Raw genomic sequence first — 922,746 nt, 5'->3', positions numbered from 1 at the left:
ATGCGCTTGAATTGAATTTTTAACTTGTGTTCTAAAATCATCATTAGAGAGTTCGCGTCGACCTATACCAATAATCGCAATTCTTTCGTCCAAATGGTTTTGTTGAAATAGATGGAATAATGAAGGAAATAATTTGCGGTGACTTAAATCTCCTGTTGCTCCAAATATTGTTATTAGCGCAGGAATCTGATTGTGTGTCTTATTCAAGATTCAAAACCTCAATTCTTAATTTAGTATGATATATTTTATTATAAAACATTCCCTTATTTTGGGTCATACAATTTGCTTTTAAATTAATCACATTTTTGATTTCTTTTTTGAATGCATAAGGTGACAATACCCTTATATATATTTTTTATGATACTATAATTGAGTGGAGGTGTATATATGGAGGTTACATTTTTCGGGACGAGCGCCGGTCTACCAACAAAAGAGAGACACACACAGTCTGTTGCTTTAAAACTTGAACCGTATTCCAAAGATTTTTGGCTGTTCGATGTAGGTGAGGGGACACAACATCAAATTTTGCATCATTCCATTAAATTAGGAAAGGTAAGTCATATTTTTATTACACATATGCACGGCGATCATTTGTATGGGCTACCTGGTGTACTCACGAGCCGTTCATTTCAAGGTGGGGCTGATAAACCTTTAACAATTATAGGTCCAAAAGGTATCAAGGCGTTTATCGAACACACAATGAGCTTATCTTATGCCCATCTGTCATATCCTATCAAAATTATTGAAATTGAAGATGAAGTACAATTTTCTATTGATGAATTTAAAGTAAAGGTTTTACCGCTCAATCACGGCGTACCAAGTTATGGATTCCGCATTGAGGCACCTTATACACCTGGAAAATTGGATGTTAATAAATTGAAAGAAATTGGAATTCCTCCAGGCCCAAAATACCAAGAGATTAAAGTAAATGACACATTCGAATATAATGGAAAAGTTTATGATGCTAATGCCTTTAAAGGACCTGAGCAAAAGGGACCAGTTGTAACAGTATTTGGTGATACAAAACCGTGCGATAATGAATTGATACTTGCACAAGCAGCAGATGTCATCATACATGAAGCTACATTTTTAGAAGGCGATCATACATTAGCAAATGAATATTTTCATAGCCATATCAATGATGTTTTACAATTAATTGAAAGCGCCCAAGTTAAACACGCTTTACTAACACATATCAGCAATCGTTATACTAAAGAAGAAGTAGAGGCAATTTCAACTCAACTTCGACAACACCACGACATTTCCTTTGAGTTAGTTAATGATTTTGACAGCTATCAATTTTAATATCATTAAAATATGCTTCATGTATCAAATAACCTGATAGATTATTCTACATGAAGCATATCTTTATCAATGATTTAATTATGAATCGTCGTCTTGATTAGCTAATTCCACACTTCGGTTGACAGCTGCATTTAAGCAATCTTCAAAAATACCTTCAATATCATATTCTGATAATGCATTAAGGCCTGCTTGAGTCGTACCGCCTTTAGACGTAATATTTTTTCGAAGTTGTTCCATACTTAAGTCTGAACGCTCAATCATTTTACTTGTTCCGATAATCAGTTCCTGGATAGATTCTTCAACTTGAGATTTCTCAAGTCCTAGCTTAGTACCAGCAATGACATATTTTTCAAACACATGATATAAAAAGGCTGGACCGCTTCCTGTAATAGCAGTCACTTGGTGTAAATGATCTTCTTGAACTTCTATCGCTGAACCAAATGCATTAATTAATGATAAAACTTCATCTTTCGACTTTGGTCCGAAATTTTTAGAAAAACTTACACCTGTTACCGAATGACCCACATGTGCATTCGTATTTGGCATAATACGTGCAATTGGATTATCCACTTCGAGTTGTTCTCTAATATAAGAAATCGGTAAGCCTGCCATAATAGAGATAAATTTATTATTAGGATTAGCATTATTTTTAATGCGTTCTGCAAGTTGTTCAAAATTATGAGGTTTCGAACCTAAAAATACGTAATCAGCATCTTTTAACAACGCAGCATCATCGTAACTATATTGAATGCCTAGTGTATCTCTATATTCTATCAACGCTTCTTCATTCGAACGGTTAGTTAAGTGAATTTGATCAGCAGGTAAAATTTCAGAGTTAATAATACCTGTAAATATCGCATGGGCCATATTACCAGCACCATAAAATACGATTTTCATTATTATGTCACTTCCTCATTAGTGTATTGGGTTATATAGATAAAATGATAAAAAATCTTCTTCAATCATTATTACCCTATTTTCAGAAAGTTATTACAAATATTTGCTGATAGAATACATTAATCTAAATGATTGGTATATTGTAGTGATTTTACAATCTCTCTAGCTTTAGCTACTTTATCATGATCAATATCTTTTTGATAATTTGAGACATTTTCTAAAAGTTGATCAGGAGAACTTGCTCCTACGATGATAGATCCTAAACTATTAAATGATTTTAAGTAATTCATTGTTAATGTTGCTAAGTTAGGTTCTAATTCATGTAATTGATCAACAGTGTCTTTAATTTCATCAGGTTGATAAGATAGAATACCATCTTGGAATTTTTCTTCTAAAGCTTTGTTATAATTATTTGTTAACATCCCTTTGAATAGGGGACCTCTCGCAAGCAATTTAACATCATGTTGCTCAATTTCATCCAATAACATTTCCGGTCTATTATCAATTAAGTTAAATTGAGACATTAATGTTTCAATCTGACTATGTTCTAAATAATAACGAATAACATTAGGGCGAATAGAAGATAAACCATATGCTCTAATTAAACCTTCTTGTTTTAATTCATCAAACGCGCTAATTGTTTCATCTAACGGATCTTCAATTGTTCCTCCATGTAACATATATAAATCTAAATGCTCTAAACCTAATTTGCGTAATGATGTTTTGACACTTTCTTTAATATGTTTTTTTGAAGGATCCCAGAACATTTCACCATTGTCTTTCAAACGGTTACCAACTTTAGTACCAATAACAATATCGTCTCTTTGTTGAAATTGTTTCAACGCTTTACCAACAATCGGTTCATTTTCACCTTTATCATAGACATCAGCGGTATCAAAGTAAGTAATACCTTGATCAACAGCTGTATGAATAATGCGTTCTGCCTTTTGATAATCTGTGCCAAGACTCATGCATCCAAGACCTAGTTCTGAGATAGAAATGCCACTTTTTAATGTATTTTTTTGCATGATATAACCCCTTCCGATAAAATTTAACTATAATCCCATAGTAGCAAAGTCATACTATAAATGAAAAGGAGTAAATAAGAATGACATTTGAAGAGAAAACATTATCAAAAGAAGCCATTTATGAAGGAAAAATCATTAATGTTGAAAAACATAAAGTGTTATTACCAAATAATGAAACATCTTATAGAGAAGTTGTTAAACATAATGGGGCTGTCGCAGTATGTGCATTAACCCCAGACAACGAGGTTATTTTGGTGAGACAATACCGCAAACCAATGGATGAAGTATTATTAGAGATACCTGCAGGCAAGTTAGAACCAGGTGAAGATCGAATGAGTGCGGCTAAACGTGAATTAGAGGAAGAAACAGGATATAAAACAGAATCACTGACACTTATTGGAGAAGTCTACGGGTCACCAGGGTTCGCAGATGAAAAAATATCAATTTACTTTACAGATCAATTATCAGAAGGAAAAGTTCAATTGGATGATGATGAATTTGTTGAAAAAACGCTTTACAGTCTTTCTGATGTTGAACAGGCAATGGCTAATCAAGAAATCAATGATGCCAAAACATTTATTGCCCTACAGTATCTATTATTAAATTATAATCATTCTAAATAAAAAAGAGGCGGATATTTGCTTTTTTTCTCAATTACTGATAATTTATTAGCAAAGAAGTAATTTAGATTATAATCATTTCAAATTTAAAGTAGGGAGTGACGCTTCCGTGGAAGAACGTTTAAATCGCGTGAAGCAACAACTACAACAATCATCTTACAAACTTACACCACAACGTGAAGCAACAGTACGTGTACTGATTGAAAATGAGGCCGATCATTTAAGTGCTGAGGATGTTTACTTGAAAGTAAAAGAAAAAGCACCTGAAATTGGCCTAGCGACCGTTTATAGAACGTTAGAATTGCTAGCCGAACTAAAAGTGGTTGATAAAGTAAGTTTTGGAGATGGTGTTGCACGTTTTGATTTGCGAAAAGAAGGCTCAGAACATTTTCATCACCACCTTGTTTGTATGGAGTGTGGTCGGGTTGATGAAATTGAAGAAGATTTATTACCTCAAGTGGAAGAACGGGTTGAAAATGAGTTTCAATTTAAAATACTAGATCACCGTTTAACATTTCATGGTATTTGTAAAGCGTGTCAAGATAAAAAGAACCGTTAACACTGCCAATAGCTTGATAGAATTGGGGTTATTTTCATGAACGAAGTAATAGAGGAATACTTAAAATTTATCCAAATCGAAAAAGGTTTATCAAAGAACACAATTGCCGCTTATCGTCGTGATTTAAACCATTACGCTGAATTTTTAGAACGACAAAAAATACAGCATTTAGATTTCGTGACGCGCGAGTTAATACAGTTATGGTTTGGACAATTACACGATGAAGGACGCTCATCTAAATCTATTGCTAGATTTACATCGACTGTTAGAAGTTTTCATCAGTTTGCATTAAGGGAGAATTATTCAAAACAAGACCCTACAGTGCTTATCGAAACACCTAAATACGAGCGTAAATTACCTGATGTATTATCAGTAGACGATATTGATCTTCTATTAAGTGCCCCTAGATTGGATAAAGTAAATGGGTACCGTGATCGTACGATGCTTGAATTATTATATGCCACAGGAATGCGTGTTAGTGAATTAATTAATATTGAAGTTGAAGATGTTAACTTAATGATGGGATTTGTAAAGGTTTTTGGAAAGGGGAACAAAGAACGTATTGTCCCTTTAGGTGAAACAGTCATTGACTACTTAACATATTATATCCAAAACATCCGACCTCAACTATTAAAGAAAACGGTGACACATACATTATTCTTAAATATGCATGGCAAAGCACTCACAAGACAAGGTGTTTGGAAAATTTTAAAACAAACGGGTGTAAAAGCAGGAATCACAAAACGATTAACACCACATACGCTGCGCCATTCATTTGCTACCCATTTATTAGAGAATGGTGCTGATTTACGTGCTGTACAAGAAATGTTAGGACACTCAGATATCTCTACTACACAACTTTACACACACGTATCAAGTGCGCAAATACGACAAATATATCATCAATATCATCCACGTGCCTAAGTTAAGGCTGTATTATAACAAGTGTGAAAGGTTTAGTTAGCGAAACCTTTCACGCTTATTTTGTCTATCATATAATGCTTGTATTCTCGCATCAATTACTGAACTACGATCGCGATATTTATGGTGATCCTTAATAGATGGGTGATGAACAATATTTAAGTTCAATTGATAATTTGGATGTTGTTGTATAATAAGATGATACATTTCAGAAGTGATTGGAATTTCTATAGGCGCAAAAGGAGTTTGTTTGGACGTAGCTTCAATTAATTGCTCTAACATATTGACATACTGATCAAAATTCACGCCTAGCTGCATTACTTGTTGAAAAGGCGCTTCTTTAATAATTTTTTGAGCTTTCATAAACGTTCGATGCGCCCCTACATAATTCTGGCGTCTATAATGATAAGCGCCAGTAGCAAGTAAGATCAGACTGACAATTGCATCTTTTTTTGAATGGATGAGTTGTGCTTTCCAGCATTCTTCTAAAATGTCATGACATAAAAAATAATGCTGTTCTACATGAAATTGATAAAAATAGTCAATTAATGCTTGTTCCAAATGTACATACCTCCAACACGTTTTTAAAACATGCTATAATAAATTTTGATATATTGCATTAAATGCAAACAGAAATGAGGAAATTTTATGTATGAAGTTAAACTAGATGCGTTTAACGGACCATTAGATTTATTATTACATCTTATACATGAATTTGAAATCGATATTTATGATATTCCAATGAGAGAACTTACGCAACAATATCTACAATACATACATGCAATGAAGCAATTAGAAATCAATGTTGCAAGCGAATATTTATTAACCGCTTCAGAGTTATTAATGATTAAAAGTAAAATGTTACTACCTCATACGACACAAGATGATTTAGTAGAAGAAGATCCTCGTGAAGAACTCGTCGAAAAGTTAATTGAATATCAAAATTATAAAGCGTACTCTCAAATGTTAGAAGAAAAGCAATTAGATCGTCATGCCTTATATACTAAAGTACCCAGTGACTTATCAAAATATGAAACCAACGATCAATTAGATTCAAACACTACACTAGATATAACCGATCTTATGATTGCGTATCAAAAATTAAAAACGCGAGCTACATTTAAAAAGCCAACAACTGTTAATATTAAAAAAGAAAATGTAACTGTTCAACAATCGACTGAACATATCTTTCAGCAGTTAGCATCTCATCAACAATTAACATTTTTTGATTTGTTTCAATTCGATGAACCCCTTGAATATGTGGTCACACATTTCATTGCGCTTTTAGATATGGCGAAAAACGGCTTAATTCAAATTACGCAAAATAAAGCATTTCATAATATCACAATTAATAAAGGAGTTAACTATGGCAGTTATTACGACTGAAGCACTGATCGCCTTGTTATATACCACAGGCGAAAATGGTATAGATGAACAACAATTGCTTCAAATACTTGAAATTGATCAAAATACTTTAGAAGAAACGATTCAATCGGTTCAATTACCTGGTTTAGAAATTCATAAATTTGGACAAGTTTACATATTAACAACAGAGCGTAAAATGGAACCATATATTGAGTCACTTATCGAAAACAAAGACAACTCAAAATTATCACAGGCTGCAATGGAAACACTTGCAATTATTGCTTATAATCAACCTATAACACGTAATGATATTGAGATGATTCGAGGAATTAATTCAGATGGACCTGTCAAAACTTTAATCGCTAAAGGACTTATCCAATCGATTGCTACAAAGGAATCCCGAGCACAACAACTGTATACGACAGATTTATTTTTAAATGTATTTGGATTATCTAGTTTAGAAGCATTACCTACCACTGATGAAGATGAAGAAGAGATTGAATCATTTTTTAATGAATTGATAGAAAAGGAGTAATATCATGACAAATGAACTTGAAAGACTGCAAAAAAGAATTGCAAAAAGTGGTTATACATCTAGACGAAAGGCTGAAACATTAATACAAGATGGCCGAGTTAAAGTAAATCATAAAACTGTCACTGAACTTGGGACAAAAGTCGCACCATCTGACCAAGTGAGCATTGACGATGTGCCAATTGAACTTGAAGATAAACTTTACATTCTTTTTTATAAACCAACTCAAGTTATTACAAGTGTTTCTGATGATCGTGGTCGACGTGTGGTATTAGACTACTTTGATGATTTAGAAACGCGTATTTTCCCTGTAGGTCGTTTAGATTATGATACTTCCGGTTTGTTGCTATTAACGAATGATGGGGAATTTACGAATTTAATGACGCATCCTAAATATAAAATTCCTAAAACATATGTAGTTAAAATAGAAGGGTACATCATGCGTGATCAGCTAAAAGAACTTGAAAAAGGGATTCAATTAGAAGATGGGGCGACACAACCTGCTAAAGTTAAATTAAAGAAGCAGAATAAAGAAAAAAATACGTCGTTAATTGAAATTACGATTACTGAAGGACGAAATAGACAAGTTCGTCGTATGTTTGAATACTTTGGCTTTAAAGTTGAAAAGTTAACACGTATTTCATTTGGACCATTAACATTAAAAGGTTTAGGTGCAGGAGAAGGTCGTGTTTTATCACCTCACGAAGTTAAAACACTTAGACAACTGGCCGAAAAAGGTCATCAGTAATTATGATCAGTAAATCACAAAATTAATTGTTTTATTATCTAGTAGAATCCGCTATATGTTATAATAAAAATTAATTATGGATATGACACCAGGTGTAGGAGGGATGTCATGATGGCTAATAAAATTTTAGTCGTAGATGATGAACAACGAATTAGGAAATTATTAAAATTATATTTAGAAAGAGAAGGTTTTGAAATCATCGAAGCAAGTGATGGTAAAGAAGCATTAGACTATTCTCTTAAGCATGATTTTTCATGCATACTATTAGATTTAATGTTACCTGAAATTGATGGCATTGACGTCGCAATACGCATTCGCGCTACTAAAGAAACACCGATTATCATGCTTACAGCAAAAGGTGAAGAAAATAATCGTGTAGAAGGATTTGAATCTGGCGCAGATGATTATATTGTCAAACCTTTTTCTCCTAGGGAAGTCGTTTTAAGAGTTAAAGCTTTATTGAGACGAACTCAAACTACAACCTCAGAGCAAAATGAACCTCATACACGTGATATGTTAGAGTTTCCTCATTTAACAATTGATAATGATGCACATAAAGTTTTAGCTGATCAACAAGTTGTTAATTTAACACCAAAAGAATATGAGTTATTAATCTTTTTAGCCAAAACGCCAAATAAGGTATTTGATAGAGAGCAATTACTCAAAGAAGTTTGGCATTATGAATTTTATGGAGATTTAAGAACCGTGGATACACATGTTAAACGTTTACGCGAGAAACTGAATCGTGTATCAGGTGAAGCAGCAAAAATGATTCAAACTGTATGGGGTGTAGGATATAAATTTGAAGTTTTAACTGAAAATGAAGCGACTGAATAGCGTTGTTATAAAACTGTGGTTAACTATTATCTTAATAGTAACGACAGTTTTAATTTTATTAAGTGCTGCGCTTATCACCTTTATTCAACAGTACTATACCCATTTTGCTGAACAATCTCTCTACGAAAATGCTGAAAACATAACTGAAGTTATAGAACAAAGTGATGATCGTAAAACGGCTATTGAAAATAGTGAAATACTAATGGAAAGTAATATTAATTTTATTATTTTACCTGACAACGAAAGTAATACCAATCAATCACCTTTAAAACAAAAAATGCTTCAACAAATTGAAAACAACAAAGATTTTGAACGTGTGTTTAATAATAAACAACCTAAACTAGAACATGTTTCAATTAAATTAAACAATAAACAATATAAATATGTATTGTTAGGTTATCCAGCAAAAGATTATAACGGACAACCTTCAGCTGTCTTTATTTATCAGGATTTAAAAAGTATTGATGAAACAAATAATATTATTACTATTATTATTTTAATTACAGCTGTCGTAGCTTTAGCAGTCACAACAGTTTTCGCTTTTTTCTTATCAACTCGAATTACGAAACCACTTCGAGAGTTAAAAAGTCAAGCTCGCGAAGTAGCACGTGGTAATCAAGTTGAGCGTTTGCCTATTCATACTAAAGATGAAATTGGCGAATTAGCAATGACATTTAATAAAATGAGTTGGAGTATACAAAATCATATTAATGAGATTACAACATCTAAGAATATTCGTGATACGTTAATCAACTCAATGGTAGAAGGTGTCCTTGGTATTAATCATCGTCGAGAAATCATATTATCCAACAAACTTGCGCATAAAATGATTACTCAGATGTCCGAAGAGGATAAACAAAACTTTGAAAAACAAGTGACGCGTACGTTTGCTGATCAAAGCACAGAATATCAAGAATATGAAGTGAATAAACGCTATTTAGTCGTGATTACCACATATATCGATAAAATTGAATTGAATGGTAATAGTGGATTAGTTGTTGTAATTAGAGATATGACAAATGAACATCAAATGGACCAAATTAAAAAAGACTTTATCGCTAATGTATCTCATGAACTACGCACACCAATTGCATTATTACAAGGATATACCGAATCAATTGTAGACGGTATTGTAACTGAACCTAAAGAAATCAACGAATCATTAATGATTGTGCTCGATGAATCAAAACGTTTAAATCGTTTAGTCAATGAATTGCTTAATGTTGCTAAAATGGACGCTGAAGGTATTAATGTTTCTCAACAACTTCAACCGATGCGTTACTTAGTTGAAAAAATGGCAATAAAATATCGACAACAAGCTCAAGAATATCAACTTCATCTCAATTTCCAACTTGATGGGGTAATGGAAGATGATTGGTATTATGATTTCGATAGAATAGAACAAGTTTTAACTAATCTTGTGGATAATGCGACAAGATATACGCAACATGGGGATGAAATTTCAATTACAGCAACTGAAGATGAAAACTATCACATACTCAACATTTCAGACACTGGTGTTGGTATCGCTGAGGAACATTTACCATCTGTTTTTGAACGCTTTTACAAAGTGGATGCAGCCCGTAAAAGAGGTAAACAAGGCACAGGATTAGGTTTATTTATTTCTCGAATGATCGTTGAAGCACACTGTGGTACTATTCATGTGGAAAGCCAACTTGGTGTTGGCACAACGTTCATTATTAAATTACCTAAAAAAGACTATCTATTAACACGTTAATTCAAACGATATCATGTCGAAAATGATTTAGATTTGTAAGTAAGTCTTGCAAAATGATTGTTTAAATAGGCATTGTCTTGTATGATATAGCTACAAATTTGAAATAAAATTCATCTTCGGGGTCGGGTGTAAATCCCAACCGGCAGTGAAAGCCTGCGAGCCATGTATGGTTGATCTAGTGAAATTCTAGAGCCGACAGTATAGTCTGGAAGGGAGAAGATGGAGGTTTATTTGTGTTGTTTTAATCATCATCACGCCTCCTATTCGAATAAGATGAATTAAAGGAGGTTGCATATGAAAAAACAAAATAAACGACTTATCATCGTAGGAATGTTAAGTGCCATCGCTTTTATTTTAATGTTTATTAAATTTCCATTGCCATTTCTACCACCATATTTGACAGTGGATTTTAGTGATGTACCTGCATTACTTGCGACTTTTACATTTGGACCATTAGCTGGCATATTAGTAGAGCTAATCAAAAATATTTTAAACTTTTTATTTAATATTAGTGATCCAATAGGACCCATCGCCAATTTCTTAGCAGGTATTAGTTTATTACTCACTAGTTATTGGATTTACTATAAAAGACAAACAACACGCTCTCTTATAGTCGGGTTAGTATTAGGTGTTATTATGATGACGATCGTATTAAGTATCCTAAACTACTTTGTGCTATTACCACTTTACGGTATTATCATGAACCTTAGTGATATTAAAAATAACTTAAAAATCATCATTACAGCTGGTATTATTCCATTTAATATTATTAAAGGCGTTATTGTTTCTATCATATTTATACTTTTATATGGTCGATTAGGTCATATTTTGCGTAGATAGTGCTTTTATTAGTATAAAGATAAACAGCGCTGAAGTAATCATGAATTACTTCAGCGCTGTTTATATAACATCTAATACAATGTTTATTCGAATTTTAATGCGTCACCATCAAATGATTCTTCTTCTACTTTAATAGAATCTGTTGGACAACCTTCAAATGCATCTTCCAAGTCTTCATATAATTCTTCTGGAACTGGTGTTGTACCTTGGTTGTCATCAAGGATTACATACGCAATCCCTTCATCATCGTAGTCATATATATCAGGTGCAGCGGCGCCACATGCACCACATGCAATACAAGTATCCATATCTACAATTGTATATTTAGCCATTTTTTCGCCTCCCTTTTCAAAGCAACTCAATCACATTATAATTTCATTGTAGTGAGATATACTTTATTTTTCAATATTTTAGTCCATAGAACGGAGATTAACTATGAATGATTTAATCCAATATGCTTATCATAAAGCACATCCATACAAAACTGTAAAAAGCATATATAATATTATCATAGGTAAAAAAAGTCATCAAACTTTTTTCGATGCCACAACACTCAATTTACTGACTTTATTTGGATATATGCCAAGTTTGTCATACGCTCAATTTCAAAGCCTAGCATCTAACGAGACACAATTGACTTCAATTAATACGACGACTCATGTGACGTTTTATGAACTATCAGATACATTTACTACATTGCAATTACTCATCCAAACACTATCGCACCGTAAGCATCATCAGTTAAAGTTTTTACCCATCACTTCTAATATTCAAATTCATACAAAAGTCAAACAAATCTATCACGATATCCAGTACCATGATGATTTTGCAGTCGTTGAACAAGAAGTCTTTCAATTATTTGAAAGCTTGAATAAGCGTAATCCTAATAGCATCTTACATTACTATTTATGTGGTTATCAGGAAGCTATGTATACAGATAAACAAATATGTAGCCTTAATAGATGGGATGAAAATCAAGTAGCCGTACAATTCTATAATGATTTAGTGGAACTTTATAAACTATTAAAACAAACTAGTTCCTTTTCATATCTCACTAAATGTAAAGCGTTGCCGCACATTTCTATTAAGGTTGCTAATACGCTTAAATGGTATCAACAAGGTTGGTCTTTACAAAACATTGCACATCATTCACATGTCACTTTCAATACTATTGAAGATCATGTATTAGATTTATTTATAAAAGGGTATATAAACGATTATCATGCTTTTGTCACTCAAATTAATCAACGTTTTATTCAATATTACGATAGTCACCCTTATTTAAAACTTAAACATTATAAATCAATCTTTGAAGATATGAGCTATTTTGAATTAAAATTACATATCATTGGCATTGCAAAGGGGGACTTAAAATGTTGAATGAAGCACTTCAACACTTTTTCGGCTTTGATCATTTTAAGCCTGGACAAGAAGCTGTGATACAATCTGTACTCAACGGGAAGAATACATTAGGCGTATTGCCGACAGGTAGCGGTAAAAGTTTATGTTATCAACTACCCACTTATATCAATCAACAGCCAACGCTTGTGATCTCACCACTTATTTCTTTAATGGATGATCAAGTGATGCAAATGAAAATGAATGGAGAACCTCGTGTTGTTGCTATACATTCAGGTATGACTGAAGAAGAGCGACATACCGCATATACACAACTTAAGTCAGCACGTTTTATATTTGTTAGTCCAGAGTTTATCTTACAACCTAGACATTTCAAAAAAATTGCACATATTCCATTTGGTTTAATTGTATTAGATGAGGCACATTGTTTATCTGAATGGGGCTTTGATTTTAGACCACACTATATTCAAATCGGAGCTTTAACAAAACACTTTAAAGACGTTCCATTGTTAGCACTAACTGCTACTGCTGTATCACATTTACAAAATGATATTGAAATGGTCGTTAAGCGTAATTTTACAACGATCACTTTACCTATGGATCGGCCGAATATTTCTTTATCAGTTAAACACTGTCTTGATTTTGATGAAAAAATCGCACAATTATTAAGTATTATCCCAAATTCAGGACCAACCATTATTTACGTTTCTTCCAAAAAGATTTGTTACGATTTAGCAGAAACCATTTATCATAGTGGATTTTTAACTGGTATTTATCACGCTGATTTAACTTACCAAGAACGCCACACAGTTCAACAACAATTTTTAAACAATGATATTCCTATTATTGTGGCCACAAGTGCATTCGGCATGGGTGTTAACAAACCAGATATACGTACAGTTATCCATTTTCATTTACCGCCAAGTCCTTCTAATTTTATCCAAGAAATTGGAAGAGCAGGGCGTGACGGGTTACCAAGTCAATCTATTGCTTTATACCAAAATGAAGATTTGCATCTTATGGAAACGTTAGCGATTGAAAATTTAATTGATACGCGTGATATCGATGCTTACTTTCAAAACCAATTATTGAATGAAGAAAAAACAAAAATATTAGATCAACTCTCACAAGTCTTTAACGAGCCAACATTAAAACGAATTTTTGATGAACAATACACATTAAAACAAAACGCATTTGAACAAATGGTGTTATATGCGAATGCTTCTTCATGTAGACGTACGACGTTATTACGTTATTTTCATATGTCTAACACAACAGAAACCCAATGTTGTGATGTTTGTGAAACAATAAGGTTTATTAAGCAAAAAAATGAAAAGAAAGTACGTCGTCAAATGAATTATCATGAAAAGTTAGATAGTTTATTCGGATAGTTTCACAGTTTGCTTTACACTCCTATTTTAAACAAGCTATAATAACAATATAATTATTCGTCTACAATGTTTTTATTCAACTTAGCGTTTATTTATTCAAAAGAAAACAAATAACTATATAGAAAGGGGATTAAACTTTGTCCAACGATAATTTTAAAGATGAATTTGAGAAAAGTAGACAGGAAATCAAACCTAAAAATGAAAAACAACCAGATATAGAAGATAACGACAACGCATCGTTTGATAAGAATCAGGAACAGTTTCCACCACGTAATGCTTCTCGTAGACATCGTAAAAGAGATCACCTTCAAAAATCTAAAGATCCTAAATTAGCATCTGATGAGACAAGTGAAGTGGAAGAAAAGAAAGCGAAAGAGGTCACGTCAGATCAACCTAAACACAAAGACTTACAACAATCTGAAACAAAAGAAACATCAAAATCTTCCTCAAAACAAAAAGGCGGGGCATTAGCTGGAGCGTCTGCACTTGCCGGTAAAGATAAGCATGAAAAGCAAAATTCAACTGATGATTCAGAGAAAGAAAAGAATGAACATCATAAAGGAAAAGCTGCAGCTGCAGCAGGTGCTGCTGGGGCTGCCGGTGCTGTTGGCGCAAAATCAGCTTCTAACAAAGCCAAAGCTTCGGAAAAGGATACTGAGCAAGATACCACTCAAAACGATCATAAAAAAGACGCTACTAAAGCTGGAGCGGCTAGTGCTGCTGGAGCTACTGGTGCAAGCGCAGCCCATACTTCAGATAAAGAAAATCCTAAATCAGAAGTATCAAATGGTGGTAACGGTGGATTTTTCTCACGCTTATTACCAATATTATTAGCTGTTATCATTTTAGGCGCAATTGCGATATTTGGTGGTGTCTATTTATTCAATCAAAACAACCCTGGTAGTAATGATCAAGAAGTCGCTCAAACGAATACAAACGAGTCCAAAGAGAATAGTAAAGATACAAATGATCAAAACACATCTGATGATAACAAAGCAGCTGACAAAGATAAAAAAGACAACGACCAAAGTGATAAAAATGATAGCGACTCAAAAAACAAAAGTGATGATAATAGCAATGATGATTCAGATAACGACAACGCAGTAGCTACTAACGATACTCAATCAAATGGTAACACTAGTTCAAATGCTGATGGCACAAACAATGCACAAAATGCAGCTGATACGAACCAAAATGGTTATGGCGTTGATAACAATCAAAATTACTACACAAATTCACAACAAAATGACAACAATGGTTATCAACAAAGTGATCAAACACAAAGTCAAAACCAATATCAACAACAACAATCATCAAATAATCAACAGAACCAAAATGCAGGCACTCAAACACATACTGTAAATGGTCAAGAAAACTTATATCGTATTGCAATTCAATACTATGGTGATGGCTCACCTGAAAATGTAGAAAAAATTAGAAAAGCTAATGGTATAAGCGGTAATAACATTAACAACGGTCAACAACTCGTTATTCCATAGCTATTAATTCATTAGAGATTGAGACACAATGATGTGCTCAATCTCTTTTTTTGGGATTAAAATTTTAAGGGGCGTCTAAACCTTTTTACGATTACTTCGAAAGGTATAGTTGAGTCCAATTGTTGATTGATTTACATCATTCTTACACATGTAGTATGATGAAATAGTACGTAATAGACTAACCTAGATAGTAAACCATTTTATTCACACGCTTTAATGAGTCGTTTTATAATGTTTTGAGTAATTTATGATAATTATTATGCAGAGAAAGCAGTTAATTGATTTAAATTGGTGTTTTTTAAACCATATTCAAATAAACGACATATCAACAATTCTATTCGTGTGTTATAAAACTATTGTAATACAGTGCTAGTATATGAAAATTAAGGAGGAAAAACTGATTACTAAGTTAGCACAAAATTGAGGTGGATTGAATGATGGAAACTTACAAGCCTTTCATCTCTTTTATTCTTAGTAACAGTAGCATAATGAAACAAATTGAAAGTATTATTATCGGTGCTGGTCCTTGTGGATTAAGTGCTGCTATTGAGCAACAAAAAAAGGGCATTGAAACATTAATTATTGAAAAAGGAAATGTCGTCAATGCAATTTATCATTATCCTACTCACCAAACCTTTTTCTCATCAAGTGATAAATTGGGAATCGGGGATGTACCATTTATTGTTGAAGAATTAAAACCACGTCGTAATCAAGCATTAGTATATTATCGAGAAGTCGTGAAACACCATCAACTTAATATTAATACATTTGAAGAAGTACTGACTGTTCGCAAAATGGATGATCATTTTACGATTACAACGACAAAAGATGTCTATAAATGTCGATTTTTAACGGTAGCAACAGGCTATTATGGACAACATAATTCATTAGAAGTTGAAGGGGCAGATCGCGATAAAGTTATGCATTACTTTAAAGAAGCACACCCATATTTCAACCAAGATGTAGTTATTATAGGTGGTAAAAACTCTGCCGTCGATGCAGCTATTGAACTTGAAAAAGCAGGGGCTAACGTGACTGTTATCTATAGAGGATCAACTTATTCTTCTGCAATCAAACCATGGATTTTACCTAATTTTGACTCTTTAGTAAGAAGAGGAAATGTAGATATGCATTTTAATAGTCATGTCACTCAAATTACTGAAGATAGTGTCACATTTGAAACAGAAGGTAAAGAAACAACAATTCATAATGATTATGTTTTTGCGATGATTGGTTATCACCCTGATTATGAATTTCTACAATCTCTTGGTATTGATATTAATACGAATGAATATGGTACAGCGCCAGTCTATAATCGTGATACCTATGAAACAAATATAGAAAATTGTTATATTGCTGGGGTTATTGCAGCAGGAAATGATGCAAATACGATCTTTATTGAAAATGGCAAATTCCATGGTATCCACATCGCCCAAGATATTTTATCTAAAAAGCAAGGTCCTTTAGAATCTTAAAATACAAAAACAAATAAAACAGCGTTCAAGCTTCGTGATCATTCGAAATTTGAACGCTGTTTTTTATAGTGCGCCCGGCATGGGTAACATCTTGACGGTGAAAGTCCGTTACAGGCTTGGTAGTAGGAACTGTTAGCGAAGGACAAGGGTGTCCACTGCGAAGTGGAATCTGAAGGAAGTCGGACGCAAACACTCGCACTGACGAACAGAAACATCATACTAAGGCTATGTAGAATGGATGAATCTGCTATACAAGATAAAGTCCTATACTACCCGAGTTCTATATAGTAAATGATGTGGTGACATGAGTGGAAAGAGGTTACACCTTACCCGGGGAGGTCTCATAAGCGATTCGTAGAATCGTAGTAACAACGAATTATGAGAAATCAGCAGAAGTCATAGTAGGTATAAACATATCGAAGGACTGAACAATATTAAATACAAAGTAAAGAATGGAGGTTATAGATTTACGGTGTGCAGAAAACGGTTTATACCGGCAACTTATAGAAAGATAAGTAGTGGAACGAAAAAAGGATATATAAGTGTGTACAGTAAATCTTAGGTGAAATGAAAGAAATGTATCGTGAGTCTCCATCTTTGATGGAACTTGTTGTAAGACCAAACAACATTGAAAAAGCAATTAAGAAAGTGAGAAAGAACAAAGGTGCACCTGGAATTGATGGTATGAGTGTTAGTGACTTGAATAGGCACTTCTCGCAGTACTTTCCTCAAATTCGAAAGAAACTGCTTGATGGTACATACAAACCACAAGCAGTAAGGAAAGTTGAAATCCCAAAATCAAATGGGAAAAAACGAGTGTTGGGTATTCCTGTCGCAAGAGATAGAGTTATCCAACAAGCCATTAAACAAGTCATTGAACCTAAAATTGACCGTACATTTTCAAATCACAGTCATGGTTTCAGACCAAATCGTAGTACAGGTACTGCATTGAAGCAATGTGCATTATACTATGAAGAAGGTTATTCAGTCGCAGTCGACTGCGACTTAAAACAATGTTTTGATATGTTAAATCATGACAAGTTAATGTATCTATTTGAGCGTCATATCCAGGATAAAACTATTTCTAAGTTCATTCGTAGAAGTCTACAAGTTGGTGCCATTGACCTCAATGGTAACTACAAGAATAAAGAAATCGGTGCACCGCAAGGTGGCGTTATATCGCCGCTATTATGTAACATCTATCTGCATGAATTAGATAAAGAACTGGAAAAACGTGGACATCGTTTTATTCGCTACGCTGATGACTTCGTCATCTTTGTGCGTTCAAAACGAGCAGGCCAACGTGTTATGGAGAGTGTGACAAAATTCATCGAAAAGGATCTTAAACTTATTGTAAATAAGGAAAAGAGCAAGGTAGGTGCAGTCACACGTTTAAAGTTCTTGAGTTGTCTAATGACCAAAGTAAATGGCATTTATCGTTTCAGACCGACTATGGAAGCAAAAAGAAGTTTAAAACGCTCCTTAAGACGCCTAACGAAACGAAATAGATCAGGTACCTTCAGACAGATTATAACAGAAATCAATCAAGTGACTCGAGGGTGGATAAATTATTTTGGTAGAGGGTTTATTAAAGGCTTTTTAACAAAAGTACAATCATGGCTAAACCGTCGTATTAGACAACTGATTCTTAAAAGATGGAAGAAAACGAAAACAAAATACAAAATGTTACGTAAATATGGACTTGACCATGATAGCGCAATGAGAGTTTCACAATCACGTAAGAAGTATTGGCGACTCTCAAGTGTAAAAGAAGTCCATCGTGCGCTTACAACAAAACAACTCTACGAGTGGGGACTAATACCTTTAGTCCACCTCGCAGAGCTGGCTTACGCAAGATATTGAACCGCCGTGTACGGAACCGTACGCACGGTGGTGTGAGAGGACGAATAACCAAATAATGGTTATTCTCCTACTCGATTTAAATAAGAGTATGCTCAGTCTCTAAATAAACCTATTCGTAAAAATATTGCTCAATATCTTGATTACTGAATGCATTACTTAATGCCACAAGTAATTTTAAGCGTGCTTTAGGTCCATTTAAACCATTAGAAAAAGTAACACCTTTTTGATATAAATCATATCCTCCACCTTCGTAAGCATATACTGGACTTACAATGCCATTGAAGGAACGAGAAACAACCACTATGGGAATATCTAATTTTAAACACGCGTCTAACCCTTTTAAAGCAGTTTGAGGCAAGTTCCCTTGACCAAGTGCTTCAATCACAATTCCATCTACATGTTGCTCTGCGTAAAATGACAGCATTTCACTACCCATACCCATATGTGATTTAACAAGAGGTACAGCTAACTCAGAATCAATTTTCGACAAAGTACGTTGTGTGATAGGTTGATGGTGAAACTGCACACCAAATTTTGTGATAACACCTAAAGGTCCGTGATTAGGACTTTGGAAGGTGTTGGTATTTGAAGTATGTGTTTTGGTTACGTTTCTAGCTGTATGTATCTCATCGTTAAATACTACCATGACTCCTTTATCACAAGCATGATCATCTATAGCTACTCTAATAGCCGAAATAAAATTATATAGCCCGTCTGAACCGATTTCATTTGAAGAACGCATCGCTCCTGTAAGGATAACTGGTTTTGTAATTTTTACAGTTAAATCTAATAAAAAAGCAGTTTCTTCCAATGTATCTGTTCCATGTGTTATTACAAATCCATCATATTTTTGCTTATTTGTCTCATCTTCAATGATTGATTTTAACGCTTTAACATGATCGATTGTGATATGTGGAGAGGGGACATTAAAAGGCATCATTTCATCGATTTTTGCATATTTTAAAATAATGTCTTGATGATTAGCAATTGGATTATTATCATTCGTACTGACTTTATTGGCCTCATCTTCAGACATACTTATTGTTCCACCTGTATGTATCACAAGTAAACGCTTCATCACTTCTCCTCCTCGATATTTATTCCTCTATTATGATAAAATATTAGTAAATAAACAACAATAAGGAAGGTATCTAATGAGTAAAATTAATATTGCGATTGACGGTCCAGCAGCTGCTGGAAAAAGTACGATAGCTAAAATAGTAGCATCAAAATTAGGCATGATTTATGTCGACACAGGTGCAATGTATCGTGCCATCACTTATTACTATTTAAAACACCAAGACACATTTACCAATTTTAAAGATTTAATGAATCAACTAGACATTAAACTAAAATATGATCAAAACAAAGGACAACGCGTCCTTTTAAATGATGAAGATGTTACTGACTTTTTAAGAGAGAACGATGTAACGAATAACGTTTCTTATGTAGCCTCAATTGAGGAAGTGCGTAAATTTTTAGTTGAAACCCAAAAGCAATTAGCTTCTGAAAAAGGGATTGTGATGGATGGTCGCGATATTGGTACCACTGTTTTACCGGAAGCTGAAGTTAAAATATATATGATTGCATCAGTAGAAGAACGCGCATTGAGACGCTTACACGATAATGAAGAACGAGGTATCGACTCTACACTTGAACAATTAAAAGAAGATATCGCAAAACGAGATCAATATGACATGAATCGCTCGATTTCTCCTTTAAAAAAAGCTGAAGATGCTACTGAGATTGATACCACGGGGCTTTCAATCGATGAAGTGACAGAAAAAATATTAAATATCGCACAATCATATAGCTAAATCAATTCGAACTAATCTAAATTTCTTGACAATTAGCCCAGTTTATAAGATGTTATTATTATGTAGTAGTATAAGGAGGCATTCATGATGACTGAAGAATTTAACGAATCAATGATTAATGACATTAAAGAAGGCGACAAAATTACTGGAGAGGTACAACAAATTGAAGACAAACATGTTGTTGTACATGTAAATGGTGGAAAATTTAATGGTATTATTCCAATAAGCCAATTATCAACACATCACATTGACAATGCAAATGAAGTTGTCAAAGTAGGTGACGAAATTGGCGCTTATGTTACAAAAATCGAAGTTGACGAAGAAAATGAAACAGGTAGTTACATTTTATCTAAACGTCAACTTGAAGAAGAAAAATCATACGAGTACTTACAAGAAAAACTAGATAATGACGAAACAATTGAAGCCAAAGTAACTGAAGTGGTTAAAGGTGGACTTGTTGTCGATGTTGGCCAAAGAGGGTTCATTCCTGCATCACTCATTTCAGTAAATTATGTTGAAGATTTTTCTGATTATGAAGGCAAAACGTTAGAACTTAAAGTTGAAGAATTAGATCCTGAAAATAATCGAGTGATTTTAAGTCATAAAGCTGTAGAAGCAATGGAAAATGAAAAGAAAAAAGCTTCATTATTGCAATCTCTACAAGCTGGTGACATCGTTGAAGGGACTGTAGCACGCCTTACAAACTTCGGTGCGTTCATCGATTTAGGCGGTGTTGATGGTTTAGCTCACGTTTCAGAATTATCTCATGAACATGTTAAATCACCAGAAGAAGTGGTAAGCATTGGAGATAAAGTAAATGTTAAAGTACGTTCAGTAGAACAAGATTCAGAACGTGTTTCTTTATCTATTAAAGATGCTTTACCAAGTCCATTTGAAAATATTAATGATCAATTTAATGAAGGCGACATCGTTGAAGGTAAAGTCATGCGCTTAGCTAGCTTTGGTGCTTTCGTTGAAATCGGTCCAGGTTTACAAGGATTAGTGCACATTTCAGAAATTAGCCATAAACATATTGGCACACCTAGCGAAGCGCTAGAACCAGGTGACACTGTCCAAGTGAAAATTTTATCTATCAATCCAGAAGAAGAACGCATTTCATTATCAATTAAACAAGCATTACCAAAAGAAGAAACAAATGAAGCGAGCCAAGAAACTACTGAAGAATATACAACGTCTACAAATGAAGATGAAAACAATCCAACATTAGGCGATGTATTTGGTGATAAACTTAAAGATTTAAATCTATAAGTTAAAAATTTAAATTATACAATTGTTATTCAAAGACAAAGCTCAAACGTTACAAAGTTGTAGCGTTGGGTTTTGTCTTTTTTATTTACTGATTAATTTTTTTTATAACTTGGTAAAGATCACTTTTATTTGAATGTTTATTCCTTAACTTAACATTCTTTTTATAATTGTTGTTTATCATGCTATAATGACATTAATCATTAGAATTAGCATAACGAACGTATTTTTAAAATACTCAATAAATCATGCTATATCAATTAGAGAGGAAGTAACAAATATGACGAAACCAGTAGTAGCCATTGTAGGTCGACCGAATGTCGGTAAATCTACAATTTTTAATCGTATCGTCGGTGAACGTGTCTCTATTGTTGAAGATACACCAGGTGTCACACGCGATAGAATTTATTCAAGTGGCGAATGGCTTACACATGACTTTAATATTATCGATACTGGAGGCATTGAAATTGGCGATGCACCATTCCAAACGCAAATACGTGCTCAAGCAGAGCTAGCCATTGCAGAAGCCGACGTGATTATCTTTATGGTAAACGTACGTGAAGGCGTCACTCAAAACGACGAATTAGTGGCTCAATTATTATATAAATCAAAAAAACCTGTAGTGTTAGCTGTTAATAAGGTAGATAACCCTGAAATGCGAAATGATATTTATGATTTTTATGCTTTAGGCTTTGGCGATCCATTTCCTTTATCAGGTTCACACGGACTTGGCCTAGGTGACTTATTAGAGGAAGTAGCTAAACACTTTAAGAAAGAGGAAGAAGACCCATATGATGAAGATACGATTCGTCTCTCACTTATTGGTCGTCCGAATGTTGGTAAATCAAGTTTAGTTAACGCTATCCTTGGAGAAGAACGTGTTATCGTGTCTAATGTGGCTGGGACAACGAGAGATGCCATTGACACTGAATATTCCTATGAAGGCCAAGACTACGTACTCATCGATACAGCAGGAATGCGTAAAAAAGGGAAAGTCTATGAATCTACCGAAAAATATTCTGTGTTACGTGCATTAAAGGCTATTGAACGTTCAAATGTCGTTTTAATTGTACTAGATGCTGAAGAAGGCATTATTGAACAGGATAAACGTGTAGCAGGCTATGCTCATGAAGAAGGTAAAGCTATTGTAATTGTGGTCAATAAATGGGATACAGTCGAAAAAGATAGCAAAACAATGAAGAAATTTACAGAAGAAGTACGCCAAAACTTCCAATTTCTAGATTATGCTCAAATTGCTTTTGTATCTGCTAAAGAAAGTACACGTTTACGTACATTGTTCCCTTATATTAACGAAGCTAGCGAAAATCATAAAAAAAGAGTGCAAAGTTCAACATTAAATGAAGTGATTACAGACGCTATCTCTATGAACCCAACACCAACAGATAAAGGCCGTCGACTTAAGGTATTCTATGCTACTCAAGTCGCTATCGAACCACCAACTTTTGTGGTCTTCGTAAATGATGTCGAATTATTGCATTTTTCATATAAACGTTATATTGAAAATCAAATTCGTAATGCATTTGGTTTTGAAGGTACACCTATTCATATTATTGCTCGTAAAAGAAATTAAAAAATGGGGGAGTTAACATGAATATTACAGTATTTGGTACAGGAAGCTTTGGTACATCTTTGGCTAATGTTTTAGCAGACAACGGTCATTCTGTACTAATGTGGGGGAAAACTGAACGCACCATCAACGAAATTAATGAGAATCATACAAATAACGCTTATATCCCTGAAGCGACACTAAATTCAACTATTACCGCTACACTCGACCTCGAAAAAGCAGTGAATTTTGCTGATACTTATTTAGTGGCTTTACCAACAAAAGCGATTCGAGATGTAATTGGACGAGTAAATGATTTATTAACAACGCCAAAATATTTTATACATGTAGCAAAAGGTATTGAAAACGAAACATTTAAACGCGTTTCGGAAATGTTAGAAGATTGTATTTCTCAAGATGTTAATGGTGGCATCGGGGTATTATCCGGGCCTAGTCATGCTGAAGAAGTAATTTTAAAACAACCAACGACGGTTGCTGCAGCTTCTCAAAACAAAGCATTACGTCAGCTGATACAAGATTTATTTATGACAGATTATTTAAGAGTTTATACAAATGATGATTTAGTAGGTGTTGAATTAGGCGGCGCATTGAAAAATATTATTGCCATTGCGAGTGGTGTACTCGCAGGACTAGGCTATGGTGACAATGCAAAAGCGGCTTTAATCACGAGAGGTTTAGCTGAAATTACTCGATTAGGTGTTAAGTTAGGTGCTGATCCTTTAACTTTTCAAGGTTTAGGAGGAATTGGCGATCTAATTGTGACATGTACGTCAACACATTCTCGTAACTTTTCTTTAGGTTATCAACTAGGTCAAGGCAAAACATTAAAAGAAATTCTAGACGAAATGAATATGGTTGCTGAAGGGGTGAACACTACACAATCGGTTTACCACCTTTCGCAAAAGCTTGACGTCGAAATGCCTATTACTGCTTCACTTTACCGTGTATTATTTGAAGAAAAACCTGTCCTTGAAGAAGTAAAAAATCTAATGGGAAGAACTAAAAAAGCTGAATAATACGATTTAAATCATTATATTTACTAAAATCTGTCAAAAAAGAGAAAAAATCCCAATAAATCAACGTTTTTAGAATATAAATCGTTGCAGTATATGTTAACCATGTGTTAAAGTCATACCATAATGATATATGGTTATCATTATACATAACCTTTGAGGAGGTGAATTGACATGAATAAAACAGATTTAATCAACGCTGTAGCAGAACAAGCTGAATTAACTAAAAAAGAAGCTGGTCAAGCAGTTGATGCCGTTTTTGAATCAATTCAAAAATCACTTGCAAAAGGTGAAAAAGTACAATTAATCGGCTTCGGTAACTTTGAGGTACGCGAACGTGCTGCACGTAAAGGACGTAACCCTCAAACAGGAAAAGAAATCGATATCCCTGCAAGCAAAGTACCAGCATTTAAAGCAGGTAAAGCATTAAAAGACGCTGTAAAATAATCGATTTAAAAAGCCCTTTTAAAGGGCTTTTTTTATTTATTCTTGAATTGCCTATACATATCTTTTCCTACAAAAAATCAAAACTTTACATAATAGAAAAGTAAATCAGATTTCAATTTCACCGCTATAATGTTAATATAGAGAGTGATTAAAATTTGAGGTGTCGCAAATGGAAGGTTCTTATAAGACTTTAAGTGCTCATATAGACAAATTATTAACACATATCAATAAACCCAGTAATCTTCATGTTAATTATGAATTAAGTCAGATTCTAGATGACTTAACTATTCCAGAAAATGCTAAATTAGCAATCTTATCAATTGATACAGCAATGAGACATTTAGATCGTATCAATTTTTATAATTATGAACGTGATGCGATTCTAATAGGGGATTTATTAAGTGCATATTTTTATCAAGTAGTCGCTAAACTTGAAAATAAAGATTTTCAACAACAGATGAGTGAGTGTATTATTCAAATTAATGAATTAAAATCCTATTTACAACATACTGATTTACAACACTCGCCACAAACACGAAATCAAACCATTTATAAAGTTGAAACCCTTCTTTTTACAACATTGAATAATATATACACATTAAACAAAGACATATCCGTCATTGAGAATCAAATTATAAATCAGTTAAAAGTAGATCAACTTACATATTTAGTACATTATACCGAAGATGACATTAACAATATCATTCATGAATTGCAAAATAAATATACGATAAATGGAGTTAATAAAGATGGCAAATAAAGCAAATAAAGAACAGGTTTACAATGTTTTTCAAAATATATCAAATAAATATGACAGTCTAAATAATATCATCAGCTTTGAACAACATAAAATATGGAGAAAAAAAGTCATGAAATCGATGAATGTCTCTCCAGGTTCTGTGGCTCTAGATATTTGTTGTGGTACAGGAGATTGGACCATTGCATTAAGTAAAGCAGTAGGTCATTCAGGGGAAGTTACAGGATTAGATTTTAGTGAAAATATGTTAAAAGTTGCTGAAGAAAAAACAGAAGACATGTCCAATATACGCCTTGTTCAAGGTGATGCGATGGCGTTACCTTTTGATGATAACGCATTTGACTATGTAACAATTGGGTTTGGATTACGTAATATTCCTGATTATTCCAAAGCGCTATCTGAAATGTACCGCGTCTTAAAACCCGGAGGCATGGTCGTATGTTTAGAAACGAGTCAACCGACGATGCCCGTATTCAAACAATTATATAAATTATATTTTAAATTTGTAATGCCTCTATTCGGTAAAATATTTGCTAAATCGAAAGAAGAATATGAGTGGCTACAACAATCCGCATTTGATTTTCCTGATCGAAAATCATTGAAAAAAATGTTTGAATCAGAACATTTCGAGCGTGTTAAAGTTCGTAGTTTTACAGGTGGCGTTGCAGCAATGCACCTAGCTTATAAGCCGAAATCGATTAAATAAAGGTGAGAGTAGCATGTCGAAATTAAATGTGAATCAAGAAATTAAAAAAATTGAAAAAATGCTTAAGGAATTGATCCAAAGTAATGATCCCACATTGCAACAAGCAGCTAACCATTTGTTAACATCTGGTGGCAAACGCGTTCGCCCTCTGTTTGTTATTTTAAGTAGCTATGTTGGTGAAAATAAATCTAATGCATCTACATATCAAGTGGCAGTCGCTTTAGAGTTGATTCATATGGCTACACTCGTACATGATGATGTCATTGATTATAGTAATAAGCGTCGTGGCACACTGACCATTGAAAAGAAATGGGATAAACCAACGGCAATATTGACAGGTAATTTTTTATTAGCTAAAGCAGTGGCACATTTAACCAACGTAGATGACTATGAAATTCATCGTGTCTTATCTGATGCTATATTAGAAGTATGTAGAGGGGAACTATTTCAATTTCAAGATCAATTTAGAACGCCACAATCTATCACGAATTATTTAAGACGCATTAATCGTAAAACAGCGTTACTTATGCAACTGTCTACTCAAGTAGGGGCAATGACTGCTGGAGCTGACCCCCAAACGGTTAGAACTATGAAAAAAATAGGTCATAACATTGGGATGAGCTTCCAAATTATAGATGATGTACTTGATTTTACAAGTTCAGAGAAAAAATTAGGTAAACCTGTTGGAAGTGACCTTAGAAATGGTCACCTCACTCTACCAGTGCTATTAGAAATCAAAAATGACGATCACTTTAAACGAAAAATTTCTGAATTACATGCTGGTGCTCCAGAAGAAAAGTTCGATGAATGTATAGCGCAAATCCAACAATCACATGTTATTCAAGACACACTAGCTGTGAGTGAACGTTATCTTAATAAAGCGAAATCATTATTAGAAACAATCGATAACGAAGAAATTAAACCACTTTTTAATAAGATTATTAAAAAATTACAAACACGAATGAAATAATGATTGAAAGCGTTTTTACTTAGTGATAGGATATGTATGAATTACATAAAAAATAGGGGGATTTAATAATGGAACAAACATTCATTATGATTAAGCCAGATGCTGTACAACGTAAGTTGATTGGTAATATTGTTCAACGTATTGAACAAAAGGGGTTAAAGTTAGTAGGTGCTAAGTTAATGTCAGTACCACAATCACTTGCTGAAACACATTATGCTGAACATAAAGATAAACCATTTTATCATTCATTAATTTCATTTATCACATCTGCACCTGTTTTTGCTATGGTTGTCGAAGGTGAAGATGCAGTAGCAGTATCACGTCATATCATTGGCGCAACAAATCCATCTGAAGCGACACCGGGTTCAATTAGAGGTGATCTAGGCTTAACTGTAGGAAGAAATGTGGTTCACGGTTCTGACTCAGTTGAATCAGCTCAAAGAGAAATTGAACTTTGGTTCGATCGTGGTGAAATCAGTTCATATCAATCACCAGATGAAAATTGGTTATATGAATAATTAAATAAACACATTGGGAACGGTTATTGAACTAACCGTTCTTTTTTATTTTTCCTATTTTTTTCTTATATAATTTCGTTTATGCTAACATAGATAACACACTGAATAAGTGAACGATCTTAATAAATATGTTATGCTAAATATTATTTATGTTACAGGGGAGTGTATAGACTTATGAGATTTTTAACTTCAGGTGAATCACACGGACCGCAACTAACTGTCATTTTAGAAGGCTTACCTGCAAATATGAAAATTGATCACGAACGTTTAAATCTAGAATTATTTAAACGACAAGGTGGATATGGCAGAGGACGACGTATGCAAATTGAAAAAGATGCAGTTGAAATTGTATCTGGTGTACGTCATGGATATACATTAGGTAGTCCAATAACGTTGGTTATTCATAATGATGATTTTACACATTGGCGTAATATTATGGGAGCAGCACCAATTAGTGAAGAAGCACAAACGAACATGAAACGTGTTATTACAAAACCAAGACCAGGGCATGCAGATTTAGTTGGAGGTATGAAATACAATCACAGAGACTTAAGAAATGTCCTTGAACGTTCTTCAGCACGTGAAACTGCTGCGAGAGTGGCAGTGGGAGCAGTATGTAAACAATTATTAGAACAATTAGATATTGAATTATTAAGTCGTGTTGTTTCAATAGGCGGCATCCATGATCAGATTGCTTATGACCCCGAAACAATTCGCAAAACAGTAGATCAAAATGATGTGCGTATGGTTGACCAAAGTCTTGTCCAATCAATACATGATAAAATTGACCAAACTAAAAAAGACGGTGATTCAATCGGAGGTACAGTTCAAGTTATTGTGAATCATATGCCTGTTGGAATTGGGAGCTATGTGCATTATGATCGTAAATTAGATGGCAGAATCGCACAAAGCGTCGCTAGTATTAATGCCTTTAAAGGTGTGAGTTTTGGCGATGGGTTTAATGTTGCTGATCAACCAGGCAGTCAAGTTCAAGATCCGATTGTCTATTCCGAAGCGAGTGGTTATACAAGAACAAGTAATCATCTCGGGGGCCTAGAAGGTGGTATGAGTAACGGTATGCCAATCATCGTTAACGGTGTAATGAAGCCAATTCCGACACTATACAAACCTTTAGCTTCTGTAGACATTCAATCGAAAGAACCTTTTAAAGCTTCAATTGAACGTTCTGATAGTTGTGCTGTACCGGCAGCAAGTATCGTCTGTGAACATGCAGTATCATTTGAAATTGCGCGTGCATTATTAGAAGAATTTGAGTCGAATGATTTTTCTAAATTACAAGCACAAGTCAATCAACGTCGCGAACTTAATCAAAACTTTTAATCGAGGGTGATACTATGAAGTTTTTCACGACCTACAACGATCACAATTATCCAGTGATTATTGAACATGGCGCTATTAAGCATCTGTCTGATCTGATTGAAAGCTATGATCAAACCTTTCTTTTAGTTGATGAAGCAGTATACCAATTATGGCCCAATAAAATAGATGAGATAACCCACTCATCACACACTTATCTCATTACACTAACATCCGGTGAAGCATTAAAAACGATAACGCATTATCAAATAACAATGGAACACATACTGAGTTATCAACCAACTAGAAATACTTGTTTAGTCTCAATTGGAGGCGGCGCTACAGGTGATTTTGTAGGGTTCTTAGCATCTACTTTGTTGCGTGGTGTCGATTTTTTACAGATACCTACGACGCTTTTAGCACATGATTCTAGTATTGGGGGAAAAGTTGGTATTAATGCTTCAAAAGGTAAAAATTTAATTGGTGCGTTTCATAGACCTATAGCGGTACTTTATGATTTAGAATTCTTGACTACACTTCCGGAAACCGAAATTCAAAGTGGTTACGCAGAAATTTATAAACACGCATTGCTCAGTGGGCATAAAGAAACAAATACAATCGAGCGTGTCTATCCATCTATCAATGATTTAGTAACCTTACAAAACATTGATACTTTTATACAACATGGCATTCAAACAAAGTTAAATATTGTCGTTCAAGACGAATTAGAAAAAGGCATGAGACAATATCTTAATTTAGGACATACATTTGGTCATGCGGTAGAATATCATCTTAAAATGCCTCATGGTCATGCGGTAATGATCGGTATTTTGTATCAATTTATTGTGACAGAGCTCGTATATTCTGTGGATGTTAATGTACAACATTATTATCACTATTTCACTCAATTGGGTTATCCATTAGACAGTGTCCGTGATATTCCTTTTGAGACCTTATTGTCATTAATGAAACAAGATAAAAAAAATCACCAAAATGAAATTCATATGGTCTTACTTAAAGAACTTGGAAAACCAATTGTCCAACAAGTTGATATCACTACTTTAAGACAAGCATTTACAATACTACAACAATTAATTAAAAAAGGGGGGGGCATCCACATGAAGATTGATATTAAAGGAACGTTAAATGGGAATGTCACTGTTCCTGGCGATAAATCCATGACACACCGTGCCATTATGCTCGCATCTTTAGCTAAAGGAAAAACAACTATTTATCAACCACTACTTGGAGAAGACTGTTTAAGAACAGCTCAAATTTTTAAACAATTAGGCGTCGAGATTGATATTCAAGAACAAAATATGACCATCGATTCTCCAGGATACCATCAATTTAATATGCCGCATCAAACGCTATACACTGGAAATTCTGGGACAACGACTCGTTTAATGGCAGGGTTGTTAGGTGGACTAGGGATACATAGTGTACTTTCAGGCGATGCCTCTATTGGTAAACGACCTATGGATCGAATTTTGAAACCATTACAAGCTATGAACATTCGCATAACTGGTATCGATCAAAACTATACCCCTCTTATCATTGAACCAAGCACTGTTACAGGTATTGAATATGTTATGCCTGTCGCAAGTGCTCAAGTCAAAAGTGCTATTTTATTTGCAGGCTTATTCTCAAAAGACAAAGAGACAATAATCAAAGAAAAAGACCTTTCAAGAAATCATACAGAAACGATGTTCGAACATTTTAATATCCCAATCGAAACAGGACCTTTATATGTGAAATTACCTCACAATGCAGTGGATCATATTGAGCCTCAAGATTTTTATGTTCCTGGCGATATTTCGTCAGCTGCTTTTTTCATTGTTGCAGCTCTAATAACACCACACAGTGATATTACGCTACATAACGTAGGAATCAATTCAACACGTGATGGCATTTTAGATATCGTCGAATCAATGGGTGGAAATATTTCAATTTTTAACAAATCAGAAGGTAGTGAACCGACCGCTTCAATTCGTATCAAATATACACCACATTTAAAACCAATCGAAATCAGTGGGGGATTAATTCCAAGATGTATTGATGAATTACCAGTCATTGCTTTACTCTGTACACAAGCCAATGGTTCAAGTATCATAAAGGATGCTGAAGAATTAAAAGTTAAAGAAACCAACCGCATAGATACAACGGCTAATGAACTGGGAAAACTTGGATTTTCACTTGAGGCAACAAATGATGGGCTCATTATTCATCCGTCAACATTAACTCAAAATCATCGGGTCGATAGTCATACCGATCACAGAATTGGTATGACACTTGCTATCGCATCTCTACTGACTGACGAGCCTATAGAAATTGAACGTTTTGAAAGTGTTAATGTATCATTCCCAGGATTCTTACCTATGCTAAAACAATTAGAAAAAGAGGGATAAATAATGCAAGAGATCTATAAACTGATTGATGACATTAATCTACAAAAGTTAGATCAATTAGATACCCGTGTTCAAGAAGCACTTCATTCTAATGATGATGAAGCGCTTTTTGTACTAGGTGAAACACTCTATCAATATGGTTTAATACCTCAGGGTTTGGAAGTTTTCCGTACTTTATATACAAAATATCCTAGCGAAAGTGAAATTTTAATCTATTTTATTGATGGGCTTATTTCGGAAAACCAAATCGATGAAGCACTTGAATATTTAAATGATGTTGAACTGTCAACTGAACGATTACTGTTAGAAGCTGACCTTTATCAACAAATCAATATGATTGATGTAGCTATTGATAAAATTGAACAAGCGCTTGATTTAGAGCCATCAGACCCAATTATCCATTTCGCACTTGCAGAACTGCTATATTATGATGGTCAGTATATCAGAGCTTCTCGTGAATACGACACTGTGTTAGAAACTGGAGAACATGAAATTAATGGCGTTAATCTATTTTCAAGATTAGCAGATAGTAGCTTGCAAAGTGGTAATTACTCAGATGCGCTTTCATGGTTTGATGAATTAAGTGAAGAAGAAATGACATCCGAAGATTATTTAAAACGTGCCATTGCCTATGAAAAGAATGATTTTACGCAAGAAGCCATCAAGTCGGTTAAAACGTTACTTCATAAAGATCCAGACTTTATGCAAGGCTATTATTTCTTACAACAACTTTACGAAAATGAAAAAGATTTTCCAAATGCAATAGACATTGGTTTAGAAGGGTTAAAGCTTAACCAATTTTATAAAGAACTAATGTATAGCACGGGGGCTTTACTCATCGAATATGGTGATCAAAATGAAGGGGTACGCTTATTAAAACAAGCGCTCGAAGTTGATCCCGCTTATCAAGAACCACTAATCATGCTTGCTGATTTCTTTAGAAATGAAGAAGATTATGAAGCATTAATTGAACTAATCCAATATGTCGATGAAGAAGATATGGATCCTAAATTGATGTGGCAATTCGCTTATGCATACGGAGAAGAAGAAAGAGATAAAGAAGCTAGTCATTTTTATGAGTTAGCGTTTAATGATTTAAATGAGGATATCGATTTCCTTAAAGATTATTACTACTATTTAATTGAAACTGGACAAGTTGCACAAGCTAAATCTGTATTAGAATCATTATTATCACTTGATCCTAATAACCCAGAGTGGCAAGAAGAACAATTAAGATTATTTTAGGTGATTCAATGTTTACCAAATCGTTAAACGATGAAAAGAAAGACTTTATTGAATATATCTTATTTAACTATCATTTTAAATCTCGAATTAGTGTATGGATTTTAAATTATTTAAAAAGTGAACCACAATTGTTAGAACGAATTACGTTTGTAGATCATGAGATTGCTAACCATCCGACAATAGAAATCGCACTTTCCGCATCAGATCATATTGCGATTCAATATCAAGATGGCCATACACTATTAAAAGATTCTAATGCGATATTTCAAGTTGTCGTACAAAATAACAATCCAATCGATATTCAGCTTCACTTTTCAAATGATCACAAAAGAGACTTACGGTATGATTACTTATTGTTGCATCAATTACTTGCTGGTCATCAAAGTGATTATTTTAAAGATATATATACCATTAATTGGTCAACATTCAATCTACCTTCTATTGTCTCTATTTTAAAAGCTGAGATCGATATGACTTTAATGTTAAACGATAAAGACCGTTTTCATTATTTTTCGCGAATGCTTAATACCATACTCATACATTCTTTATAGTCTTTGATTTATCGTAACGTGAGGTAATTACATCTTTAACCCATTTAAATAAATATGAGGTGTCATCAATGTCATTATCACAGATTTGGTCATTCATTATTCATCAAAAAGCAATATTAATTTTTTTATTAATATGTAACTTTTTAGGAACTATATATGGTTATGTCTGGTATTTACCGCAATTATTTCAATCAAAATGGTACTTTATGCCATTTATACCAGATAGTCCAACAGCTACATTATTTTTATGTATTTCGCTCATTTTATTGTTAGTAGGGACTCAAAGCCCATTATTAGATACATTGGCATTTATCACATTAATAAAATATGGTGTTTGGGCAGTAATTATGAATATTATGATGTTCATAGTAGATGGAGAAGTAACGATAACAGGGCTCATGTTAATATGCTCACACGGCATTATGGCGCTTCAAGCATTCATTTTTCTTCCTAGGTTTAAATTCACATTATTTAGCATTGCACTGACCATGGTTTGGGTCGTTCATAATGATGTGATTGACTATGTTTTCCATCAATATCCGGTGTATGGTTCTTTAGTGCAATATGAATCGATCGTTGGCTATATTGCATTTTGGTTAACCGTTATACCGCTTCTTATAAGCATATGGATTTATTACAAAAGAAGCGCTAAAACATTTGACCACACTTAACCCTACACGTAAAATGTAGATTAAAGGAGTGAACTTTATGTCTTTTATGTCGTTTATAATTTATGTCGTTATTCTGATGATTTTACCGATGTATGCACAATATAAAGTAAAATCGAATTACGAAAAGTACTCCCAAGTTAGATCGACTAGTGGTAAAACAGGTCGCGACGTCGCATTAGAAATTTTACATGCCAATGGTATTAACGATGTAGACGTTAGAGAAGGACAAGGCTTTTTAACAGATCATTACGATCCTCAAAAAAAGGTCGTTGTACTTTCACCGGCCAACTATAACCGTCCTAGTGTCGCAGGTACAGCCATTGCAGCCCATGAAGTAGGGCATGCGATCCAACACTATGAGGGATACTTCTTTTTACGTTTTCGAACTGCACTCGTACCCGTTGCTAATTTAGGTAGTTCGTTATCCTACTTATTTATATTAGCTGGTTTTATTTTAACAGCGATGCAATCAGCATTAGGATCTACTGCATTATGGATTGGTATTTTCTTAATGGCATTTGCAGTACTCTTTTCAATCGTCACACTCCCAGTAGAGTTTGATGCAAGTAAACGAGCGATGAACCAAATACAACGGTTAGATATAGTCAATCAAAACGAATATAAACATGCAGGACGTGTTTTAAGAGCAGCAGCGATGACTTATGTTGCTTCAACAGCTGTTGCAGTTGCCGAATTGTTACGTTTTATATTAATTGCAAGAAACTCAGAATAACGTAATCGGTGTTATAAAATAATAAAGCAATGAAAGCAGAAGGTTGAATTCAATCTTCTGCTTCTTTTTGTTGTCATCGATGATAAAATCACTCTAAATATCTTACTGAGATTTATTTTTAATGTAGTATTTCATCATCATAAATGCGATGAGCCGTGGATATTGCTCACATATGGCTAAATCATGTAAGATAAAAGAGACTATATATTGAAAGGACAAATAGGATTATGAAAACGATGGACGACATGCAAAAAGAAGTAGATGACTATATTTCTCAATTTAAAGCAGGCTATTTTTCACCACTTGCTAATTTAGCGCGATTAACTGAGGAAGTTGGCGAACTGGCTAGAGAAATTAATCATGTGTATGGTGAAAAAAAGAAAAAAGCGACAGAGGAAGAAAATACTATTTCTAATGAATTAGGTGATAACCTATTTGTATTGTTGTGTATTGCTAACTCGATGGATATTGATTTAACAGAAAGTTTTAATCAAACAATGGAGAAATTTAATACACGAGATAAAGATCGATTTGAAAGAAAATAACGAAAGGTGGCTTTCTTATGAAAATAGGAATAACTTGTTATCCTTCAATAGGTGGCTCAGGAATTATAGCTACTGAGTTGGGTATATTAATGGCAGAACGTGGTCATGAGGTGCATTTTATTACATCGAATATGCCATTTCGTTTAAATAGACCATTGCCTAACATCACATTTCATCAAGTTGATGTGAATCAATATGCCGTTTTTCAATATCCACCATATGATATCTCATTAAGTACGAAAATCGCGAATGTCATCAATGAATACGATCTAGATATTCTACATATGCATTATGCTATTCCTCATGCTATTTGTGGTATATTAGCCAAACAGATGTCTGGAAAAGATATCAAAATCATGACGACTTTACATGGTACAGATATTACTGTATTAGGGTATGACCATTCACTGAGAAATGCAATTAAGTTTGGTATAGAACACAGTGATGTCGTCACAAGTGTTAGCGAAGCATTAAAACAACAAACGAATGAAATTATAAAAGCAGATAAAGACATTGTACCTATATATAACTTTGTACGAGAATCAGAATTCCCTTATGGGTATAATCCTGAATACAAAAGTAGCTATGGTATCAAACCACATGAAAAGGTGTTAGTCCATGTTTCTAACTTTCGAAAAGTAAAACGAATCGATACGATTATCGACGCTTTTTATTATATCCATCAAGAAATTCCATCAAAATTACTATTAATCGGTGATGGACCTGAACTTCAAGATATGAGACAAAAGGTAAAAGCATTAAACTTAACAGATCACGTGTTATTTTTAGGTAAACAGGATTGTATGAGTCATTTTTATCAATTTTCAGACCTTGTTTTACTTCTAAGCGAAAAAGAAAGTTTTGGCCTGACATTATTAGAGGCGATGAATACGGGTGTCCTTCCAATCGGTACAAGAGCAGGTGGCATTCAAGAGGTAATTGACCACGGTAAAACGGGCTTTCTCGTGGATGTTGGAGATAGTTATAGTGCAGCAAAATATGCTATCAAATTGTTGAGTGACGATGCACTGTATGCATCTATGCAACAACAAATGTTAGAAGATATTCATTCACGTTTTCATTCTAATATTATCGCTGATCAATATGAATATTATTATAAAAAAATGATAGGGGATCTCTAAAGTGGATAACGTTCAACCATTCAAAATTGCTCAACCCATCTTAGAACATATTCAACAAAATGGTTTTCAAGCTTATTTTGTTGGAGGCTCTGTTCGAGATTTTTTAATGAATAGAGCGATTAATGATGTAGATATCACAACGAGCGCGACACCAGATGAAATAGAAACACTTTTCACACATACCATACCAGTGGGTAAAGAACACGGTACCATTAACGTCGTGTGGGAAGGCGATAATTATGAAATTACTACCTTTCGGACAGAAGCTGAATATATTAACCACCGTAAACCAAGTGACGTTACGTTCGTTAGAAGTTTGTATGAAGATGTAAAAAGACGTGATTTTACCATTAATGCGATTGCGATGGATGCACACTTTAATCTATACGATTATTTTAATGGTAAGGAAGACATTCTTCTAAAAAAAATACGTACAGTTGGTCAGCCTGATGAGCGATTTTCTGAAGATGCACTTCGAATACTAAGAGGCTTGCGCTTTAAATCTCAGTTAAGTTTTTCTATCGAAACCGCTACATTTGAAGCAATGCAAAAACAAATTCATGATCTTCAATATCTATCGATTGAACGTATCATTGTTGAACTTAAAAAATTGTTGCACGGCGCTAATGTGAAAGCCACAATGGACGATTTAAATGACTTACAATTTTGGAAACAGATTCCTTTCTTTCAACAATTTAACTTAAGTCAACTTCATATTACACAACCTATCAGTTTAGAATTTTTTATAGCGCTGATTCTATTGAAGTTTTCTTCAGAACAATCATTTAAAAATTTAAAATTAAGTAATCAAAGTAAACGTCAAATTACACAAATAAAAAGCGCTTTAACAGACGTACAAACATTAACGAATGAACATGCGTTACGTCAATTTGTTTACGATTATAGCTATGATTTAACATTAACGATTGTACAATTAAGCAAGTTGCTTAAGGATAATCATATTCAGTTGCCTAATGAGAACTTATTTAATACAACATCGATCAAACATGCATTTAACACCTTGCCTATTCAACAACGAAAAGATATCGATATTGATGGCCAAGTACTGATGAAGGCGCTTGATCGTAAAGGCGGACCGTGGTTAAAAACGGCGTTACGTGATATTGAATGTGCGATAGTTCAATTGCAAATCAACAATAATCAAAATGATATTTTAAAATGGGTGAAAACAAATGTCTAAATACCGTGATTTAATTTTAAAATCAATTACAGATGCTACACCAGAATATATTTCAGGTGAGGGAATCGCGAAACATTTAAATGTTTCAAGAATGACTGTTAAAAAAGTAATAGATCAATTGAAAGAAGATGGTATCTCCATTGATTCAGTTCAATATAATGGGCATAGACTCAATCAATATCCTGATCAATGGTACAACGGTATATTACAATCTATTTTAGAAGATATACCATTTATAGAAAAAAGTTACACATATGATGCTTTAAAATCGACTCAAATTACAGCTAAATCATTATTAATAGAAGAAGAAAAACCTTTCATTGTGATTAGTGATGAACAAACAGCGGGGACAGGTAGATTTAAACGCGCATGGAATTCTTCTAAAGGGAAAGGCGTTTGGATGTCATTCGTTGTCCGTCCGAATGTCCCGTTTTCTATGTTAACCACATTTAATTTATTTATATCATTAGCGATTTGTGAAACAATACAAACGTATGTGAATGAGCCTGTTAAAATAAAATGGCCCAACGACATATATATCGGAACTCGTAAAGTTTGCGGCTTTTTAACTGAAATGGTCGCGAATGCTGATCGTGTAGATGCAGTAATATGTGGAATTGGTATTAACCTTAATCATAATGCTGAAGATTTTAGTGGGGAACTTGCTGAAAAAGCAACGAGCGTTCGACTTCACTCTCATCAGGACACGATTGAACGCTATCAATTTTTAAAACAATTATTGAAAAACATAGAAAATCGCTATCACCAATTTTTAAACGAACCTTTTACGTCAATTAAAGACGATTATATCGCTGCTTCAAATATTTGGAACAGACGACTACGTTTTACAGAAGCTGGCAATCAATTTTATGGACAGGTTATAGAAATCGACGACCAAGGGTTCTTGCATGTGGAAGACGATCATCAAAAGGTCCATCGTTTAATGAGTGCTGATATCGATTTTTAGCCTTAAACATATATAGAAAGGAGGCTTATCGTGTATCCTAATTTAAAACTAGCTGTTGTCGATCTTGAAACAACTGGTAACCAAATAAAACAGGATGACATCATCCAAATTGGTATTACATTTATTCGAAATAATGCCATTGAAGATACGTATCATTCAATGATTAAAACTGATCTTGAAATACCAACATTTATTCAGGCCTTAACATCTATTGAAACATCTATGTTAACAGAAGCACCTTATTTTAAAGATATTGCTCAATCTCTGTACCAAAAACTAAAAGACTGCGTTTTTGTGGCACATAATGTTAATTTCGACCTTTCATTTTTACAACAAGCATTCAAACAATGTGGCATTGAGTTTAAGCCAAAACGAATTTTAGATACTCTAGAAATATTTAAAATTGCGTTTCCAACCGAAAAAAGTTACCAGTTAAGTGAAATCGCTACATCTTTAAGTATTCCTTTAGCTCAGGCCCATCGTGCTGATGAAGATGCTTATACGACTGCATTAATTTTAATTAAAGCCTTTGAAACGTTACAACAATTACCATATGAAACTAAAAAACAATTGTATTACTTAAGTAAAACTTTAAAATATCAACTGGATGATTATTTTTTTGAACTCGTACGCAATCATGAACCAAATGACAATCATCAATACCTTAAACATTCAAATCAAATTTATTATAAGGCTCAAAATGACTTACCGAATGAGACGATTCAATTTGAAGGAAGTATCAAAGATCTGTATTCAACCATAATTGAGCACATTCAATATCAACATAGAGACACACAACTTTATCTTGCAGAAACCATTTTTTCACAGTTAATGAATAATCAAAAATCACTGATTGAAGCAGAAACAGGGAGTGGCAAATCGTTAGCTTATATCGTTGCTGCATTAATGTACCATATTGAAACTGGGGAACATGTAATGATTTCAACAAATACAAAAATACTCCAGTATCAATTATTAAATCATGATATCCCATTAATCAATAAAGCAATGGACTTTAGTATTAATTCTGCATTAATCAAAAGTAAACGTGATTATATTTCTCTTGGTTTAGTCAGTGATATTTTACAAGATGAGATTCAAAATTATGATGTCAATATTCTTAAGATGCAATTATTGGTTTGGTTGCTTCAAACAAATACAGGCGATATTCAAGAGCTTAATTTACGCGGAGCTCAACAAATATATCTTGATCAAAAGCGTCAAACGTATGTCCCATCACGCCATGATAAACATTATTATGATTATATTAAGTCGAATGCTAGTAAGATTCAAATAGGGGTAACGAATCATGCGCATTTATTATATGCGTCGTCGGACAACTCTATTTATCAATTATTCAATCACTGTATTATTGACGAGGCTCATCGCTTACCTGATTATGCACTTGATTGTTCTGTGTCTGAATTAAGTTACGACGATGTAAAATATCATCTTGGTTTAATTGGTAAAACAGAAGAAGAAAAGTTGTTAAAGCAATTGGATCAATTAGAACAACAACGTATTTTGCATAATTTAGATATACCACCTATTGATATTTTTACAATAAAGCAAGATATTTTAGATATTCATCAATATACTAAAGATTTCTTTGATTTACTTTATGATTTGATAGAGGCGGGGGATGTTTATGATGATGAAACGTCCAAAAATTATTATGTATATCACATCGATGAAAATATGATTTTACCATCGTTACATCGCTATATACATCAACTGAATCAAATGATTAGTCACTTTCAAAATATGCAACATAAAGTTGTCAAGACAGTTAGAAAACATTTACTGCATATCCTTCATCAATTACAGCGAGTGGAGACCGCACTAAAACATCATCAAATATTTTATCTTGTCTTGAAAAATCTCGAACATAAGTCAACACTTAAATTGCATATTAAAGAAACGACCGTAAAATCAATTTTAACAGAACAATTATTAAATCAATTCGAATCAATGACCATGATTTCTGGAACTTTAACATTTAATCAAAAGTTCTCAACCTTTTTAAATTGGTTTGAAAATAAACATGAACTGAATACTTATCAAGTCAATTCACCAACAACAGATTCAAATCAAGGACATTTATTTATTCCTGAAGATATTGAAAAATATAATCATCAAAATTATGATCAATATGTTGAAAAAATAGTGGAATATATCGGTCGTTATGTGAGTACAGTAGAAGGTAAATGCTTAGTATTATTTACCAGTTATACTATGCTTTATACAGTGCTAGAATATTTAAATCAGATGGTAGAATTAGAAGATTATGTCATTCTATCGCAACAACCTAACCAAAATTATAAAATCATCCAACAATTTAACCATTTTGATAAAGCTATTTTATTAGGCACGATTTCCTTTTTTGAAGGATTCGATTATCAATCTCATGGCATCAAATGTGTGATGATTACAAAATTGCCTTTTATGAGTCAGCATGCCAATAAAGTAATGTTACTGAAGGATGAGTTTGATAACATATTTAAAGATTATGTATTACCTGATGCGGTGACACGTTTTAGACAAGGTTTAGGGCGACTTATTAGAAATGAAGATGATAAAGGGGTTGTCGTATCTTTTGATAATCGACTCATTCATAGTCATTATAAACGTGCTTTTTTAGATACGCTAAATCATTTTGACATGACTCAAGGTAATATTGATCATTTTGAAAAATTATTAAATCAACTTAATGATAGCGATTAAATATAATAAGTATTAAGCGCTAGATGTCAATTAAGAGTTTTGTTAAAATAACATATGTATTAATTGAATAGGAGATTTGTTATGAAAACTACAATTAAAAATGCAAAAGATTATATCGGCCAAGAGGTGACAATCGGCGCTTGGCTTGCGAATAAACGTTCAAGTGGTAAGATTGCCTTTTTACAACTAAGAGATGGTACAGGTTTCATGCAAGGGGTAGTGGTTAAATCAGAAGTTGACGAAGAAACATTTGATTTAGCTAAATCCATTACACAAGAGTCTTCATTATATGTAACAGGTGAAATTACTGAAGACCAACGTTCAGATTTAGGTTACGAAATGCAAATCAAATCTATCGAAGTCATTCATGAGTCTCATGATTATCCAATCACACCTAAAAATCATGGTACCGAATTCTTAATGGACCACAGACATTTATGGTTACGTTCTAGAAAACAACATGCTGTTATGAAAATTCGAAATGAAATTATTCGTGCAACATACGAATTTTTTAATGAACATGGTTTCACAAAGATTGATCCACCTATTTTAACAGCTAGTGCACCAGAAGGTACAAGTGAATTATTCCATACTCAATATTTTGATCAAGATGCCTTCTTATCACAAAGTGGTCAATTATATATGGAAGCTGCTGCAATGGCATATGGTAAAGTATTCTCATTTGGTCCAACGTTCAGAGCTGAAAAATCAAAAACACGTCGTCATTTAATTGAGTTCTGGATGATCGAACCTGAAATGGCATTTACAACACATGAGGAAAGTTTACAAATTCAAGAATCTTTTGTCACATATATCGTTCAAGAAGTACTCAAAAATTGTAAGCTTGAACTTAAACGTCTTGAGCGTGACACTTCAAAACTTGAAAAATTACAAACACCATTCCCTCGTATTACGTATGATGATGCGATTGAATTTTTACACAAAGAAGGTTTTGATGATATTGAATGGGGCGATGATTTTGGTGCACCACATGAAACGGCTATCGCTAATCATTATGACTTACCAGTATTCATTGTGAATTACCCAACTAACATTAAACCATTCTATATGCAACCTAACCCTGATAATAATGATACAGTATTATGTGCAGACCTTATTGCGCCTGAAGGTTATGGGGAAATTATTGGTGGTTCAGAACGTATTAACGACTTAGAACTATTAGAACAACGTATTGATGAACATCACTTAGACCCAGAAAGTTATCAATACTATTTAGATTTACGTAAATACGGTAGTGTACCTCATAGTGGTTTTGGATTAGGCTTAGAAAGAACAGTTGCATGGATTGCTGGAGTAGAACATGTGCGTGAAACATCACCATTCCCTCGTTTACTTAACCGTTTATATCCATAAACCAAACTTGATTTAATGTTAAATACAATTAAATCTGTAGAAGAGACCAAGTCAGTGTGTTTTACAACAACTTGGTCTTTTTTTATAGAGTATATATTTTCTATCATTCCAGAAAGGGAGTGAATGTCGTTGAACATACGAGAACTTAAGCAACGTCCTGTAGTATTACAATATGATTTGTTCGAACACTATGATCAACTTGGTTTAAATGAAGCTGATTTAATTATAATGATTAAGCTAATCTACTGTTATGAAACGACGAGCGAACAACCCTCTATACCAACACTTCAGAAAGGGACATCATTAAGTGAAGCTGAAATTACACAAATGATCCAAAAGTTTATTCAATTAGGTTTACTCTCAATGAAAGTAAATAAAAACGAATCCGGAAAATTTACAGAGTATATTAATTTAGATGGATTTTATGAACAACTCGTTAGCGTTTTAAACAATATTGATCAACAAAATCAAAAATTAGACGAAAAAGAACATTTTAAACAAATATTTAGTAAGATCGAGCAAACATTTGGAAGAGCTTTATCTCCTTTAGAAATCGAACATTTAAATCAGTGGATTGATGTCGATGGGTATTCTCTCGATATCATAGAAGCTGCGATTGATGAAGCTTTAGCACATGAAAAATACTCTTTAAAATATATCGACCGTATTTTATTAAATTGGAAGAAAAACAATGTGACCGAAGTGGAAGATACAAAACCTATTCGCGCGCAATTTAAAAAATCATCACCACAAGAGACGCAATCAATTGATCATTTTCCAAAATTTAATTGGTTGAAAGGAGAGGATCCTTTTGATAAGTAAACGTAAAGCATTAGAAATGATTGACGTCATCGACTCAATGTTTCCTGATGCAGAATGTGAATTAAAACATGATAATCCATTTGAATTAACGATAGCTGTACTACTATCTGCTCAATGTACTGATAATACGGTCAATAAAGTAACGAAAGACTTATTTCAAAAGTATAAAACACCTGAGGATTACTTAGCTGTCGATATCACTGAATTAGAAAACGATATTCGCTCAATTGGTTTATATCGAAATAAAGCTAAAAATATAAAAAAATTATGCCGTTCCTTATTAGAAAAATCCGATGGAACTGTCCCTCAAACGCATAAAGCATTAGAAAGTTTAGCAGGCGTAGGGCGAAAAACGGCAAATGTCGTCATGAGTGTCGCATTTGGTGAACCGTCACTAGCTGTGGATACACATGTTGAACGAGTTTCGAAACGACTGGGTATTTGCAGATGGAAAGATAGCGTCATTGAAGTAGAAAATCGTTTAACGTCAATTATTCCTAAAGAAAGATGGACAAAAAGTCATCATCAACTTATTTTCTTTGGTCGCTATCATTGTACTGCACGTAAACCAAAATGTGATGTTTGTCCTTTATTTCAAGATTGTAGAGAGGGTCAAAAAAGATATCGTCAGTCTTTACGTGTTACGGAGGAAAAAGCAAATGGAAAATAACATAGAGCGATTTAAAGAACTTGAAGAGATTTTAGATGTGTTTGCTAATCAACGTAAAATAGGGCAAGACGTATCATTTGAATACCTTGATCAGTATTATGATCAATTGCTAACCTATTTAAAAAATGTAAACAATTTAACATCGGAAGACACATTAGACATTAATGACCTTAAATTAAAGCCATTTAATTTAGAAGAACGCCTACAATATATAAAAGACAAAAAACACCATTATATGGGTTATCAACAAATGAAAACATTAAAAGCTGAACTTATTAAAATGAATGCAGCTTATCAAGCACGTTATAAGTCATAAATAAAGAACCTCGATGCTCTTATAGCATCGAGGTTCTTTTTGGTACTAACGATTGAATAAGTTACTAAAGAATCCATTACTTTGTTGATTATTATCGGATTGATTATTATTAGAACCGTTAGCATTATTGTCATTTGAGTTATTACCGTTTGAATCATCATCGTTGTTGCTACCTGAATTACTACCGTTGCTAGATTCAGTAAAGTTGCTTGTTGTATTATTATCAGGTGCTTGTGAAACATAAAGACTCTTATCACTACCGCCAACTGAATCAGGGCGTGTAAAGTCAGAACCATCACCAGCGTTGATATCAGTCATTACATCTTTAAATAAGTACTGTGGTAATTTTTGTTCTGAGCTTCCAACGAATGAGTTTTCACCGTATTCTTTAACTTGGCTAAAGCCCATCCATACTGACATTGTGTATTTAGGGGAGTAACCAGCAATCCATACGTCTTTCGCTGCAGAGTCAGGTAAACTATATTGTTGATATGTTTCAGCACCATACGTACCTGTACCTGTTTTGGCTGCTACGTTTGCACCTGAGACATCATTACCATACGCAGAACCATAGGCATCAAATGTACCTTCTAAAATCTTCGTAATCATGTATGCAGTATAATCATTCATCGCTTTACGACTAGTGTGTTCAAATTCCACTGTATTGCCATTTTGCTCAACAACTTTTCTAATAGAGTGAGCATTGTTGTAAGTTCCTCCATTAGCAAATGATGCATAGGCTGATGCTAATTGTGTAGGTGAGAATTCAGATGATGAACCACCTAATACTTCTGAAGGACCAATATCAGTGTTTTCGTAATCTAGACCAACTTTTGCTGCAAAATCTGTTGGTGCATTATTGCCTGCTTGTTCTTTAACTTGTTGCCAAGTTTTTAAAGCTGGAATGTTAAAACTTTGTCGTAAGGCATCATAAATTGTTACTGTACCATGACTTTCTTGGTCATAGTTTCGGAAAACTGCGCCATCAATTGAATATGATTCTTCGTCTTGAATAGAATGGTTAGTTGCCCATTGTAAATTATCAATAGCTGGACCATAAGCTAAGAATGGTTTTAAAGTTGATCCGGTAGGGTGGGCATCTGTAGCCTGGTTACGTTCAACGACGTCTTTATAATTACGGCCACCTGAAATCGCTGCTAAGCCACCAGATTCACTATCAACAATTGTTGAACCAACAAGTTGATCATCATTCTTATAATAGCTACCATTGTCTATTCTATTTTGAAGTGTATCTTGAGCATCTTTATCCATGTTTGTATAGATTTTGATACCACTATTTAATACGTCAGCTAAGTTTTTGTTTTCAAATTCTGGGTTGTTCATTAATTCTTGTTTAACAAAGTTGACATATGAATCATATTGCGCTGTGCTGTCATCAGGTTTTACTTCTCGTTCGTCAGCAGTACGATCTACTAAGTTTGTCGTAATCGGCGTATCTTGTGCTTCTTTCATTTCAGCATCTGTAATCCGATTATGATAATTCATTAAGTAAAGCACTGTATCTTTACGTTTTTCAGCTTCTTCAGGATGATCATACACATTATAAGTATTCGGTACTTGAGGTAATCCGGCTAAATAGGCTGATTCAGCTAAATTTAAATCTTTAAGATCTTTATCGAAGTAGTATTTAGCAGCTGCCTTAACACCATAAACACCATCTGAGTAGTAGATTTTGTTTAAATACATCTCAAATATTTCATCTTTAGAATACTCTTGTTCTAATCGATATGATAAATAAGCTTCTTGCGCTTTACGTTCAATTGATTTTTGGTCAGTTAAGAACGTACGCTTAACAACTTGTTGTGTTAACGTAGAGGCACCTTGAGAGCCAAAGCCACCTGTTACGTTTTTCAGTACAGCTCCGAATAAACGTTTATAGTCTAAAGCACCATGGTCGTAAAAGCGATTATCTTCTGTAGCTAATACGGCATCTTTCATTGTATCAGGTACTTCATCTAAGTTAACGTGTTCTCGTCTGGCACCATTATCTAGCATCTTCACGAGCTGATCATCTTTGTCATAAATTTTGGCTGGACTTGGATCTTGTAATTTAGACTCATTAAATGCTGGCGCTTTCCATGCGTAATAAGCAAATAACAAAATACCGAGTAGGGCCAAAATAACAAAAGCTAAAACAATAAAACTTATGACTTTAATGATCGTGCGCTTTATGTTGCGTTTTTTCTTTTGTTTAGGCTTCTTCTTTGCAGAATTCGAAGTCCCTTTCTTTTCCGTCATACGCGGTCCTCACTTTCATCTAATATCAACTTATCAACTGCCTTTAGATAGTCTAATCTTGGTTGATACTGATAAGGAATATAGTAACTATTTTCTCGAATTTCTTCAACTGATATCGATTTTTTTTGGTCGTCATTATACCGTTTCCAAAATTTTGTGAAGTGTTTAAAAGGTAATAAATAGACTTCATCAAGCGAAACAAAACGTAACATCAAAAAAACACAACCACCTTGTTGCGCAACTTGTTCCATGTGTTCCACTTGATGTTCATGTATGTTTTGAAGAGGAAAAGACGTTTTATTCTTAGTTTCTTTCGCTTCAAAATCAACATAAACTCCTTTATAAACACCGTTATAATCAGTTGTAGAAGGCGTTCTAAAATAGGCTTCCTTTATCACAGCTTTACTACGTTTAGGATAATCGACCTGTACAATTTGAACAGGCGTAGGTTTTTTGTGTATGACTGCACGCGCATTTCGTCTATAAAAACGATTAGCATGCTCAATATCTTTTTCTAAAGACATACCACGGCCACCGTATTTTATTTTAGACGAAAAAGGGGAGTTTCTCCTTCCGCCTTGAGTCTGATTCGTCTGATTCATTTTATAAGGTTTGCCATTTGGATAGTTCATATTTACACCTACGTTTTGATTTAATCCTTTAGCATTTGGCAGTCGGGCATCACCATGTTATGGATAAAGTTAAAACACCATTAGTCCATTTCCCAAAACAATAGTGGTTTAACCTTCTACCAAATTAGCACATTTATGAATGGTATTGTTTAAAATCTTCCATAAACTGCTATAATTGTAACATACATACAACTTAACTGTTACCCTAAATCGTAAAGGTTAACATTGACTAAAATCTAAAAAAATTTGAATAACGATATTTATATTAGAAATAGAAACAGGGATACATTATGGACAAAATGATTCATTTATTATTAGAAGATTTAACAAAGATAAAACATCGCTACCAACAAGCGAGGGAAGGCAAAGTTTTTAATTTTGAAGAGGATATACAACCATTTATTGACACGATTGATAAACATCTAGACCTTTTAAAACAACATCGAACATCAATCTTGAAGCAACCCTACGAAACAGCTACTAAATTCTCACAACTTATTTCACTTATAGAAGAAATTTCAGTGTCGTGCCACTATGCTAAAACAAGTAAAAAGATCTTTGTTGAGCAGTCAAAAACAGTATACAATCATCTCAATGATTTACTTTAGGAAGGATTTAAAATGATTCATTCACTTTATATTACAGGGTACAAATCATACGAACTCAACATTTTTAACGAAAATATACCAGAAGTAGACTATTTAAAACGGTTTATCACTCAAAAAATAGAAAGTTACATCGATGAAGGTTTAGAATGGGTGATTATACAAGGACAGCTAGGCATTGAACTGTGGGCTGCCGAGTGTGTGATTGAATTAAAATCAACTTATCCAGACTTAAAATTAGCAATTATTTCTCCATTTTTAAATCATACTTCAAAATGGAATGAACAAAATCAACTAAAATATCAACAAATCACTCAACAAGCTGATTACTGTAATAGTGTTTTTCAAACGTCCTATGAAGGGCCATTTCAATTCAAAGAAACAGATCGTTTTATATTAAATAATACGGATATGACGGTTTTAATTTATGATGAGGAACAACCAGCAAGTCCGAAATTCTTCAAACAGCTGTTAGTTGATTTTGTCGAAAAAACAAATTATACTTGTGATATTGTGACGTTTGACGAAATTACAAGCTTTATCAATGATTTACAGTGGTCAGAAGAAATCTAAATCAAATGAGGTGGAACACATGTCAGATGTTTCTTTAAAGTTATCAGCAAAAGATATTTATGAAAAAGATTTTGAAAAAACAATGTTTAGAGGTTTCCGTCCTGAAGAAGTTGATGCTTTTTTAGACGATATTATTGCCGATTACCAAAAAATGGCTGATTTAAATAATGAAGTAGTCAAATTATCAGAAGAAAACAACAAACTTAGAAAAGAAATTGAAGATTTGAGAATTAGAGTTGCTGCAGGTAGACCACAAGATTCTAAGTCTTTCTCTAATCAAAATTCAAATCAATCCAATAACAACGTGGATATTTTAAAACGTATTTCTAATTTAGAAAAAGCTGTATTTGGCAAATAAACATTGCTTTTATAATGTAAAATGATATAATTTTTTAGGTGATATTTTGGGTAATCGCTATAGATAATATAGAGGAAAGTCCATGCTCACACAATCTGAGATGATTGTAGTGATCGTGCTTGATGAAACCATAAGTCAAGGCAATATTGATATATTGACGGCAATGAATATACCTAAGTCTTTTGATAGGGTATTAGTAATTATAAAGTGCCACAGTGACGTAGCTTTATTAGAAATAATAAAGGTGGAACGCGGTAAACCCCTCGAGTGAGCAATCCAAATGAGGTAGGAGCACTTGTCTGGTGGAATTCAACATACAGACGAGGAAAAGTATCATAATACTTTTTAGACAGATGATTACCACCGGAGTACCAGTGTAACTAGTGCACATTAAGAGTACAATGGAACAGAACATGGCTTATAGAAATATCACCACTAGTTAAGGCTGAGACACTTCGTCTCAGCCTTTCATATTAGGTAAATCACTTTTATTGAATAAATGATACATTAAATTTCAACGATGGAGGCTAAAAATGTACCAATTATTAGCAGTTTGTCCTATGGGAATCGAATCAATTGTTGCAAAAGAAATACAAGATTTAGGATATGAGACAAAAGTAGAAAATGGCAGAATTTATTTTGAAGGCGATGAAAAAGCGATTGCTTTAGCCAATTTGTGGTTAAGAACAGCTGATCGTGTCAAATTAGTTGTCGGTGAATTTAAAGCATTTAGTTTTGATGAGTTATTTGAAAAAGTGAAAGCTTTACCTTGGGAGTTATTTATACCTGCTAACGGCGCTTTTCCAGTTCAAGGACGTAGCTTAAAATCTAAATTACATAGCGTTCCCGATGTGCAATCTATTACTAAAAAAGCAATAGTAGAAAAGTTAAAGCAGGCACATCAAGTGAAAGGTTGGCTTGATGAAAGTGGTGAAACATATCCTATAGAAGTTAATATCCTCAAAGATAAGGCGCTTCTTACAATTGACACTTCTGGTTCAGGATTAAACAAAAGAGGCTATCGTCTTGCACAAGGGGAAGCACCTATTAAAGAAACACTCGCAGCAAGCCTTGTAAAATTAGCAAATTGGAAAGGTGATTCACCACTCATTGATCCATTTTGTGGTTCTGGTACGATCGCAATTGAAGCTTGTCTTATCGCTCAAAATATCGCACCAGGGTTTAATCGTTCTTTCGTATCAGAGAAATGGGAGTTTATGCCTGAAGGTTTATACGATCAATTGCGTGCAGAAGCAGATATGCAAGCTGATTATGATAAAGAGATTGAAATTTACGCATCAGACATTGATGCTGATATGGTTGAGATCGCTCAAAGAAATGCTGACGAAGTTGGCGTAGGCGATATCATTCAGTTTAGTGTTAAAGATGTAAACACATTAAGTATCGATACAGATTCGACAATCGGTTTAATCGGTAATCCTCCATATGGGGAACGTATAGGTCAGCGTGAAGAAGTTGAAGAAATGTATCGTTATTTAGGCACTCTACTAAAACAGAATCCAAATCTATCTATGTATATTATGACTAGTTATCCAGGCTTTGAACATCTCATTAATCGTCAAGCTACGAAACGTCGTAAATTATTTAATGGCTTTATTGAAACGACGTATTATCAATATTGGGCTAAACACTAAACCCATCATTATAAATAATTGCAAGGGGGAGATGAGGTGCAACAACATTCATTTAAAAAGGGGATTTTATATGCATTTATTGCATATATATTATGGGGAATTCTACCTATATACTGGGCACTTATTGAAGATATTGATGCCTTTGAAACGCTGATGTTTCGCATAATTTTATCTTTAGTGTTTATGGTCATCATTGTACCAGCATTAAATCAAACTCAAAATGTCATTAATGATATCAACGGCTTAATCCAAGAACCCATTAAACTACTTATTATTATAGCGGCCGGCTACATTATTACCATTAATTGGGGAACATTTATCTATGCGATCGAATCCGGTTACGTGCTTCAAACAAGTTTAGGATATTACATTAACCCACTTGTTAGTATATTACTTTCAATGATTTTCTTTAAAGAACGATTTAGCAAATTAGAATGGTTTGCGATTTTATGTGCTTTAATCGGCGTGCTTTACATGACTATTACAATTGGCGAATTTCCATTTATCGCCTTATTATTAGCTTTTTCTTTTGGGTTTTATGGATTATTAAAAAAATTAGTCCCATTAAATGCGATTAGTAGTATTACTATCGAAACAATTGTCACAGCACCGATCGCACTTATCTATTTGGTCTATGTTTATTTTAACCACGGACTGAGCATAGGATGGAACCTCTCGTCATTTTGGTTACTATTTTCTGGTGCTGTAACTGTCTTACCGCTTCTTGCATTTTCAGCGGGAGCTATTCGTATCCCATTATCGCTTATGGGCTTTATTCAATATGTAGGACCAACGTTAATCTTTATTTTAGGCATTCTAGTTTTCAAGGAGCCATTTAATTTAAATCAATTTATTACGTTTTGTTTTATTTGGTTTGGTATTTTGATGTATATTATCTCACAAATAATTAAAATCAAACGCCAGCCTAAGATGTTATAATTTAACTTTATTTAATTGTAGAAAGGAAATGGAGACTTTATTCAATATGTCAGTCTACGTTTCTTTCTGCTTTTAAATAAGGTTTTTTATTTATGCCTCACTTTATAGCCTTTTACGTTCTCTTTAAATATTATACAATGAAGAAATACAATACATATGAGGGGATATAATTATGCAAAATCATCAGGAGTTAGATTATTTATATAAATTAAAGAAAGAAGTAGAAAAGTCTCATCATTATTCGCTAGTTAATATGATCAATGAAATGATTAAAAAAGTATATCTTAACCAATTTACTTTAACGTTTATTGGGCATTTTTCTGCTGGTAAGTCTACAGTCATCAATCGTCTACTCGGAGAAGATATTTTACCAAGTTCGCCTGTACCAACAACAAGTAATACCGTACAAATTACTGTTGCTGAAGATGATCATATTACAGCAAATTTAGAAAACCAACAATACGCAATCTTATCAAATTATGACGATGTAAAACAAATGAATAAAGAAAATTATAATGTTGAATCCATTGATATTCATTTTAAAGCTGATCATTACAACCATGGTCTTACTTTTCAAGATACTCCAGGTGTAGACTCTAATGTTAAAAATCATAGTTTAAGTACTGAAATGTTTTTATATACGAGTAATTTTGTATTTTATACTGTTGACTACAATCACGTTCAATCATCACTCAACTTTAAATTTATGAGACGTCTGAATCAAGCTAATGTTCCTGTTGTGTTTATTATCAATCAAATCGATAAGCATAATGATGATGAAATCTCATTCGAGACTTTTCAAAATAGAGTTCAACAGTCTTTGAAAGAGTGGGACATTGAGGTAGAAGATATCTTTTATATCACTAAATATGATCATCCACATAACCAATATAACGCACTTCAAACTTTTATACATGATCAAGATCAACATCGTGAAACCGTTAGCGATTATGTATCACGCGTGTCTCAACTCATTAAAAATGAACAATCCAATTACTTAGAGAACGAGATGGACAGTATTTTAGAAACGTTAAATATTCAGGCTGACGAATTTGACGAGTCATATCAACGTCATCAACATAACCAAGAAGTCAATCAAGAATCTGAACTCATCAATGATCCAAACGCACTCAGCCAGTTTTTAAATCAAAAACGTAAAAAAATAATCAATAACGCTTATATTATGACGCACTCTATGCGCGAACATATTCGATATTATTTAGAAAGTATGACTAAAGATTTTAAAGTAGGCGGATTGTTCAACAAGAAAAAGAAAACAGAGTTAGAGCGCGACGAAAGACTCGCATCGCTCATGTCAGAGCTTCAAAATAGTGTCAATCAAGAAATCATTAACCCAATGCAAAATGATCTATCTTTTCTTACACGCTATATTAACGACGAAGAAACGAACCAACGTATCTTAAATCAACAGATGTCATTGCCATCTTCGCTTGTAACAGAGTTATATCAAACTCAAGTCAGTATTAGTAATCAATATGTGCTTACATTTTCAGAAGATTTAATGAAAAATATACGTCAATTTATTCTCAATGAATCTGAGCCGTTAGATCAAACAATAGTAGATAATGTGCATGCCGATTCAGAAAGTGGGGCATCAGACCAAGACACAACATTATATCAACGTTTTGAAATGCTTCAATCATTAAAAACATCTTTAGAGACTGAAAACTATCAACATTATTATATTCATATGGATGACTCACTGGATCGTTTAATCGATCGTCAGCAAATTGATTACCATCCGACAACACAAGGGGAAGCGCATGAAGTTGAACAACAACCAACTCAAACTAAGCAGCACTCAACAGCTATTACATCAACAGCTGAGATTGAAGCAGTATTAACAGCTCTGAAAAACATTCCATTGTTTCAAAACACCATTGATAACATTCATAATATGATGCAACGAATGCACCATCAAACCATTAAAATAGGTGTATTTGGTACCTTTAGTGCTGGTAAAAGTAGCTTGATAAATGCGTTATTAGGTGATCGTTATCTAACGAGCTCGCCTAATCCAACCACAGCAGCAACAACAGAATTGACATATGGTGATCAATCAAGTATCACATTTAAATCACCTGAGCAATTATTACAAGAAATCAATCATGTCACGCAAGTAGCGCAACAACAGTTCGATTCCATCGATGCTTTTTTAAATTTTGATACAGCGAAAATTAAAGAAAAAGTAGATAAAGATAAAATTGCATTTCTTGAAGCTGTAGAAAAGAATTATCAACTATATGCTGACTATATACAAAATGGCGTTCACCACACTATACCTGAGGAAGAGGTTCAAAAATGGAGCGCAGAAGATCAGTTTGCTACTTTTGTAAATACAGTACACCTTGAATTACCAATACCGTTTTTGAAAAATATTATACTAATTGATTCTTTAGGCTTACATTCAAATAACCAACGTCACACAAATGAGACCGAAAAAATACTCACAACATCCGATTTAATTATATACGTGAGTTATTTTAACCATGCATTTACCGATAACGATAAATTATTCATCGAACATATGAAAGATTTAAATCAACTTAAAGAAGCACAAACATTTAAAATGGTCGTAAATGCTATTGATTTAGCCGAGACAGCGGAAGATAAAGAGGCTGTCATGAATTATGTAAAAAATGAATTAGCAAATGTTCAATTAACACCTGAGATATATGGTGTTTCAAGTCGTAACGCACTACAAAGTAAAGACGAGGGTATCGACTCCTTAAAACAAAGTATTCAACATTTTAAAGATATTGAATCTAAAGAAGTCATCCAAAACAACATTAATCATCAACTTAACTATATTAAAGTATCGTATGAAACTATGATTAATGACTATAAACAAAATGCAGAAGCTTTAGCACAAAATAAACAGGCTTTAGAACGTTTTTCTGAAAAAGGGATATTAAATATACGCCAAATCATTCAATCGATATCACAAAAAGTCACTAATGAAATTGATGAACAAATACATTACTTTAATGAAAGATTAAATATACAGTTATTAGACGACATAAAATCTTATTTTAATAGTCAAATGACCCAAACTAAAGATTTTCAAAGTGAAAAACGGCACACATCACAACACTATTTAAATCAAATTCAACAAAAGTTATATCTTGAACAATCTCTTATTGTTGAACGCATCAAACATTTTTACCACAAACAAATAGAGTTTGAATTAATACCTGTTGTAAAACAGTTACAAGAACATCATATTATTGCACAATCTCAATTGAATTTACCTGTTAAAATGAATAACATTGATAATGATGCTTTCGATATTGAGGCTTTTATGAAGCGTCTTCCTAAGACCTTAACACAAAAACATATCATTCAACCTAAACATCAAAAAGTAATACATGAATCGATTAAAGAAACAACAATTGAACTGATTCAACCGCTTCTAGATAAATTCCAACAACAGTTGATGCAATTACGTGATAATCTCAATACGTCAGCAGAGGAACAACTTAATGCATTAGAAACAAATGTACAAAAAGAGATTTCTAACCATTTAGATTTTACATTAGATGATCAATTAATCGTACAATTAGAAGATGTATTACCTCAACTTCATCAAATTACCGAAGAGGAGATCCATAATGAATAATAAAATATTACTTGTTGATGGCATGGCTTTATTGTTTCGTCACTTTTATGCAACAAGTGTGAGTAAACAATTTATGAGAAATACAAATGGGACGCCTACCAATGGCACTCAAGGATTTCTGCGCCATATTATGAGTGCCATCGATCTCATTCAACCGAGTCATATTGCTGTGTGTTGGGACATGGGGGCAACCACTTTTAGAAATGAAATTGATACCAATTACAAGCAAAATCGAACTGCACCACCCGAAGAATTAATACCTCAATTTGATCAAGTTAAAAATGTATCAGAAGCACTTCATTTATTTAATATTGGTGTTCAAAATTATGAAGCTGATGATGTCATAGGGTCATTAGCAAAACATTTTGCTAAAGATTCAAATAATATGATTTACGTAATGACTGGAGATCGAGACTTACTCCAATGTGCAAGTCATAACGTAACGATCTATTTAATCAAAAAAGGATTTTCAGAGTATAACATTTATAATGAACAACGCTTTATTGAGGAATATGGCTTAGAACCTAGACAACTTGTAGATGTAAAGGCATTTATGGGCGATACGTCGGATGGCTATTATGGCGTAAAAGGAATAGGGGAACGAACAGCTATAAAATTATTGCAACAGTATGAAACAGTTGATGGCGTACTCCAACATTTAAATGAGCTCACGCCAAGCCAACAACGAAAAATTGATAATGACCTAGAATCATTAAAGCGATCACACCAACTTGCTATGATTGATTGTGATATTCCTTTAAACTATACAGACGTTCAATCAAATATGAGTTACACACATGATTTAAATCATGTCTTTAATGTTTGCGACGAATATGAATTAGGTGTTTCTAAACGATTCATTCAAAAACTTTATACTCAATTTTAAATACAATTAATAGCACAAAAAAGCAGAAGGGACTGACCGTACATCAGTCATCCCTTCTGCTTTTTCATTATCTTTATATCATTGAATACCACATTACTTTTCATTGGTTGCTTTATATAGAGTACTTTGTGCAAGATGATTAGCTTCTTTATTTTGCTTTCTAGGAACCCATTTTATAAAACATAAAGCAAATGTATCAGCTAATGCAAAATACTGCGATAAATAATGTTTAAACTTAGGATTTTTAACATATTCATTATTCACCGATGTTTCTATTAATTTTGAGTCTGTATGAATTAATGCGTTGTCGACATTTAATGTTTGCGCTTCTTTTAATGCTAGGATTAAAGCTTCCCATTCTGCACTATGGTTGTCCATTTCACCTAAAACACCCGTAAATGTAGCACGCTCATTTCCTTCAACAATAGCAATACCATACGTACTTACACCAGGATTGCCCTTTGAAGCTGCATCAAAAAATATTTTCGCCACACTATTCATTCCTTTCATTAAACTTCATTTATCCCATTATTCATGATCCTCTGTATGATTCAACTGATGTTTTCGATAGATCGACTTTGCCCAGTATCCAAAAGGTACATTTAATAATGTAGAAAGTAGTTTTAATAGGTAAGTCGTAATGAATATTTCTAAAATAACACTATTTGGTAACGGTCCGCCATAAAAAGCAATCAATACAAATAAAGCTGTATCGATAATTGAGCTTAGTGTAGTACTTCCATAGGCTCTTAAATAGAAAGTACGATCTGAACTAAACATTTTTCGAATCATGTTAAAAATAAAAACATCTACATGTTGACCGATAATGTACGCAATGATAGACGCTAATGCGATTCTAGGTACTAAGCCAAAAATAGACTGTAATGATTGCTGTGCTACGTCCGCTTCACTTGGTTCAAACATTAACGAAACTTGCATCACGATAATCATGACTATCGTTGAAAAGAAACCAATCCAAACAGCTTTCTTAGCTGTTTTTCGACCGTAAATATCGTTAAGTATATCAGTTGCTAAATAAATAGAAGCAAACATGACATTCCCTAATGTTGCTGAAATCATAAAAATATCAACTGTTTTAAGTACTTGAATATTTGCAATGATTGTACCTATTGCAACCCATGCAAATAGTCCTTCCTTACCAAAAAATCGAAACATCATTACCATTAGTACAAATGTAATGATAAAGGCAACGAGTCCTAATAGTTCATTATACATTTAAATTCCTCCTAAATTTTGATGACGCGGGTGTTTAGAAACCGCTTTGATAAAGAACTCAATTATCATAAAGCATAATGTTAAAATTTTCAATACCGTTATCACATTTCATCTTATAATACGATTCAACATCATTACTTTGAATTGCCGAATGCTAGTTCTAACCGATTGGCTCCTTAAAATGGTAATGAACCTATTGAGTTAAACACTTCATCGAAAATATAAATCATGTTAAGATGAATTATATTTGTATTGCGAAATAAACAATGGAAGGGTGAGGGCGTGTTAACAGACTCAAAAAAAGAGGCCATTGCTACAATCGATCAACTGATGAATCAATACTGTAAGCAATGTCTTATAAAAAATCATTTACGTAAAACTAAAAGTAAAACACAAGCTCATCATTTTTGTATTAGTGAATGCTCAATAGGCAAACAAATTCAACAAATAGGTAATGAATTACAATAATCAATACAACATTAAAAGGGGGATATTATATGGAGATTGTGAAAATAGAACCTACACCTAGTCCCAATACAATGAAAGTTGTATTATCAACAAAACGAGAAGGAACTTCATCTCAAACGTACACAGAGGTTTCAGATAATAATCCATCTTTTATCAACCAAATTTTAAATATTGAAGGTATCCAATCTATATTTCACGTCATGGATTTTATTTCAATAGATAAAAAATCAAAAGCCGATTGGGAAGAACTACTACCACAAATCAATCGTATTTTTGATCATGATACAGAAACTGAAACAACAGCGACTCAAGATAATCATTTTGGTGAAGTACATGTTGAAGTACTTGAATTCAAACATATCCCTTATCAAGTAAAATTAACAACACCTAATGAAGAATCACGTGAACAATTAGAGGATCGCTTTGTTGAAGCAATTACAAAAGCACAAAAACCAGAAGATAATATTATCTTCTTAAGAAAATGGGAAGATCTAGGTATTAGATATGGTGAATTAGAAGAGATTTTTGAAAACGTACGCGATGAAATTAATGCCCTATATCCAGACGAACGACTAGAAGCATTGATTCAACAAGCACAAGAAACACATGTCGAAGTACCACAAAAATCTTACCAACATGTTACGTTAGCGACTTATAAGGACACTGACAATTGGAAAGAACGATTAAGTATGTTAAAGCAATTTCCAACACCGACTGAAGAAGACTATCCATTGTTAGAATATGCTTTAAATGAAGAAAAAGTTCCAATTCGTCGTGAAGCCGTTGTGCTATTAGGTATGATTGAAAATAAAGAAACATTACCTTATCTTTATAAAGGGTTACATGATAAAAGTCCAGGTGTCAGACGAACTGCTGGAGACTGCTTAAGTGATTTAGGTTACAAAGAAGCGTTGCCAGAAATGGCAAAAGCCTTAGATGATCCACAAAAAATTGTTCGTTGGCGCGCTGCTATGTTTATCTTTGATGAAGGTGGACCAGAAGAACTTGAGGCACTTAAACAACATCAGAACGATAGTGCTTATGAAGTAAAATTACAAATTCAAATGGCAATTGAACGAATTGAAAACGGAGAAGAAGCGCTTGGTTCCGTATGGAAACAAATTGCTAATCGAAATCAATCATAAAGGAGACATTTTACAATGAATGCATATGACGCTTATATGAAAGAAATCGCATCACAAATGCGTAGTGAATTAACTAATAATGGTTTTGAAAGTTTAGAAACTGAAGAAGCTGTTACAAATTATATGGATCAAGTCAGTGATGAAGAGACAACTTTTGTTGTGATTAATTCTACTTGTGGTTGTGCTGCAGGATTAGCACGCCCAGCTGCTGTTGCTGTTGCAGAACAAAATGAAAAAAGACCTTCAAATAAAGTGACAGTGTTTGCTGGACAAGATAAACCTGCTACAGAAAAAATGCGTGAATTTATTCAACAAGTACCATCAAGTCCATCATTTGCTCTATTTAAAGGTAAGGATTTAGTTCATTTTATGCCTCGTGAACATATTGAAGGTCGCGATATTAACGATATTGCTATGGATTTAAAAGATGCTTTTGATACGCACTGTTAATGGTTAAAGGAAAACCATACATGACTTATGCGAGAAAACGAGATTTAGGAATTACCATCCCGTTTTCTCGCTTTTTGTTTTTGTTTTAAATTTTATGATAAATCAACTATGATATATACTAAGAGAAAGAGGTGATTGTCATGAACGTTTTCGACTCAACATATCATGACTTATGTGAAGATATTCTAAAAGTAGGTCATCAAAGAAATGATCGAACGAATACAGGAACGATATCAAAATTTGGACATCAAATGCGTTTCGATTTATCAAAAGGGTTTCCTTTACTTACTACCAAAAAGGTCTCCTTTAAACTGATTGCAACAGAATTAATTTGGTTTATCCGTGGCGATACAAATATTAAATACTTACTTGAATATAACAACAATATATGGAATGAATGGGCATTTGAACATTATATAAATAGCCCGGATTACAATGGCCCGGATATGACCGATTTTGGCCATCGAGCTCAGCAAGACCCAGAATTTAAAAAAATATATCAACAAGAAATGGATACTTTCAAATCTAAAATCTTAACTGATGAATCGTTTATGAAAAAATATGGCGACCTAGGTAATGTGTACGGCAAACAATGGCGAGATTGGATTGGTGCCAATGGAGAACATATTGATCAACTTAAAAATGTCATTGAGCAACTCAAGATTAATCCAAATTCAAGACGACATATCGTAAGTGCTTGGAACCCAGCTGAAATTGATTCGATGGCTTTACCACCTTGCCATACACTATTTCAATTTTATGTTGCAGATGGAAAATTAAGCTGTCAACTTTATCAACGCAGTGCTGATATCTTTTTAGGTGTCCCTTTTAATATTGCGAGTTACAGCTTATTAACGCATCTTGTTGCTAGGGAATGTGGTTATGAAGTTGGGGAATTCGTTCATACAATTGGCGACGCTCATATTTATAGTAATCATTTAAATGCGATAGAAACACAATTGAAACGTTCAAGTTTTAACCCACCAAATTTAATCATTCATTCAGATCGCTCAATTTTTGATATAGAATATGAAGATTTGGAAATTGTTAACTACCAATCCCATCCACCGATTAAAGCACCTATAGCAGTATAAATAAGGAGGATTTTATATTATGACATTATCTATTTTAGTAGCTCATGATCAAAATAGAGGCATTGGTTTTGAAAATCAATTACCTTGGTATTTACCAAATGATTTAAAACATGTTAAGCAATTATCTACGGGTAATACACTTGTTATGGGACGTAATACATTTGAATCGATTGGTAAAGCACTACCTAACCGGAGAAATGTCGTACTTACACGCGATCAAAATTTTAAAGCAGACGGCGTAGATGTTATTCATAATGTTGAGGATATTAATCAACTCGAAGGCCATGTCTTTATTTTTGGTGGTCAATCACTGTTTGAAATGTTTATTGATAAAGTAGATGACATGTATATCACGGTTATAGAAGACAAGTTTCAAGCAGACACTTTCTTCCCTCCATATGATTTCGAAGATTGGGAAGTAGAGTCGGCTGTTGAAGGTACTGTCGATGAAAAAAATAAATATCCGCATACATTTTTACATTTAGTACGTAAATAACAATCGAAGGAGCAACTTAGATGCAAAAAATTATAGTGACGGATTCCACTTCAGATTTAGATAGCACATTTATCAAAGAACATAACATTCAAGTTATTCCACTAAGTGTGACTATCGATGGCAAAAGCTATCAAGATCAAATTGATATTTCGTCAGAAACATTTATACAATATCTAGAAAAAGAAGATAAAAACTTAAAAACAAGTCAACCACCTATTGGACAATTTATCGATACTTATCAGGCATTAACAGATCAAGGCTATGAAATTATAAGCATTCATTTATCATCTGGTCTGAGTGGTACTTATCAAACAGCTGTCCAAGCAAGTCATATGATTAATAATGGTAAAATCACTGTGATTGATTCTAAATCAATCTCTCATGGCTTAGGTTACCAATTAAAATACCTAGTAGATTGGATAGAGGCAGGCTTAACAACTGAAGAGATTGTAAGTAAAATTCAAAAATTACAAAAAAACATTAAATTGTTTGTAGTGATCGGCCAACTTGATCAACTTGTTAAAGGTGGTAGAATTAGTAAAACAAAAGGAATTATAGGTAATTTAATTAAAATCAAGCCTATAGGTGAATTAGTTGACGGTCATTTAGAAATGCAACACAATGCCAGAACACAAGGGGCTTGTATTAAATATATGGTCAACGAACTTAAATCTTTTGTGCCAGATGGACAAATTGAATCAGTAGGTATTTCGCATGCGCATGCATTAAACTTTCTCGAGAAAATTAAAGACAAGTTAGACGAAACATTTAACATTTTGCATTTTGATAAGAGTCATACTACGCCAATCATCTCATCACATACGGGTGTTGGTGCGATCGGTTTAGTAGTCCTTAAAAATAGCGCACATATTTAAAATGGAGGCGATATTATGGCATACGCAACTTTAGCAGGTGGTTGTTTTTGGTGTATGGTTAAACCTTTTGATCAATTCGAAGGTATTAACTCGGTTACTTCCGGATATAGTGGAGGTCATGTCGAAAATCCAACTTATGAAGAAGTTTGTACGAATACAACAGGCCATGTTGAAGCTGTACAAATCGATTTTGATCCATCACTCATTTCCTATGAAGATATATTAGATATTTATTTCAAAACATTTGATCCAACTGATAAAGAAGGACAATTTTTCGATCGAGGCGAAAGCTATCGTCCAGTCATTTTTTATCATAATGACGCTCAAAAAGAAATCGCGGAACAAAAGATTACGGATTTAAACAATCAACATATTTTTGATAAACCGATTGTGACACCTATAGAACCTTACAAAAATTTCTATCTGGCTGAATCCTATCATCAAGATTATTACAAAAAACATCCAATGCATTATGCCCAATATCAAAAAGGGTCAGGCCGAAAAGACTTTATCGACAAACATTGGGGGACGAATTAATGTATCGAAAAAATAAAGAAGATTTAACAGATTTAGAATATCTTGTGACACAACAAGATGGTACCGAACCACCATTTAATAACGAGTATTGGAACCACTTTGAAAAAGGCATTTATGTAGATAAGCTTTCTGGTAAACCTTTATTTACATCAGAAGACAAGTTTGAATCTGATTGTGGTTGGCCAAGTTTTTCAAAAGCAATCGATGATAAAGAGATTATAGAATTAGCTGATAAATCATTAGGTATGCTTCGTACAGAAGTGCGCTCAGAAGATAGCAATAGTCATTTAGGACATGTTTTTGATGATGGCCCAAAAGAACGTGGAGGCTTACGTTATTGTATTAATTCTGCCGCCGTCCAATTCATACCTTATGAAAAATTAGAAGCGCTCGGTTACGGCGATGTCATCAAGTATTTTAATCAAAAATAGGGAGAGATTATTATGTTTAAAAAATTATTTGGAAAAGATAAACAAGTTAGCAAGGATATTGAAGTTTTCGCACCAATGTCAGGCGAATTTGTAAAAATTGAAGATATTCCTGATCCAGTATTTGCTCAAAAAATGATGGGTGATGGCTTTGGTATAGAACCTTCTGAAGGTATGGTCGTTTCGCCAATCGAAGGCGTAGTTGATAACGTTTTTCCAACTAAACACGCGATTGGTTTAAAAGCAGATAACGGATTAGAAGTACTAGTGCATATTGGTATCGACACAGTCCAATTAAATGGAGAAGGGTTTGACATTCTTGTAAATAGTGGCGATAGAGTCAGTGTCGGTGATGAACTAGTTCAATTTGATGTGGACTATGTTACTGACAATGCGAAATCTATTGTTTCTCCTGTGATCTTAACAAATAGTGACCAAACATCATCTATTGATTTCAATGAACAGACTTCACTGACAAAAGGTGAAACAAAAGTAATTGATGTGACTGTCTCATAATGAAAGATGCTTCTTTTTATCAGTATGCTCTAACAGTTCGTGGTTCAAATGATGAGAAAGGTCAATTGGCAGAGCTTATTTACGAAGACCTCTCATTTCCAAAATATACACAAGATTTTAATGAATTATCCGAACATATTGAGACACATGGTCAATATACTATACCTATGTCTTATTTTGATGATCTTTACGAGGATTATCAAAATTGGCTTGAATTTTAATATTTTGTATCATTGAACTTTTATATGATTATATTTAAATCATTTGAAGAAGTGGGGCTAAGTTTAAACGAGATGTGACTTGTTTAATCAATGTTGACACAACGCGTTCGCATGTTGTTTATTCGCCCCCGTCTTCCTCTACATAATATATCATCTACTGTACAAGCCAATATATAACATTATATAATCTTGCTTAGCCACCTTAGTCTTGGATTTCAAAATTTATTTAGAAAGGTGGTGGCTCAATGAAAGAACGTCGTACTTCTAAAACGAAACACACCCAATATGTTAAATTAAACCATCTTGTGATTAGCATACTTATTACATTCATACTTACTGCACTCGTCACGAGTAGTATATTCTTTTTATATACCTCTAATCATAAAAAAGATGAAGTTGATAATAACGCAGATAAATTAAGTAATATCTATCAACTCATAGCCAATGATTATTATCAAAATCAAGATAAAGATGACCTTATGGAAAAAGCTGTCAAAGGAATGACAGATAGTTTAAACGATCCATACACAGAATATTTAAGTAAAGATGAAACTGAGGCATTTAACGAAGATATGTCTGGGGATTTTGTAGGTATTGGTGCTGAAATGGAACAAAAAGATGAAGGCATTTTTATTTCAACCCCATTAAAGGATTCTCCCGCTGAAAAAGTAGGGTTAAAATCTAATGATCAGGTCCTTAAAATAGATAATCAATCGATTAAAGATAAAAAACTCAGTGATATTATTCCAAAAATAAGAGGTAAAAAAGGGACAACTGTTTCTTTAACCATTAAACGTAACGATGCAGTCCAAACGTATGATATTAAAAGAGATACTATACATGTGGAAAGTGTTGAGCATCAAAAAGTTGATGACATTGATGTATTTAAAATCAATAAATTTCAAGAAGGTACAGCTGGAGAATTAAAAATGGGTATTCAAAAAGCTCAGAAACAAGGCGCTAATCAAATACTTCTTGATTTAAGAAATAACCCTGGCGGCCTGCTTGATGAAGCAGTAAAAATGGCAAATATTTTTATGGAAAAAGATGAAGTTGTTGTACAATTAGAAAAAGGTGACAAAACTGAAAAAGTGCGTACTTCTAATGAACCACTAAAAAATATTGATCAACTAGATGTATCTATATTAATCAATGATGGCTCTGCAAGTGCTTCAGAGGTCTTTACAGGTGCTTTAAAAGACAGTGGCATTGCAAAAGTATACGGTGAAACTTCTTTTGGTAAAGGAATCGTTCAAACCACACATTCGTTTAGTGACGGTTCTTTACTCAAATTCACAGAAATGAAATGGCTCACACCTAAACATCAGGATATCCATAAAAAAGGCATAAAACCTGACGTCAAAACTGAAGGTGCGAGTTATGAAAACATCAAACCGATTCCTCAAGATAAGACTTTACAAGAGGGAGATAAGAATAAAAGCGTTCAATCAATTAAAATAGGCTTACGCGCACTGGGTTATGATATTTCAACAACTAATACAAGCTATGATCAAAATCTAGCTAATGCCGTCTCTGAGTTTCAAAAAGACCACAAATTAACTTCAAATGGCCAATTTGATGCTAAAACAAATCAAACATTTACAGAACAATTGATCAAAAAATCATCAAAAGAAGACCCTATGTTACGACAAACCATTCAAAAAATTAACGACGCATCATAGTCTTTTTTGATAAACTGTAAATGATTAAATAGACTTTATATTAAGAAGCGAGAGGATTACTATGGTTAAAATTGCATTTACTGGAGGAGGCACTGTAGGTCATGTTTCAGTCAACCTCAGTCTCATTCCAGAAGCTCAAAATAAAGGTCATCAAACCTTTTATATTGGCTCCAAGAATGGCATCGAACGCGAAATGATTACTTCACAATTGCCAAATACACCTTATCATACGATTTCAAGTGGTAAATTACGCCGCTACATTTCATTTGATAACATTAAGGACATTTTTAAAGTAATGAAGGGTGTATTGGATGCACGTAAAATCTTAAAAAAAGAAAAACCGGATTTACTCTTTTCAAAAGGTGGGTTTGTATCAGTACCAGTTGTACTTGCAGCTAAATCTTTAAACATTCCGATCATTATTCATGAATCTGACTTAACACCTGGTTTAGCAAACAAAATTGCTTTAAAATTTGCTAAAAAACTTTATACTACCTTTGAAGATACATTGAAATATGTCCCTCAATCAAAAGCTGATTTTATCGGGCCAATTGTTCGAGAAAATCTTAAACATGGCCAACCAGAAAAAGGCTATGCTCATACTGGCTTTACTTCCGACCGCAAAGTGCTAATGATAATGGGTGGTAGTATGGGAAGTGCCAAGATTAATGATGCCATACGTAAAAATTTAAATGTACTACTAAAAGATTATCAAATCATTCATTTAACTGGTAAAGGCTTAAAAAATGAGGATATTGATCAACCAGGTTATGTACAGTATGAATTTGTCACGGATGAACTTACAGATTTATTATCCATTACAGACACCGTAGTTTCTCGTTCAGGATCAAATGCCATCTATGAATTTTTAGCATTACGTATACCTATGTTACTGATTCCTCTAGGGTTAGACCAATCAAGAGGAGACCAAATTGACAATGCGAAATTTTTCGAAAGTCAAGGTTTTGCTATTATGTTAGATGAATCAGAACTAAATGCTGATACATTGAAGAATTCATTAGATGCATTAGATCACAATCGAGAGCAGTATTTAAAAAATATGTCATCATTTACAGAAAGCTATACAAATGTGACATTGCTGAACAAGATTTTAAGTGATGCATTGAACTAGGGAGGATGTCATTTTGAGTCATTGGAAAAGAATTTCTTTATTAGTTGTATTCACATTAATCTTCTCTATTATTGCGTTTTTTCACGAATCACGCTTAGGAAAATGGATAGACAAAGAAGTGTATGAGTTCATCTATTCCTCAGAAAGTTTTATTACTACATCTATTTTCTTTGGTGCTACACAAATCGGTGAAGTATGGATGATGATCACTTTATCATTAATTGTGGCAGTGTTACTTTTACTATACCGATATAAGGTTGAAGCATTATTTTTCGCCTTAACAATGATTTTGTCTGGAATCTCAAATCCAATTTTAAAAAATATATTCGATAGAGAGCGTCCTACAATATTAAGACTAATTGATATTAGTGGTTTTAGTTTTCCTAGCGGTCATGCAATGGGATCAACTGCTTTTTTCGGTAGTCTCATCTACATTAGTCATCGCATTTTAAAAGGGAAATCTAAATCCTTTGTTATAGCATTAAGTGTCCTCTTTATAATACTAATTTCATCATCTCGTGTTTATTTAGGGGTACACTATCCAACTGATATATTAGCAGGTATTATTGGTGGCGCATTTTGTATCGTCTTTACACAATTAATACTTAGAAAACCACTTAAATTGTAAAATATTGAGCACAAAGTCATGACAGTAAATCCCTTCTCATTGAGTAGTCAACAAATAGTTATTACTTAAATGAGAAGGGATTCTTTAGAATATAATGGTATGATTAAGTTTGAATGAACCAAAAAAAGTTGAGACATTAATACGAATGTCTCAACTATAATTTAGTTTCTTTACGGGCATATAAAGGGGATAATTGAAAATGATTATAATTGATAATTCTGTAGTATAGGGGGGATTGATAATCATTTTCAATTACATTATACCTTATTGAGAATGATTGTCAATTAAAAATCTAATAAAAATAACAAAAATTAAATATTCGTCAAATGGAGGTCACAAAATGGTGAAAGTACTCGTTGTGGAAGACGAACAAAATTTAGCACGTTTCATCGAATTAGAACTAAAACACGAAAATTATGAAGTTGATATTCAATATGATGGTCGAGCTGGATTAAACAAGGCATTGCAACAAGATTACGATATTATTTTGTTGGATTTAATGCTTCCTGAAATGGATGGGTTAGAAGTTTGCCAGAGGATTCGAAAACAAAAAGAAACACCAATTATTATCATCACTGCAAAAGGTGAAATATACGATAAAGTCACAGGACTCGATTACGGTGCAGATGATTATATTGTTAAACCGTTTGAAATAGAAGAATTACTTGCGAGAATGCGTGCTAGAATTCGTCGTTCAACTGAAAGAAATTCATCACATGATATGATTAACATTAACGGACTTGTAATAGATAAAAGTGGCTTTAATGTAACTTGTGATAATGAAAAATTAGAACTAACCAAAACAGAATTCGATTTATTGCTCCTGTTAGCTGAAAATAAAAATCATGTACTACAAAGAGAGCAAATATTAGATCATGTTTGGGGTTATGAATCAGAAGTAGAAACAAATGTTGTGGATGTATATATACGCTATATTCGAAATAAATTAAAACCATATAATAAACATACGCTCATTGAAACAGTTCGTGGGGTAGGTTACGTGATTAGACAATGAAGCAATCTACTTTAAAAACAAAATGGACATTAGTTACTACTACAATTACATTTTTAATTATCTTTGTGTTTTGCTTGCTCATTATTTACGCCATCAGTAGCTTACTTAAACAAAACGAATTAACGAAAGCTGAAAATAGTGTAGATGATGTCATTAACTTACTCGATACTAAACCTTTAAAAAACATTAATGCAGTGGAATATAGCTCTGTAACAGACAGTTACCAAAAAGTGGTAATATATGATAAAAGTGGACAACAACGCGTTGAAAATTCTAATACATCAGATATTGAATATACTCCGCCGTTTAAAAAATATCATTCTCGAAATATCAAAATTGTTAGAGAGAACACAAATTCTTATGTGGTGGTCTACAGCCCAGTCGAAACTGATTACTTTAATGGTTATGCCATCATCGTCCATTCCTTAGATGTATATGAGGATCTTTTAAACTTTATCACATATCTCGCATTAATTTTTGGATTAATTGCATTATTTGTTACAGGTATTATCAGTTACATCTTTTCATCCCAAGTGACGCGCCCTTTAAGTATCATTACAGAAAAAATGACTCAAATTCGTCGAGACGGCTTCCAAGAAAAATTACATGTGCAGACAAATTATGAAGAAACAGATGCTTTGATTGATACTTTCAACAGTATGATGCTTAAATTGGAAGACTCTTTTAACCAACAAAAACAATTTGTTGAAGATGCGTCTCACGAATTAAGAACACCGCTTCAAATCATTAGAGGGCACTTAAATTTAATTCAAAGATGGGGTAAAAAAGATCCTGAAGTGTTAGAGGAATCTTTAACGATATCTATCGAAGAAATGAATAGAATTATTAAACTGATTGAAGAACTTCTATTATTAACAAAAAATGATAACCAGGCATTGGAAAATCAGGTTGAAAAAGTAGATGTAAATGAAGAAATTAAAAATAGAATTCATTCATTTCAAAAGATCCATAAAGACTATCACTTTTCTTTTAATACCAATCAAGATTTTATATATATTAATATTAATGCGTTTCACCTAGAACAAATTTTATTAATTTTCATAGATAACGCTATTAAATACGATCAAGTTAATAAAACAATAGATGTTCAAACGCAACTGATTAATAATCGTTTAATGATTACAATAACTGATTATGGTACTGGGATTCCTTTAGAAGATCAAGAACATATATTCAACCGTTTTTATCGCGTTGATAAATCAAGATCTCGTCAACAAGGTGGTAACGGGTTAGGACTTTCGATCGCAAAAAAACTTGTCAACCACTATGATGGACATATTTCGGTAAAAAGTGAAATAGGTAAATATACTTCTTTCACAATTACCTTTAATGAGCCTTTGTTAAGTGAGTAAGTACGGATTTATGTCTTTAAATGTTCACATTTTAATGCTATTATTGAACTGTAAGCGTTTTAACTTTTTTCTGTGGAGGGTGGATTATGAAGAACGATAAACAGGTGACAGAGGCACCTGTAAACTTCGGAGCAAATTTAGGATTAATGCTAGAATTGTATGACCAATTTCTAGAAGATCCGAGTTCAGTGACTGAAGATTTACAAGTACTCTTTAGTACTATTAAAGATGGTGAACCAAATGTCACAACACAATCAAATCAAACTAGTGCAGGGGACAGCACAATTAAACGTGTGATGAGACTAGTTGATAATATTAGACAATATGGACATTTACAAGCTGATATATATCCTGTAAATAAACCGGAAAGAAAGCATTTACCTAAATTAGAAATTGATGATTTCAATTTAGATCAACAAACGCTCGAAGGTATATCTGCAGAAATTGTGTCTGATCATTTTAAAGACATTTACGATAACGCGTATGAAGCAATATTAAGAATGGAAAAACGATATAAAGGGCCAATTGCTTTTGAATATACGCATATCAATAATAGTAAAGAGCGTGTATGGTTAAAAAGACGTATCGAAACACCATACAAAGCTAATTTAAACAAAGAAGAAAAAGTTAACTTATTTAAATTACTAGCAAACGTTGAAGGCTTTGAAAAATACCTTCAGAAAAACTTTGTAGGGGCTAAACGTTTCTCTATTGAAGGTGTAGATGCCTTAGTACCAATGATTTCACGTACTATTAAACGTGCCGCTGAATCTGAAATTTCTCATATTCAAATTGGTATGGCTCACCGCGGACGCCTAAATGTGTTAACACATATTTTAAAGAAACCATACGAAATGATGCTATCTGAATTCATGCATACTGATCCTATGAAGTTTTTACCTGAAGATGGTAGTTTATCACTTACGTCTGGTTGGACAAATGACGTTAAATATCATTTGGGTGGTACGAAGAAAACAGATGAATTTGGATTAGAGCAAACAATCAATTTATCAAACAACCCAAGTCACCTTGAAATTGTGGCACCTGTAGTAACTGGACGTACACGCGCTGTACAAGATATAACTGACCAACCTGGAAAAGTAACATCAGATCAATCTATTGCAATGCCAATTATTGTACATGGTGATGCTGCATATCCTGGACAAGGTGTAAACTTTGAAACAATGAACTTAGGTAATTTAGAAGGTTTCAATACTGGCGGTACAATGCATATCATCACAAACAATAGAATTGGATTCACTACTGATCCAATCGATGGTCGTTCTACTACATATGCAACAGACGTGGCTAAAGGTTACGATGTACCAATTATGCACGTTAATGCAGACGATGTAGAAGCAACAATGGAAGCCATCGATATTGCAATGGAATTTAGAGAAACTTTCCATAAAGATGTGGTTATTGATTTAGTCGGTTATCGTCGTTATGGTCATAACGAAATGGATGAGCCAACTTTAACAAATCCATTACCATATAAAAATATTAAAAAACACCCAACTGTCGAACATATTTATGGGGATAAATTAGTAGACGAAGGCATTATCGATAAAGAAGAAAAAGACCGTGTTATCGATGAAGCTCAAAAAACTATGCGACAAGCGCATGATCGCATTGATAAAGATGATAAAAATACTAACACTAATATGGAAAGACCAGAATCACTTGCTGAGCCTTTAGCAGATAATAGTTCGGAATTATCATTTGATCGTCTTAAAGAAATCAATGATGCCATGTTAACTTATCCAGAAGACTTTAAGATTCTGAAAAAGTTAAATCGTATTTTAGAACAAAGAAAAGAACCATTTGAAAAAGAAGATGGCTTGGTTGACTGGGCTCATGCAGAACAACTGGCATTTGCAACAGTAATGCAAGAAGGAACGCCTATTCGAATGACTGGTCAAGACTCAGAGAGAGGTACTTTCAGTCAACGTCATGCTGTATTACATGATCAAGATAATGGCGAAACATATATTCCTTTACGAAATGTACCAGACCAAAAAGCAACTTTTGATATTTATAATTCACCACTTTCAGAAGCTGCTGTGGTTGGTTTTGAATATGGTTATAATGTCCAAAAACCAGAGTCATTTAATTTATGGGAAGCACAATTTGGTGACTTTTCAAATATGGCGCAAATGTATTTTGATAACTTTATTTTTGCAAGTAATGCAAAATGGGGAGAACGTTCAGGATTAACTTTCTTATTACCACATGCTTATGAGGGACAAGGTCCAGAACATTCATCTGCCCGTTTAGAACGTTTCTTACAATTAGCAGCCGAAAATAATATGACTGTATGTAACTTATCTAGCGCTAGTAACTATTTCCATTTATTACGTGCTCAAGCAGCAAGTTTAGGGACAGATGCGATGAGACCTTTAGTATTAATGACACCAAAAGGATTATTACGTAATAAAACAGTTGCTAAACCAATTAATGAATTTACATCAGGTCAATTCAAACCAGTAATTGTAGAAGAACATGAAGCTTCAAAAGTTAAAAAAGTGATTCTCGCTTCAGGAAAAGTCTTAATTGACTTGAAAGAAAAGTTACAAGAATCACCTCAACCTGAAATCTTACTCGTTGCGGTTGAACGATTATACCCATTCCCAGAAGACGAGATTGAAGAAGTGCTTAACTCACTTCCAAACTTAGAAACGATTGAATGGGTACAAGAAGAACCTGAAAATCAAGGTGCTTGGAACTTTGTATATCCAATGTTAAATCGACTTTCAGGTGATCAATATACATTGAGTTATGAAGGTAGACCAAGACGTGCCGCACCTTCAGAAGGTGACGCAGAAATTCACAAGCTTGTTCAAAATAAAATTATTGAAAATAGCTTAAATTTATAGGGGGCAAATAAAATGGCAGAGGTAAAAGTACCAGAATTAGCAGAATCTATTACAGAAGGTACCGTTGCAGAATGGTTAAAACAAGTTGGAGATTCTGTTGATAAAGGGGACGCAATTTTAGAATTAGAAACAGATAAAGTTAATGTTGAAGTTGTAACTGAAGAAGCAGGTACAATTCAAGAATTGTTAGCAGAAGAAGGAGACACAGTTGAAGTAGGCCAAGCAGTTGCTGTCGTTGGAGAAGGAGACGCTAAACCTTCAAATGATCAATCAGATAAAGGCGATACTCAATCTTCAGATAACAGTTCAGACAATAATAAAGACGAACAATCTTCTAATAACAAAGAAAATGATGACAAAAAGAATACAGAGGAAGAAACTAAGTCTTCAAATGAACGCGTTAATGCAACACCATCAGCTAGACGTGCTGCTCGCGAAAAAGGTATTGATTTAAATCAAGTTAGTGGTAAAGCAAATGATGTCATTCGAAAAGAAGATGTAACGAATGAATCACAAAACAATAAAGCTTCAGAATCTAAAAAATCTGAAGACAAAAATGAATCAAAAGCGCCATCTAAACCAAGCAAACCTGTTATTCGTGAAAAAATGAATCGCAGAAAGAAAACAGCAGCGAAAAAATTACTTGAAGTAAGTAATAATACTGCAATGCTTACAACATTTAATGAAGTAGATATGACTAATGTTATGAATTTACGTAAACGTAAAAAAGAACAGTTTATGGAAAATCATAATGGTACTAAATTAGGATTTATGTCATTCTTTACTAAAGCAGCAGTAGCAGCACTTAAGAAATATCCAGAAGTCAATGCTGAAATTGATGGAGAAGATATGGTTACTAAACAATATTACGATATTGGCGTGGCTGTATCGACACCAGGAGGCTTATTAGTTCCTAATGTTCGTGATTGCGATAAGAAAAACTTCGCTGAAATTGAAGAAGAAATTGCGAACCTAGCCGTTAAAGCACGTGATAACAAATTATCACTTGACGATATGATGAACGGTTCATTTACCATTACAAATGGTGGTGTCTTTGGCTCAATGATGTCAACACCTATTATTAACGGTAATCAAGCTGCCATTTTAGGTATGCACTCTATCATTACTCGTCCAATTGCTATCGATAAAGATACTATTGAAAACAGACCAATGATGTATATCGCATTAAGTTATGACCACCGTATTATTGACGGTAAAGAAGCTGTTGGTTTCTTAAAAACAATTAAAGAACTTATCGAAAATCCTGAAGATTTATTATTAGAATCTTAATTTGAATAATTACAATATATCAGTGATTTAAAAAAGAACAGTTGATTAAGAGGTTGGGACAAAGATATTTTATGTTCCAACCTTTTACTTATATTATTTCTTACTATCATGTGAAGATGTAAACTATACATATTTAATTATATATTTTATACTAAAGAGGCATACCATTATGTCTAAATTCATGATGGTTGATGAACATTACAAGGTTTCAACTTAGTTTAAAGTGTCATCGATAGTTAAAGAGGTGTCTTATGGATCGAAAGCTATTAATCCCACTTGTAACAATAGGTATTTTTATTGTAATCATCAATATGATACTTGTCGTTTTAGCCTTTATGGGGAAGGTAGAGCATAATCCTATATTAGAAACAATAGGTTTGTTACTTCTTATATTATATAGTATTGATAAACTTAAAAATTATTCGAGTAAGCAATTATATTTATTTGCAGGACTTGTTTTTATATTTTTGGGTATTTTCATATAGCATGATTACGCCATTTCATCATTATCAGGAGGGGTATCAATGTCAGGTATTCGCAGTATTACTTTAGGAACTGAAAATATAGACAAAACATATGATTTATTTCATAATATTATAGGTATGCCTTGTAAAAAACAGAAAAATGCGATTCAATTTGGCGATGCCTTTTTAAGTCCAGGAACGCGTTTACAATTTGTGGAAATACCTGAGTCTATCGCTAACGATTCATCCCATTTCAAAACAGTAGGCTTACGAACACCATCTCATCTAGGTGTTGATGAATACAAAGCTATTTTAGATACGCATGATATTCAGCATTCCGACACAACGTCATTAAATCAAAACCTTCATTTTCATTTTTGGGATGACAATGAACAACAATTTGATATTTTTTCAAATGAACTCAATGCGGGTATCCCTTTAGGTACACCTTCTGAAAATAGTAGTGTTAATCCAATTCATCAAGTACAAGGTGTTGGGCCTATCATACTACATACGATTAAAAAACCAGTATTAATGACGCTATTGTCTAAAATATTCAACTTCGAACCATATGCAAAATATCAACAAAACGGTCAAGATATTTTTGTTTTACAGAGAAGTGGAGGTGGATTGGGCGCAGAAATTCATGTATTAGCAGACAAAGATGAATTTCCCCAACATGACTATGGTGTTTTAGAACAGGTTGAATTTACCGCAGAAAATGCAGCAGAATTTCAAAATACTATCAAAACACTTAAAGAAAATGATATTCCTTATGAACATCTTAGAAATAGTGAAGCTCAAACGGAATCCATTCGTGTAATTGATATCACAGGGTTAGGTTTATTATTAACGTTAGACAAATGAAAGGAATGATTAAATGTTACATGAAACTTGGAAAGATAAAGCACCGATTAAGAAAGTAAAAGTGATTCATACTAATGCTCAGAAATTTACGGTCAGTGATATGTTAACTGTAGGTGAAATTTACCCAGTTGTTAATGAAACGGAAGAATATTACCAGATCATTGATAATTCTGGACATGTCGGTGGTTTTTACAAAGAATATTTTGAAGAAGTTTAATTAATTAAATTTAAATATTAAACTAAAACAAAGTGGTTGGGGAAGTACTTATTAGAAGGTAGATGATTGATCATCTCCTTCAAGTTTTATTGTATATGAAAATCAAATCAAACCAGCGTGGTTAAGCTAAATGTAGGATGTTATAGCAAATTAATAGTGGGTTAATAAATGCTATTTTACACTGCTATAAACCGGTATAGTCATTTATTCATATTAACCACGCTTTAGTATGATTTTCCACAATACAATAATACAGAATTTAAAGAAATAAGTACTTAGTCCCAGTCTTTTTTATTTTTAAACAGGAAAGGTGAAAGAATGATGGTTAAAAATACAGGTTATATTAATTCAGACCAAACAGTATATGAAGATGCTAAAAAATTATTTGATTTAAATAAAAATATCCTTTTAAAAGGTCCAACTGGCTCAGGTAAAACAAAATTAGCTGAGACATTGAGTAACGATGTGGCTTTACCAATGCATCAAGTCAATTGTTCTGTTGATTTAGATGCTGAAAGTTTATTAGGATTCAAAACGATTAAAACATCTGATAGTGGGCAACAAGAAATTGTATTTATTGATGGCCCAGTGATTCAAGCAATGAAAAAAGGTCATATTCTGTATATCGATGAAATCAATATGGCTAAACCAGAAACATTACCTATTTTAAACGGTGTACTTGATTATCGTCGTCAGTTAACGAATCCATTTACAGGGGAAGTCATTCAAGCTGCACCTGGCTTTAAAGTCATTGCAGCTATTAACGAAGGTTATGTCGGTACATTACCTATGAATGAAGCGCTCAAAAACCGTTTCGTTGTTATCAATGTTGAATATATCGATGGTGACACGTTACATGAAGTAATCAAAACTCAAAGTTTATTAAAGGATGATCAACTTATTTCTCAAATCATTAAATTTAATGAAGATTTACGTACAATGACGCAACAAGGACAGTTATCTGAAGAAGCAGCCAGCATTCGTGCACTCATCGATATGAGTGATTTAGCTACTGTTATGCCAATTGAACGCGCGATTAAACGTGCCATTATCGATAAATTAGAAGATGAACGTGAACAACAAGCTATTCAAAATGCTATAGAACTTAATTTTTAAAGGGTGATAACAGATGAGTGATCGCTTTATTATGTTTAACGACGAACAATTAGATGCGATGAAGGTAATGATGTTACAAGATTTAGCTCGTCTATTATTAAAAGATAAAGATGTAACTGTAAAAATTCATAAATTTCCTTATTATGATGCTTTAAATAAAGAAATGATATGCAGTTCTTTTTGGGCACATCGTTCTGAAAAAGTCGAACATATAGGATTAAAAACCGATATTTTACTTGCAACCTATAGTTATTTCAATATGGAACCTCAAATTGTCAATGAAGTGCTTTCTAATGAAGAGTCGTTTGAGCATCCTAAATTATATCGACAACTGTTTAAAATGATTGAAGAAATGCGCATTTTAAATTTAATTACAACTGAACGACCTAAAACAAAACCTATGATTGATTTAAGAAAACAAACACGTCTCCAATATTGTCAAACACAAATTAAAGTTTATCAGACTAAAACATTATGGACGGAACTATTTTTCTTAAATCTTGAGCATTCATTTTTAACAGAAAACTTTTTCGATGTACCATCCATTGATTCTGAAATAGATGATTTACTTCATATTATTTATGCTTATCTACCTGATGCATTTCAATTAACTTCAAGTGAAGATACGATGTATTTAGTCCAAAGAATCATGTTTCAAGTAGATGATTTATTAAATGACGACATGTTAAATGAATATTATCATATTCCACGTCGTGTTTATGAATCATTATCTGATATGACTCTTAATGATATTAAACGTATGGATGCTGCAAATGTAGATGGTCAAACAGATGAAAAAGAAGAAGACGTCGAAACGGAAAATATTGATTCTAAATCAGCGGATAGTGAAACTGCAGGTGGATCATATTTAGAAACAGAACTTCACGAAGGGGAAAATAGTGAAGTACTATCTGATAATGATACAGCTCGTGAAGGCGATGCATCAGATGATATTACAGATATGCAAACTAAAAAAGGGAAAGGTTCTACAAATAATACCCAAGATAATGAAGAAGGGGAAAACCTAGGTATTACAACACCTCAATTAAAATTAGCAGGTATTAATCAATTTGTAGATATACAATGGCATAAACCAACGATTCAAAATGATTATAATGCATTATATCAAGATGTAAAAACAGATATTCAATTTGAAACAAAAGACTTAATTCAAATTATAAAGAAAACTGTTGACCGAGAATATCAAGATATGCGTACAAATTTAACTAAAGGTAGATTACAAAAAAATCTAATCAATTGGTTTATTGATGATCAATATAAGATGTTTTACAAAAAAGCGGATCAAAGTCAAAGCTTTGACGCTACTTTTACACTTTTAATAGACGTTTCTGCTAGTATGCACGACAAAATGGACGAAACCATAAAAGGGGGCGTACTATTCCATGAAACATTAAAAGCGTTAAACGTTAAACATGAAATTTTAACATTTAGTGAGGATGCCTTTGAGACAGATGAATCATATCAACCAAATATTATAGAAGAAATTATCTCTTATCATCGTTCTACTTTTAATACTGATTCACCACGTATTATGGCGTTGACGCCTCAAGATGATAATCGTGATGGTGTCGCTATACGTGTCGCAAGTGATCGTCTGTTAAAACGTTCTGAGAAACAAAAGTTCCTTATTGTGTTCTCTGACGGGGAACCTTCTGCATTTAATTACAGTCAAGATGGTATTTTAGATACGTATGAAGCTGTCGAAATGTCTCGCAACTTAGGCATAGAAATATTCAACGTCTTTTTAAGTCAAGATCCTATTACTGAGGCAGTAGAGCAAACCATTCATAATATTTATGGTCAATATGCGATTTTTGTAGAAGGGGTTCATCACTTACCAAGTTTACTTTCTCCTTTACTCAAAAAATTATTGCTGAAGTCATTTTAATCAGTTAACGCACAAAATGAATATACAATTTTCAAATTTTCAGAAATCTTATAGACTTATTTTTTGAGATGTGTTAGAATAAATCATGTTTAAAAGCAAGGAGTTAAGGAGAATACTTATGAATAAGAATACGATTTTTATTGGATTTATGTTATTTGCTATCTTTTTTGGAGCAGGTAACCTGATATTTCCACCTAATTTAGGGCTATCGAGTGGAGAATTCTTTTGGCCTGCTATTGTCGCATTTGTAATAACAGGTATTGGTTTACCACTCTTAGCCGTTGTAGTGGGGGCATTGGATAAACAAGGTTACATAGGTGCGATTAATAAAATCCACCCAGCTTTTTCAATTATCTTTTTAGTTGTCATTTATTTAACAATTGGACCTTTGTTTGCGATACCAAGAACCGCATCAACATCATTCGAAATGACAATTACACCAATTATTCAATCTAGTAATCCACTTTGGTTATTTATTTTTTCAGTGATTTATTTCATCATTGTATTATATTTATGTTTAAATCCAGGAAAAATTGTAGATCGTATTGGTGCCATTTTAACACCACTATTATTAGTTACGATTTTAGCCATGATTATAAAAGGGTTTGTAGATTTCGGCGGTCAAGCACAAACAACAGCTGACCCTACAGCATACTCAAGTGGCATTAGTAGTTTTTCAAAAGGTTTCACTGAAGGTTACTTAACAATGGATGCTATCGCTGCAATTGCTTTTTCAATGATTGTAGTGAATGCAGTTAAAGCAACTGGCATTAAGCATGCAAATGATATATTTAAACAAACTGCGTTAGCTGGTATTATTGCAGCTGTTGCACTAGCATTTATTTATATTTCATTAGGCTTTATCGGAAACCATATGATCATTCCAACTGACACAATGAATAATTTAGTAGAGCAAGATCAAAATATTGGTACTTATTTATTAATTTCAATGGCAAACACTGGGTTTGGTTCACTAGGTAAATACCTACTAGGTATCGTAGTTGCATTGGCATGCCTCACAACAGCATGTGGATTAATTGTGTCTGTCAGTGAATACTTTAATAGTATTTTACCGAAAATACCTTATAAAGCTTACGTTATCTTTTTTACAGTGATTAGTTTAATCTTATCTAACTTTGGCTTAAATGCTGTTATTCAATTATCAGTACCAGTTTTATCCATTATTTATCCAGTGGCGATTACTTCTGTATTAATGATTTTAGTGACTCGTTTCTTCCCAACAAGACGCATAGTACAACAAGTTACAGTCGTCGTAATTACAATTGAATCAATACTCAGTGTGTTGAATAGTAATGGCTGGTTACAACTAAATTGGCTTAGTAAGCTACCACTACATGGTTATTCTTTAGAATGGTTCCCGGTTGCAATTATTGTATTCCTTGTAGCCTTTATCATTAGTCATATTACAAAATTTTCGAACGTTATCGTATATGAAAAAGAATAATAGTAACAAAAAAACCGACATAACTGTCGGTTTTTTTATTTGAAAGTATCTTTTTGATTTTTAGAAATGACCAATCGTTCTTTTAAATCCTTTTCTAAACCTTGTAATGTTTGTTCCGCTTCTTTTCGTTTTTGACGACCATCAGCTTGAATTTGAAGCGTTTCTTCAATTGTATTGATAATATTCTCTTGAGTAGTCTTTAATGTTTCAATATCTACAATACCGCGCTCATTTTCTTCGGCAGTAATTCTTGCATTTTGTTGTAACATCTCAGAGTTCTTTAATAACATTTCATTGGTCGTATCGGTCACTTGTTTCTGTGCTGTTGCCACTTTATTTTGACGTTGAAGGGTTAAAGCAATAGCCATTTGATTTTTCCATAATGGAATACTCGTCAAAATTGAACTTTGAATTTTTTCGATAAGTGCTTGATTAATATTTTGTATCATGCGAATTTGAGGTGCCGTTTGTAAAGTGATTTGTCGAGATAACTTCAGATCATATATACGTTTATCTAAACGATCTATAAATTGTTCCATATCTGCAATTTCTTGGATAATCATTTGATTTTGTTGACCTTCTGCATCTCTTTTCATTTTAGGTAACACAGATTGTTCAAGCTCTTCTTTTTTCCGTTCTGCGGCTGCAATATAAATATTGATGACATCATAATAATCTTTATTTTTAGTATACAAATCATCTAATAAGTGCACATCTTTTGATAATAAATCTTTATTTTTGTCCAATGTCACAGAAATGCGATCCACTTGAGCACTTACAGATTGCATACGAGAAAAGGTTTGTTGAAGTGATTGTTTTGTGTTCTTAAATAAACGTTTAATGAAATTATCATTCTTAGGTGATAAGTCATCTGGATTAACTTCTTTTAGCTTACTCATAAGTGACTCTAAAGTATCACCAACAGGGCCCACATCTTTAGATTGTATATTATCTAGCATTTTATGAGAAAACTGAGATAAGTGGCTTTGTGCATTAGCTCCAAATTGTAATAAACTATCATGATTTAAAGGTTCAATCTGATTAGATAGTTCTTTAATTTTTTGATGGTCTTGTTCTGAAAATGGATCGTCTTGTGGTGTTGTTTCATTAGGATTTTGAGATTGATTTACTTGTAACGCTTCATTTTCAAACGTATTAAAATAATTATCTAATGGGTGAGAGGACTGTTCCTTTGAACTTTGATTCATTTTTCATTCTCCTTTTCACTCATAGTTCTTTGTTGATACATATGATTTAATTTAATTTCTGTATCTAGCTGATCATAATCTTCTGCATTAAGTCGTTTTAAATCAGCAATTAATGTTCTTCTAACTTCTTCAAGTGTAATACGTGTTTGTTGTAACGTTTTTTTCTCATCTTTTGATTTCATAGGCATTTTAGCCAATCTTGTGTAACTATCAATTAAATTTAAGGCATGATCAATATGTGAGTAATAAAAGCTTTCAATATTGAAAAACTGATTCGGTCTTTGTTTAACTGTGTTATTGATTGTACGCGCAAGGCGATAAATATCATTGACTAATCTAAAGTCCTGGATAGACCGTATATTAATATATGATTTGAGTATTTTCTTGATTTTAGAACTCGCTGTATAAATTTGATTGTGAATATATCTATAATCCTTACGCGATAAATGCATTTCTTTTAAATAAGATTGCGATGTAAGTCTTTGTGTTGGAATATAACCTATAAAGAAACTTACAAAGCCAATCAATGCATCAAATACAAACATGATATCTAATGAGAATATGCTAATAAAAAAACCAATGATAGCTACTGGAATACCGACTAAAAAGCCAAATACACGCGAAATATTATACCTCATAACACTCTTCCTTTAAGATATTACTTTAAATTGGTCTAATTTTGAATCTACAGGTTCATGATATAGTTTATAATGGGTTACAGAAGAAGCAGGGGAGGCACCATTAGTCACCGCTTTTGTGAATTGCTCTAAGTTATCTTCTGACCCTTGAGCGAATATTTCTACATAATCATCAACATTTGCTACTGTACCTACTATGTGATGATCTCTTGCTAAACGTTCTGTATAATAACGGAACCCAACACCTTGGACCGTTCCGTAAACTTTAATATGATATTGTTTCAAATAAATCACCCCTTCATTTAATTATACTGTCTTTAACGCTAAAACTCTAATAATTAAGTGAACATATGTCCTTATAACTTGCAATTTTTTACTAAAAGTATTACGTTTTAGGATATGATTAACGTTCTTGGAGGTATTTTAATGTGGAAGCTAATTCAGATAAGAGCGGATTATGAAGGTTGGTGGTTGTTTGAAGATTGGCCAGAACATATTATAACGAGTCAACAATTTGATACTTATGAGGAATTGATGAATGCCTACACACAAGTCATCGAACAATCCAAATATAAATACGATAACTATATACTAGGGAAATATAATATGTACGCCTTTTATAATAATTGTGATTTAAACTTTTGTGAGCACTGTGATGAGGATTTACAAATTTTTGATAGTTACATTGTATTGGAAAATGAACAAATTTTTTATAAGCTGCCAGTCATTGACTAAATGAAAATTTTAATTTGTGTATTGCAAATAGAAAGTAGTTATCTTATAATAAGGTATAGCCAATAGTTTTTATTCCATATTGCAAAGAATATTTATCTTTAGCAGAGGACTTAGTATTTTTTGTAATATGCGAATAATTGCATATTGAATTTTAGTCTTGGAGGTTTCACATATTATGAAACAAGGTACAGTTAAATGGTTTAACGCTGAAAAAGGTTTTGGTTTTATCGAAGTTGAAGGTGAAAACGATGTATTCGTACACTTCTCAGCGATTAACCAAGAAGGATACAAATCATTAGAAGAAGGTCAATCAGTTGAATTTGAAGTAGTTGAAGGCGACCGCGGTCCACAAGCTGCGAACGTTGTTAAACTATAATAAATAGATGCAATGTTGACTCAAAAACAGTGAATACGCTTCACTGTTTTTTAATTTATAGAGATAAAACAAATGGAGTGGGGATGTACTATCCTCACTCCATTTATATTTATATAACGAATGATTTATTTAACATCATTGATAATGACTTGACGTAAGCTTTGGCGTTTAATGACTTCTCTCGCTTTACCATCTGCTACAAAAAAGACGGCAGGTTTTTGCATTTGATTATAATTGGAAGCCATACTGTAATGATAAGCACCTGTTGTTAATACTGCTATATAATCGCCACGTTTGATAGATGACGGTAATTGAGCTTGATGAATAATGATATCGCCTGATTCACATAATTTTCCAGCTACAGTAACTGTCTCATCCGCTTCCTCATTTCGATTTACAAGTAAAGCTTGATACTTTGCGTCATATAGTGCTGTACGGATATGATCACTCATACCTCCATCTACAGAGACGTATTTATTTACATTTGGAATATCTTTAATAGTACCGACTTCATATAAAGTTACGCCCGCTTCTGCAACAATAGAACGTCCTGGTTCAATACTTAACTTAGGTAGAGGGTAGTTCAGTGTTGTACACGTCTCTTTAATATGTTGAACAATTTTCGGGATACCTTCTTCAATATTGAATGCATGGTCTTCTTCCGTATAAGCTACACTAAAACCACCACCAAGATTTAATAATGGTACTTCTATATCGTGATCCTTTAACCACTGTAATACAATAGAAGCCGTTTCCATTAAACCAGTTGTATCTTCAATCTGAGAACCAATATGAAAGTGGATACCTTGTAAGTTTAAGTGATTCGATTCATTTACTTTCGTAACAGCTTGTTCAGCTAAACCATGTTTAAGAGAAAGACCAAATTTACTCTTTTCTTGTCCTGTTTTTATAAATTCATGAGTATGTGCTTCTACACCTGGATTAACTCTCAATAGCACATCAACTGATTTTGAAGCATATTTATCAATCATATCAATTTCATCTAATGCATCTACGACAAAATAACCAATATCATTTTCTAATGCATATTGAATTTCTTCTTTTGTTTTATTATTACCGTGAAAGTGAATATGTTTAGGATCAAAACCAGCTTCAAGGGCTGTATATAGCTCACCTAAAGATACAACATCTAAACCAAAATGTTCTTCCTCAGCTAGTTTAACCATTTGAATGCATGTAAAAGCTTTAGAAGCATAAGACAATTCATACGCAACATCGCTTTGTTGAAAAGCTTTGTGATAGCGTCTCATTTGATTTCTCATTTGAGTTTCATCATAAACAATAGTAGGGGTACCAAAGCTTTGAGCTAACATTTTTAAACTTGTCCCATGCATTGTTAGTTCTCCATATTGATTATATTCTACAGTCATGTTAAATATACTCCTTTTGTAAAGAATTTAAATTGAGTGCACTCAGTTGTTCTGAATTTGCACCAACGCCTTTAAATGTAAAATCATCAATCCTCAAATCATTATTGTAGATGATTACTTCGTCTTCAGGTTTAACATTTTCATCAACCTCAACGAACATATGACTCATCATTAAGGCCCGAATAGGGTAGGATTGACCATTAATAATAACTTCATATTTAGAGCGCGTTCTTAAAATACCATCTCCATATCCAATATCAACGACAGCTAATTGAGTAGCGTCCTTTGTCGCGGTATACGCAAAACTATAACCACAATGTTCACCTTCATTAATTGTTCTTACTTGTATCACATTGGCCTTTACTGTAAGAGATTGCTGAAGTTGATGTCTAGGAATTTGAGCATATGGCCTAGAACCATATAATGCAATACCTAGACGAGCATGCGTATGAAATGGTAATAGCGTATCTTCTCTTAAGTAGCTCGCACTATTTTGAGCATGTATCATATCAAACTCATACCCCTCGTGAATGAGGGATTCAACAATAGTCATCCAATTATCACGTTCAGTTTCATACTCATTCCCATCAAATTTATCAGCATATCCAAAATGTGTCCACAAACCTCGTATGTTCATTTTTGGTTCAGTATTGTTTAAATGATCTTTAAGCACCGTATGAATTTCCTTTAAATCCTTCATCCCAGAACGATGTAATAAATTTTCATACTCGATATGAACATTCACATCGTAGAGTTCTTTTTTAAATGACTCATAAAAAGCTAAAGAGGGCAGCGTCACATGGATATTAAACGCCCGCAACGTATCAAATGCTGTTGTAGGATTCATTAGAAATACGGTAGCATGTGGTACTAATTGTTTAACTTTTACCGCATCATTTAAAGATGTCGTACTAAAAGTATCTATACCCGCTTTTACAAATTGATCAACAACGAACTGAAGACCATAATTATAAGCATTATTTTTCACAACTGCCATCACTTTTTGCTGTCCAATTACTTGTTGAACATTATGTTGAAAGATTGAGGCATCTACTTGCCAAGTCGCTACCATCATACCACCTCTTCAAAGTTAAATAATAAACGTTCATAGTAATTTACGACATCTATTAAATTTTTTTCATCAAAGTTAAGTGTAGGCGTGTGAAGACCAGAAACAAATGACTTTTCTTCATTTTTCACACCGACAAAGACAAAATATGAAGGGGCTACTTGCTGATAAAAGCTAAAATCTTCTCCAAATAGATAAGGTTCTTCTTGTTCTACTAGATGTTGTTGATTAAATTTAATACTATCAATCACATACTTTTTTAAAGACGGGGCATTCACGGTTGGTGGATACCCTTCAGCAAATTTAACTTCACATTGTATATCGAATAATTGTTGAACACTTAATGCAATGGTTTCCATTTTATTTTTTATCGTTTTTAAATCATTTAAATCATATGTACGGATTGTACCTTCTAAATAGCCTGATTGAGGTACAGTGTTAATGGCTTCACCTACACGGAATTGACCAATATGAACAATATTATGTTTCAAACCGCTTAAATGATAATGTTGTAATTGAGATAATTGGTTAAGGATATGTTGCATACCTTGGCCAGCAGAACGACCTTGTTCCTTATGCGCTACATGACTTGATGTACCATTTAAAAAGAAACGATACTCAGTAGCACTTGCTGTAATTTCATTATCTTTAACGATATAACTTCCTTCAGGTTCAAACGGCATAATATGTATACCGTATATTGCTTGGATATTATATTTATTTAATGCGCCAGTTTGTATGAGTAAATTTGCGCCACCCCCAGATTCTTCAGCAGGTTGAAAAATCAAAACAACATTGTGGGGAAGTTGACCTTGCTCTTGTAATGCTTTACATCTTTTACTAAATAGCATTAATGCCGTCGTATGTCCATCATGGCCACAAGCATGCATTTTGTGATCGATTTGACTTTTATAAGGGATATCATTTTCTTCATGAATAGGAAGGGCATCTATATCTGCTCTAAACGCTAATGTTTGATTCGATTGGCCTTCTAAGTAGGCAACTACACCTGTTTCAAGTGGACACTCATACAGTATATTTAATTCATCTAAAAATTGTTGAATATAACGAGTTGTTTCGAATTCTTCTAAACTTAATTCAGGGTGTTGATGTAAATGACGTCTGTGTGTTTGGACAAAATCTAATTCATTCATATTTGTCACCTCTACTAATATAAACTTTTATTACTATCATCGAATGCTATAGAAAGGGCTGGGACACAAGGGATGCATCATCTAACCATCCGCTTCATATTGTCCCAACCATTTTGCAGCATTATTTATTCAGTTTCATCTAACTTTCTTAATGCAGAAACGATTTCTCGTTTAGAATCGTCCACTTCATTAGATTGTTTAATCACTTTAGCCGGCGTACCTGCAACAACAGCACCTGCTGGTACATCTTGTGTAACAATAGCACCTGCTGCCACAATAGCACCTTCACCAACACGGACGCCTTCTAAAATAACTGCGTTTGCGCCAATTAATACATTATCTTCAATAACAACTGGATCGGCACTAGGGGGTTCAATCACACCAGCAAGTACAGCACCTGCACCCACATGAACGTTCTTACCAGTTGTCGCTCTTCCACCAAGTGTCGCATTCATATCTATCATCGTACCTTCACCAACAACAGCACCGATATTAATCGTTGCACCCATCATTACTACGGCACCATCGCCAATAGTAGCATGTTCGCGTATAAATGCGCCTGGTTCGATACGCGCATTGGTATTTAATAAATCAATTAACGGAATTGCTGAATTACGGCGATCCATTTCGATTTCTAAATCCTCAATTAACATTGCGTTTTCATCATAGAACGCTTTCCAATCTTTTGCTTCACAAAATATAACTTTAGAATGATCTGAGCCAAAAACAGTAAATGAATCAGGGAAGGTAATCTCACTAAATTCACCGTTAATATAGACCTTTAAAGGTGTTGATTTTTTTGCATCACTAATATATTGAATGATTTCTTCTGCAGAGAATTGTTGAACCATAATGATAAACTCCTTTTCTAAATAGTATCAAAAGTATAATAACCTGAATCGTATTGAATTAATCGTTGTGCAGCATTTAATGCACCATTCGCAAAGATATCTTTAGATTGCGCTTTATGTGATAAAGTAATTGTTTCATCTTTACCTGCAAAAAGGATATCGTGTTCGCCAACGATTGTACCGCCTCTTAACGTATGAACGCCAATTTCATTTTTTTCACGCTTAGCGTCCTGTTGGTCTCGATGATAGGTAGGATAAACATCCTTTCTCAATGATTCAATAATGTCATATAGTTTAACAAGCGTACCACTAGGTGCATCTACTTTTTGATTATGGTGCGCCTCAGTTAACTCAATATCGAAATCCTTTAATAATGGGACGGCAAGCTCAAGCAATTTTGATAGTACATGAACACCATAACTCATATTCGCACTAAAGAATACAGGCATTTCTGAACTTAATGACTCTAATCGTGAGGTAATCTTATCTTTTTGACCTGTTGTCGCTACCACAAGTGGTAATTTGAAGGAATCCTCTAGTAATGGTAATAATAGGTCTGGATGTGAAAAATCGATAGCTACCTCTGCATTAGGCACTTCACTAATACGATTAAAAATAGGGTAGGGAAGTGATTTATTTTGATTTTTTACAATAACACCTACAATCGTATGTCCATCTGCTTCAGCTAATCTTGCTACTCGTTGATTCATAGCCCCATATCCAATTAAAAGTATGTTCATTGCGTTTCACCTGCTTTAAATGTGTCATATGCATTTTTTAATGCTTGTTGTTCTTGTTCATTTAGTGTAACAAGAGGAAGGCGAACCTCATATTTTCCAAAACCTTCTAATGACGCAAGGTATTTAATTGGAATAGGATTAATATCCACACTCAAAGCCTCTAATAAATTAGAGATAGGTTTAAATAAGGATTTACGCGCGTTAGCATGCTCATACACATCTTGCATCGCTTGTGGAATGACATTAGCTACTACAGAAATAACACCATGTCCGCCTTTTTGATAAAATTCAACAATATTATCATCATTACCGCTATATATAGCAAACGTGTTTTCATCAACACGTGATTGTACTTCGCTTAAATAATTTAAATCATTGGTCGCATCTTTTAAGCCAACAATATATGGATTTTGACTAAGACGTTCAACTGTTTTAGGTTCAATTGTTGAATTTGTCCGAGAAGGGACATTATATAAAATAACAGGTAATTGTACTTTATTAGCTATCGTTTCAAAATGTTTAATTAACCCACGCTGACTCGTTTTTAAATAATAGGGGGTAATTAACATAATCGCATCTGCTCCTAAAGATTTAGCTCTGAGTGATGCTTCGATAGATTTTTGTGTATTATTTGTTCCTGTACCTACAATAACCGGTACGCGTGAATCATTTTCTTCAATAACCGTTTTAAGTATTTGGGTTTGTTCTTCTTCAGTTAATGTTGGATTTTCTGCTGTTGTACCATTTACTACTAAAGATTGAATATGTTGGTCAATTAGAAAATTGACTTGTTTCCGTATAGAAGGATAATCTACTTCATCATTTACAAATGGGGTAATCAAAGCAACGCCAGTTCCCTCAAACAAATGTGACATTATTTATTCTCCTTTCAAATTTAAGACTTGTTCTAGAATTTGAACAGTGTTCAGTGCAGCTCCTTTAAGTAAGTTATCAGATGTAACCCATACGTGGAATGTATTATCTAGCGACTCATCTTTTCGTATACGACCTACAAATATATCGTCTTTTCCAGTAGAATAAACGGCGAGTGGATATTTATTTTCTTCAGGTTGGTCAATTAATACGACACGATTATCCTCGTCAAATACCTTTTGAATGTCTTCAACCGTCGTCTGTTTGTCGAGCGTTACGTTAATATGCACGCTGTGACTATCTTGAACAGGTACTCTTACACAAGTAGCTGTAACATTTAAATGTGGTAAATTTAAAATCTTTCTTGTTTCATCAATCATTTTATGTTCTTCTTTTGTATAACCGTCACTTTGAAAAACATCGATATGTGGTAAAACATTATTATAAATAGGGTGCGGATAAGCTTTTGGTTCTGCGCCATTAGCACCTTCACTTAAATCTTTTTTACCTTGCACACCTGAGCCTGATACAGCTTGATAAGTTGTATAGGCAACACGTTGTAAACCAAAAGCATCTTGTAACACCTTTAATGGCACTACAGATTGAATCGTTGAACAATTAGGATTTGCGATAATACCTCGGTTAAAAGTAGGGGTATTGACTTCAGGTACAATCAAATCAATATCTTCAGCCATACGCCATTGACTCGAATTATCTACCACAATTGCACCATGTGCTTCAAAAATAGGCGCATATTGTTTGCTCGTACTTCCTCCTGCACTCATGAGCACATAATCAAACGGTTGTGCAGCACTTGATTCAGTTAACTCTTGAACAGTATAAGTATGATTTTGAAACGCTACTTCTTGACCGGCAGAACGTGCAGATGAAAAAAGTGTCAATTCATCAAACTTAATACCTTTTCGATCTAATGTTTCTAATATTTTTGTACCAACTAAACCTGTTGCTCCTACAACTGCTAATCTCGCCATAAATTCTCACTCCATATTCTTTTGTTAAACTAATACCAATTTCATATAATTCTGAAAATAACTAATACAGTCTCTATACTTCAACTTCAAAATAGGGAAGTAACTTGGTTTATTGAAAATTCCATATCTTTTTGAAGTATAAAAAAACAAGCTCGGCGTGCGAACTTGTGCGGTTGATTACAAGTGATGCACTCCATTATTAATCATAATGACAGACCCTTAGCTCTTAACCGTAGCGTCCAATAAACAAACGCTGCAACGTTTATTTATTTCGGCATCTCACCCTTTCAGTAAATAGTGCTTGCAGACATAAGACATTTACTTAATCATGATCGATGCGCCTCATCAACAATATTTAATTGTTTATGAATAGTATTATACATAGCTTGGTATATATTGTAAACACAAAAATCCTAAATTTTAAAATTTACTGACAATTAATGAGGTAAAATAATCTTTAATAGGGCATAAAACGAGGCTGAGACATAAACTATTTAAGTGCTAAGAAACCAATTAATGGTATCTTAAAGCAAGAACGTGTCTCAACCTCGTTACAATACAGACTAATAGATGATTAATGTACTATGATTTCGCCTTAACCAGTACACCTTTTTCTTCTAAATAAGATTCATACGAAATTTCTTTAGATAATCCGCCTTCAACATCTAAATCAATGACGCGATTAGCGATTGTATTTATAAATTCAAAGTCATGTGATGTGAAAATAATAGACCCTTTAAACGATTTTAATCCTTCATTCACTGATGTGATACTTTCTAAGTCCAAGTGGTTCGTAGGTTCATCAAGTAATAATACGTTCGCATTAGAAAGCATCATTTTACTTAACATACAACGAACCTTTTCACCACCTGATAAAACGTCGGCTTTTTTCTTAACTTCTTCGCCGCTAAATAACATACGTCCTAAAAAGCCACGTAAAAATGTTTCAGTTTGCTCATCTTCTGGTGCATATTGACGTAACCAGTCAACTAAGTTCATATCTACACCGTCAAAGTAATCTGAGTTATCTTTAGGGAAGTAGGCTTGTGATGTCGTCACACCCCATTTAACCGAACCTTCATCTGGCTCCATTTCACCAGCTAATATTTTTAATAAAGTCGTTTTAGCAATTTCACTTTGACCGATTAAAACGGCTTTATCATTTGGATTCATAGTAAATGAAATATTATCTAATACTTTTTCACCATCAACCGTTTTCGATACATTATTAACGAAAAGTAAATCATTACCGATTTCACGTTCAGGTGTGAATTTAACGTAAGGATAACGGCGTGATGAAGGTTGAATATCATCAAGTTCAATTTTTTCAAGTTGTTTTTTACGACTTGTTGCCTGTTTAGATTTTGAAGCATTAGCAGAAAATCGTGCAATGAAGTCTTGAAGCTCTTTAATTTTTTCTTCTTTCTTTTTATTTTGTTCTTGCGCCATTTTTTGAGCAAGTTGACTTGATTGATACCAAAAATCATAGTTACCAACATAAACTTTAATTTTACCATAGTCTAAGTCAGCGATATGTGTACATACATTATTTAAAAAGTGGCGGTCATGTGAAACAACGATTACCGTATTTTCAAAGTTAATTAAAAAGTCTTCTAACCAGCTGATGGCTTGAATATCTAATCCGTTGGTAGGCTCGTCTAGTAATAAAACATCTGGATCACCAAAAAGACTTTGAGCAAGTAATACTTTAACTTTTTGGTTATTTTCAAGTTCTGACATGTTTTTATCATGAAGTTCTGCAGGAATACCTAAACCTGAAAGTAATGTAGCAGCGTCTGCCTCTGCATTCCAACCGTTCATCTCTGCAAATTCACCTTCAAGTTCAGCAGCTCGAATACCATCTTCATCACTAAAGTCTGGTTTCATATAAATCTCATCTTTTTCTTTCATCACTTCAAAAAGACGTTCATGTCCTTTGATTACCACATCTAAAACACGCTCGTCTTCATATGCGAAGTGATCTTGTTTTAATACAGCTAAACGTTCATCTTTACCTAATGAAACGTGTCCTGTTTGGGAATCGATTTCCCCAGATAATATTTTTAAAAATGTTGATTTACCAGCACCATTAGCGCCAATCAAACCATAACAATTGCCAGGTGTAAATTTAATATTGACGTCTTCAAACAATTTACGATCTCCAAAACGTAAACTGACATCTGTAACTTGTAACATGTATTTGCTCCTTTAATTATGATATAGTAATGGATGCATTATATCATATTCATTAATGACTTTCGATAGGTTGATAAATAAGCATTTTAAATAGCAAATATTAACTTTGGATATCTATAAATCTTTTACCATGTTATAATAGCGATATTATAAGGAAAGAGGAGTACATTATGTCTTTTAAAGAACAAGAAATCGCAGGGACAATCACATTTTTAGAGGTTAAATCAATAGAAGGGTCAACGTATATTTTAGAAGGCCCGAATAAAGAAACTGTTAAATTAAATCAATCTGAAATTGAAGAAGATGATGTGCTAGAAATAGGGGAGTCATATAGCTTCTTCATTTATCCTAACCGTTCAGGAGATTTATTTGCGACACAAAACATGCCTGATATTGTTGTAGGACGCTATGACTTTGTCCGCGTGTTAAGTACTGATCGCGAAGGGGCAAGGCTAGATATCGGTTTACCAAGAGAAGTACTCATACCTTGGGAAGATTTACCAAAAATTAAGTCTTTATGGCCTCAAAAAGGCGATTATGTATTATGTACTCTACGTATTGATCGCGAACGACAAATGTTTGCTAGATTAGCTTCTGAAACGACCGTCCAACAAATGTATACCCCTATCAAAGATGACAGTTTTCATAATCAAGTCCTTAATGCACGACCATATCGCTTACTTAAAGTAGGAACATTTTTACTCTCTGAAGATGGCTACAAAATCTTTGTGCATGAGTCAGAAAGAAAAGAAGAACCAAGATTGGGTGAGCGTCTCGAAGTACGTATCATAGGGCACAATGATAAGGGAGAACTAAATGGATCATTCTTACCTTTAGCACACGAACGATTAGACGATGATGGGGAAGTAATATTTAATTTACTTGTAGAATACGACGGGGAATTGCCATTTTGGGATAAATCTAGTCCAGAAGCCATTAAAGAAGTATTTAATATGAGTAAAGGGGCATTTAAACGTGCCATCGGTCATTTATATAAAAAACGTTTAATTAATATTGAGACTGGTAAAATTTCATTAACTAAAAAAGGTTGGTCTCGTGTTGAGTAATCAATTTAAAAGAAGTTAGGGGAAAAATCCTCTAACTTCTTTTTTTATCATTTATGATTTTGCTTCGATTTCGTCTGTTAATGATTCTAATTCAGTTACAAGTTGATCTATGAATTGAATAGTTTCTTTTAACGGTTTATCACTTGTTAAATCTATATTAACCATTTGAGCTAGTTCAAGTGGGGACTTACTGCCTCCAGCTTTTAATACTTCAATCCATTCCTCAACAGCACTTTGTCCTTCATCTTTAATACGTTGGGCCATAATTGTACCTATTGTTAATCCTGCAGAATAAGTATAAGAATATAATCCCATATAATAGTGAGGTTGTCTCATCCAAGTTAACTCAGCACCAGATGTTATGTTTACATCCTCTCCCCAAAATGATTCAATGACATTTCTTTTAATCTCATTTAAAATAGGAGCATTGAGTGATTCACCATTATCGACGCGACGATAAACTTCTCGTTGATAGGTTGCTTCTAAAAGGTGAGTAACCATATTGTGATAATATGTGCGCGCCAAAATAGAACCGATTGCCCAACGTTTAAATTTCAAATCGTCACTTTGTTTTAATAAATAATCTAACATTAACATTTCATTCATAGTCGAAGGGGCCTCAACGAAGTACATAGAAGCTTCGGATTGTAAAAAGTTTTGATGGTTCTGCGCGAACATAAAATGACCAGCATGTCCTAATTCATGTACCAACACAAATGCTTCCGTCATTTTTCCAGTCCAAGAAATAAACACATAACTGTGAGATGCATAAGGACTTGCACAATACGCGCCCGTTTCTTTTCCTTTATTCTGTGGAAAGTCTATCCATCTTTCTGCATATGCATCGTCTAACATTTTAGTATACTCTTGACCAAGGATACTTAGTGCACCGTAGATATAATCTTTAGAAGCGTCAATGGTAATAGTTGGTTCGAAGGTAGGGTCTACCGAAATTTTTAAATCCTCAAATCTCATGTCTTCTAACTGATTTGTACGTTTTATAATTTTTGCGTAACGACGCATGACCGGCGCTAAGTCAGACATAATGACATCAATTTGGCGATGATACATCTCAGGTGTTACATCTTGTTCTTCTAATAAAAAGTCAATAACTGAATCATAACCGCGCAATGTCGCAATACGCTTTTCATTTTGAACATGATTATTGTATACAGCAGCAGTGGTATGCTGATATTGACGGATACGTTTGCTAAAATGTTTAAAACTCTCACGACGAATAGCGGTATCTTCGTGATCTTCGTATATACCTTCAAACGTTGTATAATCCATATCAAAGTGTTGGCCATCTACTTCAAATTGACCAAAATCAATATCCAACATTTTTGTAATGCCATAAATATGACTTGGTGCTTCTAATGCTTGAGATAAATTAGCTATTGTTTCTTCAGCTTTTGGATGTAAGCGATACGGTTGACGTTTCTTTAACGATTTTAAATAAGCTGAATAATCTAATGTATTAATAGCTTCTTGAAGTAAATCTTCGTCGAGTTCGAGTAGCTCAGCTTCAACAAATGTTAACTGACTCATTATCGTGCCATAGTTAGACGTAAATAGGGCTTCTAAGCGTTGGCGTTCTGCATTGGTAGTTTCCACTGAACATTGTAAAGTAGCATAATTAGCTGCACGATCAATTTCAATTAAAAGATCATTATAATCATCTAATGCATTTTTAATCGTTTCTATATCATTTAGCTTATGTTCATATGCTTCCTTAAACTGTTGTGCTTTAGTCACAAGTTCATTAATAGCAACTTCATAATCTCTTGGTGTACGAATCGAGTAGGAGAATAACCATTATTTGGTTATTCGTCCTCTCACACCACCGTGCGTACGGTTCCGTACACGGCGGTTCAATATCTTGCGTAAGCCAGCTCTGCGAGGTGGACTAAAGGTATTAGTCCCCACTCGTAGAGTTGTTTTGTTGTAAGCGCACGATGGACTTCTTTTACACTTGAGAGTCGCCAATACTTCTTACGTGATTGTGAAACTCTCATTGCGCTATCATGGTCAAGTCCATATTTACGTAACATTTTGTATTTTGTTTTCGTTTTCTTCCATCTTTTAAGAATCAGTTGTCTAATACGACGGTTTAGCCATGATTGTACTTTTGTTAAAAAGCCTTTAATAAACCCTCTACCAAAATAATTTATCCACCCTCGAGTCACTTGATTGATTTCTGTTATAATCTGTCTGAAGGTACCTGGTCTATTTCGTTTCGTTAGGCGTCTTAAGGAGCGTTTTAAACTTCTTTTTGCTTCCATAGTCGGTCTGAAACGATAAATGCCATTTACTTTGGTCATTAGACAACTCAAGAACTTTAAACGTGTGACTGCACCTACCTTGCTCTTTTCCTTATTTACAATAAGTTTAAGATCCTTTTCGATGAATTTTGTCACACTCTCCATAACACGTTGGCCTGCTCGTTTTGAACGCACAAAGATGACGAAGTCATCAGCGTAGCGAATAAAACGATGTCCACGTTTTTCCAGTTCTTTATCTAATTCATGCAGATAGATGTTACATAATAGCGGCGATATAACGCCACCTTACGGTGCACCGATTTCTTTATTCTTGTAGTTACCATTGAGGTCAATGGCACCAACTTGTAGACTTCTACGAATGAACTTAGAAATAGTTTTATCCTGGATATGACGCTCAAATAGATACATTAACTTGTCATGATTTAACATATCAAAACATTGTTTTAAGTCGCAGTCGACTGCGACTGAATAACCTTCTTCATAGTATAATGCACATTGCTTCAATGCAGTACCTGTACTACGATTTGGTCTGAAACCATGACTGTGATTTGAAAATGTACGGTCAATTTTAGGTTCAATGACTTGTTTAATGGCTTGTTGGATAACTCTATCTCTTGCGACAGGAATACCCAACACTCATTTTTTCCCATTTGATTTTGGGATTTCAACTTTCCTTACTGCTTGTGGTTTGTATGTACCATCAAGCAGTTTCTTTCGAATTTGAGGAAAGTACTGCGAGAAGTGCCTATTCAAGTCACTAACACTCATACCATCAATTCCAGGTGCACCTTTGTTCTTTCTCACTTTCTTAATTGCTTTTTCAATGTTGTTTGGTCTTACAACAAGTTCCATCAAAGATGGAGACTCACGATACATTTCTTTCATTTCACCTAAGATTTACTGTACACACTTATATATCCTTTTTTCGTTCCACTACTTATCTTTCTATAAGTTGCCGGTATAAACCGTTTTCTGCACACCGTAAATCTATAACCTCCATTCTTTACTTTGTATTTAATATTGTTCAGTCCTTCGATATGTTTATACCTACTATGACTTCTGCTGATTTCTCATAATTCGTTGTTACTACGATTCTACGAATCGCTTATGAGACCTCCCCGGGTAAGGTGTAACCTCTTTCCACTCATGTCACCACATCATTTACTATATAGAACTCGGGTAGTATAGGACTTTATCTTGTATAGCAGATTCATCCATTCTACATAGCCTTAGTATGATGTTTCTGTTCGTCAGTGCGAGTGTTTGCGTCCGACTTCCTTCAGATTCCACTTCGCAGTGGACACCCTTGTCCTTCGCTAACAGTTCCTACTACCAAGCCTGTAACGGACTTTCACCGTCAAGATGTTACCCATGCCGGGCGCACTATAAATCAGTGAGATCCCATTGTTCATGCTGAGGAACCTCAGATCTTAATGGTAATTTTTGTGACATTATAATTCCTCCTTTAATATCGTTAGTCATTTAACTTTATTATACACTATTGACACATTTCACTAAAAAAGTCTTTAAAACGCTATAATTTTGTCGTTACAATCAGTATAATACTAGTCAAGATATCCAATCTATAAGGGAGGCTTACAATGTCGATATTTGATTTTCCAAACTTTTTATGGATTTCATTGCTTGCAATGCTAATATTAACTTTATTTTGTACATTAGTACTAAATCGATGGTTTATAGCAGCTGTAATTAGTTTTATTGTACTAGGCATTTTAGCTTTTTTAATGCCAAATTTTTACGATATTACATATAAACCATTATTAGGATATGCTGCATTTGTAGCTGTTATAAGTTTAATCATAAGTGTTTTATTATGGTACTTTACACGTGATTGGCGTAAAAAGCGTCAAATGAAAAAATATGAAAAAGAACGTGCAGCTTTTGAAAAAAGACATCATCCTTAATCTCGGTAAAAGTCAGTTAATTTAAAACTGGCTTTTATTTATATCTGAAATTGATGTAGTAGAGCAATGATAAGCAAAATACCTAGAATTATCTTAGTATATATAACTTCCTATAATATATATTATGTAAACTAATATTCGAATTTAAAATTTCAGTTTCTATTATCAAATTGTTTCGTTTAAATTATAGCTTTCTTATAACACGTTAACAATGTGCGCAATTCACCATATTACATAACGTATTGTATTACCATTACGGTTATGTATTAACTCCTGTCTACGATTCTTCATATAAGTACATTCATTATATTACATCACTTTATCTTTTAGTTTGTGATCAACGTTTTATTTTAGAACTTCCTTAATATGAGGGTATTTACCCTTTGAGTTTACATAATATATTTACAATCTACTTTTAAAATAAAACAAAAACAACAATCAAATGTTGATTGTTGTTTGATTTGCTTACTTTTTAATTTGTCTAAGTTTATTCGCTGCTTTAAATAAGAAGAATTTAAACTTATTAATTGGTTTGTAAAAATCGCCAATTAACTCTTCAATTGTCACATTGAAGCCTCTTTTAAAGCGATATACGCCATAATCCTCACTGTTTTCAGTAAAATCACCTGATAAACCGTAAAAATTATAACGTTCATAACCATGTTCAAAACAATAGTTAATCATAAACCAATGAAGTCCATATGGCCCCATAAAGTGATTATATTTCTTACTTGAACCACCTGCGAAATAATTAATTTCGTAAGCATTTGCAAAGAATATACCAGAAGCTAGATTTAAAATATTACCATCTGTTTTTTGTAGTTCGCTTGCTTTGAGTAATTCTTTTTGATCATGATCAATTTCTTTATCTAATTCCGCAATTTTATTTAATTGCTTATCTGACTTATTTTCTTTAGCCATCATTTGATCTCGGCGTTGCTCTTTATCATTAATATTGTGTTGTAATGTCGTGATATATTCTTCTAAATCAATATAAGCCATTGGTATAAGTATTTTTGAACCATAATGATCCACGAAATTTTTGAAATAGTCATCATCTTTTGCAATAAACTCGTGACGTTCTTGAGTTTCATGATATAAATCAAGAAATTCATCTAATTCATCATGTTTTAAAAATCTCACTTTGATGCCAAAATTTTTCGCCTTATTCACATTACGCTTACGTTGACTATCAAACTTTTTCTTAATTGAAGCCGGTGTTTGATTTTTTAAATTTAACACACCCATCCAACGTGCCTGACTAGAACTGTCATATTGCGTCGTAAAGCCATGGTGTTCATATCCGTGTGATTTAAACAATTGCACGATTTTGTCATTGGCTTCATTTTTCAACGGATGGATATCTTTATTATATATTTGATATATCCAATAAGGGTCCATTTTTACATATAAACATTTATTTTTATGTAAATAAATATCCAATTCTTTTAAATAAAAATCAACTAACCCTAAATCACTATAATCCATTACTGGACCACGGTTTGAATAATAAACGTAACTTCCCATTGTAGGGATTTTGGAAAATAAACTTGCCGCTAAGACTTGATTGTTATCATCTTTAACACCCAATATGACTACTTTAAAGCCGTCCGCCTCACGCGTTGCTATATTTTCCTTAACCTGAAAATAATGACTTTCAAGTGTTGGTTTTTGAACAAATTGGTCGTATTCCTCTACTGTCAGTTCTGTAAATTTCATACCAATCAAATCCCTTTCTTCATTTACTCATGATTTCTTTAATTGTTTTAATTTAGAATAAATTGCATATAATGGCTTATTAATTGGCTTAATAAAATCACCTACATATTCAATTACATCTGCATTATACCCTTTCTTAAATTTAATCACGCCAGCATCTTCTGCATCTTCAGAAAAGTCACCACTAACGCCATAAAAGTTATATCTTGGTATATTATGGTTGATCGCATATTGAATCATTTCCCATTGAATCGCATAACTACCCGCAAAATGACGGAATTCGTTGGCAGTTCCACCTGCATAGTATACGACTTCAAAAGGATTAATGATAAAGAAACCAGCAGAAATTGGTAACTCATCCCCGTGTTCTTCTTGTAGATTTTTTGCTTCTGCTACTTTATCTTGATTTGCTTCAAGTTGTTGCGTTAAGTTTTTCTTTTTATTATGTGCTTTTTTATTATCTGGACGCTTCTCAATGTCTTTATCGGCTTTATCAATTTCCTTTTGTAATCCAGCTGCTTCAGTTTGTAATTCCTCAATGTAATCAGGAAAATTAATATAAGCTAATGGCACTAAGACACGATCTTTATAATGTTTAAGGCGATGATAATAGAAATCATCTTCTCGGTCGACAAAATCTTTTGTTTCTGTAGTATCTTTCATGAAGTTTCTAAATATATAAAGTTCATCTTCATCTAAAAAGCGAACTTTCACACCATTTTTTTGAACTTTTTTTGTATTTCTTTTTCTTAAGCTATCCATTTGGTTTAATACGTCTTTAGATGTTTTTCCTCGTAAGTCTAATACGGAATGGAAACGGATTTGTCTGACTGTATCAAAGCCAGTAATAAATCCTTCGTGCTCATAGCCTAATTCATCTAATTTATCGAAAATCCATTCGTTATTATAACGTTCAATGACTTCCCCATCATGATTTCTTTTTAATAAAGGTAAATATGGATCGACTCTTAAAAATAAACCTTTATATTTTTTGATATACTTTTCCAATTCATGGAAAAAGAAATGGACTAATTCCTTATTTTCAAAGTCGATTACCGGACCTCTATTTGAATAAAAATATTTAAAATATTTCATCACTGGCACTGCAGTCAATAAACAAGCTGCAAGTACTCTGTTTTGATTATCTTTAATACCAACTAAATGTGTTTCTACACCTTCAGCGACTTTTAATTCATAATTTCCAATCATTTGAGTGAAATGGCTGTATGGCATATTATCAACAAACTCACCAAATTCAGCCGTCGTTAAATTTGTAAACTTCATTCTTTTTCTCCTACTTTATCATTTCTCTATTCTTATACTCTCGTAGTATTTTTCTATGGTTTTCATATATATATTAACTTATTCAATTCGATTAAGCCAATGTGACGATAGTCGATTATAACATATTTACAGTATGAATGTTATTTTTTTCACTTTAGATTTCCCCTTAATTGTTTCGATTATTTATTGAGTTACTTTATCTCTTTACATTATTTAAGTTCATTTCCTTGCCTCAATATCTATTACAATGTTAAAATGTCAGAAATTTTAAAATAAGGGTGATGCTATGAAAAATATTTTCATTGTAGGTCTTGGATTAATTGGTGGTAGCTTAGCGAGCAACTTAAAATACTATTATCAGCACTTTAACATTACTGCTTATGACGCCAATCCTATACAAACCGAACGTGCAGCTTCTATAGGCATAATAGACGAAGCCATTCATCATTATGAGCAAGGAGTTAATGAAGCGGATATTATTATTTATGCAACCCCTGTTCAAACGACTACCCAATATTTAAATGAATTACACACACTAAACACAAAATCTGGATTAATTGTTACCGATACTGGTAGCACTAAGATGTCTATAGCGTCTTTTGAAGAACATTTACTTCAATATGATATTCATTTAATTGGTGGTCATCCCATGGCCGGGAGTCATAAGAGTGGCGTGCTTAATTCTAAAAAACATCTTTTTGAAAATGCATTTTATATATTAACTTATCACCTATCCCAGAACGAGTTCGCCTATCATATTATTGTTGATTTATTAAAATATACGAAAGCTAAAATGATTAGATTGGATGCAGATGAGCATGATTTTATGACCGGCGTTGTAAGTCATGTACCACATATTATGGCTTCATCATTAGTACATATTAATATTCAAAATCATTCAGAACACACACTGATTAAAGAGTTAGCTGCAGGTGGATTTCGTGATATTACTCGTATTGCTAGTAGTCACCCTCAAATGTGGAAAGACATTATAATCGAAAACAAATCTCATATTTTAACGATTCTAAATCAACTACAAACGCAAGTTTCTAATGTCATTGATGCCATTTCATCAAACAACCAAGACGATTTACTTCAATTTTTTCAAGAAGCAAAATCATATCGTGATACGTTACCGGTTAAAAAGCAAGGTGCCATGTTAAGTTCATTTGACTTATATATCGACATCCCCGATAAAGCAGGTATGATTTCAAAAATTACTTCTATCCTAAGTTTACATAATATTTCTATTAGTAACTTAAAAATTTTAGAAGTTCGGGAAGATATCTATGGCGCTTTACGTATTAGCTTTAAAAATGCAACTGATAGAGACAAAGCAATCAATGCTTTATCAGACTATCATACCTATATCGCATAATAATTATGTGCAATCATTTCAATCCTATTTGAGATGATTGCTTTTTAATAGTATGGACCTCCTAGAGTTAACTTTGTTACATTTTATGTCCGGCCATTAATCCTAATCTTCCATGTTTAGTTCCTGCTTCAGTATACGAAACTGCTTTAGATACAATCCCTTTTCCATATTTTTGTTGTAATTCATCGATGGTTTTGGCTAATTTTTCTTCTCTTTCTCGTTGGAATTCATCAACGAATAAATTTAATTGGCGTTGATTTTCAGACGTGAATTGTGTCAATGAAATACTTAGAGTACGATATAAAGCTTGGTGATCACACAACTTATCAGCCATTTTTTCTACTATTTGATAAATCTCCTGATTTAAATTAGTACCTGTGCTTAAAGTATATTGCTTTCCTACGTGCCCCCCTTCTTTATAACCAAAAGAAAATGCGATGGTTTTGGCCAATTGCTTTCGTGCTCTTAAACGACTTGTAACGTCTTCTATCAACTCTTGCATTACGACCTTACAATCGTCGTATGTATAGTCACGCATCAATATTTGACTCTTACATAATGATGGTGTCATAGTATGGTAAGTTTCGTTTAATCTACTACGGTCAACCCCATTTGCATGTAAATGTAAATCTGTACCAATCACACCTAAATCTCTTTTTAAAAAACGATATGGATAATGTGCTAACTGGCCGATATTAAAAATACCTTTTTTATTTAACCGTCGTTCTGTGCGATGACTTATGCCCCAAAATTGGTTTAATGGTGTAATGGACCATACTTTATTAGGCACATCTTTATATCGCCACTCTGCAATTAAATCCTTATTATGTTTAGCCTCATTATCTAAAGCAATTTTACTTAATAAAATATTGGACCCAATACCAATGGCACATTGAATCCCTGTTTCTTCTAAAATTTCTTTCGTTAAACGTTGGCAAAAAGCATACAAAGTTGTACTAAACAAATGGAAACTATCTGTTACATCCATAAAAAATTCGTCAATACTATATTGATGTAAGTCTTCTGCTGGAATATATCTTAAAGCAATGCGAGATATTTGAAGCGATACTTCCAAATATTTACGCATACTCGGATTGATAATGTATATATCATTACGATGAGGCATTTCAAATAAACGAGACCCTGTTTTAATACCTAACTTTTTTAATGCTGGTGTTGCAGCTAATACTACTGATCCTTGTCTTTTAGTATCTGCAACGACTGCCAATTTCGTTGTTAATGGATCTAAACCTTTTTCTATACAAGAAACGCTTGCAAAGAAACTTTTCTGGTCAACGCATAAAATATCTCTATCTTCTAATAAATGATAATCATACATTGTAACTCACCTCTACTGTATTCCTCTTAATACCATTATATACGAACAAGTGTTCTTATTTCAATATAAAAGAGAATAAATGTTCTTGTTAGATGTAAAAAAAAGAGTTGAGATATCTTGTATCTCAACTCTTATCTATGATTCATAGTATTAATCGTTTCTCACATACGGAATAACCGCTTCGACTTCTTCATCTAGTCCTAAACCTATATATACATGTGTCTTCAAATAAACATGGCTTTTTTTAGATTTAAACTTTAAATTTTCTGGTTTAAAGCGAAAGTCGATCGTCTTATTTTCTTCAACTTCTAATGTAAACGTATCGTCAATGATGAACTGGTCTAATTCGTTTTCCAAATGCGTAAATTCGCTTGTCTCATCATCATTCTTATACTTTTCAATAATTGAAAGTGCAATGTGCGTGACTTTCTGACTACTTTGTCCTGCTTTTAAAATAAGACTACCACTTATCTCATCCGTAACTTGATATTGCTGTTGATTAAGATGAATAAATACTTTCATGCCATTAATACCTAAAGATGTAATAATATTGTCAAAGCCCATAATTCTCCACCTTTGTTTGTTATATTTACTCTTATCTTATCTATTTTTAATGTTGTAATGCAATACCTTTTTTTAAATTACTTTTTAGATTTATGATTATCCTCGTTGAAAAACTTTTGTATCTCTTTTTTATTCATTTCTTTATCAATACCTAAAGCTGAACCACCATCGTTAGTCGTCACGTTTTCATAACTATTCTTAACAGGCACACTTAAAGTTTGAATATCTTTATCGCCGCGTAAAGCAAAATTAATACCCGTTTGATAAATTGTAACATCTGGCATATTGGTACTAACGTAGCCGCGCATAATCCCTGCTAATTTAGGTGCTTTAAATATAGAATCTACACTTAGTAACTCCTGTTTTAAAGCAGAAATCACTTGTTGTTGACGACGTACGCGACCAAAGTCACCCTCTTCATCATTACGAAAGCGTGCATAACCAAGTAATTCTTTACCATTTAGGCGATGTTGTCCTTTTTTCAAAGAAACACCAATTTTTTCAGACATATCTTTTTCAACATTAATAGGTACCCCATTAGGCGCAAGCTCATCAATCATTGCTTCAAACCCTTTAAAATCTAAAATTGCATAATACTCTGGAGAAATACCTAAGTTTTCTTTCAATGTTTTTCTTAAAAGTTCAGGACCCCCTAAAGAAAAGGCAGTATTGATTTTATAACTATTGTAGCCCGGAATATCCGCATAAATATCACGCATCACAGAAACGATTTTCATATCTTTATGAATATAGTCATATTGCGCAACCATGATAGAATCGGTACGGGATATACCTCCATCTTCTCGATCGGCTCCTAATATTAACACAGTTGCTTTACCATCATTCCTAGATTCACCATTAAATTTATATAACTTTGGTGCTTGACCTTTATCTTTAGCAACCTCAAATCCGGATTTATAACTTGAAATACTATATGTAATCATAATAACTATAATGAGGATCAACGCTAAAATAATAAAAGGTAACTTTCTTAATCTCCGCTTCTTTTTTCGTTTTCTATAGTGAGGTGCTGTCGTTTTACTTCTTGTTTTATAATTATTTTCTGCCATCGTACCAACCTTATATCTTCAAAATTGAGTATCTATGTAATATAATAAATACACATTAACGTTATATAAATATTTTTTAAAAATCAAGTGATAACTGTAATAATTAGACTAAAGCCTTAGTAGAAAGGGTGTTATGATGAATATTAATACCGCATATTTTGCAGGTGGTTGTTTTTGGTGTATGACCAAACCATTTGATGAACAAGACGGCATTGAAAAAGTGGTTTCTGGTTATATGGGTGGACATATTGATCAGCCTACATATGAGGACGTAAAATCAGGAAAAAGTGGCCATTATGAAACAGTCAAAGTTGAATACGACGTGGCATTATTCTCGTATCATAAATTACTGGAAATCTTTTTTTCTGTTATTGACCCTACCGACGATGAGGGACAATTTCAAGATCGAGGCAGTCAATATCGCACTGCTATCTTCTATACAAATGAAGATCAAAAAGAAATGGCCGAAAAGTATATTCAATCACTTCAAAATACAATCGATCATGATAAAGCAATTGCTACTAAAGTCCTTCCTGCTTCAACATTTTATGAAGCAGAAGCGCATCATCAAGACTTTTATAAAAAACAGCCTGAACGTTTTCAACAACAAGAAGAAGAACGTCAACAATATGCTCAAAATCATTTAAACTAAAATAAAAGGTTTCTTACACTATCCATTCATTGTGTAAGAAACCTTTTTGATTACTTATAATTAATTTCTCGATAATCCTCATCTTCTTCAGCAATCTCATATTCTCCTGATTCATCAGCATAATATCGGTTATACCGACGTTTAAATAACATAAACAGGTGAGATACGAGTACTTTTAAAATCGCATATGCTGGAATACCTAAGATAACACCTACAACACCTAATAAATTACCTGCACATAATAATACAAAAATAATTGTTAGAGGATGTATTTGTAACGTTTTTCCCATCACATTTGGCGAGATAAAATGACCTTCTATAAACTGCACAAGCGTCCATACAATGATCAATTTAACCAACATGAACGGTGATGACATTAATGCGATAATAATGGCTGGCGAGATAGCGATGGTTGGCCCTAAGTATGGCACCACACTTGTCACAGCAGCGACACTCGCTAAAATCAGCGCATAATCTAGACCGATAATTGAATAACCAATTAATAATAAAATACCGATACAAAATGAGACGATAATTTGGCCTTGAATATAAGAACCGACACGCTCACTCATTTTATCTAATAAATCATGAACATCCTTACGAAATTTAGGCGGTACTGCTTTAATTGTAGCTTGTTTAAAACGAAAACCATCTTTTAACATGAAAAAGAGTACAAATGGTACCGTTACAATCGCTACAGTGATATTGACTAACACTTCCGCAAAAGTACGTATTTTAGACCCAAATGTATTAGTAAGCGATGGTAATTTATCTTGTAAACTTTGAAATGCTTTTTCAATTTGTTGAGAGTAATCCGATAGAAGCGGAATGTGCATCATATCATTAATAAAGCTTGTTACGCGATTTAAGTATATTGGAAAGTCATGAACAAGGCGTTGAAATTGAGCACTGACTACTGGAATCAGTAAATTAACAACTAAAGTAAACAAACCAATAATCGCTAAAAACAGAATCACAATGCCCCAAACTCTCTTAATATTATAACGTTCCATGAAGTTAATCACTGGATTAAAGAGATAATATAAAATCAGAGCAATAATAATCGGTGCGGCGATGGTATTAAAAATAATGATAAAGGGCTGAAAAACATAAGAAACCCGATCAAATATAAAAATAACCACACCAATTAAAATGAAAACGAGTAAAGCAAATACTAAATCCTTTCCGCCGAAAAATTTCATAAATCGACTTTCTCGAATATCGAAATTTTTCACCTTACTTTTCTTTTTTTTTTCTTCCATGCTATTCACCATTCTTTCATTGAAACACTTATAAAAAGCACATTACATGCGTAATAACGTAAGTGTATCACGTTAATTTTTGTGATACTAATACAAGATGATAAATATGTAATGTCAAATATGCAACTTCTGCATTTGTTAACGCAATATTAAATAACGACTGAATTACTTTACTTCCCTTTACAGCCACATTATAACAAATAGGATATTGCGCTTTTAACAATGTTTCAAAATTCACATCCATCGTTGTATGCTCGTCCTTTTTTAAACGTTCTAGCAAGAAATGAATATGTCTAATAAAACGTTGATACTGTATCGATTCTGTAGAAACATGTATATTAAAATCATGTTCGATTAACTGGATTAACTTTTGAATTAATTCAGGTACTTTTTGTGTATCTTTTATCGTGTGATTGTTAAGAAATGAAGAGATATGCAACGTAATAAACCCAACTTCATCCTCTGGAAATGAAATATTTAATACATTGTTAATACGATTCACTACCCTTTTAGCAATTTTGTATGCGTCTGGATAACTAAATTGTGTTTCACTTAAAAAAGGATTCGGAATAAATTGATTATTTTTTAAACGCTTAATTGCAAAGATTAAATGGTCTGTTAATGCCACAATGAATGATTCGTTTCCGTTTAAACCAACATGCGTTAATATCATTTGTACTGAATCAATGACAGCACGTAAAACATGCTCATCTGTTTGAGCGACAAGCTGTTTATAATGATCTTGTTCTACTTTATTTTCTAACGTGAACACTTTTTCAATCATTTCTGGGTTATGAAGTGTCATGCCTGCTTTTTTATTAAAACCTAAACCCTTACCAATCACGACGACTTCTGCGTGATGAGGTTCACATATAATGACATTGTTGTTGAGAATTTTTGTTATTTTATATTCTTTCATTGTTTATCGACTCCACTAACTTTCATGTTCATAGTATATACGGCATCACATCATAAGAAAAGCCAAAAAAGAAGTATTCTTTGACAATACGATAATATAGATAAAAATAAGGCTAAGACACCTTAAAATGTCTTAGCCTTAAAAGTATAATGCTTAAAATTTATCATAATTCTTTAATTGTTTTGAGGGATTACCCCAACATTCGATGCCAAATAAATTAATTTCGAGATCTTCCGGACGAAAGACCGGGCGTTTTCCTTCTTTACGTTGACGTTGATAATCTTTCATCACTGCAAACGCAATATTTGATAGGCCGATAATAGCGACAATATTAACAATAGCCATTAATCCCATGAATACGTCTGCTGTACTCCAAACCGTTTCTGTTTTAATCACTGCACCCACAAAGACAAGTACAACCACTAAACAACGGAAGATAAATAATACCACTTTATTTTTTGATAAAAATTCGATATTTGCTTGTCCATAATAATAGTTACCAATGACTGATGAAAAAGCAAATAAGGCGATAGCGACTGTTAAGAAAATGCCGCCAACACTACCAATGTGTTCATTTAATGCTGATTGCGTAACCGCTACACCTTGTGTCGCATTTTCACCAAATTCTAATCCTGAATATAATAAGATCATAATAGCCGTTGCAGTACATACTAAGATGGTATCAAAAAATACACCTAAAGATTGAATTAATCCTTGTTTAACAGGGTGCGATACTGCAGCAGTAGCGGCTGCGTTTGGTGCAGAACCCATTCCTGCTTCATTTGAAAATAGACCACGTTTAATACCTTGTAACACTGCGAAACCTACTGCACCACTTGTAGCTTGTTCAAATCCAAATGCACTCTTAATAATTGTTGAAATCATTGGTATAATTTGATCGAAGTGGAATAAAAGTATTCCTAAAATCATTAAAATATAAATGATTGCCATAACTGGCACAATCGTAGACGATAATTTTGCAATACTACGAACGCCGCCGAAAATCACAATACCTGTAATGACTGCAAGCACAATACCCGTAACGATAGGATCAATACTATATTGAGTATTTAAAGACTCTGCTATCGTATTGGATTGAACTGTGTTAAAGACGAATGCAAACGTAATAGTAATAAGAATCGCAAATAACGTACCTAACCAACGCTGATTTAATCCTTTTAAAATGTAGTAGGCAGGACCTCCGCGGAAGCCACCTTCTTTATCAGGTACCTTATATACTTGTGCTAATGTTGCTTCAATAAAGGCACTTGCTGCACCAATAATAGCAATGATCCACATCCAAAATACAGCCCCAGGTCCACCTAATACAATGGCTGTAGCCACACCAGCAATATTACCAGTACCTACACGTGAACCTGCACTAATTGCGAATGCTTGAAATGGAGATATCCCCTTTTCTCCTGAATCTAACGTTTCCGGTTTTTCTGTAAGGGCTTTAAACATTTCAGGTAACCATCGGATTTGTACGAATTTCGAACTAATCGTAAAGAAAAAACCCGCTGTCAGCAGTAAACCAATTAAATACTGCGACCAAATCAAATCATTACCTACTTGGATAAATGATTTAAACCATTCCGGAATTAAATTATCAAAATCTCTCACATTAATCCCTCTTTACTATTAAATTAATTTCCTTATGTCTCTATGTAAAAACAACTAGTCTTATTTTATCATTGTTAAACTATCCTGACTATTTATTTTTAAATCTTTATGTTTTTAAAGTAAAAAAGACATGATAACAACTTACTTTAACGCAAGCTGATATCACATCTTTTTGTAATTAATGACTTATTTGATCAATGAATAAATCTTGTATTTTTCCAAATTCATTAATATCTACTACAAAACTGCCGTTTGTATACTGTTCAGATAGATGAATATCACTTACTAAACCTTCATGTTGGTGTGCATCAGAGATGATAATATAACGTAATGATGTTTCATCACCACGACAAACTTTAGCTGTCACCACACGATGAGGTTGTTTTTTTAGCTCTTTCAATAAAGTAATCCCTCTTTGTGCACGTTTAGCAATTTGTAACACATCATAACCAATACGTTTTAAAGCACCTCTTTGTGTCACAATTAACAGTGAATCCTCAGGTTGAATCAAATTAACCATAGCGACTCCATCATCTTCTTTAAGGTTGATTGCTTTAACACCCATCGCGCGTAAACCAGTATCAGGTAGCTCAGTTGGTGGATAAGTTAAAGACATCCCTTTGTGCGTTAATAATGTAATCATAGATGTTGTATCTTCTTTGTGTAACATCATCACTGAGACAAGCTCATCTTCCGGCTTAACCTTCATAGCCACTAAAGGTTTATTGATACGAGTCGATTTGAACGTAGAGAGTAAACTTTTCTTAATCATACCTTGACGGGTTGCTGTAATAATCGCATCTTCTTCTGTAAAGCGATTAACCACGATACATTCAATCACATGTTCGTTTTCTTCGATAGGTACAAGTTGTGAAATATGTTGACCTAAATCTTTCCACTTGATATCCGCTAATTTATGGACCGGAATATAAAGATAACGTCCTTTATTTGTAAATACTAAAGCGGTATCTTGAGTATTTACTTCCGAAATTGTTAATACGTGGTCATTTTCTTTAAGGCCAAGCTCTTCTTTACCACTAGCATTAAAACTTCGTAAAGATGTACGTTTAATATAACCTTCACGTGTTAGACTAAGTACCACTGTTTCGCTTGGTACAATCACATCTTTATCAATTTTAATTTCTTGAATTTCCGCTTCAATTGTTGATAAACGCGGTGATTTAAATTGTTTTTTAATCTCTTTTAATTCCTCTTTGATCACTTCTAATAAAGCTGGATGATGATCTAAAATGTGTCGATAGTGTTCAATTTGATTTTTCAACGCTTCATGTTCTTCTTGAAGTGCCACAATGTCCGTATTGGTTAATCGATACAGTTGTAACATCACGATAGCTTCTGCTTGTTTTTCAGTAAAATCAAATTGTTCAACTAAATTATCTTTAGCATCACGTTTGTTTTTGGATTGGCGAATAGTCGCGATGACTTCGTCTAAAACAGACAGTGCTTTCATCAGACCTTCGACGATATGCATGCGCTCTTCAGCATTGTTTAAATCGTATTTTGTACGACGTGTCACTACTTCTATTTGGTGATCAATATAATTATCAATAATCGTTTGGATCCCCATAAGTTTTGGGCGACCCTCACTAATAGCTACCATATTAAAATTATACGTCACTTGAAGATCTGTATTTTTAAATAGGTAGTTTAAAATAGATTCCGTATTAACATCTTTTTTAACTTCAATCGCAATACGTAAGCCGCTTCGATCTGTTTCATCTCGTACTTCAACAATACCATCTACTTTTTTATCAGCTCTAAGTTCATCTATTTTTTTAACAAGCGCACTCTTGTTCACTTCATAAGGAACCTCTGTAATGATGATTTGACTGCGTCCATTTCTTAATGATTCCTCTTCTGTTTTAGCACGAATCACAACTTTACCTTTACCAGTTTCATATGCTTTTTGAATACCATCAATACCCTGTACGATACCGCCAGTAGGAAAATCTGGCCCTTTGATATATTTCATCAACTGTTTCACTGAAAGATTAGGATTATCGATATATTTCAATGTCGCTGTAATAACTTCTGATAAATTGTGGGGTGGAATATCTGTCGCATAACCTGCTGATATACCAGTAGAACCATTCACTAATAAATTAGGAAAGCGAGCAGGTAATACCATCGGCTCCATTTCAGTATCGTCATAATTAGGCACATAGTCCACTGTATCTTTATTTAAATCACGTAATAACTGTTCCGATAACAAGCTTAACTTAGCTTCTGTATAACGCATTGCAGCAGGTGGATCGTTATCGATACTTCCGTTATTCCCATGCATTTCGACAAGAACATGGCGCAATTTCCATTCTTGACTCAATCTTACCATTGCATCATAGACTGAAGAATCACCATGAGGATGTAACTGTCCAATCACATCCCCAACTGTTTTAGCACTCTTACGAAAGTTTTTATCATACGTATTTCCATTAGAGTACATCGAAAACAGAATACGACGTTGAACAGGCTTTAACCCATCTCTTACGTCAGGTAGTGCACGTTCTTGAATAATGTATTTACTATATCGACCAAATCGATCGCCTATCACATCTTCTAATGGTAAATTTTGGATGATTTCACTCATTATACATCCTCCTCTTCCATTACATCATCATCTAATATCTGAATCTCTTCATTTTCTAAAATACTTTGATCTTCTTGCATACCAAATTGTACGTGACGTTCAATCCACTCACGACGCGGCGCAACCTTATCGCCCATAAGTGTAGACACACGTTTAGAAGAACGAACTTCATCTTCTATTTGAACACGTATTAATGTACGTGTCTCTGGATTCATCGTTGTCTCCCATAACTGATCCGGGTTCATCTCACCTAAACCTTTATAACGTTGTAAAGTAAACCCTTTTCCAAATTGTTTTTGTAATTTTTCAAGCTCTTCATCCGTCCACGCGTATTCTACTTTCTTTTGCTTACCTTTACCTTTTTCTAACTTATAAAGTGGTGGCAATGCTATAAATACTCTGCCTTCAGCCACAAGTGGACGCATATATTTAAAGAAGAATGTTAACAGTAACACTTGAATGTGTGCACCATCGGTATCTGCGTCAGTCATGATAATAATACGGTTATAATTACTATCTTCTATCTTAAAGTCATTACCAACGCCAGCACCAATAGTATGAATAATCGTATTAATTTCCTCGTTTTTAAAGATATCCTCTAACTTAGCTTTTTCTGTATTAATAACCTTACCTCTCAATGGTAAAATGGCTTGAAACTTTCGGTCACGTCCTAACTTAGCTGAACCTCCTGCTGAATCACCTTCGACTAAGTAAAGCTCATTTTTTTCAGTGTTTTTACTTTGAGCAGGTGTGAGTTTTCCAGAAAGCAACGTGTCCTTACGTTTATTTTTCTTACCTGAACGCGCATCTTCTCTAGCTTTTCGTGCTGCTTCACGAGCTTGTTGCGCTTTGACCGCTTTTTTCACTAATGTTTTAGATAACTGGCCTTTTTCTTCTAAATAGTAAGGTAACTTATCAGAAACGACTGATTCCACAGCGCTTCTCGCCTCTGGTGTCCCTAATTTGGATTTCGTTTGTCCTTCAAATTGTAATAATTCTTCAGGAATTCGCACCGAAATAATGGCTGTCAAACCTTCTCTTATATCGTTACCTTCAAGATTTTTATCCTTAGCTTTTAAATCACCAATACGTCGTGCGTAATCGTTAAAGACACGTGTCATTGCCGTTTTAAAACCTACTTCATGTGTGCCGCCATCTTTTGTACGAACATTATTAACGAAACTCATAATACTCTCAGAATATTGATCGTTATATTGGAATGAGACATCAACTTCAATATCATTTGACTCACCTTGAAAAAGGGCCACATCATGTAATACTTCTTTACCTTCATTAACATAGCTAACAAAAGCCTTAATGCCTTCTTCATAATGATACGTTTCAGTACGTTCTTTTCCAGCACGTTTGTCTTCTAAAATAATTTTTAAGTTTTGTAATAAAAAGGCAGATTCTTGTAGTCGTTCACTAAGTGTATCAAATTGAAAAGAAGTTGTACTTTTAAAAATGTCAGGGTCTGGTTTGAATGTCACTCGTGTCCCTCGTTTTGATGTTTTGCCTTTTTGAACGAGTTTCGTTTGAGGTACCCCACCATGGGCGAATTGTTGTTCATATTTGTAACCATCTCTATGAATTTCAACTACTAACCATTCACTTAATGCGTTCACTACAGAGGCACCTACACCATGTAAACCACCTGATGTTTTATAGCCACCTTGACCAAACTTACCACCTGCGTGTAAAACAGTGAAGATGACTTCTACCGTGGGTTTACCAGACTGGTGTGTTCCTGTTGGCATACCACGTCCATTATCGGCAATAGTAATGCTCTCATCTTTATTGATTGTAACCTTTATCTCATTACCGTAACCATTTAATATTTCATCCACAGAATTATCAACGATCTCATAAACTAAATGGTGTAATCCACGTTTATCTGTAGAACCTATGTACATACCCGGACGTTTTCTAACCGCTTCAAGCCCTTCTAATACCTGAATAGAATCATCCGAGTAGTTATAACTATTTGATGTTGACACTTCTTTCCCCTCCTACAAACATACGTTCGTTCTTAAAACTATACAATAGATATTCTTATATAAAATACACAAAAATGCAAGCACTAATACTAAATCGCTAGTATTTAAATATCCTTTAACCATTATCATTTGACAATTTAATGAACAAGAATATGTATCTCTCGTGTTTATAATCTACAACAACACATTGCACTTTAACTTCATATATCAATACCTCCAATAAAAAAATTATGATAAAATAGTAGCAGGTTCTAAAAGGGATGTGAGTGAAGATGATGATTGCAATACTCATCGTTATAAGTTACTTGATTGGATCCATACCCAGTGGTGTCCTAATCGGAAAATTGTTTTATAAAATTGATATTAGAGAGCATGGAAGCGGAAATACGGGAGCGACAAATAGTTTTCGAGTTTTAGGTAAACCAGCAGGCTTTGTCGTTACTTTTTTAGATATTTTTAAAGGATTCATCGTTGTATTCTTACCAATGTTATTTGATGTTAATGTCCCAGGATTATTAATTGGGATTTTTGCTATTATTGGTCATGTCTATCCAATATACCTTAAATTTAAAGGTGGTAAAGCTGTCGCAACGAGTGCTGGCGTATTATTAGGTGTCAATCCTCTTTTATTTGTTATTCTGATAGGTGTATTTTTTGTCATTTTATATTTAACAAAATACGTATCATTATCTAGTATTATCGCTGCCATCAGTTGTTGCGTTGGTTCATTATTTGTACACGATTATATCTTATTAATTGTAAGTGTGATCGTTACGATACTTTTAATATATCGCCACTCTAGTAATATTAAGCGTATTGTTAAAGGCACTGAACCTAAAATAAAGTGGATGTGATCATAACGGTTTCAAATATTGTTTTTACCTATTACAATAGAACACACACTTGTTACGAGAGGAGCTAAAATAATGCAAATCAAATTTACAGATAACGCGATACAATGGTTTAAAGAGGAATTGGATTTACCAGAAGATGGCAAGGTTTTACAATTTTATGTACGCTATGGCGGTGAATTCGAACTCAAACAAGGATTTAGCCCAGCTTTTAATGTAGAATTCGTAAGTGATATAGATGAAATTGGATATGAAACAAAATTTGATGGTTTAACAGTAGTCGTAGCAGAAAAAGATATGTGGTATTATGAAGATCACGTCCTTGAAGTTGACGTAAATGACGATGAAATTATCTATCAAGCTGAAGAAAAATAAAGACTTTACACATCCTGATGGAATTGGAAACATTCATGTCGTTGCCAATCGCCATCAGGATTTTTTGTGTGTTAATTGATAATTATTTTCCTACTTCTAACGTTTCACCATTTTGATTACGTTCATATACATCTTGATAGATATCATACCAATTTGGAAAGGCTTTATCTAAACGAACCGGTTTTTGAGTTGTTTGATCAACGAGTACATTATCCGTATATCCTACAGTCGCTAACTCTCCTGCCTCGTTATACACCTCATATTGATAACGTGTACGTATCTTTGAAAATTTAGAAACCCAAGTTTTTACAGTTACTTTTTCAGGATATTTAATGCTTTTTTTATAATCAATTTGAAGAGAGACCACTGGAGAAACGATGCCTGCTTTTTCCATTTCAGCATAATCTAAGCCGAGTTTGCGTATATAATCTGTTCTAGCTACTTCAAACCATGTCGCATAGTTCCCATGATAAATCACAGCCATTTGGTCTGTTTCTTGGTATCTACTCTCAATTTCTGTTAATGCATAAATCATTTTTTACCTTCTTTCCTAAAACGTTAATGACAGTATTATTGTAACAAAAAAGAAGAGTAAGATAGAATCAAATCACTTCTGCTTTGATTCATACCTTACTCTTATAATTAATCTTCTATTTCATATCTTTCAATAATATTAAGCAAGTTTTTTACGTAATACTAATTGTAAAATACCGCCATGACGATAATAGTCAATTTCTACATTTGAGTCGAAACGTGCTTTCGCTTCAAATGACACAGTAGAGCCATCTTCTTTAGTTGCTGTCACATTGACCGTATCACCAGGTTGAACTGATTCATCAATGTCTACTGCGAAATGTTCTTTACCATCTAATCCTAGTGAATCTGCTGAATCACCTTCTAGGAATTGTAATGGTAATACACCCATCATCACAAGGTTTGAACGGTGAATACGTTCATAACTTTGAGCAATAACTGTTTTGACACCTAATAAGTTAGTACCTTTAGCAGCCCAGTCACGAGAAGATCCCATACCATAGTCATGACCTGCTAATACAACTAATCCTGTACCATCTTCTTTATATTTCATTGCAGCATCAAAAATTGGCATTACTTCTCCTGTAGGCCAGTAAGTTGTAAACCCGCCTTCAGTGCCTGGTGCTAATTGATTTTTAATACGGATATTTGCGAATGTACCACGTACCATTACTTCATGGTTACCACGTCTAGAACCATAAGAGTTAAAGTCACGAGGAGACACACCGTTATCTAGTAGATACTTACCTGCTGGTGTATCTTTACCAATTGCGCCTGCTGGTGAAATATGGTCAGTTGTAACTGAGTCACCGAATTTACCCATGACACGTAAGTCAGTTAATGGTTGAATTGTGCCTGGCTCTTTAGATAAACCTTGGAAGAATGTAGGATTTTGAATATATGTTGAATTATCATCGAAATTGTATAATGGTTGATCTGTCGTATCAATTTCATTCCATAATTCATTATTATCATAAACACTCTTATACTCTTCTTTAAATAGTTCAGGTGTTACTGTATTTTCTACTGTATCAGCCACTTCTTTGATTGTTGGCCAAATATCTTTTAAGTATACATCTTCACCGTCTTTACCTTTACCTAATGATTCATTTTGAAGATCAATATCTACCGTACCAGCTAAAGCGTATGCTACAACAAGTTGTGGAGAAGCAAGGTAATTTGCTTTAACTAGTGGATGGATACGTCCTTCAAAGTTACGGTTACCTGATAAGACAGATGTAACAAGTAAATCTTCATTAGCGATAGCTGTTTCAATTTCTTCTAATAATGGACCTGAGTTACCAATACATGTTGTACAACCATAACCAACAAGGTTGAATCCTAATTGATCTAAGTAAGGTTGTAAACCTGCATCACGTAAATATCCAGTTACAACTTTTGAACCTGGTGCAAGTGATGTTTTTACATATTCAGGTACTTCTAATCCTTTTTCTACTGCGTTTTTAGCTAATAATCCTGCACCTAACATAACGTATGGGTTAGAAGTATTTGTACAAGATGTGATGGCTGCAATCGCAATATCACCTGTTTTCATTTCAGTTGTTGAACCATCTTTAAATGTTACTGTTGCTTTTTTATCAAATTCACTTTCGTCTAAACCGTGACCTTGGTTACCAGCTGGTGCAGTCACTGATTTTTCAAATTCTTCTTTCATGTCACTTAAGAAAATTAAATCTTGTGGACGTTTAGGACCTGATAAAGAAGCTTCAACTGTTGATAAATCTAAATCAACGACATCTGTGTAGTTTGGTTCTTCAGAAACATCAAAGAATAAATGGTTCGCTTTTAAGTATTGTTCAACTGTTTCAATATGTTCTTCTGTACGTCCTGTTAAACGTAAATATTTTAGTGTTTCATCGTCTACTGGGAAGAAACCACATGTTGCACCATATTCAGGTGCCATATTTGCAATTGTAGCTCGGTCAGCTAGTGGTAAACTATCAACACCTGGGCCAAAGAATTCCACGAACTTACCAACTACGCCTTTTTTACGTAACAATTCTGTCACACGTAAAGCTAAATCAGTGGCAGTTGCCCCTTGTGGTAATTCATTAGTTAAACGTACGCCAATTACCTCTGGGATTGGGAAATAAGATGGTTGACCTAACATACCAGCTTCGGCTTCAATACCACCAACACCCCAGCCTAATACGCCAAGGCCATTAATCATTGTAGTATGAGAGTCAGTACCTACTAATGTATCTGGGAACGCAACGTTTTCCCCATCTTCTTCACGTACATGCACTACATTAGCAAGATATTCTAAGTTAACTTGGTGCACGATACCCGTTGCAGGTGGTACAGCATTGTAGTTATCAAATGCTTTTGTTGCCCAATTTAAGAATTGGTAACGTTCATAGTTACGTTCGAATTCTAATTTCATGTTACGTTCTAACGCTTCAGGATTCGCATAACTATCTACTTGTACTGAGTGGTCAATGACTAAGTCCACTGGTACTTCTGGGTTGATTTTTGATAAATCGCCACCCACATCATCCATAGCTTTACGTAATGAAGCCAAATCTACAACAGCTGGCACACCTGTAAAGTCTTGTAAGATAACACGTGATGGTTTGAATGGTACTTCACCTTTTTCATTTTCTTTACCAAACGTAGATAATGCTTTAATGTGATCATCTGTAATCACGTGACCGTCTTCTTGACGTAAAACAGATTCTAATAACACACGAATTGAATAAGGTAAACGACTTACTTTAGTTAAGCCTTGTTCTTCTAATGTATTCAAATCATAATATGTTAATTCTTTACCATTAACTTGAAGTGACTTTTTCGTTTGTTCTTTTAAATTCGAAGTCATTCAATATCCCCCCTGATATAATTCTATGCCTTTATATTAATTGTATTATTAACATGTGATTAATACAACTGAATAGAAGAGAAAATAGGCACTTTACAGTTTCAAGTTTATAATTAGTAACTATAAGTAAAAGTAATCACTAACTTGAAGTGTAATAAGTATATTTTATTAATTGAGAATGATTTTCAGTCAGTCATTTACGCTCTTAAGTTAAACATAAAAAAACCTAGGACATGATTGCCCTAGGTTAAAAAACTTTATTTTTCTTCATCTCTTAAAGGTTTACGTTTTGAAATTAATTCATCTTCGTAATCCCCTTGAGAATTTGCGATATATTCTTTTAATCGATGTTTATTTGGCGTTAAAGTAAGTCCTAAGAATTTCCGTTCTTTATTCGCATCTTTATAGAAACTAATCATCATCATTATGACGACAATAGAGAACGGTAACGCACTAATAATGGCCGCACTTTGAAGTGCATTTAAACCTTCTGCACTATCTCCGCCACCTGATAATAATAATACGAATGCGATAAGAGATTGTGCAATACCCCAAGTTACTTTAATAAATGAGCTTGGGTAAAGTGATCCTCTAGTTGTTTGCATACCTAATACGAATGTTGCTGAGTCGGCTGATGTAATAAAGAATGATGCAATCAGTAATAATGCAACAAGAGATAATACCATACCCATTGGCATTTCATTAAATACACCAAAGAGTTGTGTTTCAGCAGTCATATCGAAAATTTGTTCATGTTTTTTAGCTGTTTCGATACCAAGTACACCGAACACACTAAACCATAAGAAACTTACAATAACAGGTACTAATAATACGCCAGAAATAAACTCTCGAATTGATCTACCTTTAGAAACGCGGGCGATAAATACACCTACGAATGGACTCCAGCTCATCCACCAGCCCCAATAATAAAGGGTCCAATCTGTCATCCATTCACGTTTACTTGGATTAGTAGCGGCAGCATCAAAACTGTTAAATAAGAACGTATTTAATAAGCTACCTGTAGAGCTTGTAAACATATCTAAAATTAATACAGTCGGTCCAACAATAAGAGCAGCAATTAATAAAATGGTACCTAAACCAATATTTGTATTACTTAAATATTGAATACCCTTACTTAGACCTGACCAAGCACTAAGAATAAATAGTATTGTTACAACAACAATAATTGTAGCTTGTGTCACGATTGTATTTGGAATACCGAATAAGTATTCTAAACCACCAGCAATTTGTAACGCTCCCATTCCTAGTGAAACCGCAACACCAATAACAGTAGCGAACACGGCTAAAACATCAATGATTGTTCCTACTACACCATCAACATGGTCTCCAAGGATAGGTCTTAATGTTTTAGAAATTAAACCAGGTTCGCCTTTTCTAAATTGAGAATAAGCTAATGCTAATGCAACGACACCATAAACTGCCCATGCATGGAAGCCCCAATGGAAAAATGTAGAACGTAATGATTCAGTAAAGGCCTCCGTTGTTTGAGGTTCAGCATTTGGTGGTGCTGCAAAGTGTGAAATTGGTTCAGCAGCGCCATAGAAAACTAAACCAATACCCATACCAGCACTAAATAACATAGCAAACCATGAAATAGTGTTGAATTCGGGTTTATCATTTGGTCTTCCTAATTTTAACTTACCGATTGGACTGAAAATTAGAAAAACACAGAAGAACACAATGATTGTGGTCAAGATAAGATAGTACCAACCTAATTTATCCGTTATCCACAATTTGATAATGTTCGTGAATTCTCCAAATTGAGACGGGAAAAACACACCAATAGCAACAATTATAGCTACGATAATTGCGCTAATCACAAACACCGGTGAAAACTTCTTACCATTTGGCTCTGGGGTCGAAGTATTCGTACTCATAACATACTCCCTTTCTTCTATTAAATTTTCAAATTCCATACTTTTAATTTCTAAATGAAAATAACTTCAATCACCAATTAAAAGTACAATCGTCATTTATACGATAACAAAATATTATAAGTTAATCAACGACCTAATTTTAGCGCCACCTTAAAACACAAAAAACAGAACAGTAAAATATATACTTTGAAAAAACTCGATTTCACTATATATTTAAAAAGGAATTTAAATTTTAAAATTCTGTTTGTCCTCTATCGATTTTGTTATATAATAAGTATACTTCAATGAAAATAAACTAGAGGAGCGTTTCAATGTTACAAGAATTTAAAGATTTTGCACTAAGAGGAAATGTATTAGAATTAGCTATAGCTGTAGTAATGGGGGCGGCTTTCAATAAGATCGTAACATCTTTAGTTGAAAACATAATTATGCCGCTGATTGGACTATTATTTGGAGAAGTTGATTTTGCAGAAAATTGGTCTATGTTTGGTATTAAATATGGTCTTTTTATTCAATCAATTATCGACTTTATCATTATAGCGTTCGCACTCTTTATTTTTGTCAAAATTGCTAATACAGTGATTAAACCAACAGAACCTGAAGAAGAAATTGATGAACAAACCGAATTATTAACTGAAATTCGAGATATACTTCGTGAAAAACAATAATCATATATTAGAACTTCCCGCTGTATCATTATTTTTTAATGATGCAGCGGGAAGTTCTTTTATACATTTAAATGATTTCACCATCATTATTTAATCTCGTATAACTTTGATAATTTGTTGAATGCACTTCTAAAACAACCGGGATACGTTCTTTTAACTCTGAGACATGTGAAATAATACCGACAAGTCTACCACTGGATTGTAATTGAATTAGTGTTTCTATAGCTGTTTCTAATGTTTCCTGATCAAGTGTACCAAAGCCTTCATCTATGAACATCGCATCTAGCGAAATACCTCCTTGTTCTCTTTGAACAATTTCACACAATCCTAAGGCTAATGCTAAAGACGCTTGAAACGTTTCCCCACCAGATAAAGAAGCAATATGACGGGATTGATTGGAGTAATAATCAAATACTTCAATCTCTAATCCACTGAAACCTCTTCCTTTTGACACTTTACGATGTAATTCGTAACGCTGACCAGTCATCATCAATAAATGTTTATTAGCTTCAATCAAAATACGTTCTAGATAATAAATTAATACATAGTTTTCCAACGTTAAATTTTGACTATTTTTGCCGGATAATACATTTGCTAAATTGACCATTTCCAAGTGATTATTTATCGTGTTTTCAAGATGATTAATTAAGTCTTCAATCTTTTTAAGCGTTATTTTATTTTCATTAACTTGAAAATCCACTTGATTAAATTGTTTAACCGCTTCATCATATGTCGTTTTATACTTATTTTTTTCGTTTATCAAAGCTTCTAAATCTTGAGCTTCAATACTATTTAAAACAGCTTCTTCATTTTTTAGACTTGCTTTAGTCATTTGTAATTTTTGATAATAATCTTCTATTGTATTTTTAAATTTTTCTTCTTGATCTACATTTTTATTGATCTCTAAAAGTGCTTCAACATTATTGATATCTAATTTAGCAAGCTCTGACTCTAATTCTTTTTCTAACGAAGTTATTTTTTGTTGTAGTGCTTGAGACTGCTCTTTATTATGCTGTAATTGCATTTCATGTTTGGTCATTGCTTCTTGGTGTTTTTGGTGTTCTTGCTTCAAGTTTTGTACTTTCTTTTCAAAATTTTCAATTTGATGTTCATTAGATTCAAATTGATTTTTAAATTCCTTAATTGTTTCAAAACCTGTAGATTCATTAAAAGCAGTAATTAATTCCTTATGGTGATTTAATTTTTCTTCTTTAATTGTTTTTGTTTGCTTGGCCTCACTGATTTCTTTTTCTAATGTTGATATTTTTTCGTTTAAAGCCTCTATTTGTGTTAATGATGCTTGTATTGTTTTTATTTTATCTTTTTTATGCTTAATCGCTTGTTCTAATGATTCAATGCGGTCATTTTGATTCACATAATTTTTTACTTCTTCAATTTGTTTTGTGAGGAGTTGGATTTGAGAACGTTTTTCTACTAAACGTTCTTTTAAATCAGTCTTTTGGGTTAATAAGCGTTCATTTTCGTCGTTTAATGCTTTTAATTCTTCAAAATGTTGATCTTTCGGTAAATGTGTAACCACTTCCCCACATACAGGACATGATTCGTTTTCCTTTAAATGCTGTCGTAATTGAACAATAGCTTCTTCATTAGAAATCATAACTGTCTCATTATGACTAAATTGATGAAATGCTTCTTCTACTTCTTTGAGTTGTTCACTTATGTCGTTATACTCGTTATTAAGCGCCTCTAGACGTGCTTCATTTTCACACCGTTGCTCATAATATTTTTGATGATCTTTAGCTTCGTTTAAAGAAGACTGCATTTCGAATAAATCTTGTTGTAAAACATTCACAGTTTGATAATCTGGTTCATCCTGCCCTTTTTCTTCCTTTAGTTCCTTCAATTTACTTTTATTTTCATTAATGTCTTGCGTTAAATTTTCAAGTGCCTCAGACAAATCTTTAATAGAGGTATACTTTTCCTTTAACATCGATATATTTTGATAGTAATAGAGTGTTTGTTGATTATATGATTGAAGCTGTTGAACCTCTTCTTGTTGTGTCATTAGTGAGTCATATTGTTGTTGTGTTTCGTGTAGATTTTGTTTATCAACCTTTAATTTTTCTTCTATAGCATCAATCATTTCTTCCTGTTCTTTTTGATTTGCATATTCCTTTCGAACATCCGCATGCAATCGTAACGCGAGTTTACTTTTATTAAAAAGATGCAGTTGTTTTTCATAAAAATCAATATCTTCTTTCTGGGATTCTAATTCAGTTAAAGAATCCTTTAATTGATTATATTTTTGTGCGCTTGTTTCACGTTTTTCTTGCATTAATATCTCGTTTTGTAAATGATCTACAGTCTTTTCTAGATCAATTTTACGTTGATTTAAAAGTGAGACTTGTTCATTTCCGATTTCCTCAAATTTTGGCAAATGCGCTAACACATTTTTATATTGAATAGCAGGAAGTTGTTTAGCGTCATTTAATAGTTCATTGTCAAATGTATATAATTCTTGCCATAAACTATCTACCTTAGTATTTTGAATATCAATTTCTTTTTTGACGGATTCTGTTTGAGCCACTAACTTATTTTTTAATGTATCGTAAAGTTGGGTGTTAAATAATGTGCGTAAAATAGTTTGTTTTTCAGTACTATTTGAAAATAGAAATGTTTTAAATTCTCCTTGAGGCAAAATAAATAATTGTCTAAACTGATGTTGTTTTAACCCTAATAACTCTAATAAGTATTTTTCTCCTGCATTAATTTTGCTTTCCTCTAATACAAATTGTTCGCCATCAAATTGATAAATTTCTAATTCTGGTTTGGTTTCATTTTTATTACCGGGTTTTAAATAAGACGCTTTTCTAATGACTTTATATCGATGGTTTTTTATTTCAAATTCAAATTCAACAGTAAGTGGTTCACTTGCCTCAGCAAAATGGCTTCTTAATTGCTTTACTTCTCTTTTTTCAGTTGAAGCTCTACCATATAAAGCATAGACAATACTATCAAAAATCATCGTTTTTCCGGAACCCGTCTTACCACTAATTAAAAAAAGTTGGTTCGCTTGAATAGCTGTAAAATCAATCTTTTCATTTAAAAATGGTCCAAAATTTTGTAAATGTAAAGAGATTGGTCTCATTTAAAATTCCTCCATCTCATTCATAATTGTATGGATTTGTTTTCTTTGATTTTCAGTTAAATCCGTCATTTGTATCTCGTTATAAAATCGTTCAACAATATCAATGGGTTCCATTTTTTTTACATTAATACCTTTATTTATACTTTCGCTTCTTTGAATATTTACTGGGGTTAATGACAACGTATTAGGATACAACTGTTTAATTTTTGTCATTGGATCGACAACATGTTCCATGTCTTTTAATTTGAAATAGAAGTATTGATCGTCGCTCGTTCTATCAAAATCTCCATTCATAATATCAGTAAAACGACCTTCAACTTCTTGAAGTTTTCGCTTTGGCGTTAAGGTTTTAAAATATTGTCTAATCGTGCCTTTATCAATTTCAAATATTCTATACCCTTTTGCTTGATTAGCCTCTGAAAAGGAATATTGTAATAACGATCCACTATAAAAAATATGATTTGAGGTAAATGCAAAAGGATGATGAATATGTCCTAATAGACAAGCATGAAAGATATCCAATTCTAATGGTGAGACAGCCTCTATTGTACCTATCGTAATGTCCCGTTCCGAATCACTCTTAGGTGCTCCATTTATTGTAAAATGGGCAATTAAAAGATTTATTTTTTGAGTATCAATTTGTGGTTTAATACGGTCCATAAGCATTGAAATTGCTTGTTCATAAGTTTTTATAGGTTGATCCAAAAAGGCTCGCGCTTCCGCTAAAGTAAAAAATGGCAGAGTATAAATATCAACTTCTCCAAAAGATAAAGGATTAAAAAATTCATTTAACTCTGTATGTATATGGAGATTATTTTGAGTAAACCATGAAGAACCATAACTTAATCGACGTTTACCATCATGATTTCCACTAATCATTACCACAGGAAGGTTTAATTCTAAATTTAGTGTCGCTATGGTATCTTCCATTAAATGTACTGTTTCTTTATTTGGATAAGAAGTATCATAGATATCTCCTGCAACCACCACTAGGTCTGGTTTCTCACACTTAATGTCATTAACAAATTGCTCCAATATGTATTTTTGATCTTCTAAAAATGAATGACCATTTAATATTTTTCCTAAATGCCAATCGGCTGTATGAATAATCTTCATTATGTCCCCTCCTAAACAGAACATACGTTCTCTTATAGTGTAAGATATTTTTGTAAGAACCTCAAGTTATTTTAATAGATAAAAAGATTGGTACCTAAGTTTTAAAAATACGTTCAAACTTAGAATACCAACCTCTTCTAATATACCTATATTAATTGTTTCTTTAATTTTTTATATCTTAATAACATAGCAATTCTCCATGGTACAAGCATACTGAATGCTAATAAGAAAAACATTCCTGCAAGTTGACCAGGATCTATCGAGTTACTAATAAACACTTTTAAAACTGTTCGAATAACTAATAAACTAATCAGTACAATTGGAAATGCTTTAGATTTTTTTAAATAAATTTGATTTCCATGTATTTCGAAGTGTGATGTAACAATAAGCACACTTGAAAATAGAACACCGACCACGACTGATTCTAATATTTCAGACCCCGTTAACCTAAAATAAGGCACAACATACATCAATGCTCCAGTTGCCATAAAAAATGGAGGTAAGATGATTTTCTTCTCGTTGACAGGGTATTTCTGAGCTTTCATCCTTACGACAATGACGCCAGCTCCCATTACAAATGCAATCAGAATTGATAATACTAAATACGTCAATTTAAACCTCCTACTATAACCGATAAAGAACACCATCTAGTATATCATATTCTTAAAGAATACATCATAAATTGGAATAACAATTTATAAAAGAATTGAGTGTTATCAGTAAAAATAAAAGCAAGGGTTTGTGAAACTTAACGTTCGTTAAACCCTTGCTTTCAATAACGATAAGAATATTACATTTTTTTATCCATGTTTTTATTCATCATCGTCATCATTTGATTAATTTTCTTTTGTGATGGTTTTTGTCCCATTTGCATCATCATCATTCTAAGCATCTCTTCATTAATTGGTGGGTTCTTTTTTAAATAATCCATCATATATTTACGGGCTAAGAAGAATCCACCAACTAACCCAATGATTAGTGCAATCACAATTAATAATATTGCCAACCATGTAGCCATAGTTTCACCCACTTTCTATGTCCTTTTGCATTTTACTAAAATTATTTCACTATTTCAAGGTAATCTAATAGTAAATATGCTTTTAAATAGAACAGAGGTTAAGATATAAAGTGTGTATACTCTAGAAAACCGATTCACGGTCTCTCAAAAGTCATTATAGTTCTGCAATTTGTTTGAGTATATCTTCTTTAGTGAAACCATATTTTTCAACTACTAAATCACCAGGCGCACTTGCACCATAACGGTCGATACCGATAACCAGACCGTTCATTCCTACATATTTATGCCATCCTAATGAAGCACCCATTTCGATAGCAACACGTTTTTCAACATTTGGTAATAGAATAGCGTCTTTGTACTCTTTTGATTGTGCTTCAAATGCGTTCCAGTTTGGCATAGATACAACACGTACGCCTTTACCTTCTGATTCTAATGATTTAGCAACTTCCACAGATAAACTTACTTCTGAACCTGTTGCAAATAGAATATAGTCTATATCACTATTTGATTCGTAAACAACATAAGCTCCTTTACGAACCCCTTCTTCAACTTTTGACTCCTCAACATCAAGAACTGGAAGACCTTGGCGTGTTAATACGAGTGCTGTTGGTGTACCATTTGATTCTAATGCGATCTTCCAAGCTACACGTGTTTCATTACCATCTGCTGGTCGAATGACATTTAAGTTTGGAATTGCTCTTAGTCCTGCAAGTTGTTCAATTGGTTCATGTGTTGGACCATCTTCACCAACTGCAATAGAATCATGTGTAAACACAAATGAAGAACGTAATCCCATAATAGCTGCTAAGCGTAATGCAGGTTTTAAATAGTCACTGAACACAAAGAACGTAGCAGCATATGGGTGTAATCCACCATGCGCAGCCATACCATTCACAGCAGCAGCCATAGCAAATTCTCTTACACCAAACCAAATGTTTTTACCACTGCCCTCTTCAGCAGAAAAGTCAAGTGCCTCTTTAACATTTGATTTGTTAGATGATGCTAAATCAGCTGATCCACCAAAGAATGAAGGAACTGATTGATTAATTGATTGAATAATCTCACCTGAATCAGCTCTTGTTGCTGCTTTATGATCTTTATCAAATAATGGTAATTGTTTTTCATATCCTTCAGGCAATTCGCCAGCTAATGCTAATTTAAATTCTTTCGCAAGCTCTGGATATTGCTGAGTATACTTTTCAAGATCAGCTTTCCATTGTGCTTCGTGTTCATCTGCACGTTTAATCATCGTTTCTTTAAAAATATCGTATACTTCACTATCAACGTGGAAATGTTTTGAATCATCCAGTTCATAGTTTGCGAATGTTAATTTTCTTTCATCTTCTCCTAATGGTGCACCGTGAGAGCTATTACTATTTGATTTATTAGGTGAACCATAACCTATAATTGTTTTAACTTCTATAATTGTTGGCCCATTTTGTGATTTCGCTTCTGTGATAGCTTGATCAATCGCTTCAATATCATTTCCATCTTTAACTAAGATATGATTCCAACCATATGCTTCAAAGCGTTGTTGAATATTCTCAGAGAAAGACTTGCTTGTTTCACCATCTAATGAAATGTCGTTTGAATCGTATAATGCAATTAATTTATCTAGTTTTAGATGACCTGCTAATGAAGCCGCTTCATGAGAAATACCTTCCATTAAGTCTCCATCTGACGCCAATACATACGTATAATGGTCAACCACTGAAATATCATCTTTATTAAATTTCGCAGCAAGATGTTTTTCAGCCATTGCCATACCTACAGACATAGCAAACCCTTGCCCTAGTGGACCAGTTGTGATTTCAACACCTTGCGTATGTTTATACTCTGGGTGTCCTGGTGTCTTAGAGTCCCATTGTCTAAATTGTTTTAACTCTTCCATATCTAAACTACCAGATACATGGAGTAAACTATATAAAAGCGCTGAACCATGACCAGCAGATAATACAAATCGATCTCTATTGAAATAATCATCTGATTTTGGATTGAAATTTAAATGGCGTGTCCATAATGTATATGCCATTGGAGCTGCACCCATCGGTAAACCAGGGTGTCCTGAATTCGCTTTTTCGATTGCATCAATACTTAATCCTCGAATTGTATTGATTGCTTTCATATCTTTATTAACTGTCATTTTAAAGACTTCCTTTCCTTGGAACTTTACATACCTCTATTATAACTGATAACTCAATGTAAAGCTTAATAGAATACTATTATATTAAAGATTTTTATTTATATTAGCTACGTTTATTATTTAAACGTTGTATTTCTTTAACTTTTTCCGGTGTAACATCATTACCCTCCGGATCAATTACTTTAGTATTTTCTATTTGGTCTTTAAAACTTTTTCTAAATGTTTCTAAATATTCGCTTCTTAATTTTGATTGTTCTTTTGCCTCTTCTTCAGTTAACCCTTGAGTTTTCTTTTTATTCGCCAATTCATTGATACGTGATAATTTTTCTTGACTCAACATAATTGGTTACCTCCATCAAATTTTCTTCTCAAAATATAACAGAAAAAATTGATAAAACCAAACGCTTAAACTCAATGGCTTATTATGGTTGAACTGAAACCGCCTTACTTGACTGATTATCTAACTCACTATGTTCGTATGTGGTATGTTGCAATATATACTTTTGATTTAATTGATGGTCTGTCATTTCGTACGTTTGTTCGTAATTTTGGTTATAGTTTGTTATTGTGATAAACGTTAAAAACAAGATAATAGAACACAAAAAGACTATTGTATATAAATAAACTTCTAATGATATTGATTTAATATAACTCATTTCTAAACCTCCGGAACATTTGTTTGTATAGATAATTTATCAGAACAGATGTTCTATGTCAATACCGAACGAACAAACGTTTGTTAGCGTTCGTATAATATGATATAATTGTGTTAAATTCACAGAAGGAGTGCAAAAAATGAAAGAACTTACAAAAAGACAAGAAGAAATTTTTAATTTTATTAAGCAGATTGTGCAAGCTAAAGGCTATCCACCAAGTGTTCGTGAAATTGGTGAAGCGGTCGGTTTAGCATCAAGCTCTACAGTCCATGGTCATTTATCTCGTTTAGAAGAAAAAGGGTACATCAAACGTGACCCAACTAAACCGCGTGCTATTGAGATCGTAAGTGACCTTATGGAGGAACCTATTAACATGGAAGAAACGGTTTATGTTCCCGTAATTGGTAAGGTTACAGCTGGTGCACCGATTACTGCAGTTGAAAATGTTGAAGAATATTATCCATTACCTGAGCATTTCACTTCTACTCATAATGGCCAAATTTTCATTCTCAATGTTGTTGGGGATAGTATGATTGAAGCAGGTATTTTAGATGGGGATAGAGTGATTGTACGTAGTCAGGCTTTTGCCGAAAATGGTGATATTATCGTTGCAATGACAGAGGAAGAAGAAGCCACAGTAAAACGCTTTTATAAAGAAAAAAATCGTTATAGATTACAACCTGAAAATAGCACACTTTCACCTATTTACCTAAATCAAGTTACAGTTTTAGGTAAGGTTATTGGTTTATTTAGAGAATTTTAATCGTTTTAACGCACTCCTTAAAAAAAGAGGCACAGAGCTCAATTGCTCTGTGCCTTTTTCAATTAATTCATAGTGTTAATTTGTATATAATTCTGTCCAATATGGTTGGTTTCTAGAATTAAAATCTACACCCACACCTAATGTATGAACATCTTTATTTAAAATATTCTTTCTGTGTCCTAATGAATTCATCAAACCGTGATGCGCATAAATACCACTGACTTGACCATAAGCTAAATTTTCTGCAGCTACTCGGTAACTGATTCCATCATCTTTAAGACGGTCAAAAGGAGATTTACCCTCTAAATTAGTATGATCAAAATAATGATTTTCTGCCATATCCTTACTATGTTTTCTAGCAGTTGTTGTTGTCTGATCATTATATTCTAATGGAGTTAATCCTTTTTGCACACGTGTCGCATTAATAAGATAAAAATCTTCAAGTTCAAAACTTTGCGCAAGACTTTTTGAAGGTGATGCATATTGTTGTTTCAATCGATTTTCTAACGTTTCACTAATTAACATCATACCTGTTACTTGATTATTTTCATGTTGATCATAAAAAACTGTAGTGTAGATATTATCATTGTTAAACACATCATATTCATTGTTGTTTTGTTGAAACACAATATTTCCTTTTTTAATTTCAGTTAACGGCTCTCCTAATTGATCACGAACTGATGCTTTAGGTGAATTATACTTTAATCCATTTTTTGATGTTATAATATTTTGATTGGTATAAAGTCCATTAACTTTATCATTAATATAACTTACCATCACAAAATTACGATAACGATCATGATACACATACCACTTAGTGCCATATTCATTATCTATACTATCTTTTGGCTTGCCAAGTATCTCTTCAGCCTCTTTTTTATCCATATTCATCTGCACATTACCAAATGCAAATGATTGTTCTTCAGGTGTTTTCAATTCTTGCCCTTGTGCTTTACCATCGATAAGTTGGTCAATTTTTTCATTGATCGGCTGTGTTAGTTCACTTAGCGTTGAAGACGGACGTATCGGCATAACAAGCATCAAAACAATTCCAATGATAACAAAAATGAAAAACTTTTTAATTGTCTTCACCCTACTTTTACAATGCTACCATTATAAAATAAAAATAACGTAAGCATGTTAGATTAATATTTCACATTAAATAATCGTTGTTTAAGGTTCTCACGATTTACGCTTATGAAATACTTAAAATACATGTTACAGCTTTTTAGAATATTAATAAAGAAAGATACTGCTTACCAGCTAGATTTTTTGACACCAGGTATTTGTCCTTTATGTGCATGTTCTCTAAAAGCGATACGTGACATTTCAAATTTTCTCATGACACCACGTGGACGTCCTGTTACTTTGCATCTACGTGTTAATCGTGTAGGCGAAGCATCTCTTGGTAATTTTTTTAACGCTTCATAGTCACCTTTTTCTTTTAATTCACGTCGCAATGCTGCATATTTTTTTACCATTTCTTCACGTTTTTGTTCTTTGACAACTTTAGATTTTTTTGCCATTTATTCCACTCCTAAATCGTAATTATTACGCTTTGAATCATAACACATCTACTCGCTGTGTATCAAGAATTACTTTTTCCCTTACGAAAAGATTGGCAAATAAACAAAGTCGTGGTAAAATATTAAAACGTAATTATTCTAATTTAACATAAAGGAGGGATTGTCATGCGCGTTAATATTACTTTAGCATGCACAGAATGTGGCGATCGTAACTACATTACTACTAAAAATAAACGTACAAATCCAGAACGTATTGAAATGATGAAGTATTGTCCAAGATTAAATAAACACACACTTCATAGAGAAACAAAATAATAAGTATCCTATTATTTTAAAAGCCTCAAAAATACGACAAAAAGCAATGTTTCTATCTAGATGTAGAAACATTGCTTTTATTTTATTAATCCTCTTTTTTATTTTGATTTGCTTCTAAGGTATAACCTAAAAATTTCCGCTCTGCATTGGCATCTTTATAAAAGGCTATCACCATAAAAATGACCACAATACTAAACGGCAAAGCTGAAATAATGGCGGCGGACTGTAAAGCATCTAATCCTGTTTCGCCACCAGCTAATAATAATATATATGCGATGGCTGACAATGCAATCCCCCAAATAATCTTCACAAATCCACTTGGTGTTAAACGACCGAACGATGTTTGCATACCAATTACAAATGTTGCCGAATCTGCTGAAGTGATAAAAAACGATATAATTAATAATAACGCTATAAGTGAAAGTATACTTCCCATCGGTAAAGTACTAAATATGCCAAACAATTGCGTTTCAGGCGGCATTTCCATTATATGTCGATATTGTTCCCCAACTGAAATACCTGTTATACCAAAAGTTGCAAACCATAGCATACTCAGCAAAGTAGGGACTAAAATAACAGCGCTTATGAATTCACGAATTGTTCTCCCTTTTGAAATTCTAGCTATAAATATACCTACAAATGGACTCCAGCTCATCCACCAGCCCCAATAATAAATCGTCCAACTTTCCATCCAATCTCGTTTTTGTGGATTTAAAGGAGCAACATCAAGACTATTAAAAATGAGTGTATTTAAATATTCTCCAAAAGATGTAGACAAAGTGTTCATTATTAATAACGTTGGTCCTATTATTAATAAAGCAATCAACAATACCGCAGCAAGACCGATATTTAAATTACTTAAATATTGAATGCCTTTACTTAAACCTGACCATGCACTCAGTAAAAATAACACCGTTATAATTAATATGATGATTCCTTGAGTAAATTGGTTATTCGGGATATTAAATAAGTAATTTAATCCGCCATTTATTTGCATTGCACCGACGCCAAGAGACACCGCAACACCAATAACTGTTGCAAACACAGCTAGCACGTCAACAATAGTACCTAAAGGCCCCTCTACATGATGACCAAAAATCGGTCTTAATGTACGAGAAATTAACCCTAATTCATTTTTACGAAATTGAGAGTAAGCTAATGCTAGTGCCACCATGCCATACACTGCCCAAGGGTGGAAACCATAATGTAAAAAGGTTGCACGCATAGATTCTGCCAAAGCTTCTTTCGTTTCGCCATCTGCAGTGGGTGGCGCAAGAAAATGTGAAACTGGTTCAGAAGACCCATAAAAAACGAGTCCAATCCCCATACCTGCACTAAATAGCATAGTTAACCATGATATTGTTTTAAATTCAGGTTTATCATTCGGCTTACCAAGTGTTAACTTGCCAATTGGACTAAAAATTAAAAAAATAGAAAATAATAATATCAAACTAAATAACAACATATAATACCAGCCGAATGTATCCATAATCCAACTACCAATTATATTTGATATTTCACCAAATTGGTCTGGAAATATGGCGCCAATCAATACCAATATCCCTATAATAATAGAACCATATAAAAACACATTCGAAAATTGTTTAGTTGTATTTTCTTTCATAATGTCCCCCTGTTGTTCAATTTAATAGTCAAAAATAAAAGGTTGATACATGAAATATTTGTTTATCTGAAAAAGTTTAAAACATTTTCAAATGCAACATATTTCTGTATCAACCTTAAAAATTAAAGATTATACAGTTTAATTAATGTGGTCGTTTGCAATAATTGATTAGATACTTGCAATAATATCGTCTAAACGATCTTCCATACCTAACGCTTTTGCAACACCTTTACCATAATCTGGGTCAGCTTGGTAACAATGACGAATGTGTCTTTCTTTCACATCATCAGTTGTACCATCCATTTCATCTGCTGTATTTTTAAAGATACGCTCTTGTTCTTCTGGTGATTGTAATCTGAATAACTTACCTGGTTGTTCGAAGTAGTTATCATCATCTTCTCTAAAGTTGTGTTCATAAGCAGTACCTTCTACTTCCATAGGAGGTCGTTTATATTCAGGTTGGTCTTGGTGAGCACCTGTACTGTTAGGATAATAATGAGTTTGAGCACCTTGGTTATTATCTAGGAATCTCATTTGACCATCACGACTGAATGGGCAAATATTTTCAACACCTACACCTTTAGGTTGGTTTACAGGAATTTGCCAATGGTTTACACCTAAACGATAACGTTGCGCGTCACCGTATGAGAAAATACGACCTTGTAAGACTTTGTCAGGTGAGAAGTCAATACCAGGAATAATATTTGTAGGTGCAAATGCCGCTTGTTCTACATCCATAAAGTAGTTGTCAGGATTGCGATTAAGTTCGAATTCCCCTACTTCAATTAATGGGTATTCATCATGGAACCAAACTTTAGTTAAATCGAATGGGTTATCCTTGTGATTTTTAGCTTGTTCTTCAGTCATCACTTGAATATACATTTTCCATTTAGGGAAGTCGCCTTCTTCAATGGCATTAAACAAGTCTCTTTGAGAAGAATCTCTATCTTTACCGATGATTTCTTGAGCTTCTTCTGTTGTTAAATTTTCGATACCTTGTTGTGTTTTAAAGTGGAATTTAACCCAAACACGTTCATTTTTATCATTAATCATTGCATAAGTGTGTGAGCCGAAACCATGCATATTTCTAAATCCTTTTGGAATACCTCTATCAGACATTAAGATTGTCACTTGATGAAGTGCTTCAGGTAATTGTGTCCAGTAATCCCAATTGTTTTGTGGACTACGCATATTCGTACGTGGGTCTCTCTTAACAGCATGGTTTAAACTTGCGAATAATTTAGGATCTCTGAAGAAAAAGACAGGTGTGTTATTTCCGACTAAATCCCAGTTACCTTCTTCAGTATAGAATTTTAATGCGAATCCGCGAATATCACGTTCTGCATCTGCCGCACCTCTTTCACCTGAAACAGTTGAAAAACGTGCAAACATTTCAGTTTGTTTACCTACTTCAGAGAAGATTTTAGCTGACGTATATTGCGTAATATCGTTCGTTACAGTGAATGTACCAAATGCACCAGAACCTTTTGCGTGCATTCTTCTTTCAGGAATAACTTCACGATCAAAGTGTGCGATTTGCTCGATATAGTACCAATCTTGCATTAACATTGGCCCTCGTGGACCTACAGTCATAGAGTTTTCGCGATCTCCAACTGGATGACCAAAAAGACCAGTTAGTTTAGATGCATCTTTACGTTCCATCTATATACCTTCTTTCTACATTAAAATTATTACAAATAAATTGTCTCATTATTAGTATAACCCATTCAACCCAAGTTTAAGCAAATTATCCCCCTTTTTTTGTTTTATACTAAATTATCAGAAAAATTCGTTTTTGTTCTTGCAATCTTTAAAGGAACAAAGTAAAATAGATAATTATCTCATTTTAAAAGGAGGATGGCCCATGGAAGAAAAAAAGTTAAACCGCGGACTTGAGTCTCGCCATATTACAATGATAGCTATTGGAGGCGCAATTGGCACAGGTTTATTTATAGCTACGGGCGGTGTTATCGCACAAGCTGGACCTGGTGGCGCTATACTAGCGTATGCATTGATTGGCATCATGTTATATTTCTTAATGAGTTCAATTGGAGAAATGGCTACATTCTATCCAGTCTCAGGTTCATTTAGTAGTTATGCAACACGATTTGTCGATTCATCATTAGGTTTTACAATGGGCTGGTTATACTGGACAATATGGTCTCTAGTAACAAGCGTGGACGTCATTGTGGCTTCAAATGTCATTACATATTGGGATTTCTTTTCATTTTTCTCTCCATTAACTTGGAGTATTATATTTCTCGTTATCATATTTTTACTCAATGTGTTTACCGTTAAAGTATTTGGAGAAGCGGAATTTTGGTTATCATTAATTAAAGTAGCTACAATTATCATTTTTATTATTTTAACGTTTCTAATGATCTTTGGCATTTTAGGCGGAGAATATTACGGTTTTAAAAATTATACAATTGGTGACGCACCATTTGTAGGTGGTATATCTGGTTTCTTAAGTGTCTTACTCATCGCAGGATTTTCTGTAGGTGGTACAGAAGTAGTTGCTGTAGCTGCTGGTGAATCAGATAATCCAAGTCGTTCTATGCCTAAAGCTATTAAACAAGTTTTTTGGAGAATTTTAATTTTCTATATCTGTTCAATTATCGTAATTTCAGGTATTTTAGCATATAATGATCCTACTTTATTAAATGAATCTGGTTCAATTACCCAGAGCCCATTTACAATCGTATTTGATAAAGTGGGTATCGCATTCGCTGCATCGGTTATAAACGCAGTCATTCTTACGTCATTATTATCTGCAGCAAATTCTGGAATTTTTACAACAAGTCGAATGCTGTTTTCTTTAAGCCAACAACATCAAGCACCGAAATTTTTAGGTAAAATCAATCGCGTTACGAAGTTACCTTTAAATGCTTTATTAACAACTTTCATATTAATTGCTGCAGTCACTTTATATGCAAATTTTAATCCAGATAGTGTGATGGGATTACTTAACATTATTGGAGCACTCATTACATTTATTTGGGGATCAAGTATCATTGCTCAATTTCGTATGCGACGCGCAATTAAAGCACAACATAAAGATGCAGATCAATTATTACCTTATAAATCACCATTATTCCCATTTGGTCCTATCTTGGTAATGATTATGATCCTATTTTTAATATTTGGTAGCTCTGCTGAAGCTTTAATACACTTAGATATTCCAAAACTATTACAAAATGTAGTGCCTATTCTTATTTTGATTGCCGTATATTTCATTCATAAGGTTATTAAGCGCACACGCATCATACCTTTAAAAGATATTGACTTATCTGAGCATGATGTTTATAAATCTCAACAAAATCAATAAAATCAACACTGAGGTTGGGACAAAAGCATTCAGGATTTGAGCAGAAGTAAACGAAAAGCTAAAATTGTTTTTCAAATTTTGGTGAAGCGTGAACTTTCTGCTGAAAATCCTGCTTTTGGGGACCGTTAACCGGTTCTCAGGGTATTAATGCTTTATGGCTCAACCCTTTTTTTAAATGACTTTTCTCATTTTAACCCCATATCATTTTAAGGTATAATGATTGTAAGTTATGTTAAAGGTGTGATGATATATGATTGGACAAAGAAACCTTTTTGATGATGTATTAAAACAAGAAGAACGTTTTGTCATTGTAGTTCAGGCAATTGAAAATCATTCTAATCAACTTATTAAGCGTACATTGAGGGAATATAATAGTCTCACAAATGAACAAATGCATAATTTGTACGAACATCTTAAAGATTTATATTTAGAGCAAACGTTTGAGCCTCATCAATCGGCGTTTTCTATTACGGTATATACTAATTTGGATTATGCAGGTGATCAAATCTATGCTCATGTCAAACGTCATCGTGGTAAAAAGGAATGGACACAGACCGCTAAATAATAAGTAAGTACTGTAAATCTTAATGATTTAACCGCTTCAACACTATGTTTTCTATAAGGAAAAGAGGCTGAAACATAAAGCGTTTGTTACTCTGGGAAATAGTGAATGGTCCCAGAATTATGAACGCCTTTGCCTCAACCTCTTATTAACAATTACACGTCAAGTAAGGATTTAAGTTGATATGGAATCCCATCTTCATCATTACTTTTCGTGACATATGTGGCATATTCTTTTAATGTATCAACCGCATTATCCATTGCGACTGCCGTACCCACTGCTTTAAACATTTCAACATCATTCTGGCTATCACCAAATGCGATCATATTTTGTGTATCTAAGTCGAGTTTATCAGCTAAATATTGAATAGCTGCTCCTTTTGACACTTCTTTAGACATAAACTCCAAGAAGAATGGTTTGCTCATCGTCACATCGATGTCCTCATCGAATCCATTTTCCATCTTTTGAAATAGTTCATTAATGTGATCTTCATAATCTACACCAATGACTTTTGGTACAGCATCATTAATAAATGACTTCAAATCTTCAACACGCTTCATTGGTAATCCTGTAATTTCAGATTCTAAGTTCATATATTCATGTTCATCATCGTATATAATTTCTCCGTCAACATATGTTAAAACAAATAACCCCTTGTCTCTACAAAAATCAACAATATTATCAAACGAAGATTTATCAATTAAGTTTTCACTAACTACTTCATTATGAGCAAGATCAATCGTTTTAGCACCGTTGTAACTGATAATATAACTGTGATAATCATCCATTTTTAATGCTTTAGCAGTTGGCGTCATCGCTTCTGTAGGACGTCCAGAAGCTAGTGCAATCTGTAGCCCTTCTTTTTGAATGTCGATTAAATATTCCTTGGTATTTTGAGATAATGTATTATCGGATGTCATTAAAGTATCATCCATATCCATTACGATTAAATCTGGATTCATTTATGTAACACTCCTTCAGTTTTAGTAGTACAAAAACTTCTACTGATATGATATTGTTTAACCTTTTCCATTCATTTAGTCTAAAGTGAAAACGTAATAATATCAAATTCATACTAAAAAGATCACTATCTTGAAGTTAGAACATCTATATTTAGCTTTAACACCTAATATAGTCTCCTAACCTCAATCGTGATCTTTAATAACTAAAATAATTTTCGTACTTGTTGTTGTACACCTTGTGTATTGACCGTTACTAATTCTGATTCACATTGTGGTATTTCTTTGCGTAATGCTCTTACTAATGCACCGCTTGTCTCTTTTTTAACCATAGTCATCATCGTTGAGCCTGCTCCAGATAGTACTGTAGCGTATGCTTGATATTTGTGAGCAATGGATTTTATTTCTTCAAATTCAGGAATTAAATGCTGGCGATAAGGTTCATGTAAGCCATCTTTTTCCATCATTCTTCCTGCTAATTCATAATTATGTTGTATCAATGCACTAATCATTGTATTACTAATCGCACTATATTTAACAGCATCTTTGTGATTTACCTCTTGTGGTAACACACTTCTTGATTTTTCTGTTGATAATTCATATTTTGGAACGGTAATAATAAAATCTGTATCCGGGATATCAATGTGCGCAATATCGGTTTGATTATCTTGATCATCATAATAGCCTACCACTAAGCCTCCATATATAGTAGGCGCTACATTATCAGGATGCCCTTCTATTTCAGTAGCTAATTGCAATAATTCATACTTTGATAACTCTATATCTCCAAAATAATTGGCAATATATAATGCTGCAACAAGCGCTGAAGCAGAGGACCCTAATCCTCTAGCCATTGGAATATCACTATCCATTTTGATAATTAATCCAGGTAATTGAACATTAAACTTTTGAGCGACTTGATTCGCAATTTGATAAATATAGTGTGATTCGTCTGTTGGTAATCCCTCTAAATTCGGTCCTTCATGTACAAATGACCATTCATTCGTATCAGAAAGCTGTATCGTTAAATATAAAAACTTATTAAATGCCATACCAACTGAATCAAAACCACATCCTAAATTAGCAGTAGAAGCGGGTACTTTGAGTTCTAAAGTTGCTTTTTTCATTTCAACGCATCCTTAATATATTGAATAATACTATCTTTATCATTAGGTAAAGGTTGGATTGGATTTTTCAAAAGACTAATTGCAGTATCAGGATCTTTTAATCCATTTCCTGTTAAAACAGCTACAACTTTTTGACCTTTTTCTAATTTACCCATTTTAGACATTTTGATAAGTCCAGCAATAGAGGCATTACTTGCAGGTTCACTGAAAATACCTTCTTTAGAAGTCATTAATTGATATGCTTCCAGAATCTCTTCGTCTGTTACAGAATCAATATGACCTTTAGATTCATCAATAGCTTGAACTGCCTTTTTCCAACTTGCAGGATTACCTATGCGAATTGCAGTTGCCACTGTCTCAGGATTTTTAACAACCTTATTTTGTACGATGGGTGAAGCACCTTCTGCTTGAAAGCCAAACATTTGAGGTAAACCACTTTGTTGATTATCATGATATTCTTTAAATCCTTTCCAGTATGCTGTAATATTTCCAGCATTACCAACAGGAATAGCAAGAATATCTGGTGCTTGACCTCCTAGTTGTTCAACAATTTCAAAAGCACCTGTTTTTTGTCCTTCAATTCTGTATGGGTTAACTGAATTAACAAGTTCAATTTCACCTTCCTCAGCCACTTCTTTCACGATTTCTAAAGCTTCATCGAAATTTCCTTCAATCGACACAATTTCCGCACCATACATGACCGCTTGAGATAATTTTCCGAGTGCAATTTTGCCTTCTGGTATAACAACAATTGCTTTCATACCTGCTCTAGCTGCATATGCTGCAGCTGATGCTGATGTATTACCTGTAGAAGCACAGATCACTATTTTTTTACCTTGTTCTTTCGCTTTTGTAACAGCCATGACCATGCCTCTATCTTTAAAAGAACCGGTTGGATTAGCCCCTTCATATTTAACATACAATTCAATATCAAGCATATCTGAAATAGTAGGACAATAAATTAAAGGGGTATGCCCTTCATTTAAAGTAACTTTTGGTGTATTTTCATCTACCGGTAAATATGATTTAAATTCTTCAACTAGACCTTTCCAATACTTCATATTAGTTAACCCCTTCAACTGGATAAATTTTTTCAACATTAATATATGCTAGTGACTTTAAATGTGCTTCTAATGATTGTTCAGTTTCAATACCTTCAACAATAAAAGCCACTTTAGTATCATCTAATTCAATTGCCTGAAGCGACTTATGAAATGGTAACGATTTTTTAATATCACTTTCTGTTTCTTTGAATGACTTTTCTGTAGAAACTACGAAATAAAAATGCGCTTTTTCTTTAATGGATATAGGTTCCTCTCCATCAATTAATGCTTTTGTAGCATCTGTTTTTAATTCAAAATGTGGTGGTAATGTATGGAGGTTCGATTCAAATTGTAAAGATACGTTTAATAAATCACTCACAACTGCCGAACCTGTTGCTAAACTGCCTGCACCTTTACCATAAAACATTGTTTCTCCAACTGAATCGCCGACAACGTAAATGGCATTATATTCATTCTCAACCGAAGCTAATTGATGTGATTTAGCAATTAATGTTGGTTGTACTGACGCATCTACTTTCCCGTTATTATAAGCCCCTTTACCGATTAATTTAATTTTATATCCCAATTCATTTGCGGCATTAATATCACTTGGTTGTACATTGCTGATACCTTGTGTCTTAACATCTTTTAAATTAATCACTTGGTTAAAAGATAAGTATGACGTAATAACGACTTTTCTCGCTGCATCAATTCCTTCAACATCATCAGTAGTATCAGCTTCTGCAAAGCCTAAATCTTGCGCCTCCTGCAAAGCCGCTTCATATGTAGATCCCTCTGCGCTCATCTTTGTAAGAATAAAATTAGATGTACCATTAAAAATGCCCATAAATTCACTGATATTATTCGCATTTAACCCGTTATTTATTGCATTGACAATTGGAATACCTCCAGCCACACTCGCTTCATATTTTAGTGCAACTTCATTTTCTTGCGCTAAATTCTCAAGGTCTCTCAAATGAACTGCTAATAAGTCTTTATTCGCTGTGATAACATGTTTCTTTTGAGATAACGCTGCCTTTAACCAATCTACTGTAGGCTCTACGCCACCCATTACTTCGATGACAATATCTACTTCATCATCATCTAATATATCTTGAATATCTTCTGTAAGATGATATTTCGAAATATTTAAAGGTCTTTTTTTATTTTTATCTCTAACTAAAATATGATTAATTTGGATATCTTTTTGTATTGTATCTTTGATTTGTTGATGATTCTCTTCAATAATTTTTACAACTCCTGAACCAACCGTTCCTAGTCCAAGTAATGCAATATTGAGTGATTTCATAAATGTTTCCCCTCCGTTAACAATTTAGAAAAAATTTAAACCGATATTGAATTCTTGTAAATTTTGGTTTAGTATAAATTCATTCACAAAGTTTCTAAAGTTCTAAAAATTTAGAATAGATGTCTATATCTTACCATTTTCTTACACAAAACTGAATAGTAAAATTTTCCCTAAAGAAAGGTTGTCATAGATATGAAAGTTTCAAAATTTGGTGGTAGTTCTGTAGCTACAGCCGCACAAATCAAAAAAGTATTAAATATTGTCAATAGCGATGAGGATAGAGCGATAGTCATCGTCTCTGCTCCAGGAAAAAGGTACGATAATGATGTAAAGACAACCGATTTACTCATTAGACTTTATGAAAAAGTAATTGCTCAATTAGATTATACTCAAAAAAAATTAGAAATTCTGGCTCGATTTGAAGAAATTGTGTACGACTTAGACATCGACGCTCAAATTTTAAAAGAAATTGACAGAACATTAGAACATCTTATTGTAACGTTGAAAGATCAACCTGCACGCTTACTTGATGCATTAAAGTCATCTGGTGAAAACTTCAATGCGCAAATTATTGCCGCTTATAACAATGCTCAAGGTATACCGACCGTCTATTTATCACCTAAAGAGGCTGGCGTGATTGTGACGAATGAACCTGGAAATGCTCAAATTATTGAAGATAGTTATCAAAAAATATATAAATTAAGAAACTTTACTAAAAAAATTATTATTCCTGGATTCTTTGGTTATTCTGAAGATAATGATATTGTCACTTTCCCAAGAGGAGGCTCAGATATTACTGGAGCTATTATTGCAAGAGGTGTACATGCTGAGTTATATGAAAACTTCACTGACGTTTCTGGTATTTTTCGTGCCAACCCAACACTCATTCAAGCACCTGAAATGGTAAGTGAAATTACTTACCGCGAAATGCGTGAATTGTCTTACGCAGGTTTTGGTGTATTTCACGATGAAGCACTTCAGCCGCTTTATCATCATCGTATTCCAGTGGTCATAAAAAATACAAATCGCCCATCTGATCCAGGGACTTTTATCGTACATGACCGCCCTATTGACACTCAAAATGTGATTACTGGGATCAGTTGTGATGAAGGCTTTTTAAGTATAAATATAAAGAAATATTTAATGAATAGACAAGTTGGTTTTACATATAAAGTTCTTAAAATTCTTAATGATTATAATATTTCTTTCGATCATATGCCATCAGGTATTGATAATATCAGTATTATCATGAGAAGTGATCAATTAAAAGGGAAAGAAAAAGATGTGTTACAAGCTATACAGCGTGAATGTCAGGTTGATGAGCTCAGTATTGAACATGATTTAGCCATTTTGATGATTGTTGGAGAAGGTATGAGTGCGGTTGTCGGAACGGCAAACAAAATTACAGATGCTTTAGCACAAGCAAACATCAATTTAAAAATGATCAACCAAGGTTCTTCAGAAATATCAATGATGTTCGGTCTCTCATCCAAAGATGCAAATAAAGCCGTTAAAGTATGCTACAACCATTGTTTTACATCACACTAATTTAAATTTGAATATATGGAGGTTGAAATAAAAGCTAACGAGAAACCTATTTTTCTCATACTAACTGCTTTTCGTTTCAACCTCCTTAGTAATTTGATTTAGGCTTTCTTCTCCAATCACAGTTTTTAAAATAACGTATTGGAAATAACTCATCTGATTTAATAATTTTCTATAAAAGGTTACATTTTGAGGTTTAACCGGTTCGTTTAAACGATACATCAAAATAATTTCCGGTTTGATATAATCGACACCCCACTTTAAAGAATGGTAAAAAATATGCTTTTCAGGGATACGAATATCGTGATTTAAACCGAACAACCAGTGCTCATGTTCTACATCATATACGATAATATTTAGAACCATCATATCATTGTGCTTAATAAATATGGATTTCATTTGATCAATCTTATGACGGTCAAATGGTTGTACTTTCCTCTCATAATCTCTGAAAAATATAGAATATCCCTCAGGAATAACATCGATAATTTTTGGAATATGACTTCTCTTTACACAAATATCTAAAGTATCATCTACGTTTAGTTGATCATTTAAAAATAAATCTGTTGCTACTTTTCCATGAAATTTAAAATATTTTGGTACACTTTTCATTAAAATACTTAAAACCTCTTGTATATAACTATTACTCTCTTTTTGACACATAAGTTCACCTCCTCGATTTAGAAAACGCTTTCATTCATACAGTCATTATACGGAAGTTTATGTCTTTTATCAAACTTTCTAATCATATTACAAATTAAATGACTATTGTTAATTCATAATAAAAATATAACATTAATATTATTAGTAATGATATTCTAAACAATTGCATCAAGCTAATATATTGGACCTTATTATCAAAATTACGCTACCCACCTTCTCGAAATTTTATAATCTACTTGTAAGCTATTCATCTATAGGCTATTATTTTAAGTTAAAACTATCTATTTGTTGAATATTTTTTAAAAATTAATTACTGTTTTTGAGATATTTTTAGACTTTCACTTTCAAAAGTATAAAAAATTTAATATAATAAACTGTGAGGGTAAAAATAAATAATAAGGAGTGAGATTATGAACCAAAACCAACCATTAAGTAGCAGTGCGATTTTCTATTACGAATCTAATAGGAAAAAGATAATTAGCGAATTAAAGAAACAACATGGTCTTAAACTTAATGATATTTTGTTTCTTTATCATCTCAAAAACACCAATCGTCGTCGTATTTCATTACATAAAATGAAACAGTCGATTGATTTCAGCCTTATGGAAATACATAAATCCTTAACTGCGCTAACTGAAAAAAACATTATTGGAAAAGAGCGTTCTACGGAAGACGAACGAAAAGTGTTTATTACGATTAGCGACGAGCAAGAAGAAGAAGTTGAAAGACTATTACAAAGCTTCGAAAACATCCAACATAGTATTTTGGACTAAATTAACCAAGAAGAGGCACGGTAGTAATACCGTAGCCTCTTTTTATATTAACGTTCCCAGATATTAAGTTGCTGTTTTTGAGCTTCTTTTTGTGCTTGGTTGATGCGAATACGGTATTTATCACTTGGTGGATAGAACTTTGCTTTTGCCAATCCTTCTTTTGCTAGTGTGACATTAAACATTTCATCACCTAACCAAACATAAGCTAACGTACGACCATAACGGTCTTCTTTTTCACGGTCATATTCTAATCTTACATACTGATTCGTCAAATGCTTTTTAGTAAAATCGGATGCCTCTTTTCCATATGGTTGAACGGGTGTATTCGGTTTAACTGTTTCTGGAGTATCTACACCTATTAAACGTACCTTTTCATCTTTTCCATTATGATCGATAACAATCGTATCTCCATCAACCACACGAGTCACTAAAAACTCATTCTCATCATTGGACCCATTCTTTTTAAACGGTCCATCACCATTAATAAATTGAAACACTAAAACGATGATAGCAATACAAATAATAATTAAAACACTACTAAGCTTTTTCATATGGTCCCCTCTTCATTTTACTTCTGACTTATCATAATCAATTATCGCTCTATGGTCAAGGGCACAAAAATTCAGTTATTTACAAGAATTTACTGTAAAAACTTCGATATATGATGATACAATGAAAAAGTTAGGAGGCTCGTGAACATGAAGAAACTAAAAGAAAACAAAATAACGATTATAACCGTTATTATTGCAATTATAATCGGATTTTTTATACAAACTTATTTTAATTTACCTGCGCTTGCTGGGGCCTTTATTGGCGTTATATTAGGTTTATTAGTAGGCTTTATATTACAAGTATTTATCAATCGTGACGATAGTGATTAACTAGCTAGCATCTAAACATATCCCATAACATTCTTAACCCCTAATTTTAAAAAAGATGATAGGAGTTTACTTACTATGAGTTCAAACACAAGATTAAGTTGGTTAGATATTGCAAAAGGTATTTGTATTTTATTAGTTGTACTAGGTCATTCCGGTGTACATTGGTATGATAATGTGATGAGTTGGTTTAGAATGCCGCTTTTCTTCTTTTTAAGTGGCATTTTATTCCGTCCAATTCCCTCATCATCTTTCCCAAATTTTATGTCCTATAAACTTATCAAAATGCTAGTCCCTTATTTTGCATATGGAATTGCGATTACTTTAATATTTTACATAAACTCACCTACACAAATGTATATCAATTTCCAAAGACTCCTAGTAGGTGGCGACCAATTAAAAGGTCCTTTTGGTGTCTTTTGGTTTATTACAGTGTTATTAATGACCCAATTAACAATGGGCTTTATTAGCCGATATTCCAAAATAACTCAGATAAGTATTATAATTTTATTATTCATTTTAACACATATCATCGCTTTAACGCACTTAAGTAATATTTCTATGCCTTGGAAAATTAATGCAGTTGGTGGTTCATTATTTTATTACGCCATGGGTTATTATTTAAAAGATTTTCTAAAACATAATGTTGCCAATCTTAAAGTCATTGGTTCATCATTATTCTTTTTAGCCATGTTTTTACTTATTTACGTTATATTTGATATTAATTTTGCAATAAATCTTAAAACTGATAATTTTAGTTATATTATCCTTGATGCTATTATCCCTATCGTGTGTTGTTATTTAATTTGTTGTTTGGCTTATTATTTAAGCTACTTTAGAGTATTTGATGTATTGAAATGGTTAGGAAAAAATAGCATCACCATCATGTATTTACATCTACCATTAAATATTTTATTGATGAAGTTATGGAAACCTGAGTACAGTGATTTTATCTTTTTAATGAATGGCGTCGTTATTTCTCTAATTATTGGTATCTTACTAAAACAGTCTAAAATCGTTCGTAATATGTTTATATCGCCTCATATTACAAAGCAACATTAAATATACATTTATAAACTTTAAAAGCGACCATTTTATTGGTCGCTTTCTATTTTTAATAGTCTTTTTATTAAAAAAATTGTAGTAATAAGTTAATGATCGATAACACAAGTACAGCTATCATTAAATAAAATGTTACATTGTTTTTAGTTTCTCTTTTCATTTTAGCTACCTCCATATATAATGATAAATTAGGGTTTATCCCCCTTAACCTAAGAACGCTTAGTTGAACATCAATATTTGGATTATTAAGCTGATCATAGTTCTCCAAAAGATGTCTCATCTTTTTTAAGTCTATTTTTATTTTTAATGTATAGGTCTATCAAAACTATTAAATTTCAACTTTCTATTAATTATATACAAAGTGGTGAAAAATTCAAATTCGATAGTACATTTTATGAATGGATGATAATCAGTTTTAAATACTATACTTCCATAATGCTCCCACTTTTTAGATAATGATGTAATTCTTATAGATAAAAATTTAAGTTTTTCAAAAGCATGTAGAGTGACTTATAAGTTCGTTTTGATATTACAAGGTATCACAGATGCTTCTGATTACGACGTACAGAATTTACATAAAATGGCACTTTTTCGAAGTTTCAAAGAGTTTTATACAAAACTGTCAAATAATATGAAAATAAATATGGTTTATCAGTAATTCACGGGGATTAACTTATACAGTTTGACCCGTTAGTTATATATAAATATGTAGAGGAGAAAAGTATATGAAAAAATTTTTATGGGTTTTAATAGCGAGCGCTATTGTTTTAGCAGCATGTGGAAACGGAGAGGATACAGAAAGAGAAAACAAAAATAATAAAACTGAACAAAAAAATAAAAATAAAGAAACCGCTCACGAAAAGAGTACCGAAGAACAAGCAACAGAAGAAACTGAACAAGAACAACAAGTTAATTTAGAAAAACACACTCAAATTGATTTGTCTAATATAACAGACACAGCAACTCTAGAAAGTGTATTATATGGAAATTATACTGAGGAACAAAAAATACAAGCCTATAACAGTGCAGTAGCTAATGGAATTATACCACAAGGTAACGTAATGGAAGGCTCCGCGCTATCAGCGTATAAAAGCTCATTGCGTATAGCTAGTGGACAAGAGGAATCGGTATATAACAATAAAGGAACTGACGCAGGTATGATTGATTATGAAGAATATAACAGAATCGTTGAAGAAGAACAGAAAGCAAAAGGAAGCAGAACTAGAAAGAGAATATTTCGAACTGTCAGATAAAATGTACGAAGATGACGTCACTGATGAAGAGTACGAAGCAATGCAAAGACGTCAAGATGAGATACTGGATGAAGTTGAACCTATAAATTAATCGAGAACGTACATGTACTTTTTTATCAAGTTGGAGTTTGAAAATAAAGTCTCAAAATATAATTTTAATTAAAGAGTTCATAATTTAAAACTTCGGCAATTTTAAATTTAAGGATGTTTATTATTGATAATACTATTTATTACATAAATTTTAAATCAAAAAACATAATATCTATTTTTCTAAGTTTCAACAAAATGACTTTATTTTTGACTATTTAGGATTAAATATAAATCATGAATTTTCAAATTTTCACTTTTTTGTCATAAATTATAATTATAACAACAAAGAAGATATAATAATTGCCTTTCCACTAAACTTATAATTATAAGTGGCACCTAATTTATATAGGTGTCTTTTTTATACAATAATCGGGTACACCACCGTATCCCTTATAATTTTATTATAAATAAAGGGAGTGATTTTTATGACGTCTTTTGAAAAAAGAGGTTAAATATGGCGTTTTAAAGTTTATAATGTTGATGAAATGAAAAGAAAAAATATTTCACTAAAAGTGGTTTTAAGACAAAAGCAGAAGCTAAATGTGTGGCCGTTGAAGTTGAGAACTCAATGAACAAAGATATGAAGAAAATAAAAATTATAAGCTTGAATATTGGTTAGATTATTATTTAAAAACTAGGTGATTTAATCAAGAAAATTATAGCAAATTAACTATCAAAAAATCACATTCATTTTTAAAACGAACGTTACAAGGAGCTGTATACGATCGCTTAATTCACTTTAATCCATGTGACAACAAGATTTGAGTATTCGCAAGTTATGACATACTCATGCAACACTACAAGTTTATAGTCATATAACTAAAAAAATGAATCATAAAGCAAAAGAAAACTTTGAAAAAATTCATTAAGGATAATAACCTTTTCGGACAAGTCTACACCCATTTTGCACCCAACTCACATATAAAAGCAAAAATTGGGTGTAAAAAACCCTCAAAGCCAACAGCTTCAAGGGTTTCATTTATTAATATTGTTTCATATATTGATCAATTTCCCATTCAGACACTTGCGTTCTATAGTAATCCCATTCAATTGATTTTGAATTTAAGAATTGGTTATAGATATGATCACCTAAAGCAGATTTTACGACTTTATTTTCACGCATTGCTTTTAATGCAGTATATAACGTTGATGGTAAGTCTTCAATACCCACTGCTTCACGTTCTTCACGGTTCATTTCATAAATATTTTGGTTAACTGGTTCTGGTACTTCTAATTTATTTTCAATACCATCAAGACCCGCTTCTAAAATTGTTGCTAATGCCATGTAAGGGTTTGCCGCAGGGTCTACTGAACGAATTTCAACACGTGTTGATAATCCGCGTGAAGTTGGTACACGTAATAATGGAGAACGGTTTTTACCACTCCAAGCGATGTAGCTTGGCGCTTCATATCCTGGTACTAAGCGTTTATATGAGTTAACAAGTGGGTTACATACAGCCGTATAACCACGTGCGTTTTTCATACAACCAGCGATAAAGTGATAAGCATCTTTTGTTAATTGCATTTCGCCGTTTTCATCATAGAATGCATTTTCTTTACCTTTAAATAATGACACGTTAAAGTGCATACCGCTTCCGTTTACACCAAATAATGGTTTTGGCATAAATGTTGCATGAAGATTATGTTTACGTGCAATTGTTTTAACAACTAATTTAAACGTTTGAATATTATCACATGCTGTTACTGCATCAGCATATTTAAAGTCGATTTCATGCTGACCAGGTGCAACTTCGTGGTGTGAAGCCTCGATATCAAAGCCCATGTCCTCTAATTCAAGTACGATATCACGACGGCAATTTTCACCTAAGTCTGTTGGTGCTAAATCAAAGTAACCACCGTGGTCGTTTAATTCCATCGTTGGTTCACCTTTTTCATCCAACTTAAATAAGAAGAATTCTGGTTCAGGTCCAAGATTGAAATTAGTATAACCCATATCTTCCATCTTCTTAAGTACACGTTTTAAATTACTACGTGGATCTCCAGCAAATGGTTCGTGATCTGTAGTATAAACATCACAAATTAAACGTGCTACTTTTCCTTGACCAGCTGTCCATGGGAAAATAACCCATGTATCTAAGTCAGGATATAAGTACATATCTGATTCTTCAATTCGTACGAAACCTTCAATTGATGATCCATCAAACATCATTTCGTTATTTAATACTTTTTCTAATTGACTTACAGGTACTTCAACATTTTTGATTGTACCTAAAATATCAGAAAATTGTAAACGTAAATAGCGTACGTTTTCTTCTTTAGCAAAGCGTCTAATATCATCTTTAGTGAAATTTTGTTTCGGCATTTTTAAATGTCCTCCAGTAATTTTTATTTAAAGAAACGAGATAAGTCACCACGATTAAGTGGTATAGATTCGTGTTGAGGTTTTTGTGTGGTATCCACTATCATTTGTTTCCTTAATTGTTCAGCCTCATCGTTTGCTTCATTCGTTTGACTCTCTAACATCATTTGTTTAATGACTTTCATATTAAATCCCTTTTCGATGAGATGCTTAATAGAGAGCAATGTTTCTAAGTCATTGAGTGAAAACAAACGTTTATTGCCTTCAGTTCTCTCTGGTAAAACAAGTTCATGTGTTTCGTAATAGCGAATTTGTCGTGGTGTGAGTTCTGTTAATTTGCTAACAACACTCATCGGAAATACGGGCATATTTCGGCGTATCTTGTCGTTGTCCATCCCCTACATCTCCTTGAATTTTGAACTTATCTATAAGATAGCATAACTATTTTTACATTTCAAAAATATGTAAGGAAACCTGACATAGCATTCTCAAGCCCCGAAATTAAAGGACTTAACCATATCAAATAATAAAAGATACCCTTATTGCTTTACCCTACATTTACATTTTTAAAGATGAATTAGTCCATTTTGAATTAATTTGTCGACAGCACGTGTGATGGCAAGTTTAACATGTTCATACGTCAAACCGCCTTGAATATAGGCTTCATAAGGAGGACGAATCGGTCCATCTGCTGATAACTCTATTGATGACCCTTGGATGAATGTACCTGCCGCCATAATAACGTCATCCTCATAACCAGGCATATAACTTGGCTCTGGATTAAAATGTGCATTTATGGGTGATGCCTGTTGAATACTTTGACAAAAATCAATCATTTGTTCTTTTGTCTCAAAAGAAACGGTTTGTATTAAATCTGTTCTTTGTGCATCATATCGTGGACTTGGCGTCATGTTTAAACGTTCCAATAATAAACTTGTAAATAGTGCGCCTTTTAAACTTTGACTTACAACGTGAGGACTTAAAAAGAAACCTTGGTACATTTCGTGTAACGCATTTAACGAAGCACCCGCCTCTTTTCCTATACCTGGAGCAGTCAGTCTGTAACCGCAACGTTCAACTAAATCATGACGTCCAACAATATAACCACCAATTTTAGCTAAACCACCGCCAGGATTTTTAATAAGCGATCCAGCCATGATATCTGCCCCAATTTCTATCGGTTCTTTCGTTTCTACAAATTCTCCATAGCAGTTATCCACAAAAATGATTATTTCTGGATATTTTGCTTTAATCGTCTGAATCGCTGCTTCCATTTCATCAATTGTAATAGAGGGACGTTGATCATAACCTTTCGAACGTTGAATCGCAATTACCTTTGTACTTTCATCAATTGAATTCATCACACGATCAACATCGATACGGTCGTTACTTAATGGAATGTCTTTATAATGAATACCATATTCTTGCAAACTTTCAATTCCATTTCCATTAACACCAATCACTTCCAATAATGTATCGTATGGACTTCCGGTGATGTATAATAATGTATCATCTGGTTTTAACAAACTTTGCAGTGCAATTGTAATCGCATGAGTACCTGAAATAATTTGAGGTCTCACTAATGCATTTTCAGCTTTAAAAGTATGGGCATAAATGTCCTCTAAATGATCTCGACCAAAGTCATCATAACCGTAACCTGTTGACCCCATTAGATCTGTTTCAGTTACTTTAACCTCATGAAAAGCATCTAACACTTTTGATTGATTGAAATATGCTCTTTCTTCAATCTCTTTAAAATACGGAAATAACGTTTCCTCTACTTCTTTGACCAGTTCGTTTAATTGTTTCATCATTCATACTTCTTTCTTATTTATTTTGATAACCCTTTATAATATAAACTTCTTCATTTTCATCAAATTCCAACGAGGTTACGAGCGTTTGTTGTTTTAATGCATAAAGCAGATCCGCTTCATCACTTTGTAATTTCCTTTCATAATAGTCAAATTGACTCTTTATTTGGGAAATGATTAATGCTTTAACACGCTCTGTATCCTCTTGTATTTGAGTCGAAACAAATAAAGATGGATTGACTTCAATCGGCGCTTCATCACTTGCTAAATCTCTTTTATTAAGTAAAATCACTTGAGGAATATGATCGCTATCAAGCTCTTTAATGATTTGATTGACTGTATCAATGTGCGTTTTATAATCTGGATGACTCACATCCACTACATGTATTAACAAATCTGCTTGCATGACTTCTTCAAGTGTCGATTTGAAGGCATCAATTAAAGTCGTTGGTAGCTTTTGGATAAACCCTACTGTGTCTGATAAAATGACTTCAAATCCTTCGTTAAGTGTCAATTTACGTGTTTTTGAATCTAACGTTGCAAATAACTTATTTTTTTCATATGTTTCTGCTGAAGTTAACTGATTGAACCATGATGATTTACCCGCATTGGTATAACCTACTAATGCAATTTGAAACACATCATTCTGTTTTCTTTGATGATGATACCGTTCACGGTGAGAGATGACTTCATTAAGTTTTTGTTTAATTTCATTCATTCGTGTACGAATATGACGACGGTCGGTTTCAAGTTTAGTTTCACCGGGACCTCTTGTACCAATACCGCCCCCTAGACGTGACAGACTCTTACCGTGTCCCATTAAACGAGGGAGTAAATAATTCAGTTGTGCATACTCTACTTGCAATTTACCCGCTTTACTTTGAGCACGCATCGCAAATATTTCTAATATTAATTGAGTTCTATCAATAACCTTTATACCTAATGTATCATTTAAATTATTTGATTGTGCCGTTGATAATTCATCATTAGCGATAATAACATCTATATCATACATATTAATGAAATCTTTTATGTCTTGTAACTTACCTTTTCCTACATAATACTTATAATTCACTTGTGTTCTATTTTGTTGAAATGTATGTTTAACATCGATTTGACAAGTTTCTGCTAGTGATGCCAATTCTTTCATTGTACTATCAAAATTATAGTCAGATTGATAAGTGTCAACACCAATTAAAATACCTGTCTCACGTTTCTTTTCTGTCGAATGTAAATTATTTTTCATCGTTTTCACCACACTTTATAAATATATCTTGTCGTATTTTATCACATATTATCATAATTAATGAAATTTCCATCATAACATAATGATTGGGAAACTTTAATGTAATTTTGTTTAGCTTTATAATAGATATATACTCAAACAGTTGTAAACAATTAGTTGGATTTTGAACATTTATTACGTTTTTCTGATAAACTTAAAGAGAGACGAAAGGAGAAATCAAACATGCATTTATATGATATAGAGGTTACTAAAACAGATGGCACAACATATCCTTTATCAGAGTATAAAGGAGACGTATTACTTATCGTTAACACAGCAAGTGAATGTGGTTTCACACCACAATTTGAAGGCTTGCAAAAACTTTACGATCTTTATCAAAATAAAGGTTTTTCAGTATTAGGATTTCCATGTAATCAATTTGGTAAGCAAGAGCCAGGGTCTGGTCAAGAAGCTGAGACGAATTGTAAATTAAATTATGGTGTCACTTTTCCTATGCATCAAAAAATCGATGTTAATGGTGAAAATGCCCACCCACTTTTTGAATATTTAACATCACAACAATCCGGTCTCTTTGGAAAACAAATTAAATGGAACTTCACAAAGTTTTTAATCAATCGCGAAGGAGACATTATTAAACGCTTTGCACCTCAAACAACGCCTGAAAATATTAAAGACTATATAGAAGACATTTTATAAATGTATGAGAAGCAAAAAGGTTGGGACAACTACGATGATCACTTCCATAGCACATTCATCAATTTATGTCCCACCTTTTTTATGCAAATAAAAAAGGTGACATAAAGTCACCCAAACAAGAATATTAAAGGCCAAATCAGTAATGTCATTATGACATGAATGACACCTTAAATCAATTACTATTTGAAATTTTCTTAAAAATTTAATGTATCTTCTGAAAAAGTACTGATGGCATGTTTATGCAAATAAAAAAAGGTGACATAAAGTCACCCAAATAAGAATATTAAAAGCCAAATCAGTAATATCATTATGCCACGGATAACACCATAAGTCAATGACTTTTTGAAATTTTTTTAAGAATTTGATGTACCTTCTAAGAAAGTACTGATGGCATGTTTATAAATAATATGATGTTTTCCTTGAGAGAAAAAATCTACAACATCTGCATCATAATCTTCAATCTTACCACGTAATTGAAAGCCATTAGTTAAAAATACTGTGATTTCTTTCTCCTCTTTTTTGTAGTTTTCTAAGTATTTGTTTTGAATGTCATGATTATCAAACATTTTCATTGCTCCTTTGTTTTATTTGGGTTTTGAGCTCAGATAACATTGAAGTAAGTGACATTTTTTCTCTATCTAACCAATGAACATTAAGTTGATTTTTAAACCAAGTCATCTGACGTTTAGCATAACGCCGTGAATTTTGCTTGAGTTTCTGTGTTGCAAGTTCAAGCTCCATTTCACCCTTGATAACAGGAACGAGTTCTTTATAGCCAATAGCTTGCATACTTTGACACATTTCATAACCTAATTCAACAAGGTGTTGCACTTCTTTCAATAATCCTTGAGACAACATAATGTCTACGCGTTTATTTATTCTATTATACAATGTATCGCGCGACATTTCTATCCCTACTAATAATGTATCATAATTTTCAGTCAATTGGGTACTTTTCTTGCGATTACTTAAAACTTTTTTCGTTTTATAATAATATTCAATGGCTCTTAAAACGCGTTTTCGATTATTAGGATGTATCGCTTTTTGAGAAGCTGGGTCAAATGTTCCCAAATATTGATGTAATGCTTCGTTTGAATACGAATTAAGTTGATCCATTTGTTGTGCAACCTTTTGGGCATGTGCTTCTGAAATCGTTTCTTTTTCAAAAGCGTAATTGTAAATGACAGATTGAATGTATAAACCTGTTCCACCAACAATGATTGGTATTTTACCTCTTGATGTAATATCTTTGATAAGAGGCTGCGCTTGTTGCTGAAAATCATAAGCGGAATAGGTTGTATCAGGTTCTAATATATCAATAAGGTAATGTGGGATACCTTGCTTTTCTTCTTCCTTAACTTTAGCAGTACCGATATCCATATGTTTATAGACTTGCATAGAATCCCCACTAATAATTTCACCATTAATTTGTTTAGCTAATTCCACACTAAGTTCAGTTTTTCCACTAGCTGTCGGTCCTACAATCACAACTAGCAATGGTTTTTGTTTATCCACAAGATCACTCGCTTTTAATTTTTTTTATTATTTGACGACCTATCCAGTCTAACATATGTTTCCAAACAATTTCATAGTCCTTTTCGAATAATACTTCGTGCCTTTTATTAGCGTATAATTGAACAGTCACATGGTCCATGCCACCTTTTTTGAGTTGGCGACCTAATCGTCTAACACCCTTACTATATTCACCAAAGGCGTCGTCTTTTCCTGAAATTAATAAAATCGGAATTGTACTATCTGTTTTTCTAATATTTTTTTGACGACCTGTTTGCATCATCGCTTTAACAACACTGTATATCAATTGATTTGATACAAGGAATCCAGAATAAGGATCATCAACGTACGTATTTACTTGTTTTTCATCTGAACTTAGCCAATCATTCGGTGTACGAAGCGGTTTAAATTTCTTATTAAACTTACCATGCATTAATCGATTTAAACCTTTACTTTTACGTTTTTTTCCTGTAAATAACGTAATTAACTTTAAAATAGGTAAAATGGCATAACCTTGCCAAAATGGGAATAAACCTGTACCACTTAAGATTAATCCGTTTACGGCACTAGAATAAACTTGAACATATTGTCTTGCGATAATTGACCCCATAGAATGTCCTAAAATAATATAAGGTAATTCCTTACCTAATTGAGATTGATAGGTTGTTTGAATTTCGTGAGCATCATTAACCACTTGTGATACTGAATCAAAATGTCCTCTCACTGTATCAATTTCTTTACCATGTCCTCTATGATTGTGACGTATAACGTGATAGCCTTGTTGATTTAATGATTGAGCTAGCGTATCATATCGATCCATATGTTCAGACATACCGTGAAATATATGAACAATACCGATTGGATCATCAACCACTTGGTCTATTTTAGTTTCTAATATTGTGCCATCAGATACTGCTAACTTCACAATTTCTCTTTTCAACATAGCGACGATCCACCTTTCGCATTTCTTTCTATTATAACTCTATCATAAAGCGTATGTATACTCACTAAATTTTACACTTAGGCACTTTATCCCAACACTTAGGCAAAATAGATGATGCAACTTACATATTTATCATAGCGTTTTACAGTTAGGCATGATTTTTGAACAGATAGGCACTGAACTTTAAGGTTAATATTTAAGTTTTCACTACACTTTTAACGAAAAAAAAAGCAATTCTAACGAAATCGCTAGAATTGCTTATCAATAGATAGCCTAATTATTTTAATTCAGCAGGTTGGTGTTGACCGTGTGTCGCTTCATAAATCGCTTTATCAAGTTCTTTTTTATAAGCTTCTTTTGTCGCTTCGTCGTAACCTACTAAGTCTGCTAATACATCAGCTACGATATCTTTATATTTTTTCACTTCGTTAATATTGAAATATAATGCGCCTGTACGACGAATTAAGAAGTCTGTTGGTTTAATAACTAACTCGTTTTGAACGCCATAAATTAATTCTACATATAATTCCATTGGTAAACCTGTATTTTGATGTTTAGCAGCTTGAACAATTTCAAATAATTGGTCTACGTTTGAACCATATTTAGTTGCAAGACGACGCGCTAATGTTTCATCAATGTTAAAGGCTTTTGCTTCATTTATTTTTTGATCAACGAAATGTTCAAAGTTAGCACTACCGCCTACATCCCCGCCTGAAATAGGAATGTGTTTAGTGTCTACTTCTTTGAATTTCAATTTATATTCTTGTTTTAAACGTTTTTCAACTAAGTCAACAATTTCTAAAGCCATATGGCGATAACCTGTTAATTTACCACCAGCAATAGTTAATAATCCAGATTGACCTTCCCATACTTCATCTTTTCTTGAAATTTCTGATGGATCTTTACCTTCTTCAAGAATAAGCGGACGTACACCAGCCCATGTTGATTCGATGTCTTTATCAGTAACATTTACATCTGGGAACATATAGTTGATAGCATCGATTAAATAATCACGGTCTTCTTGATTTACTAATGGATTTGATTTTTTATTATCATAGAATGTGTCAGTAGTACCAACATATGCTTTGCCATCTCTTGGAATAGCGAAAATCATACGACCGTCTTCTTTCGTGTCGAAATAAACAGCTTGTTGTAATGGGAATTTAGATTGATCGATTACAACATGCACACCTTTTGTTAAGCGTAACTGTTTATTATTTGTAGAATAATCCGCACTACGAACTTCATCTACCCAAGGACCTGTCGCATTGATTACTTTTTTACCACGAATTTCAAATTGATCATCGTTTAATAGATCTTCTACTGTTACACCATTAACTTTTGATTGATCATCATAAACAAAGCTTCTTACTTTGGCATAGTTGATAATATCTGCACCTAGTTCAGCCGCTTTTTTCATAACTTCAATAGTTAAACGTGCATCATCAGTACGGTATTCAACATAGTAGCCGCCACCTTTTAATCCTTTACGTTTCACTAAAGGTTCTTTTTGAGAAGCTTCTTTTTTACTTAACATTTTTTTACGTTCAGATTTTTTTACACCTGCTAAACGGTCATACATTGCTAAACCGATTGATGTTGTAAATTTACCGAATGTACCACCTCTATGCATTGGTAATAACATCCATTCTGGTGTTGTTACGTGTGGACCATTTTCATACACAATCGCACGCTCTTTACCTGTTTCCGCAACGACACCTACTTGTAATTGTTTTAAGTAACGTAGACCACCGTGTACTAATTTAGTAGAACGTGAACTTGTTCCTTCAGCAAAGTCTTGCATTTCTACTAAAGCCACTTTCATTCCACGTGCAGAAGCATCAAGCGCAATACCAGCACCAGTGATACCTCCACCTACAATTACAACATCATATTCGCCTTGTTTCATATTTTCTTTAACTGAATTTCGCTTTAAAGTCGATAAACTCATTCCATCATCAGCCTCCTAAAATTAAAAAATGAGAGACTTCACCTACATACTATTAAAGTTTGTACGAACAAGTCTCCCATAATCTCGAGTGGTTGTATTAACTTGACTTCAGTATATCACACCACTTATGCTTCGTCTAATTTGAAAACTTGTGTTGCTTCTACTGCTTTTTTCCAGCCGTTATAATATTTAGTTCTAACTTCTTCAGGCATTTCTGGTTCAAATGATTTTTCTAATTTCCAGTTATTTTTAATGTCTGATTTATCTTTCCAGAAACCAGTCGCAATACCTGCTAAGTAAGCAGCACCTAGTGCCGTCGTTTCATTAATTTCTGGACGATCTACACTAATATTTACAAGATCAGCTTGGAATTGCATGATAAAGTTATTTTTTACTGCGCCACCATCAACGCGAAGATTGTTAACTTCAATGCCTGAATCTTGCTCCATAGCTTCTAACACATCACGTGTTTGATAGCATAAAGATTCTAATGTCGCACGAATGAAATGCTCTTTTTCTGTACCACGTGTGATACCGAAAATCGCACCACGTGCATCAGAATCCCAATAAGGTGTACCAAGACCAACAAATGCTGGCACAACGTACACACCTTCAGTTGACTCAACACGTTTAGCATAATCCTCAGATTGAGGTGCGGAATTAATCATTCGTAAACCATCACGCAACCATTGAATGGCTGAGCCTGATACGAAAATAGATCCTTCTAATGCGTAATACACTTTACCATCAATACCATACGCAATCGTTGTTAATAATCCATTTTCAGATGTAACGGCTTCTTCACCAGTGTTCATTAACATGAAGCCACCCGTACCGTATGTGTTTTTCACGTCACCACGCTCAAAACATGCTTGACCAAATAACGCAGCTTGTTGGTCACCAGCAATACCAGCAATTGGCACCTCTTGACCGAAGAAGTGATAATCTACTGTATTACAGTACTTTTCACTAGATGGTCGTACTTCCGGTAACATTTTTTCAGGTACATCTAATATCTCTAGTAATTCTTTATCCCATTCTAAATCATGAATGTTATACATTAATGTACGGCTTGCATTACTATAATCTGTAACGTGCGCTTTTCCACCTGATAATTTCCAGACTAACCATGAATCAATCGTACCGAATAAAATATCGCCGTTTTCAGCTTTCTCACGTGCACCCTCAACTTCATCTAATATCCATTTCACTTTTGTTCCTGCAAAGTAAGGGTCTAATAATAAACCTGTCTTTTTACGAAATGTTTCTTCATAGCCTTCAGATTTTAATTGTTCACAAATCGGTTGTGTTTGGCGAGATTGCCAAACAATCGCGTGATAAATTGGGCGTCCCGTATTTTTGTCCCATAATACCGTTGTTTCGCGTTGATTAGTAATGCCAATACCTGCTATTTGAGAAGCAGACACATTATTTTCATTCAGTACTGAAGCGATAACAGATAAAACAGATGACCAAATTTCATTTGCATCATGCTCTACCCATCCTGCTTTAGGAAAGTATTGTTGAAACTCCCTTTGTGCTACACCTTCAATAGAACCATTTTCGTTAAATAAAATCGCTCTAGAGCTAGTTGTACCTTGATCAATAGATAAAATATATTTTCCCATAATAGAACTTCTCCTCTCATGCTCTTGGTGTATTATTTCTTTTTAGGTATTCCTTAGTTTTAGCCAAAAGTTAAACGCATTAAACTTTTAACTTTTTTATCACTATATTTTAGCAATTTCTCCGTGTTTTGAATTTTTGTTCATAATTAAACCGAGAATTAAGGTTAATATCACTACAATAATAGTAGCTATTGTCCAACCGTCAAAAATTGCACTAAATACTAAACGATAAATGACAGCACCAACCATACCGCCAACTAGCGGTCCTAATACAGGTACAATGGCATAGCTCCAGCCACTGCCACCTTTACCATGAATTGGTAAAATAGCATGCGCAATACGTGGGCCTAAATCTCGAGCTGGGTTAATAGCATAACCTGTCGTACCACCTAAACTTACACCAATTGCGACAATGAGTGCACCAACAATAAGCGGATTAAGACCATCTGTAAATTTGTTGGCACCAATAAATAATAATCCAGCTGTTAAGACAGCAGTACCAATAATCTCAGAAATAAAATTAGCTACATAATTTTTTAACGCTGGTGCAGTTGAAAAGACAGCTAATTTAGTGGCTTTATCTTCTGTAGCTCGCCAATGTGGTAAATACATTAACCATGTCAGAATACCACCGACAATACCACCTAAAATTTGAACAACCATAAAGCCTGGTACTTGAGCCCATGGAAAATCACCATTAATGGCAAGTGATAATGTTACAGCCGGGTTAAGATGCGCACCGGAAAATTGACCTACTGCATAAACACCTAATGTTACGGCTAGCCCCCAACCGATTGCAATGACAATCCAATCAGCACCTTCACCATTAGATTTTTTCAAGTTGACATTTGCTACAACGCCGCCACCCATTAAGAGTAACAATGCTGTACCAAAAAACTCAGCTAAATACACATTCATTGAATTTCCTCCCTTTTCGTCAAAAAAGAGATCTCTGCGCATTAACACGATTATAATACGTACAGAAATCTCTCAGTCTCTAGTCAAATATTAACTTGTTTTTCATATTACACGCCGATGAAAACGTTGTCAATTAATTTAATTATCTATTAAAGCCTTTTATAATAATTAAACATTTATCTTACCGCCGCTTCATCAATAGATATCGTAAGTGTTTTCATGGATACAGTCATTTTTACGCCATAAGGTAGTGTACATTTAGGTTCGTTATGTCCGAAACTTACATTACCTATAACAGGCAATGAGGAGGCGTTAAACTCTTTTAAAATCTTTTGAATAATTGAATGATATGCTTCTTGATAGATGCCATTTTGTGGACGGCCAATAATCATTCCCTGAATACGGTGAAATATCCCCATATGGCCAAATGCTCTAAATACTGTTTCAAAGACATTTGGCGGAGTAAGTACTTCTGAAGTTTCAATAAATAAAATCTTATCATTAAATAGTGTAATATCTGGAAAATACGGTGTCCCCCTTAATTTGTCCAATGTTTCAAAACATCCACCAATCAACCTTCCAGAAATAGTTTCATCTCCCTGAATATGCATATACCCAGGTATTTTAAGAATGGTTCTTTCTAGATCTTTATTCTTCTTCTCCCACTTTAACCCATGCTTTCGAGTATAAAACGAGGGTTTTATGAAACCTAATGGGTAAGGGTAATTAATCAATTGAAATAAGGAATCTAGTGTATATTGATCTAAATTCACATTTTCTGCAAAGTCCGTTAACAACGCCGGACCATAAAAAGTAGTTAGTCCTAGCTGATTTAAGTGTAGATGTAAAGCAGTGATATCTGAGTACCCGATAAATATTTTAGGATTTTTTATGATTATACTATCATCTAAATAAGGAATAATTTTTTCAGAGTCATTGCCACCAATGGTACACAAAATCGCTTTAATTTCCGGGTTATTAAAAGCTGCCATAAGTGATTTGGCACGCATTTCAGGATTATAATAATTCCATTTTATATCTCTTAACGCATTTGGCATCACTTGGACACGATATCCTAACTTTTTAATGTTCGAAATCGCAACTTTTGTTCGCCATATGATTTCTTCTTCTCCAGCAAGCCCTGATGACGGCGCAACAATTGCTATAGTATCCCCTTTTTCTAACCGTTTCGCTAACACATTCCATCCCCTCCAATATCTATTACCAAAGTGCCCTTACACTAGTTGTGACATAGGTTGCTCCATTTTCAATGGCTTGATCAATTTCTTCTTGCGTTTCAATTAATCCACCCGCTATGACCGAAGCTCCTGTTTTTTCATATATTTGATGAATCACTTTATTGGCGATACCAGGTAAAACTTCAACAAAATCGGGTTGTAAGCGTTCGATTAACTCAATACTTCTCGTTAAAGCGTGACTATCTATAATGAACACTCTAAAAATAGTAACCACACCCAGAGATTTCGCTTTTTTAATCACTTTAGCTTTCGTTGAGACAATGCCTTTTGGTCGATAAGTCTGAATGAGATACTCAGTGGCATATTCATCATGACTCATTCCTTTAATTAAATCGATATGGACAAATGGTTGTAATTGATGGCGTTTAATTAAATCCATCGTTGCCTTTAAATGACCAATATGTGTATCTAACAGCACGCACGTATCATAATCTGTTTCTATTAATTTCTCTAAGTCTTTCATGGAACGTATCGCAGGTAATATGTGTTTGTTCATGTATCACTTCTTCCCTCACATTTCAATTTATTGCACTCTTTTGAATAAGCGTTCTAATTCATAATTTGTAAAGTTAATAATAATCGGACGACCATGTGGACAGGTAAATGGGTCTTGCATTTGACTAAGTTGATTGATTAAGTCAGCCATTTCTTCATTTTTTAGATAGTGATTTGCCTTAATAGACTTTTTACAACTCATCATAATGGCCGCTTCTTCTCTAAATTTAGCTATATTTACTTTTTTATGTTCTAAAACATACTCAATGAGATCCTTAATAATATCCTCAACCTCTTCTTTTGGAAACCATACTGGATAACTACTCACAATATAGTCATGTCCTCCAAACGGTTCTAAGAAAATGCCCGCTTTTGAAAGTTCATCCATGTATTGTTCTATCGTATATTGTTCATCTTTTGAAAAATTAAAGGTTAACGGAATTAACAAGTTTTGGTTTTCATTTTCAGTTTCGCCTATTTTTTCTCTAAAGTATTCATATTTTATTCTTTCTTGCGCAGCGTGTTGGTCAATTAAAAACATCCCTTCATCGTTTTGAGCAATGATATAAGTGCCATGTACTTGACCCACCACTTCCATGTAAGGTACACGTCTTCGAGGTTCTTCTTGATGACTATTGGACACTGCACTACTCGATGAATCGAATACCTCGTTCTCAGCTGTTGGATTAGTTGCAGAATCCTCATTTAACATTTCATTTAATACATCATGTTGTGCAGTTTGAAATGATGTTTGATCGTCTGATTGAGATGGTCTCGTTTCTGTTTTGTTATATTCTGCTTGGTCTTCTGCCACTTCTGAATCATGCTGGTTGTCTCGTTCATCTTGCTCTGATGATTGTTGTTTTTGTTCAGCATCAAATTGAATTTTCTGTTGCTCAAATTGATGCAATACTTTCTTCGGTTGATGCTTATCTTTAAGGTCATTGTTTGGAATTAATATTTTGTCTTTGAAAGCTTCTTGAATCTTTTGCACAATAAGTTGATATAATTGCTCTTCTTTCGACAGTCTCACTTCTAATTTTGTAGGATGTACGTTTACATCGACTAATATTGGGTCCATTTTAATGTTTAGATAAACGATTGGAAAACGCCCAATCATCAATAACGTATGGTAACCTTCGACAACTGCTTTGTTTAACACAAAATTTTTGATGTAACGGCCGTTGATAAATAGTGAGATATAGTGCCGATTACTTCGAGAATGCTCAGGTTTCGCAACAAATCCTTCAATTTGATAATCGCTCGTTTCACCTTCAATGTGCACTAAATCTTTAGCTACCTTCATACCATAAATTTCTGCCATCACTTCATTTGTTCGACCAGAGCCATTTGTTCTTAATATCACTTTGTCGTCATTTGTTAATGACATCCGAATGTGAGGGTGACTCATTGCCATACGATTGACAATATCGGTAATTTTACCTAATTCCGTATATAAACTTTTAATATATTTTAAACGCGCGGGCGTATTGTAAAATAATGAATCAACGCGTATATCTGTACCTTGTCGTGCTTTTGCAGGTTTATGTTCTAAAATTTTACCATTTTCAGCATACACCTCGTAGCCATTGATGCCATCAGGCGATGTTTGAAGTGTCACTTTTGCGACAGAAGCAATACTTGCTAATGCTTCTCCGCGAAAACCTAACGTGCGCACGTGAAATAAGTCTTCATCTTCCTTTAATTTACTTGTCGCATGACGATGAAATACAAGATTTAAGTCATCTTCTAATATTCCTGACCCATTATCTACAATACGAATGGATTGAATACCTGATTCTTTAACTTCTATATTAATTTCGCTTGCGCCTGCATCTATACTATTTTCAAGTAATTCTTTGACCACAGAACTTGGACGTTCTACGACTTCGCCTGCCGCAATTTTATTAGCTAATGATGTTTGGAGTTCTTTAATTTTCCCCATGCTAATCACCTTCTAATTTAATTGATTTTGTAATTCACTCAATTTCACTAACGCCTCAATTGGAGTCATTTGAGATAAGTTTAAGGCTTTAATTTCTTGTTCAATCTTACTATCTTTTTCGTCCTCATCAAATAAATCAAATGTAGGTTGATCATATTGTGTTTCAGACGCTTCTGAGATATGGTTTACTGAACTGTCCTCTGTTTCATTTTGAGATGTTGAAGCTTCATTTGATGCCATTACATGGTGCTCTGATTGTTCAAACGTATCCAAAATGACTTGCGCTCGATCAATAACTGGTTGTGGTAAATTGGCTAACTTTGCAACTTGAATACCATAACTATGTTCAACTGCCCCATCCTTTACTTTATGCAAAAAGATCAGTTCACCTTTATGCTCATTCGCAGCTACATGTACGTTTTTTAACGTATTCAATGTCTCTTCCAAAGCGGTTAACTCATGGTAATGTGTCGAAAAGAGCGTTTTAGCTTGAGATGTATGCGCTACATATTCAATCATCGCTTGCGCAAGTGCTAGACCATCATACGTTGATGTACCTCTACCAATTTCATCAAAAATAATTAAACTGTCAGCAGTCGCATATTGAAGTGCTTTTTGCGCTTCAAGCATTTCTACCATAAAGGTACTTTGACCAGAAACCAAATCATCCGCTGCACCAATGCGCGTAAAAATTTGATCAAATACAGGTAACACTGCTGACTGACAAGGGACGAAAGCGCCCATTTGAGCCATAATACTAATAATCGCAACTTGTCTCATATAAGTTGACTTTCCTGACATATTAGGACCTGTAATTAAGTATATTGCCGTATTTTGATCCAAACGACAATCATTCGGTACATAATCATTATAGTCCATAACGCGTTCTACAACTGGATGACGAGAATCGACCAATTCTAATGTTTTATCATCACTGAAGGTTGGGCGCACGTAATTATAGCGCTGTGCAATTTCTGAAAAACTTTGTAAACAGTCTAGTTCAGATATAATTTTAGCTTGTTGTTGTAATTTTGATGTAAATGTTTTAACGTACTCTCTTAATTCTGTAAATAATTGGTATTCTAATTCTACAGCTTTATCTTCTGCACCTAGTATGATTGCTTCTTTTTCTTTAAGTTCATCTGTAATGAAACGTTCAGAGTTAGAAAGTGTTTGTTTTCGTTCGTAACCAAATGCTTCTGGATCAAATTGAGAAAGGTGCGTTCTTGTGATTTCAATATAGTAACCAAATACTTTGTTAAAACTAATTTTTAGTGATTTGATGCCCGTCCGTTCTCTTTCTTTTGCTTGTAAAGACGCTAACCATTTTTTACCATTTTTTGAGGCATCTATATATTCATCTAATTGATCATTGTAACCTGTTTTAAATAATCCACCCTCTTTAACGGACAACGGCGGTTCATTAACGAGACTTGACTCGAGCGTTTGCAATAAATCATCTAATGGTTCTAAAGCGTTAAAATGTGCGATGGATTCGTGCTCAATCGATTGTAATAACGCTTTAATTGAAGGTATGTGCGCAATCGAATGTTTTAATTGGACCAAATCTTTAGCGTTAACATTGCCATAGCTAACACGCCCTACCAAACGTTCAATATCATATACTTCTGTTAGGTAATCACGTAACGTATCTCTTTCAATAAATGCATTTAAAAATTGTTCCACAGCATCGTGTCGTTTGATAATCTCTTTCGGTTGAATTAATGGGCGATCAATCCATTGTTTTAATCGTCTTGCCCCCATTGGAGTTTTCGTCTGATCCATTAACCATAGCAAAGTTCCCTTTTTAGACTTGAGACGAATACTTTCGGTCAGCTCTAAGTTTCGTTTCGCATAAAAATCCATCTTCATGTAATTTAAAGATTCATAGACTTTTACTTGTTCAATATGAGATAAATCTCTTTTTTGGGTATCATAAATATAATCTAATACCATTTGAACAGCATTATACATCATCGTATCATCGACTATGTCATTCACACTGTAGGTTTCATCAGAAATGGATTTTTGTAATGTAATCGTTTCAGTCACTGTATTGAGTTGACGTTGTAAAGACTCGCTTAGTGACTCGTTTATCACAATTTCATTTGGTTTAATCGTCGTTATTTCATTGATGAGTACGCTCTCATCTGGACATTTCGTTACTTTAAGTTCACCTGTTGAAACATCACAGTAGCTGATCGCATAGGCATCACCTTGAATTAAACTTAAAATATAATTGTTTTGCGTATCATCCACGCCACCTTTTTCCATGACCGTACCCGGTGTAACAATACGTACAACTTCACGTTTCACCATTCCTTTAACTTGACGCGGATCTTCCATTTGTTCACATATTGCGACTTTAAAACCATTTTGAATGAGCGTATCTATGTATCGATCAGCTGAATGAAATGGCACACCAGCCATAGGGATAGGATTTTCTTTTTTAGCATCTCTTTTGGTTAATGTAATTTCTAAAATGCGAGAAGCGGTAATCGCATCATCAAAAAAGAGTTCATAAAAATCCCCTAATCTAAAAAACAATAAGGCATCTTCATGCTCTGCTTTAATATCAAGGTATTGTCTCATCATTGGCGTTACATTTGACATTTTCTCACAATCCTTTTTACTTACTTATATTGAATGAGTCTATTTTACCAAAATTTCAATGAATCAACGACTCTTTGTATAAATTATATCTTTTTTATATACATCTTTTAAACTAGAATGACAACTCAAAAAAACTCCCGTATGACTTGTCTCTTCTTCGTTTATATTCACAAACGAAATAAAGACCGAAAGTATATATTGTACCTTCAGTCTTTACTCGTAAACTTTATGTTTTAGTGTTAAACCAGTTTAATAAATTTCGTTTTTTTAATATCAATAGTAAAACATAACTAATTACCGCACCAATTAAACTTGATACGATAAATACAGCCATTAATGGCTTAATTAAAAAGTTGTCAAAATTCAATAACCAAGCAATAGGCATACAAACCAAACTACCTATAATGCCTGTACCGATGACTTCTCCTAGCGCTGCTACAAAAAGATGTCTATTGACATAATAGAACAAACTAGCGAGTAGCACACCAATCATACTGCCAGGAAAAGCAAACACTGAGCCAGTTCCAAAAATGATACGAATCAATGAAGATAAGAAGGCTTGTGCAAGCCCATACCAAGGTCCCAATAACACAGCACTGAGTACATTCACAAAGTGTTGAACAGGTGCTGCTTTAATGGGTCCAATTGGAATGACAATTATTGAACTTAATATAACGTTTGCTGCTATAAAAAGCGCAGTAAGTGTTAACTTTTTTGTTTTCATCGTTATGACTCCTTATCTTCAAATAGTGTCGTATCACTATTTTCTTGAAGTCGCTGATACAATGTTTTTGTAATGAGTTGCAACAATTCATTTGTTTCATTTTGAGCTTCACGAAATTGGTTAACAATCGGAATCTCATCTATATCTGATTTAATAGCATTAATACTATCTTCAGACTGTTGATAAGCTACAGGTTTATTGTAGTTTTGAAAATTAACAGATTGTTTTTGCGAGCGTTTTAAATGATTCATATAATGCTTTAAACGCTCATTCTCATGAACACGTTTCTCAATTAATTGGTAATTTTGAACCATTTCTAATTGATGTATATGCTCTGATAACTGCTTTGTTGCACTGATAACATCATCACGACTATACAATTTATCCATCTATGGTGTCACCATAGCTGCTTCACTTACACCGACAAACTCGCCATTTAATGAATATTGTTTTGCTTCTGTAATTTTAACATCTACTATTTTTCCAATAACTGAGCGTGGTGCACGGAAGTTTACTAATTTATTTTTCTCAGTATATCCTGCTAAAACTTCTTCATCTTTTTTACTTGAACCTTCACAAAGTACACGTACCGTTTCGCCTTCGTATTGACTTAATGCATTAGCAGAGTACTCTCCAACAAGTTTGTTAAGACGTTGTAAGCGATCTTTTTTCACTTCAGTTGGAACATTATCTTTCATTTTAGCAGCCGGTGTACCATCACGTTGAGAGTATAAGTAAGTGTAAGCATGTTCGAATCCAACTTCTTCATATAAAGTCATTGTTTCTTGGAACTGTTCTTCTGTTTCATTTGGATAACCTACAATAATATCTGTTGTTAATGCCACATCAGGGATGGCTTCTTTAATTCTTGATACTAAATCAAGATAACTTTCTCTTGTATATTTACGTCCCATAATCTTAAGTACTTGATTATTTCCTGACTGAACTGGTAAATGGATATGTGGCACAATATTACCACCATTTGCTATAACTTCAATCATGCGATCAGTGAAGTCCCATGGATGACTTGTTGTAAAACGTACGCGAGGAATATCAATTTTAGAAATATCCTCTAATAAATCACCTAAGCCATATTCCATATCTTCTAAGTCTTTACCATATGAGTTAACGTTTTGCCCTAATAATGTAATTTCTTGGTAACCTTGTCTTGCTAAATCTCGTACTTCATCGATAATATCTTGTGGACGACGGCTTCTTTCTTTACCACGCGTAAATGGAACAATGCAATACGTACAGAATTTATCGCAACCATACATAATATTAACCCATGCTTTAATTTGGCCATCTCGTACTTTAGGTAAGTTTTCAATCACGTCGCCTTCTTTTGACCAAACTTCAACAACCATGGCTTTAGATAAATAGGCTTCTTCTAATATTTCTGGTAAACGATGAATGTTATGTGTTCCAAAAATCATATCCACATTTTGATAAGATTTTAAAATTTTATTGACAACAGACTCTTCTTGAGACATACATCCGCATACACCTATTAAACAATCTGGGCGTTCTTGTTTAATATGTTTTAAGTTGCCAATTTCACCAAATACTTTATTTTCTGCATTTTCACGAATGGCACATGTATTCAGTAAAATAACATCCGCTTCATTGATATCGTCTGTTGCTGTATATCCTAATGCTGTAAAAATACCAGCCATTACTTCTGTATCATGCGCATTCATCTGACAACCATATGTTTTAATTAAAAAGGTACGACCTTTACCCATACCGCGGTATTTTTCATCAATTTGGAAATCTCTATTGTATTGTACTTCTTCCTTACCACGTTTTTTGGCTTCTTTAAGACTTGGGGGTTGATAAACGTGTTCAAACTCGAAGTACTGACTATAATCTTTTTCTTCTTTTTTATTGCGATTGGCTAAAACGTCTATCGTTCCAGCTTTTCTTTGTTCCTCATTCACATGCAAAACCCTTTCTGCCCATATATCATTAGTACATTATATTAAAAAACAGTAAAAAGTGCAAAGTGGGATGATAGATTTTCATAAATTAGTAAAATATCTTTAGTGAAGGTCCTCGTCGTACTTACCTGTTAACGTTTCAATCGAAATCCCTTCAGGTACATGATAGAATTTCACTTGACTAATAATGCTAGGCACCTCTAATTCCACCATGCGTTCATTTATTTTCTGAATAAGTATTAAAAGCTCACTCATCTCACCTTCAATTGTCGTTTCTAGAGCACCTACTCTATGTTTTAACCCTGACGCATCAATGATTTGAATCGCTTCATCAACATATGGAATGACATCTTTTCCATTAGGTGTTTGCGGAATGACTTGAATACTCATTAACGTATTATTCATTTTATATCCTCCTTATTTTACGAGATAAGTTATTTTTAATTTTAAATAAAAAAGGCTAATAGTGAACACATTAGTCAACTATTCAACATCGTGTGTTCACCACTAACCTTAAATCATTATTTATACAAATTGTTGTGTTAGTTCATTAAATTGTGATTCATCAATATTTAAATCTTGATGTGCAAGTGGTGTTTCTCCAAGTTCTTCAATTTGAGATTCATAAGATGGTGTTGTGGTATCTTGATAAATAATCCCTTTTAACAATGATTCATGTTCTAATACGGTATGAATCGCTTTTTGTTTATCAGTTACATCGTAGTCTTCAATATCATCTACTGATGTTAGGTTTTCTTTAAACCAATCGTAAGTGTTCACTTTATTGTAAGTTACACATGGTGAAAAGACATTTACGAATGAAAAACCGTCGTGATTGATTGCATCTTCAATCATTTTAGTCAGCGCTTTAATATCACTTGAAAATCCTTGCGCTACGAATGTTGCTCCAGATGATAAGGCTAACTCTAAAGGCGCAACATTTTGTTCGATACTGCCCTTAGGTGTTGTTTTTGTAATAAAACCTGGTGCTGATGACGGTGATGTTTGACCTTTTGTTAATCCATAAATTTGGTTATCCATGACGATATAAGTGATGTTCATATTTCGACGAAGCGCATGAATTGTATGTCCCATTCCGATCGCATATCCGTCACCGTCACCGCCTGAAGCAATAACAGTTAAATCGCGGTTAGCCATTTTAACACCTTGCGCTAAAGGTAATGCACGGCCATGAATTGCATGGACACCGTATGAATTTACGTAACCAGATAAACGACCAGAACAACCAATTCCTGTAATCAATGCAACTTCTTCTGGTTCAAGTCCCACATTTGCTGCAGCTTTTTGAATAGCAGCTTGAACTGAGAAATCACCACAACCAGGACACCAGTTAGGTTTAACGTTATTTCTAAAGTCTTTAAATGTAGCCAATTACATTCTCTCCTTTAACGAATTTAAGATTTCTTGACCTTTCGTTTCAATTTCTTTTGGTAAAAATGGTGTGCCATCGTATTTCGTTTGATTTACAAGTTTGTCACCTAATACCACATTCATTTTGATAATATTGGCAAGTTGTCCTTGATAGTTATGTTCCACTACAACTACTTTTTCAGCTCTATCTACAGCATCTTGAATTGTTTGGCTTGGGAACGGGTGAAGTTGACGAATTTGAAGATGTTCGATTTGATGACCTTCTTCTTCTAATCGAGCCGTACCTTCTTGAATAGCGCCTTTTGTGGAAACAAAACCTAAATAAAGAATATCTGCATTATCGTATTTTAGTTCACCTTCAACCGGTTTATCTATCAATAAGTGTTCTGTTTTACGCATACGTTTTTCCATTTGATTTTGACGATTATCAGCCGCTTCACTAGGTTTTCCTTCTTCATTGTGTTCTACACCAGTTACATGGTGAATACCACCTTTAACGCCAGGGATTGGTCGCGGTGAAACGCCTGATTCTGTTAAAGCGTAGCGTTTAAAGTATCCTTTATCATCTTCTTCACGATCGATTGTTTCTGTGATTGTTGAACCGCGTTTAATATCAATTTTATTGTAATCTAAGTTTTTAACAGTTTGTTTACCTAATGAAAGTTGTAAATCACTTAGAATAATAACTGGACATTGATATTGCTCCGCTAAATTAAATGCTTTAATAGTTAAATAGAATGCATCTTCAGCATCAGTTGGTGCAACAACAATTTTTGGAATATCACCATGCGTACCGTAAATCATTTGCATTAAATCAGATTGCTCTTGTTTTGTTGGTAATCCTGTAGAAGGACCGCCTCGTTGTGTATTGACAATCACTAATGGCGTTTCAGTCATACCTGATAAACCAATAGATTCCATCATTAATGATAAACCAGGACCCGCCGATGCTGTAAATGCGCGAACACCTGCATAGTTTGTACCAATTGCCATTGTAGCAGCTGCAATTTCATCTTCCGTTTGAATAACAGTACCGCCAACTTTTGGTAAATTATCAATCATGTATTCCATAATTTCAGAAGCTGGTGTAATTGGATAAGCAGACATAAAACGTGCGCCACCTGAAATGGCACCTAATCCAATCGCATCATTACCAATCATATAAAGGTGAGGTACGCCTTCACTTTGTTCAAGTTCAAAATCACCAGTTGTTGTTGACAATTCATCTTGCATCATTTGATAGCCTTCATTCATCGCTTGAATATTTAATTCAACAACCTTTTCGCCTTTTTTCATAAACATATTTGATACTAAATCTTTAAAAGTATCAGTGTCTAAGTGCATTAATGCCGCCGTCGCACCAATGGCTACCATGTTTTTCATTAAAGTAGTACCTAATTCTTTAGCTTTTTCTGTAAATGGTAAGCTAATTAATTGTGCTTTACATGTATCAGGTTTTTCAGGTTTTGCTTTACTATCAGCTAAAATGACACTATCTTCCCGCATTTCGTAGTGATTTAATTCGATGGTTTCTTGGTCAAACGCGACAAGTATATCTAAATCATCACTAATGGCATGTACAGGAGTAGTTGATACACGAATTTTATTATTAGTATGGCCGCCTTTAATTCGGCTAGAAAAGTGACGGTATCCATATAAATAGTATCCTTTTCGGTTCATAGCAGTTGCGAAGATTTCACCTGTAGATTCAATCCCCTCACCTTGTTGTCCACCGACTTTCCATGATACTTGAGATTTCATAGATTTAGCCTCCTACACGTTGAATTCACTCAATATCATAACAAAATAATCCATTATTTTCCTTAAAAACAATGGATTATAGCAATTTTCATACTAATGGACGATAATTAAGACCATTCAGTATTACGTTATTATTCAAATGGGTGATCATCATTAATTAAAATACGTTCGATATGTTTAGCTGTGCCATCTTCATTAATATCTACAATGACACCCGACAATACACCACGCCCTTCATCCGGGATAACATGTCGTTGGGGCAAACTTGTAATAAAACGCGTAATGACTTCCTCACGATTGATCCCTAAAATACCATCGTAGTATCCTGTCATTCCTACATCAGTAATATACGCTGTACCTTGATTAAGAATGCGTTCATCTGACGTTTGAATGTGTGTATGGGTACCTACTACAGCACTAGCTCTTCCATCAAGATACCAACCCATCGCATTTTTTTCAGAAGTCGTTTCGGCATGAAAATCTACAAATATATAGTCTGTTTCTTTTTGAGCTTCTTTGATGAGTCGGTCCGCTGTTTTAAACGGATCATCAATATCCGCCATAAAGCTGCGACCTTGTAAATTAATTACAGCAAGTTGTTTATCATTGATTTTAATAATTCTCATACCTACTCCAGGTGCTTCGTCTGGAAAGTTAGCAGGTCGAACCATACGCGTCGCATCACCAATGAATTCATAGATTTGTCTTTGACCGTACGTATGATTTCCCATTGTGATAAAATCAACGCCTTCACGTAACAATTGTTTATATATTTTTTCGGTTAATCCTTTACCGTGGGCTGCATTTTCAGCATTCACAATGGTTACTGTTGGGCGGTAGCGTTGCTTTAATTTTGATAAGTAATCTGATAAAGTTTCGCGTCCTACCTTTCCTACAATATCTCCAATAAATAAGATTCTCATTTTAGTTACGTCCTCTCTAATGAAAGTCTCTTCATCAATTCCTTAATCATTATATCATGTGAACTGATGTCACAATACTTTCGTTTACATTTATCTATTTTATCTTTTTGAAATAGGTTGTCAATTGTTGAAAAGCAATAATATATTTATTAGAATCGCCCTTTTATATCTCTTAAGATTATACTCATACACATTTAAAAGTTTTAAAATAAACACATTCAATGATTAATCAAAGCTTAACTAGGGTATTGCCATTAATAAAGAGATTGAGATTTTGATACAAAGATGCGGAATTCATCAATTATGTCTCAAGCTCAATTACTATAATCTAGGAGATGTTTTTTACTTTATGTCTATTAATATTGATCCAGAAAAATTCGCTGAACTCGTAGTCAGTGCAAATCCTTCAAAAGAAAAGGAACCTGAAGATATTGCTAAAGAAAGTATTGAATTATATATTCATGCGTATCATATCGCTGAACGTTATACTAGCATTTCTTCTAATAACATGGATACTTCAGGTACTTTAAAAGAGTTACGTGAAACAGATTTAGGACTTTGTAATGAACAACATCAATAACATACACTATAAATAAACATATTTAACACTAAAACAAGGTGGCACATCAACATTTGTTTGATGTGCCACCTTGTTTTACTTTTTAATTACCATATGCTTATTTAGCATATTCAATTGCTCTTGTCTCACGAACAACTGTCACTTTAATATGTCCTGGATATTGAAGTTCACTTTCAATTTGCTTTTTAATATCATGTGCTAAACGATGTGATTTTAAATCATCTATTACATCAGGGGTTACAATAACGCGAATTTCACGTCCAGCTTGAATAGCAAATGCCTTTTCAACCCCATCATGATTTTCAGAAATTTCTTCAAGTCGCTCTAAACGTTTAATATAATTTTCTAAAGTTTCTTTACGTGCACCTGGACGTGCAGCTGATAAAGCATCTGCTGCAGCAACTAAAATGGAAATGATATTATTTGGCTCAACATCTCCATGATGAGAATGAATAGCATTAATCACTGTTTCAGATTCGTTATATTTTTTAGCTAATTCCACACCAATTTCGACATGGCTACCTTCTACTTCGTGATCAATGGCTTTACCAATATCATGTAGTAAACCAGCACGTTTAGCCAATGTCACATCTTCGTTGAGTTCAGCTGCTAACATGCCTGTTAAATGTGCAACTTCTATAGAGTGTTTTAAAACGTTTTGACCATAACTTGTTCGATAATGCATTCTACCTAAAATTTTAATTAAGTCTGGATGCATATTGTGCACATTGAGTTCAAACGTAGCATGTTCTCCCGCTTCTCGGATAATTTCATCCACATCTTTTCTAGCTTTTTCAACCATATCTTCAATTCGACCAGGATGAATTCGACCATCAGAAACTAAATTAATTAAAGCAGTTTTTGCAATTTCACGACGAATTGGATCAAAACCTGATAAGATAACTGCTTCAGGTGTATCATCAATGATTAAATCAATACCTGTTAAAGTTTCTAATGTACGGATGTTTCGACCTTCACGCCCTATAATGCGACCTTTCATTTCATCGTTAGGTAAATTAACCACTGAAACGGTAGATTCTGATGTATGGTCAGCAGCGAATCGTTGAACAACCGTCGCTAATAGTTCTTTTGCATTTTGATTTACTTTTTCTTTAGCTTCACGTTCTTTTTCTTTTACCAATGCAGCAATATCATGTGACAATTCTTCTTCAACACGTGATAACTGTTCTTCACGTGCTTCTTCTTGCGTGAGACCGGAGATGCGTTCTAATTCTTGTTCGTGTTTCATTATTAATGATTGCACACTTGTCTCTTTTACATCTACTTGTTGTTGTCTCTCTTCAAGTTTGGATTCCTTGTCTTCCAAAATCTCATCTTTTTTATCAAGTAAATCAGATTTTCGGTCTAAGTTCTCCTCCTTTTGAAGCAGTCGGGACTCTTGTTTTTGAAGTTCACCACGTCGTTCGCGCAGTTCTCCTTCTGTCCGTTCTCGAAGTGCTTGATTTTCTTCTTTTGCTTCGATTAACTTTTCTTTTTTCAGATTTTCTGCTTCTTTATTCGCTTGTTCAATAATGTCCTCAGCTGTACTTTTAGTTTGTACTAGCTTTTGATGGATCATATTTTGAGCAATCAAATATCCTACAACAACGCCTAGAATAATCCCCAATAAAATGAGTAAGAGGCTTAATAAATTCACACAAACACCTCCTTTTTCTAGGGTTTCTTCTGTATGTCAAACATGTATATGATTATATGAATTAAATAAGAATCATACAATTTTAATTGTACGTTTTGAAACACTAAAAATCAAGGTTTGTGACATTGTCGCTCTAAAAATATCAAAAATCAATTAAATTCACTTCTACCTCATCTGTCATCCTCCAAATAACCAATCATAGAGACTGGCTTCGTATAAGTGCTTTAAAAAACGGTTAGTGAGTCACTCACCAACCGTTCAAAACTGATAATCTATCACTTATCGCACTTACTCATCAAATAAAGTTTGATTATCTTCTTCTTGTTTTGTTTCCTCTACATCGCCGTCGAATATACCTAATTTTTCACGTATTTGACGGTCAATATCATCTTCAATTTGAGGATTTTCTCGTAAGAATTGCTTAACATTCTCTTTACCTTGACCCATACGTTCTCCATTGTAAGAGTACCAAGCACCAGACTTATCAACGATATCATGTTGAACACCTAAATCAATAAGCTCTCCTTCTCTTGAAATACCTTTACCGTACATAATATCAACTTCTGCCACTTTAAATGGTGGTGCTACTTTGTTTTTAACAATTTTAATTTTTGTACGGTTACCTACAATATCTTGTCCTTGTTTTAATTGCTCAGCACGTCGTACTTCTAGGCGCACTGAACTATAGAATTTCAATGCACGACCACCAGGTGTTGTTTCAGGGTTACCGAACATTACGCCAACTTTTTCACGAATTTGGTTAATGAAGATAGCCGTTGTTTTAGATTTAGATATCGCAGCCGACAATTTACGTAATGCTTGAGACATTAAACGAGCTTGTAAGCCGACATGCGCATCTCCCATTTCACCTTCAATTTCAGCTTTAGGTGTCAATGCTGCTACAGAGTCGACAATTACAATATCAACTGCGCCACTTCTAACGAAAGCCTCTGCAATTTCAAGACCTTGTTCACCATGGTCAGGTTGCGATAAATATAAGTTATCGATATCTACTCCTAGTGCTTCAGCATATACAGGGTCCAATGCGTGCTCGGCATCGATAAATGCAGCGACACCGCCATTTTTTTGAACTTCGGCAATAGCGTGTAACGCAACCGTCGTCTTACCAGAACTTTCTGGACCATATACTTCTATGATACGACCTTTAGGGTAACCACCTACACCTAGAGCGTGGTCTAATGTAACTGAACCACTTGATACACTAGAAACACGGCGATCTTTATTGTCACCTAGTTTCATAACTGCACCTTTACCAAATGATTTTTCCATATTTTTTATGACAGTATCTAATGCTTTTTGACGTTCATTATCCAATTGCGAACCTCCTAAATATCATAATTACGTATTAACTTATATATTACTATACAGGGTATGAAATAAAAATACAACTCATAAACGAATATTTGTTCGTATTTTTATGGTGTATTTTTCTCATTTTTCGAACACACGTACTCTCTAAAACCATCATTTTACATGTTAATTCAATCTTTTAACCAATTTAACCAACGTATCATAACATAATTTTGACTTCTATCACGTTTAATATGTCGTTCATTAGATAACTTAAATGTTTCTATTGTTAAGCAATCATCTTTTGATAAAAAGCCTACAAATACTGTATTTTCTTTTGTTAAAATACTGATGGCTTGATCGGAATGGAATAATTGTTTGACCAATTGACAACTCATTTCCAGTTGCGCTTCCATTTCAAATTGTTGATTGATAAATGTTGGGTGATGTAGTAAATAGCCTTTAATTAATTGATGATCTTTTACGGCTTTTAATCTAGCGTTTAATAATCCTTCTGTTACACCATCATAAATTGCGACCGTTTGGGATTGGTATTGTAAAACAGCCGCTTCTGGTGTGATATTGTCAGAACCATAATAATACTGGCCTACACGCTCTAAAATAGTTTGTTTGACAGGCTTTATTAAGGCCTTACACGCTTCTATGGAGGAACCATTAGCCGTCAAACGAATCGTGACTTCGTGTGAACCAGCGAGTGGCGCAATGGTAGGATTACTTTGTGTGTCAATTAAATCCATTAATTCTGTTTCAATTTGGGACTCACCGATACCACAAAAACGCAATACTTCAGAGTGAATAGTTTGAGTATCTTTTTTTAAATATGGCATCAAATGATTAGTAACCATTGGCTTCATTTCTCTTGGTGGCCCAGGCAACATTACAACATGATTTGCGTCAGTTTCAATATACATACCAGGTGCCATACCTACTTCATTTGGTAACACCTTAGAACCTTCTATAACAAGCGCTTGCTGTTTATTATTCGGTGTCATTGTTTTATCCTGATCTCTAAAATATTTTTCAATATACTTTAAAGCTTCTTGATCAGTGACTAATGATTTATTAAGCACTTGAGCAATGGTTTGTTTGGTTAAATCGTCCTTAGTCGGGCCTAATCCACCAGAAAATACGACTAAATCAAATTGTGCTAACGCTTTTTGTGTGACTTGATATAACCGTTCAGGATTATCACCAACTACAATGTGTTCTTTAACGTGGTACCCCACTTCATTAAATTGCTTTGATAGAAACTGCGCATTCGTGTTAGTAATTTGACCTAACAGCAGTTCTGAACCTACTGCAATAATACATACATCCATATCTCATCACCCTTAATCCTAATTTTAAGCGAAAAAAGAGCCTTAAAACAAAATATTACTGTTTGATTCATAGGTGCTACACCATTTCGAGGTTGCAGTATCATACATATCTCAACCTCGAAACGCTTTAGAGTAGCTCATAACCTGTCACAATACTACTTTGTTTAAGCCTCTTTTAAATTATTGTTTACGATCTTGTAAAAACACATCTTTACCTTTGTAGAAGTATTCAATGCCAGATAATACAGTGAAAAATACACCGACATATAATAGAATTTGACCAATTGAAAAGCCTAACCATTGACTAAATGGATCTCCTACTAAGATAAAAATTAAAGCGATCATAGTGACGGCTGTTTTTATTTTACCCAATTGTCCTGCCGCACTAACAAAACCTTGTTCTATTTGTAATAAACGCAGTCCGGTCACTGCAAATTCTCTCGCGATAATAATAATCGCGACTACTGAGCTTGTTAATTGTAGTTCCACTAAAACAATAAGCGCTGCAGATACTAATAATTTATCAGCTAATGGGTCTAAAAATTTCCCCATATTTGTTACTAATTGCCATTTACGAGCAAGGTAACCATCCACAAAGTCACTTAAGGAAGCTACAATAAAAATAATGCCACTTATTAAAAATTCAATTCGCACTGATTGACCACCTAAAAATTCAACTTGGCCAAATCCAAAATCAACCAATGCAAATACCATAAATACCGGAATTAAAATGACACGAAATACTGTAATTTGATTAGGTATATTCATCTTTCTTCCTCTTTTCATCTCTTTAACCTATTACATTATTATACCATAATTGTTAATATGGCCCAAAGCACTATCGTCACAATAACAAAAGCACCAATAATTAAAGAGAGTTGCTTTATATCATTATCTTCATTTCGATAAGCTACCATTTTATCATCATTCAATTGCACTAGTGCTTGTTGAACATCTTTTTGCGTATCTGGAAGCTCTTCTTCATGAGATTTTAATAACTGTTTTCCATCTGTATTGACAGCATGGGCATATTTCATAATTAATCCTGGCACGTAATTTGCGTTGTTTAACGAAGTGAAATCATTTTTCTCTATATGTACGAGCGTCTCTCGTTGAATATGAGTTCGTTTTTCTAACTCGTTTAAGGTCATACCTAAACGCTCTCTTTTAGTTTTTAAGACCTCACCTATTTGTTTCAAAGCCATTTCACTCCTTCATTAAAATCCAAAATCATTGCCAAAACCATCGCCAAAGCCACCAAATGGATCTCCAAAATCTAAATTATTTTTACTTTTCACTGTTTTTTGTTTCATATCCTCATACTCTATCTTTTGATCTTCATCTGCTCTCAATTCAATAATGTAATCAAAATCATCTAATATATAATCACTTGTTTCTACAAACAGATCTGGGTGCTCAACTACTTTGACTGAAGGTAAAGTCATCACTTCGTTAACCAATTCTTGATGTTTAGGATTACGTTCTCTCGCAGTTACTGCACCATCTATAATATAAACGTGATTTTTATCATATTCTCCTTTAATTAAAGAACTACGTACAGTTTGTTTAATCAATGTAGAACTGATAAACAGCCACTTTTTATGCGCAGATACACTACCAGCGACTATGGATTCTGTTTTACCAACACGAGGCATACCACGTATACCAATTAATTTATGTCCTTCTTCTTTAAAAATCTCTGCCATAAAGTCGACTAATAACCCTAAGTCATCACGTTCAAAACGAAAGATTTTTTTATCTTCTTTATCTTGTTTAACAAAACGACCATGACGTACAGCTAATCGATCTTTTAATTGTGGTTCACGCAATACGCGTAACGTGATATCGTCTATTTCATTTAATATAGCCTCAAATCGTTTTACCTTTTCAGGGTTATCCGACTTAATAATAAAAGCTCTGATTGATTTATCGATACCATTAATCGTACCGATATTAATCCCCATCATACCTAATAAACTAGAGACATCTCCTAGTAATCCTTCACGGTTAACATTTATTGTATATTCTAAATACCATTCTTTCTTTTCTCTTTGAATCACTACCCATCACCCCTTTGAAAGTTCACGTTAATGATTTGTAATTTAATTATATCAGATTATAAATACCATCCACCATTAATTCTTTGAACTGTTCCAGTAATACTTTTAGATGCTGGTGCAAGCAGATAATTCACTGTATGTGCAATTTCCTGCGGTGTAATTAAGCGATTTTGCGGTAATTCTTCCAATAATAATTGGTAATCTTCCTGACTCAATTGATTTGTCATCTTTCCCTCAACAGCTCCTGGTGCAATCGCATTGACAGTCACATTGGTTTTCGCCAACTCTTGACTTAAAGCTTTCACAAAACCTATCTGTGCGGCTTTCATAGTAGAATAGATCGTTTCAAAACTTGCACCCATTTCTCCCCAAATAGAAGAAATCACGATAACTCTCCCTTTTTCACTTTGTAATAACTGAGGTAAAAAATATTGAGTGACTTTGATAAATTGAAAGACATTTATCATATAATGTTCGTGAATTTCACTATTTGAAATATCTTGAAGTAATCCAAATTGACTCTTTCCACTGACATAAATGATCGTATCTAAATTATGTATAAACCCTAATGTGTCAGCAATATCAATTTCCTTTGATAAGTCTAACTGAACAAATTGGATGGGTTGGTTTGGAAATGCTTCTTCAAGGGATGAAAGGGGCGTTTGAAAATACGTAACAATCACTTCATAACCATTTGAAAGAAGGTCCTGCGTAATCGCACGACCTATCGTTCCCGAACCTCCAACAACTAATGCCTTCATGAGGTTTCTTTCTCCAACCGACTATCTACCATTTGAGTTAAATCAATTCGTTTTGTTACAGTATCATTAATAGATTTTAAAGTGATTTGATCGACTATATTTAATAAATCGAATAAACTCACGCCATCAAAATAAAATTTCGTATATTGATTCGCAATATATTCAGGCGCATTTAAACTCGAAATATATTCACCAATAAATTGACGTTTTAACAAATCAAATGCAGTTTGATCTTCTAAAGCACCCATATTTGATTCAATTTGCGTTAATAATCGTTGTTTTAACTCATCCATATTTGTTGTTGAGGAAGTGATTAATGAAAAGCTATAGGTTGGTTCAATCACTGTTTGATAACTAAACGTTTCATCAATTAACGATTCATCTAACAATTGTTGAAAGAATTCCGTTTCTTCTCCAAAAATCATTTCGAAAAATAACGATATCTCTATATCCTCTTTAACACGTTGTTGATGCGAAGTATTTATCAATTTATTTTTAAAGCCAAGCATAATACGAGATGATTGTAATGGCATCGTTTCAACAAATTGAGATTTGACAATATCTTCTGGTTCATTAAAATCATCTCTTTCAATTGTAGGTTGCGCATTAAGATGACGTGTTTCTTCATGCTCGTTAACCAAATTATAAATATGTTCCGGATCAACATCGCCTACCACAAATAGCACCATATTTGATGGGTGATAAAATGTGTCGTAGCATACGTAAAGATCCTCTTTTGTGATTTGATAAATACTATCCACACTACCCGCAATATCTACTTTAACAGGATGATGATGATATAACCCTTTTAAGGTATTGTACATTAAACGGTAACCTGGTTGTTCTTGATACATTTTAATTTCTTCTGCGATAATACCTTTTTCCTTTTCGACAGATTCATCAGTAAAGTAAGGACTTTCTACCATTTTTAATAATCGAATAATATTATCTTCCACATAGTTGGTGGCACTAAATAAATAGCTAGTGCGATCAAATGTTGTAAATGCATTCACTTGTGCATCGTGTTCAGCAAAGTCTGTAAATAAGTCGCCCGCTTCTTTTTCAAATAACTTATGTTCAAGAAAATGGGCCACCCCATCTGGCACTGTAATAAATTCATCAGAATCTTGTGGTTTAAAACGATGATCTAATGAGCCAAATTGAGTGGTGTATGTCACAAATGTCTTTTGAAAATCTTTTTTAGGAATAATAAATAAATTTAATCCATTATTTAAAGTGCTTTGATAGACTGTCTCATCGATTTGTTCGTAATATGTTTTACGCATCGTCTTCACCACCTTTTGTTAGGATATACACTGTATCAAGACTAGCTTGTTTACAAATCTTTTGAATATCTTCCTTAGAAACTTCTAAAATTCGTTTTTCAAATATATCGTAAGAATCATTTGTTTCTTCTTCCGGAAGTAAAAGTTGATTATGCATTATTTCAATGATACTTTTCGCACGGTCTTTACTTTCCTTACGATGGGACAAAATGATTTTTTGAGCTAATTTTAACTTTTCTTCTGTAAAGTCGCCCGCTTCAAAACGATTAAATGCTTCTAAAATAGTATCTTTTGCTAGTTCGTAATCTTTAGTTGAAACACCACTAATGACAAATAAAAATCCGTTTTTACCATCAATTTGAGAATGAATAGAATAAGCTAAACTCTTTTGTTCGCGTACTTCATTAAATAATACGGATGAAGGGTCAGCACCAAACATCATATTAAATACGACAAGTGCATAATAATCAGGATGACCCATGTATGTTGGAAAACGAAAGCCCATATTTAATTTTGCTTGGTCAACGTCATCCGTTTCAATGATTTCATTAGGATTCGTATGCCCATTATCGTCTAAATTAAGTTGCGTTGTATTATATGTAAAAGGTTTTGTTTTAAATGTTGATTGAATTTGTTTAATTGTTGAGGCTTCATCAACATTTCCTACAATATAGATGGCACATTCATCATTTTGAAGCATACTCTCATATGTGTCATAAATATCCTTTGGCGTAATTTGATCAATAAATTCAAGTTCGCCCGCTGCCATGTAACGATATGGGTGATCACCAAACATATGTTTAAGTAAACGGATAAACGCAATTTGTGATTTATTGTCTTCTATCGCTGCTAATTTTTTCTTTAATAATTCTTTTTCTTGTCTCACAAACACACTGTTAAATTCATGTTTTTCGACTAATGGATGGAAAAGAATCTCTTTAAGTAGATCTAATGCTTCATCAAATAATTGTTCATTATTTAGAAGATAACGTTCATTTACAATTTCTAAAGTTAATGTAATCACATGTCTATCTTTAAATTTCGATACAGAACTATTTAAATAGGCACCATACAATTTTGATAGATATTGATTAAATTGCTTGTCTGTCGGATAATGTTGTGTTGCTCTCACTAACAACTTACTCAATAATGAACGTTTCGTCATTGTCTCAATCTCTAAAGGGGCCATAAATTTAAAAGTAATGGTGGTTGTTTTAAATTTATCTGTTTGATGTACATAAATTGGTCCGGTATCATTCGTATTATGATTTAACAAATAATCTCCTCCTTCTTGTTGTTATTTATACTTTATAGACGTTTTCTTATTGTGCGAAACTTCACAAGGCTACTTTTGAAATAATTTAACGAATAAAGCACGGGCGTTCCTTCTTTTGTATAATGCATTTGTTTAAGTAACATCAGTCCATCTTTTGGTTCAGCTTCTAATAATTCAGAAATGTAAGGTTCATAACTAATTGCTTCAATTTCTGTCTCAGCATATGCAATTTCCTTCTGAGTGACAGACTCAATGACCTTTAATATAGAAGTTTGTTGGTCATGTCGACCAAAATGCTCTAATATATTTTCAGCTACTTTATCCAAACAATACACGACTGGATGATTGTTTGCAGTTCGAATCCGTTCAATGACCGTGATATTTGTGTCATCTTCTAAATTCATCACTTGTGCATCTTCATAAGAAGCTATTTCTTCATTTAAGCTTAGAAAAATCGTGCCATGTTCATAACCTTTTTCTGAAATCATACGTCCGATACTCATTAGTGCATCCAGTGGATAAAAGAAAGGTTGCGGGACTTTAACCCGCGCACCTTCTTCAAAATTTTCCGTGATAATTTGTTCAGTAACTAACTCTTGTATCGCAACTTGCACGTCACTGACTTCGACCTCACAATCTTTAGCCATAGTCAATTCATTAGGTAGTGATTCCCCTGGTTTAATAGTTTGAGCATCAATATTTTTAAGTATCCAATCTTTTACTTTATTGACATTCGGATTAACAGACATGAATTAAACCTCTCCTTCATTAAAATCAACTAATACTTGTCTTGGTTTACTTCCTTTTTGAGGACCAATAATTTGGTTAGCTTCTAAATCATCCATAATACGAGAAGCGCGATTATAACCAATTCTAAATTGTCTTTGTAGTAAAGATGTGCTTGCTTTTTGTTTTTCAACAACAAATAAATAGGCTTCATGATATAGCGGATCATCACTTTCTGATTGAGATTGATCAGCTGTATCATCCGGTGTCATTTCTTTAACGTAGTTCGCTTTTTGTTGTTTTACAACATAATCCACGATTTTCTGTACTTCTTGATCACTTAAGAAGGCACCTTGTACACGCGTTCGTGAAGAACCACCATTTTTTATAAATAGCATATCCCCTTTACCTAGTAACTTCTCTGCGCCACCACTATCAATAATTGTTCTTGAATCTGTTTGCGAACTTACCGCAAAAGCAATACGGGAAGGGATATTGTTTTTAATGAGTCCTGTAATGACATCTACAGAAGGACGTTGAGTAGCAATGATGAGGTGAATCCCTGCTGCACGCGCCATTTGTGTAATTCGAGTGATAGCTGCTTCAACATCTTTACCTGCTACCATCATTAAGTCAGCTAATTCATCGACGATTACGACAATATAAGGTAAATAAGCCTCATTTTCGTCTAATTCTTCATTTTTCTGTTTCACAAATTCATTGTAACCTTCAATGTTTCGCGTACCAGAATGTTGAAATAAATCATAACGTCTTTCCATTTCACTAACCACTTTTTCAAGCGCTTGTGAGGCTTTATGTGGGTTCGTTACTACAGGCGTCAGTAGATGTGGTATCCCATTATAAACATTGAGTTCTACCATCTTAGGGTCGATCATCATCAATTTGACTTCATGAGGTTTGGCATTTAATAAAATACTCGTAATAATGCCGTTAATACATACAGATTTACCACTACCTGTTGAACCTGCGACAAGTAAGTGAGGCATTTTATTTAATTCTGCTGTCATAGGTTCACCAGAAATATCTCTACCTAAAGCGACCTCTAATTTATTTTGAGTTGGAAACTTTTCTTGAAGTACTTCTTTTAACGTCACTAACGCAATTTTTTCATTTGGCACTTCTATACCAACGGCAGATTTTCCAGGAATTGGTGCTTCAATACGAATATCTTTAGCCGCTAAAGCTAAGGCTAAGTCACTATGTAAATTGACTATTCGACTGACTTTAACACCTTGAGCAGGTTGTACTTCATATTGCGTCACAGCTGGGCCTATTTGTATTTGTGTAACCTTTGCTTTAACACCAAACTGATTCAATGTATTTTCTAATAATTTACCTTTTCGTTGCACTTCTGTTTTAGATGTTGTTTGTTGTTGTTTAGGTTCATCAAGTAACGTTAACGGTGGAATTTCATAAGTTGAATTTTCCACTTCTCCCGCTTCAGATATAGAACTTTCATTAGATGTCTCATCCTCTTTTGGTTCATTGTTCTGAGTTGGCGTTTGCGCTGTTGTATGCAAAGCGTCCACTCTTTTTTGACTAGGTTCTTGCGTGGCAACTTGCTTAGTATTGTGGACATTGTCTTCTTCAGAGCCAAAAATTGGAATACTAGACATATCATTATCAGCAGCTGTGTCATCTTCCGTTGGTACTTCTGTGAAATCAGAAACATCTTTAAGTTGTTCTTGTTTTTGAGATGTTTTTTGTCTACGCTTATGTTCTTTTTGTTCTTTACTTTTTAGTCTACGTCGTTCACGATTTTGCTGATATGATTCAGACATAGAAGTATATTGTTTCTTAGTGTTTTCAAATAATAATTTGGACACATCTCTATGACGTTTTTTTCGTAATAAAATAATACTTGAAATCAGCATTAATATAGTTAGCAGTACCACACCAACGATTGAGAATAATGGCGCTAATAACTCCACTAAATAATATCCTACAAGTCCTCCACCAAAATTAGGAAAGAACGTTTGATCGTATTGATGAAATACATAAGAAAGAACAGGTTCTCTTTGGGCCTTTGCACCGCCTGTCATTCTATAAAAAAGTTGAGAGACAAGAATCAATGCAATCGCTAAGAAAATTGAACCCGTTAACCGTCTAGATTTCGGTAATTTACCATTATATGCAAGAAAACCACTCGCTAACATTAAAAGTATGTATACTAAATATCGCGCGTAACCTACTAAATAATTAAAAAAGCTATCGATTGCTACGCCGATGATACCTAATTGAAATATACCTAAAACCAAAAATATTACAAAAACGATTGCCAATCCAAAACGTAACGGTGTATCATTATTTTTCTTTTTTGAGGGCCGCTTTTTTGTCGTTGTTCGTTTCGTTTTGCGTTTTTTAGATTGGGCCATTCATTGTCACCTGCTTCTTTCATCATTTAATATTTAAAAAAGCGAATCTATACACGGGTTCATTGACTTGAAACACAAATCACTGTTATCAAATCAATCACCCGCTCTTCAGATTCGTCTTAAAATATAATTATAATAAGCTTTGATTATAATGTTTGAGTGTTATGATATTTTAAATTAAATTTCAGATATGACAGGAATAATCATTGGACGACGCTTTGTACTTTCAAATAATAATTTACTTATTTGATCACGCATGTTTTGTTTTATTTCGGACCATTCAATACGTTTTTCTTGTAGACCTTGTTCAACAATCTCACGTACTTTTTCTTCCGCTTCTTTAAGTAAAGCTTCACTTTCTCGAACATATACAAAACCGCGTGATTGTATCTCTGGTCCAGCAGCAATACGTCTATTTTTAGGATCCAGTGTCACTACAGCAATAAAGATACCATCCTCTGCTAATAAATGACGATCTCGTAAGACGATGTTACCTACATCACCCACTCCGATACCATCAATTAATACATTACCAGCCGGCACTTTTTCATTTAATGACATGTCTTTACCATCGAAATTAATGACATCGCCACTTTCCGCTAAGAAAATCTTTTCAGGTTTAACGCCACTTTCGCTAGCTAATTTAGCATGTGCGATTTGCATTTTAAATTCCCCTTGGATAGGGATAAAATACTCGGGTTTCATAATATTGAGCATCATTTTAAGTTCTTCCATGCATCCATGACTAGAAGCATGTACTTTTTTGTCATTTGGTAAAATATGCGCACCTGCACGCACTAATTCATTCAAAGTATTACCAACAATGACTTCCATATTTGCAGAAGCGGTAATCGCTAAAAATACAGAATCTCCTTTTTGGATATTCATGATTTTATGCTTTTGACGAGCCATTTGACTTAATGCTTCAACGGGTTCTCCTTGCATACCTGTCGCGATAATAATGACTTCATTCTTTGGATAATTATCCACTTCATTGATAGGAATTAATAAATCTTTTGGAATATTGAAATAGCCCATCTTACGCGCAATATTAAAAGAGCTTTCTAATGAACGGCCTAAAAATGAAACTTTTCGATTTAATTTACTAGCTATATTTAAGACTTGTTGGATACGGATAAAGTTTGAAGCATAACAAGAAACGATTAAACGGCCTCTTACTTTACTAAACGCTTCAGACATATGATGCTCGATTACATTTTCTGGTGTATTGTATCCTGGTTTTTCTGCTTCTGTTGAGTCACTTAATAATGCAAATACACCTGCATCTCCAATTTCTGTCATTTTCTTTAAGTCTGGCTCATAGTGACCGTGTAAACTTTGATCGAACTTAAATTCACCAGTGTACACGATTGCACCATATGAAGTGTGAATACATACACCAAGACTATCAGGAATACTATGCGTCGTATTAAAGAACGTCACGTTAACACCTTTAAATCGCATTACAGACTCATCATTGACCACATAATATCTAATTTTTTTATCGACTTGACGCGCTTTTAAGCTTTCTTTGACTAACCCGATAGTTAATTTTGAACCATAAACAGGTGCATTAACACGCTCTAAAACATAGGATACTGCACCAATAGCATGTTCATGACCATGTGTTAAAAAGATCCCTTTTAACTTTTCTCTATTATCAATCACATATTGAATGTCAGGAATTACAATGTCTACACCTAACATTTCATCTTCAGGAAACATCAAGCCAGCATCAAGCATAAACATTTCGTCGTCAACTTCTACAATATACATGTTTTTCGCAATTTCACCCACTCCACCAAGAGGGATGATGCGAATACTTTTATTTTTCTTTTTTACTAAATTCAAAACTGTACCTCCTAAATTCATATAGCCCGTCCAATTATATTCATATTTCATTATAGTTGATAACGAACGCTCTGTACACTATTAAAATGCTTGCAAAGAAGGTAAGGTGATTATTTTGAATAAACAAAAACGGCTAGCGATGACAACTCACTAACCGTTGACTTTAACATTAAATAAGCACTTTATGAGATGCATTGACACGACCTTGTTTGTCTATTTCTGTAACTTTAACTTTAAGTGTGTCTCCAACTTTTAATACATCTTCTACTTTATTGATACGTTCATTGGCAATTTGAGAAATATGCACAAGCGCATCTTTACCTGGGAATAACTCTACAAATGCCCCAAATTTTTCAATACGCTTAACTTTAGCATCATAAACTTGACCTACTTCTGCTTCACGTACGATATTTTCAATCCATTGACGCGCTTCGTCAATCATATCTTGTTCTGTTGAACCGATATAGACTGTACCATCTTGTTCAATGTCTAATTTAACGCCTGTTGCGTCAATAATTTCATTGATTTGTTTACCACCTGGTCCAATGACATCGCGGATTTTTTCTGGTTTGATTGTAATCGTTTCTACTTTTGGTGCATATGCACTAAGTTCTTTACGTGGTTGATCAATAGTATCTAACATATGATCTAAAATTGCTAAACGACCAACACGTGCTTGTTCTAACGCTTCTTCAATAACCTCTCTTGTTAAACCGTCAATTTTAATATCCATTTGAATCGCTGTGATACCATCTTTAGTACCTGCTACTTTAAAGTCCATATCACCTAAGGCATCTTCCATACCTTGAATATCAGTTAAAATCGTATAACTTTCATCACGTGTCACTAATCCCATCGCAATACCTGCTACTGGTGCTTTGATTGGTACACCTGCATCCATAAGCGCTAATGTAGAACCACAGATTGAAGCTTGTGATGATGAACCATTTGATTCAAGTACTTCGCTGACAATTCTAACCGTATAAGGAAAATCTTTTTCATCTGGAATGATATAGCGTAATGCACGTTCACCTAATGCGCCATGACCAATTTCACGACGACCTGGCGCACGTACTGGACCAGTCTCTCCTACTGAGAAGTTAGGGAAGTTATAATGATGCATAAAACGTTTATGTTCTTCTTCACCTAATCCATCAATGATTTGATATTCTGAAATTGAGCCTAATGTAAGGACAGATAACGCTTGTGTTTGACCACGCGTAAATAAACCTGATCCGTGTGCTCGAGGCAATAAACCAACTTCTGATGATAACGGGCGAATTTCATTAGGTTTACGACCATCCGGACGCACTTTTTCGTCTGCGATTAAACGACGCACTTCTTCTTTAACTGCTGTATCTATAATACTGCTTACTTCAGCTAATAGTGCTTCGTTTTCATCGTCTTCTTCATCTTCATACATGGCTAAAATCTCTGCTTTAATAGCCTCAATATTGTCCTCACGTTCTTTTTTATCAAATGTTTGGATTGCATCTTTTAATTGTTTTTCTTCAGTATGCGCAATCACTTCATCTATAAATGATTGATCTTTTTCTTCTGGAATAAATTCTTGTTTTTCTGGTTGAATATGATTAATAATCTCTTCTTGAAATGCGCATAAGCGTTTAATTTCTTCATGTCCAAATAAAATAGCTTCTAACATTTCTTGTTCAGTGATTTCGCTTGCACCAGCTTCAACCATATTAACAGCATCTTTATGCCCAGCTACTTCTAAGTCTAATCTTGAATTTTCTTTTTGTTCTAAGTCAAGATTGATGACATACTCTCCATCTACATAGCCTACATTTACACCTGCTATTGGCCCTTGGAAAGGTATATCTGACACACTTAGTGCAACGGATGAGCCAATCATCGCTGCCATTTCTGGCGAACAATTCGGGTCAGCACTTAATACCATATTAATAATTTGAACGTCATGACGATAGCCGTCCGGGAATAATGGACGAATTGGACGGTCAATGAGACGTGCTGTCAATGTAGCCTCATCACCTGGTCGACCTTCACGTTTTTTAAAACCACCTGGAATCTTTCCAGCTGCATACATTTTTTCTTCATAGTTTACGGTAAGCGGGAAAAAATCACCGTCTCTTGGTTCTTTTGATGCTGTTGCTGTAGAAAGTACGACTGTATCACCGTATCTCACTAAAGCGGCACCATTAGCTTGTTTAGCAAGCTGTCCCGTTTCTATTGTTAACGGTTGGTTAGCCCATTCCGTTTTAAACACCTTTTTCTCCTGAGACATGTTATATCTCCTCTCCTACTGTTTCATCAATTCGTAGTTTGTCCACTTTTCATTATATCTTACATTTAACATCTTTAATAGTAAAAAAAGAAAGAAACCAACGCTTGGTCTCTTTCTTTCATATTCATTACGTGCGCTATATTAACGACGGATACCTAATGATTTAATTAATTCACGGTAACGTTGAATATCTTTGTCACGTAAATAATTTAATAAATGACGACGACGACCTACCATTTTTAATAAACCACGACGTGAATGGTGGTCTTTTTTATGAATACGTAAGTGATCATTTAATGCTGAAATTTCAGCAGTTAACACAGCGATTTGAACTTCTGGAGAACCAGTGTCCGTTTCGTGTGTACGATATTCTTTAATTAGTTCATTTTTACGTTCTTGTGAAATTGCCATTATCAATTTCCTCCTCTAAATTATGAATTGCCTTAATCTGAGCGAGGCGTCGGAGTTTCAACCTCCCAAGACTAAGGTTAGCTGTCCAAATTTCTTAGACTTTAAATATTATAATTGATATCATCACCAAAATCAACCGATAGTAAATATTTAGCGCGTTCTTTATCTTGATTCATTTGTGCAACTAAAGGATCAATGCCATCAAATTTAAGTTCAGGACGTAAATAATGATGCCAATCTATAATGACACGTTCTCCGTATATATTTTCTTCAAAATCAAATAGATTAACTTCAATCACTACCTGTGGCAATGAATCGTGAAATGTAGGTTTTACCCCTACGTTACATACGCCTCGGTAGACTTTATCGCTCGTTCCTATTTTCATGCTTACCGCATATACACCTTTAGCAGGTAAAACATAATCATCAGAAGGTTCTACATTTGCTGTTGGAAAACCAATCGTACGCCCTCGTTTTTCACCCTGTACGACAGTACCTTTAATTTGATAGCGATAACCTAACGATTCATTTGCTTTATCTAATTGTCCAGTAAGTAAAGCCTCTCGAATCGCAGTGGTTGAAATTTTTTCGTCATTAATATCTTGTTTTCCTACTGTAATACACTCTACATCACTTAAGTATTCTTGTATCATTGACATATTCCCTTTGCCATACTTACCAAATGTAAAGTCAAACCCAGCAATAATCACCTTTGCATGGTTATTAATCAGATATTCTCGCATAAACTCTTCTGGGGACACATCCGCAAATTTAGATGAAAAATTAACAACGATACAGTAATCAATATCTTTTTCTTTTAATTTTTCAATTTTATCTTCAAGCGGTGTTAAATACGTGGTGCGTTTTTGTTTTGGATTTAAGACCACTGAAGGGTGCGGATCAAATGTCATAATCGCTTTTTTAAGCCCCTTTTCTTCTGCAACACGATCTAATTCATCAAAAAGTGCTTGATGCCCACGATGTAAGCCATCAAAAAATCCTAAAACAATCGCAATCTCTTCTTTTATATGTTGTTCTTGACGTATCGGGTGAGTGACTTCAATAACTTCCATTTCGTAAAACTCCTTTAATGAAATACCTTTTTAGGTTTAATTTCTGTTTCATTGACCGGATGTACTTCATAAATTGCAAGTACACATTTATGTTCACTATCCCACATTACAATTTCCTGTTCAAATGTAATTGGAATCTTATTTTTATTTAACTTTTGCCCATTTAAAATGCGTTTTTTTAATGTGTCATTTTGAATGTCGAACCTAGGTAACGCTTGAAGTCCATAATGCATAGGGTATAAATCATCATTCAAAGTGCCCATGTCATGGTGATTTTTGATTTCATTTAAAGAAATCGATTGATCCAGTTTGAATCCTCCACTCATTGTACGCGTCAACCGAGACATATGCGCAGGATACCCTAGCATCTTTCCAATGTCGGTCGCTAATGTTCTGATATATGTTCCTTTACCACATGACACTTCAATGTTAAAACGCAAGACATCCTCATTAAATTGTAACTCAGAAATACGTTTTATGTGTGAAATATGCACTTGTCTTTTAGGTCGTTCAACTTCTTCACCATTTCTCGCATACTCATATAATTTTTTTCCGTTTACTTTGACCGAAGAATACATCGGCGGTACTTGGGTGATATTTCCTTCAAAGTGACGTAATGCTTCATCCACCTCTTCTTCTTTCATACTTTGAGGTGTTACTTTTTTTGTGGTTAATATGTCTCCGGTTTGATCTTCAGTTGTTGTCGAATAACCTATTGTCACTTCAGCTTGATACGTTTTACCCATTTCCATGACATAATCGCTGACTTTAGTGGCTTTACCTAAACAAATAGGTAGCACACCATCAACTTCAGGGTCTAACGTCCCAGTATGGCCAACCTTTTTCGTTTTTAACATTTTTCTTACTTTAAAAACGACGTCATGACTAGTTAAACCTCTCTCTTTATACACCGGTAAAATGCCATCGTACATCTTGTCACTCCCTTTCTTTTAAATACTATACAAACCTATTTAATTGTACCATTATATGATTATAGATATAAACAATGTTTAAGTAAGCATGCCACCACTTAGATGAATTAAAATACCGATATATGACTATAATAAAAGGATACGTTAACGTGACATCCCAATCGTCAATTAACGTATCCCAATCATAAACATATTATTCGTCTTTTTTATGAAGTCCTTGAATTAACTGTTCTATGCGATTGCCGTATTCAATAGATTCATCATACTCAAATTCTAAATCAGGGACAGTTCTCAATCTCATACGATGTGCAATTTCAGTTTTTAAAAATCCTTTAGCTTTTTCAAGGCCTTTAAGCGAATCTTCACGTTCTTGCTCATCGCCTAATACGGTGAAATAAACTTTAGCAAGTGATAAATCGTTAGTTGGTCGAACGTCGGTAATCGTTAAAAATCCCACTCTTGGATCTTTAAGCTTATTATTAATGACATCCATTAATTCTTGTTTCATTTGTTCTCCAACACGTTCAGCTCTCATATTATTCATGTTATACCTCCTTTGCATTTAGAATAATTTTATAGGTTAAAAGGGCTGAGACATATCGTATTCCTACTTAGAAAACGATTAAAAATGTCTCAACCTCAAAACATTTTAACTTTTAGTTTATCTTTCAACTTCTACCATAACATATGCTTCGATGATGTCGCCTTCTTTGATGTCATTATATTTTTCAACTGTGATACCACATTCATAACCTTGTTTTACTTCTTTAGCATCATCTTTGAAACGTTTAAGTGTATCTAATTGACCATCAAATTGAACAATACCATCTCGAATAACGCGTACGCCAGAATCACGAGTGATTTTACCTTCAGTAACATAGCTACCTGCAATCGTACCTACTTTTGATACTTTAAATGTTTGACGTACTTCTGCTTGACCAATCACTTGTTCTTCAAATTCAGGATCAAGCATACCTTTCATAGCTGATTCGATCTCTTCAATAACGTTATAGATAACACGATGTAAACGCATATCTACATTTTCAGCTTCAGCAGCACGTTTTGCACCAGCATCTGGACGTACGTTGAAACCAATAATAATACCATTAGATGCATTCGCTAATGTTACGTCTGATTCGTTAATTGCACCAGTAGCTGTATGAATAATACGCACATTTACGCCTTCAACATCAATTTTCATTAATGATGCAGATAAAGCTTCAACTGATCCTTGAACGTCCCCTTTGATGATGACATTTAGGTCTTTCATTTCACCTTGTTTCATTTGTTCAAATAAGTTATCAAGAGATACATTTTTACTTTCTTGACGTTGTTGTAAAATGTTTGCTTCTTCACGTGCTTCACCGATACGTTTTGCTTTCTTTTCATCTTTGAATACGACAAAACGATCCCCAGCTTGTGGTACATCTTGTAAACCTGTAATTTCTACTGGCGTTGATGGACCAGCTGTTTTAATACGTTTACCTAAGTCATTTACCATTGCACGAACTTTACCGTGTGTATTACCAACAACTAAAGCATCACCTACATGAAGTGTACCGTTTTGAACAAGTAATGAGGCAGCAGGTCCACGTGATTTATCAAGTTCTGCTTCAATAACTGTACCAATCGCAGCTTTATCAGCATTTGCTTTTAACTCTTGTACTTCAGAAACTAATACAAGCATCTCAAGTAAATCGTCAATACCGTCACCGCTTAATGCTGAAAGTGGCACGAAAATGGTATCGCCACCCCAATCTTCTGGGATTAGATTATACTCTGTTAATTCTTGCATTACACGGTCAGGGTTAGCAGTTGGCTTATCTACCTTGTTCACTGCCACAATAATTGGAACTTCAGCAGCTTTTGCGTGGTTAATTGCTTCAATTGTTTGAGGCATCACGCCATCATCTGCTGCTACTACAAGAATCGTAATATCTGTTACTTGTGCGCCTCTTGCACGCATTGTTGTAAATGCAGCGTGACCAGGTGTATCTAAGAATGTAATTTTTTTACCTTTATTTTCAATTTGGTAAGCACCAATGTGTTGTGTAATACCTCCAGCTTCGCCATCAGTAACACGTGTATTACGGATAGAGTCTAAAAGCGTTGTTTTACCATGGTCAACGTGGCCCATGATTGTTACAACAGCTGGACGCTCTTCTGCATCTTCATCTTCTTCAATACCATCAAAATAAACTTCTAAATCATTATCATCGACAACGACTTCTTCTTCTAATTCAACACCATAGTCTGAAGCAATTAATTCTAAAGCTTCGATATCAAGTGATTGGTTAATATTAGCCATGATACCAAGCATGAATAATTTTTTAATGATTTCAGAAGAATCTACATTTAATTTTTCAGCAACTTCGCCTACTGTAATGCCTTCTGTATACATAATTTTCGATGGCATTTCCTTAGGCGCTTGTGATGCTTTTTTATCGTTTTTCTTGTGATCTTTTTTCTTATTCTTGTTATTGTTTTTATTTTGCTTTTTATTGTTTTGTTTTTTCTTGTGATTTGATTGAGTAGTTTGCTTTGAAGCATTTGATTTATCATTTTGTTTTTTAAATTTTTGATCTAATAGTTTAACTTGATCATCCTCTAACGTTTGCATATGGTTAGACACTTCAACACCATTTTCCTTTAATGCTTCAATAACGTCTTTACTTTTAATATTTTGAGATTTGGCATATTCATATATTCTTTGTTTACTCATTAAACCACTCCTAACTTTATTCATCAATCAAAGCCATCATCTTTTTGGCAAAGCCTTGCTCTGTTATACCAATATTTACGCGTGCACTTTTTCCTAATGCACCACCAAGTGCCTCACGACTACTTACAATTCGACAAGGTGTATGATAGGTTTGGCATTTATTAATCCATTGTTGTTTAGTATTATCAGAGGCATCTTCGGCAATTAAAACCAATTTCAAACGACTTTTCTTTAATTCACTCATTACAACAGCTTCACCTGTTTTTACTTTACCCGCACGCATTGCTAAACCTAAAAAATTTAAAAATTGTTCATTACTCATTTAGTAGGTATCTCTTCTCTATAAATAAGTCGAATAATTTCTTTATATACAGGGGCAAGTGTGTCTGGTGATACTTTAAAAAATTGTTCTAACTTTTGTTCTTTTTGTGCATTTTCGATAAGGCTAATATCTTTAGACACATATGCGCCACGACCTTGTTTTTTACCTGTCGCATCTGCAGAAATCTCGCCTTCTTTATTTTGAACGACACGAATCATGTCTTGTTTAGGTTTCATTTCATTTGAGAGGATACATTTTCTCATAGGAATTTTTCGCTTTTTCATGAAATCCCTCCTACTTGTCCTCGTTTTGTTCAGTTAACGCTTCATTATCTAAATCATCAAGTACGTCTTCTGTTTCCTCTTCTTCTGATTCCACTAATACTGTTTCCTCAGGTTCTTCATCTTCTAGGAAAGTTGTTTCAGTCAATACTTCGTCATTTGATACCGGTTCATCTGATATTAAATTTAATGCTTCTGCATCACTTTCAGATTTAATATCAATTTTCCAACCTGTTAACTTCGCAGCTAAACGCGCATTTTGACCACGTTTACCAATAGCCAATGATAGTTGATAATCTGGTACGATAACAGTTGTTGATTGATTTTCTTCATCCACTAATACATCAATGACTTGTGAAGGACTCAATGCATTACTTACAAATGTTTTTGGATCTTCACTCCATTGTACGATGTCAATTTTTTCACCGCCAAGTTCTTCTACAACTGCTTCAACGCGCGCACCTTTAGCACCTACGCATGAACCTACTGCATCAATATCTGAGTTTTCAGCATGTACACTGATTTTAGAACGATCTCCCGCTTCACGCGCTACTGACTTAACTTCTACAATACCATCAAAAATTTCAGGCACTTCTTGTTCAAATAAACGTTTTAAAAGACCTGGGTGACTGCGAGAAACGAAAATTTGAGGTCCTTTTGTAGTTTGTTCTACCTTATTTACATAAACTTTAATACGCTCATTTGGCACATAAGTTTCGTTTGGACTACGTTCTGCTTCAGATAATACCGCTTCAGTTCGTCCAAGGTTCACATATACATATCTGTGATCGACACGATCAATAACCCCTGTAACAATATCTTCCTCTTTATCAATGAATTCATCATATAAAATTTCGCGTTCAGCATCTCTTAAACGTTGAAGTACTGCTTGTTTTGCTGCTTGTGCACCCACACGACCAAAGTCATTAGGTGTCACGTCTTCTTCATAAATATCTCCTACCTCATAAGCAGGATTTTTAACAAGTGCTGTAGAAAGATCGACTTCATCACGATCATCAAATACTTCTTCAACAACTTCTTTACGTGAAATTACTCTAAATGAACCACTGTCTAGGTTCAATTCTACTCGAACATTTCTCGCACTATCATAATTCTTTTTATAAGCGGTAATTAGTGCTGCTTCAATGGCATCAACTAGCACTTCTCTCGGTATTTTCTTTTCTTTTTCAAGGTATTCTGTAGCTAATAATAATTCATTGCTCTCCACTGCTTATTCCTCCTCACATAGCTTAAAGCATTACAGCATGTCTTGCTTTCGCAATTTTATTACGTGGAATTGTAATTGATTTAACTTTTTCTTTAACTTGGACCTCTAATGAAATAAATTCATCGTCTACATCAATTAAACGACCGAGCCATTCTTTCTCACCTTCAATCGGCGCATAAAGTGAGACAAAAATAGGTTGTCCTACTGCATTCTGATAGTCTTTTTCTTTTTTGATTGGTCGTTCAGCACCAGGTGATGAGACATCAAGATAATATGCTTCAGAAATCGGATCATGTTCGTCCATTATTTCACTAATGCGTTCAGAAGCGATTGTACAATCATTTAGGTCCACGCCACCTTCTTTATCAATAGAAATTCTTAAATAGTGGTCTTTACCTTCTTTTACAAATTCAATATCCACGAGTTCGTAATTCAATTCGTCTAATACGGGTTGGATTAATGGTTCAACTTGCTCTGTAACTTTACTCATACGAGCCCCCTTATCTTTAATAACAAAGAGAAAAGAGCGGGTCATACCCACTCTTCCTCCTCGTGTCTATTTAATACGCACCATTATTATACCACAAGCACTATGAATGAACAACTTTTCGCCTTGGACGGCATAGTATACATTGTGGCATTAACAAAGCTCAGCTTACACCGTTTTATCTCATCATACTGTTTAGGTTCAACGCTCGATTTTGCTCTTAAATAAAGGTTCGCCTGCTCGCTTTCACTCGCATGCATAACGTACACTAACTCACTTTGTTCGAAGTGTACGTAATCACTTCGAACCCTGAACGCAATTGTCCGCACTTTGTTTTACATGTCAAATATGGATAGTTGTGCTTTGTCAGGCATGTTTGGGAGTGAGCCTAGTTCGTCAAGATAGTCAATGACTTTTTGTGAGACGCCGGCTTTTTTGTTTAAGTCTTCTTTTGATAAGAAAGGTCCTTCTTCTCTTGCTTCCACGATTCTTTTGGCTACGTTTTCACCTAATCCTGGTACAGCAATAAATGGCGGGATTAATGTATCGCCTTCAATAATAAAATCAAATGCTTCACTTTTTTCTAAGTGAACGGGTTGCATTCGAAATCCACGATGTGCCATTTCATTCATAATTTCTAATACAGTCAATACATCCTTTTCTTTTTTACCTAAATCCATGTAGCGTTCATACATATCTTTAATCGTTGCGCGTATACTATCTTTATCTTTAATCATAGTCAATAAATCAAAGTCTGATGCACGGACGCTAAAGTAACTTGCGTAATAATATAAAGGATAATGAACTTTAAAATAAGCAATACGTACTGCCATTAGAACATAGGCCGCAGCGTGTGCTTTCGGGAACATGTATTTAATCTTTTTACAAGAGTCTAAATACCAATCTGGCACATCATTTTCTTTCATTGCTTGTTCCCATTCTTCCGTTAACCCTTTACCTTTACGGACTGCTTCCATAATTTTAAATGCTAGTGAAGGTTCTAAACCAGCATACATTAAATACACCATAATATCGTCACGACAGCCGATACAACTTGATAGCGTACATGTCCCACTTCTTACAAGTTCTTGTGCGTTACCTAACCACACGTCTGTGCCATGGGATAAACCTGAGATTTGCACAAGTTCTGAGAATGTCGTCGGTTTAGTATCCTCTAACATTTGACGCACAAACCCTGTACCAAATTCAGGTACACCAAATGTTCCAGTTTTGGCTAGAATTTCTTCTTCAGTAACACCCAATGTTTCTGGCGAACTGAAAATACCCATTGTTTCCTTATCATCTACTGGAATGGTTGTAGGATCAATCCCAGATAAATCTTGTAGCATACGAATCATAGTTGGGTCATCGTGTCCGAGTATATCTAGTTTTAAAACGTTATCATGAATCGAATGGAAATCAAAATGCGTTGTCATCCATGGTGAATTTTGGTCATCTGCTGGATATTGAATCGGTGTAAAATCATAAATATCCATATAATCAGGTACAACGATAATCCCACCTGGGTGCTGACCAGTCGTTCTTTTCACACCTGTACAGCCTTTTACTAACCGATCTACTTCAGCGCCTCGCTTATGAATACCTTGGTCGTTTAAATATCCTTTTACAAAACCAAACGCTGTTTTTTCAGCAACTGTACCAATTGTACCTGCACGATATACATATTCGTCACCAAAAAGTACTTTTGTATAGTTGTGGGCCTCAGGTTGATATTCCCCACTAAAGTTCAAGTCGATATCGGGTACTTTGTCACCTTTAAACCCTAAGAATGTTTCGAATGGGATATCTTGGCCTTCTTTAATTAACGTAGCACCACATTCGCAAGTTTTATCTGGTAAGTCAAAGCCAGAACCCACTGACCCATCATCGAAAAACTCACTTTTTTTACAATTAGGGCAAATGTAATGTGGTGGCAATGGATTGACTTCAGTAATTTCAATCATTGTGGCAACAAAACTTGAACCAACCGAACCACGAGAACCTACCAAGTATCCATCCTCTAAAGATTTTTTAACAAGGCGTTGTGAAATTAAATAGATAACTGAAAATCCATTACCTATGATACTTTTTAATTCTTTTTCAAGACGATCAATGACGATTTGAGGTAAATCTTCACCATAGAGTTTTTTAGCGTTTTGATAACTCGTTTCTCGTATTTCGTCATTAGCCCCTTCCATATTAGGCGTGTACAATTTATCTTTGATTGGGACCACTTTCTCAACACGTTCAGCAAGTGCTTGGGTATTTTCAACAACAATTTGATGTGCACGTTCTTCACCTAAAAAGTGAAATTCATCGAGCATTTCATCTGTTGTGCGGAAATGCGCTTCTGGTAATGTTGAACGGTTTAATGGATTACCAGGTTGCGATGCTATGAGAATACGTCTCGCAATGCCATCGTGTTCATGTAAATAATGCACATTTCCTGTCGCAATCACAGGAATTTGATTCGTTTCGCCAACTTTTAAAATACGTTCATAAATTTCTACTAATGTTTCGTTATCACGAATAAGTTCTCGATCTAATAAATCTTGATACAATGCTGGTGGTTGCACTTCGATGTAGTCATAATATTTTGCGATACGTTCTACTTCAGATTGATCTCTTTGCATCACAGCAGTAAATACTTCACCTTCGTCACACGCTGTGCCCACTAATATCCCTTCTCGATACTCATCCAATAATGAACGTGGGATTCGTGGTGTTCTATAATAATATGTGACTAAAGATTCACTAACAATTTTAAATAAATTCTTTAGTCCTTTCTGATTTTGAACGATTAAGGTAATATGTTGAGGTCTTGCTCTTTTATATGCATCCTCATTTGACAGTTTAGTATTAATATCTTGATGATTCTCAATACCTAACTCTTTTAATTGAGCCAACATCTTAATAAAAATATAAGCGGTTGCTTCAGTATCATAGATCGCACGGTGGTGTTGTGTCAGTTCTACACCATATTTTTTCGCTAAAAAGTTCAAACCATGTTTACCATAACTTGTATTAATCGTACGTGATAATTCTAAAGTATCTATAACGCCATTAGTAGATGGGCCAAAACCTAAGCGTTCATATCCTGTATCAATGAACCCCATATCGAAGGACGCATTATGTGCGACAAATATCGCATCGCCAACCCATTCTTTAAACTCTGTTAATACTTCTTCAATTTCCGGGGCATCTTTTAACATGTCATCATTGATATGCGTTAAGTTTTTAATGGTTTCTGTTAACTTTTCATGAGGATTGCTAAAACGTTCAAACTTATCAATGATTTCTCCATTTTTCACTTTGACTGCTGCAAGTTCGATAATTTTATCGTATTGATTTGATAAACCTGTTGTCTCGACGTCAAAAACGACATAAGTTGCATCTTTTAAAATGCGATCTGTCGGTTTATAGGCAATGGGCACGCCATCATCTACAAGCAAGCCTTCCATACCATAAATCATTTTAATGTCATGTTTTTCCGCTGCTGCATGAGCATCTGGAAAGGCTTGAACAACATTATGATCTGTTACAGCAATCGCTTCATGTCCCCACTTTTTAGCTTGGGCTACATAGTCACTAATATGAGAAACACCATCCATTTGGCTCATTGAAGTATGCAAATGGAATTCTACACGTTTATCCTCAGCTTTGTCTTGTTTAGGTACGCGCTTTATCTCTTCTATGTCTGACATCATCATGACTAAATCTCTGATAAACATATCTTCTTCAATGCGTCCTTGTGCACGTATCCATTTCCCTTCAGATAGTGCTTTAAAATGATCTAAATCATCTTTATTTTTACGCGTAAACATCTTTAACACTAAGGAATCTGTATAGTCCGTTACTTTTAGCTCTACAATATGACGCCCACTTTTTAATTCCTTCAAATTAATATCAAAAATAACCCCTTCGACAGCCGCTTTAAATTCTTCTTCCACAATAGACTCTATTGGTCTGACTTGTTCTGCATGGATTGGTTTACCAATTTGACATTTCTCTACTGTAGATTCTTGATTTTCTTCTTGAGCACGTTGAGCTTTCATTTTTTCAATTTTTTCAGTCGCTTCTTTTGCGCTTTGTTGGTCCTCTTGTTGAATGTGGGCTTCTAGGGAGGCTAAATCATCATCTTGACTCGAATCATCTGTCTCAAATACAACTTGTTTTATATCAAAACCGCATCGTTGCAATGCTTTAATTAAACTACCGTTACAAGTTTTATCAAAATGATTACGTTCAATATCATTTTGAACTAAAACTTTTACTACATCACCAGACATGATGATTTTCTTTTGTTTTAATTGACCTTTAACTTTAGGGGATAAAGCAGTTTGTTCGATGCAATCACCAAAATATTTTAATAAATGTTCATCTTGAGAGGAGGTGTTTTTAACCTTAAAATACCAATCAACTTGGGCGATATGTTGAAATGTATCTTGAAGCGCATGAGTGAAAACAGCGTAATCTTCATAACTTATAAAATATGGTAAGGTAATGTGAAATGTCCATGCGCGAGATTTTTCGGAAACATCAACTCTGGTTAATTCGCCTTCTTCAACAAACGCTTCATCGAAATGATCTAGCATATTCAATTGTTTAAGTAATATCTTAAACTTGTCTTGTTTGTGTAGTGTCATTTTATAACCACCTTAAATTATTGCAACTTACCTTTTAAAAAAACTGACATTTTAAACATCATTTTCAAGGGCGCCTTATATATTCAATCATCCATGGAATAATAATATAACGTATTGTTCTATCCACTATAAACGAAAAGCACTTTAAATACACGTAAAAATGACTGATTTAATCAATTTCTAAATCAGTCATTTTATCTTCTAGGTCGCACCTATTGCATTGACACTCATTACTAGTGTAATGCGTTATATAATTGATTAATGCGATCAAATAATTGATCGATATGGACGTCTTCACTTTCTCCATTATCACGACGTTTCACTTCGACGATACCATCAGCTGCATTTTTTCCTACAACGACTCTCAATGGCAGACCAATTAAATCCGCATCATTAAATTTTACGCCTGCACGTTCCTTACGATCATCATATAACACATCATATTGCGCTTTTAACTCATTATAAAGTTGATCACCGAGTTGTTGTTGCTCTTCTTTTTTAGGATTGATCGTAATAATGTGGAGATCATACGGAGCTACAGCTTTTGGCCACATGATACCATTGTCGTCATGATGTTGTTCAATAATGGCACTTAATGTTCTAGAAACACCGATACCATAACAACCCATTGTGACATTTTGTTCTCGCCCTTGATCATTTAAAATCGTTGCTTTCATTGCTTCAGTATATTTTTCTCCTAGAACAAACACTTGTCCTACTTCAATACCTTCAGCAAATTTTGCTTCACCAGAACCATCAGCTAGTGGTTCACCTTCTAAAATAAATCTAAAGTCAGCATAGGCTTCCACGTTGAAATCACGTTCAACATTAGCATTGTAATAATGATAGTCGTCTATGTTAGCACCTACTACATAATTATTGCTATTTTGAAGATCATTATCTGCGTATACTTTAATATCTTTATCAGTAATAGGACCTAATGAACCTGGTTTAGCCCCTAATAAGTTAATGATTTCTTCATCATCGGCAAAGGCAACGTCTTCTGTTTCAAAGAATGTTTTCACTTTAACTTCATTAACCTCATGATTGCCTCTTACAAGTAAAATGACATATTCACCTTGTACTTTCATTACCATTGTTTTGACAATTTGATTTAGAGGTACATTAAGAAATTCAGCTAAAGCTTCAACCGTTTTTACATTAGGTGTGTGTACTTTTTCTAATGGTTTAGCCTCTTCTAATGCTTGCGTTGTTGGTTGATATACAACTTCTGCTTTTTCAATGTTAGCCGCATAATCACTATTATCACTATATACAATAGTGTCTTCACCAATTTCACTTAAAGCATGAAATTCATGTGTATGATTACCACCAATAGCACCTGAATCCGCCATTACTGCGCGTACATTTAAACCTACTCTATTAAAGATAGTATAATACGCATTGTACATATCATTATATGTTTGCATTAAAGACGCCTCATCAGCATGGAAAGAATAGGCATCTTTCATAATAAATTCTCTGCCACGTAATAATCCGAATCGTGGTCGTTTTTCATCACGAAACTTAGTTTGAATTTGGAATAATGTAAGTGGTAATTGTTTATATGAACGCAATTCATCACGAATTAAAGCTGTTACAACCTCTTCATGTGTAGGCCCAAGTGCAAATTCTCTTTGATGACGATCATTTAAACGCATGAGCTCTGGTCCATAGGCATCCCAACGTCCGGATTCTTTCCATAACTCAGCATGTTGTAACACAGGCATAACAACCTCTACCGCTTCAATGCGTTCCATTTCTTCACGAATGATATCTGATATTTTTTGAATCACGCGAGTAGCGATTGGTAAATAACTGTAAACCCCAGCTGCGTTTTGTTTAATAAGACCCGCTTTTAACAAAAACTGATGACTGATTGCTTCTGCTTCAGCTGGCACTTCTCTTAATGTAGGTATAAACACCTTAGATTGTCTCATTGTTTTATTCCTCCTTTACTTATTACAAGAAATAACGTTGAATATCGTTCCAAGTAACAAGTACCATAATGATTAATACAAAAATCGCACCAGCTGCGATAATCGCTGTTTCTGCTTTTTTATTAGCTGGTTTTCTAAAGATTGCTTCGTAAATAACAAATAAAATACGTCCACCGTCTAACGCTGGAATAGGTAATAAGTTCATAATACCTAAGTTAACGCTTAGCATTGCTGTCCATCTAATAAGGTTGATAATTCCCGTTTTCACCACGGTATCTACATTTTTATATATTCCAACAGGGCCATTTAACATATCAAAACTAAATGCACCTGTAAAAATGCTTGCTATCATCGTACCAACGGCTGAAAAGATGACTTTACCAAAACGTAACGTCTCTTCTATACCGTACGTAATCGGTTCAATTAAAGAATGCTCTTTTGTTGGTACGACGCCAAGTTGATATTGCACTTGTTTTTTATCTTTTGTTTGTTGATATTCAATTTTTTTAGGTGAAAATTCAGCTGTTTGAACTTTGCCATCTCTTTCATATTTTATTGTTGTTTCTTCACCATTAGTAGAATTGAGCGCCCCTTCTATATTTCTGAAACGCTTAATTTCAGTATCATTAATTTCAAGGATAGTGTCACCCTTTTGTAATCCAACTTGTTCAGCTGGAGACTTTGATGCTACTTGATCAATGGTCGTTGTTGGCGCACCTTCATAATAAGCTAATCCCACTAATAGCACTAATGCTAATATAAAGTTAAATAACGGTCCTGCAAAGAGCGTTAAAAACTTCTGATAAGGTTTTTTATGTACAAATTGGCGATCTTTAGGTGCAATTTGAATTAAACTCCCATTTTGTACGAAATACGCTTTTCTGGCTATATTGAAATGATGACGCATGTCATCATATGCAGTGACCCCTTCCATATACAATCCATCTTTTAAATTGATTTGTTTAACTTCAATTGCTTCAATTTGTTGGAATTTATGTTGATCATCTAAAATAATATGCGTAATTTCATCATTATCATTTAATTTGATTTTAACATGCATTCCCGGTTGCACTGGGGGCTCTTCTAAACCATCACCAGCCATGCGCACATAACCACCAATGGGTAATAAACGAATTGTATATAAGGTTTCGTTTTTACGAAAGCTAAAAATTTTCGGCCCCATACCTATTGCAAATTCTGGACACATAATTCCCGCACGTTTCGCAAAAAACATATGACCATATTCGTGAACAGAAACAAGGAGACCAAAAACAATAATAAAAGCAATGATCGTCACAAACATTTATGTGTTCACCTCATAATTTTTAGTTTTATAATAGTCATCTATTTCTAAAATTTGTTCTAGAGTTGGGTGCGGAATAACGTCATGTGCATCCATTTCTTGTTCAATCAAACGTTCAATATCTAAAAAGCCAATTTCTTTATTTAAAAATTTAGCGACAGCTACTTCATTTACTGCATTTAATACAACTGGCATAGTGCCGCCTATTTTAATCGCATCGTATGCATATTTAAGACACTTGTAACGATTAAAATCCATTGCTTTAAAGTTCAATTGTGCGATCTCAGCTAGATTGAGAGATGGTGCATTATGTTCAATGCGTTCTGGATAGGTAAAAGCATATTGTATAGGCATGCGCATATCTGGCGTACCTAATTGCGCCATTACACTTGTATCTACAAATTCCACCATTGAGTGAATAATACTTTCTTTATGAAGAATGGTTTCGATTTGATCAATATCAAGGTCAAATAACCATTTCGCTTCAATGACTTCAAATCCTTTATTCATCATTGTAGCCGAATCAATCGTAATTTTATGTCCCATAGACCAATTCGGGTGATTTAAGGCATCTTCAACCGTTACATTTTTCAGTTCTTCTCTTGATAAATCTCTGAAAGATCCCCCACTGGCTGTGATAATAACCTTTTGAATTAAATCCTTACGTTCTCCATTAAGACATTGAAAAATAGCGGCATGTTCTGAATCCACTGGTAAAATATCAACGTTGTATTTTTTTGCGTATTGCATCACAAGTTCACCGGCAACGACTAATGTTTCTTTATTCGCTAAAGCAATATTTTTACCACTTTCTATCGCTCTAATAGTTGGCTCTAAACCAACACTGCCTAATAATGAATTAAGTACAATATCAGCTTTTTCATAAGTGGCCACTTGAACTAAACCTTCTCGTCCGTGCACAACTTTAACATCATAGCCTTCTAGTCGTGCAACATCCTTTTCATTTTGAACAGAAACAATCTCAGGGTGAAGTGTTTCGATGACCTTGATCGCATAATCAATATTTTGGCCTACCGTCAATCCCACCAAATTAAATGCCTCACTATGATTTTCAATGACATCAATGGCTTGGGTTCCGATAGAACCAGATGCTCCTAAAATAACGATATTTTTTTTCAAAATACTTCACCTCTCTTACATTTGAATCAAAAAGATATTCATTAAAGGTAATACAAACATAAAACTGTCAAATCTATCTAGAATACCACCATGTCCAGGTAACAATCTTCCAGAATCTTTCACACCAAAATGACGTTTGAAACCTGATTCGACTAGGTCACCCAATTGACCAAATGCACTTAAAATAACTGTAATCACTAATAGCCATACCGTGCCAATTTCGAATGGTACAAAAAATACAAACGTAATCGGTACAATTAAACTACATAATAAGCCGCCTATGAATCCCTCTACCGTTTTATTAGGGCTAATCACAGGCCACAACTTATGTTTACCTAATAATCTACCAAATATGTAAGCGCCAGTATCTGTTAACCAAACGATCAGTAATCCAAATAAAATGTAATGTAATCCTGCTGCTCTTGTTTCATAAAAGTACATAAAACCAATCCCTACATAAGCAACAGACATTAAACAGAATGCCGAATCCATAAAACTAAAACGGTTTTTCGACATGACAGTATAACTCAAAATAACAAAACTCATAGCAATTAAAAACTTTTGTTGCAACAATTGTACCCAAAAACCTAAATCTTGAGGCAACATCACGATAATTAATGCACATGCACTAATTAAACCAGGTATAGATAGAAATTGTATTCTATTCATATTTAATAGTTCCTTTAAAGCGATTAACGCTAAAATAAAGGTAAAATACATCCAAACTGATCCGCCAATAAGTAATATGGGTAAAAATATAATTAAAGCTACAATTGTAGTAATTGTTCTTACCTTCATAATTCTCTCCTATCTACAATCCTCCAAATCTTCTTTGGCGTGATTGATACGTATTAATACATTCTATTAAATCATTCTCTCCAAAATCTGGCCATAACTTTTGATGAAAAATAAATTCACTATAAGATAGTTGCCAAATTAGAAAATTACTTAATCGTTGTTCACCAGACGTTCTGATTAATAACTCTGGATCTGGATACTCACTAGTCATTAAATAGTTTTCGAATAAGGTTTCATTAATATCTGAAGGTTGAAGATCATCACGATCACGTATATCCTCAATCAATGCTTTCATTCCATTAATAATCTCAGCACGTCCACCATAATTGATTGCAAAAATTAAAGTTAATCCATCATTTTGTTGTGTTTTTAACTTAGCTTCATTAATTGCTTCAATCGTTTGTTTTGGCAATTGATCAGGAAAACCAATTGTCTCGACGCGAACATTTTTTTCAATAAGTTCAGGTAAAAATGAATTTAGAAAATTAACAGGTAATCCCATAATGTAATTCACTTCTTCATTTGGACGAGACCAATTCTCAGTAGAAAACGCATAAAGCGTTAAATATTTTACATTTAACTCGCTTGCCACTCTAGTAATTTTTTTAATGGTCTGCATGCCTTGATAATGACCTTTGATTCGGGGCATTTTACGTTGTTTTGCCCACCGTCCATTACCGTCCATTATAATGGCTATGTGTTGTGGAATGTTATGTAAATTTATAGTATCAACACTTGTGTGTGTGGTTTGTTTTTTCTTAAAAATATTAAACATACGTGTTCCTCCGAACTATTTGTCCCCAGTTATTATAATCTTATATGCATACAATTATCTATCATTTTATCACAACCCAATGCGTCATTTGAACTAACAAATAAAAAAACTGTACCAAAGTTGTATTCGGTACAGTTCACTTTCTAAAATTAAACTGACATAACGTCTTCTTCTTTGTCAGAAACTAACTGGTCAATATCTTTAATAGATTGATCAGTTACTTTTTGAACATCGTCTGAAGCTGAACGTAATTCATCTTCAGAAATATCGCCATTCTTTTCTTGTTTTTTAAGCGTGTCGTTTGCATCACGGCGAATATTGCGGACAGAAACTTTAGCAGCTTCTCCTTCTTTTTTAACTTGTTTAACGATCTCTTTACGACGTTCTTCTGTAAGTGCTGGTACGTTAATGCGAACCACTTCACCATCACTATTTGGTGTAACACCAAGATTAGCAGCTAAGATGGCTTTTTCAATATCACCTAAAACTGATTTGTCATATGGTGAAATGACTAATAATCGTGCTTCAGGCACACTAATACTTGCTAATTGTTGAACAGGTGTTGGTGCACCATAGTAATCTACTTCTACACCTGAAAGTAAATTTGAGTTTGCACGGCCTGCGTTAATTTGAGCTAATTCTCTTGATAAGCTTTCAGTTGATTTTTTCATTCTTGATTTAGCGTCTTTAATGACATCATTCATCGTTCATTCACCTCTATATTATTTTGTAATAATTGTACCGATGTCTTCACCTTGTACAGCACGTTTAATATTACCTTCTTCTAAAATCGAGAAAACTTTAAGTGGAATATTATTATCCATACAGAATGAAGAGGCTGTAGAATCCATTACTTGAAGGCCCTCTTGTAATAAATCGATATACGTTAAACGTTCGTATTTTTTCGCATTTGGGTCCACTTTTGGATCAGCAGAATAAACACCATCTACGTTATTTTTACCCATTAGAATAACGTCTGCTTCTACTTCTGCAGCACGTAAGGCAGCTGTTGTGTCAGTAGAGAAGTAAGGGTTACCGATGCCAGCTGCAAAGATAACAACTCGTTTTTTCTCTAAATGACGAATTGCACGACGACGAATATACGGTTCAGCAACTTGTTTCATTTCGATTGAAGTCAGCACACGTGTATCACAATCTAATTGTTCTAAACTGTCTTGTAACGCAAGCGCGTTCATGACAGTCGCTAACATACCCATGTAGTCAGCTGTGCCACGGTCCATACCTAAGTCACTACCCGTTTTACCACGCCAAATGTTTCCGCCACCTACAATGACTGCAATTTCTGTATCCATTTTTGCAACTTCAGCTACTTGTTCTGCAATGCTTTTGATAATCATTGGGTTAATACCAAAGCCTTTATCTCCTGCTAATGCTTCACCGCTTAATTTTAAAACAACTCGCTTATAATTTGAAGTTTCAGTCATAATATTAACCTCTCTATTCATAATATGTAACGCAATGCATTGATGTTACTAAAGATTAAAATGCGATGATGGTCATGTGATAAAACAATGATTCATACATACTTTAATCTTTTTCACCTTCAATCAAACATCATACCTATAATTAAAGAAGACACAATAAGCACCTTCCTATAGATGCCATCGATTAAGATGACATCTATAAGGAGGACACGAAAGGTGTCTTCTTTGTTAAATTAAAATGGGTTATTTATTTCATTTGTCCTTTAACTTCATCAGCAAAGTTTTCTTCGCGTTTTTCCATACCTTCGCCAACTTCATAGCGTACGAAGTCAACTAATTTTCCACCTTTAGATTTAAGGAATGATTCAACAGTTTGGTCTGGATCTTTAACAAAGTTTTGATCAACTGCACAAATTTCTTGTAAATATTTACGTAAACGACCTTCAACCATTTTTTCAACGATTTTTTCTGGTTTACCTTCGTTAAGTGCTTGTTGTTTTAAAACTTCTTTTTCGTGGTTGATTTCATCTTCACTAACTTGATCAGATGATACATATTTAGGGTTGATTGCTGCAATATGCATAGCTACATCTTTAGCAGCTTCTTCATCAGTTGTACCTTCTACTACTGAAAGTACACCAATGCGGCCACCCATGTGTAAATAAGCACCAAATGCATCGTTATCAGTTTTAGTACGAACTGCGAAACGACGTAAGCTTAATTTTTCTCCGATAGTTGAGATTGCTTCAGTCATATGTTCTGAAACTGTTTTGCCATTTGGTAAAGTTGTTTCATTTAAAGCTTCAACTGATTCAGGTTTAGTTTCAAGGATTTGATTAGCAATTTCTTTAACAAGCTCTTGGAAGCCTTCATTTCTAGCAACGAAATCTGTTTCAGAGTTGATTTCAACGATTACTGCATCGTTACCTTTAACTTCTACGTGTGTAATACCTTCAGCTGCGATACGGTCTGCTTTTTTAGCTGCTTTAGCAATACCTTTTTCACGTAAGTAGTCAACTGCTTTATCGATATCACCATCAGTTGCCTCTAATGCTTTTTTACAATCCATCATACCAGCGCCAGTTTTTTCGCGTAATTCTTTAACAAGTTTAGCTGAAATTGCCATTCACTATTCCTCCAATATCATTTCATTAATTTATTTTAAAAAAAGGGGGTGGGACATCTGATGTTGTCCTATCCCCTAACCACGCGTGTATCATAATTCAGTGTGAATTCGGAGTTAGGATGACATCAATCATCAATGAACTTAATTTTTGATATCCCAACCTCATTAACACAATTTTTCAATAAGATTTGAGCTACAATTAGTAGTTTTCTAAAAGCAGGATTTTTAAACATATTGGTTAAATCCTGCTTTTAGCTCAAACACTTCAGTCTAACATTACATATCAATTAGTTAGATTCAGTTGTTTCTTCTGTTTCTTCAGAAGTTGCTTCTTCTGATTTTTCTTCGTTTAAGTCGATGTTTTGTTCTGCAGCGACTTCATCGTTAGATACACCTTGTTGACCTTCTAAAATCGCATCTGCCATTTTACCTGTTAAAAGTTTTACCGCACGAATTGCATCGTCGTTTGCAGGAATAACATAGTCGATTTCGTCTGGGTCACAGTTTGTATCAACAATACCTACGATTGGAATGTTTAATTTGTGTGCTTCTGCAATCGCATTACGCTCTTTTCGAGGGTCTACAACGAATAAAGCGTCTGGCATTGATTTCATATCACGAATACCGCCTAAGAATTTGATTAAGCGATCATATTCTTTTTTAAGTTCAACAACTTCTTTTTTAGGTAACACATCGAATGTGCCATCTTCTTCCATTTTTTCAATTTCAGAGATACGTTTGATACGTTTAGAAATTGTTTTATAGTTTGTTAAGATACCGCCAAGCCATCTTTGGTTAACGTAGAAGTGGCCAGCACGTTCAGCTTCAGCTTTAACTGATTCTTGTGCTTGTTTTTTAGTACCAACAAATAAAACTTTTCCGCCTTCTTCTGAAATTTGTTTAATAAAGTTATAAGCTTCTTCAACTTTTTTCACTGTTTTTTGTAAGTCAATGATATAGATACCATTTCTTTCAGTGAAGATATATTTTTTCATTTTTGGGTTCCAACGGCGAGTTTGGTGACCGAAGTGAACACCTGCTTCTAGTAATTGTTTCATTGAAATTACTGCCATAATTAAATTCCTCCTAGTGGTTTTATTTCCTCCACACTCACTCATATAAAAACGATTTAAAATCGCACCCTTTTATACTTTCGTGAAATGTGTGTGTTTTGGTTAACATAACCGCATATGAATATATCATAGTCAACCTTCAAATGCAATAACTAAAAATTATACATTTGATTTTTTCAATGCGTCTAAAAAGGCTTCTTTTTTAACTTTAATGAATGTACCTTTCATACCTAATGATCGTGATTCAATAACGCCCGCACTTTCAAGTTTACGTAACGCATTGACAATAACAGAACGCGTGATACCTACACGGTCTGCTACTTTAGAAGCGATTAATAAACCTTCTGCTCCGCCTAATTCATCAAAGATATGATCAATGGCTTCTTTTTCAGAATAAGATAAAGAGTTAATAGCCATTGAGATCGCTGCTCTATCTCTTGCTTCAGATTCAACTTCAGAATGTTTTTCACGAAGAATTTCCATACCAATTACTGTAGCAGCATATTCACCTAAAACTAAATCATTTTCACTAAACTCATCAGATACACGACCTAAAACGAGTGTACCAAGGCGTTCTCCACCACCAATAATTGGGAAGATTGTTGTTTTTGAATCTCTAAATAAATCAACGTTTTCGTAAGGGAATACTGATAAATCATCTTCAATTGTAATATTAGACGTTGTCTCATAAACGTGCATTAATTTTTCAGTATAAGCTTCAGGAATATGACTGTCTTCTAACATTTGAATGATACGTTCATTTTTTAATAATTCGTTCAAGCATGAACCTAAAATTTTTCCTCGTCTTGAAACAATGAAAGCATTTGTAATTGTTACTTTACTAATTGTTTGTGCAACATCTTTAAAGTCAACGGAAATCCCTTTATGTTTTTGTAATAAACTACTTAGTTCTCTCGTTTTCGATAATAAGCTCATGTCACTTCTCCTTTTTTTCTTATAAGATAAATTCGCTTAAATCTTTATTAATTGAAATAGATTTTAATTTGTCGTCTACATATTGAGGGGTAATATCTACTTTTGCATTTGGCATATTCGATGCTTCAAAAGATAGATCCTCTAACATTTTTTCAAGAATTGTGTGTAATCGTCTGGCACCGATATTATCAGTTTCTTGATTCACATGATGTGCCATCTCAGCTAACCGATGTATTGCTTCATCGGTAAAATTAACAGTAACTTCTTCAGTTTGTAATAACATTTCGTATTGTTTGATAAGTGAAAGTTTTGGCTCTTTTAAAATTCGCACAAAATCGTCGACAGTTAAACTTTCTAACTCGACGCGAATTGGAAAGCGTCCTTGAAGTTCAGGAATTAAATCGCTTGGTTTTGAAACATGGAAAGCACCAGCTCCAATAAAGAGCATATGTTCCGTATTCACACTACCATATTTCGTTCTGATTACGCTACCTTCAAGGATAGGAAGTATATCACGTTGCACACCTTGTCTTGAAACATCTTGCCCTCCACTATTTTGACTTGATACGGCAACCTTATCTATTTCATCAATAAAAATAATTCCCATTTGTTCGGCTAATTCAAGGGCTTCTTGATTCGCTGTTTCATGATCAATCATTTCGTCCGCAAAGTCATCTGTTAAAATCTTGCGTGCCGTTTTAACAGGGACTTCTTTTTCTACCTTTTTCTTCGGCATTAATTGATTCATCATTTCTTGCATTTGTTCGTTTTGTTGTGTTCCTAACATACCCATTGCACCAGGATCTTGTTGTACTTTAACTCGCACTTTTTCTTCTTCTAATTGTCCATTAAGTAGTTGTTGTTTAATTTCTGAACGTTTTGTTTTTATTTCGTCTGTTGGTGGCTCCTCTTCTTCTTCCTCTTGATGGCCAAAATTAGGCATGACACCTCCAAACAATGATTCTAATGGGTTGTTTGATGATTGGCTAGCTTTTTTCTTCAAACTTGGAACGAGTAATTTCACTAATTTTTCATTCGCTTTTTGAAGCGCTGCCGATTTCACTTCTTCTTTCTTTTGGTCTTTTACCAAACGTACGGCCACATCAACTAAGTCACGAACCATGCTTTCTACATCACGTCCCACGTAGCCAACTTCTGTAAATTTCGTTGCTTCTACCTTAATAAATGGCGCTCCAACTAACTTTGCCATACGTCTAGCAATTTCTGTTTTACCAACACCAGTCGGCCCCATCATTAAGATATTTTTCGGCGCAATTTCTTGTTTTGTCTCATCATCAAGTAAACTACGACGATATCTATTTCTTAATGCAATCGCAACTTTCTTTTTAGCTTCTTGTTGACCAACAATGTATTCATCTAACTTTGATACAATTGTTTTTGGTGTATATTGAATGGCACTATTATCCATTAATTGACCCTCCGTTATAGTTTTTCCACTGTAATTTGATCATTTGTGAAAACGCAAATATCTGAAGCCACTTTTAAACTTTCATATGCCATTTCACTTGCAGATAAATGCTGAGCATGTCGTTTTAATGCGCGTCCAGCACTTAAGGCATAATTCCCACCAGAACCTATTGCAATTAAATCATCATCCGGTGCAATGACTTCTCCAGTACCGCTAACAACAAGGATATGTGATTCATCCATCACAATTAACATTGCTTCTAATTGACGAAGTTGTTTATCTCCTCGCCATTCTTTAGCTAACTCTACTGAAGCTCTCTCTAAATTCCCGCTATATTGTTGTAACTTTGCCTCAAACTTTTCAAATAAAGTAAACGCATCGGCTACACTTCCAGCAAAGCCAGCAATTACGCGTCCATTATATAATTTTCGCACTTTTTTAGCTGTCTGTTTCATAATGACTTGTTCACCTAACGTTACCTGACCATCACCGGCCATAGCAGCTTCACCATTATGTTGAACAGCATAAATTGTTGTCGCATGTATTGATGAACTCATAAAATTACTCTCCTTTTCTAGCACGTGGATGTGCATTTAAATAGACTTGGCGTAGTTGTTGATTAGTCACATGAGTGTATCGACTCGTTGTTGATAAATTCACATGGCCTAACAAACTTTGTACCGTTCTTAAATCTGCACCCTCATTTAACATATGTGTCGCAAATGTATGTCGTAGTTTATGAGGATGAATAGCAGATACATTTGCTGTGCGCTTGACAATATCGTTTAAAACATATCGTACGCCTCGCTCAGTTAAGGGGTCCCCTTTTAAATTAACAATTAAAAAATCATGATGTGTATTTTGGATGGGAGCAAACGATTCTAGATACGTTTCAAGACTTTGGCGACAAAATTCACCAAAAGGAATGATCCGTTCTTTACTCCCTTTCCCCATTACTTTAAGAAAACACATTTCCAAATCGACGTCTTGTCTTTTTAATGCGACTAATTCTGAAACGCGCATGCCAGTTGCATATAACAACTCTAAAATAACGCGATCTCTTAACCCTTTTTTAGCATCCTTTTCAACTGTTTCAAACATCGCTTCCATCTCTTCAGTATAGAAAAATGATGGTAAATAACTTTCTTTTTTAGGATGAACAAGTTGAACAAAAGGATTCACAACAGACTGATCTTGCGTCATCCAATAGTTATAAAAACTTCGCAATGTTGAAATTTTTCTAGAAACTGTTGTACGTTGCAGCCCCATTTCGTACAACATATTCAGATAATTTCGTGCATCTTTGTAGCGAAACGTATTCAAAGTCAATTGTTCTTGTGCCAAAAATCGATTAAATTGTTTCATATCATCATAATATGCCTTTAATGTGTGATCAGAGAAAAAACGTTCTCTTTTCAGCATATTAAGAAATTTTAACTGGATTTGTTCCAATGTAAAAACCCTCCATCATAAGTATTGTAGCATAATGATGGAAGGTACTGCATGAATTTTACATAGAATTTTCTCAGAAATCTAAATTTTACTTATTTTGCCAATAAATTATTAATTTTAAAGTGATTGTTTGAAATGATTTAAATAGTCGAGCGCTCTGTTAGCTAACGTTTCATAACGTTCTTTTTTATCTTTAATACGTTTATCCAATGATGGGACCAATCCAAAGTTGGCATTCATCGGTTGGAAATTTTTATTATTTGTAGCATGTGAAATATAGTACGCTAAACTACCAATCATTGTCTCGCGTGGGAAGATGACATCTGCTTTATCAAGCATTTGATGTGCTAAATTGATACCAGCTACCATGCCACTTGCTGCACTTTCGACATATCCTTCTACCCCAGTCATTTGACCTGCAAAATATAAGTCTTTTCGGTTTTTAAACGCATAAGTCTCATCTAATACATCTGGTGAATTAATGAAAGTATTGCGGTGCATGACACCATAACGTACGATTTCTACGTTTTCGAGACCTGGAATGAGGCGAATGACTTCTTTTTGGTCACCCCATTTTAAACGCGTTTGAAAACCTACAATATTGTATAGGGTACCTGCCGCATCATCTTGTCTTAACTGAACCACTGCATAGGGTCTTTTATCAGTTTTCGGATCTTCTAATCCCACTGGTTTCATTGGACCAAATAACAATGTTTTAGGGCCTCTTTTAGCCATGACTTCAAACGGCATACAGCCTTCAAAATATTTCTCTTTTTCAAAGTCTTTCATAGGTGCCGCTTCTGCACTAATAGCTGCTTCATAAAAGCGCTCAAATTCTTCTTTGTTCATTGGACAATTAAGATAAGCTGCTTCACCTTTATCATAACGAGATTTTAAATAGACTTTGTCCATATCAATTGAGTCTTTTTCGATAATAGGCGCTGCTGCATCATAAAAGTATAATTGATTTTCTCCAGTTAAAGCGACCACTTCTTCTGTTAAGGATTCAGATGTTAAAGGACCAGTTGCTATAATGGTAGGCCCCTCTGGAATGGACGTAATCTCTTCATTTAATACGGTTATATTAGGGTGATTTTTTAAAGTATCTGTAATATACCCTGAAAAATCATGTCTATCTACTGCTAGAGCGCCTCCTGCAGGTACTCTAGCTTTATCTGCTGCAGCAATCACTACAGAATTAAGACGTCTCATTTCTTCTTTTAATACACCGACAGCATTTGTTAAGGAATTGCCACGTAAGGAATTCGAACATACTAACTCTGCAAATTTGTCTGTATGATGTGCTGGTGTCTGTTTAACCGGCCTCATCTCGTATAGGTTTACTTTAATACCACGTTCTGCTAATTGATAAGCAGCTTCTGAACCAGCTAAACCTGCACCAACCACATTAACTTGTGTCATATCTATCAAACTCCCTTCGTTAAATATTATTTTTGTACTTCTTCTTTATAATCACAATTAGAACAGATGACTTGTGAAGAACGTCCTTTTTTATGTTCTGCGAGATAATGATTACATTTTGGACAATCTCTGCCTACAGGTTTATCCCATGTAACAAAATCACATTCTGGATAATTAGAACAACCGTAGAAAATTCTATTTTTCTTAGATTTACGTTCTACAACATCACCATCATTACATTTTGGACACTTCACACCAATTGGTTTTGTAATTGCTTTTGTATTACGACAATCTGGAAAATTTGAACACGCCATAAACTTACCATAACGTCCCATTTTTATAACCATAGGGTTGCCGCATTTTTCACAATCCTCACCCGCAGGTTCATCCTTAATTTCAACCTTTTCCATTTCCTCTTCGGCACGTTCCACGTTTTGTTTGAAACTACTATAAAAGTTGTCGATAACTTTTTTCCATCCCATATCGCCATCCGCAATTTTATCAAGTAATGTTTCCATATTTACTGTAAAATCAACATCTATAATTTCTGGGAAGTAATCTTTAACTTGCGCATGGACAATTTCACCTAATTCAGTCGGTACAAATCTTTTATTTTCAACTTTAACGTAATTTCGCTTCTGAATTGTATCAATCGTTGGTGCATACGTAGATGGTCGTCCTATTTTCAATTCTTCTAATGTTTTGACGAGTCGAGCTTCAGTATATCTTGGAGGCGGTTGAGTAAAGTGTTGCGCTGGTTCAATTTGAGTAGCAGTCACTTCATTACCTTCTTCAAGTTTTGGTAAACGATTTTCTTTTTCTTTTGTCTTATCGTCATTCGCTTCGACATATAACGTCATAAACCCTTTAAATTTAATGGTTTGACCATTTGCTCTAAATTTAATGTCGTTTTGTGTTAAATCCACTGAAACAGTATCTAAAATAGCCGGTGCCATTTGACTTGCAACAAAACGTTCCCAAATCAATTTATACAATTTATATTGATCTTTAGATAAAAAGTCTTTCATTTCTGAAGGCGTCCGCATTGTGCTAGTTGGTCTAATCGCTTCGTGCGCATCTTGGTCACCTTGTTTACCTTTACTTCCACCTTTAGATACATATGATGCACCGTATTCTCCTTTAATATACTCTTGTGCTTCGTTTTGTGCATCTTTTGAAATACGTGTTGAGTCTGTTCTCATATATGTGACCAAACCAACCGTACCCTTTCGCTTCAAATCAATACCTTCATATAATTGTTGCGCAATCATCATTGTTTTTCGCGCTTTAAAGTTTAACTTGCGCGCTGCTTCTTGTTGCAGTGTTGAAGTTGTAAAAGGTTTCGCAGGGCGACGTGTTTTTTCCTTTTTATTAACACTTGTTACTTCAAAGGTATCACCATCAAGTGCATTCGTAATCACTTCAACATCTTTCTTATTTTTTAGTTTAAATGGTTTACCTTTATAATGAAGAAATTTGGCATTGAATTTCGATTTACCATATCTAAATTCTCCATCAATTGACCAATATTCTTCCGGTTTGAAATTGCGAATTTCATTTTCTCGATCAATCACTAATCTCAACGCTACAGATTGTACACGACCTGCAGATAGACCCTTCTTAACTTTTTTCCATAAAACTGGCGAAATATTATAACCTACTAAACGGTCTAAAATCCGGCGTGCTTGTTGCGCATCGACTAAATTCATTTCAATACCACGAGGTGTTTTAAAACTATCTTTTACTGCATCTTTAGTAATTTCATTAAATACGACTCTATTATTTTGATTTTCATCTAATTCTAAAATGTTTGATAAATGCCATGCAATCGCTTCACCTTCACGGTCAGGGTCACTAGCTAGAAATACTTTTTTTGCCTTTTTAGCATGACGCTTAAGATCTTTCACTACTGGCCCTTTACCACGTATCGTAATATATTTAGGTTCATAATCATTGTCTACATCTACACCCATTTGACTACGTGGTAAATCTCTAACGTGTCCCATTGATGCGATTACTTTATATTTTTTACCTAAATATTTTTCTATTGTTTTAGCTTTTGCAGGCGATTCAACTATGACAAGATTGTCTGCCAATGGAAGTACCCCCTTGCTTTTTCTGTTTACAAAGATAAATGATAAACGGTTAATTTTAACTTTGTCAATCTTTTCCATTTATTTAACAAAGAAATAAGCCTATTCTAGATATAATCTTTTAAAATATCTTTTTCTGATAAGACGATTTCAGCACCTTCTTTGACACGTAATAAATTACCCCTTGTATGCTTGTCAAACATCGTCCCTGGTAAGACATACACATTACGATTTTGATCTAATGCTTGATCTATCGTAATTAAGGCTCCACTTCTTTCTTTTGCTTCGGTGACAAGTACCCCTTTAGATAAACCGCTTATGATTCTATTTCTTTCTGGAAAACGAAACCGTGCTGGTGGGGTGTGCGGAGGATATTCACTGATCGTGAGCCCCACGTTTTCAATTTGATTCCTAAGAGATTGAGTTTGGGTTGGATAATGAACTTGATGACCAAATCCTAAAACAGCAATAGTAGATAAATGGTAGTTTAAGGCACATTGATGTGCGATGGCATCGGTACCAAAAGCAAGTCCTGAAACGATGGTCAATTGCGCCTTTTTAAAGTGTGGAAATAAATAGTCTAATGCTTGAGGAGTGTAGTGTGTATATTGGCGTGCACCTACGATACTTAGAGAGCGTAATGCGTCAGCAAATAATGTGGTATCACCTTTACAAAAGAGAATAAAAGGAGGGTCGTAAATTTCTTTTAACAAAGGAGGATAAGCGGAGTCGTTAATACTGATGATGTTGATATGTTGTTCGGCTAACTGCTGTTGTATCAAGTCTTCGTTTAGTGTCAAAAACGTTTGGAATTTCTTTTTTAATGCAGGAGTGGTCATACATGTTTCCAAACGATGTTTAAAATGGGTGGAATCGACTGTTTCATCGAATAATGAAGGATATTGTAGATAAATCTTGTGAATTTGTCGAGTCGTAAAACCAGCATACACTAACTTTAAAAAATGTTGTTTTATCATGGCGTTCACCTCTATGAATGAATATATAATGAAGCGTTATATGTCAGTTAAAAATAAAAGCACTTATATTCACTACTGTATCGCTTAAACGTTCATATAACATGAACTTAACGACAATACAGCATGAACATAAGTGCAGAAAAATCACCTTTAGCAAAGAGTTCTATTTTTTAATTGTTAATAAAGACTCATAAATGCCTGCTTCTTTTGCAGCATCAATTAAAGTACTACCAATTTCAGATGGTGTATCTGCTGTTTTAACACCGCAGTCATTTAATGTTTTGATTTTTTCTTCAGCAGTACCTTTACCGCCTGAAATGATGGCACCAGCGTGACCCATACGTTTTCCAGGAGGTGCAGTTTGACCACCGATAAAGCCAACTACAGGTTTTGTCATGTTTTCTTTAATCCATTCTGCAGCTTCTTCTTCTGCTGTACCGCCGATTTCACCAATCATTACAACGGCTTTTGTTTCATCGTCTTCATTGAATGCTTTAAGCACATCGATGAAGTTTGTACCATTAACAGGGTCGCCACCGATACCTACAGCAGTTGATTGACCGATACCTTCCTCAGTTAATTGGTGTACTGCTTCATATGTTAATGTACCAGAACGTGATACAACGCCTACATGACCTTTTTTGTGGATGTATCCTGGCATGATACCAATTTTAGTTTCGTCTGAAGTAATCACACCTGGACAGTTTGGTCCTACTAAACGTGTTTTCTTACCTTCTAAATAACGTTTAACTTTAATCATATCCACCACAGGAATATGTTCTGTAATACAGATTGCTAAATCTAATTCAGCATCTGCACTTTCTATAATTGAATCTGCAGCAAATGGCGCAGGTACATAGATAACTGAAACGTTACCACCTGTTTCCTCTTTTGCTTCTTGTACTGTATTAAAAACGGGTACACCTTCAACAACTTGGCCACCTTTACCTGGTGTAACACCTGCTACGATTTGTGTACCATAATCTAACATTTGCTTAGTATGGAAAAGGGCAGTTGATCCCGTAATCCCTTGTACGATAACTTTTGTATTTTTATCTACAAAAACACTCATTTTAGTTGTCCCATCCTTTCCTTACGCTTCATTTACAAGTTTAACAATTTTTTGAGCACCTTCAGCCATTGTACGCGCTGGTTCAATTGCTAAACCTGACTCTTCTAAGATTTGTTTACCTTGGTCTACATTTGTACCTTCTAAACGTACGACTAATGGTAATTTCAGCTCTACTTCTTTAACTGCCTCTACAATACCTTCAGCAATAACGTCACAACGCATAATACCACCAAAGATGTTAACAAAAATACCTTTTACATTGTCATCACCTAAGATGATTTTAAATGCTTCAGTTACTTTTTCTTTTGTAGCGCCGCCCCCTACATCAAGGAAGTTAGCTGGATTACCTTCGAAGTGATTGATTGTATCCATAGTAGCCATCGCTAAACCTGCACCATTAACCATACAACCAATGTTACCATCTAAAGCAATGTATGAAAGTTCATATTTAGATGCTTCGATTTCTTTTGGATCTTCTTCGTCTAAATCACGTAATTCAAGAATGTCTTTATGTCTAAATAATGAATTATCATCAAAATTGATTTTTGAGTCTAAAGCTAAGACATCACCATCACCAGTTAATACAAGTGGGTTAATCTCAACAATTGAACAATCTTTTTCGATAAATACGTTATATAATGCTGTTAAAAACTTAACGGCTTTATTGATTGATTCTTTAGGAATATTGATATTAAATGCAACACGGCGTGCTTGATAAGGTGCTAAACCAACAACTGGATCAATTGTTTCTTTGAAGATTTTTTCCGGTGTTTCTGCAGCAACCTCTTCAATTTCAGTACCGCCTTCTTCAGACGCCATTAAAGTCACGCGATCAGTTGCGCGATCAATTACAAATCCAACGTAATATTCTTTTTGAATATCTGCCCCTTCTTCAATGTAAAGACGTTTTACCTCTTTACCTTCTGGACCTGTTTGATGCGTAACTAATACTTTACCTAGTAATTCATTAGCGTATGTTTCTACTTCTGATAGTGATTTTGCAATTTTAACACCACCAGCTTTACCTCTTCCGCCTGCATGAATTTGCGCTTTAACAACGTAAACATCTGTATCTAATTCTTTTGCTTTTTCCACAGCTTCTTCAGCTGAGAAAGCCACACGCCCTTCTGGAACTGCTACGTCCATTGAGCGAAAAATTTCTTTTCCTTGATACTCATGGATATTCATACTCCATCCTCCTGTTTCTTAAGGTTAAGTTCAACTTTAATTATAGAAAATGTAAGCGCTATTGTAAACAGTTAGCCCTCGTGTTTTCATTCGAATTGCGAAAAGTAACTTCAAATTAGAATGCCATATAGAACACGATTACACCTATTATTGGTAGTCATCTAAATAAAAAACACTCTAAAAATAGAATAACTATTGCGCAAAACGATTATCGTTTGTACGTTTAATACTTTAAATTCTATCTTTAGAGTGTTTACCTGTTATGTTTTATTTGTCTGCTTGGAATTTAATTTGAGTGTCATCATCCATTGGGACACTGATTGTTTTTTGTTGTTCTTCAGTAGATTCCACTTCAAAATTATGATCTTTTAACAAATGAATTAAGTCCATTTGTGAAACGTCTTCGATTGAGACATTTAAGTTATCTTCAATTTTCTTTTTAATCTCATTTAAACGATTTTCATCTTCAGTGATTTCTACTTCTTTCTCTTCAAAGTGTACTAGTACTTTATAAAGTTTCTGTAGTGTTTCATCCATACGATTTTAAATTCCTTTCTTTTTGGACATTTATATATAGTTAAACATAAATGAAATGAAATGCAAGTGTTAAATGTTATTTACACATTACACACTTGAAAATCATTTGGTTATATTTTAACATTTTTTCACCTTTACGAAATCAAAACGACATTGTTTGTTATATAACTTATCATGAATACTTAACTGTATTGTGATTTGATGGGCTCAAAGCTCTGACGATGTATCGGTGTAATGCCCAATTGTTTTAATCCTTCTAGATGATTTTTCGTACCGTAACCTGCATTGTTTGCAAAATCATAGCCAGGATACATTTTCTCGTAATCTTTCATGAGTTGATCTCGATATACCTTTGCAATGATGCTCGCTGCAGCAATGGAAACACTACGCGCATCTCCTTTAATAATCGAATGTTGTTCTTCTTCAATGCGTTCTAATGTCATTGCATCAATTAAATAATGTGTAGGAGAGACATTTAATCCTTCAATTGCGCGATACATGGCCAATTTCGTTGCTTCGTAAATATTATATTGATCGATTTCTTGCGCTGATGCTATCCCAACATTCCAGGCTTTAACTTGATTTTGTAGTTGATCTGATAAATGTTCTCTTTTTTGCACCGATAATTGTTTAGAATCATTAATCCCAATATAATGATGTTGTGCATTTAAAACGACTGCACTCGCGACAACTGGTCCTGCTAAAGGGCCTCGCCCCACTTCATCAATACCACAAATTATCGCATTTGGCGTCTCGTTAAGAATCGTCTCCTCAAATTGACACATTTCTTCATACTGGCGTTCTAATTGTTCGACTTTTTCAATGTGTTTATATCTCGCTTGAAAGGCTTGCTGCACGCCCTTTCTTGAATCTTGATAATCAGGATGGGATTGAAGTGCTTCTTTAGAGTCAATATTGTCTAATTCTGCTTTGATTGTTTTAATCGTTTTCTTGGCCATTTTCTGCGGCCTCATTTTGATCTACAATATCAAAACAGTACGTTCCGATTTTGGCATTACGAATGTCATGAATGATCAATTCAATCACCGCTTCATAGTCGACTTCATTTCCCTTTTGAAGTAATCCACGTTTTCGACCAATCGCATCAAACCATTCTAGTGTCTCTGCTTCTTTAGATACGTCAATTTTATAATGTTGCTTCAATCCTTCAAAATCATGCTCAATTAAAAAGTTTAAGCCAAAAATAGCCACTTCATCTAAATGTACAATACTATCTTTAATCGCACCTGTTAGACTTAACTTTTTACCAATTAATGGATCCTCGAATTTCGGCCATAAAATACCAGGTGTGTCCAATAATTGTAACGATTTGCCGACTTTGATCCATTGTTGTTGTTTAGTGACACCAGGTTTGTTACCTGTTTGAGCAATTGCACGTTTAGCAAGTTGATTAATTAATGTCGATTTTCCTACATTAGGTACACCAACAATCATTGTACGAATTGCTCTAGGCTTTAGTCCTTTTGCTTTTTCACGTTCAAACTTCTCTTTAGTCACTTCAATCGCTGCTTTTTCGACTTGTTTTAAACTTTTCCCGTGTTTAGCATCTACTGCCACAGGAATGGCTCCTTTTTCTTCAAAAAAGGCATACCACTTTTGCATTTCATTTAAATTAGTCATATCCTTTTTGTTCAAAATAACAACTCGCGGTTTGTGTTGCACAACATCATCAATCATAGGATTTCTCGAACTATATGGCAGACGTGCATCTACAAGCTCGAATACAACGTCTACTTTTTTTAATTGTTCTGTCACTTCTCTTTTGGCTTTAGCCATATGTCCCGGATACCATTGTATAGTCATAATACGTCACCTTTCTTTCCTTCTAATTACATAAATATTTATGTTAAAACGATACGATATGATATATTGTATTTGGACTTTAGTTCAATTGTATTAGTTGTATATATTTTATACAAAGACCCTAAAGATTCACTCTTTGAATAAAATAAATGAAAGTAGGTCACCTTTTTGTTTACATCAAAACATATTTTTGAAATCATCCGCTTCATCATTGTGGGCGGAATTAATACAATCAACTATTATATCGTTTATTTACTATTTTTAAAACTATTTCATGTACATTATCTTATCAGTCACATCATAGGATTTATTGTTGCATTGATTATTTCCTACTATTTATCTTGTTACTTTGTCTATAAGGTAAAACCTACATTGAAAAAGTTCTTAGCCTTTCCATTAACACAAGTGGTTAATATGGGCACGCAATTCATATTACTCATCATTTTTGTCGAATTTCTACACATTAATGATGTTTATGCGCCATTTATAGGGCTTATTTTCACAATTCCAATCACTTATTTATTATCAAAATACATTTTGAAAGATCGTTAAATATTTTGGTTTGTATAATGAGGTGATCTTCAATGAAACGTTATCAATCATTATGGATTATTATGACAACTATTGTGTTAGCTGTTGTAAGTCATGCTTATATTCTATTTCGCTTTTTTAAAGATGGCTTATTATTTACAGGTCCTAATGATGGTATGGAGCAAATGGTACCCATTCAGATGTTTTTATATCGAAAATGGTCTGAAGGTACCTTTTTCTATTCTACCGATTTTGGATTAGGTGGCGACTTTTTTACAGATCTATCCTATTATTTTAGTACTAATATACTTTTCATTATCAATGCCTTACTCATTTGGGTGATTGCTCAATGGCATTGGATAGATACAGAATCACTGATGTTCTGGTTTAGTAATGCGCTCGTCGTTTCAATCATTAAATCCGTATTGATTATGTTAGCTACATATTGCTATGGACGCTACCTAAAAATGAATACATATGTATCGATGTTATTTGCTTTTTTATTTGCAGCATCACCACTCTATTTTCGCTTCACTGTCTATTGGCCATTTTTCAGTGATGTTTTTATATTATTGCCCCTGCTTCTATTGAGTATAGAGCGATATTTAAAATCTGGAAAAATAGGGCTATTTATAGTTGTGACTGCATTATCATTTATCAACAACTTTTATTTTGCGTATTATCAGGTGCTAGCTGGACTTGTTTATTTTGTATTAAGACTTATTTTTCGTCATCGACAAGATATTTATCACCACTTTTATACAACATGGACTATGGTCATCGCGAGTGTGCTAGGTGTAGGGATTAGTTTATTTGCCTTCTTTCATGGTGCAAGAAGTTTTATCAATAACGAACGTATTCCTTACGAAACGCATATCCCGCTTCTAGAACCATTAAATGAAAATAATAATATTTTTATAGACAATTATTTAATCGTTATACTCTACATCGTTATTCAAGCATTACTAACGTTTAAATTGTATCGTCATTTTTACTTTAGACTTTTTGCTATTTTAAGTTTAATTGCAATTATTGCGTCGTTTTCACCATATGTAGATCATATTTTTAATGGCTTTTCGGCACCACAAAAGAGATGGCATTACCTTATCGCATTTGTAACAAGTGGCTTAGTAGCAAGTTATGTTCAGTATTTTAAAAGTATTTCAGTGAAAACATATCTCCTTACTTCAATACCAGGCTTACTAACGATAATAATCAGTGCGATTTTTTATCAACAATTTGTAGCTTGGTTCATTATCATTCCTTTTGTCTTTTTAATAGGATGGTTCGTGTTGTTGCAACAAAACACATCTCGTAAATGGCTAGGCACCCACGCATTGACTTGTTATCTAGTGAGTATCGGCGTATTAATGTTAGGTATTTCATACGTCTTCATACATCGTCAAATTTTTCACGAGGACCATGAAGCGCGTGCGAACACCCAATATATCAATCAAAGTTTGTATAATACACCACTTCAAAATGCGTTGGTTGATGACATGAAATCAGCTATTGATACAGATGAACGTATCGATTGGCGCGTCAATGAACAAGATAATACACCGATGTACCAAAATTTTAAAGGTTTAAGTTTGTACTCAAGTATTTTCGATCGGTCTCTTATTGACCTTTATTATAATCAACTTATGATTAATCTGAAACAAGAATCCGTCAGTCGTTATCAATCTACTGGTGGTCGTGCCAATATTGCGAGTTTATTATCAGTACGTTACCAAATGCTAAAAGAATATCAGGATAATCTTCCAAATTTCTTTAAACACGTGCAATCCTCTGGTCAATATCATATATATGAAAATACAATGTCATTACCTGCTGTCCGCATAACAGATCAATACTATAACGCCGATTCATTAACAACCCCAATCGACCGAGAACATGCTATGATTCAAGGCGTTGTCCTCTCTAATAAGGGAGAAAACAAAAAGGATACTGCTCCGAATTTATTAAAAGAGACATCGATGACGACACCGCAGGCTAAATGGGCTAACGGCCAACTTGATGTAAAGGAAGCTAATGGAGGCGTGACGATACAACTCCCTCAATCTGTGGCAGAACGGTATGATGATTTTTATATTACATTATATGCAAAAAGAGGTTTGCCAGATAGTAATTCTACCATTACTGTTAATGGTTATAACAATCAACGTTTATTTAATGACTCAACTTATAAAACTGGACAGAATCATTTACTATACAGAACTAAACCTGACAAAAACAATCAAATCCATATTCAAATTTCTCCAAAAGGCCCCTATACTTTTAAATTAAATGGGATTTATGGAGAAGATTACAGTACTTTAAAAAAGGCTAATAAAGAAAAACAATATACCTATCAAGAAAAGAACGACAGTATCAATATAAATCTTAAGAAACATCAAAATGGTATGGCTGTCATTAATATTCCATATCGCCAAGGCATGCAAGCAACTGTCGATGGTGAAAAAGCTCCGGTTCAAAAAGTAAATTATTTTATGACAGGCATTCCGGTGGATCAAGCAGCACAACATATCCAAATTACTTATCGTCCACCCTATTTTATATGGATGATCGGTATATCGGTTGTTAGTTTAATATTAAGTGTATTATATTGTCGTATAATCAATAAAAAAATAAAAAGGAAATGAGTGACGTTGCGTGAAATATAGGTTTAATAAACAAAATATATGGAGATGGCTCCTCCTACTTGCGATTGCTTTAGGTGTAGGCGTCATTGTATATGCGCCTACTTGGTTCAGGTTCATTCAAGATGGCATCATATATAGCGGTAACGGAGATGGTTTTAAACAAATGATGCCCTTCCAAATGTTTTTATATGAGCACTTCTCCCAATTTCCCGCTTTATATGATTTAGGGTTCGGCTTAGGCGGAGATTTCTTTACCGATTTAGCCTATTATTATTCTACTTCTCCATTAATGTACCTTAATTTTGGCATTATTGGTTTAACAGAATGGCTTACTAATATCCAGCCAGAGCACATTGAATTTTGGCCTGGAAATCAAATTTTCTTAGCATTTATTAAATGTGTCATTACATTTTTAGTTGCTTACGGGACGATGCGTGAATTTAAACTCTTCGGCAAATATCGTTTTTTAGGCGCATTTTTATATAGTGCTTCATCAGTTTTATATTATTTTAATTTCACTTGGTCATTTTTTGGTGATATTTTAATTTATCTCCCATTATCAATCTGGGGAATGGAGCGCTTTTTCAAACAACGCAAAATTGGGCTATTTATAATAGCAATTGCGTTAACTCTATTTTCAAATTTTTATTTTAGTTATTATGAAATGATTGTACTTTCATTTTATTTAGTTTATAGAATGATTTCACCACATCGAGACGATATTGTACGTCGTTGGCAAAAATTGATTCTACTTATACCAACGACTTTAATAAGTTTAATGATCGGCTCTATAGGCTTTTTTACAGGTGTCAAATCATTTTTAAATAATGATAGACAGTCCAATGAAGTCTTCTTTTCTCCAATCATTGACTTCTCTCAGAAATATCATATTTTTACAAACGGCTTTTATATTACACTAAGTTTTATTGTATTAGTCGCATTATTTTCATTTAAATTATATCGCCATTACTACTTTAAATTATTCGCGATTGCGACGTGGGTTTTATTAATCGGCTCATTTTCATTGTATTTCGATAGTTTTTTTAATGGCTTTTCCTTCCCTCAAAGACGTTGGGTTTATATTTTAGCCTTTTCTTCTAGTGTGCTCGTTGCACTTTGGCTTAAACATATAACCGCTTTGACTTGGAAAGATTACCGGATATCTATCTATCCTATCGTCATTTTGTTAGTCGCCACATTATTCACTTCTCGAGGTGAGATGTGGTGGATGATTTGTGCAGCATTCATTTTAATGATACTTGGTTATTATGTATATCAGCAAAAGCATATTCCAAAAGTCGCATTAAATAGCATTATTGGTTTATTTATCGTGCAACAATTCGTTCTATTAATAAACTATCACGATAATAATATTGCGCCGTATCAGTCTACCATAAAAGATATACAAGCACCTGATTATCACAGCAAGATTTTACAAAGAAATATTGATCAAATTACACAAAATCAGTCACCATTTGAACGCATTGACTATATGAGCACTTATTCAGTCAATTCAAGTATGATTTATGGCTTTAATGGCGTGAGTTTATATTCTAGTATTTTTGACGGTCATATTATGGATTATTACGATAAACTACTACAAATCAACATGGAGTATGATAGTAATAGTACCTATCGTTTATTAGGTGATCGTGCCAATCTCTATGCGTTATGGAATGTGAGTGATCGTATAAAGGAAGCCCCTGATTCTTCTCAACCATATGGAATGGAAAAGCAAAAACAAATTAAGGATGGAGATACTCTTTGGGATCATTCTACAAACCAAATTCAATATCCAAGTGCGCACTTAACTTCAAAAGTGTATGATCCAGATCAATTGAAGACGCCAATAGACCGTGAACACGCTATGCTTAACGGGATTATCAGCGATGATATTCCAGCCAACTCATCCATACAACAGAACGAAAATTTACTGTCTCAAGCTTCAATAACTCCACGTAATGCAAAACGTGTCGGTAATATATTAAATGTTCAACAAGATGACGGTGGCTTAGATATTACATTACCAGAACAGACTCAATCTGCTTATAAAGATTATTATATCGAAATGGATGTCGAATTAAATGCACCAAATAAGCAGCATTATTTAGAAGTGAATGACTTTCATCAAAAACGTTCTAAACTAGACTATGCATATCGCCGATTTGTAACACCTATCACAGTACGTGTACCGGTTGATGATCAGCTTCAACTTAAATTAGCCAAAGGATTATATCGTGTGAATATTAAAGGGATTTATGGTGAAGACTATAAAACACTTAATAACGCTAAAGAAAATGTGCAACCAGTTAAAGTTAAGGAACATGCACGTTACTTTGATGTTAAAATGGCACCTACCAAAGATAGCTATTTAGTGCTACCAATGCCTTATAGAGAAGGATTAACTGCAGAAGTAGATGGTCAATCTCGAAATGTTGAAAAAACAAATGGTTTAATGACCATGATTCCTGTGCATAAAGGTGAATCAAATGTAAAAGTAAGTTATCAATTGCCTTATATTAAATGGCTAGCAATCATTACCGTTGTTGGTATTTTAGCTGCTTTCGTATATCGTTGGTGGTTACGTCGAAACAATCATTAAATTGCATAACAAAAAAGAAACGTCAATGGATATACCATTGACGTTTCTTTTATTTAAAAATACTGCTTTATCATTAGCGAATCTCTTGGATACGAGCAGCTTTACCACGTAAACTACGTAAGTAATAAAGTTTAGCCCGACGTACTTTACCACGACGTTTAACTTCGATTTTTTCGATTTTAGGTGTGTGTAATGGGAATGTACGTTCAACACCTACACCTGAAGAAATCTTACGTACTGTGAATGTTTCAGAAATTCCGCCACCACGACGTTTAATAACAACGCCTTCGAATACTTGGATACGTTCGCGTGATCCTTCAATGATACGAACGTGAACACGTAAAGTGTCACCAGCGCGGAATGTTGGAATATCATCACGTAATTGTGATTTTGTAACTGCTTCGATTAATTTGTGATTACTCATTGTTTATTCTCTCCTTCAGCCTATGTTCATGCTTCGACACATCTTTGAGCAGCGGACCATAGTGATTTTTGTGCTTTCACACTCAAATTATATTAGCATAGTGTTTCAGTCTTTTCAACAGTCTTTGTGTAATTTTATATATATTTCGTCTTCAGCCGTTAATGGATATTGGGATAGTAAATCTGGACGCTTATTTAAGGTACGTAATAAGGATTGTTCATGACGCCATTGTTCAATATTACGATGATCGCCTGATAATAATACATCAGGAACACGCATTCCATTGAAATCACGAGGTCGTGTATATTGAGGATATTCTAATAATCCACTTGAAAATGAATCATCCTCATGCGAGGTTTGGTTACCTAACACTTCTGGTAACAATCTTACAATGGCATCAGTCATCACCATTGCTGGTAATTCTCCCCCGGTTAATACATAATCACCCACAGAAATTTCATCAGTTACTAAATGTTCACGAATTCTTTCGTCATACCCTTCATAATGACCACAAATAAACACAAGATGTTCTGAGGTTGATAACGATTCTGCCACCTTTTGGTTAAAGGGTTGTCCTTGTGGTGTCATTAAAATTACACGTGTTTGTTCTGTCGTATCAATAGATGATATCGCATTGAATATCGGTTCAGGCTTTAAAACCATTCCTTGACCGCCACCATAAGGATAATCATCTACTTGTTGATGTTTGTTCATCGCATAGTCTCGAAAGTTCACAGTATTAGTGGATAATATACCTTTATCACGTGCACGTTTTAAAATAGATTGATTAAGTACGCCTTCAAACATTTCTGGAAATAGTGTTAAATAATCAATTCTCATTCGGTTAACAATCCTTCCATAGGTGTAATATCAATTTGTCGTTTTTCAATATCAATATGTTGTACGACGTCTGCTATGTAAGGAATCAGATGCTCTTTTTCACCTTTTACAACCCATACATCATTAGCACCTGTTTCAAAAATTTCTATCACACGTCCAATAGGTGTCCCCTCTGCAAAAACGGTACAACCTATAATATCTGAATAGTAAAATTCATGCTCATCCAATTCGATATCTTGATGATCTCTTTCTTGATATAATTTACAGTTTTTCAAATGCTCGATATCGTTGATATTTTGATATCCTTCAAACTTCAACATATGTAGACCTTTGTGCATACGGTGTGACACAATCGTTAATTCAATTGTTTGTCCACGATATTCAGTGTGAAGCTGTTCGCCAGGTTGAAAACGTATGTCAGTAAAATCTGAATGTGATTGAACTTTGACTTCCCCTTTGATGCCATGCGTATTCACGATTTTACCTACTTCTACAATCATCAGTAACGTGTCCTCCTTTAATTTAACACATTTATATTTGAGAAAAGGGGCTGAGTCACAATCAAACGATGAATTGGCTCAGCCCCTAATTGCATAGATAAAGATAATGATTAGTCATTTATCTTTATGTTACACAGGTTATTATTTAGCTCTCTTTTGCTCGTCGAATGTTTTTAAGATACCTTGACGAGATAAGATATTGTGTACAGTATCAGTTGGTTTCGCACCGTCTTTTAACCATTTTAATGCTAATTCTTCATCAATTTTAACTTCCGGTGCATTTACTGCTGCTGGATTGTAAGTACCGATTTGCTCGATGATACGACCATCACGTGGTGCGCGTGCATCTGCAACTACGATACGATAGAATGGATTTCTTTTTGAACCTAAACGTGTTAAACGAATTTTAACTGCCATTTATAACTCTCCTTTAATTTCAATAATTTTATCATTTACAAGAAATTATGATAACAGGAATTACAAGTGTTGTAAAGACAATTTTCTTTACCATTTTAAATTTCTTATTTCACACTCATTAAAATGGTAAATTCATTCCTTTTAGCATATTTTGAAGTTGTTTTTGTTTACCTTTTTTACCTTTGCCGCCACCCGTAAATTGTTTCATCATTTTCTTCATATCATTAAATTGTTTTAATAAGCGATTGACCTCTTGTAAAGAACGTCCAGAACCAGACGCGATACGACGCTTTCTAGACATATTCAGGACTGCTGGATCTTCTCTTTCCATTGGTGTCATAGATTGAATAATGGCTTTAATATGATCGATTTGTTTTTCGCTCATATTTAATTTATCCAATCCTTTCATCTTATTCATACCAGGAATCATTTTCATGATGTCATCTAGTGGCCCTAAATTTTTCACTTGATCCAATTGTTCTAAGAAATCTTCTAAAGTAAAAGATGACGTACGCATTTTTTGTTCAAGATCTTTGGCCTTTTCTTCGTCAACATCTTGTTGCGCCTTTTCGATAAGACTTAAAACGTCACCCATACCTAAGATTCGTGAAGCCATACGTTCAGGATGGAATAACTCTAATCCATCGAGTTTTTCGCTCATACCAATGAATTTAATTGGTTTTTCAGTAACAGCTCTAATAGATAATGCTGCACCACCGCGAGTATCCCCATCAAGTTTAGTTAATGTAACGCCTGTAATATCCAATTGTTCATCGAATGATTCAGCTACATTGACTGCATCTTGACCTGTCATCGCATCGACAACTAACATAATTTCGTTAGGTTTAGTGATTGATTTAACATCTTGTAACTCATTCATTAATGTTTCATCAATGTGTAAACGACCTGCCGTATCAATAATGACAAAATCTAAATGCTCGTCTTTGGCATGTTGAATTGCGTTTTCCACAATTTGTTGTGGTTTCACTTGATCGCCTTCTGTATAGACGGGAATATCTATTTGTTTTCCAACTGTTTGAAGTTGATTGATTGCAGCTGGACGATATATATCAGCCGCTACTAATAATGGCTTTTTGTTATATTTTTTACGCATTAATAATGCAAGTTTCCCAGCAGTTGTTGTTTTACCTGCACCTTGTAAACCAACCATCATCACAACAGTAGGTGGTTTTTTAGCCATAGTAATGGATGTATTATCGCCACCCATTAATTCAGTTAATTCTTCTTGGACAATCTTTATCACTTGTTGTCCAGGTGTTAAAGATTTCATTACATCAGAACCTAATGCACGTTCCGAAACTGTTTTAATGAAGTTTTTTACAACTTTGAAGTTAACGTCCGCTTCTAACAATGCCAAGCGTACTTCACGCATCATTGCTTTGATATCCGCTTCAGTTACTTTACCTTTACCCTTGATTTTTTGCATTGTTTGTTGCAAACGATCGGATAAGCCTTCAAATGCCATAAAGTCCCCCTCCTTATTCTAATTCTTCTAGTTCATTTATATATGCTATTAATTGATCAGGGTCATTAATATGTTTTTTCATTTCATTATATATTTCTTGTCGTCTAGAAAAACGATGATATAATCCTAATTTTTGTTCATAATCTTCAACTAAATCACCAGTTCTTCTAATATTATCATATACAGCTTGTCTACTCACATCAAATGTCTCTGCAATTTCACTTAACGCATAATCTTCCAAATAAAATAACTGTAGATAATTACGTTGTTTTTCAGTTAAAAGTGACTGGTAAAAATCGAACAAATAATTCATTCGTACCGTTTTAATTAAATCATTCTCGCTCATCTTCATTTACCTCTGATTGTGATTCCTCTTCTGATACATTTTGTTCAATCATATCAGCAAATAAGCCATATACGTAACTTTCAGCATCAAATGGTTGTAGATCATCTAATTTTTCGCCTAAACCAACATATTTAACCGGAATGTGTAATTCATTTCTGATAGCTAAAACAATACCACCTTTTGCGGTACCATCTAATTTTGTCAGCACAATACCTGTTACATCTGTAACTTCTTTAAACGATTTAGCTTGAGATAATGCATTTTGACCTGTTGTGGCATCAAGACATAATAACACTTCATGAGGCGCTTCTGGAATAGAACGAGAAATGACGCGCTTCACTTTTTCTAATTCATTCATTAAGTTTTGTTTATTTTGTAAGCGACCTGCTGTATCGCAAATTAAAATGTCAGCCCCTTTATTTTTAGCAGCATTAATCGCATCATACATTACAGCAGCAGGGTCTGATCCTTCATTTTGGCGTACGACTTCAATGCCAACGCGTTCTCCCCAAACTTCTAATTGTTCAATTGCACCGGCACGGAACGTATCACCAGCGGCTAACATTACTTTTTTACCTTGTGCTTTATAACGATGCGCAAGTTTACCAATTGTTGTTGTTTTACCAACGCCATTCACACCCACCATTAAAATGACATTAAGACGATCGTCTTCAAGGTTCATTTCTTCTGAATGTTCATCTTCTTGATGATAGATTTCAACAATTTTTTCAACAATCACTTCTCTTAAATCTTCAGTTTCTGTAATGTTTTGACGTTTCGCTTCCATTCGTAGTTCATCGACAAGTTCCATCACTGTGTTAAAACCAACATCTGCTTGAATTAACATTTCTTCTAAAGCTTCAAAAAAGTCTTCGTCCACTTTTCGATAATGCGCTAATAGATTATTAAGCTGTGCTTGGAAGTTGGCACGTGATTTTTCCAAACCTTCTCTAAATTTGGCACCTAATTTTTGAGATTCAATTTCTTCAAATTCTTCGATAGAGATTAATCCATCATCCATCTCATCCACACTTTGATCGGTCCAATCAATCTCTTTTGAAGGTTTATCAACATCTTCTTGTTGCGTTTGATCTTCTTCAAGATTTTCTAACGGCTCTACTTCTTCATTTTGTTGATTTTCTTTTTTTGAAAACTTATCTTTTAAACGTTTAAAGAAACTCATTATTTATTCCTCCTCCAACATGTCATCAATAGTATTTAAATTCACACTTACAAGTTTAGAAACACCTAATTCTTGCATTGTCACTCCATATAAACGGTCGCAATACTCCATTGTGCCTTTACGATGCGTGATGACAATAAATTGTGTTATTTTTGAAAGTTCTTTTAAATATGACGCATAACGTAAAACATTCGCTTCATCGAGTGCCGCTTCAACTTCATCTAAAATAACAAAAGGTGCTGACCGCACTTTTAGAATAGCAAATAATAAAGCGATAGCGCTCAATGCTCTTTCTCCACCACTGAGTAAAGAAAGATGCTGTAATTTTTTACCAGGAGGTTGGACTTGGATATCAATGCCTGCAGTTAAATAATCATCTTCTGTTAGGGTGAGCTCAGCTTGACCACCATCAAAAAGTGTTTGAAATACCACTTCAAATTGTTCTTGAATTGCATGAAATGTGGTTTTAAATCTTTCTGTCACTTCTTGGTCCATTTCTTTAATAATTTGCTCTAATGTCTCTTTCGCTTCACGTAAGTCTTTTTGTTGAGACGTTAAAAACGTATAACGTTCATTTACTTCTTCAAATTGTTCAATCGCTTTAATATTAACTGGACCAAGTTCCTCAATAGACATTTGAGTTAACTTCACTTTTTGACGTAACGCATCAATGTTTTCCTCATTAATCGTATAATTTTGAGCTGCATATTCAAAAGTCATATGATATCGTTCATCTAAATGTTCGAAAGCATGATCAATCAATACGTCTAATTTTGATTGTGCTGTTTTAATATCTTGATATTGATTTTCGATAGATAACACTGTTTGATGCGTATTTTCTAGTGCATGTTCATTAGATTCAATTAAATCTTCAAGTTGTTGACGTTTATGACGCCATTCCTCTTGTTTAGTAGTCAAGTCTTCTTTTTGTGTTTTTAAAGCTTGAATACGTTCCTCTATCTTTTCTAAAGTTGTTGCATCATTAACATCATCAGAATTCACAATCTGTAATTGATCTTCTAACTTTTGATTTTGAGATTGAATACGGTCAAGGCTTTGTTGAAGTCGTTTTAATTGATTGTTCTGAGTGGTGATTTTTTCTTTAACCACAGCTAAATCTGACTGTTGCTGATGGCACTCAGCTTGCTTTTGATTGCGTTCTTGCTGTTGCAGTTTAGTCGTTTTTGTAAGCTGATTAATTTCTTTTTCTAATGTTTCAAGTTGTTGCGCAATCGTATCTTTTCTGTCTTTTTTAGCCTCTAGCGTTTCGATACTTTGACTACGCTCATAACCATCATTTTTTTCAAATTCAAATTCTTCATGTTCATTCTTTAAGCGTTGCTCAATATCATGATAACGATCATATTTTAAACTTAATTCATGTTGCTGCTGTTTTAATTCGTTATATTCTTGTTGGTATGCGACATAACTTTGGCTTAGTTGATCTTGTTCTTGTTTTTGTGCTTTGCAACTTTTTTCTAATTGCTTTGTTTGTTGAATATAAGTGTCATATTGGTCTTTTAAACGTTTTAATTCCTCTTTTTGACTCAAGACAGATTGTCTTTTTTGTTGATTGCCCCCAGTCATTGCACCACCTGGATTCACCACGTCACCTTCTAACGTCACAATACGCGTTTGATATTGAATACGTTTAGCAATATGATTAGCATGTTCAAGGGTGTCAACGACGAGTGTACGACCTAACAATTTTTCAACAATTGCACGATATCTATCATCAAAATGTACTAACTCACTTGCAACCGCGATAAACCCTTCTTGATCAGACACTTTTTCAATGATATGTCTATCTAAAAAGTTACCTTTAATTACTGACAACGGTAAAAATGTCGCGCGTCCAAGCTTTTTAGTTTTTAAAAATTGAATGGCTTGTCGTGCACTTTTTTCATCATCCACAATAACATGTTGCAAACTAGCACCTAATGCAATTTCAATCGCAGTAGTATAATTAGTAGGAACATCAATTTTTTGAGCAACAGCACCATGTATGCCTTTTAATGGTTGATTTGATTTTAACACCGCTTTGACGCCTTGATAGTATGCGCCCATGTCATCTTCTCGAGCATCCATTGCATCAATACGTGATTTAATTTTATCCGTGTAACGATAAGCTTGATGAAGTTTTTCTTCATTTTCTGCATAGTTTTGTTTAACAGAGGTTAATTGCTCCTCTATCTGCTTAATTTTATCATTGATATCATCTATTTGTCTTTGCTTATCCTTTTTATCTTTGTCAATTTGACGCATATTTTCGGTTGCTTCTTGAAGTTGATGATATGCTTCTTGTAACTTTGAATCTAAACGTGATTGTTTTTTATCATGCTCTTCTAAAGTACGTGATAAAAATCGAATATCATTATTTATCTCTGACTGTTCTGTAATCAGTTGATAATATTTATCTTTTAAAGATTCTATTTTTCCTTCTGCATCTTCATCTGCTTCATACAATAGTGCTTCTAATGCTTCTATAGATTCAATTAATGTTGTTCTTTGTGATTTGAGTTGGGATAACGTCGCTTTAGTCGCTTCAATTTCACTTTCGACCGATGTTCTTTCTATTTTTAAACTTTCTTGTTCTTCTTCAATTCGCGCATTCGTTTGAGATTGATTTTTTTGACGTTCTTCTATTAAATGATACTGACCTGTCAGTTTCTCAATTTCTCCCGTTATTTCCACAAGATCATGATTTAATGTTTCTAACTGCTGATCAATATCAAACCGTTCACCCTTATATTTTTGAATGGTGTGGTTAATATTTTGTTTTTTACTTTTAGCTATTTCTTGCTCACTTTTTAAATCATTTAATGAATGATCATATTGTGCAATTTGATCTTTATACGATTGAATATCATGAACTGTAACTTGAATATCACTTTCTTTTAACGTTTCTGATAGTTTTAAATATTCACGTGCAATCGCCGCTTCTTCTTTTAAAGGTTCCACTCGTCCTTCCAAATCATATAAAATATCTTCAACACGGACTAAATTATCTTCAGTTTGTGATAATTTTTCGAGTGAGGCTTCTTTTCTTTTTTTATATTTTAAAACACCTGCTGTTTCTTCGATAATTTGACGACGGTTTGTAGGCTTTGCATTTAAAACTTCATCTACGCGTCCTTGTGAAATAATACTAAACGCCTCTTTACCTAAGCCTGAATCTAAAAACAATTCAGTAATGTCCTTTAAGCGACGACGTTCATTGTTAATAAAAAAGGCACTGTCTCCATTTCGATATAAACGTCTTGTTATTGTGACATCTTCTTCATCAATGTTCAATAAACCTTGACGGTTGTCAAGACATAATTGTACTTCAGCACTATTTTGCGCATTACGATGTTTAGCACCAGAGAAAATAATGTCTTCCATTTTACTGCCTCTTAATATCCGAGCAGATTGTTCTCCTAACACCCATTTAATAGCGTCAGTAATATTACTTTTACCACTACCATTTGGACCTACAATCGCGGTAACGCCTTTATCAAATTCGATATGTGTTGGTTCAGCAAATGATTTAAACCCATATGCATTGATTGACTTTAAATTAACCATTACCTGACTCCTTTTGTGTCAATGCAAAAAATGCTTGTTCTGCAGCTTTTTGTTCCGATTCTTTCTTAGTACGTCCCACACCAGTTGCAATAGCTTTTTTATTTAAAATGACCTCTGATGTAAAACGTTTATTATGTGCTGGGCCTTCTTCTTTAATAATCTGATATCTTAGCTGCCCTAAATATTGTTGATGCACATACTCTTGGAATTTTGTTTTAAAGTCTACTGCGCCCATTAATTGTTCATCTTCTACATAAGGAAAAATGACTGATTTCGCAAACGTTTTAACGACCTCTAAACCTTGATCTAAGTAGAGTGCACCGACAAATGCTTCAAAAACGTCAGCCACAAGCGAAGGTCTTGTACGCCCTCCTGTTTTTTCTTCACCTTTTCCTAATAAAATGAGTTCATTTAAATTAATTTTATTTGCAAATATTACAAGTGATGGCTCACACACAATATTGGCACGCATTTTCGTTAAATCTCCCTCTGGAAGTTGCGGATATTGATCAAATAAAAAACGTGAAACCGTCAATTCTAATACTGCATCTCCTAAGAACTCAAGACGTTCATTATGTTCTATACGCTTCATATTAAAATCGTTAATAAAGCTAGAATGCAAAAACGCTTGTTGGTATAAAGCAATATGATTATAAGGTAAGTTTAAATCTTTCATTTTTTGTTTAAAATCTGTCTGAAATTTTTCAATTAGTTGTTGTTTTCGTTTATTGGGCATTCAGAATCCTCCTTCAAATAAACGTAGTCACCTTTAAAATTAACTCTCTGTAATAGCAACTACATTAACTTAACATTTATCATAATATATCATTTTTATTTATCCACACACCACTAAAAGCCGATGCGTTAGATATCCGCTATGTATCAATCACTTTGGTTGTTTCATTCATATTAATCCTATGACATTCTTTCTGATAAATTACCTTAAATATCAAAAACGCTTATATATATCATACCATTAGTAAAAAATCTGAGTCGAAAAAACATCGACTCAGATGAAAACAATTATTTTTCAAGTGTATTAATGTAGTTAACAGCGTCTCCCACTGTATTGATTTTTTCAGCTTCTTCGTCTGGGATTTCTGTACCAAATTCATCTTCAAGTTCCATTACTAATTCAGCAATATCTAATGAATCTGCACCTAAATCATCTTTAAATGAAGCGTCTTCAGTAACTTTGTCAGCATCAACACCAAGACGATCAACAATGATATCTTTTACTTTATCGAAGTTTTCCACAGTCTTTCACCTCCTTTAAAGGTTTAAGTAGAAATGATTTAGTCGACTGTTTTATTTTGCCATTTTCTTTTAATAAATACAAGAGGGAACAATACCCTTTCATTTAAAGAATGTGCGCGCATGGTTATCATCCGGTGTGAGTTCAGCGCTCGATTTTGCTCATAAGGAAAGGTTCGCCTGCTCACCTTCGTTCGCATGCATAACGTGCACTAATCTCACTATGTTCGAAGTGCACGTAACTTTTTTAATCCGGCTGCAGAAAGCTGTCCCCTCAACAAAAAGCCCAGGGCGCATCAATTTGGAAAGCAATTTCTGCTTCCTGGGCGATTTTGCTCGGGGCCAAAACGCTTTCTTCCGCACTTTGTTTTAACCCTAACCGCAATTGTCCGCACTTTTTTATTCCATGTGCATGCCGCCGTTGACATGGATTGTTTGTCCTGTGATGTATGCGGCTTTGTCTGAAGCTAAGAAGCTAACTGCATTGGCAATGTCTTCTGCTTCTCCAAAACGACCTAAAGGGATTTGTTCTTTCATTGATTCTTTTAATTCATCACTTAATGCATCTGTCATGTCAGATACGATGAATCCTGGTGCAACTGCATTGACTGTCACGTTACGTGAAGCAAGTTCTCTTGCTGCTGTTTTTGTAATGCCAAGGACACCTGCTTTTGTTGCAACGTAATTGATTTGACCAGGATTACCTACTGCACCAACGATACTTGATAAGTTGATGATACGACCTGAACGTTGTTTTAACATTTGTGGTGTTACTTTTTGAATACAGTTAAATACACCTTTTAAGTTCGTATCTACTACTTCATCCCATTCGTGTTCTTTCATACGCATTAATAAATTATCACGTGTTACACCTGCATTATTTACTAATACATCGATAGAACCAAATGTTTTAACGACCTCTTTAATCATGGCTTTCACTTCATCACCATTTGCTACATTGGCTTGAATGACGAATCCATCTACACCTTTTTGTTTGATTTCTTCTAAAACCGCTTCTGCTTTTTCTTTATTACCAGCGTAGTTAACCACTACATTATAACCTTCATCTGCTAATTGTAACGCAATACTACGACCGATACCGCGAGAAGCGCCTGTAACTAATGCAACTTTACTCATTTTCTAACCATTCCTTTACATCCTCGATTGTTTGAATCGAAGTTATTTTAACATCTCTATTAATTTTTTTAACTAAACCAGATAATACCTTATTAGGTCCAATTTCAATGAAATGATCAACACCTTGATCAATTAACCATTCAACTGAATCAATAAATTGCACAGATGCATATAACTGTTTAATCATATGCTGTTTAATCGTTTCTGCATCAGTTTCACCTTGTGCATGCACATTTTGAACGACAGGTATTTGTGCATCATGCCATTCAAATTGATCAATATATGCTGCAAAATCTTTTTCGATGACTTGCATCATTGATGAATGAAATGGTCCTGATACTTGTAAAGGTAACACACGTTTTGCACCGAGTGATTTTCCTTCTGAGACAAGCTTATCAATCAGTGCTTGATCGCCTGATACTACAATTTGACCAGGAGAATTGATATTAGCGGGCTCAACTTTTTCCTCATCTGATGATAACTGATCACAAATCTTTTGAACATCCTCTAAATCCAAGCCTAAAACTGCTGCCATTCCACCAGTACCTTGTGGAAAAGCTTTTGCCATTAATTCTCCTCTACGGCGCACAATTTTAACAGCATCTTCAAATCTTAAAACGCCACTCATTACTAAACTAGCGTATTCACCTAAGCTGTGCCCAAGTGTGAAGTCAGCTGATGGATGTCCCATTGCTTCATATAGCGCAATACTATGAGTTAATAAAGCAGGTTGAGTATGTTCTGTTTGACCTAATTTTTGGTCTTGGTCTTTAAACATTGTTTCTAACAGATCGAAATCCATCTCCGCTTGCGCTTGATCAAAGATATGAGTTGCTGCTTCATTAGATTGATATAAATCTTCACCCATACCTACTTTTTGAGCGCCTTGCCCTGGAAACATAAATACTTTTTTACTCATTTAATTTCCCACCTTTTCACGCATATTTTCCACAATAGATGTTTCTACTGCGATTTTGGCTTGTCTAATCGCTGAATAATAGGCTTTCGCATTTGAACTACCATGAGCTTTGACGACAATACCGCTAAGCCCTAGTAAAACGGAACCACCATACTCAGAATAATCGAGTTGTTTAGCTAATGCTTTAATATCCTTTTTCATAATTAAGGCAGCTATTTTATTTTTAAAGCTTGCTAATAAACTATGTTTTGCAATTTTACCAACTGATTTTGCGATACCTTCTAAGTTTTTCAAAATCATATTCCCTGTATAACCATCTGTCACAATGACATCAGCTGTGTCATCCATAATGGATTTTGCCTCAATGTTCCCCACGAAATCAAACACTTCTGTTTGAGACATTAAATCATACGCTTTCTTTGTTAAACTATTTCCTTTTTGGGCTTCAGTACCAATATTAAGCAGCGCTACTTTAGGTTGTTCAATACCACGTAAATTGGCAGCATAAATATGGCCTAATACTGCATTTTGGTATAAATGCTCAGCTTTTGCATCCGCATTGGCCCCAACATCTAAAAAGACCACGCCTTTTCCACTTACTGTTGGCAATGTTACCACAAGTGCAGGTCTCGAAACGCCTGGCAAACGACCTACGATGAATAAACCTGCTGACATTAATGCACCAGTATTCCCCGCAGAAACGCACCCTCCAGTTTCTCCGTTCTTAACTGCTTCTGCCATTCGAACCATAGAGCTATCTTTTTTACGTTTAATCGCACGTACAGGCTCATCTTCCATTGTGATTTTTTCTGTCGTATTGTGTACAGTCACACGTGGATGATCGATATGGCATTGAGAGGCATCTCCATATAACAGAATTTCAAGATCTTCAAAATCTTTTACTGCACGTTCTACGGCTTCTAAAACAATATGAGGTGCATTGTCGCCACCCATCATATCGACTGCAATTTTTACCATCTTACTCATCCTCACTTATGTAATACATTTTAAATTGTCCTTGAAACACTTTTGTATCTCCTACATAGGAAACCACAGATATATCAAAGTATTTATCTGTTTGTTGCTCCACATTAGCATGTGCAGAAATGACTTCTCCTAGTGCGACTGGTTTCATAAAGTGAATGTGACTTTCCTTTGTTAACACTTCAGAATGGTTAATGACAGCTACACAAAGAGAGTTTGCCTGTGCAAAAATAACATGACCTCTTGCTATATGTTTACGCTTAAATACTTCTTTTTGAGAAATTGATAATAAGGACTGACCTGATTGATTTGGAGTCAGTGCAATAATATCTCCTATAATATCTTGATTTGCTAGTGCACTAATATGCTTATGTTGTTCTTGCGCCACATTTTTAATACGTGTGCGCACTTCTGGAATATTCATTTGATTTCTATCCAAGCGAATTGTTTGGATACTCACATCAAACATCTCACTTAGTGCTTGATCTGTCACAAATGGGTTTTGATGAATGGTTTGTTGAATCAAATCTCTTCTTTCATTTTTACGTTTTTTCACTTAATCGCCACCCAAATTTAGTACCAAGTCTTAAATGACTCTTTGTTATTCTAACATGTTCTACTTTATCTTCAAAATGATTTAACACCCTTCATTTTACGTGAGTCTTCACCTTTTTTCTCTATTTTAATCAAAGTTTTGATGCAACATATGCGCTTCAATAAATGCCCGCAATCTTTGATAACGTTCAGTAAAAAATACGCCTGATTGAATCATTTCTCCGGCTTCATCTCTAGCGACTTCTAACATACGGTAATCCTCTACTAAATTCGCCACCAGAAAGTCAGGTAGACCGCTCTGCTTAACACCAAAAAAGTCACCCGGTCCTCTCATTTCTAAATCTCGCTCACTTAATTCGAAACCATCATTTGTTTGTGTCATAATCGTCATTCGTTCAATTCCTGTTTCAGATTTAGGTGATGCAATTAATACACAATAGCTTTGATGATCACTACGTCCCACGCGGCCTCGTAGTTGATGTAATGTCGATAAACCGAAACGATCTGCATCATAGATCATCATAAACGTCGCATTAGGCACATTTACACCCACTTCCACAACAGTTGTCGAAACGAGTACATCAATGCTATGTTCACTAAATTGATGCATAACCTCATCTTTTTCTTCAGAAGTCATTTTCCCATGTAAAATTCCAATTCGTCTGTGTGATAATTGTGTTTTTAAGTGTTCATATAAAGCTAAAACGTTTTGAACATCCTCTAAATGCTCTGAACTTTCGATTAATGGTGAAATCACATAAGCTTGTCGCCCTTTTTGTAATTCTCTATCCATTTGTTGAAGTACATTTTGATATCCTTCATGTTTCACCCAATATGTCTCTATGGGTTTACGTCCTTTTGGCATACTTTTGATAGAGGAAACATCCATTTCGCCAAATACAGATATCGCTAATGTTCTAGGAATTGGCGTTGCTGTCATAAACAACACATTAGATAACGCACCTTTTTCTCTCAACTTTTGTCGTTGAGCGACGCCAAAACGATGCTGCTCATCTGTAATGACTAATCCGACATTATGAAACATCACATCATCTTGGATAAGGGCATGTGTGCCGATGAGGCAATCAATTTCTCCAGCTGCTAACTGCTCTAATAATAACTGTCTTTTCTTACCTTTAACGGAACCGGTTAACAATGCCACATTCATTTTGTCGCCAAATAAATCAACCAAACTATCAGCATGTTGTTCAGCGAGTATTTCTGTTGGAACCATCAAAGCAGATTGAAACCCAGCTGTTTTTAAAGCATACATACAAATGGCCGCCACCACTGTCTTACCAGAGCCCACATCACCTTGTAATAAACGATGCATACGAATGGGCGCTTTTAAATCTCTAAATATTTCATTAACACTTTGCTTTTGTCCTTCCGTTAATTCAAATGGAAGTGCTTCTATAAATGCTTTTACTCGCTCAAGATCATAATCAATCTCTATTGCTTCATCACTCGTTTTTTCTAAACGATTCAACCATTGCATGCGCAGTTCAAACATAAAAAATTCTGTAAATGCAAACGTCCGTCTTGCTCTGATTAGCGATTCTCGATCAGGCGCTTCATGTAGTGTATGTAACGTATCGTGTAAGGTTTCTAACTTGTATTTTTCTCGTAAATCATCCGGCAACCATTCATGAATAACCACATCATTTAGTACACGTCGGATTAAATCCCTTAACGTTTTTTGTTTAATACCTTCTTTAACACGATAAATCGGAAGAAATTGTGCATCATCTTGTTCTTTTAGATTAAATACCATTTTCTGGCCATTAATTTCTTGTTTTCGTCGTGACCACTTTCCTTTGATAATCACTTCTTGATGCAATTCTATTTTATTTTTTAAATAAGGTTGATTAAAAAATACCGCTTTTACTGCAATTTGATCAACCATAAGATGCACTGTTAATTTCGAACGATTTCGCCCAAAAAAAGCGACAGTTGGCGTCGTATACACTTCGCCTTGAACTGTCACATTTGTATCGTCTTCTGCTTGAGACAAATCCACTAAAGTATTATCTTCATAACGAGTAGGTAAATATAATATTAAATCTTGAATGGTAAAAATATTCATTTCATTTAATACTGCTAATCGCTTAGGACCTAAACCTTTTAGATCTTTTAAATCATATGGATTTTCTATTAAACTGATTTTTGTCATTTTAATCACCAAAAATTTGTTGTTTTAAACGTTGTCCTGTAGGTGTACCTGCTAATCCACCTCGTCCTGTTTCTCTTAAAGCAGATGGCATTGTTTCTCCAATACGATACATCGCTAAAATGACTTCATCAGTAGGAATACGAGATTGAACACCTGCTAAAGCCATATCAGCTGAGACAATAGCGTTGGAAGCTCCTGCTGCATTTCGTTTAACGCAAGGTACTTCAACTAAACCTGCTACAGGATCACATACAAGCCCTAACATATTTTTAAACAAATCGCAAATGCCTCTGCCGATTGTTGAGGTGATCCGTTTGATGCTTCTACAATGGCCGCTGCAGCCATCGCACTTGCCGACCCCACTTCTGCTTGGCATCCGCCTGCAGCACCTGAAATTGACGCATTATTCGCTACGACAAAACCAAATGCACCAGCTGTTAATAAAAAGTTAAGCATGTCTTTTCGACTTAATTGTAGTCTATTTTTAAGAGAAAATAAAACACCAGGAACTACACCTGCTGATCCTGCAGTGGGTGTTGCGCATATTTTCCCCATCGCTGCATTAACTTCATTAGTGGCAACCGCCTTACTTACAGCATCTAATAGAAGCGGACCTGACAGAGATTGGCCAGAAGCTAAATAGTTTTGCAATAAGACAGCATCTCCTCCTGTTAATCCTGTTTTAGAAGTAACTCCTTCCACACCTTCTTCAATGGCATTTTCCATAGTTTGAAGATGATGATCCATATGTTCATACACTTCTTCAGCAGTTACGCCAGAAACAAGCATTTCCTGTTCAAGCATAACTTCATGAATCGCTTTATTTTCGTCTCGACACAATGTTAAAAGGTCTTCTACACTTTTAAATATTTTATTATTCTCCATTACGCATCCCCCATTAACGAAACTGTAACTACACCAGGTACTTCTCTGATTTGTTCAAGCACTGAATTTGAAATCTCATCATCAAGTTCACAAGTCATTAAAGCTTGATCGCCTTTCTCTTTTCGTGCGACTTGCATACTGCCAACATTAATCCCATTTTCACCAATAATGTTTGCCACTTTACCGATTGTGCCAAATGTATCCTGATGAAAGACAAGTAATGTTGTGTAATTGCCACTGATTGCTAAAGTAAATCCATTAATGGCAATGATTTCAATTTTACCGCCTCCTATCGAAATGCCTTCTACAGAAATCGTATGATCTCCTTTTGTCATTTCGATAATGGCAGTATTAGGATTCGAACGTTCCTCTGACATCTCTATAAAATTAACATTGATATTTAATGATTGTGCCGTTTCCAAACTGTGTTCAATACGACTGTCGTCTGTATCGTACCCTAGTAAACCACCAACTAAGGCAACATCCGTACCATGTCCTCTATAGGTTTCCATAAATGAACCATATAAATAAATATTGACATTTTGAGGCTGCTCACCAAATAATTCTCTTGCGACACGACCGATTCGTACTGCGCCTGCCGTATGCGAAGAAGACGGACCTACCATCGTTGGCCCAATAATATCGAATACACTTTTAAACTTCACAATAATCCCCCCTGTTATAGAACTGTTTATGACTAACAGTATAACAAGGAGTTGTCATTTATTAAATATTGCGAAAAATTTTCACAAATAATTTGCTATCTTTTTATTATTACTAAAATAAAATAACTCTAAAGCATTAAGAAAACGATACAACGTTCTCTCATACTTTAGAGTTATGCCTTACTTTTTATTCGACAGCAAATAAAAATGGATAGATAGGTTGTAAGCCTTCTTGGACTTCAATTTCCACATCTTCATAATGTTCCTCAATATAAGCTTCTATCCACTCAACTTGATCTCTGTTACCTTCTTCACCCACAATGATCGTTAGAATTTCACTATCATCATCTAACATGGTATCAAGAGTTTTTTGCAATACTTTCTTTTCATCACGATCACTAACGACAATTTTGTCTTCAACTAGACCCATAAAAGCATCTTTTTCAATTGCAATACCATCGATTTTAGTGTCGCGTACCGCATAAGTAATCGAACCTGATTGTACATCGTCTAATGCAGCAGTCATTGTTTGATAGTTAGATTCTAAATCTGCTTGTTCATCATAATTAAACATAGCAGTAATACCTTGAGGGACCGTTCTAGTAGGTACAACGACAACATCTGCTTCAACAATTTCTGCAGCTTGTTGACTCGCCATTTGAATGTTTTTGTTATTTGGTAACACGATGGCACGTTTACATCCACTGTTGTTAATCACCTTAACAATATCTTCTGTAGATGGATTCATCGTTTGACCACCGTTTATAACATGTGTCACACCCATGGATTGGAATAATTTTGAAATACCTTCACCCATTGAAATGGTTACAATCGCAGTCTCTACTTGATGCTCATTCGTAGTTGATGCAGCCGCCGCATTGTCACGTTCTTTACGTAGTACCTCACGGTGTTGTTCTCTCATATTTTCGGCTTTCACTTTGATTAATTCACCAAAACGCTGACCGAAAGTGAAAACTTCTCCAGGTGTTTCAGTGTGTACATGAACTTTAACAATTTCATCGTCGCTAATAACTAATAAGGAATCACCAAACTGACTCATTGCTTCACGGAAGTCTGATTCATTAAATGGTTCTTTATCTTTTTGAAAGCGTACCATCATTTCCGTGCAATAACCATAAACGATATCTTCTGTATTGATCACACCATGAAAGTCATGTTCATCATTAAAGAGTTCATCCGTATTCACTTTAGACGGTGCTTCACTAATGGTTTCACCTTTCAGCGCTTTTAAAAACCCTTCATATACGAGTGTTAATCCTTTACCACCGCTATCAACCACACCGACTTCTTTCAGTACAGGTAATAACTCTGGCGTATGTTCTAATGATTGTTGAGCGCGCTCATATACAGCTTCCATCACTTCGATACAATCTTCAGTTTCTTTTGCTTTTTGCGTCGCCGCTTCACTTGCATCTTTAACAACCGTTAAAATGGTTCCTTCTACAGGCTTCATAACTGCTTTATATGCTGTTTGAACCCCTGCATCAAAACTTTCAGCAAATTGTTGTGCGTCAATTTCAGGGTATTCCTCTAACGCTTTGGAAAACCCTCTGAAAATTTGAGATAAAATAACCCCTGAATTACCACGGGCTCCCATTAACAATCCTTTTGAGAAAGATTTCCCTAATTGTCCTATATGATTAGAAGGATTATTCTCAACTTCTTCTCTTCCTGAAGTCATTGAAAGGTTCATATTTGTTCCTGTATCGCCATCTGGGACAGGATAAACATTCAATGCATCAACCATATCTGCATTATTCGATAAATTTTGAGCTCCTTGTATAATCATTTCGGCAAAAAGACTACCGTTGATTTTCGTAATCATCCAACTTGTCCTCCTATTTGTGCTTCAAATCCTGATCAAAACGTACACCTTGCACAAAGATGTTTACAGAATTTACAGTTAGTTTCAATGTGTTTTCTAACGTATATTTCACTGTAGATTGCACATTTTGCGCTACTTCAGAGATTTTTATACCATAACTCACAATAATATGCATGTCCACATCTAATATTCCATCATTTTCACGTATTACAATCCCTTTAGCATAATTATCATGCCCTAAAATTTCTGCAATACCATCTCTAACTTGTTGACGAGATGCCATACCTACAATACCATAGCATTCGACAGCTTTCCCTCCAACTACTGAAGCAATAACTTCATTTGAAATATCTATGCTACCGTAATCATTTGTAATTTCTAGTGTCATACTAAATGCCTCCTCACTCTGAAAAGCGATGTGCTTTATCTAAACTATTCATTATCTTCATATTCTATTACGCTATACTTAATTGTAGTGCATTCCAACATTTTATAATAATAAGTACTAAAATGAAACAATTTTTGCAAAAGTTCTTATGAAATTCGACTCATAATACTAAATTGTGAATAGTTTGAAAATCTAATCACAATTAATGGCCACTATCTCTCAATTAGTGGAACGCTTAAATGAGCAGTAATTTACTTTTTGCAGTCAATCATGGCAGTTGTCGATAACTTACTATAATAAATGTTATAACGTTATTAAAATAGGTAACAACAACTATAAATTATAACAGAAATGATACGTATCACAAAGCTATTTATAAATCTTCAGTAAATAATATTGCACAGGCCTATGGTTTATGATATATTATTTAAGTATGTAGTAGAAAAGTGTATTTGTATTTCTTAAAGGAGGTACGATGATGGGTAAAGAATGTTTCGTAACAGGACGTAAAGCATCAACTGGTAACAGACGTTCACACGCATTAAACTCAAGCAAACGTCGTTGGAATGCTAATTTACAAAAAGTTAGAATTCTTGTTGATGGAAAACCTAAAAAAGTTTGGGTTTCAGCTCGTGCTTTAAAATCAGGTAAAGTTACTCGCGTATAATTGATAATAAATATAAACCGAATCTTTATGTGGAAGATTCGGTTTTTATTTTCGTTTAAATCTACTAACTTAATCACGACTTCTCATTTGATAAACTAATCCTTGGTGTACTTTAACACGACCACAGTCTTCTTCAAATTCATTAGAAATCGTTAATGTTGACCCCATTTTTAATACTTCATGTGTTAAATTATATTTAAACCCTTCTAAAGATAACTCCACAGAGTCAGTTGCTGGAATAAACGAGATATATTGATATCGTTTTTTATTACGTCTATCATAACTACCAGGTGTTAACAATTCTATGACATTACGATCATCAATAATTTGTATTTTCAATTGTTTAAAATCTGGATGCTTTAACAATTGCATAACACCCATAAAATGATCTAAGCGTGCGCCTGTAGCACCGTAAATTTTAATTTTCTTATATCCCATATTGACTGCTTTCTCAACGGCTAATGCAAGATCAGTATCTGCTTTTTCGGCAGGTTCAGGATTGATATCAATTTGAGCACTCATCCAACGTCGCTCTTGTGCAGAAATAGAATCAAAGTCTCCCTCGGCAAATACAGGTGTTATGTCATGTTTTAATAATGTAACAGTGCCACTATCAACGCCAGCCCAATCTTTATGCGCTTTTTTAGATAATAGTTTTTTTGGTAAGTTTCTTTGACTACATAACAAACAAATTGTTTTTTTCATCATTAAACCTCACTTTTTAATGTATTCACTGCTTCTTGATAATCTTGCTGTTGAAAGAAATAAGATCCAGCTACTAACCAATCCGCACCGCTTTGTATTACTTTAGGTGCGGTAATGGCATTAATGCCTCCATCCACTTCAATTTTATATTTATAGTTATGATCACGTCGCAATTGGTCTAAATATTTAATTTTATCCAACGTACTGTCGATAAAACTTTGGCCACCAAACCCTGGATTAACTGACATAACTAAAACGTAATCCACCTCGTTTAAAATCGCTTCAATCGCATGCACAGAAGTGCCTGGGTTAATTACGACGCCTGCTTGGACCTGATGTGCTTTAATCTTTTGAATCGCACGATGAATATGAGGCGTTGACTCTATATGAACTGAAATTTTATCTGCACCCTTATTACAAAATAATTCAATATAATCCTCAGGCGACTCAATCATCAAATGAACATCGATTGGTAACGTTGTAATGGGTCTAATTGATTCAAGAATTGGAAAACCTATCGAAATATTAGGTACAAATTGACCATCCATCACATCAAAATGTAATCCATCTATTTTAGCTGCCTCTAACTGTTGTAATTCTTGCTTTAGATTTAAAAAGTCTACTGATAACAAGGAAGGAAATACTTTCGTCATTTAATATCTTACCTTTCGATTGGAAATTTCTTCTAATAATTGAACATAGTGGGCATAACGAAAATCTGCAATTTCCCCTTGATCAACGTATTGCTTTACCGCACATTTAGGTTCATTAAGGTGATAACAATCTCTAAATTTGCACTCTTGGCCAAGGTCTGCAATTTCAACAAAATAATCTCTTAACATTGAAGCGTCAATATGGTTAAAATCTAGCGCGCTAAAACCTGGTGTATCCGCAATATAACCATGATGACGTTGATATAATTCAACATGTCTCGTTGTATGACGACCTCTATTTAGCGCTTGAGAAATATCATTAGTTTCTAAGTTCAACTCTGGACGATAATGATTAATTAAAGTGGATTTCCCGACACCTGATTGTCCACTTAATACCGCAAGCCCAGGTTCCCACTCATCAAACACTTCGTCTATATTATCATTTTTACCAATAAATTGAGTGGCATATCCTAATCCTTGATAAACTGATAATACATTTTGTATTGATTGAAACGCTTCATCTGTCGTTAAATCTTTTTTTGTAATGACGATGCGTGGCGTGAGTCCATATGAATGCGCAATGACTAAAAAGCGATCAAGTAATTGGGTTGAAAATTCTGGTTGCACCGCACTCATTACAATCACTAATAAATCTATGTTACTGACAGGAGGGCGCTTTAACATATTGTGACGTTCATGAATATGTTGTATGTACCCTGAGGTATGAGTGTCTACATCAATGTCTACCATATCGCCCACTACTGGCGAAATTTGTTTTTTTCTAAATAGACCACGTGGTTGAGCATCGTATAATTCCCCATCGCTATCGACACGATACACACCACTTAATGATCTAATAATGCGTCCTGTGATCAATATTACACCTCTTTCAAATGTTTTGTTATCTTTATTATAGCAAATTCAACTTCATAAGCCTTTATTAAAGAATACGACTTTGTCTCCGTTATCTCAGATACGTTTTAAGGGTTGAGACACTAACTGCCTCAACCCTTATGCTAAGCTACCTCATCGTATTGAAATGAATCTTGCGCTACTGTTTGACCATCTACTTTAATAATATATGAAGCGGACGCATCTTCTGCAACAGTTAAATTAATGCTCCGATTCGTATCTTTCGTTATCGTAAATGATTCAAGTAAGCTTGAACTTTTATGTGCTTTATCTGTAACATAAATATCAACTTTTTGTGGTTTATCCTCTTTACCAGAATATGGGATTGATACATTTTGTGTTATGTGTTTATCTTCCTTCATATTGTCGTCTTCTGTCTCTTTATCCTCATTTGAGGCGTCTTCTTTATCTTGAGTGGAAGTATCATTATTTGTCTCTTTATCTTCTTTGGATGTCGCCTTACCTGACGACACAATAAAATGCACGTCAGCGCCTTCATCTACTTCTTCATTTTTAGGTGAGTGATTGATTATATATCCACTTTCAACATCGTCATCCTCTCTCACCTTATCTACAACGACACTGATTCCTTCGTTTTCAAGAGAAGATTTGACCGCTTCAAAATTCTCATTAGTATAGTCACCGATTTGAACCTGTCGTACGCCTAAAGATTCTGTTAAAGTGACAGGAGTACTAGAGACATTCACTGATTCACCTGGTGAAATATTTTGGGATTCAATATTACCTTTCGCAATATTATTTTGAGTATAAGCTGTTTGGTAGTGAATTTGATTAAAGCCTAATGATTTTAACTTTTTCTCTGCCTCTGATTTAGGTAATCCTCGAACATCTGGCATATCTTCAATATGCGGTCCTCTCGAAATGACGAGGTCTACTTCTGATTTTTGTTTTACTTTCGTTTCAGTTTTAGGATTAACTTGTATGATTCTACCTTTATCAAATTGATCATTATAGCGTTGGGTCGTATGTCCCACTTTAAGATTTTGATCTTTCAACAATTTTTGGGCATTTTCTTCTGTTTGACCCACGACGTTTGGCACTTGACTGTATTTATTTTTAGTCATTGCAGCTGTCATAAAGAAAAATAATCCTACAAATAACACAAGAAAAATGACTGCAAACCAAATCTTCTTACCTAGAGATCGTTTTTGTTTAGGTTGATACATTGTTTGATTTTTGTTGTTCCCTTCTGTTGTAGGGACAATCGGAATTTTAGCTGTGCCTTTTGATTGATCTTGTGTTGTCTTTTGTTGAGTAGCCAATGCAGATTTATCGATTTCTACAGTTTTTGTAGCATTTTCATCGGTTTGATAAGGTTTTTCACCACGTCTATCTGGATTTAACGTTGTCTCCACATCATGTGCCATTTCACTCACAGAGCAATATCGATTTGAAGGGTCTTTCTCTGTCGCTTTTAAAATGACATTACTCAACGCTTGAGGTACATCTTTTCGTGTATCCGTTACATTGGGAATAGCATCCTGAATGTGTTTAATCGCAATACTTACAGGTGTTTCGCCGTTAAAGGGTGGTTTCCCCATTAACATTTCATATAAGACCACACCGGCAGAATAAATATCCGACCGTTCACCAGTTGCTTCCCCCTTAGCTTGTTCAGGCGATAAGTACTGAACTGTACCTACTACATGATTTGTTTCAGTCATAGCTGTTTCGCTAATTGCTTTCGCGATACCAAAATCTACAATCTTTAATGTTTGATTACGGTTAATCATCATATTTTGCGGTTTGATGTCTCGATGAACAATGCCATGTTCATGAGCATGTTGAATACCACTCAATATTTGTTGGAAAAATTGGACCGCCTTATCCGGCATGAGCGAACCATTCGATTGAATATAATCATATAATGTTGGACCTTCGATATATTCCATAACGAGGAAGAAACAATCTTCTTCCTCTCCGACATCTAATACACTTACCACATTTTCATGCGATAATTTAGTTGTATTTTGAACTTCTCTTTCAAAACGTTTTACTGTTTCATGTTTTTCATTCGGTGGAATGTGGATGATTTTTAATGCGACTTTACGCTGAAGTATCTCGTCCCATGCCACGTAGACATTGGACATACCACCGCCACCTAGTAAATGCTGTAGCTCATATCGTTCATCAATTTTTCTGCCAATCATGAGAGACCACCTGCGATATCAGCTAAGATAAATGAAATATTATCTTGAGCTCCTTCCACTTGCGCAGTTTTTAATAATTCTTCTCCTGCTTCTTCTACAGATGAAGCATTGGTTAAAATAGTATGCAATTGCTCACTTCTCACATAATCTGTTAACCCATCTGTATTTAATAATAAATAATCATAAAAATGCGTACGTTTTATGAAAATATCGGGTGTCACTCGTTTATCTGTTCCCATTACTTTAGTGATAATATGTCTTCTCGGGTGATGATATGCTTCTTCTTCCGTAATTTCACCTAACATCACTAATTGATTAACAAATGTGTGGTCGATAGTGAGTTGTTCAAAACGACGTTCATTGATGAGATACGCTCTGGAATCCCCAATATTCGCAATCACGATATGGTGATCCAAAATCAATACACAGACACACGTTGTTCCCATGCCAAAATAGGCATCATTCGTCTGAGCCAATTGATAAAGTTCGTGATTAATGGACTGTAAATTTTGTTTTAACCATTCTTCAGCTTGATGATCTTCTATAAAATTTTCAACTTCAAATCTTTCTTTAAGTGCTTCTACAACAAATTGTGAAGCTACTTCACCTGCTTGATGGCCACCCATTCCATCACAAATGACAAGTAATGTTTGATCTGTTTGATTATAAAAAATGCCACCTGAATCTTCATTTTTTTCACGATACTGGCCAATATCTGTGTAGAATTTTGCGTTTAACATCGTGATCTACCTCGTTTCTGATTCTCGTTCCTTAGCTCTTAATTGTCCGCATGCTGCATCAATATCAGAACCTTGTTCTCTTCTGATTGTTGCATTAATACCTAATCGTTTTAATTCTTTTTCAAATTTAAAAATATCATCTTTTGGCGTTTTAACATAATTACGTTCTGGGACATGGTTAACCGGTATTAAATTCACATGACAATTTAAATGTTTAATTAAATGTGCTAACTCTCTAGCATGTTCTAACTGATCATTAACGCCACCAAATAAACCATATTCAAACGTGATACGGCGATTAGTTTGTTTTTGATAATAATCAATAGCTTCCATAAGTTTATGCACATCATACGCTCTATTAATCGGCATTAACTTAGAACGAATTTCATTATTTGCTGCGTGTAAACTCACAGCAAAATTGATTTGTAACGATTCATCTGCAAAATCATAAATACGTGGAATAATACCAGATGTGGATACCGTAATATGACGAGCACCGATATTTAAACCATTGTCATGATTTACAATTTTGAGAAAGTCCATCATTTCATCATAGTTTTCAAATGGTTCACCAATTCCCATAATTACAATAGAAGAAACACGTTCATCCGTTTCATCTAATGCTTTTTGAACAGTTAATACTTGAGATACAATTTCACCTGCTTCAAGATTACGCTTTAAACCACCTAAAGTTGAAGCGCAAAACGTACAACCAATACGACAACCAACCTGCGTAGTCACACATACCGAATTACCATAATCGTGTCTCATCAGTACAGTTTCAATGGTATAACCATCTTGCAATTCAAATAAAAACTTAATTGTCCCATCGCGACTTTCTTGGCGAACGACGGTTTTTAAAGTTGTAATTGTAAAATTATCTTCCAATAACTGACGTAAATCCTTTGATATGTTTGACATTTCGTCAAAAGAATCTACGCGTTTCTCATAAAGCCATTCAAAAATTTGTTTAGCACGGAAGCTTTGCTGACCATGTGACTTCAGCCATTCTTTCATTTCATCAAAACGAAGTGAATAAATTGACTGTTTTTCAAAATCCGGTAAAAATTTATTCTTCTTTTTCTTTTCAGCCGTAATCATATTATTGTTCCTTTCTTCGTATTTTAGTTATGAAAAATCCATCAGAATTAAAATCTTGAGGTAAGATTTGTAACGTTTTGACATATTCTTTCGTTTTAGGATCTAATATAGGTGCAAATTCAAATTCTGGATGTTGTTTTAAAAATGTATAAATCACATTCTCATTTTCCATTTGTTCAATCGTACATGTGGAGTATACCAATGTTCCCCCATTTGCTACATTTTGGGATACATTTTCTAAAATGGCAAGTTGTTGTTGTACTAATTGATTTACTTTTTGAGCGGTCATCGTATATTTAATCTCTGGTTTATGTCTTAATACACCTAGACCACTACATGGTGCATCAACCAAGACTGTATCAAACTTACCCTTAATGGGTGTGGTAGCGTCGTGTTGGGCAGCTTGGATACCATGTAATTGCAATTTATCAATATTTTGTTGAATGAGTTGAATTTTGTGTTCATGAATATCATACGCTTGCACAGAACCTTGACTATTTAAAATTTCAGCGATATGACAAGCCTTACCTCCTGGTGCACTACAACAATCTAACACCTTATCGTTTGCATTTAACGTCATAAGCTCTGCTACAAACATGGAACTTTTATCTTGGATACTAATGAGTCCCTTTTTAAATAATGTTGATTGAATGATCGGTTTACCTGAAACATGTAAACATACGGCGATATGACGATCCTGTGCTACAGAAAATTGTTCCGCTTCAAGTTGCGTTATGGCAGCTTCTACCGAAATGCGTGTCCGATTTACACGTACAGTTTGAGTGGTTGGCTCTAACATATACTGAGCAATTTGCTTTGTCTTGTCATAACCGTAATGCGTTAACCAATGTTCAATAATCCAAACTGGAATACTATAGCGGACGGAAAGTTGTTGTGTTGAATTCGATATGTCATCAATATTTGGTAAGTCATGCGCGGTAACTTGTCTTAAAATGGCATTGACTGTATGCCCTGCTTTTGGGCCACCTCTTTTTTTAGCGATATTAACAGCTTCGTTGATAATCGCGTGTGTTGGAATCTTATCAAGATAGACATACTGATAAATACTCATCCATAATAGTCGTTTTGTCCATCCTTTAAGCTTTGTACGTACAAATGGCTTTAAATAAAAATCTAGCGTGAGTTTGCGTTGTACCGTACCATACACCAATTCTGTAAATAATCCCTGATCTAATGCAGAAATATCATTTTTTGATAGAACTTCATTAATTTTTAAGTTACTGTATGCCTCATCTTTAAAAATTGCTTCTATCGTATTGAAGCTTAATTCACGTACATTGACCATTTATTGTAATTCCTTTCCAATCAATGGTTCTTGAACACCACTTAAAAAGTTAGCGACTGGCATGCGTTTTTTACCAGATAGTTGAATTTCTTTTAATCCTATTGCTTCATCTGAACCTGTGCCTACAATAATTTGTTTTTTCGTCGTATCAAGAATTTGTCCTGCTTTACCTTTATAATTTGAGACGATGTCAGCAGCAAACAGTTTCATGGTTTTACTCTCTAATGTTGTATAAGCGACTGGCCAAGGAGATAAACCTCTAATATGGTTGAAAATTGTTCGTGCGTCTTGTGACCAATCGATACGTTCGTCTTCTCGTTGAATATTTGACGCAAATGTGGCTTGAGCATCATCTTGAGGTGTACGTGCATTAGTGCCGTTTAATATAGAAGGTAACGTATCTTTTAATAGTTGTGTGCCTAAATCACTCAACTTATCATGTAATGTACCAACATTATCCGCCTCTTCAATTGGAATAGCACGTTGAGCAATCATATCACCCGCATCTAGCTTTTTAACCATATACATAATTGTTACGCCAGTTTCTTTTTCTCCATCGATGATTGCTTGGTGAATTGGTGCACCACCTCTATATTTAGGTAATAAGGAAGCATGCACATTCACCGCTCCATATTTAGGCATATTTAGTAATGATTCTGGTAGTAATTGACCAAATGCAGCAGTGACAATTAGATCACATTCAATCTCTAATAATGTATTTAACGTCTCTGAACCTACTAATTTTTCAGGTTGATATACTGGAATGTCATACGACTCAGCGACACGTTTAACAGGTGGCGGTGTCATTTTACGTTTGCGTCCTACTGGTCGATCTGGTTGTGTCACTACCGCAACGACTTCTTCAGTTTCAATTAACATTTCTAAAATAGAAGTTGAAAAATCAGGTGTTCCCATAAATATTATTTTACTCATCTTCTAAATACGCCTCCAATTCTGCTTCTGAAACTTCTTGATCCATAATGTCTGTAAATAAAATACCATTCAAATTATCTATCACATGTAATATCATTCGCGCAATATCATCATACGCTGTTAATTCAACTTCATTACCTTTTAAATCCATACTTTGCACTTTAATCATTTGGCTTCTTGTCACTTCACCAAAACGTCCTGGCACGCTTAAACATCCTTCTAATTCAGTCACTTTTGCATCAGATTGACTTACAATCGTTGGGTTAATTAACTGAAGGAGACCATCTTGCGCCATATCCACAATGGCAATTTGTTCAAAATAACCAATTTGAGGGGCAGCTAAAGCTTGGCCTTCAGTACTATATAATGTATCTTCCAAATCTTGAATGATATGCTCAATATGCGCATCAAATTGTTCAACCTTAGCAGCTTGCTGTCTTAAATTGGAATTGTTATCTGTTAGTATTTTTCGAACTGCCATGTCGATACACTCCTCATTAAAATTCATCGTTATATTATAACTTAAATTCATATAAAATGCGACGTGCTTTCTATAATCATAACAAATATTGGCTATTATTTTCTTTTTTAAGATGATCTTCTATTAATAACCTAACGTAATCTCTTTTTTAATTAATAATCACATCATCATGTAAGGGTTGATGTCGATTTTTAACGTCAACTTTTTTTGAATAAATAATTCATGATAATAATCATCTAAATATTGTAATACTTGAACAAGATGTGGCTCGCTTTTAAATTTGACCAACACTTGAAATCGATATTCATTGTTAATGCGCGATAAAGGGGCGGGTGATGGCCCTAAAATAAGTGCTTGTTCACTTAATTGTTGGATGAGAAGTTGATGAATATGCGTTGATGCCTGTAATACTTCCTTCATTTGTTCATGAGCTACCGTAAAATTGATTAAATAATAGTATGGTGGATAGTGTGCAAGTTGACGATAGGTCATTTCTTTACGATAAAACTCTAGGTAATTAGCTTGCTTTACATATTCTATTGCGTAATGATCAGGGTTATACGTTTGAATAATCACTTCCCCAGTTTTATCATGGCGTCCAGCTCGTCCGGCAACTTGCGTTAAAATTTGGAACGTTCTTTCACTTGAACGAAAGTCAGGAAGATTAAGCATTGTATCTGCGTTAAGAACCCCAACAAGCGTAATGTTAGGAAAATCAAGCCCCTTCGCAATCATTTGTGTCCCTAATAAAATATCGCCTTGACCACTTCCAAATTGATTTAGTAATTTTTCATGACTGCCTTTTTTACTTGTCGTATCTACATCCATACGAATAATGCGCGCCTCTGGAAAACGTTGTTGTAGTAATTCTTCTACGCGTTGTGTCCCTGTTCCCATTTGACGGATATGTTCACTTTCACAATTCGGGCAACGCATCGGTGCTTGCTCTTGATACCCGCAATAATGACATTTCAACTGATCATTCGTTTTATGGTATGTTAACGAAATATCACAATGTGGACATTGCGGCACATGACCACAATCGCGACACAACATAAATGATGCATAACCACGGCGATTCAAAAATAAAACCACTTGTTCTTTTCTTTCTAAACGTGCCTCAATGCCTTCTGCTAGCGTTTCGGAAAACATTGAGCGATTGCCATTGGCTAACTCTTCTCTCATATCAAGTACTTCAATATTTGGTAACGGCCGTTGATTAACACGGTTAGGCATTGATAATAAAGTGTACACACCCTTCTCTGCTCGGGCATAACTTTCTAAACTTGGCGTAGCACTTCCTAACACTAGTGGACAATGGTGGTAACGACTCCGCCATTCTGCAATATCTTTTGCATGATATCTCGGATAATCTTCTTGTTTATAGGTTGCTTCATGCTCCTCATCAATAATAATAATACCTAGATGTTTAAACGGTGCAAAAATACTAGAACGCGCTCCTACACTGACTCGTGCTCGCCCATCTCGAATCTTTTGCCATTCATCATAACGTTCACCAGCCGATAACGCAGAATGTAAAACAGCAACTTCATCTCCAAATCGTGCTTTAAAACGCAATACCATTTGTGGTGTGAGCGCAATTTCAGGAACGAGCATCATCGCATTCTGGCCTTGATTCAACACATCTTCAATAATATGAAGGTAGACTTCTGTCTTACCTGAACCCGTGACACCATGTAATAAAAATGTTTCACTACGTCTTTCTTGTACAGCTTCAGATAAAGACTGGTACGCTTGCATTTGTTCAGAAGTAAGCGATTGTTTTTCATCTGCTTCAAATACTCGACCTTCATATGGGTCACGTTCAACAACAGCATCATACTTTTCAATCAACTGATATTTTTCAAGCGTTTTAATTGATGAAGGCGAAAATGACATGTCATGGAGCTCTTTTAAAAAGACGTCACGATGTTGTTCATCTAATAAAAAACAAATGAGTTCATACTGCTTGGGCTTATTCTCTAATCGACCAAGTAATTCATCCGGATTCACATCCGAACAAATTCTTACTGCTTTCTGAGTGCGTTTTTTAGTTCGCTGTTGTAAGCGTGTCACTTCTTTAATTGCACCAGTACTTAAATAAAACGACATCGCTTCAACATTATTCTCTTTTTGCGCTTTTTGATAATCGTAATATCCTTCTTGATTAAATAACGATAATATCTCTTCTGGTAATTGTGATGCGTCCACAATTTGAAACGCTTTTTGATATTTTGCTTTAATCGCGCTAGGTAACATCGCTTCTAAAATAGAAATACGCTTAGAAATGAAATTACGGTGGTACCATTCACTAAGTTGAACCAACTCTTCAGTTAACTCAGGTGTAATATCCTTGACCTCGATAATCGGCTTCAAGCGCGATAGGTCCATTTCACTTTGGGCATCATCTATGCAATTCATGACATAGCCTTGTATTTTGCGCGGACCAAATGGCACGACAACACGGATGCCCGGTTTAATAATATCTTTAAATTGTTGAGGGATAATATAGTCAAATGTTTTATCAACTCTTTTAGAATCGACATCTACAATCACTTGAGCTATCATACTTGCCAACTTCCTTCTAACGCTAACAAAATTTTAAAAGCTAATTGTTTTTTACTCGTTTTATCAATTGTTTTCACAGTGCCATCTTTGAAATAAAGTGACACTTCATTTTCGTCTGATTGAAAACCAATCGACGCATCTCCTACATTATTAGCAATAACGACATCCGCATTTTTACGTACTAGTTTTTCGCGCGCATATGTCTCCACGTTTTGTGTTTCAGCCGCAAACCCTACTAATTTTTGAGTCGTTTTGTGTTCTCCAAGATATTTTAAAATATCCACTGTACGTTTAAATTCCACAACTAAATTGCCATCTTGTTTTTTCATCTTATGCTCTAATTGTTCAACAGGAGTGTAGTCCGATACTGCTGCAGTTTTAAAAATAACGTCTTGAGTTTCAAAGTGTTCGATCACCGCTTCAAACATTTCTTGTGCACTGCGCACAGCAATGACATTGACATTATTTGGCGGATCTAAATGTGTTGGCCCAGTTACAAGCGTGACTTGAGCGCCACTATTTTGCAAAGCCTCAGCTAAAGCATAGCCCATTTTTCCTGAGGCACGATTAGAAACATAACGGACAGGGTCAATTTCTTCTACCGTAGGACCAGCTGTAATTAACACATGCTTATCTTTAAAATAAGTGGCCGTTTGAGCTTGATGAGATGTGTGAGCTTCACGTTCTAATACCGTTTGGATGTCAATCGGTTCTGCCATACGACCTTTCGCAACATAGCCACATGCTAAAAATCCTTCTCCTGGTTCGATAAATTGATAGCCATCTTCAACTAACGTTGCCATATTTTGTTGAATACGCGGATTTTCATACATATGTACATTCATAGCTGGCGCAATAAATTTCTTAGTTTCTGTCGCTAATAAGGTCGTTGTGACCATATCATCTGCAATCCCATGACTTAATTTAGAAATGATATTCGCAGTAGCTGGGGCCACGACGATGGCATCCGCCCAATCTCCTAAGGCAACATGCTGAATTTCTGCCGGATGCTCTTCATGAAATGTATTAGTATATACAGCATTTCGACTTATGGCTTGAAAAGCTAGAGGTGTCACAAACTCTTGTGCATGTTCTGTTAACATCACACGCACATCATAACCCGCTTGCGTTAATTTACTTGTTAAATCTATAGCTTTATACGCGGCAATGCCACCTGTAACAGCGACTAAAATATTTTTCATGATTTCACTCCTGATCATTTACATTTCTACATTTTTATTTTTTATAAATATCTATTAATTTAAAAAAGTAGGATGACGCCCTTGTCATCCCACTATCTTACAATGTTTCATTCATGAATTAATGAATTTGATTATACTTTTTTTCATCTACTTGAGGTGTTACTTTTTGTGCTGCGATTTCTTCTAATGCACGACCAACTGTTTTTTTACTTGAATATTGATCTAATAATAACGCCTCAGGATCTGCTTGAATTTCACGTGCACGTTTAGCTGCTGTCGTTGCGATTAAATATTTAGAGTTAATTTTATCTTGTAATTCATGTAATGGTGGATGTAACATTATTTTTTAGCCTCCAATAACATCTTTCTATATTTTGCTTCAATACGTTCTCTTTTTAAATGTTCCGCTGCAACAATGCATTGAATGCGTTGTTTCGCAAGTTCTACTTCATCATTTACAACAACATAGTCGTATAAATTCATCATTTCAACTTCTTTACGTGCTTCGGTCACACGACTTTGAATTTTTTCTGTTGATTCTGTGCCACGACCAATTAAACGTTCTTCTAAATGATCTAAACTTGGTGGCGCTAAAAAGATAAATAACGCATCAGGGAATTTTTTACGTACTTGTTTAGCACCTTCTACTTCGATTTCTAAAAACACATCGTAGCCTGCATTCATTGTATCCTTCACATATTGGATGGGTGTCCCATAATAATTACCAACATATTCAGCATATTCTATAAATGCATCTTGTTCAATGAGTTGCTCAAATGCTTCTTTCGTTTTGAAAAAATAATCCACACCGTCTTCTTCCCCTTCGCGCATTGAACGGGTTGTCATGGAAATTGAATATTTGTATGACGTCGTGGGATCGTCAAAAATACGTTTTCTAACCGTTCCCTTACCTACACCAGAGGGACCCGACAAGACAATTAATAAGCCCTTTTCAGTATCCATTCCTTACGACCTTTCTGCTATTCTTCTATTTATTTATATATCTTACCACAATTTTATGTTTATTGTATAGAGTTCAAGTGGATAAACTTACGCTCTGACGATTGTCTAAACACATGTTATAATAAGGCAATGAAATTTTTTAAAGGTGGCAGATAACATGGCATTTGATGGGGTTTTCACGAAAAAAATGGTGGAAGATTTACAAACACTTGTTAAAGGACGCATTCATAAAATAAATCAACCAGAAAATGATACGATTATCATGGTTGTGCGTCAAAATCGTAAAAATCATCAACTTTTATTATCTATTCATCCTAATTTTGCGCGTATTCATATTACAGAAAAGAAATATGATAATCCATTTGAACCACCTATGTTTGCACGTGTCTTTCGTAAACACTTAGAAGGTGGCATTATTCAAGCTATACGCCAAATTGGTAATGACCGTCGTATTGAAATAGATGTAGAAAGTAAAGATGAACTTGGTGACACCATTCATCGAACAGTTATTTTAGAAATTATGGGGAAACATAGTAATCTCATTTTAGTCGATAATGATTATAAAATTATTGAAGGGTTTAAACATTTAACGCCTAACACAAATCAATTTCGTACGGTGATGCCAGGTTTTCAATATGAAACGCCACCGTCTCAAAATAAAATGAATCCATTTAATGTAACTGGTAATGACGTAGTGCAATACATCGATTTTAATAGTGGTAAAATCGACCGACAATTACTTAACACTTTTGAAGGATTTTCTCCTCTAATTACAAAAGAAATTACTACTCGAAGACAATTTATGACCACTCAAACGTTACCGGAAGCATTTAATGAAGTCATGGCTGATATTCAACAGCCTGTTTCTCCTGTGTTTCATAAAAATCATGAAACCGGAAAAGAAGATTTTTATTTTATGAAATTACAGCAGTTTAACGATGACATGATTGAATATGACTCATTACATCACTTATTAGACCGCTTTTATGAAGCGCGCGGAGAAAGAGAACGTGTTAAGCAACGTGCAAATGATTTATTAAAACTTGTTCACCAACATTTACAAAAATATCAGAATAAACTCAGTAAATTAATTACAGAGTTAGAGGGTACTCAAAATAAAGAACAACAACAATTATATGGTGAATTAATTACAGCTAACATCTACCAACTCAAAATGGGAGACGATCAATTAACCACAACGAATTATTATAATGGCGAAACCATTACTATTCCTTTAGACCCTACACGTTCACCTTCTGACAATGCGCAGTATTATTTTAAGCAATACAATCGTATGAAAACACGTGAACGTGAGCTCGAACATCAAATTCAATTAACTAAAGAAAATATCCGTTATTTTGAAAGTATTGATCAACAACTTTCACATATAACTGTCGATGAAATTGATGAAATACGCGAAGAATTAGCGGAACAAGGATTTATCAAACAACGTAAACGCTCAAATAAAAAGAAAAAACAAAAAATACAACTTCAACAATATCAGTCCACAGATGGTGATACGATACTCGTTGGAAAGAATAATAAACAAAATGATTATCTAACCCATAAACGTGCTCAAAAACATCATATTTGGTTGCATACTAAAGATATTCCAGGCAGCCACGTGGTTATCCTAAATGATGATCCAGCACAATCAACATTAGACGAAGCAGCATTGATTGCCGCTTACTTTTCAAAAGCAGGTCAATCCAGCCAAATACCAGTAGACTATACGTCAATCAAACACGTACACAAACCAAACGGTGCTAAACCCGGCTTCGTCACATACGATCATCAAAAAACACTTTATGCCACACCAAACTATGACGAAATACAAAAATTAAAATAAAGTGTGGAAGAAAGCGCTTTGACCCCGAGCAAAATCGCCCAGGAAGCAGCAATTGGTTCTCAAATTGCTGCGCCCTGGGCTTTTTGTTGAGGGGGTCAGCTTTCTGGAACCGGATTATAAAAGTGCGGACAATTACGTGCACTTCGAACATAGTGAGATTAGTGCACGTTATGCATGCGAGTGATAGCGAACAGGCGAACCTTTCCTTAGGAGCAAAATCGAGCGCTAAACTCAAACCGGTTTTTGGTTTTTATAGCAATGCTTATGGATTAGGACATAATATATGTATGATTCGAGAAAACAATTAACAAAATCCTAACCCTTTCAAAAAGAGCGATGAAGCTTACTTTAATAGAATGCTTCATCGCTCTTATAGTATATTAGTCAACTTTATCTTTTAGTTTCTGGGAATGCTAATTGAAAGTTCACACCAAATTTGTCTTGAACCCATGCAAATTCACGATATTGCGGAGGCATTTCAGTTTTCGGCATCAAAATCGCTCCACCATCTTTTAAGCCATTATATAACGTATCCATTTCAAATTGGTCTTTTACGGTAACAAATAATGACATCGCAGGATTCATTTCAATATCAGTGCCATTGATATTGTCAATCGCCATAAATACTTGACCATTTAATGTAAATATAGAATGTTGTACTTTACCTTCTTGGTCTGGCACAGTATCGTCATATTTAACCATCGTGATGATTTCACTGTCTTCAAATAATTGCGTATAGTATTGGATTGCTTCTTCAGCATTACCATTAAACATTAAAAAAGTAGTTATTTTAGGGATTTTCATATTTTATCCTCCTCTATTAAACATCAAAACTCATTCATTAATCCATCTCTTTTTTACTTTCACTACCTATTATAACCGGTTACAATAGAAACAAATCATTTTTAGGGGGATTTTTATGTTAAGTATAAACTTATTACTACCACTACTCGTCTTCGTACTCATCTTCGTCGGCGGTTGGCTCTTCTTAAAATGGTACTTACGATAAACAAAGTGCGGAAGAAAGCGTTTTGGCCCCGAACAAAATCGTCCAGGAAGCAGAAATTGGTTTTCAAATTTATGCGCCCTGGGCTTTTTGTTGAGGGGACAGCTTTCTGGAGCTGGATTATAAAATAGCTGACAATTGCGGTCAGGGTTCGAAGTAATACCTAGGGACAAGCGAAAATCGCTCTTTGATTTTTGCGCGTCACGTAGTATTATCGAGAACCCTGCAATTGGAAGCCGGATTATAAACAAAGTTACGTACACTACGAACAAAGTGAGATTAGTGTACGTTATGCATGCGAACGAAAGTGAGCAGGCGAACCTTTCTATTAATAGCAAAATCGAGCGCTGAACTCAAACCGCTCTTTGGTTTTAGTGAAGCGGCTCATTTTGTTGAGAGTTTTGCAGTGCGTAACCTGATTAAACAAAGTGCGGAAGAAAGCGTTTAGAAATTGAGCAGAATCAAGCAAGAAGCGAAGATTGTTCTTTAATCTTTGCGCCTTGCGTAGTTCTGTTGAAATTTCTGCTTTCTGCAGCCGGATTATAAACAAAGTTACGTGCACTACGAACATAGTGAGTTAGTGCACGTTATGCATGCGAACGAAAGTGAGCAAGCGAACCTTTCTTTCAGTACAAAAATAAGCAAGTCATTCTTTAAACGCGATGTATGTTCACTGCTTCAAAATATTAATTAAATTTTCCAATGCATTATGCTATTAAATATTCAAAGCCTTCAAAATTCACACCAATGAATTTTGAAGGCTTTTTAGAAAAAGAGCTACTCTACTTTTATGTGATTTTATAATTGATTACGCCAGTTCACTAGAGTATCAATGTCTTCTTTAGTCACTTTTCCTTCTTGTTCAGCAACTTCAATTAATTCTTCATAATTACTTAATGTCACAAATTTAGCATCAGCGTCTTTAAACGCCGCTTCTGCTTTATTTAAACCATAAGTAAAGATGGCAACGACACCTAATACGTCTGCCCCTGCTTCACGTAAAGCGTCAATTGCTGTAATTGAAGAACCACCAGTGGAAATAAGATCTTCTACAACTACTACTTTTTTACCCTTACTGTTAGCGCCTTCGATTTGATTTTGTTTACCATGACTTTTACTTTTTGAACGAACGTAATTCATTGGTAAATTCATTTTTTCAGAAATATAAGCCGCATGTGGAATACCTGCCGTAGCTGTTCCAGATACAATTTCTACATCTGAAAAATGAGTTTGAATTAAATCAACTAACCCATCACGAATGGCTTCGCGAACTTTTGGATAACCAAGTGTGACACGATTATCGCAATAAATTGGTGATTTAATTCCAGAACTCCATGTATACATATCATTAGGTGAGAGTGAAACTGCTTCGATATCTAATAATGACTTTGCAATTGATTTGACCATTAACTTAACCAACTTTCTTTGATTTGATGATAACTATCGACTGGATTGTCACTTTGTGTAATCGGGCGTCCCACAACGATATGTGTTGACCCCAATTGTTTAGCATCTTCAGGTGTAGTGATACGTTTTTGATCATTAGCATCACTATGAGCTGGACGAATACCCGGTGTTACTTTTAAGAATGTTTCCCCACATCTTTCCTTTATGCTTGATGCTTCAAGGGGTGAACATACCACACCATCTAGACCAGCTTGTTGTGCTAATTCAGCATAATTTAAGACCGCTTCTTCCATTGACGTTTGAATGTTTTGTTCTTGATGTAACTGTGCTTCTGTCGTTGACGTTAACTGGGTTACAGCAATAATTTTAATATTTGGATTGTGTTTACGTAAACCTTCCATTGCACGTTGCATCATCAACTTGCCGCCTGCAGCATGAACATTGACTAGGTCTACATCAAGTTTTGCTAAGCCTTCCATTGCTTTGCCAACAGTGTTCGGAATGTCATGTAGTTTTAAATCCAAAAAGATATCATGACCAAGCGCTTTGATCTCTTTAATCAATGCTGGCCCTGTTTGGTAAAACAATTCCATCCCGACTTTAACAAATAAAGGTTCATCAAATTGATTTAGGAACGTCATGACTTCTTGTTTCGTAGCAAAATCGAGTGCAATAATTGGTTCTCTTTTCATAAGTTACATTCCTTTCTGAGTACGACCTTTAAGTTCATTAATATGATTAACGCCTAGCGCATCTAAATGTGTTGGTAAGTCATCAATAATTTCCTTACATACTAAAGGATTTTGGAAATTTGCTGTACCAACTGCTACCGCATCAGCACCTACAGAGATATAATCAATGACATCTTGTGCATTTTGAATACCTCCCATTGCAATAATTGGGATATTTGGTAATGCTTTACGCACTTCATATACCATTCTTAATGCAACCGGTTTGATGGCAGGACCACTTAATCCGCCTATTACATTGCTAATAATTGGTTGACCTGTACGACTATCAATGCGTAAACCTACAAGTGTATTAATCATTGTTAAACCATCTGCATATGCGCCAATTGCTTTTGCCATGTCTACAATATTCGTTACATTTGGAGAAAGTTTCACATATACAGGGACACTTGATACGGCTTTAACTTGTCGTGTTAATTCCGCTGCCACTTCAGGGTCCACGCCAAATTGCATTCCGCCTTCTTTAACGTTTGGACAAGAGATATTCAGTTCTAGCGCTTTAACATTTGGCGCTTTCGAAATATGTTCTGCCACATAAACATAATCTTCTTCTTTTGAACCAGCAACATTCGCAATAATTGGTACATCATAATCTTCTAATGCTTTTAATTCATGGTCTAATATATGATGTACGCCAGGATTTTGTAATCCAATCGCATTAATCATGCCACTATCTGTTTCAGCTACTCGAGGCGTTTCATTACCAAAACGTGCTTCTTTTGTTGCCGCTTTGACCATTATCGCGCCAAGCTCTGATAAATCATAAAACTGGCCATATTCCGCCCCAAATGCAAAACAACCACTTGCTGGCATGACCGGATTTTTTAAAGACAAACCGGGTAACTCTGTATTTAATCGGCTCATAACACAACTGCTCCCTTCTCAAAAACTGGTCCATCAGTACATACTTTAACATAATCTGTTTCACTGTCTGGCACATGACAAACGCATGCATAACAAGCACCTACGCCACATCCCATACGCTCCTCTAAAGAAATGTAGCCTGGTACATCTTTTAAAGCTTCAGCTTGTGTTAAAGCTTTAAGCATTGGTTTTGGACCACATGTATAGAAAATATCATAATCAACTGGCAACTGATCGATCACGTTTGTGACAAAGCCTTTCTCACCAGTACTACCATCTTCTGTAACAATATAGGTATCACCTAAAGCTTCAAATTGTTGTTGATAAAATACATCTTTTTGAGAACGAAATCCTAAAACATGAACCACTTCAATACCACGTTTTGTCAGTTGTTTAGATAACTCATAAAGCGGTGGTACACCTATACCGCCTCCTACAAGTAAAGCTTTCTTTTTAGCACGTTCAACTGGAAAACCATTTCCAAGAGGTGCAATCACATCAACCTCATCACCTTGTTGTAATTGTGCAAGTTTTTGTGTGCCTGCTCCTTCAGCACGAAAAAGCATTGTAAAGCTATTTTCGGATGCGTTCATTTCACATATTGAAATAGGACGTCGTAACATATGCAATGAGCCTTCGCCCACTTTGATATGTACGAACTGACCCGGTTGTTGCAATGTTTCAACAACCGGTCCAGTCACTTTCAATTCATAAATACGGTCTGCAATATTTTCATTTGAAATGACTGTTACTTTTTCCACCGCTTTTCCCTCCTACATATTTCGCATTGAGAATGTCATACTTTCAATAACATTCGTTAAAGCATTCGCTGTATCAAGTGAAGTAAGACAAGGTACACCATTTTCTACTGAAGCTCGACGAATTTGGAAACCATCGCGTTCAATCATTTTACCTTTTGTCATTGTATTAATTACGATTTGAACGTCGCCATTTTGAATTTTTGTAATTAAATCGTCATGGCCACCAATTTTATCAACCGTGTCGACTTTAATATTATGGTCTGCAAGTTTTTGAGCTGTACCTGCTGTAGCAATAATTTTATAACCTACTTGATTTAAACGTGTTGCAATTTTAACCATTTCTTCTTTGTCTTTATCGCTAACTGTAATGAGGACAGTACCATAGTCTTTTACAGTGAAACCTGAAGCTGTAAGTCCTTTATATAACGCTTTTTCTAAAGTAAGGTCTCGTCCCATTACCTCACCAGTTGATTTCATTTCAGGTCCAAGCGTAATATCAACATTTTTTAATTTATTAAAGCTAAAGACAGGTGCTTTCACAAAAACGCCTTCTTTATATGGTTGAATACCTTCTTTGAATCCTAATTCTGCTAACTGTTCACCCATAATTGCACGCATTGCTAATTGTGCCATTTGAATTTCAGTAATCTTACTTAAGAACGGCACGGTACGACTTGCACGTGGGTTGACTTCTAATACGTAAACACCATCATGCGCAATTACAAATTGGATGTTAATAAGGCCGACAATGTTTAATCCTTTTGCTAGCTTAATTGTAAAGGATTCTAATGTGTCGATTTCTTCTTGTGTTAATGTTTGTGGTGGATATACTGCAATAGAGTCTCCTGAATGCACACCCGCGCGTTCAATGTGTTCCATAATACCAGGGATAATGACTGTTTCTCCGTCACTAATAGCATCCACTTCGATCTCTTTACCTGTTAAATAACGGTCGACTAATACTGGATGTTCAGGGCTTGCTTTAACGGCTTGATTCATATAATTTTCAAGTTCAGCATCATTATAAACGATTTCCATCGCACGGCCACCTAATACATAAGATGGTCTAACTACAACCGGATAACCGATGTCTCTTGCATTTTCTAACGCTTCTTTTGCTGACGTTGCAGTTCTACCTTTTGGTTGTGGGACGTCAATATCATTTAAAAGTGCTTCGAATTCTTTACGGTCTTCCGCACGATTTAAATCTTCTAATGATGTACCTAAAATACGCACGCCGTATTTTGCTAATTTATCTGCTAAGTTAATCGCTGTTTGACCACCAAATTGTACAACAACACCTTTAGGTTGCTCTAAATTAATGATGTTCATCACATCTTCTTCTGTAAGTGGATCAAAATAAAGCTTATCAGAAATTGAGAAGTCAGTTGATACTGTTTCTGGGTTGTTATTGACGATAATCGCTTCATAACCGGCATTTTGAATAGCCCACACAGCATGAACTGTCGCATAGTCGAATTCGACACCTTGACCAATTCGAATTGGACCTGAACCTAGTACGATAATCTTCTCTTTATCTGTCACAACAGATTCATTTTCTTCTTCATAAGTACCATAATAATATGGTGTTGCAGATTCAAATTCTGCTGCACATGTATCTACCATTTTATATACTGGGTGAATATCATGTTTTTGACGTAAATCATATACTTCTTCTTCTGTCATTTCAAAACGATGTGCGATGACACGATCACTAAAGCCAAAACGTTTCGCAAATTTTAAGTAGTCAATATCACCTTGGTGCGCTTTAAGTGTGTGTTCCATATCGATAATATTTTTAAATTTGTTTAAGAAGAAATAGTCAATTTTCGTCATTTCATGAATTTCTTCTAATGACACACCGCGTCGAATTGCTTCACCAATAAAGAATAATCGCTCATCATCTTGCGCATTGATACGCTCTTTAATATAGGATAGATCGAATGATTCACCGTTTGGTAAACCTAGATGATGTACGCCGTATTCAAGTGAACGAATCGCTTTTAGTAATGATTCTTCATAAGTACGGCCAATCGACATGACTTCTCCTGTTGCTTTCATTTGCGTACCAAGTTCACGTTCACCTTTTTCAAATTTATCAAATGGGAAACGTGGAATTTTAGAAACGATATAATCTAAACTTGGTTCAAATGCCGCATAAGATGTGCCTGTTACTGGGTTTTTCATTTCATCCAATGTTAAACCAACTGCAATTTTAGCTGCTAATTTGGCAATAGGATACCCTGTTGCTTTTGAAGCAAGTGCAGATGAACGAGACACACGTGGATTAACCTCGATAATATAATATTGCATTGAGTGAGGATCGAGAGCAAGTTGAACGTTACATCCTCCTTCAATTTTCAATGCACGGATAACTTTTAAGGAAACGTCACGTAACATTTGATATTCCACATCTGACAATGTTTGACTTGGTGCTACTACCACTGAGTCACCTGTATGAATACCAACAGGGTCTATATTTTCCATGTTACATACGACAATCGCGTTATCGTTTTTATCACGCATTACTTCATATTCTATTTCTTTATAACCAGCAATGGACTTTTCAATAAGACATTGTGTAGCTGGACTATATTTCAATCCGTTTGACACAACTTCTTTTAATTCTTCATCATTATGGCAAATACCGCCACCAGTACCACCCATTGTAAAGGCTGGACGGACAATTAATGGATAACCTACTTGATCTTTAAATTCAAACGCTTGTTCTAACGTATTGACGATGTCACTTTCAGGAACTGGTACATTTAAGTCATTCATTAATGAACGGAATAACTCTCTATCTTCTGCTTGGTTAATAGATGATAGTTCAGTACCTAATAAAGTGACGTTATTTGACTCCAGCACACCGCTATCATGTAGTTCAATCGCCATGTTCAAGCCAGTTTGACCACCTAATGTTGGTAATAGTGCATCAGGTTGTTCTTTACGTATAATACGTGCTATAAAATCATGTGTTAAAGGTTCGATATATACTTTATCGGCAATCTCTTTGTCTGTCATAATTGTAGCTGGGTTCGAATTGACTAATATCACACGATACCCTTCTTCTTTTAATGCAAGACAAGCTTGTGTTCCTGCATAGTCAAATTCTGCTGCTTGTCCAATGATAATTGGACCAGATCCGATAACAAGAATGGTTTGTATATCTTTTCTTTTAGGCATGAGTAACGCGCTCCTTTTGTTTATTTTCATTCATCATTTCAATAAATTGATCAAATAAATAATTCGAATCAGTTGGGCCAGGACATGCTTCTGGGTGATATTGAACTGAAAAGGCCGGTAAATGTTTATGTCTTAAGCCTTCAACCGTTCCATCATTTAATGCGATATGTGTAATTTCTAAGTCCGTTTTTTCAATAGAGTCTGCATCGATAGAATAACCATGGTTTTGACTTGTTAGTGCGATTTTTCCTGTTGCTAAGTCTTTAACTGGATGGTTAGCACCACGATGGCCGAACTTCATCTTAAAGGAAGTTGCACTTTGTGATAAGGCAAATAATTGGTGTCCTAAACAAATACCAAAGAATGGAACTTTTCCTAAGATACCTTTAATCATTTCCACAGCCACTTGGACGTCATCCGGATCACCAGGGCCATTTGATAACATAACGCCATCTGGATTACGTTTTAAAATATCTTCAGCAGAGGTATCATATGGCACTACAGTGACTTCACATCCTCTTGCGTTTAATTCACGTACAATGTTTTGTTTTTTACCAAAGTCAACTAATACTACTTTTAAATCAAATCCTGTTGAAACATATGGTGATTTTGTAGAAACAGTAGGGACTTCTGTTGTAGGGAACGTTGTATTTTTTAAATGCTCTACTGTTTTGTCAATTTCAGATGAGTCATCAACGAAAGCTGCTTTAAGTACACCATGTTCACGGATTTTCTTCGTAATACTACGTGTATCTACACCGCTAATACCAGGAATGTTATATTCTTTTAACACATCGTCAAATGACATTTCTGCTCTAAAATTACTTGGATGTTGACATGCTTCTTTAACCACTACACCATTTAATGTCGGGACAAGTGATTCAAAATCATCGCGGTTAATACCATAGTTACCAATTAATGGATACGTAAACGTAATGATTTGTCCGGTAAATGAAGGGTCAGATAATGTTTCTTGATACCCTGTCATGCCAGTTGTAAATACAATTTCACCTTCTGTTAATTCGTCTGAACCTAATTTGAACCCTGTATAGTAACTTCCATCTTCAAGTACAAGATAACGTTTCTCAAACATTATTTTTCCTCCTCATAACGAATATCGCCTTCAACCATTGTTAATACTGGATTACCAAATACTTTTTCACCAATAAATGGCGTGTTTGTACCTTTTGAATAGAAATCTTCTCCTTTAATTTCATATTCTTCATCTAAGTTGATTAATGTTAAATCGGCTAATTCACCTTCAGCTAATTGACCATATGGTAAATCAAATGTTTTAGCTGGTTTTGTTGTTAAATAATCCACTAATTGTTGTAAACTCCAATCGCCATTTTTAACAAAGTGTGTATAAAGAAGCGGGAATGCTGTTTCACTACCCACAATACCAAATGGTGCTTTAGTCATTGGTTGATCTTTTTCATCCGCTGCATGAGGTGCATGGTCCGTTGCGATACAATCGATCGTACCATCTAATAAACCATCAATGAGCGCTTGTTGATCTTCTTTACTTCTTAATGGTGGATTCATTTTATAGATACCGTGATCTTCAGGAACATCGTTTTCATTCAATAGTAAATGGTGTGGTGTGACTTCAGCTGTAACCGGAATACCTGCTTTTTTCGCATCACGAATGACACGCACACTTTCTTTAGTTGAAACGTGACACACATGATAGTGACAACCTGTTGCTTCACTTAATAAGACATCTCTAGCAATTTGCACCGCTTCACATATATTTGGGATACCCGGAACACCTAGTTCTTTACTGCGTTGGCCTTCATGCATAGCACCACCATAAATCAAGCTATTTTCTTCACAGTGTGCAACAATTGCTTTATTCACTGATTTCGCTTGTTGCATCGCTTCATACATCATAGAAGCTTGTTGTACACCTACGCCATCATCTGTAAATGCAAAAGCGCCCTCTTTTGCTAGTGTTTCAAAATCAACATGTTCTTTACCTGCTTGTCTAATTGTGATTGAAGCGTATGGTAGTACACGAACTTGTGCATTATCAGCAATTAATTGGTTTAAATGGTCCATGTTTTCTTTAGTATCTGGCACTGGTTTTGTGTTCGGCATTGGACATACTGTTGTAAATCCACCTCTTGCAGCTGCTTTTGTACCTGTTTCAATTGTTTCTTTGTATTCGCCACCTGGTTCTCTTAAATGAACATGAACATCGATAAAGCCGGGTGCTAAAAATTGACCTTTAGCATCAATGACTGTCATATCTTCAGTAGGTTCAATAGTTTCTGCAATTTGTTTAACGTGTTTTCCTTCTATTAAAATATCGACCTTTTTAAATTGATTAGCTTCTAACATTTGTGCATTTTGAATTAATTTCATAAGCGCATCTCCTTTATTTTAAAATTGTTTTCGTCAGTACTGCCATTCTTAAAAACACACCATTTTCCATCTGCTTAAAAATGCGAGATTTTGGCGCTTCGACTAAATGATCAGCAATTTCAACGCCTCTGTTGACTGGTGCAGGGTGCATAATAATCGCTTCATCTTTTAAACGTTGATATCTTGCATCTGTCAAACCAAATTGTTGGTGATACGTTTCTTTTTGAAAACTTTGGTTACCGGATGTATGACGTTCATGTTGTACTCTTAGTAACATAACAATATCCACTTTATCTATAACCTCATCCAATTCAACGTAATCACCAGCCATTGTTTGATCTTGCCATTGAGAAGGTGCTACAAATGATACATTCGCGCCTAGTGCAGTTAAACTATGATAGTTACTACGTGCGACGCGTGAGTTTTTAATATCACCGCAAATCACGATGTTTAAGCCTTCAAAATAGCCAAATTCCTCATAAATAGTCATTAAATCAAGCAAACTTTGTGTTGGATGTTGGCCACTCCCATCTCCTGCATTAATAATTGGGATAGAGAGTTGCTCAAGTTGTTGATAGTAATTGTTCTCTTCATGACGTATAACTAGTGCATCACAACCAATACTTTCGAGTGTTCGACAGGTATCATACAACGATTCCCCTTTTTGTACGGAAGATGTTGCTGTATCGAAATGGATCACTTTCATATCTAAACGTTGCTCTGCCATTTCAAAACTACATTTTGTTCGAGTTGAATTTTCGAAAAAGAGGTTTGCGACGTACTTTCCTTTCAAACTAGGTATTTCTACATTATTTTTATAATTCGATGCTCTTTTAATTAAGCTTTGAATATCTTCTACAGATAAATCTTCCATGGAAACAAGATTTCTCATCTTAATAGTCCTCCTATGATTTCTGTTTTGGTAAGATTAGATTCAATAAAATGCCTGCTGTTGCTGATAACGCCATGCCTTCAATTGTTAAATTTAAACCAATGTCACTAAAGTTAATCATCATATTGCCAATACCTACAACTAAGATGACAGATGCAATGACAAGATTACGGTTATTGGCAAAATCGATATGGCTTTCTACAATCATACGTAATCCACTTGCTGCGATTGTTCCAAATAATAAGATGGATACACCACCCATTACTGGTGTTGGAATAGAGGCAACCAGTGCTGTGAATTTACCAACAAATCCTAATACAATCGCAATAGTAGCAGCACCACCAATAACATAAATACTGTATATACGTGTAATCGCAAGCACACCAATGTTTTCGCCATATGTTGTACTTGGTGGTCCACCGATTAAACTTGCAAACATGGTGGATACACCATCACCAATGATAGAGCGATGTAAGCCTGGATTTTCAAAGAAGTTTCGACCTACAATTTTATTGATTACCATTTGATGGCCAATATGTTCACTGACCGTTACAAATACAATCGGTAACATTACTGCGACTAGTCCCACATGAAATGAAGGTTGATAATCAACAAATGGAATGTAAATATCTGGAAATTGCAGCCATTTTGCTGATGCTACTGCTTTAAAATCAACAATTCCAAATATAATTGAAACAATGTAGCCTACGACAATACCGATCAGTACCGGGATGAGCGAGAAAAATCCCTTTCCAAATCCTTGAACCAGTAAGGTCACTAATAACGTGATTAAGGCAATGGCTAGATATGTTAAGTTATAACCTTCCATTGCATTAGAATCTTCAAACATAGCCATATTGACAGCAGTCGGTGCTAAACTTAACCCGATAACCATAATGACTGGTCCTACAACGACAGGTGGCAATAATTTCATTAACCAGTTCGTACCACTTAATTTAATAGCAACACCTATAATCACGTACATGAGGCCACTCATAAATAGCGCAATGAGCATATCCCCTAAACTGTTTGTACTTAATCCTGTAATAATAGGCGTGATAAATGCAAAACTTGAACCAAGATAGGCTGGTATTTTACCTTTCGTAATTAAAATATAAAGTAACGTCCCCACACCTGAAGCTAATAGTGCTGAAGACACTGGCAACCCAGTTAAAAACGGCACTAATACAGTCGCACCAAACATTGCAAATAAATGCTGAATACTTAGAAATGCCCACTGAGAGGGTTTTGGTTTTTCATTAACATCAAGCGCGGGTTGCACCGTTCGCTCAAACATTGTTTCATTTTCCATATTCTTCGTCCTTTCTATAAAAAAAGTCTCCTAACTAGTACTAGTTAAGAGACTTTGTCGACATCCATTTTGACTGTGTTCATGATAACCTTATCACAATGTTTCCTGACCTATCGAAATTACAACATGTAGAATGTGTAATGTTACACCAAATAATAGTTTAGGACTTATTGTATTGCTACCACTTTACACTTCAATTGTGGGTGTCACCTTTGTCAGTCTCTCGTACTGAATTAAAAGGTATTATTTTATGATTACTGCATTTTGAGCGTCAATTTCTTCTAAGAAAACCTCTACAGATTCTTCATGAGAAGTCGGGATATTTTTACCAACGAAATCGGCACGAATTGGTAATTCCCTGTGACCTCTGTCAACCAATGTAGCTAATCCAATTTTCTTAGGACGACTATGCTTTAGTATCGCATCGAGTGAAGCACGAACTGTTCGGCCAGTATATAATACATCATCCACTAAAATGACAATACGATTGTTAATATCTGCATCAATTTCAAATGTTTTATGTTGAGGTTGATTACGCGCTTCAATATCATCTCTAAAGTTTGTAATATCCACAGTACCAGTTGGAATTGATACATTTTCAATCGTTTGGATTTTTTGTTGAATACGCTTTGCTAAAAACTCACCACGTGTTTTAATGCCAAGCAATGCTAAATTTTCAGAGCCTTTATTGTACTCTAAAATTTCATGCGCAATACGTGTTAGTGTGCGGTTAATCGCTGATTCATCTATAATCACTCTTTCGCTCACAAGGTTCACCCTCTCATAAAAAAACTCATGTCTTTAAAAGACATGAGTCGATATATCAACAGAAGTTAGTCTACACCTATACCGATAGTCGACTAACCACACCATATATGTAAGTCATGTCTTTTAAGCCTCTCTGGACTTATATTTAAAGACTCGCTTATTGTTTAGTTTATTTGTCATCTATGATAGCTCTTTTTCTACTAAATGTCAAAGTGTAATAGCTATCATTTATTTCAAAGTTACTTTAGGAATGGTTATTTATATTTTTTCTTGTTGAATTTGAGTAATCATTTGTTGAAATTCCTCTGGTAATGGCGCTATTCTTTCAATATATTCGCCAGTTGTTGGGTGTTCAAAACCAATCACTCCAGCATGAAGTGCTTGTCCGTCCATATTTAATGTTTTCTTAGGGCCGTATTTAGGGTCCCCAACAAGAGGATAACCGATATATTTCATATGCACACGAATTTGGTGTGTTCGACCTGTTTCGAGCTGACACTCAACTAACGTATACTGTTTAAAACTTTCAAGGACATTAAAATGTGTCACCGCTTCTTTACCATCGTCTACAACAGCCATAGATTGGCGATCATTTTTATGACGTCCAATCGGTGCATCAATTGTGCCAAATTCATGCGGAATATGACCATGAACTAAAGCGGTATATTTACGTGTGACTGTTTTAGCCATTAGTTGCTCAACGAGATGACGATGCGCAATATCATTTTTGGCAATCATTAATAGCCCAGATGTATCTTTATCGATACGATGCACAATGCCTGGTCTAATTTCACCATTAATGCCTGATAAATTTTTCATCTGATACATTAATCCGTTCACTAAAGTACCTGTATAATGACCTGGCGAAGGATGAACGACCATCCCTTTAGGTTTATAAACAATCGCTACATCATCATCCTCATAATAAATATCCAAATTTAAATTTTCCGGTTTAATATCGGCTTTCACAGCTTCCTTTTCTGTCACGACAATGTGGTCATTTATTTTCACCTTATAATTTGCTTTGACCTGCTTGCCATTGACTTCAACTTGACCTTCTTTAATCCAATCTTGAATTTGACTACGAGACCAATCGCTATTTAACTCCGGTAAAACCTTATCAATTCGTTGCAATTCGAATTGCGAATCACTCATTTCATATTGATGTACTGTCATTATTTCACCTCATTTTCTTTTTTAATATCTTTAAGTAATACAAATAATAATAAAATAACACCAATCGTTAAACTACTATCTGCTAAATTAAAAATTGGAAAATCATATCCAAAAATCACAGTATCTATAAAATCGACAACTTCCCCATTAATAATACGGTCAATGAAATTACCGATGGCACCTGCAAATAATAAAGATATTGCAATCTGCATGAATAAATGATTTTTAGCTTCCTTAATATAAAAATAAATCAATGCAATAATAATGATTACTGTTACGATATAAAAGAAACTCATTCGTCCGCTTAAAATGCCCCATGCAGCCCCATTATTACGATGGGACGTAAAATATAAAAAGTTTGGAATCACTAAAAAGGAGTCTCCTATTTTCATTTGAGTGGCAACAATCCATTTTGTAACCTGATCTCCAATTAGTATTATAAGTACAATAAAAATAGACAATCCCACATGATATTGACGTTTCATATATGTTGATCCTTTCACATTAATCTTTTCAACACAATATATTATAGCTTAACCTAATCGATAACTAAAATAAAGTGCGAATACCATCACAACTTCAATTGAATCATTGAGCTATCAAAAAACGACTATCCATTAGTGTTTAAAAATCTACTAATGAATAGTCGTGCTTAAATCAGTTAAACAATGAATAATAAGTGTGTCTTATTAAAATATCTTTATACAAAACTACACAAGTGTTTTGACTACTTCTTGACAACGTGGACATAAATCCGTCATTTCACCGACAGAACCAAGTGATTCACTATAATTCCAGCAACGTGCACATTTTTCTCCATCTGCTTTTGAAATACTTACATTTGCATGATCGTATTCAGCACCATCATGGTCATTGGTAACTTCTACTTGTGACACGATAAATAATTGATGTAAATCATCAAATGATTCTAGGAAATCAACTGTATCAAATGAATTACTGTTACCAATTTTAACTTTAGCTTCTAAAGATTTACCAATAATTTTTTCGTTACGTGCCACTTCTAATGCACGATTGACGTCATCTCTTAATGCCATAAATTGTGACCATTTTTCAATCAATGCTGTATCCACTGATTCTTTTTCAGGCATATCTGCTAAATGAACGCTTTCTTCTTCTGCATGTTCAATATAAGACCATACTTCATCAGCTGTATGTGGAATGATTGGTGCCAATAATTTAGTCATGTTAACTAAGATTTCATAAAGCACTGTTTGCATACTGCGACGTTTATGCGCATTTTGTTCTTCAATGTATAAAATATCTTTACCATAGTCTAAGTAGAAATTACTTAATTCAACATTGATAAAGTTTTGAACTTCTTGGTAAATATCAAGATAATCAAAGTTTTCATAGTGGTCTAAAGTGCTTGCTGTAAATTCACGTAAACGATGAAGAATGTAACGGTCAACTTCTAACAAGTCATTTTCTGCCACACGGTTTTCGTTAGGATTATAATCGCTCACATTACCTAATAAGAAACGTAACGTATTACGGATTTTACGGTATACATCAGCTACTTGTTTTAAAATATCGTCAGAAATACGAACGTCTGCTAAGTAATCTACCGAACTTACCCATAGACGCGCAATGTCTGCACCTTTTTGTTTAACAATACTATCCGGTACAATCACGTTACCTAATGATTTACTCATTTTTTTACCTTCGCCATCCATTACAAAGCCATGTGATAATAACATTTTGTAAGGTGACACACCACGTGTTGCCACTGCGGTCGTAATTGATGAGTTGAACCAACCACGATATTGATCACTACCTTCAAGATATAAATCAGCTGGGAATCGTAATTCTGGTCTTGTTTCTAATACACCACGGTGAGATGAACCAGAATCAAACCAAACGTCCATAATGTCTTCTTCTTTTGTAAATTCACCATTTGGACTGCTAGGATGCGTGAATCCTTCTGGTAATAAATTTTTGGCTTCACGTTCAAACCATACGTTTGAACCGTATTTTTCAAATAAGTCTGCCACGTGCATTACTGTTTCTTTTGTCATGATAATGTCGCCATTTTCAGCATAAAATACAGGTAAAGGAACGCCCCATACACGTTGACGAGAGATAACCCATTCGCCTCGGTCACGAATCATATTGTAAATACGTGTTTTACCCCATTCTACCTTGAAGTGTGTTTTAGTAATAGCATCTAAAACATCTTCTCTAACTTTTGAAATAGAGGCAAACCATTGTGGCGTTGCTCTAAAAATAACAGGTTTTTTCGTACGCCAGTCATGTGGGTAACTGTGTGTGATAAATTGTAATTTTAATAAAGCACCCTTTTCATCAAGTAGCTCTGTAATTGGTTTATTTGCTTTGTCATAGAACATACCAGCAAATTGACCCGCTTCTTCAGTAAAGACACCTTTAGCGTTAACCGGGCTAATGACTTCTAAATCATAATTTTGACAAACAACATAGTCATCTTCCCCGTGACCTGGCGCTGTATGCACACAACCTGTACCAGCATCTGTCGTAACATGTGTACCATTAATCACAAGAGAAATACGATCAATGAATGGATGTTGTGCTTCAATATACTCTAATTCACTACCTTTAAAATCTTTCTCTCTTACGACACTGTCCTTGTCCCATCCTAATTCTTCAGCGACCTCATCAACGAGTGCTTCAGCAACAATATATTTTTGTCCTTCTACATTCATTTGGACATAAGTTAAATCAGGATGTACTGTAATTGCAACGTTAGATGGAATTGTCCAAGGTGTTGTTGTCCAGATAATAAATTTCGCATCTTCATCTACGACACCTTTGCTATCTTTAACATCAAATGCCACATAAATAGATGCAGATTTTTTATCGTGATATTCAATTTCTGCTTCTGCTAACGAAGACTCACTTGAAGGAGACCAATAAACTGGTTTTTTCCCTTTATAAATTAAGCCTTTTTCTGCCATTTCTCCAAAGACACGAATTTGTGCCGCTTCATATTCTGGTTTAAGCGTAATATATGGATTTTCAAAATCTCCAGTTACCCCTAAACGTTGGAAATCACTTTTTTGATTTTCGATTTGTTGCATTGCAAAAGCTTCACATTTATCACGAAATTCAGCAGTTGACATTTCTTTACGTTTTACACCTTTTTTGGTTAACGCTTGTTCAATAGGTAAACCATGCGTATCCCAACCAGGTACGTAAGGTGTGTAATAACCTGTCATTGTTTTATGACGGACAATAATATCTTTTAAAATTTTATTAAGTGCATGCCCCATATGTAAGCTACCATTTGCATATGGTGGACCATCATGCAAAATAAATGAAGTATTACCTTCATTTTTCTTTAACATTTTTTGATATAAATCACGCTCACGCCATTCTTGTTGAATTTTTGGTTCTTTGTTTGGTAATCCACCACGCATTGGGAATTTTGTTTTTGGCATGAGTAAAGTATCTTTATAATCCATTTTATACACTCCTTTAACTCAAAAGAACTCTAAGCTCAATTAAATAGGGACGGTCAAATACCGCGGTACCACCCTAGTTAACTCAGCTTAGAGTTCTCTCGTTAAGTATTTTATTAAATAAGACAGTGATACAAAATCAAGATTGAAAATTAGGCTCTCACCTTCCCTAAATCGCTGTATATCAATTTTACTTGTCTTGCTTGTCTGTCTCTTGATTATTATTTTCAGTTGATTGCTGTGCTTGAGCTTTTTCTGAGTCAGTGATGTCTTTGTCATTTAAATGTTGAAAGTTTTCTTCTGTGACTTGTTGTGCATCTAAATCATAGTTTAGTAAATAATCCCAATCATCATTTTTAAGTAAATCAAGTTGTGCTTCTACTAACATTCTAAAACGTGAACGAAAGATTTTTGATTGGCGTTTCATGTCTTCTGTTTGGAATGATAAACGACGTGCTTTTTCAATACCGTCATTAACGATTTTATCTGCTTCTGCTTGCGCTTTAGCAATAATGGCATCGTGTTCTTTTTGAGCACTTGCTTTTGTCTCATCAGCAACACGTTGTGAATTCACAATAGCTTCGCCTACAGATTTTTCAACATCTTTAAATGATTGAATATGTGCATCTCGTTCTTCTAGTACTGTTTTAAGTTGATTCTTGTCTTCTCTTAGACGTTGTACTTCTTGACTCAATTGTTCTAAATATTGTTTGACTTCTTTTGAATCATATCCATTTTTAGCTTGTGTAAATGATTTATTTTTTATTTCGCTTGGTGTAAAAGCCATAAACGCTCTCCTCCATCATACACTATTTAAATAAAGTTTGATAGGTTATTCTTATTTTATCTTTCTTTGTACGTGAACCAATAGTGACTACTTTGGCTCTACCAAAACCTTGAATTGATAATAAATCTCCTTCTGAAAGCTGAAAATCCACGCTTTCAACAATGGCATGATTAACTTTAACACGCTTTTTGGTAATATATGTTTTGGCAATTTCTCTAGACTTTCGTATAACTTCTTTTAAAATAATATCTAATCTTAAGGCACTGACTGTCACATCAAAAGTTTGCCATTTCTCTTCTGATTGTATCATATCTTCTAATGGTAAGACATTAAGTTTTACTGTCGCGCCTTTAATTTTTATTAATTCCATCATAATATACGATTCTAATTGCTTTGTCAAAACAAATTGCACACGTTCCCCTCCTAAAATATCTCCAACTTGTTCTCTTTGAATCCCTAAAGACATTAATGTACCTAAAACATGTTGATGTTGAATCGTGACAAATTTTTCTGGATAATCAATCTCTATTAAACTTAATTCAAAATCTTCAGTGTCCGGTTGAAAATAATCAGGTGCTATAATCGCGCGACATCTTTCCGCGTGATGCCCTCCATTAAAATGAACTTGTAAATCAGGAAAACTGCCCACGAGTGTTTTAAGTATAAACTGACCTCTAGGATCCAAAAAGGTGGTAAGCACAGGCGCATATTGTTGTTCAGCCATTTGCACTTTATTCAGCAATTGATCAATCTGTTCGTGTTCTTCTTTACGAAAATGTTGATAGATATCTATTGTTCTCACCTCACCATACCACTAAAAATAAGAGTGTGATTGAATGGAATATATCAAAACCTTCATAACACACTCTTATTTAACTCAATATTTAGCTTTGATTAAACAATATATGAAATAATCATATTAAATATAGCTCCTAAGCCACTTTGAAATAAATTCAGCACAATAAAAGCTACGATTGGTGATAAATCAATCATACCTAATGGCGGAATAATTTTGCGAAATGGCTCTAAAAATGGCTCATAAATTTTGGCCATAAATAAGCCTACTGAACTCTCTCTGGCTCCAGGAATCCATGACATAAAAATATATATAATCATTCCAAATGAATAGATTTGTACTAAAAACAATAAAAATTTAAAAATAGTTGTGATGATTTCAACATTCATAGATGTCACCTTTATTCATATTGATTTTCCATTGATTCGATATGATCTGTGATTGTACCTGCTACTTCAACATTATCAGGTGTACATAAGAAAATATCTGCGCCGACACGTTGAATGTCGCCACCAATGGCATAAACTGTACCACTTAGAAAATCAATAATACGTTTTGCTGACACAGAATCAATACGTTGTAAATTAACGAGTGTCGCACGTCGATTTTTTAATTCATCAGCTATATCTTGTGTGTCTGAAAATACACGTGGTTCAAATAAACACATTTTAGAACTGCCATTTTGATAAATACCTTGTTCTTGTGTCATGCTAATCACGTTCCCTTGATCTTGTTCATTGTGTTGTGAAGCCACTTGATATCGACGTTCATTTTGTGTCGACTTCGTACGTGATGATTGTTTTTTCGGTACAGAATGTAGTGCACGCGGTTGTGCATTGGATTGATCGGCTAACTTTGTTTTTTGTTGCGCTTTTTGTTTGGATTCTTCTTGCTTTTCGCGTTCGCGTTCTATTTCTTCTTGGTCGATGAACTCTTCCTCTTCATCTTCAATTGTAAAAAATCCGTTAAACAGATCTTTAATAGCCATTGACTCACTCCTCTTTTCCTACTAGGCGCGTTCCTATTCTAACAAATGTTGCACCTTCTTCAACTGCTATCATGTAATCATTACTCATTCCCATAGACAGCTCTTCACATGGTGCATATGGTAAATCTAAAGCTTGCACCTCTTCACGCTTATGTTTAAGTTCTTTAAAAATTGATTTAAGTTGTTCTTCATCATCTGTATATGGGGCCATCGTCATTAAACCAACGACTTCAATATGTTGATATTGATCAAGTTGTTTAATAAATGGGATGACATCTTCAATAGCTAAGCCATGTTTTGATGTTTCGCCAGAGACATTAACCTGAACAAAACACTTTATAGTATGAGATGCACGTTTACTGATTTCTTTTGCTAAACTATGGCGATCCAAAGCATGCAAATAGTCAACTTCATCGATGACATCTTTTACTTTTCGTGATTGTAATGAACCAATAAAATGCATTGTCACATCATCTGGCAGTGCTGATTTTTTCTCTAGAAAGCCATCAACTCTGTTTTCTCCAAAATGACGTAATCCTACCTCATAGGCTTCTTTAGCTCGTTCTATTGTAACATATTTTGTAACGGCAATCACGTTTGGTAATGTATCGATATTCTGTTTTGAAGCATGTGCTTGAATAGTTTGGTTAATTTGTTCCAAGTTTTCTTTAACAGACATGTTAAGCCTCTCCCTTCTAAATTATTTTTGTCCTATAAAGGCGAGCATACGTCCTGTTTGCCCTTTTTCAACACGATAAGAGAAAAATAAATCCGTATTTTCGTTTGTACTGTATTGCGTTATCGTAATATTTTCTGAAGGCACTCCATAAGCTTCACATAACAATTGATTTGCGATTTTCAAATCAATACCATAGCGATCTGTACCACGAGGCTCTATGTACTGATGAAAATCGATTGGTAATTGTTTAAATTGCTTAAAAATGTCCTCATTAATCTCATAAGCATTTGAAGTAGCCGGCCCAATTACCACTTGTAAATCGTCATAATCATATGGAAAGGCATCTAAAATACGTTGTACGACCTTCTTAACAGTCCCTCTCCAACCAGCGTGTGCTAAAGCTATAAATTGATGTTTAGTACTGTAAAAATAAATAGGGACACAATCCGCATAACACATCGTAAGCAGTGTATTATTATCAAAGCTATATAATCCATCTATACCATATAATTGCTCGTGAGATAAACTCAAAATGTTAGTGCCTTGATCATGACTTGTCACTTTAGCAATGTGATTTTCGTGTGTTTGTATAGGAAAAACCCATTGGGACGGCGCAAAGCCAATTTCTTCGGCTAATATATTTTGGTGAGCTGTAATATTATCTGGGTCATCTTCAACATAACGTGCCATATTAAATGCTTCTTGAGGAAAAGCACTGTAGCCACCTTGTCTTGTCGTCATTCCTATCGTAATGCCATGTTCGTTACTTGGTTGATATTGTAAATGATGTGCTTTTTTAATGAATGAATCCATAGCATTGATTCTCCTTACTTCTAAATAAATCTACATTTTGTATCAATATATGCATTATGCCATACGGCCATATGATTTAAAAATAATAATACCTCTGTTTTAGATTCAACATACATTAAGTTGATCGTCAAAAATTTAAAAATGCTAGGACATAGCGTTAAAACCTTTGTCCTAGCATTTTGCATGTACGTCTCTTCAACATACATCAGTTACGCTTATATTCACTATTAACGACGTGTTCTTCTTGAACGTCTTTCTTCACGATTACGAATAAAGCTTGGAATATCATCATCAGCAGTTGTATGTGATCTACCACTATCTGCTTCTTTATCGTGAGTTGGGAAAGATGAAGCGCCTGATCCAATGTTTGATTCATTTGTAGAAGTTTGTGTTGTATTTGAACCAAAGCTTGATGGGCTTTGTTTACGTGCTTGCGATGATGGTTTATCTTCAAAACCTGTTGCAATTACTGTTACAACAATCTCATCTTGTAATTCAGGATTAATCACTGTACCGAAAATCATATTAACATCTTCATCTGCAGCATCTTGAACAATATCAGCAGCTTCTTGTGCTTCGAATAATGATAGCGACTCTCCGCCAGTAATATTCATTAAAACACCTTGAGCACCAACGATAGATGTTTCTAATAATGGAGAAGAAATCGCTTTTTTAGCAGCTTCAACAGCTCTATTTTCTCCAGAAGAAACACCGATACCCATTAACGCTGAACCTTGGTTAGACATAATTGTTTTAACGTCTGCAAAGTCAAGGTTTACTTCACCTGACACAGCGATTAAATCTGAAATACCTTGAACACCTTGACGTAATACGTTATCCGCTTCTTTAAACGCCTCCATCATAGGTGTTGATTTATCAACAATGTCTAATAAACGATCGTTAGGAATCACGATTAAAGTATCGACTGCAGCTTTCATTGATTCAACGCCTGCAGCAGCTTGTGTTTGACGTTTACGACCTTCGAAACCGAACGGACGCGTTACAACACCAACAGTAAGCGCACCCATTTCTTTAGCAATTTTGGCTACAACTGGTGCGGCACCTGTACCAGTACCACCACCCATACCGGCAGTTACGAATACCATGTCTGCACCTTGGATGGCATCTTCAATTTGTTCACGAGATTCTTCAGCTGCTTTTTTACCGATTTCAGGGTTAGCACCTGCTCCCAAACCTCTCGTTAATTTTTCTCCAATTTGAATTTTAGACTCTGCTTTTGATAAATTTAAAGCTTGTCCATCTGTATTAATAGCAATAAACTCAACATTATTCATGCCGTGGTCAATCATGCGGTTAACAGCGTTATTACCGCCACCACCGACACCAATTACTTTTAGAGTTGCTAAATGATTAAATCCTTGTTCAAATTCTAACATTTAATTTTCCTCCTAATCTTTGTAGCCAATCAATCAAACAGAGATTTCATAATCTTTTTAAATTTACTTTCTTCTTGTTTAGGTTCTGTCTTTTCAATATCATCGTTGTCAAATTCCTTCTCAGAAACATGTGTTTCTTCCGGATCTTCAGGATGTTCAATTGGTTCTTGTTTTTTAGGTTTTTTCTTAAAGAATGATTCAAAACCGCCTACTTTTTGTTCATGGCGTTTATCATCATCTTCAATAACTTCTTCCTCTACATCCTCGTAGTCATGATTACTTATTGTAACATAATCTAATAGTTCATCAAAAGCAATACTACTAGAAATTGTGGAAATCGCAGAAGAATATTCCGGTTTACGAACTCCCATTTGTGAAGGTGTATGAATTCTTACTTTTTCATTCACTAAATCTTGTAGTAATTCTTTAACGCCAAGTAAATTAGCTGATCCACCAGTAACGATAAAGCCACCATTCACTTTTGTTAAATCGAGTTCTTGTAAAACATCGAATACTTCAAAGAAAATATCTTCTACTCTTGCTTCAATCGCATCACTTAGCTCTTTTTGTGTAAATTGAGCTGGTGAATCCTGATCAAATTGATCTACGGTAAACACATCTTGGTCAGAAGCAGAGTCATAAAAAGCATGACCATATTGTTGTTTAATTCTTTCTGCTGTTTCATAAGAAGTGTTTAAGAATTGTGAAATGTCATCTGTAATATGATGACCTGCCATTAAAATGACATCCGCATCTACAAGCTCTCCACGTTCATAGAAAGCAATTTGTGTAAGATCTTCACCAATGTCAATGACACATGCGCCAAGCTCTCTCTCAGTAGGTGTTAAAATTGAACGATAATTATAAGAATCAGAGTACACATCTAATACATCGACACCACAAGATTCTACACATTTAATCATATTTACTAAAATTGATTTATGTATAGCAATCACACCTGCATCGACGTGTAAAGAATGACGTGCAACTAACTCTTTAGGGTCTGTTACTTCATTATCACCATCGACAACAAAGCGAATTGGAAACGTATTAATAACTTCAGTATCTGTTACTGTATTTTTGTCCCGAATTCCCTCTAAAACTTCTTCAATATGTGCTCCATTTATTTCTGTATCTTCATGAAACTCTATAGTGTTTGATTCGTCAAAAACTTCAGTTCCCACGATTGGGAGTTTCAAGAAAACTTCTTTAATATCAACGCCCGAAGCAATAGACGCTTTTTTAATTGTATCCTTAATTGCTTGTTTAGCGACATCGAAATCATCAATTAAGCCATTCTTAATACCTGTTGTATAGGTTTGTCCTGTACCTATCACATTAATACCATTATGAAATTTTTCACCAACGATAGCTTTTACGCTTGATGAGCCGATATCTACACTAACATAATAATGCTCTTCCATAGATAGGCACCTCCGACATTTCTTTACATATCTACACTATTATAAGTGTACAATAACACACATTCAATGTGAACTATAAAACGGTTCATATCGAAAGTTTTTTCACTTTTTTAACATAAACCATTTGTTATTTTAATTTTATGGGGAAGATTGCGTGTGACATACCAAAAACGTTTACATATTTACTTAGCCTCTTCCCCATTTTAGACATTATTGATCTTTATCTTCTTCCTCTTTAATTTGATTTAAAGAGTCTTTCAATGCTTCTTTAGCATCATCTGTAGATTGAGAACTTTTGCGTACATTTTGCGAACTTGCGGAATTTGAAGATGACTCATTCACATTATTGTAAGGAATAAATGTCGCACCTACAGATAAATCGATAAATCCTTGCTCTTTCAATTGACCAGACTCATCTTTTTCTAACGCTTGAGACATGCTTGGATAGTATTGAAGTTTATCGTTAATTGTTTTCATATCACCTAATACTTCCACGCCATCTCTCATGTATAGATGAATTAAACGATTTTGGTCTTTCTCAGGAGCATAAACAATTTCTGAAATTTGTGTACGAATGGATGGGTCCATGTCACTTAACGTTTCAACCATTTCTTTTCTCTCAGAAGCTTTAAACCCATCTAAATAAGGCGCTTCACTAGGTAAGTTTCCTTTAAAGTCAGATACCACTTCCCCAGAGTCAAGTATTGGCACAATTTTATTTTTTTCAGAAATAACGCCCACAATATCATGTTCATCAATCGTCACAGTGATGCCATTAAATAAATGCTTATTAATGTCAGCAGATTTAATTAATTTATTTTTTTCGAGTTTTTGCTCAATCTTACCTTTGTTGTAAGTATAGTTTCGAGGTTTATCATCAATTTCTAATGCTTTCTCAATCGACTGTGTCGAAACATTTCGATTCCCTTTAATATCAGCAGAAGTAATTTGACTTAACGGGGAAAACATATACCCAACAATCAATAAAACAATCACTAGAAGTGCAATGACGCCGTAGCGTTGCATACGCCTTCTTTTCAACAATTGTGCTTTTCGTTTTTCTTTGAGATACTCATTATCAATTTTCGGAATATGTTCTTTCATAAGGTACACATCCTTTAATGTGAAGGTAAATGTTGACGGAAAGCGTTAATAAACATTTCGCCACGATGTTCAAATGTATCGTACTGATCCCAGCTTGCACATGCTGGAGATAATAATACAACATCATTAGGTTCGATGATGGTTTGCACTTTATCAACAGCATCCACCACATCATTGGCACGGATCACATATTTACCTTGGCTTTCACCTAATTTAACAAATTTCTCTTGTGTTTCTCCAAACGTAATCATTATTCTTACGTGATCCATATATGGTATCAGCTCATCAAATCCATTACCTCTATCTAACCCACCACATAACCAAATAATCGGTTGTTGGAATGCATTAAGCGCAAATTGCGTTGCCAATGTGTTGGTTGCTTTTGAATCATTGTAATATTTATTGGTTTTATTGTTACCAATATATTGTAAACGATGCTCAATTCCTGAAAATGTAGTTAATGACTGATTTATCGCACTAATTGAGACGCCAGCTAAAATAGCAGCTAACACACTTGCTAGAATATTTTCTAAATTATGTTCACCAGGAAGTACAATATCTTCTAAATGGATAATGCGTACACCATCATAAACAATATAATTATCTTTAACATAAATACCATTCACAGGTTGCTGCGTTGAAAAATATAAGATTTTGGATTTAATTTGATCTGTATCTATTAAATGACGTTGTTGATAATTAAAAATTAAATAATCATTTTCTGTTTGATTTTCATAGATGCGTTTCTTAGCATTTTGATAATTCTCTAACGTTTCATGATAGTCTAAATGCGCAGAATAGATATTTGTAATAATGGCAATATGAGGTCTGTATTGTTTAATACCTAATAACTGAAAAGAAGATAACTCTGTGATTAAATACTCATCCGCTTTTACTTCCTGGGCTACTTTTGATGCAACATAACCAATGTTTCCAGAAAGACGGCCTGTTTCGCGACTATTATCAAACATATCACCAATTAAAGATGTGACTGTCGTTTTACCATTTGTTCCTGTAATCCCTATAATAGGCGCTTCTGAAACTAAATAACTTAACTCCACTTCTGTTAAGATATCTAATCCTCTGTTCTCAGCTTCTTGAAGTATTGGTAGCGTATATGGAATACCAGGATTTTTAAAAATAATGGGGTTTTCATCGAGTAGTGCTAAAGGATGCGCACCACCCACTACCGAAATACCCATAGTTTCTAAGTCATTTGCATGAGGATCTTGAGACAGATCTTTACCATCATTGACTGTCACTTCCGCCCCTAATTGATGCAATAATTTAGCCGCTTCATAACCACTTCTAGCTAAACCTAATACTAGAACTTTTTGATTTTTCAACCCGGTATAATTAATCATCTAACTCACTCCTATCCATAATCCAATTAAACCAGTGATTAATCCAGTTACCCAGAATACTGTTACGACTTTCCATTCGCTCCATCCGACTAATTCAAAATGGTGATGGAGTGGACTCATTTTGAAGATACGTTTTCCTGTCAGTTTATAAGACGTCACTTGGATCATCACTGATAATGTTTCAAGTACAAAGACGAGACCTATAAGTAATAATGATAATTCTTGGTTTAGCATGATAGAAATTGTCGCAAAAATACCACCCAATGCTAAGCTTCCTGTGTCTCCCATAAAGACTTTTGCTGGGTTAATATTATAAGGTAAGAAACCAAGAAGTGCTGCAATCATAATAATACAGAAAATACCGATTGCTGGTTCACCTAATACAAAGCTCATAATCGCATACATTACGAATCCGATGATTGATAAACCTGTTGCAAGTCCGTCTAGTCCGTCTGTTAAGTTAACCGCATTAGAAAAACCAACTTGCCAAAAAACAATAAAAATAACATATGCAAAAGATAAAGGAATGCTTACATCAGTAAATGGAATACTAATACTTGTTGAAAAGTCAAAAGCATTAAATCCTTTTGCAACAATAAAAAATATAACTGCTATTAAAATTTGCGCTAAAAATTTCTGTTTACTTGTTAAACCTTGATTGTTTTTCTTAACAACTATTATGTAATCATCGATAAAACCTATTAAACCAAAGCCAATTGTTACGAAAAGCAATAACAATAAAGGACTCGCTGGTTCGACAAATATACTTGCAACGATCGTCGTTACAATAATACTAATTAGGAACGTTAATCCTCCCATAGTAGGTGTTCCTGTTTTTTTCATATGACTTTGTGGTCCTTCTTCTCTAATACTTTGCCCAAATTTCATTCGTTTTAATGTAGGTATGAGAATTGGGACTAATACAACTGTAATAATAAACGCGATAATAGCACTTAATATACCCATAATTTACTCCTTTTAACTAAATTTAATATCCAAAGCGGTATGGAGGACTGAGGTTGGGAGAAAAGCATTCATGCTTTATGTCTCAGCCTCAGCCTACTATTTTCATATTCCTTTTGTAATACCACTTTTATGAATTATCTTTATTATTTTTATTATCTTTACTGTCTTTATTATCTTTGTTGCTACTTTCATTGTTGCTGCTTTCATCGTCGCTACTTGTCTCTTCAGATGATAATTGAACTTGCACTTTCGTATCACTATCTATCGCAGTATTGGCTGACACACTTTGAGATGACACAAATCCGTTTCCTTCAAAGTCAACTGAAATATTTGTCAGTGATTCAAATGCAAGTACGTCTTCTCTTGTCCAACCTGTCATATCAGGCATTGTTAAATCACCATCAGTTACAAGTAACACGCGACCATTTGGCAATAATTGATTAGATGCAGTCGGTGATTGTTTAACAACTTTATCGCCGTCACCGATCACGACTGGATTGAATTTTTTACCTTTTAAGGTATCCTCTGCACTTTCAACACTTTTATTTGTGACATTCGGCACTTTACTTACAGTAGATTGCGTATCAATTTCATCACTGCCGACATTTAAGTATTGTAAAGTGTTTTTCATGACATCATTAAATCCTTTACTTGGTCCTAATTCATAAGCTTCCTCATCATTTTTTTGAGCTAAACTCATGCCAGAGTAGACCACTACTTTAGGGTCTTTACTTGGTGCATGACCGATGAAACTTACAAAATATGGATTAGCACCTTCTACATAACCGCCGTTATCAGGGTCTGCCACTTGCGCTGTACCCGTTTTACCACCGATACGATAACCATCGATTTGATAGTTAGGCGCATGACTTTTTTTGCTGTTAACCACTTTATCTAACTGATCGACAACTTGATCTGCCGTATCTTTTGTTATAGGTTTTCCAACTTCTTCTCTTTCACCCTTATAAAATGTTTTCTTTGTAATAGAGTTGTCTATCGACTGAACAAAATAAGGTTTTAACATTGAACCATTATTAAAAAAGGCTGATTGTGCTTGTAACATTTGTGCTGGTGTCACAGTGGTTGATTGACCGAATGCTGACGTTTTTTGCATTAATTCGTTATCCCAAGCTATATTACCTGGCTGCTCACCATCAAATAAACTGTCAGTTGTTTTACCAAAGCCAAATTTTTCATACCACGATTGCATTTTATCAGGTCCAACTAAATCTTGTAAGTGCATCATTAAAGTATTTGAGGAATAAACAAAACCTAATTCCATGTTAATTTTTCCCCAACCTTTTTTGTTCCAGTCATAAATACGGGACCCTTGAATATCACGATAACCTGATTCATATTTTTTATCTGGTTTGAATTTACCTTCTTGAATAGCTGCTGCTAGCCCATAACTTTTAAAAGTAGAGCCGGGTTCATAAGTATTTTGATATAAATCATTGGCCCATTTTTCACCAAAGTTTTCACCAGTATCTGGATTAAATGTTGGACGTTGGCTATAAGCTAAAATTTCGCCTGTTTTAGCATCCATCACAACAGTAAATAAATCTTTTGGATCATATCGTTCGACCATTTTATTTAAAGCTTCTTCAACAAATACTTGGATATTTGAATCAATGGTTAAATGAACATCATCACCCTGCTCAGGCGCTTGATCATTTTGAGAGTTAGGCACAATGTATCCCCAAATATCTTGGACAAAAGAAGATTTCCCATTTTTACCAGATAAATAACTATCAAAAATCTTCTCAACACCTAAAGCGCCTTTAAGTTCTCCTGAATCTGGATCTTTTTGTGCCATACCAATTAAGTGTGACGCAAAATTACCATTTGGATAGAATCGTTGTACTTCAGGGTACATCGTAATACCTGGTAAATTCATATCTTCTATTTTTTCTTTATCTTGATACGTTAAATCTTGACCAGCTTTTCCAAATTCAACTTGGAACGCTTTTTTATTATCTAAACGCTCTTTAATGTCTTTTTCCGACATATCAATTACTTTAGCTAATTGTTTTGCTGTTTTATCTTTATCCACCACATGCCTAGGTTTATCCGAATCTTCACTCGCTCGTTTGTCTACTACAGCAGCAAGACGAAAACGGTCTACATCTTCGGCTAATACTTTACCATTCCGGTCGTATATCGTCCCTCGTTTGGCTTGTTCTTCTAAATTTGCTAAATATTTTTCATTTGCTTTAGCAATTAAATTTTCTCCTGATGAATGACCTGTAATCATCACCAAGCTATATCGTAAAACCAATAGAAAAAAGAGCAGTCCAAAAAAGCTAATAAGGAGGACTGCCCCTAGTTTATTTTTTTTAATTTTAATTTTGCGTTTCGCCATTTTTACGCACTACCTTTACATTGTCGTTCTGTAGACTCATGCCTTGGTCTTCAGCTTTTTTATAGATGCGTTCGTAAGAAGAATTTTCCATTGTTTCAGATTTTAAGGCGCTATTCTGACTTGATTGTTGTTCAATTTTTGTATTAAGGTCTGCAATTTTTCCTCTTGTATCGTAAGCATCCATTTTTAAAGATAGCATATAGATACTGATAGCGGCAATAATTGTAACCAGTGTTATGTATAAAACTTTTTCAAACTTTGTTAACTTTACCACAAGCTGTTTTTTGACAGTTTTTGTGGTATCTTGTTTCGGTTGTTTCTGTGGTGTGACCTGTGGTTGCGGCATTTCTTCGTGGTGTGGTTCATATATTTTTTCAACAGCCATAAATAACGTTCTCCCCTTTACTTCAATATTTCAGCTACTCGTAATTTGGCACTTCTTGCTCGATTGTTTTCTTCTAAATCTTCATCACTTGCGACAATGGGTTTGCGATTCACACGTTTAAGTTTTGGTGTGTATTCTTCAGGTATAATTGGTAATCCTCTAGGGACTTCAGGTCCTTTTTCATATTCTTGAAACATCTGTTTGCACAAACGATCTTCTAAAGAATGGAATGTAATCACAGAAATACGTCCATCTTTTGCTACGCGGTCAATCGCTTGTTCTAAAGAGGTTTCAAATGCACTCAATTCATCATTTACGGCAATACGAATGGCCTGAAAAACACGTTTAGCTGGGTGTCCACCTTTACGTCTCGCTTTTGCTGGTATACCTTCTTTAATACACTCAACTAGTTCAAACGTAGTGGCAATAGGTTGATCTGCTCTTTTCGCTTCAATACGTCTAGCAATTTGTTTTGAAAACTTTTCTTCTCCATATCTGAAGAAAATCTTAACAAGTGACTCATACGACCACTCATTAACAACCTCATATGCTGTTAATTGTTGTGTTTGATCCATTCTCATATCTAACTTGGCATCATAATGATAACTAAATCCTCTTTCAGGTGTATCAAGTTGAGGACTAGATACACCTAAGTCATATAAAATGCCATCGACTTTATCGATATGCAGCTCATCTAAGATTTCATTCAAATTTCTGAAATTATTATGAACAAAAATAACTTTGTGAAGATGATCGCTTAACTTCTCTTTCGCATGATTAATTGCCGTAGTATCTTGATCAATCGCAATTAACCTTCCATTATCAGACAATTGTTGTAATAGGTATAACGAATGTCCAGCACCACCCAACGTGCAATCTACATAAACGCCATCTGGTTGAATATTCAGTTGATCGACGGTTTCTTTAAGTAACACGCTAATATGATGAAACACCGTTAACCCTCCACTTTAAAAATCAAAATCAATTAAATCTTCGGCAATCTCCTCGAAATTGTCTTCAGATTCATCATAAAAATCATTCCAAGTTGCACGATCCCAAATTTCAATTCTATTTGAAACGCCGATTACCGTGCATTCTTTTTCTAAATTAGCATAATCCCTTAACTTGCTCGGGATATTAATTCGACCTTGCTTATCTACTTCCACTTCAACAGCACCAGAAAAGAACATACGCATAAATTTACGTGCGTCACGTTTAGTCATCGGTAAGGTTTTCATTTTCTCTTCTATCGTTTGCCATTCTTCAAGTGTGTAGCCAAATAAGCATTTGTCTAGGCCTCGCGTGATAATAAAACGTTCATCAAGCTCTTGACGAAATTTTGAGGGCACAATCATACGCCCTTTCACATCGAGCTTATTTTCATACTCACCCATGAACATTTTATATCACCTCACCTTATGTATAATTTACCACATCTCCCCACTATCCTCCACTAATTATATAAAATTCATCCAAAATAATTCATATTCGCATTAAAAAAAGCTATCCGGAATCTTCCAGATAGCTTTTTATACGTTGATATAACTATAATCCTATAACAATTTGATCGAAAGTGTAAGAAAGTGGAGGGAATTTAGCGGAATCAAACATATCTATACCATACTCATTTAAAAGTTGGACAGGATTCCATATACGCTCTTGCAATCCACCCATTGGATGTAATGTTTGACTCAATTGATTGAAGTGACGCATACTAATCTCGTTTTCGCGTTCAATATTTGTGAGATAACGCTGTTTCAAATATCGATATTGATGCAACTGTATGTCATGATTCTTTTTAAGTAAACGTCGATTATCTTCAGTTTGTGACATATCTGCTTCAAGCTGCTCATAAAACGCTTGTTGTTTGCCAATCATCGTGTCTATATCTTCTAAAACCTTATCTGATGCTTTCGCTCGAATAAATGTATCCTTCACTTGCTCAATGCCCTCTAATATAATCTCATTCGCACTAAGATCATATTGATGTATTAATTTTTGAGATTTAGGGGTTAAGTATGTGATGCGCATACGTGGTAAGACAATCGGCATTTCAATATCAAACAAATGAAAAACAGCTTTCAATTCTCCCCAATATCTTATTTCACTTGGTCCGCCTACAAAAGCCACAGTATTGAATAACCATTCTTCTGTGAGTGGTCTTGTGACGACATTATTTGAAAATAGATGAGGTTCCTTGTCTACCTTCTCCAATAATTCAGCTTCAGTAAAAGCCTCTTCAGTCTTACTTGTATAATAGTAACCTTCATTGTATTTAAGTAATTGACGTTGTTGATCAATATCTATAAACAAATGAACGTTTGTATCCGTTTCAATCATACAAGGCAATCCTTCTTTTTGAAGTTGTTGTTGCGTTTGACGAAACGCTTGGTCAACTTGTTGATGATTTTTGATTAAATCACGTAGTAACGGTTTTTCAAGTTGTCTAAGATGTGGATGATGTGCATCAATTAGCAACAACCCTTGAGATTTAAAACAATGATGAACCATCATTTGAAATAAGTCTGTCCATTTTGTCGATGCTTCTATCATATCTTGAAGTTGGCGATATAATGCATTGGAGTGCGGTGTTTCTGGAATCCATTTGAAATAGTCATCTAAAGCCGTGTATAATGCTTCTTTATCAACCTCGTAATTAGAAACCGACGTTTCGGGTGGCATTAATGTATGATATTTTACTTTTTGTAATTTACCTTCCCGTTCAGCCATGACATACGTATGATTCACTTCTTCAAAATCGTGATCTTCCCCTGCAATCCAAAAAACAGGTACAACAGTTTCACCATATGAAGCGCTAAGTTCCTTCGCTTTAACAATAATAGATACAATTTTATGAAAAGTGTACAACGGTCCTGTTAATAATCCAGCTTGTTGTCCCCCAATAACCACTTTTGAGCCTTGTTCAAGTGCTTTTAATGAAGCTTCTTGTTGATCCGTTAATGTTAAATTAGACATATATTGGCGAATGACTTGCGCAACTTCTTTTTCTCTCCCATTATTTTGACGTTGCATTCGTCTCTTTTCGCTGTCGCTATGATTAGGATCATAATCATAAAACTTTAAAATAGATTGATCATGGTTTACAAATCGTTTAATAAATTCGTTTCTTTCATCTATTTTGACATTAAGACACTCCATGTTCATTTCTCCTTAATCCGTATTCTTAACTAGTATAATTGTTCAGCGTACATCTGACAATTTAACGGCTTACTTCATTAAATTAATCATTTAAGTTATAATTAAACTAATAAACAAATAGGGAGGGATTTTGATGACTCAAGTCAAACACCTTGATATTAACTTTAAAACTGAAGAACTATTTGAAGATTTCCGAAAGAATTTTGGCAACAAAGATTTATACATGGTAGATGAACTTCATGGTGAAATGATTGATGCAAGTTCTGAATCTCCTTTTTATGGTATTTACGTTGGAGAAACTATTGGCGCACGTATGGCGTTATATCGTAAAGGAGAAGTCGAAGAAACCTATTTTCCTTCTTACAATGACTATCTCGTTGTATGGAAATTAGAAGTGCTAAAAAAATATCAAGATAGAGGATTTGGCTCGCAATTATTAGATTATGCTAAATCTTTCAATTTACCTATTAAAGCAATTGCACGTTTTGAATCTAAAGGGTTCTTTATTAAAAATGGCTTCAAAGATTTAGAAGTTCAAAATGATGACGGACATGACATCCTTGTTTGGGAACCTGAACAGTCATAAAACACTATAAAAATAACTAGCGTATTGTGACATAAAGTAATCCTTTCCATGTAATTATTGATAAATCTCACTAAAGGTATACTTTATGTCCAATCCTAGACGACGCTTTGTCGCCTTTTTCATTCCTTATTTAATATAGAATGTAATGCATTCATATTTTGAATGGTATACGTCGGTTCAATTGTCGTTTGGTTTTGTTGTTGACGGTGATTAAACCAACATGTATCTACTCCTGCGTTTTGACCACCTAATATATCAGATGTTAACGAATCACCGATGATTAGAAAATCTTCTTTCTTATATGCCGGCAATGCTTCAAACACTTTTGTAAAAAATGCTTCTTTCGGTTTTTGAACACCTAATTCATCAGAGATAAAAATATGTTTAAATAAGGCATTAAAACTTACTTTTTGTAATCGTCTTTTTTGAGTATTTTCAACACCATTGGTCACTATCGCTAATAACCGTTCGTCTCCTAATTGGTAAACTACTTCTTCGACCCCTGGTAAATATTTAATAGGCGCTTGCACAAGCCCTTCTCTAAATGTAATATCCGCTTCTACACCATCTACATCTAAATTATGTGCTTTAAATGTAGCTACAAAACGATGACTTAAAACCTCTTGACGTGTTAATTCACCACGCTGAAATGCTTCCCAATGCACTTGATTGATGGCTTTAAATTGGTCATATTGACGCGATTTAAGAGGGATATCATATTGATCCATTAAATAGTGATATGCATGTACTTCTGCATCATGAAAATCGACAATCGTATCATCAAAATCAAATAATATCACTTTATATGTCATATTATCATCTCCTTTCATTTCAACTAGTCATTTTAACAAACTATATCGCCTCCCTCTACATAAATATAAAAACTTAACAAATAACATAGGTGATTAATTGAACGACAAAAAGGCCACAGCGCTTGCCGTGGCCCTATCAATGTATTAAAATATTTATTATCCGAAGAATCCTGCGATTGCGTCTACGCCTTTAGCTACGATATCCGCAATACCGAATCCCATGTCTGCCCATTCACCGTTAAGTCCTGCTTCTACTGTACCTTTGATTGCATTAATTAAATCTGCCATTGATATACACCTCTACTTTTTATTTTTATGATTGATTTATTGATATTATCCGAAGAATCCTGCGATTGCGTCTACGCCTTTAGCTACGATATCCGCAATACCGAATCCCATGTCTGCCCATTCACCGTTAAGTCCTGCTTCTACTGTACCTTTGATTGCATTAATTAAATCTGCCATTGATATACACCTCTACTTTTTATTTTTATGATTAGTTTATTTTTATTATCCGAAGAATCCTGAAATTGCGTCTACACCTTTAGCTACGATGTCTGCAATACCGAATCCCATGTCTGTCCACTCACCGTTAAGTCCTGCTTCTACTGTACCTTTAATTGCATTGATTAAATCTGACATTTAAATACACTCCTTAACTTTACTTTGTTTTTAACAAAACCTTTGCAATGTGTGTTGCGTTGTTTTGTTATATACAATATAACGAATTCCATGTATTTTTTGTTATTTAGTTCTAAACTCGATAATATTTATACGTATCTGTAAAAATATTTACATTTGAATACATTTAAGATGCCTAAGTGTGTCTAAAATTTGTCTTTTTTTATTTTAAACTGAGAGAAAATACTAAATTTTCCCGTCACGCCGGCTTTTAACAAAGAACGCCATTATCTCTATGACGACTTCCTACATATATTAGGAACACATATAAACAATCTAATTTCCTTTTTTAATGCTTAACTGTCAAAATATATTATTATCCAAACAGTTAAGCACTCATTTTAGCTTTTTAGGAACTGATTCCCCTTTTTATAATTTTGAGCGCTATACTATTCTTACACACAATAAAAGGAGGGATTCATCATGTTTTGGGCAGATTTAGTTTTAGGTGTTGTTAAGTTAATCAAAGGTCTTGTTGATACATTCGCAAAATAATTCAAAATTGATTCAAATAGAAAGACGAGATGCGTTACGCTGATACATACAGATAACCATCTCGTCTTTTTTTATATTAAATAATGTTAAACCCCTCATGATTCACTGCTATAGAGATACTTGTTTTTTTAACAAATCGTGGTATGATACTATCAAAAAAACAGAACCGAGGCTTCCACAATGTACAGTAAAAAACAACCTATTCTTTTTTATATTGTGCTTTTCCTATCTACTACTATTATCGGTAGCTTACTTTTATATTTACCTTGGACTGGTAAAGAACCCACTTCTTTAATTGATGCCGCATTTGTGGCAACCAGTGCTTTTACAGTAACCGGCCTCTCTACCGTAGACATCTCAAATCATTTCAATATTTATGGTCAAATCGTGATTATGCTATTAATACAAATTGGCGGCATTGGCATCGTAGTTGTGTCGATGTTGGCTTTAAAAATATCGCAAAAGCGTATTTCTATTCACGGACAACAATTACTTCAACTTGAGTTAAATACGGACGACATTTATAGTGTGTCAGATTTTGCTAAATTGATTTTAATCTTTAATATTATTTTTGAAACAATAGGCACTGTTATTTTAGCGTTAGTTTTCGTTCCACAATTAGGATGGTCAAAGGGCTTATTTACAAGTCTTTTTACGGCCATCTCAGCCCTGAATAACGCGGGGTTTTCTTTGTTTTCGGATAATTTAGTGCAGTATGCCCATGATCCTGTGGTTAATTTAATGATTGCTTTCTTAATTATTGTAGGAGGTATTGGATATGTCGTATTAATTGATCTTGTGACTACCACTAAAGTTAAACGACTCCAACTCCATACGAAAGTGACACTAACAGTCACTTTTTTACTTATTTTAGCTGGCTTCTTAGTGTATTTTATTCTTGAACATCAACATACTTTAAAAGGCATGACTTTATCTGATCAATTATTAGCTTCATTTTTTCAGTCTGTTACAACGCGTACGGCAGGTTTTAACACTATCGATATCACTCATCTAGCCCCAGGTACCTTATTATTTACTATGATGTTAATGTTCATTGGTGCAGGACCGATTAGTGCTGCAGGTGGCATTAAGGTAACTACATTTGCACTCGTCGTACTTTTCATGATGACATCACTTAATGGCCACGAACATACACATATATTTAAACGTTCCATTCCTCAAAAACAAATGCAAAAAGCCATTGCTATTACTTTATCAGCTTTATTCTTTGTCCTTTTAATTATCTTAGGAATGGCGATTTTACAACCTGATATGCACTTAATATCCCTTGCTTTTGAAGTTGTTTCAGCCTTTGGTACAGTTGGTTTGTCCACGGGGATTACTGATGATTATGGGGTATTATCGAAATGTTTAATAATCGTCACAATGATTACCGGAAAAATAGGTATATTAACAATATTAGGTTTATTGCAAAGAAAAACACGTGAAACTTACCATTATGCTAAAGGCTATTTTTATAGCTTTGTATATATTAAAAAGACTACCTCGTTATTTCACAAGGTAGTCTTGCTATTTAATCATTATTTTTAGGATATGATATAAAATGAAAATGTATTAAGCTTATGAAAACTAAGCTTGGCCATGAAGCATCCAACGAATACCATAACGGTCTGTTACTACGCCCATTTTACCGCCCCAAAATTGCGTTTTAAAAGGCATCTCAATTTTGACAGAATCCTCATTTTCTAACTTTTGATATAAACTTTCGACCATTGAAGCATCTTCTTCATTATCTAAGGAAAAAGCGATCATTAAAGAGATAGCACCATTAATCTCAACGTTTTTACCGAAGCCATCTGACGCATGAATGGTTGTATTAGCAATTGAAAATTCAGCATGCATTGTCGCATTTTCAGCTTCTTCTTTTGTTAAATTAAATTGACTTGCTTGTTCCGGACTCACAGCTAAACGGTGAATATTAGTCGCACCGAACACGTCCTGGTAATATTCAAGTGCTTCTTTTGTATTTTGAAATGTAATGTAAGGTAATAAAGATGTCATATTTTCAACTCCTCATTTAGTCAATGATACCTTTTAACTATACATTGATATGAAGACAATATAAAGTGGTATCCCTACATAAATAATATTTTACTTCATGTAGACATACCACTTTCATCAATGTCACTAGGTCGTTTAATTAGTTTTTGTGGTTAAACGTATCGTTAAAAAATTCAACAGCTTTTTTTAGAAGTTCAAAAATAAACATACTTTTTACCTCCTTTGATGATGATAAGCTTATTTTAACGCTAAAGCTATTTTTAATGATACATTTTGCGAAATATGTTGTTTTTATTGCTTAACTGCATTACTTTACTTATGTCACTGACATTAAGGCGCCTTATTCGTTACTTTTAATGATAGGAAAGCTTACTCAATGCTATCTCTTTAATTATTTTATGTAAAATTGTGCAGATAGTGTTAAATGTATACAAAAAGTTTTAAACCAATATTGATTTATCACTCGCGATTCGCTATAATAATATTTGTGTTGAAAATATGTCCTGGTAGCTCAGCTGGATAGAGCAATGGCCTTCTAAGCCATCGGTCGGGGGTTCGAATCCCTCCCAGGACGTTAATAATTTATTACAAAAAAGCTGAAATCCCCATTAATAAAGGGTTTCAGCTTTTTATTTTCTAACAAAATATCATTAACTTGACACGTATATAGAAAGAGATTGGGACAAAAGCGTTCAGGAATTGATTAATGTATCTTTTCTAAATATTTGAACGCACAAAGTCATAAAGTTCTTCTCTAAACATTAATCCATTAACTCCTGCGCCAGCTTGCCATCCACTATAAACAATACCAACAACTTCATTATTTTCATCAAATACTGGTGATCCTGAACTTCCAGGTGCTCCTGGCATATTTCCGTAAAATTTCAAAGGATCCTCTCTTCCAATGAAAAAGAGTAATGAACCTTCACCAATCCACATTGTATTTAAATCTTTATCACCTGGATAACCTACTACTGAAAATCGATTATTCGGATTATTTTCAATCCAACTTTGATGAATCCCGTTCGCATTTTTAATTCTAGCCGGTTGAACGACTTCGCCAATATTTTGACCATTTTCATTTGGTTCAATTTCCAATATCGCAAGGTCAATGTTATTCGGCGCAAGTTTATAACCTCTTACTCTAAATGTTCCTAAATCTTTTTGAGTACCAGGATTGGCATTATTTTTAGCTAATATAATTTTCGTATTCCCCATGCCTTCACGTACGATAGAATTTAACACATGCCTATTCGTAATGACAGTACTTCTTCCCGAAACAAATCCCGATGCTGAAAAGTCTGGCCCTTTTACTTTAACTACGGTATTATATGGTGCTTCAAATGAGTTTGTGACTTGAGTTCTTTTTTGAATTGATTCTGCTTTAGCTTCAAGCTGGTCCCCATTTAAGTTTAAAGATGAAACAGTTAACGCACTTACAGATGTCATCATTGTAATCGATGCAAAGATTTTTAAAAATTGAGATTTTTTCATAGAGTTTCCTCCCATTCATTTGTTATTTGTACTACACCTGTGCATATAAAACGAGAGTATAATAATCATGAGTTTTATTGATTACTATACTCTCGTATCACTAAAAGGATTGATTATCATCATTCAGATTATAATCCAAATAATCCTGCAATTAAACTTACACCTTTTTCTACGATTTCAACGATGCTTGTTCCCATTGCAGCCCAATCATGACCGATCGCATTAGTTACAGTGTCTTTAATAGCTTGGAATAATTCTTCCATGTTCTTCACCTCATTTAAGTTTTCCACGTCTAGTGGTTAACTTAAATATATCATTTACTTAAATAATTTATATCATCATTTCGTAACTTAATGTTTTTTAGTCATAATCGTTAATTTTTCTTTTAAAATTACAATTAGGACTTCCTAAATGTAATTATTATTTATTTAATTGTATTTGAATGGTTTTAATAATTTCATGATTGCGTTTTCTAAAGTTAATATAACCTGTCTCGTCCTCTATTTTAAGTTCACAATATGTTTCCTCTATATTACTTCTTGATTCTGAAATACTGCCCGGATTAATGACGTGAACACCATTGATATGTTCATATCTTGCCACATGTGTATGGCCATAGAAAGCAAATTGTGCGTTATTCTGAAGTGCTTGATAAGCAAGTTGCTCTCTAGACTGATTCACACCAAATAAATGACCATGCGTCGCAAAAATACGTATATTATCAAATGATTTAATACTTGTATCAGGAAATTCTGGGTAAAAATCCATATTCCCTTTAACGCGCGTAAAAAGACTTAATTCTGTATCGTTATATTCAAATTCAGAATCCCCTAAATGAAAAAAGGCATCCGAGTCATCATGTTTATCATAAATCTCATATAAAATTCCAGCTTCTGAATGATTATCACTTACAATTATGAATTTAAGCATGGTTTTCTCCTTCAATAAAAGATTGTAATTGATCAATTGCTTTTCGTCGGTGGCTGATTTCAGCCTTTTCGGTAGTGGTTAATTCTGCCATTGTTTTATTTAAGTGTGGTACAAAGAAAATTGGGTCATAGCCAAATCCATGTTCACCTTGACGTTCATGTGTAATCTCTCCTTGCACAGTCCCTTTAAAGGTGTGCGTTTGGCCATCTGCTGTCGTCATACTAATAACACATACAAACTGTGCACTTCGATCATCACTTTCACTTTCATCTAACGCCGCTAATGCTTTATCAATATTTGCCTCGTCATCTTTTTGTGGCCCTGCATAACGTGCAGAATAAATTCCAGGTTCCCCATTTAGTGCTGTGATTTCTAAACCACTATCATCCGCAATGACGGTCTTATTCAAACGTTTTGCAGCAGCTTCAGATTTCAGTGCCGCATTTTCTTCAAACGTTTGTCCTGTCTCTTCTACATCGAAATTAGGAATCAATTCATTAATACCAATTACGTTATAATTTGAAAATATAGATTTAAAGTCATTAATTTTACCTTTATTGGATGATGCAATTACAATATCATTCATTGATCAATCTCTCCTTATCTAGATAGATACGTTCAATATCTGGATTTAATTTTAACCATTCTTTTATAATAAATGTCATATGGTGTACATCACCATTCGCAAAAAATCGATGTTTTGGATTGGGGGTATAACTTGCATGTTCGTGACTGAATGTTAATAATGCACTTACTTCACGAGCTGTTTCAAGTCCTGAAGAAATAACCGTCTTCGTTTGATTAAAATATTCATAAATAGGTTGATATAACAAGGGATAATGCGTGCATCCTAAAATAACAGTGTCTGAATCAGTATGTCTCCAATTTTTTAAAGTTTGATGAATCACAATATTCGTCACTGTTGGATCTTTATATTTCATTTCTTCTACAAGTGGTACGAAACCCGGACAGGCAATGCCTTTCACTTCCACATTTGGATTAATTTTTTGAATATGTTCTCGATACGCTTCAGATTTAATAGTCCCTTCAGTCCCTAAGACAAGCACACTTTTATTTTTGGTAGTCATAATCGCTGTGCGTGCTCCAGGTTCAATCACACCAATAACAGGTATTTTAAGCATAGATTGTAATGCATCTAAAGCCACAGCAGTCGCAGTATTACAAGCAATGACTAACATTTTTATATCAAATTGTACAAGAAACTGGGCCATCTCAATTGTAAATTGTTTAACCTCTTCTTTTGGTCGGGAGCCATAAGGACAACGCCCCACATCTCCTAAATAATAAATGGTCTCATTAGGTAATTGTCGCATGATTTCCTTAGCAACGGTGAGACCACCGACCCCAGAATCCATAACTCCAATAGGTTTATCCATAAGTATTCATCCCAATCTAAACATTCTTGTTTCATATTCTACCACACTTTAACTTAATTCAAAAAATAGCTTATCTTATCATTACGTTTATAATCATTTTATTAAGCCTCTTATTTAAATGTCATCTCTAAACTAACGGAGTAAATATGGATTATAAAAAAACGCCACAAAATTCTATCATAAGAATTTTGTGACGTGATAGTGCTAGTGAAAGCTGAGACATAAAGTACTTATACTCTTGAAAACCGATTAACGGTGTCTCAAAAGCAAGATTTTGCCTCAACCTCTAGCCATCTTAGTTTACTTTATGGTCTGAACCAAAGAATGATTTGAACATGTGGAATGATGTTTCTCTGTTTAGTGCAGCAATAGATGTTGTTAATGGAATACCTTTTGGACATGCTTGTACACAGTTTTGTGAGTTACCGCATGCTTGTAATCCACCTTGAGACATTAATGCATCTAAACGTTCGTCTTTACTCATTGAACCTGTTGGGTGTAAGTTAAATAAACGAACTTGAGAAATAGCTTGCGCTCCTACGAAATCATTTTTAGCTGTCACGTTAGGACACACTTCTAAACAAACCCCACAAGTCATACATTTTGATAACTCGTATGCTGTTTGACGTTTTTTCTCTGGCATACGTGGTCCTGGTCCTAAATCATATGTTCCGTCAATTGGTACCCATGCTTTCATACGTTTTAAGTTATCAAACATACGTGTACGATCAACTTGTAAATCTCTTACTACAGGGAATGTACGCATCGGTTGTAAGCGGATAGGTTGTTCTAATTGGTCGATAATCGCTGAACAAGATTGACGTGCGCGACCGTTAATAACCATAGAACATGCACCACATACTTCTTCTAAACAGTTCATATCCCATGTGACTGGTGTCGTCTTTTCACCGCTCGCAGTAATTGGGTTACGACGAATTTCCATAAGTGCTGCAATCACATTCATGTTTTCACGATATGGTACTTCGAATGTTTCTTCGTAAGGTGCTGAATCCGGATCTTTTTGACGTTGAATAATGAGTTTAACTGTTTTAGTTTTATCATCTTTTACTTGTTCTTGTTGACCTTGTTGTGCTTCAACTTCTTGATTTTCTTTTGTTTCAACCATTATTTGTTACCCCCTTTTGACTTACTAGTATAGTCACGTTTACGAGGTTCGATTAAACTTACATCTACAGGTTTGTAGCTGAATGAAGGTTTTTCATGTGGTCCATTATACTCAGCTAATGTATGTTTAAGCCATTCATCATCGTTACGATCAGGGAATTCTGGTTTGTAGTGCGCTCCTCGTGATTCGTTACGATTGTATGCTCCAAGTGTAATCACACGTGCTAAGACAAGCATATTCCATAATTGACGTGTAAAGAATACCGCTTGGTTACTCCATTGTGATGTGTCTTCCATGTCGATATCTTCATAACGTTTCATCAATTCTACAATTTTCTTATCTGTTTCTAACAATTTATCATTATGACGTACTACTGTTACATTAGCTGTCATAATTTCACCAAGTTCACGGTGTAATTTATATGCATTTTCGCTACCTTTCATGTTAAGTAGCTTATCAAAACGTTCTTGTTCTTCATCTTCACGACGACGATAGATGTCTTCATCTAAATCAACATATGACTTTTCAATGTCTTCAACATATTTCACAGCGTTTGGTCCTGCCACTGTACCACCATAAATTGCTGATAATAATGAGTTCGCACCTAAACGGTTACCACCGTGTTGTGAGAAATCACATTCGCCTGCTGCAAATAAACCATCAATGTTAGTCATTTGATCATAATCAACATATAAACCACCCATTGAATAGTGTACAGCTGGGAAGATTTTCATTGGTACTTTACGTGGGTCATCGCCTGTGAATTTTTCATAAATTTCAATGATACCACCTAATTTAACATCTAGCTCATGTGGATCTTTATGAGATAGATCAAGGTAAACCATGTTTTCCCCATTAATACCTAATTTTTGGTTCACACAAACATCGAAAATTTCACGTGTAGCGATGTCACGAGGTACAAGGTTACCATAGTCAGGATATTTTTCTTCTAAGAAATACCAAGGTTTACCGTCTTTGTATGTCCAAATACGTCCACCTTCACCACGTGCTGACTCACTCATTAAACGTAATTTATCGTCACCAGGGATTGCAGTTGGGTGAATTTGGATGAACTCACCATTTGCATAATTAACACCTTGTTGATAAACGATTGAGGCAGCTGAACCTGTATTGATCATAGAGTTTGTTGTTTTACCAAATATGATACCAGGTCCACCTGTTGCCATAATGACAGCATCTGAACCGAATGAGCGAATTTCTGATGTTGTAATGTTTTGAGCTACAATACCACGTGCTGCATTGTCATCATCTTTAACAACACCTAAAAATTCCCATCCTTCATATTTTGTTACAAGACCGTCAACTTCATAGCTACGTACTTGTTCATCTAATGCGTATAATAATTGTTGACCTGTTGTTGCACCAGCAAACGCAGTACGGTGATGTAATGTACCACCAAAACGACGGAAATCTAATAATCCTTCGTTAGTTCTGTTGAACATTACACCCATACGGTCTAATAAGTGAATAATTTTTGGTGCTTCTTCTGTCATTTTTTGTACTGGTGGTTGGTCAGCTAAGAAATCCCCACCATAAACTGTATCATCAAAATGAATCCATGGGGAATCGCCTTCACCTTTAGTATTTACCGCCCCATTAATACCGCCCTGTGCACAAACTGAATGAGAGCGTTTAACGGGTACAATGGAGAACAAGTCAACATGTGCGCCTTGTTCTGCTGCTTTAATTGTTGACATCAGACCGGCAAGTCCTCCACCGACAACAATAATCTTCTTCTCTGCCATAGAAAATTCACTCCCCTAAAATGTTAAACTCTTATACGAATGCTAAAATTGCTCTTACACCGATGAAAGAAACCACAAGGAAAATCACTAATGATACCCAAGTAAATACTCTTTGTGATTTTGGAGATTGTAAAATACCCCAAGTCACTAAGAATGACCATAAACCATTAGCAAAGTGGAATACAACAGCAATAATACAAACAATATAGAATATAAGCCAAGCTGGATTGCTTACAATGTCATGTACCATATCAAAGTTAACTTCTTCACCAAGTAACTTTTGAAGACGCGTTTGCCATAAGTGAACCATTATAAAGATGAATGTAATGATTCCTGAAATACGTTGGAATAAAAACAACCAGTTACGCGTATACGAATAATGACCTATATTATGCTTTGCTGTAAACGCAATATGAATACCGTAAAGTGCGTGGTATAAAATCGGTATATAGATCAAGATAATTTCTAGTGCATATAAAAATGGTAATGAATCCATAAAACCAGCTGCTTTGTTATATGCCTCTACCCCTTGTGTTGCTTGATGATTGACCGTTAAGTGAACAAGTAAAAATGCACCTAATGGAATTACACCTAGCAATGAATGTAAACGTCTAAGGTAGAATTGATTCTGAGTTTGTGCCAAAAGGAAGTCCCCCCTGTAATACTAAATATTTTTGATTTCTTTATATTGCTAGTCTATGTAGAAAACGTTTGCATATCTTGATAAAAAAGAAATCAACTCATAGCTATTGTAACACTAAATGTGACAAATTTGGGTATGAGAATGATTCTCATACAAAATTTGTTCACTTTTTTGTGTCATTTAGGGCTTCTGCTAAGTTTTGAGCTGTTTTTTCTGGTAGCCCAATCGCCGTAAAGTCTTTAATTTCAGCTTCTTTCATTTTTTTAATAGACCCAAATGTCCGTAACAGTTTCGTTTTACGTTTTGGACCAATGCCTTCTACTTGATCAAGTACAGATCGCATACCAGATTTAGCACGTGTTTGACGATGGAACGTGATCGCAAATCGATGGACTTCATCTTGAATTCTTTGAAGTAGGTAAAAAGCTTGGCTATTTTTCTTCAACGGAATAATTTGTGCATCTTTTCCATATAATAATTCCGAAGTTTGGTGTTTGTCATTTTTAGCAAGCCCTGCTACTGGAATATCTAAGCCTAATTCATTTTCTAGTACATCAAAGACACTCGACATATGTCCTTTGCCACCATCAACAATAATTAAATCTGGTAATGGCAGACCTTCATTTAATACACGTGTATAACGACGTCTTACAGCTTCTTGCATTGATTTATAATCATCAGGACCTTCTACGGTTTTAATTTTATATTTTCTGTAATTTTTTTTATCAGGTTTGCCATCTACAAACGAAACCATTGCTGAGACCGGGTCTACCCCTTGAATATTAGAGTTATCAAAGGCTTCAATACGAATTGGTGTTTGAATGCCCATCGCATCGCCCAATTGTTCAATTGCTTTAATTGTTCGAGATTCATCTCGCGCAATCATTTCAAATTTATTTTCTAATGCGATTCTTGCATTCTTGATAGCCATATCAATTAATTGCTTTTTTTGGCCTCGTTGGGGTGTCACAATTGTGGTATCCACAACTGAAGCAACAATATCTTTATCTAAATTCTTCGGAACATGCACCTCTTTAGGTAGAAAATGTTGATTGAGTTGGTAAAATTGACCAATAAAAGTATAAAACTCTTCCTCTGGCGTTTGTTGTAAAGGAAACATTGTTGCTTCTCTTTCTATTAAATTACCTTGGCGCACAAAAAAGACTTGGATACACATCCATCCTTTATGAACACTGTAACCAAAGACATCTCGTACAGTTTGATCTGCTGACATAATCTTTTGCTTCTTCGTTAAATTATGAATGTGATCAATTAAATCTCTATATTCTTTTGCTTGTTCAAATTCTAAATTTTCACTGGCATTTTGCATACGTGTTTCTAATTGATGCAAAATGGTTTTGTCCTCTCCATTTAGAAAGTTTGAAATTTCTCTAGTCATTCTGTCATATTCCGACTTATCGACATGATAAACACATGGTCCTAAGCACTGACCAATATGATAATATAAACATAATCGATCTGGCATGTTATCGCATTTTCGAAATGGATAAATGCGATCTAACAATTTCTTTGTTTCATGTGCAGAATACGCATTTGGATAAGGCCCAAAATACTTTCCGCTTCCCTTTTTCACCGTTCTTGTGACCACTAGTTTAGGGTGACGCTCATTCGTGATTTTGATAAAGGGATAACTTTTGTCATCTTTTAATAAAATATTGTATCTCGGTTGATATTTTTTAATCAGGTTTAATTCCAACAAGAGCGACTCTGTTTCATCCGTTGTGACAATATATTCAAAATCCACTATTTCTCGCACTAATCGTGTCGTTTTTGTATCATGGGCACCTGTGAAATAAGAACGTACACGATTTCTTAATTTTTTCGCCTTTCCTACATAAATAACTTGATCCTGCCTATCTTTCATCAAATAACATCCTGGCTCCATAGGCAATACTGCGAGCTTTTGTCGTATATTTGCCTTCACATCTTCCACTGTTTCACCTACTTTGATACAAATTTAATGGCAACTTTTGACTTACATCCATTATCCTTCAACATCAATAGGGCCGAGACATGTTGATGTCCCAGCCCTATCGATCATTTAATGATATTCAGTCGTAAATTATAATTGTTTGTCTAAAACTTGTGCTAAGTTTTCTTTTGGTTGGAATCCAACAACTTTATCGACAGGTTCACCATCTTTAAATACGATTAATGTTGGAATACTCATCACTTCATATTTTGCAGCAGTAGCTTGGTTTTGGTCAACATCTAATTTTAAAATATCTGCTTTACCATCATATTCTTCTGCTAAATCTTCAAGTACTGGTGCAATCATTTTACAAGGGCCACACCAAGTTGCCCAAAAGTCTACTAATTTTACGCCTTCTTTTACTTGTTCATCAAAATTTGAATCTGTTACTTCTATTAAAGCCATAGGAAGTTGCCTCCTTAATATTAATAATTCAATTTGGTAGTATTATAACAGAACCCGAACATGATTTCATTGTTATTGCTTACTATTTAATTTTAGCTACAGTAACACCAAAACCACCTTCTCCAGGTGTACCCATTCTAAATTCAGCAATATTTTTATGACGTTTTAAGTGTTGTTGTACTCCTTTTTGTAAGGCACCCGTTCCTTTACCATGAATAATATACACTTCTTCGTAATTGCTAAGCACAGCTTGATCTAAATACTGATCAAGTTCCACCATTGCTTCATCATAACGATAACCTCTTAAGTCCAATTCCATTTTAATTGGAGAACGGTTTGAACGCGTTACCATTTTACTAGGTTTTGTTTTCGTTTTTTCTTTTTTCTCTAAGTCTTTTAAAGGTAACTTCATCTTAATAATACCCATTTGAACAACCGCTTCATCATCATCTAGCAGTTCTAATACTTCACCTTTTTGACCATATGACAAGACTTTAACTTCATCGCCAGCTTTGATTTCATCCCATTTTTGCTTTTTAACGGATTGTTTAATCGATTTAGCTTCGTATTGATCTTCGAGTTGTTTTTTCTTATCAATTAACTCATGTTCCTTCACTTCTGCACCTTTTTGGTCGCGCATTTGACGTAATTCTTTAACGATATCGTTCGCTTCATCGGTTGCTGCTTTAACTTTTTGATTCGCCTTTTCTTTCGCTTCATCCATTAGACGTTGTTCATAGTTTTGATAAGCTTCGTAATTATGTGTCAGTGTATCATGTAAATCTTGCGCTTCTCTTACTAACCGGTCGAGTTCAATCCGTTGTTCATCTACTCGTTGCGCATTACGTTCTAACGAAGCAATCATCTCATTAATTTCTTGTTCGTCTTGACCGATCATTGATTTAGCATGATTAATAATTTTCAATTGAAGTCCTAAGCGTTTAGAAATTTCGAATGCATTGGAACGCCCTGGCACGCCCATCAGTAATTTATACGTTGGGCTTAAAGTATCTACATCAAATTCCACACTGGCATTCATCACACCTTGACGATTATAGCTATACGCTTTCAATTCTGGGTAGTGCGTAGTAGCCATAACTAAGGAACCAATATCTTGAACATAATCCAAAATACTCATAGCTAAGGCCGCCCCTTCGCTTGGGTCCGTACCTGCACCTAACTCATCAAATAAAATAAGACTATTCGCATTGGCTTCTTGTAGTATAGAAACAATTGTTTTCATATGTGATGAAAACGTAGATAATGATTGTTCAATAGATTGTTCATCACCTATATCACAAAAAACATTTTCAAATACACTCAACTGACTGCCATCTAAAGCGGGGATAAATAGTCCGGATTGTGCCATTAAGACAATCAATCCTAATGTTTTTAATGTGACTGTTTTACCACCTGTATTTGGACCAGTAATAATTACCGTTTGAATATCTTCATCAAACTCAATTGTATTAGCGACTACAGTCTCAGGATCTAATAAAGGATGAAAGGCCTTTGGTAAGTAAAGGGATTGTTCTTCTACAAAGCTTGGTTTTGTCGCTTTAATTTTTGCGCTATAGCGCGCTTTAGCAATTAAAAAGTCAAGATGCCCCATAATTTCTTCTGAAACAAGACATGCATCCGCTTCTGCCGCTACTTCTGCGGTTAACGCTGCAAGAATACGATTGCGTTCTGTTTGTTCTTCACTACGATAGCGACTAATTTGGTTGTTTAATTCTACTACTGACGAAGGTTCAATATATAACGTTTGGCCTGAAGCAGACTGATCATGCACGATACCATTAAAATCTTGGCGATATTCTGCCTTTACGGGTATAACGTTTCGTTCATTTCTTACGGTAACAATAGAATCAGACAATTTTTTCTGATTGCTCGTTGATTTAACAATACGGTCTAACTGGGTTTTAACTTTTTGATTGGTTTTTGATATACGACTACGAATAGCTTGTAATTCTTGACTTGCATGGTCATATAAATCAAACTGATCACATTTTTGATGAATAGATTGATATAAATGCGTTAAAACAGGAAGCGAGTGCATACGTTCATCTAAAATTGGAAAACGCACCTCATCCTCTTCTTCCACTAATTGCGCATAAAATGTTTTAAACTGATTCTGAATTTGAATTAACTGTTTAATCGCATTAAGCTCAACAACATTCAGCGTACCCCCTATTTGCGCACGTTTAATATATGTCTGAATGGCAGTTAATCCGCTTAAACTTGGTAATCGATATTGATTATAAATTTGATAAAGTTCATCTAATTCATCAATCTGATGAACCACTGTATCAAAATCAACGACTGGTGTAAGATCGTTTACTTTTTGTTCTGCTAAATCACTGATGACTTCTTTTTTTAAAAGTGCTTTAATTTTATTAAATTCTAATACATCTAACGTTTTCTGTTTCATCCAATCCCTCATTTTCTAATTGGGTTGTTTTTCGCTATTTATAAATTGTTGAAACGCCTTGCGCGTCATTGTGTTAATCACTTGAGATTTACGCACAAATCCCTTTTGTGCTGTCGCAACACCGTATTTCATAAAATCAAGGTGTGTATCGTGGTGTGCATCGGTATTAATGGTTAATTTTAAGTTTGGATGTGCACGTAAAACAGAAGCATTTAAATCTAGTCGTTTTGGATTTGCGTTAATCTCTAATACAGTACCTGTGTTTTGACACATTTCAATTAAACGGTCGACATTGACACGGTATCCTTCTCTTCTTCCAATAATGCGCCCAGTAGGATGTGCGATATGACGAACGTATGGATTGTGACATGCGCTTTCAAGTCTATGCATAATTTCGTCTTCTGTTTGGCCAAAGTTTTGGTGAATGGCTGCTATAACATAATCCAATTGAGCTAAAACATCATCCTCATAATCTAGGCTACCATCAGATAAAATATCCATTTCTGTGCCTGAATAGATATCAATTTCTTTATATTCTTTGTTTAAAGCTTTAATATCTTCATTTTGCTTCAACAAACGATCCACGGATAAACCATTTGCCACACGCAAACTTTTTGAGTGATCTGTGATGCACATGAATTCATAACCTTTTTGAATATTAGCTTCTACCATTTGGCGTAAGTTTAAAGCACCGTCACTCGCCGTCGTATGCATATGAATATCTCCACGGATATCATCTAACGTGATAATATCAGATAATGATTTATCAAACTCTGAACCATCTTCACGCATGCTTGGTTCAATCCATGACACATTAAAATGTTCATAAATTGCTTTTTCACTATCCAATTGTAATACTGTACCATCCGGTTGTTCAATCCCGTATTCACTTACTTTTTCATCGGTCTCTTTAGCAATTTGACGAATGCGTACGTTGTGTTCTTTGGAACCTGTAAAATGTTGAAGTGTATGATAAAAAGCTTCAGGTTCTACAATTCTAAAATCAACGCCAATAGTTTCATCATCATAAGCCACTTCTAATGAAACTTTGGTGTCACCCACAGCTACTTCTTTTTCTTTAATTGGTAAATCAAGTAATTGTTTTTGTACCTTTGAAGGTTGTGTCGTACTCATAATAAAATCTAAGTCTTTACTCATCTCTTTCATTCGACGAAAACTGCCTGCCACTTCAAAACGTTCAATCTCAGAAATCTCTTTTAAATAGTTCTCGATTTCCTGATTTAGTCCAATCATTGTATCAATAGGATAGCGCTCTTTTTTCGCACCAAGTGCTTTCACCGCTTCTAAATAGTTTTGCTCCGTCTTTTTTCCAAAACCATCTAATTGACTAATTTTCCCTTGCTCACAGGCTTTTTGAAACGAATCCTTATCTTTAATATTTAATGTTTTGTATAATTTTGCGATACGTTTACTACCAAGCCCTTTTATTTTAAGTAGAGGTATTAACCCACTTGGCACTTCTTCTTTTAATGCATCTAATGTAGGTGAGTCTCCCGTTTCAAGATACGTGTTGATAACCTCTCCTACACCTTTTCCAATATTTTTTAATTGCGTTACGTCATCAATCTCTTCCATTGTACGCTCATCAGTTTCTAAACTTTGTGCAGCTTTTCGATAAGCAGAAACTTTAAAGGCATTTTCGCTTTTTAATTCCATATACGTTGCAATATCTTCTAATAATCGAATCACATCTTTTTTACTCATATTGGTCACCTCAATAAAAAAGAAGGTGAAACGTACGTCTCACACTTACGTTTCAACTTCCATACATTTTATATTTATAAATTCAAAGTTAAATCAGATAGTACGGGAACATGAAGGATAAACCATTGTCCAAACGAACTCGCCTTTAGTCCAGATTGTAGCAAGGTATTTGGATACAATGCAAATGTATGAAATAAGAAATGCAATACTATGACGCCCATCACGCCACTACATACGACGCCTAACCATCGAGACACAATAGAGTGATTTGAGTCTTTCAATAAGGGAGATACACTACGCCAAACTAAAGACACACATAAATGAGTCATAAGTAACACGATTATAAAACTCACTAAACGTATGAATGCTTGCTCTGGGTCTTCAAAGGCTATCGCATAATCTGTTTCAAAAGCAACTGTTTTTGGAAAAGGTATAAATAAACTGAGATATTGACTAAGCGGTAGATAGAGTTGATGTGCTATAATGATAGAAAACAATGTACCTATCAAGTGCAATAAAGACAACCAAATCCCCTTATGAAAGCCTAAAATCAACCAAATGACAATAACGACAATGCCGATTAAAACATACACATTATTCTCCCTTATATTTCAGTCGCTGAATTTCTTCTCTTAAACGTGCATTCTCTTCTTCAAGAAGTACAAGTTCATGCATCACGTTCACTGCTGTTAACACAGATTTACGTACTGAATCTAATCCCGCATTACGCCGACCTAAATCGGTAATTTTACGATCGACTAAGTCAGCAACATAACGGATATGCTCTGGGTCATCTTCCCCAACGATCGTATAATTTTGATCATTAATCGTCACATTAATTCGATTTTTAAACTCACCCATTTGACTCACCTAGCCTTTATTTATAATTTTTATCATGACTTATTATACACGAGTTAGATAATTTTGTGTATCATTCATTTCAACTTCTAAAAGACCTTATAAGTATGTTAATCTTTATAAGAAAAATATTGAAAGAGGTTTTATGATGACCAACGTCGTTAAACAATTAAGTGAAAATGAAATTCAACATTTAGAAGCAAAACTTCCAATAGAAACCACTCGATTAGGTCCTGGTATGCGTTCTAAAGCTAAATACCAACAAACTACCATTACAATTTATAATTCTCGTAAAGTAATGTTTCAAGGTAATAATGCAGAAACTGTAGCCGCTCAGTTATTAGGGACAACCGTCACTTCGAACGCCTCTCAACCTTCCACGAAAAGTACAGCGCCATCTTATAACCAATATCACTGTATCGGAAGTGATGAAGCGGGTAGTGGTGACTACTTTGGGCCACTAACAGTGTGTGCCTGTTATGTATCCCAACCACATGTCGAAATTTTAAAAACGCTTGGTGTAGATGACTCCAAACGTTTGACTGACGAAAAGATTGTGACATTGGCTGAACAACTTGTCACTTTTCTTCCGCATTCATTACTTGTGTTGAATAATCCTAAGTATAATGATCGACACGAAGCCGGATGGTCACAAGTCAAAATGAAAGCCGTGTTGCATAACGAATGCATTAAAAATGTTTTACAAAAAATAGATACATCAGAATTAGATTATATTGTGATTGACCAATTTGCCGAACCAAAAGTATATCAACGTTATGCATTAGGTGAAATTCCACTTTCTAAACAAACACGTTATGAAACTAAAGGAGAATCCAAATCTTTAGCCATAGCAGCTGCAAGTATCATTTCAAGATATGCCTTCGTTAAACATATGGAGCAATTATCTCACCGCTTTCACCTTACTATTCCAAAGGGTGCAAGTCATAAGGTTGATTTAGCTGCAGCAAAATTGATTGAACAATATGATATTCAAACATTAGATGAAGTCACAAAAAAACATTTCGGTAATAGAAACAAAGCATTAAATCTTATCAACCAAAAACGAAAACACTAATAACAATTTAAAGGCTGAGACAAATAGCGCGATGTTCGGTATATGTTCCGAACCGCCAGTGTCTCAGCCTTTTAATACTATTTTAACCTCTTAATGACGCGCCTTCTTTTTCAAGTGCTTCAAGAATTTGTTCATGTACATTGGCTACTTTATCTTCAGTCAATGTGTTTTCTGTATCTAAATACTCTAAATGAATCGCAACTGATTTTTTGCCGCTTTCCATATGAGCCCCTTCATAGACATCAAATACTGTCGCATCTTTTAATAACACGCCACCATGATCTTTTATAATTTGAATTAAATGACGCGCACTGATATCTGTATCAACGACAAGTGCAATATCACGTGCTACACCTGGGAATTTTGGAATTGGTGTATAGTTAATATAAACTACTTGTTCATCCATTAATTTTTCGTAGTTCAATTCAAAAACATACGTACGCGCTAAATCATATTGTTTAGCGACTGTAGGATGTAATTCTCCAATGAAACCAATACGTTCTCCATTTAGTAGTACATGTGCTGTACGACCAGGATGTAAACCGTCGACTTCACCTGCTTCATATTCCAATTCAAGTGCCAATTTATCAGCGATACGTTCTACAATACCTTTGACTAAATAAAAGTCGACTGTTTCTTTTTTACCTTGCCATGCATTAGCAGTATATTCTCCAGTCATAATACCACTTAAATACTCGACTTGTTCTGGTACTTCTGTCTGTCCTTTGCCAAAAAAGACATTTCCGATCTCATATAAAGCAATATTTTGATTTTTACGCGCTACATTATACTGTGTCGCATCAATTAAATGTGGTAATAAACTTTGACGTAAGACCGCATAAGACTCACTCATCGGCATTAAAATACTTACCGTTTCTTGATTTGATGTAGTAAATGCTGTTGCGCGTTCTTTATCGACTAATGAGTACGTAATCGCTTGAGATAATCCAGCACCTTCTAAAGCAGCTTTAACAGTACGTGTTTTATGTTGACGATCTGTTAAACGACCTGGTGTTACTTCTTCAAAAACTGGTAAAGAAGATGGAATATTATCATAACCATAAATTCTCGCCACTTCTTCAATTAAATCAGCTTGAATTGAAATATCGCGTCGTCTTGACGGTACTTTAACATGAATTGTATTATCCTCTAACGTTGTTTCAAACCCTAGCTGATCAAATACATCACGAATTTCATTTTCACTCAAGTTAAATCCAACCGTTTTATTCACTTTATCTGCAGTGATATCGATGGTTGTTTCTAATGCACCAAGATCGCCTTGTGCAACACGATCCGCTAAAACATCACCATTTGCAAGCGTTTCTAATAAATGACAAGCACGATCGACGGCTTCATTTAAAAATTCTGTAGCAATGCCTTTTTCAAAACGACTAGACGATTCACTTCTTAAATTGTGACGACGAGAAGTATGACGAATTGACACAGGGTCAAATATAGCACCTTCTACAACAACATTTTGTGTTCCTTCTTTTACTTCTGAAAAATCGCCACCCATAATGCCAGCAAGCGCAATAGGACTTTCTCCATTTGTAATGACAATATCAGATGTAGATAATTCATGTTGTTGTGTATCCAGCGTCGTGATGTTTTCGTTGTCTTTAGCTTGACGAACCACAATTTGATCTGAACCGATTTGATCTTGATCAAATATATGAAGCGGTTGACCATATTCTAATAAGACATAATTAGAAATATCGACCACGTTATTAATTGGACGAATGCCCGCTTTCATTAATCTTGCTTGCATCCACTCAGGTGATGGCGCAATTTGGACATTTTTTACTACACGTGCACTGTAATAAGGCACTTTATCTTCATTTTCAACTGTCACAGATAGTTCATCTTTAGATGCTTTAGATTGTTCATTTAATGTAACATCCGGTTTTTTAACCTCTTTTTGGTATAAAGTAGCGACCTCATACGCTGTTCCTAACATACTCAAAGCATCCGCACGATTTGGTGTTAAATCAAATTCCATTAACTGATCATCGAAATAAAGTGCTTTTAACGCATCCGTGCCTGGTTCAATCGCATGTGTAAAGTGATAAATACCTGATTCAACTGCTTTTGGTACAACATTTGCAGCAACACCGATTTCTGGAAGCGAACAAATCATACCTTCTGACGTTTCACCACGTAATTTAGCGCGTTTAATTTTTACACCACCTGGTAATCGCCCTCCTACTTTAGCAACAATGACTGTTTGGCCTTGATCAATATTAGGGGCACCACAAACAATTTGTACAGGTTGGTCTTCACCAATTTGTACTTGGCATATATTTAATTTATCAGCATCTGGATGTGCTTGAATGCTTTCTACATAACCAACTACTAAATGACTGATATTTTGAGTTAAATCTTTAATATCATCTACTTCAATACCTGTGCGTGTAATACGTTCAGCTAACGTTTCAATCGATAAATCATTGATGTCTACGTAATCTTCTAACCATTCTTTAGATATTAGCATGATCTTCACCTCTGTCTTCCACTGCTTTAAATTGATCTAAAAATCGAACATCATTTGTATAGAAATGACGAATATCTTCAATTCCATACTTTAACATCGCGATACGATCTGGTCCCATTCCAAATGCAAAGCCCGAATATTGATTAGAATCAAAACCAGCCATTTCCAATACATTTGGATGTACCATACCAGCACCTAGAATTTCAATCCACCCTGATTGTTTACATACATTACAACCTTCACCTTTACACTTAAAGCATGAAACGTCTACTTCGACAGATGGTTCAGTAAATGGGAAGTAGCTTGGACGTAAACGAATTTCACGATCCTCACCAAATAAAGACTTCGCTAGTAACTCTAGTGTCCCTTTTAAATCGCTCATTTTGATATTTTCATCAACAACTAAACCTTCAATTTGTGTAAACTGATGACTATGTGTGGCGTCATCTGAATCACGTCTATACACTTTACCAGGACAAATGATTTTAACAGGTCCTTGACCATTTCTTTTTTCTAAAGTACGTGCTTGAACTGGAGATGTGTGCGTACGTAATAATGTTTCTTCAGAAATATAAAAACTGTCTTGCATATCACGTGCTGGGTGAGATTTAGGTAGGTTAAGGGCTTCAAAGTTATAATAATCTTTTTCAACTTCATAACCTGTCACGATTTCATAACCTAATCCTAAGAATAAATCTTCAATTTCTTCTATTGTTCGTGTTAACGGATGTTTGGCACCATTTTTAATTTGACGCGCTGGTAATGTGACGTCAATAGATTCTTCTGCTAATTGTCGATTTAAGCTTTCTTCTGCTAAAATGGCTTGTCTTTCATTGATTTCTTTTTCAATGGCTTGTCTGACCTCGTTAACTTGTTGACCATATGCAGGCTTTTCTTCTTTTGGCAGGTCTTTCATATGTTTCATCAAGCCTGTCACTTGGCCTTTTTTTCCTAAATATTTTACTTTCACATCTTGTAATGCTTTTTCAGTATCGGCTTCATTAATATCAATTAAAGCTTGTTGCTTAATTGTCGACATTTCTTCATTTTGAGCCATCTCAATTCCTCCTCTTAAAAGGTAATAATAAAAGTAATCGTCATTCAAAATCGTTATCATAAAAAAAGACTTCATCCCCTAATTGAACATGGGACGAAGTCTTTTTCCGTGGTACCACCCAGTTTTACGTATCATACGTACACTCTGAATCTATATTGATAACGGTTATAAATCCGACTTAAATCTCTTTAAGTAGCAATAAAAGTGAAAAAAACTATGTAAGTTGAGTTTTGTTTTCAGTTAATACAAAACTTCCCTAATACAACTCCAATAATAGTTTACGTCTTTTTGTATGCTTATATGAAACTGTTAATACTGCTATTATATACGGCTTACCTTAAACAATCAACCTCTAAGATGAAACATTAAAATACCCGCAGCAATCGCTACATTTAAACTCTCTGCTTGACCATAAATTGGAATGGTTAAATTTTGTGTCGTGCTTTCAAGTATGTTTGGGTCAATGCCCTCACCTTCGTTACCTAAAATCAACGCAAAACGGTCTTGTCCTGCTTGAACTTGATGATAAGGTATAGCATCGGTTAAGGCTGAGCCATAGATTGGCGCGTCAAATTGTTCAAGATAATCTGACAGTGTATCAACTTGAATGGTTGGTACATGGAAAACACTGCCTTGACTTGCGCGCATCACTTTATCTTGATAAATATCAGCGGTCCCTTTAGCTAGGACAACTAAATCCATGCCTGCAGCATCAGCCGTCCGAATTAATGTTCCTAAATTCCCCGGATCTTGTACACGATCTAGAATTAGGACGCGATTATCAACAACTTGATTGACTTCAGGCTTTTGGATAATAGCAAAAATACCTTGAGGTGTAACTGTTCCTGATAAAACTTCCGCTACTTTTTGATTTATGTGATAACATGTATTAGCCGCTTCTTGAAGATTCGGACTCACACGGTCTGGTTCCACCATAAATAATTGGTCAATGACGATGTGACTAGCGACCGCTTCTTCAATTAAATGAAACCCTTCAATTATCGCTTGTTGAAACTGATCTCTTACACGTTTTTTCTTTAACTTTTGATAATGTTTAATTTTAGGATTTTGAACTGATGTAATGTGTTCCATAGACGCCCCCATTTTTAACCATCTCAAGATTTTTGACTCATTGTTAAAGGAAATAGCTATAAAAAAATCGTTTTAACTTCACAAGATGAGAGGTCAAAACGATTTTGAATCATTATGCTATTATGCTAACTTATTTAGAAACGACTTCTTCACCTTTGTATGAACCACAGCTTGGGCATACACGGTGTGCTAATTTGTACTCACCACAGTTTGGGCATTCTTGCATGCCTGGTACTGCTAATTTGAAGTGTGTACGGCGTTTGTTTTTTCTAGTTTTAGAAGTTCTTCTTTTTGGTACTGCCATGATATATCCTCCCTTTTATTCGATTCCACCGCTATGTGCGTGTGTTATCATTATCATCGTATAATTGTTGTAATTTTTGAAGCCTTGGATCGACTTTCTTTTCTGATTTATCTTGAGATGAGTCATTATCCAAATCCTCTTCGTCAATAACTTGCCAACCTCGACCGCCAGTTAACATATCATCACTATCATCTGCAACTACGCGCATCGGTTTTTCAAGCATGACTACCTCTTCAGCAATATCACGAAGATTAATCACACCATCTGTTGCAAGGTGATAATGTTCATCTTCCTCATCTTCGTATAAACCATCTAAATCAAACACTTCTGTTGTTGTAGTATCAAATGGCACTTCGACTGGAACAAGTGTACGTGCACAAGGCATAGTAAATGTTCCTTTCAAGTGTAAATGAGCTACAACCTCACTTGCTTTAACATTTAATTCACCTTCCGCTATCACTGGTGATATATCGATAAGATCAAGCGTTTGAACGAGTGAACTAAAATCAAGTGTTTGATTAAATTTAAAAGGTTGTCCTTGATATTTTCTTAATTGTGTTATTGACCATTTCATATGGCTTCACCTCTAACAAGCACAAAATTTATTTTAACTTTTGATGTGAAAGTTGTCAAGATTTTTTCTTAACATCTTATCTTCTGTTACAATACTCATAATGAATTACGAAAGGACAGATTGCAAATGAAAAGTGTTGCATTAATCACGGAGTATAATCCTTTCCATAATGGTCACTTGTACCATGCACGCCAATCTAAAATTGAAACCCAATCAGATATCGTCATTGCTATAATGAGCGGTCAATTTATGATGCGTGGCGAATTAGCAATGTTTAATAAATTTCAGCGAGCTCAAATGGCGTTAGCTGGTGTTGATTTGGTTGTTGAGTTACCCCTAGTTGGTTCATTATCTTCAAGTGATATCTTTGCTGAAATGGGCATTAAAGTTGCAGATTACATGGATGCCGATAGCTTATGTTTCGGTAGCGAATCCGGCGACATTGAAGCACTACAACGTGTAGCACAACAGTTGTTAGACATTGAACAAAGCCCTACTTTCAAACAGTATCTTAAAGAAGGTAAAAGTTATGCCCGAATCGTGTATGAACAGACGAACGAACCACTTTTAAAAGAACCAAATAATACACTTGGTATTAGTTACTTAAAACAGCTCATTCAGTTACAATCACCTATTCAACCCTATACGATTTCACGTTTACATACAAGGCATCATCAAGATGAATTGACACATCAAAGGTACGCAAGTGGGTCTGCGATTCGAAATAGTATTTTTAACCATCAACAAGATTGGCAGTACTACGTGCCGAGCGACCAATTAGAATTGTATCGTCAGCCCTTTACCGATGTTGAACGTGTATTTGATTTTTTACGATTCACCATTCATCAAAATTCGACAGAATCACTTAAATCCATTTATACCATACAAGAAGGCTTAGAACACCGAATTAAAAAAATATTACCATCTGTTCATAATTATGATACATTCATGCAAGCTCTTAAAACAAAGCGGTACACCTATACACATATTCAACGTGTACTCATGAATATTTTGTTAAATATGCATAAAGAAGATGTGCATAAAACGATTAATGGCGTGCGCATTCTTGCTATGACATCTACGGGGCAACACTATCTGAAACAGTTAAAACAAAACCATCCTGACCGTCAATATATCACTAATGTGAATCAAAAAAATGCACACTTATTTAAAAACGAGATTAAAGCCACACATCTTTATAATTGTATTACACATACAACTCAAAATGACTTTAATACACCAGTGTACATTCAAAAATAATATGCTGTTTTACTCTTTAATGTGTTTAAATTTTTTAAGCAACGCTTGTTCTACATGAGGTGGGACAAATTCTTTTATATCAGCATCGTATTGTGCCACCTCTTTAACCACACTAGAACTTATAAACGAATAATCTGTTGACGTCATCATATACAATGTTTCAACTTTTTCATTCAACTTTTTATTCATGGATGTTAGGCGTAATTCATATTCAAAATCACTTACTGCTCTTAACCCACGAATAATAGTTGTAGCGCCCACCTTATCGCAAAAATCGACAAGTAAACCACCATAAGCATGGACTGATACGTTATCTAAATGTGCGACTGATTGTTCAATTAATGAGATACGTTCTTCTGTCGTAAATGTGCCTTTTTTATTGCTATTTTTTAACACACAAACAAGTAGCTCATCAAATCGATCAGCACTTCTTTCAATGATATCAATGTGACCATTTGTAATAGGATCAAAACTACCTGGAATCACTGCTTTTGTATTAACCATGTTGTTCTCCTTTTTTTTAATATCGCTGTATCGGTTAAACCGTAATGATAAGTTTTGATGACTTCAAACGATGCGAAATCTATTTGTTCTTGATGACTAAACTCGCACACAATCGTACCATTTTCTTTTAATAAGTCAAACTCAGCAATTCGTTTTAAAACATTGTCAATGATCCCTTTATCATAAGGTGGATCTAGAAAAATAATATCAAATTGAATCTCACGTTTGTTCAATGCTTTTAATGCGCGATCGGCATTATTTTTATAAACTTCCGCTTGAGAAGATAAATCAAGTCTTTTTAAGTTTCTGTGTATAATTTTGATAGCATGACTATTTTGGTCAACAAATATAGCCGATGAGGCACCTCTTGATAAAGCTTCTATCCCTAAACTTCCGCTTCCAGCAAATAAATCTAATATTTCGCCTTCTATTTCCCCTTCAAAATTGTATAAACTATTAAATATACCTTCTTTCACTTTATCCATAGTAGGTCTCGTATTCTGACCTGCTAGTGTCTCGATAGGTTTACTTTTATGTTTTCCTGAGATTACACGCATTGAATGACACTTCCATTCTTAAATCATTTTTAATATACTTTGAGGTAAAGGAGGCATACCCATGCAACAATCATTTATCGTATTAGGTCATGGACTTACGGACTTGTTCGAATTTAAAACATTAATTCAATACAATCATGAGCGTATTTCACGCATTGTCTTTTTTCACACACCAGAATCGAAAGCTCAACAGTCATCAGTCGCGATAATTATGAAACCGACACCTGGCCGTGAATTTCAAGCCATGTATATGATGATTAATGCTCTAAATTATCCATATCCTCAAACCAATCGAAAATATGAGTTAATTCAATCATTTATCCAACCTTACGATATTGAAACGTTAGAAATAGATGTGCATGCTCCAGAAGTTTTTCCAGAATTAGAATTATACTTCAATTATTTAAAGAGTGTGTTACGTCTTCAAAATTGGATACCTGACTTAGAATAATCAATGAATCCAATCATTTTGTTCCTTTTCATATACTTTTTTTAAATTTTTATATGGGGAACCTTCAATGTCTATTACGTATTTGAGTTTCATTAATTTTTGAATTGTTTCATCTAGCTTATCTTTAGTAATGTACATTGTAACATATTTGTCTTTACTGTTTGAATACGTGATGTGACCGTATTTTCGTATATGGCGTTCGTGTTTCATGCTTTTTAAATAGATGATAATTTTTTCTCGTTGAATAATATTCATAGACTCACCTCACTCGTATCACATACTCGGTCTAATAATCATCGTTTCATTTTTTTAATTATAGTATAGTAATCATAACACCTCAATATAAAGGAGCAAAAACTATGACTAAAACAACAAAACGCATTACTCAGTCAATTATAGGTCTATCAAGCGTTGTTGGTGGAATATTATTATATCAGTCGTTCAAAAAACCATCTCAACAGAAAACAACTAAACCATTTTTCCAACATGAATCCCCTTACATTTTCAGTCATCGCGGTGGTATGCTCGAACGCCCAGAATGTACGACTTTAGCGTTTGATCATTCTGTAGCAATGGGATTAACTGGTTTTGAAACAGATATTCGTTTAACAAAAGATGAACAAGTTGTTATTTTTCATGATGCAGATGTTGATCGCACAACAAATGGTTCCGGACTTGTGTCAGATTACACACTTGAAGAACTTAAAGCACTGGATGCAGGCTATCACTTTAAAGACATCAATGGCAATTATCCTTATCGCAATCATCCAGAAGCCAAAATCTTAACACTTTCTGAGTTATTGGACCGCTATCCTACTCAGTTAATTAATATTGATATCAAAGACCATCCAGATAGTTATGAAGGCAGTATTGTCCCACAGCGTTTATTTGACATCATTCAGCAAAAACAAGCGGAACATCGTGTGTTAGTAACAAGTTTTCATCATACACAAATAGAACGCTTTAACTTATACAATGATGGTTCAATCGCAATAGGTGCTAGTCAAAAAGAAGTAACCGAAGCGATTGTTAAACGTTATAGTGGACTTGGTAGTTTCTACGAAGGATACGCCGATACCTTACAAATGCCAACTCAGTTTAAAAACATTCCACTTGTCCATAAGTCACTGATTCGTTGGTTAAAATCTCGTAATATCGTGCCTGGTTATTATGGTATTAATAGTGTCGATAAAATGCACGACCTTGTCGAGATGGGTGTCCATACTATTGTGACAGATCGTCCAACTCTAGGTCGTCAATATTTAACGCTTGCACAACATCACACCCATGTATAACGTGATATAAGCAAGTCCATATTGTATTATTTACATTAAAAAGGTTGGGACCTCACGTATTGACGCTCTGAGACTCCATTAACGGAGTCCCAGTGGTAATACTTTGTCCCAACCTTTGTTTAGATTTATATCGAACACCCACAACTAGCGCCTTCTCCACAGCCACATCCATGTTGTTTATGAATAAATGGCACGCCCGCATCAACTTTAGCATGTGCTGAAACTTGAGCGGTAATAATAGAAAGTACTTCATCTAGTAAAGATTGTAATTCTGTTTCTGCTACTTTAAGTTGACTGACAGATTCATGCATTTCATAGGCGCGTTTTTTTCGTCGTGTGGCCATCATAATTTGTTGATAATCTGGATGATAACGCCCAAATCTTTGAATGGCATCATATTGTTGTTTACTGTCCAAAAACGCTTGATATAACTGTGTAGCTTGCGCATCATTATCAACCGTATTTTTCGCAAGTAAATAGTGTTGAAAAGCTTGAGACTGATAAATCATATCTGCAAGTCCATCGACTTCATCAAGTATATCCATAACTTTTTCATCAAACATATTATGATTCACCTTCCTCTAAAAAGATCAGTGTATAATAACCTCTATCTACTTCTCCACCCATTTGATTATATAGCGAATTCAACATTCTAGTACGGTGACTATCAGAGTTTAACCAACTATGAACTACGGTAGGAACATCATTAAAATCATACCCTACATTTTGAGAAACTGACTGATATGTTAGTTGGGTTTGACTCATCAAATCTGTTAAATCATTTTCGCTAAAAGCTTGATTTTTACCCTCTATGACATCAAATAAATCCATTGTCGCTACATTTTCAAGTGTTGGATTCACTTCTAGAGGATCCATTTGATACAATTTTCTCATTTCATTGGTTAATTCATATAAAGTAAGTAATTGATTTTGAGTTTGTTCTGAAGATGGCGTTGCTTCTGATTCATCCTCTTTAGATTCATTAAGTGTGTCATCATTTTGTTCAGAATAAGGATTGACATCAACTAAGGTTTCTTTATCTAAATAACGTACACCTACAATTCGATTTGTATGTTGATCTATGAATACTTGAGCATAAATATCACCAAATTGAATTAATGCTTGGGTTTTAACATCCACATCTGAAAGTTCAAAATGATAAGTTTGATGATTCAATGTAAATTGTGGCTCTGTATTAATCGAAAACGCATTATAGAGTTTGGAAGCATCGTCATCAATTTTGATTGGACCCGTTGTATTTTTTGAATCTTTACCTGTAACATAAGCTGATTTGACAGTTTTACCTTTTGTTAAGATAATAAGATATTTATTTTTTTGATGATAAATATAGGTCTGATACTTGTCTAAATAAGTATAGGTACGATCGGGTTGTCCATACTTTTCAATAATACTTTCTATCGGTTGTCCAATAAAAGTACCAATACCCGATTTTAAAGTTGGATTACTACTCGTTTTACTAGTTTTGTCTGATGCTGTGCGATTTGAATCAGTAGAAGATTTATTGGGGTTTTCTAATACGTCAAATTCTAACTTAGGGGAATAAAACAAATAAACTAAAAAAATGACTAGTAATATCACACCAAACACTTTAATGATAATACCTTTCATTTCAATCCCCCCTTTAACATTACTTTATTCCATTATTGTCGCATTTTTATCATTAAAATGAAATCCTAAAATAAAAAGTGATTTAAAACCGGGATGAATACATCCGATTTCAAATCACCTTTTAATTATATCACTAGATGCGTTATTAACTTATTCTGATAACTTCTATCTTAGTAACCGAAAGTGGCACGTAATAAAGAAGTTGTTTCGCCACCAGGATAAAGTACATAAAGTAAAATGTTAGTCACTAAGCCTGTAATAGCTGTAGCAAACCACACGACTGAAGCTGTTGGACCGACTTTTCGGTGGATGTGATATTTTTCTTTTAAACCTGTTGTAACTTGGATGATACCAAGTACTGCACCCACTGTAGCAAGGACAATGTGGAAAAATAAAAATACTGTATAGTATGGTTTAACTGAATCAGGTCCACCAAAAGCTGTATTACCTAGGAAAATAGTACGACTTGCATAGATTACAAAAAATATAACAGCTAATACAGCAGCAGTTAACATATTCTTTTTATGTTTTTCGATACGCCCCATATAAATGTGACGCCAACCTATTGCTACAAAAATAGCACTAATTGAGATACAAGCAGTACTAATCATAGGTAAAATTCTCATTAAATCCATGATATCAATCCCTTATTTTTCATTTTGTTAGATTAATTTAATTAAAGAAACAACCACAACAAGTGCGAAAAATACAACGAGATAATTTAAAGAATATACAAACATCGTCGTTGCCCATTTAACTTCTTTAGTTGAGGATTTAAAGCTTGTTAATCCTAGAGCAATCCATCCTAGGTTAAGCAATGTAGCTAGTACCATAAATGTAATACCTAACTCTGGCATTAAAAATGGTAAAGGTAACAGTAAAATAAGCCAGATAAACATACTAACGCGAGTACGATTAAAGCCTTTTACTGATGGTAACATCGGAATATTTGCCATTGAATATTCGTCTTTACGTTTAATAGCAAGCGCATAAAAGTGTACAGGTTGCCAACAAAAGACAACAAAGAATAATGCCCATGCCATCATTGATAATTGACCGTCAATCGCTACCCAACCAATTAATGGTGGAACAGCTCCTGGAAAACTTCCGACAACTGTATTCCATGTTGTATGACGTTTTGACCAAATTGAATAAAACGAAACATATCCTATCACGCCAGCTAATCCGATAACGCCAGCTGGTATATTTATTAAAAATAGTAGAATTTCACCAATTATAATCATGCCTAAACTTAATAAAACAAGTTGACGTCCTGAAATACGATCATTCACGGTCGGACGATTTTGTTTACTTGGCATTAGTTGATCAATGTCTTGATCATAATAATTATTAACCGCACAAGCGCCTCCCATAATCAACGCAGAACCTATTAGGGTTATAATGATTTCTGGTATTGAAGCAAGGAAGGATTGTTGCGTCATTACTACAGCTAACCAGGCACCGGCAAATGCTGGGATCAAGTTGCCTTGAACAAGGCCTAACTTAATAATTTGTGTAAACTCTTTATAAGTTACACGACCTGTAGTATGAGAAGCTACATTTGATTTTGCCATTCACTTACCCCCTTAAGAATGTCATATACTATATATGATAGCTTAAAGTACTGCTATTGACTAGATTTAAATTCATTAAATTTGTGACACTTTAGCGACATTCAATGTTCATGTTGATTTAGATATATAAATATAGATATTTTCTGTTATAATAAGCCTAAATATAATATTTTGATTTATATCATTTTATAATAACGAGGTGTTGATCATTGTTTAGTAAGCGCAACCTGAAATGGCTATCTATCGTTTCGACAATCATTATGACTTGGGTACAATTAGGTGGTGCGTTAGTTACAAAAACGGGCTCTGAAGATGGTTGTGGTACTGACTGGCCGTTATGTCATGGTGCCCTTCTACCTAAAAACTTACCTTTAGAGACTATCATCGAATTAAGTCATAGAGCAGTTTCAGGATTATCTTTATTCTTTGTGCTATGGCTCGCTATTACTGCTTGGAAAAATCTTGGCCATATTAAAGAAGTAAAACCACTAAGTATCATTAGTATTGGTTTCTTATTAATTCAAGCATTGGTCGGTGCCGCTGCAGTAGTTTGGCAACAAAATGATTATGTGCTGGCACTCCATTTCGGTATATCTCTGATAAGTTTCTCATCAGTCTTTTTATTAACACTCATCATTTTTAGAATGGACAAAAAATATGAAGCAAATGTGGTACATATTGAGAAACCACTTCAAATTTATACATTCTTAATGGCGATCATTACTTATGTAGGTATTTATACAGGGGCATTAGTAAGACATGCGGAAGCTAGCTTAGCTTATGGTACATGGCCTTTACCTTTTGGCGACTTGCTCCCTCATACGACAGAAGATTGGGTTCAGCTCGCACATCGCTTTTTAGCACTTTGTGTATTTGTTATTGTTTTACTTGCTTATATTCACGCAGTACGTCACTATTCTAATATTAGAATCGTACACTATGGATACACAGTGGCTTTAATTTTAGTTATACTTCAAGCAATTACGGGCGCATTATCCGTTTTCACAGGTGTTAATATCATTATCGCCTTATTACACGCGCTCTTTATTACTTACCTATTCGGTATGATTGCTTACTTCATTATGTTAATTCTAAGATCTAATCGTGGAGAACAATAACAACTTAATCATAAATTCATTAAAAAGAGCAGTGAAGTAAACGTTAGATCACTTCACTGCTCTTTTTATATTTTAATCCAAAACTAATCAGATTCATAAGTTTACATAATATATTTTCAGTTATACTATCTGTATAAATGATGCATTACCAAAATGACACTAATCTTATTTTGTTCGAAGTGGTCGTAAGCGCCCAAACTTGGTATAATCCGGCTCAGAAAGCAGAAATTTCAACAGAACTACGCAAGGCGCATAGATTAAAAATCAATCTTCGCTTCTTGCTTGATTCTGCTCAATTTCTGAACGCTTTCTTTCGCACTTTGTTTAATCCGGTTCGATTTCGATTAATAGGTCGTTTGTTTCGATGGTGTCGTTTTGGGAGGTGTGTATTTTCTGGATGGTACCTTTGAATGGTGCTTGGATGGTTGTTTCCATTTTCATTGCTTCTGTAATCATTAGCGCTTGGCCTGATTCGACTGTTTCACCTTCTTGAACTTTTACGTCAATAACAGTTCCTGGCATTTGCGCACCGATATGATTCGGTTGATTTCGATCGACTTTTGGTTTTGAAAGTTGTTCGGTTTTAACATGTTCATCTTTAACTTGGATACGTCTAGCTTGACCATTCATATCAAAGAATACTGTTCGATACCCCTGTTCATCAGGTTTGGTAATGGTTTTAAGCGTGACAATTAAAATTTTGCCTTTATCAATCTCTATTTCTATTGTTTCATTTTCTTTCATACCGAAAAAGCATGTTGGTGTATCTAAAGTTGAAATATCACCAAACTCTTTAACCGTTTGAATATACTGTTCATACACTTTAGGATAAAGCGCATAACTAATAACATCTTGTTCTGAGACTGGTGCTTCTTGAATGTTTTCTAAGTGAGCCTTTAATTGTTCAAAGTCAACTGGCTCTAGATATTCGCCTGGTCGTGCCGTCAAAGGTTGTTGATTTTTCAAAATGATCTTTTGTAACTTTTTATTAAATCCATTAACGGGTTGACCAATTTCCCCTTTAAAAAATGACACGACTGATTCAGGGAAGTCTAATTTATGTCCTTCTTGAAATACACGTTCTTCATCTAAGTCATTTTGTACCATATAAAGCGCCATATCGCCTACCACTTTTGATGAAGGTGTTACTTTAACGATATCCCCAAATAATAAGTTCACACGTCGGTACATATCCTTTACTTCATTAAAACGTTCTCCTAACCCTAAACTCTTAGCTTGTTGACGAAGGTTAGAATATTGACCACCTGGCATTTCATGTTGGTAAATTTCTGTATGTGGTGATTTCATATCACTTTCAAAATCACTATAATAAGGTCTTACCGTATCCCAATAATGAGAAAGCGCTTCGTGACCTTCAATATCCATACGTACATTGCGATCAAATCCACTCATCGCATAATATAAGGAGTTACTACTAGGTTGGCTTGTTAAACCTGACATCGCTGCTACCGCCGTGTCAATAATGTCTACTCCAGCTTTAATCGCTTGTTGGTATATCAATATGCCATTACCACTCGTATCATGCGTGTGTAAATGAATTGGTATATCGACTGCTGACTTTAATTCTCCAATTAACTCATAAGCGGCCTTTGGTTTTAATAATCCGGCCATATCTTTAATCGCTAAAATATGAAAACCTTCTTTTTGCAATGTTTTAGCTAAGTTAACGTAATAATCAAGCGTATAAATATTTGAACGTTCCGTATTTAAAATATCTCCAGTATAACAAATGGCACCTTCTGATATTTTTCCTTCTTTTTGTACCGCTTCATTAGCGACTTTCATTTGTTCAACCCAGTTTAAAGCATCAAAAATTCTAAATACATCGACCCCTGCTTGTGCACTTTCATGAACAAACTTTTGAATGACATTATCTGGATAGTTTTTATAGCCTACTGCATTAGAGGCACGTAATAACATTTGAAATAAAACATTTGGAATGGCTTTTCTCAATTGTGTAAGGCGTTGCCATGGATCTTCTTTTAAGAAGTTATATGCTACATCAAAGGTCGCACCGCCCCAGAGTTCCAAAGAAAAGTTATCATTCATCGTTTGTGCAGTTTGAGGCGCAATTTTCAATAAATCATGTGTACGGACACGTGTAGCTAATAATGATTGATGCGCATCTCTAAATGTAGTATCTGTAAGTAATACATCATCTTGCGTTTTAACCCAATCTGCCACCGCTTTTGCCCCTTGTTGCTCAAGGATTTGTTTTGTCCCTGATAAAGTTGAGACCTCTTTATGCTGTTGCTTTGGCATATACGATGTCTCAAATTGCGGCTTCGGTCGTTGATTGATATTTGGAAAACCGTTAATCGTAACATTACCAATGTAAGCTAATGTCTTCGTTCCTCTATCACGGGAAGGTTCCACAATAAATAATTCTGGGGTTTGATCTAAAAATTGCGTTGAATAATCCCCTGAAATAAACTGATGATGTTTAATGACATTTTGTAAGAAACGAATATTTGTTTTAACCCCACGAATACGCATTTCTTTTAAAGAACGTTCCATCTTTTCGCATGCATCTTTATAAGAAAGTGCATGTGTCGATACTTTGACAAGTAATGAGTCATAATACGGGGAAATCACTGCACCTTGAAAGGCATCCCCTGCATCTAAGCGGACACCAAAACCTCCAGTAGAACGGTAAGCAACGATTCTTCCTGTATCCGGCATAAAGTCTTGTGTCGGATCTTCTGTCGTAATACGACATTGAATAGCATATCCTAAGGTATGAATATCTTTTTGATAAGGCATATTAATCATGGCATCATGTAGTGATTCACCATCTGCAATTAAAATTTGACTTTTAACAATGTCTACACCTGTAATCATTTCTGTGATAGTATGCTCGACTTGTACTCTCGGATTCACTTCAATAAAGTAAAAGGCTTCATCCGACACTAAAAATTCAACCGTCCCTGCATTCATATAACCTATGTGTTTCATCAGGTGCACTGCAGCTTCACAAATTGATTCACGTAACTGCTGATTTAAACTAAATGATGGAGCCACTTCCACTACTTTTTGATGGCGACGCTGTACAGAACAGTCTCTTTCATATAAATGAACAACATTGCCATGGTGATCTCCCATAATTTGAACTTCAATATGTTTAGGATTTTCAATATATTTTTCAATATAAACTTCACTACTGCCAAATGATTTTTTGGCTTCTGACTTCGCTCGTTCAAATGCATCTTCAAGTTCTTTAGCTTCTCTAACGATACGCATACCTTTGCCACCACCTCCGCTAGTGGCTTTAACCATTAATGGATAACCGGCACTTTCTGCAAAGGCTTGGGCGTCTTTAAAATTATCGACAGGACCATCTGTACCAGGAATAACTGAGAGACCTGCATCAATTGCTGTCTCCCGTGCTTTAACTTTGTCACCAAACATATTTAAATGTTTTGTTGAAGGCCCTATAAAAATAATGCCTTCTTCCTGACATCGTTCAGCAAAATGTTTATTTTCACTTAAAAAGCCATATCCAGGGTGAATCGCATCGACACCAACATCTTTTGCGATATCAATCATTCTTTCAATATTTAAATAAGCATCACCTGGTTCTAAATCTTCCCCTAACAAGTAAGACTCATCAGCTTTATAACGGTGCAGAGAACCTTTATCTTCTTTTGAATAAACAGCAACAGTGCCAATTTCTAACTCGGTCGCTGCCCTAAATATACGAATCGCAATCTCTCCACGATTGGCTACAAGTAATTTATGTATACGATTCATAATGACTCACCCTTTCTATATTCTGAAAATTCCAATAATATAATTGCTATTATACCTTAGTCGTGTATTAAAGTGTAATACGAAACGATCGAAACGAATAATATAAATAAAACTTATTGCTTTTAATAACTTTAAATGAATCACACTACTATTTTAATGAGCACGCTTAAAATTGTCAAAATAATCGTCTTTTTCAATAGAAAAATCACTAGAATGAAAAGGGGCTCAGATATTGTGGCTTAAATCTTTTAGACAAAATAAAAAAAGCTAGGGGTTGTGACATAAAACATTAATGCTTTTGTCACAACCTCTAGCCTCTAGGTCTATTTATATATGTGGTTTTTTTAGCAGCTTCTCTTTCTAAATATTTTTGTTTCGCTTCGTCGTATTTAATTTGTTTACCAATAACGAGCAATAATCCCATTGCAATACTTAAACTAATCATAGAGGAACCACCAAAACTAATAAATGGTAATGGCACCCCTGTTAATGGGATTAAACCTGAAATACCACCTAAGTTAACAAATGTCTGCAACCCAATATAACTTGCGATACCTACACAAACCAATTTATAAAAGTAAGAAGTGGTTTTGGAAGCGAGTGAAAATGCCCGGTAAACAATAAAGTAAATTAATACAATGACGAAAAGCGCACCGATTAGCCCTAGTTCTTCACTTATAATTGCAAAAATAAAGTCAGTATGTGGCTCAGGTAAGTAGCCTAACTTCATAATACTGTTACCTAGACCTCGACCAAAAAAGCCGCCATTTCCAATTGCTAACAGTGAATTAGACAAGTGATAACCGATACCTTCTTCAAAATTGAATGGATTTTCGAGCGCACTAAAACGCGCTGTTAAATAGTCAGGTAAGATATTAATCTTAAAGACGACAATTAATATTAACCCTACTAGGAGCCCTAAAGCAGAGAATAATCCAATCTTTAAAAAGTTTTTTACACCAATACCTGAATAAATAATAATACTAAAGAAAATACCGCCTATTAATAATGTTTGACCGACGTCCTTTTGCATTAACACAAGGGCTAAACAAAAACCTACGAAAATAATTGGACCAAGGATAACCGTTGGATTATATTGAATTTGTCTTCTTTTGCGTTCAATTATGTATGGAACGTATAAGATTACTGCAATCTTTAATAACTCTGAAGCTTGTAAATTCATAAAACCTAAATTCAACCAACTTTTGGAACCATTTATTTCGCTACCAAGTACTAATGTCGCGAAAAGTAAAAGTAATATAACAGCCATCATCCCGAGTTGAACGTTTCGTTTTTTTAATATTTTGACGTCCATAATGTACGAGACGCAAAAAACAATAACAAAACCAATGATGACGTAAATTAATTGTCTTATATAGAAGTAGGTTCCAGCAACAGGCACGCCCCCTGTTAAAGTACCACGTGTTGCAGCCACCATACTCGCACTATATACCATAATAAGTCCAATAAAGCATAATGCGAGATAAGTAATTAATAATGGAAAATCGATATATTTAGATGATCTCAAAATATATCGAAATAGCTTTTTCATATTATTCATATGTGTTAATCATCCAATTCATCGCATTTACAATGTTTTAAATGCAATCTCTACACGCGAGGTGTAGAGTGTCTTTATACCTTAGTAAATGCTTCGTGTAATTTTGATAATTCTTTTTCCAGACCAAGCATTAATTCTTTACCATCTTCAGCATCAACTAATCCGATATTTACTGCAAAGTCAACTTCTTTTTGTAAACCATACATTTGTGTATCTAAAACTTCTTCATACAATGGACATTGTGGTAAAGTTAAGTTATCTATTTGAACTTTGATGAGTTGTAAAATACGTGTTGCATCTTTATGCAATTGGTCATACGCAACAGATTGAATGTCTTTTTGATTATTCAAAACGTACTCCCCCTATCAATATATCTGTACTTAAAAATTTTAGCTTATCCCATACTAAAAAGCAAGTAATTATAACGTACGTTCAAGCTCAAGTATGATAAAATAAATATTATTGAAATTTAAGGAGTGCTTAATATGATTCAAATTAAAGGACGCGTTCAATTTCCAATTACTTTAGACAGTACTACTTGGATTTTTGATGATCGTAAAGTGACTATAGAGGATTTAGAAAGAGGTGTTTTCGAAGGAGAAAAACCAATCAAATTTGAAGACAACCGCGAATGGAATCGTGCCATTTTAGAAGGACAAACAAATCCTCCTACGCTTAATTCTGAAATTGATTATAAAAAACGTGCAGTACTAAAGGATTCTTTTGTCATCAATATGACACCTTTTTTTAAAAATGCAGAACCCGCTGATGATGCGACAGCCATTCGATTATCGAATGAGTCAGAATCTATTGATGTTCCTTTTTCATTATTACCTTATCTGTTTTTCCAATTTGCTAAAGAAGGTAAACGACTCTATGACGATAATGCTGTCGATAGCTTTGTATACATCCCAGAAGAAGGCTATCAATATCCATTTAAACATGTGACACACATTGAGGTGATTTAGTCATGCGCAAAGTAACATGTATCCTTTGTGATACTGAAGTATTATTGGATGAAAATACGTTACTTGCTAAACGACTCAAAAATAATCCAATTAAAACATTTATGTGTGATGAATGTAAAAGTCGTGTTGACTCTCCAAAACAGCGACCTAGAGACGCTCATTTTCAACAAAATCATCACCATACACATTTAAAATAAATGAGAAAAGACTGGAGTTGGGGCTGAAACATAAAGCGCTAATGCTCTGGAAAACCGATTAACGGTGTCCCAAAAGCAGGATTTTTGGCAGAAAGTTCACGATTCGCCAAAATTAAAAAAACAATTTTAGCTCTTCGTTCGCTTCTGCTCAAATCCTGAACGCTTTTGTCCCAACCTCCACTCCAGTCTATTTTAATTAATCGTCTTTAGACGGTGATGGATACCAACCTTCAACAAACGGTTTCCATAACGCTTTCGGTAAGTCATGTTTATCCTCTCGATTTTGATCAAAATAAGAGATAATCTCATTTGTTCGGTCGTTTTTAATTTTACGAATAAACGCGGGATCAAATAATAATTCACGTCCTAAACAAATCAAAGATACGCCTGTGTTAAATGCTTCAAGTGCATCTTGAGCTGTAAAAATAGAACCAATACCAATTAATGGTTTACGTCCATTAATCCAATCTAGTAATAAATTAATTCTTTTTTCTCCTTGATAAGCGCCCTCTCTTACTTTTGAGTGAATATCCATCAATGATACATGTAGATAATGTAACGGCTTTTCTGATAAAGCTTCTACTAATGTTTTGGTTAATTCCATTGTAATTCCTGGGTCTTCAGCTTCTTCAGGTGAAAAGCGATAGCCCACTATAAAATCACGATCTGCTTCGTTATTTACAACACGGAGGACTTCATCAACCACCGCAAGTGGAAAGCGCAATGGCTCTGACCATTCATCTTCACGTCGATTATAATAAGGTGAGACGAACTGATGGATTAAATAATGATTGGCACCATGAATTTCAACACCATCAAAACCTGCTAAAATGGCTAAATGTGCTGCATGACCAAAGTCTTGTATTGCTTGTTCAACTTCTTCAGTAGTCATGGCACGTGCTTCATGAGGTTGATTATGACCAAACCCTGTGGTTGAGACGTCACTTGGTGCTTTGACATCGCCGTTTGGCACAAGTTCTGGTAAAGCTTTGGCACCCCCATGGTGAATTTGAATAACTGCTTTAGCTCCGTTATCTTTAATTGTTTGAGCTAATTGTTTTAATCCTTCTAAATCTTCCTCTTTAGAAATAGAAGGTTGGCCAGGAAAAGCTTGTCCTTCAATATTCGTATAGCTTGCAGCAGTAATTGCCATACCCACATCTTTTGTACGAGATTGAATATATTTTAATTCTGTTTCTGAGACTGTGCCATCTTCATTAGACAATGTATGTGTTAATGGCGCTAAAACAAATCGGTTCTCAAGTTGATGCTCGCTTGAAAGTTGTAGCGTTTCAAACAGCGGCTTAAATTTTTCATTCATCATATATTCCTCCTCTATTCTGACCTAATTATAGTTCATTTTTTAAACCTTACAAAAAAACTTGTTTATGTTTACCAATAAAAAAACTGCATAAACTATTATAATCCGTTACTTTGTCATAATAGTTTATGCAGTCATCTTCAATTTAAAATATTAATTATCTTCGTCTTCCATCATTTGTTTGATGCGTTTTGCTTCTTTTTCACGTTGACCTTTATTTAATATTTTCTTTCGTAAACGGACGTTTTCTGGTGTTACTTCGACTAATTCATCATCATCGATAAATTCAAGTGCTTCTTCTAATGTTAAGATTCTTGGTCTTTTCATTGTTTCAGTATTGTCTTTAGTAGCTGAACGCACGTTTGTTTGATGTTTTACTTTGGTAATATTTACAGTTAAATCATTTTCTCGATTGTTTTGACCAACAATCATACCTTCGTATACTTCTGTACCTGGTTCCATAAAGTTAACACCGCGATCTTCTAAATTTAAAATCGCATATTCACTGGCTTTACCTTGATCCATTGAAACAAGTACACCATTACGACGGCCGCCAATACGTCCCTTAATACGTGGACGGAATTCATCAAAGGTATGATTGATAATACCATAACCACGTGTCATAGACATAAATTCTGTTGTATAACCGATTAAGCCACGCGCAGGCACATTGAAGATTAAGCGTGTTAATCCATTATCAGTTGTGACCATATCGACCATTTCACCTTTACGGCGACCTAATGACTCAATAACAGCACCTGCATGTTCTTCCGGAACCTCCGCTTGTACACGTTCAAATGGTTCACATAATACGCCATCAATTTCTTTAATAATCACTTGAGGTTTTGATACTTGTAATTCATATCCTTCACGGCGCATATTCTCAATTAAAATAGATAAGTGCAATTCACCACGACCAGCTACCGTCCATGCATCAGGTGAATCTGTTGGCGTTACTTTTAATGAAACATCTGTTTCAAGTTGATTATCAAGACGTTCTTGAATTTGACGTGCTGTGACGTATTGACCCTCTCTACCAGCAAACGGTGAATTATTCACTTTAAATGTCATTTCTAATGTTGGCTCATCAATACGTAGTACAGGTAAGGCTTCTTGATGATCTTGTGGTGTAATTGTTTCACCAACGTTAATATCTTCCATACCTGATACAGCAATTAAGTCACCAGCATAAGCTTCTTGAATCTCTTCACGTTTTAAACCAAAGTAACCAAATATTTTAGTCACTCGGAAGTTCTTTATTGAACCGTCTAATTTCAATAACGACACGTTTTCGCCTACGCGCATTGTACCTCTGAATACACGTCCTACACCGATACGGCCGACATAATCGTTGTAATCAAGTAATGCTGGTTGAAATTGTAATGGTTCATCACGATTATCGATTGGTGCCGGTACGTATTCTAAGATTGTTTCATACAAGCATTTCATATTTTCATCTTGTTGATCTGCTTCTAAGCTTGCTGTACCATTCACAGCAGAAGCATAGACAACTGGGAATTCAAGTTGATCATCATTCGCTTCTAATTCGATAAATAAATCTAATACTTCATCTACAACCGCTTCTGGTCGAGCAGCTGGTTTATCAATTTTATTTACAACGACAACAGGTTTCAAATTTTGTTCTAACGCTTTTTTCAATACGAAACGTGTTTGTGGCATTGTACCTTCATACGCATCGACTACAAGCACAACACCATCTACCATTTTCATAATACGTTCAACTTCGCCACCAAAATCTGCGTGACCTGGTGTATCTAAAATATTGATTCGTGTATCTTTATAATCTACTGCTGTATTCTTAGCTAGAATCGTAATACCTCGTTCTTTTTCTATGTCGTTAGAATCCATGGCACGTTCTTCTACATGCTCATTTTCACGAAATATACCTGATTGCTTTAATAGTTCGTCAACTAATGTTGTTTTACCATGATCGACGTGAGCTATAATCGCAATATTACGAATGTCTTCTCTTAAATTAGTCATACTTAAATTTCCTTTCATGGGTAAATTATCACTTTATTTTGCAACTTGTTTATTATATCATATATATTGATTGATGAAACAGTTAGGTGGTTATATCAATGAAGAAATCTAAGGCAATCTTTTTTTTACTGTCCATAATCGCTGTATTCTTTTTAACGATGTTTAGCTTTGCTATTGGTGCAGCTAACATACCTTGGATGATTATTACATTCATTCTATTCTGCGCTACAATGGGCTATGGTTTTACTTTAAAAAAGAAATACAAAAGAAACAACTGGCTTTAACGAGATTGGGACAAAATCCTGCTTTGGGGACACCGTTAATCGGTTTCCCAGAGCACAAATGCTTGATGTCCCAGCTCTATCTATTGGGTTACACTATTATTTAAAACATAGAGGATGGGATTTCGTCAATTGTTAATCTGATGATTCAATTTAACGCATCCCATCCTCTATTCTACCTTCTTTTATTCTACTGTCTTAACGTTTAAAACGTTGGTGCAATTCTACAAGCAACGCATGATGTGGCTTAAAATAGTCTTCCATTAATGCTTGATGAATCCCCATATTACCGGCAACAATGGAATTAGCTCCTGTAACGCTTAACGTTTCTCCTAAAAAGTTTGTCACTTTACCATGTACTTCTTCTAAAATAATGAGTCCACCAGCAAAATCCCATGGTTGTAAACGTGGTGTTATGTATGCTTCTAATTGCCCTGTCGCTACATACACCAATTCTAACGCCGCAGAACCATATGCTCGTGCACTTCTCGCATCATTAATAATCGGCTGTAATATCGTATCTAGTTTCGGCTTAGTTAACCAATTTGGATTCATTCCAATAATACTTTCTTTAACGTTAGAAGTTTCTAATGATGGTAAAGCATGTTCATTAAGATACGCACCTTTACCCGTTTGTGCATGATATAATATATCTCTTGCAACGTCATATACAAACCCTGCATAAGGCATACCATCTTTAAATATCCCTACTGAGACTGCAAAGTTTTCTCGTTGATGAATAAAATTAAGCGTACCATCAATTGGATCGATTACCCAAACAATGCCCTTATCAGAGTGAATATCATGACCATGTCCTTCTTCGCCGATAATCGCATGATTGGGATAACTTTCCTGAATTTGTTGTACAAGAAATTGTTCCGTTGCTTTATCCACATTCGTCACTAAATCATTTGGATTTGATTTTTCTTCTATATCAATGTCTTCATTCATCCATTTACGAATATTATTGCCTGCTTCTAAAACAAGACTTTTAGCAAAATCATATAAGTTCATTTTCTTCACTCCTATTGTCTCTTATTATACATGAAAACGCATTGACTTAAATGTATTCGCACATATATTATGATAAAATATAATTACTTTAAATGAATTAATGTGAGGAGCAAATCACTATGACATATACTTTTTCAAAAGAAGATTTTCAAGTTTTTCAATTGTCTGATTTAACAGCATGTATGCACGCATTAGATGAACAAATACGTCCCCAACTCCATGCACTTGGTGACTATTTTACAGATTATCTTCAATCCGTTACTGGTGATCCTTTTTATGCTCACGTAGCCAAGCATGCACGTCGTACTGTTAATCCTCCTAAAGATACATGGGTCGCTTTTTCAACCAATCAACGTGGTTACAAAATGATGCCTCATTTTCAAATTGGTCTTTTTGAAGATCATTTATTTGTCATGTATGGTGTCATGCACGAAGATAAAAATAAAGCGCAAGACGTCAATGTTTTTGAAAAGAACTTAGACAAAATATTGCAATTACCGGAAGATTTCCAAATCTCGCTAGATCATACCCAACCTTACAAATCTCGTATTGATGATATGACCCAAGAAGATATAATGCAAGGCATTCAACGTGCTAAAAATGTTAAAAAAGGCGAATTTTTCGTTGCGCGTGTCATAGCCCCTGATTCAAAACACCTTAAAACTGACGACGCATTTATTGCCTTTTTAGAAGAAACATTTACTTACTTGTTAAAATTTTATGCTTAGATGTATTAAAAAAGCTAGAATAACCAGTGTTTTTAACATAAGGTTACTCTAGCTTTATTATTATCTATTTATGCTTGAAATCATCGTATTTTTCTTTTGCATCTTGCTCAGTATCTTTATACTTTTCGCTATTACTTTGAATTTCTGAACGTAAATCGTCTGCTTTTGATTCATAGCCATCTACTTTTGTATTTGTTGCGTGATGTGCTGCTGAACCAGAGTGTTCATATTGATTTGGAGAATGAGGTTTACGTACAAATAACATAATAGCAGCGATAAACCATAAAATAGCAGCGATAAAGCTAGCGTTCATAAATAGTCCTGCTAAAGCTGCTACAATTAATAGCACACCTGCTAAGATACGTTTTTTAAATAAAAATACAGCAATTAACGCTAGTACAAGTGGTATCGCGAATTGAACGGTAAGAAAACCCATTGGCACTTCCATATTCGCAAATTGATCGACATTTTGTCCTTGCTCTTCTAAAGCTTCACGTGCTTCCTCAGAGTTTAACAATTTAGGCATCATGGCTGCACCGAAAATACCAAGTAAAGCCCAAATAAGATGCAATACAATGCCTATCCAAGTTAATACTTTCTCAATAGTACGTTTAATAGGACCTCCCGCATTGGGTCTTGGTTGGGAGTTAAAAGGTTGTTGCTGATGTTCATTTTCATTGTTATAAATATAACGATCTGTCATTTTATCTCCTCCTAACACAACTATTACCAGTTATAAACTTTTTAAACATATACTATTTAAATTTATTAATAAAAAGTAAAAAATAGAAACACTTGGAAACATATTAGCTAATATCCAGTGTTTCTATTTTTATAAATTAACTATTCATCTTTTTCATTTTCTTTGTTGCGGTCTTGTTGTACTTTCAAACGATCTTCGAAGTTTTGACGACGTTGTACTGTAGCTTTTGGTCGTTTTTTACGTTCCTCTTTTGCTAACTTCTTACGTTGTTTTCTTTCCTCTTTTTGTTTTAATTTTTCTTCTTTACGTTGTTGCACCGCTTCTTTTGATGATTCATCATTGTCATATCGCGTATCTTGAGTGACGTATGGTGCTTCATATTGATCATCAGAAATTGACGTGTCTTCATTAACAAACGACTCATCAAACTCTGACGTCGCCGCTCTATCATCATCTTGCTCATTTGTTTCGTCGAACGTTGATTGTTCTTTTGATGCCTTACGGTGATACTTTGCTGATCTTGATAATACTTCTGGTTCAGTCTCTATATCTTCATTAATGTGTGATGACGTTTCTCGCGGTTCGTCATAATGCACATCAAATTCACTCGTAGCAGTATCATGTACAGGTTCGTGAGGCGTATGAGTTTGTGGTTCATAGGCTGCTGCTTCAGGTTGTTGATAGATAGGCACCATATGCACTCGACCCTTACGAATAAACATCATCATTGCCACTATAAAGAATAATAATGGGGCTAATGTAAAAAATAAAGGAATGGTTACAATCGCCGCCACTAAAAAGAGTAACCCAGAAACAATACGATGATTCATTGCAATTAAAGCTAAAAATGAGATCAATAAGCAAATAATTAAATAAACGATAAATGCCCAAACACCATTTTGAAACGTAATCACCAATTGTGTTGCAGTCATATTATTACTTGCTAATATATCTTGAAAGAAACCATTATTTGCAATATCATTTTCTAAATTTTGGATTGAGGTTTCATCGCTGAATAATACTAATCCAAAAAACATTGAGATCACAGTTGCTGCTAATAGAATAATCCAACTTAGCCACCCTAGAATTTTTTCAGCAACGCGACTTACAGGATGCTTAACCTGTGTATATGCATCTACTGTCATAATTTCACTCCTCAATTCATTTCTCTTCTGTAATCATTATAGCTGATAAACACTTCTATTATAATGCCATTTTAAAATTTAAAAAGCGCTCGTTAAATTCATTTAAAACATCTGGCCCTAAATCACGATACACTTCTAAACGTTGTTGCGTTTCATAGGTTGGATAAATACGTGCATCATGCCGTATGTCATCTGGTAACATTTGGCGCGCAGTTTTGTTTGGTGTAGCGTATTCTACCCATTCAGTATTTTGTTTGTTAATTTGTGGATCGAGTAAAAAGTTAATGAACTGATGAGCACCTTCCACATTTTGAGCTATCTTCGGAATCACCATATTATCAAACCACACATTCGATCCTTCTTTAGGAATTACATAATTAAATTGGTGATTTGAATGAAATATAGGGGCCGCTGCACCACTCCATAACACGGCAACATTAGCTTCATGTTGTTCTAACATCATTTTAACTTCGTCTCCTACTACACCTCTAATATTAGGCGCCAATGACTTTAAATATGTTTCCGCTTCGGCCAAATGATCACTGTTTGTGTCATTTACACTGTAACCCAATCGATTAAGTGATAAACCTATATTTTCACGAGCACCATCGACAAGAAGTACGTCATCTTTTAATTCAGGTCGTTTCAAATCGTCCCAACTATCAAAAGAAATATCTGGATAGACCTTTTGATTATATAAAATACCCACTGTTCCAAAAAAATAAGGAATAGAATATTTGTTATGCGGATCGAACGGCTGATTCATATATGCTGAATCTATATGTTTAATATTAGGCAATTTTGATTGATCAATTGGATAAAGTAAATGATCTTTTTTTAACTTTTCAATAGTATAATCACTTGGAAACGCCACATCATAGTGTGTACCACCATTTCGAATTTTGGCTTCCATCGCTTCGTTAGAATCAAACGTCTCATAAATCACACGTATGCCTGTTTCTGCTTCAAATTGGCGAATCACATCCGGGTCAATATATTCACCCCAATTGTAAATATAAAGGCGTTCTTCGTTTTTTGAATCCTTTTTACTTATGTGTCCTTGATTCACCCAATAACCTACTCCTAAGCTTAACAAACCTAATATAACTGCACCACTTATAAACTGAATGAATTGTTTCATGACGCAACCTCACTTATGTTTGATTGGCGCCGTTTTACAATATGATAAATGATAAGCGCACACATAATAACAAGGAATAAAATGGTTGAAATGGCATTGACTTCCATACTAATTCCACGACGCGCCATCGAATAAATTTCAACTGAAAGGACACTGAATCCATTACCAGTAACGAAAAAACTAACTGTAAAATCATCTAAAGAATACGTTAATGCCATAAAGAATCCTCCAATAATCCCTGGCATTAATTGAGGTATGACGATTTTACTTAACAACTGAAATTCAGAAGCCCCTAAATCTCGACCAGCATTTAAAATAGATTCATTCATTTCATATAATTTAGGTAGCACAATAATGACCACTATTGGTATACAAAAAGCTATATGAGATAACAAAACTGACGTAAAGCCTAACCCTAGCCCTGTCCATTGACCTATCAAAGTAAACATAATTAAAAACGCCGCACCAATGACTACGTCAGATGATACCATAAGTACATTATTTAATGTCAGTAACGATACCTTAAGTAACTGACGTCTAAGTGTGTAAATCATTAATGCACCAAATACACCAATTACCGTAGCAATCGCAGCAGCTAACAATGCAATAGCAATGGTGTTAAAAATGACTTGTAATAATCTCTTATTATGAAGCAAGTTTTGATAATGTTCTAAAGTAAAATGTTCAAAGTGAATCATATTGCCAGCGCTATTAAACGAATAAATAATCAAAAAGAGAATGGGTAAATATAAAACGATTAACAACACATATAAATAACTTTTTCCATACCATTTCATCGTTATACGCCTCCTTTTGAACGTGTAAAAATCAAAAGGATGGCCATACATATGACGAGTAATAACGCGATTGTTGCACCCATACCATAATTTTGAATAACTAAAAATTGTTCTTCGATCGCTGTCCCAACATTAATCACTCGATTACCCGCAATAAGCCGAGTGATCATAAACAATGAAAGTGCAGGAATAAATGTGACTTGTATGCCCGTTTTGATGCCTTCTTTGGACAAAGGAATCACTATCTTTCGAATAACTGTGAATTTACTTGCTCCTAAATCTTGAGCTGCGAGTATATATTGGTTAGGGATATCTTTGATACTATTATAAATGGGTAATAGCATAAATGGTATGTAAATATAGACGGCTACCATAATAAATGCTGGCGCTGTAAACAATAAGTGTTGCGTTGGCCAATGTAACATATTGAAAAACTTATTGATAATACCATCATGACTTAAAATCCCAATAAATGCATATGTCTTGAGAAGTAGATTCATCCAAGTCGGCACAATCATGATTAATAACCAACTGCCAGCGTGAGGAGACTGTCGTATCCAGTATGCAGCAGGATAACTAATCACCAAACAACATAATGTAATGATTGCTGCATACATTACGGAAGACCCTAACATATTTAAGTAATGTAGCGAAAAAAGTTGGCGATAATTCTCCAATGAAAATTGCCCTTGTGGATTTAAAAAAGAAAAATAGCATAATAATAACAGTGGTATCATAATAAAGATAACCATCCATAGAAAATAGGGTATCGCAAGGAGCTTATTTATTTTTTTCATTTGTTGTTGCCTCATACCCTTCTATTCTTTTATCAAATTCAGCTTCTGTTTCACCAGGAACCATGATATGAATTGCATCTGGTTGAAAATATAAGCCAACTTCTGAATTCGTCTCAAAGAAACGTGTTGATTGGATGATCCATTCGTAACCTTTTGTATCTTTGCAAATCATCTCATAATGCACACCTCTAAATAAAGAAGATACTACAACGGCTTTAAATAATCCTTCATTAACAGCAACGATTTCAATATCTTCTGGACGTATCACGACTTCTACTGCCTTTTGCGGTTCAATTCCTTGATCAACACATTCAAAATCTTGCCCATATATATTGACGACATAATCTCTCACCATAATGCCATCTATAATATTTGATTCACCAATAAAGTTTGCAACATACCGATTAACAGGTTCATCATAAATGTCAATTGGTGTACCAAATTGTTCGACACGCCCTTCACGCATTACAAAAATATAATCACTCAATGCTAAAGCCTCTTCTTGATCATGTGTCACAAAAATAAACGTAATGCCAAGGCGAGATTGTAATGCTCTTAATTCATATTGCATTTCTGTTCTTAACTTTAAATCCAATGCTGATAATGACTCATCTAACAATAAGATTTCAGGTTCATTAACAATTGCACGCGCAATAGCAATACGTTGTTTTTGACCCCCGCTTAAGGATTGAATCGCACTTTGCTTATACTGTGATAATTTGACTAATTTTAGTGCCTCATCTACCTTTTGAGCAATTACTGCTTTAGGTAATTTTTTTAACTTTAACCCGAAAGCTACATTTTCAAATACATTTAAGTGGGGAAATAATGCGTAATCTTGAAATACTGTATTAACCTGTCGTTTATTTGATGGCACTTTATTCAATTGCTTCCCTTTGTAAATAATATCGCCTTCATCTGGTGTTTCAAACCCTGCAATAAGTTTTAAAATGGTCGTTTTTCCACATCCGGAAGGGCCTAAAATCGTATAAAACAACCCACTTTCTATCTCTAAATTAAGATCTTTTAGAATGGGTTGATCATGAAAACGTTTCGTCACATGATTCATTGTTAGTAATGGCTTCATCTTGAAACTCCTTCTATAAATAAGATGCTGTGGCCACGATCATAACTTTTGTATCATCATTACTTTGATTCGATAGTTGATGGGCTACTTTAGCTTTAAAATATAATGCGTCTCCTTGCTGGGCGACAAAGGTGTTTGTCCCAAACGTCAAGGTAATTTCCCCTTCTAAACAATAGATAAATGTATCTGACTCAGAAGGCTCAAAATTTTTATAAGTTGATTGTGGGTTTAGGGTGAGAATGAGTGGCTCCATATCATGTTCATTGGATGTTCTAATTGGCCATCTTAAAAAATAGCCCATATCAGTGGCATCATAGGTATGCTGTTCTGTTTTTGGATAGAGCACTTTGGGATTGGTCGATGTTTCAAAAAATGCTTGTGGTGACGTGCCCAATACCTCAAGAATATTTAAAAAGGTTTCCATGCTTGGAGATGTGATATTTCGTTCAATTTGTGAAATATAACCCTTTGATAGATCTGTACGCTCACCTAATTCTTCTTGTGTTAAATTTTTATAATGTCTTAAATCTTTTATTTTTTGTCCTATTTCCATATAGACTCCTAAAAAAGCAATTTGTTTATTTTTACTAAACATTTTGTTTAATGCTTAATTAAAATAACAAATTGCTTTCTAAATGACAAGTCTTTTTTTACTGATTAGACATCTTTTGAATCGATGGATTATCTTTTGCTTTTTTCACAACTGGGTAGCTATCATAACCACTTTTCTTTTTAAATGTATCAAAAATATTTTTCTCATCTGCTTTACCAGGTACAACAGGTTTAAAATTACGATAGGCATTCATTAATGTATCTCTTTCAACTGATTGCTCATAATATGCTTCAATACAATTAAAGAATTGAACGACCTTTAACATTTCATCTTGAGTCCAATCTACATCAATTGGATAATCATATTCCATTTAGTATACTCCTCCCTAATCATGCGTTTAAAAAAGCGGAATGAAGATCGTCTAAATGAACTATTAGACATCAACATTCCGCTTATATTGGAGATTAAGTACGTAACGTCATAACGCACGTACTTAATCTATTATTATCAATCATTAATAAACTATTACATAGTGTGGATTGGTAAACCTAATGCTTTTTCAGCAGCTTCCATGCTCATTTCACCAAGAGTTGGGTGAGCGTGTACTGTTAATGCGATATCTTCAGCATTCATACCTGCTTCAATAGCAAGGCCTAATTCTGAGATAACGTCAGAAGCACTTGTACCAACAACTTGTGCACCGATTACTGTATCGTCTTCTTTAAGTGTGATTAACTTAACGAAACCAGTTGTATCATCTAATGATAATGCACGACCATTAGCTTGGTATGGGAATTTAGAAGCTTTGTATTCGATACCTTCTTCTTTAGCTTGTGCTTCAGTGTAACCCACTTGAGCAAGTTCAGGTTCAGTGAAGCAAACAGCAGGCATACCGATATAGTCAACTTCTGCATTTTGACCATCGATTGCTTCTGCAGCCACTTTAGCTTCGTAGCTAGCTTTGTGTGCAAGTGGTAAACCTGGAACGATGTCACCAATTGCGAAGATGCTTTCTACAGAAGAACGACCTTGTTTATCAACTTCAACTAGGCCACGATCTGTTAATTTAACGCCAGCTTCTTCAAGACCTAATTCATCAGTGTTTGGACGACGACCTACAGTAACTAAAACATAATCTGCTTCGATTGTTTTTTCTTCGCCTTTAACTTCATAAGTTACTTTAACGCCGTTATCAGTTTCTTCAGCTGATTTAGCTAAAGCTTCAGTTTCAATAGTCATACCTTTAGCTTTCATTGATTTTTTAACAGGTGCAACCATTTGTTTTTCGAATCCGCCTAAGATTTCTTTAGCACCTTCAAGTACAGTTACTTCAGTACCGAAGTTAGCATATGCAGTACCTAATTCAGAACCGATATAACCGCCACCAACAACAACTAATTTTTTAGGTACTTCTTTTAAGTTTAAAGCACCAGTTGAGTCTAACACGCGGTCACTAAATTTGAAGTTAGGAATTTCGATTGGGCGTGAACCTGTAGCAATGATTGCATTTTTAAAGTTGTAAGTTTGAGCACTTTTTTCGTCCATAACACGTAAGCTATGACCGTCTACAAAGTAAGCTTCACCTTTAACGATTTCAACTTTATTACCTTTTAATAAAGATTCAACACCGCCAGTTAATTTGTTAACAACTGAACCTTTGAAATCTTGTACTTTATTGAAGTCTAAAGATACGTTTTCAGCTGTAATACCAAGGTCTTCACCGTGTTGCGCTTCTTCAAAACGGTGTGAAGCATGTAATAATGCTTTAGATGGGATACATCCAACATTTAGGCATACACCGCCTAGGTTACCTTTTTCAACAATTGTTACTTTTTGACCTAATTGTGCTGCACGGATTGCTGCAACGTATCCTCCTGGACCTGCACCGATTACAATAGTATCTGTTTCAATTGGAAAATCTCCGACTACCATGTTTTACCCCTCCATTAATAATAGTTCTGGATTATTTAATAAACGTTTGATGTGGTTCATTGCGTTTTGACCAGTTGCACCATCGATTTGTCTGTGGTCAAAGCTTAATGATAATGATAATACTGGTGCTGCAACGATTTCGCCATCTTTAACGATAGGTTTTTGTGCAATACGACCAATACCTAAGATTGCAACTTCTGGGTGGTTGATAACTGGAGTGAACCATTGTCCACCTGCTGAACCGATGTTACTGATTGTACAAGTAGCACCTTTCATTTCGTCAGATGTTAATTTACCGTCACGTGCTTTAACAGCAAGTTCGTTAATTTCATCTGAAATAGCAAACATTGATTTGCGGTCAGCATTTTTAACAACAGGAACTAATAAACCACGTTCAGTATCTGCTGCGATACCAATGTTCCAGTAATGTTTGTGAACGACTTCGCCAGCTTCTTCATTGAATGAAGTATTAAGTGCTGGGTATTTTTTAAGTGCTGAAACTAATGCTTTTACCACGTAAGGTAAGAACGTTAATTTAGTACCTTGTTCAGCAGCAACTTCTTTGAATTTTTTACGGTGATCCCATAATTCTTGCACATCGATTTCGTCCATTAAAGTAACGTGAGGTGCTGTGTGTTTAGAATTAACCATAGCTTTTGCGATTGCTTTACGCATTGCTGGGATTTTTTCTGTTGTTTCTGGGAATTCACCTTCAGTTGAAGCTGCAGTTGTTGTTGAAGCTGCTTCTTCAGTTGCTTCGTTAGATGAAGTACTTTCAGTTGAAGCTTGGCCGCCACCGTTTAAGTAAGCGTCCACATCTTCTTTTGTAATTCTACCATTTTTACCTGTACCATTAACAGCTTTAATGTTCACGTTGTTGTCACGTGCATATTTACGTACAGATGGCATAGCTTTAACGCGTTTATTTTCATCTACATCATCGTCTGATGATTGAGGGGCTTCAGTTGCTTCTTCTTTTGTTTCTTCTTCTTTAGATGCTTCTTCAGATGAATCGTCGTTATCGTGTCCTTTAAATTGCATGTCTTCTGCATCTGGTGCATCGATTTTAACGATTACATCGCCTACTACAGAAACAGTACCTTCGTCAACTAATACTTCTTCTACAGTACCTGTTACTGGAGATGGAATTTCAACGACTGATTTGTCGTTTTGAACTTCACATAGTACATCGTCTTCTTCAATATTATCTCCGGCTTTTACAAACCATTTTACAATTTCACCTTCGTGGATACCTTCACCAATATCTGGTAATCTAAATTCAAATGCCACGTTGTTTCCTCCTATATCAATCAAATTTAGTTATTCATGAAAATGATACGACACTTATAAAGAAAGTGGAGGGTAATACCACACTATTTCGGGTGAATTAACCACTCAAATATTGTATTACCCTAATGACACCTTCTCTACTCGTCATTGTATTAATTCTAGTTTTTTCTAGTAATTATTAAAATTCTAATGTTTCTTTTGCTTGTGCAACAATGTCATTTTTGTTTGGTAACCAAACATTTTCAGCTTGTGTAAATGGGTAAATTGTATCAGGAGCAGCTACGCGTCCGATTGGTGCTTCTAATGAAAGAATTGCACGCTCAGAAAGTTCAGCTACAACATTAGCACCTACACCAGCTTGTTTTTGAGCTTCTTGAACAACTACGACACGACCAGTTTTTTCAGTAGAAGCTACTAATGTGTCGATATCTAATGGTTGAACAGTTCTTAAGTCAATCACTTCAACAGAATAACCGTCTTTTTCTAAGTCTTCTGCAGCTTTTAATGATTCTTGAACCATTGCACCATAAGTGATGATTGTTAAGTCTGTACCTTCACGTTTTACATTGGCTTTACCAATTTCAATTGTGTATTCTTCATCTGGTACTTCTTCACGGAATGAACGATATAATTTCATATGTTCAAGATAAACAACTGGGTCGTTGCTACGGATACTTTCGATAAGTAATCCTTTAGCATCATATGGACCTGAAGGAATAACTACTTTTAAGCCTGGTGATTGAGCCATTAATCCTTCTAAGTTATCAGCGTGAAGTTCTGGTGTGTGAACACCACCACCGAATGGTGAACGGATTGTTACAGGAGCAAATTTTGAATCACCTGAACGGAAACGGTGACGTGCAATTTGTCCAGCTATTGAATCCATTACTTCAAATACGAATCCAAAGAATTGGATTTCCATAATTGGACGGAAACCTTGTGTAGAAAGACCTAGTGCTAAACCACCAATACCTGATTCTGCTAAAGGTGTATCGAATACGCGGTCTTCACCGAATTCTTTTTGTAAACCTTCAGTAACACGGAATACACCACCGTTAACACCAACGTCTTCACCAAATAACAAAGTGTTTTCGTCATTTTTAAGTTCAGTTGCTAGCGCATTGTTAATCGCTTGAACCATTGTCATTTGTGCCATGGCTTATTTCGACTCCTTCTCTTTGTAGATTTCATATTGTTCTTCTAGGTTATAAGGCATATCTTCATACATGATATCCATTAATGAAGTAACAGTTTGTTTTTCAACGCCGTCTGCTTCTTTAATTGCAGCTTTGATTTCTGATTTAGCTTGTTCGATTACTTCATTTTCTTTTTCTTCTGACCATAAACCTTTATTTTCTAAAAACTTTCTGAAACGTACTAATGGGTCTTTTTTCTCCCATTCAGAGTCTTCATCAGAAGTTCTATATTTAGTAGGGTCATCACCAGCCATTGTATGTGGACCATAACGATAAGTCATTGTTTCGATTAATGTTGGTCCTTCGCCTGCAACTGCACGGTCACGTGCTTCTTTAGTTGCTTGGTATACAGCTAAAGCGTCCATACCATCAACTTGAATACCAGGGATACCAACAGCGATAGCTTTTTGAGCTAATGCTTTAGCAGCTGTTTGTTTATCACGTGGTGTTGAAATTGCATAGTTATTGTTTTGGATGACAAAAATTGCTGGCACTTTGTATGCTGAAGCGAAGTTAATACCTTCATAGAAGTCACCTTGTGATGAACCGCCATCACCTGTATAAGTGATTGCTACAGCATTTTTACCACGTTTTTTAAGTCCAAGTGCTACACCAGCAGTTTGAATGTATTGTGCACCGATAATGATTTGTGGGCTTAGTGCGTTAACACCTTCTGGCATTTGGTTACCAACGAAGTGTCCGCGTGAGAATAAGAATGCTTTAGTTAAAGGTAAGCCGTGCCAAATTAATTGTGGTACATCACGGTAACCAGGTAAAATAAAGTCTTCTTGTTCTAAAGCGTATTGAGACGCTAATTGAGATGCTTCTTGACCTGCTGTAGGCGCATAGAAACCAAGACGTCCTTGTCTATTTAAAGAGATTGAACGTTGGTCTAAAATACGAGTCCATACCATTCTCTTCATTAATTCAACTAATTGATCATCAGATAAATCAGGTAATAAATCTTCATTTGTTACATTTCCATCTGCATCTAAGATTTGAACCATTTCAAATTTCGATTCAGTATCTTTCAATACTTGTTCAGCATCGAATTGGGCTTTTAACTTAGCAGCCATTCAATTCACCATACCTTTCCCGTTTATATAAATTTCATCTGTACTTAGTGTAACATAAAACTGTTAAACTGTTAAACATTTATATTAAAGTTCTGTAACACTTGATTTCACGACAGTTTAGAGCCCTGTTATATTATTATACATAAACTGTTATAGTTTATTGATCTAAATATTGCTGAATATCTCGTTGTTCTTTTTGGGCATTTTTCACTGCATCTGTGTAATCTTTTACTTTTCCACTCATATCTTTTTGAGCTTTAGACAATGTTTCTGATTTTTGGTCTACCATTTCTTGCGTCCCTGATTGACCTTGGAAATATTGGAATAAATCTTTCTCTTTATCTAAAACATTTTGATAACCTTCAATGTAGGTTTTATGTTTTTTGTATTTATCGTCCATCGCTTTATTGAATTCATCAAATTCTTTTTTCGTTTCTTCATCTTCAATTTGATTGGACTCTTTTTTCATTTCTTCAAATTTTTGTTTTGATTTTTCCATTGTAGATTGTTCTTTATCTAACTGCTTTTCAATTTTTTGATCATCATCTAATACTTTTTGAACTTCATCTTGAACATCAGGAATATTAGAGCCACTTACTTTTTTCATGAGTGATTCTTTGTCTTTTTCAAGTTTGTTCATTTCCTGACTGACATCTTGAATAGGTGACTCAATTCTTTGCATATCTTCTAGTCCTTGACTATAACTATCAATATGCTCGTTATCATTGTTACAAGCTGCTAAAAGTATTGTCGCTGACAGTGCAAGACCGAGCGTTTTTTTAAATCTCATAGGTTTAATCCTCCTTCAATAATCAATGGTAATATTAAGAAAAACAACAGGATAAATCAACTATTTATAAGTCATGGTTCGTTCAACTTAAGTAAAAAAGATGACACGTTGCCTATTCATCTTTACAATACCACTATACAATACATATGCGCTTTGAATCATGATTTGTTATATTATTTATTAAGGAAGGTGTAAAAACAATGTTAACGATGAAAGATATTATTAGAGATGGACATCCGACGTTACACAAAAAAGCAGAACCTGTTACATTCCCATTATCTGATGAAGAACGTCAAACTTTCGAAGCAATGCAAACTTTCTTGCACAATAGTCAAGACCCAGAGATTGCGGCAAAATATCATTTAAGAAGTGGTGTTGGAATTGCGGCACCTCAAATTAATGTATCGAAACGCGCTTTTGCTATTTATTTACCTGATGATGGTAACGGCAAATCTTATGACCTTGTCCTTATTAACCCTAAAATTGTAAGTTACAGTGTTCAAGAAGCTTATTTACCTACTGGCGAAGGTTGCTTAAGTGTCGACGAAGACATACCTGGGTTAGTTCATCGTCATTATCGCATTAAGATTAAAGGTTTTGATTTAGACGGAAATGAAGTAAGTTTTCGATTAAAAGGCTATCCAGCGATTGTATTTCAACACGAATACGACCATTTAAATGGCGTAATGTTTTATGAACATATCGATCAAAATGATCCGCTAACACCTCGTAAAGGCGCCATCGAGGTTTAACAACATCTTAGGGTACTATCAAATTATTCATTCTATACAAAGAGCAAACGTATGAGTTAAGACGAGGTTGGGACAAAAGCGTTCAGAATTTGAGCATTAGCGCTTTATGTCTCAGTCCCGTCTCACTCCCCTTGCTCAGTTCATTTTATCACTCATACTTACCTCCCCATATTTAGTTTTAATTCGATGCGCTGTTATTTCATTTCATCTTATACCTCATATCCCTTTCCACTTTACACATACCACTTTATTTATTACCTAACATCATGTAAAATATAATTAACTACGTTTAAATATGAAAATGTTGTATGACAAATGAAATACTCTGTTGATACGGAGCGTTTGAATACGTTTTACATTTTCATTTAAGCAAATAGAACTGAAAATGATGAATAAGCACGGTCACATAAAGATTATTTAATGAAGTAATTATGAGGAAACACTTCAACTTTGTGTGGACTGAGCGCTTAAGTATGAAATAAAAACAGATTATCAAACGTTACATTGACATCTAGTTTAATTTGAAACGAATTGAATGAAACACGACACCATGTTATGTCTTTATTCAATTCTATTTTTTATCTAATAAGATGTAACTTGAAATAATAAATTCAAATTGATTGGTAACTATAGGAGGAAAAGTAAAAATGACAATTTTTAAAGTATTTTATCAACATACACGTGATGAAGTGATCGTAAGAGAGAACACTCAAACGATTTATGTTGAAGCAGAAACAGAAGAACAAGTACGTCGTTACTTAAAAGATCGTAACTATAACATTGAATTCATAACTAAATTAGAGGGCGCACATTTAGACTATGAAAAACAATCTGAACATTTTAATGTGGAGCAAGCTCAATAATGAAACAACTTCAAAAAAATGAAGTCGGCATATATTCTCTTGGCGGTTTAGGTGAGATTGGTAAAAATACCTATGCTGTAGAATATAAAGACGAAATTGTAATTATTGATGCAGGTATTAAATTCCCAGATGATAATTTACTTGGTATCGATTACGTTATTCCAGATTATACGTATCTCGTACAGAACCAAGATAAAATCGTGGGACTTTTTATCACTCATGGCCATGAAGACCATATTGGTGGTGTGCCCTATCTGCTTAAAGAAATCAATGTTCCAATTTATGGCGGTCCACTTGCACTCGGTTTAATACGCAATAAATTAGAAGAACACCATCTTCTAAGAACTGCTGAACTTAATGAAGTTACAGAAGATACAGTGATTAAAACAAAACATCTTGAAATTAGTTTCTATTTAACGACACACAGTATCCCTGAAACGTACGGTGTCATTGTAGATACACCTGAAGGAAAGGTCGTTCATACAGGGGACTTTAAGTTTGATTTTACACCTGTTGGCGCACCAGCGAACATTTCTAAAATGGCACAACTTGGAGATGAAGGTGTGTTATGTCTCTTATCAGACTCTACCAACTCATTGGTGCCAGATTTCACTTTAAGTGAACGTGAAGTAGGTCAAAACGTTGACACGATTTTCCGTAATTGTGAAGGCCGTATTATATTTGCGACATTCGCTTCAAATATTTACCGTGTACAACAAGCGGTAGAAGCTGCTATTAAGTACAATCGTAAAATCGTAACATTCGGTCGTTCTATGGAAAATAACATTAAAATTGGTACAGAGCTAGGCTATATTAAAGCACCACCAGAAACATTTGTAGAACCTAATAAAATTAATAGCATTCCAAAACACGAATTATTAATTTTATGTACTGGCTCTCAAGGTGAACCGATGGCGGCCTTATCTCGTATTGCAAATGGTACGCATAAACAAATTAAGATTATTCCAGATGATACAGTAGTATTTAGTTCATCCCCTATTCCAGGAAATACGAAGAGTATCAATCGTACGATTAATGCACTATATCAAGCAGGTGCTGAAGTCATTCATAGTAAGATTTCGAACATTCATACATCTGGTCACGGTTCTCAAGGTGATCAACAACTGATGTTACGTTTAATGCGACCTAAATACTTTTTACCAATCCATGGTGAGTATCGTATGCTTGTTGCGCATGGTCAAACTGGTGTAGATTGTGGCGTAGCAGAAGACAACGTTTTTATTCATGAAATCGGTGATGTGCTTGCATTAACACGAGATTCTGCACGTACAGCTAGTCGCATTCCTTCAGGTAACGTCTTAGTTGACGGTAGTGGCATTGGCGATATCGGTAATGTCGTTATTCGTGACCGTAAGTTATTATCAGAAGAAGGTTTAGTGATTGTAGTTGTGAGTATCGACTTTAAAACAAATCAACTTCTATCTGGTCCAGATATTATCTCTCGTGGTTTCGTTTACATGCGTGAATCTGGTCAATTGATTTACGATGCTCAGAAAAAGATCAAACAAGATGTCATTTATAAGCTTAATCACAACGAATCCATTCAATGGCATCAAATTAAATCTTCTATCATCGAAACATTACAACCTTATTTATACGAAAAAACTGCACGTAAACCAATGATTTTACCAATTATTATGAAGGTTAATGAATCACGTTAATCAAATCGAGTAGGAGAATAACCATTATTTGGTTATTCGTCCTCTCACACCACCGTGCGTACGGTTCCGTACACGGCGGTTCAATATCTTGCGTAAGCCAGCTCTGCGAGGTGGACTAAAGGTATTAGTCCCCACTCGTAGAGTTGTTTTGTTGTAAGCGCACGATGGACTTCTTTTACACTTGAGAGTCGCCAATACTTCTTACGTGATTGTGAAACTCTCATTGCGCTATCATGGTCAAGTCCATATTTACGTAACATTTTGTATTTTGTTTTCGTTTTCTTCCATCTTTTAAGAATCAGTTGTCTAATACGACGGTTTAGCCATGATTGTACTTTTGTTAAAAAGCCTTTAATAAACCCTCTACCAAAATAATTTATCCATCCTCGAGTCACTTGATTGATTTCTGTTATAATCTGTCTGAAGGTACCTGGTCTATTTCGTTTCGTTAGGCGTCTTAAGGAGCGTTTTAAACTTCTTTTTGCTTCCATAGTCGGTCTGAAACGATAAATGCCATTTACTTTGGTCATTAGACAACTCAAGAACTTTAAACGTGTGACTGCACCTACCTTGCTCTTTTCCTTATTTACAATAAGTTTAAGATCCTTTTCGATGAATTTTGTCACACTCTCCATAACACGTTGGCCTGCTCGTTTTGAACGCACAAAGATGACGAAGTCATCAGCGTAGCGAATAAAACGATGTCCACGTTTTTCCAGTTCTTTATCTAATTCATGCAGATAGATGTTACATAATAGCGGCGATATAACGCCACCTTGCGGTGCACCGATTTCTTTATTCTTGTAGTTACCATTGAGGTCAATGGCACCAACTTGTAGACTTCTACGAATGAACTTAGAAATAGTTTTATCCTGGATATGACGCTCAAATAGATACATTAACTTGTCATGATTTAACATATCAAAACATTGTTTTAAGTCGCAGTCGACTGCGACTGAATAACCTTCTTCATAGTATAATGCACATTGCTTCAATGCAGTACCTGTACTACGATTTGGTCTGAAACCATGACTGTGATTTGAAAATGTACGGTCAATTTTAGGTTCAATGACTTGTTTAATGGCTTGTTGGATAACTCTATCTCTTGCGACAGGAATACCCAACACTCGTTTTTTCCCATTTGATTTTGGGATTTCAACTTTCCTTACTGCTTGTGGTTTGTATGTACCATCAAGCAGTTTCTTTCGAATTTGAGGAAAGTACTGCGAGAAGTGCCTATTCAAGTCACTAACACTCATACCATCAATTCCAGGTGCACCTTTGTTCTTTCTCACTTTCTTAATTGCTTTTTCAATGTTGTTTGGTCTTACAACAAGTTCCATCAAAGATGGAGACTCACGATACATTTCTTTCATTTCACCTAAGATTTACTGTACACACTTATATATCCTTTTTTCGTTCCACTACTTATCTTTCTATAAGTTGCCGGTATAAACCGTTTTCTGCACACCGTAAATCTATAACCTCCATTCTTTACTTTGTATTTAATATTGTTCAGTCCTTCGATATGTTTATACCTACTATGACTTCTGCTGATTTCTCATAATTCGTTGTTACTACGATTCTACGAATCGCTTATGAGACCTCCCCGGGTAAGGTGTAACCTCTTTCCACTCATGTCACCACATCATTTACTATATAGAACTCGGGTAGTATAGGACTTTATCTTGTATAGCAGATTCATCCATTCTACATAGCCTTAGTATGATGTTTCTGTTCGTCAGTGCGAGTGTTTGCGTCCGACTTCCTTCAGATTCCACTTCGCAGTGGACACCCTTGTCCTTCGCTAACAGTTCCTACTACCAAGCCTGTAACGGACTTTCACCGTCAAGATGTTACCCATGCCGGGCGCACTACAAAACCCGTTCTATTATCAAAAATAGAACGGGTATCTTTTTATTTAATATTAATGGGCTATTTTCTTTTCGTAACGTGTTAAATCATTATCATGTCCAATCATAATGAGGATATCATCAAATTCAAGCGCCATACCTGGATCAGGTGCAACAATAATTTCTTTTCTGCGTTTTATGGCAATAATATTAATACCATAATTAGCACGAATATCTAAATCTACTAAAGTTTGCCCTGCCATTGCCTCTGTTGCTTTCATTTCCACAATAGAATGTTCATCCGATAATTCCAAGTAATCTAAGACTGTAGCACTGGCAACGTTATGTGCTATACGTCGACCCATGTCTCTTTCTGGATGCACCACTGTGTCGGCACCAATTTTATTTAAAATTTTAGCATGGTAATCATTTTGCGCTTTAGCTGTGACTTTTTTAACCCCTAACTCTTTCAAAATCAAGGTTGTTAAAGTACTTGCTTGGATATTTTCACCAATTGCAACAATTACATGATCAAAGTTACGAATCCCTAAACTTTTCATAACTGCCTCATCCGTTGTATCAGCAACAACGGCATGCGTGGCGATATCACTGTATTCATCGACGCGATCTTCATTACTATCTATAGCCATAACATCCATATCTAATGCATTGAGTTCACGTACAATACTACCACCAAATCGACCTAAGCCAATAACTACATATTCTTTATCCATGATAACCTCCATAGTGAACGGGGTTGAGATATAAAGCATTAATGCTCTGGGAAATTGATTAACGGTGCCTCAACCTCTTCGATATTTTAATGACTAGCCATGACTGATTTTAATTTTAACCTCATTCATTTACAATACGATTTCATAAAGTGCTATTCTTGCTTTATCATGATTCATATATTACACTATAGCAATATAAAAATGGAAAGATGAGGTTTTTTCATGTCGCATATCATTATTTACACACAAGATGATTGCCCACCTTGCACATTTATCAAAAATTATTTATCACATCATCATGTTGATTTTGAAGAACGTCATATTAAACATTCAACATATCGTAATGAAATGATGGAATATGATGCATTTGCAACACCATTTATTTTAATCGATAATGAACCGATGTATCAAGTAGATATGGATAAAATAAACAAGACATTTAATATTCAATCGTAATTACCAAATTATGATGTCATTTAAATAGCCTCTAAATCATTAAAAATCAGGATGCATGTTCAATAACACATGCACCCTGTATTTTTTATGCTGTATGTTGTTTTACTAATTCTACAACTTCTTCTACTGTAGCACATTGTATGGCTTTTTCAGCAAGTTGTGTCATTTCTGTTGAACTTAATCCTTTCAATAAGCGACGTGCTTTAAGTACAGACGTGGCACTCATTGAAAATTCATCCAATCCTAAACCTAATAATAATGGGATTGCCGTTTCGTCTCCAGCCATTTCTCCACACATACCTGTCCATTTTCCTTCTTTATGTGAAGCCTCAATGACTTGTTTAATCAGTCTTAAAATTGAAGGATTGTATGGTTGATATAAGTAAGAAACGCGTTCTGACATACGATCAGCTGCCATTGTATATTGAATTAAATCATTAGTTCCAATACTAAAGAAATCTACTTCTTTCGCAAAGATATCTGCCAACGCTGCAGTAGCTGGAATCTCAACCATGATACCTAACTCGATATCTTCGCTAACGTCGACACCTTCATTTTGAAGTTTGGTCTTTTCTTCCATAAGTAATGCCTTAGCATCTCTAAATTCTTGGACAGTAGCTACCATTGGAAACATGATATTTAACTTTCCGTAAGCTGAAGCACGTAATAACGCGCGTAACTGAGGACGGAAAATATCAGGTTGATCTAAACATAAACGTATTGCGCGATATCCTAAGAATGGATTCATTTCTTCAGGTAAGTTTAAGTATGGTAACGATTTGTCGCCACCAATATCTAATGTACGCACAACAACGCGTTTACCATCCATTGATTCAAGCACTTTTTTGTACGCTTCGAATTGTTCATCTTCTGTTGGCATTGAATCTCTACCCATGTATAAGAACTCTGTACGATATAAGCCGATACCTTCAGCACCATTGTCTTTAACACCTGTTAAATCCTCAGGCGTACCAATATTTGCTGCCAACTCGACCGTCTTACCGTCTTTTGTTTTTGAAGGTTCGTCACGCAATTGTTTTAATGCTTCACGATCTTCAAAGAATGTTTCGCGTTTATGTTGATAAGCACGTACTTCATCCTCAGAAGGGTTGATAATGACATCCCCTGTTAAGCCATCAACGATTAACATATCTCCTTGTTGAACAGCATCAGTAATCTTTTTAGTACCGACAACTGCAGGAATTTCTAATGAACGACTCATAATTGCAGAATGAGAAGTACGTCCCCCAATATTCGTTACAAATCCTTGTACATATTGTTTATTTAACTGCGCAGTATCTGAAGGTGTTAAATCATTTCCTACAATGATAACGCTCTCATCTACAATACTTGGATTTGGTAATTCTACATCTAGTAAGTGTGCAAGGACACGTTTTGAAACATCACGAATATCTGCAGCACGTTCTTTCATATATTCGTTATCCATTGATTCGAAAATCGTAATAAAGTTTTGTGTAATTTCAGTTAAAGCATGCGGTGCGCTAGCTTGATCTTCTGTAATTTTACTCTCAATCGGTTGAATTAATTCTGGATCATCCAAAACTAATAAATGCGCATCAAAAATAGCCGCTTTATCTGGACCAAGTTGTGTCTCAGCATTATTACGTATCTTAGTTAATTCAATTTTAGATTGTTGAATAGCTTCATTAAATTTTTTTACTTCTGCATCAGGATTATCTGTTGTTTCTTTTTCATAACTTAAATCAGGTTCTACAAGTAAGTATGCTTTAGCGATTGCAACGCCATCTGAAGCAGCAATTCCCTTAATAATATCAGACATTATTCTGTAAGTCCCTCGTTATTTAAAACTTCAGTGATGGCTTTGATTGCTTCTTTTTCATCGCTACCGTCAGCATAAATTGTAATTTCAGCGTCTTTACCAACGCCTAAACTCATAACACCCATAATTGATTTTAAGTTAACTTTTTTAGCATTATATTCTAATTGAATATCTGAATCGAATTTTGAAGCTGTTTGTACTAACATTGTTGCTGGGCGAGCGTGAATCCCTGTCTCGTCGATAATTACATATGATTGTTGTTCCATTTTGTATCTTACTCCTTTTAATAAATCAAATTATTAGCTAAAAATTATTCCTAATCCTGCTACATAGGTTAACCTTACCAAAATCCACCCTCAAATTCAATTGCGAACAGTCTCCATGATAAGGTTTCAGCCATTTTAGGACAATTTATTGAACATTTTAAATCAATGATTTGACAACGTTTTCACATTTTTCAATGTGATCTTTTCCAAGTTTAATCATGAAATAATAACTAATAGATGCAGAAACAGCTTGACCTATCATAGGTACCCAACGTGTTTGTTTAGCTGCTGTACGTTTCGCTAAATCACATATAAATAGTTTGACAATACCATTCGTTACTTTGCGTCCAATAAATTGACTTCCTTGGATGCCCGCTGCAGTAAGGACTCTATTTTTCACATCGTCTGTCAATTTATTCACTTGTTTATGGTTCAATCCATATATTTTATTAATATCATCAATGATATCTCTCATTAATTTAACATCCACACCAAAATCAAAACCAGGAATTGGTACGAGTGTGGCGCCAGAAGATAATAGTGCCTTCTTTTTAATTAACGTTTCAGCATATTGTCTTCTTTTTTGAATTTCAGCAGTATTAGTAGGTAATGCATCTTTCTTAGTGATTTTATCAATATTCAATACTTTATTACCTACTGATTCAGCAATTTTATTTGAAATTTTCATTTATTAAACCACCTTTTTAAAACTTTTAACACATATACCCGATTATGACTTTTTAATGTTTCACTGAAATAAAAATTACTTTTAAGTATTTTGAAGGTTTAAAGTGCGGGTGTGTTTTAAAGTCTTTCGGTAACCCCATCACTTCATCAATGGTGTACGTTACCTCTTGCTGTTCCAACGTTTTTTTCACCATATTTTTAAACGCTTTAGAACTGTACATACTGTGATTAGTACTTAAAATCAAACTACCTTCAGAGGCAAGAATTTGCAATGCGCCTTCAATTAATTGATCATAATCTTTCATAACAGAGAATGTTTTCTTCTTATTACGTGCAAAACTAGGTGGATCAATAACAATCGTGTCATATTGTAACTGGTGTCGATATGCATACTTGAAAAAGGAAAATGTATCCATTACAAAAATGGATTGTGTGCTTGGATCAATGGCATTAATACCGAAGTTTTCCTCAGTCAACGGTCTAGAACGATTCGCTAAATCAACACTTGTGGTCTCCACCGCTTCTTTAGCAGCAATAACCGAAAAAGCACCAGTATAACTAAATAAGTTTAAAACACGGCGTCCTTCTGCATAATAATCTCTTAATTTTTTACGTACTTCCTTTTGATCAAGGAAAATACCAGTCATCGGTCCATCGTCTAAATGCACGTTATAAAAAGTATGATTTTCTTCAATCACAATAGGAAACTCAGGTGCTTCTCCTAATACATAACCTCCTTTAATACGCTCGTGTTTAAATCGCGTTTTTTCATAAATAGATTGATAAGGAAATACACTTTGAACCGCTTCTAAAATATCGTTTCTAAACTGATAAATCCCTTCAGAATACCACTGAATAAGTAAATGTTCATTATAGTTATCAATCGTTAAGCCACCAATACCATCGCCTTCACCATTAAATAAACGGAACGCATTAGTCCCTTCGACTTGGTAGTAATATTGGCGTTCTTCAAGTGCACTCTCAAATAAACGTTCAAAAAACATCGTATCAATATCTTCATTTGTATCATACGTTAACACCCATCCGAGCCCTTTATGTTGTTGACCAACATAACACTTCGCAATATTCACGTTTGTCGCAGTTTGTAAAATAAATACATCGCCTTCATTGAGTGTGTCATACTGAAATAAATCCTCTTCTTCTACTAAAGGATATTGATTAAAATATTTGTCTTCTTTGCCTTTATTTAATATTGCTGTTTTCATTTGAATCAGCCTTTCTTCTATCTTTTATCCTCTTCTTGATTTTAATTTTAACATGTAAAAAACCTGAAGATAGGATGAATCTTCAGGTTTTATATAATATACCGAAATTATTGTTCTTTTTGTTCTGGTGCAGGTTGTTTGAGTTGAATTATAAACGCAATAATAGCTGGTATTAACATTAAAATAAGGATTGGTGTAATAAAAATAGATAATAGTAATCCGTTAAATAAAATCACGATGTATTCTGTTAGTAATTTGAAAAAGAGAATACTAATCATAAACAGTTGTAAATAATACCATTTTCCTTTAAGCATATACACCACTGACGTCACAATATACAGAATTGCTATGATAAGTAATAAAAATAAACTTACCCATTCATATACATATTGTGTTTGAGACAGTTGCCAATCACCAGACATAAATAAGTTATTGCGATTATTAAATTCTAATAAAATGAAGAATAAAATAATAATACCACATGCAAGTATAACGTAATTTTTCTTTAACCACTTAGGTCGATGTAAAAACGAAGGAATATCTTCTTCTTCTAAGTGAGCCCATCCGAACCATTTTTCTTTAATTTGGTCTTTTTTATTTCTTAATTTTTCAATATCTACGCTTCTACGTGTTTTTCTAGTAAAGCCCTGTGTAAGTTCCGTAGTTCTTTCTTGTAAATCCTTGATGTGATATTTTTTATGGTCAGAGAATTGATATTTTTTACTTCTTGAATATTCGTTTGCTTCCCCTGTCATCTCTTCTTGAGTCATCGGCAAGGCACGACGTAAAAATAAGAAATTCCAAATAGCCATTTGGCCTAAAAGCCATAAAATAATGAAAAACGTGTTAATACTTAACACATCAATCGCTGCGATTTCTTTAGCTTCAATACGTCCATATAAAGATAATTGCGTTAAAATATAACTTATGCCATAACTCATGATGATCCATAAATAATGTTGCTTTCTGTGATTTGGATTTAATTCATCTTTATAAGCAATGTATTCAATATGTATAAGGAATGGAATAATAAAGATAAATGCAACCCAACTATACACTTGAGACATAAAAATTAATGTTAACACAAAATAAATAATACCAACTAAAAGAAATAAGATTGAAATGTCGTAATCAAAACGTGTTGTATTCGTTAATGTTCGGCCAATGACAATCATAAGAATCCCAAATAACAAAATAATGATGCCACTCACTAATGGAATGTCACCAATATATTGGCTCATCACTCTAATAATTTCGTGAAAAAATGCCATGGTAAAATCCCAGGCATTATCAATATCAGGAATACTTCGTTTGCCATCGTTAAGCTGGTTAATGAGTGGTATATTAATAAAAATGATAATACTCAATAATATTGATAGTGCACCTATAATATAACTATATATCACTTCGGTGTATTTATTGAAAAATGACATGCACTCACCTCACAACTATTATAAACAATCCTAACAAATATGTCTGTACCTTTTTTTAATATCGGTCTAGAGTACGATTAAGTTACTCGACGTACTCAATATAAATGTTTAGATTTCTCATTTATCCTTTTATTAAATCTTTAAACGTCTATTTTGAACCTTTTGTGACACAACTTAGTTATTTAGAATAAAAGTGGTACATGTTTAGTCTTTAAATCTTTCGGGCATACTTAAAGTACAATAACCATAAAGGAGTGACGCACAATGGCTGAAAAAGATTTAAAACAAGCTGCTGAATCAGCTAAAGAAAAAGAACAAGAATTAAAAGATAAAAAAGAAGATGTTAAAGACGGTATCAACGAAACTAAAGATAACGTTCAAGATACGCTTGATTAATCAACTCATTTAAAGTTAATTAACGTTCATTATTAAATGATATGTATTTTAATTTCAACATCACTTTTGCCTTTTTAAAACGAAGGTTAAAAGTGATGTTTTTATATGTTCATTTTTAATGATATGGTCGTTTGAGACACATTTACGAAAGTGATGTCCTACCTATAAGCTCGGCGCCTCACCTTGACTTTTATACTGATAAGTTGTACATTATCTATAACAATTAAATTCGCACTAGGGGTGTGAAAGCTGAGATGAGGTATGATACCTCAAACCCTTCGAACCTGATCTAGATGATACTAGCGTAGGAAAGTGTAATCGTTTATGACTATAAACATATGCACTACGGTTACGTTTTTGTAACCGTTTTTTAAATGAGTGCATTTTATCTTTCACTACGCACATCTCTAGTTTGAGACATGTGCGTTTTTTTATTATTACCTTAAGGCTAGGACAAAGGTGAAAATTGAGGAACGGTATCCTAACCTTAAAGTGAAAGGAGCTTTATAATGAAAAAAGGATTAACATTATCCGATATATTAGTGACAGTACTGATTTCTGTCATATTTGCAGTCATTTACAATTTATGGTGGATTGTAAATAATACTGTACAACCCCTTGGTTTACATATCGATCAATTGATGTATGGTATGTGGTTTAGTGCCGCAGTTGTGGCTTACTTAATCATTCCTAAAATGGGCATTGCTTTAATTGCTGAATTTGCTGCCGGTGCGGGCGAAACTATTATGATGGGCCGCTTTGATATTCCAACAATTATTTATGCTTTATTACAAGGTTTAGCATGCGAAATCATCTTTGCGATTTTCCGTTATAAATCTCGTACATTAATGGTAGCGATCTTAGCAGGAATGGCTGCAGCAATCATTAGTTTACCAATTGATTGGTATTATGGTTATTTAAACGAAGTAGCGACTTGGAACTTAATTTTACTCATTATGTTCCGTATTATTAGTGGCGCTGTTTTAGCAGGGATATTTCCATATTATCTTGTTAAGGCATTGGATCAAACCGGCGTCACGAAGTTGTTCCGACCTGCTTCAAAAGATGATTATGACAGTTTATAAGGAGCATTTGCTGTGTTAAATGTTAAAAATTTACGCTTGAAATATCCAAGTGCAGATTACAAAATTTTCGATGGACTCGACATCGAAATTAAAGATAAAGAAAAAGTGCTTTTACTCGGACCTTCTGGCTCGGGTAAAAGTACTTTACTCAATGTTTTAAGCGGGATTGTACCTGATCTTATTGATTTACCTATGAAATATGACGAACTGCACATTGCTCACAATGCTGGTGTCATTTTTCAGGATCCCGACTCACAGTTTTGTATGCCACAAGTGAATGAAGAGTTAGCATTTATTCTTGAAAATCGTCAAATCCCTCAAAGTGATATGGATGCGATGATACATAAAGCGCTTGATACAGTACAACTAAATGTAAATCCAAAACAAAATATTAATCAACTCAGTGGCGGTATGAAACAAAAGTTAGCGATTGCTGGTACACTATTACAAAATACAGATACATTATTTTTAGATGAACCTACAGCGATGCTTGATGTTGAAGCGACTGAAAATCTTTGGGCATTGCTTAAAGATTTATGGAAAGATCAAACCGTGCTCATCGTTGAGCATAAAGTGGAACATATTTGGCAGTTTGTTGATCGCGTCATCTTAATGAACCATAAAGGGGAAATTGTTCAACAAGGTGAACCTGATTTTATCTTAAAACATTTTGAAGCGTTATTGAGCGAATATGGTGTGTGGCATCCAAATGCTTGGGATCAAGCACCACATGCACTCAGCGAACGGCCTACTACTTCAAAGTCATTTCATTTTAAGTTCCAGAATGGCGTTATACATCGGGGGAAAAATAAGCTTTATCAAGTGCCAGAATTAGTCATAGAACCTGGAGAATGGATTACTTTAACAGGTCAAAATGGTTCTGGTAAAACAACTTTATTTGAATCAATGATGCAACTCATTAAATATAAAGGCAACATGTATTATAACAATGACAAAATAAAACATCTCAAAGATGCAGCGCAACGGATGTTTTTGGTATATCAAAATCCAGAACTTCAGTTCATTCAGAACTCTGTATTTGATGAGATCTTTATTAATTATAGTAATACTGATAAATCCATAGCAAAAGAACGCACAAATGACATGCTAAAGTGGCTTGATTTAGAACATGTCCAACAGCAACACCCTTTCGAACTCTCAATGGGCCAAAAAAGACGTTTAAGTGTAGCTACTGCATTAAGTACTAATGCGGACATTATTTTACTTGATGAACCTACATTTGGTTTAGATAGTCATAATACGTTTAAACTCATTGAACTTTTTAAGGAACGAGTTCAACAAGGGCAAACCATTTTTATGATTTCACATGACCCTCATATAATTGAGCGGTATCCGACCCGTCGCCTAGAAATTATTGACGGTCAATTGTATGAACGTGAGGTGACGCAACGTGGTTGAAGCATGGAAACTGAAATATACATTTATGGATGACGTTAATATCATTACAAAGCTATTTCTTGGTATTGGACTATTCTTCTTTATTATATGGATTCATCAATTTGATTTTATGATTTATCTAGCTGCAATTATGCTCGTTTTTTTACTACTTGTAAGTGGTACAAAATGGAAAGTATTGCTTGTATTTTTAAGCTTTGCAATCTTCTTCGCCTTAACCTCTTCTTTATTTATGATATTTTATGGGGATGGCACGCACGTTTTATTTGAATTTGGTTTCATCAAAATAAGTAGCGAAAGCTTAGTAAGAGGATTGCACTTATCCTTGAGAACAATGATTATCAGCTTTTTTGGTTTATCCATTGCATTCACTTCTCAAGTCATTATGATATTTTACAGTTTGATGCAGCATTTGAAAGTTAAACCCAAAATTGCTTATGCATTTATGGCTGCTTTTCGAATGATTCCGTTAATGATTGAATCGGTTTTCCAACTAAGAAATGCACTTAAAATGCGTTATCAAATTATTGATCATCAACATTATTCGTGGTTTAAACGCTTAAAACACTTACTTATTCCATTGTTAAGTCAAAATATTAGAAAAGCACATCGCTTATCTGTCGCAATGGAGAAAAAGGGATTTCAAGATGGGCCTAGAACTTATTACTATCATGTGCCCTTCTCTTTTAAAGATATCATTTTAATTATACTAGTCGTACTTTTTGTAGTATGTGCGTTTTTATTAGCGAATTATCTTCCAATCACGAACATTATGGATGTTAGATCATAAACTACATGCGTTTTCATGATCTCGATGATGTGAAAAGGCATGATGATTTTTCTTACTTATTCCCGTTTATTTCATCTGTATCGAAAAATCAATACTTAAAAAGGTGAGACCCCGAAATATGAGGTCTCACCTTTTTTAACATTAAATATGAACAGTTATTTTTCGTCTTTCGCTTTGATTGCTTTATCAGCAATGTCTTGTCGATAAAACAAGTTATTACTTTCAATTGCTTCCACTCGTTTATAAGCTTCTTGTTGTGCTGTTTCAATGTCATTACCTTGACCTAGGGCTAAAATAACGCGTCCGCCTGAATTAACATACTGATTGCCATCATGTTTCAATCCACTCACGAAATAATGATCTGCATCATTTTCAAAACCAGTCACAGGATGACCTTTTTCATATGAGCCAGGATAGCCTTTAGAAGCTAACATCACACCAACAACAGCTTCATCTTTCCACTTCATGTCGATAGGTGCTTTTTGATCTAATTGAACGAGATGTTCCATTAAATCGCTGTCCATGCGTTTTAATAACACTTGTGCTTCCGGATCACCGAATCTCGCATTAAATTCAATGACTTTAGGACCTTCTTTTGTTAAGATAGCCCCAATATATAAAAGCCCCATAAAATCATAACCTTCTTGATGCATTGCTTTAGCAATAGGTTGAGCGATGCGTGCATTAGTCATTTCTAATACATCTTCACCAATATGTGGTACTGGACAATATGCGCCCATACCTCCTGTATTTGGCCCTTCATCGTTATCAAAAGCACGTTTATGATCTTGTGCGATCGTATCAAACGGCACGGCGTAATCTTCGTTCACAAAGGTCATAAGTGAGAATTCCTCACCCTCAAGAAATTGTTCAAACACAACTTTATCGTCTTCATTTTCAAATAAAGTGTTAACGGCCTTTTCTGCCTCTTCACGTGTTTCAGCAATAATGACCCCTTTACCTGCCGCAAGACCATCTTTCTTTAGTACAATTGGTAATTCGCACGTTTTAATATACTCAAGTGCTTCGCTTTTTTGATTGATTTCTTGATATTCTGCAGTTGGAATATCATATTTAGCCATCAAACGTTTAGCAAACGATTTAGAACCTTCAATTTGTGCCGCTTCTTTATTTGGACCAAACACTTTAATATTTGAGTCTCTTAGTAAATTAGCTAAGCCTTCTGTAAGTGGTTGCTCTGGTCCGATGATCACCCATTCTACGTTATGCTCTAAAGCAAATTTTAAAATATCCTCATGACTCGTTTCAGCAATTTCACTATGCACTTCTGCTACATGAGCCATTGCATCATTTCCGGGAATCGCATAAACTTGAGTGACTAATTGAGATTCATTTAATTTATAAGCAAGCGCGTGTTCACGCCCGCCACCACCGATGACAAGAACATGCATAATTTATTCCTCCTGTAATTAATGTTTAAAATGACGCATACCAGTTGTAACCATCGCAATTCCGTGACGGTTGGCCATATCAATAGAATCTTGGTCTTTAATAGAGCCACCTGGTTGAATAATCGCTTTAATACCTGCTTTAGCCGCTGTTTCAACTGTATCATCCATTGGGAAAAAGCCATCAGACGCTAAAATAACGCCATCGTTCATTTCAATCGCACGCTCAATCGCAATTTCTGCTGAGCCTACACGGTTCATTTGACCTGCTCCAACACCAACTGTTTGATGATCATTTGCAAGCACAATTGCATTACTTTTAACGGCTTTAACCACTTGCCAACCAAGTAATAATGCTTGCCATTGTTCTTCTGTTGGTTCGACTTCTGTGACGACTTTCATTTCATCTCTTGTTACGTCAAAATGGTCTTTATCTTGGACAAGATAACCACCTGAAACGGAAACAAATTCTTGTTCATTTTTAGATTCAGTCATATCAATTTCAAGTAATCGAATGTTTTTCTTTTGTTGTAATATCTCAAGCGCCTCTTTTTCAAATTCAGGTGCGATGACTACTTCTAAAAAGATACTATGCAATGATTCAGCTAACTCACTTGTTACTGGACGATTTAAAGCTACAATACCACCAAAAATCGATTGACTATCCGCTTCATAAGCATTTTGATAAGCTTCTTCGATTGTGTCACCGATACCTACACCACATGGATTCATATGTTTTACAGCAACTGCAGCTGGCTGATCAAATTTCTTCACTAAAGTTAACGTTGCATCAGCATCTTTAATGTTATTAAAACTTAACTGTTTCCCATGTAGTTGTTTAGCGCCTGCTAGAGTATTTGATGCATTAGAAGTACGAATGAATTCAGCAGATTGTTGCGGATTTTCACCATATCGTAATGTCTCTCTATTTTGTTCAAAGAATTGTGCAATCGCTTGATCATATTCGAAAGTATGTTTAAACACTTTCACCATTAATGATTTACGGAAAGCTTCGTCTAACTCATCCTTTTGAATACGCTCAATAACTTCATCATAATCGGATGGACTCACAATTGTTGTAACGTGTTTAAAGTTTTTAGCTGCTGCACGTAACATTGTTGGACCACCGATATCAATATTTTCAATAGCATCCATTTCTGTTACATCTGGATTAGCAATCGTTTCTTTAAATGGATATAAGTTAACAACTACCATATCAATTAAATCAATATTTTGTGCTTTCAATTGTTCTAGATGTTCCGGCTTATCACGATCTGCTAAAATACCACAATGTACGGCTGGATGTAATGTTTTAACACGACCATCCATAATTTCTTCAAATTGAGTTAACTCTGAAACTGAAGACACATTAATGCCTGCTTCTTTAATTTGACGGAAAGTCCCTCCTGTAGAATAAAGGGCGTAACCTTCCTCTACAAGTGCTTTAGCAAAGTCGACAATACCTGTTTTATCAGAAACGCTTAAAATTGCTTTTTTCATTATATTAACTCCTTATAGAATGATCTTTTGTATAACTTCTGGATATAGTTCATATTCTAATGTTTTAATACGTTGCTCCAATTGTGCTTGTGTGTCATCCGAGTAAATAGGACATTGACGTTGTTCAATAATTTGACCTGTATCCATGCCTTCATCAACATAATGCACCGTTGTACCTGTTACGTCATCACCACTGTTCAACGCTTGTAGCACCGCATCTTTACCTTTATATTTAGGTAATAAAGAAGGATGAATATTTAAAATATGACCTTCATAAGCCTTTAACAACGTTGGCCCAATTAAACGCATGTATCCCGCCAAAACAATCCATTCAACATTCTCGGATGTCAATTGTTGAAGCACTTCCTTTTCGTATGCTTCTTTTGACTCATACGTACGAGGTTGATAAGTGTGTACTGGAACATTATGCTTTTCTGCTAACGCTACACATGCTGCTTTAGGTTGATCTGTATAAAGTGCTGTTACTTCAATACCTTCTAGTTGTTGAGACGAAATACGTTGCATTATATTATCAAAATTCGTGCCAGAACCTGACGCAAATATCGCTATTTTTTTCACGTTTATGCCTCCGTTAAGCGTATTGGTGTATCTTCTTCAGTAATTTGACCAATTGTATATGCTTCTACTTGCTCTGCTTTCAAAATATCATGTACTTTTGCTTCATCTTCTGGAGATACTACTAGCGTAAAGCCAATACCCATATTAAAAATGTTGTACATTTCATTTGTTTCGATATCGCCTGCTTGTTGTAACCAATCAAAAACAGCTGGTTTCGGGAATGCTGAAGTATCAATCACTGCTGTTGTATGTTCTGGCAATGCACGTGGAATATTTTCATAAAAACCGCCGCCAGTAATGTGCGTCATTGCTTTAATTTTAACAGCTTCTTTTACTTTTAATACAGGTTTAACGTAAAGTGCAGTCGGTTTTAGGAAAGTATCTAAATATGTACTATCTCCATCAAACTTATCATTCACATCAATACCTGATTCTTTAATTAAACGACGTACAAGACTATAACCGTTTGAATGAATACCATTAGATGCTAAACCGATAATCACATCACCGGATTGTACAGTCGAACCATCAATATAATCTTCTTTTTCAACAGCACCTACTGCAAAACCAGCAACATCATATTCACCTTCATGGTACATCTCACCCATTTCAGCTGTTTCTCCACCAATTAAAGCAGTATTTGTTGCTTCACAGCCATCACTAATACCTTTAACAATTTGTTCAATTGTTTCAGGAATCACTTTATGTGTCGCAATATAATCAAGGAAATATAATGGTTCTGCTCCTGTTGTTAAGATATCGTTAACACACATTGCAACAGCATCGATGCCGATTGTATCGTGCTTATCATGATCAATAGCAAGCTTTAACTTAGTACCGACACCATCAGTACCAGATACAAGGACAGGTGCTTTCATATTTAATTGAGATAAATCGAAAGTCGCTCCAAAACCACCTAATCCACCTAGTACTTCTTTACGCATTGTGCGTTCTACATGACTTGACATGCGTTTAACCGCTTCATAGCCTGCTTCAATATCAACACCAGCTTTTTTATACGATTCAGCCATTCCTTACACTCCTCTTCTTTTCATTTCTTTCGCTTCAGGTAACTGATGATCTACAATTTCAATAGGATAATTTCCAGTGAAGCATGCATCACATTCACCTTTTGAATCATATGCTTTAAATACATCATGCATACCTTCTACTGATAAATACGTTAATGAATCTGCACCAATCATTTGTTGAATTTCATCTACACTATATTGCGCTGCCATAAGTTCTGCATGCGTTGATACATCTATACCGTAATAGCAAGGATCTTGAAGCGGTGGTGAAGAAATACCCATATGCACTTCTTTTGCACCTGCGCTCTTTAAAGCTTTTACGATATATTTACTTGTCGTACCACGTACAATAGAGTCATCAATGACAACGACACGTTTACCTTCTATCACATCTCGAATTGGAGAGTGTTTCATGCACACTTGACGTTCACGTACAGTTTGATCTGGTGTAATAAAGGTACGACCAATATATCTATTTTTCAGTAAACCTTGTTCATTTGGAATTCCTGTTTGCTCAGAAAACCCTTTTGCTGCTTGTAATGAAGAATCAGGCACACCAATAACAATATCAGCATCTATATCCATTTCTTCAGCCAAGCGACGTCCTAATGCTTTACGAACATTGTAGATGGAATGTTTACGAAATTCTGAATCAGGACGTGCAAAGTAAACATATTCCATAGAACACATGCGATGATCAATATCTGGTGTATACGTATCGAAATCAATGTCATCTTCTCCAGAAAATGTAATAAGCTCTCCTGGTTCAATGTCACGAATATACTCTGCACCTATTGCCGTAAAAGCACATGTTTCACTTGCGACACAATAAGCACCATCCACTTTACCAAGCATTAATGGACGCACACCACGATTATCACGTGTTACAGCAAGTTGTTGTTCGTTTAAAATGACACAGCTAAACGCACCTTTTACTTGGTTTAATGCAGCTTTTTGATTACTTTTAATGTATTCTGATTTACCTTTAATTAAGAGATGCGCTAATACTTCAGAATCACTTGTAGTTTGAAAAATATCGCCTTCAGATTCGATGGCGCGACGAATTTGTCTTGCGTTTGTTAAATTTCCGTTATGTGCTAAACCTAAATCTCCACCTGAGTGTTTAAAAAGGAATGGTTGCACATTAGAGATGGCACTTGCGCCTGTTGTCGCATAACGCACATGACCAATTGCATGTTTATAACCTTGTAATGATTGAAGTTGTTCGTCTGTAATTGCTTCTGTTAATAGACCCATACCGCGTGCACCGAATAGTTGTTCACCATTCGAGCACACGATACCAGCACCTTCTTGACCACGGTGTTGCAAACTGTGCAACGCCATATAAGTCAAGTGTGCCGCATGAGGGTGGTTCCAGATCCCAAATATTCCGCATTCTTCATTTAGTCCACGGATGTCATACATGACTCAATTGCCCCTTCCCAATCTTGTGTAAGTTCAGATGTACGACGTTCTATAGTGTGTGATTGTCCAACAACTTTGAAATCATCCGTATCTGTGAATGTTCCAATTTTTTGTGCTTGTGGCATATCAAGAGACTGACCTTGTTTTACAGCAACAACATAGCGTCCTTGAGACTCACTAAATAATTGCGCATTTGTAATATCTAATGAAGCTTCTAAACCTAAACGGTAATAAGCACTCATGCGCGCTAACGTCATAAGTAAGCCACCTTTACCTACTGTTTGAACATGAGAAGCCACACCATTACGGATTGCTTGACGGATTGCTTCGCCTTTTTGTGCTTCTTCTGTTAAATCAACTGCTTCAACTTCATGATTCACATCGCCATATAATAGTTTTTCAATTTGGCTACCGCCGAAATGATCTTCTGTTTCACCTACAAGATATAATTCATCGCCTACGCTTGGTTGGAAATCTTTTAAGTAGTCCACATCTTCAATTAAACCAACCATGCCTACAACAGGTGTTGGGAAAATAGATGACGTACGCGTCTCGTTATATAAAGATACGTTTCCTGAAACAACCGGTGTTTCTAATGCTTCACATGCTTCTGCCATACCACGTGTTGAATCAATAAGTTGTTGATAAATATGTTTTTTCTCAGGTGAACCATAATTTAAGCAGTCAGTCATCGCTAATGGTTTTGCACCTACAGCAACTAGGTTACGATACGCTTCTGCTACGACCATTTTTCCACCTTCATATGGATCGTTAAATACATAACGTGCTTCCCCATCAATTGTAGAGGCAATGGCTTTATTCGTACCTTCTACACGTACTACAGAAGATTGTAAACCTGGTTTCACAATCGTATTCGCACCAACTTGCTGATCATATTGATCATATAAATAACGTTTAGACGCAATCGTTGGATGTGTTAATAAACGATCGAAAACATCTTCCACATCAATGCTATCGTAGTCATTAGCAGGTTTATCATGCTCTAAAGGTTCGCCTTCTAATACATACACTGGTGCTTCGTCTGCAAGGGGTTCAACTGGAATATCTGCAAACACTTCATCTTCATATGTTAAAACGAAGCGATCATTATCTGTAACTTCACCAATAACAGCACTATCTAATTCATGCTTTTCGAAAAGGTCTAAGAATTTTTGTTCTGTTCCTTTTTCAACGACAAGTAACATACGTTCTTGTGTTTCTGATAACATCATTTCGTATGGTGAAATACCATGTTCACGTACTGGTACTTTTTCTAATTGAAGGTGAATACCACTACCACCTTTGGCTGCCATTTCAGATGAAGATGATGTTAAGCCAGCAGCACCCATATCTTGAATGCCAACAAGTTCGTCATACGTAATCGCTTCAAGTGTAGCTTCCATTAATTTTTTACCAACAAATGGGTCACCAATTTGAACAGATGGTCGTTTATTTTCACTTTCTTCACTTAACTCTTCTGAAGCGAATGTTGCACCATGAATACCATCGCGACCTGTTTTTAATCCAACGTAAATAACAGAGTTGCCGGCACCTTTAGCTGTACCTTTTTGAATCATTTTATGATCAATAATACCTACACACATTGCATTAACAAGTGGGTTACCATCATAACGTTCATCAAATTCAATTTCCCCTGCTGTCGTTGGGATACCGATACAGTTACCGTAACCACCAATTCCAGCAACAACACCACGTAATAAACGACGATTAGTTTTTTCTGTAAGTTCACCGAAACGTAAACTGTTTAATAAGTTAATTGGGCGAGCACCAATTGATACAATGTCACGGATAATACCGCCTACACCTGTTGCTGCACCTTGATAAGGTTCAATAGCTGATGGATGGTTGTGAGATTCTACTTTGAAAACGACTGCTTGTTCATCGCCAATATCAACTACACCAGCCCCTTCACCTGGGCCCATTAAAATATGTTCACCTGTTGTAGGGAACTGCTTTAAGAATGGTTTAGAATGCTTATATGAACAATGTTCACTCCACATTACTGAGAATATACCAGTCTCTGTAAAGTTTGGATCGCGACCTAAAATTGATTTAACTTTATCAAATTCGTCATCACTTAATCCCATGTCTTGATATAACTTCTCTGCTTTGACCTCTTCTGCAGTCGGTTCTAAAAATTTAGGCATTTTGTTCCCTCCAACTTTTCACCATTGATTCAAATAATTTCACACCACTATCTGTACCAAGTAATGCTTCTAAAGCACGTTCTGGGTGTGGCATCATTCCACATACATTACCTTGCTCATTGACAATACCAGCGATATCATCGTGTGAGCCATTCGGGTTATCTTGGTATTTTAAAATAATTTGATTATTGTCTACCAAATTATTGTAAATTTCATCTGTACAATAATAATGACCTTCACCGTGTGCAACAGGATATACAACTTCCTCTTCTTCACCATATAAACTTGTAAATGGCGTTTGATTATTAACCACACGTAATCTTTCGTTTCGACTTACAAATAAATGTGAATCGTTATGAAGTAAGGCACCTGGTAGTAAACCTACCTCTGTTAAAATTTGAAATCCATTACATACGCCGAGTACAGGCTTACCTTCTTCAGCTAAGCGTTTAACCTCTTTAATGATTGGTGCAACACTTGCTACTGCACCTGAACGTAAATAGTCACCAAATGAGAAACCACCAGGGATTAACACACCGTCATATCCTTCTAATGATGTTTCTCTGTAATCAACGTAATCTGCTTCTACACCTGTTTTTACAGCTGCATTATACATATCTCGGTCACAGTTCGATCCTGGGAATCTAAGGACAGCAAACTTCATTTTATGCATTCTCCTTTTCATCCAAAACTTTATAACTGTATTCTTCAATCACAGTATTCACAAATAGTTTCTCACTTAATGTTGTGATTACATTATGCACCGCTTCATCAGTTGGCTCATCAATTGTCATATATAATACTTTACCTACGCGGATGTCATTCACTTGCTCATAACCTAAATCATGAACAGCTCTATTTAAAGCTTGTCCTTGAGTATCTAAAACTTGTGGTTGTAATGTAACGTGTAATTCGATAGTTTTCATAATTAAAGTGCCTCCAATTTATTTAAGAAAGTTTGGTATGTGTCTATTAAAGAACCTGTATCTTCTCGATAAACGTCTTTATCAAAATTTTCTTGTGTTTCTTTATCCCAAATACGACATGTATCAGGAGAAATTTCATCTGCTAATAAAATATTGCCATGTTGATCTTTACCAAATTCAATTTTGTAATCAACTAGTGTAAGTCCCATTTTATCCATTAATTGAACTAACACGTCATTAATACGTAGCGCATTATCTTTTAATGTTTGAATGTCTTCATCATTTGCAATGTGAAGTAATTTAACGTGGTCATCTGTAATTAAAGGATCATTTAAATCATCATTTTTGTAGAAGAATTCCACAAGTGGTTGATCAAAAACTTCACCTTTATCAAATCCTAAGCGCTTTGTAATTGAACCTGCCGCAACATTGCGCACAACAACTTCTAGTGGAATAATCTCAACTGATTTAACAAGTTGTTCAGTTTCTGATAATTGTTTAATAAAATGACTGTCTACACCAGCGTCTTTAATATTTTCAAAGATTTTAGACGTAATTTGATTGTTAAGACGTCCTTTACCTTCCATTTTATCTTTTTTAGCACCGTTTCCAGCAGTAACCTCATCTTTGTATTCAATTCTAAGTTCATCGTCTACATCTGTTGTATAAACGCGTTTTGCTTTACCTTCATAGAGTAAACTCATTTTAGTGTGCGCCCCTTTCAAATGTTTTCAACATCAATTGTTCAGTCTCATTCACATTGTCAGTTAATAATGTCATATGACCCATTTTTCTTTCTGGTTTACGTGTCGTTTTACCATAAATATGCACGTGCCATTCTGGATGCTCACTAAATGCATCTTCTAATAAATCTAAGTCTTTACCTAACAAATTCATCATAACTGCTGGTTTTAACAATTGAATTTGGCTTGGTAATGTTTGACCAGTAACTGCTAAAACGTGTGTATCAAATTGTGAAAAGTCACATGCTTCAATCGAATAGTGGCCAGAATTATGAGGTCTTGGTGCAATTTCATTAACATAAAGGGTTTGATCTTTATCAATAAAGAACTCTACCGTAAATGTACCTACAAAATGAATCGCGCGTGTAATTTTTTCTACCTCTTCACGCGCTTGTGATTCTAAATCACTTCTTGCTGGTACAATCGTTTTAAATAAAATTTGTTGTCGATGTTCATTTTCTTGTAATGGGAAAAAGACAGTTTGTTGATCTTTTCCGATTGTAACGGTTAACGAAACTTCTTTATCTAAATTTAAATATTGTTCAGCAACACATTCTTGTTCTGTGGCAAGCGTTTTGGCTTCTTCTAAATCGTCGGCTGACTTAACTAAAATTTGACCCTTACCATCATATCCACCAAAACGTGTTTTTAAGATAAATGGATAGCCAAGCTCAGTAATCACTGTATCTAAATCTGAAGCGTTACTTACTTGAATGAACGGTACCACTTTGGCACCCGCATTTTGTATTGTTGTTTTCTCTGTTAAGCGATCTTGTAATAGCTGAATCGCTTCATAACCTTGAGGGACGTTATACGTTTCTACAAGTGTCTTTAATTGCTCAGCCGCAATATTTTCAAACTCATATGTGATGACATCTGTTTGTTGACCTAATTGATGTAATGCTTCCATATCATCATAAGGCGCTTGAATGAATTGATGAGCTACATGCTGACACGGACATTCAGGATCCGGATCTAACACAATGACACGAAATCCCATTTTTTGAGCAGATTGTGCCATCATCTTTCCGAGTTGACCACCGCCGATAATCCCGATTGTTTGTCCAAACTTTAATTTATCGAAGTTCATCTTGCATAGCCTCCACTCTTTTAACTAATGATGCTTCATATGCTTCTAACTTTTCTTGAACCGTTTGATCTGTCATACCTACCATACGTGCTGCTAAAATGCCTGCATTTTTAGCACCTGATTTACCGATTGCAGTTGTTGCGACAGGAATTCCTCCTGGCATTTGAGCAATAGATAGTAATGAATCCATACCTTTTAAACTTTTAGATTCAATTGGTACGCCTATAACAGGTAACGTCGTCATTGAAGCGACCATGCCTGGTAAGTGCGCTGCGCCGCCTGCACCCGCAATAATAATAGAATAGCCATTTTTACGTGCATTCGTCGCAAATTCTACCATCAAATGAGGCGTACGATGAGCAGATACGACTTTCTTATCATACTCTACGCCTAATTCTTCTAACATTTGACAAGCTTCTCGCATCATATCCCAATCAGAAGAGCTTCCCATTATGACTGCTACTTTCACTATGAACACCCTTTCAAAAATTTGAAATTTCATGATTATAAGATGTATATTACAGGTATAGCATAACAAGTATACATGCTTTTTTCAATGTAAAAATCGAACTTTAAAACTGAATAACGCATTATATTTCGTATTTTGCTGAAAGAATGATACGATTTATAATGTACCATTCGTATTGTTCGATCTATTCAAAGGAGGATTTTTTAATGAGTGCAAAAATTTTAGACGGAAAACAAATCGCAAAAGATTATCGTCAAGGATTACAAGATGAGGTTGAAAAATTAAAAGAAAAAGGCTATACACCTAAACTTTCTGTAATTCTTGTTGGTAACGATGGTGCGAGTCAAAGTTATGTGCGTTCTAAGAAAAAGGCAGCAGAAAAAATTGGTATGATTTCAGAAGTTATTCATTTAGATGAAGAAACATCTGAAGAAAAAGTATTAAAAGAATTAGATCGCTTAAATAATGATGATAGTGTGAGTGGTATCCTTGTACAAGTACCTCTACCTAAACAAGTAGATGAACAAAAAGTATTAGATGCCATTGATCCAGATAAAGACGTAGATGGTTTCCACCCAATCAATATTGGTCGTTTATATTTAGATGAAGCAAAACTTATCCCATGTACACCTCTTGGCGTAATGGAATTACTTAAACATGCTGATATTGATTTAGAAGGTAAAAATGCCGTTGTAATTGGCCGCAGTCATATTGTTGGTCAACCGGTTGCTAAATTATTAATTCAACAAAATGCAACAGTGACTGTATTACATTCACGCAGTCAAAATGTGAGTGATCACATTAAAAATGCAGACGTTATCGTCAGTGCTGTAGGTCGTCCAGGTACGGTGACTAAAGACGACGTTAAAGAAGGCGCAGTAGTTATCGATGTGGGTAATACACCAGATGAAAATGGTAAACTTAAAGGCGATGTTGAATATGAAGATGTGAAAGAAATCGCTGGTGCAATTACACCTGTTCCTGGCGGTGTAGGCCCAATGACTATTACAATGGTATTAAATAATACACTGATCGCTGAAAAAATGAGACGTGGCTTAGAATAAACCACATCCATTCCAATGTCTTGTAGTTATAAAAAACGAACATTAGCCAATTCGTTTGGTTAATGTTCGTTTTTTATTTTCCTATAGAATACATACTATAAGGTCGCATTTTTCATTTTCTGTCCTAAAAAAAGAGTAGTAAAGAAATCGATTTGATTTCCGTACTACTCTCAATATAACGTTGGGACAAAACGGTTAAGATTTAAGCATAAGCGAACGCGATAAAGAACGAGTTCGTTTAGTTAGTCATTCTTACAAATGTGACGAAACACATTTGAACATTGATAATTCGTCAAATTTTAACAAATCGTGAACTTTTTGTCGAAATCTTGCTTTTTGGTACCGTTCATCAGTTTTCCAGGGCTTTACCGCTTTATCTCTTAACGCTCTATTTTAATATTTGATTAAACTTCTACACTTAAGCGAGGTACGAATGTTTCATAGTGAATACGTGAATCATCAACATTGAGAGATTCTAATTCTTTAATCATTGATTGTAAGAAAGGTGTACCACCGCAAATGTAAACTTCTGTATCATCAGTTAAATATGATTTCAGCTCATCCGCTTCTAAATAACCTTCTTTATCACGTGCATGCGTGTGAAGTGAAGCTGCTTCATGTTCATCAGTGATTGTTTGTAATGCTTTATCAAAAGCAGCATCATGTGAAGTTTTAGCAACATTAATAAATTGTGCTTTTGAACCATTATTTGCAGCTTTACGATACATTGAAACTAGAGGTGTGACCCCTACTCCAGAGCCTAAGAATAATTGTGGCTTATCGATGTTATGCACTTTAAATCCACCAACTGGCGCTGAAAGGTTAATCATATCGCCCTCTTTAAATTCATCATGTAAAACAGTCGATACTTCACCTTCGTGATTACCACTCACTTCACGACGTACACCAAATGTTAAATAATCTTTACCACCATCAACAATGGAATAGTGACGTTTAGCACGGTATGGTAATTTTTCACTTTCGATATCAACTGTAATATATTGACCTGCTTCGTACTGACTTAAATCATAGTCCTCTGATTTAACAGTAAATGATTTAATATCTTTTGTAATTTGCTCGATTTTTTCAATTTTGAAAGGTTTAAATCCTTCCCAAAGCATCGTCGCATAAATATCTTTTTCAATTGAAATAAATGCGTCAGCAATAATCTCATATGCTTTAGCCCATGTTTTAATGATTGGATGTGTTTCATCGATACCTACTACATCTTGAATGGCAGCAAGTAAGTTTTCACCTACAATTGGATAATGTTCTGCACGTACATCTAATGCACAGTGTTTATAACCAATTTCTTTAACGATTGGAACGATTGGTGTGAAATCATCAATATTGACTGCTGCAGCTAAAACAGATTGTGCTAAGGCTGTTGATTGAAAACCTTTCTTTTGGTTTGTTTGGTTGAACATGTTACGAAGTTCTGGATGTTGATTGAACATTCTGTTATAAAATTTTGAAGTAATCTCTGTCCCTTTTTCTTTTAATACTGGAACTGTGTCTAAAATAATTCCTTTTTCTTCTTGTGTTAACATAAAATCACTCCTGTATAGATATTACATTTTATCATCTTACAACTTAATCAAACGAAATCTCTTATCATTTAATCAAGTTATAAGATGATATTATTATTTAAACTTAAGATAGGTCTCTGGGATGATTTCATCTGAATCGGCCTCATTTATAATCATGAGTAATATTAGATGAAATGGAGGATCAAGCACGTTATGAAAAAGTTACTTCAATCCTTATCAGCAATTGGTGTCTCTGCCACATTAGTCTCACCTAATCTTAATGCTGAAGCTACAACAAACACCATTCCTTCTATTAAAGGCACTGACAATACTATTATACATATTGGACAGTCGTGTAATCCACTGGAAGGCGTTTCAGCTTACGATAAAGAAGATGGTGACCTAACAGACCAGATTAAAGTCAACGGTTTCGTTGATACGTCTAAACAAGGTAAATATCACCTTAATTATGAAGTTGTAGATTCTGACGGTGCTATTCAAACATCCTCAAGAACGATACAAGTTATTGATCCAACAACTTCTCATATTTAATCTATTTGCCCTTCAACTGTAATTCTAATAACGAGGACCACTATGTCCTATAAGGCTGGGACGCATACTTTGATACTCTGGACATCCATAGCCAGTCACCCAGCCTTGTCGCTTTAACACTATCGTTACAACGACTAACTTGTACCAATCTCAATCCCACCTTTAATGATACCCAATATGAATAACTATGCCTATTAGCACATTCCCTATAAACCGGATCGAAATTCCCCTCAAATGATCTAATCACCCTATTTAAATCTAATTTTTATACCCATTTTCTACATTAATGTACCAGTTTTAGACTTTTCACAAAATGTACACATAATTTTAAAATTTAACAAACCCTATGACACGCCTAGAGTCACAAGGGGTTTACTCTTAATATTTAAATAAAATTTTAAAATGGCACTTGTAAATATTACATATTATTTTAAAATTGATATAAGCCCTACAATTGTAGTATTAGGAGGTCAAAAAAAGTGTCAAAATTTAAGTCTATACTTCTAGCGCTTGGAACACTATTTTTACTTGCGGGCTGTTCTGACGTTGAAGTTCTTAATCCAAAAGGGCCAGTGGCAAACGATTCAAGATTTTTGATCATGTATTCAATTATCTTTATGGTTGTCATTGTTGTCGTCGTACTTATTCTGTTCGCTATATTCACTTATAAATATCGTTACACGAATACAAGTGAGTCAGGTAAAGTACATCACAGTGTTTTAATGGAGACAGTTTGGTTTGTCATCCCTGTAATTATTTTAATTGCATTAATGATTCCAACTGTTCGTTCATTGTACCTTTACGAAGAACCACCAAAAGCTGAGGATGATCCAATTGAGATCTATGCAGTAAGCGGTGGCTTTAAATGGTTCTTTGCGTATCCAGAAGAAAAAATTGAAACGGTTAATCACTTAACAATTCCAACAGACCGTCCAATCAATTTTAAACTTCAATCAATGGATACAATGACAAGTTTCTGGGTTCCACAACTTGGCGGTCAAAAATATGCAATGACTGGCATGACGATGGACTGGACTTTACAAGCAGATGATGAAGGAACATATCGTGGTCGTAACTCTAACTTCAATGGTGAAGGTTTCTCTCGCCAAACATTCAATGTGGATGCAGTAAGTCAGAGTGAATACGATGATTGGGTAAAAGATGCACAATCAAAACAAAAACTTGATCAAGACACATTTGATAAACAACTTTTACCTGTAACTCAAAATAGTGAGTTAACATTTAGTGGTACACATATGGACTTCGTCGATCCAGCTGGTGACCCTGAGTACATCTTCTATGCTTATGATCGTTTTAATTTCACACCTAAAGACCCTAACTTCTACGATCAATCAAAAGGTGTATTAGATAAACCAAATAAACCAGCTCGTAAACCTCAAGTGACAAATGCTAACTATGAACGTCATGGTATGGATTTAAACATTCTGAAAAATGATGAACCTTACGATAGTGAGTTCAAAAAATCAGAAGCACATGCTATGGACGAAATGGAAGCAATGCACGAAGGTTCTAAAGATGAAACACAAGAAGAACTTAAAAGTGGAGGTGGACATTAATGTTGGACTTTCCATGGAATGAGCTTTTAGTAAAAGGTAACTGGATGATTACCCTAGCTCAGATTTCAGCACCGTTCCTAGTGATTGCTGTTATCGCTGCGCTTACTTACTTTAAGCTCTGGGGATACTTATACAAGGAATGGTTCACATCAGTCGACCACAAAAAAATCGGATTTATGTACTTATTCTGTGCGGTCTTAATGTTTGTACGTGGTGGTATAGACGCACTCATGATCCGTTTTCAGTTGGCTGTACCAAACAACCCTTTCTTAGAATCACATCATTATAACGAAATTTTTACAACGCACGGTGTTATCATGATTATCTTCATGGCAATGCCACTTGTTATCGGTTTAATGAATATTATCATTCCTTTACAAATTGGTGCCCGTGACGTTGCATTCCCATTATTAAACAACATTAGTTTTTGGTTATTTGTAGCAGGTATGCTATTATTTAACCTTTCATTCATTATCGGTGGTTCACCTGCAGCAGGTTGGACAAACTACGCACCACTCGCTGGTGAATTTAGTCCTGGACCAGGTGTTAATTATTATTTAATCGCTATTCAAATCGCTGGACTTGGTACTCTAGCAACAGGTGTTAACTTCTTCGTAACAATCTTACGATTAAAAACACCAAGCATGAGATTTATGCAAATGCCAATGTTTGTTGTAACAACATTCATTACAATGTTAATCATTATCTTGGCATTCCCACCTCTAACAGTCGCATTAGCATTAATGACAACTGATAGAATCTTTGATACGGCATTTTTCACACTATCAAATGGTGGTATGCCAATGTTATGGGCAAACTTCTTCTGGGTATGGGGGCACCCTGAAGTATATATTCTTATCTTGCCTGCATTTGGTATTTATTCGGAAATTATTCCAACTTTTGCACGTAAACGCCTATTCGGCCATCAAAGCATGGTATGGGCAACAGCTGGTATTGCGTTCTTAAGTTTCTTAGTTTGGGTTCACCATTTCTACACAATGGGTAATGGTGCATTAGTTAACTCATTCTTCTCAATTACAACAATGTTAATCGCAGTACCAACCGGTGTTAAAATCTTTAACTGGTTATTTACGTTACACAAAGGTCGGATTACCTTTGAATCGCCAATGCTTTTCGCATTAGCATTTATACCAAACTTTGTTATTGGTGGTGTAACAGGTGTTATGTTAGCGATGGCATCTGCTGACTATCAATATCACAATACGTATTTCTTAGTATCACACTTCCACTATACAATTGTAGCGGGTGTAGTATTTGCTGCTTTTGCCGGAATGATTTTCTGGTATCCAAAAGCAATGGGATACAAACTCTTTGAAAAACCAAATAAATGGTTCTTCTGGATCTTTATGATTGGTTTTAACGTGACATTCTTACCACAATACATTTTAGGTCTTGATGGTATGCCACGTCGTTTATTCACTTATGTACCTGAAGATGGATGGTGGTTATTAAACTTCATCTCATCAATCGGTGCAGGATTAATGGCTCTCGGTTTCATTATCTTTGTAGGAAATATCGTGATCAGCCATATTAAAGCACCTCGTGAAGCTACTGGCGATAACTGGGGTGGCCTTGGTCGAGGTTTAGAGTGGTCAACTGCATCAGCAATTCCACCTAAATATAATTTCGCTATCACTCCTGATTGGGATGATATTGATTCATTTGTTGATATGAAAGCACAAGGTAGACATTACCTAGATAATCACAATTACGGTGACATCCACATGCCAAACAATTCACATATTGGTTTCTGGATGGGTATATTATTCCTAATTGGTGGTTTCTTCTTAGTATTTGAAACACTTCTACCTGCTATCCTTTCATTAGTTGGTATTTTCGCATTAATGATCTGGAGAAGTTTCCAACAAGATCATGGCTATCATATTCCTGCAAGTGAAGTTGCTGAAACTGAAGCACGGTTGAGAAAAGCACGTCAGGAAGAAAGGGAGGCAATGAACCATGAGTAATCAAGTTGATACAATTGATTCACGTACGCATGAAGGTAATGTAAATAAATTTGGTTTCTGGATCTTCCTTACAGCTGAATTTGCCCTTTTCGGTACGCTTTTCGCAGCATTATTAACATTGCAACATGGTGGCGGATACGGTGGCATGGAGACTACTGAATTATTCGAACTACCACTTGTACTAATAATGACATTCTTACTTTTAGCAAGTTCTTATACTTGTGGTATTGCGATTTATTACATGCGTAAAGAAAAGAAAAATTTATTCTTAGTATGGATGATCATTACTATTTTACTTGGTATTGGATTTATTGGATTTGAAATCTATGAGTTTTCACATTATGCAATGGAAGGTGCTAATCCAACAATTGGTTCTTATTGGTCTAGTTTCTTTATTCTATTAGGAACTCACGGTGCTCACGTATCCTTCGGTATCGTTTGGATAATTTGTTTATTAATTCAAGTTTTCATGCGTGGATTAAATAAATATAATGCACCTAAAATATTTATAGTAAGTTTATACTGGCACTTCCTAGATGTTGTATGGATCTTCATCTTCACTGCCGTATATATGATAGGGATGGTGTTTAGCGGATGAACACAATAGTTAAACATACAATTGGCTTTATTGCCTCAATCATATTAACGTTACTAGCCGTATTTGTAACTCTGTACACATCGATGGCATTAAATGTGAAAATCACCATTATTTTCGGTTTTGCATTTATCCAAGCCTTCTTACAACTTCTAATGTTCATGCATCTAACTGAAGGTAGAGATGGACGTGCGCAATTAGCGAAAGTTATATTTGCGATTATCATCACAATCATTATTGTTGTGGGAACTTATTGGGTAATGCAAGGTGGACATGGTGCTCACCTTTAATACCTTAAAAAACACTTGTGCATTCATTGCACAAGTGTTTTTCTTATATTACAGTACGATTATTAAGTTGAAAGGAGATTAATATGAATCCACGTCCAATTATTATTGATACTGATCCTGGCATTGATGATGCAGCTGCGATTGCCTTTGCTTTACACCACCCTGCTCTAGATGTTCGTTTAATCAGTACTGTTCATGGAAATGTAAATGTTCAACAGACGACAACAAATGCCTTAAAATTACTTACATTTTTTAATCAATCGACGCCAGTTGTACAAGGACAAGCAACACCTTTAGTCAGAAAAGCAATTCATGCTGAACATGTGCATGGTGATGATGGTTTAGCAGGTTTTAACTTTGCTTCTCCCTCTTTCGAACCATCCACTGAAAACGCCATACTTACCATGCGTAATACAATCGTATCGTCTACTCAACCCATCACACTCGTACCTATTGGTCCATTGACAAATATTGCACTGTTGCTTAGAACCTTTCCTGAAGTACAACAATCTATTGATTCTATCGTACTCATGGGAGGTAGTGTAGGTGCAGGAAATGTAACACCGTCAGCAGAATTTAATGTATATGTTGATCCTGAAGCAGCTCAAATTGTATTTAATAGTGGCATCCCTATTACGATGGTAGGTCTTGATGTGACTCGGAAAAGCAATCTTCCCTTCCCTTGTTTATCAGAAATCAAATCGATGAATCCTACGGGTAACATGCTTTATCATTTATTCAAACATTATCGTAATGAAGCTTTCCAAGATGGACTTAATATTTATGATGCCTACACAATGATGTATCTATGTTACCCTAACTTATTTCAAACTGAAGCAGCTCATGTGGAGGTTGAATTGTCACACCCTCAAAAAGTAGGTCGTACTTATGTCACATTTGAAAGTCAATATACCAATGCGACAATCGTAGAGCATATTGAAAGCGAAGATTTTGTTAATACATTTATGAAAATGTTAGCGTATTGTCCCTAAATAAAAAAATAGGAATGAGACCTATATCGTCTCACTCCTATTACACGTTTTAAATTAACGCTTGGCTTATTGATCTACAGTATTAACGTCACCAGATTGTGCATCAAGTTGTACTTCTTTTTCCATGTTTTGATCTAATAGTTCAATTTCATAAACAAATTGACCGTCATCATAATCTAGTGTCCATTGTTTTAAGTCACCAGAAGTTTCATCTTGTGCTTTTTGAACAGCTTCTTCAAATGGAATGGCATCATTATAGTTTAATGTTTGTTCTTGGTTATTATCGTCATCAATATCTTTTTCAGTATTAATGACTTTATTGTCAGAATCTGAAACTTTGATTTCACGTTCTTCATTACCATTAATTAAGTTAATTTCATATAACCATTGACCATTTTCTTGTTTATATTCAATACTAGTTACTTCACCATCAAATGATTTTAAAGCAGTGTTAACGGCTTGCTCTGGTTTTGTTTTAACATCATCTGTATTAGTAGTAGCTTGATTTGAATTTTGTTGTGAAGAATCAGCATTTTGATCGTCTTGATCGTCTCCGTCATTATCATTTTGATCATCTGCATCATCATTTACATCATCATCTGTAGTGTTATTTGAAGATGTTGACTGTTCTGTTTGATTATTATCATTTGAATTATTGTTATTTTGCGCATCGTCGTCATTACCACAAGCTGCTAATGCGATACCTGCTGCTAGCATTAATCCAAAGATTTTAAATTTCATATTTTATACCTCCAAAATTTACAAAAACTTTACAATATATTAATACCCGATTTACATAAAAATATCTAGTATTTATACGTTAAATTTTAAAAATCATTCGAAGGTTGTAGAACTCATCTTAATTGTGTATACATTTTTCCAATAAAATGCGCATCATACTCGAGTTGATTATAAACATCGAGTAATTTACTTTTTTCATTTTGCCAATTATAAATCTGTTTAGCTTGTTCTGTATTTTGTCGGCATTGTGCATATAATGCTTTATCAGTTAATAAACGATTAACTGCCTCTGCTATATTCATAGCGTCATGAGGATCGATTGCAATCCCTACTTCATTTTCATTGACGACACGCTCAATTTCTGGAAAGTTACTTGCTACAACTGGCACATGCGCCATAATATATTCAAATAATTTATTTGAACTTGCTGAATAGTGGTTGAAACAGATATTTTGTAATACTTGAAAGCCCAAATAAGCCTCTCTTGTAACACTTGGTAATTGTTGGAAAGGCACTTTATCTAGAAAGAAAATACGATGATGTTCTGGTGAAGCTTTAGCCTGTGCCTTTAATGATTCAGTTAACTTACCTGCTCCAATAAATACTAACACACCCTCTTTGATGTAAGGCATCGCTTCGATTAATTTCTCAAGACCTCTCCCCTGTTGTAAACCACCTTGGTAGAGTAAAATCTTCTCATCTTTATCGATTCCTAATTGCGCATGTAAATTAATCTTGTCGCGCTTATTGATATCATATAACTCTGAATAATTATATAATGTTTTTGGATAAAAACCATAAATCTCTTCATTATGTTTCGCTCGAGTATGATTTTCAACCATCATTTCATCTACAAACTTTAATAAAAACTTCTCAATACGTTTGATCTTTTTAGGATCGTATCCCGTACGATCAGATTGCACTTCATGACTATCATAAACAAGGGGTCTTGGTTTAAGACGTAATTTCGAACAAATGATACCTTGAGGCAACGTATTTAAGTCATTGGAATGATAAATATCAGGATTAATTAGATACCCTTTAACAATCATTCTGGCAATAATCGCACTATTAATAACCATTTTGCGCACTTTTCGTACTTTGATCGCTGCCGCACCTCCAATTAAGAAAAGAAGGTAACTACTCATAATCATAAAATGAACATAAAACAAACCAACCGCAACCGATAACGCAACGCCACCAATAACAAGTAAAAATCGCTTTCCATGATCTGAATACGCTTGTAACAACCAAGGGTAACGTTTCACGCGATGGACACGAAAACGTTCTTGAATTTTTTCATATGCTTTAATGGCAGGATTTTTAGGATCATTAATTGCAATTAAATCAACATCATACCCCGCTTCTGCTAAAGCAGTACATTCTCGATTAACACGCGCATCATTCGTAAAGTGATTCCAAACAAACATACCTACCTTTTTCATTAGGTGAAAAACCTCCTGTGTGTGAGTTTAAAAAATCCCTAATTGCCATAATATACTCACAAAAAATATAATAAATGATCCAAATAATGGAATAAAAGAAGTCCAATGTACTTTATCTATATCTGAACTTTCAATAGTGTCGCTACGTTCTTGTTGTAATCTCAACATTTTCTTTTTGTACGCTAATTGACCTTTTTTATCTCTCGCTTTAAACCCTCTGATAAGTGTATTATATCTTTTCACAACGTGATTTACTTCTCCATATTCGATCATTTCTCCATAATGAATCCAAATCGCTTTATCACACATATTTTTGATTTGTGCTGCAGAATGGGAAACGAAAAATATCGTTTTCCCTTCTTGTTGTAGTTCTTTCATTTTAGCAATACATTTATTAGCAAATGTTTCATCACCTACTGATAAAGCTTCATCTACTATTAAAACATCAGGATTAGTATGAATCGCAATTGAAAACCCTAAACGTGCCTTCATCCCACTTGAATAACTTTTAATTGGTTGTTTGATGAATTCGTCAAGTTCCGAAAAAGCAACAATATCTTGGTACACTTCATTAATTTCTTTTGAAGACATCCCATGCATTAAACACTTATATCGAATATTTTCTTCACCTGTAAAATCATTTTTTAAACCTGCAGATATCGCTATTAAAGAGGATTTTCCTTTAATATCCACTGTTCCTTTAGAAGGCATCAGTACTTCTGCTAAGATATTGGATAATGTGGATTTACCAGACCCATTTAATCCTATTAACCCTACTGAAACACCTTCTTCAACTTCAAAAGAAACATCATGTAATGCATAATATGGTTTGGGTTTATAAAAATATCCAAAAGATAACAGTGAAATGATTTTGTTAAACTTGCTATTATTTAAATCATATATTTTTGATACATTTTCTACTTTAACTTTATATGTCATCATTACACTTCCAATCTAAAAATCAAAAGCTAAGGCGAGAAACTGATTTTTTAATTTCATTAAATCCTTTACTATAATTATTGAAATCTGTCATGTGGGTTTTTAATATGCTATCATCCTGATCCATTATGCTTCCTGGTTCTGTAAAGGCCCATACCATTTTACCACTACCCTTATAATCACTTAGTTTTGATGGAACATATGGGTTAAGCGGTTTAATACCTATTGTATGAGCATCAAACAATAATAAACCATCAAATAAAGTGGTAATATTTAAAAATTCAAAATATCCTACAAGTGGACGCAAAATAATATATTCTTTAAAATCACTATTTTGATATAAACGTTTTACATGACTATTAATATTTGTAAAACAGTGTATTCTAAATTGTGTTTCACCGCTAGACTCTAAATACTTACACAATAATTCAATTTCATTAAATCCTCGTGTCGCATAAAAATTCCCAAAATAACCTAAGTTAATATAATCTGGTGAAACTTGATAATTTGAAATCACTTTTTTATAATCCGTTTTTAAAGGAATCGGATGTCTAGAAATTACTGCTCTATCTCTAATAGATTGTTTAATTCCCTCATCAAATCGCGCTATCATATATTCGAGTTGATGTTCATTGGTGAATATCAGTTCATCTGCATGAGAAAGTGCTAATAGCTCACAAACGTTAAATACGTTGTCATCAACAAGTGAAGATAAGTGATCATCTAATTGCCCTGTTACCTTATTGATATATTCTTCATCGGTAATGGGTGCATAACGTAAATCACTCGTCACTGTTGAATGTAATGGATCCGAAAATTCAGCTCTCCAATATATATTAGGATGTGCTTGTTTAATGTCAAAAGCTAAAAAGTGAGATTGTGGAAACATTGCTCTAGAATATAAATTTTTATAGTGTTTTGGATTATTCTCAAGCACTTCAAGTCCTTGTTCTACAAATCCACTAATACTTTCCCAACTAGAAAAAGCTTGTTTAGCTTCTAAAAGGTAATGCGTATCTACTAAATGTTCAGCCAATGCATTAAGTTTAGTGTCTTTTTTTCTTATTCTCGACATATTATTAGAAATAATATCCACTACTTCATTCTTATCTCTCACTCTTTTAGCCATTACGTTTCCACTCGTATCAATATATGGAGGGAAGCAGTAAGCAATCACTAATGTCTCTGCATCACCATCGTTAAGTAAATGATAGTTAAACTGATTGGTATTATTGATAATATATTCTTTGACTTCTACTTTTTGTGAACTGCTAAGTTGATTAATATAGTCTTTAATAGCTTTAATTAAACGGTTAACCTCATATTTATATTGAATTGTCGTATTTGATGATACTGTTTCAATATATGTGGCGTTAATAGTTTCTAAAGCGTCTGTTAAATCCTCTATTGATTGAATGTGATACCTTTTATCACTTTCAGTCTCTCCTATTTTCATATGAGAGATACCAATACTATGATTGCTTATCTCATCTATATAAACTTTAATAAATTGATTCACTCGATGATGGATGTTTAAATTTTTAATTAAAAATGATGGATATACTGTATTATTAGAATAATGATACACGACACTAGGTGACAATGCTTCTTTGTCTATATCATATGCTAATAGTAATTCTTCATGATATAACGTTATTACACAATGCGTGTAACGAATTTGCTTAATGACAAACTCGAATGATTCGTTAAAATCTCGGTCATCGAAATAATAAAATACATGGTCTTTATTTTTTAAATCACTATCCATAAATTGATATAGCATTTTAATGTCATTAAAAATAAGAATAAGTTGATCGTACTTTTCAAGTAATTGTTCTATTTTATTTAGTTCTAACTTTTTAATAAATAGAACATAAGTAACTCCTTTTAATAAATCTTGTGGTTGAAATGTATAGTTAGTATTCATTAACTCTTCAATAAAAGGATGCGTTTTCTTATATTCAGGTTGTTGCATTGCTTCAATTTGTTCTGGTGTCAATTCAATCTGATTCTCATTCATTTTTTCACCTTCTTTACAATCAACTTCACTAGTTTTCGTAAATTACGTTTGTTTACTCTTTTTTTATATGATGATATTTTTTCAATGCTATCAATTAAATGCTGATTCTCGATATATTTCTTTTTATATTTCCATGCACTTCTTTTAAACTTGTGTAATTCTCGAAATGCAAATTGCATCCGTTTATGTGTACGATGATATGTGGCATATAGCTCTTCATAATCTTGCTTTACTAATAAAAGCTCCTGTTTCAATTTTTGTTCGCTATATACTGGTACTTCTTTTTGACGTGACATTTCTTTTTTGATCATATCGATTAAGTAAGCATTTCTATTTTTATTTAATTGTTTTTGGCTGTATCCTAAAAATTCCGTAATCAAATAACCTTTATCAAAATAATAAATATTCATGATTCTATTCTGACTCATCGTATTTAAGATACTATAAAGTCGTTCGTCATTATTTTGAATCAATTTGAACGTCACTTTGATAATCGTCTCATTCTCTAATTCATTTAGAATATGCGTTACTTCTTCTACTAGTCCTTGTGAAATTTGACTTTCAAAAATAAAATGTACTTGTGCGATGTCTTTTGTATTGATATCCAAATTTTTAAATTGTACGTCGTTCTTTAATACATTATTTTTGTAGATAATGTATAATGTAGTTTGACTTTTAGATAAATTTCTCGAGATTATATATTCGTTCATCGTTTAATTTATCTCCCTTATTAATAGACTTTGATATTTTTATCCATAGCTACCTTTTGTTCATTGTTTTGCTTAACAAATGCTTTGACACGATATTTTCCTGGCTCTAAATTCAATCTAAAAACATTAGAATACTGATACATTAACTTTTCTTGAGCGATTGCATGTCCTTTTTGATAAACATATAGCGCATATGTCATTTGCTGGCCTGAACTACAAACAATAACATCTATCACACCTTCACTATTTTGTTCTGTTAAAATATCATCTATTTTTAACGTCGGTGGATTATTATCTAATAGTTCTGCAGTTTCAACCATAATATCTTCTAATTGTGCTTCAAGGTACTCATATGCTTTTTTATAATCAATATTTCCCATCAGTAATCACCTCAATCTCTTTGTTTATAACGATGTCTTTTCCTGTAATTTCCTGAATTGATGTTGCTGCTTTTCTGCTCATTTCTAAAAATTCATCTGGGTGTTTAATCAAATAATCAATATAAGTCACCATTTGTTCTACATTATTTCGTTCCGCTAAATAACCTGTAACACCGTGCGTAATGAAATCTGGAATACCACCGATTGCATTTGATATTGGTACAAGACCTGAACTCATCGCTTCATTTAATGAAACACCTTGTGAATCATGTCGACTTGGCCCTAAATATATTCCGTGTTTTGCATGGATGTCTGAAATTTCATGTTGTGGTACAAACATTTTATGCAAGTAGACGTTTTTTAACTTTTTAATTGGCTCCGTGATTTTTTCAAATAGTGGACCATCACCATAAATTGAAAACGTTAAATTTTTAAAATATCTTTTCTTTGAAAGTTCTTGTATCACACGTACGGTAAGATCGTTTGCGTAGTTTTTAGCTGTAAACGGTCGAATCGATAGAATATGAAATCTATCCTCTTTCGTTTTTTGTCTATAAGGGAAAAGGTTTTCATCTATAATATTAGGAATAATGTAATACTCTCTTGGTTCAACACCAACATATGGATCCACATAATACTCTTTTAACCCTTTAGACACATAGACAAATTGAACTTTCATATCAGTACGTTCCATTAAGTTTTTTAAAAATGCTTTTTGATAAGGATAATGCTCATCTTTTTTTCTTAGTTGTTCTTTTAACGCCTTAGCTGAAGATAGATAATTATAATAACGTGTGTACCAATTTTCCGCTTCAAATCCATGTAGCCAAACTACAATATTTGGTTTTCTATCTAATCTTTCGACAGCCTTAAACATTTTATGGTTAATAAAGTGGAACAGTAATTTATCATATTGAAAGTGTAAGAGATGATTATATAACTGAGCTTCATCCATATACATAATTTTAACACCATCATACATTTCATCTCTTTTAATTTTAGTTGTAAAAACGACTATTGTTATATTTAACCCTCGTGCTATATATTCTTTAACACGTCTATGGATAAATGCATTCGCGTAAATTTTATTTTGATTTGGATAGGCATTCGTTATAAGCAAATAGTCCATTATTACACCTCACTTTTTAATTTTTGAATTTCTTTTTTCAAACTTTCATCTTTAGGTCTATCAATATTTTTATATAATTGATAGATTTCTAAAAACCTTTTTATTGCAGCTTTATTTCTATAGTTATCTCTCTTTAATCGAGAAATATACCAATTTTTCATATAGTAGTTAAAACGATGTTGCATGTAGACTGATAACAAATGATGTTGTTTAAGAAATTGAAGACGTGCTTTTTCAATTAATAAATATTTTTCAAAGAAACTTTCCGAAATCGTATTAGTCATTGAATTTGTTACAGCTGCGTAATAAACATGAACAGTAGTATCAACCACTTTTACACATGTTGCATGATTCATGAGTTGTAAAAAATAGAGAGAATCTTGTCCCAAAGCACCGGGTACCATCTCAATATGATGTTGTGTGATTAACGATTTTTTTACGATTAAAGCTTGAATGCTGGCGGTTTTTAATTTCGTATCAATCAGCAATTGCTTAGTATGTTGTGTCGTGTTAGCTTGAGCTATCGTTGTAAAATAATGATAATAATTATGAATTTGTGTTTTCTCATTATCAACTTTCAACATATTGCCTACTACCATATCAATCGAGTTATCCGCTTTTATGGTTTCCAATAATTCGTTGATGCCATGGCCAATCCATTCATTATCTGGATCAAGGAATGTAATATATTCACACTTAGCATGTTTTACACCAACATTTCTTGGTACTGATGCACTGCCTGATGGTTGTTCGAGATGAATCAATCGAATATTTTCATACCTATCACTAAAAAACTCTAAAATATTCAATGTCTCTTGGTCAGTTGAACCATCATTAACTAAAATGATCTCAAAAGACTCAAAATCTTTATTTCGAATAATAGATCTTAAACATTTATGTTCTAAATGTTTGCCGTTATTATAAACTGGAATGATAACACTCAATTTTTTCTTGTCATGCTCACTTTTATTTATTGGATTAATAATATACGTCTTATCAAGGGAATAACCTTCCTGATACGCTTTTATACCTCTTTTGAATAGCGTCGTGTATTTAGAGTTATAATCTGTGACAAATTGATGTGTTTCATGGTTAATAGTGATAAAATCAACATCTGCATAAACAGTTGCTGAAATTAAATTTTCCAAATAATATCCATCATAATGATAATCATTAGACATATAGGTAAAGTACGGTGTGCTAACATGCTCTTGATTATGAACTATTTTAACCCTTTGATATGTTTGCTTTTTGATTTGTTTTAATACTTTTAAATCATTCTCCTCAACAATGATCGTAACATCAGGGTGATAAGACGCTGGCGTTTTAATATTTAAAAATTCAGCCACCGCTTGTAGCCACTTAAAATGATTGTGATCTAACATCATTTCTTGAATACCTAATGCACGCGCTCTTTGAAGTAGAAGATCGTCCAATTGAACTGTTTGCGCTACGTCATTTGAATCAAAAATAATTTGTATTTGGGGAAAATACATATTTATAAATGTATTGTAATTCGACAATAACAAGTTACCCATTGCTTGTAACTCAAATGCTCGATTTGCACACATACTATTTGAGTATTTAATTGTATTCAGATTGATAGCAAATGGATGCGTTTTATGCATCATCATCGTATCTTTATGTTCTAATGGCGCTGCGATATATTCTAAATATTTTGCAGGAAATTGGTATTTTGATTGATTTAACCACAAATTCCTATCAAATATAGTGAGGTCATTTGAACTTTCAATCACGCCATCAAATATTTGTTCAGCATCTTTATTACGTTCATCGTATTTCTCAATCCATGAGCCTGCAAATGCTATAGGTAGATGATGCAAGTTTTCCTTAATACCTATAGGATTATGTATCCTTGGATTAATAGGAAATTGTAAACAACTTACATTGGATAGTTTTAATTCATTTTTATATTTTTCTACATAACTAACTTCAGTTGTAATAACATTTCTAATTAATTTTGCATGTTCTTTAAATATTTCAAAGTTAACCGGATCTTCTTTGTTAAAAAATACAATGGGGATGTTTTTCTTTTGCAAAGTGTGCACAAATTGTTTTAATTCTTCAAACTTCTGACCATTCGTATTTGTGATACCTTGCCAATAACCATCAATTCCTCGCCATGTTGAAGCAATGATGACAAAGTCATATAACCCATCTTGACCATTTTCATTGATATACTGAAGATTACAAGCTCCTTCTAACGCATCATATAAAAAAGTATCAGCAATAATACCCACATGATAATCTAATAATAAATCTTTATTGATTTTAGCTGTTGGAATATTTTGCTGATACTTGTTAGATAAATCACCCTTCCCTACCTTATGAAATGTTTTAATATAATCTACATATTCTGATAAAAAGGATAGTTGATTAATTTGAAAACTTGCTTCTCCAGGATTGTTATCAATATTTTCTGCAATACTTTGTAAACTTTCTACTTCATCCTTATTTACTTTGATATTCGCAGTTGTCATCTGAAAAGGTTTAATATTTTTAGATAAAATATATTTTAAACGTTTTAAATTCATTAGCGTGACTCCCATACCTTCACTTGAATTTTGCCTAGTTTTGACTGTCTTAATTTAAGATAGCGTGTTAATATTGTTTCTTTTTCTTGAATTACCTGTTCTAATTTTTTTCGCTGATTAATGTTATCTCCTATCAACTTCTTCATCGACAGAAAATGTTTATCACGTTGCAATTCGTTTAATATTTTCAAATGATTTGCCAGTAATTCAAATGGATTACTAACGTGTGTCTCAGTAGAAACGTTTAACCTACCATCAAACTTAAACCATTGCCCATCTATGCAATAGTATAATGAATTGACTTGTTTCTTTAAATCGTACTCAGAAAATAACATTGGAATAACGCTTTGCTTATCAGTATAGACTATTTGATCAGCATAGCTTAAAGCTAATTTTTCACCTTCATCATATTCAAATTGTACTTCAAAGATTAAATGTTCATTTTTTCGTAAGATATGTGCGACTGTTAATTCTTTATCTTCATATAGTGCCAACTTATCTCGTTCGAAAGTTACAAACATACATTCGAAATTAGTCGTATTTAAAAATAATTGATAGTCCATATCATGAATTACCTCTTAATACTTTAGTTAATTTTTTAATATTTTCTTCCCAAATAAAGTTTTTGTCTCTCATTACTTGAGCGTTATCAATTAACTCTTGAAGGTCATTAGGATTGTTTTTCAACTTCAAAATAAACTGAACAATCTCTTCTGTAGTGGCATTTTCTTTTGAGTATCCAACCTTATTGTCATTAATCAGATCTCCTGTAATACCACCTAAATTAGAAACTATAGGGGTATTACAACATATACTATCTACTACCTTACCTGGCATTACATTCATAAATGTATGCGTTGTTTTTAAAATAGATAAAGATACATGATGTTTAGCAATGTAAGATAGACAATGATGCCTATCCATTGGTGGAATAAGATGTACATATTTTAATTGTTCATTTCTAACAACTTGTCGAAATAAATCAGCATGGACACCATAAACAATAGCAGTAAAGTGCACTTCTTTTTCATTTAGCATTCGTGCAATCTCTATTAATTGCTCAACATTTTGGGCATAACCTATATTCCCAGTATATATTACTGAAAATTCATCTAATTTTTCAGCAGAGATACTTTCTTCTTTTGAAAATGCGTTTGGCAAATAAATAAAGTTTTTGTCTTCTTTTAACAATTTATTAATATGTAAACCAAAGAATGGATTGTTAATGATAATTTCATCTGCTTGTTTATACATATGCTTTTCAAGCCATTTTAGCCAAGGAGATAAAAGTTTAAATTTATTTTTAGTTAGTTCTAAAAAACTATCTGGCCATAAATCTCTTATCTCTAAAAAGTACTTAGCTTTCTTATTATTTTTAAAAAATAGCGTTGCCCATGCTAAGAATATATTCGGACTGGTTACTATAATATTTTTAAAGTGATTTGTTTGCTTTAGATAAAACCTTAGTTTAATCATTAGTTCAATATAATATAATAAGCGATATACTAAGTTCGGGTGTTGCTTATTAAATCTCATTTTAATACGATGGATTCTATGATTTTCTAGTTTATTTAGATAAGGATCGTTATAATATTGTTTTGACTTAAATAGTTCTTTATTCGGATAGGAGGGCTCAGTTGTAACTATAAAAGGATGAAGTCCAACTTTATCTAATTGCTCAAACATTTTTTTCATACGGTTAGCAGCTGAACCTAATTCAGGATAAAAATTTTGACTGATTAATAAAATGCTTCCTTTCATAAAATCCTCTTTTCTATAAGAAATCTAATAATCGATTTTTAAATCTTTGATGAACCAAGGCACCTAACACTAAAACGAATAAAGTAAATGCCCAATAATAAATGTGATCTGATACAGTACCATATAACACAGGCGAATGGTGTACAAATACACTTCGATATATTTCTACTAAATAAGTGAATGGGTTTAAGCTCGCAATTTTTAGTAATACCGGTTGCACTGATTGAAGATCCCAAAAAATAGGTGTCATAAAGAAACCTAAACGTAATATATTTTGTAGTAAATTTTTGGTATCTCTAATTACAATCACTAAGGAACTCATTAATAGTGAAATGCCAAATATAGCTGGAAATGCTGCAATAACAAAATAAATAAATAAAAAGTATTTCCATATAGGTACGTATCCATTCACTAATGAAACAATGAACAATATGCTCGTCATAAAAAGTAAATTAAATAATGTATTCGTAAACGAAATCGACAACAGGACAGAAGACGGGAATTTCATTTTAGTTACGAGACCTAAATTAGACTGGATAGCATTAGCGCCTTGGTTAATACTTTGTGAAATAAACAACCAAGGAAATAAACCAGATATTAAATGAACAATAAATGGGACGCCTTCAACAAGTCGATCTCCGCCTCCTCTTAGACCTAAACCAAAGATCAGGTAGTATACACCTACCTGCATCATTGGTTGAAGTATATTCCAGAAAACACCTAAATAATGATTGGAATACTGACTTTTCATGTTATATACAGCAAGTTGTAAAATTGTTTGCCAATTAGTCGCTTGTTCTTTAAAAACAGTAATTAAAGCTCTCACATTATAACCTACTATCTAAATAAATTTCTTACTCATTATCAAATTCATAAAGGTTACCATAATTATAATATTTTACATTTTCGAAGTGGTTAGGAACGACATTTTTAGTATCAAAAATGATTGGATTTTGCATTGTTTTGAAATCATCATCTGTTAATGTTTTAAATTCTGAATGATCACTTAATACTAACACAAGAGATGATCCATCGACTGCTTTATTGATATCTTTCTCCACAAAGTCAAGTTCCACATGAGGATCGTAAGCTACCACTTCTAATTGGTTTTCTTGACGTAATAATTCATAAATATCAAATGCAGGCGATTCACGAATGTCATCTACGTCCCCTTTATATGTTAACCCAAATACGGTTACTTTATGTGCATTTAAATCTTTAAGGATGTTTTTAGTTTTCTCTACAACATATTCAGGCATTGAACGGTTAACGCGACGACCTATTTGAATCAATGGAGAATGCTCTGGATCTTTTGCAATGATAAAGTAAGGGTCTACTGCTAAACAGTGTCCACCTACACCTGGTCCAGGTAAATGAATATTTACACGTGGATGTTTATTCGCCATATCAATAACATCCAATACATTAATGTTAAGATTATTGCTAATTTTAGCAATTTCATTAGCAAGCGCAATATTAAGATCACGATATGTGTTCTCCATTAACTTACTCATTTCAGCTGTACGTGCATTAGTTTCAATCATTTCACCTTTCACAAAAGTGCTATATACACGTTTACCCGCTTCGATACAAGCTGGTGTCACACCACCGATGATTCGATTATTATAAATTAATTCTTCTAAAATTTTACCTGGTAATACACGCTCAGGGCAATGCACTAAATAGATGTCTTCACCTACTGTAAACCCTTGAGATTCAATATATGGTTTAACATGATCATCCATAGTGCGAGGTGCGATTGTTGACTCTACAATCACTGTATTACCTTTCTTTAAATAAGGGATAATGTTTTTAACAGCTGACATGACGATTGAAATATCGCATGACTCATATTCATCGTCATTGTTTGGAGTTGGTACTGAAATAATAAAAGCGTCTGCTTCTGCAGGTTCCAACGCTGCTGTGAAGTTACCTGTTTTTAACACTTCTTCGTACATTTCTTGAAGGCCTGGTTCTTCGATATGTATTTGGCCGTTATTTAAACGTTCTACCGCTTTTTCGTTAACATCTACACCACGTACTTCAACGCCGTGCTTTGCAAACATAATTGATGTTGGTAACCCAATATAACCTAAACCTACCGTTGTTAATTTCACTTTAATTACACCCTTTACTTAATTATAGTATCTTTCTTAATTAAAATTCTAAATATTAGAAGACCTTTGTAATTTAATTGTTAAGCCTACATTAAGTTTTAAGTAAATCTATATAAATTTCAATCAAAAATCGCCTTTTAAGCCCATATTTACGCTATTTTTAACTCAAAATGACATTGACTTAACACTCTTTACAAAACATTAATATTTGCGATGTGCCTTCCAAATATCATTTCATAAAAAAAGAGGTTGAGTCATTCTAAATTTTGCTTAGTAAACAAGTGTAAGAATCCATCTCAACCTCTTATATAATTGAAGCGATAAAACGATGTATTCATATAGGCAAAGTCTTCCTAAATTTATAATAGACCAAAATCATCTAGTTCGCAACAATCTATATATTTAAATACTGTTTATCAAAAGATGTGATAAGTGCATCAAAGTCGTCTACATTTAACGAAAAGTAAACTTTTATTTTAGGTTCGGTACCAGAAGGTCGTAATGCGATAAATCCTTCATCAAAGGTAAATCTCAATACATCCGCTTTAGGTAAATCTAACGGACGAGAAGCACCTTCACTTATATCCACTACTTTTTGATTTAAATAATCTTCTTTCGTCTTAATCTCAAGCCCTAATAGCGTGTCATTTACTTCATTTCTGAAATAGCTCATAATGTGATTAATATGATCGCGGCCTGCTTTTCCTTCAAATGTCGGTGATAACGTTTTATCTTGATAATGACCCACTTGTTGATAAATATCATCCAACACATCTTTAAATGTCAGTCCGTTTTGACTTAAACGTTGCTTATACTGCACAAGTAATGGGATAAATTGAATAGCATCCTTATCTCGAGATAAATCTTTAACTAAATAGCCATGACTCTCTTCATATGCTAAAACAAGCTGTGCATTACTTGATTCACGTTCTTTAAGTTGTTCTGAAATATATTTAAATCCAGTTAAAACGTTTACTACTTCGATATCTAAGTTTTGTGCTAATGCTTCACCTAGGGCACCGGTAACGATAGATTTCACCATGTAACTTTGATCTGCTACTTCTAAAAGCTCTTGATATCTTAACTTCATTAAAATTAAACCTATTTCATTACCAGTGAAATAACGTGTTGTATTGTCCTCATAACGTTCAACAAAGCCAAACCGATCGGCATCAGGATCTGTGGCAATCATTAATGATGCATTTTCTTGTTCAGCTAAGCGTTTACTGTAATCAAAAGCCGCTTCTTCTTCTGGATTTGCACTTTTTACAGTAGGAAAACGACCATCTGGGGTAGATTGTTCTATTTCGATAACATAATTTGTAAATCCTAAATCTTCTAAGAGCGTAGCACCTAAAGGTAAGCTTGTACCATGCAAACTTGTTAAGACAACCTTTTCACCTGTATCCTCTATAGGACCTACTAATGCATAAATGCCCTCTTTATACGCTTTTGTCACCGATTCATCTAACACTTCAATCAAATGATGCGATGTCAAATCATGTATGTCATCTACTTGAATCGTTAATGGATTGTCAATTTGATTAATATAGCTACTTAATACTTCTGACGGCTCTGGTAGTAACTGCCCACCATCCGAACCATAGACTTTAATACCATTGTAATGACTTGGGTTGTGACTTGCTGTAATCATCACACCAGCGTCTGCCTTTAAATAGCGCACTGCAAATGATAATTCAGGTGTGGATTTGTAACCATCTGATAAAATCGCATGTACACCATTAGTGGCTAAGACTAAAGCAATCTCATTTGCAAACGCTTCTGATAAAAATCGTGTGTCATAGTGAATGACAACAGTAGGCTCATTGATTTCTGATTTTAAATAACGTGCTAAACCTAACGCCACTTTTCGTACCGTAAATTTATTCAGACGCCCCGGCCCTAACCCAAACGTACTACGAATACCTGCTGTGCCAAACTCCAATACTTCTTCAAATGCTGCTTTACGTTCAGCTTCTGTTTGTTCTTCATAAAATGGCTTCACTAAACTCTCTTCTAAATAGGCTTGCCATTCCTTTTCCATTTTTACACCTTCTTTTTTGATAAGTTCAATCATACCTTTATGTTGATCAATATATCGTTTGTCATACTTTATTATACACTAAACTTTTCGCACAAACACATTTGCGTATCCATACTTATTTAGTCAATTGATTGAAATCATGCTTTTATTTGCTTACAATAGATAATCATATGTAAAAAAATACATTTAGGAGCAAATGATAATGAATAAGGCATTTAAATTTTTACTCTATTTACTTTCACTAACGCTCATCATTGTTCCTGCAATTTATGTATATATTTTATTTAATTCGTCAAAATCTGCCTTTAATCAATCGTTTTCAAATTCTGAGCAACGTAATTCGTCCTTAAGAGAAGCAAAAGTTAATGCTTCCAAAGATCCAGTATCTATTTTATTTTTAGGAATTGATGATAGTGAATCACGACGAGAAAATGGACAAAGTATTGAAAACTCTCGTACCGACGCAATGATATTATCAACTTTAAATCCTGATAAGAAAAAGATTCGTTTACTTAGTATTCCTAGGGACACATTAAGCTTTATTCCAGAAGTGGGCTATTATGATAAAATCACACACGCTCACGTTCATGGCGGCCCAAATGCCTCTATGGAAAGTGTTGAAGCAACACTTAATGTCCCTGTTGACTACTATGTGCGTATTAATATGGAAGCATTTGCTGATGCCGTTAATGAATTAGGTGGCATCGAATACAATGTACCTTATGATTTAAACGAACCGAATACAATGGATAAAGGAAGAATCATTCTTAAAAAAGGGAAACAACAACTGAATGGAGACGAAGTTTTAGCGCTTGCTAGAACACGAAAACAAGATTCAGATTTAGCACGTGGCCAACGACAAATGGATATTCTTAAAGCATTATTCCAAAAAGCTCAAAAGACAGATTCCCTAAATAAAATTGATGATATTATTGAAATTGTAGGAGATAATGCTAAGCACAATTTATCTTTTAAAGAAATTCAAGGTTTGGCATTGACATATTTAGCTAATGATGTGGAAATCGAGTCACAACAATTAGCTGGAGATAATGAGCTATTAGATGGAATTTATTATATTAACCCTGATATAGAAGATATTTTAAAAACATCTAATGTATTACGTCGAGATTTAGATTTACCAGAAATTGACAATTCTGATGAATTATTAGACCAACGTGTTGTTAACATGTTCGGTGAAATCCCACCACTCTATGAAATACCTGAAACGTTACTAGATAACAACATACAATCTAATAATGATGAAGAAAATAATGAAGACACAGGTTATAATGAAACAACTCAGGACAATCAACAAGATAACTTTAATGACGGACAAGACCCAGCATCTCAAGGTGATCAAGTACCACAAGATAATCAACAACCTGGCGTTAACAATCAGCCGAATGCGAATCAACCTGCTAATAACGATGCTGCCTTTTATTAAACTATAAAGGAGATGAAAACCATGGCACCTCTTCAAGATAAGCTTAAACGTATCAATGGGATGTTTACGATGCTTGAACAACAAATCATTCATAGTAAAGATTTTGCACATTTTCGTAGCGAATTATTTTATGTAAATCATCAACATCGTGAAAATTATGAAGCATTACTCCTTTATTACAACGATAGCATGTCAAATCCAGTATTAAATGGAGCATGTTACATTGTAGCCTTACCTGAAATATTTGACGCAATAGACGTCTTCAAATCACCACTTCCCTTCTCATGGGTTTATGATAAAAATGGACTAACACCAGAAATGCAAAAGCTTAGCGTACCTATTCAATATCTCGTCGCAGCCGCCCTTGAAGTCACAAACGTAAACATCTTCACACCATCAGGCTACGCAATGGGTATGAACAACTGGAACCTCGTCCAAATGAAAATATTCTGGCAATACACCGCCATCATCAGACAAAACGCTAATTAAAACAAAGTGCGGAGTGCTGCGGTCAAAACTCGAGCAAAATCGAGCGTCGAACTCAAACCGGTTTTTGGTTTTAGTGAGGCGTCTCATTTTGTTGAGAGTTTTGCAGCACGGAGCCGGATTAAAACAAAGTGCGGAAGAAAGCGTTTAGAAATTGAGCAGAATCAAGCAAGAAGCGAAGATTGTTCTTTAATCTTTGCGCCTTGCGTAGTTCTGTTGAAATTTCTGCTTTCTGGAGCCGGATTAAAACAAAGTGCGGGTGCTTACGAACACTTCGAACATAAGTGAGAGAGTGTCCGTTATGCATGTGAACGAAAGTGAGCAAGTGAGATAGTGTCCGTTATGCATGCGAACGAAAGTGAGCAGGCGAACATTTCTTTAAGAGCAAAATCGCCCAGGAAGCATCAACTGGTTTTAAAATGATGCGCAATACTATAATCATTTTTTAGAGTGAGTGAATGTGTTGAATCACTAACATATTCATTCACTCTTTTTAATCATATCAATTTGGGGAGTGAATATAATGTTTAAAGCTGGAAACGATACAAAGTTATATCATGATGCACTAACAATTCGAAAAGAGGTTTTTATCGAAGAACAAGGGGTACCAAAAGACTTAGAAATAGATCAATATGAGCAAACGTGTCAATATATCGTAGCCTATAACAACCATACCCCTATTGCGACAGCTCGTTATCGCGAAGTAGATGGTTGTGTTAAAGTAGAACGGGTCGCTGTGGTTCGGTCAGTACGTGGCCAGCACGTAGGTCATCATTTAATGGAAGCTTTAGAAAAAGATGCACTTTCAAAAGGGTATCGTTGCTTCAAACTAGGTGCTCAAGTTCAGGCAATTCCGTTTTACGAAAAATTAGGTTATCAAACTTATGGTGATCGCTTCATGGATGCCGGTATCCCTCATTATCATATGTATAAATCTATCTTAGAATAGAATGAAAACATTTCAATCATTAATATAATCCGGTTTCAAGTAATTTACTTACATGTTAATTGCTTAAATTTGAACTTTTACTTTAAGAATGTATTCAAAAATACTTTTCAAAGATGTTACAACTTTGAAAAATATTATTTTAACATCGTTTCACAAGTGCAATGACAACCTTTAAAGTGTATATTGATACTATCTTTTGGGATTAAACGGCGAACGATTATTAAAGTTAAATTACAATCTAATTAAAAAACACAAATTTGATTCCACAACGATTATAATATTATTAATCAACTTTATAACTTGAATTAAAGGAGTAATGAAATGGTGAAAAAAATTGGTTATAAAACGTCTTCTATTATCGCTTTAACAATTGCTGGAGCTGGTATTTCAGCACACCACGCAGATGCTGCGGAAACACAAAATACGAGCGAAGAAACACCACAAAATGTTTTAAATGACGAAGTATCTTTACAACAAGCTGAATCAGCTAAAGATGAAATGTCTTCTTCTCAACAAGGTATTGTATATACACAACGCTACACTGATCCTTCATCAGTCAATGTTGAAGAAACACAAATGCCTACAAATACTGATGAGACACAAGCACAAGATTCTGAAACTAACTTCGACGAAACAAACACTCAAGAGAATACACAAGACTTTAATGTCAATGAAACTGAAGCTACATATTCAAACAATGAAAGTGAAACGGATAACTCAGCAATTCCATCAAATGAAATTGATTCACATAACGATGCTCAAGTCTCAGAAGAAGAATATAATACTCCTGAAACGCCATTAGCAGAAAATAACGATACAACGTCTAATACAACAAATGAAGATGAGACTCAAACTACAACTGAAACTGAAAGTACTCATTCGAATGAAGCTCAAGATACAACAATTTCTGATGCTTTCTATAGTGCAAATGAGACAACTGAAACTCAAAATAATGAGACAAACTCAACTGTAGAGGAAGCTAACAACAGCACTCAATCATTCGATGCTACTTATTCAGCTGAAAATGTAGAAGAAACTGACTCACAAAATACAAATGCTGGGGATTCAGTTAATAATGACTATGTGAACACAACTCACGATAGTGAAACAACAAATCAAGAGTCTTCTCTTACAACAAATGATGTTAACGAAAATACTACAAATTCAAATGAAACTGTAGATGCACCATCAGTACAACAAACAACTGAGCAAAATAGTACAGAACAAATGCAACCAGCTAACATGACCTTACCAAAAACTGATGAAGAGAATGCACGTACGACAGGCTCAGTAAATACAGAAGAGGCTCAAGCTACAACTCGAGAAGAGGAGACAGAAACTGCAGATTCAATAGATATGTCTGCTAATACGTCTACATTCCGTTCAGCTGTAGCACCAACGCCTTATTCAATGACTGCTGATGAAGAATTACCAGCATATCAACCACAAGTTAATTCATCTATTAACGATTATATTCGTAATCAAGACTATTCAGTCCCAACTTACGAAGAAGATTTTACAAGCTATTTCCCTAAATATGGTTATCGTAATGGCGTAGGTAATCCAGAAGGTATCATTGTACATGATACTGCTAATGATAGTTCTAATATCGATGGCGAAATCAATTTCATGAAAAACAACTACCAAAGTGCTTTTGTTCATGGATTTATTGATGGCAACCGTATTATTGAAACTCAACCTACTGACTACCTTGCTTGGGGTGCAGGTCCAATAGCAAATGATCGTTTTATTCATATTGAATTAGTACATGAGCATGACTATGACTCATTTGCACGTCAAATGAATAACATGGCTGACTATGCTGCGACAAATTTACAGTATTACGGTTTAGAGCCTGATAGTGCTGAAAACGATGGCCGTGGTACAGTTTGGACACACAATGCTGTATCTCAATGGTTAGGTGGTACAGACCATGCTGACCCTCATGGTTATTTAAACCAACATGGTTATTCTTATAATGAACTTTATGACTTAATTAATGAAAAATATCAAGTTAAAATGGGCTATGCTTCCCCTGCTAATGGTACAAGCAGCACTTCAAATACTGCTGGTAGTACATCAAACACTGCTGGAGGCGGCGGTGGCGGTGGTAGTACGACTACTTCCCCATCAACTTCAACAAGTACTACAACAAGCCCTACAACAAGTCAACTTAAAGTGACAAACGATACAGGTGTAGGACGTATTAATTCTACAAATGATGGTCTGTACGCATCTGTTTATGACAAAACAAGTAAGACAACAAATTTAACTGATCAAACATTAAGTACATCTAAAAAAGCTAAATTAGGTGACCAAGAATTTTACCTTGTATCTGATTATTTAACTGGTAAAAACATTGGTTGGGTTAAAAATTCAGATGTTGATTATCGTACAAGCACACCTGCAACACAAATTGATAAAACATACACGATCCCAGGTGGTACGACACTATACAAAGTACCATGGGGCACATCACAACAAAAAGCAGGCAAAGTATCAGGTAGTGGTGCTCAAATCTTTAAAGCATCTCAACAACGCAAAGTTGGTAACGCAACATACATCTATGGTAAAGCAAATGATTTATCTGGTTGGGTTAACCAAAGTAAATTATCAGAACCATCTGCTTCAACATTAGTAACGCAACCTGTATCTGAAATTGGTCAAGTACTGCCAACTACAACAGGTGCAAGAACAAGCGTTTACGATAAAGAAGGTAAAAATGCAGCTAAATATAGTGATAAAACTTATAAAATTTCAAAAGAAGCTTCTTTAAATAACCAAAACTTTGTCTTATTAAATGATGCGAAGAGCCCTATCGGTTGGTTTAACGCAGATGAAGTAGATATTAATTCTCTTGGTAAAGAAGAAGCTGTCAACCAATCTTATATCGTTAATACTGATAATGGTGGTTTATACGCTATTCCATGGGGTACATCTCAACAACGCATTGATGATTTACAAGACCTTTCAGACCCAACATTTAATGCAACTAAACAAGTTAAAGTTGGCGATATGACTTACTTATTTGGTAATGTAAATCAAAAAACTGGTTGGATTAATAACAAAGATTTATCACCTAATGATACTAAGGCAAATGACGAAACAATTAAACTTGACGATTCAACTACATTAAAAACAGCCACAACATCAGAAGATGCTGACACGTTAAAAGACCAAGATTATTTCGTTACAAATAAAGATGGTTCTTATTATGATAAACCAAACGGTAAGATCTTAGGTTCATTAGCTAATTACTATGAACAACCATTTACAATTGAAAAAACATTAATTACAGATGGTATCACTTGGTATTATGGTCATTTTGATGATGGTTTTTATGCTTGGTTAAAAGCTAGTGATTTACGTCAATCAATTGTCCATTACTACACTTCTCCTTTCACATTAGAGGAGTCATTAGATAAACAATATGATTTAAATCCAAAACCTCAAGTGCAACACACAGCAGGTACTTGGGAAGATGCAACACGTGAAGAAACACGCAATGCTATGGATACAACACAAATTGAAAATGATCCAACACAAAAATATCAATTTTTAAAATTAGACCAATCTCAAGGTTTAAGTGCGGATCAATTAAATAAACTTTTAGATAATCAAGGTATTTTAGCTGGACAAGGCGAAGCATTCCAAACGGCTTCTGCTGAAAATAATATCAACGAAATTTATCTTATTTCACATGCCCTTTTAGAAACAGGTAATGGTACATCTCAGTTATCTAATGGTGGTTATGTAGATGACAATGATAATATCGTTACAGATGATGATTCTAAGAAGTTTTATAATATGTTTGGTATTGGAGCAATTGATCAAGATGCGGTACTTAATGGCTTTAAAACTGCAGAACAATATGGTTGGGATTCAGTAAGTAAAGCCATTATTGGTGGTGCCCAATTCATTAGAGATAGATATATTGATTTAGGTCAAAATACACTCTATCGCATGAGATGGAATCCATCACACCCAGCAACACATCAATATGCGACTGATATCAACTGGGCAAGTCACAATGCAACACGCTTAAAAGGTTTCTACGATGCAATCGGTGAAAGTGGTAAATATTTCGATATTGACCAATATAAAATATAAAAATTGAAGAACAGAGCTTGCTTAATGTAAGCTCTGTTTCTTTATATTACATAAAATTACTAACAGTATACCACCTGTTTTACACACAATGATTCACCCGTTTTTCTCTCTTTTTGAGTATGTTTTTCGTTGCATTTTGCCTGCTTTTTATACTACATTTATTCTAACTACATAAAAGGAGTTATAAGGATGCAGACGACAAAAAGAGATGCATTTTTTGATAATGCAAGAGCTGGATTAATATTTCTCGTTGTTTTTGGTCACCTTATTAGACCATATGTCGAAACTAGTCAATTTATTAATGCGCTATACTTATTAATTTATAGTTTTCATATGCCAGCATTTATACTGATTTCTGGTTATTTTTCACATAATGTAGGCCGTGCAGGTTATATTGAAAAAGTAGGACGAAAGTTATTAGGTCCATATCTTATCTTTTTTGCTTTTTTCTCAATCTATTACTTCATTACTGGTAAAAACAGCTCATTAGACTTAGATCCATTCAATCCTGTCTTTGCATTATGGTTTTTACTATCTTTATTCTTTTTTAACGTATTTATTGTAATGTTACGTCCATTTAAACCGTCCATTGTATTACCAATTATTATTATTGTTGCACTAATGGCTGGCTTTTCTTCAAATGTCGATGGATATTTAAGTTGGTCTAGAACGCTTGTGTTCTTCCCTATCTTTTACATTGGCTATTTATTAAATGGTACATTTAGCAAAACAATACGTATTAAAAAGTTCGTACCATTATCACTGTTAATATTAGCGGTCGCCTTTGTATGTTACTACATACATCCAATCGATTCCTCATGGCTACTTGCTAGTTCGCCATATTCTAATATTGAAGGTATCGATATGGTATTAAGTCCACTCAAACGATTATTTATGTATGTTGTGATACTCGTAACAATGATGGCCTATTTAAACCTTGTACCTGAAAATCATCATTGGTTTACGTATATTGGTACACGTACGATGTATGTCTATCTATTACACGGTATAGTGATTGGTCTCGTACGTGGTAATCAACTTTATGCATTTATGGATTATACTGTACTTAGTCTTGTTTACAATTTCATTTTAGCGGCCATTGTCGTTTTAATATGGTCCAGTGATTTTATCGCAAAATGGACTAACCCATTTGTTAACTTACAGCGACCATCCAAATTCAAACCATACAACTCTTAATGATTTTTAGAGGCATGACTGTCTCACTTGTTGATTCTAAATCACAAGTGAGACTTTTATTTACTTCTTTTTAAAGTATGATAAGCTTATGTTTAACCATGAATGAAGGGGATGTTTATTTATGAAACTTGAGCTCAATCAACAATCACGTCATTTAAAAGCACCTCGCATACGTCAGTTTTCAAATCGAATTGCTCAAATGAATGATGTGATTAATTTAACAATCGGTCAACCTGACTTTCATACACCAACGATGGTTAAGGATGCTTATAAAAATGCGATTGATCAAAATCAAACGACTTACTCTCATAACAAAGGGCTATTAGAAACACGTCAGGCAGTTTCTGATTATTATCAATCTCAATTTGATGTAGACTATACAGCTGAACAAATCATTATCACAAATGGAGCCTCTGAAGCGCTTGACACTGCCCTTCGTTGTATCATTAACCCTGGCGATGAGATATTAGTCCCTGGTCCAGTTTACGCTGGTTATATCCCGCTTATTGAAACGCTAGGCGGTGTCCCAATTTATATGGATACTACGAAAACAGAATTTAAAGTAACACCTCAACTCATCCAGCATCACATTACATCTAAAACACGAGCCATACTACTTAACTATCCGTCTAATCCTACTGGTATGATTCTTAATCAACATGAAGTTGAAGCATTAGTCGATACTTTAAAAACCTTACCGATTTTTATTATTAGTGATGAAATCTATGCAGAAAATACATTTGGACACCCACATATTTCTTTCGGGCGTTATGACGCTATTAAAGATCAATTATTACTAATAAATGGTTTAAGCAAATCCCATTCAGCTACAGGATTAAGAATTGGTTATCTGTCTGGACCTAGTTACTTAATTGAAAAACTCACATTTATGCATGCCTATAATTGTATTTGTGCTAATGTTCCAGCTCAAATCGCTACCATCGCTGCATTAAAAGAAGGTATAAAAGCACCTCAAAAGATGAATGCTGCCTATATTGAACGCCGAGATTATTTAATTCGTGCTTTAACCGAGATGGGTTTTCAACTTAAAGCGATTCCAGAAGGCGCCTTTTATATTTTTCCTAATATTGAAAAGTTTAGTAATGATGATGAAGCATTTTGTATTGATGTGCTTGAAAAAGCACATGTCGCCATGGTCCCTGGCTCATCGTTTACTGACTATGGTAAAAATCATGTTCGTATTTCTTACGCTTACGATATGGAAACATTAAAAGAAGGTATGAGACGTTTAAAAGAATATGTACAAGCTTTGAACTAAAATTTTAAAAGAAAAAGGTCAAACAACAATCGTTATGAAAGTTGTTTGACCTTCTTCATTTTATTACAGGATAAACATTAGATTTTTGAGAACTTATTATTATTTTTCTTCTTTATTTCTTTTACGACGTCCAAATAATAACAGTCCACCCAATGCTGCAAATAATCCACCAAATAATGTACCTTTATTATCTGATTCTTGACCAGTTTCAGGTAATACTTCTTCTTTGTTGTCTTTATCTGATGATTGTGCTGCGTTGTTTTGGTTTACACCATTTGCATTTGTGTCATTAGCAGCATTATTTGTACCATTCACGTTTGGATCGTTTGATACATTATCATCAATTTGTGCATTTGTATTGCCATTTTGATCTGTATTATCTGTTGCATTATTATCGTTATCGTTTGCTAACGTATCATCACCAGTAGTGTCGTCTAACTGATCATTGTTGTTAGCGTTATTTTCAGTAGCATTATTGTTGTCTGATGACATATTCTCATCATTTTCTACATCTGTATTATCATCAGCGTTTGTATTATCACCAGTTGCTACGTCTGAATCGCCATCTGTGTTATCATCTTGACCATTCATACCAGTTGTAGTGTCTTTTCCAACAGTAACTGTAGTCTCATCTGACGTATTACCATCTTCATCTTGTTCTACTACTGTAATGTTGTCGCCTTCATTAAGGTCAACTTGATCAGGTACTTCAACTGACCAATTACCTTCATCATCAACAGTTGTTTCAGTTGTTGATTGATCTGGCCAAGTGACTACAATTGTGTTACCAGGCGTACCGTTAGTACCAGATACAGTTGTATCGTTTTCATCAACAGGATCAACTGTAGGTGTTGGTAATTCTGTTTGTTCTTGACCCCCTGTTGTCACTGGTACTGTAATATGATCTGTTGTGCCATCTGGGTATGTCACCGTTACTGGAACATCTGTTGTTCCTGGTGTTGTACCATCTGGTAATGTTGTTGGATCATCCACTGTGATTGTTGGTGCATCTTCACCTTCTGGGTAACCTGGAATTGTAACTGATCCTGTTACATCTGCTTCTGTTGGTGCTTCTCCATATGGTTTTTCGACACCATTTGTTTCTGGTTCATACGCATCGTTTTGTGGTTGATCACCTGTTGTTACCGGTACTGTAATGTGATCTGTTGTGCCATCTGGATACGTTACTGTTACTGGAACATCTGTTGTTCCTGGTGTTGTACCATCTGGTAATGTTGTTGGATCATCCACTGTGATTGTTGGTGCATCTTCACCTTCTGGGTAACCTGGAATTGTAACTGATCCTGTTACATCTGCTTCTGTTGGTGCTTCTCCATATGGTTTTTCGACACCATTTGTTTCTGGTTCATACGCATCGTTTTGTGGTTGTTCACCTGTTGTCACCGGTACTGTGATTTGATCTGTTGTGCCATCTGGGTATGTCACTGTGACTGGCACGTCTGTTGTTCCTGGTGTTGTACCGTCCGGTAATGTTGTTGGGTCATCCACTGTGATTGTTGGCGCTTCTCCATCCGTTGGATAGTCTGGAATTGTAACTGCGTTTGTCACATCTTCCTCTGTTGTTGGATTTCCATATTGTTTTTCGATGCCATCTGTTGTTGGCTCATATACATCGTTTTGTGGTTGTTCACCTGTTGTTACCGGTACTGTGATGTTGTCTGTTGTACCATCTGGGTATGTCACTGTGACTGGAACATCTGTTGTTCCTGGTGTTGTTCCATCTGGTAACGTTGTTGGGTCATCCACTGTGATTGTTGGTGCGTCTTCACCTTCTGGGTAACCTGGGATTGTAACTGATCCTGTTACATCTGCCTCTGTTGGCGCTTCTCCGTATGGTTTTTCGACACCATCTGTTGTTGGCTCATACACATCAGTTTGTGGTTGTTCACCTGTTGTTACCGGTACTGTGATTTGATCAGTTGTGCCATCTGGGTATGTCACTGTGACTGGAACATCTGTTGTTCCTGGTGTTGTACCGTCCGGTAATGTTGTTGGATCATCTACCGTGATTGTTGGTGCTTCTCCATCCGTTGGATAATCTGGAATTGTAACTGCGTTTGTCACATCTTGCTCTGTTGTTGGATTACCATATTGTTTTTCGATGCCGTCTGTAGATGGTTCATATACATCGTTTTGTGGTTGTTCACCTGTTGTTACCGGTACTGTGATGTTGTCTGTTGTACCATCCGGATACGTTACTGTTACTGGCACGTCTTTTGTTCCTGGTGTTGTTCCATCTGGTAATGTTGTTGGATCATCCACTGTGATTGTTGGTGCATCTTCACCTTCTGGGTAACCTGGAATTGTAACTGATCCTGTTACATCTGCCTCTGTTGGCGCTTCTCCGTATGGTTTTTCGACACCATCTGTTGTTGGCTCATACACATCAGTTTGTGGTTGTTCACCTGTTGTTACCGGTACTGTGATTTGATCAGTTGTGCCATCTGGGTATGTCACTGTTACTGGCACGTCTTTTGTTCCTGGTGTTGTTCCATCTGGTAACGTTGTTGGATCATCCACTGTGATTGTTGGCGCTTCGCCATCCGTTGGATAATCTGGAATTGTAACTGCGTTTGTTACGTCTTCCTCTGTTGTTGGGTTACCATATTGTTTTTCGATGCCATCTGTTGTTGGCTCATACACATCAGTTTGTGGTTGTTCCGCTGTTGTAACTGGCACTGTGACTTTATCTTCAGATCCATCTGGGTACGTCACTGTGACTGGCACGTCTTTTGTTCCTGGTGTTGTTCCATCTGGTAACGTTGTTGGATCATCCACTGTAATTGTTGGCGCTTCTTCATCCACTGGATAGTTTGGAATTGTGACCGCATTTGTTACTTCATCTTCTGTTGTTGGGTTACCATATTGTTTTTCGATACCATCTGTTGTTGGATCATATTCAGAAGCTTGTGTCACTTTATAAATAAATGAATCTGAATCGATAACATTATCGCCTTCATATAAACGCGCTGTAAATATTTCACCATCTTTTGGTGGTGTATCTAATTGATCAAATATAAGTGTTGAAGCTGCTTCTGCATCTTGAATGTTATTAATATCGATAGATTTAAACGCTCCTCCATCTCTTGACCATTCAACTTTCATTGGTAATGGAGATACGCTTGAACCTGTTAAATCTACTTTAACTTGATCAACTTCTGGTGTAGCTGGATTATCGACAGCATCATATTCTAAAACATCTAGTCCAAGTTCTGTTTGTGGCACTACTGCGAAATTCACATTATACCACATTGGATTTGCAACTATGTTTTGAGCAGGTGCTGTTTGCGGTGTCCATGATAAATTAGAATTTGGTTTTCTAAATTCTGCTGATGTAAATGATGAATAACTTTGTACAATATTACCATCTGGATCCGTAACATAACCATATAAGTAATCATCATTTAAAGTGCCTTCTGGAAAACGCACTGTATAACGACCGTCTGCATCTGTTTTACCTGTTACTGTAGCTGAAATAAAGTCAGGGTTAGCTGTTAAAAGCTCTTTCGCTGCTTCATTACGTTCAGATTCAGGTAAAGAATTGACTTGTGCTTCATATGCTGCTGCACCTTCATCTGTAAGTGATGAAAAGACAACATTATAACCTTCAGCTTGAGGATCGTTTCTATTATCACTAGGTCCTGTAGCTGAATTTGCTCGATCACCATCGCCTGTTTCTAACCAAACTTTCCCAGAAACAGAATTTTTAGCCCTTAAAGCTACAGCTGGATCTGATAGTGGCCCTTCTGTATCAGTAATCCATTCTGACTCATCTTTTGTCATATATCCTTCAGTAGGTTGTTCATACATGTAAATACCTGTACGTTGCATGTTCGTACCAATAAGTGGGAACTGACCTAAGTTTGAACCAGTTACTGAGTTAACATATGACCCAGGGAAAAAGCCACCTGATTGACGGAACATTGACATCGTATTGCCTGCTTCGTTTTCGTAGTCTTGAATCCATAATTTATAATATTGACCGTCTGTTGCGTTGTATTTATGTTCATTACCATTGGCATCAACCCAACCCTCTCTTAAATCAAAAGCATAGGCACCTGGTCCTACTTGGCTTCCGCCATCATTTGAAAGTTGGTTTGTTGTATGCGCACGATAAACAGGTGAAACCGCACCGTCTTCATCAATCCATTGCATATATACTGGGGTATTTTCTGGAACGGCTGTTAATCCATTGGACATAGTAGCTGGTGTCCCTTTGTCTACTTCCCAAGCACGTCCTGATAATGTATTCGCTGCATTTGTAGCATCTGTTTGAGAATTAATATAACCATTTGCAATCGCATCTGCATCAATAATTTTACTTTCGTCAATATTACCTTCACTATCTAACGGAAGTACACTTTTAAGTTGTTCTGTTGTATTGTTAGCTAATGAAATTGTTTCGTCATCAGTTAACGCATCTTTTTCACTTACTTGTAAAGCTTCTGGACTATATTTCTTTGCATCATTAGAAAAGTTTTGTAGTAATGATGCAAAGACATCATTCGAAGTGGCATTTTCAAAATCAATATTTAGCTCATTCAGTTTATTGTCGACTTCATCTGCAGTAAGTGTAGAATTATCCAATAAATATTGTTTAGTATATGCTGATTTATCATCTGCTGATGTTAATTGATCATAATCTGATGTGAAATAAGATTCTGCTGATGGTAGTTCTTCTTCTGGGAATTGTTCTTCTTCACCTGTAACGTCAGGTTGTTGTTCTAGTTGACCCGCAGTATCAGTTTCTCCTGCTGATTGTTTATCTGTTGGGTCTTCAACTGTTGGTTGTTCTGCTGATGCTTCTCCCGTTTTGTCACTATCTGTTGATTGAACACCATCTACTGGTTGCTCAGTACCTTCTCCTGTTGGTTCCTCAACTGTTTGTTGTTCTGCTGGTGTTTCTCCCGTTTTGTCACCATCTGTTGATTGAGTACCTTCTACTGGTTGCTCAGTGCTTTCACTTGTCGGTTCTTCATCTTTTGGTTGTGTTGCACTCTCTTCTGTTGATTGATCAGCTGCTGCTTCTCCTGTTTTATCACCATCTGTTGATTGAGTACCTTCTACTGGTTGCGTTGCACTCTCTTGTGTTGATTCTTCAACTGTTGGGTCTTCAACTGTTGGTTGTTCTGCTGGTGCTTCTCCTGTTTTGTCACCATCTGTTGATTGAGTACCTTCTACTGGTTGCGTTGCACTCTCTTGTGTTGATTCTTCAACTGTTGGGTCTTCAACTGTTGGTTGTTCTGCTGGTGCTTCTCCTGTTTTGTCACCATCTGTTGGTTGAACACCATCTACTGGTTGCTCAGTTGTTACTTCTTTATCTGTTCCTTGTTCTTGTGTAGGTTGTTCAGCTGTTTGTTGTTCTGTTGTTTGTGGCTCTGTTGGATTTTCTTCAGTTTGTTGTGGAGTTGTATTTGTTTCTTCTGCGGCTTTTGTTTCTTGACCTGTTCCAAAAATTAAAGTTGCACCAATTAAAATAGATGCTGTACCTACAGTAAAACGTCTAATCGAATACTTGTTTGCTCGATTTGGTAAGAAATCAATTCTCCCTTTTTTCACTTTACGATTATTTCTCAATATAAATCCCTCCATTTGTTTATCCCTTTTTAATAGAGAACAATTTAAACTCTATCATTAAACACTGTGATAATATACATTTTAAATATTTGTAAAAACTCTAAAAAACATACTTTTCAGATAAACTATTTATTTATCATTAGTAAAAGGCGGTAAATCAAGTTTTTCAATCTATATTTTATATTTATATTTTCATTTTGTTTCCGAATATTTGTTCAAGTGCACAACTGTATAATATATAAAACTATATAAAGTGCTTTATTTAATATTTAAGTCACCGCATTAATATTTAACCTTTACTATAACTTGTTACTACGTTAAAGAAATTAATAAAATACAAATGAAGAGATTTACATTTTTATCTTGAAAATAAAAAAACTGCCTACTTTCATGTAGGCAGTTCTTTAAAAGATACTATTATTGAGATATAAACTTATGGGAATTTAGGGAATTGATCGAAGTTAGGTGAACGTTTTTCTTTAAACGCATCGCGCCCTTCTTTAGCTTCGTCTGTTGTGTAATAAAGTAATGTAGCATCCCCTGCAAATTGTTGTAAACCTGCTAAGCCATCTGTATCTGCATTCATTGCTGCTTTTAAGAAACGTAAAGCTGTAGGTGAATGTTGCATCATTTCTTTACACCATTGAACCGTTTCATCTTCTACTTTATCAAGTGGGACAACTGTATTTGCCATACCCATATCTACCGCTTCTTGTGCATTGTATTGACGACATAAGTACCAAATTTCGCGTGCTTTTTTATGGCCAACGATACGTGCTAAATAGCCTGAACCATAACCAGCATCAAATGAACCTACTTTAGGTCCAGTTTGTCCAAAACGTGCATTATCTGCAGCGATTGTTAAGTCACATACGACTTGTAATACGTTACCGCCACCAATAGCATAACCTTTCACCATTGCAACCACTGGTTTTGGAATCACACGAATTAAACGTTGTAAATCTAAAACATTCAATCGAGGAATTTGGTCATCTCCAACATAACCACCATGACCACGTACTTTTTGATCTCCTCCAGAACAGAATGCTTTATCGCCTTCACCTGTTAAAATAATGACACTTACACGCTCATCATCTCTTGCGCGTGTAAACGCATCAATCATTTCCATAACTGTATTTGGTGTAAAAGCATTATGGACTTCCGGACGATTAATCGTTACTTTAGCAATTCCTTCAAAAAATTCATATTTAATTTCATTATATTCTTTAAGCGTTTCCCATTGTCGAGTCATAATGATCCTCCTTTAGTAATTAAGTATAAATTCTAGTATTATTGTATCAAATTTATGCTCATCTTCCACATGAACAGTATGGCCGACACCTTGAACTTCTGTGACTACCGCATGAGGTATCTGTGCTTTCATTTTTTGGGCAATACTTACAAATTTTTCATCAAGGGTTCCTACGATAATTTGTATAGGCAGCCTTAATTGAGACAGTTCAGGCCATAAATTAGGCATCATACCTGTGCCGTAATCTACAAGCGCTTTAGCTAATCTTTGTGGATCTTGCGATAATCTAGATTGACGAATAGCTTGTTGTTTTTCTACAGATAATTGCTGTTGTGACGCAAATAATGGTAATTTTTCCCAATCATTGACAAACACTGTTAAACCTGCAATTTTAAGGACATTTGCTCTAGCGCGATCTACCTGAACCCGCGCTTGTCGATCGTCCTCATCTTGAATGCCTGGTGATCCACTTTCTAAGATTAATCCTGACAATTGTGTCGGATTGTGTATGGCATAATAAAGCGCTACCCGCGCCCCCATGGAATAGCCTTGCAAATAAATATGATACGCATGGTATTGACTTAAAATACGTTGTAATTGTGACGCAATCCACTCGAAATTCCACGTTATATCCATTGAGGACTGATCTTTTCCATGACCAGGTAAATCGATGCATAACACATGAACCGATTGTGTCAATGTCGTTAAATGCGCATCATACGTACTTTGATCACTTATAAATCCATGTAACATAACTAACAATTGATTTGTTGAAGTGCTTGATTCATGAAATTTATAATGTAACATTCACAATTTCTCCTAGTTTTTGATATAACGTTTGGTGTGCTTCATAATTATCATGGCGATTCGTCATTACTTCAAATAAGGTAGATGACATATTCGTAAAATCAGCATATTCAAACGTTTGGATATCCGTAAAACGTTTAAAATTAAAATCATATAATAATGCAGTATGTTCAAAATCTAATCCAATCGGTGTACCAAATAAGCGTTCAAATACTTCTGGCGCACTATTTTTTTGAGGTAAATAAGAAAAAATACCGCCACCGTCATTGTTCATTAGCACAATATTAATATGAATATCATTTAATTTTGACATTAACAATCCATTCATATCATGATAAAAAGCTAAGTCGCCAATTAATAAAGTTACTGGTTGATGGACTGCCATTCCCAATGCTGTCGAAATCACACCATCGATCCCATTAGCCCCTCTATTAGCATAAATTCGCGCTTCATTTTCAAAATACAAGTTATCGATGTCTCTTATCGGCATACTATTGCTCACAAATAATACATCTTCTTGACCAAGCTTAGCTAATAAACGACTAATATAGCCTGATTCATCATACGCATGTTGTTGATGATGTTTAATTTCAGCACGTGCTTCTTGTTCCAATGTTTGCCAACGCTCTAACCAAACTTTACGATAAGCGCCTGGGAGATGCTCTAAACTACGGAAAAAGTCGTTAGCTGACATTTCAAAAAAGTAATCCGGTTGCTTAGGAAAGGCATCTAGATGAATACTATTTTGAACAAGGATTTGAGTCGCATTTGAAGACTTGAGCCATTGATTAAGCTTTTTAGAAATCACCGGTTTACCCACGCGAATAACAAAATCTACCTCTATATCTAATCCAGATCTGAATAATAAATCATATGTCGCGATAACATTAGGATGGTTTGTGCGTCGAATATCATTCAATGGATCCGCTAGTATCGGTAAATCATAGATAGTCGCAAACGTTAAAAGCTGAGAAATATCTTGATGTTGCATATCGCCAACAATAATTAATCCTCGTGTCTGTCTTAAAATATCTTCAATACCGCTTGAATCTATCGTTTTTTGATAATGGGCCATTTCATAATGTGGAGATGTTAACAAATCTTGACGTGACAAATCCGGCGTTAATGGCTCTCTAAATGGTAAATTAAAATGTACCGGTCCTCTTCCTAAACCGACAAAATACTGACTCGCTTGTTGTAATTGATAGCGCGCTGTATTCAATGTATGCATCGTTCCATCTGCAATGGGCATATCAAATTGAAAGCGAACATAATTTTGAAACATATTTGTTTGATTAATGGCTTGTGGTGCCCCCACTTGTCTTAACTCATGAGGTCGATCACTCGTTAAAACTACAAGCGGTAAACGACTAATATCACTTTCAGCTATAGCTGGTACATAATTCGCCGCTGCTGTGCCTGATGTACATACAATAGCAACCGGACGTTCGCTACCCTTAATAAGGCCTAATGCAAAAAAAGCGGCACTGCGCTCATCTGGATGAATCCATGTTTTAATATCTGGATGACATTCAAAAGCAATTGAAAGAGGCGTTGAACGCGATCCTGGACTGATCACAACCTCTCTTACACCATATCCATATAACTCAGATACAAAATGAAAAACTTGTTCTGTTAAATATTGTTGCGCATTAGTCATGTTTTTCCACTCCAAGCGCGTCCATCATCGGACGAAATTTTACAGCTGTTTCTGCCAATTCTTCCTCTGCATCTGAATCTTTTACAATCCCTGCCCCCGCAAAAAGTAAGGCTTGGTTATGGTTCATCAACATTGAACGAATCGCCACAATAAACTCACAATCATCATACATATCTATCATTCCTACCGGTGCCCCATATAATCCTCTAGAACCAAATTCAAAATGATCAATATAATCGATTGCTTTTTCTTTAGGATAGCCACCTAAAGCTGGGGTTGGATGTAAATCATCTATTAATTCAATGTACGATGAAAATGACAAAGGCCCTCCAATTTCAGTAAATAAATGATATAAATGATCATTTTTTAAAATTTTAGGCTTATGATCATAATGTACTTCTTCTACAAAGGGATGAATGTCTTCTAAAATACTCTCAACTACAAAACGATGCTCTCTTAAATTCTTTTCATCATTTAAAAATGAATGCACACGTTTTTGATCTTCCGCTTCATTATGAGTGCGATGGATGGTACCTGCCACAGCTTTTGTGTACAATTGGCCATCTTCTACACGAAAGAGTTGTTCTGGCGTTTGAGACACAAAAATATCTTCGTCTGCTTCTAATACAAATAAGTAACTATTTTTTTCATTACTCAATGCACGATTTAACACATGCATAATACTGATATCTTCTTCAAATTGAACCATTCGACGACGTGATAACACGACTTTTTCATCTTGGCTCAATCGCTCAATCGTTTCGCTCACTAAGTCTTTCCAATCTTCTTGATAAATATCTTCAATACGTTTCACTGTCGGCACAGCTACTTCACTCTTATCTACAACACTATACTCATTAAAAAATGATACAAGTTCGTTCAGGTCTGCCATAGTAAATGATGCTTTCGGTACGGTATACGTTAAATACGTTTGACCCTCTACTTGAGAAATTAGCACTTCTGGCAAAATAAAATGATTCACACCAAAACGACGCCATTCATCGCCACTACGTTTAGTTGAAAATTGAAATCCCCCACAAATACGTAAGTGATGACGCTCTGAATCAGGATGAATAAGTGCAATATTCTGCTTAAACTTTTCCCATTCTTTAAATATAGAACGTTTATTTGTAAAATCATTTTTTATTTTCGTCGCAACGCGGTATCCAAAAAAAGAGGTTTGATTATCATTTAAACGAAAATAAAAACGATTACCTGCTTCTTCTTTTGTCATATCAAACAAAGTGATTGGATCAATCGAGCGTTCTAGTGGTACTTCAATTGACACCCATTTTAACTTAGTTTGGTCGACCGCTTCCACGATTGCCTGTTCACATACGTCAACAGTCATCACTTTCTCACTTCTTTCATCATAATCGTATATTAAAAGTTAAAGACGACTATCTTTCACACCTTAATATCGTCGTCAACACTTCTTTTCTATCTATATTCACTACATTTGGTTAAATGATTTACACCTTTAAATTAATAAATACTCCCCTACAAAGGCTCGATTGTTAACATTTTTAGAGCCATTTAAAGTTAGTCACAAAAATAAACCTCAATCTATCATTAAGGTGTCCCGTCATTATATATCTATCATTTTAACCAAATATCACATTATAATCCTTATCAACGCCCTTTTCGGAGTTGTAATTCATTACATTAAGTTATTTTAACATTTTTAAGACCAGTTGTGTGAGAGTTTGTCTTACAGATGACACAATTCAGTCCTATCTTGACATTTATCAATGTAAACATCAAATGTCGTATTATTTTCATATTTCAAATATATGTCACATTTATAGAAAAGCTAATCCTCCCATTGCGATAATGGTTACTTTTCGATTAAAATGACCATAATGAACATTGATTTATATGAAATAATTACATATAATATTTTTGTATTATCAAAATAATAAAATCGAGGTCGTTGTGAATATGGCAAATCAATTTAAACAACATTCTGCTTTCCACAAATATTGGTTACTAATGCGTCCGCACACTTTGACTGCTTCTGTTGTTCCAGTACTAGTTGGAACAGCAACGGCAAAATTATTTTTACTTGGCAGTGAAGATCGTTTAAGCTTAACATTATTCATCGCAATGTTACTTGCTTGCTTATTGATTCAAGGTGCCACAAACATGTTTAATGAATATTATGATTTTAAAAAAGGACTAGACGATCATGAATCAGTGGGCATCGGTGGCGCTATTGTTCGTAATGGGATGACGCCTCAGTCTGTTTTAAATCTTGCGATCGCTTTCTATGTGATTGCTGCACTATTAGGATTATTTCTAGCCATTCAAACTTCTTTTTGGTTAATTCCAATTGGTGTGGTATGTATGGCAGTAGGTTACCTATATACAGGCGGTCCATTCCCTATTTCTTGGACGCCGTTTGGTGAATTGTTTTCTGGTATTTTCATGGGAATGATTATTATTTTAATTTCTTTCTTTATCCAAACAGGCAACGTTCAAGGCTTTGCAGTATGGATTAGTATTCCTATCGTAATTACCATTGGTCTCATTAATATGGCTAATAACATACGAGATCGTGTCAAAGATAAACAAAGTGGACGCCGTACCCTTCCGATTCTATTAGGCAAAACAAACTCTTTAATATTTTTAGCTGTTTGCTATGCCTTTGTATACTTATTTGTAGTGTATACTGTCTTCTTTAAAGATGGTGGTTCACTCTTCTTCTTACTTGTATTATTGAGTTTTCCTTTACCAGTGAAGGTATATCGTCGCTTTAAACGTGCTGACACACCACCTGAAATGATGCCTGCTATGGCAGCAGCTGGAAAAACAAATACTATTTTTGGTTTACTTTATGCTATCGGCATTTATCTCAGCGCTTTAGTTGGTGGTATTTAAAAAGGTTTGAGATTTCTTCTCGGAAATCTCAAACCCTTTTTTTATGCTTCATCTTGTCTAATTTGAATTAACTGATGGCGATGATTAAAGAATTGTCTATAACTTAAATATGTCGCTACTAAGGCAGAAATAATCGTTGCCGTCGTATGAATAAAAACGACCATCAACTGGAATTTAATAGCTTGTAATGGAGGTACCCCTGCAATAATTAGCCCTGTCATCATCCCAGGGATAGATACAAGACCATATGTTTTTACTGAATCAATCGTCGGTACAATCGCTACTTTGACACTTTCGCGAATGGCTTCTTTTGCCGCAATAGCTGGTTTTGCACCTAATGATAATTTTGCTTCAATTGATGTGGTCTCTTTTGTGAATATGCGATTTAAATTTTGATAGCTCAAATTAATCGCAATCATACCATTACTTCCTACCATACCGGCTACTGGAATGATTTCATTCGGCTCTAAACTAATTGCGCCTGTTAAAAGCACCCCTCCTAAAGATAAGAAGGCACCGGTCGCAATTCCCGCGAATGAGATTAGAAAGACGTGTTTCATAATCGGCGATGCACGACGTCGTGTATTTAACGCCGCATTAATCATAATAACTACTATTAATATGAACACGATCCAAACTTGCTCTAATTCAAACACAAATTCTAGTAAATAACCAATGATCACTAATTGAATCACTGCACGAATCGCTGCAATAATTAAATCTTTGGCAATATGTAACTTCTCTTTAAATGACACCACGATTGGAATAATCAACAGTAGCGAGGTAAGAAGTAGTGACGTAGTACTCATCATAATTAACTTCCTCCCTTCTCAATTTCGCCATTAACGATTTTAATTTGTCGATCGAAACGATGGTTACTCTGAGCTTCATTATGCGTAATCCATAATACAGTAGTCCCTTCTTCTACCATCTGGAATATTATTTTTTCAATCATTTTACTATTTTTAGTATCTAACGCACTGGTCGCTTCATCTAGTAATAATATATCTGGTTGATACATTAATTGACGTGCAATCGTAATACGCTGTTGTTCGCCTCCCGATAAATGGTGCGCAGAGTCTGATAATTTATAGCGTTTCAATCCCATTTGCTTCATTAACATCGTTGCTCTTTTTTTATCGAATGAATCTTTCCTTGTATAAGCTGGAAATGATAAATTATCGCCAATCGTTTTTCCAAATAGTTCTATATTTTGTGGTAAGTAACTAATACGTTGACGCAACAATTCTGGTTGATATGTGTCATATTCCTGCTGTTTAAACATAATCTTGCCTTCTGTCGGACTGATTAAGTCTGCAATTAAGCGTAGTAATGTACTTTTACCGCTTCCTGAAGGACCTACGACTGCAATAGCTTCTCCTTTTGATACCGTCATATTAATATTATTTAAAATACGACGATGATCAATCGTGTAACCCACATTATGTAACTCTAGCATGCAAATCCCCTCCTAAGCTGAATATGTCATATAATAATACTTATGATTATAAAGTGTTTTGTAAGAGTGAACGGAAAAACCTAATTTTTGATATAACTTCAATGCGCGATGATTATCAAAATCACAATTTAAGGACCAGGTGCGCTCTGTATCTGTACTGATAACAGTACGTAATAGTTGAGTCGCAATCCCTCTTCCTCTAAATTTTGGAAAAGTTGCTACGGAATCAAGATATATATCAGAAGCATCAGCCTCCATAACGGGTAACGGCGTTTGAGTTTGAAGCGGCATCGCATCACTAAGCTTTAAATTAAGCCATTCTGCTTCATATTGTTGTTCACGCGCGCCATCATAAGCAATCACAATCCCTGCCACTTCTCCTTCAGTCTCATATACCCAAATATGACTTAAGTGTGTACGATAATGCACATCTATTTGACTTTGAATAATTGCTTGTATCACTTTTGACTTATCATATTTTTTTATAATTTCTAATTCCATATCTTGCCAAATGATATAAATGAGTTCAGCAATATCATTTATATCCTGTGTTTTTGCTTTACGTATCATATGAGTCACCCATTTATTTACTTAGTCGTATTTATTGTATCCTAACTTTATAATTTTTTAAATAAAATACCGATATATTGTGTAAGGCTGCGATAACCCATACTATTTTTGATTCATCTCGTTGTCACTCCAATACCTATAGTTAAATTTTTAAAATTTAAAAACTAGGAGGGGTTTTTTCGAGGGTTAATCACTTTATGCTATTAAATTAAACAAAGTTACCTAACTCACTCGCCCTATCCCTCATTATTTCTAAATTTGTAAGTATCCGCTTGATTAATACGAACATATGTTCTATTATAAAAGTGAGGTGATACTATGATTGTTAATCCAGACGTTCCTGAACCTTATTGTTATGAGACAGATTATCGAAAAATACCTAGAAAATACCTTAATCCTAATATTCCAATTGGAAGAGGGATGGTTAAATGGGCACCTTTCGCCACGTTACCTGAACAATTTGAAACAATTAAACAATTTGAAGCGGATCAACTGAAAATCGCTCAACCTGAATTAAGCGAGACACAAATGGAAGATATTAACTATATGTTATATCTTAAAATGACGACTAATGAACTTGCTTCTATCGATTATTGGCGAATGGGTCACATTCATACGATTCAGGGTTATATTGATCAAATCGATGTGCTCAAAGATCAAATGACGATTACTAATGAACGACGTACCGACCGCATTATCATTGCTTTAAGTGAACTCTATGCAATACAGTAACCCCAATGTGTAAAGTTAACAGAATTTTTATTCGTAACGTGTAAATTTTCTGTTAACTTATTTTAAATTTTCTCTTGATTTTTCACATAGAATTGCTATAATAATATTTGTGCTTGAAAAAATGATAAACATTATTCCACAGTAGCTCAGTGGTAGAGCTATCGGCTGTTAACCGATCGGTCGTAGGTTCGAATCCTACCTGTGGAGCCATGGAAACGTACTCAAGTTGGCTGAAGAGGCGCCCCTGCTAAGGGTGTAGGTCGCGAGAGCGGCGCGAGGGTTCGAATCCCTCCGTTTCCGTTAATCAAAACGACTAAGTATTTTACTTAGTCGTTTTTTATTTCTGCATTAAGTTACCCCTTTTCTTCACCTAATACAACGATATATTGTGGTAATGTAACCATCTCATGAACTGTCTTATCCTCTTCTTTGGTCCTCACAATTTTGTATCTACAGTCACTAATTGTAACTGTTCATCTGTTCTTAAATCTTTAACAAGTTGTTTGTATTCAGACGGTTTAGGTATATCATCCCCATCATCTTCCATCACTAGTAAGTGGCCTACTAAAGCATCTTGTGCCATAAATACAGCATCTTCAATATCACTTCCATATGTTACCGCACCTGGTAAGTCTGGAAAGTACACATTATAATTATTGTTTTCTTGTTGTATAACAGCATAGAAATGGTATTTCATGTTAACTCCTCCATACAGTATATAATTATCTTACTTTAAGATTGATCGTTCTCTTTCACGTGATAAATTTTTTGGGAAACAGTAACTTTACCATTAAGTATTGGATGTTTAAAGTAATAATAACTACTAACTCCCCTTACAAAATCCCATTCATTTCGCTGAATCTGTTGAATACTTCTTTTGATGAGTGCATCTCGATTTACCTCTTTATACAACAAAAACGATTGGTTCCTCACTCTTTTGTGGATGTGCCAATCGTTCTTATTTGTACATTAATTTGTTGTGTTATTTTTTATAAATTTAAATAATCATCTAATTCTCTATCTATTTTTGCATGTCTCGCTTTTTCGATCAATGCATACTGGGTTAACGTTTCAAATACTTTAAATTTCACACCTTCATAGTCAATCGGTTTTTCTGGGTCTCCTGTTTTAACAGCCAGTTCTCGATGCATTAAAAAATGTAAATATGAACAATTTAACATTTGATGTTTTAGACTATGATAAGACACATTTAAGGTAACTGATTCGTTATTTACAAAGATAACTTTACAGCGCGCTCCTTTTAAGTTCTTAATTTTTTCAATATAGAATAAATTAATCCAACAATTTTCAATGACTCTATCAGAATGTGTAGGGAAAAAATAAAGCGGAAAAGCTGGTGTAAGTATTATAGGGGCCTTATTGGAAATACCACTAATATACTTTGTTTGATATTTTCGATTAGCATAGGAATCACCGTAAAATCTACAGCTCCATTCCATCACCTTTTGTACAGGTAACTCGATAATTGTTTTTTGACCATTGAACTCCCATATTTCTGTGAAAACCTCACCATTTTCTTGTTTCACAGGCTTTAAAAACATATCTGACGACTTTAAAGCCCTGAGGTATTTTTTATTGAAATTCATGATGTCTTTACCTCCTTGTCAACAAATTAATATCGTACAATACAAAATTTATCATTAAACTTAAATTTAGTCAATACGTATATTGGAAAATTTTAACTAACACCCTATTTTTTTACTCTCAGTTCTAAAACTTAAAAAATTCAGAAAACTTATTGCATTTTTCTTTTACATTCGTTATACTATTGAATATCCCAATTAGATAAATATAAAGGAGCGATTTTTATGAAACATCAAACTCATTTAAAACAAAATGCACCCGCCAATCCAGTCCAGGCTGTGAATCAACTTGGTGCTGAAATGATTATTGAAGAGGCACTCAATAAACAACACAAAGCAGAACTTAAACAATTAATTGACCAAGCACTTCTCGACAAAAATGAAGCTGCTTTTCAAAAGTATACGAACGAATATTTAAAATTGGAGGTTACATACGTTGAATAATTCCTGTAGTCATTCCTATAGTCACTCGATCAAAAAGTAAGAAGGACAATGCATTAAAATTAAGCAATTGTCCTTCTTACTTTTTTAAACCATTAAATTAATAAGTGCTTCTTTATCAATATCTCCGAAATAATAATACATATCTACATCAGCTAACGCCTTTTGAATAGCTTGTTTTTGATGAGATACATTTTCCAATTTTTGTTCTAATTCAGAGATATCTCCTTCACCAAAGAAATCTCCAAATATTTTAGCATGCGCAATACGCCCTTTTTTAACATCAAACTTAATTTGAACGAATCCTTTATCAAATTTTTGTTCCCTTTCAAAGTTGTATTTAGGATTTTTACCATAATTCCAATCCCATGTTCTATATTTTTGGTTACTCAATTGTTCGATATCTTTCCACTCTTCTTCAGAAAGCGTATATGTTTCAACATCTTGATCACCAAATAACTGTTTTAAGATGATTTCTTTAAATCGATCAATATCTAACGGTTCGTCTAAAAATTCTTGTATATTCGCTACACGTTTTCTGACTGACTTGATCCCTTTAGATTTAATTTTAGCAGGATTGACTCTCAACGCATGTTGTACTTCTTCTAAATCACTATTTAGCATTAATGTGCCGTGACTAAACATACGATCTTTTACTTTAACCATTGCATTACCTGAAATTTTAGCATCTCCAACTTGAATATCATTACGGCCTGTTAACGCTGCATCTACCCCAAGTTGTTGTAATACTGAAACTATCGGTTCGGTAAATTTTTTAAAGTTATGGAAACTATCGCCATCATCTTTTGTAATAAAACTAAAGTTTAAATTACCGAAGTCATGATAAACCGCACCGCCTCCAGACACACGTCTAACGACATCAATATCATGTGCTTCAATATAAGGTTGGTGCACCTCTTCGATCGTATTTTGATTTTTACCTACAATAATAGATGGACGATTAATATAAAATAGAAAATAACTTTCATTATCATCCATTGGCAAGTTTTTTAACACATACTCTTCCATCGCTAGATTCAACGTCGGATCGGTATGATTTAAGTTATCGATAAACTTCATTATGTTTAACTCCTTTCGTAACATATCTCTTACTTTAGTTATGCAATACTTTTATCAATTTTTCCAATAATTCACCTTCATTCACCTTTATAATATGATGATTTAATTAAAAAAAGCGTAAATCGTTTATTTAAATTGTAAATTTTAGTACAATATATGCTAGTTCATTTCTTAAGGGGGAATTGTTAATGACAATTGCTGAAGTAGGAGATATCGTAGAATTTTATGATGGAATCAGAGGAAAAGTTGAAAAAATCAATGATAATTCCGTTATTGTTGACTTAACAATTATGGAAAACTTTAATGACTTAGATTTACCAGAAAAAACAGTCATTAACCATAAGCGTTATAAAATAGTAGAACAAAAAGGATAAGATTATATGAAAAAAATCAACAAACCGCTGCTTTGGTTTATACTTAGCTTTATTGCTTTTCATATTATTTTACTTATTATGTGGGGTGAACACGGCGTTTATTGGCAATTATACACAGGTATTATGCTTATAGCTGCCATTAGTTATGTCTTTTATCAAAGAGATTTAAGCTCCAAACGTCTACTCACATCGATTGCTGTTGGCCTTGGCACAGGTATTGTGTTAGTACTTGTGCAAGTGCTATTCGCATTCATTACAACCGATTTATCATATCAGTCATTGATTAAAGAACTTTCTCGTACAGGTGTCTATTTTAAATGGCAAATGTTAATTACATTATTGATTGTTATGCCATGTCATGAATTATACATTCGTAGTATTTTGCAAAAACAACTAACACGTATTACACACAAACCATGGATCGGTGTGGTCATCGGTGCATTACTATCGAGTTCCTTTTTTATTTATTTAGACCGTTGGTGGATTGTGTTGTTTATTTTTGTTTGTCAACTTATCCTTGGACTAAGTTACACATATACACGTCGAATTATTACAACCACAGTCGCGCAAATCGTGGCAGTTGTGATTTTATTAATTTTCCATGCATAACAAAAAAGACGCTGACGTTTTTATTAAATAGAACGTCAGCGTCTTTTTTTAATTCATCCATTCAACGACTGCTTTTTGCACCGCTTTGGATTGAGTGGTATATGCTTTCCAATCTATATTGTCTAACATTGGCGCATTATTCCAACTTTGAAAGTTTCCAAATAATAGTGGTAAATCAAAGCAATGTGTTGCTCCAAATTGATGATTACCACCTTTAATCACATCGAATTGCGTACGACTACCATGTTGTTGAAATTGCTCCAATAAAGTCAAAGTGGGTTTCATAAATTCCGATTTCATCGTCGACAAAATCGCTCTGACATCATTATCGCCATTTAAAAAAGCAGTCGTTTCATCTTCTGTGACATACGCCTTAATATCCACTTTACCCGCCGAAGCATGCACAGCTTGTTGTATGAAATCCTCTGTTGAATTTAAATGATCATGTATCGGAATAAACGAGGTTGGAATAATCGCATAAGACGTATCCACAATTTCTTTCATTAGCTTCCCTTGAGCTTGTAATAACTTTTCAATATTTACTGTAGTTAAATCTTCATCTTGTAATAATGTTTTAAATCGTGACGCTAACTGATGACCTTGCGTCTTATCTAAAGGTGAAACATTGCCTGGAAAACTGTGAAGTAACACACGAGAAGCATAACGAGAAAAATCAGGAAGACCTAACAGCGCTACACTATACCATGCGCCTACAGATTGCCCTCCTACTGTAATACGTTCGGGCTCACCACCGAAGTGCTTTATATGTTCATATGTCCATTTTAAAGCTTGTATAATATCGTTCATTCCAAAATTATAAGTTGAAGCGTCATCTTGATAAAAGGCACCTAATACCCCAATACGATAGTTAATTGTAACGACTACTACATCATGCTGCGCTACTAATTCATGACCATCGTACCAAGGCAATGCGCCTCCTCCTGTTAACCAACCTCCACCATGTATCCAAAATAATACTGGCTTTTGATCGAAGGTTTCTTTACTAAATATATTAAGATGAAATGCCGATTCGGATTGATATTTTTCCGCTTCAACCTTGCCCATCACTTTACTTAAACGGTTAGGATTTTGCGGAAAAACCGGCCCTCTTACAGAGCAGTCAAGTTCTTCCGGTAAATCCTCTAAAGTTAAAGGTGTTGCAACCTTAAATCGCCCATTATCGTGCGCATAAGGTATTTGATAAGCAGCGTAGACATCATCATATGATTTCACTTTCATGTTATGATGCGCTACATTTAGAAAATGATTCATATTTTTCACACCTTTTAATGCTTTTCAATCTCTTTACCATAAATTTTGTCAAGTTTACGGTGATGTACGAAATGATAAACAACTAGTGTTAATGCCATTAAAATACCCATGATGATGTAGATATTTGCATAACCAATTCTAGCTGTAAAGATACCAAGTACGAATGGTCCAAGGCCTAAACCAACATCTAAACCAATGAAGAATGTTGATGTTGCTAAACCAATTTTGTTAAATGGTACGATTTTAACTGCTACTGCTTGGAATGTAGAAGCTAAGTTACCATAACCAATACCAGCTAAAACAGCTGAAACAAAGAAGAAGAATGGTGAATTTGTAATACCTAATAATAATAAGCTAAGTGCGAATGCGATGAATGAAGGTACAGCTACTCGACTTTCAGTGTACTCATCCATTAAGCGACCAGCTACAGGACGTGTAACTAATGCTGCAACCGCATAAACGATAAAGTAATAACTTGAAATAGATTCAAAGTTTCTTTCTTCAGCAAAGAATTGAATAAATGATAGTAATGAAGAATATCCAACCGCAACTAATAATGTAACAATACCGATTGGAATGACTTCAGTTGCAAGTACACGGTGAATACCTTTTTTAGGTGCTTCATAATGTACTTCTTGTTCTTGTTCAGGAGATGCTTTGAAATCAACCTTTAAGAAGAACACACTAATTAAACTAATAACACCAATGATAATACATAATGTAAAGATAGCTTGCATTGAATAGTGTTCAGAAATGTATAAACCAAAGAATGGTCCGATGGCTGCACCAACAATTAAACTAAGTCCGAACATTGCAATACCTTCACCTTTTCGGTTTTCAGGCGTTAAGTATCCGGCAATGGCACCTGTTGCTGTTGTCACAACAGCTGTTGCCATACCATTAACAAGTCTTACTAAAATTAAGAAAATCAATGATCCTTCAATGAAATATAAAGCTTGCGTAATCACTAATAAGATGGATCCAATAATTAATAGTTTTTTCGGTCCAATCTTATCGACTAAGCCACCTGTTAAAAATCGGCCAATTAATGAACCGATAACGAATAGACCAGCAACTAATCCACCGATACTATCAGTAGCATTGTATGTGTCTACAGTATACTGAGCCATTACGACCATCAGTAAATACATACATAAAAACACTAAGAAATTGATAAAGAAATTAAATATAAACTCTTTCGTCCATAATTTATTCGACTCTACACTTTCCATAAACGCAATTAACCTTCTTTCGTATTATTTAATAATTGTTTAATAAACGCACATATTTTTTCATATGTTTCTTCATCATAAGACACACCGTCTAATAATGAGGCGTCTAAATCTAACACGTGTTGATTGGTTTCTTTAAATAAATCGTTACCTTTTTGTGTTAGACGAATAATTTTATGCCGTTTATCTTTTTCATCTACTTTGACGTAGATTAAATCTTGTTCTTCAAAAATTTTCAGCACTTGCCTCGTTGTTGATTTTTCGATAAAACGACGTTTAGCTATATCTACTAAAATAGTAGGTTGGTGATAATAAATATCTTTTAAAATCAACCATCTCGCTACGTTAAGTTGATTTTTTTCTAATATAGGTTCTAACCTCTTTATATAAGGTCTATAAATGGACAAAGTTAATGAGAAAAAGTCTTCCAAACAATCACCTCCATCAATTAGTTAGGTGAACTAACTATTATAGTATACCCCTCGTCCTAGTTAGGCGGACAATCTATGATGTTGAAATCCCTTATTAGTTAGTTGAACTAACTATTAAATTATAAATTCACATATAAACTTTGTCAATATTAAGAACAAAAAATATAAATTTATCGACAATTGTCAAAAATCACTTATTTATATTCTTAAAGTTAAAATGATTATATATTCATTTAACAAAAAAAGTCATCCCTTCAACCTACATGTTATTAAGGTTGAAAGAATGACATTTACAATTAATAAAACACTTAATAATCGTGATGTAATTGTTTAATGTGGATATTAGCGGTTGAATCAGTAAGCTCTGATTGCGTTTGAATCACTCGAGCAATGCGTTCAGGCATCACTGTTTCACTCGTATGATGAATGGTTGCGCCGTTTAATAAATAGCGATAATGACGGTAACTATAATCGGTCATCGTGATACGATAACTGTAGTCTTGTCGTAAGCTAAATTGTGTCACACGTTCATATAAACGTTGAGATAAGTCAATTGTATAATCAAAACCATCCCAAAATAAATACAAACTAGGATCCATATTCTTAATTTGAATGGTCCCATCCACTTCTTGAAGGTGTGCAGCACTTTCCTCAATTAAATCTTTAATTTGATGTCCTTTTAATGTGACATCTATTGGTTTATCAGGATGTGGATAGGCACGATAGATATCTTTATAAGTTAAAGGCCCTTTTAACCCTTCAGAATCTGGTAAAGGAAGATGCACACATGTAATAGAGGCGTTCAAAGCATTATTTACACTCTCATGCAATAAGCGTATAAAAGGATGATTCGGTGTTAAAACTTCTTCAAAATCTGAAAAACTTGCTTGAACCTCCTCGGTTGTTACCGGGGTATCTCTCCAGTTACGGATCGCTTTACGATCATAATGCGTCAATGCTAATAATGTGTCGCTTTCTTCATATTGTGATAGATCCACAATTTCTGGTTTAATGTCTAATAATTCATAGCTATTTCTACGTTTCTTAAATTTTGCTGCTATATGTACGATATTTTCTGCGTTTTCTCCTGCTTGGACGAATAACGTTTTGCCTTCATGTTCAATGATGGTTTCATGTTGATGGCCTGTAATCAGGACATCCGTAATGCCCATTTGGCTAATTATTTTTTCAGCTGTATTCGTTTCTTCATAATGCTGAGCTCTGGCTAATTTTGAATGTTCACCATGATACAATACAATTAGAAAATCAGGCGACTCTGTTTCATAAATATACCTTATCCAACGTTTGGCAGCTAAAGTGGTACGTTCGACAAATACATCATCTTCCATCTCAATGTGTTCATTTTTCACTAGACTTTCAGAAGTTAATCCAACCACCCCTACTTTCAAACCATTAATGTTTTTTATCAAATAAGGCGTTGAAAAATAAGGTTCTTTCGTCATAGCGTATTCAATATTGGAAGATAACCACGGAAAACGCGCTAATGCTACAGCACGATTCAGAAAATCTAAACCAAATTTAAATTCATTTGCACTCAAACCACTAGCATCGTACTCTAGTTCATTCATCAATTTAATCATCGGATGACGTTTATAGGGTGCGATAATCGCATAATAGAACGCAGTAATACTTCCCGCTAAACTGCCTCCATTATCTAGTAGTATGACATTTTGATGGTTTTCTCTAACTTTTTCGATATAAGTACCTGCTCGATAAATATTAGGACCTTCTTTTTCTTTCAATACATAGCTATGCATATCTGATGTAGCTAAAATATGGAGATCTATCTCATCATGTTTAACCATTATACCCACCCTCACCTTAGCAATTAATTAAATTCATTCTAACATATTACTTAAATGACACGTCTATCGATTAAAAATGATTATCATAAAAAAGTGTGAAACGGGAATGTAACCCCATTTCACACTATGGTAATGTCTATCCAATTTGAATACTTTCTTTCGGATAATGGTATTTTGCTGGCTCTCGATTACCACTCATCATAATAATGAAGGAAATTAAACCAACACGTCCGATAAACATCAATACCATTAATACACATTTAGAAACAGAGCTTAAATCGCCTGTTATACCGGTCGATAATCCGCAAGTACCAAATGCCGACATGACTTCAAAGTAAATATTAATAAAAGAAATATCCGCACTTTCGTTGATTAAAATCACAAATGTACCTAAGAATGTTAACACAATCGCAATCGTAAAAACGGCAAATGAGCGTTGTAAATCTTGCACATGAATTTCACGATTAAAGACGCGAATCGCGGATCTTTCAGCATTGGGTTTATAGTTGATAATAAACAATACTATAATCGCAAAAGTCGTTGTGCGTATCCCGCCACCTACCGAACTTGGAGATGACCCAATAAACATGAGTGCTCCCATAAATAAGTTCGTCGCTTCTGAAAATTGCGAGACATCAAAAGTCTGTAATCCTGCACTTCTTGTAGTTACAGACTGGAACATACTATAGAACAGTGTTTTATGCCAGGTTTCACCCGCGAAAACACCCTTCCCTTCAAGAAATAAAATACCTATAATACCCGCAATTAAAATAATTAAATAGGTGACTGTGGTCACTTTCGTAAATAATGTAAATCTAAAGTTAGGTACCCGATTTTTAATGTAGGCTTTGATTTCTAATAATACAGGAAAACCAATAGAACCGAGCACAATTAAAAACATGACAATCGTTTGAACAAAATAATCACTGGCATATGGAATAAGTGAGTCCCCTGTAATATCTAAACCACCATTTGTCGTCGCAGAAATAGAGACAAATACACCTTGGAGAACAGCTTGTTTAATATTATGTAAATCTTGATAAAAATAAAATGTTAAAAATAATGCACCAACAAATTCAATGACTAAAATCGTTCTTACAATATCGATAATCAATTTAACTGTACCGCTCATTGAATTTTTATTGTTATCTAACATAATCAACTGGCGCTCTCGAATGCCAATGCGTTTACCGAGCACGACCCATAGCAATGTACCTATTGCCATGACGCCGATACCACCAATATTTAAAATAATTAATATGATGACATAACCAAAGGCATTGTATGTTTCTGAAATATTAACAGGAGTCAGTCCTGTCACACTCACACCAGATACAGCTACAAATAATGTGTCGATTGGTTTTATAGAGATGCCAGGTTTATGTATCCCTGGTAAATTAAGTAATAAAAATGCACCGACAATCGCAGCAATGTAATATAATACAATTCCTTGTTGAGGACTTGCTTTTTTTAGGAGTTGCTTAACGAACGACAATCCTCTCACCCTCACATTATTTCAATTTAAATGAGATTTCTTTTTCCTGACCTGCTCTTAATACTTTTAATTTAACGGGTTGTTGTTTTTGAGTGTGTCGAAATATCTTTTGTCTATATTCCAACGCGTTTTGAATGGACTTACCATCTACTGCTATGATGACATCACCAATTTTTAAATCACTATTTTGTGCTGGACTGTTGTCCTTCATATTTAATACAACAGCACCTTTATCAAGTTGATTATCTATAGTGTAATTCTGTTTTGTGTTTTCATCAATATCAGTAACATTTTGAAGTTGAATCTGTGTATTTGGATGATTAATCTCTCCATCTTTTTCAAGTAGTTTAGCCACTTTTACAGCCTCATTGATTGGAATGCCAAAAGCCATATTTTCTACATTAGGCATACTAATTTTTAACGAAGCAATACCAATTAATTGGCCATTTTGATCAACAATTGCACCGCCTGAATCGCCGGGATTAATGGGCGCATCTACTTGAAAAGAATGCATTAATATATCATAGCGGTTATCTTTATCAATATCAACTGGTACATTTCGATCTAAACCAGAAACGATGCCCTCTCCTACTGTATTTTGAAAATCTAAACTTATAGGGTTCCCAACGACAATTACAGGTTCGCCTAGCGTCAGTTGACTAGAATCACCTAGTTTGAATGGTTGTAATTTATCATTTTTAGGCTTTTTCACTGTTAATACCGCGATATCTGTCCAAGGATCTGTACCAATTACTTTTCCCGTTACTTTATGCGTTTTATCATATGTTAGTTCATGTGTTTTTCGATCCCCTACAACATGAGCATTTGTCAAAATATAAAGAATGTCGTCTACTTCTTTGTAGACGACACCAGAGCCACTATCATTTTCTTTTTGAGTTTGTGCTTCAACATCATCAACCGTTTTAGGAGTGTTTGTTGTATTATTTTCAATTGAGACGACAGACTTCACAGCTGCATTTGCATTTTTCATGGTTGTCGTTTCTGTTTTATTTTGTGCCTGTGCTGTGTCTGTAGTATCTTTATCACTTTTGTTTACGTTATTAAAAATAGCAAAAAGTAAAATAATAATAAGTAAAGCAGCTAAAACAATCAAAATCTTCGCCCATTCTTTACTAATAAAAGCAGTGATTTTTGTAGTCCAATCTTGACGATTAGAGTATTGATGAATAGGTTCTGATGTTTTATCCGTTTCAGATGCTTGTGTTTCATCATCAACATTTTCTGTCGACTCTGTTTGTTTAGCCTTTTCATGATTAAGCTGTTGAGATTGTTGAATATGTTGTGCTTGTTGTTTGTATAAATCATGCTGTAATCGTGATTCTTTTTTGGCTTCTTCAGATTGTTTATTTTGTGTCGATGCAGTATCTTCATCACCAAATAATTGTGCTAGTAATGATTTATCTTGTGTTGATTTTCCTTTTTCATATTCATCATGTGTGATTTTTTCAACACGTGCTTTTCGTAAATTATCTTTAACACGTTCTGCATTATTTTTTTCTTGTGCGCGCTCTTTTTCAGCTTTTAGCGCTTCAGCCTCTTTTTGAGCTTGAATACGCTGTTCACGCTCTTCATTATGAAAAAACTCTCGGCGTTTTCTTTTATATTGTCGCCTTGGAATCACATGTTTTTTGTCATTCGTCATCACATGGTCCCTCCTCTAGCTATCTTTCTTTCTATTATGACATATCATGGTGCAAATTTCTGTAATTTTTTTCTATAAAACGAAAAACTTCTCGTATCATACTCACAATTTTTAAAAACTGTAAGTATTATGATATGACACGATTTGATCGTTTTTAATCATTGCCACCTTATCAACCTATATCACTAAAAATGCTCTGAGAAACAACCATCGGAATCTCAGAGCATGTTATATCATTACTATTTTTAATTATGATGAATGATCTTTCTTTTTGTTCTGGATAACTGAAGTAAACCAACCTATTAATACAAGGCCAATCATAACAGCCCAGAAAATAATTTGCCATATCGCTGAGTGTGGGAAGTCTTCTGGAATTAAGCCCACATCTTCATGAGCAAGTACTAACACAACCAACTTAATACCTACCCAACCTACAATGGCAAAGGCAGCAACTTCTAAACCAGGATACTTATTAAGTAATTCCACAAAGAATGTTGCAGCAAAACGCATCAGTATGACACCAATGAGACCACCTATTAGCATTACTAAAAATTGGCCTAAATCCATACCGCCAAAATGAATACCTACAGCAGGTAATGTAACAGCAATGGCTAGAGCAGCTAGCATAGAATCAATAGCGAATGCAATGTCCGCAAATTCTACCTTAGCCACTGTAAACCAGAATGATTTAGCGTCAACTTCTTTTTCTTCACCTGATTCGTCATAGTGATGATCATCATTATCAGGTTGTGACTCATGTTCATCTTTATGTTTAAAAAAGTCATATAAGTTCTTACCAGACATATATAATAAATAAATTGCACCAATGGCTTGAATCCACCAGAAATTAGCTAAAATACTAATTAAGAATAACGCGATAAAGCGAAATACGAAAGCACCTAATAAACCGTAAAATAAAGCTTTTTTACGTTGTTTAGGTGGTAAATGTTTGACCATGACAGCCATTACAATTGCGTTGTCAGCAGCAAGCAAACCTTCTAAAAAGGCCAGTACTAAAACAACCCAACCATACGATAACAATAAACTCGGATCCATCTACTATTCAACTCCTTATTTTTAAACAGGACATAGATTGTTATTAATTCCAATGAAAACATTAAAATAGAACGCTATCAAATCTATAACAATCCTTTTTGACATAATTAAAGAGACCTATGCTAACTTATTAGCAAAGGTCTCACTTAGCATAATAGAATGCCCGTTTTACCGGAAGAATCTGCTTCTTCGTAATGACGACAAAACGTTATTAACGTCTCAAACGTTAATCAAGTTACTCCCCTCTGACACACTATGTCATAGGTATTTAATAATGTTATAGACATTATACCCAATATCCTAATATAAAAACAATTATTTATGCTAAATTTCCAAGTTATAAAAGACTATATAATTTAATTTCTGGAAACTTCTCTTCAAACCAGCGTGTCGCAAAATCATTTTCAAATAGGAATACTTTATTATCGTATCGGTCATTTACAAGAATAGAACGACTTGTATTCATTTTTTCTTGAATATCTTCTTCATTTTCAATCCAACGTGCAATTTTCTTACCAACCGGTTCCATCACAACGTCGACATTGTATTCATTTTTGATGCGATGCTCAAATACTTCGAATTGAAGTTGACCCACAGCACCTAAAATGATTTGGTTAGTATGAGGAGATTTATAGTATTGAATCGCGCCTTCTTGCACAAGTTGCTCAATACCTTTATGGAAGTGTTTTTGTTTCATTACATTTTTAGGAGACACTTTCATAAATATTTCTGGTGTAAACTGTGGTAATGCCTTGAAATGGAATTTTTGATTACCACCTACTAATGTATCTCCAATTTGATAATTTCCAGTGTCATATAAACCAATAATGTCTCCTCCAACCGCATGATTGACTGTTTCTTTGTCATCAGCCATAAAGCTTGTCGAACGTGTAATTTTTTGACTTTTACCCGTGCGCTGTAATTTCACATTCATTCCACGTTCAAAAGCACCACTGACCACACGCATAAAAGCAATACGGTCGCGATGTTTAGGGTCCATGTTAGCTTGAATTTTAAAGATAAATCCTGAAAACGTCTCATCAAATGGACTTACATCGATATCTTCTTCTGTTTGGCGAGAATGAGGCATAGGTGCATAATCCACATAAGCATTTAAAAAGTTTTGTACACCAAAGTTTGCCAGTGCTGAGCCGAAAAATACAGGGGTTAAATCACCTTGCATTAAGGCATCTACATCAAAATCTTCCCCCGCTTCTTCAACAAGCATTAATTCCTCAATAGCTTGTTCAAAAGCACTGTCATCTGATATTGGATGTGACTCTTCTAATTCGAAATCATCATTAATGTGTAACACATTTTCTTCATCACGAAATGGCTCGATCGTACGTGTTTTTCGATCGATAATGCCGAAGAAGTTTTGACCCATACCTACTGGCCAGTTCATCGGATAAGTTTCAATACCTAATGTAGATTCAATTTCATCTAGTAATTCAAAAGGCTCTTTACCTACACGGTCTAATTTATTAATAAAGGTAAAGATTGGAATACCTCTCATTTTACATACTTTGAACAGTTTTAAAGTTTGTGGTTCAATCCCTTTGGCACAGTCAATGACCATGACTGCACTGTCCACAGCCATTAGTGTACGATACGTATCTTCTGAAAAGTCCTCGTGTCCGGGTGTATCTAAAATATTAATTTTATAGTTATCATAATCGAATTGCATAACTGAACTTGTTACGGAAATACCACGTTCTTGTTCCACTTTCATCCAGTCACTTGTCGCAAATTTCCCTGTTTTTTTACCTTTAACTGTTCCAGCTTCACGAATAACGCCACTAAAATACAGTAATTTCTCAGTTAAAGTGGTTTTCCCCGCATCCGGGTGTGAAATAATCGCAAACGTTTTACGCGATTCAACTTCCTTCTTTATGCTCATATATACGCTCCTTTAAATTTAAACTTCTTGTATCCATTGTGTAATTCTTAAAGCTAACTCATGTGCTTCTTTTTCATCTAAATTATTATATAAATGAATCATCAGTTGATCCGTTAATGCTTCACCATATACTTCATCATCAATTGCCATTGACCAAAATATATCAGGAATGGACACGACAATATAACCCTCTTTTTGGTTATGATATAAGAATACTTTGGCTGAAAAACTTTCAGAATGACTCTCTCTAATCTTCATTGTGCTCGCCTCCTCCAAATTTTTGGTATGCCGCTTCTAATCCGATTAAATCATCGCGGTGAGGCACCTTTACGTGACCTGGCATAATTTGATAAGGTTCTCTACCTTTAGAAGCCAGTACCACTGTATCCCCTGGTTCTGCTACATCGATCGCATGACGAATACCTTCAGCGCGATCAGTATATTCGACATAGTTTTGATGTGTCGCACCTTTAGCAAGTTCTGCCGTTAACATTTTTGGGTCATCATTAGCTGGATTATCTGGTGTGAAAATGACATAATCTGCTCTTGATGCGATACGACCCATTTCTGGGGTTTTTGTTAAATCTCTTTCGCCAGCCATACCGACAAGAAAAATTAATTTTTGCTTTACGAAAGGTTTAACAGCATCGATTAACTTGTCCATGCCATCCGCGGTATGCGCATAATCTATAATTAAATCAATCGGTAGTTTAGGATCAAGCACCTCTAAACGTCCTTCAACAGGTTCTAAATCTTTTACCACATTGATAATCTCTTCCATTGAAGCACCTTTAACCCATACACCTAAAATAGCGGCCATAATATTTGAAATATTGAAGCGACCAACATAAGGTGACTTCACTGGGAATGTACCAAACGGCGTTTCAAAATCAAACGACACCCCTTGTAAAGATTCTTTAATATTTCGTGCTGTAAATTGCGCCTCTGTCTCGATTCCATAAGTCAATGTTTCAAAAGGCGTCACACTTTTTAAATATGTAGAAAAGTCATCATCATTATTAATAATGGCATATTTATCTTTAGTCAAATCTTGACCTAATTGACTAAATAATAATGATTTTGCATGACCATATGCTTCCATTGTGCCATGAAAATCTAAATGATCTTGCGTTAAATTTGAAAAGATAGCGACATCAAATTCCACACCACTTAATCGTCCTAATGCTAAACCATGTGAGGACACCTCTAAAGTCATAGCCTCAGCATGTGCTTCTACCGCTTCGTGGATTTTTTTCGTTAATGAGACGGTTTCGGGCGTAGTATTTTCTCCTTTTGTAATGGTTTCATTTAATTGAAAGCCATTTGTTCCTAAATAGGCACTCCCTTTACCTAAGTGGCGATAAATGTGATGGATCATCGTAGCAATAGATGTCTTACCATTTGTTCCAGTCACACCAATGGTCGTTAATTGTTGACTTGGAAAATGATATAAACGATGAGCAAGATGACTGGCCACTTTTAAAGTATCAGGGACAATCACTTGCGTAACCTTAGCGGCATCTACGTCCATTTGTCGATTCACAACAACGACTTCACACCCTTGTTCAATCACATTGTCTACAAAACGATGGCTATCTACTGTATAACCTTTAGAAGCGACAAAGATGCTTCCCTTTTGTGCTGTACGTGAATCCGTTGTAATAGATTCAATCGTTTTATCCAAATTCCCTATCACTTGTTTAATTAATATATGATCAAATAATTGTTGAGCGTTCACACGTATCTCTCCTTTATAGTACACTCGTATATTATACACTTTTTGCTCTAAATGATACAAAGCATCATCTCATTTTTTATAAGATAGCCTCATTTCAAAATATGAAAATTTTTGATTATCCCCTTACAAATACATACCAAATTCTCTGCTAAAAATAACATTTAAACGATATGAATCAAATACAACTTTTTGAAGTGTTCTAGCAAAATATATTTCTTTAAGTTATTTGTTGTATCCATATCTATATTATATTAAGATGATAGAATGAATAAACGCATACTAATAGGGAAAAGATTAAATATTAGATATGCCTAATCCTACAATGACCATTATGATTGGATTGAGGGCATATAGATATTTACAAAACACATATTACCTTAACATTATTTAATTTTTAATAAGATTTAAAAAGGACCTTTTACCGACAAATAGATTACGGTACACTAGCCTTGAATTGATGATGCTGAAATGGATATGGAGGGTGGCGCACATGGCAGCTGAAAAGAAGAAAATTTTGATTATTACCGGATCATTTGGTAATGGTCACATTCAAGTCACAAATAGTATTGTTGAACAATTAAATCATATGAATTTGGATCACCTTACAGTTATTCAACACGATTTATTTTTGGAAGCACATCCTATTGTAACAACGATTTGTAAAAAATGGTATATCAATAGCTTTAAGTACTTCCGAAATATGTACAAAGCTTTTTATTATAGCCGCCCGAATCAATTAGATAAATGCTTTTATAAATACTTTGGCCTTAATAAATTGTTAAATCTACTGATTAAAGAGAAACCAGATTTGATTTTATTGACTTTCCCAACACCAGTCATGTCAGTTTTAACAGAGCAATTTAAAATGAATATTCCGATTGCTACAGTGATGACTGATTATCGCTTACATAAAAACTGGATTACACCTTTTTCAGAGCGATATTATCTGGCAACAGAGGATTTAAAAGAAGAATTTGCGGCTACAGGTATTCCTCGTCATAAACTTAAAGTGACAGGTATCCCTATTTCTGAACGATTTGAAACGCCTATTGATCGGACTTCATGGTTAACTCAAAATGGCTTAGACCCAGAAAAACAAACGATTTTAATGTCCGCTGGCGCTTTCGGTGTTTCAAAAGGGTTCGATAAAATGATTCAACGTATGATTGAAGATAGTCCTAACGCACAAGTTGTCATGATTTGTGGTCGCAATAAAGGATTAAAACGACAATTATCGGCTACATTTAAACATCAACCACGCGTACTCATCTTAGGTTATACAGAGCACATGAATGAATGGATGGCATCCAGTCAACTTATGCTTACCAAACCAGGCGGTATTACTATTTCTGAAGCTTTCACACGTAAAGTACCGATGATATTTCTTAATCCAGCACCTGGTCAAGAACTGGAAAATGCTTACTATTTTGAAGCAAAAGGCTTTGGCAGAATTGCCAATACTCCTTCAGAAGCTATTGATATCGTTAGCGAATTAACAAGCCATCCCGAATTAATTCAAGACATGGTTACTCATTTATCTGAATCACGTATTACGCACGCTACTCAAAGATTATGTAATGACTTATTAGATTTATTACACGATGCATCTCGATACGAAAAAGTTTACGGAAAGGTTCCTTTATATGCCAAATTACTCGTCAAATAACAATCACTATCAAAAAAGTTTTTACATCATGCTTGTCATCTTATTTTTGATGGAATTTGCGCGAGGCATGTATGTGCTAAGTTATCTTACTATTCTACCGACAGCCACTTCAATAGCTGTCGGTATTACTTCCGCTGCAATTTCAATTCATTTCGTTTCAGATGCTTTATCTAACTTTGTTATTGGTTTTATTTTAAAACGTTTAGGACCTAAAATTGTATTAACATTAGGATTTTTACTTGCTTTGGCGAGTTTAATACTCGTTATTCTATTCCCATTATCCCCGATTATTTTAATTGCAAGTGCGATTATGTTGGGGATTGCAGTATGTCCAATATGGGTCATTATGCTTGCGAGTGTTGAAGAATCTTCACGTGGGAAACAAATGGGCTATGTCTACTTTTCATGGTTAGCTGGTTTAATTATCGGAATGATTAGTATGAATCTCATTTTTAGAATCCACCCTACTAATTACAACTTTTTAATGGCATTATGTGTCGGTATTGCCTTTGTGTTATATTTCTTTGTTAAGATAAAACTCACTTCTTACAATACTAAATCTGTCCGCCAACAGTTAACTCAAATTGTTAGTGTGACACGGCGTCATTTAATTTTATTTCCCGGGATATTAATTCAAGGGATTGCCATTAGTGCATTGATTCCAGTTTTACCACAGTATGCTTTAAATATAGTAGGTGTTTCTACCATTGAATATACTGTTGCGTTAATTATCGGTGCCTTAGGTTGCGCATGCTCCATGCTGTTTTTATCTAAATTAATCGATAAACATTCTGTACACTTTATGTATTGGGTTATATTTATTGGATTCATTCTATATGGTAGCTCAATTTTCTCTTTAACTTTAATCACTCAAATGGCTATTGTGGGCATCATCGCGTTTTTAATTGGTTTACTGTATGGTTTACTATTACCAGCATGGAATACGTTTATGGCAGGATTCATCAATGTCAACGAACAAGAAGAAACATGGGGTGTATTTAATAGTATCCAAGGGTTTGGTGCCATGATTGGTGCTTTTATTGGAGGCCAAATCTCTCAATTTACAAGTAATCCTATCTTTTCTTTTTATTTTGCGGCATTATTAATTATATTTTTAGCGCTTTTTTATGGTGTCTATTTTTTACTTACCAAACGAAAAGTCTCACATTAATAACGTCAACCGTCAAATTATCATTTGAAATATCGTATGTGCCCTTATTTTTGAGCATATGCGATATTTTTTTATGAACTTGTTATAACTTCTCATAACAAGCTATAATGCGCTAATTTATTGACCTACTTTATATTTAGACCTGTTAGACTTCCCTCAACACTCCCCAACTGGTTATATTGTTATAATAAGTCCAACGTGCTATTTTTAAATTAATAAATCAAGAAAGGAGTCCATTTCATGCAACAACGACCTAACATTATTTTAATTTGTGTCGATCAATTACGTTTTGATACTTTGGGACATCATCACCATCCTGTCGTATCCACTCCGCATTTAGATATGTTTGCTGATCAAGGGTACCATTTTAATCAGATGTACACTTCTGTACCGAGCTGTATCGCATCACGTGCTGCATTAATGACTGGCTTAAACCAAGTCAATCATGGCCGTGTAGGTTATGAAGATAACGTAGATTGGGTATACGATCAATTTATGGCTGATAGTTTTAAAGCAGCAGGCTATCAAACTGAAGCAATTGGTAAACTTCATGTTACGCCTGAACGTAAACGGATTGGCTTTGAACATGTCATGCTTCATGACGGTTATCTCCATGAAGCTAGAAAGTATACCGAACCTTATGGTAAAAATTTTGAATTTGTCGACGATTATCTAGTGTGGTTAAAAGAGCAATTAGGTCATCAAGCCGACCTCACAGATGATGGTCTAGAACCAAACTCATGGGTAGCACGCCCTTGGATGTATGAAGAAAAATATCATCCAACTAATTGGGTAGTGAATGAAGGCATTCGATTTTTACAAAAAAGAGACCCTGAACAACCTTTCTTTTTAAATTTATCGTTTACTCGTCCACACCCACCGCTCAATCCACCACAATACTATTTCGATATGTATATGGATTTAAAAGATGAGTTTCCAGAAATTCAACTAGGTGATTGGAAAGACATTGAAGAAACATTACCGTTTAATATTACTGCTAAAAAAGGACACTATAGTAAGCATGATTTAGATCGTATGCGCGCTGGTTATTATGGAAATATTACGCATATCGATCATCAAATTGGTCGCTTTATGATTGCTTTAAATGAACAACGTATTGCGAAAAATACGCTAATTCTCTTTGTATCTGACCATGGAGATCAACTCGGAGAACACAATTTATTTAGAAAAGCATATCCATATCAAGGTAGTATCCATATTCCAATGATGATTTACGATAAGGGCGACATTTTAAAAGGTACATATAAAGACTTACATCAAATTGCAGAATTAAGAGACATTTATCCAACGCTTTTAGACTTAGCAAATATTGATATTCCTCAACATATCGATGGAAAAAGTTTAAAACCTGCCCTTTACGATGAACATTTTGAAACACGTTCATTTTTACATGGTGAGCATAGCTTTGGTAAAGATTCAAATCAATATATTATTAATGACGAATGGAAATATATTTGGTATCCCGTTAGAGGTATTGAACAACTCTTCAACTACAAAGAAGATCCTCATGAAAAGCATAACTTGATTAACGAAGAGGCTTATCAGTCTATTAAAGAGACACTCAAATCTCATTTAATTGAAGTATTATCAGATCGTGAGGAAGGCTTTGTCAAAAATGGAGAACTTCAAATATTATCTTCTACAAAACCAACACTTGAGCATTTAACGACTAAAATTAACGCATTGCGTTCAAATCAATAATGCTCATTAATATCACTGGCTGGGATAATCAAGAGCACAACAAAACGCATTTTAGCACCCTTTTATCCCAACCTTTTAATGATTAACTCAATGGCTTTGAAATACTGCAGATTTTATTTCAGACCACGAAAATCATCATTTTTACGATGTTATTTACGCTAAAATGTAAGCGTTATCATATTAATTATAAGGGAGTGGAAAGCATGGACATTTTATGGTGGCAAATTTTACTACTTACAATTTATGCTGGAATTCAAATTTTAGATAACCTATCATTTGGATTTTTAGCACAACCGGTTATGGCAGGATTGATTACCGGACTTGTTATGGGAGATGTAACAACCGGCCTCATTATCGGTGGCGGGATGCAATTAACGATTTTAGGTGTAGGTACATTTGGTGGTGCTTCTCATATTGATGCCAACTCTGGTACAGTCTTAGCTGTTGCCTTTTCTGTCGCAATTGGTATGAATCCTCAACAAGCACTCGCTACATTAGGGGTTCCTGTAGCAAGTTTAATGATTCAAACAGATATACTTGCACGTTTCACAAATACATTTTTCGCACATCGTATCGATAGCAAAATTGAAAAGATGGATTACAAAGGCATCGAACGAAACTTTTTATACGGGATGATTCCTTGGTCTCTATCACGTGCCCTACCCGTCTTTTTAGCTTTATCATTTGGTAGCAGTATCGTACGTCCAGTCGTAGATTATTTAAACACTGATTTAAAATGGCTAGGTGACGGTTTAACACTTGCTGGTGCCCTTCTTCCAGCAGTAGGTTTCGCTATTTTACTTAAATACTTACCTTTAAAACGTCATTATCCATACTTTATCCTTGGATTTATTATTACGGCACTATTCGCTTCTATCTACGGTGGATTAACTGGTTTAGGCGAAGCAGTTGCTGGCTTAGATGACAAATTCACAACAGTGTTTAGTCCATTACCAATGTTAGCAGTGGCATTAATTGGTTTCAGTTTAGCCGCATTATCTTATCAACGTAACCAACAAACCGCTTCAAGTACTCAAAGCCGAGGTCAAAATGATACGAATAATCAACAATCTGCAATAGATGAGGGGGAAATTGATGATGACGAACTCTAAAAAAGACAACAAAAAAGATAAATTAACACTTAGCGATCCGTTTCAAGATGAATCACTTAAAGGCACACCACCGAGCACACCGTATCAATTAACTAAAAAAGATTTCCGTCAAATCAACCTCCGAAGTCTATTCTTTTTCCAATGGGGTTGGAACTACGAACGTATGCAAGGGTCTGGTTATCTTTTTACAATTCTCCCACAGTTACGTAAAATTTACGGAGATGACACACCAGAATTAAAAGAAATGATGCGCACCCACGCTCAGTTCTTTAATACAAGTAACTATTTTAACACGATCATTACAGGTATCGACTTAGCCATGGAAGAAGAAGAACAATATCGTTCGAAAGATTCAGTGAAAGGGATTAAAGTTGGTTTAATGGGACCTTTCGCCGCTGTAGGTGACGCCATTTTCGGCTCCCTTGTACCAACCATTTTCGGTGCCATTGCGGCAAATATGGCTTCAGATGGAAATCCATTTGGTATTATCCTTTGGTTCGTTGCTATTTTATTCATTATTGGATTCAGATGGCAACAATTACCATTCGCATATAAAGAAGGTATTTCTCTTGTAACGACGATGCAACACCGTTTAGAATCACTGACAAATGCAGCCACACTCATGGGTGTATTCATGGTTGGCGCACTCGTTGCTACAATGATTCGTGTACAATTCGCCTTTGAACCTACTATTGGGGATGTAACTATTAACTTTAAGGAAAATGCCGATATGATTCTGCCAAAATTATTACCATTAGCAGTTGTATTTGGTGTTTATTGGTTACTAGGACGTAAGAAAATGAATTCTACACGTGCTATCTTCATCGTTATTATTGTAGCTATTATCTTCTCAGCACTCGGTATTATGGAAAAAATATAATAACGTCACTTAACCTAAAAAAAGACGGGTCAATATTGACCCGTCTTTTTGTATAGATATAACGCTTTAAACAACTTTCTAGCTTAAATGATATGTTTCGATTTCTTCCCAACGATCGTCGTCTTCATTAAACTTCATAAGTGATAATACATCAATTGTTTCTTTGTGATCTACTCCTGCTAAGCGAACTTGTCCATAAATATCTTCAAATTCTTGACTTGTTAATCCTTGTGCAATTGTAAAGTGAGGTACAAATGGATGTTCAGCTGTACCATAAAAATCTTCAGTATCAAATCGTTTAAATAAATCATCTAATCCGTCATTTTTTTCGACTTTGAAATAAATCACATTTGTAGTTGGTGCAAAATTAGATGCTTTTGTCGCATGTACGTCGACAGCTTTAGCCCCTTCTAAACGGTTTTGAATTTCTGATTTAACTTTTTCTAAATCTTGATCATCTACTTCGAAATGACCTTTAATCGTAATATGTGGCTTAATTTTAGTAAAGTGTTTGTCATAACGTTTACGATACGCATTGACCTCATCTTGGAAGTCTTTTGATGGAATTAACGCTAATCCTAAAATCATTGAAATTCCTCCTTTGTTTCGTTTATCTTTATTATATCAAAATTTTGAATTATTGGTTACTTAAAAAGTATTTTAATAGTTTAGGTAACTCCTTGCGCCATGTTTTCCAGTTGTGTCCACCGTCTAATTCCTCGTAATAATAAGATAATACAGCCGGCTCGATTAACGCTTTTAGTTGACGGTTCGGTGTTAAAAAGTCAGCTCGTTTGCCATTGGTCGGTAACTCAAAATCATTTTCTTCCTTACCAATCGCATGCCATATTGTTAAGTTTTCTTTGAACTGACAACGATTCAGTAATTGTTCAACGACGTCATCAACATGTGGACTAAACATTCCAACTTGGCTAATGACACGAGGATAAGATAATGCAGTTAATAAAGCGATACTACCTGCTAGACTATCCCCTAATAAGAGACGCGCATTACCAACTTTAAACGTAGAAAAAGTTTGATCAATCCATGGCCAAATCTCCTTCACTACCGTTTGAACAGTTTGAGCCGCAAATTCTCCTTGAGGATGGAATTCTTGCCTTCTTTTTGTCACGCTTTCATAATGAAATCCTATAAAAATGGCACGTTCTACCTCATCTTTTTGTCTTAGACGTTCATATACTCGATGAATTTGTCCAAATCGAAAAAAATCACGCCCGTCAAAACAAAATACAACCTTAGATTTATATAAATCAGAATAATCTTCTGGTAAATAAACAGATAACGTTATTTCTCGACCTAAACTATCACTGTCAAATGTTGTACGTGTCACTTGACCGGGTTTAAAATCAGTCATGTCTTATTGCCCCCTTTGACGAATTATATTTATTGTATCAAGAGTCACGTTACCTGTTAATCCATTAGATTTAATTTTTGTTAGTCTACTTCGTTATAATTTTCTTCTTTTAAACGACGTGGATAGTCTTCTAACCAAAATGTCGCAGTTGGATATTTTTGAGGATCTGGACGATAAATGGCTGTCTTTCCTGTACCATGTTTCTTTTTATGCGCTTCAAAATCTTTTAAAGCACTTAAGGCTGGCTTACACAGAATCCAAATAGCAATAAAGTTGAGCCAAGCCATCATACCTACACCTAAATCACCCATAGCCCATGCCACATCAGCAGTCTTGATGGCACCGTAAGCTGTTGCTGCAATCAAGACAACACGTATGACATTTCGCCACAATTTATTTTGATTCTTTGCTAAACGGTTCGTCATATAACTTACATTCGTTTCCGCGATGTAGTAATAAGCTAAAATTGTCGTAAAGGCAAAGAAAAATAATGCAATCGCAATAAAATAAGAACCAAAACCGGATAAACTTGGATCAAAGTGATAAGTCGAACTGTTAAATGCCTTATCGATTCCAGCTTGAGCATACATCGCAGTACCTGAATAATCCTTTGAACCATCCGCACCTTGTATGTAAATGCCACCATCTCGAATTAAGTTAGGCTCACCATTCGCTGTCGTTGTCCCATCTGTTGTGTTATAAGTTCCTGAAATTAATATAATCAGTGCTGTCGCTGTACAAACAAATAATGTATCCACATAAACCGAAAACGCTTGAACAAGACCTTGTTTTGCTGGATGAGACACTTCAGCCGCCGCTGCAGCATGAGGACCCGTCCCTTGTCCTGCTTCATTTGAATACAATCCGCGTTTAACACCAATCTCAATCATCGCACCGAAGATTCCTCCAAAAGCTGCTTCCATCCCAAAAGCCGATTTGAAAATCAGACCAAATAAGGCTGGCACTTGATCGATATTGAGTAAAATAATCACTACAGCCATTACAATATAAATAATCGCCATAAACGGCACGACTGCTGTTGCAACATTGGCAATCGATTTGATACCACCAAAGATAATTAACGCTAAAATAACAATCAAAACCACAGCAATAATCCAAGTAGGTATGCCGAACGCATTATTCATCGAACTAGCTATGGCATTAGATTGCACACCCGGCAATAACAATCCGACAGAAATAATCGTTACAACCGCAAAAATAAGCCCATAAATCTTGCCGAAACGCCCTTTAATACCATTTTCAATGTAATAAGCAGGACCGCCTCGATACTCTCCATCTTCTTCTTTTTTATAAATTTGCCCCAGTGTCGACTCAATAAATGCTGTACCTGCACCTAAAAATGCAGTGGCCCACATCCAAAATACTGCACCTGGACCCCCAATAAAAATAGCAGTCGATACCCCTACGATATTACCAGTTCCCACTCGTCCTGCGAGTGACAATGCAATCGCCTGAAAACTTGAAATACCAGTTGGTGACTTTTCCCCTTGAAACATTAAACGAATCATTTCTTTAAAGTGTCGTAACTGCAAAAAACGAGTAATCAAACTAAATGCAATACCTGTAATTAATAAACCAAATACCAGCGGCTTACTCCAGACAATATCATTTAACCACCCTACTATCGCTTCTACCATTGACATCTCCCCTTTAGTTTAAAATCCTAATTTTTGAAAATTTTCAGATAAATACGCTATAATTATACACTTGCATTGTGTTCCGCGCAACTCAAAATTGATATATCTTTCATTTTATTCTTTTATCATAAGTTCAGTTAGTCTATACTGTATATATGTATATGAAAAACAGAAAAGGAGGTTTACATATGACGAAAAAAGTTTGGTTTCGAGCGGGAGTAGGATTACTTATTCTATTCTTACTGATCAAACTCTTTTTAGATATTGATCACTTATTCCAACCTATTATTACCATCGTGGCGTCGGTATTTTTTCCTTTATTACTAAGTGGTTTCTTATTTTATATCTGTCTACCATTTCAGAATATACTTGAGAAATGGCATTTTCCACGTTGGGCAAGTATCGTGATTATTTTAGTTGGTTTAACTGCAATACTAGCACTTATTATAGGTATTGTAGGTCCAATTATTGCGTCACAAATTGAAAACTTAATTAATCAACTCCCATACATCCAAAGAGAAACACAAAGTTTTATTAACTTTGCGTTAGAACAGCGTGATCGTTTACCACAACAAGTAACAGATAAAATCAATGAAATGATTAACAATATGGGATCAATGGCTACAAGTCTTTTATCAAACTCTTTAAACATTGTCACGAGCATTATTTCAACTTTGTTCTTATTAGTCTTAGTACCATTCTTCTTAATATACATGTTGAAAGATCATGAACGTTTTATTCCAGCAGTTGCTCAAATTTTTAATGGTGAACGTAAAATTTTTGTAGTGAACTTACTTAAAGATTTAAATCATACCTTAAAATCTTACATTCAAGGGCAAGTAACAGTCAGCCTAATCTTAGGTGTCATTTTATTTATTGGTTATTCAATTATTGGTTTAGATTATACTGTTTTACTTGTGTTATTTGCTTGTATTGCCAACATGATTCCGTTCTTAGGACCTTGGATGGCATTCTTACCAGCAGGTATTTTAGGTTTAATTCAAAGCCCATCTACTTTCATATGGGTATGTATTATCACACTGATCGCACAACAACTTGAAGGTAATGTCATTACACCAAATGTAATGGGTAAATCATTAAATATTCACCCACTTACAATTATCGTTGTTATTTTAGCTTCAGGTAGTTTAGGCGGATTTGTTTTAATTTTAGTCGCAGTTCCATTATACGCTGTATTAAAAACAATCGTGAAAAACATCTTCAAATATCGTCATCAGATTATGATTGCAGCTCAAAAAGAAGTAGACGATTGACCATATTCGCATAAAAAAACTGGTTTGAGCATACTCAAACCAGTTTTTTTGATCTCTTAACGAATTGCATGGAATCCAGCATCCACGTGGATATTTTCACCAGTTACACCTGATGCGAAATCACTTAATAAGTAAGCAGCTGTTTTACCTACTTCCTCTTGATCAACATTACGTTGTAACGGTGAACGTTCTTCAATTTCTTTTAGAATTGATGTGAAGTTACCAACACCACGTGCACTTAACGTACGAATTGGACCAGCTGAAATCGCATTAACACGGATATTATCTTGACCTAAATCAGCAGCTAAGTATTTAACAGAAGCTTCTAAGCTCGCTTTTGCAATACCCATTACATTGTAGTTAGGCACAGCGGCTTCCCCACCAATATATGTTGAAGTTACAATACTACCGCCATTTTCATTCATAATTTTACGAGCTTCACGCGCTACGATTGTTAAAGAGTATGAACTAATATCTTGTGCAAGTAAGAAACCATCACGAGATGTTTCTGAATAACGACCACGTAACTCTTCTACACGTGCAAACGCAATAGAATGGAAAACTCCGTCAATTTTACCTACATCTTGACCAATTTTTTCAAAACCATTGATAACATCTTCATCGTTTTGAACATCAATTTGGTAAACATGTTTTTCACTTTGGTTTAATTGATCAATTAGCTTATCTAACTCTTTAAAACTTCTCTCTTTACGATATGTAAATACTAATTTAGCACCAAGCTCATCTAAAACTTTCGCCACACCAAACGCAATACTTCTTTTATTGGCAATACCCATAATCACATACGTTTTATTCTCAAGATTAATCACACTAAACTCTCCTTTTTCATTTAATTAATCATCAACTTATTTTAACATTACCCATTAAAAACCTACAAACAAAAACAAAAGGTGGAAGAAAGCGGTTAGAAATTGAACAGAATCAAGCAAGAAGTGAAGATTGACCTTTAATCTTTGCGCCTTGCGTAGTTCTGTTGAAATTTCTGCTTTCTGGAGCCGGATTAAACAAAGTGTGGAAGAAAGCAGTTAGAACTCGAGCAAAATCGAGCGCTGAACTCAAACCGTTCTTTGGTTTGAGTGAGGCGACTCATTTTGTTGAGAGTTTTGCAACGCGAAAACGGATTAAATAAAAGGTGGACAATTGCGGTCAGGGTTCGATGTGATTACGTGCACTTTGAGCGAAGTAATTTAGTGCACGTTATGCATGCGAATGACAATGAGCAAGCGAACCTTTTTCTTAAAAAGAAAATCGTTCTTTGATTTTTGCGCGTCACGTAGTATTATCGAGAACCCTGCAATTGGGAGCCGGATTATAAACAAAGTGTGGAGCGTTGCGGTCAGAACCCGAGCAAAATCGAGCACTGAACTCAAAACTGTAAATTTTAAATGGTTTCGTTATTGCTCGCGTTCCTACAGGCCTCGCTCGAACTAATCAAACCTTCATTAAAAATTTCAGGAAGGTTTGATGGATTTCTCACTTCGGCGTAATCTGTCAGGAGTCTCGCAACCGAAACCATTTAAAATAATTGTTCAGTAACATAGAGAAACATTTGAGTGGTTATGGTGCACTTTTGATTTCAAGACACTTTCTACTGATTGCTACCTTAGCCGAGACTTCTTTGGCATAAAGCCGAAACCGAAAATCCATTTTGTCTTCTTATTTAATATTTTATATAAGACAAAATTAGTTGAGGTGAGGCGCCTAGAAAAGCGAGGCGTTAAGGGGCAATCAGTATTTTTTTAATTACTAATACTCATGAGTCATTCTTTAGACATCTCGCAATCGAAACCATTTAAAATAATTATTCAGTAACATAAAGAAATCATTAGTATAAAAAACAGGAAAAGCGATGAGCTTTCTCATCGCCTTCCCCGCTTATTACATTAATTCATATTAAGATTGATTCATTAAATTGTTATTGTTTGCTTTAAAACATTTCTAATTCTATCTTCAATTGATCGACGTATTCTTTCGTTCCTGTAACGATTAAACGGTCTCCATATTGTAAGTAAGTATCTCCATGTGGAATGATAGACTCGTTATTGCGAATAATACGTACGAAAATGATGTCCCCACCAAATGGGAAGTCTCGTAATTGAATATGATCAAATGCATAATTGTACATTCCAATTTCATATAGAGATGTTTCGACATTACTTAATAAATTCAGCATGTTCGGTGTCTCGATCATACCTTTTAGTAACACCTGATTACTTTGGAAAGTACTAAACAATTCAATACCTTTAGTACTCAATTCTTTTTCCTCATCATTTGTATCTAACCGGCATATCACACGCTCAACATCATGTGCTTTTGCCATAAGGGCAACACGTCGGTTAATCGCATCATCATTCGTTGAACATACGACAATGTCACTATCAAATAATCCTAATCGATCTAACATCGCCTCGTCATAATCTGGAAACTCTACCATTGTAATTTCATCAGATAACTCACGTCGATCCGACAAATCTTCTCGATAATACAACGTCACTTTATAAAGTGGTGAACTAATATCTTGAGCAATTGGAATAGACAATTGGTTTTTACCAATCATAGCAACTTTAACAGAACGTTGCATCTCATCGGGTACCGGAATTAACTTTTTAAAGACAATCGGTACAAATACACATGTAATCACTGCACTTAAAATTAAAATACCTGAAGTTTCTTCACTAATTGTATTTAATCGTTCTGCAATTTTTGCAGCTGCAATGACAAGTGATAATGTCGATGTCAGTAAAAACGCAGATGCAATCGTTGTTTTCATATCAAACCATTTTCGAATAATAAAGACTGGAATGAGTTTGGATATAATAAACGCGATAATTAAAATCGGTATAATGATTAATATGGAAGGATTTTGAATTAAAGAAGGGATATCCAATTCTACCCCTACCATAATAAAGAATATCGGAATAAAAAATCCATAACCAAATGAATCTAATTTTTCGACTAAATCTGGACTCGGTTTAAGTAATGATACAACTACCCCAGCTAAGAATGCACCTAAAATATTTTCAGCACCCACACCTTCAGCAAGCGCTACTAACAAGATAATTAATGCGAAAATAGCACGTATCCCTATTTGAGTTGTGCCATCCATTAACTTTTCAAAAATAGGTGCTTTCTTTAAGAAATCTCCTAAGAAATAAAAGGCAATCGTAAATAAACCTAAAATACCAATCAGCCAAATTGTACCGCTTCCGGATGCGTGAATCGCCCCGTATACAGTTAATAAAATCATCGTAATTAAATCGGCCAATACAGCAACTAATAAAATAAATTGACCGATGCGTGTACGCATGATGTTCATCTCTTTTAGCGTAGGCACAACGACCCCTAAAGAGATGGTTGAGATGATAATAATCATTAATAATACATCATCAATGAGACCGACCCATTTAAAGGCATAAGCTAACACAACTGATACAATCATAATTAGCATAAAGACGAGCATCGCTAAGCTAAAATGACTAGGGCCAGACGTCTCATTATTATTTTTTTCATTTTTATCCTTTTTAAATGCATTAAAATCAATTTCTAAACCACTTAAAAACATTAAAAAGATAAAACCTAATGTCGATAAAATGGTCAAAGTATCATCGACATGCACAATATTGAAAAGAGATGGACCTATAATAATCCCCATTAATATCTCTGCCACAACCACTGGTAAAAAGGCGATATTGAGGCGATTAATAATAATAGGTGTCACTACCGCTGCTAATATAACGATGACGAGCGAGACAAATTCCATTCACTTTCCCCCTTTATACAAGATATGACATAAATGTCGTTGCAAGGCCGAAATAGATTAACATACTTACAATGTCGTTAATTGTAGTAATAAATGGTCCACTTGCAACGGCAGGGTCGATACCTAGTTTATTCATAACAAGTGGAATGACTGAGCCAATAGTGGTACCTACTGTCATTGCAATCGTTAAACTTGTGCCTACAATTAATGCTAAAAACGGTTGTTGATATAATACAATAATGATTAATATAAGACAAATAGCACACGTAATACCCGTTAAAAAGCCACTACCTGACTCACGTAATGCAAGTTTAAATTTACTTTTTTCTTTAATATCCCCAGTTGAAATGTTACGTACAGATACCGCTAAAGATTGGGTACCTGAATTACCGGACATCCCACTAATAATAGGAATAAACGCTGCAAGTAATGCGACTTTTTCTAACGTTTCTTCAAAAGATCCTAAAATAGAGGCAGTAATCATACCTAATACGGTCAAAATCATTAACCATGGTAAACGTTTTAAGGCCGTCTTAAAGATAGAATCATCTGTTGAGTCGATGTCTGACACACCGGCTAAGCGAGAGTAGTCTTCACTTGCCTCTTCATCCATAACGTCAACGATATCATCGATTGTGATAATCCCTAGCAAGTGATTTTGATAATCGACAACGGGCATAGCGATAAAGTCATAGTCTCTCATTGTTTGTGCTACATCTTCTTGGTCATCAGCCACATTCGCACTGATAACACGTTCACTCATAATATCTTCAATGTAAGCATCATTTTCTGCCACAATTAAATCTCGTAACGACAGAACGCCCACTAATTTTTTTTGCTCATCTACTGCAAAAATGACGTAAATTGTCTCTGCATTTGGTGCTTGTTCTTTAACGTGCATTAATGCTTCATGTACCGGTGTGGTAATCGTTAAAGAAATATATTCTGTTGTCATAATCCCGCCAGCTGTATCTTCTTCATAATGAAGCAATGCTTTAATTTCTTTCGCATCTTCTTTATTCATTAACATTAACAAGCTGGCTATTTTACGTTTTGACAACTGATTTAAAATATCTACCGCATTATCGTAAGACATGCATTCGAGAATTTGACTCGCATAGGTCGCATTGATGTCTTCAAATAAATCTTCATAATCTTCTTCATCAATTTCCAGATTTTCGAAAAACTCTGCTACTTCTTCCGGTGATAAAAACTGATACATTTTTTGACGTACCGCTTCATCACTTTCCTCAAAGTATTCACTTTGCTCATAGGAGTGCAATGCTAAAAATTCATCTCTAAATTCATCAATGTTATCTTCTTCAATTAAAGCATCTAGTAACGCTTTATTATATCTTTCTTCATCATCCACTAAAAATTGTTCATTTTCAGTATTCATTCGTCGGCACCCCCATTATAATTTGATTGTTCTATCTGATATAGATGATGGTTAAAATCTGGTGTCGGATTGTCTATTTGGACGTTGGCGTGCGTAATTGGATGTACAAACGCGATCATTGCACATTTTAAACATTGTGTGTCGTAATCCGGATGTTGATTGCCATATAATCGATCGCCTACCAACGTATGTCCAATATGTTTAAAATGAACACGTATTTGATGTGTTCTACCCGTCTCTAGTTTAACACGACATAACGTATAACGAGCGCCCTTTTTTAATGGCCAATAGTATGTTTTAGCATATTTTCCATCGGCTGCTACAACACGTTCAATGATACTGTCAGCATGACGTGCGATCGGAGCTTCAATCTCCCCCGCTTCGTTGATTATCCCTTCACAAAGGCATTCATATATTTTATCGATCTTTGTTAACGACATTAGGTGATGAATATGTCTGGATTTAGCAATGACGACGATGCCCATTGTCTGACGATCTAGTCGTGTGACGATATGCGGAATCCCAGCGTCGTGTTGTTGTTGCATATGATACAACGCTTGTTCGACTAAACTCTCATGAGGGTGTTCTCGCGAAGGGGCACTGTTTTGATTTTTGGGTTTATTAACAATGAGTAACCATGAATCTTCATATAAAATCGTTAAAGATCGTTCGAAAGGTATTAAATGCGCACTGGGTTGTTCCTGTGGTAGCTGGACAATGAATTGATCGCCCTTTTCCAAATGATAACGCACTGTTTGAGGATGACCATTTACAAGTAAAGCGCCATCTTGTTTAATGGCGCTAATCGTCTTTTTTGAGAATTGTTGCTCATATAAAAATGTTTTGATGGTTGTCGGACTCTGGATGACGTATTCAAATCTCACAACTCTTCACCACTTGAAATGAATGAATCATGCACACGTTTCCAAAATGGGAAGGGTCTAAAGCGTGCAAAACGTATTTTTTCATTTGCTACACGATATTGAATGGCATTGACATTTTTATGTTTAACGCTTACGTGATCAATCGTTGTTAAAATTGTATCATGGTGCACAGGTTTAACATGACATGTATGATGTTTTGGTAACACTAAAGGTGACCCGACCGTACGGAATACGCGATTATTGATAGACGCAATTTCTGCAATTTGAATAGCTTCAATGGATGGATGAATCAAAGCCCCACCTAATGCTTTATTGTAAGCTGTTGAGCCAGATGGTGTAGAAATACAAAGTCCATCTCCACGAAAACGTTCAAAATGTTGTCCCCGAATATCTAAATCCACAACTAATGTAGTCCCATTTTCTGTTTTCATAGTTGCTTCATTTAATGCTAAATACCGTGTCTCATAACCTTTATCATTATATCGTACAACCATTTCAAGTAATGGATATTCAATCACTTGAAATTCTGAATTATTGATTTCGATAATCAATTTTTCAACCTCATGGGGTAACCAATCTGCATAAAATCCAAGGTGGCCTGTATGTATCCCTACAAACGCACATCGCGATAACATATGGCTATACTGATGGAAAGCTTGTAATAACGTACCATCGCCCCCTACCGAAATCACAATTTCAGGATTTTCGAGGTCTTCAATCATTTTAAAATCTTTCATATGTGCGGTCATTTTGTGTTTTAATGCATCAGATTTAGAGTCCCCTTTAGACAATATTGCATAACGCATCACTCCACCTCACGATTCTCATGCTTTTTAGCACGCTTTTTCGTATAATACTTCTGCGCTTCTTGAATCTCATCTTTAATCTCCGACATTTCTTCATCTAAAGAAAAGGCTGCTTCTGCTGCTCTTTCAAGACGCGTTTGAATTTCTGGTGGATAATCTCCATCATATTTATATCTTAATGTATGTTCTATTGTTGCCCAGAAATTCATAGCTAATGTACGAATTTGAATTTCCGCTAAAATTGTTTTTGGGCCGTTCAATGTTTCAATTGGATACTCAATAATCACATGATACGAGCGATACCCACTTTGTTTAGTATGTCGAATATAATCACGTTCTTCTACCACTGTAAAGTCTTCACGTTGTCGTAAAAGATTGACCACTGTATCGATATCATCAACAAATTGGCACATAATGCGCAATCCTGCAATATCATACATTTCTTCACTCAATTGGTCATAAGGTATACCCCTTTTATTCGCCTTATCAATAATACTTGTAATTGGTTTGACTCGCCCTGTCACAAACTCAATCGGTGAATTATGTTCTGTCACCTCATATTGTTTACGCAAACCTTTAAGTTTAATTTTTAGTTCATCAATTGCTTGACGATACGGCGATAGAAAAATTTCCCATTGATTCATATTACCTCACTCCGCTTCATGCTAATTCGAACGTTTCCTCCACTGCAGCAACGAACTCTTTACCATAATTAGAATTCCCCTTAATATTGTCTAATAAATAATCTAATTCATTAAAGAAGTTTTCGAGTTCGAGCGTATCATTTACGATTAATTTTTTATCACGATTATCATTAAGCATCGTCCATGTCTCTTGCACGAAACTTAAATAAGAATAAGATGAACCATCATCTAATAAACAAACAAACGCATAATTATCGCTATCTACTAAGACTTGGCCCGCTTCTGTTAGCCCCTCAGTAGATTTGTCTGTATAACATAAAATTTGGTCATCTGTTATTTTAATTTCGTTCACATAAATTCGCATACAATTTCCTCCTTATTCAAGATATAGTTTAACATAATTTAACTTTGTCCTCATCGTTGAATGTTAAGTTTTAAATACTTTTAAATGCAATTATTTTCGTTCATAATTTAGAAGAATACACCTATTTTAGAGGAGGATGAAATATGGCGATTGAACAAGAAATCGAATTTAAACAACTTTTAAACCGAAGCACATATGATGACATTAAAGCGACCTATTTTCAAGCGCAACAGCCATTTTCACAAACCAATTTTTATATCGACACACCAGATTTTCAAATTCAAAGTCAAAAAATGGCATTACGTATTCGTCTCAAATCTGATGCAAAAAGTGAACTCACTTTAAAAGTACCAGCAGAAGTAGGCCTAACAGAATATAATGCTTCTATTGACTTAGAACCCGTCGAATCCCAAGCTATTACGTCCGACCTTTTATCACCTGATATTAAAGCAGTCTTACAAGAGTACAACGTTGATGTTACACAATTACACGTGTTAGGGTCTCTTAAAACTTATCGATATGAAACACAATTGAAAGACGGCCTGTTAGTACTGGATTACAGTCAATATTTAAATACCGAAGATTACGAATTAGAATTTGAAGTAGCTCATTATGATGCTGGGCTCTCAGCCTTCAAAAGAATCCTTCAAGATTTCAATCTTGAACACCATTCCCCTAAAAATAAAGTACAACGCTTTTTTGAACGTAAGCATCATCTAGATCTAGGGGACAAATAAAGCCGTCGTACTTAACAAAACGCATTAATAACGTCTTAGAAGTAAACGTTACAATCAGAAGCATACAAAATAACCAAGTGCTTTGACGTTTCATTTACTTTTGAACAAATGCTAATTATTGTTATCTTCATTTCGGGGATATACGCTCGATGCCGTTGCATAAGTGTTTTTACTTTGAATTGTAAAAATTCATGTTATTATTTATGTATATAATGAAACTAAATTGGTGATTAAAATGACAAAAACGCCTTATGAAATCATAGGTCCAGATGCCCTGTATAAGATGATTGATCACTTTTATCAACTAGTGGAACAAGATACGCGTATCAATCATTTATTTCCTGGGGATTTTGCTGAAACCGCTCGTAAACAAAAACAGTTTTTAACTCAATTCCTCGGTGGTCCACAACTTTATACCGAAGAGCATGGACATCCAATGTTAAAAAAACGCCATTTACCTTTTAGGATCGACCACGCCGCTAAGGAAGCATGGCTTGAAAATATGGCAGTCGCTATCGAAACAGCTAATTTCCCTTACCAAGTTGGAGATTATCTATACGAAAGGCTACGTTTAACCGCCAATCACATGGTTAATACTGAAAATTAATTGTAGGTGAAAAATATGATTGAAGAATTACGCGTTTTAATGGATAGTTGTCGTGAAGATTCAAATCTTTCACCTGTGAATAAAATAGAAATATATTCTTTTTTTGACCCTTTCAGCCGAGACAGTTTTAAGTTATCGGCTGTTTTGTCAAAATTACGTATTGAATATCAGCAATATATCCGTATTCGTCATATTCTTAATCCGTCTTTACGTGTTTTAACGAAATGCCAAGCACAAAGCACATCGGATCGAGATAATATTGCACTTGCTTTTAAAGCTGCCGAATTACAAGGACGCGCTCGTGCACAACGCTTTATGCATTTAATTCAAAATGAAATTATCCCCAAGCGTGATATCGTCACTGAAGATATGATTGCGAAGTGTATTATTAATGCCGGATTAGATTATGATGTGTATCAAGATGATTTAACTAATGGAAAATTGAGAGAAAGTTTAAAAGTTGACTTGCATATCGCAAGAGAAATGGAAGTTGAAATGGCCCCTTCCCTAGTCTTTTTTAATGAAGATATTCAGGAAGAAGGATTAAAGGTGGAGGGTCTCTATCCTTATCACATTTACACATATATTTTAAATGAAATGATGGGAACCACACTTGAAAAAAATCTACCACCTAAATTGATAGATTATATTCAGCAAAAACAACTTGTAACAGAAGAAGAACTGTTAACAATCTATGAATGGCCTGAAAAAACATTACAAAAAGAACTCAAAAAGCTAAAGCTACAACAAAAAGTAGAAAAGCTAACATATCCTAGTGGAGAATTTTGGAAATCTAAAATGTCTTAAGATAGAGAGAATTAAAATATGGTTATTAAGAAAGCGGTTAGTGAATTGTAGTCACTAACCGTTATTTTTATTAACATAAAAACCTCTTCAGTTAGGGGCTTTAATGACGTACTTCTTACAAATTAAATATATCTGTTTTCTATATTTGTACGAAAGTCTATATCGTTAATCTTTTTATAAACAAAAAAACGCCGTGTTCAAACACGGCGCTAAACAAAGGGGATGGGAGAAATTTTCACTTCAAACAAAGGGGTATGTTTGTTATGTGATTAATTTCATGTTGTAAATATAACACGTGGTCTATAAGCTTTCAACCCTTTAACTCGTAAAAATTAAACATTTCACATTTCCGTCACAATGTAAACGAATTCAATAGTATTAAGCTTTCATAAGTTTTTCAAAAGCATCTAATTTCTCTTCAAATACCTTACAAGCATCTTCAATTGGTTTTGGTGTTGTCATATCAACACCCGCATTTTTTAAGATTTCAATTGGATAATTAGAGCTACCTTTTTTCAAGAATTCATTGATGTAACGTTCCACAGCTGGTTGCCCTTCTGTTAAAATTTGATGACTTAAACTTTGCGCTGCGCTATAACCTGTAGCATATTGGTACACATAATAATTCATATAAAAATGTGGAATACGTGACCATTCTTTACTGATATTTTCATCTGTTTCAACAGTATCACCAAAATATAAACGATTTAATTTCGCATACTCTTCATTCATGCGATTAGCAGTTAATGGTTCCCCTGCTTCTTCTATTTGGTGAATTTTGTGTTCAAATTCTGCAAACATTGTTTGACGGAATAATGTAGCACGGAAACGTTCTAATTCTTGGTTGAGTAATAATAGACGGCGTTTATCATCTAAATGTTTATCCATATAATCACTTAATAATGCTTCATTACATGTTGAAGCCACTTCTGCCACAAAGATAGAGTAATCACTGTAGTTAGATGGTTGATGTTTACGGCTAAAGTAACTGTGCGCAGAATGACCAAATTCATGCACTAACGTATATAAATCTGATACTGTATCTGACCAGTTCAATAAGATAAATGGATTCGTTTGATGCGCTCCAGATGAATAACCGCCTGAACGTTTACCTTTGTTTTCATAAACGTCAACCCAACGATTTTCAAGGCCTTCTTTAACTACATTTAAGTACTCTTCACCCATTGGTGCTAAACCTTTTAACATCCACTCAACCGCTTCATCATACGGCATATCAAACTGAATATCTTTCACTAAAGGTGTATACATGTCATACATTTTTAAGTCATCTAAACCTAATAAAGACTGACGTAATTTTGTATAACGGTGTAATAATGGTAAATAATCATGGACCGTTTTAATTAAATTATCGTAAACTTCTTCTGGAATATGATTTTGACTTAATGCTTGTTCACGTGCTGTTTGATAATGATGTGAACGTGCATTGAATACATGTTTTTTAACTTCTCCAGCTAATGTCGCACTTAAAGTATTATTGTATGCACCATAAGCTTTATACACATTATTGTAAGCAGACGCTCTTAAAATACGATCATCTGATTCTAAATATTTAATAAATGTGCCTTGCGTTAACGGATGCGTTACTCCGTCTTTGTCTGTGACATCATCGAACTGTAAATCTGCATTATCAAACATACTAAAGACGTTACCTGGTGTAGATAATGCATCTTGAGCTTCAGTCAATAATTTCTCCTTATCTGCATCTAAAACATGTGGACGTTGTTCATTTAAAAGTTCTAAATCAAATTTAAAGCGTTGTAGTCCTTCGTGTTGGTCAATAAATGATTGTAACTTCTCTTCGTCAATTTGTAATAATTCAGGTACTAAAAAGCTCCAGGCTGAACTTAATTTAATCGCTAATTGATGGGCTCTTGCTTCAAAACCTGTGTAACGGTCATTGGCAGTGTCTTGGTCTTGTTTAAGGTGTGCGTATACATACACTGTTTCAAGTTGTGTTTCAATCTCATCTTCAAGCGTAAGTGCTTGGTATAATGTTTCAGCATCATCACCTAAATGACTTTTAAATGGCTCTTCTTTTCCAAGTTGATTTTCAACTTCTTTAAAAGCCTCTTCCCATGCGTCATCACTTTCAAAAATTGTCGTTAAGTCCCACGTATATTGTGGATATTGGCGTTCTTGTTCTTCTCTCGTTAGTTGTTGACTCATTAATAATTCCTCCTCTAAACGATTCGTTAACCCTATTCTCTCATTTTCCCACGTACAATGCACTTCATTTCATTTTAAACCTAATACCCGTTCATAAGCGTCAATTAATTTTGTAATAATAGTTGGTTTATGCATCTTACCAGAATAGAATGTTCTAAATTTAAGCGTTGTCAGAAGATGGTTAAATAATGATTGGTTCAATTTTTTAGCATAAAGAATCTGAAGTTGCCATTCTATAGGATGCGTGCGAATATAGATTTGCTCAGGGAATATAAAGCCTGTCAGTTTAAATACCTGTTGATCCGTTAACCGTAACTGATACATCATCGATAATGTAGGTTGAAGTACGCTATTTTTACGTCGACACTGCATTAAATACATGCGCATCTGCGTTTGCGTTAATTGCGAAATCACTTGATGATCAGATACAGGGGGAAACGTTTCTTCAACACAAGCTGTGATAGAAGTGCTTATTCTTTTGGCGTAAAATTGTTTTGATGTAACGGGCATTAAATGAGAAAGTTGAATAAGTTGAAAGGTATGGGGATGAATACAAATTAAATGAGTATAACGTAAATTAATACATGCTTGATGTAACTGGGTTAAATGATAGAGCCCTTTTTTAAATGGAGGCAAACGAGTCACCCATATGACGCGGTATCCTAACTTTTGTAATCCTTGTGTTCGCTGTTGTAAATCATCAACAGAAATGGGACTCAATTGAATTTCAATGGCTAACTGTTCCACTAAGAGATCTGGTATCTGTTGTATCTCTGGTAAATACACTTCTAATTCTGGTGTATAGCCTGCTGCCACACTTTGTTGATAAAGTTGTAATTTATAACGTTGATGTTCTATTGATTCTGATAAATGCTTAGGGTGATTGTGGCGATGCTGATGTGCAAAGTGTGCTATTTTCGACGTGCCTTGTTTTAATACAAGTTGTTCTTTACAAATTGGACAGAAATAACTTTCAGATTTAGATGCTTGTTGAGCGTATATTTTATGGTTAGACTGATCATAAGCTGTTAACATAAAACACCTCTTTATATCTATACACGCCGCTACCTGACGCATTACTTGTTTTTACAATAAAAAAAGAGATGTCCTTAGACACCTCTTCCTTATGCAATACTATTATTCAGATTGTGGGAAATAACGTTTAACTTGATCCATGACGTTATGACTCATAACGACTTTGCCATAGTCATCTAAATATACTTTAGTCACATCACCTAGTGAAACAAATTCAATCACTTGGCCATAAAAGTCATGAATATATTCTTCATCTAAACTATTATCAAAATGAACAACATAATAGTAATTATGATCTAACATATATAGTAAATCTTCAAATTCTGTCACTGTTTGATCGTTACGATAAGCATAGTCAATAACGGATTCTAAACTATCAAATTTAAAAATCACTGTTCGTGGTGCTTGAACTTGTTGTTTTTTGTCTTCAACACTTGCTTCACTGTCAGAAATCACTTTATCTTTTGCTTCTGGTGTTTCAATATCTTCTTTTATTGATTGTGATAATAATTCATTGAGTTGGTTATCAAAATCATCAAACATGCCGTTCTCTTCAGACATATTGGTCATATCTTCATTTTTAGATTTTGAAATAGTCACTTCTACGCCTTTTTCAAAAGCATGAACTTGAATCCATAAAGGACCTTCAACAACAAAATCTTCTTCTTCATTAACTTCTTCCATTACTGACCAAAAGAATTCTTCGCCACGTTTACGATTTGTCCATAAATCTTCACGTTTAAATCCTCGAGCTTCAATATCTGTATAAGTGATAAATAATTTTACTGTCATATCGTCTATACGTTCTATTCTCATATCATCTCACTCCTTACAGTCGATGAATAGTATCCCTATTGTATTAGACAAGTTCTAAAAACACAATTGTTTTGTTTATCTTTAAATAGTCTATCAATCATAACATAGGAAAATATGTCTGCATATATTTTAAAGGTAAATTAAAATACATCTTTATATTAATATACTCACTTGCAAACAACCTCTTTACTCTATTATAACAATTTTTATACGTATAAGAAACTTCTTAAAATAAACGGTGCGCATGCTATTTTTCGTTACTTTTCAATACTTAATTATAGAAAAAAAGGTTAGTGTCTCAACACGTTTAAAATGCAGACACTAACCTCTATTTAAAATCTTTGACATCTACTAGCGAGACATCTTATAGTATATAGTACTAACTTTAATTTAGTCGACCATACGTTGTGCTTCTTGTAATTGGAATGTACGTACTGTACGTGGTAAGAAGCGACGGATTTCGTCTTCGTTGTAACCAACTTGTAAACGTTTATCGTCTAAAATGATTGGTCGACGTAAGATACCTGGATTTTGTTGAATAATTGTGTATAAATCTTGAAGTGGTAATGCATCAATATCAACATTTAGTTTTTGATATGTTTTAGAACGTGTTGAAATAATTTCGTCAGTACCATCTTCTGTCATTTTTAAAATTTGTTTAATTTCGTCTAATGTTAAATGATCTGAAAAGATATTTCGCTCCGTATACGGAATGTCATGTTCTTGTAACCATGCTTTCGCTTTACGGCAAGATGTGCAACTTGGTGAAGTAAATAATGTTACCATACATCTCACTCTCCTAATTTTTTTGAAAATAAGTTCTTTCTATTTAAGCTAAAGTATTATATTTCAAATCTTTTGCCTCTTATTTTACTGTATAACTATATTATACACTTTCTACATTAAAATTAAATGAGAAAATGTAAATAAAGCCTATTATTTCAAATAATCAGACTTTAGTATGATATAAAATGTGCGTCAGTCTAATCTATTTGATATATTAATCATAGCATAACTTACAATCAAAATAAATACTGTTACAATGGGTTATAGTATCTACTAGAAAGAAGGTCACAAATTTTTATGAAAACTTTATTTTCAGGTATTCAACCAAGTGGTATTCCAACTTTAGGAAATTATATTGGTGCTTTAAAACAATTTACAGATATCCAAGAGGAATATGATTGTTATTTTTGTATCGTGGACCAACATGCCATTACGGTGCCACAAGATCGTTTAAAGTTACGTAAACAAACACGTCAACTTGCTGCCATCTATCTGGCTTCCGGGTTAAACCCAGAGAAGGTGACATTATTTATTCAATCTGAAGTACCAGCTCACGTTCAAGCTGGATGGATGTTTACAACGATTTCATCAATTGGAGAACTTGAACGTATGACGCAATTTAAAGATAAAGCCAAAAAACAAAATGATGGTATCCCAGCAGGCTTATTAACTTATCCTCCATTGATGGCAGCAGATATTGTATTATATAACACTGATGTCGTGCCAGTTGGCGAAGATCAAAAACAACACATGGAACTCACTCGTAACCTTGTAGACCGTTTTAATAGTCGTTACAATGATGTATTAACTAAACCAGAGGCCCATATGCCAAAAGTGGGTGGCCGTGTCATGAGTTTACAAGACCCTACGAAAAAAATGAGTAAAAGTGACGATAATCAAAAGAACTTTATTTCACTTTTAGATGAACCTCGTCTTGCTGCTAAAAAAATTAAAAGTGCAGTAACAGATTCTGACGGCGTCATTAAATATGATAAAGACAATAAACCGGGTATCTCTAACTTACTCACTATTTATTCAAGTTTAACAGATACATCCATTGAAGCATTAGAAGCACAATATCAAGATGAAGGGTATGGTACGTTTAAAGCGGATTTAGCTGAAGTTGTTCAACAATTTTTAATTGACTTCCAAGAAAAATACAATCATTTTTACGAATCAGATCAATTAGATACCATTTTAGATGAAGGTCGCGATAAAGCTCAGCGTACTTCTTTCAAAACGTTGAAAAAAATGGAAAAAGCAATGGGACTTGGACGTAAACGTCAATAATTTTAAAAAGGTTGAGACAAAAACTAACTTTTGTCTCAACCTTTCTTTCGTTTTATTGCGCTTTCTTTTTGCCAGTCTCACGATCAATACTTTTATCAATATAAACATGTTTTAATGAAGTGTCGCCACTAATGTTATGATAGATCAATCCTTTAACTTGTGGATTGGTTAAATGCGCCTCACCTTTTTGATAAATCGGTGCAATCGGTGCTTCATCAAGAAGTAATTCTTCCGCTTCGACTAATGTTTCATTTCGTGCTTCTTCATCTTGCAATAATTCTCCATTAGCTTTTTTAACCATTTCGTCGTATGTTTTATTCGACCAACCCGTATTATTTGAAGCGTTGCCAGTTGTCATGATAGTTAAGAAAGTCAACGGATCAGGATAATCTGGTCCCCAACCAGAAAGTGACACTTCATAATTTTCACTTTGTTCACGATCCACACGTTGTTTAAACGGTAACTGTTGAATTTTCATAGTGACACCTGGTAGATTTTTCTCAACTTGTGCCTTAATAAACTCTGCTGAAATCTTAGATGACGGCGTATCTTCTGTATTCAATGTAAACGTAAATGATTCTTGATTTAACTCTTGTTTTGCCTTCTCTAAATTCTCTTTTGCCTTTTTTGGATCATACACTAAGTCTGATTGAACTTGCTTTGTAAAATCTTCCCCATTCGGTGCTTTAGCTGTATCTTTGGCAGTAAACCCATCGCTCGGTTCAGAGCCATTATTCAAAACAGAATCCACATATGCTTGTTTATTAATGGCTTGTGATAATGCGATTCTAAAATGTTGATTTTTAAACGGTTCATATTCTCCTTGATTCAATTTTAAATAAAATGTAGAAGAGAGAAGCCGTTTATTCATGGCAGGTTTATCTTCATATTTATCTACTTGTTCTGCACTAATTGTAGTATCATCAATCGAACCTGTATCATATAATGAAGCTCCTGCTTGACCATCTTTTAAAATCTTATAATTCACTTTGTCTAATTTGACTGCCTTTTTATCCCAGTAATCATCATTTTTTTCTAATAAAATTTTGTCTTCTACAGCCCAATTTTTCACTTTAAATGGCCCATTATAAACAGTACGCTCTGCACTTGTACCATAGCGATCACCATATTTTTTAACTACTTTTTCGTTTTGTGGCATATATGTACCGAAAGCTAACATTTCTTGAAAATATGGAATCGGTTTGGTTAATTTGACCTCTAACGTATAATCATCTATTGCTTTTACCCCTAATGTATCTGGATCTTTTTCTCCCATATTAATCGCTTCTGCATTTTCAATATCATACATAATATAAGCATATTCAGAAGCTGTTTCTGGATTGACTACGCGCTTCCATGCATATTCAAAATCATGTGCTGTCACTGGATCTCCGTTTGACCATTTTGCGTTATCTCTTAACTTAATCGTCCAAGTTTTACCATCTTCACTGATTTCAGGGTCTTCTTTCGCAACACCTGGTACGGCTTGATCATTTTCATCTAATGTATAAAGCCCCTCGAAGACTTGATTATAAATATCAAAACTCACTTGGTCTGTTACTTGTGTCGTATCTAATGACGCCATATCTTGTGGAATGACTTTACGAAAGACCTGTCCTTTGTCATCATACATTCCTTCTGCATTACCACACGCTGCTAAAATCAATACAGCTGTTAAAATAACACCAAATAGTTTAAATGATTTGTGTAACTTCACTTCCCAGTCCCCCTTTCTTTTATCCTTGAACTGCTTTCATTGCTTCACAATATGTGTTGAATTCATCCTCTGTCGCTAATACGTAATGCTCATCCGCAATCTCTTTGAATGTACGTTCACTATCTTTCGTGGCATCAGGTGTATATACTGTCCGTTTTCGGGTACGCTCACTCTCTGGATCTGGTTGTGGTACAGCAGAAAGTAAAGACTTAGTATAAGGGTGTACTGGATGGTTATAAATATCATCAGCGTTACCTAACTCTACAATTCGACCTAAATGCATCACTGCAATACGATCTGATATATACTTCACCATAGATAAATCGTGCGCAATAAACAAAAACGTAATGTTCTTTTCTTCTTGAAGCTTTTGCATTAAATTAACGACTTGCGCTTGAATTGAAACGTCTAAGGCTGAAATCGGTTCGTCAGCAATAATAAACTCTGGTTCAACTGCTAAGGCTCTTGCAATACCGATACGTTGACGTTGGCCGCCTGAAAACTCATGAGGATAACGGTTGGCATGACTTTTTCTTAAACCTACCGTCTCTAATAAGTCATAGACGCGTTTTTTACGATCTTTTCGACTTGTGGCTAAACCATGAATATCAATACCTTCAGCTACAATATCCATCACTTTTAAACGCGGATTTAAAGAGGCATAAGGATCTTGGAAAATCATTTGTATTTTTTTATTAAACTTTAATAAGTCCTTACGCTTTTTAATTTTTTGAATATTAACCCCTTCATATAGCACTTCGCCGTCCGTGACATCATTTAACTTGATGATGGCTTTTCCAGTTGTTGATTTGCCAGAACCTGACTCACCTACTAAGCCGAATGTTTCCCCTTTATAAATGTTAAAAGAAATATCATCAATGGCGCGCACTTCATTTTTCTTCCCTTGATTGAAGTATTGCTTTAAGTTTTTCACTTCGACTAATAATTCTTTTTCAGCCATTAAAACGACACCCTTTCTACACGTTCTGGTTTTTCAAAATTCTGTGGCATTGGACGTTGTTTACGTTGAACGATTTGCGGTGGTTCCACTTTTGGTGCACGTTCATCAAGTAACCATGATCGTACAAAATGTGTAGGTGAGACTCTAAACCACGGTGGCGCTTCTTTAAAATCGATTGCTAATGCATACTCACTACGCGGTGCAAAGGCATCTCCTTTAGGTGGTCGAATTAAATCTGGCGGTGAACCTGGTATCGCATGAAGTTGTTCTTCACCTTTTGTTTCCAAATCTGGCATCGATGATAATAATCCCCATGTATAAGGATGACGAGGATCATAAAATATTTCATTGACATCTCCCGTTTCAATCATCTGTCCGCCATACATCACTGCCACACGATCTGCTACATTAGCCACCACACCTAAATCATGTGTAATAAATATAATCGATGTATCAATTTTTTTCTGTAATTCTTTCATCAAGTCTAAAATTTGAGCTTGCATTGTTACATCCAGTGCCGTAGTCGGTTCATCAGCGATTAATATTTTAGGTTCACAAGCTAAAGCTAACGCAATAACGATACGTTGACGCTGTCCACCTGAAAACTGATGCGGATACGCATTAAAACGCTCTTCTACACATTTTAAACCGACTAATTTTAACAATTCAATCGCGCGTTGTTTGGCCTCTCGTTTATTGAGTCCAATATGTTTAATAATCGGTTCCATGACTTGCTTCCCAATTTTCATTGTCGGATTTAAAGAGGTCATCGGATCCTGAAAAATCATAGAAATGTCCTTACCACGTAACGCCATTAATTCTTTTTCCGACTTCTGTGTTAAATCGTCGCCATTAAATCGAATACTTCCCTTTTTAATTCGACCAGTTGGCCCTTGGAACAATTTGGTAATAGCTTTTGTCGTTACTGATTTACCAGAACCAGATTCACCAACAATGGCTACTGTTTCTCCCTTGTTTAAATAAAAATCTACACCACGTACTGCTTGCACTTCCCCCGCTTCAATATCAAAAGAGACATGCAAGTCGTTGATTTCTAATACACGTTCTTCCATTTTCATTGCCTCCTTTATTTTCGCATTTTAGGGTCAAATGCATCGCGCAGACCGTCACTAAATAAGTAGAAGAATAAAATTAGTAAACTTAAAATAATGGCTGGTATAAATAATTCATGTGGATGAATTAATAACATCGCTCTACCTTCATCCACTAATGATCCTAAAGACGTTTTAGGTGCTGGTACCCCAATACCGATAAAGCTTAAAAAGGCCTCAAAAAAGATGGCATTAGGTACTGTAAACATTGATGTTACGATAATAGCGCCTAATGAGTTCGGTAAAATATGTTTAAAGATCAACTTAAAATCTGATGTTCCGAGTGTACGAGAAGCTAATACAAACTCTTGATTTTTTAATTTTAAAAATTCTCCACGTACAACTCTGCTCATACCTATCCAACCTGTAATCGTCATCGCTAAAATAATCGTCCAAATAGATGGTTCAAAAATTAAAACGAACAAAATAACGACAATTAAGTTTGGAATAGATGAAATAATTTCAATAATACGTTGCATAATATCGTCAACGCGACCACCAAAATAACCTGAAATCGCACCATAAATGACACCGATAAAAATATCTAATAATGCTGCAACTAAACCGATAAATAACGATACTTGTGCACCTTGCCAGGTTCTAGTCCATAAATCACGGCCTAACTGATCTGTTCCGAATGCAAAATTTTCAGTCACATTCGCTTGTTCGTAGGCATTACCATCTACCCCTTCCCCATTAAAAGGTAAAAATGGTATCTGATCTAAAACAGCGACTTTAGGTGGTAAGTTTCGGCGTTCAACATCTTGTTCCGCATAATGATGGCTACTTAATAATGGCGCAATCACAGCAAATAAAATAATAATGATTAGTCCAATCATTCCAACAAGTGCTAATTTGTTACGTTTAAGTTGTGACCATGCATCTTGCCAAAATGTTTTGCCTTCTCGTTGAAATTCTTGTTCACCACTCTCAGGACTTCCTGTACGGACAAAATCTTCATGCATCACACCTGACATGTGAGCAGTCGCACCTGAATGGTCATCTTGTGGTAAGTTACGTTCGTCTTTCATCATTATTTCTTACCTCCTTGCAAGCGGATTCTTGGATCAATCAGTCCATATAGGATGTCCACTATAAATATCGACACGATAAACAATGTACTAAATAAAAGTGTAATCGCCATAATCACTGAAAAATCATTTGTTGTAATCGATCTTACAAATTGGTCACCAAGCCCTGGTACCCCGAAAATATTCTCAATGGTTAATGTACCAGTTAAAATACTAGCCAACATAGGTACTAAAATCGTGATGACTGGTATCAACGCATTACGTAATGCATGTCCAAATAGTACTCTGACTGTAGAGTTCCCTTTGGCACGCGCTAATAATATGTAATCAGAACTCAATACTTCAATCATTTCTGCACGAATGTATCTTGCAACAGTCGCTAAGACAACAGCTGATAGTGCTAGAGACGGTAAAATCGCCGTTGAAAAACCTTCCCATCCTGCTACCGGGAACCATTCTAATCGAACTGCAAATACATATTGTAATAATACAGCAAGTACGAATGATGGTACGGATATCGCAATAACTGAGATGAACGTTGCCAAATAGTCTACCCAAGTATTCTGTCGAGTCGCTGCTATGACACCTAATATGACACCAAGGATAACCCCGATAATCATCGCAAATAACCCCATTTGAAATGATGGTATGAGCCTTGGTTTAATTAAATCCCAAACAGGTTGATTATCATATTGGAATGAGTTACCAAAATCCCCTTTCACTACATTTGTCATATAATTCGCGTATTGAACGGGTAACGGATCATTTAATCCATACTTTTCATTCAACATCACTTTTTGCTCTTCGTTTAACTTTTCGTCATTAAATGGTGATCCAGGCATTAACTTCATTAAGAAAAATGTGATTGTAATAATAATCAATAAAGAAATCACCATATACACTAGACGTTTCAAAGTGTACTTAAGCATGTATACTCCTCCCCCTACATAAATTAACATTCCCTTCTAAATTTTCAGAAATATTAATATTATTATAGACATAGTTCACAATTAAATCAATATTGTTTTAATTTAATGGAGTAAAGACTTTGTGTAATCTTCTAGTTTTCATATCATTTTTTACATATTTTCGATACAATAGACTCAACACCTCAAAGGACTGATACATATGTCAATTTTTAAATTTAAGTATTTGATTTCCTTTATCATTACGCCATTGCTTAGCTTTATTTTATGGCTTTTTACAAGTCGAACTTGGGTTGATTTTATCGATTTATTATTTTTAATTTCTATATTTTTAGGAATTATATTTTTTGTTGCTATTGTGATTCAAGAAGGAATTTTAGATACAACAAGCTATGGTTTTAGAAAGTTTCGATATCAAATGATGCGTTCAAAAACAAAAGCCCATTATAAAGAGGATACTTTTTTCAATCCAAAGGCACCTAAAAAAGAATATTATGCCGTCAAACCTTGGCTGAAATATGCACTCATTATACAATTATGTTACTTACTCTCATCCTTTTTATTAGCCTTTATCGTATGAAAAGAAAGTATAACGTAGTATTAAATACATTAGCCATATTCTCATTTACATATGTTCTACCAAATAAAAAGGTTGAGTCTTTGCTTAAAACTAAGCAAAACTCAACCTTTTATTATATCGCATTCTTATTCATTATATTTTTTAAATACAAGCACGGCGTTATGACCACCAAAACCTAAACTGTTGCTCATCGCATATTCAATGTCATGATCAACTGCTTGATTTGGTGTGATATCTAAGTCAATTTCCGGATCCGGTGTATTAGCATTAATAGTTGGCGCTATCTTACCATCACGAATAGATAAGATTGAAAAGATAGATTCTACGCCACCTGTAGCACCTAATAAGTGACCCGTCATTGATTTTGTAGAACTAATTTTTAATGATGCTGCTGCATCGCCAAATGTTTTCTTAATGGCTTGAATTTCATATAAGTCACCGATTGGTGTACTTGTACCATGAGCGTTAAGATATTGCACATCTTTAGGTTCGATACCTGCATCATTAAGTGCTGCTGTCATAGCACGTGCACCGCCTTCACCTTCAGGCGCTGGCGCAGTAATATGATATGCATCACCTGTCGCACCGTAGCCCACAATTTCTGCATAAATTGTTGCGCCACGTTTTTGAGCAGATTCTAATGATTCAAGTACTAAAATACCTGCACCTTCACCCATTACGAAGCCATCGCGTCCCTCTTGGAAAGGACGGCACGCTGTTTCAACATCGGCATTAGTTGATAATGCACGACTAGCACTAAATCCTGCGATAGCCATTTGTGTGATCGGCGCTTCTGTACCGCCAGCAATCATGACATCTGCATCGCCACGTTCAATAAATTTAAAGGCTTCACCAATTGAGTTTGTCGCTGTCGCACAAGCCGTGACTGTTGCGCCATTTGGTCCTTTTGCCCCTAAATCAATAGATACTTGGCCTGTAGCCATATCTGGGATTAACATCGGTACAAAGAAAGGACTTACACGACGTGGTCCTCTTTTTTGAAGTTGTTGGAACGCTTCTTCAAATGTTTCCATACCACCAATACCTGAGCCAATCCATACACCAATACGATCTGCATTAGAGTCATCAATTGTTAAATTTGCATCTTTAACCGCTTCTCTTGCAGCAACTACAGCATATTGTGTGAAACGTGACATTTTACGCGCTTCTTTTCTAGGGATATGCGATTCGATATCGAAGTCTTTTAATTCTCCTCCAATATGTACTTGGAAAGGTTCAGTATCAAGCCTTGTAATTTTATCGATACCATTAACACCATCTAAGGCATTTTGCCACATTGTAGGTACATCATTGCCGATTGGTGACAATGCACCTAAGCCTGTTACTACAACACGTTGCTTATTTGACATTTGTCTTCCTCCTCTTCTATTTGCCCCATCTGATAACAATTGAGCCCCATGTTAGTCCGCCGCCAAAACCAACTAACACAAGCACATCATCATCTTTTATTTTACCATTTTGTAATTCTTGTCCGATACTTAATGGAATAGAAGCAGCAGACGTATTACCGTATTTATCGACAGACACACTCATTTTTTCTTTAGGCAAATTCAGTCTCTGACGTGATGATTCCATAATACGAATGTTCGCTTGATGAGGGATAAACATATTGATATCATCTGCTGTCATACCTGCTTTTTCAACAGCACGTGACGATGAATCACCCATCACTCGAACTGCAAACTTAAATACTTCTCTTCCATTCATACGAATAAAATTAGTCTCATTATCTTGATATAAGTATTTACCACCTACACCATCTGAACCTAATTCATAACTTAAAATACCACGATTACCTGACACTTCTCCAATAATTGCCGCTCCGGCACCGTCACCAAATAAAATAGCTGTTGAACGATCTTCTAAATCTGTTATTTTAGATAATTTATCCGCACCAACAACAAGGACATTTTGGTAATCGCCAGACAACACAAATGATCTCGCTGTCACAATACCGTACATAAAGCCTGTACATGCTGCGAGTTGATCCATAGACGCGACTTTATTTAAACCTAAGCGTTCTTGTAACATATTAGCGACTGTAGGAAAACGATGATCTCCAGTAGAAGTTGCGACAATCACCATATCAATCTCGCTCGGGTCAATTTGAGCATCTTCAATGGCACGAAGACTTGCTTCATAAGCTAAATCTGATGTATCTTCATCTTCTTCAGCCCAATGTCTTTCTTTAATACCAGTCATTTGAGAAATCCATTCATCCGATGTATCTAAATAAGATTCGAAATATGCATTATCAATCACTCGGTCTGGTGCATATGATCCAAACCCTTTTATACCTACGTTCATGGTTTGAACACCTTCTTTAACGTTATTAATACCAGGTAATAATTTAACATATGATGTCAAAAAATTACAAGTCACATGCAAGTGTTGACTATACAAAAAGTAGGAAAATTATTATAATGAAACTATCATCTCATACGGAGGAATCGAACCATGAAGTATATCGTTACATTAGTATGGGCTATTTTATTAATGGAAATGGTCAACTTTGTACTTAACAGCTTAGGTGGTGGCGGCCCAGTAGACGTAATCACACCAATTGTTGTTGCGGTTATCATTACAATTTTAATCGTGCTTTTAGATTTCGCGATGCGACCACCAAAATATTCAAAACAAGATTAATACTACCTATGAGGTTAATAAAGCGGAGTAAAGGCTTATTCTATGTAAGCACATTACTCCGCTTTTTTACTTATTTTTTAGTTCATTTGATAAGATTGAACTTTATTATTATCTGGATTGAAAAAGTCAATTGATTCTTTTCTTAATTGATCTTTTTGTGATGCATCGATGTCATTGTTATTATCGTATAATGTAGACTCCCAACTACCATACATTGGATTTGGGAAGATAATGTATTTACTACCAAAGTCATCTTCATGTTGTTTCAAAAAGGCATCTCTAGATTCTGCAGTTGCAGCTTTAGGATCTTCAAAATCTAATAAATTATCTCCAAACAACATCGCTAAGTTATAATCCGTGCGTACTTTATCTCGGCGTTCAGATTTTCCTTCTTCACCTTCTTTTTTAAGCAACACATGCGCTTTATCCGCTTGAGGTAATTTTTCCTTTTTTAAATTTTTAATCGTCGCCTTTAAATCTGTTTCATGAGAACGATCAGAAACGTAAAAAATTTCTACATCTTGCGCATCAGCGTAGTCTAAAAATGATTTAGCTCCGTATACTGGTTTAGCTTGAGCTGAGTTCACCCATTCTTGCCAACCTTCTGGAAAACTTTGATTATAAAGTGCATTGTATGCTTGATATGGTGAATTATCTAACACTGTTTCATCGATATCTAAAACAATCGCAAGTGGTTTTCCACCTTTGTGCGCCTTAACCTTTTTGCTTAATGTTTCTTTTGCGGCGTTATACCCTTGAGCATACAGTGCTTTAGCTTCTGTCGCGTTTTGATACCATGCGACACTCATCACATTTTCTTGCCCTAAATTAGGTTGTGTAGCTTGTTCATTTGCATTTGTGTCAACAGCTTGTTGTGTTGCTTCAGCATGCACAGCTGGTGTAATAGATGTTGCTGTAATACTTGCCGCTAAAATAGTTGCGGATAATTTTCTCCAAGATCGCATATTCTCTCACCTTTTCTTATGTATATAATCATAAAATAAGACTGGCATCGTTTTCCTATCTTATTTCATTAATAATGATAAACAGTTTATCAAGAAACCTCAATATGTTTTTTTGCAAAAAATTCATATTTTGTTATACAAAAAATAGACCTTTTTTCATAGAGAAACCTCACTTCTCCTTCATTGGAAAAGTGAGGTTCTGATTGATTTATTGATTAAGCTTCTTTATTAGGTTTATCAATATCAAATTCGATATGGTCATCTTCTAAATAACCATGAATGTGTGTACCTTCAGGTAAGGATTCTTTAATCATAATACGTGCTAGAGGTGTTTCAACGAGACGTTGTACAAAACGTTTTAATGGACGTGCACCAAATTGTGGTTCATATGCTTCACGGCCCATCCACGCTTTTGCTTCATCTGTCATATCAAGTTGAATGCGTTGATCCATGAGACGCATATTTAAGTTCATTAATACTTTATCCACGATCATTTGCATATCATCTACAGAAAGTGGACGGAATAAGACGATGTCGTCCATACGGTTTAAAATTTCTGGTTTAAAGTAAGCATTTAAGCTTTGCATTACTTTTTGTTCTGTTTCTTCTGTAATTACACCCGTATCTTTCACATCTTCTAGTAATGTTTGTGAACCGATATTACTTGTCATAATGATGATTGTATTTTTAAAGTCAACACTGCGACCTTTAGAGTCTGTTAAACGCCCTTCATCTAATATTTGAAGTAAGACGTTAAACACATCAGAATGTGCTTTTTCAATCTCATCTAATAAAATGACAGAATAAGGATTACGTCTTACTGCTTCTGTTAATTGACCACCTTCATCATGACCTACATAGCCTGGAGGTGCCCCGATTAAACGTGACACAGAATGTTTTTCCATATACTCACTCATATCAATACGAATCATATGTTTTTCCGAATCGAATAGAGAAGAGGCTAAGGATTTTGCTAATTCTGTTTTTCCGACACCAGTTGGTCCAAGGAATAAGAAAGAACCAATTGGTCGACTAGGATCTTTAATACCTGCACGCGCACGAACTACTGCATCTGATACTAAGTCTACTGCACGATCTTGTCCTACAACACGTTCGTGAAGTATATCAGATAAATTCAATAGTTTTTCACGTTCAGATTCCACTAATTTAGAAACTGGAATACCTGTCCATTGGCTGACAATTTCACCAATTTCTTCGTCTGTAACCACTTCTCGAATGATACGATCCCCTGCATCGTCACCTTGTTCTTCTTGAAAGGCTGCTTCTAGTTCTTTTAATTCTTTTTCAAGTTCAGGGATTTTACCATGTTGTAATTCGGCAGCTTTTTCAAGGTCATAATTATTTTCTGCGTCTTCAAGGGCTTTACGACTTTCATCAAGTTCTGTACGTTTTTCTTGTACTTTTGCAATTTTTTCTTTTTCTTTTTCCACTCTAGATTGTAATTGTGCTTGTTTTTCTTTTTCTTCAGCTAATTCTTCTTGCAATTCTTTCAAACGTACATGACTTGCTTCGTCGGATTCTTTTTTCAAGGCATTTTCTTCAATTTCTAATTGCATTACACGACGATTAACTTGATCAAGTTCTGTTGGGTTAGAACCCATTTCAGTGCGAATTGTAGCAGAAGCTTGGTCGACTAAGTCAATTGCTTTATCGGGTAAAAAGCGATCTGTAATATAGCGATCCGATAATTCTGCTGCAGCCACTAATGCGCGGTCTTGAATGCGCACACCATGGTGAACTTCATAACGATCTTTTAAACCACGTAAAATTGAAATTGTGTCTTCAATGTTAGGTTCTGAAACATTAACTTTTTGGAAACGACGTTCTAATGCTGAGTCTTTTTCAATATATTCACGATATTCATTAAGCGTTGTTGCACCGATGCAATGTAATTCACCGCGCGCTAACATTGGTTTAAGCATGTTGCCTGCATCCATTGCACCATCAGTTTTACCAGCACCAACAAGCATATGAATTTCGTCGATAAATAATAAGATACGTCCTTCTGATTCTTTAACTTCTTTAAGAACTGCTTTTAAGCGTTCTTCAAATTCTCCGCGAAATTTAGCGCCAGCAACTAGTGCACTTAAATCTAATTCAAACACTGTTTTATCAAGTAATGATTCTGGCACGTCTTTTTTAACAATACGTTGTGCTAATCCTTCTACAATGGCTGTTTTACCAACACCTGGTTCACCAATAAGAACTGGATTATTTTTTGTTTTACGACTTAAAATACGTATTGTATTGCGAATTTCTTCATCTCGTCCAATAACTGGATCCATATTGCCTTTACGTACTTCTTCAACTAAGTCACGACCATATTTTGATAATGCTTCGTAATTTGCTTCAGGATTTTGTGATGTCACATGATTTCCCCCTCTTAATTTTTTAATAATCTCTACAATTGCGTCACGTTTATGTTCAGCAAATTGTTTGGTTGTTTGATCAACATCTATTGCGGCAAGTACAATGTGTTCCATTGAAATAAATTCATCTTCATATTCTTTCATATAGGATTCTGCTTTGGTCAATAATTGTTGTGTTGTCGCTGAAATGTATTGACCATATTGTACTTGGTCACCTTTTACTGTTGGATAGTTTTTCAATTTATTTTCATAAGCTTGATTAAGTTCTGTTGTATCAATATTTGCGCGTTCTAAAATTGTGTTATATAAACTGTCTGTCTCTTCAAGTACTGCTTTAAGTACAGCCTCTACTTCGACATTCGTGATGCGATAGTCTTTCGCATATTCAACCGCTTTTTGAAGTGCGCTTTGAATTGAATGCGTCATTTGATTAACATCCATACACTTCACTCCTTTGATTAATTTGACTTTGACTTTCTTTGACTATAATCATATTATAGCACGTTTATTTTAAATTTCAACAGTAAAGTTTGACTTTCTTTGACTTTTATTTTATTCCCATTTTGAGTAGGCTTAAACATGGTGATTTCACGGCATTGAGCCATCAAAAATCTTTTGTAATTCGTAGTTATTTAAAGATAAAAAAAGAGAAATATTGATTATGGTTTAACCAACATTTCTCTCACTACCTCTTAATTTACACCTAATGCGATTTTCGCATAGCGTGACATCATTTCTTTGCTCCAAGGTGGATTCCATACAATATTAACTTCTGTATCGTTAATTTCAGGTAATTCACCTAAAGCTGTTTTAACTTGATCTACAATTTGTGGCCCTAATGGACAACCGATTGACGTTAATGTCATTTCTACGGTACATAGGCCATCATCGTCTAAATCTACTTTATATACAAGACCTAAATTGACAATGTCGATCCCTAATTCAGGGTCGATTACATTTTCAAGTGCACCTAAAATGCTGTCTTTTAATGTCTCTTCCATGCTTCTCACCTCTTTAGAATTCTAGCTAATATCAATATATCAAAATCAACACACATGTACAATAAAATGCTATGATATGAATAGATGACAACAGTATGAAGGAGACTTTATGGAACGATTTTTAATTTGCTTAGATTTAGATGGAACCTTATTAAATGATAAAAAAGAAATTTCACCTTATACATTTAAGGTTTTAACACATTTACAACAACAAGGGCACATTTTAATGATTGCGACGGGCCGTCCATTCCGCGCAAGTAAAGCTTACTATCATCAATTAAAAATGCAATCGCCCATTGTGAATTTTAACGGCGCGCATGTGCAACATCCTTTTGATAACACATTTCAAACGGTTCATCATCAACTTGATAGATCACTCGCACAAAGTATTATCGATACACTTAAAACAACGAATGTTCAAAATATTATTGCCGAAGTAAAAGATCATGTCTACCTTGATCGTGACGATGCCCGTTTATTCGAAGGATTTAGTGTAGGCGAACCAACTATTGAAGTTGGCGATTTACGTCAAACACTTCAAGAGGATCCGACAAGTTTACTGATTGAAGCGGAAGAATATATGATTCCTCGTGTTAAACAAGCCTTAACACGTTTCTACGCAGAACACATTGAGCATCGACGTTGGGGTGCCCCCTTTCCAGTTATAGAAATTGTGAAGCGTGGTATTAGTAAAGCGACAGGCATTGATCATGTTCGCCATTATTTAAATATTGAACGTGACCATATTATTGCATTCGGCGATGAAGATAATGACCTTGAAATGATTAAATACGCCAAATATGGTGTAGCAATGGAAAATGCCATTGATGCGTTAAAACACGTCGCTCATACCTCTACACTTTCAAATAACAAAGATGGGATTGGCGTATATCTCAATGACTTTTTCAATTTACAAATACCAAAAGATCATGAATAAAGGAGTAATTCAAAAATGACACGACATATTATTATCGTAGGCGCAGTTGCAGGAGGTGCAACATGCGCAAGCCAAATCCGCCGTCTGGATAAAGACAGTGACATTACGATTTATGAAAAAGACGCACATATGAGTTTTGCCAATTGCGGGTTGCCGTATTACCTAGGAAATGTAGTAGAAGATCGCGATGATTTATTGCCTGAAACACCTGAATCCTTTAAAAGTCAACGTAACATCAATGTTCATTTAAAACACGAGGTCATCGAGGTTAACACAGACAAACAAACCGTTACAGTACTCGATAAAACATCAAATGAGCAATTTGAAAAACACTACGATGCACTAATATTAAGTCCAGGCGCACGTGCACGCCAATTTGATTTTGACTGCCCTCACCTTTTCAGTCTACGTAATATGGAAGATACAGATGCCATTGAATCATACATTCAACACAATGATGTGAAACGTGTACTCGTAGTTGGTGCAGGGTATGTAAGCTTAGAAGTCCTTGATAATATGTATGAACGTGGATTACATCCAACCTTAATTCATCGTTCTGAGTCAGTGAATAAACTGATGGATCAAGATATGAATGACGTCATATTTGAGGCGCTAAATGCTAGAAATATCCCTTACCGTTTAAATGAAGAGATTCAGTCCATCGACGGCCATTCCGTTACTTTTACATCAGGAAAAGTTGAATCTTACGATATGATTATTACGGGTATTGGTGTGTTACCAAACTCTGACTTTTTACAAAGTTCAGGTATTGAGCTTAATGACAAAGGCTATATATCAGTGAATGATTATTTTCAAACTTCAGTTTCTAATGTTTATGCCATCGGAGATATTGCTACACACCGATACCGTCACGTTAATTTAGAAGCACATGTTCCATTAGCATGGGGGGCTCACCGTGCTGCAAGTATCGTGGCAGAGCATCTTACACAGGATGACGTGACACCATTTAAAGGATTTATTGGCGCAAATATCGTGCGATTTTTCGATTACACATTAGCGTCTACAGGCGTATCTCCAGGAGAATTAGATGCGTTTAACTATCAAACGATCGATGTACAAAATGGGACACATGCGGGTTATTATCCAGAAAACACACCAGTTCATTTACGTGTCTATTTCGATCAATCGACGCGTCAAATTATTCGTGCCTGTGCGACTGGGCAACAAGGTGTTGATAAACGTATTGACGTACTAACAATGGCTATGATGCATCAAGCTAAAATAGATGATCTCGTCGAATTTGAAGTAGCTTATGCACCGCCTTATAGTCATCCTAAAGATTTGATTAATATGATTGGCTATAAAGCTAAAAATAAATAACTAAAAAACGCCGTTCTGAAGGAAGTCGCGTAAAACTTCCCCAGAGCGGCGTTTATTTTTTATATTCATTCATATCAGAACTATAAAATGACTGCACCTAAAATGATTGTGACGATGGCAACGACCCATGTCCAAATAAACATTGTGCGACTTGCTTTGCCTTTTTTCTTACGGGCAAGCGTCATTTCCATTAATCCAATGACCGCAAGACCAGCAATCATTTTGATAATTAGTAATAATTGATTTGCATCGACACCTGTGAATGCTTTAACCAACAACCAAAAACCAGTAATTAATGCTAAAAGCATGAACACACGTAATGCCATGTGTAGTTGTTTATATAGCGGCGTTGGGCCCTGTTTGTTTGAGAAATTTTGATATGTTGCAAAGAACAATATCAACAGAATAACCCAACTGATGATATGTAAATTCGTTAATAACATCACTGCTTCGTTCCTCCTTTTATTTCAATATCATCCTATAACCTTTTTATATTCCTTTACACCTTATTTTCCCCATTTTCTAATGCGTAATCAAAAAAGCTATGAAGATGATCACTTCTCTTCATAGCTCATTTTATCATGACTCCCTCTATCTCTTTAAGAGGATTTTAACATTTACATTATTTATCGTTTTATGAGTCGGCTTTATTGGACGAGCAAAAGCAATTTGGGCGATTTTAATCCTAAAGCAAGGTTCGCCTGCTCGCTATTCGCTCGCATGCATAACGTACACACTTTTACTTCTTTATAATCTGGCTTCAGAAAGCAGAAATTTCAACAGAACTACGCAAGGCGCAAAAATCAAAGAGCGATTTTCTTTTTAAGAAAAAGGTTCGCCTACTCGCTAGCACTCGTATGCATAACGTGCACTAATTTACTTCGCTCATAGTGCACGTAATCACATCGAACCCTAACCGCAATTGTCCACACTTTATTTTTGAATATAGTTTGTGAGTGTGCCTATGTTGTCGATGGTTACTTTGACTTCATCGCCTGGTTGTAAGTATTGTGGTGGGTTCATGCCTGCTCCAACGCCTGCTGGTGTGCCTGTTGCAATGATGTCTCCTGGGTGTAAGGCTACGTATTTTGAGATTTCTTCGATCAGTTCGTCGATTTTAAGAATCATTTGGCTAGTATTGCCATCTTGACGAATATCGTTATTCACTTTTGTTACGATATTCACGTTTTCTGGTGTTGGCATTTCGTCTTTAGTTACGATATAAGGACCCATTGGACAAGCACCTGTTAAACTTTTAGATAAAAAGGCTTGATCATGTTGCTTTTGCGCTGTGCGGTCTGTGATGTCATTAATGATTGTGTAGCCATAAATATAGTCTAATGCTAATCCTTTTGGAATTTTTTCGCCGTGCTTACCAATGACAATACCAAGTTCCCCTTCATAATCTAATGTATCAGTAATATCTTTATGGTTAGGAATGGTACTTTCATCACCTGTTAAAGAAGACGCCGCTTTTGTAAAGACATATAAACGGTCTACTTCATGATTTAATTCTTTAGCATGGTCTTGATAATTTCGACCAAACGCAATGACATTATTCGTTGGTGTCACAGGTGGTAAAAATTCAATATCTTCAAATTGTACTTTATACGCTTCTGCGTCTCCACTATCTTCTGCTGCAACCACTGCTTTACGTACTTGCTCTTGAAAATCTATCGTTTGATTCTGTTGTAATCCTTGTAATAACGTTTTTGGATGAAAATCACCTTCAGCAAAATTAGCAAAGACTTTTGTTAAATCCCATGCTGCTTCCTCTCTTTTGACTTTAACGCCGTAAGATGTTTCACCTTTGTATTTGAATGATAGAAATTTCATTCACAATCAGCTCCTAACTTATATCTTATTCGTATTATAACGAAAAATTTAGACAAATCACAAATGTTTGACGGTTTTTTAGTCGTCGATTTTTATTTCGCCAAATTTAAAGAAATATAAGCGACCTGAAACCTTTTGACCTAGCACACTTTCTAGTGCTTTTTGATAATAATACATTTGTACTCGATATTTTTCTTTTAATTGTGCACCAATTTCTTCATCCGTCATCCCTTTTCGTCTCACAAAGACATCTGTTTTATAGTCTACAAATTGATATTGTCCCTCTTTTTTAAAGACCAAGTCAATCATCCCTTGAATGATAGACGCATCTTCATCTTCATGTCGCATATCCATTTCTTTATGATTAACAATAAAAGGCAATTCTCGATAAATTTCATCGCTTTCCGCAATCGTTTGATAGAGTGAGCTGTTTACAAAATGACGAATATCTTCCATTTTAATGTAATCCAAATCCTCTGCTTTGATAATCGCACGCTCAACTAAAGTGTGAAGGTATTGTTTTAAATCCGCTTCTGTTAATCCATCTTGTTTGAATGGTAAATGTTGCATGACGGTATGCATTAATGTCCCAATTTCAGTAGGTGTCCGTTTTTGTTCTTGCATAAATGATGGTCGGTCATAAGTTGCGACGCCTAAACGATATTGACGTACACGTTCATAGTTAGTATCTGCTTGCTCGGTGTCCATTTGACGTTTTAACTCTGACACAGATTGTTTAGAGGCTTGATGAATCGCATGCATATCTGGATATTGATAACGTAAGCGACGTTCAATCTCTTCGTGTTCTGCTGATGGATTGTCTTCCATTTCAAGACGTTCATGTAATTTAGCAATAGATTGGCGTTGTGTCTCGTCTTGATCTACATCAGCTGGTAAAATGTCTTGCGCTTCAATATATTGAATATTTACACTCGGTTGCAAGGAGGCTTCTTCATGATTATGATCCGTTTTAAAACGATATTGTGGTAAAAGATCTGTACTTGCATATTTCCCTAACACACTATAAATGAGTTGAAAGGGTGTTTTTGCATTAAATCGATCTATCGCTGTTAATCGATCATTAGCAATAGGTATTTCTCTCATTTGCGTTAACTTATCTTCATTGTCAATTGTACCAATTAAATACAATCGCTCTTTAGCACGTGTTAATGCAACATACATTAAACGCATTTCCTCTGAAATCATTTCTTTTTTATTTAATAAGTCTATCGCTAATGACACTAATGATGGATAGAATAGACCATGCGTCTCGTCATAGTATTGAAGTCCTAAGCCCTCATGTTGATTTAACACAATAGGTTCCCCTAAATCACGCGTGTTAAATTTACGATTGAGTCCTGAATAAATGACAAATGGAAACTCTAAACCTTTACTACTGTGGATAGTCATTAACCTTACGACATTATCATTAGGTCCAATCACATTTTCTTCACCAAAATCTTTACCACGCTCGATCATTTGATCAATAAAGCGAATAAATTGAAAGAGTCCTCTAAAGCTTGAATTTTCAAATTCGACCGCTTTATTAAATAAACCATATAAATTTGCACGACGTCCTTTACCACCAACTAACCCACTAAAATATTGAATTAAATAGTGATCGTTGTATATTTTATCGATTAATTGGTACACCGAATGATGGCGGCTATATTTTTGATACATTTCAAGATCACTTAAAAAACGCTTTATTTTTTCTACTAAATCAGATTCCGCTTCTAAAGTATTGAGATAATGCATCATAGACTGATAAAAATAAACATCTTGAGGGGCCACTACCCGAATTTTTGCTAATTCATCTTCTGTAAACTGATAAATAACAGATCTCATCAATCCAACAAGGTAAATATCTTGTAACGGGTTATCAATGGTTCTTAAAAAGGACAACATCAATCGTACTTCCGTTTGTTCAAAATAACCTTGCTTACTATTCACAAACAATGGCATATCTTTATCTTTAAAAACCTGCTGTAACTGGCGTGCATTGTTGTTATTACGTTCTAAAATAACAATATCTCGATATTCTGCAGGACGATAGGTTTCTGTTTTCATATCATAGACTTTTTGCGTCGCTAAAATACTTTCAACTTGTTGTGCAATTAAGTGTGCTTCTTGCTCATTTGCATCAAATTCATGCGCTTTATCTTTTAATAACACATTAAAGTGAAGCGGCACAGTAACCTCATCAAACGGTGCGCCATAATAAAGACGCGCCGCCTCATCGTATTCAATTTCACCGATTTGACGGTCCATCATATGATGAAACAAATAATTCGTTGTAGAAAGCACTTCTTTACGAGATCTAAAGTTCTGAGATAGATCAATACGCCAACCTTTTGTTTCGTCATCGCGATCAAAACGTTCATATTTATCTATAAATAGACTTGGATCAGCTTGTCTAAATTTATAAATCGATTGTTTTACATCTCCAACCATAAATAGATTACCGTTTGATTCGTCACCGCGTTTAATACTCGAGATGATACTCTCTTGTACTTTGTTCGTATCTTGATATTCATCGACTAAAATTTCGTCAAAACGCTCACGATACATTGCTGCAATATCAGTAGGACTACCGTCTTCATTACGTAAAATACGTAGCGCAAAATGTTCATAATCAGAAAAATCGAGAAGGTTGCGCTCACGTTTTGCTTGATTAAACGCATCAATCACATCCATTGTAATGCGTGCTAAATAGTTTACTCTCGGCTCCAGATCCTGAAGTTCATTTAATAAAACCTCATCTTCTCTAGCTACATATTCTTCCTGAACCTTTTGAATATAGTTTTTAAATTGATCATATGATGCTTTAAATGCTTCATAATTTTGATTTAAGTGTTCATCCTTACCAATTTCTCGTGGTTTGGTTGGCATCCGTCCTAACTTATAGTTAAATAAGCGTTGTTTATCGATCATTGGTTCTTTTAAAATCTGATTCATAAATTGACGATGATCATCGATAAACGCCACATGTTTTGGATAATCTCCAACAAGTTCTAATTTTTCATAAGCAGCTTCAATCGCATGCTGTGCCGCTTCTAAATACAAACGGATATAGTGATTTAATATATCAAGATACCCCTGTTGCAATTGACGGTCTAAATACACTTGATCTAACTGTTCCAACCATTGTTTAGGGTTTGGATTGGCAATACTAAAATGATATAAATTTTGAATCATTTGGCGTAATGCATCATCATCACGATCGGTCGAAATATGTTCTGTTAATGTAATAAAATCAGGATCCAATTGGTCATAGTGCTTCTCTAATACATCATCAATCACTTGCTCAAGTAATAAAATATTTTCGACTTCACTCGCTGTTTTAAAATTTGGATCGATTTCCAATACATCATAATGATTTTGAATCAATTTTAAACAAAATCGATGTAACGTGGAAATTTGCGCTTGATGTATTTGAGTACGCTGATTTTTTAAATGTTGGTTAGACGGGTCTTGTAACGACGCTTGTTGAATTCGTGATTCAATACGATGCTTCATTTCTCTCGCACTTAAATTTGTAAATGTCACGACAAGCAAACGATTAACATCTATCTCATCTCGAATGATACGTTGAATAATTCGCTCTACCAACACAGCTGTTTTCCCTGAACCGGCAGCGGCTGCCACTAGGACATCTCGACCTTTAGCATAAATACTTTCCCATTGTGCATCGGTCCATTGCACATCATTCGGTTTCGTTGGAATGATCATATTCCTCCTCCTCTTCTTCCGTTTCAAGCATTTTAAGCGGGTCAATTTTTTCATCAACGTGACGATATTTATGGTTGTCTATCACACTATCGATATGACATACCGATTGATAACTACAAAACGCACAAGGTAACTTTTCTTTATATTTCAGTGGAGACACTTCTGTATGACCATCCATAATACGAGAAGCGGTATCAATAAAGTTACGTTGATTATGTTTAATTAATTTATAAATCGTTTCTTCATCAGCTACTTTACTGCTTGCATATAAATCGCCACTTTTTTTCATAGACAGCGGTACAATATCTGAGCGATAGCCTGCTGTCATTCGTTCATCATAAGCATCGATGACATCTGGATCACTATTCAGTAACCCATTCAATTGATACGACTTTAAAAAGGCCGCTTCTAAATCATCTGGACTAATATTAGACCAAGAACGTTTTTGATCTCTAAATTTATGCACATGCATGTATAAAAAGGCGCCCGGCTTCACTTCATCTGTTAAATGTAATCTTTCTTTATTTTGTAAAGCGATATCCATATACGTCATCATTTGCATTTGTAAACCATAATACACTTGCGTTAAATCAAGTTGCGCACTGCCACTTGATGATTTGTAGTCAATAATATTAATAAAGCTCTTATGATTGTGATGATACGTATCGATACGGTCAATTTGACCACGTATATTAATTGGAATCCCTTGTTTCGTTTTTAATGTTTGAGATTGCAGTTCTAACTCAGATTTTGGACGCTTACGAAAAGCACGTTCAAATGCAATCGGTTTAAATTGTGAATGACTTGTCTGATGTTTCATCGCAAATAACGTCGCTTGAACAATCGCCCCAATTCGCTTAGATAAATAACGATAATACGCTGAAGAATTTAATAAGTTAAATTGCACATGCGGTAGATAGACATCCAACGCCTCTTGCGTTAGTGATGTAATATGTTGTGCTGTTAAACGGTGTAATTCACCATTCACTTTATCAGAAATGTAACGCAGCACATCATGAAAAATCGTTCCTAAATCAAAATTCTGTAATTGATACTTCGACCGCTCATTCAATTTTAAACCGTGTGAAGCATAATGTTTAAACGGACAATTTTGATAAGTTTCAAATCTTGAGACACTCGCATTAATAGAACGTCCATATAAATCGCCCGCTAATTCACGAGAGAGCTGAATCGTGTGGTTATTATATGTGAGCGCCGTTTCTAAAAATGGCATACTATGATTTAAATCTTCGTGACGTCGCATGACATTGTAAACGGCAAACCATATATCTGAAACTAGTCCATCTTCCAACCATAATTTCATCGCTTCAAACAAATGGGTTTTCGTTTGATGAGGGTGCTCTACAAGAGACAACGTATGTCGCTCATGTAAATGATGAATATTGATTGTATCTAAATCAGTAAACAACACTTGAATATCATTTAAATACGGACTTTTTTCTCGATGCGCTCCACTACCATCCATTAAACTGTAAGAAAATGTTACGCGCTCTGTTGCACGTGTCATCGCGTAATAACATACAAATGCTTCATCCATTTGTAAAATATCGGCAGTCGGGCTAAGTTGGAATCCAGTATGTGCTTCGAAATGTTTTTTATCTTCATCAGACATTAAACTAGACCCACTCATTGCTTGTGGCATAATACCGTCATTCATGCCGATTAAAAAGACATGTTTTTTATTATCGACTTTAGCTAAATCCATCGTACCAATAGATACCTGATCGATTGTTTGCGGAATCATCGAAAACTCTAATTCATTTAATCCAATATCTAATACTTCTAAAAAGCGGTTTAAGGACATTGAACGTGTATCAAAAACAGTAACAATGTCATCAAGCACTCGAATAAAGCCATTCCAGATTTGATCAATTTCTTCTGCTTCAGTATGTAATCCTTCAACATCCAATTGATCTCGACGTGTCATCAACTGATTGGGTAGTTCGAAACTTTCCATCACTTCATAAAAAGCAGTCGCAAATTCATACGCATTTTGACCTTGTGTCAGTTTCGATTCAAATTGAAGTAACTGATTAAAAATAGACTCTTTCATATGAATAACGCGTTCATATATTTCTGTTTCTTCTTCGGTTAATGCTTTATTAGGACGCATCCCTAATTTTTGAAATTGTTCTAGTTTAAAATAGTTAGGATCAATCCATCTTTTACCATATATACCGCGTTCAATTGCATAGTTCTCTAAAATTTCTACCAACATTTCCTCATTGGGATAATGTTCTGTTAAAACATGTGTTTTTAGTAAACGCATCAATGGCTCAAATTTCCAATTCGTGCGAATCACTTCGATTAATGCACGAAGCATTTCCATTACAGGATGATCTGTCATTGAAGGTTTAACATCAATATTATATGGAATATCAAATTGCGGCAAAATAGACTCTAATAAATAAACATAAGCAGGATCACGGTATAAAATCGCCATATCCTGATAACGATATCCTTCTTCTCGACAATGGCGTATAATCCGTCGTGCAACTTCATTAATCTCTTCACGAGTGGTAGATGCTTCTAATATTTGAACATGTCCGCTACTTGATCTATTCTCGTCGGGTTGTAATGCATCAAATTGCGCCTCTATATGTTTCATGTCTGTATTATTAAAACGCATTACCTCTGTAAATGGAACCGTCTCTAACTGTTGCCCAGTACGTGCTGCAATATCTTGAATTTGTTTTAAAGATTCGGAAGGCTTTCGAAACATACTAAATACATCTTTATCTCCATCTGTCGTTAACAATACTGTGACGGATTTAGCATGACGAACAAGTGCCTCTATTACTTGATACTCTTGTGTTGAAAAGTTATGAAAGCCATCAATATAAATATCTGCACGTTTTAACCAATCTGATTCAGGAATTTTTTCAATAAAACGACGCATTAACGCCTCGCCTGTAATATATTCATTAGACATACGTTCGACTAAGCGTTCATAAACTAACCCAATATCATGTAATTTATCTCGTAACCTTAATTCAAGCTGTTCATCATGAGCTGCTTCTTTTACAACTTCAGGTGTGACCGCATATTTTTCTAAATCTTGAATTTGTTCACGTAACTTAGTGCTAAAACCTAAGTATTCAACTTGTGTATGATATAGTTTTAAATGCTTTTTCTCTTCTTTTAAAATATCGTAAATCATCATTTCAATCGCAATAGATGATAAGCGTTGTTCCTGAACACCGCCTAGCTCTTGAAAAATACGGTGACTTAAACGTTCAAAGTGTAATACTTCTGCTCGTAAACTCCCTTTAAGCTCAGGATCATTCACAAAGGCTTGTTCATATAAATAGGTTGCTTGCATCGGTGAAATAATAATCATCGGATCGCCAATAGGTTGTTTGGCCAACTGAGATTTAATTTCTGATAACATTTGGGTACTTTTACCTGTACCTGCCCGACCGATAAATGTACGAAACATAAAGGACCTCCTTCTTTCAAAACACGTCTTTATTATATCATTCATACGAATCATAATATATCTTGATAGATAGGCTTTTTAAACCTTATTCAACCATAAAAGCGATTGGGAGAAAAGCGTTAAAACGCTTCGAATATCAGTGAATTAGTGTTTGTGATACAGGCTAGTGATAGCGAGCAAACGTTCCTTATATAGAAAACGAACGAAATAAAGAACGACTTCGTTTAGTAAGTCGTTCTTACAAAGGTGACATAGCACATTTGATTATTTATGGTCTGTCAAATTTTGGCGCACCGTGAATTTTCCGCCCAAAATACTGCTTTTGCGAGCCCGTTAACCAAATTTCTAGCGCATTCATGCTTTATGCCCCAACCTCAAATATCATTCAATGAGATTCACTTTTAAATTTATCTTTGATCATTTCTGAGGGAATGGCAAAGCCAAACATTAGACCAATCAATATAAATGTGATGTATTTATACTCTAAAACAGGAATGTGTATATGCCATCCAAAAACGTTATTTCCAACACTCATTATAAATTTTATAAATAACAATATCGCACAACTACGCGCTAAAACCTCTAAAACAGTTGTTAAAGATTTCATCAATATCCCCCTTTGTTTTATAAAATGTATTACACTATGATTTGTTTGTATATTATACAGTACAAACATAAAAAAGAAAGTTAAACAACGATGCGTTGCTTAACTTTCTTAAATGTTTGTATTCACTATCTTTAGGCTGCCTCAGGGTCTGTGTGATCTGGATTAAAATTAAATTTAAATTCATTAAATGGCCAGAAGCGGAATGCCACTGTACCTACAATTTGATCTTTATCAATCAAACCAAACGCACGACTATCTTGACTGACTTCTCGATTGTCACCTAATACTAAATATTTATTGTCTGGAATTTTGGCTTGTCCATTACTACCAGGTAAGTCTTCTGATTTAAAGCTACCTGTGATCATCTCGCCCCTCTTATTTTCTTCATTATAATCTAAGTATGGTTCATCTACTTTTTGACCATTGAGGTATAATTGATCTTGTTTATACTCTACTTCATCACCAGGTTTACCTATGATTCGTTTAACGTAATCATCATTTTCATTAGCGTGAAAGACAACTACATTACCGTTATCTAAACGATTAAATGTTTTACTGAGTTGATTAACAATAACGCGATCACTATCTTTTAAAGTAGGATACATTGAATCGCCACTTACATTATAGGGTTTAATCACAAATGCGTATAATAGACCTACAACAAGTAATGCTATACCTAAAGACACAATCCATTCAATGGTTTCTTTTTTCAATTTTTGACACCTCTTATGATTTAAAATTTACAGTTAGTTGATCAAATGGGAAATAACGCAATAATACTGAGCCTTCAATATCTTCTTTACGAATCAGACCAAATGTTCTTGAATCCTCTTTGTTTTGGCGTTGATCATTTAACACAATATAACTTTGTGGAGGAATAATATCACTTTGCGTTTTGGGTAACGTCTCAGCGCTCCAACTCTGTTTATCTTTTTCCGAAGCGTATGGTTCCTCTACTGGACGATTATCTAGCTCTAACTGTCCTGAGTTGAATACGACAGACTGACCTGGTTCACCGATTAAGCGCCCCAGTCGATACTGTCCATCATGTTGATAAACAATAACGTCCCCATGATGTAATATATTTAGGCGCGGTGCGAGTTTATTGAGTATCAAACGATCATCTTGTTGAAACGTAGGAGCCATATTGTCTTCTTCTACTTGATAAGGTATAACAATAAAAAGTACAAGAAAACTAATTACACCGATTGCCAACAATAACGCAATTAACGTTCTTATTGTCGCTCTCATCCTCTCACTCTCACCTTCTCACTGTCTTAACAATATGCTTCATCTTATCATAATTTGTATATGAATGTTACTGATTTACATCTTCTCACGACTAAATCCCTCTTTATGCATAAAATATACTTTACTATGCATATTAGCTTATAAAATAGCGCAATCTTAACTATAGACACGTTATAAAAAAAGTTGAGACGCGTGTAACGTCTCAACTTTAACTCAAAATATTGATCGTTTGGATAAATTTTATAAACGTTCTTCTAATTCTTTTTTCTTATCTTCAAATCCTGGCTTACCTAAAAGTGCGAACATATTTTGTTTATATGCTTCAACACCTGGTTGGTTAAATGGATTAACACCTAATTGATAACCACTCATCGCTACTGCCAATTCAAAGAAGTATACTAAATAACCATACGTTTCAGCATCTAATCTTGGCACTGTGATAACTAAGTTTGGCACTCCGCCATCTGTATGCGCAAGTAATGTACCTTCAAATGCTTTAGCATTAACTTCATCAATAGTTTTGCCAGCAAGATAATTTAAACCATCTAAGTCATCTGCATCTTCTTCAATTGTAATTTCATGCTTTGGTGTAGCCACTTTAATTACTGTTTCGAATAAGAAGCGACGACCTTCTTGAACATACTGACCTAATGAGTGAAGGTCTGTTGTAAAGTTCGCACTTGATGGATAAATACCTTTTAAGTCTTTACCTTCTGATTCACCAAATAATTGTTTCCACCATTCATTAAAGTATTGTAATGATGGTTCATAGTTAATCAGCATTTCTGTTGTATAACCTTTATTGTATAACACGTTTCGGATTGTTGCGTATTGATAAGCAATATTATCAGATAATGCATCTGAGGATAACTCTTCGCGCGCTTTGGCAGCCCCTTGCATCATTGTTTCGATATCAATACCCGCTACCGCAATTGGTAATAAACCGACAGCAGTGAGTACTGAGAAGCGACCACCTACATCATTTGGTACTACAAATGACTCATATCCTTCATTTGTCGCAAGTTGTTTTAATGCACCTTTTTCTTTATCTGTTGTTGCAAAAATGCGTTTTACAGCTTCTTCTTTGCCGTATTTTTCTTCTAATAATTGTTTAAATAAGCGAAATGCAACAGCTGGTTCTGTCGTTGTACCAGATTTTGAAATCACGTTAACTGAGTAATCTTTCCCATCTAAATAATCGATAAGTTCTTGAAGATAAGAAGATGATAAATGATGTCCAGCGAAAATAATTTCCGGACCATCTTGTTCTTTTTTAAATGCTGGCGTTAACATTTCGATTGCTGAACGTGCACCTAAATAAGAACCACCAATACCGACAACCACTAATACATCAGAATTAGATTTAATACGTTCTGATGCTTCTAAAATGCGGTTGAATTCTTCTTTATCATAGTTCACTGGTAAATCAATCCAACCTAAAAAGTCATTACCTGCACCAGTTTTGTTATGAATCGTTTGATGAATATGCTTAACGATATCTTGTTGTTGGTCTAATTCATGTTGGCCAAAAAAATTTAAAGCTTTTTGATAATCTAATTGGATATGTGTCATGCCTATTGCCTCCTCAATGAATCTCAATTCGCTTTTATTTTACTAACTTCCCCCTTTAAATTCAATTAACATAATCTGACAATTCATCTCATAAATTTTTATGTATATTTATTTAAGAACTTGCATATTAAATCATATGTGTTATAGTAGAGATATCTTAAAAATAAATGACCACACATTCAAAGCATTTTTGATGTACGAAACAGGTCTATTTGTATAAAATAATAGCGTAAAATTTAAATAGAGGTGACGTAAAAGATGAAGGAAAAAGTAGTTTTAGCATATTCAGGTGGATTAGATACAAGTGTAGCTGTTCAATGGCTTATCGAACAAGGTTATGACGTCATTGCTTGTTGCTTAGACGTAGGTGAAGGTAAAGATCTTGATGTTGTTTATCAAAAAGCATTAGACATGGGTGCTGTTGAATCTCACGTTATCGACGCAACAGAAGAATTCGCAAATGATTACGTTGGTTATGCCATCAAATCAAACTTAAAATACGAAGGTGTATACCCACTCGTATCAGCATTATCTCGTCCATTAATTTCTAAAAAACTTGTAGAAATTGCACACAAAACAAATGCTTCAGCCATCGCACATGGTTGTACAGGTAAAGGGAACGACCAAGTTCGTTTCGAGGTTGCTATTAAAGCATTAGACCCAGAATTAAAAGTGATTGCACCTGTTAGAGAATGGGGTTGGAGTCGTGAAGAAGAGATTGATTATGCCAAAAAACATAATATCCCTGTTTCTATCGGCAAAGAATCACCTTATTCTATCGACCAAAACTTATGGGGTCGCAGTAACGAATGTGGTATTTTAGAAGATCCGTATGCTGCACCACCAGCTGATGCCTTTGACTTAACAAATGAATTAGAAGATACACCAGACACACCAGATGAAATCATCCTATCATTTGAACAAGGTATTCCTACACAAATTGATGGTAAAGCATATAAATTAGACGATTTAATTTTATATCTTAATGACTTAGCAGGAAAACATGGTATTGGTAGAATCGACCACATTGAAAACAGATTAGTAGGTATCAAATCAAGAGAAGTTTATGAAACACCAGGTGCAGAAGTTATTTTAAATGCACATCAAAGTTTAGAAACAATTACGTTAACTAAAGATGTTGCACACTTTAAACCAGTTGTTGAAAAACAATTTTCTGAACAAGTTTATAACGGTTTATGGTTCTCACCTTTAACAGATGCGCTTAAATCATTTATTGATCAAACACAAAAATATGTTACTGGTGACGTACGTGTTAAATTATTTAAAGGTCATGCAACAGTTAATGGTAGAAAATCAGACTACACACTATACAACGAAAAATTAGCAACGTATACAAAAGAAGATGCGTTCAATCAAGAATCAGCGGTAGGCTTTATTGATATTTATGGTTTACCAACACAAGTGAACTCAATGTTACATGGGGGTTATGCGGATGAGTAAAAAAGCATGGGGTGGTCGTTTTGAAGATCAACCAGAAGCTTGGGTAGATGCGTTTAATGCATCTATCCACTTTGATCAACAATTAATTGATGAAGATATTACAGGTAGTATCGCACATGCGACTATGTTAAAAAATCAAGGCATTATTCAAAATGATGAATGTGAACAAATCATCGACGGTCTTAAATCAATTCAAAAAGATTTTCATAACAATCAAATTGAACTTCAAGAATCATTAGAAGACATTCACCTTAATATTGAACATGAACTGATTCAACGTATTGGTACAGTCGGTGGTAAATTGCATACAGGTCGCAGCCGAAATGACCAAATCGCAACAGATATGCATCTGTATACTAAAAAAGAAGTTCAATCCATCATTGAGAGTATTCAATCATTTCAACATACAATTGTTGAAATTGCCAAACAACACATCGAAACGATCATGCCAGGCTATACACATCTGCAACGTGCACAGCCCATCTCTTTTGCCCATCATATTATGACTTATTTTTGGATGCTAGAAAGAGATAAGTCACGTTTTCAAGATGCACTCAAACGTATTGATATTTCTCCACTTGGTGCAGCGGCATTAAGTGGTACAACTTACCCTATCGATCGTCAAGAAACCCAACAACTTCTTGGATTTAATGACCTTTATGAAAATAGTTTAGACGCTGTTAGTGATCGAGATTATATCGTGGAAACATTAAACAATATTAATTTATGTATGATTCATTTATCTCGTTTTGCTGAAGAAATTATTTTTTGGTCATCTGAAGAAGCGCAGTTTATTACTTTATCTGATGCATTCTCTACAGGCTCATCCATTATGCCACAGAAAAAGAATCCTGACATGGCAGAATTGATTCGTGGTAAAGTAGGCCGTACAACAGGTCATTTAACTAGTATGTTGATGACATTAAAAGGTCTCCCTCTTGCATACAATAAAGATATGCAAGAAGACAAAGAAGGCTTATTTGATGCGATTCATACTATCAAAGGTTCTCTACGTATTTTTGAAGGTATGGTCAAAACGATGACTGTTAATACTGAGCGTCTACAAAGTACCGTTAGAGAAGACTTTTCAAATGCAACTGAATTAGCAGATTATCTTGTAGGTAAAGGCATTCCATTCCGAGATGCACACGAAATTGTAGGTAAAGTAGTGCTTTGGGCCATTCAACACGATCAATATTTACTTGATGTGCCACTTGAGGTATATCAATCTTATAACGCTTCTATCGAGGAAGATATTTATCACTTTTTACAGCCAGACGAAGCTGTAAGACGTCGTCAAAGTTACGGTTCAACAGGACAACAAGCCGTACAACATCAAATTCAACGTGCTGAAACACTTTTAAATCAATCATCTTAACACGAAACTACGTGAGGCTAGCGTTAATCGAGGTTGGGACAAAAGCGTCCAGGATTTGAGCAGAAGCGAACGAAGTAAAGAACGACTTCGTTTAGTTAGTCGTTCTTACAAATGTGTCAAAGCACATTTGATCATTTACAATACGTCAAATTTTGGCGAATCGTGAACTTTCTGCCGAAAATCCTGCTTTTGGGACACCGTTAATCGGTTTACTAATGTATGTAAATCCAACGCTCAGCCTCCGTAGTTTTTTTATACTTATTAGTCCACGATTTCATTACTTCCCTTAAAATGACATTAAATCTTTACAAATCATACTTTTCCTTAAAATAATAGTATGATTTTCAAATTATCTTTAATTACATTAAGAAATCATTAAACCCATTGCATATTTCTGATCATTTCGATAATTTAACAATGAATACTATTCATTTTTGGAGGGAATAACATGAATCGATATACTAAAATATTATTATCTACAGGTTTAGCTACTCTACTTATTCCAAGTGCAGTGGGGTTAGTTTCAACTGACGTACAAGCAGCCTCACCAAGTGCCCAACAAGCGCTTGCGACACCTTTATCACCTAGCGCAAATAATGTATTAAATCAACCTCACGTTAATATTGGGCATCGCGGTGCAAGTGGTTACGCTCCGGAACATACTTTCCAATCATATGACAAAAGTTTATATGAAATGAATGCGGATTATTTAGAAATTGATTTACATATGACGAAAGATGGGCATCTTGTCGCAATGCATGATGAAACAGTAGATCGTACAACCAATGGTACAGGTCGTGTAGAAGACTATACACTTGATGAATTAAAACAATTAGATGCTGGTAGTTGGTTTAACGAAGAAAATCCAGAGATGCAAAACGCTGAATATAAAGGCGCAACAGTTCCAACTTTAGATGAAATTTTCCAGCGTTATGGCACAGATGCTAATTATTATATTGAAACGAAATCACCGGATACATATCCAGGTATGGAAGAAAAATTATTAGATAAACTACATCAATACGGTTTAGATAAGAAGAAAGATTTGAAAAATGGCAAGGTGGTCATTCAATCTTTCTCACAAGAGAGCTTAACTAAAGTACATAATATGAATGCTGGTATTCCACTTATTCAATTAATTGATAAAGGAGAATTAGCACAATATACTGATGACGAATTACGTAACGTCCAACAATATGCAGTAGGTGTGGGCCCTGATTATACTGATTTAAATGCAGAAAACACGCAACATTTACGTGACTTTGACCTATATATTCATCCATTTACAGTCAATGATGAGGCGTCTATGAAACAACTCAATGACTATGGTGTGACTGGCGTCTTTACTAATTATCCAGATTTATACGACAAAGTTAAAAATAATGGTTAATCTTATTATGAGAGGTTGCAAGACTGATTAGTGGTGCCCCAACCTCTTATCACTCATATCTCAACAAAAAAGGCACTAAGCAAATAATGCTTAGTGCCTTTTTATTGATAATGCAGTTTGGTCTTATGCCCAACCACGATAACGTGCTGCTTCTGCTGTACGTTTAATACCAACGATATAAGCTGCAAGACGCATATCAATTTTACGATTTTGAGATAAATTATAAATCGTATCGAATGCTGTGATTAATTTTTCACGTAATTTTTCGTTTACTTCTTCTTCTGACCAGTAATAACCTGTGTTGTTTTGTACCCATTCGAAGTAAGATACTGTAACCCCACCAGCACTTGCTAATACGTCTGGTACAAGTAATACATCATTTTCAGTTAAGATTTTTGTTGCTTCAGGTGTTGTTGGACCATTTGCCGCTTCCACAACAATCTCAGCTTTAATATTAGCCGCATTGTCACCTGTAATTTGGTTAGCAATAGCTGCTGGTACTAAAATATCACAATCTAATTCGAATAATTCTTTATTTGAAATTGTTTCTTCAAAAAGATTTGTTACTGTACCAAAGCTATCACGACGGTCTAATAAATAATCAATATCTAAACCTTCTGGATCGTGTAATGCACCGTAAGCATCAGAAATACCTACAATTTTAGCACCTTTGTCATATAAGAATTTCGCTAAGAAACTACCAGCATTACCAAATCCTTGGATAACAATTCTTGAACCTTCAATTGTTTTACCGCGACGTTTTGCCGCTTCTTCAATTGCAATAACAACACCAAGTGCTGTTGAACGGTCACGACCTTGTGAACCACCAAGTACAATTGGTTTACCTGTAATAAATCCTGGAGAGTTGAATTCGTCCATTTGACTATATTCATCCATCATCCAAGCCATAATTTGAGAGTTTGTAAATACGTCTGGTGCTGGAATGTCTTTTGTTGGTCCCACGATTTGTGAAATCGCACGTACGTATCCACGTGATAAACGTTCAACCTCATGAATACTCATTTGACGTGGGTCACAGACAATACCACCTTTACCACCACCGTATGGTAAGTCAACGATACCGCATTTTAAAGTCATCCACATTGATAATGCTTTAACTTCTTCTTCGTCAACATCTGGGTGGAAACGTACCCCACCTTTTGTTGGTCCCACAGCGTCATTGTGTTGTGCACGATAACCTGTGAAAGTTTGGACAGTACCATCATCCATACGTACTGGAATACGTACTGTTAAAAATCTTAATGGTTCTTTGACAAGATCATACATCCCATCGTCAAACCCTAATTTATGCATTGCCTCTTTAATAATACCTTGTGTTGATGTCACTAGATTATTTTTTTCAGCCATGATCGATTTCGCCTCTTTTTCCTACTTTGTTTTCGCTTACATTCGTATTGTAACATAAGCCAATGTTTTTTAAAGACCTTTTGTTTCTAAGGATATAGAAGAGTTTTACGCTTGTGAAAACACTTTCTTCACTTTGTCGATTGCATAGTCTAATTCTTCTTTTGTAATGACAAGTGGTGGTGCGAATCGAATCACTGTATCATGGGTTTCTTTACATAAAATGCCTTCTTCTTTAAGTTTTTCACAGTATGGTCTTGCACTTTCGTGTAATTCCACGCCGATGAATAAACCACGTCCACGCACTTCTTTAATAGCAGGGTGATCAATTTCAAGTAACGCCTTTTTAAAGTAATCCCCTAACTCTAAAGAGCGACCTGGTAAATCTTCATCAACAATAACGTCTAAAGCGGCAATTGAAGCTGCACATGCTAATGGGTTACCACCAAATGTTGAGCCGTGAGAACCAGGTGTAAATACATCTAATACTTCTTTATCAGCTAATACCACTGAAATTGGGAACACACCGCCACCTAGTGCTTTACCTAAAATATAAACATCAGGTTTTACGTCATCCCAATCTGTTGCGAATAATTTACCTGTACGTCCTAAACCAGCTTGAATTTCATCTGCAATAAATAAAACATTATGTTTATCACATAATTCACGGACTTTTTTCAAGTAACCTTCAGGTGGAATATTGATACCTGCTTCCCCTTGGATCGGTTCAATTAATACAGCTGCTGTATTTTCATTAATGGCTTCTTCTAATGCTTTTTCATCACCAAATGGTACATTTTGGAAACCTTCTAATAACGGGCCATAGCCACGTTGATATTCTTTTTCTGATGATAAAGAAACTGGTGCCATTGTACGACCATGGAAGTTACCCACCATCGCTACAATTTCTGCTTCGTTTGGTTTAATACCTTTAACATCATATGCCCAACGACGTGCTGCTTTTAATGCAGTTTCTACTGCTTCAGCACCTGTATTCATTGGTAATGCTTTTTCTTTACCTGATAACTTACAAATTTTTTCATACCAAGCGCCTAAGTTATCACTATGGAAAGCACGTGAAACAAGCGTCACTTTATCCGCTTGATCTTTTAATGCTTGAATGACTTTTGGATGTCTATGACCTTGGTTAACTGCAGAATACGCTGCTAACATATCCATATATTTATTGCCTTCAGGGTCTTTTACCCATACACCTTCTGCTTCTGAGATTACAATTGGTAACGGTAAATAGTTATGCGCACCATAATGATTAGTTAGTTCGATAATTTCTTCTGATTTATTAGCCATTCTATCTCCCCTTTTTTTAAATAATTTTATAATCCATTAACATATGAAAATAGGGTAAAATCACAACATTTATGGATTGAGACAAAGATGTTTAGGATTCACGTGTTCTCAACGCTTAACGAATCGTGAAATTTTTATATTTAAGACACCATTAATCGATGACCTAACATATTCCTTATCAATGTCCAAAACCCATGTTGTTTATTGTTTACCCTATTATCCATTAAAGTCACATGTTGTTTATCAACATTTTATCCTTTATCCATCTATTGTGCATTGATGTGGACTAAATTTCTGAACGCTTTCTTCCACACTTTCTAATCCGGTTCTGCACTGCAAAACTCTCAACAAAATGAGACACTTCACTAAAACCAAAGATCGGTTTGAGTTCAGCGCTCGATTTTGCGCTTAAATAAAGGTTCGCCTGCTCGTTATCACTCGCATGCATAACGTGCACTAACTCACTATGTTCGAAGTGCGCGTAAGCGCCCACACTTTTTTATAATCCGGCTCCAGAAAGCTGTCCCCTCAACAAAAAGCCCAGGGCGCATAAATTTGGAAAGCAATTTCTGCTTCCTGGGCGATTTTGCTCGGGGCCAAAACGCTTTCTTTCGCACTTTTTCTTATAAGTGTTCTGAGACTGTTCTACCTTGCATGTGTAGTACTAGGTAGTCTGGGCCACCTGCTTTTGAGTCTGTTCCTGACATTTTGAAGCCACCAAATGGTTGGTAACCTACGACTGCGCCTGTGCATCCACGGTTAAAGTATAAGTTACCGACCATGAAGTCACGACGTGCTTGTTCTAATTTCATACGGTTATTTGAAATAACAGCACCTGTTAAGCCATATTCTGTTTCATTTGCAACTTTAATCGCTTCATCAAAGTCTTTTACTTTTGTGAAACCGACAACTGGTCCGAAGATCTCTTCTTGCATAATGCGTGAATTTGAATCTAAGTCAGCAAAGACTGTAGGGTGAACAAAGTTACCAGTTTCTTCATCAGTCTTACCACCAGCAACTAAGCGACCTTCTTCTTTACCAATTTCGATATAGTTTTTAATTTTATCTAAAGATTTTTGGTCAATGACCGGTCCAACATAAGTATCAGGATCAGCTGCATTACCAACTTTAATTTTCTCAGCTTCTGCTTTAACACGATCAACTAACTCATCATAAATGTCTTGGTGTGCAATGACACGAGAGCATGCTGAACATTTTTGACCTGAGAAACCAAATGCTGAATAGACAATTGCATCAGTTGCAATTTGTAAGTCAGCTTCATTATCAACAACAATCGCGTCTTTACCACCCATTTCAGCAATTACACGTTTAATGTGGTTTTGACCTTCTTGAATGACCGCTGCTTTTTGAATGATTTCTTTACCAACGTTTTTAGAACCTGTAAATGAAATTAATCCAACATCTTTATTTTCGATTAAGAAGTCCCCAATTTCGCTTGATGAACCTGGAATCCAGTTAACAACCCCTTTTGGTAAACCAGCTTCTTCTAGTACTTCCATAAATTTATATGAAATAATTGGTGTGTTAGATGATGGTTTTAATAATACTGTATTACCTGTTACGACTGGTGCTGCTGTTGTACCTGCCATAATGGCATAAGCAAAGTTCCAAGGTGAAATAACTACACTTACGCCGACTGGTAAATAATCGAATTGATTGTACTCTCCTGGACGACTATTAACATGCTTACCATCTTTAAGCTCTAACATTTGACGTCCATAATATTCCATAAAGTCAATCGCTTCAGCTGTGTCAGCGTCAGCTTCTTTCCAAGGTTTTCCGCCTTCTTTTGATAATAATGCAGAAAACTCATGTTTACGTTTACGAGTAAGTGCTGCTGCACGGAATAAAATATTCGCTCTTACTTTCGGATCAACCGTTCTCCAAGTTTTAAACGCTTCTTTTGCTGCTTCTAACGCTTTTTCAGCATGCTCTTTTGAAGCTTTTGAAACGTAACCAATTGTTTCTTCACGATTAGATGGGTTATATACGCGTGTCTTATCATCAGTATAAACGCGTTCCCCACCAATGATTAATGGATATTCTTGACCTAATTCGCTTTCTACCTTTTCTAAAGCGCGAAAATAAGCTTCTCTATTCTCCTCTTTCGTAAAATCAGTAAATGGTTCATGTCTATATGGAATCATTCAAAATCCTCCCCTTGTTTAATTTGAAAAACGCTTACTTGTATCATGACACATTTAGAAACAAAATGTAAAAGATTTCACTGCTTTTTACAGAATTATCACAAATTTCTTTCTAAAAGAATGAGGTCAAGACATCCTTCAATGAAAATACTTGTTATATTATCATAAAGGGCTTGTCCTAACATTCTCACTGAAGCGCTTTCATTTACTAGCATTATAGCGCTATTTGGGTTAATTTTGCAAGTATTGAGATAACATTTAATTTTTTTACATCTAACCTGTTTGACTCCTTATTCTCACGAGCTCTAACATTGAAGTGATGAAATTTTTCATGATTCTCGGTTGTATAGTTAGGATATTCGCATAATGTATGCTATTATAAAATTGTTCAAATTAATTCAATAAGGGGTTATGAATGTTGAAGAAACAATATTTTGTTGGTCAACATATTAAAGTGCGTGTGACTGGTATTCAACCCTACGGCGCTTTCGTCGAGACCCCTGACAATACTGAAGGACTTATTCATATATCTGAAATTATGGATGATTATGTACATAATTTAAAAAAGTTTTTATCTCCTGGACAGACAGTAAAAGCCAAAATTATTTCAATCGATAAGGAAGGTAAACTGAACCTATCATTGAAAGATAATGACTACTTTAAAAATTATGAACGTAAAAAGGAAAAGCGTTCAGTATTGGACGAAATTAAAGAAAATGAAAAATACGGGTTTCAAACGTTAAAAGAACGCTTGCCAATGTGGGTGAAACAGTCAAAAAAGCGGATGAAATATGAGTCAGAATAACGCATTAATAGACCAATTCATGAACGTTCATGAATTGGTCTATTTTTGTGCTTATCTCGTCTTTTATTTAATGATCAACCATCCACGGACGTGTAGCAGACGGTCGTGATGGTTTTTGTTGTTTTGGTAAATTTTCGCGTTTTACAACCCGTGGTGTTTGACCTTTTTCAATTCTTTTTTTAACACGTGAATCTAATTGATACGTTTGAAATGCGACAAATACACGTTTAGCATCGCGCTCACAAGATGGACAAGGGGCTGTTTCATGTTGTTCAGACATACGCTGTCTAAGTGTAAATGGTCCGCATTGTTCACACTCATATGTGTAGTTCGGCATTAATCTTCATCCATATCAGGTAATACACCTGTGTTAAAGATTTCTTTTGGTAATGCAATCGTACAGCAAGCATTTGGTACATCCACAATACCTGCTACCGTACCTTGTACAGGTGCTGAACCAAGTAACATATATGCTTGTTCACCTGTAAATCCACGTGTTTTTAAGAATTCAATCGCATTTAAGCATGCATTGCGATAAGCTGTATTAGCATCTAAGTATGTTTGTTTACCTGAAAATTCATTTACTGAAATACCTTCAAATACAATGTAATCTGAATAATTTGGAAGTACTGGACTTGGATTAAATGCTGGATTCTTTTTAATTTGATATTTTTCCATACCATTTTTAATAACATTCACTCTTAAATCAATCCATCCTGGCATTTCAATACCACCACAGAATGTGATTTCACCATCCCCTTGTGAAAAGTGAATGTCACCCACTGATAATTTTGCGCCATCTACATAAACTGGGAAGTAGATCTTAGAACCTTTAGATAAGTTTTTAATATCGCAATTACCTCCATTTTCACGCGGAGGTACTGTACGCGCTCCCTCTTTAGCAACGCGATCAAAATCTTTACCTTTCAATGTTCCTAATACTGCTGCATCATCAGTAGGTAAGTTAGCAAGTGTTGGTTCACGATTAGGATCTGTATCATGTAATGCCTTTTCACGGCGGTTCCATTCCGCTAACATTTCATGTGACGGTGCAACGCCGATTAAACCCGGGTGAATCACGCCTGCAAATTCCACACCTGGCACATGACGACTTGTAGCATAAATACCATTAAAATCCCAAATTGACTTTTGTGCATCTGGATAATGATCTACTAAAAAGCTACCACCATTGGTTTTATCAAAAATACCATTAAAGCCCCATTCGTGTTCTGGAAATGCCCCGATGTCTAAAATATCTACAACTAATAAATCACCAGGTTCCACACCATTTACATGTACGGGACCGCTCAATACGTGAACGCGGTTCAAATTAACATGTTTAATGTCACTTGGATCATCATTATTTGAGATTTGGCCATCTGTCCAATCTAAGCATTCCATTCGAAATGATTCCCCTGGATCAACTGAGAATGCTGCTGGAATATCTGGATGCCATCGGTTATGTCCTGGATGAGCTTGTTGGTCCATTTTCTTTGATAAATCCACACTGAATAATTTTTTTGGCATAATAAATCCCCCTTTTTGTTTAGAACAGAATCCTCTGTCTTTCAATACATATTACCCTAAAAATTATTAATGACACTTGTATATATAGATTTTCAAAATTTCCGTTAAATTCTACTTAAATAATAAGCTAATTAAAAATGAAACATTTATTCTTTCGTATTCATAGCGATATTAAACAATTCTGTTCTAGTGTAGATAAATATTAAGATTAGGATTAGAGAAGTTAATATAAAGTAAAAAGGAATAAATATTGGAACTATTACTCCAATAAATATTGCTCCAATTGTCATACCCATGTATCTTATAAAATTAAAAACACCTAACACTTTCCCCTTTATACTTTCAAATCGTTGAGATATTAAAGTTGATAATAATGCAGGAGTAATTCCAACAAAAATACCTAGTATAAAAATCATTACTGACAAAACAATTAAATTTAAAGTATTAAATAAACCAAACAATAAAATAACTATAGATAAGCCACCTAAAGAGAATTTAAGTATTGTAGTACCCTCATACTTTTTTGAAATTCTTTTATAAATCATACTTCCTAATATAACGCTAACAGTTATTGGCAAAAATAGTATCCCTATAATTCCCTCGTTTATATCATATACATTCTTTAACAATATAGGTAAATAAACGAGTACCGAAAAATAAGCGAAAAAGACTATAAATCCTGATGTTACTAAAGTTATAAATACTTTATCAGTTAAATATTTTTCATTTACTTTTTGAGTTAAGGTATCTATACCCTTCTCTACATTAGGAAGCCGAAAGTAGGAAACATTTAAAAATAATATAATTGATATTATAAGTAATAAGATAAAAATTCCAGTATAACCCCATTCCCCCCCTATACTACTACCTAATATTGGTGCTATTGCTGGAGCACATGATAAAAATATCTGGTAATTTGCCATGGCGGATGCTCTACTATTACCCTGATTCAATTTAGCCAACAAAGTTAATGTGACAAGCGGGATAATGCCACAACCAATAGCTTGTATCAACCTTGATATTGCAAAAACAACAAAATTATTAGTTATAGCACAAATAAAACTTGATAGAATGACAATTCCTATTCCTACTAAAAGCATTTTCTTAGAATCTCTAGAATCTATACTTTTACCTAATACAATTTGCATGATGGCAACTATAAATATAAAACCGCCAACCGTAAAATTAACCCAAAATATTGGCACTTGAAAATCATCTTGTAGCTTAGGAATAATAGGTGTATATATATTTTGTATTAGAGACGCAAAGAATGCTAAAAATCCTAATACATATAATTTGAGATTAGTATTAACATTACTCATCTGAATCAATCACATCTTTTTTTAACTGATTAATACTTCTACTTAAAAACTCACTAATTGTTTCTAACTCATCATCATCAAATACTTTTAATACTTCTTCATATTTTCTTACTGCTTTTTTATGCAAGTCATCATGTATAACAGATAATTTTTCACCTTTTGTAGTTAATTCATAATAAACCTCTCTTTTATTGTGTTCATAATTCTTCTCTACTAATAAATTTTTATTTATCAATTTTTTAATAGATTTAGTAATAGCTGGTTTAGATAATTTTAATTCTTCTGAAAGAAACTTATTATTAACATTCTCATTTTTATCGATTAATTCTAAAATATGAAATTGAGTTAATGATAAATCAAGATTTTCTTTTTCTTTTCTATATTGTCTTCTCTTATCAGCATTTTCTCTTTCTATAATGAATTGTTGTAACAGCAATATAACTTTATTTTGTTTATTCATTTTAGTCCTCCCTATTGTTAACTGGTTAACATTATTATTATACAATCCCTTTTTATTGTCAAACCTCATCTAAATTACAAAACTATCCTAAGTTTATAATTTTTCCTGTAATTTATTTTCATCGCCTATAAAAAAAGCGGTAAAGTACTCTATTTTTAAGTACTTTACCGCTTCAAATTTATAGTTTACATTCTGTTTGTAATTGCACTGCTTGATGCGCTTGTGCTAAACAGTCATCGTAAGGAATTGAAGTTTCGAATGAAAATTGAAATATGTCTTGAAATGCTTTAGCAATTTCTTGAGGTTCCCCTAATTGATGAACCGCATCCATCATATCATAAACTTCTGCATCACCTAACGATGGGTCATCAAATTGCATAGGATTCCATGATGACAATTGTTGATACAAACGAATATTCAAATCATTATTAGCCATACAATTCTCCTATTTAGACATTAGTCTTCGATATCAATTGATTCAATAACAACATCATAAACGGGTTTGTCTTGTGGTCCCACTTTAACATTAGCAATATCTTCAAGTGTGTCTTCACCTTCAATTAATTGACCGAATACTGTATGTTTTTGGTCAAGCCAAGGTGTACCGCCACGTTCACGATATGCTTCTGCAATTTCTTTTGGCCAACCGCCATCTTCAAGCTGATCAAGCATTTGACCAGGTAATTCTTTCATTTGTACAATAAAGAATTGTGATCCATTTGTGCCAGGGCCGGCATTAGCCATTGATAAGGCACCATATAAATTGAAAGCATTCATAGAAAATTCATCTTCAAATGGGTGACCATAAATACTTTCACCACCCATACCGCTTGCTGTTGGATCACCGCCTTGAATCATAAAATCATTGATTACACGGTGAAATGTCACGCCATTATAGTAGCCTTGTTTAGAAAGTTCTACAAAGTTTTTAACTGTTTTTGGCGCGATATCTGGAAATAATTTTAATGTCATATCACCTTTATTTGTATGCATTGTTGCTTTAATTTCATTTTCTTGAATTTCTTTTGTTAATTGTGGATAGTTTGTCATGTTATAACTCCATTCGTGATAAACTTAATGATATGACTATTTTAACATATTTATGAAAGGATGGAATTATCATGCTTTATCGTTTTGCACATAAAACAGGCGTATATGCCGTAGAAATCGTAGAAGAAACGGATGATCAAGTTTTAGTGAAAGTGTTACAAGTAATCAAACACCCTAAACAAGGTGACCTCCATAACCCTAACGAGGTGGAAGGTGTGTTCTTTCACGAACGTAAAGCACTCAGTTTATATGAAAAACGCTATACACCTAAAAGTCGCTTAAAACCTTTTGAAGAAGCCCAAGAGGACTATGTTGTTTCTTTACAAAATGCTATTACTCAATTAGAAACTCAATTAAAAGCATCATCTACACCATACGCCGAAGCTTCTCTACAATGTTTAAACAATTTAAAAGAGGATTATACGCGACAATATAAATATGAATTTCATTAAATTTGGACGGCTTTCTTCATATTTAACTGTCCTAAAAATGAAGGTAAAACATGACGCTTGCCCGTTTTCCAGAACATTCATATTCATGTATAATGATATTATCGGAGTTTTTTAAAGGAGGACAAGCTATGAGTTGGTTACATATAGCGGTCATTTTACCGTTAATATTTTCAATACTACTCCCCATCTTGTATCGTTTTTATAAACGTATACATCTTGGCTGGTTTGTATTACCGATTCCAGTAGTATTGTTAATATATTTTACAACTTATATAGGCCCTATAATGTCCGGTCAAGATACAAAACAATCTTTTGCATGGATGCCACAAATTGGCATGAATTTTGATTTGTATGTTGATGGATTAGGGTTATTATTCGCTCTGTTAATTACAGGTATCGGAAGTTTAGTCGTTTTATATTCTATTAGTTATTTAAGTCATGAAGAACAATTAGGGAATTTTTATTGTTACCTATTAATTTTTATGAGCGCCATGTTAGGTGTTGTACTTTCTGACAATTTACTTGTTTTATATTTCTTTTGGGAATTAACATCGTTCTCAAGTTTCTTATTAATTTCCTTTTGGCGTCATAAAGAGAAATCAATATATGGTGCATTAAAATCTATGATGATTACCGTTTTTGGTGGTTTATCCATTTTAGGTGGTTTCATCTTACTTCATATTGCATCCGATAGTTGGAGTATTCAAACAATCATCGACAAAGTAAGCACTGTACAGTCATCACCGCTCTTTATTTTTGCAATGATATTAATTATTGTTGGCGCGATGACAAAATCTGCGCAATTTCCATTTTACATATGGTTACCAGATGCAATGGAAGCACCAACACCAGTCAGTGCGTATCTACACTCTGCCACAATGGTTAAAGCAGGGATTTATCTTATCGCACGTATGACACCAATTTTTGCGGTGTCTCAAGGTTGGATATGGACCGTTACTTTATTTGGATTAATTACATTGTTCTGGGCATCACTGAATGCGACAAAACAAACGGATTTAAAAGGTATTCTCGCCTTTTCAACCGTGTCTCAACTTGGAATGATTATGTCTATGCTTGGTATTGGTGCCGTAAGCTATCATTTCCAAGGTAGTGATAGTCAGTTATATGTTGCAGCGTTCACAGCAGCAATGTTCCATTTAATTAACCATGCTTCCTTTAAAGGGGCACTCTTTATGATTACCGGAGCAGTAGACCATGAGACTGGTACTCGAGATATTAAAAAATTAGGTGGCTTAATGACCATTATGCCAATCTCGTTTACATTATCAATCGTTACTGCGTTAAGTATGGCAGGTATTCCGCCATTTAACGGTTTCCTTTCTAAAGAAGCCTTTTTAGAATCAATGATTGAAGTGACTCATGCGCCGCTATTTAGCTTAGATACATTGGGTATTTTATTCCCAATTATTGCAATTGTAGGTAGTATATTTACATTCGTATATTCACTTAAATTTATTTACGAAATCTTTTTTGGGGAGCACAAACCAGATGCTTTACCTAATAAAGCACATGAAGCCCCATTTTTAATGAATATACCACCTATTATTTTAGCGATTATCGTAGTGGTACTTGGTTTATTCCCAGGATTGGTTTCAGGACCACTCGTTGAACCAGCAGCGCGCGCCATTTCAGGTGAAACTGCTATCGAAGCAGAATTCTCTTTATGGCATGGTGTGACACCAGCCTTTATCGCAACAATCACTATTTATATAATAGGTATCATTTTATTCTTTACAGCAAAACATTGGGTTGGCGTACTAAGACGGATTCCAGAAGTGTTAACACTGAATTATTGGTATAACCAAACTGGGCGTTATTCACCTTATTATGCTACTCAAATTACACGTACGTACATGACAGGCTATAATCGTAACAATCTTGTGATTATATTCTTTATGATGATTTTACTGACCGCAGTAACACTCATCTTTGTACCATTTACGATTGATTTAGAAAATGTCTCACCTGTTCGTACTTACGAAGCCATTTCTGTTATTACCATAACAATTGCAGCAGTGGTTATTCTCTTTGCACGTTCAAGATTGTTCAGCATTATCATGTTAAGTGCAGTCGGTTATTCAATGGCAATCTTCTTTATATTCTTTAATGCACCTGACTTAGCATTAACACAATTTGTTGTTGAAACCATTTCTACTGCATTGTTTTTACTGTGTTTTTATCACTTACCAAACATCAGTCGTTACAACGAAAGTATCACACATAAAGTTGGTAATATCATCATTTCGATTGGTGTCGGTTTAGTGGTTATCGTATTAGGTCTAATCGGCTACGGTAATCGTCATTTCGACTCAATCAGTGCATTCTATAAAGAACACGTTTATGATTTAGCTGAAGGTAAAAATATGGTTAACGTTATTCTCGTAGACTTCCGTGGTACCGATACATTATTCGAATCATCTGTATTAGGTATTGCTGGTATGGGTATTTACACACTCATTAAATTACGTGCCAAACATAAAAATGGTTATGAAAGGGTTGAGAAAGTTGAACAGACAGAAAAATGATTTAATCGCACAGTATTCTTCAGTCATTATCTTTTTCTTAATAATGATGTTCGGTTTCTCACTCTTTTTAGCCGGACATTACACACCTGGGGGCGGCTTTATTGGTGGTTTACTCGTTTCAAGTGCGCTCGTTATTATCGCAGTTGCATTTGACGTGAAAACATTAACTAAAGTTTTTCCATGGGATTTTAAAAAGCTGATTGCTTTAGGCCTTACATTTTGTGTAGGCGCGCCGATGTTAAGTTGGTTTTATGATAAAAACTTCTTTACACATCGTTCATTTGAAATCCCCCTCCCCTTCTTAGAACCAATGCATTTACACACTGCGGTTCTATTTGATACGGGTGTATTATTTGTCGTTGTAGGCACTGTTTTGACAATTATCTTAACGATTGGAGAGAATAAATAATGGAAATATTATTGATTGTCGTATGTGGCATCTTGACCTCCATTAGTGTTTATCTCATTCTGTCCAAGAGTTTGATTCGCATTATTATTGGTACAACATTATTGTCACATGCCGCAAACTTATTCATGTTAACGATGGGTGGCCTTAAAAATGGTAACGTGCCTATTTATGTTGAAGGTGTTACCAATTACGTCGATCCCATTCCACAAGCATTAATTTTAACTGCGATTGTTATTTCTTTCGCAGTCACAGCCTTTTTCTTAGTACTTGCATTCAGAAGCTACAAAGAATTAGGTACCGACAACGTAGAACGTATGAAGGGAGTGCCACAAGATGATGATGAATGAAAACTTAATCATTATGGTATTAGTTGTACCGGTAATCACAGCCATTTTACTCATCTTTAGTGGTTTACGTCCTTATATCAAACGTTTTATCGCATTAACCGGAACAATCATTACATTGATTTTTGCAATCATTAATTTAGTAAATGTTTGGCGACTCGGTCATCCCCTTACCTTAGAACTCGGTTCTTGGGATGCACCTTACAGTATTGTATTTGTCGTCGATTTATTCAGTGCATTACTCGTTACGACGAGTGTCATTATTACACTATTGATTATTTTATTTTCGTACCAGTCGATCGGTTTACATCGTGAAACCTACTATTACTACTTCACTGTCATGTTTATGTTGACAGGTATTAATGGTGCGTTTATTACAGGCGATATTTTTAACCTGTTCGTATTCTTTGAAGTTTTCTTAATGGCTTCTTACGGTTTAATGGTTATTGGCGGGACGAAAATTCAACTTCAAGAAAGTGTAAAATACTTACTCGTCAATGTAGTATCTTCTGCCTTTTTCGTAATGGGTGTCGGAATTTTGTATTCTGTCGTCGGCACTTTAAATATGGCAGATATCAGTAAAAAATTAGATATTCTTGGTAATGAACATCCTGGACTTATTAGTGTTGTCTTTATTTTATTCATCTTTGTATTTGCAACTAAAGCAGGTGCCTTCCCAATGTATGTATGGTTGCCAGGTGCTTATTATGCACCCCCATTTGCGATCATTGCATTTTTTGGGGCATTACTTACAAAAGTGGGTGTCTATGCGATTTTACGTACAATGAGTTTATTCTTTCACGATACACTCACATTTTCGCATTACACAATCTTAGCACTCGCTCTGTTAACCATCATCTTTGGTTCTATCGGAGCAATTGGCTATCGTGATACAAAACGGATCATTCTATATAATATTATGATTGCGGTTGGTGTCATTTTAGTCGGTGTCTCAATGATGAATGAAACAGGCGTCATTGGTGCGATTTACTATACGTTACATGACATGTTAATTAAAGCTGCATTATTCTTCTTAATTGGGATTATGTATAAAATCACTAAAACCACAGACCTTCGTAAGTTTGGTGGTTTAATCAATCATTATCCTGTATTAGGATGGACATTTTTTATCGCAGCGTTAAGTTTAGCTGGTATTCCACCGTTAAGTGGTTTTTACGGTAAGATGTACATTGTACAATCCGCATTTAGTGAAGGTTTCTATGTTAGCGGTATTATCGTATTAATATCTAGCTTAATTGTACTCTTTTCTGTGATTAAAATTTTCTTAAGCGGCTTTTTCGGCAAAAGTTATGGCTATGTTTATAACAGACGATTACATCATCGCGGTTTACTCGCAGTCGCTATTCTTTCTGTAGTCATTTCTGTTGCTTTTGGATTAGGTGCAGGTCAACTTTACCCAATCATTGAAGAAGCAGCGAAATCATTCTATCAACCAGATACTTACATCCAAAGCGTATTGGGGGTGAAATAATATGGCAGTACAAATTGTAATCAATATCTTTTTAGCAGTATTTTGGCTGTTTTTATCTGATAGTTATACGATGAATTCTTTCGTATTAGGTTACTTATTCGCAATGTTACTTGTCTTTTTAATGCGTAAAATTTTGCCTGGGCGCTTTTACGTCATTACATTATATAAAATCATTAAATTAATCATTGTATTCTTAGTAGAATTGATTAAAGCGAATATTGATGTATTGCGTATTATTCTTAATCCTCACATGAAAAACGAATCTGCTTTTTTCGTGTATCACACTGATTTAAATAATAAATGGCAAGTCGCATTATTATCTAACTTAATCACATTGACACCAGGAACAGTCGTTATTGGTGTTAATGATGATATGAAACGATTATATATTCACTGTTTAGACTTTTCGTCAAAAGAGGAAGAAGTAGAAAGTATTAAATCTTCACTAGAAAAAGCGGTTAGAGAAGTGGGTGAAAAATCATGAATTTAGATATTATAATCTTTATAGCTCTAATTATTGTAGTACTATCCATTCTCGCAATGCTTGTTCGTGCTATTATTGGTCCTAGTTTACCTGATCGCGTCGTCGCTTTAGATGCTATCGGTATTCAACTAATGGCCATTGTTGGCTTATTCTCAATTATTTTAGGTACACATTACATGATTGTAGCTATATTATTAATTGGAATTCTAGCCTTTTTAGGAACAGCTGTTTTCGCTAAATTTATGGATAAAGGTCAGGTGATTGAACATGACAGAAACCATAGTGATTAGTATTGGATTAATTCTAGTAATCATCGGCGCCTTATTTAGTGCATTAGCAGCAATTGGAATGTTACGTTTAGATGATGTTTATTCACGTGCCCATGCAGCAGGGAAAGCCTCAACACTTGGTACGATGTTATTACTCACAGGTACCTTCATCTATTTTATTGGTAAGGAAGGCTATGTGAACTTTCAATTATTAATAGGGATTGCTTTCATATTCTTAACTGGTCCATTATCAAGCCACCTTATCTTAAAGGCAGCTTATAACCTAAAAACGCCCGCTTCTAAACGAATGAAGTTAGATGAAGTCAAAGAAGATTTAGATAGCAAAAAATTATAATTATTCAAGCCGCAAAATCCAAATCAGTGATTTTGCGGCTTTTAAAATGAGATATTAAAGGAGATGAAATGATGACTCTTTCTAAAATACCACTTCAAACGAAAGATTATCCAAAGGCTTTAAACCTATGGGAAGCGTCTGTTATGGCTACACATGATTTTCTAAAAGAAAGCGATCGATTAGAATTAAAAAATGAGATACCCACTTATTTTAAATATGTAAAAGCTTTTTTATGGTTCGATGACAAAGACATCATCGGATTCTCAGGTACTAATGATAATCATTTAGAAATGTTGTTCATAGACCCTAAATATTTTCGAAAAGGATATGGCACGTCTATTCTTCAGTCACTTATTCAAGATGACACTATTCAATATGTGGATGTGAATAAAGACAATCATCGCGCACTTCAGTTTTATGTTAAAAACGGCTTTGAAGTATATGATGAATCTTCAAAAGATGGACAAGGACGTGATTATCCTATTTTACACCTTCAATTAAAATAATGGCTCTTCTAACCGAAGAGCCATTACGATTGTTTATTTATAATTTTATGAGTTAATCGCTTTTATCGCGATAGTTCCGCGCATCACACTAATTAACTGATCTTTTTCGTCTACTATACGAATCTCCCACACATGTGTCGTACGTCCTTGATGGATAATGGTTGCAATAGCATAAACCATACCATCGCGTGCAGACTTAATATGATTCGCGTTCATTTCTAAGCCCACTGGAATTTCCTGTGAAGTATCAACTAAATGACTAGAGCCAATCGAACAAGCCGTTTCTCCTAACGCCATTGTAGCACCGCCATGTAAATAGCCAAAAGGTTGTTTCACTTTATCAGTTACGGGCATTGACATTTTTAAATAACCATCACGTTGTTCAACTATTTTCATTTCTAGCAGTTCAACTAAATTTGTCACATCGCTTCCCCCCCTTTTACTAATCATTATAATATAAGTCCAGCAATTGTACCCATAATGATAAGAGGGATATTATAAAAGACAAAATTAGGTATACATGTATCTCGAATATGATCGTGTTGTCCATCCACATTTAAACCAGCTGTTGGCGCCAATGTAGAATCACTCGCTGGTGACCCTGAATCACCTAGCGCACTCGCTGTACCAATTAAAGCAATTAAGGCCATTGTACTCATTCCCATAAATTCACCAAACGGAATAAATAGCGCAGCAATAATTGGAATAGTGGCAAATGACGAACCGATACCTAATGTCACAATTAAACCAATGATATACATTAAAATAATACTAAATAATTTATTATCTCCTGCAATGGATGTTAGCCCTTGTACTAGGTTTTCGATATCACCCGTCTCATTCATCACACCAGCAAAACCATTGGCCGTTAAGATGACCACACCAATATAGGCCATAATTTTAATACCATCTATAAATTGGTCATCCAAGTTTCGCCAAGTGTATGCACCGGAAATGAAGAAAACAAGAACCCCTGCCAACGCACCAAATATCATTGAATCTGTCATTGTTTGAACAATAAACGTAGCTAATATAGCCACTAACGTTACAACTAAGACATAAGGTTTTAATTCAGTCGTTGTGGTTTTATCTGTCATTTGAATATCTTGATAACGTCTTGGTTTACGATAATAAATTATCGCAAGAATTAATCCAATGACATAACCTGAGGCTGGCACAAGCATTGCCTTCCATATATCATCGAATGCAATTGGATGATTTGCCTTATCAAACCCTTTTTGAATAATTTCTTGGAAGATATGTCCAAATCCAAAAGGTAATAATACATATGGAAAACATAAGCCAAAGCCAATAATTACCGCAATAAGACGGCGATCCATTTGAAGTTCATTAAATAAACTAATTAAAGGTGGGATAACAATCGGAATAAATGCAATATGTACAGGAATGACGTTTTGACTCATCATACTTAAAATTAATAAGCTGACAATAATCGTCACTTTTACTTTAATACGGGATGTTTTACTTTGTTCAGCACGTATTTTGTAGATAATCTGATTAACTAAATAATCAGTAATCCCACTATATGAAATCAGCGCTGCAAAGCCCCCTAATAACGCATAACTTAAGGCAACTTCCGAACCATCGACTATATTATCTGTAAAAATAGAAATCGTATCACTTAAAGATAAACCTGCCACGAGTCCGCCAACAAGCGCACTAATAAACAAACTAATAACAACATTTAAGCGACACAAACATAAAATAATCATCAGTACAACCGCAATAACAACTGCATTCATCCAATCGACTCCTTTAATACTCTACCAAACTAAAGTGTTATCGTTATACTAACAACTCTAACCACAAAAGTCAATAGGCACAAAAAAAGTGTGGAAGAAAGCGTTTTGGCCCCGAGCAAAATCGCCCAGGAAGCAGAAATTGCTTTCCAAATTTATGCGCCCTGGGCTTTTTGTTGAGGGGACAGCTTTCTGCAGCCGGATTAAACCCAAAAAACCAGACTTGAGAAAATAATGATACCTCAAGTCTAGTCTTCTACTTATTATGAAGTTTATAGTCCATTTATGATGAATAATGTTGAATAAACCATTCCACTATCGTTGGAATTAAATAACCTGTTGGACCTTTTGGACCTTTAAAAGAAGCTTTGTTCGTTGTCGCTGGGCCTGCAATATCAAAGTGTAAATGTGGCGTATTCCCACTAAAATGTGTAATAAATGCTGCTGCGAACGAAGCCTTACCTTGCGCATTAACATGATTGGTTAAATCTGCTACATCAGAGGATTTTACATTTCGACGTTCTGTCGCTGTAATTGGCAATTCAAACACTTGCTCATCTGTTTCTTCTGTTAAAGAGAGAATAGATTGTAGCGTAGCATGTTCAACATTTTTATTAAATACTGCTGCTTTATCTTCCCCTAAGGCTACAATCGCTGCGCCAGTTAACGTCGCAAAATCCATAATCATCGATGGTTTGAAAAGGTTGGCATAGTATGAAGCGTCACCTAATACTAAACGACCTTCCGCATCTGTATTTGGAACTTCAACAGAATCACCACTTAATGCAATAAAAACATCATCTGGTTTCATAGCATTATTCGCAATCATATTTTCAGCTGCGGCAATCACTGCTACTACATTCACTTTAAGACCTAACTCTTGAATAGCATCTACCATCCCAACTACATTTGCTGCGCCACACATATCGTATTTCATCGTTGGCATACCATTCTTAGATTTAATGGAATAGCCTCCTGAATCATAAGTAATCCCTTTACCCACAAGGGCAATCACTTCATCTTCATGACTTGGATCACCTTGATACGTTAATGTCATCAATCTAGGTGGATTAACCGATCCCTTACCTACTGCATGAATCAATCCGAAGCCTTCTTCTTGTAACATAACCTCATCTTTAACATCTACTGTAACGTTTGTATTTTGAAAATGCTCATCAACAGATTCACTAAAATAAGCTGGTGTCATTACATTAGGCGGTGTATTTCCTAAATCTCGAGCAAAATTTAACGCTCGCCCTATTGCTTTACCAGTCTCAAAAGCCTCCTGCATTTCGGTAGTCATTGTTTCATCAAATGTCATATCACATTGATACGGTGCTGTTTTATCTGAACGATATGAATCATATTGATAAATTGATTGGTAAGTTTGAAGCCCCATTGTTTTAAATATGGCATCCTCACTTACTGATTTCGCTAAAAAGGTATCCTGTTTAATATGAATATATGAAATAGGTTCTGCTTTTAAAAATTGAAAGAGTTTACCCCATATTTTTAAATAATCTTTCGTCGACAATTGATTGATATTTCCTAATCCAACAGTAACTACGCGTGTCTTAGTTTGATTCATTTCCATTACTGCTTGACTAATACGACCGAGGTGTGACGAAATCACATGCCACTGCTTTAGTTCATTTAATGCCTCATATAAAGCCGTGTCTTGCTTAATAGACTCAATATATTGTGATAAATGCTCTGGTATGCCCACAACGAGTACACGTTCATTTTTGTGATTAGACATCATTAACACTCCTTTTACTATAAAAATAACGGTCAGTGAATCATTCACCAACCGTTAAAAATGTTTCATTAAAATCTATTCGACTTATAAAAATTTACCTTTTTTGAATGCTAAGCCTACGCCACCGATTTTGAAGATTGCACGTGTATCGATAACGCGTTTCATGAATGCTGCTTTTTTACCAGTGATTTCACGGCCATATACTTCACCGATACCATCATGAGCACCTAATGAGCATACTGTACCACGGTCGATGTAATGGAAGTCCTCTGGTACTTCACCATCTAAGATATGTTTAATGTTTTTAGCAGTATGTTCACCTTGTTGCATTGCAATTTGTGCTGTTGTTGGTAATGGACGTTCTTCACCTTCAGGAATAAATGCTGAAACGTCACCAATAACGAAGATATCTTCGTAACCATCAATTGTTAAATCTTGGTTTGTAACAATACGGCCACGTTTTACGCCTTCAAATGATTTTTCCATTAATTCACTTCCGCGTACACCTGCAGCCCAGATTACTGTGTTTGCTTCAAGTTGTTCTTCTTTGTCGTTAATTTTAACAACAAATCCTTTTTCATTTGCAGCAACGATTGGTGTACCCACTTTAAATTCTACACCACGTTCTTCTAAGTAGCTCACTGCATGATTTACTAATTGATCAGAGAACATTGGTAACATTTTTGGCGCTGCTTCTACACAAGTAATTTTAACTTTGCTTCTTTCTACGCCATATTTATTAGCTAATTCAGGAATACGATCTGTTAATTCTCCTAATAATTCAATACCTGTGAATCCTGCGCCACCTACTAAGATAGCTAAGTCTTTATCGTCTTTATCTTTAGTTGCTGCGTAGTTTGCGAATTTGTCTTCAAGATGACGTGAAATGTTTCGAGCAGTATGTACGTTTTCAATTTGGAATGCATGATCTTTCATACCATCAATACCAAATGTTTCTGATTCAAATCCTAATGCAACAACTAAAATGTCAAAGTCAAATACGCCTTTTGTTGTTTCAACTTTTTTAGCGTTGCGATCGATTTTTGTTACTTCCGCACGTACAAAGTTTACATGACTTTTTAAGACACTTTCGATTGGATATAATAAATCTTCATAGCTGATTGTACCAGCTGAAGCTTCATGTAACCAAGTTGCTTCATAGTGATAATCATTTTTGTTCACTAACGTAATTTCTGCATCTTCTGCAGATAGTTGCTTTTGAAGTTTACTTACTGTTTGTAAACCTGCATATCCCGCACCTAAAACGAGTACTTTTTTACGTTCTGCCATTTGAATTCACCTATTCTTTCTTAAAATATTATTCTGCAATTCACTTTATATACTGTATACCCACATCATGTTTTGCCTACACAAATTAATAAAATACAGTCCTCTATTAGTTTATAGTTTTTCAACTATGAATTCAAGCGAATATAAGATTTCTTCCTAGATATTCTTATAAGCTTAAAGTCACTTGTCTCGCTTTTTATTCATACTAAACTATAAATTGAAAACGTTTTAATTATAAAGCATTTATAGTTATATTTCAAAAATAAAAGTGGAACAGAAATCCATTTGATTTCATGTTCCACCTCGATTATTATCCTGTTTTAATTAACATTCTTCTGGCGTACCAGATACTTTTGCTGTTTTAAATGAGCTGCCGCAACCGCAAGATGCAATCGCATTAGGGTTGTCAATTTGGAAACCGCCGCCCATTAATGATTGTTTATAATCAATTGTAGTGCCGTCTAAAATTGGCGCATCTTTTTTATCTACAAGTACTTTTAAACCATGATATTCTAATACTTCATCGTTTTCACTTGGTTCTTCCTCTGCAGTCATTCCGTAAGTTAATCCAGTGCAACCTCCACCGTTAACTTTGACACGTAAATAACCATCTGGCATATCATTTTGTTCTAACATATCTTTAACTTCATATGCTGCTCCTTCAGTTACAATTACTGTTGGCATTATAAATTCCTCCTTAAAAAATCCAAGTTTCTTCGATATGTGCATATATATTTTGAAGTAATTCGTCAGGTGTTTCACCTTCAACTAAATCACCATTAACTAAAGCATACAATCCTGCTGAACAGATGCCACAATTTTGAAGGCATCCATAGTCTAATACATCGACATTCGGATCTTCATCTAACGTTTGGTAAACTGATTCAGAACCTCTAGCCATATTAGAAATACAAAATTCGACAATCGGATTCATTTTACACCCTCTTATCCTTTTAATAGTCTCATTATAACAAATTTGTTCCCATCATACTAACAACTCAGAGCGAATAATATATCGTTGTCTTTACTATATTTTTTTAAGTTTATTTGTAAGCCCTTTAAAAAAGGTCTATAATTATTAAAGAGACATTTTTTATTCACATTTGAATGTCGCACGTAGAGAAGATAGGGGTATACTTCGCTTAATTAAGTCTTTCATTTGTTGAAAGTCATGCTATGTGAAATAAAGGGGCTATGACATAGGAAATTGAACAAATTCACAGTCTCCCTTTTACCAAAGTTAGATACCATTAAATAGCGTGCAGTCGATTTATAATTTTTGTAGCTAAAGGGGAATTTTAGAATGAAGAACTTAGTATTATTAGGTGGCGGTTATGGAAATATGCGTATTTTATCTAAAATACTTCCAGATGCGCTCCCAGATGATTATAACGTTACCTTAATCGATCGTATGCCTTATCATGGGCTAAAAACAGAATTTTACGCGCTAGCCGCTGGGTCAAAATCTGACAAAGAAGTACGTGTTTCATTTCCAAAAGACTCACGAATTAATACAGTCTATGGAGAAATTACAGATATCGATTTAGATCAACAAATTATCTCTGTAGGTCAAACACGTGTAGACTATGATGAACTTGTTATCGGACTTGGTTGTGAAGATAAATATCATAATGTACCCGGTGCTGATGTTCATACATATAGCATTCAAACATTATCAAGTGCACGCCAAACATATCATGATATTTGCAACTTACCTCAAAATGCTCAAGTGGGTATTGTAGGTGCTGGATTGAGTGGTATTGAACTTGCAAGTGCCTTACGCGAGAGTCGCAGTGATTTACAAATCTTTTTATATGATCGTGGCGATCGCATTTTGAATCAATTTCCAGAAAAACTTAGTAATTATGTTAAAAAATGGTTCGATAAAAACGATGTAACTGTCGTACCTAACTCAAATATCGTCAAAGTTGAACCTGGTGTTTTATATAACAAAGAAACTAAAAATGAACACGATTTAATCGTCTGGACTGCAGGTATCCAACCAGTTGAAATCGTGCGTAATTTACCAGTAGATTTGAGTCGTAGCAATCGTGTGATGGTAAACCAATACCACCAAATCCCAACATATCCAAATGTGTATGTAGTGGGTGATTGCGCTAACTTACCACATGCACCTAGTGCGCAATTAGCTGAAGAACAAGCTGACCAAATTGCAATGGTATTAAAAAAACAATGGGCTGATGAACCGCTACCAGAGAAAATGCCTGAAATTAAAATTCAAGGTTTCTTAGGTTCATTAGGTGAGAAAAAAGGATTCGCCTACCTTATGGATACAACTGTAACTGGGCGTTTAGCATCAATCCTCAAATCTGGGGTACTATGGCTTTATAAACATCACAATGGTTAAAACAATCGGGGCTCACATAAACCAATATGTGCGGCCCCGTTATTTTTATAAAACATTCTTAAACTTCTATTACGCTTCTGACGGAAAATGTTGTTCAATAAATCGCTTAATCGGTGGTAATTGAACATATCCATCTTTCACATATTCATCGTTCATTGTAACTAAAGGATAGAACAATTCGTCTTCTTGAATTCTTTCAATGAATTGCATATCATGGTCTGATAAATTGTCTGTATCCTTTTCAATATCAATATATGTGTACTCAAAATCAATATTTGGATATTTACGTGGCAATAATGTTTGTAACCAATCATACGTGTTTTCTGAACTTGGTGCATTAACACAACTTGCACAGACTACTTCAGCTCCGTAAACAACAACACTAATTTTTGGCATTTCAAATCCTCCTAACCTGTAAAATAGATTTTTTAACTCACATCTATTATAATAGATAAATAGGTAAATAATGAACCATTTAACTCGAAAGGAGGCATTTCACATGCCAACTGAAAATGCAACAATGTATGATCAAGTTGCGGAAGTCATTGAAAAGTTACGTCCATTCTTATTACGTGACGGAGGCGACTGTGAACTCGTTGACGTAGAAGATGGTATCGTTAAACTTCAATTATTAGGCGCTTGTGGGACATGCCCAAGTAGTACAATCACTCTCAAAGCTGGTATTGAACGTGCACTCGTTGAAGAAGTACCAGGCGTAGTTGAAGTAGAACAGGTCTTTTAACTATACATCATTATAAATGTGCTACTAATGAAAATAAGTTAATAATGAGCAATACTAGATAAAACAGAGGTTGGAACATTAAGGAATAACGCTTTATGTTCCAACCTCTTCTTGTTTTATATGCAAATTAGAATTACTTCACAACTTGATTACGTGGTGTGTCACCATGGAAAACATCGCAAATGTTAAGAATACATGCTTGAATCATTTGATCTCGTGTTAGTACTGTCGCACTTCCAATATGTGGCGTTACAATGACATTTGGCATTTTTAATAATGGATGGTCAGAACGTATCGGTTCATCACGTACCACATCCAATGCACAACCTGCAATTTCTCCTTCTTCTAGTGCTTCAATTAAGTCTTCTTCCACCACTAAATCGCCTCTACCTATATTAATAAAAAAGGCATCTTTTCTCATTTTCTTAAAGACTTCTTTGTCAAACTTATTTTGAGTTTCTGGCGTAGAAGGTGCAGTACATACGACAAAATCACTTTCTTTAATCATTGTATCGAACGACGTATAAAATGCGCCAAGCTCATGTTCTGCTTTTAGATTATGTGAGCGATTATGATAGAGAATGTCCGCATTAAACCCTTTTAATCGACGCGCAAACGCTCTACCAATTTCACCCATTCCAAAAATACCAACTTTAGAACGGTACACATCTTTTCCAGCTAATAAATACGGTCCCCAACTTTCCCATTGACCTTCCTGAACATATTTTTCAGCTTCTACAATGCGACGCGAAATTGCCAACATTAAACTAAAACCAAGTTCCGCTGTTGTCTCAGTCAATACGTGAGGTGTGTTAGAGACGTGTACTTGATGATAGTCCGTTGCGTTTAAATCAATATTGTCATAACCAACCGCCATATTTGCGACAATTTTCAAATTGGGTGCTTGCCTTAATAATGTATCATCAATCGTTTCACTTAATGTCACGAGTAAGGCTGTTTTATCTTGCGCTGATTCTAAAAATTTTTCATGTGGCATCGGCGTAAGTTCGTGATCCCACATTTCTACTTCTCCAAATGTTTCTAAACGTTCTATCCATTTTTGAGGGATACGTCTAGTTACTAAAATTCGTTCCATGTTGCTCACTCTCTTTCGTTAAGAAGTTGACGCAGTTCATTTAAATTTTCCACACTATAAGTTGGAGGTTGTGCTTTAGACATCGCTTCCTCTTTTGAAGTCACACCTGTTTGGACATGAATGGTATCCACACCTAAGTTAATACCAGACATAATATCAGTATCGTATAAATCCCCTATCATCGCTACATCTTTTTGGTCTAATTGCAACACGTCTAATGCTTTTTGCATAATCGGCTTTTCTGGTTTACCAATAAATGTTGGATTTTGATTAACAGATACAGTAATCACACTTGTAATTGAACCATTACCAGGTAAAAAGCCTTGCTCTTTAGGAATCGTAGGATCTGGATTAGTAGAAATAAATGTTGCACCATGCTGAACAGCTAATGTCGCTTTTGATAACTTTTCATAATCAACAGACTCATCTAAACCTACGACAACAAAGTCGACTTCAGTATCGTCTTTGACCGTCAAACCTTTATCAGTTAGAGCTGTTTTTAAACCATTATCCCCTATCATGTAAATAGAGGCACCAGGATGATTTTCACTAATATAATCTGCTGTAGCCATCGCAGACGTAATCACTTCTTCTGGTTGAGCAACGACATCTACTGAAGCTAGTTTTTCTACTACATCTTCCGGTGCTTTTGTAGAATTATTCGTCACAAATAAATGTGGAATATCTTGGTCATTTAAATATTGAATAAATTCAGCCGCACCTGGAATAGATTGGCTACCTTTATACATTGTTCCATCTAAATCTATTAAATAACCTTTATATTGTTTCATTCCTTTTCTTCTCCTCCTTTACCAAAGGCTGTCACAGGTACATTTTCAGTTTCTAAAAATTGAACCACTTCTTGAACAAATTGCTTATAAAACGGAATGGCCTGATCAAACAATGGTTTTAATGCTTCTGAGTCTAAAGTGTCGTATAAGTGTACAAATTGTCGACGTACTTCGACTGTTTCATTAACTTTATGTTGTGTTTCTTCAGAGATTGCCCCTTCTAACGCCAATATATCAATAACATCTTTATAGTTACCAGGGTCTCTTAAAATAAAAGCATCTATAATCATATTACCGATATCAACAGATGATTCAATTAACATCTGTGCTACACGTTCAAAAGCATAATGATTTTCTTTTACACGTGCATAATCTTCCGTTAACTGTTGTAAATACGTTAACTTTTTAGATAGTTGATCTTTGTTTACAAAATACATGACGTTCACCCCTATTCCCTTTTATCATATCATAATTTTGCATGTCACTTCATTTATAGATATACTTGCCATAGTACGATGTTGAAGGAGTCATACATTATGATAGATATGTTTTTATACGATGATATTGAGCCATCACAAATTCGTTTTGTTGGATTTGTAGGTGAACATAGTCGATACGATCTTGTTTTAATTCAAACAGATCGTCATTATGGAAAAACACTTGTGCTTAACACACAAACAAACAAATTTGGAATTATAGGTACAGATGACCTTGAGGAAGAAGGGTATATTGCCTATATTCTAGGTGTGAGCGAAGACGAAGGTAATGAAATTACAGAATATCTCAATCAAGTCATACATTAATACGAGGTAAAAAATAATGGTGAATGTTAGAACACTATACTCGACGGGTTCTAACATTCACCACTTTTTTAATTTATGATTGATGAGTATCTGACAGCGAGCTACGATCAAGATGCTGTCTTAACTTTTCCGCTTCTCGACTAGCTTGTTTACCGAATATAATGTTTGTCAGCGTCATTTGTATAATTAAAAAGGTCGCGTTGGTCGTCCAATACAGGCCTAAAAAGCTAGGCGAATGGAAAGCAACGAAAATAATAAAAGTAGGCATAATGATTGCCAGTGCATAACCAAACTTTTTATTTTGTTGATTCGGTAAATTGACAAGCGGTTGAATAAAATACAGTATCCCTGCGATAAGGGTAATCCAAATATCTGGTTGCGTTAAATCAAACCATAAAAACTCACGGTTAAGATAAACGCCATGATTAGAGGGATATTTAATTGAAACTAACAGTCCAAATAAAATTGGAATTTGTAATAGAATTGGCAAACACCCTAACATTTGCTTAAATGGATTCATACCAAATTCATTGTACTTCTGAAAGATTTTTTGTTGTATTGCTTTTTTCTCTTCAGGAGTCTCTGCTGCTCTCGCTTGTTCTTTTAAAGTATTCATATATGGATCTACGACTGGCTTTTTCTTACGCACCATGTGTCCTGCTCTTGATTGCATTAACATCATAGGTAGCAAGATGAGTCGTACGATAATCACGATGGTTATAATCGCTAACCCATAGTTATGGTTGAAAAGTTCACCCAACCACTGTAAAAGTAAATCTAAAGGTTTCGCAAACACATTATAGAAAAAACCAGTTTTATCTTCATCGCTTTCATAATTACATCCAGCTAATATTAAGGTCATGACGGTTATACATAACATTATCTTTTTATGTTTTAACATATAGAAATACCTTTCCATATTGGATTTAACATATCAAATTATAACATTATTCACCTTTAAAACATAACCTTATTATATAATTTATCTACATACTTCTTACGATTTGATATAGTGATGATCCTCTAAATAATTAATAATTTGATTAACGGATTGATCAATCGTGTCATTTTCAGTATCAATTATGATTTCTGGCTGATGAGGTGCCTCATAGGGGGCACTAATACCTGTAAACTCTGGAATTTCTCCATTTCTTGCTTTCTGGTATAACCCTTTAGGATCTCGCGCTTCACATGCTTCTAATGAACAACGCGTATACACCTCAATAAACTCATTATCTTCTACAATGTCACGGACATTATCCCGATCTTTAGCATAAGGTGAAATAAAAGCGGTAATGGTTAAAGTACCAGCATCTACCATCAGTTTACTCACTTCACCTATCCGTCGAATATTTTCTGCTCTATCTTCGGGAGAAAAACCTAAATTTCGATTTAAACCGTAACGGACATTATCACCATCTAGCCGATAAGTATGCAGCCCTTTATCAAATAATGCTTTCTCTAGTGCGACCGATACTGTAGACTTTCCTGAGCCAGATAATCCTGTAAACCAAATAATAGCACTTTTGTGTTGATGACGTTGTTGCCTTTCGTTTTTAGTAACTGCCGAATCGTGCCAAGTGATATCATTACTTTGTTGTGCCATTTATGATTCCTCCTTTAGCCCTTCAATTAATACATTCGCTACTTCTGGTCTAGAAAATTCTTCTGGTAAAGCTTCTCCATTTCTCAATTTTTCTCTAACTTTTGTGCCACTTAAATGAACATGCTGAGACGCATCGTGCGGACAAGTTTTAGCAGTAGCCATATTTTTACATTTCTCACAATAGAAAGCATGTTCAAATTTTAAAATTTGTATTCCTAACTCATCTTCATATTGCGATATTAATTCTTGTGCTTCATAAGTGCCGTAATAATCTCCAACACCAGCATGGTCACGCCCTACTATAAAATGTGTACACCCATAATTTTTTCGAACTGTCGCGTGTAGTATCGCTTCTTTAGGTCCTGCATAACGCATTGCAGCTGGATAAATGGCTAATCTTGCTTTATCTTTAGGAAAATAGTGTTCTAAAATAACTTCATAACTTTTCATTCTCACATCAGCTGGGATATCATCCGATTTTGTTTCTCCTACTAGCGGATTTAATAATAATCCATCTACTGTTTCTAATGCTGATTTTTGTATATATTCATGTGCACGATGAACAGGATTACGAGTTTGAAAGCCTACAACATGTTGCCATCCTAATTCTTTAAATAATTGGCGTGTATCTTTAGGATCAAAATGGTATTTAACAAATTCATCATGTTTCGGTCTATTTAATAAATAGATAGGACCTGCTAAATACACCTCTCCCTTTTCAAATGTTTTCTTCACACCTGGATGATTGTCATCCGTTGTACCGTAAACATTTTGAGCTTCTAACGTTTTATCATAAGTGTACTTATCTTCAAGCGCTAACGTGCCGTATAACACATCATCTTCTCCATATAATGCAACCGTTTCACCAATTTCTAATTGATTCGCTTCTTCTTGAGAAACAGGCAATGTAATAGGAATACTCCAAACCAGTCCATTGCTTAAATGTGTAGTATTAACGACACTAAGATAATCATCTTGATTCATAAACCCTGTTAATGGACTAAACCCACCGATTGCAATTAATTCTAAATCTGAAATACTCCACTGACTTATTACGATAGATTTAGCGTTTCGAGCTTTTTCTAATTGTTGCTCACGCGCTTCTCCTTCTAATGCTCTGTTAATTAATGTACCTCCATGAGGTTGAATAAGTGTATGATTTAAAGTCATGATCTGATGCCTCCCTGTATAGAATGATTTTGTTGTCGCGTTGCATGTTGACGCTTTATTTTATAAACGACATAAATGAGTAAACTAAGCCATAAGACGATGAGACATAATAAAATAGTCACGATAACAGCTTTGTTAGAGATGAAATAATTCAGTAATGCATTACTATTTGTGAATATAATCAATCCTCCGACACCGACCGCTAAAATATCGACAGCTAACACTTTAACTAAACATGCTGCGATTGGGGCGGCTAAAGCACCACCTACTGCTAATGCGATGACGGCTAACCAATTAATATGTTGGATACCTAGAAAGATGATAAAACTCATTGAAGCAGATAATGTAACTAAAAATTCGCTACTTGACACCGTACCGATAACATATCTAGGTTGTAAGTGTTTTCGAGATAATAAAATCGATGTATTTACCGGTCCCCATCCCCCTCCACCAACCGTATCAATCAACCCAGCTATTAAACCTTGAGGGATAAGAAATGGAACTTGACGTTTTACTACTTTCTTTTGAGGCGTAGGGTGGTGGCGTTTAAATAAAAATTGATAAAGAATATACACACCCATCATCAAAAGAAAAATCGCGATAAATGGTCTAATCATATTACTATTGATATGCGTTAATATCGCACCACCAATAAACGCACCAATTGCACCTGGTAATGCTAACTTCAGTAACATGGGTTTATGAATGTTTTTAAATTTATAATGAGATACGCCTGATGCTGCTGTGGTAGCTATTTGTGAAAAATGAACAGTCGCTGATACAATTGCAGGCGCAATCCCAAAAGTAAGTAAAATCGATGAGGAAGATGCACCAAAACCCATACCTAGCGAACCGTCGATCATTTGAGCTATAAATCCGGCAAACGCAAATATGATTAGTTTTTTCATCAAATTCCTCCCTCTAAATACATCATTTATCTAATAATTCAGATATTAAAGCTTGTTGATTGCCCTTATCTTTATATTTTTCGTCTAATATCTCTTCTAAAATGTCAGATTTCTGAGTCGATGACATGGCCTTTCCTTTGAGCAATTGTCGACATCGATATAAAAATGCCACATAGTCTTCATAGCTATCGTCATAAGTTGTCGCAATATCATCAGCAATACGTTGTGTTAATTTTGGACTTGCACCATTTGTAGTAACTTGAATGGATAATTTACCTCGTCGGATTTCTTTAGAAAAATAAATGTTACTCAATGCATGATGAATTACATCATTAAACAATACATCTTTAGAAATTAAAGATTTAATATAAGTGTGCAATTTAGGTTGATTCGTCGCTGCAATAATCATGGTTTTTCCTTCAATATCACTGCGTCGAAACGACCTTTGATCCCAAGTTATTTTGTTTTTCTGATAAAATTATAATAATGTAGAAGTCATTGTCGGACTTACCACGTGTATATTATTAGAACGGGCATCCAATAGTTTTTCGACACGTTTCGTTGCGATCCTTCCGCCGCCAACAACTAATATGGGCATCTCATTCATTTTGAGAGTGACTGGTAATGACATAGCCCCATCCTTTCTTGTTAGTGAGATACTTACACCTTTAATTGGTCAAATACTCGATCCTCTAATGCCGTTACTATATTAGGATGATCACCTAAAGGCCGACATTGTATGATATTTCCTTGGTAATCTACCTCCTCCAACGTACGTCGAATATAATATGTCAATCTTCCTGTAAACCAAAGATACGGAACTACAATAATGTCTTGATGGCCTTCTTGAATACAGCGTGTTAATACCGTTTCAAACTGTGGTGCTTTAACTGCTAAATAACTTATTTCAATATCAGAAATATCTGATATTTTTAGCAATGTAGAACGAATGGTATTCATATCTTGTTGCGTTTGTTTATAATCACTACCTCTGCCGACCAATATCAATTTAGCTCGACTTTTATCGTAAATAGAAGTTTCTTCAATTCTGTCGTTAAGTATTTCAACCAATCTTTGCTGTACACCTAATGGCTCCCCCAAAGTGATGTCAATGTGTGGGTATTGCTGCCGAAATTGATTTAAAATACGAGGAATATCGCGATAATAATGTCCTGCAGCAAGTAATAATACTGGAACCACAATAATATGACGGACACCTTTTTCAATTAGTCGATGTATTCCTTTATCTACAGAAGGTGATGTGATTTCTAAAAAGGTAATTTCCTGAAAGGAGACGGGAATACGTTGTTTTACTTTTTCTATCAATGCTACTGCTTCTTGTACCCCTTGTTGTACACGGGTCCCATGACTGATATAAAGAATTCCCTTCATAAACTTCCTCCTTTACATTGAAGTCGCATCACTCACATGATAGTCGTCTAAGTGCGATTGTTCTTTAAACCATTGAATAGAATCTCTAAGATGAACGACCTCTCCTACGACAATCATGGCTGGGTTTTGAATATGTTTTGCTTTATCGACAATCGTTTCCAATGTCCCTGTAACTGTTTCTTGAACTTCCGTAGTGCCCATATAAATTAACGCAACTGGTGTAGCACTTGCTTTACCATGTTTTATAAGTTGCTCACAAATTTGAGGTAACTTTTTCACGCCCATATAAATGCATAATGTTTCAGGACCATTTGCAAGGTGTGCCCAACGCGTCTCTTCGTCTACACCATCCTTTGTCACAGCTGTTATAAAAGCTACAGAAGAACTATAATTTCGATGCGTTACTGGAATACCAGCATACATAGAAGCGGCAATCCCTGACGTAATACCTGGGACAATCTCAAAAGGAATATGATGTTGTGCTAGTATTTCAGCTTCTTCGCCACCTCTTCCAAATACGAAGGGGTCTCCTCCTTTTAAACGAACCACTGTGTATCCTCTTTTCGCTAGTGCAATCATCGTTTTATTCGTTTCACTTTGCGGTAACGAATGGCGGTTCGGATCTTTACCGCAATATAGTAATTTAGTGTGCTCACTCGCATGTTGGAAAATCTCTTGATTAACTAAGCGATCATATAATATTACATCTGCTCTTTTTAAAATTTTAATTGCTTTTAATGTAATTAAATCAGGATCTCCTGGCCCTGCACCAACTAGGTAGACTTTGCTCATTACCATCACCTCATTATCTTATTTATGAAAATCTCTTCCTTCAGTGACACGTTCTACAATTCCTTTACGAATTACGAAATCACCAAAGTGTTCCCCTTCTTCTTTTTCTTTACTATATTGAATTAGTAGCGGTTTAAGACTACTTAAAATCTCCTCTTCACCAATATTTTCTTTATATAATTTATTCAATCGATCACCTTTAAAGCTACCGCCAAGGTACATATTATATTTACCTGGCCCTTTTCCGATAAAAGCTAATTCTGCTAACGCTGGTCTAGCGCAACCATTAGGGCATCCTGTCATTCTAATTGTGATTGCTTCCTCTCTCAGCCCAGCCTCTTCTAAAATATCTTCTACTTTATTTAGTAAAGAAGGTAAATATCGCTCAGATTCAGCCATTGCTAAACCACAAGTAGGAAAGGCTACACATGCCATCGAATTCCGTTTTAAACCGGTATAATGTTCGCCATCTGTAATGCCATACTCTTGAATAATCTCCTCAATGGCTGCCTTATGTTCCGGTTTGATATTGGATAATACTAAATTTTGATTCGGTGTCAGTTGAAAATCAGCATAATGTGTTTCTGCAATTTTACGTAGCGCTGTTTTCAATTGATAATCCGCTTCATCTTTCACGCGTCCATTTTGAATGAATAAAGTGAAGTGCCAACGCCCTTGTCCTTCAGTCCAACCATAACGATCACCGTTATGTTCAAATTCAAAGTCCTTGACGCCTTCAACCTCATAACCTAGACGTTCATTTAATTCTTCTTTGACTTTATCGACACCTAAGCGATCAACAGTATATTTAAACCTTGCTTGCATTCGGTCTTCACGGTTACCATAGTCTCTTTGAATCGTGACAATTTTTTCGCACACATCAATGACTTTTTCTTTAGGAACGTAACCTAATAATCGTGCTATTTGAGGATAGGTTCTCTCATCACCATGTTTCATTCCCATACCGCCACCAATTGCGATATTGAATCCTTTTAATGTGTCATCTTCAACGATGGCAATTAATCCAATATCCTGTGAATAGACATCAATATCATTTGATGGTGGTACCGCAATGCCAATTTTAAATTTTCTCGGTAAATATGTTTCCCCGTATATCGGTTCGTGCTCTTCTTTGGTATTCACTACTTTTTCACCATCTAGCCAAATTTCGTGATAGGCACCCGTTCGTGGTAGTAAATGTTGACTAATAGCATCAGCGTAATGATTAATTTCTTCGTGTATTTTAGATTGATACGGGTTAGGATTACACATTACATTTCGGACGACATCCCCGCATGCTGCAATAGAATCCATCAACGCTTGATTAATACGCTGCATTGATTGTTTTAAATTCCGTTTTAAAATGCCATGAAATTGAAATGCTTGTCTCGTCGTCAATTTAATCGTTCCATTCGCAAAATCATTTGAAATATTGTCCATCTTAATCCATTGATCAGCAGAAGCAGCGCCCCCTGGTACTCGAACACGGATCATAAAAATATAAGCAGGTTCAAGTTTTTGTTTCCGCCGTTCTTCTCTTAAATCACGATTGTCCTGCATATAACTTCCGTGAAACTTTAATAACTTTGTATCTTCTTCTGCAATGGCACCAGTGATTGGATCCTTTAATCCTTTGGCAATCGTTCCACGTAAAAATTGACTGTTTCGTTTCAAATCTTCCATTTCATCCAATTTAACGTTTTGATTTTCTGTTGGTTCAGTCATAGTATCCCTACCTTTCTTTAATACACGTCTCGTTGGTAGCGCTTGTCACGTTTTAAAGTTCTTAAATAGTTTTCTGCTTCCTCTTCAGTTAATTGTTGTTCTTGTTGTAAGATTTGAATTAGCGTTTGATGTACATCCTTAGCCATATGTTTTTCATCCCCACATATGTAAATATTGGCACCTTGCTCTATCCATTCATTGAGCGTCTCACTTTCTTGTAACATCTCATGTTGGACATATACTTTCTGATCAGTATCACGAGAAAAAGCGACATTCAATTTTTCTAAATAGCCTTCTTTATACCAATTTTGCCATTCTGTTTGATATAAAAAATCCGTGGTGAGATGTTGGTCTCCAAAGAACAACCATGTATTGCCTTTACTATCGAGTGCTTCTCTTTCTTGTAAATATGAGCGAAATGGTGCTACCCCTGTACCAGGCCCTATCATAATGACGGGTGTCGTGTTATCTTTAGGAAATTTAAAATTTGGATTTCGTTTAATATAAACTGGTAAAGTATCTCCTGGTTCCGTCCGTTCAGCAAGTTGTACAGAACAAACACCTGAACGTTCACGACCGTGCGCTTCATAACGCACTGCGCCGACAGTAATATGAACTTCTTCTGGATCTTGTTCGTAGCTGCTTGAAATTGAATATTCACGAGGTGGTAATTTCCTGAATAATTGATAGAGCTGTGCTTGTTTTAAATCTTTAGGCGGAAAATCTTGTAGTAAATCAATCACATCTCTACCTACGATATAATCTTTGATCCATTCTTCATTGCGCCCTTTTTCAACTAAATCTTCATTATTAAATAGTGTTATCGCTGAGTTGATAAGTGTTTTAGTCAACTTAGATATTTCGAAATATTCTGATAAAGATTGTTGTAAAGATTGCTGGTCTCCTTTATCATTAATTGGGATAAGTGTATCTTCCTCAAACGGTAACAGCTCAATGATTTGTGTTACCAATTCAGGATCATTTTTCGGTAAAATGACTAAACAATCACCTGTTTCATATGTCTCATTAAAATCTTCTAATGAGAGTTCAATATGTCTTGTCTCTTTATTAGATCCTTGACCATTTAAATTAATATTTTCTAATACTTCTGCATAATATGGATTAGCTTTTGAATACTGTTCATGTTGTTCTGATTCAATTGTTTCACTAATTAAAGCATCACTTTTCGTCGTACTACTTGTTTCCTCGTTTAAAGCATGAATTACATTGGCCATCCATTTTTCTGCATTTTCTTCGTAGTCTACATCACAATCTATACGTTGATATAATCGTTCTGCTCCTAGTGCGTCTAATTGTTTATCGAAGTCTTTACCTGTCTGACAGAAGAATTCATAAGATTCATCTCCTAATGCTAATACCGCAAAGCGTACATTTTCCAATTTAGGTGCCTTACGACCATGAATGTATTCATAAAGTTCAATAGCATTATCAGGTGGATCTCCCTCACCTTGTGTTGATGTAATGACTAATAAATCTTCCACTTTCTTTAATTGTTTAGGTTTAAATTCGTCCATCGCTTTGAACGTGACTTCAAAATCTAAATCAGTTAATCGTGTGTGGAATAATTCAGCTAACCCTTGAGCATTTCCGGTTTCCGAGCCATACAATAACGTAATATGGCGTTGATCAGAGGGTGTCGTCTCATCTGTTTGATTGTGAGAAATAGATGTCGTTGGTGTCTCACTCGTTGTACTTGTCAAAGAAGCGCTAATGTATCCAGATAGCCAAAGTTTTTGATCATGTGTCAAAGTAGAAAGAAGTTCATTGATTGTTTGAGCTTGTGATTCAGTAAAAGGACTATTTGTCGCATCTAACTTCATAGCTTCACCTCATTTTCATAGTTATAATTTTGATTTACGTTAAGGATTAGTCGAATGTAACCCACACTCCGTTTTAGAAGACCCTTGCCATCTACCAGCCCGAGAATCCTCTGAATCAAATACTGGAGAGGTACACGGGATACATCCAATACTAGGATAATGTTCATCATGTAATGTGTTATAGGGTAAATCGTATTTTTTAATGTATTGCCATATCTCTTCTTCTGTCCAATGAATGAGCGGACATACTTTAATGGATTGAAATCGCTCATCACGATTAATAAATTGTGTGTGCTGTCTACTGATGGATTGTGCCCGTCTCAATCCTGAAATCCAAGCCACTTGATGTGCTAAAGCTTCCTCTAAGGGCTTAATTTTTCGAATATAACAACATTGATTGGGGTCCTTTTTCCATAGTGCCAACTGATAACGGTCAGCTTGTTCTTCAAGTGTTAATTTTGGTTTTTGACGTTGAATATTTAACTTTGGATAACGTGCTTCAACACGGTCAATGACATCATAGGTTTCTTGAAAGTGTAAATCTGTATCCAGAAAAATGAGCTTTGCTTCTGGTTCAATACGATAAATTAAATCAATTAAAACCATACTTTCAGCGCCAAAACTACACGCATAGCACAACGCTTTTCCATACGTATCGAACGCCCAAGTTAATGTTTCGAGTGCCCCTTTTGTCTCTGTATCTGAAGGTATTTCAGGGATATCTTTCTCATTAAAATTTTGAAAGGTTATTTGATTCGAAACCACGTATGCCATCCCCCTTTCTCAATTATTTTATAATACCTATCTGTTTAATCGGAATTATGTAACATAAGATAGCAAGAATAAAAATAAAAGTCAACACTTTTATTATAAATTTTCAAAAAATTAATGCTACTTTTAACAATTTTAGTTTTAGTTGCTGTTTTCAAAAGAATTATGCACATACAATTGAATATAATTAATATAAAAAACAGGACAGTAACAATCTTATTGATTGCTCTGCCCTGCCTCTATTACAAAAATGATTTGATTAACGCGCTTATACACACATTCCTCATCATTTTATATTTATAGTTAAAGACCTGCCGTCTTTTAATCTTGTATCGTTGGCTGAATACGAACCCCTTTTAATTTATCAGATTCTTCAACCGTTTCTTGTTGTGCGACTTCCTCAGCAGATAAGCGTCGGAGAATGAAATAAGCACAACCAAAATTGCAATACTCAAGCAAATAATCTTGAATCGTTGAAAATCGTTTATGATAATCAACTTTCTTTTGAGAATCATAATAAAATCCTTTTAATCGTAGTTGATCATAACCATAATCACCTACGACAAAGTCATATTTATCTAGAATCTCAGAATATCTTGCTATAAAATCTTCTTCTTGAAAACCATCTTTATATGAGTCGATTAGTTCAAAATAATGGTTGCCAACTTTAATCATGTGACACCACCTTATTTTGTTTCGTTAAGTTGTTCGTCTCCAATACGTTGTTTCTCTTTTGCCGCTTCATTAACTTGTTCATCAGCGTGATATGAACTACGAACAAGTGGGCCAGCTTGACAATGTTTGAAGCCTTTTTCCATCGCAACTTTACGTAATTTACCAAATTCTAATGGTGTGTAGTATTTTTGAACTTTAAGGTGTTTACGTGATGGTTGTAAATATTGACCAATTGTTAAGATATCAACATCGTTTGCACGTAAATCATCCATTGTTTCGTAAATTTCTTCGATTGTTTCACCTAAACCAACCATAATACTTGATTTTGTTGGAATTTCAGGTTGTAATTCTTTAGAACGACGTAAGAATTCTAATGTGCGATCATATGTAGCGCGCGCACGAACTCTTGGTGTTAAACGACGTACTGTTTCAATGTTATGGTTTAAAATGTCTGGTTTTGCCGCCATTAATGTTTCGAGCGCATCATAATCTCCACCCATATCTGAAGGTAAAATTTCAATTGTTGTATATGGGTTACGCTCTCTTACTTTACGTACAGTATCAGCATACACATTTGAACCAGCATCTTTTAAGTCATCACGCGCAACTGCTGTGATTACAACGTGTTTTAAGTTCATTTGTTCAACAGATTCTGCAACACGTTCTGGCTCACCTAAATCAAGTTCATTTGGTAATCCTGTTTTAACCGCACAGAAACGACAAGCACGTGTACAAACTGCACCTAAAATCATAAATGTAGCTGTACGACGCTCACCCCAACACTCGTGAAGGTTAGGACATTTAGCTTCCTCACAAACTGTATTTAAGTTTTTCTCACGCATCATCTTTTTGATGTTTGTATAACTTTCACTTGTGTTTAACTTTATCTTCAACCAATCCGGTTTACGTAAAATTTCTTCATTTTTAGTAGCCATAGCAGCGGATACCCTCCTGTAATTTATAGGTCTTTATACATTATAACGAACTTTACACTAAATTAAAATGGACGTGACTCCGAATTTAAAGACTTAATAACTTCTCTTTAAAAATGTCACGTAAAAATTCTGGCATTAGATATTCTATCGATTCGCCCTTTAACATTGGGAAATATTTACCGAATGTATACATGTCTACTGTACCTAGTGTATACTCTTGTTCATCTTGAATGCGTTCTCCTTGTACAAAGTAGTCTCCGGTTGAATCAATATAGCCTACTTGATATAAAATATAGCCTCCGAATATGTCTCCTCGAAAACCAAGGCCTTGTGCATGTTCATACATATACGTTTGAGCTTTGGCCATCTCGATGACTTCCTTCAACTTAGCGCCTGATAATTTAATGCGAACTGCATTAATTGGGTGCGGAAGTGTTTGATGAATATCATACTCAGTAAGTTGCTTCTGTTCATATCCTTTAACTAATAACCCTGCGTTAATTAGAGCACAATCTGCCTGTGTAAATTCCATAATACTTTCAGCTAAAAGATAACTTGCTTCGGTAATAAATTGTGTTTCTCGTTGTAGCGTAATCGGATAAGGGACCACTGTTTCATTTAATAATTGTTTACCCTCTTCTTCAAAATGCGTTGTTACTTCGGGTAATGATGCCAAAGGAATAAGCGTCGCTCGTTTAGATGTAATCTGTTTTGATTCTATATCGAGCGTTACTTCTCCAAGGTAATGTCCATATTTTCCAGCCGCAGCCATTAATACACCATTACACATGCGTCCTTCTTCAAAATAATGATGCGTATGGGCGCCAAAAATAACATCAATTTCTGGTATCGCTTCACATAATTTTTCATCAAAAAAGATGCCGATATGACTCATCACCATAATTAAATCGTACTGCCCTTGTTGTCGATTCACTTCATCTTTGATAGCTTCTAAAGGATCGGTGACAATCCAATCTAATGCACGATAGAAGGGTGTAAATGGCGCTGTAACTCCTATAAATAAAATGCGGACACCGTCAACATTTTGAATATGAGACGACACAAATCGGTTTGGTAAATGACCTTCTTCATCCATTACATTTGCACAAGTTACAGTAAACTGCGCCTTTTCATACAACGCATTAAGTGCCTCATGTGAAATGGTCATGCCCTCATTATTACCAATAGTTGCGATATCACAGTCCGCTTCATTTAATAGTTCTACATTGCGTTTTCCCATCGTTCCTTCTGTAACTGGTAACGATAAATCGACATGATCCCCCATATCAATATAAAGTGAGGGATGCGTCAGTTTTGGTCGGTGCTCAGCCATATAAGCAGTGATTTGAGCATATTCATGTAAGTGACTATGTATATCATTCGTATGATAAATCGTTAAACGCATTCTTAACACCTCTCAATCTATAAAATTGAACGAATTAATAAGTAAACACCTAGCGCTAACATGACAATACGTAAAATCGTAACCACCGTTTGTGATTTCACATGTTTGTTAATATTCACACCTACTTTAGCACCAATCCAACTTGAAATAATAAGAATGATACTATAACCCCAAATCACATGACCTAAAGCAATATGACCCACAGAGCTCGTCACACTAGAAAAGAAAATCATCATCATACTTGTTCCTACAGCCACATGCGGTGGAAAACGAAAAACGAGTAACATAAGCGGTGTCATTAACGCCCCACCACCAATGCCGAAAAGCCCTGCAGTACCCCAATAATAAATGATATAATAATAGCTACTGACGGGACCACAGCATATTGATGTTGTATACCATCATTATCAATGAACGTTTTCATATATTGTTGTTTTTGAAACATTTTAATAGGCGGGATGTGATTCTTAAACATTAACATCATTGAGACAATAATTAAAAAGATACCGAAATAAAAATTAAAAGATTGAAGTGTTAGATATTGACTAAGATAAGCCCCTATCATAGCACCGGGAATAATACCAATTAAAAATAAAAGTCCATTTTTAACATCGACTTGTTTTGCTTTTAAGTAACCCAGTGTTGAGGATAAGCCTGTAATAATCAATATAATCGAAGACGTACCGATGGCTGTTTGCGTCGTTACCCCATGTAAGATATCTAAGTTCATCCCAAAATATATAAGGGTAGGTACAATAATAATACCGCCACCAATACCTACTAAGGAGCCCACTAATGCCGATAAAAAACCAATTAAAATTAATATAATCCAACTCATTAATGTCACTCCTATTTAAAATAACTTTAGTTGTTGCGGGGCTAATCCTGTATAATCGATATTTAACAATCGTTGAAACTGTTTGGCATTATTAGCCGCATGTCCACCCGAATTATTGTTAAATACTACATACACATTTTTAGCTTTTTGATTTAACACTTGAATTTTTTCAGCAATTGACGTCAATTCTGATTCATTATAATCATACAAGTATCGAACATCTCGCCATTCTTGATCTGACATATCTCTTTTTCGCCACCCATTTGTATTCCGACCATGTAATCGAACTAATGCCTTTGAGTGGGTAATACGATTAATGAATGGAATGCTGCCATCACCTACTTGAGGTTCATCACACACAGAATGTATCAATTGATGTTCTGTTAAAAAGCTAAGCGTCCGCTCTTTCATTTCCCCGGCAAACCAAGATTGATGTCGAAATTCAATACATATTGGAAATGGTTCAAGTTGTTGCTTTATATATAAAATATAATTAATGTTTTTCGTATTACAATCGAACCACGGCGGAAATTGAACTAAAATCATCGCCAATTTATTGGCTTCCGAAAGTGGCTCAACCATCTTTTTAAATTGATCAAATAACGAACCAATTGAATCTGCATAATCATGATAATCAGCGTGCAAAGTTAGAGCTTGATGAATTTTAACCACAAATTTAAAACGTTGTGGCGTCTCATCTATCCACTTTTTAATATTACGTTCAGGTTGAATTGCATAATAAGAGGCATCTAACTCTACAACTGGAAAATGACTTGCATATGTTTTTAATTTATCAGTAGAACGTGCCACATCTTCATAGAGCGTATCGTGGTCGCCCCACCCTGTTAAACCAATCTCTATCAAATTCATCACCTATTCTATCTTATCATATTCCTTCTTAAAATAGTCCGGCCGTGCCCAAGGTGTTTCATATACAAAGTTAAGGGGAATTGAATGATAACAATGACTAAATAAAGGAGTTTTGTATATGGTTGAGCAATTACAATATGGTTCACATTCCGATCAACACATTGATGTATACCCTCATGAATCAAATAAATCTGATCATTGGATTGTACTCGTTCATGGAGGTTATTGGCGATCACGATTTGATAAACAAATGATGAACCCTTATATCGATGCTCTCGTTGATGAAGGTTATTCTGTCGTTAATGTAGAATATCGACGTGGTCCAGAGAATGCATGGCCCATCCCAAACGAAGACGTGGCATCTGCTATAGAGACTTTTAAAAACTCTGATTATCGTCCTAAACAGTTAATAGGTATCGGTCATTCAGTAGGTGGTCAACTCGTGCTTCTCAACCATCACCTTTTTGATCATATGGTAGCATTAGCCCCTGTCACTGATGTTTTATACACGTTACATCACCATTTAGGTCAAGATGCTGCTGCAGAATATTTTAAAGATGCCTCAACACATGTGCTAAAAGATGCTTCACCATTAATGCAAACACCTGTTGAACCGGATACCCTTATTATTCATGGGTACAATGATACTTCTGTGCATATAGACACGACCCTGTCGTATGTTCAAGAAAATTATAAGCATGATACGTTTATTACATTGTATGCATTACCTTATCTAGATCATCTAGACTGCATTAACCCAGAAGCGGTGCATCATGAAATGTTATTAAATTGGCTCAAACATCGTGCGTAAGCTAACGTTAAAGCATCAAAACGACATTTTAAATGTTGTTAATCTATTAATGCGTGCATCCGCTGCTGGACCTCACGATTAAGCTTTGTGATCAGTTGTTTAGCATTCATTTCTTGCGCTAAACGTACACCTTGACCACTCCATAAATGCGTCCATTCTATATCACCTTTTTGTTTCGCTGCAGAACGGATGTCATTCGTTAAATCATTTTGAATAGGATATGGCAGTGGCGTTACTGACGTTGATTCCATCATCTCGATGAAATGGTTATATAACCCTCTTGCCATTTTTCCACTAAAGACATTGGTAAGCACCGCATCCGTCTCTTTAGCATTGACAATAGCTGTTTTATGAACATCAGCCGCTTTACTTTCTGTAGTCGTTAAGAAAGCAGTCCCCATTTGAACACCGCTAGCTCCAAGCGCTAAACTTGCTAACACACCTCTACCATCCATAATACCGCCAGAAGCGATAACAGGGATAGAAACATGATCAACTATTTGAGGGACTAAGGCCATTGTGCCGATCAAATGAGTATGTGCCTGAGACGTAAAACTACCTCTATGTCCTCCCGCTTCACTACCTTGTGCTACGACCATATCACACCCAGCTTGTTCAACCGCTTGTGCTTCTTCAACTGTGGTTGCACTGCCTATTGTAGTGACTGATGCTTGTTTTAACTTGTCTATGATCTGTTCACTTGGCATCCCAAATGTAAAACTACAAATTGGTACATGGTATTTAAGGAGTAACGCTATTTTCTCTTCAAATTCTGCATCGTCATGCGCTTTGATTTTTAGCTCGCTAACTCCAAATGATTGGCGAAGCGGTTCGAGTGTATGCTTCATTTGTTGCACGTGCACCATATCATAGTCAATAGGCTCTGGCACAAATAAATTCACCGCAAATGGTTGATTGGTCAGTTGTTGAACTTTAATAATTTCATTTTCAAGTTGTGTCGCTGACATATAACCTGCCCCAATTGTTCCTAGGCCACCATTATTACTGACAGCAGCTACTAGTTCAGGTGTCGTAGAACCGGCCATTCCTGCTTGAACAATTGGATATTGAATATGACAGTGTTTAGCAACTTGGGACGATGTCCACATCGCGACTCCCCCTTTTGAATGACGTAATTGTGTTCAAGTTCCTATTTAGTTGAGCTTAACGAACCTTTCTTAACTTTTCATTTTCTTCTCGGTCCATTTCATCCTCGATTTCCATTCCTAGCATTTCCTCAATTAAGTCTTCATGCGTAATAATGGAATCTGTGCCACCATACTCATCTAAGACAATCGCCATATGCTTACGTGTCACAGTCATTTTACGTAACACCCATTCTGCTCGGTTATGTTCATAAACAAATAACGGTTCAGAACAAAATTCTGTAATGGTCTTTTCAGGTGCTTTACTCCAAGCTAATAAATATTTAGAGTGAAATACACCGATCACATTATCGATATCCCCTTCATACACCGGATAACGTGTATAGGGATGATTCATGACGACATCATAGACTTCCTCATACGTGTCTTCATTAGACAGTGATGTGACATTCACACGTGGTGTATTATTAACATCGTTGACCTTTAAGCGATCAAAATCCATTACACCTTGGATACGAGAGCGTTCCATTTCATTAAAAGCACCCTCTGTACCAGCAATTGCTACCATTGTACGTACTTCTTCTTTAGACATCCCTTGATTTTGATTATTACGAGATAAAATACGATTGATCCAATCTGTTAATGCATTAAGCACTATGGTAATCGGTTTAAAAATGAAGACGAAAAAGCGAATAATTGGATAAACGAATCGCGCAATAGGATCTGGAAATGTAGCGGCTATGGATTTTGGAATCACTTCTGCAAAAATAATGATAACGACAGTTAAAATGGCAGACGCCACCCCGACATTCATACCAACCTCAACTGCTAGAATCGTCACTAATGTAGGTAATATAATATTAGCAATGTTGTTACCGATAAGGATTGTAGTAATAAACTCACTCGGTTTTTCAAGTAATTTTAATAACTTTGCAGATCGCTGATTTTGTTGATCTGCTTCTGATTTTAAACGTACCTTGTTTGCTGCAGTTAATGCTGTTTCACTGCCTGAAAAAAAGCAAGATACAATGATTAATACAATGATCGCAATGATCATTAAGCAGCTCCTCCTCTAGGTTAACTCTTCTACCTTCAAAATCATTATAGATAATTTTATTTTTACCGAAATATACTAAAAAATCAAGATGTATGATCATGAGATAGCGTTGAAATACAGCAATATCGCATCGTTTAATCCTATGCTCATTTTGCCTAAAGTAAAATGGAACCATTTGTTAATGTAACGAAATGGTTCCATCTCATAAATTTTTAACTTATTTGAGACTGCCCATCAATATTGATCTCTCAGTCCTCAACTATTTTGAATGATTGTAAATATAGTCACCTATTAATTTAGAAGATTGGCCTTTTTCAATAGAACAGAATTTATCATAAAACTTCTCAATTTTATCTTTATATTTTTCTTTATGTTCATCAATATTTTTTAATTGCTCAGCCAATTCAAATTCATCTGTGATAATTTCACCCGGTAACTCTTTCATATAATCCATATAAAAACCTCTTAATCCTTTGTCATATTTCTCAATATCATAAGCAAAGAAAAATTGAGGTCTTTTAAGAATACCGAAGTCGAACATTACTGAAGAGTAATCCGTAATAAGCGCATCTGAAATTAAATATAATTCAGAGATATCGTTATAATTGGAAACATCAATCGCAAAATCTTCATAACCACTTAAGTCTAAAGCGTTAGAGATGAGATAATGCATTCTTAATAAAATGACATACTCTTCACCAATCTCTTTTTGTAAGTTTTCTAAGTTAATTTTCAACTCAAAAAGGTATTTTCCTTTTTTAACAAATTCATCGTCTCTCCATGTCGGCGCGTACATAATCACTTTCTTATCTTTTGGTAGGTTCAATTCTTTTTTAATTTTTTCAATGTACGCTTGATCATCACGTCTATTCACTAATACATCGTTACGTGGATAACCGATTTCCCAATTTCGCTCGTCATCCATCCAAAATGCAGTTTTAAATATGTCAGTCGAATATCTATTGGGTGAAACGAGATAATCCCATCTTGATGTTTCTGCATAAAAGTTCTTTTTGTAATTGGCCGTTGTCGTTCCCGGCATTCTAACTACCTTCATATCATTCGCTAAACGTTTTAACGGCGTGCCGTGCCAAGTTTGAATATACACTTGATTTTCTTTCTTATTTAAATATAAAGGCAATCTTGCATTCGTTACCCAAAACTTAGCTTTTGAATACGCATCATAGTAGGATTTAGAACCTTTTTTTACTTTCTTCGCATTACCCATAATGACATTGTCCTCTGGCTTCTTAAATACCCAAATATAATTCAATGTTGGATAATTTTCTTGCATATATTCATAAATATATTTAGGACTGTCGCTATAATTTTTACCACCAAAAGATTCAAAAACAATGGTATTCGCATCAACTAATGCTTCTTTATCAGTTAATTGGTATTTAGATCGATTTTTCATTTTATTGTTTTGGAGGATATTTTTTACATGTCTGCTCACACTTCTTAACTGATTCATATATTTCGCATTATCCACCGCGTTCATCGATAAAAATAACAATTCTAATTTATAAAGTAACTTGGCATCTTTAATTAAATCCCATTTGATTGTTTTAACAATTTTTACTAATGGTTCCTCAAGCATATAGTATCTTGATTCAATATCTCTTACAGAAGGATCAAAACCATTTTTAATTTTTGATTTCATTTTACTAGTTAAGAAGTTTAATATCTTTTTGTTATTTGTTCTATTCACTGCATCAATATAACTATTAACGTAATCTTCAAAAGTTAAAATAAAATCTTGGTCACTCAATGTATTTTTTTCAAAAGGATCATACACTTCGCCTCTGAAATAAAAAGGAAAATCAAATATTCGTACAAATCTTTCTGCATAGTTAATATATTCCAGTACAAATGAAGTATCTGTGTATATATTTAAATCTTCGTTAAATCTAATATGATGCCCTTTCACAATTGCTGTTTTAAACAAGATATTACAGGCTGTATTTTTTCTTAAAAAGGAATTCGGGTTTGATTTTTGATTTAAATATTCAACTCTGATTTGATTTTTATCTATATATTGAGGTCTATTTATCGTAAATTTATGAACTGGTGCAATTAACCCATCCAATCCATTCACCTTAGACAAATAATACTCAACGGCCTAACTTGCTAATTGATCATCTGCATCTAAAAACATGAAATAAGGCGTTGTCACTTGTTCTAATCCTTTATTTCTAGCATGCGCATGACCACAGTTATGTTCTAATTTAAGGTATTGTATGTTTTTATCATAATCACTCACTGCTTCTTTTATGACATCATTCGATGCATCCGTTGATCCATCATCAACAAGAATGACATCAAAATGTTGATTTCTTTGTTTTTTTAAACTTTCAATACAATCTAATATATAATCTTCTTTATTATAATATGTGATAATAATTGATAGTTGATTCAATTCAATCTCTCCATTTTTATGCTTTCTACTTTTTTAATTGTTCTAATAAATTTTTATAATTACTTATAGCAGTTTGTTTGCTAAAGTTTTCATTTAATTTTACATTTTTTAAAGGATGATTTCTAATATTTTCCATAGCAATAGCTAATTCATCTATATTATCTTTATCGACTAAGATACCGTTTTGATGATGTGCTATCAGTTCGTTTGGGCCGTATTTGGTATCATAAGCGATAACTGGACACCCCTCATTTAAACTTTCCATAATCGTTAGCCCAAATCCTTCAAATTTACTTGTTAATATAGAGGCGATAGAATCACGATATACCTCACTAATGTGATCAATATAGTTTTTAAATGCTACATCATTTTCTATGCCCAATTCCTTAACGAGGGTTAATAATTCGGTTTTTTCACCATCCTCATCATTTCCACATATTAATAACTTCGAGTGATAGCCTTTTTTCAGATAGTGACTAAAAGCTAAGATGATATGATTAATTTGTTTTTCTTTTGCAATTCGACCTACATAACAAAATTGATCTTTCTTATCTCCTGGCTCATTGTCATTGATTGTTTCAACAAAGTGAGGAATCACATTGATTTTATGATCTTCAATTCCAAATTCACGTTGAATATCTTGCTTTTGATGATGTGTTAATACAATATATTTATCAATCTTTTCATTATTATTAAATGCTAATTTATAAGATTGTCTAATTTCATCTCCTGATAGATGGGTACTGTGAAAAACGACTACTCTTTTTAAATTTCTCTTACACTCTATTAATGACTTATCTAGTAACCTAGCATCATTAAAGACAATAGCACCATCTTCAAGGACGTGATTAAAATAATAAGTAAACAGTTCTTTCATATTTTTAAAGAACTTAAATGGTGCATTATTGCGATAATATACAATATATAATACTTTATTTTTTTCAGACTCTGAGAAAAACTTTTTTAAATATAAAGTCCCTTTTTTATCATAATATTCCTCATATAACTTGTTATATGTGGAAGCTGAATAATTTGTAATTCTATGAAGTACTCCCATTTTAGTATATTCTCTTCTTTCTAATTTCTTTTTTGAAATGGGAGACATGAAATCCTCAAACTTTAATACATTAGTATCCTCATAAAATTGCCTATATAAAACGTACACTTCATCTTTATAATATCTCACAATATTTTTGTCTATTTTTTCTTTTAAATTCGGAATGCTTACTTCAGTTGTATTAACACCTTTATTAAACAAAAATGACTTTGAATATTTTTCGAGTAATTTATGACCAGATAACCATTCGTAAATATTTTTTATTTCTAAAGTATCATTGATAATGCCTCTCTCTTTAAAGTCTTCGTATATATTTAAATAATCTGGATCATAGTTTGTGGTAAATATAACCGATTTTTCACCAAGATGATCTTCCAGAAATTTAATTCGATTTAATAATGATTTCGTTCTACCTCCATGAATTCTAGGCAGTGTGGATGTAATTGTATATAACAAATAATTCCCCCTTCGTTTTATATGACTGGCAGATTACATATTGTTATAAAAAAACCTCACTCCAGAGAGCAAGGTTTGACATTAAACTTATTTAAAGTTGATAAGTTTGTATGCTAATTAAACCATAATATTAAAAAATTGTAAATTATAACTCTTAGATGTTACAAACCATTTAATCATTATATAAATAATATTTTATCTTTATTTTGACTTGCTTAACTTAATAGAATGTTATGTATAAAAAAACGGTGAGAAATGATTTATACATTCCTCACCGTTCGTGGGGCTGAGACATAACGTTTTAATGCTCTGGAAAACCGATTAACGGTCTCCCAAAAGCAGGATTTTGTCCCAACCTCAAGCTGCTATCATGATTTATCCGATTGAACCTTCCATTTCGAATTTGATAAGTCGGTTCATTTCAACAGCATATTCCATTGGTAATTCTTTTGTGAATGGTTCAATAAAGCCCATTACGATCATTTCTGTCGCTTCTTCTTCAGAAATACCACGTGACATTAAATAGAATAATTGTTCTTCAGATACTTTAGATACTTTTGCTTCGTGTTCTAATGAAATATTGTCGTTGAATACTTCATTATATGGAATTGTATCTGATGTAGATTCTTTATCTAAGATTAACGTGTCACATTCAATGTTAGCACGTGCACCTTTAGCTTTACGTCCGAAATGAACCATACCACGATAGTTCACTTTACCGCCATCTTTAGCAATTGATTTTGAAACAATTGTAGAAGATGTGTTTGGTGCTTTATGCATCATTTTAGCCCCAGCATCTTGAACTTGTCCTTTACCTGCGAATGCAATTGATAATGTGTTACCTTTTGCACCTTCACCAACTAGGACACATGAAGGGTATTTCATTGTTAATTTAGAACCTAAGTTACCGTCAACCCATTCCATATTACCATTTTCATGAACAAGTGTACGTTTTGTAACTAGGTTGTATACGTTATTAGCCCAGTTTTGGATTGTAGTATAACGTACGTGTGCGTCTTTATGCACAATGATTTCTACTACTGCAGAGTGAAGTGAGTTTGTTGTATAAACTGGTGCTGTACATCCTTCTACATAGTTCACTGAAGCACCTTCATCTGCAATGATTAATGTACGTTCGAATTGACCCATATTTTCTGAGTTAATACGGAAATAAGCTTGTAGTGGTGTATCTAATTGAACATTTTTTGGAATATAAATGAATGATCCACCAGACCATACTGCAGAGTTTAATGCTGCGAATTTGTTATCGCCTGCTGGTACAACAGACGCAAAATATTCTTTAAATAAGTCTTCATTTTCTTTTAATGCTGTATCAGTATCTTTGAAGACAATACCTTTTTCTTCAAGCTCTTGTTCCATATTGTGATAAACAACTTCAGATTCGTATTGTGCTGACACACCTGCTAAATATTTTTGTTCCGCTTCAGGAATACCTAATTTATCAAATGTACGTTTAATTTCTTCTGGTACTTCATCCCAAGAACGTTCAGAACGCTCTGAAGGTTTAACATAATACGTAATGTCATCAAAATCTAATTCTGATAAGTCTCCGCCCCATTGTGGCATCGGCATTTTATAGAATAATTTTAATGCTTTAAGACGGAAATCTAACATCCATTCTGGTTCATCTTTCATTTTAGAAATTTCACGTACAATATCTTCTGTTAAACCACGTTCAGATCTAAAAATTGAGACGTCTTCATCATGGAAACCATATTTGTAATCGCCCAAATCTGGTGCTTTTTTAGCCATGTGTATCACTCCTATTATATATTCATCTCTTATACGTGTTGAACCGGTCGTCTAGAGGTTGGGACATCATTCATCGACATCCCTGAGCGTTAATATTTTATCTCTCAGTCCTCTAATTAAACCGTTCAACTTTTTATGTCGACATCACAAGTTACTTTGATGTTATTCTTCTAATTTACCTTCTTTTTCTACTGTACCCTTTTCAAGCGCTTTCCATGCTAAAGTTGCACATTTAATACGTGCTGGGAATTGAGAGACACCTTGTAATGCTTCGATATCTCCCATGTCTTCAGTAATTTCAAAGTCTTCACCAAGCATCATTTTTGTGAATTCTTGGCTCATTTGCATTGCTTCTTTTAAACTATGACCTTTAATCGCTTCTGTCATCATTGAAGCACTAGACATTGAAATAGAGCAACCTTCACCTTCGAACTTAGCATCATGAATGATTCCATCTTGCACATCAAATGTAAGACGGATGCGATCCCCACACGTTGGGTTATTCATATCAACTGTCATTGTACCATCTTCAATGACACCTTTATTACGAGGGTTTTTATAGTGATCCATAATAACAGAACGATACAATTGATCTAGATTATTAAAATTCATATGAGAAAAACTCCTTAGTTCGTTTCAACCCTTCTACAAGTTGATCGATATCTTCTTTAGTATTATAGATATAAAAACTTGCACGTGCTGTTGAAGATACATTTAACCATTTCATAAGTGGTTGTGCACAGTGATGACCTGCGCGTACAGCCACACCTTCTGTATCTAAAGCTGTCGCTACATCGTGTGGATGCACATCTTGAAGGTTGAATGTGATGATGCCTGCGCGTTTATCAGCACTTGGTCCATAAATATCAATGCCTTCAATTTGTGACATTTGTTCATAAGCATACTGCGTTAGCATTGCTTCATGTTCATGAATAGCCTCAAATCCGACTTCTTCGATATACTCGATGGCAGCTTTTAAGCCAATCGCTTGAGCAATAAGTGGTGTTCCTGCTTCAAACTTCGTCGGTAAGTCTGTCCATGTACTGTCATATAAGTCTACAAAATCAATCATATCCCCACCGAATTCAGTAGGTTCCATTTCATTGAGTAAGTGACGTTTACCATACAGTACACCGACACCAGTAGGACCTAACATTTTGTGGCCACTAAAGCTATAGAAATCAACATCTAATGCTTGAACATCCACCTTCATGTGTGGCACAGATTGGGCACCATCAACCGCTATAATTGCACCATGTTCATGCGCAACTTTCGCGATAGATTCAATATCGTTAATGGTACCTAATACATTGGAAACATGTGCTACAGCCACAATTTTTGTTTTATCAGTAATTGTCTCTTCTACAGCAGATAACGTTAATTCTCCTGAATCTGTCATTGGAATAAATTTTAATGTTGCACCTTTTCGCTTAGCAAGTTGTTGCCATGGTACGAGATTGGCGTGATGTTCCATTTGTGTCACAACAATCTCATCGCCTTCTTGAACATTCGCATCGCCATAGCTATGTGCAATTAAATTAATCGCTGCTGTGGTACCACGTGTAAAAATAATTTCCTCAAAATATTGTGCATGAATAAAACGTCTTACTGTTTCACGCGCACCTTCATAACCATCTGTAGCAAGTGACCCTAACGTATGAACACCTCTATGAACATTCGAATTATAACGTTCGTAATAATCATCAAGTGCTTCAATAACTTGTTTTGGTTTTTGGCTTGTTGCAGTGGAATCTAAATACGCCAAGCGCTTTCCATTGACTTGTTGATTTAAAATAGGAAAGTCTTGAATGATTGTGTCAACATTTAATTGTGTATTGGTCACTTCGATCACAGACCTTTCTATTTAATATTATTTACCAACTTTAAGTTCGATTACTTCTCGTAATTGACGTTGTACATCTTGGATAGGCAACTCACGCACTACAGGGTCTAAGAAGCCGTGAATAACTAAACGTTCTGCTTCTTCTTGTGAAATGCCTCGGCTCATTAAATAATATAATTGTTCTGGATCTACTCGACCTACTGAAGCTGCGTGACCTGCTTCTACATCATCTTCGTCAATTAATAAAATAGGGTTGGCATCTCCGCGTGCATTTTCAGATAACATTAACACACGTGATTCTTGGTTAGCTGATGATTTTGAACCACCATTTTTAATGTAACCAATACCATTAAAGATAGATGATGCATTTTCTTTCATTACACCGTGTTTTAAGATGTAACCATCTGTCTCTTTACCATATTGAATAATTTGAGATGTTAAGTTGATTTTTTGATCGCCTCGGCCAACAACTACTGATTTTAATTCTGAAGTTGAACGATCACCGACTAAGTTTGTTGTGTTATCAATGATTTGATCGCCTTCATTCATTAAACCTAATGACCAATTGATTGTTGCGTCATTTGCAGTTGTACCACGACGGATAATATGACCTGTAAATCCTTTATCTAAGAAATCAACTGAACCATATGAGATTTTTGAATTAGCGCCAGCAATCACTTCTGAAACTAAGTTAAGTTGATTACTTTCACCGCTTGTTGTTGATAAGTAGTTTTCAACGTATGTTACTTCTGCACTTTCTTCAGTGACCACTAATACGTGGTTAAAGAAACTTGCTTGTTCATCGTCATGTAATACTACATATTGAATTGGATGTTCTACTACCACATTTTTAGGTACGTAGATAAAAACGCCACCATTCATTAATGCCGCATGTAACGCTGTTAAACGATGCTCATCAACTGTTACTGCATCTTTCATATAGTATTTTTCAACAAGATCGCTATGATTTTGAAGTGCTTCGCTGATGTGTTCAATGATCACACCGTCTTTTTTAGCTGACTCATTAACTTGAGTATAAGCTAGCGTATTATTATGTTGAATAATTAAGTTCTCTGTATCATCCACATTAATAATACGGTCAATTTCGTGTGGTAATTCATCTAAGCTATTGAACTCAGAGCCAGTTGTTTCATGTTGTTTAAATGAATCAAAATCCCATTTTGTGATTTTTGTTTTATCTGGTTTTGGCATTTCTAAAGACTCAATTTGTTTAAGCGCATCTTTTCTTAAAGATGTCATCCATGAAGGTTCTTGATGGGCTTGTGAATAGTCAGTAAGTTGAGTTTCAGAAATTTTTAATGTTTCAGTAGTCATACCTATTTCCTCCTATTGATGATGGTGATTACGCATTTGTTGCTTCGTATTCTTCTTTAACCCATTCGTAACCTTCTTCTTCTAAACGTTTCGCTAATTCTGCACCGCCAGATTTAACGATAATACCGTTGTACATTACATGTACTTGATCAGGTGTAATGTAGTTTAATAAACGTTGATAGTGCGTAATGATTAATGAACCGAATTCGTCTCCGCGCATTTCGTTGATACCTTTTGATACAACTTTTAATGCGTCGATATCAAGACCAGAGTCAATTTCGTCTAAAATTGCGAATTTAGGCTCTAACATCATTAATTGTAAAATTTCGTTACGTTTTTTCTCACCGCCAGAGAAACCTTCGTTAAGGTAACGTTGAGCCATATCTTTATCCATTTCTAAGAAGTCCATTTGCTTATCTAATTGTTTAATGTATTGCATTAAGTTAACTTCTTGACCTTCTTCACGTTGTGCATTGATTGCTGAACGCATGAAGTCTGCGTTTGTTACACCACTAATTTCTGATGGATATTGCATTGCTAAGAATAAACCTGCTTTTGCACGTTCATCTACTTCTAATTCTAAAACGTTCACGCCGTCTAATAATACTTCACCTTTTGTTACTTCATATGCTGGGTGACCCATGATTGCTGATGATAATGTTGATTTACCAGTACCGTTAGGTCCCATGATTGCGTGAATCTCACCTGTATTAATTGTTAAATTAACACCTTTTAATATCTCTTTATCGTCAATAGACACATGTAAGTCTTTAATTTCTAATGTTGATGGCATTATGATTCCCTCCAAGTTTATGTTTAATTCCATACCTTAGTTTATAATAATTTTAATGTAACGTCAAAAAGGGTTACTTTTATACTCCATGCCTCATTATAACCAAAATAATGGGATTTATAAACCACTACCGTTTATAGTTTTCGCTTATTTTGAATATAATTTATCTTAATTTCATAGCTAAGTATTGATAATAACAAGGACGTTGTTCTCATTAGGTCTAAAGTCTTATGATTAAATTGAAAACATTTAGGCAATATTATGGTATGATAATGGACACTAAAAAGAACATTAAATCGAAAGGAACTATATTCCATGTCTCAATTTAAATTTAAAAATATCATTAAAGGCTTTGCGATGGGCTCAAGTGACCTAGTTCCCGGTGTAAGTGGCGGGACAATCGCTTTACTCTTAGGTATTTATGATGATTTTATTACGTCAGTAAGTGGTATATTTTCTAAGCATTTCAAAAAAAGTATTATGTTTTTACTTCCAATTGTGATTGGAATGGGATTAGCACTTGGGATATTAAGTAGCGTAATTAATTATTTACTCGCTGAACATGAAGTCCCAACTATGTTTTTCTTTACCGGTTTAATACTCGGACTTATTCCGTTTCTATTAAGAATTTCTCATTTTAAACAAACTTACACGGCCAAACACTGGCTTGTGGTTGTGATCGCTATCGTAGTATTAGTAATACTATCGCTCATTTCTGGAGGTCATTCGGAAGCTAAACCAAGTACGATTGATATGTCGGTAGGTATGATGGTTAAATACTTCATTGCAGGTATCTGTGCATCGAGTGCGATGTTATTACCAGGTGTATCTGGTTCTTTTGTTTTACTATTATTTGGTGTTTACGGAACCGTTACTTTTGCAATTTCAGAAATTGTACGCTTAAACTTCTCAGCTTTACCGGTTATTATCTTGGTTGGTTTAGGCGTGATATGTGGATTTTTAGTTGCTAGTAAGTTAATCAAATTTTTACTAAGCAAGTATACGTACTTAACTTATGCTGCGATTCTAGGTTTAGTCATTGGGTCGCTTTTCTCAGTATTTCCTGGGTTACCAACTACTGGGTTATCTTGGATTATTTCCATTATTACACTCGTGGTTGGCTTCCTTGTCAGCCATATACTTGGTAAATATACTGAAGCGTAACTTAGCGATAAATAATCAACTAAAATGAGCGGTAAAGTAGGAGGTTGGGACAAAAGCGTTCAGGATTTGAGCAGAAGCGAACGACGAGCTAAAATTGTTTTTCAAATTTTGGCGAATCGTGAACTTTCTGCCGAAAATCCTGCTTTTGGGACACCGTTAATCGGTTTCCCAGAGCATTATATGTCTCCCTCTTCTTTACCGCTCATTTTTTATATCACGTTGGTCGTTATTTAGCTGGAATGACCGCCCCATCAAACTCTTCATTGATATAGTCTTGTATTTCTTTAGATTGTAACGCTTCGAGGAAATCTTGATACTTTTGATCGTTTTTATGTCCTTCTTGTACTGCTAAAATATTAGCAAACGGTGATGATTCATCCTCTACTGCGATAGAATCCTTTAGTGGTTTCAAACCATTATCAATGGCATAATTAGAATTCATAATGACTGCGTCGCCTTCTCCATTATTATATGTCTTAGGTAAAAATTCTGCGCCTTGTTGATTATCAAATTGTAAATCTTTTTTATTTTCAACAATGTCATCTAATTTCGCATCTTCAATCTTAACCCCATCTTTAATTTTGATTAAGCCTTCTTTAACAAAAAAGGATAAAAAACGGCCTTCTTCTGCAGGATTGTTTGAAATATAAATTTTTGCACCTTTAGGTAACTCTTTTAAGCTATCGTATTTTTTACTATAGACGCCCATTGGTGTCGTCAATACTTTTCCAACCTCTTCCACTTTGTAACCATGTGACGCTTTCTCCGCTTCTAAGTATGGTACATGTTGGAACATATTGGCATCAACATCGCCTTCATCTAATAATTTATTAGGTATTTTGTAATCATTCACTTCACGCACTTCCACTTCATAGCCTTTGTCCTTTAAAAGTTCGCCTGCCTTTTTAGCGACTTCTCCATGTGGTGTGGGTGTAGCAGCTACTACTATTTTTTTATCTTCTGAACTATCTGCTGATTCATTTTGATTGCAAGCTGATAACACAACTAACAAAGCAATTAATGTCGTTCCAAATAGCAACACTTTTCTTTTCATACTATGTCCCCCTTGATATGTAAAAAGACGAGCTACGATGTAAAAGTCTAACTAGCGTTTAATCAGATTGTTCTAGTGCGCTATATCTCTTACATCGTATGCCCATCTTTCAGTTAATTATTATTCTGCTGGTACTACTGCACCTTTGTATTTGTCTTCAATAAAGTTTTTAATATCATCAGATTGAAGTGCTTTTACTAATGCTTTAATTTTTTCATCATCTTTATGACCTTCTTGAACGGCAATTAAATTAGCGTATGGATTATCTTTAGCATCCTCTACTGCAATAGAATCTTTTTGTGGATTTAAGCCTTGTTCAATTGCAAAGTTTGAGTTTAAGATAACCGCATCTCCTTCTTTATTTTGATATGTTTTTGGTAAGAATTCAGCTGCTTGATCATCGTTAAATTTAATGTTCTTTTTATTCTCTTTAATGTCGTCAAATGTTGCATCTTTAATATCAACACCATCTTTAATTGTAACGAGACCTTCATCTACGAAAAACTTTAAGAAACGACCTTGCTCAGCTGGATTGTTTGAAACAAAGACTTCTGCATTGTCTGGTAAGTCTTTTAAGCTATCATATTTTTGAGAGTAAACAGCCATTGGTTCCAAATGTACATCGCCTGCTGATTCAATTTTGTAGCCTTTATCTTTCTTTTCAGTTTCAAGATATGGTGTGTGTTGGAAGAAGTTAGCATCTAATTCTCCCGCATCTAATAATTTGTTAGGTGTAGTATAATCATTAATTGTTTTAATTTCTAAATCATATCCTTCTTTTTCTAAAATCGGCTTAGCTTCTTCTAAAATTTCAGCATGTGGCGCTGGTGAAGCACCGACAACGATTTTTTTATCCTCACCATTACCGCCGTTTGCATCACTTGTATCTCCTTTTTCACCTTTAGAATCATTGCCACAAGCTGCAAGGACAATCCCTAATGTTAAAATAACTACTAACGATAAAACTCTTTTCATATTGATCTTCCCCCTTTATAATCAGTTATCTTTTATCAATTTTATTTGTAATCCAATCCCCTAAGAATTGAATGATAAAAACAATAATTAAAATCAAAATGGTAGAAATTAAAATGACGTCATTTTGGTTACGTGTAAATCCTGTGAGATATGCTAAGTTTCCAAGACCACCTGCACCGATAACCCCTGCAATGGCAGTAGAACCAACAAGTGCAATCGCAGTTACTGTAATACCAGAAACTAGCGCTGGTGAAGATTCCGGAATTAATACCTTTAATACAATCACCCAAGTATTAGCGCCCATGGAACGCGCAGCTTCAATGACACCTTTATCAATTTCTTTTAATGCAATCTCTACTAAACGACCATAGAATGGTGATGCTCCTATAATTAACGCGGGTAAGGCACCCGTTGGACCACTAATCGTACCTAAAATTAAACTTGTAAAAGGAATTAATAGTAAAATCAAAATAATGAACGGAATGGCACGAAATAGGTTTACAAAAAATGAAACGATGCCGTAGAAAATACGTCCTATTTTAGATTTACTTTTTGAAGTTAAAAACAAGATAATCCCTAAAATCAAACCTAATACAAATGAAAATAAGGTCGATACTACCGTCATATAGAGCGTTTCATATGTAGCGGTCCATACTTCCTCCCATTGGACATTAGGCATTGTAATCATTTCTTGGATAATCTCACTAAAGCTCTTACCCATGACGGACCACCTCCACAGCAATATTTTTCGTACTTAAATCTTCTTCCAATGCCTTAAATTGATCTTGTGAGATGGCTGTAATATGTACAAGTAAAAAACCAACTGCGCCAGTTTTTGTGTTTTTGATATTTCCTTCAAGAATATTTGCAGCAATTTGATGTGTGCGCGTAATGTACGAAATGACAGGTTCTGTCGTATGTTCCCCTGAGAAAATGAACTTGACTAACATATCATCCTTTTCTAGCGGGATAGTACTAGTGATGTCGTCTTCATCATTTGAAGGTTCTAAATCTTCTCGAACAAAACGTTTAGTAACCTTGTGTTTAGGGTTTTGAAAGACTTCAGAGACCTCTCCTTGTTCAATCACTCGCCCTTGTTCCATCACTGCTACCTCATCGCAAATACGTCGAATGACATTCATCTCATGGGTAATGACAACGATGGTTAAGTTCTTTTCTTTTTTGAGCTCCACTAGCAAATCTAAAATTTCATCTGTCGTTTGTGGATCTAAGGCACTCGTCGCTTCGTCACATAACAAGACTTCTGGGTCATTTGCTAACGCTCTAGCAATACCAACTCTTTGCTTTTGTCCTCCAGATAACTCAGATGGGTAAGCATTCTCCCTTCCCTCTAATCCTACTCTTTCAATTAAATGAAGTGCCTTAGTTTTAGCTTCACGCTTAGGTACACCTGCCACTTCAAGAGGAAACTTAATGTTATCTAATACGGTACGAGACCAAAGTAAGTTGAAATGCTGAAAAATCATACTTACTTTTTGGCGTTTTTTCCTTAATGCCGCTTTGGTTAATTGACCAATATGATCACCACCAATAATAACGTCACCAGATGTTGGTGCTTCCAGATAATTCAATAAACGCACTAACGTACTTTTTCCAGCTCCCGAAAATCCGATTATTCCGAAAATTGTTCCAGTATCGATGTTTAAATCAACTTGATCGACAGCTGTTACTTTTTTAGACTTCGAAGTATATTGCTTAACTAAATTTTTAAGCTCAATCATAACACTATATCCCCCTAACAAACTTACTCCCGAAATAAAATGAGTTCATCTTAACGACGATTGACGATTTAAATCAAAAAATGCTTTCTCTTTTGAATAAAAGAGAAAGCATTGTATCAACGTCGCTTCTCTCATCTTCAAAAGTCCAAAAAAACTTTATGTGAATTGGCACCATTTCACGTTTGACGGTTGCCGGGCTTCTTAGGGCACATCCCTCCACCACTCTTGATAAGAGTTTTCTGAATATTTAATTGTCTATTATATTATCATCATCACGTTGATTCGTCAATCGCCTTTTTTAAATTTTCTAATAAAAAGGGGACAGACTGAAACGCGTAAATGCGTTTAACTTCTTGATCATAATTCATAATCAGTAAAATAGGCACTGATTGAATCTCATAATCTTGACTAAAGTCCGGATGAAAATTTAAATCTATTTTCACTAAAGGCAAATTTACAATGTCATTCGCAATGTCTAACATACGCTCAGACATTTTACACGTCCCGCACATCGGTGTATAACCAAATATAAGATGTACAGGTTCATCTTTATTTTTAGATATATTGTTCAATTGCTCTGAAACATTCATGATATCCATACTTTCCTTTGACATAAAAATCGTTTTTCACGTTAAATCCAAAACGTCCTAACACATTTGAGAGGTAATCACGAGGACAACGCGCCACTTCAGTGTAAGTAGAATCCACAAATATATCAATACGTTCGCTCAAATATTTTGAAAACCACTTACGAATGTGGCGTCCTTCTGTATCAGCATCTACGAGTATATAGACTTGCTTATCATATAATGACTCTAGCATATTGTCCATTTTCTCGATGCTCATTGTGCCATGTGTACATATAATATCAACCGGTTCGTTTAACACTTCTTTTACCCTTTTTTTATCAGATTTACCTTCTACAACAATTACTTTATTTATGATCGCCATAGTCTTCACCTTCTAAATAGTCTGAGAGTAAAATTGATACCAAAAAACTCCCGGATAAACAAGTTACCAAGGAGTCTCAATAAAAAATAAGTATTATTCACCAATCATGTCTTCGTAAGCTGAAGCATCCATTAATGCGTCTAACTCACTTTCATCACTAAGTTCAATTTTAACCATCCATGCTTTTTCATATGGTGATTCATTGACTGCTTCCGGTTCATCTTCTAAATCTTCATTTACTTCCACAACTTTACCTGTAAGTGGAGAATATAATTCAGATACAGTTTTTACAGATTCAACGCTACCGAAAGTTTCACCTTCTGAAACTTCGTCGTCTACTTCTGGAAGTTCAACGAAAACGATATCTCCTAATTCGCTTTGTGCGAAGTCTGTAATACCGATTAAAGCAACATTTCCGTCAACTTTAACCCATTCATGTTCTTTTGAATACTTAAATTCATTTGGCACTGCCACGTGAATCCCCTCCTATTTTTAATTACATATTAATGATGACATATCGCTTGAATTCTATCAACTATTTTAACGAACCCAAGTATCTTTATAAACGTCCTCTTTAAACCCTACAGTCACTTTATCACCAGAAATGGCTAATGGACGTTTCACTAACATACCGTCAGATGCCAATAATTCTAGTTTTTCATCGTCAGACATATCTTTTAACTTATCTTTTAAATTTAATTCGCGATATTTAGCACCATGTGTATTGAATAATTTTTTAATTTCAATACCAGAATCTTCTACAATCTTCGCAAATTCTTCTTTAGTAGGTGTGTGTTGCACAATGTCGATAGGTTCATAACTCACACCGTACTCTGATAAAAATTGAGCCGCTTTTTTACATGTTGTGCATTGTCGGTATTGATAAAATTTAATCATAAGCTACCTCCTAAATTTAATTAATATAAATATAGCAAAGTTTTCAATAATTAGATACTTTTTTAATATATACCCACTTTATCGATTTTATAGCATGCTCATTTCGAAGGATGACTTCATAGGTGGATTTCGTTATAATATGGTTACGACATTTACTTGGAGGTTTATGATTATGAAAAATATTAATGATATGAATCAATTTAATGAGGTTATTCAAAGTCAATCACCTGTTATTATCAAATTTGAGGCAGGTTGGTGCCCTGATTGCCGTGCAATGGACATGTGGATTGACCCTATCGTTGAAAAATACAACCAATATGAGTGGTATGTTGTAAATCGCGACGAACTTGAAGAAGCTGCTACAACGTATGATGTAATGGGTATTCCAAGTCTTTTAATTTTCCAAGATGGTCAAAAATTACATCACCTACACTCAGCTAATGCAAAATCTCCTGAACAAGTAGAAGAATTCTTAGCTAATAGCTTAGGCTAAGCAATAAAGCCGCTAATATGGATTTTCCATATTAACGGCTTTTCTTTTTGATTTATACAAAATCTGTAATTAATCCTCTATTTTTACGCTTAATTTTTCTTGTTTGATCATAATCCTCTAAGTCCGTTAAATAAATGAAACCTACTAAACGTTCATCAGGTAGGACACCGAAAACATTTCTAACTTTAGGATTAAAAATATATTGAGGTGTTTTCCAACAAGAACCTATACCGCGGTCGTGTAACAATAGTAAGAGATTTTGGGCAAATGCGCCTACAGCTAAATAATTTTCGTTTTCTTCTCGCTGTCTTGCATCGCATTTCATAATAATTGCTAAAAATCCCCCTAAATTGGTCACTGCATCATAGTGACTTTGTTGTTTTTCTTTATCTCTAGGGAATGCATACTTCGAAATATCTCTACTCATTTCACCTAACTTATGTTTAGGTACGTATACCACACGCCATGGCTCTCTCATACCATGATTTGGCGCATCGGCAGCAATTTCTATCGCATCTTTAACCGCGGATTCATCAATGTGCATATCTCTTTTAAACTTTTTAATACTCCTTCTCGTCTGAATAGCTTCTTGAAGTTGCATCTTTATCTACCCCTTTTTAATGATAACCATTATCAATTATAGTTAACGATCGTTGTATTTTCAACTAAACTGTATACTGGCAATAATTGAGATAATTGACGTACATTTAGTTGACCGGGTGCCACTTCTTTTGCTAGGGCGCCATATGTTAATGCTCCTCCAAACACTTCCTGAGCAGTACGAGAGATAACACCTAGTTGCGTCATAGAAATACCTGTAATCCATTGAGATAATGCATCACTCGCCTCAGACACAGCTTCTAATAATGTCAGCACATCTTTCTTACGTTGGGGTGTTACAGCTACTTTAAGATGATGTGCGCCGAGCTTGGACATGTTAAAATACGTCTTCTTAAGTACGTCCAGTGTAGGGGTTTGATTAAAATCATGATATGACGCAATAACCTCTTTATTTTGATCTTTAATGTATTGAACTAAATCGGCTCGTGTCTCATTATATGCCTCCCACTCAATATCTATCATATCAACTTGTGTTAACTGAGCCAGTTGTTGATTTAATTGTATGTATGCCTCATTTGATAATTCACCAAAACCACCCTGGCTCGCTGTACGGTAAGTTAATAAAATCTCGTTCTGAGCAGTAGACTTAATATTATTTAATAAAGTTTCTATATTACTAACCTCTATATTAGAAAGTTGATCTAAGCGCAACTCCAAAATATCAAAATAAGATGCATTTTGCGTGATTAAATCAAGTTCTTCATCTGTTATAGTATCTTGGTTCAACATTAAACTCGCAACAATTTGTGTTTTCACTTAATTTCACCAATCCTTACTTCATCACGTTGTTTTTGATCGTATCTCCTTTAATATAAGATAATACATCATCCAATGGAATATCCACTAGATTTTGAACCGCTTCATCTGTAAAAAATGCGACATGAGGTGATACAAGTACATCTTGTCGTTCAATCAAATGATTCAACATCTCATCTTCTACATTCGTATACGTATAGTCTTTTTTAAAATACGGTCCTTCATTTTCATACGTATCTAACGCCACAGTTCTTACAATTCCTGCGTCAAGCGCCTCTATTAATGCAGTCGTTTCCACTACAACACCACGTGCTGTATTAATAAAAATCAGCCCTTTTTGAGCATTACGAAAAACATCACTATTGATAACATATTGATTGTCTTTAGAGCCTGGAATATGTACCGTCAACACATCAATATCTTGAACGAGCGCTTCAACACTATCCACATAATTCACTATTTCCTGTAAATCTGAATCAGGTTGTAAGTCATAACCATAAACTTGCGTTCCAAATCCATGTAAAATTTTAGCCACTCTACTACCAATCCGTCCCGTACCTAATACGCCAACTTTTAATGAAGCTAGCGTTCGACCTTGAATCGCCATATCCCAAGTAAAATTATTTTCAGCGACATTTCGATCAATTTGATGCGTGTGACGCACTAACTCTAAAATGCGTGTCACTGCAAACTCTGCAATAGATTGAGGAGAATAACTCGGTACATTGGAAATGGTGATACCATATTGTTGTGCTGCCTCTAAATCAAACATATCGAAGCCCGCTGAACGTTGTGCGATATGCTGAATACCATGATCAGATAATACCTGTAAATAATCATTATTAAAAGACGTGGTTTGAGAGGTAGATATCCCATCAATTTGAGCCAAAGTATTAAAGTGGCGCTCACCAAATGGTTCTTCCGTTAACTCAACCTTTACTTCATGTTGATGTCTATCTATCCATTGTTGCAGTGCTTTCTTCTCATCTTCCCTAACATCAAATACTTTAATTGTTTTCATTCCATCACCTCGTTATTTTCTGTTAATTCTGAATAAAACAACTATAGCCTATTTATGCCTTTTTGAAAAGATTGGATGATTTAAATATTTTATTTCGGGTATACATCGAACGTAAGCAAAAGGAGGAATTGATAATGGCTACAAATTATGAAACAACTGCTACAAATACTGGTGGACGTAAAGGACATGTTCAAACAGATGACAACACATTAGATTTACAAATTTTACCTCCAGATAAAGCGGATGGTGTAGCAACAAATCCAGAACAGTTATTCGCAGCTGGTTATGCTTCTTGCTTTAATGGTGCATTTGATTTAATCCTTAAACAAAATGGATTTAGAAATGCTGAACCGATTGTCGACTTAACAGTACGTTTAGTAGACGATCCTGATCACAAAAGTCCTAAATTAGAAGTAGATATTCACGGAAAAGTAAAAAATATGGATCAAGCTGACGCTGAAAAAATGATTCAAGAAGCGCACGACTTCTGTCCATATTCAAAAGCAACAAGAAATAACATCGATGTTGATTTATCTGTAGAAGTAGTTGAATAATTTACTCTAACTAAAAATAGATACACATTACCTCAAAGCTTAGTGGTATCACTAAGTTTTGGGGTTTTATTTTGAATATCAGACGCTCACAAGAATAGTATAACTAAAAAATTTGTGGGGTCTATTTAATTTTCAAAAAATTCAAAAATAAATGTTGCAAATAAATCAAAAGTTTCTTATTATTATTAACAAGCGATTATCAAAAGTTGGGGGTTCATTATGATTGAAATTTTAACCGATACACATGCAACTGCATTTCAAAATATCATTATTGAAGCGTATGAAAATGAGCCATTAACGTTTATTCATGAATGTGAATATGATTGCCAGTCCAACAACGAACAATCAATTCAATTTTTACATCCAGATAATCACAAAAATAGTATTGTTTTTGGTGCTTTCATTGATGATACGCTTGTCGGCATTGTACAGTTAGACTACATCCAACATCCAACATCCAACGAAAAAACATAAAGCAACGGTTCAAAGTTTATATGTCACACCTAATCATCGCGGTAATACATTAGGTCATCAACTGATTCAAACGCTCATTCAACATGCTAAAAATGATAAGATTGAACAACTTATCTTAGCCATAGCTTCTAATAATATCCAAGCTAAAGTCTTTTTCAATCAGTTTGGGTTTGAATTTTTAGCAACAGAAGAAGCAGCACGTAAAGTAAATGATCGTTATATCGAGGAACATTGGCTAATCTATAATATAGGTGGTTAACATTGAAAGAAATTACAAAAATTCAGCATTATTGGCATTATCAAAAGTATAATGTCATGATGCGTCAATATCAGGACTATTTATACATTAAATCACTGATTAAAAACGGCATTCGTTACCAAGAGCTGGTTGACGAAATTGAACACTTGTTAAATAAACCTATCGATCACTCATCTTTTATAAATACCTTTCAACATTTATGGGGTTATTTTAAGAAAGAAGCAACTTCAACAGAAAAAGCACACTACATACATTTTTTATCCAACTTAGAAAACGGTAGTACAGATTATCTATCATGTCTTCATTTCATCCAACAACTCACCCGCAACTATCATAACCATTATCTCTATCACAGCGCTATTATAGATTACTAAAGAACCACTCATATATCATTAACACTATCCCAGAGTTATCCAATTTGCAGTTTTTATTGAACTAAATACATTATAGTAGTTTTATCGATCTCCACTTTGCTTCTATAAATATATTAAGACATACGTATGTTGATTATACGACTATAGATGATACGTGTTTGTAACCACTACCTTATTTAAAGGCAGTGGTTTTTATATTTTGATAAAGAGGTACAAGAATAAAAAGCCTACAATCACATAGATTATAGGCTTCTCTATTAAGTCAATAAACGTCTATTGATGTATTTAGAAGTATATCATTTATATGGTGTTATTTACCTTAATAGCAATTGATAGAAACTCAAATCTAACCATTGATTAAACTTATATCCTACTTTTTTAATGTGTCCACATTGCACAAATCCAAATTTTTCATGTAGTTTAATACTACCTATATTTAATGAATCAATGCCAGCTACAATGGTTTTATATCCTTTATTTGTTGCTTCATTAATTAATGCCTCAAGTAAGTGCGATGCTATACCTTCCTTTCTACAGCTTGCATCGACATATATCGAATGTTCAATTGTATTTTGATAGGCAGGCCACTCTCTAAATGCTCCATATGTCGCAAAACCAACCACTACCCCCTGTTTCTCATATACAAAAACAGGTTCTGTTTTACACTCAAGCCAATGCTTTCTATTTTCAATAGTCACCGGTTCATAAGTATATACGGCAGTGGTATTTAATATCGCTTCATTATAAATTTCTGTAATACTTTCCATGTCTTTTTCCTTGGCAAGTCTAATCATCATTATCATTCCCATTTCTTGTACTTAATTTTATTTCATTTTCATCACTTGTTTGCGTAGTATTGAAACATTTTTCGCATCGTTAATGTTAGTGGATTGATCAAATATTATTCTAGCATGAGGCGGTGTTTATTTTTAATTCGTTTTTTTATATTTTGTGCACTTAAAAATAAAAAAAGCCTACAACCACGCGGGTTATAGGCTATAGTATGGAGACGGCGGGATTTGAACCCGCGTCCAGAGGTCCTGATACAAATGTTTCTACGTGTGTAGTCTGTTTGAGCAATTTAACATAATGATTAGAAACAGACAACTGACATTATGCGAGTTTGATTCATCTCTTCTCATCAGACTTCAAACGGCAGTGATGAGCGTATCCTACTAAAGTTGAATCACGTTAACAGCACATAGGCGATGCTGTTAGGTGATGCAGAGTGCCGATTAGGCAGCTGCTGCTAAATTATTGTTAGTTTTGCCAGTTATTATAAACTGTGTGTGTTGATACGGAGACAACCCTCCGACACGCTTCATGAGCTCGGGGGACCCCTGTCGAATCCATAAACGTCCCCTTGATAAGAATGTGCTCCCTCATAAAGCTGAAAGCACATTTAATAATAACAAAAATGGGGTCTTTACGCAATCACTTAATATTTTTGTTTCATTGCACGATCCATATCACGTTTGACTGCTTTTTCTTTTAATGCTTGACGTTTATCATATTTTTTCTTACCGCGTGCAATGCCTAATAATACTTTACAATTACCGTGCTTTAAATACAATTTGAGCGGAATAATCGAATAGCCGATTTCTCTAGTTTGTTCACCGATTTTGAGTATTTCACGTTTGTGTAATAACAACTTTCGAGAACGTCTTGGATCGTGGTTAAATCGATTACCTTCTTCATAAGGTGCGATATGCATATTATGAAGATACATTTCACCACGTTTAACTTGAGCATAGCTATCTTTCAAGTTTGCACTACCGCGACGTATTGATTTGATTTCTGTACCTTGTAACGCAATACCCGCTTCAATCGTATTTTCAATATTATAATCGTGACGTGCTTTACGATTGACTGCTAGTGTGCCTTTTCCTGTTTTAGATTTTGGCATTGTGTGTCACCTCGATTATTTTTTCTTTTTGCGCGCTTTTTTTCTTATCTTTTTACTTTTATAGAATGGCTTATGATTGGTATTACCCTCTTTTTCGCGTTTACGCGCATTTTTACCTTTACGTTGTTTGCGTTTTTTCTTCTTATTCTTAGGATTGTCGAACTTTTTACCTTTTGTTTTGGCTTGAATTGTCGTACCTTTTTCCTTACGTTGGCTTGGACGATTTAAGTCAATTGGCATACCAACGACTTGGAAATCAATTTGACGTTCATCTACATCAACATGAACCACTTTTACTTTAACAGTATCACCAATACGGTAAACTTGCGCTTTGCGTTCACCAATAAGTGCCATCTGACGCTCATTGAAGTGATAGTAATCATCAGTCATGTTTTGCATACTAATGAAACCTTCAATGGTATTTGGTAACTCCACAAACATACCAAAGTTCGCAACTGAGCTAACAATACCTTCAAATTCATCTCCAATATGTTGAATCATGAACTCAGCTTTTTTCAATTCATCTGTATCTCTTTCTGCTTCTACAGCACGACGTTCACGATTAGAAGTATGCTCTGCCATTTCCGGTAAGTGATCTTCCCAGTATTTTATCTCCTTACCATCCATTGAGTTTTCGATTAAATACTTACGAATCAACCGATGAACAATTAAATCAGGATAACGACGTATTGGTGACGTGAAGTGTGTGTAATAATCTGCCGCTAATCCAAAGTGTCCTAGGTTATCACTATCATAATGCGCTTGTTGCATAGAACGTAGCATCATTGTGGAAATGACCATATCTTCTGGACGACCTGCAATTTCTTGACTGATATTTTGTAGTGTTCTCGGATGAATATCTTCGCCAGTCCCTTTTACCATAATGCCGAAGTTTGTTATAAAATCGAAAAACTGTGTTAAACGTTCAGCTTTAGGTTGTTCGTGCACACGATAAATAAATGGTACTTCCTTTTTATTAAAGTGTTCAGCGACTGTTTCATTTGCTGCTAACATAAAGGATTCGATAAGACGTTCGCCTTCTCCACGGTCTCGAGCAACGATGTCTTGAGGGATACCTTCTTCATTCACTTGCACTTTAGCTTCTTTAATATCAAAATCAATTTCGCCACGACGTTTACGCATTTGAATTAAACGGTTAGACAATGTTTGAGCTAAGTCTAACATCGGTGTGATGTCTTGATACTTATCTCGCAATTGTGGATCTTTATCTGTGATAATTTGATTGACTTCTTTATATGTCATTCGTGCATTAGAATGAATGACACTATCGAAAATATCATAGTTCACAACATTGGCTTTCTCGTCAAACTCCATTCGACAGCTTAATGTTAAACGGTCGACATCAGGGTTAAGTGAACAAATACCGTTACTTAAACGATGTGGAATCATTGGTATCACACGGTCCACTAGATAAACACTTGTGGCTCTATCATAAGCTTCCTTATCTAATTGTGAACCCTCTTTAATATAATAACTGACATCTGCAATACTTACCGTCAATTCAATATGACCATTTGGTAAGGATTTAACCGCAATCGCATCGTCTAAATCTTTCGCATCTGCACCATCAATGGTAATCGTTAATTCATCTCGAAGATCTCGACGTTCTGCAATTTCTTCAGGTTGAATTGTATCTGGTACAGCTTCTGCCTCTTTAAGCACTTCATCAGGAAATTCAATTTCAATACCGTGTTGGTAAATAATCGATAAAATATCTACACCTGGGTCATTTTTATGACCTAAGATAGCTGAAATGTGTCCTTCTGGATTATTAGTGCCATCCGAATATTTTGTAATTTGTACAAGTACCTTGTGGCCCTCTACAGCACCTAAGTCTTGACCTTTCGGAATAAAAATATCTTGCATAATACGCTTATCATCTGGAATCACAAACCCAAAGTGACGGGCTTCAGAAAATGTACCGACCACTTGCGTCACTGAGTGTGATTCAATAGATTTAACTTCGCCTTCAACTTTACCACTACGATGGTCACCACGCGATTTTTTCACTTCTACAATAACCGTATCGCCGTCCATCGCTCGGTTGATTTTAGTCGGCGGTATAAAGATATCTTCTAAATCTTGGTCTTCAGGTCTTAAAAAGGCAAACCCTTTCTTATTTTGACTCAATGTTCCTTTAATTAAATGCGGTTGTGACGTTGTTTGTTTCTGATAACGGTCTTTTTTCGTACGTGTGAGTAATCCAGATTGTTCCAATTCCACGAGGACTTTAATTAAGTCGCGAAAAGAATCCGCACTACTTAATCCTAACTCATCTTGAAAATCTGACACGGACATCGGTTCATAGTCAGGGCGTTGTATAATTGATTTAACCTCTTCTTTTAAGTTCATATGCGTCCTCCTTTCTACAGTTTCTTTTTTAAAATTTTATTCTGACCAATCTAGGCCTTCTAAAAATTGATAAACTTCTTCAAAAACTGCTTCTTTTTCTTTATCTATTGTAATAACATGACCAGAGTTTCCATACCAAGATAAATGTTTTTCATCAGACAATGCTTCGTTATAAATAATATTAGCAGAATCTGTATTAATCATTTCATCTTGTTCAGCTTGAATTACAAGTAATGGATCTACTACTTCATCTACTGTTTCGCTGACCTCTTGAATGGTTTGTTGTAATTCTTTGAGTGTGTCAGTTGGATGAAATGCCTTCATTTCTTGGTCGATGGTAGCGTCATCTTTACCTTCATATTTCTTAAAATTACGTGCATATTCTAAAACGCCCTCATACATAGCGCCTTCTGTCTTAATGTACATTGGGGTACACATGGTTACAATACCCTTCACACTACGATTTAAGCTTAATTTAAGTGCAAATACACCACCTAATGATAAACCAGCAACCGCAATTTCATCATAACCTTGTTCAACGAGGTATTCATAACCGTCCAACGCATCTTTGTACCAAACATGTGGACTAGATTTTAAAATATTTTCAGGCGGTTCTGCGTGCCCTTCATAGTGCGGCGCATAAGACGTATATCCTTTTTTCTGTAAGAAACGTCCTAATTGACGCACATCTGAACTATTTCCTGTGAAGCCATGCAATAATAACACAGCACGTTTCCCTTCTTCAAAAAAGAATGGTTTTGGTAGTTGTATTTTCATAAATTAAGTACATCCTTTCAAAAGTATATAGTATTATTTTACCGTTTTAAAGCTTACGTCACAAACAAGGCATAAGTATTAACAATATTTAAAGGCTAGAACATTCAAACATGTCCTAGCCCATAAGCCGTTTACATATTAAAATAACTAATACCTAACATTAATATAAAGAAAATAATAGAAAGTATAATTGTCAATCTATGCAAAAATAAATCAATACCACGTTGTTTTTGTTTACCGAATAACTGTTCAGCGCCACCGCTTATAGCACCTGATAAACCATTACTTTTACCTTCTTGGAGTAAAACAACTGTGATAAGCGCAATACAGTCAATAATCAGTAATACTACAAAAAAAGTATGCATCAGATTGTCCTCCATTCATCATATACGAAAGTTATTCTACCACATTTATAGTGGTTTCTCAACAAACGCTTAGCGATTAAAAGTAGATTTACGCTTAATACTAACGACAATCATCCAAATTGCAAGTAATAATGAACCTACTACCACCACAAAGTAAGGCACTAATGCAAAGAATCCTTTAACATTATATATTGCTGCATAAAGTATAGGTGGATATAATAACGCATTAAATACTTGCGAAACAAAGATAGCCACTAAAAACCACCATAAATAAGGGTGTTGAAACTTCATGGCTAATACACCAGTTGCATAAGCAATGATATAAAGTATACCTGTATAACGAATACTGTTATTAATCCCGTTAATCGCATTTTTTGTTGCGTCGTTTCCAGACTCCGTTAACATGTAACTGATGACATCATTATCTACTATCAACACTTGATGGACAACTAATGCTACCGCAAATATAAATGTAACAATCCCGAGCATTTTACCTGTTGTGTGCGCACGCATTTCAGGGGTTAATTGTTCCGACATATTGGGACTCCTTTATTTAATAATCAGTATATATTATATCAGGTTCTATCCTTAAAGAAAATAAGCGCCTTCTCTTTTTAAAAAGGAAGACACCTTAGACGCTCGCCAGTATACACTTTATTTTAATTAAAAAAGTGGGGCAGTTTAGTTTACCGCCCCACTTTCAAAGTCTTATTGACCTATTTTTCTAAATTATAAAATGAATGTAATCCTTCATATTTTGCAGTTTCATAAAGTTCATCTTCAATGCGTAATAATTGATTGTATTTTGCAATACGGTCTGTACGTGATAATGAACCTGTTTTGATTTGACCAGCATTTGTAGCTACTGCGATATCCGCAATTGTTGTATCTTCAGTTTCACCTGAACGGTGAGATACTACTGCTGTGTAACCCGCTTTTTGAGCCATTTCAATTGCTTCAAATGTTTCTGTTAAAGTACCGATTTGGTTTACTTTAATTAAGATAGAGTTACCGATGTTTTCTTTAATACCTCTTGATAAAATTTCAGTGTTTGTAACAAATAAGTCATCACCAACAAGTTGTACACGGTCACCGATACGTTCAGTTAATAACTTCCAACCGTCCCAGTCGTTTTCATCCATACCATCTTCAATTGTAATAATTGGGTATTTCTCAACGAGTTGTTCTAAATAATCAACTTGTTCTTCTGCTGAGCGTTTAGCACCTTTGTCTCCTTCAAATTGAGTGTAGTCGTAAACGCCATTTTCATAAAATTCTGAGGCAGCACAGTCAAAGCCTAAGAATACATCTTTACCAGGTTCTAAGCCAGCTGCTTTAATCGCTTCAATGATAGTTTCTACTGCATCTTCAGTACCTTCAAATTTTGGTGCGAAACCACCTTCGTCACCAACAGCAGTTACTAAGTCGCGAGATTTCAAGATTTTAGCCAACTCATGGAATACTTCTGCACCCCAACGTAATGCTTCTTTAAATGTTTCAGCACCAACAGGTAAAATCATAAATTCTTGGAATGCAATCGGTGCATCTGAGTGAGAACCACCGTTGACAATGTTCATCATTGGTGTTGGTAATACTGTTGAGTTGAAACCACCTAAATATTTGTATAAAGGTTGATCTAGTAAATCAGCTGCTGCACGTGCTACAGCGATAGATACGCCTAAAATTGCGTTAGCGCCTAATTTACCTTTATTTTCTGTACCATCTAATTGAATCATCATTTTATCGATTGAAACTTGCTCTAATACAGAAAATTCTCCTTCAATAAGTTCAGGCGCAATAATTTCGTTAACATTTTCAACTGCTTTTTCGACACCTTTACCTAAATAACGTGATTTGTCACCATCACGTAATTCTACAGCTTCATGTTCACCAGTTGAAGCACCTGATGGTACTAAAGCACGGCCAAATGCGCCGCTTTCTGTTAATACTTCAACCTCTACAGTTGGGTTACCACGTGAGTCTAATACTTCGCGAGCATATACATCAGTAATAATTGGCATAATTTAAAATCTCCTTTTTGTTAAGATGTCGGAGCTAGGACCTTGCTAGTGCGCACTCAATAAGAGCGGTCCCAACTCCCTTGTTATATACACTGTAAATCTGCTTTCATTATAACTGGTTTCAGATTTACCTGAAAGTTTTTTAATGTTTAATCAGTGATTCACCTGTCATGTCTTCAGGTTGCGTCACACCAAGTAAATCAATCAGTGTTGGTGCTAAATCACCCAAACGGCCTGTGTCACGAAGTTCGACATTGTCTTTCGTTACGATAACAGGGACAGGGTTTGTCGTATGCGTCGTCATAGGTTGATCATCATCTGTTAATACTTCATCAGAATTACCATGATCTGCTGTAATAATCGCATGGCCATCCATTTCTAAGATTTTGTCTACAACCGCACCTAGACACCCATCAACCGCTTCGATTGCTTTAATCGTTGGTTCTAGCATACCACTATGACCTACCATGTCCGGGTTAGCAAAGTTTAGAATAACAAGGTCTAAATCGCCTTTATCTAACTCTTCTAATAAAGCATCGCGAACTTCATATGCACTCATTTCTGGTTTCAAATCGTATGTTGCCACTTTAGGCGAATCAATTAATCGACGACGCTCGCCTTCGAATAAATCGTTCTGACCCCCACTCATAAAATACGTGACATGAGGATACTTTTCTGTTTCAGCAATACGAAGTTGTGTTAATTGATTGTTTTGAGCCACTTCGCCAATCGTATTTTTTAAATCTACTTTTTCAAATACGATGTGCGCATCCACTTGATCATTATATTTTGTAAAAGTAGCGTAGTATAAATCATTCACTTGCTCTACTTTAAAACCATCAAACGCTTTATTTGTAAAGATTTCTGAAAGTTGTGCTGCACGGTCAGGTCGGAAATTGTAAAAGATGACCGCATCTCCATCGTTAACACCATTGTTTTGGCCTTCAACCACAAATGGTTCAACAAATTCGTCAGTTAGGTCGGCTTCATAATTGGCTTCGACACCTGCTTTAGCCGATGGATAAGTTTGTGTATTAAAATTACGAATGGCATCATATGCTTTTTCTTCGCGATCCCAACGTTTATCACGATCCATCGCATAATAACGACCTGCAACTGAGGCAAATTGACCGACACCAATCTCTTGGAATTGTTTTTCTGTTTCATCAATATATTTTAAAGCTGATTTTTGATCCACGTCACGTCCATCTAAAAAGGCATGGACATAAACTTGATCTAAACCTTTTTCTTTCGCTAATTTTAAAATCGCAAATAAATGGTGATAATGACTATGCACACCGCCATCTGATAAAAGACCGAAAATGTGCAGTGCTGAATGATTGTTCAATGCATGATCAATCGATTGATTTAACACATCATTGTTATAGAAGTCGCCCTCTTCAATCGCTTTATTAATGCGTGTTAAACTTTGATACACAATGCGACCTGCACCAATATTCATATGACCGACTTCTGAATTCCCCATTTGACCTTCTGGAAGACCAACATCTAAACCACTAGCTTCAATTTGTGTGGTTGGGTATTTTTCGAAATAACGATCAAAATTAGGTTTATGTGCTTGTTTTACCGCATTACCATGTGTTTCTTCACGATTAGCAAATCCATCTAAAATGATAAGGGCTGTCGGTTGTTTTGCCATAATTATTTTGCACCTTCTAACAATTGAACATAATCCTCTACTTTAAGAGATGCGCCACCAACTAATGCACCATCGATATGTTCTTCTGCCATAAATTCTTTAATGTTATTTGGTTTAACACTACCACCATATTGAATACGTACTGCTTCAGCAACATCTTCGCTTGTTAATTGAGCGATGGTTTGACGCACAGCTTGGCACATTTCATTTGCATCTTTAGCAGTTGAAGATTTACCAGTACCAATTGCCCAGATTGGTTCATAAGCAATGACTACTTGTTTAATTTGATCTTCAGATAATCCTTCTAATGCCTTTTTAACTTGGCCTTCTACAACATCATTAGCTTTACCATTTTCGCGTTCTTCATCTGTTTCACCCACGCAAATGATAGGTGTCATGTTGTGATTGAATGTAGCATGTGCCTTTTTATTAATTTCTTCATCTGTTTCATGGAAAATTTCACGACGTTCTGAATGTCCGATTACAACATATTGTACGCCTAAATCTTCTAATGCTACAGGTGATGTTTCACCAGTAAAAGCACCATTGTCTTCATAATATGTGTTTTGAGCACCGATTTTTAGACCTGGTGCTACACCTTCTTTTGTAAGTGAAATTAAAGCATCTAACTGAATGGTTGGAGCACAAATTACAGATTCAACTGCATTTGTATCTGGTAATTCTGGTAACTCCTTAACAAACGCTTTTGCTTCGTTTACAGTTTTATTCATTTTCCAGTTACCTGCTATAATTGGTTTTCTCAATCGAAACACTCCTTATATATAATGATATCATCTCGTCACGATACTAAAATTTTATTTATCAGCAATGGCTTTGATGCCTGGTAATACTTTACCCTCTAAATATTCTAAAGAAGCACCGCCACCTGTAGAAATGTGTGTGAAGTCATCTTCGAAACCAAGTTGCATTGCTGCTGCTGCAGAATCGCCACCACCAATAATTGTAGTTGCATCTTTTAATTCTGCAATTGCTTCACATACACCAATTGTACCTTTCGCAAAATTGCTAAATTCAAATACACCCATTGGTCCGTTCCATACGACTGTATTGGCACCTTCTAAGTGTTGTTTAAATAATTTAACCGTTTCAGGACCAATGTCCATCGCTTCTTGATCTTCTGGAATTTCATCGATAGATACTGTTGAAATGTCAGCATCGTTAGAAAATTCTTTAGCGACTTTAGCATCTACAGGAAGCACAATTTGGTCACCTGCACGATCTAACAACTCTTTGGCAAAATCAATTTTATCTGCTTCAAGTAGTGATAAACCAATTTCTTTATCTTGTGCTTTTAAGAAAGTATATGCCATGCCGCCACCGATCAATACTTTGTCAGCAATTTTAAGTAAGTTTTCGATGACACCAATTTTATCTGACACTTTTGCGCCACCTAAAATCGCAACAACTGGTTTATTTGGTTGGTTTACAACGCCACCAATAAATTTAATTTCTTTTTCCATTAAGAAACCAGCTACTGTTTCTAAGTTTGAAGCAATACCCACATTTGAGGCATGTTCACGATGCGCTGTACCAAATGCATCATTCACAAAAATGTCTCCTAATGATGCCCAGTGTTTTCCTAATTCTTTATCATTTTTAGATTCTTTTTTACCATCTACATCTTCAAAACGTGTATTTTCAAACATTAATACATCGCCATTGTTTAATGATTCAATCGCATTTTCTAATTTTTCACCGCGTGTTTCAGGAATAAATGTAACATCTTGTCCTAATTTTTCTGATAAACGTTCAGCAACGGGAGCCAATGTTAATGATTCCTTATCGCTTTCTTCTTTGACCTTACCAAGGTGTGAGAATACAACCACTTTGCCACCTTGATCAATAATATGTTTTAACGTTGGTAAAGCTTGTACTATACGGTTATCATTTGTGATTTCTCCGTCTTTCATTGGTACGTTAAAATCTGCACGTACTAATACAACCTTCCCTTTTAACTCTACGTCAGTAACATCTTTTTTTGTCATGATAGATCCCCCTTTTAAGTTTCATTGTTAAAAAAGCGGAGAAGCGATTGTGCTCCTCCGCTTACTACAAAGCTATCTGTTCGTTTGAAGCACATAGAACGTACTTACATAAATGAGTCTATCATATTATTTAGCTTGATTTGCTAAATATTCTAATGTGCGAACTAATTGTGCAGTATATGACATTTCGTTATCGTACCAAGAAGCTACTTTAACTAATTGACGATCTCCTACTGTCATCACACGTGTTTGTGTTGCGTCAAATAATGCACCAAAAGTCATTCCTACTACATCAGATGATACGATCTCATCTTCAGTATAACCGAATGATTCATTTGTAGCATCTTTCATTGCTTGGTTAACTTCTTCAACTGAAACTTCTTTATCTAAGACAACTGTTAATTCAGTTAATGAACCTGTTGTTACTGGAACACGTTGTGCACCGCCGTCTAATTTACCATCAATTTCAGGGATAACTAAACCGATTGCTTTAGCTGCACCTGTTGAGTTAGGAATGATGTTTTCAGCTGCAGCACGTGCACGACGTTTGTCACCTTTTCTATGAGGTGAGTCTTGTGTATTTTGGTCACCAGTATAAGCGTGAATTGTTGTCATTAAACCTTCAACAATACCAAATTTATCATTTAATGTTTGAGCAACTGGTGCTAATGAGTTAGTTGTACAAGATGCACCAGATACAACTGTTTCTGAACCGTCTAATTCTTCATGGTTTACGTTATAAACGATTGTTTTAAGGTCACCTTTACCTGGAGCTGAAATTAATACTTTTTTAGCACCTGCTTCAATGTGTGCTTCTGCTTTTTCTTTATCAGTGAACAAACCAGTACATTCTAGTACTACGTCTACATCTAAATCTTTCCAAGGTAATTTTTTAGGTTCTGGTTCTGATAAGGATTTCACTTCTTTACCATTAACGCGGAAACCACCATCAATAACTTCTACTTCTTCAGTAAAACGACCTTGCATTGTGTCATATTTTAAAAGATGCGCTAACATATCGTCATCAGTTAAGTCGTTTACAGCAACTACCTCGATATCTTCAAATTCTTGAATTCTTCTAAATGCTAAACGTCCAATTCTACCAAATCCGTTGATTGCTACTTTTACTGCCATGCTAATGGCCTCCTTTAAATGATATTTAAAAAGTGAACTCACTTTTTATTTGATGTTATTTTTTATTATTTGCGATAATTTCTGCTGCTGCTTCATCTGTCACTAAAACAGAGTGTTTAGGTGCAAACTGTAAATATGACTTAATCGCATATCCTTTAGATTTTCCACCTGCTACAGCAAAAATATAGGGTTTCGATTGGACATCTTCAAGTTGGATGCCAATCATTTTGACTTTGTGAACAATGTTGCCTTCTTGATTGAAATAATATCCAAAGGCCTCACCTGTTGCTTGATGATGTTGAAGTTTGTCAATGACCTCTGAAGAAGATTGTCTTCTTCTAGCCATTGTCAGCGCATCACCGATACCATGTACAATAAATTGCGATTCTCTAATCTTCTTTAATGTTTGGATTACAGAAGGTTCACTTAACAAATTATTATATGTTTGCTCGCTAACTTGATCCGGAACATATAACGTCGTATATGAACCGTTTGTACGGTGTGCCATAGATGAACAAATCGTATTCGCTTGAAATACAACATTTTCACCTAATCCACCACGAGCAGGGACGAATAATACATTGTAAGGTAACGGCGACATCGCATCACTTACTGATGCCATAGTCGATCCTCCTGTTACCGATACCACGGCTTCCTCAAAAAGTTGCTTTTCTAGAGACTGCCCTGCTATACGACCTAATTCAACTTTAACATTCGAATCTGTATCACTATCTCCCGGAATTACATGCACTTCTTTAATACCATATTGCTCTTTAATCAAACGTGCTAAATGATGATAATCGGAATAACGATTAAAGTAATCATTTAATTGTGATACAACCTCTACGCCATCCGCTGTTAAAGTCATTCCTGTTGACTTCACAAGTATTAACCCTTGCGTCTTTAACAAATCTGTCTCAGAACGTAAAACGCGTTCGGTTACTTTTAGTATGTCGCTTAAGGTACGACGTCCAACAGGTTGTAGTTTTTGAATCGTTGTTAATATTGAATAACGTCGATACATTTTGTCTATCAAGTCAGGCACAATTTTTTGTTGAACTTGAATCATTTTTTTCAAGTGGCAGGCCTCCTTAATAGTGAACAAGATGGTCAACTTAAAGCCAAGGCTAGACATTTAATGTCCCAATCACTTTATAGTTTGTTTCCTGTTTACAATTACATTGTACTACTTTAATGATTGATAAGCAAGTCAAAAACAATCCCAGATAAAATAAACCTGGACACTATTTGACCAACCTATAAATATATTAGAATACAAACGTAACTGAAAGGAATATATTACACATATACACTCATTATTGAAATCATAAACATACTCATAAAATAGTTGATTCTAACTAAAACGTGCTATACAGTGGAACTATTACATAAAAACGAGGTGATACGATGCGTAACAAAGAACCAGAAGTCATTGATCCTGACGATCCACGTTATCGCCATCCAGATGATTTTAATCGTCAACGTAATAATCAGTATGAACATCATCGACCTCAAGGAGGACGCTTTTATTATAAGTCAGTGGGTTGTACGCCTATAGGCTGTTTCCCGGGCTGCCTTTTTTCAATCATCATATCAATTATTCTCACTTTCTTGCTTAATATGCTTTTCTGGTAATAGTAAAATACTTAACCTATATTCTTTTAATGCTTTAAAATACTGTATCAAAAAAGTTGGGACAATGCGTAATTGCCCCAACTTTTTTAGCGTTCAAACATTATTGATTTGATTGGTTAGATTGACCTTGTTGTGATGCGCCTCCACTTTGTTGCGACTGTGATGTTTGAGTAGATTGCGATGACTGTTGTGTTTGTTGTGATTGCTGTATTTGTGGCGAGCGTTGTTGTGTCTGTGGTGATTGTTGCGTTTGTGGTTGTTGTGATGATGCATTTTCTGTAGTGCTAGATTCAGAAGACTGCGGTGCTTGACTTGATGTTCTCTCCTCTGTCTGAGGTGCCTCTCTTGTAGAAGGTTCCTCAGATGATGATTGTTGAGTGCTAGTTTCTTTCGTTGATTGCTTTGTATTATCCTCTTTAGTCTCTTCTTTAGTAGCCGGCTTACTTCTCGGCTGCGCGGATGGTCGCGTTTGTTGCGTTTGAGTCGCATTATTTTGTTGTTGCGTATTATTTTGTGTCTGTGGTTGATTTTGCGTTGAAGATTCTCGTGTTGATTGCGCTTCTTCCATCGACTTTTCTTGCGATCGTTGTTTTGCTTCTATACTTTTTTCTATGCTCTCTTCTTCACGTGAGTCTTTCTGCTTTTTTTCTTTGCTTTCTTTGTCACGTTTAGCCTTTTCCTCTTCAATAGATTGTTCTTTTAGCCGTTCATCACTTCTATTTGATTGATCTACAAATGAAAATATCGCAAAAACTAAGCTTCCAAGTAAGATGAGTATGACGATAATACTTAGACAACCTGTTAATTTTCTCTTTTTACTCGAATTACTATGACGTTCAGTCTCCATACCTTGGTTTGTCCGTTTAGGCGTTGACATGCGCTTCCCTCACTTTATAACAATATAATCTATATTGATACATTATAACAGTATGTGTAAATAAAACTAGTTTTAAATACTTCAAATAGCGTATTATTACAATACCCTTTTTAAAATACTACCAACCACTTTACATAGTGTAACGTGTTTAAATATTTGTGCAAAAGGAATGAACAACTAAAGACATTAAAAGGAGGAAAACAAATGAATCGTATTATTAATATTGTACTTCGTTTTTTTATTTATAGAGGCTTAGGTAAATTAATGAGAAGCTTCTCAAATAGAAACAGCCAAAAAAATACTCAATCACAAAATCAAAATAATCAATAATATAAAAAAGACCTGAATGCTGCATCATTCAGGCCATTACTAAAGGGAGTTCAAATAACCTTCGTTGTATATTATGGGGTATACAGTTAATAAGAGATGTTTTATCTATTTCGAAGGCACTTTTATTATAACGCATTTTGTGAAAAGATAAACATACTTTTATAAGGTCTTCATGACAATTATTTGACTGCTTTTTGTCCAAAAAACGAACGACGAAAGGAGCACGTATTATGACGCATTATTTAATTAGTGGCGGTACTGGTCTTGTAGGAAGTCATATTGTCGACCAACTGCTCAAAGACCCTCAAAATCACATCTATATTTTATCTCGTTCTTCTCATGAATCAGAACATCAACAAGTGTCTTATATCAATTGGGGCGAATCAGGTTGGGAAGCTCAAGTCCCACATATTGATGTAGTGATTAATTTAGCAGGTGCTACATTGAATAAACGTTGGACAGATAAACATAAGCAACTAATGATGACGAGTCGCATTCAATCAACACGCGCACTTTACGATTTGTTTAAAGAGCGCAATGATCAACCTGATGTTTTATTTAATGCAAGTGCAATGGGCTACTACCCACCGTCTAAAAACAATGTTTATACAGAACATGATCGTTTTACACCTCAAGATATCTTATCTGAAATTGTATATCAATGGGAAAATCAAGCTCGTCTCTTTGAGCAATTAGGTACACGTGTAGTCATCGGCCGTTTCAGTCTCATTCTTTCAAGCGAAGGTGGTGCCCTTCCTATGATGAAACTACCTTATCAACTTATGGTAGGTGGACGACTTGGCGATGGCAAACAACCTTACTCTTGGATTCACATCGATGATCTTGTGCAGGCAATACTTTTTCTTATCCAACATCAATCTGCTAATGGCGTCTACAATATGAGTACATCTCATACGCCAAACCAAAATCAATTTGGCAAAATATTAGGTAAGGTTCTTCACAAGCCTCATTATACGTATGTGCCATCATTGATTTTAAAAACCGTATTAGGCGAAATGTCCAAGTTAATATTAAATACACAACATATTGTACCAAAGCGCTTACTGCAAGAAGGATTTACTTTTAAACATTCTGATTTAAAAGAAGCGCTACAACATATTTATAACAAATAAACATAATAAACCTCCTCAATGATTTTAAAAATTATGATATATTTAATTAAAATGAGGAAGTTTACATATGTATAAAAAATTATCCATAGCGACATTCACTTTAAGTTCCATTTTGTTAATGTCTACTCAAGTTACAAAAGCAGAATCTATCACGCCTAATGAGGATTTATATGTTAAAAATCAGCGCGACGTTACTAAAGCGATTGAGCATGTCTCACCTTATAAAGACGTCAAGAATTATCAAAAATATTATAAAATTCAAGACGTTCAAACTGACCATTTAAACTACAAGCACTATACACTCTATCCTAAACACAATAAGCATATCGCTACTGATAGAGAAATTAAGGTACATACTAATCCTGAAGGTCGTGTCACTCTTATCAATGGCGATTTATCTTCACCCGCTATTACACCTTCAAACACAATACAACAATCCAAACAACAAGCACTTGATGCTGCTTTTTCAAGCCTCAATCTTACGGCAAAAGAAGTCAGTAATGGCGAAGATAAAGTAGTCAGAAACAATGAAGTCGTAATTAATGGCCAACAAAAGAAATACGTTTATGATATTGAATTAACATTTATGGCACCTGAAGTCGGTCATTGGCACATTCAAGTGGATGCAGAAACAGGAAAGATTGTAACACAAGAAAACTTAAGTCAAGAAGCCGCGACAACAGGTACGGGCGTTGGTGTAAGAGGAGATAAAAAACAAATTAACATTACTCAAAGTGGTTCAAATTATCAATTAAAAGACGCAACACGTAATGGCGCATTATCTGCTTATCGTTTCAATCCGTCAACTGATCAAGCAAACCTTATCACAGATACTGATACTACATTTAATGCACCTGAGCAAAGACCAGGTGTTGATGCAAACGTGAATGCAGCTAAAGTATATGACTACTTTAAAGATACGTTCAATCGAGATTCCTACGATGGTCAAGGCAGTCCAATCATGTCGGTAACTCACGTTAATACATTTAACGGTACGAACACAACAAATAATGCCGCATGGCTTGGAGATAAAATGATTTATGGCGATGGAGATAATTCCACATATATCAGTTTTGCAGGCGCAGATGATATTATCGCGCATGAATTAACGCATGGCCTTACACAAGAAACAGCTCAACTTGGCTATTCAGGACAAACAGGTGCTCTGAATGAAAGTTTTTCAGATGTGTTTGCCTATTTTATGGACAACGAAGACGATACCATTGGTGAAGATGTATTTAAGTATCGTTCTACACAAAAAGCACTTCGTAGTATGAAAGACCCAACTTTATTTAAACAACCTGCTCATATGGACAACTATGTGAATACATCAAAAGATTCAGGAGGTATTCATACTAATTCAGGTATTCCAAATAAAGCAGCTTATTTAGTAACACAACAACTTGGACAAGACCAAGCAGAGCAAATATACTATCGTGCATTAACAGAATACTTACCATCAAATGCTCAATTTACAGACGCTAAACGTGCTTTAGAACAATCAGCGCTTGATTTATATGGGGAAAAAGAAAAAAATACTATTACAGAAGCTTGGTCACAAGTAGGTGTAAAATAATCACATAAAAGAAAGAGTTTGGGACACACATGACCTCCCAAACTCTTTTTAGTTAGATTTTGATGCGTTATAAAAAGAACAACATATACACAGCGAAGATTAATGCTAAAACACCAATTGTATAATTTAGTACTATTTTGAATTTCGTTAGATTTGTCATATTAATCACCTCATTTTATCCGAGAAGGAGTTGATTACATCCTCAACTATAGTTTAATGATTGAAGTAAGTCTTGCAATCGTTAGCAGTCATTTCGACAGGTTCTGCAATTCTTGCTTCTATTTTTTTAACCACTTTCTTATGATGACCACTGTCACTAAAATATCAGTAATGATATTAAGTATCGTTAATATCTTCGTTTGTTTGTCCATATATCCCCTTTCTAAGTCACGTTGACTGAGTAAAATAACCCCCTCGAGAGGAATCGAACCTCTATTATAAGAACCGGAATCTCATGTGTTATCCATTACACTACGAGGGGTAAATAGTATTAAAAACCAATAACTATTCTACCGTGTATCATGTTAAGGGTCAAATTTAACTGGAAGTAACACTTTATTTTTGACCATTTTTGACTTTTGAGTTAAAATATATCTATACAAAAAGTATTAGGAGGTAAACTGAATGAATTTAATTCCTACAGTTATTGAAACTACAAATCGCGGTGAACGCGCATATGATATTTATTCACGTTTATTAAAAGATCGTATTATTATGTTAGGTTCTGCAATTGATGATAATGTAGCAAACTCAATTGTTTCTCAACTTTTATTCTTACAAGCTCAAGATTCTGAAAAAGATATTTATTTATATATCAACTCACCTGGTGGTAGCGTAACAGCTGGTTTTGCTATTTATGATACTATCCAACACATCAAACCAGATGTTCAAACAATTTGTATCGGTATGGCAGCATCAATGGGCTCATTCTTATTAGCTGCTGGTACAAAAGGTAAACGTTTTGCATTACCAAATGCAGAAGTTATGATCCACCAACCACTTGGCGGTGCACAAGGTCAAGCGACTGAAATTGAAATCGCAGCAAATCACATCTTAAGAACACGTTCAAAATTAAATAAAATCTTATCTGAACGTACAGGTCAACCAATTGAAAAAATCGAAAAAGACACAGATCGCGATAACTTCTTAACAGCTGATGAAGCAAAAGAGTATGGTCTTATCGATGAAGTAATGCAACCTGAAAATTTACAATAATTATCAAAGTGAGGGATAGGCTCGGCCTACCCCTCTTTTTTATAACTCAATTTGTTCGCCATTTCTAATCTTTGTCGCAATTTCATTCAATTTTCTAAGGCGATGATTAATGCCCGATTTCGATATTGCTCCAGTGCTTACCATTTCTCCTAATTCTTTAAGCGATACATCTTGATGTTCAACTCTAAGTTTAGCGACTTCTCTTAAACGATCCGGTAGATTATCCAAACCAATTTCCTCATCAATTAATTGGATACTTTCAACTTGTTTCATCGCAGCACTAACGGTTTTATTTAAATTAGCCGTTTCACAATTAACAAGACGATTAACAGAGTTGCGCATATCTCTAACAATACGCACATCTTCAAATTTTAATAGTGCTTGATAACCACCAATTAAACTTAAGAACTCTGCAATGCGTTCTGCCTCTTTTAAATACGTAATCCAGCCTTTTTTCCGTTCTAAATTTTTAGCATTTAATCCATAACTGTTCATTAATTCCGTTAGCCCTGCTGAATGACTTTCATATAATGAAAAAATTTCTAAATGGTAAGATGACGTTTCTGGATTATTGACAGAACCACCCGCTAAAAAAGCGCCTCTCAAATAACTTCTTCTCATTTCATCATCTTTAACCATTGACCCATCAATATCATGCGTAAACATACCCTCTTTTAAAATACCTACTTCATCTAAAATTTCTTTAGCTTTCGTTTTAATACGACAGATGTAGATATTATTTTTCTTTAACTTCATCTTCTTACGCACGAGTATTTCAACTTCAACCAAAAAGACACGTTTGATTAAGGAATAAATACGACGAGCTGTCGTAGCATTTTCCGTTTGAATGTTGATGACAAATTGTTGATTTGATAAACTGAGCGCTCCATTCATTCGAATTAATGCACTGAGCTCTGCTTTAGCATTGTCATTATCCGTCTCTATCCTTGTCAATTCGTTTTTCATATCTGATGCAAAGCTCATGATTAATCGTTTCCTTTCTATAGCTTATATACTTAATCTTTCTTTTTCTCATTTTTAGGGGTAAACTGAATCGTACTGACTTCTTGTAATGCAATTTCATAAATCATCTTTGCCAATACTTCTGTATGGTGACGTACATAATAATCCTTTGAGACGAGCGCCAAGTTATCCCCCGTAATGACCTTCACGCCCTCTTCTTGTAATTCTTTTTCATTACAATCGACCGGTTTAGCCCCTTCTGAGCGATAACGGTCCAATATTTCTTGATCAAAATCGATTTGATTCGCAATGACAAAATCTAAAACTTTTGCGCCTAATTGACGGTGAATCGCTTGAACATGATCAGTAACGGTATAGTCATCGGTTTCACCTGGTTGCGTCATAATATTAGCAACGTATAACTTTTTCGCATCACTTTTTACAAGTGCTGATGCAATACCATGAACGCAGAGGTTCGATATCACACTTGTATAAAGCGAGCCTGGACCTAACACAATTAAATCCGCTTCAAGCAAGGCTTCAATCGCCTCATCCATCGGTTGTGCATCTGACGGTTCTAAGAAAACACGTTGAATCTTTTTATGTTTCATCGGAATATTCGATTCACCTGACACAATTTCCCCGTCTTCCATTTCTGCATTTAAAGACACACTCGAAATAGTAGAAGGTATAACGCGTCCTTTAATATTTAAAATTTTGCTGAGTTCTTTAATGGCATGTCCAAAGTCTTGCGTAATATTGGTCATTGCCGCAATGAGTAAGTTTCCAAGTGAGTGACCACTAATTTTATTTGCTTCAAAACGATACTGAAATAATGATTCTAAAGTGGGTTCGATATCACTTAATGCCGCTAAAACATTACGAACATCACCTGGGGCAGGGATATCCATTTCATCTCTTATTTTACCTGTACTTCCACCATCATCAGCTACTGTTACAATAGCGGTAATATCAATAGGGTACTGTTTTAACCCTCTCGCTAAAACAGAGAGCCCTGTGCCACCGCCTATCAATACTATTTTCAGTTGTTTCATTTACCTTCGCCACTTTCAATATGCGCATCACGATGATGAACATAAATATTATAATCATATGTTTGTTTCAACTCTTCCGCCAAACGTTGTGCTAATGCGACTGAACGATGTTGACCTCCTGTACAACCAATAGCAATGACAAGTTGTGCTTTGCCTTCTTTTTTGTAACCAGGAATCATAAATAATAATAAATCTAGTAACTTTTCATAAAATGTGTTTGTTTCTTTCCACTTCATAACATAGTTATAAACACTTTCATCCATACCAGTAAGCGGTCTTAATGACTCTACATAATATGGATTGGGTAAAAATCGAACATCAAAAACTAAATCCGCATCAATTTGAATACCGTGTTTAAATCCAAAACTTGATACATTAATCGTGAAAGTAGACTTATTTGTCTTATTAAAGAAAGTGTCTACACGTTTGCGTAATGCTTTTGGAGATAATTGTGTTGTATCAAGAGTATAATTAGCTAAACTTCGAATATCTGATAATAATTTACGTTCTTCATTAATCGCTTCCACTAAAGTTAAATTAGATTGATCTTGTAAAGGGTGTTTCCGTCTTGTTTCTTTATATCGTGAAATGAGTTTGTTTGTCTTAGCATCTACAAATAACACATCGACAATGACATCTTTTCGGCTTTGTACTTTATCTATTTCTCTCACTAAATATTGAAAAAATTCTCTTCCTCTTAAGTCGATCCCTAATGCTACCTTTTGCATTGAAGGGTTACCTTGTTCCATTAATTCAACAAATTTTGATAATAAAATAGGTGGTAAATTATCGACACAGAAATAACCTAAGTCTTCTAAATTTTGAATAACTAATGATTTTCCTGCACCTGATAAGCCTGTCACAATTAATAATTCACTTTTTACAATTTCCTTTTTTTCTTCTTGTTGCATCTCCATCACCCTCCAATATAGTCATTTTTAGTGTAGCTTAAATCCGTCCAAAGTAGTAGCTTTTCTTTTATTTTTTATGTATCGAGGTTGGGACAAAATCCTGCTTTTGGGACACCGTTAATCGGTTTTCCAGAGCATTAATACTTTATGTCTCAGCCCTTATCTTCGTATGTATTTAAAAAGAGACCATCATAGAAAGAGGTCAGGACAATTCGTATGCTTCATTGCCCTAACCTCATCTTAAAGTCTGGAGAGGGACGGAAATCTATTTGACTTCAGAGTCCCACAATTATTCTGCTTGATCTTTTAAACGTTCGATATATTCTTGCACACTTTGTGCTGCAATACTACCGTCACTTGTAGCAGTTACAATTTGACGTAATCCTTTTTCACGTACGTCTCCTGCAACATAAATACCTTCTACTGCAGTACTCATATCTGGATTACCCACAATATATCCTGCTTCATTTGTAATGCCTAAGTCTTTAAACGGCGCAGTTAAAGGTTGCATACCAATGTACACAAATAATCCATCTGCTTCAACAGTTTGTTCTGAGCCATCTTCTGTAGATACAAGTGTTAAAGAACCTACCTTACCATCTTTTTCATTAACTGATTTTAAAGTATGATTCCAAATAAAGTCGATTTTATCGTTTTTAAACGCACGTTCTTGAAGAATTTTTTGCGCACGTAATGTGTCACGACGGTGTACAATCGTCACTTTATCCGCAAATTTAGTTAAAAATGTACCTTCTTCGACAGCTGAATCGCCGCCACCGATGACATAGACATTTTTATTTTTGAAAAATGCCCCATCACATACGGCACAATAACTTACACCGCGGCCACCTAGTTCTTCTTCACCAGGCGCACCGATTTTTTTGTATTCCGCACCAGTTGCGATGATAACTGCTGATGCTTCAACTTGGCTTGAGCCTAAATCAATTACTTTATAGTCGCCTTTATCTTCAATGCCTTTGATGTCACCATATTTATACTCAGCACCAAACTTTTTAGCATGATCGAACATTTTATTAGATAAGTCTGGCCCTGAAATCATTTCAAAACCAGGAAAGTTTTCAACCTCTTCAGTATTCGCCATTTGTCCACCTGGCATACCACGTTCAATCATTACTGTATTTAAATTAGCTCGAGAAGCGTATACAGAAGCTGTCATTCCAGCAGGTCCTGCACCGATAATCGCAACATCATATCTTACATTTTCTGACATGATTCGTTCCTCCTCTTAATATCATTATTCGCATTTTATATCATTTCTATAGGATGCGCAAACTCATATGCTCAAAAGCACATTAAGCGCATCATCAAATTGTTCTTTTGTAATATCAAACATTTCCATCACACTTTGTGGCGTCATTTCAGGTGCTGTAGGTTTAAAGTATAAATAAACTACACTCGCCACATATTGACGTACTTTGTCTGTGTCTACATTATTTTGCAATAAATTCTCTGCATGGTCAATCCAACTTAAGAATAAAGCTGTTTCATGTTCAGTAGCTTGATTTTGATACAGTTCAAGCATACCACGATGAATAAAATGTAATTTCGTCAATTGTAAATCTTGAATGAGATATGACAAGTATAACTTCTCATAATCGCCCATTTCTTCTAAAACTTGCCATACCTTTTTAGTCATCAATACTTCTTTGCCATTCATTTGATTTAATAAGAAAATACCATAAAGCCGTTCATGTTGATCGTCACTTACCAATAATGGTTGAATATGACGATCAAAGTAATCCATACTTTCTTCAATAACCCATGGTGGTTGCCCAGGATTTACTTTAGCAACATCTAGTAACTGTTGCCAAAAATATTCACTGTCTTTTTCATTTCCAAGGTAATAATAATTGAAAGATAAAGCATGGAAGAGTTGAAAGGTATGGAATTTTCCCTTTCGATATAAGGGGACCAATAATTGTTGAGAAGCACTATACTGTTTAAGATAGCTTAAGACAATACCCAGTTTAAAAGATTCGTCATCATTAATCGGAATGACTTTATTTAACATTTGAACATAGTGATCAAACAAGTAGGTCTCATTCATATTGTACAACAATAACGTATAATGACAAAGGGCATGGACATCAGTTGGATCCTCTTTTAACAATCGTTCGAACATTGCTTTTGCGCGTTCATTTTCGTTTAAATATAAATAACACATCGCAAGCAAATTACGTACAACGCGATGATCTTGGATGTCCTCATCTTGTCTCAAGATATATTCTCGTGCATCTAATAAGCGTCCTTGACCAAACAAATATTGGAAAATGATTTGAACAATAAATAATTGACTTTCAACCTCTAACTGATGCTCACCATTAAATGAAACTTCAAACATTTCTTCCAGTTTCGAACGATATGTCTCATCTTGTGTCAGATGCGCATAATTCACGCCAAAGAGATACGCTTTATTGGGTTCGTTACAAGCAATGTTTAACTCGCTCAAATCATAATAAGACGCTTCTAAATGATTGCCTTTGCTGATTTCTTCAAAATATAAGGCTTCTGCTTTATTAAATGCGCCTAATTGGCGATAACATGTCGCTAATTGCTGTTTCGCTTCAAAATAATCAGGTGACAATGCCAACACTTTTTCAAAATAACGTTGCGCTTTGACATAGTCTTGTTGTTTCATTTTCTGTTGTGCCAAACGTTCGTATACCGACACGTCTGAGTCTAGTTGTATTAAGTTATTATTCTGCGTCATCATTGTCACCTCTTTCTATTTTTATTTTCATAAATTTGAATTGGATTACCATAGGCAACTGCACCATCTGGAATGTCTTTCGATACAACACTTCCAGCCCCTATTTTAACATGTTGACCAATTTTAACACCAGGTAGGATGGTTACATTAGCGCCTATCATCGTGTGATCCCCAATAATCACCTTGCCAGTTCGAAACGCTTCATTTAAATATTCGTGTGTTAATATTGTCGTTTGATAACCGATAATGACATCGTTACCAATGATAATATTTTCGGGATATAGTAAATCAGGGACTACTTTATATGCAAAAGCCGACTTTGCTCCGATTGTCATATTTAATAAACGACGATACATCCATCGTTTTATACTCACAAATGGCACAAATCGTGCTATTTCAATAATGATTGTATTTTTTAATATTTTAGTAAATCTAACATAACGGTACATCGTCCATAAGGTGTTACTTTTTTGAGCAGGGAAAGTAGTTAATCGACGTTTCATTTTCGTTTACCCTTCTGAGATGTTGGCCACGGAAGGACATTGGCCGATTGATACTGTGGAATACCAGATTTTGTTCTACGCCAAACTATCATCGCGATACCAACGAGCACAAGTACAATAGAAACTAATTGGGCCACACGTATCGTGTCCGTTAACATCAAACTATCTGTTCTTAATCCCTCGACGAAAAAGCGTCCTATAGAGTACCAAATTAAATACATAAAGAATGTTTCACCTACGTGTAGGTGTTTACGGAGCGTGATTAAAATAATAAATCCTAATACATCCCATAGTGATTCATATAAAAATGTCGGATGATAGTAAACACCATTGATATACATATTATTAATAATCCAATCAGGTAAATGTAAATTCTCTAAAAACGAACGAGAAACTGGGCCACCATGCGCTTCATGGTTCATAAAATTACCCCAGCGGCCAATACCTTGAGCTAAAATAATACTAGGTGCCACAATATCACCTAATTGAAATGGATTCCAGTTTTTGCGATATGCATAATAAATTCCCATAGCAAATGCGCCAATTAAACCACCATGTATCGCAATGCCGCCTAACCATATCATCGGCATTTCAATAAGGTTTTGTAAATAGTAATCTAAATTAAATAACACGAAATATATCCGTGCGGTAATAACGGCTACAATCACACAAACAATCAACATATTAATTAAATCGTCTTCTTTAAAGCCGACACGTTGTGCACTTTTTTGGGCGATACCATACCCAATTAAAATCGCTGCAGCAATAATAATGCCATACCATCGAATTTCTAATGGTCCGATCGAAAAGGCGATGGGATCAATATATCCTAAGTTCATCTTGATGCTCCTTTTCCATTTTTCATAATTTCTGCATTAAGGCGTTCATTAAACTCCTCAGCTGTATTAATGCCCATAATATTTAAACGATAATTCATTGCAGCCACCTCAATAATAACGGCTACATTACGTCCAGGTCTTACAGGAATTGTCTTTTTCGTAATTTCAGTATCTAATATTTTTAGCGTTTCTTGATTTAGTCCTACGCGGTCATATAATTTATCTTCTTGCCATGTTTCTAAATTAATATTAAGACGAATACGTTTTTGCGTTAAAATCGAGCCCGCACCAAATAAAGTCATCACATTAATAATGCCTAAACCTCGAATTTCAAGTAAATGTTCGATAATTTTAGGCGGTTTGCCAATCAGCTCATCTTTTGTAATTTCTTTAATTTCAACGTTGTCATCTGCGACTAAACGATGACCTCTTTTAACTAATTCTAACGCTGTTTCACTTTTTCCTATGCCTGAATCTCCAGTAATTAAAACACCGACACCATACACATCCACTAATACACCATGTAAAGATGTCGATTTTGCCAATTCATGTTCTAAGTAGGTCGTGAGTCTTCCCATCACACGTGTTGTTGCTTCTTTAACATAAATCAGCGGCGTATCGGAATCCTTCGAAGCACGTAATAACTCATCTGGTGCTTCATGACCTCTTGTAATAATAATAGCTGGCGTATCTGGACGACATAACTTACGCATACGTCCCTTACGTTCTTCATCTGGCAACAAATTATAAAATGAGAGTTCAGTCGTCCCTAATAACTGAATACGATCAGAAGCATAATGCGAAAAATATCCCGCCATTTCTAAACCTGGTCTTGAGATATCTGTATTATGTATGGGGCGATCGAGACCCGCTTCACCAGATATGACTTCTAAATCAAAGCGTGCCACTAAATCTTTCGTCGTTAACATAGTCCCACCTCAATATAATATGATAATCAAATTAAGCATACCATGCACTCAATGACTTATATTACCATTTCACTTTATTTTATGTCCTACATTATACATGAAAATAAGTGAATGTAAGCTAAAAAAGGTTAAAACGTCACAGAACTAAACCAGAACACACCACTCATCAACAAGCACTCAATATTTAAGTATGACATCTTTGATTATCCTGTTAACAATATAAAAAAAGTGAGACACATCTGACGTGCCTCACGCTTTTCTACACTTAATATATTAACGTTTTGAATCAAACTGTTTCTTTAAAGATTCTAAGATGTCTTCAAGTGATTGTTCTGTTTGACGTTGTGTTTGATCAGTTGAATTAAATCCCTTACGTAACGTATCAGAAAACTCTCGAAAAACATCATATACGCTTTCTTCCAATGATGTTTGTTTAGATTGACGCTCATTATTTTCTTTTGCTGTTGTGTTTTGAGTTTGTGATGTGTTGTGTTGATTGTCATGTTTAGTTGTTTCGTCTGAAGTAGGTTCCATCGCTTCTAATAATGTAATGGCTTCGTCTACAGAAATATGCCCTGCTTGTAGTAATTCTAATACTTTAACTTTACCTTGATTCATTTCATAGCCTCCGTTCTTTGTTGATCACGTTCTAGTATTGATTTTAAATATTGACCTGTATAAGATGCTTCGTTATTGGCAATTGCTTCTGGTGTACCTGTTGCGATAATCGTACCACCACCATCGCCACCTTCAGGACCGAGGTCAATCAGATGATCGGCAGTTTTAATCACATCTAAATTATGCTCAATAACAACAACAGTATCACCATTGTCTACTAACTTATTAATTACTTTTAGTAACCGTTTGATATCATCCACATGTAATCCAGTTGTTGGTTCATCTAAGATATACAAGGAGCGTCCTGTTGAACGTTTGTGTAACTCTGAGGCCAGTTTCACACGTTGCGCTTCCCCACCTGACAATGTTGTGGCAGGTTGACCTAATGTAATATAGCCAAGTCCAACATCCACTAACGTTTGTAGTTTCCGTTTGATTTTAGGAATATTTTCAAAGAAATGAAAGGCATCTTCAACCGTCATTTCTAAAATATCAGCTATATTTTTACCTTTATAAGTGACTTCTAACGTTTCGCGATTATAACGTTTACCATCACATACTTCACATGGTACATACACATCAGGTAAAAAGTGCATTTCTATTTTGATGATACCGTCACCTTTACAAGCCTCACAACGACCGCCTTTAACATTGAAACTAAAACGTCCTTTTTGATACCCTCTGACTTTCGCTTCATTTGTAGAAGCAAATACATCACGAATATCATCAAAAACGCCTGTATATGTGGCCGGGTTAGAACGAGGTGTTCGACCAATCGGAGACTGATCGATATCAATAATTTTATCAACTTCTTCTATGCCATCGATACGCTCATGCGCGCCTGGTTTCACTTTCGCATGGTTAATTTCTTTAGCTAACGTTTTATATAGCACTTCATTAACCAACGAACTTTTGCCTGAACCTGAAACACCTGTGACAACATTAAGCAATGATAACGGAATATCTACATCCACGTTTTTTAAATTATTACTTTTCGCTCCTTTAATAGAAAGCTTACGATCTGTTACCTCTCGGCGATGCTCAGGAATTTCTATAAATTTTTGACCACTTAAGTACTGACCTGTGAGTGATTTTTTCTTGCGCATCACTTGTTTTGGTGTACCGCTTGCTACAACTTCACCACCGTGATCGCCAGCACCTGGACCCACATCTACTAAATAATCTGCTGCAAGCATTGTATCTTCGTCATGTTCAACTACAATCAATGTATTTCCTAAGTCGCGCATTTCTTTCAAAGTATTGATTAAACGATCATTGTCACGTTGATGCAACCCTATTGAAGGTTCATCAAGTACATACAGTACCCCTGTGAGTCGAGAACCAATTTGGGTAGCTAATCGTATACGTTGCGCTTCCCCTCCTGATAATGTTCCAGAAGATCGATTAAGCGTAAGGTATTCTAAGCCCACATTGTTTAAGAACGATAATCTTTCTATAATTTCTCGTAAGATTAAACGTGCAATTTGAAGATCTTGATCAGATAATTGTAAGTTTTGATAGTATGCTAATGCTTCATGAATTGATTTTTCAACAACATCACCAATATTTTGATCTCCAATATACACTGATAAAGCTTCTCGGCTTAAACGTTTACCGTGACATGTTTCACAAGGTTGTTCTACCATATATTTCTGCATCATTTCACGCACGTACTCTGAAGGCGATTCATGATATCGACGTTCGATATTTGGAATGACACCTTCGAACGGCATCGTACGTGTACGATTTTGACCATTACGTGCTTTAAACTTAAATTTAATCTCTTTGTCCCCAGAACCATATAAAATAATATTTTTCTGACGATCTGTTAACTTTTTAAATGGTTTATCCATATTAATTTTATATACTTCACATACACGACTGAGTAGTGTTGGATAAAAATCAGAACTAGTCGGTTCCCAAGGGACGATAGCACCTTCATTTAAACTTTTATTTGGATCCGGAATCACTAATTCTAAATCTGCTGTTAACTTTTGACCTAGCCCATCACATGTTGGACAAGCACCAAATGGACTATTAAAACTAAACATTCTCGGTTCTAATTCACCGATAGAAAAACCACATATTGGACATGCGTGTTTCTCTGAAAATTCAAGCGGTTCCCCATCAATCACATCTACTAATAGATGACCGTCAGATAACTCAAGTACCGTTTCAATAGAATCTGCTAGTCGTGATTCTATACCTGGTTTTACTACAAGACGGTCCACAACCACCTCAATAGTATGGTTCTTATTTTTGTCTAATTCTGGTACGGCTGTAACATCCATAATCTCGCCATCAACGCGCACACGAACATAGCCTTTTTTACTAATATCATCTAATAACTTTTCATGTGTTCCTTTTCGATGTTTAACAACAGGTGCCAACAATTGAATTTTTGTACGTTCTTCTAATTGTAGTATTTGATCAGACATTTGTTGCACGGTTTGAGATTGGATTTCGATACCATGGTTAGGACAATACGGTTGTCCAATACGTGCATAAAGTAAACGAATATAATCGTATATTTCCGTTACAGTCGCAACGGTTGAGCGAGGGTTTTTGCTTGTCGTTTTCTGATCAATTGAAATGGCTGGTGAAAGACCTTCTATCGTATCTACATCTGGCTTATCCATTTGCCCTAAAAATTGGCGAGCGTAGGCACTGAGGGATTCTACATATCGACGTTGACCTTCAGCATAAATCGTGTCAAACGCTAAAGATGATTTTCCAGAACCAGACAAACCAGTCATCACGATTACCTTGTTTTTCGGTAATTCGATATCTACATTTTTTAAATTATGGGCACGTGCCCCTTTAATGACAATTGATGGTTCTTTCATGTAATTCACCCTTCTGATTTTAGTTCAAATAATAAATCTCTTAATTCTGTCGCTTTTTCGAAATCTAATGCTTTTGCTGCCTCTTTCATTTCTTTTTCGATGTTTTCTATTGTTTTTTCGCGTTCTTTTTTAGTCATTTTTTGAGGTACTTCTTTACGCTCATCTTCATTTGTTTCATCAGTTTCAACTGTCGCACTAATCACATCATGTATTTGTTTTTTGATGGTAGTTGGCGTAATACCGTGCTCTTCATTATATGTCATTTGAATTTCTCGACGTCGTTCAGTCTCATCAATCGCATATTGCATGGAGTCAGTGATCTTATCGGCATACATAATCACTTCCCCTTTATCATTACGCGCAGCACGACCAATTGTTTGAATTAATGACCGTTCAGAACGTAAGAATCCTTCTTTATCGGCATCTAAAATGACGACAAGGGAGACTTCCGGGATGTCTAACCCTTCTCTTAATAAGTTAATACCGATTAATACATCAAACGTTCCCATACGTAAATCACGTATAATTTCAATACGTTCTAACGTTTTGATCTCAGAATGTAAATAATTTACTTTAACACCTGCTTCTTTTAAGTAGGTTGTTAAATCTTCACTCATTTTTTTCGTTAATGTTGTAATGAGTACACGTTCATTTTTGGCAACACGTTCTTGAATTTCACTTAATAAATCATCAATTTGATTTTTCGTAGGACGTACATCAATTTTTGGATCTAGCAATCCAGTTGGACGAATGATTTGTTCGACCATTTCATCCGTATGTTCTAATTCATATGGTCCTGGTGTTGCTGAAACATATACAAGTTGGTTTGCCTTTTCTTCAAATTCTTCAAATTTTAGAGGGCGGTTATCTAATGCACTTGGCAAACGAAAACCGTGCTCCACAAGTACATTTTTTCGCGCTTGGTCTCCATTATACATACCACGAATTTGCGGTAACGTAACATGGGACTCATCAATCATAATGAGCCAATCATCCCCAAAATAGTCAAGAAGCGTATAGGGTGTCGAACCAAGTGGACGTAGCGTTAAATGAACAGAGTAGTTCTCTATACCAGAACAGAATCCCATTTCTCTCATCATTTCAAGGTCATAGTTTGTACGTTGCTCTAAACGTTGTGCTTCTAGTAATTTATTTTCGCTTTTTAATTTTTCAAGTTGTGTTTCTAATTCTTTCTCAATACGTTGAATTGCTACTTTCATTTTTTCTTCACGGGTAACGAAGTGAGAAGCTGGGAATAAAGCGAAATGCTCACGTTCACGAATGACTTCACCTGTTAAATAATTAATTTCGCTCACTCGATCAATTTCATCACCGAAAAATTCAACGCGAATACATAATTCTTCACGAGAAGCTGGGAAAATCTCAACCACATCTCCACGGACACGGAAAGTTCCGCGACTAAAGTCAATATCATTTCTTGTGTATTGGATATCCACTAGTTTGCGCAGTAACTCACTGCGATCCATTTCCATACCTACACGAATACTAACAACTAAGTCTTTATATTCTTCTGGGTTACCTAAACCATAGATACAGCTGACACTCGCGATAATAATGACATCATCTCTTTCAAAAAGCGCACTTGTCGCTGAATGCCGAAGTTGATCAATTTCATCGTTAATTGAAGCATCTTTTTCAATGAATGTATCCGTCGATGGTACATAAGCTTCCGGTTGGTAATAATCGTAGTAACTCACAAAATACTCGACTCTATTTTCGGGAAAGAACTCTTTAAACTCACTATACAGTTGGCCAGCGAGTGTTTTATTATGTGCGATAATTAATGTAGGTTTGCCAACTTCTTTAATGACGTTACTCATTGTAAAAGTTTTACCAGTCCCCGTTGCACCTAATAACGTTTGATGGCGTTTGCCTTGCTTAACGCCTTCTGCTAATTCTGCTATTGCCTTAGGTTGGTCCCCTTGAGGATCAAATTTTGAATTTATTTTAAATGGGTGGTGTTCCATTGTGTTCGCCCCCTAATAACAGTAATATCTCTATTTTAACAAATTTACATTAGAACAAACAAACATCTGTTCGTTTTTAAACATATTAAAAAGCGAGAATAGTGGGTGATTCATCTTTTTGAAACGCCCTTATTCTCACCTCATTATCTTAAATTCTCATCTTTATGCATTTTTAACTGATCGACTATGATGTATCCAGCTAGGATCGATACTACGTCTAAAAAGATAATCCACTCATCGTGGAAAAAGCCTTTGTATACAGAAACGCCAATTAAAACAAGTGCAACCAGTGTGCCAATCCATTTATTACGAGTCACAACACTGAATACAATGACTAATATACACGGAAAAAAGGAAGCTGAAACATACCAGATTAAAGACATCCTATCACGTCTCTCTATTATTTAATATGCGCATCGTTGTTTCTTTTAATTCTGTCCGTGGAATAAAACGTTCTGTTAACATTTCTGGAATGATGTTATCGATAAAGTCTTGCACTGAATACAAATGATCAAATTGCATAATCGTTTCTAAACTCATTTCATAAATTTCAAAAAATAAAGGTTCTGGATTACGTTTTTGAATTTCACCGAACGTTTCATATAATAAATCAATTTTATCGGCTACCGATAGAATTTGTCCTTCTAACGAATCATCTTTACCTTCTTGCAAACGACGTCGATAGATTTCTTGATATTCTTCAGGGATATCTTCACTAATGAAGGTTTCAACCATTTCTTCTTCTACTTGAGAAAATAGCTTTTTAATTTCGCTACTCGCATATTTTACTGGTGTTTTAATATCACCTGTAAAGATTTCCGCAAAATCGTGGTTTAGCGCTTTTTCGTATAAACTCTTCCAATTCACAGTTTTCCCATGATGCTCTTCTACTGTTCCTAAATATTGAGCAATTTTAGTGACTTTAAATGAATGTGCTGCAACGTTATGCTCAAAATATTTAAATTTACCAGGCAATCTGATTAATTTTTCTAAATCGGATAATCTTTTAAAATATTGATGAACACCCATTATGAAGCCTCCTTTAACCCTTTTATTAATTATTGATTAATATAACATATTCCGCTTTAATGGTTCATGCTTTAAACGAAATTTAGCAAAAGCTTCACAATTCAGCACCACATTTATTCCCGAATTATTCAATTAAATTCATTTCGCGCTATTTTTTATAAATTGATATGATTTAAACACGATGTCACTAAAGTCGTTTAAACAATCGAGTAGGAGAATAACCATTATTTGGTTATTCGTCCTCTCACACCACCGTGCGTACGGTTCCGTACACGGCGGTTCAATATCTTGCGTAAGCCAGCTCTGCGAGGTGGACTAAAGGTATTAGTCCCCACTCGTAGAGTTGTTTTGTTGTAAGCGCACGATGGACTTCTTTTACACTTGAGAGTCGCCAATACTTCTTACGTGATTGTGAAACTCTCATTGCGCTATCATGGTCAAGTCCATATTTACGTAACATTTTGTATTTTGTTTTCGTTTTCTTCCATCTTTTAAGAATCAGTTGTCTAATACGACGGTTTAGCCATGATTGTACTTTTGTTAAAAAGCCTTTAATAAACCCTCTACCAAAATAATTTATCCACCCTCGAGTCACTTGATTGATTTCTGTTATAATCTGTCTGAAGGTACCTGGTCTATTTCGTTTCGTTAGGCGTCTTAAGGAGCGTTTTAAACTTCTTTTTGCTTCCATAGTCGGTCTGAAACGATAAATGCCATTTACTTTGGTCATTAGACAACTCAAGAACTTTAAACGTGTGACTGCACCTACCTTGCTCTTTTCCTTATTTACAATAAGTTTAAGATCCTTTTCGATGAATTTTGTCACACTCTCCATAACACGTTGGCCTGCTCGTTTTGAACGCACAAAGATGACGAAGTCATCAGCGTAGCGAATAAAACGATGTCCACGTTTTTCCAGTTCTTTATCTAATTCATGCAGATAGATGTTACATAATAGCGGCGATATAACGCCACCTTGCGGTGCACCGATTTCTTTATTCTTGTAGTTACCATTGAGGTCAATGGCACCAACTTGTAGACTTCTACGAATGAACTTAGAAATAGTTTTATCCTGGATATGACGCTCAAATAGATACATTAACTTGTCATGATTTAACATATCAAAACATTGTTTTAAGTCGCAGTCGACTGCGACTGAATAACCTTCTTCATAGTATAATGCACATTGCTTCAATGCAGTACCTGTACTACGATTTGGTCTGAAACCATGACTGTGATTTGAAAATGTACGGTCAATTTTAGGTTCAATGACTTGTTTAATGGCTTGTTGGATAACTCTATCTCTTGCGACAGGAATACCCAACACTCGTTTTTTCCCATTTGATTTTGGGATTTCAACTTTCCTTACTGCTTGTGGTTTGTATGTACCATCAAGCAGTTTCTTTCGAATTTGAGGAAAGTACTGCGAGAAGTGCCTATTCAAGTCACTAACACTCATACCATCAATTCCAGGTGCACCTTTGTTCTTTCTCACTTTCTTAATTGCTTTTTCAATGTTGTTTGGTCTTACAACAAGTTCCATCAAAGATGGAGACTCACGATACATTTCTTTCATTTCACCTAAGATTTACTGTACACACTTATATATCCTTTTTTCGTTCCACTACTTATCTTTCTATAAGTTGCCGGTATAAACCGTTTTCTGCACACCGTAAATCTATAACCTCCATTCTTTACTTTGTATTTAATATTGTTCAGTCCTTCGATATGTTTATACCTACTATGACTTCTGCTGATTTCTCATAATTCGTTGTTACTACGATTCTACGAATCGCTTATGAGACCTCCCCGGGTAAGGTGTAACCTCTTTCCACTCATGTCACCACATCATTTACTATATAGAACTCGGGTAGTATAGGACTTTATCTTGTATAGCAGATTCATCCATTCTACATAGCCTTAGTATGATGTTTCTGTTCGTCAGTGCGAGTGTTTGCGTCCGACTTCCTTCAGATTCCACTTCGCAGTGGACACCCTTGTCCTTCGCTAACAGTTCCTACTACCAAGCCTGTAACGGACTTTCACCGTCAAGATGTTACCCATGCCGGGCGCACTACAAAAAACAGTTAGTGTTGAGACACTAACTGTTTCTATCTTTATGACATTTGACTTCTTAAATATGCTTCAATAAATCCATCTATTTCTCCATCCATCACTGCATTCACATTACCTGTTTCTTCATTAGTGCGATGGTCTTTTACCATGGAATAAGGGTGGAAAACGTATGAACGAATTTGACTACCCCATCCAATGTCTTTTTGTTCTCCGCGAATTTCTGCTAATTCTTGTTCTTTTTGTTCGAGTTCAAGTTGATATAATTTTGCCTTTAACATTTTCATAGCGGCTTCTCGGTTTTTAATTTGTGAACGTTCATTTTGGTTATTCACAACAATACCCGTTGGATGGTGTGTAATTCGAATGGCAGATTCCGTTTTATTGATATGTTGCCCACCTGCACCAGAAGCTCTAAATGTGTCTACTGTAATATCATCTGGATTCACTTCGATTTCAATTTTTTCATTATTGAACTCAGGTATCACATCACATGATGCAAAAGAAGTGTGACGTCGTCCTGAGGAATCAAATGGAGAGATACGGACAAGGCGATGGACCCCTTTTTCTGCTTTTAAAAATCCATAGGCATTATGGCCTTTGATTAACAGTGTCACGCTTTTAACGCCTGCTTCATCACCTGCTAAGTAGTCGGCTACTTCTACTTTGAAACCTTTGTGTTCACAGTAGCGTTGATACATACGTAACAGCATATTTGTCCAATCTTGTGATTCCGTTCCGCCTGCGCCTGGATGGAGTTCTAAAATGGCATTATTACCATCATGTTCTCCATCAAGGAGTAATTGAAGTTCAAAATCATCTAATTCTTTTTCAAAGTTTAAAGCACTGTCTTCTAAATCTTGCTTCATTTCCTCATCATAGTCTTCTTGAAGCAGTTCATACGTTGCATCCATATCATCAATAGACTCTTTTAGTGAATGGTAAGCATTCACTACTGACTTTAACGCGTTATTTTTATCGATAATATCCTGAGCACGTGTTTGATCGTCCCAAAATGACGGGTCGGCCATCATTTCTTCATACTCTTGGATATTTGTTGTTTTATCTTCTAAGTCAAAGAGACCCCCTGAGTTGGTCTAATTTTGAATTGTAATGGTCAATATGACGTTTAATCTCAGATAATTCCATTGCTTTGTTGCTCCTTTATCTTAACTTTTATTTACCATGACAGTTTTTATATTTCTTACCGCTGCCACATGGACAAGGGTCATTACGACCTACTTCTTTATCTTTTACGATAGGTTTTGATTTCGCTTTCTCTTTGCCATCATTCGCAGAGACATGTTGTCCCTCTAATTCTTTTGTTTGGTCTCTTTCAACATCGTCATCTACACTAACAACGGATTTTAACACATATTTACTTACATCTTCTTCGATACTTTGCATCATCATATCAAATAAATGATGGCCTTCATTTTGATAATCTCTTAATGGATTTTGTTGACCATAAGAACGTAAGTGAATACCTTGACGTAATTGATCCATCGTATCGATATGAGACGTCCAGTGCGCATCAATCGATCTTAATAAAATCATACGTTCAAACTCAGGCATACGATCACCGAGTTTTTCTTTTTGAGCGTCATAAGCCTTTTGCACTTTTTCCCAAATAACTTCAAAAATATCTTCTGGATCTTTTCCTTTTATTTCTGAAACATCTAGGTCACCTTCATGTAAAAAGATGTCTTCCACTTGATGGATGAGTGGTTCATAATCCGGATCATCGTCTTCTTCATTGATATGATATTGTATCGTACGCTCAAGACTTGAATGCATCATTTGTTTCACTAAATCTGAACTATCTTCTTCATCGATAATACGATTACGTTCTTCATACATAATTTCACGTTGCTTACGTAACACTTCATCGTATTCTAAAATACGTTTTCTGGCATCAAAGTTGTTACCTTCCACACGTTTTTGTGCTGATTCAACTGCACGTGATACCATTTTAGATTCAATTGGTGTGGAATCGTCCATACCTAAACGGTTCATCATTGCTTGCATGCGTTCTGAACCAAAACGTACCATTAAATCATCTTGAAGTGATAAATAGAAACGACTGTCCCCTTTATCACCTTGACGACCCGAACGTCCACGTAATTGGTCATCGATACGACGTGATTCATGGCGTTCAGTACCAATTACTGCTAAACCACCTAAATCTTCGACACCTTCACCTAATTTAATATCCGTACCACGACCAGCCATGTTTGTGGCAATGGTCACTGCACCTTTTTGACCTGCGCCTGATACAATTTCAGCTTCTTTTTCATGATTTTTAGCATTGAGTACACTATGGCGCACACCACGTTTTTTCAGTAAATTTGAGATATACTCAGATGTTTCAACAGCTACAGTACCTAATAAAACAGGCTGTCCTTTTTTATGTTTTTCAATTACTTCTTCCACTACTGCATCAAATTTACCTTTTTGGCTAACATAGATTAAGTCTGAACGGTCAATACGTTGGATCGGTTTGTTCGTTGGAATCTGCGTTACCGTCATATTATAAATATTACGGAATTCTTCTTCCTCCGTTTTCGCAGTACCTGTCATCCCTGCAAGCTTGTTGTACATTCTGAAAAAGTTTTGGAATGTAATGGATGCCATGGTTTTTGACTCATTTTGAATTTTAACGCTTTCTTTCGCCTCAATCGCTTGGTGTAACCCTTCTGAAAAACGACGTCCTGGCATTGTACGACCAGTAAATTGATCGACGATAAGAATTTCGCCGTTAGACACCATATAATCAATATCGCGTTGAAGTGAATATTGCGCACGTAAAGCTAAATTAATGTGATGAATGATATCTACATTTTTGACATCATATAAGTTATCAATTTTAAACATACGTTCCGCTTTATCAATACCTTGTTCTGTGAGTTGGATATTTTTGGTTTGAACGTCGTAATTAAAATCGTCTTCAGCTTTCAACATTTTCGCAAATACATTAGCTTGAGTGTAAAGAGATGTAGATTTTTCTGCTTCTCCTGAAATAATTAAAGGTGTTCTCGCTTCATCGATTAAAATAGAGTCAACCTCATCAATAATAGCAAAGTTGAGAGGTTTCATAACACGGTCTTCTTTATAATTGACCATATTGTCGCGTAAATAATCGAAACCAAGCTCATTATTTGTACTATACGTAATATCACGTGCATAAGCTTCACGTTTTTCTTCTGTTTTTAAGCTGTTTAAATTTAATCCAACAGATAGTCCAAGGAAGTTATATAGCTCTGCCATTTCTTCACTTTGGACGCTAGATAAATATTCATTGACTGTAATAACGTGAACACCGCGGCCAGTTAAAGCATTTAAATAAGTCGGCATTGTGGCTGTTAATGTTTTACCTTCCCCGGTTCTCATTTCTGCAATATCACCTTTATGAATTGCGATACCACCCATAATTTGTACTTTATACGGGGTCATGTTAAAGACACGTTTAGAAGCTTCACGTACTAACGCAAAGGCTTCAGGTAAAATTTTATTTAACTTTTCTTCTTGTTTTTTTATGTTATCAATTTCTTGTAATTCATTTTGAAATGTTTTAGTTTTCTCTCTTATTTCATCGTCAGTTAAAATTGCCATGTCTTCTTCTAAGGCAATGACTTTATCGGCTACTTTACTTAAACGTTTAACTTCTTTCTTGTTGCCGTCAACCAGTTTCGTTAAAAAACTCATTTAGTTCGCTCCTTTAGCTTAAAGACTCTATCGTTTACAACAACTCATCATATCATTTTTAAGTATAAATTTATACTCAAACCATTTGACCACATTTAATTTATAGAATAAAAAGGAATCTATAGCTATCCATACACTATAGATTCCCTTTACCCTTTTATATCATATTAGATTACATTAAAATAACCTCAACGATTAATCTCTAATGATAGCAATCTATTCAGTTTCAATAAGACCGTACTTACCATCTTTACGGCGGTAAACAATGCTTGTTCCATCAGTTTCTCTATCATTAAATACGAAGAAGTCGTGACCTAATAAATTCATTTGTAAAACCGCTTCTTCTGAATCCATTGGTTTTAAACTAAATGTTTTAGAGCGTATAATTTCGATGTCTGAGTCATTTGATTCTTCATCATTTTTTGTATCAATCGGTGCAGCTTCTGCAAACACATCTTCCTCAAATCCACGATCTCGATTTTTGCGATTAACACGTGTTTTATATTTACGTACTTGACGCTCTAATTTGTTGTTGATCAAATCAATTCCGGCATATAAATCATCATGACGTTCTTCTGCACGTAATGTAACGTTTTTAAGCGGAATTGTGACTTCAATTTTTGTACGTGAGTTTTGGTATGTTTTTACTTTAACGTGTGCTGTAGCATTTGGTACGTTTGTAAAGTAACGTTCAAGCTTACCAATTTTCTCCTCAATATAATCTCTTATCGCGTCCGTAATTGTGAGGTTGTCTCCATGAATTTCAAATTTAATCATAGTATTCTCTCCTTTCAACCTCTTGTAATATACTTCTTACTTATATTTTAACATGTTTACGTCATCGTGCAAACGTTAACATATTTAATTTTCTGACATTTTTATTTTTAAACAATTTGGCCGCTTGATGAGCCGTCGCTCCGGTTGTCATAATATCATCGACAATCAATATACTACGATTCGACCAATCGATCTGCTCCTTAAAATAAATACTGTCTCGCTCATGTAAACGTTCCTTTTGAGACAACTTAAATTGCTTCGGCCTGTCTTTCATTCCTAAACATTGTACATAAGGAATGGATTTACTTTTTAAAATAGTACATACCGGATTGAATGTTCTATCAATATCATTTTGTGCAACCGAGGGAATGGGGATAATCGCATCATACTCACGAATAGATAGTGTCATATATTGTGCCAATACTTCTGCTAGAGCGACATCTTTCAAAAATTTAAATTGATGTATCATGTCTCTCACCTTTGACTCATAATGAAAAATAGCAGTAATACTATGAAATAAACCTACATACTCAGGATATTTAGCACAATTGGGACAGCTTCCATTATAAAGTCGTCCTTTACAATATGAGCATCGTCCTTCCTCGTTAAATAATAATTGTTCAAACGCCATTTGACAGTGTTCACATAAAACATTAGGCTTTTGAAAAGCAGTATGCATATTTAAAACAAAAGGCATCACCTTATGGCAATATAGACAATTAGCCATCTATCCACCCTTTCTTTTTAGCAAGACGATTCATTGCTTTAATTTCTGCACGCGCTTGATACATCGCTAATGTTCGACCCTCATGAAAGAAAATCACATCCCCACTCGGACTTTCGATTTTCCTGCCTACCCTTCCCGAAATTTGAATAAGTGCACTGGCTTGATAACGATGGCTATCCATTACCCAAACGTCTAAATGCGCCATTGTAAATCCTCTTTCTAAAATAGTCGTCGTTAGCACAATGCTATATTTCCTCTTACGTAAATCTGCTACCTTTTGTAATCGCTCGGGGTCTTCGCTATAAACGAAACAAAAATCTTTAAGATGAAGCTGATAAGTCTGAAAAAATTGCATCATTTGCTTAATATCATTAAAAAATAATAGCGTTGTTCTTTGTTGAGCTTGTTGTTGTCGTAAACGTTGAAGTATAGTGTGCTGAATACGATGATATTTCACCTTCAAATAGCTAAATTGGGGAAGTACAAGTGGATGTCTATGGAAACGAGCGGGTAGAATAATAGTATGACTTTGATCAAATTGCTTTTTCAACGCTTTCGGAGGTGTAGCAGTCATATAAATAAAGCTAGCATTGGGGCGAGCCGCTGAAGTAGTCGCCTTAGACAATGAAATGTCCATCGATAATGGAAAGGCATCAACTTCATCGATCATAATGACATGAAAATGTTGTTTAAAACGATATAATTGGTGCACCGTCGCAATCACAAAATGAGCATCATATTGTTGGGCATGCCCTTGATATAATACATCGATGTCATCATCATCAAATGCTGCTAAAATCCGTTCACTCACCTCAATCACAACATCTACTCTTGGTGAAACAATGGCCACGTTATATCCTAAACGTCTCGCTTGAGAAATGCCTTCAAAAATCATTTCAGTCTTTCCAGCTCCCGTTACTGCATGCAACAACAATGATTGGTGCGATTGAATCGCTTTGACAATCTGCTCTGAAGCGTACGCCTGTTGCTCGGATAATTGAAAGGGAATGGCATAGTTTCCTTCAGATTGTGTCCTATGACTCTGTGTGACAATACATTGACGCACTGTATCCATCCGCCCCATTTGCAAACAATGACGGCAATAAACAATCGATCGCGCTTCAAATTCACTATAGTAACTGTAAAAATGCGCTTGAATTGTCGATTCGCATTGTAAACATTGATACCCATTGGCTATCCGTTTTACTCCTGGAGACTTCATTTTAATTTGTTCATCTGTTAACTGTGATGCATCTTGAATAATTTGTCCATAAAACTTCATTCATGACCCCCTTCATTTGATTACACGTTATAAATCAAACAATGACTTCAAAAAAATAAAAAAAAAGATTGAGACATAAAGCATTAATGCTCTGAGAAACCGATTAACAGTGTCCCAAAAGCAGGATTTTGTCCCAACCTCACTCAATTCTATATATTAAATTTTTCTATCTAAAAAATAATTATACTTCTGGCATTGTGACATGTCGGTTGATAACACCGATACCAAAGCCTCCAGGTCCTAAATGTGAACTCACGACAGGACCAAATTCTGAAAAGAGTACGTTTTCATCTGGATAATCATTTAATAATTTGTGATATACTTTATGAGATTCTTCTCTATTATCTCCACCGATTACAATTACAGTTGACTCTTTATATTGACGACTTACTTCGATAGCTTTATCTTCTACAAGCTGTAATGCACGCTTTTTAGTACGTACTTTTTCGTAAGGGACAATTAAACCATCTTCAAATGTTAATACTGGTTTCATTTCTAATAAATTACCAATCCAAGCTTGTGCCCCTGTAATACGCCCACTCTTATGTAAGTTTTTCAAATCATTCACAAGTAAATACGCATCATTATGTTGACGCATATCTTCTAGATCTTCTAAGATTGCATCAATTGATTGACCTTCATCGATAAGATCTAACGCACGAAATACCATAGCACCCTCAACTAAACAAGCAATTTTCGAATCAATAGGATGGACGTTAATCCCTTCTACCATCTCAGCTGCTTGTAACGATGTTTGATAAGCGCCACTAATCCCAGAAGATAAGTGAATAATAATCACATCTGTATACCCTTCATCACGATAAGCTTCAAAAGCATTAATCATCTCGCCAATTGCAGGTTGACTTGTCGTTGGAATCGTCTTAGATGTCTTTAGGATTTCATAAAACGCCTCATTAGTCAGGCTGCCATTTTCTTTATGATTTTCTCCATTTTCCAAAGTAACACTTAACGCAACTTCACGAATATTATATTTTTCTAAAATGGGTTTAGGAATATAACTTGTCGAATCTGTCATTACGGCAATTTTCATTTTTCTTCCTCCTATTATATACATTACGCCTTATTCATTCTGAATAACGATGGTACATATCATGTACAACCAATTGAGTTAGTTTGATTACCTTTTTATATGTGCTTATATGCATTATAACGATTAAAAACAATATTAGCACTTTTTATTTTATCAAAAAATGAAAAAGATACCATTATAAAATGGATTCAAAATAATGTTTCATAAATGATGACGTTAGATTAACGTTATATCATATTACCTTTATGACTTTTATAGTATAATGAGTGTTACTGATATTGTAGACTTGAAAGGCGGTAAATTATGGATGAGTCAGTGATTACAATAAAAGAAGAACATATTATCGAAAATGTGATTAATAAATCGCGTTTTATCGCTCATATCAAACCCGTTGAGAGTGAAGAAGAAGCTAAACAATTTATTGAAGCAAAGAAAAAAGAGCATCGAGAAGCGACACACAATTGCTCTGCCTATACAATTGGTGATACAATGCATATCCAAAAAGCAAGTGATGATGGTGAACCAAGCGGGACAGCGGGTGTTCCAATGTTAGAAATGCTTAAGAAAAACGATGTTCACAATGTTGCTGCAGTAGTCACACGTTATTTTGGTGGCATTAAACTAGGCACAGGCGGACTCATTCGCGCATATGGCGGCGCCGTACGTGATGCCATTCAATCAGTCGGACGTGTTGAATTACGTCCAGCTATCCCGACACGAGTGACGATCGACTATGATTTAACAGGTAAATTAGAGTATGAACTTCAAAGTACACCCTACTTATTAAGAGACACAATGTATACTGATCGTGTTACCTATCATATAGACGTCATACAAGAAGATTATGAGTCATTTCTTCAGTTTCTGAATCAGTTTACACAAGGAAATTATGATTTAGAAACAGATGACGTGAAACGGTTACCATTTGATATTGATTAAATAAATATATCCATAAATTAAGGAACAGAAAACTCATTTCTGTTCCTTAGTTATATCCATTACATTTTATTTCGTTTTTTTGTTTTTAGCAATAAAGTTCAGCAATGGTTTATAATCTTCATCAATTAACCCCGTAAATTCCACAATTAATTCTATTGTGATAATAATTAAAATAACCATGAGCCAAACGCCCCAAGGTTGAGATAAGTATAAGATAATACTCACCACACTAAACATAATTGCAATAGCATAGATTAATACGACAGTTTGTCGATGCGTATACCCAAGTTCTAATAATTTATGATGCAAATGTGATTTATCTGCTTGCATAATGTGTTGTCCTTTTTTTACTCTGCGAATCATCGCAAATAAAGTATCAATAAAAGGTACTGCTAAAATCACAATCGGGAAAAATAACGAAATAAAAGTAATGTTTTTAAAACCTAACAACGATAAAAATCCAATAATAAACCCAAGTAATAATGCCCCACTATCACCTAAGAAAATCTTCGCCGGATGGAAATTAAAAAATAAAAATCCTAATAATGAGCCTATCATTACACTACATATCATCATGATAAATATGTTACCTTGTAAAATTGCGATAAAACCAATAGTGATAAACGCAATTGAAGAAATGCCGGTCGCAAGTCCATCTAAACCGTCAATTAAATTGATAGCATTCGTAATGGCCACAATCCAAAAAATAGTAATCGGCACACTTAACCACCCAAAATAAATGGTAGGTCCAATTGGTAAAGAAATGAAATCAATTGTAACGCCATAATACACCACCACTAAGGCAGCTAAAATTTGACCAAGCAATTTCAAAATTGGCTTCAAATCGTAAATATCGTCTATTAAACCTATTAAATATATCACAAGTGCTCCTAATAGTAATGGTTTAATTTCATTTTCAATAGGATGACCTAACCAGATCCCTATAAAAAAGGAAATCAGTATGACGGAACCTCCAAGTAATGAAATGGGTTTTGTATGTATTTTTCTAAAATTCGGTCGATCGACTATATCCAATTTTTTAGAAACGGCAATGACAATAGGTGTTATTATCAAACTGATTATCATTGAAAAAACAATGAGCTTTATAGTATACATCAGTTCACCTTCAATAAATTTAATAATCAAATCCTGTGATTTTTATTTAAATTGATTTTTGTTTAAATTTCATTTAAAGTCAACAAGGTTTTTAAGCACCTTATAGCTTAGTATATTTTAACATTTAATACCTATAAATGACATTAATGTCATCAGAAATTTATATGTCCTTAAATTTCTAATGACAAATTGTAACATTTCACTTACAATAACAGTTGCGTAGAAAAGAGGTCGAACTTATGATTGAATCAATAATATATAATATTTCAGTCACAATTGCCGGAATCTATTTATTTCACCGCATACAATATGCTGAATCTCAAGATTTTAGATTTTCCAAAAGTTATATTACTATTTTAATGATTTTAGTGGGTTTACTTTTAGCTGTACACCCGATTCCAATTGAACAATATACCATTCAACTATCATTTCTTCCGTTGTTATTTTTAGGACGATATACTAATTCATTTTATACATTAATTGCAGCAATTATTATTTCTGCAGTGAGCTATTTTGTACTTTCAACGTCTTTCGTGTTTGCATTAGCACTTATTATTATCGCTATCGTCGTAAGTACAATTGGCCCTTTCTTAAAATACAATCACGCTGTTGCTTTACAAATTTTAAATGGATTAAGTATTGTCATTTTTGCGATCATAGCACTGATCACTTCCTCTTATGATTTAATGGAAGTCGTTTACCTCATACCGTTATCTGTGGTGGCAACATTAGTAACAACCATTTTTTATGTCGATTTACTTCATTTTTTCTCACTCATCGCACGTTATGAAAATGAAGATACGATCGACTATTTAACAGGGTTAGGTAACGTTAAAGAATTCGATCGCCATTTAAATAAAGAAACATCTACTGCTGCACAGCATCAACAAAGCCTCGCCTTGTTACTCATTGATATCGATGGCTTTAAGAATGTGAATGATGAACACTCACACGATTCAGGTGATGCTGTGCTAAAACAAATGTCTCATCTTTTACAAAATTATGTACCAAAACACACTAAAATTTTCCGAAATGGTGGCGAAGAATTTTCAATTGTACTTAAAAATCAATCATTAGACGATTGTGTTAAATTAGCAGAAAATATTCGCCAAGCGGTTAAAAAATCAAGCTTTCACCTGCCGGATAAAACAGTGATTAAACTTTCTGTTTCTATTGGTGTAGGTTACTTACAAGATGAGGATTATAAATCTCAACGTAAAGTATTTAAAGATGCTGATGATATGTTGCACGTTGCCAAATCTGAAGGTCGAGATAAAGTGATGTTTAATCCAATTATCAAACTGCAGTAAAATATACTTCATAACATGAAATCAAAAGATGAGTCATTTCTAAATGACTCATCTTTTTTTAATAAAATATTACCGTCATAGGTCATTGTGATGTACAATAACTTATGGTATTTTAAGTAAATTGAAAGTCTAAATAGAACGAAGTAGACTAACGATGTAGATGTAAAATTAAGGGAGTGATCGAATGTCTGACACGCTGACGATTATAGACGAAAATAAAGTTATAGATGTCGTTTTATTAGCCGGAAAAGTACTACTAGAAAGTGGTGCAGAAACCTATCGTGTAGAAGATACGATGGGACGGATCGCCACAAGTTTTGGGCTAGACGATACATATGCGTTTGTCACTTCGACAGCCATTATCTTTTCTCTCAATAACCGCACGAATACAAGGTTAGTGCGGGTACGCGACCGTACAACAGATTTAGAGAAAATTGCATTAACTAATAATATTTCACGTAAAATATCACGTGAGGAACTGACATTAGATGAAGCCAAATCAGAATTAATTCATTTAAACCGCGCTTCTTTACAATACTCTTTTATTATGAAGTTTTTAGCGGCAGCAATTGCGTCTGGCTTTTTCCTTTTTATGTTCGGCGGAGTACGTCATGACTTTATTTTTGCAGTCCTTGCTGGAGCCGGTGCCTTTCTCACATTTGACTTAGTGCAACGGTTCATTCAAATTAAATTCTTTTCGGAATTTATTAGTTCGATGGTAGTGATTGCAGTAGCTGCCTTTTTCACGAATATTGGATGGGCCATTAACCAAGACATTATTACAATCGCAGGCGTAATGCCACTCGTTCCCGGTATTTTAATCACCAATGCGATACGTGATTTAATGGCTGGCGAACTTTTAGCAGGCATGTCACGTGGCGTAGAAGCAGCATTAACATCTTTCGCAATTGGTGCAGGTGTTGCAATCGTATTATTAATCTTTTAGAAAGGCGGGGTTACATTGTCATTGGTATTCTATTATCTGGCACAGTTTATTATCAGTTTTATTGCGACCATCCTATTTTCAATTTTGTTTAACGCGCCGAAGCGGTTACTACTTGCAGCCGGATTTGTAGGCGCAATGGGTTGGATTATTTACAGAATTACTTTTGATTTAAACTACGGACTCGTCATGGCAGCATTTTTAGGTAGTTTTATCTTAGGTATTATGAGTCATATCATGAGTCGTCGTTATAAACGTCCAGTTATTATTTTCATCGTGCCCGGTATCATCCCTCTCGTTCCCGGAGGCGCTGCATACGAAGCCACACGTTTATTAGTTACAAACGAATATACACAAGCCGTCAATCAATTCCTTGAAGTAACACTAACATCAGGCGCCATCGCATTCGGTATACTATGCGCAGAAATCTTTTACTATATATACACTCGCATCAAACACCACTATGGCAAACTCAAAGGAAAAACATATCGAAAAGGCTATCACATGAACAACCGAGTGTAACAACAAAGTGCGGAAGAAAGCGGGTTGGCCCCGAGCAAAATCGCCCAGGAAGCAGAAATTGGTTTTCAAATTTATGCGCCCTGGGCTTTTTGTTGAGGGGACAGCTTTCTGGAGCCGGATTATACAAAGTGCGGGTGCTTACGTGCACTTCGAGCGCAGTGAGTTAGTGTACGTTATGCATGCGAGTGCTAGCGAGCAGGCGAACCTTTATTTATGAGCAAAATCGAACGCCTCACTCAAACCAAAAAAACAGTTTGAGTGAGGCGCTCTTTTTATTGACTTCCTAAAAGCCTATAACAGACATTTTCTAGTACAATCATGTATAGTGATATATGAAGAAGGAGTACATATCTATTCACCCAAAGTACTCAAAACGCAAGATAACAAGGGAGTGTTTTACATGAAATCACAAATTATAGACAGATTAACACGTTACGTTAAAATCAATACGCAATCTGATCCTACAAGTTCAACGACACCCTCTACCACACAACAGTGGGATTTATTAAACTTATTAGAACAAGAATTAAAAGCGATGGGATTAGCTACAGATTTAGACGAACATGGCTATCTTTTTGCAACACTTGAATCAAATATTGATAAAGAAGTCCCTACTATTGGCTTTTTAGCCCATGTGGATACCTCACCTGATTTTAATGCTGCAAATGTTAACCCTCAAATTATTGAAGATTACGATGGGTCTATCATTGAACTTGGTCAATCTGGTCGTCAAATCAATCCAGAGATTTTCCCAGATATGCGATCACTTAAAGGACATACATTAATGACTACTGATGGCACATCTTTACTAGGTGCTGATGATAAAGCAGGCGTGGTTGAAATTATGGAAGCGATTCAATACTTACTTGACCATCCAGATATTCAGCATGGCCCGATACGTATCGCTTTTACACCTGATGAAGAAATTGGCAGAGGACCACACTTATTTGATGTAGAGCGTTTTGGTGCAGATTTTGCGTACACGATGGATGGCAGTCAATTAGGAGAGCTGCAGTACGAAAGTTTTAACGCTGCAGAAGCCATTGTTACTTTTGAAGGTGTGAATGTTCATCCTGGTTCTGCTAAGGATAAAATGGTTAATGCTTTAAATCTTGCTACTCACTTTAATACTCAGTTACCTGCTCAGGAAGTCCCTGAACATACTGAAGGTTATGAAGGCTTCTTTCATTTAATGCAACTTAATGGAGATGTTGAAAAAGCAACAGCACACTATATCATTCGCGATCATGATCATAATCAGTTTGAATCACGTAAACAAACATTGCGCACGCTTCAAGATAAAATGAACGAAAACTATTATTACAATCCAGTTAGCTTGGAAATCAACGATCAATACTATAATATGGCTGAGAAAATCACACCACACCCTCATATTATAGATATTCCTAAACAGGTCTTTGAATCCTTAAATATCCAACCTAATACAGCCCCTATACGCGGCGGTACAGATGGTTCGCAACTTTCTTATAAAGGCCTACCAACACCAAATATATTCACTGGATGTGATCAATTTCACGGTCCATATGAATATGCTTCTATCGATGTCATGGAACAAGCTGTTCATGTCATTATCGGCATTTGTCAAAAAGTCGCGACGCTATAATACTGTTTAAGAAAACTAAGAGGTTAGCACACACTTTGATGCTAACCTCTTTAATTTAATCTTATTATAAGGATGTCTGTAGCAATTTAATCGCTTGAATCGTATAATTACGCAATTGAATACCCATTTTAAAATCTGTATAAGTTGGTGGCATTTCGATAAATGTATTAAACATACCTGTTACATTTAACGCTTCATATTGCTCAAATTTATCTGACGTACCACAAATCGCCACAGCTACTTTTTGATGTTTTTGAGCTAATTCTGCAATTCTTAAAGAAGATGTTTCAAACATTTGCTCTTTTTCATTGACCCCTTCTCCAAATATCACTAAATCGGCCTGTTGAATTAAGGTGTCTAATTGAGTAATTTGGTCTACTAGCTCATGACTTGAAACGATTTCAGCGCCAAAGAGTCCGTGCATAATTGCTGCAATACCGCCTCCAGCACCGCCTCGTTTAACAGAACCTAACGCTTGGTGTAAGTTATTTTTAATTAACTCACTTAAATACCATAGTAAATTATCAATTTCGATAGCTTGTTCATGGGTCATATCTAACAAATGAGCTGTCTGTACTATTTCACTATTTTGGCCATATAAAGCACTATCTAAATCCGTTACAATTTGAAAGCGACAGTTATTTAGCCCTTTATGTGACTCGCTCATATCGATTTTACGTACATATTTAATTTGTGTAGCACCTTGAGTCATATCAAGTAATCGACCCTCGTCATCATAGAAACGACAACCTAATGCTTGTAAGAGTCCTGTACCACCATCACTCGTATCAATCGCTCCTACAGAAACCACGATATGTTCTGAACCTTGATCAAGCGCATGTTTAATAACCTCTCCTAGACCATAACTTGTATGATTCACACGAGATTGCTGTCCAGTTAAAAATTGTCCTGCTTCTATAACTGTGATGCCATCTTCAGTTTGTCCATATTTCACTTCACATTGATTCATCTCTGCATCATGTGCTTGAATTTGATATTGTGTGCCTGATTTCCATAAAAAGATAGAGTTCAATATTTCATGACGTCCATTAAATAAAGGCACCTGAACAATATCTGCTCGGTCTATTTGACTTGCGACCGCTTCTTCTACATATCGATTAGCATCATAACTCGACATAATTCCATTAAATTCATCCATCGCTACTAATACTTTCATATTTGTCACCTCTAAAATATGCTTTAATGGCTTTTATTGATGTGTCTCCATTATATCGTAACGTTTTATTTCGACCGACATGACACATCATTATAATTTATACTTTAATTACCGACATTTCACTATACTTATTTTAGAATGTATCAAATTAAAAAAACAAATAAAAAGAGGCACTAAACTTAGAACACGAGCCCTTAGCTCCCTCATTCTACCTCTATAAAAAAGCTTCAAATAAATATTTAAGCACCACTAACGCGATTGAAGTGGTGCTCTATGCTTTATACATACATTTTTTGTTTTTAAATACCCATCTTTTGCATTAGTTGTATTACGTTTTAGGTTTACAGCTGAATTATTCTTCAGCTTTAGCGAGGGTTGAAACATTAATATTTTGATGACTATCGTGCCATTTAACCTCGCCATTTACAAAATAAAACGCTTGAGGTGATTCGTGTTTTACACCTGTTGTTTGCGCTATATGGTCAGATAGTTCGCGGGCATCTTGAACAACTAAATAAAAACCATCCATATCACGTTCATATAAAAACTTATTGAACTGATCTAATGCATTTTCTGAAATTGGGCATGTATTACTATGTTTTAAAATAAAAGCATCATGATTTTGATTAATAACTTGTTCAAACTGGTCAATCGAACTTAGCTTTATCGCCATTCTCTTCACCTCTAGTTTAAATTTCTACAACAATTAGGATTCATTATTTTTATTTTTACATACTTTTTACCAATGTTTATCATTATACACATTAAATGACCACTTGTTAACCTCAAATTTAAAGTTTTATGACAACAGTTTTATGACGATATGATCATAAAATGTCACTTTATAGTTATTTTACCCTTTCACTGACATACTTATGTAAAGGCATTGAGCAATTAGAAAGCTTTATCCATCCCCTCACCTTCACGTTATGCATAAGTATATTTATATCAAAATTGATTTATGTTATAGTGATTCAGAATTATGTCAAACAAATGGAGGCCAAAATGTATCAATATGTTCAACCCTTTGTAAGAGATAAGCAGATTGAAACATATGAGCAACAGTATTTAAATGTTCGCTCCTGTCTATTTAATTTGCTTGACTCACCGGTTAAATCAACGACACATATCGGCGGTACAAAACATTTCAATTACCCTACTGAACCTATATTAGATATTTTAGTTGGCGTAGATAATTTACACGATATCACCGCTTTAGATGAAAAACGATTAAATTATGAAGGTTTCTATCGATTACATCATAAATATCACAAAAAAGTCGTCATGGCTCAATTTAACAACTTAATTGATTTAAAACAACAAGTCCGGTTACATATCATTCAAAATAACACTGAATTATTTGAGCAATATCAACAAATAGATGCACTTTTATCTCATCATGCAGAGGTCATTGCACTTTTCTCACAATATAAACAGTCTCTCTCTAAAGCGTCAACAACGATTAGAGAATATGAAACGAATAAAGCTACTATCTTTACAAAATTACGACAATTTTTGTCATAAATTACATTATAGATGGCTTTTATGTGACTTTAAATTATAATAAAAGTTAAAATGACAATGATGATTATTATGGAAAGGTTGGTAATCGTGAATCAATCAAAAATCTTAAATGATTTAGAACAACTTGTGTCTAAATCTATTATTAAAACAAACGAACCCTTAAAAAAATATACTTATACTGAAACAGGTGGAAAAGCTGATTTTTATATTACACCGACAACAAATGACGAAGTACAAAAGGTCGTTAAATATGCAGCTGACCACAATATTCCATTAACTTATTTAGGTAATGGTTCAAATATTATCATTCGTGACGGCGGTATTCGTGGTATCGTCTTAAGTTTACTTGATCTTAATCATATTATGGCTTCTGATTCCACAATTATAGCCGGTAGCGGTGCTGCGATTATAGATGTATCTCGTAAAGCCCGTGATTTATCTTTAACTGGTTTAGAATTTGCGTGTGGTATTCCTGGTTCTATTGGCGGTGCAGTATACATGAATGCAGGCGCATATGGCGGAGAAGTAAAAGATGTGATTGATTACGCCCTAGTTATCAATGAACAAGGTGAGTTACTACAACTTCGTCATAATGAACTTGAACTAGACTACCGCAACAGTATTATCCAACAAGAACATTATGTAGTACTAGAAGCAGCTTTTACACTTGCTCCTGGCGATCAAGAAGAGATTCAATCTGTAATGGATGATTTAACAGAACGCCGCGAGTCTAAGCAACCTCTTGAATATCCATCATGTGGTAGTGTATTTAGACGTCCGCCAGGCTATTTTGCTGGTAAGTTAATTCAAGACTCAGAATTACAAGGTCATCGCATTGGTGGCGTCGAAGTCTCAAAAAAACACGCTGGATTTATGGTTAATGTTGACCAAGGTACAGCAACAGATTATGAGGATTTAATTCACCATGTACAACAGGTCGTGAAAGAAAAGTTTGATGTAGAACTACAAAGAGAAGTGCGGATCATCGGTGACCCATTACCTTCTCGAGAATAAGGAGGTATCATATGGTTACAATTCATGGAGCAACAATCGATGATGAATCACGTTGTGAGCATTATCATACAACTTTAGACGTTATTGCCATCAAATTCAAATGTTGTAACAAATACTATCCTTGTTTTAAGTGTCACAATGAAGCCGAAAATCATCGTATTGTACGTTGGAAATCAAAAGAGTTCACGCAAAAAGCCATTCTATGTGGCGTTTGTAAACACGAAATGACAATTGACGACTATATGATGACAGAGGCATGTCCAAACTGTAACGCGCATTTTAATAACAGATGTAAATTTCATTATCACCATTATTTTGAAATTTAAATAGCGCTATTAATCCTATCTCTATATAAACAAAAAGCGTTTGAAAGCTAACATTTTATGTAAGGCTTTCAAACGCTTTATTTTATTTATCTTCATCATCAAATATAAAGTCTTCATCTTGTAAAGCTTCTACGTTAAGTGCAATCGTATAACCGTCCCCTTTAACAGAGAAGAAGTCATGGTTTTTAGTAGAAGTATCTAATGCATTTTCAATGATTGGATTAAACTCACGTTCTTCAAAGTAAGGTTCAAATCCTAAATTCGATAACGCTTTGTTACCATTGTATCTTACATAATTTAAGACATCTTCCGCTAATCCTATTGGTTCATAAAGCTTACGTGTATAAGATTCTTCATTAGCATATAAATCTTTTAATAGACGATACATTTCTTGATCGGCTTGTTGTTTTTCACTTTCAGAAAGTTCGTTACGTAATTCTTGTGCATCTAGTCCTGTAAATACACCATGAATAGATTCATCCAATAAAATTTTACGGATAATTTCTCCAGAAGTTGTCATACGTCCTTGACCAGCTAAATAAAGCGGATAATAGAAACCTGAGTAGAATAAAAATGTCTCTAAGAATACGCTTGCCACACGCGCCATATATTGATCATAAATAGAGGCATCTTTACTCCACAATTTATGGTAAGTGCCAACTATTTTTTCAGATTTATATTTTAAATGTGGCTCCTCTAATACCCAGTGGTCTAACAATTCATTCGTTTCACTTGAAGGTAATAAAGTTGTGAAAATATGAGAATAACTTTTAGCATGAATTTGCTCCATCATCCCCATAAAAGAATAAACTGCTTTTTTTCGTAAGTCTTTTGTATGTAACATAATAAGTGGCATACCATCATCAGCTTGGTGTGTATCCAAACCAGTTAACCCAGCAAGCGCCTTTTTAAATGCATTCTTCTCATCTGCTGTCAATGTTTTCCAACTTGCAATGTCTTTTGACACTTTAAATTCTGTTTCAACCCACATTTGGGCAATATTTTGACGCCAAAACATATTTGTCATATCTTCTTGCGTATTCCAATTCACAGCTATCATTGACATATTATTGCTCCTATCTTATTCATTGTTAAATTGAGGTTGGGACAAAAGCGTTCAGGATTTGAGCAGAAGCGAACGAAAAGCTAAAATTGTTTTTCAAATTTTGGCGAATCGTGAACTTTCTGCCGAAAACCCTGCTTTTGGGACACCGTTAATCGGTTCCCAGAGCATTAATGCTTTATGTCTCAGCCCCAACTTAAATCAATGTTTATTATATTTGATTACTTTACTCATTATTACACTGAACAACTTGTACATTCTTCTACGCTTAATAATTTATTACGTGTATAGTATAGAGATTTTAACCCTCTATGATGTGCATAAACATATAATCTTGATAATTCACGTGTAGATATCTCTGAATTGACGTACAGTATTGTAGAAATACCTTGGTCAATATGCGTTTGAATTGTCGCGATTAAGTCGATTAACTTCATCTGATCTGTATTGAATGCAGATTTGTAGTACCACATTGTTTGTGGTGATAAGAATGGCATTGGATAAAATGTTTCAGAATTGCCATAACTACGACGCTCAATTTGATCAACAATTGGCATTACAGAGCTTGTTGCATTTTGTACATATGAAATACTTTGTGTTGGTGCAATGGCTAAGCGATACGCATGAAACAATCCGTGCTTTTCTACCTCAGCTTGTAATGCTTTCCAATCTTCACGTGTCGGAATATCGTGTTGTTCGAAAAGCTGTTGCACTTTGTCATATTTTGGTAGGAAGTCTTGCGTTGTGTAACGTTCAAAATAACGTCCATTCGCATAATCTGATTTTTCAAATTCAGCAAAAACTTCACCACGTTCTTTAGCAATTTGCATAGAGCGTTCGATGGAATAATAATTCATCATCATAAAGAACACATTTGCAAAGTCTTTCGCTTCTTCAGACTCATAGCTAATTTGATTTTTAGCTAAGAAACCATGAAGATTCATTGCACCTAATCCAACTGAATGCAGTTCATTATTTGCTTTTTTAACACCTGGTGCATTTTGAATATTCGCTTCATCACTTACGAATGTTAAAGCATCCATACCTGTATATACAGATTCTTTAAATTTGTTAGATTCCATCACATTAACAATATTTAAAGAACCTAAGTTACAAGAAATATCACGTTTGATTTCATCTTCTATTCCGTAATCATTAATGATTGAAGTCTCTTGTAATTGGAAGATTTCAGTACATAAGTTACTCATTTTAATTTGACCAATATTAGAATTAGCATGCACGCGATTAGCGTTATCTTTAAACATGAGGTAAGGATAGCCTGATTGTAATTGTGTTTGCGCGATAGTATTTAACATTTCACGCGCATCCTTACTTTTCTTCATAATGTTAGGATTTTGTACTAATTCATCATAATACTCATCAATATTCATATCATCTAACGTAATACCATATTCTTGTTCCACTGTGTGAGGTGCAAACATGAAGAAATCTTTACCTTCTTTAGCAAGTTCAAAGAATTTAGAAGGTACAATTAATCCTGTTGAAATAGTAGCTAAACGTAAGTCTTCATCAGCATTAATTTTTTTAGTATCTAAAAATTCTTCAACATCATAGTGGAAGATGTTTAAATAGACTGCTCCAGCACCAGGACGTTGCCCTAGCTGATCGGCATAACTAAAGCCACCTTCTAATGATTTAGCAACAGGTAAGACACCTTTAGCAACACCCTTAATGCCTTTGATTGCTTCTCCACGAGCACGTAATTTGGATAAGTTAATCGCAACGCCGCCACCAATTTTACTCAACTGTTTTGCTGTTGAGTCGATAAAATTAATTGAATTTAAACTATCGTCTACCTCTAATAAGAAACATGACACTAATTCGCCACGGCGAGCACGACCAGCATTCAGAAATGTTGGTGTAGCTGGTTGATAACGTTGTTCAATCATTGATTCAATGAAAGATTTTGCAAGTGCTACATTTCCATTAGCTAAGTATAACGACACAATAATGACATGTTGATGATAATTTTCAAGGAAACGTGATTTATCATTTGTCTTAAGCGCATAGTCTTTAAAAAACTTACTTGCTGACATATAACTTGCAAATCGAAATGGAATAGCATGTGCAAAATCGATTAAATCAAGTAATTGTGCTTCTGTATAATCTTTAAACACATCGTAATAAAAATGATTATCTACTAAATAATGTAAACGTTCTATCTCACTATCAAAATGAACTGTTTTTGATTCAATTTCTTCTAAATATACCGCTAAAGCTTCTTGATCTTTTTCTAACTTAAAAAAGCCATTTTCATTTCGTTTGGTTACTTCGTTATTAAGTTCAATATGATTGTAATACTTTTGTGTGTTTGTTTGCATCAAAATTAACCACCTTATCTCTAAAATCAACCGTATCTTGCTGCGTTCCATGAAGTTCAAACTTCATTAATAAAGGGACATTATATTGGTCGGCAATTAAGCGCCCTGCTTTGGCGAAGTTTTGCCCCCAATTTCTATTACCACTTGCAGCTACCCCTTGTAATTGTTCAGAGTTATTATCTAAAAATGTTTGAACCAATGGCGGTACTTCTCCAAAACCTACTGTACCTGTCACCAATATATATGGTTCATCAATATGTTGTGTTGCGACTGTGTTATTAATTTCTAATGTATCTTCTAAGTTTGTACGTTTAATAAAGCGTCTGACATTACCGGTAAGTGAAAAAAAAACGACTTTCATAAAATATGACCGCCTTTCAAAATGAATGTCTGTGCTAACAATAAAAAATCAAGGCTAAATCGTAATTAACCTAGACACCTTTAATACCATTCCATATACTAAATGATCTTCTTTTACGCTTGATAACACGTGTTAAAAAGTACGAACGCGTATTCGTTTTTTTGTAAAAGATTCTAATATTTTAAGTGTTGTTGGCCTTATAATGACATTGAGTTACGCTGGTATTATGATTTTCAATTCACTCAATGTTACTCCCAAACTTTAAAACACTCTAGTAGAATATAGTTAAATAGAAAGTGTTAATTTGTGTAAACCTTCATTGTCCTTGTAGTTTATATATCAAATTAAAACACTCTAAACACAATATATAGTGTTTGTATCCGTTCATGTATACTATATTATGTGTTCAATTATAACCAATGTCACACATATTTGAAAGAGTAAAAAAGGGAGATATGTAACTATTCGGTATATAACACGACAGTGACAAGGGCTAAAAACTTTAAATTATTTTATAAATCATAATTTTATATTTTTAAATTTTGTAAAATATTTATAATACCGAACATACGTTCTTAAATGCTATTATACATGTCTTTCAATTTATTACAAGAGGACGACTGGAACTATTTTTTATGGTAAAATTGTGCTATGATATATTAACCTAAATAAACATTATAAATAAGAGGCGATAGGATGAATTCAAAAGTCAAAGGTATTATCGCAATCTTAATTTCTGCTATTGGTTTCAGTTTTATGGCAGTTTTTTTTCGTTTATCAGGCGATTTACCTGTATTTCAAAAATCTTTAGCGCGTAATTTTGTAGCGATGTTTATACCATTATTCTTTATTATACGCTACAAACAACCTTTTTTTGGTAAATTAAGTAGTCAACCATTGCTCATTGTACGTTCTACCTTAGGACTTTTAGGTGTGCTACTTAATATATATGCCATCGATCACATGGTATTAAGTGATGCAGATATTCTCATGAAATTAAATCCTTTTTGGACCATTCTATTAAGTTTAGTTTTCCTCAAAGAATATATTCAAAAATATCAAATTGGCGCAATGATTGTTGCGATACTTGGAATGCTACTCATCGTTAAACCTGAATTTTCATCTGATGTCATTCCAGCTATTATTGGTTTATTTTCCGGAATATTTGCTGCAGCTGCTTATACTGCCGTTCGTGCATTGAGTAGTCGAGAAGCACCTTACACAATTGTATTTTACTTCTCATTCTTCTCAGTGATTGCACTTATACCATTTGTTATTTTTACCTATGAACCAATGTCTAAAACACAAATTATTTACTTAATCTTAGCTGGTATTTCTGCAGCTGTAGGTCAAATTGGCATAACAATGGCTTATCGCTTTGCACCTGCGAAAGACATTTCTATTTTCACTTATGCTTCTGTTATTTTCACAGCGATTATCGGATTTGTCCTATTCGGCGAATCACCAGACTTCTATGCAATCATAGGTTATGTAGTTATCTTAAGTGCAAGCTATTATATGTTCCAAAAAGCACGACAACCCCAATCTCAATCATAAATTAAAGGAGGCACTTTCTATGGCTGAAGGTCGCTCAAAAGAAGAATTAAATGATATTACTTTATTAGGTAATCAAAATAATACGTATGCATTTGACTATCGTCCAGATGTACTGGAAACATTCGATAATAAACACCAAGGGCGCGATTACTTCGTTAAATTCAACTGCCCTGAATTCACATCACTGTGCCCAATCACAGGTCAACCAGATTTTGCAACAATTTACATTTCATATATTCCAAACATTAAGATGGTAGAATCTAAGGCGTTAAAACTTTATTTATTTAGTTTTCGCAATCACGGAGACTTTCATGAAGACTGTATGAATATTATTATGAACGATTTAATCGAATTAATGGATCCCCACTACATTGAAGTATGGGGTAAATTCACACCAAGAGGCGGTATCTCAATCGACCCTTATACTAACTATGGCCGTCCAGATACTAAATATGAAAAGATGGCTGAACATCGCTTACTTAATCACGACCTCTATCCAGAAAAAATAGACAATCGTTAAGATGAAAACGAAGCCCCCGGAGTGCAGCAATTGATTGCACTCTGGGCTTTTTGTTAAGGAGCAGAACACATCATGAAGTAATCTCGAATCCCCTACGTTTAAGATAATAGACAACTATTTTTTCTGAATTTTCTTGTTTTATTTTGGAGTTAAGTATAAAATAGTTTTAACTTCACGTATTTATATACATATTAGGGGGACGTTTAAAATGGGTAAACATTACACAAAAGAGGAAATACTCAACAGTATCCCTCAAAAAGGTTTCTTTGGGCACCCAAAAGGGTTAAGTACTTTATTTTTTACTGAATTTTGGGAACGTTTTAGCTATTATGGTATGAAAGCTATCCTTGCTTATTATATTTATTACTCAGTAGCAAAAGGTGGCTTTGGGCTTGATCAAGGGTTAGCACTTCAAATTGTGTCTATTTATGGTGCACTTGTATACATGAGTGGTGCTATTGGCGGTTGGATTGCTGACCGTATCACCGGCACACGTCATGCACTGTTTTATGGTGGTATATTAATTATGATCGGGCATATTCTCCTTGCCTTTCCAAATAGTTTTATCCTGTTACTCATTGCCTTACTATTTTTAATTATTGGTACAGGATTATTAAAACCAAACATTTCATCTACAGTCGGTCTATTATATGAGAAAAATGACCCGCGTATGGATTCAGCATTTACGATTTTTTATATGTCTATCAACCTTGGTTCTTTAGTATCACCATTAATTATCGGATGGACACAAGTTAATGTGGGCTTCCATGCTGGTTTCGCTATTGCAGCAATTGGCATGTTCATTGGTTTATTAATTTATTTTATTACGAATAAAAAGTACCTAGGTGTCGCTGGTCTTGAAGTACCAGACCCACTCAGTCGAGATGAAAGATCAAAACTGATCAAAATTGTGTCGGCTATCATTGTCATTATTATTATAGGTTGTATTATCCTTAACCTATTTGATTTATTAACAATGGCAACCTTTGCTGATTTTATTACGATATTAGGTGTCTTTTTACCTTTAATTTACTTTATTAAAATTTTAATGAGTAAAAAGACAAAATCTTATGAACGTAAACGTGTTTTTGCGTACATACCTTTATTTATCGCTGCAGTGGCTTTTTGGATTATCCAAGAACAAGGGGCAACTGTTTTAGCTCAATTTGCCGATACTCGAACACAATTAAGTTTGAGTAAAGTGACAGGTGGTTTGATTGATTTTAATATTCCACCTGCTTGGTTCCAGTCTTTAAATCCATTATTTATCATTATACTGGCACCTTTATTTTCATTAATGTGGGTAAAATTAGGTCGTTTTAATCCACCAACAGTTATGAAGTTTGGTATTGGCGTTTTATTTGCTGGTTTCTCATTTTTAATTATGGTTATTCCTTTATCTTGGGAATTTTCATTGATTAATCCATTTTGGTTAGTCATTAGTTTCCTACTTGTAACGATTGGGGAACTTTGCTTATCACCAATTGGGCTTTCTACTACAACGAAACTGGCACCTGAAGCTTATACTTCTCAAATGATGAGTATTTGGTTTTTATCAAATGCGATGGCACAAGGTATTAACGCACAAATGGTTGAAGTATATACACAAATTAGTGCAAATATTTATTTCTTATACACTGGCTTAATTGCGATCGGTATTGGTATCCTTTTATTTATCTTTACACCAGCCATTAAAAAATTAATGCAAGGTGTGAAATAATAAATAATTTATATCAAAGTGGTTGGGACAAAGGCGTTCAGGATTTGAGCAGAAGTGAACGAAAAGCTAAAATTGGTTTCCAAATTTTAGCGAATCGTGAACTTTCTGCCGAAAATCCTGCTTTTGGGACACCGTTACTCGGTTTCCCCAGAGCATTAGCGCTTTATGTCACAGCCTCTTTTTTTGTACTTTAAACACAATATAAGTTATATTTTTTAGACAATATGTGAAATTTCAAAAATAAAATATTGAATTTCACAATCTTTAGGCGTAAACTTGCTATTATATTTTATTTGTTACGCATTAGAGAGGTTGATTCAAAATGTCAGAATTGTCTCACGAGAAAGCAGTTCAAGAAATTCCACAAAAAGGCTTCTTTGGTCACCCACGTGGCTTAGGAGTGCTCTATACGGTGGAGTTTTGGGAGCGTTTCAGTTATTACGGTATGCGCGCTCTACTCATTTATTACATATATTATAGTGTAGCTCAGGGCGGATTGGGCTTAGAAAAAACGTTTGCCCAATCGCTTATCTCTATATATGGCTCACTTATCTTTATGACAACAATACTTGGCGGTTGGTTAGCTGACCGTATTTTAGGAACGCGTCGCTCCACAGTCTACGGTGCTTTTTTAATTATCATTGGACATATTTTCCTTAGTTTACCTTTAGGTCTCACAGGTCTATTAATTTCTATGGTCTTTATTATTATCGGCTCCGGTATGATGAAACCGAATATTTCTAATATCGTTGGACGTCTGTATCCTAAGGACGATGAGCGTATTGATTCTGGATTTGTCATTTTTTATATGGCCGTAAATATGGGTGCATTTATTTCACCATTAGTTTTAGATTCATTTAGAGTCTCAGGTAACTTCCATGGTGGCTTTTTAATTGCGGCGATTGGTATGGCTATTTCACTTATTATTTATTTATTATTTAATCGTAAATATTTAGGTCGCATTGGTACAACAGCACCCAATCCATTAAATCGCCAAGAAAAGAAAAAATACAGTTTCATTTTCCTTGCGATCTTAATCATTATTATTTTAGGAGTTCTAATTACATATCTTACAAATACACTATCATTCGAATTAATTAGTCTCATTGTACTTATTTTAGCTTTAATTTTGCCAATTTCTTATTTTGTAACGATGATTAGAAGTAAGGAAACTACAAAAACTGAACGATCACGTGTCATTGCATTTATTCCTTTATTTATTGTCGGTGTGCTCTTCTGGTCCATCCAAGAACAAGGCGCTAACGTTTTAAATGTCTATGCTGACGAAAAAGCTGATTTAACCTTTAATATACTGGGTATAGAGGGTGTATTCCCTGTAACATGGTTCCAATCTATTAACCCATTATTTATCGTCTTACTGGCGCCTGTTATCTCTTGGGCATGGCGAAAACTAGGCCGTTTTGAACCTAGCTTACCAGTAAAATTTGCTTTAGGATTGGTATTTGCAGGTGGCTCATTTATACTTATGATGGCTGTTATTTTTTATTACGATAATCAAAACATTTGGTTCATGTGGATTGTGCTTTCTTATTTTATTTGTGTCATTGGTGAACTATGTATTTCACCGACAGGTAATAGTTCAGCAGTCAAACTAGCACCTGAAGCATTCAACGCCCAAATGATGAGTTTATGGTTATTAACTAGCGCAACAGCCCAAGCTATCAATGCGCAACTTGTGAAATTACAACCGATTTTAGGGGATCAAAATTACTTTGGTTTTATCGGTGGTATTGCCATTGTTGTTGCAATACTGACTTTCGTCGCATCACCACTTATTATCAAAGCAATAAAAGTACAAGAATAAAATACTTATTAAATATACAGAGAAAGAAGGTGTTTAATCATGGCTTATGATTACCAACACGGCGTTCTTTTCTATCATCAACACAGTGGCTTAAATAAAATTCATCAAGCGCTTGGTGAAGTGACCACTGCTTTATCACAAAAATGCAAACGATTTTCAATTCAATTAAGTGAAAATGAAGGTGATATTGAACGATATTGTCATCAAATTAAATCTTCTAATAACTCAGAGGGTATAGATGTATTGTTTATTTTAGGCGGTGACGGTACAGTTAATGAACTCGTCAACGGTGTATTAAAAAATGAATTAAATATACCCATTGGTGTCCTACCAGGCGGCACATTTAATGACTTTGCAAAAACACTGAATTTACCGCCAAAAGTCGGCGATGCCAGTGAAGCACTACTTGAAGCAAAGCCACACACGTATGATGTGATTCAAATTGATGAACAATATGCTCTAAACTTTGCAGGTCTCGGATTAATGGTTCAAAATGCTGAAAATGTTAAGGGCCAATCTAAAAATGTTTTTGGAAAACTAAGCTATATCACGTCGACACTCAAAACATTAGCAGATCCGGTAGAATTTGAATATGAACTTACAGTAGATGGCCAAGTCTACTCAGGACGTACCGCTATGATTTTATTCGCTAATGGACGCTTTATTGGTGGAGGACAAATCCCAATGCCGGATATGTCCCCTTCAGACGGTATACTCAATACCTTTATTTTTAATACACATAGCATTAGTATCCTTAAAGATTTATTTAGTCTACGAGACAGTATGAGTTGGAGCGAAATCCCTGAAAATATTCAACATATTCCAAGTAAGGAAATCCAACTCGACACAAACCCTGAAATGGAAATTGATATCGATGGGGAAATTAATATGACTACACCAACTACACTGAAAGTCATTCCGAATGCTATTCAGCTACTAACGGCACCATCAGAGCAATAAAAAAGACGTTGAGAGCAATGAGACTATCGTCTGTCGCTCTCAGCGTCTTTTCCTATTCATAAAGTAGTTATGGAATTGATCAATTAATGAGTACCAAAGAAATAGGCTTCTACTTCTTTCCAGTTATTTAAGCGTTCAAATTCTTGATGATTGATATTATGATTTGCTGTAAACATAAGTGGCTTGCCAGTATGAATACCTAACTGTTTAGGATTATCATCAATTAAGTAATCGGTAGCTACAATATTTTTACGCCCACAAAATACAAATTGTTGAGGATCTAAAAATGGAAAATGTTCTAATAACCATTCATATTTATCATGAAAGGAAGATGGGACATCCATTGCAGCCGTGACGATATAAATATCATACTTTTCCGCTAATCGCTTAACGACCTCTTGTGAATCCTTCATCACATTTAAACGTCTAAAAAATCCGTCACTTGCTAAGATATCTCGTATTTCTTCTTCATGTTCAGGCATCACTTTATAAATTTTTTCACCCGCAATATCTTCAAGTTGAACCCCAAGTTGAGTTCTTCTATTAAGTTCATCTAATATGGCCCCCATTGTATCCGCTAAGACCTCGTCCATATCAATACCTATCGACTTACGCATTCTATCTCTCCTAAACCTACAATTAGTAATATTATTATATCAAACCCTAGATACATTATCATTTATCCGAAATCTGCTAAAATTACCGCTTCTACATCGATTAATCTTAAAGTAAAGAGACCCTCAAATATAGTTGATATTGTCACGAATGGGATATGACATTTGTCACTTTGTGTAAAATACATGAAAAGGTTACTATAACGACAATTTAAAATGATTCTCGCTCGAGTACTTTTCTAATGTGTTGGTTTTGTTCTGGGAAACCTAATGTAATTCTAACACCATTAGGCATCGGGCGTGCGATAATCCCTTCTTCCAATAGTGCTCTATTTAAATCTTCTGCTTGAGCAGTCTCAACAAAAATAAAGTTAGTTTGCGATGGGTAAATCTTTAAGTGTGTGTTTGCTTGTTCTATTTTAACTCTTTCATCATGATTGAGTTTAACGGCTTTTTGAAGATGATCTTGATCCTGTAATGCTGCACAAGCTGCCTGTTCAGAAACTCGTGTAATATTAAATGGCGGTCTCAACACATTCAATTGTGCTACTAAACTTGGTTGGCCAATTAAATAACCCACTCTTAATCCTGCTAATGCATATGCTTTTGAAAACGTGCGTAACAATGCAATATTAGGATATTGTTTCATCAATGCAAACGTATCTGGGTAATCTGAGGCTGTAACATATTCTGCATAGGCCTCATCAAAAATGACTGTGACACTTTCAGGAACTTGTTTTAAAAATGATTCAATCTCTTGTTGATTGAGATATGTACCTGTCGGATTATTGGGATTACAAATCCAAATAAGCGCTGTTTCTTGGTCTACCGCTTCTAATATACCTTCTAAATCAAACGTGCCATCTTTTAAAGGGACTTCTACAATGTTCGCTGCTTCAACAATGGCATTGTGTTTATATTGTCCAAAGGTCCCCTCACTCGTTACGACTTTGTCACCATTGTCTAGTAAAGCTCTAGAAATGATTAAAATCATCTCATCTAGCCCTGAACCAAACAGAATTTGATTGGTATCAACTTCATAATGTTGCGCAATCGCTTGTTGTAATTGTGGCGCATTAGGTTCTGGATATAAAAATAATTCATCGGTTACTTGATTAATTGCGTCTTTGACTTTTGGTGACGGCCCATATACATTTTCATTGGAAGCATGCTTATACAGTGGTTTATCAATTTTAAACTTTTGCTTTAATCCTTCTGGAGAGAGTCCTGGTTGATATGCCGATAATTTTGAAAGTTGTTGTTTCATCGTCTTCCTCCTTTATTCTGAAAATTTAGAATATACCTATTATAGCGTTTTTCTTTATAAAACTCTAGTACTAAAAAACATGAGGTGTAAACACACCTCATGTTAACCAGTTGAATTAGGAATCTATTAAGTTATGTTCTTTTAAATACGTTTCCGCTGTATCATATGGATCCGCATTTTCTTCTGCGACCTCGTAATTCATTTCTTGCATTTCTTCATCCGTAATTTGACCTTCTAATCGATTTAACGCTTTGACCACATCCGGATGATCTTTTATAAACGCTTTTTTAAACAATGGTGCACCTTGATATGGTGGAAATACTTTTTGATCATCTTCTAAAGCAACCATATCATATTGTTTTAATTCAGCGTCTGTCGAATAAGCATCCATTAAATTAATATCACCATTTTCCACTGCTTGATAACGTAATTTAGGTTCCATCGTTTTAACATTAGAGAACTTCAAACGATAAGCCTCTTGTACAGCTTTATAACCATCGCCTCGATCATTAAACTCCAAAGTAAAACCTGGTTTAATTTGATCTTCTACTTTTTTAAGATCACTGATTGTTTTTAATTGATGTTCTTCAGCAAATGTTCTTTTAACGGCTAATGTATAAGTGTTATTGTATGCCATTGGTTTTAACATTTCCATATCAAACTGCTCATCTAAACCATCATTAGCTTGCTGATACACTTTAGCTTCGTCTTTTGACTTTAATGGTTCTTTCGTTAATTCACCAATGACGGTACCTGTAAATTCTAAGTAGCCATCAATTTCATCTGCTTTTAACGCATTAAAAAGGAAAGACGTTTTGCCCATACCATCTTCCACATCGACTGTATAATCTGTTTCTTCTTCAATTAATATCTTATACATATTCGTTACAATAGATGGTTCAGTACCTAGTTTTCCAGCTAAAGTAAGGCGCTCTCCTTTTTGAGAAAATAACGGTGCGATGGTTAAAACAAACATTAATACTAAAATAATCCCCAATGTTGCGATCATTTTGCGATAAGAAACCTTCTCTAATATACGAAGAACGATATCAAATACAATCGCAAGTGCTGCCGCTGGGATGGCGCCTATTAAAATGAGCGCCGTATCATTTCGATCTATGCCTAATAAAATCAATTGACCAAGACCGCCTGCCCCAATTAAAGCGGCTAATGTTGCTGTTCCAATAATCAGCACCATTGCTGTACGAATACCAGCCATAATTACAGGCATTGCTAAAGGAAGTTCAACCTTAGTGAGACGGCGAAATGGCTTCATGCCAATTCCTTTTGCCGCTTCTATTAAAGAGCCATCTACGCCTACAATGCCGGTATATGTATTACGCAAAATAGGTAACAGCGCATAGACAACCAGTGCTATCACTGCAGGCACAGTACCTATACCGAATATTGGAATCATTAAACCTAATAATGCTAGAGACGGTATTGTTTGTAAGACAGCCGCAATGTTAATGACAACTTCTGATATTTTTTTAGTTTTGGTTAGTAAAATACCGATAGGCACACCAATGACTACCGCTATTAATAGCGCGATAAAGGACAACTGAATGTGTTCAATCAGTGTTGTAAACAGTTCTCCTTTACGATCATTGAGCGTTGATAAAAATGTATTCATGACAACGCACCTGCCTTATTACGAGATAAGAAATTAAAGATATCTTGTCTCGTCAATATCCAAGCAGTATCCTCACTTTTCACAATCACTGCTTCATGATTCACAAGTTCTCGATAAACATCACTTACCGAATGATGCTTATCAACAATTGGATAATCATAATTATCTTGAAGTGGCATCGATTGTCCTACAATCTCCGCAATTTTCCCTAACGTAAAATGATTCATAACTACGCTTGTCATTTCACCTAAAAATTGGCGTACAAAGTCATTTTTAGGATATTTAATAAAATCGTTAGGGGTTCCCACCTGTTCAACACGCCCTTGATTCAATAAACAGATACGGTCTCCTAATTTAAAAGCTTCTTCTATATCGTGCGTTACAAACACAATCGTTTTATGAATTTGAGCTTGTAATGCCAATAAATCATCTTGTAATTTTTCTCTTGTAATTGGATCGAGTGCACTAAAAGGCTCATCCATTAAAACGACAGGTGGGTCAGTTGCCAATGCACGTACGACGCCAACTCTTTGACGTTGTCCGCCTGAAAGTTCGTGAGGTTTGCGATCACGAAACTGATCTGGTTCTAATCCAACCATCGCCAACAACTCATTCACACGTTGATCGATCTCTTCTTTTTTCCAACCTTTCATTAAAGGAACTTGCGCAATATTATCGCGTATTGACATATGAGGAAATAAAGCAATTTGTTGTAACACATAGCCCATATCCCAACGCATTTCATACACAGAATAATCACTAATCGGGCGATCTTTAAAATAAATGTAGCCCTCTGATAATGGAATTAAGCGATTAATCATTTTCATCGTTGTCGTTTTACCAGATCCAGATGGACCAATTAATACAAAAAATTCACCTTCGTCAATTTGTAAATCGACCTGATCTACAACTGTTTTACTCCCGTAACGCTTGGAAACATTTTGAAATTGTATCATAGACTCCCTCGTTTATTTACAGTGTTATTGCATTGCTTATACCCTAAAATCCAGCACACTAACTTATCGCATACAAGATTTATTTTGCTAGCGCTTTATATTGTTGTATCGCTTCTAGAAACGGCTTACTATAATGCTTTAACTTATAACTTCCTACGCCATCGACATGAATCATTTCTTCTTTTGTAGTTGGTTTTCGTTCCGCAAAAGCTTCTAATGTAAAATCAGAGAAAACATTTGTTGGTGGGACGTTGAGACGTTCACTAATTTTTAAACGCACCTCTACAAGTTGGTCAAATAATTTTTGGTCTACCCCTTCAATCGTATTAATGTGTACCGTTTCTTTAGACTTACGTTTGAAAGGTGTAGTATAAATTTGAACCTCTTCATTTAATAATTGTTTAACAGAAGCACCACATAATAAAATTTCATCATGCTCATTGAGGAACCCTTTGAAACGCAACTCATCAATCAGATGATTCAACTCACTAGTGGTATATTCTTTCATAATGCCATATGTAGACAATTGATCATACTGTTGATATTTCAAATAATCTGTTGTTTCTCCGCGTAATACTTGTATCACCACTTGGTATCTTTCTTTTTGTTTTAAACGAACAATACAGCTGATAATCATCTTGGCTTCATTCGTCATATTATGTGTTTTTTGTTGATCCATACAATTATTACATTGCTGACATTCTTCCAAACTTTCATTAGGCTCAAAATAATGCACAAGAGTCGCTTCTAAACATTTCTTAGTTTTTGTATAATGAATCATTTTAGTTAACTTCTCACCAAGTCGTTCTTTATAATCATCGTCTGCTTGAGAGGTCGTAATAAAATACTCGTGAAGTCCGATATCTCGGTCACTAAATAGTAAAATACATTCACTTTTCAAACCATCTCTTCCAGCACGACCGGCTTCTTGATAATACGATTCGAGATCTCCTGGCATATTGTAATGAATGACATATCTCACATTAGATTTATCAATACCCATACCAAAGGCGTTAGTCGCGACAACCACCTTTGTCTGATCATATACGAATCTATTTTGAGCTGCTTCTCTTTCTTTAGCACTTAATCCAGCATGATAATAAGCTGCATTAACGCCAATTTCCTCTAACGCATCATAAAGTGTCTCAACTTGTTTACGTGTTGAACAATACACAATGCCTGCCTCTTTAGGATGTTGCTGAATATAATCCAGTACAAATTTTTGACGTTGATACGTTGGATTCACTTTAAATACCAAATTACGTCGTTTAATACTTGTTTTAACGACATATTGTGAATCTATTAATAATCGTTTCATAATATCTTGTTGCACTTCAACCGTAGCAGTCGCTGTTAAAGCTACAATGGTAAACTGTTGTGGAATGGCAAACACACGATGCACTACGGCTTGATAACTCGGGCGAAAATCGTGCCCCCATTTAGAAATACAGTGTGCTTCATCAAATGCGACTAAAGCAATTTTGATCTGTTGAAGTAGCTGCATAAACTGTGGATTTTCAAAACGTTCAGGGGCAACATATAAAAACTTTATCTGTCCGTCTATTAATTGTTGTTCAACGTGTTGTTGGTCTTCTTTACTTTGACTACTATTTAAATAGGCTGCAGCAATACCCATCGTTTTTAACTGATCCACCTGATCTTTCATCAAAGAAATCAGTGGACTAATTACAATCGTCACACCTTCTAACATCAATCCAGGAATTTGATAACATAATGATTTACCGCCACCTGTCGGTAATACTCCTAATGTATGATGTTGATTTAAAACATGTGTGATAATCTCTTTTTGACCTGGTCTAAATGTTTGATAACCAAAATAATGAGATAGTGTTTGTTCCATATAATCCCTCTTATTGTTCTAATATTTCTTCAAGTTCACTCCATCTCATGATGTCCGTTTCATATTGTTCATCGAGGCTTTCTTTTTCTTCATTAAGCGCTTTAATCTTTTCATAATCCGAATAAGCTTCTGCCATTTCTTGATCAATAGCCTTCAGACGTGCCTCAGTTTCGTCAATACGTTGAATTAAAGCATCGTACTCACGCTTTTCCTTGTAAGATAATCCTTTTTTCTTTTTAGGCTGTGGCTTTTCGACTGGCTTTTCAGCAACTTCTTTCTCTTTTTCTTCTTGTTGTTTAAAAGCAAAATAATCTTCAAATTGGCCTAAAATAATATTGAATTGTCCTTCACGTATATACCAGTAACGATCAACCACTTTGTTTAAAAAGTAGCGGTCGTGACTGACTGTAATCACAGTGCCACCAAACTCATGAATATAATCTTCTAAGATAGTTAGAGTTTCAGTATCAAGGTCATTCGTCGGCTCATCTAGTAATAATACGTTAGGTTGATGCACTAATAAACGTAACAAGTAGAGCCTTTTTTGCTCTCCACCAGATAATTTATACACTTTTTTACCGTGAGTAGCACTCGGAAATAAAAATTGCTCTAACAATTGTGTAACCGACACACGCGTGCCGTCTTTTTGATACGCAAGCTCACTTTCTTCACGTAAAAAGTCAATCACGCGAACATCATCATTCAAACGCTCATCTGTTTGTTTAAAATAAGCAATTTTGACCGTTTGTCCCACTTTTAAAACGCCGTCGTAGTCTTGATCCAACCCAGCTAAAATATTGAGTAACGTGGTTTTACCTGCACCGTTAGGCCCAACGATTCCAATGCGCATACCTTTTTGAATAATCGTCGTAATGTCATTCAACAATGTTTTTCCATTCATTCTTTTTGTAATATTTTCTAATTCGAAAACTTGTTTACCTAAGCGGGAGTGCGCTAAGTTTAACTGGCCTGATTGTTTAGTTTTATGAGATTTGACCTCTTGTTCTAAAGCTTGAAAGCGATCTTTACGTGCTTGTTGTTTCGTCGTTCTCGCTTTCACACCTGCGCGCATCCAAGCTAATTCTTGTTTATACAATGACTTAGCTTTAGCTTGTTGTTGTGCTTCGATCATTTCTTTTTCCGCACGCATTTGAATATAATCCTCATAGTTGCCAGGATAAGAATTTAAGACGCCATTTTTCAACTCTACAATCCGTGTAGAGACTTCATTTAAAAAATAACGATCGTGTGTAATAAACATTACAGTTTTAGGATAATTGTTAACATATTGAATAAGCCACTGTATCGCTTCAAAATCTAAATGGTTCGTCGGCTCATCTAACAATAGTAAATCAGGTTTTTCAATCAATGTTCTAGCGAGAATGACTCTTTTTTGCTGACCACCTGATAAAGCGCTCACCTTTTTTTGAACATCATAGATCCCTAGCTTTGATAAAATGGTTTTTATCTCTGCACTATAATCCCATGCGTTTTTAGCATCCATCTCGCTTTGTGCATTCATCATTTCTTCAAAGTCTTGAGCATCTTCCGTTTTACTATATTGTGCAACGGCTTGTTCATAACGCTTAATGGTTTTTAATTCGTCTGTTTCTGCGCTAAATACTGCATCATATACTGAGATGTCGTCATCTAGATGTTGTTTCTGTGAAGCGTAACGAATGCGATAAGCTTTAGGTGCAGTTAACGTACCTTCATAGTCCTCATCTAATCCAGCGATTACTTTTAGTAGTGAACTTTTTCCTGTACCATTGATACCTACTAATCCAATACGCTCTTGATGAGAAATTGAAAAATTTAAATCATCAAATATCACTTTATCAGCATATGACTTATGTAAATGTTCAATTTTTAATGCTTCCAATTCTCAACATCCTTTTTATTTTATAGATTTAGTCGGATATATCTGTTAGTCTTAAATCAGTTCTATACATTATACAATTTTTTAGACGCAAAAGATACTAAGGAGTTATGTAATATGTTAGATTATCTTGGTACTGCACCTCCTTTTGTCCAAGCGTTAATAGCAGGCATCATTACTTGGCTATTAACCGCATTAGGAGCTGCAACCGTATTTATCTTTAAAACAGTCAATCAAAAAATACTTAGTTCAATGCAAGGATTTGCTGCCGGTATTATGATTGCCGCAAGTTTCTGGTCATTGTTACAACCAGCGATTGAAAGTAATTCAGACAGTAGCATGCCATGGCTACCTGCTGCAATCGGCTTTTTACTCGGTGGCGTTTTTATACGGGTTTTAGATGTGGTTATACCACACATTCATCAAAATGCCACAGACAGTTCACAAAAACAAGAAGGTGTGAATACATCTTTAAACAAAAACACTTTACTCGTATTAGCGATCACACTACATAATATTCCAGAAGGGTTATCTATCGGGGTCGCTTTTGGCGGTGTAGCTACTGGTAACGCTCAAGCTACTGTGCTTGGCGCCATTGTCTTAGCGATTGGTATTGGGATTCAAAATATTCCAGAAGGTGCGGCATTATCTCTGCCAATCCATGCAGCAGGCCAATCAAAATGGAAATCTTTCAACTATGGGCAAGCCTCTGCTATCGTTGAACCGATCTTCGCAACAATTGGTGCAGCAGCTGTTTTAGTCATAACGCCAATGTTACCTTATGCCCTAGCATTTGCTGCAGGTGCCATGATCTTCGTCGTTGTAGAAGAACTCATCCCAGACTCACAATCATCCGAAAACACAGACCTTGCCACATTAAGCCTAATGTTAGGCTTCACAATCATGATGGTATTAGACGTCGCATTAGGCTAAAAGTGCGGAGGGCTACGGTCAGAACTTGATTTTGTAAAGCTTTTTTGCATAGCAACACTCAATCACTTTAAAAATAAGATTATATGCTTCATAAAGGAATAAGGAGGCTAAGCAACAACAAGTTGCTTAGCCTCCTTAATTAAGTGAATCATTACAATTTATTCTAAACTTATAATTAAAAAGAAACTCAATATTATGTCGAAAAATTAGTCATATATTTGTCGGTCAAGAGAATACCAATATATTAAAATAAGTACCAATTAGCTGTCTTTTGTTTGACTTCATACCCAACTCAAATAAAAATATAACATTTTATATATTTTTATTAGATTAACTAACAGATCCAATACTAAAATAATTAACATGAATATCACCAAAATGTTAACTTATTAAAGTGTATCTTCTGAACTTCACTTGTAACAAATATATTTAATATCATAGCAATTATAACAACTAGTATTAAAATAAAAATCCATTTTAGATAACATAGTACAATTTTATTGTTAAACACTATGACACCTAATATAAATGAAATGGAAAGTATAACATCGTTTATTAAGGTTTAAGTCTCTTTTAATAATAGAGTTCATTACGTCTTTCTGCATCTAAAAAGTGAAAATCAAAATTAAGTAGGTGAATGACTATTACTTAGTTATTTAATTTGTCATATCATCACATGTATACTTTATTCCACATGCTGTATAAGTGAATTCTAAGAAATAGGTTAAAGAGTAAACTATTTTATTATAAATAAACCACGATAAATTATATATGCATTCAATAACTATCACTATTTTTACTATAGTACTATTTCGTCATACTTTATATAACTCGATTTTAAAACAATATCAAGTCTTGCTTTAAAATTATTTTTTAAAAAAAGTAACGTATGCCATTAATAATAATATTATACCTCCTAAGACCCCTAATAAACTTGTTCTTTCTATGTAAAGAAATGGAAGGACTATTACAATTATAAAAATAATTCCGAAAAACACTCTTTTCTTGTAAGACAATTTGACCCCTCACTTTCAATCTATAAGCAATAAAAATTCATTAAACTATTAATAATAAATACAGTAAAATTAATTTTAAAATTTTACTTTGCTACATCTTTATTATACCACACTTAAATCTTCGTACAAAGTTGCTTACAAAATGATTCTTTAAAAATTATATAGTTAGACAGTGAAAAATCAGTTAGTGACATATCATCCTAATGTTTATTTTGATGGATGTTCTATAAATTATATAAACATAGACGGAAGTAGTCATGAGTTTATTAATATTTTAGATTATTTTATGCCAAAAAAATTGTTAAAACATAATTGTTCGTTAACACGTTAATAACAAAGTTAAGTTCAATTATAATAAATAAATCACCATCAGAAGATTTTACTAAAGTCACAATTAAATAAATTCCAACAAAAAAGCAGTGGAGAAATCTATCGTTATAGAACTCTCCACTGCTAATCTTAATTTTATTATTTTTCTTCGCCTTTAGGGCCTGCTTCGTAGTTGTATGTTGATGGATCAATCTGATCAAAATCAGGGTTATCATAGAATCTGAATAAGTCTCCATTCAACACTTTGTCACTCATTTCTAAGTCAGTCTGTACTTGTTTTTTATTCTTTTCTAAGTCAGCAGGCGGTTCTGATAATGGTTCATTATTTTCGTTGCTATATGCCTTACCATTGACGTATTTATAACCATCTGTCACGAAATCACCGTTTCGGAAAGGTACTACATTATTATGATCTTTCGATAACATGTCTGTACCCATCATAAGATAGTTTTTAGTATCGATACCCATTAAATGTAATAACGTAGGCATGACGTCAACTTGTCCAGCATATGTTTCGTCTACTTCTGGTTCAACACCAGGTGCTTTTAACCAGAAACCTGTTGCGTTAAGATCTGTGAACTTCGCTGGAGTAATCGGTTCGTCTAATAATTGTTCCATTGCTTTATTATGGTTTTCAGAAATACCATAGTGGTCACCGTAGAGCATAATGACTGAATCATCATATAATCCTTTTTCTTTTAAACCATTAATAAATTGTTCTAATGACTCGTCTAGGTAACGTGCTGTTTGGATGTAGCCATCTACCGTTGAGTCACCTGTATCAGTCTTATCAATTGTGGCATCCTCTTGTGATAACGTAAACGGATAATGGTTTGTTAATGTTATCAAGTGAGAATAGAATGGTTGTTTTTCTTTTGATAAGTAATCTAACGACTCGTCAAAGAATTCCTTATCTTTAAGACCTAGGTTTTCTAAGTTATCAGATGACATATCATAATACGTTGCATCGTAAAACTTATCAACACCAAAGTGACGATAAATTTGGTCACGGTTCCAGAATGTTTTATAGTCACCATGCATAACGCTCGTTGTGAAGTCTTGTTGTTGATGTAAAATTGCTGGTAATGATTGGAACGTATTGTCACCTTTTAATGAAAAGGCTGAACCTTGAGGTAAGCCATATAAACTGTTATCCATTGTAAATTCGGCATCTGATGTCTTACCTTGACCTGTTTGATGGTAGAAATTTGGATAATATCTAAAATCATTTTGTCCTGATGATAATTGGTTTAAGAATGGTGTAACTTCTTCACCATTAATCTTCTTGTTAATTAAAAATGTTTGGAAACTCTCTAAGTGAATCTTAATGACATTTTTACCTTTAGCTTTACCGTAGTATTCCATATTAGGCTCTGTGTTTTTCTGTTTTGAGTAATTTAACACTTCTGTTAAATCATCTTCTGAGGCAAGTGCCTTTTGTTGATTATTTTGAATGGTTTTGACGCCATCATACACAGTGAAATTGTAAGGTCCTAAATACTTAACAAGGTATTTATGGTCAAATGTTCTTGTTAATAATTCTGGACGATCTGTTTCAGCAAACGCTAAATTTAGGAAAAAGAGCGCAATTGCTGACGCCATAACGACTGGAATAAATCTTTTATGGAATACATTTTTGCTTAACCATTTTTGTTTAAATATTAAAATAAAAAGGTAAACAACAGTATCGATAAAATAAACAAAGTCGTGCCATTTAAAAGAAGCACCAACAGCGCCTCCCATTGAGTCTACGTTACCGACCTGATTTAATGTACTAAACGTAATAAAGTCAGAGAAGAATCTGAAATAGACTACGTTTGCATATAGTAATATTGTAATTAAAAATCCACCGATAAACATAAACCAGTATGCTTTGCGGCCTTTAAAAAATAAGAAAACGCTTAATACTAGTGCGACTAAACTATACGGATTTAATAGTAGTATTAAATTTTGGGTAAGTCCTTTAACACCAAGTGATAGGTCAACATAATAGGCAAAATACGTTTTTAATGCAATGGTGAGCACCATTAATAGGAAAAACGTAAATATCCCTATCTTTCTTTTTTCATTTTTCATATTTGCTCCCCCGTCATACATTCCTTCAAGTGTTTTTGCTTAATATTTTTTATATTATCACAACAATTTTTATATTTGTAATCTTTTTGTAACATAAATGAGTAAGTTCAATTTAATAATATATACTAATTAGTGTGATATTTCAAGTCATATCCTATGCAACTGCACAGGACTTAATTAAGACGTCTTAGCGCACTATTCTCTAAGACGACTCATTGCTACAACCAACTTCATCCATTTTTTTATCAATAACTAACAGTATACAAATGATCTTAAATACTGTACTCGGACTCAAGTTGTAATTTCGATATCGCTAACAAGACGACTCATTTTATGATGGATTTGATTTAGACATTTCTCCTTGCATGCGATATTCAATCCCTTTAAATAACTGTTTTCGCCAACTATGATATTTCACCAAATTTTGCTCCGCTTGAATGATATCAATAAATTGGAATTTCACTTTAGACCCTTGGCGCTTTTGAACTAATTTTGATAAATGATAGGAAGCGATAGTCCCAATTTGAGGATAACTGCCTAACGTATAATGGTCGTTCAATAACACAATAGGTGTCCCATCTTTTTTCAACTGAATGGTACCGCGCTTTACTGAACGATGAGGGGGCGCACTTTCATAATGTGCATGAATCGGCTGACCTTCTAATAAAATACCCATACGGTTAGCCTTACTTGAGATTTTATAGTCTTCTTTTACGAAATCTTTTAAAACTTCAGGCTCAAAGTCTTCTGTGCCTTCACTTGGAATGACGTGTACGACATCTGACACATAATTGAATGATAACGCATAACCATCCACTCCCCAATCTGTCATTTTGGTGTGTTTCAGGTTTTCAAATAATTGATGATGCCGTTCAGTATAAGCGCGTTTCATATTAATTTCATCGCCTACTTGAATTGGTCTCCCGTGATAGCCACCTACTTTTGCATATGTATCCGTTGATGATGATGCTAACCATTCATCGAGTTCAAATCCACCAGCTACAGCTAAATACACTCGAGAACCTCTTCTTAATGCATCAAATGTTAAAACATCACCTTTATTCATTAAGTATAATTTGTTCGTTCTAACTTGGGTGTCTTGTGTATAAGCTACTACTTGCCCACCAGATAAAGCGATTAAGGTAGGTTCTGTAAAACGTAAACGCGCCATTTGATTTGTCATTTCAAGTGTAGCTTCATGACGATCATTACCAACGAGACGATTGGCGATTTCATGCGCTAACACATCAAGGGCACCGCTTCGAATAACGCCTAAATGTTCATATCCTTTTCTCCCAAAGTCTTGAAATGTCGAAAATAAGCCACTTTCTTCAACTATAATCGTCACGTTAATTCCCTCTCTTCTTCTTGAACTGGATAAAATTTAACGGTATCACCAAGCGAAATCAAGGTGAATGGCTCGCAATTTGGATCGAATAGTTTTAATGGTGAATAACCTATAACAAGCCAATCCTCATATAAATCGGTTGTCGTAATACCACATTTATTATTTTCTACTATGATTGAACCTGCTTTAATCCAACGTTTTTCAGGCGCGGTATGATTAACTACGATATGCTCATCCATACCAGTTAAATATGGAAAACCTGGCGAAAAGCCCATCATTGATACAAAATAGTCAGGTTTCGTGTGATAGTGCACGAATGTCTCTAAATCCATATCAAGTTCTTCAAGCAATAACTGAAGATGTGGCCCATGCACCTCATCGTAATAAACCGGCACCTCTATCGTTTGATGTGGCTCTTCTTCCATATCTTCTAAGTTAAGGTGTTCAATCATATGCTTCATAAATAAAAATGGTGATGTCACATCAAAATATTTCATCATCATTCGCGCATCATAAGAAATAAGCATATCCGTTTCAGTCGGTACTATTTCTGTAATAAATGGATAATCTTGTTTTAATAAATACGTACGTAAAGCAAGTAACTTACGTATTGATAACGGCGTCACTGGTTCACGCTTAGATACTACTATCGCCTGATCCCCTTGGCTATATACTTTCATTTATAACACCTCAACTATTCATTATAAAATAACTTTAATACATCTATTGCGAATTCGATAACTTGTTGCATCAATAACCAAATCACAACACCTTGCACCAACAGCACAAGACATAACCACCCGAACATTAATCCTTTATTCGAACGCCTGACGAGTCGTTTACTAACAAATTGACCTAACCAAAGCAAAACTATAAACAGTATAAAATATATCATTTTCAACGACACCTATTATTCTATTAATGTAACTGGAACCCACTCTCTCAAACTATTAATTAACCATAATCGCCCATTATTTGATAACGTACGGCGCAATGTATCTCGACTGATAAGACAAGGTTGAATGGCCCCTTGATCGATTAACGACTGACGCATACACCCTTTCAAAAAGTCGTGATCAAATTGAGGTGTATAGTACTGACCGTCATGTTCTAAGACCACATTACCAATGTCAAATTCAAGTATTTTATCACTTTCATCATACAATAAAATTAAATCCGTCTCATGATGATGTTGTAAAAATGCGCGTTCAGACGTTTTATGCGTACGACACCATTGCGGTGTTTCAGGTGGCAGTAAAGCCATACGTGCCGTCATGCCCTGTACTGACGCTAATGGCTGATACCTAAAATGCAATGTGCCATCACTTTCTAAAATAACTTTAAGTCGATAAACCCCTTCATCTACTTGCGCTTGAATGTCATGCACGAGCTGTTCCCAATCACGCTTTGAAAATGGCATATTGAGTGATTGACTCGCTTGAAAAAGACGTTGAAAATGATAAGGTTCCCGACAAATTTTGCCTGCTTCTAAACGCATTGTCTCAAATAAATACATCGTTATCCCTCTAATATTTTAGTTTTAGTTAAAAATTCTTCATATTCTGCTTGAGGATCTGAATCAATAGTAATACCAGCACCAACGCCGTAGACCATCTTATCGTTAATTTGTTGTAGCGTTCGAATCGGTACATTAAATACCGCGTTACCGTTCGGATGTAACAAACCAATCGTGCCACAATAACTATGTCTTGGCGTATTTTCAAGACGATGAATAATACGCATCGTATTAATTTTAGGTGCACCCGTAATCGAGCCACATGGGAACAATGCAGTAAACAATTGATTATACGAGATGGTTTTATCGATTTTACCTGAGACCATCGTCGTCATTTGAAATACTGTATCATAGGTTTCAATATTAAATAAATGATCAACTTTCACAGTGCCTGTTTGTGCAATACGTGCAATATCATTTCTCAACAAATCTACAATCATTACATTTTCCGCTTGATCTTTGGTTGATTGTTTTAACATATTGAAATGATGCTCATCTTCCGCTTTTGTTTTACCTCTTGGCATTGTCCCTTTCATAGGTTTACTCACAATCGTACGCTGTTGATCCGTATCAAATTGACCGACTTGGAAAAATAGTTCTGGAGAAATCGAAGCGATCTGTAACGCCTCTGTATCCATTAATACGGTGTAATGCCCATTTCCTTTTTGTGTCAGATAGGCGTATAACCTTGATATCGGCACAACTTGGTGACTCTCAAAACGTGTCGTATAATTCACTTGATATGTCCATCCTTCTGTAATTTCTTTATGAATGGTACGAATATGTTGTTTAATTTCTTCTTGTGTATTTGTACAAGTGAATGTTGGCATCGTCATTTCATATGCTCCGTCAACACTTACCGCTTCTGTCACTGGTTGATCAAAAGCATAAAAAGCAGCATATAGTCCATCTGCAGGTTCGTATGTTTCAAAGTTATCATTATAAAAGGATGCGGCTTCATAAGGTAGGTACAAGGCAACATAATATCCTTCTTTTTGGTAAGTCTCAGCGCAATCCACCACATCTCCTACGTCTGATAATGTATGCGCAAGTTGATAGTGTACAGGTTGATCGAAAGTATAAATGTACTGCGTTGATTCATCAGGCGTCGTATAATACGTATAGTTAAACTTCACAACCATGATAAACACCTGCCTTCTTTAAAAAATTACGAATTTGCGCATGACCATATTCAGATAAAATGGATTCAGGGTGATACTGCATGCCATATATTGGATAATGTTCATGTTCAATGGCCATAATAATCCCCTCATGATTGTGAGCTGTGACATTAAGAGGCGCGTGTATCGAATCTTGTCGCGCCATTAGAGAATGGTACCGCATCACATCAAACGTTTGTGGTAACCCCTCAAATAAACAAGAACCATCATGCTGTATCGTTGTGACATGACCGTGTACAGGATAAGGCGCTTGAACAATGTCCCCACCATAATAAGTAATCAGTAATTGAAAGCCTAAACAAACACCTAAAATAGGTGTCGTCGCTTCGAAACGCTCTAGTACATCATATAAAATAGGATAATCAGTCGGTGCACCAGGCCCCGGCGAAATGACAATCGCTGAGGGTTGAGATTGCGCAAGTTGATCTACGTTGACTTGTTCAACATCTATGACGTGTACGTTTTGACCACTTTCGTTTTCTAAATAATCAACAATATTATATGTAAATGAATCTTTATTATCTATCATTACTATCATTTCGAATGCCTCGTTTAACTTTATAATATCTTCTATTATCCCAAATATCATCGAAATTGACAAAACTGAATGCCTTCTCATATAAAATGTCAATCTCATCACCTAACTTGATTTATAAACACAATTGTATTAGAGTTAACAAAGTAGAAAATCGAATAAAGAGGTTCCTAGCTCTTAACCCTCTATAAAAAACTAGACCATCCTGTCAGAGTCTATCTTTTTATAGGGATGGCTTTTTTTATGCTTTAAATTAAACCGATCAGTCATCCTACACTTAAATGTGTATTCACAACTAAAAAACCTTTCAATAGATTAGCAATGAATGAACCATCCCTTTGATTCCCGACCAAACGAAGAACGTGACATTTAAAGGTGTCAATCCCGAAGTAATGATTAATATTTGATTTTTACGCATATATAAGGAGTGATGTTATATGTCAGAAGTACTAAAAAACGAAAAAGCACTTGTTGTGTTTAGCGGAGGCCAAGATAGTACAACGTGTCTCTTTTACGCACTTAAACATTTTAAAGAAGTTGAACTGGTGACATTTGAATATGGACAACGCCATGATAAAGAAATCGAGGTTGCGCGAACAATCGCAAAAGACCAAGATCTTAAACATCATGTATTAGATATGTCATTATTATCCCAACTGTCTCCGAATGCACTGACGTCTAAAGATATGGATATCGAAGACAATGACGAGGTACCGAATACATTCGTACCTGCACGTAACTTACTATTTTTATCATTCGCTGGTGCGTTAGCTTATCAAATCAATGCCAAACATATTATTACAGGTGTGTGTGAAACAGATTTCTCAGGTTATCCTGACTGTCGTGATAGTTTTATCAAATCAATGAACCTTTCATTAAGTTTATCGATGGATCGCGATTTCGTCATTCATACGCCGTTAATGTGGCTCAATAAAAAGGAAACATGGGCATTAAGTGACGAACTTGGTGTATTAGATTATGTCCGTTTTAATACCCTAACATGCTATAACGGGGTCATGGCTGAAGGTTGTGGCGAATGTCCTGCTTGTAAACTTCGCCAACGTGGACTAGAACAATATTTAGCTGAAAAAGGAGAGGCTAATCAATGATGCAACAAATTTATCCAGTCGTAAATCATGACTACACATTTGAACTCAATAAAGACTTTAACTTTTCTGCTGCGCACTATATTCCAGACGAACGCGCAGGTAAATGTACACGTGTCCATGGTCATACTTACTTTGTGAACTTAACTATTGTAGGCGACACATTAGATGATCTCGGATTTTTAGTGAACTTTAGCGAATTAAAACAACTGGTGCATGACCGCTTCGATCATTACTTATTAAATGATTTGACGGATTTTAAAGAGAAAGTCCCTTCTACTGAAATGGTTGCACAAACAATCTATGAAATTGTAAATGCACATCTTAGCGCATTGTCACATCAGCCGAGATGTTTACAAGTCTTTTTAAGAGAAACACCAACAAGTTATGTGGTTTATCGCCCTAAACGTAAGGAGCAAGACAATGGCTAAAATCCCCGTACTCGAATTATTCGGTCCTACTATTCAAGGTGAAGGACGTGTCATTGGGCGCAAAACAATGTTTGTGCGTACAGCAGGATGTGATTTTAGATGCAGTTGGTGTGATTCTAAATTTACATGGGACGGTAGTATGAAAGAAGAAATTCAAATGATGCGTGCGGAAGAAATCCTAGATGCCCTTCGTGATATCGCGGGGGATCGTTTTAATCATGTTACGATATCAGGTGGTAACCCTGCGTTAATTAAAGGGATGCAAGCATTTGTCGATTTATGTGACAAAGAAAATATTCAAACGGCTTTAGAAACGCAAGGCAGTCACTTTCAACCATGGATGCGACAAATCAATGACTTAACGATTTCACCTAAACCACCAAGCTCATTGATGAAACAAGATTTATCCAAACTTGATGAAGTGATTGCTCAATGCCCTGAGGAACGTATTAACTTAAAAGTCGTTATCTTTGATGAAGCGGATTATGAATTTGCTAAAATGATACATCATCGTTATCCAACTATTCCCTTCTACTTACAAGTCGGTAATCCATACATAGATGATGAAGTGTCACAGCATACAGCTAAACTTTTATCACGTTATGAGTGGTTAATCGAGATGACGATGAATAGTTCGGATATGAACGATGTTTTTGTGTTACCACAATTACACACATTATTATGGAGTAATCAAAAAGGAGTCTAATGCCGTGAATGAGCATATGCTCTCTTAATCAATTAAAACTCGAATAAATGCACCTTTTATAAATGTCAACTTTGCAACGGGTTGATATAATGGTAAGATGAATTGACAAAGTTAGGAGAACATTATGGCGCTTTTTGTAATACTCAACATTTTTGTAGTTTTAGTCGCATTATTCATAGATCTTTATCGACATCAATTTCGTTATATACGTTTTAGTACGATGCTACTTGCGATTGCATTAAATAGTATTTTCAACCAAATATTGTTAAATAAAGTTACTTTCATTTCTATATTTACGATGTTGATGTATTGTGTATGGACCATTTTACAATATTTATTGGATCGTTATTATCAACCTTTCCATATTCATCAACAGAAATTCTTTTCAAGTATATTAACTATGATTGTAAGTATCTCTATCGTGATTATTTATCAAACAGGCGATCAATCTTACTATATGTCCCTTCCTTATTTAGCACCTGCTATCTTTTTAATTGGAGCCATTGTATTATCGTCTGGAATGGTGGGTTTACCATACCTTCAATCGTTCCTTAAGCGCCTGAAAATCAATAACAGTATGTTAATTGGTACCATATTAATCATTTTATCTTTTGTCGTTATGACTATTTTAACGCCTTTTTGGTATATCATTTTAATTGTGAATTTAGGATTTATTATATATTTATTGTAGGAAAAATTATTTTTTTCAAGAAGATGATTAAAATATATATGAATGTGGTATAACCAATAAGTATAGAACTTCAAAAGATAGAGGAGGTTACAATTATGGGTTTTATTGTTATGTTAATTGTCGGAGGCCTTATTGGTTGGGCTGCCGGAGCAATTTTAAGTAAAGATATCCCAGGCGGAATCATCGGTAACATCATTGCTGGTTTAATTGGTTCTTGGCTTGGTACATTAATCTTTGGCGAATGGGGTCCATCATTAGGTGGCGTATTCATCTTCCCAGCGCTAATTGGTTCAATTATTCTTATCGCAGTTGTATCACTTATTTTTGGTGCAGTACGTAAGAAATAATACATTCAAACTATTAAACCACGTAGGTTCGCCTACGTGGTTTTTTTATGTTGGTATGACTCAACACGCGGTGTTTGTTGAGGTGGTTCAACATTAGCCGCTTGAATAATATAGTGCGGTCTACGTTTCACTTCATAATAAATACGTCCAATATATTCACCAATAACGCCAATTGAGATTAATTGAATACTACCCATAAATAGCACCGCTGCAATGGTTGTAAAATAGCCTGGCACACCGACACCATTTAATAATGTATCGATTAAGACATAAATAATATAAATCATGCTGAGCACAAAGATACCTAGCCCTAAATAAATCATTGTTCTTAAAGGTTTATTATTAAACGAAATCAAACCATCAATAGCGTAGTTAAATAAACTGCCTAACGACCATTTCGACTCGCCTGCTTCACGCTCCACATTTTCATATTCTAAAACTTTCGTGTTATAACCAATCCAAGCAAATAGCCCTTTAGAAAAGCGATTCACTTCTTGCATATTCACTAATGAGTGGACAGCACGTTGACTTAGTAATCTAAAGTCCCCGACGCCATCTTTTAACTCAATATCTTCTACAAAGTAATTAATTAATTTGTAGTACGTTCTTGTCAGCCATTTGCGTGTCGCTTTTTCACCTTCTCTGGTCCGTTTTGCAATGACTTGATCATATCCCTCTCGAAAGGCAGCCATCATCTGCGGAAGCATTTCAGGAGGATGTTGTAAATCTGCATCTATCATCACGACTGCATCACAATCACAACTATGTTCAAATCCTGCCATCATCGCTGCTTCTTTACCAAAATTTCGGCTAAAAGAAAGATATTTAATATGAGACGATGTTTCAGCCGCATCTTGTAGAAGATGAATCGTATCATCTTGACTGCCATCATCGACAAAAAGTAAATCGTATTCGTAATGATGTTGTTGTGCGTCTTGATCGAGAATTTCTTGTAATTTACGAATGGTTTGATTTAACACTTCTGTCTCATTAAAACATGGAATGATCACTCTTAATTTCATCATTTATCGCTTCTCCATCTCTACATTCTTTTCATTTTTCATCGTTTTCTCTTTACCCATTTAAGATTGAAACATAACGTCTACATTGCCACGATATATTAACAAAAAAGAGCGAGATAATCTAAATCAACTTAGATTTTTCTCACCCTTTATATTATAGCGACTCACGACACAAAACGTCTATTAATCCCCATCATCTTCTTCATCATGTTCTAATGGTCGCTCTGCAATATATTCATATCGTAGTAATACGTGAATAATTTGATGATTTTCAATCTCTGAAATAATCCAACGATCATACGTTGTATCTACAAAATCATCTTGTTCTAACTCCGTATTTTGCGCCTGAAGCCATCCTCCAATGGTATCGATATCTTCTGAGTCTTCAAAAGTAATATGAAACATATCTTCTAAATCACTTAATAAGACACGTCCATTGATTTGATAAGTTTGATCTTCTAGCTTAATCACATCATTAACTTCATCATCATCAAACTCATCTCTAATCTCTCCCACAATTTCTTCAAGGATATCTTCCATCGTTAATACCCCAGCCGTACCACCGTATTCATCAATAATTAAACTGATGTGAACATGTTCACGTTGCATACGAATTAAAGCATCACTAATACGCGTTGATTCAGAAATCATTGGCAATTCATGAATATAATCACTAATTTTAATGGATACGCCTGAAGCATATTCAGTTAAAAATTCTTTAACATTGATAAATCCTTTAATGTGGTCCTTATCGCCATCTTCAGTGATAGGATAGCGTGTAAATTGATGTTCTTTGATTGTCTCTAATAATTCTTCAACATTAAATGGTTCATTGAGTGTAACCATTTGTGTTCTTGGCACCATAATATCTTTCGCATGACGTTCATCAAAAGAAAAGATATTTTGCATGTATGCTAATTCTGTTTGATTGATTTCGCCACCATGATAACTATTGTTCATAATAATTTTGAGTTCTTCTTCAGACATCGCTTCGTTGCTTGTCGTAGGATCAACGCCAAATAACTTAATAATGAATCGCGCTGAACCATTCATCAACCAAATGAGTGGTTGCATAATGAGCCCAAAGTAATATAGTGGGCGCGCATAAAGTAAAGCAATGCCTTCAGTATGTTGAATGGCTAAACTCTTCGGCGCCAGTTCCCCCACTACCACATGAATGTACGTCACAATAATAAACGCACAAATCATAGAAATGGTCGTTATTAACGGTTCTGGAATACTCAGTAATTCAACAACAGGGTGTAAGATCTTTTCAAAAAGTGGCTCACCTAACCAACCTAATCCTAAAGATGTGACGGTAATACCGAGTTGGCAGGCTGATAAATAATAATCAAGATTCGAAATCATCTTTTTGACAACGCGTGCATTTCCGTTCCCTTCAGCAATAAGTTGTTCAATACGCGAAGCACGTACTTTAACAAGTGCAAATTCTGATCCAACAAAAACGGTCGTTAACGCGATCAGTACAAAAAATATGATTAAATACATTATGGTCGTACTCTCCAATTAGTTCCCTAATAAATAGGGTTTCACCTCCATCAATTAACACCGCTCAATAGAAAGTGCGGCGCTATTATTCAAGTTATATTGCATGAATTGTGCTAATGCCTTCCCATTGAGCATACCTCCAGACACAAAAATCTTAATTTTATCATATCATAAATGATAGTCAAATTACACTAGAAATGTATTAAAGTGAAACATACATTATAAAATAACAAAAGCAAGTGGTTGGGACAAAGCCTTGCTTTTGGGACACCGTTCATCAGCTTCCCAGAGCAGTCATACTTTAAGTCTCAACCCCCTGCTTTTAACACATGATTTTATACTTGAACATTTTTCTTTTTGAGTAATCCATAGATAATGGCACTTATTAAACTACCAATAATAATGGCAAGGATTGTAAATAACGCATGATTAAAATCTGTACCAAAAATAACGAAAATACCACCATGTGGTGCCTGAATATATGAACCAAACAATAACGCTAAGCCACCTGCGACACCTGATCCCACCATCATTGAAGGAATAACACGCAATGGGTCAGCGGCAGCAAATGGAATCGCACCTTCTGTAATAAAACTAGCACCCATTACAAAGTTAGGAATGATAGACCCTCTTTGTGCTTTTGTAAATTTGCCACGGAACATTATCATGGATAATGCAATGGCAATCGGTGGTACCATCCCACCAACCATCGCTGCTGTAATAGGTTCTGCATTTCCTGCTGTTAGTGCTGCTGTACTAAAGACATACGCTGCTTTATTAAAAGGACCACCCATATCAATAGCCATCATTGCGCCGATAACAATACCTAATATCACGACATTTGTACCTGATAGACTATTTAATCCAGAAATTAAAGCATTGTTTAACCAAGATGCAGGTGTATTGAACACATAAACCATAAGTAATCCGGTAATTGTTACGGATAATATAGGATAAATTAGCGTCGGCTTTAAGCCTTCTAGCATTTGTGGTAACCATTTAGCAAGATATTTGATACCTTGTGTTAAATACCCGGCTAAAAATCCGGCAATAATACCGCCTATAAAACCAGAATTTCCAGAAACGGCCAACATCCCGCCTACTAAGCCAGCGGCAAATCCAGGCCTATCCGATATACTTCTTGCAATAAAACCAGCTAAAATTGGAATAATTAATGCAAACGCACTATGCTTACCTATATCCCATAATGTTTTCGCAAAGGCATTATAATGCGAACTATTAGGATCCATTGCATCCGGATGAATCATAAATACAATAGCCATCAAAATACCACCGGCGATAACAAGCGGTAACATGTTTGAAACACCATTCATTAAATGTTTATAAATCGTTTGGCCAATCCCCATTTTTTCTTCGTCATGATCATCGCGACGCTGGTTGTTTGCCGCTTTAAATGGTGTACGAGACGTATCCAATGCTTGCTCAATTAATGCTTCCGGACGTTTAATGCCATCAGCGACAGGGACTTGAATGACATTTTTACCATCAAAGTGATTCATTTCCACATGGACATCTGCCGCAACGATGATACCTGTCGCACGTTCAATATCTTCTTGAGTCAAATGGTTCTTCACGCCACCTGCTCCATTTGTTTCAACTTTCAGAGCGACACCCATTGTTTCAGCTTGCTTTTTCAATGCATCGCGCGCCATATACGTATGTGCAATGCCTGTTGGACAAGCTGTAACCGCTAATACATAAGGTTCATCCGTTGCAACAGCGCCTTCATCTTCGTTTTCAGTGGCATCATCTGTCGCTTCGTCATCAGCTTGATTAATAATAGCTAGCACTTCTTCTGGCGTCGTTGCTTCAAATAATGATTGACGTACAGATTCATCCATTAACACGCTTGATAATTTAGCGAGCGCATCGAGATGTGTTTGTGCTCCTGTATCTGGTGCTGCAATCATAAAAAAGAGGTGTGCAGGCTGCATATCCAAACTGTCATAATCAATACCTTGTTGCGATTTTCCAAAAGCAATCGCTGGTTGATCTACAGCAGCCACTTTTGCATGGGGTATGGCTACCCCTTCTCCAATCCCTGTTGAACTTTGTTGTTCTCGGGCTTGAATCGCTTCTTTAAACGCTACTTTATCATTGAGCTTCCCCGCTTGATAAAGTTGCTCGGATAATTCATCAATCACATCATTTTTAGTTGTCGCTTCGACATCCATCGCAATAGTATCTTTGGTTAACAACTCTGTAATTCTCATGTTATCCCTCCTCTTGTATAGGTACTACGTTTATTTGATTTTGTAGTTGAGTAATCGTGTTGAACTCGGCTAAATCTTCGTTAAAGGCTGTAGCTGAACCACAAGCAATAGCAAGTTTTAAAGTGTCTTCAAGGGATTTTTCCATTGTGAGACCAGCCATAAAGCCTGCTACAGTACTATCACCCGACCCGACTGTATTAATCGGTTGACCTTGTGGTGCATTGATTTTTAAAGCATGTTGTTCATCTACATATACAGCACCCTCTCCTCCGAGTGAAACAAGCACTGCTTCAGCGCCCCTTTGGATGAGCTGTTGTGCATAATACACGACGTCTTGTGTATCACGGATCGTGACATCAAACATCATTTCTAATTCTTTTTGGTTCGGTTTAATTAATAGTGGACGATATTGCAAAATCGTATCTACTAAATTTTTTTCTGCATCAACCACAATTCGCGCTTTTGTTTGTTGCGCAATGGCTGCAATGTGTGCATACGTCTCGGTTGGTAAACTTGAAGGAATACTACCCGCTAATATAATCACATCTTCGGAACTAGTCTCCTTAATATGGCTTAACAGTTCCTCTAGCTGTGCTTCATTGACATTAGGCCCACTAGCATTAATCTCTGTCTCTTGATCGCCTTTTAACTTCACATTGATACGTGTGTCTTCATCTACTTTAGTTAATGCAGTTTGGATGCCTGATGTTTTTAATGTAGTTTGAATCATTTCGCCCGTTTGACCGCCAATAAAACCTAACGCAGTGGATGTCACATTCAACGTCTGAAGTACGCGTGATACGTTGATCCCTTTACCACCAGCATACTTTTGAGTACGTTGTGCGCGATTCAATGCGCCATTTTGAAAATCCTCTACGTACATGACATAGTCGATTGAGGGATTTAAAGTTACGGTATATATCATCATGATCCTCCTAAAAATTCATATTTAGTTTCATAATCTTGAAATTGATCTAATTGGCTTGTTTGACTATTGGTAATAATAATAGGATGATGAGCTACATGTATCGAAGAGAAATACACTTGATTAAACTTCGACGTATCCGCCAATATATAGGTTTGTTGGCCTTGTTGCATCGCTGTTTCTTTGACAATTGCTTCACGATCATCTGGCGTTGTAAAACCTTTCATCAAATCAATCCCATTGACACCGATAAATACTTTGTCAAAATGATAATTTTGTAAGAAAGCGACGGCACGTGTACCTACCGTAGCTAAGGTATTAGGTTTAACTTCTCCACCAATCATAAAAGCAGTGATCTGTTCTTGTAGTAATTTTTCAATATGCGTCAGTCCATTGGTGATAACTTTGATATTTTTAGCCTGGATATAAGGAATCATTTCAATCGTTGTGGATCCTGCATCAATGTAAATACAGTCACCATCATGAATTAACTGTGCGGCACGTTTAGCAATGTCTATCTTTTCCTCAATATATTGTGTTCTTTTTGTATCTAATTTGGGTTCATCAGCTGTAGTCACTAATTTAGCGCCCCCATGAACACGCGTTAATTGGCCTTCATTTTGTAATTTCGTTAAATCTCGTCGTATTGTCGAAGCGCTGGATTGGGTGTAATCCATCAATTGTTGTAATGTTAAAAACCGATGTTGTGATAACGCTTTCAAAATTAACGACTGTCGTTTCTCTGTTAACATGCTTTATCGCCTCTTTTCACTTTCATTATAGTGAACTCATTACAATAAATCAATCATATTCAACCACAATCATTCTAAAACGATCTAAAAGGTGTAAAATTCATTATAAATCATTCACATTCATTCAAAATGGAACTAAATGAATACATTTTAATTTAATGAAGACCATAAAAAAAGTAGTGAAAATCAGTTGGACAAAAGAAGTTATCGTATAACATCTTTAAGCTTGGGAAACCGATGAACGGCCTTCAAACTTTGTCGCCCTAACCTTTATTCACTACATCTTTATCATTATACTTCAGTTATCTCGGCTGTTTGCGCATGACTCATTTGAATTAAATCTTGTGGTGTTAATCCCATTTGAACACCACGTTGACCTCCACTGACAAATACTTTAGAAAGCTTAAGCACGGATGCGTCAATCACAGTTGGAAAATGTGTTTTCATGCCTATAGGTGAACAACCACCACGAATATATCCTGTCACTTTTTTTAAATCTGACATCGGCATTAATTGTAATTTCTTTTCTTTCACTACTGTTGCTGCCTTTTTCAAATCAAGATGTGCCATAATTGGAATCACAAACACAAAATGATCATGTTGGTTATTTTCGAGTACTAATGTTTTGTAAACTTGTTGCACATCGGCTTGAATACGTTCAGCTACTTCTATCCCTTCCAAATGGGTATGTGAATCTACATCAAATGTACGCATCTCATATTCAATATTGGCTTGATCCAATTGACGCATCGCATTGGTTTTTTTCGTTTTCATTGATTCTCACCCCTATTCTTTATTTTAACTTCATTATACGATTAGCTACTGATTCATCTGATGTTGCATGATCATATGTCATTAATTGAGCCGTAATCCACTCATGATTGACTGTTTTTTCATTTAATATGATCCGCGAAATAGTAGTGGCATTCGCACGCACACGATGAATCGTTTTTAATTGTTTAATATCAAAATAGAAACCGATTGATTGATTATATAAATCGACATCCTCTTCTAACACAATTATCGGTCGATTTAAATGTGCAAAATCAAATATAGCGGAAGAATAATCAGTAATTAAAACGTCTGATATTAAATATAATTCTTGAATATCCACCAAACTATTATCAAAACAATGCACACGTGGGTGAATATCTTCATAAACATGATGTATATGTCCCTCATTAGGATGGAGTTTGACAATCACTTCGTAAGACTTCGGTAAATAATGTAGCAAATCGGCCAAATCTAACTCAGAGACACGCTCTCTTTTATTTTTACGCCAAGTCGGGCAAAAAAGAATATATTTCTTCGTTGGGTCTTTAAGGAATAAATACTTTTGTTGAATGGCCGACTTAAGTGCTGCGTTATTTTCTAACAAAATGCTATTACGAGGTGCGCCTTCATTCCATACCGATAAATTCGGAGAGGATGTTAAATTAAACGCAGACGTTACTAATTTTTCATATTGCGCAGAAGATGATAGCAACACATCCCATTTTTTCATTCTTGGTTGAAACGCTTTACGTTGAGCTTTTCTTTCACTGTAATCATTCAAATCATTAACCATACGTTTAAGCGGGAAGCCATGCCATGTCTGAATGACTTTTTGCTGTGGATGTTTCACAAGACGATCCCATAAGTTACCGTTAATGACAATATATTTACTTCGGTCGAACGCATGTACATATGATTTTGACCCAAACCTTATCGGAATCATTCGATAAGATTGAATTTCCATGTCTACTAATTCATTGGCTGAACTTACATAAATACGTGCCTCTGGATAGAGGCGTTGCAATGCTAACGCAATACATTTAGGGTCGCCAGAAAAGTTCTTACCATGAAATGATTCTACAAAAATCGTCGACGCATCTACTGTTGATTTTTGATGTTTAAACCGTTTAACGAGTTTTTCGCTTTGAAACACACCACGTCTTCCTAATTGATATAACTTAAACGGAAGACCCTTTTTAGGTTTCGACACATTAGGCATTAAACGTTTCGTACGTTGCAACGAGCGTTGCATACACCCTTTTAAATAAAAACGTTTCGCACTCATCGGATGAGTCTTTAATTGTTGGGCCTCAATTTGATGTGACGCTGCTATTTGTTGTACTTGTTCCAATAAGGATGAAACATCTTCGCGTCGAAATTGTTGATTAAATTGAGCAACATCTTCTTTACGTTCTTGTTCAGTATAATCATGTTGCCACATCTCACTTAAAACGTCATAATCCGCTTCTAACGTTTTATGCATCCATCTCACTGCATGAAACGGTTGATAAATAGATTGAAGTGCATTGTCTTCTCCAAGGTAAATACATGCTCGATTACCGCTACCAATCGCCTCTAATATAGAATAACTTAGCGTTTCATAAGGAGACGTTGAAAGATAAATATATTCTGATGGCGTTGCTTCATTAATATGCACATACTGTTCAAGTCGATAATAATGAACGAGTTGTTGATATAATGACAACGACGGGCCATAGCCTTCTAAATATAAATGAATCCCTTTTTCTTCTTGTGTATAGACAATGTACCGCATTAATCGAATGGCATACGACACCGCTTTAATTCGCTCTTCAAATCGCGTTTTCATGTATAAGTTTCGTGTATTTGGCACCGGTTTAGCGACAACATCAATATGATGCGTATTCACATACATCGGAAAGACATATGGATAATCAAATCTTTCTTCAAATGTTTGAGCGATTTCAGGCGTACTGACTCTTACAGCATCTATCGCTTCTAACGCTAGGTCATACGATGCTGGAATAGAAGATAGAGGTCCATGAATTTCACCTAAAATAATACTATGTGGTGCTCGTTTTTTAACTTCTCTAGATAACTGAAAAAAGGATTCACGCGTTAAAATTAACAAATCTGCACCTAACAAACTTTTAATTCCTTTAAATTGTACAATCGATGCTTGTCTTAAAGCCTCGCCTTCCGCTTCAATGAACTGCTTAAGATGTTTTTTGCGAAACCCAACATAATTCACATACGTTACCTGATGGCCTGCTTCAATTAAAGACTGTATTAAATTAATATTGCTACGGCTCGTTCCTCCCTTTTGGAAGATATGATAACCAAAAATTTTGATATGCATTGCTTTGTCGCCTCTCATTTTTTTCTCTTTCAAAAGTATAGCATTAAATGTTCCATCAAGATGCTTAAGCGTTTTGTTTTCTTTTTTCTAACCAGGCAAATATACAACCACAAAGAATAAACACAATAGACATCCCTAATGGATATTCAATATTAATATCAAATAAACTCCCAGCAATAAGCGGGCCTATAAAGTTACCCATGCTTGTAAATGTGGAGTTAATACCTCCTGCAAACCCTTGTCGATCACCAGCTATATTTGAAAAATAGTTCGTTAATGCTGGTCGAATTAAATCAAATCCAATAAACACAATAAAACAAATCAGCATCACTTGCCAATAACTATGCGCAAATAGTAATAACCCCAATACAATAGCAGAATATATTAATGCATAAATAATAAACGTTAACTCACTAAAAAGACGCATAAGACGATCAAATAAGAAAATTTGGAAGATAGCCCCTAAGATGCCACCTCCTGTAATCGCAATAGCAATATCAAGCGGCTGAAAATCTATCTTTTCAGCTGTATATAATGGAAATAATGTCTCAAAAGCAGATAAACCAAACGCTAAAATAAGGGTTAAAATGGCAGGCGTAATAAAGTGTTTCAGGTTAAGCGGTTCATAGTGATGCGTCACCCCTTCTTCTCGTAAGTCAGCGGAATGTGTTTTAGGAGGGTGAACGAAAATAAATGTTCCGATTAATGCAATGAGACCTAAAATACCAGCGACTACAAAAGGTAAGCGATGGGAAAATTCACCTAAAAATCCACCAATCCCAGGGCCCAATATAAATCCGATTGAAATAATCGCTGACATATAGCCAAAGTTTTTTGCTTTGTCTTTTGGCGGGGATAAGTCGGCAATAAGACCGGTCACACCAGGCATTACAAATCCAGCACTAAAACCACCCAAGATACGTGAGATGACTAATAAGCTGAATGTCTGTGCACCCGCAAACATTAACTCTGAAATACTAAATAAAATCAACCCTATGCAAATGATGAGTTTTTTACCTAATTTATCAGCAAGGGTACCACCAAAAGGCGAAATGATGGTTTGGGCTAACGCAAAGGCTGCAATTAAAAACCCTAAGTCTGAACCAGATAACCCTAGATCTTTTAAATAAACGGGTAGTACCGGAATAACAAGACTGATACCCAAAAATACGAGAAAAATATTTAAATATAAAACAATAAATGGTTTAGTCAACTTAATACACCCCCATCTAGTTTAATGATTAAAATATTACAATATTATACATCATAAACAACTATTCATAAAGCAACACATCTTATTGACATGTTTGGTCGATATTTCAATATTTATTTTTAAATTTTTACAGTTATGATTTGAATGTTATCCTATCTCGTTGTATGCTTAACACCAATTTACTGCTTGGAAGGAGTATATCAATTTGAAAGCACGTTATATTGCGAGAGCGATGTACATAATTTTAATGATTGGCATCTATTTTTTACCAATTAGTTTTAGATTCACGCTTTTAAATATGACATTAGCGTATATTCCGCTAGAACTCGCATTTTTATTAAAATTATTTGTCCCATCTCGTTCATACGAATGGCCATTATTTATTTTATTTTCAATGATTTTAATTTTTATGTTTCCAAATACATTTTACATGCTTACAGACTTAATCCATCTTAATCAATTTAACTTTTCTTTTTTCTCTGGACTCGTGTTATTTGAATGGATTAATTTTACCGCATTGATTCTTACCGTTATGTTTGCCATGTATTGTTACGTCTTAGTAATGTTTGAAATGAATCAATTGCCGTTTTCTAAATGGGTTCGTAGCATTCTCATGTTGTTTATGATGATTTTAAATGGTTTAGGTGTATTTGTTGGACGATTTTTACGTTTTCATAGCGTGCATCTCATCAATCATCCACTGAACGTAATTCAAACAACGGTAGAGTCGATTAATATGGAAGCCTTACTCTTTATTATGATGATGGTATTGTTACAATGCTTCTTATTATTATGTGTGAAAGGAGTACGTATGCGTTCATGAAATGGCTGGTTTTAATACTTATCCTCATTGTATTGTGTCAACTTTGCGTTTGTTTTTTGATGTATCGCGTCGGTTGGCATATAATATGGGCGATAGCACAAATCGTATTACCTTTTGGGATAGGTCTATTCTTAACTCAACTCTTTTATTATGAGCGACATTATCCTAATTGGTCACTGCCGTTAAACAAGAAATTACCTTTAAAATATATGTATCTCTTAACCTTTCTAGAGTATGTAGGGTTATATATCATTTTATTTGTATTGTAATAGGATAGATGGCAAACGCTCACTTCAGTGTTATTTAAATAAGTAATCATTAGGAGCAAGTATATGGATAAAGTATATTCAAACAAAGTAAGTTGGCGAGATTTATGGGCTTTTCCGCTTTATATCATCGGGGAACCTATCGTAGGTCGTTTAATGCACTTGTTATTTCCAATTAATCCGTTAACGATCAACCTTTCTAGCATTTTAACGGCCATATTGTTGATTGCTTTTCTCATGTGGTCTCATAGAAGAGATGTGGCTGAGTGCATAACATATCATATTCGAGACTTAAAGAAATACATCGGATGGATTATTGTAGCTTATATTCTTTATATCATTGCAAATGGGTTAGCATTTTCAGCAATGCAATGGCTCCCCGAAAAATGGCAATTTACAGAAACAAGCAACCAAGATAGCTTAAAAATACTTTTTGAAAACCCAACTATTCTTCCAATTGTTTTTATCAATATCGCCATTCTTTCGCCTATTTGTGAGGAACTGTTATTTAGACAAATACTTATTGGAGAGCTTGGTAAAAAATTCGGACGTGTGACGATGGGCATTATTTCAATTGTATTTTTTGCCTCCATGCATCTTTCGTTAGCACAATCACCATTTGAAGCAGTGCCTTATTTGCTTATGGGCATAATGTTTGTAGTATTGTATCTACGCAGCGGTTGTAATGTTGCTGTCTCCATCACGTCACATATACTGATGAATACTATTGCATTTATCTCTATTGTCGCCCAGCTCTATTTTTAAAGCTGAAAGACTAACAAAACGACTAGGACCTCTTCGTCCTAGTCGTTTTTTACTTAGTGATACTTTAATGTTTGTTTTACTTTTTCTACCGCTTCTACAGAGTGTTGAAATTGTGCTTGCTCCTCATCATTTAACTGCAACGCTACAATGCGCTCGACACCTTTAGCACCTAAAATCGTCGGTACCCCGATGTACAATCCATTCAATTGATAAACGCCATCACAATAGGCTATAGTAGGCAGCACTCGTTGTTTATCAAGCAAAATAGCTTCAACCATTTCATACACAGCTGCTGAAGGCGCATAATAGGCTGACCCATTGCCTAACAATTGAACGATTTCCGCGCCACCTTTACGCGTACGTTCAATAATCTGTTCAATTGTTGCTTTATCTAATAGCTCATCAAGCGGGACCCCATTGACGTTACTATGACGCACCAATGGAACCATCGTGTCTCCATGGCCTCCAAGCACCATGCCAGTTACATCATTCACCGAGACATCTAAAGCTTCTGAGACAAACGTATTAAAACGCGCCGTATCTAATACACCCGATTGACCGATGACACGCTCACTCGGAAAGCCTGATGCTTGGTATACTGTATATGTCATCGCATCAACTGGGTTTGTTAACACAATAATGATACAGTTGGGTGAATACTTCACGATGTTTTGAGTCACATCAATCATCACTTGTTCATTCGTTTGTACTAAGTCATCTCTACTCATTCCAGGTTGTCGTGGTACCCCTGCTGTGATCACCACAATATCAGAATCTTTTGTGTCAGCGTAATCTACCGTTGATGAAATGTGGCTATCAAAATTCAAAATAGAGCCACTCTCTAACATATCGAGTGCTTTTCCTTTCATCGGCTGTTCATTTTTTTCGCGATCCACAAGTACGACATCCGCTATCCCTTTCATTGCGGTAATAAAAGCCAACGTTGCCCCTGTATGACCTGAACCCACAATCGTTAGTTTTTTTCGTTCCATCACAATCCCCCCACTGAGTTTATTCACTTCTATTATAACATTACACAATCAAGAAAGTAGGAGAAGTTGTGATATGATTCGAACGATTGTCACATCTTCAAAAGACTACAGCGCAGTATTTAATGAATCTTCAATTTGTAAATGGGTCTAGCCACGCGGTGAAACCATTAAATAAATTAATATACCTAATGCAGCTGCCATACATAACGTCATAAATATTAAGTATAATGTAGTACGTCCATAACCAAGTAAAAAGGCAATAAATAATGCGACAAGATTATAAAACGTAAAAATGCCAAATATTGTTACTAATACAACGGGAATTGGCGAAAATATAAATGCTAAGGCAACAATTAATCCAAATATGATATAAGGAATGGCAATAAAGTTACGTTCAAACCGACTTCGTTTAATTTTATCTGCTTCACTCATCATTAACACTCCTTTCTATTCACATAATTAAGCTTCATTATTTAGCTAAATTGTAACATATCTAACTGATTTCTTAATTGTGCCGTATCGAGCTGTTCACCAATAATGACTAACGATAATGGTACATCGGTAGCCCCAATGGCATCAAACAATGGCAATTGGTTCGCATATTGTACTAAAATCGTTTGATCAGGTGCTTCTCTAAAGGATACAAACCCTTTCAATCGCAACACGTTGTCTGGTAGTTTTAAAATAAATTGAATAAAATCATCGCGATTAACTGGATTATTAAATGTATACTTCATATGCGAATAATGCGCATGACCTTGTGAACGATGACTAAGCACCTCTTCAAGTTTCACCGCTTGTTGATTAGCAATATAACACTGAACCTCTCCGTACCTTGTAAGGGCAATTTCACTATGTGGACTCAGCGCTTCTACTGCATTAATAACCTCTTGTTTTTGATTATCACTATCTAATTGATCACTTTTATTCAACATAATACGTTGACTCGCGCGAACTTGATCCTCCATTAATTGAGCGGTCTGTAATGACAACTCGTGTCGTTTTAAAAATGTCATACAATCAACAATACCAATTGTTTCTAACACAAGGTTCGCATCATCTAAGACAGGATCCTGACAAGCCATTATGATATCAATTGGGTTAGCTACACCTGTTGCTTCAATGACGATGCGCTCTACCCCTTGCTGTGTCAGTTGATGAATTTGGCCGATCAAATCTTGTTGTAAATCACAGCAAATACACCCTTGTGTCATAGAGGTCTGCACATCAAATTGATTTAAAAGCTGCCCGTCAATATCAAAATCTCCAAATTCATTTACAATTAATGCGACTTTCTCATCTTTTTTTAATATTTTAGTCATATAATGACGGATGAACGTGGTTTTTCCACTTCCTAAAAAACCATTTATGATTGTTATCGTAATTTGTTTATTTAACATATATATACTTACCTCTCTCAAATAATCGACAAATCTGTTATAATGTATGTGTAAATCGTACTTTTAGCTTGATTAACTTTGAATAATCTTTTAAAATGACTGCATGCTATCTTTTAATGATAGCATAAATTGAAGACCTCAACTCAATTATGAACGGATCCATATCCGTGATAGAGAGAAATACGGATCAAAAGTTTGGAGGAGAACTAATATGTCTGACCATTTAAACTTGAAAGAACAAGTATGCTTTAGTTTGTATAATGCACAACGTCAAGTTAACCGTTATTATTCAAACTCTATATTTAAAAAGTATAACTTAACGTACCCACAATTTCTTGTATTAGAAATTTTATGGGACGAATCACCAGTAAATGTGAAAAAAGTGGTTACAGAACTTGCCTTAGATACTGGAACGGTATCACCTTTATTAAAACGTATGGAACAAATGGACTTAATTAAAAGAGAACGTTCTGAGATTGACCAACGTGAAGTATTTGTTCATTTAACAGAAAAAAGTAAAGAGATGCAACCGCATTTAAGCAATGCTTCACAAGAAGTTGCTGAAGCGTCTTCATTATCATCAGACGAAATTACTGAACTAAATCGTTTACTTGAAAAAATCATTACAACATTTAGTGAAACAAAATAACATCATACTTTTTAAAATACACAACCTTGCCATGTTTATTTTTTACTAGTCACTATTTACAATAAATTTCAGACTAAATATTTTTATGATGCGATATAGCCTAGCAAACACACCACTTATTCGAGGTCATTGCTAGGCTTTTGTTTTGAAAAAATGCGCACCTAGCCTAACGCACACTTCATACTTTCGACCGAAATTTTTAGTCTTCAAAAGACATTTTATTCTTTATTGTGCTATGATAGGCTATGTTAAAGTTGAATTTAAATATAAAGAGGTAACAAATATGCTAATTTTTGAACTTCTCAAAGCACTGATTTTAGGTATTGTCGAAGGATTAACCGAATTTGCGCCTGTGTCTTCTACAGGACATATGATCCTAGTCGATGATATGTGGTTAAAATCCACTGAATTTTTAGGACCTGAATCAGCTTTTACATTTAAAGTTGTTATACAACTAGGTTCCGTCTTCGCAGCAGCATGGGTATTCCGTCATAAATACTTTGAAATGTTACATATTGGTAAATACGCACCTGAACATAAAGAAGGTTTTCGTTCAAAACCACGCCGTTTAAAATTAACACACATCATTGTGGGTATGGTACCAGCCGGCGTACTCGGTTTCTTATTCGATGACCTTATTGAAAAATATTTATTTAGTGTGCCTACCGTATTAATCGGCTTATTCATCGGTGCGATTTACATGATTATCGCAGACAAATTTAGCCGTAACGTACGTAATCCAATTAGTGTAGATAATATTAACTATTTTCAAGCGTTTATCATTGGGTTATCCCAAGCGATTGCGATGTGGCCTGGTTTTTCACGTTCAGGTTCTACGATTTCAACAGGGGTCTTAATGAAGTTAGATCATAAATCTGCTTCAGACTTTACATTTATGATGGCCGTCCCTGTTATGTTAGGTGCAAGTGGTCTATCGATTATTAAACATTTAAATTATATTGAACCATCTCATATACTATTTTATATTTTTGGTTTTCTCGCAGCGTTTATCGTCGGATTTATTTCTATCAAAACGTTCTTGAAGTTAATTCAAAATGTTAAATTATTACCATTTGCAATTTATCGTATCGTACTTGTAGTTGTCATTGCTGTCGTTTATTACGGCATTATTAAATAAGCACATACACACTAACCATCGGCAAGCGGTTGAGACAAAATCCTGCTATAGGACATCGTTCATCGAGTTCCTAGAGTATGAATACTTTATGTCTCATCCCCTTGCCCTTTTTTATTAGTCTATATTTTGCGATTGATATCGCCTTACACTCTGCATCACGCGTTTAACTTTCGGATAAAGCGGGTAAAAGCTTTGCAGTATCTCAACAAATGGAGGCAACTTTTATGAATAAAACCATCAAAACACTCGTTAATGTCATCCCAATTTTTTTAGTACCTCTTGTATTAGAACGTAAAAAATTTAAAAAACATCCTGATGTTCAAAAAGCAACACAAGCTACTGTTGATACATCTAAAACTGTCGCGCACAAAACTGGAGACATTTCACGCAATGTGAAAGATGCTGTAGTGACACGTTCTGGCAAAATGAAAGATAAAATGGTTATGAAAAAACGCCGTCGCGATTATAATAAAGCAATGAAGAAAGAAGCTGCTTATCAAGAACAAATGCGTCCTGAAAATGTGAGAGCGCGCGGCAATAAAATTCAAAAAGAAAATCGTAAAGAAGTAAGTAAACTCAATAAAAAATTAAATAAATCGATTGAAAAGCGTCATAAAACAGAAGATAAAATTGCAAAAAGTCGTCAAAAACGTTTACAAAAGAACATGCAAAAAATGCAATCTTATGAAGCGAAATTGAACAAACTTTCACGTCGACAAGATTTACAAGATGCATCTCAATCGACACAACGTATTACAACACTTTCAGAATTACAAAATAACGATGCTGAACCGGGTAAAAAATTGCATAATCATGGTCAACCAAGTGATGATAACCGCAAATCCATCACACGCGCTACAAAAAAATAAGCGCTATGCGTATATTAATTGATGGCGATGCCTGTCCTGTCGTTGAGTCTATTGTGCACTTAACAGAAGGGACAGGCTTTTCTGTTTTAATCTATAGAAGTTATGATCACTTTTCTTATCAAGATTATCCTCAGCATGTCTCGGTTAAATATGTCGATGGTGGTAGAGATGCAGTCGACTTTGCAATTGTTCAAAATGTGACATCACACGATATAGTGATTACTCAAGATTATGGATTAGCAAGCTTAGTCCTTAATAAGGCCGATTATGTTTTACATCATAACGGCCACTTATATACTTCGCAAAATATCGACCAACTGTTAGCACAACGTTACTATAGTCAGCAAGAACGTCGTAAAAGCAATCGATATGGTAAAGGGCCTAAAGCCTTTAATACGCAACAACGCCAATTTTTCATTAAACAATTGCACACCCTCATTCAAAAAGTACAAAATGAGACGCAATAAGTGTGCTCTGCCTGCCATTTTATTCTGTGTCAGAAACGTGTATACTTTGATTAGATATACAAAGGAGGCAGGCAAATGATTAAACGTGTTGCGGTCTATTGTGGCGCAAGTAAAGGGAAAGATGACCAATATGTCAAAGAAGCTTACCAACTCGGTCAATATTTTGCAGAACATGACATTGAACTAGTATTTGGCGCTGGTTCAATCGGTATTATGGGTGCAATACAAGATGGTGTATTAGATCATGGTGGTTCAGCAATTGGCGTCATGCCAAGATTATTAGATGAGCGTGAAATCACAAGTCAAAAAGTATCTGAATTAATTCTTGTAGATACGATGCATGAACGTAAACAAAAGATGGCAGATTTAGCTGATGCTTTTGTAATAGCACCAGGTGGAGCTGGATCACTAGAAGAGTTTTTTGAAGTATACAGTTGGGCTCAAATTGGCCTTCATCAGAAACCGATTGGTATCTTTAATACCAATCAATTTTATGCTCCACTGCATCAATTAATTCAACATATGATTAAAGAAGGCTTTATCGATCCAAAATATGAATCATTAGCCAAATTATATGATACACCTGAAGCACTATTAACAGGGCTTCAAACGGCTAAACCATTTACAACTCGTACTTATGACTAACACTCATTTTAAATACTTAAAAAGCGGTAAAGTGCGCCTCTAATGTGACGTCTTTACCGCTTTTCTCATGCAATTGATGAGCTCTTTATACTAAAACTTTGTGATACCTTGTCTGTTGTTTTAAGATATGGTGTTCATTTAATTGAGGGTGCTCAAAATCATCAAAGTGCGTCATCCCTATCTTTTCCATCACACGAATCGACGCTTTATTTGCTTTCGCTGTCATAGCAAACACCTCTGAAATACCTTGTGTTGCAGCATAATCCAATACAGCACGAGCCCCTTCTGTCGCTAAGCCGTTATCCCATACTTCAGGTACCAATCGCCATCCAATTTCATAAAAAGGCAAGTTTTTAAATGAGTAACGACTCTTTTTAGGAATATAATTGAGTCCGATAAAACCAATCCAACTTTTGGTCGCTTTAAGTTCTACAGCAAAAAGACCTACCCCATGTTGTTTTAAAGTAGATTGCATCGCTTCGAAATCTAATTCTGACTTTCGATAGCTTAATATACTCGGGAAGTAATGTCGAACTCTATGGTTGGCATTTAACTGTTGAAGAGGTAATAAATCCTCCTCTTCCCAATCTCTCAACTTTAAATGTTCTGTTTCGATGTAGACTGTCACTCATCGCCCTCCTCCCAAAACAAAACTATTTGATTTATTGATTATTCAGCTTTTGAAATATAGCTAATTAATTGGACTTTAACTGGTAATTCTTTAATACGTTTATAGTTTTGATCTTTTTTAGTTGTAAATACAACATCAATTAAATCTTTTTTATGGTTTAAATGATATGTGATGATATACGTTTCCCAATCCTGTTCAAAATTAGGTTTTAAGGCAATAGAACGATTTACCTCATATGTTTCTACATCGAACGTTTCACCAACGATCTTTTTCAATTCTTTTTCTAATTTTTTAATAGATATTGATTGTCCTTCTAATTGCTCAAATTCTTTTTCATACATTGGACTGCCCCTCTTTCTAATACGTACATATATGTGTGTTAATTACCCTATCTGTTAAATGTCAAACGCGAGTCATACTCTAGTATAAACCAGAAAACGACAGTTTGATAAGGTATACTTTTATGAGATTACCATTTATGACTTTGACGCTTTTTCATCTGAAGACGACGCTTTCTTTTCTTTTTCTTTATCTTTATCCTTTTTATCATCTTTATTCTCTTCTGATGTAGCGTCTTCACCATTATTGATGGCGTCTTGTGCACTTTTAATCTCATTATCAAGCTTTTGACTTTGCTTCTTCAAATCATCATTCTCTTTTTTCAGTTGCTCTTGTTCTTTTTCGAGTTTTTTAATTTCGTCTTGTAATTTTGATTTTTCACTTGTACCACAGCCTGCTAAAAGTAATACCGCAACGGTACAAGTCGTTATTATTTTTTTCATATTTCATCTCCATCATTGTATCACTTGATTCATATTCTAGCATGTTTGAAACGCATACGCATAATTTAAACTTTTTATGGCTTAAGGGATTTTGACATGATAACTTTTTGAGTTTGGTATCCTAAACGTTCATTCAAATGTTGCATAGCGTAATTATCAGTTCTTACAGTCCCCACGATTTGGGTGGCACCTAACGTCCGTCCCCATGCTTCTACATTATATTTGAGCTGTGTCGCAAGGTGTTGATTGCGATATTGAGGTTTAACAAAAAGTGATTCTATCGTTACTTGATTCATTACCGAATCAAAGTGAGCCCAAATATAGGCGGTTAATGTTTGCTCATCGCTCAAACAAATTTGGACAAATTCTGTAGCATGTTTCAACCTGTGTCTTAACATCTCTTCATATAACGCGCGAGAAGTCGTAGAATGACTTATCGGTGTCAGCGCATCCTCTTTCAGCATATCCACGTGTAACGTCGCGATAGCTGAGATCCATTTTTGATCATTATATTGCACACGTTCCATGATTTCACCTTCTATTGTTGATTTATCAATCAATAATCGTCATAATATATACAGCTTAAACATTAAACGAGATTGGGGGCGCATCTGTTTGAAAACTACTAATGAACTCATGAAAGAAAATAATGTTAGAGCGTTGCGTCTTAATAATACAGACCGCCAAATTTTTGAAAGTTACATGACGTTTGTAAGAGCAGATATGCGCGTTAACGCCCATGATTCCGAACTTGTCTTACAACGTATTTTAAAACATTTGCTTAAAGCAGAAGATAAAGGAATGCATGCGATGGATTTTTTTAATCATGATCCGAAAAGACATGCTATCCAAACCATTAAAGATTTACCCAACCATACACTTATTAATATTTTAAAATATATGTATCAACATGTACTCTTTTTATTAACTGTATTTTTCTTTTTAAAGGGATTCTTAGGCTTTTTTATTCAAGATACTAGAATTTATCTATATACATTCCCGCTTACCTTTTTATTAGGGTTATTTACAACCTTTTTATTTGTCTGGGGATGCTTCAAAATGATTCAACTACAAGACTTTCATTATTCACGGTGGGCTTGGTTAGCCGGATATATCGTCTTAATTGCGCTTGTTATAGGTATTTTTAATATCTTTTTCTTCCCTCAGACCTATTTACAACTTGGTCCTTATATTCATGTTAACAATTGGTATTTTATTGTGCTATCTTTTCTTTTTGTTCCTATTGTAATGTATAGAGAACGTCACTTTCAAAATGATAGCAACGCTTCTTGGCGTTAATAGGCAAATAAAACTTAGGTGAGAGATGAACGATGTCTAAACGTTCCCACCTAAGTTATTTTTAAATACCTCTTATTTTTATCATTCTAATTAATCCAAACATCTAAAAAGAACCATATGATCATCACAAGCATAATAAACCCTTGTGCAATCGTACTTGAGAAAAAGGCTAACACTGAACCAAAGCTCACTTTCAGCGCAGCCGTTATATCTTTAGTTTGTATCATCTCAATAATCAATACGAGTATAAATGGTACAATGAGAATACCAAATGGTGGCAGTACAAATACACCAATGATTACGCCTAAAAATGCGCTCCATTCTGCTTTTTTACTACCTCCAAATCGCTTCACGAACAAACGATTCATCAATATATCTGATAAGAACACAAAGCCTGTCAAAATAACCATCGCGCCCCAAAATACCCAAGATAGCGCAGAGGCATCAATACCAAATTGGTAAATTAAAAATCCTACCCATGGAAATAAAATAGCCGGAATAATCGGTTTAATTAATCCAATAAAGGCAATAACAAATGAAATAATAATTAAAATCCATAAAATACCATTCATTATAACACTAAGCCTCCTTTGAACTTATTACACGGCGTTTCGTAAATAAAATTAAAATAAAGCCGCATACTAACGAGAAAGCAGACGCATAGAACACATTACCTAAGCCAATCCACTGACTCATAGCGCCTCCTAATAAATTCCCTAAAAATTGACCAGCAACCATCGCATTGGCAAATAAAGTAGAGGCATACCCTGGAAATTGCGGTAAAATGTCTTGGAAGTAACTAATTCCGATTCCTAGCAATACGGCTAAGAACGTTGCTAAAAAGACTTGGCCGATTAACATCATGACTACACTTTCAAATAGACCAATACTGCCAAAGAATAAAGCACCAGACACTGCAGCCCAAGCAAGGAGTGTACGTGTTTCAACTTTATTCGCTACCATTCCTAAAATAATCATAAAAGGTACCTCTAACCCAGCACATAAACTGGCAAGATGACCCACGTATTTTTCTGCTTCACCTAAATAACGTGTCACAAAAAGTGGCATATTCAAAGTATACATCCATTGACCAATATGCAATAAGATAAAAGCAAGGAATGGAATGATTAAATACTTTTGACGGAACATGGATGGTGCATTTTCTTCCATTGTCGTCGATTCTCTAACAGGCGTTGTGCGTTTTACATCTTTAAAGAAAAAGACTTGCAATACTAATGTGGTTAAAATAATCGCAACAGTGCCTCCGAAAAGGCCATCGTATCCCCAATTTTGATTGAGTACATTCCCTACTAAAGGACCAAATAGAAATCCAAATGAAAACATCGAGCGTAATACAGAATTCGCAAAAATAGCGCGTCCACTCGATGTGGATGCATTAATGGACTCCCTTGCAGCAGCATACACCTGAGGCATGGCTGGTGCGAATAACCCTTGAAATAATGCGTATAGAATAATAAATAGAGGAATAGAATGAATAAAGAAAGGTAAACTAAAACTAAGCGCTCCCATCATTAGCGCTATAATAATAATCATCTTACGGTTAATACGATGTGTATCTGAAAAACGTGCGACAATGGCATTCATTGTAAATTGACTCAATGCAGCAAGCGCAAGCAACAACCCAAATTGATTGGTTGTCATACCTAATGCATTTGTGGCAAACAACACAAAGAAAGGGACAGTAATCGCAATCCCCATTCCTATAAACATCATGTTTACAACAAATAATTTATAGTTTTTAATTTTTAAAAGCTCGAGAAACATAGCGCTCTCCTTTACTAAATAGTATATTCGAAGTTAGGACAAAGTTGTGCTTTTGGGACACCGTTCACCAGTTTCCCAGAGCATTCATACGTTATGTATAAGCTCATTGTTTAACAAAGTCATTTAATACATTGATAAACGAACTAACTTGAGGCAACTGTACCATACTCATATCATAACTTAAATATGTAGAACGAATTAAAGACTCTTCTTCGATATCAACTTTTAACATTTCAAATTTGTCTTGGTTTAAGTCCTTAATCATAATCTCTGGTAAAATGGTTACCCCAACCCCTCTTAATAACAAAGCTTTACATGTTGCAACTTGATCCACTTTAATTCGTGCATGGTAGTCTTGAGACATATGTTGTTGGTACCATGTTTTAATTTGATTAATGTATATAGGGTCAGCTTGAAATTCTATAAATGGCAACTTATGTAACACATCTTCTTTATCTTTAGGATAAATAAAGTAATGCTGATCATCCATTAAATGATCATTATGCATATTTAATAATTGATTCCCTCTCACTATCATAATGTGATACTCATTATGATGTGCCTTAATGTGTTCACTTGAACCTACTTGAAGCTGAACTTCTACATTCGGAAAGGCTTCAGTATAACGGCTTAGCACTTCTGGTAGTACCGTCTGACCAATTAAAGATGAGCATCCAATTGATAAAGTACCGTTCACCGCACCAATATGCGCTTGAATCTTATCTTGAAATAATCGCTCTTCCTTCAACATCATTTTGGCGTGCTCAATGACCATAGCACCCTCAGTTGTGGTAATTAATTGTTTTTTTGTACGAATAAATATATCGACGCCAAAATGACGTTCGATTGATTTTAAACGTTGTGTTACGGCAGGTTGTGAGATATAAAGACGCTCTGCTGCTTTTCTTAGTGTTCTTGTTTCGTCTAATGTAATCAATAAACGGTAGTCATCAATCTTCAAATAATCCCCTCCTCAACATAAAGAAACACTAGACAAGGTGGCCCAGTGTATAAAATCATTTCATGTCATAATCGTTATGATATTTAGTATATAATCATCACAATCGCGATGAATCAGTGAAATTTCTTTTTACTTTCTTTGCGATTAATCTTTTTATAACAATACGTCACTTTATCCTGAATATTTTTAAAATCTTCATTGATTTTAATCATCAGCTGATGTGCAATAATATAAGCTTCGTGGTATTGCTTTTGTGTAATTTGCTTTGTTTTAAGTGCGCGTTTTAAGTCATCTTCATCAACAAGTTCATACTGTCCATTTGGTAGTACAAGAATATCAAGACATAAATCTAATGTACGTGCCTTTCCCTTTTGCGTAATATTTTTAAGATTAACATCAAAATAATATTGCAACGGTCGACCTTGATCATCAAACATCGCAGTAATACTGTATCGCTTTTTCTCAGGTAGTATTTGTAGCCATTGATAATGATCTTGGGCAACGACGATACGTTTACCAACAACAGTCACCTCTAATGGTTCTCTTACTTTATTCATCGTAATCAAACCAATAATACCTTTGAACTTGTTATTATTGACTTTTACTTCTGTATAATTGTGATCTAAGAGGCGACGCCAGTGACGTTTATCTAAATATTTTATTTTCACGTTCACTAACCCCCTTTCGTTACATTATATATAAATCATTGTTTAATGTCACTTATCAATTGAGTAGAGCTCGAGTTATGCTCTACTATAGCACGTTGATTAAAACATATCACATCATACAGAAAGATAAACATAAAATAAAGCGGTAAAGCCCTCTATATTCATAGATTACTTTACCGCTATTGCGCGCATATACTTGAAACCTCATTATGCTAAGTCGACGTTATGAAACACATGTTGAACATCTTCTAAATCTTCAAGTACATCAATTAATTTTTCGAATGTCTCTTGATCTTCTGCAGACAGTTGAATTTCAGTTTGAGGTAACATTTCAAATTCTGCTACTTCAAAATCTTCTACACCCACGTCTCTCAACGCTTGTTGTACAGTAGCAAATTGATCTGGTTCAGCATAAACTATAGTTAAGCCGCCTTCCTCTAACACATCTCGTACGTCGATGTCTTTTTCCATTAAACTTTCTAAAATGGTATCTGCATCAAATCCTTCAAATGCAAATGTTGCTGTATGATCAAACATATAGGCAACAGAACCAGAAACACCCATGTTTCCGCCATTTTTACCAAATGCCGCACGTACATCTGATGCCGTACGATTCACATTATTCGTTAAGGCATCTACAATGACCATTGAGCCATTCGGGCCAAATCCCTCATAGCGTAAATGATCATAGTCTTCTTCTCCGCCACCTTTAGCTTTTTCAATGGCTCTGTCTATAATTTGTTTAGGTACATTATATGTTTTAGCTCGTTCTAAAACGAGTTTCAATGTTTGGTTTGCCTCTGGATCTGGTTCACCTGATTTAGCAGCTACATAAATTTCTTTTCCAAATTTAGCATAAATTCGACTTGTATTTTTATCTTTTTGAGCTTTTTTCTCTTTGATGTTATTCCATTTACGTCCCATGATTCCATCTCGCTTTCGCTTACATTTTTAATCATGTTTTATTATACAGTGTTTAATAAAGGTTAATCAACATACGGCCATAGTGCTTACTTAAAAAGTTGTGTCACAATGGCTTGAGGATTAACTGATTTATCTGCACCATAAATCAGGAGACGCCCATCTTGATATAAAGTCATATCGTAATCTTGATATACCAACCGTTTGATATAAGGATTGTTCAACTTAACTTCAACAGCATCAGACGTATCTTTCGTAAAGCTCTCTGCATTTAATCGAATTTGTATCACACCACCACACAGTTCACGTACTTGATCTAAACCTTGATCTGCTAAACGTGGAAACTGATGATGATGGCACACCTTACATGTGTCATCTTTAAGCGCACGTATATCCATCGACCGCATTGTCCCTTTAAATATATCGACCGTCACCATCTTGTAAGAAAAGTGCTGATGCATAAGGTAATAAAATAATTCAGACACGACAAAACTACTCGCTAAATGAACGGCTGGCGGAAGTACCCCATAGATATCACAACTTTCCATTGTATCTGGCACTTCTGGCATCACACAGTTCAAACAAGGCCCATCATGATCAATTGGAAAGACGCTTAACTGACTGCCTATGACAGCACCATAGATATATGGAATATCAAGTTTGCGTGTCGCTTCATTCATAAGGTAACGCGTTTCAAATCGGTCTAAACCATCTAACACAATATCTGGTTGTATTTCTTCCAATAATCCAATAATATTGCGTGGTGTGACCTCCTCATTTAAAGGTTCAATGTTTACTTCACGATTCATTTGTTGTAAATGATGCTTCAATGCAAACACTTTAGGCATCATCGCTTCGGCATCTGCCTCTGTATAACCACTTTGACGATGCAAATTCGTCAAACTTACAATGTCTTTATCGATAATGGTTACTTTTTTAACACCGCTTCTAACAATTTGTTCAGCGATACCACTACCTAGTGCACCCACGCCCATAACAAGTACGTGTAACTGACCTAATTGTTGTTGACCCGCTTCGCCAAAATGTGGGAATTTAATTTGTCTATCATAACGATTCATTAAAGAAAACCTAACCCCTCAGATGGACTAGATTGTACCGCATTGTATTTAATAGGAATACGTCCTGCTTCATAACTTAAGCGACCTGCTTCAATACCTTTTTTCATCGCCTCTGCCATTTTTACAGGATCTTTGGCACGTGACACTGCAGAATTAAGTAAAATCGCATCTGCACCTAATTCCATTGCTTTAGCACAATCTTTTGCTGAGCCAATGCCTGCATCCACAATGACAGGGACATTACTTTTTTCGACAATATAGCGTAAGTTTAATGGATTAACGATACCACGGCCTGTGCCGATTGGTGACGCAAGTGGCATAATCGCATGAACCCCTAACGCTTCTAAACGTTTAGCTAAAACGACATCATCTGAAATATAAGGACATACAATGTAGCCTTTTTCTAATAAAATTTCGCATGCTTTATATGTTTCTAATGGATCAGGCAATAATGTGTCATCATCACCGATTACTTCTACTTTAATCATATCGCAGACGCCTGCTTCATTTGCTAACTCAGCGATACGTACGGCTTCTTCTGCAGATTTAGCACCTGCTGTATTTGGAAAAGTGATAAATTGGTCTAAATCCACATTCGCTAATGGATTAGGTAAATCTTTATCATATAAACTCATGCGTCTTACCGCAAAAGTAAGGACTTCTGTTTCTGAAGCTTTAATCGCTGCTTCCTGAACTGATTCATTGTCAAACTTACCTGTTCCTAAAAAGAGTCTTGAATTAAATGTTAGATTTCCAATTTTAAACATATTATCCGCCTCCTACAAATTCTAATAGTTCTAATCGATCATTTTCTCTGATGGGTGTATGCGCCCAATCCGCACGCTTAACGACAGCTGCATTTTGTTCTACAGCCATACGTTTAGCATCAATATCAAAATGCGTTAGGACATCTTGAATCGTTGTCCCTTCTTGAAATTCATTTACTTCTCCGTTAACAATAACTTTCATATTATGACCTCCTTTTTCTCCATTGTTCCGATAATTGCTGTACTTCGTTGTACGGGCGATTAAATAGAGCGCCAATACATGCAATCCCTGAAAAGTGAGTAGGCACATTCGACACTGTCGTTACATTAATACCACCTATTGCGACTAGCGGTAATGTTGTGGCTAACGCATGATCAATCTCTTCAGCCGTTCTCGGGGATTGGTTAGGTTTTGATGGGGTTGGAAATAAGTGCCCAAATAATCCAAAATCAACCTCATACTGTTGTGCATATTGAATGGCCTCAACATTATGAACTGACATACTGACCACAAACTGAGGGTATGTCGTTTTAATACTTTTCACTTTTTCATCATATTGACTGAAGTGAATGCGATGAATATGCATCATTAAAGCCAGATCAATGTCTGAATGTATAATGAGTTTCTCTTTAGGAAAGCCACGTGCAGTGATTTCTTCAATCCAACGCTTGATATCATGTTGCGTCATTGGCGTCCTCAATAGTACGCCATCGATAAGTGGTTCAATCTCACATAAATGACCTTGATGTGTATGATTTAATGGTTCATAAGGGGTAACTGCTAACAGCATAGGCAAACATCCTTTTACAAAAATAAAAGCTACTTTCCTCATACTAAAGAAAAGTAGCTACTCTAAGTCATCGCCACTTTCCTACGCCAGTATGAACTGGATCAGGTTCGGGAATTTTGAAATACATTTCAATCTCAGCCCTTAAAAAAGGCACTTCCAGTGGTAAATCTTATTCAATTATTACTGTGATTTTTTAACGATACGTGCTAATTTTAACACATAACGTATGATACGAAATAGGTTTAAGAATAAATTAAAACCCATCTCTCTAGGGGAAAATCGTCCATGCTTCATTCGATTAAAGTCATATAAAGTATATAATAAAAATAGTAATAAACCAACCACAACGATAATTGTGTGATAAATTGGATTATGCACAAACCATCCTATTAAACTCGCAATGACTAACGCAATTAACGTCACAAACAAGTATTTTCCCATACTTGCTGCATCTTTTATAACAAAATAACCTATAATACCAAATGCAATAAATCCGGAGATTGCTAAGATAATATTTCTAATGAAATCAGCTGTTCCAAGATCTTGAATCGCATAAGTAAAAGTAGCAAAAGATAACAATCCGGAGATAATCGTATAAATATGTGACATAATTAAGCCACTAAAACGTGCGCGCTGCACAAACATTGTGATTAAAATTAAAATAAGGAGTCCAATGGATAAAGGTTTTCGCCATTCCACGGCTAAGAATTGTCCTAAATAGACACCAATACCAAAGATAATCCAATAATAAGTAAAAAATAACCACACTTGTCCAAAACGTTGTGAATGCTTTGTATCCGCCACTCATTGCTCACCCCTTTATACTGATTTTAGGATAAAATATCAAAATTAATATTACAAACATTTTAACATTCTTACAAAGTAAATTTAGACGAATCTCTAAAAGTACTTATTTTATCACATCTGTTCATATCTTCAATTTTTGAAATCATTTATCACAATATTACATGTTCGTAACAACCCCCACAAATAACTCTATTTTTGTTAAAATTGATTTGAATATTTTAGAAAAGACAAGCAAATGGCTAAGGAGGCATTACTTTGAAAAAATTAACTTTTGCATTAACCGTTACTTCTGGAGCGGCAGCATTGTTAACTCAACATGATGCTGATGCTTCAACACAACATACTGTTCAATCAGGCGAATCTTTATGGAGTATTTCGCAACAGTATAATATGTCTGTAGATGAAATTAAGCAGGCAAACAATTTAACATCAAATATGGTCTTTCCAGGACAAGTTTTAACAATTGGTGGCGGCGGTGGCGCAGCTGACCAGTCTACGCAATCAACAACAACGACTGCTACTGCAACAGCGCCAAGCTTAGGAGAAACGCATGTTGTTCAAACTGGTGAAACATTGGACATCATTGCTGCTAATTACGGTGTTACACCACAAGATATCATCAATGCTAACAACTTAAATGGTTATTTAGTGGCACCTTCACAAACATTAACAATACCAAGTGGTTCAGATAACACAACTGCACCTTCAATTGATGCAGGTCCAAATGGCGCAGAGAACGCACCATCTACATCAGGTAGTGGTTCACCTACATTTAATCACCAAAACTTGTACGACTGGGGACAATGTACTTGGCACGTATTTAATCGTCGTGCAGAAACTGGTCAACCAATCAGCACTTATTGGTACAATGCTGAAAACTGGGCAGACAATGCTGCAGGAGATGGTTACACAGTAGACCATAACCCTAGCGCAGGTTCAATTATGCAAACTTACGAAGGTCCAGTAGGTCACGTAGCTTACGTTGAACGCGTTAATAGTGATGGTAGTATCTTAGTATCAGAAATGAACTATAGCACACCACCAGGTGAAGTAGGCTATCGCACAATTCCAGCATCAGTTGCTTCATCATATAACTACATTCATTAATATAAGAGGCTATGATATAAAGTATGAATGCTTTAGGGAACCGATTAGGAGTCCCAACCTCTTGAAATATGACACATTATTAAATTAATCGTCCTTAGTCATCGAAAGAAGCAAGGTTCACTTGAAGTGTTACCTTGCTTCTTTTTGTATAAAAAAAAACGGCCAGTGATTGTTCACTAACCGCTCGAGTACTATTATAAAAAGATATTTAAAATCAAATAAAAGATAGCTGCAATTAAAGCAGTAATAGGTAAAGTAATGACCCATGTAACGATCATACGTTTCGCTGTATTCCAGTGTACACCTTTAATTCGATTTGCTGAGCCTACACCTAAAATTGAAGAGGATACAACGTGTGTTGTTGATAATGGAAAGTGTAACCATGATGCTGTGAAAATTGTGAGCGCTGAAGCTAAGTCTGCTGAAGCACCATTCGCTGGTCTAATCTTCATAATATTACCGCCCACTGTTTTAATAATCTTCCATCCACCAATCGCTGTACCTAATCCCATAGCTGACGCACAGGCTACTTTAACCCATAGCGCAGGTTCAACACTTGATTGTAGGTTCGCTACAATTAATGCCATCGTAATAATCCCCATTGATTTTTGCGCATCATTTGTACCATGAGAAAATGATTGTAGAGATGCAGTGAAAATTTGAAAAATACGGAAATTACGATTCGTACGTGTTAAATTTGCATTTTTAAATATCCTTTTAACAATTGAATAAATGATAAAACCGACAATAAATGCGATAACAGGAGAAAGTAACAATACAAGGATAATCTTAGTAAAACCTTGATAATGTAGTACGCCAAATGATCCTGCTGAAGCAATCGCAGCACCGGCAATCGCACCAATTAAAGCGTGAGATGACGAACTAGGTATACCATAATACCACGTCACTAAATTCCATACTATGGCTACTAATATCGCTGCCAATACAACAACCATGCCATTACTCAATGTAAATGGGTCAACGATTTCCTTTGTAATCGTTGAAGCGACCCCAGTAAAAGTTAATGCTCCGATAAAGTTCATAATCGCCGCTAAAAATATCGCTTGCCTTGGGGTTAAAGCACGCGTTGAAACAGCTGTAGCGACCGCATTGGCTGTATCATGAAATCCATTAATAAAATCAAAAATGAGCGAAAAAATAACAATGGCTATTGTTAAAGATATTAAAAACTCCATGAACGAGGACTCCTTAACTATTTTTCATAATGATTGTTTCAAAGTTATTTGCAACCGCTTGGCAACGATCTGCAATATTTTCCAAACTTTCATAAATATCTTTAATTTTAATGAGTGTGACAGGGTCTGTTTCACTATTAAAGATATGTTTGATAGATTGTCTTAAAATACCATCGCAATTCGTTTCATATTCTTTAATGTTAATCGAATGCACACGCATATGGGATAATTTCTTTTCAGTTAATAAGCCAATTGCAAGTTTCATTTCACCAATGGCCTTTTGAATATTATCTGCAAATTCTGCCATAAACTCATCTGTATATTCGATAGAATACATTTCAAACATAGCTGATGTTTCTTCCATAGAATCTAAGACATCATCAATCGCATTACATAACGCCATAATGTCTTCTCTTTCGATAGGGGTAATAAATGTTTGGTTTAGATCTGTAATTACCTGATGCATTAAATCATCGCCATGTGATTCATAAGTTTTAATATTATCAGCGTATGTTCTTAAATCTAGATGTGTTTTAAAGTCCATCTTCCCAAACTCTATGGCAGCACGATCTAAATTAAAGATCATGTCTTCCAAGCGTTCCATAAACTTATCTTTCTTCTTTCTAATCATTACAAAATCCTCCGATCACTGTCTGTAAAATACCTATTTTGTAAATGCTTTGTATATTCTATTATAATCCAACATTAATTCGTTGTTAACTTATTTCCTAAAAATATTGTATCAATATGTCACAAATGCACTTAAAACAGTCTTTACATCACTTTTTAGGGATACTGTTAGAAAATAGCATAAATTGACTTAACCTACAATTATATTTACAAAAAATTAACATTTGGTTTTTTAATCATTTTGCCGAGACATTTATATGCTAGAAAAATAGACCCATTGAAATGATTTCTGTATAACAAAAGATACAATCCAACGTGTCACCGCTGAATTGTATCTGTCCTGTTGTTATTTAAGATTTAAATTTAATAGTACGTTTCGTATGGCTAAATGTAATCATCGCAAAGATAAGGTAAATGAATGAATAAATACCCATTGCCATATAGACTGGTACTAATGTAGGATTACCTATTAAATCATTGAAGGCACGGGCCGCAAAGAAAGCATGGGCCAAACCGATTAATAATGGCACACCAAAGTTAAAAATCGTTTTAAGCAGTAATCCTTTTGTCATATCTTGGTCAGTATATCCTAATTTTCTTAAAATAGAATAGTTATCCATTTCGTCTTCAATTTCATCCATTTGTTTAATGTAAATAATACATCCTGCAGCGACTAAGAATACAATCCCTAAAAAGCTTGTGACGAATAAAAACATACCTGAACTTTCTTCTTGGACACTCATAAGTTGTGATTTTGAAGAAGTGTTCACAGAGTTAATGGATGCATTCAACGTTTCTGCTTCTTTTAACCCCTCTTTACTTCTGATTTCAAAACCAATCTGTGTATAGTGATTATCCTTTGCAATCGTATCCTTAAACTGTTGATAAACACTGTCATCTACTATCCCTACACCTTGATCAAGGGGCGCAACACTTGACCCGAATTCGATTTCTTTTGAGATGTCTGCTACCTTCACTTTTACTTTATGACCTTGATTCATCAGTTCGATCGTATCCCCTTTTTCAAGTGGATTAAGTTGTTGTGCCATCATATGCGGATTGATGATTTGAGCATCCGATGGTTCAACCTGTTTGTTAGGGAAATCTTTCTCACTCGCGATATTAATTCCTGTTTGTTCGTTTGCCACACCATTGACTTTAATGTCTTCTACTTCAAGTAATTCTTGTTCATACTTATCATATAAAATTCCTTCACTTTGCAATCTTTTTTCAAATTGTTCCGCTTCTTCTTTATTATTATACGTAAATTCATAGGGTGAGATTGATTTAACATTGTTTTCTACGCCGGCACGGGTCAATACTGCAAATGATAAAATCGACACAGTAATCGCTGAAATAATCGCAATCGTTGTTAATGCAAATGCATTTTTCTTCATTCGATACATGATTGGAGATGTAAACACCACATCTGTAATACTCACATGACCTTTTTTGAAATGCTTAATCGTTTTAAATGTGATAGATACCGTACTTCTAAAAAATAAATAAGCACCCACGACCGTTAAAAATAAAATGACAAACGGTATAAGCATTAACAAACTAAGTAACGCTTGTTGACGAAACATAATAAAAGATAAGTAGTAACCTGCCGCAATCATGATCATTCCTGCAATACCTAACACGACTTCAAAAACAGTTAATTTCGTGTGTTTAACTTCTGACTTCTCTTTAATATTCATCATTTGCGTAATCGAGTGTTTACGCATAAAAATATAACTTTGCAACATGATGAGTAATAGTGAGATGAAAAGTAAGATCACTGTCATACCAAATGCGCCAGGTTGGAAGGTCAGGCTCACATCGATCGTAATGTGTAATACATTTCGTAAAATTAATAAAAGTAATCGCGAAACTACCACACCAATTGCACTACCGACTACAAGTGTACTTACAAAAATGCACAATTGTTCAATTAACAACATCTTCATTAAGTCTTTACGTGTTAAACCTACTAATTGAAATAATCCAAAACTTTTCATTCGACGTTTCAGAAAAAGACTATTCGCATATAACAAAAAGACGATGATAATGATAAATAAAAACTTTTCACCAATATCGGCGGCGGTGGTAATCAATTTTGTTGTTGCTTCACCACTACTGCTATTGGTATACTTCAAAGTATCAAAACTAAAAAACATAATGATACTAATCGTTAAAGAAAGTAAATAGATAAAATAATTTTTCAAGCTGTTTTTTAGGTTTTTAATGACAATCTGACTAAATTTCATGTTGTACACCACCAAGCACACTTTGATTTTGAATGATTTCTTGATAGTAATCCGTCGTTTCTTTTTCTCCTTTGTATAATTCGGTATGGATTCGTCCATCTTTCAGCATAATCACGCGATTCGAGTAACTTGCAGCTACAGGATCATGCGTCACCATCACAATCGTTGTCCCCATTGTTTCATTAATTTCTTCTAAACGGATTAATAAGTCTCTTGCACTTTTAGAATCTAATGCGCCAGTTGGTTCATCTGCAAAAATAATTGAAGGATTTGAAATAATCGCACGAGCTGCAGCAGTTCTTTGCTTTTGTCCCCCTGAAATTTCAGAAGGATATTTATCACTGAGTTCAGCGATATTTAATGCCTTTGTGACTTTTTGATAACGTTCTTCCTTTTCTTTTGCACTTAATTTTTGAATCGATAACGGTAACATAATATTTTCTTTAACATTTAAAGTATGTAATACGTTATATTCTTGGAAAATAAAACCAATTTCCTTTTTTCGAAAAGCAGCGAGTTGACGGTTAGTCATCCGTGTTATATTTTGCTGATTGATTTCCACTTCTCCACTTGAGACATAATCTATAGAACTTAATACATTTAACAACGTCGTTTTACCCGAACCAGAAGGCCCCATGATGGAAACAAACTCTCCTTGAGCGACCTCCATATTAATATCTTTTAACACTTCAAATGATTGCTTCTTATTTCCATAAAATTTAGTTAAATGTTTTACATTTAAAATTGACATCGTGTCCCTCCTTAAGAAATATGTGTTAATTACAGTTTAAGTGTTATCAGTATTAAAATCGTTTGATTTATATAACAAAACGCATGTCTTGTGTGACAATGTCGTCACATCGACATGCGTTCTATCATTTCATTAGGTTTTGAAAATATAATCTCAATGGTCGTCCCTTTATGAAGTATTGATGTCACATTAATTTGAAGTCCTAAAACCTCTCGTACTTGTTCTACAAGATATAACCCCATTCCTGAGGCTGTTGCTTCGTAATTACCGTACGAAGAAGTAAAACCTCTTTGAAAAATGCGCGGTAAATCATGCTCAGGAATACCACACCCTTGGTCGATGATGCTTAGTTTAGTATGCCCTGAAGACGTGATATCATTTTGTATCGTAATCGTACTATGATCGGAATATTTTACAGCGTTAGAGATGAATTGACGAATGACCATTCGCATCCATCTTTTATCAGTATAAATCTCACATCCTTTCGAAAGATTAATGTCAAAATCGATGCCCTTAGCCATACTTAAATACAGTGTTTGCCGCACTTCTTCAATCACTAACGATTTTAATGGGACCTTTTCAAAATACAAGTCATGCGCTTTATGATTAATACGAGATAAAAATAATTGTTGATCCAACATATAATCAATTCGTCCCCATTCATACATCAACTGTTGACGCCGTGTATCATCCGCTTCCTTCTCAATTAATAATTTTAAAGACGTCACTGGCGTCTTGATATCATGCACAAACTCCGTCAAACTATGTTGGTGAATATCCAACCATTCCTGTTGCTCCATAATCGTATGTTGTTGGTGATCAATTTTAAACTCTAAATAAGACAATACGATTTTTTGAAATGGCGTTTCTGCCCACATTCGATGTTTGATTTGATTCAGTTCCACTGCGCGCTCTAATTGTTTAACAAAATGTGTTTCTTTAACATATGTAAATCCTAAAAAAATAACGATAATCAGCCATTGAACCATGCATACATATACCATACTCATTAACGAGATGTTATGATCTAGCCATCCTAATAATAACCATATCCCTGTTAACACGAACAATAAGTAAAGCCACCGTTGTCGCTCTCTTAAAAAGCATAATATCCATCTAAGTGTAGTCATGGACAATGTACCCTCTTCCAACTTTTGTTTCTATCGCTTCATTTAAACCTAAAGATGCTAATTTTTTTCTTAACCGATTCACATTAACAGTTAAGGTGTTATCACTAACAAACGCTTCATCGTCCCATAATGTAGTAATTAAATCATGTCTAGAGACAATTTGATTTTTTTGCGCTAATAAACATTCTAATATTAATATTTCGGTTTTAGATAAATGCACGACGTTGTCATCGTGATAAATAATATCTTTGGTTAAATCAATTCGACAATGTTGCCAAATTAGAGAATGATTTGTTTGATTAACATATTGATAAACGCGACGATAAATCGCTTGTAACTTAGCCACTAGTACAGACATATGAAAAGGCTTTTGAATATAATCATCCGCCCCTAACTCCATACTCATGACTTGGTCCATCGGGTTATCTCTAGAAGAAAGAAAAACAATCGGCACTTTTGATTGTTGGCGTATTTGACGCGTCCAATAAAATCCATCATATTTCGGTAAAGAGATATCCATTAATATGATATCAGGATTTACTTCATTAAACGTTTCAACAATCGCATCAAATTGAGGAATAGTGGCTACAGTCATATCCCATTTAGATAACATTTCTTTAATTTCCTTACATAGCGTTCTGTCATCCTCTATTAATAATATGTTCATATAACATCAATCCTTTGTATAACGAGGCTTTTCACCATTCTTTATTTTGTATTGATATGCTTGAATTCTACATTTTGTATCGAAACCACGTAACAACATTTTAAAATATGGGATTTGAATTAAATAAGCAATTGGCCAAATGTATCTCGGTATATAATCAAACAAGTGAATCATCACCCAATTGTTTTGTGGGATATATCGAAATTCCAATACAGGTTGGTGTTTTTCAACCTTGCGAGACATTCGATCTTTAACAATTATCAATCGATATAAGGTATCATCATATTTTACTATTTCTAAGACCATTATACGTTGATGAGTCCTCTTTTTAAAAATTGAAATGTGTGTGCCTTGTTGTTTAGCGTAGACACGTGTCCCAACAGTTCGAGATAACCAGTTGAAAAAATAATTAATCACTGCTTGTACTGTCCAATGAGGAGGTTTAGGAATATGATGAATCATGCGAATATCATTATATTTTGCGACTTGAAATTCTACTGAAATAAGCGAGCGCTTCATTTGTTGTGTCGTACATCGCACAGGTGTCCCATAAGCTTGAAGTTGTGTAATCGTCTGAGTATCAAACTGACTCCCTTTCACATAAACAATTTCTTTTACTTGTTGTTGATGTGCTGCACGAGCAAAATTATCTGCTGCTAGTAAATTGAGTTCTTTGGCTAAAGCCTTTGTTACTTTAGCAGAATGTTTCGTCGGATCAAGATAAAACACCGCAATGTCTATATCTTTCATCGCATTACAAACATCCTCATAATTATAAATATCCCCTTTAATCCAATTCACCTGCTGAATATATTGTTTTTTAGGATATTTAGAAATAGTGAATAATGTACACTCCTCATTAAGTGATTTCACTAAATTTTGGCCAATTTGACCTGTAGCTCCTGCAAGCAATACATTAACATTCATAAAACCCCTCCATTCCCAAACCATCAATTTCCTCTTTCGCACAAAGTACGTTACAATAAAATAAAGTGCGGACAATTGCGTTCAGGATTCGATGTAATACCTAGGGACAAGCGAAAATCGCTCTTTGATTTTTGCGCGTCACGTAGTATTATCGAGAATCCTGCAATTGGTAGCCGGATTAAATAAAGTGCGAAGTGCTGCGGTCAGAACTCGAGCAAAATCGAGCACCGAACTCAAACCGTTTTTTGAAAAAGAAGTGACCAAATTTTAAAAATTTCAATAAATACAATTATAAATTCTAAATTTTACAAGAATTAACTTATAAATGGAGATGAAAGCATGGTTGTAACAATTCGAGAAATTCAAATCAAAGATGTTGAACCTTTTACCTCTTTATTACAAACAATATTCAAAGAATCGACTTATATGTTATATGATCCTGGTGAATATATTCCATCTTTTGAACATGCAACGTCTAAAATTGAAAAAGTAATTACATCGCCTTATTTAGCGATATTAGTGGCTGAAGAAAATGAACAACTGATCGGCCACTTAACCATTAAGACCACACCTTTAAAACGTATTCAACATACTGCTAAAATTTCTATGGGCGTCTTAAGTCACTATCAACACCATGGTATTGGTATGAATTTACTCAATCATTGTAAAGAATGGTGTCAAAATCACGGCATCTCACGTATAGAATTAAATGTTGTCACAGAAAATCAAAATGCCCTTCAATTTTATAAAAAAGCCAATTTTAAAATCGAAGGCGAATTACAACACTCTATTAAAATTAATGATCACTTATATAATGAATATGTAATGGCATATCTTTTAGATTAAATCATATCTTACACTCATAGTGTATCATGTCTTAAACTGAACCACATCCCTATTTATTTCATAAAAATAATAGCAGTCGCTCGACAAAATAATTAAGGCTCATATTTAATAAACTACAAAAAGAGTGATTTAAAGTTTTCAAGCTTTAAATCACTCTTTGTATTACGCTCATTTATTCTGTAATGCTACTTTCATATGGATTAAGGTTAATGACCGTACTCGGACGATCTTCTAATTGCGTATTCACTCTTGTTTCAGACGTATTTCTACTTAAAAAGCTGAGCACTTTTTGAATATTTTCTTGAGATTCCGGTTTGTCCAGATGGAATTGATATTGGTGTTTTAAATGATGCGAACCGTCATAGAATAAAGTATCCACCGGTACACCTTCACGTTTAAGACTACTTTCGAAGGCTTCATTTTGACTCATAAAGGGATCTATATCACCAACTGATAAATAAGTTGGCGGATAATCGGAAGTCACCTGATTCACAGTGGACATTTCGGTAATATCTTTAAAATTACTTTCCCAATTTTCAACACCCGTATAACTTCTCATAAATAAGTCAATGCGTGGAAATTCTGTTTCTCGCACCGTTTTCATATCATAAAAACCACCAAAAAATATAGCCCCTTTAATTTGGTCTGGTGTAAATTGTTGTTCAAATCCCATTTGAGATCTTAATGAGTCATTTGTTTGCATCGCTATATATTGACTATTAATTTGAGCCCCTGCTGAATCGCCTCCAATAATGACCTCATCTAAATCAATAGGTAATGCGTCTTTATTATTCTTAATAAATTCAATCGCACTATTCATTTGAATCAGTGGAGTTGGATATCTAAACGCTGGTGCTAAGGCATAATTGACATTAATGACCACATAGCCTCTTTCGACAATTTGGGATAACAATGGATTTTTATATTGCTTATCCCCAGCAATAAATCCACCACCATGTGCCCAAAAAATAACAGGCAATTTTTCACCTCTATCTATATTTTTAGGCATTAAAATATCTAATTGACTATTGGGCAAACCTTCCATATATGTAATATCAGTAAATGCTGCAACATTTTCATTTTGGATTGCTACCTTTTTGTTTTCTTGTCTTGATGTATGAGGTTCAAAAAAATAGCCGGCAACGAGACCGGCTATAACAAGCAAAATAACAAGTGTTATAACAACCCATCTCTTTTTATGATTAGTCATTATTTTAACCTTTCCTTTCGAAAAGATTGTAACACATCTTGTTAATTAAGCAATAAACTTCTTATCTTGTGATTTTCTATAAAAGTATTTAACAATAACAGCAACGACGATCATTAAACCAATGACACCCATTGCTGGATATACATACTTGATTAAACCTTCGAAACCAATAAAGCTTAAACCATAACCTAATGGAACAATAATAGAGATTAAAATATAGTATCCTTTAGAATAAGGCGTTGTAAAACGCGCAGCAAAAGAATAACTTAACCCTAAAATAGTGTTATACATTACAGCTAACATCACGATAGAGAATATTAACGCTAAAATTGGTGAAATCATATTCGCTAAAGTTAATGTTGGAATATCGACTTGTTTAATAATTGGATATTCTGTATGCAATGCAAAGTTAATTAGACCTAATAAGACTAAGTAAACGACACCACCGATTAAACCACCTAAACCTGAAACTAAGCGTTTTGATGCGTCACCACCGATGGCTACAAGTGTACTAAATCCAACTGCAAAGGCTAAACCTCCGTAGTTAAATCCATTCCATAATGCAAGGCCTATACTTGGTTCTTCTACTACACTATTAATTTGTGAGAAAGAAACGTCGCCTTTAAATAAGAATACAGCTGCGATAATCACTACTAACACGATAAGGACTGGTGTCACTAAACCTAAAGCTCGGACAATTTTGTTGAAGTCCATCAACAGTGTGATATAGACAATGACACACATAATGAGTGAGCCTAACCAAATTGGTACACCAAAGCTTTCGTTAAATGTTGATCCTGCCCCTGCAATCATTGTAATTGTTACAGCGTAAAGGGATAAAATTAAGATATAATCAATGACAATCCCTAATTTTTTACCAAATAAATATTCTAAAGTTGAACCATGGTTATCCGCGTCAAAAGCAGTACCAATTTTTGCAACTTGTCGTCCAATAAATGTCAAAATTAAACCTGAAATGATGACACCTACGTAAGACCATATACCAAAAGAGCTAAAAAATTGTTTAACTTCTTGACCAGTTGAAAATCCTGCTCCAACAACCACGCCTACATAAGCAAAAGCTATCTTTATAGCTTCACTAAAATTTTTCATACTGTTTTGACCTCCTCATTTGCAAAACACGTTAAACATTAAACCATAATATACGATTTATTTCAAACTCACACGAAAAAGAAAAATCGCTATAACCGTTGATATGACAGGATTTTCCGTCAACAAGTTACAATTTTATATATATTAATTATGCTTAAAAATGTATGATAATACGTTTAAAGCGCTATCTTTTGTATAAATATTAGCTTTTAATTGCTTTATTTATAATAATTGAAAAATTAATAGAAAATATCTACCAAAATAGTGAAAAAGATTTTTTTAGCGTAATAAATGATACTATACTTCTAATTTTCGGCATTTTCTTTTGAAGCTGTTGTTAACGTAAAAGCTATAATAATTCCGAACAAAATAAGGACGCTCGCAAATATATAAGCAGCATGCATGCCGTATGTTAATGCTTCATCCAATGTTGCTCCTGCATTAGATAGATAATGATTTTGAACACTGGTCACAATGGCTATGAATATTGCAATACCAATTGATCCAGCAATAGGTTGAAGCATATTAAATATCGCAGTACCATGAGGGTATTTTTGTTGAGGTAAAGCATTGAGTCCATTCGTACTTGCTGGCATCATAATCGCGGCAATGCCCACCATTAATAAAATGTAGGCAATCACGAATATACTAACAGGAAGTCCTGGATGAATGGTTGTATAAAATAACGCTACAACTAACAATAAACATAATCCTGGAATAACCAGCTTACGCGGACCAAACTTGTCGAATAGGCTACCCATAAACGGTGATAAAAATCCATTTAACAAGGCACCTGGTAATAGTATCATACCCGCAATTTTAGCCGAGAAACCCATCGGACCTTGTAAATACATTGGCATCACAATTTCTGAGGCAAACATGCCCATCATCACTATGACAAAAATCATCATACCGCGGCGATAATTTCGATACGCAAATACCCGGAAATCTAAAATAGGTTCTTCTAACTTGAATTGACGTTTAACAAATAAATAACTACTGATGATACCAATAATTAATAAAATAATTAACGTTGGTGTAATTTCAACACCTTCTTGCGAACTAATACTTGAAATACTGTAAATCAGTAATGTAATACCAATCGTTGAAAAAACAATTGATAATACGTCGATGCGAGGTCTCGTTACCTCACCCACATTTTTTAAGAATAGCGCTGCAAATACGAAAGTAAAAATCATAAATGGTACAACGATAAAGAACAACCAACGCCATCCTAACAAGTCAACAATGAAACCTGATAATGTCGGGCCTAATGCAGGGGCGAACATAATGATGAGGCCGAAAATACCCATTACTTTGCCTCGCACACGTTCATCAAATAAAAATAGCATGGTATTCATAATTAAAGGGATCATTAACCCGACACCTACCGCTTGAACCATACGACCTGCGAGTAACATTGGAAAGCTAAAGGCAAAACCAGCAATTAATGACCCCATTACAAATATAACGACTAAACTTAAAAATAACCGTCTCGTTGTAAACCATTGAATAACTAAGGCAGATAAAGGCGATACAATGCCCATGACCATCATAAATCCACTCGCCATCCATTGCACAGTAACTCTTGAAATTTGGAAATACTGCATTAATTCTTGTAGCGCAATATTTAACAATGTTTCATTTAAAATCATAAAAAATGCGCCAATTAGAAAGACCGTCATCACCATTTTAATGTGTTTTTGTGTGGTAGCCACGATGTTTCACTCCTTTTTCTATGTATTATTTAGTTTCGTTAAACTTTAGCGCCCTACTAAAACATGTGTCTAAACATTTATGATATAAAATATATAAATAATAGCTTAAACACCAAAAAAGGTAAACTGAGTAACCTCTATTTAACCTAGATTACTGAGTTTACCTTATTTGCCTTCAGTTATAAAGACTTTTAAACCTTATTAATTTACATCTTTAAATTCACTAATTTGATCGAAATCAACAACCACTTGATCCATGCGTTTTGCAGTATCTTTTACAACATTACGTGCCACCTTATTAGATGGGTCTAACTTTAATATTTGCTTGGCCACATCAAATGCTTTCTTATCTGAAATCACAGGCGTAGGTAAAGCATGTAATAATAACATTTGTAATAAACTTTTAACGACTTTACCTTCCGTTAATTTAACTGAAGATTGGGCGTGATAATACGCTGCATCTAAAGCACCTGACACCTCACTTAACGGATATACTAATAATAAAAACGCTAAGTCATGAATTTCAGGTGTTTCTTCTTCTTTTATCATATCTAATAAACATGTGTAATACAGCACACTTTCTTCTTCATAGGCACTCGAAATATATGCTTCTTCAAAGTCTAAAAAATCAGTAGCGGACATTAATTTTTTCACTGCATCAAACTCACCGTTCAAAACATGTTTTTGGATTAAATCTTGCATTGCTACTCCTCCTATCCGCATGCCACCTTATTCGATAAAATCATTTTATCATAATATCACATATTTTGCTCTAATAATAAAAATATAAAAACATTTATATATGAGCCACTTATGACAATTTATTCAGAGGCTCATTATTGCCTAAAAAGATAAAAGGAGAAAGCATTACTCAAAAGAAGACAAAGCGCTCATACTTTAAAAGTCGATTACCACTTCTCCTTTTGAGTCTTTTCGAATCACCTTGAAAAACCACTAGCACTTATTGGTTTAAATTACAATTTTTCATAGTGCTTACATAATAAATTGTAAGTGATTAACATCGGTTTCCCTGTGCGCGGATCAGTACTTAACTCTGCATCAATATTAAACACTTCTTCTAAAATCTCATTTGTTAACACGTCTTGTGTTTCACCTTGTTTAATGATGTTACCATTCTTCATTGTAATCAAATGATCAGAAAAACGAATCGCCTGGTTAATATCATGTAAGACCATTACAATCGTTGTACCATGTTCTTCATTAAGCTGCTGCACAAGCTCTAAAATTTCAAGTTGATGAGAAATATCTAAATAAGTTGTCGGTTCGTCTAAAAAGATAATATCTGTTTTTTGTGCTAACGCCATAGCAATCCAAACACGTTGACGTTGACCACCACTTAAATCATTAACTTCACGATATTTAAAATCAATAGTACCTGTCACGCGCATAGCCCAATCGATTTCTTCTTTATCTTTATCGCTTAAACGGCCAAACCCTTTTTGATGCGGAAAACGACCATAAGACACTAACTCCCCTACTGTAAGCCCATCAGTCACATCTGGAGATTGTGGTAAAATCGCAATTTTTTTAGCAACTTCTTTAGTTGATTGTGTGTGGATATTTTTACCATCTAAACACACTTCACCTTTTTTAGTATTTAATAATCTCGATAGTGCTTTAAGTAAAGTTGATTTACCACAGCCGTTTGGCCCTATAATTGACGTGATTTGACCATCAGGAATCGCCACATCTAGTTTGTCGACTATAATATGATCACCATATCCAATTGTCACTTCTTTACCTGTTAATCTACTCATCGTCATCCTTCTTTCTTCTCCCTAATCACTTCGTTAATATTTCGTATCTATATTTTCACTTTATTTATAATTGAGAATCATTATCATGCTTTTTCGTATTATATCATCTTTTAAGCTATATTTCTATCTCCCCATACTTATTTAAAGACCTTACATACAAATAAGGTGACATTGAAACATTTTCTAACGCCTCAATGTCACCTTTTAAGTACTAATATTAATCTTCTACTAAGAAGCCGTTACCGTAGACATCACGAACATCATGTACTACTACAAATGCATTTTCATCAATTTTACGTATTAACCGCTTCGTTCTTGATACTTGTGTCTTACTAATGACCGCATACAATACATCTGTCTCTCGTTTAGTAAAATATCCACGTCCATTTAATATCGTTACACCACGACCAATATCTTCATCTATCATTTTAGCGATACGGTCTGGTTCTTTAGAAATAATCGTTACGGCTTTTTTAGGGTTTAAACCTTCAATAACGAAGTCCATTACTTTTGTACCTATATATAAACTAATAATTGTCACTAGTACACGATCTAAAGGAATGACTGTTAATGAAGATAAAACGATAATTAAGTCAAAAAACAATAACGCGTATGGTGTACTTACATCTAAATATTTATTTGCAATACGGGCTAAAATAGTTGTTCCAGCTGTCGTACCCCCTGCTAATACAATGACACCAATACCTAGTCCTACACTAAAACCACCAAAAATGGCATTAATTATCACGTTATTAGTTTCGACATGCCATGTTTCTGTTAAACTCAAGAATACAGAGATGAGTATGGTTGCTACTATTGTTAAATACATACTTCGCTTACTCAAAAATTTATATCCAATGGCAATTAAAACGACATTGACCACTAAGTTTGTAAGCGCTGGTGAAATTTGGAAAGCATAATAAAGGATGATAGACAGACCAGTTACGCCGCCTTCCCCTAAATCTCCTGCAATGATAAATGCATTGACACCAGCAGAAAATACAAAAGATCCGAAAACAACTAATAATAAATCTCGTATTGTTCTTTTCACCAAATCAACCCTTTCTTCATGAGTTATAGTTTCGAAATATATCATTTGTCATATTATCACAATTTTGAAATAAATCGTACCCCTATTGTCACATAATATTTCAGACCATATATACCGACTCAAAATAAAAACTAGGCCTTAGTGTATCGATACCATTAAATAGTATGTCGATAGCTAAAACCTAGTTATGTTTAATCACTTTGACTTTAATCTTACCATGCAAATAAACCAACAAAGCCTGCAGTAAGTAATGATACTAATATACCAGCTAGTAACATCATTGGTACATATTTAGACACAAAATCTGACGTTTTTTCTTGAACAATTCCTTTTAATGTACCAATAATCATACCAATTGTTGAGAAGTTAGCAAAAGAAATTAAAAATGTAGAGATAATTGCACGTCTGTGCGGCTCATAATTGTTAATTTCTCCAGTAATTTCACCCATAACCACAAATTCATTTGTAACAATTTTTTTAGCCATTTGTTGTGCAATTAACCAAGCTTCATCAAGCGGAAGACCAAGTAACAATGCGAATGGCCACATCACAACACCTAAAATTTGGTCAAGACCGAAACTACCATCGACGCCAATCACATTACCAATACCACCAGTAATAAGGTTAATGAGTCGATCAGCTAGTTCTGCTAAGGCTACAAAACTAATAACAAAAGCTATAATAATCAGTACTAATTTACCAGCATTTAATACAGAGTCTCCTAAAAAAGAGAAGAACGGTTGACGTGTTTCGCTTGAACGTAAGTCGAAAATCACGTCTTCCTCATCATCAAGTTTAACTGGATTTAAAATAGATGACACAATCATCGCATTAATAATATTTAACGGAATCGCTGTTAACACTAATTCACCCGGAATCATAGTGACATACGCTCCCACAATGGCACCAGAAACAGAACTCATCGCCATCATCGCAATGGTTAATACACGCGCGTCATTGATACGTTTAAGTTGTTCACTAGACACCGCTAATGCTTCAGTATTACCTAAAAACATCATTTCAATACCAAAGAAAGCTTCAAATTTTGGTTGGCGTGTAATCTTTGCGAGTACCCAACCAATACCACGCATAATCCAAGGTAACACACGTAAATACATTAAAATATCAAATAATGGTACGACTAATAAAATTGGAAATAGCGCTTGCACAGCCATATCTAATTGTTCTGAAGTTGTCCAACTTTCAAATGCGAAACCGATACCTTCAAAAGCAGCATCGATAACCCAGGAAATACCATCTGCAGCAAGTTTAACGATATTTGTACCTGCTGGAAAATACACAAAAAACCAAGCTAATAACAAGTTTAATACAACTAGGATACCAATTGATCCCCACTGGATATCCTTACGATTACGAGAAAAAAGAAACGCAATACCTAAAAATACCAGTAACCCAATGATGTTGATTAATAAATACATACATTCTCCCTCTTATCTTCATTCATATTTCAAACCAAGTATACCATGACCCTTCTTCAGTGAGAATAACTTTTTTTCTATTTAATTTGGATGAATTTGTGACACTTTAATCACTTTAAAAGGGGCTGGGACATAAAGCATTAATGCTCTGGGAAACCGATTAACGGTGTCCCAAAAGCAGGATTTTCGGCAGAAAGTTCACGATTCGCCAAAATTTGACGTATTGTAAATGATCAAATGTGCTTTGACACATTTGTAAGAACGACTAACTCAACGAAGTCGTTCTTTACTTCGTTCGCTTCTGCTCAAATCCTGAACGCTTTTGTCCCAACCTCAAATTGTAACCTTCTATAAAAAATTTACTCATTTATTGAAATTGCCTATTGTCTAAAACACAAATTGGCAGTATGATAATAATTGAAAATGATTATCATTAACGTTTGTAAAAGTGGGTGAATGTATGATTAATATTGCGAATGCAGATCTTGGTGTCACTTACCGTATCGTCGCACTAAATACAGCAAATTATTATTTAAAACAACGCTTAAGAGCATTAGGATGTCATGAAGGCGGGCATCTTTCTATACATCAAAAAGGCTTATTCAAAGGGCCTTGTACAATCAATATCAACGGTCAACACATTTGTATTAGAAACTGTGATGCATGCGATATCCATTTGGAGCGTACTTATGACTAATGCATTTTGTTTGTTAGGCAATCCTAACGTAGGAAAAACATCATTATTTAATGCTTTAACTGGATCATATGAATATGTCGGTAACTGGAGTGGCGTTACCGTTGAAAAGAAAGTAGGTCAACTTAAACATAATGCCGGACAATTGATTGACCTTCCCGGCATTTATGATTTAGTCCCTATTTCAAAGGATGAAACAGTCGTCACTGAGTACCTATTAAATGATCATTTTGACGGCATGATTAACATTATCGATGCTGCTCAAATTAAACGAAACTTAAACTTAACGATTCAACTTTTAGAATACGGTGCACCATTACTCATCGGTTTAAATATGATCGATGTCGCGCATCACCGTGGTATTTCAATCGATCATCAAACACTGATGCGTCAACTTCGTGTCCCTATTATTCCCGTTATTGCACGTACGGGTAAAGGAAGCGATGACGTGCTTAATGCTTTAACTGATCGTAATATTTCAACACGAAGCCCACTAAAAATTAATTACGGCGAGCGTTTAGAAGCATTCATTAACCATATCGAATCAATACTCCCTGAGACGTTAAGTTTAGATAAAAAACACTATTGTTTTCTTGCCATTCAATATTTGCTCGATAACCCTCCAGTCATCGATTATTTAAATCAAGAAACCCTTCACCAATTGAATCAAATCAAAGCAACCTTTTTAGCAGAAAACGATATAGATATTGAACGTCATATTATAAAATGTCGCTCTAATTATATTGAAACTATTTTGCAGAAAGCTGTCACTTACCCTGATCAAGAACGTCAATTTTTAACAGAACGCATTGATCATGTACTAACGCATAAAGTATTAGGTATTCCGATTTTCTTAGGTATCATGTGGCTTATTTTTCAAATTACATTTACATGGGTCGGGACCCCGCTCTCAGATCAATTAGACGCTTTTATTGGAGGTCCTTTCACTGACTTTGTTAAACAACTGATGGACCAAATTGGTATTTATCCAACTTTACAAGACTTAGTCACAGACGGGATTATTGCAGGTGTAGGAGGCGTCATTGTATTTGTGCCGCAAATTCTAGTCTTATTTTTCTTTATTTCATTACTTGAAGATTCAGGCTATATGGCGAGAATTGCCGTCATCATGGATCGTATCATGGAATACTTCGGTTTAAATGGTAAATCCTTTATTCCAATGATTATTGGATTTGGATGTAATGTCCCGGGCATCATGGCTGCACGCAGTATAGAAGAGAATAAGGAGCGGCTAACAACCATTTTAATCGCACCTTTTATGTCTTGTTCGGCGCGTTTAACCGTTTACGCCCTATTTGTTAGTATTTTCTTTTCAAAACATCAAGCACTGATCGTTTTGAGTTTATATATTATCGGCATCATCGTGGCACTGATTGTAAGTTGGGTACTTTCAAAGACATTATTAAAAAAAGATACCTCAATTTTTGTCATTGAATTACCGCCCTATCGTTTACCTTCTTTAAAAACATTATGGAGAAGTACGTGGGAAAAGAGTAAGGGATTTGTTAAAAAAGCGGGCACTTTCATTTTTGCAGGATCCGTCATTATATGGTTACTTAACTATGCTGGACCTAAAGGATTTGATGTACCGATTGAAGAAAGTTTTCTACACATGATTGGCGCTTTTATTGCACCGATATTGGCACCACTTGGCTTTGGTACATGGCAAGCAGGGGCTACACTTATACCAGGATTTTTAGCGAAAGAGGTTGTCGTAAGTGCGATGGCTATTATCTATTCAGTTAATGATGATGCTTTAGTGACGATGATTTCTTCTCAATTTTCAGCCCTATCAGCGTATGCCTTTATGACATTTATTTTGTTGTATATACCATGTCTTGCCACTGTGGCGGCTATACGTAAAGAGACATTATCGTGGAAATGGACGATTTTAGCAATGACTTATCCTATTGGTATCGCTTATCTTATCTCATTTTTGGTTTATCAAATCGGCTCACTATTTGTCTAGGAGGTCTTGAAATGACACTTTTGGTTAACTTATTATTAATCGCTTTAATTGCTGGCTACTCCTTTGTAGTCATTAAACGTTACATTCGTAAATCAAAACAAGGTAAATGTAGTGCTTGTCAGTCAAATCAGTCTTGTCCAACGAATACATTACCTAAACATCTTCAATAAAGAAAACCGTTTCACATCATCGACTGACGATGCGAAACGGTTTTTAAATTATTGTTGCGTCAAGTTTTGAGTTTTAACAAACTGTTGATACTTTTCGTGTTCCCTCATTAATACCTCGTGTTGTCCTTTACCTGTGACTTCTCCTTGATCTAAAAAGATGATTTGACCTGCTTTTTTAATCGTTGATAAACGATGTGCAATGACAATCGTGGTACGGTTTTCCATTAATGTACTTAAAGCTTCTTGTATTTTATATTCACTTTCACTATCTAGGTTGGCAGTAGCTTCATCTAATAATAAGACATCAGGATTTTTCACAAAACTGCGCGCAATATCAATACGTTGTCGTTGTCCTCCAGATAATTTTAGACCTCGTTCACCAACGATGGTGTCATACCCTTGCTCAAATGCCATAATAAATTCGTGGCAATTAGCTAATTTAGCATAATGTATTAATTCCTCGTCTGATACCTCTCGATCAATACCGTACAGAATGTTATCGCGAATCGTTCCATTCATCATCGCATTATTTTGCATGACATAACCGATTTTACGTCGCCAATCTGTTAATGATAGCTCATATATCGATTGACCATTATACGTAATATCTCCGCGATTCACATCATACATTCGCTCAATCAAACTGAAAATCGTACTTTTTCCTGAACCTGATGGCCCAACAAAAGCCGTCACTTCTCCACGTGTGATATTAAATGAAACGTCTTTTAAGATTGGTTTAACATCATAACTAAAATCAACGTGGTTAAATACTAAATCACCATTTGAAATCGTTTCACGGTATGTAGGTGTTGGAATCTCTTCTAATGGTTCTTGTAAGATTTCATCAATACGACTGCTAGCTCCAACGGCTTTTTTGTAGTCTGTCACTAACGTCGATAAATTGATTAACGGCATCGATAAATTAAGTACATAAAAAATCATCGCCACAAGCGTACCGGCTGAAATCGCACCAGAAGCAATACGTAAGCCACCAAAACCTAAAATCATACCAATTGTTATCAGCATGATAATCCCTGAGATAGGCTGAACAATCGCCGCAATTTTTGCTTGTTTTAATCCTAATCGATAGATTTCCGATAAATTATAATGTGCCTTTTCCAGCTCTAACTTTTCTGTATTAGACACTTTCACTAATCGCATTTCTGTTAAAACACGACCTAATAGACCACTAAAATTCGCTATTTCAGATTGAGTATTGGATGATATTTTTTGCATGAGTTTACCTATTGGAATCATCACAAGTGCAAAAATAGGAATGGTGATAAAAGTTAATAAAGTCATTTGCCAATCTAGAATAAATAACATGATTAATGACCCAATTAACGTGATGAGCGATGGAAAGAAGTTAGGTAATTTTTGAGAGATGAAATCGTTAATCACTTTTGTATCATCAGTTAAACGACTCATTAATTGACCACTTTCATTTTGATCGAAAAAAGGCATTTTTAAATGAATGATATGTCTCCATAATACGGAGCGAATGGCATATATCATCTTTTCACCTATTTTGTTAAGCAAGTAATATCCTATGCCACCTAATACTGCATTAAATAAAAACACAATAATTAATATCACAATAAAAGTGGGATCAATAGAATCCAATGTAAATTTATCTACCATTCGGCCAGTAAATAATGGGACTAATAAACCACTAAGACTCCCTAAAGAAGCGATGATCACCGCAACAATAATGAGCTTTATTGGCCAAGAAATTTTCTTTAAAAGAAAGAATAATGGATTATGTGTTTTCATATTTTGATACCTCATTTATTAGTTACTATCGATATATAGAAGTATTATTTTAGACCCTCGGGAAGACTGAAGACAGTTTGACCGCAGTCTAACCTCTGCATAAAAGTGATTAATATATCCATCGTACACTTTACTAAGAATGCTTCTCTAAAGTGTAATAAAACGTCTATTTCCGTATTCTTCGCTATGATAATTATAACACCTTTTGATTCATGGTACATTCAAAGTTCTACAAAAGCGCATTAAAAAAGAGTAAGACATGCTATCTTACTCTTTTACTCGTTTTAATATTTAGCGAGCACTATTACCGTAAAGTTCTTTCTTGATTTGAGTTGTAGAAATACCTTCTGTACGTTTTAAGTAAACAACCTCGCATTTATCTTTTAAGAAGTCGAACTCGCCTTCCCAGTCATGACCCATGACAAAAACATCAATATCGAAGGTTTCAACATCATGTTCTTTTTGATTCCAATCATTTTCTGGAATGACTAAATCGACATAACGAATTGATTCAAGCATCATTTTACGTTGTTCAAAGTCATAATAAGATTTCTTATTTTTAATACGATTAAATTCATCGCTTGATAACGCAACTACTAAATAGTCTCCCATTTCACGTGCACGTCGTAATAATTCGATGTGCCCATAGTGTAAAAGATCATACGTTCCATATGTAATGACACGTTTCATCTTTACACCTCCTTAACATTATTAATAATATCTTTATTTTTTTAGAATTATAACATGATTAATTAGAAATATATACTAATATCTAATTAACAGATTAAATACGGACAATTTTATCAACGTAATTGACTACTTGGTTTAAACTTTCGGCAGTATTATATTGATGCCAATGTTTAAATAAAGGTTGAAAATCGCCTTTTTTAACACGTTGATGTAAAGCTTGTTCATCATATACCTTATAATCTGCTGGTATTTCTTGATAATAATATTGATTTAAACCACGGATTTTATCATAATCCGCTTCATCATACACATAAAATAGTGCAGGTGTATCGATTAAACTAGCCTCTATCGCAAGAGAACTATAATCCGTAATAATAAGGTCTGCAGCTATTAATAAATCTAATGTACACATTTGCACATTTTGGCTCGCTGCTGAGACTGCTGGATGATACTTACTTAACAGTGTATAACCAGGTACTGCTGCTTCAAATGCTTCTTTATCGAGAATGCGATTATCTTGCCCATCCTCACGATAAGTCGGCAAATAAACTGCTATTTTATTATCAACGCCTAATTCCCGTTTCATTTTAGCTTTATGAGCTTCTAAATCTAATTTTAAATAAGTCGTTAAACGTGGATTTCCGAAACATAACAATTGATCATATTTAGCTTCAAATGCACGTTTAAAACACGTTGCCATATTTTCCCCGCCTACTAAATACTTATCTGTAGCTTGATACACCTTTTTATATTGATTAACCACACGTGGCTGCGTTAAATCCACTGCATGATCTTCTAAACCAAACTTTTTTAATGCGCCCGCTGCATGCCATGTTTGAATGACGGTTTGGTTTCTCTTTTTTTCAAATCCGGCCATCATTAAATAATACGTATCAATTAAAATAACTTTAGCCGTCGACAGTGCACCAATTTGCTGAATTAATGTGTAATTTGACAACGCATGATACGAAATATTCTCTCTATTTTCTAAAAACGAAAAATCTTTAGGGTCCGCAAAAACTGTCACGCGGTATCCTTGTTTACTTAATTTATAAACGAGTGGTAAGATATCTTCCTTAAATGTCATTAATGCGACGATATGATTAGCATCAACGCGTCTTTTTTGAAATAAAACATTTATCCATGTAGTCATTTCAATATATATCGCTTTGATAACAGAACGCAACATTGTATTATCCCCTTTCTGTTTATTAGCAAAAAAAGAGGTTGAAACATAAAGTACGGGTGCTCTGGTATTCACTATTATAGAGAGCTACCATAGATGGCGCTCTATAATGAGTTTTGTCCACAGCAGGACCCCATTGAACAAATAATGAGTTTAAAGATAATATATACTTTACCTTCTCGACTCTTATCTTCATATGTATCTGTTCAACACTGTCCCCCAACACTTTTGTCTCAACCTCATGTGTTTATTTACATAAAATCTGCAAAGTGATCTCTGTAGCGCATATGCAACATCGATCCAATTACAAAAAATAAAATAACTACAACGACATTATATAATGTCAATTCCCAATGTTCGATAAAGTACCACTCTTGATAAAGTATCGCGGCACGATAACTTTCAGCGATAAAATAAATCGGATTGAACATTAATATCTTTTCTGCAAGTGACCCACTTGATGGTGCCCATAAAATAGGTGACATGTAGAAAAGAACCCTTAATAAAGCTTGCATCGCCATTTGCGTATCTCTAATCAACACTCCCAAAGTTGATGTTAGTAAAGTCACAGAGACTGTAAACAAATAGGCAAATGGAATATATAAAGCTAATTGAACTATATATATAGTTGGTGTAATACCAAAAAGCGCACATAAAATTACAATCGCAAGCACTAAAGCAAGGTGCCCGTAAAGCTTACTCGTTACAATGTACGTCGGAATAATTGAAAGCGGAAAATTCATTTTCGCCACTTGACCATACTTCATTGTAATCGACTTTGTACCTTCCAATATACCTTGGTTGATAAAGAACCACATGCTTATCCCTACAAGCAACCAATAAATAAATGGTATGCCATCAACAGGATCATTGCTTCGTATACCAAATCCAAAAACAAACCAGTAAACCATGATTTGAATAATCGGATTAATTAACTCCCAAGCTAATCCAAGATAATTGTTGTGATTCGTAATTTTAAGTTGGAATTGTGCTAATCTTTGAATTAAATAAAAACCTTTAAAATGTTCTTTTAATACAGTGATTACTGAGTTCATACTTACCACGCTTTCACACGTAAGACGAAAATGATTAATCGTCATACTATCATTTAGTTTGACGCTAACACTATCATCTCATATTCTAAAAAGGAAAACATCTCAAAACATAAAGTTAATAATCATTAAAAATGTTAAAAATGCATAAATGTGATATTCTATCAAAATAGCACGAAATCATACTCATGCCCTTTACACAAAATTTACAAATTTAACAACTTCATAATAATATATTATAATCTATATGTATAGATGATGAAAGAAAAATCATTAAAAAATTGATATATAACTTTAAATAAGAGGAATATTTATATGAATCCAACAGTTACTATTAATCAAGTTACTAAAGAATATCGTATTTATCGAAATAATAAGGAACGTATTAAAGACACATTTTGGCCTAAACATAAAAACAAAACGTTTTACGCTTTAAAAGATGTCTCATTGAACGCTTACGAAGGAGACGTTATAGGGCTAGTTGGCATTAATGGTTCTGGAAAGTCAACCCTCAGCAATATGATCGGCGGCTCTTTATCCCCGACTCATGGCCACATTGAACGTAAAGGCGATGTCAGTGTGATTGCTATCAATGCTGGACTAAATGGTAATCTCACGGGCATGGAAAATATCGAATTTAAAATGCTTTGTATGGGATTTAATAAACACCAAATTAAAGCCTTAACGCCTCAAATCGTTGAATTTAGTGAACTTGGTGAGTTTATTTATCAACCCGTCAAAAAGTATTCAAGTGGGATGCGTTCAAAATTAGGATTTTCAATCAGTGTCACGATTGATCCTGATATCCTTGTGATTGACGAAGCTTTATCTGTAGGTGACCAAACATTCACCCAAAAAAGTTTGAAAAAAATCTATGAATTTAAAGAAGCCAATAAGACGATCTTTTTTGTCAGCCATAACTTAAAACAAGTGCGAGAATTTTGTACAAAAATTGCTTGGATTGAAGCCGGCCAATTAAAATCATTTGGTTCTGTAGAAGACGTTTTACCACAATATGAACGTTTCTTAAAAGATTTTAAAAAGAAATCTACAAAAGAACAAAAAGCATTTCGTAATCAATTAGACGAAAATCGTTTTGAAATTAAATAATTTAAGGTTTTCCTTCCCTATTGGTATAATAAAAGCCCCCATTTTAACACATGTGTAAAATGGGGGTATGTTTATGTTTAAAAAGTTAAACCACTTATTAAAGCTACGACGTACGTGTTTTTTGTTTATATACTTCCCATAAAAATTTAGGGATACGTTTCATACGATGGATACGTTTCATATTTTTAATGCAACGATAAGCCCACTCTAAATTTAATGCTCTAAAAAGATAAGGCGCCCGTTTCACTTCACCACTAAAAACATCAATTGAACCACCAACGCCCATCATCATTGTATGCGTAAAATGGTGACGATGGTGATGTATCCATTGTTCTTGTTTAGGATAACCCATGCCAACAAAAATAAAATCCGGATTAAATTGACGAATTTGCTTACTCAATGTCGCATCATTCATTTCAATAAAGCCGTGATGTGTCTCAATTTCAATATTTGGATAAGTTTGTTTGATTGTACGTGCCGCTTTTTCCACGATAGGCGTGGTGGATCCTAATAAAAATACTTTTTTCGATTTAACATTCGCGATTTCTAAGCATGATTCCATCAATTCAATACCAGGTAAACGCTCTTGCAATGGTTTACCGAGCCAACGGGATGCTTTAACGATACCCGTACCATCAGGAATAATATAGTCCGCCTGATTAATCATATTTTGATAAAGCGGATTTTCATACGCATAATGTACAATCTCTGGATTTGCGGTTACTACAAACAAGTTATGTGTGGTATCCGTGTTTAAATAACGCGTCACATTTTGATGCATTTCATTTAAAGTCACGTTATCAAACATTACGTTTAACACATTGACCGGCTTTCTATCCTTCATTAATACAAATTGATCTTCTATATTGATTGGTTTTTCATTTGTTAGTGTATAGCCTTGATTCAAACTAGGCATTACTTTTGCCATAGTCTCACCTTCAATCTTCACTTTAAATGCCAATATCTTTATCTCTTTAGCATTTAAACAGTTCCTTATCCATTAAGGTCACGTCACTAATAATTGCAAATATTGATATTAGCATCGTTTACATTATTTTTACATTATATTTATGTAACTTTAACATAATTATAATTACATTCAAGTAATTTTGCATATATTTAGGTCTAAAGTTGGATAAATTTTCATTCAAAATAATGTCACATATTTTGCTAAAGTTAATTAAGACTAAAGTCCATAGTGTAAGGCAATACAACTACGTTATACTATGTTTAGATTTTTACAGAAAGGTGCATATTATGCTTACATCTCATTGGTTAACCTCTCCCCTTCCTATCTCTACACTGTTATTGCTATTTTTTACAATTGTTTATTTAATAGCACATCATTACTATCAACGTCATTCTCTGTTTTCTTTATTGGATATTGGTTTAAATTATATTCCAGTATTAACGCATGAATTTGGCCATGTGTTATTTAATCGTTTAAGTGGCGGTCGTACATTAGATTTAGTGGTCGTCGCAACTCGACGAGAGAGGAACGAAACGGGGCAACAGGGTTATGCCATTACGCAAAGTAAATCTAAAATGAGCCAAATACTTACTACAGTTGGCGGATATCTCATGCCACCCATTATGTTTAGTTTCGGCTTATTTTTACAAAGTAAGGGTCAAGGTGTTTTCTTCATCCTACTTTATATCATTATCTTTTTATACTTTACATTTAAAACATCTCGAAAATTAGTACCCATCAGTATTATTATATTTTTAGCTTTGATTAGCTACTTAGGTATACAATCTACAAATTTTAGCAATTACTCATACATTTACATGATTGTGTATCATTTTATGGTCGGGACCTTACTCGGTGAAATCATACAATCCACCCTCACAATTATTAAATTAACATTTACTAAACCCTCACCTACTTGGGACGGAACGACTTTACGTCATCTCACTAACCTGCCAGTGATGGTTTTTTCATGTTTATGGGTTGTCATCAATCTTTTTGTCGCATTTTATTTTATTCAATCTTTTATTTTAAAATAGTTCTAGCTAAAAACCTTCAAAATGACATCCAAGCCATTTTGAAGGTTTTCATTTGTTCTATTGACGACTGATTAATTCTCCGTAGATATAAGATGCATTTTGATAACTTAATACGACGACATGTTGATCATTATCCACTTCGATAATGCGATTAATATCATCTCGTTTAGTAATTGTAACCTCTTCGCCTATTTGAATAGATTGATTGGACAAATATACCAATAACTCAGCGTGATCCTTCACTCGTCGAATCGCTACACGGTCTCCCACTTCAAAATCAAGCAATGCCGTTTGATAGATTTCTTCAAATTGATTGTCACGTGGAATAACGCCACCATGCGGACACGTTTTAGGGTGTTGTAATAATTGATCTAATCGCTCTATAAATCGTTGTGATACTCTATGTTCCAACACTTCTGCTTCTTCATGAACTTCTTCCCAAGTATAATTCAGTATTTCTATTAAAAATAATTCGAGCAAGCGATGACGTTTGATGACATCTAAAGTATGTGTTAATCCTTTTTGAGTTAACTTAACGCCTTTATATGGCTTTGTATTAACATATCCCTCTTTTTCTAAACGATTTAACATTTCACTAACAGATGGTGGTTTGATATTTAAAAATTGAGATATGGTCTTATTTGAAACATAATTTTCAACACCATTATGGCTCAATATCGCTTTTAAATAATCCTCTTTCTCTTCAGTTAGCATAAGTTCACCCCTACTATATATTCATCTTATTGTATCACGAAGTTACTTGACAATGATAATTTTACCTTTATAATATATTTTAATTAGGTTAACCTAAACTTTTAGAAAGGTGGTGTTAATATGTCATCATTAGAACTGGAAAATGTCAATTTAACGATAGGTAATCATCGTATTCTTAACGATATTTCTTTAACGATTCCAATCCAAGGTGAAATGATTGGCGTGATGGGACCTAATGGTAGTGGAAAATCCTCGCTCATTAAATCCATCATTGGTGAACTCCCATTTAAAGGACGCATTTTATTGAATCAAACACATAGTCAAAATGCTTTAAAACAAATAACGTATATCCCGCAAAAATCAGAATTAGATTTAAATTTTCCGATTAATGTTGAAAATGTAGTGCTTTCGGGATGTTATCAAAATTTAGGATGGTTTAAACGCGTCCCATCTTCTCTCAAATCACAATGTCTACAAACTTTAAAACAATTAGGGTTAGATCATTTAAGGAAAAGACAACTTAACGCGTTAAGTGGCGGTCAACTGCAGCGTGTCTTAATTGCTCACGCTTTAATGTCAGATAGCCTTGTCTATTTATTGGATGAACCTTTCGTAGGAATCGACTTTAAAAGTGAAGCGATTATCTTTGAACAACTCAAACAACTTAAAGCTCAAGGTAAATTAATCATCGTCGTACATCACGACCTATCATCAGCGCAACACTATTTTGATCGCATCATTTTACTTAATCAGTCCGTTCAATTTTTTGGTGATAGTGAGACGGCTTTGCGTCCTGAAATGATTGAGTCCACATTTCTTAAGACACCACACGAAACAAATAGAGTATCTAACAGAGGAGGCGCTATACATGACGTTCATTCAACATCTATTTGAGTATCAGTTCTTATCTCGCGCGTTACTCACTGCATTATTGGTAGGTGTGGTATGTGGCATAATGGGATGCTTTATCATTTTAAGAGGGCTCTCGTTAATGGGAGACGCGATGAGTCACGCTGTATTGCCTGGTGTTGCTTTATCGTTCATGTTTAACATTCCGCTATTTATCGGAGCATTATTTACAGGCATGTTAAGCAGCATACTCAATCGGCTACATTACGGATGTTTCAAAAACCAAAAAAGATGCTGCGATTGGGATTACTTTTACGACTTTTTTGGCATTAGGGATTGTATTAATTAGCTTAATTCATTCCGCTACGGATTTATATCACCTTTTATTTGGTAACATTTTAGCGATTACATATGAGTCGTTTATAACGACCTTGATTGTCAGTGTCATTGTTATTAGCTTAGTTTTTATTTTTTATCGTCCTTTAATGATATCGACACTTGATTCTGTTTTTAGTCGTATGAGTGGTCTTAATGTCACGGTACTGCACTATTTTGTGATGTTATTACTCGCTTTTGTCATTGTCGCAAGCGTACAAACAGTTGGCGTCATTTTAGTTGTAGCGCTATTAATTACACCTGCATCAACAGCCTATTTAATTGCGCATAGACTATCAACCATGATACTGATTTCTTGCTTATTTAGTATCATCAGCTCAACACTCGGTATTTATATTAGTTTTCAGTACAACTTACCTAGTGGTGCTGTCATCGTTTTAATCGCATCACTACTTTATGCACTAACATTAGGATTTACATTAATTAAAAATTATTTTTATAAAGGAGCATTCAAAACTTCATGATGAAACGTTTTATAATGATATGCGCAATAATGCTATTATTGTCAGCATGTAATATAAAAGAAGATAATCCACCTAAAGATCAACTCAAAATTGTAACAACAAACTCAATCTTATATGATATGGCTAAAAATGTGACAGGTGATGAAGCAAAGATACATAGTATTGTTCCCATCGGACAGGACCCACATGAATATGAGATTAAACCCAAAGATGTTCAAGCCCTTACAGATGCCGATGTAATCATTTATAATGGCTTCAATTTAGAAACGGGTAATGGTTGGTTTAACAAAGCGTTAAAACAAGCTGGTAAGTCAATAGATGATGCTAATGTTATTCAAGCTTCTGAGGATGTGTCACCTATTTATTTAAAACATAGTCAAAAAACACCTGAGAACATAGATCCTCACGCTTGGTTAAGTTTAGATAATGGATTGCGTTATGTTAAAACAATATCTGAAGGTATTCAACGTGTAGACGCTGACCATAAAAAAATGTATCAAAAAAATACGAAGACTTATTTAAAGCAACTAGAAACACTTAATAATAAGAGTAAAGACCTTTTTAACGATATTCCTAAGTCAAAACGACACATGATGACAAGTGAAGGGGCGTTTAAATATTTTGCTCAACAATATGATGTTACGCCTGGTTACATTTGGGAAATCAATACTGAAAACCAAGGTACACCTGAACAAATGAAACAAGCCATAGATTATGTCCATCAACATCATCTTAAAAACTTATTGTTAGAAACAAGTGTTAATAATAAAAGCATGAAAAGTTTATCTGAAGAAACAGGTGTTTCAATTTATGGCAAAGTGTATACAGACTCAATTGGTCAAAAAGGGAGTGATGGCGATTCTTATTATAATATGATGAAATCCAATATTAATACCATTCACGGTAGTATGAAATAACATCCTCCATTGTAATCAACTCGTTAAAATAGTTTAAAAATAAGTCTTAGGATTGGTGAGATTTTACCCTCCAAGTTATCTCACATTCCTAAGGCTTTTCAATATATTTTTATAATTTTCTCAAAGCAATTAAAGGTTCGCCTGCTCACTTTCGCTCGCATGCATAACGTGCACTAATCTCACTATGTTCGAAGTTATCATGGTTCGCCTGCTCACTTTCGCTCGCATGCATAACGAACACTAACTCACTTTGTTCGAAGTGTTCGTAACTTTGTTTTAATCCTGATCTAACCTCGAATAGACTTTTTTTCTTCGTTTGATTCGTTTGTCGATGCGGATGCGTCGTTTAGTTTCTTCGTCGAGTGATGATTGGTTTAAGTCTGTGCTGTCTTTGGCTTGGCGTTTTTGATACATATATATCCCAGTTCGATAGGCTGCTCGTGATATTAAGTGACCGCCTACTGGAGCGGTGATGTTAATAAATACTAAAGCGAGGAGTGTCCGGACACTCACGTAACCTTGTAAAGCGATGAAATAAATGAAGACACCTACTAATGTTAATAACACTGCTGCTGTTGAAGATTTGGTTGCAGCATGAATACGTAAGAAGATATCTTTAAATCGCACGAGGCCAATGGCGCTGACCAATGCAATAATACTCCCTATAAATACCATAATCGCCGCGATTAACATTACTATCTCATTAATCTTTTCCATTGAATACACGACCTCCTTCGATAAAGCGAGATATCGTTACAGAACTTAAAAATGAGATAATCGCGATAAGTAATACAGAATCTAAGAAGGATACTGTTTCAAATATTAAACTTAATACCCCTACTGTAGACATTAAAATAGCACTAATGGCATCAAATGCTACAACGCGATCAGCCGTAGTTGGTCCTTGGATGAGGCGAAACAACACAATAACCACTGAAATAGCAAAAATTACTATTGAAGCAGAAAGCAACATGTACGTGATTGTTATCATCATTTGGACACCTCCTCAATTAATCGCTCATACTGTTTAATACTTTTAAGTAATTGTTTTTTCTCTTTTTCCGTCACATCAATAGAGTGAATTAAAAATAAATTAGGATCTCTATTAACGTGAATCACGGTTGACCCAGGCGTTATAATGATCAGTATTGTTAAAAACGTCACTTGCCAATCAGAATTTAATTCTGTTTCATACCGCACTAGCCCTGGATTCATTTTAGAGGCTTTGAACAAGACATAATTCATTATTGAGAATGTAGACGTCAGTAATTGATATAAATACGTGGCTAAAAATTTAATAGAGACCCATATCTTTTTAGGATAGAACTCTTGATTAAAAAATTTATGTAGTAAATATATAATTACTAAACCTATAATGTAACCCGCTACAAAGGTATTAAAATAAAAGGCTTCTTGGTCTTGAAACAGAACCCACAATAAAGCAATCATAATATTCAACGCAATCTGTCTCATGTTTGATCACCTCTTAATTCGGGGTTCACTTGTTCGCTGTACGTATCAATGTCCATATTCGTTGTTGTTGCAATCGTTGTAACTTTTTCAATCACGGGCGCTGCTAAACCGATTGCTACAACAAGTGCTGTCATGACCATTATAATCTTTTTACGTATTGGTTTAACCGGTTTGTACATCACAGCTTCACCTTTTTGTTCACTACCAGCATACATGTAAAAGAAGATACGGAATAAGCTGTACATTCCGATTAAACTTGTAATCACCATTATGAATAAACCAACGTAATGTTGATGTTCAATTGCACCTAGAAAGATCATTAATTTCCCAGGAAAACCACTCAATGGTGGAACGCCGCCAATGGCTAAAATAACGATGATGAAAGCAACACCTAACCAAGGTTCTTTTTGCGCTAATCCTCTTAGCTTTTTATATTGACGATAGCCTGTTATGTAGACCATGACACCGATAATACAGAACAATAAGGCTTTCAACAGAATATCGTTAAAGAGATAAAAAATTGCACCGTTTACACCGTGAAATGTATTTGTACTTAACCCTAAAACAACAAAGCCAATCGATAAGATAACCTGATAGGCGGCAACCTTCTTAATATCATGATATGCCAATGTACCGATTGCACCGATGCCCATCGTGATACAAGCCATTACAACAAGTAAAATTTCTATCGACTCACTACTACGGTTAAAGATGAGCGTGAAAAAGCGAATCAGTGCATAAGCTCCTACTTTGGTCATTAAAGCGGCAAATAACGCAGCTAATTCTGTATTTAATACAGCATACGCTTTAGGTAGCCACATATATAGAACTAACGCAGATTTAGCACCAAAAGCGACAATAAATAACATTGCAATAATATTCAGCGCTGAAGTATCTTCCATTTCACTAATACGTAAAGCGACATGTGTAAAGTTCAAACTACCTACACGACGATATAACAACGCAATACCTACAAGTAAAAACCATGAGCCAATAATATTCAGTACCACATAAATGATACTTGCACGTAACTGTTCAACGGATTGTCCTAATGTGACGAGCACGAAGGAAGCTAATAACATAATCTCAAACATAACATACAGATTGAATATATCTGCTGTTAAAAAAGAACCAATTACACCTGTTGTTAAGAAAAGGATGAAAGATAATAGGTAATAACGACTTGCTCGTTTTTCCCCTCGGCCGAAACCGAATAAGACAATTAAAAACACAACCAAGCATGTCATTGTAACAAGTAATAAACTGAGCGTATCCCCTACAAATTGAATACCAAATGGTGCTTCCCATCCACCAAAATTAAGGACAATAGGTTGTTGATGGTAAGTGACATTGATCAATAATAATAGAGAGACGACAAATGAAATCGTAAAAATCGCAAACGTAATATAGCGAGATATACGTACCTTTCTATTAAAAATAACCATCAATAATGCACCAATTAATGGTAACAATAACGGGACAATTAATAAGTTCTCATTCATCTTGATCCTCCCTTCTTAACACATCGATTTCATCTTCTTTCGTTACTTTAAATGTTCGATAAATTAATACAAGTAAAAATGCTGTAATCGCAAATCCAATGACGATAGCCGTTAACACAATCGCTTGTAATAATGGATCAACATAGTCTGCTTGTCCACTATTAATAAGCGGTTCTTGTTTGTATGACGCATAATTTCCCATACTCATCACTATCAAATTACCAGCGTGCGTATACATAGCAATACCGATAATGATACGGATTAAATTTTTCGATAGGACCATATACGTTCCAATAAATACTAAAAATCCTATAGCAATTAATAAAATAATGTTCATGAGCGACCACCACTAAGTGATAAGATTGTCGTCACTAAAACACCGACGACTGTGATCATAATTCCCGCTTCAAATATAGTAATTGAGGAGATTGAGATTTCATCAAAATAAGGAATATATACTGTCCATTCCCATTGATACAATATCGACTTTCCTTTAAAGACTGGAAAGATAGCTGTTGTAATTGAGATAAGAGCGCCAATGATCATTAACTTTCTAAAATCAATAGGCAGCGTCTCTAATACTTGAACAACGTCAAAAGCTAAAAATAACAAAATGAAGGCAGAACTAATGATGAGACCAGCTATGAAGCCGCCACCTGGATTATCATGACCTGCAAAAAAGAGATAGATTCCAAATGTTAAAATTATAAACACAACAATACGTGTGACTGTTTTAAGTACTAAATCACTCTCTTTCATCTTGACCTCTCCTATCTCTATAGTTTAATAATGTGTAAATACCGAGTCCGGCAATAATAAGAACTACACTTTCTAATAACGTATCCAACGCACGGAAATCACCTAAAATGGCATTGACAATATTTTTACCTCCAGATTTTTCATAGGCATCATTGTAATATACAGAAATGGCTTCAAGGCTATTTGTTTGTTGAATAATGAATAAAATACTAACCACTGTGAGTGCTGTCACTAGAGATACTAAAATTTTGATAGATTCCGTCTTCAAGTTAAACCGACCTCTAGGAATATTCGGTAACCTTGAAAAACTAACGATAAAGAGTACGGTTGTAATGGTTTCAATCACTAATTGGGTTAACGCTAAGTCAGGTGCACGCATTAAAATGAAGAATAAAACAACCGTATATCCGATCGCACTTGTTAAAATAACCATCGTTAAACGTTGGCGTATGAATATAAGTGCTGTACCAATAATGATAACGATAAGTAATAAAATAATATGGAATGTATGATATTCATATACATCAATTTTAAATAATTCAGGAAGACCTGAACTAATGACACCATAAACTTGAATAATAAAATAAATAGCTAATGTAGTAATAATGTAATAATTCAATCTATTATTCATTAATGTAATTAAGCCATAACTAGATGTAGATTCTAAGTGACGGAATCCTTTTTCAAGGATATTATGAAAGGCCCAATTTTCAGATGATGCTTTAAAACGCATCCAATTGATTCCGAAAACACCAAGAGCACCTAAAATAATAATCGCTATACTCATTAAGAATGGTAAGTTAATACCACTCCATCTTTCTAATTCTGGCGCTGAAGATGCTAACGCTGAAGATGCGACCACATTATTAAAGGCAGGTTGAACAATATAATGACCTATCCATTGCGGTACGATAAATATCAGCGGTAAACATAGTGCCATTATAATAGAGGGCGCAATGAAACGTTTAGGTTCATGGATATTAAACTGTTTAGGTGCTTTTCCTAAAAATGTCTCTTTAATAATGTGTAAGCCATAAATAAATGTAAATAGACTAGCAATCCACCCTATTGCTACCATAATCACCATCATTATAGGATTGAATGCTGATAATTCATGACTGTGCAATAAACCTTCAAAAAACATTTCTTTACTAATAAATCCATTTAAAAATGGAAAACCCGCCATGGATAAGCTTGCCACAGTCATAACAACCATAGTAATTGGTAAATACTTCTTCAGACCACCTAAATGACGAATATCCCTCGTGCCAGCTTCATGATCAATGACACCTGCTCCCATAAACAGGGCCCCTTTAAACAGCGCATGGTTTACCACATGAAACATACCGGCAAATAAAATATAAGCATACATTTCAACCATAGCGGCGTTATCGGCTTTCACAATACCGCCACCAATACCTACCATAGTCATAATCATTCCAAGTTGACTGATAGTAGAATAAGCTAAAATGGCTTTAATATCATATTGGCGAATGGCTGTGATAGCTCCGTATAACATCGTCAATAACCCGATACCTGTAACGACATATGTATAGGTATCACTGTAACCAAGTATTGGTGTATATCGAAGTAATAAGAAAATACCTGCTTTAACCATTGTCGCTGAATGTAAATATGCACTAACCGGAGTTGGTGCCGCCATTGCTTTAGGCAACCAAAAATGGAATGGCCATTGTGCTGATTTGGTTAAGGCACCAAGCAATAACATCACTACAATTGGCACAAATAGTGGACTTTCAACAATTTTATCTACTTGCGCAATTTGAGCAGTAATTGTATTTGTTCCCGTTACTACATATAACATTAGGAAACCAACTAACATAGCTAAACCGCCAAATACTGTAATCATAAAGGAAGTTACCGCGCCATCTTGGCTGTCTTTTTGATCATACCAATAACTAATTAATAAAAATGATGACACACTTGTAAGTTCCCAGAATATGTACAGTACAATTGTGTTGTTAGATAACACAATTCCTAACATACTCATCATAAATAAAACTAAATAGGTAAAAAAACGTGGGACATTATCTTTTTCATAAGATAAGTAACGTGTTGCATAGTAAAAAACAGCAATTCCAATGAAAGAAATTAATAGACCAAATAGTAAACTCAAACCATCTAATCTAAATATCAAATGAATATCAAAAGTAGAAAGCCACTTTAATTTTTCAACATGATAATCTCCTTTTAATACGTCTGGAATATATAAAACAAAAACAATCGTAGAAATAATAGGAGCGGCTAATGCAACCCAACTTGCTAATTTTTGAGCCCCCATTTTCATCGTTATCATTAAAAACAACATAATAACAATTAATAAAATAAACAATCCGATAAGCATGTAGGATGCACCTCCTCTTTTTTTATGAAATGTAAGCCAACACTAGAGCCATATAAACTATGTCATATCGTTATACCATTATAACATCATTGATTTTTCAAATTTTTTTAATAAAAGTGTCCTTTTTTAAGATCTATTTCGATATATATAGTGAAAGGAGGTCAGAACTATGACAACAAAAAATTTATCTCTCATTCTGACACACACAACACTCACTCAAGAAGGTAAAGCAACCAAAGTATCTCGCCGTTTTAATCGTTTGAACACGAATGCATCTAATGAGGAATTACTTCAATTTGCCAAAGCAATTGAAATGATTACTGGCGAACAGTTTGATGCTGTTGAAGTTGTAAAAACAGATTTAATTAACTAATTAGGAGGACTTACTATGAATACAAAAGCTTTAGAAATTATATTTGAAAATGAAAATCAAAAACCATTTAAATTAACCATCCCCAATTTGGCCGCTTCAATCACAAAAGAAATTATTGAAGTTCAAGCTAAAAACATTATTAAAAGTAATGTTTTAACTTCTTCGGGAGGTCAAATGAAACTTGTAAAATCTGCACAAATTGTCGATAAGATTGTTACTGTTTTTGAATTAAACTAGACCATTACATGATAGAAAATGAAGACATCATATCGTTTAATTTTTATTTAGTAAAATAAGTTAATGAGCTGAGGTGAGCGTAAAGATATAAGCATGCTCTAACCTCAGCTTTATTGTTTGAAGAAAACGATCTCCATTCATATCTATAAACATAGCTAAATAAAGTGCTGAGCTTTTTACTTCTATTCCCTCATTTTAACGATTTATGTATACATAGGCTAATTTATGAATCGTTTGGAATGAAGCAATGTAGATGATTAAACCATTTATAAAAAATCAATATTATGCCTAAATAGTATGCAAGTGATATTAGCACTAATACTCTAACTGCATAATCACTCTACTATACTTATTATACAGGGTATTGGATTATATCTCAATTATTCAATTTGAATTTTTTCAGTCTTGAAACGCGATAAAACAATATTATCCGATATTTATTTTTAATATTTAAATAATTACGTTCAATCTTACTTACTTTATAATAAATTTCAATTTTGCATCTCTTATTAATTTCAGTATAATACCTATACGGATACTTAAAGGAGTGACTTAATGAACAAGAAATTTTTTATCATTATACTATCCACAGTACTCATTCTTTCTACAATTATGACGCTATATTTTATAGTGTATCATCCGCAAAAGCGTCCTCATTTTAACTCTATTCACGCTCAACTGACTAACCCTTCCCGTCTACAAGGAACCATCGCCCCTACCGAACGCTATACACTATTTTTAGATTCGCGTTACGGTCAACTTGATAAAATACTCGTCAACAATTCGGATACCATCACAAAAGATACCCCTCTCATTCGTTATTATAATCAAACAGTCGCTGCTCGCATTGATAGTTTAAATCAACTCTCGCAACAACGTTTAAGCCCTGAACAATCGTTTCAATTAACTTACCAACTCGCAGATCTTAAGCCGCAATTATATACTGACATTAAAAGTCCCATCGCAGGACGTATCTTTTTATACCCTAACGTAGCTGACCACCATGGCGCCACAATATTAGATGTGATTTCTAAAACACAACATATCGTTTTTAATGTTCCCGAAAACCTCTATCACCACTTTAAGCCTAAGCAAAAAATTCAGCTCATTCAACAAACCAATCGGCAACCATTGGAGGGCTCGATTATCTCTATTGCCCCTCAACCTAACCCTTCTCAAGATAAAAGTAAACTCTCAAATTATACGATGACTGTGAAAGTGAATAAAACATTTCCAATCGGCACGCATTTTGATCTTCTAATTGAAACACCAAAAATCATATTACCAAATGATGTTTTATTAAATGAAAATACAGTACTTGTATACAAGCAAAATAAATTTGTAGAACGTCGTATCCAATATGAACAAATAGATGGGCAATTATTGATTAAAAAAGGTATTTTTGATGGAGAAATAATTGTTCGAAATCCTAAATCAACAGGTCATAAAGTGTCTTAGACCTTATTACACCTTTCAGCTTTTTCCTTTTTAATTGATTTTTTAAGTTATATAAATTACTCTTTAGGTATATTTAATATATAAAACACTAATTTTAAATATCGTGAGTTTTAAAATTCAATTGGTAGATAGAATTATTCAATTTCCTATAAAGCATCCAGTTTTACAAAATATTGCTATTCAGTTATAATTAATTGAAACAATGTATACTATATTGTGTTAACATATATTTTTACTCATCGTTTTTATAGTATTATTACATTAGAAATTGGGAAGAATAATTTTTTACTATTGACCGATGAATGACGAATGTACGTTATTTATAATTAGTATATCAATAATTAACTAAGGGAAAAGATTGTGGGAGGTTTTTTTAAAAATGGCAGTTACTCGTGTGAAAGATTGTTTTGAATTATTATCTATGGTGACTTATGCAGACAGGTTAAAAAGTGTGATTAAAAAGGAATTTAAAATCAGCTTTGAAGAATTCGCTGTATTAACTTACTTAAGCCATAAAATCGAAGAGGAATATTATTTAAAAGACATTATTAACAGTCTTAATTACAAGCAGCCACAAGTTGTTAAGGCTGTGAAAAATTTATCTCAAGAGGGCTACTTTGATAAACGTCGTAATGAACAAGATGAGCGTACTGTTCTAATTTTAATCAACGACGAACAACGTGAAAAAATTGACGAACTACTTTCACGTGTCAATGAAACCATTAAATCAACTGATATTAGACCTCAATAATATTTAACAGAATTAGGCTACCGACACCTATTCTGAAAATCGATTAAGTTAAAATATTTAACTTAATCGATTTTTTGTTCCCTTTCAAAATGTAAAAAATCCCACAAAAAATGCTATACAATGTGCTCATAGCCATTGTATAGCATTTATTTTATCTTCTTATAAACGTTTGCGTGACGACAATTCGATTGTGTAGAAAATAATAAGGATTAAAATCATAATCCAGATAGCGATAGAGACAAGTTGTGCAATTTGATTATCAAGAATAACGGCATCAATCGTTTTTTGCACAAACAATAATCCAGTACCTGTATATTCTAATCGCTTTACATATAAACCATAAAAGACAATCGCTATACCAATGATAGCAACGACGATATGAGTATATAAGCTCACGATATAAATACCTAAATTAACATCAAACGCATTAAGTAATATTAATACGACAGCCACAATCGCTAAGACCAAACCTGCGTAGCTTTCCATCTTATTACGATACAAGTAATTTTTCTTCATAATTCTTGAATAAATTAAAATAGAGATGGGTAAAATCACAACCATATAAATAATCGATAAGCCAGTCGCCGCACCGAATGCAACTAATTGTTTATCATATAAATATGAAATCAATATGAAGTTAATAATAAAGAATACTATTGGATTGAATTGTAATGTGAATATATTTTTCTGAATCGTTAATATGATTTCGGCGGGTGATTTTTGACGGTACTCAATGTAATCCATATTTTCTTTTTCTGATTTTTGAATGTCTTTCCGCAAGCTTTCTTTAACATCATCTATCAAATTAGAAGAAATTCCTTTGTAGGAAAGGTAATCTTCTACATTTTCTAAAAGTACGCGATCATTGGTTCTCATATTTTCCTTCCTCTGCAACTTTTAATCATATTATAATAAAAACCTAATTTGAATGCTACCTACTTCAACCTTTTAAATCTTCAATATATTTTAATAGTAACACTAAAATAAGGACTAAGATTCTCTTTCAATTCTCAGCCCTTATCCAACTTATTTATTTTACATTCTATAAACAGCGTTAAGCACCTAAGTCAATACGATATAATTTTAATGTTTTATCTTTAGGTGTATCTGTAGTAAATTGATAACTTACTTGATCATCTTGAATATAACCTTGATTACCTGTTACGTCATTAAAGTGAGCGCGCGTAATCGCATCCTTATCGACTACATTTTTAACTTGGTCATATGATGCACCATCTATGTCATTGTAGCTCATCGTAATATGACTCACTTTAGGTGTCTCTCCATTATGATTGGTTGTTATGATCAACAGCCCTTGTGGTAAGTGATACTCATAGTATTGCTCATCACTTGAAGCTGATTCAGTTCGAATGCCTTCACCGTACTGTTGTTCTACCTTATCAATCGTGTCACCTATTGCTACATTTTCAATACTCTTAGATCCTTCTTGTAATTCCTTAACAGCATCAATAGATGTCCCTTCAGCTGCATGCGCTAAACCTACACCTAATCCAAAAACCATCACACTTGAGAGTAATAACGTATTAATCACTTTTTTCATCATATCGTGTCACTCCTTTTGTAATGTTAGAAGTTTCACTATCATTATACCCAAAATTTCAGTAAATTAACAACTAGATTACAAAGGTGTTACAAATCCATGTTTTTTGTCGTCTTACGCATAAATGCTTTGACTGACTTTAAAAAGCGCTCAGGTTCTTCTACGAATGGATAAACCCCAGATTTTTTAAACAATTGAAACTCTGCATTTGGTAAACGGTCCACTACTTCTTCAGCTTCTTTAGGCGGAACGCGTTTATTGGCCTGACCACTAATTACTAATGTTCTAACCTTTATACTAGGTAAGACTGCTTTAATATTTGTATGAATAAAGGATTCATCAACAGCGCGAAGCTCATAATCTGTTAATAAACCTGCTGAATCATTCACACTTTTTAAGAACTTTCTTACTTTGTGTTTGGAATAATAAAGATGTTTTTCTAAAAACTTTTCTTGATCACTTTCATCTAATGTACGAATAGTTTCCGCATATTTTCTGAATAAACGTTCATGAGGTAACATATCATCTTCAACAGTTGGATTGATCAAAATAAGTTCTGACACTTTGTCTGGGAATCTTGCAGTTAAGTCTAAGGCAATAGACGCGCCAAGTTCATTACCCACTACAGTGGCTGAATCGATATATAAAAACTCTAATATTTCATTGATATCTTGAGCATATTGTTGAAATTCAATTTTTAAAGGCTTGTCTGAATAACCGTGCCCTCTCATATCTATTAGAATTACTTGAAAGTAACGTGCTAAACGTTTAGCAATCTTTTCAAAAACGGTATGATTCATATTAATAGAATGAATCATCACAATAGGGTGCCCTTTCCCCATTGATCGATAATTTAATGCTACACCATCTGTCGTTCTAAATAATTGCATTAGTTTTCAGCCTCCTTAGGTAAATTTAAAATATCAAGTAGCTCTTCTAGCGTGTGGATTTCAAAATCCATCTCTGAATCAAACGGTCTTAGCGTTTCTTCTTTTTTATCTTCATGACAATACCATACGCTAATCATTCCCATTGCTCTGGCAGGAGCCACATCATTAAGTGCATCATCACCAACATAAATGATTTCTTCAGGTTTAACGTCAAGTTTACTGACGATATCTTCGTAAATTTTAGGATGTGGTTTACGATATCCCACAGTTTCTGATGTAGAAATATGATTAACATAATCTTCAATACCTAACGCATAAATACGATATTGTTTAATTTTAGTTTTCCCATTTGCGATAATACCAATTTTATAGCCAGCTTTATTGAGTGTTTTCAAGGTGAAGTTGGTATCATAAAAAGGAAAAACGTAACGATAAAAATGCATTTCAAAATCATTAAACAAATCTTTCCAACTTAAGCGATCAATATTAAATTGCTTTATAATTTCTTTGTAAACATCTGGTTTATCATGATCTTCATCATCATCTAAATCAATAAATTTTGTGCGAAAATCATTTGCTTGAACTCGAACTAAATAATCATGAAACCTTTCATACTGTTCCTCTATGAACTTTTCACGAGACTTTTGACGATCTAACAACGTGCCCTCTAAATCAAAAATAACTGCTTTAACATGCGTTAAGTCCATTTTTATAACCTCATTATATTATCGATTATTTTATTTATCTCCATATTAATCTAACTTATGAGAACGTTCAACAATCATTAAATAAAACATCATAGGGATACCAATAATAGCCAAAACAATACTTGCTGGTAACTGAATAGGATCAAATAGCCGAGCACCGATTACATCAGCTAGTACCATCACTGTGCCACCTATTAGTAAATTTAATATCATTTTATAGGATAAAGTACGTTTGGTAGTGCGTTGAATAAATTGTGGAATGACGATACCAATAAAGCCAATGATACCAGTAAATCCAATAATAACTGTCGATAATACAGTAGCTAACAGTAAAACAATCATAGAGACCTTTTGGATATTCCCACCTAATGAAAGGCCTGAATCAACATCTAATTGCAACAATTTAATTTGCGAAACTTGTAATAATAAACATAACACTACAATAATTAGTGCAATCGTAATGTATATCACTTCTTTATATTCTGCAGCGGAAAAACCACCATACATATAGTACATGATATTTTGTAAACGTTTAGGATTAAATTGTATCAGTAAAAAGACAAGCGCATTCATTAAAGCACCAATCATAATACCAGATAAGATTAATGATTGAGAAAACCCTCTATAGCCAATAAAATAGGCTATCGTCATGACTAGAATGAGGGATAAAAATCCACCTATCATCGATAAAGGGACGATCCAAAAAAAGGATAAGCCTAAAAATGTCGCAAGCGCTGCGCCTAATGTTGCGCCACTCGCTAAGCCAAGCGTAAAACTGTCCGCTAATGTATTATTTAAGATGATTTGAAACATTTGACCTGCAAGTGTTAAGCCCATACCTGCTACCAAAGCGAGTAAGACACGTGGCAATCTCACATTAAATATTAAGACATATGTTAACTCATTACCCCAATCTATCCCGCTTAATACGCTATAGCTTACACTTAATATTAAAAGAAGGCTCCATATTATAAGAATTATGAAGCCTTTTTGATTATTCTTTTTCATAAATAGCATCTCTTAGACGTTGTAGTCCTTCATCTAAACGGGGACCTGGTCGAGATAACATATCGTCATTCAGCGCTTTAACATGATCATCTTTTACAGCTGTAACCTTATCAAATCCGTCTCTTTGTGAGACTTCTTTTTGATAATCCTCAGTCTTTGTCCCTGCTATCGAAAGCATGACATCAGGATCTTTTTTAATGACTTGTTCTTTACTCACTTTTGGCCAACCTTCTACATCGTGAAACACATTTTTCGCATTGATTTGTTTTAACATATCATCAATAAATGTGCCTCCACCAACTGTATAAAGTTCTGGATTAGAAGCGACTTCGACATACACATTTGGTGATGTTTTTGTCTCAGGAATGGTTTTCTTAATTTCTTTAATATTATTTTGTGTTTCCTTAACTAAATCATCAGCTTCCTCTTTTTTGTCCACTAACTTACCAATAAAATGGAACGTATCATACATTTCATCAATAGATTGCGCATCGTGAACATATTCTACATTAACGCCACTTTTTTCCAGACTATCTAATACTTTACCTTGAGTTGCCTTTTGAGTTTCATGCGCCAATATTAAGTCAGGTTGTGTTTTAATCAATTCCTCTTTGTCTAAGTTCATGGCGTCAAATTGTTTTTTGTTTTGAACCTCTTTCGGATAATCATCAACTGTAGAAACGCCGACAACTCGGTCTCCAACCCCTAATTCGTATAAAATTTCTGTATTACTAGGCATCAACGAAATAATACGTTCTGGGGCTCTTTCAGATGATGATGTATTTCCACCAGGTTTATCTCCTTTGTAGTTACATCCAGCTAACAAAAGCATTGTAGCACATACTAATACCATTAATTGCCTTAATTTCATGACATTTCTTCCCATCTATTCACTATTTATTTGAAAGACAATCGAACGACGCAACGAAGGTGCATCGTTCGAGGTCATCTTCATACGATTACATTGATTCTGGCGCTGTTACACCGACTAAATGTAACGCATTATGCAATGTAATTCTTACCGCTTCAATTAATGCTAAGTGCGCCATTGTTTTTTCTTTATCCTCTGTAAGTACCTTTTCAGCATTATAGAATTTATGGAAATGCGCTGCTAAATCTTGAATATAGTTTGTAATTCTATGAGGTGCTCTTGATTTCGCTGCACTTTCAATCACTGATTCAAATTCAGCTACTTTCTTCAATAATTCAATGGCTTTTTCATTTGTAATCAATTCATAGTGTGCACCTGGCTCAACTTGATAACCTTGTTCTTGTGCTTGTTTTAAAATCGAACAAATACGTGCATGTGCATATTGAGCGTAGTAAACTGGGTTATCTTGAGATTGTGATTTAGCAAGTTCCATATCAAAATCAAAGTGTGTATCAGCACTGCGCATTGTTAAGAAATAACGTGCAGCATCTACACCGACTTCATCCATAATTTCACGTAACGTAATCGCATTACCTGTACGTTTACTCATTTTAATTTCTTCACCATTTTGCATTAGACGAACCATTTGCATAATTTGAATCTCTAAACGGTCACTGTCCACACCAAATGTTTCAAGAGATGCTTTAATACGATTAATATAACCATGGTGATCCGCACCAAATAAATTGATTAACTGATCATTACCTCGTTGAATTTTGTCGTAATGATAAGCAATATCCGGTAAAAAGTACGTATACGTACCATCTTTTTTGATTAATACACGGTCTTTGTCATCTTTAAAGTCCGTTGTACGTAACCACGTCGCCCCATCTTTATCATACGTATAACCAAGTTCAGTCATCTGTTTAAGCACAGCATCAATTTCATTGTTTTCATATAGTGATGTTTCACTAAACCAAGAATCAAAATGCGTATTGAACTCCGCAAGGTCTGTACGTAATTTTTGCATTTCGTAGTCCACACCGAGCTGTCTAAACGTTTTTAAACGTTCCTCATCTGACATCTCTTTTAACTCTGGGCGTTTTTGAGCAAGGTCTGCACCAATATCTTTAATATCTTGACCATGATAACCGTCTTCAGGCATAGCAGCATCTTGACCTAAGTTTTGTAAAAAGCGTGCTTCAATCGAACGTGCTAAATTTGTAATTTGGTTACCGGCATCATTAATATAATACTCTCTTGTCACATCATAACCTGCAGCATCAAGGATATTACATAATGTATCACCTACAGCAGCATTACGCGCATGGCCTATATGTAAATCTCCTGTTGGGTTCGCTGAAACATATTCTACTAAAACTTTAATATTTTTACGTTCATCTACTCGACCAAATTGATCTTTTTGTTGTAATGCATCATCAATTACTTTATTTAAATAACTTGGATCCAAATAAAAATTAATAAAGCCTGGTCCAGCGATTTCGATTGTTTTCACATGCGCTTTTTCTTTATCGAAATGATCTACAATAGCTTGAGCAATGTCTCGAGGATTACGTTTAGCAATTTTTGGTAAAACCATTGCGATATTTGTAGAGTAGTCCCCGTTTTGACTATCTTTTGGTATTTCCACTTTAATATTTGGTATTTTTTCAGCAAGTTGTGCTTGTTGAATACTATTCGTAATTTCCTCAATTAATGTTTGTTTTACTTGTTCTACAATATTCATCACATAACTCCTTTTATTGTGCTTTATAGTTAATTTCGTATTGATACACACCCATTTTTTCATCACCTTGATATAATTCATAGTGGATTTTTAATTTGCCACCTGTATCGGTAATAAAGTGAAGAATACTTAATGTATGTACAGTAAAAATAAGCTTGCCTTCTGATATATGATAAAAAGTAGTTGTATCTTGTCCTTCAACAAAATACAAGTTCATATCAATATCGCCTTTTCGTATAATTTTGACACCATCTTCGACAAACTTAATCGTTACATTGACCTTCTGATCTTCAAAAATTTCTTGGTAACGAATATATTCAGATTGTTTTCTTTTCCATAGGCCAGTAGTTTGAAAACGAAATCGGTCTTTTTGATCATTTTGTTTTACGATTTGATGTGTTGTAATATCCACACGTTTTTCCAAAAGTGCTTCACCCTACTCTTTAAAATAGTACATTTCATTATAGCATATTTGTATTTGGTAGAAATATCTACTATTAAATTTGTCATAATGTTATTGAGGTCGGGCTGAGACATAAAGCATTAATGCTCTGGGAATCGATTAACGGTGTCCCAAAAGCAGGATTTTGTCCCAACCTCTTAACCTCTTAGCACACTATTCGATAAAAAGACACGATAATATAAGACTAGGACTGTATGCATACTTCTTTTTAAGTACCTACAATCCTAGTTTTCTTTACGGAATACACAATCATTTAATCTTTTGTTAAATCATTACGCAATGACTCACTTGAATTATTCCACATTTCTTCATTATGATTTTTTAAAAAGTCCGCTAATACTTGACGGTTTTCTTTTCCAATATGATCAATTATTACTTTATGCTTTAATGATTTATCCATCATATTAACGTGTTCTGGCATGCTTTTGTAACCTCTCTTAATACTTTTATTAACTAAGAGATAAGCAGCTGTTAAACCAGCATAATAAGGTCCGTTTTCGCCGCGTTCTGTAGTCACCCAACATAGCCAATATGGTTTTCTACCTTCTACATCAACCGTTTCTTTATCTTTAATCCATTTCACACCACGTTCGACTTGTGAACGCGCATGCATAGCGCCAATGTCGATAAATGCTTCTTGCGCATCCACGTCAACAAATACTGGCGCAATATTATCTAAACTAATCGAACCAATATTCGTCCCTTTATGCCCATCTAATGGATCGTTTTTTATAATATTAAAATTAAATCCTTTCTTTTCAGCCATAATTAAACCTCCTATCATCTCAATGAGTGTTTCTCTTATATTAATATTTTAAAATCGGCCGCTCTTTTAGTTCAACTCATTTAATAAGTTAATAATAGAGCCTTTAACTTCAGGATCTTTAATTTCTAAAATCAATTCTTTCGGATAATATAATTTATAGTCTTCACGCTTAATGCCTGTGATGCTTGAGATGATGAGTGACTGACTACTAATCTCTCTAATACCACCTTGTCTTAATAACAAATGAATAGGCTGTCGATTTGAACCAGGTCGGTCATAATCATACGGTAAATCAGAGAACGCATCACTGACAAAGTAATATTCAGGATCGATACCTGCTTTTCTAAACAATTCTTCTAATTCAGTAATGGTAATAATCGAACCATCAAATGGTAAATGTTTGAATAAATCTCTATTAATAAAACGACACGATAAATCACTTAAAATAGCATCGTCTTCTTTCATCCATTCTTTAATATAAAAAATAACATCTGTTTCGTCTAATTGGACATATTCTTCTACAGTGGCTCTTTTTTCAAAGAAAGGCACGAAATCTCTTGGTGAACGTTTAAATTGATAACCTGTTTCATATAAATGCTTTGCTCGTTTAAAACAATTATTTAATAAGACTTCTCCCCCACGACTGACAGGATGAAAGTATATTTGCCAATACATTTGATAACGACTCATAATAAAGTTCTCTACCGCATGCATACCACTTTCTTTAATGAGTACCTCATCTTTAGAAGGGCGCATTAATCTCAAAATACGCTCCATATCAAACATACCGTAAGACACACCTGTAAAGTAGGCATCCCTTTGTAAATAATCCATACGATCTGCATCAATTTGTGAAGAAATCATAGAAATGACTAACTTATTATGATGTGTTTTATTGATCACTTCTGCTACTTGTTTTGGAAAATCTTCACTCACTCGACGTAATACTTCATTAACTTCGGTATCTCCCATAATAATGGCTTGTGTATACGCTTCGTGATCGGTATCAAATATTTTTTCAAAGCAATGCGAAAAAGGACCATGTCCTAAATCGTGAAGTAGTGCTGCACACATAGCAAGCGGGCGGTCGTCAGGGTTCCACTCATCATGACCTTTAAATGCTTCGTCAATCATACGACGTACTATTTCATATACACCCAATGAATGGCCAAAACGACTGTGTTCCGCAGTATGAAACGCTAAATTTAACGTCCCTAATTGTTTAATTCGACGTAAACGTTGAAACTCTTTTGTTTTTATTAAATCCCATATTAATCTATCCTGAACATGGATATAACGATGGATAGGATCTTTGAATACTTTTTCTTCTGATAGTTTACTATCAACATAAGCTACGTCTGACCACATGCGTCGCGCCCTCCTTACTAAGTATTAGTTTAATGGTTTCTTCATTAATGCAAGGTTCATTGTTTCTCCATACATTTGATGCTCATAAGTCCGTACTTTCTCGAATCCTTCACGCTCATAAAAAGCGATGGCCTTCTTATTATTTTGATCAACTTCAAGATACAAATAATCGTAATCTCCCGTCAAATAAGTGAGACCTTTTTCGAGTAATAAACGTCCGTATCCCTTATTTTGTGAATAAGGACGTACATAGTGTGCTGATAAAAAGACATCTTTACCTTCAATAAAATTAGCAAATCCTACAATCTCTCCGTCTTCAACAGCAACTAAAAAGAGTTGTTCTTCTAATCGTTTATATAAATGCGCCTCATTATATGATGCTGCAAGTAATTCATTCACAGTCGTTGCGGCATAAATATTTAAATACGTATTGTACCAAGCTTTTGTCGCAACATTTCGAATTCCTATTACATCTTCAGGTGTGGCTCTTCTTACTTCATACATAACGCTTCGCTCCTTATCTGCTTAAAATAGGCAGGTTAAATTCTATCTTTGTGATTAATGGCATCTCTACGCCATGATTATGTTCTCTTCAAAAGACGTGCATTCAATGATACAGGACCTTTATCTGAGAATGTTAAATAATTAATAACTTTCATTATATCACAATTTATATCATATCTATGGGGCAGACCCCATGTATGTGTCACACGCTACTATTCTCTATTTATTATCTTTCCCATTTCCGCTTAATATCATACATTCTATTTATATACACGTGTATTCTTTACATATTACTTCACATTTTAAAACACTAAAAACCGCAACACCATTAGACCACTCAACGTGTCTGAATCATGTTACGGTTTGCATTAAAGAACACAGTACTATTTTATTGAAAAACAGGTTCATGTCCATTCTTTGATACCACTATATATTAAACTAAATTGATTTTTTACGTTTGGAAAGCTTTTCTTTAAGTTTGCGATCTTGCTCTTCTTTACGACGTTTACGTTCTTCATTACGTTTTCTCAAGCGCTCTTCTTCTTCAGGATCACGTGGCTTTTGTAGTTGTTTTGTCACCTTTTCCATTAATTCATCCTCAGTCTGTGCAGCAAGCGGACGATTATTTACGAACGCAAACGTTTTACGTCGTCCTGGTCCACAATAAGATTGACAACCAATTTCAATCTCAGCATCCGGATCTAATTTTTTTAATTTCTGTGTGACACTTTTTAAATTAACTGCCTGACAATCATCGCAGACCATAAACTTGTTTTTCACTTAACTTCCCACCTCTCTTAAGATTATAACTCTATTCATTTTACGCCTTTTTGTTAATATTTCAAGTTGTAAAATTGAAAACTTAAGTGGTGACCTCGTTTATTTAGATTGTGGCGTTAAACTTTGTGTAATATCAATGCCTAGTACTGGCGGTAAAATAAAGTAAACAACGATGATAATCACAACGACACTGATGAAGTTCATCACTGCTCCTTTTAATGCCATCTCTTTAATTTGGATTTTTCCTGTACCAAACACAATGGCATTAGGTGGTGTACCGACTGGTAACATATACGCACAGTTAGCTGCCATTGCGGCCGGAGCCATTAATAAGAGCGGATGCACGTTAATCGCTGTCGATAAAGTAGCTAAAATCGGTAATATCATCGTGGCAGTCGCTGTATTAGATGTAATTTCCGTTAAAAATAAAATAAAAACTGTAATCACAATCACAATAATTAACGGCGCCACTCCATTTAATAACGTGAGTTGTTGACCAAGCCATGCTGCAAGCCCACTTTCTTGAATCCCTTTTGCTAAAGCAAGACCACCACCAAATAAAATTAAAACACCCCATGGTAAATCTTTTGCAACTGACCAATCTAAAATACGTTTGTATTGATGTTTAGCTGGGATTAAAAATAATAAAATCGCGACAAACATCGCAATGGTTCCATCTGCTACTAATTCAGTATATTGCCATTTCGATAATAAAAACTCTCTAGAAATCCATAAAAAACTAGCAAATACGAAAACAGCGAAAACCACTTTCTCTTCAAATTTAATTTTACCAAGTGCTTCTAACTTCTCTTTAATGACATTTTGACCACCTGGGAGTGTTTTCATATCATGACGAAACGCAATCGTTTTAAAATACAACCATGCAATAAAAATAAGTACGATAACCGTTGGAATCCCAATCACCATCCATTTGGCAAAGCTAATTTCTTCACCAAATGTCGAGGCATATTGTCCTTTTAAAATGATTAAAGGCGGTGTGCCGATTAATGTACCTAAACCACCTATTGTTCCAGCGTAGCCTATCCCGAGGACAAGAGAACGTTCAAACTTTTGCAAAGCCGCTTCATTCGAATGTTCATCTTTTAATTGATTTGCTTCTTTTATAATTGCAATACTAATTGGAATCATAATCATTACCGCAGCTGTATTAGAGACAAACATCGATAAACCAGCTGTAGCAACCATAAAACCGAGCAATATGCGACCGGTACTTGTTCCGATATAATTAATAATAGTGAGTGCAATACGCGTATGTAAATCCCATCTTTCCATAGCTACCGCTAAAATAAAACCACCTAAAAAGAGATAAATCACATCATTTCCGTATTGTGCAGATACTGTGGCACTATCCATGACATGACCTAATGGTAATAAAACGAGCGGCAATAAACTCGTTGCTGGAATAGGAATGGCCTCAGTAATCCACCACATCGCAATCCAAACTGTAATACCAAGGACATATACCCCTTTAAATGATAAATCCTCTGGCCTAATGAATAATATGATGGCTAAACAGATTAATGGGCCAAGTATAAGGCCTATCCCCTGACTCAATGTATACGACGGATCTTTTTTCTTACGATTTGAAAACGTGAGTACACGTGACGTTTTTTGTTGGTCCATCATTCTTCCCCCTTGTTTTAAAGCAATGCTTTTATTTATTTAAAGTTTATAGAATGTTTGAGTCAGAATCAATTTTATTTTCGGATAATTTATAGCATTTAGATGCTAAAAAAGAGATTGAAGATAAGCGTGGGCTAGCACTTCATCTCCAACCTCTCAATAGACTTAGATTAATTAGATCTATGAACATTTTTACTTAACATGCGGACTGGCTTAGTATTAAAAGACTTCGCGAGTTGATTTGAAAAGAGCAATCCAACAGCAATCGCTCCCGCAATTAACGTTGCACGTACAAAAATATCACTCGCTTCATTGAATTCTAGCGTTAACAATTTTTGTGCCCCTTTAAAAAAGATACTTCCTGGCACTAACGGAATAATGCCCGGAACCATAAAAAGAATGACCGGTGATTTATATAAGCGCGCCATTAAATGACATGTTACGCCTAACACAAAACTGCCAAATAAGCTTGCATAGATACTATCAATATGCAAAAGACTATTGCTCATATAATAAACTAAATATCCTAGACCACCGCAGACACCTGCTTGCCAAAATAATCGTTTAGGTGCGTCATAAATAAACGCGAATCCAAAAGAGGTTAAAAAACTTGATATAAATGTTAAAAACAGCATAGTCAACCTCCTATAAAAGAATAATGGCTGTGGTAATGCCAGCCCCTATCGCAAAGGATGTCACAATCGCTTCTAAAAACTTCGCGGTAAACATGAGCATATGCCTTTCGAATAAATCTTGTATGGCAGTTGTAATGAGTACTCCAGGTACAATAGGCATCACTGCTGCAGTAATCGTAGCCCCAATATTAGGGTTATCAAACCATCGATTAAGCATTACGGCAATGACGCCAATTACTAAAGCACCTAAAAAATCGGGGATAAATAATGTGAGTTGTTTATTTTTCATCCATTCTGTTACGAAATAACCGAGTCCTCCTGCTAATACAGCTGGAAATAAATCGCTCCAACTTGCATCTTGTAAATATAAGAATCCCATCGAAATTAAGCCTGCAAAAAGCATTTTATGCCATAATTGATAGCGCGTTGAGGCTTTATCTATTCGTTTCAACATCTTATAAGCTTCTTCGTAACTTAACATTTGTTTAGAAATTTGGCGTGAGATTTCATTCACTTCAAATACCTTGCGTAGATTGGTGTCATTTTTTTTAATTTTAACCGTTCGCGTATCATGATCAGGTGATAACGAAAAATTGATAAATATATTCAGCGCGTAGCCATAAGTTTCTTCATAACCGTAACTTGCTGCAATCCGCTTCATTGTATCTTCAACTCGGCTTGCCTCTGCATTACACTCTAATAATATACGACCAGCAAGTATCGCTATATTCGCGATTTCTTGATCAGTCGGCTGTTTTTCTACCATTCATTACCACCCACATTCTATTTTTTAGATGTTGATTTACGTTTTACCTTTAAGAGATATATCGGTATACCAATCAATAAACCGATAATCGCAATGGCTGAACCAAGGGGATCAGATATTAAAGTATTAACAATAATAAACAACCCACCAAGCATTGCTAAGATTGGTAATACAGGATAAAACGGTACAGAATATGACCGCGGTTTCCCGTGGTTTTTACGACGTAATATAAATAAACCAACAAAAGAAGCAATATAGAAAAAGTAAATAATAAAAATTGTGATTTCCGATAAATAATCTGCATCAAATACAGTTGGGAATAAAATACTTAATACTAAAATGATTAAAGTTAAAACCATCATGACAAGATGTGCACCAATTGGTGTTTCAAACTTCTTACTAATATATTGCACATACTTTGATCCTGGCAACAAGTCATCTTGCGCCATCGCAAAAGGAATACGTGGAAAGGTCATTAACTTACCATTTAACGTACCAATAATTGACACGATCAAACCAATGTTGACAATTTTAGCACCTACACTCCCAAATACGATGGTTGCAGCTTCAACACTCACGCTATTGCCTAATAAGTAAACCTCAGATGCTGGTAATATTTTAAAAATAGCTACATTAATCATTATATAAACGAACGATACAATTAAAATACCGATTAACATTGCTAATGGTAAATCTTTTTGAGGACGCTTCATTTCACCAGACATTGTAGTTAACATAATCCACCCATCATATGCGAACAATGTTGCAAGCACGGCGCGACCAAAATTAACCGTACCATCATTATTTAAAATAACTTCTGTCACATCGTGGCCAAAGACACCTTCACCACCAAAAATGAGACCGAATATCACAATCGCAAAAATGGGAATCAACTTAGCCAATGTGGTGATATTTTGAATACCATTCGCATAATATGTGCCAATGATATTAACAATGAGTAAAAATAGAAAAATGCCGGCACCAATTGGAATGGTTAAAAATGCACTTAAACCGAAAAAGTTTGTAATTAATATACCTAAAAATAATATGAGCGATACAATAATAGCCGGACCATATAAGACAGTAAGGGTATAACCTGTTAAAAACCCCCAAAATGAACCATAAATATCTTTCATATAGGCATACAGTCCACCTGTACGTGTAATCTGTGCCCCCACTTCTGCAATCGTTAAACCTGATGCTAAAGTGAGGATACCTCCAATCAACCAAGCCCATAAAGCCATATTACTAGTCCCAGCATATTCAAGGACAGAACTTGGCTTCACGAATACGCCAGATCCAATAATTGTACCAACAATGATTGTTACTGCTGTAAACAATCCAATCGTTGGTTTTAATTTTTGCTTCTCTGATTGCATGGATACTTACCCCCTTGTCTGTGTCACATTAATGTTATAACTATAACATGAATAGCATGATTGTGTGCTTTAAATATGTATTTTTTTATTTAAGTCGACTTATGCACATTTAATATTATCTTAACTGCACGCTTACAAAATAAAAAAACTCTGAGAAATAACGATACATTATCATTTCTCAGAGCATTATTTTAAATCAAATATCTATATCGACTAGCTATTTATTCGTTTGGCATTTTAAATAACTCATTAAAGTCAGTTAGTAAATGACCAATAAAGAAGCTACCAAATTCGCCGTAACGTGCTGTTGTTTCATCAAATCTCATTTCGTAAACAATTTTTTTGAATTGTAATACGTCATCAGCAAATAATGTAACGCCCCATTCATAATCATCAAAGCCAACGGAACCAGTAATAAATTGTTTGATTTTACCAGCATATTTACGGCCAATCATACCGTGATCGTACATTAACTTCTTACGCTCTTCCATTGGTAACATATACCAGTTGTATGTTTCATTACGACGTTTATTCATTGGGTAAAAGCAAATGTATTCTCTTTCTGGTAGTTCTGGATATAAACGCGCTTTAATATGTGGGTTTTCATAAGGATCTTCATCCGAATCGCCAGCAAGATAATTACTTAACTCAACGACAGAAACGTAAGAATATGTCGGAATGAAGTGATCGGCAATTGGTAATTTATTAATTTCAGTCTCAATTGCTGTTAAATCTTTCATTTCTGGGCGTAAACACCATAATAATAAATCAGCTTTTTGGCCTGTTACATTATAAACAACTTGATCGCCTTCGCCAGACTGTTTAGCTTCTTTGAAACGTTTAAGTAATGATTCAAAGTCTGCTACCATCTCTTGGCGATCCTCTTCTGGTACTAAACGCCAACTTGCCCAATCAATTGCATAAAACAAATGTAAACTATACCAACCATCTAAAGTCTCTGCTGCATGACTCATAAAAACACTCCTAAACATTTTATAATCATTACTATTTAAATCTTATCATATCTTAACTTATTTAGAAAAACACAACTATGATGACAATATTTCAAACGTTGACTGACAACGTTTCGCATTATGTCAAAATTTCATCCTCTCTACTATTATACTTCAAAATGAATTTAAAGCAGGAGATATGCCTTTAAATAAGGGACAAATCTTGTCTTGGAAATCTAGCATTAAATAGCGTATAATAATACATGGAATTTTATGTTGAAGGAAAGTAGAGGAGGACAATTATGTCTAGTTTATTAGATGTATTAAAAGACAAACTTTCAGGAAAAAACGTACGTATTGTACTTCCAGAAGGTGAAGATGAACGAGTACTATCAGCTGCAGTAGATTTACAAGCATCTGATTATGTCACACCTATTTTATTAGGTAACAAAGACAACATTAACTCATTAGCTTCTGACAAAAACTTAAACATTGAAGGTATTGAAGTTATTCAACCAGACCAAAGCGAATTAAAAGCAGATTTAGTTTCTAAATTCGTAGAACGTCGTAAAGGTAAAGCAACTGAAGAACAAGCTCAAGAATTATTAAATAATGTAAACTATTTCGGTACAATGCTTGTATATGCTGGTCAAGCAGACGGATTAGTAAGTGGTGCTGCTCATTCTACAGCAGACACAGTTAGACCTGCATTACAAATTATCAAAACAAAACCTGGTGTATCAAAAACATCTGGTATTTTCTTCATGATGAAAGACGATCAACAATATATCTTTGGTGATTGCGCAATCAACCCTGAACTTGGAGCACAAGATTTAGCAGAAATCGCTATCGAAACTGCAAAATCTGCACAAAGTTTCGGTATGGACCCACGTGTTGCAATGCTTAGCTTTTCAACTAAAGGTTCTGCAAAATCTGATGACACTGAAAAAGTTGCAGAAGCAGTTCAACTTGCTCAAGACAAAATCGAATCAGAACAACTATCAAATGTTGTTGTCGATGGTGAATTCCAATTTGATGCTGCAATCGTTCCAGAAATTGCTCAGAAAAAAGCACCTGATGCTAAAATTCAAGGTGATGCCAATGTATTTGTTTTCCCAAGCTTAGAAGCAGGTAACATCGGCTACAAAATCGCTCAACGTTTAGGTGGTTTTGACGCTGTAGGTCCAGTACTACAAGGTCTTAATTCACCAGTTAACGACCTATCACGTGGTTGCTCATCAGAAGACGTATATAACTTATCTATTATTACAGCTGCTCAAAGCTTACAATAATGGACTTAGTCTCAAAATATTTTAATGATATTGCATGGCGCTACATTGACCATTCCTCTGGTCTTGAGCCCATGCAATCTTTTGCATTTGATGATACGTTTTCAGAGCGCGTGGGTAGTGATTTATCCCCTAATGTTGTGCGTACTTGGGTTCATCAACATACGGTCATTTTAGGTATTCACGACTCACGATTACCTTTTTTAAAAGATGGTATTCATTTCTTAACGAACCAACAAGGTTATAATGCCATCGTGCGCAATTCTGGAGGCTTAGGTGTTGTTTTAGATCAAGGCATTTTAAACATTTCTTTGATTTTCAAAGGTAAAACTGAAATTAAAATCGACGAAGCCTTCACAGTTATGTACCTTCTAATTTGTAAAATGTTTGAAGATGAAGATGTTGAGATTGATACACACGAAATTACACATTCTTATTGCCCAGGAAAATATGACCTGAGCATTAATAATCAAAAATTTGCTGGTATTTCTCAACGACGCGTACGTGGCGGTATAGCTGTTCAAATATACCTTTGTGTAGAAGGCTCAGGCGCTGAAAGAGCACAATTAATGCAATCTTTTTATGAACATGCATTAAAAGATGCCGATACAAAATTCAAGTATCCTGATATAGACCCAAATTGTATGGCTTCCTTATCTTCTTTATTAGGTCATGACATAACGGTACAAGATGTTATGTTTAAGTTGTTATACGCTATTAAAGATATGGGCGGTCAACTTAATATGGCCCCCGTTACTCAGGATGAACTGCAACTTTATGACAAATACTATGATCGCATTATCGATCGTAATGCGAAAATGAATGCGCAAATTGACGCATAATCAACCAATTTTAAAGGTGGCCCTCTAATCTAGTATGAGTTAGATTAGAGGACCACCTTTTTCATTGAGATATACCACTTTTATACATATACTGCCCTAGGACGATGTCATTTTTATAATTTTTAAATATACTCAAACAAATATTAGGAAAGGAATTATTTAAAATGAAATTTTTAAATTTAAAGTTTTTCATTGTTTTATGCTTATCTCTAAGTATTATTAGCTTTATGATGAAAGCATTCATCGGCAGTTATGTTGACCAGGAAGGACTACTACATGAACCCTTCTTTTTAATTCCGCTTGGTTTTTTATTCTTATTGATCACGTTGATATTAATTTTAATAAAAACCACTCACTATTTGTCTCACCGTTAACCTATCCCTATATTATAATTTGAGGTTGGACGACCTTTGTCTCCAACCTCAAATCTTTCTTCTTCATTATTCGTTTGACATGTAATGTGATTTGCCACGTAAGAAAAAGCTCAATACTAAAGCTAAAGCACTTAACGCAGTGGCAACCCAAAATGCACTATTCACGCCATCTACTGAAGCGAGTTGGTTCATAAATTTCACAATCGCTCCCATAGCACCGGATTCACCGCCAAATTGTTGGGCCATTGCTTGAACTTGATCTTTTATAAATGGATTTGTGGCATCTAAATCTTGTTGAAATGTTGCTAAGTGTGTTGTCGTTTGTTGCGTCATGACAGTTACAAGAATTGCTGTACCAATTGAACCTGCTAATTGACGCATTGTATTCAATAGCGCATTACCATGAGAAATTAAACGAGAAGGTAATGCATTCATACCTGCTGTCATTAACGGCATCATAATAAAACTCATACCGAATGATCTAACGATATAAATCATTAAAATACTTGAATAAGGCGTATCCATTGTTAATTGTGTTAACTTCCATGTTCCATATGTGGTAATCACAAGACCTACAATCGCTAATGGTTTAATCCCTATTTTATCGAGTAATTTACCTGCTACAGGACCCATTACCCCCATAATTAACGCACCAGGGAGTAGTAATAGCCCTGAATCTAATGCTGTAAAATCTCTTAGATTTTGTAAATATAATGGTAATAAAATCATACCGCCAAATAAACTCATCATCACAATCATATTAATAACGGTCGTTAAAGTATATCCGGAGTATTTTAAGACTTCAAAGTTTAACATTGGCGCACGCATTGTCATCTCTCTTACGACAAAAGCGGCTGTAAAAATAACCCCAATGATTAACATAATAATAATTTTTGTGGATGTCCATCCGTCGTTACCCGCTTCACTGAAAGCATATAATAACGATCCAAAACCAATCGTACTAAAGATAATACCAGGCACATCTGCCTTTGGTTTTGTTGTCGCTTGATAAATACCAAACCAACCGTATGCTACCGCTAAAGCGAGTAAACCTACAACAAACATACCGAAAAACATAATATGCCAATCAAAACGTTCTACAACATACCCTGATAACGTTGGACCAAGTGCGGGCGCTAAAATCATCGCAATACCTAACGTTCCCATTGCCATACCACGCTTTTCAGGTGGAAATATAGTCATAAATACATTTGTACCTAATGGCATTAAGATGCCGGCCCCCATCGCTTGAAGCACACGGCCTGTCATCATAATTGGGAAATTCCATGCTAAGCCACATACTAATGAACCAATGGTAAAAATGAGCATTGAGAATAAAAATAAACGTCGATACGAATATTTATTAAAGAAAAATGCACTAATTGGAATGAGTATACCATTCACTAACATAAATCCAGTCATTAGCCATTGACCAGTAGAAGCCGAAATATTAAAGTCGGTATTAATTTTAGGAAGTGCTGTATTAAGCAATGTTTGGTTTAATATCGCAATAAACATCCCAAATAACATCGCAACTAATATTTTATTTCGCGTGATACCTTTTTTAAACACATAATCTTGTGAAGCATCTTTTACTTCTTCATTCACATAACGTGGTTGTTCTGTATCTTTATTTTGATGAGCATCTTGTTCATATAAAGACGCGTCATCATGCTCAGTATGATACGCCTCATGGTGATAGATGGTATCATGATCTTCATCCTGAGCTTTTTGAGTGTCCATATGCTCAAGAGGTTGATCATCCTCTTCTACTGAGTGGTGTTCAAATGTTTGATTTGTAGTTTGGTTATCAGACGGTTTTCGCTTACGTTTTACAAGCAGTATATTAAGCAGTATAACGAGTATGAGGGCAATCACACTATATATCACTATGAACATAGTATCCCTCCTTAATTTTTGTGTATACTCACTTCTGCGTTCATTCCTGGTACTACACCGTTTGATGGTTGATTATCTAATTTAATACGTACAGGCACTACTTGTGTCACTTTCGTATAATTGCCGTCACTATTAGATGAAGGCATTAATGAAAAGCTAGAAGCAGTTGCCTTACCAAGACCTTCTATCTCACCTTTAATTTTGGCATCTTGACCATCGATAGATACATCAACAGTTTGGCCTTTTTTCACATCTTGAATATCTGTTTCATCTACGTTAGCCGTTACATATAAATCATCCATATTGTATGCATACGCAATCGGTTGACCTGCTTGAGCGACACCTTCTTCTTGAGCATCAAGTTTAGCGATTGTCCCTTTTGTAGGCATGTCAATATTCATTGATTGTGATTGACCATCTTCTGATTGCGCTTGAACTTGAGCCACTGTATCACCTTTATATAATACATCGCCCTCTTTAACGTTTAATTTTGAAATTTTTCCTGGTGCTGGGCTTGCTATCTTAACTTGTTCTCCATCTACTTGTGCATTATCTGTTTTGATGTAATTGACAGATTGGTTATAAAAATAAAAACCAACTACACCAATAACAATCAAAACAATGATTGATATAATATTAATTGTAATAATTTTCTTCATTATTACTAACATCCTTTCTTTAAAATTCGACATTCATTATTATAAATGATAGTCTTTACCTATTTGCACAAACAATTTTTATAAATGTGTCGGATTAAAAATTATATTATAATAACATGGGTGATTATATGAATAAGCAAAAAGCACGCTACAAAATTTTTTCAGCTATGGTAACATTATTAGAATCCTATCGATTAGATGAAATAACCATTAAAATGATTTGTGCAGAAAGTCGCATTCATCGTTCAACATTTTATGCTTATTTTGAAGATAAATATCAACTGTTTAATACGATGACGCAATATCATATGAATAACTACGCTATACTACTTGAAAATCTAAAAAACATCATTGAACATTATCCATTAGAAAAAATAAAAGAGAAGCTATTACAAACATTTAAAGTGCTTTTTCTTTATATTAAACACTATCAAACCTTTTTTAATGCGGTTGTTGTCATTCGATTTCATAGGGATTTTATTCGCCAATATGTGTCGATCACAAAGCGAGCCTATCAAACGATGTTAGAAAGTTTGCCTCATTTAAAATATATGGAGCGGTTTGTACAGTATACTATCGGAGGACATTTAACAATTATTTATAGTTGGTTGTCAGAAGGATGTCTACAACCTCCAGAGGAAATGGCTGAAATTTTATATACAAATATCATTAAAACGAATCGCTAATAAAATTCAAATAGGCCTGATTTAATCTTTGTAGTCGCTACGCTACAAAAATAATCAGGCCCTTTTTTATTGGAGAACTTTTTTTGAAAATGAAAAACACAAAATAATATGTATCTACTCAACATATCTTTTGCTTACTACTAATGTATCATGTTTTGACGTATTTGGGGATAGTAATATTGAAATTTTGTTGATTTTTTATTAATAATTAGCATGGCCCAATACGATTGTCACATTATGTACACATTTATAGCACGCTTCGCTGACTTTGAAGTAACTCATACTCATTGATATCCACATACGTATCGTATTTAGGACGAAAGAGCTCTTGAGAAAACGTGCCGACTAATTGAAAACCTGCTTTTAAAGCGACTTTATTACTGGCAATATTGTCCACTTCAGCTTTAAGTTTTAATTTATTTAATTTTAATTGATTAAAAGCAATGTCACATACTTTGTTAAGGACATCTGTCATAATATTGTTACCAGTATGTGATTCAATAAGCCAATACCCTACCCCTGCAAAATGGTCTTCTTTATTAAACTGATGCAGATCAATCATCCCGATAAATTGCGCGCCTTTATAAATCAAAAACAACGCTGCTTCACCTCGTGCTTGTTTTTCTAACGTTAACTGTAAAAAGTTTATTTCATCTTCGACCGTTTCCATGCCTTCAACCCAGTCTAGATATTGACTAAGATGATGTCGATTTTGATCCATTGCTTCAAATATTTCTTCGGCATGTTCTAGCGTTGGATAGACTAATTTAATGTCTTCACGTACTTGTAAACTAAAATGATACACGCTCTCTCCCCCTTAAATAGTTTATTTTTTACACGTAGTTATTGCCTGTTACGCCCCCACTTTCTTTTGTTTAATATTAAACGCTGATACATATATCCCTACTACTCCTACTAATATAATGACTAACATATACATACTCATGCCTGCAGGGGTTAAAAGTGTACCTATGATGATACCGAGACGCGCAATTAATTCCGCTACGCTAAATCCTAAATTACCGATAGCTGAATAAGACCCTCTTGCATAGGTAGGTGTCATTTTATATTTCTTCTCTTCAACTACAGGCGAATATATAATTTCACCAATCGTAGCCACGATCATGGCAATGATTAAAAGATAAAACGTATTTAAATGCGTGATATTAACATAACCAATAAGGTACAATAACAACCCGATGACAACATACGTTTTCTCTTTAAAAACATTAAATCCTTTCATCACAATATACGACGCAAAGACAACGACAATCGTATTAACAATCATAATGAATGAAAACATTTTTACCCCATCAACCTGTATATTGAATATCGAGATAGAAGCAAACGTTTTTTGAAGACGCAATGCCACATAAGATGATGTCGAAAATTCAGCCGAGATTAATAAACTAGAGCCAAGTATAAGTATCAAATATCTACTATCTTTAAAAACACCTGCGTAATTTTGAAACATTTCTTTTAACTTATAATTTTCTTCACTTGAAACACCAGAGACTTGTTTAGGTATCCATTTTACAAAAGCTAAAAGCACCATAAAAAATATACTTGTCGCTATCAATAAAATGATAGGTTTATTAACATAGTATAAATAACTTCCTAAAAAGATGCCTAAAGCAGTGGCTACATTTCCCAACCAATAATCTAATTTATAAACAATATGTTCTACTGAAGGTGTTATGGCATCCATAATGACCGCTTCCATAGCCGGAAATTGTAATCCCCATACAAGACTGAAAATAGTATAACCGATACAGAATATGACTAAATTGTTGATACTTCCCATTAACGCAATCGCCATCATTAATAATGCGATTGTCATGATTAATTGATAGATAATAATCGTATGCTTCTTTGAAAAAACATCAATAATATGTCCACCGAATAAGCCTATAGGTATATTTAATAGCACAAGTATCGTTAAAAATGTCCCAGAAAATCGAGTACTTATCATTTCACTTAAATATAAAGCTATAAAAGGCATAAACGCAGTGGTAATCATGATTTGAAAAAAGTTTGAAATCAAACGCACTTTTAACGTTGTATTCAGTAATGTTAAATACTTCATGACTTCCCCCTTTCTATTTCCCTATGTTTCCATTACAATATTGATTAAAGCGATAACTTGTATCTCATTATATAGTACATTCAAGCAAAATCACAGTTAAAATTTGAAATAGTTAGAAAATTAATGCAACAAGTTTCTAAAGATTATTAATCCTATATACACAAAAACTGGAGCATTTCACAATGCCCCAGTTTTTTTCATTTATTCATCTATCATACGTTCAACATCTTTTTTATTTGTGTCCAATATCAATTGCGTCAATTCTTCTTTATTCATTTTTCTTAATTTAGGTAAGCGGATAAAGAAGAACACTAATCCTAGTAATGTCCAACCGACTAATGCAATTAATGACGGCATTGATAATGCGGCTGGTGAAAATGGTAATAATAATAACATTAGGAAGATAAACGCAATAATTGAACCGATAATCGCAAAGACTTTGTAAACGGGTCCATAAGCTTTACTATTTTTATCAAATGTAAATAAACGCGCTGCTGCGAGACAAGTTACGAAATAAGCGATAGATACACCGGTTGAGGACATATCTACAATCCAAGTTAACGCTGTACGACCTAACCATGGTGCAATTAATGTTAAAACAACTAAGAAAATAATTGCAACATATGGTGTTTTATATTTCGGGTGTAATTTACTGAATACAGTTGGCATAATCCCTGAGCGTCCCATTGAGAATAACAGACGACTTGAGCTCAGTAAAAAGCCATTTAATCCGGTAAAAATACCCATTATAATCGCTATTGCTAATACAGCTAAACCAATTGTACCAAACGCTTCTCTAGTGACTGAACCTGTTAACCATAGATCACTGTCACCACTGCCTAACCAGCCTGTATATAAAATCATTAAAACGTATGTGACACCAGCTGCAAGTAAACTATACACGATTAATTTAAATGTTTTATTGGGTGCAAAGTCGAATTCTTCAGCTGTTTGTGGGATATTATCGAATCCAACGTATGCCCATGGTGCTACAGCTACAATCATAATGATAGCTTGGAACCATCCATAATCTGGTCCTGTATATGGTTTTAAGTTATTTAAATCAAAGTTAGATCCGAAAAATGAACCGATAAACATTAAAATAACCACAATGACCATTGCGATACAGAAATAATATTGTAACGTGCCTGAGACGCTTGCACCTTTAATAGCAATAAACATAAATAACAATAATAAAACAGATGCAATGATAATTTCAGTAATATAAACATCCCATCCTGCAATGGTATATAATTTTCCAAACTCAATAAAATCCGGTAGTAAGAATTTAATCAATAAACTAAACGCTGTCGCATTCAAGGCAACAACACATATGTAACCAAATGTTAAAAACCATGATGAGAAGAAACTGACATAACGTCCAAAACCTAAGAAACTAAAAGCAAATCCGCCACCTGAAACTGGAAAACGTTCAACAAGCGCGCCATAACTTACGGCGATGACAATCATTAAAAGGGCACCGATAAATATCCCAATCGAAGCCGCAATCGGACCTGATGATTGAATCCAGTCACCGGGCAGTATAAATGAGCCCCAACCAATACATGAACCATACGCTATGGCCCACACAAACTTCTCAGACAAGTTGGGCTGCAAATCTCCTCGGTCTGGTTTTTTATTTCTTTTTCCCATTATTTTCACCCCTAGATAGTTATATACCCAAATGTATTTTTTAGTAACAAATAGATTTTCATAAATTTAAGTGGTTTAGAAAGGTAAAGCATATGCAACTTGACCTGTAAAGTCAAATAATCACTGCTTATGATACATTCATCAGTACCTTTTTATAAAATATAATTCGTTAAAAAACGAGTGAAGCAGCTTTAAACCTTCACTCGTCTTATTTCATCATGTCTTGTTATTATATTTTAAAAGCTGCAATCGCTAATAACAGCCAGCCGATAATAAATAATACGCCACCAATTGGTGTAATAGCGCCGAGTACACTTACACCTGTTAATGATAAGATATACAGTGAACCGCTAAAGAAAATAATACCTAAAAACATTAACCATCCAGCCCAGCCAAGATTAATATTTAATGTACCTGCAATGACACCAATTAAAATAAGGCCTAATCCGTGATACATTTGATAAGTAGTTGCTTTTTCCCACACTGATAAATAGTGCTCTGTAAGCTTTCCTTCTAAGACGTGCGCACCAAAGGCACCTGTACCTACTGCCATTAGCGCATTTAACGCACCTAAAATAATAAATACTTTCACTATAAAACCTCCTTAAAAGTCAAAAATAGATTCTCCATTGCCGATTTCATCGTCTGTGACCATACGATTATCTTTCGTTTTCGTAGACGGTGTGGAAGATGAAACTTTACCACCCATCATGCGAATTTCTTCATCGGTCACTTGATTGGTTTGTTGTGTAGTTGAAGACACGGATGGCTTAGGACGTTCACTTGAGCTTTGAGCGGTAATGGAATCTGTGGATCCTGTATATAAAGCAGTTAATTTATAAATGGTATACATATGTTTATCAAATTCCGCATTACTCGATGCCTCATCCGCTTGAACAAGCTCTTCTTCAAGTAATTGTAATAATTTTTCTTTATTCATTATGGTCTTCCTTTCGTTCGCACCAGTGAATTGGTGTTTGACCTTGTTCTTTAAGGTAATGGTTAGCCGTTGAATAAGGCTTAGATCCGAAAAAGCCACGATGTGCAGATAACGGGCTTGGATGTGGTGATTTTATAATATAGTGTTTAGATTGGTCTATCCATTTAATTTTTTGTTGAGCTGGTTTACCCCACAGTATAAACACAACGCCCTCTTTATGATCTGAAACGGCTTGGATAATCTCATTGGTAAATGTTTCCCAGCCTATATTCCGGTGTGAGTGTGCCTCTCCTTTTCGTACAGTTAATACTGTATTTAACAACAGTACGCCCTCTCTTGCCCAGTCTTGAAGATGTGGCGATTGACGTACGCAACCAATATCATCTGCTAATTCCTTATACATATTACGTAATGAAGGTGGAAATTTCGCATTTGGTTGAACTGAAAAAGCTAATCCATGTGCTTGGTTAGGTCCATGGTAAGGGTCTTGGCCTAAAATAACAACTTTAACATTTTCAAAAGGCGTTAAATCAAATGCCTGATATATATTCTCTCTATCTGGATATACAATCTCAGTAGCATATTCTTTTTCTAGAAAATCATGCATTTCTTTAAAATCATGACGTTCTTTTATATTATGAAAAATTGTCGACCATTCCATCGTATTCACCTCAGCCCATATTTTAACACATATCCTCCGTTCAATCCCTCGTTTATCATCAAATAAAACATTTTCTATCATAGCGTACACGTGATACTATTAAAGAAACAAAGATCATAAAATGAGGTTAATTGAGAGCACTACAATTGTGAGTAAAACGACAATGTTTAAGGTGCTCATATATATGTTTTAACCTCTACAAAGGGAGTGTAGTGTTTATGTCATTAAAAAAAGTATTAACAATTGCTGGGTCTGACACAAGTGCTGGTGCAGGCATGCAAGCAGATTTAAAAACATTTCAAGAGCTCGACACATATGGTATGGTAGCACTTGCGGCCATCGTTACTATGGATCCTAAAACATGGTCACATAATGTGACACCTTTACCATTTGATGTGCTTAATAAGCAACTTGAAACTGCTATCAGCATTGGTCCAGACGCCATTAAAACAGGTATGTTAGGCTCAGAAGACGTTATCAAACGTGCTGGGGAAGCTTTTGATGAATCTAATGCGGATTACTTTGTAGTTGATCCAGTAATGGTATGTAAAGGAGAAGATGAAGTATTAAACCCGGGAAATACTGAAGCAATGATTCAATATTTACTCCCAAAAGCAACCATCGTCACACCTAACTTATTTGAAGCTGGGCAATTATCAGGCCTTGGAAAATTGACGTCAATTGAAGAGATGAAAAAAGCAGCTCAATTGATTCATGAAAAAGGGCCTCAACATGTTGTCATTAAAGGCGGTAAAGCCCTTGATCAAGATAAATCTTATGACTTGTATTATGATGGTGAACGCTTTTATCAATTAACAACTGAAATGTTCCAACAAAGTTACAATCACGGTGCGGGTTGTACATTTGCAGCAGCAACAACAGCAAACTTAGCTAATGGTCAGTCACCTAAAGATGCTGTAGTGAATGCCAAAGCTTTTGTTGCTTCTGCTATTAAAAATGGTTGGAAAATGAATGACTTCGTTGGCCCTGTCGATCATGGGGCTTCAAACCGAATTGAAAAAATTGACGTAGAAGTAACAGAAGTCTAATCCTTTGAACATCATCTAAGTTATAAAACAAGAGGTTGAGATATCACAATGGTCTTAATGACTACACGTGAGGTCTCAACCTCTTTTTGATGAGAGAATCATTGCTACTTATTCGCTCACTTTAATTGTAATTTTACCTTCACCCTCTTTATTATAAACGGAGACTGTATTGGCTGCTTTATGTATCTCTAAACATTCATCAATCATAATTGGTTTTTGATATTGCACATGAAATACACGTGGTCGCATGTTGAGCTGTATCCATACTGTTTCAACTACTAATTGACCAGGTACAATTTCTGTATGAATCGGATTGTCATCTTGTACGATATTAAGATAATCTTCTACATCTCTTTGACTAAAATGCATTATTTCACCCGCTTCACAAATATTTGTGTAATACGATTTTGCTTGGGTAATTGTAATTCGAATTGATAGCGTTCGAACTGTTTGATTTTGCGAATTGTTTTAATTTCAAGTGTGGCTTCAATCCACTCATCATACATTAGTGGCTGTGTCTCTGTAACCACAGTCTCTGTTAAATAAAGCGCTTCATGACTAAGCGCCTTAAACAAATCAAAATCAGGCCAATATCGTGCAAAGAAAAGCATCGGAATCGTTTTAGTTGCCATCATACCAAAATAAGTTTGATATTGTGTTAATGCTGTTTTATCAATCTTCAACCATCGATGTTCCCGTTGACCATCTTTCAAATAATGCGGCATTGCCCATACCTCCTCCGATGCCCATTGTTGCTAAAGTGCGATGTTGATGCGTCATATAGAATAAACGCGTTACTAAAATAGCACCACTCGCACTATATGGATGACCCATCGCAATAGCACCACCATACCGATTGAATCGATCAGACGCTATACCTAATTGTCTTTGAGAAGCTAATACCTGAGAACTAAATGCCTCATTAATCTCAACAGCATCAATATGATCCATTGTCAGGTGATGACGGTTTAAAAGTGTGGACACTGCTGGTACAGGACCAATACCTAAAAGGTTAGGTTCTACGCCTTCAATCACATAATCTTTAAACAGCAAGCCCTCAGTGATGCCTAATGCTTTCGCTTTTTGTTGAGACATGATCACAACCATCGCAGCACCATCATGTTTTAAACAACTATTACCTACTGTCACTGTGCCGTTAGGTAATAAAGGTTTCAGACGATTCAACCGACGCAACTCAAGATGCGGTTTTATCCCCTCATCTTGTGTCATCCATTCTCCTCCAACTTTAAGTGGCACCATTTCCTGACTGAAATATCCTGCTTCCATCGCTTTCGTAGCTTTACGGTGGCTTTCCAACGCAAATGCATCTTGATCATCTCTAGAAATATCATATGTCGTGGCCACATTCTCAGCCGCTTCTATCATCGAAGGATCCTGATGTGAAGGGGCAAAAGACGCGCGTTCATAAAAGGATGGTGGTTCAGAAGGATATAAAGACGTTGGTCGCTTCATTTTCCAAGGGGCACGACTTGTACTTTCAACACCACCTGCAATATAAAAGTCACCTGCGCCTGATTCAACAAACCGACACGCTAAATGAATGGCTTCAAGACCTGAACCACATTGTCGATCTACAGTTAACCCTGGTACTTTGACATCGATGCCTGCTTCTAATAAACTTTTACGCGCAATATTGCCACCATTTCCTACAACGTTACCTAAAATCACATCGTCTAATGCCTCTAAATCGCATGGTAAATGTTGTTGAAAATGTTGAAACAGTGGCTTTAATAAGGCTTCTGGTTCCCACTTCTTCAAACGACCACCATATAAACCTATCGGCGTTCGTTTGGCTGCTATAATCACGGCTTTATCCATCGTATTCCCCCTTATCAAACAATTGTTGTGCTTCACGACGAGACACTTTACCACTCGCAGTGTAAGGCAAATTAATCACCTGAATAAGCTTAGACGGTATCTCATAACGTGTCACATAGTGTTGAAGTTGTGATCGCATCTCTCGATATGACAGTTCCTGGCCAATATAAAGGGCGACAGCGATTTCACCAAACTTATGATGTTTCTCCCTCACCACCACTACTTCTTCAATTTCAGTTAATTTCTTTAAATGATACTCAACCGTTAGTGGATAAATATTCTTGCCACCAATAATCATCATATCTTGTAAACGCCCATGTAAATAAAGAATATCGTCACGTATTGAAGCATAGTCACCCGTTTGAATCCAGTCTGGTTTCGTTTCGCCAACATAACCTGAAAAGGTCATTGGACTTTGAATGTACAACTCACCAATACCTTCCTCATCAGGGTGCGCAATATGAACATTAACAGAAGGAAATCGTCGTCCCACTGACGCTAAAGGTTCTTGTTGATCTCTATTCACACTAATAAAACTCGCTTCGGACGTACCAAAAAACTCATAAATCATCGCAGCTGGTAATAATACTTTCATTTGTTGATGTAATTGAACAGATAATTTATCCCCTGATACAAAAACATATTGAATCAAGTTACTTTTTTGATGATGGCGTATCCAATCATAAATCATTGTAGGTACTAAAAATAAAGCACAAGGAGACTGTATCTCTTCTATTTTGTCGACAACGTGCGCTATACTATACTCATTTTCACCCACAAACGTTCTTCCATAAAACAAGGCATAAACGATAACATACAACGTTAATGAATGCGCATAAGGTCCAAGCGCCACCATAGTAGCATGTTGTGACATGTTAGACATTAATGCCTCGTTTTCCTCATAAGACGCAATCCAAGAAGGTTCATCTCTATAAAAAGCTTTTGGATCACCAGTCGTTCCAGATGTAAAACCGATATGTAGAAGTTGTGGAGGTGATGCTATATGGGTTTGAACATCTTGTATGTATTGTAACCCTGCATCATTCCAAATCATCGTAATATCATAACGCTCACATAACAGATGTTGGCGTTCTGCACTCCACGTTGGATCGAAGACGCATGGAATGCCTTCTTTGATATGTATTGCAATATAAGCGATCATACACGACTGAATATCTTGAAAAGCAATCGCAATCCGTTGATTCTGGCAATCTGACGGGAGCACTTCGGATTGGCGTTGCGCTTCTAACCAAAGGGCCTCATAAGATATTTTGTGTTGATCCACCCACAATGCGATATGCTGTGGGGTTTCTTGAGCAAACTTAGCAATATGGGTTAATAATTTCAATATAACTCACCAACCGTTAATAATGTCCTTTTATTTTATCATATACAAAAATGAGACCCCTATCTTTAAGAGGTCTCATTCATCTACAATTTATTCTAAATTTGCATGATTTTGTTGCATTGTTTTTTCATCTATAGATAGCGCTTCTTGTAAGTTTAATACAAGACTGTCTAGTGCAATTAATGCACTTTGTTCAAATAAACTACCTAATGGTTGCTGTGATCCTTCAGCATCATGTTTTGTACCTGCTGGTAATTCGATACTTAAATCAGCTAATGTACCAATCGCAGAATCTGGTTTTGTTGTAATAAGTACAACAGAAGCACCGACTTCTTTTGCTTTTTCAGCAAGTAATTTTAAATGCGCTGTAGAACCTGAACCTGAAATCACTAGAAAAACATCGCCATCTTGAATAGAAGGCGTCGTTGATTCACCAACAACATGCGCTGTTTTACCTAATTGATTAAGACGCATTGCAAAACTATTCGCAACAAATCCTGAGCGTCCTTTACCAGATACAAATACCGCATTGGCATCTAGTATTTTTTGTTGGAGCGCTTCAACTTCATCATCTTTAATATGACCTAAAGTTGTTTCAAGTTCGTTTAAAATTAATTGATAATTAAGTGTTGGCATATTATTTACCATCAATCGCTTCACGGCAAATTTTTGCTGCTTCACGTGGGTCATCAGCGTTTGCGATACCGCCACCAACAATAACTAAGTCAGGATTTTCAGCTGCAACGTCTTTAATTGTATCTGGTTTGATACCACCCGCTACTGCAACTTTAGATTGTTTAATAACAGATTTTACTTTTCTTAAACTATCTAATGGTGATTGACCTTGTGCTTGAAGATCATAACCTGTGTGTACTGCAATATAGTCAGCACCCATTTCGTCTAATTCTTTTGCACGTTTTTCAATGTCTTGAACAGCAATTAAATCTACTAATAATTCTTTACCATGTTTATGCGCTTCTTCAACTGCTGCTTTAATTGAAGCATCTTCTGCTGCACCTAAAATAGTAACAACGTCTGCGCCAAATTTAACCGCTTGGCTTACTTCATAGTCTGCTGCATCCATAATTTTTAAGTCAGCTAATACTTTAACATCTTCATCTTTAACGTTATCTTTTAAATGTTGAACAGATAGTAAGCCTTCGTTAATCACGATAGGTGTACCAATTTCAACGATATCTACATAATCCGTTACTTTTTTAGCAAGTTCTGCTGCTTCTTCTTTATTTAATAAATCAATCGCTAATTGTAATTCCATGAGTAAATCAGCCTCCATAGGTATTTGTTTTATACGAATACGTTAACATATTTACCCTTGATTGATGTTTTTAAACGCTTGCAAATTTGAATTAAGTGAGGTGGTCCGGCATTGCCGCATCATCTACATACACTTCGACGTTTGGATGTTCACGTAATATAGTAGCAGGCACATCTGTCGTAATATGGCCATTCGCCAAATGTGTGATGGCTTTTTTCTTTGTTTCACCGAACGCAAGTAAAATAATACGCTTTGCCTTCATAATCGACTGCAATCCCATTGAAATGGCTTGTTTAGGTACATCTTCTAAACGCTCAAAATAACGACTGTTAGCTGCAATCGTACTGTCTGTTAAATCCACACAATGCGTTAAACTATCAAACGGAGTACCTGGTTCATTAAAACCGATATGTCCATTTTGTCCAATACCTAAAATTTGAATATCAATTGGCCCTTTTTCATTAATGAGTTGTTCATAACGCTGTGATTCTTCAGAAATACTATCCGCCATGCCATCTGGGAGATGTATTTGAGAAGCAACAAACCCTGGATAACGATCAAATAAAATCTCATGCATATAGTAATGATAACTTTGAGGGTGCTCGCGTTCTACACCGATATATTCGTCTAAATTAAACGTTTCTACTTGAGAAACATCTAAATGATTTTTGGATAATAACATCACTAGGTCACGATACATTTCTACCATTGTGCCACCTGTTGCAAGACCAAGCGTTGAAGCAGGTTGTTTTAAAATTTGTTGGTAAAGTTCACAAGCAACATAAAATGACGCCTTTTGCATTGAGCCTAAATTTGTTATTTTCATAGCTTAACCATTCTCCTTAATCATATTTACAAAACGCTTTGTAATATCACGCGGACGTGTAATGGCACCACCTACAACCGAGGCATAAACCCCTTTATCGAATACCGCTTTTAACATTTCCGGTGTAATGACATTGCCTTCAGCGATTACTTTTTGACCTACATTGTCTAACACTGCTGTTAAAAACTCAAAATCATTATCGTATAAAAATTGGCCTGTCGTTTCTTCGGTATAACCGTGTAATGTCGTACCAATATAATCAAACCCTAAACGATCTGCATTGCGTGCTTCTTCAACCGTTGCAATATCCGCCATAATTTCTACTTGAGGCGCTTGTGCTTTAATATAACTTACTAATGAATCCAAATCTTCTTCTGGACGTTCTCGCAGTGTCGCATCTAACGCAATGACTTCACACTGACTCTCGATTAATTCATCTACCTCTTTTCGAGTCGCTGTAATAAACACTGAGGAGTTTGGGTAATCACGCTTTACGATACCGATAACCGGTAAGTCTACCTCTTTTTTAATAGCTTGAATATCCGCTTTTGTATTTGCGCGAATACCTACAGCACCCCCTTCTTTTGCTGCTAAAGCCATCTTACTCATAATAAAAGATGAATGTAGTGGCTCATCTGGTAATGCCTGACATGAGACAATTAGTCCTTGTGGTAACTTCATATAACCCCTCCTATAAACGTACATGTCGCTTCATTAAGCTTACTAACCTCAATATACCACCAAGAAAAAAATCGTCAATATGTATGATTGTTTTGAAAAATGTTTTCAATTATACTGAGTTCAAAGGAGACACGGACATGAAACTTGAAAATCGCATTCAACATTTTTATCCCCACCTTACAAAAGCCGAACGTAAGATTGCAGATACTATCCTTCAGTTAGATCAAGAAACTGATATAGGCACCATTCAAGCATTTGCGCACGACATTGGCGTCTCTCCATCAAGCATAAGTCGTTTTGCGCATAAATTAGACTATGACAGCTTTCAATCTTTACGCTTTGCTATTCAATATGAAAAGCAACAAGATAAAATTGAAAATACGCCAGCTATCCAAATTATGCATCATCACTATACTTCAGTTTTAAATTATACTGGCGAATTTTTAATTCAAGATGATTTGATAGCTTTAGTTAATGCTATTCAAGAGAGCCAAAAAATTATTTTTATCGGTATTGGCAGTTCCGGCTTAAGTGCTCAAGAATTTTATTTTCGTACGGCACGTATGGGCTTCAACACCATCGCCATTACCGACGCGCATTTAATGGCTGTCATCAATCAAATGTGCGATACTTCAACCACTGTTGTAGCAATTACAAATAGCGCTCAAACGATAGAAGTGTTAGATAGTTTAGCTAAAGCACAACAAAAAGGGGCTAAAATCTTAACTTTGTCGCATTATAAAACACCACATCTTGAAAAAGTGAGTGATCACGTCATTCTAACCGCAGACCATCACTATACACGTGATAACTATTTTATTAACTCTCAACTTGCCACTCATTTTATTATCGATTTAGTGTGTTATCATTTATTACAAGATAATGAACGCTTTCAACATTTTACCGACAGTTTTAACACTTTATTATCTAAACGTCAGCAATCATTTTGACCATTAGTATTAGCTTTTATGCGGAAAAATGAGCATAGTTATATAAATCAATCACAATTTTTAGTAAAATGGAAAGATAATCATAATCAGGAAGGCAGTGAGTCTATTGCAACCGATTACAAATGATGTAGTACAATCATTACTTGATCAATATGCAAATGAACCTGTCTATATTCACGTTGAAACGACAAATGGGGCGTATGCCAATCATTTTGATCAACGTGTTTTTAATGCAGGAACATTTTTAAGAAATATACAAATCACTTATACACACGCCCAACTTAAAGGCGGCGTTAAAGATCCTTTTCGTGTTGGTCTAAAACTAGATCAAAGCGGATGGGTGTATGTTCAAGGTTTAACACACTATGAAGTGAATGATAATAACGAGTTTTTACTTGCTGGCTTTAATTATGAAGGTCAACTTGCCGCTGCACTCGAGATTAGTCATAAGCCATTTCAAGCATAGAAAGGAGATGTATGATATTGACAACTGAATCACATATTCTTGTTATTTTTCCACATCCGGATGATGAGACATTTTCTTCGGCTGGGACACTTGCACAATATAGCGATGAAGGTGTGCCCATTACCTATGCTTGTTTAACATTGGGACAAATGGGACGTAATTTAGGTAACCCACCTTTCGCTACACGTGAATCCCTTCCCGAGATTAGAGAATCAGAACTTGAAAATGCAGCGAAGGCAATCGGTATTCAAGATTTACGTAAAATGGGGTTACGTGATAAAACAGTAGAATTTGAACCACATGATGAAATGGACGCAATGATAGCAGACTTAATCGCTGAACTTCAACCTTCAACGATTATTTCATTTTATCCTGGTTATGCGGTTCACCCTGATCATGAAGCGACAGCTGAAGCGGTGATCCGTACAGTACAACGGATGCAACCTGCTGAACGACCAACACTCCAATTAGTCGCTTTCAGTAATGATGCGATAGATGCATTAGGAGAACCTGATATTATCAATGATATCTCGAATTATAGCGATCGAAAATATCAAGCATTTCAAGCACACCAGTCTCAAACAGGTCCATTTTTAGAACAACTTGCTAATCCTCAAGTTAATGCACCAGGTGTGCCAAAAGAAGCGGCATCTTTTCTAGAAACGGAAACATTTTGGATTTATACTTTTGAGGATGAAAACGCTCAATAATTTAACAATGTTAAAGACATTCTATTGGAACTGTCCGATTATAATAGTGGAGGAAGACATATGACGGAATTTGATTTATCTACAAGAGAAGGTCGATGGAAACACTTTGGCTCAGTAGATCCTATCAAAGGAACTAAACCAACTACTAAAGCTGAAATGACTGATCTTCAAAGTACGCATAAAAATTTTTTATTTGAAATAGAAGAGGTTGGTATTAAAAACCTGACTTATCCGGTTTTAATTGATCAATTTCAAACAGCTGGGACATTCAGCTTTTCTACAAGTTTAAATCAAGATGAAAAAGGCATTAATATGAGTCGTATTTTAGAGTCTGTAGAAGCAGAATATGACAACGGTATACGGCTTGAATTTAATGCATTAACACAGCTACTCAATCGATTAAAAGACCATATGAACCAACGTAGCGCCGGTGTAGACGTATCTGGAAAATGGTTCTTTGACCGTTTAAGTCCTGTGACAAATATCAAAGCAGTCGGATCTGCAGATGTCACTTATGGTTTAGCAGTCGAAAATAACAAAGTAACACGTAAAGAATTCACATTAACTGCTGCTGTTACAACGTTATGTCCATGCTCTAAAGAAATCAGTGAATATTCTGCGCATAACCAACGCGGCATTGTCACAGTGAAAACTTATTTAAATCCTGACACAGCGTTACCTGAGGATTTTAAAAACATTTTACTAGATGCAATGGAAGCTAATGCAAGTTCAATGCTTTATCCAATCCTTAAACGTCCAGATGAAAAACGCGTGACTGAACGTGCTTATGAAAATCCACGTTTTGTGGAAGATTTAATTCGCTTAATCGCTGCTGATTTGGTGGAATTAGATTGGTTAGAAGGATTTGACATTGAATGTCGCAATGAAGAGTCAATTCATCAACACGATGCATTTGCTAAATTAAAATATCGTAAATAAGAAGGAAAGACACTGAAAGCCTCATTAGCACTTCAGTGTCTTTTTAATTTGCTTTAGATACTGTTAGCTATAAGGATAATGGTAGAAAAACCTCAAATGCAGTGTCATAACAAGACAACACCACATTTGAGGCCTGGGGTCTCATTCGAACACCCTTATTTTAAGTGTTCGTACGGACTTGTTTCTGCAAATGATAAGATTTGATCAATAAATAAACGGGCACGTAATTGAAATTCATCATTTGATAAATATAATGTGCCGTCTTCTAATTGTTCATAATCTGAATCGTGTGTTGCGATTTGCGTTGGTACAGCAATACCAAGTAATGAACGAACAATGATACGTAAATGAGATAATGGTTCTGCACTAACAATACCACCACTATTATTGACTAAGCCAACAGGTTTCATTTTAAATTGATCCATTGTAAGATGATCCAATGCATTTTTTAAGATACCTGAATAAGATCCATGATAATTAGGTGTACCAAGTATAATGAAATCAGCTTCGTCAGCAAGTTGTTTTAATGTTTCAGCATTCTTTTTAAAGTCGTCAATCTCTGGATTTTGACCTGTAAAATCAAGTGTGTGAAGCGGATGTTCAGCTAAATCAAAAATCTCCACTTCTTCATTTTTTTCTTCTATTTGTCCCTTTAAATATTGAGCAAGTGCATTCGTATGTGAACCACGTTTAGCACTACCTACAATAATTAAACCTTTCATCTTTTAAACATCTCCCTTTTGTTGATTTAAAACTTTATATATTGCTTTAGCGACCCCACTATTTTCATTTGAATCTGTCACAAACATCGCATTCTCTATGATTTCGGGAACAGCATTGGCCATTGCGACAGGATATCCTACACAATCAATCATTGACTTGTCATTTAAATTATCACCAACAGCCATTGTTTCCTCTAAACGAACGCCAAGTTGTTCAGCAATTGAAGCCAAGGCGACCCCTTTTTGTGCATCAGCATGCGTAATTTCGATATTTCCACGTGACGAAGACGATACTTCTAAATTGCTTCTTTCAGATAATCTTGCCTTTACTCGATCAATTTTTTCTAAATCTTTATCGAAGGCTAACACTTTCATAATTAATTCGCCTGGTACTTCTTCTACTTGATCATAATTATCTACAACCTTTAATGCACCTGTATCTAAACGATGTTGAATATGATGGCGAATCTTTTCGACATCCGCTTCTTGACCAGAACGTGTCGCGATATCAACGTAAATTTCTAAATCACGTTGCGGATCTTCAGTATATATCACTCGATTGGTATATACTTGGTAGTAAATATCTTCTTGATCTAACTCTTGGCGAATACGTTGATATAGTTCATGGTTTAAGCTAGATGTATGAATAATATCAAAACTTTCATCACGAACTTCTGCCCCATTTAGACAAATGTAAGGGACTTTCAATCCAGTCGGTGCTATTGGGTCTTGTGCTTCGTAAAAGGCACGACCAGTCGCAATGACAACCGTAATACCTAAAGATTGAGCATATTGAATCGCTTTAATGTTTTCTTCTGATACTTCGTGTGCTGCATTTAATAATGTGCCATCCATATCTGTCGCAATTAATTTTATCATGTTACTTCCTCACTTTTATTCTATCGATATTTGTCTCTAGCTAAAGCAAATCGAGGTTGAAACAAGAGGTTGGGACAAAAGCATTCATGCTTTATGTCACGGTCCCTATGTCACAGCCCCATATACTTCAATTATTGTATCAAATCCTCGTTGAAAAGTATGTTAATCTGTTTCATTTCTGTTGGACTTTGCTTCTTTTCGACGTTTTCTTAATCCTTTAAAAAATTGCTTCAGTAATTGACTACAAGAATATTCAAGTACACCTGTGACCAATTGAGCTCGATGGTTCATTCGTTGATCTTGAATGAGATTCATTAAACTGCCGCTGCATCCCCCTTTAGCATCCTTCGCGCCGTAAACTACTGTGTCGACACGACTTAATACAATTGTACCCGCACACATCACACATGGTTCTAAAGTAACATATAAGGTGCACCCTTCAAGTCGCCATGTACCAAGTGCTTCAGCAGCACGTTCAATCGCAATATGTTCAGCATGCGCCATAGGAAGTTGTGTCGTCTCTCTTAAATTATGCGCTCGTGCAATTACTTCATGATTTTTTACAATAATCGCTCCGATAGGTACCTCCCCAATTGATGCAGCTTTACGCGCTTCATCCAAAGCTAAGGACATATAATATTGATGGATTCTCATTCAGAAACGACCTCACTTATGTTAGAATTTGTAATGTTAATTTAAATAAATGGAGAGAACAATAATGAAAAAACCTTTTATTGCTATAGAAGGTCCAATTGGTGTAGGCAAATCTTCACTCACTCATATGCTCAGCCAATCGTACCATTTTTATGAAGCAAAAGAAATTGTTGATGAAAACCCATTTTTGTCTGACTTCTATGATGATATTTCAAAATGGAGCTTTCAAACTGAAATGTTTTTCCTATGCAACCGATACAAAGCTTATCAAGATCTTGCGGAGATTGAAGACGGTATCATAAGTGATTATCATATTTATAAAAATAAGATATTTGCTCAAAATACATTGTCCTCAAAAGAGTTCGATAAGTTTTCAAGAATTTATGATATTTTAACTGAGGATTTAATTTCTCCTGACTTTATCATTTTTCTAGATGCCGATTTAAATACTTTAAAACAGCGTATCGCTAAACGTGATCGTAGCTTTGAAGTACAAATTGAAGATGACTATTTACTTAAGTTGAAACAAGATTATGCCGCATACTATAATTCATTATCTCAAAATCATGATAATGTTTTATGGATCGATACAACGCACATTGATTTTGTAAATCACCCTAAAGATTATGATTATATCTTATCACGAATTCATGAATTAATTGGAGGCACAATGAATGAATAAGTATCACATTCCCGAGAATGCAGTTATAACAATCGCTGGTACAGTAGGTGTAGGCAAATCCTCTCTTACTCGTGCTCTAGCAGAAAAACTAAATTTTAGAACATCCTACGAAAACGTAGACCACAATCCATATTTAGATAAATTTTATGAAGATTTTAAACGTTGGAGTTTCCATTTACAAATTTATTTCTTAGCTGAACGCTTTAAAGAACAAAAAAAGATGTTCGAATATGGTGGCGGTTTTGTCCAAGACCGTTCAATTTACGAAGACGTAGAAATATTTGCGAAAATGCATGAAGTAGAAGGCACAATGAGCGAAGAAGACTTTCAAACATATTCTAATCTATTTGAAGCAATGGTTATGACACCTTACTTCCCAGCACCTGATGTATTGATTTATCTCGAATCAGATTATGAAAATGTCATTGAGCGCATTCAATCACGTGGGCGCCAAATGGAAATCGACACTGACCCAGCATATTGGGAAAAACTGTTTAAACAATATGAAGATTGGATTAATCACTTTAATGCATGTCCTGTAGTCCGTATCAATATAAAAGATTATGATTTATATGACGATCCAGAATCGATTGAACCAATTTTACACAAAATTGGCCACGTTATCCAAACGCACCGTCAAGTAGACACACGTCCTTAAAAATAAAATACATTTATACTAAGTTCGTAAATGTAGGGGAGATTGAGTAGGTAGTATTGTTAATTGTCTACTTCATCTCCCCCTTTACTTACTGCTATAAATACACTTATATTATCTTAAATATTGCTTAGTTGTGCAGGTAGCTTTGTCACAGAGGAAAGGACTGTATCAGCTTCTTTAAAACTTGCTGATTCACCTAGTCCCGTTAATACACCAATTGTCATTTTAAGTGATGCATTTTTTCCTGTCAGCATATCATTATCAGTATCACCCACAATAATCACTTCATCTTTTTGCACACCTTTCTCCCAAAGCGGTTCCAGAATACGCGCATCAGGCTTTTCGTATCCTCCCTCATCAGTAGAAATAATACATTCAAACATAGCGTGTAAACCTGTCTGTTCTAAAAAATATTGGACCCCTGTGGCATTATCACTCGTTACAATCCCCAAGTGATACCCTTCATGTTTTAGATTTTCTAATGTTTCTTTTACACCCTCGTATAATATATTTTCAGGAACACGTTGACGTATCAACGTCTGACTACGATTAGCTGTCCATTGAGCTGTATCTTGCTGTGCAAATTGATTGAATACCGCAATCATATCTTCTAATGTACCAGAAGCCATGATACTACCAGGTTGAAACTGATTATTGCGTACACCTAATTCTTGATAAACTGCATCTATCTTTTCAATATTAAAATGGTGACACACATCATCAATTAATTGGATCCCAATCTTCACCCAACTCTCATCAAATTGAATGAGCGTGCCATCTTTATCAAATAAAATCCATGAAACTGCCATTTCTGATAAACTCCTTTTAACAAAATAAGAGATTGAGACATACCCATTGCTTCCCTTGAACACTCATAAATGATGTCTCAACCTCTTATTGTGGGATATATCAACTAGAATATACAGTGATAACCCCTTTTTTTATCTTTCATAATGTGGGACAACAACTCGCCAATGATGAGGGTCCTCTAACTTACCACTTTGAATACCTGTATAATGATCATACAATGTTTGAGTTACTGTTCCTGTTTGGTTATTATTAATAACAATATGGCGCTCTTTAAATTGAAGTTCGCCTACTGGAGAAATCACTGCAGCAGTACCTGTACCAAAGACTTCTTCAAGTTCGTTACGTTCATGTAAATCAAATACCTCTTCAACAGAGATGCGACGTTCCTCTACTTCGTAACCTAAAGTCTTCGCAAGTTCAATCACTGTTTTTCTCGTAATACCCGGCAAGATACTACCGTTTAATTCGGGTGTCACAATTTTCCCATTAATAACAAAGAAAATATTCATACTTCCTACTTCTTCAACGTATTTTTGCTCAACCCCATCTAACCATAACACTTGGTCAAATCCAAGTTCATTAGCGTTAGCTTGTGCTAATAAGCTCGCAGCATAGTTTCCGGCTACTTTAGCAAAACCAACACCACCGCGAACTGCTCGAACATATTCGTCTTCCACATAAATTTTAGTAGGGCTAAGCGAATCTCCGCCATAATATGACCCTGATGGTGATAAAATAATTAATAAACGGTATTGGTGAGAAGGATGGACCCCTAAAACACCTTCTGTTGCGAATACAACAGGTCGAATATATAACGATTGGCCCTCTCCATCTGGCACCCAATCACGATCTACATCGACTAATTGTTTTAGCCCTTCTAATAAGAGTGCTTCATCAATCTCAGGCATTTTTAAGCGTTCAAGCGATTGATTAATACGTTTAAAATTTTCCTCAGGTCTAAATAACACAACCTCTCCCTCATGTTTGTAGGCCTTTAAACCTTCAAAAACAGATTGGCCATAGTGAATACTTTGTGCTGCAGGTGATAATTCAATTGGACCATAAGGAATAATCTTTAAATCGTGCCATCCTTTTTCTGCTGAATAGTCAAAGCTTAACATGTAATCAGTAAATACTTCACCAAATGTAAGCGATGATTGATCAGGCTTTTGCTGTAATTGTTGACGCTCCTCTAAATTGATAAGTTCTGACATGATTATTCCCCCTATATGTATGTGAATTAAATGCATTATATCAACATAAAGCAAACAATTCAATATAAAATTCGGAAAATTAAAATAACTGATCATCCTTTTCTTTTATTTTCATGAACAAAAAAGTAGAGTATGAAGAAATTTCTCCTTTTTCTTCATACTCTACTTATTATATTTACTCAGTTATGCTTTTTTACCTTCTTTTTCTAAAATGCCGTCTAACATACGTTTTGTCATACCAGCTAAATCATACTTAGGGTCAAATCCCCATTCACCGCGTGCACAACTTGTATCGATGTTGTCTGGCCAACTTTCAGCAATACCTTGACGTACTGGATCAACATCATACTCTAATTTAAAATCAGGATAATGTTCTTGAATCGCTTCTTTTACCATTTCTGGTTCAATACTCATAGCACTTAAGTTATATGCGTTACGGTGAAGTAACTTACCACTATCCGCTTCCATTAGTTTAATAATGGCATCGATCGCATCATCCATAAACATCATGTCCATGTAAGTGTCTTTATCAATGTAACTTGTATATTGACCTTGACGAATTGCTTGGAAATAAATATCTACTGCGTAATCTGTTGTACCGCCACCTGGTTCTTTAATGTAAGAAATTAATCCAGGGAAACGAACACTACGCGTATCTACGCCAAATTTAGTGAAATAATAATCACATAACAATTCGCCAGATACTTTGTTCACACCATACATTGTTGTAGGACGTTGAATTGTCACTTGTGGTGTATTTTTCTTAGGTGTATTTGGACCAAACGCGCCAATTGAACTTGGAGTGAAAAATTGTAAATCAAATTTACGTGCTGTTTCTAACGCATTTACAAGACCACCCATGTTTAAATTCCAAGCTAATAGTGGTTTTTCCTCCGCTGTAGCAGATAATAATGCTGCCATATGCATTAATGTATCCGGTTTAAAACTGTCCACAAGTTGTTCCATGCGATCAGCATCTGTTACGTCTAAAATTTCAAATGGTCCATCCGTAATACCTGACCCCGCTTCAGGTTGACGGATATCAGTGGCTAATACATTTTCATTGCCATAAATTTCACGACATTTCGCAACTAATTCTGTGCCGATTTGGCCTAAAGCCCCTGTAATCATTATTTTTTTCATAACGTATCATTCTCCTAACTGTCTCTCTCAGAAATACATTTGTGTTTTTATATCAACTTATTTCGTATATATTATAACAGTAAAGCGCTTTCTTGTACATGAAAGACAAACAAATAAGTGTAAATTTATAAGTTTTATTTTAGCTTAAATCGAGTAGGAGAATAACCATTATTTGGTTATTCGTCCTCTCACACCACCGTGCGTACGGTTCCGTACACGGCGGTTCAATATCTTGCGTAAGCCAGCTCTGCGAGGTGGACTAAAGGTATTAGTCCCCACTCGTAGAGTTGTTTTGTTGTAAGCGCACGATGGACTTCTTTTACACTTGAGAGTCGCCAATACTTCTTACGTGATTGTGAAACTCTCATTGCGCTATCATGGTCAAGTCCATATTTACGTAACATTTTGTATTTTGTTTTCGTTTTCTTCCATCTTTTAAGAATCAGTTGTCTAATACGACGGTTTAGCCATGATTGTACTTTTGTTAAAAAGCCTTTAATAAACCCTCTACCAAAATAATTTATCCACCCTCGAGTCACTTGATTGATTTCTGTTATAATCTGTCTGAAGGTACCTGGTCTATTTCGTTTCGTTAGGCGTCTTAAGGAGCGTTTTAAACTTCTTTTTGCTTCCATAGTCGGTCTGAAACGATAAATGCCATTTACTTTGGTCATTAGACAACTCAAGAACTTTAAACGTGTGACTGCACCTACCTTGCTCTTTTCCTTATTTACAATAAGTTTAAGATCCTTTTCGATGAATTTTGTCACACTCTCCATAACACGTTGGCCTGCTCGTTTTGAACGCACAAAGATGACGAAGTCATCAGCGTAGCGAATAAAACGATGTCCACGTTTTTCCAGTTCTTTATCTAATTCATGCAGATAGATGTTACATAATAGCGGCGATATAACGCCACCTTGCGGTGCACCGATTTCTTTATTCTTGTAGTTACCATTGAGGTCAATGGCACCAACTTGTAGACTTCTACGAATGAACTTAGAAATAGTTTTATCCTGGATATGACACTCAAATAGATACATTAACTTGTCATGATTTAACATATCAAAACATTGTTTTAAGTCGCAGTCGACTGCGACTGAATAACCTTCTTCATAGTATAATGCACATTGCTTCAATGCAGTACCTGTACTACGATTTGGTCTGAAACCATGACTGTGATTTGAAAATGTACGGTCAATTTTAGGTTCAATGACTTGTTTAATGGCTTGTTGGATAACTCTATCTCTTGCGACAGGAATACCCAACACTCGTTTTTTCCCATTTGATTTTGGGATTTCAACTTTCCTTACTGCTTGTGGTTTGTATGTACCATCAAGCAGTTTCTTTCGAATTTGAGGAAAGTACTGCGAGAAGTGCCTATTCAAGTCACTAACACTCATACCATCAATTCCAGGTGCACCTTTGTTCTTTCTCACTTTCTTAATTGCTTTTTCAATGTTGTTTGGTCTTACAACAAGTTCCATCAAAGATGGAGACTCACGATACATTTCTTTCATTTCACCTAAGATTTACTGTACACACTTATATATCCTTTTTTCGTTCCACTACTTATCTTTCTATAAGTTGCCGGTATAAACCGTTTTCTGCACACCGTAAATCTATAACCTCCATTCTTTACTTTGTATTTAATATTGTTCAGTCCTTCGATATGTTTATACCTACTATGACTTCTGCTGATTTCTCATAATTCGTTGTTACTACGATTCTACGAATCGCTTATGAGACCTCCCCGGGTAAGGTGTAACCTCTTTCCACTCATGTCACCACATCATTTACTATATAGAACTCGGGTAGTATAGGACTTTATCTTGTATAGCAGATTCATCCATTCTACATAGCCTTAGTATGATGTTTCTGTTCGTCAGTGCGAGTGTTTGCGTCCGACTTCCTTCAGATTCCACTTCGCAGTGGACACCCTTGTCCTTCGCTAACAGTTCCTACTACCAAGCCTGTAACGGACTTTCACCGTCAAGATGTTACCCATGCCGGGCGCACTATAAAAAGAATGGACCTCTAACCCGTTAGAGATCCATCCTTCATGTGCAATTTATATTATTTAATGACGTCTAATTCTTTACCTACTTTTTCGTATGCGTTTAATGCTTTATCTAACATTTCTTTAGTGTGTGCTGCAGTTGGCATATTACGTACGCGTCCTGTGCCACGTGGTACTGTAGGGAAAACGATAGATTTAACATAAATGCCTTCATCCATTAAACGTTTACTAAATTCTTGTGTTTTCTTTTCGTCACCAATGATAACTGGTGTAATAGGTGTTTCTGATTCACCTATATCAAAGCCTAAACGACTTAAACCTTCTTTAAGGTATTGCGCATTATCCCAAAGTTGGTCGTGTAACTCTGTTGAAGACATTAATTTTTTAACTGCTTCTGTGATAGCTTTTGTATCCCCAGGAGCTAATGATGTAGAGAATAAGAATGGACGAGATTGTGCTTTTAACCAGTCAATTAATTGTTGTGAACCTGCAACATATCCACCTACAACACCAATTGCTTTAGATAATGTACCGATTTGGAAGTCTACCTTATCTTGTAAACCGAAATGTTTAACTGTGCCGGCACCTTTACCCATAACGCCTGAACCATGTGCGTCATCAACATAAACCATAATGCCGTATTCTTCACAAATGTCGACAATTTCAGGTAATTTTGCAACGTCGCCATCCATACTGAAGACACCATCAGTAATGTACATTACTTTATTGTATTGTCCTGATTCAACAGCTTCTTTAGCTTTTTGACGTAAATCATCCATATCTGAATGGTTAACACGGATAATTTTTGCTTTAGATAAGCGGCAACCATCGATAATAGATGCATGATTTAATTCATCAGAAAGAATAGCATCATTTTTGTTCATTACTGCAGAAATCGCCGCCATATTACAGTTAAAGCCAGATTGATATGCAATTGCTGCTTCTGTTCCTTTAAATTCTGCTAATGTTTTTTCTAATTCATCATGTAAATCAAGCGTACCATTGATTGAACGCACAGCACCAGCACCAACACCATGCGTATCGATTGCATTTTTAGCAGCTGTTTTTAAATCATCATTTGTTGCTAAACCTAAATAGTTATTTGATGATAAGTTAATATAATCCTTGCCATTGATTTTAATTTCTGGACCATTCGCTCCTTCAATTGTATCAATTTCGTTATATAAGCCGTTATCTTTAAGGTAGCTTATATTTTCTTCAAGAAACTCATGTAATTTTTGTACCACAAGTCATTCCCCTTTCAAATTTAACTCAATATTATCATAACGCATTTTGAACAAACTTCAAAGCAAGTGTATAATAAATTATTACTAAGCAACAAGGAGAGGTTTACAGTGACTGATTGGTTCCAAAAAGCGTATGAAAAAGAAACTGACATGATCGCATTACGTCGTTATTTACACCAATATCCAGAATTATCATTTCAAGAGTTTCATACGCATCAACTCATTATAGATAAACTTGAAAAACTTAACTTTGATATTAAAGATCACGTCGGCGAAAACGGGATTATCGCTAAAATAAGTGGTAAAGGGGATGGCCCTACGATTGCCTTGCGCGCTGACTTTGATGCTTTACCTATAGATGATTTAAAAGAAGTTCCTTATCGTTCTAAAATTCCTGGGGTAATGCACGCGTGTGGCCACGATGGTCATACAGCCATTTTATTAGCAGTAGCTGAATTATTACATGAACATCAAGATCAATTAAATGGAAATGTTGTTTTAATATTCCAATATGGTGAAGAAGTCATGCCCGGGGGCGCTCAAGGTATGATTGCAGATAATGCATTAGTAGGGGTAGATCGTATTTATGGCAATCATTTATGGAGTGGTTATCCAACAGGCACAATTCATACACGTTCTGGTCCAATGATGGCGCAACCAGATGAGTTTAATATTGCCATTCATGGTAAGGGCGGACACGGCGCCAAACCACATGAAACAATCGATCCTATTGTAATTCTCGCAGAATTTATTTTAAGTGCGCAAAAAATTGTATCTAGAACACTAGATCCTGTGAAACAAGCTGTGATTTCTTTTGGAAAAATTGAAGCTGGAGAGGCTGATAATGTGATCCCTGATACGGCTTATTGTAGAGGCACGGTTCGTACTTTTGAACCGCAGACCCAACAGCATATTTATGAGAAAATGGATAAATTATTGCAAGGTCTAGCTGTTGCAAATGATATTGACTATGAGTTTGATTATATCAAAGGATATTTACCTGTTTATAATCATGAAGGGCCTGTTAATGTTGTAAGCCAAGCAGCAAATGATCTAAATTTCCGCTATAATCAATCGGATTTAATGATGGTCGGAGAGGATTTTTCATTTTATTTACAAGCACGCCCCGGTGCCTTTTTCTTAACAGGTTGTGGCAATCGAGAAAAAGAAAGTGACTGGCCACATCATAGTCCTTATTTCGATATCGATGAATCTGCCATGAAATATGCAGTGAGTACATTTATGAAAATTTTAGAACTAGAACAAGTTTTAAGTAAATGAGAGAGCACATCAGCATAAAAAAGAGAATAACCAAAAAAAGAGTTGGCATAAAGCCAACTCTTTTTTGTAAAGGTGAAATTATTCGTGGATTTCAGTTACAACGCCTGATCCTACAGTACGTCCACCTTCACGGATTGAGAAACGAGTACCGTCTTCGATAGCGATTGGAGAAATTAATTCAACTTCCATTTCAACGTTATCGCCAGGCATAACCATTTCTGTACCTTCTGGTAAGTTAACAACACCAGTTACGTCAGTAGTACGGAAATAGAATTGTGGACGGTAGTTTGAGAAGAATGGAGTGTGACGTCCACCTTCGTCTTTTGATAATACATAAACTTCAGCTTTGAATTTAGTGTGTGGTGTGATTGAACCAGGAGCAGCTAAAACTTGTCCACGGTTGATGTCTTCACGAGCAACACCACGTAATAATGCACCGATGTTGTCACCAGCTTCAGCGTAGTCTAATAACTTACGGAACATTTCTACACCAGTAACAGTTGTTTTAGCTGATTTTTCAGCTAAACCGATGATTTCAACTTCTTCACCAACTTTGATTTGACCACGTTCAACACGGCCTGTAGCAACAGTACCACGACCAGTGATTGAGAATACGTCCTCAACTGGCATCATGAATGGTTTGTCAGAATCACGTTCTGGAGTTGGAATGTAATCATCAACTGCTTGCATTAATTCTAAGATTTTTTCTTCGTATTCAGCTTCGCCTTCTAATGCTTTTAATGCTGAACCAGCGATTACAGGTACATCGTCACCTGGGAAGTCGTATTCAGATAATAAGTCACGAACTTCCATTTCTACTAATTCTAATAATTCTTCGTCGTCAACCATGTCAACTTTGTTTAAGAATACAACTAATGCTGGTACACCAACGTTACGTGATAAAAGAATGTGTTCACGAGTTTGTGGCATAGGACCGTCAGCAGCAGATACTACTAAGATACCGCCGTCCATTTGAGCAGCACCAGTGATCATGTTTTTAACATAGTCAGCGTGTCCTGGGCAGTCAACGTGAGCATAGTGACGTTTGTTAGTTTGATACTCGATGTGTGCAGTATTGATAGTGATACCACGTTCTTTTTCTTCTGGAGCGTTATCAATCATGTCGTATGATTGAGCTACAGTGTCACCATTTTTTGCTAATACAGTTGCGATTGCAGCTGTTAAAGTTGTTTTACCATGGTCAACGTGACCGATAGTTCCGATATTAGCATGTTCTAATGAACGATCGAATTTTTCTTTAGCCATTATAAAATCTCTCCTCTTCAATTAAGAATTAAATTATTATTATCACTCATGAAAGTTACTCACCATCATGAGAAGAATTATCTTTATTCCTTTATAAATCATTTTACATTAAAAATCAATTTATAAACAAGAATAACATCATGCCTAATAGTTTAAATACTATTATTCACCTTTATTCTTTTTGATGATTTCTTCAGAAATTGATTTAGGAACTTCAGCATAGTGGTCAAAGTACATTGTGTAAGTACCGCGACCTTGAGTGTTTGAACGTAATGATGTTGCATAACCAAACATTTCTGAAAGTGGTACGAATGCATTAACTACTTGAGCGTTACCACGTGGTTCCATGCCATCTACGCGTCCACGACGTGCAGTTACATCACCCATGATGTCACCCATGTATTCTTCAGGCATTTCGATTGTTACTTTCATCATTGGTTCTAAGATGACAGGATCACATTTTTTAGCTGCTTCTTTAAGTGCTAATGATGCAGCGATTTTGAAGGCCATTTCTGATGAATCGACATCGTGGTATGAACCATCAAATAATTTAGCTTTAACATCAATTAACGGATAACCAGCTAATACACCGTTTTCCATTGCATCTTTAAGACCTTGTTCAACAGATGGGATATATTCACGTGGTACTACACCACCAACAATAGCGTTTTCAAATTCGAAACCGCCACCTGTTTCGTTAGGTGTGAATTCGATTTGAACGTCACCATATTGACCACGACCACCTGATTGACGAGAGAATTTACCTTGAACAGCTGCAGGTTGTTTGAATGTTTCACGGTAAGAAACCATTGGTGCACCTACATTTGCTTCAACGTTAAATTCACGTTTCATACGGTCAACGATAATGTCAAGGTGAAGTTCACCCATACCACCGATGATAACTTGACCAGTTTCTTCATCAGTATGCGCTTTGAATGTTGGGTCTTCTTCTTGAAGTTTAACAAGTGCTTGTGTCATTTTGTCTTGGTCTGCTTTAGACTTAGGTTCAACAGATAAGTGAATAACTGGCTCTGGGAATTCCATTGACTCTAAGATAATGTCATTTTTCTCTCCGCAAAGCGTGTCACCTGTACCAGTCTCTTTAAGACCAACAGCTGCAGCAATGTCACCTGAATAAACTGTATCGATTTCTTGACGTGAGTTAGCGTGCATTTGTAGGATACGTCCTACACGTTCACGTTTACCTTTTGTTGAGTTCTTGATATAAGAACCTGAAGTTAATGTACCTGAGTACACACGGAAGAAAGTTAATTTACCAACGTAAGGGTCAGTCATAACTTTGAATGCTAATGCAGCGAATTCAGCATCGTCGTCTGCTCTCGCAACTACTTCTTCATCAGGATCTTCAACACGGTGTCCGATGATTGGTTTAACATCTAATGGAGATGGTAGGTAATCAATTACCGCATCTAACATTAATTGAACACCTTTGTTTTTAAATGCAGTACCGCAAAGTACTGGGTAGAATTCAACATCAGTTGTTGCTTGACGAATTGCAGATTTTAATTCATCTACAGTAATTTCTTCTTCATTGAAGATTTTTTCCATTAACTCTTCATTTGTTTCAGCAACTGATTCGATTAAGTTTTCACGAGCTTCTTCAGCACGTTCACGATGATCTTCAGGAATTTCAATTTCTTCAATTTCTGTTCCTAAGTCATTGTTATATTTAAAGCATTTCATTGTAACTAAGTCAATGATTGCTTCGAATTCATCTTCTGCACCAATTGGTAATTGAATAGGTGCTGCATTTGCATTTAAACGGTCATGTAAAGTGCTTACTGAATATTCGAAGTTAGCACCTAATTTATCCATTTTGTTAACAAATACAATACGTGGTACACCGTAAGTTGTAGCTTGGCGCCATACAGTTTCAGTTTGAGGTTCAACACCTGATTGAGCGTCAAGTACTGTTACCGCACCGTCTAATACACGTAATGAACGTTCAACTTCAACAGTGAAGTCTACGTGTCCTGGTGTATCGATGATGTTTACACGGTGATCATTCCATGAAGCTGTTGTAGCAGCTGACGTGATTGTAATACCACGGTCTTGTTCTTGTTCCATCCAGTCCATTTGTGAAGCACCTTCGTGTGTTTCACCAATTTTGTGGATACGTCCAGTGTAATAAAGAATACGTTCAGTAGTAGTCGTTTTACCAGCATCGATGTGCGCCATGATACCGATATTACGCGTGTTTTTCAAAGAAAAGTCTCTTCCCATGGGTATTCTTTCTCCTTCCAGAATAATAGGATTATATAAATAGATATAGCTCTACCCTAAGCATTTATAAGCTAAACGCACCAATAAGTGAAATGTGTATTGATAAACGTTTATATGATAACTGCTCAGGGAGATTCGCTTTTATCTTACCAACGATAGTGAGCGAAAGCTTTGTTAGCTTCAGCCATTTTGTGAGTGTCTTCACGTTTTTTAACTGCGCCACCAACGTTGTTTGCTGCGTCTAAGATTTCGTTAGCTAAACGCTCTTCCATAGTTTTTTCACCACGAAGACGCGCATAGTTTACTAACCAACGTAAACCTAAAGTAGTACGACGCTCTGGACGAACTTCTACAGGTACTTGGTAGTTAGATCCACCTACACGGCGAGCTTTAACTTCAAGTACTGGCATAATATTGTTGATTGCTTCTTCAAATACTTCTAATGCATCGCGACCTGAACGTTCTTGAACTAAGTCAAATGCAGAATAAAGAATACGTTGAGCTGTTCCACGTTTACCATCTAACATAATCTTATTGATTAATTTAGTTACTAGCTTAGAGTTGTGAATTGGATCTGGTAACACATCTCTTTTAGGTACTGATCCTTTACGAGGCATAATACAAGTCCTCCCTTCCTATTATAGTATATTTAAGTTCTATCAGTCATGATATATTGTATAGATTTACAATATTTCAATCTTATTTCTTAGGTTTTTTAGTTCCGTATAATGAACGACCTTGCATACGACCTTCAACACCTGAAGTATCTAATGCACCACGTACGATATGATAACGAACACCAGGTAAGTCTTTTACACGACCACCACGCACAAGAACTACACTGTGCTCTTGTAAGTTATGTCCGATTCCAGGGATGTACGCGTTAACTTCGATGTTATTTGATAAACGAACACGAGCATATTTACGTAATGCTGAGTTCGGTTTCTTAGGTGTCATTGTACCCACACGTGTACAAACGCCACGTTTTTGTGGTGAGTTTAATTTAGTAAATTGTTTTTTCTGACTGTTGAAACCTCTGTTTAAAGCTGGTGAGTCAGATTTTTTTGATTTACTTTTTCTAGGTTTACGTACTAATTGGTTAATAGTAGGCATTTACATGTCCTCCTCTCTTCTTTTTTCAATTCCACACATCCAGGTGGTTCATTTTTAGAGTAAATAAAATTTAGTAAGCAAAAACTTACTAAGTTCATTTTAACAAAGCAACAACGGTCGCTTTGACATTTATACCAAAATGTTCTCCAAGTGCTTTTTGACTTGTAAAGAATTTAATAGGTATCTGATTTTGATTGGCAAAGCTTAACACGCGTGCGAGTAAATGGATGTTAACATCATTTGCGATAATCAATTCACTCACTTGTTGTTTTTTTAAAGCTTTTAACGTTTGCTTTAATCCAACAACATAGGCATGTTCAGTTAAGCGTGCGACTTTTTCATTAGACATTTACATATCCTCCAAAGTACTGCTTGCATCAACCTTTACTATATTACCATTGACTCAAAAATACGTCAACAGTTATATCAAAAATCGACAAACAAAATATATGATGAGGCTGGAACATTAAAAGTATAGTATTATTTCCGTTCCAACCTCATCGATTTAAAGATCAATAGAATGCGCAAACAGTTTAGTCAATGAGTACTTCATCGCTTAACTCTTGCTCTATTTCTTCTTCAATCTCTACTTCACTGTAACGTTTCATTCCTGTACCTGCTGGAATTAACTTACCAATAATAACGTTTTCTTTAAGTCCAAGTAAGTCATCACGTTTACCTTTGATTGCAGCGTCTGTAAGTACACGTGTTGTTTCTTGGAAGGATGCTGCTGATAAGAAACTTTCTGTCTCAAGTGAAGCTTTCGTAATACCAAGTAATACTGGTTTAGCTGTTGCAGGGCGTTTACGTTCTTTAAATGCCTCGCGGTTCGCATCTGTAAAGTTGTGAATGTCAACTAATGAACCAGGTAATAATTTAGTGTCACCTGCTTCAATAATGCGTACCTTACGTAACATTTGACGTACCATAACTTCGACGTGTTTATCGTCAATTTCTACACCTTGCATACGATAAACTTTTTGAACTTCTTTTAATAAGTAAGTTTCAGTCGCTGTTAAACCTGCAACTGACAAGTAGTTTTTAGGCTCAATTGAACCTTCTGTTAGTGCTTCACCACGTTCAACCGTTTGACCGATTTCAACTTTTAAGCGTGATGCACCTGGTGCCATATATGAAAGTGTTTCGTTATTACCCTTAACAACGATTTCTTGTTGTCTATCTTTACCAACAGTAATATTGTCGATGACACCTTCAATTTCAGTGATAACCGCTTGTCCTTTTGGATTACGTGCTTCAAAGATTTCTTGGATACGTGGTAAACCTTGAGTGATGTCGCTACCGGCAACCCCACCAGTGTGGAATGTACGCATTGTTAATTGTGTACCTGGTTCACCGATAGATTGAGCAGCGATTGTACCTACTGCTTCACCTACTTCAACTTTTTCACCAGTTGCTAAGTTTTTACCATAACATTTTTCACATACACCGTGGCGTGTATTACATGTGAATGCTGAGCGAATATACATTTCTTCGATACCAGCATCAGTAATTTCTTTCGCAATTTCTGCAGTAATTAATTCATCTGGACGAATAATCACTTTATCTGTTTCAGGATGACGAATTGTTTCTTTAGAGTAACGGCCTTCAATACGTTCGATAAATGGTTCAATCATTTCTGTACCTTCTTTGATATCAGATACAAGTAAACCACGATCTGTACCACAATCTTCTTCACGCACAATAACGTCTTGAGCCACATCTACAAGACGACGAGTCAGATAACCTGAGTCGGCAGTCTTCAATGCAGTGTCGGCAAGACCTTTACGCGCACCATGCGTTGAAATGAAGTATTCCAATACTGTTAAACCTTCACGGAATGAAGAAGTGATTGGAAGTTCGATGATTTTACCTGATGGAGCGGCCATCAGACCACGCATTCCGGCAAGTTGTGTAAAGTTTGACGCGTTACCACGTGCTCCTGAATCACTCATCATAAAGATTGGGTTTGTTTTTTCAAGTGATTCCATTAATTCTTCTTGAATTTGGTCTTTAGCACCAGTCCAAATTTCAATAACTGCATTATAACGTTCTTCTTCTGTTAATAAACCACGATTAAATTGTTTTTGTACTCGTTCTACTTGATGTTCTGCTTCGTCTAAAATGTCTTGTTTATCTGGTAATACCACAATGTCAGATACACCAACTGTAATACCAGCTTTAGATGAATACTTAAATCCTAAGTCTTTCATTAAGTCAAGCATCATAGACGTCTCAGTGATACTAAAGCGATTGAATACTTCAGCAATGATTTTTCCAAGGAAACCTTTGTTGAATGGTGGTACGAGTTCAGTATTTTCGAAGTACTCTTTTAAGCCACCTTCACCAAGCTCAGTTGGATCTACAAAGTACTTATCTGGTGTACTTTGCTCTAAATTTGTTTTTGTAGGTTCATTAATGTACGCAAATGAATCTGGAATGATTTCATTAAAGATGATTTTACCAACAGATGTTGTTAAGATCTTACGGTTTTGATCTTCAGTAAATGTTGGGTTATTAAATGAAGATGCATGCACACCAATACGTGTGTGTAAATGTACATGTCCGTTAGCATATGCTTTTAATACTTCATTTGTATCGTTGAATATCATACCTGTATTCACTGCATCTTTGCGCTCTAATGTTAGGTAATAGTTACCTAATACCATATCTTGAGATGGCGTAACAACTGGTTTACCATCTTTAGGGTTCAAGATATTTTGTGCAGCAAGCATTAACATACGCGCTTCTGCTTGTGCTTCTTTTGATAGAGGTACGTGAACCGCCATTTGGTCCCCATCAAAGTCAGCGTTATAAGCTGTTGTAACAAGTGGATGTAGACGAATAGCACGACCTTCTACAAGTGTAGGTTCAAATGCTTGAATACCTAATCTGTGTAGTGTTGGCGCACGGTTAAGTAATACAGGGTGTTCAACAATAACATCTTCTAAAACATCCCATACTTCATCTTCTGTACGTTCAATTTTACTTTTCGCATTTTTAATATTTGTTGCGATTTCACGTTGTACTAATTCTTTCATCACAAATGGTTTGAATAATTCAAGTGCCATTTCTTTTGGTAAACCACATTGATACATTTTAAGACCTGGGCCAACTGCAATTACAGAACGACCTGAGTAGTCAACACGTTTACCTAATAAGTTTTGACGGAAACGACCTTGTTTACCTTTTAACATATGTGACAATGATTTTAATGGACGATTACCTGGGCCAGTAACTGGACGACCACGACGACCATTATCGATTAATGCATCAACAGCTTCTTGTAACATACGTTTTTCGTTTTGCACGATGATACCAGGCGCACCAAGATCTAATAAACGTTTCAAACGATTATTACGGTTGATGACACGACGATATAAATCGTTTAAATCACTTGTCGCAAAACGTCCGCCGTCTAATTGAACCATTGGACGAATTTCAGGTGGGATGATTGGTAAAACATCTAAAATCATCCATGCAGGATTGTTTCCAGAGTTACGGAATGATTCAACTACTTCTAAACGTTTAATTGCTCTTGTTAAACGTTGACCAGTAGCTGATTCTAATTCTTCACGTAAGAATTTAAGTTCATCATCTAAATTGATTTCACTTAATAAATCCTTAATACCTTCTGCACCCATCTTAGCAGTAAATTGGCCTGGGAATTTATCATAATAATCACGGAATTCTGCTTCAGAAAGTAATGATTTTTTCTCTAATCCTGTTGGACCTGGATCAACCACTACATAAGATGCAAAATAAATAACTTCTTCAAGTGCACGTGGTGACATATCTAATAATAATCCCATACGACTTGGGATACCTTTAAAGTACCAAATATGTGAAACTGGAGCCGCTAACTCAATGTGACCCATTCTTTCACGACGTACTTTTGATTTTGTGACTTCTACACCACAACGGTCACAAACCATGCCTTTATAACGTACACGTTTGTATTTACCACAACTACATTCCCAATCTTTTGTAGGTCCAAAAATTCTTTCACAGAAAAGACCATCTTTTTCTGGTTTCAAAGTTCTATAGTTAATTGTTTCAGGCTTTTTAACCTCACCATATGACCATGAACGGATTTTTTCAGGTGAAGCGAGTCCTATTTTCATATAATGGAATTTATTTACATCAATCAAGGAGCCTACCTCCTTTAGTTTAAATTAGCTGAGCTATTGATTGATTACGATATCAAAAATCATTTAAGAAAAAATACGTTTGATCTTTAACACTTTATAAGGGATGGGGGCAGCGTCCTTTTTATTCAACGTTAATTTGAAATAAAAATACTAATTGCCCCATTTCATCCCATCTTCAAATGCCTTAATTAGAAAATGGCTTATTCATTTGTCTCTTTTTGAGATTCTGGAACGCTTGATTGTTGAACATTTAATTTGCGATCAGGGACATCATCGTCACTTAAATCTCGCATTTCAATTTCGTTGTCGTTTTCATCCATCACTTTGACATCAAGACCTAAACTTTGTAACTCTTTCATTAATACGCGGAATGATTCCGGTACACTTGGTCTTGTGATGTTTTCACCTTTAACGATGGCTTCATAAGTTTTAACACGTCCAACAGTGTCATCAGATTTGTAAGTTAAAATTTCTTGTAATGTGTATGCAGCACCATACGCTTCTAGTGCCCATACCTCCATCTCACCAAATCTTTGACCACCAAATTGTGCTTTACCACCAAGTGGTTGTTGCGTAACTAATGAATATGGTCCAGTTGAACGCGCGTGTAATTTGTCGTCAACCATGTGTGCTAATTTAAGCATGTACATAACACCGACAGAAATACGGTTATCAAATGGTTCACCTGTACGTCCATCATATAATACCGTTTTACCATCACGTGCCATGCCTGCTTCTTCAATTGTTGACCATACGTCATCGTCATTGGCACCATCAAATACTGGTGACGCAACGTGAATACCTAAGTTTTTAGCAGCCATACCTAAATGTAACTCTAATACTTGTCCGATATTCATACGAGATGGTACACCAAGAGGGTTTAACATGATGTCGATAGGACGACCATCTGGTAAATAAGGCATATCTTCTTCAGGTACAATCTTAGAAATAACACCTTTGTTACCGTGACGACCACACATCTTATCCCCAACGTGAATTTTACGTTTTTGAACGATATAAACACGTACTAATTGGTTAACACCTGGAGATAATGAATCATCGCCCTCTTCACGGTTGAATACTTTGACATCTAGTACAATACCGCCAGCGCCATGTGGTACACGTAATGACGTATCACGTACTTCACGTGCTTTTTCACCGAAGATTGCATGAAGTAGACGTTCTTCAGCTGTTAATTCAGTTACACCTTTTGGCGTCACTTTACCAACTAAAATGTCTCCATCTTTAACTTCGGCACCTACATAAACGATACCACGATCATCTAAGTTTTTCAGAGCACTTTCTGAAACGTTAGGAATGTCTCGCGTAATTTCTTCAGGTCCTAATTTTGTATCACGTGCTTCAGATTCATATTCTTCAATGTGAATAGAAGTATAAACGTCATCTTTAACAAGACGCTCACTCATGATTACAGCATCTTCGTAGTTATAACCATCCCATGTCATGAAACCAACTACAACATTACGTCCTAATGCCATTTCTCCTAATTCCATAGATGGTCCATCTGCAAGAATTTCGCCTTTTTCTACGACATCTCCAGCAGCAATGATAGGGCGTTGGTTATAACAAGTTCCTGAGTTTGAACGTTTGAATTTAGCCAATGGATAACGGTCTAATTCACCTTCAACCTCTTGACCATTTTCTTCAATTAATCGTCTCACTAAAACTTCGCTAGATTGAACATGTTCAACACGACCTCTATGCTTACAAATAATAGCAGCACCAGAGTCACGTGCAGCAACGTGTTCCATTCCAGTACCAACAAATGGTGATTCTGGGTTTAATAAAGGTACCGCTTGACGTTGCATGTTCGCACCCATTAATGCACGGTTTGAGTCGTCGTTTTCTAAGAACGGAATACATGCTGTCGCAGCTGATACAACTTGTTTAGGTGAAACATCCATGTAATCCATTTTTTCTTTAGCCATTGTCGTATTGTTACCACGGAAACGACAAACAACTTCATCATCTAAGAAGCGACCTTCTTCATCTAAACGCGCATTCGCTTGTGCGACTACATAGCTATCTTCTTCATCAGCTGTTAAGTAGTCAATTTGGTCTGTAATTTTGTTAGATGCAATATCTACTTTACGATATGGTGTTTCGATAAAACCAAATTCATTCACACGCGCGTAACTTGATAATGAGTTGATTAAACCGATGTTTGGTCCCTCTGGTGTTTCAATTGGACACATACGACCATAGTGAGAATAGTGCACGTCACGTACTTCCATTTGGGCACGTTCTCTTGTTAAACCACCAGGTCCTAATGCAGATAAGCGTCGTTTATGTGTTAACTCTGCAAGTGGGTTGGCTTGGTCCATGAATTGTGATAATTGAGAACTACCAAAGAACTCTTTAATTGATGCGATTACAGGGCGAATATTAATTAATTGTTGTGGTGTGATAGAATCTGTATCTTGAATAGACATTCTCTCACGAACAACACGTTCCATTCTTGATAAACCAATACGGAATTGGTTTTGTAATAATTCCCCTACTGAACGTAAACGACGGTTTCCGAGATGGTCAATGTCATCTGTATAACCAATACCATGTAATAAGTTAAAGAAATAAGACATTGAAGCAACGATATCAGCTGGTGTGATACATTTTACCGCTGCATCTGGGAAAGCATTACCAATTACAGTCGTTGTACGGCCTTCTTCATCGTTTGGTACGTATACTTTGATAGATTGAACTTCAACTGGTTCATCTACAATGCTATTTGGAAGTTCATATACTTCAGCATTCGCATTTGTTTCAAGAACGTCCATAATTTCATCTAATTTACGACGATCTAGTACAGTACCTTCTTCAGCTACAATTTCACCTGTTTCAGTGTTCACGATTGGTTCAGCTAATTTTTGATTGAATAAACGATGCTTTAAGTGTAATTTTTTGTTTGCTTTATAACGACCCACGCTTGCTAAATCATAGCGTTTTGGATCAAAGAAACGTGAGTATAATAAGCTTTTTGCATTTTCTACTGTAGGTGGTTCACCTGGACGTAAACGTTCATAAATTTCTAATAAAGCTTGTTCTGTATTTTCAGTGTTATCTTTTTCTAAAGTATTACGTAAATACTCATTGTCACCGATTAATTCAATGATTTCTTGATCTGTAGAATAACCTAATGCACGTAATAACACAGTTAGTGGTAACTTTCTTGTGCGATCAATACGTACATAAACTACATCTTTGGCATCTGTTTCATACTCTAACCAAGCACCACGGTTAGGAATCACAGTCGCATCATAATTGACACGGCCATTTTTATCTAATTTTTCATTGAAGTATACGGATGGTGAACGAACTAATTGAGATACAATAACACGCTCTGCACCATTGATTACGAAAGTACCTGTTTCAGTCATTAATGGGAAATCACCCATAAAGACTTCTTGATCTTTTACTTCGCCTGTTTCTTTAATAATTAAACGAACTTTAACACGTAAAGGTGCTGCGTACGTTGCATCACGGTTTTTTGATTCTTCTAAGTCATATTTTGGTTCGCCTAATCGATAATCCACGAATTCTAATGATAAATTACCAGTGAAGTCTTCAATCGGCGAGATATCTCTAAACATCTCTAAAAGACCTTCATTTAAAAACCAGTCATATGATTTTGTTTGAATCTCTATAAGGTTTGGTAACTCTAAAACTTCTGAGATTCTTGCGTAGTTTCTACGTTTACGATGTCTTCCATATTGGACAAATTGACCTGCCAAACAGATTCACCCCTCAAAAATTGTGTCGTACTCACCATTAAAGGTCATGCAACAAGACAAAAAGAAAACGGTAGCTCATTAAAACGATGACACCATTTTCTATTCTGATAACCTATTTTAAATGTTACAATGAAACTTTAACCGTAAAAGTACACACTTATTGAACATAATTTTTTCATCTTAATACTTTATCACAGTCCAACTATAAAATCAAGATTTTACACTTTTTAATATATGATAACCCTTTTGATTTACAATGGACGCTACATTTCCAAAAACTTCACTCATCTTCTTTTTGGCTGAGGGCATACCTTGTTTTTTCTGAATAACCACATAAAGTACACCATTATCTTTTAACTTTTCATACGCATCTTCAAAAATCTGATGTACAATTTTTTTACCAGCTCTAATAGGCGGATTCGTTAAAATATAATCAGCAACATTGTCTTCGATATGAGTTAACCCATCACTTTCTTTAACGGTAACGTTTGAAATGTGATTGTTTTTAGCATTCTTTTTCGTTAATTCTAAAGCACGATGATTCACATCTACCATCGTTACTTCATCATGGGGTGCAACTTTAGCGAGCATTAAACCAATCGGCCCATATCCACACCCTACGTCTACAATTGTTTTTTTGGCACCTGGTGGATGTTCTTTTAAAAATGTGTTGATTAATAAATCTGAACCAAAATCTACCTTATCTTTAGAAAAAACACCTGCATCGGTTGTTAAACTGAGCTGGTGGTGTTTGTAATAGTACTTCGTTTCTTTTTCATTTGTTTCGACATCCGGATGCGAATCATAATAATGACTCATATGTCACACCTCATTTAAATAATATTCGTTTTTAAAGTGATAAGTAATAATCAGTTAATCGATCCATGTGCTCATGTGAAAAATCATAACGTTATACATCAAAAACGATACTTTGAATTTTAGACAAATAAAAGTTGTATAATAAAGACAAAAACCCGCTATTCCGTAAAATAGCGGGTTTTCACTTATCAATACCTTATTTTAATTCTACAGAAGCTCCAACTTCTTCTAATTGTTCTTTAAGTTTTTCAGCTTCTTCTTTAGGCATAGCTTCTTTGATTACGCTTGGCGCACCGTCAACTAATTCTTTAGCATCTTTTAAGCCTAAGCCAGTTGCTTCTTTAACTGCTTTAACAACTTTGATTTTTGATGATCCAGCTGAAGTTAATTCAACATCAAATTCAGATTTTTCTTCTGCTGCGTCTCCACCTGCTGCACCTGCTGCTGCAACTGGAGCTGCTGCTGTTACACCAAATTCTTCTTCGATTGCTTTAACTAAGTCGTTTAATTCTAAAACTGACATTTCTTTAATTGCTTCAATAATTTGTTCTTGATTAGCCATTTTTTATTCCTCCAATTTTTAAAGTATATAATTACTCAGCGTTTTCTTCGTTTTCTTTATCTTCTCCAACAGCTTTAACTGCATAAGCAAAGTTGCGCATTGGAGCTTGTAATACTGAAAGAAGCATAGATACAAGACCGTCGTGTGAAGGTAAAGATCCAACTGTTTTAACTTCTTCAGCAGTGATTAAGTTGCCTTCCATTACACCTGTTTTCACTTCTAGAGCTTCGTGCTCTTTAGCGAAACCAGCGATAACTTTTGCTGGTGCGACAACATCTTCAGTTGTGAATGCTACAGCTGTAGGACCAGTTAAGTGTTCATCTAATCCTTCGATACCAGCTTTTTCAGCAGCACGACGTAACATAGTGTTTTTGTAAACTTTATATTCAACGCCTGCTTCACGTAATTGTTTACGTAATTCTGTAACTTCAGCAACTGTTAAACCACGATAATCAACTAATACTGTTGAAATAGAGTTTTTAAGTTGATCAGCAATGACATCTACATGTTGCTTTTTCGCTTCAATAATCTTAGACATTTAGACACCTCCATAAATCGTTTTGGGTGCTTTATCTATTTAAGTTACCACTTAAATAAAAAAGCACTTTTTACCCTCGGCAAAAAGTGCTTGAAAGTTTTCACGTTCAAGTCAATTTAGCCTCGGTAGGATAAGCGTTTAAGTTCATTTTGAACTCCTACTGTCTTAGGTAAAATATTCAACAAAATTTAATATATCGGTTTTCGTGTAATAAGTCAACCGTTTTTATTATTTTTATAGTTTAAAGTTAGTTGTATCAACTTTTACGCCAGGACCCATTGTTGTTGTTACAGCAACAGATTTGAAGTAAGTACCTTTTGCTGAAGATGGTTTAGCTTTAGTTAATACATCTTGTAAAGCTCTGAAGTTTTCTACTAATTTATCAGTATCAAATGATACTTTACCAATTGAAGCATGTACAATACCTGCTTTTTCAGCACGATATTCTACTTTACCTGCTTTGATTTCTTCAACTGCTTTTTTAACGTCCATAGTTACAGTGCCTGTTTTAGGGTTTGGCATTAAGCCTTTAGGTCCTAATACGCGACCTAATTTACCTACTTCGCCCATCATGTCAGGTGTTGCAACAACTACATCAAAGTCAAACCAACCTTGTTGGATTTTGTTTACGTAGTCTGCATCGCCAACATAGTCAGCACCTGCTTCTTCCGCTTCTGTAATTTTATCACCTTTAGCGAATACTAATACACGTTGTGATTTACCAGTACCATGTGGTAATACAACTGCTCCGCGAATTTGCTGATCGTTTTTACGTGTATCGATTCCTAAACGAAATGCAACTTCAACTGAAGCATCGAAGTTAGCAATAGACGTTTCTTTAGCTAATTTAATCGCTTCTTCTACTGAATAGAATGTTTGGCGATCAATTTTGCTAGCAGCTTCTTGATACTTTTTACCTTTTTTAGCCATTATTTTTCCTCCTTTAGTGGTTTTATCGGATTGTCCTCCCACATTTAGAGCGTGCATTCTTCATGCGTTACACATAAATCCGTTTGCTCGCTCAGTAAAGCGATGAGATTTATCTCATCTCATTATAAAATGATGAGAGACTGGAACAACCACTTGTCAATTGTTCACGTCAAAAATGAGCAACAGCAAGCGATTCGACATTGTGTGTCCCAACCTCTTCAAACTGTTTTCGTTTCATTATATTTAATAACGATTGTGTTATGTTACTTAAATAATGTGTGTATTACTCAACTGTGATACCCATGCTGCGTGCTGTACCTTCAACGATACGCATAGCTGCTTCTTCATCAGCTGCATTTAAGTCAGGCATTTTTGTTTGAGCAATCTCACGTACTTGATCTTTTGTTACGCTAGCAACTTTGTTTTTGTTTGGTTCGCCTGAACCTTTTTCAATACCAGCTGCTTTTTTCAATAACACTGCTGCAGGTGGTGTTTTAGTAATAAATGTAAATGAACGATCTTCATATACATAAATTTCTACTGGAATAATTAAACCTGCTTGTTCTTGCGTACGTGCGTTAAATTCCTTTGTAAAAGCCATAATGTTCACACCGGCTTGACCTAATGCAGGACCAACTGGTGGTGCTGGGTTTGCTTTACCTGCTGGAATTTGTAATTTAACAACTTTTTCTACTTTTTTAGCCACGATGTGCACCTCCTTGATATCGTGATGTGGTCACAGGGTTCAATTTTACCCTCCCACTCATTAAACATTTCGTGACGAAATGTAGCGCTATAAACGCGCGACCTCGTTATTATAACACTGTTGTTGTCATATTACAACACTTAATTTTATTTCTATTTACTAGAGTTTTTCGATTTGGTCGAATTCCACTTCTACAGGCGTTTCACGACCAAACATGTCGACTAATACAGTTAATTTAAATTTGTCTGCTTCGATTTCTTTAACTTCTCCGACTTGGTTCGCAAATGGGCCTGATGTAATGCGTACTTGTTCACCTAAGTCAACTTCGACATCAATTGTTTTTTCATTCATGCCCATTTGTTTTAAAATGAATCTCACCTCATCAGGTAACAATGGGTTTGGTTTTGAACCCGCACCCGCAGAGCCTACAAATCCAGTTACACCTGGTGTATTACGTACGACATACCAAGATTCATCTGTCATGACTAATTCAACTAATACATAACCTGGAAATGTCTTTTTAGTTAATTTTTTAGCTTTTCCATCTTTAACTTGTGTCTCTTCTTCTTCTGGAATGACTACTCTAAAAATTTGCTCAGTCATGTTCATAGATTCAACACGTTTTTCTAAATTCTTTTTCACTTTATTTTCATATCCAGAATAGGTATGAACTGCATACCAACGTTTAGCACCTAACGCTTCAGACATGTCGACAACTCCTTAAACTATTTTATGATTTCGATTAATTGACCAATTGCAAGATCTAATCCATAGAAAAAGACTAGAAAGAATAAAACTGTAAATACTACAATTGTGGTATATTTAACAAGCTCCGGACCGGTAGGCCAGCTTGTTTTTTCCATTTCTGATTTAACACCTTGGAAGAAATTTTCTTTTTTTGCCACAGCAGTGTTCCCTCCATTTACTTAGATTCTTTATGCACTGTATGTGTGTTACAAGTCGTACAAAATTTTTTTAATTGTAATCGTTCGTTACTTTGTGATGACTTTGGAATGTGATAATTACGGTTTCCACATTTCTCACAGATTAAAGGCACTTTTTTCAATATAACTCACCTTATTCCTATAATACCAATTTACTATACATAAGTTAACATTCAGTTGTCAAACACCTTCTCCAACTGTAGGATTGTTTTTAACTTTTTACGCAAACGAAAAATCGCGTTGTAAACTTTTTTTGGATTCACACTTAAATGTTGGGCGATTTCATTTGGTGCCCACTCTTCTATTAAATAGTTTAACACTTGTATTTCAAATGCGCTTAATACATCGATGTGTTTCTCAATACATTCCAATATGGTGTCTGCCTCGATTTGGCTAAGCAAACTTTCGCTTTTCCTTTGAATCATACCTTCATAGTTTGCTGCACATTCATTAATATAATTGGTTAATTGGGCCGCTCGCTTTAATTTTTTTCGGCGGTAATCCATTTTTCTTAGATAAATCGCCTTGTTAATATAGTGATCTAATGGAATATCATGGTGAAATTCATGATAACAGAGCCTTTGATAAATAACCCATATTGCTTCTTGTAACACATCTTCGTAGTCTTCTTGCAGTACACTAAAATCCTTTAACCCTTTTCGTGCTAATGCTTCAATATGTCGAATTGTTTGTTCACCTGTATCACGACGTCTCGGTTTAAAATCGTCCGAATTTGAACAGGACTGTTGCGTCATCCACTTTCCTCACCTTCAACAAATTTTTCTTATCATATCTGTTGAAGCGTTGAAAAATCAAGAGCAAGGAAATGTCATTCTTGATAACGTCCTCTCCTTATTTTTTCGAATTCCGTAAGCACATCTTCTGGCAGTTGAATACGGGTTCTCGGTTTAGTCGATTCAATGGTTGATATTGATTTTGATACTGTGTTTTTATTCTCATTTAAATGTCGCCACATTTCTCGAGAAGAAAGTCTGTAAGCACCTGTACCAAAAATAGCATGTTGCTCACTCATGTCACTCGTTACCACTGTAATATGCGTCGTATGTTTGTTGTAAATGTTATAAACATATCGTTCGATATAACTATCAGCCGTTTCGTTCTCTTTAGTGAACACGACATGCACGCCGTGATAAACGGTTTCTGATTGGGGTGATTCTTGTTCATAGGCATCAAACACGCAAATAATTTTACCTTTTACCAATGCGTTGTAATTCGCTATTTCAATAAGCAGCTGTTCTCTCGCTTCTTCTAAATTATCTTTAGCTACACGACTTAGCTCATCCGACTGACCAATCATATTATATCCATCAATAATGACATAATAATCTTTCATAATTTAGTCGTCACCACCAATAGGTTGTCTTTTACGTAACACTTCATACATCATTAAACTCGCTGCAACGGACGCATTTAAACTATTTACATGACCGACCATTGGAATTTTAATATAAAAATCACACTTCTCTTTAACACGTCGACTCATACCTTGCCCTTCACTGCCAATCACAATTGCAAGTGGCATATCTACTTGCATGTGTCTATAATCCGTTGCATTGTTCGCTTCTGTACCTGCCACCCAGTACCCTTTATCTTTTAAGGTATCAATCGTTTGAGATAAGTTCGTTACTCGAATGACCGGAACATGTTGAATAGCTCCCGTAGAAGCTTTAGCTACGACTTGTGTTAAAGCTACAGAACGACGTTTAGGAATAATAATGCCACTCACACCTGTTGCATCTGCAGTTCTTAAAATTGACCCTAAATTATGCGGATCTTCTAAACCATCTAGGATTAAAACCGTTGATAATTCATTTTTTTGGTCTTCTTCGTCTAAAAATGTTTGTAATGGCTTATATTCATAAGGCGCAATATACGCTGCAATCCCTTGATGTGGTGATTGGGAAATAGCATCCAATTTTGATTTTGGCACCGTTTGGACGACAAGTTTTAAAGATTTAGCTTTTTTTAAAATATCTTCAATTTGTTGCTTTTTTATCCCTTCTTGAATGAGTAGCTTGTTGATGACATGTTTGCTAGCCATCGCCTCTTTTACCGCATGACGTCCAACAATTACTTCTGATTCCATTGCTCTCAACTACTTTCTTCTACATATTTTATAATTAAGTCTAATAAGGTATTTAATCGCGTTTGGTTTCCTTCTAAATATAAATACCCTATGATGGCCTCAAGCCCAGAACTTTTTCGATATGTTTGGACATCTGTATTTTTAGCTTTCGTATAACTTTTAGCATTGCGACCTCGTTTTACAATAGTTAACTCTTCTTCTGTAAACCATTGTTGATCAAGTAACTGTTCTAAAGTACGCGCTTGGCTTTTAGCAGACACAAATCGTTTGGCTTGTTGATGTAGACGATTCGGTTTACTTCTTAGTTTCAAAATGATGTGTTGTCTGACATACTGATCGAGTACTGCGTCACCCATATAAGCTAAAGTGAGAGGGTTTAATAGTTTAACATTCAATGCATTAGCCACGTTTAAATCTCACGCCTTGAGGTGTGTCTTCTAATATAATATTTTGCTCTTTTAATTGATCTCTTATCTCATCAGCCCGTTCAAAGTTCTTTTCTTTGCGCGCTTGATTTCTTTCTTCAATTAACGCTTCTACCTCTTCATCTAATAATTCCTCAGACGCCTTACCTTCAAGTGGGACACCTAATACGTCACTAAAGATCGCAAACACTTCTTTAAATCGCTCAATAACCGTTGTTGACGTATGTGTTTCTAATAAGTATTTATTGGCTAATTTAGCTAAATCATACCATGCTGTAATCGCATTCGCCGTATTAAAATCATCATCCATTACCGTTTCAAATTGGTCTAAAATCTGGTTGATGTCCTTGATGTAAACTTCATCATTATCTAAGTCCATTGCTACTTTTTCTCTCGCAACTAGCGCTTGATAACTATTTCGAATGCGTTCTAAACCTCTCTTGGCCGCTTCTACAAGTTCAAGATTGTAATTGATTGGACTACGATAATGGACACTAATCATGAAAAAGCGTAAAACATCTGGATCAATTTCTTTAATAATGTCGTGTACTAAAATAAAGTTTCCTAATGACTTACTCATTTTTTCATTATCGATATTAATGAAACCGTTATGCATCCAGTAATTCGCAAATGGCGCATGATTGTGCGCTTCTGATTGCGCAATCTCATTTTCGTGGTGTGGAAATTGTAAATCACTACCGCCTGCATGAATATCAATTGTCGCCCCTAACTTCTCAAAAGCCATAACTGAACATTCGATGTGCCAACCTGGGCGTCCTTTACCAAATGGACTATCCCAACTGATTTCTCCAGGCTTAGCTTTTTTCCATAACGTAAAATCAAGTGCGTCTTCTTTTTGTTCACCTTGTTCAATACGTGCACCTACTTTTAAGTCATCTATAGACTGATGACTTAACTTACCATAGCCTTCAAATTGACGTGTTTTAAAATAAACATCGCCGCCGCTTTCATAAGCATAACCTTCATCTACTAATTGTTTAATAAAATCAATAATATCATCCATATGATCCATCACACGTGGATTTGATGTCGCTTTTTTAACATTTAATGCCCCTGTATCTTCATAAAAGGCTTTAATATAACGTTCAGCAATGGACGGTACGCTTTCATTTAATTCTTTAGAGCGTTTAATTAATTTATCATCGACATCTGTGAAATTTGAAACATAGTTGACTTCATATCCTTTATATTCAAGATAACGACGTACGACATCATAATTAATAGCCGGGCGTGCATTACCAATATGGATATAGTTATATACTGTTGGTCCACAGACATACATTTTAACTTTACCTTCTTCAATCGGTCGAAAAGGTTCTTTTTGTCGTGTCAGCGTATTATATAATGTAATCATCTTTGATCTCTCCATTTTTAGTTTGTTCAAGTTGTTTTTCAAGTTGCTTAATTTGCTCATAAATTGGGTCTGGTAAATTAAGATGATCGAATGTTTTACCAATTCTCTTACCATCTTGTTTAACAATGCGTCCTGGAATACCTACGACAGTCGTATAGCTTGGCACATTTCTTAACACTACAGAGTTTGCACCAATATTAACGTTAGAGTCCACTTTAATGTTACCTAACACCTTTGATCCTGCAGCAATTAATACATTATCTCCAATATCAGGGTGACGTTTTCCTTTTTCTTTTCCTGTACCTCCAAGCGTCACACCTTGGTAAATTGTAACGTTATCTCCAATCGTACATGTTTCACCAATTACAACGCCCATCCCATGGTCAATAAAAAGACGTCTGCCTATTTTAGCACCTGGATGAATTTCAATCCCTGTAAAAAAGCGTGATACCTGTGAGATGATTCGAGCTAATGTATATCTTTTTTTATTGTATAAACGATGTGCGATAAGATGACTCCATACAGCATGTAAACCAGCATAAGTTGTAATGACCTCAAACGTTGAACGAGCTGCTGGGTCCTGTTCAAAAACCATGTTGACATCATCCATTATTCGTCTTAACACTTGTATTTCCCCCTTTTAAAAAAAGCACCTCCAACATTACTGTCAGAGGTGCTTATAGCACGGTTCCACTCTCAATTAGTTCATATCCGTTTAACGTGATATTTAAACGGTACGACTCACTCTTTTAATCATTCAGTTATGACTATAAAGGTGCATTCAACAAACGTTGTGATGTACTCACAGCAACCGTACACTCTCTGAAACACGCGGTTTGTTTACTAATCCTTTATTCAAATTACAATTTCATAGTAGTTGATTTCAATAAAGATATCAAGCTAAATTATTCAAACATAACTTATAGCTGTTTTTGAAGGCGGTTAAGTACTTTTTCTTTACCTAAAACTTCCATTGTATCTGGTAATTCAGGGCCATGCATTTGACCTGTCACTGCTACTCGAATTGGCATAAATAATTGTTTACCTTTAATGCCAGTTTCTTTTTGAACAGATTTGATTGTTTTTTTAATGTCCGCTGCTTCAAACGGTTCTAAAGCTTCTAATTTACCGTATAAGCTGTGCATTAATTCAGGAACTTGTTCGCCTGCTAATACTTCTTTTGAGGCTTCATCAAGTTCTTTTTCATCACGGAAGAATAGTTCAGATAATGGCACAATTTCGCCAGCATAACTCATTTGATCTTGATAAAGAGATACGAGTTTACGACCCCAATCTAAATCTTCTTCAGATGGTGATTCAGGTAATAGTCCTGCTTTAATCATGTGTGGCAGTGTCATTTCGAAAACTGTTTCTGAATCTTTTTCTTTCATATATTGGTTGTTAATCCATTCTAATTTTTGTTTATCAAAGAAAGCTGGAGATTTTGATAAACGTTTTTCAGTGAAGATATCAATAAATTCTTCTTTACTGAAGATTTCTTCTTCACCTTCTGGAGACCAACCAAGTAAAGCGATAAAGTTAAATAGCGCTTCTGGTAAGTAACCTAAATCGCGATACTGTTCGATGAATTGTAGAATTTGACCATCACGTTTACTTAATTTCTTACGTTGTTCGTTAACAATTAAAGTCATGTGAGCAAAACGAGGTGGTTCCCATCCAAATGTTTCATAAATCATTAATTGTTTTGGCGTATTTGAAATATGGTCATCACCACGAATAACATCAGTAATCTCCATGTAGTGATCATCTATTGCGACAGCAAAGTTATAAGTTGGAATACCATCTTTTTTCACAATAACCCAGTCACCAAAGTTATCTGAATCAAAAGATACGTCACCTTTAACCATATCGTTAAATTGATATGTTTTATTTTGTGGTACACGGAAACGAATAGATGGTTTACGTCCTTCTTTTTCAAATTGTTCACGTTCTTCTTCCGTTAAATGGGCATGTTTGCCACCGTATCTTGGCATTTCGCCTCTTGCAAGTTGTTCTTGACGTTCTTCTTCTAATTCTTCTTCAGTCATATAACATTTATATGCTTTGTCTTCTGCAAGTAATTGTTCGATTAATGGTTGATAAATGTGACCTCGTTCAGATTGGCGATATGGACCATATCCTTTGTCATTATCTACTGATTCATCCCAGTCTAAACCTAACCATTTTAAGTTTTCAAACTGAGATAATTCACCATCTTCTAAATTTCGTTTTGTATCTGTATCTTCAATACGAATGATAAAGTCTCCATCATAATGTTTTGCAAATAAATAATTAAATAATGCTGTACGCGCATTACCAATATGCAAATAACCTGTTGGACTTGGTGCATATCTCACTCTAACTCGATTACTCATTTCGTTCACTCCTGTTATAGTTTCAATTAATTCATTATAGCATGTCAACACACCTTATGCACAAGGTGAAAAGGTGTAGAATTTTTGATTCACATTGCAATAAAAAGTACGAATACTTACTCGTTAACTTTATTGTTGACCAACTAGGGAAACAATCGCTTGAGCAGCAATCCCTTCTTCTCGACCGACAAAACCAACTTTTTCACTAGTCGTAGCTTTCACATTAACTTGTTGAATATCAACATCAAATAATTCTGCAATTATTGTTCTCATTTGATCGATATGGGGTCTAAATTTAGGTTTTTCAGCAATAATCGTCGCATCAACGTTATTAATGATATACCCTTCTGCTTGTACCGCTTTGTAAGCTTCTTTTAATAGGTGCTTTGAGTCTGCATCTTTAAACTGTGCATCAGTGTCTGGGAAGAGCTTTCCAATATCTCCCAACGCACACGCACCGAGCATTGCATCAGTAATAGCATGTAACAATACATCAGCATCACTATGCCCCTTTAAACCATGTGTATGAGGTATTTCAAGTCCCCCAATTATTAAAGGACGACTTTCATCTAATACGTGCACATCATAACCTAATCCAACTCTAAACATCTTACGCTTCTCCCCTTTTCTTTAATATTGCTTCAGCATAAGTTAAATCTTCTTCTGTTGTTACTTTAATATTATCGTATTCCCCTTCTACCATATAAATAGCATGACCTGCATTTTCCAGTAAAGAGGCATCATCCGTACCTATGAATCCTTCTTCAGAAGCTTGATCATAAGCTGTTTTTAAATTCTTAAATGTGGCACCTTGTGGTGTTTGCACTTGCCATAAATGATCACGATTTAATGTTTGTGTGACATATTGGTCTGTCACAACCTTAATTGTATCTTTGGCTTTAACCCCAATGACGGCGGCACCAACATCTTTAATCGCATCCAATAAACGATGGATTGTCGCCTGTGAAATAAAAGGACGTGCCCCATCATGTACGATGACAGTGTCCTCATCATTGAGCGAGACTGCTCGTAAAACGCGATGGATACTTTCTTGACGTTCTGCGCCACCATCTACCATTGCTTTTACTTTTTGATACGGCTTTAACATGTCTTCAAAATCTTTGCGATCTCTTGGGTGGATCGCAAGGTAAATCCCTTCACACGCTTCATCCGCTTCAAACACATCTAATGTATGCTCTAAAAGTGTTTGATGATTTAACGTGATACGTAATTTATTATAATCACGACCCATTCGAGTGCCTTTACCTGCTGCTGGGATAATAACATGATATGTTTCCATCTACTGCTCCACCTTTTTAGCAAAAATAATACGACCTGCTGTATTTTGAAGTACACTGACAACTTCTAAAGACAACAATTTGTTGATGTCATTTCGAGCATGATCAACGACTACCATTGTGCCATCGTCGAAATAGCCAACACCTTGGCCCGGTTCTTTACCGACCTTAGTAATTAATAATTCAAATTGCTCTCCTTGACGCATGGTCGAACGTACTGTATTCGATAATTCATTCACATTTAATACCTTAACGCCATGAATATCACATACTTTGTTTAAATTATAATCCGTTGTAATAACATGAGCATGATAATGCTGAGCTAGTTTCACTAATAATTCATCAATCTCACCATACCCTTTTTGCGGGTGGATAATGCGAGAGGGATGCGGCGTTTTATGAATTTCGTTTAAAATCTCTAACCCTCGACGTCCCTTATCTCGTTTAATACTATCGGTCGAATCAGCTACCACTTGTAACTCATTAATGACGCCTTGAGGAATTAATAATTCACCATCAATAAACCCAATTTTAAGGATATTTAGTATGCGCCCATCAATAATAGCACTCGTATCAAGCAGTTTCGGTACTGCATTTCTAGCACTTTTAGAAACAGAACGCGCCATGTTTTCAGGTAAGAACATGAGTAATTCATCTCTTTTTTTCAAACCAAATTGAAAACCTAAATAGCCAAGGAGTAGCGTAAGTATGATGGGAATAATCTTACTTAATAAACCACTGCTAAGTAATCCGATAATAAATGAAATCATCACAGAAATCAGCAAACCCATCAGTAAGCCAATCGTCGCAAACATAATTTCTAGTGCGCTATAACTAAAAACAATTTGTTCTAAATCTTTAATACTTAACACTAATTTGGGAATGGTCCAGCCTAACACTAAGAAAAGCACCGCAATGCCTATTCCTGCAGCGATATAACCATTCTCTAAAATAGAAGGATGCGTCACATTAAAATCCTTTAAAATTTCAGGCAAAATTAATACACCGAGCACACTGCCCACCGATATAAAAGAAATTACGACAAGTAGTTTAATCACTCTCATAGTATCACGCCTTTACATAGACTTAAATGCGTGTTTCAGTGCTTCGTTCACAGACGTTACACCAATAATTTCTAGGCCTTCCGGATAAGTCCAGCCTCCGATATTCGTTTTAGGTATGATCACACGCTTAAATCCTAACTTAGCCGCTTCTTGCACACGTTGTTCAATACGAGACACACGACGCACTTCACCTGTTAAACCAACTTCACCAATATAACAATCTAAACCTGCCACCGCTTTATCTTTAAAGCTCGACGCAGTGGCAATAATGACACTTAAATCAACGGCAGGTTCTGTTAATTTAACACCACCTGCAACTTTAATATAAGCATCTTGTTGTTGTAATAAATAGCCTTCTTTTTTCTCAAGGACAGCCATTAACAAACTTAAACGATTGTGATCGATGCCTGTCGCCATACGTCTCGGATTGTTAAATGTAGTTGGCGTAACTAATGCTTGGACCTCTATTAATAAAGGACGTGTACCTTCCATCGTTGCCACAATTGTCGATCCTGGCACATTAGTAGAACGTTCTTCTAAAAACATTTCAGATGGATTTAACGCACTCTTTAATCCTGTTTGCTTCATTTCAAAGATACCCATTTCATTAGTTGAGCCAAAACGGTTTTTGACGGCGCGTAATATACGATACGCGTGATGTTCGTCCCCTTCAAAATAAAGCACAGTGTCCACCATATGTTCTAGTAATCTTGGACCTGCAATTTGGCCTTCTTTCGTCACATGACCAACGATAAACGTAGCAATATTCATCTGTTTAGCAATATGCATCAAACTTTGCGTACTTTCTCGTACTTGTGAAACAGATCCTGGTGCTGAACTAATCTCTGGATGATAAATCGTTTGAATGGAATCTACAACAATTAAATCTGGATCTATCTTTTTCACTGCTTCATGAATAATTTCTAAGTCTGTTTCAGCAAACACGTTTAATTGGCTCGCATCTTCTTCCAATCGATCCGCACGTAATTTTGTTTGATTTAAAGACTCTTCCCCTGTGATATAGAGTACTTTTTGTTGTTGTGATAAAGCTGCACACATTTGTAATAGCAATGTAGACTTCCCTATACCAGGGTCCCCACCGATAAGTATTAGTGAGCCTTCAACAATACCGCCACCTAACACACGATTAAATTCCTTACTATTTGTCAAAATACGAGGTGATTGTTCTTGTTTAACCTCACTCAATTTTTGTACTTTAGACAAGTCTTGTTTATCTGCACGCACACCATGTTTCGGTTGCGCTTGTTTTTGCATAATTGATTCTTCTAATGTATTCCACGCACCGCAATTAGGACATTTACCCATCCATTTAGGCGACTGATAACCACACGCAGTACATTCAAAAATCACTTTTTTCTTAGCCATGCAAACACCTCCGACGCTTCATATAACATATCTATTTTATACTTGTCGTAGCAACATGACAAATATTCACCCTAAATAAAAAACTAGAGCCCAGTTCATGGACTCTAGTATACGTTATTCGTTTAACCGATTTTATTCAGATTCAGAAACTGGTTCTTCGTTTGTACGTTCGGAGATATTATATTGATAAGATTCACCATCATAATCAATAGTTACGTTTTTACCTTCTAATTCTTTACCTTCTAAGATTAATTCACTTAAGTTATCCTCTACTGTTTTTTGAATTGCTCGAATTAATGGACGTGCACCATATTCTGGGTCATAGCCTTCATCAGCAATTTTATCTTTTGCAGCTTCAGTCACTTCTACGTGAATATCTTGTTCTGATAAACGATCAGTTAAATTGCTAACCATTTTCGTAACAATTTCTTTCAATTCTTCTTTTGTTAATTTGTGGAAGACAATAATGTCATCGACACGGTTTAAGAATTCTGGACGGAATGCATTTTTAAGTTCTTTCATCATTGTGTTGCGAATTGTTTCATAGTCGTTAGCTTGAGAAGAACCACCAAATCCTGCAAAACGTTGATCTTGTAATTCTTGAGCACCGACGTTAGATGTCATCACAATTACTGTATTGCGGAAATCCACTCGACGGCCTTTCGTATCTGTAAGGTGACCATCATCTAACACTTGTAATAAAATGTTGAAAACATCTGGGTGTGCTTTTTCAATTTCGTCAAATAGAATGACAGAATATGGTTTGCGACGTACTTTTTCCGTTAATTGACCACCATCGTCATGACCTACATAGCCTGGAGGCGCTCCAACTAAACGGCTCACAGCATGTTTTTCCATAAATTCACTCATGTCCACTCGAATCATCGCATCTTCTTCACCAAACATTGATTCTGCAAGTGCACGTGCCAATTCTGTTTTACCAACACCTGTTGGTCCTAGGAAAATAAAGCTACCGATTGGACGTTTAGGATCTTTAAGTCCTGCACGAGCTCGGCGTACCGCTTTAGAAATTGAAGTCACCGCATCTTTTTGACCAATAACACGTTTATGCAATGTAGATTCTAAGTTTAAAAGACGGTCAGATTCTGTTTCATTTAAACGTGTTAACGGAATACCTGTCCATCCAGCAATAACTTCTGCGATATCTTCTGCAGCTAATGATGTGTGTTGACCACCTTGATTATTTTTCCATTCATTTTTCGCTTCTTCATATTGTTTTTCTAATTTTGATTGTTGATCTCTTAAATTTGCTGCATTTTCGAATTCTTGTGCATGTACTGCTGCATCTTTTTCATTTTTCACTTGTTCAATTTTTTGTTCAATGTCTTTTAAGTTTGAAGGTGTTGTATGACTTTTAAGACGAACTTTAGAGCTTGCTTCGTCAATTAAATCAATTGCTTTATCTGGTAAAAAGCGGTCTTGAACATAACGATTACTTAACTTAGCAGCTGCTTCCACCGCTTCGTCTGAAATATTGATGCGGTGATGCGCTTCATAACGATCACGTAAACCTTTTAAAATTTCAATTGTATCTTCTACTGTTGGTTCATCAACTTGAACAGGTTGGAAACGTCTTTCTAATGCTGCATCTTTTTCGATATTTTTACGATATTCATCTAATGTTGTTGCACCGATACATTGTAATTCACCGCGTGCTAAGGCAGGTTTTAAAATATTAGACGCATCAATCGCACCTTCTGCACCGCCTGCACCAATCAATGTGTGTAACTCATCGATAAATAAAATAACGTTACCAGCTTGGTGAATTTCTTCCATTACTTTTTTCAAACGCTCTTCAAATTCCCCACGATATTTCGTACCAGCAACAACGGTACCCATATCTAATGACATCACACGTTTTTCTTTTAATGTTTCAGGTACTTCATTATTCACAATTGCTTGTGCTAATCCTTCTGCAATTGCTGTTTTACCTACCCCTGGTTCACCAATTAATACAGGGTTATTTTTAGTACGACGACTCAATACTTCGATGACACGTGTAATTTCTTTATTACGACCTACTACTGGATCAAGCGTGCCATCTTTTGCAATCACTGTTAAATCTCTCGCTAGACTATCTAAAGTTGGTGTATTATTTGATTTATTAGCTTGGCCTGATTTTTGAGTTAACTCTGGGCTACCTAATGCTTTAACCACTTGAGCTCTTGCTTTTGTAATATTTAAATCGAGGTTTGCAAATACACGTGCTGCTACCCCTTCATTTTCTCTAATTAAACCAAGTAAGATGTGTTCAGTACCAACAAAATTGTGTTGTAACTTACGTGCTTCATCCATTGATAATTCAATAACTTTTTTGGCACGCGGTGTATAATGCAATGCACCAATATGCTCTTGGCCATATCCTATTAACTTTTCAACTTCTGTCACTACTTTGTCTTCTGTAATATCAAAACTTTCTAGTACTTTGGCAGCAATGCCTTCAGGTTCTTTCATTAAACCTAATAATAGATGTTCAGTACCAATATTTGAATGGTTTAAGCGAATTGCTTCTTCTTGTGCATGTGCTAAAACACGTTGTGCACGTTCTGTAAGTCTACCAAATAACATATGTCGACCTCCGTTATATATATTTCCTTAATATATTTGCTCTTTTTTCTTCAATCGTTTGCTCGTCTACATCATCGATTAAAAATGGCGACTGAATAGCCATCATTAATTCATTAAATTTAAAATGTGTGATATCTAAAATGCCTAAATCAATACCTAACTTAATATCACTCAATCGATATGAAGCTTCTTCAATTGAGATGAGACGACTATATTTTAAAATACCGAGGGAACGGTATATACGATCTAATGTTTTCATTTTTTTATGACTTAATAGTCGTTGGCGTAATTCTAATTCTTCATTAATAATTTGGTGTACCAGTTCTGTTAACGCATCGATAATTTCTTGTTCGCTTTTACCTAATGTTAATTGATTCGATACTTGATATACATGACCATATACCTGAGAACCTTCACCATATATACCACGAATCGTAAAACCAAAACGATTAATAGTCTGTGCGATACGATTCATACGTTTCATGATGGATAGACCTGGAAGATGTAACATGACACTTGCACGCATGCCTGTACCGACATTTGTAGGGCACGTTGTTAAATAGCCTAACTCTTCATCATAACTAATCTCTACATGTTCATCTAATTGATCATCGATTTGAGAGGCGCGTTCAAACAATGTGTTCAGAGATAAATCAGTGCCCATTGCTTGAATGCGTACATGGTCCTCTTCATTAACCATAACACTCATCGATTCATCATTATTCACTAACACTGCAGCAGCTGGTTGTTTCGTTAAGTCAGGACTAATTAAATGTTTAGCAACAAGCTTGTATTTACTCTGTTGGTCTAACTCATCCATTCTTAAAACACTAAGCTCTGGCAAAGCATCCTGTACTTCATTAATGACCCGAAATCCTTCTTCTTCTGACGGAAACATTAATGGGTGTACATAATTTTGAAGGTTACGAGCAAGTCGAATACGTGAAGACATCACAACTGGTTGCTCTTGACCTTCTTGCATCCATTCACCTATGTGTGCATTCAAATCTTCAGTCATCACGTTTCAACTCCTTGCTTTCCTGCTCAAGTGCTTTAATCTCATCCCGTACTACTGCTGCTTGTTCAAACGCTTGTTTCGCTACAAGCTCATCTAATTCTGCTCTCTTAGACTCCAATTGTCTTTTAAGTGCTTGTTTGTGTTCTGACGATTTAGGCCACTTTCCTGAGTGCTCTGTATGACCACCTTGAACACGTCGTACAATATCATAGACATCTTCTTTAAACGTTTGATAACAATCATGACAACCAAATTTACCGACATGAGCGATATCTTTAAGTGTCATTTGACATGTAGGGCAACGTTTGGCCTCACGATAAACGACTTGATCAACATTAATACCTTGTTTAGCAGCAAGATGTTGGAGGATTTGTTTAATCACAAATGTACCTTCTACATCTTCACCACCATGCCATTCGTCATCATTGGAATCATGCATCGCTTCTTGAAACCACTTCGCATGTGGACGATGTTTAAATTGTCGCTCAAGTTTTAATTTATCGCTCTCCATCATTTATCACCTTCTAATAATAATTAATTACAGGTAGTAAGCGTTTAAGAATATTTGCACGTATAATATCTCTCGCAGCTACATCCATTTTTAATGTTTCCCTATCTACCACTGCTGAAATCATTTTAGCTTCACGTTCTGTTATTAAATTATTTTCAAATAAACCGTCAATAATATAATAAGCCTGTTGTTGAGAAATTGATGTACCAATTAAATCCATTAAACGCTTAATATAATCAGCATGATCTTTCGTTTCAACTTTGGTGATACGAATATAACCGCCACCACCACGTTTACTTTCAATTTCATAGCCGTGTTCGTTAGTAAATCGCGTTTTAATGACATAATTTAATTGAGATGGCACACAATCGAAACGTTGGGCAATATTGGCACGTTGAATTTCTACAACATCATCTTGCGCTTCCTCAAATAACTTTTTAATGTACTGTTCTATGATGTCTGACATGTTATGCATTTAATCACCCCTTTTGACCATCTTTGACTATATTATATGACCAACTTTGACCTTTTTCAACCAATTTGATTTTATTTTCTTTAATTTATTGTGTCGTTAACCCTTGTTTTGTTGTATCATAAGCTTAGTGAAATTTTATATAACATGAGAGGTGTAATGGGATGCACATTTTAATTGGGATTATTGGGATAATTATTTTTATCGCACTTGCATGGTTAGTAAGTTCAGATAAGAAAAATGTTCGTTGGCAATACATAGGCCTCATGCTGTTAATACAAGTTATCCTTGCCTTCTTCTTATTAAAAACAACAATTGGAATCAAAATTGTTAGTGGAGTCGCAACAGGCTTTAACTATTTATTAAGTAAAGCGGGTGAAGGTGTTAACTTTGTATTTGGTGGCTTAGCAAACAAAGGTGAAAGTCCATTTTTCATTGATGTTTTACTACCTATTATTTTCATTTCAGCGCTTATCGGTATTTTACAATATTTAAGAATTTTACCAGTGATTATTAATGTTTTAGGCCTTATCATTTCTAAAATAAATGGTATGGGACGTTTAGAATCTTATAACGCAGTTGCTTCTGCAATCTTAGGACAATCTGAAGTATTTATTTCTCTAAAAAAACAACTACCACATATACCAAAACATCGTTTATACACATTAACAGCTTCTGCGATGTCGACAGTATCTGCCTCTATCATTGGCGCATACTTTACATTAGTTGATCCAAAATATGTGGTAACAGCTGTCGTACTTAACTTATTCGGCGGTTTTATCATTGCTTCGATTATTAATCCTTATAAAGTAAGCGAAGAAGATGATAAATTATTAATTACTGAAGATAACAAAAAACAATCCTTTTTCGAGATGCTAGGAGAATACATTTTAGACGGATTTAAAGTGGCAGTCATTGTTGGTGCAATGTTAGTCGGTTACATTGCATTAATTGCTTTATTAAATGGTCTAGTTGGAGGTTTCTTTACACTTGTTTCAGGCGGTTCAATTAATTGGGACTTCCAAACTTTAATTGGTTTTGTATTTGCGCCACTTGCCTTCTTAACGGGTATCCCTTGGGCGGATGCTGTAGAAGCAGGGTCCATTATGGCAACGAAGTTACTATCAAATGAATTTGTAGCGATGACGCAATTAGGCAACGTTGAAGGTATTTCTGATCGTGCTATGGGTGTCGTTTCAGTATTCTTAGTTTCATTTGCAAACTTTAGCTCAATTGGTATCATTTCTGGTGCGATTAAATCATTAAACAGTGAAAAAGGTGATATGGTTGCACGTTTTGGTATCAAGTTATTATTTGGTGCGACACTTGTATCATTCATTTCAGCAACAATTGCCGGCTTCTTCTTATAAGCCAACATAGTCAATGCACTTGTCGAACAATACATTTAAAAATACCCAGGCCGCAACAATTGTGTACTGAACCCCAAAAGTTGTACTTTTGTTTAGTATACTATTTCAAAGGTTTGTTTCCTATATTGTGCAGGAGACAAGCCTTTTAATTTTGTTTTAATTCTAGTATTATTATAAAAATTTATATATTCATGTATTGCTTGTTCCAGTTGTTGGAAATTGCCAAATGCTTTTCCATAAAACATTTCTTGTTTTAATAATCCAAAGAAATTCTCAATTAAAGAATTGTCTAGACAATTTGCTTTCCTAGACATACTTTGAAATATTTTATTCTTTTTAAGAATATTAATATACGACTTGTGTTGGTAATGCCAACCTTGGTCAGAGTGTATCGTCATACGATAGTTAAGATTAGGTCGTTTCATTAGTGTCTCATTTAAAGCGTCAATGACAATATCTAGTGTAGGACGTGTAGAAATACTATAGCTTAAGATTTCAGAATTATATAAATCCATAAAAGGCGAAAAATATAATTTAGTGCCATCAGACAATTTGAATTCTGTGATATCAGTTACAATTTTTTGAAATGGTCGATCTGTATTAAAACGACGTTTTAATAAATTGTTTGATACTTCGCCAATTGTTCCTTTATATGAACTATATTTGCGATTTTTATGATTGAATTTTGTACATGTTAATCCTAGTTCTTTCATTATTCTTCTTACTTTTTTATGATTTACAGTTATTCCTCTATTTTTCAATGTTTGAGTAACTCGATGATATCCGTAAGTGTAGTCACAGGTATCACATATTTCTTTAATTGCTTCCACAATTTCATTATTTTTATCTGGTTTTTTAAAACAATTAATCCAATAGTAATAAACTGATTTAGCTATTTCTGAGATTTTAAGTAATAGGCTTAACCCAAAATTTAATGTTTCATGTAATTCTTTAATGATTTTTACTTTTTCGGATGTTTGATTGCGTAACGTTGGGTCAAGCTTTGTAACTTTTTTTGATAAGCTATACCTGCTTTCAACACTTCATTTTCATTTCTAAGTCTTTCTAATTCTTCACGTTCACTTTCTTTTAATGGCAAGTCGTTTCGTTTAATTGATGTTTGTTTTCTTTTCATTTTAGAAGGCCGTCCTCTCTGTTTTTTATCTAAACCGAGAATTCCTTCTTCATCAAATTTGCGTTGCCAAGCGGCCAACATAGCTGGATTAGAAATTTTAAAGTGGTTAGTTGTTTCTCGGTAAGATAACTTATTTTCTTGTCTAAATCTTAAAATAGATACTTTAAAATTTCTAGTATATACTTTATTTTTCAATTTTTTGTCTAACCCTTCGGGGCCTAATTCCAAATATTGATTAACCCATCTTCTTACCATTGATTTATCAGATAGATTATATTTTTCTGCTAACTTTAAATAACCTAACTCACCTTGTAAATATTCTTGAACTATTTTTAATTTGATTTCATATTTATAATGTTTACCCATAAAAATGCACCCCATAAAGTTAGATTTTTTAGTCCAACTTTTGGGGTGCACATCATTGTTGCTTCCTGGGTATTTTCATTCCTAATATTCAATTCACACGTTATCTATGAAATAACATTTTCGATAAAGTATTGTATGATACTGTAATCCTCTGTTAGCTCAGGATGAAATGAGACGCCTAAATATTTGCCTTGTCTGACAGCAATGATTTTGTCCTCTACTGTCCCTAACACGTCTACAGTATCTTCTACAGATTGAATGTGTGGCGCACGTATAAATACACCTTCTACAGGTTGCTCTATACCTTTAATCGATAACTCTGCTTCGAAACTATCTACTTGTCTACCAAAAGAATTACGCTCAACAGTAATATCTAACTTTTTAAGGTAGCCTTCCTCGTCTACGATATCTTTCGCAAGCACAATCAATCCTGCACATGTACCAAACATCGGTAAGTCAGATTGTTGGAGCGCTTCTTTAAAACCATATAAGTTCATTAGACGACGTAATGTCGTAGATTCGCCGCCAGGTATAATTAATCCATCAATCGTATCAAGTTGTTCCACTTTTTTGATATAAACACCTTCGTGACCACATGCTTCAATATGGCGAATATGTTCACGTACAGCTCCTTGTAAAGCTAATACACCAATTTTCATCTTACCAACCACGCTCTTGCATACGTTCTTCTAACGACAATTGATTCACATCTAAACCTTTCATCGCTGTACCTAATTCTTGTGCAAGTTGACCAATTAATTTATAGTCTTGGTAATGTGTTGTAGCTTGGACAATAGCTTTAGCAAATGTTTCAGGATCTTCTGATTTAAAAATACCTGAACCAACAAATACACCATCTGCACCTAATTCCATCATTAACGCTGCATCCTGAGGTGTTGCTACACCACCTGCTGCAAAGTTTACGACAGGTAAACGACCATGTTTCTTAATATCTTGCAAGATTTCGTAAGGTGCACCTAGATTTTTTGCTTCTGTCATTAATTCATCATCGCTCATCACAGTGATACGGTTCACTTCTTGATTAACTTGTCTCATGTGACGGACAGCTTCAACAATATTACCAGTTCCTGGTTCACCTTTTGTACGTAACATTGCTGCACCTTCACCGATACGACGTGCTGCTTCACCTAAGTTACGGCAACCACATACGAACGGTACTGTATAATCACTTTTCTTCAAATGAAAAACTTCATCAGCTGGCGTTAATACTTCTGATTCGTCAATATAATCTACACCCATTGCCTCTAACACGCGTGCTTCAGTAATATGACCAATACGACATTTAGCCATGACTGGAATAGAAACAGCGTTCATTACTTCTTCTACAATTTTTGGATTACATGCACGGGCCACGCCACCTGCTGCTCTAATATCAGAAGGCACACGCTCTAATGCCATGACAGCAACAGCACCTGCTTCTTCAGCAATTTTGGCTTGTTCTGCATTGACAACGTCCATGATGACGCCACCTTTTTGCATTTCAGCCATACCACGTTTAACACGTTCTGAACCAATTTGTTTACTCATTCGTCTTTTCCCCCTTTTTTCCTTTACTATTGTAGCGTATACTAAAATCTGAACTGCTAAAAGTGCCAAAATACATAAAATTTTAAAGGTCAGATTGAAGGTGTAAATTATGGAAATGTTAATGTTTAATATTCAAAAATCCAAAGAACAACCGATTTATATCCAACTATATGAAAAAATTAAAGATCATATCATCGAGGGAACCATTCATGAAGGCGAAAAATTACCTTCTAAACGCCAATTAAGTCATTATTTATCGATTAGTCAAACTACTATTGAACATGCATATGGCTTATTGATTGATGAAGGCTTTATTTATAGCAAAGCCAAATCTGGATTTTATGTCAGTGATATTGAATCCTTACCGTTCATTCAACCGAGTCATTCTCCAGAACTATCATCTAGTCATAAGACAACAGAGACCACTTTTAAACCGCGCTATGCTTTTAAATTAGGTGCGATTGATAAGGCTCACTTTCCATTTGAGCAATTTCGGAAATATGCTAAAGAAGCGTTTGAGGACCTTCAACATGATCTAGTTGAAACTGGCCACATTCAAGGTGATTACAGACTACGCTTTCAAATTAGTCAGTATTTATTTCATAGTCGTGATGTGAAATCTTCACCTGATCGAATTATTATTGCTTCTTCTACTGAACAATTATTATCTATTATTACCGATATCTTACCTAAAAATAGCGCATTTATGTTAGAAGATCCTATCTATCGTCAAGTTCGTCAATTATTAAAACGAAAACATATTGCTTTTGACTTTTTACCCATCGTACAAGACGGTATTGATACACAATCTATAAATCACATTCCTCAAAATGTGATTTATATTACACCAAGCCATCAATTTCCAACTGGAGTCACAATGCACATTAAAAAAAGGATTCAACTATTAAAATGGGCAAATCAAAATCCTAATCGGTACATCATTGAAGATGATTATGACTCAGAATTCCGTTACGAAAGTAAACCAATTCCTGCGTTACAAAGTTTAGATCAAACAGGTAATGTAATTTATGTGAGTACCTTTTCAAAGTCTATATCACCGACATTACGTATTGCTTATGCTGTACTCCCACAAAGTTTGATCCACCGTTATCATCAAACCACCAATATTGAAGGTGGCACAGTACCACGCCATACTCAATTTATGGTGACACGCTTTATGGAAACAAACCAATTTGAAAGACATTTAAATCGAATGCGTAAAATTTATAGACAAAAACGTGATAAATTGTTAAAAGTACTCAATCAATATCCGCATCTTTTTAAAGTCACTGGCGAACAAACAGGCATGCATTTTGTTATTGAAATTTTAAATGGCCGCTCTGAAAAAGAATGTATCCATCGTTTTAAACAAAATGATATTCATATCAAACCTATTTCTCATTATTTCTTTAAACACCCACAACATCGTCCTGTATTTGTACTAGGGTTTGGTGGTATTCCAATCGAAGCCTTAGAAGATTATGTCGATCAATTAATTCAAAGCATCCAATAACTACTGAAAATTGTTCACCTCATAACAAAAGCCAGTTTACCGACTCTATTCAAGTAGTCAATAAACTGGCTTTGCTTTATACCTTCTAATGTTTTAATAAATTTGGATTACGTTTATCTTGATAATCATATAACTCAATTTTTTGTAATTGCATTAACGACTGACGAATTTGTGTGTAATACGGTAACTGTGGTAAATCAATAACCACTTGATCTTGCTTACCTTGGTCAAAATACTTGGCAATATTTTCAAAGACAAGTAAATATTGTCCCATCGTACGACGGTCAATATCATAATGACGCGCATCATATAATAATTGCACAAGCTGAAAATTAATTTGCTCTATCAAGAACATCGCAGGATAAAAATACTGTGTTCTTTTATTGTTAGATAACAATTCTCCATATGCATGACGATACATCACATTCATATTTTCAACACTTAATTTAAGACGTAATTTATCACGTGTTTGATATTTTTGTTTATCATAATCTAAGTTTGAAAATAAGGAATGAAAGACTTGTGCTTCTATCCTTACAACCTCTCCAATAGATTCTGGTAAGAGTTTAGACGCTAATTGACGTCCAATAATCAGAACCCCAATAATTGCAATCAGCACACCGACTGTGGTATCAAGCAATCTTGGAATAGCAATCATAATAGATAAACTACCTTGCGCTAGACCGCTTAGAAAAATAACTTGTACGGTAATGGCAAACATTGCTAAAGCATAATTCGCAGCCACTAACATTTCTGTAATTGCACCACTTAAGCACATAACAAGGACAATAACGACTAAACTTGGTTGAAAACTCAAAATAACGGTAGCAATACCTACACCAATCAATGTTCCAACCCAACGCGCACCACCTCGTTCAATACTGGCAATCGTTGTACTACCAATCAGAACCGTATGTGCACTTAAAGGAATCCAATACGCCCGTTCAAAATCAAATAACATTGCGATAAGAATTGAAATACCAATAATAACAGTATATCTTAATGTCGCAATAAAATTCATTGACGCTGGCGTTAAATTGTATAACAGACGTTGATTGTATTTTGGAGAACGTATTTCTATTTTTTTACGTACTTGTTCATTAGACATAATAAACACTTCATCAATATTAAAAATGAGTGTCACTAAATCATGAAATTCAGAAGAAACTTCCACTTTTTTACGCCATTTTTGCTGTACTTTTTCAGGATGAACAATACGCTCAGTCATATAATCCATCATTTCAATAATAATATTAGGTAACGGACGCTGACCCTTAGCATTTAACTCTAATAGTTCTGAATAAATCCCTTCAGCCATATGATGTAATAGAAAAAGTCGTTGATAAATATGTGACTTTTTTTGGGAATTAGCACCAATCGTATTTAATGTTTCTGATGAATTGATGAGGGTTTTCACAGTTGTTTTAGTTAAATCATTAAATTGATGTTGATCGTTAAAATGACGCACTAATTGTTGAACATGTAAAAAATCTGCAGTAACAGCTTCAGTCGCTGGTTTTTTACCTTTAATATGAGACTCAATCCATACTAAGATAATACATAATAAACCACCAATAGCCACTAACAGCCCTCTAAATAAAAAAGCATGGGGCTCATGAGGCATGACACTCGCTAAACTAAACGCAATAATAAAGAAAGTGGAAGAAGGTCCTGGAATAGCTAACGTATTAAAAATATAGTATGGCACGACTGCCATAATTAATAAAAATATCCCGAATAATAATGGGGAAGAGACCATCACAGTACCGAGCATCATTGCAATCGTTAAACCAAGTGCTGCAAAAGTAACAGAACGAATACGTGATGAAAATGTCCCTTTGAATACATAGATATGAGCAAATGTACCAATAGTAATTAATAACGCATTGGCAAAATCATTAAATAATAATCCGTAAAGCAAAGGGATTAACATTAATAGCCCTTGTCGAATCCCTCGAAATACATCAATATTCTCTTTATTGATATACATCAAATTTTTGATATAATTCCTCAAAATAAACGATCCCTTCTTTTTAATTAGTAGATAGTTAAAACAAATAGAATAATGAAGTTTATAGTATGTCAGAATGAACCTTTACATTAAAAAAGATTAGCATAATCTAATACAATAGCAATCGTTGAGACTTCGACACGAAAAAGCACTCTTAAATGTTGTGATAACAGTTAAGAGTGCTTATTAATTGGCTCATCGCATCCTATGCGTTTCAATCTACCTGGCGCCGTCCTACTCTTGCGGAACGTCAGTCCGACTACCATCGGCGCTAAAGAGCTTAACTTCTGTGTTCGGCATGGGAACAGGTGTGACCTCTTTGCCATTGGCACCAGATAAACTTGAATGTATTATACATTCAAAACTAGATAGTAAGTAGATTTTCAAGCAATCGCCTGAGTTATTAAAATTGATTAAGTCTTCGATCGATTAGTATTCGTCAGCTCCACGTATCGCTACGCTTCCACCTCGAACCTATTAACCTCATCATCTTTGAGGGATCTTATAACCGAAGTTGGGAAATCTCATCTCGAGGGGGGCTTCATGCTTAGATGCTTTCAGCACTTATCCCGTCCATACATAGCTACCCAGCTATGCCGTTGGCACGACAACTGGTACACCAGAGGTATGTCCATCCCGGTCCTCTCGTACTAAGGACAGCTCCTCTCAAATTTCCTACGCCCACGACGGATAGGGACCGAACTGTCTCACGACGTTCTGAACCCAGCTCGCGTACCGCTTTAATGGGCGAACAGCCCAACCCTTGGGACCGACTACAGCCCCAGGATGCGATGAGCCGACATCGAGGTGCCAAACCTCCCCGTCGATGTGAACTCTTGGGGGAGATAAGCCTGTTATCCCCGGGGTAGCTTTTATCCGTTGAGCGATGGCCCTTCCATGCGGAACCACCGGATCACTAAGTCCGTCTTTCGACCCTGCTCGACTTGTAGGTCTCGCAGTCAAGCTCCCTTATGCCTTTACACTCTTTGAATGATTTCCAACCATTCTGAGGGAACCTTTGAGCGCCTCCGTTACACTTTAGGAGGCGACCGCCCCAGTCAAACTGCCCGCCTGACACTGTCTTCCAGCACGATCAGTGCTGCGAGTTAGAAATCCAATACAATTAGGGTAGTATCCCACCAATGCCTCCACGTAAGCTAGCGCTCACGCTTCTAAGGCTCCTACCTATCCTGTACAAACTGTACCGAATTTCAATATCAGGCTACAGTAAAGCTCCACGGGGTCTTTCCGTCCTGTCGCGGGTAACCGGCATCTTCACCGGTACTATGATTTCACCGAGTCTCTCGTTGAGACAGTGCCCAAATCGTTACGCCTTTCGTGCGGGTCGGAACTTACCCGACAAGGAATTTCGCTACCTTAGGACCGTTATAGTTACGGCCGCCGTTTACTGGGGCTTCGATTCGTGGCTTCGCAGAAGCTAACCACTCCTCTTAACCTTCCAGCACCGGGCAGGCGTCAGCCCCTATACATCACCTTACGGTTTAGCAGAGACCTGTGTTTTTGATAAACAGTCGCTTGGGCCTATTCACTGCGGCTCTTCGGAGCGTGAACCCCAAAGAGCACCCCTTCTCCCGAAGTTACGGGGTCATTTTGCCGAGTTCCTTAACGAGAGTTCGCTCGCTCACCTTAGAATTCTCATCTTGACTACCTGTGTCGGTTTGCGGTACGGGCACCAAATATCTAGCTAGAGGCTTTTCTCGGCAGTGTGAAATCAACGACTCGAGGAAACAATTTCCTCTCCCCATCACAGCCTGACCTTACGAGTGCCGGATTTGCCTAACACTCAGTCTCACTGCTTGGACGTGCACTCCAACAGCACGCTTCGCCTATCCTACTGCGTCCCCCCATCGCTTAAAACGATTGTTGGTGGTACAGGAATATCAACCTGTTATCCATCGCCTACGCCTATCGGCCTCAGTTTAGGACCCGACTAACCCAGAGCGGACGAGCCTTCCTCTGGAAACCTTAGTCAATCGGTGGACGGGATTCTCACCCGTCTTTCGCTACTCACACCGGCATTCTCACTTCTAAGCGCTCCACATGTCCTTGCGATCATGCTTCACCGCCCTTAGAACGCTCTCCTACCATTGTCCAAAGGACAATCCACAGCTTCGGTAATATGTTTAGCCCCGGTACATTTTCGGCGCAGTGTCACTCGACTAGTGAGCTATTACGCACTCTTTAAATGATGGCTGCTTCTAAGCCAACATCCTAGTTGTCTGGGCAACGCCACATCCTTTTCCACTTAACATATATTTTGGGACCTTAGCTGGTGGTCTGGGCTGTTTCCCTTTCGAACATGGATCTTATCACCCACGTTCTGACTCCCAAGTTAAATTATTTGGCATTCGGAGTTTGTCTGAATTCGGTAACCCGAGAGGGGCCCCTCGTCCAAACAGTGCTCTACCTCCAATAATCATCACTTGAGGCTAGCCCTAAAGCTATTTCGGAGAGAACCAGCTATCTCCAAGTTCGATTGGAATTTCTCCGCTACCCTCAGTTCATCCGCTCACTTTTCAACGTAAGTCGGTTCGGTCCTCCATTCAGTGTTACCTGAACTTCAACCTGACCAAGGGTAGATCACCTGGTTTCGGGTCTACGACCAAATACTCATTCGCCCTATTCAGACTCGCTTTCGCTACGGCTCCACATTTCCTGCTTAACCTTGCATCAGATCGTAACTCGCCGGTTCATTCTACAAAAGGCACGCCATCACCCATTAACGGGCTCTGACTACTTGTAAGCACACGGTTTCAAGTTCTCTTTCACTCCCCTTCCGGGGTACTTTTCACCTTTCCCTCACGGTACTGGTTCACTATCGGTCACTAGAGAGTATTTAGCCTTGGGAGATGGTCCTCCCAGATTCCGACGGAATTTCACGTGCTCCGTCGTACTCAGGATCCACTCAAGAGAGAATCAGCTTTCGACTACAGGATTGTTACCTTCTTTGATTAACCTTTCCAGGTTATTCGTCTAACTCATTCTTTTGTAACTCCATAAGAGTGTCCTACAACCCCAACAAGCAAGCTTGTTGGTTTGGGCTCTTCCCGTTTCGCTCGCCGCTACTCAGGGAATCGATTTTTCTTTCTCTTCCTCCGGGTACTAAGATGTTTCAGTTCTCCGGGTCTACCTTCTCATGTGCTATGAATTCACACATGGATAACACGACATGACTCGTGCTGGGTTTCCCCATTCGGAAATCTCTGGATCACAGCTTACTTACAGCTCCCCAAAGCATATCGTCGTTAGTAACGTCCTTCTTCGGCTTCTAGTGCCAAGGCATTCACCGTGCGCCCTTAATAACTTAATCTAGACGTTCTGATAAACGCTTGCATTCTGTTTCATTATTTCACAATCACTCAGTTACTTACGCGTAGTAAGCGCCTTCGTTCTTGTTCATGATTCATAGACTGACAAACGTTTTCATTCACGTCTGTCACTTCTATTACAGAACACTCGTTACCATCACCAGTTATTAATTATGCGAGTCGTTTTTCAACGACTAGCGATAATTGTTTGTTTCAAGCGTTCGCTTGTAACTCGGTTTTTGCTTGGTAAAATCTATACTTACTTATCTAGTTTTCAATGTACAATTAATTTAAATGGTGGGCCTAAGTGGACTCGAACCACCGACCTCACGCTTATCAGGCGTGCGCTCTAACCAGCTGAGCTATAGGCCCATTATAAATGTTCGAATGAACATTCAAAACTGAATACAATATGTCACGTTAATCCGCTTATCACCTGAAGGTGATATTCCGTATATATCCTTAGAAAGGAGGTGATCCAGCCGCACCTTCCGATACGGCTACCTTGTTACGACTTCACCCCAATCATTTGTCCCACCTTCGACGGCTAGCTCCAAATGGTTACTCCACCGGCTTCGGGTGTTACAAACTCTCGTGGTGTGACGGGCGGTGTGTACAAGACCCGGGAACGTATTCACCGTAGCATGCTGATCTACGATTACTAGCGATTCCAGCTTCATGTAGTCGAGTTGCAGACTACAATCCGAACTGAGAACAACTTTATGGGATTTGCTTGACCTCGCGGTTTCGCTGCCCTTTGTATTGTCCATTGTAGCACGTGTGTAGCCCAAATCATAAGGGGCATGATGATTTGACGTCATCCCCACCTTCCTCCGGTTTGTCACCGGCAGTCAACCTAGAGTGCCCAACTTAATGATGGCAACTAAGTTTAAGGGTTGCGCTCGTTGCGGGACTTAACCCAACATCTCACGACACGAGCTGACGACAACCATGCACCACCTGTCACTTTGTCCTCCGAAGAGGAAAACTCTATCTCTAGAGTGATCAAAGGATGTCAAGAATTGGTAAGGTTCTTCGCGTTGCTTCGAATTAAACCACATGCTCCACCGCTTGTGCGGGTCCCCGTCAATTCCTTTGAGTTTCAGTCTTGCGACCGTACTCCCCAGGCGGAGTGCTTAATGCGTTAGCTGCAGCACTAAGGGGCGGAAACCCCCTAACACTTAGCACTCATCGTTTACGGCGTGGACTACCAGGGTATCTAATCCTGTTTGATCCCCACGCTTTCGCACATCAGCGTCAGTTGCAGACCAGAAAGCCGCCTTCGCCACTGGTGTTCCTCCATATCTCTGCGCATTTCACCGCTACACATGGAATTCCACTTTCCTCTTCTGCACTCAAGTTTTCCAGTTTCCAATGACCCTCCACGGTTGAGCCGTGGGCTTTCACATCAGACTTAAAAAACCGCCTACGCGCGCTTTACGCCCAATAATTCCGGATAACGCTTGCCACCTACGTATTACCGCGGCTGCTGGCACGTAGTTAGCCGTGGCTTTCTGGTTAGGTACCGTCAAGAAGTGCACAGTTACTTACACATTTGTTCTTCCCTAACAACAGAGCTTTACGATCCGAAGACCTTCATCACTCACGCGGCGTTGCTCCGTCAGACTTTCGTCCATTGCGGAAGATTCCCTACTGCTGCCTCCCGTAGGAGTCTGGACCGTGTCTCAGTTCCAGTGTGACCGATCACCCTCTCAGGTCGGCTACGCATCGTTGCCTTGGTAAGCCGTTACCTTACCAACTAGCTAATGCGGCGCGGGTCCATCTATAAGTGACAGCAAGACCGTCTTTCACTGTAGAACCATGCGGTTCAACATGTTATCCGGCATTAGCCCCGGTTTCCCGGAGTTATTCCAGTCTTATAGGTAGGTTACCCACGTGTTACTCACCCGTCCGCCGCTAACGTCAAAGGAGCAAGCTCCTCGTCAGTTCGCTCGACTTGCATGTATTAGGCACGCCGCCAGCGTTCATCCTGAGCCAGGATCAAACTCTCCATATTAGAGTAAGCTTGATTTAGCTCATTGATTGATTAAGTCAATCATACTTTAGTGTTTCAACACTATTTTTATCGGAATTAACGTTGACATATTGTCATTCAGTTTTCAATGTTCATGTCTTTCTTTTTTTTGACTCGACAAGAACTAATTATACTTTCTTGTTTATTAGAAGTCAATACTTTTATGTTTTTTTTTCTTTAATTTTTCCAAGAAAAAAATGACCTTATGGTCATAATAAAAGTTTACCTGGCGCCGTCCTACTCTTGCGGAACGTCAGTCCGACTACCATCGGCGCTAAAGAGCTTAACTTCTGTGTTCGGCATGGGAACAGGTGTGACCTCTTTGCCATTGGCACCAGATAAACTTGAATGTATTATACATTCAAAACTAGATAGTAAGTAGATTTTCAAGCAATCGCCTGAGTTATTAAAATTGATTAAGTCTTCGATCGATTAGTATTCGTCAGCTCCACGTATCGCTACGCTTCCACCTCGAACCTATTAACCTCATCATCTTTGAGGGATCTTATAACCGAAGTTGGGAAATCTCATCTCGAGGGGGGCTTCATGCTTAGATGCTTTCAGCACTTATCCCGTCCATACATAGCTACCCAGCTATGCCGTTGGCACGACAACTGGTACACCAGAGGTATGTCCATCCCGGTCCTCTCGTACTAAGGACAGCTCCTCTCAAATTTCCTACGCCCACGACGGATAGGGACCGAACTGTCTCACGACGTTCTGAACCCAGCTCGCGTACCGCTTTAATGGGCGAACAGCCCAACCCTTGGGACCGACTACAGCCCCAGGATGCGATGAGCCGACATCGAGGTGCCAAACCTCCCCGTCGATGTGAACTCTTGGGGGAGATAAGCCTGTTATCCCCGGGGTAGCTTTTATCCGTTGAGCGATGGCCCTTCCATGCGGAACCACCGGATCACTAAGTCCGTCTTTCGACCCTGCTCGACTTGTAGGTCTCGCAGTCAAGCTCCCTTATGCCTTTACACTCTTTGAATGATTTCCAACCATTCTGAGGGAACCTTTGAGCGCCTCCGTTACACTTTAGGAGGCGACCGCCCCAGTCAAACTGCCCGCCTGACACTGTCTTCCAGCACGATCAGTGCTGCGAGTTAGAAATCCAATACAATTAGGGTAGTATCCCACCAATGCCTCCACGTAAGCTAGCGCTCACGCTTCTAAGGCTCCTACCTATCCTGTACAAACTGTACCGAATTTCAATATCAGGCTACAGTAAAGCTCCACGGGGTCTTTCCGTCCTGTCGCGGGTAACCGGCATCTTCACCGGTACTATGATTTCACCGAGTCTCTCGTTGAGACAGTGCCCAAATCGTTACGCCTTTCGTGCGGGTCGGAACTTACCCGACAAGGAATTTCGCTACCTTAGGACCGTTATAGTTACGGCCGCCGTTTACTGGGGCTTCGATTCGTGGCTTCGCAGAAGCTAACCACTCCTCTTAACCTTCCAGCACCGGGCAGGCGTCAGCCCCTATACATCACCTTACGGTTTAGCAGAGACCTGTGTTTTTGATAAACAGTCGCTTGGGCCTATTCACTGCGGCTCTTCGGAGCGTGAACCCCAAAGAGCACCCCTTCTCCCGAAGTTACGGGGTCATTTTGCCGAGTTCCTTAACGAGAGTTCGCTCGCTCACCTTAGAATTCTCATCTTGACTACCTGTGTCGGTTTGCGGTACGGGCACCAAATATCTAGCTAGAGGCTTTTCTCGGCAGTGTGAAATCAACGACTCGAGGAAACAATTTCCTCTCCCCATCACAGCCTGACCTTACGAGTGCCGGATTTGCCTAACACTCAGTCTCACTGCTTGGACGTGCACTCCAACAGCACGCTTCGCCTATCCTACTGCGTCCCCCCATCGCTTAAAACGATTGTTGGTGGTACAGGAATATCAACCTGTTATCCATCGCCTACGCCTATCGGCCTCAGTTTAGGACCCGACTAACCCAGAGCGGACGAGCCTTCCTCTGGAAACCTTAGTCAATCGGTGGACGGGATTCTCACCCGTCTTTCGCTACTCACACCGGCATTCTCACTTCTAAGCGCTCCACATGTCCTTGCGATCATGCTTCACCGCCCTTAGAACGCTCTCCTACCATTGTCCAAAGGACAATCCACAGCTTCGGTAATATGTTTAGCCCCGGTACATTTTCGGCGCAGTGTCACTCGACTAGTGAGCTATTACGCACTCTTTAAATGATGGCTGCTTCTAAGCCAACATCCTAGTTGTCTGGGCAACGCCACATCCTTTTCCACTTAACATATATTTTGGGACCTTAGCTGGTGGTCTGGGCTGTTTCCCTTTCGAACATGGATCTTATCACCCACGTTCTGACTCCCAAGTTAAATTATTTGGCATTCGGAGTTTGTCTGAATTCGGTAACCCGAGAGGGGCCCCTCGTCCAAACAGTGCTCTACCTCCAATAATCATCACTTGAGGCTAGCCCTAAAGCTATTTCGGAGAGAACCAGCTATCTCCAAGTTCGATTGGAATTTCTCCGCTACCCTCAGTTCATCCGCTCACTTTTCAACGTAAGTCGGTTCGGTCCTCCATTCAGTGTTACCTGAACTTCAACCTGACCAAGGGTAGATCACCTGGTTTCGGGTCTACGACCAAATACTCATTCGCCCTATTCAGACTCGCTTTCGCTACGGCTCCACATTTCCTGCTTAACCTTGCATCAGATCGTAACTCGCCGGTTCATTCTACAAAAGGCACGCCATCACCCATTAACGGGCTCTGACTACTTGTAAGCACACGGTTTCAAGTTCTCTTTCACTCCCCTTCCGGGGTACTTTTCACCTTTCCCTCACGGTACTGGTTCACTATCGGTCACTAGAGAGTATTTAGCCTTGGGAGATGGTCCTCCCAGATTCCGACGGAATTTCACGTGCTCCGTCGTACTCAGGATCCACTCAAGAGAGAATCAGCTTTCGACTACAGGATTGTTACCTTCTTTGATTAACCTTTCCAGGTTATTCGTCTAACTCATTCTTTTGTAACTCCATAAGAGTGTCCTACAACCCCAACAAGCAAGCTTGTTGGTTTGGGCTCTTCCCGTTTCGCTCGCCGCTACTCAGGGAATCGATTTTTCTTTCTCTTCCTCCGGGTACTAAGATGTTTCAGTTCTCCGGGTCTACCTTCTCATGTGCTATGAATTCACACATGGATAACACGACATGACTCGTGCTGGGTTTCCCCATTCGGAAATCTCTGGATCACAGCTTACTTACAGCTCCCCAAAGCATATCGTCGTTAGTAACGTCCTTCTTCGGCTTCTAGTGCCAAGGCATTCACCGTGCGCCCTTAATAACTTAATCTAGACGTTCTGATAAACGCTTGCATTCTATCAATGCCAAACGTTACCATCACCAGTTATTAATTATGTGAGTCGTTTTTCAACGACTAGCGATAATTGTTTGTTTCAAGCGTTCGCTTGTAACTCGGTTTTTGCTTGGTAAAATCTATACTTACTTATCTAGTTTTCAATGTACAATCATGAATCCTCATTAATATGAACATTCAAAACTGAATACAATATGTCACGTTAATCCGCTTATCACCTGAAGGTGATATTCCGTATATATCCTTAGAAAGGAGGTGATCCAGCCGCACCTTCCGATACGGCTACCTTGTTACGACTTCACCCCAATCATTTGTCCCACCTTCGACGGCTAGCTCCAAATGGTTACTCCACCGGCTTCGGGTGTTACAAACTCTCGTGGTGTGACGGGCGGTGTGTACAAGACCCGGGAACGTATTCACCGTAGCATGCTGATCTACGATTACTAGCGATTCCAGCTTCATGTAGTCGAGTTGCAGACTACAATCCGAACTGAGAACAACTTTATGGGATTTGCTTGACCTCGCGGTTTCGCTGCCCTTTGTATTGTCCATTGTAGCACGTGTGTAGCCCAAATCATAAGGGGCATGATGATTTGACGTCATCCCCACCTTCCTCCGGTTTGTCACCGGCAGTCAACCTAGAGTGCCCAACTTAATGATGGCAACTAAGTTTAAGGGTTGCGCTCGTTGCGGGACTTAACCCAACATCTCACGACACGAGCTGACGACAACCATGCACCACCTGTCACTTTGTCCTCCGAAGAGGAAAACTCTATCTCTAGAGTGATCAAAGGATGTCAAGAATTGGTAAGGTTCTTCGCGTTGCTTCGAATTAAACCACATGCTCCACCGCTTGTGCGGGTCCCCGTCAATTCCTTTGAGTTTCAGTCTTGCGACCGTACTCCCCAGGCGGAGTGCTTAATGCGTTAGCTGCAGCACTAAGGGGCGGAAACCCCCTAACACTTAGCACTCATCGTTTACGGCGTGGACTACCAGGGTATCTAATCCTGTTTGATCCCCACGCTTTCGCACATCAGCGTCAGTTGCAGACCAGAAAGCCGCCTTCGCCACTGGTGTTCCTCCATATCTCTGCGCATTTCACCGCTACACATGGAATTCCACTTTCCTCTTCTGCACTCAAGTTTTCCAGTTTCCAATGACCCTCCACGGTTGAGCCGTGGGCTTTCACATCAGACTTAAAAAACCGCCTACGCGCGCTTTACGCCCAATAATTCCGGATAACGCTTGCCACCTACGTATTACCGCGGCTGCTGGCACGTAGTTAGCCGTGGCTTTCTGGTTAGGTACCGTCAAGAAGTGCACAGTTACTTACACATTTGTTCTTCCCTAACAACAGAGCTTTACGATCCGAAGACCTTCATCACTCACGCGGCGTTGCTCCGTCAGACTTTCGTCCATTGCGGAAGATTCCCTACTGCTGCCTCCCGTAGGAGTCTGGACCGTGTCTCAGTTCCAGTGTGGCCGATCACCCTCTCAGGTCGGCTACGCATCGTTGCCTTGGTAAGCCGTTACCTTACCAACTAGCTAATGCGGCGCGGGTCCATCTATAAGTGACAGCAAGACCGTCTTTCACTGTAGAACCATGCGGTTCAACATGTTATCCGGCATTAGCCCCGGTTTCCCGGAGTTATTCCAGTCTTATAGGTAGGTTACCCACGTGTTACTCACCCGTCCGCCGCTAACGTCAAAGGAGCAAGCTCCTCGTCAGTTCGCTCGACTTGCATGTATTAGGCACGCCGCCAGCGTTCATCCTGAGCCAGGATCAAACTCTCCATATTAGAGTAAGCTTGATTTAGCTCATTGATTGATTAAGTCAATCATACTTTAGTGTTTCAACACTATTTTATCGGAATTAACGTTGACATATTGTCATTCAGTTTTCAATGTTCATCTTAAAATTAAAATGGTGGAGACTAGCGGGATCGAACCGCTGACCTCCTGCGTGCAAAGCAGGCGCTCTCCCAGCTGAGCTAAGCCCCCATTTTTCAAGAGTCGGGAAGACAGGATTCGAACCTGCGACCCCTTGGTCCCAAACCAAGTGCTCTACCAAGCTGAGCTACTTCCCGATATTTGATTGAACGCGCCCGATAGGAGTCGAACCCATAGCCTTTTGATCCGTAGTCAAACGCTCTATCCAGTTGAGCTACGGGCGCATATTAGTAAAGATGGTGCCGAGGACCGGAATCGAACCGGTACGGTGATCTCTCACCGCAGGATTTTAAGTCCTGTGCGTCTGCCAGTTCCGCCACCCCGGCATAATGGAGCAGAAGACGGGATTCGAACCCGCGACCCCGACCTTGGCAAGGTCGTATTCTACCGCTGAACTACTTCTGCATATTATAATGGACGATGGTGAGCCATAGAGGATTCGAACCTCTGACCCTCTGATTAAAAGTCAGATGCTCTACCAACTGAGCTAATGGCTCAAAGATGGTGCCGGCCAGAGGGCTTGAACCCCCAACCTACTGATTACAAGTCAGTTGCTCTACCAGTTGAGCTAGGCCGGCGAATGGTGGAGAATGACGGGTTCGAACCGCCGACCCTCTGCTTGTAAGGCAGATGCTCTCCCAGCTGAGCTAATTCTCCATTCGTTTGTATTTAAGTATTTTTTTCAGTTACCTTTTTATATTACTATGTATTTCAAAGGTTTGCAATAGTCAATTTTACACTATGTCGTTTCGTTCGCTTTGTTATATTTCCTATCAAAGTGACGACCTTTTATATATTACATGATACCTGAAATAAAGTCAACTACTTTTTAAAACTTTTTTAAGACTGTAGTATTCATATCGCATCTCTGCGCTTTGTGTACTTGAACTATTGTAAATCTTTTCCCTGTAAATAGCAAGCCTTTTTTTACATTAAATTTAATTTTTTTATTTGCGCTTAAAATACCTTAATCATCTACATAGAGATACCCAATGTTTTACGCATAGTATTAAGTGCTTCTTCAATACTTAAAAGTTAGCAACTAGCCACATCTTCATAAATTTCTTGCTTATTTAATCTGGTTATATCACTCATAAGGCAATCTAACGCTGGAAACTCGAAATTCACCTGAAACATCTATCAAAAAGAGTTCAAGTTGATAGTACTTCACTGTACTACATTACTTGAACTCTAATAATTTAAATCTCAATTTAGATCTCGGATTATTTTTGTCTCATATATGGGAATAATAAGACGTCACGAATAGATGGTGAATTCGTTAATAGCATGACAAGACGGTCAATACCAATACCTAATCCTCCTGTTGGTGGCATACCATATTCTAATGCTTCTAAGAAATCTTCATCCATTTCATGCGCTTCATCGTTACCTTGTTCCTTCTCAACTAATTGCGCTTCGAAACGTTCACGTTGATCAATTGGGTCATTTAACTCTGTGAATGCATTCGCATGTTCACGACCTACGATGAATAACTCAAAACGGTCCGTAAAACGTGGGTCATCAGGATTTTTCTTAGCTAATGGTGAAATTTCAATTGGATGACCATAAATGAATGTAGGTTGAATTAATGTCTCTTCAACTTTTTGTTCGAAAAATTCATTTAAAATATGGCCATATTTCATATTAGCGTCTACTTCAATACCGTGTTGTTTAGCTAATTCATGTGCTTCTTCATCTGATTGTACCTCAAAGAAGTCAACGCCTGTTGCTTCCTTAACAGCATCTACCATATGAAGTCTTCTCCATTTAGGTTCTAAATTAATTGTATCTTCACCGTATTGAATAGTAGTTGTACCTAATACTTCACGTGAAATATGCGCAACTAGAGACTCTGTTAAGTCCATAATATCTTTATAGTCTGCATAAGCTTCGTATAATTCAATCATCGTAAATTCTGGGTTATGGCGTGTTGACACACCTTCGTTACGGAAAACACGGCCAATTTCATATACTTTTTCTAATCCACCGACGATTAATCGTTTTAAATGGAGTTCGATGGCAATACGCATATATAATGTGGCATCTAAAGCATTATGATGCGTAACGAATGGACGAGCAGCTGCTCCCCCAGCAATTTGATGCATCATAGGTGTTTCAACTTCTAAATAACCTTTACTATTAAGGTATTTACGCATTTCTTGTAAAATACGGCTACGGTTGATAAATGTTTCCGTACTTTCATCGTTTGTAATAAGGTCTAAATAACGTTGACGATAACGTTGCTCAATATCTTGTAAACCATGATGCTTATCTGGTAACGGGCGCAATGCTTTAGATAACATTGTGAAAGATTTTGCTTTTACAGAAATTTCACCTGTGTTTGTTTTGAACATGACACCTTCTATACCTACGATGTCACCTAAATCTGCACTTTTCCATAAACTAAATTGTTCTTCGCCAACTTGGTCTTTACGTACATAAATTTGAATTTGACCTGTTACATCTTTAATATGCGCGAATCCTGCTTTACCTTTACCGCGTTTAGTCATTAAACGGCCTGCAATGACAGTTTTACTTTCATCTTCTTTGTCTGCTAGCTCTTCTTTGCTAAACTGATCCCATTCATTAATTAATGTAGCAGCATCGCTTGTGCGTTCGAATCTTTCACCAAAAGGATCAATACCAAGATCATATAATTCCTGTAATTTTTGATGACGCACTTGCATTTGATCGTTCATTTCTTCAGTCATACTTTGACGCTCCTTTATCTTTTATACTTCAACTTTTGAATTAACTGCTGAGGCTTCCTTACGAAACTCAGTCAATATGTTAGTCATTTCCGCTTCTGTTTCAGCTTGATTTAATGCTTTACGCGCTTTTCCATTGCCACGTATACCCTTGAGGTACCACGAAGCATGTTTGCGCATTTCCATAACGCCTACTTTTTCACCTTTTAATTCTACTAATCGACGTAAATGTAATAAAGCGATATCAATTTTTTCTTCTACTGTCGGTTCGTCTATCAACTCACCTGTTTCTAAATAATGCACTGTTCTGTAAATCATCCAAGGGTTACCTAATGCTTCACGGCCAATCATCACCGCATCAACCCCTGTTTCTTCTAACATTTTTTCAGCTAATTCTGGACTTGTGACATCTCCATTACCAATAACAGGAATATTGACCGCTTCTTTAACTTGGCGAATGATATCCCAATCTGCTTGACCTTCATACATTTGAACGCGTGTACGTCCATGTAATGAAATCGCAGCAGCGCCTGCTCTTTCAGCTGCTTTTGCATTTTCTACAGCATAAATATGGTCATCATCCCAGCCAATTCTCATTTTACAAGTGACAGGTTTTTTCACTCGTTCAGTGACCGCAGAAACCATTTCGTATATTTTATTTGGGTCTAATAACCAACGTGCCCCAGCTTCACATCGAATAATTTTAGAAACAGGGCAACCCATATTAATATCGATAATATCAGCTGTCGTATTTTGATCGACATACTCGGCTGCTTCAACAAGCGTTTCTTTTTCTCCACCAAAAATTTGTAAGGATAACGGTCGCTCATTCTCATCAATGTATAACATTTTCATTGTTTTTGGATTGTTAAATAAAATGGCCTTATCGCTAACCATTTCTGCACAAACTAAACCAGCTCCAAATTCTTTAACTGTTAATCTGAATGCTGAATTACATACACCTGCCATTGGTGCTAAAACAACTCGATTTTCTATTTCAACATCTCCAATTTTCCACATTGTGTGGTTCCTCCAATCAATTAGGATTTGTCATTTGGATATATGGCATTTAATGGTATCTTACTACAGAATCATCAGGTTGCACCAGTGTGCGAATCGATTTTTGCGTTCTTGGTTCTATTTGATTTGGTGCGATATCATTTAAAGGTATCATTACAAAAGCACGCTCTGTCATGCGTGGATGCGGAACAATTAAGTCAGGTTCTTCGATAATGTCTGTTCCGAATAACAAAATATCAATATCTATCGTTCTAGGTCCCCATCTTTCCTTACGTACGCGATGTAATTGCTGTTCAATCTCTAAACAATGATTCAACAATGCTTTTGGAGCTAATGTTGTTTGAATATGCACACATATGTTCAAAAAGTCAGGTTGCTCCACATAGCCTACAGGTTTAGTTTCATAGATTGGGGAGACTTCTTTTACAGTAATGCCTTCTCTATGATTTAATTGGTCGATAGCATCGTTTAATTGATCTTCTCTTTGGCCAATATTACTTCCTAAACTAAGATATACATCTTTCATTATGCTTTCTCCCTTGTAATTTCAACGCCTACACCGTCATAATAGCCAGGTATAGGTGGATTTTTCTTAGTAATTTTAACTTTTGTTGCCATTACACGATTATAGTGTGTATTTATACGCTTTGCAATACGTTCAGCGAGATGCTCAAGTAAATGAACAGGCTCATCTAACATAATCGCTTTGACATCTTCATACACTTCTCCATAATGCACAGTATCTTCTACCATATCTGATTCTCCTGCTTCTCTTAAATCAACCTTCATTTCGATATCCACTAAAAAAATTTGACCAATTTCATTTTCTGCAGGTAGCGCACCATGATAAGCATAAAATTCTAATCCATTTAAAAAGATTTTATCACTCATTTTTGATTTCCTTTCAAACTGTCTGTTGCTTTAGCCACTCTAGCGTTCATCAACACGTTATGCACACGCACACCGTCAACACCTTTCATAATACCATAAGCTGTGGTTGCGGCTGTCGCTTCATCGCGTTCACTTACTTTTGAGTCGCCACCTAATATATCATTAATAAAGCGTTTTCGACTTGTCGCTAACATTACTTTATAGTCTGTCGCTACAAGTTCATCTAAACGGGCCATAACTTCTCTTTCTTCTTCTCTTGATTTCGCAAATCCTATACCTGGATCAAGCCATATTTTGTCATGTTTCACACCAACACGTTCAGCTTGATGGGCTTGTTTCAATAACATAACAATCATTTCATCCATGACTGGTTCGTCGCGTTGGCCATCTCCGTTATGCATTAAAATTAAAGAGGCATCATAACGCGCTACGACTTCAAAAATATCAGGGTCGTACAATCCTGCCCATTGATCATTAATAATTGTCGCACCGGCTTTAAGTGCTGCTTCTGCGACTTCACTTCGAAAAGTGTCAACTGAAATCTCCGCCTTAATATCGAGATCTCTCAACGCCTCTACAACAGGAATCACCCGTTCCAATTCTTCTTCAACTGCAACATCTTCATGACCAGGTCGTGTTGATACACCACCTACATCAATAATATGTGCCCCCTCTTCAATCATTTCCTTCACGTGTGCCACCGCTCGTTCAACATCATTATAACGATTGCCATCAGAAAATGAATCCGGGGTTACATTTAAGATACCCATAATTTGAGTTGGTTGCATTTAAAGTCATCCTCTCCATCTATCACTGAATCATTCATTTTTAAGAACTTGAATAGTTTTATTATATCAAATTCACACTCAAAATATTGTATAAACCTTTGTGAATAAGAAATTAGCGCAACCCCCATGCTTCACAACCCCTAATTAACGTAAAAAACTGAGATGATGATAGCATGATCCTTTAATGCATAAAATCATTCCATCTCATCTCAGTTTCTTTTACAAGCTCATCAACGCTTTATTCAAAATTATATAGTGGTGTTGATAAGTAACGTTCACCATTACTTGGTAATACTGTTACAACTGTTTTACCTTTACCTAGTTCTTTCGCTTTTTGGATTGCAGCATAAATTGCAGCTCCTGAAGAAATTCCGCCTAGAATACCTTCTTCTTTTGCGACACGGCGAGACGTTTCCATTGCCGTCTCATTTCCGACTTTAATCACTTCACCATAAATGTCAGTATCTAACGTTTCAGGCACAAATCCTGCACCTAGACCTTGTAATTTATGTGGACCTGGTTCGCCACCGCTTAACACTGGTGAATCTTCAGGCTCAATAGCCACGATTTGAATATCTGGGTAAGTTTCTTTTAATACTTTTCCTGCACCTGATAATGTGCCTCCAGTACCGACACCTGCTAAGAAAGCATCAATTGTTTTACCTTCAAATTGTTCAACAAGTTCTGGACCTGTTGTTAATTCGTGTACTTTAGGGTTCGCGAAGTTTTCGAATTGTTGAGGTTCAAAATAGCCACGCTCTTCTTTAAGCTCTTTTGCTTTTTTAATAGCACCTTTCATTGCTTCTGCACCTGGTGTTAACACAACTTCAGCACCATAAGCTTTTAATAAATTACGTCTTTCAACACTCATTGTTTCAGGCATTGTAAATACAGCTTTGTATCCTTTTGCTGCACATACAAAGGCTAAACCAATTCCTGTGTTACCACTAGTTGGTTCCACAATAGTGTCGCCTGGTTTAATTTTTCCATCTTTTTCAGCTTGTTCTATCATTGCAAGCGCAATACGATCTTTAACTGAGCCAGCAGGATTTTGATATTCTAATTTTACATAGATATCAGCTGCGTCCTCATCAGATTGGTGACGTAATTTAACGACTGGCGTTTGTCCAATTAATTCAGTAATATTTTCAACAGGTTTTTGTGCCATAATATCTAACCTCACTTCATTTATATTCTTAGTTATAATCTCGGATATAAATACAGTTTAACATTTTTCAGACAATTTCAAAAGCATATGCCTCTATTCCTTACTGTCCCCATTTAGCAGCATTGCCTTAAATAGCGCGCTACACTATGGGAGTTGTGACTTTAATGCTTCTAATTCAGCTTCAGAAAATTGGTATTTTGCACGACAGAAATGACATTCCGCTTCTGCACCATGATCTTCTTTAATCATACTGTCAATTTCAGCTTCACCTAATCCTTTGAGTGCATTTAAAAATTTATCATGACCACAATTACATTCAAATTCAGCTGGAATGGTTTCTAAAATCGTGACATTATCTTCTCCTAGAATCTCAGTTAACATTTCTTCTGGTGTTAAGCCATCATCAATCATCTTAGATACCGGGTCCATATTTTGAATGGCTGATTCAAGTTGATTAATCGTTTCTTCTTTAGCTCCTGGCATCACTTGGATAATAAATCCTCCTGAAGCTTTTATTGAATTATCTGGGTTAACGAGTACCCCAACACCGACTGAAGAAGGGACTTGTTCACTATTTGCAAAATAATACGTAAAGTCTTCTCCTAATTCTCCTGAGACAATCGGACTATTTCCTGTGTAATAATCTTTCATGCCAACATCTTTTACAACATTAATTGCACCATTCGTACCTACTGCACGACGGACGTCTAATTTGCCTTGTTGGTTAAGCGCAAAATGCGTTTGTGGATTTGTAACATAACCTCTGACACGGCCTTTCGCGTCCGCATCTGCGATAATTTTACCAATTGGGCCATCCCCATCGACAGTCACTGTTAATTTTTGATCACCTTTTAACATCGCACCCATCATTAATGTTGCTGTCATTGTACGACCTAATGCAGCCGATGCTGTCGGCCATGTATAATGTCTTGTTTGCGCTTCTTGAATGGTATCTGTCGTTTTAGCACTATATGCACGGATTTCGCCATTAAAAGCCAGCGCTTTAACAATATAATCTTGCGTCATATATAATCCTCCTTATAATTTACAGTTGATTTACTGATCATGACTAGTCTACGTTGATTCATCATAACCACATCCTTAAAATGATACAACTAAAATGGACTATCGTTATCATACATCTTCATAAAAAAGAGGTTTTGTACCTCCTTCATGGAACATACAAAACCTCTTTCTTTATTTATGATTGACGTGGGTCGTCTTCGCCAGGACGATCGATATCTGGTTTACCTTCATATCCTGTTGTATCCTCTTCTGTTGAATCAGATTCTTCTTCCTGTTCTGTACGACCACCATGACTACGTTCTGTTAACTCTTCTTGTTCACGACGGATTTCATCATATGATTTACCATATTTACCATCTTGGAAACCGTCTTTATCGCCATGGTCTACAACTTTCGCTTCATCATAATTCACAACTGGTAAATGACCTTCGTGGAATAATGATTGAATTTGTTCTGCAACCAATGTTTCTTCAGTTAATAAGGTTTCAGCTATTAAGCGTAATTGTGACTCATGTTCAAGTAAGATTTGTTTACAACGCTCATATTGTTCTTTAATAATACGTTGTACCTCTTTGTCAATTTCAAAAGCAATTTGACCAGAGTATTCTGGGTCACCAGACATGTCTTTACCTAAGAAGACTTGTCCGCCACCGCCATTTGAGAATTGTAATGGTCCTAATTTTTTACTCATACCGTATTCTGTAACCATTTCGCGCGCAATTTTCGTTGCACGTTCAAAGTCATTTGAGGCACCTGTAGATACTTCATTAAAGATAATATCTTCAGCTACACGACCACCTAATAGTCCACAAATCTTATCTAGTAATTCTGGCTCTGTCATTAAGAAACGGTCCTGTTTAGGTAACATCATCGCATAACCGCCCGCTTGACCACGTGGTACGATTGTAACCTTATGTACCACTTCGGCTTCATCAAGTACCATACCAATGACTGTATGTCCTGATTCATGGTGTGCTACGATATTACGTTCTTTTTCAGAAATAACACGAGATTTTTTAGCTGGACCTGCAATGACACGGTCTGTTGCTTCTTCGATATCTCGCATATCGACTTTTTTCTTATCACTTCTTGCAGCAATTAAAGTTGCCTCATTAAGTAAGTTTTCTAAATCGGCACCTGAGAATCCTGGTGTACGTTGCGCAATCGCTTTTAAGTCTACCGTTTCATCAAGTGGTTTATTTTTAGCATGAACATGTAAGATCGCTTCACGTCCTTTAACATCTGGACGACCTACTTGAATTTGACGGTCAAAACGACCCGGACGTAATAAGGCAGGGTCTAAAATGTCAGGACGGTTTGTAGCGGCAATCATAATGATGCCTTCATTTTCACCAAAGCCATCCATTTCAACAAGCAATTGGTTTAATGTTTGTTCACGTTCATCGTGTCCGCCACCGACACCGGCACCACGTTGACGACCTACAGCATCGATCTCATCAATAAATATAATACATGGCGCATTTTTCTTCGCATTTTCAAATAAGTCACGTACACGGCTCGCACCAACACCGACGAACATCTCAACGAAGTCAGAACCACTGATTGAGAAGAATGGGACGCCTGCTTCACCTGCTACTGCACGCGCAATTAATGTTTTACCTGTACCTGGAGGGCCTACTAATAAGACACCTTTAGGAATACGTGAACCCATTTGTTTAAATTTATTATTATCTTTTAAGAAGTCCACTATTTCGATTAATTCTTGTTTCTCTTCGTCTGCACCAGCAACATCTGAGAAACGCACGCGGCCTTTTTGACTATCGTACATCTTAGCTTTGGATTTACCAAAGTTCATCATACGACCGCCACCGCCGCCACCTTGTGCTTGGCTTAAGAAGAACATGAACAGTAGTGCAATCACTACAATTGGAATAAGCGTCGTAAGAATACTTAAGAATACGCTTTGACCTTCTTCTTCTTTAATTGTAAAGTCTAATCCATCTTGGTTTTTGGCTGCATCTGTTACTTGTTCAAGCTCTTTGCTATTGTTGAACAATATTGTTGAAGCATAATCGTCATCGTTTTGTAACTTACCACTCACTTTATACACATTATTATCCGGCTGAATCTCTAAAGATTTCAATTCACCGTCTTCTAAATTCTGCATAAATTGGTTATAAGTTAACTCTTTAGGTACATTTCCATTGCCGTTAATCCATGAAAATAACCCAAATATCACAACGCCGATAATCGCTATAAACAGCACATTACGAAAAGCTTTCTGCATGCGTCGTTTCCTCCTACTTCAAATATAAAACTAATAAAAATTTTACCATAATACGAATATAACTGGCTAGTAATTGACCTTTATACAGTTTGATACTACTCAATTAAAATCACGGGTTGTCATTAACTATAAATTTCTGGTTTTAAAGTACCGATATATGGTAGGTTACGATATTTTTCTTGGTAATCTAGTCCATAACCGATGACAAAAGCATCAGGTATTTTCTTACCTACATATTTCGCTTCAATCTCTGCTTTACGACGGTTTGGTTTATCTAATAAAGTAACAATTTCTAAAGAATTCACTCGACGTGATTTTAATAATTCTGTAATAGATTTTAAAGTTGTTCCTGTTTCTAAAATATCTTCCACGATTAAAACATCTTTATTTTCGATAGAGGTACTTAAATCTTTTAAAATTTGAACTTCTCCTGTTGATTCAGTACCACCGTGGTAGCTAGAGACATCCATAAAATCTATTGCTAAAGGCAAATCAATGCGCTTAATTAAATCAGTCATAAATAAAACTGATCCTTTTAAAATACCGATGCATAATAAATCTTTGCCTTGGTAATCTTTAGTGATTTGTTCACCTAATTGGTGACATAAATCTTGAATATCTTGCTCACTTAATAATAGCTCTTTCATATCATTTTCCATTAAAGTCATCTCCTAAATAGTGAATATTAATCATTTCTTGATACTTAAAGTGAGTATAAAGTGTCCCGACTGCGAGAATTTGATGCGTCGCGTCTTCTACAATTGGCATATGTTCTCTTAAAAATTGAGGTATCTTCGCATCAATCATTAATCTTGAAACCTTTTTATGGTGATTTGTATCTAATTCAACACGATCTCCATTACGTCGTGAGCGAATAGTCATTGTATCACTAACATTAAAAAGATGATTCGATAGATAGATGCGATAAGGTCCGAATTCATAATAACCTGGCGAAGTTGTATGTATCTCTTGTTGAACGTCTTCTAAGGCACTAGCAGACATTATGATTAATTTATCATACACAATCATTGCTTTCCATTGATTTGTGCGCATTAAAGTGGTTTGGGCTATATCGTCTTGCTCTAACTGATTAAACCAATCAAAATAAGCCTTTTCAGTTACTGGTGAAGTTGGCTCAAATTGCGCAAATAGCAAATCCAAGACCTTTATTTTAACATGTAATAATTCTTGATTAAAAACTTTTTTTGGTAGACTCACTAACTGTGCTGATTGCGTTACATATTGATCAATAAAAGAGGTCGCTTGTTGTTCAATTAATCTTTGTGCTGTGTCGTGATAATCATTCAATTTTAATAATTGTGCTGCTTGAAGGTGTTGATTGTCATGTATTGCTGGCAATATGCGATTACGAATATCATTTCGAACATAATCGTTACTTGCATTGCTTTCATCTTCAAAATAAGGCACCTGATAGTGTTGTTGATAACGTACGATATCGGCCTTTGTGTGATCCAACAGTGGACGAACCAAGCGATACCCTTGCCGTTGTTCAACATGAGACATGCCTAATGGACTGCGTGTACTTCGACCTGTAAATACTCTATAAAATATGGTTTCAATTTGATCATCTTGATGATGCGCCGTTAACAAACAATCTGCATTTAAGCGATCCATCATCGTATCAAACCAATCATATCTCTGGATTCTCGCTTCGTTTTGAATACTACGACCTGATGCGACAATATCCTTTAAGTCTAAATAATGAATATACACAGGGATATGTTGCGCTTCACAATACTGCGTGATAAATGACGCTTCTTCTGTAGAGTTGGCCCGCAACCCATGATGAACATGAAGACACGTTAAACTACGATAGGTGTGGCGATAATCATGAAGTAATTGGTGTAATAAAACCATACTATCAATTCCAGTTGATACAGCTACTACAAGATGATCCGCTTCATTCCAGCATTTTTTCATAACTCCAATACTCCTCATTTAAAATCCAATATACCCCATAAAAAAAGGTTGAGATTCAAAGTAACCCTTCGTTTCTCAACCTATCATTTCTAATTAACGACGTGAACCTCTTCCGCCACGTCTTGACTCTGCTTGACGCTTAATAGAAGTCAATTTATCTTCACTATCTTTTAAGAAATTGGATAGTTTCTTTTCAAAGTCTTCTGGTTTTTGTGCTGGTCGTTGTTTACGTGGACGATCCTTCGCCTTTTTAATTGATAAACTAATTTTACCATCATCTGCGATAGACAATACTTTAACTTCTACTTCTTCTCCAACTGATAAATGGTCTTCTACGTTTTCTACATAATTGTCTGCTACTTCACTGATGTGTACTAAACCACTTTTTCCCTCAGGTAATGACACAAACGCGCCAAATTTTTTGATTCCTGTGACTTTACCTGTGATTTTACTGCCTACTTCGATTGACATTGTTTTAATGCATCCTCCTGCTTTATTCGATATTTAATTCTATTATACTTTCGTTTCATCATTTTCACAATGACTAAAATAATAAACATTCTATTTCATTGTATTTTTACGCATAACACACTCAGTAAAAGGAAGATTATTCATTTATTGACCTGATTGATCCTTTTGACTATTCTCTTGCTTTTGATCTTCAGGAAGTTTGAATATAATTTCGCCATCATTACTTAAGTAATATTCATCTCGTGCAATTTTTTCAATATATTCTTCATTATTTAAATTATTGAGCTGTTCTTTAAGTTGGATTTCTTGATCTTGTAATTTTTGATATTGTTCTTCTTTCGCAGCGCGTTCTGAAGAGGCTTCTTGGTTCGCGTTAATCTGCACAAATACTAAAATCAACAATACAATGATAACCGCTAAAAGTAACCCACCAAATACAGTTACTCGTTTCTTAACGACTTTTTTGCGCATTTCATGGCGTTTCTTTTTTGCATTTTTTTCGGATGTGTATTGATTGCCGATATTTTGAATATTATTACTCATGCGGCATCACCCTTCCTTTGTCGCACGGTTGGATTATATACGTGCTTCTTTAATAAGTTCATACATTCCTTTAGCATTCTCTTTTGTCGCATGTTCATTTAAACCTGTCACTTTAATTGTTACTTCTTTTTGGCCAAATTGAATGACAAGTTCATCATCCACTTTGACATCTGATCCTGCTTTAGCAGTGTGTCCATTAATCGTTACGCGCCCTTGGTCACTCAATTCTTTCGCTAACGTACGTCGTTTAATTAATCTTGATACTTTTAAATATTTATCAAGTCTCATGTGTTTCCTCCTTGATTTAAATAAGCTTCAATAGCCGCTTCTGACTCATTGATCTTGTGATTTTTGACTTCATCATACAATTTTAAGAAATGGGTCGCAAATACTTTCTCAAATTTCACACGTTCTTTTTTACCTTCTGATTGTTTTTCCTTTTGCCAAATTGACTTCACATCGTCTACTGATTCTGCCGATATATCTTTAAAAATATGTGGATGACGTCTAATCATTTTTTCGGATAGGCTCGCCACAATTTCATGCGTATCCATATAGCCTTCTTTACGACCGATATTAGCGTGCAGTAGCACTTGAAGTAAAATATCACCCAATTCTTCAATCATATGCCAATCATCTTCGTTATCAATCGCTTCAAATAGTTCAAACGTTTCTTCAAGTAAATAACGTTTCAATGATTCATGTGTTTGAACTTTATCCCATGGGCAACCATGTTCATCATCTACTAACCGCGCGATAACACTATCGGCAAAGTCAAAGTCACCGTATAAATCTTCATCTTCAGTGACTTTCGGAATAAAGACACTTGTTAAATTTGTAAAGCTGTCATAATGGTCTAACTCATATAATGCACACGTTGTTACATGCGCATCATTTTGTCGAGCACCATCAACAATCATCACTTCAAACTCATCTGAATAGCGCTCCATTAGTGTGAGCTTAAGTTCTCCTGCCATCATTTGACTGTACACTTGCGTCACAATGGTATTCGTTCTTAAGTTTAAAGTATCTGGCGTTAAGGCTGTCGCATCTAATAACGTAAAACCATCATTAGGGTCCACATTTACCGCTGTAAATATGTCATCAATAAAACTACGTCCACCTTTAATTTCCACATGAACATCCTTTGAAGGCCCTCGATCCAATAACATTTGTGTCGTTGTTTCTGCTACACGTGGGTGGCCAGGTACTGCATAAACAATATCTTGTTGTTGCGCAAGTGACAATAATTGCTCAGTAATCGTTTCATAAACGTCTTCAAAATGATCATGCGCTTCATAGATATCATCAAAACTTATAATATCAAGGTCTTCTAACGCGTCAATCACTGGATGATCTTTCGTTCTAACATAGAGTCGTTGTTGCTGTTGAATCAGTCGATAAATAGAAACAGGTAATTCATCTAAGCCATAATTTCCCAATCCAATAATCGTCAATTGATGTGTCATTTTTTTCTTCCTTTCTTTAAACGATAAACTTTGTCGCCAAACGGCAAGTGTGACCACTCTTCTTCATTTAATACGTTTAGAACTATAATGGCTACTATCACACCTATGACACCGAGTAAGGCTCCGATAAGTAGCTCAACGAATCCACCCACTCGTGTCATGGTATGCATCAATTGCATCCACAATTGTACAACTATCGTCATGATACATAGCGCACCAATCAGTTTTAAATAAAAGAAACGTAAATCATTGAGATGATACTGCTTGGCCACATCTCGATGTAAATAAATAACAAACAGACATAATGAGATAACAGTCGCAGTACTTGCACCTATAATCCCAACTTCTCGAATAAGTAGTATATTTAAAATCAACTTACTAATCATACCAATGCCTAAACCAACCCATATCGTTTTGAGCCGTCCTTGTACTTCTAATAAAGAGATATACATCATAATGAGTGACACGAGTATGACAGTGAACATATATATCGATAATGTAGACGTCAACGCATCACTTTCAAAAAAGACACGATTCAGTAACGGTAATAAGTTGATAAGACCAATACCACTAGCACTGCTAATGACGATCGTTATTTTTAATGAGGCATTGGCATAGTCGTTCATCTTTTGATACTGACCCAGCCGTTGTGTCTCTGTCAGTAGCGGAATTAAGACGAAACAAAATGTAGTTGTTACAATTAAGCCCATTTGAATAAAGGAAGCGCCTCTATCAAAGATTCCTTTTTGCGCAATCGCTTGTTGAAAGGCAAGTTCAGCACCATGGCGTAATGTGTTAACTACTGTAAAACTATCAATCACTTGCCATAAAATGACAATCAAATGACTGACCGCAAACACCACAATTGAAACTAAAAATTGTTTCCACGGAAGCGATAGTGTTTCTTGTGACGACTTTGATCGGTAGCGCCATCCTAGTAATAATGTAGCGCCAATAAAGCCGAACACTGAGGCAATAATAGCCCAAAACCCTGCTTCATATATGGATAAACCCTGAGTCATAAAAAGGACGATGACAATCCCAATGATCCCTACACGTATCGTTTGTTCTAACACTTGGGAATAAGCAGGGATATTCATATTGTATTGAGCTTGAAAATAGCCACGCAATAACCCTAAACCACCAATGATCACAAAACATACACTTGCAGCGCGTAACATTGGCGTTAACATCGTATCACCCATTAAATAGGCAATCCACGGTGCACTTATAAATAAAAGAACACTTCCAACAAATCCTATACAAGTTAATATGATACAAAGCCGCTTAAATGCCCATCGATTGTGATAATGTGCACTCATAACACGTGTGTAAGCGCTTGGGATGGCATTACTTGATAAAACAACGCCTAAAGCGACAATAGGATAGACTTGTTGATACGCATATAAACCCGCATCACCAAGTACATTTTGATAAGGCACACGATACAGCGCACTTAACACTTTAACGATTAACAACGCCATTGTAAGGACAATCACACCATTAAACGCTGACTTAGACTTCATTTGGAATACGCAAGCTTTCTTCTAAAGTCTTGGCTAAGAATTTCAAGTTATCTAACCATTGTTTACCTTTTGTTAACGTTACTTTCATACATCCTGATTCTACACCAACCTTCATACTGCGTCCCAGTGCTTCAGAATTTTTGAATAACGCTTCTCCATCCATTTGCTCTGTCCCTTGTTGCGTTAGGAGAATTTCAATCGATTTACCTTTATCTTTAACGTATTGAACACCGACATGGAGTAAATGTATTTTAATTTCCACAGAATCAAGCAGTTGTGCAACCTCTTCTGGATAATCATTAAAGCGATCCATCAGTTCGTCCTTAATATCTCTTAACTGATCCATGGTTTCAGCTGCACGTAGTTTTTTGTAAATCTCAATTTTAGCTTGTTCATTGCGAATGTATTCAGCTGGTAAATAAGCATCAAGTTGTAAATTCATTTCAATTTCTGGAGTTGGTGTTTCTTCTTTGATACCACGTTTTTCATTTACCGCTTCTTCTAACATTTGTGAGTATAAGTCAAAGCCGACAGAGTCTATAAAGCCATGCTGTTGTTTACCGAGTAAATTACCAGCACCGCGTATATTTAAATCGCGCATCGCAATTTTAAATCCACTACCTAGCTCTGTAAATTCTTTAATTGCTTGCAGGCGCTCTTCTGCCACTTCATTTAACACTTTATTGGCAGGGTGTAAAAAGTAAGCATAGCCAATTCGACTTGAACGCCCTACACGACCTCTTAATTGGTATAACTGACTTAAACCAAATCGGTCCGCTTCTTCAATGATGAGTGTATTGGCATTAGGGACATCGACACCTGTTTCAATAATAGTTGTCGTCACCAAAATGTCGTACTCTCCATTAATAAAATCAAGCATAGCTTCTTCTAGGTCTCGTTCAGATAACTGACCATGCGCGACACCAATCGACGCATCTGGCACTAACATTTGCAATTGTTCTCGTTTTTCATAAATAGACTGTACTCGATTATACAGATAAAAGACTTGGCCGCCTCTTGAAAGCTCTCTTTCTAAAGCTTCTTTGATAAAGTTACCATTTTGTTCTAACACGTAAGTTTGAACTGGGAAACGATTTTCTGGTGGCGTCTCAATAACAGATAAATCACGTACACCTAACATACTCATATGCAATGTTCTTGGGATAGGTGTAGCTGTTAATGTCAGTACATCCACATTCGCTTTTAAAGCTTTGATACGTTCTTTATGGCGGACCCCAAAGCGTTGTTCTTCATCAACAACAAGTAATCCTAAATCTTTATACTCGACCGTTTTAGCTAATAATTTATGTGTACCTACAACAATATCGACTTCACCAGATTTTAGTCCTTCTTTAGTTTCTTTAATTTCTTTAGTTGTTCGAAAACGACTCATGAGTTGAATATTCACTGGATAATCACGCATACGTTCGATCAATGTTTCATAATGTTGTTGCGCAAGAATGGTTGTCGGAACTAGAAATGCGACTTGTTTACCTGACATAATGGCTTTAAAAGCAGCACGCACCGCAACTTCTGTCTTACCGTAACCCACATCTCCGCATAATAAGCGATCCATTGGTTTTTGACTTTCCATATCTTGCTTAATCTCTTCTATCGATTTCGCTTGATCTTCTGTTAAATCATATGGGAAGTCCATTTCAAAGGCGTGTTGTTCTTCTGTATCAGGACCAAACTGATAACCCACCGACGTTTCACGCTCTTTATAAAGGGCGATCAATTCATCCGCAATATCTTCTACACTACTTTGAACTTTAGCTTTCGTTTTCTTCCATTCACTACCGCCGAGCTTATATAGTTTTGGCGTTTTATCTTCAGAACCGACATATTTTTGAACCTGTTCCATTTGATCCACTGGCACAAATAATTGATCGGTCCCTTTATACTGTATCTTGATGTAATCTCGGTGAACATCTCCGACCTCTAACGTTTCAACACCAAGATAACGACCTACACCGTGGTGCACATGAACGACATAATCCCCGACATTCAGTTCTTGATAAGATTTGATTTTTTCGGCGTTGCTAATTGCTTTACGTCGTTTTTTCGCTGCTTTTTTCTGTTTGGATTGGAATAGTTCGCGTTCAGTAATGACCACTAACGACATATAAGGGAGTTCGAATCCTTCAGATAAACTACCTTCAATAATGGCCACATGACCAGACTCTATTTGATCGATGGCTGGGTCGATCAATGTAGGGATATGCATTTCATTAAGCATTGCTTGAACGCGTTCTTTTTTCGTTTCAGTCTCGACCATAACGACCACACGTTCATCTTGGCGAATATAACGTTGAAATTCAGACGTCATAATATCATATTGCCCGTAAAACTGTTGCACGGGTTTACATGAGAACTTAACAATATCCTGTAACTTAATAGGCATTGAAGCCGTAAATAATGTAAAAAATGTGATATAACGCTGACGTATCAATTGATCTAACGTCGTGTCATCCATAAATCGTTGCCCAATAAAACCTTTACCACTTTCGATTAAGTTCTGTAAAAATTCTTCTGTTTCGGCAGTTAAAGAGGCCTCTGTTTCTTTAACGCGATTATATTCATCCATCAATACTACCGCATTATCTTTCACATAACCCATAATCGTCGCTGGCTCTTCATACATAAACGCCACTAATCGACGTAAAATTTGAGGGTCAAAACGTTCATCTTCAATAATGTTAAATTGATCATACGTATCTTTCACATCTTGACGCACTGATTTATCAATTTTAGGACGGGTCGTTTCGTACGCTGTTTTAAGTTGTTCTACTAATCGATAGCGAACCTCTTCAGTAATAATATAATCATGCGCGGTCGTAATATGTGCAGTCTCTATATTGTCAAAAGAACGTTGTGTTTCGATATCAAATTCTCGAATGGAATCCACTTCCGTATCAAACAATTCAATACGAATCGGTTCCCCTAAAAGCGGATAAATATCGATAATACCGCCGCGCACCGAAAACTCTCCAATATTAGAAACGACTGATTCTCGACGATACCCCATATTAACAAGTTGCTTAAGTAACGCATCGACATCAATATCAGTGCCGACTTCAATCTTAATTTGATGCGCTTGCCATAATGATTTAGGCGTTAAAAGTTTTTTCAAGCCATTTAACGGAACAATAAATAACCCACGTTGTTCATTTGCGAGCGCCGTTAATGTACGCACACGTTCACTCATAAACTCTGGGCTTTGTGTCGAAAATTCTTCTGTCATAATATCTTGTACAGGATATTTAAATAATTCATCATCCGGTACAAATTGTAGTAAATCACCTTCTAATTTATCCGCCTGATATAAGTTATTGGTAACCAAAACGACTTGTCGATGATCTGATTGATACATCTCTGCAATCATTGACGCCTTTGCAGCAGGGGTTAACCCTGTTACAAGTACATTTTCTTTACCATTTTTATCCAATATGTCATTAAAACGACTATCTCTATTTATAATTTCACTAATTAATGTTTTCACTTAATCTCACCATTATATTGATTCATTACATTTTCAAATGTTTCATTATTAATAAACGTTTCTACTGCCCTTACGACGTGCTCAACGACAGGCATCATCGTCTTCATCTCAGTAGAAGAGAATTTTTGTAATACATAATCTGGTACAGACATACCATTTGTGGGACGACCAATACCAATACGAATACGTTTAAAATCACTCGTGCCTAAATGCTGAATAATTGATTTCATCCCATTATGGCCACCCGCACTGCCTTTTTGACGTAATCTTACTTCTCCTTGTGCAAGATCCAAATCATCATATAATACCAATAAATCTTCTGTTTCAATTTGATAATAATCCATTAACGGCGCGACAGCTTCTCCGGATAAATTCATCAATGTCATCGGTTCAATGAACATTACTTTTTCTCCATTTATACGTTCAATTGTGTACGCACCACGATATTTTTGCTTATCTAATTTAATATTATATTGAGAAAGCATCGCATCAATCACTTCAAAACCGATATTGTGTCGTGTCTGTTCAAATTTTTTCCCAATATTTCCTAGTCCTACAATACACTTCATGGCTTCCCTCCGACATTTAATTAGTTAAGACCTTCCTCTATGTTGATACACATGTATCAGTATTAAAATGCGCATACCCTTATAACTTGGTTTACCACAATGTTTTTATCTTAACTACTATACTATTATTACTATATTTTAACACATTTATAAAACAGAATGGTGTTCGATTCCCTGAAGTAAACACGTCACTAGAAATCGTAAAAATTGAGGTATATGATTAAATTATATAGAAATAGTTGAGGTGACCTACATTGAAAAATGATTATTTAAAGTGGGGACAATTAATCAGCGCATGGATTACACTTTTCATAATTGGCACCGATTTATTTGTCATGTCCCCACTTTTACCAAACATTAAACAAACATTTAACGTCTCTGAATCTCAAGCGAGTTGGCTTGTCACCGGATTTTCAGTGATGTATGCCGTATTAGCGCCAGTATTTGGCTTATTAGCAGATAAGTGGGGTAAAAAGCGTAATATTGTTATCGGTCTGATTTGTTTTACCATTTCAAACTTCTTAACATTTTATGCTTCGACTTTTAGTTTGCTAATTATCAGTCGGATTCTCGCAGGCGGATCCGCTTCAATGATTACGTCTTCTGCATTTGCGATTACAGGGGATACTGCGCCTCAAAACCGAAAAGGATTATGGCTCTCTGTGGCTACTTCAGGATTTTTAACCGCCATTTGGATGGGCGCACCATTAGGCAATTTATTAAGTACATTCTCTGGTTGGCGCAACGTCTTTTTATACTTATCTCTGTTAACTATTATTTTAGTGATTTTAAATGCGCTAATCTATCCTAAAAGCCAATTATCAGTCAATAATGCTCAATTACGTCTAGATGTATTACCACGCATTATACGTGATGTGCTAGTGACAATGTTTTGGGCTTTTTCTGTTTATGGTTTATATACGTATTTAGGTCTTGCATTTCAAGATGTTGCTCACTTAAGCGCGACAGCAACAGGTATCGCCTTTACATTTTATGGTGTGGGGGCATTAGCAGGTAGTTTATCAGGAGGTTCACTTTCTGACCGTTTAGGCTATAATCGTTTAATCCCATTAGCATTAATTGGGGTGGCCCTTTTCGTTGTATTAGTTGGTGCCACGTTCCAAACACAATATCTGCTCTTTCCATTATTAACATTTTGGGGTATCTGTGCCTATATCACATTCTCTTCTTTTCAAGCCTTTGTTTCAAAATGTCATGCGCAACAATCAGGTAGTGTTATGGCTTGGAACCAAACAGCAATGTATGTGGGTATTACCCTAGGCTCGGTTGTTGGTGGTGTACTTATGGACAATGGCCATGCCTTTATATTAAGTTTAGTTTGTGCCATTTCTGCGATCATCGCACTTGTATGGTTTAAATTCATTGAATCTAAAGCAAAAGCGTAAAAAAAGTGAGGTAATGTAACAACATTACCTCACTTTAATCATATCTATAACTTATTCTTCTTCTTCTTTATCTTCTTTTTCTTCATCGCCTACAACTTCAGGCTCTTCTGTTTCGCTTTCGCCTTCCATTTCTGCGATTTCTTCTTCAGTTGGTTCTTCTGTTGGTGCTACAACTGAAGCTACAGCATCTTCTGGATCGTTTTCGATTGTAAAGTCACCAGAAACTTTAAGTTCGCTTACTGCGATACTGTCACCAATTTCTAATTCGCTGATATCAACTTCGATATATTCAGGAATGTTGTCTGGTGTTGCTGTAATTTCTAAGTCGAAGATTGGTTGTTCAACAACGCCACCTTCTTTAGCTCCTGGTGCTTCACCAGTTAAGTGAACTGGTACTTCAACAGTACGTTCTTCACTCATGTTGATTGCTAAGAAGTCGATGTGTGTAATTTGGTTTTTCAATGGGTCGAATTGGTAGTCAGCAACCATTACTTTGATTTCTTTTGAACCAACGCCTAATTGAATAACCCCGTTACGGCCTACTTCACGAATAACTTTGATGAATTCTACTTCATCAACTTTTACTGAAATATTTTTTGTGCCGTAACCATAAACTACTGCAGGTACTTTACCTGCTTCACGGATTTTACGTAAGTCACCGCGAGTTTGCTTACCTTGACGAATAATAGACTTTAATGCAGTCATATTCTTTTCCACCTTTCTTTTGCACAATATCGTGTGCTGCACTTGCCCATCAACACTATGTTGCTTGCAAGTGGTTATTTGTCCGAAATGGTTCGAACAGCAGTATTTTACACAAAAATGGTGAATCCGTCAAGCCGTCTTAATCAAATAATACACTTACTGATTCTCTTTCATAAACACGTACAATAGCTTGAGCTAATAATTTAGCAATAGATAATTCTTCAATATTATCTGGTTTTTGTTCTGGTTTAAGTTGGATTGAGTTTGTAACGATTAATTCTTTAATCGCTGAGTTTTCGATACGTTCTTTCGCTGGGCCTGATAATACAGGGTGTGAACAACATGCATAAACGTCTGTTGCACCTTTATCTTTTAACGCTTGTGCGGCTAAAGTAATTGTACCTGCTGTATCGATAATATCATCTATAATGATTGCTGTACGACCTTCAATTTCCCCAACAATATTCATCACTTCTGCCACATTAGGTTTCGGACGTCGCTTATCAATGATTGCGATTGGTGTTTTCAAGATATCAGCCAGTTTACGTGCTCTTGTTACGCCGCCATGGTCCGGAGAAACAACAACACATTTTTCTGGATCAATATCGTTATTATTTAAGAAGTACTCAGCTAAAATTGGTACACCCATCAAGTGGTCAATTGGGATATTGAAGAAACCTTGAATTTGAGGTGCGTGTAAATCCAATGCAATCATGCGATCTGCACCAGCTGTTTCGAATAAGTCAGCTACTAATTTTGCAGTAATCGGTTCACGACTACGCGCTTTACGGTCTTGACGTGCATAACCATAATAAGGCACAACGATTGAAATGTTTGCTGCTGATGCACGTTTACATGCGTCAATCATAATTAATAATTCCATTAAGTGAACATTAACTGGATTAGACGTTGGTTGAATAATAAAAACGTCACAACCACGAATACTTTCTTCAATATTGATTTGAATTTCTCCATCACTAAAACGTTTAACTGTACATTTACCTAATTCTACACCAACATGTTCAGCAACTTCTTGAGCGAGTGGTTCATTACCTTTCAACGAGAAAATTTTCATAGACGAATTTTTATATTCGGTATTTAACATTATAAATCCTCCAATTTGATTTAATCATTTATTTGCGATTTAAATAGCCTTCTTTAGTCAATTGTCGAGATCGTGCGAGCGCCAAACTATCTTCAGGGATATCATCCGTAATAGTAGAGCCTGCTGCAATCAATGCACCATTGCCGACTGTCACTGGTGCAATAAGGTTCGTGTTACAACCGATGAAGACACCTTCTCCAACTTCTGTTTTAAATTTATTCACGCCGTCATAATTTACTGTAATCGAGCCACATCCTACATTTGTGCGCGCTCCGATTCTAGCATCTCCAATATAACTTAAATGAGGTACTTTTGCTCCCTCTTCTATTTGCGACTTTTTAATTTCTACAAAGTTGCCGACTTTTGTGGCATCTCCTAATTCTGCACCAGGTCGAAGTTGTGCAAATGGACCCACTTTTACATCAGAACCAATACGTGCTTCTGTAATAACAGATTGACGAATATGTACATTATCACCAATCGTACTGTCATTGATTTCTGTATGTTGACCGATAAATGTCTCCTCGCCAATAATCGTGTGTCCACTTAGCTTAACGCCTGGTTCAATCGTTGTATCTTGACCAATTTGAACATTTGCATCAATATACGTTGTGTCTGGATCAATAATCGTCACACCTTGACGCATATGTTGCGCGTTAATACGTTGACGATATTTCTTTTCCGCCTGACTTAATGCAACACGGTCATTAACGCCCATAATTTCATCAAAATCCTCAGTATGATAAAGGGCTAATTTACCTTTTTGCGCTTTAATTAAAGTTAAAACTTGTGGTAAATAATACTCACCTTGTGCATTATCATTATCAACTTGCTCTAATAAGTTAAATAATGTTTGATTATCAAAGACGAAAATACCAGAACTAATCTCTGTCACAGCTTTTTGTTGCGCAGTGGCATCTTTTTCTTCTACAATCTCTTCTAATTCGCCTGCTTCATTTCGAATAATACGTCCATATCCATATGGTTGAGATGCAGTTGCTGTTAATACCGTTGCATCAGCTGCTTCTGATTCATGATGTTGAATTAACTGTTGTAATGTCTCACCTGTAATTAAAGGTGTATCACCACATACAACGAGTGTAATGCCTTCTTGCTCAGCTAAATGCTCTGCTGCTTGTTTAACAGCATGTGCAGTACCGAGTTGTTCCTCTTGAAAACTATATTTCGATGTTTCGCCAAGTGTGTCTTTCACATGTTCAGCACCATGGCCGACAATCGTTACAACATGATCAACACCAGACTCATGAACTTGATCAATCACATGCGCAATCATTGGCTTTCCAACTACTTCATGTAATACCTTATATTTTTTAGATTTCATTCTTGTGCCTTTGCCCGCTGCTAGAACAATTGCATGTTTTTGCATTGCAATGAACCCTCCAGTATTTTTACGCTTCTATACAATTATAATTTAAGCGGATACAGACTTTCAAGATTAATACGAATAATTAGCACGCTATTTTTTAATTATCAGAATAAGATCGACTGTTTTTTCTCTATTTCTACTGAACTGACACATTTTCTTCGAGTGTAAAAATGGTGCAATCATTTACGAAAAAACGTGCTTATGATTTTATATTTAAACCACGATAATGATTAATTGTCGCTATGAAGTCTTGCTTACGTGGTAAAGCTAAGTCACCAGGATAACGATTGTTTGGTGCAATCGCGTCAAGACCTTTCGCTTCAATAGCACGATAAATCTCATTCGCCGCTTCAACGAGACTCATCTCACCATCTAATAAATGTTTTTGATAATAATCTAACATGAGCGCAATACCATTGGTTTGACTTGGATCTGCCAACTGTTCCAATCCAGAAATATCAATAGGTTCTTTACCATACATAATCGTATGTTTGCCTTTCGCTTTGATACGGCTATCTTTCCCTTTCTTGTTAAAGCTGTCTTTAGAAGGCACACGGTTCGGAATATCACCAAACTGACGCGCTGATATATCATCATGTTGGTCTGTTGATGCTTTAGCAATCGCCTTCGCGTCGTCTGTTACATCTTTTAGTTCATACTCATCCATCATAAAGACTTGATCTGCTACATCAAAGTAGTCCCCGGAACCACCGACAATAAGAATCGTAGACACTTGGTAATCGTCATAAAGCGGCTTCACTTTACTTGCGAAGGGGGTAATCGGCTCTTTCTCAGGCGCAATCAATTGTTGCATGCGACCGTCACGAATCATAAAGTTCGTTGCTGTTGTATCTTCGTCAATTAATAATAGTGATGAACCAGCTTCGAGTGTTTCCATTGTATTTGCTGCTTGGGAGGTACTACCACTTGCGTTCGTCGTAGAAAAGTGTGATGTATCCTTTTTACCTGGCAAGTTATCAATAAATGGTGTAATATTCACCTTTTCTACACTACGACCGTCTTCAGCACGAATCTTCATACCATCCCTACGCGTAATGACAAACTCACGACCATCTTGCGCCACATGGTTATAAACACCCATTTCAAGCGCTTCAAGCAACGTCGATTTACCATGAAAACCACCACCGACGATGAGCGTAATGCCAACCGGTATACCCATACCTGTTATTTGGCCACCGTCTGGCAACTCGAGGGTTATTGTATAACTTTCTGGACTCATAAAAGGCACCGCATCCTGTAATGGTAAATCAGAAACCCCATTTTTACGCGGTAACTTCGCATGATTGCCTACAAATGCGACGAGATTACGACGCTCTAACTCTTGACGAATAAATTGTTGGTTAAGGTAAAGCGCAACTTGTTCATTTAAACGGGCTTGATCTATGTTCTGATATATCAATGCTTGCTCAATCACTTTCGGCATATCCTCAATCATAAGTGCCACAGCTTTTTTGCCTAAAATTTTACGACCTGCAGCAGGCATCCCAATTTCAAAACGCACCTCAATCTTTTCATCATCTATCTGTACTGCAGAACGTTCAAGAATCTTTTGACCACATCGATCAATATTCATCTTACCTTTAGACCCTTTAGCGCCTTTTTGGACACGTTGAATAGCTTGGCCAACTGTACGTGTTAAGAAATCGGATACGGCCACAACTTTATCGTGTGAATCTAATAACTGTTTCGGAATACCTACAGTGTCACGATCCATCATTACACGCACCTTACTTGGCGATGCAAATGGATCCGCTTGTATATGATCCACGATAAAAGTGAAATGCTCGAAACGATACTGATTGTTATTCAAACGCTTATAAGCACCGTATTTACCTCCATCTATCGAATGTAACAATTGTTTTAAATCTTTCGCAGTTTTCAACGAGATCCTCCTTACTTATGTTTGTTTAGTGTCTATTTACCCAACCCATAAGACTTAGAAAACTTCAGCCCTTCTATTTCCCGAAATAATTTTCAGAATCATTTGACTTATCATGAAATTTTAAGTACTCTTTTTGTAAACGATTACAAAGGAAGTGTTATTATGTCCATCAATCTCCAACAGGTACAGGCTGTGGATGTCCATTGTCACCCCTTTGTTGCACCTGAGAAACCACACACTGTAGAAAGTTTCTTAAATACATTATCACTTTCAGTCCTCCCCGATATGTTTACCAAACAAGATATTTCAGAGAACGGGATTGTTCCGGGTATGAATATGTATTTACAGCTAACCATTCGACGATTAGCGCAATTTTTTCAATGTCAACCACATATTGAAGCTGTTGTCGAAGCACGCAACCAGCACGCTAAAGATTTTGCCAACTACACTCAAAATTTGTATCAAGATGCGAATATTACTGGCATGATTGTCGATTATGGCTATCCTGTACCACATATTCCAAAAGCAGACTTTGAACAAACGGCAGGTTTTCATACCTTTGAAATCTATCGTATTGAACCTGTTATGGCATATTACAGCGCAAAATGTAAGACGTTTGGCGAATTTACAGAAGCTTATTACCACGATTTACTCCAAACCTTGCAACGACCAGACGTAGTAGGACTAAAATCCATTATCGCTTACCGCAGCGGTTTAGACGTTCAACCAAAAGACGAAGACAAAGCAGCACATGCTTACGCAACGTTTCGCAATGATACACGAGCAGCTGTAAAACCATTACGCGATTACTGTATGCATTTGGCAATGGAAGCATGTACAGAAACAAATAAAGTGATGCATATTCATACCGGCGTGGGTGATGGCGAAGTTGTTTTACCGAAAGCAAGTCCAAGTTTGTTAATCGACATGTTACGCACACCAAAGTATCACCAAACGAAAGTGCATTTCGTTCACGGTGGCTACCCTTGGATGGAAGAAGCAGCCTTTATTACGAGCATCTTACCTAATGTTTATTTGGACATTTCACTTCAGGTGCCATTTGCAGGTCATGGAGGCAAACGTATCCTCTCTACTGTCTTCGAATTCGCACCATTCGACAAAGTGATGTTCGGATCAGATTGCTTCAGTGCACCGGAAATGAACTGGTTAGCAGCGAAGTTGTTCCGTCAAGATTTGACCGAAGTGTTGGAATCATGGGTTGCACGTGATTATATGGACGAACACATGGCCCAAGAGATTGGTGAAATGGTATTGTATCGTAACTTTGAACGCGTCTACCAAGATGCCATTGTTGCTTGTAGTAACAAGTAAAAAGTACAACACTTTTCCCATCACAACAAAGCTAACGTACCTTAACATCTACCCAATTTAGTGAAAGGAGTGAGCATATGACGAATGCAGTGAATTGGAAATGGGATAACGCGCTCAATCATACCTTGTTTGAAATTCGTAAACATTTACATCAACATCCTGAATTGTCATTTAAAGAATACGAAACTCAGAAATATATCCAAAAGATTCTCGATGAATGGCATATTCCATACAAAACCATTACGGAGACAGGCCTATACGTCGATATCGAAGGCGCTAAAGACGGCAAACATATTGCGCTACGGGCAGATATCGATGCCTTGCCCATTACTGAGAAGTCGAATGTTGATTTCCCTTCTCAAAATAAAGGCATTATGCATGCATGTGGTCACGATGGTCATACGACAATTTTACTCGGTGCCGTTTACCACTTATGGCAATATCGTGAGCAATTGAAAGGGTCAGTGCGCTGCATCTTTCAACCTGGGGAAGAAGCTGATGGTGCAGCAGAACAACTTATTCAAACCGGTGTACTGACTCATCCAAACATCGAGAACATCATCGCATTACATGTATGGCCGAAACTACCACTCGGTACAATTGGTACGATTAAGGGCCCTGTGACCGCTTCGTGTGACGATTTCGTAATCAAAGTTCATGGTAAAGGGGGCCATGCAGCACGACCATACGAAGGGATCGATGCGTTGGCAGTAACACATGAAATTGTACAATCACTCAAATTTCTTGAAACACGCATGCTTGATCCAGTGAAACCCCACCTTATTCACGTCGGTAAGATTGAGGGTGGACAATCAAATAACGCAATTGCGGATGAAGCCATCATTGAAGGCTCAATACGAACCGTCGATCATGACATGCGCCAAGAGATTGAAACACAGTTTATCCGACTCGTAAATGACACTGCTGAGCGCTTTGGTAGCACTGTCGATATTACGTACATCAATGGTCATCCACCTGTCATTAACGATGATGAGATAACCGATCAACTTGAACAAAGTGCTAAGCAAATTGTCGGTGAGGACCATATTATCGACCTTGGTCAACCTTCTATGGGTGCCGACGATTTTGGTTACTACTCTGAACAACTGCCAAGCACTTATTTTCGTCTAGGCATTAGCGAAGCACATGAGACAACCTACGACTTACACCATCCACAGTTTAAATTTAATGAACAAGCTATCATTTATGGCGCAAAAATCTTTACGCAATATGCACTCGATATGTTGCGCTGACTGACATGTATCCCGTAACCCAGCACTACGACACGATTTAAGGAGGCGAAATCTATGACGAATACACATAGTGACAAGATTCAACGTGTACTTGACCGTGTACAAGACGACAATATCAAATTTAAACGCATGGAGTTCCTTGACTATACTGGCGTGACACGTGGACGTACGATACGTCATGACAATCTCCGAGCAGCTATGGAAGACGGCGTTAATTTTAGTACAGCGATTATGAGCTTTGATATGTTTGATGAGTTTATTGAAGGCGGCGCATATGGCTCCAACGATGGTGATTTCTTTGCGATTCCAGACCCTGATACGTATGCGGTCGTCCCTTTCCGGGAGAATACTGCACGCATGCTTTGTGACTTATACGATGTGAATGGCAATCCGTGGGAAGGTTGTCCACGTAATGCTTTAAAACGCTTGTTAGAAAAAGTGGAAACATTATTAGGCGGCAAGTTGAACATGGCTTACGAACAGGAAGCTTATCTATTAGATACCGATGAACACGGTAACATTTTGCCAGCTGACCAATCGCATTGTTTTTCTACAGATGGTGTCGATATTCAAGATAGCTTTGTACAATCATTTGTCCACGCCCTAGAGACAATGGGTGTTACGACCGAACAAATTTCTAGTGAATATGGTCCTGGTCAGCTTGAGGTTAACTTGAAATATGCGGATGCATTAAAAGCAACTGATGACCAAGTCACATTTACACACTTATTTAAACAGATTGCACGACAACATGACATGTTAGGTACTTTAATGGCAAAACCATTTGAAGATCAACCAGGAAGCGGCTTGCATGTTCATATCAGTTTATATGATGAAAAAGGCAACAACTTATTCGAAGACCCAAGCGATAAACGTGGTTTGCAGTTGTCCCAAAATGCATACTACTTTATCGGAGGTTTATTGAAGCATGGCCGTTCCCTTGTTGGTATTGGTGCACCAACATTTAACTCATATAAACGGATGCAACCAGGTTCTTGGGCACCTGCGCATGTGTGTTATGGAGACGCCAACCGTTCAGTATTGATTCGAGTTCCGGAAGTGCGTCGTGCACGTCGTTTTGAGTTCCGCGGTGCTGATGGTTCTTGTAACCCTTACTTGCTATCTACTTGCTTGTTAGCAGCAGGACTTGATGGTATTCAAAATAAAATTGATCCAGGCGATCCAATACAAGAAGATGTGGCTGAATTTGATGAGACACAATTAAAAGCCCATGGTATCGAATGGGTACCACGTGATTTATTAGAAGCGGTGCATACGGTGGAAAAAGATACGGTGTTAGGCGAGACAATTGGTCAATCGATTTGGAAAGAATTTATGAATGTGAAGCGGAGTGAATGGCGTAAATATACACAACACATTAGCGATTGGGAATTAGAGAGTATCTCGAGAATCTTCTAAAGAAAGAGCACTCATAAAAGAAACACCAGTCAATGCGTGAGGCACTGGCTGGATTTCTTCCTGTTTTTCTTATTTTGACGAATCACATAACCCATTTGTTTTAAAGCATTAAGATTAAAAAAGAGCTTTATAGTCGAAATAACATTCAACTACAAAACTCTTTCTCTTATCGCTTATTATTCAGTTTCTTCATTATTTTCTTCTGAAGAATCAGCATTTTGTTGATTGTTTGGCATGAAGACTTCATCTGTTTCTTCATATACTTTCATTACTGCATCCTGAATTTCTTGTCTCATATCTGAATTGATTGGATGCGCAATGTCTCGGAATTCACCATCTGGTGTACGTTTACTAGGCATTGCGACAAATAGTCCCGAATTCCCTTCAATTACACGTAAATCATGAATAACGAATGATTCTTCTAATGTAATTGATACTAAGGCTTTCATTCTACCATCAGTTTGTATTTTTCTAAGTCTGACATCTGTCACTTTCATGTAGTGAGCCCCCTATTAAGTATATTATTGAGAATTAAAGGTAAGAAGCCTAAAACCAAATCATGATTATCCATTTTTGACTTCAGCAATAAGTTCAATTTCAACTTTAACATCTTTTGGCAAACGTGCTACTTCTATCGCACTTCTTGCCGGTTTATGTTCATCAAAATATGAACCATAAACTTCATTCACCTTTTGGAAATTTTCCATATCTGATAGGAAAATTAACGATTTTACAACGTGATTTAAATCAGAGCCTGCCGCATCAAGAACCACTTTCAAGTTTTCAATCACTTGTTTTGTTTGCTCTTGAACATCGTCACTCACAATCTCTCCATCTAAGTTTAGAGGGATTTGACCTGATGTATATACAAGACCATTTACAACACTTGCATGTGAATATGGTCCTAATGCTTCAGGTGCTTTGTTGGTGTTAATAATTTTCATGATGTAACGCTCCTTTTTTTAATTAAAATTTAGATAAACTATTGCCTTCCTCAACTTTAAATTCCTGATTATATTCATCAACATCAGATAAACGAACTAAGGAAGTGTAATCTTCAATCAATCTTTGTTTGACTTCTTTGGATTCTACAAGTACTGATACCCCTTTCACGTGGGCTTTAAACTCATTCATTAAATTCATTACGCCATTAATTGAGCCACCTGCACGCATAAAATCGTCAACAATCAGTACATTAGAATGTTCTTTTAACGTACGTTTCGATAAGACCATTGTCTCTATCTTTCGTGTCGAGCCTGAAACATAGTTGATCGACACCGTTGAACCTTCTGTGACCTTATTATCTTTACGAATCACAACAACTGGTAAATTTAAAATACTTGCCACTGCATTGGCGAGTGAAATCCCTTTTGTGGCAATGGTCACAATCGCATCTAATTCTTCATCCATATAAAGGGTAGCAATCAGACGACCTACTTTATTTAATAATCTTGGGTTCCCGACAAGGTCTGATAAAAATAAATAACCTCCAGGCAACAGACGCTCTTTTTCTTGTAATAATGCAATTAATTCTTTAACCACGGCTGCCGCTTCCGCTTTTTGCATACGTGGGCGATATTTCACACCGCCACTTGCGCCAGCTACCGTTTCAATCGTGCCTAACTGCTCTTTAACAAATGTTTCTTTGATAATTTGTACATCTTCACTTATAGACGATTTGGCTTGTTGAAATTTATCAACAAAAAAAGTGAGCGGTACGAGTTTATTAGGGTTACTAATTAAATATTGAGTCATAAACACAATACGTTCACTTCTTTTATATCTCAATAAGGGCACCTCCTCTAACCTAAAGTCCGTACAATATACACATCATTACAGCATCCACTTACTGCATTATAAATATGACGAGCCTGACGCTCTTTATGCGCAAAACCATATACAGTCGGTCCACTACCACTCATCAATGCGCCATCCGCACCACTATTTATCATATTGACTTTAAGTTTTTCAATTTCTTTTTGTAAACTCATTGAAACAGGCTCTAATCGATTGGATAAACTGTGACACATCAGCTCATAATCATTTTGTTTAATTGCATTAATACATTGCTCAGTATGCACAGTAAAAGGTAAAGTTAAATCTAAATTTTGGTATATTTCTGGCGTCGATAAACCAATCTCAGGTTTTGCTACAACAACCCAAGCAGAAGGTGGTTTAGGAAGCATTTCTAAAACTTCCCCGCGTCCACGACAAATGGCTGTAGTACTGTAAATGCAAAACGGGACATCTGAACCAATCATTGCCGATAATTCACTTAGTTCTGATAATGGCACTTGTAAATCAAATAACTGGTTCATTCCTCTCATCGTTGCCGCCGCATCACTTGATCCTCCTGCAAGCCCTGCCGCTACAGGAATATTTTTATCCAATGTAATAGTAACACCTTGTTGAATATTATATGTGTCTTTCATTAATTGCGCTGCTCGGTACGCTAAATTACGTTCATCAGAAGGAATAAACGCATCATCCACATGCAATACAATTTTTTGATCTTGGCGTTTTTCAAAAGATAATCGATCATTCAAATCAATCGTCGTCATAATCATTTCCACTTCATGATATCCATCATCACGTTTATAAAGCGTATCCAACGTTAAATTTATCTTTGCAGGTGCTGTTTCATAAATCATTACAATTATTGCCTCTTTCAAATTAGTATTACAGTGATTTTAACACATAACCCCCCTAACAGTCCTTATTTTTTAAAAAAGTGCGGACAATTGCGGTTAGGGTTCGATGTAATACCTAGGGACAAGCGAAAATCGCTCTTTGATTTTTGCGCGTCACGTAGTATTATCGAGAACCCTGCAATTGGGAGCCGGATTAAAAAAGTGAGGAAGAAAGCGTTTTGGCCCCGAGCAAAATCGCCCAGGAAGCAGAAATTGGTTTTCAAATTTATGCGCCCTGGGCTTTTTGTTGAGGGGACAGCTTTCTGCAGCCGGATTAAAAAAGTGCGGACAATTTAGAAACACTTTGAACATAGTGAATTAGTGTTTCTTATGCATGCGAGCGAAAGCGAGCAGGCGAACCATGCTTATAAAAACTGTTAGTTTTAAATGGTTGTTTAATAAACATTAAGAAACAATCAATTGGATATAGTGCTTTCTTAGTTTCAAGGCGCTTTCCACTGATTGCCACCTTAGCCGAGACTTCTTTGGCATAGAGCCGAAACCGAAAATCCATTTTGTCTTCTTATTTAACATTCTATAAAAGACAAAATTAGTTGAGGTGAGGCGCCTAGAAACGCGAGGCATAAAGGTGCAATCAGTATTTTTAACCACCTGATACTCATAAGTCATCCTTTAGGAGCCTCGCTATTGAAACCATTTAAAATGAATGTTTAATAAGCATTGAGAAACAGTCAATTGGTTATGGTGCATTTTTGATTTCGTGGAACTTTCCACTGATTGCCACCTTAGCCGAGACTTCTTTGGCATAGAGAGGAACGCCTATTCACTCACGTTCATATGCATACTGATCACTAACTCACATTTGTTCGAAGTGCTCAGTAACGCGAGGCGTAAAGGTGCAATCAGTATTTTACTAATATTCAATGGTGCGTTTCTTTTTCCAAACCACTTTTCCTCTAATTGCACCCGTAACCAACTCACTAATTAAACGCAAAAAACCACCTGATTGCATAACCATAACAATCAAGTGGTTCATTATGTATCCTGTCAAAGCGGCAGAATGCATTAATGTGCACTTACTTCTTGCAGCTCATCTTCTTCAAATGTGACGTGTACATTTTCTGTTAATACGTCAGTGTACGTATAAGAGACACGTTCAAAATTATGCTTTTCTGAATCAAGTTCAACAATAAAAACAGATGGGTAAGTTTCTGTAAGAATACCACAACGTTCAATTGTTTTTTTACGTCCTCCATTAGCTTTCAGTACAATACGATTTCCTAATTGACAATCAAGACTGTTTTTGATGTCTACAATAGATTTTGGCATATTGCTCCACCTCGCTACAAGTGTATAATAACACATTTTGCCTAAATCGTCAAATAAAATCTTTATTTTATCAATTCACTGTATGAAAGTCAATAAATTTATAACGTCAAATTTGGGAAATTTTTCAGCGCTTCATATAATTGTGCATATTCAAATATTGACAATGTTTCACCGCGTCGTTTCGGATCTATACCTACACTTTCTAACCACTCTATAATGTCTTGTTTATGCTGTTTTCCATCGACAAAACGATTTTGATAATTATTTAATATCGTTTTTCGTCTTTGGCTAAAGGCCCCTTTAGTCATTTGGAAAAATAACGTTTCATTATCGACATCAACTAATGGCGTCGCTCGTTTCATCAATTTAATGACAATCGAATCTACGTTAGGTGGCGGCATAAAAACAGTCTTAGGCACGGTCGTCACTTTAGAGGTTTCAGTGTAATAAGATGCAACAATAGATAAAGAACCATATGCTTTCGTCCCGACTTCTGCATTCAAACGTTCTCCAACTTCTTTTTGCATCATGACCACATAACCATCAATATTTAAATTTTCTTCTAATAATGTTAATAAAATGGGCGTCGTAATATAATACGGCAAATTGGCAACAACTAAAATTTGTTTACAATCACTCAAGTGACGTTGAATCGCTTCTGAAACATTCGCTTTAAGAATATCTTCATTGATAACTGTCACATTATCATAAGGCGCTAACGTTTCATCTAGCACTGGGATTAAACGCTGATCAATCTCAAACGCCACAACTCCTTTTGCACGCTTAGCAAGTTGTTCTGTTAAAGACCCCATACCTGGTCCAACTTCGATCACACCTGTTTCATCATCAATGCCACTTGCATCTATTATTTTATGAATGATATTAACGTCAACGAGAAAGTTTTGACCTAAACTTTTCTTAAAACTAAATCCATGTTGATCCAATAACGCTCGCGTACGTGATGGGGTAGCAATATCTTTTTGCATTATGACTCCTCTTTTCCTAATGCTTGGCGTACATCGTCTTCTGTATAGCCGAATGCATTTAGTTTTTTTAATAATTGCTTGCCATTCGAATGACCGATATGCAACCGTTGTCCTAAAAGTGCTCGTCGTCTTCTTGCATCTGGACCGATGATCAGACCTAACTCCATTAAAACAGCTTTATCAATCGTTTCTTCACCTTCTGAAAGTGGTGTAGAGACATGCATTAACGCTTCTCGAATCGTTTCTAAACTAGCATGTTCCACGCCTACTTTATTACCTGTTTTATTTTTAGCTTTATCTCGATCAATAAATGCATGTTTCACATCTGGGATGGCTTGACGAATCACTGTTCGGATTTTATCACCTGGGAAATCGGGGTCAGTAAGCACAATGACCCCTTTAGTTTGTTGAGCTTGGCGTATTACATCCAGTACCTCATCATCAATGGCACTCCCATTGGTTTCAATTGTTTCACATGATACCGCTTGTTTAACGCGTTCTGTATCATCTCGTCCTTCAACTACAATAAACTCATTGATTTTCACTCGCACACCTTCTCTATTTCAACTTAAATAAGCGCTCAGCATTTAGCGTCGTTTGTTTTGCGACATCATCATAAGACATTTCTTTTAAATCTGCAATTTGTTGCGCTACAAGTGTGACGCGTGCAGGTTCATTACGTTTACCACGATATGGATGCGGTGATAAAAATGGCGCATCTGTTTCAACAAGTAAACGTTCTAATGGTACATGCTTAGCTACTTCTTTTGGTTGTTTTGCATTTTTAAATGTGACAGGGCCCCCTAATGAAATATGGAAATCTAATTGATTGATTAACACATCTGCAATCTCAGGAGAACCACTGAAGCTATGCATAATGCCGCCTACTTCTTCTGCATGTTCTTCTAATAAAATATCGACACAATCTTGAGTGGCTTCTCGATTGTGAATCACAATAGGTAGGTTCACACGTTTCGCTAAAGCAATTTGTTTTCTGAATAACGCTTTTTGAACATCTTTCGGTGATTTATCCCAATGGTAATCTAAGCCCATTTCTCCAATGCCAATCACTTTAGGATGATCTGATAGTTCTTCAATCCATTTTAAATCCTCATCTGTACAATCGATTGCATCAACTGGATGCCAACCAATAATTGCATATAAAAAGTCATAATCCTCAATTAATTTCATAGCGCGGTTAATCGTCTTCGTATCAAATCCAACTACAAACATACGATCAACGCCCGCTTCTAAAGCACGATCGATCACTTCTTGTAAATCCTCATCATATTGATCTGCATTTAAATGAACATGTGTATCTATTAACATACTTTGACCTCCTTATCATTATTAGAAAGAAAGAGGCGAGCCCAACATTGATGACTTCACCTCTTTGCTATGACACAGCTTTTATTATAATCAGCTCTTATTTCTTTAAACGACGATCTTATTTAATAATCGCACCATTTGGAATGGCATTTGGTAAGCTTACCAATGTTAACACGCCATCTTTTTCAGCAGATAAAATCATACCTTCTGATTGTTGACCCATCAATTTCGCAGGTTTTAAGTTTGTAACCACAGCTACTTTTTTACCAATAATATCATCTGGTTGATAAAATTTAGCAATACCTGAAATAATTTGACGCTGTTCGTTACCTAAATCTACTTGAATTTTAAGTAATTTACTAGATTTTTTAACTTTTTCAGCATCACTAATCGTAGCTGCTTTCAATTCCACCTTATCAAAATCTTGAATGTCTATCATCTCTTTTGAAGGTTCAGGCGCTTCCTCTTTTTTCGGAGGTTGCATAGATGTTTTAATAAATTCCACTTCAGATTCTACATCTAAACGCGGGAATATTGGTGTCGGTTTAGATGTCACTGTAATAGGTTCTGTTAATTGACCATATTGTTTTAAACTTTCAAACCCATGCAATGTGTCGTTGTTAATGTTCAACTGATCAAATATTTGATATGGCGCATTAGTTAAAAATGGACGTAATAACACTGCCGCAAAGCGAATATTTTCAACAAGATGAGCCATCACATTGCCTAACATATCTTTTTGCGTTTCATCTTTAGCTAAAATCCATGGTGTCGTTTCATCGATATATTTATTCGTACGAGAAATAAACTTCCATACTGTTGAAAGTGCCACAGAGAATTGTAGACTTTCCATACTTTCATCGTATGTGGCTACTGTATCTAACGCAAGTTGTTCCATCGCTTCATCTAACTCATGCTTTGGACCTTGATAAGCTGGTAATTCTCCGTCAAAATACTTATTAATCATTGAAATAGTACGATTAACAAGGTTGCCTAAATCATTCGCTAAATCATAGTTTGTGCGATCCACGAACGCTTCCGGTGTGAATACACCATCTGAACCAAATGGTAATTCGCGCATTAAATAATAACGTGTCGCATCTAAACCATAACGATCAATCAATACATTAGGATCCATTACGTTCCCTTTAGATTTACTCATTTTGCCGTCTTTCATTAAAATCCAACCGTGAGCAAACACTTTTTTCGGTAATGGCAGATCTAAAGCCATTAAAATAATCGGCCAAATAATTGAATGGAAACGGACAATTTCTTTTGCCATTAAATGAATATCTGCTGGCCAATATTTTTGGAATAAGGCATCATCATCAGTGCCATAACCAAGTGCAGAAATATAGTTCACTAATGCGTCTAACCACACATATACGACGTGTTTTGGATTAGAAGGTACTTTGACACCCCAATTAAAAGAAGTTCGTGATACAGCTAAATCTGATAAACCTGGTTTAATAAAGTTATTGATCATTTCGTTTTTTCGTGATGGCGGTTGAATAAAATCAGGATTCTCATCATAAAAAGCTAATAAACGATCTGTATATTTCGATAGCTTGAAGAAGTAACTTTCTTCCTTAACAAGCTCTACATCATGACCTGAATCCGGGCTTTTACCACCAACAATTTTGCCGTCTTCATAAACAGGGTCGACCAGTTGTGTCTCAGTGTAAAATGTTTCATCCGGAACTGAGTACCAACCTTCGTATTCTCCAAGATAAATATCGCCTTGTTCTAATAGTTTTTCGAAAATCTTTTCTACTACAACTTGGTGACGTTTTTCAGTTGTACGAATAAAATCATCATTGGAAATATCTAATTTTCGCCATAAGTCTTTAATCCCTTGAATCATCTCATCCAAGTATTCCATTTCAGTTTTACCTGCTTGTCGTGCTTTTTCTTGAATTTTTTGTCCATGCTCATCTGTACCTGTTAAATAGCGCACATCATAGCCTTGTAATCTTTTATAACGTGCAATGACATCGCCTGCTACTGTTGAGTACGCATGACCAATGTGTAAATTACCGCTCGGGTAGTATATAGGTGTCGTAATGTAAAACGTATCTTTTACCATTAGCGCTCCTCCTCATTTCTTATCTTATTAAATATATCTAACTTTTAGCGTCTTTTCAATGCTCGTTCACTCTATACGGTGATATATATTATAGACTGTTTTGCTCGACATGTGACGATCCTCTGCCACTTTTTTAATGGCTTGTTTCGGTTTCATGTCTTGCTGTATATACTGTTCAACATGTTCGTGTATCGTTAGGGAATCATAATCTGGCGTATCATCTTGAGGCTCGGCACCTTCAATCACGATAACAAATTCTCCCTTTAACGGGATATCGTTATCAAGTTGTGTCACAATCTCTGAAACCTCACCAGTTACGATTTGCTCAAATTTCTTTGTAAGCTCTCTACCTAATGCGATGCGACGCTTTGAATCAATCGCCTGAATCACTTGTAATGTCTCTTTCACTCGAAACGGCGACTCATATAATAATAGTGTACTATCCTCATACATACGTTGCGTTAAAATTGCCTTTTTATCTCGTGACTTGCGCGGTAAAAATCCAATAAAAGTATATGTAAAGGAAGGTAAGCCACTCGCCATTAATGCAGTTAATCCTGCGTTAGGTCCCGGAATGGGCACAACCTTAATGCCTTCTTCCCGAGCACGAACGACAAGTTCATAACCTGGGTCTGATATTAAAGGGAGTCCTGCATCGGAGACAAGTGCAACATCTTGCTCAGCATGCAACACATCAATCAGCGCCTCAGTCATCTGATGCTTATTATGTTCATGATATGATTTTAATGGCGTCGTAATCTCAAAGTGATGACAAAGTTTTTTCGTCACACGAGTATCTTCACACGCAATGATATCCACTGTTTTTAAAGTTTGGATCGCCCGAAATGTCATATCATCTAAGTTACCAATCGGAGTTCCTACTAAATATAATACCGCCATCTCGTCACCTCTTAATCAATTGCAGTTTTTGTGCACGCGTTAATCGTTTGATTGCTGCTTCTCTTTTTAACGCTTCGGATTTTGTCGGAAACACTTCGTGATACATGAGTTGCACTGGTAGTCTTGCCTTCGTATACTTTGCACCCTTACCTGCATTGTGCTTTGTCATTCGTGCTTCTAAATTATTCGTATAACCTGTATATAAAGAATGATCGCTACATTGCACAATATAGGTGTAATGATTAGCCATAATAAATACGCCTCATTTCCTCTGTATACTCATTTTGTTCATTATACATATAAAAAGGTTCGGCAATTTTCAAGCCTTGATTGCCGCCCTTACGACCTTCTACCACAATCGTTTGGGCCGCTTTATGAGGTTTACTGTATACGAGTTGCAACTGTTTCGGCTCAATACGGTAACGTCGCATCGCTTCAAATATATCTAACATACGCTCTGCACGATGCACCATGACGATGCGCCCTCCTTCTTTTAACACATGTCCTGCCACCCTTAAACAATCATCTAAAGTACAAAGCAGTTCATGACGGGCAATTTTATGAGCTTCAAGTTGATGTTGATGCGTTTGATTGACCTTAAAATAAGGAGGGTTGCAAGTGACTAAATCATATTGAGCAGGTGTACATTGATGTGGGATGTCATTTATATCCATGTGAACCATGTTAATCTGCTGTTCAAGCCCATTATATTGGATGCTTCGTTGGGCCATATCCACTAATTCAGCTTGAACTTCCACACCTGTAATAGGTTGCGTACTTTTATGCGATAACACGAGAGGAATGACCCCATTACCACTACATAAATCAAGGATATGATCACGTTTACGAACTGTCGTAAAATGCCCTAATAATAACGCATCTGTCGAAAAAGAAAAATAGGCATCATTTTGAATAATATACAAATTCTCTTTAATTAAATGATCTAGCCTTTCATTCTGTCCAATCATCAAAGCACCTCTACTCCATCTTGTTTAATACATTGAGACAAAACATACAATCTTCACCTTGACGGTGCTTTCCAAATACATCATGACAAATATGGAATCCTTCGTTGTATAATTTTGCAAAGTATTCTCGACTTTGTCTTGGCTTTTTAACAGGTTGTTTATTAGGAGTAGACGTTGCAGTTGGTTGTGTCACACGCGGCTCTTTTTCGTCGTTCATCAATGATTTTAGATTGTCATTTTCAATTTGTAATGCAACATTTTCTTCAACAAGCTCTACCGTTAAAGACTTTAACTGTTGCATATCGTTATACATTCGTGTCACACTCTCTTCGACTTGCATTAATCGATCAAATAAATCATTTCGGTCCAATCGTTTATCCTCCTAATTTAAAGTCTCTAACTCTTCCATATCATATTCCATCGGTTGTTCCATACCTTCTAAACGTACTTGAAGTGTAATATTAATAATATTTAAACTCACTACTTCACCTTGTCCTTCAGGTGTTTGTATATAATCACCCACATCTGGCAACTTTTGACGTGCTTCCTCATAGTCATCATTTTCATATTTCAAGCAACACATTAAGCGTCCGCATGCCCCTGAAATTTTACTAGGATTCAATGATAAGTTTTGATCTTTAGCCATTTTAATAGAAACTGGTTCAAAATCACCTAAAAATGTAGAACAACATAACGTCCGTCCACAAGGGCCAATGCCACCTAAGATTTTCGCTTCATCTCGCACACCAATTTGTCGAAGCTCGATCCGTGTTTTAAGCTTTTGCGCCAACATTCTTACTAACTTACGAAAATCTATACGCTCATCCGCTGTAAAATTGAAAATAATTTTCGCACGATCCAGTGTGTACTCGCAATTGACTACACGCATGTCTAACCCTAATTGCTCGACAAATCCTTTGCATAACTCAAGTGCGTCATTAGCAGCAATTTCATTATTTTCATAACGTATTAAATCTTCCTCAGTCGCAATACGTAACACTTCGGGAAGTGGCAAAGCAATATCACTTTCATCAATCATTCGTTCAGTATATTTAACAACACCTAACTCTTTCCCTCGTTTAGACTGAACAATGACCTTTTGATTTTCATCTAAGTCTAGTGATTTAGGCGAAAAATACTCAAGTGCGTTAGATTTTTCGAAATAGACGCCAACTACTGATAGCATTTAAATCACCCCTTTACATTGATTGCTATATATTCAAAAACAAGCGTCGGATTGACATTTTGATTTAATTTCTTATGTGCATCTGTAATTAAATCAATCACGTGTGTAATTTGAGCATAACTCATATTTTGAGCCAATCGTTGGTACACATCTTGTAAACCTGAAAACGTATAACGATCTGACATGTCTACCTTGGTATAAAGTAAGTCTTGAAAGAACGCATTGATTGCCGATAATACCAATAATTGTATACGTCGATTTTTAGCGTGTTTCATCAATTCAACAACACCAATTAAAGCCATATCACGAGCAGTTAATAAACGTTCACACCATTGTAGGACTACTTTACGTAATGCCATTAAATCAATGGCTTCATGAAGTTGTGTCGCAACTTCATATTGCGTCGTATATGTACTTAATATTTCTGCAATCGGTTGTGTGATGGTCTCTTGATTTGTTAACTTTTGAATAAATGTATGACGTTCAATAGGTCTAAAGTAAACATGTTGGCAACGTGAATGAATGGTGTTTAAAATTTGTTCAGGTTTAGTAGAAATTAAAATTGCGATGGTATTTTCGGGTGGTTCTTCTAAAAACTTTAATATACTATTTTCACCCTGAGTGGTCAGCTTTTCAAAATCTTGGATAATGTAGACTTTGTATGCTCCTTCGATAGGCAATTGGTTCATATGATGCACTAAAGATTCAACATCTTCTTTTTTAATCGTCGTTTCGTCATTTTGAACATATCGAAAGTCTGGATGGTTATGCTCAGTCACTTTTGTACGGCATTGTGTCTGATCATCACATAAAATCAACTGCGCAAATGCATACGCTGTTGAAGACATCGCTTCAGCATCATCACCCTCAAATAAATAAGCATGAGAAAGTTTTTGATTATAATACGCCTTCGTTAATTGCTCCAGCTCTGTCATGACACACGCCCCTCCATTTAAATCTATCTATGCTGTCCTGTAACTTTTAAAAATTAAATGCGATTATAAAAAGGTTGAAACAGTCAATGTATGTCGAAACGCACATCAACTGTTACAACCCCTCATGTCATCTTTAAAATTGATGGAATGAATCAATTGGCATTACGAACACAGTCGCGCCACCAACCTCTACTTCAACCGGGTAAGGAATATAAGAATCTGCGCTACCACTTAACGGAGTAATTGGCGTAACGAGTTGCTCTCTATTACCACATGTTTCTTCGATTAAAGTGATGAGTTCATCGACTCTATCATCATTCACACCACATAAAAATGTTGTATTTCCTGAACGTAAAAAGCTTCCTGTTGTAGCAAGTTTTGTTGCACGAAAATCATTTTTAGCAAGTTTATCCGAAAGTTCTTGACTATCTTGATCTTGAACAATCGCGATGATCATTTTCATTGTATATACACCTCTTGCTCACTATTATACCACATCTCTCAGTAGGTCTAAATTGACATCTTTCAAAAGATTCTATTAAATTTCTTTTACGTTAAAAACGATTTTTAACGGCATTAAATTAATCGTCTATGTGTGACTTAATGATACGAACAGCTTCCTCAATCACTTGCTCAATTGGTTGATTCGCATCTATAACATGAAAACGGTGTGGTTCAGCTTCTAAAAGCATTTGATAGCCTTCTGTTACACGGTCATGAAACATAATATCTTCTTTATCTAAGCGATTTTGTACACGCTGATTCTCTTCAATACGTTGACGTCCTACTTCTGCTGGAATATCTAAATATAAAGTAATATCAGGATAGCGCCCTTCAATCGCAAACTCATTAATCATTTGCACTTGTTCTACTCCAATGTCACGCGCATAACCTTGATACGCTAAAGAACTGTCGATAAAGCGATCACATACTACAATTTGACCTTTCTCTAAAGCAGGTAGTACTTTTTCAACCAAATGCTCACGTCGTGCCGCTGCAAATAATAAAGCTTCTGTTCGTGGATCCATTGAAAACCCTTCAAGCAAGATTTGACGAATCGCTTCTGCTGTTTGGACACCACCTGGTTCACGTGTTGAAATCACATCATAATGAGGTGATAGTTCTGCCATCACACCTTTTAAAAGTGTTGTTTTTCCTGAACCTTCTGGACCTTCTATCGTAATAAATAAGGACATTATTCATCATCCTCCACTTTAATATAATGGTGTCTTAAACCTTCTACTCGAAGGTGTTGTTCACACCAATAACCTATTAATTCTATCATATCTTGTGTCACAATTTCTCCTTTATACATTACAGGAATACCTGGCGGATAAGGCACAAGATGTTCAGCTAACTTTAAGCCTTGCGCATGTTGATAATGAACGTCCTTGATACTTTGACACAATGCGCCTTGATACTTTCCTTTTTTAGTATACAAAGGAGGCACGTCCACGTGAGATTGTGGTTGATGAGGGGTCACACGAATATGTGTTAGACGCTCCATTAATGCTTCAAAAGGATAACGGTCATTCAAATACCACAACGGTAAAATCCATAAAACCGAATACGTATCAGATAGTTCGACAAAAATTGATTGGGACTCCATTAATGCCTGTAACGCTTCCCCGGAATAACCTTTACATCGAATCACAAATTTCAACGGATCATCCATCGTCTCTACTTCATAACCACATTGTACCAACCGATGCAGAAGCTGTTCACGCTTGTTAAAAAAGTGAGCACCTTGATAATGACTATAAAAATGATGTGCTTGCTCTAGGCTCACCATTAATAAATAAGACGGACTAGACGATTGAAAGGTCTGCAATAAATGAATTACCTGATCTCGGTAAGGTGCATTTTTATGAATAAATAAAACAGAGCTCATCGTCAAACTTGGCAACGTTTTATGATAGGACTGCACGACATAATCTGCCCCGTACGACATACTTGATTTCGGGAAACCTGATAATCCAAAATGGGCACCATGTGCTTCATCGATAAATACAGGAATATCCTGATTATGAAAATGGTCAATCAATTGTTTCACATCAAACAATTCTCCGTAATAATTAGGATAAGTCGCAATAGCTAACTTATGATTTCGGTGATCCATTGAATGCCACTGAGGATTAAAATATTGATACGTGGTTGGACTGATCTCAGTAGACATCATATCAGCTTCTTGATTTGCTAAATCTAATGCGTTAAACACTGATTTATGGACATTACGTGCCATACAAATATTGCCTGCTATCGCAGAAAAAGCATGTACAACAGCTAAAATACCACTCGTCGTTCCATTTACAAGATAAAAAGCATCATAATCTTCATGCTTATTAATCGAGTTCATGCTTTGACGCAACACTTCTTCAGGATGATGTAAATCGTCGAACCCAGTAATTTCAGTTATATCATAGGTCCCATCAACATATTCCAAATCTCCAATCGTCCCATTTTTATGACCAGGCACATGCATTGAAATAGGACGTTCTGCTCGCCATTGAGCCAACTTATTCCATAAATAACGTGTCATTACTTTTCCTCCCACATACTTTATACAACTACAATTATACTTTAGAATAAAAGCCGAGGTGATATGAAATGACAATCAACATCACACTAGATTGGAACCAAACCTTTCAAGAATTTCAAGACATCTTAAATAGTGGCATACATCCAAAATGGTTATATGCGGCAACCACTAATATGATATTAGAGCCAGCATATACAGGGCAAGGCAAACAATTCTTTTACACCAAAGACATTATCAAAGCCAGCAAACAAATGCCATTTTTCTAACAAAGTGCGGAACAAAGCGTTTAGAAATTGAGCAGAATCTAGCAAGAAGCGAAAATTGTTCTTTAATTTTTGCGCCTTGCGTAGTTCTGTCGAAATTTCTGCTTTGTGGAGCCGGATTATACAAAGTGCGGAAGAAAGCGTTTTGGCCCCGAGCAAAATCGCCCAGGAAGCAGAAATTGCTTTCCAAATTTATGCGCCCTGGGCTTTTTGTTGAGGGGACAGCTTTGTGGAGCCGGATTATAACAAAGTGCATATAAGACATCCACTATTTAAGAAATAACAATAAATTACTTATATCTAAAAATGAACCAATGACATTGGAAACGTCACTGGTTCATTTTTTTACGATATATAAAAAGTGGTATGTATTCCATCAGAAATACATACCACTTTTATTTATATTACCTGGCGCCGTCCTACTCTTGCGGAACGTCAGTCCGACTACCATCGGCGCTAAAGAGCTTAACTTCTGTGTTCGGCATGGGAACAGGTGTGACCTCTTTGCCATTGGCACCAGATAAACTTGAATGTATTATACATTCAAAACTAGATAGTAAGTAGATTTTCAAGCAATCGCCTGAGTTATTAAAATTGATTAAGTCTTCGATCGATTAGTATTCGTCAGCTCCACGTATCGCTACGCTTCCACCTCGAACCTATTAACCTCATCATCTTTGAGGGATCTTATAACCGAAGTTGGGAAATCTCATCTCGAGGGGGGCTTCATGCTTAGATGCTTTCAGCACTTATCCCGTCCATACATAGCTACCCAGCTATGCCGTTGGCACGACAACTGGTACACCAGAGGTATGTCCATCCCGGTCCTCTCGTACTAAGGACAGCTCCTCTCAAATTTCCTACGCCCACGACGGATAGGGACCGAACTGTCTCACGACGTTCTGAACCCAGCTCGCGTACCGCTTTAATGGGCGAACAGCCCAACCCTTGGGACCGACTACAGCCCCAGGATGCGATGAGCCGACATCGAGGTGCCAAACCTCCCCGTCGATGTGAACTCTTGGGGGAGATAAGCCTGTTATCCCCGGGGTAGCTTTTATCCGTTGAGCGATGGCCCTTCCATGCGGAACCACCGGATCACTAAGTCCGTCTTTCGACCCTGCTCGACTTGTAGGTCTCGCAGTCAAGCTCCCTTATGCCTTTACACTCTTTGAATGATTTCCAACCATTCTGAGGGAACCTTTGAGCGCCTCCGTTACACTTTAGGAGGCGACCGCCCCAGTCAAACTGCCCGCCTGACACTGTCTTCCAGCACGATCAGTGCTGCGAGTTAGAAATCCAATACAATTAGGGTAGTATCCCACCAATGCCTCCACGTAAGCTAGCGCTCACGCTTCTAAGGCTCCTACCTATCCTGTACAAACTGTACCGAATTTCAATATCAGGCTACAGTAAAGCTCCACGGGGTCTTTCCGTCCTGTCGCGGGTAACCGGCATCTTCACCGGTACTATGATTTCACCGAGTCTCTCGTTGAGACAGTGCCCAAATCGTTACGCCTTTCGTGCGGGTCGGAACTTACCCGACAAGGAATTTCGCTACCTTAGGACCGTTATAGTTACGGCCGCCGTTTACTGGGGCTTCGATTCGTGGCTTCGCAGAAGCTAACCACTCCTCTTAACCTTCCAGCACCGGGCAGGCGTCAGCCCCTATACATCACCTTACGGTTTAGCAGAGACCTGTGTTTTTGATAAACAGTCGCTTGGGCCTATTCACTGCGGCTCTTCGGAGCGTGAACCCCAAAGAGCACCCCTTCTCCCGAAGTTACGGGGTCATTTTGCCGAGTTCCTTAACGAGAGTTCGCTCGCTCACCTTAGAATTCTCATCTTGACTACCTGTGTCGGTTTGCGGTACGGGCACCAAATATCTAGCTAGAGGCTTTTCTCGGCAGTGTGAAATCAACGACTCGAGGAAACAATTTCCTCTCCCCATCACAGCCTGACCTTACGAGTGCCGGATTTGCCTAACACTCAGTCTCACTGCTTGGACGTGCACTCCAACAGCACGCTTCGCCTATCCTACTGCGTCCCCCCATCGCTTAAAACGATTGTTGGTGGTACAGGAATATCAACCTGTTATCCATCGCCTACGCCTATCGGCCTCAGTTTAGGACCCGACTAACCCAGAGCGGACGAGCCTTCCTCTGGAAACCTTAGTCAATCGGTGGACGGGATTCTCACCCGTCTTTCGCTACTCACACCGGCATTCTCACTTCTAAGCGCTCCACATGTCCTTGCGATCATGCTTCACCGCCCTTAGAACGCTCTCCTACCATTGTCCAAAGGACAATCCACAGCTTCGGTAATATGTTTAGCCCCGGTACATTTTCGGCGCAGTGTCACTCGACTAGTGAGCTATTACGCACTCTTTAAATGATGGCTGCTTCTAAGCCAACATCCTAGTTGTCTGGGCAACGCCACATCCTTTTCCACTTAACATATATTTTGGGACCTTAGCTGGTGGTCTGGGCTGTTTCCCTTTCGAACATGGATCTTATCACCCACGTTCTGACTCCCAAGTTAAATTATTTGGCATTCGGAGTTTGTCTGAATTCGGTAACCCGAGAGGGGCCCCTCGTCCAAACAGTGCTCTACCTCCAATAATCATCACTTGAGGCTAGCCCTAAAGCTATTTCGGAGAGAACCAGCTATCTCCAAGTTCGATTGGAATTTCTCCGCTACCCTCAGTTCATCCGCTCACTTTTCAACGTAAGTCGGTTCGGTCCTCCATTCAGTGTTACCTGAACTTCAACCTGACCAAGGGTAGATCACCTGGTTTCGGGTCTACGACCAAATACTCATTCGCCCTATTCAGACTCGCTTTCGCTACGGCTCCACATTTCCTGCTTAACCTTGCATCAGATCGTAACTCGCCGGTTCATTCTACAAAAGGCACGCCATCACCCATTAACGGGCTCTGACTACTTGTAAGCACACGGTTTCAAGTTCTCTTTCACTCCCCTTCCGGGGTACTTTTCACCTTTCCCTCACGGTACTGGTTCACTATCGGTCACTAGAGAGTATTTAGCCTTGGGAGATGGTCCTCCCAGATTCCGACGGAATTTCACGTGCTCCGTCGTACTCAGGATCCACTCAAGAGAGAATCAGCTTTCGACTACAGGATTGTTACCTTCTTTGATTAACCTTTCCAGGTTATTCGTCTAACTCATTCTTTTGTAACTCCATAAGAGTGTCCTACAACCCCAACAAGCAAGCTTGTTGGTTTGGGCTCTTCCCGTTTCGCTCGCCGCTACTCAGGGAATCGATTTTTCTTTCTCTTCCTCCGGGTACTAAGATGTTTCAGTTCTCCGGGTCTACCTTCTCATGTGCTATGAATTCACACATGGATAACACGACATGACTCGTGCTGGGTTTCCCCATTCGGAAATCTCTGGATCACAGCTTACTTACAGCTCCCCAAAGCATATCGTCGTTAGTAACGTCCTTCTTCGGCTTCTAGTGCCAAGGCATTCACCGTGCGCCCTTAATAACTTAATCTAGACGTTCTGATAAACGCTTGCATTCTATCAATGCCAAACGTTACCATCACCAGTTATTAATTATGTGAGTCGTTTTTCAACGACTAGCGATAATTGTTTGTTTTAAGCGTTCGCTTGTAACTCGGTTTTTGCTTGGTAAAATCTATACTTACTTATCTAGTTTTCAATGTACAATCATGAATCCTCATTAATATGAGCATTCAAAACTGAATACAATATGTCACGTTAATCCGCTTATCACCTGAAGGTGATATTCCGTATATATCCTTAGAAAGGAGGTGATCCAGCCGCACCTTCCGATACGGCTACCTTGTTACGACTTCACCCCAATCATTTGTCCCACCTTCGACGGCTAGCTCCAAATGGTTACTCCACCGGCTTCGGGTGTTACAAACTCTCGTGGTGTGACGGGCGGTGTGTACAAGACCCGGGAACGTATTCACCGTAGCATGCTGATCTACGATTACTAGCGATTCCAGCTTCATGTAGTCGAGTTGCAGACTACAATCCGAACTGAGAACAACTTTATGGGATTTGCTTGACCTCGCGGTTTCGCTGCCCTTTGTATTGTCCATTGTAGCACGTGTGTAGCCCAAATCATAAGGGGCATGATGATTTGACGTCATCCCCACCTTCCTCCGGTTTGTCACCGGCAGTCAACCTAGAGTGCCCAACTTAATGATGGCAACTAAGTTTAAGGGTTGCGCTCGTTGCGGGACTTAACCCAACATCTCACGACACGAGCTGACGACAACCATGCACCACCTGTCACTTTGTCCTCCGAAGAGGAAAACTCTATCTCTAGAGCGGTCAAAGGATGTCAAGATTTGGTAAGGTTCTTCGCGTTGCTTCGAATTAAACCACATGCTCCACCGCTTGTGCGGGTCCCCGTCAATTCCTTTGAGTTTCAGTCTTGCGACCGTACTCCCCAGGCGGAGTGCTTAATGCGTTAGCTGCAGCACTAAGGGGCGGAAACCCCCTAACACTTAGCACTCATCGTTTACGGCGTGGACTACCAGGGTATCTAATCCTGTTTGATCCCCACGCTTTCGCACATCAGCGTCAGTTGCAGACCAGAAAGCCGCCTTCGCCACTGGTGTTCCTCCATATCTCTGCGCATTTCACCGCTACACATGGAATTCCACTTTCCTCTTCTGCACTCAAGTTTTCCAGTTTCCAATGACCCTCCACGGTTGAGCCGTGGGTTTTCACATCAGACTTAAAAAACCGCCTACGCGCGCTTTACGCCCAATAATTCCGGATAACGCTTGCCACCTACGTATTACCGCGGCTGCTGGCACGTAGTTAGCCGTGGCTTTCTGGTTAGGTACCGTCAAGAAGTGCACAGTTACTTACACATTTGTTCTTCCCTAACAACAGAGCTTTACGATCCGAAGACCTTCATCACTCACGCGGCGTTGCTCCGTCAGACTTTCGTCCATTGCGGAAGATTCCCTACTGCTGCCTCCCGTAGGAGTCTGGACCGTGTCTCAGTTCCAGTGTGGCCGATCACCCTCTCAGGTCGGCTACGCATCGTTGCCTTGGTAAGCCGTTACCTTACCAACTAGCTAATGCGGCGCGGGTCCATCTATAAGTGACAGCAAGACCGTCTTTCACTGTAGAACCATGCGGTTCAACATGTTATCCGGCATTAGCCCCGGTTTCCCGGAGTTATTCCAGTCTTATAGGTAGGTTACCCACGTGTTACTCACCCGTCCGCCGCTAACGTCAAAGGAGCAAGCTCCTCGTCAGTTCGCTCGACTTGCATGTATTAGGCACGCCGCCAGCGTTCATCCTGAGCCAGGATCAAACTCTCCATATTAGAGTAAGCTTGATTTAGCTCGTTGATTGATTAAGTCAATCACTCTTAGTGTTTCAACACTATTTTATCGGAATTAACGTTGACATATTGTCATTCAGTTTTCAATGTTCATGTCTTTCTTTTTTGACTCGACAAGAATTAATTATACATAAGTCATTCACGAAAGTCAACACTTTTTTAAAATTAATTTTTGTGGTCTTTGTTGCGAGCTGTAATGTCTCTCAACAAGATATAACTATACAGGTATTCAACCCTTTTAACAACACCAAAATTTACACTCTTTAATTCTATTTAACACTTTAACGGCTCATTTACATTTTTTCATATCAAAAATAATTACATTTAAATCGCACCCATCGTGATTATTACTTAAAAAACCGCTTCTATAACAAACCAAGCATGCCATCTTCTTATTTTCAATCCCATTACTACTATATATTCTATTCATCAAAAAAGATGAGCATAACTTTTTTCGTTATACTCATCTCTTTAAAACTTTCTATAATAAATCCACTTTAATACAGCAGTGTTTCTTCTAAACTAATAAAAGTTACATTTCAGTGCGTCCTGTGATAGCTCGAGATAAAGTGACTTCGTCTGCATATTCTAAATCGCCACCAACTGATAAGCCTTGGGCCAATCGCGTGACACGAATACCTAATGGTTTAACCAATCTAGAAATATACATTGCTGTAGATTCACCTTCTAAGTTAGGATTCATTGCTAAAATAAGCTCTTGCACTTCTTCATCCTTAAGACGATCTACTAACGTTGGAATGTTAATATCTTCAGGGCCTACACCATCCATAGGTGAAATCGTCCCATGTAACACATGATACAGCCCTTTATATTCCTTCATTTTTTCCATAGCGATCACATCTTTATCATCTTCTACAACACAGATAATGGAACGATCTCGCTGTTTGTCTTCACAAATGTAACATGGATCTTGCTCTGTAATATGTCCACACACACTACAATATGTGAGTTCTCTTTTGACATCGACTAATGCTTTAGCAAACTGAACAACATCGTCTTCTTTCATATCTAATACATGAAAAGCCAGACGTTGAGCCGTCTTTGGACCAATGCCTGGCAATTTCATGAAACTATCAATGAGTTTAGATATCGGTTCTGGATAATGCATATTACATCATACCTGGAATGTTAAGACCTTTTGTGTGTTTACCTAAGCGTTCAGCTGTTAATTCGTCTGCTTTGCTCATCGCTTCATTTGTTGCTGCTAATACTAAGTCTTGAAGCATATCTACATCTTCAGGGTCTACAACTTCTTCATTAATTACAACATCTACGACTTCTTTGTGGCCAGTCACTACGACTTTAACCATGCCACCGCCAGCAGTACCTTCTACTTTTTCTTCTTTTAATTTTTCTTGTTCATCTGCCATTTTCTTTTGCATTTTTTGCATTTGTTTCATCATTTGTTGCATATTGCCGCCACCACGCATAATTCATTCCTCCTAAATAAATATAGCTTCATTTAATGTTTATGGTAAAAGGTAATCTCCAATTTTGAAAGTATTATTAATGCGACTTTCAAATACTATAGTGAGCGATTTACCCATTAATATTCTGTTTCAATTATACATACCTTTCGCACTATTGTCATGTTTCATCATCTACAACATGTACTAAGTCATCACCGAACATCTCTTTAGCCGTTGTAACGATATTGTCATTGGATGTTTCTTGTTCTTGCTTTTCAGATTGTTGACCTTGGTTTTTACGTTGATCAATATATTCCTGACGTACTTGCATCCACTTATCAGCTGGCACACCTACGACTTCCACTGATTTATTGATAATATCTTTAACTACTTTTTCAACACTACGGCGTTTTTCTTCATCTCTTTTCAAGATTTCACAATGGATTTCTTCTTCAAATTTGATCAGTACTTTTGTTTCACTCGCTGCAACAGGTTCAGAGTTTTGTAATAAACTAACGAGTGCCTTTTGTTCTCTATCCTTAGCGTACTGAATGACATCATTCCATCGTTCTTTAATTAAGGCGATATCTTCTTTATTGGCTTTATCTAATACTTTAGCTATTTCTGCTTTAGAGAACGTAGAACCTCCACCGCGTGATTTTGTTGGTTTAGGTCGTGTTGAGGTTGTTTGTACACCTTGTGATTTAAGTGTATTAAGTTCTGATTCTAATGAAGAAAGGCGTTGCAAGAGTGCTTCTGTTTCTTGAGAAGACACACCGCTATCCTCAGTTGCTTTTGAAGATGTTGTCGTTTTTAACATTTCTGCCATTTTAACGATTAACACTTCAAAATGAACATGTTGGTTAACACTAAAACGAATAGACACTAACGTATCATTAATAATATCAATCAGTTGATATAACATCTCTAAATCAAGCGACATTAATGCTTGATATTGAAATGATTGTGCCGTAGTTTTAGCCATAATCGTATCTCTGACAAAATAAATCATATCGTTGATTAAACGATTGACTTCCTTGCCTTGACTCATAAACTGATGATACAACTCAAAAGCGCTATGTACATCTTGTTGCACCACATTTTCAAAAAGCGTATTAATATCCGCTTCATCCAGACTACCTGTTACATCTAATGCGTCTTTTAACGTTAGATGTTCATCCCCGAATGCAATCGCTTGATCCATAATACTTAACGCATCTCGCATACCACCTTCAGAGACCTTAGCAATAAAGTCTAGTGCCGCTTCATCATATTGGATGTTTTGAGTCGTTGCCACATGAGCAAGTCGATCTACAATTTGATCTGTATTAATGGCTTTAAAATCAAAACGTTGCGCTCTTGAAATAATGGTAGGGGGGATTTTATGTGGTTCAGTTGTCGCTAAAATAAAAATGGCGTGTGCAGGGGGTTCTTCTAACGTTTTTAATAATGCATTAAAAGCCCCAGTTGTTAACATATGGACCTCATCAATAATGTATACCTTATATTGAGATTCACTCGGTGCGTATTTTACTTTATCTCGAATATTTCTTATTTCATCTACACCATTGTTACTCGCAGCATCTATTTCAATGACATCAGAATTTGTGCCTTGTGTAATGCCCTTACAAATATCGCATTCATTACACGGTTCACCATCATCACGTACTTCACAGTTAATGGCTTTTGCGAAGATCTTAGCAATACTTGTTTTTCCGGTACCTCTAGGCCCACTAAATATATAAGCATGAGATTGCTTATTTTTGGCAATCGCATTTCGAAGTGTTTTCGTTACATGTTCTTGTCCTACAACATCTTCAAAACTTTGCGGACGAAACATGCGGTATAATGCTTGGTAATTCACAATTGCACCTCCGAAGTTACAGTGGTTTTATTATATCATCTCTATATTAATTTGTATGTCGATAACATGTTTAAACTATTCTGTTGGCTCAATCACACCATGTGGCCAATTTTCTAAAGCATCCCATAAAAACTTCACTCTAAAATTATTTTCTGACACGTTAAAAGTAGTGTGTATGTCATGATCTATTGCCTTTTCATAACCTAATGATTTAAAATAATCCCCTTCGCCAAATACTACAATCGCTGTATAATCCTCACTCAACGCACGCTCTTCTAAGGCTTGGACTAAAGCTTTACCGACACCTTTAGCACGATAAGGTTTCGCGACAGCAACAGATTCTAATACAAGCTCATTATAGTCCGTTTCGTCATTATGAATCGTGATTTCTGCACAAATGGCATGCCCAATCACTTCTCCATTCGTCGTTTTGACGATGACTTCAAGTTCATATCGATAATTCGATGCGTATCTCAAACGTTTGATTAATTGCACCATATAGTCTGAAGACATAGCACTATCCTCATAAGCCTCTTGAATCATTGTTAAGGATGTCTCATAGTCGTTTTCAGTCAGTGTACTTAAATAGATAGACATCTATATTCTCCCCTTTACCATATATTACTGTTTTTATTGTACCAAAAATAATGCGTAAAATAGCGTCATCTATAAAAAAAGAGTTGAGACACCATCTCAACCCATTTATTAACCATCTATCATATATTTTTACAGTTAGTTAGAAACATTAACATTTGTATTTTAAAGTCGTTATTATCAATAAAAAAACCGTGCACCTTTGTGTTGAATGTGTATCATAAACGTTACCAGAATCGACAGCTAAATCTCGGCTACCCCACGGCACATATGAGAATCCACTTAATGCTGCTTCCGTCAGGACCTGACATGATTCATGGGTTCATATTGCATGGGACCGAAATCTTCAAACACCTCGTGTTCTGGGCAGACTTCACAAAAACACATCCGCGACAAAGGAATTCAGCCTCGCATAAAGCGGTTTTCGAGTTCAGGGAACCGCTACCTCCCCGCTTAGCACGGTAAGATTAATGATACTATATCTCGCATAAAAAATGCAAGTATTAATATTAGCGTTTCTAATTCATTTAATAACGCGTCCTATTAATGAGGCCCACGTCTCGAAAAATCTGTAAACTTAAATTCTGTCGCAATATGCTTCGAGATATTATATTGAAAACACGTTGTATCTTTAAGATGTACAATACCTCTAATCGTAGCAGTATAGGCAGGCGTTACATTTTCAAAGACGCGTTGTTCTCTATTACCAAAAGGTTCAAATGTAAGGGATTTGCTAGAAAAACCAATTTCTAATCCTTGCGCTTCAATAAATTCATATAGGGAATTTTGTACAACCTCTTTCGTTAAACTTGGAAGGACGCTCACTCGCACGTAGTCCTCATCGATAATTTTTGTGACACCATTTAATTGACGATATCGGACGAAATGCCAAAGCGCTTCTTGGCCGTTAATATTTAAAGCACGTTTCACCTCTGGCACATCGCATGCCTCAATTTGTTCGAACATCTCAACCACAGTTTCATAATGTTGCCCTAATTGTTGTTGGACTTCTTTAAAACTGACTAGTTCTGTAAATGGAAACTCCGTGACATGTTGATAAATTACGACAGACCCTTTGCCGCGGACTTTTTGAATCATCCCTTCAGAAACGAGTAACTCTAAACTTTTTCGCACTGTTTCACGTGACACATGATACATTTTAACCAATTGATGTTCAGAAGGCAGTTGTTCACCATTGTGATACGTGCCGTCTAATATCAACTGACGTAATGCGTCATATATCGTTTTAAATTTACTTTGATCATTCATTACATTCGCCTCTAATTCTATTTTGCAATAACAATCGTTGCATAAGGATCTAAAATAGTGTCGTGATACGCTCCATTTTGAATGATAACTGTTCCTTCCGTATCTACTTCTGCTGGCACTGTGGCCGGATGACTAGATAAATTCGCAATCACCGTCCACGTTTCTCCCTTGTATGTGCGTTCATATACAAATAGCTGTTCGTGATTCATGCAACGCGGCGTAATATCACCATACGTAATGATATCTTCTTCATGACGTAATTGAATCAAACGTCGATATGTGTAAAAAATTGAATTTTTATCTTCTAAAGCTTGTGCAACGTTAATCTCTTTATAATTAGGCGCTAAATCAATCCATGGTGTACCGGTTGTAAATCCACCGTTGTCAGTATCATCCCACTGCATTGGCGTTCTAGAGTTATCGCGCGATTTTTGGCCTAAAATCGTTAAAATTTCCGCTTCATCATACCCTTTTTCTTTTAACATATGATAAGCATTAAGCGATTCCACATCTCGATATTGGTCTATAGCGGTAAAATATGGATCTGTCATACCGATTTCTTCACCTTGATAAATGTATGGCGTCCCTTGCAGTAAATGCAACACTATCGCTAAGGTTTTTGCACTTTGTTGGTGCATTGCTGGTGTTTGATCGGAACCAAAACGCGAAACGACACGCGGTTGGTCGTGGTTACACCAAAAGATGGCGTTCCAACCTCCACCTTCATAAATCCCTTGTTGCCATTTCATTAAAATATCTTTTAACTGCAGTAAATCAAATTTTTGATTCGTCCATTTTTCACCATCTTTATAATCCACTTTTAAATGATGGAAATTAAACACACTGCTTAATTCTTGACGCTCAGGTTGCGTATAACGAATACAGTGATCAATTGTAGTAGAAGACATCTCGCCTACTGTCATCATATCCTTATCACCAAATGTGTGACGATTGAGCTCATGTAAAAATTCATGCACACGTGGCCCATCTGTATAAAACTCTTTACCTATTGCCGTTGAATCTTCAAAGGCGCCCTTAGAAATGAGGTTAATAACGTCAAAACGAAAACCGTCTACACCAAAATCAATCCAATAATTGACAATGTCGTATAAAGCTTGGCGCACTTGTTCGTTATCCCAATTCAAATCAGCTTGTGTAACATCAAATAAGTGTAAGTAATATTCTCCTGTTTTTTCATCATATTGCCATGCATTACCACCAAACTTTGATTGCCAATTTGTTGGCGGTCCATCGTCGGATGCCTTAAAGAAGTAGAAGTCACGATATGGATTATCTTTAGATTGTCGTGCCTCTTGAAACCATTGATGTTCTGTTGAGGTATGGTTAATGACAATATCCAACATAATTTTGAGCCCTCTTTGGTGAGCCGCTTCGATCAATTGTTCGACATCTTCTTTTGTCCCAAATTGCTCATTAATTTGATAATAATCACGAATGTCATAACCATTATCATTCATAGGCGAGTCATATATTGGTGTAATCCATAAATAATCAACACCTAAAAATTGTAAGTAATCCAATTTTTCGATAATGCCTTGAATATCGCCTACTCCATTCCCTGTCGTATCATTAAATGATTTTGGATAAATTTGATAAACAACGGACTTTCGCCAATCACGTTGTGCCATATTAAAACCACCTTTAATATTGTTATTGCTCATCTACCATTTTCTTCGCTTTCTCACGGCTAAATTTTGAAAAGATAATCGTTAACACAAATGGCAAGACAACAGAAATACATGTCGCAATGAGGTACACACCCCAGAATTGTTGTTTAATCGATAAAATAGCAGGAAGACCGCCGACACCAACGTTACCAATCACACCAAATCCTCCGACTAAAGCACCTACAAACATCGTGGAAATGATACCCGCAATAAACGGATATTTAAGGGGTAAATTGACTCCAAACATAGCGGGTTCTGTAACGCCTAATAAACCAGAAATACTTGAAGTGGCCGCTAAGCTTTGTTCTTTAGCCATTTTACGTTTTTTATAAATAAACCATGCCCCAAACGCGGCTGAACCTTGCGCTATATTAGACATCGCTAAGATTGGCCATAGATACGTACCACCAAGGTCACTTCCTATTAATTGGAAATCTACAGCTAGGAACATATGGTGTAATCCTGTAATCACAAGCGGTGCATAAATTAATCCATAAATTGCACCACCAAGCCATCCTGCATTTTGGAATAAGAACGTTACTGCTGCAGTAATACCTGTTCCAATCACTAATGCAATCGGACCGATGATAATAAATGCTAAAAAGCCAGTGACTAATAAAGCAATCGGGCCTACTACCAATAATTTAATAGAATCATGAACCACTTTGTTTAACCCTTTTTCGATTTGAGCTAAAACGTAAGCAGCAAGTAACACAGGTAATACCTGTCCTTGATAATTTAATTGTTCAATTTTAAGCCCAAATATATTCCATGTAGGAATCTCATCTACTTTTCCAATATCATATTGCGAGAGTAATTGTGGATGCATGAGTACTAATCCAAGCACAAGACCAAGAACTGGACTCCCTCCAAATACACGCATCGCACTCCAACCAATCAATGCAGGTAAAAAGATAAAAGCGGTCGTTGCAATCACGTTAATAACATCCGCAACATCCGCAATTTGTGGCACTCTATCAACAATAGAAGGCGAGTTATTAATTAATGGCATCGTTAAAATATTATTGATACCCATTAATAAACCGGCTGTCACAATTGCTGGTAAAATCGGAATAAAGATATCCCCTAACAATTTAATGAGTCGTTGTAAGGGATTTCCTTTTTGAGCAGCTTGTGCTTTCGCTTCATCTTTTGAAACTTCATCGGTATTCGTTTCCTTAACCAACACTTTATATACTTCATCAACTGTTCCCGGGCCAATAACGATCTGATACTGATTATCCGCTTTAAACTGCCCTTTCACTAATGGGTTATCCGCTAAAGCATCTTTATCGACCTGATCATCATCTTTTAATACAAGACGTAACCGCGTTACACAGTGTGTGGCAGATTGTAAATTATCTTCTCCCCCAATTGCGTCAATAATACGTTTCACATCCGACTTGTTTACCGCCATCCCAATATCACTCCTTTAATATTCAACTTGTCTATACAAATTATAAGTTGTATAGACAAGTTTTGTAAAGGTTTTCATTTATCTATATAATTTTTATTTCTAGTTAAATCGGAAAAATTGAAAACTATTTATAATTGAAGCTATTAAAAGGAATTACCGAGGCTCATTTTTATCATAGCCATTACATTATGTGCTAACGATTTTTTGAAGAGAATACATATATAATTAAATAAATAACAGCTATGATGACAAAATTGATAATACCTAAAAAAATCATAAATTCATTGGTAGTAAATGGTTTGAAGTAATACGAGGAATCATATGTATGCATAACGAAAGAAGCTATCGCCAAAGAGATGATAAAACCCATAATCCTATTTATTAATATCCATTTGCTTCTTTTTAATTGATTCTTAAATATATATAAACTAATAAACAGAGAAACAATACAGTAAGGAAGATATCCAAGTAGCGAACCTGTAGTATAATCAACATAAGCTGCTATAAACTCTATTGGTAAAAGTGGCATTAATAAATATAAATAAGTATATTTCATTTCAGTACCCCCTCACTTTTATATTTTTATTATATTTTAATTTATCAATGTAATATTAATATAATCGAAAGAGGGATACTATGAAAAGCAATTATAATTTTTACTTCCCTAAGCTGATAAGTAATGAATATCTAATCTTATACCTAGAAAATAAAAAATCGAACCTATGCTATCGTAGGTCCGATTACAAAAAACATAAAAAAGCCAAATGTTCAATACGCGTTAAACATTTGGCTTTTATATCTATTAGTCTTGGATTTTACTTATAATGGCGGAGGAAGAGGGATTCGAACCCCCGCGGGCCGTTAAGCCCCTGTCGGTTTTCAAGACCGATCCCTTCAGCCGGACTTGGGTATTCCTCCTTGTTTCGAGCACAATAAATATAATATTATAACTCGATAACAATGTCAACAGTTTATTTACAAAAATTACACAAAGTTTTTATCTCTGAATATCAACGTGGACGCAAACTACTTTTACACCTTTATGTGCCTAAAATACTTATAAGTGTTCTAGCAGCAAAGTAATTTCTTTAAAGATATAGTCAACTTACATGTTTCATACTTGCACCAACCTACTTGAACTTATATAGTCGAAATGAACAATAGAACGAAGTGTCTTTAACTCATACATATTTCAAAAACGCGTCTCGAAAAACACTTTAAAAACCTTTATTAAGTGATGTGATTCATATTCTTATTGAGCACATCCAACAATATACGGCCTATCATTAAGGAGCTTGATACAATGCGTACTCAACTGTTTAAACAAACTTGGACATACATCATTTTAGCTAGTATTATCATTGCGATAGCTTGTGTACTTTTCACTAAATGGAATGCTCAATTTTATCACACACCATTAGGGAAAATTACAGATATTCGCGCTCATCAAAGCGAACAAACGACCGATGAACATAATAATACCGATGTGATGTATACGGATACTTTAAACATTCAACTGCTCAATACAGCTCAAAAAGATCAAACAGTCACCGTCACACATCGCTATAACGCCTCTAAATCTGAAACACAGGCCTATCAAGTCGGTGACCAAGTTTTATTACATATTGGCGACTCTGATGAATCTACTTATATTACTGAGAAAAAGAGAGACACGCTCGTCGTGTTGACACTAAGTATCTTTTTTATCGCACTACTTATTGTAGGTAAACGCGTGGGGTTACAGTCTATCGCCTCACTCGTTATCAATACATTAGCGATATTATTGGCTATGGCGATCTATCAATGGTATCCAAATCTCAATCTTTTCTTGTTAATGTCCGTGGCTGTGATTTTCGCCACTATTTTAACGCTTGTTCTCGTGATCGGCTTAACAAAACGCACCATTATTACAACACTCAGCACACTCATCGGCACTTTTCTTTGTATTGGTATAACATGGGCAGTCATCGCGCTGACAGACAGTCAAGGTATTAAATATGAAACGATGAATTTCTTAACCATTCAACCCCAGATGATTTTCTTTGCCTCCATGCTTATTGGTACGCTCGGTGCTGTGATGGATGTAGCTATCACTATCTCAAGTGGGATGGCTGAAATTTTATGGCGGTCCCCTCACATATCTACACGCCGTTGGATTCAAGCAGGTCGCAACATTGGCCGTGACATTATGGGCACAATGACCAATATTTTACTATTTTCTTACCTTGCAGGCGCATTACCTATGTTACTCGTGTATTTAAAAAACGGTAATACGTTAACTTATAGTATCTCTATGAATTGGTCACTGGAAATAACCCGGGCAATAACAGGCGGTATCGGCATTGTATTGACCATTCCAATTACAATCATGCTGATGAATATATGGAAATCTTGGAAAGGGGTGAGATCTGAATGAATGCCATTTTAATTTTAGGCCTCATTTTATTCATATTAATGATTATTCTTGGAGGCAAAACAGGATTCATCTCTTTCATGACACTCTTTTTAAACTTTGTCATTTTAATCGTTGCGATTATTTTAATGATTTTTGGTGTACCTATTTATATTGTGACGTTCTTGTTTTGTATCGTCATTACAGCGGTCAACTTATTTGTCCTTAATCAATTCAATATCAAGACAGTGGCTGCCTTTGTATCCAGTATCGTCACTACTATTTTGATGATTGGTAGCATTTATGCTTCTGTTCATTTAGGTCATTTACAAGGTTTTACAACGGAAGAACAGGATGAAACTTATATTTTTTCTCTAAATATTGGTTTAGATATGGAACAGTTTATGATTTTCACTGTCATTTTAGCCGTGATTGCAGCTGTCATTGACTTGGCCATTACGATTAGCTCGCCGATTTACGAACTTTATACAACCAATCGCACGTTATCTCAAAAAGCCCTATTCTTATCAGGCATGCGTGTTGGTCGCGAGATATTAGCGACTTCCGCAAATACAATCTATTTAGCGTTATTTGGTGGTTCGATTACGACTGTTTTTTGGTTTTTTAACCTTAATTATTCACTTGGTCATTTAATCAATGCCAAATTATTTGTTCAGGAGTTAATTACCATTGTATTAGGTGGTATTGCGATTGCAGTATGTATTCCCATTACAGCTTTCATCACAGCTTGGCTCGTTAAAAATGTACACAAAGTACCATTTCATATTCCGTCTGATCGATCATCAGAGGAGACGGATTAATTTGTATCATCCTTTGAAAATAGGGTAAACATTTAATCAAGAGGTGACACATTATGCAAGATATTCAAATTATTGGGGCGCGTCAAAATAATTTAAAAAACATTGATGTCTCGATACCTAAATATCAATTAACCGTTGTAACAGGGCGCTCAGGTTCAGGTAAATCGTCTCTTGTGTTTAATACGATTGCAGCTGAGTCCCAACGTTTACTCAATGAAACTTATTCAAGCTATATTCAACATCAACTGACACAATATGAAAAACCAGATGTTGATGGTATTCATAACTTACCTGTCGCAATGGTCATTAACCAAAAACGATTGGGCGGCAACTCTCGTTCAACCGTTGGCACTATTTCTGATATTTATTCGAGTGTGCGACTATTATGGTCTCGTATTGGAGAGCCTTTTGTCGGCTATTCCGACGTGTACTCTTTCAACAATCCAAATGGCATGTGCGAAACGTGCCAAGGTTTGGGCTATGTTGAAGATATTGATCTCAATGAATTGCTTGATTTTGATAAATCACTCAATGAAGATGCAATTAAATTCCCTTCATTTAAACCTGATAGTTGGCGTGGTAAACGTTATCGCTATTCTGGTTTGTTTGATAATGATAAAAAATTGAAAGATTATACTAAAGAAGAACTAGATACCTTTTTATATACAGAACCAACTAAATTGAAAAATCCACCACCTGAGTGGCCAAGAACAGCTAAATTTGAAGGGTTAATACACAGATTCCGCCGTTCATTTTTACTGAATGACAACTTTGAGAAAAAACGCTTTTTAAAAGATGTACAACGCGTCGTTTCTAAACATGAATGTCCAACTTGTCATGGTCAACGTTTGAACCAAAAAGTTCTTAGTTCAACGATTAATGGGATGAACATCGCAGAATTTACGGATCTCACCATTGAAGAAACCATCCCTTTCCTTGAACAAATCCAAAGTGAGAAAGCCGCAAATATTATTGAGCCATTGCTTCAACAACTTAAGGCGTTAAATCACATTGGCTTGAACTATTTAACACTTGGCCGAGAAACGACTACACTATCTGGCGGTGAGTCTCAACGTATTAAACTCATTCGTCATTTAAACAGTCCGCTTACTGATTTGTTATATATTATTGATGAACCAAGTGTCGGACTTCATCCAGAAGATATTGAAAAAATTAATGATATTATGCTCAATATTCGAGATAAAGGCAATAGCGTCATTATCGTCGAACACGATCCTGATGTTATTAAAATTGCAGACCATATTATCGACATTGGACCTCAAGCAGGTAAAAATGGCGGAGAAGTCATTTTCGAAGGGGATTACAACGCTTTATTACAATCCAATACTGATACGAGTCGTGCGCTCAAACGTACACATCAACTGAAAAATGATGTAGATCGAGAACGTTATGATTGGATGACTTTAAAAGACCTCACGCGCAATAATTTACACAACGTATCGGTCTCTCTACCTCAAAATGCGATATCCGTCATCACTGGTGTCGCTGGTTCAGGGAAAAGTTCTTTAATTCGTGCAGGATTTGAAAATAAAGAAGACGCTATTTTTATTGATCAAAAACCAATTCACGCATCTAATCGCTCTAATCTACTGACATATATGGATATTTTTGATGATGTGCGTGCATTTTTTAGTCAAAAGACAGGATTAAAGAAAAGTTTATTCAGTTATAACTCTGAAGGTGCTTGTCCAAATTGTAATGGTAAAGGCGTACTTAAAACTGAACTGGCTTTCATGCCTGACTTTTCTCAAACGTGCGAAGTGTGTCAAGGTACGCGTTATAAACCAGAAGTACTCGAAGCTACAGTAGATGGTTACTCTATTGCCGATGTGCTTTCTTTAACAGTAGAAGAAGCAATTGCTTTATTTGAAGACAAAGACAAAATTGTATCTCATTTGAAAGCCCTACAATCGACTGGTTTATATTATATGACACTCGGACAATCCCTCGATACACTATCTGGCGGTGAAATTCAACGGGTTAAGTTAAGTCGATACCTTACCGAAACAACATCAGGCAAAGTATTTATCTTTGACGAACCGACGACTGGTTTACACGAAGATGATATCCCTATTTTACAACGTCGTTTTGATGACCTTATCGACCAAGGCAATACGGTGATACTCATTGAACATAATTTAACAATGATGACACAAGCTGATTGGATTGTTGATGTCGGTCCTGGCGCTGGAACCAATGGCGGTCATATACTCTTTAGTAGCAACCCTCATGATCTATTAAATGTTAAAGACTCTGTGACGGCTAAACACTTAAAACAATATATTGAGTAAAGTAAAAAAGAAGTAAGACGTAGAAAATCAATAGATTGCTATGTCTTACTTCTTTTAAAACCAAAATTTCGGCAGACCCGCCCCTCTCGTTAAAATTTTTAAATTTTACGAGAGGGGCGGGTCTTTTTGTATAAACCGCGCATGCTCGCTTCTTACTCGCATGCGCGCTGAACACGTAACTCACCTACGTTCGAACGTGTTCATTCCAAATCACACTTATACTCCCTTCTTAATTTATTATCAGTTCTAAATCCATTTAAAAATACCCAATCGTTGTTCAAGTCTTACATTGTTTTCTCCAATGTAAGACTTGAACAACGTCACACTACTTTTATGCCAACTTCTACCTTTAAAGAGCAACCCCCTACTTAATCCCCCTTTTACAGACATATACTTTTAATTTTCGCCTCCTACTACAAACAGTGCCTCTCCCACATTTTTAAAAAATCAGGCTGATTCAAATCAGCCTGATTAGGTTGAATGGTGAGAATAATAAAAGGAGGCATCAAAACGGATGTATCAACACATTACAAATAAAATTCGAGACTTCAACAAAGATCCACTACAAGTCGCTTTAATGTGTCAAAAAATCAACGAAAAAAGAGCCACTCAACAAGAAATTAATGCGATCAATCTTCTATTTCAAACACTCTATCAGCATATTCGTTGTACAAGTAAACAACAAAATGAACTCACAATGATAGCGCTTAATCATTATGAACTTCAAGATTGGTACCTCATTCAATCTTATTATCATCACGTACTGTAATTTGTGCTCAAACGACATTTTTTAGCACGCACAAACTTGAAACTTAGTAGCATTTAGGCCCTAAAACTATAACAACAATAACGATAATAATAAATTTACACATTTATTGAGACACGACATTAACCGTCGTGTCTTTTTCGTATAATGACTTCGTAAGGGAGGCAACTCAATGGGAAGCAAGGTAAAACGAGTGTTAAGCATTTATTCCAAATTACTTAACAACAATCACGTCAACGTCAAAGAACTTTCTAAGGAATTAGAGGAACACCCTCGTTCAATACAAAGAGATTTAGAAGACATTCGTTCCTTCTTAAGAGATAATCAACAACTCTTACTCTATGAACATAAAACACATAACTATTATGTGAGTGACCAAAGTGGTGCTCAAAATAACGAAAACGTCATTACAGCCACATTTGAAATGACATACCAATTATATCAATTACTAAAACAGCAATATAACATTCTCAGAGTTAAATCAAAGGCAAATAGCGTAGAAGTGAAAATACAAATCACACCATCTAGTGCCATCAATCTCTGTTTTATGTATCGAAAATCTGTACGTTTAATTTCACCAGATTACTTATTCGGTCAATTTACTACAGAATTTATTAAACTTCAAATGATCTATATGACCAAATCTTTTTAAATCAAACAGAGGTTGGGACAAAAGCGCTCAGGATTTGAGCAGAAGCGAACGAAAAGCTAAAATTGTTTTTTCGAATTTTGGCGAATCGTGAACTTTCTGCCGAAAATCCTGCTTTTGGGACACCGTTAATCGGTTTTCCAGAGCATTAACGCTTTATGTCCTAGCCCCTCAATCATATAAAAGGAGGTCTTATCATGTATCTCACGTTACGATCTTTTATATTTTACTTCTAACTAGAGAGGTTAAATATAAAAATTTTAATATTATGGAGGGTTTAGGATGAAAAAAGTTGGTATTTTAGGAACAACAGCGTTAGCGGGTTTATTACTAGTACCCCAAGTTGTCTCAAACGATGCACAAGCAGCAAGTGAGGTTAACGAAACAAACGCTGTCAACATGATTAAAGCAGTACAAGACAATTACGGCGACAATACTGAGTTACTCAACTATGGTGAACCTCAAGATAAGGGTGACTACTACGAAGTAACAGCTAACAACAAATCAGGTATTGGTTCAGGGTCTGCACGTATTTACAAAGATGGCACAGTAGAAAGACGAGGAGGTATGTCTGATTATGAAGAAATTGGACAATACCCATTAGATGAAGCAACACAAGAGGCGCCAGCTCAAAATCCACAACCAGAACAACCTAACAACAATGATGCAGCAATGGCTAATGTAAATGCATCAAACAATCAACAAAGTCCAGAGCAAGAACAAGCGATGTTACCTGAAACAGGCGAAAACAGTCAAAGCATGATTGCTATGTTTGATGGTATGTTACTTATCCTTTCAGGTTTAGGCATTACTTTAAAACGCCGCGCACATAATAAGTAATTAAAACTTAAAACAATACTTAATCATTTATAGGAGGAATATTTATGAAAAAAGTCGGTTTATTAGCTACAACAGCATTCGCAAGCACATTATTATTCACAGGTATCAATGCAAATGAAGCAAACGCAGCAGAAAATGAATTATCAGACGCACAAATTGAAAGTATTGCAAAAGAATATTTCGATAACACTAATATCCAGTTAATCATGCCAGATAGTTATGGTATTTACCGTGAAGCATCTGGCCCAGAGGGATACACTCCAGTTTATTTTGGTGAAGAAGGTCATAACGGCCCTAGTGGTATATTCGTTAACAACATTACAGGAGAAGTTTTAGATTATCAAGCCGATAAGCACCAATTTAACAATGACGCAACAGAAGCTACGAACCAACCACAAGAACAAACACCATCAGCTGAACAAAATGTAAATACACAAGCTAATAATACAGGTGCAGAAACAGCATCAGCACCGCAACAAGAAGAAGCAACTCAAGAACAAGCGATGTTACCTGAAACAGGTGGCGAAGCATCTAACTCAACAATGATCACAATCATTGCTTCACTATTTATCGCAGCTGGATCATTCTTAACTTTCAAACGTCGTTCAAAACAAAAGTAAGGTGAACATTAACTAAACATTAACGATTTTAAACGTATTAATAATCAATAAACCACTTATATTGCGATTAGGCTTAATTATGCTGAAAAAGAGCTATGGTCAGACATGTTCTCTTCCAAACGATGATATATCAATCAAAACAGCATAAGGGGGCTAACAACCCCATCAGCCTAATTCGCAATTTTTAATGTGTAATACATTTAACACACACTGACTGAACTTAAAAATTATGATAAAAGGAGTTTTTATATGAAGAAATTTTTAGTCCTTATTCCAATTATGGCCATCATCTTAACTGCTTGTACAACAGGCGCTCTTAGAAAAGCTCAAGGTGAATGGGAAAATAACTCTGATGAAGATATGAAATTAAAAATAATAATTAAAGATGATCAAGCTACAATGAGTATGAATGGTATGGAGATGGAATTACCAGATAAAATCAAAAAAAGTGATAAAAATAGCGATTTATTAGTTGTAAACTTTCCAGACGGATCAAACGCAGGTGAACAAATGTACCTCAAACCTGATGGTGATCGTTTAATGGTATTTGACGATCCAGATGACGACTCTGACGATGCAGAAATTTTTAATAAAGTTAAATAAACCATTGTACATACACTTATAATAATAAGATTCATGGATAATGATTGGAGATAGTTATGAAAAAGATAATTATGCTTATTACCGTTGCTAGTTTGATTTTCATATTAGGAGCTTGTTCTTCTGATGCTGATGAGCAACAAAGTCAAAACAAACCTCAAAATGATAGTAAATCAAGTCAAAAAGAAGAGAAAAAGACTCCTAAATTAAAAGAGACAACGTTTAGTGAGCTATTTAATGACGGAGAGACGCATCTCGTATATTACTTCAAAGATTCAATTGGATATGACTTAGGTGGTAATGATTTAGAAAATAATTTTAAACAAATTGCTAAAGAACCTGAAAGGATTGAAGGGATCTATAACGTTAAAAATAACCAAGGTTTTAGATATAATTTTAATCCACAAGGTGGTTTTTCTCAAAATTCAATTGAAGATCTTACCTTAGATAAATTAGCACAGAATTCTGTAGAAACGAATCATCGAAAGTTCGAGAAATTTCAACAGATGAATCTAGATGAATACAATGAAGGTCTCATTGAATCAGATATATCCCCTTCCAAAATAAACAATGAACCTAAAGCAATTAAGAAAACTTATTATACTAAAAATAACCATTTAATTTCTGAAAACTATAGTGTCGCTTTTAATACTATTAAACAAAATGATCCACTCAGCGACGAACCTAAATATACGTGGGACCAACAAGACGAAAGGATGGTTCATTATTTCACTAATTTTCCTATAAATCAACAAGTACCTTTTGGACCTTATACGATAAATGGGAAAACATTTGCAGGAATTGCAGAAAAAAATAATAGCAATTATAGCAACGTTCTAATTAATGAGGTTCCTAAAAATACAAAAATTATCTTAGATAAAGATACTGATGACGGTAATATTGAGCGATACGAAGATACAGATGAATATAAAAGAAAGAAAAAAGAAGAAGCTAAAAACTTTGATAATCTTTAAGGAGGTTGCTTATGAATAAACACTATGAATTTTCAATATCACTTTTATTCTTTTGGATTAAAGGTCAATTATCAATAGACAAACGACTTGTGAAGGTATCTACTTCTAATGTTATTTTCGGGTTATTTCCAGCAGGTACTGATGCTCAAAATATACCACTCAAAAATATCAGCTCAACACAATTAAGTAGTAAATACAGTGTATTTAGAATGTTGATTGGTGCGGTTATTATACTATTCGCATTAGCAAGTATCGGGAATTCCTTTTTCAGTGCCCTTATCTTTATACTTATTGGTGGTTTAGTTTTTGGTAGCGGTATGCTAACATCTTTAACAATTCAAAAAGCAGGTAGAGATTTTACTATTATCGTTCCTTTCTATGAAAAGCAAAAAGTTATGAAAATACAAGACGATATTGAAGAAGCACTGATGTATGATGCTGATAAAGGCGATTTAAATCGTTTCTTTGATGAAAGATAAATTTAATGGTAAATAGCGCTTTAAATTAGAGCTTTCTAGTTTAAAGCGCTTTTATTTTTTGATACATACTCTTTTTTCTTTACTTACATAAACTAAAAGGAAGCTAGGCAATTTCAACTTGCCTAACTTCCTACCTTATATACTACACTTTATAAATTTTTATCTTTAATAACTACTGAATTACCGTAATAAAATGCTACATTTGTCGTATCTGTGCGATAAATTTCACCGTTATCGATATGTTTTGCCATATCTTCTGCGCTATTATTCACTTTGTCGACTAATAGTGTTAAATCCACAAGTTTGCCATCTTTAATACCAATGATGATGTCATTTTGCTCATAGTATGTGATGCCTTTTTCTTGATAATATTTTCTAAGGTCATTACCAAATACGTTTTTGACATCTTGTAATGTTGATTGGCCTACTTTCAGTCCTTCGTAATTAAAATTATTATGTTTCAATGCATTATAAAAATTTTGATCTTGTAACGCATCGTTGTTTTTATAGTTGAAAGTGCCTTCATACGAATAATACGGTTGTTCTTGTTGCGTTGCAGCATGAGCTGGTTGATCCGATTGAATACCGCTTACGCCTCCAAAAAGCATCCCTGCTGATAATCCTGTCGCTAAAACCACTTTAGAAATAGGTTTCATCATTATCACTCCTCAGCGAATTTTTCGCCTAAAATTATATAAATTTTAAACAAAATAACAAAGACTTATAAATATTTGTTTGTTTATTATAGCAAAGTATTCTACAAAATGCATTAAATAGTATCTCATCCATTAGTACTAGTCTGAACTACAAACTTCTATTGAGCAATATGTATAGGACACATTTTTGAGAAATGTTATACTACAATCATATAATCATTTAAGAAGGAGCATTAATCTATGGCTAAAAAATCAAAATTTGGATTAAGTACATTATCAACTGTATTATCAGGAGCATCTATTACCATCGATCTATACAATCAATACATCTATCGTTCAAAGCACAAAAAATTAAGCATCGCATCTATCATCATTGGCCTTGCAGACGTCACATTAGACACATACCTATCATTCCGTTCAAAAAACAAACTTGTCAAAGCATGGTCACTATTCTCACTTAGCCGTCAAATCATCTCATCAGTCAAAAAAATCAAAGCACTTAAATAGTAGAGTGCGGAGGGCTGCGGTCAGAACTCGAGCAAAATCGCGCGTCGAACTCAAACCGTTCTTTGGTTTTAGTGAGGCGCTCTTTTTGTTGAGAGTTTTGCAGCACGAAGCTGGATTAAAAAAGTGCGGGAGAAAGCGGGTTGGCCCCGAGCAAAATCGCCCAGAAAGCTAAATTAGAAACACTTTGAACTTAGTGAATTAGTGTTTCTTATGCATGCGAATGACAATGAGCAGGCGAACCTTTGTAACGATGCGCCCTGGGCTTTTTGTTGAGGGGACAGCTTTCTGCAGCCGGATTACACAAAGTGCGGACAATTGCGTTCAGGATTCGATGTGATTACGTGCACTTTGAGCGAAGTAAATTAGTGCACGTTATGCATGCGAATAACAATGAGCAGGCGAACCTTTTCTTAAAAAGAAAATCGCTCTTTGATTTTTGCGCGTCACGTAGTATTATCGAGAATCCTGCAATTGGGAGCCGGATTATAACAAAGTGCGAAGTGCTGCGATCAGAACTCGAACAAAATCGAGCGCTGAACTCAAACCGTTCTTTGGTTTTAGTGAGGCGCTCTTTTTGTTGAGAGTTTTGCAGTGCGCAACCGGATTATACAAAAGTGCGGAAGAAAGCGAGCAAGCGTACCTTTACTCACAACAAGCAAGCTTACCCAATCGCCCAAACACGCTCAATTAAAAGAATCCTAACGAGGTTAAGGCACACGTGTTGATTGTCTAAACGTATCAACAGTACCTCCCTCAAGTTAGGATTCTTTTTTAATAACATATGTTTTTAAGGTATGTATCTACCCTAATGGATAATTACATTAATGAATATACTTAAATGCTCCTACAGAATAACTAGGAATCGTACGATATGTTTCAATGCCTGGTGCTGCACTGTAGTTCATTTCAGAAACGACAATACTACCATCGCTGTTAACACGTTCCACGAAGGCCACATGTCCTAAATAACCCATATCTGATTGTAAAATGGCACCTACAGTTGGTCGCTTATCAATAACATAACCATCACGTGCGGCATTATCGTCCCATGTATTCGCATTTCCCCAATAAGTACTAATTCCCTTACCTATATTTTTTCGCTTATTAAAGGCATGCCACGTACACTGACCCCAATCGTAATAATTCATATGATTAAATACTGGTGATCCATAATTATTTGATGGTGCAGTATTAGGAGTTGTATTACCTGTTTGTGTTGCTGTTCCACTGACTTTTAATCGTTGTCCTGGATAAATCATAAAGTTATTTAAGCCATTCAATTGCATAATATGTTGATACGTTGTGCCATATTTCGATGCAATTAGAGATAACGAATCCCCTGGTTGAACAATATAATACGATCCAGGCGTACTTGTATTAGGTCTTGGTGCTGGTTGTGTGTTACTTGCGACACCTTTTACCTTTAATTGTTGTCCTGGGTAAATGATGAAATTTGTAAGACCGTTTAACTGCATAATGTTTTGATACGTAGTCCCGTATCGTGATGCGATTTGGGCTAAAGTGTCTCCACTTTTTACGGTATATACTGTCGTGCTAGTATGATTTGTTGTTGTTTGGGTCGTCGTTCCCCCACTAGAAATCTTCAGCACTTGATTTGGGAAAATAAGATTAGATTGAAGCTGATTGGCTGATTTAATTTGTGCAATAGATACACCATATTGATTGGCAATTGACCAGAGTGAATCGCCTGCTTTTACACGATAAGTTGTTGCTGCATCCGCATCGATCGCTACCAATGCTGAAAGTGCAGACGTCCCTATCATCGTTGTTAGTAATTTCTTGCGCACGTGTATGCCTCCTTAATTCGTAATAACTAAAAATAGTATACACCTTTATTCTTAAAATATATATGCTATTTGTATAACATTATGGTTACAAATTATAATTGAGGCATCCAACTGTACTCTTCTTAATTATTATATTATCCCTATAAAAACAAAAAGCAGTCTAATAGAAATTCTAAAAGACTGCTTTGAATTATTAATATTAAAGTGTATCTAATGCTTGTTTTAAATCTTCTACAAGATCTTCTGTATCTTCAATACCTAGAGATAAGCGGATAAGTCCGTCAGCAATGCCTTCTTTAGCACGTATATCTGCTGGAATAGAAGCATGTGTCATTAAGCTTGGTACTGAAATTAAACTTTCTACTGCACCTAAACTTTCAGCTAATGTGAAATATTGTGTTTGTTTCACAAGTTTTTTCGCTTTTTCAACATCTGATACTTCAAATGAGACAATACCTGGTGTACCGTCTGCTTGAGCATGATGGATGTCATAGTTTAAATGATCTGATTGACTTGGATGATACACTTTCACTACATTCGTATGTTCATTCAACATTTTTACAACCGCTTCTGCGTTACGTTGAATTTGTTCAAGACGTAAGCCTAGCGTTTTAATACCTCTAATAAGTAAGTAACTGTCTTGTGGTCCTAAGACACCACCAGTTGAGTTTTGAATGAATCCGATACGTTCTGCTAAGTCATCATCATTTAATGCCACTAAACCAGAAACAACGTCACTGTGACCGCCAATATATTTTGTCGCTGAATGTACGACAATATCTGCACCAAGTGTCAGCGGTGTTTGGAAATAAGGTGTCATAAATGTATTATCAACGACCGTAATTAATTTATGTTGGTGTGCTAATTCACTCACTGATTTGATATCTGTCACACGTAATAATGGGTTAGATGGTGTTTCAATAAAGACCATTTTTGTATTATCTTTAATTTTATTTTCAATATTTTTTACATCTGTTGTATTAACGAAATCAAATTCAATACCATAGCGCGTAAATACTTTAGTCATCGCGCGATACGTACCACCGTATACATCTGAACCAACGATAATGTGATCGCCTTGATCTAATAACATAATCACTGCACTAATCGCAGCCATTCCTGAACCAAACGCAAAACCATGACGACCATGTTCTAAATCTGCAATAACAGACTCTAACGAACTACGTGTTGGGTTCGCTGTTCTTGAATATTCATATCCTTGGCGAAGTTCACCAATAGCGTCTTGTTCATACGTACTTGTTTGATAAATTGGCGTTGTCACTGCACCTGTATAAGGGTCTGTTGTATGACCACCATGTACCATTCTTGTTTTTTTATTCATTCTGTTCCCCTCCATATTGAAATATTTTCTTAGACATATATCGATCACTGCTATCTGGAAAAACCACTACAATTTTTCCTTTTTCAATACGTTGCGCGACACGTAAAGCACCTTCTAAAGCAGCTCCTGACGAACTCCCCGCTAAGATACCTTCATGTTTTGCAATATCTCTCACGTGTTGAAATGCTAAAGCATCATCAACGACTTCAATTTTATGAATCCATTGTTTATTTAAAAATTTAGGCCATTCTTCTACACCGATACCTTCAGTATCATGTTTACCCTTAGGTTGACCACTTAAAATCGAGCCAGTCGGTTCTACTACGATACATTTAATGTTTTGAGGGCTTAACACTTCTGCTACACCAGAAAATGTGCCTCCTGAACCTGCTCCGGCAACGAAATGCGTGATGTCTGGTACTTCTTTTAAAATATCTGCAGCTAAAGTGTCACGGTACGCTTCAGGGTTATCATTTGTTTCAAATTGATTAGTATAATAAGCCTGATGCTTTGTGGCGTAGTCTTTAGCCGCTTCACGCGCACCAACCATTCCATCATCTTTCTTAGTACGAAAGACGGTTGCACCGAGCGCACGCATAATATCAATTTTTTCTTCTGAAAATCCTTCTGGCGCAAAGATCACACATTCTAATTGGTAATGATTTGCGACTAATGCTAATCCAATACCTGTGTTCCCTGCTGTGGCTTCGACTAACGTATCTCCTTCACGAAGTTCTCCTTGTGCTAATGCACTTTCGACTATATATTTAGCTAATCTATCTTTAATACTGCCACCTGGATTATACATTTCTAATTTCGCATAGATTTGGACATTTTCGTCACTGTATTGATCGAGTAATACGAGCGGCGTTTGTCCAATTAAATCAAAATTTTTCACCGGTGCGCCTCCTGTCTAACACGGAAAACTTAGTTTACTAATAAGAATTATATGGTATTTCAGTAGATGTTTCAATCATCTTTCATTGAAATAACATCTTAAATAGGTGATCTATACGTTATAATTGTAATATATAGCCAAAAAGAAGGTGATTGCATGTGTTTTGTAACTACACCCTTAGGTCAAATTCAGGGTATTTCTCATGATACTTATGATGTGTTTAAAGGCATTCCCTATGCCAAACCACCGACTCATCATTTACGTTTTAAACATGCCCGTCCTGTTGAACCGTGGCATCAGACTTTTCAGGCAACGGAATGGGGCCATATTCCAATTCAACCACCCAATTCTTTAGAAACCTTTTTCTCCACATCGTCTAAAGTGTTCCAACAAGATGAACATTGCTTATATTTAAATATTTGGCGTCCTCATCGTGAGGTTAAAGGACCTTTACCTGTTTTAATTTATTTGTATGGTGGTGGTTTTATCAATGGGCACAGTTCACAAGATTTATACCAACCTCATGAAATTGTAAAACAGGAAGACGTTATTGTAGTCACCGTAAACTATCGACTTGGTGCGCTTGGCTTTTTAGATTGGTCAGCCATTAATTCGGAATGGGATCGCAATAACGGTCTATCCGACCAAGCTTGTGCGATTAAATGGGTTCATCAGTATATTGCACATTTTGGCGGTGACCCAAATCATCTTTCACCCATGGGACAGTCTGCCGGGGCGATGAGTATTCAAGCTTTACTGCAAGATGCACAGATTCGTCCCTTGATTAAAAACGCGATCTTACTTAGTGGTGTATTACAACCAGATGATCCCTCTTGTGGTGACAAGAAAGCCCAAACTTTCGCTCAATTAAAATCACAATACTTCGGCGCTCGTTCTTTCGAGACTTTATCTAGTAAAGATATCTTATTCTTAATGGACAAACATCAAGCGCTTTATGGGCCTTCAAAAGGGTTAGAGTTGCTTTATCAACCGATTTTACCTGAATTAAAGTATGACCAAATCAATATACCGATTTTACTAGGGATTACAGAGGCAGAAGGTGATATTTATATCAAAACTGAAGCCAAACGCCTTCCTCCTACACAATTTCAAAAAGTGATACAACGCGCTCATTTAACTGTGCCAAATGCGCATGATATCGAAACGGCTCAGCAACAAAGGGATTTTATTACGACTCACTTCTTCAAAGTACCGTTTCAAGATTTATATCGGCAGTTAAGTGCACAGACCCATGTAAGTACGTATACTTTTACATGGGCTCATCTGACGCATCCATTATTTGCATCACCTTATCATATACTTGATGTAATTTTTTGGATGGGACGCTTAGACATTTTGGAAGCACATGGGATTGAATTAACACTTGAAGATAAACAATTGAGTCAAAAAATGATTCATCAACTATATCAATTTGTCATCACAGGGCGCTTTCAATGGTCATAATAAAAAAACGAGATTTGAACTACTTTTAAAGCTCAAATCTCGTTTTTGTTTAAATAAGTTGTAAAATAAACACGACTAAAATCACTAACGGTAGTACATATTTTACAAGGAAATACCACGGATAAAATAATCTCATTCGATCGTAACCGAACCCTTTTTTGAGTACATTTTTATTCAATAATTGACCGACAACTAACGTCGTTGCCAGCGCACCTAATGGCATTAAAATATTGGATACTAAAAAGTCCATATTATCAAATATCGTACCTGCACCAAATTGGAAATCACTTAGTGCACCAAAAGATAACATCGCAGGTACACTAATGATAAAGACTGCAATACTTATAATAATCGCCGTTTTCACACGTTTGGAATTATCATTTTTAGTAAAGTTTGATACATTTAATTCCAACAATGAAATTGAAGAAGTTAATGCTGCAAATAAGAATAATAATAAGAAAATGAAATAAAACAGTGTACCAAATTGCATTTCTTCAAACACTAACGGCAATACTTTAAATAATAAGCCGGGTCCTTCTTCAGGTTCATAACCAAATGCATTCAATGCTGGGAATATCGCAAGTCCCGCTAACACAGATATAAAAATGTTCATAATGACAATTGTCAATGCCGATGATTTAATGGTCATTTCCTTAGGGGCATAACTCGCATATGTAATCATCCCTGTCGTACCTAATGACAGTGCAAAAAAGGATTGACCAAGTGCAAATAACATAGACTCCATTGTTATTTCAGAAGTACGCGGTTGTAGTAAATAGCGTACACCATCCATTGCGCCATCTAATGATAATGCTTTAACAACAATAATCAGTAAAAAGACAAAAAGTAACGGAATCATTAACTTTGAAGCTTTTTCAAGCCCTTTTTCAACACCTAACATGACAATAATACATGTTAATCCTATAAAAATCGCTTGTCCTATAATTGTATAAAATGGATTGCTAATAATGGTCTCAAATTGAATATTAGCTAAACTTTGAGGGAGTATTTGGAGTAACTGCATTAAAACAATGCCAATATAAATAATAATCCATCCACCAATAACACTATAAAAACCAAATAATACAAATACAGCGAGATTACCATTCCAACCTATAATATTGAGCCACTTTTTCCCTGTTAACTTCCCATAAATTTCAGTTGTATAAGTACGCCCAACCTTACCTATTGTAAATTCCATCACGAGTAATGGTAAGCCAATGATAATCGTGAAGATTAGAAACATCAGTAAAAACGCGCCGCCACCGTACAATCCTGCCATGTACGGGAACTTCCACATCGCGCCAAGCCCAATCGCCGAACCAGCACTCGCAAGAATAAATCCTGTCGATGTTTTCCATTGTGATTGCTCGGACAAATCCGTCCACCCCTTTCACTTTAAAGCGGTAAAGTGCATGTAATTAATTGATGCAAATATAACACACTCTAAATCCTCAAGCAATAGTATACAATTTTTTAGTAAGAATGAACACAACCTTAAATCATCATATTGAATATTTAGAAGGTTTTGGTATGATTAAATTGAATAAAGAGGTGAGAAAATTGACACAAAAAGCTAAAGAGGTTGTTTATCTAATTGCTATTATTGTAAGTACGTTATGCGCACTATCTTCTGTATTATTTAGCCTAAGTCCAACAGTCACTGCAGTCGTTACATTTATATCAGTAATTATTTTTGCAGTGCTATACTTCTTAGTACCAACCACTAATAATCGTCAACGTCGCATTAAATAATACACATTTTTGCATTCTTAAATGGAATATCATTGAAAAAAGGTTGGGACAAAAGCGTTCAGGATTTGAGCAGAAGTGAACGAAAAGCTAAAATTGTTTTTCAAATTTTGGCGAATCGTGAACTTTCTGCCGAAAATCCTGCTTTTGGGACACCGTTAATCGGTTTCCCAGAGCATTAATGCTTTATGTCTCAACCCTTTTTGTTCATTATTGCTTATAAAAATTTTTCGATATAAAAGGCAGACTCTTCAATAGAGCGATATTCCGTATTGATGACTGTCGCCCCTAATTTTTCAAAAATTTCTTCTGCATAGGCTAACTCTTCTTTAATACGTCCTAGTTCATTATAGGTTGCTTGCCCTTGAATACCTAATGTTTTTACACGTTCTGTACGTATATTCATAATATATTCTGGGCTTGCAGTTAAGCCGAACACTTTTAAATGTGGATGCTGATAGACGCTATCCGGAATCGCAATTTCTGGCACAAGTGGTATATTCGCAATCTTATAGCCTTTGTTCGCTAGATACATGCTTAATGGCGTTTTCGATGTTCTTGAGACGCCTATTATCAGCGCATCCGCTTCTCCGATATCTGTAAAATGCTTCCCATCGTCATATTTAACGGAATACTCCATAGCTTCAATGCGTTTAAAATACTCTTCATCGAGTTTACGAATCATACCAGGCTCATCAGTCGGTGTGATCCCTGATTGTTGTTCGACAATTTGCATTAGCGGTGACATATAATCCACGTACGGAATTCCTTTGTCTGTAGCATACTGTCGCCCTATGTCTTGATACGCTTTTAAAGCAAGCGTCGTCACTACCACAGCACCGCGATCTTTCGCAAGATCTAATACACGAATAAGCTCTTCTTCACTTTTAATAAATGAAAACTTCTTCACTTCGATTTGTTCAATATCTGGAAACTGACTCATCACCGCATGCACCATGCGTTGAGCAGTCTCACCTAAAGAATCAGATAAAATATATATTTTCAAATGTCGTTCCTCCCATGTTATACGTCCCCTTCCACCACACTTTGCGCAGTAGCTAACATCGCACCAGGCACTCTAAATGGCGAGCATGACACATAATCCAATGGCAATGTATTGAAGAAGTGAATGGATTTTGGATCGCCACCTAATTCACCACATACCCCAATTTTTAATGATGGATTTTGCCGTTTCGCAAGCGCTACAGCTGTTTGAATCATACGACCTACTCCATCTTTATCTAGCGTTTGGAAAGGATCTGCTTCTAAAATATGATCATTCAAATAATTATTAATAAATTTACCCGCATCGTCGCGTGAAAAACCATATGTTAATTGTGTTAAATCATTTGTACCAAAGCTAAAGAAATCACATACCTCAGCTAACTGATCTGCCACCATACAAGCACGTGGCGTTTCAATCATTGTACCAATTGAATAATTTAATGATTGATTCACGTTGTTACTTAAGCGGTCAATTGTATCGACAATTTGTTTTTTGAGTACGTTTAATTCTTCGACTGTAGAGACTAACGGAATCATAATTTCAGGTTGGCATTGAATGCCTTCATTTTGCAGACGACCGACACTGCTCATTAATGCTTCGACTTGCATGACATATAATTCTGGATACGTTAACGCTAAGCGACAACCGCGATGACCTAACATAGGGTTCGTTTCATGTAACTCCTCTATTCGCTGAACAAGTTGCTCTTGAGAAACATTCAACTGTTTAGAGACTTCTGTGATTTCTGCTTCAGATTTTGGTAAAAATTCATGTAATGGTGGGTCTAACAAACGAACAATGGTTGGATGTTCACCAGATAAACGGAAAATCTGCTCAAAATCTTCTGTTTGATAATCACGAATGCGATTTAACGCTTCAATACGTGTTTTATCTTCTGCAGACAATATAAATCGTCTCATTTCAACTAAACGTTCTGCCCCGAAAAACATGTGCTCTGTACGTACTAGTCCAATTCCTTTTGCGTTAAATTGATATCCCGCTTGAATATCTTGTGGTGTTTCTGCGTTCATTCTTACTTTTAATGCCGCAATCTCTTCAGTCCACTGCATTAGTTGCTCGAATGCATCACTTTGTTCAGCATTCGTCGTCTCAATTTTACCAAGGTATAAATCACCCTTAGCGCCATCAACAGAGATAATATCATTTTCATGTAACGTTTGATCACCACATGAAACAGTTTTAGTCACGGTATTAATGTCGACATCTGAACAGCCTGTGACACAACATTTGCCCATACCACGTGCGACAACAGCAGCATGAGACGTCATACCTCCATGTGTCGTAACAATCGCTTCACTTGAAATCATCCCTTCAATATCTTCCGGAGATGTTTCTGGACGCATTAAAATGACTTTTTCTCCATTTTGCGCGCGTTCTTTTGCCTCATCTGCAGAAAAGACGATGTGTCCTGTGGCTGCGCCTGGACTTGCTGGTAAACCAGAACGAGAAATAACTTCTGCTTGTTTTAAAGCTTCTGGTTCAAACGTTGGATGTAATAATGTATCAATGGATTTAACATCAACCTTGCTCATCGCTTCTTTTTTCGTAATAATACCTTCATTCACTAAATCTACGGCAATATTTACAGCAGCTTTGGCTGTACGCTTACCATTACGTGTTTGTAAAAGGTATAACTGCTCATTTTCAATCGTAAATTCAATATCTTGCATATCTTTATAGTGACGTTCTAACGTTTGTGCTACATTAACAAACTGTTCATGTACATGTGGCATTTGTTCCTTAAGCGTCGCAATATCTTGAGGTGTACGTATACCTGCGACCACGTCTTCACCTTGGGCATTTAATAAATACTCACCAAATAATTTCGGATCGCCTGTTCCTGGATCTCTTGTAAAAGCAACCCCGGTACCACTACGATCCCCACTGTTTCCGAAGACCATTTCTTGCACATTTACAGCAGTACCAATGTCATGAGGAATATCATTTAACTCACGATATACTCGAGCACGATGGTTATCCCATGATTTGAATACGGCTTCAATCGCTTCTTGCAGTTGCTGTTTAGGATCTTGTGGGAACGGTTTGTGTGCTTCCTCTAAATAGATTGTATGATATTGCTCGCAAATTGTTTTCAATCCATCTGCTGGAATCTCAGCATCTTGTTGATACTGATGCTGTTGTTTAAAGTCATCGAAAATACGGTCAAACGCTGTCATCGGAATACCATAAACAACTTCGCCAAACATTTGTAATAAACGACGATAACAATCATACGCAAAACGTGCATCGCCTGTTTTTTGAGCGAGTTTTTCAACATTTTCGTCATTTAATCCTAAATTCAGAATCGTATCCATCATTCCTGGCATCGAAATTTTAGCACCACTTCGTACAGAAACCAGTAATAACTCATCTTTAGAAGAGAAAGCTTTTTTCGTACGTTGTGAAAAAGCTTCAAGCTGTTCATCCAATTGTGTTAATACATCTTGGGCTAATGTTTCTCCTCTATTTAAATAATCAATACACGCTTCTGTTGTGATGGTAAAGCCATCTGGGACTGGTAAACCAAGTCGTTTCATTTCAGATAAATTAGCCCCTTTACCACCAAGCAAATGTTTCATATCTTTTTGACCTTCATCGAAAGCATATATGTATTTTGTCATAATCGCACCTCACCATTAATATGTTATACCATTTATAAAAAGTATGTCACATTATGAATGTAATGACAATTAAAAAGATAACAAAATGATAAATTGACATGAGTATGACACATTTAATGGAGATTATTCATTAGGTTATACCATTCCTCGTTAGAACATAAAAAAGCCTTCAACATTCATTCGAAAATGAATCTTGAAGACTTGATAAAACATATGTGACGCTTTATTAAGGTGCGCATATATAATTGGCACACTTTGTTTAATCTGGCTCCAGAAAGCAGAAATTTCAACAGAACTACGCAAGGCGCAAAGATTAAAGAGCGATTTTCTTTTTAAGAAAAGGTTCGCCTGCTCATTGTTATTCGCATGCATAACGTGCACTAATTTACTTCGCTCAAAGTGCACGTAATCACTTCGAATCCTAGGCGCAATTGTCCGCACTTTGTTTAATCCGGCTTCAGAAAGCTGTCCCCTCAACAAAAAGCCCAGGGCGCATAAATTTGGAAAGCAATTTCTGCTTCCTGGGCGATTTTGCTCGGGGCCAAAGCGCTTTCTTCCGCACTTTGTTTTAATCCGGTTGCGCACTGCAAAACTCTCAACAAAAAGAGCGCCTCACTAAAACCAAAGAACGGTTTGAGTTCAGCGCTCGATTTTGCTCTTAAAGAAATGTTCGCCTGCTCGCTATTCGCTCGCATGCATAACGAACGCTAACTCACTATGTTCGAAGTGTTCGTAAGCGTCCACACTTTGTTTAAACGATTGTGTTTTCTTTTTCGGCGATCATTTGTTCAATTTGGTTGTTTTCGTTCATTACTGCAACTTTTGGGGAGTGGGTTGCGAGTTCTGTTTCATCGAGTTGGGCATATGTCATGATAATAACGACGTCGCCTACTTCTACTAGTCGAGAAGCTGCACCATTTAAACAAATTTTACCGCTTCCTCGTTCGCCTGCGATGACATACGTTTCAAAACGTGCGCCGTTATTGTTATTAACGATTGCTACTTTTTCATTAGGTAAGATATCTACTGCATCTAAAATATCTGAATCAATGGTAATGCTACCCACATAATTCAAATTGGACTCTGTGACACGTGCGCGGTGAATTTTCGCATTCATCATAGTTCTAATCATTTATTACTCATCTCCAAAATCTATTTTGACTTGGTACATCATACTGCACTCATTTACTTTTTTCAATCCCTTTAACACTAAAAATCTAACCTAAAATCACATTATCAATTAAACGTGCTTTTGAAAATTTAACTGCTAAAGAAATAAAAATACGTCCTTCAATGATGCGTTGTTCTTGCAATTCTGGATAACTGTAAACAGCTACCTCTTCTACATGCCCACTCACATGTTCATTTAAATAATTTTGAATGCGTTCAATCAATACCTGACAATCTCGTTCACCTTGCTCATATAATTGTGTCGCAAGTTGAAGGCTTTGATTTAAATGCGCTGCTTCTTCGCGTTCTGTCTCGGTCAAATAGACGTTGCGTGAGCTTTTCGCAAGGCCATCTGCTTCTCTAACGATATCCACACCACGAATTTCAATAGGGTGATTAAAATCTTCCACTAGCTTTTCTACAATCGCTAATTGTTGTGCATCTTTTTTACCGAAATAAGCACGGTGTGGTTGTACGATGTTAAATAACTTATTTACAACTGTAACTACGCCTTCAAAATGACCTGGACGTTGCGCGCCTTCTAATACGTCAGCAAGTCGCCCTACTTTTAGATAAATACTTAAAGGATTCGGATACATTTCTTCTGTTGTTGGATGAAAAACATAATCAACGCCTATTGGTTCAACAGCTGCAACGTCTTTGTCAATTTGTCTTGGATAAGCATCAAAATCCTCATTTGGACCAAACTGTAATGGGTTCACAAATACACTTGCAACAGTAATATCATTCTCTGCGATAGACTGTTTCATCATCGTTAAGTGACCATCATGTAATGCGCCCATAGTCGGCACAAAACCGATTGTTTGGCCTTTTAATCGATAGTCACTCATTAATTGCTGCATTGCTTTAACGGTTGTAATTACCTTTGTCATTCTTCTACCTCATTCATAATTTGTTTTTTATACGTATGCGCTTCAGAAGGGAATGCGCCACTTTTAACTTCGCCATTATATTGTTCTAATGCTGCAATACCAATTGAGAAATCATCGTACTGTTTCACAAATTTTGCTTTATGATCAACGCCATAATTTAATAAATCGTGATATACCAACACTTGGCCATCTGTATCTTTCCCTGCGCCAATACCAATGACTGGAATGGATACAGTTTCACTGATTGCTTTAGCAAGATCACTTGGAATAGCTTCCAATACAAGCGCTACTGCTCCTGCTTGTTCCACGGCTTTCGCATCTTGAATTAATTGTTGTGCCGCTTCTTTAGTTGTTGCTTGCATTTTATATCCCAACACACCAACGCTTTGAGGGGTTAAGCCTAAATGTGCCACAATCGGGATACCTACTGCTGTTGCTTGTTGAATAAATGTTGTTAAATGGGCACCTTCGACTTTTAACGCATTGCCTTGGCTTTGTTGATATAACTCGATCGCATTTTGAAGATCTGTCTTAGCGTCGACTCCTACTGTACCAAACGGCATATCTACGACGACAAACGTTTGTGGTGCGCCACGTCGTACAGCACGACTGTGATGAATCATATCCGCTAATGTTACTTCAACGGTACTATCATAACCTAATACAGTCATGCCTAACGAATCTCCAACTAAAATCATATCCAGTTGTGCTTGTTCAACTTGTTTAGCACTTGGATAATCATAGGCAGTCACCATCGAAATTTTTTCACCATTTTGTTTCATTTGTTGTAAATCACGTAACGTTTTCACTTAACTTCACCTTTCTTGTTATACTATATATGAAATATTATAAACAAAAATGAAGTTAGGAAGAAATTAAATGACTAAAATTGCCATTATTGGACCTGGGGCAGTCGGTGCATCTTTGGCTGTTGCACTGAAACCTCATGATTCTGTTACATTATTAGGACGTAAAGATGCTCAATTGCACTTTGAATCACTTCAAACGCATGAAAAATCACAATTGACTGTACATGCACTCGCAGACACTCAAACGCGTTTTGACGTTATTTTTATCACTGTGAAAACGTATCAACTTAAAGATGTTTTACCGTACCTTTCTCAAATCAAGCACGATCAAACGCTGATCATCTTAGCCCAAAATGGATACGGACAACTACAGACCATCGACCATCCTCATGTCGAACAAGCGGTGGTTTATATTAGTGGCCAAAAAGAAGGCCAACATGTGACCCACTATAGAGATCAACGGTTACACATACAACGTAATACGATGACCGAACAATTATCACATGCATTAGCGCAAACAGATTTAACACTTTGTTTAGAAGATGATATCGCTCAAACCATTTGGTATAAATTACTTGTCAATTTAGGTATTAATACGATTACGGCACTTAGTCGCGATACTGCTAAAGTGCTCAAAGATGACATGATGTATACACTATGTCGTCACTTGTTAGAAGAAGGGTATACGATCGCTCAAAAAGAAGGTATTACATTTAAAGCAACACTGATAGACGACATTATAGATATTTATCAAGGTTATCCGGATCAAATGGGCACAAGTATGTACTATGATGTCATTCATCAACAACCTTTGGAAGTTGAAGCGATACAAGGTTACCTTTATCAACGCGCGCAACATCATCACTTAGACATCCCGTATCTTGAAATGGCTTATGCACAATTACGGTATATCTCACACATGCATCAATAACTTATTTTCATATATGCAAAAGCGCTTTAGATCTTAAAGCCACAAACGATAAAATAGTAGACCCTTAAAATGGAATATAAAGCATTCCATTTTAAGGGTCAGTACTAAATTCTTCTTTTTTAGACTTTTTATACGAATAAACTAATGAATAAAATAAAGATAATACCTGATACTGAAATAATCGTTTCTAATAATGACCATGTTAAAAAGGTCTCTTTGATAGTGAGTCCAAAGTATTCTCTAAACATCCAAAAACCAGCGTCATTCACATGAGAGAGAATAACACTACCAGCACCAATCGCAAGTACAACAAGGGCAAGATTGGTATCTGTCGTCTCTAATAACGGTAGTACGATACCAGTTGTGGAAACAGCCGCCACTGTGGCTGAACCGAGTGCAATACGTAACACTGCTGCAACTAACCACGCAAGTATTAATGGCGAAATATGCGCGCCTTCAAATAGACTCGCAATCGTATCTCCTGCACCTCCATCGATCAATACTTGTTTAAAAGCACCCCCGCCACCAATAATTAACAACATCATACCGATAGGGTAAATGGCATTTGTGGCAGACTCCATAACGGCCGTCATTTTTCGACCTCTCATCAAGCCCATAGAAAAGATGGCAAACATAACTGAGATGAGCATCGCAGTACCAGCTGTACCAATGAAATAGATAATATGTTCAAACCCATTTTGAGGTGTGTCATGACCAGTTATTAATTGGCAAATAGTTGCGATTAACATCAAAATGACAGGAAGCAGTGCTGTCAGTAAACTGATACCAAAGCTAGGCATTTCTTGCTCAGTAAATGTTTTTTGAGCACCTAACGAGGTAATATCACCTTCACGTTGGTAAGCACTTGGCGTTATTTTTTGTGCGATTTTATTAAATAATGGACCTGCAATAAGCGTTACGGGTACGGCAATAATCGCACCATACAATAAGACTTCACCCATATTCGCTTTCAGTTCTTTAGCAATCACCACAGGCCCTGGATGAGGTGGTAAGAAACCATGCGTCACGGATAGTGCCGTCACCATTGGCAAACCCAGTTTTAAAATAGACACTTTCGCACGTTTTGCAATAGTAAAAACAAGCGGAATTAATAATACTAAACCAACTTCGAAAAAGAGTGCGATGCCCACAACAAAAGCGGCAACAAGCATAGCCCATTGCACATGTTTAGCGCCAAATTTTGCAATGAGCGTATCCGCTATCCGCGTTGCACCGCCACCATCAGCTAGTAATTTACCTAAAATGGCACCTAAACCAAAAATTAACGCAATATGACCTAGCGTACTTCCTATTCCATTTTCAATCGTTTCCATAATTTGTGGCAGTGGCATGCCAAGACACAGCGCTGTAATCACCGCAGTAATGATTAATGCGATAAAGGTATTTAATTTTAAGAAGATAATGAGCGCAAGTAAAATGAAGATACCAATTACGATACTTATCAATGGCCAAATTTCTTCAATCACGTTGTTCCCCTACTTTCTCTATTCATTTAATCAAGCACGCACATCAATGATCTCTTTGAAAACGTGCAATTTGAGTATAAGGCTCAGCTAGTGCATCACTAATGTTGATAAATATGTTAATAAGTTGTTGATAAACTTGAGCTGCTTCTTGATCAGGTTGATGCGCATTCACCGTACCAACCATGTTTTCCACAATTGAAAAGTCTTCAATGTCCCCAAGTGCTTTAAGTCCAAGCACACACGCACCTAGGCATGAACTTTCGTAACTTTCAGGAACAGCAACCTCCATATTAAAAATATCAGCCATCATTTGGCGCCAAAATGGACTATTGGCGAAACCACCTGTGGCTTTAATATTAACGGGTGAGGCTTTCATAACATCTGTTAAAGCAAGATAAACTGTATATAAATTGTATAAAATACCTTCAAACGTCGCGCGAATCAGATGCGCTCTAGTATGAGATAACGTTAAGCCAAAGAACGAGCCTCTCGCATCAGCATTCCATAATGGGGCCCGTTCTCCAACAAAATACGGATGAAAAATAAGTCCTTCTGAGCCGGGTTTGATTGTGTTTGCCATTTGCGCCAGCACATCATAAGCGTCTTTCTTTAATGTTTGTGCTTGATTCACCTCTGAGTCGCACAATTCGTCTCTCAACCATCTCAAAATCACGCCCCCATTATTCACCGGCCCTCCAATGACATAATGGTCGCGATCTAATACATAACAGAAAATACGTCCTTTCTCGTCTGTCTTTGGCTGAGGGATCACCGTTCTAATTGCGCCTGATGTTCCAATAGTCGCAGCGATTTCACCTTCTTTATAGCTGTTAACACCTAAATTGGATAATACCCCATCACTTGCTCCTACGATAATAGGCGTTTCGGCATCAATGCCCATAAAGTCAGCATATTGTGCTTTCATCCCTGTTAAAATGTGGATCGTTGGAACCAATTCAGGGAGATGAGAAGGATCAATACCTAATAATTGTAATGCTTGTTCATCCCAATCTAATTGCGCTAAATTAAACATTCCTGTTGCTGAAGCCATCGAATGATCCATCACGTATCGTCCAAATAATTGATAAAATATGTATGTTTTAATATCCACAAACTGTGCGGTTTGTCGGTAAATATCAGGTTGTTCATGTTTCATCCAAAATATTTTTGATAATGGAGACATAGGATGAATCGGTGTACCAGTGCGCTTGTAGATTTCAAGCCCCTGATATTCTGATTGAATCAGATGCGCATAATGACTTGCTCGGTTATCTGCCCATGTAATGGTTTCAGTTAAACGTTCATTCTGAGTGTCCATCGCAATTAAACTATGCATTTGCGCACTAAAAGCAATAAATTTAATATTCTCTTTCGCGATACCTGATACTTGAACGACATCTTTAACTGTTTTTAACACAGCCTCAAATAACGTATCAGGATTTTCCTCCGCTACATCAATCGTCGGCGTATGTAAATCATAGCCAACGCTCTGTTTCGTAATAAAGCGGCCATGTTCATCATAAAGTACAGATTTCGTACTTGTCGTGCCAATATCAACACCAATCATATACTTCATTTCGACATCCTCTTTTCTTTTAAATTCCGCTAAGGCAAGGAGATGACGCTAAAAAATGATTTCACACTCCCAACCTTTTTGTCGCATGTACAAATATGTTAATACACAACAATCCTATGATGCAATCGCTTTCTTATAAAAGTATCATCATATAAAAAGAGCAGGACATTGCGTGACTGTCCCACTCCCTAAAGTCATCCTAACACCATGTTAATCCTCAATAAATAAACGACATTAAACGAACTGTAGTTCATAAATCGATTCTTTAGTGTATTGGTTAAATAAATAAATCTCGCTATTTAATGTCATCACTTGTGTTTTACGGCTAACACTGTGTTTGTATTTCAATTTAATTTGTAAATCCGCTTCATACGCATTGTTCGCAATGGTACGATCTAATTCATCAATGACATCTTTATTAATTGGAAGTAAATAACTTTCTTTACTAGGCAAAATGTTGATATATTTACGTTGCAATAATTCCCCACCATTAAGGTAGATTTCAGCAACGATATGTTTTGCTGCACCAGCACCTAGATTATATAACATTAAAAAGTCATCACCAAATTCTGCTTTATGATGATTCATCGTATTTCTAACTGTTAAACGATCACCATCGCGCACCATTAAAATCTGGTTAAATCCTAAAGCTGGTAAAAAGCTCATTTTCATTTGATAGAGTTGAATAGACACTGAGACAAAGTAAAACAGCGCCATGATAAATGTACCGATTGAACCAATCGCTGAGAGTATATTCATCATAAAAAGTCCTCCTATTATGAAATATTCTGATTTTCAATATGAGTAAAACTAATATAATATTCGATTAAAAACTTATAAGACAAAAAGAAAGTAAGTTCAAAACTAAAAATTTGAAATAAAAAAAGAGGTAGTTGTGGGCATTTACCACAATCGACTACCTCTTAAACTTGCATTATTTTAATATAGAAAACGAATGACGTTCTTCTTCTACATGACGTCTAAAATTAAACGGTAAAATAGGATTAAACGTCCATGTAATTAAAATGCCCATTAAAATAGAAGCACCCACAATTTGTAGCACTTCTACGTCATGTAATACGAAACTTGCTATCCAAAAACCCACAAAACTTAACAACGTCGCACTCAAAAAGAGTTTTAACATTTTCATGACTAGGACCTCTTTTCCAATTAAATTCCAACAAGAAATACTGTAGCATAATTTAGCACTTTAGTGAAATAATGCGCTTATACTTTAATGTAGTGGTGCTACATTTTTTATCAACCAATCTTTATCATACAATTCTCACATCTTAACTGTACGATTCGTTCTTAACTTTTCACACTTACGCAGTTAAATAAATAAAGTGAGAATAAAACGACTATATATTTTAAATTCTATATATAATAACATTAAATCAACTACAGGAGGTGAGTCCACATGACATTCATCATCGACTTAATTAAAAAAGCTGTAGAATTCTTCACTGGTTTATTCAAATAATCCATCCGCACACAAAAGAGCTGATTATCTCTATGGTAATCAGCTCTTTTTTTGGTACATTTAAGCACCTTTTTGTATAAACTATATATATTATTCGAAAAAAAATTAAACTTCTCCATTAAACCATATTAGGGGGGGTAGATATATATTGTACAAGGAGGTAGATATTATGAATCTATGTCATCACGACAAGCTATACGTTATTAATGAAGAACAAGACATTACTATTTATAAAAATAATGAATTAAAAACATATACGGTATTAAGCAGCATTGGCGAATTAGAGCCTCAAACTTATTGTGTACTAAATTATATCAAAGTAAATCCTGAAAAAGCGCCAGTGCTAGAGTCTCAATGTTGTTGTGATGCATCAGACAACGATGACGTAGAAGGATTTAAAGCATTAAGAATACTCAAACCCAATCATCCAGATAACTATTATTTGATTATGACATTATGGGATTCTGAAGATGATTTTTCTGAATGGTTATATTCTCAACACTATTATCAAATTTATAATCATACTAACTTCCTAAAAATGTACGACTACGATGTCATCGATCCTAAAACGTCTTATCGTATTAAATTTAATACTGCTTAAACATTTATTTACCATATTACCTTTTCTGAGGAGTGCGACCGAAATCATTCAACCGTCCCTCCTCTTTTTTTATGTCTCATTCTCCATTAATTGATAAACTTACATATTTTGATAATGATATTTCACTAAATCAAAAAATTGATGCATATCATATCCCCATCTTGCATAATATTCGTGCGGATCTACATGTGTTGTACCTCCCCAATATTGTCTAACGGCATCATGACTGATTACGGTTCCTACACCTTTTTGATCATCTGCAAGCGTGAGCGCCAATCCGCGTTGTTTCAACATATATGCTGTGAGCCACGCCTGATTGTTAATCGATCTTGCAAAATCATCAAATTGATATGTACGAACGACCTCAATCTGATAAAAGTATGGATTAGCTTGTTTACCCGCTCCCCACACATAATATTCAGAAGGTGCTGTTAAATGAATCTCATTTTGGTCTACAAAAGCGTGCACAAAGGCCGTATTATACGTCGCATACATTCGATCAACCCATTGTTGTAACGTACGGTTATCTTCTCC

At 35.3% G+C, this 922,746-nt stretch carries 854 protein-coding genes, 14 tRNA genes, 9 rRNA genes, 3 other RNA genes, 13 pseudogenes, 5 riboswitches and 1 other annotated feature (1 of these 899 only partly in view); of the genes and pseudogenes, 258 read left to right on the top strand and 635 right to left on the bottom strand.

What is annotated here, in order from left to right; translation table 11 throughout:
• Positions 1-207 carry the beginning of a glucose-6-phosphate dehydrogenase gene (gene zwf / locus ACEE93_RS04465; protein WP_449155527.1) on the bottom strand. The gene continues 1,278 nt to the left of window position 1, outside the view, so only the first 207 of its 1,485 coding nucleotides appear in the window; its start codon is at positions 205-207; its stop codon lies off the left edge, out of view.
• 180 nt (positions 208-387) lie between these two features.
• Here zwf and rnz point away from each other — a divergent pair, with 180 nt between their 5' ends.
• Positions 388-1,305 carry a ribonuclease Z gene (gene rnz, locus ACEE93_RS04460; protein ID WP_449155526.1) on the top strand — a complete coding sequence of 306 codons (918 nt, stop codon included), beginning with the start codon at positions 388-390 and terminating at the stop codon, positions 1,303-1,305.
• A gap of 78 nt (positions 1,306-1,383) precedes the next feature.
• On the opposite strand, the gene proC is transcribed toward rnz, so the two are convergent.
• Both proC and ACEE93_RS04450 read right to left on the bottom strand, forming a co-directional pair.
• Entirely contained in the window at positions 1,384-2,202 is an 819-nt protein-coding gene (proC, locus tag ACEE93_RS04455; protein WP_449155525.1) for a pyrroline-5-carboxylate reductase, read from the bottom strand.
• Positions 2,203-2,321: 119 nt separating this feature from the next.
• Positions 2,322-3,230 carry an aldo/keto reductase gene (locus tag ACEE93_RS04450; RefSeq protein WP_449155524.1) on the bottom strand — a complete coding sequence of 303 codons (909 nt, stop codon included), beginning with the start codon at positions 3,228-3,230 and terminating at the stop codon, positions 2,322-2,324.
• Positions 3,231-3,310: 80 nt separating this feature from the next.
• Here ACEE93_RS04450 and ACEE93_RS04445 point away from each other — a divergent pair, with 80 nt between their 5' ends.
• From ACEE93_RS04445 to xerD, 3 genes are all read left to right on the top strand, one after another.
• Positions 3,311-3,853: an NUDIX domain-containing protein gene (locus ACEE93_RS04445; RefSeq protein WP_449155523.1), complete on the top strand. Its 543-nt coding sequence runs from the start codon at positions 3,311-3,313 to the stop codon at positions 3,851-3,853.
• 106 nt (positions 3,854-3,959) lie between these two features.
• Positions 3,960-4,409 carry a ferric iron uptake transcriptional regulator gene (fur, locus tag ACEE93_RS04440; protein ID WP_449155522.1) on the top strand — a complete coding sequence of 150 codons (450 nt, stop codon included), beginning with the start codon at positions 3,960-3,962 and terminating at the stop codon, positions 4,407-4,409.
• A gap of 36 nt (positions 4,410-4,445) precedes the next feature.
• Entirely contained in the window at positions 4,446-5,333 is an 888-nt protein-coding gene (xerD, locus tag ACEE93_RS04435; protein ID WP_449155521.1) for a site-specific tyrosine recombinase XerD, read from the top strand.
• 36 nt (positions 5,334-5,369) lie between these two features.
• On the opposite strand, the gene ACEE93_RS04430 is transcribed toward xerD, so the two are convergent.
• Complete coding sequence (locus ACEE93_RS04430; RefSeq protein WP_449155520.1) at positions 5,370-5,891, bottom strand: DUF309 domain-containing protein; 522 nt, start codon at positions 5,889-5,891, stop codon at positions 5,370-5,372.
• A gap of 87 nt (positions 5,892-5,978) precedes the next feature.
• Here ACEE93_RS04430 and ACEE93_RS04425 point away from each other — a divergent pair, with 87 nt between their 5' ends.
• The 6 genes from ACEE93_RS04425 to ACEE93_RS04400 all read left to right on the top strand — a co-directional run bounded on the left by ACEE93_RS04425 (position 5,979) and on the right by ACEE93_RS04400 (position 11,390).
• On the top strand, positions 5,979-6,716 hold the full coding sequence (locus ACEE93_RS04425) for a segregation and condensation protein A (protein WP_449155519.1): 738 nt from the start codon (positions 5,979-5,981) through the stop codon (positions 6,714-6,716).
• Positions 6,697-7,230 (top strand): SMC-Scp complex subunit ScpB, encoded by a 534-nt coding sequence (scpB, locus tag ACEE93_RS04420; RefSeq protein ID WP_449155518.1) that lies wholly within the window; start codon positions 6,697-6,699, stop codon positions 7,228-7,230. The genes ACEE93_RS04425 and scpB overlap by 20 nt, the downstream gene beginning before the upstream one ends.
• Positions 7,231-7,234: 4 nt before the next feature.
• Positions 7,235-7,975 carry a pseudouridine synthase gene (locus tag ACEE93_RS04415; protein WP_449155517.1) on the top strand — a complete coding sequence of 247 codons (741 nt, stop codon included), beginning with the start codon at positions 7,235-7,237 and terminating at the stop codon, positions 7,973-7,975.
• A 111-nt stretch (positions 7,976-8,086) separates the two neighbouring features.
• Positions 8,087-8,812, top strand: coding sequence for a response regulator (locus ACEE93_RS04410; protein ID WP_449155516.1), 726 nt, complete (start codon positions 8,087-8,089; stop codon positions 8,810-8,812).
• Positions 8,796-10,550 (top strand): ATP-binding protein, encoded by a 1,755-nt coding sequence (locus ACEE93_RS04405; RefSeq protein WP_449155515.1) that lies wholly within the window; start codon positions 8,796-8,798, stop codon positions 10,548-10,550. The genes ACEE93_RS04410 and ACEE93_RS04405 overlap by 17 nt, the downstream gene beginning before the upstream one ends.
• Positions 10,551-10,658: 108 nt before the next feature.
• Positions 10,659-10,775: riboswitch (FMN riboswitch) on the top strand.
• Positions 10,776-10,844: 69 nt separating this feature from the next.
• Positions 10,845-11,390 (top strand): ECF transporter S component, encoded by a 546-nt coding sequence (locus ACEE93_RS04400; protein ID WP_449155514.1) that lies wholly within the window; start codon positions 10,845-10,847, stop codon positions 11,388-11,390.
• An 83-nt stretch (positions 11,391-11,473) separates the two neighbouring features.
• On the opposite strand, the gene ACEE93_RS04395 is transcribed toward ACEE93_RS04400, so the two are convergent.
• Entirely contained in the window at positions 11,474-11,722 is a 249-nt protein-coding gene (locus tag ACEE93_RS04395; protein WP_014613875.1) for a ferredoxin, read from the bottom strand.
• A gap of 103 nt (positions 11,723-11,825) precedes the next feature.
• On the opposite strand from ACEE93_RS04395, the gene ACEE93_RS04390 reads away from it, so the two are divergent.
• From ACEE93_RS04390 to ltrA (ACEE93_RS04370), 5 genes are all read left to right on the top strand, one after another.
• Positions 11,826-12,770 carry a helix-turn-helix domain-containing protein gene (locus ACEE93_RS04390; protein WP_449155513.1) on the top strand — a complete coding sequence of 315 codons (945 nt, stop codon included), beginning with the start codon at positions 11,826-11,828 and terminating at the stop codon, positions 12,768-12,770.
• Positions 12,764-14,140 carry a RecQ family ATP-dependent DNA helicase gene (locus ACEE93_RS04385; RefSeq protein WP_449155512.1) on the top strand — a complete coding sequence of 459 codons (1,377 nt, stop codon included), beginning with the start codon at positions 12,764-12,766 and terminating at the stop codon, positions 14,138-14,140. Before ACEE93_RS04390 ends, ACEE93_RS04385 begins: the two co-directional genes overlap by 7 nt.
• A gap of 137 nt (positions 14,141-14,277) precedes the next feature.
• Positions 14,278-15,639, top strand: a complete 1,362-nt coding sequence (locus ACEE93_RS04380) for a LysM peptidoglycan-binding domain-containing protein (protein WP_449155511.1) — start codon at positions 14,278-14,280, stop codon at positions 15,637-15,639.
• A gap of 488 nt (positions 15,640-16,127) precedes the next feature.
• Positions 16,128-17,114 carry a bacillithiol disulfide reductase YpdA gene (ypdA, locus tag ACEE93_RS04375; protein WP_449155654.1) on the top strand — a complete coding sequence of 329 codons (987 nt, stop codon included), beginning with the start codon at positions 16,128-16,130 and terminating at the stop codon, positions 17,112-17,114.
• A 576-nt stretch (positions 17,115-17,690) separates the two neighbouring features.
• The gene (ltrA, locus tag ACEE93_RS04370) at positions 17,691-18,977 is read left to right on the top strand and encodes a group II intron reverse transcriptase/maturase (protein ID WP_449156575.1); all 1,287 of its coding nucleotides are present in this window, start codon (positions 17,691-17,693) and stop codon (positions 18,975-18,977) included.
• Between the two features lie 109 nt (positions 18,978-19,086).
• On the opposite strand, the gene ACEE93_RS04365 is transcribed toward ltrA (ACEE93_RS04370), so the two are convergent.
• Positions 19,087-20,055: an asparaginase gene (locus ACEE93_RS04365; protein ID WP_449155930.1), complete on the bottom strand. Its 969-nt coding sequence runs from the start codon at positions 20,053-20,055 to the stop codon at positions 19,087-19,089.
• A gap of 76 nt (positions 20,056-20,131) precedes the next feature.
• Here ACEE93_RS04365 and cmk point away from each other — a divergent pair, with 76 nt between their 5' ends.
• The 25 genes and pseudogenes from cmk (at position 20,132) to ACEE93_RS04240 (ending at position 44,745) form a co-directional block, all read left to right on the top strand.
• Entirely contained in the window at positions 20,132-20,794 is a 663-nt protein-coding gene (gene cmk, locus ACEE93_RS04360; protein WP_449155931.1) for a (d)CMP kinase, read from the top strand.
• Between the two features lie 87 nt (positions 20,795-20,881).
• A complete protein-coding gene (rpsA, locus tag ACEE93_RS04355; protein ID WP_449155932.1) occupies positions 20,882-22,063 on the top strand; it encodes a 30S ribosomal protein S1 in 1,182 nt (393 codons plus the stop codon).
• A 277-nt stretch (positions 22,064-22,340) separates the two neighbouring features.
• Positions 22,341-23,651, top strand: a complete 1,311-nt coding sequence (gene der, locus ACEE93_RS04350; RefSeq protein ID WP_449155933.1) for a ribosome biogenesis GTPase Der — start codon at positions 22,341-22,343, stop codon at positions 23,649-23,651.
• A gap of 17 nt (positions 23,652-23,668) precedes the next feature.
• Positions 23,669-24,664 carry an NAD(P)H-dependent glycerol-3-phosphate dehydrogenase gene (locus tag ACEE93_RS04345; RefSeq protein ID WP_449155934.1) on the top strand — a complete coding sequence of 332 codons (996 nt, stop codon included), beginning with the start codon at positions 23,669-23,671 and terminating at the stop codon, positions 24,662-24,664.
• 171 nt (positions 24,665-24,835) lie between these two features.
• Positions 24,836-25,108, top strand: a complete 273-nt coding sequence (locus ACEE93_RS04340) for an HU family DNA-binding protein (RefSeq protein WP_449155935.1) — start codon at positions 24,836-24,838, stop codon at positions 25,106-25,108.
• A 169-nt stretch (positions 25,109-25,277) separates the two neighbouring features.
• Positions 25,278-25,868 (top strand): heptaprenyl diphosphate synthase component 1, encoded by a 591-nt coding sequence (locus tag ACEE93_RS04335; RefSeq protein ID WP_449155936.1) that lies wholly within the window; start codon positions 25,278-25,280, stop codon positions 25,866-25,868.
• On the top strand, positions 25,858-26,571 hold the full coding sequence (locus tag ACEE93_RS04330; protein WP_449155937.1) for a demethylmenaquinone methyltransferase: 714 nt from the start codon (positions 25,858-25,860) through the stop codon (positions 26,569-26,571). The genes ACEE93_RS04335 and ACEE93_RS04330 overlap by 11 nt, the downstream gene beginning before the upstream one ends.
• A 13-nt stretch (positions 26,572-26,584) precedes the next feature.
• A complete protein-coding gene (locus ACEE93_RS04325) occupies positions 26,585-27,541 on the top strand; it encodes a polyprenyl synthetase family protein (protein ID WP_449155938.1) in 957 nt (318 codons plus the stop codon).
• A gap of 68 nt (positions 27,542-27,609) precedes the next feature.
• Positions 27,610-28,059, top strand: a complete 450-nt coding sequence (ndk, locus tag ACEE93_RS04320) for a nucleoside-diphosphate kinase (protein ID WP_449155939.1) — start codon at positions 27,610-27,612, stop codon at positions 28,057-28,059.
• A gap of 174 nt (positions 28,060-28,233) precedes the next feature.
• The gene (aroC, locus tag ACEE93_RS04315) at positions 28,234-29,400 is read left to right on the top strand and encodes a chorismate synthase (RefSeq protein ID WP_449155940.1); all 1,167 of its coding nucleotides are present in this window, start codon (positions 28,234-28,236) and stop codon (positions 29,398-29,400) included.
• Positions 29,401-29,414: 14 nt separating this feature from the next.
• Positions 29,415-30,476: pseudogene (gene aroB / locus ACEE93_RS04310) on the top strand (3-dehydroquinate synthase); the annotation flags it as partial.
• Positions 30,477-30,494: 18 nt separating this feature from the next.
• Entirely contained in the window at positions 30,495-31,784 is a 1,290-nt protein-coding gene (aroA, locus tag ACEE93_RS04305) for a 3-phosphoshikimate 1-carboxyvinyltransferase (RefSeq protein WP_449155942.1), read from the top strand.
• A 3-nt stretch (positions 31,785-31,787) separates the two neighbouring features.
• The gene (locus ACEE93_RS04300) at positions 31,788-33,029 is read left to right on the top strand and encodes a tetratricopeptide repeat protein (protein ID WP_449155943.1); all 1,242 of its coding nucleotides are present in this window, start codon (positions 31,788-31,790) and stop codon (positions 33,027-33,029) included.
• Entirely contained in the window at positions 32,999-33,580 is a 582-nt protein-coding gene (locus ACEE93_RS04295) for a YpiB family protein (protein WP_449156412.1), read from the top strand. The genes ACEE93_RS04300 and ACEE93_RS04295 overlap by 31 nt, the downstream gene beginning before the upstream one ends.
• A gap of 68 nt (positions 33,581-33,648) precedes the next feature.
• Positions 33,649-34,251: a DUF1405 domain-containing protein gene (locus ACEE93_RS04290; protein WP_449155945.1), complete on the top strand. Its 603-nt coding sequence runs from the start codon at positions 33,649-33,651 to the stop codon at positions 34,249-34,251.
• Between the two features lie 37 nt (positions 34,252-34,288).
• Positions 34,289-34,984, top strand: coding sequence for a zinc metallopeptidase (locus tag ACEE93_RS04285; protein WP_449155946.1), 696 nt, complete (start codon positions 34,289-34,291; stop codon positions 34,982-34,984).
• 227 nt (positions 34,985-35,211) lie between these two features.
• Entirely contained in the window at positions 35,212-35,529 is a 318-nt protein-coding gene (locus ACEE93_RS04280) for a nucleotide pyrophosphohydrolase (protein ID WP_449155947.1), read from the top strand.
• Positions 35,530-35,546: 17 nt separating this feature from the next.
• Positions 35,547-36,671: an N-acetyl-alpha-D-glucosaminyl L-malate synthase BshA gene (gene bshA, locus ACEE93_RS04275; RefSeq protein WP_449155948.1), complete on the top strand. Its 1,125-nt coding sequence runs from the start codon at positions 35,547-35,549 to the stop codon at positions 36,669-36,671.
• Position 36,672: 1 nt separating this feature from the next.
• Positions 36,673-37,872: a CCA tRNA nucleotidyltransferase gene (locus ACEE93_RS04270; RefSeq protein WP_449155949.1), complete on the top strand. Its 1,200-nt coding sequence runs from the start codon at positions 36,673-36,675 to the stop codon at positions 37,870-37,872.
• On the top strand, positions 37,865-38,839 hold the full coding sequence (locus ACEE93_RS04265) for a biotin--[acetyl-CoA-carboxylase] ligase (protein ID WP_449155950.1): 975 nt from the start codon (positions 37,865-37,867) through the stop codon (positions 38,837-38,839). Before ACEE93_RS04270 ends, ACEE93_RS04265 begins: the two co-directional genes overlap by 8 nt.
• Positions 38,840-38,869: 30 nt before the next feature.
• Positions 38,870-41,563 (top strand): helicase C-terminal domain-containing protein, encoded by a 2,694-nt coding sequence (locus ACEE93_RS04260; protein WP_449155951.1) that lies wholly within the window; start codon positions 38,870-38,872, stop codon positions 41,561-41,563.
• A gap of 81 nt (positions 41,564-41,644) precedes the next feature.
• Positions 41,645-42,937 carry an asparagine--tRNA ligase gene (asnS, locus tag ACEE93_RS04255; RefSeq protein WP_449155952.1) on the top strand — a complete coding sequence of 431 codons (1,293 nt, stop codon included), beginning with the start codon at positions 41,645-41,647 and terminating at the stop codon, positions 42,935-42,937.
• A gap of 129 nt (positions 42,938-43,066) precedes the next feature.
• A complete protein-coding gene (locus ACEE93_RS04250; RefSeq protein ID WP_449155953.1) occupies positions 43,067-43,759 on the top strand; it encodes a DnaD domain-containing protein in 693 nt (230 codons plus the stop codon).
• Positions 43,749-44,429 (top strand): endonuclease III, encoded by a 681-nt coding sequence (gene nth / locus ACEE93_RS04245; protein ID WP_449156411.1) that lies wholly within the window; start codon positions 43,749-43,751, stop codon positions 44,427-44,429. The genes ACEE93_RS04250 and nth overlap by 11 nt, the downstream gene beginning before the upstream one ends.
• Positions 44,419-44,745 (top strand): YpoC family protein, encoded by a 327-nt coding sequence (locus ACEE93_RS04240; RefSeq protein WP_449155955.1) that lies wholly within the window; start codon positions 44,419-44,421, stop codon positions 44,743-44,745. The genes nth and ACEE93_RS04240 overlap by 11 nt, the downstream gene beginning before the upstream one ends.
• Before the next feature lie 45 nt (positions 44,746-44,790).
• Here the strand turns inward: ACEE93_RS04240 and ACEE93_RS04235 are convergent, their stop codons facing one another.
• Together ACEE93_RS04235 and recU are read right to left on the bottom strand one after the other, a co-directional pair.
• Positions 44,791-47,004: a transglycosylase domain-containing protein gene (locus ACEE93_RS04235; RefSeq protein WP_449155956.1), complete on the bottom strand. Its 2,214-nt coding sequence runs from the start codon at positions 47,002-47,004 to the stop codon at positions 44,791-44,793.
• Entirely contained in the window at positions 47,001-47,636 is a 636-nt protein-coding gene (gene recU / locus ACEE93_RS04230; protein ID WP_449155957.1) for a Holliday junction resolvase RecU, read from the bottom strand. Before recU ends, ACEE93_RS04235 begins: the two co-directional genes overlap by 4 nt.
• 290 nt (positions 47,637-47,926) lie before the next feature.
• Between recU and ACEE93_RS04225 the strand changes: the two genes are divergently transcribed.
• The 8 genes from ACEE93_RS04225 (at position 47,927) to ACEE93_RS04190 (ending at position 56,292) form a co-directional block, all read left to right on the top strand.
• The gene (locus ACEE93_RS04225; RefSeq protein ID WP_449155958.1) at positions 47,927-48,244 is read left to right on the top strand and encodes a DUF1798 family protein; all 318 of its coding nucleotides are present in this window, start codon (positions 47,927-47,929) and stop codon (positions 48,242-48,244) included.
• A gap of 12 nt (positions 48,245-48,256) precedes the next feature.
• Positions 48,257-48,814, top strand: coding sequence for a DUF1273 domain-containing protein (locus ACEE93_RS04220; protein ID WP_449155959.1), 558 nt, complete (start codon positions 48,257-48,259; stop codon positions 48,812-48,814).
• Positions 48,815-48,833: 19 nt separating this feature from the next.
• On the top strand, positions 48,834-49,172 hold the full coding sequence (gene gpsB / locus ACEE93_RS04215; protein ID WP_449155960.1) for a cell division regulator GpsB: 339 nt from the start codon (positions 48,834-48,836) through the stop codon (positions 49,170-49,172).
• Positions 49,173-49,214: 42 nt separating this feature from the next.
• An RNA gene (gene rnpB, locus ACEE93_RS04210) (RNase P RNA component class B) lies at positions 49,215-49,598 on the top strand.
• A 107-nt stretch (positions 49,599-49,705) separates the two neighbouring features.
• On the top strand, positions 49,706-50,827 hold the full coding sequence (locus ACEE93_RS04205; RefSeq protein WP_449155961.1) for a THUMP domain-containing class I SAM-dependent RNA methyltransferase: 1,122 nt from the start codon (positions 49,706-49,708) through the stop codon (positions 50,825-50,827).
• A 36-nt stretch (positions 50,828-50,863) separates the two neighbouring features.
• Entirely contained in the window at positions 50,864-51,766 is a 903-nt protein-coding gene (gene rarD, locus ACEE93_RS04200; RefSeq protein ID WP_449155962.1) for an EamA family transporter RarD, read from the top strand.
• Between the two features lie 172 nt (positions 51,767-51,938).
• Positions 51,939-55,406, top strand: a complete 3,468-nt coding sequence (locus ACEE93_RS04195; RefSeq protein ID WP_449155963.1) for a dynamin family protein — start codon at positions 51,939-51,941, stop codon at positions 55,404-55,406.
• Positions 55,399-56,292, top strand: coding sequence for a 5'-3' exonuclease (locus ACEE93_RS04190; RefSeq protein ID WP_449155964.1), 894 nt, complete (start codon positions 55,399-55,401; stop codon positions 56,290-56,292). The genes ACEE93_RS04195 and ACEE93_RS04190 overlap by 8 nt, the downstream gene beginning before the upstream one ends.
• A gap of 93 nt (positions 56,293-56,385) precedes the next feature.
• On the opposite strand, the gene ACEE93_RS04185 is transcribed toward ACEE93_RS04190, so the two are convergent.
• Entirely contained in the window at positions 56,386-56,784 is a 399-nt protein-coding gene (locus ACEE93_RS04185) for a ribonuclease HI family protein (protein ID WP_449155965.1), read from the bottom strand.
• A 36-nt stretch (positions 56,785-56,820) separates the two neighbouring features.
• Positions 56,821-57,528: a queuosine precursor transporter gene (locus ACEE93_RS04180; RefSeq protein WP_449155966.1), complete on the bottom strand. Its 708-nt coding sequence runs from the start codon at positions 57,526-57,528 to the stop codon at positions 56,821-56,823.
• A 282-nt stretch (positions 57,529-57,810) separates the two neighbouring features.
• On the opposite strand from ACEE93_RS04180, the gene ACEE93_RS04175 reads away from it, so the two are divergent.
• The 23 genes from ACEE93_RS04175 (at position 57,811) to brnQ3 (ending at position 79,792) form a co-directional block, all read left to right on the top strand.
• Positions 57,811-57,996 carry a zinc-finger domain-containing protein gene (locus tag ACEE93_RS04175; RefSeq protein WP_449155967.1) on the top strand — a complete coding sequence of 62 codons (186 nt, stop codon included), beginning with the start codon at positions 57,811-57,813 and terminating at the stop codon, positions 57,994-57,996.
• 29 nt (positions 57,997-58,025) lie between these two features.
• Positions 58,026-59,141 (top strand): virulence factor, encoded by a 1,116-nt coding sequence (locus ACEE93_RS04170; protein ID WP_449155968.1) that lies wholly within the window; start codon positions 58,026-58,028, stop codon positions 59,139-59,141.
• A 15-nt stretch (positions 59,142-59,156) separates the two neighbouring features.
• Positions 59,157-59,591: a bacilliredoxin BrxA gene (gene brxA, locus ACEE93_RS04165; RefSeq protein ID WP_449155969.1), complete on the top strand. Its 435-nt coding sequence runs from the start codon at positions 59,157-59,159 to the stop codon at positions 59,589-59,591.
• Between the two features lie 140 nt (positions 59,592-59,731).
• A complete protein-coding gene (locus ACEE93_RS04160; RefSeq protein WP_449155970.1) occupies positions 59,732-60,685 on the top strand; it encodes a thymidylate synthase in 954 nt (317 codons plus the stop codon).
• Positions 60,686-60,704: 19 nt separating this feature from the next.
• On the top strand, positions 60,705-61,181 hold the full coding sequence (locus ACEE93_RS04155) for a dihydrofolate reductase (protein ID WP_449155971.1): 477 nt from the start codon (positions 60,705-60,707) through the stop codon (positions 61,179-61,181).
• 20 nt (positions 61,182-61,201) lie between these two features.
• Positions 61,202-62,056, top strand: a complete 855-nt coding sequence (locus ACEE93_RS04150; RefSeq protein WP_449155972.1) for a DegV family protein — start codon at positions 61,202-61,204, stop codon at positions 62,054-62,056.
• A 15-nt stretch (positions 62,057-62,071) separates the two neighbouring features.
• Positions 62,072-62,593, top strand: a complete 522-nt coding sequence (msrA, locus tag ACEE93_RS04145) for a peptide-methionine (S)-S-oxide reductase MsrA (protein WP_449155973.1) — start codon at positions 62,072-62,074, stop codon at positions 62,591-62,593.
• Positions 62,593-63,024 (top strand): peptide-methionine (R)-S-oxide reductase MsrB, encoded by a 432-nt coding sequence (gene msrB, locus ACEE93_RS04140; RefSeq protein ID WP_449155974.1) that lies wholly within the window; start codon positions 62,593-62,595, stop codon positions 63,022-63,024. The genes msrA (ACEE93_RS04145) and msrB overlap by 1 nt, the downstream gene beginning before the upstream one ends.
• A gap of 12 nt (positions 63,025-63,036) precedes the next feature.
• Positions 63,037-63,537 carry a PTS sugar transporter subunit IIA gene (locus ACEE93_RS04135; protein WP_449155975.1) on the top strand — a complete coding sequence of 167 codons (501 nt, stop codon included), beginning with the start codon at positions 63,037-63,039 and terminating at the stop codon, positions 63,535-63,537.
• Positions 63,537-63,758: a YozE family protein gene (locus ACEE93_RS04130; RefSeq protein WP_449155976.1), complete on the top strand. Its 222-nt coding sequence runs from the start codon at positions 63,537-63,539 to the stop codon at positions 63,756-63,758. Before ACEE93_RS04135 ends, ACEE93_RS04130 begins: the two co-directional genes overlap by 1 nt.
• Before the next feature lie 245 nt (positions 63,759-64,003).
• Positions 64,004-65,440, top strand: coding sequence for a S41 family peptidase (locus ACEE93_RS04125; protein ID WP_449155977.1), 1,437 nt, complete (start codon positions 64,004-64,006; stop codon positions 65,438-65,440).
• Between the two features lie 61 nt (positions 65,441-65,501).
• A complete protein-coding gene (locus tag ACEE93_RS04120) occupies positions 65,502-66,572 on the top strand; it encodes an undecaprenyldiphospho-muramoylpentapeptide beta-N-acetylglucosaminyltransferase (RefSeq protein WP_449155978.1) in 1,071 nt (356 codons plus the stop codon).
• Positions 66,573-66,585: 13 nt separating this feature from the next.
• Positions 66,586-67,200 carry a phosphatase PAP2 family protein gene (locus ACEE93_RS04115; RefSeq protein WP_449155979.1) on the top strand — a complete coding sequence of 205 codons (615 nt, stop codon included), beginning with the start codon at positions 66,586-66,588 and terminating at the stop codon, positions 67,198-67,200.
• Positions 67,201-67,540: 340 nt separating this feature from the next.
• Entirely contained in the window at positions 67,541-68,215 is a 675-nt protein-coding gene (locus tag ACEE93_RS04110; protein ID WP_449155980.1) for a response regulator transcription factor, read from the top strand.
• Positions 68,212-69,588 (top strand): HAMP domain-containing sensor histidine kinase, encoded by a 1,377-nt coding sequence (locus ACEE93_RS04105; RefSeq protein ID WP_449155981.1) that lies wholly within the window; start codon positions 68,212-68,214, stop codon positions 69,586-69,588. Before ACEE93_RS04110 ends, ACEE93_RS04105 begins: the two co-directional genes overlap by 4 nt.
• Before the next feature lie 86 nt (positions 69,589-69,674).
• Complete coding sequence (locus ACEE93_RS04100) at positions 69,675-72,464, top strand: 2-oxoglutarate dehydrogenase E1 component (RefSeq protein ID WP_449155982.1); 2,790 nt, start codon at positions 69,675-69,677, stop codon at positions 72,462-72,464.
• Between the two features lie 12 nt (positions 72,465-72,476).
• Complete coding sequence (sucB, locus tag ACEE93_RS04095; RefSeq protein WP_449155983.1) at positions 72,477-73,754, top strand: dihydrolipoyllysine-residue succinyltransferase; 1,278 nt, start codon at positions 72,477-72,479, stop codon at positions 73,752-73,754.
• A gap of 251 nt (positions 73,755-74,005) precedes the next feature.
• On the top strand, positions 74,006-74,239 hold the full coding sequence (locus tag ACEE93_RS04090) for a hypothetical protein (RefSeq protein ID WP_449155984.1): 234 nt from the start codon (positions 74,006-74,008) through the stop codon (positions 74,237-74,239).
• 39 nt (positions 74,240-74,278) lie between these two features.
• Positions 74,279-75,085 carry a VOC family protein gene (locus tag ACEE93_RS04085; RefSeq protein WP_449156410.1) on the top strand — a complete coding sequence of 269 codons (807 nt, stop codon included), beginning with the start codon at positions 74,279-74,281 and terminating at the stop codon, positions 75,083-75,085.
• Between the two features lie 13 nt (positions 75,086-75,098).
• Positions 75,099-75,302, top strand: a complete 204-nt coding sequence (locus ACEE93_RS04080) for a DUF6501 family protein (RefSeq protein ID WP_449155987.1) — start codon at positions 75,099-75,101, stop codon at positions 75,300-75,302.
• A gap of 321 nt (positions 75,303-75,623) precedes the next feature.
• Complete coding sequence (locus ACEE93_RS04075) at positions 75,624-76,418, top strand: AAA family ATPase (RefSeq protein WP_449155988.1); 795 nt, start codon at positions 75,624-75,626, stop codon at positions 76,416-76,418.
• 13 nt (positions 76,419-76,431) lie between these two features.
• Positions 76,432-78,327 (top strand): vWA domain-containing protein, encoded by a 1,896-nt coding sequence (locus ACEE93_RS04070; protein WP_449156409.1) that lies wholly within the window; start codon positions 76,432-76,434, stop codon positions 78,325-78,327.
• A 118-nt stretch (positions 78,328-78,445) separates the two neighbouring features.
• Positions 78,446-79,792 carry a branched-chain amino acid-like transporter carrier protein BrnQ3 gene (brnQ3, locus tag ACEE93_RS04065; RefSeq protein ID WP_449156408.1) on the top strand — a complete coding sequence of 449 codons (1,347 nt, stop codon included), beginning with the start codon at positions 78,446-78,448 and terminating at the stop codon, positions 79,790-79,792.
• Positions 79,793-79,827: 35 nt separating this feature from the next.
• On the opposite strand, the gene ACEE93_RS04060 is transcribed toward brnQ3, so the two are convergent.
• From ACEE93_RS04060 to ACEE93_RS04050, 3 genes are read right to left on the bottom strand one after another with little or no spacing between them, the layout of a single operon-like run.
• Positions 79,828-81,000, bottom strand: a complete 1,173-nt coding sequence (locus ACEE93_RS04060; protein WP_449155991.1) for a toxic anion resistance protein — start codon at positions 80,998-81,000, stop codon at positions 79,828-79,830.
• The gene (locus ACEE93_RS04055; protein WP_449155992.1) at positions 80,997-81,638 is read right to left on the bottom strand and encodes a 5-bromo-4-chloroindolyl phosphate hydrolysis family protein; all 642 of its coding nucleotides are present in this window, start codon (positions 81,636-81,638) and stop codon (positions 80,997-80,999) included. The genes ACEE93_RS04060 and ACEE93_RS04055 overlap by 4 nt, the downstream gene beginning before the upstream one ends.
• 12 nt (positions 81,639-81,650) lie before the next feature.
• Complete coding sequence (locus tag ACEE93_RS04050; protein ID WP_449155993.1) at positions 81,651-81,923, bottom strand: acylphosphatase; 273 nt, start codon at positions 81,921-81,923, stop codon at positions 81,651-81,653.
• 141 nt (positions 81,924-82,064) lie between these two features.
• Here ACEE93_RS04050 and ACEE93_RS04045 point away from each other — a divergent pair, with 141 nt between their 5' ends.
• Complete coding sequence (locus ACEE93_RS04045) at positions 82,065-82,373, top strand: DUF1033 family protein (RefSeq protein WP_449155994.1); 309 nt, start codon at positions 82,065-82,067, stop codon at positions 82,371-82,373.
• 175 nt (positions 82,374-82,548) lie between these two features.
• Positions 82,549-82,749: a cold shock protein CspA gene (gene cspA / locus ACEE93_RS04040; protein ID WP_001831260.1), complete on the top strand. Its 201-nt coding sequence runs from the start codon at positions 82,549-82,551 to the stop codon at positions 82,747-82,749.
• A gap of 125 nt (positions 82,750-82,874) precedes the next feature.
• On the opposite strand, the gene lysA is transcribed toward cspA, so the two are convergent.
• The 8 genes from lysA to ACEE93_RS04000 all read right to left on the bottom strand — a co-directional run bounded on the left by lysA (position 82,875) and on the right by ACEE93_RS04000 (position 92,015).
• Positions 82,875-84,140: a diaminopimelate decarboxylase gene (gene lysA / locus ACEE93_RS04035; protein WP_449155995.1), complete on the bottom strand. Its 1,266-nt coding sequence runs from the start codon at positions 84,138-84,140 to the stop codon at positions 82,875-82,877.
• Between the two features lies 1 nt (position 84,141).
• Positions 84,142-85,212, bottom strand: coding sequence for an alanine racemase (gene alr, locus ACEE93_RS04030; RefSeq protein WP_449156407.1), 1,071 nt, complete (start codon positions 85,210-85,212; stop codon positions 84,142-84,144).
• Positions 85,212-86,363, bottom strand: a complete 1,152-nt coding sequence (locus ACEE93_RS04025; protein WP_449155997.1) for a M20 metallopeptidase family protein — start codon at positions 86,361-86,363, stop codon at positions 85,212-85,214. The genes alr and ACEE93_RS04025 overlap by 1 nt, the downstream gene beginning before the upstream one ends.
• Positions 86,364-86,488: 125 nt before the next feature.
• Positions 86,489-87,214, bottom strand: coding sequence for a 2,3,4,5-tetrahydropyridine-2,6-dicarboxylate N-acetyltransferase (gene dapD / locus ACEE93_RS04020; RefSeq protein ID WP_449155998.1), 726 nt, complete (start codon positions 87,212-87,214; stop codon positions 86,489-86,491).
• A gap of 17 nt (positions 87,215-87,231) precedes the next feature.
• Entirely contained in the window at positions 87,232-87,954 is a 723-nt protein-coding gene (gene dapB, locus ACEE93_RS04015; protein WP_449155999.1) for a 4-hydroxy-tetrahydrodipicolinate reductase, read from the bottom strand.
• Positions 87,951-88,829 (bottom strand): 4-hydroxy-tetrahydrodipicolinate synthase, encoded by an 879-nt coding sequence (dapA, locus tag ACEE93_RS04010; RefSeq protein ID WP_449156000.1) that lies wholly within the window; start codon positions 88,827-88,829, stop codon positions 87,951-87,953. Before dapA ends, dapB begins: the two co-directional genes overlap by 4 nt.
• A gap of 3 nt (positions 88,830-88,832) precedes the next feature.
• Positions 88,833-89,819, bottom strand: coding sequence for an aspartate-semialdehyde dehydrogenase (locus ACEE93_RS04005; protein WP_449156001.1), 987 nt, complete (start codon positions 89,817-89,819; stop codon positions 88,833-88,835).
• Between the two features lie 178 nt (positions 89,820-89,997).
• A riboswitch (Lysine riboswitch) is annotated at positions 89,998-90,173 on the bottom strand.
• Positions 90,174-90,401: 228 nt separating this feature from the next.
• Positions 90,402-92,015 (bottom strand): ABC-F family ATP-binding cassette domain-containing protein, encoded by a 1,614-nt coding sequence (locus ACEE93_RS04000; protein ID WP_449156002.1) that lies wholly within the window; start codon positions 92,013-92,015, stop codon positions 90,402-90,404.
• 170 nt (positions 92,016-92,185) lie between these two features.
• Here ACEE93_RS04000 and ACEE93_RS03995 point away from each other — a divergent pair, with 170 nt between their 5' ends.
• Complete coding sequence (locus ACEE93_RS03995; protein WP_449156003.1) at positions 92,186-93,082, top strand: CvfB family protein; 897 nt, start codon at positions 92,186-92,188, stop codon at positions 93,080-93,082.
• Between the two features lie 51 nt (positions 93,083-93,133).
• Here the strand turns inward: ACEE93_RS03995 and pepF (ACEE93_RS03990) are convergent.
• A pseudogene (gene pepF, locus ACEE93_RS03990) lies at positions 93,134-94,870 on the bottom strand (oligoendopeptidase F); the annotation flags it as partial.
• Positions 94,871-94,953: 83 nt separating this feature from the next.
• A pseudogene (gene ltrA, locus ACEE93_RS03985) lies at positions 94,954-96,240 on the bottom strand (group II intron reverse transcriptase/maturase).
• A gap of 725 nt (positions 96,241-96,965) precedes the next feature.
• Between ltrA (ACEE93_RS03985) and ACEE93_RS03980 the strand changes: the two are divergent.
• Positions 96,966-97,289, top strand: coding sequence for a hypothetical protein (locus ACEE93_RS03980; RefSeq protein ID WP_449155000.1), 324 nt, complete (start codon positions 96,966-96,968; stop codon positions 97,287-97,289).
• 465 nt (positions 97,290-97,754) lie between these two features.
• Here the strand turns inward: ACEE93_RS03980 and ACEE93_RS03975 are convergent, their stop codons facing one another.
• Together ACEE93_RS03975 and ACEE93_RS03970 are read right to left on the bottom strand one after the other, a co-directional pair.
• Positions 97,755-99,008, bottom strand: a complete 1,254-nt coding sequence (locus tag ACEE93_RS03975; protein ID WP_449154999.1) for an aminoacyltransferase — start codon at positions 99,006-99,008, stop codon at positions 97,755-97,757.
• Positions 99,009-99,035: 27 nt separating this feature from the next.
• Positions 99,036-100,292: an aminoacyltransferase gene (locus ACEE93_RS03970; protein ID WP_449154998.1), complete on the bottom strand. Its 1,257-nt coding sequence runs from the start codon at positions 100,290-100,292 to the stop codon at positions 99,036-99,038.
• A 286-nt stretch (positions 100,293-100,578) separates the two neighbouring features.
• Between ACEE93_RS03970 and ACEE93_RS03965 the strand changes: the two genes are divergently transcribed.
• Entirely contained in the window at positions 100,579-101,670 is a 1,092-nt protein-coding gene (locus ACEE93_RS03965; RefSeq protein ID WP_449156406.1) for a prephenate dehydrogenase, read from the top strand.
• 76 nt (positions 101,671-101,746) lie between these two features.
• Here ACEE93_RS03965 and ACEE93_RS03960 read toward each other — a convergent pair whose 3' ends face one another.
• From ACEE93_RS03960 to ACEE93_RS03950, 3 genes are all read right to left on the bottom strand, one after another.
• A complete protein-coding gene (locus ACEE93_RS03960; protein ID WP_449154996.1) occupies positions 101,747-103,009 on the bottom strand; it encodes a Y-family DNA polymerase in 1,263 nt (420 codons plus the stop codon).
• Between the two features lie 150 nt (positions 103,010-103,159).
• Entirely contained in the window at positions 103,160-103,573 is a 414-nt protein-coding gene (locus ACEE93_RS03955) for a sporulation protein (protein WP_449154995.1), read from the bottom strand.
• A gap of 77 nt (positions 103,574-103,650) precedes the next feature.
• Positions 103,651-104,643, bottom strand: a complete 993-nt coding sequence (locus tag ACEE93_RS03950; protein ID WP_449154994.1) for an LCP family protein — start codon at positions 104,641-104,643, stop codon at positions 103,651-103,653.
• Between the two features lie 136 nt (positions 104,644-104,779).
• On the opposite strand from ACEE93_RS03950, the gene msrA (ACEE93_RS03945) reads away from it, so the two are divergent.
• The gene (gene msrA / locus ACEE93_RS03945; RefSeq protein WP_449154993.1) at positions 104,780-105,295 is read left to right on the top strand and encodes a peptide-methionine (S)-S-oxide reductase MsrA; all 516 of its coding nucleotides are present in this window, start codon (positions 104,780-104,782) and stop codon (positions 105,293-105,295) included.
• 50 nt (positions 105,296-105,345) lie between these two features.
• Here msrA (ACEE93_RS03945) and ACEE93_RS03940 read toward each other — a convergent pair whose 3' ends face one another.
• The 5 genes from ACEE93_RS03940 to parE form a co-directional block, all read right to left on the bottom strand.
• A complete protein-coding gene (locus tag ACEE93_RS03940) occupies positions 105,346-106,557 on the bottom strand; it encodes an AI-2E family transporter (protein WP_449156405.1) in 1,212 nt (403 codons plus the stop codon).
• Between the two features lie 67 nt (positions 106,558-106,624).
• Positions 106,625-107,476 carry a glucose PTS transporter transcription antiterminator GlcT gene (gene glcT / locus ACEE93_RS03935; RefSeq protein WP_449156404.1) on the bottom strand — a complete coding sequence of 284 codons (852 nt, stop codon included), beginning with the start codon at positions 107,474-107,476 and terminating at the stop codon, positions 106,625-106,627.
• Between the two features lie 153 nt (positions 107,477-107,629).
• Positions 107,630-109,099, bottom strand: coding sequence for an alanine/glycine:cation symporter family protein (locus tag ACEE93_RS03930; RefSeq protein ID WP_449154990.1), 1,470 nt, complete (start codon positions 109,097-109,099; stop codon positions 107,630-107,632).
• A gap of 178 nt (positions 109,100-109,277) precedes the next feature.
• A complete protein-coding gene (gene parC, locus ACEE93_RS03925; protein ID WP_449154989.1) occupies positions 109,278-111,707 on the bottom strand; it encodes a DNA topoisomerase IV subunit A in 2,430 nt (809 codons plus the stop codon).
• Positions 111,707-113,704: a DNA topoisomerase IV subunit B gene (parE, locus tag ACEE93_RS03920; protein WP_449154988.1), complete on the bottom strand. Its 1,998-nt coding sequence runs from the start codon at positions 113,702-113,704 to the stop codon at positions 111,707-111,709. The genes parC and parE overlap by 1 nt, the downstream gene beginning before the upstream one ends.
• 272 nt (positions 113,705-113,976) lie before the next feature.
• Here parE and plsY point away from each other — a divergent pair, with 272 nt between their 5' ends.
• Both plsY and ACEE93_RS03910 read left to right on the top strand, forming a co-directional pair.
• Positions 113,977-114,558, top strand: a complete 582-nt coding sequence (gene plsY, locus ACEE93_RS03915; protein WP_449154987.1) for a glycerol-3-phosphate 1-O-acyltransferase PlsY — start codon at positions 113,977-113,979, stop codon at positions 114,556-114,558.
• A gap of 72 nt (positions 114,559-114,630) precedes the next feature.
• The gene (locus tag ACEE93_RS03910) at positions 114,631-114,930 is read left to right on the top strand and encodes a HesB/YadR/YfhF family protein (RefSeq protein WP_449154986.1); all 300 of its coding nucleotides are present in this window, start codon (positions 114,631-114,633) and stop codon (positions 114,928-114,930) included.
• A gap of 82 nt (positions 114,931-115,012) precedes the next feature.
• On the opposite strand, the gene menI is transcribed toward ACEE93_RS03910, so the two are convergent.
• The 3 genes from menI to ACEE93_RS03895 form a co-directional block, all read right to left on the bottom strand.
• Positions 115,013-115,465, bottom strand: a complete 453-nt coding sequence (gene menI, locus ACEE93_RS03905) for a 1,4-dihydroxy-2-naphthoyl-CoA hydrolase MenI (RefSeq protein WP_449154985.1) — start codon at positions 115,463-115,465, stop codon at positions 115,013-115,015.
• A 138-nt stretch (positions 115,466-115,603) separates the two neighbouring features.
• A complete protein-coding gene (gene acnA, locus ACEE93_RS03900; RefSeq protein ID WP_449154984.1) occupies positions 115,604-118,303 on the bottom strand; it encodes an aconitate hydratase AcnA in 2,700 nt (899 codons plus the stop codon).
• 257 nt (positions 118,304-118,560) lie between these two features.
• Positions 118,561-120,201, bottom strand: a complete 1,641-nt coding sequence (locus ACEE93_RS03895) for a BCCT family transporter (protein ID WP_449154983.1) — start codon at positions 120,199-120,201, stop codon at positions 118,561-118,563.
• A 311-nt stretch (positions 120,202-120,512) separates the two neighbouring features.
• Here ACEE93_RS03895 and mscL point away from each other — a divergent pair, with 311 nt between their 5' ends.
• Positions 120,513-120,869 carry a large conductance mechanosensitive channel protein MscL gene (mscL, locus tag ACEE93_RS03890; protein ID WP_449154982.1) on the top strand — a complete coding sequence of 119 codons (357 nt, stop codon included), beginning with the start codon at positions 120,513-120,515 and terminating at the stop codon, positions 120,867-120,869.
• Positions 120,870-120,936: 67 nt separating this feature from the next.
• On the opposite strand, the gene sbcC is transcribed toward mscL, so the two are convergent.
• From sbcC to sosA, 7 genes are all read right to left on the bottom strand, one after another.
• Positions 120,937-123,978, bottom strand: a complete 3,042-nt coding sequence (gene sbcC / locus ACEE93_RS03885; RefSeq protein ID WP_449154981.1) for an exonuclease subunit SbcC — start codon at positions 123,976-123,978, stop codon at positions 120,937-120,939.
• Positions 123,979-125,094, bottom strand: coding sequence for an exonuclease subunit SbcD (gene sbcD / locus ACEE93_RS03880; RefSeq protein WP_449154980.1), 1,116 nt, complete (start codon positions 125,092-125,094; stop codon positions 123,979-123,981).
• A 146-nt stretch (positions 125,095-125,240) separates the two neighbouring features.
• Entirely contained in the window at positions 125,241-125,705 is a 465-nt protein-coding gene (locus tag ACEE93_RS03875; protein ID WP_449154979.1) for a CcdC family protein, read from the bottom strand.
• Positions 125,706-125,884: 179 nt separating this feature from the next.
• Positions 125,885-126,124 (bottom strand): YneF family protein, encoded by a 240-nt coding sequence (locus ACEE93_RS03870; protein ID WP_262603389.1) that lies wholly within the window; start codon positions 126,122-126,124, stop codon positions 125,885-125,887.
• A gap of 142 nt (positions 126,125-126,266) precedes the next feature.
• Entirely contained in the window at positions 126,267-128,255 is a 1,989-nt protein-coding gene (gene tkt, locus ACEE93_RS03865; protein WP_449154978.1) for a transketolase, read from the bottom strand.
• Positions 128,256-128,358: 103 nt separating this feature from the next.
• On the bottom strand, positions 128,359-128,595 hold the full coding sequence (locus ACEE93_RS03860; protein WP_449154977.1) for a DUF896 domain-containing protein: 237 nt from the start codon (positions 128,593-128,595) through the stop codon (positions 128,359-128,361).
• Between the two features lie 82 nt (positions 128,596-128,677).
• Positions 128,678-128,911, bottom strand: coding sequence for a DNA damage-induced cell division inhibitor SosA (sosA, locus tag ACEE93_RS03855; protein ID WP_449154976.1), 234 nt, complete (start codon positions 128,909-128,911; stop codon positions 128,678-128,680).
• 139 nt (positions 128,912-129,050) lie between these two features.
• Here sosA and lexA point away from each other — a divergent pair, with 139 nt between their 5' ends.
• Positions 129,051-129,674, top strand: a complete 624-nt coding sequence (lexA, locus tag ACEE93_RS03850) for a transcriptional repressor LexA (protein WP_449154975.1) — start codon at positions 129,051-129,053, stop codon at positions 129,672-129,674.
• Positions 129,675-129,749: 75 nt separating this feature from the next.
• Here the strand turns inward: lexA and ACEE93_RS03845 are convergent, their stop codons facing one another.
• Positions 129,750-130,706: a CAP domain-containing protein gene (locus ACEE93_RS03845; RefSeq protein ID WP_449156403.1), complete on the bottom strand. Its 957-nt coding sequence runs from the start codon at positions 130,704-130,706 to the stop codon at positions 129,750-129,752.
• Positions 130,707-130,930: 224 nt separating this feature from the next.
• Positions 130,931-131,200 carry a 30S ribosomal protein S14 gene (rpsN, locus tag ACEE93_RS03840; RefSeq protein ID WP_449154973.1) on the bottom strand — a complete coding sequence of 90 codons (270 nt, stop codon included), beginning with the start codon at positions 131,198-131,200 and terminating at the stop codon, positions 130,931-130,933.
• 165 nt (positions 131,201-131,365) lie between these two features.
• Here rpsN and rpmG (ACEE93_RS03835) point away from each other — a divergent pair, with 165 nt between their 5' ends.
• A complete protein-coding gene (gene rpmG, locus ACEE93_RS03835; protein WP_281183756.1) occupies positions 131,366-131,515 on the top strand; it encodes a 50S ribosomal protein L33 in 150 nt (49 codons plus the stop codon).
• Positions 131,516-131,600: 85 nt separating this feature from the next.
• Here the strand turns inward: rpmG (ACEE93_RS03835) and ACEE93_RS03830 are convergent, their stop codons facing one another.
• Both ACEE93_RS03830 and ACEE93_RS03825 read right to left on the bottom strand, forming a co-directional pair.
• On the bottom strand, positions 131,601-133,139 hold the full coding sequence (locus ACEE93_RS03830) for a BCCT family transporter (RefSeq protein ID WP_449154972.1): 1,539 nt from the start codon (positions 133,137-133,139) through the stop codon (positions 131,601-131,603).
• A gap of 168 nt (positions 133,140-133,307) precedes the next feature.
• Positions 133,308-134,801, bottom strand: coding sequence for a catalase (locus ACEE93_RS03825; RefSeq protein WP_449154971.1), 1,494 nt, complete (start codon positions 134,799-134,801; stop codon positions 133,308-133,310).
• Positions 134,802-135,003: 202 nt separating this feature from the next.
• On the opposite strand from ACEE93_RS03825, the gene ACEE93_RS03820 reads away from it, so the two are divergent.
• Positions 135,004-136,467 carry an amino acid permease gene (locus ACEE93_RS03820; protein WP_449154970.1) on the top strand — a complete coding sequence of 488 codons (1,464 nt, stop codon included), beginning with the start codon at positions 135,004-135,006 and terminating at the stop codon, positions 136,465-136,467.
• Between the two features lie 250 nt (positions 136,468-136,717).
• Positions 136,718-137,032, top strand: a complete 315-nt coding sequence (locus tag ACEE93_RS03815; protein WP_449154969.1) for a hypothetical protein — start codon at positions 136,718-136,720, stop codon at positions 137,030-137,032.
• A gap of 152 nt (positions 137,033-137,184) precedes the next feature.
• On the opposite strand, the gene ACEE93_RS03810 is transcribed toward ACEE93_RS03815, so the two are convergent.
• The 4 genes from ACEE93_RS03810 to ACEE93_RS03795 form a co-directional block, all read right to left on the bottom strand.
• Positions 137,185-137,991, bottom strand: a complete 807-nt coding sequence (locus ACEE93_RS03810; RefSeq protein WP_449156402.1) for a Cof-type HAD-IIB family hydrolase — start codon at positions 137,989-137,991, stop codon at positions 137,185-137,187.
• A 203-nt stretch (positions 137,992-138,194) separates the two neighbouring features.
• Positions 138,195-139,115, bottom strand: coding sequence for a homoserine kinase (gene thrB, locus ACEE93_RS03805; RefSeq protein WP_449154967.1), 921 nt, complete (start codon positions 139,113-139,115; stop codon positions 138,195-138,197).
• The gene (gene thrC, locus ACEE93_RS03800) at positions 139,112-140,176 is read right to left on the bottom strand and encodes a threonine synthase (RefSeq protein WP_449154966.1); all 1,065 of its coding nucleotides are present in this window, start codon (positions 140,174-140,176) and stop codon (positions 139,112-139,114) included. The genes thrB and thrC overlap by 4 nt, the downstream gene beginning before the upstream one ends.
• A 1-nt stretch (position 140,177) precedes the next feature.
• The gene (locus ACEE93_RS03795; RefSeq protein ID WP_449156401.1) at positions 140,178-141,467 is read right to left on the bottom strand and encodes a homoserine dehydrogenase; all 1,290 of its coding nucleotides are present in this window, start codon (positions 141,465-141,467) and stop codon (positions 140,178-140,180) included.
• Positions 141,468-141,659: 192 nt separating this feature from the next.
• Here ACEE93_RS03795 and ACEE93_RS03790 point away from each other — a divergent pair, with 192 nt between their 5' ends.
• Positions 141,660-143,015 (top strand): aspartate kinase, encoded by a 1,356-nt coding sequence (locus ACEE93_RS03790; protein WP_449154964.1) that lies wholly within the window; start codon positions 141,660-141,662, stop codon positions 143,013-143,015.
• Between the two features lie 60 nt (positions 143,016-143,075).
• On the opposite strand, the gene ACEE93_RS03785 is transcribed toward ACEE93_RS03790, so the two are convergent.
• A complete protein-coding gene (locus tag ACEE93_RS03785; RefSeq protein WP_449154963.1) occupies positions 143,076-143,675 on the bottom strand; it encodes a hypothetical protein in 600 nt (199 codons plus the stop codon).
• 410 nt (positions 143,676-144,085) lie between these two features.
• Between ACEE93_RS03785 and ACEE93_RS03780 the strand changes: the two genes are divergently transcribed.
• A complete protein-coding gene (locus ACEE93_RS03780) occupies positions 144,086-144,448 on the top strand; it encodes a transcriptional regulator, SarA/Rot family (RefSeq protein WP_449154962.1) in 363 nt (120 codons plus the stop codon).
• Between the two features lie 47 nt (positions 144,449-144,495).
• On the opposite strand, the gene nucI is transcribed toward ACEE93_RS03780, so the two are convergent.
• Positions 144,496-144,999 carry a thermonuclease NucI gene (gene nucI / locus ACEE93_RS03775; protein ID WP_449154961.1) on the bottom strand — a complete coding sequence of 168 codons (504 nt, stop codon included), beginning with the start codon at positions 144,997-144,999 and terminating at the stop codon, positions 144,496-144,498.
• A gap of 147 nt (positions 145,000-145,146) precedes the next feature.
• On the opposite strand from nucI, the gene ACEE93_RS03770 reads away from it, so the two are divergent.
• The 4 genes and pseudogenes from ACEE93_RS03770 to ACEE93_RS03755 all read left to right on the top strand — a co-directional run.
• Positions 145,147-145,329, top strand: a complete 183-nt coding sequence (locus ACEE93_RS03770; RefSeq protein WP_449154960.1) for a hypothetical protein — start codon at positions 145,147-145,149, stop codon at positions 145,327-145,329.
• A gap of 75 nt (positions 145,330-145,404) precedes the next feature.
• Positions 145,405-146,388 carry an acyltransferase family protein gene (locus ACEE93_RS03765; protein WP_449156400.1) on the top strand — a complete coding sequence of 328 codons (984 nt, stop codon included), beginning with the start codon at positions 145,405-145,407 and terminating at the stop codon, positions 146,386-146,388.
• Positions 146,389-147,113: 725 nt separating this feature from the next.
• Positions 147,114-147,641, top strand: a complete 528-nt coding sequence (locus ACEE93_RS03760; RefSeq protein WP_449154958.1) for a hypothetical protein — start codon at positions 147,114-147,116, stop codon at positions 147,639-147,641.
• A gap of 622 nt (positions 147,642-148,263) precedes the next feature.
• A pseudogene (locus ACEE93_RS03755) lies at positions 148,264-148,350 on the top strand (hypothetical protein); the annotation flags it as partial.
• A gap of 363 nt (positions 148,351-148,713) precedes the next feature.
• On the opposite strand, the gene glnA reads toward ACEE93_RS03755, so the two are convergent.
• The 4 genes from glnA to hflX form a co-directional block, all read right to left on the bottom strand.
• Positions 148,714-150,054, bottom strand: coding sequence for a type I glutamate--ammonia ligase (gene glnA / locus ACEE93_RS03750; protein ID WP_449154957.1), 1,341 nt, complete (start codon positions 150,052-150,054; stop codon positions 148,714-148,716).
• 23 nt (positions 150,055-150,077) lie between these two features.
• Complete coding sequence (locus ACEE93_RS03745) at positions 150,078-150,446, bottom strand: MerR family transcriptional regulator (protein WP_449154956.1); 369 nt, start codon at positions 150,444-150,446, stop codon at positions 150,078-150,080.
• Between the two features lie 171 nt (positions 150,447-150,617).
• Positions 150,618-151,862, bottom strand: coding sequence for a methionine gamma-lyase family protein (locus ACEE93_RS03740; protein ID WP_449154955.1), 1,245 nt, complete (start codon positions 151,860-151,862; stop codon positions 150,618-150,620).
• A 16-nt stretch (positions 151,863-151,878) separates the two neighbouring features.
• The gene (gene hflX / locus ACEE93_RS03735; RefSeq protein WP_449154954.1) at positions 151,879-153,108 is read right to left on the bottom strand and encodes a GTPase HflX; all 1,230 of its coding nucleotides are present in this window, start codon (positions 153,106-153,108) and stop codon (positions 151,879-151,881) included.
• 222 nt (positions 153,109-153,330) lie between these two features.
• On the opposite strand from hflX, the gene ACEE93_RS03730 reads away from it, so the two are divergent.
• Positions 153,331-153,804 (top strand): glutathione peroxidase, encoded by a 474-nt coding sequence (locus ACEE93_RS03730; protein ID WP_449154953.1) that lies wholly within the window; start codon positions 153,331-153,333, stop codon positions 153,802-153,804.
• A 353-nt stretch (positions 153,805-154,157) separates the two neighbouring features.
• Here ACEE93_RS03730 and hfq read toward each other — a convergent pair whose 3' ends face one another.
• From hfq to ACEE93_RS03645, 17 genes are all read right to left on the bottom strand, one after another.
• Positions 154,158-154,370, bottom strand: a complete 213-nt coding sequence (hfq, locus tag ACEE93_RS03725) for an RNA chaperone Hfq (protein ID WP_449154952.1) — start codon at positions 154,368-154,370, stop codon at positions 154,158-154,160.
• Positions 154,363-155,319, bottom strand: a complete 957-nt coding sequence (gene miaA / locus ACEE93_RS03720) for a tRNA (adenosine(37)-N6)-dimethylallyltransferase MiaA (protein ID WP_449156399.1) — start codon at positions 155,317-155,319, stop codon at positions 154,363-154,365. Before miaA ends, hfq begins: the two co-directional genes overlap by 8 nt.
• Positions 155,320-155,323: 4 nt before the next feature.
• Positions 155,324-156,256, bottom strand: a complete 933-nt coding sequence (locus ACEE93_RS03715; RefSeq protein WP_449155007.1) for an alpha/beta hydrolase — start codon at positions 156,254-156,256, stop codon at positions 155,324-155,326.
• A 280-nt stretch (positions 156,257-156,536) separates the two neighbouring features.
• A complete protein-coding gene (locus ACEE93_RS03710) occupies positions 156,537-158,210 on the bottom strand; it encodes a glycerol-3-phosphate dehydrogenase/oxidase (protein WP_449156398.1) in 1,674 nt (557 codons plus the stop codon).
• Positions 158,211-158,335: 125 nt separating this feature from the next.
• Positions 158,336-159,838, bottom strand: coding sequence for a glycerol kinase GlpK (gene glpK / locus ACEE93_RS03705; protein ID WP_449154949.1), 1,503 nt, complete (start codon positions 159,836-159,838; stop codon positions 158,336-158,338).
• A gap of 102 nt (positions 159,839-159,940) precedes the next feature.
• Positions 159,941-160,756: an MIP/aquaporin family protein gene (locus tag ACEE93_RS03700; RefSeq protein WP_449154948.1), complete on the bottom strand. Its 816-nt coding sequence runs from the start codon at positions 160,754-160,756 to the stop codon at positions 159,941-159,943.
• A 176-nt stretch (positions 160,757-160,932) separates the two neighbouring features.
• The gene (locus tag ACEE93_RS03695; RefSeq protein ID WP_449156397.1) at positions 160,933-161,955 is read right to left on the bottom strand and encodes a S66 family peptidase; all 1,023 of its coding nucleotides are present in this window, start codon (positions 161,953-161,955) and stop codon (positions 160,933-160,935) included.
• 22 nt (positions 161,956-161,977) lie between these two features.
• A complete protein-coding gene (locus tag ACEE93_RS03690; protein WP_449154946.1) occupies positions 161,978-162,511 on the bottom strand; it encodes a glycerol-3-phosphate responsive antiterminator in 534 nt (177 codons plus the stop codon).
• Between the two features lie 27 nt (positions 162,512-162,538).
• A complete protein-coding gene (mutL, locus tag ACEE93_RS03685; RefSeq protein WP_449154945.1) occupies positions 162,539-164,455 on the bottom strand; it encodes a DNA mismatch repair endonuclease MutL in 1,917 nt (638 codons plus the stop codon).
• A gap of 12 nt (positions 164,456-164,467) precedes the next feature.
• Positions 164,468-167,047, bottom strand: a complete 2,580-nt coding sequence (gene mutS, locus ACEE93_RS03680; protein ID WP_449155006.1) for a DNA mismatch repair protein MutS — start codon at positions 167,045-167,047, stop codon at positions 164,468-164,470.
• Between the two features lie 247 nt (positions 167,048-167,294).
• Entirely contained in the window at positions 167,295-167,792 is a 498-nt protein-coding gene (thiW, locus tag ACEE93_RS03675; RefSeq protein ID WP_449156396.1) for an energy coupling factor transporter S component ThiW, read from the bottom strand.
• 2 nt (positions 167,793-167,794) lie between these two features.
• A complete protein-coding gene (locus ACEE93_RS03670) occupies positions 167,795-168,172 on the bottom strand; it encodes a YlbF family regulator (protein ID WP_449155005.1) in 378 nt (125 codons plus the stop codon).
• Between the two features lie 9 nt (positions 168,173-168,181).
• The gene (gene miaB, locus ACEE93_RS03665) at positions 168,182-169,732 is read right to left on the bottom strand and encodes a tRNA (N6-isopentenyl adenosine(37)-C2)-methylthiotransferase MiaB (protein WP_449154943.1); all 1,551 of its coding nucleotides are present in this window, start codon (positions 169,730-169,732) and stop codon (positions 168,182-168,184) included.
• 102 nt (positions 169,733-169,834) lie between these two features.
• Entirely contained in the window at positions 169,835-170,137 is a 303-nt protein-coding gene (locus tag ACEE93_RS03660; RefSeq protein ID WP_449154942.1) for a thiamine-binding protein, read from the bottom strand.
• A gap of 120 nt (positions 170,138-170,257) precedes the next feature.
• Positions 170,258-171,124 (bottom strand): 2-oxoacid:ferredoxin oxidoreductase subunit beta, encoded by an 867-nt coding sequence (locus ACEE93_RS03655; protein ID WP_449154941.1) that lies wholly within the window; start codon positions 171,122-171,124, stop codon positions 170,258-170,260.
• Positions 171,125-172,885, bottom strand: a complete 1,761-nt coding sequence (locus ACEE93_RS03650; protein ID WP_449154940.1) for a 2-oxoacid:acceptor oxidoreductase subunit alpha — start codon at positions 172,883-172,885, stop codon at positions 171,125-171,127.
• A gap of 131 nt (positions 172,886-173,016) precedes the next feature.
• Entirely contained in the window at positions 173,017-173,808 is a 792-nt protein-coding gene (locus tag ACEE93_RS03645) for a TIGR00282 family metallophosphoesterase (protein ID WP_449154939.1), read from the bottom strand.
• Between the two features lie 349 nt (positions 173,809-174,157).
• Here ACEE93_RS03645 and ACEE93_RS03640 point away from each other — a divergent pair, with 349 nt between their 5' ends.
• Complete coding sequence (locus tag ACEE93_RS03640) at positions 174,158-174,388, top strand: hypothetical protein (RefSeq protein ID WP_449154938.1); 231 nt, start codon at positions 174,158-174,160, stop codon at positions 174,386-174,388.
• A 97-nt stretch (positions 174,389-174,485) separates the two neighbouring features.
• Here ACEE93_RS03640 and rny read toward each other — a convergent pair whose 3' ends face one another.
• The 44 genes and pseudogenes from rny to ylqF form a co-directional block, all read right to left on the bottom strand.
• Positions 174,486-176,045 (bottom strand): ribonuclease Y, encoded by a 1,560-nt coding sequence (gene rny, locus ACEE93_RS03635; protein ID WP_449154937.1) that lies wholly within the window; start codon positions 176,043-176,045, stop codon positions 174,486-174,488.
• 288 nt (positions 176,046-176,333) lie between these two features.
• On the bottom strand, positions 176,334-177,380 hold the full coding sequence (gene recA, locus ACEE93_RS03630; protein ID WP_449154936.1) for a recombinase RecA: 1,047 nt from the start codon (positions 177,378-177,380) through the stop codon (positions 176,334-176,336).
• A 167-nt stretch (positions 177,381-177,547) separates the two neighbouring features.
• Positions 177,548-178,696, bottom strand: a complete 1,149-nt coding sequence (locus ACEE93_RS03625) for a CinA family nicotinamide mononucleotide deamidase-related protein (protein WP_449154935.1) — start codon at positions 178,694-178,696, stop codon at positions 177,548-177,550.
• Positions 178,697-178,876: 180 nt separating this feature from the next.
• Positions 178,877-179,464, bottom strand: coding sequence for a CDP-diacylglycerol--glycerol-3-phosphate 3-phosphatidyltransferase (pgsA, locus tag ACEE93_RS03620; RefSeq protein ID WP_449154934.1), 588 nt, complete (start codon positions 179,462-179,464; stop codon positions 178,877-178,879).
• Between the two features lie 38 nt (positions 179,465-179,502).
• Complete coding sequence (locus ACEE93_RS03615; protein WP_449154933.1) at positions 179,503-179,901, bottom strand: helix-turn-helix domain-containing protein; 399 nt, start codon at positions 179,899-179,901, stop codon at positions 179,503-179,505.
• 12 nt (positions 179,902-179,913) lie between these two features.
• Positions 179,914-180,756: a DUF3388 domain-containing protein gene (locus ACEE93_RS03610; protein WP_449154932.1), complete on the bottom strand. Its 843-nt coding sequence runs from the start codon at positions 180,754-180,756 to the stop codon at positions 179,914-179,916.
• A gap of 56 nt (positions 180,757-180,812) precedes the next feature.
• Positions 180,813-181,517, bottom strand: a complete 705-nt coding sequence (gene ymfI / locus ACEE93_RS03605; protein ID WP_449154931.1) for an elongation factor P 5-aminopentanone reductase — start codon at positions 181,515-181,517, stop codon at positions 180,813-180,815.
• Entirely contained in the window at positions 181,514-182,803 is a 1,290-nt protein-coding gene (gene yfmH / locus ACEE93_RS03600) for an EF-P 5-aminopentanol modification-associated protein YfmH (protein WP_449154930.1), read from the bottom strand. Before yfmH ends, ymfI begins: the two co-directional genes overlap by 4 nt.
• Positions 182,796-184,079 (bottom strand): EF-P 5-aminopentanol modification-associated protein YfmF, encoded by a 1,284-nt coding sequence (gene yfmF / locus ACEE93_RS03595; RefSeq protein ID WP_449154929.1) that lies wholly within the window; start codon positions 184,077-184,079, stop codon positions 182,796-182,798. Before yfmF ends, yfmH begins: the two co-directional genes overlap by 8 nt.
• Positions 184,080-184,111: 32 nt before the next feature.
• On the bottom strand, positions 184,112-184,828 hold the full coding sequence (locus ACEE93_RS03590) for a GntR family transcriptional regulator (protein ID WP_449154928.1): 717 nt from the start codon (positions 184,826-184,828) through the stop codon (positions 184,112-184,114).
• 3 nt (positions 184,829-184,831) lie between these two features.
• A pseudogene (locus ACEE93_RS03585) lies at positions 184,832-187,081 on the bottom strand (DNA translocase FtsK); the annotation flags it as partial.
• 297 nt (positions 187,082-187,378) lie between these two features.
• Positions 187,379-189,052: a ribonuclease J2 gene (gene rnjB, locus ACEE93_RS03580; RefSeq protein ID WP_449154927.1), complete on the bottom strand. Its 1,674-nt coding sequence runs from the start codon at positions 189,050-189,052 to the stop codon at positions 187,379-187,381.
• Positions 189,053-189,221: 169 nt separating this feature from the next.
• Positions 189,222-191,315, bottom strand: a complete 2,094-nt coding sequence (gene pnp / locus ACEE93_RS03575) for a polyribonucleotide nucleotidyltransferase (RefSeq protein ID WP_449154926.1) — start codon at positions 191,313-191,315, stop codon at positions 189,222-189,224.
• 141 nt (positions 191,316-191,456) lie between these two features.
• Complete coding sequence (gene rpsO, locus ACEE93_RS03570; RefSeq protein WP_016424928.1) at positions 191,457-191,726, bottom strand: 30S ribosomal protein S15; 270 nt, start codon at positions 191,724-191,726, stop codon at positions 191,457-191,459.
• Positions 191,727-191,827: 101 nt separating this feature from the next.
• On the bottom strand, positions 191,828-192,799 hold the full coding sequence (locus ACEE93_RS03565; protein ID WP_449154925.1) for a bifunctional riboflavin kinase/FAD synthetase: 972 nt from the start codon (positions 192,797-192,799) through the stop codon (positions 191,828-191,830).
• Positions 192,800-192,813: 14 nt separating this feature from the next.
• Positions 192,814-193,731, bottom strand: coding sequence for a tRNA pseudouridine(55) synthase TruB (gene truB, locus ACEE93_RS03560; protein ID WP_449154924.1), 918 nt, complete (start codon positions 193,729-193,731; stop codon positions 192,814-192,816).
• A 193-nt stretch (positions 193,732-193,924) separates the two neighbouring features.
• Positions 193,925-194,275: a 30S ribosome-binding factor RbfA gene (gene rbfA, locus ACEE93_RS03555; protein WP_449154923.1), complete on the bottom strand. Its 351-nt coding sequence runs from the start codon at positions 194,273-194,275 to the stop codon at positions 193,925-193,927.
• Between the two features lie 117 nt (positions 194,276-194,392).
• On the bottom strand, positions 194,393-196,453 hold the full coding sequence (gene infB / locus ACEE93_RS03550) for a translation initiation factor IF-2 (RefSeq protein WP_449154922.1): 2,061 nt from the start codon (positions 196,451-196,453) through the stop codon (positions 194,393-194,395).
• 16 nt (positions 196,454-196,469) lie between these two features.
• The gene (locus tag ACEE93_RS03545) at positions 196,470-196,775 is read right to left on the bottom strand and encodes a L7Ae/L30e/S12e/Gadd45 family ribosomal protein (RefSeq protein WP_449154921.1); all 306 of its coding nucleotides are present in this window, start codon (positions 196,773-196,775) and stop codon (positions 196,470-196,472) included.
• Positions 196,772-197,059: an RNase P modulator RnpM gene (rnpM, locus tag ACEE93_RS03540; protein WP_449154920.1), complete on the bottom strand. Its 288-nt coding sequence runs from the start codon at positions 197,057-197,059 to the stop codon at positions 196,772-196,774. Before rnpM ends, ACEE93_RS03545 begins: the two co-directional genes overlap by 4 nt.
• Before the next feature lie 10 nt (positions 197,060-197,069).
• Positions 197,070-198,284: a transcription termination factor NusA gene (gene nusA, locus ACEE93_RS03535; RefSeq protein ID WP_449154919.1), complete on the bottom strand. Its 1,215-nt coding sequence runs from the start codon at positions 198,282-198,284 to the stop codon at positions 197,070-197,072.
• A gap of 22 nt (positions 198,285-198,306) precedes the next feature.
• A complete protein-coding gene (gene rimP / locus ACEE93_RS03530) occupies positions 198,307-198,774 on the bottom strand; it encodes a ribosome maturation factor RimP (protein WP_449154918.1) in 468 nt (155 codons plus the stop codon).
• 332 nt (positions 198,775-199,106) lie between these two features.
• Entirely contained in the window at positions 199,107-203,417 is a 4,311-nt protein-coding gene (locus tag ACEE93_RS03525; RefSeq protein WP_449154917.1) for a PolC-type DNA polymerase III, read from the bottom strand.
• Between the two features lie 233 nt (positions 203,418-203,650).
• Positions 203,651-205,357, bottom strand: a complete 1,707-nt coding sequence (locus ACEE93_RS03520) for a proline--tRNA ligase (protein ID WP_449154916.1) — start codon at positions 205,355-205,357, stop codon at positions 203,651-203,653.
• Between the two features lie 22 nt (positions 205,358-205,379).
• Positions 205,380-206,660: an RIP metalloprotease RseP gene (gene rseP / locus ACEE93_RS03515; protein WP_449154915.1), complete on the bottom strand. Its 1,281-nt coding sequence runs from the start codon at positions 206,658-206,660 to the stop codon at positions 205,380-205,382.
• Entirely contained in the window at positions 206,661-207,800 is a 1,140-nt protein-coding gene (locus ACEE93_RS03510; protein ID WP_449154914.1) for a 1-deoxy-D-xylulose-5-phosphate reductoisomerase, read from the bottom strand.
• Between the two features lie 15 nt (positions 207,801-207,815).
• Positions 207,816-208,598, bottom strand: a complete 783-nt coding sequence (locus tag ACEE93_RS03505) for a phosphatidate cytidylyltransferase (RefSeq protein WP_449154913.1) — start codon at positions 208,596-208,598, stop codon at positions 207,816-207,818.
• Between the two features lie 13 nt (positions 208,599-208,611).
• Entirely contained in the window at positions 208,612-209,373 is a 762-nt protein-coding gene (locus ACEE93_RS03500) for an isoprenyl transferase (RefSeq protein ID WP_449154912.1), read from the bottom strand.
• Between the two features lie 149 nt (positions 209,374-209,522).
• Entirely contained in the window at positions 209,523-210,077 is a 555-nt protein-coding gene (frr, locus tag ACEE93_RS03495; RefSeq protein ID WP_449154911.1) for a ribosome recycling factor, read from the bottom strand.
• Between the two features lie 18 nt (positions 210,078-210,095).
• Complete coding sequence (gene pyrH / locus ACEE93_RS03490) at positions 210,096-210,818, bottom strand: UMP kinase (RefSeq protein WP_449154910.1); 723 nt, start codon at positions 210,816-210,818, stop codon at positions 210,096-210,098.
• Between the two features lie 247 nt (positions 210,819-211,065).
• Entirely contained in the window at positions 211,066-211,944 is an 879-nt protein-coding gene (gene tsf, locus ACEE93_RS03485) for a translation elongation factor Ts (RefSeq protein ID WP_449154909.1), read from the bottom strand.
• A gap of 287 nt (positions 211,945-212,231) precedes the next feature.
• The gene (rpsB, locus tag ACEE93_RS03480) at positions 212,232-213,017 is read right to left on the bottom strand and encodes a 30S ribosomal protein S2 (RefSeq protein ID WP_449154908.1); all 786 of its coding nucleotides are present in this window, start codon (positions 213,015-213,017) and stop codon (positions 212,232-212,234) included.
• 159 nt (positions 213,018-213,176) lie between these two features.
• On the bottom strand, positions 213,177-213,953 hold the full coding sequence (gene codY, locus ACEE93_RS03475; protein WP_449154907.1) for a GTP-sensing pleiotropic transcriptional regulator CodY: 777 nt from the start codon (positions 213,951-213,953) through the stop codon (positions 213,177-213,179).
• A 19-nt stretch (positions 213,954-213,972) separates the two neighbouring features.
• Complete coding sequence (gene hslU / locus ACEE93_RS03470) at positions 213,973-215,382, bottom strand: ATP-dependent protease ATPase subunit HslU (RefSeq protein WP_449154906.1); 1,410 nt, start codon at positions 215,380-215,382, stop codon at positions 213,973-213,975.
• Between the two features lie 14 nt (positions 215,383-215,396).
• Positions 215,397-215,939 carry an ATP-dependent protease subunit HslV gene (gene hslV / locus ACEE93_RS03465; RefSeq protein WP_449154905.1) on the bottom strand — a complete coding sequence of 181 codons (543 nt, stop codon included), beginning with the start codon at positions 215,937-215,939 and terminating at the stop codon, positions 215,397-215,399.
• Positions 215,940-215,943: 4 nt separating this feature from the next.
• On the bottom strand, positions 215,944-216,834 hold the full coding sequence (xerC, locus tag ACEE93_RS03460; RefSeq protein ID WP_449154904.1) for a tyrosine recombinase XerC: 891 nt from the start codon (positions 216,832-216,834) through the stop codon (positions 215,944-215,946).
• A 117-nt stretch (positions 216,835-216,951) separates the two neighbouring features.
• Positions 216,952-218,256 (bottom strand): FADH(2)-oxidizing methylenetetrahydrofolate--tRNA-(uracil(54)-C(5))-methyltransferase TrmFO, encoded by a 1,305-nt coding sequence (trmFO, locus tag ACEE93_RS03455; RefSeq protein WP_449154903.1) that lies wholly within the window; start codon positions 218,254-218,256, stop codon positions 216,952-216,954.
• Positions 218,257-218,282: 26 nt separating this feature from the next.
• Positions 218,283-220,352: a type I DNA topoisomerase gene (gene topA, locus ACEE93_RS03450; protein WP_449154902.1), complete on the bottom strand. Its 2,070-nt coding sequence runs from the start codon at positions 220,350-220,352 to the stop codon at positions 218,283-218,285.
• Between the two features lie 104 nt (positions 220,353-220,456).
• Positions 220,457-221,326 (bottom strand): DNA-processing protein DprA, encoded by an 870-nt coding sequence (dprA, locus tag ACEE93_RS03445; RefSeq protein ID WP_449156395.1) that lies wholly within the window; start codon positions 221,324-221,326, stop codon positions 220,457-220,459.
• A gap of 163 nt (positions 221,327-221,489) precedes the next feature.
• Positions 221,490-222,398 carry a succinate--CoA ligase subunit alpha gene (gene sucD / locus ACEE93_RS03440; RefSeq protein ID WP_449154900.1) on the bottom strand — a complete coding sequence of 303 codons (909 nt, stop codon included), beginning with the start codon at positions 222,396-222,398 and terminating at the stop codon, positions 221,490-221,492.
• A gap of 21 nt (positions 222,399-222,419) precedes the next feature.
• Positions 222,420-223,586, bottom strand: a complete 1,167-nt coding sequence (gene sucC / locus ACEE93_RS03435; RefSeq protein ID WP_449156394.1) for an ADP-forming succinate--CoA ligase subunit beta — start codon at positions 223,584-223,586, stop codon at positions 222,420-222,422.
• A gap of 267 nt (positions 223,587-223,853) precedes the next feature.
• Complete coding sequence (locus ACEE93_RS03430) at positions 223,854-224,123, bottom strand: hypothetical protein (RefSeq protein WP_449154898.1); 270 nt, start codon at positions 224,121-224,123, stop codon at positions 223,854-223,856.
• Between the two features lie 182 nt (positions 224,124-224,305).
• Entirely contained in the window at positions 224,306-225,082 is a 777-nt protein-coding gene (locus tag ACEE93_RS03425) for a ribonuclease HII (RefSeq protein WP_449154897.1), read from the bottom strand.
• Positions 225,063-225,947 (bottom strand): ribosome biogenesis GTPase YlqF, encoded by an 885-nt coding sequence (gene ylqF, locus ACEE93_RS03420; protein WP_449154896.1) that lies wholly within the window; start codon positions 225,945-225,947, stop codon positions 225,063-225,065. The genes ACEE93_RS03425 and ylqF overlap by 20 nt, the downstream gene beginning before the upstream one ends.
• 168 nt (positions 225,948-226,115) lie before the next feature.
• Between ylqF and ACEE93_RS03415 the strand changes: the two genes are divergently transcribed.
• From ACEE93_RS03415 to ACEE93_RS03405, 3 genes are read left to right on the top strand one after another with little or no spacing between them, the layout of a single operon-like run.
• On the top strand, positions 226,116-226,499 hold the full coding sequence (locus ACEE93_RS03415; RefSeq protein WP_449154895.1) for a GtrA family protein: 384 nt from the start codon (positions 226,116-226,118) through the stop codon (positions 226,497-226,499).
• Positions 226,500-226,531: 32 nt separating this feature from the next.
• Entirely contained in the window at positions 226,532-229,123 is a 2,592-nt protein-coding gene (locus ACEE93_RS03410; RefSeq protein WP_449154894.1) for a YfhO family protein, read from the top strand.
• 10 nt (positions 229,124-229,133) lie between these two features.
• Positions 229,134-231,725 (top strand): YfhO family protein, encoded by a 2,592-nt coding sequence (locus tag ACEE93_RS03405; protein ID WP_449154893.1) that lies wholly within the window; start codon positions 229,134-229,136, stop codon positions 231,723-231,725.
• A 73-nt stretch (positions 231,726-231,798) separates the two neighbouring features.
• Here the strand turns inward: ACEE93_RS03405 and rplS are convergent, their stop codons facing one another.
• From rplS to ACEE93_RS03310, 19 genes and pseudogenes are all read right to left on the bottom strand, one after another.
• Positions 231,799-232,149: a 50S ribosomal protein L19 gene (gene rplS, locus ACEE93_RS03400; protein ID WP_449154892.1), complete on the bottom strand. Its 351-nt coding sequence runs from the start codon at positions 232,147-232,149 to the stop codon at positions 231,799-231,801.
• Between the two features lie 114 nt (positions 232,150-232,263).
• The gene (gene trmD / locus ACEE93_RS03395) at positions 232,264-232,989 is read right to left on the bottom strand and encodes a tRNA (guanosine(37)-N1)-methyltransferase TrmD (RefSeq protein WP_449154891.1); all 726 of its coding nucleotides are present in this window, start codon (positions 232,987-232,989) and stop codon (positions 232,264-232,266) included.
• On the bottom strand, positions 232,986-233,489 hold the full coding sequence (gene rimM / locus ACEE93_RS03390) for a ribosome maturation factor RimM (RefSeq protein ID WP_449154890.1): 504 nt from the start codon (positions 233,487-233,489) through the stop codon (positions 232,986-232,988). The genes trmD and rimM overlap by 4 nt, the downstream gene beginning before the upstream one ends.
• Positions 233,490-233,630: 141 nt before the next feature.
• Complete coding sequence (gene rpsP, locus ACEE93_RS03385) at positions 233,631-233,906, bottom strand: 30S ribosomal protein S16 (protein ID WP_449154889.1); 276 nt, start codon at positions 233,904-233,906, stop codon at positions 233,631-233,633.
• Between the two features lie 118 nt (positions 233,907-234,024).
• The gene (ffh, locus tag ACEE93_RS03380) at positions 234,025-235,392 is read right to left on the bottom strand and encodes a signal recognition particle protein (RefSeq protein ID WP_449154888.1); all 1,368 of its coding nucleotides are present in this window, start codon (positions 235,390-235,392) and stop codon (positions 234,025-234,027) included.
• A 13-nt stretch (positions 235,393-235,405) separates the two neighbouring features.
• Positions 235,406-235,738 (bottom strand): putative DNA-binding protein, encoded by a 333-nt coding sequence (locus tag ACEE93_RS03375; RefSeq protein ID WP_449154887.1) that lies wholly within the window; start codon positions 235,736-235,738, stop codon positions 235,406-235,408.
• Positions 235,725-236,921, bottom strand: coding sequence for a signal recognition particle-docking protein FtsY (gene ftsY, locus ACEE93_RS03370; protein WP_449154886.1), 1,197 nt, complete (start codon positions 236,919-236,921; stop codon positions 235,725-235,727). Before ftsY ends, ACEE93_RS03375 begins: the two co-directional genes overlap by 14 nt.
• 3 nt (positions 236,922-236,924) lie before the next feature.
• Positions 236,925-240,488 (bottom strand): chromosome segregation protein SMC, encoded by a 3,564-nt coding sequence (gene smc / locus ACEE93_RS03365; protein WP_449154885.1) that lies wholly within the window; start codon positions 240,486-240,488, stop codon positions 236,925-236,927.
• A complete protein-coding gene (gene rnc, locus ACEE93_RS03360; RefSeq protein ID WP_449156574.1) occupies positions 240,481-241,164 on the bottom strand; it encodes a ribonuclease III in 684 nt (227 codons plus the stop codon). Before rnc ends, smc begins: the two co-directional genes overlap by 8 nt.
• 347 nt (positions 241,165-241,511) lie before the next feature.
• A complete protein-coding gene (locus tag ACEE93_RS03355; RefSeq protein ID WP_019165520.1) occupies positions 241,512-241,745 on the bottom strand; it encodes an acyl carrier protein in 234 nt (77 codons plus the stop codon).
• 396 nt (positions 241,746-242,141) lie between these two features.
• A complete protein-coding gene (fabG, locus tag ACEE93_RS03350) occupies positions 242,142-242,879 on the bottom strand; it encodes a 3-oxoacyl-[acyl-carrier-protein] reductase (RefSeq protein WP_449154884.1) in 738 nt (245 codons plus the stop codon).
• Positions 242,872-243,798, bottom strand: a complete 927-nt coding sequence (gene fabD / locus ACEE93_RS03345; RefSeq protein WP_449154883.1) for an ACP S-malonyltransferase — start codon at positions 243,796-243,798, stop codon at positions 242,872-242,874. The genes fabG and fabD overlap by 8 nt, the downstream gene beginning before the upstream one ends.
• Positions 243,799-244,776: a phosphate acyltransferase PlsX gene (gene plsX / locus ACEE93_RS03340; RefSeq protein WP_449154882.1), complete on the bottom strand. Its 978-nt coding sequence runs from the start codon at positions 244,774-244,776 to the stop codon at positions 243,799-243,801.
• 1 nt (position 244,777) lies between these two features.
• Positions 244,778-245,338 carry a transcription factor FapR gene (gene fapR / locus ACEE93_RS03335; RefSeq protein WP_449154881.1) on the bottom strand — a complete coding sequence of 187 codons (561 nt, stop codon included), beginning with the start codon at positions 245,336-245,338 and terminating at the stop codon, positions 244,778-244,780.
• A 126-nt stretch (positions 245,339-245,464) separates the two neighbouring features.
• Positions 245,465-247,510, bottom strand: a complete 2,046-nt coding sequence (recG, locus tag ACEE93_RS03330) for an ATP-dependent DNA helicase RecG (protein ID WP_449154880.1) — start codon at positions 247,508-247,510, stop codon at positions 245,465-245,467.
• A 1-nt stretch (position 247,511) separates the two neighbouring features.
• Positions 247,512-248,380: pseudogene (sdaAA, locus tag ACEE93_RS03325) on the bottom strand (L-serine ammonia-lyase, iron-sulfur-dependent, subunit alpha).
• Between the two features lie 14 nt (positions 248,381-248,394).
• Positions 248,395-249,060 carry an L-serine ammonia-lyase, iron-sulfur-dependent subunit beta gene (gene sdaAB / locus ACEE93_RS03320; RefSeq protein WP_449154879.1) on the bottom strand — a complete coding sequence of 222 codons (666 nt, stop codon included), beginning with the start codon at positions 249,058-249,060 and terminating at the stop codon, positions 248,395-248,397.
• 187 nt (positions 249,061-249,247) lie between these two features.
• Positions 249,248-250,906 carry a fatty acid kinase catalytic subunit FakA gene (gene fakA / locus ACEE93_RS03315; protein WP_449154878.1) on the bottom strand — a complete coding sequence of 553 codons (1,659 nt, stop codon included), beginning with the start codon at positions 250,904-250,906 and terminating at the stop codon, positions 249,248-249,250.
• Positions 250,907-250,919: 13 nt separating this feature from the next.
• A complete protein-coding gene (locus tag ACEE93_RS03310; protein WP_449154877.1) occupies positions 250,920-251,294 on the bottom strand; it encodes an Asp23/Gls24 family envelope stress response protein in 375 nt (124 codons plus the stop codon).
• A 478-nt stretch (positions 251,295-251,772) separates the two neighbouring features.
• Here ACEE93_RS03310 and rpmB point away from each other — a divergent pair, with 478 nt between their 5' ends.
• Complete coding sequence (gene rpmB / locus ACEE93_RS03305; RefSeq protein ID WP_449154876.1) at positions 251,773-251,961, top strand: 50S ribosomal protein L28; 189 nt, start codon at positions 251,773-251,775, stop codon at positions 251,959-251,961.
• Positions 251,962-252,030: 69 nt separating this feature from the next.
• Here rpmB and ACEE93_RS03300 read toward each other — a convergent pair whose 3' ends face one another.
• From ACEE93_RS03300 to gmk, 13 genes are all read right to left on the bottom strand, one after another.
• A complete protein-coding gene (locus ACEE93_RS03300) occupies positions 252,031-252,669 on the bottom strand; it encodes a thiamine diphosphokinase (RefSeq protein ID WP_449154875.1) in 639 nt (212 codons plus the stop codon).
• Positions 252,669-253,319, bottom strand: a complete 651-nt coding sequence (gene rpe, locus ACEE93_RS03295; RefSeq protein WP_449154874.1) for a ribulose-phosphate 3-epimerase — start codon at positions 253,317-253,319, stop codon at positions 252,669-252,671. Before rpe ends, ACEE93_RS03300 begins: the two co-directional genes overlap by 1 nt.
• Positions 253,320-254,195, bottom strand: a complete 876-nt coding sequence (gene rsgA, locus ACEE93_RS03290; RefSeq protein WP_449154873.1) for a ribosome small subunit-dependent GTPase A — start codon at positions 254,193-254,195, stop codon at positions 253,320-253,322.
• Between the two features lie 140 nt (positions 254,196-254,335).
• Positions 254,336-256,402, bottom strand: a complete 2,067-nt coding sequence (gene pknB / locus ACEE93_RS03285; protein ID WP_449156393.1) for a Stk1 family PASTA domain-containing Ser/Thr kinase — start codon at positions 256,400-256,402, stop codon at positions 254,336-254,338.
• Positions 256,399-257,142, bottom strand: coding sequence for a Stp1/IreP family PP2C-type Ser/Thr phosphatase (locus tag ACEE93_RS03280; protein ID WP_449154871.1), 744 nt, complete (start codon positions 257,140-257,142; stop codon positions 256,399-256,401). Before ACEE93_RS03280 ends, pknB begins: the two co-directional genes overlap by 4 nt.
• A gap of 6 nt (positions 257,143-257,148) precedes the next feature.
• Positions 257,149-258,243 (bottom strand): 23S rRNA (adenine(2503)-C(2))-methyltransferase RlmN, encoded by a 1,095-nt coding sequence (gene rlmN / locus ACEE93_RS03275; RefSeq protein WP_449154870.1) that lies wholly within the window; start codon positions 258,241-258,243, stop codon positions 257,149-257,151.
• Between the two features lies 1 nt (position 258,244).
• Positions 258,245-259,549, bottom strand: coding sequence for a 16S rRNA (cytosine(967)-C(5))-methyltransferase RsmB (gene rsmB, locus ACEE93_RS03270; RefSeq protein WP_449156392.1), 1,305 nt, complete (start codon positions 259,547-259,549; stop codon positions 258,245-258,247).
• A complete protein-coding gene (fmt, locus tag ACEE93_RS03265; RefSeq protein ID WP_449154868.1) occupies positions 259,550-260,482 on the bottom strand; it encodes a methionyl-tRNA formyltransferase in 933 nt (310 codons plus the stop codon).
• Positions 260,475-260,963 (bottom strand): peptide deformylase, encoded by a 489-nt coding sequence (gene def, locus ACEE93_RS03260; protein WP_449156391.1) that lies wholly within the window; start codon positions 260,961-260,963, stop codon positions 260,475-260,477. Before def (ACEE93_RS03260) ends, fmt begins: the two co-directional genes overlap by 8 nt.
• A gap of 159 nt (positions 260,964-261,122) precedes the next feature.
• Positions 261,123-263,531 (bottom strand): primosomal protein N', encoded by a 2,409-nt coding sequence (gene priA / locus ACEE93_RS03255; protein WP_449156390.1) that lies wholly within the window; start codon positions 263,529-263,531, stop codon positions 261,123-261,125.
• A complete protein-coding gene (gene coaBC, locus ACEE93_RS03250) occupies positions 263,528-264,733 on the bottom strand; it encodes a bifunctional phosphopantothenoylcysteine decarboxylase/phosphopantothenate--cysteine ligase CoaBC (protein WP_449154865.1) in 1,206 nt (401 codons plus the stop codon). Before coaBC ends, priA begins: the two co-directional genes overlap by 4 nt.
• Before the next feature lie 118 nt (positions 264,734-264,851).
• Positions 264,852-265,073, bottom strand: a complete 222-nt coding sequence (gene rpoZ / locus ACEE93_RS03245; RefSeq protein WP_449154864.1) for a DNA-directed RNA polymerase subunit omega — start codon at positions 265,071-265,073, stop codon at positions 264,852-264,854.
• Positions 265,073-265,696 carry a guanylate kinase gene (gene gmk / locus ACEE93_RS03240; RefSeq protein ID WP_449154863.1) on the bottom strand — a complete coding sequence of 208 codons (624 nt, stop codon included), beginning with the start codon at positions 265,694-265,696 and terminating at the stop codon, positions 265,073-265,075. The genes rpoZ and gmk overlap by 1 nt, the downstream gene beginning before the upstream one ends.
• 157 nt (positions 265,697-265,853) lie before the next feature.
• On the opposite strand from gmk, the gene ACEE93_RS03235 reads away from it, so the two are divergent.
• Entirely contained in the window at positions 265,854-267,545 is a 1,692-nt protein-coding gene (locus tag ACEE93_RS03235; protein ID WP_449154862.1) for an Rqc2 family fibronectin-binding protein, read from the top strand.
• Positions 267,546-267,935: 390 nt separating this feature from the next.
• Here the strand turns inward: ACEE93_RS03235 and ACEE93_RS03230 are convergent, their stop codons facing one another.
• The 30 genes from ACEE93_RS03230 to bshC form a co-directional block, all read right to left on the bottom strand.
• On the bottom strand, positions 267,936-268,349 hold the full coding sequence (locus ACEE93_RS03230) for a VOC family protein (protein WP_449154861.1): 414 nt from the start codon (positions 268,347-268,349) through the stop codon (positions 267,936-267,938).
• 1,000 nt (positions 268,350-269,349) lie between these two features.
• Positions 269,350-269,958, bottom strand: coding sequence for an orotate phosphoribosyltransferase (pyrE, locus tag ACEE93_RS03225; protein ID WP_449154860.1), 609 nt, complete (start codon positions 269,956-269,958; stop codon positions 269,350-269,352).
• Entirely contained in the window at positions 269,958-270,650 is a 693-nt protein-coding gene (gene pyrF / locus ACEE93_RS03220) for an orotidine-5'-phosphate decarboxylase (RefSeq protein ID WP_449154859.1), read from the bottom strand. Before pyrF ends, pyrE begins: the two co-directional genes overlap by 1 nt.
• A 3-nt stretch (positions 270,651-270,653) precedes the next feature.
• Entirely contained in the window at positions 270,654-271,571 is a 918-nt protein-coding gene (locus tag ACEE93_RS03215) for a dihydroorotate dehydrogenase (protein WP_449154858.1), read from the bottom strand.
• Positions 271,568-272,332, bottom strand: coding sequence for a dihydroorotate dehydrogenase electron transfer subunit (locus ACEE93_RS03210; protein ID WP_449154857.1), 765 nt, complete (start codon positions 272,330-272,332; stop codon positions 271,568-271,570). Before ACEE93_RS03210 ends, ACEE93_RS03215 begins: the two co-directional genes overlap by 4 nt.
• Before the next feature lie 12 nt (positions 272,333-272,344).
• The gene (gene carB / locus ACEE93_RS03205; protein ID WP_449154856.1) at positions 272,345-275,518 is read right to left on the bottom strand and encodes a carbamoyl-phosphate synthase large subunit; all 3,174 of its coding nucleotides are present in this window, start codon (positions 275,516-275,518) and stop codon (positions 272,345-272,347) included.
• Positions 275,511-276,611 (bottom strand): carbamoyl phosphate synthase small subunit, encoded by a 1,101-nt coding sequence (locus ACEE93_RS03200; RefSeq protein ID WP_449154855.1) that lies wholly within the window; start codon positions 276,609-276,611, stop codon positions 275,511-275,513. Before ACEE93_RS03200 ends, carB begins: the two co-directional genes overlap by 8 nt.
• Positions 276,611-277,885: a dihydroorotase gene (locus ACEE93_RS03195; RefSeq protein WP_449154854.1), complete on the bottom strand. Its 1,275-nt coding sequence runs from the start codon at positions 277,883-277,885 to the stop codon at positions 276,611-276,613. Before ACEE93_RS03195 ends, ACEE93_RS03200 begins: the two co-directional genes overlap by 1 nt.
• Before the next feature lie 13 nt (positions 277,886-277,898).
• The gene (locus ACEE93_RS03190; RefSeq protein WP_449154853.1) at positions 277,899-278,777 is read right to left on the bottom strand and encodes an aspartate carbamoyltransferase catalytic subunit; all 879 of its coding nucleotides are present in this window, start codon (positions 278,775-278,777) and stop codon (positions 277,899-277,901) included.
• A 13-nt stretch (positions 278,778-278,790) separates the two neighbouring features.
• Positions 278,791-280,089: a uracil-xanthine permease family protein gene (locus ACEE93_RS03185; RefSeq protein WP_449154852.1), complete on the bottom strand. Its 1,299-nt coding sequence runs from the start codon at positions 280,087-280,089 to the stop codon at positions 278,791-278,793.
• 243 nt (positions 280,090-280,332) lie between these two features.
• On the bottom strand, positions 280,333-280,857 hold the full coding sequence (gene pyrR / locus ACEE93_RS03180) for a bifunctional pyr operon transcriptional regulator/uracil phosphoribosyltransferase PyrR (protein ID WP_449154851.1): 525 nt from the start codon (positions 280,855-280,857) through the stop codon (positions 280,333-280,335).
• Positions 280,858-281,115: 258 nt separating this feature from the next.
• Positions 281,116-282,033: an RluA family pseudouridine synthase gene (locus ACEE93_RS03175; protein WP_449154850.1), complete on the bottom strand. Its 918-nt coding sequence runs from the start codon at positions 282,031-282,033 to the stop codon at positions 281,116-281,118.
• Positions 282,033-282,518, bottom strand: coding sequence for a signal peptidase II (gene lspA, locus ACEE93_RS03170; protein WP_449154849.1), 486 nt, complete (start codon positions 282,516-282,518; stop codon positions 282,033-282,035). The genes ACEE93_RS03175 and lspA overlap by 1 nt, the downstream gene beginning before the upstream one ends.
• Positions 282,519-282,743: 225 nt before the next feature.
• Positions 282,744-285,491, bottom strand: coding sequence for an isoleucine--tRNA ligase (gene ileS, locus ACEE93_RS03165; protein ID WP_449154848.1), 2,748 nt, complete (start codon positions 285,489-285,491; stop codon positions 282,744-282,746).
• A 187-nt stretch (positions 285,492-285,678) separates the two neighbouring features.
• Complete coding sequence (locus ACEE93_RS03160) at positions 285,679-286,275, bottom strand: DivIVA domain-containing protein (RefSeq protein ID WP_449154847.1); 597 nt, start codon at positions 286,273-286,275, stop codon at positions 285,679-285,681.
• A 22-nt stretch (positions 286,276-286,297) separates the two neighbouring features.
• Positions 286,298-287,068 carry a YlmH family RNA-binding protein gene (locus tag ACEE93_RS03155; protein ID WP_449156573.1) on the bottom strand — a complete coding sequence of 257 codons (771 nt, stop codon included), beginning with the start codon at positions 287,066-287,068 and terminating at the stop codon, positions 286,298-286,300.
• A gap of 101 nt (positions 287,069-287,169) precedes the next feature.
• A complete protein-coding gene (locus ACEE93_RS03150; protein ID WP_449154846.1) occupies positions 287,170-287,460 on the bottom strand; it encodes a YggT family protein in 291 nt (96 codons plus the stop codon).
• An 11-nt stretch (positions 287,461-287,471) separates the two neighbouring features.
• Positions 287,472-288,059 (bottom strand): cell division protein SepF, encoded by a 588-nt coding sequence (locus ACEE93_RS03145; RefSeq protein WP_449154845.1) that lies wholly within the window; start codon positions 288,057-288,059, stop codon positions 287,472-287,474.
• Positions 288,060-288,063: 4 nt separating this feature from the next.
• Entirely contained in the window at positions 288,064-288,738 is a 675-nt protein-coding gene (locus tag ACEE93_RS03140) for a YggS family pyridoxal phosphate-dependent enzyme (RefSeq protein ID WP_449154844.1), read from the bottom strand.
• Positions 288,739-288,759: 21 nt separating this feature from the next.
• A complete protein-coding gene (gene pgeF, locus ACEE93_RS03135; RefSeq protein WP_449156389.1) occupies positions 288,760-289,551 on the bottom strand; it encodes a peptidoglycan editing factor PgeF in 792 nt (263 codons plus the stop codon).
• 227 nt (positions 289,552-289,778) lie between these two features.
• Complete coding sequence (gene ftsZ / locus ACEE93_RS03130) at positions 289,779-290,948, bottom strand: cell division protein FtsZ (protein WP_449154842.1); 1,170 nt, start codon at positions 290,946-290,948, stop codon at positions 289,779-289,781.
• 29 nt (positions 290,949-290,977) lie between these two features.
• Positions 290,978-292,372, bottom strand: a complete 1,395-nt coding sequence (ftsA, locus tag ACEE93_RS03125) for a cell division protein FtsA (protein ID WP_449154841.1) — start codon at positions 292,370-292,372, stop codon at positions 290,978-290,980.
• A gap of 210 nt (positions 292,373-292,582) precedes the next feature.
• A complete protein-coding gene (locus tag ACEE93_RS03120) occupies positions 292,583-293,476 on the bottom strand; it encodes a cell division protein FtsQ/DivIB (protein ID WP_449154840.1) in 894 nt (297 codons plus the stop codon).
• Positions 293,477-293,490: 14 nt separating this feature from the next.
• Entirely contained in the window at positions 293,491-294,840 is a 1,350-nt protein-coding gene (gene murD, locus ACEE93_RS03115) for a UDP-N-acetylmuramoyl-L-alanine--D-glutamate ligase (RefSeq protein WP_449154839.1), read from the bottom strand.
• Positions 294,841-295,806, bottom strand: coding sequence for a phospho-N-acetylmuramoyl-pentapeptide-transferase (gene mraY, locus ACEE93_RS03110; protein ID WP_449154838.1), 966 nt, complete (start codon positions 295,804-295,806; stop codon positions 294,841-294,843).
• 127 nt (positions 295,807-295,933) lie between these two features.
• The gene (locus ACEE93_RS03105) at positions 295,934-298,168 is read right to left on the bottom strand and encodes a penicillin-binding protein (protein WP_449154837.1); all 2,235 of its coding nucleotides are present in this window, start codon (positions 298,166-298,168) and stop codon (positions 295,934-295,936) included.
• Complete coding sequence (ftsL, locus tag ACEE93_RS03100) at positions 298,149-298,553, bottom strand: cell division protein FtsL (protein ID WP_449154836.1); 405 nt, start codon at positions 298,551-298,553, stop codon at positions 298,149-298,151. The genes ACEE93_RS03105 and ftsL overlap by 20 nt, the downstream gene beginning before the upstream one ends.
• A gap of 17 nt (positions 298,554-298,570) precedes the next feature.
• Entirely contained in the window at positions 298,571-299,506 is a 936-nt protein-coding gene (rsmH, locus tag ACEE93_RS03095; RefSeq protein WP_449154835.1) for a 16S rRNA (cytosine(1402)-N(4))-methyltransferase RsmH, read from the bottom strand.
• Positions 299,507-299,521: 15 nt separating this feature from the next.
• Positions 299,522-299,953, bottom strand: a complete 432-nt coding sequence (mraZ, locus tag ACEE93_RS03090; RefSeq protein ID WP_449154834.1) for a division/cell wall cluster transcriptional repressor MraZ — start codon at positions 299,951-299,953, stop codon at positions 299,522-299,524.
• A gap of 145 nt (positions 299,954-300,098) precedes the next feature.
• On the bottom strand, positions 300,099-301,712 hold the full coding sequence (gene bshC / locus ACEE93_RS03085) for a bacillithiol biosynthesis cysteine-adding enzyme BshC (RefSeq protein WP_449154833.1): 1,614 nt from the start codon (positions 301,710-301,712) through the stop codon (positions 300,099-300,101).
• Between the two features lie 133 nt (positions 301,713-301,845).
• On the opposite strand from bshC, the gene ACEE93_RS03080 reads away from it, so the two are divergent.
• Positions 301,846-302,298, top strand: a complete 453-nt coding sequence (locus ACEE93_RS03080; protein ID WP_449154832.1) for an N-acetyltransferase — start codon at positions 301,846-301,848, stop codon at positions 302,296-302,298.
• 119 nt (positions 302,299-302,417) lie between these two features.
• Here ACEE93_RS03080 and ACEE93_RS03075 read toward each other — a convergent pair whose 3' ends face one another.
• The 4 genes from ACEE93_RS03075 to ACEE93_RS03060 all read right to left on the bottom strand — a co-directional run bounded on the left by ACEE93_RS03075 (position 302,418) and on the right by ACEE93_RS03060 (position 303,752).
• On the bottom strand, positions 302,418-303,110 hold the full coding sequence (locus tag ACEE93_RS03075; protein ID WP_449154831.1) for a YjjG family noncanonical pyrimidine nucleotidase: 693 nt from the start codon (positions 303,108-303,110) through the stop codon (positions 302,418-302,420).
• 156 nt (positions 303,111-303,266) lie between these two features.
• On the bottom strand, positions 303,267-303,398 hold the full coding sequence (locus ACEE93_RS03070; protein WP_449154830.1) for a beta-class phenol-soluble modulin: 132 nt from the start codon (positions 303,396-303,398) through the stop codon (positions 303,267-303,269).
• Between the two features lie 45 nt (positions 303,399-303,443).
• Positions 303,444-303,575 (bottom strand): beta-class phenol-soluble modulin, encoded by a 132-nt coding sequence (locus ACEE93_RS03065; protein ID WP_449154830.1) that lies wholly within the window; start codon positions 303,573-303,575, stop codon positions 303,444-303,446.
• A gap of 45 nt (positions 303,576-303,620) precedes the next feature.
• Positions 303,621-303,752, bottom strand: a complete 132-nt coding sequence (locus ACEE93_RS03060) for a beta-class phenol-soluble modulin (RefSeq protein WP_449156124.1) — start codon at positions 303,750-303,752, stop codon at positions 303,621-303,623.
• Positions 303,753-304,466: 714 nt separating this feature from the next.
• Between ACEE93_RS03060 and ACEE93_RS03055 the strand changes: the two genes are divergently transcribed.
• Positions 304,467-305,837, top strand: coding sequence for a TrkH family potassium uptake protein (locus tag ACEE93_RS03055; RefSeq protein WP_449156388.1), 1,371 nt, complete (start codon positions 304,467-304,469; stop codon positions 305,835-305,837).
• 39 nt (positions 305,838-305,876) lie between these two features.
• Here ACEE93_RS03055 and ACEE93_RS03050 read toward each other — a convergent pair whose 3' ends face one another.
• Positions 305,877-306,308, bottom strand: coding sequence for a VOC family protein (locus ACEE93_RS03050; RefSeq protein WP_449156387.1), 432 nt, complete (start codon positions 306,306-306,308; stop codon positions 305,877-305,879).
• Between the two features lie 500 nt (positions 306,309-306,808).
• On the opposite strand from ACEE93_RS03050, the gene ACEE93_RS03045 reads away from it, so the two are divergent.
• Positions 306,809-306,882: transfer RNA gene (locus ACEE93_RS03045), tRNA-Arg, on the top strand.
• Positions 306,883-307,025: 143 nt separating this feature from the next.
• Here the strand turns inward: ACEE93_RS03045 and ACEE93_RS03040 are convergent.
• From ACEE93_RS03040 to zapA, 14 genes are all read right to left on the bottom strand, one after another.
• The gene (locus ACEE93_RS03040; RefSeq protein ID WP_449156121.1) at positions 307,026-307,802 is read right to left on the bottom strand and encodes a trypsin-like serine peptidase; all 777 of its coding nucleotides are present in this window, start codon (positions 307,800-307,802) and stop codon (positions 307,026-307,028) included.
• Between the two features lie 128 nt (positions 307,803-307,930).
• Positions 307,931-308,065, bottom strand: coding sequence for a beta-class phenol-soluble modulin (locus ACEE93_RS03035; RefSeq protein WP_449156120.1), 135 nt, complete (start codon positions 308,063-308,065; stop codon positions 307,931-307,933).
• 157 nt (positions 308,066-308,222) lie between these two features.
• Complete coding sequence (locus tag ACEE93_RS03030) at positions 308,223-308,732, bottom strand: YfcE family phosphodiesterase (protein WP_449156119.1); 510 nt, start codon at positions 308,730-308,732, stop codon at positions 308,223-308,225.
• Entirely contained in the window at positions 308,725-309,318 is a 594-nt protein-coding gene (locus tag ACEE93_RS03025) for an XTP/dITP diphosphatase (protein WP_449156118.1), read from the bottom strand. The genes ACEE93_RS03030 and ACEE93_RS03025 overlap by 8 nt, the downstream gene beginning before the upstream one ends.
• Positions 309,311-310,129, bottom strand: coding sequence for a glutamate racemase (gene racE, locus ACEE93_RS03020; RefSeq protein ID WP_449156117.1), 819 nt, complete (start codon positions 310,127-310,129; stop codon positions 309,311-309,313). The genes ACEE93_RS03025 and racE overlap by 8 nt, the downstream gene beginning before the upstream one ends.
• Positions 310,130-310,424: 295 nt before the next feature.
• Positions 310,425-311,255: a succinate dehydrogenase iron-sulfur subunit gene (gene sdhB, locus ACEE93_RS03015; RefSeq protein ID WP_449156116.1), complete on the bottom strand. Its 831-nt coding sequence runs from the start codon at positions 311,253-311,255 to the stop codon at positions 310,425-310,427.
• Entirely contained in the window at positions 311,255-313,021 is a 1,767-nt protein-coding gene (gene sdhA, locus ACEE93_RS03010) for a succinate dehydrogenase flavoprotein subunit (RefSeq protein ID WP_449156115.1), read from the bottom strand. The genes sdhB and sdhA overlap by 1 nt, the downstream gene beginning before the upstream one ends.
• Positions 313,022-313,052: 31 nt before the next feature.
• Positions 313,053-313,664 carry a succinate dehydrogenase cytochrome b558 subunit gene (locus ACEE93_RS03005; protein ID WP_449156114.1) on the bottom strand — a complete coding sequence of 204 codons (612 nt, stop codon included), beginning with the start codon at positions 313,662-313,664 and terminating at the stop codon, positions 313,053-313,055.
• A 163-nt stretch (positions 313,665-313,827) separates the two neighbouring features.
• Complete coding sequence (uvrC, locus tag ACEE93_RS03000) at positions 313,828-315,618, bottom strand: excinuclease ABC subunit UvrC (protein WP_449156386.1); 1,791 nt, start codon at positions 315,616-315,618, stop codon at positions 313,828-313,830.
• Between the two features lie 129 nt (positions 315,619-315,747).
• Positions 315,748-316,062: a thioredoxin gene (gene trxA / locus ACEE93_RS02995; protein WP_449156112.1), complete on the bottom strand. Its 315-nt coding sequence runs from the start codon at positions 316,060-316,062 to the stop codon at positions 315,748-315,750.
• 82 nt (positions 316,063-316,144) lie between these two features.
• Entirely contained in the window at positions 316,145-318,493 is a 2,349-nt protein-coding gene (locus ACEE93_RS02990) for an endonuclease MutS2 (protein WP_449156385.1), read from the bottom strand.
• Positions 318,494-318,508: 15 nt separating this feature from the next.
• The gene (gene polX / locus ACEE93_RS02985) at positions 318,509-320,218 is read right to left on the bottom strand and encodes a DNA polymerase/3'-5' exonuclease PolX (protein ID WP_449156110.1); all 1,710 of its coding nucleotides are present in this window, start codon (positions 320,216-320,218) and stop codon (positions 318,509-318,511) included.
• A 74-nt stretch (positions 320,219-320,292) separates the two neighbouring features.
• On the bottom strand, positions 320,293-320,811 hold the full coding sequence (locus ACEE93_RS02980; RefSeq protein ID WP_449156109.1) for a CvpA family protein: 519 nt from the start codon (positions 320,809-320,811) through the stop codon (positions 320,293-320,295).
• Between the two features lies 1 nt (position 320,812).
• Positions 320,813-321,079, bottom strand: a complete 267-nt coding sequence (gene zapA, locus ACEE93_RS02975) for a cell division protein ZapA (RefSeq protein ID WP_449156108.1) — start codon at positions 321,077-321,079, stop codon at positions 320,813-320,815.
• A gap of 145 nt (positions 321,080-321,224) precedes the next feature.
• Here zapA and rnhC point away from each other — a divergent pair, with 145 nt between their 5' ends.
• Entirely contained in the window at positions 321,225-322,151 is a 927-nt protein-coding gene (gene rnhC, locus ACEE93_RS02970; RefSeq protein WP_449156107.1) for a ribonuclease HIII, read from the top strand.
• An 82-nt stretch (positions 322,152-322,233) separates the two neighbouring features.
• On the opposite strand, the gene pheT is transcribed toward rnhC, so the two are convergent.
• The 5 genes from pheT to ACEE93_RS02945 form a co-directional block, all read right to left on the bottom strand.
• Positions 322,234-324,642: a phenylalanine--tRNA ligase subunit beta gene (pheT, locus tag ACEE93_RS02965; RefSeq protein ID WP_449156384.1), complete on the bottom strand. Its 2,409-nt coding sequence runs from the start codon at positions 324,640-324,642 to the stop codon at positions 322,234-322,236.
• Entirely contained in the window at positions 324,629-325,699 is a 1,071-nt protein-coding gene (pheS, locus tag ACEE93_RS02960; RefSeq protein WP_449156105.1) for a phenylalanine--tRNA ligase subunit alpha, read from the bottom strand. The genes pheT and pheS overlap by 14 nt, the downstream gene beginning before the upstream one ends.
• A 345-nt stretch (positions 325,700-326,044) precedes the next feature.
• The gene (locus tag ACEE93_RS02955) at positions 326,045-326,791 is read right to left on the bottom strand and encodes a TrmH family RNA methyltransferase (protein ID WP_449156127.1); all 747 of its coding nucleotides are present in this window, start codon (positions 326,789-326,791) and stop codon (positions 326,045-326,047) included.
• 130 nt (positions 326,792-326,921) lie between these two features.
• Entirely contained in the window at positions 326,922-327,095 is a 174-nt protein-coding gene (gene rpmF, locus ACEE93_RS02950) for a 50S ribosomal protein L32 (protein WP_449156104.1), read from the bottom strand.
• 31 nt (positions 327,096-327,126) lie between these two features.
• The gene (locus ACEE93_RS02945; RefSeq protein ID WP_449156103.1) at positions 327,127-327,669 is read right to left on the bottom strand and encodes a YceD family protein; all 543 of its coding nucleotides are present in this window, start codon (positions 327,667-327,669) and stop codon (positions 327,127-327,129) included.
• Between the two features lie 126 nt (positions 327,670-327,795).
• On the opposite strand from ACEE93_RS02945, the gene ACEE93_RS02940 reads away from it, so the two are divergent.
• Positions 327,796-328,929: a nucleotidyltransferase gene (locus ACEE93_RS02940; RefSeq protein WP_449156102.1), complete on the top strand. Its 1,134-nt coding sequence runs from the start codon at positions 327,796-327,798 to the stop codon at positions 328,927-328,929.
• A 9-nt stretch (positions 328,930-328,938) separates the two neighbouring features.
• Here ACEE93_RS02940 and coaD read toward each other — a convergent pair whose 3' ends face one another.
• Complete coding sequence (gene coaD / locus ACEE93_RS02935) at positions 328,939-329,433, bottom strand: pantetheine-phosphate adenylyltransferase (protein ID WP_449156101.1); 495 nt, start codon at positions 329,431-329,433, stop codon at positions 328,939-328,941.
• Entirely contained in the window at positions 329,412-329,990 is a 579-nt protein-coding gene (rsmD, locus tag ACEE93_RS02930; protein ID WP_449156383.1) for a 16S rRNA (guanine(966)-N(2))-methyltransferase RsmD, read from the bottom strand. Before rsmD ends, coaD begins: the two co-directional genes overlap by 22 nt.
• Before the next feature lie 61 nt (positions 329,991-330,051).
• Here rsmD and ACEE93_RS02925 point away from each other — a divergent pair, with 61 nt between their 5' ends.
• A complete protein-coding gene (locus ACEE93_RS02925) occupies positions 330,052-330,441 on the top strand; it encodes a DUF7147 family protein (protein ID WP_449156099.1) in 390 nt (129 codons plus the stop codon).
• Here ACEE93_RS02925 and ACEE93_RS02920 read toward each other — a convergent pair whose 3' ends face one another.
• A complete protein-coding gene (locus tag ACEE93_RS02920; protein ID WP_449156098.1) occupies positions 330,442-330,696 on the bottom strand; it encodes a DUF2129 domain-containing protein in 255 nt (84 codons plus the stop codon).
• 104 nt (positions 330,697-330,800) lie between these two features.
• Between ACEE93_RS02920 and ACEE93_RS02915 the strand changes: the two genes are divergently transcribed.
• Positions 330,801-331,736 (top strand): glycerophosphodiester phosphodiesterase, encoded by a 936-nt coding sequence (locus ACEE93_RS02915; RefSeq protein WP_449156097.1) that lies wholly within the window; start codon positions 330,801-330,803, stop codon positions 331,734-331,736.
• Positions 331,737-331,861: 125 nt separating this feature from the next.
• Here ACEE93_RS02915 and ACEE93_RS02910 read toward each other — a convergent pair whose 3' ends face one another.
• The 4 genes from ACEE93_RS02910 to cyoE form a co-directional block, all read right to left on the bottom strand.
• Positions 331,862-332,299, bottom strand: coding sequence for a YlbF family regulator (locus ACEE93_RS02910; RefSeq protein ID WP_449156096.1), 438 nt, complete (start codon positions 332,297-332,299; stop codon positions 331,862-331,864).
• Between the two features lies 1 nt (position 332,300).
• The gene (locus ACEE93_RS02905) at positions 332,301-333,365 is read right to left on the bottom strand and encodes a CAP-associated domain-containing protein (protein WP_449156095.1); all 1,065 of its coding nucleotides are present in this window, start codon (positions 333,363-333,365) and stop codon (positions 332,301-332,303) included.
• 170 nt (positions 333,366-333,535) lie between these two features.
• Positions 333,536-333,991 carry a DUF420 domain-containing protein gene (locus ACEE93_RS02900; RefSeq protein WP_449156126.1) on the bottom strand — a complete coding sequence of 152 codons (456 nt, stop codon included), beginning with the start codon at positions 333,989-333,991 and terminating at the stop codon, positions 333,536-333,538.
• Positions 333,992-334,027: 36 nt separating this feature from the next.
• Positions 334,028-334,939: a heme o synthase gene (cyoE, locus tag ACEE93_RS02895; protein ID WP_449156094.1), complete on the bottom strand. Its 912-nt coding sequence runs from the start codon at positions 334,937-334,939 to the stop codon at positions 334,028-334,030.
• A gap of 209 nt (positions 334,940-335,148) precedes the next feature.
• Here cyoE and ACEE93_RS02890 point away from each other — a divergent pair, with 209 nt between their 5' ends.
• Positions 335,149-336,057 (top strand): COX15/CtaA family protein, encoded by a 909-nt coding sequence (locus tag ACEE93_RS02890; protein ID WP_449156093.1) that lies wholly within the window; start codon positions 335,149-335,151, stop codon positions 336,055-336,057.
• Between the two features lie 324 nt (positions 336,058-336,381).
• Here ACEE93_RS02890 and ACEE93_RS02885 read toward each other — a convergent pair whose 3' ends face one another.
• From ACEE93_RS02885 to ACEE93_RS02875, 3 genes are all read right to left on the bottom strand, one after another.
• Entirely contained in the window at positions 336,382-339,828 is a 3,447-nt protein-coding gene (locus ACEE93_RS02885) for a pyruvate carboxylase (protein ID WP_449156382.1), read from the bottom strand.
• A gap of 310 nt (positions 339,829-340,138) precedes the next feature.
• A complete protein-coding gene (ftsW, locus tag ACEE93_RS02880; protein ID WP_449156091.1) occupies positions 340,139-341,389 on the bottom strand; it encodes a cell division peptidoglycan polymerase FtsW in 1,251 nt (416 codons plus the stop codon).
• Between the two features lie 74 nt (positions 341,390-341,463).
• On the bottom strand, positions 341,464-341,739 hold the full coding sequence (locus ACEE93_RS02875; RefSeq protein ID WP_449156090.1) for a YlaN family protein: 276 nt from the start codon (positions 341,737-341,739) through the stop codon (positions 341,464-341,466).
• Between the two features lie 135 nt (positions 341,740-341,874).
• On the opposite strand from ACEE93_RS02875, the gene ACEE93_RS02870 reads away from it, so the two are divergent.
• Positions 341,875-342,357, top strand: a complete 483-nt coding sequence (locus ACEE93_RS02870) for a hypothetical protein (RefSeq protein ID WP_449156089.1) — start codon at positions 341,875-341,877, stop codon at positions 342,355-342,357.
• 2 nt (positions 342,358-342,359) lie between these two features.
• The gene (locus ACEE93_RS02865) at positions 342,360-342,554 is read left to right on the top strand and encodes a DUF2197 domain-containing protein (protein WP_449156088.1); all 195 of its coding nucleotides are present in this window, start codon (positions 342,360-342,362) and stop codon (positions 342,552-342,554) included.
• Positions 342,555-342,750: 196 nt separating this feature from the next.
• Here ACEE93_RS02865 and ACEE93_RS02860 read toward each other — a convergent pair whose 3' ends face one another.
• Together ACEE93_RS02860 and typA are read right to left on the bottom strand one after the other, a co-directional pair.
• Entirely contained in the window at positions 342,751-343,875 is a 1,125-nt protein-coding gene (locus ACEE93_RS02860; RefSeq protein WP_449156087.1) for an NADH-dependent flavin oxidoreductase, read from the bottom strand.
• Positions 343,876-344,028: 153 nt separating this feature from the next.
• The gene (gene typA, locus ACEE93_RS02855; RefSeq protein ID WP_449156086.1) at positions 344,029-345,879 is read right to left on the bottom strand and encodes a translational GTPase TypA; all 1,851 of its coding nucleotides are present in this window, start codon (positions 345,877-345,879) and stop codon (positions 344,029-344,031) included.
• 92 nt (positions 345,880-345,971) lie between these two features.
• On the opposite strand from typA, the gene ACEE93_RS02850 reads away from it, so the two are divergent.
• Positions 345,972-346,163, top strand: a complete 192-nt coding sequence (locus ACEE93_RS02850; protein ID WP_449156125.1) for a DUF5325 family protein — start codon at positions 345,972-345,974, stop codon at positions 346,161-346,163.
• A 195-nt stretch (positions 346,164-346,358) separates the two neighbouring features.
• Here ACEE93_RS02850 and ACEE93_RS02845 read toward each other — a convergent pair whose 3' ends face one another.
• Positions 346,359-347,174 (bottom strand): inositol monophosphatase family protein, encoded by an 816-nt coding sequence (locus ACEE93_RS02845; RefSeq protein ID WP_449156085.1) that lies wholly within the window; start codon positions 347,172-347,174, stop codon positions 346,359-346,361.
• A gap of 119 nt (positions 347,175-347,293) precedes the next feature.
• Between ACEE93_RS02845 and ACEE93_RS02840 the strand changes: the two genes are divergently transcribed.
• Positions 347,294-347,902 carry a YktB family protein gene (locus ACEE93_RS02840; RefSeq protein WP_449156084.1) on the top strand — a complete coding sequence of 203 codons (609 nt, stop codon included), beginning with the start codon at positions 347,294-347,296 and terminating at the stop codon, positions 347,900-347,902.
• Between the two features lie 64 nt (positions 347,903-347,966).
• On the opposite strand, the gene ACEE93_RS02835 is transcribed toward ACEE93_RS02840, so the two are convergent.
• From ACEE93_RS02835 to ACEE93_RS02775, 13 genes are all read right to left on the bottom strand, one after another.
• The gene (locus ACEE93_RS02835; protein WP_449156381.1) at positions 347,967-348,605 is read right to left on the bottom strand and encodes a DUF4064 domain-containing protein; all 639 of its coding nucleotides are present in this window, start codon (positions 348,603-348,605) and stop codon (positions 347,967-347,969) included.
• A gap of 140 nt (positions 348,606-348,745) precedes the next feature.
• Positions 348,746-349,750 carry a lipoteichoic acid stability factor AuxB gene (auxB, locus tag ACEE93_RS02830; protein WP_449156380.1) on the bottom strand — a complete coding sequence of 335 codons (1,005 nt, stop codon included), beginning with the start codon at positions 349,748-349,750 and terminating at the stop codon, positions 348,746-348,748.
• Between the two features lie 58 nt (positions 349,751-349,808).
• Complete coding sequence (locus tag ACEE93_RS02825) at positions 349,809-350,891, bottom strand: ABC transporter substrate-binding protein (RefSeq protein WP_449156081.1); 1,083 nt, start codon at positions 350,889-350,891, stop codon at positions 349,809-349,811.
• Entirely contained in the window at positions 350,888-351,688 is an 801-nt protein-coding gene (locus ACEE93_RS02820; protein ID WP_449156080.1) for an ABC transporter permease, read from the bottom strand. Before ACEE93_RS02820 ends, ACEE93_RS02825 begins: the two co-directional genes overlap by 4 nt.
• A 2-nt stretch (positions 351,689-351,690) precedes the next feature.
• A complete protein-coding gene (locus ACEE93_RS02815; RefSeq protein WP_449156379.1) occupies positions 351,691-352,485 on the bottom strand; it encodes an ABC transporter permease in 795 nt (264 codons plus the stop codon).
• Positions 352,469-353,572, bottom strand: a complete 1,104-nt coding sequence (locus ACEE93_RS02810) for an ABC transporter ATP-binding protein (RefSeq protein ID WP_449156078.1) — start codon at positions 353,570-353,572, stop codon at positions 352,469-352,471. Before ACEE93_RS02810 ends, ACEE93_RS02815 begins: the two co-directional genes overlap by 17 nt.
• A 13-nt stretch (positions 353,573-353,585) precedes the next feature.
• Complete coding sequence (locus ACEE93_RS02805; protein ID WP_449156077.1) at positions 353,586-354,125, bottom strand: helix-turn-helix domain-containing protein; 540 nt, start codon at positions 354,123-354,125, stop codon at positions 353,586-353,588.
• A 97-nt stretch (positions 354,126-354,222) separates the two neighbouring features.
• Positions 354,223-354,495 (bottom strand): UPF0223 family protein, encoded by a 273-nt coding sequence (locus ACEE93_RS02800; protein ID WP_449156378.1) that lies wholly within the window; start codon positions 354,493-354,495, stop codon positions 354,223-354,225.
• A gap of 155 nt (positions 354,496-354,650) precedes the next feature.
• Positions 354,651-356,057: a dihydrolipoyl dehydrogenase gene (gene lpdA, locus ACEE93_RS02795; protein ID WP_449156075.1), complete on the bottom strand. Its 1,407-nt coding sequence runs from the start codon at positions 356,055-356,057 to the stop codon at positions 354,651-354,653.
• 3 nt (positions 356,058-356,060) lie between these two features.
• Complete coding sequence (locus tag ACEE93_RS02790; protein WP_449156074.1) at positions 356,061-357,347, bottom strand: dihydrolipoamide acetyltransferase family protein; 1,287 nt, start codon at positions 357,345-357,347, stop codon at positions 356,061-356,063.
• 178 nt (positions 357,348-357,525) lie between these two features.
• Complete coding sequence (locus ACEE93_RS02785; protein WP_449156073.1) at positions 357,526-358,503, bottom strand: alpha-ketoacid dehydrogenase subunit beta; 978 nt, start codon at positions 358,501-358,503, stop codon at positions 357,526-357,528.
• Between the two features lie 3 nt (positions 358,504-358,506).
• On the bottom strand, positions 358,507-359,619 hold the full coding sequence (gene pdhA, locus ACEE93_RS02780; protein WP_449156072.1) for a pyruvate dehydrogenase (acetyl-transferring) E1 component subunit alpha: 1,113 nt from the start codon (positions 359,617-359,619) through the stop codon (positions 358,507-358,509).
• Positions 359,620-359,776: 157 nt separating this feature from the next.
• Complete coding sequence (locus ACEE93_RS02775) at positions 359,777-360,409, bottom strand: YkyA family protein (RefSeq protein WP_449156071.1); 633 nt, start codon at positions 360,407-360,409, stop codon at positions 359,777-359,779.
• Positions 360,410-360,609: 200 nt separating this feature from the next.
• Between ACEE93_RS02775 and def (ACEE93_RS02770) the strand changes: the two genes are divergently transcribed.
• From def (ACEE93_RS02770) to rnjA, 3 genes are all read left to right on the top strand, one after another.
• Positions 360,610-361,161, top strand: a complete 552-nt coding sequence (def, locus tag ACEE93_RS02770) for a peptide deformylase (protein ID WP_449156070.1) — start codon at positions 360,610-360,612, stop codon at positions 361,159-361,161.
• 647 nt (positions 361,162-361,808) lie between these two features.
• Positions 361,809-362,024 carry a DNA-dependent RNA polymerase subunit epsilon gene (locus ACEE93_RS02765; RefSeq protein ID WP_449156069.1) on the top strand — a complete coding sequence of 72 codons (216 nt, stop codon included), beginning with the start codon at positions 361,809-361,811 and terminating at the stop codon, positions 362,022-362,024.
• Positions 362,024-363,706, top strand: a complete 1,683-nt coding sequence (gene rnjA, locus ACEE93_RS02760; protein ID WP_449156068.1) for a ribonuclease J1 — start codon at positions 362,024-362,026, stop codon at positions 363,704-363,706. The genes ACEE93_RS02765 and rnjA overlap by 1 nt, the downstream gene beginning before the upstream one ends.
• A gap of 80 nt (positions 363,707-363,786) precedes the next feature.
• Here the strand turns inward: rnjA and ltrA (ACEE93_RS02755) are convergent, their stop codons facing one another.
• Together ltrA (ACEE93_RS02755) and ACEE93_RS02750 are read right to left on the bottom strand one after the other, a co-directional pair.
• A complete protein-coding gene (gene ltrA / locus ACEE93_RS02755; RefSeq protein ID WP_449156320.1) occupies positions 363,787-365,073 on the bottom strand; it encodes a group II intron reverse transcriptase/maturase in 1,287 nt (428 codons plus the stop codon).
• 560 nt (positions 365,074-365,633) lie between these two features.
• Positions 365,634-366,293 carry a potassium channel family protein gene (locus tag ACEE93_RS02750; protein WP_449154821.1) on the bottom strand — a complete coding sequence of 220 codons (660 nt, stop codon included), beginning with the start codon at positions 366,291-366,293 and terminating at the stop codon, positions 365,634-365,636.
• Positions 366,294-366,515: 222 nt separating this feature from the next.
• On the opposite strand from ACEE93_RS02750, the gene ACEE93_RS02745 reads away from it, so the two are divergent.
• Complete coding sequence (locus tag ACEE93_RS02745) at positions 366,516-366,749, top strand: glutaredoxin family protein (protein WP_449154820.1); 234 nt, start codon at positions 366,516-366,518, stop codon at positions 366,747-366,749.
• Between the two features lie 85 nt (positions 366,750-366,834).
• Here the strand turns inward: ACEE93_RS02745 and ptsP are convergent, their stop codons facing one another.
• The 5 genes from ptsP to auxA form a co-directional block, all read right to left on the bottom strand.
• Positions 366,835-368,550, bottom strand: a complete 1,716-nt coding sequence (ptsP, locus tag ACEE93_RS02740) for a phosphoenolpyruvate--protein phosphotransferase (protein WP_449154819.1) — start codon at positions 368,548-368,550, stop codon at positions 366,835-366,837.
• Positions 368,550-368,816: a phosphocarrier protein HPr gene (locus ACEE93_RS02735; RefSeq protein ID WP_449154818.1), complete on the bottom strand. Its 267-nt coding sequence runs from the start codon at positions 368,814-368,816 to the stop codon at positions 368,550-368,552. The genes ptsP and ACEE93_RS02735 overlap by 1 nt, the downstream gene beginning before the upstream one ends.
• 157 nt (positions 368,817-368,973) lie before the next feature.
• Entirely contained in the window at positions 368,974-369,504 is a 531-nt protein-coding gene (locus ACEE93_RS02730; RefSeq protein ID WP_449156377.1) for a DUF697 domain-containing protein, read from the bottom strand.
• 52 nt (positions 369,505-369,556) lie between these two features.
• Entirely contained in the window at positions 369,557-370,729 is a 1,173-nt protein-coding gene (locus ACEE93_RS02725; RefSeq protein ID WP_449154816.1) for a class I SAM-dependent rRNA methyltransferase, read from the bottom strand.
• Positions 370,730-370,836: 107 nt separating this feature from the next.
• Entirely contained in the window at positions 370,837-372,162 is a 1,326-nt protein-coding gene (gene auxA, locus ACEE93_RS02720; RefSeq protein WP_449156376.1) for a lipoteichoic acid stability factor AuxA, read from the bottom strand.
• A 264-nt stretch (positions 372,163-372,426) separates the two neighbouring features.
• Here auxA and graF point away from each other — a divergent pair, with 264 nt between their 5' ends.
• The 4 genes from graF (at position 372,427) to ACEE93_RS02700 (ending at position 375,849) form a co-directional block, all read left to right on the top strand.
• On the top strand, positions 372,427-372,558 hold the full coding sequence (graF, locus tag ACEE93_RS02715) for a glycopeptide resistance-associated protein GraF (RefSeq protein ID WP_449154814.1): 132 nt from the start codon (positions 372,427-372,429) through the stop codon (positions 372,556-372,558).
• Positions 372,559-372,784: 226 nt separating this feature from the next.
• Positions 372,785-372,886: riboswitch (TPP riboswitch) on the top strand.
• 181 nt (positions 372,887-373,067) lie between these two features.
• Positions 373,068-373,643: an ECF transporter S component gene (locus ACEE93_RS02710; protein ID WP_449154813.1), complete on the top strand. Its 576-nt coding sequence runs from the start codon at positions 373,068-373,070 to the stop codon at positions 373,641-373,643.
• Between the two features lie 12 nt (positions 373,644-373,655).
• Positions 373,656-375,062 (top strand): ABC transporter ATP-binding protein, encoded by a 1,407-nt coding sequence (locus ACEE93_RS02705; RefSeq protein WP_449154812.1) that lies wholly within the window; start codon positions 373,656-373,658, stop codon positions 375,060-375,062.
• A complete protein-coding gene (locus tag ACEE93_RS02700; protein WP_449154811.1) occupies positions 375,055-375,849 on the top strand; it encodes an energy-coupling factor transporter transmembrane component T family protein in 795 nt (264 codons plus the stop codon). The genes ACEE93_RS02705 and ACEE93_RS02700 overlap by 8 nt, the downstream gene beginning before the upstream one ends.
• Positions 375,850-376,004: 155 nt before the next feature.
• Here ACEE93_RS02700 and purD read toward each other — a convergent pair whose 3' ends face one another.
• Genes purD through purE form a run of 11 tightly spaced genes read right to left on the bottom strand, consistent with a single transcriptional unit; the run spans position 376,005 to position 387,189 of the window.
• A complete protein-coding gene (gene purD / locus ACEE93_RS02695; RefSeq protein ID WP_449154810.1) occupies positions 376,005-377,261 on the bottom strand; it encodes a phosphoribosylamine--glycine ligase in 1,257 nt (418 codons plus the stop codon).
• Positions 377,262-377,279: 18 nt separating this feature from the next.
• Positions 377,280-378,758, bottom strand: a complete 1,479-nt coding sequence (gene purH, locus ACEE93_RS02690; protein ID WP_449156375.1) for a bifunctional phosphoribosylaminoimidazolecarboxamide formyltransferase/IMP cyclohydrolase — start codon at positions 378,756-378,758, stop codon at positions 377,280-377,282.
• Between the two features lie 12 nt (positions 378,759-378,770).
• On the bottom strand, positions 378,771-379,337 hold the full coding sequence (gene purN / locus ACEE93_RS02685; RefSeq protein WP_449154808.1) for a phosphoribosylglycinamide formyltransferase: 567 nt from the start codon (positions 379,335-379,337) through the stop codon (positions 378,771-378,773).
• A 2-nt stretch (positions 379,338-379,339) separates the two neighbouring features.
• A complete protein-coding gene (gene purM, locus ACEE93_RS02680) occupies positions 379,340-380,368 on the bottom strand; it encodes a phosphoribosylformylglycinamidine cyclo-ligase (RefSeq protein WP_449154807.1) in 1,029 nt (342 codons plus the stop codon).
• A 3-nt stretch (positions 380,369-380,371) separates the two neighbouring features.
• Positions 380,372-381,793 (bottom strand): amidophosphoribosyltransferase, encoded by a 1,422-nt coding sequence (gene purF, locus ACEE93_RS02675; RefSeq protein WP_449156374.1) that lies wholly within the window; start codon positions 381,791-381,793, stop codon positions 380,372-380,374.
• On the bottom strand, positions 381,772-383,961 hold the full coding sequence (purL, locus tag ACEE93_RS02670; protein ID WP_449156373.1) for a phosphoribosylformylglycinamidine synthase subunit PurL: 2,190 nt from the start codon (positions 383,959-383,961) through the stop codon (positions 381,772-381,774). The genes purF and purL overlap by 22 nt, the downstream gene beginning before the upstream one ends.
• A complete protein-coding gene (purQ, locus tag ACEE93_RS02665) occupies positions 383,954-384,625 on the bottom strand; it encodes a phosphoribosylformylglycinamidine synthase subunit PurQ (protein ID WP_449154804.1) in 672 nt (223 codons plus the stop codon). Before purQ ends, purL begins: the two co-directional genes overlap by 8 nt.
• Position 384,626: 1 nt before the next feature.
• Positions 384,627-384,887 carry a phosphoribosylformylglycinamidine synthase subunit PurS gene (gene purS, locus ACEE93_RS02660; RefSeq protein ID WP_449154803.1) on the bottom strand — a complete coding sequence of 87 codons (261 nt, stop codon included), beginning with the start codon at positions 384,885-384,887 and terminating at the stop codon, positions 384,627-384,629.
• Positions 384,888-384,889: 2 nt separating this feature from the next.
• A complete protein-coding gene (gene purC, locus ACEE93_RS02655; RefSeq protein WP_449154802.1) occupies positions 384,890-385,591 on the bottom strand; it encodes a phosphoribosylaminoimidazolesuccinocarboxamide synthase in 702 nt (233 codons plus the stop codon).
• A gap of 1 nt (position 385,592) precedes the next feature.
• On the bottom strand, positions 385,593-386,720 hold the full coding sequence (purK, locus tag ACEE93_RS02650; protein ID WP_449156372.1) for a 5-(carboxyamino)imidazole ribonucleotide synthase: 1,128 nt from the start codon (positions 386,718-386,720) through the stop codon (positions 385,593-385,595).
• Positions 386,707-387,189 carry a 5-(carboxyamino)imidazole ribonucleotide mutase gene (purE, locus tag ACEE93_RS02645; protein ID WP_449154800.1) on the bottom strand — a complete coding sequence of 161 codons (483 nt, stop codon included), beginning with the start codon at positions 387,187-387,189 and terminating at the stop codon, positions 386,707-386,709. The genes purK and purE overlap by 14 nt, the downstream gene beginning before the upstream one ends.
• Before the next feature lie 206 nt (positions 387,190-387,395).
• Between purE and folD the strand changes: the two genes are divergently transcribed.
• Positions 387,396-388,253: a bifunctional methylenetetrahydrofolate dehydrogenase/methenyltetrahydrofolate cyclohydrolase FolD gene (gene folD / locus ACEE93_RS02640; RefSeq protein WP_449154799.1), complete on the top strand. Its 858-nt coding sequence runs from the start codon at positions 387,396-387,398 to the stop codon at positions 388,251-388,253.
• Positions 388,254-388,657: 404 nt separating this feature from the next.
• On the opposite strand, the gene ACEE93_RS02635 is transcribed toward folD, so the two are convergent.
• Positions 388,658-389,803 (bottom strand): globin domain-containing protein, encoded by a 1,146-nt coding sequence (locus ACEE93_RS02635; RefSeq protein WP_449154798.1) that lies wholly within the window; start codon positions 389,801-389,803, stop codon positions 388,658-388,660.
• A gap of 192 nt (positions 389,804-389,995) precedes the next feature.
• On the opposite strand from ACEE93_RS02635, the gene ACEE93_RS02630 reads away from it, so the two are divergent.
• The 6 genes from ACEE93_RS02630 to rihC all read left to right on the top strand — a co-directional run bounded on the left by ACEE93_RS02630 (position 389,996) and on the right by rihC (position 395,776).
• Positions 389,996-390,334, top strand: a complete 339-nt coding sequence (locus ACEE93_RS02630; RefSeq protein ID WP_449154797.1) for an immunoglobulin-like domain-containing protein — start codon at positions 389,996-389,998, stop codon at positions 390,332-390,334.
• 479 nt (positions 390,335-390,813) lie between these two features.
• A complete protein-coding gene (gene qoxA, locus ACEE93_RS02625) occupies positions 390,814-391,911 on the top strand; it encodes a cytochrome aa3 quinol oxidase subunit II (RefSeq protein WP_449154796.1) in 1,098 nt (365 codons plus the stop codon).
• Positions 391,912-391,913: 2 nt separating this feature from the next.
• Entirely contained in the window at positions 391,914-393,899 is a 1,986-nt protein-coding gene (gene qoxB / locus ACEE93_RS02620) for a cytochrome aa3 quinol oxidase subunit I (RefSeq protein ID WP_449154795.1), read from the top strand.
• The gene (gene qoxC / locus ACEE93_RS02615) at positions 393,892-394,497 is read left to right on the top strand and encodes a cytochrome aa3 quinol oxidase subunit III (protein ID WP_449154794.1); all 606 of its coding nucleotides are present in this window, start codon (positions 393,892-393,894) and stop codon (positions 394,495-394,497) included. Before qoxB ends, qoxC begins: the two co-directional genes overlap by 8 nt.
• Positions 394,494-394,784, top strand: coding sequence for a cytochrome aa3 quinol oxidase subunit IV (gene qoxD / locus ACEE93_RS02610; protein WP_449154793.1), 291 nt, complete (start codon positions 394,494-394,496; stop codon positions 394,782-394,784). The genes qoxC and qoxD overlap by 4 nt, the downstream gene beginning before the upstream one ends.
• A gap of 83 nt (positions 394,785-394,867) precedes the next feature.
• A complete protein-coding gene (gene rihC, locus ACEE93_RS02605) occupies positions 394,868-395,776 on the top strand; it encodes a ribonucleoside hydrolase RihC (protein WP_449154792.1) in 909 nt (302 codons plus the stop codon).
• 66 nt (positions 395,777-395,842) lie between these two features.
• Here the strand turns inward: rihC and ACEE93_RS02600 are convergent, their stop codons facing one another.
• The 13 genes from ACEE93_RS02600 to ACEE93_RS02540 form a co-directional block, all read right to left on the bottom strand.
• Positions 395,843-396,517: a PepSY domain-containing protein gene (locus tag ACEE93_RS02600; protein ID WP_449154791.1), complete on the bottom strand. Its 675-nt coding sequence runs from the start codon at positions 396,515-396,517 to the stop codon at positions 395,843-395,845.
• Between the two features lie 113 nt (positions 396,518-396,630).
• Positions 396,631-397,962 (bottom strand): glycosyltransferase, encoded by a 1,332-nt coding sequence (locus ACEE93_RS02595; protein WP_449154790.1) that lies wholly within the window; start codon positions 397,960-397,962, stop codon positions 396,631-396,633.
• A gap of 27 nt (positions 397,963-397,989) precedes the next feature.
• Complete coding sequence (locus ACEE93_RS02590) at positions 397,990-398,901, bottom strand: ABC transporter ATP-binding protein (RefSeq protein WP_449154789.1); 912 nt, start codon at positions 398,899-398,901, stop codon at positions 397,990-397,992.
• 22 nt (positions 398,902-398,923) lie between these two features.
• A complete protein-coding gene (locus ACEE93_RS02585) occupies positions 398,924-400,921 on the bottom strand; it encodes a hypothetical protein (protein ID WP_449154788.1) in 1,998 nt (665 codons plus the stop codon).
• A complete protein-coding gene (locus ACEE93_RS02580) occupies positions 400,918-401,631 on the bottom strand; it encodes a hypothetical protein (protein ID WP_449154787.1) in 714 nt (237 codons plus the stop codon). The genes ACEE93_RS02585 and ACEE93_RS02580 overlap by 4 nt, the downstream gene beginning before the upstream one ends.
• Before the next feature lie 20 nt (positions 401,632-401,651).
• Positions 401,652-402,011 carry a hypothetical protein gene (locus ACEE93_RS02575; protein ID WP_449154786.1) on the bottom strand — a complete coding sequence of 120 codons (360 nt, stop codon included), beginning with the start codon at positions 402,009-402,011 and terminating at the stop codon, positions 401,652-401,654.
• Positions 401,998-403,140 (bottom strand): glycosyltransferase family 4 protein, encoded by a 1,143-nt coding sequence (locus ACEE93_RS02570; protein WP_449154785.1) that lies wholly within the window; start codon positions 403,138-403,140, stop codon positions 401,998-402,000. The genes ACEE93_RS02575 and ACEE93_RS02570 overlap by 14 nt, the downstream gene beginning before the upstream one ends.
• Before the next feature lie 2 nt (positions 403,141-403,142).
• Positions 403,143-405,695: a glycosyltransferase gene (locus ACEE93_RS02565; RefSeq protein ID WP_449154784.1), complete on the bottom strand. Its 2,553-nt coding sequence runs from the start codon at positions 405,693-405,695 to the stop codon at positions 403,143-403,145.
• Positions 405,695-406,258, bottom strand: coding sequence for a hypothetical protein (locus ACEE93_RS02560; RefSeq protein WP_449154783.1), 564 nt, complete (start codon positions 406,256-406,258; stop codon positions 405,695-405,697). Before ACEE93_RS02560 ends, ACEE93_RS02565 begins: the two co-directional genes overlap by 1 nt.
• A 1-nt stretch (position 406,259) precedes the next feature.
• On the bottom strand, positions 406,260-407,456 hold the full coding sequence (locus ACEE93_RS02555) for a glycosyltransferase family 4 protein (RefSeq protein ID WP_449154782.1): 1,197 nt from the start codon (positions 407,454-407,456) through the stop codon (positions 406,260-406,262).
• A gap of 13 nt (positions 407,457-407,469) precedes the next feature.
• The gene (locus tag ACEE93_RS02550; protein ID WP_449154781.1) at positions 407,470-408,282 is read right to left on the bottom strand and encodes an ABC transporter permease; all 813 of its coding nucleotides are present in this window, start codon (positions 408,280-408,282) and stop codon (positions 407,470-407,472) included.
• Between the two features lie 28 nt (positions 408,283-408,310).
• The gene (locus ACEE93_RS02545) at positions 408,311-409,573 is read right to left on the bottom strand and encodes a nucleotide sugar dehydrogenase (RefSeq protein WP_449154780.1); all 1,263 of its coding nucleotides are present in this window, start codon (positions 409,571-409,573) and stop codon (positions 408,311-408,313) included.
• 394 nt (positions 409,574-409,967) lie between these two features.
• Complete coding sequence (locus tag ACEE93_RS02540; RefSeq protein ID WP_449154779.1) at positions 409,968-411,617, bottom strand: phospho-sugar mutase; 1,650 nt, start codon at positions 411,615-411,617, stop codon at positions 409,968-409,970.
• A 202-nt stretch (positions 411,618-411,819) separates the two neighbouring features.
• Here ACEE93_RS02540 and ACEE93_RS02535 point away from each other — a divergent pair, with 202 nt between their 5' ends.
• From ACEE93_RS02535 to ACEE93_RS02510, 6 genes are all read left to right on the top strand, one after another.
• The gene (locus ACEE93_RS02535) at positions 411,820-413,061 is read left to right on the top strand and encodes an LCP family protein (protein WP_449154778.1); all 1,242 of its coding nucleotides are present in this window, start codon (positions 411,820-411,822) and stop codon (positions 413,059-413,061) included.
• Between the two features lie 21 nt (positions 413,062-413,082).
• Positions 413,083-413,550, top strand: coding sequence for a DUF2538 family protein (locus tag ACEE93_RS02530; protein ID WP_449154777.1), 468 nt, complete (start codon positions 413,083-413,085; stop codon positions 413,548-413,550).
• Between the two features lie 520 nt (positions 413,551-414,070).
• Positions 414,071-414,496, top strand: a complete 426-nt coding sequence (locus ACEE93_RS02525; protein WP_449154776.1) for a GNAT family N-acetyltransferase — start codon at positions 414,071-414,073, stop codon at positions 414,494-414,496.
• A 321-nt stretch (positions 414,497-414,817) separates the two neighbouring features.
• Positions 414,818-418,606: a glucosaminidase domain-containing protein gene (locus ACEE93_RS02520; protein WP_449156371.1), complete on the top strand. Its 3,789-nt coding sequence runs from the start codon at positions 414,818-414,820 to the stop codon at positions 418,604-418,606.
• A 189-nt stretch (positions 418,607-418,795) separates the two neighbouring features.
• Positions 418,796-419,803 (top strand): acyltransferase family protein, encoded by a 1,008-nt coding sequence (locus ACEE93_RS02515; RefSeq protein ID WP_449154774.1) that lies wholly within the window; start codon positions 418,796-418,798, stop codon positions 419,801-419,803.
• Positions 419,804-419,924: 121 nt separating this feature from the next.
• On the top strand, positions 419,925-421,082 hold the full coding sequence (locus ACEE93_RS02510) for an aminotransferase class I/II-fold pyridoxal phosphate-dependent enzyme (RefSeq protein WP_449154773.1): 1,158 nt from the start codon (positions 419,925-419,927) through the stop codon (positions 421,080-421,082).
• 99 nt (positions 421,083-421,181) lie between these two features.
• Here the strand turns inward: ACEE93_RS02510 and ACEE93_RS02505 are convergent, their stop codons facing one another.
• The 6 genes and pseudogenes from ACEE93_RS02505 to ACEE93_RS02480 all read right to left on the bottom strand — a co-directional run bounded on the left by ACEE93_RS02505 (position 421,182) and on the right by ACEE93_RS02480 (position 431,750).
• Positions 421,182-425,258, bottom strand: coding sequence for a Rib/alpha-like domain-containing protein (locus ACEE93_RS02505; RefSeq protein ID WP_449156572.1), 4,077 nt, complete (start codon positions 425,256-425,258; stop codon positions 421,182-421,184).
• A 1,256-nt stretch (positions 425,259-426,514) separates the two neighbouring features.
• Positions 426,515-426,695: pseudogene (locus ACEE93_RS02500) on the bottom strand (YSIRK-type signal peptide-containing protein); the annotation flags it as partial.
• 418 nt (positions 426,696-427,113) lie between these two features.
• Positions 427,114-427,932 (bottom strand): 1,4-dihydroxy-2-naphthoyl-CoA synthase, encoded by an 819-nt coding sequence (gene menB, locus ACEE93_RS02495; protein ID WP_449154771.1) that lies wholly within the window; start codon positions 427,930-427,932, stop codon positions 427,114-427,116.
• Positions 427,933-427,944: 12 nt separating this feature from the next.
• Positions 427,945-428,739, bottom strand: coding sequence for a 2-succinyl-6-hydroxy-2,4-cyclohexadiene-1-carboxylate synthase (gene menH, locus ACEE93_RS02490; RefSeq protein ID WP_449154770.1), 795 nt, complete (start codon positions 428,737-428,739; stop codon positions 427,945-427,947).
• Positions 428,726-430,399 (bottom strand): 2-succinyl-5-enolpyruvyl-6-hydroxy-3-cyclohexene-1-carboxylic-acid synthase, encoded by a 1,674-nt coding sequence (menD, locus tag ACEE93_RS02485; RefSeq protein ID WP_449154769.1) that lies wholly within the window; start codon positions 430,397-430,399, stop codon positions 428,726-428,728. Before menD ends, menH begins: the two co-directional genes overlap by 14 nt.
• Positions 430,392-431,750, bottom strand: coding sequence for an isochorismate synthase (locus ACEE93_RS02480; protein ID WP_449154768.1), 1,359 nt, complete (start codon positions 431,748-431,750; stop codon positions 430,392-430,394). Before ACEE93_RS02480 ends, menD begins: the two co-directional genes overlap by 8 nt.
• Positions 431,751-432,340: 590 nt before the next feature.
• Here ACEE93_RS02480 and ACEE93_RS02475 point away from each other — a divergent pair.
• The gene (locus ACEE93_RS02475) at positions 432,341-433,279 is read left to right on the top strand and encodes a 1,4-dihydroxy-2-naphthoate polyprenyltransferase (protein WP_449154767.1); all 939 of its coding nucleotides are present in this window, start codon (positions 432,341-432,343) and stop codon (positions 433,277-433,279) included.
• Between the two features lie 41 nt (positions 433,280-433,320).
• On the opposite strand, the gene ACEE93_RS02470 is transcribed toward ACEE93_RS02475, so the two are convergent.
• From ACEE93_RS02470 to ACEE93_RS02460, 3 genes are read right to left on the bottom strand one after another with little or no spacing between them, the layout of a single operon-like run.
• Positions 433,321-434,091: an ABC transporter permease gene (locus tag ACEE93_RS02470; RefSeq protein ID WP_449154766.1), complete on the bottom strand. Its 771-nt coding sequence runs from the start codon at positions 434,089-434,091 to the stop codon at positions 433,321-433,323.
• 2 nt (positions 434,092-434,093) lie between these two features.
• Positions 434,094-434,738 carry an ABC transporter ATP-binding protein gene (locus tag ACEE93_RS02465; protein ID WP_449154765.1) on the bottom strand — a complete coding sequence of 215 codons (645 nt, stop codon included), beginning with the start codon at positions 434,736-434,738 and terminating at the stop codon, positions 434,094-434,096.
• Positions 434,739-434,750: 12 nt separating this feature from the next.
• A complete protein-coding gene (locus tag ACEE93_RS02460; protein ID WP_449154764.1) occupies positions 434,751-435,308 on the bottom strand; it encodes a GNAT family N-acetyltransferase in 558 nt (185 codons plus the stop codon).
• Between the two features lie 318 nt (positions 435,309-435,626).
• Between ACEE93_RS02460 and ACEE93_RS02455 the strand changes: the two genes are divergently transcribed.
• The 3 genes from ACEE93_RS02455 to ACEE93_RS02445 all read left to right on the top strand — a co-directional run bounded on the left by ACEE93_RS02455 (position 435,627) and on the right by ACEE93_RS02445 (position 436,340).
• Positions 435,627-436,040 carry a YolD-like family protein gene (locus tag ACEE93_RS02455; protein ID WP_449156370.1) on the top strand — a complete coding sequence of 138 codons (414 nt, stop codon included), beginning with the start codon at positions 435,627-435,629 and terminating at the stop codon, positions 436,038-436,040.
• A 135-nt stretch (positions 436,041-436,175) separates the two neighbouring features.
• Positions 436,176-436,250: transfer RNA gene (locus tag ACEE93_RS02450), tRNA-Asn, on the top strand.
• A 1-nt stretch (position 436,251) separates the two neighbouring features.
• Positions 436,252-436,340: transfer RNA gene (locus ACEE93_RS02445), tRNA-Ser, on the top strand.
• 136 nt (positions 436,341-436,476) lie between these two features.
• On the opposite strand, the gene ACEE93_RS02440 is transcribed toward ACEE93_RS02445, so the two are convergent.
• Together ACEE93_RS02440 and ACEE93_RS02435 are read right to left on the bottom strand one after the other, a co-directional pair.
• Entirely contained in the window at positions 436,477-436,737 is a 261-nt protein-coding gene (locus ACEE93_RS02440) for a type II toxin-antitoxin system HicB family antitoxin (protein WP_449154762.1), read from the bottom strand.
• A 292-nt stretch (positions 436,738-437,029) separates the two neighbouring features.
• On the bottom strand, positions 437,030-437,647 hold the full coding sequence (locus tag ACEE93_RS02435; RefSeq protein WP_449154761.1) for a competence protein ComK: 618 nt from the start codon (positions 437,645-437,647) through the stop codon (positions 437,030-437,032).
• Positions 437,648-437,869: 222 nt separating this feature from the next.
• On the opposite strand from ACEE93_RS02435, the gene ACEE93_RS02430 reads away from it, so the two are divergent.
• Positions 437,870-438,088 (top strand): IDEAL domain-containing protein, encoded by a 219-nt coding sequence (locus tag ACEE93_RS02430; RefSeq protein WP_449154760.1) that lies wholly within the window; start codon positions 437,870-437,872, stop codon positions 438,086-438,088.
• Between the two features lie 84 nt (positions 438,089-438,172).
• Here the strand turns inward: ACEE93_RS02430 and ACEE93_RS02425 are convergent, their stop codons facing one another.
• Positions 438,173-439,165, bottom strand: a complete 993-nt coding sequence (locus ACEE93_RS02425; protein WP_449154759.1) for a lipoate--protein ligase — start codon at positions 439,163-439,165, stop codon at positions 438,173-438,175.
• Between the two features lie 188 nt (positions 439,166-439,353).
• Here ACEE93_RS02425 and ACEE93_RS02420 point away from each other — a divergent pair, with 188 nt between their 5' ends.
• Both ACEE93_RS02420 and ACEE93_RS02415 read left to right on the top strand, forming a co-directional pair.
• Complete coding sequence (locus tag ACEE93_RS02420; protein ID WP_449154758.1) at positions 439,354-439,539, top strand: YkvS family protein; 186 nt, start codon at positions 439,354-439,356, stop codon at positions 439,537-439,539.
• A gap of 6 nt (positions 439,540-439,545) precedes the next feature.
• On the top strand, positions 439,546-440,148 hold the full coding sequence (locus ACEE93_RS02415; protein ID WP_449154757.1) for a CPBP family glutamic-type intramembrane protease: 603 nt from the start codon (positions 439,546-439,548) through the stop codon (positions 440,146-440,148).
• A 48-nt stretch (positions 440,149-440,196) separates the two neighbouring features.
• Here ACEE93_RS02415 and ACEE93_RS02410 read toward each other — a convergent pair whose 3' ends face one another.
• The 10 genes from ACEE93_RS02410 to ACEE93_RS02365 form a co-directional block, all read right to left on the bottom strand.
• Positions 440,197-441,420 (bottom strand): carboxylesterase family protein, encoded by a 1,224-nt coding sequence (locus ACEE93_RS02410; RefSeq protein WP_449156369.1) that lies wholly within the window; start codon positions 441,418-441,420, stop codon positions 440,197-440,199.
• A 14-nt stretch (positions 441,421-441,434) separates the two neighbouring features.
• A complete protein-coding gene (locus ACEE93_RS02405) occupies positions 441,435-442,652 on the bottom strand; it encodes an MFS transporter (protein WP_449154754.1) in 1,218 nt (405 codons plus the stop codon).
• Positions 442,653-442,660: 8 nt separating this feature from the next.
• On the bottom strand, positions 442,661-443,059 hold the full coding sequence (locus tag ACEE93_RS02400; RefSeq protein ID WP_449156368.1) for a MarR family winged helix-turn-helix transcriptional regulator: 399 nt from the start codon (positions 443,057-443,059) through the stop codon (positions 442,661-442,663).
• A 332-nt stretch (positions 443,060-443,391) separates the two neighbouring features.
• Positions 443,392-444,909: a bifunctional metallophosphatase/5'-nucleotidase gene (locus ACEE93_RS02395; RefSeq protein WP_449154752.1), complete on the bottom strand. Its 1,518-nt coding sequence runs from the start codon at positions 444,907-444,909 to the stop codon at positions 443,392-443,394.
• Between the two features lie 136 nt (positions 444,910-445,045).
• On the bottom strand, positions 445,046-446,404 hold the full coding sequence (locus ACEE93_RS02390; RefSeq protein WP_449154751.1) for a TrkH family potassium uptake protein: 1,359 nt from the start codon (positions 446,402-446,404) through the stop codon (positions 445,046-445,048).
• 16 nt (positions 446,405-446,420) lie between these two features.
• Complete coding sequence (locus ACEE93_RS02385) at positions 446,421-448,067, bottom strand: trypsin-like peptidase domain-containing protein (RefSeq protein ID WP_449156367.1); 1,647 nt, start codon at positions 448,065-448,067, stop codon at positions 446,421-446,423.
• A gap of 249 nt (positions 448,068-448,316) precedes the next feature.
• The gene (locus ACEE93_RS02380) at positions 448,317-449,123 is read right to left on the bottom strand and encodes a TerC family protein (protein ID WP_449154750.1); all 807 of its coding nucleotides are present in this window, start codon (positions 449,121-449,123) and stop codon (positions 448,317-448,319) included.
• A gap of 337 nt (positions 449,124-449,460) precedes the next feature.
• A complete protein-coding gene (locus ACEE93_RS02375; protein WP_449154749.1) occupies positions 449,461-451,023 on the bottom strand; it encodes a peptide chain release factor 3 in 1,563 nt (520 codons plus the stop codon).
• An 18-nt stretch (positions 451,024-451,041) separates the two neighbouring features.
• Positions 451,042-451,281: a YueH family protein gene (locus tag ACEE93_RS02370; protein ID WP_449154748.1), complete on the bottom strand. Its 240-nt coding sequence runs from the start codon at positions 451,279-451,281 to the stop codon at positions 451,042-451,044.
• On the bottom strand, positions 451,271-452,761 hold the full coding sequence (locus ACEE93_RS02365; protein ID WP_449156366.1) for a UDP-N-acetylmuramoyl-L-alanyl-D-glutamate--L-lysine ligase: 1,491 nt from the start codon (positions 452,759-452,761) through the stop codon (positions 451,271-451,273). Before ACEE93_RS02365 ends, ACEE93_RS02370 begins: the two co-directional genes overlap by 11 nt.
• 490 nt (positions 452,762-453,251) lie before the next feature.
• Between ACEE93_RS02365 and ACEE93_RS02360 the strand changes: the two genes are divergently transcribed.
• The 5 genes from ACEE93_RS02360 to ACEE93_RS02340 all read left to right on the top strand — a co-directional run bounded on the left by ACEE93_RS02360 (position 453,252) and on the right by ACEE93_RS02340 (position 459,312).
• Positions 453,252-454,427 (top strand): diglucosyl diacylglycerol synthase, encoded by a 1,176-nt coding sequence (locus tag ACEE93_RS02360; RefSeq protein ID WP_449154746.1) that lies wholly within the window; start codon positions 453,252-453,254, stop codon positions 454,425-454,427.
• Positions 454,405-455,598: a lipoteichoic acid biosynthesis MFS flippase LtaA gene (gene ltaA, locus ACEE93_RS02355; protein WP_449154745.1), complete on the top strand. Its 1,194-nt coding sequence runs from the start codon at positions 454,405-454,407 to the stop codon at positions 455,596-455,598. The genes ACEE93_RS02360 and ltaA overlap by 23 nt, the downstream gene beginning before the upstream one ends.
• Positions 455,599-455,838: 240 nt before the next feature.
• Positions 455,839-457,320, top strand: coding sequence for an arylsulfatase (locus tag ACEE93_RS02350; protein ID WP_449154744.1), 1,482 nt, complete (start codon positions 455,839-455,841; stop codon positions 457,318-457,320).
• Positions 457,321-457,523: 203 nt separating this feature from the next.
• On the top strand, positions 457,524-458,432 hold the full coding sequence (locus ACEE93_RS02345; RefSeq protein WP_449154743.1) for a PTS mannose/fructose/sorbose/N-acetylgalactosamine transporter subunit IIC: 909 nt from the start codon (positions 457,524-457,526) through the stop codon (positions 458,430-458,432).
• On the top strand, positions 458,419-459,312 hold the full coding sequence (locus ACEE93_RS02340; protein ID WP_449154742.1) for a PTS system mannose/fructose/sorbose family transporter subunit IID: 894 nt from the start codon (positions 458,419-458,421) through the stop codon (positions 459,310-459,312). The genes ACEE93_RS02345 and ACEE93_RS02340 overlap by 14 nt, the downstream gene beginning before the upstream one ends.
• Before the next feature lie 78 nt (positions 459,313-459,390).
• On the opposite strand, the gene ACEE93_RS02335 is transcribed toward ACEE93_RS02340, so the two are convergent.
• The 3 genes from ACEE93_RS02335 to ACEE93_RS02325 form a co-directional block, all read right to left on the bottom strand.
• Positions 459,391-459,900: a 2'-5' RNA ligase family protein gene (locus ACEE93_RS02335; protein WP_449154741.1), complete on the bottom strand. Its 510-nt coding sequence runs from the start codon at positions 459,898-459,900 to the stop codon at positions 459,391-459,393.
• A gap of 49 nt (positions 459,901-459,949) precedes the next feature.
• Positions 459,950-460,687, bottom strand: a complete 738-nt coding sequence (locus ACEE93_RS02330) for an esterase family protein (protein ID WP_449156365.1) — start codon at positions 460,685-460,687, stop codon at positions 459,950-459,952.
• A gap of 80 nt (positions 460,688-460,767) precedes the next feature.
• Positions 460,768-462,345 (bottom strand): alanine/glycine:cation symporter family protein, encoded by a 1,578-nt coding sequence (locus ACEE93_RS02325; protein WP_449156364.1) that lies wholly within the window; start codon positions 462,343-462,345, stop codon positions 460,768-460,770.
• Between the two features lie 188 nt (positions 462,346-462,533).
• Here ACEE93_RS02325 and cozEa point away from each other — a divergent pair, with 188 nt between their 5' ends.
• Entirely contained in the window at positions 462,534-463,619 is a 1,086-nt protein-coding gene (cozEa, locus tag ACEE93_RS02320) for a lipoteichoic acid biosynthesis protein CozEa (protein WP_449154738.1), read from the top strand.
• 56 nt (positions 463,620-463,675) lie between these two features.
• Here cozEa and fabI read toward each other — a convergent pair whose 3' ends face one another.
• From fabI to ACEE93_RS02285, 7 genes are all read right to left on the bottom strand, one after another.
• Positions 463,676-464,449: an enoyl-ACP reductase FabI gene (gene fabI, locus ACEE93_RS02315; RefSeq protein ID WP_449154737.1), complete on the bottom strand. Its 774-nt coding sequence runs from the start codon at positions 464,447-464,449 to the stop codon at positions 463,676-463,678.
• 1,118 nt (positions 464,450-465,567) lie between these two features.
• Complete coding sequence (locus ACEE93_RS02310; RefSeq protein WP_449156363.1) at positions 465,568-467,400, bottom strand: cation:proton antiporter domain-containing protein; 1,833 nt, start codon at positions 467,398-467,400, stop codon at positions 465,568-465,570.
• A 13-nt stretch (positions 467,401-467,413) separates the two neighbouring features.
• Entirely contained in the window at positions 467,414-468,799 is a 1,386-nt protein-coding gene (gene mgtE / locus ACEE93_RS02305) for a magnesium transporter (protein ID WP_449154735.1), read from the bottom strand.
• On the bottom strand, positions 468,796-469,683 hold the full coding sequence (locus ACEE93_RS02300; RefSeq protein WP_449154734.1) for an RluA family pseudouridine synthase: 888 nt from the start codon (positions 469,681-469,683) through the stop codon (positions 468,796-468,798). Before ACEE93_RS02300 ends, mgtE begins: the two co-directional genes overlap by 4 nt.
• Positions 469,680-470,489, bottom strand: a complete 810-nt coding sequence (locus tag ACEE93_RS02295; RefSeq protein WP_449154733.1) for an NAD kinase — start codon at positions 470,487-470,489, stop codon at positions 469,680-469,682. The genes ACEE93_RS02300 and ACEE93_RS02295 overlap by 4 nt, the downstream gene beginning before the upstream one ends.
• Entirely contained in the window at positions 470,489-471,133 is a 645-nt protein-coding gene (locus ACEE93_RS02290) for a GTP pyrophosphokinase (protein ID WP_449154732.1), read from the bottom strand. The genes ACEE93_RS02295 and ACEE93_RS02290 overlap by 1 nt, the downstream gene beginning before the upstream one ends.
• Positions 471,134-471,149: 16 nt before the next feature.
• A complete protein-coding gene (locus tag ACEE93_RS02285) occupies positions 471,150-471,497 on the bottom strand; it encodes a UPF0738 family protein (protein ID WP_449154731.1) in 348 nt (115 codons plus the stop codon).
• A gap of 143 nt (positions 471,498-471,640) precedes the next feature.
• Here ACEE93_RS02285 and ACEE93_RS02280 point away from each other — a divergent pair, with 143 nt between their 5' ends.
• From ACEE93_RS02280 to yjbH, 3 genes are all read left to right on the top strand, one after another.
• The gene (locus ACEE93_RS02280; RefSeq protein WP_449154730.1) at positions 471,641-472,234 is read left to right on the top strand and encodes a CYTH domain-containing protein; all 594 of its coding nucleotides are present in this window, start codon (positions 471,641-471,643) and stop codon (positions 472,232-472,234) included.
• Between the two features lie 235 nt (positions 472,235-472,469).
• Positions 472,470-472,841 carry a truncated hemoglobin YjbI gene (locus ACEE93_RS02275; RefSeq protein ID WP_449154828.1) on the top strand — a complete coding sequence of 124 codons (372 nt, stop codon included), beginning with the start codon at positions 472,470-472,472 and terminating at the stop codon, positions 472,839-472,841.
• A 15-nt stretch (positions 472,842-472,856) separates the two neighbouring features.
• On the top strand, positions 472,857-473,648 hold the full coding sequence (gene yjbH / locus ACEE93_RS02270) for a protease adaptor protein YjbH (RefSeq protein WP_449154729.1): 792 nt from the start codon (positions 472,857-472,859) through the stop codon (positions 473,646-473,648).
• 378 nt (positions 473,649-474,026) lie between these two features.
• On the opposite strand, the gene pepF (ACEE93_RS02265) is transcribed toward yjbH, so the two are convergent.
• The 4 genes from pepF (ACEE93_RS02265) to spxA form a co-directional block, all read right to left on the bottom strand.
• Positions 474,027-475,835, bottom strand: a complete 1,809-nt coding sequence (pepF, locus tag ACEE93_RS02265) for an oligoendopeptidase F (RefSeq protein ID WP_449154728.1) — start codon at positions 475,833-475,835, stop codon at positions 474,027-474,029.
• A gap of 69 nt (positions 475,836-475,904) precedes the next feature.
• On the bottom strand, positions 475,905-476,870 hold the full coding sequence (locus ACEE93_RS02260) for a competence protein CoiA (RefSeq protein ID WP_449154727.1): 966 nt from the start codon (positions 476,868-476,870) through the stop codon (positions 475,905-475,907).
• Between the two features lie 102 nt (positions 476,871-476,972).
• Positions 476,973-477,686: an adaptor protein MecA gene (locus ACEE93_RS02255; protein WP_449154726.1), complete on the bottom strand. Its 714-nt coding sequence runs from the start codon at positions 477,684-477,686 to the stop codon at positions 476,973-476,975.
• A gap of 390 nt (positions 477,687-478,076) precedes the next feature.
• Complete coding sequence (gene spxA, locus ACEE93_RS02250) at positions 478,077-478,472, bottom strand: transcriptional regulator SpxA (protein ID WP_449154725.1); 396 nt, start codon at positions 478,470-478,472, stop codon at positions 478,077-478,079.
• 297 nt (positions 478,473-478,769) lie between these two features.
• On the opposite strand from spxA, the gene trpS reads away from it, so the two are divergent.
• Positions 478,770-479,762: a tryptophan--tRNA ligase gene (gene trpS / locus ACEE93_RS02245; RefSeq protein ID WP_449154724.1), complete on the top strand. Its 993-nt coding sequence runs from the start codon at positions 478,770-478,772 to the stop codon at positions 479,760-479,762.
• A gap of 52 nt (positions 479,763-479,814) precedes the next feature.
• On the opposite strand, the gene ACEE93_RS02240 is transcribed toward trpS, so the two are convergent.
• The 5 genes from ACEE93_RS02240 to opp3b are packed head-to-tail and all read right to left on the bottom strand — an operon-like array spanning position 479,815 to position 485,512.
• A complete protein-coding gene (locus ACEE93_RS02240) occupies positions 479,815-481,479 on the bottom strand; it encodes a peptide ABC transporter substrate-binding protein (RefSeq protein WP_449154723.1) in 1,665 nt (554 codons plus the stop codon).
• Between the two features lie 19 nt (positions 481,480-481,498).
• Entirely contained in the window at positions 481,499-482,440 is a 942-nt protein-coding gene (locus ACEE93_RS02235; protein ID WP_449154722.1) for an ABC transporter ATP-binding protein, read from the bottom strand.
• The gene (locus ACEE93_RS02230) at positions 482,440-483,513 is read right to left on the bottom strand and encodes an ABC transporter ATP-binding protein (protein ID WP_449154721.1); all 1,074 of its coding nucleotides are present in this window, start codon (positions 483,511-483,513) and stop codon (positions 482,440-482,442) included. The genes ACEE93_RS02235 and ACEE93_RS02230 overlap by 1 nt, the downstream gene beginning before the upstream one ends.
• Before the next feature lie 14 nt (positions 483,514-483,527).
• A complete protein-coding gene (gene opp3C, locus ACEE93_RS02225; protein WP_449154827.1) occupies positions 483,528-484,529 on the bottom strand; it encodes an oligopeptide ABC transporter permease in 1,002 nt (333 codons plus the stop codon).
• 56 nt (positions 484,530-484,585) lie between these two features.
• Complete coding sequence (opp3b, locus tag ACEE93_RS02220) at positions 484,586-485,512, bottom strand: oligopeptide ABC transporter permease (RefSeq protein WP_449154720.1); 927 nt, start codon at positions 485,510-485,512, stop codon at positions 484,586-484,588.
• A 199-nt stretch (positions 485,513-485,711) separates the two neighbouring features.
• Between opp3b and ACEE93_RS02215 the strand changes: the two genes are divergently transcribed.
• On the top strand, positions 485,712-486,089 hold the full coding sequence (locus ACEE93_RS02215; RefSeq protein WP_449154719.1) for a DUF3899 domain-containing protein: 378 nt from the start codon (positions 485,712-485,714) through the stop codon (positions 486,087-486,089).
• Positions 486,090-486,214: 125 nt separating this feature from the next.
• Here the strand turns inward: ACEE93_RS02215 and fabF are convergent, their stop codons facing one another.
• Together fabF and ACEE93_RS02205 are read right to left on the bottom strand one after the other, a co-directional pair.
• On the bottom strand, positions 486,215-487,459 hold the full coding sequence (gene fabF / locus ACEE93_RS02210) for a beta-ketoacyl-ACP synthase II (RefSeq protein WP_449154718.1): 1,245 nt from the start codon (positions 487,457-487,459) through the stop codon (positions 486,215-486,217).
• A 16-nt stretch (positions 487,460-487,475) separates the two neighbouring features.
• Positions 487,476-488,417, bottom strand: a complete 942-nt coding sequence (locus tag ACEE93_RS02205; protein WP_449154826.1) for a beta-ketoacyl-ACP synthase III — start codon at positions 488,415-488,417, stop codon at positions 487,476-487,478.
• A gap of 150 nt (positions 488,418-488,567) precedes the next feature.
• Between ACEE93_RS02205 and ACEE93_RS02200 the strand changes: the two genes are divergently transcribed.
• Complete coding sequence (locus ACEE93_RS02200; RefSeq protein ID WP_449154717.1) at positions 488,568-488,756, top strand: YjzD family protein; 189 nt, start codon at positions 488,568-488,570, stop codon at positions 488,754-488,756.
• A gap of 77 nt (positions 488,757-488,833) precedes the next feature.
• Here the strand turns inward: ACEE93_RS02200 and ACEE93_RS02195 are convergent, their stop codons facing one another.
• The 3 genes from ACEE93_RS02195 to ACEE93_RS02185 form a co-directional block, all read right to left on the bottom strand.
• Positions 488,834-489,721 (bottom strand): 5'-nucleotidase, lipoprotein e(P4) family, encoded by an 888-nt coding sequence (locus tag ACEE93_RS02195; RefSeq protein WP_449154716.1) that lies wholly within the window; start codon positions 489,719-489,721, stop codon positions 488,834-488,836.
• A 215-nt stretch (positions 489,722-489,936) separates the two neighbouring features.
• A complete protein-coding gene (clpB, locus tag ACEE93_RS02190) occupies positions 489,937-492,552 on the bottom strand; it encodes an ATP-dependent chaperone ClpB (RefSeq protein WP_449154715.1) in 2,616 nt (871 codons plus the stop codon).
• Positions 492,553-492,803: 251 nt separating this feature from the next.
• Complete coding sequence (locus ACEE93_RS02185; protein WP_449156362.1) at positions 492,804-493,112, bottom strand: metal-sulfur cluster assembly factor; 309 nt, start codon at positions 493,110-493,112, stop codon at positions 492,804-492,806.
• 109 nt (positions 493,113-493,221) lie between these two features.
• Here ACEE93_RS02185 and ACEE93_RS02180 point away from each other — a divergent pair, with 109 nt between their 5' ends.
• Positions 493,222-494,049, top strand: coding sequence for a Cof-type HAD-IIB family hydrolase (locus ACEE93_RS02180; protein WP_449154713.1), 828 nt, complete (start codon positions 493,222-493,224; stop codon positions 494,047-494,049).
• Positions 494,050-494,064: 15 nt separating this feature from the next.
• Positions 494,065-495,390, top strand: coding sequence for a CoA-disulfide reductase (locus tag ACEE93_RS02175; RefSeq protein ID WP_449154712.1), 1,326 nt, complete (start codon positions 494,065-494,067; stop codon positions 495,388-495,390).
• A gap of 80 nt (positions 495,391-495,470) precedes the next feature.
• Here ACEE93_RS02175 and ACEE93_RS02170 read toward each other — a convergent pair whose 3' ends face one another.
• From ACEE93_RS02170 to ACEE93_RS02135, 8 genes are all read right to left on the bottom strand, one after another.
• Complete coding sequence (locus ACEE93_RS02170) at positions 495,471-495,833, bottom strand: YisL family protein (RefSeq protein WP_449154825.1); 363 nt, start codon at positions 495,831-495,833, stop codon at positions 495,471-495,473.
• 490 nt (positions 495,834-496,323) lie between these two features.
• Entirely contained in the window at positions 496,324-497,226 is a 903-nt protein-coding gene (locus ACEE93_RS02165) for a fumarylacetoacetate hydrolase family protein (RefSeq protein ID WP_449156361.1), read from the bottom strand.
• 78 nt (positions 497,227-497,304) lie between these two features.
• On the bottom strand, positions 497,305-500,958 hold the full coding sequence (gene addA / locus ACEE93_RS02160) for a helicase-exonuclease AddAB subunit AddA (RefSeq protein WP_449156360.1): 3,654 nt from the start codon (positions 500,956-500,958) through the stop codon (positions 497,305-497,307).
• Entirely contained in the window at positions 500,933-504,418 is a 3,486-nt protein-coding gene (gene addB, locus ACEE93_RS02155; RefSeq protein WP_449154709.1) for a helicase-exonuclease AddAB subunit AddB, read from the bottom strand. Before addB ends, addA begins: the two co-directional genes overlap by 26 nt.
• 385 nt (positions 504,419-504,803) lie before the next feature.
• The gene (gene elxI1, locus ACEE93_RS02150) at positions 504,804-505,025 is read right to left on the bottom strand and encodes an epilancin biosynthesis-related protein ElxI1 (protein WP_449156359.1); all 222 of its coding nucleotides are present in this window, start codon (positions 505,023-505,025) and stop codon (positions 504,804-504,806) included.
• A 131-nt stretch (positions 505,026-505,156) separates the two neighbouring features.
• Positions 505,157-505,738 carry a signal peptidase I gene (gene lepB, locus ACEE93_RS02145; protein WP_449154707.1) on the bottom strand — a complete coding sequence of 194 codons (582 nt, stop codon included), beginning with the start codon at positions 505,736-505,738 and terminating at the stop codon, positions 505,157-505,159.
• Positions 505,739-505,751: 13 nt separating this feature from the next.
• Positions 505,752-506,276 carry a signal peptidase I gene (gene lepB, locus ACEE93_RS02140; protein ID WP_449154706.1) on the bottom strand — a complete coding sequence of 175 codons (525 nt, stop codon included), beginning with the start codon at positions 506,274-506,276 and terminating at the stop codon, positions 505,752-505,754.
• A gap of 240 nt (positions 506,277-506,516) precedes the next feature.
• Positions 506,517-507,848, bottom strand: a complete 1,332-nt coding sequence (locus ACEE93_RS02135) for a glucose-6-phosphate isomerase (protein WP_449154705.1) — start codon at positions 507,846-507,848, stop codon at positions 506,517-506,519.
• A gap of 258 nt (positions 507,849-508,106) precedes the next feature.
• On the opposite strand from ACEE93_RS02135, the gene ACEE93_RS02130 reads away from it, so the two are divergent.
• The 3 genes from ACEE93_RS02130 to ACEE93_RS02120 all read left to right on the top strand — a co-directional run bounded on the left by ACEE93_RS02130 (position 508,107) and on the right by ACEE93_RS02120 (position 512,077).
• Positions 508,107-509,309, top strand: a complete 1,203-nt coding sequence (locus ACEE93_RS02130; protein WP_449154704.1) for an argininosuccinate synthase — start codon at positions 508,107-508,109, stop codon at positions 509,307-509,309.
• On the top strand, positions 509,302-510,687 hold the full coding sequence (gene argH / locus ACEE93_RS02125; RefSeq protein ID WP_449154703.1) for an argininosuccinate lyase: 1,386 nt from the start codon (positions 509,302-509,304) through the stop codon (positions 510,685-510,687). Before ACEE93_RS02130 ends, argH begins: the two co-directional genes overlap by 8 nt.
• Positions 510,688-511,135: 448 nt before the next feature.
• Complete coding sequence (locus tag ACEE93_RS02120; protein ID WP_449154702.1) at positions 511,136-512,077, top strand: glycerophosphodiester phosphodiesterase; 942 nt, start codon at positions 511,136-511,138, stop codon at positions 512,075-512,077.
• Positions 512,078-512,200: 123 nt separating this feature from the next.
• On the opposite strand, the gene ACEE93_RS02115 is transcribed toward ACEE93_RS02120, so the two are convergent.
• The 3 genes from ACEE93_RS02115 to pruA form a co-directional block, all read right to left on the bottom strand.
• Positions 512,201-513,445, bottom strand: coding sequence for a Glu/Leu/Phe/Val family dehydrogenase (locus ACEE93_RS02115; RefSeq protein WP_449154701.1), 1,245 nt, complete (start codon positions 513,443-513,445; stop codon positions 512,201-512,203).
• 105 nt (positions 513,446-513,550) lie between these two features.
• Positions 513,551-514,750: an ornithine--oxo-acid transaminase gene (locus ACEE93_RS02110; RefSeq protein ID WP_449154700.1), complete on the bottom strand. Its 1,200-nt coding sequence runs from the start codon at positions 514,748-514,750 to the stop codon at positions 513,551-513,553.
• A gap of 623 nt (positions 514,751-515,373) precedes the next feature.
• Positions 515,374-516,918: an L-glutamate gamma-semialdehyde dehydrogenase gene (pruA, locus tag ACEE93_RS02105; protein WP_449154699.1), complete on the bottom strand. Its 1,545-nt coding sequence runs from the start codon at positions 516,916-516,918 to the stop codon at positions 515,374-515,376.
• A 415-nt stretch (positions 516,919-517,333) separates the two neighbouring features.
• Here pruA and ygs point away from each other — a divergent pair, with 415 nt between their 5' ends.
• A complete protein-coding gene (ygs, locus tag ACEE93_RS02100; RefSeq protein WP_449154698.1) occupies positions 517,334-517,723 on the top strand; it encodes a S1 domain-containing post-transcriptional regulator Ygs in 390 nt (129 codons plus the stop codon).
• Between the two features lie 67 nt (positions 517,724-517,790).
• On the opposite strand, the gene ACEE93_RS02095 is transcribed toward ygs, so the two are convergent.
• From ACEE93_RS02095 to ACEE93_RS02070, 6 genes are all read right to left on the bottom strand, one after another.
• Positions 517,791-518,060, bottom strand: coding sequence for an FmdB family zinc ribbon protein (locus tag ACEE93_RS02095; RefSeq protein WP_449156358.1), 270 nt, complete (start codon positions 518,058-518,060; stop codon positions 517,791-517,793).
• Positions 518,060-519,250 (bottom strand): formamidase, encoded by a 1,191-nt coding sequence (fmdA, locus tag ACEE93_RS02090; RefSeq protein ID WP_449154696.1) that lies wholly within the window; start codon positions 519,248-519,250, stop codon positions 518,060-518,062. Before fmdA ends, ACEE93_RS02095 begins: the two co-directional genes overlap by 1 nt.
• 146 nt (positions 519,251-519,396) lie before the next feature.
• Entirely contained in the window at positions 519,397-520,572 is a 1,176-nt protein-coding gene (locus ACEE93_RS02085; protein ID WP_449154695.1) for an MFS transporter, read from the bottom strand.
• The gene (locus ACEE93_RS02080; RefSeq protein WP_449154694.1) at positions 520,565-521,032 is read right to left on the bottom strand and encodes a MarR family winged helix-turn-helix transcriptional regulator; all 468 of its coding nucleotides are present in this window, start codon (positions 521,030-521,032) and stop codon (positions 520,565-520,567) included. The genes ACEE93_RS02085 and ACEE93_RS02080 overlap by 8 nt, the downstream gene beginning before the upstream one ends.
• Positions 521,033-521,210: 178 nt before the next feature.
• A complete protein-coding gene (locus ACEE93_RS02075) occupies positions 521,211-521,468 on the bottom strand; it encodes a DUF1871 family protein (protein WP_449154693.1) in 258 nt (85 codons plus the stop codon).
• A gap of 20 nt (positions 521,469-521,488) precedes the next feature.
• On the bottom strand, positions 521,489-522,082 hold the full coding sequence (locus ACEE93_RS02070; RefSeq protein ID WP_449154692.1) for a peptidylprolyl isomerase: 594 nt from the start codon (positions 522,080-522,082) through the stop codon (positions 521,489-521,491).
• 71 nt (positions 522,083-522,153) lie between these two features.
• Here ACEE93_RS02070 and kapB point away from each other — a divergent pair, with 71 nt between their 5' ends.
• The 9 genes from kapB to ACEE93_RS02025 all read left to right on the top strand — a co-directional run bounded on the left by kapB (position 522,154) and on the right by ACEE93_RS02025 (position 528,939).
• Positions 522,154-522,534, top strand: a complete 381-nt coding sequence (kapB, locus tag ACEE93_RS02065; RefSeq protein ID WP_449154691.1) for a sporulation phosphorelay system protein KapB — start codon at positions 522,154-522,156, stop codon at positions 522,532-522,534.
• Between the two features lie 128 nt (positions 522,535-522,662).
• A complete protein-coding gene (locus tag ACEE93_RS02060) occupies positions 522,663-525,080 on the top strand; it encodes a Na+/H+ antiporter subunit A (protein ID WP_449154690.1) in 2,418 nt (805 codons plus the stop codon).
• Positions 525,043-525,489, top strand: a complete 447-nt coding sequence (locus ACEE93_RS02055) for a Na(+)/H(+) antiporter subunit B (RefSeq protein WP_449154689.1) — start codon at positions 525,043-525,045, stop codon at positions 525,487-525,489. Before ACEE93_RS02060 ends, ACEE93_RS02055 begins: the two co-directional genes overlap by 38 nt.
• Positions 525,489-525,836 carry a Na+/H+ antiporter Mnh1 subunit C gene (gene mnhC1 / locus ACEE93_RS02050; protein WP_449154688.1) on the top strand — a complete coding sequence of 116 codons (348 nt, stop codon included), beginning with the start codon at positions 525,489-525,491 and terminating at the stop codon, positions 525,834-525,836. The genes ACEE93_RS02055 and mnhC1 overlap by 1 nt, the downstream gene beginning before the upstream one ends.
• The gene (locus tag ACEE93_RS02045; RefSeq protein ID WP_449154824.1) at positions 525,826-527,325 is read left to right on the top strand and encodes a Na+/H+ antiporter subunit D; all 1,500 of its coding nucleotides are present in this window, start codon (positions 525,826-525,828) and stop codon (positions 527,323-527,325) included. Before mnhC1 ends, ACEE93_RS02045 begins: the two co-directional genes overlap by 11 nt.
• A gap of 1 nt (position 527,326) precedes the next feature.
• Positions 527,327-527,809: a Na+/H+ antiporter subunit E gene (locus ACEE93_RS02040; RefSeq protein ID WP_449154687.1), complete on the top strand. Its 483-nt coding sequence runs from the start codon at positions 527,327-527,329 to the stop codon at positions 527,807-527,809.
• Positions 527,806-528,099: a Na(+)/H(+) antiporter subunit F1 gene (locus tag ACEE93_RS02035; protein ID WP_449154686.1), complete on the top strand. Its 294-nt coding sequence runs from the start codon at positions 527,806-527,808 to the stop codon at positions 528,097-528,099. Before ACEE93_RS02040 ends, ACEE93_RS02035 begins: the two co-directional genes overlap by 4 nt.
• Positions 528,077-528,433 (top strand): Na+/H+ antiporter subunit G1, encoded by a 357-nt coding sequence (locus ACEE93_RS02030; RefSeq protein ID WP_449154685.1) that lies wholly within the window; start codon positions 528,077-528,079, stop codon positions 528,431-528,433. Before ACEE93_RS02035 ends, ACEE93_RS02030 begins: the two co-directional genes overlap by 23 nt.
• 71 nt (positions 528,434-528,504) lie before the next feature.
• The gene (locus tag ACEE93_RS02025; RefSeq protein ID WP_449154684.1) at positions 528,505-528,939 is read left to right on the top strand and encodes a GNAT family N-acetyltransferase; all 435 of its coding nucleotides are present in this window, start codon (positions 528,505-528,507) and stop codon (positions 528,937-528,939) included.
• 45 nt (positions 528,940-528,984) lie between these two features.
• Here the strand turns inward: ACEE93_RS02025 and ACEE93_RS02020 are convergent, their stop codons facing one another.
• The 6 genes from ACEE93_RS02020 to ACEE93_RS01995 all read right to left on the bottom strand — a co-directional run bounded on the left by ACEE93_RS02020 (position 528,985) and on the right by ACEE93_RS01995 (position 534,682).
• Entirely contained in the window at positions 528,985-529,362 is a 378-nt protein-coding gene (locus ACEE93_RS02020) for a PaaI family thioesterase (protein WP_449154683.1), read from the bottom strand.
• Between the two features lie 26 nt (positions 529,363-529,388).
• A complete protein-coding gene (locus ACEE93_RS02015; RefSeq protein WP_449154682.1) occupies positions 529,389-530,702 on the bottom strand; it encodes a Na+/H+ antiporter family protein in 1,314 nt (437 codons plus the stop codon).
• Positions 530,703-530,982: 280 nt separating this feature from the next.
• The gene (locus tag ACEE93_RS02010; protein WP_449154681.1) at positions 530,983-532,458 is read right to left on the bottom strand and encodes a M17 family metallopeptidase; all 1,476 of its coding nucleotides are present in this window, start codon (positions 532,456-532,458) and stop codon (positions 530,983-530,985) included.
• Positions 532,459-532,542: 84 nt separating this feature from the next.
• A complete protein-coding gene (locus tag ACEE93_RS02005) occupies positions 532,543-533,748 on the bottom strand; it encodes an NAD(P)/FAD-dependent oxidoreductase (protein ID WP_449154680.1) in 1,206 nt (401 codons plus the stop codon).
• Between the two features lie 324 nt (positions 533,749-534,072).
• On the bottom strand, positions 534,073-534,432 hold the full coding sequence (locus ACEE93_RS02000; RefSeq protein ID WP_449154679.1) for a HesB/IscA family protein: 360 nt from the start codon (positions 534,430-534,432) through the stop codon (positions 534,073-534,075).
• A gap of 13 nt (positions 534,433-534,445) precedes the next feature.
• Complete coding sequence (locus ACEE93_RS01995) at positions 534,446-534,682, bottom strand: YuzB family protein (protein ID WP_449154678.1); 237 nt, start codon at positions 534,680-534,682, stop codon at positions 534,446-534,448.
• A gap of 369 nt (positions 534,683-535,051) precedes the next feature.
• Here ACEE93_RS01995 and ACEE93_RS01990 point away from each other — a divergent pair, with 369 nt between their 5' ends.
• Positions 535,052-536,116 (top strand): NAD(P)/FAD-dependent oxidoreductase, encoded by a 1,065-nt coding sequence (locus tag ACEE93_RS01990; protein ID WP_449154677.1) that lies wholly within the window; start codon positions 535,052-535,054, stop codon positions 536,114-536,116.
• 69 nt (positions 536,117-536,185) lie between these two features.
• Here ACEE93_RS01990 and ACEE93_RS01985 read toward each other — a convergent pair whose 3' ends face one another.
• Positions 536,186-536,512: a YuzD family protein gene (locus ACEE93_RS01985; RefSeq protein ID WP_449154676.1), complete on the bottom strand. Its 327-nt coding sequence runs from the start codon at positions 536,510-536,512 to the stop codon at positions 536,186-536,188.
• A gap of 103 nt (positions 536,513-536,615) precedes the next feature.
• Here ACEE93_RS01985 and ACEE93_RS01980 point away from each other — a divergent pair, with 103 nt between their 5' ends.
• Complete coding sequence (locus ACEE93_RS01980) at positions 536,616-536,858, top strand: NifU family protein (RefSeq protein ID WP_014614429.1); 243 nt, start codon at positions 536,616-536,618, stop codon at positions 536,856-536,858.
• Between the two features lie 133 nt (positions 536,859-536,991).
• Here ACEE93_RS01980 and ACEE93_RS01975 read toward each other — a convergent pair whose 3' ends face one another.
• From ACEE93_RS01975 to ACEE93_RS01965, 3 genes are read right to left on the bottom strand one after another with little or no spacing between them, the layout of a single operon-like run.
• On the bottom strand, positions 536,992-537,954 hold the full coding sequence (locus ACEE93_RS01975; RefSeq protein ID WP_449154675.1) for a 2-hydroxyacid dehydrogenase: 963 nt from the start codon (positions 537,952-537,954) through the stop codon (positions 536,992-536,994).
• Positions 537,955-537,959: 5 nt separating this feature from the next.
• Positions 537,960-538,745 (bottom strand): TIGR01457 family HAD-type hydrolase, encoded by a 786-nt coding sequence (locus ACEE93_RS01970; protein ID WP_449154674.1) that lies wholly within the window; start codon positions 538,743-538,745, stop codon positions 537,960-537,962.
• On the bottom strand, positions 538,742-539,182 hold the full coding sequence (locus ACEE93_RS01965) for a DUF86 domain-containing protein (RefSeq protein WP_449154673.1): 441 nt from the start codon (positions 539,180-539,182) through the stop codon (positions 538,742-538,744). Before ACEE93_RS01965 ends, ACEE93_RS01970 begins: the two co-directional genes overlap by 4 nt.
• A 99-nt stretch (positions 539,183-539,281) precedes the next feature.
• Here ACEE93_RS01965 and ACEE93_RS01960 point away from each other — a divergent pair, with 99 nt between their 5' ends.
• Positions 539,282-539,548: a DUF3055 domain-containing protein gene (locus tag ACEE93_RS01960; protein ID WP_449154672.1), complete on the top strand. Its 267-nt coding sequence runs from the start codon at positions 539,282-539,284 to the stop codon at positions 539,546-539,548.
• Between the two features lie 73 nt (positions 539,549-539,621).
• On the opposite strand, the gene yidC is transcribed toward ACEE93_RS01960, so the two are convergent.
• The 16 genes and pseudogenes from yidC to ACEE93_RS01880 all read right to left on the bottom strand — a co-directional run bounded on the left by yidC (position 539,622) and on the right by ACEE93_RS01880 (position 554,470).
• Positions 539,622-540,410 (bottom strand): membrane protein insertase YidC, encoded by a 789-nt coding sequence (gene yidC / locus ACEE93_RS01955; RefSeq protein WP_449154671.1) that lies wholly within the window; start codon positions 540,408-540,410, stop codon positions 539,622-539,624.
• 135 nt (positions 540,411-540,545) lie between these two features.
• Complete coding sequence (cysC, locus tag ACEE93_RS01950; protein ID WP_449154670.1) at positions 540,546-541,154, bottom strand: adenylyl-sulfate kinase; 609 nt, start codon at positions 541,152-541,154, stop codon at positions 540,546-540,548.
• Entirely contained in the window at positions 541,155-542,324 is a 1,170-nt protein-coding gene (sat, locus tag ACEE93_RS01945; RefSeq protein WP_449154669.1) for a sulfate adenylyltransferase, read from the bottom strand. It lies immediately after the preceding gene.
• Complete coding sequence (locus ACEE93_RS01940) at positions 542,321-543,232, bottom strand: sulfite exporter TauE/SafE family protein (protein ID WP_449154668.1); 912 nt, start codon at positions 543,230-543,232, stop codon at positions 542,321-542,323. Before ACEE93_RS01940 ends, sat begins: the two co-directional genes overlap by 4 nt.
• A 22-nt stretch (positions 543,233-543,254) precedes the next feature.
• Positions 543,255-543,545, bottom strand: a complete 291-nt coding sequence (locus ACEE93_RS01935; RefSeq protein ID WP_449154823.1) for a hypothetical protein — start codon at positions 543,543-543,545, stop codon at positions 543,255-543,257.
• Positions 543,537-543,839: pseudogene (locus ACEE93_RS01930) on the bottom strand (NAD(P)-dependent oxidoreductase); the annotation flags it as partial. The gene ACEE93_RS01935 and the pseudogene ACEE93_RS01930, both read right to left, overlap by 9 nt.
• A gap of 53 nt (positions 543,840-543,892) precedes the next feature.
• Positions 543,893-544,624: a sirohydrochlorin chelatase gene (locus ACEE93_RS01925; protein ID WP_449154667.1), complete on the bottom strand. Its 732-nt coding sequence runs from the start codon at positions 544,622-544,624 to the stop codon at positions 543,893-543,895.
• 12 nt (positions 544,625-544,636) lie between these two features.
• Positions 544,637-545,416: a uroporphyrinogen-III C-methyltransferase gene (gene cobA / locus ACEE93_RS01920; RefSeq protein WP_449154666.1), complete on the bottom strand. Its 780-nt coding sequence runs from the start codon at positions 545,414-545,416 to the stop codon at positions 544,637-544,639.
• An 18-nt stretch (positions 545,417-545,434) separates the two neighbouring features.
• A complete protein-coding gene (locus ACEE93_RS01915; protein WP_449154665.1) occupies positions 545,435-547,141 on the bottom strand; it encodes an NADPH-dependent assimilatory sulfite reductase hemoprotein subunit in 1,707 nt (568 codons plus the stop codon).
• A 17-nt stretch (positions 547,142-547,158) separates the two neighbouring features.
• Positions 547,159-548,982, bottom strand: coding sequence for an assimilatory sulfite reductase (NADPH) flavoprotein subunit (locus tag ACEE93_RS01910; RefSeq protein WP_449154664.1), 1,824 nt, complete (start codon positions 548,980-548,982; stop codon positions 547,159-547,161).
• 39 nt (positions 548,983-549,021) lie between these two features.
• Positions 549,022-549,756 (bottom strand): phosphoadenylyl-sulfate reductase, encoded by a 735-nt coding sequence (locus tag ACEE93_RS01905; protein ID WP_449154663.1) that lies wholly within the window; start codon positions 549,754-549,756, stop codon positions 549,022-549,024.
• A 318-nt stretch (positions 549,757-550,074) separates the two neighbouring features.
• A complete protein-coding gene (locus ACEE93_RS01900; RefSeq protein ID WP_449154662.1) occupies positions 550,075-550,428 on the bottom strand; it encodes a YutD family protein in 354 nt (117 codons plus the stop codon).
• Positions 550,429-550,439: 11 nt separating this feature from the next.
• Positions 550,440-551,363 (bottom strand): lipoyl synthase, encoded by a 924-nt coding sequence (gene lipA / locus ACEE93_RS01895; RefSeq protein ID WP_449154661.1) that lies wholly within the window; start codon positions 551,361-551,363, stop codon positions 550,440-550,442.
• Between the two features lie 85 nt (positions 551,364-551,448).
• Positions 551,449-552,768 (bottom strand): bifunctional metallophosphatase/5'-nucleotidase, encoded by a 1,320-nt coding sequence (locus ACEE93_RS01890; protein ID WP_449154660.1) that lies wholly within the window; start codon positions 552,766-552,768, stop codon positions 551,449-551,451.
• Between the two features lie 17 nt (positions 552,769-552,785).
• Positions 552,786-553,606 (bottom strand): annotated as a pseudogene (locus ACEE93_RS01885) (sulfite exporter TauE/SafE family protein).
• A 15-nt stretch (positions 553,607-553,621) separates the two neighbouring features.
• The gene (locus ACEE93_RS01880; RefSeq protein ID WP_449154659.1) at positions 553,622-554,470 is read right to left on the bottom strand and encodes a DUF72 domain-containing protein; all 849 of its coding nucleotides are present in this window, start codon (positions 554,468-554,470) and stop codon (positions 553,622-553,624) included.
• A 124-nt stretch (positions 554,471-554,594) separates the two neighbouring features.
• Here ACEE93_RS01880 and ACEE93_RS01875 point away from each other — a divergent pair, with 124 nt between their 5' ends.
• The gene (locus tag ACEE93_RS01875; protein WP_449154658.1) at positions 554,595-555,287 is read left to right on the top strand and encodes an alpha/beta hydrolase; all 693 of its coding nucleotides are present in this window, start codon (positions 554,595-554,597) and stop codon (positions 555,285-555,287) included.
• 38 nt (positions 555,288-555,325) lie between these two features.
• On the opposite strand, the gene ACEE93_RS01870 is transcribed toward ACEE93_RS01875, so the two are convergent.
• The 9 genes and pseudogenes from ACEE93_RS01870 to sufC all read right to left on the bottom strand — a co-directional run bounded on the left by ACEE93_RS01870 (position 555,326) and on the right by sufC (position 567,126).
• On the bottom strand, positions 555,326-556,396 hold the full coding sequence (locus ACEE93_RS01870; protein ID WP_449154657.1) for an NAD(P)H-dependent flavin oxidoreductase: 1,071 nt from the start codon (positions 556,394-556,396) through the stop codon (positions 555,326-555,328).
• Positions 556,397-556,451: 55 nt separating this feature from the next.
• Entirely contained in the window at positions 556,452-557,450 is a 999-nt protein-coding gene (locus ACEE93_RS01865; protein ID WP_449154656.1) for a hemolysin family protein, read from the bottom strand.
• Between the two features lie 259 nt (positions 557,451-557,709).
• A pseudogene (locus ACEE93_RS01860) lies at positions 557,710-559,869 on the bottom strand (bifunctional glycosyltransferase/CDP-glycerol:glycerophosphate glycerophosphotransferase).
• 25 nt (positions 559,870-559,894) lie between these two features.
• Positions 559,895-561,382: a glycosyltransferase gene (locus ACEE93_RS01855; RefSeq protein ID WP_449156357.1), complete on the bottom strand. Its 1,488-nt coding sequence runs from the start codon at positions 561,380-561,382 to the stop codon at positions 559,895-559,897.
• Between the two features lie 375 nt (positions 561,383-561,757).
• A complete protein-coding gene (gene sufB / locus ACEE93_RS01850; RefSeq protein ID WP_449154654.1) occupies positions 561,758-563,155 on the bottom strand; it encodes a Fe-S cluster assembly protein SufB in 1,398 nt (465 codons plus the stop codon).
• A 162-nt stretch (positions 563,156-563,317) separates the two neighbouring features.
• A complete protein-coding gene (gene sufU, locus ACEE93_RS01845; RefSeq protein WP_449154653.1) occupies positions 563,318-563,767 on the bottom strand; it encodes a Fe-S cluster assembly sulfur transfer protein SufU in 450 nt (149 codons plus the stop codon).
• Entirely contained in the window at positions 563,757-565,007 is a 1,251-nt protein-coding gene (locus ACEE93_RS01840; RefSeq protein ID WP_449154652.1) for a cysteine desulfurase, read from the bottom strand. Before ACEE93_RS01840 ends, sufU begins: the two co-directional genes overlap by 11 nt.
• Positions 565,008-565,025: 18 nt before the next feature.
• Positions 565,026-566,333: a Fe-S cluster assembly protein SufD gene (gene sufD / locus ACEE93_RS01835; protein ID WP_449156356.1), complete on the bottom strand. Its 1,308-nt coding sequence runs from the start codon at positions 566,331-566,333 to the stop codon at positions 565,026-565,028.
• 28 nt (positions 566,334-566,361) lie between these two features.
• Positions 566,362-567,126, bottom strand: a complete 765-nt coding sequence (gene sufC / locus ACEE93_RS01830) for a Fe-S cluster assembly ATPase SufC (RefSeq protein WP_449154650.1) — start codon at positions 567,124-567,126, stop codon at positions 566,362-566,364.
• Positions 567,127-567,441: 315 nt separating this feature from the next.
• On the opposite strand from sufC, the gene ACEE93_RS01825 reads away from it, so the two are divergent.
• Together ACEE93_RS01825 and ACEE93_RS01820 are read left to right on the top strand one after the other, a co-directional pair.
• Positions 567,442-568,290 carry a DUF368 domain-containing protein gene (locus ACEE93_RS01825; protein ID WP_449154649.1) on the top strand — a complete coding sequence of 283 codons (849 nt, stop codon included), beginning with the start codon at positions 567,442-567,444 and terminating at the stop codon, positions 568,288-568,290.
• A 66-nt stretch (positions 568,291-568,356) separates the two neighbouring features.
• The gene (locus tag ACEE93_RS01820) at positions 568,357-568,524 is read left to right on the top strand and encodes a hypothetical protein (protein ID WP_449154648.1); all 168 of its coding nucleotides are present in this window, start codon (positions 568,357-568,359) and stop codon (positions 568,522-568,524) included.
• Here ACEE93_RS01820 and ACEE93_RS01815 read toward each other — a convergent pair.
• The 8 genes from ACEE93_RS01815 to ACEE93_RS01780 form a co-directional block, all read right to left on the bottom strand.
• Positions 568,517-569,344 (bottom strand): MetQ/NlpA family ABC transporter substrate-binding protein, encoded by an 828-nt coding sequence (locus ACEE93_RS01815; RefSeq protein ID WP_449154647.1) that lies wholly within the window; start codon positions 569,342-569,344, stop codon positions 568,517-568,519. The two genes, ACEE93_RS01820 and ACEE93_RS01815, sit on opposite strands and share 8 nt — an antisense overlap.
• Positions 569,345-569,464: 120 nt before the next feature.
• Positions 569,465-570,319: a MetQ/NlpA family ABC transporter substrate-binding protein gene (locus tag ACEE93_RS01810; protein ID WP_449154646.1), complete on the bottom strand. Its 855-nt coding sequence runs from the start codon at positions 570,317-570,319 to the stop codon at positions 569,465-569,467.
• A 25-nt stretch (positions 570,320-570,344) separates the two neighbouring features.
• Positions 570,345-571,040, bottom strand: a complete 696-nt coding sequence (locus ACEE93_RS01805) for a methionine ABC transporter permease (RefSeq protein WP_449154645.1) — start codon at positions 571,038-571,040, stop codon at positions 570,345-570,347.
• Positions 571,033-572,061: a methionine ABC transporter ATP-binding protein gene (locus tag ACEE93_RS01800; protein WP_449154644.1), complete on the bottom strand. Its 1,029-nt coding sequence runs from the start codon at positions 572,059-572,061 to the stop codon at positions 571,033-571,035. The genes ACEE93_RS01805 and ACEE93_RS01800 overlap by 8 nt, the downstream gene beginning before the upstream one ends.
• Before the next feature lie 128 nt (positions 572,062-572,189).
• Positions 572,190-572,296: riboswitch (SAM riboswitch) on the bottom strand.
• Between the two features lie 37 nt (positions 572,297-572,333).
• The gene (locus ACEE93_RS01795) at positions 572,334-572,651 is read right to left on the bottom strand and encodes a thioredoxin family protein (protein WP_449154643.1); all 318 of its coding nucleotides are present in this window, start codon (positions 572,649-572,651) and stop codon (positions 572,334-572,336) included.
• Positions 572,617-573,012 carry a toprim domain-containing protein gene (locus tag ACEE93_RS01790; protein WP_449154642.1) on the bottom strand — a complete coding sequence of 132 codons (396 nt, stop codon included), beginning with the start codon at positions 573,010-573,012 and terminating at the stop codon, positions 572,617-572,619. The genes ACEE93_RS01795 and ACEE93_RS01790 overlap by 35 nt, the downstream gene beginning before the upstream one ends.
• Positions 573,013-573,105: 93 nt before the next feature.
• Positions 573,106-573,486: a glycine cleavage system protein GcvH gene (gene gcvH, locus ACEE93_RS01785; protein ID WP_449154641.1), complete on the bottom strand. Its 381-nt coding sequence runs from the start codon at positions 573,484-573,486 to the stop codon at positions 573,106-573,108.
• A 66-nt stretch (positions 573,487-573,552) separates the two neighbouring features.
• Positions 573,553-573,909 (bottom strand): arsenate reductase family protein, encoded by a 357-nt coding sequence (locus ACEE93_RS01780; protein ID WP_449156355.1) that lies wholly within the window; start codon positions 573,907-573,909, stop codon positions 573,553-573,555.
• A 172-nt stretch (positions 573,910-574,081) separates the two neighbouring features.
• On the opposite strand from ACEE93_RS01780, the gene ACEE93_RS01775 reads away from it, so the two are divergent.
• Positions 574,082-574,402 carry a thioredoxin family protein gene (locus ACEE93_RS01775; protein WP_449154640.1) on the top strand — a complete coding sequence of 107 codons (321 nt, stop codon included), beginning with the start codon at positions 574,082-574,084 and terminating at the stop codon, positions 574,400-574,402.
• A gap of 52 nt (positions 574,403-574,454) precedes the next feature.
• Here ACEE93_RS01775 and ACEE93_RS01770 read toward each other — a convergent pair whose 3' ends face one another.
• The 3 genes from ACEE93_RS01770 to ACEE93_RS01760 are packed head-to-tail and all read right to left on the bottom strand — an operon-like array spanning position 574,455 to position 576,800.
• On the bottom strand, positions 574,455-575,003 hold the full coding sequence (locus ACEE93_RS01770) for a nitroreductase family protein (RefSeq protein ID WP_449154639.1): 549 nt from the start codon (positions 575,001-575,003) through the stop codon (positions 574,455-574,457).
• 32 nt (positions 575,004-575,035) lie between these two features.
• Entirely contained in the window at positions 575,036-575,779 is a 744-nt protein-coding gene (aroD, locus tag ACEE93_RS01765) for a type I 3-dehydroquinate dehydratase (protein ID WP_449154638.1), read from the bottom strand.
• A gap of 16 nt (positions 575,780-575,795) precedes the next feature.
• On the bottom strand, positions 575,796-576,800 hold the full coding sequence (locus ACEE93_RS01760) for a D-2-hydroxyacid dehydrogenase (protein ID WP_449154637.1): 1,005 nt from the start codon (positions 576,798-576,800) through the stop codon (positions 575,796-575,798).
• Between the two features lie 134 nt (positions 576,801-576,934).
• On the opposite strand from ACEE93_RS01760, the gene ACEE93_RS01755 reads away from it, so the two are divergent.
• From ACEE93_RS01755 to ACEE93_RS01740, 4 genes are all read left to right on the top strand, one after another.
• Positions 576,935-577,354 carry an organic hydroperoxide resistance protein gene (locus ACEE93_RS01755; protein ID WP_449154636.1) on the top strand — a complete coding sequence of 140 codons (420 nt, stop codon included), beginning with the start codon at positions 576,935-576,937 and terminating at the stop codon, positions 577,352-577,354.
• Between the two features lie 219 nt (positions 577,355-577,573).
• Positions 577,574-577,828 (top strand): hypothetical protein, encoded by a 255-nt coding sequence (locus tag ACEE93_RS01750; RefSeq protein ID WP_449156354.1) that lies wholly within the window; start codon positions 577,574-577,576, stop codon positions 577,826-577,828.
• On the top strand, positions 577,803-578,087 hold the full coding sequence (locus ACEE93_RS01745) for an N-acetyltransferase family protein (protein WP_449156571.1): 285 nt from the start codon (positions 577,803-577,805) through the stop codon (positions 578,085-578,087). The genes ACEE93_RS01750 and ACEE93_RS01745 overlap by 26 nt, the downstream gene beginning before the upstream one ends.
• A gap of 2 nt (positions 578,088-578,089) precedes the next feature.
• Complete coding sequence (locus tag ACEE93_RS01740; protein WP_449154634.1) at positions 578,090-578,461, top strand: DUF1722 domain-containing protein; 372 nt, start codon at positions 578,090-578,092, stop codon at positions 578,459-578,461.
• Between the two features lie 314 nt (positions 578,462-578,775).
• Here ACEE93_RS01740 and ACEE93_RS01735 read toward each other — a convergent pair whose 3' ends face one another.
• From ACEE93_RS01735 to ACEE93_RS01675, 13 genes are all read right to left on the bottom strand, one after another.
• Positions 578,776-579,255 carry an N-acetyltransferase family protein gene (locus ACEE93_RS01735; RefSeq protein ID WP_449156570.1) on the bottom strand — a complete coding sequence of 160 codons (480 nt, stop codon included), beginning with the start codon at positions 579,253-579,255 and terminating at the stop codon, positions 578,776-578,778.
• Positions 579,256-579,462: 207 nt separating this feature from the next.
• Positions 579,463-579,824: a transfer-messenger RNA gene (gene ssrA, locus ACEE93_RS01730) on the bottom strand.
• 75 nt (positions 579,825-579,899) lie between these two features.
• On the bottom strand, positions 579,900-580,367 hold the full coding sequence (gene smpB / locus ACEE93_RS01725; RefSeq protein ID WP_449154633.1) for an SsrA-binding protein SmpB: 468 nt from the start codon (positions 580,365-580,367) through the stop codon (positions 579,900-579,902).
• A gap of 15 nt (positions 580,368-580,382) precedes the next feature.
• Positions 580,383-582,740 carry a ribonuclease R gene (gene rnr, locus ACEE93_RS01720; RefSeq protein WP_449154632.1) on the bottom strand — a complete coding sequence of 786 codons (2,358 nt, stop codon included), beginning with the start codon at positions 582,738-582,740 and terminating at the stop codon, positions 580,383-580,385.
• Between the two features lie 36 nt (positions 582,741-582,776).
• Positions 582,777-583,517, bottom strand: a complete 741-nt coding sequence (locus ACEE93_RS01715; RefSeq protein ID WP_449154631.1) for an alpha/beta hydrolase — start codon at positions 583,515-583,517, stop codon at positions 582,777-582,779.
• Between the two features lie 131 nt (positions 583,518-583,648).
• Complete coding sequence (secG, locus tag ACEE93_RS01710; protein WP_449154630.1) at positions 583,649-583,882, bottom strand: preprotein translocase subunit SecG; 234 nt, start codon at positions 583,880-583,882, stop codon at positions 583,649-583,651.
• A 69-nt stretch (positions 583,883-583,951) separates the two neighbouring features.
• On the bottom strand, positions 583,952-584,419 hold the full coding sequence (locus ACEE93_RS01705; RefSeq protein WP_449154629.1) for a hypothetical protein: 468 nt from the start codon (positions 584,417-584,419) through the stop codon (positions 583,952-583,954).
• Between the two features lie 179 nt (positions 584,420-584,598).
• Positions 584,599-585,903 (bottom strand): surface-displayed alpha-enolase, encoded by a 1,305-nt coding sequence (eno, locus tag ACEE93_RS01700; RefSeq protein WP_449154628.1) that lies wholly within the window; start codon positions 585,901-585,903, stop codon positions 584,599-584,601.
• A 142-nt stretch (positions 585,904-586,045) separates the two neighbouring features.
• On the bottom strand, positions 586,046-587,563 hold the full coding sequence (gene gpmI, locus ACEE93_RS01695) for a 2,3-bisphosphoglycerate-independent phosphoglycerate mutase (protein WP_449154627.1): 1,518 nt from the start codon (positions 587,561-587,563) through the stop codon (positions 586,046-586,048).
• A 2-nt stretch (positions 587,564-587,565) separates the two neighbouring features.
• Positions 587,566-588,327 carry a triose-phosphate isomerase gene (tpiA, locus tag ACEE93_RS01690; RefSeq protein ID WP_449154626.1) on the bottom strand — a complete coding sequence of 254 codons (762 nt, stop codon included), beginning with the start codon at positions 588,325-588,327 and terminating at the stop codon, positions 587,566-587,568.
• A 51-nt stretch (positions 588,328-588,378) separates the two neighbouring features.
• Positions 588,379-589,569: a phosphoglycerate kinase gene (locus ACEE93_RS01685; RefSeq protein WP_449156353.1), complete on the bottom strand. Its 1,191-nt coding sequence runs from the start codon at positions 589,567-589,569 to the stop codon at positions 588,379-588,381.
• A gap of 126 nt (positions 589,570-589,695) precedes the next feature.
• Complete coding sequence (gap, locus tag ACEE93_RS01680) at positions 589,696-590,703, bottom strand: type I glyceraldehyde-3-phosphate dehydrogenase (RefSeq protein ID WP_449154624.1); 1,008 nt, start codon at positions 590,701-590,703, stop codon at positions 589,696-589,698.
• A gap of 55 nt (positions 590,704-590,758) precedes the next feature.
• Positions 590,759-591,781: a sugar-binding transcriptional regulator gene (locus tag ACEE93_RS01675; protein ID WP_449154623.1), complete on the bottom strand. Its 1,023-nt coding sequence runs from the start codon at positions 591,779-591,781 to the stop codon at positions 590,759-590,761.
• Between the two features lie 329 nt (positions 591,782-592,110).
• Between ACEE93_RS01675 and ACEE93_RS01670 the strand changes: the two genes are divergently transcribed.
• A complete protein-coding gene (locus ACEE93_RS01670) occupies positions 592,111-592,338 on the top strand; it encodes a hypothetical protein (RefSeq protein WP_449154622.1) in 228 nt (75 codons plus the stop codon).
• Between the two features lie 100 nt (positions 592,339-592,438).
• On the opposite strand, the gene ACEE93_RS01665 is transcribed toward ACEE93_RS01670, so the two are convergent.
• A complete protein-coding gene (locus ACEE93_RS01665; RefSeq protein ID WP_449154621.1) occupies positions 592,439-593,215 on the bottom strand; it encodes a DUF4887 domain-containing protein in 777 nt (258 codons plus the stop codon).
• 204 nt (positions 593,216-593,419) lie between these two features.
• Between ACEE93_RS01665 and ACEE93_RS01660 the strand changes: the two genes are divergently transcribed.
• The 3 genes and pseudogenes from ACEE93_RS01660 to ACEE93_RS01650 all read left to right on the top strand — a co-directional run bounded on the left by ACEE93_RS01660 (position 593,420) and on the right by ACEE93_RS01650 (position 596,254).
• The gene (locus tag ACEE93_RS01660) at positions 593,420-593,545 is read left to right on the top strand and encodes a hypothetical protein (RefSeq protein WP_449154620.1); all 126 of its coding nucleotides are present in this window, start codon (positions 593,420-593,422) and stop codon (positions 593,543-593,545) included.
• Between the two features lie 230 nt (positions 593,546-593,775).
• Positions 593,776-594,678, top strand: coding sequence for a TIGR01777 family oxidoreductase (locus tag ACEE93_RS01655; protein WP_449154619.1), 903 nt, complete (start codon positions 593,776-593,778; stop codon positions 594,676-594,678).
• 51 nt (positions 594,679-594,729) lie between these two features.
• Positions 594,730-596,254 (top strand): annotated as a pseudogene (locus ACEE93_RS01650) (M4 family metallopeptidase).
• 409 nt (positions 596,255-596,663) lie between these two features.
• Here ACEE93_RS01650 and ACEE93_RS01645 read toward each other — a convergent pair.
• Positions 596,664-596,735 (bottom strand) — tRNA-Arg (locus ACEE93_RS01645).
• Positions 596,736-596,878: 143 nt separating this feature from the next.
• Between ACEE93_RS01645 and clpP the strand changes: the two genes are divergently transcribed.
• Entirely contained in the window at positions 596,879-597,469 is a 591-nt protein-coding gene (clpP, locus tag ACEE93_RS01640) for an ATP-dependent Clp endopeptidase proteolytic subunit ClpP (protein ID WP_449154618.1), read from the top strand.
• A gap of 39 nt (positions 597,470-597,508) precedes the next feature.
• Here the strand turns inward: clpP and whiA are convergent, their stop codons facing one another.
• From whiA to fakB1, 20 genes are all read right to left on the bottom strand, one after another.
• Positions 597,509-598,453: a DNA-binding protein WhiA gene (gene whiA, locus ACEE93_RS01635; RefSeq protein WP_449156352.1), complete on the bottom strand. Its 945-nt coding sequence runs from the start codon at positions 598,451-598,453 to the stop codon at positions 597,509-597,511.
• 32 nt (positions 598,454-598,485) lie between these two features.
• Positions 598,486-599,487 (bottom strand): gluconeogenesis factor YvcK family protein, encoded by a 1,002-nt coding sequence (locus tag ACEE93_RS01630; protein ID WP_449154616.1) that lies wholly within the window; start codon positions 599,485-599,487, stop codon positions 598,486-598,488.
• A complete protein-coding gene (gene rapZ / locus ACEE93_RS01625) occupies positions 599,484-600,398 on the bottom strand; it encodes an RNase adapter RapZ (protein WP_449154615.1) in 915 nt (304 codons plus the stop codon). The genes ACEE93_RS01630 and rapZ overlap by 4 nt, the downstream gene beginning before the upstream one ends.
• A 289-nt stretch (positions 600,399-600,687) precedes the next feature.
• Positions 600,688-601,629, bottom strand: coding sequence for a thioredoxin-disulfide reductase (trxB, locus tag ACEE93_RS01620; RefSeq protein WP_449154614.1), 942 nt, complete (start codon positions 601,627-601,629; stop codon positions 600,688-600,690).
• 63 nt (positions 601,630-601,692) lie between these two features.
• Positions 601,693-603,129 (bottom strand): tetratricopeptide repeat protein, encoded by a 1,437-nt coding sequence (locus ACEE93_RS01615; protein ID WP_449154613.1) that lies wholly within the window; start codon positions 603,127-603,129, stop codon positions 601,693-601,695.
• A 5-nt stretch (positions 603,130-603,134) separates the two neighbouring features.
• Positions 603,135-603,632 carry an acyltransferase gene (locus tag ACEE93_RS01610; protein ID WP_449154612.1) on the bottom strand — a complete coding sequence of 166 codons (498 nt, stop codon included), beginning with the start codon at positions 603,630-603,632 and terminating at the stop codon, positions 603,135-603,137.
• The gene (lgt, locus tag ACEE93_RS01605) at positions 603,629-604,471 is read right to left on the bottom strand and encodes a prolipoprotein diacylglyceryl transferase (protein ID WP_449156351.1); all 843 of its coding nucleotides are present in this window, start codon (positions 604,469-604,471) and stop codon (positions 603,629-603,631) included. The genes ACEE93_RS01610 and lgt overlap by 4 nt, the downstream gene beginning before the upstream one ends.
• A complete protein-coding gene (gene hprK, locus ACEE93_RS01600) occupies positions 604,468-605,400 on the bottom strand; it encodes an HPr(Ser) kinase/phosphatase (RefSeq protein WP_449154610.1) in 933 nt (310 codons plus the stop codon). Before hprK ends, lgt begins: the two co-directional genes overlap by 4 nt.
• Positions 605,401-605,673: 273 nt before the next feature.
• Complete coding sequence (locus ACEE93_RS01595; protein ID WP_449154609.1) at positions 605,674-606,018, bottom strand: SHOCT-like domain-containing protein; 345 nt, start codon at positions 606,016-606,018, stop codon at positions 605,674-605,676.
• A complete protein-coding gene (gene uvrA, locus ACEE93_RS01590) occupies positions 606,015-608,864 on the bottom strand; it encodes an excinuclease ABC subunit UvrA (protein ID WP_449154608.1) in 2,850 nt (949 codons plus the stop codon). Before uvrA ends, ACEE93_RS01595 begins: the two co-directional genes overlap by 4 nt.
• A 5-nt stretch (positions 608,865-608,869) precedes the next feature.
• Positions 608,870-610,852, bottom strand: coding sequence for an excinuclease ABC subunit UvrB (gene uvrB, locus ACEE93_RS01585; protein WP_449154607.1), 1,983 nt, complete (start codon positions 610,850-610,852; stop codon positions 608,870-608,872).
• Between the two features lie 143 nt (positions 610,853-610,995).
• The gene (locus ACEE93_RS01580) at positions 610,996-611,235 is read right to left on the bottom strand and encodes a CsbA family protein (RefSeq protein ID WP_449154606.1); all 240 of its coding nucleotides are present in this window, start codon (positions 611,233-611,235) and stop codon (positions 610,996-610,998) included.
• A gap of 4 nt (positions 611,236-611,239) precedes the next feature.
• Positions 611,240-611,881 carry an HD domain-containing protein gene (locus ACEE93_RS01575; RefSeq protein ID WP_449154605.1) on the bottom strand — a complete coding sequence of 214 codons (642 nt, stop codon included), beginning with the start codon at positions 611,879-611,881 and terminating at the stop codon, positions 611,240-611,242.
• 280 nt (positions 611,882-612,161) lie between these two features.
• Positions 612,162-613,448: a group II intron reverse transcriptase/maturase gene (gene ltrA, locus ACEE93_RS01570; protein WP_449156320.1), complete on the bottom strand. Its 1,287-nt coding sequence runs from the start codon at positions 613,446-613,448 to the stop codon at positions 612,162-612,164.
• 550 nt (positions 613,449-613,998) lie between these two features.
• Positions 613,999-615,103, bottom strand: a protein-coding gene (gene prfB / locus ACEE93_RS01565) for a peptide chain release factor 2 (RefSeq protein ID WP_449155502.1) whose coding sequence is annotated in 2 segments (ribosomal slippage) — positions 613,999-615,030 and positions 615,032-615,103 — 1,104 coding nt in all. Because the reading frame shifts where the segments join, the coding sequence is not laid out codon by codon here.
• Positions 615,104-615,130: 27 nt separating this feature from the next.
• Positions 615,131-617,659: a preprotein translocase subunit SecA gene (secA, locus tag ACEE93_RS01560; protein WP_449155501.1), complete on the bottom strand. Its 2,529-nt coding sequence runs from the start codon at positions 617,657-617,659 to the stop codon at positions 615,131-615,133.
• Between the two features lie 216 nt (positions 617,660-617,875).
• Positions 617,876-618,436 (bottom strand): ribosome hibernation-promoting factor, HPF/YfiA family, encoded by a 561-nt coding sequence (gene hpf, locus ACEE93_RS01555; RefSeq protein WP_449155500.1) that lies wholly within the window; start codon positions 618,434-618,436, stop codon positions 617,876-617,878.
• Positions 618,437-618,497: 61 nt separating this feature from the next.
• Positions 618,498-619,133, bottom strand: a complete 636-nt coding sequence (locus tag ACEE93_RS01550) for a ComF family protein (protein WP_449156350.1) — start codon at positions 619,131-619,133, stop codon at positions 618,498-618,500.
• A 22-nt stretch (positions 619,134-619,155) separates the two neighbouring features.
• Complete coding sequence (locus ACEE93_RS01545; RefSeq protein WP_449155498.1) at positions 619,156-620,445, bottom strand: DEAD/DEAH box helicase family protein; 1,290 nt, start codon at positions 620,443-620,445, stop codon at positions 619,156-619,158.
• Between the two features lie 181 nt (positions 620,446-620,626).
• Entirely contained in the window at positions 620,627-621,496 is an 870-nt protein-coding gene (gene fakB1 / locus ACEE93_RS01540; protein ID WP_449155497.1) for a fatty acid kinase binding subunit FakB1, read from the bottom strand.
• 303 nt (positions 621,497-621,799) lie between these two features.
• Here fakB1 and ACEE93_RS01535 point away from each other — a divergent pair, with 303 nt between their 5' ends.
• Positions 621,800-622,435, top strand: a complete 636-nt coding sequence (locus ACEE93_RS01535; RefSeq protein WP_449155496.1) for a YigZ family protein — start codon at positions 621,800-621,802, stop codon at positions 622,433-622,435.
• Positions 622,436-622,501: 66 nt separating this feature from the next.
• Here ACEE93_RS01535 and ACEE93_RS01530 read toward each other — a convergent pair whose 3' ends face one another.
• Positions 622,502-623,551 (bottom strand): glycosyltransferase family 4 protein, encoded by a 1,050-nt coding sequence (locus tag ACEE93_RS01530; protein ID WP_449155495.1) that lies wholly within the window; start codon positions 623,549-623,551, stop codon positions 622,502-622,504.
• 239 nt (positions 623,552-623,790) lie between these two features.
• Between ACEE93_RS01530 and gdpS the strand changes: the two genes are divergently transcribed.
• From gdpS to pepT, 4 genes are all read left to right on the top strand, one after another.
• The gene (gdpS, locus tag ACEE93_RS01525) at positions 623,791-624,861 is read left to right on the top strand and encodes a GGDEF domain-containing protein GdpS (protein WP_449155494.1); all 1,071 of its coding nucleotides are present in this window, start codon (positions 623,791-623,793) and stop codon (positions 624,859-624,861) included.
• 184 nt (positions 624,862-625,045) lie between these two features.
• Complete coding sequence (locus ACEE93_RS01520) at positions 625,046-625,807, top strand: threonine/serine exporter family protein (RefSeq protein WP_449155493.1); 762 nt, start codon at positions 625,046-625,048, stop codon at positions 625,805-625,807.
• A gap of 15 nt (positions 625,808-625,822) precedes the next feature.
• Positions 625,823-626,326 (top strand): threonine/serine exporter family protein, encoded by a 504-nt coding sequence (locus ACEE93_RS01515; RefSeq protein WP_449155492.1) that lies wholly within the window; start codon positions 625,823-625,825, stop codon positions 626,324-626,326.
• A gap of 400 nt (positions 626,327-626,726) precedes the next feature.
• Complete coding sequence (pepT, locus tag ACEE93_RS01510; RefSeq protein ID WP_449155491.1) at positions 626,727-627,950, top strand: peptidase T; 1,224 nt, start codon at positions 626,727-626,729, stop codon at positions 627,948-627,950.
• A gap of 64 nt (positions 627,951-628,014) precedes the next feature.
• Here the strand turns inward: pepT and ACEE93_RS01505 are convergent, their stop codons facing one another.
• Positions 628,015-629,127 carry a glycerate kinase gene (locus ACEE93_RS01505; RefSeq protein ID WP_449155490.1) on the bottom strand — a complete coding sequence of 371 codons (1,113 nt, stop codon included), beginning with the start codon at positions 629,125-629,127 and terminating at the stop codon, positions 628,015-628,017.
• Positions 629,128-629,479: 352 nt separating this feature from the next.
• On the bottom strand, positions 629,480-629,800 hold the full coding sequence (gene ytxJ, locus ACEE93_RS01500; protein WP_449155489.1) for a bacillithiol system redox-active protein YtxJ: 321 nt from the start codon (positions 629,798-629,800) through the stop codon (positions 629,480-629,482).
• A 332-nt stretch (positions 629,801-630,132) separates the two neighbouring features.
• Between ytxJ and ACEE93_RS01495 the strand changes: the two genes are divergently transcribed.
• The 3 genes from ACEE93_RS01495 to ACEE93_RS01485 all read left to right on the top strand — a co-directional run bounded on the left by ACEE93_RS01495 (position 630,133) and on the right by ACEE93_RS01485 (position 631,991).
• Positions 630,133-630,651: a GrpB family protein gene (locus ACEE93_RS01495; protein ID WP_449155488.1), complete on the top strand. Its 519-nt coding sequence runs from the start codon at positions 630,133-630,135 to the stop codon at positions 630,649-630,651.
• A 69-nt stretch (positions 630,652-630,720) separates the two neighbouring features.
• Positions 630,721-631,665, top strand: coding sequence for a UDP-N-acetylmuramate dehydrogenase (murB, locus tag ACEE93_RS01490; RefSeq protein WP_449155487.1), 945 nt, complete (start codon positions 630,721-630,723; stop codon positions 631,663-631,665).
• Positions 631,666-631,676: 11 nt separating this feature from the next.
• Positions 631,677-631,991, top strand: a complete 315-nt coding sequence (locus tag ACEE93_RS01485) for a CHY zinc finger protein (protein WP_449155486.1) — start codon at positions 631,677-631,679, stop codon at positions 631,989-631,991.
• Between the two features lie 82 nt (positions 631,992-632,073).
• Here ACEE93_RS01485 and nrdF read toward each other — a convergent pair whose 3' ends face one another.
• From nrdF to nrdI, 3 genes are all read right to left on the bottom strand, one after another.
• Positions 632,074-633,051: a class 1b ribonucleoside-diphosphate reductase subunit beta gene (gene nrdF / locus ACEE93_RS01480; RefSeq protein WP_449155510.1), complete on the bottom strand. Its 978-nt coding sequence runs from the start codon at positions 633,049-633,051 to the stop codon at positions 632,074-632,076.
• Positions 633,052-633,290: 239 nt separating this feature from the next.
• A complete protein-coding gene (gene nrdE / locus ACEE93_RS01475; RefSeq protein ID WP_449155485.1) occupies positions 633,291-635,396 on the bottom strand; it encodes a class 1b ribonucleoside-diphosphate reductase subunit alpha in 2,106 nt (701 codons plus the stop codon).
• Positions 635,359-635,757: a class Ib ribonucleoside-diphosphate reductase assembly flavoprotein NrdI gene (gene nrdI / locus ACEE93_RS01470; protein ID WP_449156349.1), complete on the bottom strand. Its 399-nt coding sequence runs from the start codon at positions 635,755-635,757 to the stop codon at positions 635,359-635,361. The genes nrdE and nrdI overlap by 38 nt, the downstream gene beginning before the upstream one ends.
• 696 nt (positions 635,758-636,453) lie before the next feature.
• Here nrdI and ACEE93_RS01465 point away from each other — a divergent pair.
• The 6 genes from ACEE93_RS01465 (at position 636,454) to ACEE93_RS01440 (ending at position 642,339) form a co-directional block, all read left to right on the top strand.
• On the top strand, positions 636,454-637,314 hold the full coding sequence (locus ACEE93_RS01465) for a DMT family transporter (RefSeq protein WP_449155483.1): 861 nt from the start codon (positions 636,454-636,456) through the stop codon (positions 637,312-637,314).
• Between the two features lie 19 nt (positions 637,315-637,333).
• Entirely contained in the window at positions 637,334-637,834 is a 501-nt protein-coding gene (gene queF / locus ACEE93_RS01460) for a preQ(1) synthase (protein WP_449155482.1), read from the top strand.
• Between the two features lie 208 nt (positions 637,835-638,042).
• Positions 638,043-639,554, top strand: coding sequence for a peptide MFS transporter (locus ACEE93_RS01455; RefSeq protein ID WP_449156348.1), 1,512 nt, complete (start codon positions 638,043-638,045; stop codon positions 639,552-639,554).
• 44 nt (positions 639,555-639,598) lie between these two features.
• Positions 639,599-639,748 (top strand): hypothetical protein, encoded by a 150-nt coding sequence (locus ACEE93_RS01450; protein ID WP_449155480.1) that lies wholly within the window; start codon positions 639,599-639,601, stop codon positions 639,746-639,748.
• Between the two features lie 128 nt (positions 639,749-639,876).
• Entirely contained in the window at positions 639,877-641,379 is a 1,503-nt protein-coding gene (locus ACEE93_RS01445) for a peptide MFS transporter (protein WP_449155479.1), read from the top strand.
• 39 nt (positions 641,380-641,418) lie between these two features.
• Positions 641,419-642,339 carry a diacylglycerol/lipid kinase family protein gene (locus tag ACEE93_RS01440; protein ID WP_449155478.1) on the top strand — a complete coding sequence of 307 codons (921 nt, stop codon included), beginning with the start codon at positions 641,419-641,421 and terminating at the stop codon, positions 642,337-642,339.
• 83 nt (positions 642,340-642,422) lie between these two features.
• Here ACEE93_RS01440 and ACEE93_RS01435 read toward each other — a convergent pair whose 3' ends face one another.
• The 6 genes from ACEE93_RS01435 to ACEE93_RS01410 form a co-directional block, all read right to left on the bottom strand.
• Entirely contained in the window at positions 642,423-642,956 is a 534-nt protein-coding gene (locus ACEE93_RS01435) for a 5' nucleotidase, NT5C type (protein ID WP_449155477.1), read from the bottom strand.
• A 208-nt stretch (positions 642,957-643,164) separates the two neighbouring features.
• Positions 643,165-644,220 (bottom strand): histidinol-phosphate transaminase, encoded by a 1,056-nt coding sequence (hisC, locus tag ACEE93_RS01430; protein ID WP_449155476.1) that lies wholly within the window; start codon positions 644,218-644,220, stop codon positions 643,165-643,167.
• Positions 644,221-644,335: 115 nt separating this feature from the next.
• Positions 644,336-645,853 (bottom strand): ABC transporter permease/substrate-binding protein, encoded by a 1,518-nt coding sequence (locus tag ACEE93_RS01425; RefSeq protein ID WP_449156347.1) that lies wholly within the window; start codon positions 645,851-645,853, stop codon positions 644,336-644,338.
• A complete protein-coding gene (locus ACEE93_RS01420) occupies positions 645,850-646,809 on the bottom strand; it encodes an ABC transporter ATP-binding protein (RefSeq protein ID WP_449155474.1) in 960 nt (319 codons plus the stop codon). The genes ACEE93_RS01425 and ACEE93_RS01420 overlap by 4 nt, the downstream gene beginning before the upstream one ends.
• 79 nt (positions 646,810-646,888) lie before the next feature.
• Positions 646,889-648,670, bottom strand: a complete 1,782-nt coding sequence (gene recQ, locus ACEE93_RS01415) for a DNA helicase RecQ (RefSeq protein ID WP_449155473.1) — start codon at positions 648,668-648,670, stop codon at positions 646,889-646,891.
• A 10-nt stretch (positions 648,671-648,680) separates the two neighbouring features.
• Entirely contained in the window at positions 648,681-650,552 is a 1,872-nt protein-coding gene (locus ACEE93_RS01410) for an ABC-F family ATP-binding cassette domain-containing protein (protein WP_449156346.1), read from the bottom strand.
• A gap of 114 nt (positions 650,553-650,666) precedes the next feature.
• Here ACEE93_RS01410 and ACEE93_RS01405 point away from each other — a divergent pair, with 114 nt between their 5' ends.
• Entirely contained in the window at positions 650,667-651,482 is an 816-nt protein-coding gene (locus ACEE93_RS01405; protein ID WP_449155471.1) for a ZIP family metal transporter, read from the top strand.
• Between the two features lie 1,484 nt (positions 651,483-652,966).
• On the opposite strand, the gene ltaS is transcribed toward ACEE93_RS01405, so the two are convergent.
• The 6 genes from ltaS to ACEE93_RS01375 form a co-directional block, all read right to left on the bottom strand.
• Entirely contained in the window at positions 652,967-654,904 is a 1,938-nt protein-coding gene (gene ltaS / locus ACEE93_RS01400) for a polyglycerol-phosphate lipoteichoic acid synthase LtaS (RefSeq protein WP_449155470.1), read from the bottom strand.
• A gap of 331 nt (positions 654,905-655,235) precedes the next feature.
• Positions 655,236-656,252: a 5-oxoprolinase subunit C family protein gene (locus tag ACEE93_RS01395; protein WP_449155469.1), complete on the bottom strand. Its 1,017-nt coding sequence runs from the start codon at positions 656,250-656,252 to the stop codon at positions 655,236-655,238.
• Entirely contained in the window at positions 656,249-656,932 is a 684-nt protein-coding gene (locus tag ACEE93_RS01390) for a carboxyltransferase domain-containing protein (RefSeq protein ID WP_449155468.1), read from the bottom strand. Before ACEE93_RS01390 ends, ACEE93_RS01395 begins: the two co-directional genes overlap by 4 nt.
• A gap of 230 nt (positions 656,933-657,162) precedes the next feature.
• Positions 657,163-657,768 (bottom strand): aminotransferase class IV, encoded by a 606-nt coding sequence (locus tag ACEE93_RS01385; protein WP_449155467.1) that lies wholly within the window; start codon positions 657,766-657,768, stop codon positions 657,163-657,165.
• A gap of 2 nt (positions 657,769-657,770) precedes the next feature.
• Positions 657,771-658,910 carry a chorismate-binding protein gene (locus ACEE93_RS01380; RefSeq protein ID WP_449155466.1) on the bottom strand — a complete coding sequence of 380 codons (1,140 nt, stop codon included), beginning with the start codon at positions 658,908-658,910 and terminating at the stop codon, positions 657,771-657,773.
• Positions 658,894-659,487, bottom strand: coding sequence for an anthranilate synthase component II (locus ACEE93_RS01375; RefSeq protein ID WP_449155465.1), 594 nt, complete (start codon positions 659,485-659,487; stop codon positions 658,894-658,896). The genes ACEE93_RS01380 and ACEE93_RS01375 overlap by 17 nt, the downstream gene beginning before the upstream one ends.
• Before the next feature lie 434 nt (positions 659,488-659,921).
• Between ACEE93_RS01375 and queC the strand changes: the two genes are divergently transcribed.
• The 5 genes from queC to ACEE93_RS01350 all read left to right on the top strand — a co-directional run bounded on the left by queC (position 659,922) and on the right by ACEE93_RS01350 (position 662,765).
• Positions 659,922-660,593: a 7-cyano-7-deazaguanine synthase QueC gene (queC, locus tag ACEE93_RS01370; protein ID WP_449155464.1), complete on the top strand. Its 672-nt coding sequence runs from the start codon at positions 659,922-659,924 to the stop codon at positions 660,591-660,593.
• Entirely contained in the window at positions 660,590-661,021 is a 432-nt protein-coding gene (gene queD / locus ACEE93_RS01365; RefSeq protein ID WP_449155463.1) for a 6-carboxytetrahydropterin synthase QueD, read from the top strand. Before queC ends, queD begins: the two co-directional genes overlap by 4 nt.
• A complete protein-coding gene (gene queE, locus ACEE93_RS01360) occupies positions 661,014-661,727 on the top strand; it encodes a 7-carboxy-7-deazaguanine synthase QueE (protein WP_449155462.1) in 714 nt (237 codons plus the stop codon). The genes queD and queE overlap by 8 nt, the downstream gene beginning before the upstream one ends.
• 124 nt (positions 661,728-661,851) lie before the next feature.
• Positions 661,852-662,418 (top strand): hypothetical protein, encoded by a 567-nt coding sequence (locus ACEE93_RS01355; protein WP_449155461.1) that lies wholly within the window; start codon positions 661,852-661,854, stop codon positions 662,416-662,418.
• A gap of 92 nt (positions 662,419-662,510) precedes the next feature.
• Positions 662,511-662,765, top strand: a complete 255-nt coding sequence (locus ACEE93_RS01350; RefSeq protein WP_449155509.1) for a GlsB/YeaQ/YmgE family stress response membrane protein — start codon at positions 662,511-662,513, stop codon at positions 662,763-662,765.
• Between the two features lie 32 nt (positions 662,766-662,797).
• On the opposite strand, the gene ACEE93_RS01345 is transcribed toward ACEE93_RS01350, so the two are convergent.
• From ACEE93_RS01345 to norA, 8 genes are all read right to left on the bottom strand, one after another.
• Positions 662,798-663,787 carry a glycosyltransferase family 2 protein gene (locus tag ACEE93_RS01345; protein WP_449155508.1) on the bottom strand — a complete coding sequence of 330 codons (990 nt, stop codon included), beginning with the start codon at positions 663,785-663,787 and terminating at the stop codon, positions 662,798-662,800.
• A gap of 183 nt (positions 663,788-663,970) precedes the next feature.
• Complete coding sequence (locus ACEE93_RS01340; RefSeq protein WP_449155460.1) at positions 663,971-665,314, bottom strand: hemolysin family protein; 1,344 nt, start codon at positions 665,312-665,314, stop codon at positions 663,971-663,973.
• Between the two features lie 317 nt (positions 665,315-665,631).
• Positions 665,632-667,530, bottom strand: a complete 1,899-nt coding sequence (locus ACEE93_RS01335; RefSeq protein WP_449156345.1) for a PTS fructose transporter subunit IIABC — start codon at positions 667,528-667,530, stop codon at positions 665,632-665,634.
• A 1-nt stretch (position 667,531) separates the two neighbouring features.
• Positions 667,532-668,455: a 1-phosphofructokinase gene (gene pfkB, locus ACEE93_RS01330; protein WP_449155458.1), complete on the bottom strand. Its 924-nt coding sequence runs from the start codon at positions 668,453-668,455 to the stop codon at positions 667,532-667,534.
• The gene (locus ACEE93_RS01325) at positions 668,455-669,207 is read right to left on the bottom strand and encodes a DeoR/GlpR family DNA-binding transcription regulator (RefSeq protein WP_449155457.1); all 753 of its coding nucleotides are present in this window, start codon (positions 669,205-669,207) and stop codon (positions 668,455-668,457) included. The genes pfkB and ACEE93_RS01325 overlap by 1 nt, the downstream gene beginning before the upstream one ends.
• A 291-nt stretch (positions 669,208-669,498) precedes the next feature.
• The gene (ybaK, locus tag ACEE93_RS01320; protein ID WP_449155456.1) at positions 669,499-669,981 is read right to left on the bottom strand and encodes a Cys-tRNA(Pro) deacylase; all 483 of its coding nucleotides are present in this window, start codon (positions 669,979-669,981) and stop codon (positions 669,499-669,501) included.
• 19 nt (positions 669,982-670,000) lie between these two features.
• On the bottom strand, positions 670,001-672,319 hold the full coding sequence (locus ACEE93_RS01315; RefSeq protein ID WP_449155455.1) for a CDP-glycerol glycerophosphotransferase family protein: 2,319 nt from the start codon (positions 672,317-672,319) through the stop codon (positions 670,001-670,003).
• A gap of 64 nt (positions 672,320-672,383) precedes the next feature.
• Positions 672,384-673,532, bottom strand: a complete 1,149-nt coding sequence (norA, locus tag ACEE93_RS01310; RefSeq protein WP_449155454.1) for a multidrug efflux MFS transporter NorA — start codon at positions 673,530-673,532, stop codon at positions 672,384-672,386.
• A 205-nt stretch (positions 673,533-673,737) separates the two neighbouring features.
• Here norA and ACEE93_RS01305 point away from each other — a divergent pair, with 205 nt between their 5' ends.
• The 3 genes from ACEE93_RS01305 to ACEE93_RS01295 all read left to right on the top strand — a co-directional run bounded on the left by ACEE93_RS01305 (position 673,738) and on the right by ACEE93_RS01295 (position 675,386).
• On the top strand, positions 673,738-674,355 hold the full coding sequence (locus ACEE93_RS01305) for a DUF1361 domain-containing protein (RefSeq protein WP_449155453.1): 618 nt from the start codon (positions 673,738-673,740) through the stop codon (positions 674,353-674,355).
• Positions 674,356-674,414: 59 nt separating this feature from the next.
• On the top strand, positions 674,415-674,624 hold the full coding sequence (locus ACEE93_RS01300) for a hypothetical protein (RefSeq protein ID WP_449155507.1): 210 nt from the start codon (positions 674,415-674,417) through the stop codon (positions 674,622-674,624).
• 63 nt (positions 674,625-674,687) lie between these two features.
• Positions 674,688-675,386 (top strand): CPBP family intramembrane glutamic endopeptidase, encoded by a 699-nt coding sequence (locus ACEE93_RS01295; protein ID WP_449155452.1) that lies wholly within the window; start codon positions 674,688-674,690, stop codon positions 675,384-675,386.
• 53 nt (positions 675,387-675,439) lie between these two features.
• Here the strand turns inward: ACEE93_RS01295 and mdh are convergent, their stop codons facing one another.
• The 3 genes from mdh to ACEE93_RS01280 all read right to left on the bottom strand — a co-directional run bounded on the left by mdh (position 675,440) and on the right by ACEE93_RS01280 (position 677,778).
• Positions 675,440-676,378, bottom strand: coding sequence for a malate dehydrogenase (gene mdh / locus ACEE93_RS01290; RefSeq protein WP_449155451.1), 939 nt, complete (start codon positions 676,376-676,378; stop codon positions 675,440-675,442).
• Positions 676,379-676,525: 147 nt separating this feature from the next.
• Positions 676,526-676,810, bottom strand: a complete 285-nt coding sequence (locus tag ACEE93_RS01285) for a hypothetical protein (RefSeq protein WP_449155450.1) — start codon at positions 676,808-676,810, stop codon at positions 676,526-676,528.
• Positions 676,811-676,851: 41 nt separating this feature from the next.
• On the bottom strand, positions 676,852-677,778 hold the full coding sequence (locus ACEE93_RS01280) for a CobW family GTP-binding protein (protein WP_449155449.1): 927 nt from the start codon (positions 677,776-677,778) through the stop codon (positions 676,852-676,854).
• A gap of 211 nt (positions 677,779-677,989) precedes the next feature.
• Between ACEE93_RS01280 and ACEE93_RS01275 the strand changes: the two genes are divergently transcribed.
• The 5 genes from ACEE93_RS01275 (at position 677,990) to ACEE93_RS01255 (ending at position 681,546) form a co-directional block, all read left to right on the top strand.
• Entirely contained in the window at positions 677,990-678,427 is a 438-nt protein-coding gene (locus tag ACEE93_RS01275) for a MarR family winged helix-turn-helix transcriptional regulator (RefSeq protein WP_449155448.1), read from the top strand.
• A gap of 283 nt (positions 678,428-678,710) precedes the next feature.
• Entirely contained in the window at positions 678,711-679,565 is an 855-nt protein-coding gene (locus ACEE93_RS01270; protein WP_449155447.1) for an undecaprenyl-diphosphate phosphatase, read from the top strand.
• 224 nt (positions 679,566-679,789) lie between these two features.
• Positions 679,790-680,434, top strand: a complete 645-nt coding sequence (locus tag ACEE93_RS01265) for a hypothetical protein (protein WP_449155446.1) — start codon at positions 679,790-679,792, stop codon at positions 680,432-680,434.
• A 5-nt stretch (positions 680,435-680,439) separates the two neighbouring features.
• Positions 680,440-680,901: a YaiI/YqxD family protein gene (locus ACEE93_RS01260; protein ID WP_449155445.1), complete on the top strand. Its 462-nt coding sequence runs from the start codon at positions 680,440-680,442 to the stop codon at positions 680,899-680,901.
• 78 nt (positions 680,902-680,979) lie between these two features.
• Positions 680,980-681,546 (top strand): LOG family protein, encoded by a 567-nt coding sequence (locus ACEE93_RS01255; RefSeq protein ID WP_449155506.1) that lies wholly within the window; start codon positions 680,980-680,982, stop codon positions 681,544-681,546.
• Between the two features lie 85 nt (positions 681,547-681,631).
• On the opposite strand, the gene ACEE93_RS01250 is transcribed toward ACEE93_RS01255, so the two are convergent.
• The 4 genes from ACEE93_RS01250 to ACEE93_RS01235 all read right to left on the bottom strand — a co-directional run bounded on the left by ACEE93_RS01250 (position 681,632) and on the right by ACEE93_RS01235 (position 683,486).
• A complete protein-coding gene (locus ACEE93_RS01250; protein ID WP_449155444.1) occupies positions 681,632-682,174 on the bottom strand; it encodes a GNAT family N-acetyltransferase in 543 nt (180 codons plus the stop codon).
• Between the two features lie 41 nt (positions 682,175-682,215).
• Entirely contained in the window at positions 682,216-682,518 is a 303-nt protein-coding gene (locus ACEE93_RS01245; RefSeq protein ID WP_449156344.1) for a hypothetical protein, read from the bottom strand.
• Positions 682,519-682,653: 135 nt separating this feature from the next.
• On the bottom strand, positions 682,654-682,959 hold the full coding sequence (locus ACEE93_RS01240; protein ID WP_449155442.1) for an SA0632 family lipoprotein: 306 nt from the start codon (positions 682,957-682,959) through the stop codon (positions 682,654-682,656).
• 74 nt (positions 682,960-683,033) lie between these two features.
• Positions 683,034-683,486 (bottom strand): GNAT family N-acetyltransferase, encoded by a 453-nt coding sequence (locus ACEE93_RS01235; protein WP_449155441.1) that lies wholly within the window; start codon positions 683,484-683,486, stop codon positions 683,034-683,036.
• An 88-nt stretch (positions 683,487-683,574) separates the two neighbouring features.
• Between ACEE93_RS01235 and ACEE93_RS01230 the strand changes: the two genes are divergently transcribed.
• Positions 683,575-684,258, top strand: coding sequence for a DUF1129 family protein (locus tag ACEE93_RS01230; protein WP_449155440.1), 684 nt, complete (start codon positions 683,575-683,577; stop codon positions 684,256-684,258).
• Between the two features lie 86 nt (positions 684,259-684,344).
• Here ACEE93_RS01230 and ACEE93_RS01225 read toward each other — a convergent pair whose 3' ends face one another.
• The 10 genes from ACEE93_RS01225 to ACEE93_RS01180 all read right to left on the bottom strand — a co-directional run bounded on the left by ACEE93_RS01225 (position 684,345) and on the right by ACEE93_RS01180 (position 692,034).
• Complete coding sequence (locus ACEE93_RS01225; RefSeq protein WP_449155439.1) at positions 684,345-684,830, bottom strand: DUF456 domain-containing protein; 486 nt, start codon at positions 684,828-684,830, stop codon at positions 684,345-684,347.
• Between the two features lie 7 nt (positions 684,831-684,837).
• Complete coding sequence (locus ACEE93_RS01220) at positions 684,838-686,043, bottom strand: sugar efflux transporter (RefSeq protein ID WP_449156343.1); 1,206 nt, start codon at positions 686,041-686,043, stop codon at positions 684,838-684,840.
• 103 nt (positions 686,044-686,146) lie between these two features.
• The gene (locus ACEE93_RS01215; protein ID WP_449155437.1) at positions 686,147-687,004 is read right to left on the bottom strand and encodes a LysR family transcriptional regulator; all 858 of its coding nucleotides are present in this window, start codon (positions 687,002-687,004) and stop codon (positions 686,147-686,149) included.
• A gap of 113 nt (positions 687,005-687,117) precedes the next feature.
• On the bottom strand, positions 687,118-687,678 hold the full coding sequence (locus ACEE93_RS01210; protein WP_449155436.1) for a DUF402 domain-containing protein: 561 nt from the start codon (positions 687,676-687,678) through the stop codon (positions 687,118-687,120).
• A gap of 201 nt (positions 687,679-687,879) precedes the next feature.
• Positions 687,880-688,596: a YebC/PmpR family DNA-binding transcriptional regulator gene (locus ACEE93_RS01205; RefSeq protein ID WP_449155435.1), complete on the bottom strand. Its 717-nt coding sequence runs from the start codon at positions 688,594-688,596 to the stop codon at positions 687,880-687,882.
• A gap of 86 nt (positions 688,597-688,682) precedes the next feature.
• Entirely contained in the window at positions 688,683-689,672 is a 990-nt protein-coding gene (locus ACEE93_RS01200; RefSeq protein ID WP_449155434.1) for a ThiF family adenylyltransferase, read from the bottom strand.
• Positions 689,672-690,439: a thiazole synthase gene (locus ACEE93_RS01195; RefSeq protein WP_449155433.1), complete on the bottom strand. Its 768-nt coding sequence runs from the start codon at positions 690,437-690,439 to the stop codon at positions 689,672-689,674. The genes ACEE93_RS01200 and ACEE93_RS01195 overlap by 1 nt, the downstream gene beginning before the upstream one ends.
• A gap of 1 nt (position 690,440) precedes the next feature.
• Positions 690,441-690,641, bottom strand: a complete 201-nt coding sequence (gene thiS / locus ACEE93_RS01190; RefSeq protein WP_449155432.1) for a sulfur carrier protein ThiS — start codon at positions 690,639-690,641, stop codon at positions 690,441-690,443.
• 1 nt (position 690,642) lies between these two features.
• Positions 690,643-691,272 (bottom strand): thiamine phosphate synthase, encoded by a 630-nt coding sequence (locus ACEE93_RS01185; RefSeq protein ID WP_449156342.1) that lies wholly within the window; start codon positions 691,270-691,272, stop codon positions 690,643-690,645.
• Between the two features lie 19 nt (positions 691,273-691,291).
• A riboswitch (TPP riboswitch) is annotated at positions 691,292-691,398 on the bottom strand.
• Between the two features lie 12 nt (positions 691,399-691,410).
• Entirely contained in the window at positions 691,411-692,034 is a 624-nt protein-coding gene (locus tag ACEE93_RS01180; protein WP_449155430.1) for a Bax inhibitor-1 family protein, read from the bottom strand.
• 258 nt (positions 692,035-692,292) lie between these two features.
• Between ACEE93_RS01180 and ACEE93_RS01175 the strand changes: the two genes are divergently transcribed.
• Complete coding sequence (locus ACEE93_RS01175; protein WP_449155429.1) at positions 692,293-693,144, top strand: LysM peptidoglycan-binding domain-containing protein; 852 nt, start codon at positions 692,293-692,295, stop codon at positions 693,142-693,144.
• Between the two features lie 194 nt (positions 693,145-693,338).
• On the opposite strand, the gene ACEE93_RS01170 is transcribed toward ACEE93_RS01175, so the two are convergent.
• The 7 genes from ACEE93_RS01170 to ACEE93_RS01140 form a co-directional block, all read right to left on the bottom strand.
• Entirely contained in the window at positions 693,339-694,340 is a 1,002-nt protein-coding gene (locus tag ACEE93_RS01170) for an anion permease (protein ID WP_449155428.1), read from the bottom strand.
• 13 nt (positions 694,341-694,353) lie between these two features.
• Positions 694,354-694,971: a DUF47 domain-containing protein gene (locus ACEE93_RS01165; protein ID WP_449155427.1), complete on the bottom strand. Its 618-nt coding sequence runs from the start codon at positions 694,969-694,971 to the stop codon at positions 694,354-694,356.
• A 349-nt stretch (positions 694,972-695,320) separates the two neighbouring features.
• On the bottom strand, positions 695,321-697,219 hold the full coding sequence (locus ACEE93_RS01160; RefSeq protein WP_449155426.1) for an FtsX-like permease family protein: 1,899 nt from the start codon (positions 697,217-697,219) through the stop codon (positions 695,321-695,323).
• Positions 697,209-697,970, bottom strand: a complete 762-nt coding sequence (locus ACEE93_RS01155; protein WP_449156341.1) for an ABC transporter ATP-binding protein — start codon at positions 697,968-697,970, stop codon at positions 697,209-697,211. The genes ACEE93_RS01160 and ACEE93_RS01155 overlap by 11 nt, the downstream gene beginning before the upstream one ends.
• A gap of 104 nt (positions 697,971-698,074) precedes the next feature.
• Positions 698,075-699,100: a sensor histidine kinase gene (locus ACEE93_RS01150; RefSeq protein WP_449155424.1), complete on the bottom strand. Its 1,026-nt coding sequence runs from the start codon at positions 699,098-699,100 to the stop codon at positions 698,075-698,077.
• Complete coding sequence (locus ACEE93_RS01145) at positions 699,087-699,767, bottom strand: response regulator transcription factor (RefSeq protein ID WP_449156340.1); 681 nt, start codon at positions 699,765-699,767, stop codon at positions 699,087-699,089. The genes ACEE93_RS01150 and ACEE93_RS01145 overlap by 14 nt, the downstream gene beginning before the upstream one ends.
• 6 nt (positions 699,768-699,773) lie before the next feature.
• On the bottom strand, positions 699,774-700,694 hold the full coding sequence (locus ACEE93_RS01140) for an NAD(P)H-binding protein (RefSeq protein WP_449155422.1): 921 nt from the start codon (positions 700,692-700,694) through the stop codon (positions 699,774-699,776).
• A 339-nt stretch (positions 700,695-701,033) separates the two neighbouring features.
• Between ACEE93_RS01140 and ACEE93_RS01135 the strand changes: the two genes are divergently transcribed.
• Complete coding sequence (locus ACEE93_RS01135) at positions 701,034-701,540, top strand: N-acetyltransferase family protein (protein ID WP_449155421.1); 507 nt, start codon at positions 701,034-701,036, stop codon at positions 701,538-701,540.
• Positions 701,541-701,712: 172 nt separating this feature from the next.
• On the opposite strand, the gene ACEE93_RS01130 is transcribed toward ACEE93_RS01135, so the two are convergent.
• The 7 genes from ACEE93_RS01130 to ACEE93_RS01100 form a co-directional block, all read right to left on the bottom strand.
• On the bottom strand, positions 701,713-702,750 hold the full coding sequence (locus ACEE93_RS01130) for an alpha/beta hydrolase (protein WP_449155420.1): 1,038 nt from the start codon (positions 702,748-702,750) through the stop codon (positions 701,713-701,715).
• Positions 702,751-702,795: 45 nt separating this feature from the next.
• Positions 702,796-703,863, bottom strand: coding sequence for a YkvI family membrane protein (locus ACEE93_RS01125; protein ID WP_449155419.1), 1,068 nt, complete (start codon positions 703,861-703,863; stop codon positions 702,796-702,798).
• 305 nt (positions 703,864-704,168) lie between these two features.
• On the bottom strand, positions 704,169-705,554 hold the full coding sequence (locus tag ACEE93_RS01120) for an MDR family MFS transporter (protein ID WP_449155505.1): 1,386 nt from the start codon (positions 705,552-705,554) through the stop codon (positions 704,169-704,171).
• Between the two features lie 228 nt (positions 705,555-705,782).
• The gene (locus tag ACEE93_RS01115; protein ID WP_449155418.1) at positions 705,783-706,283 is read right to left on the bottom strand and encodes a hypothetical protein; all 501 of its coding nucleotides are present in this window, start codon (positions 706,281-706,283) and stop codon (positions 705,783-705,785) included.
• A gap of 272 nt (positions 706,284-706,555) precedes the next feature.
• The gene (locus ACEE93_RS01110) at positions 706,556-707,359 is read right to left on the bottom strand and encodes an ABC transporter ATP-binding protein (RefSeq protein ID WP_449155417.1); all 804 of its coding nucleotides are present in this window, start codon (positions 707,357-707,359) and stop codon (positions 706,556-706,558) included.
• A 217-nt stretch (positions 707,360-707,576) separates the two neighbouring features.
• Positions 707,577-708,455 (bottom strand): YitT family protein, encoded by an 879-nt coding sequence (locus tag ACEE93_RS01105; RefSeq protein WP_449155416.1) that lies wholly within the window; start codon positions 708,453-708,455, stop codon positions 707,577-707,579.
• 167 nt (positions 708,456-708,622) lie between these two features.
• Positions 708,623-709,849 (bottom strand): NupC/NupG family nucleoside CNT transporter, encoded by a 1,227-nt coding sequence (locus ACEE93_RS01100; RefSeq protein WP_449155415.1) that lies wholly within the window; start codon positions 709,847-709,849, stop codon positions 708,623-708,625.
• A gap of 460 nt (positions 709,850-710,309) precedes the next feature.
• Here ACEE93_RS01100 and ACEE93_RS01095 point away from each other — a divergent pair, with 460 nt between their 5' ends.
• The 3 genes from ACEE93_RS01095 to ACEE93_RS01085 are packed head-to-tail and all read left to right on the top strand — an operon-like array spanning position 710,310 to position 712,703.
• Positions 710,310-710,546: a FeoA family protein gene (locus ACEE93_RS01095; RefSeq protein WP_449155414.1), complete on the top strand. Its 237-nt coding sequence runs from the start codon at positions 710,310-710,312 to the stop codon at positions 710,544-710,546.
• Positions 710,539-712,533, top strand: coding sequence for a ferrous iron transport protein B (gene feoB / locus ACEE93_RS01090; RefSeq protein WP_449156339.1), 1,995 nt, complete (start codon positions 710,539-710,541; stop codon positions 712,531-712,533). Before ACEE93_RS01095 ends, feoB begins: the two co-directional genes overlap by 8 nt.
• An 11-nt stretch (positions 712,534-712,544) precedes the next feature.
• A complete protein-coding gene (locus ACEE93_RS01085; RefSeq protein WP_449155412.1) occupies positions 712,545-712,703 on the top strand; it encodes a FeoB-associated Cys-rich membrane protein in 159 nt (52 codons plus the stop codon).
• Positions 712,704-712,751: 48 nt separating this feature from the next.
• Here ACEE93_RS01085 and ACEE93_RS01080 read toward each other — a convergent pair whose 3' ends face one another.
• The 4 genes from ACEE93_RS01080 to ACEE93_RS01065 form a co-directional block, all read right to left on the bottom strand.
• Positions 712,752-714,476, bottom strand: a complete 1,725-nt coding sequence (locus ACEE93_RS01080) for an ABC transporter ATP-binding protein (RefSeq protein WP_449156338.1) — start codon at positions 714,474-714,476, stop codon at positions 712,752-712,754.
• A 291-nt stretch (positions 714,477-714,767) separates the two neighbouring features.
• Entirely contained in the window at positions 714,768-715,166 is a 399-nt protein-coding gene (gene tagD / locus ACEE93_RS01075; protein WP_449155410.1) for a glycerol-3-phosphate cytidylyltransferase, read from the bottom strand.
• A gap of 94 nt (positions 715,167-715,260) precedes the next feature.
• Positions 715,261-716,355, bottom strand: coding sequence for a teichoic acid glycerol-phosphate primase TarB (gene tarB / locus ACEE93_RS01070; protein WP_449155409.1), 1,095 nt, complete (start codon positions 716,353-716,355; stop codon positions 715,261-715,263).
• A 248-nt stretch (positions 716,356-716,603) separates the two neighbouring features.
• On the bottom strand, positions 716,604-717,407 hold the full coding sequence (locus tag ACEE93_RS01065) for an ABC transporter permease (protein ID WP_449155408.1): 804 nt from the start codon (positions 717,405-717,407) through the stop codon (positions 716,604-716,606).
• A gap of 312 nt (positions 717,408-717,719) precedes the next feature.
• Here ACEE93_RS01065 and tagH point away from each other — a divergent pair, with 312 nt between their 5' ends.
• The gene (tagH, locus tag ACEE93_RS01060; RefSeq protein WP_449155407.1) at positions 717,720-718,514 is read left to right on the top strand and encodes a teichoic acids export ABC transporter ATP-binding subunit TagH; all 795 of its coding nucleotides are present in this window, start codon (positions 717,720-717,722) and stop codon (positions 718,512-718,514) included.
• Positions 718,515-718,617: 103 nt separating this feature from the next.
• Here tagH and tarA read toward each other — a convergent pair whose 3' ends face one another.
• Complete coding sequence (gene tarA / locus ACEE93_RS01055; RefSeq protein ID WP_449155504.1) at positions 718,618-719,358, bottom strand: N-acetylglucosaminyldiphosphoundecaprenol N-acetyl-beta-D-mannosaminyltransferase TarA; 741 nt, start codon at positions 719,356-719,358, stop codon at positions 718,618-718,620.
• Between the two features lie 413 nt (positions 719,359-719,771).
• Between tarA and ACEE93_RS01050 the strand changes: the two genes are divergently transcribed.
• Positions 719,772-720,521 carry a M50 family metallopeptidase gene (locus ACEE93_RS01050; RefSeq protein ID WP_449155406.1) on the top strand — a complete coding sequence of 250 codons (750 nt, stop codon included), beginning with the start codon at positions 719,772-719,774 and terminating at the stop codon, positions 720,519-720,521.
• Positions 720,522-720,578: 57 nt separating this feature from the next.
• Here the strand turns inward: ACEE93_RS01050 and ACEE93_RS01045 are convergent, their stop codons facing one another.
• Positions 720,579-721,235, bottom strand: coding sequence for a metal-dependent transcriptional regulator (locus ACEE93_RS01045; protein ID WP_449155405.1), 657 nt, complete (start codon positions 721,233-721,235; stop codon positions 720,579-720,581).
• A gap of 120 nt (positions 721,236-721,355) precedes the next feature.
• On the opposite strand from ACEE93_RS01045, the gene ACEE93_RS01040 reads away from it, so the two are divergent.
• The 3 genes and pseudogenes from ACEE93_RS01040 to mntC all read left to right on the top strand — a co-directional run bounded on the left by ACEE93_RS01040 (position 721,356) and on the right by mntC (position 723,861).
• Complete coding sequence (locus tag ACEE93_RS01040; RefSeq protein WP_449155404.1) at positions 721,356-722,129, top strand: metal ABC transporter ATP-binding protein; 774 nt, start codon at positions 721,356-721,358, stop codon at positions 722,127-722,129.
• Positions 722,104-722,944, top strand: a pseudogene (locus tag ACEE93_RS01035) (metal ABC transporter permease). Before ACEE93_RS01040 ends, ACEE93_RS01035 begins: the two are co-directional and overlap by 26 nt.
• Positions 722,944-723,861, top strand: a complete 918-nt coding sequence (gene mntC, locus ACEE93_RS01030; RefSeq protein ID WP_449155503.1) for a manganese ABC transporter substrate-binding lipoprotein MntC — start codon at positions 722,944-722,946, stop codon at positions 723,859-723,861. Before ACEE93_RS01035 ends, mntC begins: the two are co-directional and overlap by 1 nt.
• Before the next feature lie 276 nt (positions 723,862-724,137).
• Here the strand turns inward: mntC and ACEE93_RS01025 are convergent, their stop codons facing one another.
• The 7 genes from ACEE93_RS01025 to ACEE93_RS00995 are packed head-to-tail and all read right to left on the bottom strand — an operon-like array spanning position 724,138 to position 729,960.
• A complete protein-coding gene (locus tag ACEE93_RS01025; RefSeq protein ID WP_449156337.1) occupies positions 724,138-724,578 on the bottom strand; it encodes a Na+/H+ antiporter subunit G in 441 nt (146 codons plus the stop codon).
• Entirely contained in the window at positions 724,565-724,855 is a 291-nt protein-coding gene (locus ACEE93_RS01020) for a monovalent cation/H+ antiporter complex subunit F (protein WP_449155401.1), read from the bottom strand. Before ACEE93_RS01020 ends, ACEE93_RS01025 begins: the two co-directional genes overlap by 14 nt.
• Complete coding sequence (locus ACEE93_RS01015; RefSeq protein ID WP_449155400.1) at positions 724,852-725,334, bottom strand: Na+/H+ antiporter subunit E; 483 nt, start codon at positions 725,332-725,334, stop codon at positions 724,852-724,854. Before ACEE93_RS01015 ends, ACEE93_RS01020 begins: the two co-directional genes overlap by 4 nt.
• Positions 725,331-726,836: a Na+/H+ antiporter subunit D gene (locus ACEE93_RS01010; protein WP_449155399.1), complete on the bottom strand. Its 1,506-nt coding sequence runs from the start codon at positions 726,834-726,836 to the stop codon at positions 725,331-725,333. The genes ACEE93_RS01015 and ACEE93_RS01010 overlap by 4 nt, the downstream gene beginning before the upstream one ends.
• On the bottom strand, positions 726,829-727,173 hold the full coding sequence (gene mnhC2 / locus ACEE93_RS01005; RefSeq protein WP_449155398.1) for a Na+/H+ antiporter Mnh2 subunit C: 345 nt from the start codon (positions 727,171-727,173) through the stop codon (positions 726,829-726,831). The genes ACEE93_RS01010 and mnhC2 overlap by 8 nt, the downstream gene beginning before the upstream one ends.
• A complete protein-coding gene (locus ACEE93_RS01000) occupies positions 727,170-727,595 on the bottom strand; it encodes a monovalent cation/H+ antiporter subunit B (RefSeq protein ID WP_449155397.1) in 426 nt (141 codons plus the stop codon). Before ACEE93_RS01000 ends, mnhC2 begins: the two co-directional genes overlap by 4 nt.
• The gene (locus ACEE93_RS00995; RefSeq protein WP_449156336.1) at positions 727,582-729,960 is read right to left on the bottom strand and encodes a DUF4040 family protein; all 2,379 of its coding nucleotides are present in this window, start codon (positions 729,958-729,960) and stop codon (positions 727,582-727,584) included. The genes ACEE93_RS01000 and ACEE93_RS00995 overlap by 14 nt, the downstream gene beginning before the upstream one ends.
• A gap of 169 nt (positions 729,961-730,129) precedes the next feature.
• Here ACEE93_RS00995 and sroA point away from each other — a divergent pair, with 169 nt between their 5' ends.
• The 4 genes from sroA to sarA all read left to right on the top strand — a co-directional run bounded on the left by sroA (position 730,130) and on the right by sarA (position 732,779).
• Positions 730,130-730,333: a sigS mRNA-stabilizing protein SroA gene (sroA, locus tag ACEE93_RS00990; protein ID WP_449155395.1), complete on the top strand. Its 204-nt coding sequence runs from the start codon at positions 730,130-730,132 to the stop codon at positions 730,331-730,333.
• Between the two features lie 15 nt (positions 730,334-730,348).
• The gene (locus ACEE93_RS00985; protein WP_449155394.1) at positions 730,349-730,570 is read left to right on the top strand and encodes a DUF2922 domain-containing protein; all 222 of its coding nucleotides are present in this window, start codon (positions 730,349-730,351) and stop codon (positions 730,568-730,570) included.
• A 555-nt stretch (positions 730,571-731,125) separates the two neighbouring features.
• Complete coding sequence (locus ACEE93_RS00980) at positions 731,126-732,028, top strand: hypothetical protein (protein WP_449155393.1); 903 nt, start codon at positions 731,126-731,128, stop codon at positions 732,026-732,028.
• A 379-nt stretch (positions 732,029-732,407) separates the two neighbouring features.
• Positions 732,408-732,779: a global transcriptional regulator SarA gene (gene sarA, locus ACEE93_RS00975; RefSeq protein ID WP_449155392.1), complete on the top strand. Its 372-nt coding sequence runs from the start codon at positions 732,408-732,410 to the stop codon at positions 732,777-732,779.
• Positions 732,780-732,938: 159 nt separating this feature from the next.
• Here the strand turns inward: sarA and ACEE93_RS00970 are convergent, their stop codons facing one another.
• The 17 genes from ACEE93_RS00970 to hemQ all read right to left on the bottom strand — a co-directional run bounded on the left by ACEE93_RS00970 (position 732,939) and on the right by hemQ (position 748,842).
• Entirely contained in the window at positions 732,939-733,655 is a 717-nt protein-coding gene (locus ACEE93_RS00970; RefSeq protein WP_449155391.1) for a hypothetical protein, read from the bottom strand.
• A gap of 178 nt (positions 733,656-733,833) precedes the next feature.
• A complete protein-coding gene (locus ACEE93_RS00965) occupies positions 733,834-734,343 on the bottom strand; it encodes an SA0570 family protein (RefSeq protein WP_449155390.1) in 510 nt (169 codons plus the stop codon).
• Positions 734,344-734,429: 86 nt separating this feature from the next.
• Positions 734,430-735,230, bottom strand: coding sequence for an alpha/beta fold hydrolase (locus ACEE93_RS00960; RefSeq protein WP_449155389.1), 801 nt, complete (start codon positions 735,228-735,230; stop codon positions 734,430-734,432).
• Entirely contained in the window at positions 735,230-735,937 is a 708-nt protein-coding gene (locus ACEE93_RS00955) for an HAD family hydrolase (RefSeq protein WP_449155388.1), read from the bottom strand. The genes ACEE93_RS00960 and ACEE93_RS00955 overlap by 1 nt, the downstream gene beginning before the upstream one ends.
• A 45-nt stretch (positions 735,938-735,982) precedes the next feature.
• Complete coding sequence (locus tag ACEE93_RS00950; RefSeq protein ID WP_449155387.1) at positions 735,983-736,945, bottom strand: FecCD family ABC transporter permease; 963 nt, start codon at positions 736,943-736,945, stop codon at positions 735,983-735,985.
• Positions 736,932-737,816 carry an ABC transporter substrate-binding protein gene (locus ACEE93_RS00945; RefSeq protein WP_449155386.1) on the bottom strand — a complete coding sequence of 295 codons (885 nt, stop codon included), beginning with the start codon at positions 737,814-737,816 and terminating at the stop codon, positions 736,932-736,934. Before ACEE93_RS00945 ends, ACEE93_RS00950 begins: the two co-directional genes overlap by 14 nt.
• Positions 737,817-737,904: 88 nt before the next feature.
• A complete protein-coding gene (gene argS, locus ACEE93_RS00940) occupies positions 737,905-739,563 on the bottom strand; it encodes an arginine--tRNA ligase (RefSeq protein ID WP_449155385.1) in 1,659 nt (552 codons plus the stop codon).
• A 13-nt stretch (positions 739,564-739,576) separates the two neighbouring features.
• Positions 739,577-739,987, bottom strand: a complete 411-nt coding sequence (locus ACEE93_RS00935) for a DUF1934 domain-containing protein (protein ID WP_449155384.1) — start codon at positions 739,985-739,987, stop codon at positions 739,577-739,579.
• Positions 739,988-740,279: 292 nt separating this feature from the next.
• A complete protein-coding gene (locus ACEE93_RS00930; protein ID WP_449155383.1) occupies positions 740,280-740,792 on the bottom strand; it encodes a YwhD family protein in 513 nt (170 codons plus the stop codon).
• Positions 740,793-740,858: 66 nt separating this feature from the next.
• Positions 740,859-742,160 carry an HD domain-containing protein gene (locus ACEE93_RS00925; protein WP_449155382.1) on the bottom strand — a complete coding sequence of 434 codons (1,302 nt, stop codon included), beginning with the start codon at positions 742,158-742,160 and terminating at the stop codon, positions 740,859-740,861.
• A 24-nt stretch (positions 742,161-742,184) separates the two neighbouring features.
• Positions 742,185-742,664 carry an N-acetyltransferase family protein gene (locus ACEE93_RS00920; protein WP_449155381.1) on the bottom strand — a complete coding sequence of 160 codons (480 nt, stop codon included), beginning with the start codon at positions 742,662-742,664 and terminating at the stop codon, positions 742,185-742,187.
• A gap of 438 nt (positions 742,665-743,102) precedes the next feature.
• Positions 743,103-743,444 (bottom strand): DUF1450 domain-containing protein, encoded by a 342-nt coding sequence (locus tag ACEE93_RS00915; protein ID WP_449155380.1) that lies wholly within the window; start codon positions 743,442-743,444, stop codon positions 743,103-743,105.
• Positions 743,445-743,543: 99 nt separating this feature from the next.
• The gene (locus ACEE93_RS00910) at positions 743,544-745,088 is read right to left on the bottom strand and encodes an SLC13 family permease (RefSeq protein ID WP_449155379.1); all 1,545 of its coding nucleotides are present in this window, start codon (positions 745,086-745,088) and stop codon (positions 743,544-743,546) included.
• A 170-nt stretch (positions 745,089-745,258) separates the two neighbouring features.
• Positions 745,259-745,729, bottom strand: coding sequence for a threonine/serine exporter family protein (locus tag ACEE93_RS00905; RefSeq protein WP_449155378.1), 471 nt, complete (start codon positions 745,727-745,729; stop codon positions 745,259-745,261).
• Between the two features lie 4 nt (positions 745,730-745,733).
• The gene (locus ACEE93_RS00900) at positions 745,734-746,489 is read right to left on the bottom strand and encodes a threonine/serine exporter family protein (protein WP_449155377.1); all 756 of its coding nucleotides are present in this window, start codon (positions 746,487-746,489) and stop codon (positions 745,734-745,736) included.
• 17 nt (positions 746,490-746,506) lie between these two features.
• Entirely contained in the window at positions 746,507-747,868 is a 1,362-nt protein-coding gene (locus ACEE93_RS00895) for an APC family permease (protein ID WP_449155376.1), read from the bottom strand.
• A 221-nt stretch (positions 747,869-748,089) separates the two neighbouring features.
• On the bottom strand, positions 748,090-748,842 hold the full coding sequence (hemQ, locus tag ACEE93_RS00890; RefSeq protein WP_449155375.1) for a hydrogen peroxide-dependent heme synthase: 753 nt from the start codon (positions 748,840-748,842) through the stop codon (positions 748,090-748,092).
• 281 nt (positions 748,843-749,123) lie between these two features.
• Between hemQ and pta the strand changes: the two genes are divergently transcribed.
• From pta to ACEE93_RS00875, 3 genes are all read left to right on the top strand, one after another.
• Positions 749,124-750,113 carry a phosphate acetyltransferase gene (pta, locus tag ACEE93_RS00885; RefSeq protein ID WP_449155374.1) on the top strand — a complete coding sequence of 330 codons (990 nt, stop codon included), beginning with the start codon at positions 749,124-749,126 and terminating at the stop codon, positions 750,111-750,113.
• A complete protein-coding gene (locus tag ACEE93_RS00880) occupies positions 750,113-750,952 on the top strand; it encodes a lipoate--protein ligase family protein (protein ID WP_449155373.1) in 840 nt (279 codons plus the stop codon). The genes pta and ACEE93_RS00880 overlap by 1 nt, the downstream gene beginning before the upstream one ends.
• 164 nt (positions 750,953-751,116) lie before the next feature.
• A complete protein-coding gene (locus ACEE93_RS00875) occupies positions 751,117-751,326 on the top strand; it encodes a DUF3955 domain-containing protein (RefSeq protein WP_449155372.1) in 210 nt (69 codons plus the stop codon).
• Between the two features lie 66 nt (positions 751,327-751,392).
• Here the strand turns inward: ACEE93_RS00875 and ACEE93_RS00870 are convergent, their stop codons facing one another.
• Complete coding sequence (locus ACEE93_RS00870) at positions 751,393-753,225, bottom strand: DHA2 family efflux MFS transporter permease subunit (protein ID WP_449155371.1); 1,833 nt, start codon at positions 753,223-753,225, stop codon at positions 751,393-751,395.
• 11 nt (positions 753,226-753,236) lie between these two features.
• Entirely contained in the window at positions 753,237-753,884 is a 648-nt protein-coding gene (locus ACEE93_RS00865) for an HlyD family efflux transporter periplasmic adaptor subunit (protein WP_449155370.1), read from the bottom strand.
• Positions 753,885-754,012: 128 nt separating this feature from the next.
• On the opposite strand from ACEE93_RS00865, the gene ACEE93_RS00860 reads away from it, so the two are divergent.
• Entirely contained in the window at positions 754,013-754,570 is a 558-nt protein-coding gene (locus tag ACEE93_RS00860) for a TetR/AcrR family transcriptional regulator (RefSeq protein ID WP_449155369.1), read from the top strand.
• A 247-nt stretch (positions 754,571-754,817) separates the two neighbouring features.
• Here the strand turns inward: ACEE93_RS00860 and ACEE93_RS00855 are convergent, their stop codons facing one another.
• The 6 genes from ACEE93_RS00855 to ACEE93_RS00830 form a co-directional block, all read right to left on the bottom strand.
• Positions 754,818-755,375: a GNAT family N-acetyltransferase gene (locus ACEE93_RS00855; protein WP_449155368.1), complete on the bottom strand. Its 558-nt coding sequence runs from the start codon at positions 755,373-755,375 to the stop codon at positions 754,818-754,820.
• Between the two features lie 48 nt (positions 755,376-755,423).
• Positions 755,424-756,656: an MFS transporter gene (locus ACEE93_RS00850; RefSeq protein ID WP_449156335.1), complete on the bottom strand. Its 1,233-nt coding sequence runs from the start codon at positions 756,654-756,656 to the stop codon at positions 755,424-755,426.
• 201 nt (positions 756,657-756,857) lie between these two features.
• Positions 756,858-758,309 carry an APC family permease gene (locus tag ACEE93_RS00845; protein ID WP_449155366.1) on the bottom strand — a complete coding sequence of 484 codons (1,452 nt, stop codon included), beginning with the start codon at positions 758,307-758,309 and terminating at the stop codon, positions 756,858-756,860.
• A 229-nt stretch (positions 758,310-758,538) separates the two neighbouring features.
• On the bottom strand, positions 758,539-758,901 hold the full coding sequence (locus tag ACEE93_RS00840) for a DUF423 domain-containing protein (protein WP_449155365.1): 363 nt from the start codon (positions 758,899-758,901) through the stop codon (positions 758,539-758,541).
• A gap of 12 nt (positions 758,902-758,913) precedes the next feature.
• Positions 758,914-759,249, bottom strand: coding sequence for a DUF5327 family protein (locus tag ACEE93_RS00835; RefSeq protein ID WP_449155364.1), 336 nt, complete (start codon positions 759,247-759,249; stop codon positions 758,914-758,916).
• Positions 759,242-759,910 (bottom strand): uracil-DNA glycosylase, encoded by a 669-nt coding sequence (locus ACEE93_RS00830; RefSeq protein ID WP_449155363.1) that lies wholly within the window; start codon positions 759,908-759,910, stop codon positions 759,242-759,244. Before ACEE93_RS00830 ends, ACEE93_RS00835 begins: the two co-directional genes overlap by 8 nt.
• Before the next feature lie 218 nt (positions 759,911-760,128).
• Here ACEE93_RS00830 and thiD point away from each other — a divergent pair, with 218 nt between their 5' ends.
• Entirely contained in the window at positions 760,129-760,959 is an 831-nt protein-coding gene (gene thiD, locus ACEE93_RS00825) for a bifunctional hydroxymethylpyrimidine kinase/phosphomethylpyrimidine kinase (RefSeq protein WP_449155362.1), read from the top strand.
• A gap of 108 nt (positions 760,960-761,067) precedes the next feature.
• On the opposite strand, the gene ACEE93_RS00820 is transcribed toward thiD, so the two are convergent.
• From ACEE93_RS00820 to ACEE93_RS00785, 8 genes are all read right to left on the bottom strand, one after another.
• Positions 761,068-761,328 carry a hypothetical protein gene (locus ACEE93_RS00820; RefSeq protein ID WP_449155361.1) on the bottom strand — a complete coding sequence of 87 codons (261 nt, stop codon included), beginning with the start codon at positions 761,326-761,328 and terminating at the stop codon, positions 761,068-761,070.
• Positions 761,328-761,684 carry a hypothetical protein gene (locus ACEE93_RS00815; protein WP_449155360.1) on the bottom strand — a complete coding sequence of 119 codons (357 nt, stop codon included), beginning with the start codon at positions 761,682-761,684 and terminating at the stop codon, positions 761,328-761,330. The genes ACEE93_RS00820 and ACEE93_RS00815 overlap by 1 nt, the downstream gene beginning before the upstream one ends.
• Positions 761,632-762,798, bottom strand: a complete 1,167-nt coding sequence (locus ACEE93_RS00810; RefSeq protein WP_449155359.1) for a thiolase family protein — start codon at positions 762,796-762,798, stop codon at positions 761,632-761,634. The genes ACEE93_RS00815 and ACEE93_RS00810 overlap by 53 nt, the downstream gene beginning before the upstream one ends.
• A complete protein-coding gene (locus tag ACEE93_RS00805) occupies positions 762,791-764,146 on the bottom strand; it encodes an AMP-binding protein (RefSeq protein WP_449155358.1) in 1,356 nt (451 codons plus the stop codon). Before ACEE93_RS00805 ends, ACEE93_RS00810 begins: the two co-directional genes overlap by 8 nt.
• Before the next feature lie 90 nt (positions 764,147-764,236).
• Positions 764,237-764,782, bottom strand: a complete 546-nt coding sequence (gene hxlB / locus ACEE93_RS00800; protein ID WP_449155357.1) for a 6-phospho-3-hexuloisomerase — start codon at positions 764,780-764,782, stop codon at positions 764,237-764,239.
• A gap of 1 nt (position 764,783) precedes the next feature.
• Complete coding sequence (gene hxlA / locus ACEE93_RS00795) at positions 764,784-765,422, bottom strand: 3-hexulose-6-phosphate synthase (RefSeq protein WP_449155356.1); 639 nt, start codon at positions 765,420-765,422, stop codon at positions 764,784-764,786.
• A 91-nt stretch (positions 765,423-765,513) separates the two neighbouring features.
• Complete coding sequence (nagB, locus tag ACEE93_RS00790) at positions 765,514-766,248, bottom strand: glucosamine-6-phosphate deaminase (RefSeq protein WP_449155355.1); 735 nt, start codon at positions 766,246-766,248, stop codon at positions 765,514-765,516.
• 3 nt (positions 766,249-766,251) lie between these two features.
• Positions 766,252-766,929, bottom strand: coding sequence for an N-acetylmannosamine-6-phosphate 2-epimerase (locus tag ACEE93_RS00785; protein WP_449155354.1), 678 nt, complete (start codon positions 766,927-766,929; stop codon positions 766,252-766,254).
• A 137-nt stretch (positions 766,930-767,066) separates the two neighbouring features.
• Here ACEE93_RS00785 and ACEE93_RS00780 point away from each other — a divergent pair, with 137 nt between their 5' ends.
• The 4 genes from ACEE93_RS00780 (at position 767,067) to folE2 (ending at position 769,994) form a co-directional block, all read left to right on the top strand.
• Positions 767,067-767,879: a MurR/RpiR family transcriptional regulator gene (locus ACEE93_RS00780; protein WP_449155353.1), complete on the top strand. Its 813-nt coding sequence runs from the start codon at positions 767,067-767,069 to the stop codon at positions 767,877-767,879.
• Positions 767,880-767,985: 106 nt separating this feature from the next.
• Positions 767,986-768,345, top strand: coding sequence for a YojF family protein (locus ACEE93_RS00775; RefSeq protein ID WP_449155352.1), 360 nt, complete (start codon positions 767,986-767,988; stop codon positions 768,343-768,345).
• 11 nt (positions 768,346-768,356) lie between these two features.
• Positions 768,357-769,055, top strand: a complete 699-nt coding sequence (bshB2, locus tag ACEE93_RS00770; RefSeq protein WP_449155351.1) for a bacillithiol biosynthesis deacetylase BshB2 — start codon at positions 768,357-768,359, stop codon at positions 769,053-769,055.
• 60 nt (positions 769,056-769,115) lie between these two features.
• The gene (gene folE2, locus ACEE93_RS00765) at positions 769,116-769,994 is read left to right on the top strand and encodes a GTP cyclohydrolase FolE2 (RefSeq protein WP_449155350.1); all 879 of its coding nucleotides are present in this window, start codon (positions 769,116-769,118) and stop codon (positions 769,992-769,994) included.
• Between the two features lie 155 nt (positions 769,995-770,149).
• Here folE2 and ACEE93_RS00760 read toward each other — a convergent pair whose 3' ends face one another.
• From ACEE93_RS00760 to tadA, 3 genes are all read right to left on the bottom strand, one after another.
• Complete coding sequence (locus tag ACEE93_RS00760) at positions 770,150-770,716, bottom strand: NADPH-dependent FMN reductase (protein WP_449155349.1); 567 nt, start codon at positions 770,714-770,716, stop codon at positions 770,150-770,152.
• Positions 770,717-770,719: 3 nt separating this feature from the next.
• Positions 770,720-771,595 carry a Cof-type HAD-IIB family hydrolase gene (locus tag ACEE93_RS00755; protein WP_449155348.1) on the bottom strand — a complete coding sequence of 292 codons (876 nt, stop codon included), beginning with the start codon at positions 771,593-771,595 and terminating at the stop codon, positions 770,720-770,722.
• 162 nt (positions 771,596-771,757) lie between these two features.
• Complete coding sequence (tadA, locus tag ACEE93_RS00750; protein ID WP_449155347.1) at positions 771,758-772,249, bottom strand: tRNA adenosine(34) deaminase TadA; 492 nt, start codon at positions 772,247-772,249, stop codon at positions 771,758-771,760.
• Between the two features lie 64 nt (positions 772,250-772,313).
• On the opposite strand from tadA, the gene ACEE93_RS00745 reads away from it, so the two are divergent.
• Positions 772,314-772,931: a deoxynucleoside kinase gene (locus ACEE93_RS00745; protein WP_449155346.1), complete on the top strand. Its 618-nt coding sequence runs from the start codon at positions 772,314-772,316 to the stop codon at positions 772,929-772,931.
• A complete protein-coding gene (locus ACEE93_RS00740; RefSeq protein ID WP_449155345.1) occupies positions 772,924-773,589 on the top strand; it encodes a deoxynucleoside kinase in 666 nt (221 codons plus the stop codon). Before ACEE93_RS00745 ends, ACEE93_RS00740 begins: the two co-directional genes overlap by 8 nt.
• Positions 773,590-773,705: 116 nt before the next feature.
• On the opposite strand, the gene ACEE93_RS00735 is transcribed toward ACEE93_RS00740, so the two are convergent.
• The 5 genes from ACEE93_RS00735 to ACEE93_RS00715 form a co-directional block, all read right to left on the bottom strand.
• Positions 773,706-774,398, bottom strand: coding sequence for an HAD family hydrolase (locus ACEE93_RS00735; protein ID WP_449155344.1), 693 nt, complete (start codon positions 774,396-774,398; stop codon positions 773,706-773,708).
• A 132-nt stretch (positions 774,399-774,530) separates the two neighbouring features.
• On the bottom strand, positions 774,531-775,613 hold the full coding sequence (locus ACEE93_RS00730) for a branched-chain amino acid aminotransferase (RefSeq protein ID WP_449155343.1): 1,083 nt from the start codon (positions 775,611-775,613) through the stop codon (positions 774,531-774,533).
• Positions 775,614-775,796: 183 nt separating this feature from the next.
• A complete protein-coding gene (locus ACEE93_RS00725) occupies positions 775,797-776,756 on the bottom strand; it encodes an NAD-dependent epimerase/dehydratase family protein (RefSeq protein WP_449155342.1) in 960 nt (319 codons plus the stop codon).
• Between the two features lie 224 nt (positions 776,757-776,980).
• Positions 776,981-778,267 carry a group II intron reverse transcriptase/maturase gene (gene ltrA / locus ACEE93_RS00720; protein ID WP_449156569.1) on the bottom strand — a complete coding sequence of 429 codons (1,287 nt, stop codon included), beginning with the start codon at positions 778,265-778,267 and terminating at the stop codon, positions 776,981-776,983.
• Between the two features lie 565 nt (positions 778,268-778,832).
• Positions 778,833-780,023: a glycine C-acetyltransferase gene (locus tag ACEE93_RS00715; RefSeq protein WP_449156205.1), complete on the bottom strand. Its 1,191-nt coding sequence runs from the start codon at positions 780,021-780,023 to the stop codon at positions 778,833-778,835.
• Between the two features lie 108 nt (positions 780,024-780,131).
• Here ACEE93_RS00715 and ACEE93_RS00710 point away from each other — a divergent pair, with 108 nt between their 5' ends.
• Complete coding sequence (locus ACEE93_RS00710) at positions 780,132-781,304, top strand: amidohydrolase (protein WP_449156204.1); 1,173 nt, start codon at positions 780,132-780,134, stop codon at positions 781,302-781,304.
• A 78-nt stretch (positions 781,305-781,382) separates the two neighbouring features.
• Here ACEE93_RS00710 and tuf read toward each other — a convergent pair whose 3' ends face one another.
• The 30 genes from tuf to ACEE93_RS00560 all read right to left on the bottom strand — a co-directional run bounded on the left by tuf (position 781,383) and on the right by ACEE93_RS00560 (position 812,949).
• Complete coding sequence (gene tuf / locus ACEE93_RS00705) at positions 781,383-782,570, bottom strand: elongation factor Tu (protein WP_449156203.1); 1,188 nt, start codon at positions 782,568-782,570, stop codon at positions 781,383-781,385.
• Positions 782,571-782,732: 162 nt separating this feature from the next.
• Positions 782,733-784,814, bottom strand: a complete 2,082-nt coding sequence (gene fusA / locus ACEE93_RS00700) for an elongation factor G (RefSeq protein WP_449156202.1) — start codon at positions 784,812-784,814, stop codon at positions 782,733-782,735.
• 146 nt (positions 784,815-784,960) lie between these two features.
• Positions 784,961-785,431, bottom strand: a complete 471-nt coding sequence (gene rpsG / locus ACEE93_RS00695; protein ID WP_103207204.1) for a 30S ribosomal protein S7 — start codon at positions 785,429-785,431, stop codon at positions 784,961-784,963.
• Between the two features lie 82 nt (positions 785,432-785,513).
• Positions 785,514-785,927, bottom strand: a complete 414-nt coding sequence (gene rpsL, locus ACEE93_RS00690) for a 30S ribosomal protein S12 (protein ID WP_449156201.1) — start codon at positions 785,925-785,927, stop codon at positions 785,514-785,516.
• A gap of 94 nt (positions 785,928-786,021) precedes the next feature.
• Positions 786,022-786,276: a ribosomal L7Ae/L30e/S12e/Gadd45 family protein gene (locus tag ACEE93_RS00685; RefSeq protein ID WP_449156200.1), complete on the bottom strand. Its 255-nt coding sequence runs from the start codon at positions 786,274-786,276 to the stop codon at positions 786,022-786,024.
• A 184-nt stretch (positions 786,277-786,460) separates the two neighbouring features.
• Positions 786,461-790,075 carry a DNA-directed RNA polymerase subunit beta' gene (gene rpoC / locus ACEE93_RS00680; protein ID WP_449156199.1) on the bottom strand — a complete coding sequence of 1,205 codons (3,615 nt, stop codon included), beginning with the start codon at positions 790,073-790,075 and terminating at the stop codon, positions 786,461-786,463.
• Between the two features lie 200 nt (positions 790,076-790,275).
• Positions 790,276-793,827 (bottom strand): DNA-directed RNA polymerase subunit beta, encoded by a 3,552-nt coding sequence (gene rpoB, locus ACEE93_RS00675; protein WP_449156198.1) that lies wholly within the window; start codon positions 793,825-793,827, stop codon positions 790,276-790,278.
• Positions 793,828-794,037: 210 nt separating this feature from the next.
• Positions 794,038-794,646: a class I SAM-dependent methyltransferase gene (locus tag ACEE93_RS00670; protein WP_449156197.1), complete on the bottom strand. Its 609-nt coding sequence runs from the start codon at positions 794,644-794,646 to the stop codon at positions 794,038-794,040.
• Positions 794,647-794,842: 196 nt separating this feature from the next.
• Positions 794,843-795,208 carry a 50S ribosomal protein L7/L12 gene (rplL, locus tag ACEE93_RS00665; protein WP_449156196.1) on the bottom strand — a complete coding sequence of 122 codons (366 nt, stop codon included), beginning with the start codon at positions 795,206-795,208 and terminating at the stop codon, positions 794,843-794,845.
• 31 nt (positions 795,209-795,239) lie between these two features.
• Positions 795,240-795,746 (bottom strand): 50S ribosomal protein L10, encoded by a 507-nt coding sequence (gene rplJ / locus ACEE93_RS00660; protein ID WP_449156195.1) that lies wholly within the window; start codon positions 795,744-795,746, stop codon positions 795,240-795,242.
• A gap of 48 nt (positions 795,747-795,794) precedes the next feature.
• Positions 795,795-795,934, bottom strand: a sequence feature (ribosomal protein L10 leader region).
• Positions 795,935-795,980: 46 nt separating this feature from the next.
• On the bottom strand, positions 795,981-796,676 hold the full coding sequence (gene rplA, locus ACEE93_RS00655; RefSeq protein ID WP_449156194.1) for a 50S ribosomal protein L1: 696 nt from the start codon (positions 796,674-796,676) through the stop codon (positions 795,981-795,983).
• Between the two features lie 283 nt (positions 796,677-796,959).
• Positions 796,960-797,382, bottom strand: a complete 423-nt coding sequence (gene rplK / locus ACEE93_RS00650) for a 50S ribosomal protein L11 (protein ID WP_449156193.1) — start codon at positions 797,380-797,382, stop codon at positions 796,960-796,962.
• A gap of 159 nt (positions 797,383-797,541) precedes the next feature.
• The gene (gene nusG / locus ACEE93_RS00645; protein WP_449156192.1) at positions 797,542-798,090 is read right to left on the bottom strand and encodes a transcription termination/antitermination protein NusG; all 549 of its coding nucleotides are present in this window, start codon (positions 798,088-798,090) and stop codon (positions 797,542-797,544) included.
• Positions 798,091-798,107: 17 nt separating this feature from the next.
• Complete coding sequence (gene secE, locus ACEE93_RS00640; protein WP_449156191.1) at positions 798,108-798,287, bottom strand: preprotein translocase subunit SecE; 180 nt, start codon at positions 798,285-798,287, stop codon at positions 798,108-798,110.
• A 17-nt stretch (positions 798,288-798,304) separates the two neighbouring features.
• On the bottom strand, positions 798,305-798,448 hold the full coding sequence (gene rpmG / locus ACEE93_RS00635) for a 50S ribosomal protein L33 (RefSeq protein WP_449156190.1): 144 nt from the start codon (positions 798,446-798,448) through the stop codon (positions 798,305-798,307).
• Positions 798,449-798,499: 51 nt separating this feature from the next.
• The gene (locus ACEE93_RS00630; protein ID WP_449156189.1) at positions 798,500-799,081 is read right to left on the bottom strand and encodes an RNA polymerase sigma factor; all 582 of its coding nucleotides are present in this window, start codon (positions 799,079-799,081) and stop codon (positions 798,500-798,502) included.
• Positions 799,082-799,155: 74 nt separating this feature from the next.
• Entirely contained in the window at positions 799,156-799,680 is a 525-nt protein-coding gene (locus ACEE93_RS00625; RefSeq protein ID WP_449156188.1) for an NYN domain-containing protein, read from the bottom strand.
• Positions 799,681-799,683: 3 nt separating this feature from the next.
• Positions 799,684-800,433, bottom strand: a complete 750-nt coding sequence (gene rlmB, locus ACEE93_RS00620) for a 23S rRNA (guanosine(2251)-2'-O)-methyltransferase RlmB (RefSeq protein WP_449156187.1) — start codon at positions 800,431-800,433, stop codon at positions 799,684-799,686.
• Positions 800,434-800,438: 5 nt separating this feature from the next.
• On the bottom strand, positions 800,439-800,789 hold the full coding sequence (locus tag ACEE93_RS00615) for a Mini-ribonuclease 3 (RefSeq protein WP_449156209.1): 351 nt from the start codon (positions 800,787-800,789) through the stop codon (positions 800,439-800,441).
• Between the two features lie 43 nt (positions 800,790-800,832).
• Positions 800,833-802,233 carry a cysteine--tRNA ligase gene (gene cysS / locus ACEE93_RS00610; protein WP_449156186.1) on the bottom strand — a complete coding sequence of 467 codons (1,401 nt, stop codon included), beginning with the start codon at positions 802,231-802,233 and terminating at the stop codon, positions 800,833-800,835.
• Entirely contained in the window at positions 802,217-802,843 is a 627-nt protein-coding gene (gene cysE, locus ACEE93_RS00605) for a serine O-acetyltransferase (protein WP_449156208.1), read from the bottom strand. The genes cysS and cysE overlap by 17 nt, the downstream gene beginning before the upstream one ends.
• Positions 802,844-803,153: 310 nt before the next feature.
• Positions 803,154-804,608 carry a glutamate--tRNA ligase gene (gene gltX / locus ACEE93_RS00600; RefSeq protein WP_449156185.1) on the bottom strand — a complete coding sequence of 485 codons (1,455 nt, stop codon included), beginning with the start codon at positions 804,606-804,608 and terminating at the stop codon, positions 803,154-803,156.
• Positions 804,609-804,737: 129 nt separating this feature from the next.
• Positions 804,738-805,217 carry a 2-C-methyl-D-erythritol 2,4-cyclodiphosphate synthase gene (ispF, locus tag ACEE93_RS00595; RefSeq protein WP_449156184.1) on the bottom strand — a complete coding sequence of 160 codons (480 nt, stop codon included), beginning with the start codon at positions 805,215-805,217 and terminating at the stop codon, positions 804,738-804,740.
• 1 nt (position 805,218) lies between these two features.
• Complete coding sequence (gene ispD / locus ACEE93_RS00590) at positions 805,219-805,908, bottom strand: 2-C-methyl-D-erythritol 4-phosphate cytidylyltransferase (protein ID WP_449156183.1); 690 nt, start codon at positions 805,906-805,908, stop codon at positions 805,219-805,221.
• Positions 805,909-806,970: a PIN domain-containing protein gene (locus tag ACEE93_RS00585; protein WP_449156182.1), complete on the bottom strand. Its 1,062-nt coding sequence runs from the start codon at positions 806,968-806,970 to the stop codon at positions 805,909-805,911. It lies immediately after the preceding gene.
• Positions 806,971-806,982: 12 nt separating this feature from the next.
• Positions 806,983-808,356, bottom strand: a complete 1,374-nt coding sequence (radA, locus tag ACEE93_RS00580) for a DNA repair protein RadA (RefSeq protein WP_449156334.1) — start codon at positions 808,354-808,356, stop codon at positions 806,983-806,985.
• Between the two features lie 132 nt (positions 808,357-808,488).
• Positions 808,489-810,945, bottom strand: a complete 2,457-nt coding sequence (locus ACEE93_RS00575; RefSeq protein ID WP_449156180.1) for an ATP-dependent Clp protease ATP-binding subunit — start codon at positions 810,943-810,945, stop codon at positions 808,489-808,491.
• Between the two features lie 13 nt (positions 810,946-810,958).
• Positions 810,959-811,963, bottom strand: coding sequence for a protein arginine kinase (locus ACEE93_RS00570; RefSeq protein ID WP_449156179.1), 1,005 nt, complete (start codon positions 811,961-811,963; stop codon positions 810,959-810,961).
• Positions 811,956-812,474 carry a UvrB/UvrC motif-containing protein gene (locus tag ACEE93_RS00565; RefSeq protein ID WP_449156207.1) on the bottom strand — a complete coding sequence of 173 codons (519 nt, stop codon included), beginning with the start codon at positions 812,472-812,474 and terminating at the stop codon, positions 811,956-811,958. Before ACEE93_RS00565 ends, ACEE93_RS00570 begins: the two co-directional genes overlap by 8 nt.
• Before the next feature lie 13 nt (positions 812,475-812,487).
• A complete protein-coding gene (locus ACEE93_RS00560) occupies positions 812,488-812,949 on the bottom strand; it encodes a CtsR family transcriptional regulator (RefSeq protein WP_449156178.1) in 462 nt (153 codons plus the stop codon).
• Positions 812,950-813,110: 161 nt separating this feature from the next.
• Between ACEE93_RS00560 and ACEE93_RS00555 the strand changes: the two genes are divergently transcribed.
• Positions 813,111-814,316 (top strand): NupC/NupG family nucleoside CNT transporter, encoded by a 1,206-nt coding sequence (locus ACEE93_RS00555; RefSeq protein WP_449156177.1) that lies wholly within the window; start codon positions 813,111-813,113, stop codon positions 814,314-814,316.
• 92 nt (positions 814,317-814,408) lie between these two features.
• On the opposite strand, the gene ACEE93_RS00550 is transcribed toward ACEE93_RS00555, so the two are convergent.
• The 4 genes from ACEE93_RS00550 to pdxS form a co-directional block, all read right to left on the bottom strand.
• The gene (locus ACEE93_RS00550; protein WP_449156206.1) at positions 814,409-815,272 is read right to left on the bottom strand and encodes an IS3 family transposase; all 864 of its coding nucleotides are present in this window, start codon (positions 815,270-815,272) and stop codon (positions 814,409-814,411) included.
• Positions 815,273-815,277: 5 nt separating this feature from the next.
• Entirely contained in the window at positions 815,278-815,817 is a 540-nt protein-coding gene (locus tag ACEE93_RS00545) for a helix-turn-helix domain-containing protein (RefSeq protein ID WP_449156333.1), read from the bottom strand.
• A gap of 104 nt (positions 815,818-815,921) precedes the next feature.
• Complete coding sequence (pdxT, locus tag ACEE93_RS00540) at positions 815,922-816,476, bottom strand: pyridoxal 5'-phosphate synthase glutaminase subunit PdxT (RefSeq protein ID WP_449156175.1); 555 nt, start codon at positions 816,474-816,476, stop codon at positions 815,922-815,924.
• Between the two features lies 1 nt (position 816,477).
• On the bottom strand, positions 816,478-817,365 hold the full coding sequence (gene pdxS / locus ACEE93_RS00535; protein ID WP_449156174.1) for a pyridoxal 5'-phosphate synthase lyase subunit PdxS: 888 nt from the start codon (positions 817,363-817,365) through the stop codon (positions 816,478-816,480).
• Between the two features lie 109 nt (positions 817,366-817,474).
• Here pdxS and pdxR point away from each other — a divergent pair, with 109 nt between their 5' ends.
• A complete protein-coding gene (gene pdxR, locus ACEE93_RS00530) occupies positions 817,475-818,878 on the top strand; it encodes a MocR-like pyridoxine biosynthesis transcription factor PdxR (RefSeq protein WP_449156332.1) in 1,404 nt (467 codons plus the stop codon).
• An 85-nt stretch (positions 818,879-818,963) separates the two neighbouring features.
• On the opposite strand, the gene ACEE93_RS00525 is transcribed toward pdxR, so the two are convergent.
• The 33 genes from ACEE93_RS00525 to pth all read right to left on the bottom strand — a co-directional run bounded on the left by ACEE93_RS00525 (position 818,964) and on the right by pth (position 851,432).
• Complete coding sequence (locus ACEE93_RS00525) at positions 818,964-820,868, bottom strand: FUSC family protein (RefSeq protein WP_449156331.1); 1,905 nt, start codon at positions 820,866-820,868, stop codon at positions 818,964-818,966.
• Between the two features lie 242 nt (positions 820,869-821,110).
• Positions 821,111-821,225: ribosomal RNA gene (gene rrf / locus ACEE93_RS00520) — 5S ribosomal RNA — on the bottom strand.
• Positions 821,226-821,298: 73 nt separating this feature from the next.
• A 23S ribosomal RNA gene (locus ACEE93_RS00515) occupies positions 821,299-824,220 on the bottom strand.
• A 293-nt stretch (positions 824,221-824,513) separates the two neighbouring features.
• Positions 824,514-824,590: transfer RNA gene (locus tag ACEE93_RS00510), tRNA-Ile, on the bottom strand.
• A gap of 94 nt (positions 824,591-824,684) precedes the next feature.
• A 16S ribosomal RNA gene (locus ACEE93_RS00505) occupies positions 824,685-826,235 on the bottom strand.
• Positions 826,236-826,477: 242 nt separating this feature from the next.
• Positions 826,478-826,592 (bottom strand): 5S ribosomal RNA (gene rrf, locus ACEE93_RS00500).
• Between the two features lie 73 nt (positions 826,593-826,665).
• Positions 826,666-829,587 (bottom strand): 23S ribosomal RNA (locus ACEE93_RS00495).
• Positions 829,588-829,860: 273 nt separating this feature from the next.
• Positions 829,861-831,411 (bottom strand): 16S ribosomal RNA (locus ACEE93_RS00490).
• The 16S, 23S and 5S rRNA genes sit together here with 9 tRNA genes alongside, the layout of an rRNA operon.
• A 126-nt stretch (positions 831,412-831,537) precedes the next feature.
• Positions 831,538-831,613, bottom strand: a tRNA-Ala gene (locus ACEE93_RS00485).
• Between the two features lie 12 nt (positions 831,614-831,625).
• Positions 831,626-831,699, bottom strand: a tRNA-Pro gene (locus ACEE93_RS00480).
• A 13-nt stretch (positions 831,700-831,712) separates the two neighbouring features.
• Positions 831,713-831,786 (bottom strand) — tRNA-Arg (locus tag ACEE93_RS00475).
• A gap of 13 nt (positions 831,787-831,799) precedes the next feature.
• Positions 831,800-831,888, bottom strand: a tRNA-Leu gene (locus tag ACEE93_RS00470).
• A 4-nt stretch (positions 831,889-831,892) separates the two neighbouring features.
• A tRNA-Gly gene (locus tag ACEE93_RS00465) sits at positions 831,893-831,967 on the bottom strand.
• Between the two features lie 16 nt (positions 831,968-831,983).
• Positions 831,984-832,059 (bottom strand) — tRNA-Lys (locus ACEE93_RS00460).
• Positions 832,060-832,064: 5 nt separating this feature from the next.
• Positions 832,065-832,140 (bottom strand) — tRNA-Thr (locus ACEE93_RS00455).
• A 3-nt stretch (positions 832,141-832,143) separates the two neighbouring features.
• Positions 832,144-832,219, bottom strand: a tRNA-Val gene (locus ACEE93_RS00450).
• A gap of 566 nt (positions 832,220-832,785) precedes the next feature.
• Positions 832,786-834,273, bottom strand: a complete 1,488-nt coding sequence (gene lysS / locus ACEE93_RS00445) for a lysine--tRNA ligase (protein ID WP_449156128.1) — start codon at positions 834,271-834,273, stop codon at positions 832,786-832,788.
• 21 nt (positions 834,274-834,294) lie between these two features.
• Entirely contained in the window at positions 834,295-835,290 is a 996-nt protein-coding gene (gene dusB / locus ACEE93_RS00440) for a tRNA dihydrouridine synthase DusB (protein WP_449156129.1), read from the bottom strand.
• Positions 835,291-835,339: 49 nt separating this feature from the next.
• Positions 835,340-835,816, bottom strand: a complete 477-nt coding sequence (gene folK / locus ACEE93_RS00435) for a 2-amino-4-hydroxy-6-hydroxymethyldihydropteridine diphosphokinase (RefSeq protein WP_449156130.1) — start codon at positions 835,814-835,816, stop codon at positions 835,340-835,342.
• The gene (gene folB, locus ACEE93_RS00430; protein ID WP_449156131.1) at positions 835,816-836,181 is read right to left on the bottom strand and encodes a dihydroneopterin aldolase; all 366 of its coding nucleotides are present in this window, start codon (positions 836,179-836,181) and stop codon (positions 835,816-835,818) included. The genes folK and folB overlap by 1 nt, the downstream gene beginning before the upstream one ends.
• The gene (folP, locus tag ACEE93_RS00425; RefSeq protein WP_449156132.1) at positions 836,178-836,969 is read right to left on the bottom strand and encodes a dihydropteroate synthase; all 792 of its coding nucleotides are present in this window, start codon (positions 836,967-836,969) and stop codon (positions 836,178-836,180) included. The genes folB and folP overlap by 4 nt, the downstream gene beginning before the upstream one ends.
• Positions 836,970-837,207: 238 nt before the next feature.
• Positions 837,208-838,137: a cysteine synthase A gene (gene cysK, locus ACEE93_RS00420; RefSeq protein WP_449156133.1), complete on the bottom strand. Its 930-nt coding sequence runs from the start codon at positions 838,135-838,137 to the stop codon at positions 837,208-837,210.
• 144 nt (positions 838,138-838,281) lie between these two features.
• On the bottom strand, positions 838,282-839,163 hold the full coding sequence (hslO, locus tag ACEE93_RS00415) for an Hsp33 family molecular chaperone HslO (RefSeq protein WP_449156134.1): 882 nt from the start codon (positions 839,161-839,163) through the stop codon (positions 838,282-838,284).
• Positions 839,164-839,338: 175 nt separating this feature from the next.
• Positions 839,339-841,411 carry an ATP-dependent zinc metalloprotease FtsH gene (gene ftsH / locus ACEE93_RS00410; RefSeq protein WP_449156135.1) on the bottom strand — a complete coding sequence of 691 codons (2,073 nt, stop codon included), beginning with the start codon at positions 841,409-841,411 and terminating at the stop codon, positions 839,339-839,341.
• 122 nt (positions 841,412-841,533) lie between these two features.
• The gene (hpt, locus tag ACEE93_RS00405; RefSeq protein WP_449156136.1) at positions 841,534-842,070 is read right to left on the bottom strand and encodes a hypoxanthine phosphoribosyltransferase; all 537 of its coding nucleotides are present in this window, start codon (positions 842,068-842,070) and stop codon (positions 841,534-841,536) included.
• Positions 842,060-843,352, bottom strand: a complete 1,293-nt coding sequence (tilS, locus tag ACEE93_RS00400) for a tRNA lysidine(34) synthetase TilS (protein WP_449156137.1) — start codon at positions 843,350-843,352, stop codon at positions 842,060-842,062. The genes hpt and tilS overlap by 11 nt, the downstream gene beginning before the upstream one ends.
• Before the next feature lie 93 nt (positions 843,353-843,445).
• A complete protein-coding gene (locus tag ACEE93_RS00395) occupies positions 843,446-843,823 on the bottom strand; it encodes a S1 domain-containing RNA-binding protein (protein ID WP_449156138.1) in 378 nt (125 codons plus the stop codon).
• Between the two features lie 144 nt (positions 843,824-843,967).
• The gene (locus tag ACEE93_RS00390; RefSeq protein WP_449156139.1) at positions 843,968-844,366 is read right to left on the bottom strand and encodes an FtsB family cell division protein; all 399 of its coding nucleotides are present in this window, start codon (positions 844,364-844,366) and stop codon (positions 843,968-843,970) included.
• A 33-nt stretch (positions 844,367-844,399) separates the two neighbouring features.
• Positions 844,400-844,654: an RNA-binding S4 domain-containing protein gene (locus tag ACEE93_RS00385; protein WP_449156140.1), complete on the bottom strand. Its 255-nt coding sequence runs from the start codon at positions 844,652-844,654 to the stop codon at positions 844,400-844,402.
• Entirely contained in the window at positions 844,651-845,835 is a 1,185-nt protein-coding gene (locus ACEE93_RS00380) for a MazG nucleotide pyrophosphohydrolase domain-containing protein (protein ID WP_449156141.1), read from the bottom strand. Before ACEE93_RS00380 ends, ACEE93_RS00385 begins: the two co-directional genes overlap by 4 nt.
• The gene (locus ACEE93_RS00375) at positions 845,832-847,361 is read right to left on the bottom strand and encodes an oligosaccharide flippase family protein (protein ID WP_449156142.1); all 1,530 of its coding nucleotides are present in this window, start codon (positions 847,359-847,361) and stop codon (positions 845,832-845,834) included. The genes ACEE93_RS00380 and ACEE93_RS00375 overlap by 4 nt, the downstream gene beginning before the upstream one ends.
• A complete protein-coding gene (gene mfd / locus ACEE93_RS00370; protein WP_449156568.1) occupies positions 847,351-850,851 on the bottom strand; it encodes a transcription-repair coupling factor in 3,501 nt (1,166 codons plus the stop codon). The genes ACEE93_RS00375 and mfd overlap by 11 nt, the downstream gene beginning before the upstream one ends.
• Before the next feature lie 8 nt (positions 850,852-850,859).
• Positions 850,860-851,432 (bottom strand): aminoacyl-tRNA hydrolase, encoded by a 573-nt coding sequence (pth, locus tag ACEE93_RS00365; protein ID WP_449156143.1) that lies wholly within the window; start codon positions 851,430-851,432, stop codon positions 850,860-850,862.
• Positions 851,433-851,686: 254 nt separating this feature from the next.
• Here pth and ACEE93_RS00360 point away from each other — a divergent pair, with 254 nt between their 5' ends.
• A complete protein-coding gene (locus ACEE93_RS00360) occupies positions 851,687-852,838 on the top strand; it encodes an MFS transporter (protein ID WP_449156144.1) in 1,152 nt (383 codons plus the stop codon).
• Positions 852,839-852,889: 51 nt separating this feature from the next.
• On the opposite strand, the gene ACEE93_RS00355 is transcribed toward ACEE93_RS00360, so the two are convergent.
• From ACEE93_RS00355 to ACEE93_RS00340, 4 genes are all read right to left on the bottom strand, one after another.
• Positions 852,890-853,543, bottom strand: coding sequence for a 50S ribosomal protein L25/general stress protein Ctc (locus ACEE93_RS00355; RefSeq protein WP_449156145.1), 654 nt, complete (start codon positions 853,541-853,543; stop codon positions 852,890-852,892).
• Between the two features lie 139 nt (positions 853,544-853,682).
• On the bottom strand, positions 853,683-854,648 hold the full coding sequence (locus tag ACEE93_RS00350) for a ribose-phosphate diphosphokinase (RefSeq protein WP_449156146.1): 966 nt from the start codon (positions 854,646-854,648) through the stop codon (positions 853,683-853,685).
• A 28-nt stretch (positions 854,649-854,676) separates the two neighbouring features.
• On the bottom strand, positions 854,677-856,035 hold the full coding sequence (gene glmU, locus ACEE93_RS00345) for a bifunctional UDP-N-acetylglucosamine diphosphorylase/glucosamine-1-phosphate N-acetyltransferase GlmU (RefSeq protein WP_449156330.1): 1,359 nt from the start codon (positions 856,033-856,035) through the stop codon (positions 854,677-854,679).
• Between the two features lie 199 nt (positions 856,036-856,234).
• Complete coding sequence (locus ACEE93_RS00340; protein ID WP_449156148.1) at positions 856,235-857,938, bottom strand: ABC-ATPase domain-containing protein; 1,704 nt, start codon at positions 857,936-857,938, stop codon at positions 856,235-856,237.
• Between the two features lie 162 nt (positions 857,939-858,100).
• Here ACEE93_RS00340 and ACEE93_RS00335 point away from each other — a divergent pair, with 162 nt between their 5' ends.
• The 3 genes from ACEE93_RS00335 (at position 858,101) to ACEE93_RS00325 (ending at position 861,942) form a co-directional block, all read left to right on the top strand.
• Positions 858,101-859,270, top strand: coding sequence for an amidohydrolase family protein (locus ACEE93_RS00335; RefSeq protein ID WP_449156149.1), 1,170 nt, complete (start codon positions 858,101-858,103; stop codon positions 859,268-859,270).
• Between the two features lie 77 nt (positions 859,271-859,347).
• Positions 859,348-860,523, top strand: a complete 1,176-nt coding sequence (locus ACEE93_RS00330) for a M20 metallopeptidase family protein (RefSeq protein ID WP_449156329.1) — start codon at positions 859,348-859,350, stop codon at positions 860,521-860,523.
• A gap of 54 nt (positions 860,524-860,577) precedes the next feature.
• Complete coding sequence (locus tag ACEE93_RS00325) at positions 860,578-861,942, top strand: glutamine synthetase family protein (protein ID WP_449156151.1); 1,365 nt, start codon at positions 860,578-860,580, stop codon at positions 861,940-861,942.
• Between the two features lie 176 nt (positions 861,943-862,118).
• Here the strand turns inward: ACEE93_RS00325 and spoVG are convergent, their stop codons facing one another.
• From spoVG to ACEE93_RS00235, 18 genes are all read right to left on the bottom strand, one after another.
• Positions 862,119-862,439 carry a septation regulator SpoVG gene (spoVG, locus tag ACEE93_RS00320; RefSeq protein WP_449156152.1) on the bottom strand — a complete coding sequence of 107 codons (321 nt, stop codon included), beginning with the start codon at positions 862,437-862,439 and terminating at the stop codon, positions 862,119-862,121.
• Positions 862,440-862,505: 66 nt separating this feature from the next.
• Positions 862,506-862,886, bottom strand: coding sequence for a RidA family protein (locus ACEE93_RS00315; protein ID WP_449156153.1), 381 nt, complete (start codon positions 862,884-862,886; stop codon positions 862,506-862,508).
• A gap of 22 nt (positions 862,887-862,908) precedes the next feature.
• Positions 862,909-863,730, bottom strand: a complete 822-nt coding sequence (purR, locus tag ACEE93_RS00310; protein ID WP_449156154.1) for a pur operon repressor — start codon at positions 863,728-863,730, stop codon at positions 862,909-862,911.
• A gap of 14 nt (positions 863,731-863,744) precedes the next feature.
• A complete protein-coding gene (ispE, locus tag ACEE93_RS00305) occupies positions 863,745-864,593 on the bottom strand; it encodes a 4-(cytidine 5'-diphospho)-2-C-methyl-D-erythritol kinase (RefSeq protein WP_449156155.1) in 849 nt (282 codons plus the stop codon).
• A gap of 1,065 nt (positions 864,594-865,658) precedes the next feature.
• Complete coding sequence (gene veg / locus ACEE93_RS00300; protein WP_449156156.1) at positions 865,659-865,922, bottom strand: biofilm formation stimulator Veg; 264 nt, start codon at positions 865,920-865,922, stop codon at positions 865,659-865,661.
• Positions 865,923-866,020: 98 nt separating this feature from the next.
• On the bottom strand, positions 866,021-866,908 hold the full coding sequence (gene rsmA / locus ACEE93_RS00295; RefSeq protein ID WP_449156157.1) for a 16S rRNA (adenine(1518)-N(6)/adenine(1519)-N(6))-dimethyltransferase RsmA: 888 nt from the start codon (positions 866,906-866,908) through the stop codon (positions 866,021-866,023).
• Positions 866,908-867,453 (bottom strand): ribonuclease M5, encoded by a 546-nt coding sequence (gene rnmV / locus ACEE93_RS00290; RefSeq protein WP_449156158.1) that lies wholly within the window; start codon positions 867,451-867,453, stop codon positions 866,908-866,910. Before rnmV ends, rsmA begins: the two co-directional genes overlap by 1 nt.
• Before the next feature lie 13 nt (positions 867,454-867,466).
• Entirely contained in the window at positions 867,467-868,237 is a 771-nt protein-coding gene (locus tag ACEE93_RS00285) for a TatD family hydrolase (protein ID WP_449156159.1), read from the bottom strand.
• A 118-nt stretch (positions 868,238-868,355) separates the two neighbouring features.
• Positions 868,356-870,323: a methionine--tRNA ligase gene (gene metG / locus ACEE93_RS00280; RefSeq protein ID WP_449156160.1), complete on the bottom strand. Its 1,968-nt coding sequence runs from the start codon at positions 870,321-870,323 to the stop codon at positions 868,356-868,358.
• Positions 870,324-870,389: 66 nt separating this feature from the next.
• Positions 870,390-871,223, bottom strand: a complete 834-nt coding sequence (gene rsmI, locus ACEE93_RS00275) for a 16S rRNA (cytidine(1402)-2'-O)-methyltransferase (protein ID WP_449156328.1) — start codon at positions 871,221-871,223, stop codon at positions 870,390-870,392.
• Between the two features lie 4 nt (positions 871,224-871,227).
• Positions 871,228-871,473 (bottom strand): GIY-YIG nuclease family protein, encoded by a 246-nt coding sequence (locus tag ACEE93_RS00270; RefSeq protein WP_449156162.1) that lies wholly within the window; start codon positions 871,471-871,473, stop codon positions 871,228-871,230.
• The gene (locus ACEE93_RS00265; protein ID WP_449156163.1) at positions 871,466-872,191 is read right to left on the bottom strand and encodes a tRNA1(Val) (adenine(37)-N6)-methyltransferase; all 726 of its coding nucleotides are present in this window, start codon (positions 872,189-872,191) and stop codon (positions 871,466-871,468) included. Before ACEE93_RS00265 ends, ACEE93_RS00270 begins: the two co-directional genes overlap by 8 nt.
• Before the next feature lie 10 nt (positions 872,192-872,201).
• On the bottom strand, positions 872,202-872,561 hold the full coding sequence (gene yabA / locus ACEE93_RS00260; RefSeq protein ID WP_449156164.1) for a DNA replication initiation control protein YabA: 360 nt from the start codon (positions 872,559-872,561) through the stop codon (positions 872,202-872,204).
• Between the two features lie 12 nt (positions 872,562-872,573).
• Positions 872,574-873,377, bottom strand: coding sequence for a PSP1 domain-containing protein (locus ACEE93_RS00255; RefSeq protein WP_449156165.1), 804 nt, complete (start codon positions 873,375-873,377; stop codon positions 872,574-872,576).
• 5 nt (positions 873,378-873,382) lie between these two features.
• Positions 873,383-874,312, bottom strand: a complete 930-nt coding sequence (locus tag ACEE93_RS00250) for a DNA polymerase III subunit delta' (RefSeq protein ID WP_449156166.1) — start codon at positions 874,310-874,312, stop codon at positions 873,383-873,385.
• A 133-nt stretch (positions 874,313-874,445) separates the two neighbouring features.
• Positions 874,446-874,775, bottom strand: a complete 330-nt coding sequence (locus ACEE93_RS00245; protein ID WP_449156167.1) for a cyclic-di-AMP receptor — start codon at positions 874,773-874,775, stop codon at positions 874,446-874,448.
• Positions 874,776-874,893: 118 nt separating this feature from the next.
• The gene (tmk, locus tag ACEE93_RS00240; RefSeq protein WP_449156168.1) at positions 874,894-875,508 is read right to left on the bottom strand and encodes a dTMP kinase; all 615 of its coding nucleotides are present in this window, start codon (positions 875,506-875,508) and stop codon (positions 874,894-874,896) included.
• Positions 875,508-876,851: an aminotransferase class V-fold PLP-dependent enzyme gene (locus ACEE93_RS00235; RefSeq protein ID WP_449156169.1), complete on the bottom strand. Its 1,344-nt coding sequence runs from the start codon at positions 876,849-876,851 to the stop codon at positions 875,508-875,510. Before ACEE93_RS00235 ends, tmk begins: the two co-directional genes overlap by 1 nt.
• A gap of 74 nt (positions 876,852-876,925) precedes the next feature.
• Between ACEE93_RS00235 and ACEE93_RS00230 the strand changes: the two genes are divergently transcribed.
• Entirely contained in the window at positions 876,926-877,117 is a 192-nt protein-coding gene (locus ACEE93_RS00230) for a hypothetical protein (RefSeq protein WP_449156171.1), read from the top strand.
• A gap of 403 nt (positions 877,118-877,520) precedes the next feature.
• Here ACEE93_RS00230 and rrf (ACEE93_RS00225) read toward each other — a convergent pair.
• From rrf (ACEE93_RS00225) to ACEE93_RS00165, 13 genes are all read right to left on the bottom strand, one after another.
• A 5S ribosomal RNA gene (rrf, locus tag ACEE93_RS00225) occupies positions 877,521-877,635 on the bottom strand.
• A gap of 73 nt (positions 877,636-877,708) precedes the next feature.
• A 23S ribosomal RNA gene (locus ACEE93_RS00220) occupies positions 877,709-880,630 on the bottom strand.
• A gap of 273 nt (positions 880,631-880,903) precedes the next feature.
• Positions 880,904-882,454 (bottom strand): 16S ribosomal RNA (locus tag ACEE93_RS00215).
• A gap of 550 nt (positions 882,455-883,004) precedes the next feature.
• Positions 883,005-883,601, bottom strand: coding sequence for a recombination mediator RecR (gene recR, locus ACEE93_RS00210; RefSeq protein WP_449156327.1), 597 nt, complete (start codon positions 883,599-883,601; stop codon positions 883,005-883,007).
• Position 883,602: 1 nt separating this feature from the next.
• The gene (locus ACEE93_RS00205; protein ID WP_449154596.1) at positions 883,603-883,923 is read right to left on the bottom strand and encodes a YbaB/EbfC family nucleoid-associated protein; all 321 of its coding nucleotides are present in this window, start codon (positions 883,921-883,923) and stop codon (positions 883,603-883,605) included.
• A gap of 157 nt (positions 883,924-884,080) precedes the next feature.
• Positions 884,081-885,766 (bottom strand): DNA polymerase III subunit gamma/tau, encoded by a 1,686-nt coding sequence (gene dnaX / locus ACEE93_RS00200; RefSeq protein WP_449154595.1) that lies wholly within the window; start codon positions 885,764-885,766, stop codon positions 884,081-884,083.
• Between the two features lie 75 nt (positions 885,767-885,841).
• Positions 885,842-886,363: a GNAT family N-acetyltransferase gene (locus tag ACEE93_RS00195; RefSeq protein ID WP_449154594.1), complete on the bottom strand. Its 522-nt coding sequence runs from the start codon at positions 886,361-886,363 to the stop codon at positions 885,842-885,844.
• A 189-nt stretch (positions 886,364-886,552) separates the two neighbouring features.
• An RNA gene (gene ffs, locus ACEE93_RS00190) (signal recognition particle sRNA large type) lies at positions 886,553-886,822 on the bottom strand.
• 81 nt (positions 886,823-886,903) lie between these two features.
• Positions 886,904-887,629: a trehalose operon repressor gene (gene treR / locus ACEE93_RS00185; protein ID WP_449154593.1), complete on the bottom strand. Its 726-nt coding sequence runs from the start codon at positions 887,627-887,629 to the stop codon at positions 886,904-886,906.
• Between the two features lie 17 nt (positions 887,630-887,646).
• Positions 887,647-889,278 (bottom strand): alpha,alpha-phosphotrehalase, encoded by a 1,632-nt coding sequence (gene treC, locus ACEE93_RS00180; protein WP_449154592.1) that lies wholly within the window; start codon positions 889,276-889,278, stop codon positions 887,647-887,649.
• Positions 889,279-889,300: 22 nt separating this feature from the next.
• Positions 889,301-890,734, bottom strand: a complete 1,434-nt coding sequence (gene treP / locus ACEE93_RS00175) for a PTS system trehalose-specific EIIBC component (protein WP_449154591.1) — start codon at positions 890,732-890,734, stop codon at positions 889,301-889,303.
• Positions 890,735-890,927: 193 nt separating this feature from the next.
• Complete coding sequence (locus ACEE93_RS00170) at positions 890,928-891,290, bottom strand: hypothetical protein (RefSeq protein WP_449154590.1); 363 nt, start codon at positions 891,288-891,290, stop codon at positions 890,928-890,930.
• A gap of 269 nt (positions 891,291-891,559) precedes the next feature.
• Positions 891,560-891,652, bottom strand: a tRNA-Ser gene (locus tag ACEE93_RS00165).
• A 385-nt stretch (positions 891,653-892,037) separates the two neighbouring features.
• Here ACEE93_RS00165 and ACEE93_RS00160 point away from each other — a divergent pair.
• The 10 genes from ACEE93_RS00160 to ACEE93_RS00115 all read left to right on the top strand — a co-directional run bounded on the left by ACEE93_RS00160 (position 892,038) and on the right by ACEE93_RS00115 (position 901,187).
• The gene (locus ACEE93_RS00160; protein ID WP_449154589.1) at positions 892,038-893,150 is read left to right on the top strand and encodes a YibE/F family protein; all 1,113 of its coding nucleotides are present in this window, start codon (positions 892,038-892,040) and stop codon (positions 893,148-893,150) included.
• Positions 893,147-893,947: a YibE/F family protein gene (locus ACEE93_RS00155; RefSeq protein WP_449156326.1), complete on the top strand. Its 801-nt coding sequence runs from the start codon at positions 893,147-893,149 to the stop codon at positions 893,945-893,947. Before ACEE93_RS00160 ends, ACEE93_RS00155 begins: the two co-directional genes overlap by 4 nt.
• A 53-nt stretch (positions 893,948-894,000) precedes the next feature.
• Positions 894,001-896,259: an ATP-binding cassette domain-containing protein gene (locus ACEE93_RS00150; RefSeq protein ID WP_449156325.1), complete on the top strand. Its 2,259-nt coding sequence runs from the start codon at positions 894,001-894,003 to the stop codon at positions 896,257-896,259.
• A 514-nt stretch (positions 896,260-896,773) separates the two neighbouring features.
• Positions 896,774-897,028, top strand: coding sequence for a hypothetical protein (locus tag ACEE93_RS00145; RefSeq protein ID WP_449154586.1), 255 nt, complete (start codon positions 896,774-896,776; stop codon positions 897,026-897,028).
• A 169-nt stretch (positions 897,029-897,197) separates the two neighbouring features.
• Positions 897,198-897,677, top strand: coding sequence for a transcriptional regulator (locus ACEE93_RS00140; RefSeq protein ID WP_449154585.1), 480 nt, complete (start codon positions 897,198-897,200; stop codon positions 897,675-897,677).
• A 279-nt stretch (positions 897,678-897,956) separates the two neighbouring features.
• A complete protein-coding gene (locus ACEE93_RS00135; protein WP_449154584.1) occupies positions 897,957-898,514 on the top strand; it encodes an LPXTG cell wall anchor domain-containing protein in 558 nt (185 codons plus the stop codon).
• Between the two features lie 44 nt (positions 898,515-898,558).
• Positions 898,559-899,134: an LPXTG cell wall anchor domain-containing protein gene (locus ACEE93_RS00130; protein WP_449154583.1), complete on the top strand. Its 576-nt coding sequence runs from the start codon at positions 898,559-898,561 to the stop codon at positions 899,132-899,134.
• Positions 899,135-899,383: 249 nt separating this feature from the next.
• A complete protein-coding gene (locus ACEE93_RS00125; RefSeq protein WP_449154582.1) occupies positions 899,384-899,737 on the top strand; it encodes a hypothetical protein in 354 nt (117 codons plus the stop codon).
• A gap of 56 nt (positions 899,738-899,793) precedes the next feature.
• On the top strand, positions 899,794-900,708 hold the full coding sequence (locus tag ACEE93_RS00120) for a hypothetical protein (protein ID WP_449156324.1): 915 nt from the start codon (positions 899,794-899,796) through the stop codon (positions 900,706-900,708).
• An 11-nt stretch (positions 900,709-900,719) separates the two neighbouring features.
• The gene (locus ACEE93_RS00115) at positions 900,720-901,187 is read left to right on the top strand and encodes a hypothetical protein (protein WP_449154580.1); all 468 of its coding nucleotides are present in this window, start codon (positions 900,720-900,722) and stop codon (positions 901,185-901,187) included.
• 149 nt (positions 901,188-901,336) lie between these two features.
• On the opposite strand, the gene isaB is transcribed toward ACEE93_RS00115, so the two are convergent.
• A complete protein-coding gene (gene isaB, locus ACEE93_RS00110) occupies positions 901,337-901,843 on the bottom strand; it encodes an immunodominant staphylococcal antigen IsaB family protein (RefSeq protein ID WP_449154579.1) in 507 nt (168 codons plus the stop codon).
• Between the two features lie 240 nt (positions 901,844-902,083).
• Here isaB and ACEE93_RS00105 point away from each other — a divergent pair, with 240 nt between their 5' ends.
• On the top strand, positions 902,084-902,350 hold the full coding sequence (locus tag ACEE93_RS00105) for a hypothetical protein (protein ID WP_449154578.1): 267 nt from the start codon (positions 902,084-902,086) through the stop codon (positions 902,348-902,350).
• Positions 902,351-903,171: 821 nt separating this feature from the next.
• On the opposite strand, the gene ACEE93_RS00100 is transcribed toward ACEE93_RS00105, so the two are convergent.
• The 3 genes from ACEE93_RS00100 to ACEE93_RS00090 all read right to left on the bottom strand — a co-directional run bounded on the left by ACEE93_RS00100 (position 903,172) and on the right by ACEE93_RS00090 (position 906,398).
• Positions 903,172-904,158 carry a LysM peptidoglycan-binding domain-containing protein gene (locus tag ACEE93_RS00100; RefSeq protein WP_449154577.1) on the bottom strand — a complete coding sequence of 329 codons (987 nt, stop codon included), beginning with the start codon at positions 904,156-904,158 and terminating at the stop codon, positions 903,172-903,174.
• Between the two features lie 199 nt (positions 904,159-904,357).
• Entirely contained in the window at positions 904,358-905,500 is a 1,143-nt protein-coding gene (locus tag ACEE93_RS00095) for a bifunctional cystathionine gamma-lyase/homocysteine desulfhydrase (RefSeq protein ID WP_449154576.1), read from the bottom strand.
• Positions 905,493-906,398, bottom strand: a complete 906-nt coding sequence (locus ACEE93_RS00090) for a PLP-dependent cysteine synthase family protein (protein WP_449156323.1) — start codon at positions 906,396-906,398, stop codon at positions 905,493-905,495. Before ACEE93_RS00090 ends, ACEE93_RS00095 begins: the two co-directional genes overlap by 8 nt.
• Before the next feature lie 156 nt (positions 906,399-906,554).
• Between ACEE93_RS00090 and ACEE93_RS00085 the strand changes: the two genes are divergently transcribed.
• Complete coding sequence (locus tag ACEE93_RS00085; protein ID WP_449154574.1) at positions 906,555-907,862, top strand: carboxylesterase family protein; 1,308 nt, start codon at positions 906,555-906,557, stop codon at positions 907,860-907,862.
• A gap of 49 nt (positions 907,863-907,911) precedes the next feature.
• Here the strand turns inward: ACEE93_RS00085 and ACEE93_RS00080 are convergent, their stop codons facing one another.
• Entirely contained in the window at positions 907,912-909,240 is a 1,329-nt protein-coding gene (locus tag ACEE93_RS00080) for a sodium-dependent transporter (protein ID WP_449154573.1), read from the bottom strand.
• Positions 909,241-909,395: 155 nt separating this feature from the next.
• On the opposite strand from ACEE93_RS00080, the gene ACEE93_RS00075 reads away from it, so the two are divergent.
• Complete coding sequence (locus tag ACEE93_RS00075; RefSeq protein WP_449154572.1) at positions 909,396-909,617, top strand: hypothetical protein; 222 nt, start codon at positions 909,396-909,398, stop codon at positions 909,615-909,617.
• A 214-nt stretch (positions 909,618-909,831) separates the two neighbouring features.
• Here ACEE93_RS00075 and ACEE93_RS00070 read toward each other — a convergent pair whose 3' ends face one another.
• From ACEE93_RS00070 to panB, 6 genes are all read right to left on the bottom strand, one after another.
• On the bottom strand, positions 909,832-910,641 hold the full coding sequence (locus tag ACEE93_RS00070; protein WP_449154604.1) for a pyruvate, water dikinase regulatory protein: 810 nt from the start codon (positions 910,639-910,641) through the stop codon (positions 909,832-909,834).
• Positions 910,638-913,262 carry a pyruvate, phosphate dikinase gene (ppdK, locus tag ACEE93_RS00065; RefSeq protein WP_449156322.1) on the bottom strand — a complete coding sequence of 875 codons (2,625 nt, stop codon included), beginning with the start codon at positions 913,260-913,262 and terminating at the stop codon, positions 910,638-910,640. Before ppdK ends, ACEE93_RS00070 begins: the two co-directional genes overlap by 4 nt.
• 473 nt (positions 913,263-913,735) lie before the next feature.
• Entirely contained in the window at positions 913,736-913,957 is a 222-nt protein-coding gene (locus tag ACEE93_RS00060) for a hypothetical protein (RefSeq protein ID WP_449156321.1), read from the bottom strand.
• A 56-nt stretch (positions 913,958-914,013) separates the two neighbouring features.
• Entirely contained in the window at positions 914,014-914,394 is a 381-nt protein-coding gene (gene panD, locus ACEE93_RS00055) for an aspartate 1-decarboxylase (RefSeq protein ID WP_449154570.1), read from the bottom strand.
• A gap of 85 nt (positions 914,395-914,479) precedes the next feature.
• Positions 914,480-915,325, bottom strand: a complete 846-nt coding sequence (panC, locus tag ACEE93_RS00050; protein WP_449154569.1) for a pantoate--beta-alanine ligase — start codon at positions 915,323-915,325, stop codon at positions 914,480-914,482.
• The gene (panB, locus tag ACEE93_RS00045; RefSeq protein WP_449154568.1) at positions 915,322-916,134 is read right to left on the bottom strand and encodes a 3-methyl-2-oxobutanoate hydroxymethyltransferase; all 813 of its coding nucleotides are present in this window, start codon (positions 916,132-916,134) and stop codon (positions 915,322-915,324) included. Before panB ends, panC begins: the two co-directional genes overlap by 4 nt.
• Positions 916,135-916,204: 70 nt before the next feature.
• On the opposite strand from panB, the gene ACEE93_RS00040 reads away from it, so the two are divergent.
• A complete protein-coding gene (locus tag ACEE93_RS00040; protein WP_449154567.1) occupies positions 916,205-917,065 on the top strand; it encodes an oxidoreductase in 861 nt (286 codons plus the stop codon).
• Positions 917,066-917,193: 128 nt separating this feature from the next.
• On the opposite strand, the gene ACEE93_RS00035 is transcribed toward ACEE93_RS00040, so the two are convergent.
• From ACEE93_RS00035 to ACEE93_RS00020, 4 genes are all read right to left on the bottom strand, one after another.
• Positions 917,194-918,552, bottom strand: coding sequence for a gluconate:H+ symporter (locus ACEE93_RS00035; RefSeq protein ID WP_449154566.1), 1,359 nt, complete (start codon positions 918,550-918,552; stop codon positions 917,194-917,196).
• A 43-nt stretch (positions 918,553-918,595) separates the two neighbouring features.
• On the bottom strand, positions 918,596-920,128 hold the full coding sequence (gene gntK / locus ACEE93_RS00030; protein ID WP_449154565.1) for a gluconokinase: 1,533 nt from the start codon (positions 920,126-920,128) through the stop codon (positions 918,596-918,598).
• Between the two features lie 234 nt (positions 920,129-920,362).
• On the bottom strand, positions 920,363-920,890 hold the full coding sequence (locus ACEE93_RS00025; RefSeq protein WP_449154564.1) for a hypothetical protein: 528 nt from the start codon (positions 920,888-920,890) through the stop codon (positions 920,363-920,365).
• Between the two features lie 172 nt (positions 920,891-921,062).
• Entirely contained in the window at positions 921,063-921,278 is a 216-nt protein-coding gene (locus tag ACEE93_RS00020; protein WP_449154563.1) for a hypothetical protein, read from the bottom strand.
• Between the two features lie 270 nt (positions 921,279-921,548).
• Between ACEE93_RS00020 and ACEE93_RS00015 the strand changes: the two genes are divergently transcribed.
• Positions 921,549-921,611, top strand: coding sequence for an epsilon family phenol-soluble modulin (locus tag ACEE93_RS00015; protein WP_449154603.1), 63 nt, complete (start codon positions 921,549-921,551; stop codon positions 921,609-921,611).
• A gap of 169 nt (positions 921,612-921,780) precedes the next feature.
• Entirely contained in the window at positions 921,781-922,212 is a 432-nt protein-coding gene (locus tag ACEE93_RS00010; RefSeq protein ID WP_449154562.1) for an antibiotic biosynthesis monooxygenase family protein, read from the top strand.
• A gap of 99 nt (positions 922,213-922,311) precedes the next feature.
• Here ACEE93_RS00010 and ACEE93_RS00005 read toward each other — a convergent pair.
• Positions 922,312-922,746, bottom strand: a pseudogene (locus tag ACEE93_RS00005) (autolysin); the annotation flags it as partial.

This window comes from Staphylococcus sp. 11262D007BW, from assembly GCF_053547815.1.
This window is presented reverse-complemented; position numbering and strand designations above follow the sequence as displayed.

Bases quoted from the DNA above. Each gene is read 5' to 3' on its own strand.
- rnz (WP_449155526.1), top strand. From the start codon at position 388: ATGGAGGTTACATTTTTCGGGACGAGCGCCGGTCTACCAACAAAAGAG.
- proC (WP_449155525.1), bottom strand. From the start codon at position 2,202: ATGAAAATCGTATTTTATGGTGCTGGTAATATGGCCCATGCGATATTT.
- ACEE93_RS04450 (WP_449155524.1), bottom strand. From the start codon at position 3,230: ATGCAAAAAAATACATTAAAAAGTGGCATTTCTATCTCAGAACTAGGT.
- ACEE93_RS04445 (WP_449155523.1), top strand. From the start codon at position 3,311: ATGACATTTGAAGAGAAAACATTATCAAAAGAAGCCATTTATGAAGGA.
- xerD (WP_449155521.1), top strand. From the start codon at position 4,446: ATGAACGAAGTAATAGAGGAATACTTAAAATTTATCCAAATCGAAAAA.
- ACEE93_RS04425 (WP_449155519.1), top strand. From the start codon at position 5,979: ATGTATGAAGTTAAACTAGATGCGTTTAACGGACCATTAGATTTATTA.
- scpB (WP_449155518.1), top strand. From the start codon at position 6,697: ATGGCAGTTATTACGACTGAAGCACTGATCGCCTTGTTATATACCACA.
- ACEE93_RS04415 (WP_449155517.1), top strand. From the start codon at position 7,235: ATGACAAATGAACTTGAAAGACTGCAAAAAAGAATTGCAAAAAGTGGT.
- ACEE93_RS04410 (WP_449155516.1), top strand. From the start codon at position 8,087: ATGGCTAATAAAATTTTAGTCGTAGATGATGAACAACGAATTAGGAAA.
- ACEE93_RS04405 (WP_449155515.1), top strand. From the start codon at position 8,796: ATGAAGCGACTGAATAGCGTTGTTATAAAACTGTGGTTAACTATTATC.
- ACEE93_RS04400 (WP_449155514.1), top strand. From the start codon at position 10,845: ATGAAAAAACAAAATAAACGACTTATCATCGTAGGAATGTTAAGTGCC.
- ACEE93_RS04395 (WP_014613875.1), bottom strand. From the start codon at position 11,722: ATGGCTAAATATACAATTGTAGATATGGATACTTGTATTGCATGTGGT.
- ACEE93_RS04390 (WP_449155513.1), top strand. From the start codon at position 11,826: ATGAATGATTTAATCCAATATGCTTATCATAAAGCACATCCATACAAA.
- ACEE93_RS04385 (WP_449155512.1), top strand. From the start codon at position 12,764: ATGTTGAATGAAGCACTTCAACACTTTTTCGGCTTTGATCATTTTAAG.
- ypdA (WP_449155654.1), top strand. From the start codon at position 16,128: ATGAAACAAATTGAAAGTATTATTATCGGTGCTGGTCCTTGTGGATTA.
- ltrA (WP_449156575.1), top strand. From the start codon at position 17,691: ATGTATCGTGAGTCTCCATCTTTGATGGAACTTGTTGTAAGACCAAAC.
- ACEE93_RS04365 (WP_449155930.1), bottom strand. From the start codon at position 20,055: ATGAAGCGTTTACTTGTGATACATACAGGTGGAACAATAAGTATGTCT.
- cmk (WP_449155931.1), top strand. From the start codon at position 20,132: ATGAGTAAAATTAATATTGCGATTGACGGTCCAGCAGCTGCTGGAAAA.
- rpsA (WP_449155932.1), top strand. From the start codon at position 20,882: ATGACTGAAGAATTTAACGAATCAATGATTAATGACATTAAAGAAGGC.
- der (WP_449155933.1), top strand. From the start codon at position 22,341: ATGACGAAACCAGTAGTAGCCATTGTAGGTCGACCGAATGTCGGTAAA.
- ACEE93_RS04345 (WP_449155934.1), top strand. From the start codon at position 23,669: ATGAATATTACAGTATTTGGTACAGGAAGCTTTGGTACATCTTTGGCT.
- ACEE93_RS04340 (WP_449155935.1), top strand. From the start codon at position 24,836: ATGAATAAAACAGATTTAATCAACGCTGTAGCAGAACAAGCTGAATTA.
- ACEE93_RS04335 (WP_449155936.1), top strand. From the start codon at position 25,278: ATGGAAGGTTCTTATAAGACTTTAAGTGCTCATATAGACAAATTATTA.
- ACEE93_RS04330 (WP_449155937.1), top strand. From the start codon at position 25,858: ATGGCAAATAAAGCAAATAAAGAACAGGTTTACAATGTTTTTCAAAAT.
- ACEE93_RS04325 (WP_449155938.1), top strand. From the start codon at position 26,585: ATGTCGAAATTAAATGTGAATCAAGAAATTAAAAAAATTGAAAAAATG.
- ndk (WP_449155939.1), top strand. From the start codon at position 27,610: ATGGAACAAACATTCATTATGATTAAGCCAGATGCTGTACAACGTAAG.
- aroC (WP_449155940.1), top strand. From the start codon at position 28,234: ATGAGATTTTTAACTTCAGGTGAATCACACGGACCGCAACTAACTGTC.
- aroA (WP_449155942.1), top strand. From the start codon at position 30,495: ATGAAGATTGATATTAAAGGAACGTTAAATGGGAATGTCACTGTTCCT.
- ACEE93_RS04300 (WP_449155943.1), top strand. From the start codon at position 31,788: ATGCAAGAGATCTATAAACTGATTGATGACATTAATCTACAAAAGTTA.
- ACEE93_RS04290 (WP_449155945.1), top strand. From the start codon at position 33,649: ATGTCATTATCACAGATTTGGTCATTCATTATTCATCAAAAAGCAATA.
- ACEE93_RS04285 (WP_449155946.1), top strand. From the start codon at position 34,289: ATGTCTTTTATGTCGTTTATAATTTATGTCGTTATTCTGATGATTTTA.
- ACEE93_RS04280 (WP_449155947.1), top strand. From the start codon at position 35,212: ATGAAAACGATGGACGACATGCAAAAAGAAGTAGATGACTATATTTCT.
- bshA (WP_449155948.1), top strand. From the start codon at position 35,547: ATGAAAATAGGAATAACTTGTTATCCTTCAATAGGTGGCTCAGGAATT.
- ACEE93_RS04265 (WP_449155950.1), top strand. From the start codon at position 37,865: ATGTCTAAATACCGTGATTTAATTTTAAAATCAATTACAGATGCTACA.
- asnS (WP_449155952.1), top strand. From the start codon at position 41,645: ATGAAAACTACAATTAAAAATGCAAAAGATTATATCGGCCAAGAGGTG.
- ACEE93_RS04240 (WP_449155955.1), top strand. From the start codon at position 44,419: ATGGAAAATAACATAGAGCGATTTAAAGAACTTGAAGAGATTTTAGAT.
- ACEE93_RS04235 (WP_449155956.1), bottom strand. From the start codon at position 47,004: ATGACGGAAAAGAAAGGGACTTCGAATTCTGCAAAGAAGAAGCCTAAA.
- recU (WP_449155957.1), bottom strand. From the start codon at position 47,636: ATGAACTATCCAAATGGCAAACCTTATAAAATGAATCAGACGAATCAG.
- ACEE93_RS04225 (WP_449155958.1), top strand. From the start codon at position 47,927: ATGGACAAAATGATTCATTTATTATTAGAAGATTTAACAAAGATAAAA.
- ACEE93_RS04220 (WP_449155959.1), top strand. From the start codon at position 48,257: ATGATTCATTCACTTTATATTACAGGGTACAAATCATACGAACTCAAC.
- gpsB (WP_449155960.1), top strand. From the start codon at position 48,834: ATGTCAGATGTTTCTTTAAAGTTATCAGCAAAAGATATTTATGAAAAA.
- ACEE93_RS04205 (WP_449155961.1), top strand. From the start codon at position 49,706: ATGTACCAATTATTAGCAGTTTGTCCTATGGGAATCGAATCAATTGTT.
- ACEE93_RS04195 (WP_449155963.1), top strand. From the start codon at position 51,939: ATGCAAAATCATCAGGAGTTAGATTATTTATATAAATTAAAGAAAGAA.
- ACEE93_RS04190 (WP_449155964.1), top strand. From the start codon at position 55,399: ATGAATAATAAAATATTACTTGTTGATGGCATGGCTTTATTGTTTCGT.
- ACEE93_RS04180 (WP_449155966.1), bottom strand. From the start codon at position 57,528: ATGTATAATGAACTATTAGGACTCGTTGCCTTTATCATTACATTTGTA.
- ACEE93_RS04170 (WP_449155968.1), top strand. From the start codon at position 58,026: ATGGAGATTGTGAAAATAGAACCTACACCTAGTCCCAATACAATGAAA.
- brxA (WP_449155969.1), top strand. From the start codon at position 59,157: ATGAATGCATATGACGCTTATATGAAAGAAATCGCATCACAAATGCGT.
- ACEE93_RS04160 (WP_449155970.1), top strand. From the start codon at position 59,732: ATGAACGTTTTCGACTCAACATATCATGACTTATGTGAAGATATTCTA.
- ACEE93_RS04155 (WP_449155971.1), top strand. From the start codon at position 60,705: ATGACATTATCTATTTTAGTAGCTCATGATCAAAATAGAGGCATTGGT.
- ACEE93_RS04150 (WP_449155972.1), top strand. From the start codon at position 61,202: ATGCAAAAAATTATAGTGACGGATTCCACTTCAGATTTAGATAGCACA.
- msrA (WP_449155973.1), top strand. From the start codon at position 62,072: ATGGCATACGCAACTTTAGCAGGTGGTTGTTTTTGGTGTATGGTTAAA.
- msrB (WP_449155974.1), top strand. From the start codon at position 62,593: ATGTATCGAAAAAATAAAGAAGATTTAACAGATTTAGAATATCTTGTG.
- ACEE93_RS04135 (WP_449155975.1), top strand. From the start codon at position 63,037: ATGTTTAAAAAATTATTTGGAAAAGATAAACAAGTTAGCAAGGATATT.
- ACEE93_RS04130 (WP_449155976.1), top strand. From the start codon at position 63,537: ATGAAAGATGCTTCTTTTTATCAGTATGCTCTAACAGTTCGTGGTTCA.
- ACEE93_RS04125 (WP_449155977.1), top strand. From the start codon at position 64,004: ATGAAAGAACGTCGTACTTCTAAAACGAAACACACCCAATATGTTAAA.
- ACEE93_RS04120 (WP_449155978.1), top strand. From the start codon at position 65,502: ATGGTTAAAATTGCATTTACTGGAGGAGGCACTGTAGGTCATGTTTCA.
- ACEE93_RS04110 (WP_449155980.1), top strand. From the start codon at position 67,541: ATGGTGAAAGTACTCGTTGTGGAAGACGAACAAAATTTAGCACGTTTC.
- ACEE93_RS04105 (WP_449155981.1), top strand. From the start codon at position 68,212: ATGAAGCAATCTACTTTAAAAACAAAATGGACATTAGTTACTACTACA.
- ACEE93_RS04100 (WP_449155982.1), top strand. From the start codon at position 69,675: ATGAAGAACGATAAACAGGTGACAGAGGCACCTGTAAACTTCGGAGCA.
- sucB (WP_449155983.1), top strand. From the start codon at position 72,477: ATGGCAGAGGTAAAAGTACCAGAATTAGCAGAATCTATTACAGAAGGT.
- ACEE93_RS04090 (WP_449155984.1), top strand. From the start codon at position 74,006: ATGGATCGAAAGCTATTAATCCCACTTGTAACAATAGGTATTTTTATT.
- ACEE93_RS04085 (WP_449156410.1), top strand. From the start codon at position 74,279: ATGTCAGGTATTCGCAGTATTACTTTAGGAACTGAAAATATAGACAAA.
- ACEE93_RS04080 (WP_449155987.1), top strand. From the start codon at position 75,099: ATGTTACATGAAACTTGGAAAGATAAAGCACCGATTAAGAAAGTAAAA.
- ACEE93_RS04075 (WP_449155988.1), top strand. From the start codon at position 75,624: ATGGTTAAAAATACAGGTTATATTAATTCAGACCAAACAGTATATGAA.
- ACEE93_RS04070 (WP_449156409.1), top strand. From the start codon at position 76,432: ATGAGTGATCGCTTTATTATGTTTAACGACGAACAATTAGATGCGATG.
- brnQ3 (WP_449156408.1), top strand. From the start codon at position 78,446: ATGAATAAGAATACGATTTTTATTGGATTTATGTTATTTGCTATCTTT.
- ACEE93_RS04060 (WP_449155991.1), bottom strand. From the start codon at position 81,000: ATGAATCAAAGTTCAAAGGAACAGTCCTCTCACCCATTAGATAATTAT.
- ACEE93_RS04055 (WP_449155992.1), bottom strand. From the start codon at position 81,638: ATGAGGTATAATATTTCGCGTGTATTTGGCTTTTTAGTCGGTATTCCA.
- ACEE93_RS04045 (WP_449155994.1), top strand. From the start codon at position 82,065: ATGTGGAAGCTAATTCAGATAAGAGCGGATTATGAAGGTTGGTGGTTG.
- cspA (WP_001831260.1), top strand. From the start codon at position 82,549: ATGAAACAAGGTACAGTTAAATGGTTTAACGCTGAAAAAGGTTTTGGT.
- lysA (WP_449155995.1), bottom strand. From the start codon at position 84,140: ATGACTGTAGAATATAATCAATATGGAGAACTAACAATGCATGGGACA.
- alr (WP_449156407.1), bottom strand. From the start codon at position 85,212: ATGGTAGCGACTTGGCAAGTAGATGCCTCAATCTTTCAACATAATGTT.
- ACEE93_RS04025 (WP_449155997.1), bottom strand. From the start codon at position 86,363: ATGAATGAATTAGATTTTGTCCAAACACACAGACGTCATTTACATCAA.
- dapD (WP_449155998.1), bottom strand. From the start codon at position 87,214: ATGGTTCAACAATTCTCTGCAGAAGAAATCATTCAATATATTAGTGAT.
- dapB (WP_449155999.1), bottom strand. From the start codon at position 87,954: ATGAACATACTTTTAATTGGATATGGGGCTATGAATCAACGAGTAGCA.
- dapA (WP_449156000.1), bottom strand. From the start codon at position 88,829: ATGTCACATTTGTTTGAGGGAACTGGCGTTGCTTTGATTACCCCATTT.
- ACEE93_RS04005 (WP_449156001.1), bottom strand. From the start codon at position 89,819: ATGGCGAGATTAGCAGTTGTAGGAGCAACAGGTTTAGTTGGTACAAAA.
- ACEE93_RS04000 (WP_449156002.1), bottom strand. From the start codon at position 92,015: ATGTTACAAGTTACAGATGTCAGTTTACGTTTTGGAGATCGTAAATTG.
- ACEE93_RS03995 (WP_449156003.1), top strand. From the start codon at position 92,186: ATGTCTTTTAAAGAACAAGAAATCGCAGGGACAATCACATTTTTAGAG.
- ACEE93_RS03980 (WP_449155000.1), top strand. From the start codon at position 96,966: ATGTCGATATTTGATTTTCCAAACTTTTTATGGATTTCATTGCTTGCA.
- ACEE93_RS03975 (WP_449154999.1), bottom strand. From the start codon at position 99,008: ATGAAATTTACAGAACTGACAGTAGAGGAATACGACCAATTTGTTCAA.
- ACEE93_RS03970 (WP_449154998.1), bottom strand. From the start codon at position 100,292: ATGAAGTTTACAAATTTAACGACGGCTGAATTTGGTGAGTTTGTTGAT.
- ACEE93_RS03965 (WP_449156406.1), top strand. From the start codon at position 100,579: ATGAAAAATATTTTCATTGTAGGTCTTGGATTAATTGGTGGTAGCTTA.
- ACEE93_RS03960 (WP_449154996.1), bottom strand. From the start codon at position 103,009: ATGTATGATTATCATTTATTAGAAGATAGAGATATTTTATGCGTTGAC.
- ACEE93_RS03955 (WP_449154995.1), bottom strand. From the start codon at position 103,573: ATGGGCTTTGACAATATTATTACATCTTTAGGTATTAATGGCATGAAA.
- ACEE93_RS03950 (WP_449154994.1), bottom strand. From the start codon at position 104,643: ATGGCAGAAAATAATTATAAAACAAGAAGTAAAACGACAGCACCTCAC.
- msrA (WP_449154993.1), top strand. From the start codon at position 104,780: ATGAATATTAATACCGCATATTTTGCAGGTGGTTGTTTTTGGTGTATG.
- ACEE93_RS03940 (WP_449156405.1), bottom strand. From the start codon at position 106,557: ATGGAAGAAAAAAAAAAGAAAAGTAAGGTGAAAAATTTCGATATTCGA.
- glcT (WP_449156404.1), bottom strand. From the start codon at position 107,476: ATGAAAGAATATAAAATAACAAAAATTCTCAACAACAATGTCATTATA.
- parC (WP_449154989.1), bottom strand. From the start codon at position 111,707: ATGAGTGAAATCATCCAAAATTTACCATTAGAAGATGTGATAGGCGAT.
- plsY (WP_449154987.1), top strand. From the start codon at position 113,977: ATGATGATTGCAATACTCATCGTTATAAGTTACTTGATTGGATCCATA.
- ACEE93_RS03910 (WP_449154986.1), top strand. From the start codon at position 114,631: ATGCAAATCAAATTTACAGATAACGCGATACAATGGTTTAAAGAGGAA.
- menI (WP_449154985.1), bottom strand. From the start codon at position 115,465: ATGATTTATGCATTAACAGAAATTGAGAGTAGATACCAAGAAACAGAC.
- acnA (WP_449154984.1), bottom strand. From the start codon at position 118,303: ATGACTTCGAATTTAAAAGAACAAACGAAAAAGTCACTTCAAGTTAAT.
- ACEE93_RS03895 (WP_449154983.1), bottom strand. From the start codon at position 120,201: ATGAGTACGAATACTTCGACCCCAGAGCCAAATGGTAAGAAGTTTTCA.
- mscL (WP_449154982.1), top strand. From the start codon at position 120,513: ATGTTACAAGAATTTAAAGATTTTGCACTAAGAGGAAATGTATTAGAA.
- sbcC (WP_449154981.1), bottom strand. From the start codon at position 123,978: ATGAGACCAATCTCTTTACATTTACAAAATTTTGGACCATTTTTAAAT.
- sbcD (WP_449154980.1), bottom strand. From the start codon at position 125,094: ATGAAGATTATTCATACAGCCGATTGGCATTTAGGAAAAATATTAAAT.
- tkt (WP_449154978.1), bottom strand. From the start codon at position 128,255: ATGACAGTTAATAAAGATATGAAAGCAATCAATACAATTCGAGGATTA.
- ACEE93_RS03860 (WP_449154977.1), bottom strand. From the start codon at position 128,595: ATGTTGAGTCAAGAAAAATTATCACGTATCAATGAATTGGCGAATAAA.
- sosA (WP_449154976.1), bottom strand. From the start codon at position 128,911: ATGAGTTATATTAAATCAATATCATTAGAAGTTTATTTATATACAATA.
- lexA (WP_449154975.1), top strand. From the start codon at position 129,051: ATGAAAGAACTTACAAAAAGACAAGAAGAAATTTTTAATTTTATTAAG.
- ACEE93_RS03845 (WP_449156403.1), bottom strand. From the start codon at position 130,706: ATGCCGATACGTCCGTCTTCAACGCTAAGTGAACTAACACAGCCGATC.
- rpsN (WP_449154973.1), bottom strand. From the start codon at position 131,200: ATGGCAAAAAAATCTAAAGTTGTCAAAGAACAAAAACGTGAAGAAATG.
- rpmG (WP_281183756.1), top strand. From the start codon at position 131,366: ATGCGCGTTAATATTACTTTAGCATGCACAGAATGTGGCGATCGTAAC.
- ACEE93_RS03830 (WP_449154972.1), bottom strand. From the start codon at position 133,139: ATGAAAGAAAATACAACTAAACAATTTTCGAATGTGTTTTTATATGGT.
- ACEE93_RS03825 (WP_449154971.1), bottom strand. From the start codon at position 134,801: ATGGAACGTAAAGATGCATCTAAACTAACTGGTCTTTTTGGTCATCCA.
- ACEE93_RS03820 (WP_449154970.1), top strand. From the start codon at position 135,004: ATGGAAGAAAAAAAGTTAAACCGCGGACTTGAGTCTCGCCATATTACA.
- ACEE93_RS03815 (WP_449154969.1), top strand. From the start codon at position 136,718: ATGATTGGACAAAGAAACCTTTTTGATGATGTATTAAAACAAGAAGAA.
- ACEE93_RS03810 (WP_449156402.1), bottom strand. From the start codon at position 137,991: ATGAATCCAGATTTAATCGTAATGGATATGGATGATACTTTAATGACA.
- thrB (WP_449154967.1), bottom strand. From the start codon at position 139,115: ATGAAAAAAGCAACTTTAGAACTCAAAGTACCCGCTTCTACTGCTAAT.
- thrC (WP_449154966.1), bottom strand. From the start codon at position 140,176: ATGAAGTATTGGAAAGGTCTAGTTGAAGAATTTAAATCATATTTACCG.
- ACEE93_RS03795 (WP_449156401.1), bottom strand. From the start codon at position 141,467: ATGAAATCACTCAATATTGCATTACTTGGACTAGGAACGGTTGGTTCA.
- ACEE93_RS03790 (WP_449154964.1), top strand. From the start codon at position 141,660: ATGAAAGTTTCAAAATTTGGTGGTAGTTCTGTAGCTACAGCCGCACAA.
- ACEE93_RS03785 (WP_449154963.1), bottom strand. From the start codon at position 143,675: ATGTGTCAAAAAGAGAGTAATAGTTATATACAAGAGGTTTTAAGTATT.
- ACEE93_RS03780 (WP_449154962.1), top strand. From the start codon at position 144,086: ATGAACCAAAACCAACCATTAAGTAGCAGTGCGATTTTCTATTACGAA.
- nucI (WP_449154961.1), bottom strand. From the start codon at position 144,999: ATGAAAAAGCTTAGTAGTGTTTTAATTATTATTTGTATTGCTATCATC.
- ACEE93_RS03770 (WP_449154960.1), top strand. From the start codon at position 145,147: ATGAAGAAACTAAAAGAAAACAAAATAACGATTATAACCGTTATTATT.
- ACEE93_RS03765 (WP_449156400.1), top strand. From the start codon at position 145,405: ATGAGTTCAAACACAAGATTAAGTTGGTTAGATATTGCAAAAGGTATT.
- ACEE93_RS03760 (WP_449154958.1), top strand. From the start codon at position 147,114: ATGAAAAAATTTTTATGGGTTTTAATAGCGAGCGCTATTGTTTTAGCA.
- glnA (WP_449154957.1), bottom strand. From the start codon at position 150,054: ATGCCGAAACAAAATTTCACTAAAGATGATATTAGACGCTTTGCTAAA.
- ACEE93_RS03745 (WP_449154956.1), bottom strand. From the start codon at position 150,446: ATGGACAACGACAAGATACGCCGAAATATGCCCGTATTTCCGATGAGT.
- ACEE93_RS03740 (WP_449154955.1), bottom strand. From the start codon at position 151,862: ATGAAACAATTAAACGAACTGGTCAAAGAAGTAGAGGAAACGTTATTT.
- hflX (WP_449154954.1), bottom strand. From the start codon at position 153,108: ATGAAAAATAATTTACATTCGACAGAAAAGAAACGTGAGACAGGTATT.
- ACEE93_RS03730 (WP_449154953.1), top strand. From the start codon at position 153,331: ATGCATTTATATGATATAGAGGTTACTAAAACAGATGGCACAACATAT.
- hfq (WP_449154952.1), bottom strand. From the start codon at position 154,370: ATGTTTGATAATCATGACATTCAAAACAAATACTTAGAAAACTACAAA.
- ACEE93_RS03710 (WP_449156398.1), bottom strand. From the start codon at position 158,210: ATGAGTTTATCGACTTTAAAGCGAAATTCAGTTAAAGAAAATATGAAA.
- glpK (WP_449154949.1), bottom strand. From the start codon at position 159,838: ATGGGAAAATATATTTTATCTATTGATCAAGGTACAACTAGCTCTAGA.
- ACEE93_RS03700 (WP_449154948.1), bottom strand. From the start codon at position 160,756: ATGAATGTGTATTTAGCTGAGTTTTTTGGTACAGCATTGTTACTCTTA.
- ACEE93_RS03690 (WP_449154946.1), bottom strand. From the start codon at position 162,511: ATGAACAAACACATATTACCTGCGATACGTTCCATGAAAGACTTAGAG.
- mutL (WP_449154945.1), bottom strand. From the start codon at position 164,455: ATGGGGAAAATTAAAGAACTCCAAACATCATTAGCTAATAAAATTGCG.
- mutS (WP_449155006.1), bottom strand. From the start codon at position 167,047: ATGAGACAATACCTTGATATTAAAGCAGAGCATGAAGATGCCTTATTG.
- thiW (WP_449156396.1), bottom strand. From the start codon at position 167,792: ATGAAAACAAAAAAGTTAACACTTACTGCGCTTTTTATAGCAGCAAAC.
- ACEE93_RS03660 (WP_449154942.1), bottom strand. From the start codon at position 170,137: ATGAATAATACGTTAATGAGTATTCAAGTCATTCCGCAAACACCTAAT.
- ACEE93_RS03650 (WP_449154940.1), bottom strand. From the start codon at position 172,885: ATGAAATCTCAAGTATCATGGAAAGTCGGTGGACAACAAGGTGAGGGG.
- ACEE93_RS03645 (WP_449154939.1), bottom strand. From the start codon at position 173,808: ATGAGAATCTTATTTATTGGAGATATTGTAGGAAAGGTAGGACGCGAA.
- ACEE93_RS03640 (WP_449154938.1), top strand. From the start codon at position 174,158: ATGTCTATTAATATTGATCCAGAAAAATTCGCTGAACTCGTAGTCAGT.
- ACEE93_RS03625 (WP_449154935.1), bottom strand. From the start codon at position 178,696: ATGGATGTATGTATTATTGCAGTAGGTTCAGAACTGCTGTTAGGTCAA.
- pgsA (WP_449154934.1), bottom strand. From the start codon at position 179,464: ATGAATATACCTAATCAAATTACAGTATTTCGTGTCATTTTAATTCCG.
- ACEE93_RS03615 (WP_449154933.1), bottom strand. From the start codon at position 179,901: ATGGCTTTGAAACAAATAGGTGAGGTCTTAAAAACTAAAAGAGAGCGT.
- ymfI (WP_449154931.1), bottom strand. From the start codon at position 181,517: ATGAAGGCATTAGTTGTTGGAGGTTCGGGAACGATAGGTCGTGCGATT.
- yfmH (WP_449154930.1), bottom strand. From the start codon at position 182,803: ATGCGTAAAACATATTACGAACAAATCGATGAGACAGTCTATCAAAGC.
- ACEE93_RS03590 (WP_449154928.1), bottom strand. From the start codon at position 184,828: ATGTCTGTTAATCCGAATGTCAATAAAGTAAAAGATTGGATACTTAAA.
- pnp (WP_449154926.1), bottom strand. From the start codon at position 191,315: ATGTCTCAGGAGAAAAAGGTGTTTAAAACGGAATGGGCTAACCAACCG.
- rpsO (WP_016424928.1), bottom strand. From the start codon at position 191,726: ATGGCAATTTCACAAGAACGTAAAAATGAACTAATTAAAGAATATCGT.
- ACEE93_RS03565 (WP_449154925.1), bottom strand. From the start codon at position 192,799: ATGGAAGTTATTGAAGTCACTCACCCGATACGTCAAGAACAACATATA.
- truB (WP_449154924.1), bottom strand. From the start codon at position 193,731: ATGTACGATGGCATTTTACCGGTGTATAAAGAGAGAGGTTTAACTAGT.
- rbfA (WP_449154923.1), bottom strand. From the start codon at position 194,275: ATGAATAATATGAGAGCTGAACGTGTTGGAGAACAAATGAAACAAGAA.
- infB (WP_449154922.1), bottom strand. From the start codon at position 196,453: ATGAGTAAACAAAGAATATATGAATATGCCAAATCTCAAAATATTAAA.
- ACEE93_RS03545 (WP_449154921.1), bottom strand. From the start codon at position 196,775: ATGAGTAATGAACAATTTTTAAATTTTTTAGGTTTAGCAATGCGTGCG.
- rnpM (WP_449154920.1), bottom strand. From the start codon at position 197,059: ATGAAAAAGCGAAAAATTCCTATGAGAAAATGTATCCTCTCAAATGAA.
- rimP (WP_449154918.1), bottom strand. From the start codon at position 198,774: ATGAGTAAAGTTACAGAGCAAGTTGAACCATTAATCCAACCCGTATTA.
- ACEE93_RS03525 (WP_449154917.1), bottom strand. From the start codon at position 203,417: ATGACACTACACAAACAAGACAAGTTTAAGATATTACTTAAACAATTG.
- ACEE93_RS03520 (WP_449154916.1), bottom strand. From the start codon at position 205,357: ATGAGACAATCTAAGGTGTTTATACCTACATTAAGAGAAGTGCCAGCT.
- rseP (WP_449154915.1), bottom strand. From the start codon at position 206,660: ATGTTTGTGACGATCATTGCTTTTATTATTGTTTTTGGTCTCCTTGTT.
- ACEE93_RS03505 (WP_449154913.1), bottom strand. From the start codon at position 208,598: ATGAAGGTAAGAACAATTACTACAATTGTAGCTTTAATTATATTTTTA.
- ACEE93_RS03500 (WP_449154912.1), bottom strand. From the start codon at position 209,373: ATGTTTAATATTTTTAAGAAAAAACAAACCACACACACAAGTGTTGAT.
- frr (WP_449154911.1), bottom strand. From the start codon at position 210,077: ATGAATGATGTCATTAAAGACGCTAAATCAAGAATGAAAAAATCAACT.
- pyrH (WP_449154910.1), bottom strand. From the start codon at position 210,818: ATGACTGAAACTTCAAATTATAAGCGAGTTGTTTTAAAATTAAGCGGT.
- tsf (WP_449154909.1), bottom strand. From the start codon at position 211,944: ATGGCAATTTCAGCTAAACTTGTTAAAGAATTACGCGAAAAAACTGGC.
- rpsB (WP_449154908.1), bottom strand. From the start codon at position 213,017: ATGGCAGTAATTTCAATGAAACAATTACTAGAAGCAGGTGTTCACTTC.
- codY (WP_449154907.1), bottom strand. From the start codon at position 213,953: ATGAGCTTATTATCGAAAACGAGAGAACTAAGTAGTTTATTACAAAAA.
- hslU (WP_449154906.1), bottom strand. From the start codon at position 215,382: ATGGATAATAGTGCCATTCAATATACACCAAAAACAATTGTATCAAAG.
- hslV (WP_449154905.1), bottom strand. From the start codon at position 215,939: ATGAGTTCATCAATACATGCGACAACAATTTATGCTGTTCAACATAAT.
- trmFO (WP_449154903.1), bottom strand. From the start codon at position 218,256: ATGACACAAGTTAATGTGGTTGGTGCAGGTTTAGCTGGTTCAGAAGCT.
- dprA (WP_449156395.1), bottom strand. From the start codon at position 221,326: ATGATAAAACAACATTTTTTAAAGTTAGTGTATGCTGGTTTTACGACT.
- sucD (WP_449154900.1), bottom strand. From the start codon at position 222,398: ATGAGTGTTTTTGTAGATAAAAATACAAAAGTTATCGTACAAGGGATT.
- sucC (WP_449156394.1), bottom strand. From the start codon at position 223,586: ATGAATATCCATGAGTATCAAGGAAAAGAAATTTTTCGCTCAATGGAC.
- ACEE93_RS03430 (WP_449154898.1), bottom strand. From the start codon at position 224,123: ATGGATGAAACACTACAGAAACTTTATAAAGTACTAGTACACTTTGAA.
- ACEE93_RS03425 (WP_449154897.1), bottom strand. From the start codon at position 225,082: ATGGCCAAGAAAACGATTAAAACAATCAAAGCAGAATTAGACAATATT.
- ylqF (WP_449154896.1), bottom strand. From the start codon at position 225,947: ATGACTATACAATGGTATCCGGGACATATGGCTAAAGCCAAAAGAGAA.
- ACEE93_RS03410 (WP_449154894.1), top strand. From the start codon at position 226,532: ATGAAACGTTATCAATCATTATGGATTATTATGACAACTATTGTGTTA.
- rplS (WP_449154892.1), bottom strand. From the start codon at position 232,149: ATGAGTAATCACAAATTAATCGAAGCAGTTACAAAATCACAATTACGT.
- trmD (WP_449154891.1), bottom strand. From the start codon at position 232,989: ATGAGAATTGATTATTTAACACTATTTCCAGAAATGTTTGAAGGCGTA.
- rimM (WP_449154890.1), bottom strand. From the start codon at position 233,489: ATGATTGTAGAAGTAGGTAAAATCGTGAATACGCATGGCATCAAAGGG.
- rpsP (WP_449154889.1), bottom strand. From the start codon at position 233,906: ATGGCAGTTAAAATTCGTTTAACACGTTTAGGTTCAAAAAGAAATCCA.
- ffh (WP_449154888.1), bottom strand. From the start codon at position 235,392: ATGGCATTTGAAGGCTTATCCGATCGTTTGCAACAAACAATGCAAAAA.
- ACEE93_RS03375 (WP_449154887.1), bottom strand. From the start codon at position 235,738: ATGAGCGAGAATGATTTAATTAAAACGGTACGAATGAATTATTTGTTC.
- ftsY (WP_449154886.1), bottom strand. From the start codon at position 236,921: ATGAGTTTCTTTAAACGTTTAAAAGATAAGTTTTCAAAAAAAGAAAAT.
- smc (WP_449154885.1), bottom strand. From the start codon at position 240,488: ATGGTTAATTTAAAGTCAATCAATGCATATGGGTTTAAATCATTTGCT.
- rnc (WP_449156574.1), bottom strand. From the start codon at position 241,164: ATGAAAGATTTAAACTTACCTTATAATCATATTGCTTTATACCAACAA.
- fabG (WP_449154884.1), bottom strand. From the start codon at position 242,879: ATGAGTAAAGTTGCATTAGTTACAGGCGCTTCTCGCGGTATCGGTCGT.
- fabD (WP_449154883.1), bottom strand. From the start codon at position 243,798: ATGAGTAAAAAAGTATTTATGTTTCCAGGGCAAGGCGCTCAAAAAGTA.
- plsX (WP_449154882.1), bottom strand. From the start codon at position 244,776: ATGGTAAAAATTGCAGTCGATATGATGGGTGGCGACAATGCACCTCAT.
- recG (WP_449154880.1), bottom strand. From the start codon at position 247,510: ATGACAAAAATCAGTTTAATAGAAAATCCATATGATTTAAAAGATCTA.
- fakA (WP_449154878.1), bottom strand. From the start codon at position 250,906: ATGATTACGAAAATCAACGGTAGTCTTTTTGCCGAAATGATTATACAA.
- ACEE93_RS03310 (WP_449154877.1), bottom strand. From the start codon at position 251,294: ATGACACTAGAAATTACAAATGATTACGGTAGCATAGATATTTCAAAT.
- rpmB (WP_449154876.1), top strand. From the start codon at position 251,773: ATGGGTAAAGAATGTTTCGTAACAGGACGTAAAGCATCAACTGGTAAC.
- ACEE93_RS03300 (WP_449154875.1), bottom strand. From the start codon at position 252,669: ATGATGAAAAAAACAATTTGTTTGTTATGTAGTCAAAGAAACTTACCA.
- rpe (WP_449154874.1), bottom strand. From the start codon at position 253,319: ATGACGAAAGTATTTCCTTCCTTGTTATCAGTAGACTTTTTAAATCTA.
- pknB (WP_449156393.1), bottom strand. From the start codon at position 256,402: ATGATTGGCAGAAAAATTGATGAACGATATGAGCTACAGCATTTACTA.
- ACEE93_RS03280 (WP_449154871.1), bottom strand. From the start codon at position 257,142: ATGTTAAACGCAAAATTCTACACAGATATTGGCCAGTATCGTGAAAAA.
- rlmN (WP_449154870.1), bottom strand. From the start codon at position 258,243: ATGATTACGGCTGAAAAGAAAAAGAAGAATAAATTTTTACCGGATTTT.
- rsmB (WP_449156392.1), bottom strand. From the start codon at position 259,549: ATGGTCAATGTACGTGAATTAAGCTTCAATACGATAGAAGCAATTTTT.
- fmt (WP_449154868.1), bottom strand. From the start codon at position 260,482: ATGAGTAAAATAATATTTATGGGAACACCTGATTTTTCAACTTCTATT.
- def (WP_449156391.1), bottom strand. From the start codon at position 260,963: ATGGCAGTTCGAAAAATACTAACAGATAACAATTCCAATTTAAGACAG.
- priA (WP_449156390.1), bottom strand. From the start codon at position 263,531: ATGATAGCTCAAGTGATTGTAGATGTCGATTCTAAAAGAGTTGATAAA.
- coaBC (WP_449154865.1), bottom strand. From the start codon at position 264,733: ATGAAAAATATTTTAGTCGCTGTTACAGGTGGCATTGCCGCGTATAAA.
- rpoZ (WP_449154864.1), bottom strand. From the start codon at position 265,073: ATGTTACATCCACCATTACATGAATTACAAGATAAAATTAACTCTAAA.
- gmk (WP_449154863.1), bottom strand. From the start codon at position 265,696: ATGGATACTGAAAAGGGCTTATTAATTGTCTTGTCGGGTCCCTCTGGT.
- ACEE93_RS03235 (WP_449154862.1), top strand. From the start codon at position 265,854: ATGGCATTTGATGGGGTTTTCACGAAAAAAATGGTGGAAGATTTACAA.
- ACEE93_RS03230 (WP_449154861.1), bottom strand. From the start codon at position 268,349: ATGAAAATCCCTAAAATAACTACTTTTTTAATGTTTAATGGTAATGCT.
- pyrE (WP_449154860.1), bottom strand. From the start codon at position 269,958: ATGGTCAAATCAATTGCAAAGTCATTATTAGATATCGAAGCAGTTTCA.
- pyrF (WP_449154859.1), bottom strand. From the start codon at position 270,650: ATGAAAAGAGAACCAATTATTGCACTCGATTTTGCTACGAAACAAGAA.
- ACEE93_RS03215 (WP_449154858.1), bottom strand. From the start codon at position 271,571: ATGAGCCGATTAAATACAGAGTTACCCGGTTTGTCTTTAAAAAATCCG.
- carB (WP_449154856.1), bottom strand. From the start codon at position 275,518: ATGCCTAAAAGAAAAGATATACAAACCATTCTTGTTATCGGATCTGGT.
- ACEE93_RS03200 (WP_449154855.1), bottom strand. From the start codon at position 276,611: ATGTTTGAGAAACGTTATCTTGTACTTGAAGATGGAAGTTACTATACA.
- ACEE93_RS03195 (WP_449154854.1), bottom strand. From the start codon at position 277,885: ATGAAATTAATTCAAAATGCACAAATGTTAGAAGCTAATCAATTTAAA.
- ACEE93_RS03190 (WP_449154853.1), bottom strand. From the start codon at position 278,777: ATGAGAAATCTTGTTTCCATGGAAGATTTATCTGTAGAAGATATTCAA.
- ACEE93_RS03185 (WP_449154852.1), bottom strand. From the start codon at position 280,089: ATGGAAAATGAAACAATGTTTGAGCGAACGGTGCAACCCGCGCTTGAT.
- ACEE93_RS03175 (WP_449154850.1), bottom strand. From the start codon at position 282,033: ATGACAGTACATCAATATGAAATGAGTGATTCGCAATTCGAATTGCAA.
- lspA (WP_449154849.1), bottom strand. From the start codon at position 282,518: ATGAAACGTCAATATCATGTGGGATTGTCTATTTTTATTGTACTTATA.
- ileS (WP_449154848.1), bottom strand. From the start codon at position 285,491: ATGGATTATAAAGATACTTTACTCATGCCAAAAACAAAATTCCCAATG.
- ACEE93_RS03160 (WP_449154847.1), bottom strand. From the start codon at position 286,275: ATGGCTTTTACACCAAGCGAAATAAAAAATAAATCATTTACACAAGCT.
- ACEE93_RS03150 (WP_449154846.1), bottom strand. From the start codon at position 287,460: ATGAATGTTGAAATCATCACAACTATTTTTAAATTTTTATTGTTTTTA.
- ACEE93_RS03145 (WP_449154845.1), bottom strand. From the start codon at position 288,059: ATGGCTATTAAAGATCTGTTTAACGGATTTTTTACAATTGAAGATGAA.
- ACEE93_RS03140 (WP_449154844.1), bottom strand. From the start codon at position 288,738: ATGTCTGTTAAAGAAAACTTGGAACAAATTAACCAAACTATTCAAGCA.
- pgeF (WP_449156389.1), bottom strand. From the start codon at position 289,551: ATGGATTCATTCATTAAAAAAGCACATCATTTACAATATCAACCAAGT.
- ftsZ (WP_449154842.1), bottom strand. From the start codon at position 290,948: ATGTTAGAATTTGAACAAGGATTTAATCATTTAGCAACTCTAAAAGTA.
- ftsA (WP_449154841.1), bottom strand. From the start codon at position 292,372: ATGGAAGAGCATTATTATGTTAGTGTAGATATCGGCTCATCAAGCGTA.
- ACEE93_RS03120 (WP_449154840.1), bottom strand. From the start codon at position 293,476: ATGAAAGAACATATTCCGAAAATTGATAATGAGTATCTCAAAGAAAAA.
- murD (WP_449154839.1), bottom strand. From the start codon at position 294,840: ATGATTAATTATACCGGGTTGAAAAATCAAAAAGTTCTAGTATTAGGT.
- mraY (WP_449154838.1), bottom strand. From the start codon at position 295,806: ATGGGTATATTAAGTGCTATTATCGCGTTTATTATTACAGTTGTATTA.
- ACEE93_RS03105 (WP_449154837.1), bottom strand. From the start codon at position 298,168: ATGGCGAAACGCAAAATTAAAATTAAAAAAAATAAACTAGGGGCAGTC.
- ftsL (WP_449154836.1), bottom strand. From the start codon at position 298,553: ATGGCTGTTGAAAAAATATATGAACCACACCACGAAGAAATGCCGCAA.
- mraZ (WP_449154834.1), bottom strand. From the start codon at position 299,953: ATGTTCATGGGTGAGTATGAAAATAAGCTCGATGTGAAAGGGCGTATG.
- bshC (WP_449154833.1), bottom strand. From the start codon at position 301,712: ATGGAGTGTCTTAATGTCAAAATAGATGAAAGAAACGAATTTATTAAA.
- ACEE93_RS03080 (WP_449154832.1), top strand. From the start codon at position 301,846: ATGACTCAAGTCAAACACCTTGATATTAACTTTAAAACTGAAGAACTA.
- ACEE93_RS03075 (WP_449154831.1), bottom strand. From the start codon at position 303,110: ATGACATATAAAGTGATATTATTTGATTTTGATGATACGATTGTCGAT.
- ACEE93_RS03070 (WP_449154830.1), bottom strand. From the start codon at position 303,398: ATGGCAGATTTAATTAATGCAATCAAAGGTACAGTAGAAGCAGGACTT.
- ACEE93_RS03065 (WP_449154830.1), bottom strand. From the start codon at position 303,575: ATGGCAGATTTAATTAATGCAATCAAAGGTACAGTAGAAGCAGGACTT.
- ACEE93_RS03060 (WP_449156124.1), bottom strand. From the start codon at position 303,752: ATGTCAGATTTAATCAATGCAATTAAAGGTACAGTAGAAGCAGGACTT.
- ACEE93_RS03055 (WP_449156388.1), top strand. From the start codon at position 304,467: ATGTACAGTAAAAAACAACCTATTCTTTTTTATATTGTGCTTTTCCTA.
- ACEE93_RS03050 (WP_449156387.1), bottom strand. From the start codon at position 306,308: ATGACATCTTTATTACCTTACATTACATTTCAAAATACAAAAGAAGCA.
- ACEE93_RS03040 (WP_449156121.1), bottom strand. From the start codon at position 307,802: ATGAAAAAATCTCAATTTTTAAAAATCTTTGCATCGATTACAATGATG.
- ACEE93_RS03035 (WP_449156120.1), bottom strand. From the start codon at position 308,065: ATGGAAGAATTATTCCAAGCTATTAAAGACACTGTAACTAATGCGATC.
- ACEE93_RS03030 (WP_449156119.1), bottom strand. From the start codon at position 308,732: ATGCTTAAATTCATAATTGTAAGTGATAATCATTCAGAAGCTGGAATT.
- ACEE93_RS03025 (WP_449156118.1), bottom strand. From the start codon at position 309,318: ATGAATGATATTGTAATTGCATCATCCAATAAAGGTAAAATTAATGAC.
- racE (WP_449156117.1), bottom strand. From the start codon at position 310,129: ATGGATAAACCTATTGGAGTTATGGATTCTGGGGTCGGTGGTCTCACC.
- sdhB (WP_449156116.1), bottom strand. From the start codon at position 311,255: ATGGTTGAAACAAAAGAAAATCAAGAAGTTGAAGCACAACAAGGTCAA.
- sdhA (WP_449156115.1), bottom strand. From the start codon at position 313,021: ATGGCAGAGAAGAAGATTATTGTTGTCGGTGGAGGACTTGCCGGTCTG.
- trxA (WP_449156112.1), bottom strand. From the start codon at position 316,062: ATGGCTTTAATAGAAGTAACAGATTCAAATTTTGATGAACAAGTAAAA.
- ACEE93_RS02990 (WP_449156385.1), bottom strand. From the start codon at position 318,493: ATGAAACAGAAAACGTTAGATGTATTAGAATTTAATAAAATTAAAGCA.
- polX (WP_449156110.1), bottom strand. From the start codon at position 320,218: ATGAGTAAAAAAGATGTGATTCGATTATTAGAAGATATTGCAACGTAT.
- zapA (WP_449156108.1), bottom strand. From the start codon at position 321,079: ATGGGTGAGTTTAAAAATCGAATTAATGTGACGATTAATGATCAAAAT.
- rnhC (WP_449156107.1), top strand. From the start codon at position 321,225: ATGACCAACGTCGTTAAACAATTAAGTGAAAATGAAATTCAACATTTA.
- pheT (WP_449156384.1), bottom strand. From the start codon at position 324,642: ATGCTAATATCTAAAGAATGGTTAGAAGATTACGTAGACATCAATGAT.
- pheS (WP_449156105.1), bottom strand. From the start codon at position 325,699: ATGGCTCAAAATGAAGAAATGTCGACAATTAAGCAACAAGCTTTAATT.
- ACEE93_RS02955 (WP_449156127.1), bottom strand. From the start codon at position 326,791: ATGGAACACATTACATCAGTTCAAAATCCTAAAATTAAACATTATCAA.
- rpmF (WP_449156104.1), bottom strand. From the start codon at position 327,095: ATGGCAGTACCAAAAAGAAGAACTTCTAAAACTAGAAAAAACAAACGC.
- ACEE93_RS02945 (WP_449156103.1), bottom strand. From the start codon at position 327,669: ATGAAATGGTCAATAACACAATTAAGAAAATATCAAGGACAACCTTTT.
- ACEE93_RS02940 (WP_449156102.1), top strand. From the start codon at position 327,796: ATGAAAAGTGTTGCATTAATCACGGAGTATAATCCTTTCCATAATGGT.
- coaD (WP_449156101.1), bottom strand. From the start codon at position 329,433: ATGGTTAATACAAAAGCAGTGATTCCAGGTAGTTTTGATCCTATTACA.
- rsmD (WP_449156383.1), bottom strand. From the start codon at position 329,990: ATGCGTGTAATCTCAGGAAAACATAAAAGTAAACCTATCGAGACACTA.
- ACEE93_RS02925 (WP_449156099.1), top strand. From the start codon at position 330,052: ATGCAACAATCATTTATCGTATTAGGTCATGGACTTACGGACTTGTTC.
- ACEE93_RS02920 (WP_449156098.1), bottom strand. From the start codon at position 330,696: ATGAATATTATTCAACGAGAAAAAATTATCATCTATTTAAAAAGCATG.
- ACEE93_RS02915 (WP_449156097.1), top strand. From the start codon at position 330,801: ATGACTAAAACAACAAAACGCATTACTCAGTCAATTATAGGTCTATCA.
- ACEE93_RS02910 (WP_449156096.1), bottom strand. From the start codon at position 332,299: ATGTTTGATGAAAAAGTTATGGATATACTTGATGAAGTCGATGGACTT.
- ACEE93_RS02905 (WP_449156095.1), bottom strand. From the start codon at position 333,365: ATGAAAGGTATTATCATTAAAGTGTTTGGTGTGATATTACTAGTCATT.
- ACEE93_RS02900 (WP_449156126.1), bottom strand. From the start codon at position 333,991: ATGAGAATTTTACCTATGATTAGTACTGCTTGTATCTCAATTAGTGCT.
- cyoE (WP_449156094.1), bottom strand. From the start codon at position 334,939: ATGGCAAAATCAAATGTAGCTTCTCATACTACAGGTCGTGTAACTTAT.
- ACEE93_RS02885 (WP_449156382.1), bottom strand. From the start codon at position 339,828: ATGAATCGTATACATAAATTACTTGTAGCCAATCGTGGAGAGATTGCG.
- ftsW (WP_449156091.1), bottom strand. From the start codon at position 341,389: ATGAATAATATGAAAAAGCTATTTCGATATATTTTGAGATCATCTAAA.
- ACEE93_RS02870 (WP_449156089.1), top strand. From the start codon at position 341,875: ATGATTCAAATTAAAGGACGCGTTCAATTTCCAATTACTTTAGACAGT.
- ACEE93_RS02865 (WP_449156088.1), top strand. From the start codon at position 342,360: ATGCGCAAAGTAACATGTATCCTTTGTGATACTGAAGTATTATTGGAT.
- ACEE93_RS02860 (WP_449156087.1), bottom strand. From the start codon at position 343,875: ATGAATGAAAAATTTAAGCCGCTGTTTGAAACGCTACAACTTTCAAGC.
- typA (WP_449156086.1), bottom strand. From the start codon at position 345,879: ATGACTAATTTAAGAGAAGACATTCGTAATATTGCGATTATAGCTCAC.
- ACEE93_RS02845 (WP_449156085.1), bottom strand. From the start codon at position 347,174: ATGAACTTATATGATTTTGCTAAAAGTCTTGTTTTAGAAGCAGGCAAT.
- ACEE93_RS02840 (WP_449156084.1), top strand. From the start codon at position 347,294: ATGACATATACTTTTTCAAAAGAAGATTTTCAAGTTTTTCAATTGTCT.
- ACEE93_RS02835 (WP_449156381.1), bottom strand. From the start codon at position 348,605: ATGACAGATCGTTATATTTATAACAATGAAAATGAACATCAGCAACAA.
- auxB (WP_449156380.1), bottom strand. From the start codon at position 349,750: ATGACAGTAGATGCATATACACAGGTTAAGCATCCTGTAAGTCGCGTT.
- ACEE93_RS02825 (WP_449156081.1), bottom strand. From the start codon at position 350,891: ATGAAACAATTCATTCAGTTTATAAGTGGTGCAGTTATATTAGGTTTG.
- ACEE93_RS02820 (WP_449156080.1), bottom strand. From the start codon at position 351,688: ATGAAATGGTATGGAAAAAGTTATTTATATGTGTTGTTAATCGTTTTA.
- ACEE93_RS02815 (WP_449156379.1), bottom strand. From the start codon at position 352,485: ATGAAAAAAATAAATAAGCTCCTTGCGATACCCTATTTTCTATGGATG.
- ACEE93_RS02810 (WP_449156078.1), bottom strand. From the start codon at position 353,572: ATGAAGCCATTACTAACAATGAATCATGTGACGAAACGTTTTCATGAT.
- ACEE93_RS02805 (WP_449156077.1), bottom strand. From the start codon at position 354,125: ATGGAAATAGGACAAAAAATAAAAGATTTAAGACATTATAAAAATTTA.
- ACEE93_RS02800 (WP_449156378.1), bottom strand. From the start codon at position 354,495: ATGGAATATGATTATCCAATTGATGTAGATTGGACTCAAGATGAAATG.
- lpdA (WP_449156075.1), bottom strand. From the start codon at position 356,057: ATGGTAGTCGGAGATTTTCCAATTGAAACAGATACTATTGTAATCGGT.
- ACEE93_RS02785 (WP_449156073.1), bottom strand. From the start codon at position 358,503: ATGGCACAAATGACAATGGTTCAAGCGATTAACAATGCGCTAGCAACT.
- pdhA (WP_449156072.1), bottom strand. From the start codon at position 359,619: ATGGCTGCTAAGTTAAAAGCCCAATTCGATGCTGAACAAGTATTGAAA.
- ACEE93_RS02775 (WP_449156071.1), bottom strand. From the start codon at position 360,409: ATGAGATTTAAAAAAACGCTCGGTCTTGCACTGTCAGCGACAATACTT.
- def (WP_449156070.1), top strand. From the start codon at position 360,610: ATGTTAACGATGAAAGATATTATTAGAGATGGACATCCGACGTTACAC.
- ACEE93_RS02765 (WP_449156069.1), top strand. From the start codon at position 361,809: ATGACAATTTTTAAAGTATTTTATCAACATACACGTGATGAAGTGATC.
- rnjA (WP_449156068.1), top strand. From the start codon at position 362,024: ATGAAACAACTTCAAAAAAATGAAGTCGGCATATATTCTCTTGGCGGT.
- ltrA (WP_449156320.1), bottom strand. From the start codon at position 365,073: ATGTATCGTGAGTCTCCATCTTTGATGGAACTTGTTGTAAGACCAAAC.
- ACEE93_RS02750 (WP_449154821.1), bottom strand. From the start codon at position 366,293: ATGGATAAAGAATATGTAGTTATTGGCTTAGGTCGATTTGGTGGTAGT.
- ACEE93_RS02745 (WP_449154820.1), top strand. From the start codon at position 366,516: ATGTCGCATATCATTATTTACACACAAGATGATTGCCCACCTTGCACA.
- ptsP (WP_449154819.1), bottom strand. From the start codon at position 368,550: ATGTCTGATATTATTAAGGGAATTGCTGCTTCAGATGGCGTTGCAATC.
- ACEE93_RS02735 (WP_449154818.1), bottom strand. From the start codon at position 368,816: ATGGAACAACAATCATATGTAATTATCGACGAGACAGGGATTCACGCT.
- ACEE93_RS02730 (WP_449156377.1), bottom strand. From the start codon at position 369,504: ATGAAAATTTCAAATAAAATTGCTGAATCAGTAGGTAATAAAGTATTG.
- ACEE93_RS02725 (WP_449154816.1), bottom strand. From the start codon at position 370,729: ATGAAAACAGCAATATTAAATAAAGGCAAAGAAGACAAATATTTTAAT.
- auxA (WP_449156376.1), bottom strand. From the start codon at position 372,162: ATGTCATTTTTCAATAAATACACCGAAGTGATATATAGTTATATTATA.
- graF (WP_449154814.1), top strand. From the start codon at position 372,427: ATGGCTGAAAAAGATTTAAAACAAGCTGCTGAATCAGCTAAAGAAAAA.
- ACEE93_RS02710 (WP_449154813.1), top strand. From the start codon at position 373,068: ATGAAAAAAGGATTAACATTATCCGATATATTAGTGACAGTACTGATT.
- purD (WP_449154810.1), bottom strand. From the start codon at position 377,261: ATGCATGTTCTTGTCATCGGTGGTGGCGGGCGTGAACACGCGCTTGCT.
- purH (WP_449156375.1), bottom strand. From the start codon at position 378,758: ATGAAAAAAGCAATTTTAAGCGTTTCTGATAAAACAGGTATTGTCGAC.
- purM (WP_449154807.1), bottom strand. From the start codon at position 380,368: ATGGCTGAATCGTATAAAAAAGCTGGTGTTGATATTGAAGCAGGCTAT.
- purF (WP_449156374.1), bottom strand. From the start codon at position 381,793: ATGTATGACATCCGTGGACTAAATGAAGAATGCGGAATATTTGGGATC.
- purL (WP_449156373.1), bottom strand. From the start codon at position 383,961: ATGCCTAAATTTTTAGAACCGACTGCAGAAGAGGTCAAAGCAGAGAAG.
- purQ (WP_449154804.1), bottom strand. From the start codon at position 384,625: ATGAAGTTTGCTGTCCTTAGATTCCCAGGATCGAACTGTGACCGAGAT.
- purS (WP_449154803.1), bottom strand. From the start codon at position 384,887: ATGAAAACTATCGAATTACACGTTACATTACAACCACAAGTTTTAGAT.
- purC (WP_449154802.1), bottom strand. From the start codon at position 385,591: ATGAGTTTACTCTATGAAGGTAAAGCAAAACGCGTTTATACAACAGAT.
- purK (WP_449156372.1), bottom strand. From the start codon at position 386,720: ATGAACTTCGATAAATTAAAGTTTGGACAAACAATCGGGATTATCGGC.
- folD (WP_449154799.1), top strand. From the start codon at position 387,396: ATGAGTGCAAAAATTTTAGACGGAAAACAAATCGCAAAAGATTATCGT.
- ACEE93_RS02635 (WP_449154798.1), bottom strand. From the start codon at position 389,803: ATGTTAACACAAGAAGAAAAAGGAATTATTTTAGACACAGTTCCAGTA.
- ACEE93_RS02630 (WP_449154797.1), top strand. From the start codon at position 389,996: ATGAAAAAGTTACTTCAATCCTTATCAGCAATTGGTGTCTCTGCCACA.
- qoxC (WP_449154794.1), top strand. From the start codon at position 393,892: ATGAGTAATCAAGTTGATACAATTGATTCACGTACGCATGAAGGTAAT.
- qoxD (WP_449154793.1), top strand. From the start codon at position 394,494: ATGAACACAATAGTTAAACATACAATTGGCTTTATTGCCTCAATCATA.
- rihC (WP_449154792.1), top strand. From the start codon at position 394,868: ATGAATCCACGTCCAATTATTATTGATACTGATCCTGGCATTGATGAT.
- ACEE93_RS02600 (WP_449154791.1), bottom strand. From the start codon at position 396,517: ATGAAATTTAAAATCTTTGGATTAATGCTAGCAGCAGGTATCGCATTA.
- ACEE93_RS02595 (WP_449154790.1), bottom strand. From the start codon at position 397,962: ATGAAAAAGGTAGGTATGTTTGTTTGGAATCACTTTACGAATGATGCG.
- ACEE93_RS02590 (WP_449154789.1), bottom strand. From the start codon at position 398,901: ATGACATATAAAGTTAAAGTAGAAAATGTATCAAAAATATATGATTTA.
- ACEE93_RS02585 (WP_449154788.1), bottom strand. From the start codon at position 400,921: ATGAATGAGAATCAGATTGAATTGACACCAGAACAAATTGAAGCAATG.
- ACEE93_RS02580 (WP_449154787.1), bottom strand. From the start codon at position 401,631: ATGAACGAATATATAATCTCGAGAAATTTATCTAAAAGTCAAACTACA.
- ACEE93_RS02575 (WP_449154786.1), bottom strand. From the start codon at position 402,011: ATGGGAAATATTGATTATAAAAAAGCATATGAGTACCTTGAAGCACAA.
- ACEE93_RS02570 (WP_449154785.1), bottom strand. From the start codon at position 403,140: ATGGACTATTTGCTTATAACGAATGCCTATCCAAATCAAAATAAAATT.
- ACEE93_RS02565 (WP_449154784.1), bottom strand. From the start codon at position 405,695: ATGAATTTAAAACGTTTAAAATATATTTTATCTAAAAATATTAAACCT.
- ACEE93_RS02560 (WP_449154783.1), bottom strand. From the start codon at position 406,258: ATGGACTATCAATTATTTTTAAATACGACTAATTTCGAATGTATGTTT.
- ACEE93_RS02555 (WP_449154782.1), bottom strand. From the start codon at position 407,456: ATGAAAGGAAGCATTTTATTAATCAGTCAAAATTTTTATCCTGAATTA.
- ACEE93_RS02540 (WP_449154779.1), bottom strand. From the start codon at position 411,617: ATGGAAAAGGAATGGCAAGCCTATTTAGAAGAGAGTTTAGTGAAGCCA.
- ACEE93_RS02535 (WP_449154778.1), top strand. From the start codon at position 411,820: ATGAATAAGGCATTTAAATTTTTACTCTATTTACTTTCACTAACGCTC.
- ACEE93_RS02530 (WP_449154777.1), top strand. From the start codon at position 413,083: ATGGCACCTCTTCAAGATAAGCTTAAACGTATCAATGGGATGTTTACG.
- ACEE93_RS02525 (WP_449154776.1), top strand. From the start codon at position 414,071: ATGTTTAAAGCTGGAAACGATACAAAGTTATATCATGATGCACTAACA.
- ACEE93_RS02520 (WP_449156371.1), top strand. From the start codon at position 414,818: ATGGTGAAAAAAATTGGTTATAAAACGTCTTCTATTATCGCTTTAACA.
- ACEE93_RS02515 (WP_449154774.1), top strand. From the start codon at position 418,796: ATGCAGACGACAAAAAGAGATGCATTTTTTGATAATGCAAGAGCTGGA.
- ACEE93_RS02510 (WP_449154773.1), top strand. From the start codon at position 419,925: ATGAAACTTGAGCTCAATCAACAATCACGTCATTTAAAAGCACCTCGC.
- ACEE93_RS02505 (WP_449156572.1), bottom strand. From the start codon at position 425,258: ATGCAATGGATTGATGAAGACGGTGCGGTTTCACCTGTTTATCGTGCG.
- menB (WP_449154771.1), bottom strand. From the start codon at position 427,932: ATGACTCGACAATGGGAAACGCTTAAAGAATATAATGAAATTAAATAT.
- menH (WP_449154770.1), bottom strand. From the start codon at position 428,739: ATGTTACATTATAAATTTCATGAATCAAGCACTTCAACAAATCAATTG.
- menD (WP_449154769.1), bottom strand. From the start codon at position 430,399: ATGACTAATGCGCAACAATATTTAACAGAACAAGTTTTTCATTTTGTA.
- ACEE93_RS02480 (WP_449154768.1), bottom strand. From the start codon at position 431,750: ATGACTGTTGACGTATGTGAACAGGCAATCGTGGAAGCGGTCGACCAA.
- ACEE93_RS02475 (WP_449154767.1), top strand. From the start codon at position 432,341: ATGGCAAATCAATTTAAACAACATTCTGCTTTCCACAAATATTGGTTA.
- ACEE93_RS02470 (WP_449154766.1), bottom strand. From the start codon at position 434,091: ATGATGAGTACTACGTCACTACTTCTTACCTCGCTACTGTTGATTATT.
- ACEE93_RS02465 (WP_449154765.1), bottom strand. From the start codon at position 434,738: ATGCTAGAGTTACATAATGTGGGTTACACGATTGATCATCGTCGTATT.
- ACEE93_RS02460 (WP_449154764.1), bottom strand. From the start codon at position 435,308: ATGATACGTAAAGCAAAAACACAGGATATAAATGATATTGCTGAACTC.
- ACEE93_RS02455 (WP_449156370.1), top strand. From the start codon at position 435,627: ATGATTGTTAATCCAGACGTTCCTGAACCTTATTGTTATGAGACAGAT.
- ACEE93_RS02440 (WP_449154762.1), bottom strand. From the start codon at position 436,737: ATGAAATACCATTTCTATGCTGTTATACAACAAGAAAACAATAATTAT.
- ACEE93_RS02435 (WP_449154761.1), bottom strand. From the start codon at position 437,647: ATGAATTTCAATAAAAAATACCTCAGGGCTTTAAAGTCGTCAGATATG.
- ACEE93_RS02430 (WP_449154760.1), top strand. From the start codon at position 437,870: ATGAAACATCAAACTCATTTAAAACAAAATGCACCCGCCAATCCAGTC.
- ACEE93_RS02425 (WP_449154759.1), bottom strand. From the start codon at position 439,165: ATGAAGTTTATCGATAACTTAAATCATACCGATCCGACGTTGAATCTA.
- ACEE93_RS02420 (WP_449154758.1), top strand. From the start codon at position 439,354: ATGACAATTGCTGAAGTAGGAGATATCGTAGAATTTTATGATGGAATC.
- ACEE93_RS02415 (WP_449154757.1), top strand. From the start codon at position 439,546: ATGAAAAAAATCAACAAACCGCTGCTTTGGTTTATACTTAGCTTTATT.
- ACEE93_RS02410 (WP_449156369.1), bottom strand. From the start codon at position 441,420: ATGAATCATTTTCTAAATGTAGCGCATCATAACATGAAAGTGAAATCA.
- ACEE93_RS02405 (WP_449154754.1), bottom strand. From the start codon at position 442,652: ATGGAAAGTGTAGAGTCGAATAAATTATGGACGAAAGAGTTTATATTT.
- ACEE93_RS02395 (WP_449154752.1), bottom strand. From the start codon at position 444,909: ATGGTTAAACATGATGAGATAGATCTCCATATTTTAGCTACATCAGAT.
- ACEE93_RS02385 (WP_449156367.1), bottom strand. From the start codon at position 448,067: ATGACGAATGACAAAAAACATGTGATTCCAAGGCGACAATATAAAAGA.
- ACEE93_RS02380 (WP_449154750.1), bottom strand. From the start codon at position 449,123: ATGGATCCGAGTTTATTGTTATCGTATGGTTGGGTTGTTTTAGTACTG.
- ACEE93_RS02375 (WP_449154749.1), bottom strand. From the start codon at position 451,023: ATGAGCATAAAGAAGGAAGTTGAATCGCGTAAAACGTTTGCGATTATT.
- ACEE93_RS02370 (WP_449154748.1), bottom strand. From the start codon at position 451,281: ATGAAGATTAGAGAGAGTCATTCTGAAAGTTTTTCAGCCAAAGTATTC.
- ACEE93_RS02360 (WP_449154746.1), top strand. From the start codon at position 453,252: ATGGCAGCTGAAAAGAAGAAAATTTTGATTATTACCGGATCATTTGGT.
- ltaA (WP_449154745.1), top strand. From the start codon at position 454,405: ATGCCAAATTACTCGTCAAATAACAATCACTATCAAAAAAGTTTTTAC.
- ACEE93_RS02350 (WP_449154744.1), top strand. From the start codon at position 455,839: ATGCAACAACGACCTAACATTATTTTAATTTGTGTCGATCAATTACGT.
- ACEE93_RS02345 (WP_449154743.1), top strand. From the start codon at position 457,524: ATGGACATTTTATGGTGGCAAATTTTACTACTTACAATTTATGCTGGA.
- ACEE93_RS02340 (WP_449154742.1), top strand. From the start codon at position 458,419: ATGACGAACTCTAAAAAAGACAACAAAAAAGATAAATTAACACTTAGC.
- ACEE93_RS02335 (WP_449154741.1), bottom strand. From the start codon at position 459,900: ATGATTTTAGGATTAGCGTTAATTCCATCAAAAGACTTCCAAGATGAG.
- ACEE93_RS02330 (WP_449156365.1), bottom strand. From the start codon at position 460,687: ATGACTGATTTTAAACCCGGTCAAGTGACACGTACAACATTTGACAGT.
- ACEE93_RS02325 (WP_449156364.1), bottom strand. From the start codon at position 462,345: ATGGTAGAAGCGATAGTAGGGTGGTTAAATGATATTGTCTGGAGTAAG.
- cozEa (WP_449154738.1), top strand. From the start codon at position 462,534: ATGACGAAAAAAGTTTGGTTTCGAGCGGGAGTAGGATTACTTATTCTA.
- ACEE93_RS02310 (WP_449156363.1), bottom strand. From the start codon at position 467,400: ATGGAATTTGTCTCGCTCGTCATCGTTATATTAGCAGCGGTAGTGACA.
- mgtE (WP_449154735.1), bottom strand. From the start codon at position 468,799: ATGAATACTGAAAATGAACAATTTTTAGTGGATGATGAAGAAAGATAT.
- ACEE93_RS02295 (WP_449154733.1), bottom strand. From the start codon at position 470,489: ATGCGTTATGCAATATTGTCTAAAGGGGACTCTAAATCTGATGCATTA.
- ACEE93_RS02290 (WP_449154732.1), bottom strand. From the start codon at position 471,133: ATGAATCAATGGGAAATTTTTCTATCGCCGTATCGTCAAGCAATTGAT.
- ACEE93_RS02285 (WP_449154731.1), bottom strand. From the start codon at position 471,497: ATGCGAATTTATGTGAACGAAATTAAAATAACAGATGACCAAATTTTA.
- ACEE93_RS02280 (WP_449154730.1), top strand. From the start codon at position 471,641: ATGGCGATTGAACAAGAAATCGAATTTAAACAACTTTTAAACCGAAGC.
- ACEE93_RS02275 (WP_449154828.1), top strand. From the start codon at position 472,470: ATGACAAAAACGCCTTATGAAATCATAGGTCCAGATGCCCTGTATAAG.
- yjbH (WP_449154729.1), top strand. From the start codon at position 472,857: ATGATTGAAGAATTACGCGTTTTAATGGATAGTTGTCGTGAAGATTCA.
- pepF (WP_449154728.1), bottom strand. From the start codon at position 475,835: ATGAGTCAACAACTAACGAGAGAAGAACAAGAACGCCAATATCCACAA.
- ACEE93_RS02260 (WP_449154727.1), bottom strand. From the start codon at position 476,870: ATGTTAACAGCTTATGATCAGTCTAACCATAAAATATACGCTCAACAA.
- ACEE93_RS02255 (WP_449154726.1), bottom strand. From the start codon at position 477,686: ATGAGAATAGAACGTATAGACGATATGACAGTAAAATTATTTATCACT.
- spxA (WP_449154725.1), bottom strand. From the start codon at position 478,472: ATGGTAACATTATTTACTTCACCAAGTTGCACATCTTGCCGTAAAGCG.
- trpS (WP_449154724.1), top strand. From the start codon at position 478,770: ATGAAAACTTTATTTTCAGGTATTCAACCAAGTGGTATTCCAACTTTA.
- ACEE93_RS02235 (WP_449154722.1), bottom strand. From the start codon at position 482,440: ATGGCTGAAAAAGAATTATTAGTCGAAGTGAAAAACTTAAAGCAATAC.
- ACEE93_RS02230 (WP_449154721.1), bottom strand. From the start codon at position 483,513: ATGGAAGAACGTGTATTAGAAATCAACGACTTGCATGTCTCTTTTGAT.
- opp3C (WP_449154827.1), bottom strand. From the start codon at position 484,529: ATGTCAGGTGTGATGCATGAAGATTTTGTCCGTACAGGAAGTCCTGAG.
- opp3b (WP_449154720.1), bottom strand. From the start codon at position 485,512: ATGCTTAAGTACACTTTGAAACGTCTAGTGTATATGGTGATTTCTTTA.
- ACEE93_RS02215 (WP_449154719.1), top strand. From the start codon at position 485,712: ATGTCAATTTTTAAATTTAAGTATTTGATTTCCTTTATCATTACGCCA.
- fabF (WP_449154718.1), bottom strand. From the start codon at position 487,459: ATGTCAAATAAGCAACGTGTTGTAGTAACAGGCTTAGGTGCATTGTCA.
- ACEE93_RS02205 (WP_449154826.1), bottom strand. From the start codon at position 488,417: ATGAACGTAGGTATAAAAGGGTTTGGATCATATGCACCAGACCGAGTG.
- ACEE93_RS02200 (WP_449154717.1), top strand. From the start codon at position 488,568: ATGAAGTATATCGTTACATTAGTATGGGCTATTTTATTAATGGAAATG.
- ACEE93_RS02195 (WP_449154716.1), bottom strand. From the start codon at position 489,721: ATGCGATCTTGGAGAAAATTATCCGCAACTATTTTAGCGGCAAGTATT.
- clpB (WP_449154715.1), bottom strand. From the start codon at position 492,552: ATGGATGTTAATCAAATGACGCATTCAATTCAAAGCGCACTTCAAAAA.
- ACEE93_RS02185 (WP_449156362.1), bottom strand. From the start codon at position 493,112: ATGGAAGAGACATTAAAAGACAGCATTTTAGGTGCACTTGAAAATGTA.
- ACEE93_RS02180 (WP_449154713.1), top strand. From the start codon at position 493,222: ATGGAACGATTTTTAATTTGCTTAGATTTAGATGGAACCTTATTAAAT.
- ACEE93_RS02175 (WP_449154712.1), top strand. From the start codon at position 494,065: ATGACACGACATATTATTATCGTAGGCGCAGTTGCAGGAGGTGCAACA.
- ACEE93_RS02170 (WP_449154825.1), bottom strand. From the start codon at position 495,833: ATGTTATTAACGAATTTACATATCATCAGTTGGGTTATTCTGTTGATA.
- ACEE93_RS02165 (WP_449156361.1), bottom strand. From the start codon at position 497,226: ATGAAATTTCTATCATTCAAATACAAAGGTGAAACATCTTACGGCGTT.
- addA (WP_449156360.1), bottom strand. From the start codon at position 500,958: ATGATCATTCCAACGAAACCGAATGATGTGCAATGGACCGATGCACAA.
- addB (WP_449154709.1), bottom strand. From the start codon at position 504,418: ATGTTTCGTACATTTATCGGTCGGGCAGGTACAGGTAAAAGTACCCAA.
- elxI1 (WP_449156359.1), bottom strand. From the start codon at position 505,025: ATGAAATCTTTAACAACTGTTTTAGAGGTTTTAGCGCGTAGTTGTGCG.
- lepB (WP_449154706.1), bottom strand. From the start codon at position 506,276: ATGAGAGCGACAATAAGAACGTTAATTGCGTTATTGTTGGCAATCGGT.
- ACEE93_RS02135 (WP_449154705.1), bottom strand. From the start codon at position 507,848: ATGACACATATCCAATTAGATTATCAAAAAGCTTTAAATTTTTTTGGC.
- ACEE93_RS02130 (WP_449154704.1), top strand. From the start codon at position 508,107: ATGAAGGAAAAAGTAGTTTTAGCATATTCAGGTGGATTAGATACAAGT.
- argH (WP_449154703.1), top strand. From the start codon at position 509,302: ATGAGTAAAAAAGCATGGGGTGGTCGTTTTGAAGATCAACCAGAAGCT.
- ACEE93_RS02120 (WP_449154702.1), top strand. From the start codon at position 511,136: ATGAATCGATATACTAAAATATTATTATCTACAGGTTTAGCTACTCTA.
- ACEE93_RS02115 (WP_449154701.1), bottom strand. From the start codon at position 513,445: ATGGCTGAAAAAAATAATCTAGTGACATCAACACAAGGTATTATTAAA.
- ACEE93_RS02110 (WP_449154700.1), bottom strand. From the start codon at position 514,750: ATGGCTAATAAATCAGAAGAAATTATCGAACTAACTAATCATTATGGT.
- pruA (WP_449154699.1), bottom strand. From the start codon at position 516,918: ATGATTCCATATAGACATGAACCATTTACTGATTTTACGAAAGAGGAG.
- ygs (WP_449154698.1), top strand. From the start codon at position 517,334: ATGTTGAAGAAACAATATTTTGTTGGTCAACATATTAAAGTGCGTGTG.
- ACEE93_RS02095 (WP_449156358.1), bottom strand. From the start codon at position 518,060: ATGCCGAACTACACATATGAGTGTGAACAATGCGGACCATTTACACTT.
- fmdA (WP_449154696.1), bottom strand. From the start codon at position 519,250: ATGCCAAAAAAATTATTCAGTGTGGATTTATCAAAGAAAATGGACCAA.
- ACEE93_RS02085 (WP_449154695.1), bottom strand. From the start codon at position 520,572: ATGAGTAATGTTAATACTAATCTCAAATTATATGTATTAGGATTTTTA.
- ACEE93_RS02080 (WP_449154694.1), bottom strand. From the start codon at position 521,032: ATGAATAAACAAAATAAAGTTATATTGCTGTTACAACAATTCATTATA.
- ACEE93_RS02075 (WP_449154693.1), bottom strand. From the start codon at position 521,468: ATGGCTAATAATGATTTGAATATTCGTTTGTATCAACAATTGTCATCA.
- ACEE93_RS02070 (WP_449154692.1), bottom strand. From the start codon at position 522,082: ATGACAAACTATCCACAATTAACAAAAGAAATTCAAGAAAATGAAATT.
- kapB (WP_449154691.1), top strand. From the start codon at position 522,154: ATGCTTTATCGTTTTGCACATAAAACAGGCGTATATGCCGTAGAAATC.
- ACEE93_RS02060 (WP_449154690.1), top strand. From the start codon at position 522,663: ATGAGTTGGTTACATATAGCGGTCATTTTACCGTTAATATTTTCAATA.
- ACEE93_RS02055 (WP_449154689.1), top strand. From the start codon at position 525,043: ATGAAAGGGTTGAGAAAGTTGAACAGACAGAAAAATGATTTAATCGCA.
- mnhC1 (WP_449154688.1), top strand. From the start codon at position 525,489: ATGGAAATATTATTGATTGTCGTATGTGGCATCTTGACCTCCATTAGT.
- ACEE93_RS02045 (WP_449154824.1), top strand. From the start codon at position 525,826: ATGATGAATGAAAACTTAATCATTATGGTATTAGTTGTACCGGTAATC.
- ACEE93_RS02040 (WP_449154687.1), top strand. From the start codon at position 527,327: ATGGCAGTACAAATTGTAATCAATATCTTTTTAGCAGTATTTTGGCTG.
- ACEE93_RS02035 (WP_449154686.1), top strand. From the start codon at position 527,806: ATGAATTTAGATATTATAATCTTTATAGCTCTAATTATTGTAGTACTA.
- ACEE93_RS02030 (WP_449154685.1), top strand. From the start codon at position 528,077: ATGACAGAAACCATAGTGATTAGTATTGGATTAATTCTAGTAATCATC.
- ACEE93_RS02025 (WP_449154684.1), top strand. From the start codon at position 528,505: ATGACTCTTTCTAAAATACCACTTCAAACGAAAGATTATCCAAAGGCT.
- ACEE93_RS02015 (WP_449154682.1), bottom strand. From the start codon at position 530,702: ATGAATGCAGTTGTTATTGCGGTTGTACTGATGATTATTTTATGTTTG.
- ACEE93_RS02010 (WP_449154681.1), bottom strand. From the start codon at position 532,458: ATGTCTAATCACAAAAATGAACGTGTACTCGTTGTGGGCATACCAGAG.
- ACEE93_RS02005 (WP_449154680.1), bottom strand. From the start codon at position 533,748: ATGGCAGAACGTAAAAAAGTACTCGTTTTAGGTGCGGGATATGCAGGT.
- ACEE93_RS02000 (WP_449154679.1), bottom strand. From the start codon at position 534,432: ATGCCAACAGTAATTGTAACTGAAGGAGCAGCATATGAAGTTAAAGAT.
- ACEE93_RS01995 (WP_449154678.1), bottom strand. From the start codon at position 534,682: ATGAATCCGATTGTCGAATTTTGTATTTCTAATATGGCTAGAGGTTCT.
- ACEE93_RS01990 (WP_449154677.1), top strand. From the start codon at position 535,052: ATGAAGAACTTAGTATTATTAGGTGGCGGTTATGGAAATATGCGTATT.
- ACEE93_RS01985 (WP_449154676.1), bottom strand. From the start codon at position 536,512: ATGCCAAAAATTAGTGTTGTTGTTTACGGAGCTGAAGTAGTCTGTGCA.
- ACEE93_RS01980 (WP_014614429.1), top strand. From the start codon at position 536,616: ATGCCAACTGAAAATGCAACAATGTATGATCAAGTTGCGGAAGTCATT.
- ACEE93_RS01975 (WP_449154675.1), bottom strand. From the start codon at position 537,954: ATGGAACGAATTTTAGTAACTAGACGTATCCCTCAAAAATGGATAGAA.
- ACEE93_RS01970 (WP_449154674.1), bottom strand. From the start codon at position 538,745: ATGAAACAATATAAAGGTTATTTAATAGATTTAGATGGAACAATGTAT.
- ACEE93_RS01965 (WP_449154673.1), bottom strand. From the start codon at position 539,182: ATGTATTTTGTAAACAAAGATCAACTATCTAAAAAGTTAACGTATTTA.
- ACEE93_RS01960 (WP_449154672.1), top strand. From the start codon at position 539,282: ATGATAGATATGTTTTTATACGATGATATTGAGCCATCACAAATTCGT.
- yidC (WP_449154671.1), bottom strand. From the start codon at position 540,410: ATGACCTTAATATTAGCTGGATGTAATTATGAAAGCGATGAAGATAAA.
- cysC (WP_449154670.1), bottom strand. From the start codon at position 541,154: ATGGCACAACAAAGTAATGATATCACTTGGCACGATTCGGCAGTTACT.
- sat (WP_449154669.1), bottom strand. From the start codon at position 542,324: ATGACTTTAAATCATACACTTATTCAACCTCATGGAGGTACATTAATT.
- ACEE93_RS01940 (WP_449154668.1), bottom strand. From the start codon at position 543,232: ATGAAAAAACTAATCATATTTGCGTTTGCCGGATTTATAGCTCAAATG.
- ACEE93_RS01925 (WP_449154667.1), bottom strand. From the start codon at position 544,624: ATGAAGGGAATTCTTTATATCAGTCATGGGACCCGTGTACAACAAGGG.
- cobA (WP_449154666.1), bottom strand. From the start codon at position 545,416: ATGAGCAAAGTCTACCTAGTTGGTGCAGGGCCAGGAGATCCTGATTTA.
- ACEE93_RS01915 (WP_449154665.1), bottom strand. From the start codon at position 547,141: ATGACTGAACCAACAGAAAATCAAAACGTTAAATTGGATGAAATGGAA.
- ACEE93_RS01910 (WP_449154664.1), bottom strand. From the start codon at position 548,982: ATGAAGTTAGATGCGACAAATAGTCCTTTTACTGAATCACAAGCTCAA.
- ACEE93_RS01905 (WP_449154663.1), bottom strand. From the start codon at position 549,756: ATGGCATACGTGGTTTCGAATCAAATAACCTTTCAAAATTTTAATGAG.
- ACEE93_RS01900 (WP_449154662.1), bottom strand. From the start codon at position 550,428: ATGATTAAAGTTGGCAACCATTATTTTGAACTAATCGACTCATATAAA.
- lipA (WP_449154661.1), bottom strand. From the start codon at position 551,363: ATGGCTACTAAAAATGAAGAAATTTTACGTAAACCGGATTGGTTGAAG.
- ACEE93_RS01890 (WP_449154660.1), bottom strand. From the start codon at position 552,768: ATGCGTTTAACGATTTATCATACGAATGATATACATAGTCACTTACAT.
- ACEE93_RS01875 (WP_449154658.1), top strand. From the start codon at position 554,595: ATGGTTGAGCAATTACAATATGGTTCACATTCCGATCAACACATTGAT.
- ACEE93_RS01870 (WP_449154657.1), bottom strand. From the start codon at position 556,396: ATGTGGACATCGTCCCAAGTTGCTAAACACTGTCATATTCAATATCCA.
- ACEE93_RS01865 (WP_449154656.1), bottom strand. From the start codon at position 557,450: ATGATCATTGCGATCATTGTATTAATCATTGTATCTTGCTTTTTTTCA.
- sufB (WP_449154654.1), bottom strand. From the start codon at position 563,155: ATGGCTAAAAAAGCACCAGATTTGGGCGATTACAAATATGGTTTCCAT.
- sufU (WP_449154653.1), bottom strand. From the start codon at position 563,767: ATGAATTTTAATAATCTAGATCAATTGTATCGTTCTGTTATTATGGAT.
- sufD (WP_449156356.1), bottom strand. From the start codon at position 566,333: ATGACTACTGAAACATTAAAAATTTCTGAAACTCAACTTACTGACTAT.
- sufC (WP_449154650.1), bottom strand. From the start codon at position 567,126: ATGCCATCAACATTAGAAATTAAAGACTTACATGTGTCTATTGACGAT.
- ACEE93_RS01825 (WP_449154649.1), top strand. From the start codon at position 567,442: ATGTCTCAATTTAAATTTAAAAATATCATTAAAGGCTTTGCGATGGGC.
- ACEE93_RS01815 (WP_449154647.1), bottom strand. From the start codon at position 569,344: ATGAAAAGAAAAGTGTTGCTATTTGGAACGACATTAATTGCTTTGTTA.
- ACEE93_RS01810 (WP_449154646.1), bottom strand. From the start codon at position 570,319: ATGAAAAGAGTTTTATCGTTAGTAGTTATTTTAACATTAGGGATTGTC.
- ACEE93_RS01805 (WP_449154645.1), bottom strand. From the start codon at position 571,040: ATGGGTAAGAGCTTTAGTGAGATTATCCAAGAAATGATTACAATGCCT.
- ACEE93_RS01800 (WP_449154644.1), bottom strand. From the start codon at position 572,061: ATGATTGAGCTTAAAAATTTAGTTAAGCAATATACTTCGAAGTCTAAA.
- ACEE93_RS01795 (WP_449154643.1), bottom strand. From the start codon at position 572,651: ATGAATGTTTCAGAGCAATTGAACAATATATCTAAAAATAAAGATGAA.
- ACEE93_RS01790 (WP_449154642.1), bottom strand. From the start codon at position 573,012: ATGGCGATCATAAATAAAGTAATTGTTGTAGAAGGTAAATCTGATAAA.
- ACEE93_RS01780 (WP_449156355.1), bottom strand. From the start codon at position 573,909: ATGATTAAATTTTATCAATACCGACAATGCACAACATGTAAAAAAGCG.
- ACEE93_RS01775 (WP_449154640.1), top strand. From the start codon at position 574,082: ATGAAAAATATTAATGATATGAATCAATTTAATGAGGTTATTCAAAGT.
- ACEE93_RS01770 (WP_449154639.1), bottom strand. From the start codon at position 575,003: ATGCAACTTCAAGAAGCTATTCAGACGAGAAGGAGTATTAAAAAGTTT.
- ACEE93_RS01760 (WP_449154637.1), bottom strand. From the start codon at position 576,800: ATGAAAACAATTAAAGTATTTGATGTTAGGGAAGATGAGAAGAAAGCA.
- ACEE93_RS01755 (WP_449154636.1), top strand. From the start codon at position 576,935: ATGGCTACAAATTATGAAACAACTGCTACAAATACTGGTGGACGTAAA.
- ACEE93_RS01750 (WP_449156354.1), top strand. From the start codon at position 577,574: ATGATTGAAATTTTAACCGATACACATGCAACTGCATTTCAAAATATC.
- ACEE93_RS01735 (WP_449156570.1), bottom strand. From the start codon at position 579,255: ATGATTAGACTTGCCAAGGAAAAAGACATGGAAAGTATTACAGAAATT.
- smpB (WP_449154633.1), bottom strand. From the start codon at position 580,367: ATGCCAAAATCTAAAACAGGAAAAGGCACACTAGCAGTCAATCGTAAA.
- rnr (WP_449154632.1), bottom strand. From the start codon at position 582,740: ATGAACTTAAAAGAAGAGGTTAAATCAATTATACAACGCCCTGACTAT.
- ACEE93_RS01715 (WP_449154631.1), bottom strand. From the start codon at position 583,517: ATGAAAATACAACTACCAAAACCATTCTTTTTTGAAGAAGGGAAACGT.
- secG (WP_449154630.1), bottom strand. From the start codon at position 583,882: ATGCATACTTTTTTTGTAGTATTACTGATTATTGACTGTATTGCGCTT.
- ACEE93_RS01705 (WP_449154629.1), bottom strand. From the start codon at position 584,419: ATGTCGGAACAATTAACCCCTGAAATGCGTGCGCACACAACAGGTAAA.
- eno (WP_449154628.1), bottom strand. From the start codon at position 585,903: ATGCCAATTATTACTGATGTATATGCTCGCGAAGTATTAGACTCACGT.
- gpmI (WP_449154627.1), bottom strand. From the start codon at position 587,563: ATGGCAAAACAACCGACAGCCCTTATCATTTTAGATGGATTTGCTAAT.
- ACEE93_RS01685 (WP_449156353.1), bottom strand. From the start codon at position 589,569: ATGACAAAAAAAGATGTTACTGACGTAGAGTTAAAAGGGAAGGTTGTA.
- gap (WP_449154624.1), bottom strand. From the start codon at position 590,703: ATGGCAGTAAAAGTAGCAATCAACGGATTTGGTAGAATTGGACGTTTA.
- ACEE93_RS01670 (WP_449154622.1), top strand. From the start codon at position 592,111: ATGCGTAACAAAGAACCAGAAGTCATTGATCCTGACGATCCACGTTAT.
- ACEE93_RS01665 (WP_449154621.1), bottom strand. From the start codon at position 593,215: ATGTCAACGCCTAAACGGACAAACCAAGGTATGGAGACTGAACGTCAT.
- ACEE93_RS01660 (WP_449154620.1), top strand. From the start codon at position 593,420: ATGAATCGTATTATTAATATTGTACTTCGTTTTTTTATTTATAGAGGC.
- ACEE93_RS01655 (WP_449154619.1), top strand. From the start codon at position 593,776: ATGACGCATTATTTAATTAGTGGCGGTACTGGTCTTGTAGGAAGTCAT.
- clpP (WP_449154618.1), top strand. From the start codon at position 596,879: ATGAATTTAATTCCTACAGTTATTGAAACTACAAATCGCGGTGAACGC.
- whiA (WP_449156352.1), bottom strand. From the start codon at position 598,453: ATGAGCTTTGCATCAGATATGAAAAACGAATTGACAAGGATAGAGACG.
- ACEE93_RS01630 (WP_449154616.1), bottom strand. From the start codon at position 599,487: ATGAAACAACTGAAAATAGTATTGATAGGCGGTGGCACAGGGCTCTCT.
- rapZ (WP_449154615.1), bottom strand. From the start codon at position 600,398: ATGCAACAAGAAGAAAAAAAGGAAATTGTAAAAAGTGAATTATTAATT.
- trxB (WP_449154614.1), bottom strand. From the start codon at position 601,629: ATGTCAGAAAATGTAAGATATGATGTTGCGATTATCGGTGCAGGACCT.
- ACEE93_RS01615 (WP_449154613.1), bottom strand. From the start codon at position 603,129: ATGACGCAGAATAATAACTTAATACAACTAGACTCAGACGTGTCGGTA.
- ACEE93_RS01610 (WP_449154612.1), bottom strand. From the start codon at position 603,632: ATGAAACGTCGATTAACTACTTTCCCTGCTCAAAAAAGTAACACCTTA.
- lgt (WP_449156351.1), bottom strand. From the start codon at position 604,471: ATGAACTTAGGATATATTGATCCCATCGCCTTTTCGATCGGACCATTA.
- hprK (WP_449154610.1), bottom strand. From the start codon at position 605,400: ATGTTAACGACGAAAGATTTAGTGGCACGCTTTGATTTAGAAGTCATA.
- ACEE93_RS01595 (WP_449154609.1), bottom strand. From the start codon at position 606,018: ATGAATCAAGGTAAAGTTAAAGTATTAGAATTACTACAAGCAGGGCAT.
- uvrA (WP_449154608.1), bottom strand. From the start codon at position 608,864: ATGAAAGAACCATCAATTGTCATTAAAGGGGCACGTGCCCATAATTTA.
- uvrB (WP_449154607.1), bottom strand. From the start codon at position 610,852: ATGGAACACCACCCATTTAAAATAAATTCAAAATTTGATCCTCAAGGG.
- ACEE93_RS01580 (WP_449154606.1), bottom strand. From the start codon at position 611,235: ATGTCTTTAATCTGGTATGTTTCAGCTTCCTTTTTTCCGTGTATATTA.
- ACEE93_RS01575 (WP_449154605.1), bottom strand. From the start codon at position 611,881: ATGGGTGTTCATCAATATTTTAAAAGATTATCCGATTTAGAAAAATTA.
- ltrA (WP_449156320.1), bottom strand. From the start codon at position 613,448: ATGTATCGTGAGTCTCCATCTTTGATGGAACTTGTTGTAAGACCAAAC.
- secA (WP_449155501.1), bottom strand. From the start codon at position 617,659: ATGAGTTTTTTAACGAAACTGGTTGACGGCAACAAGAAAGAAGTTAAA.
- hpf (WP_449155500.1), bottom strand. From the start codon at position 618,436: ATGATTAAATTTGAAATTCATGGAGACAACCTCACAATTACGGACGCG.
- ACEE93_RS01550 (WP_449156350.1), bottom strand. From the start codon at position 619,133: ATGCCTTTTGTTTTAAATATGCATACTGCTTTTCAAAAGCCTAATGTT.
- ACEE93_RS01545 (WP_449155498.1), bottom strand. From the start codon at position 620,445: ATGAAGTTTTATGGACAAATTATTCAAGATGCATCACAGTTAACAGAT.
- fakB1 (WP_449155497.1), bottom strand. From the start codon at position 621,496: ATGAAAATTGCCGTAATGACAGATTCGACAAGTTATATTCCTAAACCC.
- ACEE93_RS01535 (WP_449155496.1), top strand. From the start codon at position 621,800: ATGGATGAGTCAGTGATTACAATAAAAGAAGAACATATTATCGAAAAT.
- ACEE93_RS01530 (WP_449155495.1), bottom strand. From the start codon at position 623,551: ATGTATACTATAAAGCTCATTGTTTTTTCAATGATAATCAGTTTGATA.
- gdpS (WP_449155494.1), top strand. From the start codon at position 623,791: ATGATTGAATCAATAATATATAATATTTCAGTCACAATTGCCGGAATC.
- ACEE93_RS01520 (WP_449155493.1), top strand. From the start codon at position 625,046: ATGTCTGACACGCTGACGATTATAGACGAAAATAAAGTTATAGATGTC.
- pepT (WP_449155491.1), top strand. From the start codon at position 626,727: ATGAAATCACAAATTATAGACAGATTAACACGTTACGTTAAAATCAAT.
- ACEE93_RS01505 (WP_449155490.1), bottom strand. From the start codon at position 629,127: ATGAAAGTATTAGTAGCGATGGATGAATTTAATGGAATTATGTCGAGT.
- ytxJ (WP_449155489.1), bottom strand. From the start codon at position 629,800: ATGGCGATAAAGCTAAGTTCGATTGACCAGTTTGAACAAGTTATTAAT.
- ACEE93_RS01495 (WP_449155488.1), top strand. From the start codon at position 630,133: ATGTATCAATATGTTCAACCCTTTGTAAGAGATAAGCAGATTGAAACA.
- murB (WP_449155487.1), top strand. From the start codon at position 630,721: ATGGAAAGGTTGGTAATCGTGAATCAATCAAAAATCTTAAATGATTTA.
- ACEE93_RS01485 (WP_449155486.1), top strand. From the start codon at position 631,677: ATGGTTACAATTCATGGAGCAACAATCGATGATGAATCACGTTGTGAG.
- nrdF (WP_449155510.1), bottom strand. From the start codon at position 633,051: ATGATAGCTGTGAATTGGAATACGCAAGAAGATATGACAAATATGTTT.
- nrdE (WP_449155485.1), bottom strand. From the start codon at position 635,396: ATGCAAACAAACACACAAAAGTATTACAATCATATTGAACTTAATAAC.
- nrdI (WP_449156349.1), bottom strand. From the start codon at position 635,757: ATGAAAGTCGTTTTTTTTTCACTTACCGGTAATGTCAGACGCTTTATT.
- ACEE93_RS01465 (WP_449155483.1), top strand. From the start codon at position 636,454: ATGAATTCAAAAGTCAAAGGTATTATCGCAATCTTAATTTCTGCTATT.
- queF (WP_449155482.1), top strand. From the start codon at position 637,334: ATGGCTGAAGGTCGCTCAAAAGAAGAATTAAATGATATTACTTTATTA.
- ACEE93_RS01455 (WP_449156348.1), top strand. From the start codon at position 638,043: ATGGGTAAACATTACACAAAAGAGGAAATACTCAACAGTATCCCTCAA.
- ACEE93_RS01445 (WP_449155479.1), top strand. From the start codon at position 639,877: ATGTCAGAATTGTCTCACGAGAAAGCAGTTCAAGAAATTCCACAAAAA.
- ACEE93_RS01440 (WP_449155478.1), top strand. From the start codon at position 641,419: ATGGCTTATGATTACCAACACGGCGTTCTTTTCTATCATCAACACAGT.
- ACEE93_RS01435 (WP_449155477.1), bottom strand. From the start codon at position 642,956: ATGCGTAAGTCGATAGGTATTGATATGGACGAGGTCTTAGCGGATACA.
- hisC (WP_449155476.1), bottom strand. From the start codon at position 644,220: ATGAAACAACAACTTTCAAAATTATCGGCATATCAACCAGGACTCTCT.
- ACEE93_RS01425 (WP_449156347.1), bottom strand. From the start codon at position 645,853: ATGAATACATTTTTATCAACGCTCAATGATCGTAAAGGAGAACTGTTT.
- ACEE93_RS01420 (WP_449155474.1), bottom strand. From the start codon at position 646,809: ATGATACAATTTCAAAATGTTTCCAAGCGTTACGGGAGTAAAACAGTT.
- recQ (WP_449155473.1), bottom strand. From the start codon at position 648,670: ATGGAACAAACACTATCTCATTATTTTGGTTATCAAACATTTAGACCA.
- ACEE93_RS01405 (WP_449155471.1), top strand. From the start codon at position 650,667: ATGTTAGATTATCTTGGTACTGCACCTCCTTTTGTCCAAGCGTTAATA.
- ltaS (WP_449155470.1), bottom strand. From the start codon at position 654,904: ATGAAAAATGAAAAAAGAAAGATAGGGATATTTACGTTTTTCCTATTA.
- ACEE93_RS01390 (WP_449155468.1), bottom strand. From the start codon at position 656,932: ATGAAAGTATATAGCCAAGGGGATCAGGCGATAGTAGTATCTAAGCGT.
- ACEE93_RS01385 (WP_449155467.1), bottom strand. From the start codon at position 657,768: ATGTATTTATTTGAGACAATGCGTTTAGAAGCAGGCAAAATTTGTCGG.
- ACEE93_RS01380 (WP_449155466.1), bottom strand. From the start codon at position 658,910: ATGGTTGTGAAGTTTAACTATACGTATTATACGACGCCTGATGAATCA.
- ACEE93_RS01375 (WP_449155465.1), bottom strand. From the start codon at position 659,487: ATGATAGTAATGATAGATAATAAAGATTCATTTACATATAATATTGTT.
- queC (WP_449155464.1), top strand. From the start codon at position 659,922: ATGTCAGAAGTACTAAAAAACGAAAAAGCACTTGTTGTGTTTAGCGGA.
- queD (WP_449155463.1), top strand. From the start codon at position 660,590: ATGATGCAACAAATTTATCCAGTCGTAAATCATGACTACACATTTGAA.
- queE (WP_449155462.1), top strand. From the start codon at position 661,014: ATGGCTAAAATCCCCGTACTCGAATTATTCGGTCCTACTATTCAAGGT.
- ACEE93_RS01355 (WP_449155461.1), top strand. From the start codon at position 661,852: ATGGCGCTTTTTGTAATACTCAACATTTTTGTAGTTTTAGTCGCATTA.
- ACEE93_RS01345 (WP_449155508.1), bottom strand. From the start codon at position 663,787: ATGAAATTAAGAGTGATCATTCCATGTTTTAATGAGACAGAAGTGTTA.
- ACEE93_RS01335 (WP_449156345.1), bottom strand. From the start codon at position 667,530: ATGAGAATTACAGAGTTGTTAACCAAAGATACTATTGCGATGGATGTC.
- pfkB (WP_449155458.1), bottom strand. From the start codon at position 668,455: ATGATATATACCGTAACTTTAAATCCCTCAATCGACTATGTCATGTAC.
- ACEE93_RS01325 (WP_449155457.1), bottom strand. From the start codon at position 669,207: ATGTTAACAGAGAAACGACAGTCGTTAATTTTGAAAGCGTTATCACAA.
- ybaK (WP_449155456.1), bottom strand. From the start codon at position 669,981: ATGAAAACGAAAAAAACCAATGCGATGCGTCAATTGGATCAAGCCAAT.
- ACEE93_RS01315 (WP_449155455.1), bottom strand. From the start codon at position 672,319: ATGCATATCAAAATTTTTGGTTATCATATCTTCCAAAAGGGAGGAACG.
- ACEE93_RS01300 (WP_449155507.1), top strand. From the start codon at position 674,415: ATGTATCGCGTCGGTTGGCATATAATATGGGCGATAGCACAAATCGTA.
- ACEE93_RS01295 (WP_449155452.1), top strand. From the start codon at position 674,688: ATGGATAAAGTATATTCAAACAAAGTAAGTTGGCGAGATTTATGGGCT.
- mdh (WP_449155451.1), bottom strand. From the start codon at position 676,378: ATGGAACGAAAAAAACTAACGATTGTGGGTTCAGGTCATACAGGGGCA.
- ACEE93_RS01285 (WP_449155450.1), bottom strand. From the start codon at position 676,810: ATGAGTGAAGCAGATAAAATTAAACGAAGTCGGTTTGAACGTAACTTT.
- ACEE93_RS01280 (WP_449155449.1), bottom strand. From the start codon at position 677,778: ATGTTAAATAAACAAATTACGATAACAATCATAAATGGTTTTTTAGGA.
- ACEE93_RS01275 (WP_449155448.1), top strand. From the start codon at position 677,990: ATGTCTGACCATTTAAACTTGAAAGAACAAGTATGCTTTAGTTTGTAT.
- ACEE93_RS01270 (WP_449155447.1), top strand. From the start codon at position 678,711: ATGCTAATTTTTGAACTTCTCAAAGCACTGATTTTAGGTATTGTCGAA.
- ACEE93_RS01265 (WP_449155446.1), top strand. From the start codon at position 679,790: ATGAATAAAACCATCAAAACACTCGTTAATGTCATCCCAATTTTTTTA.
- ACEE93_RS01260 (WP_449155445.1), top strand. From the start codon at position 680,440: ATGCGTATATTAATTGATGGCGATGCCTGTCCTGTCGTTGAGTCTATT.
- ACEE93_RS01245 (WP_449156344.1), bottom strand. From the start codon at position 682,518: ATGTATGAAAAAGAATTTGAGCAATTAGAAGGACAATCAATATCTATT.
- ACEE93_RS01240 (WP_449155442.1), bottom strand. From the start codon at position 682,959: ATGAAAAAAATAATAACGACTTGTACCGTTGCGGTATTACTTTTAGCA.
- ACEE93_RS01235 (WP_449155441.1), bottom strand. From the start codon at position 683,486: ATGGAACGTGTGCAATATAATGATCAAAAATGGATCTCAGCTATCGCG.
- ACEE93_RS01225 (WP_449155439.1), bottom strand. From the start codon at position 684,830: ATGAATGGTATTTTATGGATTTTAATTATTATTTCATTTGTTATTGCC.
- ACEE93_RS01220 (WP_449156343.1), bottom strand. From the start codon at position 686,043: ATGTTTCTCGAGCTTTTAAAAATTAAAAACTATAAATTATTTGTTGTA.
- ACEE93_RS01205 (WP_449155435.1), bottom strand. From the start codon at position 688,596: ATGGGACGTAAATGGAATAACATCAAAGAGAAAAAAGCTCAAAAAGAT.
- ACEE93_RS01200 (WP_449155434.1), bottom strand. From the start codon at position 689,672: ATGAATCGTTATGATAGACAAATTAAATTCCCACATTTTGGCGAAGCG.
- ACEE93_RS01195 (WP_449155433.1), bottom strand. From the start codon at position 690,439: ATGTTTAAAATTGGAAATCTAACATTTAATTCAAGACTCTTTTTAGGA.
- thiS (WP_449155432.1), bottom strand. From the start codon at position 690,641: ATGAAAGTTATTGTTAACGGAGAAGTAAATGAATTTCAAGAAGGGACA.
- ACEE93_RS01185 (WP_449156342.1), bottom strand. From the start codon at position 691,272: ATGAGGAAAGTAGCTTTTATTTTTGTAAAAGGATGTTTGCCTATGCTG.
- ACEE93_RS01170 (WP_449155428.1), bottom strand. From the start codon at position 694,340: ATGGAGTTTTTAATATCTTTAACAATAGCCATTGTTATTTTTTCGCTC.
- ACEE93_RS01165 (WP_449155427.1), bottom strand. From the start codon at position 694,971: ATGATTAGAAAGAAGAAAGATAAGTTTATGGAACGCTTGGAAGACATG.
- ACEE93_RS01160 (WP_449155426.1), bottom strand. From the start codon at position 697,219: ATGAAATTTAGTCAGATTGTCATTAAAAACCTAAAAAACAGCTTGAAA.
- ACEE93_RS01155 (WP_449156341.1), bottom strand. From the start codon at position 697,970: ATGTCAATTTTAAATGTAAAACATTTAACTAAATTTTATGGAAATAAG.
- ACEE93_RS01150 (WP_449155424.1), bottom strand. From the start codon at position 699,100: ATGACTACACTTAGATGGATATTATGCTTTTTAAGAGAGCGACAACGG.
- ACEE93_RS01145 (WP_449156340.1), bottom strand. From the start codon at position 699,767: ATGAACATATTATTAATAGAGGATGACAGAACGCTATGTAAGGAAATT.
- ACEE93_RS01140 (WP_449155422.1), bottom strand. From the start codon at position 700,694: ATGAATGTTAATGTATTGCTTGCAGGAGCTACAGGTCAAATTGGCCAA.
- ACEE93_RS01135 (WP_449155421.1), top strand. From the start codon at position 701,034: ATGGTTGTAACAATTCGAGAAATTCAAATCAAAGATGTTGAACCTTTT.
- ACEE93_RS01130 (WP_449155420.1), bottom strand. From the start codon at position 702,750: ATGACTAATCATAAAAAGAGATGGGTTGTTATAACACTTGTTATTTTG.
- ACEE93_RS01125 (WP_449155419.1), bottom strand. From the start codon at position 703,863: ATGAAAAATTTTAGTGAAGCTATAAAGATAGCTTTTGCTTATGTAGGC.
- ACEE93_RS01120 (WP_449155505.1), bottom strand. From the start codon at position 705,554: ATGGTGATGACGGTCTTTCTAATTGGCGCATTTTTTATGATTTTAAAT.
- ACEE93_RS01115 (WP_449155418.1), bottom strand. From the start codon at position 706,283: ATGCAAGATTTAATCCAAAAACATGTTTTGAACGGTGAGTTTGATGCA.
- ACEE93_RS01110 (WP_449155417.1), bottom strand. From the start codon at position 707,359: ATGAGTAGATTAACAGGTAAAGAAGTGACAATTGGATATGGTGATCAT.
- ACEE93_RS01105 (WP_449155416.1), bottom strand. From the start codon at position 708,455: ATGATATATTTCGAAACTATAACTCATGAAGAAAGGGTTGATTTGGTG.
- ACEE93_RS01100 (WP_449155415.1), bottom strand. From the start codon at position 709,849: ATGTATTTATTAATCAACATCATTGGGTTACTGGTATTTTTAGGTATT.
- ACEE93_RS01095 (WP_449155414.1), top strand. From the start codon at position 710,310: ATGATTAATATTGCGAATGCAGATCTTGGTGTCACTTACCGTATCGTC.
- feoB (WP_449156339.1), top strand. From the start codon at position 710,539: ATGACTAATGCATTTTGTTTGTTAGGCAATCCTAACGTAGGAAAAACA.
- ACEE93_RS01085 (WP_449155412.1), top strand. From the start codon at position 712,545: ATGACACTTTTGGTTAACTTATTATTAATCGCTTTAATTGCTGGCTAC.
- ACEE93_RS01080 (WP_449156338.1), bottom strand. From the start codon at position 714,476: ATGAAAACACATAATCCATTATTCTTTCTTTTAAAGAAAATTTCTTGG.
- tagD (WP_449155410.1), bottom strand. From the start codon at position 715,166: ATGAAACGTGTCATTACATATGGAACGTATGATCTTTTACACTATGGG.
- tarB (WP_449155409.1), bottom strand. From the start codon at position 716,355: ATGTTGCGTTCTGTTATCAAAGCGATATATATTGAAATGACTACATGG.
- ACEE93_RS01065 (WP_449155408.1), bottom strand. From the start codon at position 717,407: ATGAACTCAGTAATCACTGTATTAAAAGAACATTTTAAAGGTTTTTAT.
- tagH (WP_449155407.1), top strand. From the start codon at position 717,720: ATGAATCCAACAGTTACTATTAATCAAGTTACTAAAGAATATCGTATT.
- tarA (WP_449155504.1), bottom strand. From the start codon at position 719,358: ATGAAGGATAGAAAGCCGGTCAATGTGTTAAACGTAATGTTTGATAAC.
- ACEE93_RS01050 (WP_449155406.1), top strand. From the start codon at position 719,772: ATGCTTACATCTCATTGGTTAACCTCTCCCCTTCCTATCTCTACACTG.
- ACEE93_RS01045 (WP_449155405.1), bottom strand. From the start codon at position 721,235: ATGCTAACTGAAGAGAAAGAGGATTATTTAAAAGCGATATTGAGCCAT.
- ACEE93_RS01040 (WP_449155404.1), top strand. From the start codon at position 721,356: ATGTCATCATTAGAACTGGAAAATGTCAATTTAACGATAGGTAATCAT.
- mntC (WP_449155503.1), top strand. From the start codon at position 722,944: ATGAAACGTTTTATAATGATATGCGCAATAATGCTATTATTGTCAGCA.
- ACEE93_RS01025 (WP_449156337.1), bottom strand. From the start codon at position 724,578: ATGGAAAAGATTAATGAGATAGTAATGTTAATCGCGGCGATTATGGTA.
- ACEE93_RS01020 (WP_449155401.1), bottom strand. From the start codon at position 724,855: ATGATGATAACAATCACGTACATGTTGCTTTCTGCTTCAATAGTAATT.
- ACEE93_RS01015 (WP_449155400.1), bottom strand. From the start codon at position 725,334: ATGAGACAGATTGCGTTGAATATTATGATTGCTTTATTGTGGGTTCTG.
- ACEE93_RS01010 (WP_449155399.1), bottom strand. From the start codon at position 726,836: ATGAATGAGAACTTATTAATTGTCCCGTTATTGTTACCATTAATTGGT.
- mnhC2 (WP_449155398.1), bottom strand. From the start codon at position 727,173: ATGAACATTATTTTATTAATTGCTATAGGATTTTTAGTATTTATTGGA.
- ACEE93_RS01000 (WP_449155397.1), bottom strand. From the start codon at position 727,595: ATGAAAGAGAGTGATTTAGTACTTAAAACAGTCACACGTATTGTTGTG.
- ACEE93_RS00995 (WP_449156336.1), bottom strand. From the start codon at position 729,960: ATGCTTATCGGATTGTTTATTTTATTAATTGTTATTATGTTGTTTTTA.
- sroA (WP_449155395.1), top strand. From the start codon at position 730,130: ATGACAACAAAAAATTTATCTCTCATTCTGACACACACAACACTCACT.
- ACEE93_RS00985 (WP_449155394.1), top strand. From the start codon at position 730,349: ATGAATACAAAAGCTTTAGAAATTATATTTGAAAATGAAAATCAAAAA.
- ACEE93_RS00980 (WP_449155393.1), top strand. From the start codon at position 731,126: ATGAACAAGAAATTTTTTATCATTATACTATCCACAGTACTCATTCTT.
- sarA (WP_449155392.1), top strand. From the start codon at position 732,408: ATGGCAGTTACTCGTGTGAAAGATTGTTTTGAATTATTATCTATGGTG.
- ACEE93_RS00970 (WP_449155391.1), bottom strand. From the start codon at position 733,655: ATGAGAACCAATGATCGCGTACTTTTAGAAAATGTAGAAGATTACCTT.
- ACEE93_RS00965 (WP_449155390.1), bottom strand. From the start codon at position 734,343: ATGATGAAAAAAGTGATTAATACGTTATTACTCTCAAGTGTGATGGTT.
- ACEE93_RS00960 (WP_449155389.1), bottom strand. From the start codon at position 735,230: ATGCAATTATTTAGAACGACAGATGGTGTAGCATTAAATTATCGATCA.
- ACEE93_RS00955 (WP_449155388.1), bottom strand. From the start codon at position 735,937: ATGGACTTAACGCATGTTAAAGCAGTTATTTTTGATTTAGAGGGCACG.
- ACEE93_RS00950 (WP_449155387.1), bottom strand. From the start codon at position 736,945: ATGAAAAAGAATAATCAAAAAGGCTTCATAATTCTTATAATATGGAGC.
- ACEE93_RS00945 (WP_449155386.1), bottom strand. From the start codon at position 737,816: ATGAAATTAAGGCAATTAATGGTATTAGTATGTGCTACAATGCTTTTG.
- argS (WP_449155385.1), bottom strand. From the start codon at position 739,563: ATGAATATTGTAGAACAAGTAAAACAAACATTAATTGAGGAAATTACG.
- ACEE93_RS00930 (WP_449155383.1), bottom strand. From the start codon at position 740,792: ATGGCTGAAAAGAAAGGATTTAATTTTAATATTATAAAAAACGATCCA.
- ACEE93_RS00925 (WP_449155382.1), bottom strand. From the start codon at position 742,160: ATGTGGTCAGACGTAGCTTATGTTGATAGTAAACTATCAGAAGAAAAA.
- ACEE93_RS00920 (WP_449155381.1), bottom strand. From the start codon at position 742,664: ATGTATGAAGTAAGAAGAGCCACACCTGAAGATGTAATAGGAATTCGA.
- ACEE93_RS00910 (WP_449155379.1), bottom strand. From the start codon at position 745,088: ATGGACCAACAAAAAACGTCACGTGTACTCACGTTTTCAAATCGTAAG.
- ACEE93_RS00900 (WP_449155377.1), bottom strand. From the start codon at position 746,489: ATGGTAGAAAAACAGCCGACTGATCAAGAAATCGCGAATATAGCGATA.
- ACEE93_RS00895 (WP_449155376.1), bottom strand. From the start codon at position 747,868: ATGCAATCAGAGAAGCAAAAATTAAAACCAACGATTGGATTGTTTACA.
- hemQ (WP_449155375.1), bottom strand. From the start codon at position 748,842: ATGAGTCATGCAGCAGAGACTTTAGATGGTTGGTATAGTTTACATTTG.
- pta (WP_449155374.1), top strand. From the start codon at position 749,124: ATGTCTAGTTTATTAGATGTATTAAAAGACAAACTTTCAGGAAAAAAC.
- ACEE93_RS00880 (WP_449155373.1), top strand. From the start codon at position 750,113: ATGGACTTAGTCTCAAAATATTTTAATGATATTGCATGGCGCTACATT.
- ACEE93_RS00875 (WP_449155372.1), top strand. From the start codon at position 751,117: ATGAAATTTTTAAATTTAAAGTTTTTCATTGTTTTATGCTTATCTCTA.
- ACEE93_RS00870 (WP_449155371.1), bottom strand. From the start codon at position 753,225: ATGTTCATAGTGATATATAGTGTGATTGCCCTCATACTCGTTATACTG.
- ACEE93_RS00865 (WP_449155370.1), bottom strand. From the start codon at position 753,884: ATGAAGAAAATTATTACAATTAATATTATATCAATCATTGTTTTGATT.
- ACEE93_RS00860 (WP_449155369.1), top strand. From the start codon at position 754,013: ATGAATAAGCAAAAAGCACGCTACAAAATTTTTTCAGCTATGGTAACA.
- ACEE93_RS00850 (WP_449156335.1), bottom strand. From the start codon at position 756,656: ATGAAGTATTTAACATTACTGAATACAACGTTAAAAGTGCGTTTGATT.
- ACEE93_RS00845 (WP_449155366.1), bottom strand. From the start codon at position 758,309: ATGGGAAAAAGAAATAAAAAACCAGACCGAGGAGATTTGCAGCCCAAC.
- ACEE93_RS00835 (WP_449155364.1), bottom strand. From the start codon at position 759,249: ATGAATAAAGAAAAATTATTACAATTACTTGAAGAAGAGCTTGTTCAA.
- ACEE93_RS00830 (WP_449155363.1), bottom strand. From the start codon at position 759,910: ATGGAATGGTCGACAATTTTTCATAATATAAAAGAACGTCATGATTTT.
- thiD (WP_449155362.1), top strand. From the start codon at position 760,129: ATGTCATTAAAAAAAGTATTAACAATTGCTGGGTCTGACACAAGTGCT.
- ACEE93_RS00820 (WP_449155361.1), bottom strand. From the start codon at position 761,328: ATGCATTTTAGTCAAAGAGATGTAGAAGATTATCTTAATATCGTACAA.
- ACEE93_RS00815 (WP_449155360.1), bottom strand. From the start codon at position 761,684: ATGCCGCATTATTTGAAAGATGGTCAACGGGAACATCGATGGTTGAAG.
- ACEE93_RS00810 (WP_449155359.1), bottom strand. From the start codon at position 762,798: ATGGATAAAGCCGTGATTATAGCAGCCAAACGAACGCCGATAGGTTTA.
- hxlB (WP_449155357.1), bottom strand. From the start codon at position 764,782: ATGCCAACACTTAATTATCAATTAATTTTAAACGAACTTGAAACAACT.
- hxlA (WP_449155356.1), bottom strand. From the start codon at position 765,422: ATGGAATTACAATTAGCGATTGATTTATTAAATAAAGAAGAAGCAGCA.
- nagB (WP_449155355.1), bottom strand. From the start codon at position 766,248: ATGAAAATAACAAATTTAGGCTCAATGCAAAAGGCGTCATTTTATGTT.
- ACEE93_RS00785 (WP_449155354.1), bottom strand. From the start codon at position 766,929: ATGAAGTTACCACAAGGACTAATTGTCTCATGTCAGGCATTACCAGAT.
- ACEE93_RS00780 (WP_449155353.1), top strand. From the start codon at position 767,067: ATGAAACTTGAAAATCGCATTCAACATTTTTATCCCCACCTTACAAAA.
- bshB2 (WP_449155351.1), top strand. From the start codon at position 768,357: ATGATATTGACAACTGAATCACATATTCTTGTTATTTTTCCACATCCG.
- folE2 (WP_449155350.1), top strand. From the start codon at position 769,116: ATGACGGAATTTGATTTATCTACAAGAGAAGGTCGATGGAAACACTTT.
- ACEE93_RS00760 (WP_449155349.1), bottom strand. From the start codon at position 770,716: ATGAAAGGTTTAATTATTGTAGGTAGTGCTAAACGTGGTTCACATACG.
- ACEE93_RS00755 (WP_449155348.1), bottom strand. From the start codon at position 771,595: ATGATAAAATTAATTGCGACAGATATGGATGGCACATTATTAAATGCA.
- tadA (WP_449155347.1), bottom strand. From the start codon at position 772,249: ATGAGAATCCATCAATATTATATGTCCTTAGCTTTGGATGAAGCGCGT.
- ACEE93_RS00745 (WP_449155346.1), top strand. From the start codon at position 772,314: ATGAAAAAACCTTTTATTGCTATAGAAGGTCCAATTGGTGTAGGCAAA.
- ACEE93_RS00740 (WP_449155345.1), top strand. From the start codon at position 772,924: ATGAATAAGTATCACATTCCCGAGAATGCAGTTATAACAATCGCTGGT.
- ACEE93_RS00735 (WP_449155344.1), bottom strand. From the start codon at position 774,398: ATGGCAGTTTCATGGATTTTATTTGATAAAGATGGCACGCTCATTCAA.
- ACEE93_RS00730 (WP_449155343.1), bottom strand. From the start codon at position 775,613: ATGTCAGAACTTATCAATTTAGAGGAGCGTCAACAATTACAGCAAAAG.
- ACEE93_RS00725 (WP_449155342.1), bottom strand. From the start codon at position 776,756: ATGAAAAAAATAATGATTACAGGGGCTTTAGGCCAAATCGGCACAGAA.
- ltrA (WP_449156569.1), bottom strand. From the start codon at position 778,267: ATGTATCGTGAGTCTCCATCTTTGATGGAACTTGTTGTAAGACCAAAC.
- tuf (WP_449156203.1), bottom strand. From the start codon at position 782,570: ATGGCTAAAGAAAAATTCGATCGTTCATTAGAACATGCTAATATCGGA.
- fusA (WP_449156202.1), bottom strand. From the start codon at position 784,814: ATGGGAAGAGACTTTTCTTTGAAAAACACGCGTAATATCGGTATCATG.
- rpsG (WP_103207204.1), bottom strand. From the start codon at position 785,431: ATGCCTCGTAAAGGATCAGTACCTAAAAGAGATGTGTTACCAGATCCA.
- rpsL (WP_449156201.1), bottom strand. From the start codon at position 785,927: ATGCCTACTATTAACCAATTAGTACGTAAACCTAGAAAAAGTAAATCA.
- ACEE93_RS00685 (WP_449156200.1), bottom strand. From the start codon at position 786,276: ATGTCTAATGAAAAAGTCGCACGCTTAACTGAACATGCCTATGTTGTT.
- ACEE93_RS00670 (WP_449156197.1), bottom strand. From the start codon at position 794,646: ATGAGTCATTATTATGATTCGCATCCGGATGTCGAAACAAATGAAAAA.
- rplL (WP_449156196.1), bottom strand. From the start codon at position 795,208: ATGGCTAATCAAGAACAAATTATTGAAGCAATTAAAGAAATGTCAGTT.
- rplJ (WP_449156195.1), bottom strand. From the start codon at position 795,746: ATGTCTAAGATTATTGAAGCGAAAAAGCAACATGTAGATGTCATTGCT.
- rplA (WP_449156194.1), bottom strand. From the start codon at position 796,676: ATGGCTAAAAAAGGTAAAAAGTATCAAGAAGCTGCTAGCAAAATTGAT.
- nusG (WP_449156192.1), bottom strand. From the start codon at position 798,090: ATGTCTGAAGCGTTAGGTGCTAAACGTTGGTATGCAGTTCATACCTAT.
- ACEE93_RS00630 (WP_449156189.1), bottom strand. From the start codon at position 799,081: ATGACGCAACAGTCCTGTTCAAATTCGGACGATTTTAAACCGAGACGT.
- ACEE93_RS00625 (WP_449156188.1), bottom strand. From the start codon at position 799,680: ATGAAAGATTATTATGTCATTATTGATGGATATAATATGATTGGTCAG.
- rlmB (WP_449156187.1), bottom strand. From the start codon at position 800,433: ATGGAATCAGAAGTAATTGTTGGACGTCATGCGGTAAAAGAGGCGATG.
- ACEE93_RS00615 (WP_449156209.1), bottom strand. From the start codon at position 800,789: ATGGGTGACGCAGTACTCGATCAGTATGTCAGACAACACATCATTTTG.
- cysS (WP_449156186.1), bottom strand. From the start codon at position 802,233: ATGATTACATTATATAATACGCTGACACGACAAAAAGAACCTTTTCGA.
- cysE (WP_449156208.1), bottom strand. From the start codon at position 802,843: ATGGATGATGTCAACATGGTTTTTGAACAGGACCCAGCAGCTCGTTCA.
- gltX (WP_449156185.1), bottom strand. From the start codon at position 804,608: ATGAGTAATCGAGTTAGAGTGAGATATGCACCAAGTCCAACAGGTTAT.
- ispF (WP_449156184.1), bottom strand. From the start codon at position 805,217: ATGTTTAGAGTTGGATTAGGTTATGATGTGCACGTATTAGATGAAAGT.
- ispD (WP_449156183.1), bottom strand. From the start codon at position 805,908: ATGGAAACATATCATGTTATTATCCCAGCAGCAGGTAAAGGCACTCGA.
- ACEE93_RS00585 (WP_449156182.1), bottom strand. From the start codon at position 806,970: ATGAGAGTGATTAAACTACTTGTCGTAATTTCTTTTATATCGGTGGGC.
- radA (WP_449156334.1), bottom strand. From the start codon at position 808,356: ATGGCTAAGAAAAAAGTGATTTTTGAATGTACTGCGTGTGGTTATCAG.
- ACEE93_RS00575 (WP_449156180.1), bottom strand. From the start codon at position 810,945: ATGTTATTTGGTAGACTTACAGAACGTGCACAACGTGTTTTAGCACAT.
- ACEE93_RS00570 (WP_449156179.1), bottom strand. From the start codon at position 811,963: ATGACTGAAGATTTGAATGCACACATAGGTGAATGGATGCAAGAAGGT.
- ACEE93_RS00565 (WP_449156207.1), bottom strand. From the start codon at position 812,474: ATGGAGAGCGATAAATTAAAACTTGAGCGACAATTTAAACATCGTCCA.
- ACEE93_RS00560 (WP_449156178.1), bottom strand. From the start codon at position 812,949: ATGCATAACATGTCAGACATCATAGAACAGTACATTAAAAAGTTATTT.
- ACEE93_RS00555 (WP_449156177.1), top strand. From the start codon at position 813,111: ATGCACATTTTAATTGGGATTATTGGGATAATTATTTTTATCGCACTT.
- ACEE93_RS00545 (WP_449156333.1), bottom strand. From the start codon at position 815,817: ATGGGTAAACATTATAAATATGAAATCAAATTAAAAATAGTTCAAGAA.
- pdxT (WP_449156175.1), bottom strand. From the start codon at position 816,476: ATGAAAATTGGTGTATTAGCTTTACAAGGAGCTGTACGTGAACATATT.
- pdxS (WP_449156174.1), bottom strand. From the start codon at position 817,365: ATGAGTAAACAAATTGGTTCAGAACGTGTTAAACGTGGTATGGCTGAA.
- pdxR (WP_449156332.1), top strand. From the start codon at position 817,475: ATGGAAATGTTAATGTTTAATATTCAAAAATCCAAAGAACAACCGATT.
- ACEE93_RS00525 (WP_449156331.1), bottom strand. From the start codon at position 820,868: ATGTATATCAATAAAGAGAATATTGATGTATTTCGAGGGATTCGACAA.
- lysS (WP_449156128.1), bottom strand. From the start codon at position 834,273: ATGACTGAAGAAATGAACGATCAAATGCAAGTGCGTCATCAAAAATTA.
- dusB (WP_449156129.1), bottom strand. From the start codon at position 835,290: ATGTGGAAAATTGGAGATGTTGAAATAGAAAATCGAGTTGTTTTAGCA.
- folK (WP_449156130.1), bottom strand. From the start codon at position 835,816: ATGAAAGATGTATATCTTAGTTTAGGAAGTAATATTGGCCAAAGAGAA.
- folB (WP_449156131.1), bottom strand. From the start codon at position 836,181: ATGAGTGATAAAATCTTTTTAAATGGATTAGAATTTTATGCTTATCAT.
- folP (WP_449156132.1), bottom strand. From the start codon at position 836,969: ATGCAACCAACTCAAATTATGGGTATCTTAAATGTAACCCCGGATTCA.
- cysK (WP_449156133.1), bottom strand. From the start codon at position 838,137: ATGGCACAAAAACCTGTTGAAAATATTACTGAATTAATTGGACAAACG.
- hslO (WP_449156134.1), bottom strand. From the start codon at position 839,163: ATGACGCAAGATTATATTGTTAAAGCGCTGGCTTTTAATGGCGAAATC.
- ftsH (WP_449156135.1), bottom strand. From the start codon at position 841,411: ATGCAGAAAGCTTTTCGTAATGTGCTGTTTATAGCGATTATCGGCGTT.
- hpt (WP_449156136.1), bottom strand. From the start codon at position 842,070: ATGGAAAATGATATGAAAGAGCTATTATTAAGTGAGCAAGATATTCAA.
- tilS (WP_449156137.1), bottom strand. From the start codon at position 843,352: ATGAAAAAATGCTGGAATGAAGCGGATCATCTTGTAGTAGCTGTATCA.
- ACEE93_RS00395 (WP_449156138.1), bottom strand. From the start codon at position 843,823: ATGTCAATCGAAGTAGGCAGTAAAATCACAGGTAAAGTCACAGGAATC.
- ACEE93_RS00390 (WP_449156139.1), bottom strand. From the start codon at position 844,366: ATGAGTAATAATATTCAAAATATCGGCAATCAATACACATCCGAAAAA.
- ACEE93_RS00385 (WP_449156140.1), bottom strand. From the start codon at position 844,654: ATGAGACTTGATAAATATTTAAAAGTATCAAGATTAATTAAACGACGT.
- ACEE93_RS00380 (WP_449156141.1), bottom strand. From the start codon at position 845,835: ATGACACATCAATTGACGATTATTGGATTGGGAAATTATGGCTTAGAT.
- ACEE93_RS00375 (WP_449156142.1), bottom strand. From the start codon at position 847,361: ATGAAGTCTAAGTCAGCGTTTAATGGTGTGATTGTCCTTACAATGGCG.
- pth (WP_449156143.1), bottom strand. From the start codon at position 851,432: ATGAAGTGTATTGTAGGACTAGGAAATATTGGGAAAAAATTTGAACAG.
- ACEE93_RS00355 (WP_449156145.1), bottom strand. From the start codon at position 853,543: ATGACTGCATTAAAGTCTATTATTCGTCAAGGTAAGCAAACTCGCGGT.
- ACEE93_RS00350 (WP_449156146.1), bottom strand. From the start codon at position 854,648: ATGTTAAATACCGAATATAAAAATTCGTCTATGAAAATTTTCTCGTTG.
- glmU (WP_449156330.1), bottom strand. From the start codon at position 856,035: ATGCAAAAACATGCAATTGTTCTAGCAGCGGGCAAAGGCACAAGAATG.
- ACEE93_RS00335 (WP_449156149.1), top strand. From the start codon at position 858,101: ATGTCCATCAATCTCCAACAGGTACAGGCTGTGGATGTCCATTGTCAC.
- ACEE93_RS00330 (WP_449156329.1), top strand. From the start codon at position 859,348: ATGACGAATGCAGTGAATTGGAAATGGGATAACGCGCTCAATCATACC.
- ACEE93_RS00325 (WP_449156151.1), top strand. From the start codon at position 860,578: ATGACGAATACACATAGTGACAAGATTCAACGTGTACTTGACCGTGTA.
- spoVG (WP_449156152.1), bottom strand. From the start codon at position 862,439: ATGAAAGTGACAGATGTCAGACTTAGAAAAATACAAACTGATGGTAGA.
- ACEE93_RS00315 (WP_449156153.1), bottom strand. From the start codon at position 862,886: ATGAAAATTATTAACACCAACAAAGCACCTGAAGCATTAGGACCATAT.
- ispE (WP_449156155.1), bottom strand. From the start codon at position 864,593: ATGATTTATGAAACAGCACCTGCAAAGATAAATTTAACGTTGGATACG.
- veg (WP_449156156.1), bottom strand. From the start codon at position 865,922: ATGCCAAAATCTATTGTAGACATCAAAAACAGTCTTGATTGTCAATTA.
- rsmA (WP_449156157.1), bottom strand. From the start codon at position 866,908: ATGCAAAAAGATATTGCTACCCCATCACGTACGCGAGCGTTATTGGAT.
- ACEE93_RS00285 (WP_449156159.1), bottom strand. From the start codon at position 868,237: ATGTTAATAGATACACATGTTCATTTAAATGCAGATCAATATGATGAG.
- metG (WP_449156160.1), bottom strand. From the start codon at position 870,323: ATGGTAAAAGATACGTTTTACATTACGACACCTATATACTACCCGAGC.
- rsmI (WP_449156328.1), bottom strand. From the start codon at position 871,223: ATGGCGGTATTATATTTAGTAGGAACTCCGATTGGTAACTTAGATGAT.
- ACEE93_RS00270 (WP_449156162.1), bottom strand. From the start codon at position 871,473: ATGGCTAATCATTACACCTATATTGTGCAATGTAGCGATCATTCTTTA.
- ACEE93_RS00265 (WP_449156163.1), bottom strand. From the start codon at position 872,191: ATGATTGGACAGAATGAAAGGCTAGATCATTTAATTAAAGAGAATTTG.
- ACEE93_RS00255 (WP_449156165.1), bottom strand. From the start codon at position 873,377: ATGCTATCAGTAGTTGGCGTCTATTTCGAAAAATCTAACGCACTTGAG.
- ACEE93_RS00250 (WP_449156166.1), bottom strand. From the start codon at position 874,312: ATGACAGAGCTGGAGCAATTAACGAAGGCGTATTATAATCAAAAACTT.
- ACEE93_RS00245 (WP_449156167.1), bottom strand. From the start codon at position 874,775: ATGAAAATGATCATCGCGATTGTTCAAGATCAAGATAGTCAAGAACTT.
- tmk (WP_449156168.1), bottom strand. From the start codon at position 875,508: ATGTCCTTATTTATTACGATAGAAGGTCCAGAAGGTTCAGGAAAAACA.
- ACEE93_RS00235 (WP_449156169.1), bottom strand. From the start codon at position 876,851: ATGACACGTTATTTATGGAATAAGTTGGCTCAATGGCGAGCAGAACGT.
- recR (WP_449156327.1), bottom strand. From the start codon at position 883,601: ATGCATTATCCAGAACCGATATCTAAACTCATTGATAGTTTCATGAAA.
- ACEE93_RS00205 (WP_449154596.1), bottom strand. From the start codon at position 883,923: ATGCGTGGTGGCGGCAATATGCAACAAATGATGAAACAAATGCAAAAA.
- ACEE93_RS00195 (WP_449154594.1), bottom strand. From the start codon at position 886,363: ATGTCTATCTATTTAAGTACACTGACTGAAAACGACTATGAGACATCC.
- treR (WP_449154593.1), bottom strand. From the start codon at position 887,629: ATGAATGATCAAAGTAAATTTAAAACGATATATGACGCATTACGTCAG.
- treC (WP_449154592.1), bottom strand. From the start codon at position 889,278: ATGGCACAACGTGATTGGCGAAAGTCCGTTGTTTATCAAATTTATCCA.
- treP (WP_449154591.1), bottom strand. From the start codon at position 890,734: ATGGCGGTAAACAAGTCGGATGTGAAACGTATTATTGACGCAATTGGG.
- ACEE93_RS00170 (WP_449154590.1), bottom strand. From the start codon at position 891,290: ATGAAATATACTTATTTATATTTATTAATGCCACTTTTACCAATAGAG.
- ACEE93_RS00160 (WP_449154589.1), top strand. From the start codon at position 892,038: ATGCGTACTCAACTGTTTAAACAAACTTGGACATACATCATTTTAGCT.
- ACEE93_RS00155 (WP_449156326.1), top strand. From the start codon at position 893,147: ATGAATGCCATTTTAATTTTAGGCCTCATTTTATTCATATTAATGATT.
- ACEE93_RS00150 (WP_449156325.1), top strand. From the start codon at position 894,001: ATGCAAGATATTCAAATTATTGGGGCGCGTCAAAATAATTTAAAAAAC.
- ACEE93_RS00145 (WP_449154586.1), top strand. From the start codon at position 896,774: ATGTATCAACACATTACAAATAAAATTCGAGACTTCAACAAAGATCCA.
- ACEE93_RS00140 (WP_449154585.1), top strand. From the start codon at position 897,198: ATGGGAAGCAAGGTAAAACGAGTGTTAAGCATTTATTCCAAATTACTT.
- ACEE93_RS00135 (WP_449154584.1), top strand. From the start codon at position 897,957: ATGAAAAAAGTTGGTATTTTAGGAACAACAGCGTTAGCGGGTTTATTA.
- ACEE93_RS00130 (WP_449154583.1), top strand. From the start codon at position 898,559: ATGAAAAAAGTCGGTTTATTAGCTACAACAGCATTCGCAAGCACATTA.
- ACEE93_RS00125 (WP_449154582.1), top strand. From the start codon at position 899,384: ATGAAGAAATTTTTAGTCCTTATTCCAATTATGGCCATCATCTTAACT.
- ACEE93_RS00120 (WP_449156324.1), top strand. From the start codon at position 899,794: ATGAAAAAGATAATTATGCTTATTACCGTTGCTAGTTTGATTTTCATA.
- ACEE93_RS00115 (WP_449154580.1), top strand. From the start codon at position 900,720: ATGAATAAACACTATGAATTTTCAATATCACTTTTATTCTTTTGGATT.
- isaB (WP_449154579.1), bottom strand. From the start codon at position 901,843: ATGAAACCTATTTCTAAAGTGGTTTTAGCGACAGGATTATCAGCAGGG.
- ACEE93_RS00105 (WP_449154578.1), top strand. From the start codon at position 902,084: ATGGCTAAAAAATCAAAATTTGGATTAAGTACATTATCAACTGTATTA.
- ACEE93_RS00095 (WP_449154576.1), bottom strand. From the start codon at position 905,500: ATGAATAAAAAAACAAGAATGGTACATGGTGGTCATACAACAGACCCT.
- ACEE93_RS00085 (WP_449154574.1), top strand. From the start codon at position 906,555: ATGTGTTTTGTAACTACACCCTTAGGTCAAATTCAGGGTATTTCTCAT.
- ACEE93_RS00075 (WP_449154572.1), top strand. From the start codon at position 909,396: ATGATTAAATTGAATAAAGAGGTGAGAAAATTGACACAAAAAGCTAAA.
- ppdK (WP_449156322.1), bottom strand. From the start codon at position 913,262: ATGACAAAATACATATATGCTTTCGATGAAGGTCAAAAAGATATGAAA.
- ACEE93_RS00060 (WP_449156321.1), bottom strand. From the start codon at position 913,957: ATGCGAGCGAATAGCGAGCAGGCGAACATTTCTTTAAGAGCAAAATCG.
- panD (WP_449154570.1), bottom strand. From the start codon at position 914,394: ATGATTAGAACTATGATGAATGCGAAAATTCACCGCGCACGTGTCACA.
- panC (WP_449154569.1), bottom strand. From the start codon at position 915,325: ATGACAAAGGTAATTACAACCGTTAAAGCAATGCAGCAATTAATGAGT.
- ACEE93_RS00040 (WP_449154567.1), top strand. From the start codon at position 916,205: ATGACTAAAATTGCCATTATTGGACCTGGGGCAGTCGGTGCATCTTTG.
- gntK (WP_449154565.1), bottom strand. From the start codon at position 920,128: ATGAAGTATATGATTGGTGTTGATATTGGCACGACAAGTACGAAATCT.
- ACEE93_RS00025 (WP_449154564.1), bottom strand. From the start codon at position 920,890: ATGATGAATATACTCTCAGCGATTGGTTCAATCGGTACATTTATCATG.
- ACEE93_RS00020 (WP_449154563.1), bottom strand. From the start codon at position 921,278: ATGAAAATGTTAAAACTCTTTTTGAGTGCGACGTTGTTAAGTTTTGTG.
- ACEE93_RS00010 (WP_449154562.1), top strand. From the start codon at position 921,781: ATGAATCTATGTCATCACGACAAGCTATACGTTATTAATGAAGAACAA.